The organism is Brevundimonas sp. MF30-B (assembly GCF_004683885.1).
Classification (GTDB): domain Bacteria; phylum Pseudomonadota; class Alphaproteobacteria; order Caulobacterales; family Caulobacteraceae; genus Brevundimonas.
Map to the genome: position 1 here is coordinate 1,712,157 of NZ_CP038440.1, position 887,071 is coordinate 2,599,227.

881 protein-coding genes, 14 tRNA genes, 1 other RNA gene, 4 pseudogenes and 1 riboswitch (2 of these 901 only partly in view) are annotated in these 887,071 nt (G+C 67.6%); of the genes and pseudogenes, 390 read left to right on the forward strand and 510 right to left on the reverse strand.

What is annotated here, in order from left to right:
• Together E4M01_RS08690 and E4M01_RS08695 are read right to left on the reverse strand one after the other, a co-directional pair.
• On the reverse strand, positions 1 to 256 hold the beginning of the coding sequence (locus E4M01_RS08690; RefSeq protein ID WP_135063374.1) for a hypothetical protein. 266 nt of this gene lie to the left of the window's left edge; the window shows 256 of its 522 coding nt (coding positions 1–256); the start codon lies at positions 254 to 256; its stop codon lies off the left edge, out of view.
• Entirely contained in the window at positions 232 to 1,737 is a 1,506-nt protein-coding gene (locus E4M01_RS08695) for a reverse transcriptase domain-containing protein (RefSeq protein ID WP_135063372.1), read from the reverse strand. The genes E4M01_RS08690 and E4M01_RS08695 overlap by 25 nt, the downstream gene beginning before the upstream one ends.
• Before the next feature lie 643 nt (positions 1,738 to 2,380).
• Between E4M01_RS08695 and E4M01_RS08700 the strand changes: the two genes are divergently transcribed.
• Positions 2,381 to 2,779, forward strand: a complete 399-nt coding sequence (locus tag E4M01_RS08700; RefSeq protein ID WP_245158235.1) for a LytTR family DNA-binding domain-containing protein — start codon at positions 2,381 to 2,383, stop codon at positions 2,777 to 2,779.
• Positions 2,780 to 2,912: 133 nt separating this feature from the next.
• Here the strand turns inward: E4M01_RS08700 and E4M01_RS08705 are convergent, their stop codons facing one another.
• Entirely contained in the window at positions 2,913 to 4,217 is a 1,305-nt protein-coding gene (locus tag E4M01_RS08705) for a hypothetical protein (protein ID WP_135063368.1), read from the reverse strand.
• 171 nt (positions 4,218 to 4,388) lie between these two features.
• Between E4M01_RS08705 and E4M01_RS08710 the strand changes: the two genes are divergently transcribed.
• On the forward strand, positions 4,389 to 5,567 hold the full coding sequence (locus E4M01_RS08710) for a nucleoside triphosphate pyrophosphohydrolase family protein (protein WP_135063366.1): 1,179 nt from the start codon (positions 4,389 to 4,391) through the stop codon (positions 5,565 to 5,567).
• Positions 5,564 to 6,247 (forward strand): uracil-DNA glycosylase, encoded by a 684-nt coding sequence (locus tag E4M01_RS08715; RefSeq protein WP_135063364.1) that lies wholly within the window; start codon positions 5,564 to 5,566, stop codon positions 6,245 to 6,247. The genes E4M01_RS08710 and E4M01_RS08715 overlap by 4 nt, the downstream gene beginning before the upstream one ends.
• Here the strand turns inward: E4M01_RS08715 and E4M01_RS08720 are convergent.
• From E4M01_RS08720 to E4M01_RS08740, 5 genes are read right to left on the reverse strand one after another with little or no spacing between them, the layout of a single operon-like run.
• The gene (locus E4M01_RS08720) at positions 6,209 to 6,994 is read right to left on the reverse strand and encodes a hypothetical protein (protein WP_135063362.1); all 786 of its coding nucleotides are present in this window, start codon (positions 6,992 to 6,994) and stop codon (positions 6,209 to 6,211) included. The genes E4M01_RS08715 and E4M01_RS08720 overlap by 39 nt on opposite strands.
• The gene (locus E4M01_RS08725) at positions 6,966 to 7,655 is read right to left on the reverse strand and encodes a C1 family peptidase (protein ID WP_135063360.1); all 690 of its coding nucleotides are present in this window, start codon (positions 7,653 to 7,655) and stop codon (positions 6,966 to 6,968) included. The genes E4M01_RS08720 and E4M01_RS08725 overlap by 29 nt, the downstream gene beginning before the upstream one ends.
• Complete coding sequence (locus E4M01_RS08730) at positions 7,652 to 8,665, reverse strand: ImmA/IrrE family metallo-endopeptidase (RefSeq protein ID WP_135063358.1); 1,014 nt, start codon at positions 8,663 to 8,665, stop codon at positions 7,652 to 7,654. Before E4M01_RS08730 ends, E4M01_RS08725 begins: the two co-directional genes overlap by 4 nt.
• A gap of 3 nt (positions 8,666 to 8,668) precedes the next feature.
• Positions 8,669 to 9,025, reverse strand: a complete 357-nt coding sequence (locus tag E4M01_RS08735) for a helix-turn-helix domain-containing protein (protein ID WP_135063356.1) — start codon at positions 9,023 to 9,025, stop codon at positions 8,669 to 8,671.
• Entirely contained in the window at positions 9,022 to 9,354 is a 333-nt protein-coding gene (locus E4M01_RS08740; protein WP_135063354.1) for a hypothetical protein, read from the reverse strand. The genes E4M01_RS08735 and E4M01_RS08740 overlap by 4 nt, the downstream gene beginning before the upstream one ends.
• A 184-nt stretch (positions 9,355 to 9,538) precedes the next feature.
• Between E4M01_RS08740 and E4M01_RS08745 the strand changes: the two genes are divergently transcribed.
• Both E4M01_RS08745 and E4M01_RS08750 read left to right on the forward strand, forming a co-directional pair.
• Complete coding sequence (locus E4M01_RS08745) at positions 9,539 to 10,132, forward strand: helix-turn-helix domain-containing protein (protein WP_135063352.1); 594 nt, start codon at positions 9,539 to 9,541, stop codon at positions 10,130 to 10,132.
• Between the two features lie 2 nt (positions 10,133 to 10,134).
• Positions 10,135 to 11,355, forward strand: a complete 1,221-nt coding sequence (locus E4M01_RS08750; RefSeq protein ID WP_135063350.1) for a type II toxin-antitoxin system HipA family toxin — start codon at positions 10,135 to 10,137, stop codon at positions 11,353 to 11,355.
• 3 nt (positions 11,356 to 11,358) lie between these two features.
• Here the strand turns inward: E4M01_RS08750 and E4M01_RS08755 are convergent, their stop codons facing one another.
• From E4M01_RS08755 to E4M01_RS08765, 3 genes are all read right to left on the reverse strand, one after another.
• Complete coding sequence (locus E4M01_RS08755; protein WP_135063348.1) at positions 11,359 to 12,225, reverse strand: DUF2971 domain-containing protein; 867 nt, start codon at positions 12,223 to 12,225, stop codon at positions 11,359 to 11,361.
• Positions 12,226 to 12,384: 159 nt separating this feature from the next.
• Positions 12,385 to 12,996 (reverse strand): hypothetical protein, encoded by a 612-nt coding sequence (locus tag E4M01_RS14325; protein WP_167765360.1) that lies wholly within the window; start codon positions 12,994 to 12,996, stop codon positions 12,385 to 12,387.
• A 159-nt stretch (positions 12,997 to 13,155) separates the two neighbouring features.
• Positions 13,156 to 14,331: a hypothetical protein gene (locus tag E4M01_RS08765; protein ID WP_135063346.1), complete on the reverse strand. Its 1,176-nt coding sequence runs from the start codon at positions 14,329 to 14,331 to the stop codon at positions 13,156 to 13,158.
• A 195-nt stretch (positions 14,332 to 14,526) separates the two neighbouring features.
• Between E4M01_RS08765 and E4M01_RS08770 the strand changes: the two genes are divergently transcribed.
• Positions 14,527 to 14,844: a helix-turn-helix transcriptional regulator gene (locus E4M01_RS08770; protein ID WP_135063344.1), complete on the forward strand. Its 318-nt coding sequence runs from the start codon at positions 14,527 to 14,529 to the stop codon at positions 14,842 to 14,844.
• Positions 14,845 to 14,921: 77 nt separating this feature from the next.
• On the opposite strand, the gene E4M01_RS08775 is transcribed toward E4M01_RS08770, so the two are convergent.
• The 9 genes from E4M01_RS08775 to E4M01_RS08815 form a co-directional block, all read right to left on the reverse strand.
• Positions 14,922 to 16,235 (reverse strand): MFS transporter, encoded by a 1,314-nt coding sequence (locus E4M01_RS08775; RefSeq protein WP_135063342.1) that lies wholly within the window; start codon positions 16,233 to 16,235, stop codon positions 14,922 to 14,924.
• Between the two features lie 21 nt (positions 16,236 to 16,256).
• On the reverse strand, positions 16,257 to 19,397 hold the full coding sequence (locus tag E4M01_RS08780; protein WP_135063340.1) for an efflux RND transporter permease subunit: 3,141 nt from the start codon (positions 19,395 to 19,397) through the stop codon (positions 16,257 to 16,259).
• A gap of 12 nt (positions 19,398 to 19,409) precedes the next feature.
• A complete protein-coding gene (locus E4M01_RS08785) occupies positions 19,410 to 20,912 on the reverse strand; it encodes an efflux RND transporter periplasmic adaptor subunit (RefSeq protein WP_135063338.1) in 1,503 nt (500 codons plus the stop codon).
• A gap of 15 nt (positions 20,913 to 20,927) precedes the next feature.
• A complete protein-coding gene (locus tag E4M01_RS08790; protein WP_135063336.1) occupies positions 20,928 to 21,152 on the reverse strand; it encodes a hypothetical protein in 225 nt (74 codons plus the stop codon).
• Positions 21,149 to 22,333 carry a TolC family protein gene (locus E4M01_RS08795; RefSeq protein WP_167765358.1) on the reverse strand — a complete coding sequence of 395 codons (1,185 nt, stop codon included), beginning with the start codon at positions 22,331 to 22,333 and terminating at the stop codon, positions 21,149 to 21,151. The genes E4M01_RS08790 and E4M01_RS08795 overlap by 4 nt, the downstream gene beginning before the upstream one ends.
• A 110-nt stretch (positions 22,334 to 22,443) precedes the next feature.
• On the reverse strand, positions 22,444 to 22,782 hold the full coding sequence (locus E4M01_RS08800; protein WP_135063332.1) for a hypothetical protein: 339 nt from the start codon (positions 22,780 to 22,782) through the stop codon (positions 22,444 to 22,446).
• Positions 22,783 to 23,283: 501 nt separating this feature from the next.
• Entirely contained in the window at positions 23,284 to 23,535 is a 252-nt protein-coding gene (locus E4M01_RS08805; protein ID WP_167765357.1) for a hypothetical protein, read from the reverse strand.
• The gene (locus E4M01_RS08810) at positions 23,532 to 23,717 is read right to left on the reverse strand and encodes a hypothetical protein (RefSeq protein ID WP_135063328.1); all 186 of its coding nucleotides are present in this window, start codon (positions 23,715 to 23,717) and stop codon (positions 23,532 to 23,534) included. Before E4M01_RS08810 ends, E4M01_RS08805 begins: the two co-directional genes overlap by 4 nt.
• A 78-nt stretch (positions 23,718 to 23,795) precedes the next feature.
• Entirely contained in the window at positions 23,796 to 24,311 is a 516-nt protein-coding gene (locus tag E4M01_RS08815) for an HNH endonuclease signature motif containing protein (RefSeq protein ID WP_135063326.1), read from the reverse strand.
• 297 nt (positions 24,312 to 24,608) lie between these two features.
• Between E4M01_RS08815 and E4M01_RS08820 the strand changes: the two genes are divergently transcribed.
• The 6 genes from E4M01_RS08820 to E4M01_RS14425 all read left to right on the forward strand — a co-directional run bounded on the left by E4M01_RS08820 (position 24,609) and on the right by E4M01_RS14425 (position 29,033).
• Positions 24,609 to 25,931: an integrase arm-type DNA-binding domain-containing protein gene (locus E4M01_RS08820; RefSeq protein WP_135063324.1), complete on the forward strand. Its 1,323-nt coding sequence runs from the start codon at positions 24,609 to 24,611 to the stop codon at positions 25,929 to 25,931.
• 235 nt (positions 25,932 to 26,166) lie between these two features.
• Positions 26,167 to 27,345 (forward strand): acyltransferase, encoded by a 1,179-nt coding sequence (locus tag E4M01_RS08825; RefSeq protein WP_245158234.1) that lies wholly within the window; start codon positions 26,167 to 26,169, stop codon positions 27,343 to 27,345.
• On the forward strand, positions 27,342 to 27,809 hold the full coding sequence (locus tag E4M01_RS08830; protein WP_135063322.1) for a nuclear transport factor 2 family protein: 468 nt from the start codon (positions 27,342 to 27,344) through the stop codon (positions 27,807 to 27,809). The genes E4M01_RS08825 and E4M01_RS08830 overlap by 4 nt, the downstream gene beginning before the upstream one ends.
• Positions 27,806 to 28,279: a DUF411 domain-containing protein gene (locus E4M01_RS08835; RefSeq protein WP_135063320.1), complete on the forward strand. Its 474-nt coding sequence runs from the start codon at positions 27,806 to 27,808 to the stop codon at positions 28,277 to 28,279. The genes E4M01_RS08830 and E4M01_RS08835 overlap by 4 nt, the downstream gene beginning before the upstream one ends.
• A gap of 2 nt (positions 28,280 to 28,281) precedes the next feature.
• Positions 28,282 to 28,515 carry a hypothetical protein gene (locus E4M01_RS14420; RefSeq protein ID WP_209316023.1) on the forward strand — a complete coding sequence of 78 codons (234 nt, stop codon included), beginning with the start codon at positions 28,282 to 28,284 and terminating at the stop codon, positions 28,513 to 28,515.
• 92 nt (positions 28,516 to 28,607) lie between these two features.
• A complete protein-coding gene (locus tag E4M01_RS14425; protein ID WP_209316024.1) occupies positions 28,608 to 29,033 on the forward strand; it encodes a PepSY domain-containing protein in 426 nt (141 codons plus the stop codon).
• On the opposite strand, the gene E4M01_RS08845 is transcribed toward E4M01_RS14425, so the two are convergent.
• Positions 29,030 to 29,458: a DUF305 domain-containing protein gene (locus E4M01_RS08845; RefSeq protein WP_245158250.1), complete on the reverse strand. Its 429-nt coding sequence runs from the start codon at positions 29,456 to 29,458 to the stop codon at positions 29,030 to 29,032. The two genes, E4M01_RS14425 and E4M01_RS08845, sit on opposite strands and share 4 nt — an antisense overlap.
• Before the next feature lie 106 nt (positions 29,459 to 29,564).
• The gene (locus E4M01_RS08850; RefSeq protein WP_167765355.1) at positions 29,565 to 30,326 is read right to left on the reverse strand and encodes a MauE/DoxX family redox-associated membrane protein; all 762 of its coding nucleotides are present in this window, start codon (positions 30,324 to 30,326) and stop codon (positions 29,565 to 29,567) included.
• A gap of 171 nt (positions 30,327 to 30,497) precedes the next feature.
• On the opposite strand from E4M01_RS08850, the gene cueR reads away from it, so the two are divergent.
• The 9 genes from cueR to E4M01_RS08895 all read left to right on the forward strand — a co-directional run bounded on the left by cueR (position 30,498) and on the right by E4M01_RS08895 (position 37,198).
• Positions 30,498 to 30,923: a Cu(I)-responsive transcriptional regulator gene (cueR, locus tag E4M01_RS08855; protein ID WP_135063318.1), complete on the forward strand. Its 426-nt coding sequence runs from the start codon at positions 30,498 to 30,500 to the stop codon at positions 30,921 to 30,923.
• Positions 30,924 to 30,955: 32 nt separating this feature from the next.
• Positions 30,956 to 31,315, forward strand: a complete 360-nt coding sequence (gene copC / locus E4M01_RS08860) for a copper homeostasis periplasmic binding protein CopC (protein ID WP_135063316.1) — start codon at positions 30,956 to 30,958, stop codon at positions 31,313 to 31,315.
• On the forward strand, positions 31,315 to 32,214 hold the full coding sequence (copD, locus tag E4M01_RS08865) for a copper homeostasis membrane protein CopD (RefSeq protein ID WP_135063314.1): 900 nt from the start codon (positions 31,315 to 31,317) through the stop codon (positions 32,212 to 32,214). The genes copC and copD overlap by 1 nt, the downstream gene beginning before the upstream one ends.
• 51 nt (positions 32,215 to 32,265) lie before the next feature.
• Positions 32,266 to 32,541 carry a hypothetical protein gene (locus E4M01_RS08870; protein ID WP_135063312.1) on the forward strand — a complete coding sequence of 92 codons (276 nt, stop codon included), beginning with the start codon at positions 32,266 to 32,268 and terminating at the stop codon, positions 32,539 to 32,541.
• Positions 32,538 to 32,978, forward strand: coding sequence for a Spy/CpxP family protein refolding chaperone (locus E4M01_RS08875; RefSeq protein ID WP_135063310.1), 441 nt, complete (start codon positions 32,538 to 32,540; stop codon positions 32,976 to 32,978). Before E4M01_RS08870 ends, E4M01_RS08875 begins: the two co-directional genes overlap by 4 nt.
• Positions 32,979 to 32,982: 4 nt before the next feature.
• Positions 32,983 to 33,531: an RNA polymerase sigma factor gene (locus E4M01_RS08880; protein WP_245158233.1), complete on the forward strand. Its 549-nt coding sequence runs from the start codon at positions 32,983 to 32,985 to the stop codon at positions 33,529 to 33,531.
• 109 nt (positions 33,532 to 33,640) lie between these two features.
• On the forward strand, positions 33,641 to 35,494 hold the full coding sequence (locus E4M01_RS08885; RefSeq protein WP_135063308.1) for a copper resistance system multicopper oxidase: 1,854 nt from the start codon (positions 33,641 to 33,643) through the stop codon (positions 35,492 to 35,494).
• Positions 35,491 to 36,780, forward strand: a complete 1,290-nt coding sequence (locus E4M01_RS14525) for a copper resistance protein B (RefSeq protein ID WP_135063306.1) — start codon at positions 35,491 to 35,493, stop codon at positions 36,778 to 36,780. Before E4M01_RS08885 ends, E4M01_RS14525 begins: the two co-directional genes overlap by 4 nt.
• A 10-nt stretch (positions 36,781 to 36,790) precedes the next feature.
• On the forward strand, positions 36,791 to 37,198 hold the full coding sequence (locus tag E4M01_RS08895; protein ID WP_135063304.1) for a copper resistance protein CopC: 408 nt from the start codon (positions 36,791 to 36,793) through the stop codon (positions 37,196 to 37,198).
• Between the two features lie 19 nt (positions 37,199 to 37,217).
• Here the strand turns inward: E4M01_RS08895 and E4M01_RS08900 are convergent, their stop codons facing one another.
• Entirely contained in the window at positions 37,218 to 37,481 is a 264-nt protein-coding gene (locus E4M01_RS08900) for a hypothetical protein (protein WP_167765353.1), read from the reverse strand.
• A 326-nt stretch (positions 37,482 to 37,807) separates the two neighbouring features.
• Complete coding sequence (locus E4M01_RS08905) at positions 37,808 to 38,740, reverse strand: LysR family transcriptional regulator (RefSeq protein ID WP_135063300.1); 933 nt, start codon at positions 38,738 to 38,740, stop codon at positions 37,808 to 37,810.
• 99 nt (positions 38,741 to 38,839) lie between these two features.
• On the opposite strand from E4M01_RS08905, the gene E4M01_RS08910 reads away from it, so the two are divergent.
• Positions 38,840 to 39,895: an SDR family oxidoreductase gene (locus tag E4M01_RS08910; RefSeq protein WP_135063298.1), complete on the forward strand. Its 1,056-nt coding sequence runs from the start codon at positions 38,840 to 38,842 to the stop codon at positions 39,893 to 39,895.
• 198 nt (positions 39,896 to 40,093) lie between these two features.
• Here E4M01_RS08910 and E4M01_RS08915 read toward each other — a convergent pair whose 3' ends face one another.
• Positions 40,094 to 40,900 carry a DUF4198 domain-containing protein gene (locus E4M01_RS08915; protein WP_135063296.1) on the reverse strand — a complete coding sequence of 269 codons (807 nt, stop codon included), beginning with the start codon at positions 40,898 to 40,900 and terminating at the stop codon, positions 40,094 to 40,096.
• 57 nt (positions 40,901 to 40,957) lie between these two features.
• Positions 40,958 to 43,936, reverse strand: a complete 2,979-nt coding sequence (locus E4M01_RS08920) for a TonB-dependent receptor domain-containing protein (RefSeq protein ID WP_135063294.1) — start codon at positions 43,934 to 43,936, stop codon at positions 40,958 to 40,960.
• 431 nt (positions 43,937 to 44,367) lie between these two features.
• Between E4M01_RS08920 and E4M01_RS08925 the strand changes: the two genes are divergently transcribed.
• Genes E4M01_RS08925 through E4M01_RS08940 form a run of 4 tightly spaced genes read left to right on the forward strand, consistent with a single transcriptional unit; the run spans position 44,368 to position 45,848 of the window.
• Entirely contained in the window at positions 44,368 to 44,988 is a 621-nt protein-coding gene (locus tag E4M01_RS08925; protein ID WP_135063292.1) for a JAB domain-containing protein, read from the forward strand.
• Positions 44,985 to 45,263, forward strand: a complete 279-nt coding sequence (locus E4M01_RS08930; RefSeq protein WP_135063290.1) for a hypothetical protein — start codon at positions 44,985 to 44,987, stop codon at positions 45,261 to 45,263. The genes E4M01_RS08925 and E4M01_RS08930 overlap by 4 nt, the downstream gene beginning before the upstream one ends.
• Positions 45,256 to 45,453 carry a hypothetical protein gene (locus E4M01_RS08935; protein WP_135063288.1) on the forward strand — a complete coding sequence of 66 codons (198 nt, stop codon included), beginning with the start codon at positions 45,256 to 45,258 and terminating at the stop codon, positions 45,451 to 45,453. The genes E4M01_RS08930 and E4M01_RS08935 overlap by 8 nt, the downstream gene beginning before the upstream one ends.
• Positions 45,450 to 45,848 (forward strand): AlpA family transcriptional regulator, encoded by a 399-nt coding sequence (locus tag E4M01_RS08940; protein WP_135063286.1) that lies wholly within the window; start codon positions 45,450 to 45,452, stop codon positions 45,846 to 45,848. The genes E4M01_RS08935 and E4M01_RS08940 overlap by 4 nt, the downstream gene beginning before the upstream one ends.
• Before the next feature lie 102 nt (positions 45,849 to 45,950).
• Here E4M01_RS08940 and E4M01_RS14645 read toward each other — a convergent pair whose 3' ends face one another.
• The 10 genes from E4M01_RS14645 to E4M01_RS08990 form a co-directional block, all read right to left on the reverse strand.
• Positions 45,951 to 46,451 (reverse strand): cold-shock protein, encoded by a 501-nt coding sequence (locus tag E4M01_RS14645; RefSeq protein ID WP_135063284.1) that lies wholly within the window; start codon positions 46,449 to 46,451, stop codon positions 45,951 to 45,953.
• Between the two features lie 117 nt (positions 46,452 to 46,568).
• Complete coding sequence (locus E4M01_RS08950; RefSeq protein WP_135063282.1) at positions 46,569 to 47,690, reverse strand: acyltransferase; 1,122 nt, start codon at positions 47,688 to 47,690, stop codon at positions 46,569 to 46,571.
• Positions 47,687 to 47,923 (reverse strand): hypothetical protein, encoded by a 237-nt coding sequence (locus tag E4M01_RS08955; RefSeq protein WP_135063280.1) that lies wholly within the window; start codon positions 47,921 to 47,923, stop codon positions 47,687 to 47,689. The genes E4M01_RS08950 and E4M01_RS08955 overlap by 4 nt, the downstream gene beginning before the upstream one ends.
• 169 nt (positions 47,924 to 48,092) lie before the next feature.
• On the reverse strand, positions 48,093 to 48,362 hold the full coding sequence (locus E4M01_RS08960) for a DUF305 domain-containing protein (RefSeq protein WP_135063278.1): 270 nt from the start codon (positions 48,360 to 48,362) through the stop codon (positions 48,093 to 48,095).
• Positions 48,359 to 48,958 carry a cation transporter gene (locus E4M01_RS08965; RefSeq protein ID WP_135063276.1) on the reverse strand — a complete coding sequence of 200 codons (600 nt, stop codon included), beginning with the start codon at positions 48,956 to 48,958 and terminating at the stop codon, positions 48,359 to 48,361. The genes E4M01_RS08960 and E4M01_RS08965 overlap by 4 nt, the downstream gene beginning before the upstream one ends.
• A complete protein-coding gene (locus E4M01_RS08970; RefSeq protein ID WP_135063274.1) occupies positions 48,955 to 52,176 on the reverse strand; it encodes an efflux RND transporter permease subunit in 3,222 nt (1,073 codons plus the stop codon). The genes E4M01_RS08965 and E4M01_RS08970 overlap by 4 nt, the downstream gene beginning before the upstream one ends.
• A 10-nt stretch (positions 52,177 to 52,186) precedes the next feature.
• Positions 52,187 to 53,386, reverse strand: a complete 1,200-nt coding sequence (locus tag E4M01_RS08975) for an efflux RND transporter periplasmic adaptor subunit (RefSeq protein ID WP_135063618.1) — start codon at positions 53,384 to 53,386, stop codon at positions 52,187 to 52,189.
• Positions 53,386 to 54,639, reverse strand: a complete 1,254-nt coding sequence (locus E4M01_RS08980) for a TolC family protein (RefSeq protein ID WP_135063272.1) — start codon at positions 54,637 to 54,639, stop codon at positions 53,386 to 53,388. Before E4M01_RS08980 ends, E4M01_RS08975 begins: the two co-directional genes overlap by 1 nt.
• Positions 54,640 to 54,696: 57 nt before the next feature.
• Complete coding sequence (locus E4M01_RS08985) at positions 54,697 to 54,999, reverse strand: hypothetical protein (RefSeq protein ID WP_245158230.1); 303 nt, start codon at positions 54,997 to 54,999, stop codon at positions 54,697 to 54,699.
• Between the two features lie 493 nt (positions 55,000 to 55,492).
• A tRNA-Asn gene (locus E4M01_RS08990) sits at positions 55,493 to 55,567 on the reverse strand.
• 58 nt (positions 55,568 to 55,625) lie between these two features.
• Between E4M01_RS08990 and E4M01_RS08995 the strand changes: the two genes are divergently transcribed.
• Complete coding sequence (locus tag E4M01_RS08995) at positions 55,626 to 56,444, forward strand: RNA methyltransferase (RefSeq protein WP_167765347.1); 819 nt, start codon at positions 55,626 to 55,628, stop codon at positions 56,442 to 56,444.
• Positions 56,445 to 56,464: 20 nt separating this feature from the next.
• On the opposite strand, the gene E4M01_RS09000 is transcribed toward E4M01_RS08995, so the two are convergent.
• Positions 56,465 to 56,538, reverse strand: a tRNA-Cys gene (locus E4M01_RS09000).
• Positions 56,539 to 56,672: 134 nt separating this feature from the next.
• Here E4M01_RS09000 and E4M01_RS09005 point away from each other — a divergent pair.
• From E4M01_RS09005 to E4M01_RS09025, 5 genes are all read left to right on the forward strand, one after another.
• Positions 56,673 to 57,299 carry a protein-L-isoaspartate O-methyltransferase gene (locus E4M01_RS09005; RefSeq protein ID WP_135063268.1) on the forward strand — a complete coding sequence of 209 codons (627 nt, stop codon included), beginning with the start codon at positions 56,673 to 56,675 and terminating at the stop codon, positions 57,297 to 57,299.
• Positions 57,300 to 57,424: 125 nt separating this feature from the next.
• Positions 57,425 to 58,957: a TolC family outer membrane protein gene (locus E4M01_RS09010; RefSeq protein WP_135063266.1), complete on the forward strand. Its 1,533-nt coding sequence runs from the start codon at positions 57,425 to 57,427 to the stop codon at positions 58,955 to 58,957.
• 127 nt (positions 58,958 to 59,084) lie between these two features.
• Complete coding sequence (locus E4M01_RS09015) at positions 59,085 to 59,672, forward strand: DUF2497 domain-containing protein (RefSeq protein WP_135063264.1); 588 nt, start codon at positions 59,085 to 59,087, stop codon at positions 59,670 to 59,672.
• A gap of 102 nt (positions 59,673 to 59,774) precedes the next feature.
• Positions 59,775 to 62,594 (forward strand): valine--tRNA ligase, encoded by a 2,820-nt coding sequence (locus E4M01_RS09020; protein WP_135063614.1) that lies wholly within the window; start codon positions 59,775 to 59,777, stop codon positions 62,592 to 62,594.
• Positions 62,591 to 63,322, forward strand: a complete 732-nt coding sequence (locus E4M01_RS09025) for a TlyA family RNA methyltransferase (RefSeq protein ID WP_135063262.1) — start codon at positions 62,591 to 62,593, stop codon at positions 63,320 to 63,322. Before E4M01_RS09020 ends, E4M01_RS09025 begins: the two co-directional genes overlap by 4 nt.
• Positions 63,323 to 63,360: 38 nt before the next feature.
• Here E4M01_RS09025 and E4M01_RS09030 read toward each other — a convergent pair whose 3' ends face one another.
• The gene (locus E4M01_RS09030; RefSeq protein ID WP_135063260.1) at positions 63,361 to 64,794 is read right to left on the reverse strand and encodes a deoxyribodipyrimidine photo-lyase; all 1,434 of its coding nucleotides are present in this window, start codon (positions 64,792 to 64,794) and stop codon (positions 63,361 to 63,363) included.
• A 114-nt stretch (positions 64,795 to 64,908) separates the two neighbouring features.
• On the opposite strand from E4M01_RS09030, the gene kdsA reads away from it, so the two are divergent.
• The 4 genes from kdsA to E4M01_RS09050 are packed head-to-tail and all read left to right on the forward strand — an operon-like array spanning position 64,909 to position 69,370.
• Positions 64,909 to 65,787 carry a 3-deoxy-8-phosphooctulonate synthase gene (gene kdsA, locus E4M01_RS09035; RefSeq protein WP_245158229.1) on the forward strand — a complete coding sequence of 293 codons (879 nt, stop codon included), beginning with the start codon at positions 64,909 to 64,911 and terminating at the stop codon, positions 65,785 to 65,787.
• An 18-nt stretch (positions 65,788 to 65,805) separates the two neighbouring features.
• Entirely contained in the window at positions 65,806 to 67,263 is a 1,458-nt protein-coding gene (rfaE2, locus tag E4M01_RS09040) for a D-glycero-beta-D-manno-heptose 1-phosphate adenylyltransferase (RefSeq protein WP_135063258.1), read from the forward strand.
• An 8-nt stretch (positions 67,264 to 67,271) separates the two neighbouring features.
• A complete protein-coding gene (gene rfaD, locus E4M01_RS09045) occupies positions 67,272 to 68,261 on the forward strand; it encodes an ADP-glyceromanno-heptose 6-epimerase (RefSeq protein WP_135063610.1) in 990 nt (329 codons plus the stop codon).
• On the forward strand, positions 68,258 to 69,370 hold the full coding sequence (locus tag E4M01_RS09050) for a DUF3089 domain-containing protein (RefSeq protein ID WP_135063256.1): 1,113 nt from the start codon (positions 68,258 to 68,260) through the stop codon (positions 69,368 to 69,370). Before rfaD ends, E4M01_RS09050 begins: the two co-directional genes overlap by 4 nt.
• Before the next feature lie 16 nt (positions 69,371 to 69,386).
• Here the strand turns inward: E4M01_RS09050 and recG are convergent, their stop codons facing one another.
• The gene (gene recG, locus E4M01_RS09055; RefSeq protein WP_135063254.1) at positions 69,387 to 71,477 is read right to left on the reverse strand and encodes an ATP-dependent DNA helicase RecG; all 2,091 of its coding nucleotides are present in this window, start codon (positions 71,475 to 71,477) and stop codon (positions 69,387 to 69,389) included.
• 85 nt (positions 71,478 to 71,562) lie between these two features.
• Here recG and E4M01_RS09060 point away from each other — a divergent pair, with 85 nt between their 5' ends.
• On the forward strand, positions 71,563 to 71,865 hold the full coding sequence (locus E4M01_RS09060) for a succinate dehydrogenase assembly factor 2 (protein WP_245158227.1): 303 nt from the start codon (positions 71,563 to 71,565) through the stop codon (positions 71,863 to 71,865).
• A complete protein-coding gene (gene mfd, locus E4M01_RS09065; RefSeq protein WP_135063250.1) occupies positions 71,865 to 75,332 on the forward strand; it encodes a transcription-repair coupling factor in 3,468 nt (1,155 codons plus the stop codon). The genes E4M01_RS09060 and mfd overlap by 1 nt, the downstream gene beginning before the upstream one ends.
• A 13-nt stretch (positions 75,333 to 75,345) precedes the next feature.
• On the opposite strand, the gene E4M01_RS09070 is transcribed toward mfd, so the two are convergent.
• Positions 75,346 to 76,644, reverse strand: a complete 1,299-nt coding sequence (locus E4M01_RS09070; protein WP_135063248.1) for a diguanylate cyclase domain-containing protein — start codon at positions 76,642 to 76,644, stop codon at positions 75,346 to 75,348.
• 213 nt (positions 76,645 to 76,857) lie between these two features.
• Between E4M01_RS09070 and E4M01_RS09075 the strand changes: the two genes are divergently transcribed.
• Positions 76,858 to 77,766, forward strand: a complete 909-nt coding sequence (locus E4M01_RS09075; RefSeq protein ID WP_245158226.1) for a YihY/virulence factor BrkB family protein — start codon at positions 76,858 to 76,860, stop codon at positions 77,764 to 77,766.
• On the opposite strand, the gene E4M01_RS09080 is transcribed toward E4M01_RS09075, so the two are convergent.
• Both E4M01_RS09080 and E4M01_RS09085 read right to left on the reverse strand, forming a co-directional pair.
• The gene (locus tag E4M01_RS09080) at positions 77,732 to 77,971 is read right to left on the reverse strand and encodes a sulfurtransferase TusA family protein (RefSeq protein ID WP_135063246.1); all 240 of its coding nucleotides are present in this window, start codon (positions 77,969 to 77,971) and stop codon (positions 77,732 to 77,734) included. The genes E4M01_RS09075 and E4M01_RS09080 overlap by 35 nt on opposite strands.
• Positions 77,961 to 78,461: a CinA family protein gene (locus E4M01_RS09085; protein ID WP_135063244.1), complete on the reverse strand. Its 501-nt coding sequence runs from the start codon at positions 78,459 to 78,461 to the stop codon at positions 77,961 to 77,963. Before E4M01_RS09085 ends, E4M01_RS09080 begins: the two co-directional genes overlap by 11 nt.
• Before the next feature lie 83 nt (positions 78,462 to 78,544).
• Here E4M01_RS09085 and E4M01_RS09090 point away from each other — a divergent pair, with 83 nt between their 5' ends.
• Positions 78,545 to 80,839 carry a spermidine synthase gene (locus tag E4M01_RS09090; RefSeq protein WP_135063242.1) on the forward strand — a complete coding sequence of 765 codons (2,295 nt, stop codon included), beginning with the start codon at positions 78,545 to 78,547 and terminating at the stop codon, positions 80,837 to 80,839.
• A 6-nt stretch (positions 80,840 to 80,845) separates the two neighbouring features.
• Here E4M01_RS09090 and E4M01_RS09095 read toward each other — a convergent pair whose 3' ends face one another.
• The gene (locus E4M01_RS09095; protein WP_135063240.1) at positions 80,846 to 81,988 is read right to left on the reverse strand and encodes a bifunctional 2-C-methyl-D-erythritol 4-phosphate cytidylyltransferase/2-C-methyl-D-erythritol 2,4-cyclodiphosphate synthase; all 1,143 of its coding nucleotides are present in this window, start codon (positions 81,986 to 81,988) and stop codon (positions 80,846 to 80,848) included.
• A 65-nt stretch (positions 81,989 to 82,053) separates the two neighbouring features.
• Between E4M01_RS09095 and dusB the strand changes: the two genes are divergently transcribed.
• From dusB to E4M01_RS09115, 4 genes are read left to right on the forward strand one after another with little or no spacing between them, the layout of a single operon-like run.
• A complete protein-coding gene (gene dusB, locus E4M01_RS09100) occupies positions 82,054 to 83,109 on the forward strand; it encodes a tRNA dihydrouridine synthase DusB (RefSeq protein WP_135063238.1) in 1,056 nt (351 codons plus the stop codon).
• Entirely contained in the window at positions 83,106 to 85,355 is a 2,250-nt protein-coding gene (locus E4M01_RS09105) for a PAS domain-containing sensor histidine kinase (protein WP_135063236.1), read from the forward strand. The genes dusB and E4M01_RS09105 overlap by 4 nt, the downstream gene beginning before the upstream one ends.
• Positions 85,356 to 85,364: 9 nt before the next feature.
• The gene (locus E4M01_RS09110; RefSeq protein ID WP_135063234.1) at positions 85,365 to 86,771 is read left to right on the forward strand and encodes a sigma-54 dependent transcriptional regulator; all 1,407 of its coding nucleotides are present in this window, start codon (positions 85,365 to 85,367) and stop codon (positions 86,769 to 86,771) included.
• Complete coding sequence (locus E4M01_RS09115) at positions 86,771 to 87,634, forward strand: D-amino-acid transaminase (RefSeq protein WP_135063232.1); 864 nt, start codon at positions 86,771 to 86,773, stop codon at positions 87,632 to 87,634. The genes E4M01_RS09110 and E4M01_RS09115 overlap by 1 nt, the downstream gene beginning before the upstream one ends.
• Positions 87,635 to 87,753: 119 nt before the next feature.
• Here E4M01_RS09115 and lpdA read toward each other — a convergent pair whose 3' ends face one another.
• The 15 genes from lpdA to lipA all read right to left on the reverse strand — a co-directional run bounded on the left by lpdA (position 87,754) and on the right by lipA (position 100,325).
• Positions 87,754 to 89,160, reverse strand: a complete 1,407-nt coding sequence (lpdA, locus tag E4M01_RS09120; RefSeq protein WP_135063230.1) for a dihydrolipoyl dehydrogenase — start codon at positions 89,158 to 89,160, stop codon at positions 87,754 to 87,756.
• Between the two features lie 80 nt (positions 89,161 to 89,240).
• A complete protein-coding gene (locus E4M01_RS09125) occupies positions 89,241 to 90,530 on the reverse strand; it encodes a pyruvate dehydrogenase complex dihydrolipoamide acetyltransferase (RefSeq protein WP_135063228.1) in 1,290 nt (429 codons plus the stop codon).
• Positions 90,527 to 90,838: a DUF5076 domain-containing protein gene (locus E4M01_RS09130; protein ID WP_135063226.1), complete on the reverse strand. Its 312-nt coding sequence runs from the start codon at positions 90,836 to 90,838 to the stop codon at positions 90,527 to 90,529. Before E4M01_RS09130 ends, E4M01_RS09125 begins: the two co-directional genes overlap by 4 nt.
• Positions 90,835 to 92,229: a pyruvate dehydrogenase complex E1 component subunit beta gene (locus E4M01_RS09135; protein WP_135063224.1), complete on the reverse strand. Its 1,395-nt coding sequence runs from the start codon at positions 92,227 to 92,229 to the stop codon at positions 90,835 to 90,837. Before E4M01_RS09135 ends, E4M01_RS09130 begins: the two co-directional genes overlap by 4 nt.
• Entirely contained in the window at positions 92,226 to 93,251 is a 1,026-nt protein-coding gene (gene pdhA / locus E4M01_RS09140; protein WP_135063222.1) for a pyruvate dehydrogenase (acetyl-transferring) E1 component subunit alpha, read from the reverse strand. The genes E4M01_RS09135 and pdhA overlap by 4 nt, the downstream gene beginning before the upstream one ends.
• A gap of 123 nt (positions 93,252 to 93,374) precedes the next feature.
• Positions 93,375 to 93,692 carry a septum formation initiator family protein gene (locus E4M01_RS09145; RefSeq protein WP_135063606.1) on the reverse strand — a complete coding sequence of 106 codons (318 nt, stop codon included), beginning with the start codon at positions 93,690 to 93,692 and terminating at the stop codon, positions 93,375 to 93,377.
• A gap of 89 nt (positions 93,693 to 93,781) precedes the next feature.
• Positions 93,782 to 95,059 (reverse strand): phosphopyruvate hydratase, encoded by a 1,278-nt coding sequence (gene eno / locus E4M01_RS09150; RefSeq protein ID WP_135063220.1) that lies wholly within the window; start codon positions 95,057 to 95,059, stop codon positions 93,782 to 93,784.
• A 71-nt stretch (positions 95,060 to 95,130) separates the two neighbouring features.
• Positions 95,131 to 95,724, reverse strand: coding sequence for a hypothetical protein (locus E4M01_RS09155; protein ID WP_135063218.1), 594 nt, complete (start codon positions 95,722 to 95,724; stop codon positions 95,131 to 95,133).
• Complete coding sequence (locus tag E4M01_RS09160) at positions 95,724 to 96,347, reverse strand: hypothetical protein (protein WP_135063216.1); 624 nt, start codon at positions 96,345 to 96,347, stop codon at positions 95,724 to 95,726. Before E4M01_RS09160 ends, E4M01_RS09155 begins: the two co-directional genes overlap by 1 nt.
• A gap of 109 nt (positions 96,348 to 96,456) precedes the next feature.
• The gene (gene rpmF / locus E4M01_RS09165; protein ID WP_135063214.1) at positions 96,457 to 96,639 is read right to left on the reverse strand and encodes a 50S ribosomal protein L32; all 183 of its coding nucleotides are present in this window, start codon (positions 96,637 to 96,639) and stop codon (positions 96,457 to 96,459) included.
• Positions 96,640 to 96,750: 111 nt separating this feature from the next.
• Entirely contained in the window at positions 96,751 to 97,266 is a 516-nt protein-coding gene (locus E4M01_RS09170) for a GNAT family N-acetyltransferase (RefSeq protein ID WP_135063212.1), read from the reverse strand.
• Positions 97,257 to 97,793, reverse strand: a complete 537-nt coding sequence (locus E4M01_RS09175) for a GNAT family N-acetyltransferase (protein WP_135063210.1) — start codon at positions 97,791 to 97,793, stop codon at positions 97,257 to 97,259. The genes E4M01_RS09170 and E4M01_RS09175 overlap by 10 nt, the downstream gene beginning before the upstream one ends.
• Entirely contained in the window at positions 97,786 to 98,895 is a 1,110-nt protein-coding gene (locus tag E4M01_RS09180; RefSeq protein ID WP_135063208.1) for an NAD(P)/FAD-dependent oxidoreductase, read from the reverse strand. Before E4M01_RS09180 ends, E4M01_RS09175 begins: the two co-directional genes overlap by 8 nt.
• Positions 98,892 to 99,344: a type II toxin-antitoxin system RatA family toxin gene (locus E4M01_RS09185; protein ID WP_135063206.1), complete on the reverse strand. Its 453-nt coding sequence runs from the start codon at positions 99,342 to 99,344 to the stop codon at positions 98,892 to 98,894. Before E4M01_RS09185 ends, E4M01_RS09180 begins: the two co-directional genes overlap by 4 nt.
• Positions 99,345 to 99,350: 6 nt before the next feature.
• Positions 99,351 to 100,325, reverse strand: coding sequence for a lipoyl synthase (gene lipA / locus E4M01_RS09190; protein ID WP_135063204.1), 975 nt, complete (start codon positions 100,323 to 100,325; stop codon positions 99,351 to 99,353).
• 160 nt (positions 100,326 to 100,485) lie between these two features.
• Between lipA and E4M01_RS09195 the strand changes: the two genes are divergently transcribed.
• The gene (locus E4M01_RS09195) at positions 100,486 to 102,042 is read left to right on the forward strand and encodes an AMP-binding protein (RefSeq protein ID WP_135063202.1); all 1,557 of its coding nucleotides are present in this window, start codon (positions 100,486 to 100,488) and stop codon (positions 102,040 to 102,042) included.
• A 25-nt stretch (positions 102,043 to 102,067) separates the two neighbouring features.
• A complete protein-coding gene (locus tag E4M01_RS09200; RefSeq protein WP_135063200.1) occupies positions 102,068 to 102,472 on the forward strand; it encodes a DoxX family protein in 405 nt (134 codons plus the stop codon).
• A gap of 4 nt (positions 102,473 to 102,476) precedes the next feature.
• Here E4M01_RS09200 and ygiD read toward each other — a convergent pair whose 3' ends face one another.
• The 4 genes from ygiD to E4M01_RS09220 form a co-directional block, all read right to left on the reverse strand.
• Positions 102,477 to 103,232 (reverse strand): 4,5-DOPA dioxygenase extradiol, encoded by a 756-nt coding sequence (gene ygiD, locus E4M01_RS09205; RefSeq protein WP_135063198.1) that lies wholly within the window; start codon positions 103,230 to 103,232, stop codon positions 102,477 to 102,479.
• Positions 103,232 to 103,834, reverse strand: coding sequence for an NAD(P)H:quinone oxidoreductase (wrbA, locus tag E4M01_RS09210; RefSeq protein ID WP_135063196.1), 603 nt, complete (start codon positions 103,832 to 103,834; stop codon positions 103,232 to 103,234). Before wrbA ends, ygiD begins: the two co-directional genes overlap by 1 nt.
• A gap of 89 nt (positions 103,835 to 103,923) precedes the next feature.
• The gene (locus E4M01_RS09215; protein ID WP_245158225.1) at positions 103,924 to 104,391 is read right to left on the reverse strand and encodes a hypothetical protein; all 468 of its coding nucleotides are present in this window, start codon (positions 104,389 to 104,391) and stop codon (positions 103,924 to 103,926) included.
• Positions 104,376 to 105,251 carry a D-alanyl-D-alanine carboxypeptidase family protein gene (locus E4M01_RS09220; RefSeq protein ID WP_135063194.1) on the reverse strand — a complete coding sequence of 292 codons (876 nt, stop codon included), beginning with the start codon at positions 105,249 to 105,251 and terminating at the stop codon, positions 104,376 to 104,378. Before E4M01_RS09220 ends, E4M01_RS09215 begins: the two co-directional genes overlap by 16 nt.
• 121 nt (positions 105,252 to 105,372) lie before the next feature.
• Between E4M01_RS09220 and E4M01_RS09225 the strand changes: the two genes are divergently transcribed.
• Complete coding sequence (locus tag E4M01_RS09225; protein WP_135063191.1) at positions 105,373 to 106,728, forward strand: MFS transporter; 1,356 nt, start codon at positions 105,373 to 105,375, stop codon at positions 106,726 to 106,728.
• Positions 106,725 to 107,510, forward strand: a complete 786-nt coding sequence (gene mazG, locus E4M01_RS09230; protein WP_135063189.1) for a nucleoside triphosphate pyrophosphohydrolase — start codon at positions 106,725 to 106,727, stop codon at positions 107,508 to 107,510. The genes E4M01_RS09225 and mazG overlap by 4 nt, the downstream gene beginning before the upstream one ends.
• 112 nt (positions 107,511 to 107,622) lie before the next feature.
• On the opposite strand, the gene E4M01_RS09235 is transcribed toward mazG, so the two are convergent.
• The gene (locus E4M01_RS09235; protein WP_135063187.1) at positions 107,623 to 107,781 is read right to left on the reverse strand and encodes a peptidoglycan-binding protein; all 159 of its coding nucleotides are present in this window, start codon (positions 107,779 to 107,781) and stop codon (positions 107,623 to 107,625) included.
• Between the two features lie 89 nt (positions 107,782 to 107,870).
• Between E4M01_RS09235 and E4M01_RS09240 the strand changes: the two genes are divergently transcribed.
• The 4 genes from E4M01_RS09240 (at position 107,871) to lexA (ending at position 111,036) form a co-directional block, all read left to right on the forward strand.
• Complete coding sequence (locus tag E4M01_RS09240) at positions 107,871 to 108,461, forward strand: aminodeoxychorismate/anthranilate synthase component II (RefSeq protein WP_135063185.1); 591 nt, start codon at positions 107,871 to 107,873, stop codon at positions 108,459 to 108,461.
• A 1-nt stretch (position 108,462) separates the two neighbouring features.
• A complete protein-coding gene (trpD, locus tag E4M01_RS09245; protein WP_135063182.1) occupies positions 108,463 to 109,497 on the forward strand; it encodes an anthranilate phosphoribosyltransferase in 1,035 nt (344 codons plus the stop codon).
• Complete coding sequence (gene trpC / locus E4M01_RS09250; protein ID WP_135063180.1) at positions 109,494 to 110,291, forward strand: indole-3-glycerol phosphate synthase TrpC; 798 nt, start codon at positions 109,494 to 109,496, stop codon at positions 110,289 to 110,291. Before trpD ends, trpC begins: the two co-directional genes overlap by 4 nt.
• A 64-nt stretch (positions 110,292 to 110,355) precedes the next feature.
• Positions 110,356 to 111,036 (forward strand): transcriptional repressor LexA, encoded by a 681-nt coding sequence (lexA, locus tag E4M01_RS09255; RefSeq protein WP_135063178.1) that lies wholly within the window; start codon positions 110,356 to 110,358, stop codon positions 111,034 to 111,036.
• On the opposite strand, the gene E4M01_RS09260 is transcribed toward lexA, so the two are convergent.
• Positions 111,030 to 113,189: a ComEC/Rec2 family competence protein gene (locus tag E4M01_RS09260; RefSeq protein ID WP_135063176.1), complete on the reverse strand. Its 2,160-nt coding sequence runs from the start codon at positions 113,187 to 113,189 to the stop codon at positions 111,030 to 111,032. The two genes, lexA and E4M01_RS09260, sit on opposite strands and share 7 nt — an antisense overlap.
• On the opposite strand from E4M01_RS09260, the gene gltX (E4M01_RS09265) reads away from it, so the two are divergent.
• Together gltX (E4M01_RS09265) and gltA are read left to right on the forward strand one after the other, a co-directional pair.
• Entirely contained in the window at positions 113,188 to 114,606 is a 1,419-nt protein-coding gene (gltX, locus tag E4M01_RS09265) for a glutamate--tRNA ligase (RefSeq protein WP_135063174.1), read from the forward strand. The two genes, E4M01_RS09260 and gltX (E4M01_RS09265), sit on opposite strands and share 2 nt — an antisense overlap.
• A gap of 68 nt (positions 114,607 to 114,674) precedes the next feature.
• The gene (gene gltA, locus E4M01_RS09270) at positions 114,675 to 115,976 is read left to right on the forward strand and encodes a citrate synthase (RefSeq protein WP_135063602.1); all 1,302 of its coding nucleotides are present in this window, start codon (positions 114,675 to 114,677) and stop codon (positions 115,974 to 115,976) included.
• 65 nt (positions 115,977 to 116,041) lie between these two features.
• Here the strand turns inward: gltA and E4M01_RS09275 are convergent, their stop codons facing one another.
• The 46 genes from E4M01_RS09275 to E4M01_RS09500 all read right to left on the reverse strand — a co-directional run bounded on the left by E4M01_RS09275 (position 116,042) and on the right by E4M01_RS09500 (position 161,202).
• A complete protein-coding gene (locus tag E4M01_RS09275) occupies positions 116,042 to 116,428 on the reverse strand; it encodes a hypothetical protein (RefSeq protein ID WP_135063172.1) in 387 nt (128 codons plus the stop codon).
• Positions 116,425 to 117,594: a lipid-A-disaccharide synthase gene (lpxB, locus tag E4M01_RS09280; RefSeq protein WP_135063170.1), complete on the reverse strand. Its 1,170-nt coding sequence runs from the start codon at positions 117,592 to 117,594 to the stop codon at positions 116,425 to 116,427. Before lpxB ends, E4M01_RS09275 begins: the two co-directional genes overlap by 4 nt.
• Positions 117,591 to 118,427 carry an LpxI family protein gene (locus E4M01_RS09285; protein ID WP_135063168.1) on the reverse strand — a complete coding sequence of 279 codons (837 nt, stop codon included), beginning with the start codon at positions 118,425 to 118,427 and terminating at the stop codon, positions 117,591 to 117,593. The genes lpxB and E4M01_RS09285 overlap by 4 nt, the downstream gene beginning before the upstream one ends.
• Positions 118,424 to 119,212, reverse strand: coding sequence for an acyl-ACP--UDP-N-acetylglucosamine O-acyltransferase (gene lpxA / locus E4M01_RS09290; protein ID WP_135063166.1), 789 nt, complete (start codon positions 119,210 to 119,212; stop codon positions 118,424 to 118,426). Before lpxA ends, E4M01_RS09285 begins: the two co-directional genes overlap by 4 nt.
• Positions 119,212 to 119,676, reverse strand: a complete 465-nt coding sequence (gene fabZ, locus E4M01_RS09295; protein ID WP_135063164.1) for a 3-hydroxyacyl-ACP dehydratase FabZ — start codon at positions 119,674 to 119,676, stop codon at positions 119,212 to 119,214. Before fabZ ends, lpxA begins: the two co-directional genes overlap by 1 nt.
• Positions 119,673 to 120,692 (reverse strand): UDP-3-O-(3-hydroxymyristoyl)glucosamine N-acyltransferase, encoded by a 1,020-nt coding sequence (gene lpxD, locus E4M01_RS09300; RefSeq protein WP_135063162.1) that lies wholly within the window; start codon positions 120,690 to 120,692, stop codon positions 119,673 to 119,675. Before lpxD ends, fabZ begins: the two co-directional genes overlap by 4 nt.
• A gap of 2 nt (positions 120,693 to 120,694) precedes the next feature.
• Positions 120,695 to 121,294 (reverse strand): OmpH family outer membrane protein, encoded by a 600-nt coding sequence (locus tag E4M01_RS09305; RefSeq protein ID WP_135063158.1) that lies wholly within the window; start codon positions 121,292 to 121,294, stop codon positions 120,695 to 120,697.
• A gap of 35 nt (positions 121,295 to 121,329) precedes the next feature.
• A complete protein-coding gene (gene bamA / locus E4M01_RS09310) occupies positions 121,330 to 123,738 on the reverse strand; it encodes an outer membrane protein assembly factor BamA (RefSeq protein ID WP_371682921.1) in 2,409 nt (802 codons plus the stop codon).
• A 32-nt stretch (positions 123,739 to 123,770) separates the two neighbouring features.
• Positions 123,771 to 124,988: an RIP metalloprotease gene (locus tag E4M01_RS09315; protein WP_135063154.1), complete on the reverse strand. Its 1,218-nt coding sequence runs from the start codon at positions 124,986 to 124,988 to the stop codon at positions 123,771 to 123,773.
• 26 nt (positions 124,989 to 125,014) lie between these two features.
• A complete protein-coding gene (gene dxr / locus E4M01_RS09320; protein WP_245158224.1) occupies positions 125,015 to 126,205 on the reverse strand; it encodes a 1-deoxy-D-xylulose-5-phosphate reductoisomerase in 1,191 nt (396 codons plus the stop codon).
• Positions 126,205 to 127,023 (reverse strand): phosphatidate cytidylyltransferase, encoded by an 819-nt coding sequence (locus E4M01_RS09325; RefSeq protein WP_135063152.1) that lies wholly within the window; start codon positions 127,021 to 127,023, stop codon positions 126,205 to 126,207. The genes dxr and E4M01_RS09325 overlap by 1 nt, the downstream gene beginning before the upstream one ends.
• Positions 127,023 to 127,742: a polyprenyl diphosphate synthase gene (uppS, locus tag E4M01_RS09330; RefSeq protein ID WP_135063150.1), complete on the reverse strand. Its 720-nt coding sequence runs from the start codon at positions 127,740 to 127,742 to the stop codon at positions 127,023 to 127,025. The genes E4M01_RS09325 and uppS overlap by 1 nt, the downstream gene beginning before the upstream one ends.
• A gap of 34 nt (positions 127,743 to 127,776) precedes the next feature.
• Positions 127,777 to 128,334, reverse strand: coding sequence for a ribosome recycling factor (frr, locus tag E4M01_RS09335; protein ID WP_135063148.1), 558 nt, complete (start codon positions 128,332 to 128,334; stop codon positions 127,777 to 127,779).
• Positions 128,335 to 128,363: 29 nt separating this feature from the next.
• A complete protein-coding gene (gene pyrH, locus E4M01_RS09340) occupies positions 128,364 to 129,104 on the reverse strand; it encodes a UMP kinase (protein WP_135063146.1) in 741 nt (246 codons plus the stop codon).
• Between the two features lie 129 nt (positions 129,105 to 129,233).
• A complete protein-coding gene (gene tsf, locus E4M01_RS09345; protein WP_135063143.1) occupies positions 129,234 to 130,175 on the reverse strand; it encodes a translation elongation factor Ts in 942 nt (313 codons plus the stop codon).
• A gap of 104 nt (positions 130,176 to 130,279) precedes the next feature.
• The gene (rpsB, locus tag E4M01_RS09350) at positions 130,280 to 131,191 is read right to left on the reverse strand and encodes a 30S ribosomal protein S2 (RefSeq protein WP_135063141.1); all 912 of its coding nucleotides are present in this window, start codon (positions 131,189 to 131,191) and stop codon (positions 130,280 to 130,282) included.
• A 166-nt stretch (positions 131,192 to 131,357) separates the two neighbouring features.
• Positions 131,358 to 131,717, reverse strand: a complete 360-nt coding sequence (locus E4M01_RS09355; protein WP_135063139.1) for a GFA family protein — start codon at positions 131,715 to 131,717, stop codon at positions 131,358 to 131,360.
• Entirely contained in the window at positions 131,717 to 135,181 is a 3,465-nt protein-coding gene (gene dnaE, locus E4M01_RS09360; protein ID WP_135063598.1) for a DNA polymerase III subunit alpha, read from the reverse strand. The genes E4M01_RS09355 and dnaE overlap by 1 nt, the downstream gene beginning before the upstream one ends.
• 258 nt (positions 135,182 to 135,439) lie before the next feature.
• The gene (locus tag E4M01_RS09365; protein ID WP_135063137.1) at positions 135,440 to 136,150 is read right to left on the reverse strand and encodes an ABC transporter ATP-binding protein; all 711 of its coding nucleotides are present in this window, start codon (positions 136,148 to 136,150) and stop codon (positions 135,440 to 135,442) included.
• A complete protein-coding gene (locus E4M01_RS09370) occupies positions 136,143 to 137,447 on the reverse strand; it encodes a lipoprotein-releasing ABC transporter permease subunit (protein WP_135063135.1) in 1,305 nt (434 codons plus the stop codon). Before E4M01_RS09370 ends, E4M01_RS09365 begins: the two co-directional genes overlap by 8 nt.
• Positions 137,444 to 138,760 carry a proline--tRNA ligase gene (gene proS, locus E4M01_RS09375; RefSeq protein ID WP_135063133.1) on the reverse strand — a complete coding sequence of 439 codons (1,317 nt, stop codon included), beginning with the start codon at positions 138,758 to 138,760 and terminating at the stop codon, positions 137,444 to 137,446. The genes E4M01_RS09370 and proS overlap by 4 nt, the downstream gene beginning before the upstream one ends.
• A 74-nt stretch (positions 138,761 to 138,834) precedes the next feature.
• Positions 138,835 to 139,095, reverse strand: a complete 261-nt coding sequence (locus E4M01_RS09380; RefSeq protein WP_135063131.1) for a DUF1467 family protein — start codon at positions 139,093 to 139,095, stop codon at positions 138,835 to 138,837.
• Entirely contained in the window at positions 139,095 to 139,520 is a 426-nt protein-coding gene (mce, locus tag E4M01_RS09385; protein ID WP_135063129.1) for a methylmalonyl-CoA epimerase, read from the reverse strand. The genes E4M01_RS09380 and mce overlap by 1 nt, the downstream gene beginning before the upstream one ends.
• An 18-nt stretch (positions 139,521 to 139,538) precedes the next feature.
• Positions 139,539 to 141,125: a M20/M25/M40 family metallo-hydrolase gene (locus E4M01_RS09390; RefSeq protein WP_135063127.1), complete on the reverse strand. Its 1,587-nt coding sequence runs from the start codon at positions 141,123 to 141,125 to the stop codon at positions 139,539 to 139,541.
• 47 nt (positions 141,126 to 141,172) lie between these two features.
• Entirely contained in the window at positions 141,173 to 142,039 is an 867-nt protein-coding gene (locus E4M01_RS09395) for a hypothetical protein (protein ID WP_245158223.1), read from the reverse strand.
• A gap of 130 nt (positions 142,040 to 142,169) precedes the next feature.
• Positions 142,170 to 143,843 carry a ribonuclease J gene (locus tag E4M01_RS09400; RefSeq protein ID WP_135063125.1) on the reverse strand — a complete coding sequence of 558 codons (1,674 nt, stop codon included), beginning with the start codon at positions 143,841 to 143,843 and terminating at the stop codon, positions 142,170 to 142,172.
• Positions 143,840 to 144,619, reverse strand: a complete 780-nt coding sequence (locus E4M01_RS09405; protein WP_135063123.1) for a type III pantothenate kinase — start codon at positions 144,617 to 144,619, stop codon at positions 143,840 to 143,842. The genes E4M01_RS09400 and E4M01_RS09405 overlap by 4 nt, the downstream gene beginning before the upstream one ends.
• Positions 144,616 to 145,368, reverse strand: coding sequence for a biotin--[acetyl-CoA-carboxylase] ligase (locus tag E4M01_RS09410; RefSeq protein ID WP_135063121.1), 753 nt, complete (start codon positions 145,366 to 145,368; stop codon positions 144,616 to 144,618). The genes E4M01_RS09405 and E4M01_RS09410 overlap by 4 nt, the downstream gene beginning before the upstream one ends.
• Positions 145,369 to 145,372: 4 nt before the next feature.
• A complete protein-coding gene (gene nuoN, locus E4M01_RS09415; RefSeq protein WP_135063119.1) occupies positions 145,373 to 146,815 on the reverse strand; it encodes an NADH-quinone oxidoreductase subunit NuoN in 1,443 nt (480 codons plus the stop codon).
• Between the two features lie 7 nt (positions 146,816 to 146,822).
• Entirely contained in the window at positions 146,823 to 148,301 is a 1,479-nt protein-coding gene (locus E4M01_RS09420; RefSeq protein ID WP_135063117.1) for an NADH-quinone oxidoreductase subunit M, read from the reverse strand.
• Positions 148,302 to 148,305: 4 nt separating this feature from the next.
• The gene (nuoL, locus tag E4M01_RS09425; protein WP_167765366.1) at positions 148,306 to 150,423 is read right to left on the reverse strand and encodes an NADH-quinone oxidoreductase subunit L; all 2,118 of its coding nucleotides are present in this window, start codon (positions 150,421 to 150,423) and stop codon (positions 148,306 to 148,308) included.
• 8 nt (positions 150,424 to 150,431) lie between these two features.
• The gene (nuoK, locus tag E4M01_RS09430) at positions 150,432 to 150,740 is read right to left on the reverse strand and encodes an NADH-quinone oxidoreductase subunit NuoK (RefSeq protein ID WP_135063113.1); all 309 of its coding nucleotides are present in this window, start codon (positions 150,738 to 150,740) and stop codon (positions 150,432 to 150,434) included.
• Positions 150,740 to 151,366 carry an NADH-quinone oxidoreductase subunit J gene (locus E4M01_RS09435; RefSeq protein WP_135063111.1) on the reverse strand — a complete coding sequence of 209 codons (627 nt, stop codon included), beginning with the start codon at positions 151,364 to 151,366 and terminating at the stop codon, positions 150,740 to 150,742. Before E4M01_RS09435 ends, nuoK begins: the two co-directional genes overlap by 1 nt.
• A 98-nt stretch (positions 151,367 to 151,464) precedes the next feature.
• Complete coding sequence (gene nuoI, locus E4M01_RS09440; RefSeq protein WP_135063109.1) at positions 151,465 to 151,956, reverse strand: NADH-quinone oxidoreductase subunit NuoI; 492 nt, start codon at positions 151,954 to 151,956, stop codon at positions 151,465 to 151,467.
• Positions 151,956 to 152,156 (reverse strand): hypothetical protein, encoded by a 201-nt coding sequence (locus E4M01_RS09445; RefSeq protein ID WP_135063107.1) that lies wholly within the window; start codon positions 152,154 to 152,156, stop codon positions 151,956 to 151,958. The genes nuoI and E4M01_RS09445 overlap by 1 nt, the downstream gene beginning before the upstream one ends.
• Complete coding sequence (gene nuoH, locus E4M01_RS09450; RefSeq protein WP_135063105.1) at positions 152,156 to 153,220, reverse strand: NADH-quinone oxidoreductase subunit NuoH; 1,065 nt, start codon at positions 153,218 to 153,220, stop codon at positions 152,156 to 152,158. The genes E4M01_RS09445 and nuoH overlap by 1 nt, the downstream gene beginning before the upstream one ends.
• Positions 153,220 to 153,510 (reverse strand): hypothetical protein, encoded by a 291-nt coding sequence (locus E4M01_RS09455; protein WP_135063103.1) that lies wholly within the window; start codon positions 153,508 to 153,510, stop codon positions 153,220 to 153,222. Before E4M01_RS09455 ends, nuoH begins: the two co-directional genes overlap by 1 nt.
• 4 nt (positions 153,511 to 153,514) lie before the next feature.
• Positions 153,515 to 155,560, reverse strand: coding sequence for an NADH-quinone oxidoreductase subunit NuoG (gene nuoG, locus E4M01_RS09460; RefSeq protein ID WP_135063101.1), 2,046 nt, complete (start codon positions 155,558 to 155,560; stop codon positions 153,515 to 153,517).
• A complete protein-coding gene (locus tag E4M01_RS09465; RefSeq protein WP_135063099.1) occupies positions 155,560 to 156,057 on the reverse strand; it encodes a hypothetical protein in 498 nt (165 codons plus the stop codon). The genes nuoG and E4M01_RS09465 overlap by 1 nt, the downstream gene beginning before the upstream one ends.
• Before the next feature lie 3 nt (positions 156,058 to 156,060).
• Positions 156,061 to 157,374 carry an NADH-quinone oxidoreductase subunit NuoF gene (gene nuoF / locus E4M01_RS09470; protein ID WP_135063097.1) on the reverse strand — a complete coding sequence of 438 codons (1,314 nt, stop codon included), beginning with the start codon at positions 157,372 to 157,374 and terminating at the stop codon, positions 156,061 to 156,063.
• Positions 157,374 to 157,640, reverse strand: a complete 267-nt coding sequence (locus E4M01_RS09475) for a hypothetical protein (protein ID WP_135063095.1) — start codon at positions 157,638 to 157,640, stop codon at positions 157,374 to 157,376. Before E4M01_RS09475 ends, nuoF begins: the two co-directional genes overlap by 1 nt.
• Positions 157,640 to 158,308 carry an NADH-quinone oxidoreductase subunit NuoE gene (nuoE, locus tag E4M01_RS09480; RefSeq protein ID WP_135063093.1) on the reverse strand — a complete coding sequence of 223 codons (669 nt, stop codon included), beginning with the start codon at positions 158,306 to 158,308 and terminating at the stop codon, positions 157,640 to 157,642. Before nuoE ends, E4M01_RS09475 begins: the two co-directional genes overlap by 1 nt.
• Positions 158,305 to 159,534 (reverse strand): NADH-quinone oxidoreductase subunit D, encoded by a 1,230-nt coding sequence (locus tag E4M01_RS09485; protein WP_245158248.1) that lies wholly within the window; start codon positions 159,532 to 159,534, stop codon positions 158,305 to 158,307. Before E4M01_RS09485 ends, nuoE begins: the two co-directional genes overlap by 4 nt.
• Positions 159,535 to 159,563: 29 nt before the next feature.
• On the reverse strand, positions 159,564 to 160,214 hold the full coding sequence (locus E4M01_RS09490; RefSeq protein WP_135063089.1) for an NADH-quinone oxidoreductase subunit C: 651 nt from the start codon (positions 160,212 to 160,214) through the stop codon (positions 159,564 to 159,566).
• A complete protein-coding gene (locus E4M01_RS09495) occupies positions 160,211 to 160,855 on the reverse strand; it encodes an NADH-quinone oxidoreductase subunit B family protein (RefSeq protein WP_167765343.1) in 645 nt (214 codons plus the stop codon). The genes E4M01_RS09490 and E4M01_RS09495 overlap by 4 nt, the downstream gene beginning before the upstream one ends.
• On the reverse strand, positions 160,825 to 161,202 hold the full coding sequence (locus tag E4M01_RS09500; RefSeq protein ID WP_135063085.1) for an NADH-quinone oxidoreductase subunit A: 378 nt from the start codon (positions 161,200 to 161,202) through the stop codon (positions 160,825 to 160,827). The genes E4M01_RS09495 and E4M01_RS09500 overlap by 31 nt, the downstream gene beginning before the upstream one ends.
• Before the next feature lie 202 nt (positions 161,203 to 161,404).
• Between E4M01_RS09500 and E4M01_RS09505 the strand changes: the two genes are divergently transcribed.
• Together E4M01_RS09505 and E4M01_RS09510 are read left to right on the forward strand one after the other, a co-directional pair.
• The gene (locus E4M01_RS09505; protein ID WP_135063083.1) at positions 161,405 to 162,997 is read left to right on the forward strand and encodes an AbgT family transporter; all 1,593 of its coding nucleotides are present in this window, start codon (positions 161,405 to 161,407) and stop codon (positions 162,995 to 162,997) included.
• An 87-nt stretch (positions 162,998 to 163,084) separates the two neighbouring features.
• A tRNA-Asp gene (locus E4M01_RS09510) sits at positions 163,085 to 163,161 on the forward strand.
• Between the two features lie 109 nt (positions 163,162 to 163,270).
• Here the strand turns inward: E4M01_RS09510 and E4M01_RS09515 are convergent.
• Positions 163,271 to 164,518, reverse strand: a complete 1,248-nt coding sequence (locus E4M01_RS09515) for a glycosyltransferase (protein ID WP_135063081.1) — start codon at positions 164,516 to 164,518, stop codon at positions 163,271 to 163,273.
• Between the two features lie 258 nt (positions 164,519 to 164,776).
• Here E4M01_RS09515 and E4M01_RS09520 point away from each other — a divergent pair, with 258 nt between their 5' ends.
• A complete protein-coding gene (locus E4M01_RS09520; protein WP_135063079.1) occupies positions 164,777 to 167,956 on the forward strand; it encodes an autotransporter outer membrane beta-barrel domain-containing protein in 3,180 nt (1,059 codons plus the stop codon).
• 720 nt (positions 167,957 to 168,676) lie between these two features.
• Here the strand turns inward: E4M01_RS09520 and E4M01_RS09525 are convergent.
• Both E4M01_RS09525 and lon read right to left on the reverse strand, forming a co-directional pair.
• A tRNA-Val gene (locus tag E4M01_RS09525) sits at positions 168,677 to 168,753 on the reverse strand.
• A gap of 83 nt (positions 168,754 to 168,836) precedes the next feature.
• Positions 168,837 to 171,236 carry an endopeptidase La gene (lon, locus tag E4M01_RS09530; RefSeq protein ID WP_135063077.1) on the reverse strand — a complete coding sequence of 800 codons (2,400 nt, stop codon included), beginning with the start codon at positions 171,234 to 171,236 and terminating at the stop codon, positions 168,837 to 168,839.
• Between the two features lie 349 nt (positions 171,237 to 171,585).
• Here lon and E4M01_RS09535 point away from each other — a divergent pair, with 349 nt between their 5' ends.
• On the forward strand, positions 171,586 to 171,942 hold the full coding sequence (locus E4M01_RS09535) for a hypothetical protein (protein ID WP_135063075.1): 357 nt from the start codon (positions 171,586 to 171,588) through the stop codon (positions 171,940 to 171,942).
• Between the two features lie 61 nt (positions 171,943 to 172,003).
• Here the strand turns inward: E4M01_RS09535 and clpX are convergent, their stop codons facing one another.
• Positions 172,004 to 173,272, reverse strand: a complete 1,269-nt coding sequence (gene clpX / locus E4M01_RS09540) for an ATP-dependent Clp protease ATP-binding subunit ClpX (protein WP_135063073.1) — start codon at positions 173,270 to 173,272, stop codon at positions 172,004 to 172,006.
• A 192-nt stretch (positions 173,273 to 173,464) separates the two neighbouring features.
• Between clpX and E4M01_RS09545 the strand changes: the two genes are divergently transcribed.
• Complete coding sequence (locus tag E4M01_RS09545; protein WP_167765341.1) at positions 173,465 to 174,109, forward strand: HAD-IB family hydrolase; 645 nt, start codon at positions 173,465 to 173,467, stop codon at positions 174,107 to 174,109.
• Positions 174,110 to 174,113: 4 nt separating this feature from the next.
• On the opposite strand, the gene E4M01_RS09550 is transcribed toward E4M01_RS09545, so the two are convergent.
• The 5 genes from E4M01_RS09550 to E4M01_RS09570 form a co-directional block, all read right to left on the reverse strand.
• Positions 174,114 to 174,434 carry a hypothetical protein gene (locus E4M01_RS09550; RefSeq protein ID WP_135063071.1) on the reverse strand — a complete coding sequence of 107 codons (321 nt, stop codon included), beginning with the start codon at positions 174,432 to 174,434 and terminating at the stop codon, positions 174,114 to 174,116.
• 7 nt (positions 174,435 to 174,441) lie between these two features.
• Positions 174,442 to 175,083, reverse strand: a complete 642-nt coding sequence (locus tag E4M01_RS09555; RefSeq protein ID WP_135063069.1) for an ATP-dependent Clp protease proteolytic subunit — start codon at positions 175,081 to 175,083, stop codon at positions 174,442 to 174,444.
• 104 nt (positions 175,084 to 175,187) lie between these two features.
• Positions 175,188 to 176,909 (reverse strand): lipopolysaccharide assembly protein LapB, encoded by a 1,722-nt coding sequence (locus tag E4M01_RS09560; RefSeq protein WP_135063067.1) that lies wholly within the window; start codon positions 176,907 to 176,909, stop codon positions 175,188 to 175,190.
• Between the two features lie 62 nt (positions 176,910 to 176,971).
• Entirely contained in the window at positions 176,972 to 178,300 is a 1,329-nt protein-coding gene (locus E4M01_RS09565) for a dicarboxylate/amino acid:cation symporter (protein ID WP_135063065.1), read from the reverse strand.
• A 41-nt stretch (positions 178,301 to 178,341) separates the two neighbouring features.
• Positions 178,342 to 179,445, reverse strand: a complete 1,104-nt coding sequence (locus E4M01_RS09570; protein ID WP_135063063.1) for an amino acid ABC transporter substrate-binding protein — start codon at positions 179,443 to 179,445, stop codon at positions 178,342 to 178,344.
• 76 nt (positions 179,446 to 179,521) lie between these two features.
• Here E4M01_RS09570 and metC point away from each other — a divergent pair, with 76 nt between their 5' ends.
• Complete coding sequence (metC, locus tag E4M01_RS09575) at positions 179,522 to 180,688, forward strand: cystathionine beta-lyase (protein ID WP_135063061.1); 1,167 nt, start codon at positions 179,522 to 179,524, stop codon at positions 180,686 to 180,688.
• Here metC and E4M01_RS09580 read toward each other — a convergent pair.
• Positions 180,685 to 181,467 carry a thiazole synthase gene (locus E4M01_RS09580; RefSeq protein ID WP_135063059.1) on the reverse strand — a complete coding sequence of 261 codons (783 nt, stop codon included), beginning with the start codon at positions 181,465 to 181,467 and terminating at the stop codon, positions 180,685 to 180,687. The two genes, metC and E4M01_RS09580, sit on opposite strands and share 4 nt — an antisense overlap.
• A gap of 85 nt (positions 181,468 to 181,552) precedes the next feature.
• Positions 181,553 to 181,750, reverse strand: a complete 198-nt coding sequence (thiS, locus tag E4M01_RS09585; RefSeq protein ID WP_135063057.1) for a sulfur carrier protein ThiS — start codon at positions 181,748 to 181,750, stop codon at positions 181,553 to 181,555.
• 108 nt (positions 181,751 to 181,858) lie between these two features.
• Between thiS and E4M01_RS09590 the strand changes: the two genes are divergently transcribed.
• From E4M01_RS09590 to aat, 4 genes are read left to right on the forward strand one after another with little or no spacing between them, the layout of a single operon-like run.
• On the forward strand, positions 181,859 to 182,341 hold the full coding sequence (locus tag E4M01_RS09590; RefSeq protein WP_135063055.1) for a type II 3-dehydroquinate dehydratase: 483 nt from the start codon (positions 181,859 to 181,861) through the stop codon (positions 182,339 to 182,341).
• Between the two features lie 3 nt (positions 182,342 to 182,344).
• Positions 182,345 to 182,854, forward strand: a complete 510-nt coding sequence (gene accB, locus E4M01_RS09595) for an acetyl-CoA carboxylase biotin carboxyl carrier protein (protein ID WP_135063054.1) — start codon at positions 182,345 to 182,347, stop codon at positions 182,852 to 182,854.
• An 8-nt stretch (positions 182,855 to 182,862) separates the two neighbouring features.
• On the forward strand, positions 182,863 to 184,215 hold the full coding sequence (gene accC, locus E4M01_RS09600; RefSeq protein ID WP_135063052.1) for an acetyl-CoA carboxylase biotin carboxylase subunit: 1,353 nt from the start codon (positions 182,863 to 182,865) through the stop codon (positions 184,213 to 184,215).
• Entirely contained in the window at positions 184,212 to 184,907 is a 696-nt protein-coding gene (aat, locus tag E4M01_RS09605) for a leucyl/phenylalanyl-tRNA--protein transferase (protein WP_135063591.1), read from the forward strand. The genes accC and aat overlap by 4 nt, the downstream gene beginning before the upstream one ends.
• On the opposite strand, the gene E4M01_RS09610 is transcribed toward aat, so the two are convergent.
• Both E4M01_RS09610 and E4M01_RS09615 read right to left on the reverse strand, forming a co-directional pair.
• Positions 184,874 to 185,545 carry a DUF2155 domain-containing protein gene (locus E4M01_RS09610; RefSeq protein WP_135063050.1) on the reverse strand — a complete coding sequence of 224 codons (672 nt, stop codon included), beginning with the start codon at positions 185,543 to 185,545 and terminating at the stop codon, positions 184,874 to 184,876. The two genes, aat and E4M01_RS09610, sit on opposite strands and share 34 nt — an antisense overlap.
• On the reverse strand, positions 185,542 to 185,937 hold the full coding sequence (locus tag E4M01_RS09615; protein ID WP_135063048.1) for an NADH:ubiquinone oxidoreductase subunit NDUFA12: 396 nt from the start codon (positions 185,935 to 185,937) through the stop codon (positions 185,542 to 185,544). Before E4M01_RS09615 ends, E4M01_RS09610 begins: the two co-directional genes overlap by 4 nt.
• A gap of 237 nt (positions 185,938 to 186,174) precedes the next feature.
• Here E4M01_RS09615 and E4M01_RS09620 point away from each other — a divergent pair, with 237 nt between their 5' ends.
• The 4 genes and pseudogenes from E4M01_RS09620 to E4M01_RS14685 form a co-directional block, all read left to right on the forward strand.
• Positions 186,175 to 188,517: a TSCPD domain-containing protein gene (locus E4M01_RS09620; RefSeq protein ID WP_135063046.1), complete on the forward strand. Its 2,343-nt coding sequence runs from the start codon at positions 186,175 to 186,177 to the stop codon at positions 188,515 to 188,517.
• 50 nt (positions 188,518 to 188,567) lie between these two features.
• Positions 188,568 to 189,062 (forward strand): pentapeptide repeat-containing protein, encoded by a 495-nt coding sequence (locus tag E4M01_RS09625; RefSeq protein ID WP_135063044.1) that lies wholly within the window; start codon positions 188,568 to 188,570, stop codon positions 189,060 to 189,062.
• Between the two features lie 65 nt (positions 189,063 to 189,127).
• Positions 189,128 to 190,057: a pentapeptide repeat-containing protein gene (locus E4M01_RS09630; protein ID WP_135063042.1), complete on the forward strand. Its 930-nt coding sequence runs from the start codon at positions 189,128 to 189,130 to the stop codon at positions 190,055 to 190,057.
• Positions 190,047 to 190,139: pseudogene (locus E4M01_RS14685) on the forward strand (hypothetical protein); the annotation flags it as partial. The gene E4M01_RS09630 and the pseudogene E4M01_RS14685, both read left to right, overlap by 11 nt.
• A 3-nt stretch (positions 190,140 to 190,142) precedes the next feature.
• On the opposite strand, the gene E4M01_RS14690 reads toward E4M01_RS14685, so the two are convergent.
• Together E4M01_RS14690 and E4M01_RS09640 are read right to left on the reverse strand one after the other, a co-directional pair.
• Positions 190,143 to 190,319, reverse strand: coding sequence for a hypothetical protein (locus E4M01_RS14690; protein WP_371682927.1), 177 nt, complete (start codon positions 190,317 to 190,319; stop codon positions 190,143 to 190,145).
• A gap of 62 nt (positions 190,320 to 190,381) precedes the next feature.
• Entirely contained in the window at positions 190,382 to 191,008 is a 627-nt protein-coding gene (locus E4M01_RS09640) for a YceI family protein (RefSeq protein WP_135063038.1), read from the reverse strand.
• 138 nt (positions 191,009 to 191,146) lie between these two features.
• On the opposite strand from E4M01_RS09640, the gene fdxA reads away from it, so the two are divergent.
• Positions 191,147 to 191,488: a ferredoxin FdxA gene (gene fdxA, locus E4M01_RS09645; RefSeq protein ID WP_135063036.1), complete on the forward strand. Its 342-nt coding sequence runs from the start codon at positions 191,147 to 191,149 to the stop codon at positions 191,486 to 191,488.
• A gap of 295 nt (positions 191,489 to 191,783) precedes the next feature.
• The gene (locus tag E4M01_RS09650) at positions 191,784 to 192,317 is read left to right on the forward strand and encodes a CarD family transcriptional regulator (RefSeq protein WP_135063034.1); all 534 of its coding nucleotides are present in this window, start codon (positions 191,784 to 191,786) and stop codon (positions 192,315 to 192,317) included.
• Between the two features lie 56 nt (positions 192,318 to 192,373).
• On the opposite strand, the gene E4M01_RS09655 is transcribed toward E4M01_RS09650, so the two are convergent.
• On the reverse strand, positions 192,374 to 192,727 hold the full coding sequence (locus tag E4M01_RS09655; RefSeq protein WP_135063032.1) for an Hpt domain-containing protein: 354 nt from the start codon (positions 192,725 to 192,727) through the stop codon (positions 192,374 to 192,376).
• 124 nt (positions 192,728 to 192,851) lie between these two features.
• Here E4M01_RS09655 and E4M01_RS09660 point away from each other — a divergent pair.
• Both E4M01_RS09660 and E4M01_RS09665 read left to right on the forward strand, forming a co-directional pair.
• Positions 192,852 to 192,927: transfer RNA gene (locus tag E4M01_RS09660), tRNA-Lys, on the forward strand.
• Positions 192,928 to 193,082: 155 nt separating this feature from the next.
• Complete coding sequence (locus tag E4M01_RS09665; protein ID WP_135063030.1) at positions 193,083 to 193,922, forward strand: aldo/keto reductase; 840 nt, start codon at positions 193,083 to 193,085, stop codon at positions 193,920 to 193,922.
• A gap of 6 nt (positions 193,923 to 193,928) precedes the next feature.
• Here E4M01_RS09665 and E4M01_RS09670 read toward each other — a convergent pair whose 3' ends face one another.
• A complete protein-coding gene (locus E4M01_RS09670; RefSeq protein ID WP_135063028.1) occupies positions 193,929 to 195,758 on the reverse strand; it encodes a PPC domain-containing protein in 1,830 nt (609 codons plus the stop codon).
• A 98-nt stretch (positions 195,759 to 195,856) separates the two neighbouring features.
• Between E4M01_RS09670 and E4M01_RS09675 the strand changes: the two genes are divergently transcribed.
• The 5 genes from E4M01_RS09675 (at position 195,857) to E4M01_RS09695 (ending at position 199,748) form a co-directional block, all read left to right on the forward strand.
• A complete protein-coding gene (locus tag E4M01_RS09675; RefSeq protein WP_135063026.1) occupies positions 195,857 to 196,786 on the forward strand; it encodes a bifunctional methylenetetrahydrofolate dehydrogenase/methenyltetrahydrofolate cyclohydrolase in 930 nt (309 codons plus the stop codon).
• Positions 196,787 to 196,842: 56 nt separating this feature from the next.
• Entirely contained in the window at positions 196,843 to 197,475 is a 633-nt protein-coding gene (locus tag E4M01_RS09680; protein WP_135063025.1) for a LemA family protein, read from the forward strand.
• Positions 197,472 to 198,278 (forward strand): YgcG family protein, encoded by an 807-nt coding sequence (locus E4M01_RS09685; protein WP_135063023.1) that lies wholly within the window; start codon positions 197,472 to 197,474, stop codon positions 198,276 to 198,278. Before E4M01_RS09680 ends, E4M01_RS09685 begins: the two co-directional genes overlap by 4 nt.
• 83 nt (positions 198,279 to 198,361) lie before the next feature.
• On the forward strand, positions 198,362 to 198,964 hold the full coding sequence (locus E4M01_RS09690) for a TPM domain-containing protein (protein WP_245158222.1): 603 nt from the start codon (positions 198,362 to 198,364) through the stop codon (positions 198,962 to 198,964).
• 55 nt (positions 198,965 to 199,019) lie between these two features.
• Positions 199,020 to 199,748: an endonuclease/exonuclease/phosphatase family protein gene (locus E4M01_RS09695; RefSeq protein ID WP_135063019.1), complete on the forward strand. Its 729-nt coding sequence runs from the start codon at positions 199,020 to 199,022 to the stop codon at positions 199,746 to 199,748.
• Between the two features lie 2 nt (positions 199,749 to 199,750).
• Here E4M01_RS09695 and E4M01_RS09700 read toward each other — a convergent pair whose 3' ends face one another.
• On the reverse strand, positions 199,751 to 201,244 hold the full coding sequence (locus E4M01_RS09700; RefSeq protein ID WP_245158221.1) for a phospholipase D-like domain-containing protein: 1,494 nt from the start codon (positions 201,242 to 201,244) through the stop codon (positions 199,751 to 199,753).
• Positions 201,245 to 201,399: 155 nt separating this feature from the next.
• On the opposite strand from E4M01_RS09700, the gene E4M01_RS09705 reads away from it, so the two are divergent.
• The 5 genes from E4M01_RS09705 to pip all read left to right on the forward strand — a co-directional run bounded on the left by E4M01_RS09705 (position 201,400) and on the right by pip (position 206,221).
• Positions 201,400 to 201,585: a hypothetical protein gene (locus E4M01_RS09705; RefSeq protein WP_135063017.1), complete on the forward strand. Its 186-nt coding sequence runs from the start codon at positions 201,400 to 201,402 to the stop codon at positions 201,583 to 201,585.
• Between the two features lie 125 nt (positions 201,586 to 201,710).
• Positions 201,711 to 204,161, forward strand: a complete 2,451-nt coding sequence (locus tag E4M01_RS09710; RefSeq protein WP_135063015.1) for a tipN — start codon at positions 201,711 to 201,713, stop codon at positions 204,159 to 204,161.
• A 74-nt stretch (positions 204,162 to 204,235) separates the two neighbouring features.
• Positions 204,236 to 204,820: a hypothetical protein gene (locus E4M01_RS09715; protein WP_135063013.1), complete on the forward strand. Its 585-nt coding sequence runs from the start codon at positions 204,236 to 204,238 to the stop codon at positions 204,818 to 204,820.
• A 33-nt stretch (positions 204,821 to 204,853) separates the two neighbouring features.
• Complete coding sequence (locus E4M01_RS09720) at positions 204,854 to 205,219, forward strand: DUF423 domain-containing protein (RefSeq protein WP_135063011.1); 366 nt, start codon at positions 204,854 to 204,856, stop codon at positions 205,217 to 205,219.
• Positions 205,220 to 205,246: 27 nt separating this feature from the next.
• Entirely contained in the window at positions 205,247 to 206,221 is a 975-nt protein-coding gene (pip, locus tag E4M01_RS09725) for a prolyl aminopeptidase (RefSeq protein WP_135063009.1), read from the forward strand.
• Between the two features lie 21 nt (positions 206,222 to 206,242).
• On the opposite strand, the gene E4M01_RS09730 is transcribed toward pip, so the two are convergent.
• On the reverse strand, positions 206,243 to 206,479 hold the full coding sequence (locus E4M01_RS09730) for a DUF2171 domain-containing protein (protein WP_135063007.1): 237 nt from the start codon (positions 206,477 to 206,479) through the stop codon (positions 206,243 to 206,245).
• A 76-nt stretch (positions 206,480 to 206,555) separates the two neighbouring features.
• Here E4M01_RS09730 and E4M01_RS09735 point away from each other — a divergent pair, with 76 nt between their 5' ends.
• Positions 206,556 to 206,735 carry a DUF4169 family protein gene (locus E4M01_RS09735; protein WP_135063005.1) on the forward strand — a complete coding sequence of 60 codons (180 nt, stop codon included), beginning with the start codon at positions 206,556 to 206,558 and terminating at the stop codon, positions 206,733 to 206,735.
• On the opposite strand, the gene E4M01_RS09740 is transcribed toward E4M01_RS09735, so the two are convergent.
• Positions 206,732 to 207,655, reverse strand: a complete 924-nt coding sequence (locus E4M01_RS09740) for a DMT family transporter (protein WP_245158220.1) — start codon at positions 207,653 to 207,655, stop codon at positions 206,732 to 206,734. The two genes, E4M01_RS09735 and E4M01_RS09740, sit on opposite strands and share 4 nt — an antisense overlap.
• A gap of 103 nt (positions 207,656 to 207,758) precedes the next feature.
• Here E4M01_RS09740 and E4M01_RS09745 point away from each other — a divergent pair, with 103 nt between their 5' ends.
• From E4M01_RS09745 to E4M01_RS09815, 15 genes are all read left to right on the forward strand, one after another.
• A complete protein-coding gene (locus E4M01_RS09745; RefSeq protein ID WP_135063003.1) occupies positions 207,759 to 208,172 on the forward strand; it encodes a YbaY family lipoprotein in 414 nt (137 codons plus the stop codon).
• Positions 208,169 to 208,399 carry a ribbon-helix-helix domain-containing protein gene (locus tag E4M01_RS09750; RefSeq protein ID WP_135063001.1) on the forward strand — a complete coding sequence of 77 codons (231 nt, stop codon included), beginning with the start codon at positions 208,169 to 208,171 and terminating at the stop codon, positions 208,397 to 208,399. Before E4M01_RS09745 ends, E4M01_RS09750 begins: the two co-directional genes overlap by 4 nt.
• A gap of 32 nt (positions 208,400 to 208,431) precedes the next feature.
• Positions 208,432 to 209,091, forward strand: a complete 660-nt coding sequence (locus E4M01_RS09755; RefSeq protein WP_135062999.1) for a Pr6Pr family membrane protein — start codon at positions 208,432 to 208,434, stop codon at positions 209,089 to 209,091.
• Between the two features lie 10 nt (positions 209,092 to 209,101).
• Complete coding sequence (locus E4M01_RS09760) at positions 209,102 to 210,631, forward strand: UbiD family decarboxylase (protein WP_135062997.1); 1,530 nt, start codon at positions 209,102 to 209,104, stop codon at positions 210,629 to 210,631.
• 29 nt (positions 210,632 to 210,660) lie between these two features.
• Positions 210,661 to 211,287 (forward strand): hypothetical protein, encoded by a 627-nt coding sequence (locus E4M01_RS09765; protein ID WP_135062995.1) that lies wholly within the window; start codon positions 210,661 to 210,663, stop codon positions 211,285 to 211,287.
• 35 nt (positions 211,288 to 211,322) lie between these two features.
• Positions 211,323 to 213,152 carry a M14 family metallopeptidase gene (locus E4M01_RS09770; protein WP_135062993.1) on the forward strand — a complete coding sequence of 610 codons (1,830 nt, stop codon included), beginning with the start codon at positions 211,323 to 211,325 and terminating at the stop codon, positions 213,150 to 213,152.
• A complete protein-coding gene (locus tag E4M01_RS09775) occupies positions 213,149 to 213,577 on the forward strand; it encodes an MAPEG family protein (RefSeq protein ID WP_135062991.1) in 429 nt (142 codons plus the stop codon). The genes E4M01_RS09770 and E4M01_RS09775 overlap by 4 nt, the downstream gene beginning before the upstream one ends.
• Before the next feature lie 43 nt (positions 213,578 to 213,620).
• Positions 213,621 to 214,961, forward strand: coding sequence for a TldD/PmbA family protein (locus E4M01_RS09780; protein WP_135062989.1), 1,341 nt, complete (start codon positions 213,621 to 213,623; stop codon positions 214,959 to 214,961).
• A complete protein-coding gene (locus E4M01_RS09785; protein ID WP_135062987.1) occupies positions 214,958 to 215,800 on the forward strand; it encodes a 3'(2'),5'-bisphosphate nucleotidase CysQ in 843 nt (280 codons plus the stop codon). Before E4M01_RS09780 ends, E4M01_RS09785 begins: the two co-directional genes overlap by 4 nt.
• Positions 215,801 to 215,868: 68 nt before the next feature.
• A complete protein-coding gene (locus E4M01_RS09790; RefSeq protein ID WP_371682894.1) occupies positions 215,869 to 216,258 on the forward strand; it encodes a helix-turn-helix domain-containing protein in 390 nt (129 codons plus the stop codon).
• 145 nt (positions 216,259 to 216,403) lie between these two features.
• Positions 216,404 to 216,847, forward strand: a complete 444-nt coding sequence (locus tag E4M01_RS09795; RefSeq protein ID WP_167765339.1) for a helix-turn-helix transcriptional regulator — start codon at positions 216,404 to 216,406, stop codon at positions 216,845 to 216,847.
• A 32-nt stretch (positions 216,848 to 216,879) separates the two neighbouring features.
• Positions 216,880 to 217,221 (forward strand): hypothetical protein, encoded by a 342-nt coding sequence (locus tag E4M01_RS09800; RefSeq protein ID WP_135062983.1) that lies wholly within the window; start codon positions 216,880 to 216,882, stop codon positions 217,219 to 217,221.
• A 4-nt stretch (positions 217,222 to 217,225) separates the two neighbouring features.
• Positions 217,226 to 217,630 (forward strand): hypothetical protein, encoded by a 405-nt coding sequence (locus E4M01_RS09805; protein WP_135062981.1) that lies wholly within the window; start codon positions 217,226 to 217,228, stop codon positions 217,628 to 217,630.
• A 25-nt stretch (positions 217,631 to 217,655) separates the two neighbouring features.
• The gene (locus tag E4M01_RS09810; RefSeq protein ID WP_135062979.1) at positions 217,656 to 217,937 is read left to right on the forward strand and encodes a hypothetical protein; all 282 of its coding nucleotides are present in this window, start codon (positions 217,656 to 217,658) and stop codon (positions 217,935 to 217,937) included.
• Between the two features lie 81 nt (positions 217,938 to 218,018).
• Positions 218,019 to 218,657 carry an SDR family NAD(P)-dependent oxidoreductase gene (locus E4M01_RS09815; RefSeq protein WP_135062977.1) on the forward strand — a complete coding sequence of 213 codons (639 nt, stop codon included), beginning with the start codon at positions 218,019 to 218,021 and terminating at the stop codon, positions 218,655 to 218,657.
• 4 nt (positions 218,658 to 218,661) lie between these two features.
• On the opposite strand, the gene E4M01_RS09820 is transcribed toward E4M01_RS09815, so the two are convergent.
• On the reverse strand, positions 218,662 to 219,126 hold the full coding sequence (locus tag E4M01_RS09820; RefSeq protein ID WP_135062975.1) for a PleD family two-component system response regulator: 465 nt from the start codon (positions 219,124 to 219,126) through the stop codon (positions 218,662 to 218,664).
• 116 nt (positions 219,127 to 219,242) lie between these two features.
• Here E4M01_RS09820 and E4M01_RS09825 point away from each other — a divergent pair, with 116 nt between their 5' ends.
• Positions 219,243 to 222,641, forward strand: a complete 3,399-nt coding sequence (locus tag E4M01_RS09825) for an EAL domain-containing protein (RefSeq protein ID WP_135062973.1) — start codon at positions 219,243 to 219,245, stop codon at positions 222,639 to 222,641.
• A gap of 110 nt (positions 222,642 to 222,751) precedes the next feature.
• On the opposite strand, the gene E4M01_RS09830 is transcribed toward E4M01_RS09825, so the two are convergent.
• Entirely contained in the window at positions 222,752 to 223,468 is a 717-nt protein-coding gene (locus tag E4M01_RS09830; RefSeq protein WP_135062971.1) for a hypothetical protein, read from the reverse strand.
• Between the two features lie 77 nt (positions 223,469 to 223,545).
• On the opposite strand from E4M01_RS09830, the gene E4M01_RS09835 reads away from it, so the two are divergent.
• Entirely contained in the window at positions 223,546 to 224,142 is a 597-nt protein-coding gene (locus E4M01_RS09835) for a TIGR00730 family Rossman fold protein (protein ID WP_135062969.1), read from the forward strand.
• 133 nt (positions 224,143 to 224,275) lie between these two features.
• Complete coding sequence (locus tag E4M01_RS09840; RefSeq protein ID WP_135062967.1) at positions 224,276 to 224,566, forward strand: hypothetical protein; 291 nt, start codon at positions 224,276 to 224,278, stop codon at positions 224,564 to 224,566.
• 141 nt (positions 224,567 to 224,707) lie between these two features.
• On the opposite strand, the gene gltX (E4M01_RS09845) is transcribed toward E4M01_RS09840, so the two are convergent.
• Positions 224,708 to 226,057, reverse strand: coding sequence for a glutamate--tRNA ligase (gltX, locus tag E4M01_RS09845; protein ID WP_135062965.1), 1,350 nt, complete (start codon positions 226,055 to 226,057; stop codon positions 224,708 to 224,710).
• Positions 226,058 to 226,199: 142 nt separating this feature from the next.
• On the opposite strand from gltX (E4M01_RS09845), the gene radA reads away from it, so the two are divergent.
• From radA to E4M01_RS09875, 6 genes are all read left to right on the forward strand, one after another.
• The gene (gene radA / locus E4M01_RS09850; RefSeq protein ID WP_135062963.1) at positions 226,200 to 227,567 is read left to right on the forward strand and encodes a DNA repair protein RadA; all 1,368 of its coding nucleotides are present in this window, start codon (positions 226,200 to 226,202) and stop codon (positions 227,565 to 227,567) included.
• A 4-nt stretch (positions 227,568 to 227,571) separates the two neighbouring features.
• Complete coding sequence (locus tag E4M01_RS09855) at positions 227,572 to 228,132, forward strand: CvpA family protein (RefSeq protein WP_135062961.1); 561 nt, start codon at positions 227,572 to 227,574, stop codon at positions 228,130 to 228,132.
• Between the two features lie 53 nt (positions 228,133 to 228,185).
• Positions 228,186 to 229,691, forward strand: a complete 1,506-nt coding sequence (gene purF / locus E4M01_RS09860) for an amidophosphoribosyltransferase (RefSeq protein WP_135062959.1) — start codon at positions 228,186 to 228,188, stop codon at positions 229,689 to 229,691.
• Positions 229,692 to 229,809: 118 nt separating this feature from the next.
• Complete coding sequence (locus tag E4M01_RS09865) at positions 229,810 to 230,568, forward strand: ImuA family protein (RefSeq protein ID WP_135062957.1); 759 nt, start codon at positions 229,810 to 229,812, stop codon at positions 230,566 to 230,568.
• The gene (locus E4M01_RS09870; RefSeq protein WP_245158245.1) at positions 230,507 to 232,027 is read left to right on the forward strand and encodes a DNA polymerase Y family protein; all 1,521 of its coding nucleotides are present in this window, start codon (positions 230,507 to 230,509) and stop codon (positions 232,025 to 232,027) included. Before E4M01_RS09865 ends, E4M01_RS09870 begins: the two co-directional genes overlap by 62 nt.
• The gene (locus E4M01_RS09875) at positions 232,024 to 235,413 is read left to right on the forward strand and encodes an error-prone DNA polymerase (RefSeq protein WP_135062955.1); all 3,390 of its coding nucleotides are present in this window, start codon (positions 232,024 to 232,026) and stop codon (positions 235,411 to 235,413) included. The genes E4M01_RS09870 and E4M01_RS09875 overlap by 4 nt, the downstream gene beginning before the upstream one ends.
• Before the next feature lie 5 nt (positions 235,414 to 235,418).
• Here the strand turns inward: E4M01_RS09875 and E4M01_RS09880 are convergent.
• Positions 235,419 to 235,495 (reverse strand) — tRNA-Arg (locus E4M01_RS09880).
• Positions 235,496 to 235,734: 239 nt separating this feature from the next.
• Between E4M01_RS09880 and E4M01_RS09885 the strand changes: the two genes are divergently transcribed.
• From E4M01_RS09885 to arsB, 4 genes are read left to right on the forward strand one after another with little or no spacing between them, the layout of a single operon-like run.
• The gene (locus tag E4M01_RS09885) at positions 235,735 to 238,197 is read left to right on the forward strand and encodes a helicase-related protein (RefSeq protein ID WP_135062953.1); all 2,463 of its coding nucleotides are present in this window, start codon (positions 235,735 to 235,737) and stop codon (positions 238,195 to 238,197) included.
• Between the two features lie 40 nt (positions 238,198 to 238,237).
• Positions 238,238 to 238,573: a helix-turn-helix transcriptional regulator gene (locus E4M01_RS09890; protein WP_135062951.1), complete on the forward strand. Its 336-nt coding sequence runs from the start codon at positions 238,238 to 238,240 to the stop codon at positions 238,571 to 238,573.
• Positions 238,574 to 238,583: 10 nt separating this feature from the next.
• Positions 238,584 to 239,006 (forward strand): arsenate reductase (glutaredoxin), encoded by a 423-nt coding sequence (gene arsC, locus E4M01_RS09895; protein ID WP_135062949.1) that lies wholly within the window; start codon positions 238,584 to 238,586, stop codon positions 239,004 to 239,006.
• A complete protein-coding gene (arsB, locus tag E4M01_RS09900) occupies positions 239,006 to 240,088 on the forward strand; it encodes an ACR3 family arsenite efflux transporter (RefSeq protein ID WP_135062947.1) in 1,083 nt (360 codons plus the stop codon). The genes arsC and arsB overlap by 1 nt, the downstream gene beginning before the upstream one ends.
• 6 nt (positions 240,089 to 240,094) lie before the next feature.
• Here the strand turns inward: arsB and aspS are convergent, their stop codons facing one another.
• Positions 240,095 to 241,936 carry an aspartate--tRNA ligase gene (aspS, locus tag E4M01_RS09905; protein ID WP_209316112.1) on the reverse strand — a complete coding sequence of 614 codons (1,842 nt, stop codon included), beginning with the start codon at positions 241,934 to 241,936 and terminating at the stop codon, positions 240,095 to 240,097.
• 154 nt (positions 241,937 to 242,090) lie between these two features.
• On the opposite strand from aspS, the gene E4M01_RS09910 reads away from it, so the two are divergent.
• The 3 genes from E4M01_RS09910 to E4M01_RS09920 all read left to right on the forward strand — a co-directional run bounded on the left by E4M01_RS09910 (position 242,091) and on the right by E4M01_RS09920 (position 246,539).
• The gene (locus tag E4M01_RS09910; RefSeq protein ID WP_135062943.1) at positions 242,091 to 242,753 is read left to right on the forward strand and encodes a DnaA ATPase domain-containing protein; all 663 of its coding nucleotides are present in this window, start codon (positions 242,091 to 242,093) and stop codon (positions 242,751 to 242,753) included.
• A gap of 61 nt (positions 242,754 to 242,814) precedes the next feature.
• Entirely contained in the window at positions 242,815 to 245,046 is a 2,232-nt protein-coding gene (locus tag E4M01_RS09915; RefSeq protein ID WP_135062941.1) for an RNA degradosome polyphosphate kinase, read from the forward strand.
• Positions 245,043 to 246,539, forward strand: a complete 1,497-nt coding sequence (locus E4M01_RS09920; RefSeq protein WP_135062939.1) for a Ppx/GppA phosphatase family protein — start codon at positions 245,043 to 245,045, stop codon at positions 246,537 to 246,539. Before E4M01_RS09915 ends, E4M01_RS09920 begins: the two co-directional genes overlap by 4 nt.
• 229 nt (positions 246,540 to 246,768) lie before the next feature.
• Here E4M01_RS09920 and E4M01_RS09925 read toward each other — a convergent pair whose 3' ends face one another.
• Positions 246,769 to 247,842: an Mrp/NBP35 family ATP-binding protein gene (locus tag E4M01_RS09925; RefSeq protein ID WP_135062937.1), complete on the reverse strand. Its 1,074-nt coding sequence runs from the start codon at positions 247,840 to 247,842 to the stop codon at positions 246,769 to 246,771.
• 71 nt (positions 247,843 to 247,913) lie between these two features.
• Between E4M01_RS09925 and miaA the strand changes: the two genes are divergently transcribed.
• The 4 genes from miaA (at position 247,914) to E4M01_RS09945 (ending at position 250,226) form a co-directional block, all read left to right on the forward strand.
• Positions 247,914 to 248,777 carry a tRNA (adenosine(37)-N6)-dimethylallyltransferase MiaA gene (gene miaA / locus E4M01_RS09930; protein ID WP_135062935.1) on the forward strand — a complete coding sequence of 288 codons (864 nt, stop codon included), beginning with the start codon at positions 247,914 to 247,916 and terminating at the stop codon, positions 248,775 to 248,777.
• Positions 248,778 to 249,140: a transfer-messenger RNA gene (gene ssrA, locus E4M01_RS09935) on the forward strand.
• A gap of 129 nt (positions 249,141 to 249,269) precedes the next feature.
• Positions 249,270 to 249,752: an SspB family protein gene (locus E4M01_RS09940; protein WP_135062933.1), complete on the forward strand. Its 483-nt coding sequence runs from the start codon at positions 249,270 to 249,272 to the stop codon at positions 249,750 to 249,752.
• A 78-nt stretch (positions 249,753 to 249,830) separates the two neighbouring features.
• Positions 249,831 to 250,226 carry a GFA family protein gene (locus tag E4M01_RS09945; RefSeq protein WP_135062931.1) on the forward strand — a complete coding sequence of 132 codons (396 nt, stop codon included), beginning with the start codon at positions 249,831 to 249,833 and terminating at the stop codon, positions 250,224 to 250,226.
• Here E4M01_RS09945 and E4M01_RS09950 read toward each other — a convergent pair.
• Positions 250,208 to 250,585: a RusA family crossover junction endodeoxyribonuclease gene (locus E4M01_RS09950; protein WP_135062929.1), complete on the reverse strand. Its 378-nt coding sequence runs from the start codon at positions 250,583 to 250,585 to the stop codon at positions 250,208 to 250,210. The genes E4M01_RS09945 and E4M01_RS09950 overlap by 19 nt on opposite strands.
• Positions 250,586 to 250,677: 92 nt before the next feature.
• Between E4M01_RS09950 and fumC the strand changes: the two genes are divergently transcribed.
• From fumC to E4M01_RS09970, 4 genes are all read left to right on the forward strand, one after another.
• Complete coding sequence (fumC, locus tag E4M01_RS09955; RefSeq protein ID WP_135062927.1) at positions 250,678 to 252,069, forward strand: class II fumarate hydratase; 1,392 nt, start codon at positions 250,678 to 250,680, stop codon at positions 252,067 to 252,069.
• Positions 252,066 to 252,797 (forward strand): AAA family ATPase, encoded by a 732-nt coding sequence (locus tag E4M01_RS09960; RefSeq protein ID WP_135062925.1) that lies wholly within the window; start codon positions 252,066 to 252,068, stop codon positions 252,795 to 252,797. Before fumC ends, E4M01_RS09960 begins: the two co-directional genes overlap by 4 nt.
• A gap of 113 nt (positions 252,798 to 252,910) precedes the next feature.
• Positions 252,911 to 253,369 (forward strand): RidA family protein, encoded by a 459-nt coding sequence (locus E4M01_RS09965; protein ID WP_135062923.1) that lies wholly within the window; start codon positions 252,911 to 252,913, stop codon positions 253,367 to 253,369.
• The gene (locus E4M01_RS09970; RefSeq protein WP_135062921.1) at positions 253,366 to 254,511 is read left to right on the forward strand and encodes a GNAT family N-acetyltransferase; all 1,146 of its coding nucleotides are present in this window, start codon (positions 253,366 to 253,368) and stop codon (positions 254,509 to 254,511) included. The genes E4M01_RS09965 and E4M01_RS09970 overlap by 4 nt, the downstream gene beginning before the upstream one ends.
• 162 nt (positions 254,512 to 254,673) lie before the next feature.
• Here E4M01_RS09970 and E4M01_RS09975 read toward each other — a convergent pair whose 3' ends face one another.
• Entirely contained in the window at positions 254,674 to 255,771 is a 1,098-nt protein-coding gene (locus E4M01_RS09975) for a COX15/CtaA family protein (RefSeq protein ID WP_135062919.1), read from the reverse strand.
• Positions 255,772 to 255,858: 87 nt separating this feature from the next.
• On the opposite strand from E4M01_RS09975, the gene E4M01_RS09980 reads away from it, so the two are divergent.
• The 3 genes from E4M01_RS09980 to E4M01_RS09990 all read left to right on the forward strand — a co-directional run bounded on the left by E4M01_RS09980 (position 255,859) and on the right by E4M01_RS09990 (position 257,992).
• Positions 255,859 to 256,125 carry a transglycosylase gene (locus tag E4M01_RS09980; protein ID WP_245158219.1) on the forward strand — a complete coding sequence of 89 codons (267 nt, stop codon included), beginning with the start codon at positions 255,859 to 255,861 and terminating at the stop codon, positions 256,123 to 256,125.
• Positions 256,125 to 256,319, forward strand: a complete 195-nt coding sequence (locus tag E4M01_RS09985) for a DUF2842 domain-containing protein (RefSeq protein ID WP_135062917.1) — start codon at positions 256,125 to 256,127, stop codon at positions 256,317 to 256,319. Before E4M01_RS09980 ends, E4M01_RS09985 begins: the two co-directional genes overlap by 1 nt.
• A 269-nt stretch (positions 256,320 to 256,588) precedes the next feature.
• Positions 256,589 to 257,992 (forward strand): site-specific integrase, encoded by a 1,404-nt coding sequence (locus E4M01_RS09990; protein ID WP_135062915.1) that lies wholly within the window; start codon positions 256,589 to 256,591, stop codon positions 257,990 to 257,992.
• Between the two features lie 111 nt (positions 257,993 to 258,103).
• Here the strand turns inward: E4M01_RS09990 and E4M01_RS09995 are convergent, their stop codons facing one another.
• From E4M01_RS09995 to E4M01_RS10005, 3 genes are read right to left on the reverse strand one after another with little or no spacing between them, the layout of a single operon-like run.
• The gene (locus E4M01_RS09995; RefSeq protein ID WP_135062913.1) at positions 258,104 to 258,541 is read right to left on the reverse strand and encodes an AlpA family transcriptional regulator; all 438 of its coding nucleotides are present in this window, start codon (positions 258,539 to 258,541) and stop codon (positions 258,104 to 258,106) included.
• Positions 258,542 to 258,592: 51 nt separating this feature from the next.
• Entirely contained in the window at positions 258,593 to 258,856 is a 264-nt protein-coding gene (locus tag E4M01_RS10000) for a hypothetical protein (protein WP_135062911.1), read from the reverse strand.
• Positions 258,853 to 259,488: a JAB domain-containing protein gene (locus tag E4M01_RS10005; RefSeq protein WP_135062909.1), complete on the reverse strand. Its 636-nt coding sequence runs from the start codon at positions 259,486 to 259,488 to the stop codon at positions 258,853 to 258,855. The genes E4M01_RS10000 and E4M01_RS10005 overlap by 4 nt, the downstream gene beginning before the upstream one ends.
• A 260-nt stretch (positions 259,489 to 259,748) precedes the next feature.
• Between E4M01_RS10005 and E4M01_RS10010 the strand changes: the two genes are divergently transcribed.
• The 4 genes from E4M01_RS10010 to E4M01_RS10025 all read left to right on the forward strand — a co-directional run bounded on the left by E4M01_RS10010 (position 259,749) and on the right by E4M01_RS10025 (position 262,694).
• Positions 259,749 to 259,931 (forward strand): hypothetical protein, encoded by a 183-nt coding sequence (locus E4M01_RS10010; RefSeq protein ID WP_135062907.1) that lies wholly within the window; start codon positions 259,749 to 259,751, stop codon positions 259,929 to 259,931.
• 178 nt (positions 259,932 to 260,109) lie between these two features.
• The gene (locus E4M01_RS10015; protein WP_245158217.1) at positions 260,110 to 260,592 is read left to right on the forward strand and encodes a helix-turn-helix domain-containing protein; all 483 of its coding nucleotides are present in this window, start codon (positions 260,110 to 260,112) and stop codon (positions 260,590 to 260,592) included.
• Positions 260,593 to 260,796: 204 nt separating this feature from the next.
• Positions 260,797 to 261,939 carry a DUF3182 family protein gene (locus tag E4M01_RS10020; protein ID WP_135062905.1) on the forward strand — a complete coding sequence of 381 codons (1,143 nt, stop codon included), beginning with the start codon at positions 260,797 to 260,799 and terminating at the stop codon, positions 261,937 to 261,939.
• A complete protein-coding gene (locus tag E4M01_RS10025) occupies positions 261,936 to 262,694 on the forward strand; it encodes a S9 family peptidase (protein WP_209316025.1) in 759 nt (252 codons plus the stop codon). The genes E4M01_RS10020 and E4M01_RS10025 overlap by 4 nt, the downstream gene beginning before the upstream one ends.
• A gap of 166 nt (positions 262,695 to 262,860) precedes the next feature.
• On the opposite strand, the gene E4M01_RS10030 is transcribed toward E4M01_RS10025, so the two are convergent.
• The 3 genes from E4M01_RS10030 to E4M01_RS10040 are packed head-to-tail and all read right to left on the reverse strand — an operon-like array spanning position 262,861 to position 264,356.
• Positions 262,861 to 263,136, reverse strand: coding sequence for a hypothetical protein (locus E4M01_RS10030; RefSeq protein WP_135062903.1), 276 nt, complete (start codon positions 263,134 to 263,136; stop codon positions 262,861 to 262,863).
• Positions 263,137 to 263,160: 24 nt separating this feature from the next.
• On the reverse strand, positions 263,161 to 263,862 hold the full coding sequence (locus tag E4M01_RS10035; RefSeq protein ID WP_135062901.1) for an SOS response-associated peptidase family protein: 702 nt from the start codon (positions 263,860 to 263,862) through the stop codon (positions 263,161 to 263,163).
• A gap of 47 nt (positions 263,863 to 263,909) precedes the next feature.
• Positions 263,910 to 264,356 carry a hypothetical protein gene (locus tag E4M01_RS10040; RefSeq protein WP_167792137.1) on the reverse strand — a complete coding sequence of 149 codons (447 nt, stop codon included), beginning with the start codon at positions 264,354 to 264,356 and terminating at the stop codon, positions 263,910 to 263,912.
• Between the two features lie 234 nt (positions 264,357 to 264,590).
• Here E4M01_RS10040 and E4M01_RS10045 point away from each other — a divergent pair, with 234 nt between their 5' ends.
• The 5 genes from E4M01_RS10045 to E4M01_RS10065 all read left to right on the forward strand — a co-directional run bounded on the left by E4M01_RS10045 (position 264,591) and on the right by E4M01_RS10065 (position 269,470).
• Entirely contained in the window at positions 264,591 to 266,012 is a 1,422-nt protein-coding gene (locus E4M01_RS10045; RefSeq protein WP_135062897.1) for a circularly permuted type 2 ATP-grasp protein, read from the forward strand.
• The gene (locus E4M01_RS10050) at positions 266,012 to 266,950 is read left to right on the forward strand and encodes an alpha-E domain-containing protein (RefSeq protein WP_135062894.1); all 939 of its coding nucleotides are present in this window, start codon (positions 266,012 to 266,014) and stop codon (positions 266,948 to 266,950) included. Before E4M01_RS10045 ends, E4M01_RS10050 begins: the two co-directional genes overlap by 1 nt.
• Positions 266,951 to 266,952: 2 nt before the next feature.
• On the forward strand, positions 266,953 to 267,771 hold the full coding sequence (locus E4M01_RS10055; RefSeq protein WP_135062892.1) for a transglutaminase family protein: 819 nt from the start codon (positions 266,953 to 266,955) through the stop codon (positions 267,769 to 267,771).
• Positions 267,772 to 267,879: 108 nt separating this feature from the next.
• Entirely contained in the window at positions 267,880 to 268,665 is a 786-nt protein-coding gene (locus tag E4M01_RS10060) for a peptidase (protein ID WP_135062890.1), read from the forward strand.
• A 28-nt stretch (positions 268,666 to 268,693) separates the two neighbouring features.
• The gene (locus tag E4M01_RS10065; protein ID WP_135062888.1) at positions 268,694 to 269,470 is read left to right on the forward strand and encodes a transglutaminase family protein; all 777 of its coding nucleotides are present in this window, start codon (positions 268,694 to 268,696) and stop codon (positions 269,468 to 269,470) included.
• A 61-nt stretch (positions 269,471 to 269,531) separates the two neighbouring features.
• Here E4M01_RS10065 and E4M01_RS10070 read toward each other — a convergent pair whose 3' ends face one another.
• From E4M01_RS10070 to E4M01_RS10080, 3 genes are all read right to left on the reverse strand, one after another.
• Entirely contained in the window at positions 269,532 to 269,717 is a 186-nt protein-coding gene (locus E4M01_RS10070) for a hypothetical protein (protein WP_135062885.1), read from the reverse strand.
• Positions 269,718 to 270,241: 524 nt separating this feature from the next.
• Positions 270,242 to 271,900, reverse strand: a complete 1,659-nt coding sequence (locus E4M01_RS10075; protein ID WP_135062878.1) for an MHYT domain-containing protein — start codon at positions 271,898 to 271,900, stop codon at positions 270,242 to 270,244.
• Between the two features lie 98 nt (positions 271,901 to 271,998).
• The gene (locus E4M01_RS10080) at positions 271,999 to 272,982 is read right to left on the reverse strand and encodes a sensor histidine kinase (RefSeq protein WP_135062876.1); all 984 of its coding nucleotides are present in this window, start codon (positions 272,980 to 272,982) and stop codon (positions 271,999 to 272,001) included.
• Positions 272,983 to 273,143: 161 nt separating this feature from the next.
• Here E4M01_RS10080 and E4M01_RS10085 point away from each other — a divergent pair, with 161 nt between their 5' ends.
• A complete protein-coding gene (locus tag E4M01_RS10085; protein WP_135062874.1) occupies positions 273,144 to 274,847 on the forward strand; it encodes a response regulator in 1,704 nt (567 codons plus the stop codon).
• A 385-nt stretch (positions 274,848 to 275,232) separates the two neighbouring features.
• Here E4M01_RS10085 and E4M01_RS10090 read toward each other — a convergent pair whose 3' ends face one another.
• On the reverse strand, positions 275,233 to 276,102 hold the full coding sequence (locus E4M01_RS10090; RefSeq protein ID WP_135062873.1) for a DUF5694 domain-containing protein: 870 nt from the start codon (positions 276,100 to 276,102) through the stop codon (positions 275,233 to 275,235).
• An 82-nt stretch (positions 276,103 to 276,184) separates the two neighbouring features.
• On the opposite strand from E4M01_RS10090, the gene E4M01_RS10095 reads away from it, so the two are divergent.
• On the forward strand, positions 276,185 to 276,697 hold the full coding sequence (locus E4M01_RS10095) for a MarR family winged helix-turn-helix transcriptional regulator (RefSeq protein ID WP_135062871.1): 513 nt from the start codon (positions 276,185 to 276,187) through the stop codon (positions 276,695 to 276,697).
• Positions 276,698 to 276,877: 180 nt separating this feature from the next.
• Here E4M01_RS10095 and E4M01_RS10100 read toward each other — a convergent pair whose 3' ends face one another.
• Positions 276,878 to 278,002: a helix-turn-helix transcriptional regulator gene (locus E4M01_RS10100; protein WP_135062869.1), complete on the reverse strand. Its 1,125-nt coding sequence runs from the start codon at positions 278,000 to 278,002 to the stop codon at positions 276,878 to 276,880.
• Between the two features lie 190 nt (positions 278,003 to 278,192).
• On the opposite strand from E4M01_RS10100, the gene E4M01_RS10105 reads away from it, so the two are divergent.
• From E4M01_RS10105 to E4M01_RS10115, 3 genes are all read left to right on the forward strand, one after another.
• A complete protein-coding gene (locus E4M01_RS10105) occupies positions 278,193 to 278,579 on the forward strand; it encodes a hypothetical protein (RefSeq protein WP_135062867.1) in 387 nt (128 codons plus the stop codon).
• 59 nt (positions 278,580 to 278,638) lie between these two features.
• Complete coding sequence (locus tag E4M01_RS10110; protein ID WP_135062865.1) at positions 278,639 to 279,385, forward strand: protocatechuate 3,4-dioxygenase; 747 nt, start codon at positions 278,639 to 278,641, stop codon at positions 279,383 to 279,385.
• A gap of 465 nt (positions 279,386 to 279,850) precedes the next feature.
• Complete coding sequence (locus E4M01_RS10115) at positions 279,851 to 280,063, forward strand: hypothetical protein (RefSeq protein WP_135062863.1); 213 nt, start codon at positions 279,851 to 279,853, stop codon at positions 280,061 to 280,063.
• 102 nt (positions 280,064 to 280,165) lie between these two features.
• On the opposite strand, the gene E4M01_RS10120 is transcribed toward E4M01_RS10115, so the two are convergent.
• Both E4M01_RS10120 and E4M01_RS10125 read right to left on the reverse strand, forming a co-directional pair.
• Positions 280,166 to 281,800 carry a sensor histidine kinase gene (locus tag E4M01_RS10120; protein WP_135062861.1) on the reverse strand — a complete coding sequence of 545 codons (1,635 nt, stop codon included), beginning with the start codon at positions 281,798 to 281,800 and terminating at the stop codon, positions 280,166 to 280,168.
• Between the two features lie 160 nt (positions 281,801 to 281,960).
• Positions 281,961 to 284,030 (reverse strand): response regulator, encoded by a 2,070-nt coding sequence (locus E4M01_RS10125; protein ID WP_135062859.1) that lies wholly within the window; start codon positions 284,028 to 284,030, stop codon positions 281,961 to 281,963.
• A 240-nt stretch (positions 284,031 to 284,270) separates the two neighbouring features.
• On the opposite strand from E4M01_RS10125, the gene E4M01_RS10130 reads away from it, so the two are divergent.
• Genes E4M01_RS10130 through E4M01_RS10150 form a run of 5 tightly spaced genes read left to right on the forward strand, consistent with a single transcriptional unit; the run spans position 284,271 to position 288,495 of the window.
• Positions 284,271 to 284,675, forward strand: coding sequence for a response regulator transcription factor (locus E4M01_RS10130; RefSeq protein ID WP_135062857.1), 405 nt, complete (start codon positions 284,271 to 284,273; stop codon positions 284,673 to 284,675).
• The gene (locus E4M01_RS10135; RefSeq protein ID WP_167765335.1) at positions 284,662 to 285,720 is read left to right on the forward strand and encodes a YaiO family outer membrane beta-barrel protein; all 1,059 of its coding nucleotides are present in this window, start codon (positions 284,662 to 284,664) and stop codon (positions 285,718 to 285,720) included. The genes E4M01_RS10130 and E4M01_RS10135 overlap by 14 nt, the downstream gene beginning before the upstream one ends.
• Positions 285,720 to 286,781 carry a HEAT repeat domain-containing protein gene (locus E4M01_RS10140; protein ID WP_135062852.1) on the forward strand — a complete coding sequence of 354 codons (1,062 nt, stop codon included), beginning with the start codon at positions 285,720 to 285,722 and terminating at the stop codon, positions 286,779 to 286,781. Before E4M01_RS10135 ends, E4M01_RS10140 begins: the two co-directional genes overlap by 1 nt.
• Positions 286,781 to 288,217, forward strand: a complete 1,437-nt coding sequence (locus tag E4M01_RS10145) for a glycosyltransferase family 2 protein (RefSeq protein ID WP_135062850.1) — start codon at positions 286,781 to 286,783, stop codon at positions 288,215 to 288,217. The genes E4M01_RS10140 and E4M01_RS10145 overlap by 1 nt, the downstream gene beginning before the upstream one ends.
• Complete coding sequence (locus tag E4M01_RS10150) at positions 288,214 to 288,495, forward strand: Hpt domain-containing protein (RefSeq protein WP_135062848.1); 282 nt, start codon at positions 288,214 to 288,216, stop codon at positions 288,493 to 288,495. The genes E4M01_RS10145 and E4M01_RS10150 overlap by 4 nt, the downstream gene beginning before the upstream one ends.
• Here E4M01_RS10150 and E4M01_RS10155 read toward each other — a convergent pair.
• Positions 288,492 to 290,990, reverse strand: coding sequence for a pyrroloquinoline quinone-dependent dehydrogenase (locus E4M01_RS10155; protein ID WP_135062846.1), 2,499 nt, complete (start codon positions 290,988 to 290,990; stop codon positions 288,492 to 288,494). The genes E4M01_RS10150 and E4M01_RS10155 overlap by 4 nt on opposite strands.
• A 230-nt stretch (positions 290,991 to 291,220) precedes the next feature.
• Positions 291,221 to 295,132 (reverse strand): PAS domain S-box protein, encoded by a 3,912-nt coding sequence (locus tag E4M01_RS14540; protein WP_135062844.1) that lies wholly within the window; start codon positions 295,130 to 295,132, stop codon positions 291,221 to 291,223.
• Between the two features lie 400 nt (positions 295,133 to 295,532).
• Here E4M01_RS14540 and E4M01_RS10165 point away from each other — a divergent pair, with 400 nt between their 5' ends.
• Positions 295,533 to 296,258 (forward strand): ZIP family metal transporter, encoded by a 726-nt coding sequence (locus E4M01_RS10165; RefSeq protein ID WP_135062842.1) that lies wholly within the window; start codon positions 295,533 to 295,535, stop codon positions 296,256 to 296,258.
• Positions 296,259 to 296,315: 57 nt separating this feature from the next.
• Here E4M01_RS10165 and E4M01_RS10170 read toward each other — a convergent pair whose 3' ends face one another.
• The 3 genes from E4M01_RS10170 to E4M01_RS14545 all read right to left on the reverse strand — a co-directional run bounded on the left by E4M01_RS10170 (position 296,316) and on the right by E4M01_RS14545 (position 299,533).
• Complete coding sequence (locus E4M01_RS10170; RefSeq protein ID WP_209316026.1) at positions 296,316 to 296,927, reverse strand: DNA-3-methyladenine glycosylase; 612 nt, start codon at positions 296,925 to 296,927, stop codon at positions 296,316 to 296,318.
• A 166-nt stretch (positions 296,928 to 297,093) separates the two neighbouring features.
• On the reverse strand, positions 297,094 to 299,163 hold the full coding sequence (locus E4M01_RS10175; RefSeq protein ID WP_245158216.1) for a glycoside hydrolase family 65 protein: 2,070 nt from the start codon (positions 299,161 to 299,163) through the stop codon (positions 297,094 to 297,096).
• A gap of 4 nt (positions 299,164 to 299,167) precedes the next feature.
• Positions 299,168 to 299,533, reverse strand: coding sequence for a hypothetical protein (locus E4M01_RS14545; protein ID WP_245158215.1), 366 nt, complete (start codon positions 299,531 to 299,533; stop codon positions 299,168 to 299,170).
• A 300-nt stretch (positions 299,534 to 299,833) separates the two neighbouring features.
• Here E4M01_RS14545 and E4M01_RS10180 point away from each other — a divergent pair, with 300 nt between their 5' ends.
• The 3 genes from E4M01_RS10180 to E4M01_RS10185 all read left to right on the forward strand — a co-directional run bounded on the left by E4M01_RS10180 (position 299,834) and on the right by E4M01_RS10185 (position 300,849).
• On the forward strand, positions 299,834 to 300,019 hold the full coding sequence (locus E4M01_RS10180; RefSeq protein ID WP_135062838.1) for a DUF3606 domain-containing protein: 186 nt from the start codon (positions 299,834 to 299,836) through the stop codon (positions 300,017 to 300,019).
• Positions 300,016 to 300,180 (forward strand): hypothetical protein, encoded by a 165-nt coding sequence (locus E4M01_RS14330; RefSeq protein WP_167765333.1) that lies wholly within the window; start codon positions 300,016 to 300,018, stop codon positions 300,178 to 300,180. The genes E4M01_RS10180 and E4M01_RS14330 overlap by 4 nt, the downstream gene beginning before the upstream one ends.
• Before the next feature lie 66 nt (positions 300,181 to 300,246).
• A complete protein-coding gene (locus E4M01_RS10185) occupies positions 300,247 to 300,849 on the forward strand; it encodes a cysteine hydrolase family protein (RefSeq protein WP_209316114.1) in 603 nt (200 codons plus the stop codon).
• A 56-nt stretch (positions 300,850 to 300,905) separates the two neighbouring features.
• Here the strand turns inward: E4M01_RS10185 and E4M01_RS10190 are convergent, their stop codons facing one another.
• Positions 300,906 to 301,187, reverse strand: a complete 282-nt coding sequence (locus E4M01_RS10190) for a hypothetical protein (protein ID WP_135062834.1) — start codon at positions 301,185 to 301,187, stop codon at positions 300,906 to 300,908.
• Between the two features lie 167 nt (positions 301,188 to 301,354).
• Positions 301,355 to 301,576 carry a hypothetical protein gene (locus E4M01_RS10195; RefSeq protein ID WP_135280326.1) on the reverse strand — a complete coding sequence of 74 codons (222 nt, stop codon included), beginning with the start codon at positions 301,574 to 301,576 and terminating at the stop codon, positions 301,355 to 301,357.
• 33 nt (positions 301,577 to 301,609) lie between these two features.
• Here E4M01_RS10195 and E4M01_RS10200 point away from each other — a divergent pair, with 33 nt between their 5' ends.
• Complete coding sequence (locus E4M01_RS10200; RefSeq protein ID WP_135062832.1) at positions 301,610 to 302,347, forward strand: Crp/Fnr family transcriptional regulator; 738 nt, start codon at positions 301,610 to 301,612, stop codon at positions 302,345 to 302,347.
• Between the two features lie 117 nt (positions 302,348 to 302,464).
• Here E4M01_RS10200 and E4M01_RS10205 read toward each other — a convergent pair whose 3' ends face one another.
• From E4M01_RS10205 to E4M01_RS10225, 5 genes are all read right to left on the reverse strand, one after another.
• On the reverse strand, positions 302,465 to 303,379 hold the full coding sequence (locus tag E4M01_RS10205; protein ID WP_135062830.1) for a manganese catalase family protein: 915 nt from the start codon (positions 303,377 to 303,379) through the stop codon (positions 302,465 to 302,467).
• Between the two features lie 20 nt (positions 303,380 to 303,399).
• Complete coding sequence (locus E4M01_RS10210) at positions 303,400 to 303,921, reverse strand: ferritin-like domain-containing protein (RefSeq protein WP_245158214.1); 522 nt, start codon at positions 303,919 to 303,921, stop codon at positions 303,400 to 303,402.
• A gap of 76 nt (positions 303,922 to 303,997) precedes the next feature.
• A complete protein-coding gene (locus E4M01_RS10215; protein ID WP_245158213.1) occupies positions 303,998 to 304,768 on the reverse strand; it encodes a Crp/Fnr family transcriptional regulator in 771 nt (256 codons plus the stop codon).
• 152 nt (positions 304,769 to 304,920) lie between these two features.
• Positions 304,921 to 306,102 (reverse strand): zinc-dependent alcohol dehydrogenase, encoded by a 1,182-nt coding sequence (locus tag E4M01_RS10220; RefSeq protein WP_135062827.1) that lies wholly within the window; start codon positions 306,100 to 306,102, stop codon positions 304,921 to 304,923.
• A 50-nt stretch (positions 306,103 to 306,152) separates the two neighbouring features.
• Positions 306,153 to 306,761, reverse strand: a complete 609-nt coding sequence (locus tag E4M01_RS10225; protein WP_135062826.1) for an SRPBCC family protein — start codon at positions 306,759 to 306,761, stop codon at positions 306,153 to 306,155.
• 131 nt (positions 306,762 to 306,892) lie between these two features.
• Here E4M01_RS10225 and E4M01_RS10230 point away from each other — a divergent pair, with 131 nt between their 5' ends.
• From E4M01_RS10230 to E4M01_RS10240, 3 genes are all read left to right on the forward strand, one after another.
• Positions 306,893 to 307,693 carry an SDR family oxidoreductase gene (locus E4M01_RS10230; protein ID WP_135062825.1) on the forward strand — a complete coding sequence of 267 codons (801 nt, stop codon included), beginning with the start codon at positions 306,893 to 306,895 and terminating at the stop codon, positions 307,691 to 307,693.
• A 312-nt stretch (positions 307,694 to 308,005) separates the two neighbouring features.
• Positions 308,006 to 308,698 carry a Crp/Fnr family transcriptional regulator gene (locus tag E4M01_RS10235; protein ID WP_135062824.1) on the forward strand — a complete coding sequence of 231 codons (693 nt, stop codon included), beginning with the start codon at positions 308,006 to 308,008 and terminating at the stop codon, positions 308,696 to 308,698.
• Between the two features lie 373 nt (positions 308,699 to 309,071).
• The gene (locus tag E4M01_RS10240; protein ID WP_135062823.1) at positions 309,072 to 309,803 is read left to right on the forward strand and encodes an FkbM family methyltransferase; all 732 of its coding nucleotides are present in this window, start codon (positions 309,072 to 309,074) and stop codon (positions 309,801 to 309,803) included.
• Position 309,804: 1 nt separating this feature from the next.
• Here E4M01_RS10240 and E4M01_RS10245 read toward each other — a convergent pair whose 3' ends face one another.
• Together E4M01_RS10245 and E4M01_RS10250 are read right to left on the reverse strand one after the other, a co-directional pair.
• Entirely contained in the window at positions 309,805 to 311,529 is a 1,725-nt protein-coding gene (locus E4M01_RS10245; RefSeq protein ID WP_167765331.1) for a hypothetical protein, read from the reverse strand.
• Positions 311,526 to 312,023, reverse strand: coding sequence for a hypothetical protein (locus E4M01_RS10250; protein WP_135280327.1), 498 nt, complete (start codon positions 312,021 to 312,023; stop codon positions 311,526 to 311,528). Before E4M01_RS10250 ends, E4M01_RS10245 begins: the two co-directional genes overlap by 4 nt.
• A gap of 142 nt (positions 312,024 to 312,165) precedes the next feature.
• On the opposite strand from E4M01_RS10250, the gene E4M01_RS10255 reads away from it, so the two are divergent.
• From E4M01_RS10255 to E4M01_RS10290, 8 genes are all read left to right on the forward strand, one after another.
• Positions 312,166 to 312,414 (forward strand): hypothetical protein, encoded by a 249-nt coding sequence (locus E4M01_RS10255; protein WP_135062820.1) that lies wholly within the window; start codon positions 312,166 to 312,168, stop codon positions 312,412 to 312,414.
• 51 nt (positions 312,415 to 312,465) lie between these two features.
• Positions 312,466 to 313,110 carry an SOS response-associated peptidase family protein gene (locus E4M01_RS10260; RefSeq protein ID WP_135062818.1) on the forward strand — a complete coding sequence of 215 codons (645 nt, stop codon included), beginning with the start codon at positions 312,466 to 312,468 and terminating at the stop codon, positions 313,108 to 313,110.
• Positions 313,107 to 313,511, forward strand: coding sequence for a helix-turn-helix domain-containing protein (locus E4M01_RS10265; RefSeq protein ID WP_135062816.1), 405 nt, complete (start codon positions 313,107 to 313,109; stop codon positions 313,509 to 313,511). The genes E4M01_RS10260 and E4M01_RS10265 overlap by 4 nt, the downstream gene beginning before the upstream one ends.
• A 67-nt stretch (positions 313,512 to 313,578) precedes the next feature.
• The gene (locus tag E4M01_RS10270) at positions 313,579 to 314,055 is read left to right on the forward strand and encodes a helix-turn-helix transcriptional regulator (protein WP_135062814.1); all 477 of its coding nucleotides are present in this window, start codon (positions 313,579 to 313,581) and stop codon (positions 314,053 to 314,055) included.
• Positions 314,056 to 314,067: 12 nt separating this feature from the next.
• A complete protein-coding gene (locus E4M01_RS10275) occupies positions 314,068 to 314,418 on the forward strand; it encodes a hypothetical protein (protein ID WP_135062812.1) in 351 nt (116 codons plus the stop codon).
• A gap of 2 nt (positions 314,419 to 314,420) precedes the next feature.
• Complete coding sequence (locus tag E4M01_RS10280; protein WP_135062810.1) at positions 314,421 to 314,930, forward strand: hypothetical protein; 510 nt, start codon at positions 314,421 to 314,423, stop codon at positions 314,928 to 314,930.
• The gene (locus E4M01_RS10285) at positions 314,857 to 315,261 is read left to right on the forward strand and encodes a hypothetical protein (RefSeq protein ID WP_135062808.1); all 405 of its coding nucleotides are present in this window, start codon (positions 314,857 to 314,859) and stop codon (positions 315,259 to 315,261) included. The genes E4M01_RS10280 and E4M01_RS10285 overlap by 74 nt, the downstream gene beginning before the upstream one ends.
• A gap of 340 nt (positions 315,262 to 315,601) precedes the next feature.
• On the forward strand, positions 315,602 to 316,048 hold the full coding sequence (locus E4M01_RS10290; protein WP_135280328.1) for a hypothetical protein: 447 nt from the start codon (positions 315,602 to 315,604) through the stop codon (positions 316,046 to 316,048).
• A 473-nt stretch (positions 316,049 to 316,521) separates the two neighbouring features.
• Here E4M01_RS10290 and E4M01_RS10295 read toward each other — a convergent pair.
• The 7 genes from E4M01_RS10295 to E4M01_RS10325 all read right to left on the reverse strand — a co-directional run bounded on the left by E4M01_RS10295 (position 316,522) and on the right by E4M01_RS10325 (position 320,657).
• Positions 316,522 to 316,598: transfer RNA gene (locus tag E4M01_RS10295), tRNA-Pro, on the reverse strand.
• A 62-nt stretch (positions 316,599 to 316,660) separates the two neighbouring features.
• A complete protein-coding gene (locus E4M01_RS10300) occupies positions 316,661 to 317,056 on the reverse strand; it encodes a MerR family transcriptional regulator (protein ID WP_135065132.1) in 396 nt (131 codons plus the stop codon).
• Between the two features lie 3 nt (positions 317,057 to 317,059).
• Positions 317,060 to 317,368: an integration host factor subunit alpha gene (locus E4M01_RS10305; protein WP_135065129.1), complete on the reverse strand. Its 309-nt coding sequence runs from the start codon at positions 317,366 to 317,368 to the stop codon at positions 317,060 to 317,062.
• Between the two features lie 89 nt (positions 317,369 to 317,457).
• Positions 317,458 to 318,435 carry a beta-ketoacyl-ACP synthase III gene (locus E4M01_RS10310; protein ID WP_135065126.1) on the reverse strand — a complete coding sequence of 326 codons (978 nt, stop codon included), beginning with the start codon at positions 318,433 to 318,435 and terminating at the stop codon, positions 317,458 to 317,460.
• Positions 318,432 to 319,505, reverse strand: a complete 1,074-nt coding sequence (gene plsX, locus E4M01_RS10315) for a phosphate acyltransferase PlsX (RefSeq protein ID WP_371682922.1) — start codon at positions 319,503 to 319,505, stop codon at positions 318,432 to 318,434. Before plsX ends, E4M01_RS10310 begins: the two co-directional genes overlap by 4 nt.
• 97 nt (positions 319,506 to 319,602) lie before the next feature.
• Positions 319,603 to 320,121 carry a DUF177 domain-containing protein gene (locus E4M01_RS10320; protein ID WP_135065123.1) on the reverse strand — a complete coding sequence of 173 codons (519 nt, stop codon included), beginning with the start codon at positions 320,119 to 320,121 and terminating at the stop codon, positions 319,603 to 319,605.
• Positions 320,118 to 320,657, reverse strand: coding sequence for a ubiquinol-cytochrome C chaperone family protein (locus tag E4M01_RS10325; RefSeq protein WP_245158299.1), 540 nt, complete (start codon positions 320,655 to 320,657; stop codon positions 320,118 to 320,120). Before E4M01_RS10325 ends, E4M01_RS10320 begins: the two co-directional genes overlap by 4 nt.
• An 85-nt stretch (positions 320,658 to 320,742) precedes the next feature.
• Here E4M01_RS10325 and bamE point away from each other — a divergent pair, with 85 nt between their 5' ends.
• On the forward strand, positions 320,743 to 321,222 hold the full coding sequence (gene bamE, locus E4M01_RS10330; RefSeq protein WP_135065120.1) for an outer membrane protein assembly factor BamE: 480 nt from the start codon (positions 320,743 to 320,745) through the stop codon (positions 321,220 to 321,222).
• 80 nt (positions 321,223 to 321,302) lie between these two features.
• A pseudogene (locus tag E4M01_RS10335) lies at positions 321,303 to 322,658 on the forward strand (patatin-like phospholipase family protein); the annotation flags it as partial.
• Between the two features lie 370 nt (positions 322,659 to 323,028).
• On the opposite strand, the gene E4M01_RS14695 reads toward E4M01_RS10335, so the two are convergent.
• The 15 genes from E4M01_RS14695 to E4M01_RS10410 all read right to left on the reverse strand — a co-directional run bounded on the left by E4M01_RS14695 (position 323,029) and on the right by E4M01_RS10410 (position 332,116).
• Complete coding sequence (locus tag E4M01_RS14695) at positions 323,029 to 323,817, reverse strand: methyltransferase domain-containing protein (RefSeq protein ID WP_135065117.1); 789 nt, start codon at positions 323,815 to 323,817, stop codon at positions 323,029 to 323,031.
• Positions 323,818 to 323,837: 20 nt separating this feature from the next.
• Positions 323,838 to 323,914 (reverse strand) — tRNA-His (locus E4M01_RS10345).
• Positions 323,915 to 324,002: 88 nt separating this feature from the next.
• A complete protein-coding gene (locus E4M01_RS10350; protein ID WP_135065114.1) occupies positions 324,003 to 324,761 on the reverse strand; it encodes a M48 family metallopeptidase in 759 nt (252 codons plus the stop codon).
• Positions 324,762 to 324,885: 124 nt separating this feature from the next.
• On the reverse strand, positions 324,886 to 325,602 hold the full coding sequence (locus E4M01_RS14650) for an energy transducer TonB (RefSeq protein WP_135065111.1): 717 nt from the start codon (positions 325,600 to 325,602) through the stop codon (positions 324,886 to 324,888).
• Between the two features lie 18 nt (positions 325,603 to 325,620).
• Positions 325,621 to 326,055, reverse strand: a complete 435-nt coding sequence (locus E4M01_RS10360) for a biopolymer transporter ExbD (protein ID WP_135065108.1) — start codon at positions 326,053 to 326,055, stop codon at positions 325,621 to 325,623.
• Positions 326,056 to 326,060: 5 nt separating this feature from the next.
• Entirely contained in the window at positions 326,061 to 326,960 is a 900-nt protein-coding gene (locus tag E4M01_RS10365) for a MotA/TolQ/ExbB proton channel family protein (RefSeq protein WP_135065105.1), read from the reverse strand.
• 407 nt (positions 326,961 to 327,367) lie between these two features.
• A tRNA-Phe gene (locus E4M01_RS10370) sits at positions 327,368 to 327,443 on the reverse strand.
• 63 nt (positions 327,444 to 327,506) lie between these two features.
• Positions 327,507 to 327,683, reverse strand: coding sequence for a DNA gyrase inhibitor YacG (locus E4M01_RS10375; RefSeq protein ID WP_135065103.1), 177 nt, complete (start codon positions 327,681 to 327,683; stop codon positions 327,507 to 327,509).
• 2 nt (positions 327,684 to 327,685) lie between these two features.
• Positions 327,686 to 328,693, reverse strand: a complete 1,008-nt coding sequence (locus E4M01_RS10380) for a ribonuclease E/G (RefSeq protein ID WP_135065101.1) — start codon at positions 328,691 to 328,693, stop codon at positions 327,686 to 327,688.
• Complete coding sequence (locus E4M01_RS10385) at positions 328,690 to 329,268, reverse strand: nucleoside triphosphate pyrophosphatase (RefSeq protein WP_135065098.1); 579 nt, start codon at positions 329,266 to 329,268, stop codon at positions 328,690 to 328,692. Before E4M01_RS10385 ends, E4M01_RS10380 begins: the two co-directional genes overlap by 4 nt.
• 13 nt (positions 329,269 to 329,281) lie before the next feature.
• The gene (infA, locus tag E4M01_RS10390; RefSeq protein WP_003164348.1) at positions 329,282 to 329,500 is read right to left on the reverse strand and encodes a translation initiation factor IF-1; all 219 of its coding nucleotides are present in this window, start codon (positions 329,498 to 329,500) and stop codon (positions 329,282 to 329,284) included.
• Positions 329,501 to 329,602: 102 nt separating this feature from the next.
• Complete coding sequence (locus E4M01_RS10395; protein ID WP_135065095.1) at positions 329,603 to 330,067, reverse strand: UPF0262 family protein; 465 nt, start codon at positions 330,065 to 330,067, stop codon at positions 329,603 to 329,605.
• Positions 330,064 to 330,549, reverse strand: a complete 486-nt coding sequence (locus tag E4M01_RS10400; RefSeq protein ID WP_135065092.1) for a DUF2948 family protein — start codon at positions 330,547 to 330,549, stop codon at positions 330,064 to 330,066. The genes E4M01_RS10395 and E4M01_RS10400 overlap by 4 nt, the downstream gene beginning before the upstream one ends.
• On the reverse strand, positions 330,539 to 331,828 hold the full coding sequence (murA, locus tag E4M01_RS10405; RefSeq protein ID WP_135065089.1) for a UDP-N-acetylglucosamine 1-carboxyvinyltransferase: 1,290 nt from the start codon (positions 331,826 to 331,828) through the stop codon (positions 330,539 to 330,541). The genes E4M01_RS10400 and murA overlap by 11 nt, the downstream gene beginning before the upstream one ends.
• 102 nt (positions 331,829 to 331,930) lie before the next feature.
• Complete coding sequence (locus E4M01_RS10410) at positions 331,931 to 332,116, reverse strand: hypothetical protein (protein ID WP_135065086.1); 186 nt, start codon at positions 332,114 to 332,116, stop codon at positions 331,931 to 331,933.
• Between the two features lie 98 nt (positions 332,117 to 332,214).
• Between E4M01_RS10410 and E4M01_RS10415 the strand changes: the two genes are divergently transcribed.
• Together E4M01_RS10415 and E4M01_RS10420 are read left to right on the forward strand one after the other, a co-directional pair.
• A tRNA-Thr gene (locus E4M01_RS10415) sits at positions 332,215 to 332,289 on the forward strand.
• 155 nt (positions 332,290 to 332,444) lie between these two features.
• Positions 332,445 to 332,906, forward strand: coding sequence for an RcnB family protein (locus tag E4M01_RS10420; RefSeq protein WP_135065083.1), 462 nt, complete (start codon positions 332,445 to 332,447; stop codon positions 332,904 to 332,906).
• A 64-nt stretch (positions 332,907 to 332,970) separates the two neighbouring features.
• Here the strand turns inward: E4M01_RS10420 and E4M01_RS10425 are convergent, their stop codons facing one another.
• Both E4M01_RS10425 and E4M01_RS10430 read right to left on the reverse strand, forming a co-directional pair.
• A complete protein-coding gene (locus E4M01_RS10425) occupies positions 332,971 to 334,950 on the reverse strand; it encodes an acetyl/propionyl/methylcrotonyl-CoA carboxylase subunit alpha (protein WP_135065080.1) in 1,980 nt (659 codons plus the stop codon).
• A gap of 87 nt (positions 334,951 to 335,037) precedes the next feature.
• The gene (locus E4M01_RS10430; RefSeq protein ID WP_135065077.1) at positions 335,038 to 336,354 is read right to left on the reverse strand and encodes an amidohydrolase family protein; all 1,317 of its coding nucleotides are present in this window, start codon (positions 336,352 to 336,354) and stop codon (positions 335,038 to 335,040) included.
• 122 nt (positions 336,355 to 336,476) lie between these two features.
• Between E4M01_RS10430 and E4M01_RS10435 the strand changes: the two genes are divergently transcribed.
• The gene (locus E4M01_RS10435; RefSeq protein WP_135065074.1) at positions 336,477 to 337,166 is read left to right on the forward strand and encodes a murein L,D-transpeptidase catalytic domain family protein; all 690 of its coding nucleotides are present in this window, start codon (positions 336,477 to 336,479) and stop codon (positions 337,164 to 337,166) included.
• A 4-nt stretch (positions 337,167 to 337,170) separates the two neighbouring features.
• Here E4M01_RS10435 and purD read toward each other — a convergent pair whose 3' ends face one another.
• The 3 genes from purD to E4M01_RS14335 are packed head-to-tail and all read right to left on the reverse strand — an operon-like array spanning position 337,171 to position 339,103.
• The gene (gene purD / locus E4M01_RS10440) at positions 337,171 to 338,448 is read right to left on the reverse strand and encodes a phosphoribosylamine--glycine ligase (protein ID WP_135065071.1); all 1,278 of its coding nucleotides are present in this window, start codon (positions 338,446 to 338,448) and stop codon (positions 337,171 to 337,173) included.
• Positions 338,449 to 338,495: 47 nt separating this feature from the next.
• Positions 338,496 to 338,921 carry a PRC-barrel domain-containing protein gene (locus E4M01_RS10445; protein ID WP_135065068.1) on the reverse strand — a complete coding sequence of 142 codons (426 nt, stop codon included), beginning with the start codon at positions 338,919 to 338,921 and terminating at the stop codon, positions 338,496 to 338,498.
• Positions 338,922 to 338,938: 17 nt separating this feature from the next.
• Positions 338,939 to 339,103, reverse strand: coding sequence for a hypothetical protein (locus tag E4M01_RS14335; protein WP_167765410.1), 165 nt, complete (start codon positions 339,101 to 339,103; stop codon positions 338,939 to 338,941).
• A gap of 64 nt (positions 339,104 to 339,167) precedes the next feature.
• On the opposite strand from E4M01_RS14335, the gene xseA reads away from it, so the two are divergent.
• The 4 genes from xseA to E4M01_RS10465 all read left to right on the forward strand — a co-directional run bounded on the left by xseA (position 339,168) and on the right by E4M01_RS10465 (position 342,319).
• Positions 339,168 to 340,628: an exodeoxyribonuclease VII large subunit gene (gene xseA / locus E4M01_RS10450; RefSeq protein WP_135065065.1), complete on the forward strand. Its 1,461-nt coding sequence runs from the start codon at positions 339,168 to 339,170 to the stop codon at positions 340,626 to 340,628.
• 44 nt (positions 340,629 to 340,672) lie between these two features.
• Positions 340,673 to 340,879 (forward strand): DUF2093 domain-containing protein, encoded by a 207-nt coding sequence (locus E4M01_RS10455; RefSeq protein ID WP_135065062.1) that lies wholly within the window; start codon positions 340,673 to 340,675, stop codon positions 340,877 to 340,879.
• Positions 340,876 to 341,730: a M23 family metallopeptidase gene (locus tag E4M01_RS10460; protein WP_135065059.1), complete on the forward strand. Its 855-nt coding sequence runs from the start codon at positions 340,876 to 340,878 to the stop codon at positions 341,728 to 341,730. Before E4M01_RS10455 ends, E4M01_RS10460 begins: the two co-directional genes overlap by 4 nt.
• Before the next feature lie 64 nt (positions 341,731 to 341,794).
• A complete protein-coding gene (locus E4M01_RS10465) occupies positions 341,795 to 342,319 on the forward strand; it encodes a response regulator (protein WP_135065056.1) in 525 nt (174 codons plus the stop codon).
• Here E4M01_RS10465 and E4M01_RS10470 read toward each other — a convergent pair.
• Together E4M01_RS10470 and E4M01_RS10475 are read right to left on the reverse strand one after the other, a co-directional pair.
• Positions 342,289 to 343,218, reverse strand: coding sequence for a lysophospholipid acyltransferase family protein (locus E4M01_RS10470; RefSeq protein WP_135065053.1), 930 nt, complete (start codon positions 343,216 to 343,218; stop codon positions 342,289 to 342,291). The two genes, E4M01_RS10465 and E4M01_RS10470, sit on opposite strands and share 31 nt — an antisense overlap.
• Positions 343,208 to 343,978: an SDR family NAD(P)-dependent oxidoreductase gene (locus E4M01_RS10475; RefSeq protein WP_135065050.1), complete on the reverse strand. Its 771-nt coding sequence runs from the start codon at positions 343,976 to 343,978 to the stop codon at positions 343,208 to 343,210. Before E4M01_RS10475 ends, E4M01_RS10470 begins: the two co-directional genes overlap by 11 nt.
• A 93-nt stretch (positions 343,979 to 344,071) precedes the next feature.
• Between E4M01_RS10475 and E4M01_RS10480 the strand changes: the two genes are divergently transcribed.
• The 4 genes from E4M01_RS10480 to E4M01_RS10495 all read left to right on the forward strand — a co-directional run bounded on the left by E4M01_RS10480 (position 344,072) and on the right by E4M01_RS10495 (position 347,516).
• The gene (locus E4M01_RS10480; RefSeq protein WP_135065047.1) at positions 344,072 to 345,343 is read left to right on the forward strand and encodes an EAL domain-containing protein; all 1,272 of its coding nucleotides are present in this window, start codon (positions 344,072 to 344,074) and stop codon (positions 345,341 to 345,343) included.
• Positions 345,340 to 345,942 carry a DNA-3-methyladenine glycosylase I gene (locus E4M01_RS10485; RefSeq protein ID WP_135065044.1) on the forward strand — a complete coding sequence of 201 codons (603 nt, stop codon included), beginning with the start codon at positions 345,340 to 345,342 and terminating at the stop codon, positions 345,940 to 345,942. Before E4M01_RS10480 ends, E4M01_RS10485 begins: the two co-directional genes overlap by 4 nt.
• A gap of 143 nt (positions 345,943 to 346,085) precedes the next feature.
• Positions 346,086 to 346,769: a hypothetical protein gene (locus E4M01_RS10490; RefSeq protein ID WP_135065041.1), complete on the forward strand. Its 684-nt coding sequence runs from the start codon at positions 346,086 to 346,088 to the stop codon at positions 346,767 to 346,769.
• Positions 346,770 to 346,886: 117 nt separating this feature from the next.
• Positions 346,887 to 347,516: a ribonuclease HII gene (locus tag E4M01_RS10495; protein ID WP_135065038.1), complete on the forward strand. Its 630-nt coding sequence runs from the start codon at positions 346,887 to 346,889 to the stop codon at positions 347,514 to 347,516.
• Here E4M01_RS10495 and cysS read toward each other — a convergent pair.
• Positions 347,513 to 348,913, reverse strand: coding sequence for a cysteine--tRNA ligase (gene cysS / locus E4M01_RS10500; RefSeq protein WP_135065036.1), 1,401 nt, complete (start codon positions 348,911 to 348,913; stop codon positions 347,513 to 347,515). The genes E4M01_RS10495 and cysS overlap by 4 nt on opposite strands.
• A gap of 95 nt (positions 348,914 to 349,008) precedes the next feature.
• Between cysS and folE the strand changes: the two genes are divergently transcribed.
• From folE to E4M01_RS10515, 3 genes are all read left to right on the forward strand, one after another.
• Entirely contained in the window at positions 349,009 to 349,623 is a 615-nt protein-coding gene (gene folE, locus E4M01_RS10505; RefSeq protein ID WP_135065033.1) for a GTP cyclohydrolase I FolE, read from the forward strand.
• Positions 349,624 to 349,735: 112 nt separating this feature from the next.
• Entirely contained in the window at positions 349,736 to 350,173 is a 438-nt protein-coding gene (locus E4M01_RS10510) for a biopolymer transporter ExbD (RefSeq protein WP_135065030.1), read from the forward strand.
• 121 nt (positions 350,174 to 350,294) lie between these two features.
• Positions 350,295 to 352,133, forward strand: a complete 1,839-nt coding sequence (locus E4M01_RS10515) for a gamma-glutamyltransferase family protein (RefSeq protein WP_135065027.1) — start codon at positions 350,295 to 350,297, stop codon at positions 352,131 to 352,133.
• Between the two features lie 16 nt (positions 352,134 to 352,149).
• On the opposite strand, the gene E4M01_RS10520 is transcribed toward E4M01_RS10515, so the two are convergent.
• The 14 genes and pseudogenes from E4M01_RS10520 to E4M01_RS14705 all read right to left on the reverse strand — a co-directional run.
• Entirely contained in the window at positions 352,150 to 353,475 is a 1,326-nt protein-coding gene (locus E4M01_RS10520; RefSeq protein WP_135065024.1) for a dihydroorotase, read from the reverse strand.
• Between the two features lie 58 nt (positions 353,476 to 353,533).
• Entirely contained in the window at positions 353,534 to 354,559 is a 1,026-nt protein-coding gene (locus E4M01_RS10525) for a M48 family metallopeptidase (protein WP_135065021.1), read from the reverse strand.
• A gap of 12 nt (positions 354,560 to 354,571) precedes the next feature.
• The gene (locus E4M01_RS10530; RefSeq protein WP_135065018.1) at positions 354,572 to 355,141 is read right to left on the reverse strand and encodes a LemA family protein; all 570 of its coding nucleotides are present in this window, start codon (positions 355,139 to 355,141) and stop codon (positions 354,572 to 354,574) included.
• A 66-nt stretch (positions 355,142 to 355,207) separates the two neighbouring features.
• The gene (locus E4M01_RS10535; RefSeq protein ID WP_135065015.1) at positions 355,208 to 355,399 is read right to left on the reverse strand and encodes a hypothetical protein; all 192 of its coding nucleotides are present in this window, start codon (positions 355,397 to 355,399) and stop codon (positions 355,208 to 355,210) included.
• Positions 355,399 to 356,625: a 5-aminolevulinate synthase gene (gene hemA / locus E4M01_RS10540; RefSeq protein WP_135065012.1), complete on the reverse strand. Its 1,227-nt coding sequence runs from the start codon at positions 356,623 to 356,625 to the stop codon at positions 355,399 to 355,401. Before hemA ends, E4M01_RS10535 begins: the two co-directional genes overlap by 1 nt.
• 296 nt (positions 356,626 to 356,921) lie before the next feature.
• Entirely contained in the window at positions 356,922 to 357,824 is a 903-nt protein-coding gene (gene mmsB, locus E4M01_RS10545) for a 3-hydroxyisobutyrate dehydrogenase (RefSeq protein ID WP_135065009.1), read from the reverse strand.
• A 70-nt stretch (positions 357,825 to 357,894) separates the two neighbouring features.
• Positions 357,895 to 359,178, reverse strand: a complete 1,284-nt coding sequence (locus tag E4M01_RS10550; RefSeq protein WP_135065204.1) for a lytic murein transglycosylase — start codon at positions 359,176 to 359,178, stop codon at positions 357,895 to 357,897.
• A 120-nt stretch (positions 359,179 to 359,298) separates the two neighbouring features.
• Complete coding sequence (locus E4M01_RS10555; RefSeq protein ID WP_135065006.1) at positions 359,299 to 360,204, reverse strand: enoyl-CoA hydratase-related protein; 906 nt, start codon at positions 360,202 to 360,204, stop codon at positions 359,299 to 359,301.
• Positions 360,205 to 360,246: 42 nt separating this feature from the next.
• The gene (locus tag E4M01_RS10560; RefSeq protein ID WP_245161282.1) at positions 360,247 to 361,701 is read right to left on the reverse strand and encodes an ABC transporter permease; all 1,455 of its coding nucleotides are present in this window, start codon (positions 361,699 to 361,701) and stop codon (positions 360,247 to 360,249) included.
• On the reverse strand, positions 361,698 to 362,642 hold the full coding sequence (locus E4M01_RS10565; RefSeq protein ID WP_135065003.1) for an ABC transporter ATP-binding protein: 945 nt from the start codon (positions 362,640 to 362,642) through the stop codon (positions 361,698 to 361,700). The genes E4M01_RS10560 and E4M01_RS10565 overlap by 4 nt, the downstream gene beginning before the upstream one ends.
• Positions 362,643 to 362,708: 66 nt before the next feature.
• Positions 362,709 to 363,341: a M23 family metallopeptidase gene (locus tag E4M01_RS10570; RefSeq protein ID WP_135065000.1), complete on the reverse strand. Its 633-nt coding sequence runs from the start codon at positions 363,339 to 363,341 to the stop codon at positions 362,709 to 362,711.
• Between the two features lie 174 nt (positions 363,342 to 363,515).
• Positions 363,516 to 365,321 carry an autotransporter domain-containing protein gene (locus E4M01_RS10575; protein ID WP_135064997.1) on the reverse strand — a complete coding sequence of 602 codons (1,806 nt, stop codon included), beginning with the start codon at positions 365,319 to 365,321 and terminating at the stop codon, positions 363,516 to 363,518.
• Positions 365,322 to 365,437: 116 nt separating this feature from the next.
• The gene (gene serA, locus E4M01_RS14700; RefSeq protein ID WP_371682923.1) at positions 365,438 to 366,667 is read right to left on the reverse strand and encodes a phosphoglycerate dehydrogenase; all 1,230 of its coding nucleotides are present in this window, start codon (positions 366,665 to 366,667) and stop codon (positions 365,438 to 365,440) included.
• A gap of 135 nt (positions 366,668 to 366,802) precedes the next feature.
• Positions 366,803 to 367,330, reverse strand: a pseudogene (locus tag E4M01_RS14705) (HAD-IB family phosphatase); the annotation flags it as partial.
• Positions 367,331 to 367,428: 98 nt separating this feature from the next.
• On the opposite strand from E4M01_RS14705, the gene mutL reads away from it, so the two are divergent.
• From mutL to E4M01_RS10600, 4 genes are all read left to right on the forward strand, one after another.
• The gene (mutL, locus tag E4M01_RS10585; protein ID WP_135064991.1) at positions 367,429 to 369,279 is read left to right on the forward strand and encodes a DNA mismatch repair endonuclease MutL; all 1,851 of its coding nucleotides are present in this window, start codon (positions 367,429 to 367,431) and stop codon (positions 369,277 to 369,279) included.
• Positions 369,280 to 369,361: 82 nt separating this feature from the next.
• The gene (locus E4M01_RS10590) at positions 369,362 to 370,411 is read left to right on the forward strand and encodes an extracellular solute-binding protein (protein WP_245158297.1); all 1,050 of its coding nucleotides are present in this window, start codon (positions 369,362 to 369,364) and stop codon (positions 370,409 to 370,411) included.
• Positions 370,412 to 370,473: 62 nt separating this feature from the next.
• Positions 370,474 to 372,024, forward strand: coding sequence for an iron ABC transporter permease (locus tag E4M01_RS10595; protein WP_135064985.1), 1,551 nt, complete (start codon positions 370,474 to 370,476; stop codon positions 372,022 to 372,024).
• Positions 372,021 to 373,037, forward strand: a complete 1,017-nt coding sequence (locus E4M01_RS10600; RefSeq protein ID WP_135064982.1) for an ABC transporter ATP-binding protein — start codon at positions 372,021 to 372,023, stop codon at positions 373,035 to 373,037. Before E4M01_RS10595 ends, E4M01_RS10600 begins: the two co-directional genes overlap by 4 nt.
• Before the next feature lie 8 nt (positions 373,038 to 373,045).
• Here the strand turns inward: E4M01_RS10600 and E4M01_RS10605 are convergent, their stop codons facing one another.
• Positions 373,046 to 374,104, reverse strand: coding sequence for a kelch repeat-containing protein (locus E4M01_RS10605; RefSeq protein WP_135064979.1), 1,059 nt, complete (start codon positions 374,102 to 374,104; stop codon positions 373,046 to 373,048).
• A 149-nt stretch (positions 374,105 to 374,253) separates the two neighbouring features.
• Positions 374,254 to 374,835: a 16S rRNA (guanine(966)-N(2))-methyltransferase RsmD gene (gene rsmD / locus E4M01_RS10610; RefSeq protein ID WP_135064976.1), complete on the reverse strand. Its 582-nt coding sequence runs from the start codon at positions 374,833 to 374,835 to the stop codon at positions 374,254 to 374,256.
• Positions 374,836 to 374,882: 47 nt separating this feature from the next.
• Between rsmD and E4M01_RS10615 the strand changes: the two genes are divergently transcribed.
• Positions 374,883 to 375,824, forward strand: coding sequence for a CPBP family intramembrane glutamic endopeptidase (locus E4M01_RS10615; protein ID WP_135064973.1), 942 nt, complete (start codon positions 374,883 to 374,885; stop codon positions 375,822 to 375,824).
• Here the strand turns inward: E4M01_RS10615 and E4M01_RS10620 are convergent.
• Positions 375,821 to 377,263 carry a pseudouridine synthase gene (locus tag E4M01_RS10620; protein ID WP_135064970.1) on the reverse strand — a complete coding sequence of 481 codons (1,443 nt, stop codon included), beginning with the start codon at positions 377,261 to 377,263 and terminating at the stop codon, positions 375,821 to 375,823. The two genes, E4M01_RS10615 and E4M01_RS10620, sit on opposite strands and share 4 nt — an antisense overlap.
• Here E4M01_RS10620 and tadA point away from each other — a divergent pair.
• Both tadA and E4M01_RS10630 read left to right on the forward strand, forming a co-directional pair.
• Entirely contained in the window at positions 377,252 to 377,740 is a 489-nt protein-coding gene (gene tadA / locus E4M01_RS10625) for a tRNA adenosine(34) deaminase TadA (RefSeq protein ID WP_209316027.1), read from the forward strand. The genes E4M01_RS10620 and tadA overlap by 12 nt on opposite strands.
• Positions 377,741 to 377,746: 6 nt before the next feature.
• A complete protein-coding gene (locus tag E4M01_RS10630) occupies positions 377,747 to 378,148 on the forward strand; it encodes an MliC family protein (RefSeq protein WP_135064964.1) in 402 nt (133 codons plus the stop codon).
• A gap of 9 nt (positions 378,149 to 378,157) precedes the next feature.
• Here the strand turns inward: E4M01_RS10630 and aroB are convergent, their stop codons facing one another.
• Together aroB and E4M01_RS10640 are read right to left on the reverse strand one after the other, a co-directional pair.
• A complete protein-coding gene (gene aroB, locus E4M01_RS10635) occupies positions 378,158 to 379,258 on the reverse strand; it encodes a 3-dehydroquinate synthase (protein WP_135064961.1) in 1,101 nt (366 codons plus the stop codon).
• Positions 379,255 to 379,818 (reverse strand): shikimate kinase, encoded by a 564-nt coding sequence (locus E4M01_RS10640; RefSeq protein ID WP_371682924.1) that lies wholly within the window; start codon positions 379,816 to 379,818, stop codon positions 379,255 to 379,257. The genes aroB and E4M01_RS10640 overlap by 4 nt, the downstream gene beginning before the upstream one ends.
• A gap of 98 nt (positions 379,819 to 379,916) precedes the next feature.
• Between E4M01_RS10640 and E4M01_RS10645 the strand changes: the two genes are divergently transcribed.
• The 4 genes from E4M01_RS10645 to E4M01_RS10660 all read left to right on the forward strand — a co-directional run bounded on the left by E4M01_RS10645 (position 379,917) and on the right by E4M01_RS10660 (position 383,022).
• Positions 379,917 to 380,813, forward strand: a complete 897-nt coding sequence (locus E4M01_RS10645) for a site-specific tyrosine recombinase XerD (protein WP_135064958.1) — start codon at positions 379,917 to 379,919, stop codon at positions 380,811 to 380,813.
• A gap of 84 nt (positions 380,814 to 380,897) precedes the next feature.
• Entirely contained in the window at positions 380,898 to 381,848 is a 951-nt protein-coding gene (locus E4M01_RS10650; RefSeq protein WP_135064955.1) for an acetyl-CoA carboxylase carboxyltransferase subunit alpha, read from the forward strand.
• 116 nt (positions 381,849 to 381,964) lie between these two features.
• Positions 381,965 to 382,549, forward strand: a complete 585-nt coding sequence (locus E4M01_RS10655; protein WP_135064951.1) for a response regulator — start codon at positions 381,965 to 381,967, stop codon at positions 382,547 to 382,549.
• Entirely contained in the window at positions 382,546 to 383,022 is a 477-nt protein-coding gene (locus E4M01_RS10660) for a chemotaxis protein CheE (protein WP_135064948.1), read from the forward strand. Before E4M01_RS10655 ends, E4M01_RS10660 begins: the two co-directional genes overlap by 4 nt.
• Here E4M01_RS10660 and E4M01_RS10665 read toward each other — a convergent pair.
• The 6 genes from E4M01_RS10665 to E4M01_RS10690 form a co-directional block, all read right to left on the reverse strand.
• Positions 383,019 to 384,899 (reverse strand): ABC transporter ATP-binding protein/permease, encoded by a 1,881-nt coding sequence (locus E4M01_RS10665; RefSeq protein WP_135065195.1) that lies wholly within the window; start codon positions 384,897 to 384,899, stop codon positions 383,019 to 383,021. The two genes, E4M01_RS10660 and E4M01_RS10665, sit on opposite strands and share 4 nt — an antisense overlap.
• 240 nt (positions 384,900 to 385,139) lie before the next feature.
• The gene (locus E4M01_RS10670; RefSeq protein ID WP_135064945.1) at positions 385,140 to 386,156 is read right to left on the reverse strand and encodes a low specificity L-threonine aldolase; all 1,017 of its coding nucleotides are present in this window, start codon (positions 386,154 to 386,156) and stop codon (positions 385,140 to 385,142) included.
• 3 nt (positions 386,157 to 386,159) lie between these two features.
• On the reverse strand, positions 386,160 to 387,134 hold the full coding sequence (locus E4M01_RS10675) for a mechanosensitive ion channel family protein (protein ID WP_135064942.1): 975 nt from the start codon (positions 387,132 to 387,134) through the stop codon (positions 386,160 to 386,162).
• Positions 387,135 to 387,174: 40 nt separating this feature from the next.
• Complete coding sequence (locus tag E4M01_RS10680) at positions 387,175 to 388,869, reverse strand: cisplatin damage response ATP-dependent DNA ligase (RefSeq protein ID WP_135064939.1); 1,695 nt, start codon at positions 388,867 to 388,869, stop codon at positions 387,175 to 387,177.
• Positions 388,870 to 388,908: 39 nt separating this feature from the next.
• Positions 388,909 to 390,714 carry an ATP-binding protein gene (locus E4M01_RS10685; RefSeq protein WP_135064936.1) on the reverse strand — a complete coding sequence of 602 codons (1,806 nt, stop codon included), beginning with the start codon at positions 390,712 to 390,714 and terminating at the stop codon, positions 388,909 to 388,911.
• 76 nt (positions 390,715 to 390,790) lie between these two features.
• On the reverse strand, positions 390,791 to 391,087 hold the full coding sequence (locus tag E4M01_RS10690; protein WP_135064933.1) for a BolA family transcriptional regulator: 297 nt from the start codon (positions 391,085 to 391,087) through the stop codon (positions 390,791 to 390,793).
• A 45-nt stretch (positions 391,088 to 391,132) separates the two neighbouring features.
• Here E4M01_RS10690 and E4M01_RS10695 point away from each other — a divergent pair, with 45 nt between their 5' ends.
• Positions 391,133 to 391,801 (forward strand): J domain-containing protein, encoded by a 669-nt coding sequence (locus E4M01_RS10695; protein ID WP_135064930.1) that lies wholly within the window; start codon positions 391,133 to 391,135, stop codon positions 391,799 to 391,801.
• Positions 391,802 to 391,841: 40 nt separating this feature from the next.
• Here E4M01_RS10695 and E4M01_RS10700 read toward each other — a convergent pair whose 3' ends face one another.
• From E4M01_RS10700 to E4M01_RS10715, 4 genes are read right to left on the reverse strand one after another with little or no spacing between them, the layout of a single operon-like run.
• Complete coding sequence (locus E4M01_RS10700) at positions 391,842 to 394,487, reverse strand: TonB-dependent siderophore receptor (protein ID WP_135064927.1); 2,646 nt, start codon at positions 394,485 to 394,487, stop codon at positions 391,842 to 391,844.
• A gap of 49 nt (positions 394,488 to 394,536) precedes the next feature.
• Complete coding sequence (locus tag E4M01_RS10705; RefSeq protein ID WP_245158296.1) at positions 394,537 to 395,955, reverse strand: efflux transporter outer membrane subunit; 1,419 nt, start codon at positions 395,953 to 395,955, stop codon at positions 394,537 to 394,539.
• Positions 395,955 to 399,218, reverse strand: a complete 3,264-nt coding sequence (locus tag E4M01_RS10710) for an efflux RND transporter permease subunit (RefSeq protein ID WP_135064923.1) — start codon at positions 399,216 to 399,218, stop codon at positions 395,955 to 395,957. Before E4M01_RS10710 ends, E4M01_RS10705 begins: the two co-directional genes overlap by 1 nt.
• 4 nt (positions 399,219 to 399,222) lie before the next feature.
• The gene (locus E4M01_RS10715; RefSeq protein WP_135064920.1) at positions 399,223 to 400,455 is read right to left on the reverse strand and encodes an efflux RND transporter periplasmic adaptor subunit; all 1,233 of its coding nucleotides are present in this window, start codon (positions 400,453 to 400,455) and stop codon (positions 399,223 to 399,225) included.
• 150 nt (positions 400,456 to 400,605) lie between these two features.
• Between E4M01_RS10715 and E4M01_RS10720 the strand changes: the two genes are divergently transcribed.
• The gene (locus E4M01_RS10720) at positions 400,606 to 401,196 is read left to right on the forward strand and encodes a TetR/AcrR family transcriptional regulator (protein ID WP_135064917.1); all 591 of its coding nucleotides are present in this window, start codon (positions 400,606 to 400,608) and stop codon (positions 401,194 to 401,196) included.
• A 6-nt stretch (positions 401,197 to 401,202) separates the two neighbouring features.
• On the opposite strand, the gene E4M01_RS10725 is transcribed toward E4M01_RS10720, so the two are convergent.
• On the reverse strand, positions 401,203 to 403,668 hold the full coding sequence (locus E4M01_RS10725) for a S9 family peptidase (protein WP_245158295.1): 2,466 nt from the start codon (positions 403,666 to 403,668) through the stop codon (positions 401,203 to 401,205).
• A gap of 169 nt (positions 403,669 to 403,837) precedes the next feature.
• On the opposite strand from E4M01_RS10725, the gene E4M01_RS10730 reads away from it, so the two are divergent.
• Both E4M01_RS10730 and E4M01_RS10735 read left to right on the forward strand, forming a co-directional pair.
• Positions 403,838 to 404,563: a CoA transferase subunit A gene (locus tag E4M01_RS10730; protein WP_135064911.1), complete on the forward strand. Its 726-nt coding sequence runs from the start codon at positions 403,838 to 403,840 to the stop codon at positions 404,561 to 404,563.
• A 2-nt stretch (positions 404,564 to 404,565) separates the two neighbouring features.
• Complete coding sequence (locus E4M01_RS10735; protein WP_135064908.1) at positions 404,566 to 405,216, forward strand: 3-oxoacid CoA-transferase subunit B; 651 nt, start codon at positions 404,566 to 404,568, stop codon at positions 405,214 to 405,216.
• Between the two features lie 39 nt (positions 405,217 to 405,255).
• Here the strand turns inward: E4M01_RS10735 and E4M01_RS10740 are convergent, their stop codons facing one another.
• The 7 genes from E4M01_RS10740 to E4M01_RS10770 form a co-directional block, all read right to left on the reverse strand.
• A complete protein-coding gene (locus E4M01_RS10740; protein WP_135064905.1) occupies positions 405,256 to 405,666 on the reverse strand; it encodes a DUF1801 domain-containing protein in 411 nt (136 codons plus the stop codon).
• A 2-nt stretch (positions 405,667 to 405,668) separates the two neighbouring features.
• On the reverse strand, positions 405,669 to 407,087 hold the full coding sequence (locus E4M01_RS10745; RefSeq protein ID WP_135064902.1) for an NAD(P)(+) transhydrogenase (Re/Si-specific) subunit beta: 1,419 nt from the start codon (positions 407,085 to 407,087) through the stop codon (positions 405,669 to 405,671).
• Between the two features lie 24 nt (positions 407,088 to 407,111).
• Complete coding sequence (locus E4M01_RS10750) at positions 407,112 to 407,477, reverse strand: hypothetical protein (protein WP_245158300.1); 366 nt, start codon at positions 407,475 to 407,477, stop codon at positions 407,112 to 407,114.
• Positions 407,478 to 407,486: 9 nt separating this feature from the next.
• Positions 407,487 to 407,771 (reverse strand): hypothetical protein, encoded by a 285-nt coding sequence (locus E4M01_RS10755; RefSeq protein WP_209316029.1) that lies wholly within the window; start codon positions 407,769 to 407,771, stop codon positions 407,487 to 407,489.
• Positions 407,768 to 408,100 (reverse strand): NAD(P) transhydrogenase subunit alpha, encoded by a 333-nt coding sequence (locus tag E4M01_RS10760; RefSeq protein WP_135064899.1) that lies wholly within the window; start codon positions 408,098 to 408,100, stop codon positions 407,768 to 407,770. The genes E4M01_RS10755 and E4M01_RS10760 overlap by 4 nt, the downstream gene beginning before the upstream one ends.
• A gap of 88 nt (positions 408,101 to 408,188) precedes the next feature.
• A complete protein-coding gene (locus E4M01_RS10765; RefSeq protein WP_135064896.1) occupies positions 408,189 to 409,322 on the reverse strand; it encodes a Re/Si-specific NAD(P)(+) transhydrogenase subunit alpha in 1,134 nt (377 codons plus the stop codon).
• An 85-nt stretch (positions 409,323 to 409,407) separates the two neighbouring features.
• Entirely contained in the window at positions 409,408 to 409,677 is a 270-nt protein-coding gene (locus tag E4M01_RS10770) for an aa3-type cytochrome c oxidase subunit IV (RefSeq protein ID WP_135064893.1), read from the reverse strand.
• A 140-nt stretch (positions 409,678 to 409,817) separates the two neighbouring features.
• Between E4M01_RS10770 and E4M01_RS10775 the strand changes: the two genes are divergently transcribed.
• Positions 409,818 to 410,798, forward strand: coding sequence for a hypothetical protein (locus tag E4M01_RS10775; protein ID WP_135064890.1), 981 nt, complete (start codon positions 409,818 to 409,820; stop codon positions 410,796 to 410,798).
• Here E4M01_RS10775 and phoB read toward each other — a convergent pair.
• The 6 genes from phoB to E4M01_RS10805 all read right to left on the reverse strand — a co-directional run bounded on the left by phoB (position 410,774) and on the right by E4M01_RS10805 (position 417,432).
• On the reverse strand, positions 410,774 to 411,463 hold the full coding sequence (gene phoB, locus E4M01_RS10780; protein WP_135064887.1) for a phosphate regulon transcriptional regulator PhoB: 690 nt from the start codon (positions 411,461 to 411,463) through the stop codon (positions 410,774 to 410,776). The two genes, E4M01_RS10775 and phoB, sit on opposite strands and share 25 nt — an antisense overlap.
• Positions 411,464 to 411,492: 29 nt before the next feature.
• Positions 411,493 to 412,227 (reverse strand): phosphate signaling complex protein PhoU, encoded by a 735-nt coding sequence (gene phoU, locus E4M01_RS10785; RefSeq protein WP_135064884.1) that lies wholly within the window; start codon positions 412,225 to 412,227, stop codon positions 411,493 to 411,495.
• Positions 412,228 to 412,237: 10 nt separating this feature from the next.
• Positions 412,238 to 413,038 (reverse strand): phosphate ABC transporter ATP-binding protein PstB, encoded by an 801-nt coding sequence (gene pstB, locus E4M01_RS10790; protein ID WP_135065186.1) that lies wholly within the window; start codon positions 413,036 to 413,038, stop codon positions 412,238 to 412,240.
• A gap of 163 nt (positions 413,039 to 413,201) precedes the next feature.
• The gene (pstA, locus tag E4M01_RS10795) at positions 413,202 to 414,497 is read right to left on the reverse strand and encodes a phosphate ABC transporter permease PstA (RefSeq protein ID WP_135064881.1); all 1,296 of its coding nucleotides are present in this window, start codon (positions 414,495 to 414,497) and stop codon (positions 413,202 to 413,204) included.
• Positions 414,490 to 415,920: a phosphate ABC transporter permease subunit PstC gene (gene pstC, locus E4M01_RS10800; protein ID WP_135064878.1), complete on the reverse strand. Its 1,431-nt coding sequence runs from the start codon at positions 415,918 to 415,920 to the stop codon at positions 414,490 to 414,492. Before pstC ends, pstA begins: the two co-directional genes overlap by 8 nt.
• Positions 415,921 to 416,037: 117 nt before the next feature.
• The gene (locus E4M01_RS10805) at positions 416,038 to 417,432 is read right to left on the reverse strand and encodes a cell wall metabolism sensor histidine kinase WalK (RefSeq protein ID WP_135064875.1); all 1,395 of its coding nucleotides are present in this window, start codon (positions 417,430 to 417,432) and stop codon (positions 416,038 to 416,040) included.
• 180 nt (positions 417,433 to 417,612) lie between these two features.
• Between E4M01_RS10805 and E4M01_RS10810 the strand changes: the two genes are divergently transcribed.
• The gene (locus E4M01_RS10810) at positions 417,613 to 419,889 is read left to right on the forward strand and encodes an ATP-binding protein (protein WP_135064872.1); all 2,277 of its coding nucleotides are present in this window, start codon (positions 417,613 to 417,615) and stop codon (positions 419,887 to 419,889) included.
• Here the strand turns inward: E4M01_RS10810 and E4M01_RS10815 are convergent.
• Positions 419,865 to 421,142 (reverse strand): S41 family peptidase, encoded by a 1,278-nt coding sequence (locus E4M01_RS10815; protein WP_135064869.1) that lies wholly within the window; start codon positions 421,140 to 421,142, stop codon positions 419,865 to 419,867. The two genes, E4M01_RS10810 and E4M01_RS10815, sit on opposite strands and share 25 nt — an antisense overlap.
• Before the next feature lie 17 nt (positions 421,143 to 421,159).
• Entirely contained in the window at positions 421,160 to 422,419 is a 1,260-nt protein-coding gene (locus E4M01_RS10820; RefSeq protein ID WP_135064866.1) for a S41 family peptidase, read from the reverse strand.
• Positions 422,420 to 422,483: 64 nt separating this feature from the next.
• Here E4M01_RS10820 and proB point away from each other — a divergent pair, with 64 nt between their 5' ends.
• Both proB and E4M01_RS10830 read left to right on the forward strand, forming a co-directional pair.
• A complete protein-coding gene (gene proB, locus E4M01_RS10825) occupies positions 422,484 to 423,635 on the forward strand; it encodes a glutamate 5-kinase (RefSeq protein ID WP_135064863.1) in 1,152 nt (383 codons plus the stop codon).
• The gene (locus E4M01_RS10830; protein WP_135064860.1) at positions 423,632 to 424,894 is read left to right on the forward strand and encodes a glutamate-5-semialdehyde dehydrogenase; all 1,263 of its coding nucleotides are present in this window, start codon (positions 423,632 to 423,634) and stop codon (positions 424,892 to 424,894) included. Before proB ends, E4M01_RS10830 begins: the two co-directional genes overlap by 4 nt.
• A 55-nt stretch (positions 424,895 to 424,949) precedes the next feature.
• On the opposite strand, the gene E4M01_RS10835 is transcribed toward E4M01_RS10830, so the two are convergent.
• Positions 424,950 to 427,355 (reverse strand): membrane-bound PQQ-dependent dehydrogenase, glucose/quinate/shikimate family, encoded by a 2,406-nt coding sequence (locus tag E4M01_RS10835; RefSeq protein ID WP_135064857.1) that lies wholly within the window; start codon positions 427,353 to 427,355, stop codon positions 424,950 to 424,952.
• A 119-nt stretch (positions 427,356 to 427,474) separates the two neighbouring features.
• On the opposite strand from E4M01_RS10835, the gene ligD reads away from it, so the two are divergent.
• Entirely contained in the window at positions 427,475 to 430,027 is a 2,553-nt protein-coding gene (ligD, locus tag E4M01_RS10840) for a DNA ligase D (protein WP_135064854.1), read from the forward strand.
• Positions 430,028 to 430,036: 9 nt separating this feature from the next.
• On the opposite strand, the gene E4M01_RS10845 is transcribed toward ligD, so the two are convergent.
• Both E4M01_RS10845 and E4M01_RS10850 read right to left on the reverse strand, forming a co-directional pair.
• Entirely contained in the window at positions 430,037 to 431,401 is a 1,365-nt protein-coding gene (locus tag E4M01_RS10845) for a trypsin-like peptidase domain-containing protein (RefSeq protein WP_135064851.1), read from the reverse strand.
• A 78-nt stretch (positions 431,402 to 431,479) separates the two neighbouring features.
• On the reverse strand, positions 431,480 to 432,721 hold the full coding sequence (locus E4M01_RS10850; RefSeq protein WP_135064848.1) for a TCR/Tet family MFS transporter: 1,242 nt from the start codon (positions 432,719 to 432,721) through the stop codon (positions 431,480 to 431,482).
• A gap of 122 nt (positions 432,722 to 432,843) precedes the next feature.
• On the opposite strand from E4M01_RS10850, the gene E4M01_RS10855 reads away from it, so the two are divergent.
• The 3 genes from E4M01_RS10855 to E4M01_RS10865 all read left to right on the forward strand — a co-directional run bounded on the left by E4M01_RS10855 (position 432,844) and on the right by E4M01_RS10865 (position 434,047).
• Positions 432,844 to 433,533, forward strand: a complete 690-nt coding sequence (locus E4M01_RS10855; protein WP_135064845.1) for a porin — start codon at positions 432,844 to 432,846, stop codon at positions 433,531 to 433,533.
• Between the two features lie 111 nt (positions 433,534 to 433,644).
• Complete coding sequence (locus E4M01_RS14565) at positions 433,645 to 433,788, forward strand: hypothetical protein (protein WP_245158294.1); 144 nt, start codon at positions 433,645 to 433,647, stop codon at positions 433,786 to 433,788.
• A 16-nt stretch (positions 433,789 to 433,804) separates the two neighbouring features.
• Positions 433,805 to 434,047: a helix-turn-helix domain-containing protein gene (locus E4M01_RS10865; protein WP_135064840.1), complete on the forward strand. Its 243-nt coding sequence runs from the start codon at positions 433,805 to 433,807 to the stop codon at positions 434,045 to 434,047.
• Here E4M01_RS10865 and E4M01_RS10870 read toward each other — a convergent pair.
• Both E4M01_RS10870 and E4M01_RS10875 read right to left on the reverse strand, forming a co-directional pair.
• Entirely contained in the window at positions 434,044 to 434,334 is a 291-nt protein-coding gene (locus tag E4M01_RS10870; RefSeq protein ID WP_245158293.1) for a hypothetical protein, read from the reverse strand. The genes E4M01_RS10865 and E4M01_RS10870 overlap by 4 nt on opposite strands.
• 3 nt (positions 434,335 to 434,337) lie before the next feature.
• Positions 434,338 to 434,523: a hypothetical protein gene (locus tag E4M01_RS10875; protein WP_135064837.1), complete on the reverse strand. Its 186-nt coding sequence runs from the start codon at positions 434,521 to 434,523 to the stop codon at positions 434,338 to 434,340.
• A gap of 147 nt (positions 434,524 to 434,670) precedes the next feature.
• Here E4M01_RS10875 and E4M01_RS10880 point away from each other — a divergent pair, with 147 nt between their 5' ends.
• Positions 434,671 to 437,004, forward strand: a complete 2,334-nt coding sequence (locus tag E4M01_RS10880) for an ATP-dependent helicase (protein WP_135064834.1) — start codon at positions 434,671 to 434,673, stop codon at positions 437,002 to 437,004.
• Positions 437,005 to 437,016: 12 nt separating this feature from the next.
• On the opposite strand, the gene E4M01_RS10885 is transcribed toward E4M01_RS10880, so the two are convergent.
• Both E4M01_RS10885 and E4M01_RS10890 read right to left on the reverse strand, forming a co-directional pair.
• Entirely contained in the window at positions 437,017 to 437,889 is an 873-nt protein-coding gene (locus E4M01_RS10885) for an NAD(P)-dependent oxidoreductase (RefSeq protein WP_135064831.1), read from the reverse strand.
• Entirely contained in the window at positions 437,886 to 438,395 is a 510-nt protein-coding gene (locus tag E4M01_RS10890; RefSeq protein ID WP_245158292.1) for a flavin reductase family protein, read from the reverse strand. The genes E4M01_RS10885 and E4M01_RS10890 overlap by 4 nt, the downstream gene beginning before the upstream one ends.
• 120 nt (positions 438,396 to 438,515) lie before the next feature.
• Between E4M01_RS10890 and E4M01_RS10895 the strand changes: the two genes are divergently transcribed.
• Both E4M01_RS10895 and E4M01_RS10900 read left to right on the forward strand, forming a co-directional pair.
• The gene (locus tag E4M01_RS10895; RefSeq protein WP_135064825.1) at positions 438,516 to 439,418 is read left to right on the forward strand and encodes a flagellar motor protein MotB; all 903 of its coding nucleotides are present in this window, start codon (positions 438,516 to 438,518) and stop codon (positions 439,416 to 439,418) included.
• A gap of 122 nt (positions 439,419 to 439,540) precedes the next feature.
• Positions 439,541 to 440,275 (forward strand): arginyltransferase, encoded by a 735-nt coding sequence (locus E4M01_RS10900; protein WP_135064822.1) that lies wholly within the window; start codon positions 439,541 to 439,543, stop codon positions 440,273 to 440,275.
• Here E4M01_RS10900 and smpB read toward each other — a convergent pair.
• Positions 440,272 to 440,742 (reverse strand): SsrA-binding protein SmpB, encoded by a 471-nt coding sequence (smpB, locus tag E4M01_RS10905; RefSeq protein WP_135064819.1) that lies wholly within the window; start codon positions 440,740 to 440,742, stop codon positions 440,272 to 440,274. The genes E4M01_RS10900 and smpB overlap by 4 nt on opposite strands.
• Positions 440,742 to 441,629 carry a 4-hydroxy-tetrahydrodipicolinate synthase gene (dapA, locus tag E4M01_RS10910; protein WP_135064817.1) on the reverse strand — a complete coding sequence of 296 codons (888 nt, stop codon included), beginning with the start codon at positions 441,627 to 441,629 and terminating at the stop codon, positions 440,742 to 440,744. The genes smpB and dapA overlap by 1 nt, the downstream gene beginning before the upstream one ends.
• 114 nt (positions 441,630 to 441,743) lie before the next feature.
• Between dapA and E4M01_RS10915 the strand changes: the two genes are divergently transcribed.
• Complete coding sequence (locus E4M01_RS10915; RefSeq protein ID WP_245158291.1) at positions 441,744 to 443,792, forward strand: lytic transglycosylase domain-containing protein; 2,049 nt, start codon at positions 441,744 to 441,746, stop codon at positions 443,790 to 443,792.
• 11 nt (positions 443,793 to 443,803) lie between these two features.
• Here the strand turns inward: E4M01_RS10915 and E4M01_RS10920 are convergent, their stop codons facing one another.
• Genes E4M01_RS10920 through E4M01_RS10930 form a run of 3 tightly spaced genes read right to left on the reverse strand, consistent with a single transcriptional unit; the run spans position 443,804 to position 446,937 of the window.
• Positions 443,804 to 444,613, reverse strand: a complete 810-nt coding sequence (locus E4M01_RS10920; RefSeq protein ID WP_135064811.1) for an RNA methyltransferase — start codon at positions 444,611 to 444,613, stop codon at positions 443,804 to 443,806.
• A complete protein-coding gene (locus E4M01_RS10925) occupies positions 444,610 to 445,506 on the reverse strand; it encodes a class I SAM-dependent methyltransferase (protein WP_135064808.1) in 897 nt (298 codons plus the stop codon). Before E4M01_RS10925 ends, E4M01_RS10920 begins: the two co-directional genes overlap by 4 nt.
• An 18-nt stretch (positions 445,507 to 445,524) precedes the next feature.
• The gene (locus tag E4M01_RS10930; RefSeq protein ID WP_245158290.1) at positions 445,525 to 446,937 is read right to left on the reverse strand and encodes a glycosyltransferase family 2 protein; all 1,413 of its coding nucleotides are present in this window, start codon (positions 446,935 to 446,937) and stop codon (positions 445,525 to 445,527) included.
• 128 nt (positions 446,938 to 447,065) lie between these two features.
• On the opposite strand from E4M01_RS10930, the gene E4M01_RS10935 reads away from it, so the two are divergent.
• From E4M01_RS10935 to E4M01_RS10950, 4 genes are read left to right on the forward strand one after another with little or no spacing between them, the layout of a single operon-like run.
• On the forward strand, positions 447,066 to 447,689 hold the full coding sequence (locus tag E4M01_RS10935; protein WP_135064805.1) for a TetR/AcrR family transcriptional regulator: 624 nt from the start codon (positions 447,066 to 447,068) through the stop codon (positions 447,687 to 447,689).
• Positions 447,686 to 448,480, forward strand: a complete 795-nt coding sequence (locus E4M01_RS10940) for an ABC transporter substrate-binding protein (protein ID WP_245158289.1) — start codon at positions 447,686 to 447,688, stop codon at positions 448,478 to 448,480. The genes E4M01_RS10935 and E4M01_RS10940 overlap by 4 nt, the downstream gene beginning before the upstream one ends.
• Positions 448,477 to 449,457 carry an iron ABC transporter permease gene (locus E4M01_RS10945; protein WP_245158288.1) on the forward strand — a complete coding sequence of 327 codons (981 nt, stop codon included), beginning with the start codon at positions 448,477 to 448,479 and terminating at the stop codon, positions 449,455 to 449,457. Before E4M01_RS10940 ends, E4M01_RS10945 begins: the two co-directional genes overlap by 4 nt.
• Complete coding sequence (locus tag E4M01_RS10950) at positions 449,454 to 450,206, forward strand: ABC transporter ATP-binding protein (RefSeq protein ID WP_245158287.1); 753 nt, start codon at positions 449,454 to 449,456, stop codon at positions 450,204 to 450,206. The genes E4M01_RS10945 and E4M01_RS10950 overlap by 4 nt, the downstream gene beginning before the upstream one ends.
• A gap of 9 nt (positions 450,207 to 450,215) precedes the next feature.
• Here the strand turns inward: E4M01_RS10950 and E4M01_RS10955 are convergent, their stop codons facing one another.
• From E4M01_RS10955 to E4M01_RS10970, 4 genes are all read right to left on the reverse strand, one after another.
• A complete protein-coding gene (locus tag E4M01_RS10955) occupies positions 450,216 to 451,808 on the reverse strand; it encodes a carboxyl transferase domain-containing protein (RefSeq protein ID WP_135064796.1) in 1,593 nt (530 codons plus the stop codon).
• A gap of 93 nt (positions 451,809 to 451,901) precedes the next feature.
• Entirely contained in the window at positions 451,902 to 454,055 is a 2,154-nt protein-coding gene (locus E4M01_RS10960; protein WP_135064793.1) for a sodium-translocating pyrophosphatase, read from the reverse strand.
• Between the two features lie 179 nt (positions 454,056 to 454,234).
• A complete protein-coding gene (locus E4M01_RS10965; RefSeq protein ID WP_135064790.1) occupies positions 454,235 to 454,663 on the reverse strand; it encodes a hypothetical protein in 429 nt (142 codons plus the stop codon).
• Positions 454,664 to 454,699: 36 nt separating this feature from the next.
• Complete coding sequence (locus tag E4M01_RS10970; protein WP_209316030.1) at positions 454,700 to 456,550, reverse strand: phosphoenolpyruvate carboxykinase (GTP); 1,851 nt, start codon at positions 456,548 to 456,550, stop codon at positions 454,700 to 454,702.
• Positions 456,551 to 456,769: 219 nt separating this feature from the next.
• Here E4M01_RS10970 and E4M01_RS10975 point away from each other — a divergent pair, with 219 nt between their 5' ends.
• Entirely contained in the window at positions 456,770 to 457,396 is a 627-nt protein-coding gene (locus E4M01_RS10975) for a DUF938 domain-containing protein (RefSeq protein ID WP_245161283.1), read from the forward strand.
• A 12-nt stretch (positions 457,397 to 457,408) separates the two neighbouring features.
• Here E4M01_RS10975 and E4M01_RS10980 read toward each other — a convergent pair whose 3' ends face one another.
• Positions 457,409 to 457,903, reverse strand: coding sequence for a hypothetical protein (locus tag E4M01_RS10980; RefSeq protein WP_245158285.1), 495 nt, complete (start codon positions 457,901 to 457,903; stop codon positions 457,409 to 457,411).
• 277 nt (positions 457,904 to 458,180) lie between these two features.
• Here E4M01_RS10980 and E4M01_RS10985 point away from each other — a divergent pair, with 277 nt between their 5' ends.
• The 9 genes from E4M01_RS10985 (at position 458,181) to metH (ending at position 468,772) form a co-directional block, all read left to right on the forward strand.
• Positions 458,181 to 458,963 (forward strand): pseudouridine synthase, encoded by a 783-nt coding sequence (locus E4M01_RS10985; protein WP_135065165.1) that lies wholly within the window; start codon positions 458,181 to 458,183, stop codon positions 458,961 to 458,963.
• Positions 458,964 to 458,972: 9 nt separating this feature from the next.
• Positions 458,973 to 459,584: a TIGR02466 family protein gene (locus E4M01_RS10990; RefSeq protein ID WP_135064787.1), complete on the forward strand. Its 612-nt coding sequence runs from the start codon at positions 458,973 to 458,975 to the stop codon at positions 459,582 to 459,584.
• 111 nt (positions 459,585 to 459,695) lie between these two features.
• Entirely contained in the window at positions 459,696 to 461,363 is a 1,668-nt protein-coding gene (gene ettA, locus E4M01_RS10995) for an energy-dependent translational throttle protein EttA (RefSeq protein ID WP_135064784.1), read from the forward strand.
• Between the two features lie 81 nt (positions 461,364 to 461,444).
• Positions 461,445 to 462,374, forward strand: a complete 930-nt coding sequence (locus E4M01_RS11000) for a 2-hydroxyacid dehydrogenase (protein WP_135064781.1) — start codon at positions 461,445 to 461,447, stop codon at positions 462,372 to 462,374.
• A 47-nt stretch (positions 462,375 to 462,421) separates the two neighbouring features.
• On the forward strand, positions 462,422 to 463,384 hold the full coding sequence (locus tag E4M01_RS11005; protein ID WP_135064778.1) for a metalloregulator ArsR/SmtB family transcription factor: 963 nt from the start codon (positions 462,422 to 462,424) through the stop codon (positions 463,382 to 463,384).
• Positions 463,384 to 464,325, forward strand: a complete 942-nt coding sequence (gene metF, locus E4M01_RS11010) for a methylenetetrahydrofolate reductase [NAD(P)H] (RefSeq protein ID WP_135064775.1) — start codon at positions 463,384 to 463,386, stop codon at positions 464,323 to 464,325. Before E4M01_RS11005 ends, metF begins: the two co-directional genes overlap by 1 nt.
• The gene (locus tag E4M01_RS11015) at positions 464,326 to 465,420 is read left to right on the forward strand and encodes a homocysteine S-methyltransferase family protein (RefSeq protein ID WP_135064772.1); all 1,095 of its coding nucleotides are present in this window, start codon (positions 464,326 to 464,328) and stop codon (positions 465,418 to 465,420) included. It abuts the gene before it with no gap.
• Positions 465,417 to 466,109 (forward strand): bifunctional 2-polyprenyl-6-hydroxyphenol methylase/3-demethylubiquinol 3-O-methyltransferase UbiG, encoded by a 693-nt coding sequence (locus tag E4M01_RS11020; RefSeq protein WP_135064769.1) that lies wholly within the window; start codon positions 465,417 to 465,419, stop codon positions 466,107 to 466,109. The genes E4M01_RS11015 and E4M01_RS11020 overlap by 4 nt, the downstream gene beginning before the upstream one ends.
• Entirely contained in the window at positions 466,106 to 468,772 is a 2,667-nt protein-coding gene (gene metH / locus E4M01_RS11025; protein WP_135064766.1) for a methionine synthase, read from the forward strand. Before E4M01_RS11020 ends, metH begins: the two co-directional genes overlap by 4 nt.
• Before the next feature lie 3 nt (positions 468,773 to 468,775).
• Here metH and E4M01_RS11030 read toward each other — a convergent pair whose 3' ends face one another.
• Together E4M01_RS11030 and E4M01_RS11035 are read right to left on the reverse strand one after the other, a co-directional pair.
• A complete protein-coding gene (locus E4M01_RS11030; RefSeq protein WP_135064763.1) occupies positions 468,776 to 469,336 on the reverse strand; it encodes a hypothetical protein in 561 nt (186 codons plus the stop codon).
• A gap of 132 nt (positions 469,337 to 469,468) precedes the next feature.
• On the reverse strand, positions 469,469 to 472,609 hold the full coding sequence (locus E4M01_RS11035) for a TonB-dependent receptor (protein ID WP_245158284.1): 3,141 nt from the start codon (positions 472,607 to 472,609) through the stop codon (positions 469,469 to 469,471).
• Between the two features lie 195 nt (positions 472,610 to 472,804).
• Here E4M01_RS11035 and E4M01_RS11040 point away from each other — a divergent pair, with 195 nt between their 5' ends.
• Positions 472,805 to 473,215 carry a TIGR01244 family sulfur transferase gene (locus tag E4M01_RS11040; protein ID WP_167765408.1) on the forward strand — a complete coding sequence of 137 codons (411 nt, stop codon included), beginning with the start codon at positions 472,805 to 472,807 and terminating at the stop codon, positions 473,213 to 473,215.
• Here the strand turns inward: E4M01_RS11040 and E4M01_RS14340 are convergent.
• Positions 473,212 to 473,358, reverse strand: coding sequence for a hypothetical protein (locus E4M01_RS14340; RefSeq protein WP_167765406.1), 147 nt, complete (start codon positions 473,356 to 473,358; stop codon positions 473,212 to 473,214). The genes E4M01_RS11040 and E4M01_RS14340 overlap by 4 nt on opposite strands.
• 56 nt (positions 473,359 to 473,414) lie before the next feature.
• Here E4M01_RS14340 and E4M01_RS11045 point away from each other — a divergent pair, with 56 nt between their 5' ends.
• Positions 473,415 to 474,317 (forward strand): MBL fold metallo-hydrolase, encoded by a 903-nt coding sequence (locus E4M01_RS11045; protein ID WP_135064757.1) that lies wholly within the window; start codon positions 473,415 to 473,417, stop codon positions 474,315 to 474,317.
• Here E4M01_RS11045 and E4M01_RS11050 read toward each other — a convergent pair.
• Positions 474,302 to 475,006, reverse strand: coding sequence for a DUF1499 domain-containing protein (locus E4M01_RS11050; protein ID WP_135064754.1), 705 nt, complete (start codon positions 475,004 to 475,006; stop codon positions 474,302 to 474,304). The two genes, E4M01_RS11045 and E4M01_RS11050, sit on opposite strands and share 16 nt — an antisense overlap.
• 6 nt (positions 475,007 to 475,012) lie before the next feature.
• Entirely contained in the window at positions 475,013 to 476,644 is a 1,632-nt protein-coding gene (locus tag E4M01_RS11055; RefSeq protein ID WP_135064751.1) for a long-chain-fatty-acid--CoA ligase, read from the reverse strand.
• Between the two features lie 146 nt (positions 476,645 to 476,790).
• On the opposite strand from E4M01_RS11055, the gene udk reads away from it, so the two are divergent.
• Together udk and E4M01_RS11065 are read left to right on the forward strand one after the other, a co-directional pair.
• Positions 476,791 to 477,438: a uridine kinase gene (udk, locus tag E4M01_RS11060; protein ID WP_135064748.1), complete on the forward strand. Its 648-nt coding sequence runs from the start codon at positions 476,791 to 476,793 to the stop codon at positions 477,436 to 477,438.
• Between the two features lie 61 nt (positions 477,439 to 477,499).
• Positions 477,500 to 478,117 (forward strand): TetR/AcrR family transcriptional regulator, encoded by a 618-nt coding sequence (locus E4M01_RS11065; RefSeq protein ID WP_135064745.1) that lies wholly within the window; start codon positions 477,500 to 477,502, stop codon positions 478,115 to 478,117.
• A gap of 4 nt (positions 478,118 to 478,121) precedes the next feature.
• Here E4M01_RS11065 and E4M01_RS11070 read toward each other — a convergent pair whose 3' ends face one another.
• Genes E4M01_RS11070 through E4M01_RS11080 form a run of 3 tightly spaced genes read right to left on the reverse strand, consistent with a single transcriptional unit; the run spans position 478,122 to position 482,036 of the window.
• On the reverse strand, positions 478,122 to 478,319 hold the full coding sequence (locus E4M01_RS11070) for a cysteine protease (protein WP_135064742.1): 198 nt from the start codon (positions 478,317 to 478,319) through the stop codon (positions 478,122 to 478,124).
• 50 nt (positions 478,320 to 478,369) lie between these two features.
• Complete coding sequence (carB, locus tag E4M01_RS11075) at positions 478,370 to 481,666, reverse strand: carbamoyl-phosphate synthase large subunit (protein ID WP_135064739.1); 3,297 nt, start codon at positions 481,664 to 481,666, stop codon at positions 478,370 to 478,372.
• A 16-nt stretch (positions 481,667 to 481,682) separates the two neighbouring features.
• A complete protein-coding gene (locus E4M01_RS11080; RefSeq protein WP_245158283.1) occupies positions 481,683 to 482,036 on the reverse strand; it encodes a ribonuclease E inhibitor RraB in 354 nt (117 codons plus the stop codon).
• Positions 482,037 to 482,160: 124 nt separating this feature from the next.
• Between E4M01_RS11080 and E4M01_RS11085 the strand changes: the two genes are divergently transcribed.
• Positions 482,161 to 485,406 (forward strand): TonB-dependent siderophore receptor, encoded by a 3,246-nt coding sequence (locus tag E4M01_RS11085; protein WP_135064736.1) that lies wholly within the window; start codon positions 482,161 to 482,163, stop codon positions 485,404 to 485,406.
• Between the two features lie 58 nt (positions 485,407 to 485,464).
• Here the strand turns inward: E4M01_RS11085 and pdxH are convergent, their stop codons facing one another.
• Positions 485,465 to 486,139, reverse strand: a complete 675-nt coding sequence (pdxH, locus tag E4M01_RS11090; protein ID WP_135064733.1) for a pyridoxamine 5'-phosphate oxidase — start codon at positions 486,137 to 486,139, stop codon at positions 485,465 to 485,467.
• A gap of 84 nt (positions 486,140 to 486,223) precedes the next feature.
• On the opposite strand from pdxH, the gene E4M01_RS11095 reads away from it, so the two are divergent.
• The 4 genes from E4M01_RS11095 (at position 486,224) to E4M01_RS11110 (ending at position 490,039) form a co-directional block, all read left to right on the forward strand.
• Complete coding sequence (locus E4M01_RS11095; protein WP_245158282.1) at positions 486,224 to 486,910, forward strand: J domain-containing protein; 687 nt, start codon at positions 486,224 to 486,226, stop codon at positions 486,908 to 486,910.
• An 11-nt stretch (positions 486,911 to 486,921) separates the two neighbouring features.
• Positions 486,922 to 488,028: a chorismate synthase gene (gene aroC / locus E4M01_RS11100; protein ID WP_135064730.1), complete on the forward strand. Its 1,107-nt coding sequence runs from the start codon at positions 486,922 to 486,924 to the stop codon at positions 488,026 to 488,028.
• Between the two features lie 55 nt (positions 488,029 to 488,083).
• Positions 488,084 to 488,779, forward strand: coding sequence for a pirin family protein (locus E4M01_RS11105; RefSeq protein ID WP_135064727.1), 696 nt, complete (start codon positions 488,084 to 488,086; stop codon positions 488,777 to 488,779).
• 78 nt (positions 488,780 to 488,857) lie between these two features.
• Entirely contained in the window at positions 488,858 to 490,039 is a 1,182-nt protein-coding gene (locus tag E4M01_RS11110; protein ID WP_135064724.1) for an acetyl-CoA C-acyltransferase, read from the forward strand.
• Positions 490,040 to 490,049: 10 nt separating this feature from the next.
• On the opposite strand, the gene E4M01_RS11115 is transcribed toward E4M01_RS11110, so the two are convergent.
• The 9 genes from E4M01_RS11115 to coxB all read right to left on the reverse strand — a co-directional run bounded on the left by E4M01_RS11115 (position 490,050) and on the right by coxB (position 498,001).
• Positions 490,050 to 491,312, reverse strand: a complete 1,263-nt coding sequence (locus E4M01_RS11115; RefSeq protein WP_245158281.1) for a pitrilysin family protein — start codon at positions 491,310 to 491,312, stop codon at positions 490,050 to 490,052.
• Entirely contained in the window at positions 491,309 to 492,019 is a 711-nt protein-coding gene (locus E4M01_RS11120) for an SURF1 family protein (protein WP_135064721.1), read from the reverse strand. The genes E4M01_RS11115 and E4M01_RS11120 overlap by 4 nt, the downstream gene beginning before the upstream one ends.
• Positions 492,016 to 492,297, reverse strand: a complete 282-nt coding sequence (locus E4M01_RS11125; protein WP_371682895.1) for a DUF983 domain-containing protein — start codon at positions 492,295 to 492,297, stop codon at positions 492,016 to 492,018. The genes E4M01_RS11120 and E4M01_RS11125 overlap by 4 nt, the downstream gene beginning before the upstream one ends.
• 92 nt (positions 492,298 to 492,389) lie before the next feature.
• Positions 492,390 to 493,289: a cytochrome c oxidase subunit 3 gene (locus tag E4M01_RS11130; RefSeq protein ID WP_135064718.1), complete on the reverse strand. Its 900-nt coding sequence runs from the start codon at positions 493,287 to 493,289 to the stop codon at positions 492,390 to 492,392.
• A 56-nt stretch (positions 493,290 to 493,345) separates the two neighbouring features.
• Entirely contained in the window at positions 493,346 to 493,957 is a 612-nt protein-coding gene (locus tag E4M01_RS11135) for a cytochrome c oxidase assembly protein (protein ID WP_135064715.1), read from the reverse strand.
• The gene (locus E4M01_RS14710; RefSeq protein WP_135064712.1) at positions 493,954 to 494,196 is read right to left on the reverse strand and encodes a hypothetical protein; all 243 of its coding nucleotides are present in this window, start codon (positions 494,194 to 494,196) and stop codon (positions 493,954 to 493,956) included. The genes E4M01_RS11135 and E4M01_RS14710 overlap by 4 nt, the downstream gene beginning before the upstream one ends.
• Positions 494,197 to 494,200: 4 nt before the next feature.
• Positions 494,201 to 495,163: a heme o synthase gene (locus E4M01_RS11145; protein WP_135064709.1), complete on the reverse strand. Its 963-nt coding sequence runs from the start codon at positions 495,161 to 495,163 to the stop codon at positions 494,201 to 494,203.
• A 117-nt stretch (positions 495,164 to 495,280) separates the two neighbouring features.
• The gene (gene ctaD, locus E4M01_RS11150; protein ID WP_135064705.1) at positions 495,281 to 496,960 is read right to left on the reverse strand and encodes a cytochrome c oxidase subunit I; all 1,680 of its coding nucleotides are present in this window, start codon (positions 496,958 to 496,960) and stop codon (positions 495,281 to 495,283) included.
• Between the two features lie 24 nt (positions 496,961 to 496,984).
• Positions 496,985 to 498,001, reverse strand: coding sequence for a cytochrome c oxidase subunit II (gene coxB, locus E4M01_RS11155; protein ID WP_135064702.1), 1,017 nt, complete (start codon positions 497,999 to 498,001; stop codon positions 496,985 to 496,987).
• 242 nt (positions 498,002 to 498,243) lie between these two features.
• On the opposite strand from coxB, the gene E4M01_RS11160 reads away from it, so the two are divergent.
• The 4 genes from E4M01_RS11160 (at position 498,244) to tldD (ending at position 501,498) form a co-directional block, all read left to right on the forward strand.
• Positions 498,244 to 498,636 carry a PadR family transcriptional regulator gene (locus E4M01_RS11160; RefSeq protein WP_135064699.1) on the forward strand — a complete coding sequence of 131 codons (393 nt, stop codon included), beginning with the start codon at positions 498,244 to 498,246 and terminating at the stop codon, positions 498,634 to 498,636.
• Complete coding sequence (locus tag E4M01_RS11165) at positions 498,636 to 499,226, forward strand: DUF1700 domain-containing protein (protein WP_135064696.1); 591 nt, start codon at positions 498,636 to 498,638, stop codon at positions 499,224 to 499,226. The genes E4M01_RS11160 and E4M01_RS11165 overlap by 1 nt, the downstream gene beginning before the upstream one ends.
• Positions 499,227 to 499,239: 13 nt before the next feature.
• A complete protein-coding gene (locus E4M01_RS11170) occupies positions 499,240 to 499,998 on the forward strand; it encodes a GIN domain-containing protein (protein ID WP_135064693.1) in 759 nt (252 codons plus the stop codon).
• A gap of 69 nt (positions 499,999 to 500,067) precedes the next feature.
• Positions 500,068 to 501,498 carry a metalloprotease TldD gene (tldD, locus tag E4M01_RS11175; RefSeq protein ID WP_135065147.1) on the forward strand — a complete coding sequence of 477 codons (1,431 nt, stop codon included), beginning with the start codon at positions 500,068 to 500,070 and terminating at the stop codon, positions 501,496 to 501,498.
• Here tldD and ybgC read toward each other — a convergent pair whose 3' ends face one another.
• The 9 genes from ybgC to E4M01_RS11220 form a co-directional block, all read right to left on the reverse strand.
• A complete protein-coding gene (gene ybgC / locus E4M01_RS11180; protein WP_135064690.1) occupies positions 501,499 to 501,945 on the reverse strand; it encodes a tol-pal system-associated acyl-CoA thioesterase in 447 nt (148 codons plus the stop codon).
• Positions 501,942 to 502,298, reverse strand: coding sequence for a hypothetical protein (locus E4M01_RS11185; protein ID WP_135064687.1), 357 nt, complete (start codon positions 502,296 to 502,298; stop codon positions 501,942 to 501,944). The genes ybgC and E4M01_RS11185 overlap by 4 nt, the downstream gene beginning before the upstream one ends.
• 48 nt (positions 502,299 to 502,346) lie before the next feature.
• Complete coding sequence (ruvB, locus tag E4M01_RS11190; protein WP_135064684.1) at positions 502,347 to 503,375, reverse strand: Holliday junction branch migration DNA helicase RuvB; 1,029 nt, start codon at positions 503,373 to 503,375, stop codon at positions 502,347 to 502,349.
• Positions 503,372 to 503,989: a Holliday junction branch migration protein RuvA gene (gene ruvA / locus E4M01_RS11195; RefSeq protein WP_135064681.1), complete on the reverse strand. Its 618-nt coding sequence runs from the start codon at positions 503,987 to 503,989 to the stop codon at positions 503,372 to 503,374. Before ruvA ends, ruvB begins: the two co-directional genes overlap by 4 nt.
• On the reverse strand, positions 503,986 to 504,495 hold the full coding sequence (gene ruvC, locus E4M01_RS11200) for a crossover junction endodeoxyribonuclease RuvC (protein WP_135064678.1): 510 nt from the start codon (positions 504,493 to 504,495) through the stop codon (positions 503,986 to 503,988). The genes ruvA and ruvC overlap by 4 nt, the downstream gene beginning before the upstream one ends.
• 46 nt (positions 504,496 to 504,541) lie before the next feature.
• Positions 504,542 to 505,231, reverse strand: coding sequence for an MgtC/SapB family protein (locus E4M01_RS11205; RefSeq protein WP_135064675.1), 690 nt, complete (start codon positions 505,229 to 505,231; stop codon positions 504,542 to 504,544).
• A gap of 79 nt (positions 505,232 to 505,310) precedes the next feature.
• The gene (locus tag E4M01_RS11210) at positions 505,311 to 506,000 is read right to left on the reverse strand and encodes an MgtC/SapB family protein (RefSeq protein WP_135064672.1); all 690 of its coding nucleotides are present in this window, start codon (positions 505,998 to 506,000) and stop codon (positions 505,311 to 505,313) included.
• Between the two features lie 4 nt (positions 506,001 to 506,004).
• Positions 506,005 to 506,205 (reverse strand): hypothetical protein, encoded by a 201-nt coding sequence (locus E4M01_RS11215; RefSeq protein WP_135064669.1) that lies wholly within the window; start codon positions 506,203 to 506,205, stop codon positions 506,005 to 506,007.
• Positions 506,198 to 506,716 carry a hemerythrin domain-containing protein gene (locus tag E4M01_RS11220; protein ID WP_135064666.1) on the reverse strand — a complete coding sequence of 173 codons (519 nt, stop codon included), beginning with the start codon at positions 506,714 to 506,716 and terminating at the stop codon, positions 506,198 to 506,200. The genes E4M01_RS11215 and E4M01_RS11220 overlap by 8 nt, the downstream gene beginning before the upstream one ends.
• Positions 506,717 to 506,844: 128 nt before the next feature.
• Here E4M01_RS11220 and E4M01_RS11225 point away from each other — a divergent pair, with 128 nt between their 5' ends.
• Positions 506,845 to 507,492, forward strand: a complete 648-nt coding sequence (locus E4M01_RS11225) for a hypothetical protein (RefSeq protein ID WP_135064663.1) — start codon at positions 506,845 to 506,847, stop codon at positions 507,490 to 507,492.
• Here E4M01_RS11225 and E4M01_RS11230 read toward each other — a convergent pair whose 3' ends face one another.
• Entirely contained in the window at positions 507,493 to 508,266 is a 774-nt protein-coding gene (locus tag E4M01_RS11230; RefSeq protein WP_135064660.1) for a YebC/PmpR family DNA-binding transcriptional regulator, read from the reverse strand.
• Positions 508,267 to 508,400: 134 nt separating this feature from the next.
• Here E4M01_RS11230 and E4M01_RS11235 point away from each other — a divergent pair, with 134 nt between their 5' ends.
• Positions 508,401 to 508,589 carry a hypothetical protein gene (locus E4M01_RS11235; protein WP_135064657.1) on the forward strand — a complete coding sequence of 63 codons (189 nt, stop codon included), beginning with the start codon at positions 508,401 to 508,403 and terminating at the stop codon, positions 508,587 to 508,589.
• 17 nt (positions 508,590 to 508,606) lie between these two features.
• On the opposite strand, the gene E4M01_RS11240 is transcribed toward E4M01_RS11235, so the two are convergent.
• Positions 508,607 to 509,041 (reverse strand): thioesterase family protein, encoded by a 435-nt coding sequence (locus E4M01_RS11240; RefSeq protein ID WP_135064654.1) that lies wholly within the window; start codon positions 509,039 to 509,041, stop codon positions 508,607 to 508,609.
• A gap of 105 nt (positions 509,042 to 509,146) precedes the next feature.
• On the opposite strand from E4M01_RS11240, the gene E4M01_RS11245 reads away from it, so the two are divergent.
• Positions 509,147 to 510,277 (forward strand): zinc-dependent alcohol dehydrogenase family protein, encoded by a 1,131-nt coding sequence (locus E4M01_RS11245; RefSeq protein ID WP_135064651.1) that lies wholly within the window; start codon positions 509,147 to 509,149, stop codon positions 510,275 to 510,277.
• Here E4M01_RS11245 and E4M01_RS11250 read toward each other — a convergent pair.
• The gene (locus tag E4M01_RS11250) at positions 510,274 to 511,116 is read right to left on the reverse strand and encodes a ribokinase (RefSeq protein WP_135064649.1); all 843 of its coding nucleotides are present in this window, start codon (positions 511,114 to 511,116) and stop codon (positions 510,274 to 510,276) included. The two genes, E4M01_RS11245 and E4M01_RS11250, sit on opposite strands and share 4 nt — an antisense overlap.
• A complete protein-coding gene (locus tag E4M01_RS11255; RefSeq protein WP_135065144.1) occupies positions 511,116 to 512,048 on the reverse strand; it encodes a nucleoside hydrolase in 933 nt (310 codons plus the stop codon). Before E4M01_RS11255 ends, E4M01_RS11250 begins: the two co-directional genes overlap by 1 nt.
• A 117-nt stretch (positions 512,049 to 512,165) precedes the next feature.
• On the opposite strand from E4M01_RS11255, the gene E4M01_RS11260 reads away from it, so the two are divergent.
• The 4 genes from E4M01_RS11260 to E4M01_RS11275 all read left to right on the forward strand — a co-directional run bounded on the left by E4M01_RS11260 (position 512,166) and on the right by E4M01_RS11275 (position 517,921).
• On the forward strand, positions 512,166 to 514,241 hold the full coding sequence (locus tag E4M01_RS11260) for a S46 family peptidase (RefSeq protein WP_135064646.1): 2,076 nt from the start codon (positions 512,166 to 512,168) through the stop codon (positions 514,239 to 514,241).
• A 75-nt stretch (positions 514,242 to 514,316) separates the two neighbouring features.
• Positions 514,317 to 514,730 carry a CBS domain-containing protein gene (locus E4M01_RS11265; protein WP_135064643.1) on the forward strand — a complete coding sequence of 138 codons (414 nt, stop codon included), beginning with the start codon at positions 514,317 to 514,319 and terminating at the stop codon, positions 514,728 to 514,730.
• Between the two features lie 75 nt (positions 514,731 to 514,805).
• Positions 514,806 to 515,372 carry a hypothetical protein gene (locus tag E4M01_RS11270; RefSeq protein ID WP_135064640.1) on the forward strand — a complete coding sequence of 189 codons (567 nt, stop codon included), beginning with the start codon at positions 514,806 to 514,808 and terminating at the stop codon, positions 515,370 to 515,372.
• Positions 515,373 to 515,527: 155 nt separating this feature from the next.
• Positions 515,528 to 517,921 (forward strand): PAS domain-containing sensor histidine kinase, encoded by a 2,394-nt coding sequence (locus tag E4M01_RS11275; protein WP_245158279.1) that lies wholly within the window; start codon positions 515,528 to 515,530, stop codon positions 517,919 to 517,921.
• Here the strand turns inward: E4M01_RS11275 and E4M01_RS11280 are convergent.
• Together E4M01_RS11280 and E4M01_RS11285 are read right to left on the reverse strand one after the other, a co-directional pair.
• Positions 517,918 to 519,195, reverse strand: coding sequence for a serpin family protein (locus tag E4M01_RS11280; RefSeq protein WP_135064634.1), 1,278 nt, complete (start codon positions 519,193 to 519,195; stop codon positions 517,918 to 517,920). The genes E4M01_RS11275 and E4M01_RS11280 overlap by 4 nt on opposite strands.
• A gap of 17 nt (positions 519,196 to 519,212) precedes the next feature.
• Positions 519,213 to 519,944, reverse strand: coding sequence for an NYN domain-containing protein (locus E4M01_RS11285; protein ID WP_135064631.1), 732 nt, complete (start codon positions 519,942 to 519,944; stop codon positions 519,213 to 519,215).
• Positions 519,945 to 520,058: 114 nt separating this feature from the next.
• On the opposite strand from E4M01_RS11285, the gene putP reads away from it, so the two are divergent.
• The gene (gene putP / locus E4M01_RS11290) at positions 520,059 to 521,561 is read left to right on the forward strand and encodes a sodium/proline symporter PutP (protein ID WP_135064628.1); all 1,503 of its coding nucleotides are present in this window, start codon (positions 520,059 to 520,061) and stop codon (positions 521,559 to 521,561) included.
• A gap of 61 nt (positions 521,562 to 521,622) precedes the next feature.
• Here the strand turns inward: putP and E4M01_RS11295 are convergent, their stop codons facing one another.
• Positions 521,623 to 522,195 (reverse strand): OmpA family protein, encoded by a 573-nt coding sequence (locus E4M01_RS11295; RefSeq protein ID WP_135064625.1) that lies wholly within the window; start codon positions 522,193 to 522,195, stop codon positions 521,623 to 521,625.
• 284 nt (positions 522,196 to 522,479) lie between these two features.
• Here E4M01_RS11295 and E4M01_RS14455 point away from each other — a divergent pair, with 284 nt between their 5' ends.
• Entirely contained in the window at positions 522,480 to 523,283 is an 804-nt protein-coding gene (locus tag E4M01_RS14455) for a hypothetical protein (protein ID WP_209316032.1), read from the forward strand.
• A gap of 61 nt (positions 523,284 to 523,344) precedes the next feature.
• Here the strand turns inward: E4M01_RS14455 and E4M01_RS11310 are convergent, their stop codons facing one another.
• The gene (locus tag E4M01_RS11310) at positions 523,345 to 523,836 is read right to left on the reverse strand and encodes a helix-turn-helix domain-containing protein (RefSeq protein WP_135064617.1); all 492 of its coding nucleotides are present in this window, start codon (positions 523,834 to 523,836) and stop codon (positions 523,345 to 523,347) included.
• Between the two features lie 167 nt (positions 523,837 to 524,003).
• Between E4M01_RS11310 and E4M01_RS11315 the strand changes: the two genes are divergently transcribed.
• Both E4M01_RS11315 and E4M01_RS11320 read left to right on the forward strand, forming a co-directional pair.
• A complete protein-coding gene (locus E4M01_RS11315) occupies positions 524,004 to 524,843 on the forward strand; it encodes a thioesterase family protein (protein ID WP_135064615.1) in 840 nt (279 codons plus the stop codon).
• 10 nt (positions 524,844 to 524,853) lie between these two features.
• Entirely contained in the window at positions 524,854 to 525,114 is a 261-nt protein-coding gene (locus tag E4M01_RS11320; RefSeq protein ID WP_135064612.1) for a hypothetical protein, read from the forward strand.
• 4 nt (positions 525,115 to 525,118) lie between these two features.
• Here E4M01_RS11320 and E4M01_RS11325 read toward each other — a convergent pair whose 3' ends face one another.
• The 3 genes from E4M01_RS11325 to queC are packed head-to-tail and all read right to left on the reverse strand — an operon-like array spanning position 525,119 to position 526,841.
• Positions 525,119 to 525,487: a 6-carboxytetrahydropterin synthase gene (locus tag E4M01_RS11325; RefSeq protein WP_135064609.1), complete on the reverse strand. Its 369-nt coding sequence runs from the start codon at positions 525,485 to 525,487 to the stop codon at positions 525,119 to 525,121.
• Positions 525,487 to 526,122 carry a 7-carboxy-7-deazaguanine synthase gene (gene queE / locus E4M01_RS11330; RefSeq protein ID WP_135064606.1) on the reverse strand — a complete coding sequence of 212 codons (636 nt, stop codon included), beginning with the start codon at positions 526,120 to 526,122 and terminating at the stop codon, positions 525,487 to 525,489. Before queE ends, E4M01_RS11325 begins: the two co-directional genes overlap by 1 nt.
• A complete protein-coding gene (gene queC / locus E4M01_RS11335) occupies positions 526,119 to 526,841 on the reverse strand; it encodes a 7-cyano-7-deazaguanine synthase QueC (RefSeq protein WP_135064604.1) in 723 nt (240 codons plus the stop codon). Before queC ends, queE begins: the two co-directional genes overlap by 4 nt.
• A 207-nt stretch (positions 526,842 to 527,048) precedes the next feature.
• Between queC and E4M01_RS11340 the strand changes: the two genes are divergently transcribed.
• On the forward strand, positions 527,049 to 528,653 hold the full coding sequence (locus tag E4M01_RS11340; RefSeq protein ID WP_371682896.1) for a response regulator: 1,605 nt from the start codon (positions 527,049 to 527,051) through the stop codon (positions 528,651 to 528,653).
• 47 nt (positions 528,654 to 528,700) lie between these two features.
• A complete protein-coding gene (locus tag E4M01_RS11345) occupies positions 528,701 to 529,258 on the forward strand; it encodes a hypothetical protein (RefSeq protein WP_135064599.1) in 558 nt (185 codons plus the stop codon).
• On the opposite strand, the gene E4M01_RS11350 is transcribed toward E4M01_RS11345, so the two are convergent.
• Positions 529,239 to 529,952 carry a COQ9 family protein gene (locus E4M01_RS11350; protein ID WP_135064596.1) on the reverse strand — a complete coding sequence of 238 codons (714 nt, stop codon included), beginning with the start codon at positions 529,950 to 529,952 and terminating at the stop codon, positions 529,239 to 529,241. The genes E4M01_RS11345 and E4M01_RS11350 overlap by 20 nt on opposite strands.
• Positions 529,953 to 530,140: 188 nt before the next feature.
• Between E4M01_RS11350 and rpsU the strand changes: the two genes are divergently transcribed.
• From rpsU to E4M01_RS11365, 3 genes are all read left to right on the forward strand, one after another.
• A complete protein-coding gene (rpsU, locus tag E4M01_RS11355) occupies positions 530,141 to 530,377 on the forward strand; it encodes a 30S ribosomal protein S21 (protein ID WP_092312110.1) in 237 nt (78 codons plus the stop codon).
• 118 nt (positions 530,378 to 530,495) lie between these two features.
• A tRNA-Ser gene (locus E4M01_RS11360) sits at positions 530,496 to 530,587 on the forward strand.
• 105 nt (positions 530,588 to 530,692) lie between these two features.
• Entirely contained in the window at positions 530,693 to 532,015 is a 1,323-nt protein-coding gene (locus tag E4M01_RS11365) for a glycosyltransferase (RefSeq protein WP_135064593.1), read from the forward strand.
• 203 nt (positions 532,016 to 532,218) lie between these two features.
• Here the strand turns inward: E4M01_RS11365 and E4M01_RS11370 are convergent.
• A tRNA-Ser gene (locus tag E4M01_RS11370) sits at positions 532,219 to 532,308 on the reverse strand.
• 131 nt (positions 532,309 to 532,439) lie between these two features.
• On the opposite strand from E4M01_RS11370, the gene msrA reads away from it, so the two are divergent.
• Entirely contained in the window at positions 532,440 to 533,090 is a 651-nt protein-coding gene (gene msrA / locus E4M01_RS11375) for a peptide-methionine (S)-S-oxide reductase MsrA (RefSeq protein WP_135064590.1), read from the forward strand.
• A gap of 22 nt (positions 533,091 to 533,112) precedes the next feature.
• Here the strand turns inward: msrA and E4M01_RS11380 are convergent, their stop codons facing one another.
• Positions 533,113 to 535,977 carry a pitrilysin family protein gene (locus E4M01_RS11380; protein ID WP_135064587.1) on the reverse strand — a complete coding sequence of 955 codons (2,865 nt, stop codon included), beginning with the start codon at positions 535,975 to 535,977 and terminating at the stop codon, positions 533,113 to 533,115.
• Between the two features lie 231 nt (positions 535,978 to 536,208).
• Here E4M01_RS11380 and E4M01_RS11385 point away from each other — a divergent pair, with 231 nt between their 5' ends.
• Together E4M01_RS11385 and E4M01_RS11390 are read left to right on the forward strand one after the other, a co-directional pair.
• On the forward strand, positions 536,209 to 536,622 hold the full coding sequence (locus E4M01_RS11385; protein ID WP_245158278.1) for a hypothetical protein: 414 nt from the start codon (positions 536,209 to 536,211) through the stop codon (positions 536,620 to 536,622).
• Positions 536,623 to 536,764: 142 nt separating this feature from the next.
• Positions 536,765 to 537,232: a DUF6789 family protein gene (locus tag E4M01_RS11390; protein ID WP_371682925.1), complete on the forward strand. Its 468-nt coding sequence runs from the start codon at positions 536,765 to 536,767 to the stop codon at positions 537,230 to 537,232.
• 66 nt (positions 537,233 to 537,298) lie between these two features.
• On the opposite strand, the gene E4M01_RS11395 is transcribed toward E4M01_RS11390, so the two are convergent.
• From E4M01_RS11395 to E4M01_RS11415, 5 genes are all read right to left on the reverse strand, one after another.
• On the reverse strand, positions 537,299 to 537,814 hold the full coding sequence (locus E4M01_RS11395; protein ID WP_135064584.1) for a F0F1 ATP synthase subunit B: 516 nt from the start codon (positions 537,812 to 537,814) through the stop codon (positions 537,299 to 537,301).
• Entirely contained in the window at positions 537,814 to 538,446 is a 633-nt protein-coding gene (locus E4M01_RS11400; protein WP_135064581.1) for a hypothetical protein, read from the reverse strand. Before E4M01_RS11400 ends, E4M01_RS11395 begins: the two co-directional genes overlap by 1 nt.
• 82 nt (positions 538,447 to 538,528) lie before the next feature.
• Positions 538,529 to 538,753: a F0F1 ATP synthase subunit C gene (locus tag E4M01_RS11405; RefSeq protein WP_135064578.1), complete on the reverse strand. Its 225-nt coding sequence runs from the start codon at positions 538,751 to 538,753 to the stop codon at positions 538,529 to 538,531.
• A gap of 63 nt (positions 538,754 to 538,816) precedes the next feature.
• Entirely contained in the window at positions 538,817 to 539,581 is a 765-nt protein-coding gene (locus E4M01_RS11410) for a F0F1 ATP synthase subunit A (protein WP_135064575.1), read from the reverse strand.
• 59 nt (positions 539,582 to 539,640) lie between these two features.
• A complete protein-coding gene (locus tag E4M01_RS11415; RefSeq protein WP_135064572.1) occupies positions 539,641 to 539,991 on the reverse strand; it encodes an AtpZ/AtpI family protein in 351 nt (116 codons plus the stop codon).
• A gap of 194 nt (positions 539,992 to 540,185) precedes the next feature.
• Between E4M01_RS11415 and ispH the strand changes: the two genes are divergently transcribed.
• Both ispH and ppdK read left to right on the forward strand, forming a co-directional pair.
• Positions 540,186 to 541,157: a 4-hydroxy-3-methylbut-2-enyl diphosphate reductase gene (ispH, locus tag E4M01_RS11420; RefSeq protein WP_135064569.1), complete on the forward strand. Its 972-nt coding sequence runs from the start codon at positions 540,186 to 540,188 to the stop codon at positions 541,155 to 541,157.
• A gap of 133 nt (positions 541,158 to 541,290) precedes the next feature.
• Positions 541,291 to 543,981: a pyruvate, phosphate dikinase gene (gene ppdK, locus E4M01_RS11425; protein ID WP_135064566.1), complete on the forward strand. Its 2,691-nt coding sequence runs from the start codon at positions 541,291 to 541,293 to the stop codon at positions 543,979 to 543,981.
• Between the two features lie 3 nt (positions 543,982 to 543,984).
• Here the strand turns inward: ppdK and E4M01_RS11430 are convergent, their stop codons facing one another.
• From E4M01_RS11430 to E4M01_RS11450, 5 genes are read right to left on the reverse strand one after another with little or no spacing between them, the layout of a single operon-like run.
• Positions 543,985 to 545,526 (reverse strand): alpha-amylase family glycosyl hydrolase, encoded by a 1,542-nt coding sequence (locus E4M01_RS11430; RefSeq protein ID WP_135064547.1) that lies wholly within the window; start codon positions 545,524 to 545,526, stop codon positions 543,985 to 543,987.
• A 4-nt stretch (positions 545,527 to 545,530) separates the two neighbouring features.
• Positions 545,531 to 545,812 carry a SemiSWEET family sugar transporter gene (locus E4M01_RS11435; protein ID WP_135064544.1) on the reverse strand — a complete coding sequence of 94 codons (282 nt, stop codon included), beginning with the start codon at positions 545,810 to 545,812 and terminating at the stop codon, positions 545,531 to 545,533.
• Complete coding sequence (locus E4M01_RS11440; RefSeq protein ID WP_135064541.1) at positions 545,809 to 546,261, reverse strand: low affinity iron permease family protein; 453 nt, start codon at positions 546,259 to 546,261, stop codon at positions 545,809 to 545,811. Before E4M01_RS11440 ends, E4M01_RS11435 begins: the two co-directional genes overlap by 4 nt.
• A 21-nt stretch (positions 546,262 to 546,282) precedes the next feature.
• On the reverse strand, positions 546,283 to 547,782 hold the full coding sequence (locus E4M01_RS11445) for an amidase (RefSeq protein ID WP_245158276.1): 1,500 nt from the start codon (positions 547,780 to 547,782) through the stop codon (positions 546,283 to 546,285).
• Between the two features lie 47 nt (positions 547,783 to 547,829).
• Entirely contained in the window at positions 547,830 to 550,109 is a 2,280-nt protein-coding gene (locus tag E4M01_RS11450) for a S9 family peptidase (protein ID WP_135064538.1), read from the reverse strand.
• A 114-nt stretch (positions 550,110 to 550,223) separates the two neighbouring features.
• Here E4M01_RS11450 and E4M01_RS11455 point away from each other — a divergent pair, with 114 nt between their 5' ends.
• Entirely contained in the window at positions 550,224 to 551,045 is an 822-nt protein-coding gene (locus E4M01_RS11455; protein ID WP_135064535.1) for a ferredoxin--NADP reductase, read from the forward strand.
• Complete coding sequence (locus tag E4M01_RS11460; RefSeq protein ID WP_135064533.1) at positions 551,017 to 551,361, forward strand: chorismate mutase; 345 nt, start codon at positions 551,017 to 551,019, stop codon at positions 551,359 to 551,361. The genes E4M01_RS11455 and E4M01_RS11460 overlap by 29 nt, the downstream gene beginning before the upstream one ends.
• Positions 551,362 to 551,464: 103 nt before the next feature.
• On the opposite strand, the gene tuf is transcribed toward E4M01_RS11460, so the two are convergent.
• The 7 genes from tuf to E4M01_RS11495 all read right to left on the reverse strand — a co-directional run bounded on the left by tuf (position 551,465) and on the right by E4M01_RS11495 (position 558,791).
• Positions 551,465 to 552,655, reverse strand: coding sequence for an elongation factor Tu (tuf, locus tag E4M01_RS11465; RefSeq protein WP_135067176.1), 1,191 nt, complete (start codon positions 552,653 to 552,655; stop codon positions 551,465 to 551,467).
• A 109-nt stretch (positions 552,656 to 552,764) separates the two neighbouring features.
• Positions 552,765 to 554,843 (reverse strand): elongation factor G, encoded by a 2,079-nt coding sequence (gene fusA / locus E4M01_RS11470; protein ID WP_135063644.1) that lies wholly within the window; start codon positions 554,841 to 554,843, stop codon positions 552,765 to 552,767.
• Positions 554,844 to 554,982: 139 nt separating this feature from the next.
• Positions 554,983 to 555,456, reverse strand: a complete 474-nt coding sequence (gene rpsG / locus E4M01_RS11475) for a 30S ribosomal protein S7 (protein WP_008260172.1) — start codon at positions 555,454 to 555,456, stop codon at positions 554,983 to 554,985.
• Between the two features lie 81 nt (positions 555,457 to 555,537).
• Positions 555,538 to 555,912, reverse strand: coding sequence for a 30S ribosomal protein S12 (gene rpsL / locus E4M01_RS11480; RefSeq protein WP_008260482.1), 375 nt, complete (start codon positions 555,910 to 555,912; stop codon positions 555,538 to 555,540).
• Positions 555,913 to 556,187: 275 nt separating this feature from the next.
• Positions 556,188 to 557,222 (reverse strand): rod shape-determining protein, encoded by a 1,035-nt coding sequence (locus tag E4M01_RS11485; RefSeq protein ID WP_135063646.1) that lies wholly within the window; start codon positions 557,220 to 557,222, stop codon positions 556,188 to 556,190.
• A 193-nt stretch (positions 557,223 to 557,415) separates the two neighbouring features.
• On the reverse strand, positions 557,416 to 558,033 hold the full coding sequence (locus tag E4M01_RS11490; protein ID WP_135063648.1) for a glutathione S-transferase family protein: 618 nt from the start codon (positions 558,031 to 558,033) through the stop codon (positions 557,416 to 557,418).
• Between the two features lie 35 nt (positions 558,034 to 558,068).
• Positions 558,069 to 558,791 carry a TVP38/TMEM64 family protein gene (locus tag E4M01_RS11495; RefSeq protein ID WP_135063650.1) on the reverse strand — a complete coding sequence of 241 codons (723 nt, stop codon included), beginning with the start codon at positions 558,789 to 558,791 and terminating at the stop codon, positions 558,069 to 558,071.
• Between the two features lie 138 nt (positions 558,792 to 558,929).
• On the opposite strand from E4M01_RS11495, the gene E4M01_RS11500 reads away from it, so the two are divergent.
• The 5 genes from E4M01_RS11500 (at position 558,930) to E4M01_RS11520 (ending at position 562,547) form a co-directional block, all read left to right on the forward strand.
• Complete coding sequence (locus E4M01_RS11500; protein ID WP_135063652.1) at positions 558,930 to 560,135, forward strand: pyridoxal phosphate-dependent aminotransferase; 1,206 nt, start codon at positions 558,930 to 558,932, stop codon at positions 560,133 to 560,135.
• Between the two features lie 57 nt (positions 560,136 to 560,192).
• Complete coding sequence (locus E4M01_RS11505; RefSeq protein WP_135063654.1) at positions 560,193 to 560,621, forward strand: organic hydroperoxide resistance protein; 429 nt, start codon at positions 560,193 to 560,195, stop codon at positions 560,619 to 560,621.
• An 81-nt stretch (positions 560,622 to 560,702) separates the two neighbouring features.
• Positions 560,703 to 561,008 (forward strand): hypothetical protein, encoded by a 306-nt coding sequence (locus E4M01_RS11510; protein WP_209316034.1) that lies wholly within the window; start codon positions 560,703 to 560,705, stop codon positions 561,006 to 561,008.
• A gap of 122 nt (positions 561,009 to 561,130) precedes the next feature.
• Complete coding sequence (cobS, locus tag E4M01_RS11515) at positions 561,131 to 562,135, forward strand: cobaltochelatase subunit CobS (RefSeq protein WP_135063656.1); 1,005 nt, start codon at positions 561,131 to 561,133, stop codon at positions 562,133 to 562,135.
• Between the two features lie 106 nt (positions 562,136 to 562,241).
• Positions 562,242 to 562,547, forward strand: coding sequence for a CsbD family protein (locus E4M01_RS11520; RefSeq protein ID WP_135063658.1), 306 nt, complete (start codon positions 562,242 to 562,244; stop codon positions 562,545 to 562,547).
• An 80-nt stretch (positions 562,548 to 562,627) separates the two neighbouring features.
• Here E4M01_RS11520 and clpA read toward each other — a convergent pair whose 3' ends face one another.
• Together clpA and clpS are read right to left on the reverse strand one after the other, a co-directional pair.
• Positions 562,628 to 564,937, reverse strand: coding sequence for an ATP-dependent Clp protease ATP-binding subunit ClpA (gene clpA / locus E4M01_RS11525; protein WP_135063660.1), 2,310 nt, complete (start codon positions 564,935 to 564,937; stop codon positions 562,628 to 562,630).
• Positions 564,938 to 564,950: 13 nt separating this feature from the next.
• Positions 564,951 to 565,280 carry an ATP-dependent Clp protease adapter ClpS gene (gene clpS / locus E4M01_RS11530; protein WP_135063662.1) on the reverse strand — a complete coding sequence of 110 codons (330 nt, stop codon included), beginning with the start codon at positions 565,278 to 565,280 and terminating at the stop codon, positions 564,951 to 564,953.
• Positions 565,281 to 565,407: 127 nt separating this feature from the next.
• Here clpS and E4M01_RS11535 point away from each other — a divergent pair, with 127 nt between their 5' ends.
• The 8 genes from E4M01_RS11535 (at position 565,408) to alr (ending at position 572,115) form a co-directional block, all read left to right on the forward strand.
• Complete coding sequence (locus E4M01_RS11535) at positions 565,408 to 567,000, forward strand: carboxylesterase/lipase family protein (protein WP_135063664.1); 1,593 nt, start codon at positions 565,408 to 565,410, stop codon at positions 566,998 to 567,000.
• 182 nt (positions 567,001 to 567,182) lie between these two features.
• Positions 567,183 to 567,566, forward strand: coding sequence for a 30S ribosomal protein S6 (gene rpsF / locus E4M01_RS11540; protein ID WP_135063666.1), 384 nt, complete (start codon positions 567,183 to 567,185; stop codon positions 567,564 to 567,566).
• Between the two features lie 11 nt (positions 567,567 to 567,577).
• Positions 567,578 to 567,853 (forward strand): 30S ribosomal protein S18, encoded by a 276-nt coding sequence (gene rpsR, locus E4M01_RS11545; protein ID WP_135063668.1) that lies wholly within the window; start codon positions 567,578 to 567,580, stop codon positions 567,851 to 567,853.
• A 1-nt stretch (position 567,854) separates the two neighbouring features.
• Positions 567,855 to 568,439 carry a 50S ribosomal protein L9 gene (rplI, locus tag E4M01_RS11550; protein ID WP_135063669.1) on the forward strand — a complete coding sequence of 195 codons (585 nt, stop codon included), beginning with the start codon at positions 567,855 to 567,857 and terminating at the stop codon, positions 568,437 to 568,439.
• A 127-nt stretch (positions 568,440 to 568,566) separates the two neighbouring features.
• Positions 568,567 to 568,947, forward strand: coding sequence for a hypothetical protein (locus E4M01_RS11555; RefSeq protein ID WP_135063670.1), 381 nt, complete (start codon positions 568,567 to 568,569; stop codon positions 568,945 to 568,947).
• A gap of 108 nt (positions 568,948 to 569,055) precedes the next feature.
• Positions 569,056 to 570,549: a replicative DNA helicase gene (locus E4M01_RS11560; protein WP_135063671.1), complete on the forward strand. Its 1,494-nt coding sequence runs from the start codon at positions 569,056 to 569,058 to the stop codon at positions 570,547 to 570,549.
• 171 nt (positions 570,550 to 570,720) lie between these two features.
• On the forward strand, positions 570,721 to 570,933 hold the full coding sequence (locus tag E4M01_RS11565) for a cold-shock protein (protein WP_003164457.1): 213 nt from the start codon (positions 570,721 to 570,723) through the stop codon (positions 570,931 to 570,933).
• A gap of 147 nt (positions 570,934 to 571,080) precedes the next feature.
• A complete protein-coding gene (gene alr, locus E4M01_RS11570; RefSeq protein WP_135063672.1) occupies positions 571,081 to 572,115 on the forward strand; it encodes an alanine racemase in 1,035 nt (344 codons plus the stop codon).
• 3 nt (positions 572,116 to 572,118) lie between these two features.
• Here the strand turns inward: alr and dksA are convergent, their stop codons facing one another.
• On the reverse strand, positions 572,119 to 572,535 hold the full coding sequence (dksA, locus tag E4M01_RS11575) for an RNA polymerase-binding protein DksA (protein ID WP_135064280.1): 417 nt from the start codon (positions 572,533 to 572,535) through the stop codon (positions 572,119 to 572,121).
• Between the two features lie 184 nt (positions 572,536 to 572,719).
• Positions 572,720 to 573,190: a flagellar assembly protein FliX gene (locus E4M01_RS11580; RefSeq protein WP_245158251.1), complete on the reverse strand. Its 471-nt coding sequence runs from the start codon at positions 573,188 to 573,190 to the stop codon at positions 572,720 to 572,722.
• Between the two features lie 136 nt (positions 573,191 to 573,326).
• Here E4M01_RS11580 and E4M01_RS11585 point away from each other — a divergent pair, with 136 nt between their 5' ends.
• The 4 genes from E4M01_RS11585 to E4M01_RS11600 are packed head-to-tail and all read left to right on the forward strand — an operon-like array spanning position 573,327 to position 576,779.
• The gene (locus tag E4M01_RS11585; RefSeq protein ID WP_135063675.1) at positions 573,327 to 574,430 is read left to right on the forward strand and encodes a flagellar basal body P-ring protein FlgI; all 1,104 of its coding nucleotides are present in this window, start codon (positions 573,327 to 573,329) and stop codon (positions 574,428 to 574,430) included.
• Positions 574,430 to 574,729, forward strand: a complete 300-nt coding sequence (locus E4M01_RS11590; protein ID WP_135063677.1) for a rod-binding protein — start codon at positions 574,430 to 574,432, stop codon at positions 574,727 to 574,729. Before E4M01_RS11585 ends, E4M01_RS11590 begins: the two co-directional genes overlap by 1 nt.
• Positions 574,726 to 575,157, forward strand: coding sequence for a flagellar basal-body protein FlbY (locus tag E4M01_RS11595; protein WP_135063679.1), 432 nt, complete (start codon positions 574,726 to 574,728; stop codon positions 575,155 to 575,157). The genes E4M01_RS11590 and E4M01_RS11595 overlap by 4 nt, the downstream gene beginning before the upstream one ends.
• A 35-nt stretch (positions 575,158 to 575,192) precedes the next feature.
• Positions 575,193 to 576,779, forward strand: coding sequence for an EAL domain-containing protein (locus tag E4M01_RS11600; protein WP_135063681.1), 1,587 nt, complete (start codon positions 575,193 to 575,195; stop codon positions 576,777 to 576,779).
• Between the two features lie 17 nt (positions 576,780 to 576,796).
• Here E4M01_RS11600 and gor read toward each other — a convergent pair whose 3' ends face one another.
• The 3 genes from gor to glmU are packed head-to-tail and all read right to left on the reverse strand — an operon-like array spanning position 576,797 to position 580,233.
• On the reverse strand, positions 576,797 to 578,182 hold the full coding sequence (gene gor, locus E4M01_RS11605) for a glutathione-disulfide reductase (protein ID WP_135063684.1): 1,386 nt from the start codon (positions 578,180 to 578,182) through the stop codon (positions 576,797 to 576,799).
• 24 nt (positions 578,183 to 578,206) lie between these two features.
• Positions 578,207 to 578,890, reverse strand: a complete 684-nt coding sequence (gene rpiA / locus E4M01_RS11610) for a ribose-5-phosphate isomerase RpiA (RefSeq protein WP_135063688.1) — start codon at positions 578,888 to 578,890, stop codon at positions 578,207 to 578,209.
• Entirely contained in the window at positions 578,887 to 580,233 is a 1,347-nt protein-coding gene (gene glmU, locus E4M01_RS11615) for a bifunctional UDP-N-acetylglucosamine diphosphorylase/glucosamine-1-phosphate N-acetyltransferase GlmU (protein WP_135063691.1), read from the reverse strand. Before glmU ends, rpiA begins: the two co-directional genes overlap by 4 nt.
• A gap of 72 nt (positions 580,234 to 580,305) precedes the next feature.
• Between glmU and E4M01_RS11620 the strand changes: the two genes are divergently transcribed.
• Positions 580,306 to 580,995, forward strand: a complete 690-nt coding sequence (locus E4M01_RS11620) for an HAD-IA family hydrolase (protein WP_135063694.1) — start codon at positions 580,306 to 580,308, stop codon at positions 580,993 to 580,995.
• 53 nt (positions 580,996 to 581,048) lie between these two features.
• On the opposite strand, the gene E4M01_RS11625 is transcribed toward E4M01_RS11620, so the two are convergent.
• A complete protein-coding gene (locus E4M01_RS11625; protein ID WP_135063697.1) occupies positions 581,049 to 581,519 on the reverse strand; it encodes a phasin family protein in 471 nt (156 codons plus the stop codon).
• Between the two features lie 264 nt (positions 581,520 to 581,783).
• Here E4M01_RS11625 and E4M01_RS11630 point away from each other — a divergent pair, with 264 nt between their 5' ends.
• Positions 581,784 to 583,214 (forward strand): serine hydrolase, encoded by a 1,431-nt coding sequence (locus tag E4M01_RS11630; protein WP_245158252.1) that lies wholly within the window; start codon positions 581,784 to 581,786, stop codon positions 583,212 to 583,214.
• Positions 583,215 to 583,217: 3 nt separating this feature from the next.
• On the opposite strand, the gene E4M01_RS11635 is transcribed toward E4M01_RS11630, so the two are convergent.
• From E4M01_RS11635 to E4M01_RS11645, 3 genes are all read right to left on the reverse strand, one after another.
• Positions 583,218 to 584,078: a GIN domain-containing protein gene (locus tag E4M01_RS11635; RefSeq protein ID WP_135063700.1), complete on the reverse strand. Its 861-nt coding sequence runs from the start codon at positions 584,076 to 584,078 to the stop codon at positions 583,218 to 583,220.
• Positions 584,079 to 584,183: 105 nt separating this feature from the next.
• Positions 584,184 to 585,083, reverse strand: coding sequence for a transcriptional regulator (locus tag E4M01_RS11640; RefSeq protein WP_135063703.1), 900 nt, complete (start codon positions 585,081 to 585,083; stop codon positions 584,184 to 584,186).
• The gene (locus E4M01_RS11645) at positions 585,080 to 586,219 is read right to left on the reverse strand and encodes a GNAT family N-acetyltransferase (RefSeq protein ID WP_135063706.1); all 1,140 of its coding nucleotides are present in this window, start codon (positions 586,217 to 586,219) and stop codon (positions 585,080 to 585,082) included. Before E4M01_RS11645 ends, E4M01_RS11640 begins: the two co-directional genes overlap by 4 nt.
• Positions 586,220 to 586,513: 294 nt before the next feature.
• Between E4M01_RS11645 and E4M01_RS11650 the strand changes: the two genes are divergently transcribed.
• The gene (locus E4M01_RS11650) at positions 586,514 to 587,254 is read left to right on the forward strand and encodes an SGNH/GDSL hydrolase family protein (protein ID WP_135063709.1); all 741 of its coding nucleotides are present in this window, start codon (positions 586,514 to 586,516) and stop codon (positions 587,252 to 587,254) included.
• A gap of 36 nt (positions 587,255 to 587,290) precedes the next feature.
• A complete protein-coding gene (locus tag E4M01_RS11655; protein ID WP_135063712.1) occupies positions 587,291 to 588,373 on the forward strand; it encodes a L,D-transpeptidase in 1,083 nt (360 codons plus the stop codon).
• Here E4M01_RS11655 and E4M01_RS11660 read toward each other — a convergent pair.
• Together E4M01_RS11660 and E4M01_RS11665 are read right to left on the reverse strand one after the other, a co-directional pair.
• Positions 588,370 to 589,506 (reverse strand): DUF2336 domain-containing protein, encoded by a 1,137-nt coding sequence (locus E4M01_RS11660; RefSeq protein ID WP_135063715.1) that lies wholly within the window; start codon positions 589,504 to 589,506, stop codon positions 588,370 to 588,372. The two genes, E4M01_RS11655 and E4M01_RS11660, sit on opposite strands and share 4 nt — an antisense overlap.
• 76 nt (positions 589,507 to 589,582) lie before the next feature.
• Entirely contained in the window at positions 589,583 to 590,365 is a 783-nt protein-coding gene (locus E4M01_RS11665) for a transglycosylase SLT domain-containing protein (protein ID WP_135063719.1), read from the reverse strand.
• 163 nt (positions 590,366 to 590,528) lie between these two features.
• Between E4M01_RS11665 and E4M01_RS11670 the strand changes: the two genes are divergently transcribed.
• Complete coding sequence (locus E4M01_RS11670; RefSeq protein ID WP_245158253.1) at positions 590,529 to 591,269, forward strand: TonB family protein; 741 nt, start codon at positions 590,529 to 590,531, stop codon at positions 591,267 to 591,269.
• Here the strand turns inward: E4M01_RS11670 and E4M01_RS11675 are convergent.
• The 10 genes from E4M01_RS11675 to parC all read right to left on the reverse strand — a co-directional run bounded on the left by E4M01_RS11675 (position 591,266) and on the right by parC (position 600,750).
• Entirely contained in the window at positions 591,266 to 592,264 is a 999-nt protein-coding gene (locus tag E4M01_RS11675) for an FAD-binding oxidoreductase (protein WP_209316035.1), read from the reverse strand. The genes E4M01_RS11670 and E4M01_RS11675 overlap by 4 nt on opposite strands.
• On the reverse strand, positions 592,257 to 593,240 hold the full coding sequence (gene thiL, locus E4M01_RS11680; RefSeq protein ID WP_135063722.1) for a thiamine-phosphate kinase: 984 nt from the start codon (positions 593,238 to 593,240) through the stop codon (positions 592,257 to 592,259). Before thiL ends, E4M01_RS11675 begins: the two co-directional genes overlap by 8 nt.
• A 5-nt stretch (positions 593,241 to 593,245) precedes the next feature.
• Positions 593,246 to 593,773, reverse strand: a complete 528-nt coding sequence (nusB, locus tag E4M01_RS11685; protein WP_135063725.1) for a transcription antitermination factor NusB — start codon at positions 593,771 to 593,773, stop codon at positions 593,246 to 593,248.
• Positions 593,770 to 594,243, reverse strand: a complete 474-nt coding sequence (gene ribH, locus E4M01_RS11690) for a 6,7-dimethyl-8-ribityllumazine synthase (RefSeq protein WP_135063727.1) — start codon at positions 594,241 to 594,243, stop codon at positions 593,770 to 593,772. Before ribH ends, nusB begins: the two co-directional genes overlap by 4 nt.
• Positions 594,240 to 595,373: a 3,4-dihydroxy-2-butanone-4-phosphate synthase gene (gene ribB, locus E4M01_RS11695; RefSeq protein ID WP_209316036.1), complete on the reverse strand. Its 1,134-nt coding sequence runs from the start codon at positions 595,371 to 595,373 to the stop codon at positions 594,240 to 594,242. Before ribB ends, ribH begins: the two co-directional genes overlap by 4 nt.
• On the reverse strand, positions 595,373 to 595,963 hold the full coding sequence (locus tag E4M01_RS11700; RefSeq protein WP_135063731.1) for a riboflavin synthase: 591 nt from the start codon (positions 595,961 to 595,963) through the stop codon (positions 595,373 to 595,375). The genes ribB and E4M01_RS11700 overlap by 1 nt, the downstream gene beginning before the upstream one ends.
• A gap of 1 nt (position 595,964) precedes the next feature.
• Positions 595,965 to 596,711, reverse strand: a complete 747-nt coding sequence (locus E4M01_RS11705; RefSeq protein ID WP_135063733.1) for a RibD family protein — start codon at positions 596,709 to 596,711, stop codon at positions 595,965 to 595,967.
• Positions 596,711 to 597,178, reverse strand: coding sequence for a transcriptional regulator NrdR (gene nrdR / locus E4M01_RS11710; protein WP_135063736.1), 468 nt, complete (start codon positions 597,176 to 597,178; stop codon positions 596,711 to 596,713). The genes E4M01_RS11705 and nrdR overlap by 1 nt, the downstream gene beginning before the upstream one ends.
• Positions 597,179 to 597,185: 7 nt before the next feature.
• Positions 597,186 to 598,469 carry a serine hydroxymethyltransferase gene (gene glyA / locus E4M01_RS11715; RefSeq protein WP_135063739.1) on the reverse strand — a complete coding sequence of 428 codons (1,284 nt, stop codon included), beginning with the start codon at positions 598,467 to 598,469 and terminating at the stop codon, positions 597,186 to 597,188.
• Positions 598,470 to 598,548: 79 nt separating this feature from the next.
• Positions 598,549 to 600,750, reverse strand: coding sequence for a DNA topoisomerase IV subunit A (gene parC, locus E4M01_RS11720; protein WP_135063742.1), 2,202 nt, complete (start codon positions 600,748 to 600,750; stop codon positions 598,549 to 598,551).
• A gap of 124 nt (positions 600,751 to 600,874) precedes the next feature.
• Between parC and E4M01_RS14350 the strand changes: the two genes are divergently transcribed.
• From E4M01_RS14350 to E4M01_RS11735, 4 genes are all read left to right on the forward strand, one after another.
• Positions 600,875 to 600,951, forward strand: a tRNA-Ala gene (locus E4M01_RS14350).
• 314 nt (positions 600,952 to 601,265) lie between these two features.
• The gene (ykgO, locus tag E4M01_RS11725; RefSeq protein ID WP_054111010.1) at positions 601,266 to 601,391 is read left to right on the forward strand and encodes a type B 50S ribosomal protein L36; all 126 of its coding nucleotides are present in this window, start codon (positions 601,266 to 601,268) and stop codon (positions 601,389 to 601,391) included.
• Between the two features lie 158 nt (positions 601,392 to 601,549).
• Complete coding sequence (locus E4M01_RS11730) at positions 601,550 to 601,825, forward strand: DUF2312 domain-containing protein (RefSeq protein WP_135063746.1); 276 nt, start codon at positions 601,550 to 601,552, stop codon at positions 601,823 to 601,825.
• Positions 601,826 to 601,965: 140 nt separating this feature from the next.
• On the forward strand, positions 601,966 to 602,283 hold the full coding sequence (locus E4M01_RS11735) for a hypothetical protein (RefSeq protein ID WP_135064296.1): 318 nt from the start codon (positions 601,966 to 601,968) through the stop codon (positions 602,281 to 602,283).
• A 171-nt stretch (positions 602,284 to 602,454) separates the two neighbouring features.
• On the opposite strand, the gene gltB is transcribed toward E4M01_RS11735, so the two are convergent.
• The 19 genes from gltB to E4M01_RS14460 form a co-directional block, all read right to left on the reverse strand.
• Entirely contained in the window at positions 602,455 to 606,945 is a 4,491-nt protein-coding gene (gltB, locus tag E4M01_RS11740; RefSeq protein WP_135063749.1) for a glutamate synthase large subunit, read from the reverse strand.
• Positions 606,942 to 608,387 carry an NAD(P)-dependent oxidoreductase gene (locus E4M01_RS11745; protein WP_135063752.1) on the reverse strand — a complete coding sequence of 482 codons (1,446 nt, stop codon included), beginning with the start codon at positions 608,385 to 608,387 and terminating at the stop codon, positions 606,942 to 606,944. Before E4M01_RS11745 ends, gltB begins: the two co-directional genes overlap by 4 nt.
• 173 nt (positions 608,388 to 608,560) lie before the next feature.
• Positions 608,561 to 609,922 carry an ammonium transporter gene (locus E4M01_RS11750; protein WP_135063755.1) on the reverse strand — a complete coding sequence of 454 codons (1,362 nt, stop codon included), beginning with the start codon at positions 609,920 to 609,922 and terminating at the stop codon, positions 608,561 to 608,563.
• Positions 609,923 to 610,090: 168 nt separating this feature from the next.
• The gene (gene gspM, locus E4M01_RS11755) at positions 610,091 to 610,534 is read right to left on the reverse strand and encodes a type II secretion system protein GspM (RefSeq protein WP_135063758.1); all 444 of its coding nucleotides are present in this window, start codon (positions 610,532 to 610,534) and stop codon (positions 610,091 to 610,093) included.
• Positions 610,531 to 611,616: a type II secretion system protein GspL gene (gene gspL, locus E4M01_RS11760; RefSeq protein ID WP_135063761.1), complete on the reverse strand. Its 1,086-nt coding sequence runs from the start codon at positions 611,614 to 611,616 to the stop codon at positions 610,531 to 610,533. The genes gspM and gspL overlap by 4 nt, the downstream gene beginning before the upstream one ends.
• Positions 611,613 to 612,554, reverse strand: a complete 942-nt coding sequence (gene gspK, locus E4M01_RS11765) for a type II secretion system minor pseudopilin GspK (RefSeq protein ID WP_245158255.1) — start codon at positions 612,552 to 612,554, stop codon at positions 611,613 to 611,615. Before gspK ends, gspL begins: the two co-directional genes overlap by 4 nt.
• Before the next feature lie 26 nt (positions 612,555 to 612,580).
• Positions 612,581 to 613,171 carry a type II secretion system minor pseudopilin GspJ gene (gene gspJ / locus E4M01_RS11770; RefSeq protein ID WP_135063767.1) on the reverse strand — a complete coding sequence of 197 codons (591 nt, stop codon included), beginning with the start codon at positions 613,169 to 613,171 and terminating at the stop codon, positions 612,581 to 612,583.
• On the reverse strand, positions 613,168 to 613,524 hold the full coding sequence (gene gspI, locus E4M01_RS11775; RefSeq protein WP_135063770.1) for a type II secretion system minor pseudopilin GspI: 357 nt from the start codon (positions 613,522 to 613,524) through the stop codon (positions 613,168 to 613,170). Before gspI ends, gspJ begins: the two co-directional genes overlap by 4 nt.
• On the reverse strand, positions 613,517 to 613,990 hold the full coding sequence (locus E4M01_RS11780; RefSeq protein ID WP_135063773.1) for a GspH/FimT family pseudopilin: 474 nt from the start codon (positions 613,988 to 613,990) through the stop codon (positions 613,517 to 613,519). Before E4M01_RS11780 ends, gspI begins: the two co-directional genes overlap by 8 nt.
• Positions 613,959 to 614,447 (reverse strand): type II secretion system major pseudopilin GspG, encoded by a 489-nt coding sequence (gene gspG / locus E4M01_RS11785; protein ID WP_209316037.1) that lies wholly within the window; start codon positions 614,445 to 614,447, stop codon positions 613,959 to 613,961. The genes E4M01_RS11780 and gspG overlap by 32 nt, the downstream gene beginning before the upstream one ends.
• 5 nt (positions 614,448 to 614,452) lie before the next feature.
• On the reverse strand, positions 614,453 to 615,670 hold the full coding sequence (gspF, locus tag E4M01_RS11790; protein ID WP_135063779.1) for a type II secretion system inner membrane protein GspF: 1,218 nt from the start codon (positions 615,668 to 615,670) through the stop codon (positions 614,453 to 614,455).
• Entirely contained in the window at positions 615,667 to 617,148 is a 1,482-nt protein-coding gene (gspE, locus tag E4M01_RS11795) for a type II secretion system ATPase GspE (protein ID WP_135063782.1), read from the reverse strand. The genes gspF and gspE overlap by 4 nt, the downstream gene beginning before the upstream one ends.
• Positions 617,145 to 619,244 carry a type II secretion system secretin GspD gene (gspD, locus tag E4M01_RS11800; protein ID WP_135063785.1) on the reverse strand — a complete coding sequence of 700 codons (2,100 nt, stop codon included), beginning with the start codon at positions 619,242 to 619,244 and terminating at the stop codon, positions 617,145 to 617,147. Before gspD ends, gspE begins: the two co-directional genes overlap by 4 nt.
• Complete coding sequence (locus E4M01_RS11805) at positions 619,244 to 620,050, reverse strand: type II secretion system protein N (protein ID WP_245158257.1); 807 nt, start codon at positions 620,048 to 620,050, stop codon at positions 619,244 to 619,246. The genes gspD and E4M01_RS11805 overlap by 1 nt, the downstream gene beginning before the upstream one ends.
• Positions 620,051 to 620,162: 112 nt before the next feature.
• Entirely contained in the window at positions 620,163 to 622,811 is a 2,649-nt protein-coding gene (locus E4M01_RS11810; RefSeq protein ID WP_135063788.1) for a TonB-dependent receptor domain-containing protein, read from the reverse strand.
• 70 nt (positions 622,812 to 622,881) lie between these two features.
• Entirely contained in the window at positions 622,882 to 624,399 is a 1,518-nt protein-coding gene (locus E4M01_RS11815) for a hypothetical protein (RefSeq protein ID WP_135063791.1), read from the reverse strand.
• A 495-nt stretch (positions 624,400 to 624,894) separates the two neighbouring features.
• Complete coding sequence (locus E4M01_RS11820) at positions 624,895 to 625,863, reverse strand: ABC transporter ATP-binding protein (protein WP_135063794.1); 969 nt, start codon at positions 625,861 to 625,863, stop codon at positions 624,895 to 624,897.
• A complete protein-coding gene (locus tag E4M01_RS11825; protein ID WP_135063797.1) occupies positions 625,863 to 626,906 on the reverse strand; it encodes an iron ABC transporter permease in 1,044 nt (347 codons plus the stop codon). Before E4M01_RS11825 ends, E4M01_RS11820 begins: the two co-directional genes overlap by 1 nt.
• On the reverse strand, positions 626,903 to 628,090 hold the full coding sequence (locus E4M01_RS14460) for an ABC transporter substrate-binding protein (RefSeq protein WP_135063800.1): 1,188 nt from the start codon (positions 628,088 to 628,090) through the stop codon (positions 626,903 to 626,905). The genes E4M01_RS11825 and E4M01_RS14460 overlap by 4 nt, the downstream gene beginning before the upstream one ends.
• Before the next feature lie 106 nt (positions 628,091 to 628,196).
• Here E4M01_RS14460 and E4M01_RS11835 point away from each other — a divergent pair, with 106 nt between their 5' ends.
• Positions 628,197 to 630,278, forward strand: a complete 2,082-nt coding sequence (locus E4M01_RS11835; protein WP_135063803.1) for a TonB-dependent siderophore receptor — start codon at positions 628,197 to 628,199, stop codon at positions 630,276 to 630,278.
• Position 630,279: 1 nt separating this feature from the next.
• Positions 630,280 to 631,218 (forward strand): DUF5829 family protein, encoded by a 939-nt coding sequence (locus E4M01_RS11840; RefSeq protein ID WP_135063806.1) that lies wholly within the window; start codon positions 630,280 to 630,282, stop codon positions 631,216 to 631,218.
• A gap of 131 nt (positions 631,219 to 631,349) precedes the next feature.
• Here the strand turns inward: E4M01_RS11840 and E4M01_RS11845 are convergent, their stop codons facing one another.
• Entirely contained in the window at positions 631,350 to 632,570 is a 1,221-nt protein-coding gene (locus E4M01_RS11845) for an RtcB family protein (RefSeq protein WP_135063809.1), read from the reverse strand.
• Positions 632,571 to 634,767: 2,197 nt separating this feature from the next.
• Between E4M01_RS11845 and E4M01_RS11855 the strand changes: the two genes are divergently transcribed.
• Complete coding sequence (locus tag E4M01_RS11855) at positions 634,768 to 635,706, forward strand: mechanosensitive ion channel family protein (RefSeq protein WP_135063812.1); 939 nt, start codon at positions 634,768 to 634,770, stop codon at positions 635,704 to 635,706.
• 41 nt (positions 635,707 to 635,747) lie between these two features.
• Here E4M01_RS11855 and E4M01_RS11860 read toward each other — a convergent pair whose 3' ends face one another.
• The 5 genes from E4M01_RS11860 to mobC form a co-directional block, all read right to left on the reverse strand.
• On the reverse strand, positions 635,748 to 636,512 hold the full coding sequence (locus E4M01_RS11860) for an exonuclease domain-containing protein (protein ID WP_245158258.1): 765 nt from the start codon (positions 636,510 to 636,512) through the stop codon (positions 635,748 to 635,750).
• Complete coding sequence (locus tag E4M01_RS14360; protein WP_167765376.1) at positions 636,509 to 636,649, reverse strand: hypothetical protein; 141 nt, start codon at positions 636,647 to 636,649, stop codon at positions 636,509 to 636,511. Before E4M01_RS14360 ends, E4M01_RS11860 begins: the two co-directional genes overlap by 4 nt.
• A 90-nt stretch (positions 636,650 to 636,739) precedes the next feature.
• Positions 636,740 to 636,925: a hypothetical protein gene (locus E4M01_RS11865; protein WP_135063815.1), complete on the reverse strand. Its 186-nt coding sequence runs from the start codon at positions 636,923 to 636,925 to the stop codon at positions 636,740 to 636,742.
• Positions 636,926 to 637,016: 91 nt separating this feature from the next.
• The gene (locus E4M01_RS11870; RefSeq protein ID WP_135063818.1) at positions 637,017 to 638,057 is read right to left on the reverse strand and encodes a relaxase/mobilization nuclease domain-containing protein; all 1,041 of its coding nucleotides are present in this window, start codon (positions 638,055 to 638,057) and stop codon (positions 637,017 to 637,019) included.
• The gene (gene mobC / locus E4M01_RS11875) at positions 638,054 to 638,575 is read right to left on the reverse strand and encodes a plasmid mobilization relaxosome protein MobC (protein ID WP_135063821.1); all 522 of its coding nucleotides are present in this window, start codon (positions 638,573 to 638,575) and stop codon (positions 638,054 to 638,056) included. Before mobC ends, E4M01_RS11870 begins: the two co-directional genes overlap by 4 nt.
• Positions 638,576 to 638,987: 412 nt before the next feature.
• Here mobC and E4M01_RS11880 point away from each other — a divergent pair, with 412 nt between their 5' ends.
• From E4M01_RS11880 to E4M01_RS11890, 3 genes are all read left to right on the forward strand, one after another.
• Positions 638,988 to 639,488 (forward strand): helix-turn-helix domain-containing protein, encoded by a 501-nt coding sequence (locus tag E4M01_RS11880; RefSeq protein WP_135063824.1) that lies wholly within the window; start codon positions 638,988 to 638,990, stop codon positions 639,486 to 639,488.
• Between the two features lie 83 nt (positions 639,489 to 639,571).
• On the forward strand, positions 639,572 to 640,255 hold the full coding sequence (locus E4M01_RS11885; protein ID WP_135063827.1) for an Abi family protein: 684 nt from the start codon (positions 639,572 to 639,574) through the stop codon (positions 640,253 to 640,255).
• The gene (locus E4M01_RS11890; RefSeq protein WP_135063830.1) at positions 640,252 to 641,379 is read left to right on the forward strand and encodes a hypothetical protein; all 1,128 of its coding nucleotides are present in this window, start codon (positions 640,252 to 640,254) and stop codon (positions 641,377 to 641,379) included. The genes E4M01_RS11885 and E4M01_RS11890 overlap by 4 nt, the downstream gene beginning before the upstream one ends.
• 35 nt (positions 641,380 to 641,414) lie before the next feature.
• Here E4M01_RS11890 and E4M01_RS11895 read toward each other — a convergent pair whose 3' ends face one another.
• Together E4M01_RS11895 and E4M01_RS11900 are read right to left on the reverse strand one after the other, a co-directional pair.
• The gene (locus E4M01_RS11895; protein ID WP_135063833.1) at positions 641,415 to 642,299 is read right to left on the reverse strand and encodes an ArdC family protein; all 885 of its coding nucleotides are present in this window, start codon (positions 642,297 to 642,299) and stop codon (positions 641,415 to 641,417) included.
• Between the two features lie 70 nt (positions 642,300 to 642,369).
• Entirely contained in the window at positions 642,370 to 642,663 is a 294-nt protein-coding gene (locus E4M01_RS11900) for a DUF736 domain-containing protein (protein WP_135063836.1), read from the reverse strand.
• 620 nt (positions 642,664 to 643,283) lie between these two features.
• On the opposite strand from E4M01_RS11900, the gene E4M01_RS11905 reads away from it, so the two are divergent.
• Both E4M01_RS11905 and E4M01_RS14575 read left to right on the forward strand, forming a co-directional pair.
• Positions 643,284 to 643,799, forward strand: a complete 516-nt coding sequence (locus E4M01_RS11905; protein ID WP_209316038.1) for a hypothetical protein — start codon at positions 643,284 to 643,286, stop codon at positions 643,797 to 643,799.
• A complete protein-coding gene (locus tag E4M01_RS14575) occupies positions 643,799 to 644,125 on the forward strand; it encodes an excalibur calcium-binding domain-containing protein (RefSeq protein WP_135063839.1) in 327 nt (108 codons plus the stop codon). The genes E4M01_RS11905 and E4M01_RS14575 overlap by 1 nt, the downstream gene beginning before the upstream one ends.
• Positions 644,126 to 644,237: 112 nt before the next feature.
• On the opposite strand, the gene E4M01_RS11915 is transcribed toward E4M01_RS14575, so the two are convergent.
• The 8 genes from E4M01_RS11915 to E4M01_RS11945 form a co-directional block, all read right to left on the reverse strand.
• Positions 644,238 to 644,615, reverse strand: coding sequence for a VOC family protein (locus E4M01_RS11915; protein WP_135063842.1), 378 nt, complete (start codon positions 644,613 to 644,615; stop codon positions 644,238 to 644,240).
• A 138-nt stretch (positions 644,616 to 644,753) separates the two neighbouring features.
• Positions 644,754 to 644,933 carry an SDR family NAD(P)-dependent oxidoreductase gene (locus tag E4M01_RS14715; protein ID WP_209316039.1) on the reverse strand — a complete coding sequence of 60 codons (180 nt, stop codon included), beginning with the start codon at positions 644,931 to 644,933 and terminating at the stop codon, positions 644,754 to 644,756.
• A gap of 48 nt (positions 644,934 to 644,981) precedes the next feature.
• Positions 644,982 to 645,260 (reverse strand): zf-TFIIB domain-containing protein, encoded by a 279-nt coding sequence (locus tag E4M01_RS11925; RefSeq protein WP_135063845.1) that lies wholly within the window; start codon positions 645,258 to 645,260, stop codon positions 644,982 to 644,984.
• Positions 645,261 to 645,288: 28 nt separating this feature from the next.
• Complete coding sequence (locus E4M01_RS11930) at positions 645,289 to 646,035, reverse strand: Bax inhibitor-1/YccA family protein (RefSeq protein WP_135063848.1); 747 nt, start codon at positions 646,033 to 646,035, stop codon at positions 645,289 to 645,291.
• 402 nt (positions 646,036 to 646,437) lie between these two features.
• Complete coding sequence (locus E4M01_RS11935; RefSeq protein WP_167765378.1) at positions 646,438 to 647,034, reverse strand: carbonic anhydrase; 597 nt, start codon at positions 647,032 to 647,034, stop codon at positions 646,438 to 646,440.
• A 112-nt stretch (positions 647,035 to 647,146) separates the two neighbouring features.
• A complete protein-coding gene (locus E4M01_RS14365) occupies positions 647,147 to 647,332 on the reverse strand; it encodes a hypothetical protein (protein WP_167765379.1) in 186 nt (61 codons plus the stop codon).
• Positions 647,329 to 647,799 carry a tellurite resistance TerB family protein gene (locus tag E4M01_RS11940; protein WP_135063854.1) on the reverse strand — a complete coding sequence of 157 codons (471 nt, stop codon included), beginning with the start codon at positions 647,797 to 647,799 and terminating at the stop codon, positions 647,329 to 647,331. Before E4M01_RS11940 ends, E4M01_RS14365 begins: the two co-directional genes overlap by 4 nt.
• Positions 647,800 to 647,893: 94 nt before the next feature.
• Positions 647,894 to 648,079 (reverse strand): DUF465 domain-containing protein, encoded by a 186-nt coding sequence (locus tag E4M01_RS11945; RefSeq protein ID WP_167765381.1) that lies wholly within the window; start codon positions 648,077 to 648,079, stop codon positions 647,894 to 647,896.
• A gap of 497 nt (positions 648,080 to 648,576) precedes the next feature.
• Between E4M01_RS11945 and E4M01_RS11950 the strand changes: the two genes are divergently transcribed.
• A complete protein-coding gene (locus E4M01_RS11950) occupies positions 648,577 to 649,656 on the forward strand; it encodes a TerC family protein (RefSeq protein ID WP_135063860.1) in 1,080 nt (359 codons plus the stop codon).
• A 46-nt stretch (positions 649,657 to 649,702) separates the two neighbouring features.
• Here E4M01_RS11950 and E4M01_RS11955 read toward each other — a convergent pair whose 3' ends face one another.
• Positions 649,703 to 650,572, reverse strand: coding sequence for a LysR substrate-binding domain-containing protein (locus E4M01_RS11955; protein ID WP_167765383.1), 870 nt, complete (start codon positions 650,570 to 650,572; stop codon positions 649,703 to 649,705).
• 98 nt (positions 650,573 to 650,670) lie between these two features.
• Here E4M01_RS11955 and E4M01_RS11960 point away from each other — a divergent pair, with 98 nt between their 5' ends.
• On the forward strand, positions 650,671 to 651,642 hold the full coding sequence (locus E4M01_RS11960; RefSeq protein WP_135063866.1) for a sodium-dependent bicarbonate transport family permease: 972 nt from the start codon (positions 650,671 to 650,673) through the stop codon (positions 651,640 to 651,642).
• Between the two features lie 48 nt (positions 651,643 to 651,690).
• Here E4M01_RS11960 and E4M01_RS11965 read toward each other — a convergent pair whose 3' ends face one another.
• The 3 genes from E4M01_RS11965 to E4M01_RS11975 form a co-directional block, all read right to left on the reverse strand.
• On the reverse strand, positions 651,691 to 652,344 hold the full coding sequence (locus E4M01_RS11965; protein WP_135063871.1) for a DUF2490 domain-containing protein: 654 nt from the start codon (positions 652,342 to 652,344) through the stop codon (positions 651,691 to 651,693).
• 96 nt (positions 652,345 to 652,440) lie between these two features.
• A complete protein-coding gene (locus E4M01_RS11970) occupies positions 652,441 to 653,118 on the reverse strand; it encodes an OmpW family protein (RefSeq protein WP_135063874.1) in 678 nt (225 codons plus the stop codon).
• Positions 653,119 to 653,192: 74 nt separating this feature from the next.
• On the reverse strand, positions 653,193 to 653,807 hold the full coding sequence (locus E4M01_RS11975) for a phosphoribosyl-AMP cyclohydrolase (protein ID WP_135063877.1): 615 nt from the start codon (positions 653,805 to 653,807) through the stop codon (positions 653,193 to 653,195).
• Positions 653,808 to 653,975: 168 nt separating this feature from the next.
• Here E4M01_RS11975 and E4M01_RS11980 point away from each other — a divergent pair, with 168 nt between their 5' ends.
• The 6 genes and pseudogenes from E4M01_RS11980 to E4M01_RS12015 all read left to right on the forward strand — a co-directional run bounded on the left by E4M01_RS11980 (position 653,976) and on the right by E4M01_RS12015 (position 661,122).
• Positions 653,976 to 655,067 carry a sensor histidine kinase gene (locus tag E4M01_RS11980; protein ID WP_135063880.1) on the forward strand — a complete coding sequence of 364 codons (1,092 nt, stop codon included), beginning with the start codon at positions 653,976 to 653,978 and terminating at the stop codon, positions 655,065 to 655,067.
• Between the two features lies 1 nt (position 655,068).
• Positions 655,069 to 655,689, forward strand: coding sequence for a response regulator transcription factor (locus tag E4M01_RS11985; RefSeq protein ID WP_135063883.1), 621 nt, complete (start codon positions 655,069 to 655,071; stop codon positions 655,687 to 655,689).
• On the forward strand, positions 655,686 to 657,629 hold the full coding sequence (locus E4M01_RS11990; protein WP_209316040.1) for a PAS domain S-box protein: 1,944 nt from the start codon (positions 655,686 to 655,688) through the stop codon (positions 657,627 to 657,629). The genes E4M01_RS11985 and E4M01_RS11990 overlap by 4 nt, the downstream gene beginning before the upstream one ends.
• Positions 657,626 to 658,090, forward strand: coding sequence for a response regulator (locus E4M01_RS11995; protein WP_135063886.1), 465 nt, complete (start codon positions 657,626 to 657,628; stop codon positions 658,088 to 658,090). The genes E4M01_RS11990 and E4M01_RS11995 overlap by 4 nt, the downstream gene beginning before the upstream one ends.
• Before the next feature lie 133 nt (positions 658,091 to 658,223).
• Positions 658,224 to 659,662, forward strand: a pseudogene (locus E4M01_RS12000) (IS1182 family transposase).
• Positions 659,663 to 660,729: 1,067 nt separating this feature from the next.
• Entirely contained in the window at positions 660,730 to 661,122 is a 393-nt protein-coding gene (locus E4M01_RS12015) for a hypothetical protein (RefSeq protein ID WP_135063892.1), read from the forward strand.
• A gap of 360 nt (positions 661,123 to 661,482) precedes the next feature.
• Here E4M01_RS12015 and E4M01_RS12020 read toward each other — a convergent pair whose 3' ends face one another.
• Together E4M01_RS12020 and E4M01_RS12025 are read right to left on the reverse strand one after the other, a co-directional pair.
• Positions 661,483 to 662,388, reverse strand: a complete 906-nt coding sequence (locus E4M01_RS12020; RefSeq protein WP_135063895.1) for an ImmA/IrrE family metallo-endopeptidase — start codon at positions 662,386 to 662,388, stop codon at positions 661,483 to 661,485.
• On the reverse strand, positions 662,375 to 662,704 hold the full coding sequence (locus E4M01_RS12025; RefSeq protein WP_135063898.1) for a helix-turn-helix domain-containing protein: 330 nt from the start codon (positions 662,702 to 662,704) through the stop codon (positions 662,375 to 662,377). The genes E4M01_RS12020 and E4M01_RS12025 overlap by 14 nt, the downstream gene beginning before the upstream one ends.
• A gap of 126 nt (positions 662,705 to 662,830) precedes the next feature.
• On the opposite strand from E4M01_RS12025, the gene E4M01_RS12030 reads away from it, so the two are divergent.
• The 5 genes from E4M01_RS12030 (at position 662,831) to E4M01_RS12050 (ending at position 667,656) form a co-directional block, all read left to right on the forward strand.
• Positions 662,831 to 663,523 (forward strand): multiubiquitin domain-containing protein, encoded by a 693-nt coding sequence (locus E4M01_RS12030; RefSeq protein WP_135063901.1) that lies wholly within the window; start codon positions 662,831 to 662,833, stop codon positions 663,521 to 663,523.
• Positions 663,498 to 664,685 carry a ThiF family adenylyltransferase gene (locus E4M01_RS12035; protein WP_135063904.1) on the forward strand — a complete coding sequence of 396 codons (1,188 nt, stop codon included), beginning with the start codon at positions 663,498 to 663,500 and terminating at the stop codon, positions 664,683 to 664,685. Before E4M01_RS12030 ends, E4M01_RS12035 begins: the two co-directional genes overlap by 26 nt.
• Entirely contained in the window at positions 664,682 to 665,125 is a 444-nt protein-coding gene (locus E4M01_RS12040; RefSeq protein WP_209316041.1) for a DUF6527 family protein, read from the forward strand. The genes E4M01_RS12035 and E4M01_RS12040 overlap by 4 nt, the downstream gene beginning before the upstream one ends.
• 28 nt (positions 665,126 to 665,153) lie before the next feature.
• Entirely contained in the window at positions 665,154 to 665,699 is a 546-nt protein-coding gene (locus E4M01_RS12045) for a hypothetical protein (protein WP_135063907.1), read from the forward strand.
• Between the two features lie 112 nt (positions 665,700 to 665,811).
• Entirely contained in the window at positions 665,812 to 667,656 is a 1,845-nt protein-coding gene (locus E4M01_RS12050) for an ATP-binding protein (RefSeq protein WP_167765385.1), read from the forward strand.
• On the opposite strand, the gene E4M01_RS12055 is transcribed toward E4M01_RS12050, so the two are convergent.
• The 5 genes from E4M01_RS12055 to E4M01_RS12075 form a co-directional block, all read right to left on the reverse strand.
• Positions 667,653 to 669,944 carry a restriction endonuclease gene (locus E4M01_RS12055; RefSeq protein WP_135063913.1) on the reverse strand — a complete coding sequence of 764 codons (2,292 nt, stop codon included), beginning with the start codon at positions 669,942 to 669,944 and terminating at the stop codon, positions 667,653 to 667,655. The two genes, E4M01_RS12050 and E4M01_RS12055, sit on opposite strands and share 4 nt — an antisense overlap.
• On the reverse strand, positions 669,934 to 671,052 hold the full coding sequence (locus E4M01_RS12060; protein ID WP_135063916.1) for a Fic family protein: 1,119 nt from the start codon (positions 671,050 to 671,052) through the stop codon (positions 669,934 to 669,936). The genes E4M01_RS12055 and E4M01_RS12060 overlap by 11 nt, the downstream gene beginning before the upstream one ends.
• Positions 671,053 to 671,537: 485 nt before the next feature.
• Positions 671,538 to 673,907 (reverse strand): glucan 1,4-alpha-glucosidase, encoded by a 2,370-nt coding sequence (locus tag E4M01_RS12065; RefSeq protein ID WP_135063919.1) that lies wholly within the window; start codon positions 673,905 to 673,907, stop codon positions 671,538 to 671,540.
• Between the two features lie 76 nt (positions 673,908 to 673,983).
• Complete coding sequence (locus tag E4M01_RS12070; protein ID WP_135063922.1) at positions 673,984 to 675,519, reverse strand: MFS transporter; 1,536 nt, start codon at positions 675,517 to 675,519, stop codon at positions 673,984 to 673,986.
• Complete coding sequence (locus E4M01_RS12075) at positions 675,516 to 677,576, reverse strand: glycoside hydrolase family 97 protein (protein ID WP_135063925.1); 2,061 nt, start codon at positions 677,574 to 677,576, stop codon at positions 675,516 to 675,518. The genes E4M01_RS12070 and E4M01_RS12075 overlap by 4 nt, the downstream gene beginning before the upstream one ends.
• A 65-nt stretch (positions 677,577 to 677,641) precedes the next feature.
• Here E4M01_RS12075 and E4M01_RS12080 point away from each other — a divergent pair, with 65 nt between their 5' ends.
• On the forward strand, positions 677,642 to 678,700 hold the full coding sequence (locus E4M01_RS12080) for a LacI family DNA-binding transcriptional regulator (protein WP_209316120.1): 1,059 nt from the start codon (positions 677,642 to 677,644) through the stop codon (positions 678,698 to 678,700).
• A 7-nt stretch (positions 678,701 to 678,707) separates the two neighbouring features.
• Here E4M01_RS12080 and E4M01_RS12085 read toward each other — a convergent pair whose 3' ends face one another.
• A complete protein-coding gene (locus E4M01_RS12085; RefSeq protein WP_135063932.1) occupies positions 678,708 to 680,351 on the reverse strand; it encodes an alpha-glucosidase in 1,644 nt (547 codons plus the stop codon).
• Positions 680,348 to 682,153, reverse strand: a complete 1,806-nt coding sequence (locus E4M01_RS12090) for an alpha-amylase family glycosyl hydrolase (protein WP_167765397.1) — start codon at positions 682,151 to 682,153, stop codon at positions 680,348 to 680,350. Before E4M01_RS12090 ends, E4M01_RS12085 begins: the two co-directional genes overlap by 4 nt.
• A 272-nt stretch (positions 682,154 to 682,425) precedes the next feature.
• Between E4M01_RS12090 and E4M01_RS12095 the strand changes: the two genes are divergently transcribed.
• Positions 682,426 to 685,233: a TonB-dependent receptor gene (locus E4M01_RS12095; RefSeq protein WP_135063935.1), complete on the forward strand. Its 2,808-nt coding sequence runs from the start codon at positions 682,426 to 682,428 to the stop codon at positions 685,231 to 685,233.
• 146 nt (positions 685,234 to 685,379) lie between these two features.
• Positions 685,380 to 686,663: a sugar MFS transporter gene (locus tag E4M01_RS12100; protein WP_135063938.1), complete on the forward strand. Its 1,284-nt coding sequence runs from the start codon at positions 685,380 to 685,382 to the stop codon at positions 686,661 to 686,663.
• A 353-nt stretch (positions 686,664 to 687,016) separates the two neighbouring features.
• Here E4M01_RS12100 and E4M01_RS12105 read toward each other — a convergent pair whose 3' ends face one another.
• Both E4M01_RS12105 and E4M01_RS12110 read right to left on the reverse strand, forming a co-directional pair.
• The gene (locus E4M01_RS12105; protein WP_135063941.1) at positions 687,017 to 687,742 is read right to left on the reverse strand and encodes a hypothetical protein; all 726 of its coding nucleotides are present in this window, start codon (positions 687,740 to 687,742) and stop codon (positions 687,017 to 687,019) included.
• Positions 687,739 to 688,245 (reverse strand): RNA polymerase sigma factor, encoded by a 507-nt coding sequence (locus tag E4M01_RS12110; RefSeq protein WP_135063944.1) that lies wholly within the window; start codon positions 688,243 to 688,245, stop codon positions 687,739 to 687,741. The genes E4M01_RS12105 and E4M01_RS12110 overlap by 4 nt, the downstream gene beginning before the upstream one ends.
• A 104-nt stretch (positions 688,246 to 688,349) precedes the next feature.
• On the opposite strand from E4M01_RS12110, the gene E4M01_RS12115 reads away from it, so the two are divergent.
• Both E4M01_RS12115 and E4M01_RS12120 read left to right on the forward strand, forming a co-directional pair.
• Entirely contained in the window at positions 688,350 to 689,669 is a 1,320-nt protein-coding gene (locus tag E4M01_RS12115) for a S8 family serine peptidase (RefSeq protein ID WP_135063947.1), read from the forward strand.
• Positions 689,670 to 689,771: 102 nt separating this feature from the next.
• A complete protein-coding gene (locus tag E4M01_RS12120) occupies positions 689,772 to 690,470 on the forward strand; it encodes a hypothetical protein (protein WP_135063949.1) in 699 nt (232 codons plus the stop codon).
• A 247-nt stretch (positions 690,471 to 690,717) separates the two neighbouring features.
• Here the strand turns inward: E4M01_RS12120 and E4M01_RS12125 are convergent, their stop codons facing one another.
• From E4M01_RS12125 to E4M01_RS12150, 6 genes are read right to left on the reverse strand one after another with little or no spacing between them, the layout of a single operon-like run.
• Complete coding sequence (locus E4M01_RS12125) at positions 690,718 to 691,512, reverse strand: sulfite exporter TauE/SafE family protein (RefSeq protein ID WP_135063952.1); 795 nt, start codon at positions 691,510 to 691,512, stop codon at positions 690,718 to 690,720.
• A gap of 7 nt (positions 691,513 to 691,519) precedes the next feature.
• On the reverse strand, positions 691,520 to 692,797 hold the full coding sequence (locus tag E4M01_RS12130; protein ID WP_135063955.1) for an FAD/NAD(P)-binding oxidoreductase: 1,278 nt from the start codon (positions 692,795 to 692,797) through the stop codon (positions 691,520 to 691,522).
• Entirely contained in the window at positions 692,794 to 693,216 is a 423-nt protein-coding gene (locus E4M01_RS12135; protein ID WP_135063958.1) for a TIGR01244 family sulfur transferase, read from the reverse strand. Before E4M01_RS12135 ends, E4M01_RS12130 begins: the two co-directional genes overlap by 4 nt.
• A gap of 28 nt (positions 693,217 to 693,244) precedes the next feature.
• Entirely contained in the window at positions 693,245 to 693,664 is a 420-nt protein-coding gene (locus tag E4M01_RS12140; protein WP_135063960.1) for a DUF6691 family protein, read from the reverse strand.
• Positions 693,661 to 694,095 (reverse strand): YeeE/YedE family protein, encoded by a 435-nt coding sequence (locus tag E4M01_RS12145; protein WP_135063963.1) that lies wholly within the window; start codon positions 694,093 to 694,095, stop codon positions 693,661 to 693,663. Before E4M01_RS12145 ends, E4M01_RS12140 begins: the two co-directional genes overlap by 4 nt.
• A gap of 12 nt (positions 694,096 to 694,107) precedes the next feature.
• The gene (locus E4M01_RS12150) at positions 694,108 to 695,049 is read right to left on the reverse strand and encodes an MBL fold metallo-hydrolase (RefSeq protein ID WP_135063965.1); all 942 of its coding nucleotides are present in this window, start codon (positions 695,047 to 695,049) and stop codon (positions 694,108 to 694,110) included.
• Between the two features lie 99 nt (positions 695,050 to 695,148).
• Here E4M01_RS12150 and E4M01_RS12155 point away from each other — a divergent pair, with 99 nt between their 5' ends.
• Positions 695,149 to 695,808 (forward strand): peroxiredoxin, encoded by a 660-nt coding sequence (locus tag E4M01_RS12155; protein WP_135063968.1) that lies wholly within the window; start codon positions 695,149 to 695,151, stop codon positions 695,806 to 695,808.
• Entirely contained in the window at positions 695,805 to 696,206 is a 402-nt protein-coding gene (locus tag E4M01_RS12160) for a metalloregulator ArsR/SmtB family transcription factor (RefSeq protein WP_135063971.1), read from the forward strand. Before E4M01_RS12155 ends, E4M01_RS12160 begins: the two co-directional genes overlap by 4 nt.
• Before the next feature lie 686 nt (positions 696,207 to 696,892).
• Here the strand turns inward: E4M01_RS12160 and E4M01_RS12165 are convergent.
• Together E4M01_RS12165 and E4M01_RS12170 are read right to left on the reverse strand one after the other, a co-directional pair.
• Positions 696,893 to 697,798 (reverse strand): HEPN domain-containing protein, encoded by a 906-nt coding sequence (locus E4M01_RS12165; RefSeq protein ID WP_135063974.1) that lies wholly within the window; start codon positions 697,796 to 697,798, stop codon positions 696,893 to 696,895.
• A gap of 170 nt (positions 697,799 to 697,968) precedes the next feature.
• The gene (locus E4M01_RS12170; protein ID WP_135063977.1) at positions 697,969 to 700,044 is read right to left on the reverse strand and encodes a ParB/RepB/Spo0J family partition protein; all 2,076 of its coding nucleotides are present in this window, start codon (positions 700,042 to 700,044) and stop codon (positions 697,969 to 697,971) included.
• Between the two features lie 621 nt (positions 700,045 to 700,665).
• Here E4M01_RS12170 and E4M01_RS12175 point away from each other — a divergent pair.
• The gene (locus E4M01_RS12175; protein ID WP_135063980.1) at positions 700,666 to 701,055 is read left to right on the forward strand and encodes a helix-turn-helix domain-containing protein; all 390 of its coding nucleotides are present in this window, start codon (positions 700,666 to 700,668) and stop codon (positions 701,053 to 701,055) included.
• A gap of 4 nt (positions 701,056 to 701,059) precedes the next feature.
• Here the strand turns inward: E4M01_RS12175 and E4M01_RS12180 are convergent, their stop codons facing one another.
• The 7 genes from E4M01_RS12180 to E4M01_RS12210 form a co-directional block, all read right to left on the reverse strand.
• Positions 701,060 to 701,473, reverse strand: coding sequence for a hypothetical protein (locus tag E4M01_RS12180; RefSeq protein WP_135063983.1), 414 nt, complete (start codon positions 701,471 to 701,473; stop codon positions 701,060 to 701,062).
• A gap of 17 nt (positions 701,474 to 701,490) precedes the next feature.
• Positions 701,491 to 701,829 (reverse strand): hypothetical protein, encoded by a 339-nt coding sequence (locus E4M01_RS12185; RefSeq protein WP_135063986.1) that lies wholly within the window; start codon positions 701,827 to 701,829, stop codon positions 701,491 to 701,493.
• Positions 701,830 to 701,857: 28 nt separating this feature from the next.
• Complete coding sequence (locus E4M01_RS14720) at positions 701,858 to 702,517, reverse strand: response regulator transcription factor (protein WP_135063989.1); 660 nt, start codon at positions 702,515 to 702,517, stop codon at positions 701,858 to 701,860.
• Between the two features lie 310 nt (positions 702,518 to 702,827).
• Positions 702,828 to 705,050: a TonB-dependent receptor gene (locus E4M01_RS12195; RefSeq protein WP_135063991.1), complete on the reverse strand. Its 2,223-nt coding sequence runs from the start codon at positions 705,048 to 705,050 to the stop codon at positions 702,828 to 702,830.
• Between the two features lie 369 nt (positions 705,051 to 705,419).
• Positions 705,420 to 706,199, reverse strand: coding sequence for a hypothetical protein (locus tag E4M01_RS12200; protein ID WP_135063994.1), 780 nt, complete (start codon positions 706,197 to 706,199; stop codon positions 705,420 to 705,422).
• A gap of 91 nt (positions 706,200 to 706,290) precedes the next feature.
• Positions 706,291 to 706,698, reverse strand: coding sequence for a hypothetical protein (locus E4M01_RS12205; RefSeq protein ID WP_135063996.1), 408 nt, complete (start codon positions 706,696 to 706,698; stop codon positions 706,291 to 706,293).
• A gap of 108 nt (positions 706,699 to 706,806) precedes the next feature.
• A complete protein-coding gene (locus tag E4M01_RS12210; RefSeq protein WP_135063999.1) occupies positions 706,807 to 706,995 on the reverse strand; it encodes a hypothetical protein in 189 nt (62 codons plus the stop codon).
• Positions 706,996 to 707,476: 481 nt separating this feature from the next.
• Between E4M01_RS12210 and E4M01_RS12215 the strand changes: the two genes are divergently transcribed.
• Positions 707,477 to 707,761, forward strand: a complete 285-nt coding sequence (locus E4M01_RS12215; RefSeq protein WP_135064002.1) for a hypothetical protein — start codon at positions 707,477 to 707,479, stop codon at positions 707,759 to 707,761.
• Between the two features lie 218 nt (positions 707,762 to 707,979).
• On the forward strand, positions 707,980 to 708,273 hold the full coding sequence (locus E4M01_RS12220) for an AlpA family transcriptional regulator (protein WP_135064005.1): 294 nt from the start codon (positions 707,980 to 707,982) through the stop codon (positions 708,271 to 708,273).
• A 535-nt stretch (positions 708,274 to 708,808) separates the two neighbouring features.
• Here the strand turns inward: E4M01_RS12220 and E4M01_RS12225 are convergent.
• The 5 genes from E4M01_RS12225 to guaB all read right to left on the reverse strand — a co-directional run bounded on the left by E4M01_RS12225 (position 708,809) and on the right by guaB (position 715,033).
• A complete protein-coding gene (locus E4M01_RS12225) occupies positions 708,809 to 710,074 on the reverse strand; it encodes a site-specific integrase (RefSeq protein WP_135064011.1) in 1,266 nt (421 codons plus the stop codon).
• Between the two features lie 289 nt (positions 710,075 to 710,363).
• Complete coding sequence (guaA, locus tag E4M01_RS12230) at positions 710,364 to 711,914, reverse strand: glutamine-hydrolyzing GMP synthase (RefSeq protein ID WP_135064014.1); 1,551 nt, start codon at positions 711,912 to 711,914, stop codon at positions 710,364 to 710,366.
• Entirely contained in the window at positions 711,911 to 713,170 is a 1,260-nt protein-coding gene (locus E4M01_RS12235; RefSeq protein ID WP_135064016.1) for an RsmB/NOP family class I SAM-dependent RNA methyltransferase, read from the reverse strand. Before E4M01_RS12235 ends, guaA begins: the two co-directional genes overlap by 4 nt.
• 1 nt (position 713,171) lies before the next feature.
• The gene (locus E4M01_RS12240) at positions 713,172 to 713,570 is read right to left on the reverse strand and encodes an MAPEG family protein (RefSeq protein WP_245158259.1); all 399 of its coding nucleotides are present in this window, start codon (positions 713,568 to 713,570) and stop codon (positions 713,172 to 713,174) included.
• Between the two features lie 5 nt (positions 713,571 to 713,575).
• Positions 713,576 to 715,033: an IMP dehydrogenase gene (gene guaB, locus E4M01_RS12245; RefSeq protein WP_135064020.1), complete on the reverse strand. Its 1,458-nt coding sequence runs from the start codon at positions 715,031 to 715,033 to the stop codon at positions 713,576 to 713,578.
• Between the two features lie 130 nt (positions 715,034 to 715,163).
• Between guaB and E4M01_RS12250 the strand changes: the two genes are divergently transcribed.
• On the forward strand, positions 715,164 to 715,712 hold the full coding sequence (locus E4M01_RS12250) for a DUF2061 domain-containing protein (protein WP_135064023.1): 549 nt from the start codon (positions 715,164 to 715,166) through the stop codon (positions 715,710 to 715,712).
• Between the two features lie 4 nt (positions 715,713 to 715,716).
• Here E4M01_RS12250 and E4M01_RS12255 read toward each other — a convergent pair whose 3' ends face one another.
• Positions 715,717 to 716,427 (reverse strand): RlmE family RNA methyltransferase, encoded by a 711-nt coding sequence (locus tag E4M01_RS12255; protein WP_135064027.1) that lies wholly within the window; start codon positions 716,425 to 716,427, stop codon positions 715,717 to 715,719.
• 65 nt (positions 716,428 to 716,492) lie between these two features.
• On the opposite strand from E4M01_RS12255, the gene E4M01_RS12260 reads away from it, so the two are divergent.
• Positions 716,493 to 716,954, forward strand: coding sequence for a peptidylprolyl isomerase (locus E4M01_RS12260; RefSeq protein WP_135064032.1), 462 nt, complete (start codon positions 716,493 to 716,495; stop codon positions 716,952 to 716,954).
• A 17-nt stretch (positions 716,955 to 716,971) separates the two neighbouring features.
• On the opposite strand, the gene E4M01_RS12265 is transcribed toward E4M01_RS12260, so the two are convergent.
• Positions 716,972 to 717,526 carry a hypothetical protein gene (locus tag E4M01_RS12265; RefSeq protein WP_245158260.1) on the reverse strand — a complete coding sequence of 185 codons (555 nt, stop codon included), beginning with the start codon at positions 717,524 to 717,526 and terminating at the stop codon, positions 716,972 to 716,974.
• The gene (locus E4M01_RS12270; RefSeq protein WP_135064035.1) at positions 717,523 to 718,482 is read right to left on the reverse strand and encodes a M20/M25/M40 family metallo-hydrolase; all 960 of its coding nucleotides are present in this window, start codon (positions 718,480 to 718,482) and stop codon (positions 717,523 to 717,525) included. The genes E4M01_RS12265 and E4M01_RS12270 overlap by 4 nt, the downstream gene beginning before the upstream one ends.
• 149 nt (positions 718,483 to 718,631) lie before the next feature.
• Here E4M01_RS12270 and ligA point away from each other — a divergent pair, with 149 nt between their 5' ends.
• Positions 718,632 to 720,953 (forward strand): NAD-dependent DNA ligase LigA, encoded by a 2,322-nt coding sequence (ligA, locus tag E4M01_RS12275; RefSeq protein ID WP_135064038.1) that lies wholly within the window; start codon positions 718,632 to 718,634, stop codon positions 720,951 to 720,953.
• A gap of 6 nt (positions 720,954 to 720,959) precedes the next feature.
• On the opposite strand, the gene gmk is transcribed toward ligA, so the two are convergent.
• The 12 genes from gmk to E4M01_RS12335 form a co-directional block, all read right to left on the reverse strand.
• A complete protein-coding gene (gene gmk / locus E4M01_RS12280) occupies positions 720,960 to 721,601 on the reverse strand; it encodes a guanylate kinase (RefSeq protein WP_135064041.1) in 642 nt (213 codons plus the stop codon).
• Complete coding sequence (locus tag E4M01_RS12285) at positions 721,591 to 722,475, reverse strand: YicC/YloC family endoribonuclease (protein WP_135064044.1); 885 nt, start codon at positions 722,473 to 722,475, stop codon at positions 721,591 to 721,593. Before E4M01_RS12285 ends, gmk begins: the two co-directional genes overlap by 11 nt.
• A complete protein-coding gene (gene mltG, locus E4M01_RS12290; protein ID WP_371682900.1) occupies positions 722,472 to 723,578 on the reverse strand; it encodes an endolytic transglycosylase MltG in 1,107 nt (368 codons plus the stop codon). The genes E4M01_RS12285 and mltG overlap by 4 nt, the downstream gene beginning before the upstream one ends.
• Before the next feature lie 80 nt (positions 723,579 to 723,658).
• A complete protein-coding gene (fabF, locus tag E4M01_RS12295) occupies positions 723,659 to 724,939 on the reverse strand; it encodes a beta-ketoacyl-ACP synthase II (protein WP_135064050.1) in 1,281 nt (426 codons plus the stop codon).
• Between the two features lie 108 nt (positions 724,940 to 725,047).
• Positions 725,048 to 725,287: an acyl carrier protein gene (locus E4M01_RS12300; RefSeq protein WP_135064053.1), complete on the reverse strand. Its 240-nt coding sequence runs from the start codon at positions 725,285 to 725,287 to the stop codon at positions 725,048 to 725,050.
• A gap of 176 nt (positions 725,288 to 725,463) precedes the next feature.
• Positions 725,464 to 726,204 (reverse strand): 3-oxoacyl-[acyl-carrier-protein] reductase, encoded by a 741-nt coding sequence (fabG, locus tag E4M01_RS12305; protein ID WP_135064056.1) that lies wholly within the window; start codon positions 726,202 to 726,204, stop codon positions 725,464 to 725,466.
• A 10-nt stretch (positions 726,205 to 726,214) separates the two neighbouring features.
• Complete coding sequence (locus E4M01_RS12310; RefSeq protein WP_135064059.1) at positions 726,215 to 726,472, reverse strand: hypothetical protein; 258 nt, start codon at positions 726,470 to 726,472, stop codon at positions 726,215 to 726,217.
• Positions 726,473 to 726,507: 35 nt separating this feature from the next.
• Positions 726,508 to 727,452, reverse strand: a complete 945-nt coding sequence (gene fabD / locus E4M01_RS12315; protein WP_135064062.1) for an ACP S-malonyltransferase — start codon at positions 727,450 to 727,452, stop codon at positions 726,508 to 726,510.
• An 82-nt stretch (positions 727,453 to 727,534) separates the two neighbouring features.
• Positions 727,535 to 728,803, reverse strand: a complete 1,269-nt coding sequence (locus E4M01_RS12320) for an Nramp family divalent metal transporter (RefSeq protein ID WP_245158261.1) — start codon at positions 728,801 to 728,803, stop codon at positions 727,535 to 727,537.
• A gap of 29 nt (positions 728,804 to 728,832) precedes the next feature.
• A complete protein-coding gene (locus E4M01_RS12325; RefSeq protein ID WP_135064065.1) occupies positions 728,833 to 729,042 on the reverse strand; it encodes a DUF3126 family protein in 210 nt (69 codons plus the stop codon).
• 73 nt (positions 729,043 to 729,115) lie between these two features.
• On the reverse strand, positions 729,116 to 729,949 hold the full coding sequence (gene cysE / locus E4M01_RS12330; protein ID WP_135064068.1) for a serine O-acetyltransferase: 834 nt from the start codon (positions 729,947 to 729,949) through the stop codon (positions 729,116 to 729,118).
• Entirely contained in the window at positions 729,946 to 730,617 is a 672-nt protein-coding gene (locus E4M01_RS12335; RefSeq protein ID WP_135064071.1) for an NUDIX hydrolase, read from the reverse strand. Before E4M01_RS12335 ends, cysE begins: the two co-directional genes overlap by 4 nt.
• Positions 730,618 to 730,662: 45 nt before the next feature.
• Here E4M01_RS12335 and E4M01_RS12340 point away from each other — a divergent pair, with 45 nt between their 5' ends.
• Entirely contained in the window at positions 730,663 to 731,259 is a 597-nt protein-coding gene (locus E4M01_RS12340) for a nitroreductase (RefSeq protein ID WP_135064074.1), read from the forward strand.
• A gap of 3 nt (positions 731,260 to 731,262) precedes the next feature.
• On the opposite strand, the gene E4M01_RS12345 is transcribed toward E4M01_RS12340, so the two are convergent.
• From E4M01_RS12345 to thiE, 6 genes are all read right to left on the reverse strand, one after another.
• Positions 731,263 to 731,910, reverse strand: coding sequence for a hypothetical protein (locus E4M01_RS12345; RefSeq protein ID WP_135064077.1), 648 nt, complete (start codon positions 731,908 to 731,910; stop codon positions 731,263 to 731,265).
• 21 nt (positions 731,911 to 731,931) lie between these two features.
• Positions 731,932 to 732,096, reverse strand: a complete 165-nt coding sequence (locus tag E4M01_RS14370; RefSeq protein WP_167765374.1) for a hypothetical protein — start codon at positions 732,094 to 732,096, stop codon at positions 731,932 to 731,934.
• Positions 732,071 to 733,108 carry a cytochrome d ubiquinol oxidase subunit II gene (cydB, locus tag E4M01_RS12350; protein WP_135064080.1) on the reverse strand — a complete coding sequence of 346 codons (1,038 nt, stop codon included), beginning with the start codon at positions 733,106 to 733,108 and terminating at the stop codon, positions 732,071 to 732,073. Before cydB ends, E4M01_RS14370 begins: the two co-directional genes overlap by 26 nt.
• Position 733,109: 1 nt before the next feature.
• Complete coding sequence (locus tag E4M01_RS12355; protein WP_135064083.1) at positions 733,110 to 734,537, reverse strand: cytochrome ubiquinol oxidase subunit I; 1,428 nt, start codon at positions 734,535 to 734,537, stop codon at positions 733,110 to 733,112.
• 97 nt (positions 734,538 to 734,634) lie between these two features.
• Complete coding sequence (locus E4M01_RS12360) at positions 734,635 to 736,326, reverse strand: sensor histidine kinase (protein ID WP_135064087.1); 1,692 nt, start codon at positions 736,324 to 736,326, stop codon at positions 734,635 to 734,637.
• Between the two features lie 65 nt (positions 736,327 to 736,391).
• Entirely contained in the window at positions 736,392 to 737,048 is a 657-nt protein-coding gene (gene thiE / locus E4M01_RS12365; protein WP_135064090.1) for a thiamine phosphate synthase, read from the reverse strand.
• Positions 737,049 to 737,212: 164 nt separating this feature from the next.
• Here thiE and E4M01_RS12370 point away from each other — a divergent pair, with 164 nt between their 5' ends.
• The 8 genes from E4M01_RS12370 (at position 737,213) to E4M01_RS12405 (ending at position 742,669) form a co-directional block, all read left to right on the forward strand.
• Positions 737,213 to 737,398 carry a bacterioferritin-associated ferredoxin gene (locus E4M01_RS12370; RefSeq protein WP_135064093.1) on the forward strand — a complete coding sequence of 62 codons (186 nt, stop codon included), beginning with the start codon at positions 737,213 to 737,215 and terminating at the stop codon, positions 737,396 to 737,398.
• 145 nt (positions 737,399 to 737,543) lie between these two features.
• Entirely contained in the window at positions 737,544 to 738,044 is a 501-nt protein-coding gene (gene bfr, locus E4M01_RS12375) for a bacterioferritin (RefSeq protein ID WP_135064096.1), read from the forward strand.
• 59 nt (positions 738,045 to 738,103) lie between these two features.
• Positions 738,104 to 738,652, forward strand: a complete 549-nt coding sequence (locus E4M01_RS12380) for a tryptophan-rich sensory protein (protein ID WP_135064099.1) — start codon at positions 738,104 to 738,106, stop codon at positions 738,650 to 738,652.
• A gap of 112 nt (positions 738,653 to 738,764) precedes the next feature.
• Positions 738,765 to 739,331: an elongation factor P gene (gene efp / locus E4M01_RS12385; RefSeq protein WP_135064102.1), complete on the forward strand. Its 567-nt coding sequence runs from the start codon at positions 738,765 to 738,767 to the stop codon at positions 739,329 to 739,331.
• Positions 739,332 to 739,423: 92 nt separating this feature from the next.
• Positions 739,424 to 740,230 (forward strand): inositol monophosphatase family protein, encoded by an 807-nt coding sequence (locus E4M01_RS12390; protein WP_135064105.1) that lies wholly within the window; start codon positions 739,424 to 739,426, stop codon positions 740,228 to 740,230.
• Positions 740,231 to 740,262: 32 nt separating this feature from the next.
• The gene (tyrS, locus tag E4M01_RS12395) at positions 740,263 to 741,516 is read left to right on the forward strand and encodes a tyrosine--tRNA ligase (RefSeq protein WP_135064108.1); all 1,254 of its coding nucleotides are present in this window, start codon (positions 740,263 to 740,265) and stop codon (positions 741,514 to 741,516) included.
• An 18-nt stretch (positions 741,517 to 741,534) separates the two neighbouring features.
• Entirely contained in the window at positions 741,535 to 741,990 is a 456-nt protein-coding gene (locus E4M01_RS12400; RefSeq protein WP_135064111.1) for a peroxiredoxin, read from the forward strand.
• A gap of 121 nt (positions 741,991 to 742,111) precedes the next feature.
• The gene (locus E4M01_RS12405; RefSeq protein ID WP_135064114.1) at positions 742,112 to 742,669 is read left to right on the forward strand and encodes a polymer-forming cytoskeletal protein; all 558 of its coding nucleotides are present in this window, start codon (positions 742,112 to 742,114) and stop codon (positions 742,667 to 742,669) included.
• 43 nt (positions 742,670 to 742,712) lie between these two features.
• Here the strand turns inward: E4M01_RS12405 and prfB are convergent.
• The 4 genes from prfB to E4M01_RS12425 form a co-directional block, all read right to left on the reverse strand.
• Positions 742,713 to 743,835, reverse strand: a protein-coding gene (gene prfB / locus E4M01_RS12410; RefSeq protein ID WP_135064117.1) for a peptide chain release factor 2 whose coding sequence is annotated in 2 segments (ribosomal slippage) — positions 742,713 to 743,765 and positions 743,767 to 743,835 — 1,122 coding nt in all. Because the reading frame shifts where the segments join, the coding sequence is not laid out codon by codon here.
• Between the two features lie 123 nt (positions 743,836 to 743,958).
• Positions 743,959 to 744,267, reverse strand: a complete 309-nt coding sequence (locus tag E4M01_RS12415) for a GIY-YIG nuclease family protein (RefSeq protein WP_135064334.1) — start codon at positions 744,265 to 744,267, stop codon at positions 743,959 to 743,961.
• Between the two features lie 71 nt (positions 744,268 to 744,338).
• On the reverse strand, positions 744,339 to 746,774 hold the full coding sequence (locus E4M01_RS12420) for a penicillin-binding protein 1A (RefSeq protein WP_135064120.1): 2,436 nt from the start codon (positions 746,772 to 746,774) through the stop codon (positions 744,339 to 744,341).
• Between the two features lie 50 nt (positions 746,775 to 746,824).
• On the reverse strand, positions 746,825 to 748,075 hold the full coding sequence (locus E4M01_RS12425) for a mechanosensitive ion channel family protein (protein ID WP_135064123.1): 1,251 nt from the start codon (positions 748,073 to 748,075) through the stop codon (positions 746,825 to 746,827).
• Between the two features lie 223 nt (positions 748,076 to 748,298).
• Here E4M01_RS12425 and E4M01_RS12430 point away from each other — a divergent pair, with 223 nt between their 5' ends.
• A complete protein-coding gene (locus E4M01_RS12430; RefSeq protein WP_135064126.1) occupies positions 748,299 to 748,511 on the forward strand; it encodes a cold-shock protein in 213 nt (70 codons plus the stop codon).
• 82 nt (positions 748,512 to 748,593) lie between these two features.
• Positions 748,594 to 748,851: a hypothetical protein gene (locus E4M01_RS12435; protein WP_135064129.1), complete on the forward strand. Its 258-nt coding sequence runs from the start codon at positions 748,594 to 748,596 to the stop codon at positions 748,849 to 748,851.
• A gap of 3 nt (positions 748,852 to 748,854) precedes the next feature.
• Here the strand turns inward: E4M01_RS12435 and E4M01_RS12440 are convergent, their stop codons facing one another.
• Positions 748,855 to 750,018 carry a cystathionine gamma-synthase gene (locus E4M01_RS12440; protein WP_135064132.1) on the reverse strand — a complete coding sequence of 388 codons (1,164 nt, stop codon included), beginning with the start codon at positions 750,016 to 750,018 and terminating at the stop codon, positions 748,855 to 748,857.
• 5 nt (positions 750,019 to 750,023) lie between these two features.
• Positions 750,024 to 751,427, reverse strand: coding sequence for a cystathionine beta-synthase (locus tag E4M01_RS12445; RefSeq protein ID WP_135064135.1), 1,404 nt, complete (start codon positions 751,425 to 751,427; stop codon positions 750,024 to 750,026).
• Between the two features lie 104 nt (positions 751,428 to 751,531).
• Between E4M01_RS12445 and rnr the strand changes: the two genes are divergently transcribed.
• From rnr to E4M01_RS12480, 7 genes are all read left to right on the forward strand, one after another.
• The gene (gene rnr / locus E4M01_RS12450) at positions 751,532 to 753,847 is read left to right on the forward strand and encodes a ribonuclease R (RefSeq protein ID WP_135064138.1); all 2,316 of its coding nucleotides are present in this window, start codon (positions 751,532 to 751,534) and stop codon (positions 753,845 to 753,847) included.
• Entirely contained in the window at positions 753,847 to 754,548 is a 702-nt protein-coding gene (locus E4M01_RS12455) for an NUDIX domain-containing protein (protein ID WP_135064337.1), read from the forward strand. Before rnr ends, E4M01_RS12455 begins: the two co-directional genes overlap by 1 nt.
• Before the next feature lie 4 nt (positions 754,549 to 754,552).
• Complete coding sequence (locus E4M01_RS12460; RefSeq protein ID WP_135064141.1) at positions 754,553 to 754,972, forward strand: DUF5990 family protein; 420 nt, start codon at positions 754,553 to 754,555, stop codon at positions 754,970 to 754,972.
• A 78-nt stretch (positions 754,973 to 755,050) separates the two neighbouring features.
• Positions 755,051 to 756,664, forward strand: a complete 1,614-nt coding sequence (locus tag E4M01_RS12465) for an exopolysaccharide biosynthesis polyprenyl glycosylphosphotransferase (RefSeq protein WP_245158262.1) — start codon at positions 755,051 to 755,053, stop codon at positions 756,662 to 756,664.
• A gap of 7 nt (positions 756,665 to 756,671) precedes the next feature.
• Positions 756,672 to 758,117, forward strand: coding sequence for a lipopolysaccharide biosynthesis protein (locus E4M01_RS12470; protein ID WP_135064144.1), 1,446 nt, complete (start codon positions 756,672 to 756,674; stop codon positions 758,115 to 758,117).
• The gene (locus E4M01_RS12475; protein ID WP_135064147.1) at positions 758,114 to 759,040 is read left to right on the forward strand and encodes a glycosyltransferase family 2 protein; all 927 of its coding nucleotides are present in this window, start codon (positions 758,114 to 758,116) and stop codon (positions 759,038 to 759,040) included. Before E4M01_RS12470 ends, E4M01_RS12475 begins: the two co-directional genes overlap by 4 nt.
• Complete coding sequence (locus E4M01_RS12480) at positions 759,037 to 759,990, forward strand: glycosyltransferase family 2 protein (protein WP_135064150.1); 954 nt, start codon at positions 759,037 to 759,039, stop codon at positions 759,988 to 759,990. The genes E4M01_RS12475 and E4M01_RS12480 overlap by 4 nt, the downstream gene beginning before the upstream one ends.
• Here E4M01_RS12480 and E4M01_RS12485 read toward each other — a convergent pair.
• Positions 759,968 to 760,669, reverse strand: a complete 702-nt coding sequence (locus E4M01_RS12485) for a tyrosine-protein kinase family protein (protein WP_135064153.1) — start codon at positions 760,667 to 760,669, stop codon at positions 759,968 to 759,970. The two genes, E4M01_RS12480 and E4M01_RS12485, sit on opposite strands and share 23 nt — an antisense overlap.
• A gap of 36 nt (positions 760,670 to 760,705) precedes the next feature.
• On the reverse strand, positions 760,706 to 762,199 hold the full coding sequence (locus E4M01_RS12490; RefSeq protein ID WP_135064156.1) for a Wzz/FepE/Etk N-terminal domain-containing protein: 1,494 nt from the start codon (positions 762,197 to 762,199) through the stop codon (positions 760,706 to 760,708).
• A gap of 110 nt (positions 762,200 to 762,309) precedes the next feature.
• Here E4M01_RS12490 and E4M01_RS12495 point away from each other — a divergent pair, with 110 nt between their 5' ends.
• Positions 762,310 to 763,032, forward strand: a complete 723-nt coding sequence (locus E4M01_RS12495; RefSeq protein ID WP_135064159.1) for a polysaccharide biosynthesis/export family protein — start codon at positions 762,310 to 762,312, stop codon at positions 763,030 to 763,032.
• Here the strand turns inward: E4M01_RS12495 and E4M01_RS12500 are convergent.
• Positions 763,029 to 763,334 carry a sel1 repeat family protein gene (locus tag E4M01_RS12500; RefSeq protein ID WP_135064162.1) on the reverse strand — a complete coding sequence of 102 codons (306 nt, stop codon included), beginning with the start codon at positions 763,332 to 763,334 and terminating at the stop codon, positions 763,029 to 763,031. The genes E4M01_RS12495 and E4M01_RS12500 overlap by 4 nt on opposite strands.
• 217 nt (positions 763,335 to 763,551) lie before the next feature.
• Positions 763,552 to 764,271 carry a glutathione S-transferase family protein gene (locus tag E4M01_RS12505; protein WP_135064165.1) on the reverse strand — a complete coding sequence of 240 codons (720 nt, stop codon included), beginning with the start codon at positions 764,269 to 764,271 and terminating at the stop codon, positions 763,552 to 763,554.
• A gap of 154 nt (positions 764,272 to 764,425) precedes the next feature.
• On the opposite strand from E4M01_RS12505, the gene E4M01_RS12510 reads away from it, so the two are divergent.
• The 4 genes from E4M01_RS12510 (at position 764,426) to E4M01_RS12530 (ending at position 767,920) form a co-directional block, all read left to right on the forward strand.
• Positions 764,426 to 765,010: an RcnB family protein gene (locus tag E4M01_RS12510; RefSeq protein WP_135064167.1), complete on the forward strand. Its 585-nt coding sequence runs from the start codon at positions 764,426 to 764,428 to the stop codon at positions 765,008 to 765,010.
• 153 nt (positions 765,011 to 765,163) lie between these two features.
• Positions 765,164 to 766,150: an RcnB family protein gene (locus E4M01_RS14580; RefSeq protein ID WP_245158263.1), complete on the forward strand. Its 987-nt coding sequence runs from the start codon at positions 765,164 to 765,166 to the stop codon at positions 766,148 to 766,150.
• A gap of 70 nt (positions 766,151 to 766,220) precedes the next feature.
• Positions 766,221 to 766,571, forward strand: coding sequence for a hypothetical protein (locus tag E4M01_RS12525; protein ID WP_135280329.1), 351 nt, complete (start codon positions 766,221 to 766,223; stop codon positions 766,569 to 766,571).
• Between the two features lie 107 nt (positions 766,572 to 766,678).
• A complete protein-coding gene (locus E4M01_RS12530) occupies positions 766,679 to 767,920 on the forward strand; it encodes a hypothetical protein (RefSeq protein WP_135064344.1) in 1,242 nt (413 codons plus the stop codon).
• On the opposite strand, the gene cysQ is transcribed toward E4M01_RS12530, so the two are convergent.
• Positions 767,917 to 768,699, reverse strand: coding sequence for a 3'(2'),5'-bisphosphate nucleotidase CysQ (gene cysQ, locus E4M01_RS12535; protein WP_135064176.1), 783 nt, complete (start codon positions 768,697 to 768,699; stop codon positions 767,917 to 767,919). The two genes, E4M01_RS12530 and cysQ, sit on opposite strands and share 4 nt — an antisense overlap.
• Before the next feature lie 62 nt (positions 768,700 to 768,761).
• Between cysQ and chpT the strand changes: the two genes are divergently transcribed.
• The 4 genes from chpT (at position 768,762) to E4M01_RS12555 (ending at position 772,655) form a co-directional block, all read left to right on the forward strand.
• Complete coding sequence (gene chpT, locus E4M01_RS12540) at positions 768,762 to 769,442, forward strand: histidine phosphotransferase ChpT (RefSeq protein WP_135064179.1); 681 nt, start codon at positions 768,762 to 768,764, stop codon at positions 769,440 to 769,442.
• Positions 769,443 to 769,523: 81 nt separating this feature from the next.
• Complete coding sequence (locus E4M01_RS12545; RefSeq protein ID WP_135064182.1) at positions 769,524 to 769,895, forward strand: PleD family two-component system response regulator; 372 nt, start codon at positions 769,524 to 769,526, stop codon at positions 769,893 to 769,895.
• Positions 769,892 to 770,704 (forward strand): protein-glutamate O-methyltransferase CheR, encoded by an 813-nt coding sequence (locus E4M01_RS12550; RefSeq protein WP_135064185.1) that lies wholly within the window; start codon positions 769,892 to 769,894, stop codon positions 770,702 to 770,704. Before E4M01_RS12545 ends, E4M01_RS12550 begins: the two co-directional genes overlap by 4 nt.
• A 73-nt stretch (positions 770,705 to 770,777) precedes the next feature.
• Entirely contained in the window at positions 770,778 to 772,655 is a 1,878-nt protein-coding gene (locus E4M01_RS12555) for a M20/M25/M40 family metallo-hydrolase (protein ID WP_135064188.1), read from the forward strand.
• On the opposite strand, the gene E4M01_RS12560 is transcribed toward E4M01_RS12555, so the two are convergent.
• A complete protein-coding gene (locus tag E4M01_RS12560; protein ID WP_135064191.1) occupies positions 772,652 to 774,199 on the reverse strand; it encodes a bifunctional GNAT family N-acetyltransferase/carbon-nitrogen hydrolase family protein in 1,548 nt (515 codons plus the stop codon). The genes E4M01_RS12555 and E4M01_RS12560 overlap by 4 nt on opposite strands.
• Before the next feature lie 53 nt (positions 774,200 to 774,252).
• Positions 774,253 to 774,657: a cupin domain-containing protein gene (locus E4M01_RS12565; protein ID WP_135064194.1), complete on the reverse strand. Its 405-nt coding sequence runs from the start codon at positions 774,655 to 774,657 to the stop codon at positions 774,253 to 774,255.
• 175 nt (positions 774,658 to 774,832) lie between these two features.
• Between E4M01_RS12565 and E4M01_RS12570 the strand changes: the two genes are divergently transcribed.
• From E4M01_RS12570 to E4M01_RS12580, 3 genes are all read left to right on the forward strand, one after another.
• Positions 774,833 to 775,897 (forward strand): NAD(P)-dependent alcohol dehydrogenase, encoded by a 1,065-nt coding sequence (locus E4M01_RS12570; RefSeq protein ID WP_135064197.1) that lies wholly within the window; start codon positions 774,833 to 774,835, stop codon positions 775,895 to 775,897.
• Between the two features lie 78 nt (positions 775,898 to 775,975).
• Positions 775,976 to 776,701: an acetoacetyl-CoA reductase gene (gene phbB, locus E4M01_RS12575; RefSeq protein ID WP_135064199.1), complete on the forward strand. Its 726-nt coding sequence runs from the start codon at positions 775,976 to 775,978 to the stop codon at positions 776,699 to 776,701.
• 100 nt (positions 776,702 to 776,801) lie between these two features.
• Positions 776,802 to 777,533 (forward strand): DUF4908 domain-containing protein, encoded by a 732-nt coding sequence (locus E4M01_RS12580; RefSeq protein ID WP_245158264.1) that lies wholly within the window; start codon positions 776,802 to 776,804, stop codon positions 777,531 to 777,533.
• On the opposite strand, the gene gloB is transcribed toward E4M01_RS12580, so the two are convergent.
• Complete coding sequence (gene gloB / locus E4M01_RS12585; protein ID WP_135064204.1) at positions 777,534 to 778,262, reverse strand: hydroxyacylglutathione hydrolase; 729 nt, start codon at positions 778,260 to 778,262, stop codon at positions 777,534 to 777,536.
• Positions 778,263 to 778,309: 47 nt separating this feature from the next.
• Here gloB and E4M01_RS12590 point away from each other — a divergent pair, with 47 nt between their 5' ends.
• The 5 genes from E4M01_RS12590 (at position 778,310) to E4M01_RS12610 (ending at position 782,878) form a co-directional block, all read left to right on the forward strand.
• Positions 778,310 to 779,053 carry a methyltransferase domain-containing protein gene (locus tag E4M01_RS12590; RefSeq protein ID WP_135064206.1) on the forward strand — a complete coding sequence of 248 codons (744 nt, stop codon included), beginning with the start codon at positions 778,310 to 778,312 and terminating at the stop codon, positions 779,051 to 779,053.
• Positions 779,054 to 779,062: 9 nt separating this feature from the next.
• Complete coding sequence (locus E4M01_RS12595; RefSeq protein ID WP_135064209.1) at positions 779,063 to 779,569, forward strand: histidine phosphatase family protein; 507 nt, start codon at positions 779,063 to 779,065, stop codon at positions 779,567 to 779,569.
• Positions 779,566 to 779,910 (forward strand): DUF952 domain-containing protein, encoded by a 345-nt coding sequence (locus tag E4M01_RS12600; protein WP_245158265.1) that lies wholly within the window; start codon positions 779,566 to 779,568, stop codon positions 779,908 to 779,910. The genes E4M01_RS12595 and E4M01_RS12600 overlap by 4 nt, the downstream gene beginning before the upstream one ends.
• Positions 779,907 to 780,938: a quinone-dependent dihydroorotate dehydrogenase gene (locus E4M01_RS12605; RefSeq protein ID WP_135064211.1), complete on the forward strand. Its 1,032-nt coding sequence runs from the start codon at positions 779,907 to 779,909 to the stop codon at positions 780,936 to 780,938. The genes E4M01_RS12600 and E4M01_RS12605 overlap by 4 nt, the downstream gene beginning before the upstream one ends.
• 62 nt (positions 780,939 to 781,000) lie before the next feature.
• Positions 781,001 to 782,878, forward strand: coding sequence for an ATP-binding protein (locus tag E4M01_RS12610; RefSeq protein ID WP_135064214.1), 1,878 nt, complete (start codon positions 781,001 to 781,003; stop codon positions 782,876 to 782,878).
• Here E4M01_RS12610 and E4M01_RS12615 read toward each other — a convergent pair.
• Together E4M01_RS12615 and E4M01_RS12620 are read right to left on the reverse strand one after the other, a co-directional pair.
• Entirely contained in the window at positions 782,839 to 783,279 is a 441-nt protein-coding gene (locus E4M01_RS12615; RefSeq protein WP_135064217.1) for a very short patch repair endonuclease, read from the reverse strand. The two genes, E4M01_RS12610 and E4M01_RS12615, sit on opposite strands and share 40 nt — an antisense overlap.
• Before the next feature lie 48 nt (positions 783,280 to 783,327).
• Positions 783,328 to 783,816: a peroxiredoxin gene (locus E4M01_RS12620; RefSeq protein WP_135064220.1), complete on the reverse strand. Its 489-nt coding sequence runs from the start codon at positions 783,814 to 783,816 to the stop codon at positions 783,328 to 783,330.
• Between the two features lie 116 nt (positions 783,817 to 783,932).
• On the opposite strand from E4M01_RS12620, the gene E4M01_RS12625 reads away from it, so the two are divergent.
• The 4 genes from E4M01_RS12625 to E4M01_RS12640 all read left to right on the forward strand — a co-directional run bounded on the left by E4M01_RS12625 (position 783,933) and on the right by E4M01_RS12640 (position 788,282).
• Entirely contained in the window at positions 783,933 to 784,502 is a 570-nt protein-coding gene (locus E4M01_RS12625; RefSeq protein WP_135064223.1) for a YqgE/AlgH family protein, read from the forward strand.
• A gap of 149 nt (positions 784,503 to 784,651) precedes the next feature.
• Complete coding sequence (locus E4M01_RS12630; RefSeq protein ID WP_245158266.1) at positions 784,652 to 786,718, forward strand: capsular polysaccharide biosynthesis protein; 2,067 nt, start codon at positions 784,652 to 784,654, stop codon at positions 786,716 to 786,718.
• Between the two features lie 34 nt (positions 786,719 to 786,752).
• Positions 786,753 to 787,907, forward strand: coding sequence for a beta-ketoacyl-ACP synthase III (locus E4M01_RS12635; protein WP_167765389.1), 1,155 nt, complete (start codon positions 786,753 to 786,755; stop codon positions 787,905 to 787,907).
• A 93-nt stretch (positions 787,908 to 788,000) separates the two neighbouring features.
• Positions 788,001 to 788,282 carry a hypothetical protein gene (locus tag E4M01_RS12640; RefSeq protein WP_135064229.1) on the forward strand — a complete coding sequence of 94 codons (282 nt, stop codon included), beginning with the start codon at positions 788,001 to 788,003 and terminating at the stop codon, positions 788,280 to 788,282.
• Between the two features lie 45 nt (positions 788,283 to 788,327).
• Here the strand turns inward: E4M01_RS12640 and E4M01_RS12645 are convergent, their stop codons facing one another.
• Entirely contained in the window at positions 788,328 to 788,906 is a 579-nt protein-coding gene (locus E4M01_RS12645; RefSeq protein ID WP_135064232.1) for a DUF4142 domain-containing protein, read from the reverse strand.
• 106 nt (positions 788,907 to 789,012) lie between these two features.
• Between E4M01_RS12645 and E4M01_RS12650 the strand changes: the two genes are divergently transcribed.
• Entirely contained in the window at positions 789,013 to 790,158 is a 1,146-nt protein-coding gene (locus E4M01_RS12650) for an acyltransferase (protein ID WP_135064235.1), read from the forward strand.
• On the opposite strand, the gene E4M01_RS12655 is transcribed toward E4M01_RS12650, so the two are convergent.
• Genes E4M01_RS12655 through flgB form a run of 4 tightly spaced genes read right to left on the reverse strand, consistent with a single transcriptional unit; the run spans position 790,155 to position 791,743 of the window.
• A complete protein-coding gene (locus E4M01_RS12655) occupies positions 790,155 to 790,532 on the reverse strand; it encodes a VOC family protein (RefSeq protein ID WP_135064238.1) in 378 nt (125 codons plus the stop codon). The genes E4M01_RS12650 and E4M01_RS12655 overlap by 4 nt on opposite strands.
• 56 nt (positions 790,533 to 790,588) lie before the next feature.
• A complete protein-coding gene (locus E4M01_RS12660; RefSeq protein WP_135064241.1) occupies positions 790,589 to 790,894 on the reverse strand; it encodes a flagellar hook-basal body complex protein FliE in 306 nt (101 codons plus the stop codon).
• 11 nt (positions 790,895 to 790,905) lie between these two features.
• Positions 790,906 to 791,325 (reverse strand): flagellar basal body rod protein FlgC, encoded by a 420-nt coding sequence (flgC, locus tag E4M01_RS12665; protein WP_371682901.1) that lies wholly within the window; start codon positions 791,323 to 791,325, stop codon positions 790,906 to 790,908.
• Between the two features lie 13 nt (positions 791,326 to 791,338).
• On the reverse strand, positions 791,339 to 791,743 hold the full coding sequence (flgB, locus tag E4M01_RS12670) for a flagellar basal body rod protein FlgB (protein WP_135064244.1): 405 nt from the start codon (positions 791,741 to 791,743) through the stop codon (positions 791,339 to 791,341).
• A 139-nt stretch (positions 791,744 to 791,882) separates the two neighbouring features.
• On the opposite strand from flgB, the gene E4M01_RS12675 reads away from it, so the two are divergent.
• From E4M01_RS12675 to E4M01_RS12685, 3 genes are all read left to right on the forward strand, one after another.
• Positions 791,883 to 792,158 carry a flagellar biosynthetic protein FliO gene (locus E4M01_RS12675; protein ID WP_135064247.1) on the forward strand — a complete coding sequence of 92 codons (276 nt, stop codon included), beginning with the start codon at positions 791,883 to 791,885 and terminating at the stop codon, positions 792,156 to 792,158.
• On the forward strand, positions 792,155 to 792,976 hold the full coding sequence (fliP, locus tag E4M01_RS12680; RefSeq protein WP_135064250.1) for a flagellar type III secretion system pore protein FliP: 822 nt from the start codon (positions 792,155 to 792,157) through the stop codon (positions 792,974 to 792,976). Before E4M01_RS12675 ends, fliP begins: the two co-directional genes overlap by 4 nt.
• 115 nt (positions 792,977 to 793,091) lie before the next feature.
• A complete protein-coding gene (locus E4M01_RS12685) occupies positions 793,092 to 793,370 on the forward strand; it encodes an HU family DNA-binding protein (protein ID WP_135064253.1) in 279 nt (92 codons plus the stop codon).
• Positions 793,371 to 793,392: 22 nt separating this feature from the next.
• Here E4M01_RS12685 and E4M01_RS12690 read toward each other — a convergent pair whose 3' ends face one another.
• Positions 793,393 to 796,263 carry a hypothetical protein gene (locus E4M01_RS12690; protein WP_209316042.1) on the reverse strand — a complete coding sequence of 957 codons (2,871 nt, stop codon included), beginning with the start codon at positions 796,261 to 796,263 and terminating at the stop codon, positions 793,393 to 793,395.
• A 145-nt stretch (positions 796,264 to 796,408) separates the two neighbouring features.
• On the opposite strand from E4M01_RS12690, the gene E4M01_RS12695 reads away from it, so the two are divergent.
• From E4M01_RS12695 to E4M01_RS12705, 3 genes are read left to right on the forward strand one after another with little or no spacing between them, the layout of a single operon-like run.
• Positions 796,409 to 796,873, forward strand: coding sequence for a DUF983 domain-containing protein (locus E4M01_RS12695; RefSeq protein ID WP_135064356.1), 465 nt, complete (start codon positions 796,409 to 796,411; stop codon positions 796,871 to 796,873).
• Between the two features lie 49 nt (positions 796,874 to 796,922).
• Positions 796,923 to 797,663 (forward strand): hypothetical protein, encoded by a 741-nt coding sequence (locus E4M01_RS12700; protein WP_135064259.1) that lies wholly within the window; start codon positions 796,923 to 796,925, stop codon positions 797,661 to 797,663.
• A gap of 28 nt (positions 797,664 to 797,691) precedes the next feature.
• Positions 797,692 to 798,333 carry a hypothetical protein gene (locus E4M01_RS12705; protein WP_135064262.1) on the forward strand — a complete coding sequence of 214 codons (642 nt, stop codon included), beginning with the start codon at positions 797,692 to 797,694 and terminating at the stop codon, positions 798,331 to 798,333.
• A 255-nt stretch (positions 798,334 to 798,588) separates the two neighbouring features.
• Here E4M01_RS12705 and rpoC read toward each other — a convergent pair whose 3' ends face one another.
• Both rpoC and rpoB read right to left on the reverse strand, forming a co-directional pair.
• Entirely contained in the window at positions 798,589 to 802,785 is a 4,197-nt protein-coding gene (gene rpoC, locus E4M01_RS12710) for a DNA-directed RNA polymerase subunit beta' (RefSeq protein ID WP_135064265.1), read from the reverse strand.
• A gap of 96 nt (positions 802,786 to 802,881) precedes the next feature.
• On the reverse strand, positions 802,882 to 806,997 hold the full coding sequence (gene rpoB / locus E4M01_RS12715; RefSeq protein ID WP_135064268.1) for a DNA-directed RNA polymerase subunit beta: 4,116 nt from the start codon (positions 806,995 to 806,997) through the stop codon (positions 802,882 to 802,884).
• 333 nt (positions 806,998 to 807,330) lie between these two features.
• Here rpoB and E4M01_RS12720 point away from each other — a divergent pair, with 333 nt between their 5' ends.
• The 4 genes from E4M01_RS12720 (at position 807,331) to E4M01_RS12735 (ending at position 812,885) form a co-directional block, all read left to right on the forward strand.
• Positions 807,331 to 807,870, forward strand: a complete 540-nt coding sequence (locus E4M01_RS12720; RefSeq protein WP_135064271.1) for an FKBP-type peptidyl-prolyl cis-trans isomerase — start codon at positions 807,331 to 807,333, stop codon at positions 807,868 to 807,870.
• A 90-nt stretch (positions 807,871 to 807,960) separates the two neighbouring features.
• Positions 807,961 to 809,904, forward strand: a complete 1,944-nt coding sequence (locus E4M01_RS12725) for a M61 family metallopeptidase (protein ID WP_135064274.1) — start codon at positions 807,961 to 807,963, stop codon at positions 809,902 to 809,904.
• Between the two features lie 86 nt (positions 809,905 to 809,990).
• On the forward strand, positions 809,991 to 811,973 hold the full coding sequence (locus tag E4M01_RS12730; protein WP_135280330.1) for a M61 family metallopeptidase: 1,983 nt from the start codon (positions 809,991 to 809,993) through the stop codon (positions 811,971 to 811,973).
• Between the two features lie 12 nt (positions 811,974 to 811,985).
• Positions 811,986 to 812,885, forward strand: coding sequence for a PHB depolymerase family esterase (locus tag E4M01_RS12735; RefSeq protein WP_135064364.1), 900 nt, complete (start codon positions 811,986 to 811,988; stop codon positions 812,883 to 812,885).
• Here E4M01_RS12735 and E4M01_RS12740 read toward each other — a convergent pair.
• The 13 genes from E4M01_RS12740 to E4M01_RS12795 form a co-directional block, all read right to left on the reverse strand.
• Positions 812,868 to 813,551, reverse strand: coding sequence for a type 1 glutamine amidotransferase domain-containing protein (locus tag E4M01_RS12740; RefSeq protein ID WP_245158270.1), 684 nt, complete (start codon positions 813,549 to 813,551; stop codon positions 812,868 to 812,870). The two genes, E4M01_RS12735 and E4M01_RS12740, sit on opposite strands and share 18 nt — an antisense overlap.
• A 141-nt stretch (positions 813,552 to 813,692) precedes the next feature.
• Complete coding sequence (gene rplL / locus E4M01_RS12745; protein WP_135064370.1) at positions 813,693 to 814,076, reverse strand: 50S ribosomal protein L7/L12; 384 nt, start codon at positions 814,074 to 814,076, stop codon at positions 813,693 to 813,695.
• Positions 814,077 to 814,135: 59 nt separating this feature from the next.
• The gene (gene rplJ / locus E4M01_RS12750; RefSeq protein ID WP_135064373.1) at positions 814,136 to 814,651 is read right to left on the reverse strand and encodes a 50S ribosomal protein L10; all 516 of its coding nucleotides are present in this window, start codon (positions 814,649 to 814,651) and stop codon (positions 814,136 to 814,138) included.
• 378 nt (positions 814,652 to 815,029) lie between these two features.
• Positions 815,030 to 816,103 carry an AI-2E family transporter gene (locus tag E4M01_RS12755; RefSeq protein WP_135064375.1) on the reverse strand — a complete coding sequence of 358 codons (1,074 nt, stop codon included), beginning with the start codon at positions 816,101 to 816,103 and terminating at the stop codon, positions 815,030 to 815,032.
• A gap of 62 nt (positions 816,104 to 816,165) precedes the next feature.
• Positions 816,166 to 816,711, reverse strand: coding sequence for an NADPH-dependent FMN reductase (locus E4M01_RS12760; RefSeq protein ID WP_167765402.1), 546 nt, complete (start codon positions 816,709 to 816,711; stop codon positions 816,166 to 816,168).
• A 142-nt stretch (positions 816,712 to 816,853) separates the two neighbouring features.
• The gene (gene rplA / locus E4M01_RS12765; protein WP_135064381.1) at positions 816,854 to 817,543 is read right to left on the reverse strand and encodes a 50S ribosomal protein L1; all 690 of its coding nucleotides are present in this window, start codon (positions 817,541 to 817,543) and stop codon (positions 816,854 to 816,856) included.
• Positions 817,544 to 817,547: 4 nt separating this feature from the next.
• Positions 817,548 to 817,979, reverse strand: coding sequence for a 50S ribosomal protein L11 (gene rplK / locus E4M01_RS12770; protein WP_135064384.1), 432 nt, complete (start codon positions 817,977 to 817,979; stop codon positions 817,548 to 817,550).
• Positions 817,980 to 818,157: 178 nt separating this feature from the next.
• Complete coding sequence (nusG, locus tag E4M01_RS12775) at positions 818,158 to 818,736, reverse strand: transcription termination/antitermination protein NusG (RefSeq protein ID WP_135064387.1); 579 nt, start codon at positions 818,734 to 818,736, stop codon at positions 818,158 to 818,160.
• A 15-nt stretch (positions 818,737 to 818,751) separates the two neighbouring features.
• A complete protein-coding gene (secE, locus tag E4M01_RS12780; RefSeq protein WP_135064390.1) occupies positions 818,752 to 819,048 on the reverse strand; it encodes a preprotein translocase subunit SecE in 297 nt (98 codons plus the stop codon).
• 70 nt (positions 819,049 to 819,118) lie between these two features.
• Positions 819,119 to 819,194: transfer RNA gene (locus tag E4M01_RS12785), tRNA-Trp, on the reverse strand.
• Between the two features lie 87 nt (positions 819,195 to 819,281).
• A complete protein-coding gene (locus tag E4M01_RS12790; protein WP_209316043.1) occupies positions 819,282 to 820,616 on the reverse strand; it encodes a hemolysin family protein in 1,335 nt (444 codons plus the stop codon).
• 95 nt (positions 820,617 to 820,711) lie between these two features.
• On the reverse strand, positions 820,712 to 820,840 hold the full coding sequence (locus E4M01_RS14615; RefSeq protein WP_256359951.1) for a hypothetical protein: 129 nt from the start codon (positions 820,838 to 820,840) through the stop codon (positions 820,712 to 820,714).
• Positions 820,841 to 820,978: 138 nt separating this feature from the next.
• On the reverse strand, positions 820,979 to 822,016 hold the full coding sequence (locus tag E4M01_RS12795) for an alpha/beta hydrolase (protein WP_135064393.1): 1,038 nt from the start codon (positions 822,014 to 822,016) through the stop codon (positions 820,979 to 820,981).
• A gap of 115 nt (positions 822,017 to 822,131) precedes the next feature.
• A riboswitch (glycine riboswitch) is annotated at positions 822,132 to 822,229 on the forward strand.
• Between the two features lie 146 nt (positions 822,230 to 822,375).
• Between E4M01_RS12795 and gcvT the strand changes: the two genes are divergently transcribed.
• The 6 genes from gcvT (at position 822,376) to E4M01_RS12825 (ending at position 828,331) form a co-directional block, all read left to right on the forward strand.
• The gene (gene gcvT, locus E4M01_RS12800; RefSeq protein WP_135064396.1) at positions 822,376 to 823,491 is read left to right on the forward strand and encodes a glycine cleavage system aminomethyltransferase GcvT; all 1,116 of its coding nucleotides are present in this window, start codon (positions 822,376 to 822,378) and stop codon (positions 823,489 to 823,491) included.
• Positions 823,492 to 823,502: 11 nt separating this feature from the next.
• Positions 823,503 to 823,868, forward strand: coding sequence for a glycine cleavage system protein GcvH (gcvH, locus tag E4M01_RS12805; protein WP_135064399.1), 366 nt, complete (start codon positions 823,503 to 823,505; stop codon positions 823,866 to 823,868).
• Positions 823,869 to 823,875: 7 nt separating this feature from the next.
• Positions 823,876 to 824,325, forward strand: a complete 450-nt coding sequence (locus tag E4M01_RS12810; protein WP_135064402.1) for an OsmC family protein — start codon at positions 823,876 to 823,878, stop codon at positions 824,323 to 824,325.
• Between the two features lie 25 nt (positions 824,326 to 824,350).
• On the forward strand, positions 824,351 to 825,697 hold the full coding sequence (gcvPA, locus tag E4M01_RS12815) for an aminomethyl-transferring glycine dehydrogenase subunit GcvPA (protein ID WP_135064405.1): 1,347 nt from the start codon (positions 824,351 to 824,353) through the stop codon (positions 825,695 to 825,697).
• A gap of 14 nt (positions 825,698 to 825,711) precedes the next feature.
• Positions 825,712 to 827,280, forward strand: a complete 1,569-nt coding sequence (gcvPB, locus tag E4M01_RS12820; protein WP_135064408.1) for an aminomethyl-transferring glycine dehydrogenase subunit GcvPB — start codon at positions 825,712 to 825,714, stop codon at positions 827,278 to 827,280.
• 127 nt (positions 827,281 to 827,407) lie between these two features.
• Positions 827,408 to 828,331: an SDR family oxidoreductase gene (locus E4M01_RS12825; protein ID WP_135064411.1), complete on the forward strand. Its 924-nt coding sequence runs from the start codon at positions 827,408 to 827,410 to the stop codon at positions 828,329 to 828,331.
• Positions 828,332 to 828,343: 12 nt separating this feature from the next.
• Here E4M01_RS12825 and tgt read toward each other — a convergent pair whose 3' ends face one another.
• Genes tgt through queA form a run of 4 tightly spaced genes read right to left on the reverse strand, consistent with a single transcriptional unit; the run spans position 828,344 to position 831,321 of the window.
• Entirely contained in the window at positions 828,344 to 829,462 is a 1,119-nt protein-coding gene (gene tgt, locus E4M01_RS12830) for a tRNA guanosine(34) transglycosylase Tgt (RefSeq protein WP_135064520.1), read from the reverse strand.
• Positions 829,459 to 829,926, reverse strand: coding sequence for a hypothetical protein (locus E4M01_RS12835; protein ID WP_245158271.1), 468 nt, complete (start codon positions 829,924 to 829,926; stop codon positions 829,459 to 829,461). The genes tgt and E4M01_RS12835 overlap by 4 nt, the downstream gene beginning before the upstream one ends.
• Positions 829,927 to 829,933: 7 nt before the next feature.
• Positions 829,934 to 830,218, reverse strand: coding sequence for a hypothetical protein (locus tag E4M01_RS12840; RefSeq protein ID WP_135064414.1), 285 nt, complete (start codon positions 830,216 to 830,218; stop codon positions 829,934 to 829,936).
• The gene (queA, locus tag E4M01_RS12845; RefSeq protein WP_135064417.1) at positions 830,215 to 831,321 is read right to left on the reverse strand and encodes a tRNA preQ1(34) S-adenosylmethionine ribosyltransferase-isomerase QueA; all 1,107 of its coding nucleotides are present in this window, start codon (positions 831,319 to 831,321) and stop codon (positions 830,215 to 830,217) included. Before queA ends, E4M01_RS12840 begins: the two co-directional genes overlap by 4 nt.
• Positions 831,322 to 831,432: 111 nt before the next feature.
• Between queA and E4M01_RS12850 the strand changes: the two genes are divergently transcribed.
• Entirely contained in the window at positions 831,433 to 832,065 is a 633-nt protein-coding gene (locus E4M01_RS12850) for an exopolysaccharide biosynthesis protein (protein WP_135064420.1), read from the forward strand.
• 237 nt (positions 832,066 to 832,302) lie between these two features.
• On the opposite strand, the gene E4M01_RS12855 is transcribed toward E4M01_RS12850, so the two are convergent.
• Together E4M01_RS12855 and E4M01_RS12860 are read right to left on the reverse strand one after the other, a co-directional pair.
• Positions 832,303 to 833,256 (reverse strand): glutathione S-transferase family protein, encoded by a 954-nt coding sequence (locus E4M01_RS12855; RefSeq protein ID WP_135064423.1) that lies wholly within the window; start codon positions 833,254 to 833,256, stop codon positions 832,303 to 832,305.
• Between the two features lie 427 nt (positions 833,257 to 833,683).
• On the reverse strand, positions 833,684 to 834,373 hold the full coding sequence (locus E4M01_RS12860) for an alternative oxidase (RefSeq protein ID WP_135064427.1): 690 nt from the start codon (positions 834,371 to 834,373) through the stop codon (positions 833,684 to 833,686).
• 163 nt (positions 834,374 to 834,536) lie between these two features.
• On the opposite strand from E4M01_RS12860, the gene E4M01_RS12865 reads away from it, so the two are divergent.
• From E4M01_RS12865 to E4M01_RS12915, 11 genes are all read left to right on the forward strand, one after another.
• Positions 834,537 to 836,015, forward strand: a complete 1,479-nt coding sequence (locus tag E4M01_RS12865) for a nitrogen regulation protein NR(II) (RefSeq protein ID WP_135064430.1) — start codon at positions 834,537 to 834,539, stop codon at positions 836,013 to 836,015.
• On the forward strand, positions 836,005 to 836,607 hold the full coding sequence (fixJ, locus tag E4M01_RS12870) for a response regulator FixJ (protein ID WP_135064433.1): 603 nt from the start codon (positions 836,005 to 836,007) through the stop codon (positions 836,605 to 836,607). The genes E4M01_RS12865 and fixJ overlap by 11 nt, the downstream gene beginning before the upstream one ends.
• Before the next feature lie 170 nt (positions 836,608 to 836,777).
• Entirely contained in the window at positions 836,778 to 837,689 is a 912-nt protein-coding gene (locus tag E4M01_RS12875) for an acyl-CoA desaturase (protein ID WP_135064436.1), read from the forward strand.
• Between the two features lie 96 nt (positions 837,690 to 837,785).
• On the forward strand, positions 837,786 to 838,544 hold the full coding sequence (locus tag E4M01_RS12880) for a DUF72 domain-containing protein (protein WP_135064439.1): 759 nt from the start codon (positions 837,786 to 837,788) through the stop codon (positions 838,542 to 838,544).
• Between the two features lie 155 nt (positions 838,545 to 838,699).
• Positions 838,700 to 839,779: a recombinase RecA gene (recA, locus tag E4M01_RS12885; protein ID WP_135064442.1), complete on the forward strand. Its 1,080-nt coding sequence runs from the start codon at positions 838,700 to 838,702 to the stop codon at positions 839,777 to 839,779.
• A gap of 194 nt (positions 839,780 to 839,973) precedes the next feature.
• On the forward strand, positions 839,974 to 840,480 hold the full coding sequence (lspA, locus tag E4M01_RS12890; RefSeq protein ID WP_135064445.1) for a signal peptidase II: 507 nt from the start codon (positions 839,974 to 839,976) through the stop codon (positions 840,478 to 840,480).
• 62 nt (positions 840,481 to 840,542) lie between these two features.
• Positions 840,543 to 841,106, forward strand: a complete 564-nt coding sequence (locus tag E4M01_RS12895) for a DUF3035 domain-containing protein (RefSeq protein WP_135064448.1) — start codon at positions 840,543 to 840,545, stop codon at positions 841,104 to 841,106.
• Positions 841,107 to 841,211: 105 nt separating this feature from the next.
• A complete protein-coding gene (locus E4M01_RS12900) occupies positions 841,212 to 841,877 on the forward strand; it encodes a Tat pathway signal sequence domain protein (protein ID WP_135064451.1) in 666 nt (221 codons plus the stop codon).
• On the forward strand, positions 841,874 to 843,676 hold the full coding sequence (argS, locus tag E4M01_RS12905; RefSeq protein ID WP_135064454.1) for an arginine--tRNA ligase: 1,803 nt from the start codon (positions 841,874 to 841,876) through the stop codon (positions 843,674 to 843,676). Before E4M01_RS12900 ends, argS begins: the two co-directional genes overlap by 4 nt.
• A 147-nt stretch (positions 843,677 to 843,823) precedes the next feature.
• Positions 843,824 to 844,837: an adenosine deaminase gene (locus tag E4M01_RS12910; protein ID WP_135064457.1), complete on the forward strand. Its 1,014-nt coding sequence runs from the start codon at positions 843,824 to 843,826 to the stop codon at positions 844,835 to 844,837.
• Between the two features lie 49 nt (positions 844,838 to 844,886).
• Positions 844,887 to 845,810, forward strand: a complete 924-nt coding sequence (locus E4M01_RS12915; RefSeq protein ID WP_135064460.1) for a DMT family transporter — start codon at positions 844,887 to 844,889, stop codon at positions 845,808 to 845,810.
• 11 nt (positions 845,811 to 845,821) lie between these two features.
• On the opposite strand, the gene E4M01_RS12920 is transcribed toward E4M01_RS12915, so the two are convergent.
• Complete coding sequence (locus E4M01_RS12920; protein WP_135064463.1) at positions 845,822 to 846,025, reverse strand: cold-shock protein; 204 nt, start codon at positions 846,023 to 846,025, stop codon at positions 845,822 to 845,824.
• Between the two features lie 184 nt (positions 846,026 to 846,209).
• On the reverse strand, positions 846,210 to 846,977 hold the full coding sequence (locus tag E4M01_RS12925) for an extensin family protein (protein ID WP_135064466.1): 768 nt from the start codon (positions 846,975 to 846,977) through the stop codon (positions 846,210 to 846,212).
• A 61-nt stretch (positions 846,978 to 847,038) separates the two neighbouring features.
• On the opposite strand from E4M01_RS12925, the gene ppk2 reads away from it, so the two are divergent.
• Entirely contained in the window at positions 847,039 to 847,785 is a 747-nt protein-coding gene (gene ppk2, locus E4M01_RS12930) for a polyphosphate kinase 2 (RefSeq protein WP_135064469.1), read from the forward strand.
• Here ppk2 and E4M01_RS12935 read toward each other — a convergent pair.
• The gene (locus E4M01_RS12935; RefSeq protein WP_135064472.1) at positions 847,782 to 848,888 is read right to left on the reverse strand and encodes a serine hydrolase; all 1,107 of its coding nucleotides are present in this window, start codon (positions 848,886 to 848,888) and stop codon (positions 847,782 to 847,784) included. The genes ppk2 and E4M01_RS12935 overlap by 4 nt on opposite strands.
• Positions 848,889 to 848,988: 100 nt before the next feature.
• Here E4M01_RS12935 and E4M01_RS12940 point away from each other — a divergent pair, with 100 nt between their 5' ends.
• Complete coding sequence (locus E4M01_RS12940) at positions 848,989 to 850,014, forward strand: UbiA family prenyltransferase (protein WP_135064475.1); 1,026 nt, start codon at positions 848,989 to 848,991, stop codon at positions 850,012 to 850,014.
• A 24-nt stretch (positions 850,015 to 850,038) separates the two neighbouring features.
• Positions 850,039 to 850,878, forward strand: a complete 840-nt coding sequence (locus E4M01_RS12945; RefSeq protein ID WP_135064478.1) for a DUF3298 and DUF4163 domain-containing protein — start codon at positions 850,039 to 850,041, stop codon at positions 850,876 to 850,878.
• Here the strand turns inward: E4M01_RS12945 and E4M01_RS12950 are convergent.
• From E4M01_RS12950 to E4M01_RS12960, 3 genes are read right to left on the reverse strand one after another with little or no spacing between them, the layout of a single operon-like run.
• Positions 850,875 to 851,843, reverse strand: coding sequence for an alpha/beta fold hydrolase (locus E4M01_RS12950; RefSeq protein WP_135064481.1), 969 nt, complete (start codon positions 851,841 to 851,843; stop codon positions 850,875 to 850,877). The two genes, E4M01_RS12945 and E4M01_RS12950, sit on opposite strands and share 4 nt — an antisense overlap.
• Before the next feature lie 30 nt (positions 851,844 to 851,873).
• A complete protein-coding gene (locus E4M01_RS12955) occupies positions 851,874 to 852,071 on the reverse strand; it encodes a helix-turn-helix transcriptional regulator (RefSeq protein WP_135064484.1) in 198 nt (65 codons plus the stop codon).
• Complete coding sequence (locus tag E4M01_RS12960; RefSeq protein WP_245158273.1) at positions 852,068 to 852,478, reverse strand: hypothetical protein; 411 nt, start codon at positions 852,476 to 852,478, stop codon at positions 852,068 to 852,070. The genes E4M01_RS12955 and E4M01_RS12960 overlap by 4 nt, the downstream gene beginning before the upstream one ends.
• Positions 852,479 to 852,723: 245 nt before the next feature.
• Here E4M01_RS12960 and E4M01_RS12965 point away from each other — a divergent pair, with 245 nt between their 5' ends.
• Both E4M01_RS12965 and E4M01_RS12970 read left to right on the forward strand, forming a co-directional pair.
• A complete protein-coding gene (locus tag E4M01_RS12965; RefSeq protein ID WP_371682904.1) occupies positions 852,724 to 853,539 on the forward strand; it encodes a fatty acid desaturase family protein in 816 nt (271 codons plus the stop codon).
• 5 nt (positions 853,540 to 853,544) lie between these two features.
• Positions 853,545 to 854,198, forward strand: coding sequence for a methyltransferase (locus E4M01_RS12970; protein ID WP_135064529.1), 654 nt, complete (start codon positions 853,545 to 853,547; stop codon positions 854,196 to 854,198).
• Here the strand turns inward: E4M01_RS12970 and E4M01_RS12975 are convergent.
• The 7 genes from E4M01_RS12975 to E4M01_RS13005 all read right to left on the reverse strand — a co-directional run bounded on the left by E4M01_RS12975 (position 854,195) and on the right by E4M01_RS13005 (position 860,904).
• Positions 854,195 to 854,413, reverse strand: coding sequence for a hypothetical protein (locus tag E4M01_RS12975; protein ID WP_135064490.1), 219 nt, complete (start codon positions 854,411 to 854,413; stop codon positions 854,195 to 854,197). The genes E4M01_RS12970 and E4M01_RS12975 overlap by 4 nt on opposite strands.
• 35 nt (positions 854,414 to 854,448) lie before the next feature.
• Positions 854,449 to 855,474 (reverse strand): DNA adenine methylase, encoded by a 1,026-nt coding sequence (locus E4M01_RS12980; protein WP_135064493.1) that lies wholly within the window; start codon positions 855,472 to 855,474, stop codon positions 854,449 to 854,451.
• Between the two features lie 57 nt (positions 855,475 to 855,531).
• Positions 855,532 to 856,422 (reverse strand): DMT family transporter, encoded by an 891-nt coding sequence (locus E4M01_RS12985; RefSeq protein ID WP_135064496.1) that lies wholly within the window; start codon positions 856,420 to 856,422, stop codon positions 855,532 to 855,534.
• Positions 856,423 to 856,497: 75 nt separating this feature from the next.
• Entirely contained in the window at positions 856,498 to 856,992 is a 495-nt protein-coding gene (gene ssb / locus E4M01_RS12990; protein WP_135064499.1) for a single-stranded DNA-binding protein, read from the reverse strand.
• Positions 856,993 to 857,051: 59 nt separating this feature from the next.
• Positions 857,052 to 857,471, reverse strand: coding sequence for a hypothetical protein (locus tag E4M01_RS12995; protein WP_135064502.1), 420 nt, complete (start codon positions 857,469 to 857,471; stop codon positions 857,052 to 857,054).
• A complete protein-coding gene (locus E4M01_RS13000) occupies positions 857,471 to 858,154 on the reverse strand; it encodes a hypothetical protein (protein WP_135064505.1) in 684 nt (227 codons plus the stop codon). Before E4M01_RS13000 ends, E4M01_RS12995 begins: the two co-directional genes overlap by 1 nt.
• A gap of 68 nt (positions 858,155 to 858,222) precedes the next feature.
• Positions 858,223 to 860,904, reverse strand: coding sequence for a transcriptional regulator (locus tag E4M01_RS13005; protein WP_135064508.1), 2,682 nt, complete (start codon positions 860,902 to 860,904; stop codon positions 858,223 to 858,225).
• A gap of 139 nt (positions 860,905 to 861,043) precedes the next feature.
• On the opposite strand from E4M01_RS13005, the gene E4M01_RS14620 reads away from it, so the two are divergent.
• Complete coding sequence (locus E4M01_RS14620; protein ID WP_256359953.1) at positions 861,044 to 861,172, forward strand: hypothetical protein; 129 nt, start codon at positions 861,044 to 861,046, stop codon at positions 861,170 to 861,172.
• Here E4M01_RS14620 and E4M01_RS13010 read toward each other — a convergent pair whose 3' ends face one another.
• The 12 genes from E4M01_RS13010 to E4M01_RS13060 all read right to left on the reverse strand — a co-directional run bounded on the left by E4M01_RS13010 (position 861,173) and on the right by E4M01_RS13060 (position 868,655).
• The gene (locus E4M01_RS13010; protein WP_135064511.1) at positions 861,173 to 861,997 is read right to left on the reverse strand and encodes a flagellin; all 825 of its coding nucleotides are present in this window, start codon (positions 861,995 to 861,997) and stop codon (positions 861,173 to 861,175) included.
• 130 nt (positions 861,998 to 862,127) lie between these two features.
• Positions 862,128 to 862,397, reverse strand: coding sequence for a flagellar protein FlaG (locus E4M01_RS13015; protein WP_135064514.1), 270 nt, complete (start codon positions 862,395 to 862,397; stop codon positions 862,128 to 862,130).
• A gap of 79 nt (positions 862,398 to 862,476) precedes the next feature.
• Entirely contained in the window at positions 862,477 to 863,187 is a 711-nt protein-coding gene (locus E4M01_RS13020; RefSeq protein WP_135280331.1) for a flagellin, read from the reverse strand.
• A gap of 124 nt (positions 863,188 to 863,311) precedes the next feature.
• On the reverse strand, positions 863,312 to 864,025 hold the full coding sequence (locus tag E4M01_RS13025; protein ID WP_135280332.1) for a flagellin: 714 nt from the start codon (positions 864,023 to 864,025) through the stop codon (positions 863,312 to 863,314).
• Positions 864,026 to 864,253: 228 nt separating this feature from the next.
• Positions 864,254 to 864,487, reverse strand: coding sequence for a hypothetical protein (locus E4M01_RS13030; protein WP_209316128.1), 234 nt, complete (start codon positions 864,485 to 864,487; stop codon positions 864,254 to 864,256).
• Positions 864,450 to 864,851 carry a hypothetical protein gene (locus E4M01_RS13035; RefSeq protein WP_135065218.1) on the reverse strand — a complete coding sequence of 134 codons (402 nt, stop codon included), beginning with the start codon at positions 864,849 to 864,851 and terminating at the stop codon, positions 864,450 to 864,452. The genes E4M01_RS13030 and E4M01_RS13035 overlap by 38 nt, the downstream gene beginning before the upstream one ends.
• Entirely contained in the window at positions 864,848 to 865,231 is a 384-nt protein-coding gene (locus E4M01_RS13040) for a M15 family metallopeptidase (protein ID WP_135065221.1), read from the reverse strand. The genes E4M01_RS13035 and E4M01_RS13040 overlap by 4 nt, the downstream gene beginning before the upstream one ends.
• The gene (locus tag E4M01_RS13045) at positions 865,231 to 865,494 is read right to left on the reverse strand and encodes a hypothetical protein (protein ID WP_135065224.1); all 264 of its coding nucleotides are present in this window, start codon (positions 865,492 to 865,494) and stop codon (positions 865,231 to 865,233) included. Before E4M01_RS13045 ends, E4M01_RS13040 begins: the two co-directional genes overlap by 1 nt.
• Positions 865,494 to 865,649: a hypothetical protein gene (locus E4M01_RS14375; RefSeq protein ID WP_167765416.1), complete on the reverse strand. Its 156-nt coding sequence runs from the start codon at positions 865,647 to 865,649 to the stop codon at positions 865,494 to 865,496. Before E4M01_RS14375 ends, E4M01_RS13045 begins: the two co-directional genes overlap by 1 nt.
• Entirely contained in the window at positions 865,646 to 867,112 is a 1,467-nt protein-coding gene (locus E4M01_RS14655) for a DUF2793 domain-containing protein (protein ID WP_135065227.1), read from the reverse strand. The genes E4M01_RS14375 and E4M01_RS14655 overlap by 4 nt, the downstream gene beginning before the upstream one ends.
• Before the next feature lie 278 nt (positions 867,113 to 867,390).
• Positions 867,391 to 868,101 carry an anti-sigma factor domain-containing protein gene (locus E4M01_RS13055; protein ID WP_135065230.1) on the reverse strand — a complete coding sequence of 237 codons (711 nt, stop codon included), beginning with the start codon at positions 868,099 to 868,101 and terminating at the stop codon, positions 867,391 to 867,393.
• Positions 868,098 to 868,655, reverse strand: a complete 558-nt coding sequence (locus E4M01_RS13060) for a sigma-70 family RNA polymerase sigma factor (protein ID WP_135065233.1) — start codon at positions 868,653 to 868,655, stop codon at positions 868,098 to 868,100. Before E4M01_RS13060 ends, E4M01_RS13055 begins: the two co-directional genes overlap by 4 nt.
• Positions 868,656 to 868,785: 130 nt before the next feature.
• Between E4M01_RS13060 and E4M01_RS13065 the strand changes: the two genes are divergently transcribed.
• A complete protein-coding gene (locus tag E4M01_RS13065; protein ID WP_135065236.1) occupies positions 868,786 to 869,730 on the forward strand; it encodes an endonuclease/exonuclease/phosphatase family protein in 945 nt (314 codons plus the stop codon).
• Here E4M01_RS13065 and E4M01_RS13070 read toward each other — a convergent pair.
• The 13 genes from E4M01_RS13070 to murC form a co-directional block, all read right to left on the reverse strand.
• Positions 869,699 to 870,904 carry a CCA tRNA nucleotidyltransferase gene (locus tag E4M01_RS13070; protein WP_135065239.1) on the reverse strand — a complete coding sequence of 402 codons (1,206 nt, stop codon included), beginning with the start codon at positions 870,902 to 870,904 and terminating at the stop codon, positions 869,699 to 869,701. The genes E4M01_RS13065 and E4M01_RS13070 overlap by 32 nt on opposite strands.
• On the reverse strand, positions 870,901 to 871,563 hold the full coding sequence (locus E4M01_RS13075) for a CoA pyrophosphatase (protein ID WP_135065242.1): 663 nt from the start codon (positions 871,561 to 871,563) through the stop codon (positions 870,901 to 870,903). Before E4M01_RS13075 ends, E4M01_RS13070 begins: the two co-directional genes overlap by 4 nt.
• Entirely contained in the window at positions 871,560 to 872,114 is a 555-nt protein-coding gene (locus E4M01_RS13080; protein WP_135065245.1) for a DUF1285 domain-containing protein, read from the reverse strand. Before E4M01_RS13080 ends, E4M01_RS13075 begins: the two co-directional genes overlap by 4 nt.
• Before the next feature lie 346 nt (positions 872,115 to 872,460).
• A complete protein-coding gene (locus E4M01_RS13085; protein ID WP_135065248.1) occupies positions 872,461 to 875,640 on the reverse strand; it encodes an autotransporter domain-containing protein in 3,180 nt (1,059 codons plus the stop codon).
• A 296-nt stretch (positions 875,641 to 875,936) separates the two neighbouring features.
• Entirely contained in the window at positions 875,937 to 876,422 is a 486-nt protein-coding gene (locus tag E4M01_RS13090) for a GNAT family N-acetyltransferase (protein ID WP_135065251.1), read from the reverse strand.
• A 34-nt stretch (positions 876,423 to 876,456) separates the two neighbouring features.
• Positions 876,457 to 877,233, reverse strand: a complete 777-nt coding sequence (locus tag E4M01_RS13095) for an enoyl-CoA hydratase (RefSeq protein WP_135065254.1) — start codon at positions 877,231 to 877,233, stop codon at positions 876,457 to 876,459.
• 10 nt (positions 877,234 to 877,243) lie between these two features.
• Positions 877,244 to 878,293 (reverse strand): MBL fold metallo-hydrolase, encoded by a 1,050-nt coding sequence (locus E4M01_RS13100; protein ID WP_245158303.1) that lies wholly within the window; start codon positions 878,291 to 878,293, stop codon positions 877,244 to 877,246.
• A gap of 161 nt (positions 878,294 to 878,454) precedes the next feature.
• Positions 878,455 to 879,780, reverse strand: coding sequence for a cell division protein FtsA (ftsA, locus tag E4M01_RS13105; protein ID WP_245158304.1), 1,326 nt, complete (start codon positions 879,778 to 879,780; stop codon positions 878,455 to 878,457).
• Positions 879,781 to 879,799: 19 nt separating this feature from the next.
• On the reverse strand, positions 879,800 to 880,666 hold the full coding sequence (locus E4M01_RS13110) for a cell division protein FtsQ/DivIB (protein WP_135065260.1): 867 nt from the start codon (positions 880,664 to 880,666) through the stop codon (positions 879,800 to 879,802).
• Positions 880,654 to 881,589 (reverse strand): D-alanine--D-alanine ligase, encoded by a 936-nt coding sequence (locus E4M01_RS13115; RefSeq protein ID WP_135065263.1) that lies wholly within the window; start codon positions 881,587 to 881,589, stop codon positions 880,654 to 880,656. Before E4M01_RS13115 ends, E4M01_RS13110 begins: the two co-directional genes overlap by 13 nt.
• Before the next feature lie 8 nt (positions 881,590 to 881,597).
• Positions 881,598 to 882,521: a UDP-N-acetylmuramate dehydrogenase gene (gene murB, locus E4M01_RS13120; RefSeq protein ID WP_135065267.1), complete on the reverse strand. Its 924-nt coding sequence runs from the start codon at positions 882,519 to 882,521 to the stop codon at positions 881,598 to 881,600.
• A complete protein-coding gene (locus E4M01_RS13125; RefSeq protein WP_135065270.1) occupies positions 882,518 to 883,039 on the reverse strand; it encodes a DUF4375 domain-containing protein in 522 nt (173 codons plus the stop codon). Before E4M01_RS13125 ends, murB begins: the two co-directional genes overlap by 4 nt.
• A complete protein-coding gene (murC, locus tag E4M01_RS13130) occupies positions 883,036 to 884,481 on the reverse strand; it encodes a UDP-N-acetylmuramate--L-alanine ligase (RefSeq protein ID WP_135065273.1) in 1,446 nt (481 codons plus the stop codon). Before murC ends, E4M01_RS13125 begins: the two co-directional genes overlap by 4 nt.
• 139 nt (positions 884,482 to 884,620) lie before the next feature.
• Here murC and E4M01_RS13135 point away from each other — a divergent pair, with 139 nt between their 5' ends.
• Together E4M01_RS13135 and E4M01_RS13140 are read left to right on the forward strand one after the other, a co-directional pair.
• Positions 884,621 to 886,699, forward strand: a complete 2,079-nt coding sequence (locus E4M01_RS13135; RefSeq protein WP_135065276.1) for a catalase — start codon at positions 884,621 to 884,623, stop codon at positions 886,697 to 886,699.
• 100 nt (positions 886,700 to 886,799) lie between these two features.
• On the forward strand, positions 886,800 to 887,071 hold the beginning of the coding sequence (locus E4M01_RS13140; RefSeq protein ID WP_135065279.1) for a site-specific DNA-methyltransferase. Its footprint extends 808 nt past the window's final position; 272 of the gene's 1,080 nt are visible here — the first part of the coding sequence; its start codon is at positions 886,800 to 886,802; its stop codon lies beyond the right edge, outside the window.

Consider the following 887,071-nt stretch of genomic DNA (forward strand, 5'->3'; position numbering starts at 1 on the left):
GCTCAAGGGCCCGAACCACAACCGTATCGCTAATAAGCGACGCGGCGGGCTGCGAGGCTTGGCCGTGGATGATCGGGCCCCAGCGCTGAATCCAGCCATCAGCGCTCTTGGGGATCCACGGAACGGCGACCACGCCTTCCACCGGACGCAGACCATCGGCGATGTCCAGGAGGCCGTCATCGGCGTAGTAGGCGAGAATGACCGAGGGTCGGGTCAGCATCGGGCGTTTGGTCAGGATCTCGAGGCTGAGGCGCAATCCACCCCCGAGAGCGACGGGCCCCGCTCCGAGCGCTTTGACGGTCGCCTTGCCGAGAAACCCGCCGAGGTTGAGCGCACCGTCAGCGAGCTGACCTCGCCAGGCCGAATGTTAAGGCCTTCGCCAAGTCCCCACAGAGGATATCCGAGGGCCACGACGGCGTCGCCGACCGCGGCGGGCTTTGTGGCGGGCTCAAGCTCATAAAATTCGGTAGCGGGAATGGTGCCATGGTCGAGCACCGCCACGTCCCGATGCTTGTCGTAGTGGCGGACCTTCACCGTGAAGGTGGTCGTATGTCTCGAGGGGTGAAGGACTTCGACTTCGCTGAGACCTTCGACGCAGTGTGCGGCAGTCACCAAGCCGACACCCGCGAGAAAAAATGCCGTGCCATTGTGTTTCAAGGGAACTTCGATGACCCAGACTGCGCGGTCGCGCCGCTCTTCGACCGTCGGCGTCAGCCTGATTGGTTTGGCCGGAAGGCTCTTATTGTAGCGCTGGGCGAGGGAGCGCACGACAGGGTCCGTCTGGCCCTTGAGGTGCGCGACATATGCGATTTTCCCTCGCAGGTGGGCCGCCAGGCTGCCCTTGCCGCCGCCGGAAGCGTATTTGGCCTGTGCTTCGGCGAGGCCGACCCTCTCGAAGGAGTGCATCATTGCGCGGATGCGGCGGATGTAGCGACGGTCGACGTTGAGGCCGGCGTTGATCTTGACGCCGGTGACCATCCGCCGCGAGTTGCGGTCGGCGTAGTGTGCCTTGTCAGGATTGATCAGGAAGCCATTGCTCGCTATCGCCCCACGCAGCTGGGGCGCAAGTACTTCGGGCGAGAAACGACCGGCACCTGCCACTGCGGTTTCAAACAGCGTCGTCGGCGGTTGGTAGCTGGAGAAGGTGATATCGTCGGCATAACGCGTGTAGATCGCGCGTGCCGACTTGGCGACCTGCTGTAGGTCGGTATCGAGCCGATAGCAGATCATGTTTGACAGGACCGGGCTAGTGGGTGCGCCCTGCGGAAGTTGGCCCATGTGGCAGCAGAGACGGGCGACGATCTCTGCCACGCCTTTTTCGACGCCGAGTGCTCGAAGCAGGCCGACGACCCGTTTCTCGGTGATAGTGGGGAAGAAGTCCTTCAGATCCAAGTTGACGACGAAGCGCCGGCGACCATGCGCCTCAGCGTTGGTCTTTACAGAGCGGTTGGGCACGAAGCCGTGGACGGGGTGGCGCGGGCGGTAAAGCTGATCGAGTAGTGGTGCGAGCTTGCTTTGAATAATCTTCAGCCGCCGGTCAGGCGCAGTGATGGTCCGTACCTTGCCCGAACGCTTTGCGATGTTGAATTCGGAGTACATGCGCCCCCGGAACCACCAAATCTTTTTCAACTCGGCCGGGCTCACCTCGAGGTAGGCAAGAAGCGCATCCGGATTAGCGAGTTCAGGCGGGAGAGGAATCCGGATTTGCTTACCGAACATGCGGCGGGCAGATGTCACGAGGTCCCCCTTCCAATCCGCGAGGTTGCCATGAAGCACGCGCGGGCACGATGTGTGGAGACGTTCGCTCTTAGGCCGCAGTTGCACAGCCCGTATGCGAAGGGAGACCCCGCCCGGCTGTGTTTATCAGGCGTCGTTCGATCGATCCAGTGAGCTACAGGCAATGATCGGCACCGCTCGCGCGCCCGGCTACGCGAACGTCCGGAAGTAGGAGCCCAGCCAACTTCTGGTTCTGGCGCGGTGAGGACCGTCCGTCTCCGATGTGCGCTAGTGTCTGCGGGACGTGGTCAGCAGTCATATGTCTAAAAAACCAACCACGGCGTCCGCCAACTCACGCCTAAGCCGTCGCTCGAACTATCCCTTGCTGTGGATTCGTCAAAAGCAAGCTTGCGCGTGTTCTCGTTTTGATCTCATCAAGGCGGATGGGCGCGGCCGCATACAAGGGTGACGAGACGACGGGCTTCCAGAGCCCGGCGCAGGATCATGTCGAGGCCGTTCCCGACCTCGCCGACCTATTGTCCTGCTCACCGTTACGATCACGGGACCGCTCAGCGTCGCGGTTTGGGCGCTCACTGGTGTCGTTTTCGAGGGCGGGCCGCCGGCTTTGCAAACCTTGCCAGTCTTCCTCGGACCCGTCTCTCTGGTGACCGCGACGGCGCTCGCCCTTACCGTATTCCTGGGACGTGAGACGCCGATCCAAACTCAGGGCGCCACGACGCCTTCGCCCAAACACCCGGCGATCCACGCGCGTTTGTCCGGCAAGCTCAGGGGCGCGGTGATCTACGCCGTGCAGGCCGAGGATCATTACCTGCGTCTGCACACCGAGCAGGGCTCGGACCTCATCCTGATGCGGTTTTCGCAGGCGCTGAAAGAGCTGGACGGTCTCGAAGGCGCACAGACGCACCGTAGCTGGTGGGTCTCTCGCCAGGCGGTCCGGTCGGTCGAGCGCGGAAACGGGCGCGCGTCTCTGACGCTGGTGAATGGTCTGAAGGCGCCCGTCAGCCGTCGCTACGCCCGAGCGTTGCGGGGCGACTGGTGGTGACCGGGGTGATCCTCACGACCTGTTCGATGGCGAGCGCCGCATTAGCGCAGGCTCCATTCTTCGGCTGACCCTGCAGACGGCGGCGGAGCCTGTGCGTTCGCGTCACGCTGCGTAGAGGTTGGAAGGATTCCTCTCAACTCGGCGCGATCGGGATGTTGGAGATATCCGGTGCGGGGAGGGGCGCGCCGATGGCGTCTGCGTAGGCCTGGTCGGACACGGAAGCCAGAAAGGGGGCGGCGTCTTCGGGCGTCGCCTGAAAGCGGGGCGCCGGGTTGGGAACCGTGAAGGCGGGCGTGCCGATGCGGCCGTCTCGCATGACGACGGCGCCGAAGCCGCTCACATAGACGCCGTTGACGTGCGTCGCGCCGTAGTGGTGGAAGAGGTGGTAGGCGAGCAGACCGGCTTGGCGTCTGAGGTGGGGCAACATGAGGTCTGCGGCTTCGATGCCGTGCTCCTGCAACGCTATGAACCAGGGACGGTCGCCCGAGAACTGACGCGCCGCCTGACGCATCGCCTCGAGCATCGGTTTGCTCGCATCGTCCTGCCGATGGCTGCGCATGGCCAAAACCACGCCTCCGTCGTCACCCATGGCCCCCGCCGCATGGATGTTCGCTCCGAAGGCCGTTTGGCAGGCCTCGTGGAAGCGCTTGGGATCGCTCATCGGGGTGTCGCCGAGATGCTCTTGGTAGTCGAGCCGCTCGATCTTGAACCCCGGTCGCTTCAGCGATGCCGGCCCGTTTTCCGCCAGAACGGCGCGCACGGATTTCAGGAGGGCGGTCCGGCTCGCGTCATTGGGCGAGAGACGGGCGTCGAGCGTAACGAGCACGATCTCGCGACAGCCGCTGCCGAGCCGGGCGTCGAGCGCCGGCTCAAGTGCCGCCATGACGCGGTAGAAGTCGCGGCGATGGATCTGGCGGCCAGCGTCGGCCGACAGACTCTTGCACTCCACCTCGCCAGAGAACGCGCCGCTGTGGAACAGGAGGTCGTAGCGAGCCTGTCCTTCGAGATCAGGAAAATCAACATCATAGCCCGCGTCCATCAGACGCTGGGCGAGATCCAGTTCGAGATAGAGCGGCGCGAAGCCGACGTCGGATTTGATCGCGTCGCGGAGCCGACCTTCCAGAGCCAGACGACCGGCAGGCGTGAGCTGTCGATGGATTTCAACGCAGGTTCCGGCGAAGTTCAACGCCGCCAGGATCGAGGCGTCGGCATATTGGGCGCTGAGCCGGCCTTCCTTCTCCAGAACCTCCGCCTGGAAGGCGATCCCCATCTCCAGCCAGTGGTAATCGGAGACGATCTTCCAGCGATAGCGCGACCGGTCGACCTCGCTCGAGAAATGCTCGGCGCGACGAAACCAGCGGTCCGCGCCGACCAGATCGAGCATCGGGCGAATGTAGGTTGAAAGGTCGTTGAGATCGTCTGGCAGGGCGATCCGCATCGTGGTTCTCCGGAGCATCCAGGTCAGTGGCCCGCAGGTTGACGGAAAAGGTGTGGTTGACCGGCAGGTCAGAGCGTCCGCCATGCCCGACAGGCGCGCGTAACGGGGGTCGCCGAGAAAAGAGAATCAATCAACTGAAGGATGTGTCGCGATCGTTGGGAGGGCAGGGGAATGGCCGGCGAGTTCACTGAGTTGACCGTGGCGGCCTACTCTGATGAGGCCGCCACGACCGATCGGGGCGTCGAGGGGCAGTCGCTGGCCTTTCCTTTGCTAGGCCTGTTCGGTGAAACCGGTAGCCTTCTCAGCGAGCTGAAAAAGAAGCAACGCGACAGCGCGTCGTACCGGGGATATTCGGCGGCGGTCACGGAGGAGCTCGGGGATGTCCTCTGGTATCTGGCGACGATCGCGCGACGGGGGAAGGTGCCGCTGAGCGCTGTGGCTGCGCACCTGTACCGGAAGGATCGGACGTGGACGGGGGTCGAGGATGACGCCCTGACCTTCCGGGCGCTGCAGCCGCATCCCATTCCATATTCGGACGCGCCCACCCCCGCCTTCGAGAAGACCCTGCTGACCCTCGCCGCCGACGTCGGCGCCATGATTTCGGACTTTCAGGCCGGGGTGCTGATCCAGGGCGGCGACGCTCTGGCGCTTCGGCTGGTCGCGATCCTCAAGCGATTGCTGACCGCCTCACGCGAGGCCGGCCTCACCCTCGAGGCGGCGGCGGTGAAGAACCGGCACAAGATCCTGGATCGCTGGCCCGTCGAAAAACGCTACCCGGCGGCCTTCGACGCCGAGGCCGATCCGGATGAACGGTTGCCCCGGCGGCTGGTCATCGACCTGTTCGAAAAGTCCGTCGGCGGGCGCGACTTCGTGTTCCAGCGATGCAACGCCCTGTTCATCGGCGATCGCCTGACGGACAACGCCCACGAACCGGACGACTACCGGTTTCACGATGTCTTCCACTTCGCCTTCGTGGCCGTGCTGGGCTGGTCGCCGGTGACCCGATCCCTGTTGCGGCTGAAGCGGAAGAGCGATCCGCAGCTCGACGAAACGGAGGACGGCGCCCGGGCGATCCTGATCGAGGAGGGGGTGTCCACCTGGGTGTTCGGCCAGGCCGCCAGGCTGCGCTACTTCGAGGGCATGAAGGCCGGCGAACTGCCGCTCGACCTGCTCAAGCAGATCCGTGAGTTCGTCAGCGGCTACGAACCGGAGCATCTTCCCCTCTGGCTCTGGGAAGAGGCGATCCTGGAAGGCTACGCCGCCTTCCGCTTTCTGCGAGAGCATCGACGCGGGCGCATCACGCTCGATTTCGAGACGCGGCAATTGCGTGTAGAGCCGCTCGCGCCATGACCCCTTCAGAGTTCGTCTGCGCCCTTCAGGCCGCCACCCTGCCCAGCGTCTTCAATCCCTGGCGCGACCAGTGCGCCGCCTGCGACCTCGAGGATGCGCCGGCCCTGCGCCGGGAGAATCTGCGGCTCTTCCTGGAGCGCGCGCTCGAAACGCGGGTGACGACGATGTGGATCGCCCGGGACCTCGGCTATCGCGGCGGCCGGCGCACCGGCGTGCCCCTGACCGACGAGGTCCATCTGTCGGAGGCCTCGGCTCTGCTGGGCGATATCGGCCTGGTGCGCGCCACCGACGGCCCCATCGTCGCCGAACGGACGGCGGCGGTGATCTGGCGGGTGCTGGCGCAGGTGCGGCAGCCGGTGGTGTTGTGGAACGTCTTCCCCTTCCACCCCCATCTGGCGGACGACCCCATGTCCAACCGCTGCCATACGCGCGCCGAACGCGACGAGACCTGGCCGCTGCTGGAAGCGCTGATCGCCATGGTCAGACCCGAAAAGATCGTCGCGATCGGGCGGGACGCCAGCGCGGCGCTGGCGGAGCTTGGCGTGCCGGCCTCGGCCGTGCGCCATCCGAGCTACGGCGGACAGGCCGAGTTCATGGCCGGCATGTACGACCTATATGAGGTGACGCGCGACGAGCCGCCCCTATTCGGCCGACTGGAGCCCGTCGCCGTCCGCCACTAAGGCGTCGCAGGCCTGCAGAAGGGCCTTGATCTCCGCCCGGCTGGCCCTGGGCTGGTCGATGACCGCATGGGTGGAGACGATGGTCAGAGACCCGACGCCGATCTTGGTCTCCTCGGCGACGAAGGCCATCAAACGGCCCAGGCCGATCAGGTTTCCGAGCAGTTTCTCGACGTAGTAGTGGTTCCGATACATGACCGTGAGATCGAGCCGGTCGCCGTCGGGCGTCTTTCTGACTTTGAAGCTCCCGTGACTGAGGCATTGTCCGCCGTACGGCGAACGGCTGACATCGCGGGCCGGATCGAAGAGGGTCAGTTCGAACTTGTTGCGCGCCTTGACGGCCGGATCGGAAATCCGGTCGATGATGTCGGCCAGCTGGTTGATCACCGTGCCGCCGGGCGTGGGCATGTTGATCATCCGCTCGAAATAGTAGCCGGACCAGCGATCGTCGCGGCCGGCGGCGGGCAGGACTCGCGTCATGAACCGGTCGTAGAAAGCCGGCGCCCCGTAACGACGGTGCAGGGCCGCAGGAAAGAGGGTGTTGGCCACCGTTTCGATGGGTTTGACTCCCTTGGCTTGGAGAAAGGCGTCCACCGTCGCCACGACGGGATCGGCGAGGGTCGCGCCGCCGACGGGATCGGCGATGTCGAGGATCACATTGTGCGCCTCGTTTCCATGACGGATCACCGCGCGCATGGCCTCGCGCCAGGCGGTCGCGCAATCAGGCTGCGTCGGAACGGGAAGGTACATCGTCGTCCTCGTCTAGGAGAGCCATGCCGAACAGCCGGGGGCCGAGGAAGCCGGCCGTCAGCCAGGCGTGACCGTCATGGCCCCAAGCCCCGCCCCAGCTGTTGCGGACCAGAACGGCGGGCTCGTCACCCACGGCGCCGTGGGCGACGGCGAGCACCGCATGCCTCAGCGCGGGGTCTGGAGACTCGGTTTGGGCCGGTCTCACCACCCCCTCCGGATCCGGGGCGTAGAAGCTGCGCGAGAGGGTGATGAGAAGGATGACGGGTCTTCCCTCGTCGAGCCGGGCGATCAGGCGCGTCCAGTCCGGTGTGGCCGGCTCGCCAGCACGGCGGTGGACGTCGCCCGTCTGGGCGGGCGGCGACCAGGCGGCGTCATTGGCGGGCGCGGCCGGACGATAGGGCCAGTCCGTCTCGGGGGGCTGTCCGTCGAGCCGCAAGGCCTCCAGCAGGGCGGGCAGGGTGGTCCCGACCGACGCCGGGCGACCCGCGCGACGTTGGGCCCGAAAAAAGATCGCCTCGCAGGAGAGCGGCGTCCAGCCCGCGCGCACCGCGGCGTGAAGATCGCTGGCGGCGAAGGCCAGACAGGTCGGCCGCGGCCCCTGGTCGCGGACGGGTCCGAGGCGCGGGCGCAGGTCCCGATCGAGCCGGACGGCCGCCTTCATGCGGCCGCCAGACGGTGGCGCCGTTCCGCGCGCGACAGGCCGCTGGCCTCCGGGCCGGTGAGATCGAACGGCAGGGTGAAGGCGGCGATCGGCGCATCGGGGAGCCAGGGCCTGCGCTGTTCGAGATGCACCAGCCCCTGGGCGTCCTCGGGCGGGGCGGCGAGAACCTGCCGCAGATTGGGCCCGCCGACGGCGTCGTCGTCCAGGTCGAGACGGGTGTCCCGCACCAGGCTGAACCCGCTCGCCGCAAGCGTGTCGAAATCCCACAGGTAGCCGGCCCCGCCCTGTTCGGGCAGTCGGATCACGAACAGATCGTTGCGGCTGCCGTCGATCCGGCCGCCCTCGTCCCTGTCGGTCAGCAGCCAGACATCGCCCCGGTAGGACGGCGGCGTATAATCCGCCAGCAGCGCCGCCTTCAGGGCGCGGGGCCGCACGGCGAGCAGCGACGCCCGGGTCGCCGCCTCGATCAGCGCATAGCGCTCGAGGGTGCGGATCGTCGCCTCATAGCTGGCCCCGAGCCGCAGGGAGAGCTGGTAGACCACCTCGGGACGTTTCAGCTCGGCGAGACGCCATGCTTGGCGGGCGCAATGGGCGAGCACGAGCCACTTCGGCATGAGGAAGGCCACGGCGAAGGCGTCCGCCTCGGTCTCCTGAAATCCCGTTGCGGCGTCCCGCCCCTGCGGGGCGCGGCGAAGGATCTGATCTTCGTCGTCGAGACTGGGCTGGTGTCGAAGGAGGCAGTGACCGAGCTCGTGGGCCGCGGTGAAGCGCTGGATGCTCAGCGGTCTTTCCGTGGTGACGAGGATCCCGGGCGAGGGGAGGTTCAGGAACGCCCCGAGCAGGCCGGTCAGCGGCCGCATCATCAGCGGCACGCCGAGATCCGCGATCACCGCGAACACATCGACCCCCGCGGGCCGGGCGTCCTGCTGCGCCCGCAGATCGATCTGGCGATGCAGCCTGCCTGCGGCCAGGGTCCCGTTGCGCACCGCCTCCTGATAGCTCCGGGCCATCGTTCAGGCGTCGCCGGGCTTGGCGCGCGAGCGCAGATAGTCGGCGAACCGGGCCAGCTCTTCCCGGTCGCCCTGGGACAGATCCGCGGCCTGTCGCGCCAGATGGGCGACGTCCGGCGGCAGGGCGGCCTGCTCCTCCTCTCCGGTCAGATAACCGACGGACTGGCGGTAGAGGCGGGCCAGGCGCGTCAGTTCGATCGCCTCGACCCGGCGCTGACCGGTCTCGATCCCGCTCAGCGCCGTCCGGTTCAGCTTGAGATAGGCGGCGACCTCTTCCTGTTTCAGGCCGAGGTATTCCCGCGCCTCGCGAAGGCGTCCGCCCAGGGTTCTGCGCGCCGTCTCGTCGTCGAGGTCGGTCATGCGGCCCCCGGATGCTTCTTGCGCCAGGCGGATTCGATGCGCGGCAGCATGTGGTCGAGGGCCGACTGGATCGAATCGTAGCCGCCGGTGCGGACGATGTCCTTCGGCTCGTAACCGAGGATCGGTTCGAGGGCGCAGGTCAGATCGACCACGGTGAGGGAGTCCAGCCTGATTTTCGTCGTCGCCAGACTGGCGGGCGGCACGGGGAGGGCCACGCCCTGCATAGGCGCCTCGGCCTCGGCCAGCCCCGTCAACTCCGCGAGCAGGCAGGCGCTGACGGCGGCGGCGGGATAGGCGACGACCTTGGGCTTTTCTTCGACGTCCGGCATGGCGATCTCCAAATCCGACACAATACCGATGTAATGTTGGATAATCGAACATGCAAGGCGCTGGCTCGCACAATGGTCGGATATGTCGAAAACGATATCATTCTGACGCCGTGATATCGTACTATGCATTGAATCTGTTGCATCCGACGCGGATTGATGTATTTATCGACATCAAAGGAAGGCGATGATGGCGGATAGAGTATCAAGACGGGCTGGTCTGGGCGATCTGGCCGCGTCGCTCCGCGCCGCGCGGGCAGCCAAGGGTTGGAGCCAGCGCGAACTCGGCGGCCGGGCCGGATTGCCTCAGGCGCAGATCTCCAAGATCGAGACCGCGGAGGTGGATCCGCAGGTCTCCACCCTTCTGGAGCTCGCCCGCTCGCTCGACCTCGATCTGCGGCTGGTTCCGCGCGTGGCCCTGACGGCCGTGGAGGCGACGGTGAAGGACGCGGTCCGCCGCGCCGGCGAGCGCGACATCATCGGGACGCTGAACGCCTTGGGGCGGCTGGCTCCCCCATCGGTCGCGGGACCTCACGGCGACGACCTGAGGCTGACGATAGAGGCGCTCAGGACGATCGCACCCCATCTGGGAACGGAGGTCGCCCGCTATGTCCTGACCCAGTCCCGGGATCAGCTGGCCGGGGCCGCAGAGGACGGCGACCCCGATGACGCCGAACGCGCGCGGGAGACCGTCATGCGAAACCTCAGATCGCTTTACGACACCCATTCTCAGGCCGCCGCCTCAGCCCGGCCGGCCTATTCCCTCGATGACGAGGACTGACCGTGGTCGCCGACGCGCTTGAAATTCAACTGGAAGGCCGGACGATCGGCGCCCTGACCGCCCTGGGCGGCGATCGATCCATTCTCACCTTCACCGACGCCTATGCCGAGGATCCTGACCGGCCGCTCCTGAGCCTCGGCTTGAGAAACGCCCAGGGCGCGCTGCTGACCGACCACGCCGTGGTCCAGACCCGTGTCCACCCCTTCTTCTCCAACCTGCTGCCTGAGGGCGGACTCCGGGACTACCTGGCGCGCCGCGCCGGGGTGAAGGCCGTGCGCGAATACGCCCTTCTGCAGGTTCTGGGCTCGGATCTCCCGGGCGGCGTGACCCTGGTCCCCGTCGGCGAGCGACGCGCTGACAAAGAGGAGCCCGCGATCTCTGACCGCGCCGGTCAGGCGGGCGGACCGCTGCGCTTCTCCCTCGCCGGCGTACAGCTGAAATTCTCGGCCTCTTTGGAAGGCCGGGACCGCCTGACCATACCGGCGAGCGGGGCGGGGGGGGATTGGATCGTCAAACTGCCGTCGCCGCGTTGGGACGGCGTGGCCGAGAATGAGTTCTCGATGATGACCCTCGCCTCGGCGGTCGGCCTCGATGCGCCGGAGGTGCGGCTGACGGGTCTCGACGCGATCGAAGGCCTGCCGGCTGACGTCGGCCGAGGCGCCGGCCAGGCCTTCGCGGTGCGTCGCTTCGATCGGGAGGCCGACGGGCGGCGCGTCCATATCGAGGACTTCGCCCAGGTCTTCGGCGTCTATCCCGAAGAGAAGTACGAGCGGGCGCGCTACCGGTCGATCCTGCGTGTCCTGTGGCACGAGATCGGCGAGGCCGCCGCGCGGGAGTTCATCGGCAGGCTGGTGTTCAACACCCTGATCGGCAACGCCGACATGCATCTGAAGAACTGGTCGTTGATCTACCCCGATGGCCGCACGCCGTCCCTGGCGCCGGGCTACGACTTCCTGACTACGACGACCTATATCCCCGATGAGAACGCCGCTCTGCGTTATGAAACGACCCGAAGGATGGCCGGGTTCGGCGCAGAGGAACTCGTCCGGATGGCCGCCAGGGCGGGCGTGCCGGAGACGATGGCTCTGGATGCGGGGCGATGGATGGTCCAGCGGTTCCAGGACGTCTGGGCGGCGCAGAAAGCCAACCTGCCCCTGAGCGCGGCGATCCGGGAGGAGGTCGACAGCAGGCTGCGGGTCCTGCCGATCGCCGCGCTCCGCTAGGCGTCAGTCGATCTCGACCGAGAAGGAGTTGGTCGACAGGCTCGCCTTTCGCACCGGGAGGTGAGGGACCCTGGAGCGGGCCAGCAGATCCCGAAGTCTCGCCTCATTGTCCGACGACATCCTCGGGCCGAGGATCACGGAAAGCAGGCCGTCGGGCTGGAACGGCAGGCTGGTCTGCCGCGGCGCCGTGTAGACGATCCGGACCTCCCGCTCATACGCCCAGTCCGCGGCCTTGGTGTAGAACACCAGCTTGTCGCTCTCCGCCTGACGCAGATTGTCGTCCGAGTAGCCGGTGCGTTTCCGCGCCGAGAGCTCCAGGGCCAGGCTGAGCGGATAGGTCGGGCGATGGGTCGAGTAGGACACATAGCCGAAGTTCGAGAGGCGGCGCTCGAAAGCGCCGCCCGTGAAATGCAGGCAGGCTCCCTCGTAGCTGTTGGCGTAGTGCGACCAGAGCAGAGGCGAATCCGAGCGGTCGCAAAAGGCGATGATCCGGGCGCCCTGCTGTATTTTCGCGAAAAGCTCGCGGGCCTCGGCTTCGTATCGGGCCACGTCCGCGAACAGGACGTTCGGATCCCAGGGCTCGCCCTTGAGGCGGGCGGCCAGGGGCGCGCGTTCGCCCAGGGCCCGGGCGATGGTGACCGGACGCAGGTCGTTGAACAGATGCGGCGACAGTTCGTACGGATCGTTCAGGGCGTTGTAGGTCGAGCCGACGAGTTCGCAGGCGTTCAGGGTCCGCTCCAGGAGATCCCATGACTTCTTGCCGTTGAGGCCGACGTATTTGAAGATCGACTGATGCGGCGACGGCCGCTTGAGGGAGACGTCGAGCGCCAGGCGTTCGAGTTCGCCGCTGGTCCAGTCTTCGAACGACATTCTGTGCTCCGTTTCGGCTTTTCATCCTGGAACAGACCGGAGGCGGCGCCCAGAACCGCCGCGCCCGCAAGCGCCGTCATTCAGCCTGACGACAGACCCTCGACGGGGCACGATGGCCGGCCCGCGCGGACTGACGACGCGAGACCAGACCCGAAGTCGTCAAGCCGGGACCTCGTCGCCGAACCCGTCCAACCAGTCGTCCTCGTCGATCTCGTCGTCGACGGGCCAGGTGGGGAAGACGTACGACCGGTTCGACAGACCTTCCAGGGCGAACCCCATCGTCAGGCCCGTGCAGGCGAGGTGCAGGTGTCCGTCCGCCAGGGTGCTGTCCACGATCCGGACGATGCTGCTGGCGCTTTTCCCGCCCTGCATCCAGCTGGCCCAGGCCGAGGCGGACACCGCTTCCCAACGGTCGACCGTGAAGCTGACCCGGACCCGGTTCGCCTGGCGACGGACCTCGGCGATCTGACCGGGGCCCGCGGTGAGGCGGGCGCGCTGCTTGAAAAGATGGCGGCCCTGGACGAGGATCAGGTCGCCCGGCTTGACCACATTGGCGAGGAGACCCCGATCGAGGTCGTCGCTGATATTGTAGACGGCGGCGCTGGCGAGCACGGTTTCCAGCACCTCGCGCACATAGGCGTAGAGCACATTGCCGTCGCCGCCCTGGTAGCGGTAGGGCGTGTGGTGGCCGGGGTTCTCAAGTTCGCCGTCGTCATCGACCAGGCCTCGAAGCCGCGCGGCGCGGAAGCGGCTGAGCGCGGTCAGGCGCACGCCGAGCGCGGCGGCCAGCTCGAACAGGCGTTGGTGATTGAACCACCACCAATGGTGGCCGGACAGTCGCGACGCCTCAAGGATCGCCCGGGCGTGGCAGTGGTCCCTTATGATTTTGAGGATTGACGATGAACGCGAGTTGGCCCCTCTGACCGCAGGTCAGAGGCGGCCGCGCCAGAAGTTCCGCTCGTGGAAACAGTCGCGGCACAGGGTGAAATTGCCGGGGGTGGCCTGCTCGCCGTAGACCCTGGCCTCATCAAGCGTCTTGAACGGCAGCCAGATTCCACTGGTGCCCATGTAGCCCTTCACCCCCGCCCCTTGGTTGCACCAGCGACAGTCGGGATGGTGCGCCTTGGACGCCTTCTGCTGGAGTGAATGATAGAGCCAGATCAGGTTGGGATCATCGATCTCGATCTCGGGGATGTCGAAGTCCAGAAGGACGGGATCAATCTCGTCGAGAGCGTCAGGGAACTCTTCACGATAGATTTCCGCTGCCCGTATCAAGTCGGGCGCCTGCCAAAGCCGCTGATCGATACCGGCCGCCATCGCGGGGGTCTGTTTCCTGCGTTCCTGGACGAATGCGTAGTTGTAGCCCCACGCCCACAGTGAAAATTGGTCGCAGTGCTGAGCGAAGCGTTTCGATCCTGCCTTGGACTTCTTATGGACCCGCATGTTCCTGGCCCGCGCGGAACTGTTAACGGCCTCGTTCATCTGGGTGTTGAAACCGTCAGGGTCGCGAAGGGTGCCCTGGACAATTTCTCTACGGATACCCCCGAACATGCGCTTCTTCAGCGTGCGTCCGTCCTTAGTCTCGTAGGTCGATTCCTTGATGAATTTTCCGTAGTTGTAGGGGTAGCCGTCCTCCTTGATCACCGAGCCGTAGCTGCCGTGACCATCCGTGATCAGTTCCGGCACATGCACGTATGATCCGTCGGGCTTGCGGGCTAGGCGTGCATCGAAATCTTTGATGAATCGTCGTGTGTCCTCGACCCCATTGGAAGGCGCGACCATGTGCGAAACGATGAAACCGGTATCGCTTTCGACCGCCAGGAAGTGCAGAAACCGACCGGCAAGGACGACGGGACTTTTGATGTCGGCGGCGTTGTGCGCCTTGGCGAGGACGTAGCTGTAGAACTCGTCCATCTGGAAGTATCGCAAGGTGAGCGCGGTCTGCTGCATCAGCAGGTGGCGAGCGGTTCGACCGAGCCAACGGGCATGTCTAGCCACCGTCTTTCGGTCGATGTCTTCGTCTTCGGCGATCGTTCGTTGAGGTCGCCCGCGCATCAACGCGCGGGCGAGACGCTCTTGCCGATCCTTCGTAAGAAAGTTCGCCACTTCGGCGCTCCCTTGCACGGGGAGTCTCAGTAGCAACCAATCAGACACATTTCAACATAATATCGGGATAAGCCGATACGTCATGAATGTTGACATAGATGGCATTCGATGTCAGGAATCTTGACGTAATGGCGTTTGACTTTTCTCGATAATTCGATAGAGTCCGCTTCTCATTATATCGGCGGAGTCCGACATATGGATCAAGATGCAGCCATTACGGCGTTCGGTGCGTTGGCCACCCCTTCCCGCGTGGACATCCTTCGCCTCCTAGCCACACAAGCCCCGCCCGAGGGGCTCAAGTCGGGCGAGATCGCGCGTCGGCTGAATGTTCAGCAGAACACGCTTTCGACCCAACTGATGATGCTCTCCCATGCGCGGCTGGTGCTCCATCGTCGAGAAGGCCGCTCGATCTTCTACCGGCTTGATCGAGAAAACCTGCGCGCGCTGGCGGACTTCATCCTGGTGGATTGCGGTGGCGGAAGCGTCGAGGCCAAGCGGAGACGAGCCGCCTAGAAATCGAAATCATTTGCGACGCTACGCCCGCCGGAAAGCAGCTTGCCCCCAACTTAGCCTAACGCGGGAGCAATCGCTTATCCCGGCCAACGGGGATGGTGCTCGTCAATGACATAGGCGTGCGAATGACCCTCCCCGCCCAGGGCGTGCGCCTGAAGATGCGGATGGTCGGGCGACAGGTCGGGGTGCGTATGCGGCAATTGCTGGGGGTCACGGCGGGGCCAGAGGAGCAATCCAAGGATCAGGCCGACGCCGCATAGGAGGCCCAGGACGATGAAGGCGGCCGGGAGCCCCGCCCCGGCGCTGGCGAACCCCGCGACCGGATAGGCGATGAGCCAGCAGGCATGGGAAACCGCGAAGTGGGCCGCGAACAGCGCCGGGCGGTCCTCGGACGAGGATGAGCGGCGCAAGGCGCGCCCGACAGGCACGAGGGTGAGGCCGTAGCCCGCCCCCATGACCACCCACAGACCGAGCAACATCTCGTAGCGGGTCGCCAGGACCGCGCCTGCGAACAGCATCGTCATCATGAGCGCCGCCCCGGCCGCCATCGCCAGACGGTCGGCGATCCTCTCCAGCAGGCGAGGCAGGGCCAAGGCCGCGCCCATCGAGCCGGCGCCGAAGGCCGCCAGCGCCCAGGCCGTGGCCTGCTCCGAAAGGCCGAAGCGCGACTGGACCAGGACCACGGTATTGACGAACACCATGGCCCCGCCCGCCGCCGTCGCCAGGCTGAAGGCCAGGACGCCTCTCAGCCGGGGCGTCAGGACGAACAGCCGGAGCCCGGCGGTCAGGCGATGAAGGAACGGCCTTGGCGTCGCAGCCGCCCCCGTGGGCACGACCGCCGACAGGACCAACAATGACGACAGGCCGAACCCCAAGGCGGTGCCGCCGAACAGGCCGCTCCAAGTGACCACCGTCAGCAAGACGGCCGCCAGCACGGGGCTGGCGAGGCTTTCAAGGTCGGCGGCGAGACGGGAGAGGGAAAGGGCCTTGGTGTATTCCCGTTCATCAGGAAGCAGGTCGGGGATCATGGCCTGGAAGGCTGGCGTGAAGGCGGCGGCGGCGACGTAGAGAACCGTCATCAGGGCGTAGACCTGCCAGGCTTCACTCACGAACGGCAGGGCGGCGGCGACGCCCGCCCGCACCAGGTCGAGGCCGATCAACAGCGCCTTTCGAGGCACGCGGGCCGCGAGCGCGCTGGCGAACGGCGCGACGCCGACGTAGGCGACCATCTTGATCCCGAGAACCAGTCCCAGGATCTCGCCGGCGCCGGCGCCCGCCAGATCATGAGCGAGCAGACCGAGCGCCACAGTCGCCAACCCGGTCCCCAGCAAGGCGACGACCTGTGCGCCGAACAGACGGCGGTAGGCCGGGTTGCGAAGCGGAGAGAACATTCCGTCGGCCTTTCCTGGTCCCTAGCGCGCGGCCCGCCAAGACGGGAAGACCCGCCTGGTCCGCGAGGCGTCGTCCGGCGCACGTCCGCCGCCTCCCGCGATGCGCAGGTAGATGGCGGGCAGCACCAGCATGTTCAGAGCCGTCGACGTAGCGAGACCGCACAGGATGACCACCGCCATGGGCGCCTGAATCTCACTGCCCGGCTGGCCCATGGCCAGGGCGAGCGGCACGAGCGCGAGACCCGCCGCCAGGGCCGTCATCAGAATGGGCACCAGACGCTCTTCGGCGCCGCGCCTGACGGCTTCGCGCAGGTCGGTCACGCCTTCATGGGCCTGAAGGTGCCGGATATGGCTGACCAGCATCACGCCGTTGCGCGTGGCGATGCCGAACAGGGTGATGAAGCCGATGATGGTCGCCACCGACAGCACCCCGCCGATCAGCCAGAGACCCACCACGCCGCCAACAAGGGCCAGCGGCAGGTTCAGCATGACGATCCCCGCGTCCCGGTTGGAACGGAACGCTTGGCGCAGCAGCAGGAACATGCCGATCAGCACGACGACGCCCAGCGCCAGCAACGTCCGAGTCGCGGATGCCGCGCTCTCGAACTGGCCCCCCAGCTCGATCCGCGCGCCTTCCGGCAGGTCCATCGGTTCAAGCGCCTCCCGGATGTCGGCCACCACCGCGCCTAGGTCGCGGCCGGAGACATTGGCGAGCACAAGCTGGACCCGCTCCACGCTTTCGCGAGAGATCGTGTTCGGTCCCAGATCGCGCACCACGTCGGCGACGGCCGACAGCGGGACCAGCCGTCCGTCGCCCGTCGACAACAGCAGGGCGTCCATCATCGAGCCATCGCCATAGAGCGCCGGGTCATAGCGGACGACGACATCGGTCAGGACCGGCCGTTCGATCAGCGTGCCGACCGTGGTTCCCCCGATGGCGGCGCCGACCGCATCGGCGGCCTCGTTGACGGTGAGGCCGGCCAGCGCCAGGTCGGCGCGCCGGAAGCGCAGGCGGAGGTAGGGCACTTCGCTCTGGGTGTCGGTCTGGACGTCGACGGCGCCCGGAACTTCGGCCACCCGCGACTGCACCTCCTGCGCCAATCGGCGCAGGGTCGCCGGGTCCTGGGCGAAAACCTTGATGGCGATGTTGGCGCGCGCGCCCGACAGGATGTGGTCGATACGGTGGGAGATCGGCTGACCGTAGATCGCCTGGACACCCGGAATCTGACCAACCGAGTCGCGTAGGGCGTCCAGCAGTTCCTCACGGTCCCGACCGCCGGGCCTCAGCGACGCCTCGATCTCGGAGGCGAACACTTCCTGGGCGTGCGGGTCGCCTGGGGCGCGGCCCGTGCGCCGGGCCGTGGTGGCGATCTCGGGCTGGGCGAGCATCGCCGCCTCGACCTGAGCGGCGGCGGCGTCTGACGCCTCCAGCGACGTGCCCGGCAAGGCCGTGACGTTGACCGTCAGGCTGCCCTCGTTGAACTCGGGCAGGAAGGCTCGCCCCGAAAGGGCCAGCCCGACGCCGGCCAGGAGGACCAGAGCCCCCGAGACCGCCGCGACGAGCCGCCAGCGGGGAAGAAGCCCGTCGATCAATGCGCCGTAGCGCGTCTTCATGGCGTGGACCCAGCGCGGCTCCCGGCCCAGAGCCTTCTCTCCCCGCGACAGGACGTCGAGGCCGAGAACGGGCGTCAGGGTTAGGGCGACGACGAGGCTGGCGAGCAAGGCCACGCCATAGGCGAGGGCCAGGGGTTGCAGCAGGCGGCCTTCGATCCCTGTCAGGCCAAACAGCGGCAGGAAGACCAGCAGGATGATCAGGGTGGCGAACACGATCGACCCCTGCACCTCGACGGTCGCATCGCCCACGATCTTGATGAGGGCGGCGCGCTCCTCTTCCGGCTTCTGCTTCTCCAGGCGCATCCGCCGGACGATGTTCTCGACGACGATGATGGCGTCGTCCACCAGGACCCCGAGGGCGATGGCGATGCCGCCCAGCGTCATGGTGTTGATCGTGCCGCCCACCAGATTGACGGCTATCAGGGCCGCGACAACCGACACCGGAATGGCCGCGAGCGTCACCAGGGTCGAGCGCCAGGACGCCAGGAAGACCAGAACGATGATCGAGACCAGGACCAGGCCTTCGATTAGCGCCTTCACCACATTGTCGACCGCCCGGTCGATGAAATCGGCCTGGCGGAACACCTTGGTCTCCAGCGCCATGCCCTCGGGCAGGGTGCGCTGAAGGTCGGCGAACACTCTGTCCAGTTCCTCCGTGAGTTCCAGGGTGTTGGCGTTGGGTTGCTTCTGGATGGCGAAGATCACGGCGGGGCGGCCGTTGAAGGCTCCGGTGCCGCGCTTCAGTCCTTCGCCGATGCGGATGTCCCCGATGTCGCGCGCCAGGACCGGAAGACCGCCCTGTTCGCCGACCACGACCTCTCCGAACTCTTCAGGCGTGGTGGCGCGCCCAACGCCTTCCACGAGCAGTTCCTGCCCGTTCTGGACGACGATGCCCGCCGAACGGTTGGCGCTGGCCGCGCGCATCGCCTCGATCACATCGTTCATGCCGACACCGAGCGCGCTCATGCGGCCCGGATCGACGAGAAGCTGCACCTGCCGCTCGTCGCCTCCAATGGTCATCACCTCGGCGATGCCGGGCACGGCAAGCAGCCGCCGTCGCACGGTCCAATCGGCGACGCTCTTCACCTCGGTCGGCGAATGGGCGTCCGATCGCAGGGCGACGAACATGATCTCGCCCATGACCGAGGAGGCCGGCGCCATGATCGGCGGCGGCAGGTCTTCCGGCAAGGCGCCGGCGGCGGCGCTGAGGCGTTCGGTCACGACGCGGCGGGCTTCGGCGGTTTCGGTCGACCAGCCGAACTCCAGCGTCACGACCGACAGGCCTGTGGCCGAGTTGGAACGGATGCGGCGCAGTCCGGGCGCGCCGTTCAGCGCCGTCTCCAGCGGGATGGTGATCAACTGCTCGACCTCGGTCGGCGTATAGCCGCCGGCGTCGACCACCACCTGCACGGTCGGCGCCGTCAGGTCGGGCAGCACGTCGACCGGCGTGCGCAGGGCGACGAACAGGCCAGCGACGGTCAGGAGGATGGCGAGGACATAGACGACCAGGCGGTTGCCCAGCGACCAGCGGACGAGACGTTCGATCATCGGCCTGTTCCCTTAGTGCGCGTGGCCGTGCCCGAAGGCGTCCGGCGAGGCGGCTGCGGCGCGCACGGCGGCGGCTCCGACAGTGACGACGCGCTCGCCGCCACGCAGGTCGCCGGTGACGGCGATGCGGTCGCCGCTCTGCGCGTCGCGTTGAACCAGGCGTCGCTCGAAGGCCTCACCGGAGACCTGGACATAGACCACGTCCTGGCCGTTTTCGTTGATGATGGCCGACGCGGGCACGCTGAGGGTGCGCAGGGCTCCTCCGCTGACGATCCGGCCTTGCACCCGCTGCCCTGGTCGAAGAGCGGAGCCCCTGTAGGCGAAGATCACCTCGGCGGTGCGGGTGCGCTGGTCGATGAAGCCAGCGTCCGCCACGCGAACCAGACCTGGCAGGTCGAGCCGTTCGCCATCCACGATGATGTCCAGCCCCGTGGCCGAGCCCAGCCCTGCCGCCTGGGCCTCCGGGACGCGAGCGACGAGCCAGAGCGACGTCGGGTCGCCGATACGCATGAGTTCGACGCCCGCTTCCACAGGCGCGCCGCGAACGATCGAGGACGTCAGCACGCGCCCGGAGATCGGCGCCACAAGCGGCACGCCCGCGCCGCCTCCGCCGAGGGCGGCCCGGCGTCTCTGAGCGGCGGACAGTTGCGCTTGCGCCAGCCGTTCTGCGGTTCGCGCTTCGTCCAGCCGCCTTTGGGGAGCGGCTTCGGCGGAGACCAGCCTTTCCATGCGCGCCACCTCGCGTTGCGCCGCGTCCAGAGCGATCCGCGCTTCCGACACGCCCAGGTCCAGGGAGGCGACATCCTCGCCTCCGCCCAACTGAGCGGCTACGGTCGCCAACTGCTGGCCCGCACGAACGGTCATGCCCGGCGCGGGAACCGACGCCCCGGTGCGGATCACGCCGGCCACGGGAGAGGCAATCACCGCTTCCGCGTTGGGCGCCAGCCGCACATCCACGGCGACCGGCGCTGTCTGGGCCAGCAGCCCATCCACGACCGGTTCGGCGCGGAAGGGAATGCGCCACTGCACCTCCTTCGGGAAGGCGATGCGTTCGGGATTTTCTTCATGAGGCGGGGCGGCGCGAGCGCCCGCCTCGCTGGTCGCATGGACCGTCACCTGGCCCAGGTCGTGGATGCTCTCGCCCTGGGGGCCGACATGACGCAGCCTGAGCCGCGCCGTGCCGGAACGAGTCGCCGTCAACAAGGGGCGGAAGATGCCCGGCGTGTCCGACACCTCCGCCGAGGCGCTGTCGACATGCCCGTCGGGCCACGTCAGTTCGGCGATCAGCCGTCCATCGGTCACCGCGCGATAGTCGGAAATCCGGCTGAGATGCGCGTCGAAGCGGCGACGGCGATCCAGGACCAGCGGCCGGTATTCGACGAACAACTCCGTCGCCGGGCTGTAGTGCGTAACGGTGACGCTCCCCGCCTCGGGCGCTTCGGCGGCCGGTTGGCCGCCATCCGAACAGGCGGAGATGAGAACAAGCGCCGCGAGGGCGGGAAGCATCGCCTTCATCGAAGGAATATCCTCTTAGTGAGCGTGGTCGGCGTCTTCGCCGTCATGGGGGTGGCCGTGGTCCTCGGCGGTCGGCTCGACCGCGTCGTCGTCGTCGTGCGCGGTCGTATCAGCCGGTGCTGGCGCCTCGGCCGTCGCTGCTGTCGTGGGAGTTTCGGTCTCGCCCTGCGGCTCGGCCGCCGGGGAACAAGCGGCGAGCAGGGCGGCGAAGGTGCCGGTCAGGATCAGTTGGGTCTTCATGGGTTTGGTCCTCCTTGGGCCAATTCGAGTTCGATCGCGGCCAGGTTGGCGCGCCCCGTCATCTCGATGATGGAAAGTTCCGCCTCGTGGGCGGCGCGATAGGCGTCGACCAAGTCGGTCACGCCGGTTTCACCGGCCTGGTAGGCAGTCTCGGCGGTGACGCCCAAGCGCCCTGCGTCGTCACGGGCCGTCTCGGCGATGCGAACAGCTTCCACGGCGGCGACGGCGCGGGCTTCCGCCGCATCGACCTCGGCCAGCGCCTCGCGGCGCGCTAAAGCGAGGTCAGCGGCCTCGGCGTGTTCGAGGGCGCGGGCTTCCCTCACTCGGGCCGATCCCCTGTCGAACAGCGGGATGGTGACGCCGACCGACACTTGCGGGCCGTCGGCTTCGAAGCCCAGGGCTTCAACGCGGCGCCATCCCACGCCGAGTTGAACTTCGGGCCAGCGGGACCGCTCCGCCGCTCGTGTCGTGTAACCAGCGGCCTCGACACGCCGCTCTCGGGCGACGAGGTCAGGGCGCTCGGGCTCCCTGCTAGGGATCAGCATCGGCGACCGGAGCGGTTCCGCCGCGATGGCGCCGGGCGTTCCGGTCAGTCGTGCGAGCGTTGCGCATTCCGCAGTGATCTCGCCCTCGGCCAGGCGCACCTCGGCTTCGGCCGCGCGCGCCTCCACCCTGACGCGACGGAGATCATAGACGGCGGTGTCGCCGGCTGCGGATCGCTCCGTCACGATCCGCTCCGCGTCGATTAGGCGATCCCGGTATCCTGCCGTCGCGGCGGCGCGCTCGACGGCGACCGCACAGCCGACATAGGCGCGGCGAGTCTGGGCTCTGCGTTCATGGGCGCGACGCTGGACGTCGGCGTCGGTCGCCTCGGCTTCCGCGACCGCCGCCCCTCGCAAGGCCGAGCGGCGGCCCGTCAGGTCGAGGGGCTGGACGAACCCGATCTCCCACTCCTCCTCGTCCTCCACCGGACCGGACAAGGTGTTGCGGCTTACGGACAAGGATGAGTTCTCGAAGCGGGTGATCGCCTCGGCTCCCGCTCGGGCTGCATCGCGGCGCGCCTGGGCGCCGCGCGCGAAATCTCCATCGCCCAAGGCGAGGGACACCGCTTCCGCCTCGGTCAGGCGCGTGGGAACGGCTTGGGCGTGGGAGGGAGCCGCCGCAAAAAGCGGCGCCGCCACGAGGACGAGCGATCCGCAAAGGCGGACGCTCCGAAAATGGGAAGACATCTAGGGCTCCGATCGAACGACAGACGATCGCCGCGCCCAGCAGGGCGCGCCGACGGCGACGATCAGATCGAGCGGGGAGGTCGGTTGTCGGGGTCCAGCGACAGGTCGGGCGGAGCCCTGTCCCGTGCGATGATCGACTTCAGTGGCGAGCCAAGAAAAGCAGTTGCCTCGAAGGCTGGCGCAACGGGCGCCTCGAAGGTGATGACGTGGACGGGCATGTGTTCATGCCCTCCGTCATCCCGGTCGCCAGGCGCTTCATCATCATGATCGTGGTCAGCGACGATGCCGTCGTCTTCATCGTGGTGATGATGCTCCGTGGCGTCGATCGGCGACGCCATGTGCGAAATCGCGTGCGCGTCCATCGCCGCCGCCGGCATGGCCAGGGCGACGATCACCAGCATCGCGCCGATCAGGCGGGCCGCAAGGTGACGAAAGGGATTCACAGACTCAGCGTATCGCCAAGGTCGGCGGGGCACAACCGACAACATTCGATGTCCCTCTTGGGGACCCAGCACGGCATTTAGGGGGGGTTCGGCATCGGTCGGATGCTCGACAGTTTAGGTTTGCGAGTCGTGCTTCTTACCCTTGATGGCCTGTCTGATCTCCTCGTCCGACGGGCGTGGAAACTGTGCCAAGACTTCGGGGTCAGTGACGAAGTCATCTGGTCCGCTCGCTCGACCGTCTATCAGTTCTCCGAACTCGTCGTTCAGTTCGAAGAACCGTTCGGTCAGCGGGTCCCGCTTGGGCGTTACGCGGGGGCGGGGTGGGCGCTGCTTCCGGCCTGCTGCTTTCGGCACATCGTTGCTCCCTGGGCTTGGAAAGGAAGTGGCCATAGCTGTTCCTCTGTCAACACTCTCAATCATCAAGTTTGCGCCTGACCGCCGTTGCGGACTGGCTGCGGGCTACAGCCCGTGCCGGATGATCCTGGACACGACCTCGTTCAGCTTGGGTCCCTCACCCACGCATTGGCCATCACGATAGACCACGTAGGTGATCTGAAGATCGACGGCGCTACCCCTTGTCGCGGCGGAACCACGCCAAGGAGCGCGAATGGTGCGGATCGTTTCGCGCACCACGCGGTAGGAGTGTCGACCTCGCGTGAAGCGGATCACCTCCTTCGCCAGTCGGCGCTGGCGCATTCCGCGCGGGCTCAATGGATGGTCTCCAGGGCCAACCGACGGAGCAGCGTTTGCATCGCCGCTTCGCGGGTCGGCGCCACGGCGACGGCGCGGCCATCGACTTCAGCGATGAACGTCAGCTTTCCGTGACGGATGTCGTGGCGAATGAAGAGCGCCCGTTCCGGCAGGCGGTTGATGATGTCGGTGCGGTGGCGCATGGCCTACCCTCCTGTCCAAAAGAACAAGAGGGGTGCCGAGGTAGCGTCCGCTACTCAATGGCCGTAAACGTCCGCTTCTCAAAAGGGACCACTACCCCGGGCGTCGAGTTGACACACTTCCTGCTCCCAACGGTCTTTGCTGTCGCGCAGCCGTCGGGGCGTGAGATTCTGTTCGAGGTCGCCGCGGCTGTGCGCCCGGGCGTGATGCTCCAGACATAGAACCGCAAGGTTGGCGTCGCTGTGGTCGCGGCTCGTCGCCCAGGGGCTGATGTGATGGACGATGATCGCCTGTCCCGCTTTGCGGCAGACGCAGCAGGTCGACCGGTTTTTCCAGAGCACGCGCGCGAGGGTGGCGAAGGGGATGTCCGCTCGCCCGCCACGCCTCAGGCCGGCGATCTGTCGAGCTGACAAGCCCAGGCGTGTCAGTTCGTCATCGCCGGTCAGCTGCAGGCTCGAAAGTGTATGGCCGGCGCGATTCAGCTCGGCCGCCGTCTGATCGTCGAGGCCCCGCCGCATCATCGCCGCGACCGACCGGTTCAGGCGGGCGGTCGCGCGTTTCCAGGTCTCGCTGTCACAACGGTGGTTCTCGGTCATGTCTAACCGTAGGGCCTTTTATCGTCGGGAGGGAACCGCCCACGGCCTCTCGGCCACCGCCGGGGCCCCGGCAGGGCGGCGGGTGGCACGGGCGCGGCCGGTCCGACGGCCGCGCATCGGTGATCCGCTTTCGCCATGGCGGATCACGGGATCGTGCGGCGTGTTCAGGACGGTGCAAGACTGGTCACCTCAGTGCGCGGGAGCGCCTGCGCTGCTCCATCGCGCGGAAACCGGTGAGGGGCGGGATCCTCAGTTGCTACACTCCATCGTCGATCCATTGATTTGCGCGAAGACCCCATGCCCCGCACCCCCAAGAGGCTCACCGACCGCGCCGCGCGCGGCGCCTTGCCTGAAGGTTGGCACCTGGACGGCGACGGACTCTATCTTGTCGTGTCGCGGTCGGGCGCCCGCAGTTGGATCTACCGGTTCAGGCAGGACGGCCGGCGACGTGAAATCGGTTTGGGCTCGATCTCCACGACATCCCTCGCCGACGCGCGTCTGGCCCGCGACGCCGCCAAGGTTCTGGCGGCGCAGGGGGGCGACCCGGCCGCACGACGACGGGCCGAACCTTCGGAGGTCGGGCCCGACCGCGCGGAGGGCGACGCCCGTCCACCGACGCGGGGCCCGAGCCTGCGGGACTGCTGGATCGCCTATGTGGCCGCCCAGGAGGGTGGCTGGCGCGGTCGCAAGACCAAGGCCGGCTGGATGCGGTCCATCGATCGACACGCGGCGGCGATCAAACACAAGCCCGTCGATCAGATTGACCGTCAAGACGTGTTGAATGTCGTGGAGCCGCTGTGGCTGACCAAGGCCGAGTCCGCGGGCAAGCTGCGCGAAAGGCTGGAGCGCGTTCTGGACTACGCTCGCTTCAAGGGACTTCGAACCGGCGAAAACCCGGCGATGTGGAAGGGCAATCTGATCTACGCCCTGCCGCCGCGCCCGAAACTCCAGCGCGGTCACATGCCGGCCATACTCTATGAAAAGCTTCCGGCGCTCATGGTGAAACTCGCCGCCAGAACCGGCATGTCGGCGCGCGCCCTTGAGTTCACGATCCTGACGGTCGCTCGCGAGACCATGACGCTCGAGGCCACATGGGATGAGTTCGATGGGGACATCTGGGGGCTCGGCGCCGCGCGGATGAAGGAGCGGCCCTTCCGTCAGCCGCTCTCCAGCGGGGCGAAGGCGGTGCTCGAGGCCGTGCGGCCGGATCGCCCAACGCCGTCGGCGTTCGTCTTCCCCAGCCAGAGAGGGGGAGTGATGTCCAATATGGCGATGGATATGTTGCTGCGCGATCTCGCGCCGGGCTGCACGCCGCACGGCATGCGGTCCGCCTTCCGGGATTGGGCCGGCGACGAAACCGACTTCGCCAAGGAGGTGATCGAGGAGTGCATGGCTCACACCGTCGGGGACGAGACCGAACGGGCTTATCGGAGACGAGACGCCCTGCGCAAACGGCAGGCGGTGCTGCAGGCCTGGTCCGATTTCTGTCTGCCGCACCATCCTGTGCCGCGGAGGGTCAGCGACAAGGCGGCCCGCCAGCCCCGAGCCTCGGCGCCGGCCCCCTCTCAGCACGCCGGCGGCGAGGGCGCGATCACAGGCGATCTGTTCGCCTTGATCTGAGGGGGGAGGGTCAAGACCGATCGGCGCGGTGGGCGAAACAGCCAAGCGCGTACTGACCGCATTCGAGCGGACGTCTGCGGCCAGGGCGAGCCGCGGCCGCTCGCTGAAAGGCTGCGAAGGGCGCACCTCGCCCGCGCCACCCTTCGGTCGAGGCCGGGACCGTCCGGCGCATTCCGGTCGGGGTTCGCGAGGGAAGCGCCTGGACGGTGCGTATCTCTCTGTTGGGACAGACGGCTTGCGGAGCGAGCGGGACGGCGTGCGGCTATTCGAACCCCATGCGCGCGAGACGCCGTTTCCGGACGTGCTCGCGCCGCTGACCAGCCTGAGGTTCGTCCTCGCGCTGGGCGTGGTGCTGTTCCACTTCCAGCTTCAGTGGACGCTGGGACCCGACGCCGCCGGCTTGCTGAACCGCGCGCGGCTGGGCGTGGACGCCTTCTTCATTCTCTCCGGATTCATCCTGACCCACGTCTATCTGCAGGGCGAGACGGCGCCGTCTTACTTCGCCTTTCTCGGGGCGCGCGTGGCGCGGGTCTTCCCCGTGCACTGGGCCATCCTCGGGGGGCTGCTTCTGCTGATCCTCGGCGCGCCGATGGTCGGCGTGGGGCTGGAGCCCGACCGCTTCAACGCGAGGGATTTCTTCACCACCCTGATCCTGGTGCAGGCCTGGTTCCCGACCGACGGCATGGCCCTCTGGAACGGGCCGGCCTGGTCGCTGTCGGCGGAATGGTTCGCCTATCTGATCTTCCCGGCCTTCGCCTGGATCGCCCTTCGACTCAAGCGTCGGCCGGGCTGGCTGCTGATCGCCGCCGCCGCCCTGTTCGTCGCCTTGGACGCCCTCTACCGGGCGGCCTTCGGGATCGTCCTGCCGCGCGCCGAAGACAATCTCGGCATCCTGCGCATCCTGCCGACCTTCCTCTACGGCGTGGGTCTCTACTATTGCGGGCGGCGCTTCGATCCGGGACCGCGTCTGTCCTGGCTCTTCGCGGCGGTCGCCGCCGGGGTCTTCGCCGGCTTGATGCAGGTGAACGCCGACGATCGCCTGATCGTGGCGGCGGCGGGGCCCCTGATCCTGGCGCTGGCCTTTGTCGCGCGCAACGAGACGGGCGGCGGATGGCTCGCCCACCCGGCCGCGGTCTTCGCCGGCGAGATATCCTACGCCCTGTATTTGGTGCACATCCCGGTCCTCATGGCCTGGCGCAACGCCGTCGAGCGTCTGTTCGGCCTGGGCCGCGACTATCTGATGGGGCCGCTCGAGCTGACCGCCCTGCTGTCCGTGATGCTGGTCGCCTCGATCGGCCTGCACCTGCTCGTCGAACGTCCCGGCCGACGTGGTCTGCGCCGACTGTTCCGCACCCGCGCCGCGGCGTCGAGCGAAGCGCGTCTCGTCCATTCCGATCAAGGAGAACCCCTATGAGCGTCACCCTCGCGGCCGTGCTGGCCGCCGGCCTGATCCAGACCAGTCCGCAACCCGCGGGTCCGGAGGCCGCCTTGTCGGCCTATCGGGCCGCCATCGAGTCGCTCGACGGCGCCGCCGCCGCCCAGGCCTTCTGGCCGGACGGCCGGGTCTTCGAGCAGGGCTCCGACGAAGGCGTGTTCGCCACCTATCTGAGCCATCATCTCGGGCCGGAACTCGCCGCTTTCGAGAGTTTCGACTTCCAGGATGAAACGGTGACGTCCGAGGTGGAGGGCGACATCGCCTGGGCCGTCGAGCGCTATCGCTACGTCATCCGCTTCCGCGACGCGTCGCGGGCGCCCGTGGAGCGTCAGGGCGTGAGCACCAGCGTGCTGCAACGGCGGGACGGCGCCTGGCGCATCCTGATGCATCATGGCTCGTCCCGCGCGCCAAGGACCCCGCCGGCCGCTGGAGCCGGTCGATGAAGCCGGCTGTCCTGACCCGTCGCCTCTGGCTCGCCGGCGCCGCGGCGCTCGTCCTGCCCGTCTCGGCTTGCGCCCAGAGCCGCGACACCCGGACCATGCAGGTGTTCAAGACGCCCACCTGCGGCTGTTGCGACGGCTGGGTCCGGCACATGCAGGCGGCCGGCTTCGTCGCCGAGATCACCGAACTGCCGGCCTTGCGCTCGGTGCGCAGCAGCCGCGGCGTGCCGGAGGCTTTGGCCTCCTGCCACACGGCGGTGATCGGCGGATATGCGATCGAAGGCCATGTGCCGGCGGCCGACGTCCAGCGCCTTCTGCGTGAGCGCCCCAGAGCCGTCGGCCTGGCGGTGCCGGCCATGCCGTTGGGATCGCCGGGCATGGAGACGCCCGACGGTCGGGTCGACCCCTACGAGACCCTGCTCATCCTGCCGTCGGGCCAGACCCGCGTGTTCGCCCGCCACGGCCAGGCTTGATCGTGCGGGTCCTTCGCCTCTCGACCCAGCTGCACAAATGGCTCGCCCTGATCGTCGGCCTGCAGGTCCTCTTCTGGGTCGGCGGCGGTCTGGTGATGACGGCGATCCCGATCGAGACGGTGAGGGGTGAACATCGCGTGCGGGCGACGACCCCTTCGCCCTTGCCGCCCGAGCTGCTCGCCACGCTGCGTGCTCCTCAGCTCCACCCGGCCTGTCCTGGAGCCGGGTGGAGCTGAGGAGCACGCCGCGCGGTCCGGCCTGGACGTTGACCCCGCTCCGGGGCGAGCCGCGGATTACGTCGGCGGTCACCGGTCGGCCCTTCGCGGACATGAGCCAGGCCGAGGCCAGGACGCTCGCGGCCGCCGCCTACGCGGGAGACAGCTCGATCTCCGCCGTTGAACGCCTGGCTGAGGCGCCGCCGGAGACCGGCCGGGACGGTCCGATATGGCGCGTCGACTTCGCCGACCGGGAAGGGACCACCTTCTATCTCGCGCCGGAGACCGGCGAGGTTGTGACACGCCGCTCGGGGGTCTGGCGGTTCTATGATGTCTTCTGGCGACTGCACGTCATGGACTGGACCCATGGGGAGAATTTCAACCACCCCCTGATCGTCGTCACGACGGTCCTGACCCTGATCGTCGTAATATCGGGTCTGGTGTTGCTATGGATCCGCCTGTCCCGCGACCTGAACATGGCCCGAGCCGCCCGACGAAGCCGAGCGGCGCGGACAGGCTCGCCGTCTGATCCGGCCTAGCGGAGGCGCGCGCGGATCCGTTCCATCTGGTCGATCTCGGTCCTCTGCGCTTGGGTGATGTCCCCGCATAGCGCGCGCAGTTCGGCGTCGCGAAGGTCGGCCTCCCGGCACATCAGAATGGCGCCGGAGTGGTGAGGGATCATCGAGTCGATGAACTGCCGGTCATCGATCAAGGCCTGGGCGCGTGTGGCCCAGAACGAGGCGCAGGTCAGGATGACGAACAGCGCATAAAGCGCGAGGTTGAGCCGGCGGTCGGGATACATGCCGCGCATGGTCGCCAGCATGAAGACGCCCATCGGCGCCCACATGGTGACCGCCATATAGGCCATGTTCAGATTGTTCCGAAAATCCCGGGGCCCGTCGATCATCGTGAACATGACGACATACATGACGACGAAGCCCAGGATCATATTGATCCAGAACATCAGGTACGGACGGGCGTGACTGACGCCGTGGCCGGACGGAGAGGCGGGGCCCGGCTGGCGCGAGTTCGGAGGGGTCGAGGCGTGGGTCATCATCAAACTCCGGGGCTCAGTGCCCAAGGCCGGCGGGCTTGAGCAGCATCCAGATCGCCATGGCGACCATCATCAGGTTCTCGCTGAGCGAGACGAAGCCGAGCGGGACCTTGCTGTCGCCGCCGACGCAGGCGCATTTGAGCTCGCGCTTGTCGATGTAGACCGCCTTGAACACCGACGCGGCGCCGACCGTGCCGATGAACAGGGCGACGGGGATCGACAGCCACATCAGGGTGCCGGCCAGCATGAGCAGTCCGGCCAGCCCTTCCGCGAAGGGGTAGACGGTCCCGTAAGGTATCCACCGCTTGGCGAGCAGGTCGTAGTTGAGGAACATGGTCGCGAAGCTGTCGACGTCCTTCAGCTTTTGAAGCGCCAGAAGACACATGGCGATGGCGACGAACCATTCCGCCGTCCGGACGGGCGCGACCTCGCCGTAAGCCGCCCAGCTCGCGGCGATCGCCATGAGCGCCGCCATGGCGAACAGCGCGATGACCGGCGTGTAGGTGACCGCGTTCTTGTCGCGCACCCTTTCGCCGAAATGCCGGCGCAGATCGTCGTAGCCCCCGATCCGCACGCCGTCGATGAAGGTCTGCGGCGTCGTCGCCACTCCATGCTGGGCCTTGAAGGCGTCCGTCTCCGCGCGGGTCGTCAAATGGTGATCCGAGACGGCGTAGCCCCGCCGGCGCAGCAAGGCGCGCGCCTTGAGGCCGTAGGGGCAGGTGTGGTCCGGCATCACCATGCGGTAGAGGTCGGCGTTCTTGGGCTCCGGGACGGCCATCCTTAGGTCCTTTCGTGTTGCGGGTTCGGCGTCTCCGCTTGAGTCAGCCGGCCGCTTCTCGGGACGGGGGCTGTCGTCTTGACCGTCACCATGCACCTTCCCATCGTAGGAAGGTCAAGAGGCGGAAGCGCGGGGCAGGGGCCCGCATTCGTGTGGAGGCGGTTGAGGCGCGTGAACATCGGTCAAGCGGCCATTCGGTCGGGCATCTCCGCCAAGATGATCCGGCATTACGAAGACACGGGCGTCATTCCCAGGGCGGAGCGCACGGCGTCCGGCTATCGCGCGTATCAAGCGGCGGATGTCGATCGGCTGCGCTTCATCCGACGCGCGCGGGATCTGGGCTTCTCGATGGCGGAGACCCGCGATCTGCTGGCCCTGTGGAGCGACCGCGCGCGTCACAGCCATGACGTCAAGCAACTGGCGGCCCGTCACCTCGAGGATCTGCAGGACCGGATCCGGAACCTGCAGTCAATGGCCGAAGTGTTGCGGACGCTGGTCAACTGTTGCGGCGGGGACGACCGTCCGGAGTGCCCGATCCTGGATGATCTGGGAGATGTCGGTCGGGCGCGGCGAGGGACATCCGACCGTCCCGCGTAACACCCAGTGCGCAGTCTCAAGGAGAGAGCCCCATGTCCCGCATCTTCATTCCCGCCCTCGCCGCCGCCGCCCTGGTGATGGCCGCGCCGCAGAGCGCCAGCGCCCACGCGCGTCTGGTCTCCTCGACCCCGGCGGCCGGGGCCAGCATCGCCGCGCCGCGGACGGTCAGCCTGACCTTCAGCGAGCGAACCGTGGCCGCGTTCTCCAAACTCGAGATCGAAGATGGGCGCGGCGACCGCACCACGCTGCGCACGACGGTCAGCCGTGACGGCCGAACCCTCACCGCGCCCGTCGGCCGGACCTTGGCGGCCGGCGCCTACACCGTGCACTGGGGCATCGCGTCGGCTGACGGGCATCGCATGACCGGAAGCTACGCCTTCAGCGTCCGCTGATGCTGGATCTCGCCGTCATCGTGCTGCGCGGCGTCCAATACGCCGCGCTCTCCATTCTCGTCGGCCTGCCGGTCTTCATGGTCTACAACCGGACGGCGCTGGAAGGCCTCGACCTGCCTTGGCCGAGGCCGCTGATGATCGCGGCGGCGGGCATCCTGACCCTCGCGGCGCCTGCGGCGCTGCTGGCGCAGACCGCGCTGATGGCGGGGTCGACGGCGGCCGCCCTCGATCCCGAAGCTCTGCGCTTCGTGGCCGCCGGCACGCCCTTGGGCCTCGCCCTCGTCGCGCGCGCGGGCCTGGCCTTGGCGATCCTCGTCGCCTGTGTCGCCCTGCGGCCGGGACGCTGGGTTTGGATGGCTGCGCTCATCCTCGGCCTGGCGGCGGCCGCGACCTTCGGTTGGACCGGGCACGCCGGAGCCACCGAGGGGGCCATGGCCTGGCCGCACCGGGCCTCGACCGTCATTCACGCCGCCGCAGCCTCGGCTTGGCTGGGCGCCCTGGCCGTCTTCGTCATCCTCGCCGCCCGGCCGGTCCGGGATCAGGCCCGGGACGCGGCCCTGACGGCGACGCTGCGGCGGTTCTCCGGCCTGGGCGCGGTGATGGTGGCGCTGCTGGTGGCGACAGGCGTCGCCAACGGCCTGTTTATCGTCGGCTGGTCAAACGCGACGGCGGCCGCCGGAACCGCCTGGGGCCTGCTTCTGGCGTGCAAGCTCGGGCTGTTCGCCGCCATGGTCGGCCTGGCTGCCTGGCATCGGTTCCGCGCGGTTCCGGCGCTCGACCGGAACGGGGCGTCGGAGTGGGCGCGGCTTCGGCTCAGCCTGGGTCTTGAGTTCTTCGCCGGCGGCCTCATTCTGGCGCTGGTCGCCATTCTGGGCGTCCAGCCGCCCCTCGGCGGCTGAGGGGAAGGGCCCCGTGGCGCGTATGACAGTGTGGGGCGTGCGAGAAGAGAGATGAAGGACCCTATCGACATCATGATCGCCGACCCGGCGTCGCGAGACCCGGATTTCTCGGGTCTGGAAGCCGGGGTTTGGGCCCGCGTCGAGGCGCGGGTCGAGCGCGCGCGGGCGCGCCAGCTGCGGTTCGCCATCGTCGCGGTCGCCTTGGTCGCCGGGGTCGCCAACGGCCAGTGGATCGCACCAGCGGCCCAGGCGCGGACGGCGGACGCCGGTCTCTTCCAGCCCGCCGTCGGCCTGGCCGCCCTGACGTCCGCGGAGATGGGCGGATGAGTCCGCGCTGGAAGTCGGTCCTCATCACCGTCCTGCTGGCCGCCCTGGCCAGCGGCGCCGGCGCCTGGCTCGGCGCCAACTGGACCGCGAAACGGCACGCGCCAGCCAGTCTGCACGCCATCATTCATCGCGAGCTGGTGCTGACCGCGGACCAGGAGACCCGACTTGATCGGATCGAAACCGCCTTCGCCGCGCGTCGTGCGCCGCTGGAGAGCCGTTTGCGGGACGCCAACGCCGATCTGGCGCGCGCCATCGCCGCCAACGAAGGCGACAGCCCGGCGGTGCAGGCCTCCGTCGACCAGTATCACGACGCGATGGGCGCTCTGCAGAAGGAGACGATCGCCCACGCTTTCGAAATGCGCGGGGTTCTGACGCCGGATCAGGCGCGCGCCTTCGACGCGGCGGTTGCGGACGCGTTGCTGCAGGACACCCGGTAACCGAGTGGCCGCAGCGGATACGGTCGAAGCGCGCGCCGCGCGCGGCGACAGAGCGGCGTTTTCCGCCCTGATGGCCGAGACCCGCTCTGATCTCCATCGGTTCATCCGCCGCTACGTCGGCGAGGACGGGGAAGCGCACGATGTGCTGCAGGAGACCTATGTCGCCGCCTGGCTGGCGATCGGCCGCTATGACCCGTCACGGTCCTTCGCGACCTGGCTGCGCACCATCGCCGTCAACAAATGCCGCGACTGGGCCCGCAAGCGCACCGTGCGCAGACTGATCCGCGGCGTCGCCGGTCTCGAGAGCCGGGAGGTGCAGGATCTGCCGGAGCCCGCGCCGAGCGCGGAGCATCGCCTCGATGACCGACGTCGCCTGGCGGCGGTGAACCGGGCCATCGACGCCCTGCCGGATCATCTCAAGGCGCCGCTGCTTCTGTCGGTCTTGGAGGGCCGATCCCAGAGCGAGATCGGCGCCATCCTGAATGTCTCGGCCAAGACGGTCGAGACCCGCATCGCCCGGGCGCGCCGGCGGTTGGCGGAGGCCGTTCCCTGAGGGTAGGGTGCGACACATTGAGCGCGAGGCGAGGGCAGGGGCGCGCCCTCGCGTATCCCAAACGACACCTGCGCGCATTGCGCCTTCGCTGCACGGAACCTCCCGTTACATGTCCACGCTTGCCCTCGACCGCCGCGCCTTGCTCAGGGGAGGCGTCCTGACCGGCGGCCTGCTCGCCGCCCAGGGACTTCTGCCCGCCTGGGCCCAGTCCGGATCGCCGGGCATGGGGCCGACCCTCCCGACCCTCAACGGACCGAACGTGGCGCTGAGCGTGGGCCACTCTCCGTTCAGCGTCGGCGGCCGGACCGGCCATGCGATCACGGTCAACGGCACGCTCCCGGCGCCCCTGATCCGGCTGCGTGAAGGACAGAACGTGCGGCTCTCGGTCACCAACACCCTGGACGAAGACACCTCGATCCATTGGCACGGCCTGCTGCTGCCGTTCCAGATGGACGGGGTGCCCGGCATCAGCTTCCCCGGCATCAAGCCGCGCGAAACCTTCCTGTACGAGTTCCCGGTCATTCAGTCCGGCACCTTCTGGTACCACTCGCACTCCGACCTTCAGGAGGCGATGGGCCACTACGGGCCGATCATCATCGATCCAGCGGGCGCGGACCCGGTGGCCTATGATCGGGAGCACGTGCTCGTGCTGTCGGACTGGAGCTTCATGCACCCGCATGAGATCCTCGAGAAGCTGAAGAAGAGCCCAGGCTACTTCAACCGCCAACGCACCACCCTGTCCGGCCTGATCAACGGCGAGGACGGGATGAGCCTGGAGGAGCGTCGGATGTGGGGCGCCATGCGCATGGACCCGCGCGACATCGCCGACGTGAACGGGACGACCTACACCTATCTGGTCAACGGCCACGGTCCGCAGGAGAACTGGACCGGCCTGTTCCGGCCGGGCGAGCGTGTACGGCTGAGGATCATCAACGCCTCGGCCATGTCGATCTTCAACGTCCGCATCCCGGGTCTGGCGATGACCGTGGTCAACGCCGACGGCGAGAATGTGCGGCCCGTGGAGATCGACGAGTTCCAGATCTCGGTCGCCGAGACCTATGACGTCATCGTGCGACCGACTGAGGACCGCGCCTACACCATCGTCTCGGAATCGGTCGACCGCTCCGGCATGGGTCGCGCGACGCTGGCGCCGCGTCTGGGCATGACGGCGGAGGTGCCGCCCCTGCGGCGCGTGCCGACCTTGAGCATGCGGGACATGGGCATGGGGGGCATGGACCACTCCGGCATGGCGGGGATGGACCACTCAGGCATGGCCGGGATGGATCATTCCGCCATGGGCGCCGCGAGCGCCCCGGCGGCCGGCGGCATGGATCACGGCGCCATGGGACACGGCGCCGCCCAGACCGGCACTGCGACGGGGAGCATGGCGGGCATGAGCCACAACATGCGCGACCCGAACAACGCCCCGCCCAACATGGCGGTCGGCGTCGGGGTCGACATGATCGCCCCCATGCCCGCCAACAGACTGGGAGACCGTCCCTTGGGGCTGGCGGACGAGCCGCATCGCGTGCTCGTCTACACCGATCTGGTCTCGCTCTCGCCGAACAAGGACCAAAGACCGCCCTCGCGCGCGTTGGAGATTCACCTGACCGGCAATATGGAGCGCTTCATGTGGGGCTTCGACGGCCGGAAGTTCTCCGAGATCGTCGAGCCCATCCGCTTCGAGCGGGACGAGCGCGTCCGGGTGACCCTGGTGAACGACACCATGATGGCCCACCCCATCCACCTGCACGGGCACTTCTTCGAGCTGGTGACGGGCGGACCCGCAGGGCACCAGCCGCTCAAGCACACCGTCAATGTGGCGCCGGGAGGGAAGGTCACCTTCGATCTGACCGCCGACGCCCCCGGCGACTGGGCCTTCCACTGTCACATGCTCATGCACATGCACGCCGGCATGTTCAACGTCGTCACCGTCCGCCCGCTCGATGGAGAGGCCCGATGATCCGCCTCGCCGTTTCCGCTCTCGCTCTGATGGCCCTCTCGACGCCGGTCGCAGCCCAGGACCACGGCGCTCACGGCGCCCGTCCGCCCGCGGCTCGCCCGCCCGCGACACGGCCCGCGCCCGCCCGCCCGGCACAAGCCGCGCCCGCTCGTCCGGCTCAGGCCGCGCCGGCGCGTCCGCGACCGCCGGCCGCAGCGCCTGAGACGCAGGCCGATCCGCACGCCGGCCATGTCATGCCCGCGGCACCGGCTCCGGCCGGCGCGGCGTCTCCCGACCCGCACGCCGGTCATGAGATGAACGCACCGGCGGCGGCGCCGTCTTCAGACCCGCACGCCGGTCATGCGATGAACGCCCCGGCGACGGTGCCGGCTTCCGCGCAATCGGCCGCCCAGGCCGCCGACCCCCACGCGGGCCATGACATGGCGCCGTCGGCAGGCGCGGCTGCAGCGCAGCCCGCCGATCCGCACGCCGGCCACGACATGTCGGGCATGACCATGGGGGCGCCGAACGTGCCGACCAGCGCCGACAATCCCGGGCGCCCGCCTCAGGCGGCGCCGCCTGCGGGGGCCTTTTCGGGGCCGGCGCACGCCGCCGACGGCGTGTTCGGGGAGACGGCCATGACCGACGCGCGTCGGCTGCTCCTGCGCGAAAACGGCGCGATGACCACCACGGCCGTGGTCATCGACCGGCTGGAGGTCCAGCGGGCCGACGGGCGGGAAAACCTGCTCTGGGACCTGAACGGCTGGACCGGCGGTGACATCAACCGCTTCTGGTGGAAGTCGGAGGGCGACGCGGACTTCGACGGCGAGGCCTCCGGCGAGGTGCAGGCGCTCTACAGCCGGGCGATCAGGCCGTTTTGGGACGTGCAGGCCGGGGTGCGACAGGATTTCGGCGACGATCGCGATGAGACCCATCTGGTGTTGGGGATCCAGGGTCTGGCGCCGCACTGGTGGGAAGTTGACGCCGCCGCCTTCCTCTCGACGCGCGGCGATCTCACCGCCCGGGTGGAGGCGGAGTATGACCAGAGGCTCACGCAGCGGCTGATCCTTCAGCCCCGGTTCGAGATCGAGGCCTCGGCCTCCAACATCCCCGAGCTCGGTGTCGGCTCGGGCTTCAGCCATGTCGAGGCCGGACTGCGTCTTCGCTACGAGTTCTACAAGGAGTTCGCGCCCTATATCGGCGTGGAATGGAGCCGCGACCTGGGGGGCGCCGCGGATTATACGCGCGCCGCCGGCGGCGACCCGGAAACCGTCCGGGCCGTCATCGGCGTACGCGCCTGGTTCTAAGGAGTTGACCATGAAGACCTATGCTCTCATCGCCGCCGGCGTCGCCCTGCTGGCCTCGCCCGTCGTCGCGCAACAGGCGGCTCAGCCGCACGGCGGCGCCCACGCCGGGCACGGCACGACCGCGACGGCCACGCCCGCCCAAGCGTCAGGCGTCGTCACCATCCCAGCGGACGGGGCTATGTTGCAGGGCGCGCCGCAGGCGTTCACCGCGACCTTCCCCCATCCCATGACGCTGAAGTCGGTCAGCATCGCTCCCGCGCGCGGGGAGGCCATCCGCGTCGCGACGCCCGCGGCCGAGGCGGCGACTCGCGTGAGCGTGCCGCTTCCGCCTCTCTCGGCGGGCTCCTACACCCTGACCTGGGTCGCGGACGGCTCCGGGCATGAGATGACAGGCACCGTCCGCTTCATGGTGCACTGACCGCCCCTCTAAGGGGCCGTTAACGCAGGCTCGAGTCCGGATCGGCGGTCGTTTCGTCCGAAGTCAGGGCGGCGGAGGGGCCCAGGCGAAGCGCTTGGGGCTTTCCGGCGTCGTCGGCGTAGAGAATCTCGACGGGGCGGCCGTCATCGACGGCCGCCTGCGCCAGCAGGATCGCGCGCTCAAAAGCTTGCCCGCGGTTGGCATACGGTCCCGCCGTTTCGCCAGCAGAAGCGACACGCCAGCCGAAGCCAGAAGGCAGTATCGCGAAACACACGCTGTTCATCACGGTCCGCCCCCGGCGGCTCGATCCATTGGACCACCAGAGTAGAACCGCTGGCTTAAGCTGGCGCGCATAAACAGGCTTAATGAGCACCTAGGGTTGAGAAGCTATCGTCGCCCGTTGATGGCGGGGCCTAGGCGTCGTGCTCAGGACGTCTTCCCTACGCATCGGCGGGTTGCGACGTCTGCCTCGCGTTGCGGGCGGTAAAGCATGTCTTCAGGTGCGCGTTCACCCCTCCTGCTGACCCGACCCAATGCGTGGTTGGCGAGATGTCCGTGTGGCGGACTTCGAAGTGACGCGCCCGTGCTCGATCGGCCTCATGGGCATCGTTATTCGTACGACGGAGAAGAGGATCGCAACACAGGCGCGATCTGGGTGCGCCAGACCGAGGGGAGCGAGATCGTCAGGAAGGCGAGGAATAGTCTGACACGCGCCGAGGTGAGGCGACCGGGAGGGAAGACGGCGTGGATCGGTTCGGACCGGAGCGGAAGGTGCGGCAGAACGAGCTCGAGCCGGCCGGCGCGAACGTCGTCCGCCACCTCCCAGATCGACTTCTGGATCACGCCCGCGCCCTGGAGGGCCCAAACGTGAGCGAGATCTCCGTCGTTGGTGGTCAGGGCGCCCGTCACCTGAAGCTGGGTGTTGTCGGCGAAGGTCCACACATCACGCGCAGGCCGCCCGAACACGATCGCATCATGGTCGGCCAGGTCGGCGAGGGACGTGGGCCGTCCGCGACGATCGAGATACTCGGGCGAGGCGCACAGGACGGGGAGGTTGTCCGCCAAACGGCGGGTGATGAGGCTTGAGTCAGCGAGCGCTCCAAATCTCACCGCCAGATCGAAGCCGTCCTCGACGAGGTCCACGACGCGGTCGCTGGCGTCCAGGTGCACGCGCAGGCGGGGGTGGTCCTGCTGGAAGGCGTGAACGGTCTCGGCCAAGAACCGCCGACCGAAGGCGAAGGTCGTCGTCACTCTCAGTTGGCCCACGGCGGCGGATTGGCCCCTGGAAACTTCCGCTTCGGCGTCTTCGAGATCGGCGAGCACCCGCGCGGTCCGGGCCTGGAACGCGAGGCCTTCGTCGGTCAGCGATAGACGCCGCGTCGTTCGGTTGACGAGCCGAACGCCCAATCTCTCCTCGAGCCGCGCCAGACGGCGTGAGACAGCGGTCGGCGATTGGCCGAGGTCGCGCGCTGCGGCCGTCAGGCTGCCGCGCTCAGCGATCCGCAGGAAGGTGGCGATATCGGACAGGGACGCGGCGATCATTGCGAAATCCGCACAGCTGATTGGCGCTTCCGCCTGATTATCACATTTCGCGCAAATGCTAGATGGGGGCCAGTCCCAACAGCAGATGAGAGAACCTCAATGAGCGCGCAAACCGTCGTCCTGGTCGCGGGCGTCCACGGCGTATCCGGCAAGGCCGCAGCGACGGCCTGGGCTCGCAAGCCGGGCGTCAAGGTGTACGGCCTGTCCCGGCGCGAGGCCGAACTGCCGCCCGGCGTCGAAGGGATCACCGTCGATCTGCTGGACAGGTCGGACGTCGAGATCAAGCTCGGCGGCCTCAACGATGTGACCCACATCGTGTTCGCCGCCTATGTCGAGAAGGCGTCCGCGGCGGAACGGTCCGAGGTGAACGTCGCCCTGCTGGCCAATCTGGTGGAGGTTGTCGAGGCGGCGTCCCCCAACCTCCGCCACGTCGCCTTCTATCAGGGCGGTAAGGCGTACGGCTCGGATCTAGGACCTTTCAAAACGCCCGCGCGCGAGGATGATCCCCGCTTGATGTCGCCGAACTTCTACTACGACCAAGAGGATTTTCTGCGGCGCCGACAAACCGGCAAGTCTTGGAGCTGGACGGCGCTGCGGCCCGAGGCGATCGTGGGATACGCCACCGGCAACCCCATGAATCTCGGGGTGGCGATCGCCGTCTATGCGACGATTTCGAAAGAGCTCGGCCTGCCGCTGCGCTTCCCGGGGTCGCCGGACGCCTACGACGCCCTGTATCAAGTCACCGACGCCGGTTTGCTGGCGGAGGCCACCGTATGGGCGGGCGACGAACCGAAGGCCGCCAACGAGATCTTCAACCTCACCAACGGCGACCAGTTTCGCTGGCGGCACATGTGGCCCCGGATCGCGCGGATGTTCGACATGGAGGTGGCCGAGCCCGTGCCGATGCCCCTGACGGCTTATATGACAGACAAGGCGGAGCTGTGGGCGCGGATCGTCGAGAAACACGATCTGCAGCCGACGGCCTATGACCGGCTGGCGACCTGGTCGTTCGCCGACTTCATCTTCTCGAGCGGCTACGACAACGTCTCAAGCACGATCAAGGCGCGGCTCGCCGGCTTCCACGGCTGTGTGGACAGTGAAGACCTGTTCCGCACCTTCTTCGCGTCCTTGCGCGAGGACAGGGTGATCCCCTGACCGGCTCGCGGGCCGATCTGGCTTAGCCTGAGCGGCCCGCCGCTCACCCTGACGCCGTCTGGTGGCCCGCTCTGGTTCGACCGAGCCAGGACGGGACGGCGCCGGGGGAGGCCCCGGCGCTCGTGAGCATCCTGACCATGCGACCGATGGGGACGCCGTCTTCCGGCGCCGGCCTTGTGTCGGACGGCGGCGTTGGGATCAGTGCGCGGCGCCGCGGCCGTGGGCCGATGCCTCGAAGGTCAGGGTTGCGTTGTTGGTGACGAACCGATCGCCGGGCCGTGACGGGGCGTCGATGGTGACGGCGACCAGCATGACCGGCCCGCTCAGATCGTCTTCAAGCTGTAGACGGCCCTCGGCGTCCGTCACGACGGAGCGGCGTTCGTCCGCACCGAACCGGACGACGACCGGGTGCGCCGCCAGCGGCTGGCCGTTTCTGACCAGTTGAACCGCGACCGGGCTTGCACGACCCGATTCGAACTGCGGCAGGAACTCCACCTCCAGTCCCGTCGGTCCCTGGGCCGATGGTGTGCAGGTCTCGAAGCATACGAGCGATTTCGCCAGCCGGCGCGATCGAATCTGCAGCGTCGCGCCGGCGGGCAACAGACGGTGCACCGTCGCAATGTCCTCGGCCGCGAACGGATGCTCCTCGAGATAGGTCTCGACCTGGTCCGGACGCCAGTTGGATTCTCCCCAAACCGTTTGCAGCGTCACGACGGCCATGCCTTCCTCGACGCTGGAGACCGTCAGCCGCAGCGACTGCCGCTGAGCGTCCACGGCGACGCGGGCGGGCTTCCCGTTCACGGTGGCCCGCGCCTCGCCGACCCGGGTCAGCGGCGAGCCGACGTTGAGCGCGGGGAAGTCCGACGACGAGGTCGCGTGAACGATGAGAGGTTGCCCCGCCGGTCCGATGAACCGCTCCGGAACGAGGAAGAAGTCATGGGCGCCGGCGGCGCCGGCGACGAGGCTGAGACTCGCCGCCAGGGTCAGCATCAGACGGGTGTTCATTGCAGGAGAGGCCTTCTGTGATGGGATTTGCTTCTGGACGTGGCGTCTAAGGCGGGATCAGAAACGCGCCGTCAGCCCGACGTAGTACCGGCGACCGATCACGTCGTAGGTGGACGGGTCGGTGTTGGCGGCGATCGCGGGCGCGTAGACCGGCGGCTGTTCGTCCGTCAGATTGTTCACGCCCGCGCGAAGGGAGACGGCCTGGTTGATCTGATATCCGGCGTTCAGATCGAAGTAGTGGATGGCGTCGATGACCTGGCTCCGATTGTTGAAGTTCTCGACCTCGCCCTGGTAGCGCCAGCGCATCCCGAGCGTCCAAGGCTCCAGCGTCCAGCTCAGGGTCGAAAGCGCCTTCCATTCCGGGAGGGTCAGGCCGAAGCTGTTGGAGACGGTGCCCTTGCGATCGGTGAAGGGGCCGCCGGGGATGTCCTGGCGCTCCCATTCCAGCAGCCGCGTGCCGGTGACGTTGAGGGCCAGCGCGCCCCAATCCGGCGCACCGATGTCGACCAGGTCCAAGCGCCAGTCGACCTGGAAATCGACGCCCTGGGTCTTGAGCGTGCCTAGGTTGGCGTTGGTCTCGAAGGTGCTGGTGATCTGGCCCGAGTTCGGATCTCGACTGAACAGGCGGCAGAAGAAGTTGTTCGGATCGTAGGTCGGGTTGGACGCGCCGTCCTGATTGTAGCAGCGGCGCAGCTGTTCGGTCGTCGACACCGTGCCGACCACCTGTTCGATGGTGATGTCGTAGTAGTCGATCGAGCCGGACAAGCCGCTCAGCCATGGGTTCGACAAAGGCGACTGCCAGATGGCGCCGATCGTGAAGGAGTCGGCGGTCTCCTCCTGCAGATCGGGATTGCCGCCGGTGAGGCCGGAGACCTGCGAGTTCGAGAAGGTGTAGGAGTCGATCACCTGCGTCGGAACATTCTGAGCCAGACACAGGCTTCGCACCGCGGCGGCGTTGGCGGCGCCCGGCGCGCGATAGGCGCCGCGGATGTCGCAGGGATCGCCCGAGAACTGGCGAACGCCGGTGGAGGATACGGGCACGCCGATCGATGGGAAGCTCAGGTTCTGAGCGGCGAAAAGCTCACCGATCGAGGGCGCCCGCACCGCGCGCTGCACGCCGCCGCGCAGGCGCAATCCGTCCACCGCCTCCCAACTGAAATCCGCCTTGTAGGACGCCACCTGACCGATGGTGTCGTAGTCGGAGACGCGATACCCCAGATTGGTCTCCAACCGGCGAATGAACGGCAGATCGGCGAGCAATGGGATCAACACCTCGCCGTAGAGTTCCGACACCGTGTCCGACCCCGACAGCGGCGTGCCGGAGTTGCCGGCGAGCTCCGGGCCGGTGACGCCGTTGAGCGTGAAGGTGCTGAGCAACAGGTTGTCGGGCGAGAAGTCGTAGTTCTGCTCGCGGTAGGTCGCGCCGACCGCCGCCCGCACCTCGCCGGCGGGAAGGGTGAAAAGCCCCCCCTGGAGGTTCGCCTCGACCACCCGCTGGTCGTTTGTGGTCTTGTTGCGCGGCACGCGGCTGACATAGGCGATGCAGCTGGCGCTGAGCGGATTGGCGCCGAAGGGGTTGAACCCGCCGGTGCAGAGCGAGGCGCCGCCGTCCGGCGCCTCTAGGAGCCGCTGGACGGCAGAGCGCGACAGATAGCCAGTGTATTCGGTGTCGTTGTCGACCCGGCCGTAGGACAGATAGACGTCGTAGGTCCAGTCCCGCAGGCCGGTCAGATCGCCGCGCAAGCCCGTCGTGATCTGATAGACGCTGTAGTCTTCGTTCTGTCGGCGCGGACCGAGCTCATTGAACCGCTTGTCCAGCCGGAAGCTTCCGCCCGGATTGGGCCGGGAGTTCAGGACGCTTCGCAACTCCGCCGGAATGAAGGGATTGGTCGACGGGATGCGGAAGCCGGTGGTGGGCCCGGTGCCGGGATTGGAAGCCAGCTGGTTGCCGGCCTCATACTGGGAGAACAGGACATCCGCGTAGAATTCGACCGACTCGGCGATGTCGTAGCTCGCCGCGGCGTACACATTGTAGCGGGTCTGGGGGATGATCAGGTAGTTGCGATCGACCGTGCTGTAGGTGAAGTCCGTCTGCTGCAGCGGACCCGGCGTGCGGAACCCTTCGTAGTCGATGCCGCCGGGGCTGACGTAGTCGCGCGCGCCCTGATAGGTGAACAGCGTGCCGTTGTTGTTGAAGCCGAAGGTGTCGCCCCGGGCGGCCCCGGGAACCGCGGCGTTGACGGCGGCGGCCGTCGGCAGATTGGTGGCGTCGAACACCGTCGACCCGAGCGGCGAGGTGCCGGCGAACCCTCCGATGAGCGAGAAGTCGCGACGGGCGTTGAGCACCGACGCCCGGTTCGAGTAGCCCGCCGACAGAACGGCGCGCCCGCGCCCCTCGGCGAAGCCGCCGCCGAGGGTCAGGCTGACCGCTTCCGCTTCGGCGTCGCCTCGGTCGGAGACGCCGTACTGGGCGTCCAGTTTGAAGCCCTCGAAGCGGCGGTCGAGCAGGAAGTTGAGCACGCCGCCGACGGCGTCCGACCCGTAGGTCGAAGACGCTCCGCCGGTGATGGTCTCGATGCTGGAGATCAGCGGCGTAGGCAGCAGGTTGAGATCGACGACCGACGACGCGTTCGACGGGACGATCCGGCGACCCTCGAGCAGCACGAGCGTGCGGGTCGAGCCCAAGCCGCGGAGCTGGACATTGGCCTGTCCCGCCAGGTTCGGGCTGTTCGAGGCCGCATTGCCCAGGGCGGTGAACTGCGGCAGATCGTTGACCAGGCTCTCGATGTTGACGGATCCCGTGGCCTGGAAGTCTTCCTGGTTCACGGTCACGATGGGGCTGTTGGCGATGTAGTCCTGTCTGGCGATGCGGGAGCCCGTCACGATCACCGCATCGAGTTCCGTGGCCGATGGGGGGGATTGGGGTTCGGCCTGATCCTGAGCCGCCGCGGGCACGGCCGTCGCGGCCGCGGCGAGCGTGAGCCCAGTCAGGATCGAAGAGGCGACGAGACGGCGCTTGAAAGACGTGGTGGCCAAAGGCTTTCCCCCAGTGACATTATGGCCGGATCGCGGCCCCCTCTTGCGCTCTACGCGCCGCATCAGGGCTCCCCTCGTCCATCAGCAAAAATTTGCTACTCGATGCTGATGGAGTGTGCTGTTGAGGTTGAATCATCCCCTAGCGACGCAATCTAGGGTGCATAAGTGTTGGTCTTCCCGCCTACTTCACGCTGTGGCGCGGAGCGGGGCGATGGCGGCCGGCGTCGGACCCGTCGCTTCTGATCGATGAGGCGACCGGCTGGCGACATGGGCAGCGAGGGCAGGCTTGATCGGCCCCTTCTTAAAAGGCGGCCGGGACCTCGGGCTGTCGCGGCTACACTCACAGCCCGGCGTCGGCGCAGCGCGCCTTGAGGAAAAAGGAAGGGAGGCGGCGGGCGCTCCGGGTGGAGCCGCAGAAGGAGGAGGCCGCCATGACACCCCAAGCCGATTTGGCCCCGATGACCGTTCCCCGTCATCGGCCGTCATCGACCGACCCGTTCGAGGGGCCGGACGACGAGACGCTGCTGGCGCACATGCTGGCGCGCACGGCGCCCTCGGGTCAGGCGGGCAGGATGGCCGCGCTTCTGTTCGAGCGCTTCGGCGGATTGGCGGAGATCACGGCGGCTGATGATCCAGAGCTGACGCGGATCGACGGGATCGACGCGGCGGTCTTGGCGGATCTCAAGACGCTTCGTCGGCTCTGTGAGCGCCTGGCGCGCACCCGGGCGTCCGCGCGACCGGCGCTGTCGTCCTGGACGGCGGTGCTGGCCTATGCCCGCGTCGCTCTGGGCGGAGCGCCACGCGAGCAGTTCCGGGCCCTGTATCTCGACAGGAAGAACCAGCTCCTGAAAGATGAGCTGGTGGGGTTCGGGACGGTGGACCACGCTCCGGTGTACAACGCTGGCCCCGGCCGCGTGGCGCGGCTCGGCCGAATCCCCGACATCGAGGAGACCCGAAACTACGTCGCCACTGTCGTCGACTGTTACCTGGCCCTGACCGCGGGACAGGCGCTGACCAGTTCCAACCAATGCCGTCCGCGAGCGACGCCATGACGCCCGCTGGTTCCGACCTGACCGATGTCGCCGCGCCGGAAGACCGTCTGCTGACCCGATCGGAAGCGTCGGCCGAACTCGCCGCGCTCGGCATCCGTTTGAAGCCATCCACCTTGGCGCGACTCTGGTCGACGGGCTCTAACGGACCGCCTTGCCGCCACGTGCGCTCCAAGCCGCTCTATCCCTTGGGTCTGCTGCGTGTCTGGGCTCAAGACCAGATGACGGAGGTGCGTTCCGGCGCGCCGGCGGCGGCGCGGGGTCGGCGTCATGGGTAGCGAGGCGCCGCTGGCGGGAGCGGATCGCTCCATCCCAAACGTGCTCGCCGATCCGGCCGCAAGCTTCGCGCTCAAGACCGTTCTGATCGAATGGCGCGATCGGGACGTCGTCGATGCGGCGGCCGACGCCCGCACGTTGTGCGACCTGCTCGAGGCGCGGTGCGACCGCTGGCTGGCGGCGGGATCATGACTTTCCGCATAGACGGGGAGGCGGTGGCCTCGGGCGGACGCGACGACCGGCTCCTGGGCTGGGAGCGGGTCCAGGATCTGGTCGGCATCAGCCGGTCTACGGCCTGGCGTCTGCAACGGGCCGGTGATTTCCCCAAGCCCGTGCAGCTGTCCCCGGGACGGGTCGGCTGGTGGGAAAGCGAGCTGACGGCCTGGAAGACGTCGCGCGGCGGTGAGACCCCTGCGGTGCGCAAGCCGCCGCGAGCGCCCCGGCTGCCTGGTCTGGCGCGCCCCGTTCCGACGCCCCTCGCCAAGACCGCCCCGCCGCCAACCGAACTGGACCGGTCGCGCGTCCCATCGCGAAAACGGCGTCGAAAGACGCCGATCGCGTCTCAGCAGATCGACTTCGGCTTCTGATCCGACGGGACCGGTCCGCAGTTCGCGGCATCAGGATCCGCCCGCAGGGGGCGCGACAGACGCCTGGAGCCTTCAGGTGCGGCGATGGGGGCGACCGGACCTTCAGCCGAGTCGGACATTGACCGCCGCCGTCTTGCCGGTCCGACCGTCCTCCTCGAGATCGTAGGCGACGGTTTGTCCTTCGGAGAGCTCCTGCAGGCCGGTCCGGTTCAGCGATCGGGCGTGGACGAAGACGTCGTCGCCGCCCCCTTCGGGCTGAATGAAACCGAACCCCTTGGTCGGATCGAACCATTTGACGACGCCCCGCCCGGAGCCTCGCTTCTCCCGGCGAGCCGCCGGAAAACGCGGCGGCGCAGGCGCCGGCCGCGCTGGACGCTCCGGACGCGAGGCCCGCGCCGTCACCGTCAGGTCGACGGCTGAAGATCGGCCGCTGCGGCGATCGGCTTCCAGTTCGAAGCCGACGGCGTCACCCTCGTTCAGGGCGATCAGCCCGGCGGCCTGGACGGCCGAGATGTGGACGAAGACATCCGGGCCGCCGCCCTCCGTGGCGATGAAGCCGAAGCCTTTCGCGGCGTTGAAGAATTTGACGACGCCCTGCGGCATACAGCGGCCTCCCGATGAGTGGGTCGAAGATACTGGGTCGGCGGAGTCGGCGCCAGTCTGGCCGCCTGGCTTGCCGGCTTCGCCGAAGCGGCCGGCGCTGGCTGCGGCCAGCCCTTGCTAGGCCACAGGCCGGTCCGGGCTCGTCCCTGGAAACGGCGTGCGGGCCGCGGGCGGGTTGATCCAAGCCTGGACCGGGCGGTCGAACCCGTAACGGAACAGCGCCGCGCCGATGAAGGCGGCCGCCACGCCGGCTCCCCACACCGCCCACCGGATGGGCTCCGGCCACTCGGCCTGACCCAGGGCGTCGGCGGCGGCGAACCAGACGATGCGGGTCACCTCGTTGGTGAGGAAAAGGGCGAAGGCCATTAGGCCGAGCGCCTCGATCACTCGCGAGGGGCGAACCACAGGCAGGGCGCCGGCCGCCCAGATCATCACGGTCAGCAACGCCAGCGACACAAGCCCCGCCTCTCCGATCATCTGAACGATCACGAAGGCGGCGAAGGCGGCGAGGCCCAAGGCGCCCGCAACGCGGGGCGAGACATAATGGCGCGCGCCCAGCTGTGCGGCGGCGACGCCGAGCAGGAAGAGCGGCAGCGCCCGCAGGAAGCCGTGGCGCAGCGGCAGGCGGTAGAGCGGATCGCCGAGAAAGGCGCGGCTCGCGAGATCGGCGGCGAGGAAGAGCGTCACGGCCCCGGCAGCCGCCATCCAGGCGGGGCGCCGCCACAGCCCCCGACAGACCCAAGGCAGGAGCAGGTAGCAGCCGAGCAGGGCCGACAGAGTCCAGGTCGGAGCGTTCCATCCCTGGCCGCCGGGAACACCGTAGGCCTGAACGAGCATCACCTGGGCAGGGAGCTGGCCCCAGTCGAACCACAGCGGATTGCTGGGGCGAATCCCGAAGAGGGCGGCGGCGGCGACCAGGGTGGCGAGAGCGGCGATGACCACGAGATGGGCCGGCACGAGCCGCAGGAGGCGCTGGCGGACGTAGGCGGGGAACGACGCGGTCCTCGCGGCGAAGCGATCGCCGTAGATCCGGGCGAGGATGTAGCCGGAATCGATGATGAAGAAGTTGGTCAGCAGGTAGCCGCGGTCGAAGGCGGGATGGACCTCGCCCAGTGGGACGGGCGCGGCCTGCCGGAAATGATAAAGGACGATGAGCGCGCCGGCCGTGAACCGAAGCACGTCCAGCCAGCCGCCTCGGGCGAGGCGCGGCGGCGCGGGGGCGGTCAGTGTTGTCGTCATCGGGCCGGGTCCAGATGGGCATGGGCTACGCGCGGTTCGACACGCAGGTCGTGACGGACGGCGTAAAGCGCCGCCGTCCCGACGATCCCCGCCAAGGCAAAGGGCAGCAGGAGAAGGCGGGCGCGGCGATCCCGAGGTCCCAGGATCGCGGCGCCCCCGATCAAGACCACCATCAGCAGACCGTAGGCCATGGCCAGGGGGAGGTGGAAGGTCGCGGCGACGGAGACGGACAACAGAAGGACGAAGACGCCGACGATCAGGGCGGCGGCTGCGGCTACGAGCGTGTCGAGGACAGGCCGTGGCGTGCGGCGCCGGACGACGACCTTCGGCCTTCGCCGACGGCGGTATCGCCCCGCCTTCCAGCGGGGCGCCTCGCTGCGAATGACGCCGCGCCTTCCCAACTCAGGGCGCCGCGGTCACCGGCGCGGCCGGCTGACGCGCCCGCCACACCCGCCTGCGCAGCATGTCCGCCTCCTGACGGCCGACGACCTCATCGGTCCAGCCCCGCACCTCCGTACCCTCGCCGTTCTGCAGGCCCATATGGGCCATGGCGACCGCGCCGTCCTGATGGACGATCATGCCCGGCGTGAAGTCGACGTCGGTGTCGCCGCTATAGTCGATCGCGTTGGCGCGACCGGTCGAAAAGATCGGCACGAGGCGTTTATGGGTCATTCGGCGGCTCCGGCCCGAGAGGCCGCTCGGGCGTCGCGGAGGATCCCCACGCCGCCCTTGGCCGCGATGGCGGCGACGATGACCCCGACCAGCAAATCCGGCCAGGACTGGTCGAGCCACATCACCAGTCCGCCCGCGACGAGAATGCCGCCGTTGGACGCGAAGTCGTTGAGGCTGAAGGTCTCGGCCGCCTTCATGTTGACGTCGCCGCTGTGCTGCCGACGGATCAGCAGCAGGCAGACCAGATTGATCACGGCCGCGACAACGGCCAGCACCATCATGGTCGGCCCGACCGGCTCCGTCCCGGTCAGGGTTCGCCGCAGCGCGTCCAGCAAGACGAGCGCGGCGAAGATCAGCAGCATGACGCCCGAAACCTGGGCCGCCCGCGTCTTCCACACCAGCGCCCGGCCGACGGCGAGAAAGCTGATCAGATAAACCGCCGCGTCAGAGCCGTTGTCGATCGCGTTGGCGAGCAGGGCGCTGGAATCGGCGGCGAGACCGCCGATCCCGAGAACGACGAACAGGGCGGCGTTCAGGGCCAGCACCACGAGCAGGGTGCGACGCTGGACCTGTTCTGTGTCGTGCGCCCCGCTCATTCGTCGAGCCCTTCGGCCGACCGGTGCTTGACGGCCTTGGCCGCGAAAGTCGGCAGGACCAGCAGGGTCAGGGCCGTCGCCGTCAGCAGGCCGCCGATGACGACAGTGGCCAGAGGCTTCTGCACCTCGGCGCCCGCGCCGTGGGCGATGGCCATCGGGATGAAGCCGACAATGGCGACCAGGGCCGTCGTCAGCACCGCCCGCAGACGGCTGGTGGCGCCCTCGATGGCGGCGTCACGGGGATTGGCTCCCGCTGTCAATCGCTCCCGGATCGCCTGCATCAGGACCAGGCCGTTCAGGGTGGCGACGCCGGAGACGGCGATGAAGCCGACCGCCGCCGAGACCGAGAACGGCATGCCTCTGAGCAGCAGGGCCAGCGCTCCGCCGACCAGGGCGAGAGGGACGCAGGCGAAGACCAGACCGGCCTCCGCGAACGACCCCAGGGCCATGAACAGGAGGATGCCGATGAGGACGAAGACGATAGGAATGACCAGACCCAGACGCTGTTCGGCGCGTTTGAGGTTCTCGAACTGACCGCCCCAGTCGAGGCGAACTCCGGTCGGAAGCTGGATCTGATCGACCCGCTGCTGGGCGTCGGTGACGAAGCCGCCCAGATCGCGGCCGCGGACGTTGGCCTGCACCACCATCCGGCGGCTGCCGTCGTTGCGGCTGATCTGGTTGGGGCCCTCCGCGCTCTCGATTCGCGCCACCGAAGACAGCGGCGCCGTCACGCCCGTCGGCGACACGATCGGAAGAGCGGCCAGGGCCGCCGGATTGTTACGCGTCTCGTCGGGAAGACGGACCACGACGTCGAAGCGGCGATCACCCTCGAAGATGCGGCCGGCCTCGGCGCCGCCGATGGCGGCCGAGACCGCCTCGGAGACATCGGCGGCCGACAGGCCGTAGTTGGCCGCGGCGAAGCGGTCGACGCTGATGGTCAGGGTCGGCAGGCCGGAGGCCTGTTCGACGCGGACGTCGGCCGAGCCCTCGGTGTCCCGGAGCGCCGTCGCCACCTGGTCGGCGATCCGCTGCAGGGTGTCGAAGTCGTCGCCATAGACCATGACGGCCAGGTCGGTCCGCACGCCCGAGATCAGTTCGTTGAACCGCAGTTCGATCGGCTGGCTGAACTCGAAATTATTGCCGATCTGCTGGTTGGCCAGGTCCTCGAACCGCTCGAGAAGGGCGTCCTTCCCGAGACCGCGATCGGGCCAGTCCCTGCGGTCCTTGAGGACGATGACGCTGTCGGAGATGTTCGGCGGCATCGGGTCCACGGCGGCCTCGGCCGTGCCGGTGCGCGAGAACATGGTCTCGACCTCCGGCTGGGCCGTGATCGCCCGCTCCAGCGCCATCTGCATGGCGAGGGACTGCTCCAGCGAGGCGGACGGCACCCGCAGGGCCTGCATGGCGATGTCGCCCTCGTCCAGGGTCGGGATGAACTCCCGACCCAGGGTGGTGAAGGCGATGCCGCCGACCACGACGGCGGCGAGGGCCGAGGCCAGAACGAACTTCGGCCGGCCGACCGCCGCGCGGATGGCCGGCTCGATGAATCGCCGGGCCTTCCTGAGGATGAAGGTCTCGTGTTCGTGAGCGTGGCCGTGCTCGTCGACCTGGACCGTCTTGGGGTCCCGCACCAGCAGGGCCGTCATCGCCGGTACGAAGGTGAAGGAGAAGATGAAGGCGCCGACCAGGGCCAGCATCACCGTCGCCCCCATGGGGATGAAGGTCTTGCCCTCGACACCCTCGAGCATCAGCAGCGGGGTGAAGACAAGGAGGATGATCAGCTGGCCGAAGGCGGCCGGTTTGACCATCTGTCGGGCCGCTGCTGCGGCGACGCCGAGGCGTTCCCGCCGTGTCAGCATCCGCCCGGCCTCGGCCCGCTTCTGGCTGAGCCTGAGCAGGGTGTTCTCGACCACGACGACGGCGCCGTCGACCAGCAAGCCGAAGTCAAGGGCGCCGAGGCTCATCAGGTTTCCGCTGATGCCGAACCGGTTCATGCCGATGACCGCGAACAGGAAGCTGACCGGGATCATCAGCGCCGTGATCGTGGCCGCCCGGATGTTGCCGAGCAGCAGGAACAGCACGACGATGACCAGGAGCGCGCCCTCGGTCAGATTGCGGGCCACGGTGGCGATGGTGGAGTTCACCAGGGCCGAGCGGTCCAGGACCGTTACCGCCTCGATGCCCGGGGGCAGCGTGCTCTGAACGTCTTCAAGACGCTCGCCCGCCGCCTGGGCCACCGTGCGGCTGTTGCCGCCGGCGATCATCAGGGCGGTGCCGAGCACGGCCTCATGACCGTCGCGACTGGCGCCGCCCAGTCGCGGCGCCTGGCCGACCTCGACCGTGGCCACGTCAGCGACCCGCACGACCAGGCCGCCGCGATTGACGACCGGGGCCTGGGCCAGGTCCTCGATCGTCAGAGCCAAGGCGTCGGTGCGCACCGTCAGGGCCTCGCCGGCGCGCTGGACATAGCCGGCGCCGGCCTGGGTGTTGGCCCGGTCCAACGCCCGCACCAGGTCGCCCAAGCCGAGGCCGTAGGCGGAAAGCCGTGCAGGGTCGGGCCGCACAGCGTATTCCTTGACATAGCCGCCGACGGTGTCGACCCCGGCCAGGCCGGATGTCGTCCGCATCTGCGGAACGATGATCCAGTCCTGAACGGTCCGCAGATAGGTGGCGCGCGCTTGGGGCGTGGTCAGCAGCTCGCCCTCGGGCGTGAGGTAGTGTCCGCCAGCCTGCCAGCCAGGCTGTCCCGGTCGGGCCAGATTGTCCGCGTTGAACGGCTTGTAGTCGACCGTCCACATCAGCACCTCGCCGAGCCCCGTGGTGATCGGCGCCATGGCCGGCTCCACCCCTTCGGGCATGGCTTCGCGCGCGCCGGCCAGCCGTTCGGCGACCTGCTGACGCGCGAAATAGATGTCGGTCTGGTCGGTGAAGATGACAGTGACCTGGCTGAAGCCGTTGCGGCTCAGCGACCGCGTGCTCTGCAATCCCGGGATCCCCGCCATGGCGGTCTCGATCGGGTAGGTGACCTGCCGCTCTATCTGTTCGGGTGCGAGGGCCGGCGCGACCGTGGTCACCTGCACCTGCCGGTTGGTGATGTCAGGAACCGCGTCGATGGGCAGTTTGGTGAGCTGGAACAGGCCCCAGGCCGCGACCAGGGCCGTGGCGAGGACGACGAACCAGCGGAAACGGACGGAGGCCTCGATGATGAGCTTGAACATGCGCGCCTCCTTAGTGACCGTGCTCGGCCTCGCCCTTGGCCAACTCGGCCTTGAGCAGGAAGGCGTTTGCGGCGGCGATCCGCTCAGAGCCGGTCAGACCGCGCAGGACTTCGGTGCGCCCGCCGGCCTGGCGACCGGCCAGGATCGGGACGGCCTGGAAACCGCCGCCGACCTGGACGAAGACGACGGTGTTTCCCTCGACGGTCTGGACCGCCTCGGTCGGCACGGTCATTCCGCCGCTGGCCTGTCCGGTCACGACGGAGCCCATGACAGCCGATCCGGCGGGGGGCAGGGTCGCGCCCGACGGGCGGGCGCGGATGACCGTGGCCCCGCTTTCGCCGGCGCCGGCGCCGGCCGCGACGCCGGTAACCACGGCATCGAACTCTCCGTTCGGACCCGAGACGCGCAGAGGCGCGCCCGGTCGGACGCTCGCGGCCAAGGCCGGCGGGGCGTTGAACACCAGTTCGACACGCGCCGGGTTGGTCACCTCCGCAACCACGCCGCCTTGGGCGACGAAGCCGCCGGGGCCGACCTGGACGCTGGTGACGACCCCAGTGATCGGCGTCGTGACGCTCAATCGACCTGATGCATTGGGGGACCCGGCCGCAGACGCGCGGGCGCGCGCCGCACGGGCCGTGGCCTGGGCGCTCAACGCCTCGGCGTGAGACACCTCGGCTTCGCGCCTCGAGACGACCCCCTGATCAGCCAGTTCCTCGTCGCGGCCATGAGCCTGCTCGGCTGCGACATAGGCCGCCTGGGCCGCGTCCGCCTCGGCCCGCAGGCTGGCGGCGTCGCCGCTGACGAGGCTGACGAGCGACTGGCCGACGCGGACCGACTGCCCCGGCGCCACAAGAACCCGCTCGACACGGCCGCCCACGGTCGCCGCCACAGCGGCGCGGGAATCGATCATCGGCTCGACGCGGCCGGCGAAACGGGTTTCGCCGCCGCCGCCGCCGCCGACGCTGACGACGGCGATGCCCGCCGCCTGGATCTGGGCGGTGGTGAGCATGACGCGTCCTTCCGGCGCCTCGACCTCGCCGGCATGCTCGCCTTCGCTTTCACCCTCGGCGTGGCCCGCCTCGCCTTCGGCGGCCGGGGGTGTCGGGGCGTCACCAGGGCGGGAGGCGAGCCAGAGGCCGCCGCCCCCGAGACCGATAATGGCGGCGGCGCCGCCGATCAGAAGGCTCTTGTTGGATGGGCGCTTGCGCATCATTCGGCTCCTTGGAACGGGGCGCGGCCGTCAAGGCGCGCGAGATCAATTTCGGCGCGGACGCGGGCGATGCGGGCGTCGACGGCGGCGGCGCGGGCGGAAACCAGGGCCGTACGGGTGGCGCGCAGCTCCAGCTGGGAGATGCGCCCCGCCTCGAAGCCGATGCGGGACAGGCGATAGGCTTCCTCAGCCGCGGTCACGCCGGCGTCCGCGGCGCTGACGCGGCTGACCGAGGCCGACAGCCGCGCCTGCGCGGCCGCCCGGTCGGCGCGAGCCTCCTGCCGTGCATTGAGCAGACGGGCGTCCGCGGCGCGGAACTCGGCCTGGGCGGCGTCGATGTTCCCCCGATTGCGGTCGAACAGGGGCAGCGGCAGGCTGAGACCGACGGTGAGGGCGGTGGCGTCCTCGGCTTCGTATCGACGCACGCCGATGCTGGCGTTCACGTCCGGTCGCCCCTGGATCCGGGCGGCGGTGATCCGGCGTTCGGCCGCCTCCCGTTCGGCCTCGGCGACCCGCACCGGCAGAGCGTCGCCGGTGGCGAGAGGAACCGTGGCGGGCACATCGTTCAGAAGGCTGTCGTCCACCCGGGTGACCGGTGTCGGAAGGAGCGCGACGGCGGTCAGGCGCGCATAGGCGGCCTCGCGTTCCGCCACCGCCTCATCAAGGGCTGCGCGCGCGGCGGCGGCCTCGCTCTCGCCCTGAATGCCCCGCAGCAGGGGCTCGCGTCCTTCCTCGACGAGGATCAACGCGGCCCGGGCGTCGGCGAGCGTCAGGGTGAGCGTTTCCTCGGCGAGTTCGGCGCGTCGCTGAGCGGCTTCGGCTTCGGCGTAGGTGAGCGCCAGCCGCCCGGCCGCGTCGATCACCGCCAGATCGCGCTGAAGGGCGACGGTCCCGGCCTCGGCGCGGGCGAGGGCGACGCGGGCGGGCCGACGGCCCCAGAGCTCCAGGTCCTTGCTGATCGCGAGCGTGGTCTCGGCGTTGTCAAAGCCGGAGAAAGGGCCCGATCCGAAGGCGTTCTCGATGTCCAGGCCCAGAACAGGGTTGGCTCGAACCCCGGCTTGACGAACCCGCGCTTCGGCGGCGTCGAGATTGGCGTCCGCCTCAAGGGTGGCGGGGGTTTGATCCAGCCGGGCGAGAAGATCGGCGTAGGACGGCGCGGGATCGGCCCACGCGGGGGCGGCGAGGGCGGTCGCCAGGGCGACGAGCGCGCAGCCGACCGCGAGACGCGGTGACCGGCGATATGAGGGAGACATGGTTCATGGGTTCCAGAGTTTCTGACACGGAGGCGCGCGCGGGCGCGCGGAGTCCGGTCAGGCTCTGGGCGGTCGAATCAGACCTTCGGGTGCGAAGGAGGCCCGGCTGTCGGTTGACGGAAAGGTGTGGACGGGCCGGGCGTGGAGCTCCAGCGCCAGGTCGTTCGCGGCGTCAGTCCGCGCCGAGGCGGTGTGATGGCAGTGGCCGTGAGCGCAAAGCTCCTTGGAGCCGCCATGATCGCCTTGGGCGGGATCGTGATCGACCGCGGCGTGCGCCGCTGGCGGTTCAGGCGAGCAGGTGGCGGCGTCCGCGACAGGCGCGACGACGAAGGCCGCGACCAAAAGGGTCGCCGCCAGCATCAGTCTCACCCATGTCGCGCTCGACCAGGCCATCGCCCGCTGCATACGTTCGATCGCCGGGTCCAGCAATCTGTTACAGAGTCCGCCTCCGACGTCCGAAGCCCCCGAGGCAGGGCGAATCAGCGACCGCGGCAGGCTCGTGCGGCGACCGGTCACAGCAGGGGCGGTCAACCAGCGCTCAATACCAGACAGTCGCCAGACATCGTCAGGCGCGTCTGTGGAAAATTGCGCTGGTCAGTTCGTCGCTGAAAATCGCGCGGGACACCCGATCGCCCATCCCGGACATGGCGAATCAGGTGGTCTGTTTCGGCGCGGGCAGGCCCTGATCGCAGCCCGCAGGCAAACGATCGCGTTCCGCGGCTGACCAAAGCTGAAACGATGTGATGCGCCCTGCATGCGCTCACGCAGTTTCGTGCAGCCGGGGGGGATAGCGGGGGGTAAAGAGGTGTGGCTGAGAAAATCTCTAGCTTTAACAACACCTGACCGAGACGAGTGGCTCCGCGGGTAGGATTCGAACCTACGACCAGCCGATTAACAGTCGGCTGCTCTACCACTGAGCTACCGCGGAACAGCTGCTCGGGAGGCGGGCCTATAGCAGCGGCCTTCCGGATCGTGCAACGGGAAATATGCCCGAATTGAACCTGATTTCGATCCAAAACGCCGACGACCCCCGCATCGCCGCCTTCCGCGACATCCGCGAGCGCGATCTGACGGGCCGAGAGGGGCTGTTTGTCGCGGAAGGGGAGGTGGTGCTGCGCGTTCTGGCGTCGGCGGAGTCGCTGTGCCGCCCGCGCGCGGTGCTGATCGCCGAGCAGCGTCTGGAGAAGGTGAGGCCGATTCTGAAGAATCTGCCCGACGGCACGCCGATCCATCTGGCGCCGCAGGGCGTGCTGGACGCGATCGCCGGCTTTCATCTGCACCGCGGCATTCTGGCCATGGGCGAGAAGCCCCAGGCGCGGACGCTGGATTCGATTCTGGACGGCATGAGGCAGGGCGGGGTGCTGCTCGCCGCCTGCGGCATCGGCAATCACGACAACATGGGCGGCCTGTTCCGCAATGCGGCGGCGTTTGGCGCGGGCGGCCTGTTGCTGGACGACCGCTGCTGCGATCCGTTCTATCGCAAGGCCATTCGGGTTTCGGCCGGCGCCGTGCTGCGCACGCCAATGGCCGTCGCGGGGTCAGGTCCGGCGATGGTCGAGGCGCTGCTGGCGCGCGGCGTCGAGGTGTTGGCCTTCACGCCAGGCGCGGGTGATCGGCTGGCCGCGCTGTCGCGTTCGAGCACGCCCAGGGCGATTCTGATGGGGTCGGAGGGGCCGGGCCTGCCCGCCTCGATCATCGCGCGCTGCCGGGCGGTGCGAATCCCCATGGCGGGCGGATTCGATTCGCTGAACGTCGCCGCCACGAGCGCGGTGGCCCTGCATCAGCTGACGCAGGTCGGTCTGTAAATCTAGAGGGAAACTCGCGATGGAGGCCTGACCGGGAATCGAACCCGGGTGCAAGGATTTGCAGTCCTCTGCGTCACCACTCCGCCATCAGGCCGTCACCTCGAAAGGTGCCGCTCCATCGCGAGGCGGGTTCGCTATCAGATCGGATTGTCCCCTGCAACGCACGGACCTATAAGCGCCTTCGATTTCGCCCCTTTTTGTCGGGGCCTGCCCAAGGACTCTGGATCGATGGATTTCGCCGCCGCGCGCAAGGTCATGGTGGACTCGCAAGTCCGCGTGAACGACGTCACCGATCGCGCCATCCAGGGGGCCATGCTGGCCGTCGAGCGCGAACGCTATTGCGCCGCTGATCGCCAGGCTTCGGCCTATGCCGATGTGACGCCGCAGATCGTGGGCGAGCGCAAGCTGATGCTGCCGCGCGACCTGTCCAAGCTGCTGCAGGCGCTGGACGCACGCGAGGGCGAGCGGGCCCTGGCCGTCGCCGGCCCCTACGGAGCCGCCGTGCTGAGCCGCATGGGCCTGAAGGCCACCGCCCAGGATTCGGCCGAGGTGCTGGCCGTCACGTCCGCCGCCCTGGCCGATGACGGCGTCGAGACGGTCGAGGGCGACCTGAGCCAGCCGGTGGGCGAGGGCTGGGACGTGATGATCAGCGAGGGCGCGGTGACGCATCGTCCGCAGGCCTGGATCGACGCCTTGCGCGTCGGCGGGCGTCTGGCGGTGGTCGAGCGGACCGGGCCGGTGGGCAAGGCCGTGCTTTATGTGCGCGGGGAGCAGGGCGTGTCGCGTCGCGAACTGTTCGACGCGGCGGCGCCGGTTTTGGACGTCTTCACCCCGGCCCCCGCCTTTGCGCTTTGAAAGCGACGGGTTCTTCTGGCGCTCGCGTGAAAAAAACTTAACTGGCGCCGAGCGAGCCTAGGCCGCAACAGACGCCGGAAGAATGGGCGCGCGCTATTCAAACCGCGCCAGGCTGAGGATTGGTCATGTTCAAACGCTCCCGCGCGCTCGCCACTGCCGCCGTGGTCGCCCTGACGATGGGCGCCGCGCCGTCCACGGCCTGGGCCGATACGCTGCAGGAGGCCATCGCCCTGGCCTATCGCACCAATCCGACTCTGTTGGCGCAGCGCGCCAACCAGCGCGCGCTGGACGAAACGATCGTCCAGGCCCGATCGGGTCTGCGCCCCACGATCACAGGCTCGGCCGGCGTCACCTATACCCGCACGGACAGCCAGGGCGGACAGCCGATCGACCTGGACGGCGACGGCGTCCCGGACACGGTGTCGCCGGGCGGCGTTTCCGAGAGCGAGAGTGTCAACGCCGGCGTCAGCCTGGGCCAGAACATCTGGACCGGCGGCCGGACCAGCCTGGGCATCAGCGCCGCCGAGGCCAATGTCCGCGCCGGGCGCGAGAATTTGCGCGCGGTCGAGCAGCAGGTGATGGCCTCGGTCATCCAGGCCTATGCCGACGTCGTGCGTGACATGGAGATCCTGCGCATCCGCCAGGACAACATCACCGTCTTGAACCGCCAACTCGACGAATCGAACGCGCGATTTGAAGTCGGCGAAATCACCCGCACGGACGTGGCCCAGTCCGAGGCGCGCCTGGCCCAGTCCCAGGCCGATCTGGCCAACGCTCAGGCCCAGCTGTCGACCTCGCGCGCCGCCTACGCAGCCGTTGTCGGTCAGGCGCCGGCAGACATGGAGGCGCTGCCGGTGCTGCCCGGCCTGCCCACCGACTTCGACGACGCGATGGCGGTCGGACTGGCCGAGAACCCGCAGGTTCTGGCCGCCCTCTACAGCCAGCAGGCGGCCGAAGCGCAGGTTGCCCTGGCCCGCGCCGAATATCTGCCGTCGGTTCGGGCGACGGCCTCGTACGGGGGGTCCAGCAGCGACTTCGGCAGCATCGACCTGGCCGAGCGGACGCAGTTTCAGGCTGGTGCGACCCTCTCTGTCCCGCTGTTCACTGGCGGCCTGAACCGGTCACGCGTGGCTCAGGCGCTCGAACAGGCTAACGCCGCTCAAATCGGTGTCGAAGGCCAGAAACGCACCCTGCTGCAGACGATCTCCAGCGCCTTCGCTCAGACGGTGTCAGCGCGCGCGACCTTGCAGGCCGGCAACGAAGCCGTGCGGGCCGCCTCGGTCGCCGCCGAAGGCGTGCGTCAGGAGGCCCAGGTGGGCCTGCGTACGACGCTGGACGTGCTGAACCAAGAGCTCGAACTGCGGGCCGCCCAGGTGACCCTGGCCTCTGCACGCCGCAACGAATATGTCGCTCAGGCCCAACTGTTGGCCGCTATGGGCCGGCTGGGCGGGCCGAACCTGGATCCGACGATCGAAGCCTATGACGCGGAAGCGAACCTGCGCCGCGTGCGCAACCGCGGCGCTCTTCCTTGGGACGGTGTGATCGAGGCGATTGACCGCATCGCGGCCCCGCCGGTGCTGCCGGCCAACGATGCGGAAGACGCGCCGATCGATCGGCAACTGAAGGGCGACGTAGTTCGGACCGCGCCGCAAAACTGATCGTCAGTCGCCTGTCAGGCGAAAAAGTCCCGTTGATTCCGGCGGGCGTTGATGCGACGACAGGACGACCGGGGGCGGGCGGCAGCGACGTTCGACGACCCGTCAGGATTCGCTGAGGATGTCCGTCATGACCGATCAGTCCGCTCAGGAACCGACGATGGAGGAAATCCTCGCGTCGATCCGCCGGATCATCTCCGAAGACGACGCCCCGGCCGAGGCGCCGGCCGGCGAGGAGCCCGCGCCTGCCGCCGAGCTCGAACCTGAACCCGAACCCGCGCCTTCGCCGGCGCTGATGGACGAGACGCCTTCGGTCCAGCCCGAGGAAGAGGTGCTTGAGCTGACCGAGCGCGCCGAGCCCGAGCAGATCGGCGACCTCGATGTGGCCGAGGCCCAGCCGTTCCCGGCCGCCGAAGCCGAGCCGGAGCCCGCGCCCCAGCCCGCGGCGGCCGCCAGCCCCTATGATTCCCTGGTCGGCGACAGCGCCGCCGCCAGCGCCGCCTCGGCCTTCGCCGGCCTAGCCGCCACCTTCCAGAAGCCCGAGGCCCCTGCGGCGCGCGGCCCCGACCTCAACTTCGCCAGCGGCTCGACCGTCGAGGCCATGGTCGCCGAAATGCTGCGTCCGATGCTGAAGGACTGGCTGGACGCCAATCTGCCCGGCATCGTCGAGGCCCAGGTACGCAAGGAAGTCGAACGCATCGCCCGCAACGCCGGCTGACCCTTCCTGATTGACGACGTCATGGGGCGGCTCCGCGAGGCGGGGCCGCCCTTTTCTTTTGCGGCGCTGGACAGCGGCGCCCTCATCCCCGAAACGACACCCATGCTCGACAAGACCTTTGACCCCCAGGCCGCCGAACCCCGTCTTTATGCACAGTGGGAAGCTTCGGGCCTGTTCGCCCCGCGTCAGGACACGGCGGCCCAGGCCTATTCCATTGTCATCCCGCCGCCGAACGTGACGGGTTCGCTGCACATCGGCCATGCGCTGAACAACACCCTGCAGGACATCCTGGCGCGCTATCACCGCATGCGCGGCAAGGCGGTGCTGTGGCTGCCGGGCACCGACCACGCCGGCATCGCCACCCAGATGGTGGTCGAGCGAAAGCTGGCGGCCGAAGGCAGCATCAGCCGCCGCGACCTGGGTCGCGACGCCTTCATCGAGAAGGTCTGGGACTGGAAGGCCGAATCCGGCGGGACCATCGTGCGCCAGCTGCGCCGACTGGGCGCCAGCTGTGACTGGAGCCGCGAGCGCTTCACCCTGGACGAGGGCCTGAACGCCGCCGTCCGCAAGGTCTTCGTCCAGCTGCACAAGGAGGGCCTGATCTACCGCGACAAGCGCCTGGTGAACTGGGACCCGCATTTCCAGACCGCCATCTCGGACCTGGAGGTCGAGCAGAAGGAGGTCGACGGGGCCTATTGGCACTTCGCCTATCCGCTGGCCGACGGCGTGACCTATGAGCATCCGATCGCCTTCGACGACGACGGCAAGGCGACGGAATTGGAGACGCGCGACTACATCGTGGTCGCCACGACCCGCCCCGAGACCATGTTGGGCGACACCGGCGTAGCGGTGCATCCGGAGGACAAGCGGTATGCGGGCTTGGTCGGTAAGGCCGTGGTGCTACCCATCACCGGCCGCCGCATTCCCATCGTCGCCGACGACTACGCCGACCCGACCAAGGGTTCGGGCGCGGTGAAGATCACCCCGGCGCACGACTTCAACGACTTCGGCGTCGGCAAGCGCGCCGGTCTGGCCGCGCTGAACGTGATGGACGCTGAAGCTCGCATTACGGACGAGGACGTGCCGGAAATTCCTGCGGACCTTGTCGGAATGGAACGCGAGAAAGCACGTAAAGCTATCGTCGTTCGGGCCGAGGAAGAGGGCTGGCTGAAGGAGATCGAGAAGACCCGCCACATGGTGCCGCACGGCGACCGCTCGGGCGTGGTGATTGAGCCGTGGCTGACGGACCAGTGGTATGTTGATGCCCATGCGCTGGCTCAGCCCGCGCTGAAGGCGGTCGAGCATGGCGACACGGTCTTCGAGCCCAAGTCTTACGAGAAAATCTACTTTGAGTGGCTGCGCAACATCGAGCCCTGGTGCATTTCGCGCCAACTCTGGTGGGGCCACCGCATTCCAGCATGGTTTGGTCCTCCCGCAGGCGAAAACGGCAAGTGGGAGAGCGGGCCGTTTAAGATCTTCGTTGCCGAGAGTGCGGCCGAGGCGCTCGCCCAGGCTGAAGCCTTCTACGGTTGCCCAGCTTCGGAAAGCGATACTGTCGGTTGGGAGGGTGGCGAGCCGTTTGACAGCTCGGACTATCCGTACACTTCAGTTCGCCTTGCCCAGGACGAGGATGTTCTGGACACTTGGTTCAGCTCAGCCCTGTGGCCCTTCTCGACCATGGGCTGGCCCGAGAAGACCGAGGACCTGGAGCGCTTCTATCCGACCAGCGACCTGGTCACGGCGGCGGACATCATCTTCTTCTGGGTCGCCCGGATGATGATGATGGGGCTGCACTTCATGGACGAGGTTCCGTTCAAGCGCGTCATCATCAATGGCCTGGTCCGCGACGAGAAGGGCCAGAAGATGTCGAAGTCCAAGGGCAATGTCATCGATCCGCTAAGCATCATTGATGAGCTGGGCGCCGATCCGCTGCGCTTCACCATGGCCATCCTGTCGGGCACGCGCGACATCAAGTTGTCGAAGCAACGCATTGAAGGCTATCGCAACTTCGGCACCAAGCTGTGGAACGCCTCCCGCTTCGCCCAGATGAACGAGGCCGCGCGCGTCGCGGGCTTCGATCCGACGACGGTCGAGCAGACCATCAACCGCTGGATCCGGGGCGAGCTGACCAAGGCGGAGCGCCAGGTGTCGGCGGCAGTGGAGGGCGGCCGGTTCGACGACGCCGCCAGCGCGCTCTATCGCTTCATCTGGAATGTCTTCTGCGACTGGTATCTGGAGCTGGCCAAGCCGGTGTTCCAGGGCGCCGACGAGGCCGCCAAGGCCGAGACCCGCGCCATGACCGCCTGGACGCTGGATCAGACGCTGAAGCTGCTGCACCCGGTCATGCCCTACATCACCGAGGAGCTGTGGGCGCAGCTGGGCGGCGAGGGCCTGCTGATGGGCCAGGCCTGGCCCGAGCTGCCCGACGCCTTCATCGACACCGGCGCCGAGGCCGAGATCGGCTGGCTGGTCGATCTGGTCACCGAGGTTCGCGGGCTGCGCGGGGAGATGAATGTGCCGCCGTCGGCCAAGCCGCCGCTGACCTTCGTCGCGCCGACTGCCGAAACTGAGGCTTTGATCGCGCGCCACCGCGATCTGATCCTGACGCTGGCGCGTGTGTCGGCGATCGAAACGGCACAGGCCGCGCCCGAGGGCGCTGTGACCTTCGTGTCCGGCACGACCACGGCTGCGCTGTCGCTGGCGGGGATCATCGACCTGACGGCCGAAAAGGCGCGGCTGGAGAAGGAGATCGCGGCCTTCGACAGCGACATCGCCCACTTCAACAAGAAGCTGGGCAACCCCAACTTCGTGTCGCGCGCCGCCGCCGAAGTGGTCGAGGAACAGCGGGCCAAGCTCGCCGAGGCCGAGACCGGCAAGGCCAGGCTGCAGGCGGCCCTCGGCCGATTGAGCCAGATCGCTTGAGGACGCGCATCGACCAGCTACTGGTCGCCCGGGGCTTGTTCGACACGCGCGCCCGGGCTCGTGCGGCCATCGAGGCGGGGCGGGTCGCCGTTGACGGCCGCACGGTCGCGAAGCCGTCGGAACAGGTCGCTGAGGACGCTGCCATCCAGGCCGAAGCCGCCCATCGCTGGGTCGGTCGCGGCGCGCTCAAGCTGGATCACGCCCTGACCCTGTGGCCGGTTTCGGTCGAAGGCCGGGTGGTGCTGGACGTCGGCACCTCCACCGGCGGGTTCACCGAGGTCTGCCTGGATCGCGGCGCAGCGCGGGTGTTCGCGGTCGATGTCGGGTTTGGCCAGATGCATCCGTCGGTCGCCGCTGACCCGCGCGTGACGAACCTTGAGCGCACCGACGCCCGCGACCTGACGCCAAAACTCATCACCGAGCCACCGCAACTGATCGTCTGCGACGCCAGTTTCATCAGCCTGGCCAAGGTTCTGCCGGCGGCCCTGGCTCTGACTGCGCCGGGAGCGGACCTGATCACGCTCGTTAAACCCCAATTCGAACAGGATGGGCCCAAGGGCGTCGGCAAGAAGGGCGTCGTCAAGGACATCGAGGCCCAACGGGGAGCGCTGGAAAGCGCCAGGGTCTGGCTTGGGTCAATCGGATGGAGGGTGAACGCCGAGGCCGAAAGCCCCGTCCGCGGCGGCGACGGCAACGTCGAATATCTGGTCTGGGCCTCGAAGCCCTAGAAGCGCTGGAGCCGCGCAAGTGTCCGCCCCACCGGGGATCAGCCGGGATCGCGCGAACGGCTGACGGTCTTGAGGGCGTCCAGAGCCCGGTCGCGTGCGTTTGCGTGATCGAGGATCGGGCGCGGATAGTCGCGCCCAAGCCGCACGCCGGCCTGATCCAATACGTCGCCAGGGGCGGCCCAGGGCTGATGCAGCCACTTGTCAGGCAAGCGCTTGAGCTCGGGGATCCATCGTCGAACGTATTGACCGTCGGCGTCGAACTTTTGACCCTGGCTGACCGGATTGTAGATCCGGAAGTACGGAGCGGCGTCCGCGCCGGATCCAGCAACCCACTGCCAGTTCTGAACATTGTTGCCCAAATCGGCGTCGACGAGGGTGTCCCAGAACCAGGCTTCGCCTTTTCGCCAGTCGATCAACAGGTCCTTCACCAGGAAGGAGGCGACGATCATCCGCACGCGGTTATGCATCCAGCCCGTGGTCCAGAGCTGGCGCAGGCCCGCGTCGACGATGGGATAGCCGGTCTGGCCGGTTTTCCAGGCCTTCAGCCCCCGGGCGTCTTCGCGCCAGGGCATCTGATCGTACTCGGGCCGGAAGGCCGTGTCGGTGATATGGGGGAAGGCGTGCAGCAGTTGGGCCGAAAAGTCGCGCCAGGCCAACTCGGACACGAACTTGTCGATCTGGGCCTGAGGCGCGTCCGACGCGCGAACCCGCTCGACCACCCGCCAGGGCGCGATCTCGCCCCAGTGCAGGTGCGGCGACAGGCGGCTGGCGCCCGGCTGGGCGGGGTGATCGCGGCCCTTGCTGTAGGTTTTCAGGCCGCGCTTGATGAAGGCCGACAGGGCGTCGCCGGCCCCGGCCTCGCCGGGCGTCCAGTCGAACCCCTTGGACCAGTCGGGTTTCGTGGGATGCAGGCCCCAATCGCTCAGCGATTCGCTCTCCACGCTCGGCGACGACACCGCGCGTGGCCCGGTCGTGTGCGGCCGAGGCTCCATATGCGCGACCAGGGCCTTCAGGAAGGGCGTGAACACCTTGTAGGGCCCGCGCTGGCCGGTGCGGATATCGCCCGGTTTGGACAGCAGCGAGCCGTTGAAGCCGCGGCAGGTGACGCCCTCGTCCTTGAGGGCATGGGCGATGTCGGCGTCGCGCGCGAAGGCGTCCGGCTCGAACAGGCGGTTCATGAAAAGATGGTCGGCGCCGGTCTCGCCGACGATCTGGCGCAGCACGGCCTCGGGATCGCCGGCGCGCAGGATCAGGCGCGATCCGCGCTCGCGTAGCGCGCCGTCCAGCGCCGACAGCGACTTGTCCAGCCACCAGCGCGAGGCAGCGCCCATAGGACGCTCGGACCCGGCCGTGTCGAGGATGTAGAGCGGGATGATTCGCCGGCCGGTTTCCGCCGCCGCATTCAGGGCGGGGTTGTCCTGCAGCCGCAGATCGCGGCGAAACCAGAGGATGACCGGGGGCTCTGTGGTCACGCGGCGCGGCTCCGTCTATCTTGTATGCAGGACAGCCCGACGCCACCTGTTCGTCCCAATGATGCGCCAAATGCGCGTCGCCGCCAGACGATCCAGACGAAAGATTTTGCAGCCGTGACCCAACCCAACGCCGTCATCACCCTGTCCGAAGGCCTGGCGCGGCCTGTCGTCATCGGCGGCGGCGCGCGCATCGTCTTCATCGCCGGCCCGTGCCAGATGGAGAGCCGACAGCACGCGTTGGAAACGGCCCGGGCGCTGAAGGAGATCGGCGAGCGGCTGGACGTGGGCATCATCTACAAGACCAGCTTCGACAAGGCGAACCGCACCTCGGCCTCGGCCGCGCGTGGAATCGGCCTGAAGGACGCCCTGCCGATCTTCGCCGAGATTCGCGAAACGACCGGCTTGCCGACCCTGACCGACGTTCATTCCGAGGCCCAGTGCGGCCCGGTGGGCGAGGTCGTCGACGTGCTGCAGATCCCGGCCTTCCTCAGCCGCCAGACCGACCTGCTGCTGGCCGCGGCCGCGACGGGCAAGGCGATCAACATCAAGAAGGGTCAGTTCCTGGCGCCCTGGGACATGAAGAACGTCATCGCCAAGGTCGTCGGCGCCGGCAATCCCAACGTCATGGCCTGCGAGCGGGGCGCCAGCTTCGGCTACAACACCCTGGTCAGCGACATGCGCTCGCTCCCGATCCTGCGCGAGATCGGCTGCCCCGTGGTGTTCGATGCGACCCACAGCGTGCAGCAGCCGGGCGGGCAAGGGACGTCCTCGGGCGGCCAGCGCGAGTTCGTGCCGGTGCTGGCGCGCGCCGCCGTGGCCGTGGGCGTGGACGCCGTCTTCATGGAGACCCACCCGGATCCCGACAACGCCCCATCGGACGGCCCCAACATGGTGCCGATGGATCAGTTCGAGGCCCTGGCGGCCCAGCTGATCGCCTTCGACGATCTGGCCCGGTCGTCGGGCGCCAAGGCGCCGATGGCGAAGGCCGCCTGAATCCGATAGGTCCGTCCCATGACTGAACGGACCCTCGATCTCGGCGCGCTCCAGGCGCTTCTGGACAAGGCGCGCGGCCTGACGGTCGCCTGCGTCGGCGACCTGATGCTGGATCGCTACGTCTATGGCGAGGTCAGCCGCATCTCGCCCGAGGCGCCGATCCCCGTGCTGCGCGCGCGCCGTCAGACGGCCATGCCCGGCGCGGTCGGAAACGTAGCGCGCAATGTGGCGGCCCTGGGCGGCCGGGCTCGGCTTGGTGGTGCGGCTGGACGCGACGCCGCCGGCGACGAACTGGCTCAGTTGATCGACGCCGATCCGGCCATCGACAGCTATGTGGCGCGCTCCGCGCCGTTGACCACGGTCAAGACGCGCTTCGTCGCCGCCGGGCAGCAGCTGTTGCGGCTCGACGACGAGGAGGGTGGCCCGGGCCAGACCCTCGACGCGGCGGTGTTCGAGGGGGCGTCGGCCATCCTGTTGTCCGACTACGCCAAGGGGGTTGTGGACGACGCCCTGATCGCGGCGGCGCTCAAGGCCGGCGCGGCAGCCGGCGCGCCCGTGGTGGTGGATCCCAAGGGGCGCGACTTCGCCCGCTATGGGGCGGTCGATCTGATCAAGCCCAACGCCAGCGAGCTGGCCGCCGCGACAGGCCTGCCGGTCGAGAGCGACGCCGAGGTCGAAACGGCGCTGACGGCCCTGCTGGCCGCGACGACCGCCAAGGCCTTGGTCGTCACCCGCGCCGGCAAGGGCATGAGCCTGATGCGGCGCGGCGAGGCGGTGAAGCATTTCCCCGGCCGGGCGCGCGAAGTGTTCGACGTCTCGGGCGCCGGAGACACGGGGCTGGCGGCGCTGGGCCTGGCCTTGGGCGCGGGCGCATCGCTGGAGACGGCGGTCGAGTTCGCCATCCTCGCCTCGGGCGTGGTGGTCGGAAAGAGCGGCACCGCCGTTGTCACGCCCGCCGAACTGATAGAGGCCGAGATGAGCGGCCACGCCGCCCTGTCCTCGGCGAAGGTGACGCCGGTGGACGACCTGGTCGATCAGGTCGAAGCCTGGCGCCGGCAGGGCTTGCGGGTCGGCTTCACCAACGGTTGCTTCGACATCCTGCATCGCGGGCACGTGGCCTATCTGGCGCAAGCGCGCAGCTGGTGCGACCGACTGGTCGTGGCGCTGAACACCGACGCCTCCGTGCGCCGCCTGAAGGGGGAGGGGCGCCCGGTCAATGATCTGGACAGCCGCGCCGCCGTCATTGGCGGCCTGGCCAGCGTGGATCGAGTGACGAGCTTCGACGCTCCGACACCGCTGGAGTTGATCGAACGTCTGCGCCCCGATGTCCTGATCAAGGGGTCGGACTACACCCGCGAGGGCGTGGTGGGCGGCGATCTGGTCGAAAGCTGGGGCGGCGAAGTGCGCCTCGCCGACTTCAAGGACGGCTTCTCCACCACGCGGACCATCGAGAAGATGACGGAGCGCCAGGCGTGAGCGAGCGGATGATCGTCGTCACCGGCGGCGCCGGCTTCATCGGCTCCAACATCGTCGCGCGCCTGTGCGAGCCGGGCGGCTACGACGTGGTGGTGTGCGACCGCCTGGAGACCGCTGACCTGGCGAAATGGAAGAACATCGCCAAACACGCGATCGCTGATCTGTGGGCGCCCGAGGAGCTGTTCGAGCGGCTGGATCGGCACGCCGACCGCATCGAGGCCGTGGTGCACATGGGCGCCATATCGTCCACCACCGAGCCTGACGCCGACCGGGTGATGCGCAACAACTTCGCCCTGTCCCGTGACCTGTGGGACTGGTGCGCGGCTAACGGCACGCGGCTGATCTACGCCTCGTCCGCCGCCACCTATGGCGAAGGCGAGCGAGGCTTCGAGGATCGAGACGACCTTGAAAGTCTAGGTCGGCTTCAGCCGCTAAACGCCTATGGATACTCTAAAAGATTGTTCGACGAATATGCTGTCCGCCAGGCCAGCCGGGGCCATGCGCCGCGCCAATGGGCGGGGCTGAAGTTCTTCAACGTCTATGGGCCCAACGAGTACCACAAGGTCGGCATGATGTCGGTCGTGGCCCAGATCTGGCCCAAGGCCTCGGCGGGAGAGACCGTCAGCCTGTTTCGCTCGCACCGGCCCGATTACGCCGACGGCGGCCAGCTGCGCGACTTCGTTTACGTGGATGACATCGTCGACATCATCGCTTGGCTGCTGGAGTCGCCGGTCGTGACGGGCGTGTTCAACGCCGGATCGGGCCAGGCCCGGTCCTTCGCCGACCTGGCCAAGGCGACCTTCGCGGCCGCCGGACGCCAGCCCAGCATCGCCTATGTCGACATGCCGGAGGTCCTGCGCGAGCGGTACCAGTACTTCACCCAGGCCGAGATGGGTCGGCTTCGGGCGGCGGGGTATCCGGGCCAGTCGACCCCGCTGGAGGAAGGCGTGCGCCGCTACGTCCAGGACTATCTGTCCAAGCCGGACCCCTATCGATGAGAGGGCCGAAGCTGACCTTTCGCCAGTGGGTCGGCTATGCGGGCTTTGCGCTCGTCTTTCTGCTCGTGGCGGCGGTGGCCGTCTGGCGAGGAGATATCGTAAGGGCTGGGCTGGACCCCCAGGTTCCGTTTCAAACCTATGATCCGCCGCCTGCGCCTGATTACGCTCGCGACGACGCGTGGGCTTTGAACGAGGCTATGACGCCGGACAGCGGGCCGGCCTCCGTGTTTTTCGTCCATTCCACAACCTATGACGGGGGAGCAGAATGGAATGGTCCGATCGGCGATCCCAAGGCGGACGACTATCTGATCCGCGTGGTCTTGCCGAACTACGCAGCGCCATTCACACGGGCAGGCGCAATCAGCGCGCCGCGCTATCGTCAGGGCAGCGTCTACACCCGCCTCACAATTCGCGATGACGCCCGCGAGGCTCGCGCCTTCGCCTACCAGGACATTGTCGCCGCCTTCCAGGCCTGGACAGCCCGCCACCCCGAAGGCCCCATCGTTCTTGCGGGCTTGGAGCAAGGTGCAGAACTTGTCGATAAGCTGCTGTTTGACAAGGCGCTCGCGGATCCGAACATCAGACGAAGGCTGGCCGCCGTGTATCTGATGGACACCCTGACGCCAACGAGCCGCTTTGACAGCTTTCCCCTCTGCGACCGACGCGCCCAGTTCGGATGCGTTGTCGCCTGGGGGGCCGTGGCCGCAGACGACGAAGCTGAGGCGAACCGCCGAGAGCGCCGCGCCCTGACCTGGGATGCAGGCGGCCGTCTGGTCAGCGTCGGCAGACATCCGACCGCTTGCGTCAATCCGATCACCGGCTCGAGCCGGGAGCCTCTTGCACCTGCGCGCGCGAGCCGCGGGGCCACCAACGCCACGAACTTGGAGTGGGGCGCGCGTCCGCCCTTGCAGGCTCGGGTTGTCGAGGCGGCCTGCGAAGATGGGATGCTTCGTTACCGGCACCCAGCCTCGGAGTCGTTTCGACGGATCGGCGCCTGGGCCGATAGACGCAAGGCGCCGCCGTTCAACCTCTTTTATGCCGACGTGGAAGGGGATGTCGTGGAGCGCGTGGCGGCTTGGCAGGCGGCGAATGCCCAACAGTCACAGTGAACCCTGACCGGCGTCTCTAGTCGGCGCCGGGTCGACTGCTCTTCCAATCGAACAGAGCTTCCAGCGTTCTCAGGGCCATGCCCCGATCTGACGCCAGGTCCGGATCTCTGGACATTGTCAGACGGGCGTCGTCGGCCGCCGCCAACAGCAGGCCGCGATGACGGATAGGATCGGCGAACCGGTAGGCGGGGAATCCGCTCTGCTTCAGGCCCAAGGGGTCGCCGCCGCCGCGCAGGCGGAAATCCTCTTCGGCGATTTCAAAACCGTCCTCGGTGCGGCGCAGCGTCTCAAGCCGCTCGCGCGCCGTTTCGCCCAGCTGCCCATCCTCGCCGCCGTACAGCAGGATGCAGGCGCTGGATCGCGCGCCGCGCCCGACGCGCCCACGCAACTGGTGCAGCTGCGCCAGGCCAAAACGGTCGGCGTGTTCGATGACCATGATGGAGGCGTTGGGCACGTCCACGCCGACCTCGACCACCGTCGTGGCGACCAGGACAGGCAGGCGGCCGTCGGCGAACTCGGCCATGACCGCTTCGCGCTCGGCACCCGGCATCTGGCCGTGGGCCAGGCCGACCTCGATGCCCAGAAACTTGCGCAGGTCGGCGGCGCGCGCCTCGGCGGCCGCCAGATCGATCGCTTCGGATTCGGCCACCAGCGGACAGATCCAGTAGGCCTGAGCGCCGCCTTCGACGGCGGCCTTCATGCGGCGCGCAACCTCGCCGATGCGGGCGGCGGGCAGGACGGCGGTGGCGACAGGCGTGCGGCCGGGCGGCTTTTCATCAAGGCGCGAGACATCCAGTTCACCGTACTGGCTGAGCTCGAGCGTGCGCGGGATCGGGGTGGCCGACATGGTCAGCAGGTGCACGCCGCCCAGACGCGGATCGCCCTTGGCCTGCAACCGCTGACGTTCGGACACCCCGAACCGATGCTGTTCGTCGATGACCGCCAGGGCCAGCCGGTCGAACCGCACGGCGTCCTGGAACAGGGCGTGGGTGCCGATGGCGACCTGGGCCTCGCCGGACGCCAGGGCCGCCAGCTTGCCGCGCCGCTCGGCCGGCGTGTCGCGCCCGGTCAGCAGCAGGCTGGAGACGCCGGCGGCCTTTAGCAGGGGCGACAGGCGCTGGTGATGCTGGCGCGCCAGGATTTCGGTCGGCGCCATCAGGGCGGCCTGGAAGCCGGAACCCGCCACGTCGGCGAGGGCGAGCGCGGCCACGGCGGTCTTGCCCGACCCCACGTCGCCTTGAAGCAGCCGGCCCATCTGCTTGCCCGAGGCGAGGTCACGCCGGATTTCCTCGACCGCGCGCGACTGAGCGTCTGTCAGGACGAAACCGAGACCGTCGAGCAGGCGCGCGGACGCCTCGCTTGGTCGGGCGACGGGGGCCGGATTGATCTGCCGTGCGCGCCGGCGGCGGGCCAAGGCCAGCTGGTGGGCCAGCAGTTCGTCATAGGCCAGCCTCTGACGCGCCGGGGCCTCGGGCGACAGGTCCGTCTCCGTGCGGGGCGCGTGAAGCTGGCCCAGCGCCTCGTGCCAGCCCGGCCAGGCACGCTTGGCCAACCAGGCCGCGTCTTGCCATTCCTCGAGCTCCGGCGCGGTCTCCAGCGCCTGCAAGGCCAGCTTGCGCACCACGCGCGAGGTCAGGCCCTGGGCGGCGGGATAGACGGTCTCGGCCTCGGGAATGTCGGCGGCCTTTTCAGGCGGTACGATGTGGTCGGGGTGCGGGATCTGCACCTCGTTGTTGAAGCGCTCGACCCGCCCACTGACCAGGCGGCGCGCGCCCTTGGGCGCCAGGCTCTCGATGTGACGCGGCGATCCGCCGAACCAGACCAGATGGATGAAGCCGGTGTCGTCGGACGCGCGCATGCGGAAGGGCGCGCCGGGCTTGTGCGGGGGAAACAGCCGGTCGATCGTCACGTCGAAGACCCCGACCTCGCCCTCCACAGCGCCCTGAGCGGTCATGGGGCGGCGATGGACCAGCCCTGAGGGCGAAAGGAACAGCAGGTCGCGCACCAGAGGCCCGGCCACCTTGGCGACCAGCGGCGCGACGCGCGGCCCCACGCCCTTCAGGCTGGTGACCTCCGCGAACAGGGGAAAGAGAATCTGCGGCCGCATGATCCGCCCAGCATAGCTGGCGAAACGGCGACTGGAACGCTATCTGACCGCTCTTGTTGAATGAACGAACCGGGCAAGGATCCTTGTGGCCGACATCGACGCGCGTCTGAAACAGCGGCTGGGCCGCATCGCCTTCCGCGCCTGGCGTCGCGGCTTCCGCGAGGCGGACATGGTCCTGGGCCCCTTCGCCGATCAGGTGGCCCCCACCCTGACCGAGCCCGAGCTGGACGTGTTTGAGGCGTTGCTGGATGTCGAGGACCAGTATCTCTACGCCTGGATCATCGAGCGCGAGCCGACGCCGCCCGAACATCAGGGGCCGGTTATGGACCGCATCCGCGCCTTCATGCGCGCCCATGTGGCGAGCGCTGTCGCCGAGGGGATCGGCTGATGGACGCTCAGCTCACGAACCCGCGCGTCGATATCGAACTGGGCGGCTCGCCCGAGGGCCTGGACGCCCTGGTGGTGGCCGAGCGCGTAAAGGCGAATGGCGGTGTGGCTCTGTTCGTGGCGCGCGACTACCAACGCTCAGGAGCCTTTGTTCAGGCGTTTCAGTTCTTCGCCAAGGATATTGAAGTCCTTGAATATCCGTCCTGGGACTGTCTGCCCTACGACAGGCTTAGCCCCACCGCGTCGGTTTCTGCCCAGCGCATGGCGACGCTGACGCGTCTGGCCCAAGGACCGAAGGATGACCGACCGCTGCTGGTGGTCGCCACCATCGCGGCAGCCGCCCAGCGCACGCCGCCGCGTTCGGTCACGACCGCCGCAGGTTTCGAGGCGCGCATCGGCCGCGATCTGGAAATGGCGGCGCTCGAGAAATACTTCAGCACCAACGGCTATGTCCGTGCCTCGACCGTGTCGGAACGCGGCGAGTACGCGGTGCGCGGCGGGGTGGTCGATGTCTTCCCGCCGGGCTTTGACGAGCCGGTTCGCCTGGACATGTTCGGCTCGGAGCTGGAATCGATCCGCGCCTTCGATCCCGAGACCCAGCGGTCGACGCGTCAGCTGAAATCGGTCTCGCTGTCGCCGGTGTCCGAGGTGTTGCTGGATCGCGAAAGCATTTCGCGTTTCCGCAGCGGCTATCTGAACCTGTTCGGCGCGTCGGGCGACGATCCGCTGTATGTGTCGATCAGCGAAGGCGCGCGGCGTCAGGGGATGGAGCAGTGGCTGCCGCTGTTCTACGACCGGCTGGACACCCTGTTCGACTACCTGCCCGACGATGCGCCGGTGTTCCTGGACAACCAGGTCGAGGCGGCGCGCGCCGAGCGCTGGACGCTGATCGACGACGCCTATGACGCGCGCCAAGAGGCCGCCAAGGCCAAGCGGGCGGCTGGCGCGCCGGTCGGCGCGAACCGGGCGCTGCCGCCGGAACGGCTGTATCTGACGGCCGAGGACTGGAACAGCGAGCTCGCGGGCCGCGCCGTGCGTCGCCTCACGCCCTTCGATACGCAGGGCGAGGACGCCGGCGGCCGCCTGGGGCGCAGCTTCGCGGCCGAACGGGCGCAGGACAGCGTCAATCTGTTCGAGGCCGTGGCGCGTCATGCGGAGGCGCTGAAGGAGCAGGGCAAGCGCGTGCTGTTCGCTTCCTGGAGCGAAGGTTCGTCGGAGCGCCTTGCGGCCATGCTGGCCGATCACGGGCTGACCCATGTGGTGGCCGTCCGCGACTGGGCCGATGTTCAGGCCGCGCCGAAGGACCTGTATCTGCGCGGCGTCCTGCCGGTCGAGCATGGCTTCGTCACCGACGACTTGGCGGTGATCTCGGAAACCGACATCCTGGGCGATCGCCTGGCCCGGCCGCGCAAGAAGCGTCGGGCCTCCAACTTCCTGGCCGAGGCGTCTGCGCTGACAACCGGCGACCTGGTGGTGCACCTGGATCACGGCATCGGACGGTATGAAGGGCTGCGCACCCTGGACATTCAGGACGCGCCGCACGATTGCCTGGAGCTGCTCTACGCGGGTGATAGCAAACTCTATCTACCCGTTGAAAACATTGACCTGCTGACCCGTTATGGGTCCGACAGCGAAGGCGTTCAGCTGGATCGGCTGGGCGGCGCGGGCTGGCAGGCGCGCAAGGCCAAGGCCAAGGAGCGCCTGCGCGCCATGGCCGAGGGCCTGATCGCTCTGGCGGCCAAGCGCGCGCTGCGCGTGACCGAGTCCGTCACGCCGCCGTCGGGCCTGTTCGACGAGTTCTGCGCCCGCTTCCCCTACGAGGAGACCGACGACCAGCTGAACGCCATCGGCGATGTGCTGGAAGATCTGGGCAGGGGCACGCCCATGGACCGCCTGATCTGCGGCGATGTGGGGTTCGGCAAGACCGAGGTCGCGCTGCGCGCCGCCTTCGTCGTGGCCATGACCGGCAAACAGGTGGCCATCGTCGCGCCGACGACGCTTCTGGCGCGTCAGCACTTCAAGACCTTCACCGAACGCTTCGCCGGCTGGCCGGTGAAGGTGCGCCAGCTGTCGCGTCTGGTCACCAGCAAGGAGGCCAACGAGACGCGCGCGGGCCTCAAGGACGGCTCGGTCGAGATCGTCGTCGGCACCCACGCCGTCCTGGCTGAGCAGGTCGGGTTCAAGGACCTGGGCCTGGTGATCGTCGACGAGGAGCAGCACTTCGGCGTCAAGCACAAGGAGAAGCTGAAGACGCTGCGCGCGGACGTTCATCTACTGACTTTGACGGCCACGCCGATCCCGCGCACTCTGCAGATGGCGCTGTCGGGCATTCGCGAGATGTCGATCATCGCCACGCCGCCGGTCGACCGCCTGGCGGTGCGCACCTACGTCACGCCGTTCGACCCGGTGATGGTGCGCGAGGCCTTGCTGCGCGAGAAGTATCGCGGCGGCCAGGCCTATTACGTCGCGCCGCGTCTGAAGGACCTGCCGGACATCGAGAAGTTCCTGCGCGAGCAGGTTCCCGAGGTGAAGTTCGTCGTCGGTCACGGCCAGATGTCGGCCACCCAGCTGGAGGAGGTGATGAGCGCCTTCTACGACGGGCAGTACGACGTCCTGGTCTCCACCACCATCGTCGAAAGCGGGCTGGACATTCCAACGGCCAACACCCTGGTCGTGCATCGCGCCGACATGTTCGGCCTGGCCCAGCTGTATCAGATCCGAGGCCGTGTCGGCCGCTCCAAGGCCCGCGCCTTCGCCTATCTGACCAGCGATCCGATCAAGCCCATGACCTTGTCGGCGGAGCGGAGGCTGCAGGTGCTGCAGTCGCTGGACAACCTCGGCGCCGGCTTCCAGCTGGCCAGTCACGACCTGGATCAGCGCGGCGGCGGCAATCTGCTGGGCGACGAACAGTCGGGCCACATCCGCGAGGTCGGCGTCGAGCTGTACCAGCAGATGCTGGAAGACGCGGTCGCGGACCTGAAGGCCGATGGCGAGGGCGAGGCGGTCGACCGCGGCTGGTCGCCGGCGATCAACGTCGGCGCCGCCGTATTGATTCCAGAGGATTACGTGCTGGACCTCAACGTCCGCCTGAGCCTTTATCGCCGCCTGTCGGACGCCGAGAACACCGAAGATCGGGAAGCGCTGGCCGCGGAACTGATCGACCGGTTCGGTCCCCTTCCTGACGAGGCGAAGCAACTGCTGCGGATCGTGGGCATAAAGGCGGCGTGCAAGACGGCGTGCATCGAGAAGATCGACGTGGGGCCCAAGGGGGCCGTGCTGACGCTGCGCGAAAACCGCTTCCCGAATCCGGCGGGCCTGATCGGCCTGATCCAGAAGAACCAAGCCTTCTGGAAGATTCGGCCGGATCAGAAGATCGTGGTCAAGGGCGACTGGCCCACGCCGGAAGATCGGCTGAAGGTCGCCGAACGGATAATGTCAGATTTGGCGCGGGTGGCGGCCGCCGGCTGACTGGGCTGTCGAATCAGACCCGAGTTGACGCCCGGAGATCATGAGACGCGCGTTCCAGGGCCCCGGCCGGCGTCTCCCCAGGCGATAGCTCGGCCACGCCGACCTGAAACTCGACCACGAAAGGCGGCTTGTCTTGTCCGGCGTCGAACGCCGTGCAGGCGATCACCGCAGCTATGCGCTCGGCCGCGAGGCGCGCTGCGGGGCCGCGTGTGGCAGGCAGGGCGAGGGCGAACACCTCGCTGGCCAGGCGGGCGGCGGTATCCTCGACGCGAACCAGGCGCGAGACCATGGCTCCGATCTGAGGCAAGGCCCGGTCCAGCCAGCCTCCTTGGCGCGCCGCAGTCACAGCGCTGCTCTCGGCGACCCGAAGGACACAGACTGAGAGGGGGCGACGGCGGTCGCGCGCGCCCTCGGCGATCCGTTTCAGATGAGCGGCGAAGAGGTCGCGGCCGAACAAGCCGGTCGCAGCTTCCATGCCTCCTGAATCGCGCCCTGCGTCGAGCGCGCGCCGGATCGCCAGATGGCGTCGGTACGTCTGGCCCAGAGCGATGATGCGTCGGGCTGTCTCCGTCTCGTCCGTGTCGGCCGAGGCGACGTCGGAAAAGCCCCGGTGGAATACGTCAGCCAAGCTTATGTCGCCAGGACTGCGCAGGTAGAGCATCAGCGGGATGTGATACAGGCGCGTATTGCGCTTCATGCCGGAGGCGATGGACAGGGCTGGGGCGTGATCCTCTCCGCCCCACAGGACGGCGGCGTCGAACGCGCTTTCATGAAGATAGTCGAAGGCGGTGTAGGGTGTCGGAGCCGCCACCGTCTCTGCGCCCGCCTCGGCCAAGGCGTTGGACAGGCCCAGAAAGCGACGGTCGGGTTGGCCTGCGACGAGAATTCGTAGAGGGGCGGCGTCGACCATGGGTTCCGGCAGATCCACGCCGGCGGCGATGAAGCTCTGGCGGCGGAGGCGGAATTCCTCGTCGGCGATCGCTCCGCGCGCCAGTTGTTCGATGCGCAGCGCGGCCTGTGCGGGGTGAGGAGGGCGGGCCATAGACAGGTCGGCCCCGTCCCCGCCAGGTCCGAACCATAGCACCGGCAGGCTGCGCGGCCGCGCGCCGGCTTTCAGGGCGGCGATGTTCACAACGGGAGAAGCTCCATCCACAATCGCGGCCTCCAGCGGCAGGTCCGTCAGCGCGGCGAGAGCCGTTTCCGCATCACGGGCTGTGACCGTGCGCCAGCCGAGCGCATCCAGGCCTTCGCACAGCGGCCCGATCCGATCATCGTCGGACGCCACTACGAGGACGCGGGGATCAGTAGGCAATCGGCGAGTCTCCTGAACAGTCGGAACGCCGGGGCGTCCAACCTCCAGCATATCCACTAAGCCGGGGCGAAGGTGCAACCGGTCGTGGGGACAAATCTGGGCGAGCCCAGACTTCAGCTTACTCCCAAGACGAAATGGATTAGACTACAGCGCTTGAGTCCGGCTTCGACCGGTCGTCTCCGCGAGGCGGACTTGAGCGCGCCAAACACAGAAATGACCTCGGCCCGCTTCTGGCTGCGTCTGTCGGGCCGCGCTTTCGCGCGCAGCTGGGGTCGTGACGTCATGCTGTTCACGGGCGGCGTTTCGTTTTTCGCGCTCCTGGCCGTCTTTCCCGCGATCGCTATTCTGATCGGCATCTACAAGGTCGGCCTGTCGATCGGCCCGGTCAGCGAGCAGGCGTCCGCCCTCGCCGATGTGCTGCCTCAGGCGGCGCAGGGTATTTTCCTGGCCGAAATCCAACGTCTGGCGTCGGCCTCGACGCGAACCATCTCGGCACAGAGCGCCATCGCTCTAGTCATCGGCGCCTACGCCGCGCACAGGGGTTTCAAGGCCTTGCTTGCAGGTCTCAACCTTATTCATGATGAAGTCGAGCCTCACGGCTTCTTCCGCTTCAACCTTTTGGCCTTCTTCGTGGCCCTCTTCGCGTTCGCCCTGTTCACAGTGGTTTCCGGAGCTGTGGTGACGTTGCGGCTTTTCGCTCATACGCAGGGCGAGCTTGTCGAGCTGGGTCTGCCGCTGAACGGCATCTTGCCATCCGCCGGACTCGCTCTGGGGCTGACGCTTCTCTATCGCTACGCCATGAGCCACAGCGATCGCGTGGCGTGGGGGGCCGCCCTCGCAGGGGGGGCAGTGGCGACGGTCTTCTGCGTGGTTTTTTCTTGGATGTGCGCCATCTACGTCGAGCAGATCGCACAGCTGGGCGCGACCTACGGTTCGGTCGGGGCTGTCGTGGTTCTGCTTATCTGGCTGTCCTGGAACGTGAACGCTGTCTTCTACGGCGGCGCCTTCGCCACCGAGTTGGAGATGGCGGTCGAAGCGCGGCGTCGCGCGGAGACCGAGCCTGCGGCCGACCCCGACGGCCGTATCATCAGTCTTTCGGAGCGGCGGGCGTCTCGACCGTGATGGCCAGTTCGCCGTCGACCTCCTCGATCGACAGAACTCGACCGCCCAATTGAGCCACAAGGAACGGCACGTCGATTCTCGCCATCGGGTCGGTGGCCAGGAGCTTCAGCTGGCGTCGTGGTGGACAGAAAGACATTGCACGCCGCAGGCGCAGGCTTGGCGTCGGACAACGGTGACCGCGCGCATCGACGATCTCAGCCGTCATCGCGGCCGGCCAGTTGCGCCTTCAGCAAGTCCAGGGCCACTCGCACGCTGGCCAGCCGAACCTCTGTCCGTCCGATGTCTCCGAACTCGTGCTTGAGGCTGATCAGTCCCAGCGGACCTTGACTGGCGAACCAGACCCGGCCGGCGGGCTTGTGCTCGGATCCGCCCGGTCCGGCGATGCCGGTCACCGAAACTGATACGTCCGCAAGCGACTGATTCACGGCACCATCCGCCATGGCCCTCGCCACCGGCTCGGAAACCGCGCCGTTCTGTTCAATCAGAACGCTCGGAACGTGGAGGAGGTCGGACTTCGCGGCGTTGGAATAGGTGACGAACCCCCGGTCCAGCATGGTGGATGAGCCGGGCAGGGCGGTCAGGGCGGCGGCGACCAACCCCCCTGTGCAGCTCTCGGCTACGGCGACCATCAGGCCGGCGCGTCCGGCCGCATCGCATACGGCTTGAGCCTGCGTCAGGATGTCGTCTGGGAACATGGGTCTATCCGTAAGCCCTGCGAGTCGGTTTAGGTAGGTCCGTCACGCCGATCTGTCGACGTGCGCCAGAGATGGGATGCTCGATGACGGACGCCAGCCTGACCACCGTCCCCGCCGCGCCGCGCCCTGACGCCGCCACCCCGCTCTTGTTCGCGGTGGCCATTTTCACCTCCGCTTCTCTCGTGTTCCTGGTTCAGCCGATGGCGGCCAAGTTAATCCTGCCGATGCTGGGCGGGTCGCCTTCCGTCTGGAACACCTCGATGGTCTTTTTCCAGGCGGCCCTCTTGGCTGGCTACGGCTATGCGCACCTGCTGCAGCGGGTGAAATCGATCCGGATCCAGGCGAGCATCCACCTGGCGCTTTTGCTGGCTGCGGCCCTGTTCTTGCCATTGCAGATTTCAGGCGCCATGGGCGAGCCGGACCCGGCTGCGCCGATCGCTTGGCTTCTCGCCACCTTGGCCATTTCGGTCGGCGCGCCTTTCGCGGTGCTTTCAGCCACAGCGCCGTTGCTGCAGGCCTGGTACGCGCGCGTGCGCGCCGGTTATCCGGACGGCCATAATCCCTATGTGCTGTATGCGGCGTCGAACCTCGGCAGTTTCCTGGCGCTGCTGGCCTATCCGGCGGTCGTGGAGCCGCTGATGACGCTGTCTGGACAGCGCGGTCTGTGGAGCGGCGGCTATGGCGTCTTCGTCGCGCTCATCGCCGCCCTGGCCGTCATCGTGTGGCGCCGGCGCGAGGACAAGTCCGTCGCCGAGCCTGCGCCGCTGCCCAGAAGCGCGCCGCTGACGTGGAAGGCGCGCGCAATTCTGATCCTGTTGGCGGCGGCGCCGTCCAGCTTGATGCTGGGCGTGACGACCCACCTGTCGACGGATGTGGCCTCGGCGCCCTTCCTGTGGGTGGCGCCCCTGGCCCTGTATCTGCTGACCTTCGTCATCGCCTTCACCAACAAGCCGATCATTCCCGTTTGGGTCACCCTCCTCGTCCAAGCGGCGCTTGTGGCTTCGTGCGTCAGCATGCTGGCTTTCCGAACCGGCTTCTGGCCGGTGATGTTCGCCCTCCACATCGCCACCTTCTTCTTCACCGCCTTGATGTGCCATCAGCTGCTTGCGCTCAGGCGCCCGCCGCCCGATCGGCTGACGGAATTCTACTTGCTGCTGTCGCTCGGCGGAGTGCTGGGCGGGGCGTTCAACGCCTTGGTCGCGCCGGCCATATTCAACATGGTTTGGGAGTATCCGCTGGTCCTGATCGCCGTCGGCCTGGCCCGACCCTGGCGCAATAGCCAGATCACCACGATGGATGCGATGATTCTCGTAGTGGCGACCTTCATCACCGCCGCGCCGCCCGTGGCGTTGGAGATCATGCGGTACAATCCGGATTTCCGGGCCATGTTCGACGCCACGACCCTGATCCAGACGACCCAGATCATCCTCGGCGCCGCCGCCGTCTGCGCCTTTCTGGTGCGGGAGCGGGCGCTGCTGTTCGTGGCGGTTCTGTTCATGATCAATCTGTCAGCCCAGCACGTCGGCCGGGGATACGACTGGGACCTTTCGGAACGCAGCTTCTTCGGCGTCATGCGCGTGGCCAGCACGCCTGATCCGGGTCTGGGCGGCGAGATGCATGTGATGATGCATGGCACCACGCTTCACGGGGCTCAGGCGACATCGCCGGACTTTCGCTGCATGCCGACCCTTTACTACGCCCCGTCCACGCCGATCGGTCAGGCGACCCAGGTCGTTCAGACGCGTCGGCCCGAAGCCGTCATCGGCGTGGTAGGGCAGGGGACCGGCGCCATGGCCGGCTTCAAGCGAGCAGGCGATGCGCTGACCTTCTTCGAAATCGATCCGATGGTCGATCGGCTTTCGCGGGACCCTCGTTGGTTCACCTTCATCTCGGACTGCGCCGTTGGACCGGTCCGGACCGTTCTGGGCGACGCCCGCCTGACGCTCGCGAAGGAGCCCGAGGGCGCCTACGATCTGCTGTTGATCGACGCCTTTTCGTCAGACGCCATCCCGACCCACCTGCTCACGGTCGAGGCGCTGCGCGAATACCTGAGCCTGCTCAAGCCGGACGGCGTCCTAGTGCTCCACCTGTCCAATCGCAATCTCGAGATCACGCTGCCGGCCCAGGCGGCCGCTCAGGCCCTGGGCGTTCAGGCTCGCCACCAAGTGTATATAGAACGCCCCGACACCCCGGACATGGCGGAAGCGTCGACAGAGGCGTTGATCCTGTCGCCCACTCCGCAGGGTCTGGCGGAGTTTGACGCCGACGGCCGCTGGAACCAACTGGCCCCCACCGAGGTGCGACCCTGGACGGACGATTACGTCAATCTGTTTGGAGCGCTGCTGCGCCATCACGGGCTGAGCCGGCACAGCTATTGATTGAGATCAGGCCGGGAGTTCGACGCTGCACGCCGCTTGGGCGGCCAGGCCTTCGTCCCTTCCGGTGAAGCCGAGCGCCTCGGTTGTCGTCGCCTTGACGCTGACTGCGTCCAGCGGAATGGCCAGCAGTTCTGCCAAGCGCGCGCGCATGGCCTGCCGATGGGGCTTCACCTTGGGACGCTCGCAGATCAGGGTGACGTCGACATTGACGATCCGACCGCCGCGGCGCGCCACCAGCTCTGCGGCGTGAACCAGGAAACGGTCGGACGGCGCGCCCTTCCATTGCGGGTCAGTCGGCGGGAAGTGATCGCCGATGTCGCCTTCGCCGATGGCGCCGAGAATGGCGTCGGTCAAGGCATGCAGGCCCGCGTCGGCGTCCGAATGGCCGACGAGGGTCTGGTCGTGCGGGATCTCCACGCCGCACAACCACACTGCGTCGCCCGGCCCCCAGCGATGCACGTCAAAGCCGGTGCCCACTCGAATCTGACGCGGCGTCAGGGCCTCGGCCATGGCGAAATCCTCGGGATAGGTGAGCTTCATCAGGCGGGGGTCGCCGGGTACGATCCGAACGCGTCCGCCGGCGGCCAGAACCGCTTCGGCCTCATCGGTCGGAGGGCGGTCGCCAACCCAACGATCCAGCGCCTCTATCAAGACGCGGCGACGAAACGCCTGGGGGGTCTGGGCGCGAAACAGGTTGTTGCGATCTTGTGCGCCGTTGATCCATCCGTCCGCCGCCTGGCGCAGACTATCGGCGCAGGGCAGGGCGGGCAGGGCGCCATCGGCCTCTTCAAGCGCCGCCAGCAGGCTTTCGACCACTGTGGCCGACAAGAGCGGGCGCGCCGCGTCGTGCACCAGAACCGGCGTATCGCTGTCGCCGACCAGCCCTGCAAGACCCAGGGCGACCGACCCCGCACGATCCGGCGCGCCTGTAGCGATGCGCCAGTTCTCCCAATCGGCCAAAGCCGCCGCGCCCAAGGCTTCATCGCCGGGGGGAACGACAAGGACGCCGTGACGCGCGCTCGACAGCGCGGCGACGGCGCGGCGCGCCACGGTCTGCCCGGCCAGCATCCGCCATTGCTTGGCGCCGCCGGCGCGCGAGCCTGCGCCGGCCGCAACCACCACGGCGTCGAAAACGGGATGGGAAGTCATTCCCGCCTTCTAAGCGCCGCGTTCGGGCTTGACGAGAGGGTCTTCGACAGGCGCAAAGCGGCGGAATGACCCACAGCCTCACTATTGGCGACGTCACGGTTCCCGGGCGGGTGCTCATGGCGCCTATGACCGGGATCACGGACCTCCCGTTTCGTCAGGTCGCCAGCCGCCTAGGTGCGCCCTATGTGGCGACCGAGATGGTTGCTTCAGCCGAACTCGCGCGAGGACGGCCGGACGTGGTGCGTCGCGCAGCCGTCGGCGAGGGCTTGCCGCTCACCGTCATTCAGCTTGTCGGCCGCGACCCCGCCGCGATGGCCGACGGCGCGCGGATGGCCGAGCAAGCCGGCGCCGACATAATCGATCTGAACTACGGCTGTCCGGCCAAGGAGGTGACGGGCGCGGCGGCGGGCTCGGCGCTGATGCGCGATCCCGACCTGGCCCTTCGGATCATCGAGACTGTGGTAGCGGCGGTGTCCAGGCCTGTGACGGTCAAGATGCGCCTGGGCTGGGACGAAACCAGCATGAACGCCGCCGCTTTGGCGCGGCGAGCCGAGAACGCGGGCGTGGCGGGAGTGACGGTGCATGGTCGCACGCGCAAGCAATTCTACACCGGCGACGCCGACTGGGACGCAGTGGGCGACGTCAAGGCCGGAGTTTCCATTCCGGTGATCGTGAACGGCGACATCGTCACGGTGGATCAGGCGCGCAGGGCGTTGAACCGCTCAGGCGCCGACGCGGTGATGCTGGGGCGCGGCGTTTACGGGCGGCCGTGGCTTGCTGCGCGGCTGGAGGCGGCGTTGCGCGGCGAGCGGGTCGACCCCGAACCCGGGCGCGCCGAACGGCTAGCCGTTGTCATCGAGCATCTGCGAGCGTCGGTCGGATTTTATGGTCTGCCCTTGGGGTTGAAGATGTTCCGCAAGCATCTGGGTTGGTACATCGAGCAAGCGCCCTGGCCTGCCGATCCCGCAGAACGGCGCGCCGCAAAGGCGCGACTCTGCCGGTTGGAGACGCCGCAGGAAGTCGAAACCGAGTTGGCCGCTCTCTGGGCTACGGCCCTGACGCATTCAGGCGACAGCACTGTTGAAAATTCGTCACAGGTGACCCACTCTGCCGCGGCATGACCGACACGCCCGCACCGCTGGCTGACGTGCCCGCCGCCGATGATCGGCCGTGGCTGGGGCGGCTCGCCAGCGGCCCGGCCCGCAACGCGTTGATGACGGCCTACGCCCTGGCTGTTTTGATCACTGCAGCCGGCATCTGGCTGGTCGTCGCGGCTCCCGGCGCCGCAGGCGGGGGCGCCCAAGCGGTGGCAAGCCAGGCCGTGCTCGTCGTCCTGGCTTGCAATCTTGTGTTGATCGGCGGGGTGGCGCTGCTGGTTGGAGCACGGGTGCTGCGCCTGGCGCAACGACGCGCGGATCCTGGAGCGCGCCTGCATCTTCGCTTCGTGACCATCTTTTCATTGGTGGCGGTGGCGCCCGCCATTCTGGTCGCCCTGGTGTTCGGCGTGCTTGTCAATCGCGGCGTGGACCAATGGTTCAGCCAAAACGTGCAGGCCGCGGTCGAGAACGGGGCCGACATCGGCCGCGCCTACATCAGCGATGTCTCCGGCAAGATGGACGCCGACCTCGCGACGATCGGAGAGCAGCTGACGAGCGCCCGTCCGCTTTTTGACAATCGGATCCAGTTCTCCGACGCGCTTGTTCAGGCGGCCGAAATCTTCGGTTATCCAGCTATCTACATATTGAACAGCGAAGGCCAGGTCCTGGCGCGCGGCGAGACGCCAGGGGCGCCGCCTTATCTCGCGCCGCCGCGATCTGCGATCGAGGCCGCAGCCGAGGGTGGGGCGCCCCCGCAGGAGGTGACCGAGAATCCGGACGTCGTGCGCTCGGTTTCGGCGCTTCCGGCCTATGGCGACGCCTTCCTGTATCTGGTTCGCCCACTAGAGCCGGGCTTGGTCGGGCAGATGCGCAACAGCGTCGAATCTATCCAGGCGTACCGAGAAGCCGAGGTCAGCCGCGCCCGAATACAGGCGGCCTTCGCCCTGTCTTATCTGGAAACGGTTCTTCTGGTGCTCGTCGGGGCGGTCTGGCTGGGCATGTCGGCGGCCAGTGCTATTTCAGGACCGATCGGACGGCTCGTCCGGGCTGCGGACCAGGTGGCGTCAGGCGATCTGACCGCACGCGTCGACAGCACGGGAGCGCCGGGGGAACTGGCGCTTCTGTCTCAAGCCTTCAACCGGATGACCGGCGACCTGCAGGATCAGCAGGCGGCGCTGAAGGCCGCCAGCGACGAAGCTCAGGGTCGAAGCCGCTTCATCGAGACCGTGCTGTCGGGCGTTTCCGCCGGGGTCATCGGACTTGATCGCAAAGGCAGGATATCGGCCATCAATGACAGCGCCGTCCAGTTGCTCGCCATCGCCGACACAGCGTTGCAGGGACGGTCCCTTGCTGAGGTTTCGCCAGAACTGAGCGAACTCGTGCGACGAGCCGAGGCGCATATCGAAGAAGATATTGACGTCAGCCGGGACGGCGACACACGGCGTCTGCGTGTGCGCATCGAGGGGGGGCTGGGCGGCGAGATGGTGCTGACCTTTGACGACATCACCCGTCTCGTTACCGCGCAGCGAAACGCAGCTTGGCGCGACGTTGCGCGTCGCATTGCTCACGAAATCAAAAATCCGCTGACGCCCATCCAACTATCGGCCGAGCGCCTGCGGCGAAAGTACCGAGGTCAGGTGGAGGAGGTCGAGGTCTTCGATCGCTGTACGGAAACCATCATTCGACAGGTTGGCGACATCGGTCGAATGGTCGATGAGTTTTCGGCCTTCGCGCGCATGCCGGCTCCGCGATTCGCCCTCGAAAATCCTGCCGAACTCATGCGGCAGGCGGTCTTCGCCCAGAGGGTCGCGGCGCCTGACGTCGGGGTGGAGCTGGCCGAACCCCTGCCGGAAACGCTGGTGAGCTGCGATGGGCGCATGTTGGGTCAAGCCCTCGCGAACATACTCAAGAACGCGGGGGAGGCGGTGACCGCCCGGCGGGCAGCCCATGGCATGACGTTCGATCGGGCTACGCCAGGCATTATCGCCAGCCTGGCGATCCAGGACGGTCAGGCGTGTTTCACAGTCGAGGACGACGGCCTGGGCCTGCCGGAAAAGGACAGAGACCGCTTGACCGAGCCCTATGTGACCACCCGCGAGAAGGGCACAGGGTTGGGGCTGGCGATCGTGAAGCGTATTTGCGAAGACCACGGCGGCGAGTTGAAGCTTGCCGACGCCGAGACTCTGAATGGCGCACGCGTGCGCTTGGTTGTCCCCCTCAATCCAACCGGCAGGGCCGCCACGCGCGATCGCGCCGCGGCGGCTGAATAGCGAGGCGAAATGCGAGCAACGGGCGCAGACATTCTGGTCGTCGACGACGAGGCCGACATCCGGGACCTGGTGTCAGGTCTGCTTGAAGACGAAGGTCATGCCGTCCGGACGGCCTCGAACTCCGATGCGGCCCTGGCCGCCATTCGAGCTCGACGGCCTTCCCTGGCTATTCTGGACATCTGGATGCAGGGCGGGGGTCTTGACGGCCTTGAACTACTTGATGTGGTCAAGGAGATCGATCCGGACCTTCCTGTCGTCATGATATCCGGGCACGGCAACATCGAAACGGCGGTCAGCGCGCTGAAACGGGGCGCTTACGACTTCATCGAGAAGCCGTTCAAGTCCGATCGTCTCGTCGTGGTCGTGGAGCGCGCGATCGAAGCCGCCAGCCTGCGGCGGGAGAACCGTCGACTGCGGGCGCAGACCATGACGCCCACCGGCATCATTGGGCGATCCGCCGCCGCTCAAGTCCTCAGGGCCACCATCGGCAAGGTGGCGCCCGCGAACAGCCGCGTGCTGATCTCAGGACCGCCCGGGTCCGGAAAGGAACTGGTCGCCCGACAGATACACGAGGCCAGCCCGCGCGCTCGCGCTGAGTTTGTGGCCATCTCCGCGGCCGGCATGGCGCCTGAACGGCTGGACGCAGAGCTCTTTGGAGAGGAGGCCGGCGACGGGCGCCCGCGCAAGATCGGGGTTTTCGAGCGGGCGCACAATGGGACCTTGTATCTGGACGATGTGGCCGACATGCCGCCGGAGAGCCAGAGCCGCATTCTGCGCGTTCTCGTGGAACAGCGGTTCCGCCGCGTGGGCGGCGAACAGGACGTCCAGGTCGACGTCCGGGTCATATCCTCGACGTCCAAAGACCTGAAGGCTGAGATCGCCCAGGGCAGCTTTCGCGAGGATCTGTTCCACCGGCTCAATGTGGTGCCCATACGTGTCCCGGGCCTCGCTGAGCGCCGCGAGGACATCGCCGAACTGATCGAGCATTTCATCGAAAGCCTCAGCGCCTCGCAAGGCCTGCCGCGGCGGCGTGTCGGCGAAGATGCAGTTGCCGTTCTTCAGGTCCATCCGTGGCCCGGGAATGTCCGGCAGCTCCGCAACAACATCGAGCGCCTGCTGATCCTGGCGACAGGAGACCCCGCCGAGCCGATCACCGCGGACATGCTGCCTCAGGAGGTCGCGGCTTCCAACGGCGGCGGACTGGCCGCCGACCGCACGATCGCCCTGCCTCTGCGCGAGGCGCGCGAAGTGTTCGAGCGTGATTATCTCGCGGCCCAGATCATGAGGTTTGGCGGGAATATCAGCCGCACCGCAGCCTTCATCGGCATGGAGCGGTCGGCGCTTCACCGCAAACTCAAGTCACTCGGGGTTTCGCCAGTGCGCGGTGGGGACGATGAAGAGGGGGCCTCAGCCTGATGTCGCGTGTCGCTTATGTGAACGGCGTTTATCAAGCGCATGGCCAAGCCTCGATTCACATCGAGGATCGCGGATTCCAGTTTGCTGACGGCGTCTATGAGGTCTGGTCGGTCTTCGGCGGACGTCTAGGCGATTTCGACGGCCACATGACTCGGCTTCACCGCAGCCTTAACGAACTGCGCATTCCCATCCCCATGAGCCGCCAGGCCCTTGAAGCCGTTCTGAAGGAGACCGTGCGACGGAATCGAGTGCGCGAGGGGCTTGTCTACCTGCAGGTAACGCGCGGCGCCGCACGGCGAGACCATGCATTTCCAGCCCAGGACACGCCGCCAACAGTGGTCGTCACGGCTCGGTCGGCGCCGCTGTCGAGAAGCCATGCGATGGCCGACAAGGGAGTCGCTGTGGTCACGCACCCCGATATTCGATGGGGCCGCTGCGACATCAAGACGGTTGGGCTTCTGGCCAATGTGCTGGCCAAACAGGCGGCCAAGGAGAAGGGGGCGGCCGAGGCCTGGATGGTGGACCAGATGGGCTTGGTCACCGAAGGTTCGTCCACGAACGCCTGGATTGTCGACGCTGACGGCAAACTACGGACCCGGGACATCCAGTCCAACATCCTTCGCGGCGTCACGCGCACAGCGGTGATGGCCTTGATCCAGGCCGAGGGACTGGAGTTCGACGAGCGGCCGTTCTCCGTCGAGGACGCGCAGCGGGCTCGTGAAGCCTTCTACACCTCCGCGACCGGTTTCGTGACGCCCGTGACCTCGATCGATGGGGCGAAGATCGGGAACGGACAGCCAGGCCCCATCGCCAGCAGGCTGCGAGCGCTGTACCTGGAGCAGACTCAACTCGACGCTCGGTGATATAATTTCGCATAATATATCTTAGGCGATAAGCGACGTCGACGTCTTGTGGCTTGGTGCTGGAGCGCCGCGCCAGCCTGTCTGCACCCGCCGCGTGATGTTGCGGGCGAAGCTGGCCTCTAGATGTGGATGACGCGCCCGTAGGCGTCGAGCGCCGCCTCGTGCATCGCCTCGCTCATCGTCGGGTGCGGATAGACGATGCCGTGGATGTCTTCTTCCGTCGCCTCCATGGTGATGGCGGTGACGTAACCCTGGATCATCTCGGTCACCTCGTGGCCGATCATGTGAGCGCCGATCAGGGCGCCCGTCTTGGCGTCGAAGATCACCTTTACGAAGCCGTCGGTGTCGCCCGACGCAATGGCCTTGCCGTTAACCTTGAAGGGGAAGCGGCCGATCTTGACGTCGCGCTTGTCGGCCTTGGCCTGCTGTTCGGTCACGCCGACCGAGGCGACCTGGGGCTGGGCGTAGGTGCAGCCGGCGATCGGAGAATGCACGTTCGGCGTCTTGAAGCCGGCGATATGCTCAGCGGCGTGGATGCCTTCGTGCGAAGCCTTGTGCGCCAGCCAGGGCGCGCCGGCGCAGTCGCCGATGGCGTACAGGCCCTTGACGTTTGTCTGGCAGTGGCTGTCGGTCTTGATGTGACCACGGTCCAGCTCGACGCCCAGCGCCTCCAGGCCGATGCCGTCGGTGTTGGCGGTGATGCCGACCGCCGAGATGCAGACCTCGGCCTCCAGCGTCTCGGCCTTGCCGCCGATCTCGACGGCCACTTTCACGCCCTTGGAGTCCTTGGACACCTTGGTGACCTTGGCCCCGACCTTGAACTTCATGCCGCGCTTTTCGAACGACTTCTGCGCGGCCTTGGAGACCTCTTCGTCCTCAACGGGCATGATGCGGTCCACCGCCTCGACGACGGTCACGTCGGAGCCCAGCGCACGATAGAAGCTGCCGAACTCGATGCCGATGGCGCCCGAGCCGATGACGATCAGCGACTTGGGCAGGGCCTTGGGCGCCATCGCCTCGCGATAGGCCCAGATGCGCTCTCCGTCGGCCTCCAGGCCGATCTGCGGCAGGGCGCGGGCGCGGGCGCCGACGGCCAGCATGACCGACTTGGCCTCCAGCGTACGCGACTGGCCGTCCGTCAGGGCGACGACGACTTTCGGCGCCCCCTGCCCCTTCTCGAGCTTGGCGTCGCCCGACACCACCTCGATCTTGTTCTTCTTCATCAGGAAGCCGACGCCCTGATTCAGCTGTTTGGCCACGCCGCGCGAACGCTGGATGATGGCGTCGAAGTCGAACGACGCGCCCGAGGCGGACAGGCCGTAGTCCTTCAGATGCGACAGGCTTTCGAACTTCTCGCCGGATTTCAGAAGCGCCTTGGTGGGGATGCAGCCCCAGTTCAGGCAGATGCCGCCCAGGTTCTCGCGTTCGACAATGGCGACTTTCAGGCCCAGCTGGCTGGCGCGGATCGCGGCCACATAGCCCCCCGGGCCCGAGCCGATGACGATGAGATCGAAGGTGTCAGCCATGAGAATCAAGCCGTTGCAGTCAGGCCTTGCGGCCGGAAGTTAGACACGTGAGAGGCGACGCCGCCGCCCCTCGCCTGGCGTCAGGCCAGCATGGTGACTGGGTCTTCGATCATCGCCTTGAACACCTGCAGGAAGCGGGCGCCGACGGCGCCGTCCACCACACGGTGATCGCAGGTCAGGGTCACCGTCATGACAGTGGCCACGGCCAGCTGGCCGTCCTTGACGACGGGGCGCTGCTCCCCTGCCCCCACGCTCATGATCGCGCCCTGGGGCTCGTTGATGATCGAGGCGAAGGTCTTGATGCCGAACATGCCCAGGTTGGAGACGCTGAAGGTGCCACCCTGGAACTCGTCGGGCTTCAGCTTGCGGTCGCGGGCGCGCTTGGCCAGGTCCTTGGACTCGGTCGCGATCTGATGCAGCGACTTGGTCTCGGCCTTGCGGATGATCGGGGTGATCAGGCCGCCGTCGATCGCCACCGCCATCGCCACATCGGCGTTGTGGTGCATGGCGATGCCCTCGGGCGAGTAGCTGGCGTTGGCTTCTGGAACCGCCTTCAGCGCCATGGCGGAGGCCTTGAGCACGAAATCGTTGACCGAAACCTTGATCCCGACCTTCTCCAGCATCGCATTGACCTTGGCGCGCGCGGCCAAGAGACCGTCGATCTCGCAGTCGATGGTCAGCGGGAAGTGCGGCACGTCGCGGAAGCTGTCGGTCAGGCGGCGCGCAATCGCCTTGCGCATGCCGTCCAGCGGCACCAGGTCGTAGGTGCCGTCTGGAATGCCCATCTGGGCCAGCGACTGAACCTTGCGCGGTTCGGCGCCGGCCGTGGTCGCCGGGCTGGCGGCGACGGCGGAACCGCCCTTCGCGCCCTCGACGTCACGCTTGACGATGCGGCCGTGCGGGCCGGTGCCCTTGATCGACTTCAGATCCACGCCGTTCTGCGACGCGATGCGGCGCGCCAGGGGCGAGGCGAAGATGCGGGCGCCGTCTTCAGCCTCGGCCGAGGCGGCCGCCTTAGCCGGCTCGACCTTGGGCGCTTCGGCTTTCGGGTCTGCAGCGTCGGCCTTGTCAGACTTGGCCGGAGATTCAGCTGGCTTGGGATCGGCCTTCGGCGCCGGCGCGGCCGCGCCGTCCTCGCCCTTCAGACGGGCGATCACGCTGTTGACCTTCACGCCCTCGGAGCCTTCAGGCACGACGATCTCGGCGACTTCGCCCTCGTCGACGGCCTCGACCTCCATGGTCGCCTTGTCGGTCTCGATCTCGGCGATGACGTCGCCGGCCTTGACCGTGTCGCCAGCCTTGACGTGCCACTTGGCCAGCACGCCCTCTTCCATGGTGGGCGACAGGGCCGGCATCAGGATGTCAGTCACGACGCAGTCCCCGCGTCCTTTTCGAGAACGGTCTCGACCGTCGGACCGTCGATCGTCCGATTAAATCCCTTCAGGATTGCGTCGTACGCTTCATCTTGCGGGGCAATTTCGCGTTGACCGTAAGCGTACGCCATGTGGCGGACCGCTTGGGCCAGCATCACCCCAAAGCTTTCCGGATTGCGAAACGCCGGCTTCAGGGCAAAGGCAGGTTCGTTTCTGGACCACCAAATCCGTATGATTTCCACCGCGTCGGGATCGTTCACGACGCTCTCTGCGGGTGTCAGCGGAATATCTTTGGACTTGCTCATGCCGTCACCTGCTTCACAGCCTTGATGATCTTGTCCACGCCCGGCAGCGACAAGGCTTCCAGGTTGGCCGCATAGGGCAGCGGCACGTCTTCCTGGTGCACCCGCAGCGGGGGCGCGTCGAGGTAGTCGAAGGCATGCTCGATCACCCGCGCCACCACCTCGGCGCCGACGCCCATCGGGCCCCAGCCCTCTTCGGCCGAAACCAGACGGTTGGTCTTCTTGACGCTTTCCACGATCGTTTCGTGGTCGAGCGGGCGCAGGGTGCGCAGATCGATGACCTCGGCCTCGATCCCCTCTTCCGCCAGCTTCTCCGCCGCCGCCAGGGCGAAGCCGACCATGCGGCTGTGGGCGGTGATGGTGACGTCCTTGCCCTCGCGACGGACCTTGGCCTTGCCGATCGGCACGACATAGTCCTCGACGTCGGGCACGTCGAACTCCAGCCCGTACATCATCTCGTGCTCGAGGAATACGACGGGGTTGGGATCGCGGATCGCCGCCTTCAGCAGGCCCTTGGCGTCGGCCGCGTCATAGGGCGCGATGACCTTCAGGCCGGGCACCTGTGCGTACCAGGCGGAATAGTCCTGGCTGTGCTGGGCGCCGACGCGGCTGGCGGCGCCGTTCGGGCCGCGGAATACGATGGGCGCACGGATCTGGCCGCCCGACATGTAGAGGGTCTTGGCCGCCGAATTGATGATGTGGTCGATGGCCTGCATGCCGAAGTTCCAAGTCATGAACTCGACGATCGGCTTCAGCCCCGCCATGGCGGCGCCGACGCCCAGGCCGGCGAAGCCGTGCTCGGTGATCGGCGTGTCGACCACGCGCTGGTCGCCGAACTCCTGCAGCAGTTCGCGGCTGACCTTGTAGGCGCCCTGATACTGAGCGACTTCCTCGCCCATCAGGAAGACGCGGTCGTCTCGCCGCATTTCCTCGGCCATGGCGTCGCGCAGGGCGTCGCGGATGGTGGTCTTCACCAGCTTGGCGTCGGCGGGGATCTCAGGATCCCGCAGCTCGACCTTGGGCGTGACGGGAGCAGCCCCCTCGCCTTCCGGACGCGGCTCGGCGGCCTCAGGCGCTTTTTTCTCGGGATCGCCGGCCTGCTCGGCCTTGGGCGCATCCTGTTTGGCCTCGGCCGCCTTGGGCGCGGGCGCGGCCTCGTCGCCGGACAGGCGGGCGATGGGGGTGTTCACCTTCACGCCCTCGGAGCCTTCGGCCACGAGGATTTCGGAGATTTCGCCCTCGTCGACGGCCTCGACCTCCATGGTCGCCTTGTCGGTCTCGATCTCGGCGATGACGTCGCCGGCCTTGACGGTGTCGCCGGCCTTGACGTGCCATTTGGACAGCGTGCCCTCTTCCATGGTGGGCGACAGCGCCGGCATCAGAATGTCGGTCACTGGGCGGCCTCCACATAGACGTCGGTATAGAGCTCGGACGGATCGGGCTCCGGGCTTTCCTGAGCGAACTGGACAGCTTCGGCGACGATCGCCTTGATTTCGCTGTCGATCGCTTTCAGCTCGTCCTCGGTGGCCTTGGCCTGGTCGAGCAGGATCTTGATGTGCTCGATCGGGTCGCGGGTCTTCTTGACCTCGTCGACCTCTTCCTTGGTGCGGTACTTGGCCGGATCGGACATGGAGTGGCCGCGGTAGCGGTAGGTCTTCACCTCCAGGATGAAGGGGCCGCCGCCTTCACGGGCGCGCTTGACGGCGCGCGCCGTGGCGTCGCGAACGGCCAGCACGTCCATGCCGTCTACCTGCTCCCCCGGAATGCCGAAGCTTGAGCCGCGCTGGAACAGCTCGGTCGTCGACGAGGCCCGCTCGATCGACGTGCCCATGGCGTACTGATTGTTCTCGATGATGTAGATGGCCGGCAGCTTCCACAACTGGGCCATGTTGAAGCTTTCGTAGACCTGGCCCTGATTGGCCGCGCCGTCGCCGAAATAGACGAAGGCGACCGAGTCATCGCCCCGGTACTTGCCGGCGAAGGCCAGGCCGGTGCCCAGCGCCACCTGGGCGCCAACGATGCCGTGACCGCCATAGAAGCCGGTCGGCACGTCGAACATGTGCATCGAGCCGCCCTTGCCCTTTGACGAACCGCCGATGCGACCGGTCAGCTCGGCCATGACCTCTTTGGGGTCCATGCCGGCGGCCAGCATGTGGCCGTGGTCGCGGTAGCCGGTGATGATCTTGTCGTGACCCTGCTTGACGCTCTCCTGAACGCCCACGGCCACGGCCTCCTGGCCGATGTACAGGTGGCAGAAGCCGCCGATCAGGCCCATGCCGTACAGCTGGCCGGCGCGCTCCTCGAAACGACGGATCAGCACCATCTCGCGGTAGAAGCGCAGCAGGTCCTCCTTGGAGGCCTGAGGCGTGTTTGGAATCTTGTCGTCTGACGATTTCTTCGCGGCGGCTCTCGCCATCCGGCATCTCCCGGCTGAGCCCCGCGCGGGGCCTCTTATCGTTACGGAAAGGGGGCTTTAGCAGCCTTCGTTCCCGAAAGGCAAAGTCGCCTTCACGGCTTGTAACAATAGTTCAGCATGGATTTAGGACAGGCGCGCGGCGGCCTGCGTCGCCGGCGCAGGCGACAGACGAACCACATAGTCGCGTGGATCGGTGAAGCCGATCACCGCCCGCGCGCGCTCTTCCAGAAGATCGCGCGACAGATTGTCGGTGCGCAGATAGCGGACGCGGACTTCCAGGTCCCGGCGCTGCTCGGTCAGCCGCGCCAACTGAGCCTCGCGCCGCATCAGAAGCGCTTCGCGCTCGGCGCCGCTCAGCAGTCCGCGCTCGCCCGTCAGCGCTTGCACGCCCAGATAGACGATCAGCAGACCCAGCAGCAGGGACGGAAGGTAAGGCTTCATGGACTCGGGCACGGGACGCTCCTTCTGAGCGCACGGGACAGTTTCCCAGTCGTGACCGAAAATGCCTAACGAACCGTAGCTTGGCCGTATTATTTCAACAGCATTCCGTCGCCGAAATAGACGCCCTGATCGCCCAGCATCTCTTCGATTCGCAGCAGCTGATTGTACTTGGCCGTGCGGTCCGAGCGGGCCAGCGAGCCAGTCTTGATCTGCCCGCAGTTGGTGGCGACAGCCAGGTCGGCGATGGTCGAATCCTCGGTCTCGCCCGAGCGGTGGCTCATGACGGCGGTGTAGCCGGCGCGCTGGGCCATATCGACGGCGTCCAGCGTCTCCGACAGGGTGCCGATCTGATTGACCTTGATCAGGATCGAGTTGGCCAGGCCTTCGCCGATGCCGGCCGCCAGACGGCGCGGATTGGTCACGAACAGATCGTCGCCGACCAGCTGGATGCGGTCGCCCAGGCGATCGGTCAGCAGCTTCCAGCCGTCGAAGTCGTCTTCCGCGCAACCGTCTTCGATCGAGACGATGGGGAAGCGTTCGCACAGGTCCGCCAGATAGCCGACCATGCCGTCTTGGTCGAAGGTCTTGCCCTCGCCGGCCAGCACATATTTGCCGTCCTTGAAGAACTCGGTCGACGCCACGTCGAGGCCCAGGTGGAAGTCCTCACCCGCCAGATAGCCGGCCGACTGGCCCGCCTTGGTGATGAAGCTCAGCGCCTCTTCGGCCGAGGCCAGGTTCGGGGCGAAGCCGCCCTCGTCGCCGACGTTGGTGTTGTGGCCCGCATCCTTCAGCGCCTTCTTCAGGGCATGGAAGATCTCGGCGCCCATGCGCAGGGCTTCGGAGAAGTCCTCGGCGCCGGTCGGCAGGATCATGAATTCCTGGATGTCGATCGGATTGTCGGCGTGGGCGCCGCCATTGATGATGTTCATCATCGGCGTCGGCAGGACGCGCGCCGAGACGCCGCCCAGGTAACGGTGCAGCGGCAGGTTCGAGGAGATGGCGCTGGCCTTGGCTACGGCCAGGCTGACGCCCAGGATGGCGTTCGCGCCCAGGCGGCCCTTGTTCTCTGTGCCGTCCAGCGCGATCAGGGCCTCGTCGATGCGGCGCTGGTCCTCGGCGTCCATGCCGGAGAGGGCGTCGAAGATTTCGCCGTTGACGGCGTCAACCGCCTTCTGGACGCCCTTGCCGCCCCAGACGTCTTTGTCGCCGTCGCGCAGTTCGACGGCCTCGTGCGCGCCGGTCGAGGCGCCGGACGGGACAGCCGCGCGGCCGAAGGAGCCGTCTTCGAGCACCACATCGACTTCCACCGTCGGATTGCCGCGGCTGTCGAGGATCTGGCGGGCGACGATGTCGGCGATGTCGGTCATGGGAGCGCTCTGTCTGAAAGGATCAGGCCGCGTTTAGCCCGCCCCTGCCCCATCCGGCAAGGAAGCCGACCCTACAGACAGCCTTCGACATACTGGATCGACGGCCCGCCGCCGGTGATGGAGCTGACGCGGCCGTCCTGGCCGATCTCGAAGCGCAGGCCCCGCGCATCCGGCGTGGAGCGAGCGGCGCCCGACCAAGCCGTCAGATACTTCGACGGGGCGGCTTCATAGGCATGCGCCTGTTCGTCCAGGGTGGGATAGGCGGCCCGCACATCGGCTTCGCTGTCGCCGATGGAGACGCCGCTGTCGGTCGTGACTGTCGAGCTGCGGGTCAGACGCACGCTGGTCAACACGCCGCGTTCGATCATGACCAGAAGGCCTTCGGGCGCTCGGGCCGGGCGGAATTGGTCGCAGACTTCGGGCTCGGGACCGCCGACGGCATCAGGATTGGCGTCGGGGCCAAGCGCCGCCTCGACTTCGGCCAGGCTCATGCCGATCCGCAAAGGCCCGAAGCCTTCGGCGTTCAGCGTGTCGGCGCCGGACGCGGGTGTCATGGGACTGACGGCTGGAGCAATCGGTTCGACCGGCGCCGGCGTGGGCTCTGCGTTGCGGTCTCCGCAGGCCAAAAGGCCGGCGGCCAGCACGGCGGCGACCATCAGGCGCATCACGAGCAGCCCTCCACATACTGGATCGACGGCCCGCCGCCCGAGATGGAGCGCACAGTCCCATCCTGGCCGATCTCGTACTTGATGCCGCGCGCCGCCGGGCTGGAATGGTCGGGCGTCGCCCAGGTGGTCAGATATTCAGCCGGCGCAGGCTCATACTTGTGCCCCGACGCCTCGATGGCGGAGCCATAGACCTCGCGGACCCGCGCGGCCGTGTCGCCAACCTTGATGCCGCGCTCGCTGACGGCGGTCGAGTCTTCGCCCAGGGTGACCCGCGTCACCAGGCCGTTCTCGACCATGACGTAAAGGCCCTGAGGCGCGCGTTGAGGCCGAAGCTCGTTGCACTGCTCGATCGGGTTGTCGAGCGCATGAGCGGGCGGTCCCATGGCGGCCTCAAGCTCGGCCATCCGCATCCCGACGTGCACCGGGCCGAAGCCGTGCGCGGTCAGGGTCAGGGCAGGCTGGGTCTGGGGCTGGGCCGGACCGGTCGCAGGCGGCGCGTCGACAGGCTGGGCGCCGCCGGCTGCGGCGGGATCGCGCGGCGAATCGCAGGCGCTCAACGAGATGGCGGCCAGCGACAGAGCGGCCATGAAAGCGACGGGGCGGGCGATGGGGCGGATCATGGGCGTCTCCCGGACAGGTCCTGACCCGAAACGCACGAAAACGGCGCGCGAACCCGTCGCGCGCCGCTAAAATTTCACGCCTGGCCGCGAGGCCGGAAAGCGAAAGACCTTAGTCTTCCTTGGGCGTCAGCACCTGACGGCCGCGATAGGTGCCGGTCTTCAGGTCGATGTGGTGCGAACGACGCAGCTCGCCCGTGTCCTTGTCCTCGACGTAGGGGTTGGCTCCCAGCGAGTCGTGGGCGCGACGCATATTGCGACGCGAGGGCGATACTTTGCGCTTCGGAACGGCCATGTCCGTCTCAATCTCTAAGTCGGTGCGCCGGGACCGGCGCGAAAAACAACAGGGGCGGCCCGAAAGAGCCGCCACGCGAGCGCGGGCTTATGCATGAACCGGCCCATGAGTTCAAGTCCGCGCGCGACCGGACCAGTCCTCGCGCGTAAGGGCGTAATCGACGCAGTCCATCCAGACCCCGCCCACCTGGATCCCCGCCGCCCGAAAGCCGACACGCAGGAAGCCCATATGCTCCAACAGTCGAATGGAGGCAGTGTTGTCCGGATCGACCTCGGCCTCCAGCGCTTGCAGATCACGCGTCGCCCAGACGTGGTCGATAGCCGCTTGCACCGCCTCTCGCGCGAACCCCTGACCCCATTGGTCGGGATGCAGGATGTAGCCGATCTCCGGCAGGGCGAAGAAGCCGGCCTTGCCGATCAGGACGCCGTCATGCTCGATCACGAAGTCTGGATTGTCGGGCCCCTTGTCGATCATGGCGTCCAGCCACGCGCGGGTCTGATCGGGGGTTTCATGCGGCGGCGTGGACCACCAGCGGGTGGCGCGCGGGTCCGACAGGATGCGGTGAAAGGCCTGCAGATCGTCAGCCCGGGCCGAGCGCAAGGTCAGGCGTGGCGTGGTCAGTCGCATGTCAGGTCGCGCTCCAGCACCGCAAAGGCCAGGTCATCGCGGCGCGGCAGGCCGAATCGCGGGTCGGTGGCGGGGAACGGCCGCGTCTCGCCGGTGCTGCGGTACCCGCGCCGCACATACCAGTCGATCAGCTCCGTGCGCTGGATGATGACCGTCATCTCCATGCGAGAGGCGCCGAATCGATCGCGCGCCGTGGCCTCGGCCGCCGCGATGAGGGCGCGGCCCATCCCCTGGCCCTGATCGTCCGGTGCGACCGACAGCATCCCCAGATAGGCCAGGCCCTCGCCCTTGTCGGTCACCTGCACACAGCCGGCCAGCCCGCCGTCACGCTCGGCCATGACCACGACCTGCGCTGGATCGGCGATCACCGCCGCCAGCGTTTCCGCGTCGATCCGGTTTCCGTCCAGCAGATCGGCCTCATGCGTCCAGCCGCGTCGGGCGCTGTCGCCGCGATAGGCCGCGTGGACGAAGGGCTGCAGGATGGCGATATCCGCCGCCGTGGCCGCGCGAAACGTCAGCTCACTCACCCAGCCGCTCCGCCACCGCCTCGCCGATCGCCAGCGAACTGGTCAGGCCGGGGCTCTCGATTCCGAACAGCGCCATCAGGCCGTCAATGCCGTGATGTTCGCGCCCGTGCAGCTGAAAGTCCGGCTGGACCTCGCCCGGACCGTGCAGCTTGGGCCGGATGCCGGCGTAGTCGGGCGTCAACCGCTCGACCTCCACGCCGGGCCAGAAGCGGCGGATGTAGCGGGCGAACTCTTCGGCCTTGGCTGGATCGACAGAATAGTCCTCGGTCTCGACATAGGCGAGGTCCGGTCCGAACACCCCCTGCCCGCCCAGATCCTTGCGATAATGGGTGCCCAGCGCGCCGGGGATGGGCGGCGGATAGATCAGTCGGTTGAAGGGCGCCGCGCCCGTCAGGCGGAAATAGACGCCCTTGCCGAAATGCCCCTGGGGAATGTCGCCGGCCGGATAGTCCTCGATCCTCGCCGCCACCGCCTGAGCCTGCAGCCCCGGCGCGGTGACCAGCAGGGGGCTGGTGACGGTCATCGCCCCCTCCCCGCCGACCCGGATCGAGAAACCGCCGGCCGCCAGGGACTCCGCCCCCTCGAACGGAGCGGAAACCACCACCGAACCGCCCGCGTCCTCGATCTCGCCCTGCAACGCCAGCATATAGCCGTGGCTGTCAAATACGCCGCTCTCGGGCGACAGGATGGCGGCATGAGCGTTCAGCGCCGGCTCCAGCGCGCGGGCCTGGGCCCCGGTCAAATGCTCCAGGCCTTCGACGTCATTGGTCGTGGCCTGCTGAAAGATCGCCTCGATGCGTTCGACCTCGGCCTCTTCGGTCGCCACGACCAGCTTGCCGCATTTCCAGTGTTCGATCTTGCGGCTCTCCAGGAAGGCGTAGAGCCGCCGCCGCCCCTCGACGCAGAAGCGCGCCTTCAGCGAACCGCTGGGATAATAGAGGCCGCCGTGAATGACCTCGCTGTTTCGCGAGGAAACGCCCTGTCCGATGTGCGGCTCGCGCTCCAGCACCAGCACCGTCAGGCCGCGCTTAGACAGCGCCCGGCCGCAGGCCAGGCCCACGGCCCCGGCGCCCACGACGGTCGCGTCGAAATCAAAGGTCATCGCGAACCGTAGCGCCGTTTGGCCTCGGCCTCGAAACTGCCGATCAGCGCCCCGACGGCGCGGTCGAAGTTGGCGTGGAGCATGGCGTCCAGCATGCGCGACTTGAAGGCAAAGTCGATCATGAACTCCAGCCGTGCCCCTTCGAGATGCGGAAAGAACTCCCAGCGGTTCTTCAAATGCCTGAACGGTCCGCGCAGCAGGCCGACCTCGACCTTGGGCGCATTGCGGTCATGGCGCACCCACGTCGAGAAAGTCTCGTTCAGAAACGAGAAGCCGACCTTGGCCTCGGCGTCCAGAAGCGTCACGCCCGGGGCCTCCTCGCGCGCGTTCCACGTCCGCATGGACGTCACCCAGCGCACGAAGTCCGGATAGGCCCCCACGTCCGCCACCAGCTCGGCGAGCTGGGCGGGTTCATAGGGCAGAATGCGGGTCAGGCGATGGACGGCCAAGCCGGATCAGCGCGCGGCCAGAGTGGGGCTGTGGGCCATGCGCGCCGCCTTCAGCCGCGCGAAGTCGTCGCCCGCATGGTGCGAGCTGCGCGTCAGCGGCGACGACGACACCATCAGGAAGCCCTTGGCCCGGGCGATCGCCTCATAGGCCTTGAACTCTTCCGGCGTGACGAACCGCTCGATCGCCGCGTGCTTGCGGGTGGGCTGCAGGTACTGGCCGATGGTGATGAAGTCGACGCCGGCCGAGCGCATGTCATCCATCACCTGCATGACCTCTTCCTTGGTCTCGCCCAGTCCGACCATGATGCCGGACTTGGTGAACTGGTTGGGGTCGCGCTCCTTGACCATCTGCAGCAGGCGCAGGGAGTGGAAGTAGCGCGCACCGGGCCGGATCTTCAGATACAGGCGCGGCACGGTCTCCAGGTTGTGGTTGAAGACGTCGGGCGTGGCGTCGATCATCACCTCGGCCGCGCCGTCCTTGCGCAGGAAGTCGGGCGTCAGGATCTCGATGGTCGTGCCGGGCGCCTGCAGGCGAATCTGGCGAACCACCTCGGCGAAGTGGGCGGCGCCCCCGTCCGATACGTCGTCGCGGTCGACCGAGGTGATCACGACGTGGTTCAGGCCCATCTGCTGGACGGCCAGGCCCACCTTTACAGGCTCTTCCGGGTCCAGCGGCTGGGGCAGGCCCGTCTTGACGTTGCAGAAGGCGCAGGCCCGCGTGCAGGTGTCGCCCATGATCATCAGAGTGGCGTGCTTCTGGCTCCAGCACTCGCCGATGTTCGGGCAGGCCGCCTCTTCACAGACGGTGTGAAGGCCCTTTTCCTTCACGATGGCGCGCGTGGCGTTGTACTGGCCCGAGCCGGGCGCTTTCACGCGCAGCCAGTCGGGCTTCTTCAGCACGACGGAGTCCGCCCGCTTCTGCTTTTCAGGGTGGCGCAGCGCCGCAGGCGACGCCTTCAGGGTGTCGATCAGGGTGACCATCGCCGGCTATGTCGGGCCTAAGCGGCCTGATGGCAAGCCACGGACGGTTTCAGCGCGTCACGATCACGCGCCGTAACGGATCTTTTCATTCCCGGCGGGCCTCTCTAGGTTCGCGCAGAGTAAACCGAGAGGGCGCGACGACCCTCAGGGAGATTGCGCCTTGCGGCCTGCCGCCGACTGGAAGACCCAACCCGAGACCCTGTTCGATTCCCTGATCGCCGCGCGTGCGCATTTTGGCGACAAGGAGATCCTGGAAGATCAGGACCGCAAGCCCCTCACCTACACCGGCCTGATCCGCGCCGCCCTGGTGCTGGGCCGCAAGCTGGCGGACATGACCCAGGCGGGCGAGCGGGTCGGCGTGCTGCTGCCGTCCAGCATGGGGGTGGTCGTCACCTTCTACGGACTGCACGCCTATGGCCGCACGCCGGTCATGCTGAACTTCACCTCGGGTGAGCTGAACCTGAAGGCCGCGCTCAAGGCGGCGGGCGTCAACAAGGTGCTGACCGCCAAGCGCTTCATCACCCAGGCCAAGCTCGAGGAGTTGGTCGAGGCCCTGGCCCAGGACGCCGAGATCGTCTGGCTGGACGATGTGCGCAAGACGATCGGCTTCAAGGACAAGCTGTTCGGCCTGGCCGCTGGCCTCGCGCCCGAGCGGTTCCGCGTGAAGACCGACCCGCAGTCGGCGGGCGTGATCCTGTTCACCTCCGGCAGCTTCGGCGCGCCCAAGGGCGTCATGCTGACCCAGGCCAATCTGGTCGCCAACTGCCGCCAGGTCGGGGCGCACATCGATCTGAAGCCCGAATGGGTGATGTTCAACCCGCTGCCGACCTTCCACTGCTTCGGCCTGACCGGGGGCGTGCTGCTGCCGCTGGTGAACGGCCTGAAGGCCTTCCAGTACCCCTCGCCGCTCCACGCCAAGCAGATCGTCGAGCTGCTGCCTCAGGTGAAGGCGTCGATCCTGTTCGCCACCGACACCTTCCTGAACCAGTACGCCCGCGTCGCCTCGCCCGACGACTTCGCCACGCTGCAGTTCGTGGTGGCCGGCGCCGAGAAGGTGCGCGAGGAGACGCATCACCTGTTCAACACCCGCTTCGGCGGGCTGAAGCTGCTGGAAGGCTACGGGGCGACCGAGGCCGCGCCCGTGGTCGCCGTCAATCACCCTGACCGCAACCGCCCCGGCACCGTCGGCCAGCTTCTGCCCGGCATGGAGTTCCGGCTGGAGAGCGTGTCGGGCATCGAGGACGGCGGGCGTCTGTATCTGCGCGGGCCCAACGTCATGGCCGGCTATCTGTCGCCCGAGGATCCGCTCAAGGTCGAGCCGCTGGACGGCGGCTGGCATGACACCGGCGACATCGTCGACATCGATCCGGACGGCTATGTCGCCATCCTGGGTCGGGTGAAGCGCTTCGCCAAGATCGGCGGTGAAATGGTCTCCCTGACCGCCGTCGAGGGTCTGGCCAGCGCCGTGTGGCCCGAGGCGCGCCACGCCGTCGTCGCCATCGCCGATGCGCGCAAGGGCGAGAAACTGGTGCTCGTCACCGACCGCAAGGACGCCGACAGCGGCCGCCTGGCCGAATGGGCCCGGACCCACGGCGCACCGGAGCTTGCGGTGCCCAAGAAAATCGTCAAGGTCGCCGAGGTCCCGGTGCTGGGCACCGGCAAGACCGACTACGTGGCCATCCAGAAGATGGTCGAAGGCGAGGCTCGCGCCGCCTGACCGGGCCGTTTCGGGGACTTCCAGGATGAACGCTCTTTCCGCCCATGCGCCCAAGGTTCTGGGGCTGCTGCGCATCGTCACCGGCCTGATGTTCATGCAGCACGGGACGCAGAAGATCTTCGGCTTCCCCGCGCCCGCACGCGGCCCGTTCGAGCTGTTCAGCCAGATGGGGATCGGCGGCGTGCTGGAGCTGGTCGGCGGCGCGCTGATCGTGCTGGGCCTGTTCACCCGCCCGGTCGCCTTCATCCTGTCCGGCATGATGGCCGTGGCCTACTTCCAGTTCCACTTCGCCACCGGCGGGATCTATCCGCTGGTCAACGGCGGCGAGCTGGCGGCGCTGTATTGCTGGGTGTTCCTGTACTTGGCCTTCGCCGGACCGGGCGCCTTCGCCCTGGACAGCGCCTTCCGCGGCCGTCGCGCCTACCGCTGAACGCTCAGCCGAAGCGGACGCCGGTCATCGAGATCGAGCCGCCCTCGATCACGTCGTTGAAGAGCACCGGCGTCTCGCCCGGCCGCTGCTGGGCGGCCACATAGAGCAGCGGCAGATAGTGCTCATCGGTGGGCACGCTCATCTGCGCCTCTTCGGCCAGGCCGACCCAGTCGATCAGGGCGTCATGGTCGCCGCGCGCCAGCGCCGATTTGACCGCTTCGTTGAAGCCGCTGGCCCAGGCGTATGGCTCGCCGCCGTCACGCTTCCAGGTCCGCAGATTGTGCACGAAGTCGCCGGAGCCGGCGATCATCACGCCTTCGTCGCGCAGGGGCGCCAGGCTTCGCGCCAGCTCATAGTGTCCGCGAGCGTCCAGGCGGCGATCCAGCGACAGCTGCACGATCGGCACTTCGGCGCCGGGAAACACATGAGCCAGGACAGACCAGGTTCCGTGGTCCAGCCCCCAGCTGTCTGTCGGCTGCGCTCCCGTAAGCTCGGCCACACGCGCCGCCAGCGCCGGCGAACCCGGCGCCGGATACTGCATTTCGTGTAGCTCACGCGGAAAGCCGCCGAAGTCGTGGATTGTGGGCGGTTTTTCCTGAGCGGTGACGCCCAGACCCATCGTCTGCCAATGGGCGGAGACCATCACCACGCCGCGCGGCCGGCCTATGGCTCGGCCCAGCGCCCGCCAGGCGTCGGCGTGCGGCCCGCCCAGGGCGTTCATGGGCGAGCCGTGGCCGAAGAAGACGGCGGGCGCGGTCATCAACCGTGCAGCTTGGTCGCCAGTTTGGCGATGTGCCGGCCCTGGAAGCGGGCGCCGTCCAGCTCGTTCTCGCTGGGCATCCGCGATCCGTCGCTGCCCGTGATGGTGCTGGCGCCGTAGGGCGAGCCGCCCGTGATCTCGTCCAGGCGCGACTGCCCCTGGAAGGCGTAGGGCAGACCCACCACCGGCATGCCGTGGTGCATGAAGAAGTTGTGCAGACCCTGGAAGGTCGTCTCCTGCCCGCCGTGCTGTGTCGCCGTGGCGGTGAAGGCGCCGCCGATCTTGCCCAGCAGCGCGCCCGTGAACCACAGGCCGCCGGCCTGATCCAGGAAGGCGCGCATCTGCGAGGCGACCGAGCCGAAACGGGTGCCCGCACCGATGATGATGGCGTCGTAGTCCTTCAGGTCATCGATGACGGCGATCGGCGCGGCCTGATCCAGCTTGTAGCCGGATTTTTCGGCCAGCTCCTGCGGCACCGTTTCCGGCACGCGCTTGATGTCGACCTGCGCGCCCTCGACCTGGGCCGCACCCTCGGCGACGGCCTGGGCCATGACCTCGAGGTGGCCGTAGGTGGAGTGATAGAGGACGAGGATCTTGGCCATGCGGGGCTCCCTGGAAGATGGAACGACGCATAAGCAACTGCGTCAGTGGCTGATCTAGTCCCGCGAGCCGCCGATGCAAGCCCTCGCCGTCAAATTTCCATTCTCGCGCCCAGCGGGCAGATACGGGCGTAGAAGTCGCGGCCCGCCGGCACGCGCCCTCCCCGCGACAACAGGAAGCGATGCTCCACCACCATGGCCTGCTGCTCGATATTCAGCCCGCGCCATTCGCAGTCCGGCCCCAGCGGATAGGCGTAGGCGCCCGGCCCATCGCCAGCCTTCAGCTTGCCGATCAGGAGGCTGACGCCCTGCCGCGCCTGCCACACATGAACCATCTCGTGCACCAGCACGCCCTGCTGAGCTAGCGAGGCTGTCGCGAAATCGGCCGGCAAGGTGCGTCGGGGCCAGATGATCCAGTCTCGGCCGAACCAGCTGCCTATGACGAAGGCGCGCCTCACCGGCCAGGGCGCGGCGAGGATGCGCACCGGCCCCACGTCGAGATCCTGCCCCAGCGCTTCGCGCGCCAGGGCCGCCTCTCCGCTCGTCAGCTGTCTGGCCACGGCCGCACATACTCCCAGTGCCAAGGCTCATAGACATAGGGGACGAAACCGAAGCGGCCAGCGTTGCGGACCAGCCAGCGATAGGCCGCGCCGTTCGCCATGTGCCGGCGGCTCCAAGCGTCAGTGGAGTCCACGCCCATGCCTTCGACATGGCCCACGTAAAGATCCACCGCCGTGCCCGTGCGGTGCGGCGAGCAGACCGCGCGCCTCAGTCCGTCGCAGTTGCCCTGCTGGGCGCACCGCGCCGCGTCCGCTTCGGGATCGCGAAAGCCGGAGAAGATCTGCAGCAGTTCGGGGTCGGCCGCGATCTCGGGAACCTCGGCCCGCGCCGCCGCCGCCATCTGGCGATAGGCGTCCAGCACGTCGCGGCGCAGCAGGCGGGTGATGCGATCGGCGTGCTCCTCGCCCGGCGACAGATAGCCCAGTTGAGCGATCGGCGGCGGCTCCGGGCAGTCGCCGGCCACGCGCGCCATCACAAAGGGCCGCCGCTCCTGCCAGAGCCCGCGAAACACCTGAAAGGTCGCCGCGTCGAACTGGCCGGTCGCCGGCAGTCCATGAGCCTGCTGAAAGCCCGCCAGATGCTGGGCGAACACGGCCGATTCGGGCGCGCAGCCGGTGTCGATCTCCTTCTGGATCAGCGGCAGATAGGTCTCCCAACCGTATTCCATGCCGGCGAAGGGCGACCACTCCATCATGTTCAGCGACCGGGCGTTGCTCTCCGCCGTCAGATCCCAGACTCCGTCGTCCAGATGGCAGACCTCGGCCCCGTCCGAGGCCCGCACGGGTTGGGCCTGCGCCGGCCGTTCGGATACGGCGCAGGCCAGGGCGATCACGGCTATGGACAGAAGACGAAGCGACATCGGCTGATGGTGGCCCGCTCATGATGGCGACCGCAAGGCTGCGCTGGCGGCTCGCGCGTCTGGCGCGAACACGGCATGGTGAGCCCGGCGGCCGACTCGGCGCCGCCGCCGGACCGCGTCCATGACCGCTGTCACGCCTTCCTCGCCACGCCGCTCGAACCGCACCCTGGCCGCCTTTGCGGCCAGCTGCCTGCCCTATGCGGCGCTCGGCCTGCCGGTCTACGTCACCCTGCCCGAGTTCTACGCCAGCCACGTCGGCGTGCCCCTGGCGGCGGTCAGCCTGATCTTTCTGATCGTGCGCCTGGGAGACATCGTCACCGACCCTCTGTTTGGTCTCATCATCGATCGTACCTCGACCAAATGGGGCCGTTATCGCGTGTGGATGGCCATCGGCATGCCGATCCTGATGGGGTCGGTCGCCATGCTGTTCTTCGTCGGCCAGGGCGCAGGCCCCACCCACCTCGCCGTCTGGCTGGTGGTCATGTACATCGGCTATTCGATCAGCCTGCTCAGCCAGACCAGTTGGGCCGCCGTCCTGTCGCCGGACTACGATCAACGATCGCGAATCTACGCCTTCTGGCAGGTCGCCAACATCCTGGGCGTGCTGGCGGTGCTGCTGATCCCCGTGGGCGCACAGGCCCTGGGCCACACCTATGTCGATGCGGTCAGGATGCAGGGCGGCTTCATCGTCGTGCTGCTGCCCGTGGCATTGCTCGTCACCTTCCTGTTCACGCCCGAGCCGCGCAACGTCACGCCGCCGCCGCACGGCGGACTGAAGGCGACCCTGTCGCTGATGGCCAAGCCGGTGCTGCGCCGACTGCTGCTGTCCGACCTGCTGCTGGGCGCGGCGCGCGGCCTGATCGGCGTGCTCTTCTTCTACTTCTTCGAACAGGCGCGTGGGTTCGAGCGCGAGCAGACCTCGCTGCTGCTGCTGGTCTATTTCGTCGCCGGCCTGGTGGGCGCGCCGCTGTGGGCCATGCTGGCCACCCGCATCGGCAAGCATAAGGCCCTGGCCGTCGCCAGCGTGTATTTCGCGGTCAGCTTCGCCGCCGCCACCCTGCTGGTCCCCGCCGGCAACCTGCCCGCCGCCATGGCCGCGATCTTCGGCACGGGCCTGGCGTTCGGCGCGGCTGACCTCTTGCTGCGCGCCATGATGGCCGATGCGTCGGACGCCATCCGGCTGGACGCGGGGGCCGACCGCACCGGTCTGCTGTTCTCGATCCTGACCGCCACGTCCAAGTTGGGCTACGCTGTCTCCGTCGGGGCCTTTGCAGTGCTGGAGTGGATCGGCTTCGACCCCGCTCCCGGCGCCGTCAACGACCCTAGCGTCATCCTGGGCCTGCAGTGGCTGTTCATCGCCGTGCCGGTTGTGCTGCTGCTGATCTCGGCGGTGGTGCTGCGCCTCTATCCCCTGACGCCCGAGCACCACGCCCAGGTCCGCGCCGCCCTGGCCGCCCGCGACGGAGAGGCCGCATGACCCCTATCGACCGTCTGAACGCCATCATGGCCCGGCTGCGCGATCCCGACGGCGGTTGCCCCTGGGACGTCGAGCAGACCTTCACCACCATCGCCCCCTATACGATCGAGGAGGCCTATGAGGTCGCCGACGCCATCGAACGCGGCGATCACGACGACCTCAAAAGCGAGCTGGGCGACCTGCTGTTCCAGGTCGTCTTCCATGCCCGCATGGCCCAGGAACAGGGCCTGTTCGCCTTCGACGACGTGGCCGGAGCCATCGCCGACAAGCTGGAGCGCCGCCACCCTCATGTCTTCGGTGAAGAAGCCGCCAAGGCCGACGGCGCGGCCCAGAAGGCCCGGTGGGAGGACATCAAGGCCGCCGAGCGGCAGGCGCGCGCCCAGCACGGCGTGCTCGATGACGTGCCCGTCGGCCTGCCGGCCCTGGCACGCGCCGCCAAGCTGACCAAGCGCGCCGCCCGCGTCGGCTTCGACTGGCCCAGCGTCCACGAGGTGATCGACAAGCTGGATGAGGAGGTCGCCGAGCTGAAGGTCGAGATCGCCGCCGGCGACACCGCCAAGGCCGCCGAGGAGCTGGGCGACCTGCTGTTCGTCATGGCCAACCTGGGCCGCAAGCTGGGCGTCGAACCCGAAGACGCCCTGCGCGCCGCCAACGCCAAGTTCGCCCGCCGCTTCGCCTTCATCGAGGCCGAACTGGCAAAGAGCGGGCGGACACCGGATCAGTCGGATCTGGCAGAGATGGACGGGCTATGGGATGCGGCGAAGGCAGCGGAGCGCCGCTGAGAAGTCACAACAGCCAAGCCTGGTAGGAGCGTTGTTCGCATGTCTTGATGCTGCGCGAGCAGCGGCATGTCTGCAACGGGTCGACAGCGGACGCCGCCTGCAACGGCCGCACCTAAACGCCGAAGCCCGGCCCCAGAACGATCGTTCCGGCCATCAGCACAGCTGACAGCGCCATCAAGCCGGCGGCGGCCAGCAGGCCCCATGCGCTCGGCCTGGATGCCGGCTCGCTCAGCAGTCGGCGGGCCTTTTCGATGCGGGCGGCGTCGGTCATGGCGAATCCTTCCGCCTCGATCCGATCATGGGGGCGTTAACCGAGTCCTTCTGCTTGGCGCGGCGCCCGTGTCGGCATAGAAGCCGCTCATGATCCTGGTCGTCGATAACTACGACAGCTTCACCTACAATCTCGTCCACTACCTCGCGGAGTTGGGCGCGCAGACGCATGTCGTGCGCAATGACGATCTGAGCGTCGACGAGGCCTGGGCGCTGAAGCCGCAGGGCGTGCTGCTGTCGCCCGGCCCCTGCGCGCCGGATCAGGCGGGCATCTGCCTTGGCCTGATCGAAAGCGCGCCCGAATCCATGCCGATCCTGGGCGTCTGCCTGGGGCATCAGTCGATCGGCCAGGCGTTCGGCGGCGAGGTGGTGCGGGCCAAGACCCTGATGCACGGCAAGACCTCGCCCATCGAGCACGAAGGGCGCGGCGTGTTCGCCGGCCTGCCCTCACCCTTTACGGCGACGCGCTATCATTCGCTGGCGGTGCGGCGCGACACCCTGCCGGACGCGCTGGAGATGACGGCCTGGACGGCGGACGGCGAGATCATGGGCCTGTCGCACCGGACGCGGCCGATCCACGGCGTGCAGTTCCATCCGGAGTCGATCGCCACCGAGAACGGTCACGACCTGATCGCCAACTTCCTGGACATCGCCGGCGTGCGTCGGCTGAAGGCGGCCTGACTTGGCCGACGGGTTCAAGCCCCTGCTGTCGCGCCTGGTCGAGGGCCACGCCCTGACGGGCGAGCAGGCGCGCGACTTCTTCGCCGCCTGCCTGCGCGGCGAACCCACGCCGGCCCAGGTCGCCTCGGCCGTCACCGCCATGCGGATGCGCGGAGAGACAGTGGACGAGATCGCCGCCTTCGCCCTCGCCATGCGTCAGGCCGCGCTGACGCTGGACCATCCCTACGACGCCATCGACACCTGTGGCACGGGCGGGGATGGGGCCCATACCTTCAACATCTCGACCGCCGCGGCCCTGGTGCTGGCGGGCGCCGGCGTGAAGGTCGCCAAGCACGGCAACCGGGCGCTCAGCTCCAAGTCCGGGTCGTCGGACGTGCTCTCGGCGCTCGGTGTCAATCTGGCCGCAGATCAGGCCCAGCAGCGCCGCGCGCTGGACGAGGCCGGCATCGCCTTCCTGTTCGCCCCCCACTACCACGGCGCCATGCGCCACGTCGGGCCGGTGCGGGCCGAGATCGGGTTCCGCACCGTGTTCAACCTCTTGGGCCCGCTGTCCAATCCGGCCGGCGCCCGGCGTCAGGTGATGGGCGTCTATGACCCTCGCCTGCTGGAGCCGCTGGCCGAGGTGCTGGGTCGTCTGGGCGCCGTGCGCGCCTGGACCGTGCATGGGCAGGGGCTGGACGAGCTGACCCTGACCGGACCGACCGAGGTGGCGGAGTGGCGCGACGGGGCGGTGCGCCGCTTTCAGGTCACGCCCGAGGATGCAGGCCTGGCTCGCGCCGAGATCGAGGCGCTGCGCGGCGGCGACGCCGAGCACAACGCCGCCGCGCTCGCAGCCCTTCTGGACGGTGCGCCGGGCGCCTATCGCGACGTGGTTCTGCTGAACGCCGCCGCCGCGCTGGTGGTGGCCGACCGCGCCGCAGACCTGGCCGAGGGCGCGGCGACTGCCGCCGCCGTCATCGACGACGGCCGGGCGCGTCAGGCGCTGGAGCGGCTGGTCCAGGCCACCAACACTCCCCTCGAAGGCGACGGCGAATGACCGACGTGCTGGCCCGCATCGCCGCCTACAAGCGGGAAGAGGTCTCAGCCCGCAAGGCCGAGCGGTCTCTGGACGCCGTCGAACAGGCGGCCGCCCAGGCCTCGGCCCCCCGCGGCTTCCGCGCCGCTCTGGAGTGGGCGCACGAGGAGACCGGCCGCCCGGCCCTGATCGCCGAGATCAAGAAGGCCAGCCCGTCCAAGGGCGTCATCCGCGCCGACTTCGACCCGCCGGCTCTTGCGCAGGCGTATGAGCGCGGCGGCGCCACCTGTCTGTCGGTCCTGACCGACGGCCCCAGCTTTCAGGGCGACGACGCCTATCTGATGCAGGCGCGGGCGGCGACCGCCCTGCCCTGCCTGCGCAAGGATTTCCTGGTCGATCCCTGGCAGGTGGCCGAAAGCCGCGCCTTGGGCGCAGACTGCATCCTGATCATACTGGCCATGATCGACGACGCCCTGGCGGCCGATCTGCTGGCCGAGGCGGCGCGGTTCGGCATGGACGCCCTGATCGAAACCCACGACGAAGCCGAGATGGCGCGCGCCTGTCGCCTGGGCGGCGATCTGGTGGGCATCAACAATCGTTCTCTGAGGACATTCGACGTCGATCTGGGCGTGACCGAGGTGCTGGCTATGTTGAGCCCGCCCCGCGCCCTGCTGGTCGCCGAGAGCGGCATCTTCACCGCTGAAGATGTAGCTCGCGTCTCCGCCGCCGACGCCCAGGCCATCCTGGTCGGCGAAAGCCTGATGCGGCAGGCCGACGTCGAGGCGGCGACGAAAGCGCTTCTCGCGTTAAGTTGACATTAGGCTAGAACACTTACAGAACATCGGCAACGGTTCACGCCTTGTTCTGGACGATTCGCCCATGTTGACGCGCAAGCAGCACGAACTCCTGATGTTCATCCATGAACGGATCCAGGAAACCGGCGTCTCGCCCTCCTTCGACGAGATGAAGGAGGCGCTGGATCTGGCGTCCAAGTCGGGCATCCACCGGCTGATCACGGCGCTTGAGGAACGCGGCTTCATTCGTCGTCTGGCGCATCGGGCGCGGGCGCTGGAGGTCACCAAGCTGCCGGAACAGGCCACAGCGGGCGCGCCGCGCGGCCGGGCGGGCTTCAAGCCCGGCGTGATCGAAGGCGGCCGAGTCGAGCCCGCCAACGACACCCGCGAACTGCCGCTGCTGGGCAAGATCGCCGCCGGCACCCCCATCGCCGCCATCCAGCACGAGCAGGAGCGCCTGCCGGTGCCGGAGTCCATGCTGGGCGCCGGCGAGCATTTTATGCTGGAGATCGAGGGGGACTCCATGATCGAGGCCGGCATCCTCAACGGTGATCTGGTCGTCATCAAGCGGGTGGACAACGCTTCTTCGGGCGAGATCGTGGTGGCCCTGGTCGAGGGCGAGGAAGCCACGCTGAAGCGGCTGCGCAAGAAGGGCGGCTCGATCGCGCTGGAGCCCGCTAACCGGACATACGAGACCAAGATCTACGGGTCGGATCAGGTCGAGGTGCAGGGCAAGCTGGTCGGCCTCATCCGCCGCTATCACTGAAAGTCGGGGTCGCCCAGCCGGCTCCACGGCCGGTCCCCCCTGAGCTCGGATCCCCACAGGGCGCGCCAGCCCGCGCCGTCGCGCCATAGCTCGACCGTGCCGCCGCGTGCATAGTCACGGCCGTCCAGCACTAGGCGGTGAGCACAGGCCGCAGGCAGCTCCGACACGATCGCGCGCACGCTGACAATCTCGGCCGAAGCGCAGAGGGACTGCATCTGCTCGGAACTGGGCGCGCGCCTGCCCCACCATAGGGCGATGGGCGCGTCGGTTTCGGGCTTTGGAATGCAGTGGGTCCGGCCGCAGGTCCAGTCTTCCTGGTTGCGGGGGACCGCCTCAAGCCCTCGGCGCCGGCTCCAGACATCGGTGGCGAACGGTCCCGTCGGCCTCATGACGATCGCCGCATTGGCCTGGCGATAGGCGGCGTTGGCTCCGGCGTTGCCGATCCAGAGATCCGGCCCGGGCCCGCGCGGCCACAGCAGCACCGCCAGGGCCAGCGGCAGGCCCAGCCAGCGCAGCGGCCCCCGATGGATGCACAGGATCAATATGCCCACGAAGGCCACGGGCAGCGCAAGCGCCGGTGCGCTGGCGATCGTGCGGATCGCGCCGGGAAGGCTCGAAGCCCAATGGCCAATCGCCAGCATGGCGTCCACGCCCTTGCCCGCCACCCACAGGAAGGGCGCGCCCAAGCCGAGCGGCTCCAACGCCGCGCCCAGGGCCAGAGCCGGCATCATGATGAAGTCCGCGATGGGCGCGGTCGCCAGGTTGGCGGCCAGGCCATACATGGCCGTGCGGTTGAAATGCTGCATGGCGAAGGGCCCGGTCGCTGCGCCCGCCACCAGGCTGGCCATGCCCGCGATCAGCAGCCAACTGGCCAGCCGCTGAGTCCAGACGATGGGCCATGGCGCGGATATCTCACGCGTACGCTTTGGCCAGGCGGCGGCGAGGGCCACCAGGGCGGCCGTCGCGGCGAACGACATCTGAAAGCCCGGCGTCGCCACCGCCTCGGGCTGCAGCAGCAGAACCACGAAGGCGGCCACAGCCAGCGCGTGAAGGCTGACCGCCTGGCGGTTCAGCAGCACGGCCAGAAAAGCGATCGACGCCGTGGTGGCCGCCCGCTCCGCCGGCGGGGGCGCGCCGGAAATCACCAGATAGGTCCCGACCGCGATCAGCCCGGCGACGGCGGCGACCTTCTTTCCCGACACGCGCAGCGCCAGCCAGGGCCAGGTGGCCACAAGCAGGCGCACGCCGAAGAAAACAAAGCCCCCTACGATCGCCATGTGCAGGCCCGAGATCGACAGGATATGCGCCAGGCCGGAATCCCGCATGGCGTCCAGATCGTCTGCCTGAATCCAGGTCTCGTGCCCCGTGGTCATGGCGGCGGCGACCCCGCCTGTGCGCGGGCCCAGACGCGCCACGATACGCTCGGCCAGGGCGAAGCGGACGGCGTTGACCCGCATCTGCATCCGCAGCCGCCAGGGCGGTTCGCTAAGCGTCGTCGGGCGGGTATCGCCCAGAGCGAACACCACGCCGCCCATGCCCTGGAAATAGGCGTTGCGGCCGAAGTCATAGGCGCCGGGGCTGACCGGCGGGGGCGTCGGGTTGAGAATGCCGTAGAGCCGCACCGCCTCTCCCGGTCGAGGCGGTTCGCCGCGCACGGTGGCGCGAAGGCGCACCGGCGTCTGTTCGGGCGCCAGGCCCTGGATGCGCACCGGCGCGATCAGAATGCGGTGACCCCGCTGCCCCGGACTGTCGACGTCCAGCACCCAGGCGTGGAGCGTGACCGGCTCGGCCAGCGAAGGCGCGATCGGCGTGGCGACGGCCTCGGCCCGCAGCTTCGCCGCCGTCATGCCGCCGGCAAAACAAGCCAGGAGCAGCAATGGCAGGGTCCAGGCCCGCCCCATCCCCCTGCCGCGCGCCAGCAGCCATAGCCCGGCTGTCGTGACGGCTGCGGCCAGCAGGGGCCACAACGGCGGTTCGGCCTTCAGATACAGATACAGGGCGCAGCCGCCGCCAAAGGCGACCGGCGTCCAGAGCCGCCATTGATCGGTCTGGGCCTGGACTTGATCGCCCAACCAGGCGCGGATGCGGGCGCCGGTGCTGGGCTTTGCAGCGTCCGGCGCTATAAGGGCGCCCCGAACGGACGCCCCTGCCATGACCTCATCTTCCCCCGCCTCGACTGTCGTCACACGCTTCGCCCCCTCGCCCACAGGCTATCTGCATATCGGCGGTGCGAGAACAGCGTTGTTCAATTGGCTGTACGCCCGCGCCAACGGCGGCAAATTCCTCGTGCGCGTCGAAGACACCGACCGCGAGCGCTCGACCGACGCCGCCGTCGAAGCCATCTTCCAGGGGCTGTCCTGGCTCGGCCTGTTCGCCGATGAGGAGCCGACGTTCCAGTTCGCTCGGGCCGAGCGGCACCGCGAAGTCGCCGACCAGCTTCTGGCGACGGGCCACGCCTATCGCGACTTCCTGACAGCCGAAGAGACCGGCGCGCTTCGCGACCAGGCCAAGGCCGAAGGCCGGCCCTTCGTTTCGCCCTGGCGCGACCGCGAGCCGACCGTCGACGATCTGATGAAGCCGCACACCATCCGCTTCCGTCGGCCCGAAGGCGCGGTGACGGTCGACGACGCAGTGCAAGGCTCAGTCCGCTGGGACTCTTCCGCACTCGACGATCTGGTGATCGTGCGGTCTGACGGCGCCCCGACCTATAATCTCGCCGTTGTGGTTGACGACCACGACATGGGCGTGACCCACGTCATTCGCGGCGACGACCATCTGAACAACGCGGCGCGACAGAGCCTGATCTACGACGCCCTGGGCTGGTCCCGGCCGGTGTTCGCGCACATCCCGCTGATTCATGGACCCGACGGCGCCAAACTGTCCAAGCGACATGGGGCGCAGGCCGTGCATGAATACGCCGAGATGGGCTATCTGCCCGAGGCGATGCGCAACTATCTGGCTCGGCTGGGCTGGGCGCACGGCGACGACGAGCTGTTCAGCGACGAACAGGCCATCGCCTGGTTCGACCTGGGCGGCGTGGGCAAGGCACCCGCGCGGCTGGACTTCGACAAACTGGCCCACGTCAACGCCCACTGGATCCGCTTGGCCGACGACGACCGCCTGGCCAAGCTGGCGCTGGACGTGCACCTGGCCCGCGGCCGTGCGCTGCAGGAAGACGATGAGGACCGCCTCACCCGCGCCCTGCCCTTCATCAAGGACCGGGCCAAGACCCTGCTCGAGTTGGCCGATCAGTCCGAGTTCGCCTTGAAAGCCCGGCCGCTGGACCTCGGCGACAAGGGCCGCGCCATGCTGGTCGAGGAGACCGTGGCGCGCCTGCAGCGCCTGCGCGCGCGTCTGGGCCTGTTCCAGTCGTGGGACGTCTTCGCGCTGGAGGCCGAACTGAAGGCCTTCGCCGAGGAGGAGGGCGTGGGCTTCGGCAAGATCGGCCCGCCCCTGCGCGCCGTGCTGACCGGCGGCAGCGCCTCACCCGACATCGCTCGCATTCTGTCATCACTTGGCCGCGACGAAAGTCTGGGGCGCTTGGATGATGCGCTGCAACAGACTAAATGACGTTCACCAATTGAAAGGCGCTGGGCCATCCCCGGTCCGCGCCCCTCGATAATCGACAAGGGGCCATGATGACCGAACAAGCCAAACCCGCCGGATCGGCGACCCTCTCCTATGGCGACAAGAGCGTCGATCTGCCGGTGCTGGGGGGCTCGACGGGCCCTGACGTCATCGACATCCGCAAGCTGTACGCCGGCACGGGCGCCTTCACCTTTGATCCCGGCTTCACCTCGACCGCCTCGTGTGAATCGGCCCTGACTTACATCGACGGCGACGCCGGCGTCCTGCTGCACCGCGGCTATCCGATCGACCAGCTGGCCGAGAAGTCGAACTTCATCGAAGTCTGCCATCTGCTGCTGCACGGCGAACTGCCGACGGCCGAGCAGTTCGAGGCCTTCGAAAACAGCGTCACCATGCACACGATGCTGCATTCGCAGTTCGACCGCTTCTTCGAGGGCTTCCGTCGCGACGCCCACCCGATGGCGATCATGGTCGGCACCGTCGGCGCCCTGTCGGCCTTCTATCACGACAGCCTGGACATCCATGATCCGGTCCAGCGCAACATCTCCGCCATCCGCCTGATCGCCAAGATGCCGACGATCGCGGCGCGCGCCTACAAATACCACATCGGCCAGCCCTTCGTTTCGCCGCGCAACGACCTGTCGTACGCCGAGAACTTCCTGCGCATGTGCTTCGCCGTGCCAGCCGAGGACTATGTGGTCGATCCGGCGCTGGTGCGCGCCATGGACCGCATCTTCACCCTGCACGCCGACCACGAGCAGAACGCCTCCACCTCCACGGTGCGTCTGGCCGGTTCGTCGGGCGCCAATCCGTTCGCCTGCATCGCCGCGGGCATCGCCTGCCTGTGGGGCCCGTCGCACGGCGGCGCCAACGAAGAGGCGCTGACGATGCTCAAGGAGATCGGCACCCCGGACAAGATCCCGGAGTTCATCCAGGGCGTGAAGGATCGCAAGTACAAGCTGATGGGCTTCGGCCACCGCGTGTACAAGAACTACGACCCGCGCGCGAAGGTCATGCAGCAGTCGGCCTACGAAGTGCTGGCCGCCACCGGCCGCGAGAATGATCCGCTGTTCCAAGTTGCCAAGGAGCTGGAGAAGGTCGCGCTGCAGGACGAGTATTTCACCTCGCGCAAGCTGTTCCCGAACGTGGACTTCTATTCGGGCATCACCCTGTCGGCGATGGGCTTCCCGACCTCGATGTTCACCGTCCTGTTCGCCCTGGCCCGCACCGTCGGGTGGATCGCGCAATGGCAGGAAATGATGGCCGACCCGTCGCAGAAGATCGGTCGCCCGCGCCAGCTTTACACCGGCCCGACCGAGCGCGACTACGTGCCGATCGACCAGCGCGGCTAAGACGCCGACACGTCCGAAAGCAAAACGCCGGGGTGAAAGCCCCGGCGTTTTTTTCTTGTCTGAACTCAGTCGATCGCGCGGGTGACCAGGTCGCGCCAGGCGGGGTCGGCAGCGTCCACCAGATCCACGTCGTCGATCAGAGCCACGGCCGAGCCGCCGTCCGGCAGGATCAGGCCGAGCACCTCCATGCTCTCGCCGTCCGGGCCCAGATGGCTTTCGGCCTGAACGGCGACGGCCGCCTGCTCGCCGTCATCCTCCCACCAGATCAGGGGCTGCGGCAGATGCATGTCGATGATCCGCGCGTCGTCGGTGTCGCCCAGGGCGAAGACGGCCAGGCCGGCCTGGACGTCATCCAGCGTCGCCACCCGATCGGTGAACGGTTTGAGCCGCGACCAGTCGTCGACGTCATAGCCGCCGCCGTCCATCTCCAGGTCGTCCACATCGTCCGTCATGACGTCTTCCGTTCAGAGATGACCTTCAGCACCGCCTCGGCCGCCAGACCGGATGGGTCGGCGCCTTCGCCGCCCATCAGGGCCAAGGCCTCGGTCTGTTCTCGCGACTGGGCCGCGGCGGCGTCAGGATCGGTCAGCAGGCGGCCGACAGCCTGAGCCAGCGCGTCGGGCGTCGCCTCGTGCTGGATGAACTCGGGCGCGATCCGGCGGTCGGCGGCTATGTTGAACAGGGTCACGTGCTTGGCCGTAACCAGCCGCTTCATCAGCGCGTAGCTGAGGCCGTCGATCCTGTAGGCGATGACCATGGGTGCCCCGGCGAGCGCCAGTTCTGTCGAGACCGTGCCGCTCGTGGCCAGGGCAACGGTGGCGGCGCGCATGGCGTCGTACTTCTCCGCCTCCGCGACCAGGTGCACGCGGAAGGGCCAGGCCGCCACGCGGCCGCGCACATCCTCCGCCACGGTCCCGGCCGCGACCACGGCGACCTCCAGGCCGGGAAGCTGCGCCTTCAGCCTCTGAACCGTCGCCTCATAAACGGGCGTCATCCGATTGATTTCACTAGGTCGGCTTCCGGGCAGGACCAGAAGCAAAGGCGCAGCCCGGCCAATCCCGCGCCGGGCTCGGAAGGCGTCGCCGTCCGCGCCGCTCATGTCCACATGAAGCGCCGACGAGCCGACGACCGTGGTCGCTAGTCCCGCCTTCTCGAACCACGGCGCGTCGAAGGCGTAGAGCGCCAGCAGGTGATCGACAGCGCCGGCCAGCGTCTTGGCCCGCCCCGGCCGCGAGGCCCAGACCTGGGGCCCGACGTATTTGATCAACGGCGTGTCAGGGTCCGCGGCGCGAACAGCCTTTGCCACGCGGATGGTGAACCCCCAGCTGTCGATCAGCACCACGGCGTCGGGCCGCTCGCGCGCCGCCAAGGCCGCCGTCTCCGCGACGCGCTTCTTGACCAGGCCATAGGCGCGCAGGCCCTCGATCCAGCCCAGGATGGACAGTTCGGCGACGTCGAAAGGGCTGACAATGCCCTCGGCCGCCATCTTCGGTCCGCCGACGCCCACAAAGGTCACGCCGTCGCCCAGGCGGGCCTTCAGCTCCCGCGCCAGGCCTGCGCCCAAGGCGTCGCCCGACGCTTCGGCGGCCACCAGCATGATCTTCAGCGGCGGCGTCACCGGCCTTCGCCCCAGACGAACAGGCCCAATCGGTCGGCTGCCTCGATCACGCCCGCGCGGTCGATCAGGATCAGTCGCCCAGCCACGCCGGCCACGCCGGCCAGCCCGGCGGCAGCCGCCAACTCGATCGTGCGAGGACCGATCACCGGCATGTCGACGCGCAGGTCCTGGATCGGCTTGGGGGCCTTGGCCAAGGCGCCCTTGCGGTCGGTCTCGGACCCGCGCAGGTCGGCAGGCAGGCCGGCGACACGGCCCAGCATGGCGTCAGTGCCCTCCTGCGCTTCGACGGCCAGCACCAAGCCGTCGCATACGACGGCCCCCTGTCCGATATCCAGTTCGCCTGACTTTTCAGCGACGTGGATCGCTTTCTTCAAGTCTTCGATCTGGGAGGGCGCGGGCGTGACGACGCTAAGCGCACCAGCCGGAAGGAGGTCGCCCCCTAATAAGTCGTCGGCGCCTTCGACCCTGAACCCCTCGGCTTCGAAGACCGACAGGATCTTGCGCAACAGGGCGTCGTCGCCCTGGGTCGCCGCCTTGACGATGCCGGGCAACAGGGTCGCGCCCTTGAAATCCGGCTTCAGCGTTTTGAAGTCGGGTCGACTGACGATGCCGGCCAGGCACACCGCGCCGCAGCCCTGGACCTTCAGCGCCTTCAGGATCGCGCCGATCTGGGCCATGCCGAAATCGTCGCCGGGCCAGCGCGCCAGGTGCGGATCGGCAAACCCGTCCAGCCGCACGATGTAGAAGGCCCGCCCCTCGGCCTCGCAGCGCTGGGCCACCGCCAAGGGCAGGCCGCCGCCGCCGGCGATCAGCCCCAGTTTGGGCGCGCTCATTCCGCGTTCGGCAGGCATAGCGGCCGTTTGCCGCCCGCCCGGATGAAGTCGAGGATCTCGGTGATTTCGGCCAGATCGCCGTACTGGCTCTGCGTCGCCGCCAGACGCCCAGCGAACTCGCCCTCGCCTTCGAACAGCTCGCGATAGGCGGCCAGCAGTCGCCGGATCTGGGCCTTGTCGTAACCCTTGCGCTTCAGCCCGATCAGGTTCAACCCGCGCAGCCTGGCGTGATTGCCCCAGGCGGAGCCGTAGGGAATCACATCGCGCGTCACCGCCGCCAGTCCGCCGATAATGGCGCCCTGCCCGACCCGCCCGTTCTGGTGGACCGCGCACAGGCCGCCCAGGAACACCCGGTCTCCGATCGAGGCGTGGCCGCCCAGCGTGGCGTTGTTGGCCATGACGACATTGTCGCCCACCACGCAGTCGTGGCCGACGTGCGCGCCCGTCATGAACAGGTTGTTGGAGCCCACCACGGTGACGCCCGTCCCCTGCGGCGTGCCCCGGTTGAAGGTGCAGTGCTCCCGGATCAGGTTGTTCGATCCGATCTCCAGCCGAACGGGCTCGCCCTTGTAGCCATTGTGCTGTGGGTCGCCGCCGATGACGGCGAAGGGATGGATGGTGGTCCCGGCCCCGACGGTCGTGTCCTGCTGGATCACCACATGGCTGGCCAGGCGCACGCCCTCCGACAGGACCACGCCGGGTCCGACCACGCACCACGGGCCGATCTCGACGCCTGCCGCCAGTTCGGCCGAGGCGTCCACCTGGGCTGTGGGATGAACGGCCATCAGCTCGCCGGCTGATCCACGGTGACGACCATGGCCATGAACTCGGCCTCGGCCGCCAGCTTGCCGTCGATAAAGGTCTCGCCCCGGAATTTGTAGGCGTCGCCGCGCGCGCGGATCACCTTGACCTCCATGCGCAGCTGATCGCCCGGCCTCGCCGGCTTGCGGAACCGCACACCGTCGATCGACATGAACATGATGACCTTGTCGGCCACGGCCACGTCCATCGACTTGGACATCAGCAACGCGCCGGTCTGGGCCATGGCTTCGACGATCAGCACGCCGGGCATGACCGGATCGATCGGGAAGTGGCCGGGAAAGAAGGGCTCGTTGTGGCTGACGTTCTTGATGCCGGTGATCGAGGTCGCCGCAACGAAGTTCTCGGCCTTGTCGACCAGCAGGAAGGGATAGCGGTGCGGCAGCCGCCGCATCACCTCGGCGTAGTCGATCTTGGCCTCTTCGCTCATCCGGCTGATTCCCTGGGCGTCTTCTTCTGACCGACCTGTTTGGCCAGCCAGACGGCCTCGCGCAAGGACTGACGGATGGGTTTGGCGGGATAGCCCGACCAAGTCTCGCCCGGCGGAATGTCGGCCAGAACACCGCCGCCGGCCGCGACGCGGGCGCCTTCGCCGATGGTGATGTGGTCACCCACGCCCGCCCGGCCGCCGAACATGACGTTGTCGCCCGTCGTCACTGAACCCGCTATTCCCGTATGGCCGGCGAGCAGATTGTTGCGGCCGATGACGCAGTTGTGGCCGATCATCACCAGATTATCGATCTTGGTGTTTTCGCCGATGACCGTGTCGTCATAGGCCCCGCGGTCGATGCAGCTGTTGGCGCCGACCGTCACCCCGTCCTGCAGGATGACCCGGCCCAGCTGCGGAATATCGATCGGCCCGCTGCGCGACACCGCCGCGCCAAAGCCCTGTTCGCCAATGCGGGCGCCTGAGAGCAACTTCACCCGATCCCCGATCAAGGCGAAACCGATGGAGACATTGGCGCCGATCCAGCAATTCCGGCCGATCTGGACGCCGGGCCCGATCACGGTGTTGGCGCCGACCCGCGTGCCGCGCCCGATGCGAACGCCCGCGCCCAGCACCACGCCCGGCGCGATCAGAACGCTGTCGTCCTCCGCCGCTTCCGCAGGGTCGACCCCCGCTTCCAGCTCTATCGGGGCATGCAGAAGCGCCGACGCTCTAGCCCAGGCGGCCTGGGGTTCTCGAGAGACTATGACCGCCGCGCCCGAAGGCGCTTGGTCCGCCATGTCCGGATGCAGGATGACGCAACCCGCGCTCGTCCCGGCCAGAGCCGAGACATGTTTGCGGTCCGACAGAAACGCGATCGCGCCCTCATCCGCTTCGGACAAGGGCGCGACCTGACGAATGGTCCGATCCCGGCCCCTCGTCGCCGTTTCGCCGATATGCTCGGCGATCTGACCGACGCTCAGCGCCGGCCGGGTTTCGAAGAAGCGGGGATCAGGCACGCTTACTGCTGCTGAGCTTGGGCCGGGACTTGCAGACGGTTGAAGCTCAGGGTCGGCAGGGCGGTGTTCAGGCGCTGAATCACCAGGTCGGTGACTTCCATGGCCGGGTTCAGCACGAAGACGCTTTCGCGGTCCAGCAGGATGCCGCAGCCGCGCTCTTGGTAAACCTGGATGAGGATCGGCTCGACCGCGTTCGAGATCAGGCGGCGCTGCTCGGCCAGGGTGTAGCGCAGCTCGTTCTCGCGCGTCTGCTCCAGTTGTTGAGCTTCATTGACGCGTTGCTGCAGCTGTTGACGACGCTGATTGGCTTGGTCAGCCGGCAGGCTCGCGCCGGCGGCTTGCAGCTGCTGAGCCTCGTTCTGAATGGTCGTGGCGTAGGGCGCGAGCTCGGCCTGAACTTCCTGCGCCAGTTGCTGCATGCGGTTGTTGACCGCCTGTCCCACCGTAGATTGAGCCAGCATGCGGTCGTTGTAGAAGACGCAGACGCCCGCGATCACGGGGCCGGGGTTGGTCAGGCCTGCGGGCTGCTGGGCCTGTTGCGCATAGGCGCTGCTGCTGGCGATTGCGGTGAAGGCGGCGACGCCGATGGCGATGGACTTCATGGTCTTGGTCTACCTCTGATGCGGCTGAGCCGCGCTTAAAACTGTGTGGACGTCGAGAAGCGGAAGCCTTCGGTGCGGTCGTAATCTTCCCTGGCGAGCAGCTTGGAGAAGTCGAACCGGATCGGGCCCATCGGCGAACGCCAATGGATGCTGACGCCCGCAGAGGCGCGCAAGGCCAAATTGTCGGCGATTTGAGGATCACGCAGCCCCTCTGACGTCAATGTGTAGCGATTATCCAACGACCCGAGGGTGCCGACGTCGGCGAACAGCGAGGTGCGGATGCCGTACTCCTCGGGCAAGCCGTTGGGTAAGGTCAGCTCTGCCGTCCCGATGGCGTAGAAGTTGCCGCCCAAGGAGTCGTTGGTTCTCAGATCCCGCGGACCCATGCCCGCATTCTCGAAGCCGCGGAAGCTATTGCCGCCCTTGAAGAAGCGATCATTGATCCTCACGGGATCGCCGCCCCAGCCCGAAACGTAACCGGTCGAGCCCTGTAGGGTTACAATCCACCTGGGCGTGAAACCCCAGTGCCATGCGCCGTCGATCTCGGTCTTGACGAAGTTCACGTCCCCGCCAATGCCAGCGAAGTCCTGCCTCAGGGAGCCGGTCCAGCCTCTAGTCGGCCGGATCGGATCATTTGCGCGGTTGACGCTGAGGGTGAAGCCTGCCGACGAGTTTACTGCGCTGCCCACCTGCTCGCAGAGCGCTCTAGAGCCAAAGCCGCCTGCGCTGCAGTAGGTTCTCGGAACGATCACTTCGTCGGTCCGGAGGAAATAACGAGTAGCAAACCACGTATACCCGTTGATGGGGTACATAAGACGCAATCCAGCGCCGGTCGATCTGTAATTGAACGACGACTCGGTCTGGAAATTGTACCGGGAGTGGAACAGGTCGAAGCCCGCTCTCAAGTCACGGCCAAGAAACTTGGGCTCAGTGAAACGAACATCTATTTGCTGACGAAGAGAGCCCCACTCGGCGCGCGCGACAACGTTCTGTCCGCGACCACGGAAATTCCGTTCGGAAATGCCCAAGTTTACGACAAACGCATCGACCGAACTAAAGCCCGCCCCCACCGACAGTTCTCCCGTCGGCTGTTCCGTGACGGTGACATTCAAGGTAGAGCGATCAGGAGCGGAGCCGCGCGTCTCTTCTACAGTGACGTCGCTGAAAAATCCGAGGGCGCGCAGGTTATTGCGAGACCGTTCCATCAGCGCTCGGTTGAAGGCGTCGCCTTCGGTCAGCATGAGTTCCCGACGGATGACGGGATCGATCGTACGGGTATTGCCCACCACATTGATCCGGTCGACGTAAACGCGCTGGCCTTCGGACACGTTGAAGGTGATGTCGACAGTGTTGGTTTCGGGGTTCGCCCGGTAGGTCGGGTTGATCTCGACGAAGGCGTAGCCAGCGGATCCGGCGGCGAAGGTCAGGGCATCGACCGCCTGCTCGATGCGGCTGCTCTCGTAGAGGTCGCCTTCGCGGATCGGAAGCAGCATCTGGAGGAAGTTGGCGTTCAACCGATCGCTTTCGGTGACGACGTTCACCGTGCCGAAGTTGTAACGATCTCCTTCGTCCACCGTCATCGTGATGGTGAAGTTCTGATCATCGGGCGACAGTTCGGCGACGGAGGACACCACGCGGAAGTCATAGTAGCCCCGATTGGTGTAGAAGCTGCGCAACTGGTCCCGGTCGTAATCGAGCCGGTTCGGGTCGTAATTGTCGTTCTGCCCGAATAGTCGCCAAAAGCGCGATTGCTTGGTGATCATCACCTCGCGCAAATCGCTGTCGGAAAATGCGCTGTTGCCCTGGAAGATGATGTCGCTGACGCCGGTCTTGGGGCCCTCGTCGATCTCAAAAATCACGTCGACCCGGTTCTGTTCAAGCTGGACGAGCTTGGGCGAGACGCGGGCGCCGATGCGGCCTGACAGGCGATACAGTTCGATGATCTTGCCGACGTCCTCCTGGACGCGGGCGCGGGTGTAGATGCCGCGCGGCGAAATCGTGACTTCCTCGCGCAGCTTGTCTTCCCGGATCGCGCTGTTCCCCTCGAACACGACCTGATTGATGATCGGGTTCTCGACCACCTGCACGATCAGATCGCCGTTCGGCTGAACGCCCAGCTGGACATTGGCGAAGAGGTTGGTGCGCGACAGGGTCCGAAGCGCCACGTCAAGCACGACCGGGTCGACCGTGTCGCCGGGTTGGATGGGCAGATAGGAAAGGATCGTCGTCTGATCGATCCGCTCTGCCCCCTGAATCAGAATGCGGTTCACGACCACACGGTCTTCCGGCTCGATCTGCTCGGGCTGAATGGCCGGGGCGGGCGGTTGCGCTTGGGGCGGCGCAGCCTGACCCCATACGGGAGTGGCCAGTCCGGCGGCCAGCATGAGAGCCAGAACACTTGTGGTCGCGCCCGGACGGAAGGAGGCGCACTGTCGGAAGTTCATCATTCGGAAAACCATCGGGGGCTGGCGTCGGCTCAACTGACGAGCCCGCCGAGGAATTGGAACAGATTCAGCTTCTGCAGGTCGTTCCACGTCGCGAACAACATGAAACAGGCCAGCATGGCAAGTCCGACCCGGTAGCCGGCCTCTTGAATTCCCGCCGGCAGAGGCTGCCGAGCGACGGCCTCGTAAGCGTAGAACACCAAGTGACCGCCATCCAGGACGGGTATCGGAAGCAGGTTTAGAAAGCCGATTCCGATCGAAAGTATGGCGGCGAAGCTCGTCAGCGTCAGCAGAAGATTGAGAACCCGGTATAACGGGTCCGGATTGGCCTGGACCGCAGCATCGGTCAACGCGCCCGATGCCTTGGCTATGCCTATGGGGCCGCTGAGCTGATCGCCGCTTTCACGACCGGTGAAGATGCGGCCGAGATAGGTCAGAGTCGTCCCCAGAACGTCGCCAGTCTGGCGAACACCCTGCCCTACCGCCTCCAGCGGACCATAGCGCACGTGGCGCACCTCGTCGCGTCCAGAGACAAGCGCTAGGCCGATGCGCCCTATCGACACGCGGCCGGCGATCGGATCCTGTTCGACCTGACGCACGGGCGTCGCCACCAACGCCACCTGGGCTTGGCCGCGTTCGATCAGGAAACGCACCGGATCGCCGCTGGAGAGCGACACGATCCGGGTGACATCGCGACTGTCTTCGACAGGCCGACCATTGACGTGAGTGATCAGATCCCCGCGCTGAAAGCCCGCGGCCGCGGCCGGAGACCCTGCGGCGACATCGCCCACCCGCGGCGGCCGAAGCTCGACCCCCACGGCCGAAAACAGGATGGTGAACAGCACGATCGCGAGCAGGAAGTTGGCCAGTGGGCCGCCAGCCACGACCAGAGCACGCTGCCACACGGGCTTAAAGTAAAGGTACTCGCGCTCGGCCCCGACGCCGTGCTCCGCCCGCAGGCGGGCCTTGAGCGCGTCGAGCCCCTTGCGGTCTGGCACGCCCGTAGCGTCCAGGTCTCCGGCGAAGCGCACATACCCGCCAAGCGGGAGGGCCGCGAGGCGCCACTCGACGCCGCGCCGGTCCGTCCGGCTGAGCAAGGTCGGACCGAAACCGATCGAGAAGCGGTCCATCTTCACGCCGAACAGTCGGCCGGTAAGGAAGTGACCCAGCTCGTGCACAGTGACCACGACCGTCAGCACCAGCAGAAACGGCAGAAGGTAGGTCAGTATCTGGCCCAGGACGCCCAACATCGTGCTTTACGGTCTCCCCGATCCGCTCACGCCGCGTCGGCCAGAGCGCGGACGACGCCTGCGGCGGTCCTGCGCGCACCTGCATCAACAGCCATGGCTGTTTCGCAAGCGTCGCCGACTGCAGCGTCCGCCCCCGCGCTTGCCGCGCGCTCAAGGGTTTCGGCGACGACTGCGGCAATATTGAGAAAGGCCAGCCGCCTGTCGAGGAAGGCCAGGGCCGCGACCTCGTTGGCGGCGTTGAAAACCGCCGGCGCCGAGCCGCCGGCCTTCAGCGCCTGCCGCGCCAGCGACAGCAGCGGAAAGCGGGTCTCGTCCGGGGCCTCGAACGTCAAGCGGCCCAGGGCGGCCAGGTCCAGGCGCGGCGCCGGCCAGTCCACGCGGTCGGGCCAGGCCAAGGCGCAGGCGATGGGCGTCTTCATGTCCGGGGGGCCGAGCTGCGCCAAGGTCGAGCCGTCAATCATCTCGACCAGGCTGTGGATGATGGATTCTGGATGCACGACCACATCGATCCGTTCGGCCGGCTGGTCAAACAGATAGGCCGCCTCGATCATCTCCAGGCCCTTGTTGGCCATGGTGGCGCTGTCGACGGAAATCTTGGCGCCCATGCTCCAGTTCGGGTGCGCCACCGCCTGTTCTGGCGTCACCCGCGCCATCTCGCCTGCGGACGCCTGCCGGAAAGGACCCCCGGAGGCGGTTAGAATCAGGCGAGCCACCTGTTCAGGCCGGGTCGCGGGGAAGACCTGAAAGATGGCTGAATGCTCGGAATCGACCGGGATCAGACGGCCGCCCGCCTCGGCGACACGCTGCTTCAACGCCGTGCCGCAGCAGACCAGACTCTCCTTGTTGGCCAGCGCCAAGGTGGCCCCAGTGCCGGCGGCCGCCCAGGCGGAGCGGAGACCGGCCGCCCCCACGATCGAGGCCATGACCCAGTCGACCGGCCGCACGGCGGCCTCCACAATGGCGTCGGCGCCCGCGGCGGCCGCGACGCCCGTGCCTTTCAGGCCGGCGCGCAGGGGCTCGAGCAGGGTTGGGTCGGCTGTCACCGCAATCGCGGGCCTCCAGCGACGCGCCTGCTGGATCAACAGGTCGACATTGGAGCCGCCCGTGAGGGCTTCGACCTCGATCGTGGCTCCGCCGGCCTGGGCCTCGGCCATCAACTCGAGGGTAGAACAGCCGACCGACCCGGTCGAACCGAGGATCGTCACGCGTCTGTGCATCAGAGCGCGCCTCCGAATTGCAGGAAAAGAGCGCGGCCGGCCGCCACGACGACGATGGCGAACATCAGTCCGTCCACTCGATCCAGCAGGCCGCCGTGACCTGGAATGATCGCGCCCGCATCTTTGACGCCGAACCGACGCTTCAGGGCGGACTCCCACAAATCGCCGGCCATCGCCGCCGCTGCAGCCGCCAGGCCGAGAAATGCGCTGAGCCACAGTGTCTGAACGCCTGCCTGCGGAAGGGCGACCATCAGACCGCCGGCCGCGGTGCCGGCGACCAGGCCGCCGATGAAGCCCGCCCAGGTCTTGTTGGGAGAGTAGCGTGGCCACAGCTTGGGTCCGCCGACGAGCGATCCAGCCAGGAACGCCACGATGTCCGCCGCCCAGGTCACGGCGAAGGCCAGCGTGACCCAGTAGAATCCCGCCGCGCTGTCGCCGTCCCTCAGCCAGATGAACAAGACCGCCGGCCAGCCGATGTAGAGCACGCCGTAGGCGGCGTCGGTCATCGACAGCCCGCGCGAGCGGGCGAACAGAGCCGACAGCGCTGCACCGAACACCATCAGCACCAAGCCGAAGGACAGACCGGCCGCGTGGGTGGCGGCCACAGCCGCCATCAAGGTCAGTCCCACGACCGCAAAGATAGGCCGCCAGTTCTGGCGGGCGCTCATCTTGGCCCACTCCATGGCCAGAAGCATGCAGGCCGCCATCATGATCGCGGCGATCCACACCCCGCCCAGCCAAACCGCGAAGACGGCCAGCGGCGCCAGCACCAGCGCCGAGGCGGCTCTCAGCCCCATTTCGCGAATCTTGAGAGCCATCAGACGGCGACGCGGGCTGGAACGACCGGCGGCAGGCCCCCGTAGCGCCGATCGCGGGATCGGAACTCCGCCACGGCGCGCGCCAAAGCCTCGGGCCCATAGTCTGGCCACAGCACGTCCTGGAAGATCAGTTCGGCGTAGGCGGCTTCCCATAACAGGAAGTTCGACAGCCTGCGCTCGCCGGATGTGCGCACGATGACATCCACTGGGGGGGCCTGGCCGGTCGACAGGGCCTGACCCAGCGCGGCCTCGTCGATGACGCGGCCGGCTTCGCTCAGCGCGCGGGCAGCATCGACGATGTCGGCCTGCGCCCCATAGTTGAAGGCGACCTGAAGAAGAAAACGGTCGTTGTGCGCGGTGTCGGCCTCTGCGCGGCGGATGATGTCGGCGATATCCGCCGGCAGCCCCGCGCGGCGGCCCAGCACCTTCAGCCGCACTCCCGCCTTGGTCAGGCGCTTCAGGTCGCTGGCCACATATGACCGCACAAGCCCCATGAGGTCCGAGACCTCCTCGGCGGGGCGGCGCCAGTTCTCGGTCGAGAAGCCGTAGACTGTGAGACAGCCGACGCCGCAATCCGCCGCGCCCTCCACCGTGCGCTTCAGCGCCTGAACGCCCGCGCGATGGCCCGCCGCGCGCGGCAGTCCGCGCTGGCTGGCCCAGCGGCCATTGCCGTCCATGATCAAAGCGACATGAAGCGGCGCGGCGGTTTCGACCGTCATGTCGTGAAAAGTTCCATGAGCTGAAGGGCAGGTCCTAGACCTGCATGATCTCCACTTCCTTGGTCTTCAAGGCCTCATCGATGCGCTTGATGGCGGCGTCGGTGTCCTTCTGGACCTCCGTCTCCATCTTCTTCTGCTCATCCTGGCTGATGTCACCCGCCTTTTCGGCCTTCTTCAGGTCGTCGTTGGCGTCGCGGCGCACGTTGCGCACGGCGATCTTCTGCTGCTCGGAGTATTTGCCCGCCAGCTTGACCAGATCCTTGCGCCGCTCCTCGGTCAGGGGCGGCACGGGGATGCGCAGGGTCTGGCCGTCGACGATGGGGTTCAGGCCCAAGTCGGCCTGGCGGATGGCCTTTTCGACCGACACGACCATGCCCTTGTCCCAGACGTTGACCGTGATCATGCGCGGCTCGGGCACGCTGATGGCGGCCACAGCCGTGAGTGGAGAGGTCGAGCCATAGGCCTCTACCCGCACGGGCTCCAGCAGGCCGGCGTTGGCGCGGCCGGTGCGCAAGCCGGAGAATTCCTCCTTCAGCGCGGCCACCGCCTTGTCCATGCGGTCGCGGTAGGTCTTCAGATCAGGCTTGGCCATAGTGGGCTCCCGGTCGTTTCTTGTAAGATTCAGGCGGCCTTGTCGGCCCGGATGACGGTGTAGGTTCCCTTGCCCGTCAGGGTCTTGCGCAGCGAGTCCTCCTCACGGATCGAGAAGACCACGATCGGTATGCCGCTGTCTCGCATCAAGGCGATGGCCGAGGCGTCCATGACGCGCAGATCCTTGGCCAGCACGTCCCGATAGCTCAGCGTCTCATAGCGCGTCGCCTCGGGGTCCTTCTTGGGGTCGGCGGTGTAGACGCCGTCCACGCTGGTGCCCTTCAGCAGGGCGTCGCAGCCCATTTCCGCGGCCCGCAGCGCGGCGCCGGAATCGGTGGTGAAGAAGGGCGCGCCCACGCCGGCGGCGAAAATGACCACACGTCCTTTTTCGAGATGGCGCAGCGCGCGGCGACGGATGTAGGGCTCGGCGATGGCGGCCATGGGAATGGCGCTCTGCACGCGGGTGTCGACCCCGATCTTCTCGAGCGCGCCCTGCATCGCCAGGGCGTTCATGATGGTGGCCAGCATGCCCATGTAGTCGGCGGTGGCGCGGTCCATGCCCTCGGCGGCCTTGGACAGGCCGCGGAAGATGTTGCCCCCGCCGATGACCAGGCAGATCTCGATGCCTTCACGGGCGACCTGGGCCACGGCCTGGGCCACGGTGTCGACCGTCTTCATGTCGATGCCGTAGGCCTGTTCGCCCATAAGCACCTCGCCCGAGACCTTCAGCAGGACGCGCTTGTAGCGGAACTCGGGACTGGCGTCGGGCATGCGTAGGGGATCCGTGAAGGCGGCGGCGTTGACTCGGGCCGCCCCTTATAGACGAAGGGCGCGCCCGGCTTCAAAGCCTGACGCGCCCCAAGGCTGATTTATCCGGCCCCCAAGGGCGCGGCAGACGTCTTACTGGCCGCCCATCATGGAGGCGACTTCAGAAGCGAAGTCCGGACCTTCGACCTTCTCGACGCCCTCGCCCAGCGCCAGTCGGACGAACCCGCCCAGGTGCAGGCCGGGGTTGCCCAGTTCCTTGCCGGTGTTGGCGACCAGCTGCTCGACGGTCACGTCCGGGTCCATGACGAACGGCTGCTTGGTCAGCACCACATCCTTCTGGAACTTGTTGATCTGGCCTTCCACGATCTTGGCGATCATGTTCTCCGGACGGCCTTCTTCCTTGGCTTTTTCGGTCAGGACCTGACGTTCCTTCTCGATGGCGGCCGGGTCCAGATCGTCGGTGTTCAGCGACAGCGGGGCCGTGGCGGCGACGTGCATGGCGATCTTGCGGCCCAGTTCGCGCAGCTTGTCCTTGTCGCCGGCGCCGTGCAGGGCGACCAGGACGCCGATGCGGCCGACGCCCGGCGACACCGCGTTGTGGACGTAGGAGGCGACGACGCCTTCATCAACCGACAGGCGGGCGGCGCGACGCAGTTGCATGTTCTCGCCGACGGTGGCGATCAGCTGAGTCACTTCGTCTTGGACGGTCTTGCCCGATTCCAGCTCGGCGCCGTGCAGGGCCTCGACCGAGGCGTGCTCCAGGCCCAGTTGAGCGAATTTCTTCGCCGCGTTCTGGAACAGCTCGTTGCGGGCCACGAAGTCGGTTTCGGCGTTAAACTCGATGGCGGCGCCCACTTCGCCGGCGCCGACCTCCTTCGAGGCCACGGCGACCAGGCCTTCAGCGGCGACACGGTCGGCCTTCTTGGCGGCCTTGGACAGGCCCTTGGCGCGCAGCCAGTCGATGGCGGCGTTGATGTCGCCGTTGGTTTCCTGCAGCGCCTTCTTGCAGTCCATCATGCCGACGCCGGAGCGTTCGCGCAGCTCTTTCACGAGGGCGGCGGTGATCTCGGCCATGTTCAGTCTCCTAGTGTCTTCAATGCGGGAACGGCCGGGCTGGTTTAGCCCGGCCGTGTGTCAGTTGGACCCGCGGCCTTCGGGCGAAGACCGTGGTGCGATCCTCAGACCGCGGCCTTCTCGGTTTCAACGGCGTCGTTGGCTTCCGAAGTCGCTTCCTTGGCGGCGTCGTCGGCGACGGCCGGCTCAGCAGCGGCTTCCAGCTCGGCGGCGGCGCCTTCGGTTCCGGCCGGAGCGGCCTCCGCTTCAGCCTTGGCGGCCGAGGCTTCGCGCAGCATCGGCTCGACCGGGGCTTCCGAAGCGCCGAGATCCACGCCCGAGGCAGAAGCGCCGGCGGCCAGCCCGTCCAGGACGGCGTCGGCGATCAGGTCGCAGTAGGTCTGGATGGCGCGGGCGGCGTCGTCGTTGCCCGGCACCGGATAGGTGATGCCATCCGGATCCGAGTTGGTGTCGAGGATGGCGATGATCGGGATGTTCAGCTTGCGGGCTTCCTGGATCGCGATCGATTCCTTGTTGGTGTCGATCACAAACATGATGTCGGGGATGCCGCCCATGTCCTTGATGCCGCCCAGCGAGGCGTCCAGCTTGTCACGCTCGCGCTGCAGGCTCAGCAGCTCGCGCTTGTTGCGGCCTTCGCCGCCGCTTTCCAGCAGGCCGTCCAGTTCACGCAGACGCTGGATCGAACCCGAAACGGTCTTCCAGTTGGTCAGCGTGCCGCCCAGCCAGCGGTTGTTCATGTAGTATTGCGCACAGCGCTTGGCAGCCTCGGCCACCGGGTCGGCGGCCTGGCGCTTGGTGCCGACGAACAGAACGCGGCCGCCCTTGGCGGCGACGTCGCGCACGGCGACCAGCGCCTGATGCATCAGCGGCAGGGTCTGCGACAGGTCGATGATGTGGATGTTCGAGCGCGCGCCGAAGATGTAGCGATCCATCTTCGGATTCCAGCGGTGGGTCTGGTGGCCGAAGTGGGCGCCCGCTTCCAGCAGGGTGCGCATCGAGAATTCAGGCAGGGCCATGATCGTCTTGTCCTTTTTCCGATCAACGTGGCGCGGGGGATTGAAGCCCTAGGGCTCTCGGAATGGTGCAGGCCGGGATGTCTCCCCGACGCGCGCCTCACCCGCGTTGCGAAATGCCCGCGCCCTCTACGCGCAAGGGCCGGAAAATGCAAGCCCGACAGCGACCTTAGAAGCTGCGGCCGTCCACACGTTCGGCGCTCCAGGCCCAGGGCTCCACATCCTCGAGCGTGCGCACGTTGATCGCCGCCATCTCAGCGCCGTCCGGCCCCTTGCCGTAGCCGTACGGCTGAACGCCGCAGGTCTTGCAGAAGCTGTGCTCGATGTTGTGGCGGTTGAAGAAATAAGAGGTCGTCGCCCCCTCCCCCTTCGCCAGCCGTAAAGCCGGCCGGGGAGCGAAGGCCAGGACGAGGCCCTTGCGATAGCAGTGCGAACAGTTGCACTCGATCAGCCCGTCCAGGCTGATATCCGCCTCGAATGTCACCGCGCCGCAGTGGCACGAACCCTTGTAGGTTCTTATTTCGGCCATCAGGCATCCTCCAGCATGATGACGCCCGGCGCCGACTTGAGTGCGCCGCGCAGCGCCGCGTCCAGTCTGTAGCGGCCCGGCAATTTGATTTCCACCTCCTGACGGCCGGCCTCAGGGCTCTGAAGCGTCGTCTGCAGCCAGACCTCGCCGCCCTTGCCCTGCGATCGGGCGCGATCCAGCCGCGCCTTGAGCGCCGCAGCGTCAGCCGCCTGAGCCGAAAGCAGGACCCGCAGCCCGATCTCGGCGTCGTCCAGCAGCGTGTCCATCCGCCGGGCGTCGTCGCCGAAGAAGCGCACCTCGCCATCGGCCGCCTTGGCCCGCACCTTGACCAGGACGGCCGATCCGACCTCAAGAATCTCCCGGCAGCGGCGCAGTTGCTCTGGCGGAAACAGGCATTCGAACTCGCCGGTCGGGTCTGAGAAGGTGACGAAAGCGAACTTCTCACCGGTCTTGGCGCTGGCGCGTTCCTGGCGACGACGCACCACGCCCGCCATCTGGAAGGCCTCGTGCCCCGCCTCGGCCAGGCCTTGCGCCTCGGCCACGAAGGTCACGCGCTTGCGCTTCAGCGCCGGGGTCAGCTCCTCCAGCGGGTGGCCCGACAGATAGAAGCCGACCGCGGCCAGTTCATGATCCAACTGATCCGGCCCGGCCCAAGGCTCGACGCTCCTCAGGCGCGGGCGCGCGGCGTGGGCCTGGTCGGCGCCGAACAGACTGACCTGGCTGGAGGCGCGCTCGGCCGCCACGCTCTGGCAATAGGCCATCAGCACATCGGCCTGTTCGAACAGCTGGCGGCGGTTGGGATGCAGCCGATCGAAGGCGCCTGCCTTGGCCAGGCCTTCCAGCGCGCGCTTGTTCACCGCGCGCGGATCGACACGCTCCAGGAAGTCAAAGATGTCGGCGAACGGCCCGCCCGTTTGGCGCACCTCCACCACATGCTTCATGGCCTCCAGGCCCACGTTGCGGATTGCGCCCAGCGCGTAGAGAACCGCTCCCTGCCCGTCCTCGTAAGCCACATCGAAGTCGGCCGAAGAGCGGTTGATGTCGGGCGCCAGCACCGGCACTTCGAAGCGGCGGCAGTCCTGATAGAAGACCGCAAGCTTGTCGGTGTTCGACAGGTCCAGCGACATGGAGGCGGCGAAGAACTCGACCGGGTGATTGGCCTTCAGCCAGCCGGTCTGGAAGCTGATCAGGGCATAGGCCGCGGCGTGTGACTTGTTGAAGCCGTAGCCGGCGAACTTGGCCACCAGGTCGAAGATGCCGCCCGACTGCGCTTCCGGCACACCCTTCTCGGAGGCGCCCTTGACGAAGCGCGCCCGCTGGAAGTCCATCTCCTCCTTCTTCTTCTTGCCCATGGCGCGACGCAGCAGGTCGGCCTCGCCCAGGCTGTATCCGGCCAGGATCTGTGCGATTTTCATCACCTGCTCCTGGTAGATGATGACGCCGTAGGTCTCGGTCAGCACCTCGGTCAGGGTGGGATGCAGATAGTCGACCTCGGCCCGACCGAACTTGCGGTCGATATAGGTGTCGATCATCTCCATAGGCCCAGGTCGATACAGCGAGATCAGGGCGGTGATCTCCTCGATGGAGCCGCAGCGCATCTTGCGCAGGGTGTCGCGCATGCCCTGGGATTCCAGCTGGAACACACCGACCGTCTGGCCCGAAGCCATCAGCTCATAGGTCGGCGCATCGTGCAGCGGCAGCAGGTTCCAGTCCGGCGCCGCGCCGCGCCGCTCCAGATAGCCCCTCGCCCGGTCCAGCACCGTCAGCGTCTTCAAACCCAGAAAGTCGAACTTCACCAGGCCGGCGGGCTCCACCCACTTCATGTTGAACTGGCTGGCCGGGATGGTCGAGCGCGGGTCCTGATACAGCGGCACCAACTCGGTCAGCGGCCGGTCGCCGATCACGATGCCCGCCGCGTGGGTCGAGGCGTTGCGGTACAGCCCCTCCAGCTCCAGCGCCGTTTCCAGCAGCGCCTTGACTGCGGCCTCGCTGTCGCGCGCTTCCTTCAGACGCGGCTCCAGCTCGATGGCCTGGGCCAGGGTGACGGGATTGGCCGGGTTGTTCGGCACCATCTTGCAGAGCCGGTCCACCTGACCGAGCGGCATCTGCAGCACACGGCCCACATCGCGCAGAACCGCGCGCGCCTGCAGCGTGCCGAACGTGATGATCTGGGCCACGCGGTCCGAACCGTAGTGGTCCTGGACGTAGTCGATCACCTCCTCGCGTCGCTCCTGGCAGAAGTCGATGTCGAAGTCGGGCATGGAGACCCGCTCGGGGTTCAGGAATCGCTCGAACAGCAGGCCGAACCGCAAGGGATCCAAGTCGGTGATGGTCAGCGACCAGGCCACCAATGAGCCCGCGCCCGACCCCCGCCCCGGCCCGACCGGGATGCCGTGCGACTTCGCCCATTTGATGAAGTCCGACACGATCAGGAAGTAGCCGGGAAAGCCCATCTGCTGGATGATGCCGACTTCCCAGTCCAGCCGGGCCCAGTAGTCTTCCTCGGGCGCGGCCGGCTCGACCTGTTTCAGCCGAGCCTTCAGACCCTCGCGCGCCTGGTGCGCCAGTTCGTCGGCTTCCGAGCGCCCGGCGCCCGTGTCGAAGCGCGGCAGGATGGGCGCGCGCGTCTGAACCAGGAAGGCGCAGCGGCGCGCGATCTCGACGGTGTTGTCGCAGGCCTCGGGCAGGTCGGCGAACAGCTCGCGCATGGCCGAGGCCGGCTTGAACCAGTGCTCGCCGGTGATCCGGCGGCGGTCATCCTGGCCGGTGAAGGCCCCGTCGGCGATGCACAGCAGGGCGTCGTGCGACTTCGCCTGCGCCGCCTTGGCGTAATAGACGTCGTTGGTGGCGACCAGCGGCGTGTCGGTCTCATAGGCCCAGCCGACCAGCCCGCCCTCCGCCGCCGCCTCGCGCGGCAGGCCGTGACGCTGCAGCTCGACATAAAAGCGATCGCCGAAGACCCGCTTCATCTCGGCCAGCGCCTCGGCGCCGTCCCTGGTCTTCTTTTGGGCAAACAGCGGGTCGATCGGCCCGTCGGGCCCGCCCGACAGCAGGATCAGGCCTTCCGACCGCTCGGCGATTAGTCGCCAATCAACCCCAGGCTCGGCCATCTCGCCCGCGTCCAGATAGGCTGCCGACGAGAGGGCGCACAGGTTCAGCCAGCCGGCCTCGTTCTGTGCAATCAACACAACGGTCGGCGTCCGCGCCCAGCGCTCGACCATCCGCCCGCCAATTCCCGTGACCGGCAGGGCGCAGGCCACCAGAGGCTGAACGCCCGCATCTCGCGTGGCCTGGCTGAATTCCAGCGCGCCGAACAGATTGGCCCGGTCGGCGACCGCAACCGCGGGCATGCCGGCGTCCGCCGCCATGCGCCCGATCTTGCCCGCCTTGATCGCACCTTCCAGCAGCGAATAGGCGCTGCGCACCCTCAGATGGACGAACCGCTCTGCCTCGGGCGTGGAAATGGCCTGCGTCTCCTTGAACAGGCCCATGACCGACTCACCCGATCAGGAACGCGGCCTGCCACACCATCCAAACGAAGCCGCCGCATGACGCAAGCGACAGCATATCCTTCACCCACCGAGACATGACGGCATCCCCAGATTTCCTGTTCTGGTAATGTTCTATGTTCTGCCTTCGTTCCCGTCAAGCCGCGATGCGTGTCCGTCGGCTGTCGCGTTCGGAGCGCGCCAGCGGTCGGGAAGCCAGCCGCCAGTCGTTTCTCAGTAGGCGTGGCTCTCGGCCGCACGTTCTTCCAGATGGCCGTCCTTCAGGGCGAAGACGCGGTCCATGTGGCCGGCCAGTTCCATGTTGTGGGTGGCGATCAGGGCGGCGACGCCCGTGGTCTTGGACAGCTGACGCAGGCTCTCGAACACCGACCCGCTGGTCGACGGATCCAGATTGCCGGTCGGCTCGTCGGCCAGCAGCAGGCGCGGCCGGTTGGCCAGGGCGCGGGCGATCGCCACCCGTTGACGCTCGCCGCCCGACAGCTGGGCCGGCTGGTGGGTGACGCGGTCGCCCAGACCCAGCGCGGTCAGGGTCTCGGTGGCGCGATCGTGCGCGGCTTTCGCCGACAGACCGGCGATCCGCATCGGCAGGGCCACGTTGTCGCGCGCATCGAACTCGGGCAGCAGATGGTGGAACTGATAGACGAAGCCGATGCGCGACAGGCGCAGACGGGTGCGTGCGCGCTCGTCCAGCCGGCCCACCTCCTCGCCGTCGATGACGACCTGGCCCGTGGTCGGGCGCTCCAGCAAGCCGGCCGCGTGCAACAGGCTGGACTTGCCCGAGCCCGAGGGCCCGATCAGGCCCACGATCTCGCCAGGCCAAACATCCAGATCCACGCCCTTCAGCACCGTCAGCCCGCCCTGGGCGGTCGGATAGGTGCGGCTGACGTCGCGCAGCGACAGGGTCGGCGTGTCGGTCCTATTCATAGCGCAGGGCCTCAACGGGATCGATGCGCGAGGCATTCCAGGACGGCGGCAGGCTGGCCACGCAGCTCATCAGCAGCGACCAGACCGCGACCCAGGTCACGTCGCCCGGATCGACCAGCGCCGGCACCGCGTCCAGCATATAGACCTCGGAGTTGAACAGCTGGACGCCCAGCAGAGCCTCCAGGAAGTGCTGGATCGCGCCGATGTTCAGGCAAAAGGCCAGGCCCAGCGCCAGACCGGCCAGCGTGCCCGCCACCCCGATCGCGGCGCCGGCCACGAAGAAGATGCGCAGGATCGAAGACGGGCTGGCCCCCACGGTGCGCAGGATGGCGATGTCGCGCGTCTTGTTTTTAACCAGCATGACGATGCCCGAGATGATGTTCATCGCCGCGATGGCGACCACCATGCCCAGGATGATGCTCATGGCCGCGCGCTCGATCTGCAACGCGCCCCAGAAGGCCGCCATCTGGGTGCGCCAGTCGGTGACGACTGCGCCGGACCCGACCGCATCGCGCACGGGCGCCATATAGCCGTCCATCTTGTCGGGGGTGCTGACCTTCAGCTCGATGACGTCCCAGACGCCGTCCTTGCCGAAGAAGAGCTGCGCCTGCTCCAGCGGCATGAAGATGAAGGCCTGATCGTATTCCGATGTGCCGGAACTGAACACGCCGCCCACGGTGTAGGTCTTCTCCAGCCCGCCCAGATTGCCAAACGCGCTGTCAGCGCCCGTCGGGGAATACAGGGTGATGGGATCGCCCGGCCCAATGCCCAGGCCGCGCGCCAAGGCGCCGCCGATCAGGATGCGGTCGCCGCCATAGGCGCCCTGGCCAAAGGTCTGACGAGCCTCGTCCGACAGGCTGTCATAGACATAGTTCAGCGACGACAGGTCCTGGGGGCGGATGCCCTTGACGATCGCGCCCGTGGTCGCGCCGCCGGCGCGCAGCAGGCTTTGCGCCTGGACCTGGGGCGCCACGCTGACGACCCCTGGCACATCGGACAGCCGTTGCAGCGCCTGCTCGCGGTCAGGCGAACTCAGCACCTGCCCCTGAACGTACATGTGCCCGTTGAACGACAGCATCCGGCCCAGCAGCTCGGCGCGGAACCCGGCCATGATGCTCATGACGCTGATCAGCACCGCGACGGCCAGCATGATGCCGATGAAGCTGATGATGGCGATCATCGCCACCCCGCCTTCCTTGCGCTTGGCCCGCAGATAGCGGAGCGCCAGACCGATCTCCCAGGCGGAGAAGGCGCCGGCGGGCTTCACCGGCTTGGTCGCCGAGGCGGCATCGCTCATCCGATCAGCTTCCCGAGGGCGGCGTCCAGCGCCAGGCTGTCCTTCTCGCCGGTCGCGCGGCGCTTCAGCTCGACCACGCCGTCCTTCAGCCCCTTGGGCCCGATGGTCAGCTGCCACGGCACGCCGATCAGGTCGGCGGTGGCGAACTTGCCGCCCGGACGTTCGTCGGTGTCGTCATACAGCACGTCCAGGCCCGCGGCCTTCAGGCGGTGCACCGCCTCGTCGCAGGCGGCGTCCACCGCCTCGTCGCCGACGCGCAGGTTGATGACCACCACGTCGAACGGCGCCACGGCGTCAGGCCAGATGATGCCGCCCTCGTCATGGCTGGCCTCGATGATGGCGCCCAGCAGACGCGAGACGCCGACGCCGTAGCTGCCCATGTGAACCGGCGTGTCCTTGCCGTCGGGCCCGGCCACCTGCGCCTTCATCGGCGCGGAATATTTGGTTCCGAAGTAGAAAATGTGGCCGACCTCGATGCCGCGCGCCGACAGGCGGTCGGCCTCGGTGGTCTGGCTTTCAAAGGCGCCCGCGTCGTGCATTTCCTCGGTCGCGGCGTACAGGGCCGTGCGCTCGTCGACGATGGCCTGCAGGTCGTCCCAGTCCACGTCGCCGCCCGGCGCCGGCATCTCGACCAGCTTGCGGTCACAGAAGACCGCGCTCTCGCCCGTGTCCGCCAGGACGATGAACTCGTGGCTCAGGTCGCCGCCGATCGGGCCGGTGTCGGCGCGCATCGGCACGGCCTTCAGCCCCATGCGGGCGAAGGTGTTCAGATAGGCCACGAACATGCGGTTGTAGGCCTTGCGCGCCGAGGCCTCGTCCAGATCGAAGGAATAGGCGTCCTTCATCAGGAACTCGCGGCCGCGCATCACGCCGAAGCGCGGACGCCGCTCGTCGCGGAACTTCCACTGAATGTGAAACAGGTTCAGCGGCAGGGCCTTATAGCTCTTCACATAGCCCCGGAAGATGTCGGTGATCATCTCCTCGTTGGTGGGGCCGTACAGCAGCTCGCGTTCGTGCCGGTCGGTGATGCGCAGCATCTCCGGGCCATAGGCGTCGTACCGCCCAGACTCCCGCCACAGGTCGGCCAGCTGCAGCGTCGGCATCAGCAGCTCGACCGCGCCCGCCCTCACCTGCTCCTCACGCACAATCGCCTCGATCTTGCGCAGCACCCGCAGACCCAGCGGCAGCCAGGCATAGATGCCGGCGGCCTCCTGCTTGATCAGGCCGGCGCGCAGCATCAGCTGGTGCGATACGATCTGGGCGTCCGAAGGCGCCTCTTTCAGAGTGGGCAGGAAGTAGCGCGAAAGGCGCATCGGGCGATCCAGGTCTCGAGTCGAATGAACCCGAGCTTTAGCCGGGTCGGCGGGGCGAAAGCTAGGCGGCGGCCCTAAACGGGCGGCGCCAGGTTCGGCAGGGGCATCCAGCCGATGTAGACCAGGACCATGATGAAGACCCACACCAGGGCCGCCACCCAGGTCGTGGTGATGAACTTCTTCTTCAGCCGGGGATTCTCGGGCGCGCCCCACTGGGCGCCGTCGGTGGGCTGCGTCTGGTCACGCTGGTTCATGCCGAGGGGAAGCACGACGAACAGCACCGTCCACCACACCGTGATGTAGATGGCCGTCATGGTGAAGGGGCCGATGGGCATCAGTGCGCCTCGCTTTTGGGGGTTTCCATCAGTTCGATCAGCACCCCGCCCATGTCCCTGGGATGCAGGAAGAGGATGGGCGTGCCGTGGGCGCCGATGCGCGGTTCGCCCGTGCCCAGGATGGTCGCGCCCTTGGCCCGCAGCGCATCGCGCGCGGCCAAGATGTCCTCGACCTCGAAACAGACGTGGTGCTGCCCGCCCTTCGGATTCTTGGCCAGGAAGCCGTGGATGGGGCTGTCCTCGCCCAGCGGCTCGATCAGCTCGATCTGGCTGTTGGGCAGGTCGATGAAGCAGACCCGAACGCCCTGCGCGGGCAGGTCGAACGGCGCCTGCGACCGCGTCGCGCCCAGCAGGTCGCGATACAGCCGGACGCTGTCCTCGATCGAGGGCGTCGCCACCCCCACATGGTTCAGTCTTCCGATCATCAGGCTCTCGAAACCTTCTTACGGCTCGAACGGGTCGGTCGGCGTGGGCCGGGTCGGCAGCGGCATCCGCGGCAGCGGCTCGTCGCTATTGGCCGCCGACAGCAGGAAGCTGGCCATGATGATCGCCGCCTGGCGCAGATCCTCGGGCCGCAGCTTGTCGTAGCTGTCGATCGAGGTGTGATGAAGGCGGCTGCCGTAATCCAGCGGATCCTGGATGAACTGGAAGCCTGGGATGCCCACGGTCTGCATATAGACGTGGTCGGTGCCGCCCGACGGACGCAGCGAGACCGTGCTGGCGCCCATGCTGGCGAAGGGCTTCAGCCACTCCTCGAACACGGCAGCGGCGGCGACATTGCCCTCGGCGTTGATGCCGCGGATACGGCCAGAGCCGTTGTCGAAGTTGAAATAGGCCACCAGGTCGCGGTGGCCCGGCCTCGGCTCGATGGGCCAGCGGGCGCGCCAGGTGCGGTTCGCCGGCAGGGCGTCCTGGGCGGCGTCGCCCAGCGGGGCGCGGGTGGCGACGTACCGGTCGACATAGGCCAGAGAGCCGAGCAGCCCCTGCTCCTCGCCGTTCCACAGGGCGAAGCGGATGGTCCGCTTGGGCCGCACGTTCAGGGCCTTGAGGATGCGGGCCGCCTCCATGACCACGGCCACCCCGGCGGCGTTGTCGACCGCTCCGTCCGACGCGACCCAGCTGTCCAGGTGGGCGCCGGCCATGACGTATTCGCCCGAACGGCTCGTGCCCGGAATATCGGCCAGGATGTTGTAGGCCTGGGAGTCTTCGTCGTGGAACCGGACGTTGCTGGTCAGCTCCAGCGTGGGCGCGGCGCCGGCTGCGGTCAGACGCACCAGACGACGATAGTCCTCCTGGGTCATCTCGACGCCCGGCACCGTCGGCGTGGCGCCGGCGCGATAGTTATAGCCCGCGCCGTGCAGCAGTCCGCCGTCACGCTGTGACATGCGCACCCAGGCCAGCGCGCCCTCCTCCCTCAGGAAGGCGTCCAGCTGCAGCGTGAAGTCCTCGGCCGTGTTGACCCGCACCGGTGCGTGACGCGGCTGAACGTAGACGTTGCGCCCGGCCAGCTCCTCGTCCGTCAGGCGGCGGAAGACGGGCTGGTCAGACGGCTCCGACGGCGCGGGCGCGGCGCTGATCAGCACGATCTTGCCCGCCAGCTTGCCGCGATGACGGGCGAAATCGCCCGCATTGGCCATGGGCGCGAAGACCACCTCGGCGTTGACAGTCCCGTCGGTTGACGGCGTCCAGGCCACGGGAATGACGCGCAGCTCGATCGGCCGGGGCGCCGTCATTCGGGCGCTGGCGCGGTCGATGGACCAGCCGCGCCCGAACTCGAAACCGTCGGCCCGCACGTTCGACAGACCCCAGTCGCGGAACTGCTGTTGCGTCCAGGCCTCGGCCTGGCGCATCTGCGGCGAGTTCGTGAGGCGCGGTCCGATGCGGTCCGTCAGCCAGCCGGCGGTCTGCATGACCTGGCTCTGGTTCAGCCCCTGATCGATGATGCCGTTGACGGCCAGCCGGTCTACGGGCTGGGCCAGCGCCGGCGTGGCAAGAAGCGTGGCGGAAAGAAGAACAGCCAGATGACGCACGTTAACCCCCGGAAAATGCGATGGCGTCTCTATGGGCGACGTCGCGATCAGCGGCAAGCCGCTCCCACGCCCGGCGCCCGCACCGCCAGCAGGGCCGAAGAGCGCTCGGCGCGGGACATGACGCCGGCGTCTTCCAGGATGCAGCCGATCACGGTGTTGGAGTTGGGCGCCAGCACGCCGTAGTCGATCTCTGCGTCCTCGAGCTCCGCCTTGGCGAGCGACAGCCGCTCCAGCGCGCCGGCGGTCTCTTGCGGATCGCGCGTGATCAGCGTCAGCTCATGGACCGCCTGACCGGATGAAGGGAAGTCATAGGCGCCGGGCGCATAGTCGCCGATCCGGGCCGCCAGATGCTGTTCATTGTCGGCGTCTGCGTCGAAATGCCCGGTCAGGCTGGCTGAAAACACCTGCGCCGGGCCCGTCTCAGGCACCACCAGAATATAGGCGTGGCGCGGGAAGAACAGAAAGTGCGCCAGATACTTGGTCACCGGCACGAAGGGCAGGCCGTCGGGGCCCAGAGCCCGGACGCCGACATAAACGCCTGCCGGAAAGGTGCGCGCATCCACCCCGCCAAACCGCTCGACCAGCTGCTCGGCCATGATCTGATCCAGCACGATGGTCCCGTCCAGCCGCCGCTCGAAATAGCCGCGGATGTCGCTGGCTTTCGCATCCGGTCCCAGCTCTTCGCCGTACAGGCGCGCAAACGCCGTCGGATCGGCCGAACGTCCATCCAGGGGGCTGAACCACAAGGCGGTCGCCACATGCACGAACCGCCGCCCTCGGTCCTCGCGGCTCTGGACCGACAGCCCCAACGCCAGGTTGACCAGGGCGAACACGACCACCAGCAGCGCCATCCATTGCAGCAGGATCAGCGACCACTTCTTCCACCCGTGCAGAGGGTGGCGCGCATGGCGCACGCGCTCCAGTGCGTCGTGCGAACAGCGACGGACCGACTGGCGGAAGCGATGGGGAGCTGAGTTGGCCAAGGGCGCCGGCGAAGCATGAGACTGATCGCCTCAAACCCCGCCGAACGGCCAAGGTTGCGTCCTACAGACGAAGAACGACCGTCTCGACGATCGGCCGACGCGACCAGACGCCTTGGCTGGCCTTCTTCAGGGTTCGGGCGACAGCCTGTTCGACCACCAGCTCGTCCTCCAGCGCCGCGCCCTTCAGACCGCGCACCGTCTGTTCGACGCGTTCGGCCAGGTCGTCGAGGATGTCGCCCAGTGGCTGGTCTTCGTCGCCCGGCAGGCCGATCGCCCGCACGTCAATGTCCGAGACGATCTTGCCGCGCTTGTCGAGGGCGAAGCTGACCACCAGGACGCCGTTGGACGCCGCGTGGCGACGCTCGCGCAGGGCTGTGCCCGCCTCCTCCACCAGCATGCCGCCGTCCACGAACAGGCGGCCTGACGGCACCTCGTCGATGATGGCGGCGGGTCCGGGGGCCAGGCGCACCATGTCGCCGTTTCGCGGCGTTACGGTCTCGGGGACCTGCATGTCCTTGGCCAGCAAGGCGTGTTCGGCGATGTGGCGGCGCATGCCGTGGGTCGGCACGGCGATCCTGGGCCGGGCCCACTGATACATCTGACGCAATTCGTCGCGGCAGGGGTGGCCCGAGACGTGGATGCCCGGCGTGTCCTTCTCGGTGTGGATGCGCACGCCGCGCTCCGACAGCGTGTCCTGCAGCCGGCCGATCGACAGCTCGTTGCCCGGGATCACTCGCGACGAGAAGATGCAGTGGTCGCCGCGTCCCAGCTTGATGAAGGGGTGCGAGCCGTCGGCCACGCGCGACAGGGCTGCGCGCGCCTCGCCCTGGCTGCCGGTGCACAGATACAGGATCTGCTCGCCCGGCCAGATGCGCGCCTCGTCCTCGCTCAGGAAGGGCTTCACGTCCGACAGCATGCCGACCGACTTGGCCGCAGCCGTGATGCGGTGCATCGACCGCCCGGCCAGGGCCACGCGTCGTCCGGCCGCCTCGGCGGCGCGGATCACGCTGTCCATGCGGGCCACGTTGGAGGCGAAGCAACCGACCGCGATCCTACCAGTGAGGCCAGAGATCAGCTTCGCGAGCGCCTCTCTCACCTCGCCCTCGGAACCAGCGACGCCGTCGACGAAGACGTTGGTGGAATCGCACACCATGGCCAGCACGCCTTCGTCGCCCAGGCGCTGGATGGTCTCGATGTCGGTGCGCTCGCCTACGACGGGATCGTTGTCGATCTTCCAGTCGCCAGTGTGCAGCACCGTGCCCAGCGGCGTCTTGATCGCCAGGCCGTTGGGTTCGGCGATGGAGTGGGTGATCGTCACCATCTCGACTTGGAACGGGCCCAGGTCGATCGTCCCGCCCAGCGGAACCTCGTGCAGCGTCACCTGATCCAGCAGGCCGGCGTCGCGCAGCTTTTCGCGGATCAGATAGGCGGTGAACGGCGTCGCATAGAGCGGGGCCTTGATGCGTGGCCACAGCCAGCCCAGGGCGCCGATGTGATCCTCGTGCGCGTGGGTCAGCACGATGCCGCGGATGTTCTCGCCCTCCAGATAGACCGGATCGGGCACGATCACGTCCACGCCAGGCGTCGAAGGGTCGCCGAAGGTCACGCCCACGTCGACCACGATCCACTCGCGGTCGTCCGCCGGGCCATAGCCGTAGGCGTTGAGATTCATGCCGATCTCGTTGGATCCGCCCAGCGGCAGGAAGACGAGTTCGTTGTCGTTGTTTTTGTTCATGCGCCCATGTGGGTGTTGCGGCGCCAGATTTCGAGCAGGCCGCGGATGGTTAGGTCGGGATCGAAGTGATCTATGCTGTCGGTGGCGCCTTCGAACAGCGAGGCGACGCCGCCCGTGCCGATGACGGTCATGGGGTTTCCCCACTCGGTTTTGATGCGCGCGACCAGCCCTTCGATCAGCGAAATATAGCCCCAGAAGACGCCGGCTTGCATGTTGGACACGGTGTCCTTGCCGATGACACGCTCGGGCTTCTGGATGGCGATGCGCGGCAGCATGGCCGCCGCCTCGTGCAGCGCCTGAAGGCTCAGGTTGACGCCCGGCGCGATGACCCCGCCCTCGAAGGCGCCGTCGGCGGCGATGACGTCGAAGGTCGTCGCCGTGCCGCTGTCGATGACGATCAGGTCGCCCGGATATTTCAGATGCGCCCCGATGGCGTTGACCAGCCGGTCCGCGCCCGCCTCCGAGGGCTTCAGGATGCGCGCCTCCATGCCCAGCGTGGCGTTCTCGCCGATCACCAGGGGCTCGGCGCCCAGGTAGCGCCGCGACAGGTTGCGCAGGTTGAACATGGACTGCGGCACGACGCTGGAGATGATGCAGCCGTCCAGGGCCTTCAGATCCAGCCCGCGCATCGCCATCAGTTGAGACAGCCAGACGGCGTATTCATCGGCCGTGCGGCTGGACTCGGTCGCGGCGCGCCATTGGGCGACCCAGTCGGTCCCATCGTGCACCGCAAACAGCGTATTGGTGTTGCCCTGTTCGATCGCCAGCAGCATCACGCGGCCTCCTCGCCAAAGAAGACATCGCCGGCCGAAACGCGACGCAGCGTCCCGTCGGCCAGCCGAAGCCTCAGCGCCCCGTCGGCCTCGACCCCGTCAGCCTGGCCGGCGATCGTCTCGTGACCCAGGCTCGCGACGCACGGGCCGTCCAGCCCCCGCGCCCGGGCGCGCCAGGCGTCAAGGATTGGCTCGAACCCCAGACTCTCCCAGCGCTCGATCCACGTGGCGAAGGCCTGGCTCAGGACAGTCAGCGCGACGTCAGGCGACGGCGGCTGCGACACATCGGCCCTCAGGTGCTCGGCGATGCAGGTCGCCGGCCGTTCGACGCCCTGCGGCGCCTGCGCCAGATTCACGCCGATCCCGACCGCTAGCCATACTCCGCGTTCGGCCTGACCGGATTCGATCAGCACGCCCGACACCTTGCGGCCGTCCAACAGCACGTCGTTGGGCCATTTGATCGAGACCAGGGCGGCGGGCGCAAAGGCGTCCAGCAGATCCAGGGTGGCGAGGGCCGCGATGAAGGTCACCTGTGCGGCCTCGGCGGGCGGCTTCTGAGTCAGTTGCAGCAGGCTGGCCGTCAGATTGGCGCCGTCGCTCTCCCACGCGCGGCCGCGCCGCCCGCGCCCGGCGGTCTGACGCCGCGCGGCGATCCACAGCGGTCCGGTCTCGCCGGCCTCGGCCCGGCGTCGCGCCTCGGCGTTGGTGGAGTCGACCTCGTCGAGGAACAGGACCGGGGCGGCGGTCGCCACCGTCCTACGCGCCTCCGAAGCCGCTCGCGGCCGCCCGCGTCAGGGGCTCGAGCCAGATCAGACCCACGATCACCAGCGGGAAGGAGAAGGCGGCCGTCGCAAACGCCACCGTCTTCGCCTCCACCGGCGCGGCGTCGGTCTTGACCTCGTCCACGGGGGGATCGAACCACATCAGCTTGATGATGCGCAGATAGTAGAAGGCCGCCACGACCGAGGCCACCAGACCGGCGGCGCCGGCCATCCAGTAGCCCGCGTCGGCCGCTGCGCCGAAGACGTAGTATTTGGCCCAGAAGCCGGCGAAAGGCGGCATGCCCAGCACCGACAGCGACAGCACCGTGAGCGCAATGGCCGTCACCGGGCGGTCCTTCTTCAGGCCGGCCAGGTCGGCGATGTTTCGGATCGGCCGGCCGCGCTTGGACAGCGACAACAGGATGGCGAAGAAGCCCAGCTGGTCGATGACGTACAGCGTCATGAACATCAGCATGGCCTGCAGGCCCAGCTGCGTGCCCGCGGCGATGCCCAGCAGGGCGTAGCCGATGTTGGCGATCGACGAATAGGCCAGCAGGCGCTGGATGTTCTTCTGCGCCAGGCCGCCGAAGGCGCCGACGGCGAAGCTGATCAGCGAGATGAGAATGATCACCTGCGCCCACTGGTCGTGCGAGCCGGCGAAGCCGTCGATCAGCACGCGCGCGATCAGGACCATGGCCGCCATCTTGGGCGCGGTGGCGAACAGGGCCACGACCGGCGTCGGCGCGCCTTCATAGACGTCCGGCGTCCACATGTGGAACGGCGCGGCCGAGACCTTGAACGCCAGGCCGCAGATCAGGAAGACCAGACCGAAGATCAGGCCCGGACCGGGGTTGGCGGCGGCGTAGGCCGCGATCTCGTCGAAACGCATCGAGCCGGTGAAGCCGTAGACCAGGCTCGCGCCGTACAGCAACAGCCCCGACGACAGCGCGCCCAGCACGAAGTACTTCAGGCCCGCTTCCGACGCCTTCAGGTCGTCGCGGTGATAGGCGGCCAGCACATAAAGGGCCAGCGAATGCAGCTCGATGCCGACATAGAGCGAGATCAGGTCACCCGACGACGCCATCATCGACATGCCGACCGAGGCCAGCACGATCAGGATCGGATACTCGAACTTGGCGATCCGTTCGCGGTGCATCCAGCCGTCGCCCAGCACGATAGCGACGGCCGCGCTCAGGAAGATCACCACCTTGGCGAACACCGCCAGCGGATCGGCCACGAAGGCGCCGTTGAAGGCCGCGCCCAGCGGGCCGGTGGCGGCGATCACGGCGGCGGCGATCAGGAGCAGGATCGACGCGCCCGAGATCAGGCGCGCGGACTTCTCGCCGGAGAAGGCGCCGACCATCAGCAGCACCAGGGCCCCGACGGCCAGGGTGATCTCGGAAGCGGCGAGGTGAAGGGCTTGGGACAGGTCAGGCATCAGTCTCTCACCCGCCGATCGCGGCGCGATAGGCGCTGGTCAGGGCCTCGACGGCGGGCCCGGTGTAGTCGAGGACGGCGGCCGGATAGACGCCCAGCCAGATCGTCCCGATGATCAGAGGCACGAAGGTCAACAGTTCGCGCTTGTCGATGTCGGTGATGGTCTTCATCGCCGGATTGGTGATCTCGCCGAACATGACGTTGCGGTACAGCGTCAGGGCGTAGACCGCCGAGAAAATCACGCCCGACGCGGCGCCCAGCGCCGTCCAGGTCGAGACCTCATAGACCGCCGTCATCGTCAGGATCTCGCCGATGAAACCCGAGGTGCCGGGCAGACCGACGTTGGCCATGGTGAACATCAGGAAGATGGCGGCATACCACGGCATCCGGCTGGTCAGACCGCCGTACTGGGCGATCTCGCGGGTGTGCATCCGGTCATAGACCACGCCGACGCACAGGAAGAGCGCGCCCGAGATCAGACCGTGGCTGATCATCTGGAACACCGCGCCCTGCACGCCCTGCTCGTTGCCGGCGAAGATGCCCATGGTGACGAAGCCCATGTGCGCGACCGACGAATAGGCGATCAGCTTCTTCATGTCGGTCTGCCGGAAGGCGACCAGCGAGGTGTAGACGATGGCGATCACCGACAGGGTGAAGACCAGGGGCGCGAACATCTGCGACGCCAGCGGGAACATCGGCAGGTTGAACAGGATGAAGCCGTAGCCGCCCAGCTTCAGCAGGATGCCGGCCAGGATGACCGATCCCGCCGTCGGGGCCTGAACGTGGGCGTCGGGCAGCCAGGTATGCACCGGCCACATCGGCATCTTCACCGCGAACGAGGCGAAGAAGGCCAGCCACAGCAGCGTCTGAGCCTGGGGCGAGAAGGCGTATTCCTTCAGCGCCGGAATGCTGGTGGTGCCGGCCGTATTGGCCATCCACAGCATGGCCAGCAGCATCAGCACCGACCCCAGCAGGGTGTAGAGGAAGAACTTGTAGGCCGCGTAGATCCGGTTGGCCCCGCCCCAGATGCCGATGATCAGGAACATCGGCACCAGGGTGCCTTCGAAGAAGATGTAGAACAGGAACAGGTCCAGCGCCGTGAAGACGCCGATGACCAGCGTCTCCAGCACCAGGAAGCAGATCATATATTCGACCACGCGGTCGGTGATCGTCTTCCAGCTGGCAATGATGCACAGCGGCATCAGGAAGGCTGTCAGCAGCACGAACAGGATCGAGATGCCGTCCACGCCCAGGTGATACTGGGCGCTGGCGAACCAGACGTAGCGTTCGACGAACTGATAGGCCGGGTTCGACGGATCGAAGCTGGCGACCAGCAGGACCGATACGGCCAGCACGACCAGGGTCGTGCCCAGAGCGATCCAGCGCGCCGCCGGCGCGGCGTCGCCCTTGCCCAGCAGCCGCGCGGCCAGAATGGCGGCGGCGCCCAGCAGCGGCAGGAAGGTGACGAGGCTCAGGATGTGAGGCACGGGATCAGGCTCCCCACGTCGCGATGGCGAAGGCGAGCAGACCCGCCACCCCCAGCAGCATCACGAAGGCGTAGTGATAGACGTAGCCGGACTGCAGCTTGGCCAGTCGTCCAGCGGATTTCAGCGAGGCCCAGGCGGCGCCGTTCGGCCCCAGCCCGTCGATGATCTTCACGTCGCCGACCTTCCAGAACAGGTCGCCGATCTTCTTGGTCCCGCGCACGAAGACGAAGTCGTACAGCTCGTCGAAATACCACTTGTTGTAGAGGAAGGCGTAGATCGCCCCTCCCCGCTCGGCCATCCGGCGGCCCATGCCTTCGCGCAGGACATAGATCCACAGCGCCGTCAGCGTGCCCGCCAGCGTCATGACCAGCGGCGCCCACAGCACCCAGACCGGTACATAGTGGCTGTCGTGCAGCACGTGGTTGGCTTCCGAGGTGAAGATCGCCCCGCGCCAGAACTCGGCTTCGTGGTGGCCGACGAAGCTGTCGTAGAAGACGAAGCCCGCCGCGATCGCGCCGACCGACAGCAGCAGCAGCGGGATCAGCATGACCCACGGGCTCTCGTGCGGCTTCAGCGGGCCGTGGTGGTGATGGTCGTCGTGCTCAGCGTGGGCGTGGCCCGCCACCGGCGCGTCGTGGGCCGGATGGGCGCCGTCGGCCAGGGGCTCGTCGTGCGTCTCCAGCTGGGCCGGCTGATGCGCGTGGGCGTCCGCGTCATGGATCGGATGCTCGTCCTCCTTCCACACCGGCTTGTTGTGGAAGGTCATGAAGATCAGGCGCCACGAATAGTAGGCCGTAAGCGCCGCGGCGAAGAGGCCGATGAAGAAGGCGAACAGGCCCACCGGGCTATAGCCGGCCGAAGCGAAGGCGCTCTCCAGGATCGAGTCCTTGGAATAGAAGCCGGCGAAGCCCCACTTCAGCTGCGGAATGCCCAGACCGGTGATGGCGATCGTGCCGATCATCATGACCGCATAGGTCACGGGCAGCAGCTTCCATAGTCCGCCCATCTTCCGCATGTCCTGCTCGTGGTGCATGCCATGGATCACCGAGCCGGCGCCCAGGAACAGCAGGGCCTTGAAGAAGGCGTGGGTGAACAGGTGGAACATGGCGGCCTGATAGGCGCCGACGCCCGCCGCGAAGAACATGTAGCCCAGCTGCGAACAGGTCGAATAGGCGATGACCCGCTTGATGTCGTTCTGGGTCAGGCCGACCGTGGCGGCGAACAGGGCCGTGATGGCGCCGATGATGGCGATGATCTGGCTGGCGACAGGGGCGTATTCGTAGATCGGGCTCAGCAGGCAGACCATGTAGACGCCGGCCGTCACCATGGTTGCGGCGTGGATCAGGGCCGACACCGGGGTCGGGCCTTCCATGGCGTCGGGCAGCCAGGTGTGCAGGAAGAACTGCGCCGACTTGCCCATGGCGCCGATGAACAGCAGGAAGCCGGCCAGATCCAGGGCCGACCAGGTGTGGCCCAGGAAGGTCCAGCCCGTGCCCGCGCGCTCGGCGATCAGCGGGAACAGCTCGGCGAAGTCGATCGTGCCGAACATCCAGAAGATGGTGATGATGCCGAGCGCGAAGCCGAAGTCGCCGACCCGGTTGACCACGAAGGCCTTGATGGCCGCGGCCGACGCCGTGGGCTTCTTGTACCAGAAGCCGATCAGCAGATAGGACGCCAGGCCCACGCCTTCCCAGCCGAAGAACAGCTGCATGAAGTCGGCGGCCGTGACGAGCGCCAGCATGGCGAAGGTGAACAGCGACAGATAGGCGAAGAAGCGCGGCTTGGAGTCGTCCTCCGCCATATAGCCCCAGCTGTACAGGTGCACGAGCGAGGACACGCTGGTCACCACGATCAGCATCACCGCGGACAGGGCGTCGATGCGGATCGACCAGGTCGACTGGAAGTCGCCGACGTTGATGAACGGCAGCAGGCGCAGGGTGAAGGCTTCCAGCCCGCCCCAGGTCCACTGAATGAACACGAACCACGACACGGCGCAGGCGAAGAACAACAGGCCCGTGGTCACGGCCTGCGAGGCGACGTTGCCGATGCGGCGGCCGAAGAAGCCGGCGACCATCGCGCCCAGCAGGGGCGCGAAGACTCCGAGGGTGACGAGAAGCTGGATGGTCACGATCAGCCCTTCATCACCGAGGCGTCGTCCACGGCGATGTCGCCGCGGTTACGGAAGAAGGTCACCAGGATCGCCAGGCCGACGGCGGCCTCGGCCGCGGCGACGGTCAGCACGAACATGGCCATGATCTGCCCGGCGATGTCGTTCAGATAGGCCGAGAAGGCGACGAAGTTGATGTTCACCGACAGCAGGATCAGCTCGACCGACATCAGGATGATGATGACGTTCTTGCGGTTCGCGAAGATGCCGAACACGCCGATGGTGAACAGGATGGCGGCGACCGCCAGATAGTGGGGCAGACCGATGTCCATTACAGAAGCTCCTCAGGGCTGACGCCCTGGCCGGTCTGGGCCGATTTGACTTCGACGGCGGTGCGACGGTCGCGGTTGACCTGGGCCGACGGGTCCTGGCGACGGATGTGCGGCTTGTGCCGCAGCGTCAGGGTGATGGCGCCGATCATGGCGATCAGCAGCACGATCCCGGCGGCCTGGAAGAAGTAGACGTAGTCCGTATAGAGCACCCGCCCGATGGCGTGGACGTTGGTCAGCTCGGCATTGGGCGCGGCCAGCTCGGTGATGCCGCGCGCCGCGCCGCCCTGCACCACGGCCATCGAGATCACGATCATCTCGATCAGCAGGACGGCCGCCACGATGGCGCCGATCGGCAGATAGCGGGCCCAGCCTTCGCGCAGACGCACGAAGTCCACGTCCAGCATCATGACGACAAACAGGAACAGCACCGCAACGGCGCCGACGTAGACGACCACCAGCAGCATCGCCAGGAACTCCGCGCCCAGCAGCACGAACAGCCCCGCCGACGAAAAGAAGGCCAGGATCAGCCACAGCACCGAGTGCACGGGGTTGCGCGCGGTCACGACCAGCAAGGCCGAAACCACGGCCACGGCCGCCAGCAGATAGAACGCTATGCCTTGCAGCATTGCCGGGACGTCGCCCCCTTTGAAAACCTGGCCCGGCCGAAGCCTGACCATCCTGACTCGCGCCCCCTTCGGGGACGCCTGCGGAATCGGCGCTCCGTTTAGCGATACGGAGCGTCGAGTTCCAGATTCTTCGCGATCACCCGCTCCCAGCGGTCGCCATTGTCCAGCAGGCGCTGCTTGTCATAGAGCAGCTCCTCGCGGGTCTCGACGGCGAACTCCGAGTTCGGGCCCTCCACGATGGCGTCCACCGGGCAGGCCTCCTGGCACAGGCCGCAGTAGATGCATTTGACCATGTCGATGTCGTAGCGCGTGGTGCGGCGGCTGCCGTCGACGCGCGGTTCGGCCTCGATGGTGATGGCCTGCGCCGGGCAGATGGCCTCGCACAGCTTGCAGGCGATGCAGCGCTCTTCGCCGTTCGCATAGCGGCGCAGGGCATGCTCGCCCCGGAAACGCGGCGACTGCGGATTGCGCTCGAACGGATAGTTCACGGTCGCCTTGGGGCGCGCCATGTACTTCAGCGACAGACCGATGGCGCCGATGACGTCCAGCATCATCGCGCCCTTGGTCGCCTGGACGATACGGGTGAACATCACGCGGTTTCCTCAGCCGGGGGAGCGGCGGTCGGGGTTGAAGTCTGGGCCGGAGCCTTTTTGGCCTGCTCGTCGCGCCACTGGCGTTCGATGCGGTCCTGGCGCTGCTGCCACTGATAGCCCGACGCCGGCGGCGCCTCGTAGGGCGCGCACGCCGCCACGGGCGCGGTCAGCATCAGGCCGATGAAAAGACCTCGCATCACGCCCCCACCGCGAACACGCGCCAGGCCGAGACGATGACCACGGCCACCAGCGACGACGGCAGGAAGATCTTCCAGCCCAGGCGCATCAGCTGGTCATAGCGATAGCGCGGCACGAAGGCCTTCACCATGGCGATCATGATGAACCAGAAGATGATCTTGCCCATGAAGACGGCGAGATAGAACAGGTTGGCCAGGAAGGTCGGCCAGCTGTCCAGGAAGCCGGTCGGGAAGCCCGGGTGCCAGCCGCCGAAGAACAGCAGGCTGATCATGGCGCACATGAAGACGATGTTGGCGTACTCGCCGATCATGAACAGCAGGTAGGGCGTCGAGCTGTACTCGACCTGATAGCCGGCCACGAGCTCGGACTCGGCCTCGGGCAGGTCGAACGGCGGGCGGTTGGTCTCGGCGAGGGCCGAGATGAAGAAGACGATCGCCATCGGGAACATGACGATGATGGTGGGCCAGGTCGCGGCGCCGCCGCCGAAGGCGAACCAGTTCCAGATCCAGCCCTGCTGCTGCGTCACGATGGCGGTCAGGTTCATCGTCCCGGCCAGCAGGATGACGTTGATGATCACCAGGCCGATCGAGACCTCGTAGGACACCATCTGCGCCGCAGAACGCAGTGAGCCCAGGAACGGGTACTTCGAGTTCGAAGCCCAGCCGCCCATGATGATGCCGTACACGCCCAGCGAGCTGATCGCGAAGATGTACAGGATGCCGACGTTCAGGTCCGAGATGACCCAGCCCGGCGCGAACGGGATCACCGCCCAGGCAATGAAGGCCAGGATGAAGGTGATCAGCGGCGCCAGGATGAACACCACCTTGTCCGCGCCGGCGGGGATGATGATCTCCTTCAGCACGAACTTGAAGAAGTCGGCGAAGGACTGCAGCAGGCCGAACGGGCCGACCACATTGGGGCCTTTGCGCATCTGCACGCCCGCCCAGATCTTGCGGTCGGCCAGCAGCAGGAAGGCCAGCGAGATCAGGATGCCGACGGTGACGAGCAGGATTCCGCCGATGGTGGCGAGCGTCCAGCCGACAGGGGTGGTCCAGAAATCCATCAGACGGCCTCGATCGCGCGCAGGATCAGGAAAATGAACAGCAGGATGCACGCTGTCTCGACGATGAAGGCGATCCGGATGATCCACACGGAACGATGCACGCCGAGATCATGGAGTTGCTGCTCGCCCCCGAACAGCGCGGCATTCAGGCGCTTGGAGTCGGCGGGATCATCAGCCTTGATGCCCATTGTCTTGGCCAAGGCGACGAACTGCATCGTCATGACAACTCCGAGAACGCAGGCGATGGCGACCGGTGCATAGAGATAGATAGGAAAACCGCCCAGCGTCATCGCCCTACTCCGCCGCCATCGCGACCGGCTGCACGCGCTGGGCGGACAGTTCGGCCATGGTCGCGCTGGCGCGCGCGATCGGGTTGGTCAGATAGGGGTCGAGCACCGGCGAGACGAAGTCGCGCTCGCCCAGTTCGCCCTTGGCGCCCAGGGCCGTCACGTCGAAGTTTCCCGCCGAGGCCAGATAGTCGACGCGCCCGAAGGTCGGGTGATCGGCCATCAGCTTGGCGCGCAGCTGGTCCAGCGTGTCGTACGGCAGGGTCTGGCCCACGCGCTCCGACAGGGCGCGGATAATGGCCCAGTCTTCCTTGGCCTCGCCCTTGGGGAAGACGACCCGATCGGCCATCTGCACCCGGCCCTCGGTGTTGACGTACAGGCCCGGCTTTTCGGTATAGGCCGCGCCCGGCAGGATGACGTCGGCGCCGTGCGCCCCGCGATCGCCGTGGCTGCCCAGATAGACCTTGAAGGCGCCGGTGGCCGAGGCGTCGATTTCGTCGGCGCCCAGGAGGAACAGCACGTCCAGCGCCCCGGTCTTGACCATGTCGGTCGCCGACAGGCCGCCCTCGGCGGGCACTAGGCCCATGTCCAGGCCGCCCACGCGCGCGGCGGCGGTGTGCAGCACGTTGAAGCCGTTCCAGCCGTCCGTCACCACGCCCAGCTTGGCCGCCAGCTTGCCGATGGTGTTCAGCGTCGCCGCCCCGCCCTCGCCCGCCAGCGCGCCGGCGCCGACGATGATCGCAGGCCGCTCGGCCTTGGACAGCCAGTCCGACGTCGCCTTGGGCAGCTTGCCCAAAGTCTTCGCTCCAGCCCCCAACCAGTTGTAAACATAGGTGAGATCAACCGGCTGGCCAATCAGGGCGATCTCGGCGCCTCCCTTCAGCCAGGCCTTGCGCAGACGGGCGTTCAGAAGCGGCGCCTCGACGCGCGGATCGGCGCCGATGATCAGCACGGCGTCCGCATGCTCGATTCCGGCGATGCCCGAGTTCATCAGCCAGCCTTCGCGCGGCCCATAGCCCAGCGCCGAGCCGTCCTGACGGCAGTCCGTATTGGCCGAGCCCAGGGCGCGGAACAGGTCCAGCGCCGCCTTCATCGATTCCGCGTCCTGCAGGTCGCCGGCCACCAGGCCGATGCGGTCCGCCGGCGCCACCTTCAGACGCTCCGCCACCGCGGCCAGCGCCTCGTCCCACGAGGCCGGGCGCAGCTTGCCGTTCTCGCGCAGCCAAGGCCGGTCCAGGCGACGCGCCTGCAGGCCGTCGACGGCATAGCGGCTGCGGTCCGACAGCCATTCTTCATTGATGCCCTCGTTGACGCGCGGCAGCACGCGCATGACCTCGGCGCCCCGACTGTCAGCGCGGATGTTGGACCCCAGCGCGTCCATCACGTCGATGGTCTCGGTCTTCTTCAGCTCCCATGGGCGATAGTGGTACTGCCACGGCCGGTGGGTCAGGGCGCCGACCGGGCACAGATCATTGACGTTGCCCGACAGCTCGCTGTCGATGTTCTTTTCCAGATAGGTGGTGATCTCGGCGCTCTCGCCGCGCGAGATCATGCCGATGTCGGGCACGCCCGCCACCTCGGTGATGAAGCGGACACAACGGGTGCACTGGATGCACCGCGTCATAAAGGTCTTCACCGTCGGACCCATGTTCTTTTCTTCGACCGCGCGCTTGTTCTCGGCATAGCGAGAGCCGTCGCGGCCATAGCCCATGGCCTGATCCTGCAGGTCGCATTCGCCGCCCTGGTCGCAGATCGGGCAGTCCAGCGGGTGGTTGATGAGCAGGAACTCCATCACCCCTTCGCGGGCCTTCTTGACCATCGGCGTGTCGGTGAAGATCTCCTGGCCCTCGGCGGCCGGCAGGGCGCACGACGCCTGCGGCTTGGGCGGTCCGGGCTTCACCTCGACCAGGCACATGCGGCAGTTGCCGGCGATCGACAGCCGCTCGTGATAGCAGAAGCGCGGAATCTCGTGTCCGGCGCGCTCGGCGACCTGGAGCACGGTCATGCCGGGCTCGAACTCAGTCTCTACGCCGTTGACCTTGGCGACGGGCATCAGCGGGCCTCTTGCTCAGCGGCCACGGCGTACTGTTCCGTGGCGGTCGTCCCATCCGGGAGTGTCGTGGTGATGGTGACAGCCTCGCCGTCCAGGGCGAAGCGGGTCACCGGGTCGCCGGACTGGTTCATCCAGCGGCCCTGATCGGGATTGGCGGTGTTGGTCAGACGCCAGGCAGCGACGTCGCCCTCGACCCGGCATTCGGCGCGGCTGACCCCGCCGTCGACCGGCGCGCGCCAGCTCAGCGAGACCACCTGGCCGGTCAGGCCCTCGACCTGCACGGCCGACAGATCCTGGCCGTGCACGGCCGCCAGGGCGGCGCGGCAGACCTGGCGCAGCTGATCGGCGTTCAGCACGACCGGCGCAGCGGTCACGCCGTCCGACGACGGCGCCTGGGCCGCGACCTGTTCGGTCGGGCTGGGCGCAGCCACATCGGTCCGCTCGCCGCATGCGGCGAGGGAGACCAGGCTGATCGCGATGACCGGGGTCAGGCGCATCCCCTACTCCGCCGCGATCGCGTGGCCGGCGAAGTTCGCGCGGTGGCTGCGGTAGTTGGCGATGCGCTCTTCGATCTCGTGACGGAAGTGACGGATCAGGCCCTGGACCGGCCAGGCGGCCGCGTCGCCCAGCGCGCAAATGGTGTGGCCCTCGACCTGGCCGGCGACGTCCAGCAGCAGGTCGATCTCGGACGGATCCGCCTCCCCGATCGCCATCCGCTCGAGGACGCGCCACATCCAGCCAGTGCCTTCGCGGCACGGCGTGCACTGGCCGCAGCTCTCGTGCTTGTAGAAATAGCTGATGCGGGCGATCGCCTTCACCAGGTCGGTCGACTGGTCCATGACGATGACCGCCGCCGTCCCCAGGCCCGAGCGCATTTCACGCAAGCTGTCGAAGTCCATCAGCGCCGTCTCGGACATCTCGCGCGTGATCAGCGGCACCGACGATCCGCCCGGAATCACGGCCTTCAGATTGTCCCAGCCGCCGCGCACGCCGCCGCAGTGCTCTTCCAGCAGCTGCTTGAGCGGGATCGACATGGCCTCTTCGACATTGCACGGCCGGTTCACGTGGCCGCTTATGGTCATCAGCTTGGTGCCCGTGTTGTTCGGACGACCGAAGCCCGCGAACCACTCGGCTCCGCGACGCAGGATGGTGCCGACGACGGCAATGGATTCGACGTTGTTCACCGTGGTCGGGCAACCGTACAGGCCTGCGCCGGCGGGGAACGGCGGCTTCAGGCGCGGCTGGCCCTTCTTGCCTTCCAGCGATTCCAGCAGGGCCGTCTCTTCGCCGCAGATATAGGCGCCGGCGCCGTGGTGGATGTAGACGTCGAAGTCCCAGCCGTGGACGTTGTTCTTGCCGATCAGCTTGGCCTCATAGGCCTGCTTGACCGCCGCCTCCATGCGCTCGCGTTCCAGCACATATTCGCCGCGCAGATAGATGTAGCAGGCGTGCGCCTGCATGGCGAAGCTGGCGATCAGGCAGCCCTCGATCAGCAGCTGCGGATCGTTGCGCATGATCTCCCGGTCCTTGGCGGTCCCGGGCTCGGATTCGTCGGCGTTGACGACCAGATAGTGCGGACGGTCCTTCACCTCCTTGGGCATGAAGGACCACTTCAGCCCGGTCGAGAAGCCCGCGCCGCCGCGTCCGCGCAGGCCCGAGTTCTTGACGTTGGTGATGATCCAGTCTCGACCCAGGTCGAGCATGTCCTTGGTGGCGTTCCACGCGCCGCGCGTCTTCGCCCCGTCCAGCGTCCAGTCCTGGAGGCCGTAGAGGTTGGTGAAGATGCGGTCCTTGTCCTGAAGAATGCCGACCATCAGGAGACCTCACGCATGCGACGGCGGTGATAACGGGTGCGCTTGAAGATCGCCGCCAGCATCAGCGCCCAGCCCACGGCCAGGCTGGCGTAGCCGAGCCACTGCACGGTCGGACCGGCGGAGCCGGCGCGCTCGACCATCAGAATGGCCAGGGCGCCGATCAGAACCAGGGCGAAGCCAGCCAGGCGCTCGCGCCGGCCAACGGCGCGCAGCTCGTTGCGATAGGCCCGCACGGCGTCTTCGTCGTTAAAGTCCGGCCGAGACATCAGGCGGGCTCCTTGGCGGGCTCGCTGTTGGGCAGTTTGGCGATCGGCTGGGCGGCCGAGCCGTCGTACAGCGCAGGATCGGTCAGCGTCAGGGCGCCGCCCTCGGGCTCGGACGTGGTGCGGCCCACGCGGCTGCCCGGCTGGGGCGATTGGCCGGCGGCGAAATCGTCGATGATCTGGGCCATGGTCTCGGCCGTCAGGTCTTCGAAATAATAGTCGTTGATCTGGGCCATCGGCGCATTGGCGCAGGCGCCCAGGCACTCGACTTCCTGCCAGGTGAAGCGGCCGTCGGCCGACAGCGTGTCCTTGGGACCGATCTTGGACTTGCAGACCTTCATCAACTCGCCCGAGCCGCGCAGCATGCACGGCGTGGTGCCGCACACCTGGATCAGCGCGGCCTTGCCGACCGGCTCAAGCATGAACATCGTGTAAAAGGTCGCGACTTCCAGCACGCGGATGAACGGCATGCCCAACAGGTCGCCGATGGCGCGGATGGCGGGCTCGCAGACCCAGCCTTCCTGCTTCTGGACCAGCCACAGGATCGGGATCACCGCCGACTGGCGGCGGTCGGCCGGATACTTGGCGATCCACCATTCGGCCTTGGCCATGGTGTCGGCCGAAAAGGCGAACGAGGCGGGCTGGTCCTTGGCGAGACGACGAACGCTCATCGGTCCACTTCTCCGAAAACGATGTCGAGCGAGCCGAGGATGGCGGACACGTCGGCCAGCATGTGGCCGCGGTTCATCCAGTCCATCGCCTGCAGGTGGCGGAAACCTGGGGCCGAAATCTTGACCCGGTACGGCTTGTTGGTGCCGTCGGACACCACATAGACGCCGAACTCGCCCTTTGGCGCCTCGACGGCTGCGTAGACCTCGCCTTCCGGCGTGCGGAAGCCTTCGGTGTACAGCTTGAAGTGATGGATCAGGGCTTCCATCGACCGCTTCATCTCGCCGCGACGCGGCGGCACGATCTTGTTGTCCTCGACCATGACCGGATCGCCGGGGCAGTTGCGCAGACGGTGGATGCACTGCTCCATGATCCGCACCGACTGCTTCATCTCTTCGATGCGCACCAGATAGCGGTCCCAGCAGTCGCCGTTCTTGCCGACGGCGATGTCGAAATCCAGCTCGGCGTAGCACTCGTAGGGCTGCGACTTGCGCAGGTCCCAGGCGATGTCGGACCCGCGCAGCATCACGCCGGTGAAGCCCCAGGCCAGGGCCTCTTCCTTGGAGGCCACGCCGATGTCGACGTTGCGCTGCTTGAAGATGCGGTTGTCGGTGACCAGCGCCTCGATGTCGTGCAACGCGGCCGGGAACTCCTCGCACCAACGCGCGATGTCGTCGACAAGCTGCGGCGTCAGATCCTGGTGCACGCCGCCGGGCCGGAAGTAGTTGGCGTGCAGGCGCGCCCCGCAGGCGCGCTCGTAGAAGACCATCAGCTTCTCGCGCTCCTCGAAGCCCCAGAGCGGCGGGGTCAGGGCGCCGACGTCCATGGCCTGGGTCGTCACGTTCAGCAGGTGCGACAGGATGCGGCCGATCTCGGAGAACAGCACGCGGATCAGCTGGGCGCGATACGGCACCTCCACGCCCAGCAGCCGCTCGACGGCCAGGCAGAAGGCGTGCTCCTGGTTCATCGGCGAGACATAGTCCAGCCGGTCCAGATAGGGCACGTTCTGGAGGTATGTGCGCGCCTCCATCAGCTTTTCGGTGCCGCGGTGCAGCAGGCCGATGTGCGGATCGACCCGCGTCACGACCTCGCCATCCAGCTCCAGCACCAGGCGCAGCACGCCGTGCGCGGCAGGGTGCTGAGGGCCGAAGTTGATGGTGAACTTGCGGTCGTCCATCTCGCGCGCATGCGCGGTGCGGCCGTCGTGTTCGAACGGATCGACGTCCATGGCCGCCGAAGGATTTGCGACGTCGGTCATCAGGCCTTGCTCCCCGCCTCGGCCTTCTCGTCGCCCGGCAGCGGCGGCAGCGGATATTCCGCGCCCTCCCACGGGGACAGGAAGTCGAAGTTGCGGAATTCCTGGGTCAGTTTGACGGGCTCATAGACCACCCGCTTCTGCTCTTCGTCGTAACGGACCTCGACATAGCCCGTCATCGGGAAGTCCTTGCGCAGCGGATGCCCCTCGAACCCATAGTCGGTCAGCAGGCGGCGCATGTCGGGGTGGCCCGAGAAGATCATGCCGTACATGTCGAACGCCTCGCGCTCGAACCACTCGGCCGCCGGATAAACGCCGATAGCGGTCGGCACCGGCTTGACCTCGTCGGTCAGGACCTTGACCCGCAGACGCACGTTCCGGGTCATGCTGAGCAGGTGATAGACCACCTCGAACCGCTCCGCGCGGTCGGGGAAGTCCACGCCGCACACGTCCAACAGCTGCTGGAACTCGAAGCGGTCACGCAGCGCCGTCAGCACCTCGACGATCCGCTCCCGCGGCGCGATCAGGGTCAGTTCGCCGAACGCGACCTGCGCTTCGACGCCCAGCGCGCCCACCATCTCGGCGCCCAGCGGCGTCAGGGCACTCTCGGACACGGCGATGTCGGCCGCGCGGCCGGAAACCGGAACGCTCATCGATCGATGGTCCCCGTGCGGCGGATCTTCTTCTGCAGTTGCAGCAGCCCGTAAAGCAGCGCTTCCGCTGTCGGCGGGCAGCCAGGCACATAGATGTCGACCGGCACGACCCGGTCGCAGCCGCGCACCACGCTGTAGCTGTAGTGATAATAGCCGCCGCCATTGGCGCAGCTGCCCATCGACACGACGTAGCGCGGGTCCGGCATCTGGTCGTAGACCTTGCGCAGCGCCGGAGCCATCTTGTTGGTCAGGGTGCCGGCCACAATCATCAGGTCGGACTGACGCGGGCTGGCGCGCGGCGCCATGCCGAAACGCTCGACGTCGAAGCGCGGCATCGACATCTGGATCATCTCGACGGCGCAGCAGGCCAGGCCGAAGGTCATCCACATCAGCGAGCCGGTGCGCGCCCAGGTGATGACGTCGTCCAGCGACGCGGTCAGGAAGCCGCGCTCGCCCAGTTCGGTGTTCACCGCCTCGAAGAACTTGTCGTGGATCTTGGGATCATAGCCCTCGACGGTCGACCGCGCGCCGGAACCATAGCTTTGGCCGGCGGGCGCCAGGGGCGAGCCGTTGGGACCCAGCAGGGTCGGCACGGGCGTGGAAGGCGCGATCACTCCCATTCCAGGGCTCCCTTCTTCCATTCGTAGAGGAACCCGACGGTCAGCACGCCGAGGAAGATCATCATCGACCAGAAGGCGAAGATCATTCCGCCGCGCGACAGGTCGAACATCGACACCGCCCACGGGAACAGGAACGCCACTTCCAAGTCGAAGATGATGAACAGGATCGAAACCAGATAGAAGCGCACGTCGAACTTCATGCGCGCATCGTCGAAGGCGTTGAAGCCGCACTCATAGGCCGACAGCTTCTCGGCGTCGGGGTTCTTCGGAGCCATGACCCAGGCGGCCAGGATGAATCCCAGGCCCAGCACGGTCGCGATCCCGGCGAAAACCACTATCGGCAGATATTCCAACAGAAATTCGTTCATTCGAGACAAGCCTCGTCCGCCAGGGAGGGATGGCGGAATCGGCGCTTTCTAGACCCAACCCCGCCGGGGTTCAAACCCATGTGCGCAAAGGTTTTTGTGCGAACGGTTCGCAATTCGACGGGCCAATTTGTCGCGGCCTGTGCGGTTGCCGCCCGCGCCTTCGCCCTGCCCTATGCGGCAGAGCTGTTTTGAGGGTCTCTTGATGAGCGTCGGCACCCGACTTCTGAACTTCGTCGAGCGCACGGGCAATCGCCTGCCCGACCCAGTCTTCCTGTTCGTCTGGCTGATCGGCCTGCTGATGGCGATCAGCGTGCTGGGCGCCTGGATGGGATGGTCCACGGTCAATCCGGTGACGCAGGAGCCGATCACGGCGCAGAATCTGCTGTCGCCCGACAACATGCGCCAGCTGCTGGTCGAGATGCCGCGCACCCTGACCGGCTTCCCGCCCCTGGGCTATGTTCTGGTGGTCATGCTGGGGGCCGGGGTGGCCGAGCGCACCGGCCTGTTCTCGGCCGCGATGCGCGCCGGGGTGCGCAAGGCTCCGACCAAGTTGCTGACGCCGATCATCATCTTCATCGCCATCCTTAGCAGCCACGCGGTGGACGCCGGCTATGTCGTGCTCGTGCCGCTGGCAGGCGTGCTCTACGCGGCGGCCGGACGGCATCCGATCGTCGGCATTTCGGCGGCCTTCGCCGGCGTGTCGGCCGCCTTTTCTGCCAACATCATGCCGGGACAGCTGGATGTGCTGCTGCTGGGCATCACCGAAACAGCGGCGCACCTGATCGATCCGTCCTGGCAGATGAATCCAGCCGGCAACTGGTGGTTCATCATCGCCATGACCTGCATGTTCGTGCCGCTGGGCTGGTGGGTGACCGACCGCATCATCGAGCCGCGCCTGGGCGCCTGGACACCGTCGGCGGACGCCCCGGTCAAGCTGGACGAGGGCGACCTTTCCAATCCCGAGCGCAAGGGTCTGGTTTGGGCTGGCCTGGCCCTGCTGGCGGTCATCGGCGTGTGGGCCTGGCTGACCCTCGCGCCCGGCGCGGCCCTTTTCGATCCGGAGGGCGAGACCTCGGCTCAGCGGCTGGCGCCCTTCTATCAGTCGCTGGTGGCGGCCTTCTTCGCCCTCTTCCTGGCCACCGGCGTGGCCTATGGCGTCGCCGCCGGCACGGTGAAGTCGCACCGCGACATCGTGAAGATGACGACCCAGGCCATGGCCGACATGGCGCCCTACGTCGTCCTGGCCTTCGTCGCCGCCCACTTCGTGGCCATGTTCAACTGGTCGAACCTGGGGGCCATTATGGCCGTCGCGGGCGCCGAGATGATCAGCAACTCGGGCCTGAACACCTTCGGCCTGCTGTTCGCCATCGTCATCGTCAGCGGCCTGATCAACATCTTCGTCGGCTCGGCCTCGGCCAAGTGGGCGCTGCTGGCGCCGATCCTGGTGCCCATGCTGATGCTGCTGGGAATCAGCCCCGAGATGACGACGGCCGCCTACCGCATGGGCGATTCCGTGACCAACATCGTCACGCCCCTGATGGTCTATTTCCCGCTGGTCCTGGCTTTCTGCCAGCGGTGGGACAAGACGTTCGGTCTGGGCAGCCTGATGGCGCTGATGGTGCCTTACTCGCTCGCCTTCCTGATCGTGGGTTCGATCCTGACCGCGAGCTGGGCGGCGCTGAACCTTCCGCTGGGCCCTGGCGCAGGCGTTCACTACATCATGCCCACGCCCGCCGAGGCCGTCCAGCCGGCCAATCCCGTCGGTCCGGCGGCCCCTGTCCAACCCGTGCGGTGATTTCGGGAAAAAGGGTGTTGACGTGAAAAGGGGCGCCGCCTAAACGACGCCCCTCGCTGGGGCGCAACGCTGCTTCGGCCGGGAAACGCGGGTGTAGCTCAGTTGGTTAGAGTGCCGGCCTGTCACGCCGGAGGTCGCGGGTTCGAGCCCCGTCACTCGCGCCATTCCTTCCGAAACGAAGGGATGGCGCACTGCCCTTCCCTCCTCAAATCGCCTACGAAAAAGCGCGCACCGAGTGATCGGCGCGCGCTTTTCGTTTCTACGCTCAGCGGATCACTGAACGGGCAACGCCTCGCCCGGCTGCACGAAGGCCGCCTGGCCCGTAAGGTCGCCATAGACCATGCTCAGGTCCTCGAAGACGCGGTTCCAGGCGAACTGCTCGACCGTCTTCACCCGCGCATTCCGCCCGATCAGGTCGATGTCGCGCTCGAACAGGGCCGCGACCGCCTCGGCATAGGCGCGCGGATCGGCGCTGGCCGACAGCTGGCCCACCGATTCGTCGACCGTCTCGGCCACGCCGCCGGCGTTGACGCCCACCACGGGCCGGCCGCAGGCCATGGCCTCCAGCACGATGAGGCCGAAAGGCTCCTTGTCATTGGCGTGCACAAAGGCGTCGCAGCTGGCGATGATGCGCGCCACCCGCGCCGGATCCTTTTCATAGGGCAGCGAGATCACTCGCTCCTCGGCCGGCATGCCGGCGCCCGCTCCGACCAGCACCAGGTGATAGGGATCGCCCAGCATCTGAACCGCGTCGATCAGCACGTCGATGTTCTTCTCTCGGGCCGGTCGGCCGGCGAAGCATAGCAGCCGCGCGCTGGCGGGCAGATCCAGCTTCTTTAACAACCACTCTCGGTCGCGGCGGTCAGGCCGGAAGGTGTCGATCTCAACGCCCAGCGGCCGAATGACGATGTTTCCGACGCCGGCCTCCTCCAGCCGGCGCGCGATGAATCGGCTGGGCGACACCACGCGATCGAACTGGCCGAACAGCTTGGCCCAGCGCTTTTCCACCGGCTTCTTGGCCCATTCGCCGAAATGCAGCGCCGCCAGGCCGGCCGGGTCCGAATGACAGAAGCCGACCACGGGACAGCCGGCGCGCTGACCCGCCTCAAGGGCGCCCTGGCCAGGCGTGTAGGGATCACCGGCCTCGATGATGCTGGGCTTGGCCGCCGCCACCCAGGCGCCCCATTTGCGCACCGAACTAGGCCAGCGATAGCCGTCGCCGAACGGCAGCTTGGCGGCGTGCAGCCGCACCACCCCGTCTGATCCCGCCTTATGGGTGGCGCCCGGGACGATCAGCGTGTGGGCCACGCCCGGCCGATTGGCTTCCAGCCAGGCCTTTTTGGACAGCAGATAACGTTTCACCCCGCCCGAGCGCGGCGCAAACAGCATGGTCGTGTCCACCAGACGCGGTCGATCGTCGACTGCGGAGGCGACCTTCAGAGCGCGCAGCGTCTGGATCACGTCCTCGTCGCGGATCAGGCGCAGCTCGCTTTCCTGCACATCGAGACCGGTCATGCTCATGTTCGGGGTTCCGTCACGTCCGGCGGCTGCAACGCCTGACCGACGTCTTTGGATGCGTCGCCGCGTCTTGGTTGCGGAGGTCATGATCCGCCCCTACTCTCGTGAAAGGCCAAGCTCAAGAGCCTTCACAAAGCCGTCCGCGGAACGTCGTCGGCCTTGCATTCGCCTCAAATTCGAGAAACTTGAGACATGCTGGCGCGAACCCTGTTAAGGGCGGCGTCGCACCTTGCGCGCGTGGCCACAGGGGTTTTCTTCCGAATGCGTATTCTTCTTGCGACCGCCGTTGCGATCGCCCCTCTGATGATCGCCGCGGGCGCGCAGGCCGAGGTCGTGATATCCAGCGCTCGCACCACCCCAATAATCACGTCTAACGCGACCGGAAGCGGGCCGGACAACATTCGTCTGGCGAATGGCGGTTCGATATCTGTGACATCGGGCGCCGCAATCACGGTCGATTCGAATCACACAGTCGGAATGGACACCGGGTCCTCCATCACGATGGAGAACGCTCAGAGCGATGTCGCCGCCATTCATATCCAAGGCGGCGTCACGACCGGCCTTCGGATCAGCGGTGTGATACAGGTGACGGACGACATCACGGTCTATCCGGACACAGACGGCGATGGCGACCTTGACGGCCCTTGGGCCACCGGCAGTGGTCGATACGGGGTCCGAGTGAGCGGGCCAGGCGCGGTCACCGGCGACATCTTGGTGGAAGGCGGCGGGGCCATCGGCGTGGAGGGCAACTCGTCTTATGGCATTTCCGTCGAAAGCGCTTTGAACGGCCGTCTCCAGATCGTTGGCGGCACCATCCAAGTCGTCGGTGACGACACAGTGGCGGTTCGAACGACGGCTACGGTCGACGGTCCCGTGAACATCGGCGGAAGGCTGAACGCAACGGGTGAAAACGCTGTAGGGGTTCTCATCGGGGGGGATGTCACCGATCGGGTGGCAATCCAGGCCAACATCACCACCACAGGGTATCGCTATCCGACCCGTGCGACACCTGAATTCATTTCGAAACTAGATCCCGACGACCTCCTTCAAGGGGGGCCGGCCGTTGTCGTCGCCGGAAACGTGGGACGTGGCGTTATCATCGATGCTCCGCCGCAACGCGATCCGGAATCCCAGAACACGGATCAGGACGGCGACGGCATCCCGGACGCGTCGGAAACCACAGCGCTCATAACCACGAGCGGATCAGCGCCAGCGGTTCTGATCGGCGCGACTGATCGAGCGATAACCCTGGGCGTCGCGGGTGATGAGGACAACGCGTTCGGTTTCATAAATCGCGGCGAAATCAACGCGTTCGGCGTTTATGATGAAGTCTCCGCCACCGGTGTTCGTTTCGGCGCAGATGGCGGCGGCGCGGTCACGGTTCAGGGCGGCATCCGAAACGAGGGCACGGTCAACACTGTGTCGTTCGAAGCCGATTCGGTGACTTACAGAGTCGGCTCCGGCGTTGCGACGCCGCAGCTTGTGAATACGGGCGTGATGAATGCCGTAGGCACCACTGATGGGGCGGACACAGTTGCGAACATCCTCCTAGAAGCCGGTGCGAGCGTCACAACCTTGGAGAACCGGGGTTTTCTGCAAGCCACCGGAAGCGGTAACGCGGCGAACGTGTTCGGCGTCCTGGACCTGAGCGGAACCCTGACGAGCATAACGAACTATCGCTCGATTCAGGCCTCCCTGCTGACGTCTGACGGCCCCGTGACAGGATCTACTAACGCAATCGACGTGAGCGCTAACATCACTGGCGTAACCATCGTCCAGGACGGCATCATCGCCGAAGATGGCAACACCGACGCCGACGCGGATGGCGACGGCGTTCCTGATGCGCGTGAACCATCCATCGTGGGATCCATCCTGCTGGGCTCTGGAGCAGACGTCGTCGATATCAGAAACGGCACAGTGGCTGGAGATATCTTCTTCGGCGCGGGCGCCGACCAGTTGTTGATCTCCGGCGGAGCGGTAGTCAGAGGAGAGATAGACAGCGGGGACGGCCAACTCGACATAAACATAGCCGACGGCAGGCTCGACTCACGGAACACGTCCGCACAGAATATATCGTCGCTCTCGCTAGGCGACAAAGGCGCCCTTATCGTCACGCTCGACCCTGCCTCGGGCAACACAAACGCCGGGTTCGATGTCACTGGACAGGCCGTTTTGGCTGAAGGCTCGTCCGTTGGAGTGCGCTTCAACTCCCTGATCGACGATCCCACGCGTTTCAGCATTGTTCGGGCGAATTCCCTCTCCGTTTCGGGCCTTGATCGCGACGAAATCCAGGCGAACTCTCCTTATCTGTTTGTAGTTGAAGCCGACGCCAATATCCCTGCGGGCGAATTGTTCGTCGATGTTCGACGCAGAACTGCGGACGAAGCGAGTTTGATTCGTGTGGAAGGACAGGCGTTCGACGCAGTCTATGAAGCCCTGAAACAGAATGACCCTCTTCGCGGGGCGTTCATCAATCAGCTGGACCGCGAAGGCTTCATCGACCTCTACGAACAGATGCTGCCGGACCATTCCGGCGGGCCGCTGTTGTCGCTGGCATCCGGCGTCGACGCCGTTACGCGCGCGCTTACCGGTCGCAATGCGACCGCTGCGCCGGGTCAGACCAGCGCCTGGGTGCAGGAGATCAACTTCTACGCCGACAAGGACAAGACCGACAGCTACGGCTTCCGTTCGGAAGGCTTCGGCTTCGCCGGCGGGGTCGAGCGGGGCACCGGCCTTGGTGCGTTCGGCATCTCAACGGCGTTCACCTCGTCCGACCTCAAGGATCCCGAGGCCGAGGCCGAGGAAGTTCTCTCGGCCAGTCTGTTCGAACTGGGCGCCTACTGGCGTGCGCAGGGGCAGTACTGGAGCACGTGGGCCCGAGCGGCGGCAGGCTACGCCACCTTCGACTCGACCCGGCAACTGATCGGCGAGGGCCTGAACCTGCGCACCGAATCCGATTGGCACGGCTTCACCTTGGCCGCGGCCGGCGGGGCTTCCTACGAGCGCCACTTCGGTCGCGTGAATGTGCGTCCTGAGGTCTATCTCGAATACTTCTCGCTCAGTGAGGACGCCCACACCGAAAGCGGCGGCGGCGACGGCTTCGATCTCGACTTCGACAAGCGCAATGGCCACCTGTTCTCTGCAGTGGCGGCGATGAACGTCGGTTACGGCTTTGGCCGGGACGGCAACATCCGACCTGAACTGCGTCTCGGCTGGCGCCAGAACATCTCGGTGGAAGCCGGCGACACCATCGCGCGCTTCGCGTCTGGGGGGCCAGACTTCCGCCTGACGCCGGGCTCGATCAAAGGCGGCGGACCGATCATCGGTTTCCGCCTGAATGTCGGCAATGAACTGGGCATGCTGTCCATTACCGGTGACGCCGAACTGCTTGAAGACTATGTGCGCTACAGCCTGCTGCTTCGCGCAAGCTTCCGGTTCTAGACAAAGGGGGGTCAGGCGGCGGCCGCAGTTCTTGCGGCTCGCCTGAATCCCTGCTTCCGTCTGACGAGAGCCGACGACTCTGCTTCTGGAACTGGCAGGCGTCGCCTTTTGGCTATGTCGGCAATGATCGAGATCCCCACCAAATCCACCGCCTGAGGAAGGCGCGGAAATCCTGGTGAGAAGTCGGCTTACTCGCCGCTGCACCTTGTGCCGAATGGCGGGCGCGCATTGAACTGTTGCGGCCATAGGGTAATCGCAGGGGCGAACCCATCCAAACCCGTTGTTGCGCGGCAGCCCTGCTCGTCATGCGTGCGCGCGCCTTGATCTTGGGCTGCATTTGTGATGCGCTGGTCAGTGCTTCAATGCGAGGTGACAGGAGGGAACCGTGAAGCCCATCTACCGGATGTTTGTCGTCGCCGCTGCCATCAGCGGCTCCGCCTTTTTAGCCACAGCGACCGCCACCCCGTCGAAAGCCGCTTGCATCGGAGACGACTGTTTCCAGAAGTGCCTGTGCGAAGCTGACTGTCATGCGCTGCTGAGTGGCCACCCCACCCTTCCAACCTGCCTTCAGTCTTGTAGCGCTTTGGCCCCGCCGGAGTGCCCGGACTGCTGACGTCGGCGTGCCTCCTTCGTCGAGCAGAGGCCATGCCTGAATCAGATAATCATCACATCAAGACGTTCGGAGGCGGAACGGCCGGAACACCTGTGACTTCAGAATGTTGGTGGGCGGCGAGGGGTTCGAACCCCCGACCCCCTCGGTGTAAACGAGGTGCTCTGACCAGCTGAGCTAGCCGCCCGATTTGACGGTTTCTGCCTGTCGGCATGACATTGCGCAAGACAAAGGGCGGCCGGACCGAGGTCCGACCGCCCTTCTTTTCGCTCAGTGGCTGACGCTGACCGTCGTATTGTCCGATGGCCCGGCAGCGGGCGGCGGAAGCGGCTCTGCCGCCTCGTCCCATTCCACCGGCGTGAGGGTGCCCGTCAGCGCCCACTTCAGCGCCTCGTCGGCGGTGGAGATCGCGACGATCTCCAGAGCGTCCTTCACATTGTCAGGCACGTCGGCCAGGTCTTTCTCGTTCTCCTGCGGGATCAGCACGGTCTTGACCCCGGAACGCAAGGCGGCGAGCAGCTTCTCCTTCAAGCCGCCGATGGCGGTCACGCGGCCACGCAGGGTGATCTCGCCGGTCATGGCGATGTCCTTGCGGATCGGCACGCCCGTCAAAACCGAGACCATGGCCACCGTCATGGCCACGCCGGCCGACGGACCGTCCTTGGGCGTGGCGCCGTCCGGCACGTGGACGTGAATGTCGGTCTTCTCGAAGACCGGCGGCTTGACGCCGAAGGCCAGAGACCGCGCCCGCACATAGCTGGCGGCCGCCGAGATCGACTCCTTCATGACCTCCTTGAGGTTGCCGGTGACCGTCATGCGGCCGCGGCCCGGCATCTTGATCGCCTCGATGGTCAGGATGTCGCCGCCGAACTCCGTCCAGGCCAGACCGGTGACGATGCCGACCTGATCGTTCTCGTCGGTCTCGCCATAGCGGAACTTCCGCACGCCCGCGTATTCGGCCAGCTTTTCGCTGTCGACGGTTATGGTCGTCGCCCCGGTCTTGGCCATCTCCCGCACGGCCTTGCGGGCCACGCCGCCCAGGGCGCGTTCCAGAGACCGCACACCGGCCTCGCGGGTGTAGTAGCGGATCAACTCGCGGATCTGGTCTTCGGGCACGATCAGCTCGCCGGCCTTCAGACCGTGGTCTTCCAACTGCTTCGGCAACACGTGACGCTTGGCGATCTCGACCTTCTCGTCTTCGGTGTAGCCAGAGACCCGGATGATCTCCATGCGGTCCATCAGAGGCTGGGGCATGTTCAGGCTGTTCGCGGTCGTCACGAACATCACCTGCGACAGGTCGTAATCCACCTCCAGATAGTGGTCGCCGAAGGTCGAGTTCTGCGCCGGGTCCAGCACCTCGAGCAGGGCCGAAGACGGATCGCCGCGCCAGTCGGCGCCCAGCTTGTCGATCTCGTCCAGCAGCACGAAGGCGTTGGTCGTCTTGGCCTTCTTCATCGACTGGATGATCTTTCCGGGCATGGAGCCGATGTAGGTGCGGCGGTGTCCACGGATCTCAGACTCGTCGCGGACTCCTCCCAGCGACATGCGCACGTATTCGCGTCCCGTGGCCTTGGCGATCGACTTTGCCAGCGAGGTCTTGCCGACGCCCGGAGGGCCGACGAGGCACAGGATCGGACCCTTCAGGCTCCCGGTGCGCGCCTGGACAGCCAGATACTCGACGATCCGTTCCTTGACCTTCTCCAGGCCGTAGTGATCCTCCTCGAGGATGTCCTCGGCCTTGGCCAAGTCGATGGGCTTCTGCTTGGCCTTGCCCCACGGCACCGAAAGCAGCCAGTCGAGATAGTTCCGCACCACGGTCGACTCAGCCGACATCGGGCTCATGTTGCGTAGCTTCTTGACCTCGGCCTCCGCCTTCGCGCGCGCCTCCTTGGACAGGCGCGTCTTACGGATGCGCTTCTCCAACTCCATGATCTCGTCGCGCTGATCGTCGGTCTCGCCCAGTTCGCGCTGGATCGCCTTCATCTGCTCGTTGAGATAGTATTCGCGCTGGGTCTTCTCCATCTGCCGCTTCACGCGGCTGCGGATCTTCTTCTCGACCTGAAGGACGCTGATCTCGCCCTCCATCAGGCCATAGACTTTCTCCAGCCGCTGGGGCACGTCGAAGGTCTCCAGCAGGCCCTGTTTGTCGGCGATCTTGACCGACAGATGCGCGGCGACGCTGTCGGCCAGCTTGGACGGGTCGCTGACCTGGGGAATAGAGCTGAGGGCCTCGGGCGGCACCTTCTTGTTCAGCTTCACATAGTTTTCAAACTGTTCGATGACGGCGCGCAACAGGGCCTCGGACTGCGAGGGCTCGCCGGGCTCGTCAGCGATGTCGACCGCCTCGGCCTCATAATAGTCTTCGCGGTCGGTGAAGCGGGTCAGGCGCGCGCGGCCCTTGCCCTCGACCAGCACCTTGACCGTGCCGTCCGGCAGTTTCAGCAGCTGCAGCACTGTGGCCAGGACGCCGACGGGATAGATGGCCTCGGGCGAAGGATCGTCGTCGACCGAGTTCTTCTGGGTGGCTAGCAGGATCTGCTTCTCACCCTTCATGATTTCGTCCAGCGCGCGCACCGACTTTTCGCGGCCCACGAACAGCGGGACCACCATGTGGGGGAACACCACGATGTCTCGCAGCGGCAGAACGGGGAGGATTTTGCTCTCGGACATATGCCTACTTTCCGGGGCCCTTGCTGATCTCCGGCCCGCCGCGAAGCAGTGATCCGGCGTGAAACCTTCTCGCTGCGACTCGGCCCGCCTTTCCGGCGGCTTTCAGGGAAGTATGTGGCCTCGCGGACGCCCGGTTCAAGCGTGACCGCCCACTGGGCGAAAACCTTGTCGTGAACAACTCGCACGCATGATCAACCCGAGGAAGGTTCAGACCACGCAAACAGCCGCAGCTTGGCTGGCCTTTGACTGAGAAATTTCCCCGCCAGTCGCTGTGGCGCCGCCGCCGCGCTCGGCAACTTCCCTCGAGCTTCGCCGTTCAGCGAACACGCATTGAGAGGGAGGAACCACCATGCGCCTGTTTATCGTCGCCTCGGCCGTAGGCCTGCTCGGCCTCGCCGCCTGCCAGCGTGAGGAAGCTCCCGCCCCGTCCCCTGCCGTCGACGACGCCGTGCCGACCGGCGGCACGACGACCGGCTCGGGTTCGACAGCCGGGTCAGGCGCGGGCTCCAGCACCGCCAGCGGTTCAGCCGCCTCGGCGACCGACGCCGGCCGTGACGCCGCCTCAACCGAGACGATGGACGCCTCAGGCGCCCGCGCGACTCAGGGGCTGGCTTCGGGTCCGGGCGGTCCGGTGACGCAGGAGACCCGCGATAACGCAAAGACGCGGGCTGAGGAAACCAACCTGCACCCGCGCACCCCGGGCTGAGGACACGAAAAGGGGCGGATCATTGATCCGCCCCTTGTCCGTTTGCGACTTCCGAACGCGATCAGGCCGCGCCGTCAGCCTTCTTCTTGGACGCCTCTGAGTAGATGATCAGCGGCTGCGCCTTGCCGTCGATGACCTCGGCGTTGACGACGACCTCCTCGACGCCCTCGAAGGTGGGCAGTTCGAACATCGTCTCCAGCAGAATGCCTTCAAGGATCGAACGCAGACCACGCGCGCCGGTCTTGCGGGTGATGGCTTTCTTGGCCACCGCCGACAGGGCGTCGTCGGTGAAGGTCAGTTCGACATTCTCCATCTCGAACAGACGCTTGTACTGCTTGACAAGGGCGTTCTTGGGCTCGGTCAGGATGGTGACCAGCGCCGCCTCGTCCAGATCCTCCAGCGTCGCCAAGACCGGCAGACGGCCGATGAACTCCGGGATCAGACCAAAGCGCATCAGATCGTCCGGCTCGACACCCTTCAGGATATCGCCCGTGCGACGCTCATCGACTTCCTTGACCTTGGCGCCGAAGCCGATCGAGGCCCCTGCCCCGCGCGCGGAAATCACCTTCTCCAGGCCGGCGAAGGCGCCGCCGACGATGAACAGGATATTGGCGGTGTCGACCTGCAGGAATTCCTGCTGCGGATGCTTGCGGCCGCCCTGCGGCGGCACGGAGGCGACGGTGCCTTCCATGATCTTGAGCAGGGCCTGCTGCACGCCCTCGCCCGACACGTCTCGGGTGATCGACGGATTGTCAGACTTGCGTGAAATCTTGTCGATCTCGTCGATGTAGACGATGCCGCGCTGGGCCCGCTCGACGTTGTAGTCTGACGACTGCAGCAGCTTGAGGATGATGTTCTCGACATCCTCGCCCACGTAACCGGCTTCGGTCAGGGTCGTGGCGTCGGCCATGGTGAACGGCACGTCGATGATGCGCGCCAGCGTCTGGGCCAGCAGCGTCTTGCCCGAGCCGGTCGGCCCGATCAGCATGATGTTGGACTTGGCCAGTTCGACGTCGTTGTTCTTCGTCGCGTGGTTCAGGCGCTTGTAGTGGTTGTGCACCGCGACCGAGAGCACCTTTTTGGCGTGGTTCTGGCCGATCACATAGTCGTCCAGAACGTCGCGGATCTCCTTGGGCGTAGGCACGCCGTCCTTGGAGGTCTTGAAGGCGATCTTGTGCTCTTCGCGGATGATGTCCATGCACAGCTCGACGCATTCATCACAGATGAACACCGTCGGCCCGGCGATGAGCTTGCGCACCTCGTGCTGGCTCTTTCCGCAGAAGCTGCAGTAGAGGGTGCTCTTGGCGTCTGTGCCGGCTGCTTTGGTCATAGACCCTTCTCACTCCCGCCTTTGGACCCGACATGGGCTCCCAGGCGCTTACTCCGCATCGAGTCGCCGACTCTGAACGCGAAGGTCTTCAGAAATTGACAATCACCCATCGCAGCCGCCGCCACAACCCCGAAGAGATGCGTCGACCAGCCGCCCCGTGCAACGAAGCACGATGGATTGGGATCACGGCGAATGTCTGACATGGGAATCGCAGAGGTCGTTCGCCAGCCCCGAGAAGGACAGCCGATCGTCGCCTTCGATTTCGACGGCACCCTGACGATCCGCGACAGCTTCACTGATTTTCTACGGTGGCGTTCCGGGTTGAGCGGCTGGACCTTGGGACTGGTGAGGATGGGGCCGGCGCTCGCAGCCTATGTGCGCGACCGTGATCGGGGACGGATCAAGGCGGCTTCAGTGCGCCAGTTCTTGATGGGAGTCCGTCGTGACTCTCTGCGAGCCGAGGCCGAACAGTTCGCCGAAAACCGCTGGGCCGGCTTCATGCGCCCCGATGCGCTCACGGCCTGGGACGAGTGGGGCCGCCGCGGGGCTTGGCGTGTCATTGTCACCGCTTCGCCTGAAACCACGGTCGAGCCGTTCGCCCGCCGCCTGGGCGCGGACGCCCTTCTGGGCACCCAGTTGACCTTCGATGCGGACGATTGCGTTACGGGAGCCTTCGCCTGCCCGAACTGCCGCGGGGAGGAGAAGGTGATCCGTCTTCGAGCTGCCTATGGGGATGATGTCCGCTTGGCCGCCGCCTACGGCGACACCTCAGGCGACACTGAAATGCTGGCGATCGCCGACCAGCCGGGTTTCAGGATCTTCAACCAGCGGCCCTGAATCGTCAGCGGCCCTGTGCATCCACGTCAAACGTCACGGCCTTGCCGCGCGACGCCGGATCCCAGCCCGCATCGATCGAGGCGGTGACCGCGTTGCGAACGGCGTCCAAGTCTACACGCTGCTTCTCCACGTCCGGCCTGCCGTTGGGACGCAAGGGCGGCGGAAACTGCACGATGGCCTCGCGTTTGAAGTCCTGATGCCGCAAGGTCACAGCCAGCCCTTCCCACTGATTGCCATGGGTCGGACGCGGCTGGCGGCGAAGAGACCAGCAATAGGTCTCTCCATCCACCTCGACTGTGCCTTCAGTGTCGCGTGTCAGATTCATCGAGCGATCAGGGCGTCTTGACCCCATCGGCGTCGGCCTGTTCGCGCTTGTCGTAGACGTGGTCGACGATGCCCCAGGCCTTGGCCTCGTCCGCACTCATGAAGTGGTCGCGGTCGAGCGTGTTCTCGACCTCCTCATAGGTCCGGCCGGTGTGGTGGACATAGATCTCGTTCAGCCGCTTCTTGGTGTAGCGGATGTCCTCAGCATGGCGCTCGATGTCGGAGGCCTGACCACGGAAGCCGCCCGACGGCTGATGCACCATGATCCGCGCGTTCGGCAGTGCGACGCGCTGACCGGCCTCGCCGGCCGCAAGGATCAGCGAGCCGGCCGAAGCCGCCATGCCCATGACCACGGTCGAGACCGGGCTCTTGATGTACTGCATGGTGTCGTAGATCGCGAGCGCCGAGGTCACCTGCCCGCCAGGGCTGTTGATATACATGCTGATCTCCTTCTTCGGGTTCTCCGATTCCAGGAACAGCAGCTGAGCGCAGATCAGCGACGCCATGCCGTCTTCGAAGGGGCCCGTCAGAAAGATGATCCGCTCGCGCAGCAGACGCGAGAAGATGTCGAAGGCCCGCTCGCCCCGGCTGGACTGCTCCACCACCATGGGGACCAGGTTCATGTTCATCAGTTCGATCGGATCGCGCATTCTCAGCCTTCTCGGGATGCCGTGGCGCGCGACTCGGTCGGCCGCGCGCCTTCGATCAGCATATCAGGTCGCGCCCGGTCGGACGCAAGCCGCCAGGTCGATGTCTAGGCCAGCCTCAGCGACATGTCGCCGCCGATCCATTCCACCCCCGCCAGCCTGCGCGCCGTCTCGGCGGCCGCCAGATCGCCCAGCGCCGTCTCGGCTTCGGCCAGTACGAAATAGCTGTAGGGATCGCTGGGCCAGTCGGTCAGGAGTTCCAGGATCTTCGCCCTGGCGCCCGCCGCATCGCCGTTCGCCAGCATGGCGGCGGCCAGACTGCGGCGCGTCGGATACCAGACGATCGGCGGATCGCCGCCCTCTGAGCCGCCCATGGCCTGAATCTCGGCCGCGCGAGTGAAGGCGGCGATGGCGGCGGGCGCATTGCCCTCGATCATGGCCGCGCGGCCTTCCAGCACGCGCTGCGACAGCTCGAAGAAGGCGGCGCGCATCTCGGCCTGCGGACCGGTGAGGTCGGTCGCGTCGCGGATGTCGCGGATGGCCTGAGCTTCAGCGCGCACCGCAGCGGAGTCGCCTCTCCGCGCCGCGGCCTCACCACGCGCATAGCGCCAGCTGATCACCATCATGGGCCGCTCGGCGTCCGGCTCGGCCAGCGCCGCCACCTGGGCCTGATCGGCGTAGCGGCCGTAGAGCGCATAGGCGTTGTTGGCCATCATCTGACGCCATAGCAGCCGGTCGCCCTCGTCCTGGGACGGCGGCTGCACCAGTTCGGAATAGGTCGACAGGAAGCCGTCGGCCAGCTTCAGTCCCTCCTCGGCGCCGCCGGCCATCAGGGCGCCGCCCATGCCGAAGTGGATGTTGTGGCCGTGCAGCGGCATGCCCTTCACCCCGCCCGGCGGCGTCGCCAGCCGGTCGTACCGCTTGTCCAGCGCTACGGCCTGGACGTTGGACATCATCGCCTCGCGATAGCGCCCGACCCGGAAGAAGGTATGCGACGGCATGTGCACCAGGTGGCTGGCCCCCGGCGCCAGCCGCGCCAGCTTTTCGCCGTACGGGATCGCCTTGTGCGGATCGTCGGACCATTCGGTCAGGTGGATGTACAGGTGGATAGCGCCCGGATCGTCAGCGTTGACCGAGAGAGCGTGCTCCAGCACCTGCATGGCGCGGGTGATGCCTGGATCGGCGGCCTTGCCGTCCTCGTCCCACCATTCGTCGGCGTTCAGCATCCAGGCGTCAGCGGTCACAGCCGCGACCGAGACGTCATCAGGGTAAGCGCGCGCGATCCGGTCCATGGCGCGGGCGAAACGCTCGGAGCGGGTCTCCTCGCGGCCGGAATAGCGCTGGATCAGGGCGTCGATCATGCGCTTCTGCATCGGCGTGGCGCCGCGAGCCAGACGGCGTGCGTCCCGCGCGGCGACCAGGGCGGCGTCCAGTGACGCCTTGTCATTGCCGCCGCCGTTCAGGTTCGGCCCCAGAGCCCAGGCCTCGCCCCAGGCGCACAGGCCGCAAGTCGGATCCAGCGCTCTCGCCTTGCGGAAGGCTCGCACGGATTCGGAGTGCTCGAACGCCCAGCGCAGCTTCACGCCGTGGTCGAACCAGGCCTGGGCTTCGGGATTGGCGGTGTCGATCTTGAAGCCGCCAGTGCCGAAGCCGTCGACCATGACCATGTCGGCGCTGGGCGCGGCGTCGACGGCCGAGCCGACCCGGCCGCAGACCTGGGGACGCTCGATCAAATCGCGCGCGGCGCGGTCGGCGGTGGCGTCGGCCACGGCCTGGGGGCCGATCGTCAGAGCGGCGATCGCCGCGCCCGCCAGCAGCATCAGTCGCATGTCCCGCCTCCCCGCGCTCCGGCGTCATCCTGGGCTGGATGACGCCGGGTCGCAAGATAGGGTCAGGCGACCTGGGGCGCGACAGGCTCCGGCTCGCCGTCGGGGATTTCCGGTTCGTCCTGGTGACCGCGCGACACGACCTGGGCCACCACGAGATCGCCCGTGACGTTCAGCGTGGTGCGGCACATGTCGAGGAAGCGGTCGACGCCCAGGATCAGGCCGATGCCTTCCGGCGGCACGCCCACCATGGCCAGGATCATGGCCACCACCGGCAGCGAGCCCGCGGGCACGCCAGCCGTCCCCACGCCGCCCAGGATGCAGACCAGCATGACGATGAACTGTTGGGCCATGGTCAGTTCGACGCCGAAGACCTGGGCCAGGAACAGCACCGTGACGCCTTCGAAAAGGGCGGTGCCGTTCTGGTTGGCGGTCGCGCCCACGGTCAGCACGAAGCGCGAAATCTTGCGCGGCAGGCCCAGGTTCTGCTCGGCGACCCTCAGCGACACCGGCAGGCTGGCATTGGACGAGGCGGTCGAGAAGGCGACCACGATCGCCTCACGGATATCCTTGAAGAACTTCCAGGGTGACGCCCCGCCCAAGGTGGCGACGAAGATCGGATAGACCACGAACATGTGGATCGCCATGGCGCCAACGGCCACGGCCACGTAGCGCGCCAGCACGATAAGAAGGTCCCAGCCGAACAGAGCGGCCAGATTGAACATGAGGGCGGCGATGGCGAAGGGGGCCAGTTTGATGACGAGGTTGATGAGCTTCATCATCACCTCGAACACCCCCTCGATCCCCTGTTTCAGGCGGTCCGTCGCGGCGCTCTTGGCCATGACCAGGCCGACGCCGAAGAACAGAGCGAAGACCATGACCGGCAGGATCTCGTTGTTCGCCATGGCGGTGAAGACGTTCGACGGGATCAAGTCCAGGAAGAAGTCGGCCGCCTGCACAGACTCAGGCGCGCTGCCGACGATGGCCGCAGCGCCGCTGGCGCCTTGGGCCAGCAGCTGCTGCGCGATGGTCGGATCGATCCCGTCGCCCGGACGGAAGACATTGACCATCACCAGGCCGATAACGACGGCGATAGCCGACACGACGACCGTGAACAGCAGACTCTTGATCCCGGTGTTGCCCAGCGTCTTGAGGTCGCCCATCTCGGCCACCCCGACCACCAAAGCCGAAAACAGCAGGGGCAGCACCAGCATGAACAGCAGCTTCAGAAAGATCTGACCCGCCGGTCCGGTGATGTTGCTGGTCAGCCAGACGACCCAGCCGGCGTCGGCGCCGACGGCCACGTGGACGATCAGCCCGCCCACCAGACCGACCATGAAGCCGATCAGCATCAGCCAGTGCAGCGGCAAGCCGCGCTTTGCTTGCGTTTCCATTCTTCCCCCTAGAGGTCGGCGCCTGGGGCGCGTCGTGTCGTCTATCGAATCGGCAGGCCGTAGATCAGGCCGCCCGGTCGAGCGTTCCATTGTGCATTGAGGCCGCGCGCCAGGTCGAGCGTTGATTGCGTGCCCAGGTTCCGGTCGAAGATTTCGCCATAGTTGCCCGTGGCGGCGATGGCCTTCTGCGCCCAGTCGTTCGATAGGCCGAGCATGGCGCCGAACTCGCCTTCGCGGCCCAGCATGCGGCGGATCCGCGGATCGCCGCTCTCGCGCGCCAGTTGGGCTACATTGTCGTCGGTGACGCCCAGTTCCTCAGCCAGGATGAGCGCGTTCAACGTCCAACGGACAATGGAAGCCCACCCCTCATCCTCGCGCCGCACCACGGGGCCCAGCGGCTCTTTGGAGATGACGTCTGGCAGGACGGCGTGCGCCTGCTGGTTGGTCAGGCTCACCCGCGCCGCCGCGAGCGCCGAAATGTCGGCCGTCAGGGCGTCGCAGTCCTCGCGAGCATAGGCCTGGCGCGCCTCTTCCTCGGTGCGCAGGACCACCGGGCGGTATTCGATCCCTCGGCTGCGGAAATAGTCGCCGACGTTCAGTTCACTGGTCGAGCCGGCCTGCACGCACACCCGCGCGCCGGTAAGCTCGGCCGCGCTGTTCAGGTTCAGCGAACGCCGGACCAGAAAGCCCTGGCCGTCGTAATAGTTGATCCCCGCGAAGGTGAGGGCATCGCCGGCCTCGCGCGTCAGGGTCCAGGAGGTGTTGCGCCAAAGCACGTCGACTCGCCCGGCGCGCAAGGCCGCAAACCGCTGCTCGGCGTTCAGAGGCACGAACCGCACCGCGCGCGGGTCGCCCAGGACAGCGGCGGCGAGCGCGCGGCAGAAGTCGACGTCGAAACCGCGCCACTCGCCGCGATTATCGGTGTAGGCGAAGCCGATCAGGCCGGGATTGACCCCGCAGTTCACGCGCCCTCGCTGCTTGACGGCGCGCAGCGTGTCGCTGTCCCCGGGCGTGTAAGGGCGCGCGGCGATCTGCGGGTCGCCGTCCGGCGCCGGCGCCTCCTCGACCGACCGGTCCCCTCGGCCGCATCCCGCAAGAGCCAGCGCAGCCGTGATCGCCGCCAGCCCTGTCGTCTTGATCCGCATGGCGCCCTCTTCCGCTTGCGCCCCCGCCCGCTTTAGAGCCTTGTCGGGCCCTCGCCGCAACCCCGTGAAGGTTCAGATGAAGCCGCTTTCCGACCGCACGCGCCTGATCGCCTCGGCTACGAAGCGCGGAGCTGGCCGCCGCCCGGTGAACCCGCCGATCGAGCGGGCCTCTACAATGTTGAGCGACCAGCCCGAGCGAATGCGCGACCCCGCGCTGGGTCCGGTCTACGGGCTGGAGGGCGGCTCCGCCGCTCGCGCGCTCTGCGACGCCCTGGCCGATCTGGAGGGCGCGCAGCAGGTCCATCTGACACCATCGGGCCTGTCGGCGGTGACCGTGCCCCTGCTGGCTCTGCTCAAGCCCGGCGACGAGGTGGTGACAAGCGACGGCCTGTACGGCCCGAGCCGCCGCTTCCTGACCCGCCACATGGCCGCGCGAGGCGTGAGCACACGCTTCCACCCGGCCGTGGCGGACAGCGCCGCCGTTGCGGGCCTGATCAGTGAACGCACCCGTCTGGTGCTGATCGAATCCCCCGCCTCTCTCACCTTCGAGATGCTGGACGTTCGAGCGCTGACGGGGGTCTGTCGCGCTCGCGGCGTGTTGAGCGTGATGGACAACACCTGGGCCGCTGGGCTCGCCTTCAAGCCCCTGACGCAGGGCGTCGACGTCTCGGTCCAGGCCCTGACCAAATACGTCGCCGGCCATTCCGACATGCTGATGGGGTCGGTCGCGACCTGCGATCCCAAGCTCGGCCGCGCCATCACCGAAACCGTGGAGGATCTCGGCTGGCACGTCTCACCAGACGACGCCTGGCTGGCCCTGCGAGGTTTGCGCACCCTCCCCGTCCGATACGCCGAACAGGGCCGCTCGGCCCTTGAGGTCGCCCGCTGGCTTGCCGCCCGGCCCGAAGTTGCGCGAGTGCTGCATCCCGCCCTGCCCGACGCGGCCGGCCATGACCTTTGGCGAAGGGACTACGGCGGCTCGGCCGGCTTGCTTGGCGTCGTCATGAATGGAGGCGACGCGGCGTCGGCTCACGCCCTGATGACCGCGCTAACCCTATTCGGCCTGGGCTACTCGTGGGGCGGCTTCGAGAGCCTGATCACCCATGAAACCGGTCAACTGGCTCTACGCGCCGACCCGCCGAAGCTGGAGGGGGCGCTGCTGCGGCTGCATATTGGACTCGAGGATCCCAACGATCTCATCGCGGACCTGGAGATAGGCCTCGCGGCCTGGGCATCTCGTTAGATCAGGCCGCTTAGCGGCGACGAGGGGCTGGCGTACATGCGTTTGGGCATCCGCCCAGCCAGATAGGCTTCGCGGCCCGCGATGACGGCGTGTTTCATGGCCCGGCCCATGCGTATCGGATCCTGAGCCCCCGCGATGGCGGTGTTGGCGATCACGGCGTCGCAGCCAAGCTCCATGGCGATGGCGGCGTCAGAAGCCGTGCCCACCCCGGCGTCGACGAGTATGGGGACCTTGGCCTGCTCAACGATCAGGCGGATGTTGACCCGGTTCTGAATGCCCAGCCCCGAGCCGATCGGGCTGGCGGCCGGCATGACGGCGGCGGCGCCCGCCTCCTCCAACCGCTTGGCCATCACGACATCGTCGGTGCAGTAGACCATGACGTCGAAGCCGTCCTTGACCAGCAGGTCCAGCGCCCGGAGCGTCTCGATCATGTCAGGATACAGGTGCGCACTGTCGCTCAGCACCTCTAGCTTGACCAGATTCCAGCCCCCGGCTTCGCGCGCCAGCCGCAGCGTCCGCACCGCATCCTCGCCCGTGAAGCAGCCGGCGGTGTTGGGCAGGAAGGTGAACCGCTCGGGCTTCAGATGGTCCACCAGCATGGGCTGGCTGGGGTCCGACAGGTTTACTCGACGCAGCGCCACGGTGACGATGTCGGCGCCCGCCGCCTCTGCCGCCGCTGCGTTCTGGGCGTAGTCAGCGTATTTCCCCGTGCCCACGATCAGGCGTGAGGAGAAGGTGCGTCCCGCGACGGTCCAGGTGTCGGCATATGCATCGGTCATGCGCCCGGTCCTAGCGATCCAGGCGGTGTCGCGCCAGCCGGATATGCGGTGCGGTGCGCGGGAATGCGGCGCCTCCCGCAGGTCCTCAGCCGCCTCCGACGAACTGCACCAGCTCAATCCGGTCGCCCTGCGCAAGGCCGGTCTTGGCATGCAGAGAGCGCGGGACGATCTCGAGATTGCGCTCAACCGCGACCTTGCGTGCGTCCAGGCCCAGTTCGGCGATCAGATCGCTGATCGTCGACGCGGATGTGTCGCGAGGCTCGCCGTTGACTTCGATCTGCATGCCGTTACGTCAACCCGTTTCATGCGCGCTTTAACCCGCGCCCTTCGTCCGCTACAAGGCGCGCCCGATTCATCGTGGCCCGCCGGGCCTCCACCCTTGTCAGAGCGCATGGCCGAACCCACTGTCCTCTACGTCCTGAACGGCCCCAACCTCAACCGGCTTGGGACGCGCGAACCCGCGATCTACGGGTCGGACACCCTGGCCGACATACAGTCGCGCTGCGTGGCGGCGGCCGAGGGCGCCGAGGTCGTGTTTCGCCAGACCAATCATGAGGGCGAGCTGATCGACTGGGTTCAGGAGGCGGGCGACCGCGCCGGGGCGCTGGTGATCAATCCGGCGGGCTACGGCCACACCTCGGTCGCCCTGCTGGACGCGTTGCGCCTCCTGTCGATCCCGGTGGTCGAGTGCCATCTGTCCAATCCGGCCGCGCGCGAGCGTTTCCGGCATCGCTCCTTCGTCTCGCCGGTCGCCGCCGGCGTCGTTTCGGGCTTCGGCCCGCTCAGCTATGAACTGGCCGTCAAGGCGGCGCTGGAGCTCGCGCGGGAACGCGCCCCGGCGTCGGCCCGTTCGCAACCCCATCAGGAGGCTTGAACCATGGCCGACGACAAGAAGACCCTCAAGAATGACGCCGTCGGCGAAATCGACGCCGCTCTGGTGCGCAGCTTGGCCGACATTCTGAACGACACCGATCTGACCGAAATCGAAGTCGAGCGCGGTGACCTGAAGATCAAGGTCAAGCGCGAGGTCACGGTGGCCGCCGCCCCGATCCACTATGCGCCGCAGCCCGCCGCTGCTCCCGCCGCGCCGGCCGCTGCTCCCGCGCCGGCGTCCATGCCCAGCGATCCCGCCACCATCGTCGCCCGCGCCGGCGAAGAGGTGAAGTCGCCCATGGTCGGCACCGCCTACCTCCAGGCCTCGCCCGAGGCGCCGGCCTTCGTGAAGCCGGGCGACAAGGTCAAAAAGGGCCAGACCCTGCTGATCGTCGAGGCCATGAAGACCATGAACCCGATCCAGGCGCCGCGTGACGGCGTGGTGGCCGAAATCCTGGTCGGCGACGCCCAGCCCGTCGAGTTCGGCGAACCCCTCGTCCTGCTCGAGGCGTAAGGCCAGTCATGTTCACCAAGGTCCTGATCGCCAACCGCGGCGAGATCGCGCTTCGCATCCACCGCGCCTGCAAGGAGATGGGCATCTCCACCGTCGCCGTGCACTCGGAAGCCGACCGCGGCGCCATGTGGGTGCGCCTGGCCGACGAAAGCGTCTGCATCGGCCCCGCACCGGCGGCCAAGTCCTATCTGAACATTCCCTCGATCATCGCGGCGGCCGAGATCACCGGCGCCCAGGCGATCCACCCCGGCTACGGCTTCCTGTCCGAAAACGCCCGCTTCGCCGAGATCATCGAGGCGCACGGCATGACCTTTATCGGTCCCAAGCCGGACCACATTCGGGTCATGGGCGACAAGATCACCGCCAAACAGACCGTCAAGGACGCCGGCATTCCAGTGGTTCCGGGCTCTGACGGCGAAGTCGAAACGGTCGAGGCCGCCATCGAGGCGTCCAAGTCCATCGGCTTCCCCCTCATCGTCAAGGCGGCCGCCGGCGGCGGCGGTCGGGGCATGAAGGTCGCCCTGACGCCCGACGATCTGGTCGAAGCCGTCCAGACTGCTCAGACCGAGGCCAAGGCCGCCTTCGGCAACGGCGCCGTCTACATGGAGCGCTATCTCCAGAAGCCGCGCCACATCGAAATCCAGGTCATCGCCGACAGCCACGGCAACGTCGTGCACCTGGGCGAGCGCGACTGCTCGCTGCAGCGCCGCCACCAGAAGGTGCTGGAAGAGGCCCCCTCGCCCGCCCTGTCCGCCGAGGGCCGCAAGCAGATCGGCGAGACGGTCAACAAGGCCATCGCCGCCATCGGCTATCTGGGCGTGGGCACCATCGAGTTCCTGTGGGAGGACGGCGAGTTCTTCTTCATCGAGATGAACACCCGCCTGCAAGTCGAGCATCCGGTTACGGAAATGATCACCGGCGTCGACCTGGTGCGCGAACAGATCCGCATCGCGGCCGGTCTGCCGCTCAGCTTCACCCAGGACGACGTGCATTTCGAAGGCCACGCCATCGAATGCCGCATCAACGCCGAGAACGCCGAGACCTTCACCCCCTCGCCCGGCACCATCACCGACTTCCACGCCCCGGGCGGCCTGGGCGTGCGGCTGGATAGCGCCATCTACGCCGGCTATTCGATCCCGCCCTACTACGACAGCCTGATCGGCAAGCTGATCGTCCACGGCCGCGACCGCGAGGAGTGCATCGCGCGCCTGCGCCGTTCGCTGGGCGAAATGGTCGTCGGCGGCGTCGACACAACTATCCCGCTGTTCCAGAAGCTGCTGGCCGAGCCCGACATCCTGTCCGGCGATTACGACATCCACTGGCTCGAAAAGTGGGCGAAACGTCAAAAGGGCGAGGCCTGACCGAGCCGGATTTCAGCGCAGGCGGTCCGCCCGAAGGCTTCGGCCCGGACGAACTCCTGCGCTGCTACGCTCGCGGTGTTTTTCCCATGGCGGAGGCGCGCGACGACGACCGCGTGTTTCTGGTCGAGCCAGACCAGCGCGGCGTCATTCCGCTCGACGCCTTCCACATTCCCTCGCGTCTGCGCCGCACAGTTCGCGCTGAACCGTTCGATGTCCGGCTGAACACCGCCTTCGCCGCCGTGCTGGACGCCTGCGCCGCCCCCGGAAAGGATCGCGAGGAAACCTGGATCAATGCCCCGATCCGCGGCCTCTATCTCCACCTCCACGCGCGCGGCGACGCGCACAGTCTGGAATGCTGGCGGGACGAGGCTCTCGTCGGCGGCCTGTATGGCGTGACCCTGGGCGGGGCCTTCTTCGGCGAGAGCATGTTCAGCCGGGCCCGCGACGCCTCAAAGGTGGCCTTGGTGCATCTGGTCGCGCGCCTGCGCCAGGCCGGATTCGTCTTGCTGGACGCCCAGTTCCTGACGGATCACTTGAGCCAGTTCGGCGCAATCGAAACGCCCCAGGCCGCCTATCTGCGCCGATTGAAGCCAGCCCTCGCGGTCAAGCCCGACATGGCCGTGCTGGGCGCCCCGATATCGGGAGCCGAAGCGGTCGCCTACGCCTTGCAGCCCACGACCCAGGCGTCATAGAGCGGATGCTGAAGCCCGCTGACTGCCGGGGCCGAGGCGAACATCCAGCCCCGGAATATCTGACGCGCCTCCGAGCCCTGCGCGCGCGGCTGGACCGAGACGTCCAGATAGGCGACCGCGTCTTCCAGGGCCTCGTCAGGCCCAGACACCTCGCACGCGCGGGCGCTGAAGATCAGCGCGTTCTTGAAGCGCACCGGACGACCGCCAACCTCGACCTCGAACTTCATCGTCTCGGCCGTGACCTTGTCGATCGCCTGGACGATGGCCACGCGGCGACGTTGGCGCGGGCCCGGCGTCGCCGGTTGCTCGACGGGACGCGCCGCGGCGGGGGCCGCCTCTTCCTCGGGCCCCTCCTCGACCTCGGGCGCGGCCGCGATCTCGACGGGAGGCGCGGCGATAACGATGGGTGCGGCCGGAGCCGGCGCCGCCTCGGGCGCCGCCTCGACTGGCGCCCCGGCGGGCGGCGGCGGCGTTTGGTTCGGGTTCTGCAGGGGCGCGCGGCTGGTGTCGCGCAGCAGGTCGCCGACCGGGTCCTGGACCGGGCGGGCGTCCTGGGGCTGATCCAACAGGGCGTTGGCCCCCGCAGCGCCCGCGGCCAGCAAGCCGGTCGCCGCGATCAGGGCGGCGGCGCGTCTCATTCGCCCGGCGTCCAGGCCTGATAGTCGCCCGTCGCGGCCGGGCGGCGCCCCTCCGCGGCGAGCGACCCGCTAGGCCGCCAGGCCATCGGCGTGCCGGTCAGGTTGGGCAGATAGTCCTTCTCCCATGCACGACGCGGCAGAGGCTCTTCGGTCGGCGGCAGGTCGAAGGTGTAATGCAGCCAGCCGTGCCAATCGGGCGACACCTTCGACGCGTCGGCGTAGCCTTCGTAGATCACCCAGCGGCGCTTGCGGCCGTCATAGCTGACGGTGTCGCGCGACTCGTAATAGCGGTTGCCGAACTCGTCGGTCCCCACCAGGGAGCCGCGCTTGGCGATCGTGAACAGAGTGCCGATCGTGGCGCCGTTCCACCAGGTGAAGATCTTGCTGAGCACGTCGTTCAATCCACGCGAAATCCGCCGCGCGGCGGGGTCCGGCGACGCAGCCGATCATAGAAACCTCGGCGGCGTGCGTCCACCATCAAGGCGACGGCTGTCTCGCAAAAGCGGCGATCAGTCGACATCAACATCTTGGGGGTAACCCCGGTTCCCTCGTCTAAATGTATGGCGCGCGGTCGGCTCCGCTCCTAGGCTTGGCCGCGATCTTCGCCCAGAGTTGCAGGGGAGCCGCACATGCCGCCGACCGCCCGCGCCGAGACGCCGCGCTCACGCTCGCCGTTGGAATCGCGCGAGATCGAACGCCCCAGCGGGGTCGCCCGCCTTCGCGTCCCGGCCGACTGGACCCAGGCGCGCATCGATGCCTGGCTGGACTGGGCCGAGGCGCACGAGCTGCCGACCGATCGGACCGACCGCCTGCTGGGCGGCGCTCCGGCTGCCTGGGCCGCGACACTGGCGAAGGGCGTCCAGGCCGACGCCCTGGTCGCCGCCGTCCGCGCCGGTTTGATCGCGCCCGAGGCCCAGACTCAGCCAACGCCTGTCCTGCTGGACGTCTCACGTCCGGACGGAGCGGCGCGTTTCCGAATTCGCGCGGCCGAGATCGCCGCGGAAAGGCGCGCTCAGGGTGCGCTCGCCGCTCTACAGCGGGCGCTCGAAGCGGTGACGGATGCGGTCGACCGCTGCGAGGGCGCGCCCGGCGACTGCGCCGACCCGGCCCGCAATCCGGCCCTGATGCGCGCCGCACTCGCCGCTCGGCGTTGCGGCGCATCCGATCTGGACATCCGGCGCGCAGCCCTGGGCGAGCGCTCAGCTCTGATTTCGCCCGTGGCGCCTCGCGCGCCGATCGTCGTGCTCGCGGCCGATCTAGATGAGGCGACCTCGGCCGCCCTGCCCGCGCTCCTGCTCGACAGCGGCGCGGTGCTGACGTCGGACACGGCGATCGCCCAGGCCCTGGCCAACCCCGCTCAAGGCGCGGTCGCCGTCGCCCTGCCCCTTCTGGCAAGCTTGTCGGCCCCGGACACGGCGGCGCGGCTGAGCGACCTTGCCCGCCACGCAGGCGGATCGACCCTGGCGCTTTACGGCCTTGCCGATTGGGCCCTGGCTCAGCCCGAGCCCGCCGCCGAGGCGGCCCAGGCTCTGGGCGAAGCGCTGAAGGCCGACGGCATAGCCGCCGCGCCGGGCCAGGATGCAGAGACCGCCCTGCGCCTCGGCTTGGCGGCCTTCAGCCTGCGCGACGCGTTTCAGACCGCCGACGACGAGATCGTGTGGCGCCTGCGGCCTTCCGTAGCCCGCGCCCTCAACCATACCGGCGCCGATCTAGAGGCGGCGGAGCGTCATCTGTTCGGGCGGCGCACCCTGGCAGGCGCCCCCGGCGTAGATCACGATGCGCTGCGCACCTGCGGGTTCACCGACCTGGAGCTGTCGGCCGTCGAGACGGCCCTGGCCGCTGTCGACCAGCTCGAGGACGCCTTCGCCCCGCCCGTGCTGGACCAGGGGTTCATCCGCGATGTGCTGGGCCTTGATCCCGACCAGGGCCCCATCCTGCCGCGCCTGAATCTGACGCCTGACTCGTTGAACGAGGCCCGCGCCTATGTCTTCGGTCACGCCGACCTGTCCGCCTGGACAGACGCTCCCGAGGCGCTCGCCGGCCCGCTGACATCTCCGGCGGCCTGGACCAGGACGCTGGATCTCGCCTTGGCGCGCGGCCTCGGCGCGGTTCAACCGACCGAAATCGTTCTGAACTGGAACGACGGCCTTGATGCGGCCGCCGAGGCGCTAACCACCGCCCTTGAACAGGGTCAGGTGGTGCTCACCCTGTCTCGCGCCGCGCCTCCGTCGAACTGGCGTCTGGAGCTGGTCGAGCCCGCACCGACTCGCCCCGAAGCGGCCGCCCCGCCGCCCGAGCCCGAAGTCATCGAACGCGTGGTCGAGCGCGAACGCGCCCGCCGCAAACTGCCCGACCGCCGCAAGGGCTACATCCAGAAGGCGGCCGTCGGCGGCCACAAGGTCTATCTGCACACCGGGGAGTACGAGGAAGGCGAGCTCGGCGAGATCTTCATCGACATGCACAAGGAGGGCGCCGCCTTCCGCAGCCTGATGAACAACTTCGCCATCGCCATCTCCATCGGCCTGCAATACGGCGTGCCGCTGGACGAGTTTGTCGACGCGTTTGTCTTCACCCGGTTCGAGCCGGCGGGGCGCGTCACCGGCAACGATTCGATCGGCTCGGCCACCTCGATCCTGGACTACATCTTCCGCGAGCTTGGCGTGTCCTATCTGGGCCGGTCCGAGTTGGCCAACGCCGACGCGGATCCGCTGGACGCCGACGGCCTGGGGCAAGGCAAGGCCGAGGAACTGGTGCCGGCCGCCCGCTTCATCTCCAAGGGATTCGCCCGCGGCGCCGCACCCGACAATCTGGTCGTCTTGCCCTTCGGACGGCGCGACGAAACGGCCGAGACGCCGGCCCCCGTCGTGGACGCCGTGGCCTGTCCGCAATGCGGCGACTTCGCCCTGCAGCAGCGCGGCGGCGGGTGGGAGTGCGACGCCTGCGGCGCGGCGCCCCGGCTTCAAGGGCTGTAGGCGCCGACCGGCCCGCTTCTTGCTAGTCCCGGGGTGAAACGGAGCTCACCATGAAGACCCTCGCCGCCGCGCTGACCCTCGCCGCCACCGTAGTGTCGGCCGCCGCCCCCGCCCTGGCCCAGAGCGCGGGCCAGATCGCCCGCGTCCGAGGCGGCGCCGCTTGCGCCGGCTGCAACCTTTTCCAGGGAGACTTTTCAGGCCTGGAGGCGCGCGGGATCAATCTGGCTGGCGCCCGCCTGCGCCAGGCCGATATCTCCCTGTCTGTGCTCAGCAACGCGCGCCTGTCCAACACCGACATGCGCGACATCGAGGCCTATGGCGCGGTCCTGACCGGCGCATCCCTGTCGGGCGCGGACCTGACCAACGCCAGCCTGGTCGGCGCCTATCTGAATGGGGCCAATCTGGCGGGCGCTCGGCTGTCGGGCGCCAATCTGTCGGGCGCCCAACTGGGATCTGCGCGCGGTCTCACCCAAGGCCAGCTGAGCCAGGCCTGTGGCGACGAAGCGACCGTGTTGCCGCGGGGAATGCGCATTCCGGCCTGTTGAGCGCCGCTGACCTTACCGCGATTTAAGTAGGTTTTCCGGGGCGTTGGTCGCACACCAGTATCGTGATGAAGACCCAACCGTCCCCCATCCGTCGCCTCTCCCCCGCCTCGGCGTTCGCCCTGGCGCTCGCGGGCGCCCTTTCGCTGACGGCAGCCGGGCCAGCCTTGGGCGGCGAAATGCGGATCGTGATCCAGGATCAATCGGTGGCGCGGATGGTGTCGCTGGGCGGCTCCTGCACCGCCTGCGAGCTGTCGGGCCGCAATCTGTCGGGCGCCACCTTCACCGGTGCCTCCTTCCTGAATGCGACCCTGGTTGGCGCCAATCTGCGCGGCGCGGAACTGATGGGCTCCAACTTCTCCAGCAGTGACTTCACGCGCGCCGACCTGCGCGGCGTGTCGATGACCGGGGCCAACTTCTCGGACGCCGACTTCACCAACGCCAATCTGTCAGGCGTGGAAGCTCAGGGATCGCGCTTCGTGCGCGCCCGGATGGGCAATGCCAATCTGTCGGGATCCGAGTTGATGGGGGCGAACTTCAACGGGGCGGAGCTGAACAACGCCAATCTGCGAGGTTCTGAACTGATGGGGGCGACGCTCGCCAATGTTCGGGCCGCGCGGGCCGACCTTTCCCAATCCGAGATCAACGCCGCCAATCTATCGAACGGCGACTTCACCAGCGTCAGCTTCCGGGGGTCGGAACTGAACAGCGCGCGCCTGACCGGCGGCACCTTCACCCGGGCGGACTTCACCGGCGCCCAGATGAACCGCACCGATATCCGGGGCACGGATCTGACACGCGCCCGAGGACTGACCCAAGACCAGATCGGTCGGGCGTGCGGGGATCAGACCACTCGCCTGCCTGGCGGCCTGACCGTGCGCGCCTGCAGCGGCGCCAGTGTTCGAATCATCCGCGCAACGCCGCCCCCGCCTCCTGCGCCGCCGGCGCCGCCGGCGCCGCCTCGTGTACGACGCTTCGCGTTGGCGGATGGCCATTGACGCCGGTTTGAAGCCTCCCCGCCCCGCGATCGCCTGCCGCGTCGACGTCTGGCTATGGCGCGCACGCTTCGCCAAGACCCGGACCTTAGCGGCCGCCATGGTTGAGCGGGGCGCCGTGCGGCTCACCCATAACGGCGTCCAGACCCGCCTCGACAAACCAAGCCGCTCTGTGCACGTCGACGACGAACTCGTCTTCGTCCAGGGCGGCCGCCTGCTCGCCCTCCGGATTTCGGGTCTGGGAGAAAGGCGCGGCCCTCCGCAAGAGGCCCGCGCCCTTTACCAGCTTCTTGACGAACCTGAGGCCAGACCGCCTGCTGGACGCCCCTAGGTCTTGAGGACGAACTCGCCTTCAAGATGCAGCTTCACCTCGTCGCCGATGGCCGGAAGAGCGTAGTTGATGCCGAACTCGGAACGCTTGACCGTCGCCTCCCCGTCGAAGCCGATCTTGTAGCCGCCGCCCATGGCGGGGCCGGCCTGGTTGAACTGCACTTCCATCTTCACCGGCCGCGTCACGCCGCGCAGGGTCAGTTCGCCATAGACGTCGGCTTCGGTTGGATCCTCGCTGTCGATCTCGATGCGGGTCGAACGGAAGGTGGCGGTCGGACGGTTGGCCGTGTCGAAGAAGTCCGCCGTCTGCAGGTGGCGATCCAACCCGTCCGAGTTGGACGCCACATCGGTCAGCGGGATCGTCGCCGTCAACGTGCCGGCCGAGGGGTTGGCCGGGTCGATGGTCAGCTCAGCCTGCACGTTCACGAACTGGCCAATGTAGGTCGAGAACCCCAGATGATCGACCTTCCAGGTGATCTTGCCGTGCTCGGAGTCCAGCGCATAGGCGCCAGCGCGCACCTCGGCGGGGTTCTTGGTGTTGGCCGACTGCGCCACGACGCCGCCGGACGCCAGCAGACTGAGGGCGGCCGCGCCAGCCAGCAGGGGTTTGAACAGGGTCTTCATCAGCGGTCTCCGAAAGGACGATCTGTAATCGCCATTGATGCGGATTAGTACGTCTGCCGTCAAGCCGGTGTTGACATGCCGGCGGGCGGCGGCCATGTCCCCGGCCTCTCCCAACCTGACGCCGCGCGCCCCTCGCCCATGACCTACATCGTCACCGACGCCTGCGTGAAATGTAAGTTCATGGACTGCGTCGAGGTCTGTCCGGTGGACTGCTTCTACGAGGGCGAGAACTTCCTGGTCATCGCGCCTGACGAATGCATCGACTGCGGCGTGTGCGAACCGGAGTGCCCGGTCGACGCCATCGTGCCCGACACCGAGGACGAGCCGGACGGCAAGTGGTTGCAGATCAACGCCGAGTACGCCAAGGCCTGGCCCAACATCACGGTCAAGGGCACGCCGCCGGCCGACCGCGAGCAGTACGAGCGCGAAACCGGCAAGTTCGAGAAGTATTTCAGCCCCAAGCCCGGGAAGGGATCCTGACCGCTTTCGGCACGGGGATTCGCCGCGGCGCGTGTCCCGCGCTGTGGATGTTTTGAAATTCGCGCATTTTGTGATAGGTTACTGTCATTGGGTCGGGCGGTAAGCGAATTCCTCGCGCCGCCCGCGTTTGCGAATGAATCCCGTCCATAGCAGGCGGGGTCGGCCAGAGGTTTGGTGATCCGTTTCCGCTTCGACAAGTGAGTTCATCCGCCCCGACGAGACCCTCGCCGGATCGGACGATCTGTTGTCCCTGCGCCTTCGCCTCGCCCTTCCCTGTTGCCGGGAAAGGACTGACATGACGAACAAAAGCGGTCTGGAGTTCAAGGTCGGCGACGCCGTCGTCTATCCCGCCCACGGCGTCGGCAAGGTCGCCGCCGTCGAGACGCAGGAAGTCGCGGGCATGAGCCTGGAAGTCTATGTGGTCACCTTTGACCACGAGAAGATGACCCTGCGCGTTCCGACCAAGAAGGCCGCGACGGCCGGCCTGCGTTCGCTGGCCGCCGACGACACCGTCACCCGCGCCCTGACCACGCTGAAGGGTCGCGCCCGCGTCAAGCGCACCATGTGGTCGCGCCGCGCCCAGGAGTACGAAGCCAAGATCAACTCGGGCGACCTGATCTCGATCGCCGAAGTGGTCCGCGACCTGCACCGCGCCGACACCCAGCCGGAACAGTCCTACTCCGAGCGCCAGCTGTATGAATCGGCGCTGGACCGCATGGCGCGCGAAGTCGCCGCCGCCAATAAGATCGACAAGGACGCGGCTGTCGAACTGCTGGCCAAGTCGCTCAGCGCCAAGAAACCGATCGTACCGGCCGCCGAAGCCGCCTGATCGGCTGAAGCCTCAGACTTCTGGAAAGGCCCGGGTCCGCCCGGGCCTTTCTTGTTTCATGACCTGAGGCCGCGCAGCGCCAAGCCGTGGCGATAGGCGGCAATGTCGGCCAGCACCTCGTCCAGCGCCCCCTGTACGCGATCAAGCGCCGCCGGCGCCATGGTCGATGGGGCCGATTCCGCTTCGGCGCACAGCAGGGCCAGGCGGCGCGCTCCCACGCCCCCCGCCGTGCCCTTCAACGTATGTACGGCGTCCCGCCACCCCTCGATCTCCGGGCGCAGCAGCCGCGACCAAAGCGCCGCCTGTTCGACGAACAGGTCCAGCACCTCCTCCGACACGGCGTCGTCGCCGCCTGTCGTCGCTTCAAGGACGTTGAAATCCACTGCCCCAGTCAGGTCTCGCAGAGCCATGGCGCCCTCCCCCTCGGCGCCGCCCTGTCGGACGGCAGATCCTTCAGAAACGGCTTGCGCCCCGCAGCGCAAGCCTCTAAATGCAGCCCCCTTCGGCCAAGCGCCGAAGCCAGACGATCGGTCCGGGTGATTAGCTCAGTTGGTAGAGCAGCTGACTCTTAATCAGCGGGTCGTAGGTTCGAACCCTACATCACCCACCATCGTCGTATCGGCGCGCCTGCGCGTCGCTCGCTGGCAACCCGTGCAGATGTCGATCATCGGCCGATCCCCAATGCGTTGATGAGCCGTGGGCCACTAGCGTCGATTGCGACACACCCCATGTTCCCCGCCCCACGATCGCTAAAGGAGCAAGGCCATGTCGGCGCAGGAGCCAGCACGCAACACCGCATCCGGGACCGAAATTCCGCTTCTGGGCTTCGGGACTTGGCAGCTCGAGCCTGAAGACGCCCGCAGGATGGTCGCGGAGGCCATCGCGATCGGCTATCGCCACATCGACACGGCCTTCATCTACCACAACGAGGCCGCAGTGGGTCAGGGCATCGCCGACTCCGGCGTCGCGCGTGACGAGTTGTTCGTCACCACCAAGATCTGGGTGGACAATTTCCGCAACGGCGATCTGCAGAGGCAGGCGGAAGAGAGCGCCGGTCGGCTGGGCCTCACGCCCGACCTGTTGCTGCTGCACTGGCCCAAGGCCCGCCCGCCGCTGGCGGAGACCGTCGTGGCTCTCAACGATGCGCGACGCCGCGGCTTCACCCGCCATATCGGTCTGTCGAACTTTCCTTCGGCCGAGTTTCGACGGGCCGCGGCACTGTCGGACGCGCCGCTGATGACCAACCAGGTGGAGTACCACCCCTTCCTGTCGCAGAAGACCTTGATCGCAACAGCTTCGGCTCTGGGATCATCCATCACCGCCTGGTCTCCGCTCGCCCAGGGCCGGGTGGCCGACGACCCGGCCCTCCGCGACATCGCCGAAGCCCACGGCAAGACACCTGGACAAGTCGCCCTGCGCTGGCTGATTCAGCAGGATGTCATCGCCATCCCGCGGACGACCAAAGAGATTCGGGCACGCGAGAATTTCGACATCTTCGATTTCAATCTGACCGAGGACGAGATGGCCCGCATCCACGCCCTGGCGCGACCCGACGGCCGCATCGGCGATTGGCTGGACCCCGCATTTCGCTGGGACGCCGACTAGGCCGGCTCAGGGCTGGCGTTCGATCGTCAAAGCATACGGCCCGGTCTGGGCTGGGCCATAGCTTCGGGCGCGGACGACATAGACTCCGTCTTCTGGGGCCGTCCAATCCAGCCGGGCGTGGGTGTCCGACAGACCATCGTCATCGAACGCGAGGCGCCGAAACGGCTCGGCTTCGCGGCCGATCTCAACGAAGGCGTCGAACGCATTCGACACCATGGTCAGGCGCAGCTTGTCGCCCGCCTTCCCCTGAATTCTGTACATGTCGGCCAGCGCGCCGTCTTCAGTCAGCGTGTCGTCGTCATCCAACACGGCGCGAACGGTCGATCCGATCAACAGGCTCCCCGCCGCGGGCTGCGGCCCGCGGTCGATCAGTTCCAGTGAAAACAGCCCTGACGACCCCGCCCCCAGCGGCATGGCCCGGATGATGTAGTCACCCGTCGCCGGCGCTGTATAGCTGAGCTGCGCGTCTGTGCCTTCGCCAAGACCGTCGTCATCGCTGGCCGAAGCGACGAAGGGTTCTACCGCCTCTCCCAATTCCAGATAGGCGTCGAAATCCCCGGATCGCATGATCGCGCGTATGCGCTGGCCCTGCGCTGCCGAAAAGCGATAGGCCGCAAAGGGGCGCCCATTGTCATCAACCGAGCCATCCTCGCTCACCTCCCCCTGCACGGTCTGCCCGAAAGCTAGGGGCTCAGGTTTCGGAGGCGGCGGCAGTTCGTCGAGCGAAAGGCGGTAGGCCCCCTCGCCTCCTCCGCCGAAGGCGCGCGCCTCCACCACATAGCTCCCGTCGGCCGGCAGTTCGCGAATCAGCCGAGCGTCCGTGCCCTCGCCCAAGCCGTCGTCATCCGACCCAAGAGATTCACGCGAACCATCCGCCAGCTCGTGGAACAGCTCCAGATAGGCGTCGAAGTCCCCCGAGGTCAGGGTCATCCGTACCCGCTGGCCCTCACGTCCGTCGAAGCGAAATGCGTCGGCGCGCTGCCCGGCGTCGTTGACCGGACTGCTGTCTCCCAGCCGCCCTTCCGCAGGTTGGCCCACGGCGATCCCGCGCACGTCACCGCGCATGGGTCCGTCGCCGATGAGCAGGGTGAACGTCCCGTCACCATCCCCGGCGAACGAGGTGGCTCGGATCACGTAGTCGCCCCGCTCCGGAGCCGTGAAGACCAGGAAGGCGTTAAGCCCGTCGTCGCCATCGTCATTGGCGGCCAGTTCGTCGAACCCGCCCCGGCTCAGGCGGCCGATGCGCACCATCGGGTCGAAATCCGTGCTGTTCAGGCGAAGCGACACCCGCTGATCGCGGCTCAGCCGAAGCGAAAAATCTCGATACGCCCGACCCTCCTCGTCCTCGGGCGCAGTCGCGTCTAGACGCCCCTGGGTCTCTGAACCCACGCGTACGCCCTGCGGCCTTCCGGCCCTCGGCGGCGCTGCTCGTTCCGACACCGACAGGACGTATTCCCCCGTCTCATCCCCGCCCAGGCTCTGCGCGCGCAGGACGTAGACGCCGTCACGCGGCGCCGCGAAGCGCAAGCGGGCGTCTGTCCCCTGCCCCAGACCGTCGTCGTCGCTGGCCAAGGGCTCGTCGGCGGCGTCTTCATAGATCCCTAGCCAAGCGTCGAAGGCATCTGACCGCAGAACGGCCTCGATCCGCTGACCGGCGCGCAGCCTCAGGCGATAGTCCGCGCGTATCCCGGCCCCGGCCGACGCGTCGGCCTCGCTCAGAGAGCCCTCGACCGCCCGTCCTAGCTCCAGGGGCTGCGTCGTTTGCGCAGTGACGGAGGGGGCCAGCAGGCTCAACACGGCGCAGACGGACGCGGCGGCCAGATAGCGATTGCGCATGGAGGGGTCCCTGAAATGAATGACCGATCATAGACGCGCGGCGAGCCGATCTGTAAATCGCTCGGCATCGAAGTTTCGTCAGAATCCGGAGGCCCGCCATGGCGGACGAACCTGCGCGCGCCGACATCATCGACGGCAAGGCCTTCGCTGCGGTCCTGGTCGACCGCGTCGCCGTTGCGACGGCGCGGTTAAAGGCTGCGAACGGCGTCACGCCAGGCCTGGCGGTGGTCATCGTGGGCGAGGACGCCGCCAGCCAGCTCTACGTCCGCAACAAGGGCGAGACGACCCTTCGCGCCGGCATGCGGTCCGACACCCATCGCCTCTCGGCAGGCGCGACACAGGCTGAACTGCTGGACCTGATCGCCGAGCTGAACGCCGACGCGGGCATCCACGGCATCCTGGTCCAACTGCCTTTGCCCGACCACATCGACGCTGCGGCTGTGCTGGATGCGATCGACCCCGACAAGGATGTAGACGGCTTCCACGTCGTCAACGCCGGCCGGTTGGCCGTTGGACTGCCCGGTCTGGTGCCCTGCACGCCGTTGGGCTGCTTGATGCTGCTCAAGGATCGGCTCGGTTCTCTATCCGGCCTGAACGCTGTCGTCGTCGGCCGCTCCAACATCGTCGGCAAGCCCATGGCGCAGCTTCTTCTCGGCGAAAGCTGTACGGTCACCATCGCCCATTCCCGGACGCGCGACCTGGCCGCGCTGTGCCGCACCGCCGACATACTGATCGCGGCCGTCGGTAGAGCGGAAATGATCGGGGGCGACTGGATCAAGCCGGGCGCCACGGTGATCGACGTGGGTATCAATCGCGTGCCTTCCCGTGACCCGGCCAAGGCCGCCGAGGGGCGAACACGCGTCGTCGGCGACGTCGCCTTCGAGGAGGCGGCGCGTGTCGCGGGCGCCATCACCCCGGTGCCGGGCGGCGTAGGACCAATGACGATCGCCTGCCTGCTCGCCAACACCTACGCCGCCGCCTGTCGTGCAACCGGGTCTGACCCTGAGGATTTATCTCAATCCACTTGAAGGGGCGGTCCGGAACGTTGATATCTGCGCCCCTCGATCGCGAGGGGGAGGTTTCAATGATCGGTTCTGGCGCTCGGGCTCTTGCAATCGCTGTGGTTGTGGCGACGCCCCTTTCGGCCTGCGGCTACAACGCCATTCCGACCAAGCAGGAGCGCGCCGAGGCGGCCTGGGCCGACGTCCAGAGCCAATATCAGCGTCGCGCTGACCTGATCCCGAATCTGGTCGCCACCGTCCAGGCCGCAGCGGTTCAGGAACGGACCACCCTGACCCAGGTCACCGAAGCTCGGGCCCGCGCCACGGGGGTCACCGTAAGCCCCGAGACGCTCAACGATCCCGCCGCCTTCCAGCGCTACCAGGCCGCCCAGGGCGAACTGAGCCAGGCCCTCTCGCGCCTCCTGATGGTGGTGGAGAACTATCCGCAGCTCCAGGCCAACCAGAACTTCCTGACCCTTCAGGCCCAGTTGGAGGGCACCGAGAACCGGATCAACATCGCGCGGCGCGACTACAATGAAGCAGTGCGCGACTACAATACGTCGCTGCGCACTTTCCCGACCGTGCTGTGGGCCAAGACTGCGCACGCGGGCGCCCAGCCCATGCAGTTGTTTGCTGCATCGGCGGCGGCTCAGACTGCACCGACGGTGACCTTCGATTTGGGCGCTCCTGCCCAGCCTGCGGCGGCCGCCCAGTGAGGCTGGTGTCGCTGGCGCTAGCCAGCCTGGCGTTGCTGATTGGTCTGGCGGCTGCAGGCGATCTTCGCTCGCAACCCCGCTTCCCGCCACTCGAAGGTCCAGTGGTCGACCAGGCGGGCTTGCTGGACGAAGGCGCGCGCCAATCGCTCTCTCGCGACCTGTCGGCGCTCGAGGCCGATTCGGGGGCCCAGGTCGTGGTGGTCACGGTCGACAGCCTCCAGGGCTTGGAAATCGAGGACTACGGCTATCAGCTTGGCCGCGCGTGGGGCATCGGCCGGGAACGTCGCGACGACGGCGTGCTGCTGATCGTGGCGCCGGTCGAACGCAAGGTGCGGATCGAGGTCGGCTACGGCCTCGAGCCCGTGCTGACTGACGCCCTTTCAGCCCGCATCATCCATGACGAGATACTCCCAGAGTTCAGGCGAGGCGCTTTTCAGTCAGGCATTCTGCGAGGCGCCGACGCGATCGAGCGTCAGCTGCGCATGGAGCGAGCGGACGCCGAGGCGCTCGCAGCCCGCGCCCAGGCGCCGCGCACGGGTCTTCCGGCGGGCCCGATCATCGTCATCGCGCTGGTGTTTCTATGCATGTTCGTCGCGGCCTGGGGCGCCGCCGCGTCCAGCAGCGGGCGCAGGCGCAGGCGACGCGGGGTCGCGCCGATTCTCATCTGGGCTGCGAGCGACCTGCTAAGTCGGTCGACTGGCCCGACGCGTTCTCGCGGCCGCTGGGGCGGCGGGTTCGGCGGCGGTGGTTTTTCGGGCGGAGGCGGAAGTTTTGGCGGCGGCGGGGCCTCGGGCGGATGGTGATGCAGTTCACGGATCATGACCATCGCCGCGTCGCCGATGCGATCCGTCGCGCCGAGGCGACGACTTCGGGCGAGATATTCTGCGTGATCGCGCGCCAGGTGTCGTCCTACCGCGACGTGCCTCTGGCCTGGGCGGCGGCTTGTGCATTGATCCTGCCGCTTCTTCTGATCCCGCTCGGCTTCGACCCCGCCTGGTTTCCGGGCATCGCCGACAGTTGGGAAGCGGGCCATCTTGCGGCCCGCGACATCACGATCGGCAAGGCGCTCGCCGCCTATGGAGTCCTGCAGGCCGCTGTGTTCCTCACGGTGTTCATGGTCGTCTCCATTCCCGCGGTCCGCTATCGTCTGACGCCGCGGCCCATGCGACGCGCCCGCGTCCGCCGCGCAGCGATGCAACAGTTCCTTTCCCATGGGCTTCAGTACACCGAGGATCGCACTGGGGTGCTCATCTTCGCGGCCTTGGAGGATCATCGTGTGGAGATCATCGTCGACGAAGGCATCCATGAGCGGGTGGATCGCGAGGTCTGGGGGGATGCCGTCGAAGCGATGACGCGACAGCTCAAAAAGGGTCGTCCGGTCGAGGGGTTCGAGATCGCGATCGCGCTCTGCGGCCAGGTGCTGGCTCAGGAGTTTCCGCCGGCGCCCAGGGACCGTAATGAACTGGCTGATCGGCTGATCGTGCTGTAACGCCCGATTAGGGTCGCAATCACCTCCGAAAGAGCTGCGGCCAAGCCGGGATCTCATGCCTCGTCTTCTGACTTACAATGTGCACCGCTGTCTGGGTGTCGACAGACGTCTGGACGTCGATCGCATCGTCCATGTCATAGCCGAACACGAGCCGGACATCGTCTGCCTCCAGGAGCTGGATGTCGGGCGCGCGCGGACGGGCGGGGTCGATCAGGCCGAAGAGATAGCCTCCCGCCTTTCGATGGTGTCGAGGTTCCATCCGGCGATGCGCGTGGAGAAGGAGCTTTATGGCGACGCCATCCTGACGCCTCACCCGGAGGTCCTGGTCAAGGCTCAGGCCCTTCCCACCATTCGCGGCATTCGGGGCCTCGAACCGCGAGGCGCGCTCTGGTCGAGGATCGAGCTTGGCGGCGCGCAGATCAACGTCATCAACACCCACCTCGGGCTGGTCCCGCGCGAGCAACGGCTCCAGGCTATCGCCCTGATCGGACCGGAGTGGGTCGGGGCCTGCGACGGCCCCACGATCCTGACGGGAGACTTCAACGCCACGTCATTGACCAGGCCCTACCGCACCCTGACCCGACGCCTGGACGACGCTCAGAGACGACTGGGCCTGAAGCCCTCGGTGAAGACCTTCCCATCCGGGTTTCCGGCCATTCGAATTGACCACTTCTTCGTCAGCGCGGAGGTTCGGGTCACGGGCATTCGAGCGCCCTATTCGCCGCTGGCCCGCGCCGCCTCGGACCATCTGCCGCTCGTCATGGATTTCGAGATCGGGGCCTAGCGTCAGCCCGGCGCCTGCCCCCCTTCGGACTTCGGGCGGGTACGCTGCGAGCGCAGTCGACGCAGCCAGGGTCTCCAGGCGTCGGCGCTGGACGAGGGATCACCCAGCTGCCACTCAGCGATCGCTCTTTCGATCCAGCGCGGCTCCTGTGCGCCCAGGGCGAACATGCGGCCGGTGTCGAACCGCCGCACGGCCTCTCCCACCGAGCCCATGACCGCCTCGGCGGCATCGAAGGTTTCGCCGGAAACGCCGATGAAGTGACCGATGCTCCTGTGCCGAAAGCGCCGGATCGCGGCTCGGCCGGCTTCGTCGCGCGGCTCGACGGCCACGTCGCACTCCGTGTCGAGCCCCATGGATCGGTTGTTCAGATTGGTCGACCCGATCCTCAACAGGCGGTCGTCGAACACGGCGACCTTCGAATGCACGATGATCCGTTCGCCGGCGACGGTGCGTGGGCTGAAGGCGGAGAAACGATGATGCTTGTCCGCCGCCTCGAGGCGGTACAGCACCTCAGCGCGCGCCGTGTCCATCGTGAAGCTGTCGAACCAGGACGGGCTGCGGCCCGTTGAGACCAGTACGATTTCAGGTCCATCCAGCTCCGCCAGCCGTTCCGCCAGAGCAGCCGCCAGGATCGGCGAAGTGAAGTACTGGTTCTCCAGATAGATCAGCCGCCGGGCGCGCTTGATCGCCTCCAGATACAGAGTTTCGTTCTCGCGGACCTCGGCGCGTCCCGCCCAGGCCGGCTCGGTGCGCGCGATCGCGACCGGGGCTTCACGGATGTCCGGTTCGACGCCGTCCGGCCAGGGATCACCCGGCGCATTGTCCGGCAGCGTCCGCTCCCAGGTGGCGCGGAACCAGCGCTCTCTCGCCAGATCCCCAAGCGCGCGGGCTGCGGGGCCGTCGAAGACGCACATCGTTTCGTGGCGAGGGGCGCAGATGTCTCCCGACGGTCGACAGCGACGCGGGTCGCCGTCCAGATGTTCGACCGAATCCCAGCGGTCGGTTGAGATATCTCCTCCGCCGCAAAACGCCACGGCGTCGTCGATGATCACCGCCTTCTGATGGTGACACGCTCCCATGGGGCCCGGGGCGTCCAGCCGAAACTCGATCATGCGCTTGCGGAACCACCCCTGCGCTCGGTGCGGATAGAAACCTTGCGACGCCGCGATCACGAGCGGCGACTTCCAAATCAGCAGGCGGACTTCCAATTCTGGTCTTTGCTTGACCAGCATGCGGAGCTGATGACCGATCTCCGCCTGACGGTCGGTCGGCCGGGTCTCCGGATCCAGATGGGTGCGCGGGTCGAACTGCCAGCCCAGAACGACGATCGACCTCTGCGCCTTGTGCAGCGCCGACGACAGGGCGTCGAAATAGGCTTCATTTTCCATGAGCACGGCGAATCGATGCGCGACCTCGCTGCGCCAGACGCCTGGAGCGCCGGGACCTGCAAGGTCGCCCTCATAGGCGCCGGTGGCGATGTCGGCGTCTGCGGCCATGCCGCTTCCTCTGCGCTGGATTCGTGACGCTACGGCGAACGTCGGCCCTGAGCTTCATCCGTTTCACGGGCGCCCGTTGCGGTCAACGCGGCCTGTTTGCGCTTGAGCGGAAAAACGAGCATAAAGCACACAGGTTTGGAGAAGGAACGACGCAGGTGCAGGCGTTGATCGAATTGATCGCCGGCTTCGTCGCGCTTCTGGCCTCGGTGGCCCTGTCGCAGTTCGGCGTCGACATGCAGACACCGCGCACCCCGCCTCAGGAAGTCCGGCGCGTCGAGGATTGCGCGGGCGCCGCAACGGCGCCCAATAGCGTGCCTGCTCCCATCGAACATCACTGCTAGGCCTCGCACTTCGGTTTCATCCCCGGTTCAGTCGTTCTGCGGGTTTCCGCCGTGCCCTGCAGCCGCTAGGTTCGCCGCCCGCGGCCGCGTCCGACAGGGCCGTCAGTTCGTGAGATTGCTCGCCGATGAAATCCCGCCGACGGCCGCCGCTGAATCTGACTGAAGCCGAACCCTCGCCGGATGCGGTCGGCGTCGACGCTGCGCCTGATCCGTCCCTGGCGCCGATCGAACCGAGCGCTGAGCCGGTCGTACCCGAGCCCGAAGCTGCCGACCGCCCCATGTCCGAACGCCAGCGTCGTCGGCTTGAGCAGGCGCGGCTGCAAGGCGACGCCACACCTGCCGGCGTCGAGATGACCCGCTCGGCCGACGCGCCGCCCGCCGTGTCCTCTCCCTCGCACACTCCCGTTCTGCCCGACCATGCACCGCGCGGAGAGCCGGCTCGTCACGCCTACGCCTTGGCCGCACTCGCGTCGGTCTTGTGGATCGGCGGCGTGGCGTCGTGGCTGGCGTACGAGGTCGGCGCCGGCGGCGCGGAGCTGAACGCCTTGCGCGTCGCGCTCTTCTCACTCGTCGCCCTCGCCCCGGTCGGTCTGGCGCTTATGCTGGCGCATGCGTCGCGACACGCAGCCGCCCTGGCGCTCGAAACCCGTCGCGCTCGCGACCTTTCCAATGCCCTGGTGGCTCCGACGGCCCTCGCCGCCCGCGAGGCTGGTCAGGTGCTTACAGGCTTGCGCGGAGACATCGACCACGCCGCTCTGGCGGCTGAGCGCGCGCGCAACGACATGGCTCTGCTGCGCGAGGCTCTGGCCGAGGAGACCCGACGTCTGAACGAGGCCGCAGAAACCGCCGGCCGAACCGCGCGCGAGCTGGCGGCACAGCTGGGCGCGGAACGCGAGGCCATGGGCGGACTGGGCGAACGCCTGGACCGCCAGGCCGCCGGCGTGGTCGAGGCGGTCGAGCGTCAGTCGCGCATGGTCGGCGACGCGTCCGACCTGGCTCAGGCCCAACTGCGCGAAGCGGAGGCCGCCCTCGCCGCCCGCGCCGCGGACCTGGCCGCCGCTGCGGGCGAGGCCCAGGACGCCGCCCGCGCCGCCTCCGACGACCTGGCTCGTCAGACGCTGCGACTGGAGACCGCCGGCTCTGGAGTCGCCGAGCAGATCCACGCGGTCGAGGAGGGGCTTGGACAGCAGCGCGCATCCCTGGTCACCGCCGCCTACGCCCTGCGCACCGATCAGGAGGATTTCTCCGCCCAGGTGGAAAGCCAGCGGGCCCAGCTCGTGGAGCAGTTGTCCGCCACCCGCCAGGCGTCCAGCGAACTGAACCGCGTCTCGGCCCAGACCCGTCAGTCGATGCGCGAACTGGTCGAAGCCGCCGGCGATCAGTTCAAGGCCCTCGTGGAGATGTCGCAGCGCGAGGCCGACGGTTTTGACAACGCCACCAAGCTTGCGCTCGACCGCTTCGAGGCCCTCGCCGCCGAATCTCGTGATCTTCTCATCGAGGAGACCCGGCGGGCGTTGGAGGCGATGAAGGCGACAGCCGACGAATCGCGAGCCGCAGCCGCAGACGCCGCCCATCAGGCGCAGATTCGGGCGGATCGCCTCGGCGAGGCCCTGTTCGAGGCCGCACAGAAGGCCGACCAGGCTGCAGACGCCCGCATCGAAGGGGCCCGCCGCATCGTCGGCGAAACGGCCGACATGGTGGATCAGACCGGCGAGCAAGTGTTGAACCGCCTCGAAGCCATGCTGGAGCGAATGGCCAGGGCGTTGTCAGACGTCGACGCCGCCGTGGCCCAGGTCGACGCACGCACCGCGCGCCTGCCCCAGGAGGCGCGCGACCGCGTCGAGGCTGTACGGACAAGCGTCGAACAGGGACTGGCCGCTCTGTCGGACGCCTCTCGCAAGGCGGCCGAAGACACCGCTGCGGTCGAAGCAGGCTTCCAGGACCGGGTGCGCCGCAACTACGACATGCTGACTGAGGCGGTGAAGCTGATGGGCGTGGTGTCCGGCGACGCCGCGCCGCGCCGCCGAGATCTGGGCCTCGACGCAGAGCCGGCGCGCCCCGAGGAACGCGACGGCCTGCGCGGTCGACTGAAGCTGGAGGCCGCCCCCAAAGGCGCCGACTCGCAGAGTTCTGTCCGCGGCGACGCCGGGCTGGACTGGGCGGACCTCGGGCGGCCGGAGCCGGATCAGAAGCCCGCGCCCCCCCCGGTCGAGCGGGATCTCGACAATCTGACCGATCGCATTACCGCCGCCATCCGCCGCATGGGCGTTGATCCGAACGCCCTGTTGCCGCGCGCTCGGGTCGAAGAGGCCGCGCGGGCCCTCGCGTCCGGCGATGCGGAGGCGGCTCGGCATATCGTGCGTCGCGTCGCCCCTGCGGCCGTTCGCAGCGTCTCGCGCCGCGTTTTGGCCGACTCTGGCCTGCAGGCCGAGGCCGAAGCCTATGTGCGGGCCATGAGCCGTGCCATGGCGCCCGCCGCCTCCCGACGCGACGACGCGGAAGTGCTGGCGCGCCTATCCACGGACGGCGGGCGGGCCTTCATGCTGCTGGACGCGGCCATCGGCGACCTGGCCTGAGCCAAGATGCTTGACGCCGGGGCTGCGATGAGGCGAGTTCTCTTCCCGCTGTTGCAGAGCGCAGCGGAGGGGCCATGACGAACATTGACGTCGAACCGACGCCGCGCGATCGCCGCCCCTCCATCGTCATCTGCGCGTGGGAGCGCCACGACGCAGGGTGGGACCTCTTCGAAGACCTGTCCGGGGAGCCCTGGAGCCCCGAAGGGGCGCGCACGGTGACACCCGAGCGCGCCGATCTTCAGGCTCTGACCGATCTGCTGGACAATCAGAACTGTCGCGCTCTCCTGCTGGTCGGACGTAGTCGATCGAACGACGGGTTCCGCGTTCAAATGAGAGCGGAGAACCGGGGCGCCGACAATGGCGAGCGCTTGGCCCCGACCGGACCGGGCGTCGTGCGCGCCACGGCCCCTGTGGCCGAAATGGTCCGCGCACTCAACGCCGCCGGCTTGGCTGCAAGCTCGACCTCTGAGGCAGAACAGGACGCCGGCAGCCAACTGCTCTATCGAGTTCTCAATGGCTTGCGCGATGGGCAGGCCACGCCCTCGATCGGCCTTCTGCGCGCGCCCTCCCGCGCGCCTGCCGATGAGGTGCGGCGCGCCGTCAAGGCTGCGGCCGAGGCGATGATGGGGCGCGATCCGGCTTCCCTGGCCCGCGCGTGATTGACGTCGGAACGGGCGGCTTCAGACTCGACCATGACCCCATCCCGCAATCTGCTGGTCTTCGCCGCGTTGAACGGCGCTCTGGGCGTAACCTTGGGCGCCTTCGCCGCGCACGGAGCGTCGCCGCAGGTCAAGACCTTGCTCACCACGGGGGCTCAGTACCAGCTGCTGCATGCCGTTCTCGCGGTCGCCTGCGCGCTGTCGAGCGCCCGCACGATCCACCTGGCGGGATGGCTGGGGGCCTCGGGCGGGCTGGTGTTCAGCCTGGCGCTCTGCGCGCTCGGCCTGCTCAGTCTGTCGGCCATGGGCGCGGTCGCCCCGCTTGGCGGCCTGCTGATGCTGGCGGCCTGGGTCTTGCTCGCTTTCGCCGGTCTGCGCCGACATCGCAACGCCGGCTGATCCCCTTCTCGTCTCTTCTGGAGTTCCATGGCCTTTCCTGCACCGACCGCCCCCCGCCGCGACCTGCACCCCGAAATCGAGCCCTACGCTTCCGGCTTCATGGCGACCGAGGGGGTACACGAAATCTACTATGAAGAGAGCGGCAATCCGCAGGGCCGCCCCGTCATCGTGTTGCATGGGGGGCCAGGCGGTGCGGTCAATCCGACCATGCGGCGCTACTTTGACCCGGCGCGGTATCGGATCATCATGTTCGATCAGCGCGGCTGTGGGCGCTCTCGACCTCACGCCTCTCTGGAAGAGAACACGACCTGGCGTCTGATTGAGGACATCGAACGACTGCGCGAGCGCCTTGGCGTCGATCGGTGGGTGGTGTTCGGCGGTTCCTGGGGATCGACCCTGTCGCTGGCCTACGCCATCACCCATCCTGATCGAGCGATCGCCCTGGTGTTGCGAGGCATCTTTCTGATGAGCCGCAAGGAGTTAGAGTGGTTCTATCAGGATGGCGCATCCATGATCTTGCCCGACGCCTGGGAGCGGTTCGTCGCCCCTATCCCTGAGGCGGAGCGCGGGGACCTCATGGCGGCCTACAACCGGCGGCTGCTGGGCGACGACGTGGCCGAGCGGGAACGCTGCGCCATCGCCTGGTCCAGCTGGGAAGGCGAGACCGTGTCGGTCCAGGGTCCGTCGGGTCTGCCGGACAAGTTCGCCGAGCCGCACTTCGCCGTAGCCTTCGCGCGGATCGAGAACTGGTACTTTACGAACGGCGGATTCTTCGAGAGCGAGGACTGGATTCTTCGAAACGTCGACCGAATCCGAGACATTCCCGCTTGGATCGCTCAGGGCCGTTTCGATGTGGTGACCCCCATGGACGCAGCCTGGCGCCTGCACCGGGCTTGGCCCGAAGCCAGGCTGGAGGTGATCGGGGACGCCGGCCATGCCTCATCCGAACCCGGCATCATCGACAGCTTGGTGCGCGCAACCGACTGGGCCGCCGACCTGTAGCGGCCGACGACCCGGGCATGGTCAGTGTTTCTCGGTCCAGCGGTCTTTGGCTTCGTCCTTGGTGAGGCTGAGGAAGACCTTGTCTTCTTCGATGCGCGAGACCCAGCTGACCGGAATGTAGTGGTGCTTGAAGCCGCCGGCGAGATCGAGCTTGGCCAGCTCGATCTGGTCGCCCTTGACGTGGTCGACGCGGCCGACGTGACCGCCGTCGGAGCCAACGACTTCTTGATGTTCCTTGATGAGCGAAGCGTCTAGCATGGCCGTCTCCTTCTGTTTCAGACCTGGGCGTTAAACACGCGCTGGCGGGTCCGGTTCACATCGGCGGAGCGTTATCGTGGGCGAGATCGTCAATCTGAACCGGGCGCGCAAGGCGCGCGAAAAGGTGCAAGCCAAGCGCACGGCCGAGATCAACCGCACGACCTTCGGCCGCAACCGAGCCGAGCGCGAGGCGGCGGATCGTGAGCGCGAAAAGGCCAAGACCGCCTTGGACGGCCATCGCCGCGACGACGACTAGGCCGAGGCGGATTTCCTGGGCGCCCAGCTAAGGGCCAACTGCCCAGCCAGCACCAGAAGCAGTCCCACGAGCGCCGAAGGCCCGAACCTCGCGCCCTCGAACAGCACCGACACGCCCATGGCGATCGGCGGGGTCAGAGCGGAGATGTAGCTGGCCAGCGCATAGCCGCGCGCCCGGGCGATAGTGAAATACAGTCCGAACGCGATGACCGAGCCGAACAGCGACAGATACAGCAGCGAGATGACATAGGCCGGCGTCCACTCCACAGCCCAGGACACGCCGGTCACAAACCCGAACAGGCCGAGCAAGACCGTCCCGTACGCCATGGCCCAGGCGGTGCCCGCCAGAACGCCCGCCCCGGCCTGCTGGCCGCGCCAAGCGAACCAGTTGCCGAAGGCCGAGGCGATGACCGCGATTAAGGACAAGCCGACCCCCAGCGCGGCGCGCTCGCTGAGGCCCGCCGCCAAAATTTCTCCGCCCGACAGCACCGCAACCCCGATGACGCCCAGGGCGGCGCCGAGCCAAGCCGTCTTCGCCGCCTTCTGACCCGAGGCCAGGCGGAACAGGATCAGGTTCACGAAGGCCAGGGCCGCGAAGATCACCGCCACGATGGCCGACGCGATATTCTCCTCCGCGCGATAGACGCACAGGTAGCTGACCGAAAAGGCGAAGCCGCCCTGCCCCAGCACGGCCAGATGCTGACGCGCCGTCAGGCCGATGCGCCCGCCGGTCGCCTTGACCACGGCGAACAGCACTACGGAAGCCAGGCCGAACCGCATCACAACGGACACGACAGGGTCGACCGCGCCCAACTGATGGGTGATCGCGTACCAGGTCGTGCCCCAGATCAGGGCGCAGACGGCCACACCTCCGAGGGCGAAGACGGAAGCCGGCATGGCGGTGCGATTCGAAGTGCTCACGAACGGCCTCTAGCACCCGGTTTTGCTGCGCGCGCTACACGTCTCGCATCGCTCTGTGACGGCGGCCGTTATGGGCTAGACTGTTACGGCCAGGAGAGAAGCCATGCGTCTTGCCCTCACCGCCCCGCTCGCCGCCGTCATCGCCGGATGCGCGGCCACGCCCCCCATCATGTCGGAGCAGCGCGGGGTGGATGTCACCGTGACCTACCGCGAGCGCATCCTTCTGCCGCCCGGCCATACGCTGCGCGTCACTCTGGCCGACGTCAGCCTGGCCGATGCGCCGTCAAGGACTCTGGCGGAAACAGCGCTGGAACTGGAGGGGCGAGCACCGCCTTACTCAGTACGGTTGTCCACAGACGCCGCCCAGTTGGACCCGCGCCATGAGTACGCCGTGCGCGCGGAAATCCGCGACCCGGCTGGCGTGCTCCGGTTCACGACAGACACCCGCCATTCCGTGCTGACGCGCGGCGCGCCGGATCGGGCGGACATCGTGCTCGTGGGCGTGCGCGCCCCTTGAGCGGACTGGTCAAGCGATCAGTCCTGCTGTCCGGCCACGCCACTTCGGTCGCGCTGGAACCGGAATTCTGGGCCGTGCTCGATGCAATCGGAGCCGAAATGAGCCTGGGTCGTGCGGCTCTTCTGATCCGCCTGGACGAACGTCGCGGCAGACGCCCCCTGGCCTCCGCATGCCGCCTGCTCGCGCTGGAATGGACTGCCGGGGATCGCAGCTTCGCCGCCGATTGACAGCGCGTCGCGACGCGCGCCTGCTGCGCGCGATGACGATCAACCGCCCCGGCTTCGCGCGCGCCTGGCGCACCCTGTTCGCCCTGATCGGCGCGGGCGCCCTGGCGCTGCAGTATGGCCTCATGATCGGCGGCCAGCCAGCCGGCGCTGTAGGCGACGCCACCCTTCGGTTCTTCAGCTTCTTCACCATCCTGACCAACGTGCTGGTGGTCGTGGCCCTGGCCGCGCCCGTGCTGTGGGAGCGGACCGGCCTGGGGCGCTGGGCCGGGAGCGAGGGCGTGCGCGCCGCCGTGGCGCTCTATATCGGCGTTGTCGGGCTGATCTACCACCTGCTGCTGGCGCGCGTCTGGGATCCTCAAGGGTGGCAGCTGGTCGCGGATGTGGCGCTGCACACGATCATGCCGCTGGCCTTCTGGGCCGACTGGCTGCTGTTCACGCCCAAGGGCCGGCTGCGCTGGATCGACCCGCTGAAATGGCTGGCTTACCCACTGGCCTATACAGGCTGGACGCTGGTTCACGGCCTGACGAGCAGTTGGTGGCCCTATTGGTTTTTGAACGTCGACCAGCAGGGTTGGTGGCGGACGGCGGGCTGGGCCGGCCTGGTCCTGGCGGTGTTCCTGGTCATCGGCCTGTTCCTCGTCATGCTGGATCGCGTCTTTGGACGAGGTGACACGGACCGCCGGGCCGCTTAAGCGTCAGCCCATGGCCTACAAGTCCCTTCGCGATTTCATCGACATTCTAGAGGCGGAGGGCGAGCTGGTGCGCGTCGCCGAGCCGGTCTCGACGCATCTGGAAATGACCGAGATCCAAACCCGGCTGCTGCGCAACGGCGGCCCGGCGGTCATATTTGAAAAGCCGGTGATGCCGGACGGCTCGATCAGCCCCATTCCCTGTCTGGCCAATCTGTTCGGCACTGTGAAGCGCGTCGCCATGGGCGTGACGCTGGAGAAGAAGAACCGCACCACCGCCGCCGAGCTGCGTGAGGTCGGCGAGCTGCTGGCCTTTCTGCGCAATCCGACACCCCCGCGCGGTCTGGGCGACGCCATGGAGATGCTGCCCCTGATGCAGACTGTCATGGCAATGCGCCCCAAGACGGTGAAAAAGGCGCCGGTGCAGGAGGTCGTGCTGACCGGCGATCAGATCGACCTGACCCGCCTGCCGATCCAGGGCTGCTGGCCCGGCGAGCCGGCGCCGCTGATCACCTGGGGCCTGGTCGTCACCAAGGGGCCGTCCGACGACCGCGAGGACGACTTCAACCTGGGCATCTATCGGATGCAGGTGCTGGGCAAGGACAAGGCCATCATGCGCTGGCTGGCGCATCGCGGCGGGGCGCAGCATTACGCCCGGCACAAGAAGGCCCGGCCGACCGAGCCCCTGCCCTGCGCGGTCGTGCTGGGCGCTGATCCTGGAACCATCCTGGCGGCGGTCACGCCTGTGCCGGACACGCTGTCCGAGTATCAATTCGCCGGCCTGATGCGCGGCGCCAAGGCCGAGTTGGTCCCGTGCAAGACGGTGCCGCTGATGGTGCCGGCCAACGCTGAGATCGTGCTGGAGGGCCATGTGCTGCTGAACGAGCACGCGGCGGAAGGCCCCTATGGCGACCACACGGGCTACTACAACTCGGTCGAGACCTTCCCTGTGTTCCAGGTGACGGCGATCACCATGCGCCGCGACCCGATCTATCTGACCACCTTCACCGGCCGGCCGCCGGACGAGCCCTCGGTGCTGGGAGAGGCGCTGAACGAGGTCTTCATCCCCCTGCTGCGTCAGCAGTTTCCGGAGATCGTAGACTTCTGGCTGCCGCCCGAGGGCTGCAGCTACCGCATCGCCGTGGTGTCAATGAAGAAGGCCTATCCGGGCCACGCCAAGCGGGTGATGCTGGGCGTGTGGAGCTATCTGCGCCAGTTCATGTACACGAAGTGGGTCATCGTGGTGGACCACGACATCGACGCCCGTGACTGGAAGGACGTCATGTGGGCCATCTCGACCAAGATGGATCCGGCCCGCGACATCACCGTCATCGAGAACACCCCGATCGACTATCTGGACTTCGCCAGCCCCGAGAGCGGCCTGGGCTCCAAGATCGGTCTGGACGCCACCGACAAATGGGAGCCTGAGACCAAGCGCGAATGGGGCCAGGAAATCCGCATGGACGAGGCGGTGGTCGAGCGCGTGTCCGATATGTGGGATCGGCTGGGATTGCCTGGCGACAAGACGCCGATCTGGAAATAGGCTGCTGATCGATCAGCCGGGGGGCGGTCTTGAGCGCATTCGAGTTCTTCTTCAGCTTTTACGGCCTGCTTCTGGGCCTGTCCGTTGCCGAACTGGTCGGCGGGTTCGCGCGTGTCCTGCATGAGCGCCAGCGGATCCGATTCGGCTGGCTGACGCCGATGCTGGCGATTTTCGTCGCCATCGACATCACCACCTTCTGGAACCAAGCCTGGGCGATCTTTCGCGGAGCGCCTTACAACATGGCGCTGCTGGTTATGAGCCTGGTGATCGCCGCGACCTTCTACATTGCCGCCAGCGTCACTTTTCCGCGCACCTCGGCCGAGGGCGCGCACGGACGCATTGATCTGGATGAGCATTTCTGGTCGCACCGGCGGCTGGTCTTCACCTGCATCCTGATAGCCAATCTGATCGTGGCCCTGCTGGTCATTATCTTGGCCATGGCCAATCCAGGCTTCGCCCAGATGGCGAGCTCGCCCCGCCTCTGGATCGGCCTGGCGGTCTTCGTCCTTGGCACGGCGACGGCGGCGATCGCGCCGTGGCGTCCCGTAGTGGTGGCGGCGATGGTCGTGGTGCTGGGCTACACCCTGTGGAATGTCGCGCGCGCAGCCGGCGTGCTGATCGCCAGCGGCGGGTGGTCGCCGCCCGGCGCCGCATGACTTGCCGATCCCATCAGATTGGCCGAGGAAACCGAATGCGCAATGTCCTGCTGATTTCGGCCCTGGCCGCCCTGACCGCGAGTCCCGTCATGTCCCAAGACCGTTCCGTGCCCAACGCTGCGCCGTGGGATCAGGCCTTCCTGCCGCCGGCGCCGGAATGGAACGGCGCCAGCCGCGCCCTGCTGCGCGAGCCCGGCGATCGCTGGGCGACGGACTTCGAGCGTGACCCCGCCCTCGACTTCAGCCCGAACTATGCTGACACGCGCGCCTGGTTCGACCGGCTGGATCAGGCCTCGGACCTGATCCGCATCGAAGAGTTCGGGGTTTCACCCGAAGGCCGTCCGATCTACGCCGTCATCGCCTCCAAGGACGGCGCCCAGTTCGATCCGTCCAAGCCAGTGCTGCTGGCCCAGGCCGGCATCCACCCCGGCGAAATCGACGGCAAGGACGCCGGGATGATGCTGCTGCGCGACATGGCCTTCTACGGCAAGTCGGACCTGCTGGACCGCGTCAACTTGATCCTTATCCCGATCCTGAGCGTCGACGGTCACGAGCGGGCCAGCGTCTACTCCCGTCCCAATCAGCGCGGGCCGCGCATCCAGGGCTGGCGCCACACGGCGACCAACCAGAACCTGAACCGTGACTACATGAAGCTGGATCAGGCCGAGATGCAGGCTGTGCGCAGCCTGATCCTGAAGTACCGCCCGGACCTCTACGTCGACATCCACGTCACGGACGGCATGGATTATCAGTACGACGTCACCTACGGCTACAATGGCGAGAACGGGGTGTGGAGCCGCAGTCCGGCGACCGCCTCGTGGCTGGACGAGGCGTTCAAGCCGGCAATGAACGCGACGCTTGAGGCCCAGGGGCACATCCCGGGCGAACTCGTGTTCGGCATCGACTATGAAAACCCACGCGCCGGGCTCAACGACGGCGGATTGGGCGAACGGTTCTCGAACGGCTGGGGGTCGGCCGCCCACGTCCCCACCATTCTGATCGAGAACCACAGCCTGAAGCCCTACGCGCAGCGCGTGCTCGGCACATACGTGTTCCTTGAGGCGGCGATGAACATTCTAGCCGAACAGGGCGCCGGCCTCAGAGAGGCGATCGTCGGCGACAGCGCCCTCCGCCCGGCCCAGGTCCCCGCCAACTTCGAAAGCAATCCAGAGCCGGCCTACACCCGCACCTTCAAAGGCATCCGCTATGAGACCTATCGCAGCGAGGCCTCCGGGCGCGACGAAATCCGCTGGCTGGGCGAGCCCGACCCGGAGTTGTGGCAGCTGCCCTTCTATGGATCACGGCCGACCTTGATGCTGGACCGGCCGCGCGCCTATTGGGTGCCGGGCCATCGGCCTGACCTGATCGAGCGGCTGCGGCTGCACGGGATCCAAATGGAGACCTTGGAGGCTCCGCGCAGGGTCGCGGTTGACATGCTGCGCCTGATCGATCCGGTGCTGTCGGGACGGACCAACGAAGGCCATGTGCCGATCAGCGTGAAGACCGTCGAGGTCGAGCGGCATGATTGGACCTTCCCGACCGGCTCGGTGCGCGTGCCGACTGATCAGCCGCTGGGCGATGTAGCCATCCTGCTTCTGGAGCCCCAGTCTTCCGAGGGCTTCTTCGCTTGGGGCATGATCCCCGAGGTGCTCAACCGCGTCGAATACATCGAGGCCTACGCCATCGCCCCGCTGGCCGACCGGATGCTGGCCGCTGATCCCGCGCTGAAGGCCGAATTCGAAGCCAAGCTGGCCGAAGAGCCGGATTTCGGGGCCAATGCGGCGGCGCGCCTGGCCTGGTTCTATGAGCGCACGCCCTTCTACGATCAGCGATTCCGCCTCTATCCGATTGGACGCGAGCAATGAGCGTCGATGTTCTTGAAGCCATCCACGGCGTCGATCTGGCGCTGCACGCGGCGGCGTTGTGGGCGGGTCTCCTGATCCTTTTCCTGCTGGGCCTGTCCGGTCTGGTGGTCAGGCGCAGGCGGCGGCATCTGGTGGCGTTCGGCGATGGCGGTCACCCCGAGATGACGGCGGCCGCGCGCGCCTTCGGCAACGCGACGGAATATGTGCCGGCCGGCCTGGTCGCGCTGATCCTTCTGGCCCTGGTCGGTTCCCCCGTCTGGATGATCCATGCTCTGGGCGCGACCCTGCTGGTCGGGCGGGCCGTCCATGCGGCGGGCCTGCTGTTTCAGAAGGGCCCGTCTCTTGGCCGGGTGCTCGGCATGCTGCTGACGTGGCTGGCCCTGCTGACGGCGGCCGTGGCGCTGATCGCCTTCGCCGTCATCTGAGCCGCGCGGTTGCGAGGCCCCGCCCCGTCCGCCATATCGGGGCATGACTGAAGCCCTCCCCGACCTGCTGTCCGATCTGATCCAGTCCGCACTGAAGGCTGGCGCCGACGCCGCCGAGGCGGTCACCTCCGAGCGCCAGGCCCTGTCGGTCGGCGTGCGCAACGGCCAGCTCGAGGATGTCGAGCGTGAAGAGGCGCGCGACCTGGGCCTGCGCGTCTTCATCGGCCGCCGTCAGGCCTCCGTGTCCGCCTCGGATCTCTCGGACGCGACCCGCACGCGGCTGGTCGAACGCGCGGTCGCCATGGCCAGGCTCGCGCCGGAAGATCCCTATGCCGCCCTGGCCCCCGAGGACCGGCTGGCGCACGGCCCCTACCCCGACCTCGACCTCTACGATCCCGCCGAACGCTCGGCCGCCGAGCTCGAGGCCGCCGCCGCCGAGACCGAAGCCGCCGCCCTGGCGGTCGAAGGCGTCGCCAAGTCAGAGGGCGGTCACGCCTCGTGGTCGACCAGCGCCTGGCGGCACCTGACCTCGCACGGCTTCGAGGGCGTCTATCGCGGCAGCGGCTTCTCGCTGGGGGCCGGCGTCATCGCCGAAAAGGACGGCGCCATGGAGCGCGGCGGAGAATACCGCTCGTCCCGGCACCTGTCGGACCTGCCCGGCGCCGACGAGATCGGCGGCGAGGCCGGACGGCGCGCCGTGGCCCGCGTGGGACCGCGCAAGATCGCCTCGACGACCGCTCCCGTGATCTTCGAGAATCGCGTGGCGACCCAGGTGCTGTCGCCTCTGGTCGGCGCCATCTCCGGCCCATCGATCGCGCGCGGCGTGTCATTCCTGAAGGACCGGATGGGCCAGGCGGTATTGCCCGAAGGCGTCGATCTGATCGACGACCCGTTCCGGCCGCGCGGCATGGGCTCGACCCCGTTCGACGACGAAGGCGTGGCGGTCGAACGGCGCGCTCTGGTCCAGGATGGACGGCTGACCACCTGGCTGCTGAATTCGGCCGCCGCCGCCCAGCTGGGCCTGGCCTCGACCGGCCACGCCTCGCGCGGCCTCGCCGGTCCGCCCGGCGTTTCGACGCACAATCTGCATCTGGAGGCCGGCGAGCGCGATCTGGCGGCCCTAATGGGTGACGCCGGGACCGGTCTTCTGGTCACCTCCATGTTCGGGCCGTCGCTGAACCCCAACACCGGGGACTGGTCGGCCGGGGTGTCGGGCTTCTGGTTCGAGAACGGCGCAATCGCCTATCCTGTCAGCGAAGTCACGGTCGCCGGCAAACTGATCGACCTCTATGCCCGGCTGCAGCGCGGCTCCGATCTGGAGTTCCGCGGATCGTTCAACAGCCCGTCGCTTCTGTTCGACGCGGTGGCCATCGCGGGCAAATGACCGAGGCCGCCGCCGCGCAGGACTTGCTGGATCGCCGCGCCGACCTGGAGCTGATCCGCACCGCCGTGCTGACGGCCGGCGAAAGCGCCCTGACCGAGCGGGACGCGGGCCTGAAAGTCTGGTCCAAGAGCGGCGGCTCGCCCGTCACCAGCGCCGATCTGGCGGTCGATCAACTGCTGCGCGAGGCCCTGCTGAGCGCCCGCCCCGACTACGGCTGGCTGTCCGAAGAGACGGCCGACAGCGCCGATCGCCTTCAGGCCCGGCGCATCTTCGTCGTCGATCCGATCGACGGCACCGTGGCCTATATGAAGAACAAGCCGTGGTGGTGCATTCCGATCGCGGTCGTGGAGGACGGAAGGCCTGTCGCGGCGGTCATCCATGCGCCGGCTCTCAACGAGACCTTCGAAGCCGTGCTGGGCGACGGCGCGCGGCTGAACGGCCGGGCGATCACCGCCTCGGACACCGAGACGCTGGATGACGCCTCGGTCCTGGCTGACGCCCGGTTGATGGAGGGGCCGCACTGGCCCGAACCCTGGCCGGTCATGCGGCTTGAGAAGCGCAATGCCCTGGCCTACCGCATGGCCCTGGTCGCCGCCGGCGCGTTCGACGCCGCCATCGCGCTGTCGCCCAAATGGGACTGGGACGTCTGCGCCGGCGCCCTGATCGCCGAGGAGGCGGGAGCGCGCGTCAGCGACCACCACGGCCGACCCTGGCGCTTCAATCGCGCCGATCCGCGGCAGTCGAGCCTGGTCTGTTCGGCCCCCGCCCTGCACCCCCTGATCCTTAAACGCTGCGCCTCCATCCCGCTCGCTTCCCTCGATCCTGTGGCGCAACCGTAGCGCTTGGTTTAGGTTGTCGAGGCGTCGCGAAACAGGACGCATCGCCTTCCCTGCATCTGGAGACCATCTTGGAAACCTTGATCAAGACCGCAACCTCTCGGGGTCGCATGGCCGACGGCATTGACCCCGTCGATGTGGCCGTGGGCCAGAACGTGCGGGCGGCGCGAACTGGGGCTGGGCTTACCCAGAGCGAGCTGGGATCGGCGATCGGCGTGACCTTCCAGCAGATTCAGAAGTACGAACGCGGGGTGAACCGGATCTCGGCCTCGATGCTCGTGCGAATCGCCGCCGCTCTGGGCGTTCCGGTGATTTCACTCTTCCCGGGGGACGAAGACGTCGATCTGGAGATGACGCCGGGCGTTCGCGACCTCGCGGCGACCTATGCAAAACTTTCGCCCGCGAACCGCGCGGTGGTGGTGTCCGTTGCGAAAGCGCTTGCAGGCGCCAGGACGATTTAAGTTCGGGCTGTCGTCTAAGGCTGGGCTCCCCTCTTGCCTGTGCACCAACGCCCCATTGAAGACGAAGCCGCCAGAGGCGAAGCTTATGCTGCGGGATCCCGCCCCGCCCAGGCGGCGGTTTCCAGACGTGCCTGAAGGAGCCCACATGCTGCCGCTTTCGCCTCGCCAACGCGACTGCATCGAAATGGCGGCCCGAGGTCTGACGGACAAGGAAATCGCCGCGCAGCTCGACATGTCGCCGCGCACGGTGGGCGCGCACCTCAGCGAGGCCTACGCCCGCCTCGGGGTTTCGAACCGCCGGGACGCCATGCGCGCCCTCGGTATCGATTACGTAGGGCAAACGCTCCCGATGGCGGAGCCGCCCGCATCCGTCCCTCCTGACCTGGCGTCGGCGGACACGGTCGACGGCGGGCCCAGGGTCTGGAAAGCGGTCTTCGCCGCGCTTCCGGAGCCGCCTGGCCGGCGGATGCGGCTGATGCTGATCCTGCTGGTCGCGATCGGGGTCGCCGTCCTCCTCGCCGGGATTGTGCTGATCATGGCCACCGCGATGGAGCGGGCCGGTCTGTTGGCGCCCGGCAACGCCCTCTGACGCCTGTGTCAACTTCAGGGGCGACCTTCGCAATGAAGAACTATCATACCGGCGTGCGGGTGGCGCGCTGTCTGCATCAGGCCGAACATTCGCTCGACCAGGCGATCCTTGACGCCAACGCCCTGGTCCAGGCGATGATTGAGGCGAGGCGCGCCGAGAAACTGGCGGCCGAAGTCGGGCAACAGGCTCTGGCCGATGCCGTCTCGGGTTTGGCCGCCTTGGCCGCGGCGCGGGGCGACATGGTGTCCAGTCACTCGGCCCTGGCCCGCGTGGCTGCCCACGAACAGATCGGCTGGCGCATGGACGGGCCGCTCGAGAAGAAGCTGGAGCCAACCGGATTTCTCAATCAGGTCGAATTCCGAAGGGCCGGCTGACCACGTGCTGAGTTCGGTCCAGCATCTTCTCTTTCTCGTGACGGCGCTCACCTGGGTCGCCCTGGCTTGGAAGGGGCGTGAGCCCGAACGCCTGGCCGTGCTGGTCCTTGCAGCCCTTACGTTCGGGGCGCCCTTGGTCGGCGATTACGGCTGGGCGGCCCGGACCGGACTTTCCGCCGCCGGCTTCTTCGCCCTGACGGCGCTGGCGCTCTGGAAATCTCGATGGTGGCTGATCCTGGCCGCCGGCGTCCAGCTGGTCACCATGCTGACGCACGTGGCCTGGGCCGCGTTCGAGTTCGAGCGGCTCTGGCCCGCCGTCACTTTGCGCCTGCTCCTGTGGGCAATCATCATCGTCCTGGCCATGGCTGGCGTCGCCGAAGCGCGATGGGCCAGATACGCCAGGCGCTAAGGCGCGCGAGCGCCGCGAGGCAGACATGAACCCTTACGCCGCCGCGATCGTCTGGAGATCGCTTATCCAGGCTGAACACCTTACCGCTCAACAGGAAGACGACCTCGACGAAGCCGAATGCGTCATCCTCTCACGCCAACCCGAGACCCTCGACGACATGGTCGATCAGCTCGCCGTTCTGGCCGCACAGGGCGGCGACCGGCGCAGCGACGGGCTGGATGTCGAGGCCCTGGAAAGGCTGCTGGCCTTCGCTGAGATGCTGCGCCGCTCGAGCAGCGTCTCGGCCGAGGCGGCCCGCGGCGCCTGAAGGCCGGCCGACGCCCCTCCCTCTCCCGCCTTCGATCTGCTAGCCGCTAGGCGAAGCCCGTCGACTTAAGGAGTAGCCGTCATGGCCCGTCGCACGCTTGTCGTCACCGGAGGCCTGGGCGTTCTCGGCGCCTGCGTCGCTCGGCGCGCCGCCGCCGAGGACTGGCGTGTGTTCAGCCTGGATCAGCAGGACGTCGATCTCACCGACGCGGAGGCGACGCACCGGGTCATGGGCGAACTCGCCGCCCAAGCCGGCGGCGTCGACGCACTGGTCAATGCGGCGGGCGGCTTTGTCTGGTCGCCTGTCGCTGACGCCGATCCGAGCGTCTGGGCGCGCATGACGGCCGTGAATCTGACGACTGCGGTCAACGCCTGTCGCGCCGCCCTGCCCTATCTGGCTAATTCGTCGGCGGGGCGCATCGTCAACGTCGGGGCGGCCGGGGCGCTGGACGCACAGACCGGCATGGCACCCTACGCCGCTTCCAAGGCCGGTGTCCATCGTCTGACAGAATCGCTGGCTCGGGAGTGGAAGGGCCGGGTGACGGTGAACGCCGTCCTGCCGTCGATCATCGACACGCCGCAGAATCGCGCAGACATGCCCGACGCCGACTTTTCAGCCTGGGTAAGCCCCGACGAACTTGCGACGGTCATTCTGTTCCTCGCGTCCGAATCGGCTGGAGGCGTCACCGGCGCGCTTCTCCCGGTCATGGGGCGGGTTTGATCCCTCAGGCCGCGTCCCGGCGGGCCATGGCCACCAGCCGGCTCGCCGCCGCCCTCAATTCCGCTTCAGCTCGCGCCGCCCGCAGGGTGAAGCGCAGCTGATAACTGAGCAGCCGCCAGTTCAGAGGTTTGGTCACAAAGGCCGTCGCACCGGCGCGAAAGGCGCGATCGATCGCCTCGACATCCTCGCGGCCGGTCTCCACCACCACCGGTAGGTTGCGAAGCTGGGGATCAGCGCGGATGGCGGCCAGCAGTTCGAACCCGTCCATGCGCGGCATTTCGAGATCGGTCAGGACAAGGTCGTAGCGCTGGGCCGCCAGCATCTCCAGGGCGTCGACCCCATCGGCGGCGACATCCACACTGGCGACAGCGGAGGCCAGATTCACCCGTGCGAATTCGCGCAGGATCGGGTCGTCATCGACGAACAGGAGCCGAGCCTCCTCGTCCAGGACGTAGAAAAAGTCACTCATGTCACTCGTCCCGGAGGCGAACCGCCCCCACGCTGATCCCCCGACCAGGCCGGCAGCTTAAGCCTCGGGTCATTAACGTGCCGTATCGTCGGCGACGTAACAGACCTGGATGTCTCGTGTCGCGATTTCGCCCGCCTCCGCCCGGTTCAATTGGCCGTCGGCTGATCCTGCTGGTTCTGGCCGCGCTGACGGCGTCGTTCGTGGTGACGATGCTGATATCCACCTGGATGGACCTGAACCGCCAAGCCGCGCTCGAGACGGGCCGGCTGACGCAGACCGCAAGAGTCATCGCATCCCTGTCCGTGGAAGCCGTTGTCGAGAATGATCGCGGGCGAGCGTTCCAGGCCGTCCGCTCGATCGCGCAGATGCCCGGCGTAAGTTACGCCCGGGTCGACGATGCAGGCGGGGCGATGGTGGCCGAAACGGGCTCAGGAGCGCGACTGGTGACGGACGCGAGCGCGTCGGGCGGCGGGGATCCCTCGCTCTGGTCGCTGCTGAACACCGGATCGCTTGAGGCCCGAGCCCCCATTTTGGCCCAGGATCAGACCGTCGGCTCGGTCACCGTCTTCGGTCAGACGCCCGAACTGAGGCATCGCCTTCTTTCAACGCTCTGGGCCACCCTGGCCGGGGCCCTGGCCGCCCTGCTCGCCGGCCTGTTCGTTGCGACCCGCATGGGCAGACGGATCGCCCGTCCGATAACGGCGCTGGCCGAACTGATACGAGGTGTGGACAAGAGCGGCGACTACTCCACGGCGGTCGACATTGAGGCCGAAGGAGAGGTTGCAGAGTTGGTGTCGGGCTTTGACACGCTCCTGCAAGGCATTCGAGAGCGGGATGCGCGGATCGCCGCGCACGTGGAGACCCTGGAGGCCCAGGTCGCGGATCGAACTGCGGAGCTCGTCGTCGCCCGCGACGCCGCCGAACAGGCCAACGCCGCCAAGTCCGACTTCCTGGCCGTGATGAGCCACGAAATACGAACCCCGCTCAACGGCATTCTTGCGCTAAGCGATCTTCTTGCCGCCTCCGACCTGCCGCGACGCCAGCAGCGCCACGCCGACGTCATCGCCAAGTCCGGCCGATCTCTGCTGCACGTCATCAACGACATCCTGGACTTCTCAAAGGTCGAAGCGGGCAAGATGGATCTGGAGTCCATCCCCATGGACCTCGCGGAGATCGCCGAAGATGTCGCCAGCCTCTTCTCCGAAAAGGCGCAGGCCAAGGGCCTAGACCTGGCCGTGTTCGTCGATCCGAGGCTGCCGGCCGTGCTGGGCGATCCGACGCGGCTTCGGCAGGTCCTGAGCAACCTCGCCAACAACGCCATCAAATTCACCGACACCGGCGGCGTGCTCATCGCCGCCTACCGCGACCCCCGCGCGGCCGGGCGCATCATGCTGGCGGTGCGCGACACCGGTCCGGGGATTCCCCAGGACAGGCTCGACACCCTCTTCGAAGCCTTCACCCAAGTCGATCAGACGACCACGCGAAAGCACGGCGGCACCGGCCTCGGCCTGGCCATCTGCGATCGTCTGGTGAAGGCGATGGGCGGCGAGTGGCGACTGAACAGCGCAATAGGGCGAGGCTCGAACTTCGGCTTCTCCATACCTTTGAGCGCCGCTCAGGATGCGCCGGCCATGCCGCGTTTCCGACCCGACTGGCGGGTCGCCGTTCGTATTGGCGGCCAGACCGGCAAGGCGCTGAACCTATACCTCCAGGCGCTCGGCGTGACCGCTGTGGATGACGAGGCCGACGCTCGCTTCGTGGAGACCGCGGCCGGTGCGGACTTGCGCGCCACGGTCGTCGTCAGGGACACTGAGGCGGCGGCGGAAGCGACCCGGCTGGATCACCCGGGCGCGTGCGTTCTCTCTCGCCCGCTGAGAGGCCAGGACGTCGTCCTGCTCCTCAACCAGATGCATGACGGTCAGTCGCCGGCGCTGGACGAGGCCCCATCGCGCCAATCAGACGATCCCGTGTTCCCCGGTCTGCGGGTTCTGGTGGTCGACGACTCCGAGGTGAACCGCGAGGTGGCCTGCGAAGCCCTGGCTCAGCTTCAGGTCGAGACCTTCACCGCCGCTGATGGGGCCGACGCGGTCGAGCGGCTGGGCCTGGAGACTTTCGATCTGGTGCTTATGGACGGGTCCATGCCGATCTTGGACGGGTTCGAGGCCACGCGCCGGATCCGCATCGACGAAGCCGCGTCCGGCCGCGCGCGCGCCATCATCGTCGCTCTGACGGCGCATGTGGTGGGCGCGGGCGCCCAGGCGTGGCGCGACTGCGGCATGGACGACGTGGTCCACAAGCCGTTCACGCTTGATGACCTGCGCCGCGTGCTCGCGCGGTTTCACCCCGAACGCGCAACGGCGCCTCAGGACCGCGCAGCTCCCGCAGGGTCCCCTGCGACTTCGGGCGCAACCGTGCCGGCATCGGGAGTCGATCCGGCCCTTTTCGATCCGGTCGTTCGCCGCGATCTGCTCGCCATGGCCGAGGGCGGCAGAGCCGACTTCGTCGATCGCGTCCACGCCCTGTATCTCGAGAACGCCCCGCTGCGTCTGGCCGAAGCCGTGGCCGCCGCTGCAAGGGGCGACGGCGCTGAAGTGGCGCGCGCGGCTCACGCGCTGAAGTCCATGAGCCTGAGCCTTGGCGCCCGCGCAGTCGCCGCCGAAGCCATGGAGGTCGAGTCCAAGGCGCGCGACGCATCGGCGCCGTCGCTCTCGGCGCTGGAGGCTGCGGTCGGGGCGACGATAGCCGCATTGGCTGCGGATCGCACGTCCTCCATCAGCATGGCCGATCAACTGGACGCCGCCCTGCGCCAGGGCGCCTTGCATGTGGTCTACCAGCCGATTTTCGAGCGGACCGGCGTGTTCTCTGGCAAGGTCGAAGCTCTCGTCCGCTGGACCGAGGCGGACGGGACACGTCGGTTCCCCGACGAGTTCATTCCGAAGCTGGAGGCCGAAGGCGCCGTTGCGCGCTTGACCGATTTCGTCCTGGAGCGGGCCATGACCGAGACCAGGGACCGTCCCGACCTGCGGGTTTCCGTGAACGCCTCGGCCTCCGAGTTCCAAGAGGCCGGTTTCGCGCGACGCGTCTCGGACCTGGCCCGCAGGCTGGCCTTCCCCGCCTCGCGTCTCGAGGTCGAAGTGACCGAAACGGCGATGCTCGACATCAGCCGCGCGCGGACTTCTGTGGAGGCCCTGCGCTCAGCCGGTTTCGGCGTGGCCCTGGACGATTTCGGGGCCGGCTACACGAGCCTGCACGCCCTCCGAGAGCTCAAGTTCACGACCCTCAAGATCGATCGGAGTTTCGTAGAGCGCTGCTGCATGGACACTGCGTCCGCCGCCATCATTCACGCCGTCGTCGGCGTCGGACGAGCCTTGGGCATGAAGGTGGTTTGCGAAGGCGTGGAGACCGGCGAACAGGCGGACTTCCTTCGCGTGGCGGGGGCCCACTATCTGCAGGGCTACCACTTCCAGAAGCCGGTTTCGCTGCGCGAACTGCCTGCACCGGCCCAGGCGGCCTAAAAAAAAGCCCGGCGCAGCAGCGCCGGGTGGCAGTGGTTCGGTGATGGTGGGTGTCCTCGGCCAAGGCTCGAAGACAGTCCTGTCTTTCAGCCAGTTTGGTTAACCGCGCCTTAAGATCGATCCGGCAGCCAGACCGCCTGTCGTCCCCCTCCTGGCGGCGACCACCGGACAATCCAACCATCTCCCGACCGTTCAACGCCAGGAGCGTCGCCGGCCATGAGGGGAACTCGGTACGCCCGCTTGTCCACCCGCACCTCGCGAGCGGTCGTTGCGCCCAATGACCAGCGGCCTTCTGCGTCGGACGGCAGCATGGTCGGCGCAGCGCCGTCCAGCGACACAGCCGCCTGCCCTCCTGGTTGGACTCGACCAGACAGAACCATCAGCCGACCATCCCAATCAACCGCGTCCAGTTCTCCCCTGACCTCGTCCAGCCGACGGGTGGCGTCACCCACCCTCAGCAGAGCCGTCGTCCCGGAAGACAGAATGACGAGCCTGTCCGGCGAAATCGCCCGCGCCTGCCCATGCTGCACCTCCGGCGTGAGAATCAGGTCGCCTTCGCCGGCATTCAGGCGAATGTCGAACCGCCCGGATGGGGCGGCGGTCGCCGCGAACGCCTGTCCTTCGCCGCCGCGCAGCACGACGCGGGCGCCCGGTCCTGTCACGCCGCTGACTGAGAGTCCCGAGGGGGTGCGAGCGACCTGCTCGACGGCCGGCGGCTGTAGCCAGGCGTCGCCCTGCCCGGTCTCGACGAGCCTCTCTTGGCTGGGCTCGGGGGAACACCCGCACAGCACGGCCGCCGCCAACACCGGACATAGACGTTTGATCATCGCGTGCGACCCTCTATGCCGTCCGACACGCTCAGATAACGCGCGCGCAGGCCTTTGTCTGCCGCCCTGGAGATCCCATGCCGCTGTCCCCTGTCCCGATCCAACCGTTCGATGGTCCGTCCGTCTGCCTGTTCTGCGGCGCCTCAGAAGCGGTGCGCTCCGACTATCACCAGGCCGCGGCCGATTTCGGCGCAGGCGTGGCGCAAGCGGGCTGGCGACTGGTCTATGGCGGTGGCGGCGTGGGCCTGATGGGGTCGGCCGCGCGGGGTGCTCACCACGCGGGCGGCCGGGTCGTGGGCATCATGCCGGCCTTCCTGCGCAGCCGCGAGCGGCTGTTCGACGAGGTCGAGACCGTGGTCGTGACCTCCATGCACGAGCGCAAACAGCTGATGTACGATCAGTCCGACGTCTTCGTGGTCGCGCCCGGCGGCGTCGGCACGCTGGAAGAAGTGGTCGAGCTGCTGTCGTGGAAGCGGCTGGACCTGCACGCCAAGCCGGTGATCTTCCTCAACATCGACGGCTTCTGGGACGGCTTCTTCGCCCTCATGCGTCACAGCGTCGCGGAAGGCATGACGCCGGCCGCCTTCCTGGACGCCTGGATCGTTCGCGACGATGTCGATGGCGTGCTGGAGGCTTTGTCAGAGATGCGCGATACGGCCGCACTTGCGACATGATCAGCGATAAGTAACCATTGGTCAGTCTCGTCCGTGCGTTTTCATTCGAAACGCGCCTTGACAGTTTTCTTGGAAAACGGACATTGACGCGGTGGGGCCCTGTCGCGCCCCGGTTCTTTGTCGGAGACGCCTTATGCGCGCCCTTCTCGTCGCCGCCGCCCTGTTCGCGGCCGCTCCCGCCTTTGCTCAAGCCCCGGCCAGCAGCGCCACCCTGGCGGACGCCGCCAAGGCTCCGGCTGGCCGCACCATCATCGACGGCGCCACCTGGCGCTGCGAAGGCTCGGCCTGCACCGCGACCGGCGGTTCCAACCAGCCCGCGCCGCGCGCCTGCCGCCGCGTCGCCCAGCGTCTGGGCGCGGTCACCGCCTTCACCTACAAGGGCGTGGCCCTGACGGAAGCCGAACTGGCCGCCTGCAACGCCTAAAGGGCCGGGCCGCCTAGCGCGCCCGGACATTCGCCAGTCTCCCCGGCGAAAGCCGGGGTCCAGAGCATCAGGCGTCGACTTCGGACGTTTCGATTGCAGTTCTGGGCCCCGGCCTTCGCCGGGGAGACGGCAATTTGGGCCTCAGCCCGCCTCGCCGCGCAGCCGCTTCTGAATCGCCTCGCGGCCGATCAGGGGCGTGATCGCCGCCATGTCGGGGCCATGCGCCTGTCCCGTCAGCGCCAGCCGCAGCGGCATGAACAGGGCCTTGCCCTTTGCGCCCGTCTCGGCCTTGACCGCCTGGGTCCAGACGCTCCACGCCTGATCGTCCAGCGTCTCGGGCAGCAGACGCAGCGCCGTCTCGGCGAAGGCGACGTCTTCGATGACCGGCGCGACCGGGCCGCGCACGATGGCGGCCATCTGCTCGACCTCGCCGAACCTGCCCAGGTTCGGCTTGACCGCATTCCAGAACGCCTCGCCCAGATCGCAGCCCAACGCCTGCAACCGCGGTTGAGCCTCGGCATAGCTGAGGGCGTGCAGCGCCTGGGCGTTCAGACGGTCCAAGTCGGCCGTGTCATAGCGCGCCGGCGACCGGCCCATCTTGGAGAAGGCGAAGCCCTGGCCCAGCGCCTCGATCGAGGTCGCGACCTCCAGCGGGTCCGAGGTGCCGATCCGCCCCAGGTGGCTGGTGATGGCGATGGCCTCATAGCCCTGGTCGCGCATGTCGGCGATCGACAGCGAGCCCAGGCGCTTGGACAGCGCCTGGCCGTCGGCGCCGACCAGCAGCGGCATATGCGCAAAGCCCGGCAGAACGCCCGCCCAGCCCGCGGCGATCAGGGCCTCGAATATCTCGATCTGCGCGCCGGTGTTGGTGACGTGGTCCTCGCCCCGGATCACGTGGGTGATCGCCATGTCCAGATCGTCGACGACCGACGGCAGGGTGTAGAGGAACAGCCCGTCCTCGCGGATCAGGACGGGGTCGGACATCGAGGCCGTATCGACCTCGGCGTGGCCGCGCGACAGGTCTTCCCAGGCGACCCGCCGGCCGTCCAGCTTGAAGCGCCAGTGCGGCTTGCGGCCCTCGGCCTCGAACGCGGCCTTCTGCTCATCCGTCAGGCTGAGGCCCGCGCGGTCGTAGATCGGCGGCAGGCCGCGCGACAGCTGCACCTTGCGGCGGCGATCCAGCTCTTCGGAGGTGTCGTAGCAGGCATACAGACGCCCGGCCGCCTTCAGCGCCTCGGCCGCGGCCTCGTAGCGATCGAAACGCTTGGACTGGTTGTGGCGCTCGTCCCAGACCAGACCCAGCCAGGTCAGATCATCCTCGATCCCCTGCTCGAACTCGGGCGTGGAGCGGGCCAGGTCGGTGTCGTCGATGCGCAGCACGAACTGACCGCCCTGCCCCTTGGCGAACATCCAGTTCACGAGGGCGGTGCGCACATTGCCGACGTGCAGCCGGCCCGTGGGCGACGGGGCGAAACGAACCTTGACGGTCATGGGATCGGAAACCTTGGAATACGAGGCGGCTAGGTCGCGCCCCCGTCCCGCCAAGTCAAGCGATGCGGGTCTGCGTCAGCATCGGACGCACCGCTTCAGACGGCGGCTGACGCCCTGCCCGGCCATGCTGTAAGCACCACCCATGGCGAGAGACGGTGCGATCTATGTCTGCCAGTCCTGCGGGGCTGTGCACGGGAAATGGTCCGGGCAATGCGGGGCCTGCGGACAGTGGAACTCCATTGTCGAGGAGAGCCGCTCGGCCCCGCCCGGCGCGCTGAAACCGGCGGCGGTCAGCCGAACGCGCGGCGTGCAGTTCGAGACACTGCAGTCGGACACGCCCGAGCCGCCGCGCATCCTGACCGGCGTGACCGAGTTCGACCGGGTCTGCGGCGGGGGCGTGGTCCCCGGTTCGGCCCTGCTGCTGGGCGGCGATCCCGGCGTGGGCAAGTCCACTCTGTTGCTCGAGGTCACCGCCAAGGCGGCCCTGCGCGGGGCCAAGGTGGCCTACATCTCGGGCGAGGAGGCCATCGAGCAGATCCGCGCCCGCGCCAAACGCATGGGTCTGGAGGCCGCGCCGGTGAACCTGGCCTCGGCCACGGCGCTTCGCGAGATCATCGCTACGCTGAGGCGTGAGACGTTCGACATCGTCATCATCGACTCCATCCAGACCCTGTGGTCCGACGCCCATGAGGCCGGTCCCGGCTCGGTGACCCAGGTGCGCGCCTGCGCCGGCGAGCTGGTGCGGCTGGCCAAGTCGCAGGGCGTCGCCGTCGTCCTGGTCGGCCATGTCACCAAGGACGGACAGATCGCCGGCCCGCGGGTGGTCGAACACATGGTCGACGCCGTGCTCAGCTTCGAAGGCGAGCGCGGCTATCCCTTCCGCATCCTGCGCGCCGGCAAGAACCGCTTTGGCGCGACCGACGAGATCGGCGTGTTCGAAATGGGCGACGCGGGCCTGCGCGAGGTCGCCAATCCTTCGGCCCTGTTCCTGGGCGAAGGCAAGGACCGCGCGCCGGGGGCCGCCGTCTTCGCCGGCATCGAGGGCTCGCGTCCGGTGCTGGTCGAAATCCAGGCCCTGGTCTCCAAGTCCGCCTACGGCACGCCGCGCCGGGCCGTCATTGGCTGGGACACGGGGCGGCTGAACATGGTGCTGGCCGTGCTGGAGGCGCGTTGCGGCTTCGGCTTTGGCGACCAGGACGTCTATCTGAACGTGGCGGGCGGCCTGCGGATCAGCGAACCGGCGGCCGATCTGGCGGCTGCGGCGGCCCTGATCAGTTCGGCGGTGGATCTGCCCCTGCCCCAGGGCTGCGTCGCCTTCGGCGAGATCAGCCTGTCGGGAGAGGTCCGCGCCGTCGGCCGCGCCGAGGCCCGTCTGCGCGAGGCGCAGAAGCTGGGCTTCGACCAGGCCCTGACGCCGCCCCTGACCGTCAAGGCGCCGGGCGTCAGCCTGACCTCGATGACGCGGCTGACGGAAGTCGTCGAACGAATCTCGCAGAACCGCTACGACTGACGCCGTGACCGGATACGACCTCTTCGTCGCCATCGTGCTGATCGCCTCGGTCGCGGCCGGAGCGGTGCGCGGCGGCGTGCGCGAACTGGTCAGCCTGCTGAGCGCCATCGTGGCCGCCTTCGTCGCCCTGATCGCCCTGCCCGTCACGGCCCCGGTCATGCGCGGCCTGATCGATCCCGACTGGATCGGCTCGGTCGTGGCGGTGATCGTCGGCTTCTTTCTCGTCTATTTCCTGCTGCGTCTGGTCGGCTCGGCCCTGTCCAAGGGCGCCAAGGCGCACGGCGCGCTGGGCGCGATCGACCGGCTGTTCGGCGTCGTCATCGGCGCGACGCGGGGCCTGCTGCTGATCGGCGCGGTGCACCTGACGGTGGCGGCCGGCCTGCCCGGCGACCGGTCTCCGCGCTGGCTGGACGAGGCGTTCTCCTATGGTCTCAGCGTCCGCGCCGCCCACGCCATCCAGTGGATCCTGCCGGGCCTCGGCCGGGGCGTCGACGCCGTCACCCCCCTGGTCGACGGATCGATCCGACGCGGCTTTTCCGACGATCCGGACTTGCCCCGGCCCTAATCCAGGAATACCTCGCCCTCGCGCCCCCAAAACCGGTCAATCGGAGCCCGACGATGGACCACATGATCGCCGAACCCGTTGTTCATCGCGCCCACGCGCGCGATCCCGAAGATGACGCCCTGCGTCTGGAATGCGGCGTGTGCGGCGTCTGGGGCGCCGACGGCGACGAGGGTTCCTCCATCGTGGCGCTGGGCCTGCACGCCTTGCAGCATCGCGGTCAGGAAGCCTGCGGCATCGCCAGCGTCCGCGAAGCGCGCTTCCACACCGAACGACACATGGGCCTGGTCGGCGAGGCCTTCGGCGGTGCGGACCTGTCGCAGCGCATGCCCGGCCCGGCGGCCGTGGGCCACACCCGATACTCCACCGCCGGCGGCAGCTTCCTGCGCAACATCCAGCCCATGTTCGCCGACCTGGACCAGGGCGGCATCGCCATCGCTCACAACGGCAACCTGACCAACTTCCACTTTCTGCGGCGTCAGCTGGTCGGCGAAGGCGCGATCTTCCAGTCGACCTCGGACTCCGAGGTCATCCTTCACCTGATCGCCCGCAGCCGTAAGGCCAAGATCGTCGACCGCTTCATCGACGCCCTGGGCCGGATCGAGGGCGGTTACGCCCTGGTCGCCCAGACCCGCAGCAAGATGATCGGCGCGCGCGACCCGCTGGGCATCCGCCCGCTGGTGCTGGGCAAGGTCGGCGAGGCCTGGGTGCTGGCGTCCGAGACCTGCGCTCTGGACATGATCGGCGCCGACTTCGTGCGCGACGTCGAGCATGGCGAAGTCGTCGTGATCGACGACCAGGGCCTGCGCTCGCTCAAGCCCTTCACCACCGGCCCCGCCCGCCCCTGCCTGTTCGAATACGTCTACTTCTCGCGCCCCGATTCCATCGTGAACGGCCGGTCCGTCTATGAGGTGCGCAAGGAGATGGGCCGGATGCTGGCCCGCGAGCACGCGGTCGAGGCCGATATCGTGGTGCCCGTGCCGGATTCCGGCGTCCCCGCCGCCCTCGGATACGCCCAGGAAAGCGGCATCCCGTTCGAGATGGGCATCATCCGCAGCCACTATCTGGGCCGCACCTTCATCCAGCCCAGCCAGGGCGCGCGTCAGAAGGGCGTTCGCATGAAGCACAGCCCCAACAAGGCCGCGCTGGCCGGCAAGCGGGTCGTGCTGATCGACGATTCCATCGTGCGCGGCACCACATCGCTGAAGCTGGTTCGCGCCGTGCGCGCCGCCGGCGCGGCCGAGGTCCACCTGCGTTCCGCCAGCCCTCAGATCCTCTATCCCGACTTCTACGGCATCGACATGCCCGAGCGCAGCCAACTGATGGCCGCCAACATGACGCTGGAGGAGATGACCCGCGAGCTCGAGGTGGATTCGCTAGGCTTTATCTCCATCGACGGCCTGTACCGCGCCGTGGGCCAGGAGGCGCGCAACCCGACGCAGCCGCAGTTCACCGACCACTATTTCACGGGCGACTATCCCACCCGCCTGCTGGACCGTGAGATCGAGGAAGGCGGCCGCGACATGGACGCCCGGCAGCTGTCGCTGCTGGTGACCGCCTAAACCCAACCCGTCGTCACGGTCGGTCTCCGACATTCTTCGACCTTGGCGCCCCAACGAAGCTCCAAGGTCGCATTTGCCGGCTTGACTCACCGGGGGCGTCGAGCGCCATATAGAACAAATGGAGAACACACGATCCAATGTCCTGCAGTCTGTAGGACTGGGCCGCCCCGGCGCGCCCCGGGCCATTGCCCCAGATGCCCGGCGGCAGGCCTTCTGGTCTCTCCTCGACCACCCCGGGGTCCATGAATTCTACGCTGAGGGCAGCGCCGACGCTGTCAGCGTCAACGGCTTCGGCCTTGGGGTCATTCTGTCGATTTCAAACGGCCAGGAAATGGTCTGGGCCATTCATGACCGCAGCGAATGCGAGATCGGCCGCCTTCATGGCCTAGGGGTGCGCCATATGGGCGTCGCGCCCCAGGATTTGCTGCTGGTCCGCACGCGCGATGTCCGCGCCCTGCTCGGCGTCGCAGAAGACGCGCTCAGGACAAGGGGCGTCCACACGGTCTTGCTCAGCACATGGGGAGAGGATCGGGCCTTCAGTCTGACCGCCAGTCGGCGGTTGTCACTGGCTGCCCGCAACGGGGGCAAGCGGCTGTTTCTGGTGCGGGCGGGGGCCGCACCGCAGCCCAGCGCAGCGGAAAGCCGGTGGTCGGTGCGATCCGCGGCCTCGACCCCGATGGAGGGCGGCGCTCCGGGTCGTCCCGCCTTTTGCGCGACCCTGCTGCGGAATCGAGCCGGCGCGCGCCTTGAAACCTGGATGATGGAGTGGGACCGTGAAGGACGGTCGTTCGTCGAGCCGCCGACGTTACTTGGCCGTGTGGCTCCCTTGGCTGCCCACCGACCGGCTGAAACGCCCTGGGTCCGCCGCCGCGCCTGACGACGCAGCGGGCGGGCCAGTCGTCCTAGCGGAAAAGGTCAAGGGGGCTCTGCGCCTCAGCGCCGTCGACCCCGAAGCCGCTCGGCAGGGCCTGAGCCCCGGCCTGACCTTGGCTGATGCACGGGCGCGGCTGCCTGTGCTGAACGTGGTCACGGCGCGGCCCGAGGCGGACGAGGCTCTGATGGCCTGGGTGCTGGAGGATTTCGATCGCTTTTCTCCCGTGATCGCGCTGGATCCGCGATATGGCCTGATGCTCGACGTGACCGGCTGCGCCCATCTGTTCGGCGGCGAGGCTGGATTGATCCAAGCTGTCGGGACGCGCTTGAAACGCCTGGGGCTGCACAGCCGGCTCGCCCTCGCCTCGACGCCCCAGGCGGCGCGAGCTCTCAGCCGTTTCGGCCCCGGCGGCGTTTTCGGGCCAGAGGCAGGGCGTGCGGCCGTCCGCCGTCTCTCCGTCTCGGCTCTTGAACTTGAAGAACGCGAGGAGCAGGCCCTGCGCCGTGCAGGGCTGAAACGGCTGGGCGATCTGGACGACCGTCCCCGCGCGCCCCTGGCGGCCCGGTTCGGCTCGGATTTTCCATCTCGGCTGGCGCGCGTCTTGGGCGACGAGGACATCCGCATTACCCCGCATCGGCCCGCTCCGCCCATTGTGGTCGACCGCATCTTCTTCGAACCCATCTCGACGGACGAAGATATCCAGCGAGTCCTTTGTGACCTGCTGGAAGAGATCATGGCGCGGCTGGAATCGGCGACCCTTGGCGCGCGGGCCTTCGAGGCGGCCTTCTATCGCGTGGACGGCGGGGTGCGGCGGATCGGGCTCAGGGTCGGACGCGCGACCCGAGACGCCGCCTCTGTGTTGCGCCTGTTCCGCGAGCGGATGGCGGCGCTGGACACGCCGCTGGATTCCGGATTCGGCTTCGACCAGATGCGGATGGCCGCGCTGGCCGTCGAGCGTCTGACTCCGGTTCAGGCGGATCTGGAGGGAGACGCCGATGCGACCGGCGATCTGAGCGTCCTGATCGACCGCCTGGCCGCCCGGCTGGGGCCGGAGGCCGTGGTGCGGTTCCAGCCCCAGGGCTCCCATATCCCCGAACGCGGCGCACGCTGGATCACGGCTGGAGCCGTCCCTTGCCCGTCCGACGATTGGCCCGATCAGCATCCCGACGATCCGCCACTTCGTCCGCTGCATCTGTTCAATCCGCCCCAGCCGGTCGAGACCCTGGCCGAGGCGCCGGACGGCCACCCTTTTCGTTTCCGCTGGCGGCGCGTGGTGCACAATGTCGCCCTTGCGGAGGGGCCCGAGCGGATCGCCGGGGAATGGTGGCGGGCGCCCGGCCAGCGCACCCGTGACTATTACCGCGTCGAGGACACGGACGGCCGGCGCTTCTGGCTGTTCCGTCAGGGGCTGTACGGCGCCGACGAACCGCCGCGGTGGTTCATCCACGGCCTGTTCGCATGATCGAACCCGATCCCTTGGGCGACTACGCCGAACTGGCGGTCAGCAGCCACTTCTCCTTCCTGCGCGGCGCGTCTTCGCCCAAGCATCTCGTGGCCAGCGCGATCCTGCGGGGGCACGCGGGCATGGGCTTGGCGGACCGCAACACCGTGGCCGGCGTGGTCAGGGCGTGGAGCGCGCTGAAGGTTCTCCGCAGGGACGGCCTGTTGCCGCCAGACCTGCGGCGAGAGGGTTCTGGCCCTGGCGAGGTGGTGGTTGAAGAAGATCACACCATCGATCCCGCCCTGTCCGAGGAGGTCAAGCGCCGCGCCCAGACCTTCAAACTGATCCTGGGCGCGCGTCTGGTCTTCAATGACGGGACGCCGGACATTCTGGCCTATCCCGAGACCCGAACCGGCTGGGGCCGGCTGACGCGCCTGCTGACGCTGGGCAATCGCCGCGCCCGGAAGGGCGAATGCGAGATCGGCCTGGGCGACCTTCTGGCGGCGCCGGAGGATCTGCTGCTGATCGTGATGCCGCCGGATCACCTGGCCGGGTTCGAAACCCTGCTGTCTCGTGTGGCCCAAGGCGCGCCCGGCGCGGTCTGGCTGGGCGCCGCCATGCTGAGACGCGGCGACGATCGCCGCCGGCTTGCGCGGCTGAAGACCATGGCTCAGCGCGCGGGCGTCCCGCTGCTGGCCGTCAACGACGTGCTGTACCACGACCCGGCCCAGCGCGATCTTCAGGACGTTCTGACCTGCATTCGCGAGGGGGTGACCATTGAGGCCGCAGGTCGGCGTCTGCTGGCCAACGCCGAGCGCCACCCAAAACCAGTGGCCGAGATGAAGCGCTTGTTCCAGTCGGCGCCCGAAGCCGTGACCGAAACCCTGGACGTTCTGGCGCGCGTGGCCTTCGATCTCACACATCTGGCCTATCAGTATCCCGAGGAGCCTATTCCTCCGGGATGGAAGCCGCAGGCCTGGCTGGAGCATCTGACCTGGCGTCACGCAGAGGAGAAGTATTCCGGCGACATCCCAACTCGGTTGGCGGATTTGTTGAGAAAGGAGTTGGCCTTCATCGCCCGCAAGGCGATCGCCCCCTATTTCCTGACCATCTACGACATCGTTCGGGTCGCGCGTGACAAGCGCATCCTGTGCCAGGGGCGCGGTTCGGCCGCCAATTCGGCCGTGTGCTACATTCTGGGCATCACCTCGGTGGATCCGGCCGAGAGCGAGCTGTTGTTCGAGCGTTTCCTGTCGGAGGACCGCGATGAGCCGCCCGACATCGACGTCGACTTCGAGCATGAGCGGCGCGAGGAGATCATCCAGCACATCTACGAGCGCTATGGCCGCCACCGCGCCGGCATCGCCTCGACCGTCATTCACTTCCGCCCGCGCAGCGCCATCCGCGAGGTCGGCAAGGCGCTGGGCCTGACCGAGGATGTGACGGCTCGCCTGGCCGGCAGTCACTGGGGCCACTGGGGATCCGAAATCGCCGAACGCCACGTCGAGCAGGCGGGGCTGGACGCGACCAATCCCATGATTGCCCGGGCCGTGGCCATGGGGTCGCGTTTGTTGAACTTCCCCCGTCACCTGTCCCAGCATGTCGGCGGTTTCGTCCTGACCCAGGACCGGCTTGACGAGATGGTGCCCATCCACAACGCGGCCATGCCCGACCGCACCTTCATCGAATGGGACAAGGACGACATCGACGAACTGCGCCTGATGAAGGTCGATATCCTGGCGCTGGGCATGCTGACCTGCATCCGGAAGGCTTTCGATCTGATGCAGGCGCATCAGGGCGTAGAGCAGGACCTGCCGGGCATCCCGCAGGACGATCCCGAGGTCTACGACATGCTGTGCCGGGGCCAGTCGATCGGCGTCTTCCAGGTCGAGAGCCGGGCCCAGATCAACATGCTGCCTCGTCTGAAGCCGCGCCGGTTGTACGACCTGGTGATCCAGGTGGCCATCGTGCGTCCGGGTCCGATCCAGGGGGACATGGTCCACCCCTATCTTCGCCGCCGCAACGGCCAGGAAAAGGTCGACCTGTCCGGTCCCTCGCCCGAACGCGGCCCGCCCGATGAGCTGAAGCGCGTGCTGCACAAGACCCTGGGCGTGCCCCTGTTCCAGGAGCAGGCCATGCGCGTCGCCATGGTGGCGGCCGAGTTCACCGACGCCGAGGCCAATGGTCTGCGCAAGGCCATGGGCACCTTCAGGGGCGACGGGACGCTGCACACCTATGAGAACCGGATGGTCGGGCGGATGATCGCCCGCGGCTACGATCCCGCCTTCGCGCAGCGCTGCTTCGACCAGATCAAGGGCTTCGGCTCCTACGGCTTTCCCGAGAGCCACGCGGCGTCATTCGCGCAGCTGGTCTATGTGTCGTCCTGGATCAAGCGGCATCACCCCGCCGCCTTCGCCTGCGCCCTGTTGAACAGCCAGCCCATGGGCTTCTACGCGCCAGCTCAGATCGTGCGTGAGGCGCATGAGATCGGAGGGGTTCAGATCCGACCCATCGACGTGGCGTACAGCGGCTGGGACAACGGATTGGAGCCGACGGGGGGCGAGCCGGCGCTTCGTCTGGGTCTGCGTCAGATCGACGGCTTCAGAGAGGCCTGGGCGACGGCGCTTGTCGCGGCGCGGGCCGAGGCGCCGTTCGCTGATCTCGAAAGTCTGGCCTGGCGTGCGTGCCTGCCGGCGGCGGCGATGCGCAAGCTGGCGGACGCTGACGCCTTCCGTTCTGTGGGCCTGGACCGGCGCGAGGCGCTGTGGGCGGTGCGTCGCCTGCCCGAGGACGACCCCCTGCCGCTGTTCGCCGCCGCCGAGGCCCGCGAGCGAGGCGCCCGCGAACTGGGCGCAGAGCCCGACGCCCGCCTGCCGGTCATGCCGCTGGGCGAACATGTCGCGGCCGATTATCAGACCACGCGCCTGTCGCTGAAGGCCCACCCCATGCACATCCTGCGGCCGATCTTCGACGCGGAGGGGGTTTCCACCTGTCAGGCCGCCGAGGCGCGCCGTGGAGGAACCGTCGTGCGCGTGGCCGGGGTGGTGCTGATCCGCCAGCGGCCAGGCAAGGGCAACGCCATCTTCGTCACCCTGGAAGACGAGACGGGCGTCACCAATGTCGTCCTGTGGGCGCGGGTCTTCGAGTCGTTCCGCCGCGAGGTGATGGGCGCGCGGTTGATGTTGGTCGAAGGCGTGGTCGAAAAGAGCGTGGAGGGCGTGGTTCACATCATGGTTCGCCGGGTCTTCGATCGTTCCGCCGAACTGTCGCGGCTGTCGCAAGATCACATCGCCGAAATCCAGCTGTCGCGCGCCGACGAATCCTACGGTCCCCACGGCTCCTTCCGGCCCGGCGGGCGTCATCCCCGCGACGTCCGCATCCTGCCCGGCTCACGGGATTTTCACTGAACCGATGGCGACCCCGGCAGGACTCCAACCTGCGACCTCGGCTTTAGGAAAGCCTTGCTCTATGCAGCTGAGCTACGGGGCCGTCGGGGCTGACTAGCGGTTTGGGCAGCGCGCGGAAAGCCCCTTAGCCGGCTGCGTTTGCGCCTTGTGGTTAAGGCGCGTTAAGCTACCCTATCTTGTAGGGAACAAATCCCGAATCGGACCGTGTCAGTGATTCGGTCCTGATTCGTTTCGCGCCTGTTCCGCTCCTTCCAGCGTCAGCGTTAATGATCGAAGGCGGCGCTTGAGGAACTCGACGTTCGTCGCCACCTTGAAGACGTCATGAGTGATCGCCCGACAGGCCAGGCTCCCTCGCGCGTCACCGCGATGTTGGGGCCCACCAACACCGGCAAGACGCATCTGGCGGTCGAGCGGATGCTGGGTCACGCCTCGGGCATGATCGGCCTGCCGCTGCGGCTGTTGGCGCGCGAGATCTATGACCGCATCGTCGCGCGGCGCGGGGCGGCGGCCGTGGCGCTGATCACGGGCGAAGAGAAGATCGTGCCGGACCGGCCGCATTATTTCGTCTGCACCGTAGAGGCCATGCCGCTGGAGCGGTCGGTCGAGTTCGTGGCGGTGGACGAGATCCAACTGGCGGCCGATCCGGAACGCGGCCACGTCTTCACCCAGCGGCTGCTGCACGCCCGCGGTCGGTTCGAGACCATGTTCCTGGGGGCGGCGACCATGGCGCCGCTGATCCGGCGGCTGGTCCCGGACGCCGAGATCGTGTCGCGCGATCGACTGTCGACGCTCAGTTACGCCGGCTCCAAGAAGCTGACCCGTCTGCCGCCGCGCAGCGCGGTGGTCGCCTTCTCAACCGACCAGGTCTACGCCATCGCCGAATTGATCCGGCGGCAACGCGGTGGCGCGGCGGTAGTCATGGGTTCGCTCAGCCCCCGCACGCGCAACGCCCAGGTCGAACTGTTCCAGTCCGGCGAGGTCGACTTCCTGGTCGCCACCGACGCCATCGGCATGGGGCTGAACATGGACGTCGACCATGTGGCCTTTGCCGGGATGCGCAAGTTCGATGGTCGGCGCACGCGCTGGCTGCACGCGCACGAGATCGGCCAGATCGCCGGTCGCGCCGGCCGCCATCTGCGCGACGGAACCTGGGGCGTGACCGGCGAGGCGCAGGAGCCGGACGAGGACATTCTGGAACAGGTCGCGGAGCACCGGTTCGAGCCGATCGAGGCGGCGGAATGGAGAAACGCCCGGCTGGACTTCGACAGCCTGCCCGATCTGCTGCGCTCTCTGACCGTCTCCCCAGGCGTGGGCGGTCTCAGCCTGACGTCGGAGGCGCTGGACGAGACCCTTCTGCGGCGGGCGATGAAGGACGAGGAGGTGCGCCGCATCGGCCGTTCGCGGGGCGCGATCATGCGGCTGTGGGAGACCTGCCAGCTGCCGGACTTCCAGAAGACCACGCTGGACGCCCACGCGCGGCTGGCCAAGGACATCTTCCAGGCGCTGACGCGCGGTCGCGGGCGGCTGGACCAGGATTGGTTCGCACCCCGCTTCGCCGACGTGGATCGTGACGACGGCCAGATCGACCAGCTGTCCGCACGGCTCGCGGGTGTCCGGACGCTCAGCTACATCGCCAATCGGCCCGACTGGCTGGACGGCGCCATGCACTGGCGCCAGCGGACGAAGGAGCTGGAGGTGCGTCTGTCCGACGTCCTGCACGAACGGCTGACCGCCCGCTTCGTGGACCGGCGCACCACCGCCCTGATGCGCGCGCTGAACGTGCACGACGAGACCATGGCCGGTGTGGCCGAGGACGGCGAGGTGACGGTCGAGGGTCAGCTGGTCGGGCGACTGGACGGCGTGCGCTTCACCAGCGAAGCCGGCGGCTCGACCCTGTCGGACCGCACCCTGCGCCAGGCCGCGCATCGCGTCGTCGGGCCGGAGATCGCGCGTCGGCTGGGCCGCCTGGCCGCCGACGAGGACGCCGCCTTTTCCGTCACCCCCGCCGGCGAGGTGCTGTGGCGCGGGGCTCTGGCGGCGCGGGTCGTCACCACGCCGGAGGGCGCCGATCCCTTCGCGCCTCAGGTGCGCCTGATCGGCGACCTGGGGCCTCAGCCGGCGCGGGAGCGGGCGGCGCGGCGGCTGGAGGCCTGGCTGGCGGCCGAGGCGGGCCGGGCGCTACGCGAACTGCGCAGGCTGCGTCATGCCGTGGAGAGCGGCGCGCTGAAGGGCCTGCCGCGCGGCATCGCCTTCCGCCTCATCGAGGCCGGCGGCCTGATCGACCGTCGCGACGTCGAGCGCGACCTGCACGCGCTCAGCCAGGTCGAGCGACGGACCTTACGCAGCTTCGCCGTGCGGGTCGGCGTGCACTCCGTCTGGCTGCCTGGACTGCAGAAGCCCAGAGCGCGTGCCTTCGCCCAAGCCTTCGTCTCCACCGGTCCGCAGGCGGCGGCGCCCTCCCCGCCCTTGTCGGCGCGCGCGCTTTCGGCTCTGGGACTGAGGAGCGTCGGATCGTGGATGGTTACGGTCGAGGCTCTGGAACGCATGGCGGAGCTGCGCGCCCTCAACAGCGGCCGCCTGCCAGATTCGGCGCTGGCGGAGCTTGAGTGGACCGAAGATCAGGCGCGCGGCCTGATTTCAGCGCTCAAGACGCCCCGCGCCCAGCGCGTCGACGTCAAGCCGCGTACGCCTCGCCCCGCCAAGGATTCGCCCTTCGCAGCGCTCGCCGCTCTGACAACCGCACCCCCCGAACGTCAATCTCGAAGACGACGGCGAAAGGCCTGAGGGTTCTTGCCAGGGATCATATTTCGATTATCCTGGAAATATGGAATCTATCGAGGCGATCGAAGGGTTGGCCGCCCTGGCCCAGTCCACCCGGCTTGACGTCTTTCGCGTGCTCGTGCGACATGAACCGGACGGTCTGTCGGCGGGCAGTCTGGCGCGAATGCTTGACGTGCCCCCCAACACCTTGTCGTCCCATCTTGCGGTGATGGCGCGCGCGGGTCTCGTGCGGTCGCGCCGGGACAGCCGATCAATCATCTACCGGGCCGAACTCGAACGCCTTCAGGGTCTTGTCCTCTTCCTTCTGGCCGACTGCTGCCAAGGTCGGTCCGAGGTCTGTGATCCTCTGCTGGCCCGTTTTTCTCCCTGCCCTGCTTGAGGATACGGCGATGGACGTCGTCATTTATCACAACCCCGATTGTGGGACCTCCCGCAATGCGCTCGCCCTCATCCGGCATGCAGGGATCGAGCCGCACGTTATTGAATATCTGAAGACTCCCCCCGCTCGAGCCTTGGTGATCGACCTTGTTCGGCGCATGGGCGTGCCGCTACGCGACGTTCTGCGCCGCAAGGGAACCCCGTTCGAGGCCCTTGGCCTGGAGGACGCCGCCTTGAGCGACGAAGCCCTGCTGGATGCGATCCAGGCGCATCCGATCCTGCTTAATCGACCCATTGTCGTCACACCCGATGCCGTGCGGCTGTGTCGTCCGTCGGAGACGGTCTTGGATCTGATCCCATCAGAGGGTCTGGCGGCCTTCGCAAAGGAGGACGGGGAAGTCGTGATCGACGTCAACGGCCATCGAGTGCGTTGATGCTGGAAGCCTCAGCCGCCGCCTCGCTCCGCCCCGCGCGAGCCCGCCTGTCCTTTCTCGACCGCTGGCTGACCCTGTGGATTTTCGCAGCCATGGCGCTGGGCGTCGCGCTCGGCCTCTTCGTGCCGGGGCTTCCCGCAGGTCTGGACGCCTTGTCGATCGGCTCGACCAACATACCGATCGCCATCGGTCTCGTCCTGATGATGTATCCGCCTCTGGCGCGGGTGAAGTACGAGGCCCTGCCGCAGGTTTTCGCCGACCGGCGGGTGCTGATCCTGTCGCTGTTACAGAACTGGGTTTTGGGACCGGTGCTGATGTTCGCGCTGGCTGTCCTGTTTCTGAGGGATCAGCCCGAATACATGACCGGCGTCATCCTCATCGGCTTGGCGCGATGCATCGCCATGGTTCTGGTCTGGAACCAGCTGGCGCGGGGAGACAACCAATATGTGGCGGGCCTGGTGGCCTTCAACTCGGTCTTCCAAATCCTGTTCTTCAGCGCCTATGCCTGGTTCTTCCTCGACATCCTGCCTCGGCTTCTTGGACTACAGGCCAGTGTCGTGGACGTCAGCTTCTGGACCATCGCCGGCGCTGTGCTGGTCTATCTCGGGGCCCCTTTTCTCGCGGGCTGGCTGACACGGCGCGCGGCCATCGCACGCAAGGGCGTCGAATGGTATGAGGCCCGCTTCCTGCCTCGCATCGCGCCGATCACCCTGATCGCGCTGCTGTTCACCATCATAGCCATGTTCAGTCTCAAGGGCGGCGACATAGTCGCTCTGCCGGGCGACGCGCTGCGTATCGCCATGCCCCTGACCATCTATTTTCTCGTGATGTTCGTGGTCAGCTTTCTGATGGGCAGGCTGATACAGACCGACTATCCGCGCACGACCGCCCTTGCCTTCACGGCGGCCTCGAACAACTTCGAGCTGGCGATCGCCGTCGCCATCGCCGCCTTCGGCCTCGCAAGCCCTGTGGCCTTCGCCGCCGTCATCGGCCCGTTGGTCGAGGTGCCGGTGCTGATCCTGCTGGTTTCGGTGGCGTTATGGCTGCGCCGTCGTCTTTTCCCCGAAACGGGGCCGCGCTGAAACCGCTCAGGTCTTGAGCGGCAGGGCCTTGCGGATCGACAGTTCCTTCAGCTGCGCCTCGCGCACATCGGCCGGCGCATTCATCAGCAGGTCCTGGCCCTGTTGATTCAGCGGGAAGGCGATGACCTCGCGGATGGCCGTCTGGCCCGCCAGCAGCATGACGATGCGGTCGATGCCCGGCGCCAGGCCGCCGTGCGGGGGCGCGCCATAGCGGAAGGCGTTCAGCATGCCGCCGAACTGGTCCTCGACCACCGAGGCGTCGTAGCCCGCAATCTCGAAGGCCTTGAGCATGATCTCGGCCTTGTGGTTCCGGATCGCGCCCGAGCACAGCTCATAGCCGTTGCAGACGATGTCGTACTGATAGGCGCGGATGGTCAGAGGATCCTGGGTCTCCAGCGCCTCCAGCCCGCCCTGAGGCATGGAGAACGGGTTGTGCGAGAAGTCGACCTTCTTCTCGTCCTCGGACCATTCGAACATCGGGAAGTCGACGATCCAGCAGAACTTGAACTGGTCCTCGTCGATCAGCTTCAGCTCGGTGCCGACTCGGGTGCGCGCCAGGCCGGCGAACTTGGCGAAGACAGCGGGGTCGCCGGCCGTGAAGAAGGCGGCGTCACCCTTGCCCAGACCCAGCGAGGCCATCAGCGCCTCGGTCGGCTCCTGGCCCAGGTTCTTGGCGATCGGCCCGCCCCAGGCGCCCTGATCGTCCGACCAGAAGATGTAGCCCAGGCCCGGCTGGCCCTCGCCCTGCGCCCAAGAGTTCATGCGGTCGCAGAAGGCTCTGGAGCCGCCTGTCGGGGCGGGAATGGCCCAGACGGCGTTCTTCGCGTCCGCGCCCAGGATCTTGGCGAACAGGCCGAACCCGCCGTCGCGGAAGTGATCGGACACGACCTGCATCTTGATCGGGTTGCGGGTGTCCGGCTTGTCGGTGCCGTACCAGGCCATCGACTGCGCATAGGTCAGGCGCTCGAAGCCGGCGTGCTCCAGCGTCTCGCCGACGTCGTTGGTGAAGGTGTGCGAGCCGTCGATGGGCGACACCGGCTTGCCCTCGGCGAACTCTTCGAACACGCCGTGCATGACAGGCTCGATCGCCGCGAAAACATCCTCTTGCGTCACGAAGCTCATCTCGACGTCGAGCTGATAGAACTCCAGCGACCGGTCGGCGCGCAGGTCTTCATCGCGGAAGCAGGGCGCTATCTGGAAATAGCGGTCGAAGCCGGAAACCATCAGCAGTTGCTTGAACTGCTGGGGCGCCTGCGGCAGCGCATAGAACTGGCCCGGGTGCATCCGGCTGGGCACCAGAAAGTCGCGCGCGCCTTCGGGGCTGGAGGCCGTCAGGATCGGCGTCTGGTATTCCAGGAAGCCCTGCTGGACCATGCGGTTGCGGATCGAGGAGATGACCTTCGACCGCAGCACGATGTTCTTGTGCAGCGTCTCCCGGCGCAGATCCAGGAAGCGGTTCTTCAGCCGGATTTCCTCGGGGTATTCGGGCTCGCCGAAGACCGGCAGGGGCAGTTCCGCAGCTTCCGACAGCACTTCGACCGCCTGGACACGCACCTCGATCTCGCCGGTCGGCAGATTGGCGTTGGTGGTCTCGGCCGAGCGGCGGATCACCTCGCCATCGACCTTGATGACGCTTTCGGCGCGCAGACGCTCGACCGCCGCAAAGCCCGGCGTCTCTGGGTGCAGCACCAGCTGCGTCAAACCGTAGTGGTCGCGCAGGTCGATGAACAGCAGGCCGCCGTGGTCGCGCTTGCGGTGCACCCAGCCGGACAGGCGAACGCTCGAGCCGGCGTCGGAGGCGCGCAGGGCGCCGCAGGTATGGGAGCGATAGGCGTGCATGGCGAAAATCGTCTGGTGTCGGCTGCGAAACAGCGGGAAATCGGAAGCGCGCTAGGGCGCATCATCCCCCTCGAAAGTCAACCACCCACAGGCCCGCGCGCTTGTCCACCACGGTGGATGGAACCGGCGTGAGCGCGGCCGTGCGGACTGCTATCAAGGCCTCATGACCACGGCCCCCGTCCCGCCCCAGTTGCGTCTGCCGCTCACCCGGGACGTTCCGGCCTGGGCGGACGATCTGGTCGTCTCCGACAGCAACCGCGCGGCGGCGTCGCGGCTGGACGACTGGCCGCGCGCGCCCGGCGACATCCTGGCCCTGCATGGACCCGCAGGCTGCGGCAAGAGCCGTCTGGCCGAGCGCTGGGCCGAGAGGGTGGGCGCCTTTCCGCTGCACGGCGCCGAGGCCGCCGTGGCCGATCCGCTGGAGCTGGAGGGCCGCGCCATCCTGCTGGACCGCGCCCAGGACGCCGACGACGAGACCCTGTTTCACCTGTTCAACCTGACGCAATCGGGCGGCGGGGCGCTGCTTCTGGTGTCGCGCGCGGCGCCGGCGCAGTGGACGGTGGACCTGCCCGATCTGCGCTCACGCCTGGACGCCACGCCCACGGTCAGCGTCGAGGCCCCCGACGACGCGGTCCTGTCGGCCATGCTGATGGCCCGCTTCGCCGAGCGCAGCATCCAGCCCGGCGCGGGCGTGGTCGACTATCTGGTGCGCCGCATCGACCGTTCCGCCGCCGCCGCCGAGGCGGTGGTCGAGCGCCTGGACGCCCTGCACCGCCCGGTCACCCGCGCCCTGGCCCGCGCCGTGATCGAGCCGGATCAGAGCTGAAGGCGGGGGTGAGACCACGCGGGCGATTGCGCCTGTCATTTCCGCGGGTCACTGTCTGCGCATGACCGAGATCGCGCCTATCGCCGACGCCACCCGCGGCGAGGAAGTCCCCTCCTCCCGCGCCCCGCAGCTGGAGCTGTCGGAAGATCTGATGGCCTCGCCGTCGCGGTTCATCAATCGCGAACTGTCCTGGCTGGCCTTCAATGGGCGCGTGCTGGAAGAGGCGGCCAACCCCAATCATCCGCTGCTGGAGCGGGTGCGTTTCCTGTCCATCTCGGCCAACAATCTGGACGAGTTCTTCATGACCCGCGTCGCCGGGCTGAAGGGCCAGGTGCGCGAGCGCGTCCGCGTGGTGTCGCCCGACGGCCTGACGCCCCTGGAGCAGCTGGAGCAGGTCAATATCGCCGCCGGCGGCCTGATGGCCGAGCAACAGGCCCAGTGGCGTCAGCTGCGCAAGGAGATGGCTCACGCCGGCATCGAGCTGGTCGACGGCGACCGCATAACCAAGACCGAGCGCGAGCGGCTTGAGCCCGAGTTTCTGAACCAGCTGTTCGCCGTTCTGACGCCCATGGCGATCGATCCGGCGCACCCCTTCCCCTTCCTGCCCAACCTCGGCTTTTCGCTGGGACTGAAGCTGCGTCGCCGCCGCGACAACCGCGTGCTCTACGCCCTCGTGCCGGTGCCGACCCAGGTGCGGCGCTTCTGGGCCCTGGCGACCGACGGCCGCTCGGCCCCCGGCCGCCAGCGTTTCATCAGCCTGGAATCGCTGCTGCTGCTGTTCATCGACCACCTGTTTCCGGGCTGCGACATCCTGGAAAAGGGCGTGTTCCGCCTGATCCGCGATTCCGACATCGAGATCGAGGAAGAGGCCGAGGATCTGGTCATGGAGTTCGAGGAGGCGCTGAAGCAGCGCCGCCTGGGCTCGGTCGTGCGCATCAAGATCGAGGCCTCCATGCCCGAGGATCTGCGCGCCTTCATCGTCGGCGAACTGGACGCCGCGCCGCAAGACGTGGTGCTGGTCGACGGCATGCTGGGCCTGGCCCAGCTGTCAGAGCTCATCCCCGCCGGCCACCCCGATCTGAAGTTCAAGGGCTATGAGCCCCGCTATCCAGAGCGGGTGCGCGACAACGGCGGCGACATCTTCGCGGCCGTGCGTGAAAAGGACATGCTGATCCACCACCCGTTCGAGAGCTTCGACGTGGTGGTCCAGTTCCTGCGCCAGGCCGCGCGCGATCCCAACGTCATCGCCATCAAGCAGACCCTGTACCGCACCTCCAAGGACAGCCCGATCGTCGCCGCCCTGATCGAGGCGGCCGAGAACGGCAAGAACGTCACCGCCCTGATCGAACTCAAGGCGCGGTTCGACGAAGAGGCTAACCTGCGCTGGGCGCGTCAGATGGAGCGGGCCGGCGTCCATGTCGTCTTCGGCTTCGTGGAGTACAAGACCCACGCCAAGCTCAGCGTCGTGGTGCGGCGCGAGGCAGAGGCCCTGCGCACCTACTGCCACTTCGGGACCGGCAACTATCACCCGGTGACAGCGCGCATCTACACCGACCTCAGCCTGTTCACCTGCGACCCGGTGCTGGCGCGCGATGCAACGCGGGTGTTCAACTACATCACCGGCTACGCCACGCCCGACGAGCTGGAGGCCCTGGTCGTGTCTCCGCTGAACATGAAGGCGACGCTGATCGAATCGATCGGCAAGGAGATGTCGGCCGCCGCCAAGGGCAAGCCCGCCGCCATCTGGGCCAAGATGAACTCGCTGGTCGATCCCGAGATCATCGACGCCCTGTATCGCGCCAGTCAGTGGGGCGTGCGCATCGAACTGGTGGTGCGCGGCATCTGCTGCCTGCGGCCGGGCGTGCCGGGCCTGTCCGAGAACATCCGGGTCAAGTCGATCGTGGGCCGGTTCCTTGAGCACAGCCGCATCATCGCCTTCGCCAACGGCCACGACCTGCCGCACGACAAGGCGCGCCTGTACATCGCCTCGGCCGACTGGATGCCGCGCAATCTGGACCGCCGGGTCGAGTTGATGACCCCGGTTCGCAACGCCACCGTCCACGATCAGGTGCTGGATCAGATCATGGTCGCCAACTTCAAGGACGATGCGCAAAGCTGGACGCTGGACGGCGACGGGCGCTATCGCCGCGTGATGCCGGTCGATCCTGACCGGCCCTTCTCGGCCCACAAGTACTTCATGACCAATCCCAGCCTGTCCGGCCGCGGGCGCAAGGTGAAGACCCTGCCCGAAACGCTCAGCTATCCCCGTCCCAAGACGCGGAAGCGCCGGTGACCGATCCCAACGCGGCGCGCGACATCGCCGCCATCGATATCGGCTCCAACTCGGTGCGCCTGGTCCTGTACCGGCTTGAGGGTCGGGCGCTGTGGACCGTCTTCAACGAAAAGGTCCTGGCCGGCCTGGGCCGCGACCTGCCGGCCACCGGCCGTCTGTCGGCCGAGGGTGCGCAGACGGCGCTGACCGCGCTGCGCCGCTTCGCCGCCGTCCTGGAGGGTGTGCAACCCGACCGCACCCTGGTGGTCGCCACCGCCGCCGTGCGCGAGGCCTCCGACGGCCCGGACTTCTGCGCACGCGTGCTGGCCGACACAGGGCTGTCGATCCGCGTTCTGACCGGCGAGGAGGAAGCCCGCTACGCCGCGCTCGGCGTCCTGGCCGGCGCGCCCCACGCCTCTGGCGTCGCGGCCGATATGGGCGGGTCCAGCCTGGAGCTGATCCGGCTCGACAGTCAGGGGATGAAGCAGGGCGTGACCCTGCCGCTCGGCCCCTTCGCCCTGGCCCAGGGCGAAGGCTTCGACGCCGACCGGGTGCGCAAGACCATCGACGCCAAGCTCAAGCCCGTGGCGGCGGGGTTTCAGTCCTCGACCCTGTATGCGGTCGGCGGCGCCTGGCGCACCCTGGCGCAGGTGAACATGAACCTTCGCGACTACCCCTTGCGCGTCGTGCACCAGTACGCCCTCAGCGCCGAGGAGGCCCTCGAAACCGCCGCCCTGATCGTGCGCCAGTCGCGGGCGGGGCTGGAGAAACTGCCGGGCGTCTCGCGCCGTCGCGCCGAAACCCTGCCCTACGCCTGCCTGGTGCTGGAGCGGCTAATCCGCCGTCTCGGCCTTGAGCGAATCGAGATGTCGGCCTGGGGCGTTCGCGAGGGGCTGGTTTTCGACGCGCTCGAGCCCGCCGTCCGCGACGTCGACCCGCTGATAGCCGGCAGCGCCGCTCTGGGGGCGCGCCAGGGCGTATCTACGGCCCTGCCCGAGGCTCTGGAGGCCTGGGCGGCCCCGCTGGTGCAGGCCCTGCCGCCGGCCTTCGGCCGCGAGCGCGACGCGGTGCTGATCCGCGCCGCCTGCGCCCTGGCCGACATCGGCGCGCGGCTGCATCCCGATCACCGGGTGGAGCTGACCTTCGACCAGGTGCTGCGGGCCCCCGTTCCGGGACAAAGCCACGCCGAGCGCGCCTTCCTGGCCTCGATCATCAACGCGCGATATGGCGGCGCGCCCACCACGCCCGAGCCGCGCACCATCGACCGGCTGCTGGACGAGCCCCAGCGCCTGACCGCCCGCGCCCTGGGCCTGGCCATCCGGCTGGCCTGCGACCTGTCGGGGCGCGCGCCGGAACTGCTGCAGCAGACCCGTCTGGACATCGATCGCACTGCGCTTCGCCTCGTCGTCGCCGGCGAACCCGACCTGCTCCTTGGTGAACAGACCCGCCGCCGCGCCAAGGCTCTGGCCGAGGCGACGGGGCTGAAGCTTGTGGTCGAACCCGGGCGCGGATGACGGATCACGACGTGGTTGCCAGACCAAATGTCTGACATGTCCGAGGGTTTTGTTGCACGGCCGCCAAGTTGCATGGCGCCCGATCCATCGGCCTTATAATCGGGCGGACGAGAGCCCGCTCCACGATCAAGCCGATTTCACACCATTCACACTATTCAGACTCTGTTTTTTCGGTGCGCACCCCAGGCCCTCGATCGGGGTCCCGACTGCCGGCGTATCGCGCGGAAAATCAAAGTTCAAGTCGGTCCACGATTAACGCCGACATATCCTTGAAATATCGTCCAATAATGCTCTCTGGAGCTATGGAGGTGATGGGGCGGCCCGAATCCCCGGCGGCCCGAATGTCGGCATGCAGCGGCACGTCTCCCAGATAGGCCACGCCCAGCCGCGCCGCCTCGGCCTCTCCGCCGCCGCGACCGAACACTTCGCCGCTCATGTTTTCGATCACCCCCAGGGTGGGCACGCCGACCTTCTGGAACAGGGCGTGAGCACGCCGTGCATCGGCCAGAGCCACCTCCTGAGGGGTGGTGACGATGACGGCGCCGTCCAGCGGCGTTTTCTGGATCAGGGTCAGTTGCACGTCGCCGGTGCCGGGCGGCAGGTCGATCACCAGCACGTCCAGCGGGGCCTCGGCGGTCCCCCAGCGGGTCTGCGTCAGCATCTGGGTGATGGCCTGCGACGCCATCGGGCCACGCCAGATCATGGCGTCGTCGGCGTTCGTCAGCAGGCCGACCGACATGGCCTTCAACCCGTGAGCCAGGTGCGGGACCATGGCCCCGTCCTCATAGGCCGGCTTGCCCGACAGGCCGAGCATGGTCGGCAACGACGGGCCGTATACGTCGGCGTCCAGCACCCCGACCGACAGGCCCCGAGCCGCCAGCGCCGCCGCCAGATTGACCGACACGGTGGACTTGCCTACCCCGCCCTTGCCCGAGGCCACGGCCAGGACGCGCCGCACATGGGCCGGGCGGTCCGTCGCGACCGGCGCCTTGGGCCGCCCCTGATCCAGCGCGGCCTTGGACAGGCCCGCGGTGCGCGGCGCCGGGGCAGACGCCGGGGCGGCCTCGGCGGTCAGCACGACCGAGACGCGCGTCACGCCCGGCAGGCCCTTCAACGCCGCCTCGGCCGCGTCGCGAACCGGGGCGTAGAGCGCCGCGCGGCCGGCGGGCGCCTCGATCACAAAGCCCGCGCGGTCGTCCGCCACGACCAGCCCCTGGACCAGGCCGGCGGCGACCAGTCCTTGGCCGCTGACCGGATCGATCACGGCGTTCAGGGCGTTCAGCACGGTCTGGCGGTCGGGCAAGGCGGGTCACCTGAGCTTGCGGGCGGGAGGGTCGCGTTCTATCGCCCAAGCAGCCGAGCCGCGAGCCCGATTTGACCCAGACGCCCCTTCTGCTGATCGCCGGCCCTACGGCCTCGGGCAAGTCCGCCCTGGCGCTGGAGCATGCGCGGCGCACGGGCGCGGTGATCCTCAACGCCGACAGCCAGCAGCTGTACGCCGACCTGCGCGTCCTCACCGCCCGCCCGTCGCTGAAGGACGAGGCCCTGGCCGAGCACAGGCTCTACGGCGTGGCCGACGCCGCCGAGGCCTGGTCCGTAGGGCGCTGGAGTCGGGCCGTCCTCGCTGAAATCCAGGCGCTGGAGGGCCGCCCGGCTATCCTGGTCGGCGGGACAGGTCTGTATTTCACCGCCCTGACCCGCGGCTTGGCCGACATTCCCCCGGCGCCGGACAATGTGCGCAAAGAGGTCGAGAACGAGTTCGACGCGAACGGCGAAGCCGCTTTCCGCACACGCCTCGCGCGGGTCGACCCATCGGCAGCGGCCCGCATCGAGGCCGGGGACCGCCAGCGCCTGGTCCGCGCCCTGACCGTCCATCGCGCCAGCGGCCGCGCGCTCAGCGACTGGCAGGCCGACACCCAGCCGCTGCTTGAGCCAGGCGACTGGACCGGCCTGGTGGTCGAGCCCGACCGCACCGAACTCTACGCCCGCTGCGACGGGCGCGCGGCGGCGATGCTGGATCAAGGCGCTTTGGCCGAGGTCGACGCTCTCTCAACCCGCAGGCTGGACCCCGCCCTTCCCGCCATGAAGGCCGTCGGCGTGCGTGAACTGGCGGCGCATCTGGCCGGCGAGACCACCCGCGCTCAGGCCCTCGAAGCGCTGTCCCAATCCACCCGCAACTACGCCAAGCGCCAGTTGACGTGGTTCCGCAATCAAACGCCCGATTGGCCGCGCGCCTGAACCCTTGGAACGGGGGCCCGCCTGACCTATATTGGATTTGTCCGGGTTCGCCCGGACTATGGCGATAAACGCGCCTGTAATAAGCGGACCGGACCCGGGTGCGATTCCCGGCGGCTCCACCAATTCCTCCCGTGTATCGGCGGGCGGTGCGGGGCCGACTAGCATCGACGGACGTGTAAAGAGGATTGCTTTCGCTCGTCCTGGCCCACCGTATCGGGCCTTTATCTAACTGCGAACGATAACTTCGCTGGAGAAGTCCGCCTCGCCGCGTAATGCGGTTCGGTTGATTTCGAATCTTAAGTCCTAGGGGTTCAGATCCCTGGGCGGGGCCCGGAGGGCGCCTGGCAACAGAAGCCCTCCACTTGCTTCAGATGCACCTCGGAAGCCTGGCAACATAATCCCGGCGCTTCACCTCTCCACTTTCTCCAAAACTCGCCTTTCGTCCGGGCCGCCGCGCGGGTATCAGTCGCGCGTCCAGCCGCCGAGGTTACGATGGCCGTCGAGAAGCCCCCCGTCGACGAGATGCACTATGAGCATCTCGCCCAGAACGCCCTTCGCGGCGTGATCCGCCAGGCGCTCGAGCGCGCGGCGGGCCCCGGCGGCATACCCGGCGCGCACCATTTCTACATCACCTTCAAGACGCGCGGCGTCGGCGTCAGCGTGCCGCCCGACGTGATCGCCAAATATCCCGACGAAATGACGGTGGTGCTTCAGCATCAGTACTGGGACCTGGCGGTCGAGCACGACCTGTTCTCGGTCATGCTCAAGTTCGGCGGCGTGCCCAAGGTGCTGACGGTGCCCTATTCGGCCGTGACCCGCTTCTACGATCCCAGCGTGCAGTTCCTGCTGCAGTTCGAGGATCCGGAGATCGTCGATGACAAGCCCGAGCCCACGCCGCCCCCGCCGCCGGCTCGCCCCACGGGCGACGACGACGGCCCCAAGGTCGTCAGTCTGGACCAGTTCCGTAAGAAGTAGGCTTCGACACCCACGCGCGTGTTCAGCATTGCCAAGGCGGCAAATGGAACATATCATGAACACAAATGGGAGGCGGTGATGCTTGAAGGCGGATGTCATTGCGGCGCGGTGCGCTATTCGATGCCGGCGGATGCGCGCCATGCGCTGTGTCACTGCGCCGACTGCCGCAAGGCGGCGGGCGCGCCGGCGGTGGCATGGGCTCTGGCGGCGGTCGAGCAGGTTCCGATCACGGGCGAGACCCAGATGTACGCTTCGTCCGAACACGGCCGACGCTATTTCTGCGGCGCCTGCGGATCGGGGCTGTTCTACACCAACGACGTCATTTTTCCGGGCATGATCGATGTCCAGACCGCGACGCTGGATGATCCGGGCGCCCTGCCCCTGCTGGCGCAGATCCAGACGGCGGAACGCATCAGCTGGATGGCGCATCTGGACGCCGTCCCGGCCTTCGAGCGCTATCCGCCCGAGGCGTGATCCGACCGGCGCGGATACGCCCGTATCGTGATCCGCTCGCGCTCGCCTTCGCGCCGCTCGACCAGCAGGCGGGCGACCTGGGCGTCGTCGTGAAAGAGGTAGCCCTTGATGGCGTCCAGCAGAGCCTTGGCGAGGTTGTCCAAGTCCATCCACGGCGGGTCGCCGACGTGCTCCATCACGATCTCGACGGTGTAGTCGCCCCAGGCCGGCCGGGCGCCGCGCCATTCCTTGCGCATGAACTCATAGACCAGGGGCTTGTAGTATTTGGCCTGGGTGGTCAGGCCGTCGATGGTGATCTCGACGGCGTCGCCGCTTTCGCGCGCCCGCACCTTGCCCGTGCCGATCCAGCCTGAAGTCATGTGAGCGCCGCGTCCGCCGGCGCGGCTTGCCCGCGCACGCTCGCGTGCTACACCCCCGCGCGACTTCTCGCCACGTTCAGGATGCACGCGACATGACCCAGACCCGCAGCGAAACCGACATCTTCGGCCCGATCGAGGTCGCGGCGGATCGCTATTGGGGCGCGCAGGCGCAACGGTCGCTGGGCAACTTCAAGATCGGCTGGGAGAAGCAACCCCTGCCGATCGTTCGGGCGCTGGGCATCGTCAAGCGCGCGGCGGCCGAGACGAACCGCGACCTGGGCAAGCTGGACGCCAAGCTGACCGACGCCATCGTGCAGGCGGCCAACGAGGTCATCGAGGGCAAGCTGGACGACCACTTCCCCTTGGTGGTGTGGCAGACCGGCTCGGGCACCCAGTCGAACATGAACGCGAACGAAGTGATCTCGAACCGCGCCATCGAGATCCTGGGCGGCGAGATGGGCTCAAAGAAACCCGTCCACCCCAACGACCACGTCAACATGAGCCAGTCGTCCAACGACACCTATCCCACGGCCATGCACGTGGCCTGTGCGGAAGAGGTGGTACACCGCCTGATCCCGGCCCTGCAGCAACTGGGCAATGCGCTGAACGACAAGGCCGAAGCCTGGAAGGACATCATCAAGATCGGCCGCACCCACACCCAGGACGCCACGCCCCTGACGCTGGGCCAGGAGTTCGGCGGCTATGCGGCTCAGGTGCGCAACGGCATCGAGCGCATCGAGCAGACCCTGCCGCGCCTGATGGAGCTGGCCCAGGGCGGCACGGCCGTCGGCACCGGTCTGAACGCCCCCGTCGGCTTTGCGGAAGGCGTGGCGGACCGGATCGCGGCCATCACCGGCCTGCCCTTCAAGACCGCGCCCAACAAGTTCGAGGCTTTGGCGGCGCACGACGCCATGGTCTTCTCGCACGGCGCGATCAACACGGTCGCCGCCTCGCTGTTCAAGATCGCCAACGACATCCGCTTCTTGGGTTCCGGTCCGCGTTCGGGCCTGGGCGAGCTGGCCCTGCCGGAGAACGAGCCGGGTTCATCGATCATGCCGGGCAAGGTCAATCCGACCCAGTGCGAGGCTCTGACGCAGGTCTGCGTTCAGGTGTTCGGCAACCACGCCGCCGTGACCTTCGCCGGGTCGCAGGGGCATTTCGAGCTGAACGTGTTCAACCCGGTGATGGCCTACAACTTCCTGCAGTCGGTGCGCCTGATGGCCGATGCGGCGATCAGCTTCACCGAAAACTGCGTGGTGGGCATCGAGCCCCGCATCGACAACATCGAGCGCGGCCTGAACAATTCGCTGATGCTGGTCACCGCCCTGAATGGCAAGCTGGGCTATGACGCCTGCGCCAAGATCGCCAAGACGGCGCACAAGAACGGCACCACCCTGCGCGAAGAAGCCGTCGGCGGCGGCTATCTGACCGACGCCGAGTTCGACGAGGCCGTGCGCCCCGAAAAGATGATCTCGCCGGGATGAGCCCGCTGGAGCGCCCATACTGGCTCGAAGCGCGTTTTGAGCGCCAGGAGGATTGGGACGAAGAGGTCTATCCCTTCAATCTGCCTGTGCTGCGCGGCTTGGAAAGCCTGGCTTTCCACCCTCACGTGACGTTTTTCGTGGGCGAGAACGGCTCCGGGAAGTCAACCCTGATCGAAGCTCTCGCTGTCGCTTGGGGCTTCAACGCCGAAGGCGGCTCTCGTGACCATCAGTACTCGACACGGGCCTCTCATTCCGCGCTCCATCGTTACGTCCGGCCAGTGCGCGCGCCAATCAGGGTGAAGGACGGCTATTTTTTCAGAGCAGAGAGCTTCTTCACCACCGCAACCTATCTCGAAGCCTCCGGCGCCAGCCGCAAGGGCCAGGCCCGCCTGCACGAGCAGTCTCACGGAGAGAGCTTTTTCGACTTTTTCGAGAACAGGCTTGAGGGCGACGGTCTCTACATCATGGACGAACCGGAGGCGGCCTTGTCGCCCTCTCGCCAGCTATCCTTCCTGGCCAGATTGCATCAGCTTGTTGCGGCGAGGTCTCAGTTTATCATCGCCACCCATTCCCCCATTCTACTCGCATACCCGGACGCTTGGATTTACCAGGCTTCGGCTCACGGACTGGAGCGTGTGGCTTACGAAGACACTGAGCATTTCCAGGTAACTAGAAGCTTTCTGAACCGACCTGAGACCTATCTCGACATCCTGATGAGCGAGGATTGACGATAAGGTCGGCCCGATTTACGGGCGCTTCCCATCCGCCGCATGCCCTTTTCGCCGGGCTGATCTGGCCCGACCGCCCCATTCGTCCCATATCGACCTTCGGAGCCCGCCCCATGAGTATTCACACCCGCATCGAACAGCTCGGCATCGTTCTGCCGGAACCCGCCCAGGCCGTGGCCAACTATGTGCCGTGGGTGCGCGCGGGCGAGCTGATCCACATCTCGGGCCAGCTGTCGAACGACGCCTCGGGCGGGATCAAGGGCACGGTGGGCGTCGACGTGACGCCGGAAGAGGCCCATCAGGCCGCGCGCCTGTGCGGGATCAACCTGCTGGCCCAGATCAAGGCGGCGCTGGACGGTGACTTCGACCGCGTGCGCCGGATCGTCAAACTGGGCGGCTTCGTTCAGGCCGGGCCCGAGTTCAGCGCCATTCCCGCCGTCATCAACGGCTGCTCGGACCTGATGGTCGAGGTGTTCGGCGACGCGGGCCGTCACGCCCGTTCGGCCGTGGGCGTCTATCGCCTGCCGCTCGGCTTCGCGGTCGAGGTGGACGCCATCGTCGAGGTGAAGTGACGTTACGCGTCCGCGTTCACGATTCCATCGCCGGCGTCGGGCGCGAAGCCTGGGACGCCTGCGCGGCGGCGACCGGCGATCCGTTCCTCTCCTATGACTTCCTGCACGCCTGCGAGGCGTCGGGCAGCGCGGTTCCGAGCCAGGGCTGGGGACCGCGCCACCTGGCGCTGGAGGGCGACGACGGCGCCGTCATCGGCGTCATGCCCCTCTATCTGAAGGGCCACAGCCAGGGCGAATACGTCTTCGACCACGCCTGGGCCGACGCCTATGAGCGCGCGGGCGGGCGCTATTATCCCAAGCTGCTGTCCGCCGTGCCCTTCACCCCCGCGACGGGGCCGCGCCTGCTGGCCCGCCCGGACGCCGACGCGGGCGTGGTGCGCGAGGCCCTGCTTCAAGGCGCCGTCGGCCTGGCCGAACAGGCGGGCGTGTCGTCCCTGCACGTCAACTTTCCGACGCGGGAGGAATGGACGGGGCTGGGCGACGCGGGCCTACTGCTGCGCCAGGACATCCAGTTCATCTGGCGCAACGGCGGCTATGCGAGCTTCGACGACTTCCTGGCGGCGCTGTCGTCGTCTCGCCGCAAGACGATCCGGCGCGAGCGGCGCGAGGCCCAGGCCGGGCTGGAGATCCGCGTCCTGACCGGCGGCGAGATCGAAGAGGCGCACTGGGACGCCTTTTTCGCCTTCTACATGGACACCGGCTCGCGAAAGTGGGGCCGGCCCTATCTGACGCGCGACTTCTTCAGCCGGGTGGGTGCCACGATGGCGGACCGCATCGCCCTGGTGATGTCGTTTCGCGCTGGTCAGGCGATCGCCGGCGCGCTGAACTTCATCGGCCGTGACGCCCTGTACGGCCGCCAATGGGGTTCGCTGGACGACGTGCCCTTCCTGCATTTCGAGCTCTGCTATTATCAGGCCATCGACTTCGCCATCGCGCGCGGCCTGTCGCGGGTCGAGGCGGGCGCGCAGGGCGAGCACAAGTTGGCGCGCGGATACCTGCCCTCGGCCGTCTACAGCGCCCACTGGATCGCTCATGACGGACTGCGCGCGGCGGTGTCGGACTATCTGGAGCGCGAAAGGACGGGGATCGACCTCGAGATCGAGGCGATGACGGCCGAGATGAGCCCCTACAAGGCCGTCTAGTTTCAGTCGAAGCTCCGGCCTCAGCCCAAGAGTCTCAAGCCTCTCCTTCTCTCGCCGTCATCGTCGGACTTGATCCGACGATCCAGCCGCGCCGGCGGTGAGGTCAGAGCGCCTGGATGCTCGGATCAAGTCCGAGCATGACGGCGTGAAAGTCGACTGGCGCTAGATCCGCCGCCTCGGCCCGCTGACGAACAGGCGCGGCTGGGAGCGCAGCACCAGCCACAGATTGACCGTCGCCACGCCCAGCACGATTGCGGCCCCGGCCTGGTGCAGGACGCCCAGCGTCAGAGGCACGGCGTGGATCAGGGTCAGCACGCCCAGGATCGCCTGCATCCAGACCGCGGCCGCCAGGGCGATGGCCGACGCGCCCATGCCCTCGGCCAGGCGCCAGCGCAGGGCCTGAATAACATAGAGGGTCACGACCGCCAGCAGCAGATAGGCGACGATGCGGTGATTGAACTGGGTCAACGCCTGATCGTGCAGGAAGGCTAACGCCCCCTGCCCCCAGTCGACCGGCGGCAGGACCTGACCGTTCATCAGCGGCCAGTCGATGTAGACCATGCCGGCGTGACCTCCGGCCACCAGGGCGCCCAGCAGGCTCTGGACCATCACCAGCCCCAGCAGGAGGCCGGCGCCGCGCGACCAGCCGCCGGGACTGCGCGACCGCTCGGGGCCCGCCCAGGCCTCCAGCCCCGTCCAGATCAGGCCGACGAAGATCAAAAAGGCCAGGCCCAGGTGCACAGCCAGACGCTCTGGCGCGACGGTGACGCGCTCGGACAGGCCGCTGGACACCATCCACCAGCCGATCAGGCCTTGCAGCCCGCCCAGCGCCAACAGCACGGCGCAGCGCGCGATCAGGCGTTTTGGCATGGCCATGCGGCCCAGCCACGACATCGGCGGTGCCAGTCGGCACAGCAGGAAGAAGAAAAACGGCAGGGCGAACACCACCCCGATCAGCCGGCCCAACAGGCGGTGCAGCCACTCCCACCAGAAGATGCCCTGGAACTCGGCCAGGCTCATGCCGGCGTTGACCAGTTGGTACTGGGGAATGGCCTTGTACTTGTCAAAGGCTTCCATCCAATCGGCGTGACTGAGCGGAGGGACGGCGCCCATGATTGGCTGCCATTCGGTGATCGACAGGCCCGAGCCGGTCAGGCGCGTGACGCCGCCGACCACGACCATGGCGAACACCAGGGCCGCGCTGAGAAACAGCCAGATCGCCACCGGCCGAGAGTGTTCTGATTGAGAGAAACGGTTCATTCGACGCCCGTCGTTCGCCCCGATATGCTGTCGGTTCGATCCGACACCGGGGGTATGCCCCGACCGCGCGGCAAGATCGAGACGTTCTTGGAGAGACTTTTGGTGCAGTACGCCGAACTCATCATCGCCGTGCTTGGCGCAGGCGCCTTGGCTTGGGTCGCAGATCTGCTGACAGGACGGCGCGGGCTTGCGGCGACCAGCCTCGTGTCGGCCACCGGCGCGGCCTGCGGCTGGTTCCTGTGCGTGCGCGTCTTCGGCCTGGCGACGCTGGATCAGTGGCTGTGGGTGATGTGGGCGATGGCCGGGTCGATCCTGTGCCTGTTCGCCTTCTTCCTGTTCCGGAGCAAGCGCTGATGGGCGCCCGCACGCGTCGTTTCGTCGCCATGATCGCGGTGCTGGTCTTTCTGGCCGGCTACATCTGGGCGGCCGTAGCGATCGGCGAGCAGCTGCCCGACAACGTCCTGATCCAGCTGCTCTACTACGCCTTCGCCGGCACGGCCTGGGGCGTGCCTCTCTACCCGCTGTTCCGCTGGGCGGAACGAGGCTGAAACGACAAGGGGCCGCCCGAAAGCGACCCCTGAACCGTCATTCAGACCTAAGTTTGAATGGTCGGAGCGACAGGATTCGAACCTGCGACCCCTTGACCCCCAGAGCTCTCGGAGCCTCTTTCACCCCGTTTCAATAATGCCCAAAAACGTGCTAAATGACAGATAGATAGGCGAATTGTGGGTTCATCACATTTCACCGTTATTCTTCGAGTTTCTGCATTTTGGACCCCATATGGACCCCAGGATCGGGGTCGTGAGCGAGGTGTCGAATGACGACAACCAGACTGACGGACAGGTCTGTCGCCGCTCTCAAAGCATCGGCCGATGACCGTCTCGAACTTTGGGACGCCGACCTGAAGGGACTGTATCTGCGCGTCTCCGGCGAATCCAAGGTTTGGGGTTATCGGTATCGTCGTCCGGACGGCAGCCGACCTCGGGTTCGATTGGGCCGGTATATTGCTCCGGACCAGACGGGCGGCGACAAGTCCGCCCTGACCGTCGCCGGCGCGAGAGCCAAGGCGAGGAAGCTGCAGGTCGAAGTGGACGAAGGCGGCGACCCGGCCACCAAAATCCAGATGGCCCGGACCGCAGCCAGGGAAGAAATGCTTCGAACCTTCGACGACCTGGCCCAGAGCTACTTCGAGGCGACCGAAAGCGGTGAGTACCGCCCGAGCCGGCGGCGCAAACGTGCGCCCACCATTCTGTCGGAACGCAATCTCTACAAAAACCATCTTCATCCGCTGGCTCCTCTCCGCATCGAGGCGGTCAACAAGACGGTCGTCCGCAGCCGGCTCCGAGAAATCCTGAAGGCCGGCAAGGGCGTGACCTCGAACCGTGCGCGCAGCCTCATCAGCCAGATCTTCGCCTGGGGGATCGCCGAAGGCCGGGTTATCGCTAACCCCGCCCAGCAGCTTGATGATCTGGCGGAGGAGACGCCGCGCACACGGGTGCTGGACGATGCCGAGCTGCGCGCGCTCTGGAGGGTGCTCGAAGATGCGAGCGGCTACCGCCGCCCGCTGGCCAACGGACGCGAGGAGCCCCTCATGGTGGGCCGTCCTGTCCGCATAGTGATCCAGTTGGCCGCACTGTTGCTGCAACGGCGGGCGGAGATCGCCGAGATGCGTGTCGACGAGCTGGATCTCGCTGAGCGGACGTGGACAATCCCGGCGGCGCGCACCAAGGCGGGTCGGACGACCGTGGTCCCTCTGGGGGAACGCTCGATCCGCCTGATCGAGGAAGCCCTGGCGCTTCGCCCGGTATCCGCCGACGGCCAACCGGCGTCGCCCTTCGTCTTCCCCGGCCGGGGCAAGGTCCCCGGCCCGATCTCACCGGGGGCGATCAGCCATGCGATGCGCGACCTGCGCGTGGCCATCAGCGTGCCAGACATCACCGTCCACGACCTGCGCCGCAGCGGGGCCACCCGCCTCGCCCGGGCGCGGGTCAGCCCCTTCATCCTCTCAAAACTGCTCAACCACGCCAGCGACCTCGGCGGCGGCTCGTCGATCACCATGTCGGTCTACGTCCAGCACGACTATCTCGAGGAGAAGCGCGAAGCGATCGAGACCCTTGAGCGGATCATCCTCGACACCGTCCGTTCCGACGTCGCCGCGAGTCCGGTCTCGTCGCCGGCCCTGCCCGCGCCGCCTCTCAGGCTCCCCGCCCCGTCTCACTGAGTCTCGACCGCCTGTCGGCACAGCGTCCGCGCGCCCTGCCTGCAAAAGTTGTCGAAAGCGGACGGCGCCGGCAGGATCGTCGTCCTCCCGTCTACCTGAGCCCTGTCGCCCTCAGAAGCCGAAATCGATCTGGTTCGGGTGGACCGGGCGTCCCCGTTTGCACCGCCGCGGAGGGGACGCCGGTCTCGCGGACGGCCCGGACGCCTTGGACGGAGACTCAGGCCAAGGCGGCCTGGACAGCGCCAGGGTGGGAAGCGGCGGTCGATCCACGGGCGCAGCGGCGGTGTGGAGCGCCCGGTCGGTCTGCGGTTTTCGTCCACCCCTGCCGGGCGGGGCCTTGAGCGGCTTACGGTCCAGCCGGCTGAGTTTCCAGGCGTCGAGTTCGCTTTCCCACCAGCCCACCCGCCCCGGCGAAAGTGGGACCGGCGCGGGAAATCGTCCGGCCTGTTGCAGGCGCCAGGCCGTGCTGCGGCTGATGCCGGCGATGTCTCGCACCCTCGACCAGGGCAGCAGGCGGTCGCCCGTTCCGCCCGGGCGGTCCGCCGTCATCGTCCCGCCCCCTCCCCCACAGGGTGGACGAAACCAATCTCGACCGGGCGGCTAGACACGACGGCGCGCCTGGGCGGCGGGCGGCGCCGCCGTGCGGAGTTCGCTCATCTGCGCCCGGGCCCAGTCCGTCAGGAGGGATTTTGGATAGAAGGGCTTGGCGCGGATGTGGCGGCAAGGCGGACCGCCCGAGCCCGCCGACCACATCCGCGCCAGGGTCGCCGGCTTCAGTCTCACCCCAAGGGCGGCCAGGTGGGCCGAGGCCTCCTGGCGGGTCAGCAGCGTCTCACCCGCGCCGTCGGTCAGGGGATCGGTCATCCCGCACCTCGCGGCCGGCAGTCCCGCGCGCTCGCCACCCTGCGACCCGCGCTCAGGGCCAGGTAACAGTCGATCACCGCGCGCACATACCGCTGGGTTTCAGGGATATCCGGCACGCGGCCGCGGGCGGCGACGCGGGCCGGGCCCGCACTGAAGACCGGGGCATGGCTCACGCTGCCCTCAGCGAGGATCTCGTCGACCATCAGATGATTGCGGTGATCGAGGAACAGGACGCGGAACTGCTCCCGCGGCGCATTCGCCTGGACCGTGCGCGCATAGGCCTGCAGGGCGCTCCAGGCGCTGATCACCGGCCGTCGCGCGGCCGCCGCCCGCGCCAGGCGCGCCGCCAGCTCCCGCAACAGGGCCACGTCCTCCAAGGCGGCCTTCGACAGCGCAGCCGCCCGCGCCAGGGCCGGGCGATCCGCCCCGACCGCGCCGCCGAGCCCGTCGAAGCGGGCGACGAGACGGGCGGCCGCGCCTTCCGGATCGGGCTCCCAGCGGCGCAGCCACAGGGCCAGCAGGGCGGCGTCGTCGAGCGCCGACAGAGGCCGGACGACGTCTGCTTTCAACGAGCGAGGGCGCGCCTCCGCGGTGGGCCTCAGGGCGCGGGGGGCGGATGCTGGACGGGACATGACAGTCTCCTTGCCGCTCCGGACGTGGAGCACCCGCTCTCCCGCCTTCCTTCATCCTTTCAGACCGCCGGGCCGGCTCCCGATCGACAGGCGGGATCCGGCTCCCCGTCGGCTCGTCCAGTCTCGCCCGCCCCTCCAGCCGGCTGGAACGGGCTCCACACTCCCATCCACAGGAACAGAACAAAAGCGGAACTTTTAGTCTGGCCGCAGTCAGGAGCGGCGCGTATGCCTGTCTCCGGGTCGGCAACCGGAGACGTGACATGCAGCAGGACGCCTTTCCCACGCGCCCCCACGACCAGCACCGCCTCATGGAGAGGCTGGCCAACGCCCGGGTCACCGAAGAGCGCGCCCGCGAGATCATGACCAGCCGGGAAGCGCATCGCGCCTTCATGGCCGAGGTCGCCATGGGCCTGGGGCCTTATGCGAAGGGCGCGCGTCCTTGAAGGCACGGCTGGCGTCAGCCGCGCTGCGGCCGTTCCAAGAGGGCCGGATCGGGCCGGTCGGCTTGGCTGCAGTCGGCGGATATGGGTCGCTCCCGGGTTCACCGCCTTAACAAAGCGCGCTCCCAGAGGCTGCCCCGCCATACCCTCCCATAGGCGGCGAGGCGTCAAGCCGATGCGGATGACCGGGACGATCGCCGAGGCGAAGGTCGGCCCGCGTCGAGCGCCCAGGTCGAGAGACCGAGCATCAGGATCCGATGACGCAGACTCCAGGGCTGACCCCGGCGCACATGCGCAGCGCGCCGGCCGCGGTCCGACTGGAGCGAGTGGCGCTCGGCCCCGTCCTCATCGACTTCGAGCACCGGCGTGTCAGCCGCGACGGGGCGGTTGTCCGGCTGACCCCGAGGAGTTCGAAGTCCTCGCCCATCTGGCGCGCCACCTGGGCAAGGTCGTCAGTCACCAAGACCTGCTGACCGCCGTGTGGGGCAAGGCGCAAACGGACGACACCCCGTATCTGCGGGTCGTCGTCGGACAGCTCCGCAACAAGCTTGAGGCCGTCCCTGCGGAGCCAAGCCTGCTGCTGACCGAACCCGGCGTCGGCTACCGGCTTGAGGCGGCGGCCGACGGCGGCCGGCGGCGGCTGAACGTCGATCCTCGTCCGTGACCACTGCCCCCTATCGGCGCGGACATCGCGAGGCCCTCTGAACAGCGACAGTCCGACTCCCGCAGCCGTCCATCGTTCGCGATCCCGCTCATCCGCTTTCTTTCTCCGCCTCAGGATCAGGACGGGGACCTGCGAGTTGGTGTCCAGCACGCCGGACGATCTGCGGTCCCGGACCGAGACGCCTGGCCCTTCAGAAAGACCGCGATGATCGACCTGGCCGCCCATGACGTCGCTCCCTTTCCCTCCTTCACCAATGCGCGGGCCCTGTCAGGCATCGCCCTGTACAGCCCGACCAACCAGCGGGGCGGCAACCGCCATGACCAGGCTTCGCGCGAGGTGCTCGTCGCGCGCCTGGCGACGCTCCTGCGCCTCCCTCTCAGGCCCGAGGTGGTGTCGACCGACGACGTCGGCCCCGACGTCCTGCTCGTCCCGCGCGAGACCCTGGTCGACGGCGTCGGACCGCAGGCGCCGCTGACGACGACCAGCCTGCTCGGCGGGCGGGTGCCTCACGCCTTCGTGGCGACCAAGGCCATCACTCACGGCCTGATCCATCCCGACGCCGCCTGTCCGCCGGGCTGGTCCAGCGCCATGGCGGAGCGGCTCGGCGACGCCGCCCTGGACGGCTACACCGCCTTCTGTGTCGCGGACGCGCTCGAGGCCGGCCGACGGCTGCTCGAGACCGGACCGGCGCGGGTCAAGGATGTGAACGGCAAGGCCAGTCTGGGCCAGACGGTCGTGCGCAACGCCAAGGAGCTCGACGCCGTCATGGCCGAGCAGGATTCGGACGAACTCGCACGGTTCGGCGTGGTCATCGAGGAGAATATGGACGAGGTGGAGACCTACAGCGTCGGCAGCCTCTCCGTCGCCGGCCTGGAAATCAGCTATGTCGGGGACCAGCAGGAGACCGTCGACCACAAGGGCCGGACCGTCTACGGCGGGAGCCGGCTGCGCTGCGTCCGCGGCGGCCTGGACCGCCTGACCCACCTCGGCCTGCAGCCTGAGGCGGTCGAGGCCGTCCGCTGCGCGGCGGTCTTCGACGATGCGGCCCGACGCGCCTATCCGGACATGATCCTCACCCGGCGCAACTACGACGTCCTGGCCGGCCGGGACGTCCGGCGCCGGCGGCGCGTCGGCGTGCTGGAACAGTCCTGGCGCGTCGGCGGCGCCACCGGCGCCGAGGTCGCCGCGCTCGAAGCCTTCGCCCGGTTTCCCGATCTCCTCCAGGTCGAGACCGCGACGGTCGAAGTCTATGGAAAGGCGGCCGTCCCAGAGCACGCCGTCACCTATTTCAGCGGCGTCGACCCCAGGGTCGGGGCCATGACCAAATATGCGGTGAGGCTGGCGTGAAGGATCAGGTCGACATCCAGGAGGGCCGCGTCGAGCTCACGGTCGACGGCCAGAAGCTGTCCGGCACCCTGCTGCAGCCCGAGGCCCCCGTGCCGGGATTCCTCTTCGTCCATGGCTGGGGCGGAGACCAGGAGGAGGATCTCGACCACGCCGAGGAGATCGCCCGCCTGGGTTGCGTCTGCTTCACCTTCGATCTCAGAGGTCACGCCGAGAGCGATGCGAGACGCGATGAGGTGACCCGCCAGGACGGCTTGGACGACGTCACGGCCGCCTATGACTATCTGGCCGCCCAGCCCCTTATCCAGGCGGACTCCATCGGCGTGATCGGCACGAGCTACGGCGGCTATCTGTCCGCTTTGCTGACGGCGGACCGGCCGGTGCGGTGGCTGGCCCTGCGCGTCCCCGCCCTCTATCCCGACGCCGGCTGGGAGACGCCCAAGGCCCGGCTGGACAAGGCCGAGGTCCGCGCCTACCGCGAACAGCCCCGGACGCCGCAGGAGGACCGCGCCCTGGCGGCCTGCGAAGCCTTCGAGGGCGATGTTCTGATCGTGGAGTCCGGCGAGGACGACCGCATACCGACCGAGGTGATCCTGTCCTACCAATCGGCCTTCAAGCGCGCCAAATCCTTCACCCATCGCGTCATTTCCGGCGCCACCCACGCGATGCGCGATCCGGCCGACCAGCGCGTCTATGCGACGATCCTGATCAACTGGCTCGAGGAGATGGTGCGCGCCAGCCGGAGGTCCTACCGCTGACAGGGTCTCCCGCAGTGCGGCGGCGGCTGCACGCAGGTGTTCTGTGGGGATGTCCACGACGGATCGATAGGCGAGCTGCAGCAGATTTGCCTGAGCCGGACGCGTTGAACACGCCGACGCTCCGCTCCCGCCGGCTCCGGCTCATGCCCGGCGCGCGCTCCTCGTCTCAGGTCGCCGCCGTCAGATCTCGGTAAGGCTCGCCCGCCTCCCCCGCTTCGGCGCGCGTGAGCACCTTCGTCTCCGCCGTCGAACTGACCGCGACCTTGATGTCCCTGATGCGGATGCCATCCGCTATGGTGCGCGGCCGGGGGCGATCAATGGTCGCGATACGCGCAATCCAGTCGTCGGTCTGGACGGTGATCAGGCCCGGCATCCGGGCAGGATCGCCATTGGCTTCCGCCGCCATGGTGTCGAGACGTGCGTTCAGGTCTTCGGGCGTCATGCGCCGACGCTTAAGCCGAGTCGGTCAGCAGATCGTCAATGCGCCCTCCGGCAGGGCTCGCTGCAGCCCCTTCGCCTCATCCCACGGCGCCCGCATCCAGGTTTCGCGCTCTTCAGATGTCGTCAGGATCACCGGCATGGCCTTGGGGTGGACCGACTTCACCGGCTCGCTCGGTTCGGTCGTCAGAAAGGCGAAGAGGTCGCACGTCTCCATGCCGGTCCTGATCTTGCGGACACAGGACCACCCCCGCACCTGGACGCCGGCGAAAAAGGTCAAGGGCTCGGGGTCGTCGCCGGCCAGTCGAAACCAGACCGGACGATAGCGGCCCTCGGCGTCCCGGCCCGGCTCGCTGAAGGCCGTGAACGGGACCAGGCATCGATGCTCCGGCGCCAGCCACGGCCGCCAGTGCGACGAGGCTGTGTTGCGCACATTGGTCGTGCCGCTGTCCGGTTCCAGCTCGAGCAGTTTCGGAAAGTCGACGTCCTTGCCCTTGGCGCGCAGCTTGTCCGCCCGCTTCGTCGCCGCGTCGAACAGCGCCTTCTTCGACGACGGCAGGCCCCAGCGCGCCGAGGTCAGCACGCGCTCATCGCCGTCCCAGCGCACGATCCGCGCGGCGTAGTCGGGGTAGACCTCGCCCGGAGCCAGATTGCCCACGTCCGACCGCATGGCGTTGGCCAGATCCAGGATGGCCTGCGGGCCGCTGCGCTGGCGATAGAGATTGCACATCAGCGGACGCTCTCACGACGACCAGGGTTTGTGGAGCCCAGCACCTCTCAACGCAGCCCGCGGATTTTCTGCATGAGCGCTTCGCGTGATTTGCGATAAGCACTGGCCGCCTTGTCACGTTCGTCCGCCAAAGCCGCCTGGCGCGCGTCGAAGGCCGCCTGAGCATCCCCCCACTCTTCGTCCAAAGTCTCGACTTCGGCCTCAAGCGCCTTCCGCTTCTTGTCGGTTGCTGGCGGCGGCGTCGCCTTCCGAGCCTTTGGACGCGTCCCGAGTTTCCCCTCGTCGATCGTCTCGCCGCGCTGGATGACCTCTCCCGGTGCAGCCACTGCCGCGTCGTAGTCCGATCCGCTCTGGATCTCTCGGGCCAAGCCGTCCTTGAAGATGTCCCGGCTCATGCCCCAGGCAGCGAGGGCCTTGGGACGCGAGGACGCCGCCACGGTAAAGGCATGGAACCCGTCCGACCACGAAAAGACCTTCAGTCTCGACTTCGCCATCTCGAGAAACTCTCTTCTCAGTCAGAACAGCCGCTCCCGCCCTGACAGGATAAGGATCAAGCGGTGCGTGGCGGCGAGAAGGTTGCCCAGGACGGTCATGGAGCCCCAATGCAGGGGCCTGGGCTGAGTTGCCTCACGATTTCGTAGGCCAGATCGAATGCCGCAACGCAACAAAGCGGTTGCGCCCCGCCAGTCGCTGGGCACAGTCTGCGTTGCTGACCGCAGCGAGAGCCCATGACCCAGGCGTTCGACGAAATGGCAGGCGACGGATCCGGGCCGGTGCGCGAGGGCTACCACGCCCTGTCCGAATGGCTGCGGCAGGCGCCGCCCGACCTGCTGCAGGCGCGCTCCCGGCAGGCCGAGCTGTTCTTCCGACGCATGGGGGTCACCTTCGCCGTCTACGGGGACGCGGACTCCAACGAGCGGCTCATTCCCTTCGACGTGGTGCCGCGCATCATCAATGCCACGGAATGGGCCCGCCTTGAGGCGGGCCTGAAGCAGCGGGTGGGCGCCCTCAACGCCTTCCTCCAGGACATCTACGGCCCTCAGGAGTGTCTGCGGGCCGGCGTCGTGCCGGCCGAACTGATCCTCACCAACCCCCAGTACCGGCCCGAGATGCAGGGCCGCCGGCCGCCCGGCGGGGTGTGGTGCCATGTCGCCGGGGTCGATCTGGTGCGGACCGGCGAGGACGGCTTTCAGGTGCTCGAGGACAATGCGCGCACCCCCAGCGGCGTCTCCTACATGCTGGAGAACCGCGAGATGATGATGCGGCTTTTCCCAGACCTGTTCGCCGATCATCGGGTGCGGCCCGTCGACGACTACACCGACAGCCTCCTCGGCGCCCTGCAGGCCTCCGCCCCGCCCGGCTCCGGCGACGATCCGACCCTGGTCGTCCTGACTCCCGGTCCCTTCAACTCCGCCTATTACGAACACAGCTTCCTGGCCGACAAGCTCGGGGTGGAGCTGGTCGAGGGCCGCGACCTCTTCGTCAGGGACGACACCGTCTTCATGCGGACGACGGAGGGATTCCGGCGGGTCGACGTCATCTACCGCCGCATCGACGACGACTATCTCGACCCCCTGACCTTCCGGCCGCACTCGACGGTCGGCGTGCCCGGGCTGATGGCCGCCTATCAGGCCGGACGCGTCACCCTGGCCAATGCGGTGGGGACCGGCGTCGCCGACGACAAGGCGGTCTACACCTATATGCCGGAGGTCATCCGCTTCTTCACCGGCGAGGAGCCCCTGCTGAGCAATGTGCCGACCTGGCGCTGCCGCGAGCCGGACCACCTCAAGGCCGTGCTGGACCGGCTGGACCAGCTGGTGGTCAAGGAGGTCGGCGGCTCGGGCGGCTACGGCATGCTGGTGGGCCCGGCGGCGACCCGGGCGGAGCTCGAGGCCTTCCGCGCCCGGCTGATCGCCGATCCGGGCGCCTTTATCGCCCAGCCGACGCTCAATCTGTCGACCGCGCCGACCCTGGCGGGCGGGGCGCTCGCCGCCCGCCACATCGACCTGCGCCCCTTTGTCCTGAGCCGCCCCGGCGCGGTCGAGGTGATCCCGGGCGGCCTCACCCGGGTGGCCCTGACGGCCGGTTCGCTGGTGGTCAACTCCAGCCAGGGCGGCGGCACCAAAGACACCTGGGTCCTGGACGACTGATGCTTTCAAGAACCGCCGACAGCCTGTACTGGACCGGCCGCTACATGGAGCGGGCGGACTTCCTGGCCCGCATCCTGGAAGCGGCGGTGCGGCTCGCGGCCCTGCCGACCCGCGACGACGCCGCCCAGTCGGCCTGGGCCGGCGCCCTGGCCTCGTCCGGCATGAAGGGGGCGTTCGATGCGGGCGGCCGGACCGTCTCCGAGAAGTCGGTGCGCGAGTTCCTCGCCTTCGCCGCCGACAATCCGACCTCGATCAAAGCCTGCCTCACCCGCGCGCGCACCAACGCCCGGTCGGTGCGCACCGCCCTGACCATCGAGCTGTGGGAGGCGATCAACGGCGCCTGGAACGGGCTGAACGAGCTCGGCCAGCCAAGCCGCCGCGACGACTTCGTCGGCTACCTGGATTTCGTCAAGGCGACCGCCCTGGCCGTCGAGGGCGCGGCGTCCCGCACCATGCTGCGCAACGACGCCTACTGGTTCCTGCGGCTGGGCATGGCGCTGGAGCGGGCCGACAACACCGCGCGTCTGCTCGACGTCAAATACCATCTGCTGCTTCCGCCGGGCGAGCGGGTCGGCGGCCAGCTGGACTATTTCCAGTGGACCACCCTGCTCAGGGAGGTGTCGGCCCTGACCGCCTATCGCTGGGTCTACCGCGGCTCCGTCCGCCCCTGGCTTGTGGCGGACCTGCTGGTCCTGAACCGGCAGATGCCCCGCTCCTTGGCCAGCTGTCAGGGGATGATCGTCAGCTATCTCGAGCGGCTGGCGACGGACTACGGCCGCCGCGGTCCGGCCCAGCGGCTAGCCTCGGCCCACCTGTCCCGCTTCAACACGGCCCGCATCGAGGACATCTTCCAGTCCGGCCTGCACGAATACATCCAAGCCTTCCTCAAGGAGAACAACGCCCTGGGCGCCGCCATCTCCGAGCAGTACCTGGCCTGACCATGCGGATCCGGATCGACCACGTCACCTGCTACAGCTACGCTCGGGCCGCCCGCCACATCATCCAGGTGCTGCGGCTGACGCCTAGCGGCCATGACGGCCAGCAGGTCGGGGAATGGCGCATCGAGACCGATGTCGACGCGAGCCTGCGCCGGTCCGAGGATGCCTTCGGCAACATCGTCCACACCCTCTACACCGAGCGTCCGACCGACGCCCTGACCCTGCGGGTGACCGGCGACGTCTCGACCAGCGACACCGGCGGCGTGCTGAGCGGCCAGGTCGAGCGCCTGCCCCCCCTGGTCTTCCTGCGCGACACCCCGCTGACCCGGGCGGACGCGGCCCTTGCCGACTACGCCCGCTCGGTCCGGCCCGGCCGCACGCTCGATCGGCTGCACGCCCTGATGGACGCCGTTCGCCGGGATGTGGCCTTCGAGATCGGCGCCACCACCGCGAGCCATTCCGCGGCGGAGGCCTTCGCCCTGGGGCGCGGCGTGTGCCAGGACCACGCCCAGATCTTCATCGCCTGCGCCCGCCGCCTCGGCGTGCCCGCCCGCTATGTCTCGGGCCACCTGAACCGGTCCGACGGCCGTCACGCCCAGGAGGCGGCCCATGCCTGGGCCGAGGCCTATGTCGAGGACTTGGGCTGGGTCGGCTTCGACCCCGCAAACGGCGTCTGCCCCACCGAACACCATGTCCGGGTGGCGATCGGTCTGGACGCGCTCGGCGCCGCGCCGATCCGGGGGTCCAGCTACGGCGGAGGCGCGGAACAGCTGTCCGTCGCCCTCGACGTCCGCCCGGTCCAGGCGGCGTCACAACAATAGGTCGTCGCTCCCGGCATTACGCCTTGCGGGCCCTTCCCGCCCGCCCTGCTCCCGCCGCCCGCGAATCTGCTAGCGTGGGGCCTTCGCATCCGGGGAGCGAAGACCGCCATGACCTATTGCGTCGGCATGCTGGTGGACAAGGGCCTGGCGATGATCGCCGACACCCGCACCAATGCGGGCGTGGACAACATCTCGTCCTATCGCAAGCTTCACACCTGGTCTGTCCCGGGCGAGCGGGTTCTGGCGGTCTGCACGGCGGGCAGCCTGTCGGTCACCCAGACCGCCCTGGCCCGGGTTCGTGAGGGGATCGTCCTTCCAGATTCCGACGCGCCGGAAACGCTGGAGACCGCCCCCACCCTGTTCCGCGCGGCCCAGATCCTGGGTCACGCCCTGGCGACGGTGCGGGCCACGATCAACACCCCCCCGACGCCGGCCGCCGACGGGCTGAACGTCAACGCCTCCATCCTCCTGGGCGGACAGATCGCCGGCGGCGCCCCGGGGCTCTACCTCATTTACGGCCAGGGCAATTTCATCGCCTGCGGGCGCGACACCCCCTATCTGCAGATCGGCGAGCTGAAGTACGGCAAGCCGATCCTGGACCGAGCCCTGAGGGCCGACACCCCGCTGTCCGAAGCGGTCAAGCTCGGGCTGATCTCCTTCGACTCGACCATCCGGTCCAACATCGCCGTCGGTCCGCCGCTGGACCTCATCCTCATCCCCCGCGACGCCCTGGCCGGCGAGGAGCGGCGGCTGGAGGCCGACGATCCCTATTTCCGGGATCTCGGCCGTCGCTGGTCCGAGGCGCTTGCCGCCGCCCACCGGGCCATGCCCAATCCGCCGTGGCTTGAGGACGCCTCAACCGCCGCCGGAACAGGGGCCGCCGGCGGGCGTTGAGCGGCCGGCGACACTGACGGACCCTCCCATGAAACTGCGTGTGCGGGCCGCTTTGGCCTACAGCTTCGTTCCCCCGACGGACGCCATCTACAAGATCCAGGCGGCGCGCTGGCCCGGTCAGGACATCGTCAGCGAGACCCTGACCCTCGATCCGCCGGTCGCCTGCCTCGAGGACCTCGACCCCGAATTCGGCGCGCGGACCCTGCGCTGCCACCTCTCCGGCGAAGTGACCCTGACCTATGAGGCGGTTGTCGACAACGGCCGGCTCAAGCCCCTCCGGCCCGAGCTGGTCCAGGCCGACTGGGGCGACCTGCCCGCCGAGGTGCTGCCCTTTCTCTCGCCCAGCCGCTACTGCCCCTCCGACCAGTTCGGCCGGTTCGCGTCACGCGAGTTCGGCGACACGGTCGGCGGGGCCCGGGTCCAGGCCATCCTCGACTGGATCGGCGCCAATATCGACTATGAGCACGGGGTGTCCGACACCGACACGACCGCGGCCCGCACCCTGATCGACCGGGCGGGCGTGTGCCGGGACTTCACCCACCTCGGCATCACCCTGTGCCGCGCCTCCGGCATTCCCGCCCGCGCCGTCAGCGCCTACGCCCACGAACTCGAGCCCCCGGACTTCCACGCCGTCTTCGAGGTCTGGCTGGACGGCGGCTGGTGGCTGGTCGATCCCACCGGCCTGGCGCCCGTGGAGGGCCTTGTGCGGATCGCCTGCGGCCGGGACGCGGCCGACATCGCCTTCCTGACCACGCGCGGACCCTGCACGATGGTGAGCCAGAGCATCACCGCCCAGCCCGCCTGAGGCGGACGCCGGCGCGCCCGCCTGCGGGTCAGGCCCGACCTCCAGGCCGAACGGACCTTTCCTATCGCGCCAGCACCGACGCCCCGCCGAACACCACCTGGCGGCGCAGGTCGCCGCCGAAGAGGCCGTAGAGCATGGGCAGGTCCGGCCGGCCGGCGGCGTCGAGGGCGGCGAGATGGCCCGGACTCAGGCGCAGGTCGATCGTGGCGATGTTGTCCGCCAGCTGTGAGACGCGGCTGACGCCCACCAAAGCTCTCGGATGCTGTTTCCGGACGTTCCAACAATGCTCAAAAACGTGCTAAATAACACATAGATAAGCGAATTATGATTTCACACGCCCCCACGATCGGCATCTTCTCATGGAGAGGCTGGCGAACGCCCGGGTGACCGAAGAGCGCGCGCGAGATCATGAGCAGCCCCGAGGCGCACCGCGTCTTCATGGCCGAAATCACCATTGGCCTGGGATCCTATGCGAAGGGCCCACGGCCCTGACGCGTGGGCTCCGGCGTCGTCGGCTTGACCGCAAAGGGTCAAAAGCGGGCATTGCTCCCCAACCCCGAAGACCGACGTCCGTGCAGCGCCGAGGGACCTTGAGTCCTATCGCGAGACGTTCGGTTTGAGATTGGACTATCCGATGCTCCGCCTTACTAGCGCGCTAGATATGAAATGGCGAAGCCGATCGGTCTTGGCGCTTAAGGGCGGCGACCTGCAAACGTCCATCCGAACCAGCGGGCGCCGAAGGCTAACGGCTAGTCTTCAGCGGACGAGGCGTCACGGGGCCGCCGTAGTCTTACTTCCTGTGCAAGCGGAAAGCCTGCACCGGAATCCGTCGGCAAGATAGCTGGCCGCGAACTCCCCCTGCAGCTTTCCCCTTAGGCTCTTTGCGATCAGTTCCGAGCCGAAGCCGGTCCTCGACACGGGCTTCACCGGGGGCCCGCCACGCTCGACCCAGTCCAGGGTGATCGTGTCTCCGGACTGGACCCATTCGACGTCGAGGCGTCCGCCGGGCGCGCTGAGCCCGCCGTACTTTGCGGCGTTCGTGGCCAGCTCGTGAAAAATCATGCCGAGCGCCAGGGCGTGTTCCGAGGCCATCGACACCGCCGGACCCCTCAGCCGGACCTGGTCGCTGGCGTAGGGCGAGAGCTCGGCTTCGAGCAGTTGCCGGACGTCAGCCTTCTCCCAGCCCTGGGCCGTCAGCAGGTCCTGTGTCTTAGACAGCGCGACGATCCGCGCCTGAAAGGAGTCGACGAAGGCGGGCATGGAGGTCGCACGGCGGGCCGACAGCGCGGCGACCGCCTGGATTGTCGCGAGCGTGTTCTTGACCCTATGGTTCAGCTCATTGATCAGAAGCTGCTGCTGACGCTGGCTCTCCTCCAGAGCTTGCAGGGACTCTTCCCTATCGGTCAGGTCGAGCAGCACGCCCGCGATGCGAAGCGCTCGGCCCCGCCGATCGCGAACCACGCGGCCGCGCAAGCCCGCCCACCGTCCGTTCCGGAGACGATACTCGGCGCGGTAGGTGCGACCGGAGCTCCGGGCGATGTCGAGCATTTCGTCTTGCCTGAGCTGGGCGTCCGGCGACAGGGTGCTGCGCCAGACGTCCTGGCTCATCGGGGCGGCCGGATCCAGACCCAGGAGGCGCTTCGTGCGCTCGGACGCCTGGAGGCGCCCGGTGCGGAAATCGACCTCCCAATAGCCCACGTCGCCGGCGTCGAGCACGCTCAGCAGGGCCTGCCTCTCGTCAAGGAGGGAGGCCGCGAGCACCGTGAGGACGGCCAGTCCGGTCCCGGCCGCGATCGCGACAGCCAGAACGACGGGATCGGTCCCCGGCGGCGCCCCGGGAAGTCCGGTCGGCGTGAGCACCAGCGCGGCCATGGCGGTATAGTGCATGCCCACAATGGCGAGGCCGAGAATGACGGCGGCGACGCTCCGCCACAGGAGGGAGCGTCGCCGTCGGGCGGCCCACAGGGCGGCGGTCGACGCCGCGATGGCGATGGCTATGGACGCCAGCACATATTGCGGCCGATAGCCGAGCGACGCGGCCGTTCTGAGCGCGGCCATGCCGACGTAGTGCATGGCGCAGATGGAAAGGCCCATCGCTGCGCCTGCGGCCAGAAGCCGGGCCGCCCCGCCCGATCCCATCACCGCCATGAAAAAGGCGGCGGCCGTGCCCCCGACCGCCAGGACCAGGGACCCGGCGGTGAGGCCGGGATCGTAACCGACGGGCGATCCCGGATCGAAGCCGAGCATGGCGATGAAATGCATCGACCAGATGCTCACACCCATGACGAGCGAGACGATGATGAGCCAGGTCAGACGGGCGCGGCCGGCCTGGATTCGAACCCGTTCGAACAGATCCAGCGCTGTCCAGGATCCTGCGATCGCGACGCCGACGGAGAGACCGACGAAGATCAGGCTGTGATGATGCTGCACGCGCGCCCTGCGACAAACCCCGAGCCGACCTTAGGCGCCTTGTCAGCCCCTTCCAAGACCCCGAGGCCAAGCTTGGAAAGCGAGGGAGGCGGCTCGCCTCAGCGTGGCGGACCGCCCGCACGCCATGTCAGTCGGGCGACGGTCCCGACGTCGGCGGGTTCAAGGCTCCAGCGACCGTCCAACTGCCGGCTCAGCGCATGGATGATCTTCAGGCCGAGGCTGTCCTTGACCGCCTGCTGGTCACGCCCCACGCCCACTCCGTCGTCGCCAACGATCAGGGTGCGGACTCCGTCTTCATCCGAAAGGCTGATTCGTATCCGGCCGGGCCGGTTCGGAAAGGCATGCTCAAGCGCATTGTTCACGCATTCAAGCATGATCAGGACGACCGGCGTGGCCTCCTCAGCCGAAAGCACCACACCGTCGCCGGAGATCTGCAGGACCACGTCGTCGCGGGCGGCGGCTTGCAGCGCGTCACGCGCGACCTGTCGCGCAAGCGTTTCGAACGCCGTCGCCTGCTGATCGGCGTCCGCCAGGCTGCGCTGGATCCGGGCGATCAGCGCGGTGCGGGCGGAGGCGTTGGCGAGGGCCCGGCGAGCCCCTGGATCGGTGGTTCCGCGCGACTCGACGCTAAGCAAGGCGCTGACGACCTGGATGTTGTTCGAGACGCGGTGCTGCACCTCCTTCAACAGGATGTCACGGCTGCGGGCGAGCGCTGCATTGCGCTCCACCTCGCGACCCAGACGCCGCGACGCGCCGTCCATGCCTGTAATGAAGAAGATGTCGATCGCCACGACGAAGACGTAGAAGGCGATCGCCACGAGCGTGGCAAAGCCGAGATCGAAGCCGGGTGGACCGATCCAGAACCACCAGGCCGACAGGCCCGACAGTGCGGCGGTCAGGATCGCGGGCCGGAGCCCGGCGTAATAGGCGACCAGCACCACCGCCGGGAAAAAGGTCAGATAGGGGAAGCCGGGCGGGAACCAGGGCGCGAGGCCGTAGCGGAGCCCGAAAGCCGCAGCCCAGGCAGCGAAGGCCAGGCCATATCCACGCCACGCCGGGGTTCGAAAGATGTCGCGGTGCATGCAGGTCCCACAAACGCGGGGGCGCCTGTCGGCGCCTATTATCGACACGGGCCAGCTCAAGTCCAGAGACGCCTTCCGGTCTTTCTCTGCGCGGGTGGACCTTTGCAAATCGTCGTGCTTTTCCCTTGTCGGAGCATCAATCGACGAAACAGGAAAATCCAATGCAGGATGATGAGGCTTCGGGCCAGCCTGCGGACGGTCAGCTTGAGACGCCCAATGAGACTCTGATGGGGCGTTTGGGCAAACAGCACTGGAAGCAGAGCGTCATCCACCACGACGGGCTGGACGATCGCGGGGGCGTCTTCTTCGCTGCCCTGGAGATGACCCGGATGCCCATGATCCTCACGGATCCCAGGCAGGCCGACAACCCGATCGTCTTCGCCAACAACGCCTTTCTGGATCTGACCGGATACGAACCGCCCGAAATCATCGGTCGGAACTGTCGTTTCCTCCAAGGCGCGGAAACCGACGCGGACTCGATCGCGGAGCTTCGCCGGGCTATCGCGGCCCGCGAAGCGATCGCGCTCGAAATTCTCAACTATCGAAGGGACGGCTCGCCGTTCTGGAACGCGGTCTTCATCGGCCCGGTGTACGGTCCGGATCAAGAGCTGCTCTACTTCTTCGCCAGTCAGCTGGATGTGACGGCCCGCCGGGAGGCGCAGCAGCAGACGGCCCAGTCACAGAAGATGGAGGCGATCGGGCAGCTGACCGCAGGCCTCGCCCATGACTTCAACAACATCCTGCAGATCATTGACGGCAGCCTGGAGCGGATAGATTCGAAGCGGGATCAGCCCGCCGTCCTTGATCGCTTCCTGAACGCCGCCCGGACGGCCGCCCAGAGAGGCGCTTCACTCACCCGCCAGTTGCTGGCCTTCGCCCGTCGCAGCCGACTGGAGCCGAAAGCGGTCGAGGTCGGCGCGCTCGTCAACGGGTTCGCCGAGCTGCTGGACAGCACTTCGGGGCCCGGCTGCACCCTGCAACTGAACCTTCAGCGCCGCCTGCCGTCGGTAAAGGTCGATCCGATCGTGCTGGAGACCGCGCTCATCAATCTGGTGATCAATGCGCGCGACGCTTTGGGCGGAGAAGGCGAAATCACCCTCGCGGTCAAGAAGGTCGTGCTCGGCGAGGGCGCGCGGGGCGGGCTGGTTGCGGGCGACTACGTTTCGATCGAGGTGATCGACGAAGGGCCGGGCATGCCGACGGAGGTCCGGGACCGGGCCGTCGAGCCGTTCTTCACCACCAAGCCCACAGGCAAGGGCACGGGTCTGGGCCTGGCCATGGCGCACGGTTTCGCCTCGCAATCGGGCGGGTTTCTGGAGATCGAGTCAGAGGTCAATCAGGGCACGGTCGTCAGGCTCCTCCTCCCGGCCGTGGATCCGCGAGCCGTCAACGAGCCGGAACCGTCCGGCTTCCAGGCCCGGCCCGTCAATCTGACGGCCGCGCCTCGTATTCTTCTGGTGGAGGATGAAGAAGAGATCGCCGGGATGTCCGCAGAGATCCTCACCGACCTCGGATACCGGGTCACGGTGGCGCATAACGCCGAGCGGGCGCTGGACCTCTTCAAGACTTCGCTCGAGACCCGGGCGTTCGATCTCGTGTTTTCCGACGTCGTCATGCCCGGCGAGATGAACGGCGTCGCGCTTGCGCAGGAGATCCATCGGCTCAGTCCCGCCACGCCAATCCTCATGACGACGGGCTACAACGACCAGATGGCGCTCGACGGACCGCAGCCCGAGGCCATGGATGTGCTGGGCAAACCCTATAAACCCGCCGACCTCATCGACCGGGTCCAGGCCGCATTGCGCAACGGCGCCCGGACCGGTCCGGGACGGGAGCGTTCAGATTTCGGACACGCCGAAGCCTGACCGCACGGTCGGGGCCGCTGGCCTGCATCGACCTCCGCTGATCGCGGAAAGGGCGGAGGACCGATTGACTCCGACCAGCCTCATGCGCTGGGCGCACGGCAGGGCCTGACCCGCAATCTTGCCGACCCTATCGATCCTGGGTGTGCGCCCCCTTGGTCATAGGTGAAGCGACGCACCTCGACCCCGGCGTCCAGCGGCAGGTCAATCTGTGCCACCTCCCCCTCGGCGTCGACGGCCATAACGCTGGCGCCGACAGATCGCCTCTCGCAGGGTCGAAACGGTCGTCCAGCGCACAGAGGTCGCTCAAATCCTCCTGCGCTGCCGCGGCGGCCGGCGAAAGGGCGATCAGCGACAGGCCCAGCACCCGGACAAGGTTCGGGCCGCCTCAGCGATCCGCGAGGTAGGGCGAAGGATCGACAAGGGTCAGCCAGGGGGTGTCCTCGATCAGTTGCGCCAGGGTGGGCACGTGTCCGTAGCCGAAGAAGACCACGACGCGGCGGGCCTGCCCGCCGCTTTCCTCAACCTCACGCAGCAGGTTCTGGAAGATGAAGATGTTGCGGCCGTACCAGTTGTGGATGGTGTGGGCGCCGCCCTGATTTTCACCGGACCAAAGCCGGATGAGGTGACGGACATAGTAGTCGTGGTTTTCGGTGAGGCTCTCCGGCGAATTCAGATGCGCCAGATAGTCGCCGACGCTGAGCGCGCTGAGGCGCTCCGCCTGCCGGGCGACGACGTCCTGGCCATAGGCTTGGATCTCGGCCTTCAGCGACAAAAGGCGGGCGTCGCCCTGCGCCTCGGCGGCGATCTGCTCGTCCGCGACGAAGGGCATGTCGACGTCGATCGCGGCCACGCGGTCGTGGCCCAGGGCGTCCGCCAGCCGGAAACCCAACTGAGCGATCTCATTGCGGTTGTCGCGCCCGCCGCCTTCCCGGTAGCGGTCGTACAGAGCATCGAGCCGGGCTGCATCGTCACGCGTCCACTCCACCAGGACCAGATCGGGGCTCCACGCCGCAAGGCGGGCGGTGACGGCTGCAATTTCGGCCTGCCGCCTCTCCGCCAGCACATCGTCAGCCTCGAAATTGTGCTGGTCCGCCCCGGGATTGTGCATGTGGTAGACGCCGACAAGCATCACGTCCGCCACAGGCTGAGGACGGAGGGCGGCCGGCCGGGCCTCCGGCTCACCTCGGATCGCCCCCGCACTCGCCGCCCCGCCGGAACACCACGCCGCCGCCAGCGCCATTGCAATCAAACCCAAATGCCGTCTCATGGTCCTGCCCTGTGGAATGATCCGTAAACTTTTACATACAGACAGGGCCGACGCAAAGCTAAGGCGAGGCATGGCGCGGGAACCGGACAAGGCTGCGGATTTTGTGCAGAGCGAAGGCGTGCCTTTCCTGGCGCACCTACTTCGCCGACTGTCCGACCGGCTCGTGGACGGATTTTCCGACTGGTACCCCCAGTACGGCGTCCTGGCCCCCGTTCGCACGGCCTCGACCATGCGCCTGCTTTACAGAAGGGGCGGCCTGCCGGTGACCGTCATTGCGCAGGAAATCCATCAGTCGCATCCCCTCGCCATCAGCTGGATCAAGCAGCTGTCCCAGCTTGGATTGGTGTCCGCCGCCCGCGATCCTTCCGACGGCCGCAAGTCGATCATCACCCTGACCCAGACAGGCCGAAAGGATGTGGAGCGCATGCTAAAGGCGGATGCGATCATCCTGGCTGCCTATGAGGACCTGTTCTGCGAAGCCGATGCGGACGTCTTTGAAGCCTTGTGGAGACTGGAGGCGGCGTGCCGCCGTCAAGGGATGGGCGATCGACTTCGCGCCGCACAGCAGAAGACGCGCCGCTGACGGAGGGGGGGCGCCGGTGGGTTGGCGCATCAGGTTCCCTTTGGGAGAGGCAGACGTGAGAACCGCGAACCGGCGCCGATGACCGCCATTGCGTTTTCCGGACCACGGGCAAGCGCCCCTCCTGGAGCTCCAGCTCTAGAGAATCCAGCGATTCCATTCATCTCCGACGACTTTGAGGGCTCACAGGCTCGACACAAGACGCATGAGCTCCGCCTGTCGGTGCACGCCCGTTTTTGACATCACGGCGCGCAGCTGAACCCGAACGGTGTGAACCGACAGGCCCAGACGGCGCGCGACAAGCGGGAGGCTTCCGCCGCAGGCCAGCTCGCCGACCAGCCGAGCCTCGGCCGGGGAAAGATCAAACAGGGCGCGGAGGACATCAGGCCGTGGGAGGGCGCGGGGTCTGGTCGGCGACGCCACCAGCACGATGTGGCCGTCGCCGAACAGGTCCCGCCCTCGGCCCCGGACCGGCAGCAGGTGAATGAGGACGGGCGGGCAGTCGGCGGCGCCCGCGATGGGAATGGATGTCGCCGGCCCGTCTTCGCCCAGGCCGATACGGGCCAAGACGAGCTTGAGCCGATCGTTTTTCAGCCGATCGGCGAGCGCAAGGCCGCCGAACGCGGTCGGGATAAGGGCTCCAGGAATCCGGTCCAGCAAGCCGTTGCTGGCGACAACACGGCCTCTGCGATCGATCACGGCGGCCGGAAGGCCAAGGCGGCCCAGGGCGTCGACCATGCTGCGCGCCATTTCCAGGCGCAGTCGCGCAGCGACCATCACGGACCGGACCAGATGGGGGCGCAGGGCGTCCAGGCCAGCCGCTTCCACCGGATCGTAATCTCCCAGCTCGCGTGCACGGGCCACCATGAACCCGGCCATGTCCCCGTCGCCCAACGACAGCATGCTCGTCAGGCAGTCGCCCAGGCCGAGGTCGTAAAGCTGGCTGACAGCCGGATCGGCGGCCAGTTCTGACGCGGTGAAGGCCGCCGTGAAGGGCGTAAACTCCGCGTGACCGTTCTGCAGCGCCCAGGTGACGGCCGGGCTCCGCTTCCAGCGCTCCGAGATGAAGTCCCGATCGGTCTGAGGCGGTATGTTGTATCCCGTCGCCACCGGATCGGACCCGGCGGGGAAAACAAGCATGACGGCCTGCGTGGATCGACTGGGGGCGCACATGGCCCGGAGGGCCTCCGGCCACTGCTCAGGCGCCCACGCCGCTTCATACAGCTGGTCGATCACATCCATGCGGTTCAGCCGATCGCCCGTGGCGGATTTGCCTGAGCCATAGCCCAATTGAGGTATTCGCGCCACGCAGCACGTCTTTAGGGTCGGCTACCGAAAGCCCGTTCCTGCCGACCGGAGGCCTCATGAAACGCGCAGCGGCTCGATCACCGGCAGCAGGCTCTCAAGGGCATGTCGCCAAGCGGCCGACAGCCGACCCCTTGGATGCACTTCATCCGCCTTCGCTGCTTGCGGGCTCAGCTTTTTTGGAGAGATGACCATGTTGTTCTTCGCCTTGATCGCGGCCGTTCAGGCCGGCTCGCCGGCTGCACAGGCCTTGGACCGCACTGCCGGACCGGCTGCCGTACTGGTCGGAAACAGCCTTGAGGTCCGGTACGGCGCCAATGTCGTGCTTCAGAGCTTCGCAGCAGATGGAACGTTCAAGATCCAAACGCCCGATGGTGCGCGCGGGAGCGGCGACTGGCTCGCCGATGACCGCCACCTGTGTTGGATCACCAGGGTCCCGGCTCTCCCGCCCGGCCAGAACCTCCGTTGCGAGACCATGTTCCCGGACAAGAAGGTCGGGGACACCTGGACCCAGATGGACAGCTATGGCGACGAGGCCACGGTGACCCTGATCGCCGGGGACCGACTCGCCACCCCCTAGTCCAGATCAGCCGGCAGCGGCCGGAGGGCCGCAAGCCGGGCAGCAGCCATGGTGCACGCATGCAGACTGATGAGGCGACCACAGCCCCCACCCATCCTGCCGCCCTCGATGGCCGCAGGACTCTGGACTGCCCAGCCCGGCGTCGGCTTATCGGGAATCTCGGGGGCGCCCTGACGATTCTTGCGGCGCCGGCGCTTGCCCGGGCTCAGGATATCCCGCCGATCCGGCCAGCGACGGTGTTCCAGCCGGAGGGGCCCTTCTATCCTTATGATGACATGCCCAGCGACCAGGACGCCGACCTGGTTCGAGTGGCGGGCCTGGACGCCCAGGCGCAGGGGCAGGTGACCCATCTGACAGGCGTCGTCCATGGTCAACTCGGCGAGCCCGTCGGATCAGCTCTTGTGGAGATCTGGCAGTGCGACCACACGGGTCGATACCTCCATCGCGATGATCCCAACCGCGACCGACCCCGAGATCCGGGCTTCCAGGGGTACGGCAGGACGCTTACCGATCAGGGGGGCGCCTTCCGGTTCCGAACCCTGAAGCCGGTCCCCTATTCGTCGCCGTCGCCCTGGGGCCCGATCCATCGCGCGCCGCACATCCATGTCGCTGTCTCGACGCGTGGCGTCCGGCGCCTGACAACCCAGCTGTATGTCGCAGGCGATCCCGGCAATGAGACGGACTTCGCCCTCCTGCTCATGGCGAGCCCCGTTCAGCGGCAAGGGATCATTCGCCCCTATGTGCCTCGGAACGATATCGAGAGCGGGGCCCTGGCGGCCCATTATGATCTCGTAATCGCGATCTGATCTGTCGCGCCTCGCCGACAGGCCATCCTTCATTATGGAATGCCTGCCATCGGCGTCCCTACGGAGCGGCGGCCTCTATGCGGAGAGCACTGCGCCACTGACGTCAGGTCGCTGGCCGCCTTCCTGACGGCCCGAGCGCCAGACAGGCCCAAAACGCTTGGTCCTTCATTAGGAACATCTCCTGACGCCCTGAACGTCCCTGCAGACACCGGCCCCAAGGATGCCTGACGAGCTGTCCATCGCGCTCGAAGTTCGCGCTCCGGCGGCCGGTCAAGCATCGCTCGGCGCCGAGCGATGCTACGAAAGGCGGCGGGATCTACCCGGGCTCCCTGAGACGTCTGACGGGCGCCCTGCTCGCCTCTCCCTTCCTCTCCGCGCCGGAGCCGCCCCATCGACAAGGCGGCCTGGGTCGGTGCGCTCGAGGGTCGCGCTTGACCCAGGCGCAACAGAGTGCAGGCTTAAGACATGGGGCGTTTTCTTGATGAAGTGCGCGATGATCATCCGGCCTATCGGCTGGAGTCGGGAGACGACGGCCTCACGCTCATCCGTAGACGGGGGCGGGAGGACGAATTCAATCGATTGGCCCGCTCGCTCATCGACGGCGGACACGACGACGTCGTCGTCTTCCCCACGCCGGACGACGAAGGTTATGAGAGGGTGTTCGTCGTCCCTCTTTGAGCCACGCCCATCAGATCAGCCGCCGCCTGAAGGGCGGAGACGCCCCTCGAGATCTGCACTGCGGCCGGACCGCTTATACCCGAGCCGTCGAGGACCACGCGACTACAGCGTCGAATTCCAACGGGCGTTGGGCCCCGGTTTGAACCGGCCGACGACGATGAGCCCGTCGGGCCTGAAATCCCGCTCGAGGCCGCCGTTCAGCTCATGCTTGACGAGGCGGTCGATCAGACGGCTTCCGAATCCCGTCCGCTCCGGGGGGCGCACGGGCGGCCCGCCCCGCTCGCGCCAGGTCAGCGCCACCTCCTCGCCTTCGAGCGTCCAGGTCAGATCGACCCGTCCCTGAGGCCGCGACAGGGCCCCGTACTTCAGACTGTTCGTCGTCAGCTCATGCAGACACATGCATAGGGCCAGCGCCGCCTCCGGAGGCAGCAGAACCGAAGGACCGGTCATGCAAACCTGTTCTGGCCCGCTGGGGCCGCCGCAGCGGGCCGCGACTTGGCGAATGTCCACGGCCGACCAGGTGGTTTGGGTGAGGAGGTCATGCGCCGCCGCCAAGGCGCCCAGGCGCTGTTCGAATTTCGACTGCAGCTCGCGCTCCGCGCCCCTGAAGGTCTGAGCCGAGAGGGACTGGATCGTCGCCAGGGTGTTTTTGACGCGGTGGTTGAGCTCATTGATCAGGAGCATCTGCCGTTCCTGGCGCCGCAGGAGCTCGGCGGACGCCTCGCTGAGCGCGGCCTGAATGCGGTCCAGGTTGACGACCCGGACAGGCTGTCGAGCCACGAGCCGCCCAGCGGCGATGGACCGAGCGTCCTGCTCCAGGGCGCGAATGTCGGCGGACAGGGCCTGGCTCTGCCTGCGCGCCGCCCACAGGCTCGCGGCCCCCAGAGCCGCCAGCAGGAGGATCAGGGCCAGGGCGTTCAGCCAGACAGGCTGCAGTACGAAGGCGCGGGGCATGACCACCATGGTCGTCCAACCGGAGAGCCTGGACTGATGGTAGGCCACGACCGTAGGCAGCCCCTCGAAAGATCGACTGGCGGTGACGCCTTCGGGCGCCTCGGTCATTGCGGCGATCATGGGTTCTGTCGCGGAGCGACCCACGAACCGTTCGAAATGCCGGGATCGCGAAACCACGTGTCGACGCGTGTCCACCAGGGTCACCATCGCCGCGTCGGGAAGCCCCCACGACGCCTGCTCTGACAGGAAGATGCGGGGGTCGATCCACAACTGTACGACGACGTCCCGGGTCGTGTCGGGGGCGGGCGCTGAGATCACGACGGCGGGCGGCCCGTCCGGCCCGGCAACCAGGTCCGAAACCGTCGTACGCTGATGGGCGGACCTGGGATGCGAGGCGCTCTGTGCGACCGGATCCGCCTGCTGCGCGGCAGATCCGGCGGACGGCGCCGGAGGTCCAGGAAACGGGCCATCCGCGCCGCCGACCCTGGCGAGCACCCCTGCTGGAAGCTCGGCGCGCTCGATGCGGCGGTCCAGCCGCGCCCAGTCTCCAGCGGCGACCGCGTCCGATTCCGCAAGCGTCTCGGCGGTCGCCGACAGGGTCGCCAGCTGGAGATCGACCGCGGCGGAGGCCGAGCGCGCGCTCGCCAGCAGGGCGAATTCCTGGGCGCGCCGGACCTCGAAAATGTTGAGGCCGAGGAGGACCGCCAAGGCCAGGACGCCCGGCAGGAACACCGCCGCCGCGAATATCGCAAGCCGTCCCTCGATGGATTGGACCGCAGCCATCAGAGCTCTCCTCCGGCTCAGCCCCCGGGAAGCCGCCTATCCGGAAAACCTGTGTCTGTGGTGTCGGTCTCCGACGCAACATCATAGGTTGGCCCGGCCGGGACGCTGCGCGACGGCAGCCCTGCCGCGCGGCGCGCCGGCCCCAGTCGGCCGGTCGTCATCAGGGCTTGCGCTGATCAACCGGACAACCGCCGGCCTTGGTGGGCGTCCGGCGGGACGATTCCGACATCCGCCCTTCAACTGCAGCCAGCAGACGGCCCGGCGTGATGGGCTTGGCCAGATGCTCGTCGGCTCCGGCGGCGATGGCGTCCGCACGATGCTGCGGAAGGGTGTTGGCCGTCAGCATGATCACCGGGATCGACCGCGCCTGCTGGCCGGCGTCTCCCCGCCGCAGTCGGCGGGTGGCTTCAAGCCCGTCCATCACCGGCATCATCATGTCCATCAGAACCAGGTCGAAAGGCTCGGTCCGAAGCGATTGCAGCGCCTGGCGGCCGTCTTCCGCAAAGCTCGTCGCAAAGCCGAAGCTCTGCAGCATCAAGCCCGCCACTTGGCGGTTCGTGGGATGGTCGTCGACGACGAGGATGCGCAAGGCGCCTGTCGTGACGGCGCGCTCGTCTGACGATGGAGACGCCTCGGAAGTCTCGACGACCTCAAGGCGCAGGGCGAATCCAAAGATCGACCCGCTGTCGGGCGTTGACACGCATTCGAGCTCTCCGCCCAGCGCCCGGACGAGATCGCGGGCGATGGAAAGGCCGAGACCGGACCCGCCGAAGCGCCGCGTGATGGTCCCGTCGGCCTGCTGGAAGCGATCGAATATGATCTCTCGGGCTTCCGGCGCGATGCCGATGCCCGTATCGGCGACTTCGAACCTCACGACGTCGCCGTCGCGGGTCGCTGTCAGCGACACCGAACCGACCTGAGTGAACTTGACCGCGTTGGAAAGAAGATTGCCCAGCACCTGCTTCAGGCGCGTCCGGTCGGTGACAGCCACACGCCTGACATCGTCGGGGATAGTCGCGGTGAGCGTCAGTCCCTTGCCCTGCGCCTCCGATCGGAACAGCTCGGTGACTTCCTCAAGGGTCTGGCCGATATCCGTAGGGGCCGGGTCCAGCTTCAATTCGCCCGCATCCCCACGCGCGATGTCGAGCACGTCGTCGATCAGACGTCCCAGCTGATCCGCCGCCCCCGCCAGGATGTCGACCAGCTTGCGCTCCTCGGACGGGAGGTCCGCCGACGCCAGTAGACCGGCGCAGGCCGAGATGCCGTTGAGCGGGGTTCGAAGCTCGTGGCTCATCGTGGCGAGGAAGGCCGTCTTCGCCTGGTCGGCGGCCTCGGCGCTCGATTTCGCCGCCGCCAGTTCGCGCGCCTGGGCCCGGCGCTCGGAGATGTCGCGGATGTTGGCGTGGATCCGGGTCCGGCCGCCGTCATGCGTCACCGACATCCAGAGTTCGATGTCCAGCTCGGAACCGTCGCGGCGCACGGCCGGCAGTTCGAGACGACGCCCCAGACGCGCTGCGCCGCTGCGGCGCCATTGGGCCATGCCGGCCCTGTGACGATCTCGGAACGCGGGCGGAATAATCAGTGTGATCTCGGATCCGACGGCTTCGGACGCCGGATGCCCGAACAGGCGCTCCGCGCCCCCTGACCAAGACAGAACAACGCCCTCCTCGTCGCAGTCGATGAGGGCGTCCGCCGAAGCGGTCAGCGCCTGTCGGAGGGCATGGCCGCGATGGCGATCCGCGAGCTCGGCTTCGCAAGCCTCCGCCGCCAGCCGCAGACGCCGGACGACGACTTCGTCCCGCGTTCTCGGCGCTGGCCCCGCAAGAGACAGGGCGCCGACCGCGCATCCGTTCACCCGTAGGGGGGCGCCGACATAGAAGCGAACGGCGGGCGCCTCGACCACGTAGCGATTGGACGCGAACCGGGCGTCATTCAGCGTATCCTCGACCCACACGATTTCATTCGGCGACTGCAGAACGTGGTCGCAGAAGGAGTCGCGACGATCCACGGGGCTGGGTTCGACCCCGTGGGCGCCGATGATCCAGAGGACGTCGGCGTCGAGCAGTCCGACAACGCCGACGTCAGCGGCGGAGAGATCGGCCGCCAAGGCGACAATGGCGCTCAGACCCGCATCAGGCGCGCGGCCTGCCAGACCCAGCGACCTGACCATGTCGAGCCGCCGCTGCTCGTTATCCCCGTCCGAAATCCTGTCCAAGGCGGCGTTCTCCATTCCAGACACCCATGACAACGTTAAGTTAAGGCCCGGTTGAGCCGTGGAGGGTCTGAGAAACTCTGGCGAGAGTCCGGGGCCGGGCGGAGATCCGTGGATGCAGTCTTCACGGGGCGTGTCTCTTTCCCGATCCGGCGGACGCGCAGCGCCGGAATCGTCAATGCGGATGTCAGCGTAGGCATTGCTTAACCCCGGCGGGGCCACCCTGCGTTGGGGGCTGAGTGTGGAGTAAAACGGCCCATGGCTGCGCGGACCATCCTGATCGCCGACGATGACCCCCTGCTCCGCGCCCTGCTGGTGCACCGCCTGTCAGCGGACGGTTACGACGTGGTGACCGCCGAGGACGGCGGCGAGGCCCTCGCCGCCATCGCCGAACACCAGCCGGACCTCATCGTTCTCGATGCCCTGATGCCGGTCATGGACGGGTTTGAACTGTTGCGGCGGCTGAAGACGGGCCGCCTGACCGACGCTCCGATCATCATGCTTACGGCGTTGCGACGCGATCAGGACGTCGTCGGCGCCCTTCAACTCGGCGCGGCGGACTATCTGGTCAAGCCCTTCATTCCCGACGAGCTGAGTGCGCGGGTCCGGCGCCTGCTGCACGATGTTCGGCCGGAAGGGGGAGGCATCCGTGATCGTGCTTGAGCCGGCCGCCGTCGTTCAGCCCGATCTTCAGACGCTTTACGCTTCGGCGGTGGCCGACAGGCTTGCCGGACGTGCTGCGGCGGCGGTCCCCAAGCTGCAGCACGTCCTCGCGTCGCGTCCCGACGATGTCGACGCCCGGCTCAACCTCGGACTCGCTCTGCTGGCGATGGGTGTCTCGGAAGACGCCGGGACGGCGTTCAAGGATGTGATCGCCCGGGCCCCGGACTATGTCGACGCCCATATAGGCCTGGCGCGCGCCAGACGACACCAGGGGGACCTCGAAGCCGCGCGCAGAAGCGTCGACCACGCCCTGAGTCTGGCTCCTGGGCATCCGGACGCCCTCGCCCTTGCGGACGCCCTGAAGGCGGGGCCGATGTGGCGGATCGACCTGTCCGCCGCACGAAGCCGGTTGACAGGCGGCCTGCCCGACTGGACCGAAGCGCGACTGTCGGCGTCCCGCGCGATCGGAGCGTCATGGACGGCAGGCGGCGGTCTGGAGATCACACGGCGCTTCAAGGACACCGACGCCTATCTCGAGGCCCGCGCGGATCGCCGCCTCACCGGCGGTTCGGCCTGGGTCTCTATCGGCGGCGCCCCGTCGGCCGACTATCGGGCCGAAATCGCCGTGGCCGGCGGCGGCCGGGTGACTGTCGCATCTGGCTTGGCGGTCACCCTTGAAGCGTCAGCGTCCCGGTACGGCTCCGGCGTGGTGACGGGGATCCATCCGGGCTTCGCCGCGGACCTGGCCGGCGACCGGCTCCAGGTCTGGGCGCGCTGGATCAACGTGCGCGATGAGGCCGGCGAGCCCCGCCAGGGCTATTCGGTCCAGGCGCGTTGGCAGGCGACCGGGCGTCTGGCCCTCCGGACCGGCTTGTCGGACGCCCCCGAGACTTCGGAAGGCGTCACGGCGGATGTGACGTCCTGGAGCGCGGGGTTCGATCTGAGCCTGTCGGACCGGCTGATGCTGCGCGTCGGCCATCTCTCCGAGGATCGCGGCGCCTACGCGCGCAGGGAGATGGCGGTCGGCCTCGGCTGGCGGTTCTGATGAGCGGTCTGCAGTTCATCTGGACCCTGTCGGTCGCGCTCGCGGCCTTCGCCCTGGCCTGGATGGCCGCCCTGATCATGGCGCGCGTCTTTCGCGAGCGGTCCGCGGCGCGGCGCGAACGGAACCGACGCCTTATCCACCAGGCCTTTCTCGACATCATGGCCGGCTCGGGAGACGCGATCGGGCGCCTGCGGAGCGTCCGGCAGCGCGCGCGGACGATGGCCGAAGCCCTGCTCGGGGTCATGGCTCTGGTCCGCGGAGCGGAGCGCGACAGACTGATCCGCGTCCTCGACGCCTTCGGCGTTCAGCGGTCCTTCGAACAACGGCTGTCGCGCGGTTCCCTGGCCGGGAGGCTGGCGGCGGCCGAAGCGCTGTCGATCTTCCCCGGCCGAGACACCGCAGTCACCCTGCGGCGCGCCCTCGACAGCACGCGCTCCGTGGAACTGCGCGCAAGCCTCATGAGGTCCTTGATCGATCTCGGCGCTCCGCCAGACCTTGAGACCGTCTTGGACGACCTCGGGCGCCGGGGCGGCTCTGAGTCCCTTGTCTACGCCCCGCTGATCGGCTCGATCGTCCAGGCGGATCCTCTCGCGGGGCTTGAGGCCTTCGCTGGGCCTGCCTTGGCGAGCGAGGGGCGTCTGGTCCTGGCCGAGGCTCTGGGCCGCAGCGGAGACTACAGGGTGCTGGAGACCCTGTGTCTGGCGGCCCGCGCAGCCGACACGGAGCTTCGCATCGCCGCCTTGAGGGGCTTGGCGGCGCTCGGTCACCCCGCCGCCCAGCCTGCTGTCTTGGAAGGGCTTGAGGACCCCGTGTGGATGGTTCGATCAGCCGCCTGCGAAGCCTCGGGCCGCATCGGCCTGCGCGCCGCGATTCCGCGGCTGGCGGATCAGCTGGGAGATCCGATGTGGTGGGTCCGCTTTCGCGCCGGAGAGGCGCTGTGGGCCCTGGGCGAGCCAGGGCGCGCCCAGCTTCACCGCAGCCTCGCGGAGGGCTGCAGCATCGCTCGCCGGACCGCCTCCATGGTCCTGGCGGAGCACGGACCGAGGCCCAAGGCCGCCTGATGGGGATCGTCGTCGAGGGACTGCAGCGCGCGGCCGAAATCATATCGCTTTTCGTGATCGGCACGGGACTGCTCCAGAACGCCCTGTACCTCGTCCAGCTGGCCCTGGCCGCCGCCGCCTTGATCCAGACCCCGCCCGCCGCGTCGGGCGGGCTGCTGTGGCGCCGTTACGCGGAAGCGGCGCCGCCCATCGCCCTGCTCGCGCCGGCCTTCAATGAGGCGATGACCATCGCGCAAAGCGTGCGCTCACTTCTATCGCTCCACTATCCCAGCTTCGAGATCATCGTCATCAATGACGGGTCTCACGACGAGACCCTGCAGGTCCTGATCGACACCTTCGAACTCAGCCCCGTCGATCGCCACTACGATCTCGCCATCCCGCATGCGCCCATCCGCGGAGTCTACAGCGCCGCCCACCAGCCGCGTCTGGTGGTCATCGACAAGGAGAACGGCGGCAAGGCCGACGCTCTGAACGCCGGCATCAATGTCTCCAGGGCGCCGATCTTCTGCTCCATGGATGCGGACTCCCTGCTGGAGCCGGACGCCCTGCTTCGGGCGGTGAAACCCTTCGTCGAGGATCCGGAGCGGACCGTCGCCGTCGGCGGCACGGTCCGCATCGCCAACGGCTGCACCATCTCCCATGGACGAGTCCTAGAGGTTCGGCCGCCCCGCAATATCCTGGCGCTGCTGCAGACCGTAGAATACCTTCGCGCCTTCCTCATGGCGCGGCTGGCCTGGAGCCGGATCAACGCTCTCACCATCATCTCGGGCGCCTTCGGCCTGTTTCGGCGCGCCCGCGTCATCGAGGTCGGCGGCTATACGCACGGCACCGTCGGGGAGGACATGGAGCTCGTCGTCAAACTGCATAGGCTGATGCGCGACAAGCGTCTGCCATATCGCGTCGCCTTCGTGCCTGAGCCGGTCTGCTGGACGGAGGCGCCCGAGGATCTGCGCGTCCTCGGCCGACAGAGGGCGCGATGGCACCGCGGCGCATTGGAAACCTTCGAGCGTCATCGCGACATGCTGGTCAAGCCGAGATACGGCCGTGTCGGGATCGTGGGATTCGGCTACATCCTGCTGGTCGACGTGCTGGGACCGATCGTCGAGCTCCTCGGGTACCTGCTCATACCGCTGTTCTGGGCCGCCGGTCTTCTCTCCACCCCGTATCTTCTGGCCTTTTTGGCGGTCAGCTTCACCTTCGGCGTGGTGATCTCGGTCGGCGCCCTGGCCCTCGAGGAATCGGAACTGCGGCGTTTTCCCCGAGCGCGCGACCTCGTCCTGCTCACGGCGGCGGCGGTGCTCGAGAACTTCGGCTACCGCCAAATCAACAACATCTGGCGGCTGCGCGGCGTGTGGCAGTATCTCAGGCGCAGCCAGTCCTGGGGCACGATGACGCGCAAGGGCTTTGCTCAGGCGCCCGGAGCGCCTGCGCCATGAGTACCGATCCTCTCGCCGCCTTGAAGCGCCGGTTCCTCGACCGCTGTCGCGAGGATCATGATCGCCTGACGGCTGGCCTCGCGGGCGAGGAGCTGGACCGGCTCGTCCACCGGCTGGCCGGAATCGCCGGTTCATTCGGCTTTGTCGAGCTCGGTGAGACAGCGGCCCGGATCGACATGGCGCGCAGCGAGGGCGTCATGCCCTCTCGGGGTGATCTGGAGGCGCTCTCTCGAGCGCTCGAAGCGCTCCGCGACCCCGACCGCAGCGGCGCGCGCTAGGGATTTTGCGGGAGGCTGAAGACCTGGAGATGGTCCCCCGGCGTGGTCTCGAACCGACCATGGCCGGTCGCGGTGATGGCGACATACTGCCGGCCCTCGTGCTCATAGGTCATGGCGCCGGCCTGGGGCCCCGCCGGCAGGCGCGCCTCCCAGACCAGCCGCCCGGTTTCCGTCTCGAAGGCGCGCAGGAAGTCGTCCTGGGCCGCGCCGATGAACGTCAGCCCCCCCGCGGTGACCAGCGGCCCGCCCAGGTTCGGCGTGCCCAGGGCGATCTTCAGGAAGGTCGGCAGGCCGAGCGGTCCCACGTCGAAACCCGTGCCCAGGGGCCTGGACCAAATGATCTCTCCGGTGTCGATATGGGTGGCGGTGATGTAGCCCCAGGGCGGCGAAAGGCACGGGACCTTGAGGGGCGACCACCAGATCGGCCGCGTGACCCCGAACGGCGTGCCGGAGTGCGGGGCCACCGCCTGGTCGGGACGAGCCCCGCCCGAGCCCACGGGCACGTCGCGGACTTCGTCGCGCGGGTGCAGGACGATCAGGTTGGGAAGGCGGGAGTTGTTGCTGATGATCAGCCGTCGCTCCGGATCGAAGCCGAGCCCGCCCCAGTTCGGCCCGCCGACCGTTCCGGGGAACAGCAGGGTCCCCGCCTGGTCCACGGTCGGCGGCGTGAACATGCCCTCGTAGCGATGCCGGTGGAAGCTGATGCGGCAGAGGGCCGCATCGACCGGCGTGAGCCCGAAAGCCGACCGCGCGTCTATCCGCTCCGGCTCCCGTCCCGGCACGCCGCCGACATTGGGATAGAACACCGACTGGGGCTGGGTCGGCGCGACCCAGTCCCCGGGCGCGGCGCCCTGCGGGACCGGGCGCTGTTCGACGGGCCGGAGCGGGGTCCCGGTGGCCGCGTCCAGCAGAAACAGATTGCCGGTCTTGCTGGCCTGCATCACCGCGCGGCGCGGCGCGCCGTCGATGACGACGTCGACCAGCATGGGCTGGGCGCCCAGGTCGTAGTCCCAGAGGTCGTGGCTGATCGTGGTGTAGACCCAGCGCGTCGCGCCGGTCTCGAGATCCACCGCCACCACGGCGTCCGTGTGACGCTCCTCCTCGGCCGACCGGTTGCCGCCCCACTGATCCGCGGCCGCATTGCCCGTGGCCAGGAAGGCCAGTCCCAGCGCCTCGTCCGCCGAGATGACGTTCCAGACATTAGGCGTGCCCCGCGGATAAATCTCTCCCGGGGCCAGGGCTTCGCGCGCATCGGGCCGCAGGGCGTCCCAGGCCCACAGCAAAGCCCCCGACCTGGCGTCATAGGCGCGGACCACGCCCGAGGGCGCATCGCGCCGCTGGTTGTCGCTGACTTGCTGGCCCAGGATCAGGCGGTCGCCGACCACCGTCGCGCCCGAGGTGTTGGAAGCGAAACCTGGCTCGCGCAGCCCCATCCCCGCCGTCATGTCGACGGTCCCGTCCGCGCCGAAGTCCCGACAGACGAACCCGCCCACCGCGTCCAGGGCGATCAGCCGCCCGTCGGCCGTGGCGACGAAGACGCGGCGATGGCATCGGGCGCCGTCGCGCGGGACGGGGCCGCGGACGCCCGCCGCCGCGGGCATGCGGGCGATGGCCTCCGGCCTCGCTTCGGGCGCGCCGTCGTCGTGGTAGGCCACGGCCCGACAGGCCGCGGTGAAGAGGGACTCCATATGCCGGGGCTCGACCGCGGGGTCGTGGCTCCAGCGCACCTCGCCGGAGCCGGGGTCCAGGGCGAACACGCGGCTGGAGGGGGTGCAGAGGTAGAGGTGGTCCGCCGCCTTGATCGGGGTGTTCTGGGAAGAATAGAACACGCGGCCCTCGCTCGGATTGAGATCTCCGCTGCGGAATGACCAGGCTTCCTCGAGCCCCGAGACATTGTCGACGGTGATCTGCGCCAGGCCGGAGTAGCGGCGGCCGGCGTTGGTGCCGCCATAGGCCAGCCAGTCGGCGCCCGCCTCCGGCGATCCGGACGGGACGGCGGCCCGGAAGGCCGAGCCGGGAGACGTCGGCCGTTCCCAGCTAAAGGCGACGAGGCCCGCCAAGGCCGCCGCCAGGCCCGCCATCCCTCCGGCCGCGAGGCGGCGCGAGGCCCTTCCGCAGCGGGGGCTGCCCATCACCCGGCTGACGGCGGCGCCGATCGTGAGCGCGGCCAGCAGCCCGACCCGGCCGGCCAGGTCGACGCCCCAGGCCGGCAGCCAGCCCTTGCCGCCGATCTCCGCCAGGGACCAAACCGCCGAAGCGGCGAGCACCAGGCCAAAGAGGCCCAGGGCGATCCGCGAGCGACCGCGCCAGGCGAAGACCGAGCCGGCCAAGAGCCCGACGCCGGCCAGGAAATAGTAGGCCGTGCCGCCAAGGCCGATCAGCCAGACGCCCAGGACCGCCATGGCCGCGCCCAGAAGGCCCAGAAGCGCCGCAAAGGCCAGGAAGATCCAGCGCCAGGCCCGGCTGGTCCACACCGCATGCCTCGAACTCGCCATAGGCCGCCCTCCGCTCGGCCGCACGGCCTCCCGATCAGGACTACGCCTTGGCGGCCAGGGGGTTGCTGGACGCAATGCCGCAGTCCGACCCAGCCGCCCGGGACGCTGCGCTGGCGCGCCTCAGGCCTCCCCCACCGGAAGGATTGACCGGCGGGGGTCGATGGTCCGTTCACGCGGGCGGCGGACGGGCCGGCCTGGCGCCGCCCGGCCGTCGGCGCCCGGACGTCCGGTCAGGCGCCGACCAGGTCGTGCACCCTCTGGGTCAACTCGGTCATGGCGAAGGGTTTGGTCATGACGGCCATGCCAGGCGCGAGCCGCCCGTCGCCGACGGCGGCCGCCTCTTCCGCATAGCCCGTGATGAACAGGACCTTCAGATCGGGGCGAGCCTCCCTCGCCGCGTCGGCCACCTGCCGGCCGTTCAGGCCGCCGGGCAGCCCCACATCGGAGATCAGGAGATCGATGCGGCGCCGAGAGCGCAGGATGTCGAGCCCGGCCGCCCCGTCCGGGGCCTCGATCACCTGGTAGCCGGCCTCGCCAAGCACCTCCGCGACGAGCATGCGCACGGTCTCCTCGTCGTCGACGACCAGCACCGTCTCGCCTCGGCCGGCGTGCGCGGGCGCCGGATGGACGGGTTCGGCGTCCTCATCGGCCTCGCCGAAGTAGCGGGGCAGATACAGGCTCATCGTCGTGCCCCTCCCGACCGCGGACTCGACCTCGATCCGCCCGCCGGACTGGTGGACGAACCCATGGACCATCGACAGGCCCAGCCCCGTCCCCTGGCCCAGCGGCTTGGTGGTGAAGAAGGGATCGAACACCCGGGCCTGGATGTCCGGCGCCATGCCCGCGCCCGTGTCGGTGACGCGCAGGCGGACATGGTCTCCCTCGAGCCGGTCGCGCCCGTCCGGGCGCCCCGGAGTCAGGTTCGATGTCTCTATGATCAGCCGCCCTCCTCCCGGGGCCATGGCGTCCCGGGCGTTGATGCATAGGTTGAGCAGGGCGTTCTCCAGCTGCGAAGGGTCCGCCTTGGTGAGCCACAGGCCGGCCGCGCCCTCGACCAACAGCTCGATTTCCGGACCGATGCTGCGCCGGACAAGGTCGTCCATGCCGGCGATCAGCCCGTTGAGGTCGACGGGCTTGGGGTCCAGGGTCTGCCGACGCGAAAAGGCGAGCAGCCGCTGGGTCAGGGCCGCCGCCCGCTGGGTCGCCCCCTGGGCCGCGTCGATATAGCGCTCCATCCCGCCCAGGCGCCCCTCGGAGAGGCGCTTGGACAGGAGCTCCAGGCTGCCCGAAATGCCGGCGAGCAGATTGTTGAAATCGTGGGCTATGCCGCCCGTCAGCTGGCCGACCGCCTCCATCTTCTGAATCTGGCGCAGGCTCTCGTGAGCCGCCTGGAGGTCGTAGGTCCGCTCCTCGACCCGCGCCTCCAGGGTGGCGTTCAGTTCACGCAGGGCGGCTTCCGTGGCCCGAAGGGCGTCCTCCGCCTCCCGACGCTCGTCGATGTCGATAACGGATCCGACATGGCCCAGGAACTCGCCTGCAGCGTCGAAGCGCGGACTGGCGGCGTCGATGACCCAGCGGAAGACCCCGTCCGCGCGACGGAGCCTGTATTCCATCGCGAACGGTCGACGGGCCGCACGGGCGGACCGGAACGTCTCCTGCGCGCGCGCCTTGTCCTCCGGATGGGCGGCGTCCAGCCATCCGGAGCCTTCGGGCTCCCCCTGCGTCTGTCCGGTGAAGGCGTGCCAAGTCCGGTTCAGATAGGTGCAGGCCCCGGACGGATCGGTGACCCACATCATCATCGGCGCATGGTCGGCCATGTTGCGGAACCGGCCTTCGCTCTCGCGCAGTTCGGCCTCCGCCCTGGCTCTCTCCACATGGGCCCAGGACCGCTCCGTCACCTCTCGGATGGTCTCGAGCTCGTCCGCCGTCCACCTGTGCGGACCCCGGTGGTGGACCGCCATGAGCGCCGTAAGCCGCCCGGCCTTGACGAGCGGCATGCAGATGGTTGCGCCGATGCCGATGGCCTGGAAGGTCGCCGCCTCCTCCGGCGCCAGCTCGGTGAGATTGTCGTTGATGACCAGCGGCCGGCGGGCCCCCAGCTCCTTCACCGCCAAGGCGCCGAAGTCCGCCAGCCTGTAGTGGCCGACAATGCTCGCCATACCCGGCTCGGCCCAGTCGCCCCGGATGGTGAAACCGTCCTGGTCGGCGTCCATGTCGGCGTAGGCGCAGTTGGCGACCGCGAGGTGTTCGGCGGTCATCCGGGTCGTCACGGCCAGGATTTCGTCGGCGCCCGACAGCTTCGAGACCTCGACGTTGAGAGCGTCGAGGAAACGCAGGCGTTCGGCGTTGCGGCGCAAGGCCGCGCCGGCCCGCGCGCGCTCGGTCGCCGTCCGGACTCGCTCTGCCACCTCGCGCACGAGCGCCACGTCGTCCTCGGTCCAGCGCCGCGCGTTGGCGTGATTGACGAACAAGAGGGCGACCACCTCCCCCTGCTCGATCAGCGGCAGGTTGATGAGCGCTCTCGCGCTGATGCCGTCGAGGGCGACGCCGCCGTCCTTCACGCGCGGGTCGGCGCCGGCGTCGTCGAACACCACGACCTCTCCGCGCGCCAGATCCTCGATATAGTCGCCGAAGTCCCGGAAATGGATCACGCCGGCGAGGCTGTCGACGCCCGGGGCGTTATAGTCGCGCTCGATGGTGATGGTCTCCGCCGCGGTGTCCATCACCCCATAGCCGACCCGGCTCACCTGAAGGGCCTGGGCCAGAAGGGCGGCGGAGGCCTGGGCGATCTCGGCGGGATCGGTCAGGTCGCGAATGGCGTCGTTGAGGTCGAGGAGCACCTGGTGGCGCAGCTCCGACGCCTTGCGCGCGGTGATGTCGTTGAACAGGATCGCGACCCGCCGCGCCTCCGGCGCCCCGATCCGCATCGCCTGGACATCGTACCAGCGGCCGAAACTGTCGGCGGGGTTCTCGAACCGGACCGGATCTCCGGTGAGCGCCACCCCGCCGTAGAGGTCGAACCAGTGCTGCTCCAGGCCCGGCGCCACCTCCGACACCCATCGGCCGTCCACGTGGCCCAGTCCGGTCAGGCGCTCGAAGGCGGCGTTGCCTTCGACGATCATGTAGTCGACCGGCCGCCCGTCTTCGAACTTCATCTCGATGATGCACAGGCCGGTCGTGCTTTCGCCGAACAGGGCGCGATAGCGCTCCTCGCTGTCCCGCAAAGCCTCCATCATGCGGCGGCGGCCGGTCACGTCGAAACTCACGCCCGAGAAGCGCTCCGCCTGGCCCTCCGGCGAGAGGATCGCGCGGCCCTGAGCGGCGACCCAGCGGACATCGCCGCCTGGCTGGGTCAGCCGGTATTCGGAGATGAAGATTCCGCCCGTCCTCAAGGCCTCGTCGATCTCGGCCCTGACGCGGTCGAGGTCCTGAGGATGGATGGCGCCGAAGAATTCGACGATCGGGGCGCCCGCCTGCGCCCTGTCGGGATCGACCCCGTAGAGGCGGGCGAAACGCTCGTCCGCAGTGATGCGGTCGGCCGGCACGTCCCAGTCCCAGGCGCCTATGCCGTTGCCGGCGGACAAGGCCATCTCCAGGTGTTCGGCGGCTACGGCGCGCTGGCGGTCGGCCTCGACGCGCGCCGTGGTCTCCACCGCCGTCGCCATGACCCCCGCCGGCCGCCCGTCGTCGCCCATCACGGGCCAGTAGTTGAGGTCGAACCAGACCTGTTCGGCCCGACCCTCGCGAAACAGGGTGAACTCCTGGTCCTTCAGGGACAGGGTCTCCCCGGACAGCCCGACCGTCATCACATGGTCATTGAAGGCCGCCACCTCCGGCCAGCCCTCGCGGACGTTGGACCCCAGGAGCCCGGGATGCCGGGCGCCGGCCAGGGCCGAATAGGCGTCATTATAGATCATCACGCCCTCCTCTCCCCAGAGCAGGACCATGGGGATGGGCGCGGCGAGGATCAGGCTGGCGGCGGTCCTCAGGGCGGTCGGCCAGGTTTCGACGGCCCCGGCGGGAGTCGACGCCCAGTCGTACGTGCGGATGAGGCCCGCCATCCCGCTGTCGCTCGACGCCAGGCAGCCCCAATCCGACGAGATGTCGGCGTCACTCCTGCCCTGCTCCCGACCGTTCTCCAAGGCGTGCTCCTCACCATTGCGACCTGGGACCGGACGCTAAATGCCGGCGGGCGGCGAAAGGCTTCACAAAAGCCCATGGCGCCGCGGACTGGCCAGTGCCGTCGCTCCGCAACCGCCTCACCTTCAGCGCTCGACCGGCGATCCGCAAGCGCGGACGTCGCAGGTTCCCCAGAGTCCGGGGTCGGTCACAGGCCCGCCGCATCCCCCTTCGATCGCAGCGCCCCTGCATCGCCCATTGCCGCCGCCTCGGCGAGCGGCCTTTGCCTTCCTCTGAAAAACCGTTCACATGCGGAGCCAGCCTGACGGAACGGCCCAGCTCGCCCATCGATGCACGATGACGGAGCCGCCGGCTCGGGCGAGACGGCCCCCAGGGCCGAGCCCACGACCACGGAGACGGGAGTTGCCCGAACAGGTCTACGCCCCCATGCTCTCGGTCGCTCCCGCCGTTCTGGCGGGCGTCATCGCGGGGGCGATCCCGCTCCTGCGCCCGCCCGGCGAGACGGTGCGCGCGCACATCGAACATCTCGCCGCCGGCGTGTTGCTGGCGGTGATCGCCTTCAGCGTGACCTATGAGATCCGGGAGATCGATCACCTGCCCGCCGCTGTCGGGGGCCTGACGGCCGGAGCCGCCTTCATGGTGGCGATGAAGACCTTCCTGCGCCGCTTTCAGACGCCGCGCGGCGCCGGCGCGGCGACGGGGTTCGTGGCGGCGGCCGGAATCGACACCTTCATAGACGGCGTTCTGATCGGCGCCGCCTTCGCAGTGCGGCCGGAACTGGCGGTCCTGGTGCTCGTCGGCCTGGGCATCGAACTCTTTGTGCTCAACATGTCGGTCGCCTCCGAGCTTCTGGCGCTGAAGCTGCGGCCCTGGCGAAGCCTGGCGTTCACCAGCCTCATCGCCCTGGCGCTCGCGGCCGGCGCCGGCCTGGGCGGGCTGGCCCTGTCCGGCGCCGGCCCGGCCACGCAGACGGCCGCCCTGGCGTTCGCCCTCGCCGCCCTGCTGTATCTGGTTGCGGAAGAACTGCTCCTGCGCGGCAACGACAGCGTCAACTCGCCGACGACGACCACGGCCTTTTTCGTAGGGTTCATTGCCTTGGCCGCCTATGTCATGTCCGCCGAAGGCTGACGTCCGGCCTCGACGGCCAGGCCATCAGCCCTCGCCGACAGGGCCAGGTTCATCCCATCAGGTCGGCGCCTCACGCAGGGGACGGCTGAGGAAAGGCGACCCGGCCTCGACAAAGCGCCAAGGGGTTTCCGCCCCGGCCGTTATACCGACCCGAGGCCCCTGCACCGCCGCGACCGGCCGGGCGGGGCGGACCAGGGTGAAGGGCGCGGCCGTCACCGGCGCGCCGTTCAGCCGCCCGTCGATGGCCAGCGCCTGGCACAGCTTGCCGGGCCCCGAGCAGAGCCCCCCTACCCGTGGCATGCGGCGGCGGTCCTGCATGACCTCCAGCCCTCGCGTCGGCGCCAGCGCACGGATCAGGACGGCGCTGCCCGGGCGGGCGGCGTCGCAGACGATGTTGAAACACCAGTGGAGGCCGTAGATGCGGTAGACATAGGCCCGCCCCGGCGGTCCGAACATGGGGGCGTTGCGCGCCGTGGGACCTCGGAAACTGTGCGAGGCCGGGTCGCGCGCGTCGTAGGCCTCGGTCTCCACGATGCGCCCTCCGACGCCGCCGACCAGCAGCTCGGCGCCGATCAGTTCGCGGGCCAGGGTCTCCGCGGGCGCATGGAAGTCCGCCTGCACCATCGCCGGCCCCGGGGGCCCGGCGTCACAGGCGATGTCTGTCGTCATGTCTGCGGCGCCCACTGGTCCGCCGTCGCGCGGTCACGCGACGACACCGCGGCCTCCTGGAGACCCCACCCCTCCAGACCAAGGGGCGCAGGCCGCGCCCCGGCGGGTCGCCCGGGCGGCTGGACGTCCGCCTCGAATGGGACGGAGAGCCGAGGCGGCGTGCCCATCACAGCGGGGTAAGCTCGGCCCGGTCGGCGCCGTGGCGGGCGATGAGGCGCATCGGCCTCCCCCTGGCCCAGACGCGGCCAATCTCGATGGCCGTCCAGCCTTTCGGCAGGACGACCGGTCGACGCGGCCAGGCGGCGGGGTCGCCGTCGTCCACGACCAGGCCTGTCAGCCCGAACATGAGGCCCATGAGCATGCCCCCGAGATTGGCGAAAAAGGGCCCGGCCGCCGTCACGCTGTCCGGATGGTCCGGGCGGTACTCCAGACACTGGTGGAAGCGGTCCGCGTCATAGGCGGCGTAGCCTTCCTCGAACAGCCTCAGCGCCAGATCGCGATCGCCCGCCATCGCCGCCCAGGTCGTGTAGAAGGCCGGGAACATCGGCGCGCCGACATAGTCGGCCCAGTGCTTCAGGTAGAAGTCGAGGGTCGCGCGCCGCTCCCGTTCCTTGGCCGGATGGTCGTAGGGGAATAGGCCGGCCAGCGGCGAAGGCGTGGCGCCCTTGGGCTCGGTGATCCGGAAGCCGTCATGGGCGGCGATCACCCCGTCCGCCCGGACCGGGAGGTACAGGGCCTCGGCCGTGATGCGCCAGGCGTCGGGCGCGGTCCGGCCGGTCTGCTCCGCCGCACGGATGGCCCGCCGCAGCACCTGGCCCGCCGCCATCAGGGTGAAGGCGTCATTGTCCGGCGGCTCGGGCACCTCCGCCGGCCCGGTGGCCCGCAGGATTTCGAACCCGCGCGCAGTGCGTGTCACGCGGCTGACGATCCAGTCGGCGACGCCGGACAGCACAGGCCAGGCCGCCTCGTCCAGGAAGGCCGCGTCGCCGGTGACGTCGGCGAAAAGGCCGAACGCCCGCGCCGTATGCAGCGATCCGTGATCCTCGTGGGCCGCGCCGTCCCCGGCGCCCGGCGAGGCCTCCTGGCCCGAAAGGGGCGCAGCCTCCCACGGGAACTGCAGCCCCTGGCGCCCGGACAGCCGGGCGATGGCTCCAGCCGCCGACCGGCCCCGCGTGCGGAAATCAAGGAGGGCGCGGGCCGCCTCCGGCTGGAGGAAGAGAAGCGGCGGGACGCAGAAGGCGTCGATGTCCCACATGACGTGGCCGAAATAGTAGGTGTAGTCGTGCCAGGTCGCGAGGCCGAAGATGGATGTGGCGGCGGGAGACGCCTCATGGGTCGAGGCGCTGAGATAGTAGACGGCTGCGTCGACGAGGGCTTGATGCCCGGGCGCTGCGCCGTGAACGACGATCCGGCCCTTCCAGATTTCCGCCCAGGCGTCGCGGTTGCGCGCCCTCAGCGTGTCGAATCCCGTCGCGCGGGCGCGCGCCACGCGCCGCACCGCTTCCTCGTCGGGCCGGTCGTGGACCACGGAGGGCAGGACGCCCGCCATCTGCCGGAGCGTCACCGGCCGATCCGAGCGGGCCCGCAGGCGGTATTCGGTTCGAAGCGGGCCGGACGCGTCCCAGGTCTCCACGGATCGCTGGGCCCGGGCGCCCTCGAGCGCCGTGACCAGAGCCAGGCCGCAGGTGCTGAGCCTCCCCTCGGCCTCCCAGAGCAGGGATCCGTCGCACACGGGGTCCGGCTCGCCCGGCGCGTCGGTGCGGCGGCGCGCCGCCCGGCCCCGCACGCCCGATATCTCGACCAGGGCGCGCAGCGCCAGGTCGCAGGCCCGATCCACCTCGACCGTCACCGACTGCAGGATCACGGACGGCGCGGTCCGGCTGGCGAACGTCAGCACCGTGACCTCGGCCGTCACGCCCGATGCCGCGTAACGGAACGCAGTCGTCAGCTCGCCGGTGGCGAAGTCGCAGGCCTGCCGCAGGTCGGACACGCTCGAGGGCTGATCGCTGAGCCAGACGCCATTCAGCGCGAGATCCCCCGCCAGGGGATAGGGCGCCGCCGCCGCGGCCTCCACCCGGCGCTCGGGGTGTTCGCCGGCGAAGCCGCTGACGATCATCATCCCGGGCTGCAGGGGCTGTTCGCGCACCCGCAGCCCCACCAGCCCGTTGCTCAGATAAGCGGGCAGATCGCCGTCGCGCGGCCCGAGGGCCTCCGGGGGGCTGAGGGGGCCGTCCACGCCGTCAGCCGCCCGAGGCCGAACGGGCGGCGCCCGGCCCCTCGCCCGTTCTCTCGCCGCCTGGCCCGGCCGTGTCCGCCGACCGATCCCCCAGGAGGGCTTCGAGCACACGGGCGAACAGGTCGAGGGCCGACCGATCATCAAGCGCTTCCAAATCCGTCCGCGCCGTGAGGTCGCTGATCCGCCGGATGACATCGCCACAGTCCGCCCTAGCGCCCGGCGCCGTCTCCTCGACCCAGTCGGCGATCGCGGACATGGCCTGGAGCGCCTCCTGCTCCGTCATCCGGCTGTTCTCGAGGGCCGCGACGGCGGCGATCTCCCTGATCTCATGGAGCGCTCTGCGACAGGTGTCGGGATCGGACGGTCTCACCCGCTCCGACCCCGGCTGCGACCACGGCAGCCGCCCTCGAGGCTGGGAACCCAACCGGCGCTCCGCGCCCCTGACGTCCTGCGCGTGTCGACAAGCATCGCGGTCCTCCTGCGAGTCAAAGGCCTGTCCGGCCGCCCCGTTCCCGACCGCCCGCGAATGTCCGGCATCCAACCCTCGACGGTCCAGGAGGCGGACCGCAGGGCAGGAGGAGCCCCCTCGTGTCGCAAGCCGGACACAGGGGGACAGGCCGACGGCGGGCGCGTTTACGGCGCATCCCCGCATCACAGTGGAAGGCCTCCCATGTCCGACGACACCTCCGACCGCGGCCCTCAGGATCGAAGCCGCATCAGCCTCACTCAGGACCATGAAGTCCGCTACTGGACCCAGGCCATCGACGCGACGGTCCGGGAACTCCAGGAAGCCGTCCAGGCGGTCGGGCCCGGGGCGGAGGCCGTCCGCGGCCGGCTGAAGGCGCGACGTTCATGAGCCTGGCGACCGTACCCTGGGGCTGGGTGATCGTGGGGGGACCGATCCTGCTCGGCGTGGTCCTGTTCTGGGGCATGTTGCGCACCCGCCGAGCCGACAAACGACGGGATCCCGATACGCCGTCCGACGATCCTTCACAGGGCATGACGGGACATGACTGACGGATTGGACGAGGCGTCTGCGCCTCGCGCCTCGCGGACAGCGCGTCTAAGCCTGGGATCAGCGTGATGTCAGGCCTCCGGTTCGGGCCGGTGCCGCCCGGCGCCGTGCACCTCTGCGTGGACATGCAGAGGCTGTTCGCCGAGGACACCGAATGGCGGACGCCGTGGATGCCGCGGGTGCTGCCCGCCGTCGCGGCCCTATGCGCCCATCGGCCCGATCGGATTTGCTTCACCCGCTTTATCCCGGCCCGGTCGCCGGAGACAGCCCCCGGGGCCTGGGCCCGCTACTGGCGGCGGTGGCCCGAGCTCACCCTCGACCGTCTCGATCCCGAGATGATCGCGCTCGTCCCCGAGCTTCAGCCCTTCAGCCCGCCCGGCCGCCTGGTGGACAAGACCACCTATTCGCCCTGGCTCGGCACGGCGCTGCACGCGTCCCTAAGCCGGGCGGGCGTCGACACCCTCGTGGTAAGCGGGGCGGAGACCGATGTCTGCGTCCTGGCGTCCGTGCTCGGCGCCGTGGACCTGGGCTATCGGGTTATCGTGGCCGCCGACGCCGTCTGCAGTTCGTCGGACGCGACCCACGACAGCCTGATCGGCCTGTATCACCAGCGGTTCGGACAGCAGATCGAGACCGCCGATACGGACGAGATCATCGACACCTGGCGCTGAGCGCCCCCGCCGCAGACGCAGACAGGGCCCCGCCCCGCCCCGCCCAAGGGACGCCTCTACGCCCTGGAAGCGGCGGCAATCGGCCGTCTGGGCGGCGTCGCGGCGACGGGCGCCGGGGGCTTGCCGGTTTCCGCCTGCACGATGAAGCGCCCCGCGACGGCCCCTCCGCGCAGCCGAACCTCCAGGCTGACCGCCCCGCCCCGTCGCGCCAGTCTCAGGGCCAGAGCCCTGGCCGCCTCTTCCGCGGCGCGGCCGCTCCTGTACACTAGCGGATTGGCTACGCCTTCGATCGCCACCGCCCATCCGGCGTCGAAGGGTTCCACGACAAGCCTGCACATCCTGGCCTCCTGCCGGCGGGGGCCGAACGCACGGTCCCATCAGGAAGCGGAGCGCCGCCGCAGGGCCTCCCGATCCCCTGCGTCCGGTTTCGGACGGTGCGCCGGAACGACGCCGCACGAAACGGCCACGCCGGCTCGGGGCAGCGGGACGCCGCAGTCCGGGGCCGTCAGTGCGTCACGCCCGCCGTCAGCCTCGTGACCAGGGCCCCGCCGGCGTCGTGGACCTCCACCACGAATCCGGAACCTTCGCCGCCGGTGATCGCTAGATCCCTCAGCAGTCCGGACAGAAGCATGAGGGCTTCCCGGCGCGCGGCGGCCTCGTCGACGGCCGAATCCTCGACGCACGTGATCCTGCGGCTGTCCGAGACGGTATACTGAAAATGGGCCATGAGGGACTAGATACGCTCCAAGGTGAACTGCGGATGACGCCTGTTCAAACGCCGACGGAAGCGCTCACCGCCAAGCTCAGGCGCCGGGATGTCGTCTCGGCCGCCGAGGCGGGGGCCCTTGAGGATGTTCTCGAGCCACCACGCCGTCACCCGGTCGGCGGCGTCATCATCCAGCCGGGCGAGCGCCCCTCGCGGTCGACACTGCTGGTGTCCGGCTGGGTCGCCCGTTTCAGCGTCCTGCAGAACGGGGCGCGATCCTTCACCCAGCTGGGCGTGGCCGGCGACTTCGTCGACCTGCACAGCCTGCTGATGAAGCAGATGGACCATGGCGTCCTGGCGCTGACCGACTGCGTCACGGCCGCCGCGCCTCACGCACGCCTGGTCGAGCTGTCCGAAACCCACGCCCATCTCATGCGCCTGCTGTGGCTGGACACGGTGATCGACGGGGCCATCCACCGGGAGTGGCTGCACCGCATGGGCACCCAGAATGCGCTCGGGCGGACCGCCCATATCCTCTGCGAGATGGAGGCCCGCCTGGCCATGATCGGCCTGTCCGGTCCGGGCGGGTTCGAATTCCCCCTGACCCAGAACGAGCTGGCCGACTGTCTGGGATTGTCGGCCGTCCACGCCAACCGGACCCTCATGGAATTGCGTCGTCGGGAGCTGATCTCCTGGCGCGCCGGATGGGTCCGGTTCATCGATCGTGACCGCCTGATCCGCCTCGCCGAGTTCGATCCCACCTATCTTCGCCTGGACCGCGCGCCGGTCTGATTTCGATCGACGGAAGCGCTGGGCTCGCCGCAAGCGGCCCGGGCCTTCTTGATGAAACGCGGGGCGGGCCCGTCCGAAGGGGGCGAGCCCTGGCGGCGCGCCCCCCGGCCCCTTCTCTCAGCTCTCGGCCTCCCGGTCTCCCAGCGGGCTGGTTCGCCCGGCGCCGGGTCCTGCTCCAAGATCGGCGCCGGTGACCGGGTCTGAGCCGGGATCGGACTGCGTGCGCGCGGCGAAGGCCTCGACCGCGGCCCCGGTCCTGCTGTCCATCTCGACACTGGCCTGGCCATCCCCCCCGTCCACCGCCGCCTGCCCTTCGCGATCGGACACGACCGTCCACTGGTCGCCGGTGTTCCACGGCCCCGAGGCGTCGCCTTCGCCCTGCGACATGTCGAAATAGACGTCGGCGAATTCCGGATCGGCGGGCAGCTTTCCGGGCGGGAAGTTGGCCGGGATGGCGTAGAGCGCCTTCTCGAACGCCTTCTGGTGAGCCACCTCGCGCGTCATCAGGAAGCCCAAGGCGTCCTTGATGCCGGGATCGTCGGTGACGTTTATCAGCCGCTCATAGACGATCTTGGCGCGGGATTCCGCCGCGATGTTGGAGCGCAGGTCGCAAGCCGGATCGCCGATCGAGTCGATGTAGGCCGCCGTCCACGGCACCCCGGCCGAGTTCACCAGCGCCGCCCCGCCGCCGTAAAGGATGGAGGTGGTGTGGCTTTCGCCGCCCGAGGTCATGCTGGCGTAGAGATCGGCTTCCTCCTCGGCGGCCTCGGCCAGCTTGCCCTTGGCCCCCCGGTTGAGCATGGCGACGATCGAACCGATCACCTCCAGGTGGCTCAGCTCCTCGGTGGCGATGTCCATCAGGAGGTCGCGGCGCGCCACGTCCTCGTCGGCCAGGCCCTGGGTGAAATAGCGCATGGCCGCCGCCAGCTCGCCCTGGGGTCCGCCGAACTGCTCCAGCATCAGGGTGGCCAGGCCGGGATTGGGCTCGGCGACGCGGACCGTGTACATCAAACGCTTGTTATGCATGAACATTCTAAAGGTCCTTCTGCGGCCTAGCGGCTCGCGTTCTCGCCCAGGCGGCGCAGTTCCAGATGTTTGTCGACCAACAGGGGGAGGCTGTCCTCGACCCACCGGGCCATGCGCAGTTCCTCCTCGAGCGTGGCCTGGAGCGGATCGAGGGCGGCCTGGACGCCGCCCCGCTCGGCCAGGACGATGAGGCCCCGATAGGCGGCGGCCTCATAATTCTCGAAGGCGAAGTTGGCGAAGGCGTTCTTGAGGATCTCGTCCTCGGCGAAGACGTGCCCGAGGGCCGCCATCGATCCGCCCAGCGACAGGGCGGCGTCCTTCAGGCCCGACGGCTTCTCGTCGAACCCGTCCAGCACCGCCTCCAGCCGAACGATCTGGTTTTCCGTCTCCAGCCGGTGCGCCCTGAGCGTCTCGGCCACCTCGTCGAAATTCCGGATGCGCTCGATCTGCCGGTCCATGAGCGCCAGGGCCTGGTGCTCCATGCCGTGCGCATTCTTCAAGCCGGTCACGAAAACCTCGCGCCAGATGTCGTCGTCCATGGGGGGCATCGTCTTCTCCTTGTCGGCTGTCGAAAGCCAACCGGTCGGAAGGGCGGATGGGCCCCGAATGTCGGAAAACGAACCCCTAGGACACCCGGTCCCGGCCGTCCGGCGCCTCGGGGCGGCCCAGTCGCCCGGCCTGCTCAAGGGCGGCGAGATCCGGCAGAAGGACCCGCCCGCCCTGGTAGGAGATCAGTCCGCGGCGGCGCATCTGCTGCAGGGTGCGGTTCATGTGCACCACGCTCAGCCCCAGGATGTCGGCGAGGACGTCCTGGGTCAGCGGCAGGGCGATCTCGCCCTGCGGGGCCAGGCCGACGCGCACCTGGCGGTCATGCAGCTCGACCAGAAGATGGGCCGTCCGCTCGAAGGCGCTGAGACGCCCCAGGCGTACGATCTGGTGGACGAGCCGGCTGCGCTCGGCCGCCCTCAGGGCGTTCCAGGCCGGCCCGATGCCCTGCCCGGCCGCCCGCGCCGTCTCGGCGTCCCGCCAGAAGCGCTCGGCGCAGGCGGTGGACGCCTCGGTCAGAGTCCAGACGGCCAGATCCGTCTCGTTCGCCGCCGGAGCGGCCATGACGTCGCCGGGCAGGTGCAGCCCGACAATCTGGCGCCGGCCGTCCGCCAGGGCGGCGCCCCGCGCGATCCAGCCCCGCACCACCAGTCGAGCGGCCGAGCGCCGGAACTCCGCGGTCAGATCCGCGCCTGGGCAGTGGAGCAGTTCGACGGATCCGGCGAATCCCGCGCGCACCGCCGCCAGCCCGGCCCCGTCCAGGGTCTCGTGGCTGGAGAGGGCGCGTTCGAGCGCGGTCGTCGCAGAGGCTGCTGGCGCAGGTTGGAAGGGCTGATTCGGCATCTGCATCCAGCAACAGCACGCCAGCCGCCAGCCCCTCCCTTACATAGGTTAGTCCCGTCCACGCCCGACCTGGCGGACGGCGCCCCAAGCCCGGTCCGGCACCTTGGGTCAGGCCCCGGGGCCGTCTTCCGGCCGGGCGTCGGCCGGGAGCGTCCGGCTCAGGTCAGGCCCGGAAGGAGCACGACCTTGGTCCATTCGTTCTGGTTCTCCTTGAAGTTCTTGTAGCCGTCGGCCGCCCGCTCCAGCGGCAGCCGGTGGCTGATCAGATCGGTCGTGTCGATCCGGCCCTCCAGGATCATCTCCAGCAGTCGGGGCAGGTAACGCTGGACGTGGGTCTGCCCCGTCTTGAGGGTCAGGCCCTTCTCCATGAAGGCGCCGACCGGCCACTTGTCGGCCATGCCGCCGTAGACGCCCGGCACGGACACCGTCCCCCCCTTTCGGACCGCCATGATGGTCTCTCGCAGGACATGGGTCCGGTCGGTTCCAATGCGGGTCGTGGTCTTGATGGCGTCGACCACATTGTCGGGAGAGAAGCCGTGCGCCTCCATGCCGACCGCGTCGATGCAGCTGTCCGGTCCCAGCCCGGCCGTCATCTCCAGCAGGGCCTCGCGCACCTTCACCTCGTGATAGTCGAGGATCTCTGCGCCGTTTGCGCGCGCCAGGGCCAGGCGGTTGGGATGGTGGTCGATGGCGATGACCCGGCCTGCGCCCTGGAGAAGGGCGCTCTTGATTGCGAACAGGCCGACCGGGCCACAGCCCCAGACGGCCACCGTGTCGCCCGGCTCGATCTGGCAGTTCTCCGCCGCCATCCAGCCGGTCGGGAAGATGTCGGACAGGAACAGGACGCGCTCGTCCTCAACGCCTTCGGGGATCTTGATCGGCCCGTAGTCGGAATAGGGCACGCGCGCATATTCGGCCTGGCCGCCCGCATACCCCCCCGTCAGGTGCGAATAGCCGAACAGGCCCGCCACCGACTGGCCGTACGCGATCTCCGTCGCGTCCGCCTTGTCGGCCGGATTGGAATTGTCGCAGGCCGCCGGCATGGACTTCTCGCAGAAGAAGCACTGACCGCAGGCGATGACGAACGGCACCACGACCCGGTCGCCCTTCCTGAGCGAGGTGTTGCCGCGTCCCACCTCCTCGACCACGCCCATGAATTCGTGGCCCAGGATGTCGCCGTTGGACATGCCCGGGATGTAGCTGTCGTACAGGTGCAGGTCCGAGCCGCAGATGGCCGTGGCGGTAATGCGGATGATGGCGTCGCGCGGGTTGATGATCTGCGGATCGGGCACGGTGTCGACTTGGACGTTGTGTTTGCCGTGCCAGGTGAGGGCGCGCATGGGCGGCTCCTTGAAAAAAGGCTGAAAAGGTTGGGGGGTTGAGTCCGCCCTCAGAGGTGACGCGGACCGCGCGGCGCGGCGTCGGGCGCGCGCGAGGTGGAGACTTCACCGGTCTCCATCAGCTGCTTGAAGCGTCGCAACTCCCGCCGGGCCTGGATCCGGGGCTCGCGCTGCAGAACCTTGGCGACCACCTTGCCAACGACGCCGGCCGGCGGGTCGTAGCTGATGAACAGCCTGACCTCCGTGCCGCGGCCGAAGGCGTTGTCGCGGAACCCGATCCATCCCTCGTGGTCGATATCGGAGCCCTCTGCGGCGCGCCAGGCGATGTATTCGCCTGCCCGGTCCTCGGTGATCTCGGAGGTCAATTCGACATCCCCTCCGCCAGGGCCCTCGACAATCCAGGTCGACTGTCGGGTATCCGACACCCGGACTTCGTTCAGGGTCTCCATGAAGGTCGGCAGGTTCCGGAAATCGCGCCAGTAGGCGTACAGGGCGTCGCGGGGCCGGTTGATCAGCACGGCCCGCACGCTGTCGGAACCGTAGTCGCCCTCGTGCAGGTCCCTGTCGAGGAAGGCGGTCGGTTCGACCACGGCGTCTGTGACCGGCGTGTCCGGACCGGCTGGGGTCGCGGTCGAGGTCTGGATGGAAGTCTGGGGCATGAGCAGGATCCTTGCGGTTCGCCAAGCCAACCGACGCCCCGCCGGGACGTTCCCTGCCCGCCCCCCAGGGTCGAATACGGAACACCTGACGCCCGATCGGGTTGGTCGGGCGCACCGACCAGGACCCCGCAATGACCGACACCCCCTCTGCCTTGGCCTCCGCCGCCCGTCCCCTGGCCCTTGTGACGGGCGCCTCCACCGGCATCGGACTGGAGCTGGCCCGCTGCTTCGCCGAAGACGGTTTCGATCTGGTGCTGGCGGCCGACACCCCCCTGGACGAGGCCCGCCGCATCGCCGAGGACCTGGGCGCGCGGGTGGAGACGGTCCAGGCGGACCTGGCCACGCCCGAGGGCGTCGACGCCTTGTGCCAAGTGGTTGGCGCGCGTGCCCTCGACGCCCTGGCGGCGAACGCGGGCCACGGTCTTGGACACGCCTTTCTTGACCAGCAGTGGGACGACATCCGCCATGTCATCGCCACCAACATCACGGGCACGATCGCCCTGCTGCATCGGCTGATCCCAGCGATGCGCGATCGCGGCGAGGGCCGGGTCCTGCTGACCGGCTCCATCGCCGGCCTGATCCCCGGCAGTTTCCAGGCCGTCTACAACGCCAGCAAGGCCTTTGTGGACAGCTTCTCTTTCGCCCTGCGCAACGAATTAAAGGACACGGGCGTCACGGTCACATGCCTGATGCCGGGCCCCACCGACACCGCCTTCTTCGCGCGCGCTGGCATGCTGGACACTTCGGTCGGCCAGAGCGACCACAAGGCCGACCCCGCCCAGGTGGCCCGCACCGGTTACAGGGCCATGCAAGACGGCGTCGGAGACGTGGTGGCCGGGCTGGGCAACAAGATGCAGGCCGCCATGGCCGCCGTCACCCCGCAATCAGTGCTGGCCGAGCAGCACCGCAGGATGGCCGAGCCGAAGGCCTGACGGGCCGCGAATTGAAGATGCGCGGGCTTGGCGGGCTGGGGCCGTCCAGGCCGGCGCGCCGTCGTGCCGGCCCTTCCCCGTGTACGACGTCGACCCCTCAGGCCCATGAGTCCGCCTGTTCCATCAAAAGGGCCAGGAGGGCCTCGCCCTGGGCCGGTTCTCTCGACGGAACCGCGCGCCTTGAACCTGCGCCGACGTCCGGCCTGACGACGCCTGCCTCGCTCCGCCGCCTCTCCGGTCCGCTCGCCACAGCGGGGCGGCCGACTAACCCATGTGAATGCGGCACCGTGTCGGACCCCTCAGGGTCACGGCATGCTCGACGGTTTGGACCCTTCGCCAGCGGCGCGCGCCGGTCCCGCACCCTGGGGCGTGACGGACGACATGCTCGACCACCACCCCGTCCTGCGCCTTCTGCCCGCCCCCCTGCGCGACGTGGTGCGCTCTCAAGGCCGGACCTGCGCCTGCGCGTCCGGCGACCGCCTCTCGGAGGTCTCGCCCGTGGTCGGCTTCGTGTTCAGCGGCGCCCTCGCCGCCTTCGACGATCGCGGACTGGCCTGCGTCGACCTCATGGGCCCGGGCGCCACCTTTGGCTGGGAGACGGCCTTCGCGCCGCCGCCGGGCGGGCTTCGCCTGGCTTTGCTCGACAGCCGCTGGATCGAGACGCCGGTGATCGGGCTCCGTGACGCCATGGGCGCCGCCTGGCTTGAGCATGTCTTCGCCCGCCATGCCGTAGACCGCATTCACAGGCTGAAGGCGGAGTCCGCCTGCCACGCCGTCCACGCCGTCCCGGCGCGCGCTGCCAACCTGATCCGCCGTCTCTTCCAGGCGGGCGGGCCCGACGTCCGCACCACCCAGTCCGCCATGGCGGAGGCGATGGGCGTTCAGCGCACCAGCGTGAACGCCGCCGTCAAGGCGCTGGAGAAGGACAGGGTCGTGAGCCTGCGTCGCGGACGGATCAAGGTCCTCTGCGCCGAGCGCCTGTCCCGGGCCGCCTGCGGCTGCTGACGCCGCCTCGTCGGCTTCTACATGCACCAAGCCCCCGTTGGGCGCCTCACCCTAAAGCGCCGCCAACCGCAACAGTCCGGCGTGGTCATCAGGTGGACGAACCGACGGGTCAAGCTCTTCGCCCCTTGCCCCGCCCCCGGGGGATCGGCCTGCGCCCGCTCGCCTGCCGCGTGGTGGTTGAAGCCGTGTCTCCGGAGCCGTGGCCGAAGAACCCAACGCCACACTGTTCACCGGAAGCCGCCAGGCTCGGCGCAAATTCCCGCTGTAGCTGGCGAGGAGACCGGTTCGGCGATAACAACGCGGCTCACCTCCTGAAGGGACGGGCCCCGTGTTGATCGATCATCTCGTCGAGCACCTTAGACATCGTGGCGTCGTGACGACCGAAATCGCCGGCGTGCCCATCACTTTCGACCTCGCTCAGCCTCACGAGCGGCGATACGCCGCCTGCGCCGCGCTCGATGTGAAATATCCTCAGCGGGACATCGACGCCGCCCTGTACGACCATGTGCTGCGGCCCGGCGACCGCGTGCTCGACATGGGCGCGAATATCGGCCTGACGGCCTTGGAGGCGCTTCAGCGCGGCGCCGCTCATGTGACCTGCCTAGAACCCGTGCCCGAGCTGAGCCGCCGCATTCCGGTCGATCCCCGGATCGAAGTCATAGGCGCGGCCGTCTCCGATCGAGTGGGGTGGGCTCAGCTCAGTCTGTCCGACCTTCACAATCAGGGCGCGACGCTCGCACAGGACGTGACGGAACTCTTCCCGGATCTTTTCACCGCAAACCGCTCGACGCGCGTGCCGACAGTGCCGATCGACCGACTGGACGGTCCCTACGATGTCTGGAAGATGGATGTCGAAGGGGCTGAGGTCGCTGCGCTGCGCGGAGCCGTCGAAACCCTGAGCAAGCGTCCGCCGCGGGCGGTCATCGCCGAAGTTTATGATCAGCATCTGAGCGACGTGCGCGATCGGCTCGAGCCCAGCCACCCTCTTGTACGGCGCGCCGGGCTCCGTCTGGACACTTACGCTCTAGACTTGCGACCGCCCGAGACCTTCGACTCGCACCGTTATCACCCGACCAGCCCCATGTATCTGTTCGAGAGGGGCTAGTTCACAGGGAAGCGGCCAGGTCGACCACTTCGACGGCTCCGCGATCCCCCACAAGAAGGAGTTGGAGGGGGCAGCCCGCCTCCTGCGTCCAGTCTGTCTCGAAGTGGTATCCGTAAAGCTGCGTCATCGGCTGCTGCAACACGGCCGCCACATCGGGCCGCGCCTCGGCCGCGCATCCGACCGCCAGAACCTGGCCTCCCGCCACGACGACCACAGCGGCCGGAGGGAGGTCGCCGTCCTTGGCGGCTGACCATCCGATGATCCGAAGCCGATCTGCGGTCACCGAGCATTCGTCCACATTGCCCGCGAAACGCCCCGACGTGCGGGTCATCGTGATCTTGCGTCCTTCGGGTCCAGGTCCGCTCATCTGCACGGTTCGCCCGCCGATCTTCACCTGGATTGGCCGGCGCAGGGCCTGACCGCCAATGAAGATCTCAGCATCCGGGCCCCGCTGGCTGGCCCCCAGGCGGGCCAGCCGGTCGCCCCATTCGGCCCAGTATGCCGGCGCGGACCGGTCACGGTCGCGCGTCTCGAACATGAAATCGATGATGGCCGGAAGCGCCCCGTCTGACGTTATCAGCTCCCTGGCCAGAAAGTAGCGGCTCAGGCCGAAGGCCACCGCCTCCCTTTGCCTGGGGGGCGGGCTCAGGGACCGGAGATGGCCGCCCAGCTGGGCGGCGTCAGCCTTGAACGCGCCTTGGATGTCGAAGGCCGCCCGCCCAAGAGAGAAGGCCGGCTTTCCCATGGCCGCCGCCTCAAAGACCACTGAACTGTTGACCGCGCAGACGGCCGAGCTGTGCGAGATGAGGTGGGCGTTCGCGGTCGCCGGCAGGTCGCGCGGCAGGACCTTGACCCGCGACCCTAGGCGTCGGGCGAAGGCGAGCGCCCGGTCTTCGCGCACCAGGTTGTAGGGCCGGTGGACGGCCCCGGGGTGGGGTTTGACGACGATGTCATAGCCCGCCTCGAGCACCACCGGCGCTAGCTGGCGCAAAAAATCTTCCGGGCTTTCAAACTCCGAGTGGACAAGCAGATTGAGGTCGTCGGCAAGCTGGAGGGGCGCCAGGACGAAAGGGCCTTCCGGGAGGTGCTCGGCCAGGGCCGGATCCAGCAGCACGCGCGCGTCGTGCGGGGACACCTCTCCCGGCTTCGGCGGGACGGCCAGCCAGCCGTCGATGTCGAAGTCCGTGACCCGCATCGCCTCGGCGGGGACCCGCAGCAGCGACGCGTTTCCGTTCACCCCTTCAGGATCGAAGTACAGGGTCGGCTGGAAAGGCGATCGGGTGGGGCCGAGCTCTGCATGCACGGCGAGCAGGCCCCGACGGTCGACAAACCGGCGCACGGCTCCGTTCTCTCCCCACAAGAGGATCACGTCGAACGGATGCTGGCGATACAGGCGCTCAAGCACGGCTTCATAGAAGTCGGTCAAGGGACCGCGGCCCGCGACGAGGTCGCTCCAGGCCGCGATGGACTTCGGTCCCCAGTGGTCGAACTGTTCGCCGATCGCCTTCCGCTCGTCCCTCGTCGGCCGCAGGCACGCCGTCGCCAGCCGTGGATCTTCGCGGGTGATGCGGTCGATGACCGCGTCGTTGCCGAAAACGCGGAGTTGCAGGTCACGCCCGGCGGGCGGGCTGGCGAGGGCGCGGCCTAGCAGCAGCGCGGCGTCGGCGAACTCATCGAACCGGTTGCGGATGGGCAGCGGCTCGGCATAGACCAGGATGCGGGTCATCGGCCCGTCGCCAGTTCCAGCCATTCCCCCGCCCTTGCGGACAGATCGCCAGGCAGAACGACGCCTTGAAGCCCGGGGGCGATCTCAACTGCACGGGCGAGCTGATCCTTGCTTGCGAAAGTGCCGCGGGTGAACAGGCTGAGGGCCTCGGCGCACCGTGCCGCCTGATCCAGGGTCGAAAAGCAAGGCGGAAGTTCATCCTGGGCCATCCGACGCATGTCGAAGCTGAAGTCGTCGAAGTCGACCGTGGCGGCCGCCTTCGGTTCGAGGTCATGGTAGGCTCGGGAGAAGGCCGTGGTCAGGGTCGGACGATGAAAGCCATAGATGTCGAAGCCGAGCAGCCGGTCGGCGGCTTGATCGAACGTCCACTGCGACAGGCAACGCGCATCGTGACCGAGCCGGCGCAGCCCATGGGCCAGCGACAGACACCGAGCGGAGATGGCCGGGTCGGCGGCTTGTTCGTCGCCGAGCGAACCGCCGCCGACCAGAAGCACTCGTAGCCGCGCCATTCACGTCCCTCACCGCCTCGACTTGCAGAATCTCGCGCGCCGCCCTTGCCGGACGGTCACAGCACGCTACAGCCTGGGGTGTCCAGCCTGAAACCGGTCAGGCTGGCTGTCGCCCGGAGGCCCCACCATGACCGCCAAGCCGCCGTCGATCGAAGACTTGCCCGGATACGAAGCGGGCCTCGCAGCCGGCCGCCTCCAGGCGCTGGAGGAGGTCGCCGACCGCCTGGAGCGCTATGCGCTCCAGGCGCAGAAGCCGGATCTCACCGAGTCCGTCCAGACGCTCGTATTCAACTGGCGCGAACTTCTCATCTGGGTGTCACAGCTGAAGATGGCGGCGATCCAGGCGGCGGCGCGCACGCCCGACGCCACGCACTGACGCCTGCCGCTCCGACTCCACGAAGCCGCTCCCCCGTGAGAAGGTCGCGGCATGTGCAACCTCTATCGTCAGCGCAGCGGCCCGCAGGCCATCCTGGACCTCGCCAGAGCGATGCGGTCGGAGGTCGGCAACCTGGCGCCGGGCGAGGTCTATCCCGACTACGCCGCGCCGATCGTCCGCTGGGAAGGGGTCGAACGCGTGTTGACCTCGGCCCGCTGGGGCATGCCGTCGCCGGCCTTCGCGCTCGAGGGCAGGAGGACGGACAAGGGCGTGACCAATGTCCGGAACACGGCTAGCCCCCACTGGCGGCGCTGGCTGGCGCCGGAGCATCGCTGCCTGGTCCCCTTCACGGCCTTCAGCGAACCGGGCCGCGACGCCGAGGGCCGCTATCGGCCGGTCTGGTTCCGGCTGGCCGGAGACGACCCGGAGCCCCTGGCCTTTTTCGCCGGTGTCCAAGTGCAGGGATGGTCCTGCGTCCGCAAGATCAGGACCGGCCCGGAGACCTGCGATCTGTTCGCCTTCCTGACGACCGACCCCAGCGAGCCGGTGAAGTCGGTCCATCCCCGAGCCATGCCTGTGATCCTCACGTCGACAGAGGAGCAGGAGGTCTGGATGCGCGCGTTGTGGGATGAGGCGAAGGGGCTGCAGCGGCCATTGGCGGACGGGGCGCTGGAGATAGAGAAGGCGGCGGAATGAGCGCTGAGGCCAGGGACCGGATTGCACGCCCGGCTGGCAGCCGGCGGACGACGCCCGTCGATGCGGCGATAGGCCAGCGAATCAGGGACGCCAGGATTGAGCGCCGGGTGAGCCGCGAGGATCTAGCCGCCGCGATCGGCAAGTCGTGGCAGCAACTGCAGAAGTATGAAGCCGGGGCGAACCGCGTCGCCGCATCCACGCTTCTAGGCATCTCAGCGTTCCTGGATGTGCCGCTCCTGAGCCTCTACCCGGACACATCCGGCCTGGAGGACCATTCACCGGCGCGGATACAGGGGGACTTGTCCCGGCCAGCGCTGGATCTGGCGCGCCTGTTCGACGGCCTGTCCGCCAGGGACCGGAAGGTGCTTGTGGCCGTCGCCGACCTTCTGGTTGAAAAGTAGAGCGGGCCAACGGCTTTCGAGGTGACGGCCGGCCGCACGCCCGACTATCGTGAAGCAGGAGGTGGCCATGCCCGATCGGCTGACGCGCAAGCAGCTCCAGGCCCTGCGCCTCGCCGCCGAGGGGCTGTCCAACAAGGCGATCGGGCAACGCATGGGCCTGAGCCCGCGTACGGCCGAGTGGCACCTGCAGAACGCCTACCGGGCGCTGGGCGTGTCGGATCGGGATGAAGCCTACGGGCTTGTGCGGGATCGCTACGGGTCTCTACCGGGGGGCCTTCCAGCACGCATCGAACCCCGCGCAGATCAGGACGTCGCGACGGCCGGCCAGGCCTCTCGAAGCGATGGCGCCGAATTGGCCACCCGCGGTCTGTTCGGGATCTACGCAAGGCTGGGGCCGTGGCGGACGCCGCCTATGCCCCGGGGGAAGCACATCATCCTGATCGTGTCGATTGCGATGGCGCTGCTGATCCTGCTGGGCGGCGCCCTGGCGGTCATGGCGGTCAGCTTCGAGGTGGTCCAGGCCATCCGTCTCGGCGGACAATGATCGGAGAGGACGATGGATCCCAACACCTTCGCGTCGACTGCGGCGCACGAGCTGAAAGCGCTGGAACATGCGCTGGACGAGACCCTGGCGCGCAGCGGCGCATTCCTGCAGAGCCTGGCGGAAGGGAGGCGTCAGGCCGGCCTGGACGTCTCCGTGGGCCAGGGCGCCCTGATGCATCTCGGGGCCGCCATCAACGGCGGGATCGCGATGCGCGGCGATCTGGTGAAGGCGCACGCGCGATTCCAGCGAGACGCGGCCGCCAGGGGGTTGGACTTCACCCGGCTAGGACCGCTCGAGCCCAAAGGCCCGGACGTGGTGGAGAGCCCCTATCCGCGCCGCACCGGTGAGTTGCAGCGGGCGTAGGGATGCAGATCTGGAGCCTGATGCTGCTGGGGGCGAACCTGATCGCACTGGGGCTGCTCTTGTGGCGCGGCGAGCGGTTCGACCGGATCGCGGCGGCCGCGGTGGCGGGCTTCATCGTCATGGAGCCGCTGATCTTCGGGCTTCAGATCCACACCTGGAGGGTGGGCATCAGCCTCGCCAATACACTGCTGTTCGTCGCCTTGTGGCAGGTCGCCGAGCGGCATGCGCGTTGGTGGCTGATCTTCGCCGCGGCCATCCAGCTGCTGGCGGCCGTGTCCACCCTGGTGCCCTTGCTTCCATCCGAATTCACCACCCACACCGGGATCGTGGTGCGGGGGGCTCTGTGGACCCTCACCTCAATCCTTCTCTTCCTGGCGCTGGTCGAGATCGACTTCGACAGGCGATTTCGCGCGCTCCAGCATCACCGTGGAAAATCTCATGGGCGAGACCCTGAAACCCGATCACCTGTTCAAGATCTGGACCCGCGCCAAACTGTGCCTGAACGCGGATGAGTTTGACGACAAGCTGTTCGACAGGTGCGAAGAACTCCTGCTGCTCCAGGACGTGCGGGACGACATAGGGGCCGTGCAGGTGTTGGCCGTCATCCAAGGCTGCCTCGAGGATGGCGGCCGGTCGGACGGCCTGGATCTGGAGGCTCTCGGCCGCGTGCTGGACTTCATGCTGAAGCGCACCGGCGGCGAGACGGCGGTCCTGATCAAGGACGCCGCCGCGGCGACGGCTGCGGCTCAGTGCCGGGTCGCTCCCTCTCCGGCCAGTTCAACAGGAATCGGCGGAAGCACGCCTGCTCCGCAGGAAATGAGCAGGCGCAGGCGCACGCGATAGTCGACCAGCCAGCCAGGGGGCGCCTTGTTCGCCTCGATGAGGGCTTCCATCAACGCATCCGTGTCGTCGTAAAGCGCCTGGGCCCGTGCGGCGATGTCTGTCGGGGTCTCTGCATGGGACATGGTCGCGCGACCAGCGCAAAGATCGTGCCGCCCGGCCAGCCGAGCGAAGTCTACGGACATTGCATCCGGCTGGGCTATTTTCTGACGGACTACGACCGACAGTCATGGTCAACGGACCCGGCGCCACGGCAGGTCGAACCAGCGCCGTCGCCAGACGTTGCCTGCGCATGCCGGCTCGCATCGACCATGGGCCCCGATAGCGGAGACGGACGCTGCGCATGGCGAAGGCGAGGCTCAAGGTCTTTTCCTGGTCGGACGGCTTCCACGCCTTCAGCGTGGCCGCGTCGTCGCGCGCCAAGGCCCTGCGAGCATGGGGCATGCACCGCGACATCTTCAAGGACGGCCTGGCGAAAGAGATCCATGACGGGCCGGACTACGACGCGGCGATGGCCGACCCGGGCGAGGTGATCCAACGGGGTGAGGCGATCGACAAGAGCCGGCTGGGAAGGCGGCCGGCTCCCCAAAAGGCGGCAGCGCCCTCAGCAGCCGAAAAGAGGCGGAAGGCGCTACAGGCGGAAGCCGACAGGCTGGACCAGGAGTGGGCGGCGGCCCAAGCCGCCCTAGACGAGCGCGAAGCCGATCTGGCCAAAGAGCGTGATCAAGCGGCTGGCGCTCATCGCCAGGCCCGCAACGCCCTGATGAAGAAGATGCGGGCTCTGCGCTGAACGCCGCAACCCGGCGCTCTCAGGGCGGCCTGTCCGCCGTCCGACGTATGGCGACTGAGGCTCCGCGATGAACGCCATGCAGCGTTCTGGCCAGCGCTCTGGACCAGAAAGCCCGTGGCGAATCGGATTTCCCTCTGGCGCGATTGCGAGATTGAGACTGCCGCTGGACCAACCCCGCCACTGACACGCCTTAGGCGATCCAAAGGCCGCGGACGACCGCACGCCTGGAGTGAGGAGATGCGCCGATCGGAGAGCGGCCTGCTCTGGAGCAGCCGCCTTCAAGATCCTGTTGAAACCGACCGCCGTTGTGGGGGCGGTGAAAAGTCATGACACGTTCTGAACAACCTCGGACCCACAGGCGAGCTCGTGACCACCGCGAATCAGCGTTGGACCCCATATGGACCCCATAGCTGAATGAGAAAGGGGCCGCTGAAAAGCGGCCCCTCTAACGTGTTCATTTTCTTAGAAGAAAATGGTCGGAGCGACAGGATTCGAACCTGCGACCCCTTGACCCCCAGTCAAGTGCGCTACCAGGCTGCGCCACGCTCCGAGAGGCGGTCGTATAGCCGGGCCGTTCGGTCCCCGCAAACCCAAAAACGTCCGATCGACCCCTTATCGAGCCAAGGCCGATTCCAAGCGGGCGTGAGCGGTCTCGATCTCGGCCAGAACGCGTCTCAGCCGCTCGACGTCGCGGGTCAAGGAGGGCGCAGCCACTTGAGAACCCAAGTCGACCAATGAAGGCGCCTCGCCCAACAGACGTCCCAGGCCGCCGTCCTTGTGAAGCTTCTGCACGCCCTTGATGGTGAAGCCTTCCTCGTGCAGCAGCCGTTTGACGGCCTTGAGCGTCTCCACGTCCTGGGGACGATAGAATCGCCGACCGCCCGCGCGTTTTATCGGTGCGATGAAGGCGAACTTCGTCTCCCAGAAACGCAGGACGTGCTGGGGAACGCCGACCTGATCGGCCGCCTCGGAGATGGTGCGAAAGGCGTTTGGGCCCTTGGAGGCCATGGATCAGTCGGCGGCGGGCGCGTCGTGCACCCGGCTCTTCATGATCTGCGAGGCGCGGAAGCTGATGACGCGGCGGGGGTGAATGGCCGCAGGCTCGCCGGTTTTAGGATTGCGGCCCATGCGGGCGCGCTTGTCGCGCACCTGGAACACGCCGAACCCCGAAAGCTTGACCGTCTCGCCGCGCTCGAGCGATTCAACGATCAGCTCCAGCGTCCGCTCGACCATCGACGAACATTCCTGGCGCGACAGGCCCACGTCCTCGTGAACCGCCTCGCACAGATCGGCCCGTGTCACGGTCTGTTGTCCGGCCATGGCGTCGCCCCCTATCCCTGTCGGTCGTCCATAAAGACGCAAAGTCGGCGGGAATCAAAGGGGTGAAATGGGTTTATGCCTGAAACGCGCTAGAGGCGCAGGGCGCAGGCGCCCCAGGTCAGGCCACCGCCCATGGCTTCCAGCAGCACGAGATCGCCCTTCTTGATGCGTCCATCCTTCATGGCGGCGTCCATGGCCAGCGGAATCGAGGCGGCCGAGGTGTTGGCGTGGATGGCGACCGTCGAGATCACCTTGTTCTCGTCCAGACCCAGACGATCGCCCACGCCCTTGATGATGCGCTGGTTGGCCTGGTGAGGCACGAACCAGTCGACGTCGGCGATCTCGATGCCCGAAGCCTGGGCCGCCGCCGTGATAGCCTCGGCGATGTTGACCACGGCGTGGCGGAAGACCTGGTTGCCGGCCATGCGCAGATGGCCGACCGTGCCCGTCGTAGCGGGACCGCCGTCGACGTAGAGCAAGTCGGTCTTGGCGCCGTCGCAGCGCAGGGCGAATCCGAGCAGCCCCTGGTCCGTCTTGGCGCCCTGCCCTTCGCGCGGCTCAACCACAAAGGCGCCGGCGCCGTCGCCGAACAGGACGCAAGTCGTCCGATCGGTCCAGTCCATCAACCGGGTCATCTCCTCGGCGCCGATGACCAGGGCGCATTTCGCCAGCCCCCGCGCCACGAATCCGTCGGCGACGCTCAGCGCATAGACGAAGCCCGAGCAGACCGCCTGGACATCAAAGGCGATGCCGACACCGCAGCCCAGCTTGCGCTGGACGATCGAGGCGGTGGCGGGAAAGGTCATGTCCGGCGTGGTGGTGGCGACCACGATCAGGTCGACCTCGGACGCCTCGCGCCCGGCCTGCAGCAGGGCGCGGCGGGCGGCCTCGACGGCCAGGTCGCTGGTCGGCTCGTCGTCGCGGGCCTTATGGCGCTGACGAATGCCGGTGCGTTCGACGATCCATTCGTCGGTGGTGTCGACGATCTTGGCCAGGTCGGCGTTGGTCACGACCTGTTCGGGCAGATAGGAACCGACGCCGGTGACGGCGCTGCGGATGACGCTCACTGAACAGTCTCCCCGGCGGGCTTGTCGCCCTCGGAATGGTCGAAGACGGCGTCGAGCCGCTTCAGATTGGCCGCCACCTTGGCGGTGTAATCGCTGCGCGCCAGATTGACGGCCACGCGGATGGCCGAGGCGAAGCCCTGCGGCGTGGCCCCGCCATGGCTTTTCACGACGATGCCGTTCAGACCCAGCAGCGGGCCGCCGTTGATGGCGTTGGGGTCGATGCGGCGGCTCATTTGGCGCAGGGCCGGCAGGGCGATGAGAGCGCCCAGCTTGGACTGCAGGCCCGATCCCAGCGCTTCCTTCAGCAAAGTCGAAATGAAGCGCGCCGTACCTTCTGCGGTCTTGAGGGCGATATTGCCGGTGAAGCCGTCGGTGACGACAACGTCCACCGTGCCCTTGGCGATATCGTCGCCCTCGACGAAGCCGTGATAGTCCAAATCGACAGCGCCGCTGCGCAATATGCCATGGGCCTCGCGAACCTCGTCATGGCCCTTGATATCTTCCGAGCCGATGTTCAGCAGACCGACGGTCGGGCGCGCCACGCCATGCACGGCGGACTGGAAAGCCTCGCCCATGATGGCGAACTCGATCAGCTGCTCGGCGTCGCTGCCGACGTTGGCGCCGACGTCCAGCACCGCCGTGTGACCTCTCAGCGTGGGCCAGGACGCAACGATGGCAGGGCGCTCCAGGCCAGGGGCCGACATGCGCAGTATCAGCTTGGATATCGCCATCAGCGCCCCGGTGTTTCCAGCCGATACGGCGGCCGAGGCCTCGCCCGTCTTCACCGACTCGATGGCGTTCCACAGGCTGGAGCCCTTGCCGCGCCGCATGGCCTGGGCCGGCTTCTCGTCGCTGGCGATGACTTTTTCCGCGTGCCTGATCCGGATCGGCGCGTCGTCCAGACGCAGCCGCACGATTTCAGCGCGAACTGCGACCTCGTCGCCGTGAATCAGGAAAGTCAGACCAGTGCAGTCGTTCTGGCGCAGATAGTCGCGCACACCGCCCAGGACGACAGGCGGGCCGTGGTCGCCGCCCATGGCGTCGAGCGAGATTACGGTGTCGGATGGCAAGGCCAAAAGGGCTCCAGCGCGCCGTCTGGTGCGGCGCTTCCAGTCATGGTGCGACGATAACGCCGCAGGGCGGGGATGCAACCGGGCCGACGCAAGGTCAACCTTCGCCGGCGTCTCCGCGCGGCTTCAACGCCTTGAGGGCCGCGAAAGGCGAAATTTCGACCGGTTCGGGGGGCTGGACGAACTCCGCCCCTGGCTTGCGCGGGAACGGGTCCAGCCGCAGGGCCAGCTGCTCGACCGCATACTGACCCAGGTCGATGCGGCCGTCCTCGATCAGGTCGGGCGAATCATCGTCCAGATCGACATCGATCTCGCCGTCCTCGTCGGGCGCGCCTTCCATCAGGGCGATGGAGAAGTCGTCGGCGATGGTGAGGGGCAGCGGCTCCAGCGTGATGCCGCAGGTCTGGGCCCCGGTGGCCGCGATGTGACCGGTCAAACGCCAGCCCTGGCCGACCGGCTTCAGCTCCAGGTCGACGGCGAAGGCGTCCAGCGACGCCATGTCCAGCGCGCGCGCGATCCGCTGACGCGTCGCGGCGTCGGGCACGAGCCGGCGGGCCAGGCCCGTGCCGACCTGGTTCATCCGCACGGGTTCGCTATAGGCCAGGGGCGCGGTCATTGGGCCACCGTCGCCCAGGCGGGCGCCTTGAAGACTTCGGGCAGGGTCTGGCCGCCGAGGGCCGCACGACTGGCCAGGGTGTAGCGCGCCAGAGCCGCGGCGCCGGGCGCCGTCTCGGCCTCATAGACGTTGCGCGCGATCGCCTGCTCCAGAGCGGGCGCATCACCGGCGCGCAGCGGCGTCTCATAGGCGGTCATGCGGCCGTAGAGCGACTCGCCCAGCTTGCGCATCTTCTTCCCGACGACGACGTCGCCGACGCCCAGTTCGCGAAGGGTATGGTCTAGCGCGGAGACGTAGACGTCGAACAGGTCCTGCGCCGTCTCCGCCCCTTCGGTCGCGCGCGCCCCCTCCTCGTCGCGCAGACGCAGGATCAGCAGCAGCACGTGCAGGGTGTAGAGCTCGAACCGCGCGTCGATCCGATCCTCGACGCCCAGGTCGGTATAGAAGGCCGGCGTGCGCGCCTGGGCGGCCGCGGCGGCGTAGAGAGCCTGGGGCCGTGCGCGATCACGGGTGCGGAACAGTCTTTTGAGCATCATAAGCGGCCCCTTTTCCGCCGCGCCGTTGAACTAGGACGCCCATCCGGTTAGGTCAAAGACCTTGTTCACGCACAGGCCCTCGCCCATGCCCCGCATTTCTATCCTCGCCGCCATAGCGTCAGCCGCCGCCCTAACCTCGGCCTGCGCGCCTGTGATCGGGGTCAACGGCTTCCAGGCGATCGACGTCAAGCCTCAGGATCTGGTGGTCGGCACGGACACCAAGGAAACGGTGCTGGCCAAGCTTGGGTCGCCGTCGACCACCTCGACCTTCGAGCCGGACGCGGTCTGGTACTACATTGGCCAGGTGACCGAGAAATACACCTACAACCTGCCCCAGGTGACCCAGCGCAGCGTGACGGAGGTTACGTTCGACAAGGCCTCCGGGCAGGTCGCCGCCGTCAGAACCCTTGGCCTGGACGATGGTCGTGACATTGCGATGAACAGTCGCGAGACGCCGACGAGAGGCCGATCGCTGACGATCCTCGAACAGTTGCTCGGCAACGTCGGCCGCGGCCAGCTGCCGCGAACGGATGAGGACTTGCCGGGTCAGCGCCGCCCGGACTGACAACCATAGCGACAGGGGTGGCTCAAACATCCTGAACCGCCGTCACGCGCTTCTGGCCCGAATCGGCCATAGTCCGCGCGATGACATCTCCTAGCTCCGAAAGGCTGGACGCCGCGCTGGCTCGCCTCTTCGAGGGGCCGCTGGCGGATCGCGCCAGCTGGTTCGCCCTCACGGCCGGCGAAGTGCTGTTTGCGGCAGGGGCGGAAGCAGACACGCTGTATCTCCTGCGGTCCGGCCGTTTGGGCGTGTTCCAGTCCGAAGGCGAGCAGGACCTGCGCCTGATCGGAGTGATCCGGCCCGGAGAACCGACCGGCGAGATGGCGCTGATAGCCGGGACGGCCCATACCGCCACCGTCGCAGCGCTGCGCGACAGCGAGATCGTGGCCGTTCCGCGCGACGCCTTCTTTGACGCCGCCCGTTCGGCGCCGGAAGTCATGGTCGAACTTGCACGCCTGATGATCCGTCGCGCTCGGGATAAGGCCGCCAGCGGCGGCGAGCCCAGCGTGTTCGGCTTCGTTTCGGCGCGGCCTCGGCCCATCAGGGCCTTCGTCGAACGTCTGGCCGCCGCCATCAAGGCCGAGGGTCGAACCTGCCAGGTCGTGGACCATTCGGCGCTCTCGTCAGCCGCCGATTGGTTTTCGCGAATCGAGCATGCTCACGACTATGTTCTTTACGTCGCCGAGTCTGACGAACCGGCTTGGGCGGCATTGTGCGCTCGCCAGGTCGACCGGCTCTTCATTGTCGGCAGCGCCCTTCTGGCTCCGCCTGCGATTCTGCCTCATGGCCCCGGTGCGGGACTGACGCACCACCGCACGGATCTGATCCTGCTGCGTGACCCGCGCATGTCGCGACCCGCCAACACACGCATCTGGATCGATGCCCTCAACCCTGGCCGATGGTTTCAGGCGACCGAGACGTCCGCCGCCGATGTCGAGCGGATGGCCCGGGTCGTGACGGGCTCGGCGGTCGGCCTGGTCCTGTCCGGCGGCGGCGCCCGCGCCTACGCCCATATCGGTGCGATCAAGGCCTTGCGGGAAGCTGGGATCCCCCTCGACTTCCTCGGCGGATCATCGATGGGGGCGGTCATCGCCGCCGGCCCGGCCCTGGGATGGTCGGACGAAGAGTTGGAGGCCCGCATCCGCGCCGCCTTCGTGCAATCGGACCCGCTTTCGGATCTGGCCTTTCCGATGATCGCCATGACCCGGGCCGGCAAAGTCGCGCGGCTTCTGCGCCAGACATATGGCGACATCGATATCTCCGACATGCCGCTGCCGTTCTTCGCGGTCTCCTCCAACCTCACCACAGGCCGATTGGATATCCATCGCCGAGGCTTGCTGCGTCACGCCATGCGGGCCTCAATCGCCATTCCGGGAGTCATGCCGCCGGTGGTCCGAGATGGTCAGGTCCTCGTCGACGGCGCCGTGCTGAACAACTTTCCGGCCGACGTCATGCGGCAGATGAATCCCGGCCCCCTCATCGGCGTGGACATGAGTCAGGCCAGAGGCGTCGACGCGCATGCCCTGGAGAATCCTCCGTCCTGGTGGCGCTGGATTGCGTCGGGGGCGTGGAAACGCGGGCCGCCCATTGTCTCGATCCTGATGCGGGCGGCCACGATCACCACGGATGCGGATCTCGAAAAGTCGCGCGCCCTCACGGACCTGCTGATACTGCCCACGCCGGAGGGCATGGATATCCGCGACTGGAAGGCCTACGACATCCCCGTGGCCGCCGGCTATGCCGCCGCCCAGAAGGCGCTCGACGAAACGGACCGCCCTATAGGGCGCCTGCAACGCGCGATCGACCCGCTCACGACCGACGACGTCGCGCGATCAGAAACAGACGCGGAAACGGCAACAGGGTCGTCCCGTCCGCCCGCTGCTCAAACGCATCGGAAAGCCGCGAGGCGAGCGTCGAAAGGAAGGCTTCGGTCCACGCCGTCGCCTCAAGGATCGTGAGATAGGGCCTCAGCGCCGTTCCCTTCATCCATTCCAGGACGGCGTCTTCTCCCGTCAGGACGTGGAGATAGGTGGTGCTCCACAGATCGATCTCGTCGCAGACGGACGACAGCAGGTCGTACGTCTGCTGCATCGTCAGGAGGGGCTGAAGCGGACGCACGGGCGCGGTCGTCGACGCCCAGGGCCCCTCGGCCGCGACGGCGCGGAGGATGGAGTGATGCCGCGTCTCGAAGGCCATTGGCATCTGCACGGCCAGGACACCGCCGGGAGCCAGCGATCCCGCCAGACGCGACAGCAGGGTTTGGTGATCGGGCAGCCATTGCAGCGAGGCGTTGGCCAGGATCAGGTCCGGCGGCGTCTCGGGGGTCCAATCGGCGATATCGCCCTGGCGCCAGTCGATCAGCGGATCGGCGGCGCGCGCCTGTTCCAGCATGTCGATGCTGGAATCCAGGCCGTGGACGCTCGCCTCGGGATGGCGCCGGCGCAAGATGGCGGCATGCTGGCCCGTCCCGCAACCCAGGTCCCAAATCTCGCGCGGCGATAGGTCGGGCGGCAGACGCAACATCAGATCGAGCACCGCGCGATCGCGCTCGACCTCGAACCGGCTATATTGTCCAGGATCCCAGCGTGGATCGGTCATGCCGTCCTCTTGAGGGAAGATGGTACCGCCTCTCAGGCTTGAACTGAGGACCTCCGGCTCCACAAACCGGCGCTCTAACCAACTGAGCTAAGGCGGCACAGGCGGGCGAACCCGCGCAAGGCGGCTTCTCTAGCTTTCCCCATCGCCGCGATCAAGCGGGCGCAGCGGCGGCGCCGACGATTTCCTCAGCTCCAGCCGCGGCTGGCGATATACTGCTCCAGGGCCGAGATGCGGGTCTGGTCCGACGGGTGCGTCGAGGCGAACTGCGGCGTCGCGCCCTGACGCTGTTCCGACATGATCCGCCACAGAGCAACGGCTTCGGACGGGCGGAAGCCGGCGGCCGCCATATAGTCCACGCCCAGGCGGTCGGCCTCGAGCTCGTCGCGGCGGGAGAAGGGCAGCAGCACGCCGTACTGCGCGCCCAGGCTGCCCAGCGCGCCGACCGCTTCCGCGCGGTTGCCGGCCACGCCCTGAGCGGCCTGCAGGCCTACGCTGGCCAGCGCCGTGCTGGAATAGCGTTCGACGGCATGACGCGCGACGACGTGGCCGACCTCGTGGCCCAGCACGGCGGCCAGTTGGTCGTCATTGCGTACGAGGTTCAGCAGGCCCGTCGTCACGCCGATCTTGGCGTTCGGCAGGACGAAGGCGTTGGGGCTGGCGCTTTCGAAGACCGCATAGTCCCAGGCGCGATCGCCGAGATTCGCCGCCTGCACGATCCGACCGCCGACCCGCCGAACACGTTCGTTCAGCGCCGGCGTAGAGACGACGTTCTGGGTCCGCAGCGCCTCTTGCCAAGCCGCGTCCGCCTGAGCGGCCAGACTGGATTCGTCGGCGATCAGGAACTGGTTCCGTCCCAGGGTTTCATTATAGGCGCAGGCGCTCAGGCCAAGCGACGCCGCCACGGCGGCGACGGCAAATGGACGAAATCGGGCGGCGACGGACATGCAGACCTCCGTTGGACGTGGACAGGCTTGAACGCACATCAGTGCTCGAAGCTCCACCGCACCGCGCAATGAAAAACGCCCCGGACCGAAGTCCGAGGCGTTCCCCAATCTTGGCTGAATGAACTCAGTTCAGCTGGAAGCGGATATTGAACCTCGCTTGCCCGCCTTGAGCGACGCCATCGACAGTGCTCGGTGCAAAACGCGCCGAGCGCATGGACGCGATGGCGGCCTGGCCGAATCCTGCACCCGTAGGCGACTCCGACTCAACCGTGCAGTTGGAGGCGGAGCCATTCGGTTGGACGCGGCAAAGCAGGGTCACCGTACCACCTTCGATACCCCGATCCTGAGCTCGCTGCGGAAACTCAGGACGAGGCTGACGCTGCCACTGCACACCCGTGACAACGGGCGGACGCGGCGGCGCCGGCGGGGCCGGCGGAGGCGGCGGACCGGGGACGATTACGGGCGGACCCTGATACTCGACTCGGTCTTCCTTCTTCGTCGGCTCGATCGGCAACGTCACCGGCGGCGGCGGGGCCGTTGGCTGGATCACCGGCGGCCGAACCTGAAGCTTAGGCGGCGGCGGTTGATCCGTAGGCGGCGGCGGCGGCGGAGGCGGCGGCGGAGGCGGAGGCGGAGCCGGCTCGATCAACTCCACGTCGACGGCTTCATCCGTATACTCGAACGGCTGCAACTCGAACTTGGACTTGTAGAGCCAGACCCCGGCCGCGATGTGAACCGCCGCCGAGACGGCGATGCCGACAATGGCGCCCGTAGAAAGCTTTTTCTTCTTCTTGGGCGGATCCAGAATCGGATCGCGGTGGGCGTGGGTTTCAGCTGTCATGCTTTATGCCTTTGCCCCTTACGAAGACTGGTCTTCGCCGACCAGGGCGACGGAATAGAAACCGTTGTCCTGCAACGCATTCATGACCTGCATGAAGTCACCGTAACGCGTCGTGCGGTCAGCGCGGATGAAGATGCGTTCGTCCGCCGGATTGCGCCGACCGATCTGGTCGGTCAGGTCCTGGCCCAGGGTCCCCACGCTGCTCCGGAAGTCGCCGACGTAAACGTCGCCGTCATTCTGGATCGAGATGAAGACCGGCGTGGGCGGATTCTGCGCCGGCGGTGCGACTGCACGCGGGAGTTCGATGGGCACCGACACGGTGGCGAGCGGAGCCGCCACCATGAAGATGATGAGCAGGACGAGCATCACGTCCACGAAAGGCGTGACGTTGATCTCGCTGTTCTGCTCGATGGCGTACTTGCCACCCCCCGAACCGGAGAGTTTGGCGCCCATCTAGCTTACGCTCCCTTGTCGAGTTGACGCGAGATGCCGTTGATCAGTTCGGCGCTGAAACCGTCCGACCGCACACCGTACGCCGCGATGCGGGTGTTGAAGTAGTTGTAGAACATGACCGCCGGAATGGCCGCGAACAGACCGATGCCGGTGGCCAGCAGAGCCTCGGCGATGCCGGGGGCGACGACGGCCAGGTTGGTGGTGTTCGACTCGGCGATGCCGATGAAGGAGTTCATGATGCCGTAGACGGTGCCGAACAGACCGATGAACGGCGCGCCCGAACCGACCGAGGCCAGGAACTGCTGACCGCCCGACAGGCGGCTGGCGACCGACGACTGCACGGCCGAGACGGCGGTCTGGGTGCGCAGCAGAGCGGTGTCGCGGTGGTCGCCCGTGATGGACAGGCCGGCCTGACGCGACAGTTCGATTTCTTCGGTCGCCGCTGCGGCCATGTCGGCCAGCGGGTTGCCGTCGAACTCTTCCGACGTGGCCACGCGGCGCATGTCGGCCACGGTGCGAGCGCCCCGGAAGGCTTCCAGGAAGCGGTCCGTCTTCTTGTTGAGAGCGCCGAACTCAAGCAGCTTGATCAGGAGGATGGTCCACGAGAAGACCGAAGCCAGGACCAGGCCGATCATGACCACCTTCACGACCGGGTGGGCGATCATGAACATGGTGATGGGGGTGAGGTTGCCGTGACCGCCGCCGACGGACTCGGTCAGCGAAGCGGGATCTTCAGGCGTTGCGGCCGGGGTAGCGGCGGCGTCGGCGGCCGGAGCGGCGGGGGCCGTGGCGGCCGGAGCGGCGGCCGGAGCCGCGGCTTCCTGGGCCAGGGCTGGCGCGCCAGCCATCAGCACGGCGGCGCCGGCCATGGCCAGGAGGATGTTCGTCTTCTTGCTAATCAGCATTGCTCGCCAGTTCCTGCTTTTTGGTCTGACTCATGAAACCCAAGAGACGGACCGGAATGGCCGTCCCTCAATGAAATTTCGCCGCCGCCTCGGCCATGGGCCTGCGCGTTCGACACCTACCCTTCTCCACGGACGCCGAAAGGAAATCCGTCGATCAGGACGCCCGTGAAGATCTCGAAAGACCGTCGAGGGGCATGCGACCTCCCTTGTGAGGAAAGCGGTCAAGCTCCTTTGGCGAACCCTTACCAGAGCGTCAAGAGCGCAAGGCCGCTTTTCGCCCCAAGGATTACCGTCGCGTCACGCGCAACAAATGACCAGAGAACAAGACAATTTCATGATCGCCCGTGCACGAGCGTTCGGCGAGGCCCCGGCGCCGCGGCGATTTTCTTTCTGCAAGGAAAAGAAGGTGGTGCCTGAGGGCGGATTCGAACCACCGACACGCGGATTTTCAATCCGCTGCTCTACCAACTGAGCTACTCAGGCCCGGCGCTGCTGCGCGAGAGCGGCGTCTATAGGCGAGCCGTTGGGGGCTGTCCAGCGCCTCGATCAGCCTTCTTCATCATTGTCCGGGGGCACATCGTCCGGACCTCCCGGCAGGACATATCCGCCCGTCAGCCAGCGCTGCAGATCCAGGTCGGCGCAGCGCTTCGAACAGAAAGGCTTGTAAGCGTCGGCCGTCGGATTCTTACGACAGATCGGGCAGAGACCCGTCGACTGGACCATGATCAAGTCTCCTTTATTTCATAGCGGCCGGCCGCGAAGGTCGGGTCGACCACCGTCCCCGCGCGGGGACCAAGCCGCGCGGCAAGGGGGCCGACGGCGGCCGCCAGGTCTGGAGCGCATCGCGCGACCAGACGCGGCGCCTGGGTTCGAGTCAGCAGGGCCTGGCGCAACGACCGCGCGACTGCCACCGCTTCCCCGCCCCGGAGCCGAGCTTCTATGGGCTGGCGTCGCCAGGGCAGGCTCAATTGGGCCAGGCCGAAGCGGCTGACGGGACCATAGGCCGCATGCGGCTGATCGAAGGCGGCGCGGACGTCGGTCAACGCGTGTTCGGGGTTAACCCTCGTTCCCACCAGATCGATGGCCACCAGACCGCCCCAGCTCTTCAAACGAATGAGCCGCGCCGCCTGGCGCAGCCCTTCGCGATTGGCGCGCGCTCGGGCCTGTTTGGGGTCTCGCCCCGCCTGGCCCGCATGATCGATGTCCACCGCCACAAGTGCGCGGGTCCGCTCAAGCGCCAGGTCGACGCCAACGCTGTTGAACAGATGCCGGACCTCTAGCGCTTCTTCCTCAGCCGCCCAGACAGCCTCGATGGCCGGCGCGCCCTCGACCGGCGCAACGCCCGGCGCCAGCTCGGCCAGGATCTCGACCACTCCCGGCCCTTCCGAGATCAGACGTGGATCGCCCTCACCCGCCCCCAGGCGGCGCAGAGCCGGGCCCTTGCCGTCGCGACGCTCGGCCGTGACCTCGACCTGCACCCGATCGCCCTCGCGCACGGGCGCGCCGCCGGACAGCGGCAGGAAACCGAACGGCTCGCCGCAACCCATATCGACGAAGGCGGCGCCGAAAGCCGCCTCAACCCGCGCGACGCGGCCGACCACTCGGGCGCCCAGGCGATGCCGGGGCTCGTCGTCGTCTCTATGAATAATGAGGTGGTGCGCCAAGCCGTCGCGCATCACGACGCCGCGCGTCTCTCCCGGCGTATCGTCCAGGAAGACCTCCAGCCCGCTCACGACGCGCGCCAGCCGGCCCCGGTCAGAAGATTGGCGGTTTCGTACAGCGGCAAACCCATCACCGCGGGATGGCTGCCCACAATGCGGCGCACAAAGGCGCCCGCCGGCCCCTGGATGCCGTAGGCCCCCGCTTTTCCCCGCCAGTCGCCGGTGGCGACATAGGCGGCGATCTCGGCCTCGGACAAAGTCTTGAAGGACACCCGCGTCTCGACCACCCGGGTCGTGATCGCTTCGCGCCGCGCCAGCGCGACGCCGGTGAAGACGCGGTGATTGCGACCCGACAGAAGGCGCAGGAAGCGCGCGGCGTCCGCTTCGTCAGCGGCCTTTTCCAGAAGGCGGCGGCCAACGGCCACCACGGTGTCGGCGGCCAGCACCAGCGCCTCAGGCGCGCGTGTGGCGACCACTTCGGCTTTGGAGCGGGCCAGGCGCTCGGCCAGACGCGGCGGCGTCTCGCCTTTCAGCGGCGTCTCGTCAATGTCGGCGGGGTCGATGCGGTCGGGCGTCACGCCCAGTTGCGCCAGCAATTCGATGCGGCGCGGGCTGGCCGAGGCCAGCACCAGTTCAGGAAGGCTCACGGCGAGCCCGTCCTTACTTGAAGCGATAGGTGATGCGGCCCTTGGTCAGGTCGTAGGGCGTCATCTCGACCAGAACCTTGTCGCCGGCCAGCACGCGGATGCGGTTCTTGCGCATCTTGCCGGCGGTGTGAGCGATGATCTCGTGGTCGTTTTCCAGCGTCACGCGGAACGTGGCGTTGGGCAGCAGTTCGCTTACGACGCCCGGGAACTCGAGAAGTTCTTCCTTAGCCATGCGGCCTCTCACGCCCAGTTGAAACGGATTCAGGCCCGCGCCGGGCGTGGGCGGGGCCTTCAGGAAGGCGCCTAATGCCCGAAAACGCGTCGCTAGTCGAGATCAGCCGCGTCGATGCAGGGCGCTGACCAGAGTGAAGAGGCGGCGTGCGGTCTCGTGATCGATGGCGACCTTGCCGTCCAGTCGCGCGGTCAGCGCCTCGGCCCCTTCGTTGTGCAGGCCGCGCCGACCCATGTCGACCGACTCGATCTGGCTGGGCGATGAGCCGCGCAGCGCCTCGTAATAGCTGTCGCAGATAAGCTGGTAGTCTCGAATGACGGCCTTCAGCGGCGACATCGACAGCACATAGGTGCGGGCGAAGTCCGGCCCCTCGATGTCGAAGGCCAGCCTATTGTCCTGCGACGACAGTTTCAGCCGGTAAGGCCCACGCTCGGCGCCGACAGGGTGGAAGCTGTTCTTCTCGACCAGGTCGAAGATGGCCACGCGCCGATCGTGCTCGATCTCGGCGTTGGCGGCCGGCAGGGACTGGGCGTCCAGGTCGACGGTGGTCAGGCGATGGTCGCTCATGGGGCGATCAGCTCGTCGTCGTGCGCGGGCTCGACCTTGGCCGGCCAGGGATCAGACAAGTCGGCCAGCACCGCGTCCAGGCACTCCACGTCGATCTTCAGGTCGCCGCCGCCGGCGAACATCAGAAGGACGCGCCCGCCCGGCGCCTCGCCCGGCTCGAAATCGATCGCCAGCAACTCCAGCGCCGTGTCGGGCTGACGCGGCAGGCGGCGGCTCTGCACGCCTTGAACGTCGCCAAACTGCATGGCCGCCATGACCCGCGTGCCGCCGCATTCCCAGCAGAAGCGCGACAGGGCCAGGGTCAGGGTGCGGGCTGACCGCTCCCATTTGATGTCCACCGGCCGCAGGATGGCGTCCTGAAGCGCGGCCGAAATGATCTGAAGATCGGCGGCGTCCTCGGCGAGCAGACGCAGGCGCTCCAGCGGCTGCGCCGTCTTGTCGGGCTCGGCTTCGATCGGGGCGGCGTCCAGATCAGTGCTCATCGCCCTCCCCCTTCAGCCGCGTGACCTGGGCGCCGCACGCGCCGAGCTTGTCTTCCAGCCGCTCGAAGCCGCGGTCCAGGTGATAGACCCGGTCCACCACCGTCTGACCCTCGGCGACCAGCCCGGCGATCACCAGACAGACCGAGGCGCGCAGATCGGTGGCCATCACCGGCGCCCCCGTCAGCGTCTCGACGCCCTGCACCCGCGCCTCGCCGGCGTGGACGCTGATGTCGGCGCCCAGGCGCGCCAGTTCGGGGGCGTGCATGAAGCGGTTCTCGAAGATGGTCTCGTTGATGACGCTCTCGCCCTCGGCGGTCGTCATCAGGGCCATGAACTGGGCCTGCAGGTCGGTGGCGAAGCCGGGATAGATTTCAGTCGTCACATCGACAGCCTTGAGCCGCTGTTTGGGATCGCGCTTGACGATGACGCCGTCGTCGGTCGGCGTCACCTCCACGCCGGCCTCGACCATCTTGTCGGTCAGGGTCTGAATCAGATCGGCGCGGCCCTTGGTCAGGCGCACCTCGCCGCCCGCCATGGCGGCGGCGACAGCGTAGCTGCCCATCTCGATTCGATCGGGGATCACGGCCCAGTCCGCGCCGTTCAGCGAGGTCACGCCCTCGATCACCAGCTGGTCGGTGTCCAGCCCCTCGATCCTGGCGCCCATGGCGATCAGGCAGCGGGCCAGGTCGCCGATCTCGGGCTCGCGCGCCGCGCGCTTCAGCACCGTCGTGCCGCGCGCCAGGACGGCGGCCAGCAGGGCGTGCTCGGTCGCCCCGACCGAGACGAACGGAAACTCGATCTCCGCCCCGCGCAGCCCCTTGGGCGCATGGGCCGAGACGTAGCCCTCCTCCAGTTCGATGGAGGCGCCCATGGCCGACAGGGCCATCAGATGCAGATCGACCGGCCGCGCGCCGATGGTGCAGCCGCCCGGCAGGGAGACCTTCGCGTGGCCCGTGCGGCCCAACAGCGGCCCCAGCACATTGAAGGAGGCCCGCATCTGACGGACCAGTTCGTATGGGGCGAAGGTCGAACGGATGTCGCGCGCGTCGAATAGGGTCTCCTGCCCGTCGGGACCGTCGGTCTCGGTCACCTCGATGCCGAACTGGCGCAGCAGCTGGCCCAGGAAGCGGGTGTCGGCCAGACGCGGCATATTGGTCAGCCGCAGGGGCTGATCGGTCAGGATCGAAGCGGCCATCAGCTTGATGGCGGAGTTCTTGGCGCCGCTGACCGGGATTTCACCGTGAAGCGTGGCGCCGCCCTGGATGGCGATGCGGTCCATGTCGTTCCTGAACGCGGCCAAGGCGAAAGGCCTCGGCGGATCGGCTATCTAGCAAGCCGCGTGGCCAGGGCGAAAGCCCGCCCGTGCTGCGCCGGATGACATTCAGTTGCGGCGCTTGTCCGCGTCCGACGGCGTTCGGGCGGCGGCCTTGCGGCGGCGCAAGTTGTCGCGAAGCGCTGAGGCCAACCTGGCTGCGCGGTCCAGCTTGGCCCGCTGTTCGGGCGTATGCGCAGGCCGATCAGCCTCAGCCGTCGGAGTGTGCTGTTCGGGCGCTTCTGGCTTGCTCATGAAACAATGATGCGCCGCTTCAAAGATTCTGGGCAAGCGCCCTTTTAGGGCTTGGCCCCCGCCAAGGGTTTGGCTATACGGCCGCTTCCTCAGATTTCGCCGCCGTAGCTCAGTGGTAGAGCGCATCCTTGGTAAGGCTGAGGTCGGCAGTTCAATCCTGCCCGGCGGCACCATTTACGACGAAGGCCCGGCTCCAATGCCGGGCCTTTTTCGTTTGGCGATTGAGGCGCCGATGCGGCGGGAAGCTGAATTGATTCTGCAACGTGCGGTTCAGGCAGGGCTCAGTCCCGGCCTTCTACTGTGGCTTCATGGATCGAAAGGAACCGCCATGAACCGCAAGATCGTCACCTCCGCCCTGGCCGCTGTTATGGCCGCATCCACCCTCGGCGCCGCCTCGGCCGCCGCCGCTCAGCACCGGGGCCCCCACGCCGCCCCGCCTCACGCCCAGAAGCATGTCCGCCGCGGCCCGCCGCCCCACGTGCGCCACGCGCCCCCGCCGCAAGCCCGCTATGCGCCTCCGGCCGCGTACGGCCGCTGGCAGCAGGCTCAACGCCGCTATTCGGCGCCTCGCTACGTCGCCCCGCGCGGGCATCAGGTTCGCAGTTGGAGCTATGGCCAGCGCATGCCGGTCGTCTACCGCAGCAGCGCCTATGTGGTGAACGACTACAACCGCTACGGCCTGCGGGCCCCGCCTCGCGGCTATCAGTACGTCCGCAGCGGCAACGACGTGGTGCTCACGGCCGTCGCCACGGGCTTGATCACCGCCGTCATCGCCGGCCTCTTCAACTAAGGCTCAGTCGCCAGCCAGCGCCCCGGGATTTCCGTCCTGGGGCGCTCTTCGGCTTGATCACGGCCTAGGCGAACTCGACCAGCACATCATCGGCCGCGACCGGGTCGCCGGCGGCGGCCGAGACAGACTTGACCACCCCGTCGCGCTCGGCCTTGAGGATGTTCTGCATCTTCATGGCCTCGATGATCGCGACCGTCTCGCCGGTCTTGACCTCCTGGCCAACGGCCACTGGGATGGCGACGACCAGGCCGGGCATGGGGCTCAAGACCAGCTTGGAAGTGTCGGCGGCCTGCTTCTCGGGCAAGCGGGCGAAGAACTCGGCCACGCGCGGGGTCAGCACCCTGACACGCGCCCTCGCCGCTCGATGGCGGATGTCAAAGCCGTCCGCCGCGCGCTTCACCTCGGCGGTGAAGGGTTCGCCGTCGATCTCGGCGCGGAACTGCGCCAGGCCCGGCCGCCAGTCGATTTCGGACAGCCGCACCACGCCGCCGCCCGTGAAGGACAACAGCAGCGCCTCGTCCTCGTCATAGGACAGGCTGACGCCGTGCGGGGCGCGGTCGATCAGGGCGACCCAGTCGGTGCGGTCGCTGGGATCCCCGGTCTGGTCGGTCAGGATCTCGTTCATCGCCATGGCGGTGGCGATCATCAGATGCTGCTGATCGACGCTGGGCGTCAGGCCGTGGAAGCCGTCGGGGAACTCGTCCTTGATATAGCTGGTCGACAGCTTGCCGGATTGGAAACGCGGCTGGTCCATCACCGCCGCGAGGAAAGGCACATTATGTCCCACGCCCGCCAGGTGGGTGTCCTCAAGCGCGCGCGCCATGCCAGCCACCGCCGCCTCGCGCGTCTCTCCCCAGGCGCACAGCTTGGCGATCATGGGGTCGTAGAACATGCTGATCTCGTCGCCCTCACGGACGCCAGAGTCATTGCGGACGGTGTAGTCGCCCTGGCCGCCTTCCTCGGGCTGCTCGTAGCGGACCAGGCGGCCGATGGACGGCAGGAAGCCGCGGTACGGGTCCTCGGCGTAGATGCGGCTCTCGATGGCCCAGCCGTTGATCGACAGGTCGTCTTGCTTGAACGCCAGCTGCTCGCCCCAGGCCGAGCGGATCATCTGTTCCACGAGATCGACGCCGGTGATCATCTCGGTCACCGGATGCTCGACCTGGAGGCGGGTGTTCATCTCAAGGAAGAAGAAGCTCTTGTCCTGGCCGGCGACGAACTCGACCGTGCCGGCCGAGTCGTAGTTGACCGCCTGGGCCAGGGCGACGGCCTGGGCGCCCATGGCGTTGCGGGTCGCCTCGTCCAGCAGGGGCGACGGCGCCTCCTCGATGACCTTCTGATTGCGGCGCTGGATCGAGCATTCGCGCTCGAACAGGTGCACGACATTGCCGTGCTTGTCGCCCAGCACCTGGATCTCGATATGGCGCGGATCAATGATGAACTTTTCCAGAAAGACCCGGTCGTCGCCGAAGGCGTTCAGCGCCTCGGCCTTCACGGCGGCGAAGCCTTCGGCCATGTCGTCGTCGCCGTGGGCCACGCGGATGCCCTTGCCGCCGCCGCCGGCCGAGGCCTTGATCATGACCGGATAGCCGATCTGGCGGGCGATCTTCACCGCCTCCTCTGTCGATTCGATCAGGCCCATATGGCCCGGCACGGTCGAAACGCCCGCCTCGGCCGCGAACTTCTTGGAGGTGATCTTGTCGCCCATGGCGTCGATCGCCTCAGGGTTTGGCCCGATGAAGGCGATCCCCTCGTCACGCAGGCGCCGCGCGAACCCCGCGTTCTCCGACAGGAAGCCGAAGCCAGGGTGCACGGCCTCGGCGCCCGTCTGACGCACGGCCTCCACGATCTTGTCCGCCAGCAGGTAGGACTGCGCCGCCGGCGCCGGCCCGATGAGCACCGCCTCGTCGGCCATTTCGACGGCCAGCGAGCCGGCGTCGGCCTCGGAATAGACCTGGACCGTGGCGATGCCCATGCGGCGGCAGGTCTTGATGATGCGAACGGCGATCTCGCCGCGGTTGGCGATCAGGATCTTCTTGAACATTTCGGTCCCTGGCGGCCGTCTCTTGGCGGACGACGATGTCCGGCCGGGCTTAGACCGGGCGGCCCGCGCTTGGCAAACCCCCGCAGATCAATCGCGACGGTGCACTTGGCCTGCTCGCATGACGAAGCGCACGCGCTCGAGTTCGGTGACGTCGTTCAGCGGGTCGCCGCGCACGGCGATCACGTCGGCCGGCATGCCCGGCGCGATGCGGCCCGCCTCTTCCTGAATGCGCAGGTGCTCGGCGGCGCCGACGGTCGCGGCCTGGATGGCCTGCAACGGCGTCAGACCGGCGCGAACCAGCAGGGCGAACTCCTGGGCGTTGTCGCCGTGGGCCGAGACGCCGGTGTCCGTGCCGAACGCGATCCGCACGCCGCCACGATGGGCGCGCGCGGCCATGTCGAGCATCTTGGGTCCGGCCTCCAACGCCTTGGCCGTCTGGGCCGGGGTGAAGAAATTGTCGGGCCCGGAGGCGACGCGGGCCACGAAGTCGCCGGCCAGCAGGGTGGGCACCAGCCAGGCGTTGTTCTGTCGGAACAGGCGGATCGATTCATCGTCCAGATAGGTGCCGTGCTCGATCGAATCGCCGCCTGCCTTCAGGAAGGCGTTGATGCCGTCCGCGCCATGCGCGTGCGCCGTGACCTGGCGGCCCATGCGGTGAGCGACCTCGACGATGGAGGCCAACTCGTCCTCGGTGAACTGCTGGTTCAGACCGGCGGCGGTGTTGGACAGCACGCCGCCTGTCGCCGTGATCTTGATGATGTCGGCGCCGGCCCGCACCTGGGTGCGCACAGCGCGGCGGCAGTCCTCGGCACCCGAACAGATGCTCTCGGACGACAGCACGTGCAGGATGTCCTCGCGGTACCCGTTGGCGTCGCCGTGCCCGCCATGCACCGACACCGATGATCCCGCGGCCAGGATCCGCGGCCCGGCGACGTCGCCGCGCCGAATGGCGTCGCGCAGGGCGAAGACCGCTTCATTGGAGCCGCCCAAATCGGCGACGGTGGTGAAGCCGGCCCGCAGAGTCTTCATCGCGAAGCCTGCGCCCATCATGGCCCGATCCGCCGAGCTCAGCGTTACCGCCTGCAGCCGGCCGTTGGGGTTCTGTTCGCTGGTGATGTGAACGTGGCTGTCTATCAGCCCCGGCAGGACGAAGGAGTCACGCAGATCGACGATCCTGCCCTCGCCAACGAAGCCGTCTCGGATTTCGACAATCCGGTTCCCTTGGATCACGAGAGTTTTATCTCGTAGCACGACGCCGTTCGCCGGGTCGGCCAACAGACGGCCCGCGTGGATGTAGGTCACGTCGCTCTGGGCGCTTGTTGCCGATGGTGCGGGCGTTTGCGCGGCGCCCATTGTCCCAGCCAGCATCAACGCCGCGGCCAGCGTCGCAGCCAATCGTTTCATCGTGCGTCTCCCGTATCCCTGTCACGACCATAGCCGCTGGGGCGTTTTCGCCAAGGCTCAGGTTGCTCCCGCCGTAACCTTTTGAAACAACCCCGCCTTCACCAACCAGACGAGGGCGTCGGATGCGGCTTTCGAGACGGGGTTTGATCCTGGGGGGCTCCGCCCTTCTATCGGGTTGCGCTTCGGCGGCGACCGTTGCGCCGCCGGCGGCGAGACCGCTGAACCTGCAGACCGCCGCGCTTGATCCGCTGCCCCCGCTCGAGACGCCGATGATCGGCACGCCGCCGCTGGACGCCGGCGGCCTGGTCCGCAAAGACCTCATGGAGCGCGCCATGACCGCGCTGGACGCCCATCACCGCCGTCTGCCGCTGCGCGACCGGATGTATCTGGTCGATTTCCAGAAATTCTCGGGCGAGGAAAGGCTGTACGAAGTCGATCTTTTCAGCGGCAAGGTCGTCGCCCTGCGCACTTCGCATGGCCGGGGATCAGACCCGCGCCATTCCGGCTTCGCCCAGCGTTTCTCAAACACGCCGGATTCGCACATGTCTTCGATCGGCGCCTACGCCACGGCGGGACCGTCCTGGGGGCCGCAGCAGGGACCGAACGTGCTGCTGGACGGGCTGGAGTACTCCAACGACCGGGCGCGCGAACGGGCCATCATCATCCACGGCGCCGACTATGCGGACCCGGACTTCCTGGCGCGCGAAGGCAAGCTGGGCCGATCCTACGGTTGCTTCTCGGTCGCTCACGCCGATCTCCCTGCCCTGCGAGAACGCATGGGCGAGGGCCGACTGCTTTATGCGATGACCTGAGCCTTCAGCTCTCGCGGTTCAGCGCTCGCCAACCGATATCGGTGCGGCAGAATCCCCCTGGCCAGTCGATCTGGCGGACAGCCGCATAGGCCCGCTCTCGGGCCTGAGCCACGTCGTCCCCCAGGGCGCAGACATTGAGAACCCGCCCGCCCGCCGCCGCCAGCAGCCCGTCTGGGCGGCGCTTTGTTCCAGCATGGAAAACTTGGACGTGCGGCCCGAAATCCTGCTCGGCGCCGCGAATAATCGAACCTTCCAGCGGGCTGTCCGGATAGCCCTTGGCGGCCATGACGACGCAGATGGCCGTCTGCGGCTTGAAGCCGGGCGCGGGGACGGTCGACACGTCGCCGCGCGCGCAGGCCAGCAGCACCGGGACGATGTCATCCGCAAGCCGCATCATCAGCACCTGGCATTCCGGATCGCCAAAGCGGGCGTTGAACTCAACGACCTTTGGGCCGTCTTCAGTGGCCATCAGCCCTGCGTACAGCACGCCGCGATAGGGTGCGCCCTCCGCGGCCATGGCGCGGATGGTCGGCTGTACGATCTGGGCGTCGGCTCGCTTGACCAGTTCGGGGGTGAAGACGGGCGCGGGCGAATAGGCGCCCATGCCGCCCGTATTGGGCCCCACATCGCCGTCGAAGGCGCGCTTGTGGTCTTGGGCCCCGCCCAGCAGAAGCGCCTGCCTGCCGTCGGACAGGGCGAACAGTGAGCCTTCCTCGCCCTCCATGAACTCTTCGATGACCACGCGTGCACCGGCCTGACCGAAGCGGCCGCCGAGCATGCGTTCGATCTCGGCCTCTGCGTCCTTGCGGTCGGGACTGATGGCGACGCCTTTGCCTGCGGCCAAGCCATCGGCCTTTATCACATAGGGGGCCTTGAAGGCTGAAAGCGCTTCGCGCGCCTCTCGCGCCGTTTCATACACGCCATAGCCGGCGGTGGGGATGTCGTGACGCTCGAGAAAAGCCTTGGCGAACGCCTTAGACGTCTCCAGGCGCGCCGCCTGGGCGGATGGTCCAAAACACGGCACCCCGGCCTCGGACAGCCGGTCAGCCAGACCGGCCGCAAGAGCCGCCTCCGGTCCGACGACAACGAGATCGGACCCGATTTCACGCGCAAGCGCGACCAAACCTTCCACATCGTCGGCTTTGACGGCCCGAAGTTCGCCCAGCGGCTCCATCCCGGGATTGCCGGGCGCGATCACCAAACGGCTCACCAAGGGTGATTGCGCGATCTTCCAGGCAAGCGCGTGCTCGCGTCCGCCAGATCCGACAAGCAGAATGTTCATGCTCCCGGCAATGACCGGCCCTTTCGGACCGGTCAAGCCGACAGACGTCAGTTCGCGGGTTGGAAAGGCGGGAGGGCCTGCAGTTGAGCCATGGTGAGATCGGTAGTCACGTCGACGTCGCCCTGATAGTTGATGGAGCGGACCTGATCGATCGGCACCATGACATCGAGGTCCGAGTTCTCCAGGTCGATCACGAGATGGGTCGCCTCGCCCGCCGGATTCAACACGATGCTCTCGACCTCTCCCAGCTTGGTTCGGTCGGCCGCGAACAGGTCGGCGTCCTCCAACTGACTGCGCGTCATGCCGAGGGCGACGGCGGTCTGGGTGGCGGCGGTCGCCGCGCGATTCTCTGTAACGGGCGCGGGCGCAGCGCCCTCCGCCGGCGCCTGAACCACGTCGTCAGTGGTGTTGTCGCCGCACGCGGCCAGGGCCAGGCCAAGCGATGCAGCCACAGGCAAAATCAAGCGGTTCATAAATAGTCCTTCCAGTTTCAGGTGAAGTAGGCCGAAGCGATGTAGACGAAGGCGCCCAGCAGCAGCACCAAGCCGACGACCAGCCAGGGGCTGACGGCCGGATTGTTGCTGCGTCTCGAGAGGTCCGTCTCTCGGGGGTCGCGGTCGACAGGATCGGTTTGGGGAGGATCGACAGGAGACATGGCCGCTGAACGACGCGCAGGGCAAGCCGTTCCCGGATAAGCTGTCGCAGGCTAGTGTGCGGCAATGACCGACGACTCCTACGTCTTCGAAGCTCCGGCCCAGCCGCCGCCCTTGCGTGACAACAATCCGCCGCTGTCCATCTCGGACCTCGCCATGGCGCTGAAGCGCACGCTGGAGGACCGGTTCGGTCACGTGCGGCTGCGCGGCGAAATCTCCAAGGTGAACCGACATGCCTCAGGCCATGTCTATCTGACGCTCAAGGACGATAAGGCCTGCATCGACGGCGTGGTCTGGAAAGGCGTCGCGCGCGGGCTGGGCGTTCAGCCCGAGCCCGGCCTGGAAGTCATCGTCACCGGCAAGATCACCTCCTATCCCGCGCGGTCGTCCTATCAGATCGTAATCGAAAGCATGGAGGCCGCCGGCGCCGGCGCCCTTCTGGCACAGCTGGAACGACTGAAGGCGCGGCTGCGAGAGGAAGGCCTGTTCGAGCCGAAGCGGAAGAAGCCCCTGCCCGCCTTCCCGTCCGTGATCGGCGTGATCACCAGCCCGACCGGCGCAGTGATCCGCGACATCCTGCACCGCATCGCGGAGCGCTGGCCGTGCCGCGTCATCGTCTGGCCGGTGGTGGTTCAGGGCGACGCCGCGTGCGGTCAGGTCAGCAACGCCATTCGCGGCTTCGACGCCATGAGGTCGGATGGGCCGATCCCGCGGCCCGACCTGCTGATCGTCGCCCGGGGCGGCGGATCGGTCGAAGACCTGTGGTGCTTCAACGACGAAGGCTTGGCCCGCACCGTAGCGGCGGCCTCCATTCCGATCATCTCGGCAGTGGGTCACGAGACGGACACGACCCTGATCGATTTCGTATCCGATCGGCGGGCGCCGACGCCCACTGGCGCAGCCGAATTGTCCACCCCAGTGCTCGCGGATCTGCGCTGGGCGTTGGGCGACCTCAGCCAACGCTTGGAGCGCGGGGCCATGCGGCTGGTGGACGACCGCCGCACGCGCCTTCGGGCAGCCGCGCGCGGACTGCCGGCGCGCCCCGACGATCTGCTGGCGCTGCCGCAGCAACGGTTGGATCACGCGGCCAGCCGTCTCGGCTCCGGACTGCAGCGCAACGTGGCGGTCCATGAACGTCAACTGGCAGCGGTTGGCGGCCGGCTCGGCCGGGGCCTGCTCGACCGCGCGATCGAGCGCCGGGGCGACCGGCTGGCCGGTCTCGAGCCCCGCTTTCATCCGGCCGTCGAGCGCCGTCTCGCACGTGATCGGGACCGCTTGGCGGCCTTGGCGCGCGCTCTGGCCAGCCTCGATCCCGCCCGCCCCAAGCCCGGATTCGCACGGGTCGAGGACGGCGAGGGACGTTGGGTCACGCGCGCCGCCGATCTAACGCCCGGACAAGCCGTTCGGCTGACCTTCCCGGACGGCGCGAAGGCGGCGACCATCAACGGCGAGCCCATGGCTGGGCGGCCGCGTCCATCGCCCAGGCCGCGCCCGCCAGCGCCTGACAGCCAGGGCGACCTGTTCTAGGCTACGCGCCGTCCTTTCCATCAATCCGGCGCCAGGCTGACCTCATGACCGCTCTCGACGACCTGACGGAAGCCCATCTGCACTACGGCGACGGAGAATTCGTCGTCCTCAAGCCCGGCGCCTTCGTCCGCTGCGGCGTGAGTGAGCAGCGCATCCCGTTGGAAGCTCTGCGCTATTGGAGCGCTCAGCGCCAAGAAGCCTACGCCGGCCCAGCGGAAGCGGCGCAGCGTCTGGGCGGCGCCCGCCCGTGATCCTCACGCGCCGCGCGCTTTTCGCTGCCGCGGCGGCGCTGGCCGCCTCGCCGGCGCGCGCCGACGGGCTGGAACTGAGCGGCCAGTTGCGTCAAGGCGGCTTCGCCCTCGGCCGCACCTGGCCGGATGCGCCGATCGATCTCGACGACGCCCCGGTGGGTCGCGCATCGCCGCGCGGCATGTTCGTCGTCGGCTTTGATCGCGACGCTCCGCCGACGGCCAAGCTGCAGGTCGGCGCGGGCGCGCGCCGCACGATCCGTACGCTCGAAATCGCCAGGGCGGACTTCCTGCAGACGCGCATCGACGGCCTTCCGGCGGACACGGTGGCCCCGAACGACCCTGCGCTGGTCGAGCGCATCGCCCAAGAGGCCGCCCTGAAAGCGCGCGCCTTCGCAAGTCAGGCGCCGATCGATGCTTTCGTGGACGGGTTCGATTGGCCTCTTGCAGCGTTCAGAATCAGCAGTCCCTGGGGCGCCCAACGGATTCTCAACGGCATGGCGGCGCGGCCGCACTACGGCGTCGACTTGGCCGCACCGGAAGGCGCGCCCGTCCTGGCGCCGGCGGACGGGCGCGTGGTCCTGGCGCGGACCGACCTTCACCTGGAGGGCGGCCTGACGCTGATCGACCATGGCCAGGGCCTCATCACCGCCTATCTTCATCAGTCGGCCATCGAGATCTTCGAAGGTCAGGACGTTCGTCGCGGACAGCAAATCGGACGTGTGGGCTCCACAGGACGTGCAACAGGACCGCACCTCTGCTGGAGGATGAAGTGGCGCGACCGCAATCTGGACCCCTCGCTGATGGTGGGTTTCACCAAGCCTGCTTCAAGCGCGAACGCCGATGGACGCTGACCCGGCGCGGCGCTAGCATCCTAGGCTGAACAGCGCCCGCGCTTACCGATTCTCTCAGGTTCCCATGGCCTCCCTGCAGTCGCTTCAGGTGCTTCTGGTCGATGACAACCAGCATATGCGCGCCATCACCTCGGCAGTTCTCCAGTCGGCGGGCATGAAGCGAGTGATAGAGGCGTCGGATGGGGCTGCGGCCGTCGATGTGCTGCGCGACCATGACGTCGATCTGGCGATCGTCGATTTCAACATGTTCCCTCTGGACGGGGTGGAATTCACGCGCCTGGTCCGCAACAGTCCTGACAGCGCCAACCCATACCTGCCGATCATCATGATGACCGGCCACTCGGAGAAGCACCGCGTCATGGAGGCGCGCGACGCCGGCGTGACCGAGTTCGTAGTCAAGCCGATCACGGCCAAGGCCGTTCTGGATCGCATTCAGGCGATAATCCTGAAGCCCCGCCCCTTTGTGAAGACCGACGGCTATTTCGGGCCGTGTCGTCGTCGTACGGACAGCGGCGCCTACCGCGGGCCCATGCGACGTTCAACCGATCCGCAGCCCGCTCAGGGCGATGATGCGTCCAGCGCGGCGTAGACCTTGCGCGGCCAGCGCCGGTGGACCCAGAACCAGTCCACCGGGACCTCTCGTACGCGATCCTCCACAAAACGGTTAGCCGCCTGAACGCCAGCGAGGATGTCCGCAGCCCTGTCTCCGGTATCCGCCACGGTGATCGGTTCGTGGGCCGTCACCCGGAAGCGGGCGTTGGCCAGCCGCACCACCGACAGCGGCTGCATCACGGTTCCAAACTTCAGCGCCATCCGCGCCGCGCCCGGCGAAGCATTGACCGGTTGGCCGAAGAATTCGACTTCCGGCCCCTGATCGTACTTCTGGTCGACCAGCAGGGCGATGGAGTCGCCTCGCTTCATTCCAGCCATCAGTTCGCGCGTGCCGTCGCCCTTTGGTGCAAACAGGCGCACGCCATAGCGCTCGCGATTGCGACGGATCAGGGCGTCTACATAAGGGTTGTTCGCAGCGCGATAGGTCACCTGGCACGGAACGCCGGCAGCCAGGATCACCGCCGCCATAACCTCGAAATTCGCCAGGTGTCCGGACATGAACACCACCGGACGGCCGCTGTCGCGAATGGCGTGGAGCCGTTCAAGTCCGACAATTTCGATGCGACCGCTCTGCGGCGTGAGTTGGTCCATCACCGCCAGTTCAGCAAAGGTCCGGCCCGTCTGCTCCCATTGATCGACAGCCAAACGCTCGCGTTCGGCCGCGCCCATGTTCGGAAAGGCGATTTGCAGGTTGCGCATGACGGTCTTGTGCGTGCCGGTTCGCGGGCCCAGGGCTCTGAGCGCCCGACCGCCTGCCGCCGATGCCCGCTCAACCCCGAGCAGGCGCAAGAAGGCCACGAGCCCGCGAAAGGCCAAGGCCTCGGCGCGCCACGCCAGGTCTCGCCAAAGACCCGCGCCCGCGGTGTCACCAGGCAATGGTGATCCCGCCGTCCACAACCAGCGTCTGGCCGGTCATATAGGCCGAAGCCGGCGACGCCAGATAAACGGCGGCGCCAGCGATCTCGTCGGGTTGGCCGATGCGCTTCAGCGGCGCCGGGTCGGTCACCTGCTTCAGCAGAACGGGATTTTCCCACAGATATTTGGCGAAATCGGTCTGCACCAAGCCGGGCGCAATGCAGTTGACCCGCACGTTCGACGGCCCCCACTCGACCGCCAGGTTTCGCGCCAACTGCATGTCCGCCGCCTTGGAGACATTGTAGGCGCCGATCAGGGCATTGCCTCGCAGGCCGCCGATCGACGACACGATGATGATCGACCCGTCCTTCCGCTCCAGCATCTGGGGCGCGACCATCTGGATCAGCCAGTGGTTCGAAATGACGTTGTTCTGAAGGATCTTCTCGAACTGTTCGTCCGAAATGCCGGCCATGGGCCCGGCGTAGGGGTTGGTTGCGGCGTTGCAGACCAAGATGTCGATCTGGCCAAAGGCGGCGTTGGTTTCGTCCACCAGGCGCTGAAGGTCGTCCTTGGAGGCGATGTTGGCGGGGATGGCGATGGCGCGGCTTTCGCCGTGTTTCGCGTTGATCTCGGCGGCGACCTCGTCGCACGGGCCGGCTTTGCGCGACGAGATGACGACGCGCGCGCCATGCTCGGCCAGCCGCTCGGCCACCGCGCGGCCGATCCCGCGCGAGGACCCCGTGATGACGGCCACCTTGCCGCTCAGATCGAACAACTGCATCTCGTATCCCTCGTTCGCTTAACGCCTAGCCTGAATCCTCTGATAGCCTGATACTCGATCGATTCCATCCGGGAAGGCGGGCTGACCGTTCCCATGCGCCATCTGACGACAGGTTTCCTGTTCTTCGCCTACCTGTTCCTCGGCCTGACGGTCGGGGCCGTGATCTGGCGCGCCGGCCTTGGCCTGGGCGCAGGCGCGTCCGGCGCCATCGGCGCCATCGCCCTCTTCGGCGCCGGTCATGCGCTGATCGCCGGCGCCGCGGCGCGAGCTTCATTGAAAAAAGAAATCGAACAGGTCCGCGCCGCGCACCGCCTCCTGGCCGACGCCATGGAGTCCACTCAAGGAGCCCTGACCGACCTGGCCCAGGCGATCGAAGACGGCGCCGTCAACAGCACCGAGGCTCTGACCGGCGAGGTCCGTATGCTGGAGGGCCTGGTGCAGCAGATGAGTGTCTCCATTGAGGAACGCCTGGCCGCCGCACCGCCGCCCCGCGACCCCTTCGAGACGCGGCTGCGCGAACAGTCGGGCGCCCTCCTGCGCACCATCCACGACGCGCTCAGCGAAAACCGCGTCGACCTGTACCTACAGCCGGTGGTCACCCTGCCCCAGCGGCGCACCGTCTATTATGAGAGCTTTACCCGCCTGCGCGATTCCTCGGATCGGGTGATGATGCCGGCCGAGTATCTTTCGCTGGCCGAGGGCGAAGGCCTGGTGCCCGCCATCGACAATCTACTGCTGTTCCGCTGCGCGCAGATCGTGCGCCGGCTGGCGCGACAGGACCGCAAGGTCGGCGTCTTCTGCAACATCGCCCTTAACAGCTTGGGCGACGACACCTTCTTCCCGCAGTTTCTGCATTTCCTGAGCGAGAACCGCGACCTCAACCAGTCGCTGATCTTCGAGCTGGGTCAGGCCAACTTCGATGCGCGAGGCGCGGTCGAGGCGCGCAACATGGCCAAGCTGGCCGACCTCGGCTTCCGCTTCTCGCTGGATAAGGTGCAGACGCTGGATCTGGACTTCGCGGACCTGCAGCGGGCGGACGTGCGCTTCATCAAAGTAGCGGCCGATCTGCTGATCGAACAGTTGCTGGACATCGACGGCGCGGCGCCCCTGCCCTCGCTGCCCGACATTCAGGCCGCCGACTTCGCCCAGCTGACGCGCCGCTACGGCGTCGAGGTCATTGCCGAAAAGGTCGAAGCCGAGCGGCAGATCGTCGACATCCTGGAACTGGACGTGGCCATGGGCCAGGGCCACCTGTTCGGCGAGCCCCGCGCCATCAAGGACGAGGTCCTGGCCGAGACGGACCCGCCGGCCGACTTCATGCGCACCACGCTGCGCCAGGCCGAACAGCGCCGTCGCATCCAGTGACCGACCGCTACTCGGGGCGCTGCGGCTGGTGCGGGACCGACCCGCTGTATGTCGCCTACCACGATACCGAATGGGGCGTGCCGGAATACGGCGCCCGCGCGCTGTGGGAAAAGCTGGTGCTGGACGGGTTTCAGGCCGGCCTGGCCTGGATCACCATTCTGAGGAAGCGCGAAGGGATGCGCGACGCCTTCGACGGTTTCGACCCGGAGATCGTGGCCCGCTACGGCGAGGCCGACCGCGCCCGGTTGCTGGCTGATCCCCGCATCATACGCTCCGCCGCCAAGATCGACGCGGCCATCGGCGGCGCCCGCATCTGGCTGGACATGCGCGACGGCGGCGAGGACTTCTCGGCCTGGCTGTGGAGCTTCGTCGACGGCGAACCCGTGCAGAACGCCTGGCCCGACTACCGCCAGGTGCCGACCCAGACGCCGCAATCCCAGGCCATGTCCAAGGCGCTGAAGGCCCGAGGCTTCAAGTTCTGCGGCCCCGTGATCACCTATGCCTTCATGCAGGCGGTCGGAATCGTCAACGACCACCAAGCAAGTTGCTTCCGCTGCGAGGAAGTTCGGCCCTTCGGGCCGTCCAGCCACAGTGTCTGATTGTCAGGGCCGAGTAACTGTCCGCTCTCGACCTATTGCGGAAGCTTGGAAGGCCCCCTTGCGGCAAAACCATCCCATAGCAGCCTTATCGGGCGAATACTCTAAAGCGAACGTATGAAGTATAGCGGTCCTTGGAGCGCTAGATGGCGAGGGAACCTGCGCATGATCCAGGGGAGGCAATAGATCGACTACGCCACTCCACGCGGCGGATCTTGAATGCGATACGTTGGGCGCGAGCGGTCAACGCGGTCTGGCGCACTTTCAATCGCCACCAAGCTCGACAGGAAATAGCTGATAGCCCGGCTTCACCTGCCGCGCACGTCTATGAGCGAACGACGCTCGATGCTCAGATCATGATGATCGCTCGCGTATTTGACGCTCCAGGCCGAGGCCATATCCTCACGCAAAATCGGATGAGCTTTCCGGTTTGCCGAACGCTCATGGAGCAACCTGGCGTAATGGAGTTCTTGTTGGACCAATCCGAGGATTGGAACGAACTCGGGGCTGAAAATCGAGAGCGCCTTAGCGCAAGATATCACGTGTTCCTTGATGTGCTGACCGCACTCGAAAACGAGGAGCCGAACCGTGTCACTCTGGTTCGGGGCTTCCGAGACGAGAATATAGCTCATGAGTTGCGGTTCGACGTTCTGCCTGAGCGTCCGCAATATGATCACATCCACGGTCTGGTTGATGAAGCTTCCGTGCTTATCGGCCACCTGATGCTAATCGTGGAGGGGGCGGCGATCCATTGGCAGGACGGCGACGTAGACGGAAGCGTCACGTGGCTATGGAACGCGGTCGCGGATGTGAGCCGACGCGGCGACTAGTGGAAAAGCTTCGGATATCGATGTCCGCTTTCCACCCATAGCGGTCGTCAAAAACGTCTGCTTCCGTCCTGCAGGACTTTCCGGCACACAGGGCCGATGAGTCCGCGCAAATCCTCGATGAATACTACCCGCCCCTTTCCAACCCTGGCGCTGGAAACCCTGGCGCGCGAAGCGGCCGGCGGCTTGGTCTGCGGCGTGGACGAGGCGGGGCGCGGTCCGTGGGCGGGACCGGTGTCGGCGGCGGCCGTCATCCTGAATCCAGACGATCTTCCTGCCGGCATCGATGACTCCAAAGCCCTGACCGCCGCGCGGCGAGAAGTGCTGGAGGTCGAGATCAAGGCTCGGGCCGTCGCCTGGGGCGTGGGCTTCGCCACGGTCGAGGAAATACACGACCTGAACATCCTGCACGCCACCGGCCTGGCGATGTGTCGAGCCATTGAGGCGCTAGAGGTTCAGCCGATCGTCGCGCTTGTGGATGGGAACTATCGCTTCAAGCTGCCCTGCGACGTGCGCACGGTCGTGGGCGGCGACGGCCTGTCGCTGTCGATCGCCGCCGCCTCGATCCTGGCCAAGACGGCGCGCGACCGACTGATGGTCGATCTGGACGCCCAGTATCCCGGCTACGGCTTCGCCAGTCACAAGGGCTACAACGCCCCCATGCATGCGGCAGCGCTGAAGGCGATGGGCCCGTGTCCGGCGCATCGACGCAGTTGGTCGCCGATCAGGGCCCTGCTGGGAGAGACCTAAGCCTTCACGCGCCATGTCGCGCCCGTCGGGCCGTCCATGACCACCACGTTCAGCGCGTTTAGCCGGTCGCGAATGCGGTCCGCCTCGGCCCAGTCCTTGGCCGACCGAGCCGCCTGTCGCTCGACCAGCAAAGCCTCAACCTCGGCCTTCAGGCCCTCATCGACGCCCGAGAACCATTCGGCCGGGTCCGACTGCAGCACGCCCAGCAGATCAGCCGCCGCGATCAACTGGCCCTTTGCCAACGCCACCGCATCGACATCTCCCGCCGTCATGCCGCGCTCGATCTCGCTCGACAGGGCGAACAGGCTCGCCATGGCGCCGGGTGTGTTCAGGTCGTCCTCGATCGCCTTGAGAAACTCGACTGGCGGTTCGTCGCCGACGGCCTCGATGTTTGCGGCGCGGTGCAAAGCCCCATAGAGACGGTCCAGGTTCTTGCGCGACTGATCCAGCAGCCCCTGGTTCCAGTCCAGCGGCTGGCGATAGTGGGCGCTCAGCAGGGCCCAGCGCACGACCTCGCCCGGCATGGCCTGGACCAGATCGTGCAGCAGCAGGACGTTGCCGATCGACTTGGACATCTTCTCGGCATCCACGGTCAGAAAGCCATTGTGCATCCAGTAGCGGGCGTATTCATCGTGCGCCGCATCGCCATGCGCGTGGCCGTGGGCGCAGACGCCCTGGGCGATCTCGTTTTCGTGGTGCGGAAACACCAGGTCGATGCCGCCGCCGTGGATGTCGATGGGCAGGCCCAGCGTCTTCTCGATCATGGCCGAGCATTCGATGTGCCAGCCCGGCCGGCCGTCGCCCCAGGGCGAAGGCCAGGACGGCTCGTCGGCCTTGGACGGCTTCCACAACACGAAGTCGTGCGGATTCTTCTTGTAGGGCGCGACCTCGACGCGGGCGCCGGCGATCATATCGTCCAGGTTCCGGCCCGACAGCGCGCCATAGGCCGGGTAGGTAGACACATCGAACAGCACATGGCCCTCCGCCGCATAGGCGCAGCCGGCGTCAACGATGGCCTGGATCTGGCTGACGATGGCGTCGATGTGGTCGGTGACGTGCGGTGCGATGTCGGGCGCCGAGACGTTCAGCCGGGCCATGTCCTCGAGATAGGCCGCCTCGTAGCGGGCCGTGACCTCGCCGATCGGCACGCCTTCGCGCGCGGCCTTCTGATTGATCTTGTCGTCTACGTCGGTGACGTTGCGGGCGTAGATCACCTGCTCATAGGTCCGGCGCAGCAGGCGCACCAGCACGTCGAACACCACGGGCGGCCGCGCATTGCCGATGTGGGCGTAGTCATAGACCGTCGGCCCGCACACATAGAGGGTCACCCGGCTCGGATCGCGCGGTGCGAACGGGCGCTTTTCACGACGCAGGGTATCGTGGAGGTGCAGAGGCATGGCGGAACGGCTTCGTTTTCTTGCGAGACGGAGGGTCCGTCCCATATAGCGGCCTGATATACAGTCCGAGTGGATTGTTAAATGCAGGTCCCTTCATGAGCGTCACCCCCGTAAAGCCCGTGCTGGTCAGCGACGAAACTTCAAAGCGCCCCAGCCGCGAACAGGCGCTGGAGGCCGTGCGCACCCTGATTGCCTGGGCCGGCGACGATCCGGCCCGGCCCGGACTGATCGACACGCCAAAGCGAGTGGTCGACGCCTATGGCGAGTGGTTCGAGGGCTATGACGCGGACGCGGGTCGCGAGCTGAGCCGCACCTTCGAGGACGTTCAGGGCTATGACGACATGGTCATCCTGCGCGACATCGAGGTCGAGAGCCATTGCGAGCACCACCTCGCCCCTTTCCTGGGCAAGGCTTCGGTCGCCTATCTGCCGGGCGAAAAGGTCGTCGGCATCTCCAAGCTGGCCCGCGTGGTGGAGATTTTCGCCCGGCGTCTGCAGAACCAGGAAACTCTGACCAACGACATCGTCGCCGCCATCGAATCGCATCTGCAGCCGCGTGGCGTGGCCGTTCTGGTGGATGCGACGCACCAGTGCATGACGACCCGCGGCGTGCATCACCGCCACGTTTCGACCATCACGACGCGCTTCACTGGGGCCTTCAAGTCCGACCCCGCGCTGACGGAGCGTTTCCTGAAGCTGGCGAAGGACTGATCGTCTTGGTTTCGCATTAGAGCGCTTTACAAGCTCGCCTTGGAACGCCAAGAACGACACCGAAAGCTTAGGTGGGTCCGCGTGTCGCGGATCACAGATGGAGACGCAGCGCATGGGCGCCAAACTTTCCGGCCCTGGCGGCCAAGGCGGCAAGACGGTCGAACAGAACAGCGACATCAACGTCACGCCGTTCGTGGACGTGATGCTGGTGCTGCTGATCATCTTCATGGTCGCCGCGCCGCTGGCCACCGTGTCGATCCGCCTGGACCTGCCGCCGGCTACCCCGCCGGCGCCGGATCAGGAAATTGAAGAGCCGGTCTACATCACGATCCAGGAATCCGGACAGCTCTTCATCGCCGAGAATGAAACTTCGCTGGGAGCCCTGGCCGCGGATGTGTGCGCGGCGCTGGGCAGCGGGAACTGCCGCGATGAGCGCGTCTTCGTCCGCGCCCAGGCCGAAGTGCAGTACAATCAGTTCATGGAGGTCATGAACACCCTGCAGGAGAACGGCTTCTTCAAGGTCGGCCTGCTGAACGAAGACATCGAATAGGGCTTTCCGCCTCTTTCAAGGAAACAGGGTCGCCGCCTTCGGGTTGCGGCCCTTTTTCATGCCTTGCGCCGAGCGGCGACGCGGGCCTTGATGCAGCTTCTCGCCGATCCGGAGGCCTCCCATGCGTCGTCGCACCTTTCTGTCCGCCCTGCCCGCTGGCGCCCTGGCCGCATCAACTGCATCTGCGCAGGCCACGCCGCCCGCAGCCGGTCGTCCGATGGAGGCCGCGCCCCCTGCGGTGCGGAGGCCGGATCCCTACGCCGGCATCGGCATCGGCGACCGCATCACGGGGCCGAAGTTCGTCGGCCGCTCGACCGTCTGGGGCGCGAACGGCGCGGCCGCAACGGCTCATCCCACCGCCACCCTCATCGGCATCGACACCCTGAGACGCGGCGGGTCGGCCATCGACGCCGCCATCGCCATCAACGCCGCGCTCGGCTTTCTGGAGCCGGTCGCCAATGGCATCGGCGGCGACGCCTACGCCATGCTTTGGGATCCGGCTCAGCGCAAGGTTGTGGGCCTTAACGGTTCTGGAAACAGCCCGTTGGGCCTGTCGCTGGCGACCGCCCGCTCCAAGGCGCGGCCCAACGGCTACCTCCCCAGCTACGGCGCCGTGACCGTCAACGTCCCTGGCACAGTCGACGCCTGGTGGAGCGCCCACCAGCGCTACGGCAAGCTGCCGTGGAAAGACGTCCTGATGCCGGTGGTCGAGCTGTGTGAGCAGGGCGTACCCATGCCCCAGGTGATCGCCTACTACCTGGAACGCAACATGGCCGGCTTCGACCGCAATGCCGACCAGATGGAGGAGAACGACAACCGCAAGAAGGTGTATGCACCCGGCGGCGCCACGCCCAAGGTCGGCCAGATCTTCGCCAACCCTGACCTGGCGGCCACCTATCGCGCCATCGCCGAGGGCGGCCGCGAAGCCTTCTATGATGGCGTGTTGGCCGACCACATGGAACGCTATTTCCGCCGCATCGGCGGCTGGATGACCCGCCAGGACCTGAAGGCGCACCAGACCGAATGGGTCGAGCCGATCATGACCGACTATCGCGGTGTCCAGGTCTATGGCCTGGGACCCAACACTCAGGGCCTGTCGACCAATCAGATCCTGAACATCTGCGAGCAGTTCGATCTCAAGGGCATGGGCTTTCAGTCCGCCGCCTCCATCCACCACCAGGCCGAGGCCAAGCGCCTGGCGTTTGAGGACCGCGCCCGCTTTTTCGCCGATCAGCGGTTCAGCGCCGCGCCGGTCGAATGGCTGAACTCCAAGGCCTACGCCGCCCAGCGCGCGCGGCTGATCCGCCCGGACCGCGTCATGGATCGCATCTTCCCCGGTGACGCTCCGACACAGGGCGACACCACCTACTTCAGCGTGGCCGACAAGGACGGGATGATGGTGAGCTGGATCCAGTCCAACTATCGCGGCATGGGCTCGGGCCTGGTGCCCGACGGACCGGACGGCCGCACCCTGGGCTTCATGTTCCAGGACCGCGGCGAACTGTTCGCCCTGACCGACGGCCATCCCAACGTCTACGCGCCGGGCAAGCGCCCCTTCCACACCATCATCCCGGGCTTTGCGGTGCGCGACGGCCAGCCCTGGATGGCGATGGGCGTTATGGGCGGCGGCATGCAGCCCCAGGGCCAGGCCCAGATCATCATCAACATGGTCGACTACGGTCTGGACCCGCAGGAGGCTGGCGACAGCCCGCGCTGGCAGCATTACGGTTCGTCCGAACCCACCGGCCAGCCCGCCGAGGGCGTCGGCCGACTGCATCTGGAGTCCGGCGTACCGGACGCGACGAAACGGCAGCTAGAGGCCTTGGGCTGGACGCTAGGCCGGCCCGACGGCGGCTTCGGCGGCTATCAGAACGTGGTCATGCAGCAAAACCCTGGCGCTCGCTGGACCTACGGCGCCGCGTCGGAAATGCGCAAGGACGGCCTGGCGCTGGCCTATTGAACCTCCGCGCCGAGGGCTACAGCGTTTCCTGGAACCTTACCGGCTGGCCGCGAGCCGATCCGATCAACTCGCCGTCCTTCATCACCACCCGCCCGCGCACGATCGTCGCCATGGGCCAGCCTTCGGCCTCGAAACCGTCGAAGGGGGTCCAGCCGCTGCGGGTCGCCATGTCTTCATGGCGGATGATCCGCCTGGCCTTCAGATCCACCAGGGTCAGGTCGGCGTCATAGCCTTCCGTCAGACGGCCCTTGCCAGCCGTGCCGAACACCCGCTGGGCGCCGCCCGACGTCAGGTCGATGAAGCGTTCCAGCGTCAGTCGCCCCTGGGCCACATGGGTAAGCATGACCGGCACCAGGGTCTGCACGCCCGGCATCCCGGACGGCGACGCCGGATAGGGCCGCGCCTTCTCCTCCAGCGTATGCGGCGCATGGTCCGAACCCAGCACGTCCACGACACCCTGCTGGATGCCGCGCCACAGGCCGGCGATGTGCGGCGCATTGCGGATCGGCGGGTTCATCTGGGCCAGGCCCTTCAACCGCTCATAGGCCTCGTCGCCGTCCAGGGTCAGATGCTGGGGCGTCACCTCGACGGTGGCCACATCCTTGTGTTGGGCCAGGAACTCGATCTCCTCGGCTGTCGTCACGTGCAGCACGTGGATGCGGCGTCCGACCTCCTTGGCCAGACGGACCAGGCGACGCGTGCTCATTATGGCGCTCTCGGGATCGCGCACCTCGGGGTGGCTGGTCCAGTCGCCGGGCCGGGCCAGATCGCGTCGCTCGGCCAGGCGGTATTCGTCCTCGGAATGGAAGGTGGCCCGCCGGCTGACGTTGCGCAGCACCTCGCGCACGCCGTCGTCGTCGGCGATCAGCAGGTCGCCGGTCGAGGCGCCCATGAAGACCTTGACCCCGCAGCAGCCCGGCAGCCGCTCCAGCTCGCCCAGATAGGCCGCATTGCCGTGCGTGCCGCCGACGTAGAAGGCGTGGTCGGTCCACATCCGGTCCTTCGCCCGCGCCAGCTTGTCGGCCAGGGTGTCCGGGTCGGTCGTGTTGGGATTGGTGTTCGGCATCTCGAACACCGCGACAACGCCGCCCAGCGCCGCAGCGCGCGAACCCGTCTCCAGGTCCTCTTTCCACTCCAGGCCCGGCTCGCGGAAGTGCACCTGGGTGTCGATCACCCCCGGCAGGACGGTCAGGCCGGCGGCCTCCACCACCTCTCCGGCCGAGGCCTGGGACAGGTCGCCGATGAAGGCGATGCGGCCGTCGCGCACGCCCACGTCGGCCGGGCCGCGCCCCGCATGGTTGGCGACGTCGCCGCCGCGCACGATCAGATCATAGGTCGCCATGGGCCGCCTCCTCGAAAGCTCGCCGCTTATGGCGACCGAAGGCGGCCGGGGGCAAGTCTCAGGTCGTGGGAACCGAGGTCGCCACCGCTGGCCGCGCCGACGTCGGACCCCACGGCCCCACATCGCGCCCGCCGCCGAACTTCACCAGCGCCGCGATGCGCTTCTCGATGGGCGGGTGGGTGCCGAACAGGCCCGACAGACCAAACGCGCCTTCCTGATTGTCCAGGAACATGCCGCGCACTTCGTCGGGGGCCTCCAGCTTGGACTGGCCCGAAACCTTGCGCAGAGCCGAGATCATGGCGTCGGGGTTCTTGGTCAGCTCGACCGCGCCCGCATCGGCCACATATTCGCGCGTCCGCGACAAGCTCATGCGGATCACAAACGCCAGCGCCACCCCGATCACCGCAATGGCGATGCCGATCAGGATCAGCGGCCCGGCGTTCTTGTTGTTGCCCCGCCCGCCGCGCGCGAAAAACAGGCTGCGGAACACGATCTCGGCGATCACGCTGATGATGCCCGCGAAGATCGAAGCGATCACCATGGTCCGCACGTCCTTGTTGATGACGTGGGTCAGCTCGTGCGCCAGCACCGCCTCCATCTCGTCGCGGTCCAGCGCGCCCATCAGGCCGCGCGTCACGGTGACGGAATAACGCCCCTCGTGCAGGCCCGAGGCATAGGCGTTCAGCGACTGGTCCTCGATGATCCTCAGCGTCGGCGTCTTCATGCCGCGAGAGATCGCCAGGTTCTCGAGCAGATTATAGAGCTCGGGCTCGCTGCGCCGATCGACCTTTCGGGCGCCGGTCATGGCGTCGATCATGGCCTGGTTGCCGAAATAGGCGATGGCGAACCAGACGCCCGAGATCACCAGGGCGGCCGGCACGGTCCAGCTCAGCATGCTGGCGGCCAGCGCCATGTCCTGACCCAGCGTCGCCTCGGGCCCCGCGTTCGGCAGGACGCCGAAGCCCATGAGGATCAGTTGCAGCCCATACAAGATGCCGACCATCAACACCGGGAACCCGGCCAGCAGGATCGCCGACCGTGTGTTGTTGGCCCAGATGTGGGTCTTGAGACCGACCGCGCCCAAGCGCTCGCTCCCTTAGAACTGCACCGTCGGCGGGGCGGCGTTCAGGCCCGCCCGCTCGCTCTCGCCCACGTCGAAGAAGGGCTTGTCCGAGCCGAAGCCGAACAGACCGGCGAACAGGACGGTCGGAAACTGGCGGCGCACGGCGTTGAACTCGGCCACGGCGTTGTTGAAGAAGCGGCGCGCGGCGGCCAGCTTGTTCTCGATGTCCGACAGATCCATTTGCAGCTGCTGGAAGTTGGTGTTGGCCTTCAGGTCCGGATAGGCCTCCGACACGGCGAACAGGCGGCCCAGGGTTGCCGTCAGCATGTTCTCGGCCTGCACCTTGTCATTGACAGACGTCGCCCCGGCGGCGGCGGCGCGCGCCTGGGTCACGGCGTCCAGCGTGCCGCGCTCATGCGTGGCGTAGCCCTTCACCGTCTCGACGAGGTTGGGGATCAGGTCCTGGCGCTGCTTCAGCTGCACGTCGATATCGGCGAACGACTGGTTGGCGGCCTGATCCAGCGCCACCAGCCGGTTGTAGGCGCCGACGATGACAAACAGCAGTACGACGACGATGACGCCGATGATGATCCAGGTGATCATGAAGCCCTCCTAAAGCCTTGGCTGGATTATGGGGCTTGGACGCGCTCGCCTGAAATGAATTCGTCGTCACCCACCGGCGCGAGCAGCGAGTGCGCGCTTGAGCTTGGCGATCGCGATCCGCTCCAGGCCGCGCGGCTCGTGCGCAGGGCCGGTGGCGGAAACCTCGATCCCGCTGGTGACGTGAACCGCCGAACATTTGAGAAAGGCGCCGTGGCGGACGAACTCGACGATGACCTCGCCCGCCGCTTCGTCGCGCATCAGGCGGCGCTCGGCATCCGGGCGACGTTGCAGTGCGACCAAAGCTTGTCCATGGCGGCGACCAGGGCATCCATCATGCCGTCGTCGTGGTCGGGCGAGGGCGTAAAGCGCAGGCGCTCGGTTCCCCTGGGCACGGTGGGATAGTTGATCGGCTGGACGTAGATGCCGAAATCTTCCAGCAGCATGTCCGAGATCATCTTGCAGTGCACCGGATCGCCCACGTGCACGGGCACGATGTGGCTGACGCTGGGCAGCACCGGGATGCCGGCGGCGACGAAGCGCGCCTTCAGCGCCGCGGCGCGTTCCTGATGCTTTTCACGTAGTTCCGGATGGGTCTTGAGGTGACGCACAGAGGCCAGAGCGCCCGCGGTCAGGGCCGGCGGCAGGCTGGTCGTGAAGATGAAGCCCGAGGCCCAGCTGCGCACCGCATCGATGATCACGGCGTCCGCTGCGATATAGCCGCCCATCACGCCGATGGCCTTGCCCAAGGTGCATTCGATGATGTCGATGCCGTCCAGCATGCCGTCGCGTTCGGCCACGCCCGCGCCGGTTGCGCCGTACAGGCCGACAGCGTGCACTTCGTCCAGATAGGTCATGGCCCCATATTTGCGGGCCAGGGCGATGGTGCCGGCCAGGTCGGCGATGTCGCCGTCCATGGAATAGACGCTCTCGAAGGCGATCAGCTTGGGCGCCTCGGCCGGCGCGGCCTGCAGCAGCGCCTCCAGATGCTCCAGATCGTTGTGCGCGAAGATGTGCCGCTCGCAGCCGCCGTTGCGGATGCCCGCGATCATCGAGGCGTGGTTCAGGCTGTCGGAGAAGATGATCAGGCCCGGCAGGATGCGCTGCAGCGTCGTCAGCGTCGCCTCATTGGCCACATAGCCCGAGGTGAACAGCAGGGCGGCTTCCTTCTGATGCCAGCTGGCCAGCTCGGCTTCCAGATCGACGGCGGAGCGTGTGGTGCCCGAGATGTTGCGCGTGCCGCCGGCGCCCGCGCCGGCCTCGGCGACCTCGGCTTGCATGGCGGCGACCACGTCAGGATGCTGGCCCATGCCAAGATAGTCGTTGGAGCACCAGACGACCACGTCCTGTTCGGTGCCGTCCTCGCGCCGACGCACCGCGCACGGGAACTTCCCGCGCACGCGCTTCAGATCGGCGAAGACACGATAGCGGCCCTCGGTCTTGACTTGAGTGACGGCGTTTTGGAACGCGGTCCGGTAGTCGAACACGGCAGGCTCTTTGGCGGCTTGTGACAGCGACGCCTATGTGCGCCTCGCGCCCCTTAATGTCCACAAGCGGCACAGGGAGAAATCGTCGCAAGGCCTTAATCGATAACGATTCTCATGTTTGTTGGAGCGCGGTCAGAAGGCTCCGCCTTCTCGACCCGACGCGCTCCCTATCTCCTGCCCATGAAATGGGAAGGGGACCACGAAGTCGTGGAGGGGCGGGTCCACCATCGCAAAGCCCCTCCGTCACAGCGCAAGCGCCGCGCCACCCCCCATGACATGGAGAGGAGACTGAGAGCTCAGTCCTTCTTCAGGCCGTCCAGCTGGCCGCGCAGCATCTGCAGGATGCCGGAGAAGTCGCGGCCCGCGTAGCCCAGGCCGCCGAACAGGGCGTAGAGGGCCTCGGCCTGAGCGCCCAGCGGCGTGGTGGCGCCCGCCTTGGCGGCGGCGTCCTGGGCGAGCTTCAGATCCTTCAGCATCATGGCCGTGGCGAACCCGCCGTCATAGTCGCGGTTCGACGGCGCGGTCGGCACGGGGCCGGCCCAGGGGTAGTAGTTGGTCACGCTCCAGCACTGGCCGGACGACTTGGACGCGATCTCGAAGAAGCGTTCGGGCTCCAGGCCCAGCTTCTCGGCCAGGGCGACGGCCTCGCACGTGCCGACCATCGAAATGCCCAGCAGCATGTTGTTGCAGATCTTAGCCGCCTGCCCCGCGCCGTGTTCGCCGGCGCGGATGGTGATGCGGCTCATGGGCTCGAGCGCCGGCTCGATGCGGGCGAAATCGCCCTCGTCGCAACCGACCATGAAGGCCAGGGTGCCGGCGTCCGCCGCAGCCGTGCCGCCCGACACCGGGGCGTCGGCGAAGGCGTAGCCCGCCTCCTTGGCCAGCCCGGCGACCTTGCGCGCGGTGTCGACGTCGATGGTCGAGCAGTCCAGCAGCAGGGCGCTGGTTGGCGCCGCGCCGATGATCTGCTCGGAATAGACCTGCAGCACGTGAGGGCCGGCCGGCAGCATGGTGATGACGATCTCGGCGTCCCGGACGGCCTCAGTGACCGACGCGGCCGGCGTGCAGCCCGCGGCCGCCGCGCGGTCCAGCGCATCGTTCGACAGATCGAACGCCGCGACCTGATGACCCGCCTTGGCCTGATTGGCAGCCATGCCGCCGCCCATGTTGCCCAGCCCGATAAAGGCGATCCGCGCCATGCGACTGCTCCCTTGATTATGGTTTCTTGGCCGGACGGTTAGCCCGCCTCTTGGCCCCGCGCCAGCCCGATCAGCCGCCGCGACGGATCAGCTCGTCGGCCAGGGCGGCGGTCAGATAGCCGTCCGCCGTGCGCCCGTTGGCGATCTGCCACTGGCGAAGCGCCGCACGGGTGTTGGCCCCAATCACACCGTCCACACCTTGCGTGTCATAGCCCAGCCGGGTCAGCGCCGCTTGAGCCCCCACGCGCTGATCGCGCGTCATCGGACCATCGTCAGGCCAGGCCTTCGTCAACGCCGGCTTCCCCTGCACCCCATCGGCGATCAGGCCGATCGCCAGGGCGTAGCTCACCGAGTTGTTGTAGCGGCGGATGACATAGTGGTTCGGCAGGGCCAGGAAGGCCGGGCCGTTCGCGCCCTGCGGCAGAAGGATGGTCGCCCCCTCCCCCGCCTCGGCCGCGTTGAGACTGGCGCCGTTCGCCAGCGTCACGCCACGCTGGGACCAGAAGCTCCAGGGATGGCGGCCGTCCTCGGCCAGCGAATAGTCAAAGCCAGACGGCAGCATGACCTCATAGGCCCAGCCCTGGCCTCGCTTCCATCCGGCCTGAGCCAGCAGATTGGCGGCCGAGGCCAGGGCGTCGGCGTCCGACCCCCAGATGTCGACCTTGCCGTCCCCGTCCTGATCGACGGCGAGGCGCAGATAGTTGTCCGGCATGAACTGGGTCTGGCCCATGGCGCCGGCCCAGCTGCCCTTCAGGCCCGCACGGTCGCGCTTGCCGTCAACGACGATGTTCAGCGCATTCTTAAGCTGCTCCTCGGCCCAGTCGCGACGCCGGCCGTCGAAGGCCAGGGTCGCCAGCGAGCGGATCACGTCGAAGTCGCCCTGAACCTGACCGAAGGCGCTCTCCTGAGCCCAGATCCCGAGCAGGATCTCGCTCGGCACGCCGTATCGTTGGACTACCGACCACGGCACGCGATCGCTGCGCCGACGCGCCTCGGCGACCCGAGCCGCGCTGGTGGCGTTGGTCACATAGACGCCGGCCGGCCGCGAGAACTCGGGCTGGTTGCGGTCCAGGCGGATCACCGACGGGTTGGGCGTCAGCCCCTGGAGCTCGCGCTGATAGGCTGCGCGGCGGGCGCCGCCGTGGCGTTCCAGAAAACCCTGTTTCCACTGTTGGAAGCTGGCTTCGTCATACGCCTCGCTCGGCGGCGGCGGCGCTGGTGTGGACGCCGGAGCCGGGGTGGTCGCGGCAGGAGCGGGCCCCGGCATCGGCGTCACCCGCAGAGGGGGCTCCGGCACCATGGGCGCACAGGCCGCGACCGAAACGAACAACAGGAGGCGATAGGAAAATCTCATCATCCTCGCCTAACGCGTCGTGGCCCCGAAACGTAATCACAAGCGCGCGAATTTCTTTGACTCTTCTGTCGAGGCCATCTGCGCCTCCCAGGCTCGCGCAGGACCCAGAGCGCACCGACGTCAGTCGGCCCAGCGAGGCTTCCGCTTGTCCAGAAAGGCTCTCACGCCTTCCCGACCCTCGTCGGATACACGCGCCCGTGCGATGCGCCGTGCAGTATCTTCCAGCAGACTATGATCAAGCTTGTGGCCGGCGACGTCATGCACCAGCCGCTTGGCGTCTCCCATAGCCCCAGGGGCATTGGCCGTCAGGCTGTCGCTGAGCATGGCGATGAACTCGTCCATAGCGCCTTCCGGCAGAACCATGTCGATCAGACCCGCATGCGCCGCATAATCGGCGTCGAAGATGTTCGCCGTCAGGAACAACTGCCGGGCTCGACGCGCGCCAACGGCCTCGATGACGTAGGGCGCTATGGTCGCGGGGATCAGGCCGAGCTTGACCTCGGAAAAAGCGAAGCGGGCGCCCTGAACGGCCACAGCCATGTCGCAGGCCGCCACAATGCCCGCGCCGCCGCCCATGGCCGAACCCTCGACCAGGGCGACGGTCAAGGCGGGCACGTCATGCAGCGCCTTGAGCATCCTGGCCAGACCCATGGCGTCATCGCGGTTGTCGCTTTCCGACCAGTCGGCAGCGTCGCGCATCCATTGAAGGTCGGCGCCCGCACTGAAGGCGCCCCCTGCGCCGCGGATGAAGACCACCCTCACGTGGTCCGCCCCATGCAGGGTCTCGAAAGCCTCCCTCAAAGCCGCGATCGTCGCCGCATCAAAGGCGTTCTTCTTCTGCGGCCGATTGATGGTCACGAACACCCGGCCATCCGGCGTCGCATCGATGCGCACCAGATCGTCGTCAGCATCCGGCGCCGCCTCCGCCAGCAGCGGATGCGCGATGGCGTTGATCTGCGCCGCCTCTGCATCGGTGATGTCCAGCGCGTTGAGGTCGGCGTCTTGCGGCACGGGGTTCTTGGTCATGGCTTTCTCCTTGCCCCCCTAACGCATCAACCCCTCAGAAGGTCAAACTCCGCGACCACCGCGCACGGCGCCGACAAAGCTCTTCCAACTCAGCTTCACGTCGGACAGTGCGCCGGCGCGGAAAGCTCGGCCAGCCAACCAGACCATCAGAAGCGCCGTGGCGAACATGCCGGCAAGCGTCCCGAAAACCTCGACCATCGGCGGGTCGCTGGGAGCGCGCGCGCTCATCAGGAACGGGGTGAAAAAGGGAACCCAGGAAAGCACCTTGACCAGTGTCGCGTCGGGGGTGCGTAAAGCCATCTGCATGACGATGATGGGCACGACCAGGATCATCATGATCGGACCCATCAGGGTCTGGGCGTCACGCGGCGTTTCGCAGAAGGCGCCGATGGCGGCGAACAGCACCGCATACATCAGATACCCGCCGACCATGTAGAGGATGAAATAGAGCACAAGGCCGTCGTGCATCAGCACCGACGCCACATCGCGAGCAATGTCGGGAGCCGCCGTGACCAGGCCGATTCCGCCCAGCAGGCCCCAGGACGCCAGCACCGCAAGGGTCAGAAGCGCCACCCCGAGGACCTTGCCCGTCAGGATCTCGGTCGCCGATGCCGAGGAGAGCAAGACCTCCAAAATCTTGTTGGACTTTTCCTCCATCACCGAGTTGAGCAGGATCGACGCCCCCGTGATGATCAGGGACCACAGCAGGAAACCGGCCAACAGTCCGATCAGGCCAGGCATGCGGTCACGCAAGGACACCTCGCCGCCGCTGGCCGAACGCGGGGAGAAGATGCTGACCTGAGGCCGGAACCGCTCGGTCTGCACGACGACCTCGGGATCAATGCCCGCCCCTCCGAACACCTGCTGACGGTTCGCGGCCCGAAGCGCCTCGCGCACAGCGTCTTCGACGGTGCTGTCCGAGGTGCGTGCGGTCCAGAGCCGGGCTGCCGGGCGGCCCTCGATCTGGCTGAGGAAAACCACGGCCGAGAGACGCTCTTCCTCGGGCGCGTCGTCGCCCAGATAGCGCCGCACCTCCGCATCCCGCGCCTCGCCGGGAACGGCCTGGACCACGGACGCCGGAGCCTCAACCAGACGGATCGTCGGTCGCGGCGGGTTGAAGGCCTGTGCGGCGCGCGGAGATTCACGGCGCAAGGCTTCCAGACCCGCGTCATAGCCGCCGACATCGGACGCCGAACGAACGCGATCACCCGCCGCCGTTCCGCCCTCGGGGATGGCCGCCAGACGCAAGGCGTTCACCGCCCTCTGCGCCTGGTCGGCCTCAAGAGCCTGACGCACAGACGCGGCGAGGCCAGCCTGAGGCGGCGCATCATCGATGATGGCCACGGTGCGGGTTGGCTCCGCATTGCGCATCAGGATCGGAATTGCCCCGCCCAGCACGGCGAACAGCGGAAAGGCCAGCAGGGACAGCCAGAAGCCGACGGTCTTCGCGTAAGCGAGGAATTCACGGCGTGCGATCAGCAGCGTGCGGCTCATCATTCGCCCTCCGTCTCGGCGGTAACCCGCTGATCCTGATCCGGATTGTCGCCGGTCAGATTGATGAAGGCGTCGTGCAAGGTCGGCTCTTTCAGATTGAACCGTCGGACATCGAGCCCGCCGAGGAATGCCGCCTTCAGCGCCGCCTGGCCCTCGACTCCTGGGGACAGGTGGGCGCGATAGCCGGCTTCCCCTGTCGATTCGACCGAGGCCACGCCCGGCAAGGACGCGACATCCTCGGGCGTCATCGCGCCTTCAAGCTCTAAGACGCGAGGCGAGGTGGCGCGAGCCTCATCAACCGATCCCTCAAACGCCTTTCTTCCGCTCGCGATCAGCACGACCTTGTCGCACAGACGCTCCGCATGCTGCATGACGTGGGTCGAAAACAGCACTGTCGTGCCGTCTGCCGCCAGACCGCGGATCATCTCCTCCAATCCCTGCTGGTTCATCGGATCGAGCCCCGAGAAGGGCTCGTCAAGGATGACGAACTCAGGCCTGTGCACGACCGAGGCGATCAGTTGCACCTTCTGGGCCATCCCCTTGGACAGCTCCTTCATCTTCTTCTTCTGGGAGGCGCCGAGACCCTGTGATTCCAGCATGGCCCGCGCGCGCCGGCGGCCTTCAGCGGGAGCCAGCCCCTTCAGGGAGCCGAAAAACGCGATGGCGTCGACCGGCGTCATCTTCTTGTACAGACCGCGCTCTTCAGGAAGGAACCCGATCCGGTCCCGGACCTGGCGTCCGTCGTTCGCGCCCAGTATCTCGATATGGCCAGACGTGACGGGCTGCAGCCCCAAGATCATTCTAAGGGTCGAGGTCTTGCCAGCGCCGTTCGGCCCGAGGAATCCGCATATGGTTCCCCTGGGCACCTGAAAGCTCAGGTCACTGACGGCCTGGAAACTTCCATATCTTTTGCTTACGCCCTGAAGCGTCAACGCCGCCGTCATGGCCCCTCCCGATACCCATCTTACGAGAGGCTACCAAGCCCGCCCCCTGGGGGGCCAGCGCAAAGCTCAACCTTGCGGCGATTTAATCACGAGGTCGAAGCTGCGGCCCAGCACGCGTTCAGGGTTCACTTGGCCGCCGTTGCGCTTGACCTCAAAATGCAGGTGGGGGCCGGTCGAAAAGCCAGTCGATCCGACCAGGCCGATGCGCTGGCCGTGCGCGACCTCCTGGCCGCTGGCCACGTCGATCCGGCTGAGGTGGGCGTAGAGAGTGGTCATGCCGTTCGGGTGGCGCAGCTCGATGAAGTTGCCGTAGCCGCCGGCCTGATAGCCGCTGCGCAGAACGCGCCCCTCGGCCGCCGCGAAGACCGAAGTGCCCTTGGGAGCGGCGATGTCGATTCCGTTGTGCGCCCGCGCCTTGCTCTCCGACGCCAGACGGCGCAGCCCGAAGCGCGAATTCACGGCGTAACCCTTCACCGGCATGTCGAAGGCCAGCTTGCGGGTGACCGGCCCGGCGGGCTCGATCTCGGCCTTGATCGGCGGAGCGATGGGGGCGGAGTGGGCCTGGGGCGCCTCGGCGGCGACGGCCGTACGGGTGGCGCTGGGCGCCGCCGCCATGGCCAGCACGCCGATGGCCAGCAGGGCGCCGGTCTGGCCAGAGTGCATCAGGAAGGACTTCGCGTTCGGAAGCAGGCGTCGCATTCGGCGGCGTCTCCATCTTCGGCTCGAAGAGAGCGGGAAGACCGCCGGCGATGCAGGCTCGCGCATCGTCCTCGGCGATCGGGTTCGACCGCCTTTCTAAGGATCGATGGGGCGAGAATGGGACGCGGCGGGCGGCGTATCGCCGCAGGGACGGAACCGCCCGCCTTGTCGGGATCAGAGCGGCAAGCTCAGCTTGATCGCGCCCATGTGGCTGTCGGCGGCGTCGCCGAACCGCCCCTTGTAGCCGACGCTGACCTGAATGCGTCCGACCTCGCCGGCGAAGCCGACGTCGGCCAGAGCCTGGCCGCCGAACGGATTCTCTCCACCTCGCGACAGGCGCTGAGCCGGGTTGCCCTGAATGCCGACACGCACCGGATCGAAGCCGTCGTCCAGCATATCGCGATAGCCGCCCTCGGCGTAGAGACGGAAGGCGCCCATGTCGCTTTCGGCGCGCAGTGTGACCTCGCCGGCGACCCCGTTGATGCGTCGGTCGGCGTATTCCAACTGAGCGGCCGCGCCCTCTTCGAAGAACCCGTCGACATTGGTGCGCCCCCAGGTCACGGCCGCTCGGGGCGAAAGCGCAATGCCGCCCATGTCGAACCAGACGCCGCCTTGAATACGCGCGCCGATGCTGTCGCCCCGGGTCGCGGCCATGTGCCGAATGGGCCCAACGCCGGTGAAGCGGCGGATGTCGTTATAGTCGTCATTGGCGACGCCGGCCGAGGCGGCGAGGAACCCCTGCCCCATTCTCAGGCCGCCATAAACGTCAAGCGCCAGGCTTTGCAGTTCGAAGCTCATCGGGCCCGCTTCGACCTCGGCTTGAGCGACGCGGCCGGCCAGGCCCATGCGCATGGTTTCGGTGCCGGATTCGATCCCGATCCAGCCGCCGAATCCGTCCGAGCGCGAGCTGGAGACCGGTCCGCGAGCGTCTGTCTCGGTGCGATCCACAGTCAGGCCGCCGTGCACCGCGGTGCCATTGGCCCAGGGCGCCGCGCCGGCCATGGCGGCGGTGCCCGCCGCCAGCGCGTCTTCCCGATGACGCCACGCCGTCTCGCCCAGCAGAGACGCCGTGGCGCCGCGGTCAGCGTAATACAGGTAGTCGTTGGCCAGGCTGGCGATAACCCGATGTCCGGCAGCCGTGGGATGCACCCCGTCGAAGTAGAAATAGGTGTCGGGGTTCGAACACACCGTGAATGGGACCTCGATGAAACAACGGTCGGTGACGTTGGTTACGCCGAAGGCCTGCGGGTTGGCCGCGATCGTGTCGCCGGCCTTGAACAGGTCCATCAGGATGATGTTCGTCCCGGGGCGCGCTGCGGCCGTGGCGTTCGCGCCCGTAAGCAAGGCCCCGTTGAACGTCGTCACGGCGAAGTCGGCCAGAGGCGCGGCAGTGGTGCCGCGGAACTGCGGCGTCAGGCTAAGCTTGGGCAGATTTACCAACAGGATCGTCCCCGCCCCGGCCCCGGCCACGCCGCTGACGATGGCGTTGATGTCCGTGGCCGCAGACAGAGACACCGCCGCGATCGACCCGGTCGGATTGGCGCTCGCCCCGGCCGCCGGCAGGCCCTGGAAGATGTTGTTGGCGCCGCCCAGCACGGTCACCAGGTCGTTGGCGCCGAACACCCCGCCGCGGGACTGATAGTTGGCCAGCTGCGCCCGCATGCCGAGCGGGCTGGCGCTGAAGTCCGTTCGCGCCCCGCCAAAGGCGTAGTTGATATTGCCGGTGACCGCGCCGTTGAAGTTCACCGCGTTGAAGCCCAGCAGTTCAGTGAACACCGGCCCGGTCGAGAACCGGCCCTGGAAGTAAGGCGGCGACGGCGGCTGGGCCCCGCCTGTGGCCAGAAATAGATTGCCATTGTCGCTCAGGCTGTCGCCGAACACGACGAGGCGACCGTACGTCTGGGCCGAAGCGGTTCCAGCCACGGCGCATGCCGCGAGCGCGAGGGCGGCGACAGCGCCGCCACGAAGAAGACGAGACATGTATTTCCTCCCGAAACCGTCGAACGCGGCTCTTGGGACGGCAGTGTGCGCCTGTTCTCGCCAAGCGCAAGTCTACGCAACGTCAACTTGTCGGAAGAAACTTGGCTGATCGGCGATCAACGCAGGGTTCGGAACCGGAGCGTTCCCGTCACGGCCTTCAAGGCCTCCAAGGCTGCGGGATCATAGTCGCGGTCCACGTCGGTGATGACATAGCCGGTGCGTTCGTCGGTCTTCAGATGCTGGCCCAGGATGTTCAGCCCCGCCGACGCCAGCGCCTGGTTCAACTCCGCCAGCACGCCCGGCTGATTGCGGTGGATGTGCAGCAGGCGATGCGCGCCCGACACCTCGGCCAGCTGCACGTTCGGCAGGTTGACGCAGAAGGTGGTGTCTCCGCGGTTCAGATAGCCCAGCAGGCGTTCGGCCGCGAACTCGGCGATGGCCTCCTGGGCCTCTTCGGTCGAGCCGCCGATGTGCGGCGTCAGGATCACGTTCTTCAGCCCCTGAAGTGGACTATCGAAGGGGTCGTCGTTAGTGCGCGGCTCTTCGGGGAAGACGTCGACGGCTGCGCCCGCCACCCGGCCCGCGCCCAGCGCTTGGGCCAGCGCCCCCATGTCGACCACATGGCCGCGCGACAGGTTCAGAAACAGGACGCCCGGCTTCATGCGCGCGAACTGATCGGCGCCGATCAGCCCCGCGTTCTCACCTCGGCCGTCGACATGCAGCGTCACCACGTCGCTTTCGGCAAGAAGCGCGTCCAGCGACCTCATCCGCCGCGCGTTGCCAAGCGCCAGACGCTCGCTGAGATCGTGGAACAGCACGCGCATGCCCAGGTTCTCGGCCAGGACCGACAGTTGGCTGCCGATCGCGCCATAGCCGACGATGCCCAGGGTCTTGCCGCGCAGCTCGCGAGATCCGGTCGCGGACTTGTTCCACTGGCCGCGATGCATGGCGCTGGACTTGTCGGCCACATCTCGCATGAGAACGATCATGAGGCCGATCGCCAGTTCGACCACCGAACGGGTGTTGGAATAGGGGGCGTTGAAGGCGGCGACCGCGTGGTCGGCGGCGGCGTCCAGATCGATCTGATTGACGCCGATGCAGAAGGCGGCGATGGCCATCAGCTTGTCGGCCTCTTCCAGAACCCGGCGCGACACGGTCGTCTTGGAGCGGATGCCCAGGACATGCACCCCCCTGATCGCGGCGATCAGATCGTCCTCGTCCAGCGCGCCCTTGCGCGTCTCGACCGAATAGCCCGCCTCCTCCAGCCGTTGGACGGCGGCAGGGTGTATGTTCTCCAGCAGCAGCATCCGCATCCGGCTGCGCGGAAAGGACCAGCGCCCGCCCAGGCCCTCGGCGTGCAGCACCTCGTCCAGCGAGGCCGCCTCGGCGTCGGCCGCCTTCACCACCGTCGGGCGGCGCACGATCTCGGTGAAGGCGTAGAAGACGTCCGCCGCACCGGCCAGCTTGACCTCGGCGTCATTCCAGCCGTCGCCCACCATGACGACGCGGCCTGTCAGCCTCAGTCCGTGGATGACCGCCGGCTTGCCGTCGGCGTGGGCCAGGGGGTTGGCGTCCTCCACCCCGGTCACGCGGCCTTCGGCGTCATAGATCAGGTCGTTGGCCAGCACCCGCTCGGGCTCCACGCCCATCAGTTCGGCCAGCGGCGCGATGATGTCGCGAAAGCCGCCCGACAGGATCACCACCCGGTCGCTCTCGGCGCGCAGGGCGTCCAGGTTGCGGCGGACCGAGGGCGTAAGATGATCGACCGCCCGGCCGGCGAGCGTCTGCACGTGGTCGCGGGTCAGGGGCAGCAGCGCCAGCCGGCGGGTCAGCGCCTCGCCGAACGGCAGGTCGCCGGCCATGGCGCGATCGGTCAAGTCGCCGATCTCGGCGCGGATGGCTGCGGCGTCCGCATGCCCCGCGAGCGCGATGTCAGCCAGGGCCTCCAGCGTCTCGAAGTCGACCAGGGTCGAGTCGAAATCCAGGATCAGGGTCGGGCGCGCGCTCATGAAGCCAGCTTGGCCGACCTTCGCAGACGCAGCAATGGGCGTCGCGCCTCGCTCTCGTCCTCGCTCAGGGGCGATCTGGCCGCTATGCTGCGACTCATATGCCCATTCGCCGCCTCCCCCCCGAGACCGTCAACCGCATCGCCGCCGGCGAGGTGGTCGAACGCCCGGCCAGCGCCATCAAGGAGCTGGTCGAGAACGCCCTGGACGCGGGCGCGGGCCGTATCGAGGTTCAGGCCGACGGCGGCGGCCTGTCGCGCATCCTGATCGCCGACGACGGCAAGGGCATTCCCAGGGACGAACTGCCCCTGGCGGTCGAGCGCCACGCCACTTCCAAGCTGGAGCCGGACGATGCGGGCGACGTCGATCTGTTGCGCATTCACACTCTCGGCTTCCGGGGCGAGGCCCTCCCCTCCATCGGGTCGGTCGCCCGGCTGAGCATCACCACCCGAGCTCGGGACGAGGACGACGCCTGGGCAGTGGTGGTCGAGGGCGGCGATCAGCGCCCGCTGGCGCCCGCCGGCTTCCCCGGCCCGCACGGCGCACGCGTCGAGGTGCGCGACCTGTTCTACGCCACGCCCGCGCGGCTCAAGTTCATGAAGTCCGAGCGGTCCGAGGCCATGGCCATCTCGGAAGAGATCAAACGTCAGGCCATGGCGCACGAGGCTGTGGCCTTCACCCTGACGCTGGACGGCAAGACGACGCTGCGCCTGCCCGCTGAACATCCCGGCGACGAGGGTCGGCTGAAGCGGCTTGCCGCTCTGCTCGGCCGCGACTTCGAGGCCAACGCCCTGCTGATCGACCAGGCCCGGGACGGTGTGCGGCTGACGGGCTATGCGGGCCTGCCCACCTATTCGCGGGGCAATGCGGCGCATCAGTATCTGTTCGTCAACGGCCGCCCGGTTAAGGACCGGCTGCTGCAAGGCGCGTTGCGCGGCGCCTACGCCGACTTTCTGGCGCGCGACCGGCACCCGGCGGCGGTGTTGTTTCTGGAGATCGACCCGCTGTTCGTGGACGTGAACGTCCATCCGGCCAAGGCCGAGGTGCGGTTCCGCGACCCGGCTCTGGTGCGCGGCCTGATCGTGGGCGCCCTGCGCCACGCCCTGCACGCCGCCGGCCACCGCGCCTCGACCACCGTGGCCGCCGACGCCTTGTCTGGATTTCAGGCGCACGCGGGCGCGCCGGCCTTCAGCCCGTCTTCGCCCTCGGCTGCCGGGTGGAGCGGGTGGACCGGCTGGAGCCAGCCAGCTGCGGCCGCTCAGGTTCTGCCCGGCTTGGCGGAACGCTCAGCCCGGGTCGAGGCGGCGTCCCCCGGCTTTTCGGCGTGGCCCGAGCAGGCGTCGCCGGCGAACGCGCCACCCGAACTGATCGACCACCCCCTGGGCGCGGCGCGGGCGCAACTGCACGCCAACTACATCGTGGCCCAGACCCGCGACGGCCTGGTCATCGTCGACCAGCACGCCGCCCATGAGCGCCTGGTCTATGAACGGATGAAGGCGCAGATGGCCGACGGCGCCGTCACCCGTCAGGCTCTGCTCGCTCCCGAGGTGGTGGAACTGGATCCCGCCGAGGCCGAGCGCGTGATCGCCAAGGCCGAGGAGCTGGCCGAGATGGGCCTGATCGTCGAGGCGTTCGGCGGCGGGGCCGTGCTGGTGCGCGAGACGCCGGCCTTGCTGGGCGACACGGACGTGCCGGGCCTGATCCGCGACATCGCCGACGACATGAGCGAACATGGCGCGGCGCTGTCGCTGAAGGAGCGGATGGCCGAGGTGTGCGGCACCATGGCCTGCCACGGCTCGGTCCGATCGGGCCGCGTGCTGTCGGCCGCCGAGATGAACGCCCTGCTGCGCCAGATGGAGGCCACGCCGCATTCCGGCCAGTGCAACCACGGCCGTCCAACCTATGTCGAGCTGAAGCTCCACGACCTCGAGAAGCTGTTCGGGCGGCGATGAGGACAAACCGTCGCAGCCCCTTGCTGTTGCGACCGGTTCTCAATCTCTTTAGGCAGGCGTCATCGCAATGCAGGAGCAGACGATGACCTTCGGCAAGATCGGCGCTATGGCGACCGCGATCGCGGCCCTGACCCTCGCGGCCTGCGGCCAACAGCAACCGGCTCAGGAGACCGGGGAGCAGGTGCTGAACCTCTACACGGCGCGCCACTATGACGCCGACCAGGCGCTGTACGACCGCTTCACCGAACAGACCGGCATTCGCATCAACAAGATCGAGGGCAACGCCGATCAGTTGATCGCGCGCATGACCGCCGAGGGCGCCAACAGCCCGGCCGACATCTTCGTCACCGCCGACGCCGGCGCCCTGTGGCGGGCGCAGGACGCCGGACTGCTGCAGCCGACCACCGACAGCGCTGCCCTGAACGAGCGCATCCCTGCCAATCTGCGCGCGCCGGAAGGCCAGTGGTTCGGCTTCTCGCGCCGCGCCCGCGTGGTCGCCTATGACCAGGCCAAGGTCCGCCCCGAGGAGGTTGACACCTACGAAAAGCTTGCCGAGCCGCGCTTCCGGGGCCGCATCTGCGTCCGTTCGGGCGACAACGTCTACAATCTCAGCCTGATAGGCGCCCTGATCGAGGCCTGGGGCCCCGAGCGCGCCCGCGCCTGGGCCGACGGCATCGTCGCCAACCTGGCCCGCCAGCCCGAGGGCGGCGACCGCGATCAGATCCGCGCCATCGCCGCCGGCGTCTGCGAGGTCGCCCTGACCAACAGCTACTACTACATCCGCATGGCCAACGGCGACGACGCCAACGACCGGCGCGTGACCGAGACCGTGAAGCTGGGCTTCCCGTCGCTGAACGGCCAGGGCGCGCATGTGAACGTGTCGGGCGGCGGCGTGGCCGCGCACGCCCCGAACCGCGAGGCGGCCGTGCGCTTCCTGGAGTTCCTGGCCAGTGACGAGTCGCAGCAGACCGTCTCGCGCATGAACTACGAGTATCCGGCCGTGGCCTCGGTCGCCGCGCCGGCGCCGGTTGACGCCTATGCGGACTTCACCGCCAATCCGATGTCGGTCGCGACGTACGGTCCGCGTCAGGCCGAGGCCCGCTCGATCATGAGCGCGGCGGGCTGGCGATAAGCCCGACCCAGACATCGTCTTCGACAGCCCGCCTCGGCCGACGCCGAGGCGGGTTTTCGCCTTTGAAGGCCCTGGCTCTGCTGGCGGCCCTGGTCGCCATCCTGCCGCTGGTCGGCGTGCTGTGGGCCAGCATCGGCGGCGCGGGCGCGGACATCGCCGGGCGCGACATCGCCCGTTACGCAGCGACCTCGGCCATCCTGGCGGTTTTGGTAGCCGGGCTGACGGGCGTAGCGGGATCCGTGGCGGCCTGGCTGGTGGTCATGCATCGATTTCCGGGACGGAACATCTTTGCCTGGGCCCTGGCCCTGCCGCTGGCCGCGCCCGCCTTCGCCGTGGCCTATGCCTATGCCGACCTGTTCGACGTGGCCGGGCCCTTGCGGTTCTGGACGCGGGACGAGCTGGGTTTCGACATCCCCATCCAGATGCGGTCCATCCCCGGCGCGGCCCTGGTGCTGGCCTGCGCCTTCTACCCATACGTCTATCTGGCCATGCGCGCGGCCTTCGTGAACCAGTCCAGCAACCTGCTGGACGCGGCGCGCAGCCTGGGCTGCGGCTCGAGCCAGGCCTTCCGCCGCATCGCCCTGCCCCTGGCCCGCCCGGCGCTGGCGGCGGGGATCGCGCTCGCGGTCATGGAGACCCTGGCCGACTATGGCGCGGTCGAGTTCCTCAGCGTCCAGACCCTGACCACAGGCGTCGTGCGCGCCTGGTCGGTCTATGGCTCGACCGTGTCGGCCGCGCGCTTCGCCCTGCCTCTGCTCGGCGCGGCGGCGCTGCTGCTGTGGATCGAGCGTTGGGGCCGCAAGGGCCGCGGTTTCGAGAGCGCCCGGGCCCGCTATCGCGAAATCGAGACGACGCGGCTGACCGGTTTCAAGGCGGCGGGCGCCACCGCCTTCTGCCTGACCCTGCTGACGCTGGGGCTGCTGCTGCCGCTGAGCTGGCTGGTCATCCGCTCCATCGGCGTGACGCCGGACTGGAGCCGCCTGATGACGGCCGGGCGGAACACGCTGATGTTCGGCGGCGCCGGGGCGGTCACGACCGTGCTGCTGGCGACCCTGCTGGCGCTGGGCGCGCGACAGCTGCCGGTGACGGCGCGCGTGGCCAGCCTGGGCTATGCGACGCCCGGCGCGGTCATGGCCATCGGGCTGCTGGCCCCCGCCGGCGTGGTGTGGAGCCTGTTTCCGGGCGCGGCCTCCGGGCTGGGCGCCGGGCTGATCCTGGTCGTCTACGCCTATGCGGCGCGGCTGATGGCGGCGGCGCTGGAGCCGATCGACGCGGGCCTTGCGCGCATTCCGCCGTCGCTGAACCACGCCGCCCGCAGCCTGGGCCGGGGCGAGCTGGGCTCTGCCTGGCGAATCGAGCTGCCGCTGGTGCGCGGCACGCTGCTGACGGCCCTGCTGATCGTCTTCATCGACGTTCTGAAGGAGCTGCCGGCCACCCTGATCCTGCGGCCGTTCAACGTCGACACCCTGGCCGTCCTGGCCTCCAACTACGCCCTGGACGAGCGGCTGCCCCAGGCGGGCTGGCCGTCGATCCTGATCATCCTGATCGCCCTGCCCGCCGTGATCTGGCTCAGCCGCAAGATCGCCGCCGCCAGGCCCGGAGCGCGCACATGAGCGACCTGATCCTGGACGGCGTCAGCCGCCGCTACGGCCCCAAGATCGCCGTCGAGGACGTCAGCCTGACCCTTCGCCCCGGCCGGATCACCGCCCTGCTCGGCCCGTCCGGCTCGGGCAAGAGCACGCTTCTGCGCCTGATCGCGGGCCTGGAGCAGCCGGACGCGGGCGAAATCCGACTGGGCGACGCCGTGCTGTCCAGCCCCTCAGGCCATGTCGCGCCGGAGAGCCGCGATGTCGGCCTGGTGTTCCAGGATTACGCCCTGTTCCCCCACCTGACCGTGCTGGCCAATGTCGCCTTCGGCCTGGGCCACATTCCGCGTCGCCGGCGCGAGGCGCGGGCGCTCAAGCTCTTGGAGCAGGTCGGCCTGGGCGACCGCGCGCGCAGCTGGCCTCATGCCCTGTCCGGCGGCGAGCAGCAGCGCGTGGCTTTGATGCGGGCGCTGGCGCGCGAGCCGCGCGTGCTGCTGCTGGACGAGCCCTTCTCGGGCCTGGACCGCCACATGCGGACCTCGGTGCGCGACTTCCTGTTCCCCGCGCTCAAGGCCTCGGGCGCGGCGGTCGCGGTGGTCACCCATGACGCCGAGGAGGCCCTGCTGCTGGCCGACGATCTGGCCCTGCTGAGCCAGGGGCGGCTGCTGCAGACCGGGACGCCCGCCGCCTGCTATCGCCGTCCGGTGTCGCCCGAAGCCGCGCGCCTGCTGGGCGAGGCCGCGACGCTGCGGGCCGAGGTTTCGAACGGCCGCGCGCGCACGGCCTTTGGTGAGTTGCCGGCGCTGGACCTGCCCGACGGTCCCGCCGTCGTCGTGGTGCGTCCCGAAAGTCTGCGGCCTGATCCGCAGGGTGTGGCGGCCCAGGTGATCGACGTGCGCTTCTCGGGAGCAGGCAGCGACTATCGGCTGGTGATCGGCGACGAAGCCCTGACCCTGCGCGCCGCCGAAGGTCTGGCGGAAACGGACGCGACTCTGACCGTCAGCCTCGATCCGCTGACGGCTCGGGTCTATCGCGCCTGACCGCCGGCTCAGCCCAGAGTGAAGGCCTCGACGAGGCCGGTGACCGCGCCGTCCGTGCCGACGGGTCCGCGATTGCTGTAGACGACCCCCGCGCCGACGCCTGACGCGCCGGCGATCGCATAGACCACGCCATCGACCGCCGCTGCGGCCAGGCCGTGGCGGGGCGTGAGCATGTCCGGTCCCTGGGTCCAGGCGTCGCGCGCCAGCTCATAGATCCAGGTCTCGGAGAACACGCCGCCGCCTCCGCCCGGCGCGAACCATTCGCCGCCGAACGCGACCAGCCGCCCGCCGGTCTCGACCAGCGCCAGGCCGCCGCCGACCTGCTGACCCGTCGTGGGCGACGGCGGGATCGGCGCCAGCGTGTGCCAGGCGTCGGTTTCGGGGTCGTAGCGATCCAGCCGCCCCGTGCCGCCGCCCTGAACCGTTCGGCCGCCCGCGACATAGAGCTTTCCGTCCATCACCGCCCCCGCCGCGCTGTTGCGAGGCGCCGGCGCCGGCCGCGCCGTGTCCCAGCGGTTGTCGGCCGGCGTGAAGACCAGATGGTCGGTCGTGTCGTTCTGATCCCGCCACTGGGCGTTGGCCTCGCCCGGCCGCCGTCCCGTGACCAGGTGGATGTGGTCGCCCAGCCCGGCGCCGACGGTCTCGGCCAGCGGGTGCGGCATGCGCCCGACCTGGGCCCACAGGCCGTCGTCGATGGCCCAGACCTCGCGCATCGAGGTCCAGTCGCCCTCGCGCCGGTCGTAGCCGCCGAACGCCCAGAGCCGCCCGCCCTGCGACACCAGCATCGGATGGTGCCGGGACTGCGGCAGGCGCGGTCCTTCCTCCCAGCTGTCGGCGGCCGGGTCGTAGATGGCGGTGCGGTCGTTGATGTGGATGCCGCCCGGCCGTCCGACCAGGCCGCCGGCCGTCCAGATCCGGCCCTCGTGCACGGCGGCGTAGACCTCCTGGGTCTCCCACGGCATCTTGGCGCGAGGGCTCCACCCCGGCTGGCGGGCCTGAACGACGGAAGGAACGGCTGCGGCGGCGGCGGTCAGGGCGAGCAGGCTGCGGCGATCGATACGGGTCATCCGGGCAGGCTAGAGCAAGGCTGAAGAAAAATCTGCCCAGCCTTATCACCGTCTCCCCGGCGAAGGCCGGGGTCCAGAGGTTCGCGCATAAACTTCAGACGATCAGATCGCAGTCCTGGGCCCCGGCCTTCGCCGGGGAGACGGCAGGTTCAGACCTCGTCCGAAGTCTCCGCGACCTTGAGGAACAGCACCCGCGCGGCGCCGTAGTCGCGGGCGTCGAGACGTTCATAGCCCGGCGTGTCGATCTCCGGCTCGTCGGAGCCGCGCTCGAACACCACGACAGCGCCGCGCGCCAGCCAGTCGCCTTCAAGCAATTTCGCCAGCGTCTGTTCGCCCAGGCCCTGACGATAGGGTGGATCCAGAAACGCCAGGGTGAAGGCTTCCCCCGCCGATCCGGGGCGCGCACCCATGTCGGTGGCGCTGCGCCGATGCACGCGGCAGCGGCCGAACAGGCCGAAGGCGTCCATGTTCTCCCGGATCGCGCCCCGCGCGCCGTCATCGGTCTCAACGAACAGGGCGAAGGCCGCGCCGCGCGACAGAGCCTCGAAACCCAAAGCGCCAGAGCCGGCGTACAGGTCAATGACCCGCGCTTCCTGCAAGCCGTCGGCCCAGCCCGCGTGCTCCAGCACGTTGAACACAGCCTGGCGCGCCCGGTCCGAAGTCGGACGCGTGTTCTGGCCGTCAGGCGTCGAAATGGCCCGGCCCTTAAGATTTCCCGCGACGATCCTCATGCCGCACGCCTCTGACCGGAACGGAAGACGAATGCAACGCTGGCGTCATGACTTTCGCGAGACTGGCCCGCCTTCGCATCACCCAGGCTGTGCGGGCGTCGCACCGCAGTCCATATGTGCTTGATGCCGCCTTGCCTCGCCCCTGGCTCAGCCTGGCGAAGATGATCGGCCTTTCGGCCGCGACCCTGCTTGGTTCGGTGGTGCTGGCGGGTGTCCTTCTGGGTCTTGCGGGAGTTCTCGGCGACCGAGTCGACTTCGGTCTGTTCATCGCCGCCATTCCCCCAGGCTGGTCAAGCCTGAACTACGAGATAACGCTTCTGGCCGCGGTCGCGGGCCCGCTGATCGTCATGGCGCTGGCGATCCTTGCGGCCGCGATGGTGATCTATAGACGACCTGCGAGCGCTTTTCTCTGGCCGGGGCGGCGTCCGTCATGGCGACTGCTTTGGTCGGGCTTCGCCGCGATGGTGCTGCTCGGGCTGGTGTTCGGACAAGCACACGATCTCTCGGCGCCGTCGGGCGCGCCGCCCCTGTTCGACGCCGACCACTCGCTCGAAGCCAGGGTGATCTACGCCCTCGCCGTGGCAGCACTGGGTCTGATCGCCGTGACGGCGGAAGAGATCGCGTTCCGGGGCGTGCTGCTGAGAATCACGGCGGGGTTCACTCGAAATCTCTGGCTGTTGTGCCTGATCAACGGGGTGCTGTTCTCCGCTATCCACCTCGACCCCGATCCTGGGGCCTTCGTCGCGCGCGCCCTGTCGGGCGTCGTCTGGACATGGGCCGCTCTGAGACTGGGCGGGATCGAGTTCGCCATCGGCGCGCACTGGGCCAACAACCTCGTCATCGACTGGCTGGACAGGCTCCCATCGCTGGATGTGGACATCGCGGCCGCCTATCTGGTTCTGGAGGTCGCGATCGCAGCCTTGATGCTCGTTTTCGTGGAGTTGACGGCCCATTGGCGGAGTCGGCGCAACCGCACTCCGGCTGACTAGCCGCGCCCTCGCCCGCCGCCCGGCCTGCCCCCTGGACCACCCGGCTTCTCACCACGGGCGCGGGGCGGACTCGACCGAGTCCCGCCGGGCCGACCGAACGTCTTGCCGCCGCCCTTTGCGCCGCTCTTCGACCCACTCTTGGGCGCGCTGCGGCGGTCCTCGATGAACTGATCCGGCCGCGGCTCGCGCTTGAAGGATTTACGTGGCCGCTCGCCGTCGCCGCCTTCGCTCGCTTCGGGGCGTGCGCGGGGCTTGAAGGTCTTGGTGTGCTCGAACTTCGGCGCGGCCTTGGCCCAGCCGGCCTTCTTGGCCGGGCGCTCGCGGCGTTCGGCGGCGTCGACCTGGGCCGTCTCGGCGGCGCGCACGCGGCTGGGCTTGCGCGAAGGATCCGACAGGGCCGAGCCGGACTTGCCGACGATCTTGGGTGTGGACACGCGACGGCCGGGGACGGGCGCCGGCGTCTCGACCGTATTGCCGGTCGGCAGGTTCTCGGGCCGGATGTGATCGGCCAGCATCTCGCGGATCACGCGCGGGCCGACTTCCTCGACCGCGCCGATGGGCAGGGTGCCCAGCTGGAACGGGCCATAGGCCAGGCGGATCAGGCGGTTGACGGTCAGGCCGACCGACTCCAGCACCTTGCGGACTTCGCGGTTCTTGCCCTCGGTGATGGAGACGCTGATCCACAGATTGGCCGGGCCGCGCTCGCCCTCGGGCGTGTCCTTGGCCTTGTCCAGCGTCGCCTCGATCGGCCCATAGTGGACGCCATCGACGGTGCAGCCGGTCTTCAGCTTGTCCAGCTCGGCCTGGGTCACGCGGCCTCGCGCCCGCGCCCGATACTGGCGCACCAGGGCCGTGGTCGGCAGCTCCAGCGCCCGGCTGAGTTCACCGTCGTTGGTCAGCAGCAGCAGGCCTTCGGTGTTCAGGTCCAGCCGTCCGACCGAAATCACGCGCGGCAGGCCGCTGGGCAGGGCGTCGAACACGGTCGGCCGTCCGGCGGGATCGTTATGGCTGGTCAGCAGGCCGGCGGGCTTGTGGTAGCGCCAGACGCGCGTCGCCTGGGCCGAGCCGATCGGCTTGCCGTCCACGGTGATCTTGTCGTCGCGCGTCACCAGGGTGGCGGGCGTGTCCAGAATCTTGCCGTTCACCGCCACCTTGCCCAGGCCGATCAGGCGCTCGACCTCGCGGCGCGAGGCGATGCCGGCGCGGGCCATGGCCTTGGCGATGCGTTCGGTGCGTTTGGGCTCGACGGCGGGACGCGCGTCCTTGCCCCCTGCCTTTGGGCCGCTCTTGGGCCCGCCGGACTTGAAGCCGCCGGGCTTGGCGCCGCCCTTGGCGAACGGTTTGCGGTCGCCCTTGTCGGTGAAGTTGCGGGGCGCGTCGCGACCGGCGTCTTGACGCGGGCGAGGGTTCTTGGCGTTGTCTTTGGGATGGCGATCCATGATGAGCGGTTCATGCGCATGGCGCTCGGCCTTGCGCAAGCGGCGGCTGACGCTGGAGAGACGCCCGTCGGAGCGGTGATCGTCGATGAGACCACCGGCGAAGTGGTCGCCGACGGCGCAAACCGCCCCATCGCCTCGCACGATCCGACGGCCCACGCCGAGATCGCGGCCCTGCGAGCAGCGGGAGAAAAGCTGAATAATTACAGACTGACCGGCCTGACGCTTTATGTGACGCTGGAACCCTGCGCGATGTGCGCCGGAGCCATCAGCCATGCGCGGATCGGCCGCGTCGTCTTCGGCGCGGAGGACGCCAAGGGCGGCGGTGTTCTTCACGGGCCGCGCGTCTTCGATCAACCGACCTGTCACTGGCGACCCACGGTGGACAGCGGGCTGCTGGCCGAGGAATCGGCGGAACTGCTACGTGGCTTCTTCCGCGCCCGTCGCAAGGGCGGAACGGCGGCGAAGATCGCACGTTGAGCGGCCATGAAGCGCTGCCTTATCGCCCTGCCCGTTCTCTTTCTCTCAGCATGCGGGCCCGAGCCGCGCGACGCGCCGACCGACGGCGACGCCGTCCAAGCCCGCGCTCAGGAGGCCCAGACCGCCAGCCGCCGCACCGGCGCCGAGATCCAGGACCGCGCTCTGAACCGCGTCGTCCGCGCGGTCTACCTCTGCAATAACGGCGAGCGTCTCTCGGTCGACTTCGACAATCCGCGCGAGATGGCCACGGTGCGCAACTCCAGCGGCGAAGCCGTCGACCTGTATCAGGAGCGCGCGGGCTCCGGCATCTGGTACCGCGCCTCGGGCTACGAGCTGCGCGGCGCGGGCGCCATGGCGACCTGGACGGCCGACGGACGCGAACCGACCGACTGCCGCGCCGTCGACTAATCGTCGATGTCAGGCCGCCTCTGAGGCGAGGAACGCCATAACGGCGTCCGCGTCCACGTTCCGCGCTATGTGAGCGCGCCCGATGCCGTCGGCCAGCACCAGCGTCAGTCGCCCGCCTTCGGCCTTCTTGTCGGTCGCCATGCGCGCGGTCAGGGCCGATGCGGAGAATCGACGGACTTCCGTCAGCCGCGTCGGCAGCCCGGCCGCCGAGAACACCGTTGCGACCCGCTCCGCGTCCTGGATCGAACACAGGCGTTGATGCACGGAAAAGCGGAACGCCAGGCAGCAGCCCAGGGCCACCGCTTCGCCGTGCGTCAGCTTCGTCTCGTCGAAATCGAGCTCGGCTTCCAGGGCATGGCCGAAGGTGTGACCCAGATTCAACAGGGCGCGGCGCCCGGCTTCCTTTTCGTCCTGGCCCACGATGGCGCTCTTGATCTGGACCGAGCGAACCACGGCCTGCTCCAGCGCCGCCGTGTCGCCCCTCGCGCCGGCCGCGCCCTCCCCGGCCAGCCAGTCGAAGAAGTCCCCATCGCACATCAGGCCGTGCTTCAGCACCTCGGCCCAGCCGGACCGCACTTGCCGCTCGGGCAAGGTCGCCAGCACGTCGATGTCGGCCAGCACCAAGCGGGGTTGGTGAAAGGCGCCGATCAGGTTCTTGCCGCGCGGCGTGTCGATGGCGGTTTTGCCGCCGACCGAGGAGTCCACCTGCGCCAGCAGGCTAGTCGGGATCTGCACAAAGTCGATGCCGCGCATGTAGAGCGCCGCCGCCAGGCCCGCGAGGTCGCCGACCACCCCGCCGCCCAGGGCGATGACGATGTCGGTCCGATCCAGCCCCATGGCCAGCATCCGGTCCAGCACGCGCTCCAGCTCCGAAAAGGACTTGGACGCCTCGCCCGCCGGAACGGTGATCAGACGCGGCCGCACGCCCGTCGCCTCCAGAGCGGCCATAAGCGCGGGTGCGTGCAGGGCGGCGACGGTCTCGTCGCTGACGATGACGGTGCGGCCTCGCGCCAGCGGCGCGACGTGCTCGCCAGCCCGGCCAAGCAGACCCCGGCCGACGATCACCTCGTACGGGCGGAAGCCGCCGCCGTGGACGGTCACGCGGGTCATGTCGAGGCATCCTGTGTGAAACGGTCCAGCGCGGAGACGATGGCGTCCACCGCTTGGGCGTGAGACCCCGCGCCCACATCCACGGTGATGTCGGCCTGGGCGTAGAGCGGATAGCGCGCCTCGGCCAGCTCGCTCAACGCCTTCACAGGGTCGCGGCCGCGCAGCAAGGGCCGGGTGTCGCGGCGCTGAACGCGCTGAGCCACCACGCCGAGGTCGGCGCGCATCCAGACCGTCACAGCGCGGCTCTTCAGCGCTTCACGGGTCGAGGCGTTCAGGATCGCGCCGCCGCCGGTCGCCAGGACCATGGGCGGACCGTCAAGCAGGCGGCGGATCACGCGGGCCTCGCCGGCGCGGAACTCGGCTTCGCCCAAGCTGGCGAAGATTTCAGCGACGTTCATGCCGGCGGCCGATTCGATCTCGGCGTCGCCGTCAGCGAACGGCAGGTCCAGCCGTTGAGCCAGACGACGTCCGACCGTGGATTTTCCCACACCCATCAGGCCGATCAAGGCTATGGTGCGGTCCGGCCGCCAAACGCGTGCGGTCACGGGCGCGGCTCGCAGCGATTGGGGACAGGCGTGGTCAAGACGGCGGACATGGTCGGTCCATCCTCTACACCAAGCGCCGCCCCGCGCCACAGGGCCGGCGACGGAGCGCAACCGTGACGCCGCAGATCGAGGCCTTTCTCGAGATGATGGCGGTGGAACGCGACGCGTCGCCTCACACTCTTTCCGCCTATGCCAGAGACCTCGCCGATGCCGAGACGCACTTGGCGGGAGGCCTGATGAAAGCCGACGAAGGAGCAGTCGAAGCCTGGTTCGCGGATTTGGGACGCAGGGGCCTGTCAGCGGCGACCCAGGCGCGGCGCCGCTCGGCCGTGCGCCAGTTCTGCCGCTTCGCCCTGGCCGAGGGCTGGCGGCCCGACGATCCATCACGCCGGCTGGAGGCCCCGCGCCAGGGCCGCGCCCTGCCCAAGGTGCTGTCGCGCGACGAGATCGAGCGGCTGCTCTCCTCGGCCGAAACCGTCGAGGGGCACGGCGCGCTGCGGCTGCGAGCCCTGATGGAGCTGACCTACGCCTCAGGCATGCGCGTTTCGGAGGTGCTGGCGCTCAAGGTCGAGGCCGCGCGGCGCGACCCGGCCTTCCTGATCATCAAAGGCAAGGGCGGCAAGGAGCGCCTCGCGCCGCTGAACGCCACGGCGCGAGAGGCGGTCAAGGAGTGGCTTTCGGCGCGCGACGCCGCCCGCAAGCCCGAGCGGCCCGACAGCGCCTGGCTGTTTCCGTCGCATGGCCGCAGCGGCCATCTGACGCCCCGCCGCTTCGCCCAGTTGCTGAATCAGGCGGCGATCCGCGCCAACATCGATCCGGCCCGCGTCAGCCCGCACGTGCTGCGCCATGCGTTCGCCACCCATCTGCTTGAAGGCGGGGCCGACCTGCGCATTGTGCAGACCCTGTTGGGCCACGCCGACATCTCGACCACCCAGATCTACACCCACGTCGCCGTCGACCGTTTGGCGGAGGCGGTACGCGCCAACCACCCCTTGGCGAGAGACGATTGAACCCGCGCTTGCCCGGGGGCGTTGAGGCCTCTAGGTTCCGCCGCCTTTCGTGACGCGCCGCGCGCGCCTGAATCCGGACGCCCAATGGCCACCCACTACCTCGAATTCGAAAAGCCCATCGCCGAGCTTGAGGCGAAGATCGAGGAGCTGTCGCTGCTGGCCCCCACGGCTGGGTCGTTCGACTCCGAGATCGCCGGCCTGAAGAAGAAGGCCGACCAGCTTCGCAAGAAGACCTACGCCGACCTCGATCCCTGGATGAAGACCCAGGTTGCGCGCCATCCGCAACGGCCGCACTTCGTCGATTATGTCGCAACCCTCTTCACCGATTTCATGGAATTAAAGGGCGACCGTCAGTTCGGCGATGACCAGGCGATCCTGGGCGGCCTGGCGCGCTTCCGGGGCCAATCCGTCGTGCTGATGGGCCATGAGAAGGGCCATGACACCTCCAGCCGCCTGACCCACAACTTCGGCATGGCGAGGCCGGAAGGCTATCGCAAGGCGGTCCGTCTGATGGACATGGCCGAGCAGTTCGGTCTGCCTGTTCTGACGTTCGTCGACACCGCTGGCGCCTATCCGGGCTTGGGCGCCGAGGAGCGCGGTCAGGCCGAGGCCATCGCCCGCTCGACCGAGCGCGGCCTGACGCTGGGCGTCCCCTCCATCGCCACCATAACCGGCGAAGGCGGATCGGGCGGGGCCATCGCCATCGCCGCGGGCAACCGCGTGCTGATGCTGGAGCATTCCATCTATTCGGTCATCTCGCCCGAGGGCGCGGCCGGCATTCTGTGGCGCGACGGGGCCCGCGCCCGCGACGCCGCCATGGCCATGAAGATCACCGGGCCCGACCTGATCGGACTGAAGATCGTCGACCGCCTGATCCCCGAGCCTACCGGCGGCGCCCACGCCGATCGCGACGCGGCGATGAAGAACGTCGGCGATGTTTTGGCCGAAGAGCTTCAAGGTCTTTCGGGCCTGTCGCCCGAAGAACTGCGCAAGCAGCGGGCTGATCGCTTCTACGCCATCGGCGCCCTGAGCTGAGTGCTGCTGGGTTGATCACCCGCGGCGAACGGCGTTAACCCGGCGTCCATCCGCCGCTGAGAGGCTGCGCGGGTGTGCAGGAAGGGCTCGATGATTCGCATGCACGGACAGCGGCCATGAGCGAGGTCGGCGAAAACCTGCGCGAAAGCGCAGTGTTCAACCTGTCCGGCGCCGTGACCATGGTCATCGACGATTCCTCGTTTTCGATGGACCTAACCACCCACGCGCTGCTCGGGTTCGGCATCAAGACGCGCTACGCCTGCCACAGCGCCGAAGAAGCTGTGGCCATCCTCAAAGATCACAACGTCGACCTGATCATCGTCGACTGCGAAATGCCCGGCATGGACGGCTATGAGTTCGTGCGCTGGCTGCGCCGGTCCGGCCTGGAGCCGAACGCCTTCGCCCCGGTCATCATGACGGCGGGCCACGTGCGGCGGAACCGGGTGACCGAGGCCCGGGACTGCGGCGCCAACTTTCTGATCACCAAGCCGTTCAGCGCCGCCGCCCTGCTGGAGCGCGTCATCTGGGTAGCGCGCGACACACGGCCCTTCATGGAAGTCGGCGACTATTTCGGACCCGACCGGCGATTCCGCGAAGGCTCGCCGCCCGGCGAGGAGCGCCGCGCTGACAAGATCCGTCTAGCCAAAATGAAGGCGGAACAGGCCGCCGCCGCCGCGACCGAGACCCAGGAGGCGTCATGACCGTCGTCACGCGCATACCGCGCAAGTCCCGCCTGTCGTCCATCATCGACCAGCCCGGCGGCGTCAGCGTTGGCGTGGCCCTGACCCAGGCGCGCGCCAATCTCCAGACCTTTCAGGCGCAAAGCCAGGCCATCGTGGCCGAGCGGGTAGCCGAGCTCGCCGCCATCACGGCGCCCACGACGCTTGAGGAAGCCTTCCAGAAGCGCGAGCAGGCCTACGCCGCCGCCAGCTCGGTCATCGACGCCGCCGGCCCGTTCGAACTGACCGACATCTGCGCCGCCGCCGCCGGCTTGTGCGATCTGGTGGACGCCGCGCGGGCCGACCGCATCTTCGACTGGCGCATCGTCACAGTGCACGCCCAGGCGCTGCGTCTGATGCTGACCCTGCCGCCGGAAGCCGCCGAAGCGCGCCAGCAGATTCTTGAAAACCTCAAGCAGGTGCTGCTGCACAAGCTCGGCGCGCGCGAGGACTAGCCCTGCATCACGTTGGCCTTGGCGCCGCGTGTCTGCTTGCGCCACAGGGAAGCGTATTCGCCGCCGACATGAGCGACCAGTTCATGGTGTGCGCCGCGCTCGACGATCCGCCCCGCCTTGAGCACCAGAATCTGATCCGCGTCGGCGATGGTCGACAGACGGTGGGCGACCACCAGCGTCGTGCGTCCCGAGCGCGCTCGGCGCAGCGTCTTCTGGATCGCGGCCTCGGTGCGGCTGTCGAGGGCGCTGGTGGCTTCGTCGAGGATCAGCACGCACGGGTCGGCCAGCAAGGCGCGCGCGATGCCGACGCGTTGGCGTTCGCCGCCTGACAGCTTCAGGCCGCGCTCGCCGACCCTAGTCTGAAGCCCGTCTGGGAGACCACGGATGAAGTCCGCCAGCTCGGCCGCCTCGGCCGCGCGCCAGATCGCCGCCTCGTCGCTTTCGGGGCGCGCGAAGGCGATGTTGGAGGCCAGGGTGTCGTTGAACAGGGCCACGTCCTGCGGCACCAGGGCGACGGCGGCGCGCAGGGATTCCTGCGTCACGCCGCGCAGATCATGGCCATCGATCCGCACCGCGCCGGTCTGGGGGTCGATCAGACGCATCGCCAGCTTGACGATGGTCGACTTGCCCGCGCCCGACGGGCCGACCAGGGCTGTCGTAGTGCCGGGCCGGGCGATGAAGCTGACATCGTCCAGCCCGCTGGAGCGCGCGTCGTGCTGGAATCCCACGGCGTCGAACTCGATCTCTGCGCCGCTGGCGTCGGCCGGTCGAGGCAAGGGGTGGGCGTTCGGAGCGTCGGCGACCTGCGGCGCCTGACGCGTCACCTTCAGCATCTCCTCCATATCAATGAAAGATTGGCGAATTTCTCGAAAGGCAAAGCCGAGGATGTTCAGCGGCGCATACAGCGAGATCATGATCAGGACGGCGGCCGTCACATCGCCAGGGCCCATTCGCCCGGCCGCCGCCTCGAAGCCCGCCATGACCGCCATGACGCCCAGACCGACGTTCATGATCAGGCCCTGGATCATGTTCAGCAGGGCCAGCGAGCTGTTGGCCTTCAAGGCCGCATCGCCATAGGCGCCTAGCGCCCGGTCGTAGTCGCGCGCCGCGCGGCCTTCGGCTCCGAAAGACTTGACCGTTTCGTAGTTCAGCAGGGCGTCGACCGACAGCCCCGCCGCCTCGGAATCCGCCGCGTTCATGATGCGACGGTGCTCCAGCCGCCAGTTGGACAGCACGAAGGTGGCGACCGCATAGACCGCGACCACCACGACGGCGACTGCGCCGAACCGCCAGTCGTACTTGCCTGCCAGGACCCCGGCGGCCAGCACGAGCTCAAGCCCAGTCGGCACCAGGTTGAAAGCCAGCACCCGCAGCAGGAAGTCGGTTGCGCGCGAGCCCCGGTCGACGGTGCGCGAAAGGCTTCCGGAACGCTTGGTCTGGTGAAAATCCAGCGACAGGTTCAGGGCATGGGCGAAAGTCTCGGCCGCGGCCCGCCGCTGAGCGGCCTGACGGACCGGAGCGAAAACCACGTCAGACAGCTGCGGCGTGGCGGACGACAGAAACCGCACCAGAGCCCAGCACACCGCGAAGGCGGCGAAGCCCCAGCCGACCGCGACCGCCGCGCCCTGCCCGGCCGCCAGATGATTGACCGCCGCGCCCAGCATCAGCGGCGCCAGCACGCCCAGCCCCTTGCCCGCCAGCGTCAGCCCGATGGCGGCCGCTAGCCGCCAGTGCAGGCCTGGCGCGCCGGAGCGGCCCACCAGACGCACCAGATCGGCCAAGGCGTCGAAGGGGCGTGGCGTTTCGGGCGCGTCAGCCGCCGGCACAGCCCGCGTTTCCGGAGCGCCGCGTCGCCCGCCCGATCGTTCACCACGCATGCTCATGGCCGGGCATATGGCGGTCGCGACGCTCGGGGGGAAGCATCATTCATGATGGCCGCCTGTTGCGCTCGCGCAACAACTGCGCCGTGGACAAAACGCAACTTGAAGTACAGTGTCGGCGCCAGAGGGGGAGGTTCTCATGGCTACGGCTTATTCGCCGGCGCGCGCAGCGCATTTGCAGACGGGCTTTCGACCGCTTGAGGAGCGCGCCTTCATGCGGGCTGGCGCAGTAGCGGGTCAGGCCAACGAAGATATATCCTCGATCAGGCGTTCCACCGCCTCTACCTCGGTCGCCCATGAGCAAACGAATCTGACCGAGCCGTCGTCGAAGCGGTAGCAGCCCCAGCCCATCGCATTCAGCCGGGCGTGCGCCGCCTCGTCCATGCGCACAAAGACCGCGTTGGCCTCGACCGGGTGGGCCAAGGCGAAGCGGCTGCGTTCGGCGACGCCCTCGGCCAGCCGCCGGGCCATGGCGTTGGCGTGGGCTGCGCCGTCCTCCCACTCCCCGCTGTCCAGCAGCCCCAGGATGGGCGCCGACAGGAACCGCGTCTTGGAGGCGGTCTGACCGGCCTGCTTCAGGCGATTATCCAGACGGCGCGCCAACGACCTGTCGAACACCACCAGCGCCTCGGCGCAGTTGGCACCGGCCTTGGCCCCGCCGAACACCAGGATGTCGACGCCCATCCGCGACACGTCTCTCAGGTCGAACCCGGCGGCGGCCGCATTGGCCAGCCGCGCCCCGTCCATATGCACCTTCAGCCCCGCCGCCTTGGCCGGTTTGATCAAGGCCTCCAGCTCTTCGAGGGAGTAGACCGTGCCGTATTCGGTGGACTGGGTCAGGCTGAGCGCGCCGGGCGGCTGGCGGTGGCCGACCTCGGGCTCCGCAAGCGCGGCCGACAGGGTCAGGGGGTCGATCTTGCCCGAAAAGCCCGGCAGGCCGATCAGCCCCACGCCATGGCCGAAGAAGCCCGGCGCGCCCGTCTCGTCGGTGCAGATGTGGGCGGCGTGATGCGCCAGGACCGCCTCGTGCGGCTGGGCCAGCATGGACAGGGCGATGGCGTTGGCCGCCGTGCCGCTGAAGACGAAGCGCACCTCTGCGTCGGCGTCCAGGCGGGCGCGCACAGCGTCCGCGGCGCGGGCGGTGACCTCATCCGCGCCATAGGCGCGCGCATATCCGCCATTGGCCGTGCTGAACGCCGCGAGCGCAGCCGGCGCCATTCCGGCGGTGTTGTCAGACCCAAAGTCGTAGCGCACGTCTCAATCTTCCTCATTATCCGCGGCCGAGCGCGTCTCAGCCTTGGACCTTGCCTTCTCCTCGGCTGTGCGCACCGTAACCACCGGCATGACATCCTCATCGCCGTAGGGAACGGCGACCTGATGCGGGAAGGGAATCTCGATGCCGGCCTGATCCAGGGCCGTCTTGCCGTTCTCCATCAGATCCGCCTTGGTCTGCCACCAGTCTCCGACGTCGACCCAGGCGTGCAGGGTGATCTGGACCGAGCTGTCCAGCAGGCCGGTGACGCCCGTCCAGGGGTGCGGGTCGGCCAGGACGTTCGGATGTGACGCCGCCGTGTTCGCCAGCACGTTTCGCGCCGCCTTCAGGTCGTCGCCGTATCCGACGGTGAAGTTGATCTCGATGCGCCGCGTTTTCTGGCCCGTCAGGTTGGTGACCACGTCGCTCAGCACCTTGGCGTTCGGGATGACGATCTTGTGGTTGTTGGCGTTCGACAGCTGGGTGGTGAACAGGTCCAGGCGCTGAACGGTGCCCGAGACATTGGCGATCTCCACCACCTCCCCCACGCGATAAGGTCGCAGCACCAACAACATGACGCCGGCCGCCACATTGGACAGCGTGCCCTGCAAGGCCAGGCCTACCGCCAGCGACGCGGCGCCCAGCACGGCGATGATGGAGGTGGTCTGCACGCCCAGTCGCTGCAGGACGGCGATCAGGCCGATGATCAACACGACCACCCGGACGACCTGCACGGCGAAGCTGAGAACGGTCGGATCGTGGCGGAAGCCCCGCACCTTCGACAATGCCCGCCGGGCCGCGCCGGACGCCCACTTGGACGCGATCACCGTAGCGATCAGGATCAGCAGGGCGATGGTGAGATTGACCGCGAAGTCGCCGGCCAGGTCGGCCAGTTTGATCAGCACGGCGCGATCGACCGCCACGGCGCGTTCGCCAGCGTCGACGACGCGATCAACGGATTGCATCAGAGGCAGGGTCATGAATCGGGTCTAGCGCCTGGCGCGGGGAATGGAAGACCGATCAGTCTTCAAGCGGCCGGGCGACACGCCCGCCGCCGCTCTCGATGGCGTCCAGCAGGTCCATGACGGAATCCAGCGTGTCGGCTTCCCGCGCGGGCTTGTCCCAGCGGATGCGGCTGACGCGTGGGAAGCGCATGGCCACGCCCGACTTGTGGCGGGGCGACCGCTGAAGTCCTTCGAAGGCGATCTCCAGCACCAGACCGAAGTCCCGCTCGGCGCGAACCGCACGCACGGGCCCGAAGCGGTCGGTGGTGTGGTCGCGCACGAACTTGTCGATCTGCTTCAGCTCTTCGTCGGTGAAGCCGAAATAGGCCTTGCCGACCGGGGTCAGCGCCCCCTCCTCGGTCCAGACGCCGAAGGTGTAGTCCGAATAGAAACTGGAGCGTTTGCCGTGCCCGCGCTGGGCGTACATCAGGACCGCGTCGATGACATGCGGGTCACGTTTCCACTTGAACCACGGCCCCTTGGGGCGGCCGGCCACATAGGCGCTGTCCCAGCGTTTCAGCATCAGGCCTTCGGCTGCGGCGCCCACCGGCGGATCGGCCCTGAGCCGGGCCAGGGTCGGCCAGTCCTCATAGGGCACGACCGGCGACAGATGCAGCCTTGGACCGCCGTCGGCGACCAGAGCCTCCAGCTGCGCGCGGCGGTCGCGCAACGGCCGATGCCGCAGATCCTCGCCGTTCAGCGCCAGCAGGTCATAGGCCACCACCGCGGCCGGATAGGCCGTCATCATCTTGGCGTCGACCGTCTTGCGGTTCAGCCGCTGCTGCAAGTCGCCGAAGGGTGCGACCACGCCGTCGCGCCAGACCACCAGTTCACCGTCCACCGCGCCTTCGAACGCCAGCCCCTCCATGACGTCGGGAAAGGCGCCGGAAATCTCGTCGCCCGTGCGCGAATAGAGCCGCTGAACGCCGCCCTCCATTACGGCTTGAACGCGGATGCCGTCCCATTTCCACTCTGCGGCGTAGTCGACGGGAGCCAGTCGGTCGAAATCCACCGCCTCGTCCAGGGCTACAGCCAGCATCACCGGTCGGAACCGGCCCGGCGCGTCCGGGCTGGGCCGCTCGGCGCGGCCTTCCAGCCAGGCGAACAGGTCTTCGTAGGGCGGATCGACAGCGTGCCAGACCTCTTCGATGTCCGCCGCTTCGACCGGGGATAGGGCCGTGGCCGGCGCGTCGCCTTCCGGCGAAGGCGAGCCCGCGATCTCGACCGGGCGGATCATCGCCGCCGCCGTCTTGGCCAGACGCGCCGACAGCCCGACCCGCAGGGCGCCGGTGACGAGCTTGAGCAGCGCCCAGCGCCCTTTGGGCTCCAGCGCATCCAGCCAGCCTTCGATCAGGGGCCGCACCTCATTGCGCCCCGCGCGCGACAGCGCCTCGACCACTTCCGACAGTTCGGGCTCGCGGTTGGGGCGATAGGCTGGATCGCGCGGCCAGATCAGTGCGACCGTCTCGGCCAGATCGCCGACATAGTCGTAGGACCAGCCGAACAGCACCGGGTCGACCCGCCCTTCGACCGCTTTGCGGATCATGGCCGGCTTGGCGGCCGCGAAGCTGAGCTCGCCGGTCAGGGCCGCCAGGGCCCAGCCGCGGTCGGGATCGGGCGTGGCCTTCAGATAATCGCGCAGCAGCACCAGCTTGGCGTTGCGCGAAGCGGTCAGCGACAAACGATCCAGCAGTTCGGCAAAGGCGCGCATGGGTCTGGGCTCAAAACCTTCGCCCAGTTAAGGTTCCGATCAGGCGGCCAATGACTCGGCTTCGCCTCCAGCCCGCACCAAGGCCCGGCCGCCGCGCGCGCGGCCCATCAAGCCGGCCAGAGCGGCGAAGTCGATGGGCTTGTTCAAATAGGCGTCGGCGCCTGCGTCGATGCCCGCCTGATGGTCTTCCGTTCTCGCCGAGGCCGACAGCACGACAATCGGCGTATCGACATTGGCCCCGCTCTCGCGGATCAGCCGCGTAGCGGTGAGCCCGTCCATCACCGGCATGTTCACGTCCATCACGATCAGATCGAACCGCTCCGCCACGGCCATCCCGACCGCGACCTGGCCGTTCTCGGCAGTCAGAGCTGCATGACCGGCGGAGCCAAGCCAGGCTTCCAAGATCATGCGATTGACCGGGTGATCCTCGACCACAAGCACGCGAAGGGTCTCGCCGTCCGCTATTTCGGCCTCGATGACCTCGGCGGTCTCTAGGCGGCCCCACTCCACAACCTCGGCTTCACATGTGAAGGTGAAGGTCGAGCCCTGACCCAGGGCGGACGTCACATGGATATCTCCGCCCATGATGTTCGCCATTCGCCGAGCGATGGTCAGGCCCAGGCCCGTGCCGCCGAACCGGCGCGTGGACGAGGCGTCCACTTGGGTGAAGGGTTGAAACAGCCGGTCCAGGTCTTCGGGCGCAATGCCGGCTCCGCTGTCACGCACCTCGAACTCGAAGCCGACGCGACGTTCGGTGATCCGTCGAGCGCGAACCGTGTAGCGGACCTCGCCGGCGTCGGTGAACTTGACCGCGTTCGAGAGCAGATTGTGGATGACCTGGCAGACCCGCAACGGGTCTCCGCGCACGACCGCCGGAAGATCGCCCTCGACAACACTGATGAAATTCAAACCCTTGGCTTCGGCTTGAGCTTCGAACGGGCCGCTCACACGACGCTGGAGCTCGGCCACGGCGACATCCACGACGTCAAAGGTCATCTTGCCGGCCTCGATCTTGGTCACATCGAGGATGTCGTTGAGCAGGCTCAGAAGGTTATCGCCCGAATTTCGGATGATGGACAGATACTCGCGCTGAACCCCCTCCAGTCGGGTGGACGACAAGAGCTGCGCCGCGCCTAGAACGCCGTTCATCGGCGTCCGCAACTCGTGGGAAATGACCGCGAGGAAGTTGGACTTGGCTTCATTGGCCGCGTCCGCACGATCGCGCGCGGCCTCCAGTTCTTCAATCAGGTGCGCCTGATGTTCCTGGAAGGCGCGGATACGCTCTTCCCTAAGGAGCGTCATGGTCACGAGAACGAACAGAGAGGCGGCCACGAAGGGAATGGTGGCCAGCACCGGCCAGAACAACGGCCCGCCCCAGAGGCTCATCAGGATGACGACCGTGGCCGCCCCGTAAGGGGAGGAAATGACGATCGCCTGACGCGGCGAACTGCGTAGCTGCGCGAAGACCAGCACGTAGCCCGTGATGATCAGTGCGACCCCCAGGGCATGGCCAAAGGGGTGGTTCGAATACCATGCCAACATCGGCGCGACCGCCCAGACACAGGTGGTCACCGTGGCGACGGCCGGGAAGATCAGGCCCCAACCCGCGCCCACGCGTGCGCTGAGCCGTCGCTCCACCAAACTGCGAAGGCCGCCGGCGGTCAGTGTCGCGGCGAACCAGACAAGCGCCGGCGTCCAGCCGATGGTGGCGCCGAGCCCCAACCCCCAGCTGGCGATGATGAGATAGCGCAGGTACTGCGTCTGGAGAATTGCGGTCAGAGCCTGGGCCGCCTCGCTGGGTCTCTGGCCCGCGATCTTGTCGACGACGCCGTCTGCTCCCACCATTGGTTGTTCCCCGTGATCCCATTCAGCCGGAGCGGACGCTGGCGCAAAAGACTGAAGACCAGATGAACGCCGTTCCTTACAGAACCTCCCCGGGTGTGGACGCTCGGATCGACAGGGCGTGAACTGGGCCTGCCAGTTCGTCGCGCAAAAGATCGTTGATCATGCGCTGGCGCGCCACTCGCGACTGTCCTTCGAAGACATCCGACACAACCGTGAGGTTGAAATGGCTCTCGCCGCCTTCGCGCGCGTCCATGCCGCCCTCGTGATGGTGGCCGGCGTGGCGGCCGCTGTCATCCTCGATCTCCAGCACCTGCGGCTGAAGCGCCGCAGTCAGTTTTTCGCGGATAATCGTCGCAATCGGGCCTTCGGCCATGGCGTCTTCCTTGATGGCGTCCAAATCGACCTTACACTTCAGGCGATGGCCGCGTCGTTTCAATACAAGCCCCGCTTCACCGACATTCGCGTGAAGCCGCCCAAGCCGGAGGACGAGGCTGCGGAAGCCGACGTCCTGCGCCTGAAACCCGGTGAGAAGCCGTGCCAGTGGCCAGACTGCAGCCGGCCGGCGTCGGCACGCGCGCCGAAGTCTCGCGAACGCCTGAACGATTTTTACGATTTCTGCCAAGGCCACGCGGCCGAATACAACAAAGGCTGGAACTTCTACGCCGGCATGAGCGAGGGGGAAATCCGCGCTGCGCAGGAGAATGAGGCCATGACGGGTGGCCGCCCAACCTGGGAGATGAAGGCGGGCAGAGCCAGCCGCGAGGCCGCCGCCTTCGCCGCGAAGATGGGCACAGCCAATAATGCGGGCACAGGATCGTGGCGCGACAGTTTTGGTCTGTTCGGCCGGCGCGGCGACCAGGCCGGCAAGGCTCCAACTGACGACCGACGCATCGGCAAGCTGGAACGCGGCGCCCTTGCTGATCTCGATCTGGAGCCGGGCGCCGATAAGAGCCTCATCAAGACGCGCTACCATGAACTGCTCAAGCGCTGTCACCCCGACACCAACGGAGGCGACAGAGCGGCTGAAGAGAAGCTGCAGCGTGTGATCAAGGCCTGGAAGACATTGAAAAAGGCCGGCCTGACCTGAGGCCGCGCCCCACCGCGTGAGTTCAGTCGGCGGGCCGGCGTCAGAAGCCTTTCGCGATCTCAAGCGTGATCACACGTCCTCTGGGATCGGCGACGACGGGGTCATACCCCAAGGCGAACTGAGCAAGCGGAGGGTCGCGATCGGTCAGGTTGCGGACGAAAATCCTCGCCTCGAGTCGGTCGTCAACCACCCGCGCGTAGCTCAAGTCCAGCACTGCGGAACTGCCGATATCCGTCCGTGTGATCCCGCTACGGTCATTGCGGTAGCCGTGAGTATAGCGCGCAGCCAGATTGATCCGATCGCGCGCGCCATGCCAGCCGAGGGTCGCCTCTCCGCGATTGCGCGGCATGGAGCGGGCCAAGGTGGTCAGATTGGTCGAGCCGACCGCCGAAAGCGCGGCGGCCCCGGGCGTCAGGCGTATGTCGTAGCGATCGATATAGGTCCAGGTCGCCGCCACGGCGAGTACGCCAGCGCCAAGCGGGCGCTCATGGCGAAGGGCGAAGTCGAGCCCCTGGGTCTTCACGGCTGAAGCGTTGATAAAATCCAGGGCGACGAAGGTCAGGGCGCCGCTCGGCGAACGGGTTAGACGATTCTGCGCGGACGTGCCGGAAAGGCCTTCAGCCGTATCGCGGGCCGCCTGGTCGATGACGGCCTGGGCCGACCGCTTGACCACTAGGTCCTCATATTCGAACCGCCAGGCGTCCAGCGTCAGCGTGAAACCCGTGCTCGGCGTCCACACGGCGCCAAGGCTCAGGCTATTTGATCGCTCAGGCCTCAGGTCGCGATCGCCAGACGTCAAGGTGTTCACGAAGACAAAGGCGCCGCGGTCGAAAACGGAAGGCTGAGACGCTTGCGCGCCCTGGGTGGTGAACACGGTCGGGGCCTTGAATGCGCGGCCCCATGACGCCCTCAGCGCGAGGTCTCGCACGGCCAGCCAGCGGGCGGCGATCCGTGGACTGAGCGCGTCTTGGCCTCCTTGCGCTTCTTTTCGCAACGCGGCCTGCCCTTCAAGACGATCACCCAGCCGCGCCCGCGCCTCGGCATAGACAGCCCAGGCGCGCTGGCGTCCGTCAAAATCAGGAGAGAAGCCAGCGGTTAGAAGCTCTCCGGCATTCACCAGATCGCTCCAGTCCTGACGGAACTGGCTCTCGCGCACCTGTGCGCCGACCACCAAATCCAGAGCCCCCCAGTCCCGCTCAAGCACGGGTCGGTCCGCCTGGACGTCAGCCGTGGACAGTGTTGAGGCGCCGCGCAGGCCGGTGGAGCCGATCAGGCTGGCGATCAGTTGCGGGCTGTTGGCCGTCCCTGTGCCCAGAAAAGCGCTGCCGAACGGATTGAAATAGACGCACCCGCCTACACCGGGCACGCCGGCCACCGCGTCGCATCCCGCCCCACCCAGCCCGCTCAGCGCATTCTGCAGCGCGGAGCCGATCACATCGGGCTTGTCATAAGCCACGTTCTGGCGGCTCGCCGTCGCAGAGGCCGCCCAGCGCCAACCCGACGCCTGTCCGGACGCGCCGCCGGCCAGCCGCCAGGTTCGATAATCGAAATCGGCGTATGAGGCGCCCGCCTCCGCACCCAGCAGCCGACCGCGGAACTGGACCGCCTCGTTGAAGGGATTGTCGGGATGGCCGGCCGGAACCGTCAGACTACGCGCCAGAATAGGCAGAGATGGCGACTGGCGCGCCCGAGTGTAGGTATCCGAGCCAGCGGCCTGAATCCACAGATCGACCGGTCCCGCCGCCGCGCGTAAATCGGCGAACAACTGAGCGCGCGTCTCTTCGGGAGCCAGGTCGAAAAAGTCGGAATAGTCCAGCCGGCAGAAGGTGTCGCCGGGCCCCGTGCGAAACGCTTCGCTAAACGCGGGATTGTCGCAGTCAGGGTCCGGCGCGAACGCGTTTGCGCTCGGGCGGAAATAGGATCCCGGCTGACCGTAGCTCGTCACCGCCGTCCACGGCGCGCGGCCATAACGTTCCGCCTGAGTGTAGTCGCGCTCGTCAGACGCCAGGGCCGAACGATGGAAGTACGAAGCCGCCAGCGTCAGATCGGCGTCACCAAGCCGCAGACCCGCAAGCCCCTGCAGGGTCGTCTCGCCGAACCCGCGACCGAAACCGTGCTGCGCCCGAAGCTCCGGCCGCTGCACCGCACGGCGGGTGACGAAGTTGACGACCCCGGCCACGGCGTCGGAACCATACAAGGCGGAAGCGCCGTCCTTGACCACCTCGACCCGCTGAAGGGCGATTGTCGGTACCAGCGAGTTGATGTCGACGAAGGCCGCGCCGTCGGTCGCAACCACGGCGCTGGTTGTCCAACGCTGTCCGTCGACCAGAACCAAGGTCGAGCCAAGGCCGAGATTGCGCAGGTTGAACTGAGCCGTCCCGGAACTCTGCGGCTGGTTCAGTTGATCGACCTGCGCCTCCGAGCCGGAGTTGGCGGTCAGCCGTTCGACCAGACGTGACGCATCGCCGCCCAGGCCAGTCTGGCCTGTCAGATCCAGGATTTCCACCGGCGCTAAGCGCTGAGCCCCCGCAAGCCGGGATCCCGTCACCACGATCTCGTCGACCTGCTCGACCGGCTGACGCGGAGACTCGACGAGAGACTGGCCCCAGGCAGGCGCGGAGATCAGGCTGGAAACCAGCAACGTCGCACGCAAAGCGGTGCGCCGGCGAATCAGGGCGTGAATCATCGGCGCCCTATAGGCCGGACGGGCCGGCAATGCGACTATGCGCGCTGCCTCAGGCGGCTTGTTCGCTCCAACCGCCAGCGAGGGCCTTGAACACCGTGATTTGCAGGGTCGCCACCTGGCCGTCCGATGCGGCGAGGGCCGCCTCTGCAGCAGCCAAGGTGCGCTCAGCGTCCAGCACGCCGAGGAAGCTGTCAGCGCCCGCGTCGAAGCGCAGACGCGAAAGTCGCGCTGCGTTTGCAGCCTGATCGCGCGCCTCAGCCAGGGCGGCGCGTCGATCCAGTTCGGCCGCATATGCCGCCAGAGCGGTCTCGATCTCTTGCAGCGCGGTCAGGACGGTCTGGTCGAAAGTCGCAAGAGCCGCTTCGGTCGTCGCGCCGGCCGCCGCGATGCGCGCCCGGGCCACGGCCATATTGGGGAAGGACCAGCTGATCAACGGGCCGAAGCTCCAGCGGAACGACGCGTCGTCGCCCAGATCGCCAGCCTCCAGCGCGGTCGAGCCTAGCGATCCCCCCAGGGTGATCGACGGATAGAGCGCGGCTGTCGCCACGTTCACACGTGCGGCTGCGCCGGCCAGATTGCGTTCGGCGCGTCTGACGTCCGGTCGGCGGGCCAGCATAGCCGCGCCGTCTCCGACGGGGATCGGTTGGGCAAGCCGCGGGATGGCGGCGCAGGCGCGGGCCGCCTCGCTGGCCTCAGCGGGCGTAACACCGGTCAGGGTCGCCAGGCGGAACAGCGCGGCTTCGCGCTGAGCGCGCAGCGGCGGAACGGTGGCGAGGGTCGACGCGGCCGCGGACCGGGCGCGGGACACATCCAGCCCAGTGCCGGCGCCGGCATCCAGCAGACGCTGCGTCAGGTCGGCGGTGTCGCGCTGGAGCTCGAGCGTGCGTTCCGCCACGGCGATCTGAGCGTTGAACGCGCAGGCGTCGGCGTAGGCGCGCGCCGTCTCGGCCGCCACGGCCACCCGAACGACGTCGCGGGCGGCCGCAGCCGCATCGGCGTCTGCGCGCGCCGCGCGGATGGCTGAGCCGACCCGGCCGAACAGGTCGATCTCGTATGAAACATCCAGCCCGGCGCTGTAGGCCTCCCCTTCCACCGGCTGGCCCGTGGGCGAGGTCGAGCCCGGCGTGCGGGCCCGCTGGGCGGAGACGCTGAGACCGGTCGTGGGCAGACGGCCCGCGCGGGCTTCCGACAGCGAGGCCCGGACGGCGCGCAGATTGGCCTCCGCCGCCTCCAACTCGTTGTTCTCGGCCAGGGCCTGGGCGACCAAGCCGTCAAGCGTGGCGTCCTGGTACAGCCGCCACCAGTCGTCACGCGGCGCGTCCGGCGTCACGGCCGCGTTCTGCGAGCCGATGAAGGCGCCCGACCCTGAGGGAGGGAGGGTCGGATCGGGCGCCTTCGGCCCGACCGCGCAGCCGGCGACGAGGAGGCTCGAGGCGGCGGCGGTCAGGAACAGGGACCTGTTGAACATCAGGCGTCTCCGGTGCGGCCGGCGGCCGGCGCGGGCTCGTCGGGGTCGTAGGGGTCGTGCGGGGGCGCGCCATAGGTGGTCGGCAGGGCGCGCTCCTTCTCGGGGGGCTTGGGCAGTCGCGCCGCCAGGCCCCGGCAGATAACGTAGAAGACCGGCGTGAAGATCAGGCCGAAGAAGGTCACCCCCAGCATGCCCGACACCACGGCCGTGCCCAGGGACTGACGCATCTCCGCGCCCGGCCCGGTCGCCAGCATCAACGGCAGAACGCCGAAGATGAAGGCGAACGACGTCATCAGGATCGGCCGCAGGCGCGTCCGAGCCGCCGACACGGCCGCGTCGAAGCGGTTCATGCCTTCGTTCTCTTCGGCCTGTTTGGCGAACTCGACGATCAGGATGGCGTTCTTGGCCGCCAGCGCGATCAGAACCACCAGGCCGACCTGGACCAGGATGTTGTTGTCCAGTCCCGCCAGATTGACCCCGATCATAGCCGCCAGCACGCACATCGGCACGATCAGGATGACCGCCAGCGGCAGGGTGAAGGCCTCGTACTGGGCGGCCAGAACCAGGAAGACCAGCAGCACTGCCATGGCGAAGATCACGGACGCCCCGCCCGAGGCAGCCTTCTCCTGCAAGGCCAGGCCCGTCCATTCGTAGCCGAAGCCTTCAGGCAGGGTTTGGTCGGCCATCTGCTCCATGATGGCCAGCGCCTCGCCCGACGACACGCCCGGCGCCGCTTGACCCTGCAGCTCGGCCGCCGGGAACAGGTTGTAGCGCACGATGCGGGCCGGACCGGAGTCCTCGCGCAGGTTGGCCACCGAGCCGATCGGCACCATCGCGCCGGAGGTCGAGCGGACCTTCAGGTTGGCGATGTCGGCCAGGTCGTCGCGATAGGCCGGCTCGGCCTGGGCGGTCACCCGGAAGGTGCGGCCCAGGAAGTTGAAGTCGTTGACATAGGTCGAGCCCAGATAGGTGCCCAGGGTGTTGAACACCTCGGACGGCTGGACCCCCATCATCAGGGCGCGGTCGCGGTCGACGTCAGCCGCGATGCGCGGCGCGCCAGTGTTGTAGGTCGAAAAGACCTGTTGCACCTCGGTCGGCGCCTGGGCCGCGGCGCCCATCATGGCGAAGGTAGCCCCTTCCAATGCGCGGTAGCCTGCGCCGGAACGGTCCTGGACCATCATGTTGAAGCCGTTGCCGGTGCCCAGACCCTGGACCGCTGGCGGCGCGATGACGAAGATCGACGCCTCCTCGATGCCTGCCACAGCCCCGGTGATGGCGCCGGCCAGGGCCGTGGCGCTCTGCTCCTTGGAGCGCTCGCCATAGTCGTTGAGGCGCACGAACAGGGTCGCGGCGTTGGAGCCGAACGAGAAGCTGGAGCCGTCCAGACCGGCGAAGGCGACCATGCCCTCGACGCCTTCGGTCTGGCCGATCAGCTCCTGCGCGCGGTTCATCACGGCCTCGGTGCGCTCGAGCGACGCGCCGGCCGGCAACTGGATCACGCCGATCAGAACGCCCTGGTCCTGATCCGGGATGAAGCCCTGGGGCGTGTCGACCAGGCGCCAGGCCGTCAGGCCCAGAAGGCCGACATAGACGATCAGCACCAGGGTGACCGTGCGCACAAGCCGCGCGGTCAGGCGGCCATAGCGGTCCGACAGCCAGTCGAAGCCTTGGTTGAACTTACGGCCGGCATAGCCGCCGTAATACATCACCGTGCCCCAGGCGCCCTTCTTGCGAGCGTGCGGATCGTGGTCCTTGTGCGGCTTTAGCAGCAGGGCCGCCATGGCCGGAGACAGGGTCAGCGAGACGAACAGGGACACCACCGTCGCCGCCGCGATGGTCACGGCGAACTGGCGATAGAAGATGCCCGGAATGCCCGGCACGAACATGGTCGGTACGAACACCGCCACCAGCACCAGACCGATCGCGATCAGGGCGCCCGACACCTCCTGCATGGAGCGATAGGCGGCCTCCTTGGGGGTCAGACCTTCTCGGATCAGACGCTCGACGTTCTCGACCACGACGATGGCGTCATCGACCACGATGCCGACGGCCAGCACCAGGGCGAACAGTGACAGCGAGTTGATCGAATAGCCGAGCATCAACTGGACGGCGAAGGTGCTGACCAGGGCGATCGGGATGGCCACGATCGGAATGATTGCCGCGCGCCAGTTCTGCAGGAAGACCAGCACCACGATCACGACCAAGAAGACGGCCTCGATCAGGGTGTGCTGAACCGATTCCACCGAAGCGGCGACGAACTCGGTCGGGTTGTAGGCGATGGACACGTCCATGCCCGCCGGCAGTTCGGCCTTGATGGCGTCCAACTCGGCGATGACGCGGTTGGCGGTGCCCAGCGCATTGGCGCCGGGCTGCTGGATGACGGCGACGCCGACTCCCAGCTGGCCGTCGAAATAGCCCTTGATGCCGTAGTCCTGGGCGCCCAGCTCGACCCGCGCCACGTCGCGGACGCGCGTGACGCGGCCTTCGGCGTCCGTGCGGATGACGATGTTGGCGAACTGTTCGGGATCGTCGAGACGGCCCTGGACCTGGATCGGCTGCTGGAAGGCGGCGGCGTTGGTGGCGAACGGCGGCTGGCCGATGGCGCCGGCCGCGGCCTGCACGTTCTGAGCGCGAAGCGCGGTGACGATGTCGGTGGCCGTCAGATTGCGCGCAGCCGCCTTCGCGGGGTCGATCCAGACCCGCATCGAATAGTTGCCGCCGCCGAAGATCTGGACGTTGCCGACGCCCTCGACGCGCAGCAGGCGGTCGCGGATGGTCGAGTTGGCGTAGTTCCCGACATAGTCGTTATCCAGACTGCCGTCCGGCGAGGTCACGCCGGCGATCATCAGGAAGCCGCTCTCTGCCTTGTTGACGATCACGCCGCCCTGACGGACCTGCTCTGGCAGTCTCGGTTCGGCCAGCGCGATGCGGTTCTGAACCAGCACCTGGGCCGCATCCAGATCCGTGCCCGGCTGGAAGGTGACGGTGATCGATACCGCCCCGTCCGAGGTCGAGGATGAGGTCAGATACAGCATCCCTTCGACGCCGTTGATCTCCTGCTCGATCGGCGCCGCCACGGTTTCGGCCACGGTCTCGGCCGAGGCGCCGGGATAGGCGGTGTTCACCGTGATCGTGGGCGGCGCGATCTCGGGGTATTGCGACAGCGGCAGCAGCGGATAGGCGAACATCCCCACCAGGGTGATGAACACCGCGATCACGCCCGCGAAGATCGGGCGGTCGATGAAGAAGCGTGAAATGTTCATCGGATCAGCGCGCCGCCGGAGCCGCGGCCGGCGCGGCGGCGGGGGCCGCCGACACCGTGCCGGAAATCGTGCCGGTCGCGGCCGGCGGGGCATAGGTCACCGGCGTCTGGTCTTCACGCGCTTGTGGCGTGATCGTGCCGTTCTGCGCCTGGACCTTCATGCCCGGCTGAATGCGCTGCAGGCCGTTGATGACCACGCGATCCTGGGCCGTGATGCCCGACCGGATGACGCGCAGGCCGTCCACCAAGGGGCCGAGCTGCACGGCCTTGGCCGTGACCGAGCCGTCGGCGGCCACGACCTGGACCACCCGGCGGGCGGCGTCGGTGCCGATGGCGGCGTCCGGCACGAGCAGGGCGTCATAGGCGGCGGCCCCAGCCACGCGGGCCTGGCCGAACATGCCGGGCTTCAGGAAGCCGTCGGCGTTGGGCACCACGGCGCGCAGGCGAACCGTGCCCGAGCTGGCGTCGATGGCGTTGTCGGTGAAGTCCAGCGTGCCGGAACGGTTGAACGCCGCCTCGTCCTGCAGACGAATGGACACCGGCGCGGCCCCGCTGGCGCGCGCCTGGCGCTGATACTTGAGCAGCAGGGCCTCGGAGCCTTCGAACACGAAATAGATCGGCGAGGACGACACGATGGTCGTCAGCACGTCCGCGGCCGACGAGCCGCCGGCCACTAGGTTGCCCGCGTCCACGCGGCGGTCCGACACGCGGCCCGAGGCCGGAGCGGTCACGCGGGTGAACTCCAAGTTCAGCTGAGCCGTGCGGAGCGCCGCATTGGCGGCGGCGACATTGGCCTGGGCGCCTTCCAGGGCTCCGCGGTTGGCGTCGACCTCGGCCTGCGACACGGCTTGGGCCGCCAGCAGGCCTTCGCTGCGGGTCAGGTTGGCCTGAGCCAGCGTCAGCTGGGCCTGGGCTTGCGACAGCTGGGCTCGCGCCGAGGAGACAGCGGCCTGGGCCGGGCGCGGGTCCAGGGTGAACAGCAGCTGGCCGCGACGCACGAAATCGCCGTCCTTGAAGTGGACCGACTGGATATAGCCGCCGACGCGCGCCTTCACATCGACCGTCTGCACCGCCTCGAACCGGCCGGTGAATTCGTCCTGGTCGACGACCTGACGGGCCAGGGGGTTGGCCACCGTGACCGGCGCGGCCTGGGGCGCGGGGGCCTCTTCGCCACGCGAACAGCCATAAAGCGCGCCCGTCATCATGACGGCCACGGCCAGCATCATCTGCTTGCGCATTCGCGCTTCTCCGTTCGGGAATCCCACAACCGCCGCCGAGGGGAGTCGGCCGGGGTCAACGGGCGATGACTTAGGTGAGCCGCCCCACTCTTGTCAACAGGCGATGACATAGCCATAAGACCCGTGGGGACATTAACGGAGACGCCTGTATTGCCTGGCCCTCAAGCCTGCATCGCGCCGCGCCCGCGCAACGCCGCCGCCACGCGCGCGGCCATCCTGGACGCTGCGCGCACGCGCTTCGCCCGCGAAAGCTATGACGACGTCGGCATGCGCGACCTGGCCCGCGACGTGGGCGTCGATGCGGCGCTGATCAGCCGCTACTTCGGCTCAAAGGACGAGTTGTTCTCCGAAACGCTCGACAGCTGCTCCAAGGGCGGCGACCTTATGGACGGCGACCGCGCCACCTGGGGCGCCCGCGTGGCCGACCAGGTCGTTTACGGCAAGAAGGACGAGCAGGAGGCCCACAACAAGCTTCAGGGCCTTCTGATCATGCTGCGGTCCGTCGGTTCAGCCCGCGCCAACGAACTGGTGAAACAGTCCGCCACGGATCGCTTCTACAGCCCCTTCACCGCCTGGGTCGGGGGGCCGGGCGCGGCCGTGCGCGCCCGCCTGGCCATCGGCCTGATCATGGGGCTGAGCATCAGCCGCGAGATGACCGGCGGCTTCAACCTGTCGCCCGAAGAATGCGAGCAGTTGCGCGACCGGCTGGCGGTCGCGCTCCAGGGCCTGCTCGAGGGCTGAGGCCGCTCAGGGGGCGGCCGGCGCCCCGCTCTGCGGCTTCAGATAGCGGTCCAGCCAGCCAGACATCTCCCACAGGGTGTGCCCGACCGACTCGCGCGCCCGATAGCCGTGCGCCTCCAGCGGCAGGACGACATAGCGCGCCGTCGCGCCCTTGCCCTTCAGCGCCGCATAGAACCGCTCGCTCTGCACCGGGAAGGTGCCGGAGTTGTCGTCCGCCTCGCCGTGGATCAGCAGGATCGGCTCATTGATCCGGTCGGCGTAGGTGAAGGGCGACATGGCGGTATAGGTCTCGGTCGCCTCCCAATAGTCGCGCTGTTCCGCCTGGAAGCCGAAGGGCGTCAGGGTGCGGTTGTAGGCGCCCGAGCGGGCGATCCCCGTGGCGAACAGGTCGGTGTGCGCCAGCAGGTTGGCCGTCATGAAGGCGCCGTAGCTGTGGCCCCCCACGGCGATCCGGCCGCGCTCGGCCACGCCCATGTCGACCACGGCGTTGACCGCCGCCTCGGCATTGGCGCGCAGCTGTTCGATGTAGGTGTCGTTCGGCTCTGCCCCGTCGCGGCCGATGATCGGCATGGCCGGGTTGTCCAGGATGGCGTAGCCCTGGGTCAGCAGGAAGAGGTGGCTGGAGCCGCCCGGCCGCACGAAGCGGTTGCCGGAATCGACCACCTGGCCGGCCACGTCCGCGTCGGTGAACTCCGACGGATAGGCCCACATCAACAGCGGCAGCGGACCGTCGCGGTCCTTGTCGTAACCCGCCGGCAGATACAGCACGCCCGACAGGTTCACGCCGTCGGCGCGCTGATAGGTGATGGTCTGGCGCGTCGCCCCGGCCAGTTGCGGCGCGGGGTCGGGGAAGTTGGTCAGCGCCGTGGGCTGGCCGCCCGACAAGTCGCGGATCTGCAGATTGGCCGGCAGGTCGCGCGTCTCGCGGCGCGTCACGACGCGACGGTTCTGATCGTCCAGGAAGCCCACCAGGGTCTCGTACTCGCCGTCGGCCGAGGTCCACAGGCGCTGGGACTGGCCGCTGGCCAGATCGAGACTGGCCAGGAAGGGGTATTCGCCCTGACGCGTGGCGCCCGCGCCGCTCATCAAAACCCCCTGCCCGTCCGGCGTGAAGCGGATGGTGGAGAAGCCGCGGCCGTTGGGCTGGGTCACCACAGAGCCGGGGTCGTTGTAGCGATCCTGATAGTTGCGCTCGATCAGCACCCGGCCCTGGCCGGGGTTGGACGGATCGACGACGTAGCGGGTCTCGTGACGCGTGTTGAACCAACGGCTGTTGACCATGGCCAGGTCATCGCGCCCCCAGGCGGCGCCGGCGAAGCGCTCGTTCAGATCGATCAGGGTCGTCGGCTGGGCTGTGAAGGGCGCAGCCAGCATGAAGACGCGGTCGCGCACGGTCGCCTCGGCGCGGCTGTCGCCTCCGTCCTGGGCCTCGGTCCAGACCAGGGTGGCCGGCGCATCGGCGCGCCAGCTGATCGAGCGCGGCCCCGGCGCGACGGAGTCGAACGGGGTCGGAATGTTGTCACGCAGCGGCAGGTCCGCCACGCGGTGGACGACCCGACCGTTCAGGTCGGTCACGACGACGTCCGCCGGGAACAGACCGGCCGGCACCACATAGCTGTAGGGCCGCTTGGCCACCGTCTGAAGAATGTGCCGGCCGTCGGGCGCGACCGAGAAGCCCAGAATGACGCCCGCCTGGCCGATCGCCCGAGGCTGACCGTTCAGTGGCGCCAGCATCAGCTGGCCGGTGAAATAGTGGTCGAACAGAGCCTCGTCAGCGGGATCGGTCAGAAGGTCCTGATAGGTGCGGACCGGCGCGGCGCGGCCGCCGGTCTCATCGATCAGCGGACCGGTCGGCGGACGGGTCACGTCCGGCGCGGCGCCGCGACCCGCCGGAATGGCGCGCACGACCAGGCCCGAGCTGTCCGGCAGCCAGTCCATGCCCGACCCCGCCGCCTGGTTCAGCACCGGACCGGTCAGCTTGCGTGCGCGGGCGCTGGCCACGTCGGCGACCCAGAGCTCCAGGCCCTGCGGCGTGTCCATCACCAGGGCCAGGCTCTTGCCGTCCGGCGACCAGCCGCCGGCGGTGAAGCGAGCGTTGGCCGGCAGGGCGACGGCGCGCGGCTGACCCCCTTCGACCGTCTGGAAGCTGAGGCCGGTCAGCCAGGCCGTGCGGCTGTTGGCCGGGCCGTTGTTGCGCGGATTGATGCGATAGCCGCCCAGGCGCAGCATCGGCTCGGCCAGTTCGGCGATCGGCGGCAGATTGGCGCGGTCATAGAGCGCCAGCGTCGTCCGGTCCGGGCTTAGGCTGGGCGTCGGCGACGGGCGCGCGTCCAGTATGTCGACGATCGGCGCGGGCGGCTGCTGATAGACGGGGGCGGCGTCATTGGCCGCAGGAGCCTGAGCCAGCGCGGGCGTCGCGGCCAGCAGAACGAACATCGGCAGGACGACCTGCCCCATCAAACGGTTGCGCATCGTCGTCTCCCCCATCGGCCCGTCACTGAACGCGGACGATCCGGTCTAGGTTACGCTGTAACGCAGGGTCAAGGCGCGATGATGCGCCGTCTCCCTTGCCCCGAACCTCACGCCGCGTTACCCACGATCAACGCCGCTATATTCATCAGACGGTGAAAAGGGAGCGCCGATGCGCAAGATATTTCCGGATGTCCGATCCGCCCTGGAGGGCCTGACGTTCGACGGCATGACCGTGATGTCCGGCGGCTTCGGCCTGTGCGGCATTCCCGAGGGGCTGATCGCGGGCCTGCGCGACAGCGGTGTCAAGGGCCTGACCGTCATCTCCAACAACGCCGGGGTCGACGGCTTCGGCCTAGGCCAGCTGCTCGGCACGCGCCAGATCGCCAAGATGATCTCGTCCTACGTCGGCGAGAACAAGGAGTTCGAGCGCCAGTACCTCGCCGGCGAGCTGGAGCTGGAGTTCAATCCGCAGGGCACCCTGGCCGAGCGCATCCGCGCGGGCGGCGCGGGCATCCCGGCCTTCTTCACCGCCACCGGCGTCGGCACCCTGGTCGCCGAGGGCAAGGAAGTGCGCAACTTCGACGGCCGCGACTACGTCATGGAGACCGGCCTGATCGCCGACCTGTCGATCATCAAGGCCTGGAAGGCCGACGAGCGCGGCAATCTGGTGTTCCGCAAGACGGCCCGCAACTTCAACCCGATGATGGCGACGGCGGGCAAGGCCTGCGTCGTCGAGGTCGAGGAGATCGTGCCGACCGGCTCGCTGGACCCCGACCACATCCACACGCCGGGGATCTATGTGGACCGCATCGTCCAGACCGTCTCCGAGAAGCGCATCGAACAGCGCACTGTCCGTCAACGTGCCGCCGGCGCCGCCGCCGGATCGGAGGTCTGATCATGCCCCGCACCCGTGAACAGCTCGCCGAACGCGCCGCCAAGGAACTCCAGGACGGCTTCTACGTGAACCTGGGCATCGGCATTCCGACGCTGGTGGCCAACTACATCCCCGAGGGTATGACCGTGACGCTGCAAAGCGAGAACGGCATGCTGGGGATGGGCCCCTTCCCCTACGAGGGCGAAGAGGACGCCGACCTGATCAACGCTGGCAAGCAGACGATCACCGCCATTCCCGAGAGCGCCTATTTCAGCTCGGCCGACAGCTTCGCCATGATCCGAGGCGGCCACATCAACCTGTCGATCCTGGGCGCGATGGAAGTGGCCGAGAACGGCGACATCGCCAACTGGATGATCCCCGGCAAGCTGGTGAAGGGCATGGGCGGCGCCATGGACCTGGTCGCCGGGGTCAAGCGCGTCGTGGTGGTCATGGATCACGCCAACAAACACGGCCAGTCCAAGGTGCTGAAGGCCTGCACTCTTCCCCTGACAGGCACGGGCGTGGTCAGCCGCATCATCACCGACCTGTGCGTCTTCGACGTCAAGCCGGATGGCGCGGGCCTGGAGCTCATCGAGCTGGCCGACGGCGTGACCCTGGACGAGGTCGCCGCCAAGACCGAGGCGACGTACACGGTGAAGCCGGGCCTGGGCTGACAACGACGATCGGCGGGTCTGAAGGCCCGACGAGGCCGTCTACTGCGGATGCTTGCGAGCCATGGCCCGCCAGGTCTGTTCAGCCAGTTCCCGCAGTACGTCCAGGTCGATGTCGTCCAGCTTGTTGACGTAGAGACAGGCCACGCTGGTCTTGTGCTTGCCCAGGCGCGCCAGCAACGGCTTGGCCTCCTCCGATCCCGGCATCAGGACATAGAGCGACAGGTTGGCCTTGCGCGGCGAGAAACCGATCCGGGGCCAGTCGCCCGTCGAGCTGCGATAGCTGCCGTAGCCGACGATCGCCGGTCCCCACATGACCGGGGCCTCGCCCGAAACCTCGGTGAGCAGGGCGTTCATCGTCTCGGCGTCAGCACGACGTCTGGGGTTCTCCACGGCCGCGATGAAGTCATCGACCGAGGCGTCTGTGGGTCTGGTCTTGGGTTCGCCAGCCATCGCTAAAGCCCCCTCACGATCCCCTCGACCATCTTCTTGGCGTCGGCGAACAGCATCATGGTGTTGGCGCGGAAGAACAACTCGTTTTCGACCCCGGCGTAGCCCGAGCCCATGCCGCGCTTGATGAATAGGACGGTGCCGGCCTTCTCCACGTCCAGAACGGGCATGCCGTAGATTGGTGACTGCGGGTCGGTCTTGGCCGAGGGGTTGGTCACGTCGTTGGCGCCGATGACGAAGGCCACGTCGGCGGAGGCGAACTCGGAGTTGATGTCCTCCAGCTCGAACACCTCGTCATAGGGCACATTGGCCTCGGCCAGCAGGACGTTCATGTGGCCCGGCATGCGGCCGGCGACGGGGTGGATGGCGTATTTCACCTCGACGCCCTCCGCCTTCAGCTTGTCGGCCATCTCACGGAGAGCATGCTGGGCCTGGGCCACCGCCATGCCGTAACCGGGCACGATGATGACTTTCGACGCATTCTTCATGATGAAGGCGGCGTCCTCGGCCGAGCCCTGTTTGACCGGGCGCGTCTCGACCGCGCCGCCGCCGCCCGCCGCCGCATCCCCGCCGCCGAAGCCGCCGAGGATGACGCTGATGAAACTGCGATTCATGCCCTTGCACATGATGTAGCTCAGGATCGCGCCCGACGAGCCGACCAGGGCGCCGGTGATGATCAGGGCGATGTTCTCCAGGGTGAAGCCCAGCGCCGCCGCCGCCCAGCCGGAGTAGGAGTTCAGCATCGACACCACGACGGGCATGTCCGCCCCGCCGATGGGGATGATCAGGGTCGCGCCCAGGATCAGGGCGATCAGGAACACGCCCCAGAAGGCCCAGGTCGCGGTTCCGCCCGAACCGATCATCACTCCGATCAACAGCACCAGCGCCAAGGCCAAGCCAATGTTGATCAGGTGGCGCGCCGGCAGCAGGATCGGCGCGCCGCTCATGTTGCCGTTCAGCTTCGCGAAGGCGATGACCGAGCCGGTGAAGGTCACCGCCCCGATGGCGACGCCCAGGCTCAGCTCGATGATCGACAGGGTCTTGATGCCTCCTTCGGCCGTCATGATGCCGAAGGCGTCGGGCGCATAGACGGCGCCCACCGCCACCAGGCAGGCGGCCAGGCCGACCAGCGAGTGGAAGGCGGCGACCAGCTGGGGCATCTGGGTCATCTGCACCCGGCCGGCGATCAGCGCGCCCGCGCCGCCGCCGACGACCACACCGCCCAGGATCAGCGCCGCGGTCAGCAGGTCCAGCGCGCCCGAGCCCCACAGGGTCAGCAGCGTCACCCCGACCGCCAGCGCCATGCCGACCATGCCGTAGGTGTTGCCGCGCCGGCTGGTCTCCGGGCTCGACAGGCCTCTGAGGCTGAGGATGAACAGCACCCCTGCCGCCAGATAGGCCAGGGCCGCGATGGATGCGTTCATGGGCTCCCCTCCCTGAGGCTCAGGTCAGAACACGTCGACGAAAGCGTCGCGTGTGGCGTCGCGCGTGCCGTCGGCGGTAGGCTGGCCGTTCTTGACCAGGGCGATGCCGACCGGCCCCTCGCCGCCGGTCTTCTTCAGCGTGCAGCGGCCATTGTCGCTGGGCAAACGGCCGGGGCGCGGGCCCGTGCCGGTCTGCTGATAGCGGTTCAGCATGCGGCCCTCGATGGTGACCGGCCGAAAGCGGCAGTCCAGCGCCCAGCTGGCGCCCTGGGGCGCGGCGACATGCCAGTGCAGGCCGCTGTCGGGGCGGACGCCGCCTCCCAAGCCTTGCGCGCTGGCGGGAGCCACGGCGGCGACGGTGAATAGCACGGCGAGGGTCGGCTTAAGCATGGAATGCACTCAGGTCTTGTCCAGGTTAGAGGTCCGGCCCAGGCGCCACAGCGCCGCGCCGATGAAAATGGGCCCGAACACAACCATGGCCCAGTCGAACCAGCTCATGTCCCGCTCCTGAGTGATGACGCGCACCAGGATGGCCGAAAAGATCAGCACGACGCCCGTATCGTAGAAGCGCAGCTTGTCGATCGGCGTCGGGGCCTTGAGCCACCCCCACAACCACAGCGCCACGCCTACGCCCGTAGCGGCCCACGAGGCCTGCACGGCGAAGTTGACCGGGTCGCCGATCAAGAGGCCTCGCGCGCCGGGCGCTCCTTCTTGCGGTACATGGCCAGCATGCGCCTCGTCACCATGAAGCCGCCGAAGATGTTGACGCTGGCCAGGGTCACGGCCGCCACGCCCGCGCCCTTGGCGATCCAGGCGTTGGCCCCCTCGGCCTGCCCCGACACGGCCGCCGCCGCGATCAGGCCGCCGACGATGATGACGCTGGAGATGGCGTTGGTGACCGCCATCAGCGGCGTGTGCAGCGCCGGCGTCACGCTCCAGACCACATAGTAGCCGACGAAGATCGCCAGCACGAAGATGGCCAGGCGGAAGACGGTGGGATCGACGTGTTCCATCAGACGGCTCCCCCCAGGCGGTTGCAGGCTTCGGCTCTGATCGGGCCGATCACACTATGTAGGTCGTCTTCGACGGACTGAGAAATGGTCATCCCCTCATCCTCTCGTGCACGACCTGCCCGCCGTGAGTCACCGCCGCCGCCTTCAGGATTTCCTCGTCCAGATCCAGCGCCAGCGCGCCATCCTTGAGAATCAGGCCGACGAAGGCGACCAGGTTGCGGGCGTAGAGCGCAGAGGCGTCGGCGGCGATGCGGCCCGGCAAATTGGTCCAGCCGACGATCTTCACGCCATTCGCCGTGGTCACCACCTCGCCGGGCCTGGAGCCCTCGACGTTGCCGCCCGCCTCGACCGCCAGATCGACGATGACCGAGCCGGGCTTCATGGTCGCCACCTGCGCCGCCGTCACCAGCACCGGCGCCGCGCGACCGGGGATCAGGGCGGTGGTGATGACGATGTCCTGCTTTTTGATGTGCTCGCCCGTCAGGACCGCCTGCTTCGCCTGATACTCGGCGCTCATCGGCTTGGCGTAGCCGCCGGCGGTCTGGGCGTTCTTGAACTCCTCGTCCTCGGCGGCCAGGAACTTGGCGCCCAGGCTTTCGACCTGTTCCTTGGTGGCGGGCCGCACGTCGGTTGCGGTGACGACCGCCCCCAGTCGCCGCGCGGTGGCGATGGCCTGAAGCCCGGCCACGCCCACGCCCATCACGAAACATTTGGCGGCGGCCACCGTGCCGGCCGCCGTCATCATCATGGGAAAGCCCTTGCCGTAGGCGTAAGCCGCCTCGATCACCGCACGATAGCCTGCCAGGTTCGCCTGGGACGACAGGGCGTCCATCACCTGTGCGCGGGTGATGCGCGGCACGAACTCCATGGCGAAGGCGGTCGCGCCGGCGCCGCGCAGGGCCTCGACGGTGTCGGCCTCGCGATGTGCGTCCAGCAGGGCGACGACCACGGCGCCGGCCTTCAGCGCGGTGATTTCCTGGGCCGTGGGGCCGCGCACCTTCAGCAGGATGTCGGCGCCGTCCAGCACGGCGTGGGTGTCCGGCAGGACGCGGGCGCCCGCCTCGGCGTAGTCGGCGTCGGGAATGGATGAGCCCTGGCCCGTCCCGGCCTCGACCGCGACGGTCGCGCCCAGCGCGATCAGCTTCTTCACCGTCTCGGGCGTGACCGCGCAGCGGGTCTCGCCGTCGCGGCGTTCACGGGTCACGGCGATGGCGACGGCCAAGCGAATCCCTCCATCCAGAACGGATGGCGGAACGTTAGGCTGAATGGGAAGCGGGCGTCAAAGCGCCCAGGCCGTCAGCGGGCGATCAGTGCGCCTTGGGCTTGCGCGACTTCAGAACGAAAAAGCCGATCAAGCCGATCACGACGGCCGAGCCCAGCGCGGCGCCGAAGCCGCCCGTGCTCATCAGCACGGCCACGAACAAGACCAGGCACACCACGAACAGCGAGCCCCACTTGGTCAGGAAGTTGAACAGGTGGAAGGTCGAGACCTGCTCGTTGATCTCCATCGAACCGCGCAGATAGGCCTCGGCGTCAGCATCGGCTTCGGCGGTGGCGGGGTTGTGCGGATCGGCCATGGTCGTCTTCCGGTCAGTCAGGCGGTTGCGGCCCTTATAGCGGGCTCGCCGTCCGGCTCAAGCTCTCCGTCGCTTCGGCAAGCGCCTTCATGAAGGAGAGTTCACTTGAGCCGACCCGGCCTGGAGCCGATCTAGGTGCAATGATCCTCTCGTTCGCCGCAGCCCTTTCGATCATGCTGGAGCCGGCGCCGGCCTGTCGGTTCGACGGCGAAGCGCAAGCCTGGACTGTCCAGGCCCTTGCGGCCTGGAGCCGCCTCGAATCGGAGCGCATTCATCCGCAGACGCCGTCAACGCCCATGCTCGTCTTGTTCGACGAGCGCTGCGTGCATCGCCTGACGCCTGACCCCGACGGAGAGTTTGATTCCGGAGGGCGATCGTACGCTTCTCGAAGCGAGCCGCATCAGGGAGATTTCGAACTCCCGACGGGCGACCGGCTGCCTGCGGTGAAGCTGTCCTTCGCCGCGCCGTTGGACGACGGAGGGATGTTTTTCGTCATGGCTCTGCCCTCCATCTGGCGCGGCGACACGGCCGAACGCCGAGATCCGGAGCATCTGGCCATGTTGGTCTTCATGCACGAGTTCTCACACACCCAGCAGGATGGTTTGGCCGGCAGGATAACCGAACTGGTGCATTCAGGGCTGTCCGGTGAAGTCGATGACGACATTGTCCAGAAGCGCTGGAGCGACGACCCGGCCTATGTCACGCGCTATGAGCTCGAGCGCGATCTCCTATACGCCGCCGCGCAAGCCGGTTCCGCATCGGAAGCCAGAGCGATCCTGGCCGAAGCACGCGCCGCCATGGTCGAGCGCAGGACGCGCTTCATGGGCGACGAGCCGCGGATGCGGGAAGCCGACGACGTCTTCCTCACCTTCGAAGGCGCAGGAAACTGGGCCGCCTGGATGTGGCTGGTCGATCCAGAGGGAGGCGGTCTGACTGCGGACGAGGCTACCGAATTCGTTCGCGGTTCGCGACGCTGGTGGACGCAGGATCAGGGGCTGGCGCTGATGCTGACCCTGGATCGCCTATGGCGGGAATGGCCGCGACACGCCTTCGGTCCTGACGGCATGACCGCTGACGAGCTTATCGCCCGCGCCCTTCAGCCCTCCAGGTCCAGCGAATAGCCGGCCGAACGCACGGTGCGGATCGGGTTGGGGCCGCCGCCGACGTTCAGCGCCTTGCGAAGGCGGCCGACGTGGACGTCCACCGTGCGCGCCTCGACATAGACATCCGAACCCCAGACCGCGTCCAGCAGCTGCTCGCGGCTGAACACCCGGCCGGGATGCTGCATGAAGTGGTCCAGCAGGCGGAATTCGGTCGGGCCCAGGTGCACCTCCTGGCCCGCGCGGCGCACGCGGTGCGAGACGCGGTCGATCAGGATGTCGCCATGGGTGATGCGGTCGTCGGCCAGGCCCGGACGGATGCGGCGCAGGACGGCGCGGATGCGCGCGGTCAGCTCCGTCATGGCGAAAGGCTTGGTCATGTAGTCGTCGGCGCCGGTGTCCAAGCCGCGCACGCGGTCGGTCTCCTCGCCCCGCGCGGTCAGCATGATGATCGGCAGGTTGCGCGTCTCGGCGCGGCCGCGGATGCGGCGGCAGATCTCAATGCCCGACACCTTGGGCAGCATCCAGTCCAGCAGAACCAGATCGGGCAGGCGCTCGTCGATCTGGACCAGCCCCTCCTCTCCGTCGGCGGCGACGGCGACGTCGTAGCCTTCCTTCTCGAGATTGTACTGGAGGAGCGTCGACAGCGCGTCCTCGTCTTCCATCACCAGAATATAGGGCTGCACAGGTCGGCTCCGGTCGGGTCAGGCCAAAGTCAGTCTTGAGGGATTTGAGGCACGGTCGGCGTGGGCGAATCCACGCCGGGTGTCGGGGTGAAGCGCGGGCGGTCGCCCTGGATCTCTTCGCCGACCACTTCGTAGTGGACGCTTTCGGCGATGTTGGTGGCGTGGTCGCCGATCCGCTCCAGGTTCTTGGCCATGAACAGCAGATGCGTGCAGGCCGTGATCGTGCGCGGGTCCGCCATCATGTAGGTCAGCAGCTCGCGGAACAGGGCGTTGTAATGCTCGTCGACCTCGTCGTCCGAGGCCCAGACCGACAGGGCGCGCTGCACTTCCGAGGCCGTGTAGGCGTCCAGAACTTCACGCAGGCGGTTGGACACCAGCCGGCCCATGCGCTCGATCGAGCGGGTTAGCGGCTGGATCGGCTCGCCGTCGGCCAGGACTAGGCTGCGCTTGGCGATGTTGGAGGCCAGGTCGCCTGTGCGCTCCAGGTCCACGGCCAGCTTCATCGAGCCCAGCGTGCGGCGCAGGTCCGAGGCCACGGGCTGGCGCAGGGCGATCAGGCGGATGGCCTTGCGCTCGATGTCGCGGTGCAGGGCGTCCAGCTTGTGGTCGCGCTCGATGACCGCGCGGGCCAGGGCCACATCGCGGCGCGCAACGGATTCGACGGCGTCGGCGACCTGAGCCTCGGCCAGGCCGCCCAGGCGCACGACCTCGGCGGTCAGTTGGTTCAGTTCGTCGCCGTAAGCCTTGACGGTGTGTTGGGTCATGGGGGCGATCCTAGCCGAAGCGGCCGGTGATGTAGTCGAGCGTGCGGCGCTCGCGCGGGTTGGTGAAGATGTCCTCGGTGTCGCCCATCTCGATCAGGCGGCCCATGTGGAAGAAGGCGGTGCGCTGGCTGACCCGCGCGGCCTGGGCCATGGAGTGGGTGACGATGACGATGCAGTAGTTCTCGCGCAGCTCGTCGATCAGCTCCTCGATCCGCGCAGTGGCGATCGGGTCCAGCGCCGAGCAGGGCTCGTCCATCAGGATCACTTCCGGCTCGACCGCGATGGCGCGGGCGATGACCAGACGCTGCTGCTGCCCGCCCGACAGAGCCGTGGCAGGGGCCTGCAGTCGGTCGGCGACTTCGTCCCACAGGCCGGCGCGCTTCAGCGCCGCCTGCACCACGTCGTCCAGTTCGCTCTTGGTCGAGGTCAGGCCGTGGATCTTGGGTCCGTAGGCGACGTTCTCATAGATCGATTTCGGGAACGGGTTGGGCTTCTGGAACACCATGCCCACCCGCGCGCGCAGCAGCACCGGGTCGACCGAGCGGGCGTTGACGTCCTCGCCATCCATGGTGATCCGGCCCGTCACCTTGGCCCCGGCGATGGTGTCGTTCATGCGGTTCATGGTCCGCAGGAAGGTGGACTTGCCGCAGCCGGACGGGCCGATAAGCGCCGTCACCGCCTTGTCGGGCATGTCCAGGTCGACGTCGAACAGGGCCTGTTTGTCTCCGTAGAAGACCGACACGCCGCGCGCCTCGATCTTGACCGGTCCGGGCGGCGGGCCGGCGTGTGCCCTGACCTCGGGCGTGGGCATGGCGCGTTCGGCAGCCGTGGGCGCAGCCGCGGGCGTTTCGTCGGGGCGGTCGGCCTCGGGCTGGGCGGCGGGCAGCACCTGGCCGCCCATGCGGGGAACCTGGGTCGGATCGGCCCCGCCGCCGGAGCCTTGCGCGGACTTGAAGGTCTTGAAGTTCATGCTCTTACCACCGACGCTCGAAGCGCCGCCTGAGAAGTATGGCCGCCGCGTTCATCACCACCATGAAGGCCAGCAGCACGATGATGGCCGCCGCGGTCCGTTCGTGGAACGCCCGCTCCGAGGCGTTCTCCCAGATGTAGACCAGCGACGGCAGGGCGCCGGCTGGCTCGACGATCGAGGTCGGCAGGCCGGGGGTGAAGCTGACCATGCCGATCAGCAGCAGCGGCGCGGTCTCGCCCAGGGCGTGGGCCATGGAGATGATCGAGCCCGTCATGACGCCTGGCATTGCCAGAGGCAGGACGTGCTGAAACACGGTCTGGGTGCGACTGGCGCCCATGGCCAGGGCCGCCTCGCGGATCGACGGCGGCACCGCCTTAAGCGACGAACGGGTGGCGATGATCAACGTCGGCAGGGCCATCAGCGCCAGCACCAGGCCCCCGACCAACGGGCTGGCGCGCGGCAGGTGCATGAAGTTGATGAACACCGCCAGGCCCAGCAGGCCGTAGACGATCGACGGCACGGCGGCGAGGTTGTTGATGTTGACCTCGATGAAGGCTGTGATCCGGTTGCGCGGCGAAAACTCCTCGAGCCAGATCGCCGCTCCGACGCCCAGCGGAATGGCGATCAGGGCCGTCACCAGCAGCATCAGCGCCGAGCCGATCACCGCGCCCAGCACGCCGGCCAGCTCGGGCTCGGTCGAATCGCCGTTGGTGAACAAGGCCGTGGCGAAGTGGCGCTGAACCACGCCCTCTTCCTTCATACGATCCAGCCAGTCCATTTGCTGGTCGCTGAGACGGCGTTGGGCCTCGGGCGTCGACCGCTTGATCTCGCCCTTGAAATACAGGTCCGCGTCGTCCGACAGCGGCGCCGAGATCGGCGTTGAACGGCCCAGCAGCTCCGGGCTGCGCGACACGCGCTCGGCCGCCGCGAACTTCAGCTCCGAGGAATAGAGCGAACGCAGCGCCGCCGCGTTCGACCCGTCCGGATCGGCTACGCCCCAGCGCGCCAGCTGCTGCTCGGCGACCAGCAGTTCGAAGTTGGTCCCCGCGGGATAGGCCCGGTCGATGCGGGTCGTGTCCATGTAGACGGGCACGGTGACGCTGTGGGCGGTGAAGGCCGAATAGCCCTGCAGTCCGATGCGGCCCAGCAGGATCACCAGGAAGGCGATGGCGAAGGCGATCGCCAGACGGCCATACAGCTTGAAGCGGCCCTCGCGGGCGTGGCGGCGCTTCAGACCGGCTTCCAGCCGGCCCAGCCGTTCCGCCTGAGCGGCGGGCGTGGGGACGGAGGCGTCAGTCATACTGTTCGCGGTACCTTTGCACGATGCGCTGGGCGATCAGGTTCAGCCCCAGGGTGGCGACGAACAGCGTCAGGCCCAGGCCGAAGGCGGCCAGCGTCTTGGGACTGTTGAACTCCTGGTCGCCGGTCAGCAGCGTGACGATCTGCACCGTGACCGTGGTCACCGTGTCCAGCGGATTGAAGGTCAGGCGGGCGGCCAGGCCGGCGGCCATGGTCACGATCATCGTCTCGCCGATGGCCCGCGACACGGCCAGCAGCAGGGCGCCGGAAATGCCGGGGAGCGCAGCGGGCAGCAGCACGCGCTTGACCGTCTCCGACTGAGTAGCGCCCATGGCGTATGAGCCGTCGCGCAGGCTCTGCGGCACGGCGTTAAGGATGTCATCGGACAGGGAGCTGACGAAGGGGATCAGCATGATGCCCATGACCGCCCCGGCCACCAGCGCCATCTGGTTCTGGACCAGCATCAGATACTGCCCCAGCCCATCCAGCGGACCTCCGGCCAGCTGAGCGCCGATGCCGTTGAAGAAGGCTCGGAAGGCCGGCCCCACCGTCAGGGCGGCGAAGAAGCCGTAGACCACGGTCGGCACCCCAGCGAGCACCTCGAGCACCGGCTTGACCACCGCGCGCGTCACCGGCCCGGCGTACTCCGACAGATAGATGGCCGAGAACAGGCCGATCGGCGCGGCCACCGTCATGGCGATCAGCATAATCAACAGGGTGCCGGCGAACAGCGGCACGGCTCCGAAGGCGCCCGAGGACCCGACTTGATCCGCTCGGATCGCGGTCTGCGGGCTCCATTGCGTGCCGAACAGGAAGTCGGTGGGCGGGACCGACTGGAAGAAGCGCAAGGAATCCCAGGCCAGGGCGCCGATGATGCCTAGGGTGGTCAGAATGGCGACGACGGAACAGGCGAACAGCAGGCCGCCAATCCAGCCCTCAACCCGATTGCGGGCACGCATGGACGCCTTGATCTGGCTGAGCGCGAACAGGGCACCCAGCAGGGCGGCGAGGATGACGGCCGCCGCGCCGCCCCAGGTCAGGGTCGATTCGATGCGGTGCGCACGGCGTCCCTCCGCCGGCAGCAGTTCGGCGTAGGGCTGCTCCCAAAGCTGCTGGGCTTCCAGGCCCTGCCCCACCCTGTGAGCGTCGCCCAGGAAGGCTTGGCGGCGGAAGGGCTCCAACGTCTGAACCGCCTCGGGCGCCCCTTCCAGCATCAGCTTCTGCGTGACGGGCCCAGCGGCGACCGCGCCCAGAACCAGCATGACGATAGCAGGCGCTGCGGACCAGATCAGGGCGTATGCGGCATGCTGGTTCGGGCGCGAGTGGGCTTTGCCGCCCTCAGCGCGGCGCGCCGCCAGGGCTCGCCCGGCCGCAAAAGCGCCAGCACACAACACGACCAGCAGGGCGAGTACAAGCCACAGCATGTGAGAAGCAGGACACCGAATCTGTGGCGCAGCCGCGCCGGACAACCGGTCCAAGGCCGGCGGGCGGAAACTGCCCGCGATGCATCATCTGATTACGACGGGTTCGTGACAGTTCAGTTACAGCGTAGGTTCTGACACTGCCGGAGGGCGCGACATCGGGAACCAGGCGGTGAAAGCCGCCCCCTCCCCCTTGACGCTTTCCACCATCAAGCCTCCGCCGTGACGATTGACGATGTGCTTGACGATGGCCAGCCCCAGGCCGGTGCCTGAACGCTCTCCGCTCTTCTGTCCCTCGACGCGATAGAACCGCTCGGTGAGCCGCGGCAGATGTTCGCGCGCCATACCCGGTCCGAAGTCGCGCACGGTCACGGCGGCGTAGCGCTGAAAAGGCTCGTGATCCGGAGCCACAAGCGACAGCCGCGCCGCGCCGGCCCAGTTGGCGGCGGCGGCAGCGTCGCCGTCCAAGCCCGAACGCAGAGTGATCTCCACCTCGCCCCCGCTTGGCGAATATTTCACGGCGTTGTCGACGAGGTTCTGAATGACCTGCACGATCTCGTCGCGCTCGCCGACGATGTCAGGGTCCGCGGGATCGCGATGAAGTCGGATGCTGACATCGCGCTCGCGAAGCAGCACGCTGACGGCATCGACCACGTCGCCCGCAGCACGCTCCAGGCGAACCCGACCCGACGGCGGAATGTGCTCGTTCAACTCAATGCGGCTCAGCGACAACAGATCGGCCACCAGCCGGCCCATGCGCTCCGCCTGCACGGCCATGATGTCCAGGAAGCGGTCGCGCGCGACCGCATCATCCTTGGCGTGCCCCTTGAGGGTCTCGATGAAGCCGGACAACGAGGCGAGCGGCGTGCGAAGTTCATGGCTGGCGTTGGCCAGGAAATCGACGCGCATCAACTCCATGCGCCGCGCATCGGTTTCATCGCGCAGCACCAGCAGCGCCAAGCGGATGTCGTCGGCCGCGCCGAGCGGGCCGGTCGAGGCGCGCCAGCGCCGGTCCTTGGCGCCGCCGGGTGCATAGTCGACCTTCTGGGAGATTTCGCCGAACAGCGCCTCGTCGATGGCTTCGAGCATGCCCGGGTCTCGGAGCGCCGACACCAGCAGTGCGCCAGAGGCTGGGATTCTGAACAGGCTGCGCGCAGCTCGATTGGCCAGCACGATGCGACGCCCGGCCAGATCGTCCGCCTCGTCCCCAGAAACGATCAGCATGGGCTCGTCCACGGCTTCGAACACGCTCTCGAGCAGCCCTGCGGGCGCACCGACGACCGCGACCGCGCGGTCGGGCTCCTCAGCGACGGCCTGGATGGTGCCGGATCGGTTCAGCAGCCAGGCGGACAGCGCGACCAGAACCGCGCCTGGCAAAAGCCAGACAGCCGCCGCCGGCTGTGCCGCCGCGGCGAACACCATGACGCCGACCGCGACGCCCGCCGTCGCGCCAGCGGTCCATAGGCGGGATGAATCCTTAGGCGTGACCGGCGATGAGGTGACGTCAAATGGCATCAGGCGGTCCGCGTGACGGCAAGGCGGGTTCGAACCGACCTCGACATTGGGCTTCAGAGCAATCAGGCCGGCGCAGCCGCCGTTCTGCATGCGCTGTGTGACATTTGACGCGTGTCTTCGCTGCACGCCACGGTTTTTTCACTTCTCTCCGTCACGCTACGCCTTGATCGGGGAATTCGCGTGCTTTCCACTCTGCAAGACCTTGTCGTGCACCACGATTGGCGGGCCGTCGTGCTGGCCTGTGCGATCGGTTATGCCGGCGTCATAATGGCGTACAAGCTTCTGGCGGAAGCCCGAAAGGGGCCTCACCGTGGGCGCCGCATCAAGGGTCTGGGCGCCATGCTGGTCGGCAGCCTCAGCATCTGGACGATCCATTTCATCGCCATGCAAGGCTACGCCTTTGGGGCAGCCGTCCAGTACGATGTCGGCTTGACGATCCTGTCCTATCTGATCGCGATCGGCTCCACGATCGTCACCTTCATAATTTCGGTCGGCGGAAAAACGCCGCTGTGGCGGGCCGTCGCAGGATTCGCCGGTTCCCTCTTCTTCACGTCGATGGTGCTTGTCAGCGTGTCGGGCCTGCAGGTCCAGGGGGCCATCGAGTGGCGATGGCCCGAGGTCGCGCTAGCCTACATCGCGGCTGGCTCGCTGGCGGCGACGGCCGGATGGCTCAACGACGCGCGTGACACCGCCCGGCTTCTGCTGGCCTCGGCTGTGGCCACAAGCGCGGTGCTCGCGGCCCATTTCCTCATCATGCCGGCTCAGAGCATCGGGTTCGACTCCACCGTTGCCGTGGACGCCAGCGCCTTGTCCCCCGACACCATGCGCGGCTGGGTCGCGCTGGCGGTCGCAGTCATCATCCTGATCGCCGGCTTTCTGGGGGGACTGTTTTACTGGTCGCGCCATAGCGCCATCGCTCAAATCCGGGAGGCGGTCGAAGCCATGCCTGACGGATTGGGATTCTATGACGCCCACGACCGGCTTGTGCTTTGGAACGAGCGCTACGCCGAGGTGAACCCCGAGGTGGCCGGACAGTTGCGTGCCGGCATGACGTTCCGTGATCTGCTTGAGATCGGGCTTCGACAGGATCTTTACGCCGAGGCGCGTGGAAGAGAGCAGGATTGGATCGCAGAGCGCCTTCTGGCGCGGAGGTCCACGGTCAACAGCCTGGAGCAGCAAACCACCACTGGCCGGTGGCTTCGAGTACAGGACCGTCGCACAGCCGAGGGCGGCGTGGTGACAGTCGTCAGCGACATCACCGAAATGAAGCGCGACGCCCAGGCTTTGGCCGAAGCGCGAGACGCGGCCGAGGCCGCCAACCGCGCCAAAAGCCAGTTTCTGGCCAACATGAGCCACGAGATCCGTACGCCGCTGAACGGAGTCATCGGCCTATCGCAGGTCCTGGCCCGCACCGATCTTGACGAAGAGCAGCGCCGGATGTTGGAGTTGATACAATCCTCCGGCCGCACTCTCCAGACGCTGCTCAGCGACATCCTGGATCTGGCCCGGGTCGAATCCGGACGTCTCGCATTGACCGAAGACGACTTCGACCTGGCGCAGGCCGTGCGAGAAGCGGGCAGCCTTTACGCCGATCTCGCGCGCGACAAGGGACTGAAATTCCTTATCGACATCGCGCCCGAGGCCGAGGTGTGGGTGCGAGGCGACGTCGTCCGCCTCAAACAGATCTTGACCAACCTGGTCTCGAATGCGGTTAAGTTCACCGAAGAGGGCCTGGTCAGCCTGACCGTCGAACCTGCGGCGCCGATTGGCGGGCGCACCACCCTGCATTTCACGGTGCAGGATACAGGCATCGGTTTCGACGACGAGACGCGCAACCGGCTCTTCTCGCGTTTCGAGCAGGCCGACGGGGCCATCACGCGTCGGTTCGGCGGTTCGGGTCTGGGCCTGGCCATATGCCGCCAACTCACCGAGATGATGGGCGGGTCGCTGGATTGCGAGAGCGAGCCGAGCGGCGGGTCGGCGTTCATGCTGACCTTGCCTCTGCGGGTTGTCGACGCGCCCCGTTCGCCCGCGCCTGCGATCGCTGCTGTGGACCTGGGCGGGCGTCGCCTGCGCGTGCTGTCAGCTGACGACCACCCCGTCAACCGGCGCGTCATCGAGCTGATGCTGCAGGCCGTCGACGCCGACCTGACCTCAGTCGGCGATGGGCGCGAGGCGGTGGATGCTTTCAGGGCGGAAGATTTCGACCTCGTCCTGATGGACATGCAGATGCCTGTGATGGACGGCCTCTCGGCTACGCAGGAAATCCGGCGTCTGGAGGCCTCGTCCAGCGCGCAACGCACACCTATCGTGATCCTGACGGCGAACGCCCTGCCCGAACACGTCGAGGCCGCCCACCTCGCTGGAGCGGATCGCCATCTGGCGAAGCCGTTCAGCGTGGAGGAGCTGCTCGCCCTGCTCGAAGAGCTGCCTCAGTACGCCGCTGAGGCCGCCTGATCGGGAGTTGCGAGAAGGGCGCGGATCGCGACCTCAAGAGTCACATCGCGGCCGCGGGCCATGTCCTCGTAGCTCGGCGTAACCTGGATGTCGGGCGACACGCCGGCCTTCTCCAGGACCGCGCCTGACCCCGTGCGAAACTCGCTGACGCCTACGCGCAACTGGCCTCCATCCGGCAGTTGGTACGCCACGGATCCCACCACGGCGCCCGCCGACGTCTGGCCCACGACGGGTCCTCGACCGTACTCCTGAAAGGCCGCGGCGAAGGCCTCTGCGGCGCTGCTGGATCGGCCGGACTGGAGCACGGCGGCGCGGCCGGTCCATGGCGCTCCCGACACACGGGTCCGACGCGCGACGCGAGGCACCGGTCCCAGATTATAGTGAGCGAACCGCACCGGCCGTTGAAAGAATGCGCCGAGGACGGCGGCCGTGGCATCGATCCGCCCGCCCCCATTGCCCCTCAGATCGACGATCACCGCGACGGGCGGATCCCGCGCCGCGTCGGCCAGCTGCGCCAGCATCCACTGCTGCGCCGCTCTGTCGAAAAGGTTGAACCGAAGCACCAGCACTCCGTCGTCTCGACGCTCGGCCGCGCCGACCTCGCGGCGCAGCGGCTGAGCCTCCATCTCGACGAGATGCTCCTCTCCATCCGCGTCGGCGAAGGTGAAGCGTCGCAAAGCCCCCGCGTAATTCACCGATGGATCATAGGCAGCCCCGTCGACGGCTGCGATCCGCCACCCTCGCCTGACCCCCGCTTCGGCCGCGGGGCCGTCTTGCCGCACGTCCGTCACGAGGGCGCGTCGCTCACCCGAGCCGGGCTCCAGCGCGTGCGTCAGGGTCATTCCGAAAACACGGGTCTCGCTCAACCGCGTCTGGGCGTGACTGCGATTAAGGGTCGGGGGCATAGCCAGGGTGTGTCTGTCGTCCAGCAGGCCCAGCACGCCGTTCAACACGCGATAGAAGCCGGCCTCATCTGGCTCGGATACGGCGGCCTCACGCCGAGCGGCGGCTTCGGCGCGAAAGTCGACGCCATTGAACTCGCGATCGTAGAAGGCCCGCGTCACCAGGCCGACCGAGGCGTCGTAAACCCGGGCGTTCATGGCCGCTCGCTGGGGCGAGCCATCCTCCAGGGCGACGACTTCGGGCAGCCGGTCGTCGTTGACCGGATGCAGGGTCTGGCAGGCGGCCAGGCCGCCGAACAGAACGGCGACACAGGCGCGCCGAAAACGATCGACGGCGCTGGCGGCGGTCAAACGGGCTCCGGCGCGGGTCAGAAGGCGCGCTCTGCTATCGTCGCTGCGCGCATCGTTTCCAGGGCCCCCACCGCCGCTTCCAGAACGGCGTCTGGCCCTTGGCGTCTGTCCGGCCAGCTTAGATTGATTTCGATGTCAGGCACGACCCCGCGCTTCTCAAGCCGGACCCCGCCGGTGGTGACGAAGTCGGCCCGGCTCAGGGTCAGACGGCCGCCGTCGGGCAGGGGCGTGTCTTGCGAGATGAGCACAGCACCTGCTGTGCGCGAGCCGATCACCAGCGCGCGCCCCGCTTCCTGCAATGCCGCCGGCGTGAGTTCGGCCGCGCTCCTGCTAGTGTCGTCGACCAGCACGGCCACCTGGTGCTGAGCAGTCTCGGTTCGGTCTCCACAGCCCCCCACGGTGCGCAGCACCACCGCCCGTCCGCTGCGCCCCGTTCGGACGGCCCATTCGTGATGGCGGGGAAGGAAGCAGGACAGGACGGCGTCGGCTTCCATCAGCAGTCCGCCAGGATTGCCGCGCAGGTCCAAGATCACATCCGCCCCGGGCGGGGTCAGGGCCAACTCCTTGCCCATCCATTCGCCCAATCCGGCCTCGAACGCTGCGATGCGGAACACGACCGTCCCCGGCCGCGAGCGGTCGGCGACATAGAGCGGCGGCGCGGCCATGGTGCGCGGCGTCAGTTCGACGTGATGAGGCTGTCCGAATTCATCGCTCAGGTCGAGGCGGACGGTGCGGCCCTCTTCGATCCGCACGTCGGCGCCCCAGGGCCGACCGTCGACCGCATTCAAACGCCAGCCCAATTTGACGCCGGCCGCCTCGGCGGGCGATCCCGGTCGAACCCGCTCGATCCGGTAGATGGTTCTGCCGTCTTCGTGATCGCGCCCAATGGTGACGCCCATCACGGCCCGCGACGCGAACCGATCAGCACGCGCCACGCCGGCAGGCGGCAGAACGCCAGCGTGGTCGTCGTCCAGTTGGTCCAGCATGTCGCCTATGACCTCATAAAGGCGGCGATCATCAGGGGCGGCGAGGGCCAGCGGGCGATACGTCGTTCGCGCCGCGCGCCAATCCACGCCGTGAAGCCCTGGATCGTAGTAACTGCGCCGAACCTCATTCCAGACCCGGTCAAAAACGCGCTGGTTCATTCGCGCACGTTCGGCGGTCAGTGCGGCCGCGGCCGTCTCGAGGGTTTGCGCCGGCGCGGCTGGTCCTATGCCGGCGAACACCAGCGCGGCCAAGACCGGGATCAGCGGCCGAAATGAGATCCAAGTGCGCATGACGGCATTAGAGGCCGCCGCGCCCCGTCTTCAAATCACGAATGCGCGGCCTTATGGGTCAATCATGTCAGAGCCCCGCCCCTCCTCCGACTGGCCCGACGCCTCCGCAGCGCTCGCACAGGCGCGGCGCGTGGTCGTCAAGATCGGCTCGGCGCTGCTGGTTCCGCAGGAGGGCGCCGGGGTCGCAGCCCCTTGGTTGAGGTCGCTGGCGGACGATATCGCTGCGCTCCGCGAAGAGCAGCGTCAGGTGATCGTCGTCTCGTCGGGGGCTGTGGCGCTGGGCCGCCGTCGTCTTGGTCTGCAATCCGGGGGCCTAGCCGACAAACAGGCCGCCGCCGCCGTGGGCCAGAGCCTGCTGATGCACGCCTGGGAGGAGGCCCTGAAGCCGCACGACTTGATCGCGGCCCAGGTGCTGCTGACCCGAGACGACACCGAGCGGCGCCCTCGCTGGCTGAACGCCCGCGCCACCATGGAGGCCCTGCTGGCGAACGGCGTCGTGCCGGTGGTCAACGAAAACGACACTGTGGCGACAGAAGAGATTCGCTACGGCGACAATGACCGTCTGGCCGCGCGAGCCGCGCAGTTGACGCGAGCCGACCTTCTGGTGCTCCTCTCCGACGTGGACGGCCTGTACAGCGCGGATCCACGCCGCCATCCAGCAGCCGCGCATCGTCCCCTGGTCGAAGCCCTGACGCCCGAGATCATTGCATCGGCGGGCGGGGCGAACTCGGCGGCCGGCGTCGGCACGGGCGGCATGGCGACCAAGCTGATGGCGGCGCAGATCGCTCGTTCGGCGGGTTGCGCCACCGTCATAGCGTCGGGCGCTGTTCTGCGACCTTTAACGGCCGTACGAGAGGGCGCGCGCGCCACCCTGATCACGGCGCCGGATGGCCCTATGGCGGCGTGGAAGCAATGGATCGCCGGCACCTTGGCGCCCGCTGGGACCCTGAAGCTGGACGCCGGCGCCGCGCGGGCGCTGGCGGGAGGCAAAAGCCTGCTGCCCATCGGCGTGACCGATGTCACAGGCTCTTTCGAGAAGGGCGATTGCGTACGCCTGGTCGGACCTGACGGCGGGCTGGGCGTCGGCCTGACAGCCTACGACGCCGCCGCGGCGGTTCTGCTCGCTGGACGACGCAGCGAAGACATCGAGGCGGTGCTCGGCTATCGCGGGCCGACAGCTCTCGTGCACCGAGACGACATGGTGCTGGACGGATGACGACCTTGGAACATAGCCTGCTGGACATGGGCCGCCGGGCGCGCGCGGCGTCCCGCGCCCTGGCGGAGGCGCCCGCCCCCGCGCGAGACGCCGCCCTTGCCGCGCTGGCGTCGGCATTTCACGCGTCGGCTGTCGACATCCTGGAGGCGAACGCTCGAGACGTCGCCGCCGCGCGAGATGCAGGCATGACTGAAGCTCTGATCGACCGCCTCACTCTGACCCCGGCTAGGGTAGAAGCTATGGCGGACGCCGTCGCCTCAATCGCCTCCCAGCCCGATCCGCTCGGGGCCGAGATAGCGCGCTGGACCCCCGCCAACGGTCTGGACATAGCGCGCGTGCGCGTGCCGATTGGCGTGCTGGGCGTAATCTACGAAAGCCGCCCTAACGTCACCGCAGACGCCGCCGCCCTGTGCATTCGCTCCGGCAACGCGGCGATCCTGCGCTGCGGCTCGGACTGCCTGAGTTCGTCACAGGCCATCGCCGCAGTGGTCGCTTCTGCGCTGGAGGGAGCCGGCTTGCCGGCCGACGCGGTTCAGCTGATCCACACTCCTGACCGCGACGCCGTCGGCTGGCTGCTGTCGGGGCTGGAGGGGACCATCGACCTGCTGATCCCGCGCGGCGGAACAAGTCTGGTCGCCCGCGTCCAGGCCGAGGCTCGCGCCCCGGTGTTGGGGCACCTCGAGGGCCTGTGCCACACCTATCTGCACGCCTCGGCCGATCTGGAGACGGCGCGCCGCATCGTGCTGAACGCCAAGATGCGCCGCGTCTCGGTGTGCGGCGCGACCGAGACATTGCTGGTGGACGCCGAGGCCGCCGAACGCCTGTTGCCGCCCGTTGCGGCCGACCTGATCGCCGCCGGCTGCGAACTGCGCGGCGACGCGGCCGCCCGCACGCTGGTCCCGGACATGACGCAAGCCGTCGAGGCCGACTGGACGACCGAATATCTCGCGCCGATTCTGGCCGTCCGGGTGGTCGATGGGCTGGACGGCGCGGTGGACCACATCCGCCGCTACGGCTCGGGCCACACCGAGGCCATCGTGGCGACCGACCCGGAGGCCGCACAGGCCTTCGCCGCGCGGGTGGACAGCGCCATTGTCCTGATCAACGCCTCGACCCAGTTCGCCGACGGCGGCGAGTTCGGCTTCGGCGGCGAGATCGGCATCTCCACCGCCCGCCTGCACGCCCGCGGCCCGGTGGGCGCCGAACAGCTGACGACCTACAAGTACGTCGTGCGTGGCGAGGGTCAGGTCAGACCCTGACCCTCATCCAACCGGCCCCAACCAGCCCGAAGGTCATTAGGCCAAAAACGCAGGCTTACGCTCTGCCTTCCGGCAGAGCGTAAGCGATCACGTAGTCGCCCTCCGGCGTCTCCATGAAGTGATGGCCGCCCGCCATGATGACCAGATACTCGCGGCCGTTCTGCTCATAGATCATCGGATTGGCCTGTCCGCCCGCCGGCAGGACATCGGACCACACCGTTTCGCCCGTCTCGATGTCGATGGCGCGGATCAGGTCGTCCGTGGCGGCGGCGATGAAGATCAGCCCGCCCGCCGTGACCACCGCGCCGCCGTTGTTCGGCGTGCCGATCTCCAGCGGGAGCATCGACGGGATGCCGAACGGGCCGTTCTTGCGCGCCGTGCCGAACGGCCGGTCCCAGAAGGTCCGGCCGGTGCGCAGGTCCAGCGCCCGGATGCCGCCATAGGGCGGCTGCTTGCACAGCAGGCCGGTAAAGGGCACGCGCCAGCCGGCGTTGACGTCGATGGCGTAGGGCACGCCGATTTGCGGATCGCCCGCGCCCTCGGCGCCGCCCTTGGCCTGATATCGCGGGTCGTCGCGGGGGAACCACCCGCGGCGGTCGGCCTCGGCGCGCGGGACCAGACGGTTGTGGTTAGGCATGTCGTTATAGTTGGCCACGATCACGCCGCGCGTCGGATCGACGGCGATGCCGCCCCAGTCCGAACCGCCGTTGTAGCCCGGGTACTGAATCCAGTACCGGTCCGCCGTCGGCGGGGTGAAGTAGCCCTGATAGGCCGCGCGCTTGAACTGGATGCGGCAGAACATCTGGTCGATGGGCGACATGCCCCACATGTCGCGCTCGGTCAGGTCAGGCTTGCGCAGGGTGTGGAACAGCGAGAACGGCTGGGTCGGCGTGCGTTCCGACGGCTCCACGCCGCCCTGGGCCACCGGGCGCTCTTCGACGCCGTGCAGCGGCTGTCCGGTCCGGCGGTCCAGGATGTAGATGTCGCCCTGTTTCGACGGCAGGATCACGGCCGGAACCACGCCGCCGGAAGTCGGCATGTCCACCAGCGTCGCCTGCGACCCCAGGTCGTAGTCCCAGACGTCCTTGTAGACCGTCTGGAAATGCCAGCGAGGCTTGCCCGTGGTCACGTCCAGCGCCACCAGGGCGGTCGAATATTCGTTCTCGGCCGGGCGACGCAGACCCGAATAGTAGTCCGCCGCCGAGTTGCCCATCGGCAGGTAGACCAGGCCGAGCGCCTCGTCGCCCGTCGCCATGGTCCACATGTTCGGCGTGCCCGGCGTATAGGTCTGACCCTCGGGCGGCAGGCCGGTCAGGTCGGGCCGCATCATGTCCCAGGCGAAGCGCAGCGCGCCGGTCTCGACGTCGAAGCCCTGGATCACGCCCGAGGCGTTCCAGCGGCGCTGGCCGTCCAACACCTGATGGCCCGTCACGATCACGCCGCGCACCACGACCGGCGGCGAGGTGATCGAAACCATGCCCGGGAAGGGATCGCCCATGCCCTGGGTGATGCTGACCGCGCCGTTGGTCCCGAAGTTCGGGCATGGACGGCCCGTGGCGGCGTCGACGGCGATGATGCGGCCGTCCAGGGTGCCTTCGATCACTTTGGCGGCGCAGGGCCGGGCCGGATCGGCGTTTTCCGTCGCATGGTAGGTCACGCCCCGGCAGGCGGCGGTGTAGGGAATATAGTCGTCGGAGACTTGCGGATCATAGGTCCACTTCTGCTGGCCGGTGACGGCGTCCAGCGCGAACAGCTTGTTGCGGCCCGAGCAGAGATACAGGGTGTCGCCGATCTTCAGCGGCGTCGTTTCGGCTCCGAACCGCTCGCCCGGCAGGTCGCCCGTGCGGAAGGTCCAGGCGCGTTCCAATCGGCTCACATTGGCTTTGGTGATCGTCGCCAGCGGCGAATAGCGTTGAGCGCTCGTGGCGCCGCCATAGGCCGGCCAGTCCGCGCCGGTCCGCGACTCGGCGGGATCGCCCGCGCCGCCCGCGCCAGCGCCGGGCACCGGGCTCATGACGGGATGCCGGTTCGCCTGGGCCACGGCGAACCCGCCGACAAGGCCCAGCACGACGATCGCCGCCAGTCCGCCGAAGGCCAGCTTGCCGCCGCCCCCGTCGCGCTTCAGCGCCGGGAAGCTCAACACCACGAACACCAGCAGAACCAGCGGCGCGACCACGCGGGGGACCAAAGCCCAGCCGTTCAGCCCGACTTCCCAGAAGGCCCAGGCCAGGGTGCCGATGAAAATCAGGATGTAGAGCCAGGCGCCCGACGGCCTCAACGCCGCCAGCAGCGCGCCCGAGATCACCATCAGCACGCCGGTCACGATGTAGTAGGGCGAACCGCCGGCTGCGATCAGCATTCCGCCACCGACCGTCAGCACCAGGCCGATCAGGGCGATCACCAGTCCCAGCAGCCGGACCAATACACTGCCCGGTCCCCTGCCCCGCTCGATGGACGCCATGGCTTTCCCCCTCCGCAAACGCGCCGCCATTGCACGCAATGCGGCGGTCCGGGGTGCGTTCCGACGGAAGCGCATTTTCCTGCGCCTGACCGATTCGCCGCGTCGCGCGTTCAGCCGCCATGCGCGGTGAACTCGAGACCTATCAGAAGAAGCGGAACTTCACGGCCACCCCCGAGCCGAAGGGCAGGAAGGTGCGCGGCAAGTCCAAGGCGCTGCGCTATCTGATCCAGCGCCACGCGGCCACGCGCCTGCACTACGACTTCCGCATCGAGCACGATGGCGTCCTGAAATCCTGGGCGGTGACCAAGGCGCCGTCGCGCGACCCCGCCGTCAAACGCCTGGCCGTCGAGGTCGAGGATCATCCGCTCGACTACGGCGGCTTCGAGGGCACCATCCCTTCCGGCAACTACGGCGCCGGCACGGTGCAGATGTGGGACGAAGGGCGCTGGACGCCCCAGGACGAGGACCTGGACGCCGCCTTCAAAAAGGGCGTCCTGAAGCTGTCGCTCGAAGGTGAAAGGCTAAAGGGCGGCTGGGCGCTGATCCGTCTGAAGTCCGATCGCGGCAAGCCGTCCAAGCGCGCCAACTGGCTGCTCATCAAGGAAAAGGACGAACACGCCGTGGAGGGCGAAGGGGACGCCCTCGCCGAGATCGACGCCTCGGTGACGACCGGCCGCAGCCTGGCCGAGATCGCGGACGGCTCCAAACAGTGGACCGCCTCCAAGCCGACGGGCCGCAAGGCGCCGCCCAAGCCGAAACCGTCCAAGGCTCAGACGTCCACCGCTCGCAAACCGCACGCCTTCGTGCCGATCCAGTTCGCCAAGGTCGTGGACCATCCGCCCGGCGCGGCGGGCTGGGTGCACGAGATCAAGTTCGACGGCTACCGCATCCAGATCGCGCCCGGCGGTGGCAAGGCGACCCTGCGCACGCGCAACGGCCTGGACTGGACCGATCGCTTCCTGGCCCTCTCCGAACAGGCGGCCGCCTGGCCCGACGCTGTGATCGACGGCGAGCTTTGCGCGCTGGACGGCGACCATATGCCCGACTTCTCGGCGCTGCAGACGGCGATCTCGGAAGGGAAGACCGACGACCTGATCTACTTCGCCTTCGATCTTCTGTTCGAGGGCGGCGAGGATCTGCGCGCTCTGCCCCTGTCGCATCGCAAGGCGCGGCTTCAGGCCTATGTCGACCGGGTGGCCGAGTCCGGCCCGAACCTGCGCTTCGTCGACCATTTCGCCTCGTCCGGCGAAGCGGTGCTCAAGAGCGCGTGTCGCATGGATCTGGAAGGCGTCATCTCCAAGAAGCTGGACGCGCCCTACGCCGCCGGCCGGTCTTCGACCTGGGTCAAATCGAAGTGCCGGGGGCGCGACGAGGTGGTCATCGGCGGCTGGTCGTCCGAGGGCGGCGCGCGGTTCCGGTCCCTTCTGGTCGGGGTCAAGGACAAGGGCGGCCTGCGTTACATGGGTCGCGTCGGGACGGGCTATTCCCAGGCGCTGCTTAAGACCCTGGTCCCCGCGCTCAAGGCGCAGGGCGCGGACAAGAACCCCTTTGTCGGCGCCGGCGCGCCCAAGGGCGGGCGCGATATTCACTGGGTGAAGCCCGTCCTGGTGGCCGAGATCGAACACGCCGGCGTCACCGAGGGCGGCTCGGTGCGCCAGGCCGCCTTCAAGGGCCTGCGCGAGGACAAGCCCGCCAAGGAGGTGACCGCAGAACCTCAGGCTCCGGCGTCGACCACGGCCTCGCCTCCCAAGGCCAAGGCGCGCGGCAAGGACAAGGTCGTGGTGGCGGGCGTGACGATCTCCAGCCCCGACAAGGTGCTGTGGCCCGCGCGCGACGGCCGACCCGCCGTCACCAAGGCTGATCTGGCGCGCTATTACGAGATGGCGGCCGACCGCATCCTGCCGCATGTCGCCGACCGGCCGGTGTCCATTATCCGCGCGCCCGAAGGCATCGAGGGCGAGACCTTCTTCCAGCGCCACGCCATGGCCGGCCACAGCCCGCGTCTGAAGTTGATCGACGTGAAGGAGCGCAAACCCTACGTCGGCGTGGTCGATGTCGGCGGCTTGGTCGCCATCGGCCAGTCCGGCGGGTTGGAGCTTCATCCCTGGGGCTGCCGACCGGACGATCCCGAGACGCCGGACCAGATCACCTTCGATCTGGACCCCGACGAAGGCCTGGACTTCGACGATGTCATAGCCGCGGCCCGGCTGCTGAAGCCGCGCCTGGAGGAACTGGGCCTGACGCCCTTCGTCAAGACGACCGGCGGCAAGGGTCTGCACGTCGTCGTGCCCATCAAGTCCGACGGCCGCAGTCGTGTCGAATGGGATCAGGCCAAGGCCTTCGCCAGGGCGGTGTCGGAGGCGCTGAAGACTGAACACCCCGACCGTTTCACGACCACCCTGGCCAAAAAGGCGCGCGGCGGGAAGATCTTCCTCGACTATCTGCGCAACGGCCGCATGGCGACCGCAGTCGCGCCCTGGTCGCCCCGCGCCCGGCCGGGCGCGGGCGTCGCCTTCCCGCTGTCCTGGAGTCAGGTGAAGAAGGGCCTCGACCCCGCCGCCTTCACCCTGCACGACGCGGCGGCTCTGCTCAAGAAGCCGGATCCGTGGAAGGACTTCCGCAAGGCCGAGGCCAGCCTGAGGCCTGCCATGCGGGTCTTTCAGAAGAGCTAGGGCGCCAGTTTAGGGCAGCCGGCCTGTCAGTTCCCGTCCCTGACGACGGATAGCCAGCTCGGACCCCCTTTCCGCCCGCGCCAGGTCTTGAATCGTCGCGACCGGGCGCCCGTCTATGGCGCGAACGAGGTCTCCGGGTCGCAGAGGCGTCTGCGCGCCGGAGATGTCGGTGACGATCACGCCGGTGAGGAAGGGATCGCCCCCGAGACGTTCCGCCAGAGCAGGAGTGAGTTGGACCACGCGCACGCCGGAAAGCCGACCTTGCTGCACTCGCGTGCCGCTTCCCGGCTCGCGATCGCCCGGCAGAGGCGTGACGCGAGCGTTCAGTGTCTGAGATCGTCCGTCGCGCAGCACGGTGACCTGCACCGTGTCGCCGGGGGAACGCGTGCCCACACGATAGTTCAAGCCGCCCTGATCATTCACTTCGCCTCCATCGACCGCAGTGATCACGTCTCCTTCGCGGACGCCGGCTCGCGCTCCCGGACCGTTGGCGTAGATGTCCGTTACGATAATGCCCTGAGGCCGCTCCAAGCCGAGGCTTCGGGCAATCTCGGCCGACACCGTATCGCCCCGGACGCCGAGCCACGGACGCACGACGCTTGACGCCCCGCCAACCGCCGACTCGACCACGCGCCGCACCATTGCGGCGGGCACGGCGAATCCGACGCCGCTTGACGACCCCGAGCGCGAGAAGATGGCCGTGTTGATGCCAATCAGGTCGCCGTCCATGTCCACAAGGGCGCCGCCGGAGTTGCCGGGGTTGATCGCCGCGTCGGTCTGGATGAAGGAACCGGAGTCCGTGATGCCAGTCTCGGTCCGGTTCAGGGCTGAAATGATGCCGTTGGTTACCGTCTGACCCACGCCGAACGGGTTGCCGATCGCCAGAACCAGATCCCCGACCTGCTGCGCTTCCTGATCGTCGATCCGAAGCATGGGCAGATCTCCGCTCACGCCTTCGAGTTGCAACACCGCGATGTCTGACCGCTCGTCGCCCAAGAGCACCCGCGCGGGAAACTCCCGCCGGTCGTTCAGGGTGACCCGGATCTCCTGCATGCCCTGGATCACGTGATTGTTGGTCACGACGATGCCGTCGGGTCGAACAATGACGCCCGACCCGACAGATCCGGTTTGCCGTTGGCCCGGTATGCCCCAGAACGGGTCTCGGACCTGCTGCACCCCGCGAGCTGCGATGTTGACCACGGCGGGGGCGGCCTGTCGCACCACAGGAGCGAAGCTGGCCTTCATGGACCCGGCGTCACGGGGCGCCTGGCGCGGAACCTCCGAGAAGACCCCCTCCTGCGCCTTTGAAGGCTGAGGCTGGCCGCAGGCAGCCAGACCGAGTGCAGCGGCGATGGCGAGATGAGAAGGCTTCATGGTCATCCGTCGATCAGGCGTGAAACAGCGTCGCCATTCCGCTACGCTTTTCCGGCGCGATCAAGGCGACGCGGCGCCTCAAACGGACGTGGCCTCCGCGCGTTCCGCCTGACGTGCAGTGCCCCAGCCGATCCCCGCCGCCATCAGCAGCACGATCGCCGCCAGGTAGAAGGCGAGACCCGGCAGATGGATAGGCGAATCCGCCTCCGTCGAGATGGAATAGATCCAGCCGAAGAACAGCGGCGACAGCACGCCGGCAATGGACGCCACGCTCATGTTCGCCCCCTGCAGCTGACCCTGCTCGTCCTCGCCCACACGCCGCGTCATCAGCGACTGGAGCGTCGGCATGGCCAGGCCCCACAGAGCGTTGGGCAGCATGGCGACGATGAAGGCCACGCCCGTCGGCGCCCAGCCCATCAGGGCGATGCCGACCGTCCCGCCGAACAGGCCGAAGACCATCGTCGCGCGGTCGCCGAACCGCTTTGAGATCGGCCCGACCAGCACGCCCTGGACAATCATGTCCAGCACGCCGACCAGAGCCAGCAGCGCCCCCACCTGCCACGGCCCCCAGCCGTAGCGCAGCCCGGCGTACAGCACGAACACCGCCGAAAAGACGTGGTGGGCGAAGTAGAGCAGGAAGTTCACGACCGCGAGGCCGGCCAGCTCCGCATGCCGCTTCAGCAGCATCATGGCGCCGACCGGATTGGCGCGCCGCCAGCTGAACGTCATGCGCCGCTCGATCGGCAGGCTCTCGGGCAGGATGAACAGGCCGTACAGGAAGGCCACGCCCGACAGGGCCCCCGCCACCCAGAACGGCACGCGCGGGCCGAACTCGCCCAGGAAGCCGCCCATGACCGGCCCCAGCACGAAGCCGCCCGAGAAGGCCGCGCCGATCAGCCCATAGGCCCGTGCCCGCTTCGCCGGCTCGGTGATGTCGGCCATATAGGCGTAGATGGTGGTGAAGCTGGACGAGGTGACGCCTGCGATCAGCCGCCCGACCGCCAGCCACCACAGGTTGGGGGCCAGCGCCATCAGCGCATAATCGACCGCCAGGCCGGCGCAGCTGATCAGGATGACCGGCCGGCGCCCATACTGATCCGACAAGGATCCGATCACCGGCGAGGCCAGGAACTGCGCGCCCGCCCACAAAGCCACGAACACGCCGTTCAGCAGACCGGCGCGCGCGTTGGAGCCGACGAACTCCTCGATCAGATGCGGCAGCACGGGGATGACGATCCCCATGGCGACGATGTCGAGCACGGCCGTGACGAAGATGAAGGCCAGCGCCGCGCGCCGGGCCTTGGGGTGCAGGATGGACATGGCCGCCGGTCTCTAGCTCAGGTCCATCTGCGTCGTCGTCCACAAGATTCTTATGGCTATCGGCCATCGCTTCCCAGTGGATTTGGACCTAAAGACGCCTGGAAACCATCGAAAGGCCTCTCATGCTTCGCACGTCCATCCTCGCTGCCGCCATCGCCGTGATCGCCGCGCCAGCCTGGGCTCAGGACAACCCGTCAGCGGGAGGTTGGACCTTCGGCGCCGGAGCCGCGACCGACAACCGCTCCAAGGATGCCTCCAAATCGAACGGCGAGCCCTATGTGTGGGCTCTCGCGGAATGGAGCAGCGCCGACGGGCTGTTCTATGTGTCGCCTGGCGTCGAGACAATCGAGGCCGGCGGATCAAGGCTCGAGGCGGATTTTACCGCGGGGATCCGCCCCCAGGCGGCCGGCTTCGACCTCGACGTAAGCGCCACGCACAAATGGCGGCTGGGCGCCGACGCCGGCTATGACGACGACTATTGGGAGTTCACGGCCAACGTCTCGCGCGCCATCGGCCCGGCCAAGGCGCGGCTGCAGCTTCAGCACTCGCCCGACGGCGGCGGCTCTACCGAGGCCTGGACCTGGGTCGAGGCGCGGGTGGGCTGGGACTTCACTGACAAGCTGGGCGGCACGGTCGCCATCGGCCGTCGCGAACAGGACAATGCTCCCGACTACACAGGCTGGAATGCGGGCGTGACCTACGCCTTCACACGTGACGTAGAGTTGGACGTTCGCTACCACTCGACCAACATCGACGACATGGGCCGCCAGTACGATGACGCCCTTGTGGCCGGGGTGAGCGTTTATTTCTGAGGCTGCAGTCCCTATCTTGGCCGTATGACTTTTCGTGCCACGACCCTCGAACGCGCCTACCAACTCGCTGAAAGCGGATCCTGCCGCACAGTCGGCGATGTCAAGCAAGCCTTGAAGAACGAAGGCTACGACCGAATTCAGGATTCGCTCTACGGCTCGACGATCACCTCGGCCCTGCGAAAGCGATGCCAGGAATCCTGGGTCGAGCCTCAGGGCGATGCCGAAGCCAAGGCGTCGGAGAACGACGCCGCATGACGCACACGCTCCGGCGATGATTGTCGATCTGCCCGCTTCGGATCCCGAGCAGGTCGCCATGGGCGGCCGGCTCCGACGCTGGCGGACTGAACGCGGGATGGAGCTCGAGGAGCTTAGCCGGCAGATCGGCCTCAGCCCCGCCGAACTCCGCCTCGTCGAGGCGGGTCGGCTGAGGCTGGACAGCGCCCACGTGGAGGCGGCGACGCGCGTGCTTCACCTGCCCGTGTGGGCGCTGAACTCGGACACACCGACCTATTAGTTGGCCGGCGCCGGGCTGGGCGTGGGCACCGTGGGCGGATTGACCGTTGGGAGCTCAGGCCGCGGGAGATCGACATCGACGTTGATCTCGCTGGGCGCGGCCTCCATCGGCGCGGGCACGGAGCCGCGCCAAACCAGGAAGGCGATCACCGCCACGGCGACCACCAAGCCGCCGATGATGAAGGCCAGGGCGCCGCTCCCGCTCTTCTTTTCGGGCGCGGTGGTGTGAACCGTAGTCTGGTGCACGACGCGATCCGGCTCACGGGGCGGCAGGTTGGGATCCGTCATGGGTTAGTTCCCGCCCGGCGCGGCCGGCGCCGACACTTCCGGCAGGCTCACATCCACATCCACCTGCTTGGTCTCGGGCGCACCGCCGCGGGCGAATACGAACCACGCCACAATGGCCACCACGACCAGCAGACCACCGACGATGAAGGCCAGGCCGGCGTTGCCGCCGCCGCTCGAGTTCTCGGCCATAAGGGTTTCTCCTCCCAGTGATTGACGCTGCCGAAACGACAGCGCCGGAATACGGTTCCGCTTGTTCGGGCCGCCCCAGAGACAAGCGGCCTGACTTTGGCCGTCGTGCTGCTTATGTTCTCCTTTCGATTCCGATAGAGACCGCTTTTGACCGACCTGCCTGCTCCCCGCATCTCTGACCTCGCCCGCGCCCGGCCGCCCGCCGGCGAGGGGCAAGACTATCTGTCTGGACTGAATCCGGAGCAGCGGCTGGCGGTCGAGACGACCGAGGGCCCGGTGCTGGTGCTGGCCGGCGCCGGCACGGGCAAGACGCGGGTGCTTACGACCCGGTTGGCGCACATCCTGGCCACAGGCCGCGCACGCCCGTGGGAGCTGCTGGCCGTCACATTCACCAACAAGGCCGCGCGCGAGATGCGCGAGCGGATCACGGCCCTGATCGGCCCCTCGGCAGAGGGCCTGCGGTGGCTGGGCACCTTCCACTCGATCGCCGCGCAGATCCTGCGTCGCCACGCCGAACTGGTGGGGCTGAAATCCAGCTTCACCATTCTGGACACCGACGACCAGGAGCGGCTGCTGAAACAGCTGCTGGAAGCCGCCAACATCGACACAAAGCGCTGGACGCCGCGCTCGCTGGCCGGGCTGATCGACCACTGGAAGAACCGCGGCTGGACGCCCGAGAAGCTGCCGCCCGGCGAGGATTTCGCCAACGGCAAGGGCCAGTCGCTGTACGGCGCCTATCAGGCCCGTCTTCGCGCGCTGAACGCCTGCGACTTCGGCGATCTCTTACTTCACAACCTCACGATCCTGTCGCAACACGCAGATCTGGCTGAGGAATATCGGCGGCGGTTCAAATACATTCTGGTGGACGAGTATCAGGACACCAACGTCGCCCAATATCTGTGGCTGCGGCTGCTGACCGCGTCCACGGGCAACGTCTGCTGCGTCGGGGACGACGACCAGTCCATCTACGGCTGGCGCGGAGCCGAGGTGGACAACATCCTGCGCTTCGAGCGGGACTTTCCGGGCGCCAAGATCGTCAAGCTTGAGCGCAACTACCGCTCGACCAGCCACATCCTGGGCGCCGCCTCCGGCCTGATCGCGGCCAATCGCGACCGATTGGGCAAGACGCTGTGGACCGAGGCCGAGGGCGGCGACAAGGTCCGCGTGCGCGGTCTGTGGGACGGCGACGCCGAGGCGCGGCTGATCGCCGACGAGATAGAGACCGCCCGGAAACAGGGCCGGCGCTACGGCGACATGGCCGTACTGGTGCGCGCCTCGTTCCAGATGCGCGCGTTCGAAGAACGCTTCGTCATGCTGGCGATCCCCTACACCGTCATCGGCGGACCGCGCTTCTTCGAACGCGCCGAGATCCGCGACGCCCATGCCTATCTGCGCTTGGTTCAGTCCGAGGACGACGATCTGGCGTTCGAGCGCATCGTCAATGTGCCCAAGCGCGGCATTGGCGACACCTCGGTGCAGAAAATTCTGCACATCGCCCGCGTCGGCGGCGTCTCGGCCATGACGGCTGTGCGTCAGCTGATCGGCTCCGACGAGCTGCAGGCCCGCACCCGCACCGCCCTGTCGAATTTCGTGCGCGATCTCGACCGCTGGCGCGCTCTGGCCGCCGACACCACCCACTGGCAGCTGCTGGAGACGGTGCTGGAGGAAAGCGGCTACACCGACATGCAGAAGGCCGACCGCACCAGCGGCCAGACCCGGCTCGACAACCTGAAAGAGCTGGTCCAGTCGATGCAGCAGTTCGACACGCTGCAGGCCTATCTGGAACACGTCTCGCTGGTCATGGACCTGGACCGCGGCGAGAGCGCGGATTCCGTGCAGATCATGACCCTGCACGGCGCCAAGGGGCTGGAGTTCCCGCTGGTCTTCCTGCCCGGCTGGGAGGAAGGCGTCTTCCCAAGCCAGCGCTCCATCGACGAGAAGGGCGAAAAGGGTCTGGAGGAGGAACGCCGCCTCGCCTACGTCGGCGTCACCCGCGCCCGCGAGGACGCCCGCATCAGCTTCGCCGCCAACCGTCTGGTCTATGGGCGCTGGACCTCACAGTTGCCCAGCCGCTTCGTCGACGAACTGCCCATCGCAAATGTCGAGGCCCAGTCCGACACCGGCTATTACGGCGCTTCGACCGGCATGAAGGAGGCCAAGAGCCGCTGGGACGAGGCCCCGTCCTTTGGCTCGGGCTATTCATCGCCCGGCTGGAAGCGCGGCCAGGCCTTCGCCTCGGCCCAGACGCCGCGGTCCAGCTCAGGCACGGCCCAGGCCCGGCACACCCTGATCGAGGGGGACGGCCGCCTCGTCGCCACGGCCGATCCCAAGGCCGGCTCGGGATGGAAGCGCGGCGACCGCGTCTTCCATCAGAAGTTCGGCTACGGCGCCGTGCGCGGGGTGGAGGGCAACAAGCTGATCGTCGCCTTCGACAAGGCCGGCGAGAAGAAGGTCATCGACACCTTTGTAGAGAAGCAGTGAACTGCGACCCTGCTACGATCCGCCTCGCTGGGGCCGTGCAAGTCGCGCCGCGAGACTGGAGGTGTCCCATCGTCCTCCGCCCGCCGACTGCACCTCGGAATAGAACTGATCCACCAGGGCCGTGAGCGCCAGGTGCGACCCGTTGGAGCGCGCCTCGTCCAGCACCAGGCCCAGGTCCTTGCGCATCCAGTCGACCGCGAAGCCGAAGTCGAACTCGCCCCGAGCCATGGTGGCCCAGCGGTTGTCCATCTGCCAGCTTTGCGCTGCGCCCTTGGACACGGCGTCATAAACGGCGGTCGGATCAAGCCCGGCCTGCGCGGCGAAGTGCACCGCCTCGGCCAGGCCCTGGACCACGCCGGCGATGCAGATCTGGTTGACCATCTTGGTCAGCTGCCCGGCGCCCGACGGCCCCATGTGCTTGATCGCCTTGGAATAGGCTTCCAGCGCCGGCCGCGCGCGGTCCAGCGCCTCGGCGTCGCCGCCGGCCATGACGCTGAGCTGGCCGTTCTCAGCGCCGGCCTGACCGCCGGAAACCGGCGCATCGATGAAATGCCGACCGCCTTCGCCGGCCCGCCCGGCCATTTCGCGCGCGATCTTGGCCGAGGTCGTGGTGTGATCGACGATCACTGCCCCGCTCGCCAGCGCCGGCAGGGCCTGCTCCACCACGTCGCGGACGTCGTCGTCGTTGCCCACGCACAGGATGAACAACTCGGCGCCATCGGCCGCGTCCGCCACCGTCCCGGCGAAACGCCCGCCGGTCGCCTCGGACCAGGCACGCGACTTCTCAGGCGATCGATTGAACCCGTCGACGTCGTGGCCCGCCGTCACCAGGCGCCGCGCCATCGGCGCACCCATGACGCCCAGGCCTGCGAAACCGATCTTCATGTTGACCCCTTCTCTGGCGAAGCAACGCGGCCGTAGGCTCCGCGGAAATAGATCAGGGCGTCGCCGCACTCGGTGGTTTCATAGGCGCCGACCCTTCCGACGATGATCAGGTGATCGCCCATCGGAATGCGCTCGTACGTCAGACAGTCCAGCCGGGTCAGGGCGTTCTTCAGGCGCGGCGGCGCGGGATCTCCGACTTCGAACTCGTCTTCCGACAGGCGGCAGACTCCCCAGGCGAACCGGTCCGACATCTCGCGGTCTTCGACGGGCAGCACATGGACGGCAAAGCGTTCAGCGCCGGCGAAGGCGTCATGGCGGTCAGAGGCCACATCGAGGCACCACAGGATCAGCGGCGGGTCCAGCGAGACCGAGGTGAAGGAGTTCACAGTGATGCCGAACGGCCCCTCAGCCGTATGGGCGGTGACCACGCAGACGCCGGTGGCGAAACCGCCCAGCGCCCGGCGATAGGCGCGCACGTCAAAGGGGGCGGTCTGATCGTCGGTCACCTGCCGCACCTAGGCCGTCGCCGCCGGCTCGGCAAGCCGTCCGCCGTCCTGTTTTGAAACCCATCCTTAAGGCGGGCGTGGGATCAGGGTTTACGGATATTTCTTACGCTAGGGTCGCCCATGTCGGTCTCTGACCGTCCCATCATGATCAAGAAGGTCAAGAAGGTGGCCGGGCACGGCCACCATGGCGGCGCGTGGAAGGTGGCCTATGCGGACTTCGTGACCGCGATGATGGCTTTCTTCCTGCTGATGTGGCTGATTAACACCACCGATCCGGAGCAGAAGCGCGGCATCGCCGAATACTTCGCCCCCGCTAGCGTCAGCCAGACAACGTCCGGGTCGGGCGGCATTCTGGGCGGCACGGCGCTGGGCGACGCCGGCGCCAAGGGCGCGGGCTCCATGTCGGTGTTCAGCCAGCTGGCGCCGGAGGCCCCCCCGGACGCGCCGCCGGACGCTGGTCAGAGCTCCAACCTCGCCGCCGCCTCGGAGCAGGATCTGCGTGACGAGATCGCACGCCGCGAGGCCGCCGACTTCGCCTCGGCCGCGGAATCGCTGCGCCAAGCCATGCAGTCCATGCCCGAGCTGGCCGAGCTGTCGAAACAACTGATCATCGATCAGACACCCGAGGGTCTGCGCATCCAGTTGGTCGATCAGGAAGGGCGCTCGATGTTCGACATGAACTCGGCCCGGCCCAACGCGCGCGCTCAGCTGCTGCTACGGGCGGTTGCGCGAGTGGTCAATCAGCTGCCGAACCGCATCTCGGTCACCGGTCACACCTCCGCCGTCGCCGGCTCGAGCCGAGCCTCCGCCCCCGGAGACTGGCCGCTGTCGGCCCAGCGCGCGGATGCGTCTCGCCAGATTCTTCAAGGCGCGGGCGTGGATCCGGACCGCGTGTATCAGGTGTCCGGCAAGGCGGGGTCCGACCCGCTGTACCCCGACGACCCGAGCCTGGCCGGCAATCGCCGCATCGCCATCGTGCTGCTGCGCGAGGCGCCGGTTCTGCCGCGCGACACCAGCCTGTGAGCCTGCTCCGCAAGACTGGCGAGCCCCCGCCCCCTTGCGGCGCGGCGCGGCCTGACGCCTAATCCGGCCATGATTAACGCGCGGCCACACTGTCGGCGAAATGGAATGCGGAAGCTGCGCCCGTGACCCAGCACGTTCCCAGCCGCCAGCTTCGCTTCTTCATGACCGCGGCCGCGCCTTGCCCGTATCTCCCGGGTCAGTTCGAGCGCAAGGTGTTCGCCAACCTGCCCTTCCACGACGGCCCGCACGTCAACGACCAGCTGACCAACGCCGGGTTCCGCCGCAGCCAGAACATCGCCTATCGCCCCGCCTGCGAAACCTGCGACGCCTGTGTCTCGGTGCGGCTGCCCGTGGCTGACTTCGCCTTTTCGCGCTCGCAGCGCCGGGTGCTGGCGCGCAACGCCGATCTGTCGCGCGACCTGGTCGAGGCCGAGGCGACGGTCGAACAGTACGAACTGCTGCGTCGCTATCTGCACGCCCGCCACCCCGAGGGTGGAATGAGCGAGATGGGCTGGCTGGACTATGTCGCCATGGTCGAGGACACGGCTGTGCGAACGCATCTGATCGAATATCGCCTGCCTTCGCCGGACGGCGGACCAGGCGATCTGGCGGGCGTGTGCCTGACCGATCTGCTCGGGGACGGCTTGTCGATGGTGTACAGCTTCTTCGACCCAGCGCTGGAGGCGCGCAGCCCCGGCCGCTTCGCCATCCTGGACCATGTGCGCCAGGCGGCCACGGTCGGCCTGCCCTATGTCTATCTGGGCTATTGGGTCCAGGGCTCGATGAAGATGGACTACAAGGCCGCCTTCAGACCGCTTGAGGCCCTGCGGCCCCTGGGCTGGCAGCGTCTGCCCTAGCCCTTCTCACGCATCAGCCGCGCCTTGTCGCGCTGCCAGTCGCGGGCCGCTTCGGTCTCGCGTTTGTCGTGGTTCTTCTTGCCCTTAGCGAGCGCGATCTCGAGCTTGGCCTTGCCGGACTCGTTCAGATACAGCCGCACCGGAATGATGGTCCGGCCCTCGCGCTGGACCGCGCCGATCAGCTTGTCGATCTGCTTCCTGTGCAGCAGCAGCTTGCGGTGCCGCCGAGGCTCGTGATTGAAGCGGTTGGCCTGTTTGTAGGGCGGGATGTCGGCGTTCACGAGCACGATCTCGCGTCCCTCCACCGCCGCATAGCTCTCGGCGATGTTGGCCCGGCCGTCGCGCAGCGCCTTGATCTCGGTGCCCAGCAGTTGGATGCCGGCCTCGAGGTTGTCTTCCAGGAAGTAGTCGAAGCGCGCGCGTCGGTTCTCGGCGATCGTCTTGGACTTAGGTTTCTCGGCGGCCATCAGCCCACCACGCCAGCGTCAGCCATGGCGCGCTCAATGTCGGGACGCACGGCCTCGCGCGTCGGCGCCAGCGGCAGACGCACCTCTTCGCCGCACAGGCCCAGCCGCGAAAGGGCGAACTTGGTCGGCGACGGGCTGTTGTCCAGGAACAGCCCCTTGTGCAGGCCGATCAGCCGATCCTGCCAGGTGCGGGCCAAGGCCAGGTCGCCGGCCTGAAGCGCGTCATACAGCGCCACCATGCCTTCCGGCGCGACATTGGACGTGACCGAGATCACGCCGTGGCCGCCTTGGGCCAGATACCCCAGCCAGCTTGGGTCATCGCCTGAAATCAGGGCGAAGTCAGAGGCGACGTAGTTGTGCATCCAGCTGACGCGACCCAGGTCGCCAGTCGCGTCCTTGATCCCGACGACATTGGGGTGATCGGCCAGCGCGGCCACGGTCTCATTGGCCAGGTCCACACCCGTCCGCCCCGGTACATTGTAAAGCAGCATGGGAATCTGAACGGCGTCGGCCACGGCGCGGAAGTGCGCCTCCAGCCCCGCCTGCGAGGGCCGATTGTAATAGGGCGTCACGACCAGCGTGCCGTCCGCCCCCGCCGTCTTGGCGAAGCGGGCCAGGTCGATGGCCTTGTCGGTCGCCGAGGCGCCGGCGCCGGCGATGACCCGAACCCGACCGGCGGCGACCGTGACGCAGCGCTCCACGACCCTCTTGTGCTCATCCAGCGTCAGGCTGGCGCTCTCGCCGGTGGTGCCCATCGGCACGACGCCGTGCACGCCGGCGGCGATCTGACGCTCCAGCAGGCGATCGAACGCCGCCTCGTCCACATTTCCATCACGAAGAGGTGTGATCAGGGCGGTGATCACGCCCTTGAACAAGGGTGCCGTCATTTGGGAACTAGATGCCTGCGCGCGAACTGGCGTGGGGACGCCGTTTTCAAGACGGGAAAGGGTAGGTCGCCGACCCGCCCGCCGCAACCGGGATGAATGAGGATCAAGCTTATCATGACAGCGACCACCCTGGCCGCCGCCCTGGCGATTCTCTCGTCGACGCCTGCTGACCAGACCGGCTCACTCAACAGCCAGGCCACGCCCTATGCGCAGTCCGCGACCGCCGGCTCGGTGATTTCGGCGCAGGACGCCGCCCTGTTTCGCCAGGGTCTGACGCAGGCGCGCGCCCGCGACGTTATCGGCGCCCAGGCCACCATGGCTCAGATCGGCGATCCGACGACGCGCAAGCTGGTCGAATGGGCCCTGATCGACACGTCCGCAGCTCAGCTGTCCTACGCCGAACTGGCTCAGGCGGCTCAGGCCTATGGCGATTGGCCGCGCAGCGACAGCCGCATGGCCGCCACCGAACGGGCGCTGGACCGCGCAGGCGCCGGCTCCGATGCAGCGCTCGCCCTGTTCCGCGACACGGCCCCAACGACGGCCGAGGGGATGATCGCCTTGGCCTCGGCCATGGATCAGCGCGGCCGTCGCGAAGAGGCCCGCGCCCTGGTTCGCGACTGGTGGCGCACGCGGTCCTTCGAGGAGGCGCAGCAGACCCGCGTGCTGACGCAGTTCGGTGGATGGCTGACTCAGGACGATCACGTCACGCGGCTGAACATGCTGTTGCTGGGGCCGCATGGTCCGGCCACGCGCGCCGTGATCGCCATGGCGCCCGCCGACCGCCAGGCTGTGGCGAACGCCGTGCTGGCGCTTCGCACCGCCTATTCCCCCGACGCCATCGTGGCCGGCCTGACGCCTGCCCAGGCGACGGATCCGGCCGTGGCTCTGGAGCGCGTGCGGCTGCTGCGTTCGGCCGGTCGTCAGTCAGAGGGATTCGCCCTTCTGTCCGCCCTGCCCTCGGCGCCCAGCCATTCGGAGGGCCAGAACACGCTGTGGAGCGAACGGCGCAACTACTTCCTCGACGCCTTGCAAGCCCGCAACTGGCGCGCCGCCTACGACGCCTTCAACGGCCATGGCTTCCCCGGCGGCGACCGCATGGTGGACGGCGAGTTCTTCGCCGGCTGGGTGGCCCTGACCAAGCTGAACGATCCGGGGGCGGCGGCGCGGCATTTCGAGAACCTGCGCCAGGCCTCATCGACGCCGATCACTCAGGGTCGCGCCCTCTACTGGCTGGGCCGCGCGGCCGAGGCGCGCAATGACCAGGCCGCGGCGCAAGGCTTCTATCGCGCGGGCGCCGAGCACATTCAGACCTTCTACGGCCAGCTGGCGGCGGAAAAGGCCGGGATGACCACCCTGACCCTGCCCGGCGAACCGGACCCGATGGACAGCGACATCGCCCGCTTCGAGAACAACGAGGTCGTGCGCGCCACCCGCATCCTGGCTCAGTCGGGCGAGCAGGCGCTGGTCCGGGTCTTTGCCTATCACCTGGACGACCGGCTTGAGCGCCCGTCGGACCTGGCCCAGCTGATGGATCTGGTTCGGCTGTCGGGCGATCAGTTCGGCTCGATGATGGTGGGCCGGGCCGCCAGCCAGCGCGGCTTCCTGCTGCCCGAGCGCCAGTATCCCCTGCGCCTGCCGCCCCCCGTCCAGGGCGCGGCGCCGGTCGAATTCAGCCTGGCCATCACTCGCCAGGAATCGAGCTTCGATCCCATGGCGCGCTCCAGCGCCGACGCGCGCGGCATGATGCAGTTCCTGCCGGCCACGGCGCAGGCGGTCGCGCGGCGCATGGGCCTGTCCTATTCGGCCGACCGACTGTGGGACCCGGACTACAACATGACGCTGGGCAGCTATCACCTGGCCGAGCTGACCAATAATTTCGGCGGCTCGATGCTGCTGGCCACGGTAGGCTACAACGCCGGGCCGGGCCGGGCGCGTGACTGGCCCATCCGTTGCGGCGATCCGCGTGGCGGCGCCAACGGCGTCGACCCCATCGACTTCATCGAATGCGCGCCTTTCACCGAGACGCGCAACTACATGATGCGGGTGATGGAGAACATGCAGGTCTATCGCGCCCGCCTGAACGGCGGCTCGGCCCCTCTGACCCTGTCGAGCGATCTGTCGCGCGGCGCCTCGCCCAACGCCGGGCCTCAACCCTATCAGTAATCCTTAGGTCGCTACGCAGAAGCCGGAGCGGCGTCGGTGACCGAATAGGCCATGATCCCCGTGGCTATGGCCAGGTTCAGGCTGTCGGCGCGTCCTCGCATGGGAACCTTGACGTTGACATCACAGGCGGCGGCCAGGCGATCAGTCAGGCCAGCCTGCTCGTTGCCCATCAGGATCAGCGCAGGGTGAGCGATTTCGGCCTCGCGATAGCCGACGGTGGCGTCCAGGCGCGTGCCGACGACCGAACCGGGCCATTTGGCGCGCCACGCCAGAAAGTCCTCGACCGAGGTCCGGCAAATGGCGACGGCGAATACCGATCCCATCGTCGCCCGCACCGCCTCGACCGAAAACGGATCGACGCAGTCGCCGATCAGAATGACCCCGCCGCAGCCCGCCGCGTCGGCCGTGCGCACGATGGTTCCCAGATTGCCGGGGTCGCGCACCTGCTCCAACGCGATCCAAGCCGGGGCGCTGTCGGCCTCGATCGCGTCCAGAGGCGTGAAGGCCTGGTCGAACACGCCCAGCACCGTCTGGGGGTTTTCTCGACGGCTGATCTTCTCCAGGATCGGAAAGGTGACGATCACGATCTCGCCGCCGGCCTTGAGCGTCTCCTGGCGGGCGCGGTCCAGCAGCGGGTGTGGACGTGCGTCCTGGCCGACCAGCAGCAGGCGCGGGGCGCGGCCCTGATCAAGGGCCTCGCCGATGAACTTCAGCCCTTCGGCCAGGAACTGGCCGGTCGCCTCGCGGCCTTTACGCATATGCAGGGCGCGCACGGCCTTGACCGTGTCGTTGGTCAGGGATGTGATCAGCCGCTCGCTCATCGCACGGCCTCCCAGCGCGAGAAGAAGCTGAGGCCGATGGCGCGCGCGTCAGCCCCATCCTCGCTCAGCGCCAGCTCGCCCCATTCGATGCGCCCGCCGCGCCCTGCCGTCGCCTCGTCCATCAGGTGCGCTAGTGACAGGCCCGATATGCGCGCGGCGTAGGCGTTCAACAGCAGAAAGTCCGCATTGTCGGACAACAAGGCGGCGCAATCCGCCAGCAGGCCGGGCAGGTCCTCGAACAGGCGCCAGACCTCGCCTGTGGGACCCCGACCGTACTTGGGCGGATCCAGGATGATGCCGTCGTACTTCGAACCGCGGCGCACCTCGCGCGCCACGTATTTCCGCGCATCCTCTACGATCCAGCGAATGGGGCGGTCCGACAGGCCGGACTGTTCAGCGTTCTCGCGCGCGTAGTTCACCGACTTTTTCGACGCGTCGACGTGGGTGACCTCGGCGCCGGCCGCTGCGCAGGCCAGGCTGGCGACGCCGGTGTAGCCGAACAGGTTCAGCACGCGCGGCCGCTTCAGTCCCCGGATGCGCTGGTCCAACCACTCCCAGTTGGCGGCCTGCTCCGGGAAAAAGGCGAGGTGGCGGAAGGGGGTGAAGCGGCCGGTGAAGCGCACGTCGCGCCACGCCAGCGGGAAGGTCTCTACCGACCGGCCGGAGAAGCGCCAGCGGCCGCCGTCGTCCTCGTCCTGCGGATCGAATACGGCGTGGGCGGCGTCGAAGGCAACTGGATCGCGCGGCGCCCAGACGCACTGAGGCTCGGGTCGCACGACCGTATGGGGACCGTACCGCTCCAGCTTGCGGCCATGGCCGCTGTCCAGCAGGGCGTAGTCGGGCCAGGCGCGCGTCATCAGGACCTGGGGCTGGGCGGCGAGACGGTTGGACATGGCCGCCTCGATAGGCGCTCAGGCCGCCTGCCGTCCAGCACTGGGCTGAATCTCAGGTTCGCCGTGATCCCGGTCGGCGCGATGCGGCGTCTTGTCCCAAGCATGCGGTTCAGTGACCACGCGAACGGTTGCGTGAACCATCGCTAGGCTCGTGAGCGCCCAGTAAAGCGGCGCCTGCAGCATATCCCGGATCCCGTAGCGCGCCCCCGCCCGCACGGCCCCCAGCTTGCACGTCAGCCAGGCTGCGCCTGATCCCAGCGCGAGCACGATCATCGCCTCCACAGGCACCAAGGGCGAGAGACCCGCCGCCAACGGAACCAGGAGGGCGGCCGTCAACCAGGCCAGAGCCGGCCCATGCGTGATCGCCGATGCGACGGCCATGCCAAGGGTGGCGATGAGTCCGAGAAGCCCCCTCGCCCCCAGACCGTTCAAGCGACGAGTGTGCACCCCAACGGTCTGGAGATATCCCTTGAGCCACCGGGTGCGCTGGGGCAGCCACGCGTGCAGGCCGTCGGGCGGCGTCTCGTAGGTGGGGCGAGTGATGACGCCCAAACGTCCGCCGCGTCGCCATAGCCGAAAGCCGAGATCAGCGTCCTCAGTCACGTTGAAAGGATCCCATCCGCCGGCCGCTCTCAGAGCGTCGACGCGGACATGATTGCTCGTTCCACCCAAGGGAAACGGCAGGCCCAGCGCGGCCATGCCGGGAAGAGCGACTTCGAACAGCCCGGCGTACTCCGCTGCAAACTGGCGGTCCACGAATGTCGAAGGGCTCTTGGCGCGTCGGCGAATCCGCAAAGGCGCCTGGAGCGCCACAAGATCGGGTTCGGCCATGAAGCGTCCCGCCGCCTCACGCAGTTGCTGCGGGTCGGGATCATCCTCGGCATCATAGATGGTGACCAGTTCCCCAGATGACCTGGCCAAGGCGTGATTGAGAGCACGCGGCTTGGTGCAGGGGCCGCCCGGAGGCACTACCTGCACGGACAGCCAATCCGGCCGCTGTTCGGCCAGAACGGCGGCAAGCGTCGCGGCGTCATGCTCTTCCAGCACGATGAAGCCCTCTAGGCGATCGGCCGGATAGTCGATCTGCGTGAGGGCTTCGATCAGCAGAGGCGCCACCTCGGCCTCGTCATGCAGCGCAGCGATAATGGTGTAGCGCGGCCATTGCTCGGGTTCCGGAGCCGGGGACGGTCGGCGAAAGCTCGCCAGGCACAGCGCCACGCGCCATGCGGCGGCGGCCGCGAACCCGCACCACAACAGGTAGAGCATCGCCCGACCGAGGGCGAAGGGCGCGGCAAAAAAGAGGGTTAGGACCACGGTGACGAACATGCACAGAACCGCGATCTGGCGTCCGGTGAGACCGCGCAGCGAGGCGCTTTCGCTCGGATCAGGGCTGATCAAGGCGGCTTGGACGACTTCAACCCGACCGTGCATTTTTCTCCGCTCCCAGCCCGACTTAACCGCTAAGCTGTGAGCGCGGTCAGGGCAAGCGGTTGCGGCTCTGCGCGCGGCCCGGCTATGGATGCGGCATCGGGTCGCTGGCCCGCCGGAGGAGATTAAGAGTGTCGAGCCCCGCCCCTGCCCGTTCGGCACGCAAGCCCAAAGGTGAGGGACACGCTCGACGCGCCGAGATTCTTGAGGCGGCCGAACGCATCTTCGTCGAGTACGGTTATGAAGGCGCGACCATACGCAAGATCGCCGAGGCCGTCGGCCTGTCGTCCACAGCGCTCTACATGCATTTCGCCGACAAAGACGAAATCCTGCACGAGATCTGCCGACAGGCCTTCGAAACCTTGATAGCCCGCAACCAGATCCAGTTCTCTCAGCCTATGACGCCCGAGGCGAAGCTGCGGCTGATGCTCGAGGATTACGTTCGGTTCGGCTTCGAACAGCCCAACGCCTACCGATTGATCTATCTGACGCGTCCCCAAGAGGCGGATGCGGCGCGCAGTGCGGCCGCCGAGATCGGCGCGGAACTGTATCGGTCCTTCGAAGCGGTCGTGGCCGAAGCGGGTGCGGCCGGCCGATTGAGGGGGGAGGTGCGCCCGACCGCCCAGGCCTTGTGGGCCGGAACGCACGGCGTCGTATCCCTGATGATCACCAAGCCCTATTTCGACTGGGTGGACCGCGACACCCTGACCCGCACCCTGCTGAATGGACTGTTCAACGGTTTGCTTAAGTCGTGATCCGCTGCGTCCTCGCGATCGCGGCCACGCTTGCCGGCGCCCCGACGGCTGTCCAGGCTGAGCCTTTGCGGGTCATGGCGCTGGACCAGTGCGCAGATCAATATGTGCTGGCGCTGCGGCCCGATGCGGCGCTGATCCTTTCTCCACGCGCCGACGATCCTGACTCGCAGATGCGCGCAATGACGTCAGGGCATCGCCTGGCGCGCCCCACGCTCGAGACCGCCGTGCTCGCCGAGCCCGACGTGGTGGTCCGATATTGGGGGGGTGACGCGAGAATGCTTGCGGCGTTGGAGCGCTCGAGCGTTCGCACGGTGACTATCCAGGACGCTTCGGACTTCGCGGGCATTCGCCGAAATCTGCGTGACGTCGGCCGGGCGCTCGAGGCCGAGGAGCGCGCAGAGGTGCTGATCGCGCGGATGGACGCCCGTCTGACAGGCGCTGCGCGGGCGCAAGAGCGGTCGGCGGTCTATCTGACGGCGGGGGGATTCACTGCGGGTCCGGGCACGCTGATCGACGCCATGATGCGCGGCGCCCGGCTTATCAACCAGGTAGAACGTGCAGGCTTCAGTCCTATCAGCGTCGAGAGGCTTGCGCTGGCGCCGCCAGCCGCATTCGTACTGGGCTTCTTCGACCAGGCGCGCGCCGACTGGCGCGGCGCTGGCCGTCACCCGGTCGCGCGGCGGCTGGCGGAACGCCGAGTGGTGGCGCGTCTCCCCGCCGCCTTGCTGACATGCCCCGCTTGGTTCGCCGCCGAGGCGACCGCCATGATGGCCGAAGGCCCCAGCCGATGAGCCGGCTTTCGCTTCTGCTGGCCACAGTCCTTGCCGCACTGATCGTGTGCGCCGTCAGCTTCGGAGAAGCGCCGCTTAGTCTTGCTCAGTATCGCCAGGCGTTCACCGATCCTCTGAGCGGGCCCGGACTGGTGATGTGGCAGGTGCGGGCGCCGCGCGCGGCCTGTGCGGCTCTGGTCGGCGCGGCGCTGGGTCTCGCCGGCGCCGTCCTGCAGGGCCTGCTTCGCAATCCGCTGGCGGATCCGGGCGTGCTGGGGGTCTCCGCGACTGCGGCTCTGGCGGCGGCCCTGGCGATCGTAGCGGGAGCCGCTGTCGCGCCGGGCGTTGTGGAAGGCGCAGCCTTGCTGGGCGCCGGGTCGGCTGGCGCGCTTCTAGTGGCGGTGTCGATGCGCGTCCGCGCGCCCGAAGCCCTTATTTTGTTCGGGGTCGCCCTTTCGGCCTTCGCGGGAGCCGCCACCGCGCTGATATTCAACCTGTCGCCGTCTCCGATCGCCAGCGCCGAGGTGATGAACTGGTTGCTGGGCTCGGTCCAGAACCGCAGCTGGACTGATGCGGCTTGGGTCGCGCCGTTGCTGGCGGCGGCCGGCCTGCTGGCGCGCGCGGCTGCGCCGGGGCTGCGCATGCTGACTCTGGGCGAGGAGACGGCCGCGACGTCCGGGCTCGCCATGGGAAGAATCCGCGTCCTCGCGCTTGCCGGGGCGACCTTGGCGGCAGGGGCGGCCGTGGCGGTGTCCGGCGTCATCGGCTTTGTCGGTCTTGCCGCTCCGCATCTGGTTCGCGGCCTCGTCAGAGGCGACGCAGGCCGCATTCTGACGCCTTCAGCTTTGGTGGGCGCCTGCATGCTTACCGGGGCGGACTTGCTGGCGCGCATCACTCCTACGGAACAGGAGCTCAAGCTTGGCGTCTTCACCGCCCTTGTCGGAGCCCCGCTTTTCGCCTTCATCGCATGGCGCGCGGCAAAGGAGTGGCGGTTGTGACCGCGCTCGGCTTGATCGATGCGTCGGCGCGCATTGATGGTCGACGTGTCCTCGATAATGCGCGTTTCGCAGTCCGGTCAGGCGAGGTCGTCGCCGTGGTCGGTCCGAACGGCGCCGGCAAGTCCAGCGCGGTGCGCGCGCTCGTCGGCCTGCTGTCCCTCGACAAGGGACAAGCGCTGCTCGGCGGCGATGAAATCCGGACCATGACGACGCGCCAACGCGCCCGACGCGTGGCGTATCTTCCTCAGGAACGTCGCATCACCTGGAATCTCCCGGCCTCCGAAGTCGCTGCTCTGGGCGCGCCCTTCCTGTCTGGAGGGGCAGCGCTGACGCGGGCGCATACCGCACTAGATCGTTTGGAGATTGGTCACCTGGCCGACCGCGGGGTGGCGGAAATGTCGGGCGGAGAGCGCGCACGAGTCCTGCTTGCACGCGCTCTCGTGTCAGAAGCCGACGCGCTCGCCGCCGACGAACCCCTGGCCGGCCTGGATCCCGACGCGCAGCTGCTGGTGGCCGAAGTTCTGCGCGACAAGGCAAGGCAGGGGGACGCCGTCCTGCTCACCTGTCATGACCTGACCTTGGCCGCGGGGCTGGCGGATCGGATCATCGTCATGGACCACGGCGCCGTCGTGGCCGACGCGGCGCCCGCTCAAGCGCTATCGGTCGACGTCCTGCGCTCGACGTTCAACCTGGATGCGCATTGGGTTTGCGACTCTGGCATGTCGCTGCTGGCCGCCCGCCGCAGATAGAGGGACCTTCTACATCCGGAACACGCCGAAGCGCGTCTCGGGGATGGGGGCGTTCAGGCTGGCCGAGATGGCCAGGCCCAGAACGTCACGGGTCTGGACCGGATCGATGATGCCGTCGTCCCACAGCCGGGCGGTCGCGTAATAGGGATTGCCCTCGTCCTCGTAGCGCTGGCGCACGGGGGCCTTGAAGGCCTCGGCCTCTTCCGGCGTCCAGGTTTCGGCGTCGCGGTGGACGGTGGCCAGCACCGAGGCGGCCTGCTCGCCGCCCATCACCGAGATGCGGCTATTGGGCCAGCTGAACAGGAAGCGCGGCGAATAGGCGCGGCCGCACATGCCGTAGTTGCCGGCGCCGAAGCTGCCGCCGATCAGGACGGTGAACTTGGGCACCTCGGCGGAGGCGACGGCGGTGACCAGCTTGGCGCCGTGCTTGGCGATGCCCTCGGCCTCGTATTTGCCACCGACCATGAAGCCCGAGATGTTCTGCAGGAACAGCAGTGGAATCTTGCGCTTGCAGGCCAGTTCGATGAAGTGCGCGCCCTTCTGGGCGCTTTCGGAGAACAGCACGCCGTTGTTGGCCAGGATCGCGACCGGCTGGCCCCAGATGCGGGCGAAGCCGCAGACCAGGCTGGTTCCGTACAGGGCCTTGAACTCGTCCAGCTCGGAGCCGTCGACGATGCGGGCGATGACCTCGCGCACATCATAGGGAGCGCGGACGTCGTCAGGGACCAAGCCGTAAAGCTCCTCCGGGTCGAACAGCGGCGCGCGCGGCGCGCGCACGTCCAGCGGCTGAGGCTTGATAGTGTTCAGATTGGCGACGATAGAGCGCACGATCTCCAGCGCATGCTCGTCGTTCTCGGCCACGTGGTCGACCACGCCGCTCCGTCTGCCGTGAGTCTCGGCGCCGCCCAGCTCCTCGGCCGAGATGACCTCGCCGGTCGCGGCCTTCACCAGCGGCGGGCCGGCCAGGAAGATGGTGCCCTGATTGCGCACGATCACCGTCTCGTCCGACATGGCCGGCACATAGGCGCCGCCGGCCGTGCAACTGCCCATGACGCAGGCGATCTGGGGAATTTCGGCGGCGCTCATTCGCGCCTGGTTGAAGAAGATGCGGCCGAAGTGGTCGCGGTCGGGGAAGACCTCGGCCTGGTGCGGCAGATTGGCCCCGCCGGAATCGACCAAATAAACGCACGGCAGGCGGTTCTGCTCGGCGATCTCCTGGGCGCGCAGGTGCTTCTTGACCGTCAGCGGGAAGTACGCCCCGCCCTTCACGGTGGGGTCGTTGCACACGATCATGACCTCGCGGCCCGAGACCCGGCCGACGCCGCAGATCATGCCGGCGCCGGGCGCCTCATCGTCGTACAGGCCATTGGCGGCCAGCTGGCCGACCTCCAGGAAGGGCGAGCCGGGGTCCAGCAGGCGCTCGACCCGATCACGCGGCAGCAGCTTGCCGCGCGAGACATGGCGCTCACGCGATTTTTCCGGACCGCCCAGCGCGGCCTTGGCGATCTTTTCCCTCAGCTCCTGGGCCAGAGCGCGGTTATGGGCGTCCAGGGCCTTGAAGCCGGGGCTGGAGCGATCGAGAGCGGAGGTCAGACGAGGCATGGCCAAGGTCTAGCGAAGCCCGCCCCTCACGAGAAGAAAAAACGCCCCGGAGACGGTGCTCCGGGGCGTCGATTTGCGAGTTTGAAGTCCGACCTACACGATCCTGCCGGACGCCAGCACAGCCAGCAGCAGCAGGGCCACGATGTTGGTGATCTTGATCATCGGGTTCACCGCCGGACCGGCCGTGTCCTTGTAGGGATCACCCACGGTGTCGCCGGTGACGGCGGCCTTGTGCGCCTCCGACCCCTTGCCGTGGACCACGCCCGCCTTGTCGGTGAAGCCTTCCTCGATCACCTTCTTGGCGTTGTCCCAGGCCCCGCCGCCCGACGTCATGGAGACCGCGACGAACAGGCCGGTGACGATCACCCCCATCAGCATGGCGCCCAGGGCGGCGAAGGCGTTGGCCTTATCCGGCTGGATGAACAGCACCGCGACGAACAGCACGATCGGCGACAGCACCGGCAGAAGCGAGGGCACCACCATCTCTTTGATCGCCGCGGAGGTCAGGATGTCCACGGCCTTGCCGTACTCGGGCTTGGTCTCATAGGTCATGATGCCGGGGTTCTCGCGGAACTGGCGACGCACCTCGGCCACAACGGATTCGGCCGCGCGGCCCACCGCCATCATCGACATGCCGCCGAACAGGAAGGGCAGCAGCCCCCCGAACAGCAGACCGACGACGACGTAGGGATTGGTCAGGCCGAAATCGATCGGCCCCATCCCCGCGAAGAACGGATAGGCCTCGGCGTTGGAGGCGAAATACTCCAGGTCCGAGGTGTAGGCGGCGAACAGCACCAGCGCCCCCAGGCCCGCCGAACCGATGGCGTAGCCCTTGGTCACGGCCTTGGTTGTGTTGCCCACGGCGTCCAGGGCGTCGGTCGAGTGGCGCACGTCGGCCGGCAGGCCCGCCATCTCGGCGATGCCGCCGGCGTTGTCGGTGACTGGACCAAAGGCGTCCAGCGCCACGATCATGCCCGCCACGCCCAACATGGTCGTGGTGGCGATGGCGATGCCGAACAGGCCGGCCAGCTGGAAGCTGGCGATGATGCCGACGATGATCGTCAGCGCCGGCAGGGCGGTCGACTCCAGCGAGACGGCCAGACCCTGGATGACGTTGGTGCCATGGCCCGAGACCGAGGCGTTGGCGACCGACCGCACAGGGCGGAAGTTCGAGCCGGTATAGTATTCGGTGATGACGACGATCGCGGCGGTGACCGCCAGGCCGACGACGCCGGACCAGAACAAGCTCATGGGCGTGATCGACAGGCCGTTGGCCGTCTCAACGACGCCCGGGACCAGGCTGTTGATCACCCACCAGACGGCGCCGACCGACAGCACGCCCGTCACGATCAGCCCCTGATACAGGGCCCCCATGATGTTGTTCTTCTTGCCCAGGCGCACGAAGAAGGTGCCGATGATTGAGGTCACGATGCAGATGCCGCAGATCGCCAGCGGCAGCAGCATCATCGCCTCAGCCACGCCGGGATCGTTGCGGAAGAAGATGGCGGCCAGGACCATGGTGGCGACCGTGGTCACCGCATAGGTCTCGAACAGGTCCGCGGCCATGCCGGCGCAGTCGCCGACGTTGTCGCCCACATTGTCGGCGATGGTGGCGGCGTTGCGGGGATCATCCTCGGGAATGCCGGCCTCGACCTTGCCCACCATGTCGCCACCCACGTCGGCGCCCTTGGTGAAGATGCCGCCGCCCAGCCGCGCGAAGATCGAGATCAGCGAGGCCCCGAAGCCCAGCGCGACCAGGCCGTCGATGACCTCGCGGCCCACGCGGTCCAGTCCCATGAATTCGGTCAGCACGGCGTAGTAGCCGGCCACGCCCAGAAGCGCGCCGCCCGCCACGAACATGCCGGTGATGGCGCCCGAGCGGAACGCCAGGTCCAGGCCGCCGGCCAGGCTCCTGGAGGCGGCCTGAGCGGTGCGGACGTTCGCTCTGACCGAGATCAGCATGCCCGCGAAGCCTGCCGCGCCCGACAGGACCGCGCCGATCAGGAAGCCGACCGCCGCATAGGTCCCGATAAGAAAAAAGGCCGCGATGAGAATCACGACCCCGACCATTCCAATCGTCATGTACTGCCGCCGCAGATAGGCGGAGGCGCCTTCCTGAATCGCCGCGGCGATCTCTCTCATCTTGTCGTTGCCGGCGTCGGCCTTCAGCAGCGCGGCGGTCTGGACGGCGCCGTACAGCACCCCCAGCGCGCCGGCCGCGATGACCAGCCAAAGATAGTTCGTCATGGCGTTTCCAAGCCCTCGTGCAAAAAGACGCACGGATCCTTGGCGCGGCGGGCGTTATCGCCTCTGTCCGCCTTCCGGTCCCCCCGTGCGGTACGGACGCGATCGTGCGTCCCGCGGGAATTGCGGCGGAACCGTGCCATAGCGCGACATGAGGACGCAACCGTCCCTGACAGGGGTTATCAGCCTGCGCGGACCCCGCTGCGGCGGCGTGGCGTCTGCGAGATGATTTCGGCGCGTACGACCGACCCGCGCCCGCCCGCCGTCACGCCCGCACGCACGATGGCCGCCGCCAGGGCGCGCTCGTCCAGCCGGGTCCAATCCCCCGCCACGGTGAAGGGCGTGCGGTGCGCCGCCTTGACCAGGGCATCGCGGATATAGGGCTCCTTGGGCCGCATCTGCTCGGGCGTCTTGCCAGAGCCCAGATGCAGACGCACCGCCACGAAGACATAATTGCGGATACGACCGTCCTCGATCACCGGCAGGCCGACGCCGGCGATGTTCAAGGTGGCCGGTCCTGAAGGGCCCTTCTTGTCGCCCGCATACCCAGGACCAGCGGCCAGAGCAGCGCCGGAGGCGGCGGTCAGGGCGAGGAGAGCGCGGCGATCCATGCCGCACGTTACCAGCGTCGCGTTGACGAAGCCTTGCTACTCGGCGGCCAGCGCGGCGGCCCGTTCGGCGTCCAGCCGGCGCGTCAGGCCCGCATGCTGGTCCCAAAGAGCTTTCGGCAGGCGGTCGCCGAACCTGGCGTAAAAGGCCGGAATCAGCGCGGCTTCCTCGGTCCAGACCTCGGCGTCCACGTCCAGCAAGGTCGCCAGCGCCTCGTCCGACAGCTCAAGCCCGTCCAGGTCCAGCGCGTCAGGCGTGGGGGTGCGGCCGACCGGCGTGTCCAGCGCCTCGGCCTCGCCGTCGATGCGTTCGGCGATCCACTTCAGCACGCGGGCGTTGTCGCCGAAGCCCGGCCAGACGAAGCGGCCGTCCCGGTCCTTGCGGAACCAGTTGACGAAGAAGATGCGCGGCAGTTTCGCCGGGTCCCGGCCTTCGCCCATCTTCAGCCAGTGGGCGAAGTAGTCGCCCATGTTGTAGCCGCAGAACGGCAGCATGGCGAAGGGATCGCGGCGCAGCTCGCCGACCTTGTTTTCGGCCGCCGCGGTGCCTTCGGACGCCACGGTCGAGCCCATGAAGACGCCATGCTCCCAGTCAAAGGCTTCGGTCACCAGCGGCACGGCGGAAGCCCGCCGGCCGCCGAACAGGATGGCGTCGATCGGCACGCCCCGGGGATCTTCCCACTCGGGCGCGATGGCGGGGCATTGGCCGGCGGGGGCGGCGAAGCGGGCGTTCGGATGCGCCGCGGGCTCGCCTGACGCGGGGTCGTGGGCCGCGCCCTTCCAGTTGGTCAGGCCTTCGGGCGCCGTCTTGGTCAGGCCCTCCCACCACACGTCGCCGTCGGCGGTCAGCGCCGTGTTGGTGAAGATGGTGTTGGAGTTCAGCGTGGCCAGGGCGTTCTGATTGGTGTTGCGGCTGGTGCCCGGCGCGACGCCGAAGAAGCCGGCCTCCGGGTTCACCGCATACAACCGGCCGTCCTCGCCGAAGCGCATCCAGGCGATGTCGTCGCCCACCGTCTCGGCCTTCCAGCCGTCGAGGCTGGGCTGAAGCATGGCCAGGTTGGTCTTGCCGCAGGCCGAGGGGAAGGCGGCGGCGACATACTTTTGGCGGCCCTTCGGATCCGTCAGCTTCAGGATCAGCATATGCTCGGCCAGCCAGCCTTCGTCGCGGGCCATGATCGAGGCGATGCGCAAGGCGTAGCATTTCTTGCCCAAGAGCGCGTTGCCGCCATAGCCCGAGCCGTAGGACCAGATCTCGCGCGTTTCGGGGAAGTGGACGATCCACTTGTCATCATTGCAGGGCCAGGCCACGTCGGCCTGCCCTTCCGCCAGCGGCGCGCCCAGGGTGTGGATCGCCGGCACGAAGACGCCGTCGTCGCCCAACTGCTCCAGGGCGGCTGCGCCCATGCGGGTCATCACGCCCATCGACACGGCGACATAGCCGCTGTCGGTGATCTCGACGCCCAGCGCGCTGATCTCCGAGCCCAGCGGACCCATGCAGAAGGGCACGACATACATGGTCCGCCCGGCCATGCAGCCGTCGAACAGGCCGTCCAGACGCGCGCGCATCTCGGTCGGTTCGGCCCAGTTGTTGGTCGGGCCGGCGTCAGCCTCGTTTTCCGGGCAGATGAAGGTGCGGCTTTCGACGCGGGCCACGTCGCGCGGGTCCGACGCGGCGTAATAGCAGCTCGGGCGCTTGGTCTGGTCCAGAGCCTTCAGCGTGCCCCTGTCGACCAGATCGGCGATGATCGCGGCCTTTTCCGCTTCGGAGCCGTCGCACCAATGCACGCGCGCGGGCTTGGTCAGAGCGGCGATGCGGCCGACCCATTCGATCAGACCGGCGTGACGGGTGGGTGCGGGCGACAGCCCGGGAATCGAGTCGAGGGAATTCACCTGAACGCTCCTGAACCTGAGAGCGGCCGGCGATCTGAGGCCGCCGTGCCGACAAGACCATGCGCCCCCGATTCCGGATCACGCAATGTTTCAGGGCCAATGACACTCGGGGCGACGCTGCGTCAACCTGTGCACGCTTCTCCCTCGTGGAAAGGACCCGGGAGCTGGCTTCGGCATTTTTTCGTCGCCGCGCGGCCAAGCGGCGGCTATCCGACAGCGATGATGCAGACCCTGTCCGAACCACCGCCCGACGCCCCATTGTCCCCGGCCGCAGAGCGGAACACGGGGCCGATCCTCGAGGTGCTGAAGGCGCATCTGCCGGCGCAGGGCAGCGTGCTTGAGATCGCGGCCGGCACGGGCCAGCACGCCTGCGCCTTCGCGAGGGCCCTGCCCGGCCTGGACTGGACGCCCAGCGATCCCGATCCCGAGGCGCGCGCCAGCATCGCGGCCTGGCGCGGCGTGTCGGACGCGGCGAACCTGCGCGAACCGCTGGCGCTGGATGTGAGGGAACGCCAGTCGTGGCCGGACCGCCAGTGGTCGGCCATCGTGTGCATCAACATGGTGCACATCAGCCCGTGGTCGGCCACGGAAGCGCTGATGGAGATGGCGGGGCGTACCCTGGCGCCCGCCGGCCTTCTGGCCCTGTACGGCCCCTACCGCGAGGCGGAGACGCCGCTGGCGGACTCAAACGCCGCGTTCGACGAGAGCCTGAAAGCACGGGACCCAGCCTGGGGCTTGCGCGACCGCGACGACGTGATCGCCGAGGCCAAGGCCCGAGGCCTGGCCTTCACGCTGCGAAAGGCCCTGCCGGCCAACAACCTGATGCTGCTGTTCCGGCGGGCCTGACGCTCAGACGAGTCAGCTGATCGCGCCGACCACGGCCGCGAGCTGCGCGCGGTCGTTCATCAGGGCGACCTTGCCATTGTGGAAGGCGGCGCCTTCGGCTTCGGCCGACACTTCAAGACGCTCGGCGACCAAGGCGACCGCATCGCCGAAGGCCAGGATCGGCAGATCCTTGGCGCGCGCCGCGTCGACGAGCGACAGCACGGCGGCCATCGAGGCCTCGTCCGTCGAGCCACCCGGGATGACCAGGCCCTTCACCGCGCCGCTGGTGATGTCGGAAACGGTGGCGGTCGGCAGCACCGTCACGCCGCTGGCGCTCAGGCTGGCGTCACCGGTGGACATCGGAGCCAGAGAGACGCCTTCACCGCGCAACGCGGGCTCCATGTCTCCAAGCGGGCCGAAATCCATGTCGCGCCGCATGACCAGACCCATGCGCAGGCGGGTCGGAACGGGGCGGTTATAGCCGGTGCGGGAACGGGGGCCGGATGATGCGTTGCGTTGAGCGTACAAGACGTCTCCTTCGAGGGTTGTCGATCAGTATTTGACCATCCGATCATCAGAGATCGGACGAAGACCAAGCGAACTGTCTCGAAAACGAGAGGCGGCGCGTCTCGGCCGAAACCGGACGCGAACTCGACCGGTTCGCTGGAATGGTGGGGATATAGGGCGATCAACGCTCGATTTCAACGCCGGGCGGGTCAGGATATTGTCGATGATCTCATTGTTGCGGGCTCTTGCGGCGACGGGCCGCCCGACCGTACACAACCGCCCGCACGGGAACCCGATCATGGCCTTCATCCGCACCTACGACGGCGACGAGCCGGTGCGCCTCAACAAGTGGCTGGGTCAGTCCGGCGTCTGCTCTCGCCGCGAAGCGGAAGCCCTGATTGCCTCCGGGCTGGTCTCCATCGACGGCGAGACGGTCACCGATGCGGGGCGCAAGATCAGCGCCGGCCAGACCCTGACCCTCAGCGACAGCGCCCAGCAGGCCCTGGCCGAAGGCGTCACCATCGTGATGCACAAGCCGCTGGGCTACGTCTCGGGCCAGCCCGAGCCGGACAAGATCCCGGCCGTGCGTCTGCTGACTGCCGAAAACCTGATCGGACCGGGCGAGCCGCCGGCGCGCGACGCCTCTCTGCCCCCGATCGGCCGGCTGGACGAGGATTCGCGCGGCCTGCTGCTGCTGTCATCGGACGGCGTGGTCGCCAAGGCGGTGATCGGCCCTCAGTCGGACCTGGAGAAGGAATATCTGGTCCGCGTCGCCGGCAACGTCACCGAAAAGGCTCTGGCCACCCTGCGTCACGGCCTGATGCTGGACGGGCGGGTGCTGCGCCGCGCCCGCGTCAGCCGCATGGATCCGCACCGCCTGCGCTTCATCCTGAAGGAAGGCCGCAACCGCCAGATCCGCCGGATGTGCGAGATGGTAGGCTTGGAGGTCACCGACCTGCTGCGCATCCGCATCGGGCCGATCCGTCTGGACAATATGCCCGAAGGCCGCTGGCGCCTGCTGACGCCGGACGAGCGCACGGCCCTGACGCAGCCTCTTCCCGCGCCCGCGCCTCGGTCTTAAGTCACACCCATGAGCCTGCGCCCCCTGTTCGTCACCCAGGTTTATGAAGCCTCCCTCGCCTCCGGCCGGGGCTTTCAGGCCTTCAACGCCGGCCTGATCGACGCCTGCCGAATGCTGGCCGAAGAGGATCAGGCCGGCCGCCGCTGGTGCCGCGCGAACGGCTATCGCGGCTACACCTCCTACGGCTCGCTGACCGACCTGCCCCAGCGCATGCCCGAGTTCGCGGAGCTGAAGCGACACCTGGACAAGCACGCCGCCGCCTACGCCGCCCTGCTAAACTTCGATCTGGCGCGCAAGCCGCGGCTGGACAATCTGTGGGTCAACATCCTCAAGCCCGGAGGCGGCCACACCGGCCACATCCATCCTCACGCCTTCCTGAGCGGCACGGTCTATGTCGATGTCCCCGACGGCGCCTCGGCGCTGAAGCTGGAAGACCCCCGTCTGCCGATGATGATGGCCCGCCCCGGCGTCATCGCCGACGCGCCCGAGGCCGAACGTCCGTTCGTCTACCTGGCCCCCCAGGCCGGCACGGTGCTGATGTGGGAAAGCTGGCTGCGCCACGAAGTCCCGACCAACGCCGCCCGCGCCGACCGCATATCGATCAGCTTCAACTACGCCTGACGCCTTCAAACCGCCCCGCCGGGGCGCTAGCGGTTTGCCCATCCGGCGCGCAATCGCTACATCCCGCGCCAACCTCCCCATTCGATCAGACGACAGGGCGCACCGCACCTCATGGCGCAGCAATATATTTTCCAGATGCAAGGCCTGACCAAGGCCTTTCCCGGCGGCAAGAAGATCTTCGAGAACATCTGGCTGAGCTTCTATAACGACGCCAAGATCGGCGTCGTCGGGGTCAACGGCTCGGGTAAATCGACCCTGCTGAAAATCATGGCCGGCCTGGACAAGGAATTCACCGGCGAGGCCAAGGCCGCCGACGGCATCAAGCGCGGCTATCTTGAGCAGGAGCCCCAGCTGGATCCGGCGCTGAACGTCCGCCAGAACGTCGAGGCCTGGTGCGAAGAGAAGCAGTGGGTCAACCGCTTCAACGAAGTCGCCGCCGAACTGGGCGAAAACTACACCGACGAGTTGATGGAGGAGATGACCGCCCTCCAAGAGAAGATCGACGCCGGCGACGTCTGGGACATCGACAGCCGCATCGAAATGGCGATGGACGCCCTGCGCTGCCCGCCCGACGACTGGGAAGTCACCAACCTGTCGGGTGGTGAGAAGCGCCGCGTGGCCCTGGCCCGCCTGCTGCTCTCGAAGCCCGACATGCTGCTGATGGACGAACCGACCAACCACCTGGACGCCGAGTCGGTGGCCTGGCTGCAGCATCACCTGGAGAACTTCCCGGGCTGCGTCATCCTGGTGACCCACGACCGCTACTTCCTGGACCAGGTGACCAAGTGGACGCTGGAGCTGGACCGCGGCAAGGGCCACCCGCACGAGGGGAACTACTCCTCGTGGCTGGAGGCCAAGCAGAAGCGCGTGGTTCAGGAGCAGTCGGAATCCGAAGCCCGTCAGCGCGCCCTTACCCGCGAACTGGAATGGGTCCGCTCGGGCGCCAAGGCCCGCCAGGCCAAGTCCAAGGCCCGTTTGGCCGCCTATGAGCGGATGGTCGACGAGCAGGAAAGCATGCGCGGCGCCCAGACCCACGCCCACATCCAGATCCCGCCTGGCCCGCGTCTGGGCAATGTGGTGCTGGAGGTCGAGGGCTTGCAAAAGTCCTACGGCGACAAGCTGCTGTTCGACAATCTGACCTTCAAGCTGCCGCCCAACGGCATCGTCGGCGTCATCGGCCCCAACGGCGCCGGCAAGTCGACCATGTTCAAGCTGATCACCGGCCAGGAAACGCCCGACGGCGGCTCCATCAAGGTCGGCGAGACGGTCAAGCTCGCCTATGTCGACCAGTCCCGCGACGACCTGAAGCCCGACGAGACCATCTGGCAGGCCATCTCGGGCGGCACCGACGTGATGATGGTCGGCAAGCGCGAGATCAACACCCGCGCCTATGTCGGCAGCTTCAACTTCAAGGGCGGCGACCAGCAGAAGAAGGTCGGCCAGCTGTCGGGCGGTGAGCGCAACCGGGTTCACCTGGCCAAGACGCTCGCCTCGGGCGGCAACCTGATCCTGCTCGACGAACCGACCAACGACCTGGACATCGAGACGCTGCAGAACCTGGAAGAGGCGCTGGAGCAGTTCGCCGGCTGCGCCGTGGTCATCTCCCACGACCGCTGGTTCCTGGACCGGCTGGCCACCCACATCCTGGCCTTCGAGGGCGACAGCCACGTCGAATGGTTCGAGGGCAACTTCGAGGCCTACGAGGAAGACAAGAAACGTCGTCTCGGCACCGACGCCCTGATCCCGCACCGGATCAAGTTCCAGAAGTTCGGACGCTGATCCCGACACGCTGACAGAACGGCCTTCCGACACGATCGGGAGGCCGTTTTTCTTTGGACCCACGTGGACTAGGCTGCGGCCATGACCCAACGTCCCGCCGTCCTGATCATGCAGCGGCATCTGGCGCCGCTGACCGGCTTTCTGGAAAGCCAGTACGACGTCTATCGCTTCTGGGAGGGCCCGCCGGTCGAGGCGCAGGCCGACATCCGCGCCCTGATCGTGGCGGGCGAGTTCGAACTGGACAAGGCGTTGGTCGAACGATTGCCACAGCTGTCGCTGATCGCCTGTTTCACCTCCGGATACGACGGCGTCGACGTGGCCTGGTGCCGCGCACGGGGGCTGGAAGTCACCCATGCGCCCGGCGTCAACCACGAGGATGTGGCGGACCACGCCTTGGGCCTGATCCTGGGTTCTCGCCGCGCAATCGTCAGCGGCGACCGCGCCCTGCGCGCCGGCGGGTGGACGCCGGAAAGCAAGAGCCTGAGCCCATCGCTGGCGGGCCAGAAACTGGGCGTCGTCGGCCTGGGCGGCATCGGCGAGGCCGTGGCGCTGAGGGCGCAGGCCTGTCGCATGGCGGTGTCGTGGTGGGGTCCGCGCGAAAAGCCGGACGCAGCCTGGCCGAGGGCCGCCAGCCTGCTGGACCTGGCTCGCGACAGCGACGTGCTGGTCATCGCCTGCAAGGCCGACGAGACCAATCGCGGTCTGATCTCGCGCGAGGTGATCGAGGCGCTGGGCCCCGATGGTCTGCTGGTCAACGTCGCGCGCGGACAGTTGGTGGACGAGGCCGCCCTGATCGCCGCTTTGAAGGCCAGTCGTCTGGGCGCAGCCGCGCTGGACGTGTTCGAGACCGAGCCGACCGATCCCGACCGCTGGGCCGATGTGCCCAATACGGTGCTGACCCCGCACACAGGCGGCGCGACCACGGCGGGTGTTCAGGGCATGCTCATGCTGATGCTCCAGAATCTGGCCGCGCATTTCGCTGGCGAACCGGTCAGAACCCCGGCTGCGTAGGCAAATTCTACTTGCATAATCATATAAGGATATCCTTATATGACCGCATGACCTTGAGCGCCGAACAGACCGTCGAAGCCCTGCGTGCGGCCGGCGAGCCGACCCGCCTTCGCGTCCTGTCGCTCCTCGCCGCCGAGGAGCTTTCGGTCATGGAGCTGTCCAGCGTGCTGGAGCAGAGCCAGCCGCGCGTGTCGCGTCACCTGAAGCTGATGGCGGACGCCGGCCTGATCGAGCGCTTCCCCGACGGCGCGCGGGTCTACTACCGCCTCTCGCACGACGCCTTGCTGCGCGGCCTGATCGACACCGTGCTGGATCTGCTGGACGACGCCGCGGGCGAGGCCGACCATCGCAGGCTCGAACTGGTCCGCAAGGACCGCGAGCAGGCCGCCACCGCCTATTTCGAACAGGTCGCGCCTCAGTGGGACCGCCTGCGCTCCCTCTATGTCAGCGAAAGCGCGGTCGAGGCCGCGCTGGAACGCGCCGCCGGGCCCGGACCGTTCGAACGGGTCGTGGACCTGGGGACGGGTTCAGGCCGGATGCTGACCCTGTTCGGCAAGAAGGCGAAGATGGCCGTCGGCCTCGACCTCAGCCAGAACATGCTCAACATCGCCAGGGCCAATGTCTCCAAGGCCGGGCTGGACAAGGTCGAGCTGCGCCACGGCGACATCTTCGCCACCCGCCTGCCGGCCCAAAGCGCCGATCTGGTCGTGGTGCACCAGGTGCTGCATTACCTGGCCGACCCAGCTTCCGCCGTCGCCGAGGCGGCGCGGCTGGTGTCGCCGGGCGGGCGGCTGCTGATCGTGGATTTCGCCCCGCATGATTTCGAGCACATGCGAGAGGCGCACCAGCATCGCCGGCTGGGCTTCGCCGACGCCGAGATCGCCGGCTGGCTGGCCAACGCAGGCCTCACGTCGTCGGCGCCGATCGCCCTGCCGCCGGACAAGGAGGGGCTGACCGTCACCGTCTGGACGGGCGAACGTCCGGCCGTCGCCGAACGCAGGAGCGCCTGATGACCTCCCTGGCAGAGGCCCGCGCCCTGCTGTTGTCGCCGCTCGGCCCGGTGGCGCGCGCAGGCTCGAACCATGACGCCGTGCGTGTCTCCTTCGAGTTCTTCCCGCCCAAGACCGACGAGGCCGAGGCCAATCTGTGGAAGGCGATCCGGCGGCTGGAGCCGCTGAACCCGGCCTTTGTCTCGGTCACCTATGGCGCCGGCGGGTCGACGCGCGAACGCACGCACCGCACGGTGCAGCGGATCATCGCCGAGACCGCCCTGCGCCCCGCCGCCCACCTCACCTGCGTGGAGGCCAGCCGCGACGAGGTGGATGAGGTGATCGCAGGCTATAAGGCCATCGGCGTCGATCACATCGTCGCCTTGCGCGGCGATCCACCCGGTGGAGCGGGGATCGGCGGCGTCTATCAGCCCCGCGCCGACGGCTACGCCAACGCCACCGAACTGACCCGGGCCATCAGCCGCGCGGGCGGGTTCGACGTCACTGTCGGCGTCTATCCCGAACAGCATCCCGAGAGCCCGTCCATCGATCACGACATCGATGTGCTGAAGGCCAAGGTGGACGCCGGGGCGACCCGGGCGGTCAGCCAGTTCTTCTTCGACATCGACGCCTTCCTGCGGTTCCGCGACCGCGTGCGGGCGGCGGGTGTGACCATCCCGCTGATCCCCGGCGTGATGCCGGTGTCGAACTTCGCCGGCCTGACGCGAATGTGCGGCGCGTGCGGGGCCAGCATACCCGACTGGCTCAAGGCCCATTTCGATGGGCTGGACGATGACCCCGAGACCCGCAAGCTGCTGGCCGCCTCTGTCGCCGCCGAGACCTGTGCGCGGCTGCAGGAAGAGGGATTTTCTGACTTCCACTTCTACACCCTGAACCGGGCGGATCTGGTCTACGCCATCTGCCGGGTGCTGGGCGTGCGCGAAACCAAGGTGGTCGCCTAGATGACGTCTCCCCTCACCCGCCCCGAGCGGATCGCCGCCCTGCACGCGGCGGCTAAGGCGCGCATTCTGGTGCTGGACGGCAGCTGGGGCGTGATGATCCAGCGGCGCGGCCTGGAAGAGGCCGACTTCCGCGGCGAACGCTTCACGGCGGCCAACGGCTATGACGAAAAGGAGCAGATGAAGGGGAACAACGACATCCTCTGCATCACTCGGCCCGACATCATCGGCGACCTGCACGACCAGTATTTCGAGGCCGGCGCCGACATCAGCGAAACCAACACCTTCTCGGCCACCACAATCGCCCAGGACGACTATCGCCTGGACGCCCAGGCCGTGTGGGACATCAATCTGGAAGGGGCCAGGCTCGCCCGCGCCTCGGCCGACCGCTGGACGGCGAAGGAGCCGCACAAGCCGCGCTTCGCCGCCGGCTCGATCGGTCCGCTGAACAAGATGCTGTCCATGTCATCGGACGTGAACGACCCCGGCGCGCGCCTGGTGACCTTCGATCAGGTCTATGAGGCCTATCGCCATCAGGTGAAGGCGCTGAACGAGGGCGGCGTCGACCTGTATCTGATCGAAACCATCACCGATACGCTGAACTGCAAGGCCTGCATCAAGGCCATCAAGGACCTGGAAGACGAGGGGCTGGAGCCCCTGCCCATCTGGATCTCGGGCACAATCACCGACCGGTCGGGCCGGACTCTGTCGGGCCAGACGGCTGAGGCGTTCTGGAACAGCGTGCGTCACGCCAAGCCGTTCGCCGTGGGCTTCAACTGCGCGCTGGGCGCCGATCTGATGCGCCCCTTCATCGCCGAACTGAGCCGCGTCGCCGACACCCTGGTGGCGGCCTATCCCAACGCCGGCCTCCCCAACGCCATGGGACAGTATGACGAACAGCCCCACGAGACCGCCCACTTCATCGAGGAATGGGCCGCCTCTGGCCTGGTCAACATCGTCGGCGGCTGCTGCGGCACGACGCCGGACCACATCAGGCACGTGGCGGAAGAGGTCGGCCCGCTGAAGCCCCGAGCCATTCCAGAGCGGCCGGTGGCCATGCGTCTGTCCGGCCTGGAGCCCTTTGAGTTGGTGGCATGAGCAAACCCGCGTTCAACTTCGCCGACCCGGATTTCGTCGCCAAATACATCGAGAAGGGCCCGCGCGCCTTTATGCCCGGCCAGCCCGGGGTGCTGCAGATGGCGGGCATCCTGCTGGGCGAGCGCGTGCCCGACGACGGCCATGTGCTGGTCGTCGGCGCAGGCGGCGGACTGGACACCCAGTCCCTGGCCAAGGCCGGCCCCGGTTGGCGCTTCACCGGCGTCGATCCGGCCGGAAAGATGCTCGACCTCGCCCGCCACATCCTGGGCGAAGAGACGATGGCTCGCGTCGAGCTGATCGAGGGCGGCGTCGAGGCTGCGCCGGACGGTCCGTTCGATGGCGCGACGATGATCTTGGTGCTTGGCATCCTGCCGGACGACGGCGCCAAGCTGGCGACGCTGAAGGCCATTCGCCGCCGCCTGAAGCCGGGCGCGCCCTTCGTTCTGGTCGATCGGTGCGACCGGGCGGACAATCCCCAGTTCGACCGCAATATGGACCGATACGTCGCCTTCGCCGCGGCCAACGGCGTCGATCCAGAGACGTTGAGGAACGCCCGCGCCAGCCATCGCGGCAACCCGGGCATGGTTCCGGCCGAACGCGACGAGGCGCTGCTGACCCAAGCCGGCTTTGCCGACATCGAGCACTTTCATCATGCCATGAACTGGCATGGTTGGGTGGCGTACGCGTGAGACCTGTCTTCATCAACGTCGGCGAACGCACCAACGTCACCGGCTCGGCCAAGTTCAGGAAGCTGGTGGTCGAGGGCGACTATTCGGCGGCTCTGGACGTCGCCCGCCAGCAGGTCGAGGCGGGCGCTCAGATCATCGACGTCAACATGGACGAGGGTCTGCTGGACGGCGTTGTCGCCATGCGGACCTTCCTCAACCTGATCGCGGCCGAGCCCGACATCGCCCGTGTGCCGGTGATGATCGACAGCTCCAAATGGGAGGTGATCGAGGCGGGCCTGAAGTGCGTTCAGGGCAAGCCGATCGTCAACTCGATCTCGATGAAGGCGGGCGAGGCCGAGTTTCGCGAACAGGCGGTCAAATGCCTGCGCTACGGCGCCGCCGTCGTGGTCATGGCCTTCGACGAGGTGGGCCAGGCCGACACCGCCGCCCGCAAGATCGAGATCTGCACCCGCGCCTATCGCATTCTGGTGGACGAGGTCGGTTTCCCGCCCGAGGACATCATCTTCGACCCCAACATCTTCGCCGTGGCGACGGGGATCGAGGAGCACGACAACTACGCCGTCGACTTCATCGAGGCGACGCGCGAGATCAAGGCCACCCTGCCCTACGCCCGCGTCTCGGGCGGCGTGTCGAACGTCAGCTTCAGCTTCCGCGGCAACGAGCCGGTACGCCGGGCGATCCACAGCGTCTTCCTGTACCACGCCATCAACGCCGGCATGGACATGGGCATCGTCAACGCCGGCGACCTGCCCGTCTATGACGACATCGACCCGGTGCTGAGGGAAGCCGTCGAGGACGTGATCCTGAACCGGCCGCAGCGGACCAATGTGTCCAACACCGAGCGGCTGGTGGACATGGCGCCCAACTACAAGGGCGAGAAGGGCGCGGCCAAGGTCGCGGACCTGAAATGGCGCGAACAGCCGGTCGGCAAGCGGATCGAGCACGCCCTAGTCAACGGCATCACCGAATTCATCGAGGCCGACACCGAAGAGGCCCGCCTGGCGTCCGAGCGCCCCCTGCACGTCATCGAAGGCCCGCTGATGGACGGGATGAACGTGGTCGGCGACCTGTTCGGCTCGGGCAAGATGTTCCTGCCGCAGGTGGTGAAGTCCGCCCGCGTGATGAAGCAGGCCGTGGCCTGGCTGGAACCCTTCATGGAGGCCGAGAAGGCCGGCAAGCCGCGCGAACAGGCCGGGCGCATCCTGATGGCCACGGTCAAGGGCGACGTCCACGACATCGGCAAGAATATCGTCGGCGTCGTGCTGCAGTGTAACAACTATGAGGTCATCGACCTGGGCGTCATGGTCCCGGCCGACCGCATCCTGGACGCCGCCGTCGAGCACAAGGTCGACATCATTGGCCTGTCCGGCCTGATCACCCCGTCACTCGACGAGATGGTCTTCGTCGGCGCCGAGATGGAGCGGCGCGGCTTCGACATTCCGCTGCTGATTGGGGGCGCCACCACCAGCCGCACCCATACGGCGGTCAAGATCGAACCGGCCTACGCCCGCGGCTCCACCACCTACGTCGTGGACGCCAGCCGCGCCGTCAGCGTCGTCTCGGGCCTGCTGTCGCCGACGGAGAAAGCCCGCAACGAGGCCGCAACGCGCGACGAATACATCCGCATCCGCGAGCAGTACGCCCGGGGCCAGGAGGTCAAGGCGCGGGCGTCCCTGCCCCAGGCCCGCGACAACCGCTTCCGCCTCGATCCGGTCCAGCCTCGGCCCGGCAAGCCGGCCTTCATCGGCGTTCGCGCCTTCGGCGCCTGGGACTTGCAGGACCTGGCCGACCACATCGACTGGACCCCCTTCTTCGCCAGCTGGGAGCTGATCGGCCGCTATCCGCTGATCCTGGACGACGAGATCGTCGGCGAGGCCGCGCGCGACCTGTTTAAGGACGCTCAGGCCATGCTGAAGCAGATTGTCGCCGACAAGTGGTTCACCGCCAAAGGCGTCGTCGGCTTCTGGCCCGCCCGGGCCGTCGGCGACGACATCGCCGTCTTCGCCGACGAGAGCCGCGCCGAAGAGATCGCCCGCCTCCACACCCTTCGCCAGCAGATCAAGAAGTCGAACGGCAAGCCCAATCTGGCCCTGTCGGACTTCGTGGCCGAAGACGATCAGGACTACATCGGCGCCTTCGCCGTCACGGCCGGCCACGGTGAGCTGGAGGTCGCCAAGCGGTTCAAGGACGCCGGCGACGACTATTCCGCCATCATGGCCACCGCCTTGGCCGACCGCCTGGCTGAGGCCTTCGCCGAACGGCTGCACAAGGAAGTGCGCACCCAACTATGGGGATATGCGTCCGACGAGGCGACCACCGTCGACGACCTGATCGCCGAGAAATACCAGGGCATCCGCCCTGCCCCAGGCTATCCGGCGCAGCCCGATCACACCGAAAAGGCGACGCTGTTCCGCCTGCTGAACGCCGGCGACAACGCCGGCATGGCCCTGACCGAAAGCTTCGCCATGACGCCCCCGGCCTCGGTCTCGGGCCTCTATTTCGGCCATCCGGGCAGCCACTATTTCGGCGTCGGCAAGATCGACCGCGACCAGGTCCAGGACTACGCCGCTCGCAAGGGCTGGGACCTCGCCACCGCCGAACGCTGGCTGGCCCCCATCCTGAACTACGACCCTCAGGTGGCGCCGCGCGAAACAGCGGCCTGACGCCTAGGTGGAAGGCGCGCCGGTCTCGTCCAGGCCCACGTCGCTCAGCGTGGCCGGCGGCGTGGTGACATTGCCGCGCACGCGTCGTGCCGCGTGTTCGCAGCGTCCAGGCAAACCATAGAAGAGGCCGAATACCTGGCTGCGAGCAGCCTCGTCTTCGTTCGCCAGGACCGGCGCCCATTTCGCCCTCGCTTCCGCAGCGGCGGCGGCAGCGGCGGTTTTCTGCGCGGGCGTGGCGCGCGTCTCTGCGGCCGTAAGAGCGGCGCGGAAATCGGCTGCTTCCAGACGGCCCAGGCGCATGATCTCTCGGTCCAATTCGTCGGGATTGCTCAGGCTTTCGCCCGCCGCGACGTGGCCCGACACCAGAGCCTCGCACCAGGCCACCAAGGGGTAGTCCTCTCGAGGCGCACCCGGCGGCAGATCTCGCGCATAGGCCAAGGCCTCGCGCGTGCGTTCCGATTCCCCCGACTCCGCTCGATTGGCCGTCGCGATGGGGCCGTCCTGAGAGGGCTGCGCTTGGCCCGACACAAGGCTGAGCAACACGGCGGCGGCATAGGCGATCATTGATGTGTCCGAATTCAGCGGCCCCGACGGCCCGATCGTCAGCAACGCCTGACGGGGTCGAATGGTTTTTCCATGACACAGAAAAAAGGCGGCGGGCCGAAACCCGCCGCCTAGGTTTGAAATCAACTTGGCTTAAAACGCCAGGTCGAAGCCGATCCGCACGCTTCGCGGAGCCTGATAGGCGATGGGCGAGCGGTACTCGGGATCGATCCCGCCACCGTCGACTTCGCCGAACTCGTTGGCCTCCGTCACGTTTCTACGATTGAACACGTTGAACACGTCGGCGCGGAACACGAGGTTCTGCGTAAAGCGTGTCGGCACGGAGTAGCGGAAGGACAGGTCGAGGCGATCGACCCAGTCTGTCTCGAACGCCGTGCCGCGATCCACCACGACGCCGCCGCAGAAGCGTGAGATGGCGCCGTAGCCGTTGTTGGCCACGTCGGCGTCCAGATAGCCCGCCGGCGCATTGCCCAGGCAACCGTAGGGGCGCGGCGATGTCAGCGAGAAGTTCGCCCCGATCAACAGGTTCTGTGTCGCCTGCCAGGAACCGAACAGCTTGAACTGATGGCCCCGGTGGTTGGGCAGAAGCCCTTGCTGACCGGGCAGGAAGACCAGGAAGTCGAAGTCGGTGACGATGCCGGCGTCGGTCTGTCCCAGGTCGGATTTGACCGCCCCTTCATAGTTGCCTTCCGACTTCGAGATCACATAGGACCCTTGAAGGCCCCACACGCCGTCAAACGCCCGTTCGAACGTGAACTCGATGGCGCTGTATTCGCGGCGCGCCTTGGGCAGCCGCAAATCCTGGGCGCTGAGCGTGACCGTACGGTTGGTGGTCTCGCCTTCGAAGATGTCGGGCAGGGTCGCCACGACGTCGCTGCCGGGGTTGATGATCAGATAATAGTGCTGGCCGTTGTAGATTTCCGCGCAGCCAGCGCCGTCGCTCGGATCATCGGGATCGCCGATGACCAACGGGATGCCTTCGCGTTGGCAATAGGCCACCACGGCCTGATCCAGCAGGGCGTCTTCGACGACCCGACCGAGCTTGCGATAGGTGCCGCCGATGCCGACGGTCCATTCGTCATTGACCCGAAGCTGATAGCCGAGACGGAACTCGTCTTCGTAGGTGGACTTCAGGTTCTGAGCAGAGATGAACTCAGGCGGAGTGGACGTGCCGTCGTCTCGGATCGAACAAGCCGCTCCGGATGTCGAAATCGCGCCAAGGCCCGGAGGACAGGGCTGAAGCGAAGATGCGCCGGTCGCATTCGTGATCTGAGGACCGAGACCCGCCGTCGGCAACCCCGTGACAGGATCCAGCGCCCCGATGGTGCCGCCAGGGCCGTTGCCTCGGAAGTACTCGTTGAAGTCGATCGCGGGCGAGGCGATGCGGAAGGCCGTGTTGGACGCGATCGGCAGGAAGTAGCGGCCATACGACCCGAAAAGCTTGCTGCGTGCATCGCCGGTCAGGTCGTAGGAGAAGCCGAGGCGCGGCCCGATCTCGTTGTCGAAACTGACGAACGGCGTGCCGTTGGGGTCCTGAACCTCGAACTTGTCCTGCCTCAGTCCGAGTTGAACGTTGAGCCGGTCGGTGACATCCCACGAGTCCTGGATGTAAAGGGCCTCGTTGACGCCGGCGAACCCGCCGCCGGCCACAAACACGCGCGTGTCGATGTATTCGGTGCCCGGCGCCAGCCCCAGCGTATTTGTGGCGCCGGCGGTGCGGTAAACGTAGTTTCGATCACCATTACGGGTCGAAGTCTGCGTCAGGAGGGTTTCCTCCTTGTCGTAGCCTAGACGCACGTGATGCTGACCGAAGAAGTCGAAATATAGGTCGGCGTCGGCCCGCCAGAACTTCCGCTCGGTCTCGAACGGCAAGTTGGTTGCCGCCGCGGACTGGCGGCTCACGCGGGTCGGCGAGGACGGATTGGTTCGCGCATCCTGAACGAGGGCCTCATCGCGCAGATTGTTGAATGCGGCGAGGTCCTGGTTGCTTTCACCATAGGCAGCCGACAGCGTCAGCCAGTCGGTGAAGTTGCCGGTGTAACGCGCGACCCAGTTATCGCCGCCCTGGAATTGGGTCGCGGTCGACAGGGGCGTATCCCCGATGGTGTTCGTTGTCGGATCGAAAGAATAGTTCTGGCGGGTCCGAGTGCGTTCAGTGTTCCAGTAGGTCGCTTCAAGCCGGTGATCTGGCGTGATGTACCCGTCCAGCTTGATCCCATAGAAGGGATCCTTGCTCCAGGTATCGCGCGAATAGGTGCCAGACGTGGTGGCCACTGCCGACTCGGTGTCCGCCCATGACACGATGCCATAGGCGAACAGGCGATCGCGCAGGATCGGACCGCCGACTTCGGCGGTGAAGGTCTTTTCCTCGAACTCGCCGACTGAGTTCTGAACGAGATAGGTGTTCGGCGCGTCGCTTCTCAGCGAATCGGGCGCCCAGGTTCCGTGCAGTTCGACGATGAAGTCGTTCGTTCCGGACTTGGTGACGGCGTTGATCACCCCGCCGGTTGCACGGCCGAACTCGGCGGAATAGCCGCCAGTCTTGACCTCGACCGTCTTGTAGAACTCGAACGGAACGCCCGCGCCGCCCAGACCATTGACGAAGTTGGTCGTGTTCAATCCGTTGACGAAATAGGCGTTCTCGGCGACCGACGCCCCCGACAGCGAAGGCGGCGTCTGGAACTGGGCGGTGGCGACACCGAAAGCGGAGTCACCGGCGACCGCCCCTGGCGCCAGCAGGGTCACCGCCGTGATGTTGCGGGCGATCGGCAGTTGGTTCGTCAGATCCTGAACGTCAAGGACGGCGCCGGCCGTCGTCTGGGTGAAGTCGAGCGAACGCCGCACCCCAGTGACCACGACATCGGCGACCGTCGTCGCGTCGGCGTCAGCGCTTGCGACCGTGAAGACGTAACCCGACTCGCCGCCAAGCCGGACCTGCACATTGTCTGAAATGCTGTTGTAGCCAGGGGCGTTGACCGTGACCGTGTATCCGCCGGTCGGGATCAGGGGGACGCGGAAGCGGCCCGAGGCATCGGTCGTCGCTTGCCGCACGATGCCTTGCTGGTTGGAAACAATCGAAACTGCGGCTCCGGCTACGGGGGCGCCGCTGGTGCTTTGAACAGTGCCGCTGAGCGTGCCGGCGGTATAGTCCTGAGCCTCGGCGATCGAGGGGGTCAGCATGACAACGGCGGGCGCGGCGGTCAGCGCCATGAGCGCGGCGCCGCCGAACATTGTGGAACGCAGCAAGCGCTCCCGGAAGGTGCGGGTTTTCAAGCGTGGTCCTCCTGAGGCGGACCGCCCTGTGCGAGACAGAGCCGTCCGCAACCTTGCCCGACCGCCCCAATGCGGCCCGACTCTGCGACTTTATGCCTCACCACCGCCTTGTTACAGCCCTGTAATGAGGAAAGCCGGCGCCTGTCACCCAAGCGACACACATCTTATAGCGGCTTGTTCAATAAGGCTTTTCCTATGATCCATCTCGCGCAGCTGGAAAACGCCGTTCTCGTTTCGTCGCAGATCAGGGCCGAAGACCTTGCAAGGTTGATGAAGCAAGGCGTCGCGCTCGTGATCAGCCATCGTCCCGATGACGAGGAGCTTGGGCAGCCTACGGCGCAGGACTTGGACGCAGCCGCGCGCGATGTCGGGTTGACCTTCATCCACGCTCCGGTGCGGGGTCTGCCCGACGAGGCGGCGATCGCCGCGACGGCGCAGGCGCTGGAGGGCGCGGGGTCCGAGGGGACGGCGCTGCTGTTCTGTCGCTCGGGCATGCGGTCCGCCGCCGCCTGGGCCATGGCGCGGGCGCGACAGGGCGTCGATGCTGCGTCGCTCAGGGCCGCCGCGGCTGCAGCCGGTTACGACCTGTCTCGCGTGCCGCTCTAGCGGATGATGGCGGCGCGGCTGGCGTAGGGCGCAGGTTCCGGCGTGCAGGAGGCGACGATCAGCTGGGCCGCCATGAGACACAGAACCGCCGCAACAACGGGCTGGAGCCGGTTTGACACAGCGAATAGGGTCGATCGCAGCATGAAACGCCTCGGAGGGAGATTGCCGAGGCGTTAACGCAAGGCTCAGGCCAGACCGCATGATCCCCTTTGTCCGCGACTTTGAATTCAAATACGGCCGCTGCGATCGGGTGTCGCCGCTGATCCGACGGGTGGTGGCCGACAACCCGGGCGCCTTCACCTTCACCGGCACGGGAACCTACATCGTCGGCCGCGATGCGCCCGGCGCGGCGGTTGCCGTGATCGATCCCGGCCCACTGGACGAGACGCATCTGGCCGCGCTTCTCAAGGCCGTCGAGGGCCAGAACGTCAGCCATGTGCTGGTCACCCACACCCACCGCGACCACGCCCCCCTCGCCCGTCCTTTCGCCCGGGCTGTGGGCGCGCCCATCCTGGCTGCAAATCCGCCGTTGAGGGACACGCACGCCTCGGGCGGACTGGACGAGGACGACGACGACAGCTTCCAGCCCGACATCATGCTGAGAGGCGGCGAACGGATCGCCGGCGACGGCTGGACGCTGGAGGCGCTGTCCACCCCCGGCCATGCGTCGAACCACATGGCCTTCGCGCTGGAGGAAGAGGACGCCCTGTTCAGCGGTGACCACGTCATGGGCTGGTCCACCACTGTGGTCGCGCCGCCCGACGGCGACATGGCCGCTTATATGGCCAGCCTGGACGCCGTGATCGCGCGCGGCTTCCGGACGATCTGGCCGACCCACGGAGCGCCGATCGCCGAGCCTGAGCCCTTCCTTGCGGCGTACAAGGCGCATCGACTGGCGAGAGAGGCCCAGGTGCTGGAGCGGCTGGCGCTAGGCCCCGCGACCATCGCTGACATGGTCCCGAGCCTCTATGCGGCGGTCGATCCGCGGTTGTGGCCGGCGGCGTCGCTGTCGGTGCACGCCCATCTGATCCACCTGGTGCGCAAGGGGCGCGTGCTGGCCGAGCCTGCGCCCGAGTTTCAGGCGACCTACCGGCTGGTCTGATCCGTCATCTCGTCCAGGATGCGCCGGGCCAGGCGGCAGGCGACGTCGCCTTGCGGCTGGTCATGGCGGGCGATCACCCGCACGTCGGTGCGACCGGGCCGGATGCGCACCACGGCGTCGTGGCCCAGGCCGAAGAAATAGCCGTCGCGGTCGCCCTCGGCCCGGAAGGCGGCGAAGCCGATGACGTTGAAGCCGGCTTGGCGAACCGCCCAGCCGGCCACTTCGGGGGCGACCTGGGTAGGCAAGGCCTCAAGCCCGTCGCAGGCGACGCTTTCGCCCAAGGGCGAGGCGCCGGCCGCCGTGCGCGCTGACATCAGCTGGCGCGATAGCGACGGCGGATCGGCCGGATCGGTCGTCACGTCGTTCGGGCCGGGGACTGCCTTGGCCGCCTGGGTGAAGAAGACCAGCGCCGATCCCGCCGCCAGCACCAGGGCCGCCAGCGCCCAGACGCCGCGATCACGGATGTCCACGCGCGCGATCAGCACCGCCGCTAGGGCCGCGAACAGGGCCACGAAGACCAGCCCGCGTACGACCGTCAGGACCAGAAGACCCCGCGCCGTCTCGACATCGAACAGCCCGAACTGTCCGCCGAACACGGCGACGACCGTAACGATCAGCGGCAGCGCCGCGACCAGAACCAGCGCCTTCAACCGGAATTGGGCCCTCTTGTCGGCGGCCGGATCAGCCATGCGGGATCAGCCCGCCGCCGGCAGGCGATAGTCCTTCATCTGTTCGCGCAGCAGCTTCTTGTCGATCTTGCCGGTCGCGCCCAGCGGGATGTCGTCGACGAAGACCACGTCGTCCGGCATCCACCATTTGGCGATCTTGCCCTGCAGGAAGTCGAGGTGCTCCTGCTTGTCCTGGCTCTCGCCGTCCTTGAGCTTGACCAGCAGCACCGGCCGTTCGTCCCACTTGGGATGGGCCGCGCCGATCACGGCCGCCAGGACGACCTTGGGGTGGCCCATGGCGAGGTTCTCGATCTCGATGGAGCTGATCCATTCGCCGCCGGACTTGATGACGTCCTTGGCGCGGTCGGTGATCTGCATGAAGCCCTGGGCGTCCACCGTCGAGACGTCGCCCGTGTCGAAGAAGCCTTCGGTGTCCAGGATCTCGCCGCCCTCTTCCTTGAAGTAGGCGCCGGCCACGGTGGGCCCCTTCACCATCAGGCGGCCATAAGTCCTGCCGTCGTGCGGCATCTCCTGGCCGGCGTAGTTCTTGAGCTTCAGCTCGACGCCCAGCGGCGGCGTGCCCTGCTTGACCCGCCACTTCAGCTGCTCCTCGAACGGCAGAGCCTCGATCTCGGGCGGCATGTTGGACAGGGTGCCGATGGGCGAGGTCTCGGTCATGCCCCAGCCTTGCAGCACCTCGACGCCGAACTCGTCGTTGAAGGCGCGGATCAGGCTTTCCGGCACGGCCGAGCCGCCGATGAGCACGCGCTTGACCGTCGAGAGCTTCAGGTTGTTCTCGCGCAGGTGGGTCAACAGGCCTTGCCAGACGGTCGGCACGGCCGCCGAGAAGGTGACCTTCTCACTCTCCAGCAGCTCATAGATGGCCGCCCCGTCCATGCGCGCGCCCGGCATTACCAGCTTGGAGCCCGCCGCCGGTCCGCCGAACGCGATGCCCCAGGCGTTGGCGTGGAACATCGGCACGACCGGCAGGATCACTTCCTTGGGCGTCGCGCCCAGCACAGTGCTCTGCAGACCCAGCAGGGTGTGGATGAAGTTCGAGCGGTGCGAGTACAGCACGCCCTTCGGATTGCCCGTCGTGCCCGAGGTGTAGCAGAGGCCGCAGGCCGTGTTCTCATCGAACCCGCCCCAGGTCACATCCTCGGAGCCCTGCTCGACGATCGTTTCGTAACAGTCGACGACCGGCAACTGCGTCTGCGGCATGTGGTCTGGGTCGGTCATGACCACGACGCGCTCGACCGACGGGCAGTGCTTCAGGATCGCGTCCAGCAGCGGCACGAAGGTCAGGTCGACGAAGATGATGCGGTCTTCGGCGTGGTTGATGATGTAGACCAGTTGCTCGGGGAACAGGCGCGGGTTGAGGGTATGGCACACCGCGCCGATCCCCATGACGCCGTACCAGGTCTCGATGTGGTTGCCTGTGTTCCAGGCCAGGGTCGCAACGCGGTCGCCCGGCTTGATGCCCCAGGCCAACAGCGCGCTGGACACGCGCTTCGCCCGGCGATGAATCTCAGCGTAGTTGGTGCGAACGATCGGCCCTTCGACCGAGCGCGTCACCACTTCGCGGTGACCGTGCCAGTTCTTGGCGTGGTCAAGGATCTTGTCGACCGTCAGCGGCCAGTCCTGCATCAAACCCAGCATCGCGCATTCCCTCGGCGTTGCGCCGACCTTGATCGCGGCGCTTTTCAGCACGCTAAACGAAGTGATCAGCGTTAAGCAACGTGACGCGAGGTCAGGATCGGCGCGACGGATGGTCCCGCGTCCGCCCCTGTGCCAGAAGGCGCGCCATGACGCTTCTGATCGCCATCACCGGCGGCTCGGGCTCAGGCAAGAGCACCCTGGCCGAGACCCTCATCGCCGCCCTGCCCGCCGGTCGGGCCGTGCTGCTGCGCGAAGACTCCTACTACCGGGACGCCGCCAGCCTGCCAGACTTCGACGCCGCGACCTTCGACTTCGATGACGTGGCGGCGCGCGATCACGACCTGCTGATACGTGATCTGACAGATCTCAAGTCGGGGCGGGATGTCGTCGCTCCGGTCTATTCCTTCATCCACCACGGGCGCGAGCCGGGCGGCGAACCGGTCGCCGCGACCGACGTGGTGGTCGTCGAGGGCGCGCATCTGCTGTGCACGCCTGCTCTGGCTGCCCTGTTCGACATCAAGGTCTTTGTCGACACCCCTGCCGACATCCGCTTCATCCGCCGCCTCCTGCGCGATCAGGCCGAGCGCGGCCGCACCGCCCAATCCGTGATCGACCAGTATCTGGGCACGGTGCGACCCGGCCATGAGCGGCTGACCGAACCCTCAAAGGTGCTCGCCGACTTCGTGGTGGCCGACGCAACGGCCGCTGTGCGGCTGACCGATCCGCAGGCAGTCGTTCGTCTGGCGGTGCCCGTTCTGGCCCACCCCCTGCTCACTGCGCTTAAAGAACGCTGAAATTCGGACTTGCGGTTGTCCTCCCGCGGCGCGATCATAAACGCGCTGTCAGTGAGTTTACATGACCATCGCCTCGAACGTCGACGATGATCCGCGCCGCGATACGGTGCTTCGCATCGCGCGCCGGTCTTTCACCGCTGATGGATACGCCGTCACTCGCATGGAGCCCATCGCGCGCGAGGCGGGGGTGTCCACGGCTACTCTTTACGCCCTGTTCCCGTCCAAGGAGCATCTGTTCGCCGCCGTGATCGAACGCGCGGCCGATGACTTCGCAGAGCGTATGAGCCGTGTGCGTGACGAGGCTCAAGGCGACGCGCGTCAGCAGTTGGTCCGGTTCATGTCGGGCTACGCCGGCTTCATGGGCGATCCGTTCATTCGCTCCATCTTCCGTCTGGTGATGGCCGAGCGGGCCCGGTTCCCCAAGCTGGCGCTGCACTTCTTCGAGCGCGGTCGTTCCGACTTCGGCGGAGTCCTGATGCAAGCCCTGCAGCGCCTCAGCGCCGCCGGCCAACTTGAGGTTCCCAAACCCTCATGGGCGGCCGGACAGTTGATGGGCATGGTCGAACACCCGGTCTTCTTCATGCCCATCGTGACCGGGGACGAGCGCATAGCCGCTCGCGGCCACGATCAGATCGTTGAAGACGCGGTCGAGACGTTCCTGGCCCGCTACGGCCGCTGAGCCCTCAGGCCCGGCGGCGGCCGCTCCAGCGCTTGTTTGACGCAGCCGCGTTTCCGCCCGCCTTGCGGTTCTGACGGTCGCGCCAGACCTGCCACGCCAGGGTCGCCAGGGCCAACTTGCCGGCGTTGCGGCCGGCCAGGCGGCGGCCGCCGCGCGATAGCAAAAGGCCGCCGATGATGGTGGCGATACGGGGGACGAACATGACGGACTTCCTTGTAAGCCCGTCGATAACGGTCCAGTCCCCCGTCGGTTTCAGTAGCTCTGCAGCGGCCGCACATCCAGGTCGCCGGCGCGGATGGCCGCGATCCCCTGTGCCGCGGCGAGGGCCCCGGCCGCCGTCGTGTAATAGGGGATTTTCATCATCAGGGCGGTCCGGCGCAGGCTGAAGCTGTCGGTCAGCGACTGCTTGCCCTCGGTCGTATTGATGACCAGCTGGACCTCGCCGTTCTTCATGGCGTCGACGATGTGCGGACGGCCTTCCAGCACCTTCTTGACCAGGCCGACCTCTTCGCCCTGCTCGGCCAGATAGCCGTGGGTGCCCGAGGTGGCGATGACGCTGAATCCTTGGGCCTTCAGCGAGCGGACGGCTTCAAGGATGAAGGGCTTGTCGCCGTCCTTGACCGACACGAAGGCGCAGCCTTCCGTCGGCAGCACGGTGCCGCCGCCGATCTGGGATTTGGCGAAGGCGCGGGCGAAGGCGGGCGTCATGTCGGCCTCCCCATCGCGCTTCCAGTCCAGGCCCATGACCTCGCCGGTCGAGCGCATTTCCGGCCCCAGCACGGTGTCCACGCCGGCGAAGCGGGCGAACGGGAAGACCGCCTCCTTCACCGCGATGTGGTCGTAGGGTTTGTGCTCCAGGCCGAAGGACGAAAGCTTTTCGCCCGCCATCACCTTGGCGGCGATGGCGGCGATGGGCTGGCCAATGGTCTTGGCCACGAAGGGCGCGGTGCGGCTGGCGCGCGGGTTCACTTCCAGCACGAAGATGCGCGGGCTTTCGCTGTGCGGCTCTTCGATCGCGAACTGGACGTTCATCAGGCCGCGCACCTTCAGCGCCCTTGCCATTTCCGTCGTCTGGCGCATCAGCTCGGCCACCGTCTCGGCCGACAGCGAATAGGGCGGCATCGAACAGGCGCTGTCGCCCGAGTGCACGCCGGCTTCCTCGATATGCTCCAGCACGCCGGCGACGAAGACCGTCTCGTCGTCGCACAGGGCGTCGACGTCCACCTCGGTGGCGCGGTTCAGATAGTGGTCGATCAGCACGGGATCGTCGCCTGACACGCGCATGGCCTCGTGGACGTAGCGGTCCAGCTGCTCGCGATCGTGGACGATCATCATCCCCCGGCCGCCCAGCACATAGGACGGGCGCAGCACGACGGGATAGCCGACGTCTTCGGCCTTCTGCGCGGCCTCCTCGGCCGAGCGGGCCAGGCCATTCGGCGGCTGCATAAGGCCGATCTCGCCCAGCATCTGCTGGAAGCGCTCCCGGTCCTCGGCCAGGTCGATGGAGTCGACCGAGGTGCCCAGGATAGGCACCCCGTCTTCCTGAAGGGCGTGGGCCAGCTTCAGCGGCGTCTGTCCGCCGAACTGCACGACGACGCCGATGAGGTCGCCCCTGGACCGCTCGACGTCGATCAGCTCCAGCACGTCCTCGGCCGTCAGCGGCTCGAAATACAGGCGGTCGGAGGTGTCGTAGTCGGTCGAGACCGTCTCGGGGTTGCAGTTGACCATGATCGACTCGACGCCGATGTCGGCGAAGGCGAAGGCCGCGTGACAGCAGCAGTAGTCGAACTCGATCCCCTGCCCGATCCGGTTCGGACCGCCGCCCAGGATGACGGCCTTCCGGAGATCCGACGGCTCGGCCTCGCAGTGCGGCGTCTGGCCCAGCACACCCGTCTCATAGGTCGAATACATATAGGCGGTGGCCGAGGCGAACTCGGCGGCGCAGGTATCGATGCGCTTGAACACCGGACGCACGTCCAAGGCGCGGCGCGCCTTGCGCACCTCCGCCTCGGTCCCGCCCGTCAGCTGGCCCAGACGGGCGTCTGAGAAGCCCTTGGCCTTCAGGCGGCGGAACTCGGCGGCTTCGCGCGGCAGCCCCTTCACCCGCAGATGCCCTTCCGCGCGCACGATGTCGGCGATCTGGCGCAGGAACCAGGGCTCGTAGGCGCAGGCGGCCTGAACCTCTTCGACCGTCAGCCCATGGCGGAAGGCCTGGGCGATGACGCGGATGCGGTCGGGCGTCGGACGCCCCAATGCGCGCACCACTGCGTCGCGGATGGAGGCTTCCTCCTCCATCTCGGTCACGCCTTCGATCTCGATCTCGTCGAAACCATTGAGGCCGGTTTCCAGCCCGCGCAGGGCCTTCTGCATCGATTCTTGGAAGGTGCGGCCGATGGCCATGACCTCGCCGACCGACTTCATCGCCGTGGTCAGCAGGGGCTCCGAACCCGGATATTTCTCGAAGGCGAAGCGCGGAATCTTCGTCACGACATAGTCGATCGACGGCTCGAAACTGGCCGGCGTCACCTGGGTGATGTCGTTCTGAAGTTCGTCCAGGGTGTAGCCCACGGCCAGACGGGCCGCGACCTTGGCGATCGGGAAGCCCGTGGCCTTGGACGCCAGCGCCGAGGAGCGCGACACGCGCGGGTTCATCTCGATCACGACCATGCGGCCGTCCGCCGGATTGATCGCCCACTGGACGTTCGAGCCGCCCGTCTCGACCCCGATTTCACGCAGGACGTTGATCGAGCCCGTGCGCATCCGCTGGTATTCTTTGTCCGTCAGCGTCAGGGCCGGGGCGACGGTGATCGAGTCGCCTGTGTGGACGCCCATGGGGTCCACGTTCTCGATGGAGCAGACGATGATGCAGTTGTCCGCCGTGTCGCGGACGACCTCCATCTCATATTCCTTCCAGCCCAGGACGCTTTCCTCGACCAGCACCTCGGTCGTCGGCGACAGGTCCAGGCCGCGCTCCACGATCTCGCGGAATTCCTCGACATTGTAGGCGATGCCGCCGCCGGTGCCCGCCAGGGTGAAGCTGGGACGGATGATCGCCGGCAGGCCCACGAAGGCCAAGGCATCGTCGCCCTCCTCTACCGTATGGATGGCTCGCGAGCGCGGGCTTTCCAGGCCCAGCTTGTCCATGGCGTCGCGGAATTTCTGACGGTCCTCGGCCTTGTCGATGACTTCGGCCTTGGCGCCGATCATCTCGACGCCGTGGCGCGCCAAGGCGCCGGACTGCTCCAGCGCCAGCGCCGTGTTCAGCGCCGTCTGGCCGCCCATGGTCGGCAAAAGGGCGTCAGGCTTCTCCTTGGCGATGATCTTCTCGACCATCTCGGGCGTGATCGGCTCGATGTAGGTGGCGTCGGCCACCTCCGGATCCGTCATGATGGTGGCGGGGTTCGAGTTCACCAGAATGACCCGGTAGCCCTCGGCCTTCAGCGCCTTGCACGCCTGCACGCCCGAATAGTCGAACTCGCACGCCTGGCCGATGACGATCGGGCCGGCGCCGATGATGAGGATGGACTGGATGTCCGTACGCTTGGGCATCTGAAGCCTCTTTCCGTCAGTTCGTCACGACCGCGCACTCCCAGCCGTCATACTCCAGCTGGAAGGCCGCGGCCCAGGATTGCATCATCGAAGACACCGGCGCGAAGGACGTCTCGTCCACCGCCATGGTCGTCTCCAGAACCGTCTGGTCGTCGGCGCCGCGCGTGACGAAGCCGGCGCGCCGCGCCACCTCGTTCAGGTCGTCGTGATCGCCGTCGCCGTGGAAATAGAAAAGCGTGTGCCGCGGGGTGACCCCGCTGTCGCCATGTTCGGCCAGCGCCGCGCGCACCATAGCGTCGCGCTCGTCATGAGGAACATCGTGGGACAGCGCCGTCAGCCTTTCGCGCACGCGCGCGACGGCCGCGATCATCGCTCGCGCCCGCCGTCGCCGGATTGTGGGTCAAGGGCGCGGTTTAGAGGGGCGGCCGGAACGGGGCAAGCAAAACCCGCGCGGCTTGACCTAACCCTGCGCCAGCGCGTCGACCGCACGAAAAGTGCGGCGTAAAGCCGCATCTCGGTGCGGCATCGATGACACGCGGACATGTTTAAGACGTCTATTTGTCATGATGGGGTTACGGTTCGTCCACCCGACGCCTAACGTGGCGCGATCCAAGCTCAGCCAAAGGCGACACTTCGCCAAACGACAGTTTGTGAAACAAGCATCTGCACCGGGAAATCGATCTACGATGATTAGTCTGAAAAGCGCGCTGTTTACGACTTCTATTATCTCAGGCGTGGCGTTTGCCACGGTCGCAGCGGCTCAGACCCAGCCTGCGGCGCCGGCCGAAGCTCAACCGACGACTGTGTCGGATATCGTCGTGACCGGATCGCGCATCCGGCTGCCAGACTACGTCGCGCCCAATCCGGTTCAGTCGATCACCAGCGAGGACTTTGATCGCTCAGGCCAGACCAACCTCACCAACTTCCTGACCGAAGTGCCGGCGCTGAGCGGTTCGCTGACCCTTCAGGACGGCGCGGACACCAGCACCCCGGGCCTGGCGGGCCTCAACCTGCTTAACCTGCGCAACCTGGGCACGACGCGCACGCTGGTGCTGGTCAATGGGCGCCGTCACGTCGCGTCCAACCCCGGAACCGCGGCGGTTGACGTCAACGCTATCCCGGTCGCCCTAGTCGAGCGCACTGAAGTGCTGACGGGCGGCGCGTCCGCCGTGTACGGCGCCGACGGCGTGTCGGGCGTGGTCAACTTCATCCTGAAGGACGACTTCGAAGGGATCGATTTCCGCGCTCAGACGGGCTGGTCCGATGAGGGCGGCGGCGAGAACTATTTCGGCACTCTGGTTCTGGGCCAGAACTTCAATGAAGGCCGCGGCAACGTCACCCTGGCGCTGGAGTACAACAGGGACGAGGCGCTGAAGTTCACCGATCGCTCCTACACGCGCCCGGGCAACCGCTTCATCTTCATCGCCGACCCCGACGATCAGACTCGCAGAATTCTTGCGAACGACGTGCGGTACACCGACACCTCGCCCGGCGGCTCCGTTTATACGAACTTCTTCACCTCCACGACCGAGTCTGGCGTCACGTTCCTCGGCGATGGATCGCTGTTCCAGGACGGGATCTTCGCCGGCGGATTTACAATGATCGGCGGCAGCGGCAGCCGCCTGGACGACTTCAACGACGACCTTTTGCCTGGTTTGGAGCGCGGGACGGTCGCGCTTAATGCTCGATACGATCTCACGAGCAATCTGCGAGCCTTCGGCGAACTGAAATACACTAACAGCGAGAGCCAGTTCACGGCTCAGCCGAGCTACGTCTACGGCCTGTTCATCAGCGAAGATAACCCGTTCATTCCTGCAAACGTGCTGGCTGACGCGCGTACACCCGGCGGTTTTGCCTCGACCCCCACAGGCGGCCCGGTTGGCGAGGCCTACGGCTTGCCTGGCGCTGGCGTTCTGCTCGCGCGGGACAACTTCGATCTTGGCCGTCAACGGTATGACATCACCCGCGAAACATACCGCGGCGTGGTTGGCCTGGAAGGCAGCCTGACGGACAACCTCAACTTCGAAATGTCGTACGTCTATGGGCGCGCCGAGCAGGAGCAGCTGGCGAGCAATGTCCTGATCAACGACCGCTTCTTTGCGGCCACTGACGTCATTTCCAGCGGCGGACAGCCGGTTTGCCGATCCAATATCGACCCGACCGCCGTGCCGTTCGGCGACGTCTTCGGCCAGTTCGCCTTCCCTGAACGCGCGTTTGGCGCAACCTTCACCCCTGGCGCCAACTCGGGCTGTCTCCCGCTGAACCTGTTCGGCGAGAACCAGAACAGCCAAGAGGCGATCGACTGGGTGATGGGTGAGTACACCTCCACCGCCCAACTCGAGCAGCACGTGGTCAACGCCTTCATTTCGGGCGACACGACCGGGATGTTCCAACTGCCGGCCGGCCCGATCGGGTTCGTGCTTGGCGCCGAGTATCGCAAGGAAAGCAGCGACTCGCGTCCGTCCGACATTCAACTGCAGGCCGACGCTCTCGAGTATCCCCTGACCGGCGTCGGCCGCGCGTCTCGCACTCAGGGTTCTTTCGATGTCACCGAGGCGTTCGCCGAAATCTCGATCCCTGTGCTGCGCGACCTTCCGTTCGCCCAAGCCGTCGACCTTTCGGCTGCGTATCGGTACTCGGACTATTCGACCAGCGGCGGCGCGGACACCTGGAACGTCAACGCCCGCTGGGCCTTCGATAGCACCCTGGCCGTGCGCGGCACGGTCGCTCGCGCCGTCCGCGCTCCGAACGTCGTCAACCTGTTCCAAGGTCGTCAGCAGACGTTCTCCGCCTTCGCTGATCCCTGCTCTCAACAGAACCTGACCCTGGGTGAAAATCCTGCCCTGCGTCAGCAAAACTGCGCGACGGACCTGGCGGCGCTAGGTATCGATCCGACCACGTACAACAACACGAGCTCGGAATCGATCGGCGGCTTTATCCAAGGCAACCCTGACCTGCAGCCGGAAACGGCGGATACTTACACGGTTGGCTTTGTGGCCACCCCTGTCGACATCCCGGGGCTCTCCTTCTCGGTTGATTATTACAACATCGAGATTTCGGACGCGATCCAGTCCTACGCAGCGCAGACCATCGTCAACAACTGCTACGATCTGGAGCGCCCGAACCCGTTCTGCGATCTGATCGGACGCGCTTCGGGCGGAACCAACCCCGGCCGGATCAACTCCTTCTCCCAGATCCCCGGCAACCTGGCGAGCTACAAGACCTCGGGTTGGGATTTCAACGCGCGCTATCGTTTCGACCCGGCCGCTTTCGGCATCGAACGCGAGATCGGAACGTTCGAGTTCTCGGCAGTCGCCAATTTGCTGGACAGACTGACCTTCGTCGAAGTGTCCGGCGCCACGCCGCGCGAAGACTCGAACTTGGAAGGCGCTCCTCGCTTCACCGCGTCGTTCGACGCGACCTGGAACTGGCGCGCTCTGTCGGTCAATTACGGCTTCAACTACTTCAACGACGTGTATCGTGCGGGTCGCGTGAACCGTGCGGCCAACCCGAACCTGTTTGCGCCGGAGTATCGCAAGCTCGACGCTCGCGAGACGCATGACGTCCGCGTTTCGTACAACATCAACGATGGTGTGAGCGTCTTTGGCGGCGTCAACAACTTCACGAACCAGCGCCCCGGCCCCGGCTCGGAATCCTATCCGGTAAACGCGCTGGGCCGTTACTTCTTCGTCGGCGCCCGGATGCGGTTGGACGCGCTGAGCTCGATCAACCCGTTCTAAGCGATCGGCTAACCAAGACCTTTAGGGCGACTCGCAAGAGCCGCCCTTTTTCTTGGTCTCAGGGCTGCAGGCGTTCGACGGTCCAATCCGCATCCTCGCGCACGAACCGAAGCCGGTCGTGCAGTCTGAAAGGCCGGTCCCGCCAGAACTCGACGGTCTGTGGGACGACGCGCCATCCCGTCCATCTTTCCGGACGTGGCACTTCGCCGTCTGCGAACCGCGCCGTTTCACGGGCGACCGCAGCCTCGAGCGCGCGTCTGTCCGCGATCCGCCGCGACTGATCCGAAGCCCAGGCGCCGATCCGGCTCTCCCGCGCGCGGCTGGCGAAATAGGCGTCGGCGTCTTCGACGCTTACCGGTTCGACCGCACCCCTCACGCGCACCTGCCGGCGCAGCGTCTTCCAGTGGAAGACCAGGGCCGCCGCCGGGCGCGCGCTCAGCTGCATGCCCTTGGCGCTCTCGCGGTTGGAGTAGAAGGTGAAGCCGCGCGCATCCACGTCCTTGAGCAGCACCATGCGCGCGTCGGGCAGGCCGTCGGCGTCGACGGTGGCCAGGGTCATCGCGTTGGGATCGTTGATCTCGTGCGCCCTCGCCTGCCCCAGCCATTCGATGAACAGGCCGATCGGCTCCTCGCGGCTCCAGATGCTCTCGTCGCCATTGGCGGCCAGGGCGGCGGCGTAGTCGCGGGCGTAGTCTTCGCGCGACGGGCTGGGCGGTATCACGGGCGTTGTCATGCTCGATGTTTAGGCCCGGGCGGCGGGCGTCGCCAAGCGATCACGGTTAAGCGGCTATTCACCCTGTTCAGCCAAGGCTCGGCCATGGGCGACACGTCAGCCATGCCACCGCCTCTCAGCCTGGCCCAGGCCCGCGCCGTGCTGGGTCTGGACCGAGCGGACGCCCCCTCGCCCGCCGCCGCCTTTCGCGCCGCCGCCAAGGCCAGCCACCCCGACCGGGCCGGCGGTGATGTCGAGCGCTTTCGCCGTGTCGTCGAGGCCTGGACGGTCGTGCGCGCCGCCGATCCAGGGGCGCTTCGGCCCGTGCGTCCTGCGCCTGCCCCCGTGCTGCGCCTGACGCCGCTGCAGGCCCTGCGCGGCGGCGAGGTCCATGAAGGCGGCCGTCTGCTGACCGTGCCGGCCGGTCTACGCAGCGGCGACTGGGTGCGCGGCCCCGACCGTCAACGGCTCGTCGTTCTGGTTCAGCCGGCCGACGGCCTCAGCCTGGTGGGAGACGATCTTTATATGAACTGGGCCGTCGATCCGCGCCGCCTGGCCGATGGGGGCCGCATCGAGATTCAGACCCATGCCGGCGTCAGACCCTCCTGGATCGCGCCGGGCGGCGGCACGGGGCGGGTGCGCCTGGCCAATCTGGGCTTGCCGGCGCGCGGATCGCGCCCTCAGGGCCACCTGTTCGTCACGCTTAGGCCCTGCGCCGAGGCGGCCAGCGAGGCCGAGGATCTGCTGCTGCGGTTCAGCCGCGTCTGGACGCCGGCCCGCCGCGCGGCCTAAGCCTGAAGGCCATGTCGCACAACACCTTCGGCCATCTGTTTCGCGTGACCACCTGGGGCGAGAGCCATGGCCCGGCCATCGGCTGCGTGGTTGACGGCTGCCCGCCGCTGATCCCGCTGACGGAAGGCGACATCCAGCCCTGGCTGGATCGCCGCAAGCCCGGCTCCAGCCGCTTCGTCACCCAGCGCCGCGAGGACGACCGGGTCCGCATCCTGTCGGGCGTGTTCGATGACGGCGCCGGCCCCGTGACCACCGGCACGCCGATCAGCCTGATGATCGAGAACACCGACCAGCGGTCCAAGGACTATGGCGAGATCGCGCGCGCCTATCGTCCTGGTCACGCCGACTACGCCTATCAGGCCAAGTATGGCGTGCGCGATCATCGCGGCGGCGGCCGATCCTCGGCGCGCGAGACCGCCTGCCGCGTCGCCGCCGGCGCCGTGGCCCGCCTGATCCTCGGGCCGGACGTCCGCATCCGCGCCGGTGTGGTTCAGATCGGTCCGCACCGCATTGCCCCTGACGCCATCGACTTCGACGCGGTCGAGCATAATCCGCTGTTCGCCGCCTCATCCGAGGTCGTCCCCGCCTGGGAGGCGTATCTGGACGAGGTGCGCAAGGCCGGCTCCTCCATCGGCGCGGTTGTCGCTATGGAGGTGACGGGCGTTCCCGCCGGCTGGGGCGCGCCGCTCTACGCCAAGCTGGACGCCGAACTGGCCGCCGGACTCATGTCGATCAACGCCGCGAAAGGGATCGAGATCGGCGCGGGCTTCGAAGCCGCCGAACTATCTGGCGAGGACAACGCCGACGAGATGCGCCTGGGGCCCGACGGCGCGCCCGTCTTCCTGTCCAACCGCGCAGGCGGCGTGCTGGGCGGCATTTCGACCGGCCAGCCGATCACCGCCCGCGTGGCCTTCAAGCCCACCTCCTCGATCCTGACCACCCGACGCACGATCACCCGCGACGGCGCGGAGACCGAGTTGCGCACCAAGGGCCGCCACGACCCCTGCGTGGCCCTGCGCGCCGTACCGGTCGTGGAGGCCACGGCCGCCTGCGTCCTGGCCGACGCGATGCTGCGTCACAGGGCTCAGGTGAGCGCCCCCTTTTCGCAACAGTCGTAGTTACCTATATAGGCCTCAGACCGGCGCAGACCGCGCCAGATACAGGAGGACCACCATGATCGACGTCCGCCGCTTCGACACGCTCGGAGGCGCCAACCACGGCTGGCTGCACGCCCGCCATCACTTCTCCTTCGCCAACTACTATGACCCGTCGCGAATGGGCTGGGGCCGGCTGCGCGTCTGGAATGATGACGAGATCGCGGCTCGGTCGGGCTTTCCGCCCCATCCTCACGCCGACATGGAGATCATCACCTACGTCCGTACCGGCGCGATCACCCACGAGGATTCGATGGGCAACAAGGGCCGCACCGGGGCGGGCGACGTGCAGGTCATGAGCGCGGGCACCGGCGTGCGTCACTCCGAGTTCAATCTCGAGGACGAAACGACCACCCTGTTCCAGATCTGGATCGAGACGGACCGGTCGGGCAGCCAGCCCGGCTGGGGCCAGCGCGCGTTTCCCAAGGCCGATCGTTCGGGCCGGTTCAGCGTCCTGGCGTCCGGCGACCCCGCCGACGACGCCCTGTCGATCAACGCCGACGCCAAGGTGCTGGGCGCCACGCTCAAGGCCGGCGAGAGCCTGACCTATGACCTGGCCCCGGGCCGTCGCGCCTATCTGGTCCCGGCCGTCGGCGCGGTCGAGGTCAACGGCGTCGCCCTGAACGCCCGCGACGGCGCCGCCATCGCCGAGGAGGCCGCAATCACCGTGACCGCCACGGCCGACGCCGAACTGGTGATGGTGGACAGCCGCTAAGGCTGCCAGGCGGCGCGCGGGCTTGCGCTCGCGCGCCGTACAGCCGATCTAGCGGGCCTGTTCTTCGAAAGGCCCGCCATGTCCGATCCCGTCGTCATCTGCTCCTTCGCCCGCACGCCCATGGGCGGCTTCCAGGGCGCCCTGTCCGGCGTAAAGGCGACCGAGCTGGGTGCGGCGGCGGTCAAGGCGGCAGTCGAGCGCGCGGGCGTTCCGGCCGATAAGGTCGATCAAATCTACATGGGCTGCGTGCTGCCGGCCGGCCTGGGACAAGCTCCGGCGCGTCAGGCCGCCATCGGCGCCGGCCTTGGGCAGCACGTGGAAGCGACCACGGTCAACAAGATGTGCGGCTCGGGCCTGCAGGCGGCGATGATGGCGCATGACGCGCTCAAGGCGGGGTCGGCCGACGTGATCGTGGCCGGCGGCATGGAATCCATGACCGGCGCCCCCTATGTCATGGCCAAGCATCGCGGTGGCGCCCGCATCGGCCACGACGTCATCTCCGACAGCATGTATCTGGACGGGCTGGAAGACGCCTACACCCCCGGCAAGCTGATGGGCGCCTTCGCCGAGGACTCGGCCGGCCAGTATCAGTTCACCCGCGAGCAGCAGGACGACTACGCCATCGAGAGCCTGCGCCGCGCCAATGCGGCCATCGCCTCGGGCGCCTTCGAGGCCGAAATCGTTGCCGTCGAGGTCAAGACCCGCAAGGGCGTCGAGACGGTCAGCCAGGACGAGCAGCCGGGCAAGGCCAATCCCGAAAAGATCCCAAGCCTGCGCCCCGCCTTCGCCAAGGACGGCACCATCACCGCAGCCAACGCCTCTTCGATCTCGGACGGCGCGGCCGCCCTGGTCATGACGCGCGAAAGCGTCGCCCAGTCGCTGGGCCTGCCCATCGTCGCCCGCGTCGTCAGCCACGCGGCCCACGCCCACGAGCCCGGCCTGTTCACCACCGCCCCCGTCCCGGCGATGAAGAAGGCTTTGGAAAAGGCGGGCTGGAGCGTCGCCGACGTCGATCTTTGGGAGATCAACGAAGCCTTCGCCGTGGTCGCCATGATCGCCCAGAAGGAAATGGGCATCGACCGCGACAAGCTAAACGTCAACGGCGGCGCCACCGCTCTGGGCCACCCCATCGGCGCCTCGGGCGCGCGCGTGCTGACGACCCTGCTCGCCGCGCTTCAGGCGCGGGGCGGCAAGAAGGGCGTGGCCAGCCTGTGCATCGGCGGCGGCGAGGCCGTGGCCATGGCCGTAGAGATCGTCTGACGCCCAAGCGTCAGCCGAACAGGGCCTGTTCGAACACCCTGCCCGCTGCGCCCGCTGCGCGCGGACCCAGAACCGAGGTCGCCGTGAGGCCAGGCGCCAACAGTCGCCGGGCGGCCCCGCGCGCCTGATCGACCGTGACCGCCTTCAGCCGCTCGACCTGGTCCAACGGCTCCAGAGGCCCGCCGAACACCAGCGTCTGCACCGCCAGGCGCCCGGCGCGGCTCATGGGCGATTCCTCGGACATCCACAGCCCCGCCGTCAGCACCGCCTTGGCGCGCGACAGCTCGACCTCGGTCGGGCCGTCTTCGGCCAGCGCCCGGACTTCCTGGGCGCAGACCCGGGCCAGCTCCTCGGCCCGATCGGCCGCCGCCCCGGCGTAGATGCCCAGCAGGCCGGCGTCCTCATAGGGCTCGTGATAGGCGTCGATGGCGTAGGCCAAGCCCCGTTCCTCGCGCGCGCTCTGGAACAGACGCGAGGCCATGCCGCCACCCAGGATCTCGGTCGTGAGCCGCAGGGCCGGCAGGTCGGGATCGTCGGCCGCGAAGGCCGGCAGCTGAAACACAAGATTGGCCTGTTCGATCCGCCGCGGCAGCCGCGCATGGCCGCCGGTGAAGACCGCCTTCGCCGGCGCTTCGACCGCCTGCGAAACCGCACTGCCGAACGCCGCCTCGGCCAGGCGCACAAGTTCGTCCTCATCCACCGCGCCGGATGCGACGACCACCATCCGCTCGGGCGCATACAGCGCCGCCCGCCACGCCTCGATCCCCGCCCGGTCCACCGGCGCCAGCGAGGCGACCGAACCCAGGATCGGCCGCCCCAGCGACTGCTTCTGGAAGGCGCGCGTCTGGGCCATTTCGAAGACATGGTCGTCGGGCGTGTCGAAGGCCTCGGCGATCTCCTGGGCCACCACGTCCTTCTCGCGCTCGATCTCGGCGGGATCGAGCGCGGGGCGCAGCATCAGGTCGGCGACGACATTCAGCGCGCCCGGCAGGGCCTCGGCCAGGCCGCGCACCTCGAAACCGGTGCGCTCATAGCCCGTCGCAGCGTTGATCGAGCCGCCCTCGGCTTCGATCCGCTCGACGATTTCCCGCGCCGACATGTCGCCCGCACCCTTGAACACCAGATGCTCCAGCAGGTGCGACCAGCCGGACTGACGCTCGTTCTCCCAGCGCGCACCGCCGCGCACGGCGGCGACCAGGGCGAAGCTCTTGAGACCCGACATGGGATCGGCCACGATCCGCACGCCGTTGGACAGGGAATGCACCCGGCTCATGCCTGATCCGGCGCCTTCCTGAACCGTCGCAGCACCATGGCGACGTAGAAACCGGCCAGCACGAGCGCCAAGCCGAACCAGGTCACAGCATAGCCGAGGTGATTGTTCGAGAAGGCCGCGGGCGGCGCGACCGGCCTCAGAGCCGCCAGCTCGGGGTTGGTCGGCGTCTCGGCGAAGATGAGCAATTCGGACACCGGTCCCTGGGTCTCCAGGGCTGCGGCCATCGCCGCCTCGTCGCGCGCATAGAAGCGGCCGTTGGACGGCGGCGGGGCCATGGCGGGCGCATCCGGCGCGTAGCGCAGCTGGCCGACAAAGGCTGTGGGCAAGGTCGAGGGCCCGACCTGCGGGCGCGTCGTTACCGAATCCGACACGAAGCCCCGGTCGATCAGGAAGGTCTGGGTCACGCCGGCCGGACGACAGGCCGAGATCAGCCGAACGCCCGCCTCCCCGTCAAGGATCGTCTGCAGCTCGACATAGGGCGCCGAGGCCAGGCCGGGACAGGCCAGCACCACCTTGCGGAAGTCCAGGTCGCCGCCTTCGGCCAGCACGGTTTCGATCGGCTGGGCCGGACGAGCCGCCGCAGCTTCGGCTTGAGCGATCAGGCCGTTCTTCCAGCCCATGCGCTGGGTCTGCCAGACGCCCAGCGAAATCAGCACCGCCAGAAGCACGGCCGTCGCGGCGGTCAGACCCCAAGGAAAGCGCTTCATCGTCCGTTCGTCCCGTTCCTCATCTGCAAGGCGATCATCAGCCCCTTGCCGGGCCGCATCAGGCCAAGAGACAAAGCGCCGACCAGCGGCAGCGTCACCACCAGCAGCAGCCATATGGGGGGATCATAGGCGATCTGCACCGCGAGCGCCGAGAACACGACCAGGCCGCCCGCGATCTGCATGATGAAAACAGCCGCGCCGTCGCCGGTGTTCATGCGGCTGAAGTCGAAGCCGCAGGCCTCGCAGCGCTCAACAACCTTCAGGAAGCCCGCGAACAAGGGTCCGCGCCCGCAGTTGGGGCACCGACAAAGCAGACCGGCGCGGATCGGGTCGATCCGCGCCGGTTGGGACTTTTCCGTTTCGGTTGGGATCAACCGAAGACGACGTATACGAAGGCGAACAGGAACAGCCAGACCACGTCCACGAAGTGCCAGTACCAGGCCGCGGCCTCGAAGCCGAAATGCTTCTCGGGGCTCATCTGGCCGGCCAGCAGGCGCAGCAGGCACACCACCAGGAAGATGGTGCCGATCAGGACGTGGAAGCCGTGGAAGCCCGTCGCCATGAAGAAGATCGAACCGTACAGGCCCGAGTTGATCGCCGCGTCGTTGAAGAACAGGTCCTCGTGCAGGATGTGATAATATTCGTACACTTGAACGCAGGTGAAGAAGACGCCCAGGGCGACCGTCAGGGTCAGGCCGATCTTGGCCTCCTTGCGGTTGCCGACCTGAAGGGCGTGGTGCGCCCAGGTCACGGTGCAGCCCGACAGCAGCAGGGTCACGGTGTTCAGCAGCGGCAGGTGCCAAGGGTCCAGGACCTCGACGCCAGCGGGCGGCCAGGTCGACCAGGCGGCGGCCGTGTCGGCCCAGGTGCCGACTTCCGGGATCAGCGTCCGCGACTCCGCGAAAAGCGTCATGTCGAAGAACATCCAGAAGAAGGCGGCGAAGAACATCACTTCGGAGGCGATGAACAGCACCATGCCGTAACGCAGGCCCAGCGAAACGACCGGGGTGTGGTCGCCCGCGCGGCTTTCCTTGATGACGTCCGCCCACCAGCCGAACATCGACACCAGAACGCCCGCCAGGCCAGCGAAGAACAGCGCCTTGTCGCCCTTGGCCAGCAGGACCGCCAGACCCTCGGCGTCAGCGCTGACCAAGCCCTTCATCCAGACGACGGCACCGATCATCATGATCGTGACGGCGGCCGAGCTGACCAGGGGCCAGGGGCTGGGGTTGACCAGGTGGTAGTCGTGATGCGGAGCGGCGTGGGCCATCGAGGGTCTTCTCTTGGATACGCGAGAGTCGGTTCAGTGAGGGGCTATAGCGTCGCCTATCCGACTGCGCCAGAGGCCGCCGGCCCCGATTTCGCCCCGATCGCGGCTGTGCGCGTGGGGTTCGTCTCGCCCTTGGTCGGATAGAAGGTGTAGCTCAGGGTGATCTCCTTGATCCCCTGGGCCTCGCGGTCGGTCGCGATCTCCGGCGCGACGAAATACTGGACCGGGAACTGGACGGTCTGTCCCGGCTCGATCGTCTGGCCGTCAAAGCAGAAACACTGCAGCTTCTGGAAGTAGGGCCCCGCCCCTTCCGGCACGACGTTGTAGGCCGCCGTGGCGTGGACTGGCTGGTCCGAGGTGTTGGTCACGTCGAAGAAGGCCATGCCGGTGTCGCCGATCCGAACGCGCTGGCTGACCTGTTCGGCGCGGAAGTCCATCGGCAGGCCGCGCACATTGGTGTCGAAGCGGACCAGAACCGAATCCTCCAGCACCGTGTCGGGCGCGGCGTTCGCACGCATCACCGTCCCGTTGAAGCCCGTCACCTGGCAGAACAGCTGATACAGCGGCACGGCGGCGAAGGCGGCGCCAGTCATGAACATGACACCGCCGGCGCAAGCGATGGCGATCAGATTCTTGCGGCGCGCCAGCTTGGCTGCGGGATCGGTCATGGACGAGCCTCCGGCGAGGGCTGGACGACGAGGGCCGCCGGCGCACTGGCCGGCGCAGGCCCCGGCGGCACGACGGCGGTGGCCAGGCCGGCTTCGCGCTCGACTTTTCCGGCCTCGATGTTGCGCCGCAGGTTCAGCACCGTGACGATGAACACCAGCACGATAAAGGCCACCAGCGCACCTGCGATGGCCAGGTTGCGCCGCTTACGCGCGGCCAGTTGATCGTCGGTCAGTCGCATCGGTCTAAAGTCCCAGGCCCGGCAGGCGTTCGACAAGCAGCGCCGCGAACAGGGCCATCAGATACAGAATGGAAAAGGCGAACAGGTTGCGCGCCGGTTTGGCCTCGGCGCGCACATCATACAATGCGGCCTCTCGCCCCACGGCTTCCGCCTTGTCAGGCTGGTCGCCGGCGCGTGAACGCCACAGACGAAACGTCAGCGCGAGGAACCCTAGGCCGCCGGCCACGGACACGACCAGATAGATCAGCCCGCCCAGGCCTACAGCGGCCGGCAGGATCGCAATAGGCACGAACACAACGCTGTAGATCAGGATCTGCAACCGCGTGGACTTGGCGCCGCGCGCCACCGGCATCATCGGAATGCCAGCCTTGGCGTAGTCGCCGGCCGAATACAGCGCCAGCGCCCAGCTGTGCGGCGGAGTCCACAGGAAGATGATCAGGAACAGCAGCCAGGCCTGCCACGGCGCCTGTCCAGTGGCCGCCGCCCAGCCGATGACCGGCGGAAAGGCGCCTGCCGCCCCGCCGATGACGATGTTCTGAGGCGTCCGACGCTTCAGCAGCAGGGTGTAGAAGGCTGCGTAATAGACGATGGTCAGGGCCAGCAGGCCCCCGGCCAGCCAGTTGGTCGTCATGCCCAGCAGCATGACCGAGAAGACCGACAGGATGACGCCGAACGTCATGGCGTCGCCGCGCGGTATGCGGCCCGCCGCGACAGGGCGGCCGCGCGTGCGGCGCATCAGGGCGTCGGTCTCACCTTCCAGGGCCATGTTCAGCGCACCGGCCGCGCCGGCGCCGACGGCGATGCACAGCACCGCCAGCGCCGAGGAGATCGGGTCCAGGCTGCCGCCGGCCGCCACCAAGCCGGTCACGGCGGTGAAGATCACCAGCGACATGACGCGCGGCTTCAGCAACTGGAAGAAGTCTTCCGGCTGGGCGGTGGAGACGGTGACTGGGGTGTCGGCGCTCATGCTCAACTCTCTACTCCCTCGCCCTCGAAACGCGAAGCGCCGCGGCCCGGAAAGCGGAGGGGCCGCCCCCTCTTGCGAAGGAACGGCCCCTGTCGTTTGGCCGGAGATCGGCCGCTCTTAGTGCTCGTCGGCCTTGACCACCGGCAGCTCGTTGAACTGGTGGTGGGGCGGCGGCGAGGACAGCGTCCACTCCAGGGTGGTGGCGCCTTCGCCCCACGGGTTGGCCACGCCCGGACGACGCCGAATGGCGGCTTCCAGCAGCATGATCAGGAACACGCCCACGCCGACGATGGTGATGACGTAGCCGACGGTCGAGACGTGGTTCCAGAGGGTGTAGGCCTCCGGATAGTCGACATAGCGGCGCGGCATGCCCTGCAGACCCAGGAAGTGCTGCGGGAAGAACACCAGGTTCACGCCCACGAACATGATCCAGAAGTGCGCGGCGCCCAGGAACTCGTTGTACTTCACGCCGAACATCTTCTCGAACCAGTAGTAGAAGCCCGCGAAGATGGCGAAGACAGCGCCCAGCGACAGCACGTAGTGGAAGTGCGCCACCACGTAATAGGTGTCGTGCAGGCTGTAATCGATGCCGGCGTTGGACAGGACCACGCCGGTCACGCCGCCGACCGTGAAGAGGAAGATGAAGCCGATGGCCCACAGCATGGGCGTCTTGAAGCTGATGGAGCCGCCCCACATGGTGGCGATCCAGCTGAATATCTTCACCCCCGTCGGCACCGCGATGATCATGGTCGCGGCAATGAAGTAGGCGCGCAGATTCACGCTCATGCCGACCGTATACATGTGGTGCGCCCACACGATGAAGCCGACGAAGCCGATGGCCACCATGGCGTAGGCCATGGCCAGGTAGCCGAAGACCGGCTTCTTGGAGAAGGTCGAGACGATATGGCTGATGATGCCGAAGCCCGGCAGGATCAGGATGTACACCTCGGGGTGGCCGAAGAACCAGAACAGGTGCTGGAACATGACCGGATCGCCGCCGCCGGCCGGGTCGAAGAACGACGTGCCGAAGTTGCGGTCGGTCAGCAGCATGGTGATGGCGCCGGCCAGGACGGGCAGCGACAGCAGCAGCAGGAAGGCGGTGATCAACACCGACCAGGCGAACAGCGGCATCCGGTGCAGGGTCATGCCCGGCGCGCGCATGTTGAAGATCGTGGTGATGAAGTTGATCGCGCCCAGGATCGAGCTGGCGCCCGCCACGTGCAGCGAGAAGATCGCCAGATCCATGGCCGGGCCGGTGTGGCCGGTCGTCGAGAGCGGCGGATAGATGGTCCAGCCGCCGCCGAAGCCCTGACCCGGCCCGCCGTCGACGAACAGGCTCAGGCACAGCAGGATCCACGCGGCCACCAGCAGCCAGAACGAGATGTTGTTCATGCGCGGGAAGGCCATGTCCGGCGCGCCGATCATGATCGGCACGAACCAGTTGCCGAAGCCGCCGATCATGGCGGGCATGACCATGAAGAAGATCATGATCAAGGCGTGGGCCGTCACGGTGACGTTGTAGCCGTGCTTGGACGCCTCGACGATGCCGAGGTGCTGGATGATCGAGCCTTCACGGAAGATCTGAATGCCCGGCTCGGCCAGTTCCCAGCGGATCAGACCCGACAGGGCGCCGCCCACCAGTCCCGCCATGATGGCGAAGATCAGGTACAGCGTGCCGATGTCCTTGTGATTGGTCGACAGGAACCAGCGGGTGAAGAAACCCGGCTTGTGGTCGTGCTCGGCATGGGCGTCGTGCCCGGGGCCGGACGAGGTGTGGTCGTGGGTCGCGGTGGCCATGGTCTTGGGCTCTTCCGTCTCGTCTTACTGGGCCGCGGGCGCGGCGGGCGCGGTCGCGGGCGCCGCTGCCGGCTGTGCGGTCGGGGTGGTGGCGGTCTGGGCGGTGGGGATGTCGGTCCCCTGCTCCGTCGTCGGGCCGGTCGAGGCGGTGCCGGTGACAGGCGCGCCCGTCGTGCCGGCCGCGACCTGGGCGGCGGTGCCACCCGGGGCTTCGGCGGCGGTGGCCGGGGTCATGGAGCCGCCTTTGGAGGCAACCCAGGCGGCGAACTCGGCCTGGCTGACGACGTTCACCTGGATCGGCATGAAGGCGTGGTCGACGCCGCACAGCTCAGAGCACTGGCCATAATAGATGCCGGGGCGTTCGGCGCGGAACCAGGTTTCGTTCACCCGGCCGGGAACGGCGTCGATCTTGACGCCGAAAGCCGGCACGGCGACGGCGTGGATCACGTCAGAAGCGGTGACCAGAAGGCGGACGGTCTGACCGACCGGCACCACCATCGGCTCATCAGCCGCCAAGCGGAACAACTGCGGCGTAGTCTGGTCGGCCGGCAGCATGTTGGAGATGTACTCCGGCACGCCTTGGTCGGGATATTCGTAGGCCCAGTTCCACTGGTTGCCGGTGACCTTAACCGTCAGGTCCGGCTCCGGCATGTTGTGATAGGCGAACAGCAGGCGGAACGAGAACAGGGCGATGAAGACGAGGATCAGGACGGGGACGACCGTCCAGATGATCTCGATCATCGTATTGTGGCTCCACTTGGCCGGGGTCGGGTTCCGCTTGGCGTTGTAGCGGATGACGATCCAGCCCAGCAGGCCGAGCACCAGCAGGCAGATCACCGTGATGATCGGCAGCAGGATGATGTTGTGGAAGAAGTGCGCCTGCTCTTTGAGCGGCGACGCCGCCGGCTGCAGACCGATACCGTCCGGCGTCGGCTGCCCCATCAAGGGCTGAGCCCAGGCCGGCGTGGCGGCGAAAACAGCCAGGGACAAAGAGGCGACAGCGCCTCCGATCATGCCCCGGGCCCGCGTGCCCATCCCCATTCTCGACGTCCTCATAAAACCGTTTGTCGTTCGCTGTTTGAGAGCCAGTCGCAAACAGGCGCGAAGGCCCGGAGGCCGTCGCGGTTCATGGGCCGGTCCCTATCGGATCGACTTGCGCTTGCCAAGCGATGAGCGCGCACCGCGACGCCGGACCGCAACGTTAAAACGACGTCATGTTATGACAGCTACCTTGCAGCGCACGATACCTTGCGATAAGTAATGGGCATCCAAGGAGGCCCGGGATGCCCGAGACCATCGACATTCAACTGAAGAAAGGGGTGCTGGGCCTTTGTGTTCTGGCCCTGCTCGCCCGAAGCGACAGCTACGCCTACGAAATCGCCAGCCGCCTGTCCGACGCGATCGGCATGGGCGAAGGCACCATCTATCCGCTGATGCGCCGGATGCAGACCGACGGACTGGTCGAGACCTACCTCGTCGAATCATCATCCGGCCCCTCGCGCAAATACTATCGCCTGACCACAGCCGGCCGCGCCGCGCTGGAGGGTCAGAGCGCCGAATGGCGGGCGTTCGCCCGCGCGGTGGACGCCCTGGTCGCCGACACCGCACCCATAGCGGCGGGCGCGCCGGTCGAACCCGCCGCCCTCGCCGACCAGACCCAAAGGGGAGACGCCTGATGACCCGCGACGAATTTCTGTCCCGCCTGAAGCGCGGCCTCGTCGGCCTGCCGATGTCGACGCAGGCCGAGATCCTGAGCGATTACGAGACGCACTTCGACGACGGCCGCGCCGCCGGTCGCACCGAAGCCGAGGTTTCGGCCGCCCTGGGCGATCCCGACCGCCTGGCCCGCGAGTTGAAGGCCGAGGCCGGCTTCAAGCGCTGGCGCGAGGAGAAGAACCCGTCGGCCGCCGCCGGCGCCGTGATGGCCCTGGTCGGGCTGGGCGCGCTGGACATCCTGATCCTGCTGCCCCTGCTGACCGCCGTGGTCAGCGCCATGGCCGGCTTCTATCTGGCGGGTGCCGGCGTCTTCATCGCCGGTGGCGGCATCATGGTCGCCGGGCCCTTCTTCGGACCGCCCGGAGGCCCGCTGTTCGCCATCCTGCTGGGCCTGGGGATGATGGGCGCCGCGATCGCGGGCCTGGCCTTGCTGACCATCTTCGCGGTCTGGCTGGTCAACGGCCTGATCTGGTTCGCCCGCCTGCACTACCGCCTGCTGAAGCCCGCACTCGCCAACACCGACGGCCCCTCGGCCGACGCTCGTCTCTAAGGGAGGACGACACATGATCCGCAATCTTCTGATCGTCGCCGGCGCAGGCGTCGTGCTCGCCATCGTCGGCTTCGCCGGAGCCGCCGGCGTCGGCGGCGCCGACATGGCCCGCAACGGCTGGAACTGGACCTTGGTCGGCAGCGACGGCGAACGCGTCAGCTTCCGCCGCGACGGGGCCAACAGCTGGCGCATGGACGTCAACGAGGAAGGCCAGACCGCCGAGACCATCACGCGCAACCTGGACTGGACCGGCGGCGACCTGCTCGCCGTCGACCTGCCTGCCGACGTGGTGCACATGCAGGGCGCCGAGGCCGGGGTGCTGGTCGAAGGCTCCCGCAACCTCGTCGACCGCGTCACCCTGACCGACGGTCGACTGTCCCTTGCGCAAGGCCCCTCCCAGCGCGGCCGGCTTCGCGTAACCGTCACCGCGCCGTCGGTAAGCCGCTTCGAGGTCAACGGCTCGGGCGATCTCAGCATCCGCAGCTATGACCAGCCCTCGATCAGCGTGGCGATCAACGGCTCGGGCGACATCGAGGCTGACGGCCGGGCCCAGTCGGCCCAGGTCGCGGTGTCGGGCTCGGGCGACGTCGACCTGTCGCCCATGACGCTGGAGCAGGCGCGCGCCTCGGTCAGCGGCTCGGGCGAGGCGCGGCTGGGGCCCACGCAGTCCGCCGAACTGACCGTCTCCGGCTCGGGCGACATCGTCCTGACCCGCGAGCCGGCGCGCACCACCACCGACGTGTCCGGCTCGGGCCGCGTGCGCCGGGACTAGAAGACCATGAGGGGGCGTTCGCGCCCCCTCCCCCGTGACGAACCGGTCGCCAGCCCCTATCTGTCGGTCATGAGCACCACCGCCCTCGATCCCGCCATCCTCGAAACCGCCGGGGTCGACCCCGAAGAGGCCCGCGCCATCCTGTCCTCGGCCCTTAAAGGCGCCGACGATGGCGAACTGTTCCTGGAGAAGTCCGAGAGCGAATCGCTGGTGTTGGACGACGGCCGGCTCAAGGCCGCAGCCTATGACGCGACCGAGGGCTTCGGCCTGCGGGTGGTTGCGGGCGAAACCGCCGGCTACGCCCACGCCAACGAGATCTCCGTCGCCGCGCTCGGCCGCGCCGCGGACAGCGCAGCCCTGGCCAAGGCCGGCCACGCCGCCCGCGTCGCCGAAGGTCCGCTGGCCACCAATCAGAAGCTTTATGGCGAGATCGATCCCCTCGCCTCGCCCGCCTTCTCCGACAAGATCGCCCTGCTGGCCGAGATCGACGCCTTCGCCCGCGCCCGCGATCCCCGCGTGGTTCAGGTCTCGGCGTCCCTGGTCGGCGAGCGCCGCCATATCGAGATCCTGCGGGCCGACGACCGCGCCGTGCGCGACATCCGGCCCCTGGTGCGGCTGAACGTGTCGGTCACCGTCGAGCAGAACGGCCGGCGCGAGACCGCCTCGTCGGGCGCCGGCGGCCGCGCGGGCTTCGAGGAATGGGTCGCGCCTCAGCGCTGGCAGGCCCAGGTCGACGAGGCCCTGCGTCAGGCGCTCGTCAATCTCGACGCCGTCGACTGCCCCGCCGGGGAGATGGACGTGGTCCTGGGCGCCGGCTGGCCAGGCGTGCTGCTGCACGAAGCGGTCGGCCACGGCTTCGAGGGCGACTTCCACCGCAAGGGCTCGTCGGTGTTCAACGGCATGATGGGCAAGCGCGTCGCCGCGCCCGGCGTGACCGTGGTGGACGACGGCTCCATCGCCGGCCGTCGCGGCTCCCTGTCCGTGGATGACGAAGGCACGCCGACTTCGCGCACCGTGCTGATCGAGGACGGCATCATGGTCGGCCTGATGCACGACCGGCTTTCGGCGCGTCAGTTGAACACGCGCGCCACCGGCAACGGCCGGCGCCAGTCCTTCGCCCATATGCCCATGCCGCGCATGACCAACACCTTCATGGAAGGCGGCAAGGACACTCAGGCCGACATGATCGCCTCGACCAAGCGCGGCCTCTACGCCGCTAACTTCGGCGGCGGCCAGGTGGACATCACCAACGGCAAGTTCGTCTTCCAGTGCACCGAGGCCTATCTGATCGAGGACGGCCGGATCACTGCTCCGGTGCGCGGCGCCACCCTGATCGGAGACGGCGCCACGGCCCTGACGCGCATCGAGATGATCGGCGACGACTTCGCCTTCGATCCGGGCGTGGGCGTCTGCGGCAAGGCCGGCCAGGGCGTGCCCGTCGGCATCGGCCAGCCCAGCCTCAAGATCGGCGGCCTGACCGTCGGCGGCACCGCCGTCTGATCAGGCCTCGATCAGCCAGGGCCTGACCTTGGCCACCAGTTCCGGCGTCGGCCGGCGCGGGCGGCCGTCCAGGTGGATGCACACCGCCGTCACTTCGGCCCGGCACAGCACCTCGTCGCCGCGCGTGATGGTCTGGCTGATCATCAGCCGGGGCCCCTTCACCGCGTCATAGGTGGTGCGCACCACCAGAGCGTCGTCGATGCGCGCCGGCTTGACGAACTGCAGCTTCATCTCCGCCACGACGAAGGCCAGCGGCGGCTGGGCGTCCAGAAGCTCGGCGTGCCCCAGGCCCGCCATGCGCAGGAAGTCGGACCGCCCGCGTTCGAAATAGCGCACATAGTTGGCGTGGTAGACCAGGCCCGTGAAATCCGTGTCCTCGTAATAGACGCGCACCGGCAGCCGGTGTTCGCGGCCTTCAAACCGGCCCGCTGTCGGCTCGTCGTTCATCGGGTCGTTCGCTTGGGAAAGTCGGGGCAAAAGCGGTCTCTCGTCTCGGCGAATTCGGCCGGCAGCGGGTCGTCGCCGAACAGGATGCGCTGCGGCCGCGACACGAAGGCGACGGCTCCGCCGCCCGGCGGTCCCGCGTAGCCGCAGACCACCCGCCCTTGTCCATCCTGAAGGAAGCGCACCTCCCAGGCCGCGCCGCGCTCGGCGTGAATCTGGCGTTCGGCGCGGGCGCCCGCCGCCTCGGGCCTGGGCTGACCGCCGCCGGTCACGCGCCACAGGACGATCAGGCCCAGAACGACCACGGCCGCTCCGAGCACCGCGATCAGTCGATCTGTGCGGATGCGCCTCTGCATCGCAACAGAATGTCCCGCTTCGGCCGCCGGGTGAACCCGCGAAATGGCTCAGTCGAACAGGTCGCCGACGGCAGGCGGCGCCTTGGGTGCGGTCAGGCCCAGGTGCTCATAGGCCCGCGCGCAGGCCATCCGACCCCTCGGCGTGCGCTGGATGAAGCCCTGCTGCAGCAGATAGGGCTCGATCACGTCCTCGACCGCGTCGCGCGCCTCGGCGATGGCGGCGGCCAGGGTGTCCATGCCGACCGGCCCGCCGCCGTAATTCTCGATGAGCGCCTTCAGGAAGCGGCGGTCCAGCGAATCCAGCCCCGCCTCGTCCACCTGCAGCCGGGCGAGGGCCCGGGCGGCGGCCAGATGATCGATCGTGTCGGCCCCATCGGCGGCGGCGAAGTCTCGCACCCGCCGCAGCAGCCGGCCCGCGACACGCGGCGTGCCCCGCGACCGCCGGGCGATCTCCAGAGCCCCGTCCTCGCTGATCGGCGCGCCCATCTTGCGGGCCGCCCCTCGGATCACGGCCGTCAGCTCTTCGGCGGTGTAGAACTCCAGCCTCAGCGGAATGCCGAAGCGATCCCTCAGCGGCGTGGCCAACAGCCCGGCCCGCGTCGTCGCCCCGACCAGGGTGAAGGGCGCCAGATCGATACGCACGCTGCGCGCCGACGGCCCCTCGCCGATGATCAGGTCCAGCACATGGTCTTCCATCGCCGGGTACAGGATCTCCTCCACCGCCGGGTTCAGGCGGTGGATCTCGTCGATGAAAAGGACGTCGCGCGGCTCCAGGTTGGTCAGGATCGCCGCCAGGTCCCCGGCCTTGGCCAGGATCGGCCCGGAGGTGGCCCGAAACCCCACGCCCAACTCCCGCGCCACGATCTGCGCCAGCGTCGTCTTGCCCAGGCCCGGCGGGCCGAACAGCAGCACATGGTCCAGCGCCTCGGCTCGGCCGCGCGCGGCGTCAATAAAGACCTTCAGATTGCCCTTGGCCTGCGACTGGCCGACGAATTCGCCCAGCGTCTGGGGCCGCAGGGCGCGGTCATAGGTTTCGCCGGGAGCCGGTGCCGGCGAGATGATTCGATCGTCGCTCACCGGCCCAGCTCCTGCAGGGCGGCGCGGATGACGGCGGAAAGTTCGGCGTCTTCACCCAGGCGCATCAGGGCGTGATCGACGCCGCGGCGCGCATTGACCTCGGCGATGCCCAGGCCCAGCAGGGCGGCCACCGCCTCACCGGTCAGGCTGGGCGCGGGCGCCGTCAGCTCGGCGTGAACGCCCGGCGCGGACGGGGTGAACGACACATCGCCCAGCGGCTTGCCCTTCAGCTCGGTGACGATGCGCAGGGCCAGTTTCGGGCCGACGCCATTGGCGCGGCCGACCGCCGCCTTGTCCTCGCGCGCCACCGCGCCGGCCAGTTCGCCCGGCGGCAGCACGTCCAGAACCGACAGCGCCGCCTTGGGGCCCACGCCCTGCACGCCCGTCAGGGTGACGAAGGCGCGACGCTCGCCGCGTTCCAGGAAGCCATAGAGCCTCGGCCCGTTCTCGGCCGACCAGGCGCTTTCGACGTGCAGGATGGCCTCGTCGCCCGGCGCCGGCAGCCGGCCCAGGGTGCGCGCGCCGCACATGACGACGTAACCCACGCCGCCGCAGTCGATCAGGCAGTGGCCTTCTTCGACTTCGACCACCGTGCCGCGCAGCCGGCCGATCATGCCGCAGCTCCCGCCAGCAGGGCGCGTTTGCGCATCTGCGCATGGGTGATGGCCACGGCCAGGGCATCGGCGGCGTCGGCCGTCACATCGCCGGCGGCGGGCAGCAGACGCTTCACCATGAAGGCGATCTGGCTCTTGTCGGCGTGGCCCGCCCCAACCACAGCCTTCTTGATCAGGTTGGGCGCATATTCCGCCACCGACAGGCCGCGCCGCGCGGGCGCCAACATGACGGCGGCGCGCGCATGACCCAGCTTCAGCGTCGAAGACGGGTTCATGTTGACGAACACCTCCTCGACCGCCGCCTCGTCGCAGGCGTGATCGGCGCAGATCGTCGACAGCGACTCCATCAGATGCAGCAACCGTTCGGCGAAGGGCGCCTTGCCGAACGGCGCGACCACTCCGTGCGCGATCCAGCGCAGCCGCGAGCCCTCGCAGGCGATCACGCCCCAGCCGGTGCGGCGCAGGCCCGGGTCCAGGCCCAGGATGCGGATCGTTTCGTTCGCCATCCGTTCCTCATGCCCGACTCGGCGTTTATGAACAACTAACCAACACCTAGTCGTCACGCGGCATCACCGAAAAGCCCGCCAGCCCCTCGCGCCCCGCCAGCTGCTTCACGAGATCGTCCACGTTCAGCGGGACCGGCCCCCTCGCCTTGATGTGATGCTCGTGCACCGCGCCGTCAGGGCTGAGGACGTGGCCGATGCGCAGGGCCTTGAGTCCGTTCTCGGACAGCAGACGCCGAAGAGTGGTTTCGCAGGGCGCCTCCCCCCCGGTCCAGCGCAGGGTGACGTCCAGCACGCCCACGTGCGGCAGGCGCGCATCCAGGAAGCGCAACACGGCCAGCACCAGCAGCGTCGCCCCCGCCGCCGTCAACGCCAGGTCCAGCATGCCCACGCCGAACATCATGCCGATGGCCGATGTGGTCCACAGCGACGCCGCCGTTGTCAGGCCGTGGACCGAAAAGCCCTCGCGGAAGATCACCCCGGCGCAGAGGAAGCCGATGCCGGTCAGTATGCCATGCGACATCCGCGTGGGGTCGATGACCAGGTTCTGGCCCGGCAAGCCGACGAAGCTCCAGGTCGCCTGATGCATGGCCGCCAGCATCAGCACGCACGAGGTCATGCACACCAGGATGTGAGTGCGGAACCCCGCCGGATGGCCGTGATAGGTGCGCTCCACCCCGATCAACCCGCCTGCGGTCATCGCCGCCGCCACGGGCCAAGCCAGCGCCAAGTCGATCATCGTGTCTCTCCCCGACACCGCCTCTGCGGACGGTCGAACCGGGGATGCTGGACCGCGTCGCGGCGGCCCGCAAGCGGCCTCAGTCGTCGCGCGGATCCAGCACGAAGTCACAGACCCCGCCGATGCCGCCCAGGCTGTCGGCCAGGGCTTTCAGCTCGGTTTCGCCATGCACCTTCATGCGCCAGGTGCGGCGGATCACGGCGCCGCCCTCAGCCAGTTCGATGCGATCGTGGCGCACCTCCGAACCGTGCCGGGCCAGAGCCGCCTCGACTTCGGCCTGGGGAGAAGGACCCTCACGCCGCCAGCTCACCGCCACATCGGTCAGAACCCGTGACGGCACGCCGTTACTGACCAGTCGCAGCGCGACTAGGATCAGAGCGGTCACCGCCGTTCCGACCGCTCCCAGCGAGAAAAGTCCCGCACCGAACAGAATGCCGAGCGCCGAGGTGATCCACAGCGACGCCGCCGTCGTCAGCCCGTGGATCGAGAAGCCCGAGCGGAAGATGACGCCGGCGCATAGAAAGCCGATGCCCGTCAGCACCCCGTGCGCCATGCGGGTGGGATCGGTGACAATATTCTCGTCCGGCAGGGCCCGGAACGCCCAGTCGCCCTGTGACATGGCCGCCAGCATCAGCAGAGCCGAGGCCAAGCAGACCAGAATATGCGTGCGGAAACCCGCCGCCCGCCCGCGCCATTCGCGCTCGAAGCCGATCAGCCCCCCGGCAACGACCGAGGCCGCAAGGGCCGACAGGGTGAAGGGCCAGTCCATAGCCTCAGACGACGGTGGAGGCGGCTGCGCGGTCGATCATCAATCCCACCACGCCTGCACCCGCCGCCGCCAAGCCAAGCAGAAGCGCTCCAGCAGCGATCCACGCCACGAGCTTCACCCTGCGCCACGGTCCACCCGTCAGCGGCGGGGCGTCGTCGCCGGGCAAGGCGACGCGGACATCAGGATCGGGTTCAGGCTCAGCCATGTTTCTCTATGTAGGTTTCAGGATCCTTGTTCACGGGCTTGACGCCCGTGATGTGCTCAGCCTCGAAGGCGGCGTACTTGACCGCCAGCTCGTGGCGCGTGTCCAGCGAGGCGTTGATGCGGAAATCGGTCAGGCCCTGCCGCTCCTCCTCGCCCATGTGCTTGGAGTTGACGACATTGGCCTCGCCGACCGCGTCCAGCCAGGCCTGGGTGCCAACCTGGTGCTTTTCAACCGCCTTCACGGCGTCGCGCAGCTTGTTATGGTCCTCGATGGCGTCTTCGGTTTCGCCCTCGACCGTGCCGTCCTCGGCGTCATTGGCGCCCTCGCCCAGCTTGAGCAGTTCGGGATAGAAGAACCGCTCCTCGGCCTCGGCGTGCGCGTCCAGAAAGGCCGACAGCCGCCCCCAGACCTTGGTCAGGGCATCTGTATCCTTGGGATCGATCTGCTCGATGATCGAGAACAGCCGTCTCTGCTCGGCATGGTCGTCGAGAATCAGCTGGCAGATGTCCATGGAGCGCCCCTTCAGTTTAACGCCACGCTTGAACCCCCGGCGCTTCGAGCGGTTCCGGGCGCCGGCTTGTCGTCGGGGTCGCATCGGGGCAATCTGAGCGATCATCGATCTGCGAAAGAGGCCCAGTCATGCGTGCGTCTCTCTGCGTTTCCCTGATCCTGACCGTCGGGTTGGCGTCGCCAGTCGCGAGTCAGGACGTGCGTTCCCGCTTCCTAGAAACCTGCCGTTCCGAAGTAGTCGCGGCCAACCCTCAAGGCGCAGCCTGGGCCGATCAGGAATGCGGCGATCGCTGGACGGCCGCCATGCGGTCCAATCCCGCCGTGGACGCCCTGCTCTCGCTTTTCAGGGAAGGATCAACGTCTCCCCGAACCGCCGCCGAGATCCGCGCGCGCGCGACGCCCGTGAACTGGTCCGGACCGGAGGGCCGCCTCGGCCCGTTCGTCGCCAGCGTGGACGACCCTGACCTTGCGCTCAATCTGGCGTGGCAGGCGCAGGGCGAGCCGTCGCCGTTCGATGTGCCGTCGGCCTTGCGCGTGCGCGGCGCGCAGTTGACGCGCATCGGCTGCTACGGCTTCGGCTTTGGAGAGCAGACCCACGTCTATCGCGTGGACCTGACGGGCCACGCGCCCTTCGCCCTGACGGTCTATTCGCGCGAAGCCCCGACGGCGTCGGCCTTCTCAAGCTATTCGGTTTCGGCGCGCGCCGACCGGGTCATCCCCACCCTAACGCAGCTGCAGGCCGATCCAGACGTGGAGTGGCGGCCCGACTGCGGCTGATCAGCCCGCGTACTTCGCCGCGTCCTCGTCGGAGATGTCCTCGTTGGAATAGACGGCCGAGACGTCGTCTTCAGCATCCAGCGCGTCCAGCAGCTTGAACAGCGTGCCGACCGCGTCGCCGGTGACCGGCACTTCCGACTGAGGCTTCCACACGATGGCGGTGGACTTGGGATCGCCCAGCACCTTGGACATGGCGTCGGCGACCTCGTTCAGGTCCTCGAAAGCGGTCCAGATGGTGTGGCCCGGCGCGTCCTCGTAGATGTCGGGCTTGACCAGGTCGCTCTCGACGTCCTGGGCGCCCGCCTCGATGGCGGCCTCCATGACGGCGTCCTCGCTGCCGGCCTCGGCGGCGTAGGTGATCTTGCCGACCTTATCCCACATGAAGGCGACCGAGTTCATCTCGCCCAGCGCCCCGCCGTTCTTCGAGAAGGCGGCGCGAATGTTGGAGCCCGCACGGTTGCGGTTGTCGGTCAGGGCCTCGACGATGATGCCCACGCCGCCGGGCCCGCGGCCCTCGTAGCGGATCTCCTCCATCGTATCGACGTCGCCGCCCGACGCCTTGTTGATGGCGCGCTGGATCACGTCCTTGGGCAGGCTTTCCGCCTTGGCGTTGTTCACCGCCAGGCGCAGGCGGGGGTTCAGGGCCGGATCGGGCATGCCGGACTTGGCCGCCACGGTGATGTCGCGCGACAGCTTGGAGAACAGCTTGGAGCGCTGCGCATCGGCGCGCCCCTTGCGGTGCATGATGTTCTTGAACTTGGAATGGCCGGCCATGGGATCGTCTTCAGCAGTCTGAAACTTGTGAGGCGCTCCCTAGCGGATGGGCGGCATCGTGTCACGACGCCGACCGGAACCGCCGCCACGGCGACGGATTACGTCGCTACAGGACCACGCGAAGGGAGGCCGCCATGGGCGCCGAAGAAGCTCTGATCGACGACTACGACGACTATGAGGAAGCCGACATCGTCGAATGGTACGAGGCCAAGCCCGTCACCGTCTCGACGGCGGTGGCCACCGGCTCCATCGTCGCCGCCTTCACCTTCGGCGTGCTGACGGCCGTGGGCGCCCTGGCCCTGCTGGGCCACTTCGACGACTGACGAGATTTTGAAGGCGGCTAGTCCGCCTTCAGGTTCTCCACCACCGCCCGCAGCTTGGCCGGCAGAGGCTTGGGTCGGCGCGTCTCGGCGTCGACATAGACGTGGACGAAATGGCCGATGGCGGCCGGCGCGCTGGCGCTGCGCTTGAAGACGGCGAAGCCGTAGCTGACGCTGGATGTTCCGATCCGGTCGACCTTGATGCCGACCTCGATCACATCTGGGAATTTCAGCGACGAGGTATAGCGGCAGCCCGAATCCACCACCAAGCCGATCGACTCGTCCAGAGCCCCCGCGATCAGCAGGTGCGCGTTCACCGCCGAATCAACGAACTCGTAGAACTTGGCGTTGTTGATGTGGCCGTACTGGTCGTTGTCGGCCCAGCGGGTCGAGACCATGTGAAAGGCCTTGTAGGTGGCCCGCTCGGCCAGAGCGCCCTCGTCTCTCTTCGGCATTGTTTCTTCCCAAGGCGTCGGCTTGATCGCCGCTCTTCCAGGGCCGACCGTCAGGCTTGGCCGACGCGGCGTCAAGCGCCTAGCGTGAGGTCAGGAGGCCCCGCCATGATCCAGACCCGCGCCGCCGTGCTCCGCGCCATGGGCGCCGCCCGCCCCTACGCCGACAGCCGCCCGCTGACGATCGAGACGGTCATGCTGGACCCGCCCGGCCCCGGCGAAGTGCTGGTCGCGATCAAGGCGGCCGGCCTGTGCCATTCCGACCTCAGCGTCATCAACGGCGACCGCCCCCGTCCCCTGCCGATGGCGCTCGGCCACGAGGCGGCCGGGGTGGTCGAGGCGTTGGGCGAGGGCGTGAACGACCTGATGATCGGCGACCACGTGGCCATGGTGTTCATGCCGTCGTGCGGCCACTGCGACCCCTGCGCCGGCGGTCGGCCGGCCCTGTGCGAGCCCGGCGCGGCGGCGAACGGCAGAGGCGAACTGCTGACCGGCCGTCGGGCGCTGCATGACGCGGAGAGGGCGCCGCTGAACCACCACCTGGGCTGCTCGGCCTTTGCGGACCGGGCCGTGGTGTCGCGCCGGTCGCTGGTGAAGATCGATCCCGACCTGCCGTTCGAGATCGCCGCCTTGTTCGGCTGCGCTGTGCTGACGGGCGTCGGCGCCGTGGTGAACACCGCCGGCGTGCGGCCGGGCCAGTCCGTGGTCGTGGTCGGCCTGGGCGGGGTCGGCCTGGCCAGCGTGCTGGGGGCGCTGGCCGCAGGGGCCTCGCCCGTCGTCGCGGTCGATCTGAACCCTGACAAGCTGGCGTTGGCGGCCTCGTTCGGCGCCGTGGCCACAGTCGACGCCTCGGTCCCCGACGCTGTCGAGCAGGTCCGCGCCCTGACGAACGGCGGAGCGGACGTGGCGCTGGAGATGGCCGGTTCGGTTCGCGCGCTGGAGGCCGCCTGGAAAATGACCCGGCGCGGCGGGACCACCGTCACCGCCGGCCTGCCGCCGCCCGACGCGGCCCTGGCGGTCAACATCGTGAACCTGGTCGGCGAAGAGCGAACGCTGAAGGGCTCCTACATCGGAACCTGCGTGCCCAGCCGCGACATCCCCCGCTACGTTGCCCTGTACAGCGACCGCCGCCTGCCGGTGGACCGGCTGCTGTCCGGCGTCATCGGCCTGGAAGACATCAACGCGGGCTTCGACCGCCTGCACGCGGGCGAGGTGGCGCGGCTGGTGGTCCGGCTCTAGCCCAGCAACGCCTCGACCTCTTCGCGCGTGCCCAGCGAAGGTTGGGCGCCGGGGCGGGTGGCGGCCAGCGCGCCGGCGGCACAGGCGAAGCGCAGGGCCTGGTCTGGCGCCATTCCATCCAGCAGAGCCACGGTGATGGCGGCCACGAAGGCGTCGCCGGCGCCGGTGGCGTCCACGGCCTCGACCTGGGGCGGCGTGGCCCACGCCATTTCGACGCCGCGCTGATACATGGCCGCGCCCTTGGCCCCGCGCGTGACCACGACCCGTCCGCCGCCGCGATGCAGAGCGTCGCCGTAGAACTCGGCCTCGGTCTCGTTGACCACGATCAGGTCGGCCCGGCGCAGCAGGTGCTCGGACACCGGGGCGGCGGGGGCCAGGTTGGCGCAGACGAAGTCGGTCGCGCGCCCCACGGCGGCCTCGACGGTGTCGAGCGGCAACTCCAGCTGGACGATCAGGGGCCCTTCGATGCGCTGGGGCAGTTGCTCGGGCGTGACGAGGTGGTTGGCCCCGGCCGCGACCGTGATCTGGTTCTCGCCGGTCGGATCGACCGTGATCAGGGCGACGCCCGTGGGGGCCGCCACATCGGTTTCGACCCCCGCCAGATCGACGCCGAATTCCTCCATCAGCGCCAGAGCCTCGGCGGCCATGCCGTCGGCGCCGACGCGGCCGATCAGGCAGACCTCGGCCCCCAGCTTCTCGGCCGCCAGGGCCTGATTGGCGCCCTTGCCGCCCGGGTGGCGAGCCAGGGTGGCACCGGTCACGGTCTCGCCTACGCGTGGCAGGCTGGGCGCTGTAGCGACCAGGTCCAGGTTGATCGAGCCGACGACGGTGATGCGCATCAGGCCACCCGCTCGGCCAGCAGGTCGAACAGACCGTCGGCGTCGGCCGCCACAGCCCAGTGATGGCGCGCGGTCGCGGGATCGACGCCCCGGAACTCGACCGCCGTATGGCCGCGCGTCAGATCGGACGCTGTCTCGATCTGAATATGACACGGCCGGACCTCGAACAGATCCGGCTTCAGGAACCAGGCCACGGTGACCGGGTCATGGACCGGCGGGGCGTCCCAGCCGACAATCTCGCGCTCGACCCGCTGGGAGAAGCGCATCATGGAGGCCGCGGCCTGGGCCTGGGGCGTGTCGATGGCCTCGATTCGGGCGATGCGGGCGTCGGTGGCGCGCACCTGGTGGGTGGCGTCCAGACCGAAGACGGTCAGGTTCAGGTCCGAGGCGAAGACCTCGGCCGCCGCGTCGGGGTCAGCCCAGATGTTGAACTCGGCCGAGGCGGTGATGTTGCCGCCCTCGCTGCGCGCGCCGCCCATGACCGAGACGGGACCAAGGCGGGCCGCCAGCCGAGGCTCGCGACGCAGAGCCAGCGCAAGGTTCGTCAGCGGGCCCATCATGGCCAGCGCCACCGAGCCTTCTGGGCGCCCCATGACGATGTCGACGATGGCCTCGGCCGCGTGGCCGGGCGTGGCCGGAAACGGCGGCTCGAAGGGGGTGAGGTCGCCCAGGCCCTCGGCGCCGTGAAACTCCCCTGCTCCGGCGGGTTCGCGCACCAGGGGCCGGTCGGCGCCCAGAAAGACCGGCACGTCCTCGCGCCCGGCGATCTGGCGCAGGATGCGGGCGTTTCGGCCAGTGCGCGAGACGGGGACATTGCCCCCCACGGCGGTGACGGCCAACAGGTCCAGCTCAGGCGAGCCGAAGGCCAGGAACAGACCCACGGCGTCGTCCACGCCGGGGTCGCAGTCGATGATCAGGCTTTGCTTCTTCACCCCGCCGGTTTGGCGGGCGTCGGGCTTCAGGGCAAGTGCGCGCCATTGCCCCGACATCGCAAGCGGGTCACAACGGCGGCCCGCCGCCTGCGGATCGTCCGTTTTCCAGGAGTGCCCATGCGCCCGCTTCTTCTCGCCGGCTCCGTCGCCGCTCTCGCCTTCGCCGCCTCTTCCGCCACGGCCGAAGAGGGCATGTGGACCTTCGACAACTTCCCCATTGCGCGCGCCAATCAGACGCTGGGCACCAGTATCGACCAGGCCTTCCTGGATCGCGTGCGCCTGTCGTCGGCCAAGTTTGGCGGCTGTTCCGCTGGGATCGTCTCGGGCGAAGGGCTGGTGCTGACCAACAACCACTGCGTCGCCACCTGCGTGGCCAACCTGTCGACCCAGGCGGTGAACTACGCCGAGACCGGCTTCACCCCGCGCAGCCGCGAGGAAGAACTGAAATGCCCTGGCGGCTCGGCCGAGATCCTGACCGAAATCGTCGATGTCACCGAGCGGATGCACAAGGCCGGCGAGGGCCTGTCGGGCCAGGCTTTCACCCGCGCCCGTGACGCCGAGGCCGCCCGGATCGAAGCGGAGTGCGGCGATGCTGCTGACGCGCGCTGCCAGGTCGTCAGCCTGTACCGCGGCGGACAGTTCAAGCTGTACCGCTACAAGCGCTACACCGACGTGCGCCTGGCCTGGGCGCCCGAGGATCGCGCCGCGACCTTCGGCGGTGACCTGGACAACTTCTCCTTCCCCCGCTTCGCCATCGATGCGGCCTTCATCCGCCTGTACGAGAACGGCGCCCCGGCCGCGACGCCGACCCATTTCCGCTGGAACGCCGACCAGCCGACCGAGGGCGCGCCCGTCTTCGTGTCCGGCAGCCCCGGCGCCACCCAGCGCCTGCTGACGATGGAGCAGCTGGCCTCCATCCGCGATGTCGTGCTGCCGCTGGACCAGTTGATCGCGTCGGAGCTGCGCGGCCGACTGATCAACTTCTCGCAGGAGAGCGAAGAGAACGCCTTCATCGCCATGGACCCGATCGTGGGCCTGGAGAACACCTACAAGCGCGGGCGCGGCCGGATGGCGGCCCTGATCGACGCCAACTTCATGACGATGAAGGCCGCCGCCGAAGTCGACTTCATGCAGCGTTACGCCCAGGCCAACCCGGGCCAGGCGGCGGACCCCTGGGGCCAGCTGGAGGCGGTGCAGCCGACTCTGCGCGAGCTCTACCCCGCCATGGCGCTGCTGGAAGGCGGCACGGGTCTGGGCACCACGCCGGTCGCCGGCGGCTCGCAGCTGTTCTCCTATGCCCGCACCCTCGTGCGGGCCGCGCAGGAGCGGGCCAAGCCTTCGGCCGAGCGCCTGCCCGAGTTCGCCGACAGCCGTCTGGCCGGCGTGCAGTCCGGCCTGTTCGCCGAACGCCCCGTCTATCCGGCGCTGGAGCAGGTGCGTCTGGAATGGTGGCTGTCCAAGACCCGCGAGTGGCTGACAGTGGACGACCCGCGCGTCCGCGCCCTGCTGGGCCGCGAAAGCCCCGAGGGCCTGTCGGCCAGCCTGGTCGAGGGCACGCGCCTGGCCGATCCGGCGGTGCGCCGCGCCCTGTGGGAAGGCGGGCTTGAAGCGATCCAGGCGTCCGACGACCCGATGATCCGCTATCTGCTGTCGATCCAGGAGCCGACCCGCGCGATCCGCGCCGAGTGGGAGGAGAAGGTCCAGGCCCCGACCGACCGCGCGTCCGAAGCCTTGGCGACCGCGCGCTTCGCCGCCTATGGCGACACCGTCTATCCGGACGCGACCGGCACGCTGCGCCTGACCTACGGCCAGATTGAAGGGACGGACGTGCCGGGCCAGCGCTTCGGCGCCTTCACCACCTTCGCCGGCCTGTGGGACCGCGCGACCGGCGCCGCGCCGTTCGACGTCGCGCCCAAGCTGCTTGCCGCGCGCGAGCGGATCGACGCCGACACGGTGCTGAACATGGCGGTGTCGTCCGACACCATCGGCGGATCGTCCGGCTCGCCGGTGGTCACGCCCGCCGGGGACATCGTGGGGGCCAACTTCGACTCCACAGTCCTGACCCAGCGCAACGCCTATGGCTATGACCGCAACGTCAACCGCAGCGTGATCGTCACCACCGGCGCGGTGACCACCGCCCTGCGCGATGTCTACGGCATGACCGGCTTGCTGGCCGAGCTGGGCGTGCGCTGAGACGCCCAAACGGAACCTGAGCTGTGCGAGGGGGTTCTGGCGACGGACCCCCCTTTCGTCTGTCAGGAGCCTGCCGTGAAAGTCCGTGACCTCATGACCCGCGACGTCCACGTCGCCCGTCCCGAAGACACCCTGCAGGAGGTCGCGCGCCGCATGGCCGACGGCGATTTCGGCTTCGTGCCGGTGGCCGACGGCGAGCAGTTGATCGGCGCTCTGACCGACCGCGATATCGCCATCCGCGCCGTGGCCTCCGGCGCTGCGCCTACGGCCACGGTCGGCGAATTCGTCAGCCGCAACGCCTTGACCGTACGCGACGACGAAGACCTCAAGGCCGCGCTGGACCTGATGGCTTCGCGTCAGATTCGCCGCGTGCCGGTGATCGACAAGAACGGCCGGCTGGTTGGGGTCGTTTCGCTGGGCGACCTGTCGACCCGCGTGAAGGAAAAGTACGCCGGGGAGGCGCTCGAGGACATCTCCCGGCCCCGTTAAGCGTCGGCTAACCCTGTCGTCACACCGAGACGTAACCCCCTTCGTTCATCGTAATCGCTCAAAGAAGGGTGAACGATGGCGCGGGCGCAGTTTCAGAAGGGGCAAAAGGTCTGGGTCGAGTGCGTGGGCGCCTGGGCCCATATCGAACAGGTCTGCCCCGTCTGGGCCAAGGGCTTCGAAGAGCCCGTTCGCGTCACCTATGACGTCGGCCTGGGACGCGAGTTTCTGGCCCACGAGCTTCTGCTCCCGGCCGACGATCCGGCCGCGTCCGATTTGGGCGACTGGCGTCTCCTGCGCGCGCGCAACAAGTGGCAGCCGTTGGAGGATTGCGCCCATCACCCCTTGCCGGGGACCTATCCGGTAGTGGTCACAGACACGGCGGACTGGGGCGGCTGGCGCGTGCCGGGCGCCGAGTACGATCGAGACCCGGCGCGCATAGAGATGCAAGCGCGAGTGATCGCCGCCGCGCCGCGCCTGATGACCTTGGCCGCCCAGCTGATCGATTTCGTGTCTGACAGTCCGGAAGACGCGCCGCCGGAGCTGCTGCAGCTGGCCAAGCGGGCCCGCGCCACCCTGCGCGAGGCCACAGAGGTGCTGGGCCCGCCACCCGACAGCCTGCCGCGACCTTCGAACGCCGCCTGAGCGGGTTTCGCCCTCGACACGAATCCGCGACGCAGCCTAGATTCAGCTCAGCCGACGAATCGTCTGAGGAGCGCAAATTGCGGGCTGAGCGCCGCGAGAACGGAGGGCGACGCGGTTCCGATCGGGGGATCAAAGGGCCGCCAGCATGGGCGCGTGTGCTCATCCTGGCGATCACCCTCGCCGTCGCGGCCTATGTGTTGCTGTTCGCGCGCGAGCTGGCCAGACCGGCGAAGGAAGCCGACCTGCTGGGAGCCGCTGTTCTTCATCAGGACGCTCGCCTGGCGGCAGCCTTGACAACAGGCCACATCGAAGCCGCGCGTCCGGCTCTGACGGCCGCAGCCGAAGCTCTTGCAGCTCAGCGGAGTCAGCCCACTCTGGCCGTCGAACGCGCCCGTGCGCTTGACCCGCAAGCCGCCTTCGCCGCTGTGTCTGCCGATGGTCAGGTGGAGGCCGTGATCGGCGCCGCGCCTGAAGCGTTCAGGACTCTGCCGGCCGCCGAAGGGGAGTTGGCGCCTAGTGCGGACCGAGCAGGCATTCTGGTACGGCGTTCTCTCGACGGCGGAGGCGCCGTCGTCGCGCGTCTGCCCCCGCTGCCCTCCCCTGTCCGGCCCGAGGCTGTGGTGGCGATTTCGTATCAGGGCCGCCTGCTTGCGGCCTCCCAGCCTGGACTTGTCGGTCAGGCGACCACAACCGCCTTGGGTCTGGACGAAGCCGCCTTGTCGAACCTGGATCAGCCGGAGGTCCGGCGCTCCGCCAACGGCGTGGACACCCTGGCCGGAGCGTCGAGTCCCACGGGGGTGAAGGCCGTGGCCGTCACTCCAGGCCGCTCGGGCGCAGCCGCCCTTCTGGACGACGCCTGGGTTCTGGCCACGCCGCTCCTGCTCGGCCTGGCGGTTCTGGGGCTCGTGCTGATCCACAAGCATCGACAAGCCCAGGCCAGCCAAATGTGGGCGGATGGCGAGCGACGGTTCCGCGTCGCCGTTGAAGGGGCCAAATGCGGGGTGTGGGAGTGGGACCTGGATCGCGGGGAAGTGACCATTTCCGACTATATGGCGGCGTTGCTCGGCCTGCCCCGCGGCGGCGTGTACGAGGCCGCCATAATCACCGATCTGATCCATCCCAAGTATCGGGACACCGTCACCCATGCACTGGAGCAGGCATCGGCCTACGGCTCTTTCGAGGTCAGCTTTCCCGTACGAGCTCCCGATGGTCAGGCGCGATGGATCGACGCGCGCGGGCAATCGCGAGGCCCTAGAGGAGAAGAAGGCTTCGACGCCATTCTGGGCATCGCGCTCGACATCACTGAAGCGCGGCGCGCCAAGGCGCAGGCTCAGGCTGCGGAGCTGCGCCTGCGCGACGGCATCGAGAGCGTGTCTGACGCCTTCGTGCTGTTCGACCGCAACGGGCGTTTGGTGCTGTGCAACGACGCGTTCGTCGATGCCTTCGGCTTCGGCCCTGACGTAGTGCGCAGGGGCGCCCAGAAGGACGAACTGAACCGGATCGCCGCGTTGGCGATAAAGTCCGACGGCAAGGGCGCAGGCGGCCGCGCCGGCGCGCGCGAGGTCGAACTGAACGACGGGCGTTGGCTGCAGATGGTGGAACGCTTCACCTCCGATGGCGGATCGGTGGTCACCGCCGCCGACATCACCGCCGTCAAACGACAGGAGGCCGAGCGTCGTCAGGCTGCAGACGATTTGCGCCTGATGGTCGATCGTCTGGAGGCGAGCCAGGAGAAGCTAAGCCAGTTGGCCCGCAAGTATGAGGTCGCCATGACCCGGGCGGAGGCGGCCAATCAGGCGAAGTCCGAGTTCCTGGCGAACATGAGCCACGAGCTGCGCACGCCGCTGAACGCCATCAACGGCTTCTCCGAGATCATGCAGGCCGAGATGTTCGGCCCGCTGGGTGACGCGAGATACAAGGGCTATGCGGGGGACATTCACAAGTCGGGCCAGCATTTGCTCAGCCTGATCAACGATATCCTGGACATGGCCAAGATCGAGGCGGGCAAGCACCGCCTCCACTACGAGCCCGTGTCGCTGAAAGCCGTCTGCGAGGACGCGATCCGTCTGATGCGCGGCAAGGTGCAGGAGGCCGGGCTGAAGCTGGTGCTCGATCCGCCGCCCGCCGACCTGCCGCAGATCGAAGCGGATCAGCGCGGCTGCAAGCAGGTCATGCTGAACCTGATCTCCAACGCCGTGAAGTTCACGCCCGAAGGCGGCGCCATCGCCGTGCGCTTGGCGCGACTAGGCGACGACAAGGTGCGCATCCAGGTGATCGACACCGGCATCGGCATTGCCGCCGGCGATCTGGCCCGCCTGGCCCGTCCGTTCGAACAGGTCGAGGGCCAGCATTCCAAGACCACCCAGGGCACCGGCCTGGGCCTGGCCCTCACCCGCTCCCTGATCGAAATGCACGGCGGCGCCTTCGCCATCACCAGCCAGCCGGGCCAGGGCACGGCCGTGACGGTCGACCTGCCCGTCCGCCGGCCGGCGGCGCAGACTGTGGCTACGGCCGACGCCCAGGCTGAGCCCGCCGCCAAGGCGGCTTAAGACGGCGGCGCTTCCGGTCGGGTGATCCGGCCCATGAACAGCACCGCGCCTGTCTCGCGGTCGCGGATCAGGAAGACGAACGGGTGGTCGGCGCGGAACGTCGGTGGCGGGCTGGCAGGGGCTCCGGTCATTTCGATCAGGACGCCCGTCGCGGCGGCCGCTTCGGTGCCTTTCTCGTCAATGCGCAGGAAGGTCTTGTGCACCACCTGGCTGATCGTCAGAGGCGCATCCGCGATGCCGCGAAGATCGGCCTGGTTCGAAAAGGCCAGCCCCATTCCGAGAGCCGCCAGCTGCGGATTGAGCTGATAGCTGAGCTCTGCCTGCAGCTTGGGCAGAAAGACGCGCACCGAGCGCACGTCCTGGCCGTCCAGAGCTGACAACCACCCTGCGAGATCCGCGTCCAGCCGCCGCTCCAGCATCGACAGCCCGTTGCGCTCGCGCGGCAGCAGCACGGTCATGGACAGACGATCGCCCTTGTAGGGCAGGTCCAGCACCTGAAGGTCAGCGGTTTCGAGCAGCCGATAGCCACCTTGGCGATACATGAGGGGCGTGGAGATCGACCGCCCGCCCACCAGATAGAAGGGTTCTGGACGAGTGGCGGCTGCGTTGAAAGGCTGCTCCCAGTCGCCCAGGAAATAGACCGCGTTGGTGACCACCAGCCGCGTATCGGCGTTGATGGCCGAGCGGCTGATCAGGTCGGGAATGCGCGTTCGCGTGGCCTGCGACACCCAGCTGTTGATCGTGTCGGCCGAGGCCTGCGGCGCGCCTTGGAAATCGACCGGTCGCGCCTCGGCGCCATAGTTCGCGCGCGCCGCCTGGACGAATACCGGGTTGAGGGGGAAGTCGCGTTGCACCCAGACGGCGTTGGCGACGCTCAGGGTCGCGCCGTCGGCATCACTTTGAAGCCCGCGCAGCAGACCGCCCAATTCACCGCCAAGCCCGGCCCGATCCGGCAAACCCAGGCTGCTGAGGATCGCCCCGCGTGTTTCACCTCGCGCCCCCTCGGCCACCACGCCGAATGCGCCCATCAGGCTGACCGGAGAGATGACGATATTGTCGCCGCCCGAGGCCAGCTGACCGTACAGCCGCGTGCCGAGCGTCTGTCCCGTCACGTCGCCTGGCCCGATCTGAGCCTGTGCCGAGGGGGTTGAAGATGTCTCGGCCGGGGGCGAGCCTGTCGGCGGCGTCGCGCAGGCGGCAAGCGTCAGGGCCAGGGCCAGGGCGGAGGTGGTCGAGAGAGCGGCTTTCATGCCGGGACAATGGTCGGCGATCATCACCCGTTCCGGGCGGATCAGTTCGGCCGGACCCGGACCATGGGCGCGCGGCCTTCGTGGGTGCGGATCTCTAGGGCGTGCGGCACGGCGCGGATCAGGTCCGACAGCTTGGCGCGGCCGTAGGTGCGGGTGTCGAAGTCGGGATAGGCGTTCCGGAGCCGACTGCCGACGCCGCCCAGGGTGACCCAGCCGTCGCCGTCCTCGTCCATGTCGGCGATGGCGGCCGCGATCAGCTTGACTGCCTCGACAGGCTCGCGACGCTGATTCTGCTGCGAAATCTCTGACGTCGGGGCCATCAGGTTGTCGATGTAGATAAAGCGTGTGCAGGCCTGGCGGAAGCTCTCGGGCGTCTTGCGCTCGCCGAAACCGTAGACCGGCAGGCCCTGCTCGCGGATGCGCGCCGCCAGACGGGTGAGGTCGCTGTCGGACGAGACCAGGCAGAAGCCGTCGAACCGGCCCGAGTGCATCAGGTCCATAGCGTCGATCACCAAGGCGATGTCGCCCGAGTTCTTGCCCTTGGTGTTCTGGAAGTTCTGCTGCCACTGAATCGCCCAGCGCGGCAGAACCTCGACCCAACCCTTGAGCGCCGGGCTGGCCGAGTCTCCGTAGATGCGCCGCGCCGAAGCTTCGCCCATGGTGGCGATCTCCGTGAACAGCGCCTCGGCGATCCGAGCGGAGGCGTTCTCGCCATCGATCAGCACGGCCAAGCGCGGCGCCCGGGTCGAGCCGGAGGGCAGGTCGGCGGGCATGGGCGTCTCCAAAAAAATACTGCGATCAGACTCGCTGGCGGGCGTGGCCGGGTCAACGGCGAATTGTGGCGACGGGGTGGCCAGCCCCCTCGCGGACCTGTTACGCCATGCCGCATGGAAACCGGATCGCTTATTTCGCTCGCCGTCTACTTCATCGGCATGCTGGCCATCGGCGTCTATGCCTGGCGCAAGTCCACCAGCGACGTGTCGGGCTATATGCTCGGCGGTCGCCAGCTGGGGCCTGGCACCACGGCCCTGTCGGCGGGCGCCTCGGATATGAGCGGCTGGCTGATGATGGGCCTGCCCGGGGCCATGTACGCCACCGGCCTGGCGTCCGGCTGGATCGGCGTGGGTCTGCTGGCTGGCGCTTGGATCAACTGGATCGTCGTCGCGCCGCGCTTGCGTGTCTATACTGCCCGAGCGCGCGATGCGATCACCATTCCCGACTTCCTGGACAAGCGGTTCGACGACAAGTCGCGTCTGCTGCGCATCATTTCCGCCATCGTCATCGTAGTCTTCTTCACCATCTACACCTCGTCCGGCATGGTGGCGGGCGGCAAGCTGTTCGAGACCTCATTTGGCCTCGACTATGGCCTGGGCCTCTGGATCACCGCAGGCGTGGTGTTGGCTTACACGCTTATCGGCGGCTTTCTGGCCGTCAGTCTGACGGATGTGGTCCAGGGGCTGATCATGTTCGTGGCCCTGCTGCTGGTCCCGATCATCGCCATGACCCATTCCGGCGGACCGGGCGGCGTGATCGAGACGGTGCGCTCGGTCGATCCGCAGCTTCTCAACGTCTTCCGTGATTTCAGCCTGATCGGTGTCATCTCGGCCCTGGCCTGGGGTCTCGGCTATTTCGGCCAGCCGCACATCATCGTGCGCTTCATGGCTATCCGCTCGCTAAAGGACATACCGACCGCCCGCACCATCGGCATGGGCTGGATGGCGCTGTGCCTGCTCGGCGCGCTGGGCACAGGCCTTGCTGGTCTGGCCTACGCCACCCGCACCGGCCTTTCCGTGTCGGACCCCGAAACCATCTTCATCATCCTAGCCGACGTGCTGTTCAATCCGCTGGTGACCGGCTTCCTGTTGGCGGCGATCCTGGCGGCGATCATGAGCACCATCTCGTCGCAGTTGCTGGTCGCCTCCAGCTCGCTGACCGAGGACTTCTACGCCGTCTTCCTGCGCAGAAATGCTGGCGACAAGGAGCGGGTCATGGTGGGGCGGCTGACGGTGCTGGCCGTGGCGGTCGCCGCCATCGTCCTGGCCTATGCGCCCGATAGCAATGTGCTGGGTCTGGTGGCCCAGGCCTGGGCCGGTTTCGGCGCCGCCTTTGGGCCGCTGATCATCCTAGCGCTGACCTGGCGTCGCATGACGCGCAACGGGGCCCTGGCCGGCATGATCGTGGGCGCCCTGACGGTGCTGTTCTGGATCTACGCGCCGGTCCTGCCGGACGGTCAGACCTTGTCCAGCGTGATCTACGAGATGGTGCCGGGCTTCGTCCTCAGCCTGCTGGCCATCGTGATCGTCAGCCGCCTGGGCCGCGCGCCCGACGCCGAAGTCGTGCGTACCTTCGAAGCGGTTCAAGACGAACTAAACGAAGCCCGAGTCAAATAGACGCGCGAAAAAAGGGCGGTGCTGACACACCGCCCCTCTTCAATGAGGCTGAAGTCGGAACCTAGCTCAGGACGACGATCGCCACACGGCGGTTCTGAGCGCGGCCGTCGCGGGTGTTGTTCGGCGCGACCGGAGCGTCTGCGCCATAAGAGATGGTCGCCATGCGGTTCAAGGCGATGCCCTGGCGGCTCATGAAGCGGCGTACGGCCTCGGCGCGTTGCTCACCCAGGCGCTGGTTCACCTGATCCGGGCCGGTCGCGTCGGTATGGCCCTGGATTTCCAGATAGACGTTGCGGTTTTCGCTCTTCAGACGCTGAGCGAACTCCGTCAGGCGCTGCTCGGCTTCCGGCGACAGCGAGTCACCCGACACCGGGAACTTGACCGAGTCGTCCGACAGCACGACCTCATAGAGGAACTTGCCCTCGGCCAGCTTGTGGGCGGCATTGGCGCGCTGGAGCGCCTCGCCGGCCGTGCCTTCGACGCGCGCCACATTGGCGTCCGTCTGGTCGACGCGCGCGTCCACCACGGCGATGTTGTCACGCACGAACCGATGGCTGGCGCAGCCGGACGCGGTCACGCCGAAAGCCAGCACAACACCCGTCAGGGCAGCAGCCCGAATTGTCGATCGCTTCAAGGTAGTCACTCCTTCGTTATCGGGGCGCAAATCCATGTCATCGCGCTTGCATTACAGGTGCCGAGGGACTCGGGGCCGCGTCATGACCGGCTTGTGACCTGATCAGGGCAGCTTGACCGTTAGCTTGACCGCACGACGTTCTTGCAGCGTTCGCCATTTTGCTGACGCGGAGGGCTGATCCTGATGTCGGATGCATGGATGATCTGTCGGACCATTCAAGGACTTCTGTTCGCCGGAGTCGTCGGTCGCGCGCGCTCGCGATCGCGTTCAGCGCCGGGCTGCACTTGGGGATCGCGGGTCTGATCCTGCTGTTTCCGCGCCCCGAAGAAATTTCGCCGATCGCGCCCGAAGCCATTTTGATTCAGCTGGAGAAGCCATTTCAGCCGCCCGCGCCGGACCTGGGCGACGGCGGCGGCTCGGAAGCCGGGGAGGTGGAGGCCGAGACGCCCGCTTCCGAGCCTCAGCCCGAGCCGGAACCGCAGCCTCCCACCCCTCCGACGCCCACGCCGCCTCAGCCTCGCCGCCCGATCCCGCCGCCGCCGCAGACGCCGACCCGGCCCGTCCCGGTCACCGCCAGCCTGAACGCCGAGCCCTCGCCCCGCCCCTCGCCCCCGGCTTCGGTCAGCGCGGCCGAACTGGCCGGTGCGGCCTTCGCCGGTTCGGGGTCCGGCGTGGGTTCCGGCGGCACAGGCACAGGATCAGGCGCCGGCGTCGGGTCGGGCTCGGGCGGCGGATCGGGGGGCGGCGGCGAATGCGATATGATCGCCCGGCTCCAGGACAAGATGCGCGAGTCCGCGCGCGTCCGCGCCGAGGTGGCCCGCGTCCAGGCCCAGGTCTCGCCCGGCCGGGCGCCCCTGCTGTGGAACGGCGCTTGGCTGCGCAGCGAAGGGCAGGACGGCGAAGGGCTGGCCGCCGTCCGCCAAGCCATTGCGGTGGAGGTCGCCTTCGCCCCGGCCGCCTGCCGCGCCCCGCCGATGCGCGGCCTCGTGGTCCTGACCATGGCCGATCAGCCGGGCAGTCCCCGCATCGCCCTGGGCTCGGCCAACTGGCGCTGGTCCGACCTGCTGGAGGCGAGACGGAGCCGCTGACGTCCCCATTAAGCGCGGCCTGAGGCCACGCCCTCATGAGGCCGAATGCCGGTGGGGTGCTTCAGGCCGCCTCTTCGCGGGGCATGACGTCGCCGACGGTCGGGCGGTCGGCGGCCCAGTCCAGCTGGACCTCGCGCGGCTTGACCATCTCGCCGCAGCAGCCGCAGGCGATGCGCGGCTGAAGCCGTTTGCCGCAGGTCTTGTGGGTCATGGTCACGCCCGAGTCGGCCCCGCCGTAGACGTGCTTCTCGCCCCAGGCGTGCAGGGTCACCAGCACGGCGTACAAATCCTTGCCCTTGGCGGTCAGGACGTATTCGTTGCGCGGCGGGCGCTGAGAATAGGCGCGCGGCTCCAGCACGCCATGCTGCACCAGGGTCTTCAGCCGCGACGCCAGAACGTTACGGGCCACGCCCAGCCGCTCCTGCCATTGTTCGAAGCGGCTGACGCCGTTGAAGGCGTCCCGGATGACCAGCAGCGTCCACGGATCGCCGATCACTTCCAGCGTCGCGGCGATGGAGCAGCTTTGGCGGCTGTAGTCGGCTGTGCGTCCCATGACAGGAAAGTGACCCTGCGTCAGGGGTTTGGCAAGTGGGTTGCCAATGCAAACGGAGTCAGTCAGTCTTGTTTGGCAACGCACCTGAGCGTCAGGCGCCGCGCATTCCCGACTTCGGCGGGCGAAGGGTCTGGCCTTTCGCCCGTCCTTCTTGCCAGAAGGGGCTCATGACCGACGCCTACGCCCGCGCCCTGACGTTCGACCAGGACCTTTCCGCCCATCTGTCGGGCGACTTCTCCAACGGCCCGATCGGCGCCCCGCCCGAGGCCGGCTTTCCGTTCGGCGGGCTGCTGGCCGCCCTGTGCGCCAAGGCCATGCGCGAAGGCCTGGCGATCGAGGCGCCGCTGCGCACCCTGTCGGTCCAGTATCTGGCGGCGGCGAAGTTCGAGGCGCCGATGAGCTTTCGCCCGCGTCTGCTGCGCGGCGGCCGCACCGTGGCCTATTCCGCCGTCGAAGCCGGACAGGGCGAGCGTCTGACCCATCACGCCACCGCCACCTGGGGCGTGGACGCGGCGGAGGCGAACCCACTGGCTCCGCTGGCCTCCCCTCCGCCGCTGCACCGGCTGGAAGAGCCGACGGGCGAGATCAGCGGACCGATGGCCCCGCGCTTCTCTCAGCACGTCGACTACCGCTTCGATGGCGGTCCCTTCATCCTTGGGGGCAATGAAGGACGGCCGGTGGTGGAACGTCTCTGGATGCGGCTGAAGGGGGGACGCCCCCTGGACGCCGACGGCCTGTGCTACCTGCTGGACGCCCTGTATCCGCCGGTCTGGACCGCCTTCAAGCGGCCGCCGATGATGACCACGGTGGACCTGCGCTACGACATACTGGCGGACCCGACGCCGGAGACGACGCCGGACGGCTGGGCCTTCTTCGAATTCCGCATGCTCGATTTCGGGCGCGGCTGGACGGTGGACGAGGCGACCTGCTGGGGCGCGGACGGCTCGCCGCTGGCCGTGGCCCGCCAGCGTCGCAAACTGGTTCCGCCCCGGCCGGGGGCGGGCTAGACTGCGCCCCATGACCCGTATCGCGTCCCTGTCCGCCCTCATCGCCTGCGCCCTGATGCTGCAAGGCTGCCTCGTCGGCGCGGTGGTCGGAACCGGCGCCGCCGTGGTCGGCGGGGCGGCCAAGGCGGGCGGAGCCGTCGTCGGCGCCGGCGTGGACGCCGTCACCACATCGGACGAGGAAACCAAGCTGAAGCGTGAGCGCGAGCAGCGGGCGTTCGAGCGCGAGCAACGCCGCTGCGAACAACGTCGCAGTCAGGGCCGCGATTGCTGACCGCCTAAAGCGTCAGGACGCAACGTTCATTAACAGTCGGCCGCGCCACCTGGACGCGGCACAGGCCCGGCCATTGCGGCTTCAGCGTCCGGGCGAACCACAGGCACAGGTTCTCCAGGCTGGGCAGTTCCAGCCCCTCGTGCTCGTTCAGCATGCCGTGGTCCAGCGTCTCGGCCGCAGCCTTCAGCGCCCGGTCCAGCGCGCCGAGATCGGCGACCCAGCCGTGTTCGGCGTCCAGCGTCTCGGACCGCACTGTCGCTTCGACCGTGAAGGAATGGCCGTGGACGCGACGATAGATGCTGCCTTCCGGCTCGTTCGGAAAGTGGTGGGCGGCGTCGAAGGTGGCCTGTTTGGTGATCTCGAAGACGGGCATTAGCGGACGCCGATGTACTTGTGGGTCTGGACGCTGAGGCGCCATTGCGGGTGGGTCAGGCAGTATTCGATGGCGGCGGCGGTGTTGGCCGCCTGATCGGGACCGTCCATCGGCTGCAGCCAGAAGCGTTCGAACGCCAGGTGCTCGAACCGCTCGGGCATGGCCTTGTCCTGCGGATAGACCAGCTTCAACTCCTGGCCGGTGGTCTGGACGACCGCCGCATCGGCCTTGGGACTGACGCACACCCAGTCGATCCCGTCCGGCGCAGGCAGGGTGCCATTGGACTCGATGGCGATCTCGAACCCGCGCGCGTGCAGGGCCTCGATCAGCGGGGCGTCCAGTTGCAGCAGCGGTTCGCCGCCGGTGCAGACGACCAAGCGCGGGTCGCCCGCCCTGCCCCGCCACATCGCCGCGACATGGTCGCCCAGCGCCTCGGCAGTGGCGAATTTGCCGCCGCCGCCTCCATCGACGCCGACGAAGTCGGTGTCGCAGAAGGTGCAGACCGCCGTGGCGCGGTCCTGCTCGCGCCCGCTCCACAGATTGCAGCCGGCGAAACGCAGGAAGACCGCCGGACGCCCGGCCTGCCCGCCCTCGCCCTGCACCGTCAGAAAGACTTCCTTGGCGGAATAGGTCATCGACTTTCGACCCATTCCGCGTGCCCCGCCGCGCGCAGTTCGCACGCCGGACACTCGCCACAGCCATAGCCCCAGGCGTGGCGGTGTGTGCGGTCGCCCTGATAGCAGGTGTGGCTGTCCTCGATGATCAGCTCGACCAGGGCGTCGCCGCCGATCCGATGGGCCAGCGCCCAGGTCTGGGCCTTCGTCAGCCACATCAGCGGCGTTTCGATCACCACTGGCTTGTCCAAGCCCAGCGACAATGCGCGCGCCATGGCCTGAATGGTGTCGTCGCGGCAGTCGGGATAGCCGGAGTAGTCGGTCTCGCACATGCCGCCGACCAGCACGTCCAGCCCGCGTCGGTCGGCCAGAGCCGCCGCCGTTGTCAGGAACACCAGGTTTCGTCCCGGCACGAAGGTTGTCGGCAGGCCGCGCGCATCCATCTCGATTTTGCGATCGGCGGTCAGGGCGCTTTCGGCGATCCGGCCGTATCCGGTCAGATCGACGACGTGATCCGGCCCTAGACGGTCGGCCCACCGCGGCAGGGCCTCGACCACACGCTCGCGCACCGCCTGTCGCGCCTGCATCTCGACCATATGCCGCTGGCCGTAGTCGAAGCCAACGGTCTCGACCCGAGCGAACCGCTCCAGCGCCCAGGCCAGGCAGGTGGCGCTGTCCTGCCCGCCCGAAAACAGGACAAGGGCGGACGTGGCGGGCGTTGATGAGGTGAAATCGCTCATGGCAAGTCTGCGGTCGGCCGTTCGGCCGCGCGCATGCGTCAGTCCAGGGTGTGTCGGTTGATGGGGCGGCCTTTTAACCCAGCCGTCCCCGCAGCGCAAAAATGGTTTTCGCCGTGCTGAGCAAAAGTCGGCGAAGCTTAAGGATTCCGCAAAGGGTCCACGGCATTGTCCACCGGTCTCAGTGGAGTTCCGGCCAGTATGCCGACCATGGAAGCGTTTATCCGGAGGGTCGACCCCGTCAGCCCGACCGCGACGGCCAGCGACGCCTTCGCGCGCTTTGAGGCCGACCCGGCCCTGCTGGCCCTTGCCGTGGTCGACGACGCTCGTCCCGTAGGCTTGATCGAGCGCGACGCCCTACTGCTGAAGCTGGCCGCCCCTTTGGGTCACGCGCTCTACCTCGACCGCCCGGTTGTGCATGTCATGGACAACGAGCCTGCAATCGTGGAGGCCGGCGTTCGAGTGGACGCCTTCTGCGACGCCTTTCTGCGCGGGGGAGTTGACACCTTGCTGCGAGGGTTCATCGTAACCCACGAAGGGCGGTACTTGGGTGTCGGCGCCGGCGTCAGCGTGCTCCAGGCCCTCAACGAGCATCACCGGACTCAGAACCAAGAGTTGGCCGAGCAGAGCCGGCACCTCTCGGATGCGCGAGTTCAAGAACTGGCCGCCGCACGCGGCCGCAGCCAGTTCCTCGCCATCATGAGTCACGAGCTTCGCACGCCCATGAACGGGGTGTTGGCCGTGGCGGAGTTGCTGCGCCGGCAACCTCTCAACGCCACCGCCCTGGCTCATGTTCAGACGATCACGGACTCGTCCGAAACATTGCTGCGCATACTTCAGGACGCCCTGGATCTGTCGCGCGCTCAGGCGGGTGAACTCGAACTGCAGCCGGTCGCATCGCCCCTGCGGGCGCTCATGGACGACGTGCAGGCCTTGTGGGCGCCGCGTGCGTCTCAGGACGGCGTCACCCTCATGGTGCGCTATCAGGGCGACACCGATCTGGCCGCCACGATCGACCCGGTGCGTCTGAAGCAGGTGTTCAACAACCTGGTCGGCAATGCGCTTAAATTCGCGCGGAACGGCGTGGTCGAAGCCGGACTTCACGCCTGGGTCGAGAACGGCCGCGTCCGGATGCAGGCTCGAGTACGTGACGACGGTCCCGGCGTGGCCGCAGACCGCATCGACACCATTTTCGAGCCTTTCGTTCATGAGGCCGGTCCCGACGGCGCCGGCCTGGGCCTGGCCATCTGCCGCCAGATCATCGACCGGATGGGCGGCCGCATCTGGGCCGAGAACAACCCTGGCCGGGGGGCCACCTTCGCCTTCGACCTGGACGCCGAGCGAGCGCAGGTCGAAGCGGCGCCTGTCTCAAACGTCGCGGATCTCGCGAGCTTGGAGCTCTCGGCTCGCCCGCATGTCCTGATCGTCGACGACAACGCCACGAACCGCGTCGTCGCCCAAGCCCTTTGCGAAATGTTCGGTTGCACCTCCGAGTTGGCCGAGGACGGGCAGGAAGCGCTGGAGGCCGTTCAGGCCCGGCCGTTCGACCTGATACTGATGGACATCAAGATGCCGCGTCTGGACGGCGTCGAAGCCACGCGAGCGATCCGCGCCCTGCCCGACGCCTGCAGCAAGACTCCTATCATCGCCCTCACCGCCAACGCAGATCCCGAAGACGCAAAACGCTACGTCGCCGCCGGCATGGCCTGCGTGGTCGAGAAGCCGATCAAGCCCGAGCGGCTCCGCATGGCGATGAATACGGCGCTCGCCGTGCCTGACACGTCTATCGAGGAGACTTCACGCGCGGTCGCGTGACGGCTTTCGCCACTTTGCCGCCGCGCCTGCGTGTTGGAAGCTGCGCGATGCGCTCCGTCTGGCTGTTGATCGTCCTGTCCTCGCTCTCCGCCTGCTCCGCCGCCCGGTCGGCCGGCGATGGCGTGCGCACGGTGGCGACAGGATGGGACGAGGCCGCCTCGGCTCCGCTGGAGGACCTTGGACTGCGCCGTCAAGCTATTCCGATGGTGCTGCTGCAGGCCAACGCCGCGCCCTATGATCAGCGCAACCTCCATCAGTGCAGTTCGATCGCCCGTGAAGTGGAACGCCTGAACGAAGCGTTGGGCCCGGATGCTGACGAACCTCCCGCTCCCGACGGCCGCCTGCTCAGCGAGCGCGCTTCTGACGCCGCGTCCAAGGCTGCGCTAGACGCTATACGAGAGGCGGCGACAGACTTCATTCCAGGGCGGAGCTGGATCCGCCGCCTGACTGGCGCTGAACAGCATAGCCGTCAGGTTCAGGAGGCGCTGCAGGCCGGTCGTCTGCGCCGCGCCTTCCTCAAAGGATTGGGCATGCAACGCAACTGCGCCCCGCCGGCGGCGCCCAGTTGGTATCGACCGCGCGGAATCAACTGGCCGAGTCAGTAGACTCTGCGCCGGCCGATCGGGCCCCGTAACGCAGACGCGCAAACGTCTCGATAAGCCGGTTGGCCGGGGCGTTGAAGTCCTTGCCGGCCTTCCATTTCTCGAACGCCATGACGTTGTCGATGCGACGCGCTACAAAGGCCTCGGCGGCTTCGCGTCCATCGAACCAGCGCATCGTCATCGCCGGGATCAGGATGCCGGCCAGAATAGCGCGCTTGGAATAGTGGTTCTGATCGGTCGCCGTGTCTCCGGCCCAGCGCCACAGATGGTTCGCCGTCTCCCACGCCAGCCTGAGCCCGAGGTCCGCGTTGGGAGGAAGCGCCAGAAAACCCGCGCAGCGCCGGCACGCGTCGACATCCCGCGCCCCGGCCTCCAGCCGCGCCGACACCGCAGAGGCGATGCGCTCGCGAATCTTCAGGGATCCGGCGTCGATCTGGGACAGGGCCTCCAACGCCCGCGCATCGTGGCGGCGCGACAGCAGAGCGGCGAGATCGCGGGCGCCGTTCGGCAAAAGCAGTTCTTCGTCCCCTTCGGACAGGCCGTTCGCCGCGCAGGCCGCCCGCACCAGCCGCCCGCTCCATCCCACGCTCCCTGCCCGCACGACCGCGGCGTCAAGCACGGCCTGTTCGGTGGTTTCCGCCCAGTCGGGCGCGTCCGAATCAGGCGGGGTGGCTGCTGCGGGATCAATGTGGGTCATCGCCCCAGGATAAGCCTGTTTTGCGGGCTTGCCGAGCCGTTCGCGATCATCGCGACGATCTGGACACGACCGGACGCCTCGTGTATCAGCGCGCCTTCATCCGGAAGCCCTGCTTTCGGGAGAGCATTTATTTGTCTGCCCGTCTCCCTTGGATAAGGACGCGGCGGGCGGCCAAAGGAGAGATTCACCTGGTTCAGATTTTCGTCCGCGACAACAACGTCGATCAGGCGCTGAAAGCCCTGAAGAAGAAGATGCAGCGCGAAGGCAGCTTCCGTGAGATGAAGCGCCACGTGCACTACGAGAAGCCCTCGGAGAAGCGTGCTCGCCAGAAGGCTGAGGCCGTGCGCCGCGCCCGCAAGCTGGCCCGCAAGCGCGCCCAGCGCGAGGGCCTGCTGCCCGCGCCCAAGCCCCGTCCCGGCCGCTGAGCCGAGCGACAGCTTGGAAGAGATAAGGCCGCCTTCTTCGGAAGGCGGCCTTTTTCATATCCGGTGCTCGACGACGGATTGCGCCACGCCCCGCGACCCGCTAATCACGCCGCCTGCCGGAGACGTGGCCGAGTGGCTGAAGGCAACGGTTTGCTAAATCGTCGTACCCTGTAAGGGGTACCGAGGGTTCGAATCCCTCCGTCTCCGCCAGACCTTTCGCCACACGCCAGGCTGGCAGCCGCTTCGGCGGGGCGTCTGCTCGCGGAACCTTTGCCGTTTCCGGGTCTTTGTGCTGAAGGCTCAAAGGGCTGGACGATGCGCTTCCTGTTCACCACATTCGAAGGCGGAGGGCACGTTCCGCCGGCGCTGCTCGCGGCTTCGGCTCTTCGGCAGCGGGGGCACGAGGTCCTCTTGGTGTCCGATCCGGTGAATGAGGACGCCGCCCGGGCGGTTGGTCTTGCGTTTGCGCCTTGGCGAACGGCGCCGCAGCGCACGGCTGTGGCTCAAGCCGACGACCCGCTACAGGATTGGCGGCGACGCTGGCCGCCCCGGGTGGTCAAGGCCGTCTGTGACGCCGTCATGACGGGCCCTGCAGAGGCCTATGCGAATGATACACGCACCTACATCGATGCTTTCTCCCCCGATCTGGTGGTGTCCAACGAGCTTCTCCTGGGAGCCATGATCGCCACGGAGTCCAGCAGCCGGCCCCTGGCGCTGTTGTCGGGGAATCTCTGGCCCTATCCCACCCGACCCGATCTTCCCCCGTTCGGGCCAGGGTGGCCCTTGCCACGCACGTCTCACGCTGTTCGCTTCCATCAGGAGGCCCGGCAGATGATCCAGCGCTGGTTCGACGCCGGGCTGGGCGACCTGAACCGTGCGCGCGTCGCTCACGGCTTGGCGCCGCTCTCGGGGGTGGTGGATCAACTCGCGGCGGCCGCTCTCGTTGTTCTCGGCACCAGCCGCACCTTCGACTACGGGTTGATGCCGCCCTCTCCCTTCATCCACGCTGGGCCCTTGATCGATCTTCCTGAGGCCACGACGGCGCGACCGGCGACTTCCAGGCCAAGGCCTCGGGTCCTCGTGTCCTTCAGCACTACATTCCAAAATCAGGCGCCCGTCATGGCGCGGTGCCTGCGCGCCCTAGCCCCGCTCGACGTCGACGTCATCGCCACCACGGGCCCGGCCTTGGACCCCGGCACCTTGCCCGCTCCCGGCAACGCCAAGGTGGTTGCGTGGGCCGATCATGACGTCGTGGTTCCCGAATGCGACTTGGTGATCTGCCACGGCGGCCACGGCACGCTGCTTCGCCCTCTGCGCCACGGCGTCCCGGTGCTGTGTCTGCCCATGGGGCGTGACCATCCAGAAAACGGGCGCAGACTGGCTTTCCATGCCGCCGGCGTGGTGACCTCGAGAGACACGTCGACACGCCGATTGAGAGCCTTGGCGAAGGGCATGCTCGCGAACCCCGCCTACGCCGCCGCTGCGGGCGCCCTCGGTCGTCGCATAGTGCATGAGCAAGCCGAAGAGCGGGCGGCCGGCCTGGCGGCGCTGGAACGGCTGGCCGCCATGTCGGTCGAAGCTCAGGCGTTCCTACGAGACCAGGGTGGACTCCAGCATCCACTGAAAACAGCAAGTTAGCTCGACTAACCGGGCATATGGTCCCTGCCAACTTCAATAGCTTAGTGAATACTGTCAAACCTTGTCGATGTTGACGTTGAGCTCACCCTCGCTGGGGCGAGGTCAAAATCGGAACTGCAAAGAAGCATGGCAACGGATAACCCATTCTAGCTTGCCACTTTTCTCACGCATCTCTTTAGAAATCAGCCAGTTGGCTAAGTGGATGGCGGACAGAGAGGGATTCGAACCCTCGGTAGGCTTTCACCTACACACGCTTTCCAAGCGTGCGCGATCGACCACTCCGCCACCTGTCCGTTTTCCACGCCCGGCGTGAACTCCGCCGGATGGTCGCCCGGGGAGGCGAGGCAGATAGAACAGGTCGGGCGGCTGGGCAAGCCGCCTGAAGCTCCCCATATGGCGTTCGAGACTTTTTCGGAGCCTGATCATGCTGTTCTCGAAGCCCGCCGAACTGCCTACCGCCGAAACCGCCCTGCCGGGCCGCGACCAGCCGCTGAAGACCGACGAGGTGCATTACGTCACCGGCCGGCCGCTTAAGGGGCCGCATCCCGACGGATTCGAGACCGCCATCTTCGGCATGGGCTGTTTCTGGGGCGTGGAGCGGGTGTTCTGGAACCTGCCGGGCGTCTGGGTGACCTCGGTCGGCTATGCGGGCGGGATCACGCCCAACGCCACCTATGAGGAGGTCTGTTCGGGTCGCACCGGCCACAACGAGGTGGTGCAGGTCGTCTTCAATCCGGCCGAAACGACCTACGACCAGTTGCTGAAGGCATTCTGGGAGAACCACGATCCGACCCAGGGCATGCGCCAGGGCAACGACGTGGGCACCCAGTACCGATCGGCCATCTATACGCTGGACGACGCGCAGCAGCAGGCGGCCGAGGCGTCTCGTGACGCCTATCAGTCGGCGCTTGACGCGGCCGGGCGCGGCAAGATCACGACCGAGATCCTGCCCGCCGGTCCCTATTATTTCGCCGAGGACTATCACCAGGGCTATCTGGCCAAGAACCCCGGCGGCTACTGCGGGATCGGCGGCACAGGGGTGACCTGCCCGATCGGCGTGGGGGTGGAGGCCTGAGCCTCCCTCCCCTCTTCCGACGCTAGCGAGCGGACGCGGCCAGCCTGTCGTTGACCAGCTCCGCCGGACCGTAACCCAAGGCCTCCAGCCGCTCGCGCTGGCTCGCCGCGTCGCCGACCACGACATAGATCATGCGGTCGGTGTCGATATAGCGGTCGGCCAGCGCCTGCACCTGCTCGATGGTCAGACGGTCGATGACCTGGGCCTCGGCGCTGAGGTAGTCGGCCGGCAGACCGTAGTCGCCGATGGCTTCCAGCACGCCCAGCTTGGCGCCGGAGGTCTCGAAGGCGCGCGCCCGGCTGCGCGACAGGGCGCTCTGCGTCACGGTCAGGTCGTCGGCCGTGAAGGTCGAGCCGTAGTCGCGCAGGATGTCGCGCGCCAGGGTCGCGGCCTCCAGCGTCACATTGGAGCGCACCGAGCTGCGCAGCGCATAGTCGCCCAGCGTCCGCCGCGCCTGAAAGCCCGAACCGACGCCATAGGTGTAGCCCGCGCCCTCGCGCAGCTGCTGGGTCAGGCGCGAGGCGAAGCCGCCCCCGCCCAGGCGATAGTTGGCCGCCACGCCCGGATAGTAGTTCGGATCCTGCCGGGTCAGCGACGGCGCGCCGAACATCAGCACGGACTGGGCCGCGCCGGGCACGTCATAGAAGAACACTCGCGATCGCTCCGGCGGCGGCGGACTGGCGTAGGCCGGGACCTCGACCGCGCGATCGGGCCAGCGCGCCGCCATCCCGCGCAGCGCCGCCGTGGCGCCCGCCTGATCCACGGCGCCGACGACACGGAAGCGGGCGTTGGAAGGCGACCACAGGGCCAGCATGGCCTTCAGATCGTCCATGTCCAGCGCGGCGACCGAGGCCGCCGTGCCCAGCCGGTTGCGCGACAGGATGTGGTCATCGCCGTAGGCCACAACGTCATAGACGCGCTGGGCGATCTGAACCGGCTGAGACTGCTGGGCGGCCAGCTGAGCCGTGATCGACGATTTCAGCAGCGCCAGTTCGGCCTCGTCCCAACGCGGCTCCAGCAGCATCTCCTCGACAATGGCCAGGGTGGCGTCGAAGTTGCGCGACAGGGTCGTGCCGGTGATCAGGAAGCGCTCTTCGCCCGAAGCTACGGTGACGGAAGCGCCCAGGGCCTTCAACGCATTCTCCAGCTCGGCGGGCGTACGGCGCGCCGTGCCGCGGTTCATGAGGGCCGCCAGCATGTTGGCGGCGCCTGGCTGCTGCGGATCGTCGAACAGCTGGCCGCCGTCGACCGACAGCTGGAAGGTGACCAAGGGCACTTCGTCGTTCTCGATGCCCGAGACCTTCACCCCATTGGGCAAGTCGGCGTTCCAGATCGAGGGCGACGCAACGACCGGCGTCGGACCGGCAGGCGGCTCGACCGTGCGGTCGATGGCCGAGGGCGTGCGCTGCACGACCGCCTGGGCGGCGTTGGGATCGACAGCGGCCTCGGCGCCCTGGACGATCGGCTCGATCACGACGCGCGCGACCTCCGAGCCTTCCAGCGCCAGCTCGGCCTGTCCGCGCGGGACGAAGCTGGTGGCCACAAAGGGTCGATCCTTGATGTAGGTGCGGTAGACCCGGGCCACGTCCTCGGCAGTGACGGCCTGGATGGCGGCCAGATCGGCGTCCGGCGTGGTGCCGAAGAGATCATAGCGCGCCAGGGCCGAGCCCTTGCCCAACACCGAACCCAGCGAAGCGTAGAAGCCGGCCTCCGCCTGCGTCTTGACTCGTTCCAGGGCGGCGGCGTCGACCCCGTCGCGCTCGAACCGCGCCAGGCCTTCGTCCAGCCGAGTCTTGACCACGTCCAGGTCCGTGCCGTCGAAGGCGGTGACTTGCAGTTGAGCCATGCCGGCGATCTGCTGGCTCATGGCCCAGCCGCCGACGGAATCGGTGACCTTGGCCTCTTCGACCAGCAGCTTGGTCAGCGGCGAATCGCGGCCGTCGGTCAGCAGGGTCATCAGCGTGTCCAGCGCCGCCTCGTCCGCATGGCCGCGCTCCACGCCCGGCCAGGTCAACGTCAGGCGCGGAAGGCGGGCGAAGTTGTCCTCATGCATCAGCCGCCGGCTCTCGCTCAGCTGGGCCGGCTGCGGGCGGACGGCCGGCGGCTCCTCCCCGCGCGGGATCTCAGCGAAATAGCGTTCGACCCAGGCGCGGGCCTGGTCGGGATCGAAGTCCCCGGCGATGACCAGGGTCGAGTTGTTGGGCGTGTACCAGCGGCGATAGAACTCCTGCACGTCCTCGAGGGTCGCGGCGTCCAGATCGGCCAGCGAGCCGATCACCGGCCAGCTGTAAGGGTGCCCCTGCGGGAACAGGTTCTCCAGGATCACCGTGAAGGTGTGGCCATAGGGCTGGTTGTCGTTGGACTGGCGCTTCTCGTTCTTGACGACCTGCTTTTCCTTGGCGAGCACAGGCTCGGTCACGGTGTTGATGAAGAAGCCCAGCTTGTCGGCCTCGGCCCAGATCATCTTCTCAAGGGCGTCGTTCGGCACTGTCTGCAGATAGTCGGTCAGGTCGAAGCTAGTGGAGCCGTTGGCGCCCGAGCCGCCGATGCGCGCACTCATGGCGTCCAGCCCGCCGGGGCCGAGGTTCTCGGAGTTCAGGAAGAACAGGTGCTCGAAAAGATGGGCGAAGCCGGTGCGGCCCGGTGTTTCGCGGGCCGATCCGACGCGCGCCGCCAACACGACGGCCGTGACGGGATCCGACTTGTCGACGTGGAAGATGACCCGCAAGCCGTTGTCCAGTTCGAAGGTCTGGATCGGGATCAGCCGGCCGGTCGTTGCGGCCGATGTCGCGGCAGCGGCGGATGGATCGGCGCTCTGCGCCAGAACCGGGCCGGACAAGGCCACTAGGGCTGCCCCCGCAACCGAGGCGATCAGGATCTTGCGCATTGTGGTCTCCCCCATTTCCGCGAGGCCGATGTTAGCCGCGTCCGCACAAAACATGCACGCGCGTGTCGCCGTATGACGGCGAATTCATCAATTCGCCACGCCCGCGCCGCGGATGAAGCCAATGGGAGGTTGTGGCAGCCTCGCCACGCTCCCGGCATGTTTTGCCGTGACGGGAGCCTTCGCACCCCGCCACGGTTCTGCATTTCAGCCCGTTCACCTTGGATCGACCGCGTGACCTTGGTCCCCGTCCTGCCCCATTCCTACAAGCCTCGCCCGCGCAAAGGCGAGAGCCTGCTGCGACGTCTGCGTCGATGGGGCGTGATGGGCATGGGCGGCCTGCTGGTGCTGCTGGGCATATTGATCGCGCCCCTGCCAGGTCCGCTAGGCGTGCCTGTGTCGCTGCTCGGCCTGGTGCTGATCCTGCGTAACTCCTACTGGGCCAAGCGGCAGTTCATCCGCGCGCAGTATGCACGGCCGAAATGGGTCTATCCCTTCCGTCGGCTGATGCGGAAGAAACCGGAGTTCGCGCCCGTGTTCTGGCAGCAGGCCCTGCGGGCGGAGAAGCTGGTGGTCAAACGCCCGCGGCGTCGTCTGGTCCGACTGCGCAAGGGTTTGCGCCGATACATCCGCAAACTCTTTCGCTGAAGCCTTCGCGGTCGCGAAACACCCGCCCATCCATCTCGCAACCGCGAAGCACGGCAATGTGAACGCCGCCGCCAGCCAAAGGCGTATCCTCCCAAGTGCGTAATCGGAACGACCAACGGCGTTGGGAGGCGCTATCGTTATGATGTCACGCGTAAAAAAGGGCATGATCGCTGGTTTCGCGGCCACGCTCGCAGTATCCGTTCTTGAACTTGTCAACATGATGCTTGGCTCGCCGGTCATGTCGTTCCCAGCCATCGTCGCCAGCATGCTGGGAATGCCTGGAAATCTGGCCGTCGGCTGGATTGCTCACCTGATCTCCGGGACCGTCATCCTGGGCGGCCTTTTCGGCTACCTGTGTCCCCGCATTCCCACCACAACGCCGGCGACCAAGGGCATAGCCTTCGCCATCGGCGCCATGGTGGTGATGATGACGGGCGTGTTCCTGTTCGGCGATCCCCGCATGTTCCGCGGATCGGACGGGTTCGGCACGATCGCCTGGGTGTTGTTCACCCACGCCGTCTTCGGTGTAGTGTTGGGCAACGTTTATGCGGCCTTGGTGGCGCGCGAACGCCGCGCCGCCTCCATGGCTCACGCGCAGCCGGCGCACTGAGCCCCCAATGATGAAGCCCCCGCCGTCGCCGGCGGGGGCTGAAGTCGTGGGCGGATCTGTCGCCGATTAGTTCAGGCGCTGGCCGATCTGGGCGATGGCCTGATCCAGGATGGGATCGGCGGCCTTGGTCTCAACGCGCGCCGCCAGGATGCGCTCGGCTGCGGCGACGGCCTGATCGACCGCAGCGGCTTTCACATCGGCCGCGGCCTGAGCCTCGGCCTGGGCGATGCGGCGCTCGGCCATGGCCTGACGACGTTGCAGGCTTTCTTCCAGCTTGACCTTGGCGTCGGCCTCCAGACGGCGGGCGTCGGCCTCGGCGGCGGCCAGCATCTCGGCGGCCTGAGCCTCGGCCTCGATCTTCTCCTGACGGATTTGCGCCAGAAGAGCTTCGGCCTCGGCGCGAAGCCTGGCGGCCTCGTCCAGTTCGGCCTGAATCTTGGCGGCCTGACCGTCAAGCGCGCCGGTCAGCGCCTTGGGCGCCTTGGCCATCACCACGATGGCGAAGAACAGGACCAGGCCGACACCGACCCAGAAGTCGGCGCTGGACAGGCTCCAGAAGGCGGGGTCGAAGAACTTGGGCATCAGACGGCTCCCTTGACCGAGGCCAGTTCGGACGCGCTGGCGTCCTTGCCGGTCAGGCGTTCGACGATGGCGCGGGTGGTGTCTTCGGCGATGGACGAGACATTGGCCATGGCCGCGTCACGCGTCTGGGCAATGCCGGCTTCGGCCTCGGAGATGCGGGCGTTCATGGCGGCTTCGTCGGCGGCCTGGCGGGCATTTGCCTGCTCGGTCACGCGTGCCTTGGCGGCGGCGGCCGTGGCGCGCGACTCGGCGCGCGCCTTGGCGACTTCGGCCGAGGCGGCTTCGGCCTGGGACTGCGCCTCGGCCTGAACCGCGCGAGCGGCGCTGACGGCGCTGGTGATGGCGCCCTCGCGCTCGTCGCGGACGGCGCGCAGACGCGGCAGGAAGACCTTGGAGAGCAGCAGGTAGAGAACCACGAAGATCAGCAGCAGCCAGACGATCTGCCCGGCCCAGTACTGCATCTCGAGTTGCGGCAGGCCGCTGGAGCCGTGCTCGCCGCCATGCTCGACGCTGGCGGTGTAGGCCGCGGCGTCGGTGCCGCTCGGCGTCACCGCATCCTCGCGGATGGCGACGGCCGTTTCAGGCAGCAGTTCGTTTCGCGCCGAGACGGCGCTCGGATCGGGGGCGGCCATGGGCTCTATCCGCTGTTCTCAGAATGACATGAACGGCGGCGCGGCCATGAGACCACGCCGCCGTCCGGGTAGACGTATTCGCTTAGGCGAACAGGCAGAGCAGGCCGATCACGAAGGCGAAGATGCCCAGGGCTTCGGCCAGGGCGGCGCCCAGGATCAGGTTGGTGAACTGGCCCGGCGCAGCCGACGGGTTGCGCAGCGCGCCTTGCAGGAAGCCCGAGAAGATCAGGCCCACGCCAAGCGCCGAGCCGATCATGCCGAGAGTGGCCAGGCCCGCGCCGATGTATTTAGCAGCTTCAGCTTCCATGATGTCGTTTCCTGAGTTGGAAGTTTGAGAAGAAGGTAGAGAGGTTGAGCGGTCCGAACCGGCCTAGTGCTGGTCCAGGTGCACGACGTCGTTCAGATACACAGTGGTCAGAACGGCGAAGACGAAGGCCTGAAGGAAGGCCACAAGGAACTCCAGGGCGGTGATCGCGACCACGCCGCCCAGCGCCAGGATGGCGCCCGGAATGCCGACCAGGCCGAACGCGCCCAGCGAAACCACGAAGCCTGCGAAGACCTTCAGCGCGACGTGGCCGCCCAGCATGTTGCCGAACAGACGAAGCGCCAGCGACACCGGCCGCAGCAGGAACGAGATGAACTCGATCGGGGTGACCAGGATCAGCAGGTACCACGGCACGCCCGACGGGGCGAAAAGCTTGAAGAAGCCGATGCCGTTCTTGGCGAAGCCGACGCCGATGACCAGCAGGATCGTCAGGGCCGCGAAGCTGGCCGTGACCGCCACCTGCGAGGTCGCGGTGAAGACGGTGAACATGCCCAGCAGGTTCAGCGCCAGGATGAAGACGAACAGCGTCAGGATGAACGGGAAGAAGGCGCGGCCTTCCTTGCCCATGATCCCGGTTGCGAGATTGTCGATGAAGGAGAAGGCCCCCTCGCCCACCACCTGCATCCGGCCGGGCACCACCTTGGGCCGGGCCGTCACGGAGGCGAAGAACAGCACGATCAGGCCGGCGGCCACCATCATGGCCAGGACCGAGTTGGTGATCGACAGGTCGATCGCCCCAAGGCCGGGCACGTGGACGGTCGGAAGGTCGACGACCTTCTTGACCTGGAACTGATACATCGGATCGGCCATGCCGCCCGGTCTCCTAAGTCAAAGCGCCACACCGCCGGACGACGGTCTGGTTAGCGTTCCTATTCGCTCTCGATCTCGTCGGGCAGATCGCGCGGGGGTCCCAGTTCCTGAGCCGCCTTGGCGCTCATTTTCCGGGCCGAGCGAAGCGCCAGCCAGATCGACAGGCCGAAACCGATAAGGGTTCCGGCGATGATTCCCGCAGGCATGGTGCCGACCAGAAGGTCGAAACCCCACCCCAGGCCCAGACCGATGGCGAGGCCGCCGATCATCTCGCCCATCAGGCGATAGCCGTACCCCGCCGCCTTCGCCCCATAGTCGGAGACCGGGGGCACGGCCCGCGTCTTGAGCGCATCGGCCTGCTCGTTGAGGCGTTTGATCGCCTCTTCGCGCGATTCCGGTGGCAGGGACATAGGGGCCTCAGCACTTCGACAGGGATGCCGAAGGGGGTCTGAATTCGGCGCGGAACCTATAGGCGAGGCCGGATTTGGTCAAGGCGAGTTCGCCCCTAACCAAGCCGTTGTTCTGCAATGATTTTCCCTGATGCGCCTGACCGCGCGGCGAACGGTCGCTGGCGAGGACGGCTCACAGAGACTAGGTTCGCCTCATGAACGCGCCCTTTCCGATCCCCGAGACGCCCCGCCGCCCCCTGTCGGTGCGCCTCGCCACGCCGCGCGGCTTCTGCGCCGGGGTGGACCGGGCGATCCAGATCGTTGAGCGCGCGATCGAGAAGTACGGCGCGCCCGTCTATGTGCGCCACGAGATCGTGCACAATCGCCATGTGGTCGAGCGGCTGAAGGCCATGGGCGCCGTCTTCGTAAAGGAGCTGGACGAGTGCCCGGACGACCGGCCCGTGGTCTTCTCGGCCCATGGCGTGCCAAAGGCCGTGCCCCAGGCGGCGCGCTCGCGCGACATGTTGTACCTGGACGCCACCTGCCCCCTGGTCTCCAAGGTCCATGTCGAGGCCGAGCGCCACCACGCCCAGGGCCGCCACATCATCCTGATCGGCCATGCCGGCCACCCCGAGGTGGTCGGCACCATGGGCCAGCTGCCGCCGGGCGCCATCAGCCTGGTCGAGACGGTGGAGGACGCCGAAACCTTCCAGCGTCCGGGAGAACAGCCCCTGGCCTACGCCACCCAGACGACCCTGTCGGTGGACGACACGGCCGGGATCCTGTCGGTGCTGAAGCGTCGCTTCCCCGAGCTGCCCGACCCGCACAAGGAAGACATCTGCTACGCCACCACGAATCGCCAGGAGGCCGTGAAGCGGCTCGGCGAGGGCTGCGACCTGGTGCTGGTGATCGGTTCGGCCAGCTCGTCCAACTCCGCGCGGCTGGTCGAGGTGGCGATTCGCGCCGGGGCGCGCGATGCCCGCCTGATCGACGACGCCTCGCATGTGGACTGGTCCTGGCTGGACGGGGTGCAGACGCTGGGCGTCACCGCCGGCGCCTCCGCGCCCGAGCGTTTGATAGAAGAGCTGATCGCCGCCGTCACCGCCCGATTCGATGCGGCCATCACCGAGGACGACGGCGCGCGCGAAACGGTGACCTTCAAGCTTCCGCGCGCCCTGACCGAATAGGCCGGAACCGGGCTCCTGTTCACGACTTGTAACGGCCGCCCTCGCCTTCGTGCTCGCCGCGCGTTAGACGGGGCCGCCCGGCGCGGGCCAACTCGCCCGGGTCCGACCACGGCTCAGGGGCTCGAGACCAGAAATGACCAAGTGGGTGTACGGCTTCGGCGGCGGATCCGCCGATGGCGATGCGTCGATGAAGAACCTTCTCGGCGGCAAGGGCGCGAACCTGGCCGAGATGTCGTCCCTGGGTCTGCCTGTGCCCCCCGGCTTCACCATCACCACCGAGGCCTGCGTCCACTACTATTCTAACGGCCAGTCCTATCCCGACGGTCTGACAGGTCAGGTCGACGAGGGGCTGAAGGCCGTCGAAGGCGTGGTCGGCAAGCGATTCGGCGACGCCGAGAACCCGCTGCTGGTTTCTGTCCGCTCGGGCGCCCGCGCCTCCATGCCGGGCATGATGGACACGGTGCTGAACCTGGGCCTGAACGATCAGACGGTCGAAGGCTTGGCCAAGCTCTCGGGCGACCGCCGCTTCGCCTTCGACAGCTACCGCCGCTTCATCACCATGTACTCCAACGTGGTTCTGGGCCTGGGCCACGATCAGTTCGAAGAGATCCTGGACGATCACAAGGACCGGCTGGGCGTATCGGTCGACACCGAACTGACCGCAGCCCACTGGGAAAAGGTCGTCGGCGACTACAAGGCCCTGGTCGAGCGCGAGCTGGGCCGCTCCTTCCCGCAGGATCCGGCCGACCAGCTGTGGGGCGCCATCAGCGCCGTCTTCGCCAGCTGGATGAACGACCGCGCGAAATTCTATCGCCGCATGCACGACATCCCCGAAAGCTGGGGCACGGCCGTCAACGTCCAGTCGATGGTGTTCGGCAACATGGGCGAGACCTCGGCCACCGGCGTGGCCTTCACCCGCAATCCCTCGACCGGCGAGGCGCGCCTGTACGGCGAGTTCCTGATCAACGCCCAAGGCGAGGACGTGGTGGCCGGCATTCGCACGCCTCAGTCCCTGACCAAGGCCGGCCGCGAGGAGATGGGTGAGACGGCCCCCTCGATGGAAGAGGCCATGCCCGAGGTGTTCGGCCAGTTCGTCGATGTCGTCGGCCGGCTGGAAAGCCACTACCGCGACATGCAGGACATCGAGTTCACGGTCGAACAGGGCCGCCTCTGGATGCTGCAGACCCGCAATGGCAAGCGCACCGCCAAGTCCGCGCTGAAGGTCGCCGTCGACCTGGCGGCCGAGGGCGTCATCAGCCAGGAAGAGGCCATCAGCCGCGTCGAGCCGTCCGCGCTGGACCAGCTTCTTCACCCCACCCTGGACCCCAACGCCGAGCGCAAGGTGGTGGCCACCGGCCTGCCCGCCTCGCCGGGCGCGGCCACCGGCAAGGTGGTGTTCGACGCCGACGAGGCCGAGCGCCTGTCGCAACTGGGCGACGCGGTCATTCTGGTTCGCGAGGAAACGAGCCCCGAGGACATCCACGGCATGCACGCGGCGCGCGGCATCGTCACGGCGCGCGGCGGCATGACCAGCCACGCGGCCGTGGTGGCGCGCGGCATGGGGCGCCCTTGCGTGTCCGGCGCCGGGGAAATCCACATCGACGAGAAGGCCGGAACCTTCACCGCGCGCGGCCGCACCTTCAAGGCTGGCGAGGTCATCACCATCGACGGCGGCAAGGGCGAGGTGCTGGACGGCGCCGTGGCCATGATCGAGCCGGAGCTGACGGGCGACTTCCAGACCCTGATGGGCTGGGCCGACGGCGTGCGCCGCCTCAAGGTCCGCGCCAACGCCGAGACCCCGCTAGACGCCAAGACCGCGCGCGGCTTCGGCGCCGAGGGGATCGGCCTGTGCCGCACCGAGCACATGTTCTTCGACGACGCCCGCATCGCCGCCGTGCGCGAAATGATCCTGGCCGACGACGAGGCCGGCCGTCGCGCCGCCCTCGCCAAGATCGCGCCTTTCCAGAAGGCCGACTTCGTCGAGCTGTTCGACATCATGGCCGGCCTGCCGGTCACCATCCGCCTGCTCGATCCGCCGCTGCACGAGTTCATTCCGCACTCCGACGCCGACATCGACGCCTTGGCCTCAGGCTCCGGTCTGGACGCCGCCAAGCTGAAGCGTCGCGCGCGCGAACTGCACGAAACCAACCCCATGCTGGGCCATCGCGGCTGCCGCCTGGGCGTGGCCTATCCCGAGATCTACGAGATGCAGGTCCGCGCCATCCTTGAGGCGGCGCTGGAGGTGAAAGCCAAGTCGGGCCAGGCCCCCATTCCCGAGATCATGCATCCGCTGGTCGCGCTGGGCCTGGAGATGAAGTACCTGCGCGAACTGACCGACCGCACGGCTGAGGCGGTGTTCGCCGACGCCGGCGACCGCGTCGAATATCTGGTCGGCACCATGATCGAACTGCCCCGCGCGGCGCTGCGGGCGGCCGACCTGGCCGAGCACGCCCAGTTCTTCAGCTTCGGCACCAACGACCTGACGCAGACCACCTTCGGCATCAGCCGCGACGATTCCGGCCGCTTCCTTCAGGCCTATATGGACAAGGGCATCTTCGAGACCGACCCCTTCGTCCGCCTGGACCAGGAAGGCGTCGGCGACCTGATCGGCATCGCGACCGAACGCGGCCGCGCAGCGCGGCCCGACGTCAAGCTGGGCATCTGCGGCGAACACGGCGGCGACCCGTCCTCGATCGACTTCTGCGAGCGGACCGGGCTGGATTACGTCTCCTGCTCGCCCTACCGCGTGCCGATCGCCCGCCTCGCCGCCGCCCAGGCCGCCCTGTCGGCGCGCTCGGGCGAGGCCCGCGAGAAGGACCGCTAGGCCTCAGCCGCGTTCTGCGACGGCCCATCCCCATGGGCCGCCGAAGTCGCCGTCGATGATACGCCAGTCGTCGGAGGGCCGCCACGCGGTCTTATTCGACGACGGATTGAAGGCGCACAGCAGCCGCCTGTCCCCCTCCCCGCGCTCGAAGACGATCAGAGGGTCGGGCGCATCGACCCAGCGGAAGGCCCCGGAGCGCAGAGCTTCGTGGGCTCGGCGAAGCGCCAGCAGTCGGCGGGTCAGGTTCAGGGTCGAGCTGGGATCGGCCTTCTGAACGTCGACGGCCAGGGCGGCATGGCGCGGGTCGACCGGCAGCCAGGGTTCCGTGGCCGAGAAGCCCGCGTGCGGGTCATCAGACGCCCACGGCATGGGCGTGCGGGCTCCGTCGCGACCCAGGGTCATGGGCCAGTTGGCGATAGCCTCGGGATCGACCAGCCGGTCGAACGGCACCTCGGCCTGCGGAAGGCCCAGCTCCTCGCCCTGATATAGGAAGATCGTACCGCGCAGGCAGGTCAGCAGGGCCAGCAGCATCTCCGCGGCGGGCCTGCGTTCGGCCTCGAGGGCCCAGCGCGAGACCGCGCGAGGCGCATCGTGGTTCGAGAAGGCCCAGGCGGGCCAGCCGTCATGCCAGGCCTGGACGCTGTCTCGCACAAGGGCGGGCGTCAGCCGGTCGGCGTACAGGAACTGGAACCCATAGGCCGTCGACAGCCGCCTGGGGGCGGTGAAGGCCCGCATCTCGGCCTGGGCGTCCGCTCCGACCACCTCGGCCACGGTGAAGGCGTCGCCGATCTCGGCCTTCAGCTCGGTCAGGAAGTCGGCGATGCCGGGCTGGGATTGATTGTGGAGATGAAGCTGAAAGTCGAAGGGTCGGGTGCGCGGCCCCGGCGGCGCGGGCGGATTGTCGGTCAGGTCCGGGTCGAACAGGGCGAAGTTGATGGCGTCCAGCCTAAAGCCGTCCACCCCCCGATCGCGCCAGAAACGGGCCACGTCGATCATCGCCCTGCGAACCGGCGGATGATGCAGGTTCAGCTGCGGCTGCTGGGGCAGGAAGTTGTGCAGATAGTACTGGCCGCGCCGCGCATCCCAGGTCCAGGCCGGGCCGCCGAAGACGGACTGCCAGTTGTTGGGCGGCGAACCGTCGGGCCTGGCGTCGGCCCAGACGAACCAGTCCGCATGGTCGCCCTGTCGCGCCTCGCGGCTGGCCTGGAACCAGGGATGATGGTCCGAGGCATGGCAATAGACCTGATCCACGATGACCTTCAGCCCCAGGGCGTGAGCTCGCTCGATCAGGGCGTCGAAGTCCGCGAGCGTGCCGAACACCGGGTCGACGTCGCAGAAGTCGGCGATGTCGTAGCCGAAATCCGCCATTGGTGAGCGATAGAAGGGCGACAGCCAGATTGCGTCGACGCCCAGCGAGGCCACGTGGTCCAGCCGCGCCGTGATCCCCTTCAGGTCGCCCACGCCGTCGCCATTGCTGTCGGCGAAGCTGCGCGGATAGATCTGATAGACCGCCGCCCCGAACCGGGGATCATCCTCGGGCCGCATTCGGTCAGGCCTCCTCGGGATCGCCGTCGCGGAACCGCCACTTCATGAACAGCACGCCCGACGCCATGACCAGCGCGCAGCTGTTGGCGAAGGTCACGGGCCAGGCGCCGGTCATGACGCCGTAGATGACCCACAGGATGAAACAGGTCACCGTCAGCGAGTAGGTCTTGAGACTGACCGACGAGGCGTCGCGCTCCTTCCAGATCTTGAAGGCCTGGGGCGCAAAACTGGTGATGGAGCACAAGGCGGCGGCAGTGCCGACCGTGTTGGCGATCAGGTCGCTCATTTGGCGACGCCGGCCTGGGGCGCAGCGTTTGTCGCCAAGTCCTCGATGCGCACGGCGGGCTTGCCCCTGACGGCGCGAGCGGGCTTGCCGGCGTGCACCGCCAACGCCCGTTGCTCGACCTCGTCCAGGATGACGGCCAGCTCCTTGTCGGTCAGGTGTTCGATGCCGATAAAGCGGGCGTCGGCCTTCTTCACCGCATAGACCAGCTCGTCCAGCTTGGCGTGCATGGCCGCCGCGTCGCGGTTTTGGGTGTTCTGGATCAGGAACACCATCAGGAAGGTGACGATGGTGGTGCCGGTGTTGATGACCAGCTGCCAGGTCTCGCTGAAGCTGAACAGCGGTCCCGACGCCGCCCATCCCGCCACCAGCGCCAGGCAGGCGATGAAGGTCCAGGGCCGACCCGTGATCTTGGCGGTGGCGTTGGCGAACCGGTTGAACAGCTTTTCCATTTCGCCCTCAACGACGGCGGATCAGCGCGGTTGCATCACCGGCGGCCGCCGCGCCTGGGTCGCCCGCTCATAGGCGTGGCCCAGCGACAGGATGCGGGCGTCGTCCCATCTGCCGCCGATGAAGCTGAGGCCCACGGGCATGCCCCGGTCGAAGCCCATCGGCACGGTCAGGTGCGGATATCCCGCCACCGCCGCCAGCCGGCTGGACGAGCCCTGCATCTCGTCATCGTCCTTGGGATCGTTGGTCCAAGCCCGCGAGGTGGTGGGCGCGATCAGGGCGACCACGCGGTTGTCCCGCATCATCCTGTCGATGCCTTCGGGGCCAGCGGCGCGCAGCGAACGGGCGCGGGCCTCGACATAGGCCGGATCGGTCAGGCCGCCGGTCGCCTCGGCCCGCTCGAACAGGTCCTGGCCAAACAGGACGGTCTCGCGGGGCTCGGCGGCGTTGAAGGCGATGACGTCGGCCAGGGTCCGCGTGCGAACCTGGGCGGGGTTGGTGGAGGCCAGATAGGCGTTCAGGTCGTGCTTCAGCTCGGTCAGCAGCACGACGATCTCCCAGCCGCCGATCTGGCGCATTTCGGCGGGCGCCTCGGTGATCTCGACGATCTCGGCGCCGGCGCGGCGCAGGGCCTCCAGGTTCTGCTCGAAGACGGCGCGCGTCTCTTCGGAATAGGTCGGCAGCAGGAAGCGCATCACGCCGATGCGCGCGCCGTTCAGGCTGCCCGCATCCAGCGCCGCGCGATAATCGACCTTTCGCGCGTCAGCCTCGGCCGTGGCCGGGTCCAGTGGGTCCGAGCCGGCGATGGCGGTCAGGACGATGGCCGCGTCCTCGACCGTCGTGGTCATGGGCCCGGCCGTGTCCTGGCTGTGGCTGATCGGCACGATGTGGGTGCGCGACACCAGACCCACGGTAGGCTTGAAGCCGACGATGCCGTTCACCGACGCCGGGCACGTGATCGAGCCGTCCGTCTCCGTCCCGATGGCGGCCGGCGCCAGGCCGATGGCCACCGCCACGGCGCTGCCCGAGGACGAGCCGCAGGGGGTGCGCTCCAGATCGTAGGGGTTGCGCGTCTGGCCGCCGACCGCGCTCCAGCCGCTGATGCTCTCGGACGAGCGGATGTTGGCCCACTCCGACAGATTGGTCTTGCCCAGGATGACCGCGCCCGCCTCGCGCAGACGCGCCACGATCGGCGCGTCCCGACCCGGCGCATTGGCCGCCAGCGCCAACGAACCGGCGGTGGTCGGCATGTCGCGCGTCTCGATATTGTCCTTGAGCAGGATGGGCAGACCGCCTGCGCCCTCCGCCGACGACCAGCGCACGCCCGGCTGCCCAGGTGTCCATAGGAGGACGCTGGCGGTCGCCGCATCCCGGGAGGGGGCGGCGCGATAGGCCAAGGCGTCCCTGGGCATGGTCGCGCAGGCGCCCAGCGCCAGGGCCGCCGCGACGACGACCGCGCCTCGCCCTGCCCGCTCGTGCCCCCAGCGACGCACATCCCGTCGATCCAAACCGCGACGCGTCATTGTCAGCCCATCCCCAAAAGTCGTCAGCCTGACGCCTGGCCGTCAGATTATTCCGCCGCGGGCGCCCGCGAGCCGATCGTGCGGTCCAGGAAGTCCAGATACGTCCCCCATTGGTGCAGCTGACGGTCGTTGCCGCGGATGCCGTGGCGCTGGCCGGGATACAGCATGGTCTCGAACGGGATGCTGCGCTCCTGCAGGGCGTTCAGCACGCGCGTCGTGTTCTCGAAGATGACGTTGTCGTCCGCCATGCCGTGCATCAGCAGCAGCCGGCCGGTCAGATTGTCCAGCCGGGTGTTCACGTCCGAGGCCGCATATCCGTCCACATTGCGCTCGGGCGTCGACATGTAGCGCTCGGTGTAGCCGGTGTCGTACAGGCCCCATTCGGTCGGCGGCGCGCCGGCGATGGCCGAGGCCAGGCCCATCTTGGGCTCGGTCAGCGCCATCAGGCTCATGAAGCCGCCGTAGGACCAGCCCATCATGGCGATGCGGTTGGCGTCCACATACGGCAGGCTGCGCAGATAGTTGGCGCCGACGACCTGATCCTCGATCTCGGGCTGGCCCATCTTCAAGTACAGCGCCTGTTTGAAGGCGGCCGAGCGATCGCCCTCGCCCCGGTTGTCCAGGCGGAAGACGATGTAGCCGGCCTCGGTGAGCAGCTGCGTCGAGGCCGGCTGCCAGGCCCGTCGGACGCCGCCGCCCGACGGGCCGCCGTAGACCTGCATCACCACCGGATAGGTCTTCGACGGATCGAAGTCGGGCGGCGTCACCATCTGCCAGACCAGGGTCTCGCCATGGCTTTGCAGCGTGCCGTATTCCGGCGTCCGCTTGCGGCTGGCGTAGGGCCAGAAGGGGTGGCCGGCTTCCAGCCGGTTCTCCTCGATCCAGCGCACGCGCGTCCCGTCCATCGAATACAGCGCCGACTGCGGCGGGGTCTCCAGGTCGGAATAGTTGCCGACATAGGCCGTGCCCGTGCCGTTGACCGAGGCGCTCCACCAGCCGCCCTGCGGCGTCACGGCCGTGGCGTCGCCCGTGCGGCGCAGGCTGGCGCGGAACAACTGCTGCTCGATCGGATATTCCCGCCCGTCGCGCATCGAGGCCGTGAAGAAGACCTCGCCGGTGTCCTGATTGACGCCATTCAACGACTTGACCGCATAGTCGCCGCGCGTGATCGGCCGCAGACGACGACCCTCGCGGTTGTACAGGTACAGGTGCCGCCAGCCGCTCTCTTCCGAAGACCAGATGAAGTTGCCGTCGCGGAGCGCACGGAAGTCGTGGGTGACGTTGACCCAGGCGCGCGAGGTCTGGCTGGCGATAACGCGGCTGCGGCCCGTGGCGGGATCGACGGCCAGCAGGTCCAGGCGCTTCTGGTCGCGGCTCAGACGCTGGACGTAGGCGGTCTGGCCGTCTGCGGCCCAGTTGACGCGGCCCAGATAGATGTCGGTGTTGTCGCCCAGGTCGACCTTCACACGGTCGCCGCTCTGGATGTCGCGGATATAGAGCTCGACCACCGCATTGGGGCGGCCGGCGCGGGGATAGCGCTGCTCGATCACGCTGGCGCCGCCGCCGGTGATGTCCAGCCGCGGGATGACGTCGACCGGGCTCTCGTCGGTGCGCTGGATGGCGATGTAGCGCTCGTTCGGGCTCCACCAATAGCCGGTGTCGCGGTCCAGTTCTTCCTGGGCGATGAACTCGGCGGTGGCCCAGGTGATCAGATCCTTGCCGTCGTCGGTGATCGCCGTCTCCTGGCCCGTGGCCAGGTCGATGACGAACAGGTTCTGATCGCGCACGAAGCTGACGTAGCTGCCCTTGGGGCTGACCTTGGCGTCGATCTCGTCGGCGGCGGTCTCGGTCAGGCGGCGCACCGCCCCGCCCTGGCGATCGGCCAGGAAGATGTCGCCTTCCAGCGGCGCCAGAATGTAGCGACCCTGCTCGTCCCACGAGTACTCGACGACGCCGCGCTGGCTGATGCGCATCCGCTCACGTCGGGCGATCTCAGCTTCCGACAGTTGGCCGGCCTCCGGCACCAGGGCGCGGGCGTCGATCAGCTTGAACGGCTCGCCGCCCGACACAGGCGCGGCCCACAGGTCCAGCACGTCCACATCGTCTTCGCGTGAGCGCAGGAAGGCGACCAGCTCGCCGTCTGGCGACAGGCTGACGCCCCGCGCCACCGGGCCCGCCAGGGACGGATTCGCAAACACCCGCTCGGGCGTCAGGATCGCGGAGGCCGCAGCCGTGGCCGGTGTCGGCTGGGCGGGCTGGCGAGCCGTCTGGGCTTGAACGGCCGTCGCGGCCAGGAACAGGGTGGAGGCGAGAAGAAGTGTGCGCATGGGGCGGGACGCTATCGCCTCATTTTCGCCCCGTCACGCGCAAAACCGACCCCTGTGGTCGCAGCGCACGCAGCGAACCTTTCGCAATCGGCCGCGACCGCATAGTTAGGCGCCATGACCGACGCCTCCCCCGCCCCGGCGCCCGCTGCGGCCAAACCCAATCCGTTCCACTCGCTGAAGGTTCTGTGGGTGCGCCACTGGACCGACCAGCTGTTCAGCTTCGCCGTCGAGCGGCCCGAGGACTTCCGCTTCCGCTCGGGCGAGTTCGTCATGATCGGACTTCCGGGCGAAGACGGCGCAAAGCCCGTGCTGCGCGCCTACTCCATCGCCAGTCCCGGCTGGGCCGAGGAGCTGGAGTTCTTCTCCATCAAGGTGCCCGACGGTCCCCTCACCTCGCGCCTGCAGACGATCCAGCCCGGCGACGCGGTGCTGATGGGCAAGAAGCCGACCGGCACCCTGGTGCTGGACGCCCTGACCGGCGGCGAGCGGCTGTGGCTGATCGGCACGGGCACGGGCCTTGCGCCCTGGCTGTCGGTCGCGCGCGATCCAGACACCTATCAGCGGTTCGGACAGGTGATCGTGTGCCACACGGTGCGCAACGTCGCCGACCTGGCCTATCGCGACTTCTTCAGCCGCGAGATCCACGACGATCCGCTGATCGGCGACGAGGCCAAGGCCCAGCTGACCTACTATCCCACCGTCACGCGCGAGAAGTTCGAAACGCCGGGACGGATCACCGACCGCATCAAGTCCGGCGACCTTTTCGCCGATCTGGGCCTGCCCATCGGCTTTTCGCCCAACTCGGACCGCGTGATGCTGTGCGGCTCCATGGCCATGATCAAGGAGACGGGCGAACTGCTCGAAACCTATGGCATGAAGGAAGGCTCGAACGCCGAGCCGGGCGACTATGTGCTGGAGCGCGCCTTTGTCGGATGAGCTGAAGATCGACCCGCGCACCGCGCCCGAGGCCTGCCGGAGCATGGCGGATGTCCGCCACGGCGTGGACGCACTGGACCGCGCCCTGGTGATCCTGCTGGCCGAGCGTCAGCGCTACATGGACGCCGCGGCGCGCATCAAACCCAGCCGCGACGTGGTGCACGACCAGGCTCGCATCGACGATGTGGTGGCTAAGGTCCTGGCCTCGGCCGGGCCCGCCGGCCTGTCGCCCGACATCGCCGAGCCGGTCTGGCGCACCCTGATCGACCGCTGCATCGCCCACGAACTGGCGACTTGGGACCGCACCCGGGTCTGAGCACGCCGCCCCGCCCAATCTTTGCGCTCAGTTGGCGTCTGAAACGAACTCGGCCCCCGGATTTCTCCGGGGGCCGTTGTCGTTCTGGTCTGACCTGGGGTGTTTAGGCCAGGATCTTGGAGACCACGCCGGCGCCGACGGTGCGGCCGCCTTCGCGGATGGCGAAGCGCAGCTTCTCTTCCATGGCGATCGGGGTGATCAGCTCGACGGTCAGCTCGGCGTTGTCGCCGGGCATGATCATCTCGACACCTTCCTTGAGGTGCACGATGCCGGTCACGTCCGTGGTGCGGAAGTAGAACTGCGGACGGTAATTGGTGAAGAACGGGGTGTGACGGCCGCCCTCTTCCTTGGTCAGGATGTAGGCCTCGGCCAGGAACTTGGTGTGCGGGGTGATCGAACCCGGCTTGCACAGCACCTGGCCGCGCTCGACGTCCTCGCGCTTGGTGCCGCGCAGCAGCACGCCGACGTTGTCGCCCGCCTGACCCTGGTCCAGCAGCTTGCGGAACATCTCGACGCCCGTGCAGGTCGTCTTCTGAACCGGACGGATGCCGACGATCTCGACTTCCTCGCCGACCTTGACGATGCCGCGCTCGACACGGCCGGTCACCACGGTGCCGCGGCCCGAGATCGAGAAGACGTCTTCCACCGGCATCAGGAACGGCAGGTCCACCGGACGCTCCGGCTGCGGGATGTAGGCGTCAACCGTCTGCATCAGCTCCAGGATGCGCTGCTCGCCGATCTCCGGGTTCACGCCGTCGGTCGCGGCCTTGGCCGAGCCCTTGGTGATCGGAATGTCGTCGCCCGGGAACTGGTACGACGAAAGCAGCTCGCGCACTTCCATCTCGACCAGCTCGAGCAGTTCCTCGTCGTCGACCAGGTCCACCTTGTTCATGAACACGACCAGGGCCGGCACGCCGACCTGACGGGCCAGCAGAATGTGCTCGCGGGTCTGCGGCATCGGGCCGTCGGCGGCCGAAACCACCAGGATCGCGCCGTCCATCTGCGCCGCGCCGGTGATCATGTTCTTCACATAGTCGGCGTGGCCGGGGCAGTCGACGTGGGCGTAGTGGCGGTTCTCGGTCTCGTACTCGACGTGCGCCGTGTTGATCGTGATGCCGCGCGCCTTCTCTTCCGGCGCCGCGTCGATGTCGGCGTAGTTCTTGGCCACCGCGCCGCCCGTCTTGGCCAGCGTCATCGTGATCGCCGCCGTCAGCGTCGTCTTGCCATGGTCAACGTGACCAATCGTGCCGATGTTGCAGTGCGGCTTGTTACGTTCGAACTTTTCCTTGGCCATCTTCTAGCTCCTAAGTCCCCGAACCGGGGGCTCCTGTGGTTGGGGGATGAGGCCGGGCGGTTTGCGCGCAAACCGCCCGGGTTTCAAGTGGGCCGGTCGAAACCGGGGGTTAGGCGTACTTCTTGATCACTTCGTCGGCGACGTGCTGCGGCACCGGCTCATAGTGGTCGTACTGCATGGTGAACTGGGCGCGGCCCTGCGACATGCCGCGCAGCGTGTTCACATAGCCGAACATGTTGGCCAGCGGCACGAAGGCGTTCACGACGGTGGCGTTGCCGCGCATGTCCTGACCCTGGATCATGCCGCGACGGCCGTTCAGGTCGCCGATGACCGAACCCAGATACTCTTCCGGGGTCACGACCTCGACGGCCATGATGGGTTCGAGCAGCTTGGGCCCGCCCTTCTCACGCAGTTCCTTGAAGGCGGCGCGCGAAGCGATTTCGAACGCCAGAACCGAGGAGTCGACGTCGTGGAAGGCGCCGTCCACCAGGGTGGCCTTGACGTCGATGACCGGGAAGCCGGCCAGCAGGCCGTTGTCCTTGGCCGACTTCAGGCCCTTCTCGACGCCCGGGATGTATTCCTTGGGCACCGCGCCGCCGACGATGGCGGATTCGAAGACGAAGTCCGTGCCGGGCTCGCCCGGCTCGAACACCAGCTTGACGCGGGCGAACTGGCCCGTACCGCCGGTCTGCTTCTTGTGGGTGTAGTCGATCTCGGCGCGGCGGCTGATCGATTCACGATAGGCGACCTGCGGCGCGCCGATCGTGGCTTCGACCTTGTAGGTGCGCTTCAGGATGTCGATCTTGATGTCCAGGTGCAGCTCGCCCATGCCCTTCAGGATCGTCTGGCCCGACTCGTGGTCGGTGGAGACTGTAAAGGACGGGTCTTCCGAAGCCAGCTTGGCCAGGGCGACGCCCAGCTTCTCCTGGTCGGCCTTGGTCTTGGGCTCCACCGCGATCTCGATGACCGGGGCCGGGAACTCCATGCGCTCCAGGATGACCGGCGACTTGACCGGGTCGCACAGGGTGTCGCCGGTGCGGGTGTCCTTCAGGCCGGCCAGGGCGACGATGTCGCCGGCGTAGGCTTCCTTGATGTCCTCGCGGTTGTTCGAGTGCATCAGCAGCATGCGGCCGACGCGCTCCTTCTTGTCGCGCGTCGAGTTCAGCAGCGACATGCCGGTTTCCATCTTGCCCGAATACAGGCGGCAGAAGGTCAGCGAGCCGACAAAGGGGTCGTCCATGATCTTGAACGCCAGCACCGACAGGGGTTCGTCGTCCGAAGCGTGGCGCACGACTTCTTCTTCGGTCTTGTAGTCGATGCCCGGGGTCGGCGGGATGTCGACCGGCGACGGCAGGTAGTCGACGACGGCGTCCAACAGCGTCTGCACGCCTTTGTTCTTGAAAGCCGAGCCGCAGAGGATCGGATAGAAGGCGCCCGTCAGAACGGCCTTCCGGATGCACTTCTTGATGGTCTCTTCCGAAGGCTCGTTGCCCTCGAGATAGGCTTCCATCGCCTCGTCATCCAGCTCGACGGCGTTGTCGATCAGGTACTGGCGAGCCTCGTTGGCCTTGTCGACCAGGTCGGCAGGGATTTCTTCGTCGCGGAAGTTGGCGCCCAAGGCGTCGTTGTCCCAGACCACGGCCTTCATTCGGACCAGATCGACCAGGCCCGACAGGTTGGATTCAGAACCAATCGGGAACTGGATCGGCACGGCCTTGGCGCCCAGACGGTCGCGGATCGATTCGACCGACTTGTCGAAATCGGCGCCGATCTTGTCCATCTTGTTGACGAAGACGATGCGCGGCACGCGGTACTTGTCGGCCTGACGCCAGACGGTCTCGGTCTGCGGCTCGACGCCGGCGTTGCCGTCCAGCACGGTCACGGCGCCGTCCAGCACGCGCAAGCTGCGCTCGACTTCAATGGTGAAGTCCACGTGGCCGGGGGTGTCGATGATGTTGAGGCGCTTCTCTTTCCAGAAGGCGGTCGTCGCGGCCGACGTGATGGTGATGCCGCGCTCTTGTTCCTGGTCCATCCAGTCCATGGTGGCGGCGCCGTCGTGGACTTCGCCGATCTTGTGGGACTTGCCGGTGTAATACAGGATCCGCTCGGTCGTGGTGGTCTTGCCCGCGTCGATGTGGGCCATGATCCCGAAGTTGCGGTAGTCTTCGATCTTGTGCGTACGGGGCATAGGAGCGTGCCTTGGGTCGGTCGCGGACGCGACGGGCGCCCAGCAGGAATGTTCGGATAAGACGGCGCGGGCGATTTAGCTCAAACCGCCCGCGCCGGATAGTCTTAGATAGTCACGGCAGTTGGCCGTTTTAAGACGCTTACCAGCGGTAGTGGCTGAAGGCGCGGTTGGCTTCGGCCATCTTGTGGGTGTCTTCGCGCTTCTTGACCGCGGTGCCGCGGTTGTTCGAGGCGTCCAGCAGTTCGGCGGCCAGCTTTTCCGTCATTGTGTTCTCGCCGCGCTTGCGGGCGGCGTTGACCAGCCAGCGGATGGCCAGGGCACGACGGCGGTCCGGACGGACTTCGACCGGCACCTGATAGGTGGCGCCGCCGACGCGACGCGACCGGACTTCGACGGACGGGGCGACGTTGTCCAGGGCGGCGTGGAAGGTCGCGACCGGCTCCTGGTCCTTCTTCTTGTCAGCCAGGATGTCAAAGGCGCCGTAGACGATGTTTTCGGCGACGGCCTTCTTACCTTCGTACATCACGTAGTTCATGAACTTGGTGACGATCAGATCACCGAACTTGGGATCCGGCAGAACTTCACGCTTCTGGGCGCGGTGACGACGCGACATGGGGTATTCCTTGCAGTGCCCGACCTGCGCCGGGAAAATCTCGAGAACGCTCCCGGGCGCGACGGCCCGGGTGCAAATGGCTTACTTCGGACGCTTGGCGCCGTAGTGCGAACGACGCTGCTTGCGGTCCTTGACGCCTTGCGTGTCGAGCACGCCGCGCAGGATGTGGTAGCGCACGCCGGGCAAGTCCTTCACGCGGCCGCCGCGGATCAGGACCACCGAGTGCTCCTGCAGATTGTGGCCTTCGCCGGGGATGTAGCACACGGCTTCGTAGCCGTTCTTGGCCAGGCGGACCTTGGCGACCTTACGCAGAGCCGAGTTCGGCTTCTTGGGGGTCGTGGTGTAAACGCGGGTGCAGACGCCGCGACGCTGGGGCGAACCCTCCAGAGCCGGCACCTTGTTGCGGGTGGGCTTGGGCTTGCGCGGCTTGCGGATCAGCTGGTTGATCGTAGGCATTCGAACTCGTCTTTTCTCATGTGGAGGCGTGTGCCTTTCGGCCGGAGCGCCTCGTGCCTTCTTCTGAACGACCCTTGGGCCGCCCGGGTGGTTTCCGAGCCGATGTCGCGACAAACGCAAAAGCCGGAACGCGCGCTTTGGACGTTCCGGCGGGCACAGCCCGTTCGCTAGGTTGTCACGATCTCGAAGAGCGTCCTGGAACGCCCGCCTCGAAAGTGCGCGCCGTTTACGCCCGCAGAGCTCGCGGGTCAAGCGATGTCGGACAGGCGCCCGGTTCAGAGGGTCGAGTCGAGCACGCCCTTCATCCAGCGCGGATGCTCCAGCACACGGCCGCAGCCAATGGCGACGCACGACAGCGGATCGTCCGCCACCTGGACCGGCAGGCCGGTGTGATCGCGGATTTCGACGTCCAGACTGCGCAGCAGGGCCCCGCCTCCCGTCAGCATGATGCCCTTGTCGGCGATGTCGGCGGCCAGTTCCGGCGGAGTCTGCTCCAGGGCGACCTTCACGGCCTCCACGATCTGGGTGACCGGCTCGGCCAGGGCCTCGGCGGCCTGACGTTCCGAGATGCGCACCTCGCGCGGCACGCCCTGCATCAGGTCGCGGCCCTTGACCTCGATGAACAGGCCTTCGCCGTCCGCCGGGATGCGGGCGGTGCCGATGTCCTTCTTGATGCGCTCGGCGGTGGTTTCGCCGATCAAGAGGTTATGGTTGCGGCGCATGTAGCTGATGATGGAGTCATCCATCTTGTCGCCGCCGACGCGCACGCTGCGCGAATAGACGATGCCCGACAGCGACAGCACGGCCACCTCGGTGGTGCCGCCGCCGATGTCGACGACCATGGAGCCCTGCGGCTCGTGGATGGGCAGACCGGCGCCGATGGCGGCGGCCATGGGCTCGTCGATCAGGCCGACGCGGCGGGCACCGGCGTTCAGGCAGCTGTCATTGATGGCGCGGCGCTCGACCGCGGTGGCGCCCGACGGCACGCACACGATCACCTTGGGGTTCACGAAGCCCTTGCGGTTGTGAACCTTGCGGATGAAGTGCTTGATCATTTCCTCGGCGACTTCGAAGTCGGCGATGACGCCGTCGCGCATGGGGCGGATCGCCTCCATGTGGCCGGGGGTGCGGCCCAGCATCTGCTTGGCCTCGATGCCGACGGCGTGGACGACCTTGCGGCCGCCGACGTTACGCAGAGCCACCACCGACGGCTCGTTCAGCACGATGCCTTTGCCCTTCTGATAAATCAGGCAATTGGCCGTGCCGAGGTCGATGGCGATGTCGTTCGAGATCATGCCGAAGAGATGCATGGGCTTGGGATACCGTTCGATTTGGGCCGGTCAGGGCGACTGTCACTTCGGCCCGCTGCGGCGACGCCCCGGCCCGTGCGCATCCCCTCGCCCGAGCCGTTCCTGATCGTGTCGCCTAGCCGACCGTCGGCCCGTTTGCCTTCATGCCGGGGCGATTACAACCCCTTTGACGGCCTTAATGACGCAGGGCGCCTCAGACAGGCTGAAGCCCCTCCATCTCCAGCGCCCGAATGGCCGCCGGACGCGCCTGGACCGCATCGAGATGGGCGTTCAGCTGGGGGTAGCGACCCTTGTCTAGCAGATCGGCCTGGCGGGCCCAGCGCGTGAAGACCGACAGATAGCCGTCGGCCACCGTATAGGCCTCGCCGGTCACCCACGGTCCCTTCAGCAGATGCTGCTCGGCCAAGTCGTATTTCTCGAGCGCGAGCTTCAGGGCCGCTTCCCGCGCGGCGCCCTCGAGCGGCGGACGGCTGAACAGCACCTTGCCGATAGCAGGATGCAGGCTGGAGCCCAGCCAGGCGTTGACCGACTGCATTTTACCAAAGGCGAAACTGTCGTCAGTCGGGGCCAGCTTGGCGTCCGGATGGGTCTGGGCGACATAGCCGACGATGGCGACGTTCTCGGTCAGCACGCCCCGGCTCGTGACCAGCGCCGGTGTCACGCCCGCCGGGTTGATCGCCAGATACTCGGGCGTCTTTTGCTCGCCCTTCTTCAGATCGATCTTGACCAGCTCATAGTCCGCGCCCGCCTCTTCCAGGGCGAAGTGCGAGGCCATGGCGCAGGCGCCGGGGGAATAATACAGCTTCAACATGAGGATCGCTCCGATTGGCGGGACTGTGAAATGCTTTAAAAAGCTTCGGGCTCCCGGGCAGCCTCGCGTCGTCGGACCAGTTCGCGCACGACCAGCATCAGCGCCAGCCAGACCACCGCCACCCCGGCTAGGATCAACGAAGTCCACACGCCGTCGCCCGACACCGCCGCCATGAAGGACCCGCCGAAGAAGGCCACCAGCGCGGTCTTGGGCAGAACCCCGAGGGCGCACCCGGCCAGATAGGGCCAGAACCGTGCGCGCGCGGCGCCGAACGCCATGTTCACGACAATGAAGGGCGCGGACGGCACGTTCCGAATGATGAAGCTGGCCGAGAAGGCGTTGTCGCCCACGAACCGCTTCAGCCGCGCCGTCGTGCGCCCGCCGAACCGTTCCAGCGTCCGGGCCGTCGGCCCCCGCCCCAGCCAATAGGTCACCCCGGCCGAGCAGACGGTCGCGATCCAACTGAACAGAAAGCCGTACCAGGGGCCGAAGGCCACCACGCAGGCCGCGATCAGGATGAACTGCGGCACACCCAGGAAGGCCGACAGGGTGAACACCGCAACCGCCGCCGCCAGCCCCCACGGCCCCGCCCGAAAACCGCCCAGCCAGGCCTCCAGCTGATCCTCGGCCTCCAAGGCGAAATGGCTCTTGCCGAAGGCGAACACGGCCAGCACCGCGCCCAGCAGCACCAGGCTCGCCAGCAGCGTCCGCCACCGCCTGCCTTCCATGTTGAGGATGAAATCAAGCACGCCGCGCATGGATTTCCCCTACACGCGAGGCGGATCGGAAGGAACCGCCTGGCAGCCCGTCGCGGGCGCCGGGTTTGCACGCGCCGCCCGCCGCCTTAAGAAAGCCTCGCCGTTCTCCCCCAACGCGCACCAGCCGAAGGCCAAGCCATGTCCGATCTGCAGTCGTCCGCCCTCGCCCGCGTCAAGCCGTCGGCCACGCTGGCCGTCACCGCACGGGCGCGCGAGCTGAAGCGCGAGGGCCGCGACGTGATCGGCCTGGGCGCGGGCGAGCCGGACTTCGACACGCCGGAGAACATCAAGGCCGCCGCCATCGACGCGATCCAGCGCGGCGAAACGAAATACACCGACGTCGACGGCCTGCCCGAGCTGAAGGCGGCCATCGCCGCCAAGTTCAAGCGCGAGAACGGCCTGGACTATTCGACCGCCCAGATTCACGTCGCGCCGGGCGGCAAGGCGGTGCTGTACAACGCCCTGGTCGCCACCCTGTCGCCGGGCGACGAGGTGATCGTGCCCGCCCCCTACTGGGTCAGCTATCCCGACATGGTGCTGCTGGCCGGCGGCGAGCCCAAGGTCGTGATCGGCCACGAGGAGGACGGCTTCAAGCTGAAGCCCGCCGCGCTGGACGCCGCGATCACCCCGCGCACACGCTGGCTGATCCTGAACTCGCCCTCCAATCCGACCGGCGCGGCCTATACGCGGGCCGAGCTGGAAGCCCTGGCCGAGGTGCTGCGGCGTCACCCCAATGTCTGGGTGATGACCGACGACATGTATGAGCACCTGATCTACGGCGACTTCGAATACACCACTCTGGCGCAGGTGGCGCCGGACCTGATCGACCGTGTGCTGACGGTCAACGGGGTGTCCAAGGCCTACGCCATGACCGGCTGGCGCATCGGCTATGCGGGCGGGCCCAAGCCTCTGATCGACCTGATGCGCAAGGTGGCGGGCCAGACCACCTCCAACCCCTCGTCCATCAGCCAGTGGGCGGCGGTCGAGGCGCTGAACGGACCTCAGGATTTCATCGCCGAGCGCGGCGAGGCGTTCGAGCGCCGGCGTGACCTGGTGGTGTCGATGCTGAACCAGGCCGAAGGCATCCGCTGCCCCACGCCCGAAGGCGCCTTCTATGTCTATCCCTCGATCGAGGGCCTGATCGGCAAGACGACCAAAGGCGGCGTGGTCATCGACAGCGACGAGACCTTCGCGACCGAGCTGCTGAACGAGGCCGGCGTGGCCGTGGTGCACGGCGCCGCCTTTGGCCTCAGCCCCTATTTCCGCGTCAGCTATGCGACCGGAGAGGACACGCTGCGTCAGGCCTGCGAGCGCATTCAGGGATTCTGCGCCGGCCTGACCTGACCCCTTGCCGGGCGCCGCCGGGCGCCCATGTCGTGATCTTCACCACAGGAGATGACCATGGACGTTCTGTACAAGGCTCATGCGACGGCGTCCGGCGGAGGACGCGAGGACGGGCGCTCGGCCACGGACGACGGCAAGATCGACGTCAGGCTGTCCACGCCGACCGAAATGGGCGGCAAGGGCGGCGACGGGACCAATCCCGAGCAGCTGTTCGCGACCGGCTACGCCGCCTGCTACCTGGGCGCGCTGCGGCTTGTGTCCGGCAAGGCGGGCAAGCCCGTCGGCCCCGACACGCGGGTGCATTCGACCGTCGGCTTCGGGAAGAACACCCGGGGCGAAGGCTTCAACCTGGATATCGAGCTGAAGGTGACCGACCACGGTCTGGACCAGGCCGACATCGACGACCTGATCCAGAAGGCGCACGAAGTCTGCCCCTATTCCAACGCGACGCGCGGCAACGTCGACGTGCGATTGAGCGCGGAATGAGGCGAAGCATCACGGAAGCGTGAACCATTTCGCAAGCGCTGCGTTATCGACGCTCCACACCCCAAGGAAGGGATACGAACCATGATGAAATACGCTCTGATCGCCGTCGGCGCTCTCACCCTGGCCGCCTGCGGCAACAACACGCCGGCCGAGAACGAAGCCGACCGTCAAGCGGCCGCCATCGAAGATCAGGCCAACCTGGAAGCCAACCAGCTGGAACGCCAGGCCGACCGCGCCGACGAGCGCGCCGACATGGCCAACACGGAATCCGCCACTGTCGCCAACGAGCAGCGCGCCGACAACCTGAATGAACAGGCCGACCAGGTCCGTGAACGCGCCGACGCCCGCGCCGACGACGTGCGCGACGCCGCCCGCCCGGCCAACTAAGCCTGATCTGAACCGTCGTCCTTCAGACGGTTCATGAAGACGCCCTTTCGCCAGCCGGCGGAGGGGCGTTTTCGCGTCTGGCGCCGACTTGAGCGCGGCCCCTCCGACCTCTAGATGAAGCCATGGCCTCCCCCCTCGAATCCACGCCCGACCCGCTGCTGACGCTTGAGCCGCACCGCAAGGTGACGGTCCGCGAAGCCTTTGGCGTCGACAGCGACATGCTGGTGCCCTGCTTCGCCGAGCGCGACAGCCATGTGCCCGAGATCGACGAGGCCTATCAGTTTGATCCCCAGACGACCCTTTCGATCTGCGCCGGCTTCGCCTTCGACCGCCGCGTCATGGTCCAGGGCTATCACGGCACCGGCAAGTCGACGCACATCGAGCAGGTGGCGGCGCGGCTGAACTGGCCGCTGGTGCGCATCAATCTGGACAGCCACGTCAGCCGCATCGATCTGATCGGCAAGGACGCCATCGTCCTGAAGGACGGCAAGCAGATCACCGAGTTCCGCGAGGGCATGCTGCCCTGGTCGCTTCAGCGCCCCATCGCGCTGGTGTTCGACGAGTACGACGCCGGCCGTCCCGACGTGATGTTCGTGATCCAGCGCGTGCTGGAGGCGCAAGGACGCCTGACCCTGCTGGATCAGAACCGGGTCATCCGGCCCAACCGCTGGTTCCGCCTGTTCGCCACCTCCAACACCGTGGGCCTGGGCGACACCACCGGCCTGTATCACGGCGCCCAGCAGATCAATCAGGCGCAGCTGGACCGCTGGTCGATCGTCACCACCCTGAACTACCTCGACCACGACGTCGAAGCCGAGATCGTGGCCGCCAAGGTCCCCGACTGGCGCCACGCCGAGGGCCGCCGCAAGATCGCGGCCATGGTCCGTGTCGCCGACATGACCCGCAACGCCTTCATGAACGGCGACATCTCCACCGTCATGAGCCCGCGCACCGTCATCACCTGGGCCGAGAACGCCCAGATTTTCGACGGCGACCTGGCCCTCAGCTTCCGCCTCACCTTCCTGAACAAGTGCGACGAGCTGGAACGGCCCACCATCGCCGAATTCTATCAGCGCGCGTTCGGCGAAGACCTGCCCGAGGCGGCCACGCGGGTGAAGGTCGGCTGAGGCTGCGGCCAAACCGCCCGACCGGTCCCGGAAACGGAACTCCCGACCTCGTTCTGCGCTCTAACGGCAAGCCTCCCCGGCGCAGTTCCAACGGAAGGGATTTTCCATGACTGACCAACGTATCGAAGGCACGGCCGACAAGGTCGGCGGCAAGCTTCAGAACGGCCTTGGCCGCCTGACGGGCGACACCAAGCTTCAGGCCGACGGCAAGATCAACGAGATCAAGGGCCACGCCAAGGACGCCTACGGCCGCGTCATCGACGGCCTGGACGGCCTGGTCGACAAGGCTCCGGCCAGCGTGCAGGGCAAGGCCCGCTCGGGCCTGGATTTCGCCCGCCGCAAGCCGCTGCTGACCACCGGCATCGTGGCCGGTCTGGCCGTGCTGCTGGGCGGCCTGGGTCGTCGTCGCTAGGCCTTAGCCACGGCTGACAAGACAAAGGCCCCGGAGGAAACTCCAGGGCCTTTTCCTATGCTCGAAGGTCGGCGGCGGGATCAGTCCGCCGCCTCCTCCTCTTCCACGGCCTTGGCGGCCGGGCCCTTGGCGGGGGTGATGTCGAAGGCGATCTTGCCGTCCTTCAACTCCACCTTCACGTGGCCGCCGCGGGTCAGTCGTCCGAACAGGATGTCGTCGGCCAGCGGCTTCTTGATCGAGTCCTGGATGACGCGAGCCAGGGGGCGCGCGCCGTACAGTTCGTCGAAGCCATTCTTGGCCAGCCAGTCGGCCGCCTCGTCGGTCAGCTCGATGGTGATGTTGCGATCCGCCAGCTGGGCTTCCAGCTGCAGGATGAACTTGGTCACCACCGACTTGATCGTGTCGGCGCCCAGCGGCTTGAACGCCACGATGGCGTCCAGGCGGTTGCGGAACTCCGGCGCGAACAGACGCTGGATGGCCTTCTCGTCCTCGCCCTCGACCTTGCCCCGGCCGAAGCCGATGGAGGCGCGGGCGTTGTCGGCGGCCCCGGCGTTGGTGGTCATGATCAGGATGACGTTCCTGAAGTCCACCTTCTTGCCCACCGCGTCGGTCAACATGCCGTTGTCCATGACCTGGAGCAGGATGTTGTAGACATCGGGGTGCGCCTTCTCGATCTCGTCCAGCAGCACCACCGAGTGCGGATGCTGATCGACGGCATCGGTCAGCAGGCCGCCCTGGTCGTGACCGACATAGCCCGGAGGCGCGCCGATCAGACGGCTGACGGTGTGGCGCTCCATGTATTCCGACATGTCGAACCGCTGCATCTCGATGCCGAGCGTCGAGGCCAGCTGGCGCGCCACCTCTGTCTTGCCCACGCCGGTCGGGCCCGAGAACAGGAAGGCCCCGATCGGCTTCTGAGGATCGCGCAGGCCCGCGCGGGCCAGCTTCATGGCCGACGAGACCTGTTCGATGGCCTGCTCCTGGCCGAAGACGACGCGGTTCAAGTTGGTCTGTAGATCCTTCAGGCTCTCGGTGTCGGACTTGGACACCGATTTGGCCGGGATGCGCGCCATCTTGGCGATGACGGCCTCGACCTCCTTCTGACCGATGACCTTCTTGCGCTTGGATTCGGGCAGCAGCATCTGGCTGGCGCCCGCCTCGTCGATCACGTCGATCGCCTTGTCCGGCAGCCTGCGGTCCGTCATGTAGCGGGCCGACAGTTCGACCGCCGTGCGGATGGCGCTGTCGGTGTAGCGCAGCTTGTGATGGCCCTCGTAGGTGGTTTTCAGGCCCTTGAGGATCTTCACCGAGTCCTCGAGCGTCGGCTCGTTGACATCGATCTTCTGGAAGCGCCGCACCAGGGCGCGGTCCTTCTCGAAGTGCTGGCGATACTCCTTGTAGGTGGTAGAGCCCATGCAACGCAGGGTGCCCGACGCCAGGGCAGGCTTCAGCAGGTTGGACGCGTCCATGGCCCCGCCCGAAGTCGCGCCCGCACCGATCACCGTATGGATCTCGTCGATGAACAGGACCGCGTTCTCGTGGTTCTCCAACTCCTTGACGACCTGCTTCAGCCGCTCCTCGAAGTCGCCGCGATAGCGGGTGCCGGCCAGAAGCGCGCCCATGTCGAGCGAGAAAATGGTCGCGCCCTTCAGCACGTCCGGCACCTCGTCATTGACGATCTTGCGCGCCAGGCCCTCGGCGATGGCGGTCTTGCCGACGCCGGGGTCGCCCACCAGCAGCGGGTTGTTCTTGGTGCGGCGGCACAGGATCTGGATCGAGCGCTCGACCTCGGCCTGCCGGCCGATCAGCGGATCGATGCGGCCGTTGCGGGCCTTTTCGTTCAGATCGACGCAATAGGCCTCGAGCGCCTCGCCGCCCTGTTTGACGACCGCGCCGTCCTCGGCCTCCTCGGGGCTGGCCCCGCGCGCCGGGCGCGTGTCGCCGGCGCCCGCCTTCTTGGCGATGCCGTGGGCGATGAAGTTCACCGCGTCGTAGCGTGTCATGTCCTGCTCTTGCAGGAAGTAGGCGGCGTGGCTCTCGCGCTCTGAGAATATGGCGACCAGGACGTTGGCGCCCGACACCTCTTCCCGGCCCGAGGACTGGACGTGGATGACCGCGCGCTGGATCACGCGCTGGAAGCCGGCGGTCGGCTTGGCGTCGTCGCCGTCGGCCGTGGCCAGGGCCGCCAGGTCGTTATCGACATACAGGGTCAGCGCGGCCTTCAGCGCCGACAGGTCGACGTTGCAGGCCGTCATGACGCCGGACGCATCCGGGTCGTCGATCAGGGCCAGCAGCAGGTGCTCGAGCGTGGCATACTCATGCCGGCGCTCGTTGGCGTAGTGGACCGCGCGGTGCAGGGTCTCTTCGAGAGGACGCGAAAATGAGGGCATGGGGAGGTTCCTCTCAGTCCTTTTCCATCGTGCATTGCAGGGGGTGCTGGTGACGTCGGGCGGTTTCCACCACCTGGGCGACCTTGGTTTCGGCCACTTCGTAGGTGAACACCCCGCACACGCCGACGCCGTGCTGATGCACGTGCAGCATGATGCGGGTCGCGTCCTCGCGGCTCTTCTGGAAGAACCGCTCCAGCACGTAGATGACGAATTCCATCGGCGTGTAGTCGTCGTTCAGGATCAGCACCCGATAGAGCGAGGGCCGCTGAAGCTTCGGCTTGGTTTCGGTGACGACTGCGGCGCCTGAGCCGCCATCCTGTTCACCGGGCCGTCTGATAGGCATTCGTCTTCCGTATCCTTGGGGGAGTCGGACCCTGAGATAGGGAATGATGGCCTGATTTACAGAGGCGTCCAGTCACAGCTTGCGTGAAACCGCAGAACCGGAAGCCGTCTGGCGCTTTTCGTCGCCGATGCGTCTGTCTCTTCTGATCCTCTTGATGGCTTCGCTGATGACGGCGGGATGTGTGCTGACGCCGGGACAGGTCGATCGCGTTCGCTTCGCCAGGGACGCCGAACTCGTGCTGGCGCGAACGCAGGCGGGCATTGTCCGTGGGGTCGAGGGCGACGGAGTGCGCGCCTTTCTGGGCGTGCCGTACGCTGCACCCCCTGTCGGAGAGAACCGGTGGCGCGCCCCTGGTCCAGTCGAGCCCTGGAGCGGTGCCCGCGACGCCACGCGACTGGGCCGCGGCTGCATCCAGGCGCTCAGTCCCAAGGCCGTGCTGGGCGGCGGCGGCGGGGTGGTCGCGGGGTCTGAAGACTGCCTCTACGCCAACATCTATGCGCCGGCCGGCGAGCCCGAGCGTGCGCGGCCCGTGATGGTGTTCCTGCACGGCGGAGCCTTCACTCTGGGATCGGGCGGCCAATATGACGCCAGCCGCCTGGCGCAGGATCAGGACCGGGTCGTGGTCACCTTCAACTATCGCCTCGGCGCCCTAGGCTGGCTGGCGCTGGATGATCTCGCCGCGCCGGGCGACGCCGGAGGCGATTTCGGGCTGATGGACATGATCGCCCTGCTGCGCTGGGTGCAGAACGACATCGCGGCCTTCGGCGGCGATCCCGGCCAGGTCACGGCCTTTGGCGAAAGCGCGGGGGGCTGGGGCTTGTGCCACTTGCTCGCCTCGCCCGAGGCCAGGGGCCTGTTCCAGTCGGCCATCATCCAGAGCGCGGGCTGTTTCGAACGCTCGACCCAGGCAGCCGTCGATCAGGCGGCGGCTGACGGCAGACGTTTCGCCGAGGCTCTGGGGTGCCCGGACGCCGACTGCCTGCGCGCCCTGCCCGCCTGGCGCATCGCCCGCGTCGCCTCGCCTCGCCGCGGCATCAACGGCCCAGGCTCCTGGGGGCCCGTTTACGGCGGGCCGCGCACGCCGATGAACATCGAGGCCGCCTATGCGGCGGGTCAGATCGCCCACGTCCCCGTGATCGTCGGGTCCAACACCGACGAAGCGCGTCTGTTCACCGTCGCGGTCCGCAGCCGGGAGCGGTTCGAACGCGAGATGCGCTGGTCCTATGGCGACGATGCGGAGGCGGTGCTGGACCGCTATCCCGTGGTCGACGGCGACTACCGAGCCTCCCTGGCGGCCAGCCTGACCGACGCCCTGTTCGCCTGTCCGGCTCACCGGATGCGCCTCGCCCTGTCGCCGCACGTCCCCGTGCGCGGCTATGAGTTCGGCGATGCGGACGCGCCCGTGCGCATCCCGCGCTGGGCGACCGGCGACATGGGCGCCTTCCACGCCAGCGAACTGGCTGCGGTGTTCGGCGCAAGCTGGGCGCTGCAAGACGCTGACGGCTTCAGCCCAGAGCAGGCGGCGCTGTCAGACCGCATGCGTCACGCCTGGGCCGGCGACCTGGCCGACTGGCCTGTGACACAGGATGGAGACGCGCCTGTTCGGATTTTTTCGCCAGAAGGCGATCGCCTGGACGACAGCTTCGCGCGCCGCCACAACTGCGCCTTCTGGGCCGATGTGGTGCTGGGCGGCGAGACGCCTCGGCTGCAGGCCGACTGAGCTCCGCCTCGCGCCTTGCCGCGGCGGCGCTTTTCCCCTATAGGCCCCCGCTTTCCAGGGCTTCGGTCCCGGCGCGGATTTCAAAGGGTTCGGACAATCGGTTCGGCCGCCGCATCGGGAGCCATCGTGGATCCGGCTGCCCGGCCGCTCCATGCCGACGCCCACCAAGGGAGACGACCCGCATGGCTCTTTACGAGCACACGGTCATGACGCGCCAGGATATCTCGGCGCAACAGGCCGAAGCGCTGAACGACACCATCAAGGCTCTGATCGAAGAAGGCGGCGGCACCGTCGCCAAGATCGAGTACTGGGGTCTGCGCAACCTCACCTACCGCGTGAAGAAGAACCGCAAGGCTCACTATTCGCTGCTCGCCATCGACGCCCCGGCCGCCGCCGTGGCCGAGGTCGAGCGTCAGCTGTCGATCAACGAAGACGTGCTGCGTTGGCTGACGATCCGCGTCGAGGAGCTCGACTTGGAACTGTCGCCCCTGCTGGCCCGCCGCGAGCGTGAACGCGAGCGCGAGCGCGAGCGCGGCCCGCGCGACGACGCCGCGGCTTCGGAATAAGGAACCGGATCATGACCGACACCACCGCCCCGACCCCGGGCGCCCCGGCCGGCTCCGGCCCGGCTCGCCGCCCCTTCCACCGTCGCCGCAAGGTGTGCCCGTTCTCGGGCGCCAACGCGCCGAAGATCGACTACAAGGACGTGAAGCTGCTGCAGCGTTACGTCTCCGAACGCGGCAAGATCGTGCCTTCGCGCATCACCGCCGTCTCCCAGAAAAAGCAGCGCGAACTGGCCAAGGCCATCAAGCGCGCCCGCTATCTGGCCCTCCTGCCGTACGTGGTGAAGTAAGATGAAGGTCGTTCTGCTGGAACGCGTCGAGAATCTCGGCGCCATCGGCGACGTCGTGTCCGTCAAGGACGGCTTCGCCCGCAACTTCCTGCTGCCCCGCGACAAGGCTCGCCGGGCCACGGAAGCCAATCTGAAGGCCTTCGAACTTGACCGCGCTGCCATCGAGCAGCGCAACGAGAAGAACAAGGCCGACGCGCAGAAGGTCGCCGACAAGATCGACGGCCAGAGCTACATCATGATCCGTCAGGCGGGCGAAACCGGCCAGCTGTACGGTTCGGTCGCCGCGCGCGACGTCGCCGAGGCCATCCAGGCCGAAGGCGGCAAGGTCGAGCGTTCGCAGGTCGTGCTCAACACCGCGATCAAGACGCTGGGCGTCCACGAAGTGGCGGTTCGCCTCCACGCCGAGGTCCGCGCCACCGTCAAGATCAACATCGCCCGTTCGGCTGACGAAGCCGAGCGTCAGGCCAAGGGTGAAGACGTCATCCGCAGCCAGTTCGACGACGAGCGCCAAGCCGCTGAAGACGCGGCCAAGGACATGGTCGCCGGCGGCGCCGGCCAACAGGAAGGCCTGGGCGAAGAAGCCTGAGCCGACCTTCAGGTCGACCTGATCAGGGCGCGCTCTTTGGGCGCGCCCTTTTTCATGGCGTTCACCCGCCGTTCAGCCCTGATTTCGCCATCTCGGGCAATCAGCGTTATCGCGAACGGGAGGGATCATGTTCAAGACCATCAGCCTTTGGGCGGCCATCGCCGTTTTCGCCATCGCCACGCCGGGCGCCGCTCAAACGCCAGCCCGCACCCTCGATGTCTTTGTGACCGAGGCAAACCGCATTCCGATGAATCCGACCGCCATGGTCAGGCCCAGCGCGCGGCGGATCATGAACGAGGCTTCCGACGCCATGGGCTCGGTCGTCCGAGAGGCGCGCGCCGCCCAGGCCGCCGGCCGACCCAACGGCGCCTGCCCGCCTGAAAAGGTTCAGGTCGACGCACGGCAGGTCCTGCGCTTCCTGAACGGCATCCCCCAGTCGCGTCGCGCGCGCATGAGCGTGCGTGACGGATTCCGTGCCTGGCTGGTCGATCTGCACCCGTGCCGCTGACCTAATCATTGAGGAATTCGGGGCGGTCCACAGCCGTCCCGAACTTGCCCACGCCTAGGCTGCGGCCGGGTCTGACGCAGGCGCGTGTCACGGGTTAACACCATGCCGATGAACGCGCTTGCCCCCCTCAATTTCGGCGGACCCTCCGACAGCGTCGCCGTGCCGTCGATGCCGCACAATCTGGAGGCCGAGCAGGCGCTGCTGGGTGCCCTGATGTTCGACAACGCCGTGTTCGAGCGGCTGAGCGACCGGCTGCGCGGCTCGCACTTCTTCGAGCCCTTCCACAATCGCCTGTACGACGCGATCGAGGACCACATCCGCCAGGGGATGCTGGCCGAGCCCACCATCCTGATGGAGCGGTTCAAGCAGGATCCGGCTTTCCAGGAGTTCGGCGGCCTGCGCTATCTCGCCGACTTGGTGGACCGTGCGCCGCCTGCGGCCAACGCGCCCGACTACGCCCGCGTCGTCTATGACCTGGCGCTGCGCCGCGATCTGATCCGCATCGGCGGAGAGATCATCAAGGAAGCGCCTCAGCCCGAAACGCCCGCCATCGACCAGATCGAACAAGCGGAACAGTCGCTCTACACCCTGGCCGAGACCGGCAAGCCTTCGTCGGGTTTCGTCAGCTTCAGCCATGCCCTGTCCGGCGCCGTGCAGATGGCCGCCGAGGCCTATCAGCGCGATGGCAAGCTCGCGGGCCTGGCCACGCATCTGAACGACCTGGATCAGAAACTTGGCGGCCTGCACCCGTCCGACCTGCTGATCCTCGCCGGCCGCCCGTCGATGGGCAAGACGGCGCTGGCCACCAACATCGCCTTCAACGTGGCGCGCAACTATCGCTGGGAGCCCACGCCCGAGGGCCGCAAGACGGTGTCGGGCGGCGTCGTGGCCTTCTACTCGCTGGAAATGAGCGCCGAACAACTGGCCATGCGTATTCTGGCCGACGCCTCGGGCGTGTCGTCCGACAAGCTGCGCAAGGGCGAGATCGACGCCTCGGACTTCGGCCGCATCCGCGACGCGGCGGTCGAGATCGGTGAAAGCCCGCTCTACATCGACGCCACCGGCGGCCTGTCCATCTCCAAGCTGGCGGCCCGCGCGCGCCGGTTGAAGCGGATGGAGCACGGCCTGGACCTGATCATCGTCGACTACCTCCAACTGGTCACCACCGGCGAGGGAAACAGCCAGAAGAACCGCGTGCAGGAGGTGTCGGAGATCACCGGCGGACTCAAGGCCCTGGCCAAGGAGCTGTCGGTGCCGATCATCGCCCTGTCGCAGCTTTCGCGTCAGGTCGAACAGCGCGAAGACAAGCGGCCGCAGCTGTCCGACCTGCGGGAATCCGGCTCGATCGAGCAGGACGCCGACTGCGTCATGTTCGTCTATCGCGAGAGCTACTACCTGGGCCGCGCAGAACCGCGCGAGGGCACCGAAGAGCACCTGACCTGGCAGCAGGACATGGACCGGCTTCAGAACCAGGCCGAGGTCGTCATCGGCAAGCAGCGCCACGGCCCCATCGGCATCGTCAAACTGTCGTTCGACGCCGACACCACCAAGTTCGGCAACCTGGCCCACGACGGGCGCTACGACAATCACAGCTACGAGTGAGGCCGAAAGGCCCCGCTTGCGCCGGCCGGCGATGTGTGAGCACATGTCGGCCGTCGATCTTTCTGCGCAACGCCCTCTCTCTGCGAACGCACGAGTTCCGGCCGCTCCATTCAGACCCGACAGGTCGCTGGGAATGTCTCCCGAGGCCAACTGCTAACGGAGGTCCTGAAAATGGCTACCGGCACTGTGAAATGGTTCAACTCCACCAAGGGCTACGGCTTCATCCAGCCGGACGACGGCGGCAAGGACGTTTTCGTCCACATCTCGGCTGTCGAGCAAGCTGGCCTGCGCGGCCTGGACGAGAACCAGAAGGTCTCTTACGAAATCGAACGCGACCGCCGCTCCGGCAAGGAATCGGCCGGTCAGCTGAAGACCGAGGGCTAAGCCGGACGGGTCCGGCCGGCCCTGTCGGTCTGATCCATCTGGTCCAGTTCAATCTGGCTCGGAAACCCCGCCGCAAGGCGGGGTTTTTTCTTGGCCGCTGCGCCTCGTGGGGGTTTCAACGCACGCCTGTTGCGCCATAAGGGCCCGATGCCCTCCCCGGCCATGCTAGATATCGACCTCGGCGCCTTGGCGCGCAACTTCCATGCCCTGGAAGCGATCTCGGGCGCGCCTGTGCATCCGGTCGTCAAGGCCGACAGCTATGGGCTGGGCGCCGCGCGCTGCGCCGCGCGCCTGATGGCAGAGGGCGCCCGCACCTTCTTCGTCGCGCGTCCCGCCGAGGGCCTGGCCCTGCGTGCCGCACTGGGCGGCGAGCCGATGATCTACGTGCTGGACGGCTGTCCCGCAGACACCGCCCCTCGGTTGCGCGACGCGGATCTGCGGCCGGTGATCAATCAGCCCGGCCAGCTCCAGGCCTGGAGGGCGGCGGGCGGCGGCGCCTGCGGTTTGCAGATCGACACCGGCATGAACCGCCTGGGCTTCCGTCCCAAAGACGCGCCCGACGCCTTCGAGGGCCTCGCCCTGGTGATGAGCCATCTGGCCTGCGCCGACGACCCGGCCGAGCCCATGAACCGGCGCCAGCGCGACGTTTTCGCCGAGATTTCGAGCCGGTATCCGGGGGCGCTGAAGTCTTTCGCCAACTCGGGCGGCTGTTTCCTGGGCGCAGACTTCGCCTTCGACGCCGTCCGGCCGGGCATCTGCCTGTACGGCGGAGGTCCCGAGGGCCGGCCTGATCCGCGCATAACGCCGGTGGCGACCCTGACGGCCGAAGTGCTTCAGGTTCGCGACGTGCCGATGGGCGAAAGCATCGGCTATTCGCGGGGTCATGTGGCGGATCATCCCGTACGCGTCGCCATCTGCGCCGCAGGCTATGCGGACGGGGTCCTGCGCGCGTCCAGCCCGCGCGGCGCGGTCTGGCTGGGCGGAGGCTTGCGGGCGATCCTGGGCCGAGTGTCGATGGACGTGATCGCCGTGGATGTCACGGGCGCCGACATCGCGACGGGCGACCGCGCGGAGTTGTTCGGCCCAAACAAAATGCTGGACGAGGCGGCGGCCGCCGCCGGCGCCATCGCCTACGAACTGCTGACCTCGGTCACACCGCGTGTGGAGCGGCGCTACCGATAATAATCAGTCGTCGCGGTGAACCCGCTCGCGGCGCTCGTGGCGTTCCTGCGCCTCGACCGACAGGGTCGCCGTCGGCCGCGCTTCCAGACGGCCTAGGCCGATCGGTTCGCCGGTGTCCTCGCAATAGCCGTAGGAGCCGTCCTCGATCCGACGCAGCGCGTCGTCGATCTTGGAGATCAGCTTGCGCTGGCGATCCCGCGTCCGCAGCTCCAGCGCCCGGTCTGACGCCGAGGAGGCGCGGTCCAGAAGGTCCGGATGGTTTTCGGTCTCGGCCTTGAGATTCACCACCGTGCCGCGAGATTCGCGAAGGATTTCATCCTTCCACGCCAGCAGCTTGTGTTTGAAATAGGCCAGTTGCCGCTCGTTCATGAACGGCTCGTCGTCGGACGGCCGGTACGGGACCGGCTCTTCGGCGACCATAGACGCTAATGCGTTCATCGCACTCACGCTTTCTCTTCGCGCCCCCCTGCGGCGCAATGACAGGCGTATAGGCACGTCCACGAGTCGCGGCAACGGCGTTCTTGCACACGTGATCCTGTTAAGCTTCGTAAACGCGTGGGGCGTGACATTTCATCCTCACTCGCGCGAAACGCGAGCATGGAGATCACACGCGCGCGCGTTCGGCCTTGGCCAGTTCAACGGCGGCGCGCAGGTCGATCTGATCCAGCACGGCGGTCAGGCCGGCATCGCCGTCGCCCTCCCCTCGTTCTTCACGCACGCCGCGGGCAAGCCGCTCCAGCGCGGGTCCTGGCGCCTGGCCCGAAAGCAGCGACAGCTTCAGGTCGTCCAGCCGGTCCAGCAGGCCCGCGCCGCGGCGGATGGAGCGACGACGGCGCTCCAGCGGATCCTCCACCCCTTGCAAGGCCATCAAGGCGGAGACGCCCGCCACCGAGCCGCTGGCGCTGGACGCCGTGGTCGCCGAGGCGCCGCCCGCGCCGCCCTGGGGCACGCTGAAGCCGCCCGTCGCGCGGGCGGGCCGAGCCGAGGGACCGGCGGGGGTCGGGCCTGTGGGGCCGGTGACCTTCATGGGCGGACGCTCCAGTTCACGAGGCCGAACTTCGGTCGCGTCGGTCAAGGCTTGGTTAACGGCCCGGCAGAATCTGCCCGCACGGCCGGAGGCCCGTTTGATCCATCACTGAAAAGACACAGCATTTCATCCGGCACGGGACTGGCATGGTGAACGCCGACTGTCCGCGTCCGAAGGCCCGACCATGCAGAAACTGCTCGCCGCCCTGATCGCTCCCCTCGCCGTCCTGGCGGCGGCTGACGCCGCCTCGGCTCAGTCGCGGATCAAGGACATCGCCTCGGTGGAAGGCGTGCGCTCCAACCAGCTGGTCGGCTACGGCCTGGTGGTGGGTCTGAACGGCACCGGCGACAGCCTTCGCAACTGCCCCCTCACCCGCCAGTCGCTGGAGGGGATGATGGAGCGCCAGGGTGTCAACATCCGGGGCTCCACCGCCAACACCAAGAACGTCGCCGCCGTCATGGTGACCGCCGACCTGCCCGCCTTCGTCACGCCCGGCGCGCGCATCGACGTCAATGTCTCGGCCATGTGCGACGCCAAGAGCCTGCTGGGCGGCACGGTCCTGGTCACCGCGCTCCAGGGCGCGGACGGCGAGGTCTATGCGGTGGCGCAGGGCACGGTCCAGACCGGCGCCGTCTCCGCCTCGGGCGGGTCCGGCTCCTCCATCACGCGCGGCGTGCCGACGGCCGGCCGCATCTCTTCCGGCGGCGTGGTCGAGCGCGAGACCGGCTTCAACCTGGGTCAGATGCAGGAGGTTCGCCTGACCCTGCGCAACCCGGACTTCACCACGGCCCAGCGCGTGGCCGGCGCCATCAACGCCGCCTTCCCCCAGACCGCCTTCGCCGAGAACGGCACGGTCGTGGCCCTGCGCCCGCCCGCCAACTTCGGCGCCGCCGGCTTCCTCAGCCGCGTCGAGAACCTGCCGATCCAGGTCGACGCGCCGGCCAAGGTCATCATCGACGAAGTCAACGGCGTGGTGGTCATGGGCGAGGCCGTGCGCATCTCCACCGTCGCCATCGCTCAGGGCAATCTGACGGTCTCGGTTCAGGAGACGCCGCTGGTCAGCCAGCCCGAGCCCTTCAGCCGCGGCGAGACGGTCGTCGTGCCTCAGTCCGACGTCACCGTCGAGGAAGAGACGGGCCGCCAGATGCGCATCATCGGCGGGGGGGCCAATCTGTCGACGCTGGTCAATGGACTGAACGCCCTGGGCGTCACGCCGCGCGACATGATCTCGATCCTGCAGGCCATCAAGGCGGCCGGCGCACTGCAAGCCGACATCGAGGTGATGTGATGAGCGACCTCGCCGTCTCTCCCGCCCTGCTGGCCGGCGCGCCCCAGCGCCCTGCGGTCAACACCGAGAAGGTGCGCGAAACCGCCCAGGCGTTCGAGGCCAGCTTTCTGGCCCAGATGCTGCGGCCCATGTTCGAGGGCCTGTCGACCGAAGCGCCTTTCGGCGGGGGCAACGCCGAGGCTACCTGGCGCGGATTCATGATCGACGCCATGGCCAAACAGACCGTCCAGGCCGGCGGCATCGGCCTCTCGGACCGGATCATGTCCGAGATGCTGAAGATGCAGGAGGCCCGCCAATGACCGAACTCGCCGTCGCTCGCGCCCATCGCCTGATCCGCCTGACCGAAGACCTGACCGAGCGCCTCGCCGCCGAAACCGCCGCCTTCGAAGCCCGCCGGCCCCAGGACGTGGCTCACGGCTTGGCTGCGACCCAGGAGATGGCCAACGCCTATCGCCGCGAGTCCGCCCAGCTGAAGGCCGATCCGTCGCAGCTGGCCCAGGCGCCCCTGGCGGATCGCCAGGCTCTGATCCAGGCTACACGCGCATTCGAAGCCGTGCTGGCCCGCCACGCCTCGGCCGTCGAAGCCGCCCGCACCATCTCCGAAGGCCTGGTGCGCACCCTGGCCGGTGAAGTCGCCGCCGCGCGCCCGCCGGCCGCCGCCTACGGCCCAGGCGGCCACGCCGCCCAGGGCGACGGACGCGCGGTCGCCTTCAACCGCACAGCCTGACGGTTTCTTAAGCCCGCAGCGCTAAGCCTGCGTCCATGTCGCTCGCCGCGCGCCTTCTGGGCCTAGCCTTCGCTTCCGCCGACGCTCTGGTCGAGCTGGACGGCAAGGGCGTCGTCGCCTTCGTGCTGGGCGCCGGGCCGACCTCCGGCCTGAACATCGCCGCCGCCTGGCAGGGCAAGCCCTTCGCCGATCTGGTGGTGGACGCCGCGCCCGTGCAAGCGCTTTCGCGGCTGACGCCGGGGGCCCGGTCCGACCGCATCGAAGTCCTGATCGCCTGCGGCGAGGGCAAGGCCCGGCGCGCCTGGGTGCGCGCCTTCATCCTGCCCGAGCGGGCGCCCGCCGTATCGCTGGCTGTCATCTACGAGGGCCCAGTGATCGATGCGGTCGCCCCGAAGCCTGAGCCGCTGCTTGGTGCTGAGGATTTCATGGCCTCGGCCAGCCGCGCCCTGGTCGAGGGGCGTGGCGACGGCAAGGCCTACGCCCTCACCTTCCTCGACCTGCCGGGCGCCGGCGACGACGGAGCCGACAAGGCCATGGCGCGTGTCCGGTCGGTGCTGCAGTCCGCCTCCATTCCCGGCATGAACGCCGCCCAGCTGACCGACGAGCGGTTCGCCCTGCTGCGTGACGCCGAGGATGGCCGCGACATCGCCGACGAAGTGCGCCAGGCCGGGGCGGCCGAAGGCCTCACCTTCGCACCTGTCTGCGCCGACGCCCAGATGGCGCCGGGGACCGAACCCCTGTGCGCGCTCAGGGCCATGCGCTTCGCCATCGAAGGCTGCCTCAAGGACGGCGGGCTTCAGAACCCCGAGATGGCCTTCGCCGACTCGTTGAAGAAGACGCTGCGTGACGCCGACCGTTTCCGCGGCATGGTCCGCACGCGCGAATTCCAGCTGCACTATCAGCCGATCGTCGATCTGGACGTCCGGGCCGTGCACCATTTCGAGGCCCTGGCCCGGTTCGGTCCCGGCGGCAGTCCGGCGGCGGCGATCCACCTGGCCGAGGAGTTGGCCCTGATCGAGGACTTCGATCTGGCCGTGGTTGAAAAGGCCCTGTCCAAGATGCGCCAGCCGGGCTTCGGGTTGGCAAAGGTCGCGGTCAACATCTCGGGCGCCTCGCTGGCCGACGACCGCTATGTCCAGGCTCTGCTCAAGATGACGGCGGCCAAGCCCGAGGATCGGCGCCGCCTCAGCGTCGAGGTGACCGAGAGCGCGGCCCTGGCCGACATCGAAGCCGCCGACCGGCGCCTGTCGGCCCTGCGCCAGTCTGGGATCAAGGTTTGCATCGACGACTTCGGCGCGGGCGCGGCCTCGTTCGACTATCTGCGCCGCCTGTCGGTCGACACGGTCAAGATCGACGGCACCTTTGTCGAAAACCTGCAATCAGAGCCCAAGACGCGCGCCCTGCTGAAGTCGGTGGTGGATCTGGCGACCTCGCTGAACATGACCACCATCGCCGAGCGGATCGAGACGGAGGCCGAGTGCGCGGCCGTCAAGGCGCTGGGCGTCACCCACGGCCAGGGCTGGCTGTTCGGCAAGGCCGAGCCGGAACCGCGCACGGCGCCGGCCGCGGCTCCCGTCGGCGGCTTCGCCCGCCGTCGCGGCGCGGTCGAAAGCTGGGGCTGACGCCTCAGCCCGCCGCGCTACCCCGCCGCCATGTGCGCCGGCGACTGCTTCTCCTTCAGCGTGACCAACTCCTCGGCCATGGTTGGGTGCACCGCACAGGTGGCGTCCCACTGAGCCTTGGTCAGGCCCGCCTTAACGGCGATGGCGGCCAGCTGGATCATCTCGGGCGATTCCGGTCCGACGATGTGGACGCCGACGACCCGCTGGCTGTCGGCGTCGACCACCAGCTTCATCAGCACCCGCTCGTCCGAGCCGGTGAAGGCGTATTTCATGGGGCGGAAGCGGGTCACATAGACGTCGACCTCGCCCGGACAGCTGTGGCGCGCTTCCGATTCCGTCAGGCCCACGACGCCGACGGGCGGTTGGCTGAATACGGCGGTGGCGACGGCTTCGTAGTCGAAGGCCTGCGGGTTGTCGCGATAGACGGTCTCGTGGAAGGCCACCGCCTCGCGGATCGCCACGGGCGTCAGGTTCATGCGGTCGGTCACGTCGCCGATGGCCCAGATGTTCTCCGCCGTGGTGCGCGACAGGTCGTCGACCTTGATCGCCCCCGCGTCGTTCAGCTGCACACCCGCCGTCTCCAGGCCCAGATCCTTGACATGGGGCGCCCGCCCGGTGGCGAACATCACCACGTCGGTCTCCAGCGTCATGCCGTTCTCCAGGTGGTTGACCAGCCCCGTCTCGGTCTTCTCGATCGACTGGTGCTGGCAGCCCAGGATGACCTTGATGCCGCGCTTCTCGATCTCCCCGGCCAAATGCGCGCGCACGTCGTCGTCAAATCCGCGCAGAATGTTCGGCCCGCGATAGATCAGCGTCGTCTCGACCCCCAGCCCGGCGAAGATGCCGGCGAACTCCACCGCGATATAGCCACCGCCTGCAATCAGGATGCGCTTGGGCAGTTCAGGCAGGTGGAAAGCTTCTTCCGAGGTGATGGCGTGCTCGATGCCCGGCAGGCTCTCAGGCTTCCAGGGCCGCCCGCCGGTGGCGATCAGAATCTTCTCGGCCGTGATCGTCCGATCCTTGCCGACGATTTCGACTGTATGAGCGTCCTTCAGCACAGCCCGGCCATGCACCAGATCGACGCCCGCCTTGCCCAGGTTGGCGGCGTAGATGCCCGACAGCCGCGCGATCTCGACGTCCTTGGCCTCCAGGAATGTCGGCCAGTCGAACTTCGCATTGTCGAAAGACCAGCCGTAGCCCTCGGCGATCTCCAGCGCGTGGCTGACCTCCGACGCCATGACCATGAACTTCTTGGGCACGCAGCCGCGGATCACGCAGGTGCCCCCGACCCGGAATTCCTCGGCGATCGCGACCCGCTTGCCGCCCAGCGCCGTCAGCCGCGCCGCACGCACCCCGCCAGAGCCAGCGCCGATGACGAAGAGGTCGTAGTCGTAGTCAGCCATTCTGTTCCTCGAGGACCGTGCAGGTCAGGGACTTAAGGTCTCGACGCCGGAATCCAAACCGATGATCGCCTCATCGGCCAGGTCCAGGAACAGCCCATGCTCGACCACGCCGGTGATCAGTTTCAGATCGTCGGCCAGGCGGGCTGGGTCGTGGATGGCGTCGCAGCGGGCGTCATAGATGACATTGCCGCCGTCGGTGCGCACGATGCCGCGCTCGGCCTGGCGAAGGCGCGCGGGCTGGCCGATCTCGTGATCGGACAGGACGTCGGCGATGCGGTTGCCCGTGGTCTTGTGGCCGAAGGCGACGACCTCGATCGGCAGGGCGAAGGCGCCCAGGCTCGTCACCACCTTGGCCGCGTCGGCGATGATGATGCAGCGGTCCGACGCCTCCCACACCAGCTTTTCGCGCAGCAGGGCCGCGCCGCCGCCCTTGATGAGCGCCAGACCCGGACCGATCTCATCGGCGCCGTCGACCGTCAGATCCAGGCGCGGGGTGTCCTCCAGCGTCGACAGCGTCAGCCCCAGTTCGCGCGCCAGATCGGCGGTGGCTTCCGACGTCGGCACGCAGCGCAGACCAGGCAGGTTGCGCGCCGCCAGCGCCCGCACGAACCAGGCCGCCGTCGAGCCGGTGCCCAGCCCGACCTTCATGCCGGCTTCGACGCGCAGGGCGGCGGCCTCGCCGGCGTTGCGTTTCTGAATATCGCTCATCGGGCTGCCTTCTTCGCGCGCATCGTGTCCATGAACCGCCTGGCCCAACCCGGTTTCATCGTCTGTTCGCCCCGCCCCAGCGCCAAGTCGCCGGCCGCCACGTCGCGTGTGATCACCGAGCCGGAGCCGATCATGGCGCCCTCGCCGATCCGAACCGGCGCGACAAGGGCGCTGTTGGAGCCGACGAAGGCCCCCTCGCCGACCTCGGTGCGGTGTTTGAAGAAGCCGTCGTAGTTGCAGAAGATGGTCCCGGCGCCGATGTTGGCGCCCGCCCCCACCGCGCCGTCGCCCAGATAGGCCAGGTGGTTGGCCTTGGCGCCCTTGGCCATCGTCACATTCTTGACCTCGACGAAGTTGCCGACCTTGACCCCCTCGGCCAGGTCCGCGCCGGGGCGCAGCCGCGCATAGGGACCGACCTCGGCGCCGGCGGCGACCCGCGCGCCCTCGATGTGGCTGAAGCTGCGGATGCGCGCGCCGCCCTCGATCACCGCGCCGGGCCCGAAGACGACGAAAGGTTCGATCACCGCCCCGCCCCCGATCCGGGTGTCCCAGCTGAAGTGGACGGTGTCGGGCGCAGCCATGGTCACGCCATTCTCCATCGCCGTCTCGCGCTGCACCTTCTGGAACAGGGCCTCGGCCTGGGCCAGCTCGCCCTGGGCGTTGACGCCCATCACCGCGTCCTCGGGCGCGAAGACGGCGCGGGTCGGATGGCCGGCCTCGCGCGCCAGGGCCACCACGTCGGTCAGATAGTATTCGCCCTTGGCGTTGGCGTTGGTCACTCGGTCCAGCAGGTCGAACAGAACCCCGGCGGGCGCGGCCAGGACGCCGGAGTTGCAGGCGGTGATGCGCAATTGATCGGCGCTCGCCTCCTTGGCCTCGACGATGGCCTCCAGCCCGGCGTCGGTCAGGATCAGACGGCCGTAGGCGCCCGCGTCTCGCGCCTCAAAGCCGATCACCGTCACCCCGTCGGCGCCAAAGGCCGGCGCGATGTCCGACGCCTTGAGCAGCGGCACGTCGCCGTAGGTCACCACCACTTCGCCGTCGAAGTCCGCCAGCGCCTGGCGCGCCGCTAGGACCGCATGGCCGGTGCCCAAGGGCGGGTCCTGCACCGCCACTGCGGCCTCGCCAAGCCGCTTGACGACATGGGCGCGGACCTCGGGCGAATGGTCGCCGACCACCACCACCACGCGCTCGCAGCCCAGGGCCTCGGCCGCATCGATGGCGTGGTCCAGCATGGCGCGTCCGCCCACGCGATGCAGCACCTTCGGCAGCGGCGATTTCATCCGCGTGCCCTGTCCGGCGGCCAGAATGACGGCGGCGCGGGCGCGTGTCGGCGTGGTCATGAATCGTCCCTGCGGGTGGTCGGCGCTTGCGATCTAGCCTAACGGCCTGCGCATCGCGAGCAAGGAGAGCCCATGAGCGGCCACGACCTGACCGGCTGGACCCTGGCCTTCGACCTGGATGGCACCCTGGTGGAGACCGCGCCCGATCTGATGGGCACGCTGAACCGACTGCTGGCCCAGCGCGGTCTGCCGCGAGTCCCGCTGGCCTCGGCGCGGCATCTGGTCGGGCACGGGGCGCGGGCTCTGTTGGAGCATGGCTTTCAGGAGGCCGGCGCCCGTTGGGACGAGGCGGCGTCGCCCGCCCTGTTCGACGCCTTCATCGAGGACTATCGGGCCCACATCGCCGACCTCAGTCGCCCCTATGACGGCGTGGTTGATACGCTGGACCGACTGGCCGCGAGGGGCGCGATCCTGTGCGTGGCGACCAACAAGCGCACCGACCTGTCCGGCACCCTGATCGAGGCGCTGAACCTTACCCGACATTTCGCCGCCATCGTCGGCCCCGACGTCGTCAGCGCCCGCAAGCCGTCCGGCGCCCACCTGCGCGAGGCCGTGCTCAAGGCCGGCGGCGATCCCGCCCGCGCCCTGATGATCGGCGACAGCGCGACCGACGCCCGGGCCGCGCGCGACGCGCCCATGCCCTGCGTGTTGGTCAGCTTCGGCTACACCGACATTCCGGTCCGAGAGTTGGACGTCGCGGCGGTCATCGACCGCTTCGATGAGCTGGAGCCCGTCATGGACCGGCTGACCATCAAGACATGAAAAAGCCCCGGCGTTTCCGCCGGGGCTCTTCAATTTCGCAGTCGATCGCCGATTTAGCGAGCGGCTTGCAGCGTCTCGACCGAGGCGGTGACGCGCTCGTTGATCGGCTTGAAGCTGTCCTTGACCGAGGCCGTAAGGGTCTCCGTCATGCGGGTCATTTCCGAGAGGTAGGCCTCAGAGGCCGACTTGGCCCACGAGGTCTGCAGTTCGACCAGTTCCTGGATCGAACGGGCGGTCGCCATCGACTGGGCGGCGGCCATATTGTCTTCCCAGCTCTTCTTGCTGAAGGCCAGGGCCTGTTGCGACAGGGCTTCGGCGCCCTTCTGGGCGGCCGAGGCCGACTCGACCATGGCTTCCAGATTGCGCTTGCTCTGAGCGTTCAGCTCGCTGAAGCCGGCCACGGACTTGTCCACGCCTTCGCGGAACGCCTGGGCGCCGGCGGCCTGGAACTGCTCGGCCTGGGCCTTGGTCTTGGAAGCGGTCTGTTCGACGGTCTTCTTCATCGTTTCGGTGGCGTCAGCCATGTCGGGATCTCCTGAAAGCGAAGCTCGCGGGTGGTCCGCGTTATGATTTCCGCACCAGGCGATTCTGGCGCGACGGGCGATATATGGTGCAAGTGCGAAGGCGCGTCAAGGTTTATTGTGCGATGCACAAAACCGTCAAGCTTGCGTCTTCAAATCTACGTTGACAGCCCGTTAACCGCGACGAAACGCCCTCGGCTCATGCTAGCTGTTTGATGGCGTAGCGTCGGGGGCCGCCGGCGCGCAGTGTGAATGAGGGTCAACGCCTTGCAGACTCCCGCCCAGTTTGTCCGTTTCGCCCCTGCCCTCGCGGCCGCCGCCCTGGTCGCCCTGATGCCCCATCCCGGGCCGGCGCCGGTCGCACAATCGAACGAGAACGCCCGTTACGCCGCCGTCGTGGTGGACGCCGCCTCGGGCGAAGTTCTGTTTGCACGCCACGCAGACGCTCGTCGCTATCCAGCGTCGGTGACAAAGGTGATGACGCTGTATCTGGCGTTCGAAGCGTTGTCGGAAGGCAAAGTCAGCCTGGACGACGTGATCACAGTCTCGCCGCGCGCCGCGTCCCAGCCGCCGTCGAAACTGGGGCTGGCGGCGGGTCAGACCATCAGCTTGGACAACGCCATGCGCGCCACAGCCGTGCGCAGCTCAAACGATATGGCCATGGCTATCGCCGAGCATATCGGCGGCTCGGAAGCCCGCTTCGCCGCCATGATGACGCGCAAGGCCGAAGAATTGGGCATGACACAGACGCGCTACGTCAATCCGCACGGCCTGCCCGATGGGCGCCAGCTGACCACTGCGCGCGACCTAGCCGTTCTGGCCCGCGCCGTAATGCGCGATTATCCCCAGTACTACCGCTATTTCGGCCTGCACGACTGGGCCTATAACGGGCGCGACTACCGCAACACCAACGGTCTGCTGAACACGGCCGGCTACGACGGGATCAAGACCGGCTTCACCAACGCATCCGGTTACAATCTGGCGGCGTCGAAGGTCGAGAACGGCAAGCGGCTGATCACCATCGTTCTGGGCGGACGCTCCAGCGCCAGCCGCAACGCGCACGTCGCGGAACTGATGAACACCGGCTTTGAGGTCGAGCGCCGTCGCGAGCGCGGCGAGCGGCTTCAGGTGGCCCAGGCCTTCTTCGAGCAGCGCGGCTTCGGCATCGGCTCCAACCCTGACAACGCCGCGCCGATCGCCTACGCCAGCCTGCAGCGCGACGAGGACGAGGACGGCGGCGTCGCCGCCACGTCAGCGCCAATCGGCGCCGGCGTGGCTCTCGTTTCGGGCCCGGCGCCCGCCAATCTGCCCAACCGCGTCGCGCCCGCGCCGTCGGCCCGGCCCGTCGTTCGTGCGGAAGCCCCGGCCCCCCGCTCGCCGGAAGGGCTGACCGCCTCTCTGAACGGCGGCGCGGTCACGGCCCGCGAATCGCTGAACCGCCAGACGGCGTCGCGTGCATCTTCCGGGGGCTGGGCCGTTCAGGTCGGGGCTTTCAAGGATCAGAAGGTGGCCGACGACTGGCTGACCGAGGTGGCGCGCCGCTTCCGCAGCCAGTTCAACGGGGCCGACCGCGATGTTCAGGTCGCAGGCGAATGGTACCGCTCCCGCTTCGTCGGCCTGAGCCAGGACGCCGCCGAAGCGGCTTGCGCCGCCCTGTCCGAACGGCGCGTCACCTGCATGGTTATCCGGCCGGCCTGAGGCTCAACGTCCGACCACGACCCGGCCGGAGCCCACGCTCGACTGGCTGACATTTCCGCTCACGGCCGGGGCGCGTACGCTGCCCGAGCCGACGAGGCTGGCCGAGATTTCCCGAACCGGCACGTCGGACACGACATTGCCCGATCCCGCGATGGAGGCGGTCAGGCGCGTCACCTCTCCCCCGCGGACGCGCACGTCGCCGGACCCCCCGATCGAGGCGTCGACAGGGCCGTCAATGCGTTGGACGACGATGTCGCCCGAGCCGCCGATGGCGGCTTCCAGGGAACGGGCCGAGGCCGCGGCGACACTGCCGGAACCGCCGATCCGAATTTCAAGCTCGGCCGCCGAGCCCGCTCGGATGGCGCCCGAGCCGCCAATGCTGAGTCTGGCCGGTCCGTCGACGTTGGCGACCGTCCAGGACCCGCAGCCGCCCGACCCAAGCTCAAGCGAGCGCGCACCCCGACCCACCGAGCCGAAGACGGCGCCGCTGCCCGAAACATCGACATCGCGCGGCGTGCGAAGCACGATCAAGGGCGCGTCCGCCAGGTCGACCCGGCCGTGGCCGCGGACCTCTACAGAGGCGCCTTCGCCAGGCTGACGCGCGTCCGGCGGCCCCGCGCGGCACTGGCGCACCGGATTGCGGCCCAACTCCCCGAAGACGCGCACGTCGGCGCCGCGGCGTGCAACCCGAAGGGCTGGCAGGCCGGCGCGACCCGGCTCGATCTCCACGGCGATGTCGGTGCGGTCCTCGGGGATCACGACGACGCGCGCCACAGCGTCGCGCACCTCCACGCTCTGGGCGGCCGCCGGCAGAGCGGCGCAGGCGGCGACGGCGGATGCGGCGATCATCAAGGGGGTGTTCATGGCTTCTCTCCTTCCAGGCCAGGGCCAGGCTGAGAGCAGGGTGCGGCCGGTCACGGCGCGGGTCACTTTAAATCGAGGTCATGACCCCTTTGTAATCCTGCCGGTTCAGAGCGCGCGAGCGCCGTCCACCGCACCGACCGCCGGCTCGAATTCCCGCTTGATGTCGATGATCCCGTTCCGGACGGCGCCCATGCGCTTGAGTGCGACCGCCGCCGCCCAACGCGCCGCGAGCCCGGGCGCAGAAAGCTGATCGGTCGACGAAGGGTTGCGGCCCCGCAGCCTTTGAACTGCATTCACATAGAGCGCGCCGTTGCGGAGGCGCGTGCTCCAGGTCTGGAACTCGATCGACAGGGAGACGCAGAACGCGTCCAGGTTCTCGACCCGGTGCGGGGCATAGAAGGGCCAGGTCGCCGCCTGGCCGGGCTCCAGGTCAAGAATCTGAGCATCGGCCTCGAAAGCCGGCCGATAGGGCGTCTCCTCCGTTGTCTGGCGGGAGACCACCAGCTCCATCGCCTGTTCGGGCAGATGCGCTTCGTCGCCAGGGTAGACGAACAGCCGCTTGCGTCCTCGCATGTGCAGCAGCACCACGCCCGCCGCGTCGAAATGGTAGGGCACGCGCGCCTTGGGCGACGACAGGATCAACTGGCCGCTGCACGACACGGGTCTGACGCCATGCGCATCGGTGATGCTGCGCAAGTCCGGCGCCGCGGCGCGCCATAACTCAGGCCAGCCTTCAGCAACCTGTCGCATATTCACCCACAGCCGGCCCTGCTTGATCGCTTCCAGCAGTTCCGTTCCTGAGAGGAGCCCGCGCGCTCCCGTCCGCAGCGAGGCCTGACCCGCATCATCGAAATCGTAAAGATTGATGTCGAAAAGATCCGGCGGGTAACGATCCAGCACTGCGGCCAGCACCCCGTCCTCAGCCAGACCTGCCGCCGTCAGCCCGTGTGCATGCACCTCGGCCTGCGCGATCGGCCCTCGGTAGCGGGCGGCGAGGCCCGTCACGCCGGCGCCCGGTCGCGAGAAAGCTTTCCGAAGGCCGCGCCGGTGGCGGCCATCACGCCTTTCAACTGGCTCATGGCATCGGTCTCGCATCCCTCGATGGCGGCCAGCCTGCGGCGAAAGCTGGTGCGCAGCCGCTCCCCGCGCCCTTCCCCCGCCAAGTTGATCGTGGCCACCGCCACTCCCGACAGGGCCGAGCGCAGCCCCGGCCGGTTCAACACCGCTTCGCCCACGCTCTGGGATCCGTTCTGGAAATACTTCTTGTAGCCTTCCTCGCCGACGCCGAAGTCGAACACCGTCCAGCCGCGCTCGGCGCCCAGACGGATAGTGTCCAGCGTCAGCAGGATTCCAGGCGAGCAGCGGGCCAGACCGGGGGTGTAGGCCGGGAACCAGAAATGCAGGGTCGATCCGGCGTGCAGGCTATATTCCGCCGCCATCAAGGTGTCCCCAGCCCAAAGGGCGGCGATCGAGCCGCCGAAGTCCGCGTCAGCCTCTGCCATCAGGGCGTGCAGCATGTCGCGCGTCCAGCCGCAGGCGAAGACATCGTGCCGCGCTGAGCGGCGGTACTGGTCCCGCTTCAGATCGATCAACCAGTCCAGCAGGGTCGGATCGTTCAGCCCAACCTCGACCCGCAGCGGGCCGAACTCAGCCGCCATGCTGCGGCGCGCACGCTCTTTGTCCTTGAAGAATTTGCCAAAGGTCTGACGCCGTTCGGCGTACCAGGCCTCGTGCCCGCCGATGCCCAGTTCTGCCCGCGCCGTGCGGCGCTGCACGGTTTCGGCGGCTGGACCGATCCAGCCGCTGACCGTCAGGCGCGGACGGCCCAGCAGGCTGGCGACCTCGTCCAGCGCCGGCGCCTCGCCCGGAAAGGCCACGACGCCGTGATAGTCGTTCATCGGCGCGCCCAGCGGCTGGGCGGTCGCGCCCCGTGTCTGGAATGGTAGAAAGCCGACGGTGCGTCCGCCGCGCCGAAAAACGGCGACCGTAGCGCCGGGACTGAACCGCGCCGCCGTCTGAGTGAACCGGGGGTCGAAATAGGGGCTAGACAGATCCGGGTTCGCCCGCGCCATCGCTTGCCACAGGGCCAGAGCTTCGACGTCCAGCGCCTGGGGCGCGACAAGATCGACGGTGGTGTGCATGCCGCCACTCTGAACGACCGCCGTTTCCCTGTGGTTTAGCGGGATGGTGAACAGGGAGTGGATGGGAGCCGCGCTCACGCCCGCGCGTTGCGTCAACCAATCTCAGACTCTAGACCCGGAGACGTTCATGACCGACCCCCGCCGTCCGCCGACCCGCGAAAACGAAACCGAGCAACAGCGTCCGCCGGCCCACGACGGCGAGCCGCCCCGCCCGGCCACGGAACCGCCCGGCTCTGAAGGGTCCTCAAACCCTGGCGACACCGAAACCGATCCTGCGACCGGAGAACCCAATTCGTGAGACCAGCCCTGCTCGCCGCCGCCCTCGTCATGATCACGCCTTCGGCTGCCCTCGCCCAGGCCGCGCCCGCCGCGTGTCCCGTAAGCGCCGACAACATCGTGTCGAACGGCGGCCTGGACCGCGCCCGCGCGGCGGTGGAGAGCGGCAAGCTGACCGTTTTGGCCATGGGATCGTCGAGCATTGAGGGGGTGGGCGCCAGCCGCGCCGAGCTTGGTTTCGTCCCTCTTCTCGAGCAGGGCCTGAGCCAGCGCCTCCCTGGGGTCGCGGTGACGGTGGTCAACAAGGGGATCGGCGGCGAAACGGCGAAGGAGACCGCTGACCGCCTGCAGACCGAGATCGCAGCCGGCCGGCCGGATTTGGTCCTGTGGCAGCTCGGAACGAATGACGTGCTGCGCGACCGGCCGCTGGACGACTTCTTCATCGACTTCCGGCGCGGCCAGGCCGTGCTGGACGCGGCCGATGTCGATGTCGTGCTGATCGATCCGCAGAGATTGCCCGACAATGCGACGAACTCGGCGTTTCACGGAAAGAACCCGGCTCTGGCGGAGATCTCGCGCCTGATCGCCTTGGAGGGCGGTCGCGTCGGCTATGCCGTGCAGCAAAGGTTCGCGGCGATGAGCGGCTGGTCCGGGCTGGATCGCGGCGGCGTCGGCCCCGACGATCTGCACCTGAACGATCCCGGATATGCCTGCTGGGCGGCGAACACCGCCGAGGGCCTGGCCGCCGCGCTTCGTTGAGACGGAACGTGAGGCGCATCAAGGCATTGGGCAGATATGAGCCTTAGCCGTACGGCGCGCTACGCCGCCCCCGCCCTCGCCCTGCTTCTCCCACTCGCCGTCGCCGCCTGTGATCGCGGCCAGCCGCAGGCGCCCGCCGAAAGCGGTCAGTCCGCCCAGAGCGGCCTGTCGCGCGACGCCATCGAACGCGCCGTCTTCACTCAGCCGACGCCCGCTCCTGCGGTGGCCGAGGGCCAGGCTGCGCCGCCCGCGCAGGTTCAGCTCGACCCCGCCATCATCCGCGCCCAGATCCTTCTCGGACGCGCCCGCTTTTCGCCGGGCATAATCGACGGCCTGGGTGGAGAAAACACGGCCCAGGCCATCGCCGCTTTTGAGAAGGCGGCCGGCCTGAGCGAAGACGGCGTGCTGGACCAGCAGGTGTTCGATCGGCTGACCTCGGGCGACAGCAGCCCGGTCCTGACCGACCATGTCATCACCGCTCAGGACGTCGAGGGCCCGTTCATCGGAACCGTCCCGACGGACCTGGAGGCCATGTCGCAGCTGGACCGCGTCGGCTACGCCACGCCGCTGGAAGGTCTGGCCGAGCGCTTTCAGATGACCGAGGCCCTGCTTCAGGCCTTGAACCCCGGGGTCGATTTCAGCATGGCGCAAGGACTGGTCGGCAAGACCCTGGTCGTGGCGGCGGTGGGCGCCCGCGCCCTGCCCGCCGAGGTCGCCTATGTCGTCGTGGACAAGACCGAGAGTTCGGTGCGCGCCTTCGACGGTTCCGATCGGCTGATCGCATTCTATCCGGCCACCATAGGATCGACCGAGCGTCCCGCGCCGTCGGGCACTCTGACGGTGGTCGGCGTGGCGAACGATCCGGACTACGCCTACGACCCCTCTCGTGTGACCTATGACCGGGGACCGCGACGCATCCTGGTCCCGCCGGGTCCCAACAATCCGGTCGGCTCGGTGTGGATCGCCCTGTCGCGCGACACCTACGGCATCCACGGCACTCCGGATCCGTCCAAGATCGCAAAGACGGCGTCGAACGGCTGCGTACGGCTGACCAACTGGGACGCCGAACAGTTGGCGGCGGCCGTCAAACCGGGCGTTGAGGTCCGCTTTGTAGGCTAGGCTGCACGACGGGCGTCGTTGGCGGCGGCCGGTCGATCAAGCCGCTCCATCAGATAGGCCAGGTCCTCGCGCGCCACAGCCGGCCGCTGGCTGAGGAAACGCTCGAGCATGCGCTCGCGGAAGGCCTCGCCCGACGTGTCTACGCCTTCGGCTTGAAGCGAACGCCACGTGTCGACCCCGGCCCGGAAGGCGGCGAATAGGCGCGGCGGCAATCCCGCGCGATCATAGAGTGCGCGCAGGCCCAGAGGGCCGCCGTCGTGCACCATCAGCCAGGCGCGCTGATGCGGGGTTTGAGCCAGTTCCGCCAGGCCGTGCTCGAACAGCGCCATTCGACCGCGAGCGAGGGCGCGCAACAGCAGCGATGCATTCAGGGCCTTGCGCGCGTTCAAGTTCGCGACAAAGCCGGCCAGGTCGAGCTGGCCGACGGCTTGGTCGATCAGATCCACCGTCGCGCGCTCCCGGGCGAACTGAGCCAGACGCACCGCCGTTTCGGGCGCGATGGCGTGGCGGGCGACCAGATGGTCGCGGATGGCCTCGGACGCCCGTTCGATCAGTTGTTCGGTGATATGAAGCGGCAGCACCGGGCGATAGGCCAGGGCGGCGACAACGTCGTCGGCATCGCCAAAACGAGCCACGGCCTGCTCGAGCGCGCGTTCTGAGAGGTCGGCGTTGTCGTTGGAGGCCAGGGTGCGGACCGCCTCGCGTGCGCCGTGCTCCATCACCGCCTCGGCGACGTCGCGCGACACCACTGAACGACCGGCCACGGCGACTTGGCGCGCGGCGGAGCCCGCGCGAACGATCTCGATCAGGTCTTCGTCATGAAACGCCGGCGACCAGGCGATGATGGGCAGGGCCACCGTCTCGATGTCCGCCGCGAGCCGCCGGGCCAAGTCGCGGGGGATGAGATCGGAGTTCTTGAGCGTGACGGCCATGGCGCGGCGGACCATCTCGGCGGAGTCGTCGGCCAGAAGGCGCAGAATCTTCTCGGCGGCCGCCCGGCCTTCGTTGTCCAGCGGCAACCGCTCCATGCTGCGGCACAGCTTGTGGGCGGCGGCGGCGCGGTCGTCCTCGTCGTCCGCCTTGATCAGCCGACGGATGTCCATTTCAGTCAGTCGGGCGCGGTGGGCGGTCATGGGGCGGCTCTTGAGCGCTTCCTGCAATGGAAGCGCACCTACCTTCACACCACCATGCTTAACGGCCGGTTTACCATCAGACGGCGTCACGAGGAGAAAACGCCCCCTTGAAGCCGCCGCCATCGCCGTCCTGGCCAAGCAGAAGCGCCAGGAGGCTCTGATCCTGCTTGAGGCGGTCCAGCCGTGCAGCCAGCATCCGGTCCTTCTCGCTGAGATCGGTAGCCGGCGGAGGCGCGGACGTGGAGATGGCGGGCGCGCCGCCGGCCGTGCGCTGAAGATTGGCGTAGACCTCGGCGACGGTCGCTGCTCGGCCTTCGCGATAGAAGATCGGCCGGTTGGCCCGAGCGGCCTCGGGAAACAGGCTGGCGGCGCTGGCGCCCGGCCGCGTGGTCATCGCCTCCATCAGGCTGGCCGCGCCTGCGGGCCCCAGGAAATGAGCGGCATAGAGATCCCCGGCGCCAGGCTCCCTGCCCGTGCGGCCGCGCAGATAGGCGGCGTTGGAGGACGCAAGCTCGGCCGCCATGGTCGAAGCCGCCTGGGCGTCGAACCGCAGGTCCAGCACCATGTTTCGCGCCGACCCCTCGACACGCCAGCGCCCGTCGGAGGCGCGATGGATGAGATCGGCGTATTGGCCGTAGCCGTGCTTGCGGCCATGTTGCTTCACCGTCGCCAGCCAGGTCTGCTCGATGAACTGGAACAACCCCGCCGCAGATGAGGTGCGCGCCTTGGCCATCGGGTTCATGGCGCTCTCGCGCCGAGCAGTCTTAATCAGGAAATCGGCGTCCACCCCGGTCGCGTTGGAGGCGCGACGGATCGCAGCCTCCACGCCGCCTGCCGAGGGAATCGCTCCGATGGACATGCGTTAACCTTTGTGAATCGCGGTTAACGGGGCCTTAACGCCGGGTCGGCGCTCCACAGATCGAGCCCGGTTCGACGCTTGGCGTCACGCCCTAAAGTTGCCGCAACGGAAGCGGCAAGCTTCGCCTTGGGTTCTGGGGAGGGCCCAAAAGGGAGAGACGGCGATGATGATGATGCAGACCGCGGGCGGCCCGGGACATGGCTCGCCGCTGGACTATGCGGACCGCAAGCGGCCGATGCCGCGCTGGATGCTGGCGGCGATCGGCGTTTCGGTGATAGTGCACGCCGGCGGGGCGACCTGGCTCTACCATCAACGGTTCGAGGCGCCGATCGCGATCACGCCGCCCGCACCGGAGCCGCCCGTGACCAAGCTGACCTTCGTGCCGCGTCCCAAGCCGCCGGTCGTGGTCAGCACCACGCCGCCGGCCCCTAATCCTCCGCTGAACCGCACCATTCCCCGGCCCAGCCCGATCCCGCCGCTGATCGCGCCGATCAGCGACAATCCGATCCCGACGCCGGGACCGATCACCATCGCCCCCCCCCAGCCGCACGCCGTTCCCGGCGGAACCGAGACGCGGCCCGTCGAGCCGGCCCCGGTCGGGCCCCCGGTCATCACCCAGCCCGACTGGGTCAGCCGGCCGACGGGGGACCAGCTGATGCGGGCCTACCCGTCGGCGGCCTTGGAACGCGGGCAGACCGGCCTGGCGATGCTGGAGTGCCGAGTTCGGGTCGACGGCACCCTGACCGGCTGCACCGTGGCGTCCGAGACGCCGGCGGGGCGCGGGTTCGGCCGTGCGGCCCAAGGTCTGGGGCGCTACTTCCGCATGAGCCCGCAGACCGTGGACGGGCGGCCGGTGGACGGTGCGCGCGTCACCTTCGGCGTCCGTTTCGCGCTGGCGGACTAGAGCCGCAGAGGATCGAGGGCCGGCTCGCCGGATCGGCCCTCGATCCCGTCCGCCACCACGCGGCCGACCAGCGGCCCCAGAAGCCAACCGTTGCGCCGGGGGGCCAAAGCCAAGTGCAGGCCCGCCTCCCCGCTCGGCCCGGCCAGCGGCAGGCCGTCGGCGGTCGCCCCGCGCACGCCCACACGCCAGTCGATCGGAGTGGCGGGATCAAGCGTCGCCAGACGTTCGGCGGCGGCGGTCAGGGCGCCGCTCGAGGCGGGATCAGAGGCCAGGTCGCGTCGGCCCGCCTCCATGGTCGCGCCGATCAGGGTTCCGCCGCCCTGAGGCGCCAGATAGCCGCCGGAACCGCGCACCACATGGTCCGCCAGCGGAGCGGCCGTCCATCCGATCTGACCCCGCACGGGCTCGATGGCGGACACCAGGACCGCCACACGGTCGGGCAAGCCCGGGATCGCCGCGCCCGCGCCCGTCGCGAGAACCAAGGTCGGAGCAGTCAGCGACCCGCCATCGGAAAGGGTCGCGCTCCAGCCGCCGTCATGAGCCGCCAGGGCCTCGACCTTCGCCGCGATGACGGGGCGCGCCAGGGCCTGGCGCAAAGCCTCCAGCGCAGCCGGGCAGTCGACTTGCCAATCGTCGTCGGTCACGACGCGGCCGGCTTCATGGCGGACCGAGAAGCCCAGAGCCGCCAGGCGTTCCGCGACAACATCCGCCCCTTCGCCGCGCCACTCGGCCGGGCGGCGGTGCAGTTCGATTCCCTCCGCCTCTGCCAAGTCGGGCCAGAGGTCGCGCGCGCGGCGCAGCAGGGCGGCGCGGGCCGGGGTCACGTCCTCGATCGCGGACTCCAGGGCCGGGGCGATCATGCCGGCCGCCACCCAGGAGGCGTTGCGCCCGCCCGGATCGACGACCTGAACGCCGTGACCACGACGCTCGAGCTCGACGGCGCAGCACAAGCCCAGGACGCCCGCGCCGATCACCAGCACGTCAATCTCAGCCATGACGCCAGCCCGTGCGGCCGACGGCGACCGGCTGGCCCTGATGGCTCACACGCAGACCCCGCCGGGCGGTGATCTCGCCCAGCACCGTCAACCGGTCGTGGCGGCGTTCGACCTCGCGTCGCAGGGCCTCGACCGCGCCGGGCCGCACCGTCATCAGGATCTCGTAGTCGTCGCCGCCCGTGGCCAGGTCCAGCAGGGCGGCCTCGGGATCGACCCGGTCCTCCATCCAGGCCGAACCCGCGCGCGACAGGGGCAGCCGCTCCAGCGCCAGGTCGGCCCCGACGCCCGAGGCCTCCAGCACATGGGTCAGATCGGCCAGCAGACCGTCGGACACATCCACTGACGCCGTGGCGTGAGCCAGCACCAGGTCCGCCAGCGCCGTCTTGGGTTCGGGGGTGCGATAGTGGGCGGTCAGCGCCTGGAGCCGGTCGGGATCAAGCGCGAGGCCGCCTCGTGCCGCCTTCAGCCCCAGCCAGCCGTCGCCGATCTGGCCCGTGACCACGACCATATCGCCCGGCCGCGCCCCTGCGCGGGAGACCGCCGTGCCCGCCGGAGCCCAACCCAGGGCGGTCAAGGAGAAGCTGGCGGGTCCGGGCGTAGAGACGGTGTCGCCGCCCAGCAGATGCACGCGAAAGGCGGCCTGATCCTGTTTGAGGCCCTCCGCGAAGGCCTGGCGCTGGGGCCAGTCCAGGCGCGGCGGCCAGGCGCAGGCCAGCAGATAGCCGAACGGCTCGGCGCCCTTGGCCGCGAGGTCCGACAGGTTCACGCGCAGCAGTTTGCGCGCCACCGTGTCCATCGGATCGTCAGGCAGGAAGTGGACGCCTTCGACGATGGCGTCCTTGGTCGCGATCAGGTCGAAGCCCGGGCGCGACGGCACGACGGCGACATCGTCCAGAAGCCCGCGGCCCCACTCCGGGTGAGCCAGCGGCGCGAACAGCTCGCGGATCGTTTCGAACTCGCCCGCGGGCTCGACCACCGTCGTCAGGCGTCCCGCGCGTCGCGGGCCACCCCGTCCAGGGCGGCGTTGACGAACTTGGCCTCCGCCTCGTCGAAGAAGGCCTTGGCCAGCTCGACGTATTCGTCGATCACCACTTCGCGCGGGGTGTCGGGCTGTTCGCGCAGCTCATAGGCCCCGCAGCGCAGAAGGGCGCGCAAGGTCGCGTCCAGCCGCTCCATGCGCCAGTTGGAGGCCAGCCGCGCCTTGATAGCGGCGTCGATGGATTGCTGGCCCTCGACCACGCCGCGCACGATCTCGGCGAACCAGGCCTCGTCGGCTTCGGCCAGCATCTCGCCGTCGATGTCGCCATCGAAGCGGTGGTTCTGGAACTCGCGGATGATGGTGTCCACGCCCTCGCCGGCCAGCTCCATCTGATAGAGCGCCTGCACGGCGGCCAGGCGCGCGACGGTGCGGGCGCGGCGCTGGCGGCTGTTCAGCTGAGGCTCGCGGCGGGCCTTGTCCGCTTCTTCCAGCTGGGCGATGACAGAGGCCAGGCTGTTGGGTTCGGTCATGCCGAGGCTCCGTCACCCAGACCGTGCCGCAGGCGCTTCTTGAGATTGATCAGATCCATGCAGGCGCGCGCGGCGAACCCGCCCTTGTCGCCTTCGCTGAGGCGCGCGCGGGCCCAGGCCTGGTCCTCGTCTTCGGTGGTCAGGATGCCGTTGCCGATGCACAGGCCCTTGAGGCCCAGGTTGCGCAGGCCCGCCGCCGACTGATCGGCCACGATCTCGAAATGGTAGGTCTCGCCGCGAATGATGCAGCCCAGAGCGACATAGCCGTCATAGCGCGGCGCGGTCGGATAGCGGCCGGCCTCCTCGGCCAGGGCGATGACCGTCGGCACTTCCAGCGCGCCGGGCACGGTGACGACGTCGAACTGGACGCCGCGCGCGCGCAGGGCGTCCTTCGCACCTTCCAGAAGCGCGTCGGCCAGATCTTCATAGAAGCGCGCCTCGACAATCAGGACGCGGTGGGGGTCGGTCAGGATTGGTCTTCTCCGTCCATATCGCGCCAGCCGACGATGCGCAGGCCGTAGCCTTCCAGCGCGGTCGGTTCGGGTCGCGTCGAGCTCATCACGATCATGTCGCGCACACCCAGGTCCAGAAGGATCTGGGCGCCCACGCCGTAGTTTCTCAGCACCCGCTCGCCGCCGCGCGGCTTGTCGCCGCCGGCCAGCCGTTCGGCCAGGCCGTGCAGGTCCGGGTCCCGCAGGAAGACGACCACGCCTGGGCCGTCATGGCCGCTGATCGCCTTAAGGGCGCGCGGCACATAGTCCTGACGCGCCTCGACATGACCCAGGATGTCGGCGGCGAAATCGACCTGGTGCATCCGCACCAGCGTCGGCTTGCCCGGCTCGACCTTGCCCTTGACCAGGGCGATGTGCTCGGCGCCCTCTATGGCGTTGCGGTACAGCATCAGGCGGAACGGCCCGCCGTGGACGCTGTCGAACGGCGTGTCCATCACCCGCTCGACAAACCGCTCGGTGCGGCGGCGATAGGCGATCAGATCGGCGATGGTGCCGATCTTCAGCCCGTGCAGCTGGGCGAAGGCGACCAGGTCCGGCAGGCGGGCCATGGTGCCGTCTTCGTTCATGATCTCGCAGATCACGCCCGCGGGCGTCAGCCCGGCCATGCGGCTGATGTCGACCGCCGCCTCGGTGTGGCCGGTGCGAACCAGCACCCCGCCGTCACGCGCCACCAGCGGGAAGATGTGTCCCGGCGAAACGATGTCATCGGCGCCCTTGGTCGGGTCCGAGGCGACCTGGACGGTGCGCGCCCGGTCGGCGGCCGAGATGCCGGTGGTCACGCCCTCGCGCGCCTCGATCGAGACGGTGAAGGCGGTGCCCATCGAGGTGCGGTTCTCGGCGGCCATAGGCGGAAGGCGCAGCTGGCGCGCGCGCTCGGACGTCATGGCCAGGCAGATCAGGCCGCGCGCATGGCGGGCCATGAAGTTGATCTGGTCGGGGGTGGCGAACTGCGCGGGGATGATGACATCGCCCTCGTTCTCGCGATCCTCGGCGTCCACGAGGATATAGGGCCGCCCGTTGCGGGCGTCCTCCAGGATATCCTCGATCGGGCTGATGGGACTGTCGTTCATGTTGGCCGCGAGCTGCATCAGGCGGTCTCCTGCCATCTGGCGAGGTATCGCGCCAGCATGTCGATCTCCAGATTGACCGGATCGCCGGCCTTCAGCGCGCCCAGCGTGGTCGCCGTCCACGTATGCGGGATGATGTTGACCCCGAAACGGCGGCCTTCGACGCCGTTCACGGTCAGGGAAACCCCATCGACGGTGATGGACCCCTTGGGCGCGATGTAGCGGTGCAGAGGCTCCGGCGCCTCGATCTCGACACGGTGCGAGCCGCCCTCCGGCGTGATCGAAACGATGCGGCCCAGCCCGTCGACGTGGCCCGAGACGACGTGGCCGCCCATCTCGTCGCCCAGCCGCGCGGCACGCTCCAGATTGATGCGCCCGCCCTCAGCCCAATCGCCCAGGGTGGTCTTGGACAGCGTCTCGCCCGACACCTCGACGGCGAACCAGCCGGGCCCCGTCTCGGTCACCGTCAGGCAGCAGCCCGCATGGCTGATGGAGGCGCCCAGGTCGATGTTCGCCGTGTCCCATGCGGTTTCGATCTCGTAGCGCCGGTCGCGCTCGGTCTGGCGCACGCTGCGGACGCGGCCGATGTCGGTGACGATGCCGGTGAACATTTCAGATCCGCTCGTAGCGCTCCCACAGGTCGTCGCCCAGCGTCTCGACCGACAGACGCCGGAACTTGGGGGCGTCGGCCAGTTTCGCAAGCGTCAGCCCCGCGACGCAGGGCCGCCCGTCCCCGCCCAGCAGGTTCGGGGCGCGAAACCATTCGATGCGGTCGACCAGCCCCGCGCGCAGGAAGGACGCCGCGACCTGGCCGCCGCCTTCGATCAGGACGGAGGTGAGGCCTCGGCGCGACAGGGCCGTCAGCACAGCGGCGGGCTCCGGCCGCCCGCCGTCGGCCAAACGCTCGACCTCGGCCTGGCCGATGGGGCGCGGGGCGGCGGTGGTGAGGATCAGGGTGTTGGAGGCGGCGACCTTGGCCGTTTCGCGCGTGCGCAGGCGGCTGTCGAGGACGACGCGCAACGGGTTCCTTCTCCCATCGTGGGAGAAGGTGGGCGGCGCAGCCGCTCGGATGAGGGGGGCGGTCGAACCAGCCTCATCGCCGGGCGCGCGCGCAGAAATCTCCCCCTCATCCGTCTTGCTGCGCAAGCCACCTTCTCCCACGAGGGGAGAAGGAAGGCGCACTGTCAGATCCGGATCGTCGGCCAGCACCGTCTCCACCCCCACAAGAATGGCGTCGTGTTCGGCGCGCAGGCGGTGGCCTTGGGCGCGCGCGGCCTCGCCCGTGATCCATTTGGATTCGCCGCTCGCGGTGGCGATGCGGCCGTCCAGCGAGGTGGCCAGCTTCAGGGTGACGCGCATCAGCCGCGTCCGGGCTCGTCCAGCCCTTCGTCGCCCAGGAATTTGGCGAAGTCGCCCGTGTGGCGGAAGTCCTTGTAGACCGAGGCGTAGCGGACATAGGCCACCTCATCGACCGACTTCAGCGCCTTCATGATGAAGTCACCGACGACGTGCGACGGAATCTCGGTCTCGCCCAGGCTTTCCAGCTGACGCACGATGCGGCTGACGAGTTGTTCGACCTGCTCGGCCTGAACCGGGCGTTTGCGCAGGGCAATGCCCAGCGAGCGCTCCAGCTTGTCGCGGTCGAACGGCGTGCGCCGGCCGTTGCGTTTCAGGATCACCAGTTCACGCAGCTGGACCCGCTCGAAGGTGGTGAAGCGCCCGTTGCATTGCGGGCAGGACCGACGGCGCCGGATGGCCGCGCCGTCGTCCGACGGGCGGCTGTCCTTCACCTGGGTGTCCTGGTTTCCGCAGAAGGGGCACTTCATCAGCGACTTATCCGTAGATCGGGAAGCGGTGCGTCAGCTCGCGCACCTGGGCCGCAACGCCCGCCGCCACGGCCGGATCAGCTTCGTCGCCGCCCTTCATCGAGGCGACCACGTCGGCGATCCAGTGGCCGATCTGTTTGAACTCTTCCTCGCCGAAGCCGCGCGTGGTGCCCGCAGGCGTCCCCAGGCGCACGCCCGAGGTGATGGTGAAGGGCGCGGTGTCGAATGGCACGCCGTTCTTGTTGCAGGTCATCAGCGCCTTTTCGAGCTCGTGCTCGGTCGCCTTGCCGGTCACGCCCATGGGGCGCAGGTCGACCAGCATCAGATGGCTGTCGGTGCCGCCCGAGACGATCGCCAGACCGCGCTCGACCAGGACACCGGCCAGGGCTTGGGCGTTCTTCACCACCTGAGCTGCATAGGCCTTGAACTCGGGCTTCAGCGCCTCGCCGAAGGCGACGGCCTTGGCGGCGATGACATGCTCCAGCGGTCCGCCCTGCAGGCCGGGGAAGACGGCGGAGTTGATCTTCTTGGCGATGTCGCCGTCATCGGTCAGCACCATGCCGCCGCGCGGGCCGCGCAGGGTCTTGTGCGTGGTGGTGGTCACGACATGGGCGTGGGGCACCGGATCGGGATAGACGCCGCCAGCGATCAGGCCGGCGTAGTGGGCCATGTCCACCATCAGATAAGCGCCGACCGAGTCCGCGATCTCGCGGAACCGCTTGAAGTCGATGTGGCGGCTGTAGGCCGAGGCGCCGGCCAGGATCAGCTTGGGCTTCTCGCGCTCGGCCATTTCGGCGACGTGGTCGTAGTCGATCAGGTGGTCGTCCTCGCGCACCTTATAGGTGACGGGGCGGAACCACTTGCCGGACTGGTTGGCCGGCGAGCCGTGGGTCAGGTGACCGCCGCAGGCCAGGTCCATGCCCAGGAAAGTGTCGCCGGGCTGGAGCAGGCTCATGAACACCGCCTGGTTGGCCTGGGCGCCCGAGTGCGGCTGCACATTGGCGAAGGCGGCGCCGAACAGCTGCTTGGCCCGCTCGCGCGCCAGATCTTCGGTGACGTCCACGAACTCGCAGCCGCCGTAGTAGCGACGGCCGGGATAGCCCTCGGCGTATTTGTTGGTCAGGACCGAGCCTTGCGCCTCCAGCACGGCGCGCGAGACGATGTTTTCCGACGCGATCAATTCGATCTGTTCGCGCTGGCGGCCCAGTTCGCCCTGGATGCCCCGGAAGATGTCGGGATCGGCGTCCGAAAGCGTCTTGGCGAAGAAGGCGTCGTGGGTGAAGGCGGTCACTGGCGTCCCCGAGACTCTAGATAGGCGATCCTTCTAGGCCTGAGGGGGGCTCACCACAACATCTTGTGGCTGCCCCGCACTAGCGGAACTTGCGCATGCCCCTAGGCCCTTGCCGTCCGGCGCCAGCGCGTTTGCCCAGCCAGTCCTTCCAGTCGGGCCAGTTGCGGCGACGCCCGCCGCCGTCGGCCCATTCCGGGCCTGTTTCGGCGTTGAAGATCGCCACGTCGGCCAGGCCGCCCTGTTTGAAGTTTTGCAGCTTCACGCCCTTGCCTCGGCCCATTTCAGGCAGCTCGGCGATGGGGAAGATCAGCGCCTTGATGTTCTCGCCGATGGTGGCGACGTGATCGCCCGTCACCCGCCACATGGCCAGCATCCCGCCGTTCAGCACCTGCTTGCCGCCGCGTTTTTGGGCCAGCAGGTCGTTCTCGGGCGCGACGAAGCCGTAGCCGGCCTTTGACGCCACCAGCAGCTTGGCGCCCGGCTCATGCGCCACGACGTTGATGATCTCGGCCTTCTCGTCCAGGTCGATCATCAGCCGCAGCGGCTCGCCATGCCCCCGGCCCGAGGCGAGCTTGTCGGCTCCGATGGTGAAGATCCGCCCGTCAGACGCCCCGACCAGCAGCTTGTCGGTCGTATAGGCCGGAACCAGGAAGCCCAGGCTGTCGCCCTCCTTGAACTTCAGCTCGGACGGATCGTCCACCTTGCCCTTGGCGGCCCGGATCCAGCCGCGCTCGGACAGGATGACGGTGATCGCCTCGCGCGGAATGAAGGCCTCCATCGGCGCGAAGTTCGAGGCGTCGACGGCCTCGCCGATGGTGGTGCGGCGCGGCGAGACCAGCGCCTTGCGCACCGCCTCCAGCTCCTTGCCGATCGCCTTCCACTGCTTGCCCTCGGACGACGTCAGCGCCTTCAGCTGGGCCAGCTCCTCGGACAGCGCCTTGAACTCGTTCTCGATCGCCATCTCCTCGATCCGCGCCAGCTGGCGCAGACGAGTGTCGAGGATGTAGTCGGCCTGGGGCTCGCTCAGCCCGAAGCGCGCGATCAGCACCGCCTTGGGCTGCTCCTCCTCGCGGACGATGCGGATCACCTCGTCCAGGTTCAGGAAGACGATACGCAGGCCTTCCAGCAGATGCAGGCGTTTTTCGACGCGCGCGATCCGCCATTGGCTGCGCCGGTTCAGCACCTCGCGGCGGTGATCCAGGAAGGCTTTGAGGCAGTCCTTCAGGCCCATGACGCGCGGCGTGCCGGTGGCGTCCAGCACGTTCATGTTGATCGGGAAGCGAACCTCCAGATCCGAGAGCTTGAACAGGCTCTCCATCAGAACCTCAGGCTCGACCGTGCGGCTCTTGGGCTCGAGCACCAGGCGGATATCCTCGGCCGACTCGTCGCGCACGTCGCCCAGCAGCGGGGCCTTCTTGTTCTCGATCAGGTCGGCAAGCGCCTCGATCAGGCGGCTCTTCTGCACCTGATAGGGCATCTCGGTGACAACGATGCGCCAGACGCCGCGACCCAGGTCCTCGGTCTCCCAGCGCGCGCGCAGGCGCACGCCGCCGCGACCCGTCTCATAGGCGTCCAGGATGGAGGCGTGGCCCTCGACCGACACGCCGCCGGTGGGGAAGTCCGGCCCCGGCACGATCTGCACCAGTTCCTCGGTCGTGACGTCGGGACGCTCCAGGATCATCTGGCAGGCGTCGATCAGCTCTCCGACATTGTGCGGCGGGATCGAGGTCGCCATGCCCACGGCGATGCCGGACGAGCCGTTGGCCAGCAGGTTCGGAAAGCCGGCCGGCAGCACGACCGGCTCTTCGTCCTGATCGTCATAGGTGGCGCGGAAGTCGACCGCGTCCTGATCGATGCCGTCCAGCAGCAGCACGGCCGCCGGCGTCAGCTTGCACTCGGTGTAGCGCATGGCCGCGGCGCTATCGCCGTCGATGTTGCCGAAGTTCCCCTGCCCGTCCACCAGCGGATAGCGCTGGGCGAAATCCTGGGCCAGGCGCACCAGGGCCTCATAGATCGAGGCGTCGCCGTGGGGGTGGTATCCGCCCATCACCTCGCCGACGACCTTGGCGCATTTGCGCGCCGCCGCCTGCGGGTTCAGCCGCATCTGATGCATGGCGTACAGGATGCGGCGGTGCACGGGCTTGAAGCCGTCGCGCACGTCAGGCAGCGCCCGGTTGGTGATGGTCGACAGGGCGTAGGCGAGGTAGCGCTTGGACAGCGCCTCGGCCATCGGCTCCTCGACGATGCGGCCGCCTTCGGGCGGAGGGGTGTGAACGGTCATGCGCCTGCGAATCGGAAATCTGGACGCACAAGTCTAGCCCGCTTCGGCGTGTCGCAGGGCGTTAACCACGATCGGGAGACGCGCGTTAAGCCTTTGGGACTAGGTCCACCCTGTTCCTTTCGACGGCCTGGTGGCGGAGGGGCTACGCGGACGGCTCGCAAGCCGTCAGACCCTCCGTTCGACTCGGAGGCCAGGCCTCCAAGGTTTATTCTGCGCTATGCTCAGCCCGCGGGGCCTCGCGGCTTAAGCGCAGATTCTTCCCTTTGCGCTATGCTCGCGACGCGGTCGCTCGCGGCTTTGAGCGCGATTTGCTTTTTCGCACCTCTCGGCCTTGAGCGAATGTCGACAAGCAAGCGCCGCGCGCCCTGCCCTGTTGACGAACGGCGACTCCCTATCTATACGACCGCCTCCGCCGCAAGGTCCGCCCCTGCGGCTTTTCTATTGTTTCCTCGTCCCGGCCGCGCTCAAGCAGCGAGCCGCCGCGCGGCGAGGGGTAGCGCACTAAGGATAAGGCCATGAAGGTCCGCAGCTCGCTCAAGTCGCTCAAGGGTCGCCACCGCGACTGCAAGATCGTTCGCCGCAAGGGCGTGGTCTTCGTGATCAACAAGACCGATCCCCGCTTCAAGGCGAAGCAGGGCTAAGCGAGAGCTTGGTTCGCTAACGCGATCGACGCGGTCGATCGCTGCTTAAGCGAAGAGTATTCAGGCTGCGGACTTGTCCGCAGCCTTTTTCGCGTCCGCCGTTGATGCCGGCTGGCGGACATGGTTAGCCTCCCCGCCAGTTTTTCGGAGTTTCCTTCATGGCCGACGACGCCGCCTTCGACGCCTCGCCCGACGTCCTGACCGCCACGGCCCAGGGCCGGCTGCGCACCATCATCGAGCGTCTGGAACGTCTGGAAGAAGACAAGCAGGCCGTCATGACCGACATGAAGGAGGTCTTCGCCGAGGCCAAGGGCGAGGGCTACGACGTCAAGGTGCTGCGCAAGGTCATCCGCATCCGCAAGCAGGACAAGGCCAAGCGCCAGGAAGAGGAAGCCATTCTGGACCTCTACCTCTCGGCCCTCGGCGAGGTCTGAGGCGACCCGGCTTGAAGCGCACCCCGCTCGGACCTTCCAAGGGCGGGCTGCGCACGAGCGGCCTGAAGCGGGATAGCGGCAAGCCCCCGCGCTCAGGCAGCCCAAAGGGCGATAGCGCGAAATCAACGCGCTCAAGCAGCCTGAAAGGCGATAGCGCAAACAACAAGCCGCTGAGCCCCTTCGAGGCTCAGCGCAAAGCGGCCCAGCGGGCCGCCCTCAACGCCCTGAAACGCGCCCGCCGCTCGGCAGAGAAGGCGGGCGTTTCCTTGTCCGAATGGGAGGGCGAGTTTCTGGAGTCGGTGGACGAACGCATCCGCACCCACGGCCGCGCCTTTGCCGATCCCGAAAAGGGCGCGCCCGGCCAGGCCCTGTCGGCCCTGCAAGGCCGCAAGCTCAAGGAAATCACCCGCAAGGCCAAGGGCGAGCCGCCTCGAAGGCGGTCGCCGCCGACCGACTGACGTAGCGAGCCGCAGCCGCTCAAGCCTGGCTGGCGCGCGGCGACGCCACGCGGCCGCGAACGACGCGGCATGCGTTCGATCGCCTGGCCGAGCCTCTGCGCTGTCGATTTGGAGCGCGCGGCCCCCCATCGTCGGTCGGGTCTAGTCCGCAGAGCGCTTTCGATACGGCTATCAACCCCTGCTCGCTGGCCCGCAGCCCGCGGCGCGGCGGGCGCTCGAGGCGTCGTATGTCTCCAGCCTCGGCAGGACATGATGAAACTGAGCGACCGCCTCGGACCAGGTCTCGAGAAGGCGGCGTGCGAGCGGCGAACCGGACTCCTCGGCGTGAAGGGCCACGAGCCTGCGAAGGCGTCCCTCCGCTTCGCCCATCACCCGCTGGCTCATCACCGATTCATCGCTGAAGCGGAGACGCGCGGTTCGCTGCGGATCATGAATGAAGGCCTCGCCCCCCGACATCCCCGCGCCGAAGTTCCATCCCGTTTCGCCCAGGACGACCACAGTTCCGCCTGTCATATATTCGCAGCCGTGCGCGCCGCATCCCTCGATCACCGCCGTGGCTCCCGAGTTTCGCACCGCGAACCGCTCGCCCGCCGCGCCGGCCGCGAGCAGAGTTCCGGAAGTCGCGCCGTACAGACAAGCGTTTCCGATCAGCGCCTCGCCAGCTGCCCAGACGGTCGGGCGGACGATGAGGTCAGCGCCAGACAGTCCCTTGCCGACATAGTCGTTGGCCTCGCCATCCAGCTCGATGCGCAGGCCGGCGACGCACCAGGCGCCCAAAGACTGGCCTGCGGCTCCACGCAGCTTCAGCGTCAGCCGCCCAGGCGACAAATCTGAACCATGGCGGCGCACGATATGGGAGGAGATGCGCGCGCCTATCGCGCGTTGGGTGTTGGCCACGGCGTAGGTCAGGGACATCTTCTCCAGGCCGTTGAGGAAGCGCGCCGCATCTCCGACGACTCGGGCGTCCAGTGTGTCGGGGACGGCATTGTAGGGAGGTTCGATAGAGCGCGACTCGTCCTCGCCGACCCGCACCAGCAGCGGGTTGAGGTCCAGGTCATCCAGATGGGCGTCGCCGCGTGACACCTGACGCAGCAGATCGGTTCGACCGACAGCCTCGTCGAGTGATCGCAGCCCCAGCGACGCCAACTGCTCTCTCGTTTCTTCAGCGATGAAGCTGAAAAGGTTCACTACCTTCTCCGGAGTGCCGGTGAACATCGCGCGCAATCGCTCATCCTGAACGCAGACCCCCACGGGGCACGTGTTCGAGTGGCATTGACGCACCATGAGGCAGCCGACGGCGATCAGGCTGGCCGTCCCGATGCCGAACTCTTCAGCACCCAGCAAAGCGGCGATCACGATGTCCCGGCCGGTGCGCAGCCCCCCGTCGGCCCGAAGTCGTACGCGGCCGCGCAGCCCATTCAGGCTCAAGACCTGGTGCGCCTCGGACAAGCCCAACTCCCATGGCAGGCCCGCATGCTTGATTGAACCCAAAGGCGAGGCGCCGGTGCCTCCGTTGTGGCCCGAGACGAGGATGACGTCAGCCTTGGCCTTGGCCACGCCGGCCGCCACGGCGCCGATGCCGGACTGAGCGACAAGCTTCACCGTCACCCGGGCGTCAGGATTGATCTGCTTCAGATCGTAGACAAGTTGAGCCAGATCCTCGATCGAATAGATGTCGTGATGCGGCGGGGGGCTTATCAAACCCACGCCGGGCGTTGAGTGACGCATTCGCGCGATGAAATCGGTGACCTTGAAACCGGGCAGCTGGCCGCCTTCGCCAGGCTTGGCGCCCTGGGCCACCTTGATCTCGATCTCGCGGCACTGATTCAGATATTCGGCCGTGACGCCAAATCGGCCGGAGGCGATCTGCTTGACCGCGCTGTTGGCGTTGTCGCCATTGGGTCGGGGCATGTACCGCTCGGGGTCCTCGCCGCCCTCTCCCGAAACCGACCGCGCGCCGATGCGGTTCATGGCGACATTCAGTGTCTCATGAGCCTCAGGCGACAAGGCGCCAAGGGACATGCCTGGCGTCACGAAGCGGCGGCGGATGTCATTCACGCTTTCGACGTCATCGATGGGGATCGGGACGGCGGAGCGGAAATCCAACAGGTCGCGCACTGCGGTCGGCGGCAGTTCCCTGACCCGGCGGGAATAGGCCTTGAAGCGCCCATAGTCGCCGCGCGTGGTCGCGTCCTGCAGCCTGTGGATCAGTTCGGCGTCCCACCCGTGGGTTTCCTCCCCGGCTCGAATCCGGTGCGATCCGCCTATGCGCAGCGAGGGCCGCCACGCGCCAAAACCCTGGTTCGTCTTGCGGATGAGCTGCGCCTCCAGCCCCGCCAAACCGATGCCGGAGATGCGCGAAGTCATGCCGGGAAAGAATTCCGCGACGAGGGCGCGCGACAACCCCAACGCCTCGAACTCGCAGGCGCCGCGATAGGCGGAAATGACCGAAATGCCCTTCTTGGCCAGTATCTTCATCAGTCCGGCTTCAACCGCCGACTTATGGTTCAGGCAGGCTTGGCGCAGGCTCAAGCCCGGATAGCGACCGCCCTCCAGGCGTTCGAGGAAGGTTTCCTGCGCGAGCCAGCCGTTCACGGCCGTGGCGCCGACCCCGATCAGCACCGCGAAGGCATGCGCGTCGATGGCTTCAGCAGAACGCACCACCAAAGAGCAGTAGGTGCGGAGCCCTTCATCCACCAATCGACCGTGCACTGCGGCTGTGGCCAGTATCATGGGGATCAGCGGCCGGTCGTCGCCCGTCTGCTGATCCGTCAGCACGATAAGTCCGGCGCCGCCGCGGGCCGCAGCCACAGCTTCGCTCCGAATACGGTGCAGGGCAGCCTTCAACTCCCCCTCGGCCGCGCCGAAGGTGCAGTCGATGACGGCAACGCCGCCCTCGCCGACGACGTCCAGCATGCGCTCGTACATGCCAGTGGTCAGCACCGGACTGTCCAATACGAACACTCGGGTCTGGGTCTCGTCCTGGGCGAGGATGTTGCCGAGGTTTTTGAACCGGGTCCGCAGGCTCATCGCACCGGCTTCACGCAGGGAATCGATCGGCGGATTGGTGACCTGGGCGAACGCCTGCCTGAAGTAGTGGGCGAATGGCCGATCCTGATGGGACAGCACCGCCGGCGGTGCGTCGTCGCCCATGGAGGCTGTCGCCTCTTTGCCTTCGCCGGCCATCGGATCCAGCAGCGTGTCTAAGTCTTCCTGCGTCCAGCCGACCGCAGCCTGAAAGCGGGTCAGGTCTTCTCCGGACAGACGGCGGGGCTCCGGTCCGGGCCCGATCAGGGGATCCAGTCCAACCATGTTCGTCAGCCACTGACGGTATGGGAGGGCGGCGGCCAGTCGATCGACGGTCTGCGTTTCGTCATAAAGAACGCCAGCCTCGAGATCGACGGAAATCATCCGTCCGGCTCCAATGTGCAACCGCCGCTTGATGCGAACATCGGGCACGCCGGTCATGCCGACCTCGGAGCCGCAGATCAGCAGGCCATCGGCGGTCTCGGCGACGCGCAGAGGACGCAGCCCGTTTCGGTCCTTGCCCGCCACCACCCACCGGCCGTCCGTAGCGCAGACGGCGGCGGGCCCATCCCAGGGCTCCATCACTGCATTGCAGTAGGCGTAGAGGGCCCGATGATCTTCAGTGATCACACCCTCGATCGGCGCCTCCGGGATCAGCAGGGCCTTGACCATCGGAGCGGGCCTGCCGGCGCGGACAAGCACCTCGAAGACATTGTCCAGCGCCGCGGAATCGGAGCCGCCGGCCTGAATCACCGGCTTGACCACAGCGTCGTCGGCGCCGAAGGCCTCGGCGGTCATGCGAATCTCGTGACTCCGCATCCAGTTGGCGTTGCCACGGAGGGTGTTGATCTCGCCGTTATGCGCCAGGATCCGAAACGGCTGCGCCAGCCGCCATTCAGGAAAGGTGTTGGTCGAATAGCGTTGGTGGAACAGCGCCACATTGGCCTCCACCCGAGGATCGTTGAGGTCCGGGTAGAAGTCCGCCAGCGCCTGAGCCAGCATCATCCCTTTGTAGATCACCGACCGCGCCGACAGCGAGCAGATATAGAAATGCTGCAGTCCCGCCGCTGTCGCCCGCGCCTCGATCCGACGTCGCAGCAGATAAAGCGCCCGCTCCAGTTCCTCTCCCTCCAGACCGTCTGGGGCGCTGAGCATGATCTGTTCGATCTCGGGCCGGGTCGCCGCCGCCCGCTGGCCCAGCACAGACATGTCGGTCGGCACCTGCCGCCAGCCGTAGAGCCAGAAGCCCGCCCCCATCACTTCGCGCTCGACGATGGTCCGAGCCTCTTCCTGAGCCGCAAGATCGACCCGGGGCAAGAAGATCATGCCCACGGCGATGGGACCGGGCCGAGGGTCGTGACCAGCGTCGCGGACCTGGGCCTCGAAGAAGGTGCGAGGCAGGCCGATCAGGATTCCGGCGCCGTCTCCGGACTTGCCGTCGGCGTCCACCGCGCCACGATGCCAGACGGCCTTCAGCGCCCGTAGCGCGAGGTCAATCACGTCGCGGCGGGGACGGCCGTCGATGGCGGCGACCAGGCCCACACCGCAGGCATCTCGTTCCGAGGCGGGGTCGTAAGCATGCCCATCGATCAGGCGCTGACGATCACGCAGGTGAGCCTCTGGATCGAAACTCACGCCGCCGCTCGCGCGCGGTTGGTCAGCCAGGTTTCGATCTCAGCTGCCGCGTCCTGTCCATCCTTGACGGCCCACACGACCAGCGAGGCCCCCCGGACGATGTCGCCTGCGGCGAAGACCCCTTCCAGCGTCGTCGCACTCGTGCGGCCGGCCGTTCGGACGGTTCGCCATTCGGTGAGGGCCAGATCAGGCTCCTCGAACAGGGCCGGAAGGTCTTCGGGATCAAAACCCAGAGCTTCGATCACCAGGTCGGCGGCGAGATCGAACTCGCCGTCTGCGCTCGGCTCGACGCTCCTGCGGCCATCCTCGCCCTGAGCCCCCAGAACCATCCGCTGGGCTCGCACACCGGACACCCGCCGGGCGTCTCCCAGCAGCAAGCGCGGGGCGGCCAGCCATTCAAACACGGCGCCTTCTTCTTCTGCGTTCGCCACCTCCCGCGCGCTGCCGGGCATGTTGTCGCGGTCGCGGCGGTACAGACAGGTCACCGAAACCGCGCCCTGCCGCACCGCAGTCCGCACGCAATCCATCGCCGTGTCCCCGCCGCCGATGACCACGACCCGCTTGCCCGCCGCATTCAGAGCGCCGCTGTCGAAGGCTGGGACGGCGTCCATGAACCCTTTTCGGTTAGAGGCGATCAGATAGTCCAACGCCGGCGCCACCCCGACCGAACCGCCGCCCGGGGCCGCCAGCCGGCGCGCCTGATAGACGCCAGTCGCCACCAGCACGGCATCATGGGCGGCCCGCACTTCGGCGAACGACAGGTCGTTTGGCCCAGACCCTCCGATATCAACGCCCAGCCGAAGAACGACGCCCCCCTCGACCAGTCGATCCAAACGTCGCTGCACGACGTGCTTCTCGAGCTTGAAGCTCGGTATGCCATAGGTCAGCAAGCCGCCGGCGCGGTCGTAACGGTCATAGAGGGTCACCGCATAGCCCGCAGAACGCAGTCGGTCCGCCGCCGCCAAGCCGGCTGGACCCGCGCCCACGACACCGACCGACTGCCCCCGCTCACCTCGGTGACGGATGGGCTCGATCCAGCCCTTCTCGAAGGCCATTTCGCCTAGCCATCGCTCTACCGAGCCGATGGTCACCGTCTCCCAGCCCGCCTGTTCGAGCGTGCAGGCGCCTTCACACAGACGATCCTGCGGGCAGATGCGGCCGCAAATCTCGGGCATGGCGGAGGTCGCATGCGCTTGGCGCCACGCCTCTTCGGCCCGACCTTCAGCAGCCAGCCTGAGCCAATCCGGGATGTTGTTCGCTAGCGGGCAGCCGCTCTGGCAAAAAGGCACGCCGCATTGGGCGCAGCGGCTCGACTGAGCTTTTCCCGACCGGCCGTCGAAATCAGCATGGATTTCGCTGAACGTTCCAACGCGCTCGGGCGCCGGCGTCTTGGCGGGCCCCACTCGCGGAACAATGACGAAAGTCTGGTTCTCGGACGGCACGGAAGTCCTCTTCGCAACGGCGCACGGGTCTACGACTTAGAGAGCGGTTTTAGCAAGTTTCACTCAACATTGATGGCTTAACGCCATGGAGCGCAATTTTCTTTCAGAAAGTGCACAAGCTGAGTGAGAGAATGCCGCGAACTCGGCGACTCCTCGGTCGTGAGGTTGCTGGTTCAGTAGGTTTCCAGCGCTTCTCCGTGGAGGTGGACATCCAGCCCCTGCTCCTCGCCCGCAGCGGTCACGCGAAGGCCGGTCGTGAACTTGCAGATCATCAAGATGAAAAAGGTGCCCGCGGCGCTGTAGGCGATGATCCAGATCAGACCGATCGCTTGGACGACGACATTGGCGTCTTGCGACAAGCTGTTGACCGCTGTTGTGGCGAAGGCGCCCGTCAGCAAGGCGCCCAGGACGCCCCCTGCCCCATGGAGCCCGAAAGCGTCCAGGCTGTCGTCATAGCGAAGCAGCTTCTTGATCCAGACCGAGGCGACGTAACAGACCGGTCCGGCCGCGAGACCGATGACGACCGCCCCCTTGGGATCTACGAAGCCTGCCGCTGGGGTTATAGCCACCAGGCCGCCGACGAGGCCGGACAGCATGCCGATCAGCGAGACCTTCTTCCTGTGGAGCACCTCGACCAGCTTCCAGGTCAAAGCAGAGGCTGCAGCGGCCAGCAGCGAGTTAATCACCGCCACAGCCGCCAGCGCGTCGGCGGCGCCGGCCGAGCCTGCATTGAACCCGATCCAGCCGACGAGCAGCAGCGACGCGCCGATCATGGTCAGCACCGGATTGTGCGGATTGATGGGGGCGACGCCGTAATCCTTGCGCGCGCCGAGAACGATCGCGCAAACCAGGCCCGCGACACCGGAGTTCACGTGGACCACCGCCCCGCCGGCGAAATCCAGGACACCGGAAGCCCCTAGAAAGCCGCCGCCCCAGACCCAGTGGGCGATGGGTGCGTAGACAACCAACGACCAGAGCGCGGTGAACAGCAGCAGGGCCGAGTATTTGAAGCGTTCGGCAAAGGCGCCGGTGATGAGGGCTGGCGTGATGACCGCGAAGGTCAGTTGGAACGATATCCAGAGGAACTCCGGAATGCCGGGCAGCAGGCCATGGGCTGTTTCAACCGTCACCCCATTCAGGAAGATGGCGTCGAAGCTTCCAACGACCCGATTCACCGTGTCGGCGTCAAATCCGCCCAGGGATCCCGCCCTGCCGAACGCAAGGCTGTAGCCGGCCACGAACCAAGTCAGCGCGACCACCGCAAAAACCCCGACCGACTGGGTGATCGTGGCGATGACGTTTTTGCGGCGCACCATGCCACCGTAGAACATGGCCAGCCCCGGCAGGGTCATGAGCAGCACCAGAGCCGTCGATGTCGTCAGCCAGGCTGCGCCGGCGCTGTCCAACTCCAGCGGAACCTGATGCGCCATAAGCGCTTGGCCTGCCGGCGACGCATGAGCGGCGGCCGGCAGCACCGTTGAGAATAAGGCGAAGGCTCCCGCAAGGGTCGTCCGATATCGCGTCACCTGCTCCATCCCCCAGAACGAAATTGCGCACGTGCGAAATATTTACCGCGATTGCGAAATAAGCAAGTCGCGAAAGCCCTCGGAGTGGAAGCTTTCTTGCAGCGGCCGAGATCAGCTTGTTGAAGCGTCATGTGAGGGTGACGCCTCAGCCTCGGGCGAGCTGGCTGAGGGTAACGGCTAAGACGGCGCGGCCCCGGCCGCGGGCAGGATCGCGACCATCTGAAGCGTGGCGTCGGCGTTCTCCACTATGGTGAAGGTCGACGGCGACAGGCCCTCTGCGTCAAGCCGGCCCAAGAAGGTCAGCAGGCCTGACGTCGAGGCGGATGCGACGGTCACGGTGACCTGACCTTGCGACTCGGCGATGTCCAGATCGACTCCGGCCTCGTCCGCCTGGGCCTGAAGCCGCGTTCTCAGCGGAGCGCCTGCGACGCTGGGCTTCCAGCGTCGCGCAGCCTCGAGCGTCTGATGGGCGGATCGCCAGTCGGACGCCGCCGCCGCGCGCGCCTGTCGCGCGGCGCCGCTTGCGAACCACAGGGCGAGGCATAGGGCCATCGCCGCCGCACAGGCGATGAAGACGCGTTCGCGCTGCGTCCTCGCGAGGAACCAGGCCTGTGGCCTCATGACCGGCGCTCCAGTCGCAGGTCGCTCACGATACGCCCCTCGTCTTCCACAGTGGACAGGTCGTCCGCATCGAAGCCCGCCGTGGCCAGTTCGGACTTCAGCTGATCGAGATCCTGGAACGCGGGATAGGTGACGACGGCGTTCAGCCCCTCGCCCGGCTCGGCGCCGAACGCATCCAGCTCGGCGCCTGGCACGCGCTCGATAGCGGCGGACAGCGCGGCGGCGGCGGCGGCGAGATCACCTGGCGCGCGGGCGGCCCCGACCCGGCGCGCCAGCTCCGCATCGCTCGCCTGCCCGACATCGGACCAGACTAGGGCGGCAGCCGATCGGACCTCGCGCCGTGCCTCCGCCGTCTTCGATTTGAAGGCCAGGACGTGCGCAAGGTCCACGATCATGGGGCTCAGAACGAGTGCCGCCGCCAGGCCTGCGGCGAGCGACCAGCGCTTCATCGGCTCTCTGGCCTGTCTGGCCTGACCTCTCAGATCCAGCGGTGGGTTCAGGGCGAGGTTGGACAGAGTCGCTTCAAAGAGGTCTTCCGCCGGCGTCCGCGCCAGCCCCGGTGTGACGGTCTCGACCAGATCGGGCTGGACCACCGCCGCGAGCGCCCGACCGCGCAGGACCACACCGCCCGCCGCCACGGCGGTCAGAACGGCCTGCGGCTCCTCGGGCCGAGGCAGGACGAGACTGTTCGGCACGACTGACACCGGCGCGAGGTGCAGGGCCTCGAAGTAATCGCCCCACGCCTCCACGAGGGAGGCGGCGGCGACCGCGATCAGCTGCCCGTCTTCCTGCACCGGACCCAGGGCCGCCACGAGGCGATCGGTCGGCGCCGCAAGCTCGTCGCGCAGCCTCCATAGAGCCGCAGCGCGCCTTTGGGGGGCGTTGCCCTGTACGGGCTCGACCCATCGGACCAGCACGTCCGACCCCGGAACCAGGGCCACGTCCCGAACATCCGGCCGCGGCCGAGCCGTCTCCAGCGTGATCTCGCCCCGCTCCAGCAGGGCGCCGGCGCTGTCGAACAGGCGATAGGGCGCGGGATCGGTCGCTCGCTCGGGGATGAGGATCAGGCGTGTCGTCTTCATTCTTCCAGCGTCCAGCGGCGGATGACGGTGCGCACGGCGCCATCGGGCGCGGCGTGCAGAAGGGCGGTGCGGACGGCGCGCGCGCCACCCTGTTCGACCTCGACCTTGAGGCGGAACCAGCGCGGGTCGAAGGCGGGCTGGGCGCGAGTTTCGTCGGAGGTCGGAAGGGCCGCCAGCGCCGGCTGGCTCCAGAAGACGTCGGCTCGGCCCCAGCCCCCGGCCGGGCGGGCGGTCAGCACCTGCCGCGCCGCCGGCGTCGGCAGGCCGCCCAGGGTCAGCATGGTCAGCAACGGCGCCTCGTCCGCGGTCAGGCTGTCGGGATTGAGCGGCGACAGGGCGGTCGTGGGCAGGGCGCAGACCCAGGGGCGCAGTTGGTCATAGAGGTCCGGCGCAAAGCCCTTGATCGCGCGCAGTTCGCTGACCTCGGCCAGCATCACGCCCCCGGTGCGATAGGCTCCGCCGTAGGCGGCGTCCTCCGCGCCCAGCGGCCGCGCCTGCGTATCCGCGTCCAGCCAGTCGACCAAGGCGTCGCCCGCCGCGGCCATGCGGCCGGTCTCGACGCCCAGCGCACGGCCAAGGGCGAGAAACTGCGCCAGCCCCAGATCGCGGACCGATAGATCCTCGCCCACGCCCTGGACCACGCTATTCAGATTGAAGCAGGCCTGGCCGTCGTCCAGCGTGGCCGCCACCGCTCCGCTTTCGATAGGCAGGGTCAGGGTCTGGCCTCGCCAGGCCTCGGGAGCGGGTCTGGCCGCCGGGTCTCGCAAGGCCGCGATACGGGCCGCCGCGAGCCGCTCGGCGCCCGCCGCCAGCGCCTGGGCCTGGGCGCCGCTTTCGGCGTTCACCGCGCGGCGCACCGAAAAGCGCACATCATCCAGGATCACCACGGCCACCGCCGCCATGGCCGCCGTCAGCAGCAACACGGTCAGCAGGGCCATGCCCTCCCGCTCCACACGTCCCCGCCTCATGCCTCCGCGCCCGTCAGGAACAACTGCTCGATCGCGCCCAGACCATCCAGCGTCAGGCGGATGCGCACCGCGTCGGGCAGGGGTCGCTCCATCGAGGCGGCGTAGGCGGGCGCCGCCTGGCCGCCGACCATGAAGCTGACCTCGGCGGCGCGAACGCCGCGCGCCAGAATCTGCGGCGGGCCCTGCCGGGCGCCGTCCAGATGGTCTGTGAAGCGGCGCTCCAGCCGGTCTTCCACCAGCCGATACTCGACCCTTTGCAGCGACGGGCGCGGGTCTTCTCCCGGATTGGTCCAGCCGGCGCGGGTCAGCACCAGCAGCGCGTCGTCAGGGTTCTGGCCGGTCATCATCGGCTGGGCCGAGGGTCGGCCGTTGACGCCGCGCGTGCGCCGTTCGGTCGCCTGGCCGATGTCGGCGCGCAGCATGGCGCGCAGGCGCTGCAGCTCGGCCACGCCCTCGCTGGCCTGGCGCACGCTGTCGCGCGTGTTCAGACTGACCACCAGGACCGAGGCGCCTGCGCCCGCGATCAGGGCGAAGACGGCCAGGGCGACCAGCACCTCGACCAGCGAGAACCCCGCGCGCCTGCTCACGCCGGGCTCCGTCGGAACATCACACGCTCGCCGGCCAGCCGTCCGTCGATGCGCGCCTGAACCGAGATGCGCAGGATGGCCGGGTCTTCGGTGGCCACGACCTCTCTACTCCAGGCCCAGTCTCGGCCGGCTAGCTGATCGACCCCTTCGGTGAGGCCGACCGGGAGCGTGGGCGCGATGACGGCTTCGATGGCGCGGTTGTCCGCCACGACGCTGGCCAGGGCGCGCTCTTCCACCCGCACGGCCGAGCGCGTCGCCTCGCCCGTCAGGTGCAGCAGCGCCAGCGCCCCCAGCGAGAACACCGCAAGCGCCACCAGCATCTCCAGCAGGCTGAAGCCCCCCCGGTCAGTCATTGACCGACACCTCGCCGGCGGCGTCCACAGCCACGGCGCGTTGGACCCCATCGCGGCTCAGCACCAGACGGACCACTTCCGCCGCGCCGACCGGGTCAAAGACAAAGCGCCCATTGGCCGGCGCCAGCGTGGCCTCGACGCCCTCGGCCCAGTGCACGCGCCTGAACGGCCCCTCCGCCAGCGGCGTCCAACCCGCCTCGACGTCGAAGACGGAGAAGTCGTAGCCGGCCGCATCGACCGCCACCGCAACGGGGCGGTTGGTCAGCACGGCCTCTTCACGCGCCCGGATCAGGCGGGCGGCGAAGGCCTCGGCGTCGGAGGTGACGCTGGGCCGAGCGTCGGGCGCGGTCAGCACGACAGCCCCTGCCGCCAGACCGATGATCAGCAGGGTCATCATCAGCTCGACCAGGGTGAAGCCTTGGCGAGACGTCCGGTCACGCCTGCCAGTTGCCGATGTCGGCGTCATCGCCCTCGCCTCCCTCTCGGCCGTCGGCGCCGAAGGAATAGACGTCGAAGGCCCCGCCGTGCGCGCTGCGGCGACGGTACTGATAGGGATTGCCCCACGGGTCGGCGGGCAGACGCCGGACGTAGCCGCCCTGGCGATACCGGTCCGGCTGGGCCAGGTCGGCGGGCGGGCGCGTCAGGGCCTCAAGACCCTGCGCGTCGGTCGGAAAGTTCAGGTTGTCCAGGCGATAGGTTTCGATCGCCTGCTCAAGGGTGGCGATGTCGGCCCGGGCCTTGCCGACCATGGCGCGGTCCTGGCTCGGCAGGACGTTGATCGCGACCACCGTTGCCAGCAGGCCGATAATGACGATGACCACCATGAGCTCCACCAGGGTGAAGCCTTGGCGTGATCTTGTCCGGTCGCTCGCCGCGCGGGAGCTGGCTGTTCGAGGACCGGTGCGGAGTGCGTTCAGGGGCATGGGCGTCATCCCAGGGCCAGGGTGTTGATCTGAAGAATGGGCAGCAGGATCGACAGCACGATCAGCGCCACGAGCCCGCCCATGACGACGATGATCGCCGGTTCCAGAAGGCTCAGCATGGCGGTGGTGAAGGCGGCGAACTCCTGCTCCAGATAGTCGGCCGCGCGATCCAGCATGGGGGCCAGACGACCGGCGGCCTCGCCGGACGCGGTCATGTGCATCAGGATGGGCGGAAAAACCCCGCCGCGCTTCATGGCCGCCGACAGGCCGCCGCCTTCGCGCACGGCGTCCGCCATGGCCTGGGTCGAGGTCTGAAGCGCACGGTTGCGGACCGTGCGGGCCGTAAGGGTCAGCCCTTCCAGCACCGGCAGGCCGGCGTTCAGCATGGTCGCCAGCGTCCGCGCCATGCGCGCGCCGTGCAGGTCGCGGGTCAGCCGGCCGACCACCGGCGCCCTCAACCACCATCGGTCAAACGCCAGTCGCGGACCGGGTCGATGCAGCAGGGCGGCCGAGGCGAGGCCCGCCAGCAGCAAGGCCAGGACGCCAGCCCAGCCCCAGGTCCGCATCGCATCCGACAGGCCGATGACGATGCGCGTCAGCAGCGGCAGGGTCTGGTTCATGCTGTTGAACTGCTCGACCACCTTGGGCACCACGAAGGTCATAAGCGCCGCGATTACGCCCAGGGCGACCACCGCCAGAACGGCGGGATAGATCAGCGCCGTCAGCACGCGCCCCTGGATCATGCGTTCGCGCTCCAGCCCCTCGGCCAGGCGCTCGAGGATGGGCTGCAGCGCGCCCGAGGCCTCGCCGGCGGCGATCATGGCGCGATACAGGGGCGGAAAGGCGCGGCCCTGTCGTCCCATGGCGTCCGACAGCCGCTGGCCTTCCATGACGCCCAGGTGAACGCCGTGCAGGACCCGCTTCAGCGCCGGCTTCTCGGCCTGCAGCACTAGGCCGCGCAGAGCCTCTTCCAGCGGTGAGACGCTGATCAGGGTTGCGAGTTGCCTCGTCGCCATCGCCAGGGCGCGGGTGTCCAGGGGCCGACCACCGCGCGCTTCCGCCGCCGCCTCCTGTGCCCTCTGCGCGCCGGACCGCAGCTCAAGCGGGGTCAGTCCCTTGCGCGCCAGAGCTCGCCGCGCCTGCGCCTCGTCGGCTGCGGTCACCTCGCCGGAGACGCCGCGGCCGGATGGATCGACCGCAAGATAGGCGAAGGCCTGGCTCATGCCGCCGCCTCGGCCACAGGCGCGTCCTGACGCGCGGCGCGTACGGCTTCCTCCACCGAGGTCACGCCCTCGCGCACCGCACGCCGCGCCTGGTCGCCCAAGGTCCCGCCGCCGGCGAAGGCGGCTTGGCGGATGTCGTGCTCATCCGCGCCTGCGGCGACCAGACGGCGGATGCGATCGTCGACCGCCATCACCTCGTACAGGCCGACGCGGCCGACATAGCCTGTGTTGTCGCAGGCCTCGCAGCCGGCGGGCCGCCACACGGTCTCGCCCAAGTCGATGCCCGCCAGTCGCGCCACGGCGGCGTCCGCCGGCTCAGCGCGGCGGCAGCGCGGACAGAGTCGACGCACCAGGCGCTGGGCCGCCACCAGGCGCAGGGTCGAGGCCAGCAGGAAGGATTCCACCCCGATGTCGCGCAGCCGAACCACCGCGCCAGCCGCGTCGTTGGTGTGGACGGTCGACAGCACCAGATGGCCCGTCAGGGCGGCCTGGACGGCGATCGAGGCGGTCTCCGCGTCGCGGATCTCGCCCACCATGACCACGTCCGGGTCCTGGCGCAGGATGGCGCGCAGGCCGGCGGCGAAGGTCATGCCCACACGGGCGTTGACCTGGGTCTGGCCGACCCCCTCCACCGCGTACTCGACCGGATCCTCGACCGTCAGGATGTTGCGGCTGCCGTCGTTCAGCAGCGACAAGCCAGCGTACAGGCTGGTGGTCTTGCCCGACCCCGTCGGCCCGGTGACCAGGACGATGCCGTTGGGCTCCGACAGGCTGCGGCGGAAGACGTCCAGCGTGCCGGGATCCATGCCCAGGTCGGCCAGACCCAGACCGGCCTGATCGCGGTCCAGTATCCGCATCACCACCCGCTCGCCCGCCCGCGCCGGCAGGGTGGAGACCCGCACGTCCAGCGCCCGTCCGCCCAGGCTCAGGGCGATACGCCCGTCCTGCGGCAGCCGTCGCTCGGCGATGTCCAGACGCGCCATGACCTTGATGCGCGACGCCAGCAGCGGCGTGACCCGCGCGTCCAGCGTCAGCATCTCGCGCAGCACGCCGTCGACCCGCATACGCACGCGCAACAGCGTCTCATAGGGTTCGAAATGGATGTCCGACGCCCCGGCCCGCGCCGCCTCGGCCACCACGCCGTTGATCAGGCGGATGACCGGCGCGTCGTCGGCGCCGTCCAGCAGATCGGCTGTGGCCGGCAGGTCTTCGGCCAGGCCTTCCAGGCCGGCGGGCATGTCCAGCGACCCGGACAGACCTTCGTCGGCGTAAATGTCCGACAGCGCCCGCTCGAAGACGCCGCGCGCCATCCGCTCGACCTTCAACGGCCGGCCCAGCGCCCGCCGCGTCTCGATCAGCGCCAGCGGGTCGGCGTCCTCGCGCAGGCCGACGATCGCGATCTCGCCCGCGTCCAGCAACACCACGCCGTGGCGGCGGGCGAAGGCGTAAGGCAGCGTCGGATTGACCAGGGTGATCATGCGCCGCCTGCCGAAGGGCCCGCCGGCGGCAGCGACTGCGCCTCGACCGGGACAGTCGGCGCCGCGGGGCCTGGCGCCGGCCGGTCAAGCACGCTGGGCGCCGCCGGCGGCTGGGTGCGCATGTAATCGCGCAGCATCTCGTCCAGGCTGGGCTCGCGCGTCGGATCCGCGCGCAGCTGCTCGCCGCGCATATACCCCCAGCGATCGGCGGTCAGCGCCTGGGCGTCGGCCGGACTGCGGATGATGGTGGGGCGGATGAAGATCATCAGATTGGTCCGCCCGCGCTGGCGGCTGGTCGACCGGAACAGGCCGCCGACGACGGGAATGTCGCCCAGCCCCGGCACCTTCTGCACGTCCAGCCGGTCGTTCTGGTCCAGCAGGCCGCCGGCCACGGCGATGTCGCCGTCGTCGACCACCAGGGTCGTCTCCAGCTCGCGCTTGTTCAGCACCAGGTCGGACGCTCCGGCGCTCAGCACGCCGTTGATGCTGGACACCTCCTGACGCAGGTTCAGTGTGATCGATCCGCCCGCATTGATCTGCGGCTTGACGATCAGCTTGACGCCGATGTCCTGGCGTTGGGTCGTGCGGAACGGGTTGGTGTTGCCGTCCAGCAGAGTCTCGCCCGTGGTGATCGGCACCTCCTGCCCGACCAGGATGGTCGCCTCGGCGTTGTCCAGCGTCATCAGCGACGGGGTCTGAAGCAGGTTCGACCCCTGATCCGACTTGGCCGCATTGATGATGAAGCCGAACAGCCCGTCCGAACCGATGCGTCCCCCGCCCCCGCCGACAAAGCCGTTGGCGCCCAGCAGGCTGTTCAGCGCCAGGTTCTGCAACCGCTCACGCAGGGGATCGTCCTGATCCAACTGACCGGCGGCCGCGCCCCCCGCGATCGGCAGCAGCGGCGCGGCGCGATCCGAATAGTTGGTCAGGCCCACCGGATTGCCGTCGGACCCGGCCAGCAGCCACTGGACGCCCAGCTCGCGCACCGCCGTGTCGCTCAACTCCACGACGATGGCCTCGATCAGCACCTGCTGGCGTCGAGCATCCAGCTGACGGATCACGTCAGCCAGCATCCGCTGGGTGTCGGCCGGCGCAGAGATGACCAGGGCGTTGGCGCCGGGGAAGCGCGCCACGCTGGCCCGCTGGCCGGGCGAAGGCGCGGCCGGTGCGGCGACGGGTGCGGCCTCAGCCGCCTGAGCCCCGATCGGGGTCGGCGCGGAGGCCGTCTCAGGCGTCTGGCCGACGATCTGCTGCAGGACGGGCAGAAGCTGCTCGGCGTTGGCGTGCTCCAGGAAGACCACGCGGATGTCGGCACTGGACTGCGCCCGCGTGTCCAGGTCAAGGATCAGGCCCCGCACCCGCGCGACGGCGGTCGGATCGCCGCGCAGCACGATGGCGTTGGAGCTTTCAACCGCCGTGGCCGTCACGCCGCCCGCCGACCCGCCTGGCGCGGCCAGCACGCGCTCCAGAACGCCGGCGATCTCGCGCGCCGAGGCGTTGTCCAGCGTCACCACCTCGAACGAGGACCGATCGACGTCGATGCGGCCGACCAGGGTGCGGATGCGGCGCAGGTTATCGGCGAAGTCGGCGACCACCACGCTGTTGGCGCCGGGATTGGCCAGCACTTGTCCCTGAGGCCCCACCAGCGGGCGAATGGTCTCGGCCGCCGAGGCGGCGTCGATGTTTCGAAGCGGGAAGACTTCGGTCGAGAACCGCTCGGACCCCACCGTGGATGGGCCCTGCGCCGCGCCCTGCGCCGGGCTGATGCGATAGGCGCCCGATCCCGTCGGCGTGACGACCAATCCGTTTGCGCGCAGGGTCGACAGAAAGACCTCGAACAGTTCGGCGCGCCCCAGCGGCCGCTGGCTCGATACGGTCACCGTCCCGGTCACGGCCGGATCGACGATGAAGGTGCGGCCGGTCATGCGGGCCACGTCCTGGATAAAGGCGCGGATGTCGGCACCCTGAACGTTTAGCGTCTGAGCCTGGGCCGCCGGCGCCGCCGCAGCGGGAAGGACCGGCGCAACAGCCAGGGTCAGCGCAAGGGTGCTGCACAGGGCGCCGCGCAGGGCGGCGCGCGAACGGGGTCGCGTCATCAGGGACGGGTCCTCAGGGTTGTCGCGCGGGCTTCGCCGTCGCGCTCGTATCGGATCTCGACCGACGCCTTGTCGGCCAGCTGCGTACGCAGCGACGCCAGGGCCTGAGGCGAGTTCAGCTCGGTCCCGTCGACCGCCAGGATCACGTCCCCGGCCTGAAGGCCGGCGCCCCTGAACAGAGCAGCATCAGGGCCGTGGGCGATGCTGAGACCGCGCATGGTCAGGCCCTGCATCCGGGGCCGCAAGGCGCTCGCCAGACGCGCCGGATCGACGGCGGCGGGCGCGGGGGGCGGGGCGACGACCTGCTCGCCTTCGGGCGGCGGTGGAGGTGGGGGCGCGCCCACGGGAACCTCGGCAAACTCAAGCCGTGTCAGAGCCGCGCCGCGCGCTAGCACGACATGGTCCGCGCCGGCTTCGCGCAGGACCAGGCCGGGTTCGACGTCTTCCCCCACGCCGATCGAGATCTGCCGGCCATCGGCAAGTCCGATGATAGCCGAGCCCTGCGGGCCCGAGCGGACGCCGTAAAGCCGCATCTGGCCGGCGGCTCCGGTCTGGGTTCCCGCCAGCGACCCGGCTTCGCCGGTGCGGAAGAAGGCGTCGAACCGTGACAGGATCGACAGGTCGGGCGCCGGCCTTTCGACCGGCTTGGCAGACGGCTCCGTCGCGAACAATGGCCAAGCCGCGCGCCCCGACTGGACCACCAGCAGGGCGATCAGCGTCGCCTCTATCGCCCGGCGGGCGAGGATGGGTCGCGTTACGACCGCCTCGCGCGCCGAAGCCAGGAACTGGGGAATGCCGCGGATCACCAAACGCCCCTCGGCCCATCGGGGCCTGTCGAGCGATGTCTAGCGGCGCAGACGTGACGCTGCTTGATCGCTGGCGCGACAGTCCCGCGACGCTACCGTGACAGCGTCCGGATCAGAACCGGGCCGTCAGGCTGATCGAACCGGAAACGCCCAGGTCGTAGCCGTTGACGATCACTCGCTGGCCCAGCTCCTGATACTCGAGAAAGTCCTCGTTCAGCAGGTTGCGCAGCTCCAGGGCGAAGCCGAAGGTGCGCTGGCCGACGTCGAAATCCTTGCGGTAGACGAAGTCCAGCATCACGCCGGGCCGCTGGATCAGGTCGGGCTCGCCCGGGCGACCACGCGCCGAGCTGCGCTCGGACACATAGTTGGCGATCAGCGTCGCCTGCGACCGCGCCGCATCGTCTTCCCAGCCCAGCTGCAGGTTGGCGACGTGCTCGGACTGCCCCTGAAGGCGGCTGCCATCGATGATGTAAAAGCTGGCCGGCTGGGCCACGCCCAGACTGTTCTGGGTGATGACGGTGTCGCCGTCCTTCACCTGAACCTCTGAGTCGGCCCAGGTGTAGTTGCCCTGCACCAGCCAGCGCTTGTCGGCGACGAAGCCCAGGCCCGCGTTGGGGAAGTCGAAGTACTTTTTCGCTTCCACCTCGAAGCCCCGCACGACGGCGGCCGGCGCGTTCAGGAAGGTCTGCGAGATCGAGGCGCCCTGATCGACGACGCTGGATTCAACAGGCTTGTCCAGGTCCTTGTAGAAGACGCCAGCCGTCACATACTGGCCGCTGGCGAAGTACCATTCGAGTCGCGCGTCCAGGTTCACGATCTCGGTGTTCACCAGATAGGGGTTGCCGATGAAGGTGCGGTCGCTCTCTGTGTCGGTGTACTGCTGGGGCGCCAGTTCGCGGAACTGGGGCCGGCCCAGCGTCTTGGACGCGCCGACGCGCAGCTGCATGTCCTCGGCGAAGTTCCAGGTCAGTGTGGCCGCCGGCAGGATGTAGTCCTGCTCGATCTGGGTCGGCAGGAAGCCGGTCTGGCCGCCGAACAGGTCGATCGGCGTCACGCTCTGCCGGCCGTCTTCGTAACGCGCGCCCAGGGTCAGATTGACCAGAGGCAGCACCTCGGCCTCGACCTGGGCATAGCCGGCCCAGACACGCATGTCCGCCTCATAGGCCGCCGCCCCGTTGGAGCCGGTGACCTCTTCAATCTGCAGCACTGGGCCGATGTTGAAGTCCGAGAACAGATAGTCCACCCGCGAGCGGACCTGCTCCTGGCTAAGACCGTTAGGCGCGATGAAGCGCAGGCTGCGCTGCACGCTGTCGCGCTGATTGTCATAGCCCGAGACGCCGACAGTGAACTTCGCCTCGCGGGCGCTCGACAGCGGCAGGATGTAGCTTAGGTCCGCGCCCCCGCTGGTCACCGTATCGTCCAGTTCACTGAACGAGATGCGATTGGATTGGATGTTGTGCACGAATGTCCCGTCCGGCAGCTGGCCATAGCCGAAGCGGGTCTCATAGGGCGCATCGCGCGAGGTCTGGGCCCAGCTGCCGCGCCATTCCAGCTCCCACTCGTCGCGACCGCCGAAATAATGCTCGCCCGACAGCTGGGTCGAGAAAAGCTCGCGCTCGAACCATTCGGTGTAGTCGTCGCGCGTGTTGTTGCCGGTCAGGTCGTTGAAGCCCTCGCGGCTGCGCGTGGCCTTGGTGACGTTGCGGACATACAGGTTGGTCCACTTCACCGTATTGGGGCCGTTCTCCAGGCTCAGCGAGCCGAACAGGTCCACACCGACGTTGTTCTGGGTGTTTTGGAAGTCGTAGTCGGCCTGGGCCTCGATCTGGCCCTGCGACAGGCGGCCTTCCTGCTGCACGCCGACGCGCCGGCGCCAGGCGTTGTCATAGGCCGCCACGAACACGGCGCCGACCTCGCCCAGGCCCGTCTGCATCGAGTTCCCGCCGCTCAGCTTGACGCCGAAGTTGGCCGGGAGCGTCTCGCGCTGAAGAAGGCGCAGCGGCGCATTGATCAGCGACTGTCCGATCTGCCGCAGTTGGGCGTCGGAGTAGTTCTGTCCGGCCAGAATGCGATTGCCCGACTGGAAGGCCAGACGCAGTTCGCCGGGCACGTCGCGCGTGCCGTCGTCGAAACTTGTGAAATCCGTCCGCGAGCCAAAATGGATCAGGCCTTCGCGGCCGGTCGTCTCACTGTTCGCGCCAACCGACAGGCTGAAATTAAGGAAGGGCTCGCGCGGCGTGGCCAAGGTCGTCAGGTCGATGACGCCGCCCCCGAACTCGCCGGGATAGCGGGCGGAATAGGTCTTCTGCACCGTCACGCCAGCCAGGATGTCGGCAGGGAACAGGTCCAGAGGCACGACCCGCTGCAGCGGCTCGGGGCTGGGCAGCGGCGATCCGTTGAGCAGGGCCGACGAATAGCGCTCGCCCAGTCCGCGTACATAGACAAAGCGTCCCTCCACGATCGACAGGCCGGTCACGCGCGTCAACGCCTCGGCCGCCGAACTGTCGCCAGTGCGCGCCAGATCTTCAGACGTCAGGAAGGCGGCGACCTCGGAGCTCTGGCGATTGGGCTCGGGGATGTTGCGGCCCAGGACGACGATCTCGCCAAGCGCCGCGGGCTGGTCCTGTTCACCGATCTCCGGCTGCACGGCGGCGGGGCCCGACAAGGGCGCGGCGGCGGACTGCGCAGCAGCGGCGCCGGGCAGTGTAAGGGCGCTGGTCGCCATAAGGGCGCCGGCCAGGGTCAGGGTCACGGTCTTCATTCTGGGCCTCGGAAGGGATCTCGACGGGAAAAGGAGGATCGGGGGGCGGTCATCCGCCCCCCGTCCGTCGTCAGCAGGTCGATCCGGCCTGCAGGCCGCAGGTCCAGCCCAGGTACCAGGTGTCCGCCGCGTTACGGACCGCGCCGATGTAGGTCACCGGCTGGAACCAGCTGTAGATCGTCTGCGGGTTCACCGGGGCCACGGCGGTCTCGTTGGCGCCGTTGATGAAGGCCAGGCTGGTGTTCTGCATCGTGGCGCCGGCCGGGGCGGTCATGGTCGACGTGCCGTTGGCGGTGTTGCCGGTGTTGGTGCCGCTGATGAAGATGGCCGCCGTCGCCGCCGCATTAACGTTCGCATCGTCTTCATACGGACGCGAGCAGGCGAAATAGACCGAGCGGAAGATGGGGCCGTTGGCCACCGTCTGGGCGTCGTCGATGTCCAGGCAGGCGGCCGCCGAGGTCGAGGGATTGGTGAAGACCGAGTTCAGGATGGTCGGCTGAACGCCCGTGTTCAGGGTGACGATGGCGTCGGCGGCCACGGCGGCGTTGCGGCCGACAATGGTCCAGTTGGACACACGCGGCTGGGTGTAGAAGGTCGTGCCAGTTGGAGCAGCGGACCATTCGAAACCGCGGCTGCCGTTGGTCACGGCCGTCGGACGCTGAGTGACGATGCCGAACTGGGCGCCGCCGCGCCAGCCGGTGTCGACGTCGAAGCCGTCGTCGTCCGCTCCGTTGATGACGATGTAGCGCAGGTTGACGGTGCCGCCGAAGATTTCGATGCCGTCATCTGAGCTGTTGTAGGACTGGACGTATTCAACCGTGGTGCCGCGGCCGACACCGGCCAGCGTCAAGGCCTGAAGCTCGTTGTTGGGCGAGATTTCAAAGCCGGAATAGTTGATCTGCACGTAGCGCAGCCGGCCCGAGTTATCGTCGGGGCTGTTGCCGCCGTAGTTGGCGCTGGTGCCTTCCACGACGCCCACGCAGGCCTCGTTCGGCGCGGTCACGCCGACCGGGCAGACGGCGCCCGGCGCGCGGCCGGCCAGGACGATGCCGCCCCACTGGCCCTGCGAGTTGGCCGTGGTCTGGCCCTCGATGTTCTGGCGGCTTGTGAAGATGATCGGGTTGGTGGCCGTGCCCTCGGCGAAAATCTGCGAGCCGCGGTTGACCAGAAGATAATCCGAGCCTCCCGAGGCGAAGACCTTGACGCCCGCCTCGATGGTCAACACGCCCTGTTGGCTGCCCGCCACCGGCGCGTTCGGATTGGCGCCGCGGTCGGTGCCGACCTCGGTGCGGCCGCTGATGGCGTAGATGGTGCCTGCCCGCAACGGCAGCGTCAGGTTGCCCAGAATCTGCTGGGGCAGTTGGCAGGCGCGCAGCGTGCCGTTAGCCACCACGCCGATATTCGACAGGCCGGTCGGGCAGTCGGCCGCCGGCGTCCCCGGGGGCGGCGTCGTCGGAGGCGGCGTTGTCCCGCCGCCGCCGCCGAAGCCGCCCTCGCCAGGCGAAGCCACTTCGGCGGATCCGCAGGCCGAGAGCAGCAGAGCGCTGGCCGCGACGGTCAGCAGGGATTTCAGTTTCAAGCCGGTCATTTTGGTCACCGTGACTGCCAATGGTTTCGGCAGACACGGAGCGGAGCGTCATGCTCCGACCCGATAGCGCTTAGCGCCTTCGCCCGCCCAATGCCGCAGTAGCGGAGCGGTATGACGGTCTCTCACGGTTTGGGTGACGCCTGCCGCAATGTTCGGCAACGCTTCCGAGACGCAGATGTGACGTTCAGATGTTGTCAGAGGCTTATCGGGCCATTTGGAAGCGGCGCCGAAAGGCTCCGAAAGGCCTGATTATTCCCACCCGCCCATGGCAATGCACGCCGTGCAATAAATGCCACAGCGTATTGCTGTCACGGCCGGCTATCTTTGGGTTAGAGCACCCGCTGTTTATCGGCATCGGCCAGCGAACGCAGGGCTAGGCTTGAGCACCGGACGTCGACACCGGTGGCGACGGTGCCCGCCCCACCTAACCCGATGTCGGCAGTGCGCCAGAACCGGACATTCCGATCAAAGCCAATAGGCGACCTTGCACCAACGCTATCCGAGCCGGCGGATGAGCGCCTTGCTCAAGGAATGGATCGTCAAATAGGTCTCGCCATCAAGCTCATAGCCCTGCGAAGAGTGGCGAATGACGACGGTGGCTCCTGCCCGGGAGCCACTGACCCCGAAGTCCAACCTTTTAATGGCGTGTCCCAGCCAGACGGCCGCAGGACCGTCGGCTTCGATGAAAGCCGTTCCACGGCTGGTCCCCCGCGTTTCGAACCGGCCGCTCGTCAGCGAGAACGCCAGATTGGCCTGATCGAACGCCTTGCCGATCGCGCCGGACAAGGCGACATCCTCCGGCGCGCCATCAACGAAGCGGCCATCGCCCGGCAGCAGCCAGATCCGGTCGGCGGCATTGAGCGATAGCTCCAGATCGTGACTGGACAGAATGATCGAGACGTCTGTTTCACGAGCGATCCGGCGCAGGGTCGCCGTGATGGTCACACGACTGGGCAGGTCCAGGAAGGCGGTGATCTCATCCAGCAACATGACCTGCGGGCGTTGAGCCAGGGCTCTCGCGATCATGACCCGCTGCCGCTCGCCGTCCGACAGGCTATCGACGAAGCGGTCGCGCAGCTGCTCGCCGTCGACCTGTTTCAGGACGTCGTCGCAAATCTCGTGATCCTCGTCCGAGAGCGACCCCATCCAGCCCGTGTAGGGTTGGCGGCCCATCTCGACCAGTTCATGGACCCGCAGCGAGCCGACTTGGGGTCGATCGGTTAGAACTACGGCGACCTTGCGCGCCCGCTCGGCGGCGGGCCAGCGCCGCACCGGCCGCCCGTCGAGACAGGCCTCGCCTTCGACGGCCGGAATGAAGCCCGCCAGCGTCCGCAGCAGGGTGGACTTGCCCTGGCCGTTCCGCCCCAGCAGGCAGATGAACTCGCCGGGTTCGACGACGACCTTCTCAAGCGTCGAAAGGACGGTTCGGTCATAGCCGATCCGGAGGGTGTCTATCGTGTACATCAGCCCTCCCCGCCGCGAAGATTGCGCGACTTCAGCAAGAGCAGGATCACCAGCGGGGCGCCGATCAGCGCGAGGATGGCGTTGAGGTGCAGGAAATGCTGCTCCCACGGCAGGTGGACCACCAGGTCCGCCGCCAAGGCCAAGACCGCCCCGATCAGGGCGGTCGCCGGGATCAGGCCGCCGATCCGCGCCGAGCCGAGTAGGCCTCGCGCGAGATGCGGCACGATCAGGCCCACGAAGGCCACGGGACCACAGAAGGCCGTCACGGGCGCGGCTAGCAGAATGGTCGTCCCGAGCACCAGCCGGCGCAGGCGGGGCACGTTCACGCCGAGGCTCTCGGCATAGACGTCACCCAGCAGGAGCGCGGTCAGGGGCTTGGCGAGAACGACGGCGCCGACAAGCCCGATCGCCAGCAAGGGGGCCAGGGTCGCGAAGTCGCCCCAGACGACATTGGCAAAGGTGGCGTCGTTCCAGGCCGCGAAGATCCGTCCCTGGCTGCGGTTGGTGAAATGCAGCAAGACGCTGATCAGCCCTTGGGCGAGGAAGCCCAACATGAGCCCCAGCACCAGAAGGGTGACGGTGCCCACCCGGCGCGCCATGGCGCTCATGGCCAGCGCCACGCCGAGCGTCCCCAGCACCGAGCCGGCGACGACGCCCAAGCCGGCGAAGCCTGTCAGGATCATCAGGAAGCCGGGACCGACGACAGCGCCGGCGACGACGACCAGGGCCGCGCCGAACTGCCCCCCCGCCATCAGACCCAGTGACCATGCATCCGCCAGCTTGTTGCGGAACAGGGTCTGCATCAGCAAACCGGCCAAGCCGAGCGCCGCGCCGCCGATCACGGCCGCCAGCACCCGAGGCAACCGAAGATCAACGACAATGCGCGACTCCATCGACCCCGATCCGATCGAGCCCAGGCCGGACATCACCTCTCCTGGGCTGAGCATGACCTGACCGATCATCAGGCTGGCCAGGATCACGATCAGGAGGATGAGAACCAGCCCCCCTTCAACAAGCGCGGGCCGCGCGAAGGCGGAGGTCATCGGTAGACGCCCCGAGCGACGGGCTTGAGGAAGCGGAAGGATTCAGTGACCAGCTCCGGATGCAGCGCCTTCACGAAATCCGCCAGAACCCAGTCGGGCCGGACGAAGGCGGTCTGGTACCAGTCATAAGCGTTGGCGGAGAGATTGCTGCGACCGGTGTTGGCGAACAACCTTCCGGCGCGGAAGGCCGGTGAGACACCCTCCACCACCGTGCTGCGCGGCGGGGCCGCGTGCAGATCACCGACGATCCAGACCTCGGCCTGATCCGCCATCGGCAGGATCTGCTCGGTCGCTAGGGTTTCGGATGACCATTTGCGCGGGTCTTCCGGCCGAAGCAGCAGATTGCGGCCGCCGGCGTCGGCCAGATACGCCTGTTCCGCCCCACGGACGGTGGCGACCCAGCGATCTCCCCCCGCCGGATAGGCCCAGAGCGCCGGCACAGCCGGCCGCGCGGCCGCCGCCGCCTTCAGCGCCTCGACGCGGGTTTCGATCTCGTCGAACAGGCGTTCGGCCTCAGCTTCCCGCCCGGTCAGCAGGCCATGAAGGCGGATCCATTCGGCGCGACCCAGATAGCTGGGTTCATCCTCGGCGAAGGTCGGCGCGACCGTCAGCCCCAGCCGACGGGCCCGATCCAGCACCGGCGTATGGGACAGGTCGGACAGGCGCATCAGGAAGACGTCGGGCCGAGCGGCCAGCAGAACGTCAAGGTTGGGCGGGGCGTGCCAGTTGTAGCCGATCTGACCGATCCGCCCCTCGATGACGCCGCGACGCACGTCGTCATCGTAGGAGACGCGTCCGCCCACGGCCACCAGCCGATCCTTGACGCCGAGTTGGCCCAGAAAGGCCTCGTCAGAACTGGCGTTGGCGGCGATCCGCATCACAGGCGTGCGGATGACCGTCGCATCCCGCAGTCCTGACGGCAGGGTGGGCTCCGCGCCCTCGCGCGGCGCCAAAACCAGGACGGCCTCCTGCTCCTGCGCCTGGCCGCCGCTCTGATCGGCGACCGGTGCCCGCAGACGCGCCACCGCGTAACCGCCATGGCGCTCGAGCTTGAGATAACGAGCATGTCTGAGCGGGATCGGCGTTCCGCTGGAGCTCCCCGTGGCCTTTGGCTCATCCCGGACATCAGAGCAGGCTGAGAGCGCCGATGCGCCGGCGGCCAGCAGGAATGATCGTCTCAGCATGTCTCGCCACCTCCCGCTCGGCGCGGAACAGAAAAATCCATCCCTAGGGGTGACTAACCGCAATGTTATAGCATAACAAGCGCGACCATTTCGTTCGGGGGACCCCATGAAACTGCTGCTAGCGACCGTCAGCCTCGCCGCCCTTTTCTCAGCGCCGACGCTAGCGGTGGCACAGGATGCTCCGATCGGCGCGGCGGACGACGACGCCGTCGAATTGGACGCCATCACCGTCTTCGGTCGCCCGCTCGGCCGTGTCCCCGGCGAGACCGCGACCAAGACGGGCGCCCCGGTTCTGGAGACGCCCTTCACGGTCAACATCGTGTCGCGCGAGCTGCTGGACCTGCGGAATGTCTCCAACATCGGCGAGGCCGCAGAGACCGTCAGCGGCGTACAGCGCACCATCGGCTTCTCGGGCAACCAGCGCTTCCGCATCCGCGGCTTCCAGAACATCTCGACCCTGCGCGACGGCTTCCGCCAGTCGGTCAGCCAGCCGGAGATCGACCTTCAAGGCGTCGAGAGCATCGAGGTGCTCAAGGGTCCAGCCTCGGCCCTCTACGGCCGCTTCGAGCCGGGCGGCGTGGTCAACTTCGTCTCCAAACGCCCCTATGGCTGGTCGGGCGGCGAGGTCTTCGTCGTCGGCGGATCGAATGCCTACTGGCGGGGCGGCCTGGACGTGAACGCCCCGCTCACCGCCGACGGCACGGTACTGGCGCGCCTCAACGTCGGTTACGAAAACGCCGGCAGCTATCGCGACCTGGTCGACAACGAACAGCTCTACATCTCGCCCGTCGTGGAATGGCGTCCGGACGCCGAGACCAGCCTCCTGGCCCGGCTCGAATATCTCCAGCGCGACGCCGCCTTCGATCGCGGCTTCGGTAACAACGCCGCCTTCCTGGATCAGCCAGTCAGCCGCAACTACGGCGAGGACTTCATGCGGATCAAGAAGGAGCAGTGGGTCGCCGGCCTGGAGTTCAACCGCCGCCTGAACGCCGACTGGCGCCTGCGCCTGGGCGGCTTCGTCTCGGCAGTGGACGTGCCCGAGGAGCAGTTCTTCAACTACGGCTTCCCGCCTCTGTCCGGCACGACCGTCAACCGCAGCTTCGTCAGCTATGACGAAACGCAGGACGACCTGACCCTGCAGGCCGAGCTGTACGGCCGGGTCGTCACGGGCCCGCTAACTCACCGTCTGCTGATCGGCCTCGATCGCAGCCGGGACGAGCTTTCCTATCTCGACGGGCAGATCGCATACGGCCAGCCGATCGATCTGCTGAACCCCGTCCGCACCGGCCGTCCGACGGGCTACCTCGCGGTCGGCGACAGCCATTACGACTACACCTCGACCGGCCTCTATGTTCAGGACGAGATCGCCTGGAACAATTGGCGGCTGCTGCTGGGCGGACGTGTGGAGGAGGTCGAGACCTATGCATTCAGCGCCGACTTCGTCGATCCGGGCGTCAGCCGCACGGACAGGCCCTTCTCACCCAGGGCCGGCCTGACCTATCTGGTCACCCCGGACTGGTCAGTTTACGCCAGTTGGGCCCGTTCCTCGCGCAACGAGGGCGATGCGGGTCTGCTGGAAAGCGGGCTGACGCCCAAGCCCACGCGCGGCGAGCAGGTCGAGCTCGGAACCAAGGCGCTGGCCTTCGACGGCCGGGCCGAACTGACCCTGTCGGCCTTCGAGATCACCAAGACCGACGCCGTGGTCTCCGACCCCGTCGACTTCAACCGGGTCATCCAGGCCGGCGAGATCCGCGTGCGCGGCGTCGAGGCCGAGGTGTCGGCGCGACCGCTCGATCCCTGGACCGTCGTCGCCTCCTACGCCTGGAGCGACAGCGAGATCGCCGAGGACACCAACACCTTCATCGTCGGCAACCGGCTGGCCGGCGTTCCGGATCATCAGGCCGCCCTGTGGACCTCGTGGGCGTTCGACTGGCCTCTGACCGGGCTTACGATCGGTGGCGGCGTCTTCCACGCCTCGAGCCAGGCGGCCACGACCAGTAACAACCTCGACCTGCCGGGCTACACCCGAGTGGACCTGAACGCAGCTTATGAATTCGCAGACGGATATGAGGTTCGGCTGAACGTCGACAACGTCACCGACGAGACCATCTTCATCACCGGCGGCTTCTCGCAGATCTACCCGCAGGCCCCGCGCACGGCCCGCCTGACCCTGAGCAAGCGGTGGTAGGATGCGCGTCGCTGTCGCCATAGCCGCCGTGCTTGCCTTGACCGGAGGGGCGCAGGCCTCTCCCGTCGACCAGACCGCGGCTCCACGCTCCGAGGCCCGCCCCGCTCTGAACCACGTCTACATCGTGGTGGACGGGCCGACCTTCGCGGCGTTGAGGGATAACCCGACGCTGGCGGCCGTGCTCGGCCGGACGGACGGAGGATTGCCGGACTACGCCCCGCCCCAAGCCGACGCCGATCGGATCTTCTTCCGTGGGCGAGAAACCTATCTGGAGATCTTCGCCCCGGATAACAGGTTCGAGGAACCTGTCGGCAAGGTCGGACTGGGACTAGGCCTGGACGCCTCGGACGGCTTCGACGCCGTCGAGCGAGCTTGGCGTGTTCATTGCGGCGATCGCGCCCGACGCACCCCGGTCGAGTATCGACGCAGCACGCCGCCAACGCCCTGGTATGACGCTGTGCAATGCGACGACACCGCGGCTGGCCCGGACCTGGCGGTCTGGGCCATGGTATATCGACCAGAGTTCCAGCGTTGGCAGACGGGCTCCGACGCCACCGAGCCGCCACTGGTCCGCCGCGCCGACATTCTGGCCCCTCGCGCCGACGCCGGTCAGGGACGGTTCGACATCGTCGGCCTGACGCTATCCTTGTCTCCAGATCTGCGAGATCGGCTGATCTCCCAACTCGTCGCCGCCGGCTTCCAGCGCCACGATCGACGGGATGCGACCGAGCTCGAAGGAGACGGCCTGCGCCTGCGGCTGGTCGAGCCTTCGACGACGCGAGGCCTGATCGCGATCGACCTGACCGTCGCCTCCGAGGCTGCGCTCGCGCTCCCGCTCGGGGCCGCTTTGCTGACTGCCGACGCCGGCGGCCGCGCAACCCTTCAGTTCTCCTCCTTGCAGATGCCATCCGCCGGAGAAGATCAACCTCCCAGAAGGTGAGCTTCTTGCCGTTTTGATTTCACGCCCTCTGCGTCAGCTTTGCGCCAAGAGCGGACACTCGCTTCGTCGTCAGAACTGGACGTCCCTGAACGACGAAAGCCGGCCCCGCATCGCTGCGGAACCGGCTCCCGTCATCCCTTCACGCACACTACCTGACGCAGTGTGTGAACCACCTCGATCAGATCGGTCTGGGCCGCGATGACCGCGTCGATGTCCTTGTAGGCCATCGGCGTTTCGTCGATCACCTCGGCGTCCTTGCGGCATTCGACGCCTTCGGTGGCGCGGACGTGGTCCTCCACCGTAAAGCGCCGCTTGGCCTCGGTCCGGCTCATGGCCCGACCGGCGCCGTGCGAGCAGGTGCAGAACGAGTCCGCATTGCCCTTGCCGCGCACGATGAAGGACTTTGCCCCCATCGAGCCGGGGATGATGCCCAGCTCTCCGTCCTTGGCCGACACCGCGCCCTTGCGGGTCAGGTAGACGTCCTTGCCGAAGTGCTTTTCCTTCGTGACGTAGTTGTGGTGGCAGTTCACCGCCTCAGCTGTGGTCTCGAAGTCGGGCCAGAAGGCGCGCAGCACCCCCAGGACCTGATCCATCATCACCTCACGATTGGCGCGGGCGTATTTCTGCGCCCACGACACCGCCCGGACATAGTCGACAAAGCCGTCGGTCCCCTCGGGGAAGTAGGCCAGGTCCTGGTCCGGCAGGTTGATGTGCCAGCGGCGCATCTCGTGCTTGGCCTGTTCAATGAAGTAGGTCCCGAACCGGTTGCCCACGCCGAGAGAGCCGGAGTGCAGCATCACCCACACGTCGCCCGCTTCGTCGAGGCACAGCTCGATGAAGTGGTTGCCTGTGCCGAGCGTGCCCAGATGGCCATAGCCGCGCGCGTGCGCCGCCTTGGGGTGCTTATCCACGACGGCGTCGTATCCGGCCTTCAGCACCTCCCAACGGGAATGGGCCGAGGTCGGCGGCTCGGACGCCCAGGCGCCCTTGTCGTTGCGGCCGCCGTTGTCGGTGCGGCCGTGCGGCACCGCCGCCTCGATGGCGGAGCGGATGGCAGACAGGTCGTCAGGCAGATGCTCGGCGCGGATCGAGGTCCGCACCGCCATCATCCCGCAGCCGATGTCCACGCCCACGGCGGCCGGGATGATGGCTCCGACGGTCGGGATCACCGACCCCACGGTGGCGCCCATGCCCCAGTGCACGTCCGGCATCACCGCTACGTGCTTGTGGATGAACGGCAGCGAGGCGACGTTCTTAAGCTGCTTGAGCGCGGCATCCTCGATGGGCACTCCCCGGGTCCATGCCTTGATCGGCACGTGCTCCGGACCTTCGATCACGTCGTAGTGCGACATGGTCGTTTCTCCTCTTTCGTCTGATCCTCTCGGACCGGCCGGCGGAGCTCTCGCGGATACAAGAAACCCCTCCGGCCGGTGGCGGGAGGGGTTGCTGGAAATCCGAAACGGTCAGACCGGTTCGCCCCTACACACCTTCCGCGCATGCGCCATTGCCCTCGACCGGCTGGCGGTCGAGCTGCATGGGCAGGCTCAAGGTGGCGCAGGTGCCGTACATGGGTCGTCTCGTTATCGGGAGGCGGCTCTTAGCTCAGCCCGTCTCGCAACGCCAGAGTTCGATGAACTCACGTTTCGTCTAAGCGCCATTTGCAGACATCGGTCTCACTGCTGAAAGCCGGCCTTCAGACCGCGTCCCGATCAAGACACGCGCCCTATGGGCCCTTCGGCGAGAATGACGGTGCAAGCGGAGCGAGCCTTCGCGGAAACCGGCTGCAAGTACTGCGTCAGCGCGGATGAAGCTGGGCGGAAGCCTTCCGAACATCGGCAAACTGATCACCCGTCAAAACAACCATTCTTAGCCCTCGTAATTAATGGCGCTGGGAGGTTTGTTCCCTAAGGTTGGCGCGTCAACGAGAATCATCAGTCTTAGATTGCAAATCCAAGCGATATGCTGGCTCCGGTAAACCACCTGCGGTTACCCGCCCGACTTCGCCGTTCTAAATCGGCGATTGCCTCGGCAGCGGTCGGGCTGCACGTCGTTGTGGTCGCTCTCCTCAGCCAACCCACCGAGCGACAAGTCCCGAACGTCGCGGTCGGTCCCGCAATCTCCCTTACGCTGATAGACCTAAGGCCCGTCTCTAGTCGGCCGCCCCGTCCACTCCAGACGGATCAAATCGCGACCGTTCCCGGACCCAACAGGAGTCCCGTCACAGACACTCGGGGTTCGGACAGATCGCTTACGCCGCTCGCTCCGCAACGGCAGAGTTTCATCGCATCGCCTGAAGTTCCCTCGACCGCGTCGGGTGAGGGACGTTTCGATCCCGCCTGGCGCGTGGCGCCGGCGACACCAGGGACATTGGCGCCGTCACGCACCTTGGGTCGCCTGGAATGTAGCAACCTGCCAATCACCTCCCCAACGCCTCCAACCTGCGTGGAGAGGCCCCTGACGTCGCGAACGATCGCGGGGTCTGGCGGTAGTCGTCGAGACGCGCGTTTCGCCCGGCAAGGCGATCGTCAGCTCGCTGAATACGCCTCGAGGCGTCAACCCCTGGCGGGCGCTGTTCGACAGACCTGCGAAAAGGGCGGACCTGTCTCGGATTGCGGGGTTGAAGTCCAAGTCGAGATATTCTCGAGCCTCAATGGCTGGCTCCCGGGCCTTCGAAGGGATGACGACTAAACATTTGAGGTTGCGAATAACAATCTTAGATGACAACCCCAAACCGTCTTGAAGGCGCATATGCCAAGACGTATCGATTTGATGATTGCAGCCATCCTGGGGCTATCGGCCGTGCTCGTCGCCATCCCCACCACGACCAGCGCGCAGGACGCGTCTGTTCGCTCTTTCTTGGCTACGGCTGACCGCATCCCTAGAAACCCGACAGCCATTCTTCACCCGGCGACGCGTCGCCTTCAAAGACAGGTTCAGACGGCGGTTCAGACGGTCGCAAACGAGCAAGAGGCGCTTCGTCAATCTGGCCGGCCTCGCACCACCTGCATTCCTCGGCGGCCAGATTTGACGGTGGATCAGTTGCTAGGCCGCTTCCGTTCCATCCCCAAAGCTCGGCGAAACATGACGGTGACACAGGCCATGCGCGAGTGGCTCGCCGACCGCTATCCTTGCAGCTGAGAGCAAAGCCCAGCTCTCTGGCAGAGGCCGTTGTAACGTCCGTCGACTAAGGTGCGGCAAGCAAAGTTGTGATCACCGCATGGGCTTCTCCGGCCTGCAGCTAGTTTGACCTGGATAACGGTCTGTCGAGGTTAGGTCGGGTTGAAAGAGAGGCGGCATGCCTTGAAGCTGCCCAACATACCAAGGCTCGGAAGACCGCCGAACCCATAGAATAAGGACGCGACGGCGCCTCAAGCTGACGGCCAGGCCTCTCAAACTAAGCAGCTGTGTGTGCGGACACGGGCGTCCTTAGCCGCGCTACCGTTTGCGAACGAGGGCTTGTCTTAGGGTCAACGATGTCGGCCGGCCTCAAACGCGCGCGAACCGTATCGCGCGCTCCGACGTTGCAGCCGGGCTCGCCAAGGAGCCGTCATGCAGACACCGCCGCCGGAAGCCCCCGTGCCCTTCCTCGAAGCCGCCCGCCGCGCCTTGGAAGGCGATCCGGTCATGGTGCGGGAAGTCTTGGGAGCTGTGGGAGCCTTCAGCGTGCGCTTGCTGGTCGCGGCGATCATTCTGGCGCTCACCCTGTGGGCGGCCAAACGGCTTTCGAATTTCGCCCGGCGCGCGCTGGGCCGGCTGCCGCACCGCAATCACCCGGGCGACACCACGCTTAGCGACTTCCTGTCCGGCCTGGTGAAATGGCTGGTGATCGCCGTGGGTCTGGTCGCGGTGCTGCAGCAGGTCGGCGTCCAGACCGCCTCGGTCCTCGCCATCCTCGGCGCCGCCTCGCTGGCGGTCGGCCTGGCGCTCCAGGGCACGCTCAGCAATGTCGCCGCCGGCGTGATGATCCTGCTGCTGAGACCCTACCGCATCGGCGACCGCGTGGAGATCCACGGCCGGTCCGGCAAGATCAGCGATTTGGACCTCTTCCACACCACGGTGGTGGACTACGACGGCCTGACCCTCGTCTATCCGAACGGCAAGGTGTTCGGCGAACTCATCGTCAATGTGGATGGCTCCGGCCGCCGCCGCATCGACCTCGCCTTCGGGGTCGACTACGAGGACGACCTCGACCTGGCGCTGCGCCTTCTGCTCGAGTGCGCCGCCGCCGATCCGCGCGTCCTCAAGGACCCGGAGCCCTGGTCGCGGGTGACCTCCTTGGACGACAGCGCCGTCAGCGTCACCCTGCGCTGCTGGACCACGCCCGCCGACTGGCAGAACGCCAAATGCGATCTGATCAAGACAGTGAAGGAACGGTTCGAGGCCGAAGGCTTGAGCTTCCCCTTCCCCCAGCGTGTCATGATGATGCGCGAAGTCTTCCCGTCGGACGACGCCAAGGCCTCTCTCGTCCTCTCGCCGGTCTCCAACTAGGGGCGGCTAGGCAGGCTGTCTCGGGGATTAGCCTGCTTCGCTTATAGCAGTCGATCAGGCGGGACCTTGACCGGCTCCGCCTGCTTTCCCTCGCCCCGCCGCTCGCTTTCCACGCCGGCGCTGAAGCGCACGTCCAGGTCCCGGTCGCGCATTAGAACACCAAGATCTGACGCTGACACGTCCGACCAGGCCCGGCCTCTCAGTGGGCCCGACGGCACGCGCGGCAGCAGACCGGGTTCGCGGCTCCAGCGCAGCAGATCCGCGAGCGCGGACTGGTTCAACTGGTCGCGGAGATGGTGGGCAGTGACATAGGCGTCGGGAAAAGCGCGGTGGGCGGGCAGGCCCCGCTCATGCACCAGTCCCTCAGGCTGGCGCAGATAGCGCAGCATTTGATTGGAAAACCGCGGCAGCTCGGACCAAAGGCGCAGAGCGCACTTCCAGGTGCAGATCCAGTCGGCCCCGCCGGTCAGACGCGGCGAGCAGAAGCGCTGCTCAAACGCGGCCCTGTGCGCCGCCAGGGCGACGACCGGCGGGTGTGGTCGCAGAATATCTTCGGCGGCGGATTTCCAGAAGGGCGCTCCCCGCACAGCCTCGTCGGTGATGTGGTGTACGGCCATGGTGTCCGGCGAGATCGGCCGTCCGGGATTCACCAGCCGGGCGCCGCCCTCGCCTTCCAGCCGCCAGACGCCGTCCTCGCCCTCGGCCACGTCCTGCCAGCCGATCTCGCAGACGTCTGTAGGCCCTGACCCCGCCGTCTCCAGATCGATGACGCGCACCATCCGGCCGGCCCGTGAGACGCCGCTCACGACTTGGACTTCGCGCCCTTCTTGCCGAGAATGGCCTGGGCAGACGACGATTTGCGGGGATTCTTCTGGCCATCCCTGACGGCGGCGGCGTTGGCGCGGCGGGCGGCGTGGCTGCCGTTGCCCTTGGTGTCAGACATGGAGGCCTCCGGGGTTTCTCGTGGACCAATACGGCCCAACCCCATCCGTTCCGAAAGATCCGTCTCGGATCGCCCATTGGACAAACCCCATCACATCCTCGCCGGCTGGCGCGTCGCGGGACCCGCGGCGACCCGGCTCCGGCGGATGTCGGCCCAGAGATCGGCCAGCTCCAGCAGACCCCGCCGCCGGGCGTCGTCCGTCTCGGCGATCGCCTCGGCGATCAGCTCGCTGATGCGCTCCGAGATCTCGTTGACAGTCTTGGGTTTCGGCGGCACGGCGGGGTGGCTAATTGACTGGACAACCGGCCCGCCCACCCGCCGTTCCAAAGTCCGAGGCCGCCCATTGCGATTGATGACGGCACTGTGGCTACAGGAGCCCACAGGAAGACAACCAGTCCAGCCCTGTACCTCTATCGTCCTCGACTTTTGAGGGCGCGGTCCGACCCCGATCCAGCGCTCGCTCCAGGATTTGTCGTCGCGTCAGGATGGGCGGCAGGTCGCGAACGAACTGTTCCAGCTCCTGGCCAAGTCGTCGATCGTCGACGGCCTTCGAGGCTTGAAGCTTGAGCGCCTCAGCCACCAGCGAGCGGCGTATGAAGGCCTGCCGCCGCCGCAGCCGCACCTCCCAGACGGCCTCCGCCGCCGGCGGTCTTGCCGCCGATTTCAACGCCCCCTGAAGGGTCCGGGGCATCGGGCCTTCGCCGCGCTCGAAGCGTTCGCGCAGCCGCCGATCCGCCATCCGCTCCGCCTTGCGAACCACCCCGCGCGCTCGACGCGGCGTCGCCTCCGCCTCCACTCCGCGCTCACGAAGCTTGTCCGCAAAGGTCTCCCGCCAGAGCTGAAGACCGGCCTTGCGCGGGTTCAGACGTTCCCCGCCTTTGCCAAGGGCGCGTACGCTCAGATGGACGTGAGGGTGCGGCTCGTCGGTGTGCAGAGCAAAGACATAGGGGTAGCGATCCGCGAAGAGGCTCGCGGCGAATGCGCGAGACGCGTCCTCGACCCGGCCAGGATCGACGCCGGCCGGCATGCTGAGAATGATGGACAAGGAGACAGGCGTGTCGCGCCGCTGAGGCAGGAGCGCCAGCTCGCCGCGCCAGTCGTCGCCGAGCGCCTGCACCTCAGCCCGACCCAGCAGCTGTTCGCCATCCGGCCCCTCAAGACGGACCCGGCCGTTTCGCGAGATATAGTCGAGATGGCGCTGGAGGTGGGTGCCGTCGCGCGTTCGACCCGTCACCTTGACCATGACTTCCGGCGCCCGTCGCGCCAGGCGTTCGAGCTTCGCGCGCGCCTGGCCAGCCGCGCCTGTCGGACCCGATCGAAGCACGCCGGGCGAGAGCCGCGCCCGTGCCGGCCGCACCGGCGGACGCAGCGCGTCTTCGAACCCGACCGGCCGGCGGAACTCGGTCACGGCGCGGGTCCCCAATAGTCGAGGTTGCCCTGCACCGCGTCCCGCACGCCGCCGAGATGTCCTCGGATCTCCGCGGCAAAGGCGTCAAGCTGGGCGATTTCGAGATCCAGTACGACGCCGTCCATCACGGCCGTGTTCAGGGCTCGCGCGATCTGATTGACGTTGACGCCGATGCGCCTCAGCTCGCGCTGAACCTCGATCAGGGTAAGCGCTTCGCTTCGCCGGAACTGGGGTCGACGGTGCAGCCGGGCCCGGATAAGCCCGACCGTCCACTGCGTGCGGGAGAGCCCTTGCGACGCCGCCTCTCGCTCCAGAGCGGCGAGATCGCCCGAGGTCAGGCGAAGTCCCAGCTTGCCCGACATCGGTCCCGGGGAGGCTTCAGGCGCGTCCGGGAGCGGCGCCTGGGCGGCCGCCTCCATCAGCCGTCGCAGCAGCCGCGCCCTTCCGCCCTGACCGGCTGCCGCGGCGTCGAACCGGCGCAGCAGATCGGGCGGAACACGGAGAGTGAGACGGTCCATGGAGGTGAGGCTCTGTCAGACATTGCCGGCGCAAAGCCTATCCTGCCCTAGACCGTCATCCGCCTCGTCCCGTAGCCCTACGGGTCTGTCCCGCCCTCCCCTCGGCGTCCGAAACCGGCCGCTCGCCCGCCGCCCTGACGGGCGCCCCAGCCTGGCGGGGAATAGAAGACGTAGCGGAGCGCTCGCGCGGCGGGGGTGGGTATTATTCCCGCCCTACCGGTGGGGTTCGGGCGATACCCACCTGGGTCGTCAACCTGCCGCTTAAGCAGCGTGACGTTTAAACAGCGCATCTGGCGTAACAATCGTAAGCATACCTAGTCAGGTAGGTCATGACGGCGCCATACCTCCGCAACCGCAGAGCCTTGTTGACCGCCCGTCGCACCCATAGGTTCGTGGGGAAGGAGTTTCCGCCATGTACACCCCCGCCTCGCCGACCGTTCTGCCGTTCCCGCCCCTCGCCCCCGCCCCGCCCCCTGCCAAGGCCGCCGCCTCGCAGGACCGGATCTGGGGCAAGGCGGTCATCGCCAACGGCTATGCCGGCATCCCGTCGATCCTCATCCAAGCGCAGTCGCGACTGGGGCTGACCGCGATGCAGTTCAACATCCTGGTCCAGCTGCTGGACTATTACCGGGACCCGAACCGCGCCCCTTTCCCGTCGCGGGCGGAGCTCGGCCGCCGGATCGGTGTGAAACCGAAGACGATCCAGACCAATATGCGGCAACTTGAACAGGCCGGCTTGGTGCGTCGCGAGATGCGGAAGACGGCGGCCGGCGACTGGGCCTCCAACGTCTACCATCTCGATGGTCTGATCGAACGGGTCCGCAAGCTCGAACCCGAGTTCACCCAAGCGCGCAAGGAGCGGGAGGCTGCCCGGCTTCGCGTCTCCACTCCTGTGGGACTGCGGCAACCGTAAAGTTTGGGCCCAGAATTGATTTACCCCGGGGGCATGCTTTGCAGCAGAGGCGATCCCGGGGTGTACGCAGGTAGAGATATTCCATGACCCACCCCGATGCAAGGCCGGCGGCCGACGCCGACGCGGTGGAAGCCGCGCTCTCTCTCGAACGCTTCGCCCGCTATGTCGCGTGGGCGCAAGGCGACCGCGAGCGCGCCGTGGCCCTGTATACGCTCAACACCCGTGTCTCCGAAGCCCTCTATGTGCCTCTCCAGGCACTGGAGGTGGCGCTGCGCAATCGCATCCATACGGTGATGTCCGAGGCCCATGGCCCGGGGTGGTTCCAGCCCGAGGCAAGTCACGTCACCGACCGTCAGGCCGAACAGGTGCGCGCGGCGATCGCCGAGCTTACCGAGGCGCGAAAGCCGATCGAGGACGGTCGCGTGGTCGCCGCCCTGACCTTCAGCTTCTGGACCTCGATGTTTGGGCGCGAGCAGGACGGCTTGTGGAAGCGCACCCTGCACCGGATCGCCACGCGAGAGGGCCGTTTCTTGGCTCGCAAAGACTTCACCACGCCCCTGACGCAGGTGCGGCTTCTGCGTAACCGGATCGCCCACCACGAACCCATTCTCTATTGGAACCTGCCCAAGCTGCATCAGGCCATGCTGGAGATGACCCGCTGGCTGTCGCCGGCGATGGATGACTGGCGCGGGACGGTCGACCGCTTTGCCGAGGTCCACCCGGCCCAACGTCTCGCCCTGCCCCGTCCCGGGAAGGACGAGGCATGAGCAAGTCTCCCGAGCCGAGGAGACGGGTCGTCGACGTGAACGCGCTGAGGCGGACATCCATCGAGGCGCACGGCCTGATCCACGCCGACCGGGCCTACTGGCTCTACTATGATGAAACGAACAACATCCGGCGGCTGCATCTGAAGGCCGACGCCTTCAACGTCCCCGACCTGAACTGCTGGGTGCTCGGCGGCTTCGGCTGTCGGGATGCGCGCCCGATCGATGTCGGGCCGCTGAGGACGCGGGCCTTCATCCAGCCCAGTGCCGAGGAGCTGCATTTCGCGCTCTTCGGCCGGGGCGAGTTTTCGAAGGTCCTCGGGTCGAGGAAGCTGGAGACGTTTCTCGACTGGGCGCTAGGGGAAGACCTCCTCGTTCACTACCTCGCGCTCGACCCCTTCTACTGGTCCGTAGTCGATGTCGTTGACTCGGTGCTGGCGGCCGGGGAGATGCCGGATGGTTTCGGGGAAACCCTGAAGTCGGACCTCTGCACCGTGCTTCGCGCCGACCGGGCCCGGACCGCGGCCCTGATGGCACGGTTCGACTATCCGGACCTGGAGCCGGAAAACCGGCGCGCCTTCATGACCGAGCTGATCACCTTCGCGGAAGATCACGCCGGTCTGCTGGATCATTTCGGCTACCAGACGCTGCGGGGCATGCTGCAGATGGGACGCCACCATCCCCTGCCCTTCATCGAGGACGGGGACGCGCGTGTTCTGATCGACGGCTTCCGGGACTTCTTCCTGGAGCGAATCTGCATCCTGAAGAACGCGCGCCACGTCTTCGACGCCGAGGAGGTCGTCTCCGGCGAGCTCGCCATGATGACGTTGACCGACGGCGACGCCCCCTTCTGCAACTATCGTTTGGTCGAGAGGTCGCATGATGATCCCGGCGTCCAGGTCTCCGATGTGATGGTCGGCTTCCTCGCCAAATTCTTCAGTTGGATCTCCAGTGTCGACGAGGGCCAGGTTCGCGAACTGAAGGGCACCCTGAGCCCGGCCCAGGCGCGCAACCGGGAGCGCCTCGTCCGCCTTCTCGAGGCCAGTTACGCCGAGAACGCGGCATTCACGCACACGGTCGTCAGCCTCGCAGACCGGCACAAGGCCGCGGTGTTTCTCGATTTTTGAGGAAGCGGGCCGACCGGAAGTCGGCCCGTTCCGCTTCAGGGCTGCAGGCCGTGCAGATGATCGACGGCTTTCTGGGCGTGGGAGGCGGCCGAGACGATGAAGCGCGTGTCGTCCCTCAGAACCTGCAGCCAGCTGGCGATATAGGCGGCGTGATCCTCGCGCGGCTCAAGCGCCAGCCCGAGATCTGCACACAGGAAGGCCGCGCCGAGTTCGGCGACGAGTTCCTCGCGGGCGTAGCCGGCGTCACCAAAGCGTCGCCGGCCGAAGTCCCGGTCGAGCCGGCTCGGATGCCGCGTCCAGTGCGTCATCTCATGGCCGAGGGTGCTGTAATAGGCGTCCGCAGTTTCGAAGCATTCGAACGGCGGCATCTGCACGTGGTCCGGCCCCGGAGCGTAGTAGGCGCTGCCCCCGCCGTGGCGGACATCGGCCGCGCAGTTTCGGAAGAAGGCGTCGATGCGGGCGATGCGCTCGTCCGGATTGATCTCGACGGTCTCCGGCTCGCCGTAGCGATCCTCCAGACCCTCGATCTGATCGAGGTTGAAAACGGTGTAGGCCTTCAGGAAGGGGATGCGTTGTTCGACGCCCTGCCCGGTCTCATCGCTGTCCTCGCGGACGATCTGGTTGGCGTAGACCACGGTGGATCCACGCTCGCCTTTCCGGACATGACCGCCGAGCGCCAGGGCCTGACGGAAGGTCATCCAGGTCGGGCGGGTGAACCCCCGGCTGGCCGCCTCGCCCCAAAGCAGGACGACATTGATGCCATTGTAGGGCGTGCCGTCATGGCGGAGCGGGCGGCTGACGGCGGCTGAGGCCTTCCAGGGTTGGGTCCAGGGGCGCACCCCGGCTTGGAGTTGAGTGAGGATCTGCTGGGTGATCCGGGTGTAGACGTCGGGACGAGCGGGATCGGCGGGGCGCGTCATGGCGGCCTCCTTGAAATGAAATGGGGAAGACGGGGCGGCGGCGCGGGCGTCGCGCCGCCGCGGCGTCGGGTCAGCGGGACCAGATCAGGCTCTGTCCGCCTTCGATCTCGACTAAGGAGGCGTAGATCGGCGCCGGGAAGCTGGGATCATCGAGCTTGACCGAGAGATAGTCGCGGTCCTGCTGGCTCCGGCGCTTCCAGGCCGCGCCGAACTCGGTCTGCCCGGCGAAGATCCGAAAGTCCGGGCCCTTGTCGTCGGTCTTCTCATTGGGCCGCAGAACCGCCGACTTGACGTTCAGGGTGAGGGTCTTGATCGACCCGGTGTAGCCGTCGCCTTGGGCGGTGAAGGTGCCGATGGTGGCCATGTCAGTCTCTCCATTGCTTCGGGCCACGCCTGCCGCGGCCTCGATGGCGATCGGCGGACCGGGGCGCGGGCGGCGCGCAGGGAGAGCGAAGCGATCCCCCGCAGCGAAGCGGAGGACCGCGGCAAGAGACATTCTTGTCTCGCGAGGAAGGCCGTCAGGCCGGGGATGAAAGTCGCGTGAGCGGTTGCGCCAGCCGACCGGGTTTCGGTCAGATCCGCCCCTTCGAGAGGCCGCGCAGGCTGGCCCGCCCGAAGGTGAGACGCTGCGCCCCTCCTCAGCTCCAATCCGTCAGGCTTCCGCTCGGTCGCTCAAGCCCCGCCGCTGTCTCTGTCGCGCCGCCACAAGCAGGTCCGATCCGACGACAAGGGAGCGCAGCGGCGGTTCGCTCAGCCCCATAAGAGATGGCGCTGATGCCTGTGAGCCCCCCTGCCCGCACCGCGCGCCTCGAGCACAAGAACCGGCCCCAGCCATGGAAACGGGAGCCCCTCTGGTCGAGATCGACGGCGGGAGACATCCTGTCCGTTGACCACGACGATGGGGCTGGACACGCCGCTGAACCGTGCTAGATCGGCGGCAAGCTGCAACGGGGGGTTGCAGCGCGTGCACTCCCAGAGGAAGAGTTGACCACCAAACCTATTATCGCCGCGTACGCGGCGGCGGCCCTGTGCGCCCTGGCGGCGCAGGTCCAAGCCCAGACGCCTACTCAAACCAACTCTCTGATGCTCGAAGCGAACATCGCCAAGGCCTCGGATCTGACGGGAGCTGAACTGGGCGTTGGCTGGCGGTTCAACGCAGGCAACTTCCATCTGACGCCGGCCATCGGCGCCCTCATCTACCAGGGCGACAACGACCGCTATCAAATCTACCAGCAGAGCAACGGGGCGCGCTGCCGCGACACGACCAATGGGCAGTATGCCCGCAGCGAGCTGTGCGACAGCACCGCGGCGGCGGCCTACGGGCGGATCGAAGCAACGGTGCACTGGCGCAATGTGGAGTTCGGCGCGGGATACCGGATTTCCGATATCGAAAGCGCTCCGTATGGGACCATCGCGCTGCGCGTCTCAGAGATGGTCGCCATCAAAGCCAACCTGGGCGAAGACTACATCGGGGCCGGCGTCTCGGTGAGGCGTTGGTGATGCGCACACTCAGCCTGCTGATCGCGACGGCCGCTTCGGTTCTGGCGGGGCCGGCCGTGGCCCACCCCGGCGGTCTCAACGCCGAGGGCTGCCACACCAACCGCAGGACCGGCGAGTATCATTGTCACCGCAGCAGCCGCTCATCCGCTGCACCCGCACGGCCCCAAGGCTTCACCAGCCGGCCGCCGGCCCAACGCGGTTCCGGCGCCTACGCCAACTGCGCGGCCGCTCGGGCGGCGGGCGCCGCCCCTGTCCGGCGCGGAGATCCCGGCTACGGACCCCACCTGGATCGTGACGGCGACGGCGTGGGTTGTGAGCGCGGCTGAGAACAAGGGCAACGGCCCAGCAGAGACCGCCACGTAGTTCCGAGCTTAGGAAACAGAGAAGCGGGATTTCCAGCCGCGTCGCAACCCGCTGACCTGCCGCCCAGCCCCCGGTTCACCGAGCCGCGAAGGTGAGCACTTCGACCTTGTTGCCATCTGGATCGCGCACAAACGCCGGGTAGTAATGCGGGTCGTACTCGGGCCGTAACCCAGGTTCGCCATCCGCCGACCCGGCGTTCGCCAGAGCCGCGTGGAAGAAGCCATCGACGGCTGAACGCCGCTCCACCTCGAAAGCGACGTGGATGCCGTTGCCAGGCATAGCCATGCCGCCGTCGGCTGGGAGGTTCAAACTGAAGACGGTGATGCCCGCGCCGTAGCCGACCGCTTCATCGACCCTAAGCGTTTTGCTGAGCCCGACTTCTGGCATCACCGCGTCATAAAAGGCCTCGGCACGCGCCAAATCCGATGTTCCGAGGGAGACGTGATGGAGCATGAGCCGAAAACCCCGCCCTCATCGCGCGGTTCCGGTAAGCGCCAGGAGCGGTCATCCACCGAGCGCCGAAAACACGACATTCAAGCGCGTTGCGAAGTTCGACTCTTCGGCCTGATGGCAGCCCGCCTTCGACGCCTCTCAGCGACCCGCCGCGCCGTGTTCAGCCGCAACCCACGCCACACCGTTCATCGCTTCAGGCCGCCGCGCCCCGGCAGATACGCGCCAGCCGCGCCTTGCCAGAGATTGCGCCGATGCTCTGCCGATTCCAGAGCTCGCGTCGGTGATCAGGACTGGTTTCCACCCTCTCAACCCGCGCAAAGTTCAGCCGCGCTGCTTGCCTAAACATGCGAGTCAAGGGCCCCTCACTCAGTCGAAAATGTCGAAGATGCTGTCGCGCTTCTTGCGCTTGTAGCGATCGTCGTGGTCGCGATCGTAGCGGCGGGGTTCCTCATATCGAGCAGGCTGGGTCGGCATCGACAGTGACGAAGGACCGGCGGCACTCCCTTGAGAGGCGGCCATAAGGTTCTCAAGTTCGCCGCGGTCCAGCCAGACACCACGACACGTGGGGCACATGTCGAACTCCACGCCATTGCGCGAGATGGTCGTCATCGAGGCGTTATCGTTCGGGCAGAGCAGAAGCGGCATGTCTTGTCTCCGGAAAGAAGGCTGGCGATCAGCGACGCTGGCCGAGGAAGACCAGCAGGAACTGGAACAGATTGATGAAGTCGAGGTAGAGGCTCAGCGCGCCGAAACTGGTGGCTGCGCCCATCGCCGCCCGGTCCCCACCGAGCTGGTGGTAGGTCAGCTTCAGCCGCTGGGTGTCGTACGCGGTCAGACCCGCGAAGATCAGGACACCGATGCCGCTGATCGCCAGCATCAGCATCGAGGATTGCAGGAAAATGTTGACCACACCGGCGATCAGCAGGCCGATCACGCCCATGATCAGAAAGGTCCCGATCCCGCTCAGGTCGCGTTTTGTTGTGTAGCCGTAGAGGCTGAGTGCGCCAAAGGCGGTAGCCGTGATCAGGAAGGTGGAGGCCAGGCTCTGGCCTGTGTAACGCAGCGCCAGGGCACCGAGTGAAGCTCCGATCAGCGCCACGACCGACCAGTAAAGCAGGCTGGCCATTCGGGGCGAAGCGCTGCGGACCAGGAAGGCGGAGCCGAGCAGGAGCACCAGCGGGGCGAAGGCCAGCACCATGCCCACGGGCGTGTAGCCGGCCAGGCGCCCGTCGACGACGACGAACAGGGCGTCGCGGACTGGAGCCACGGACGCGGTCGCCCAGGCCAGACCGGCAGACACCACCAGGCCCAGGCCCATCTTGTTGTAAACGCCGAGCATGAAGGCCCGCAGGCCGGCGTCGACTGCCATGTCGGGTCGGACCGACGGCCGATCTCGCAGGGTGGTGTTGAACTCGCTCATCGCGAAAGGTCTCCTTCTCTCGGAAATCTCGGTCAGACGGGGACGTCGGCCGCCGCCGGCATCAACGCCGGCTTCGTCCTGACCGGGCCAGGCGCACCATCCTGATGAGCTTTGTGAAGGCCTCCATTAGGCCCCACGCCAGGATCGTGCTGTACCGCCTCGTCGGGCGTGTCGAACGGGTCGTCATCGTGCCTCTCCTCTTTGCAAAGGTGGGATCGGTGTGTGGATCGGGGGTGGTGGGAAGGACGGGACCCCGGCATCGAGCGCACTCGATGCGGTCCGACATCACGATCATCATGATCGTCAGAGGGGCCCGGGCCGCAATGCAAACTTGCGGCACCGCGGCCCTGCAGACCAATGAGTTTCGGTGATGCTCGCGATAACGCCGGCCAATCCGACACGCTATGTTGTCCGGAGCTCGCCGGAGCCGATGTCGAACCGCCAGGCCGAAAGCGCCAGATGGCCCGACTTCTCGCCTTCCCTTATCCATGGGAAGGTCCGCAGATTGCTCAAGGAGAGACTGAGGACAGCCGCCTCCACCGCTGTTTCCAACGCCTCTCCCGACCCCTGCTCGGGCATCGGCCACATCACGGGTTCAGCGATGTCCATCCAGGGACCGAGGAAGTCCTGAGCGTTGCGAAGCGGCCCATGGATCATGGCATGAATGCCGTCGCAGCCGGCATGGCCAAGCACCACGATCCGGCGGACCTTCAGGATCTTGACCGCATACTCCAGCGCCGCGCTCGTCCCGTGACACCCGCCGTCGGGGGCGTAGGGCGGAACAAGACCCGCGACGTTGCGGATGACGAACAGGTCGCCCGGCTCTGCGTCGAATATGGTCTGAGGATCGATCCTCGCGTCGGAGCAGGCGATGACGGCCGTGCCGGGCTGCTGACGTCGCCGCGCGAGTTCGGCATAGCGCTGCGCCTGGTCGGGCCACACCGCGTTTCGGAAGCGGTGATAGCCCGCGATCAGCGGATCGTCGGAACGGACCGTCATAACGCAGCCGGCCGCTGATGGATCATACGCGTGCGCCGGTAGCCGCGCGGGCCATGACGGGCTGCGCCGGTGAGCGCCTTTCGGATCACGGGGTGCAAGACCGGTCGCTCGCTCAAACGCGGATGTCGAAGGTCTGGCGACTGGGTCGGCGAAGCGCGGCGTCATCGCGGATGGCCCCCGGCGGCTCCACCGGACGATCCGTGGGCGTGCTTTGATGCGACGCCACACGACCGGTCATCTGGGAGAGCTGAAGCGCCCAGGCGTATGCGGCGGGATTGGAGGATGCGCCGACCTTCATTGCGACACCCCTTCCTTCGCCATCAGGTCGAGGGATGCCGGGTCGACGTCGAGGAGCGCGCAAAGCCGCAAGACCACAGCCCGCTCCTCGGCATCAAAGCCTCCGTCGGCCTCAGCGACGGCGCAGGCGGTCTCGATCAAGGCGCGAGAGGGACCGGACTGGCCCCGCAGACGTGAGACGGCAACCTCAGCCGTCGCCTCGCCGTCTTCCAGATCCCGATCGAAGCGCAGATTCAGCGCCTCGAACAGGACAAGCACGTCGTCGACGCCGAAGAAGGCGATGGTCGGAGAGGTACGCATCCGGTCGATCATGCGCTTGCGTTCGTCCGGTGTGACCCAGCCGTCGGCCTGGGCCACCATGGCGCAGCCGGCGACGACGGCGTCCATCTGAACGACGTCGCCCGGCGTCCAGACGTCGTCCGGGTCGATCGAGGCGCGACGGCGCAAGAGTTTGTAGGGTCTAGTCATAGGGACCTCACAGGGGGGTCGCCGGCGGGCGGCGACGCTTGTTGATGTCAAAGAGCCGGTCGGCGACCGGGCGGGCCGCCGCCCGCGGCGGCGGTCAGCGCGACTGAGACGTCGTCTGACGACCCTCGATCGCGGCGAGCCGGTCCTTGATGACCAGCTTCTTCTTCTTGATGCCCGCAACGGTCCGGTCGTCAGGACGCAGTCGCGCCCGCTCGTCGTTCAAGGCCATTTCCAGCAGGGAATGATATCCCTTCAGCCGGCGCATCAACACGATAGACATGGAGCCACTCCTTCTCTGAAGGGGCGCGCTCGACGCCGAAGCCGTCGGTTCGATGGGGGATAAACAGCCGGACCCCGTCATCGAGCGCACCCGATGCGATCCGACATCACGATCACCTTGATCGTCAGAGGGGCCCGGGCCGCAAAGTCACGCTGCTCGACGGACGCGAAACACGCCAATAAGAAGTGCTTATGCGCTCAATGAGTGAGTATTATGGAATGGACACAAAGTCACAGACTGGATTTTAACAGACTGCAATTGACCCGGTACCCAGGACAGCCGAACCTCTTGATGACCGTCACTGGATTGGCGAACGCGAAGTCTGTCTAGGCGCCATCAATAGCTGCGACAGGTGTTGACGCGGCTCGACTCTAACGTCATTAGCGCACCCTCCACGGGTCCGGGCCCCTCTGGCAGCCGAGGCGTCGGTTGCGATGTCGGATCCCCGCATGGATCGCGCAACGCAGCGCCTTTTTTTCATTCTTCGGGGGTGCGGGATGTTCGAGTCCCTTCCATTTCTTGCCGCGACATATGTCGGTCAGCCGATCTGGCTCTGGATCGCCTTTCTGGCCTTCATCGGCTTTTTGCTGTGGATCGACCTTGGGGTCGTGAACAACAAGGACGGGGTCGTCTCGGCCAAGAAGTCTGCGGCGATGTGGGCGTCTTTCGCCTCGATCGCCGTCGCCTTCGGCGCCTATGTCTATTTCGTGTACGAGCCCGATCCGCGCTACTACATGAGCCCTGAAAATCTCAATCAGCAGGCGGTGCTTCAGTATTTCACCGGCTACCTGCTGGAAACGGCGCTGGCGTTCGACAACATCTTCGTCATCGGGATGATCTTCACCTTTTTCGCGGTCCCCCGTCACTATCAGCACCGCGTGCTGTTCTGGGGGATCATGGGGGCGATCGTCTTCCGGGCGATCTTCATCTCGCTCGGCGCCGCGATCGTGAACGAGTTCACCTGGGTACTCTTCATCTTCGCCGCCTTTCTGATCTTCACCGGCTGGAAGATGATTTTCGGCGGCGATCATGAGATGGATCTCAATCAGAACCCGGTCCTGAAATTCCTCAGGAAGCGGATGCGGATCACCGAAACCATCGACAACCACAACTTCTTTGTGAAACGGCCCGACCCCAAGGGCACGGGCCGGCTCGTCCTGTTCGCGACCCCCCTGTTCCTAGCCCTGGTCATGGTCGAGGTGGTTGACGTCATCTTCGCGGTTGATTCCGTGCCGGCGATCTTCGCGGTCACGAAAGATCCCTTCATCGTCTACACGTCCAACATCTTCGCGATCCTGGGCCTGCGGTCGATGTATTTCATGCTCGCTGAGGCCGTCGCCCGGTTCAAATATCTGAAGTACGGCCTGTCGATGGTGCTGGTGCTGATCGGGGTCAAGATCATCTGGAACTTCGGCCTCTACAAGGCCTGGAAGGACCTGACGGGCGAGGCCCTGGTGCCGTATCTCGAGCCCCAGTGGTCCCTGATCGCGACCCTCGCCCTGATCGGTGGCTCGATGCTCTACTCGTGGATCAAGACCCGCGACGCAGACGGTCGTCCCAACCGCCCGGCGCATTGAGGTAGCCCGTCGGGGTCGGGATCGTCCCGGCCCCGATAGAGCCGCGTCATGACGCCGATGGGCCCCGCTCCAGGGCGCGAAGAACCTCCTGCGCCAGCAACTCGGCCGGGCCACCCATGGCACGCGTGGACACCAGGGCGATCTCGCTGTCGCTAAGTGGCGGCAGGGGCTCGCGCAGAACGGTCAGGTCCCGCGGTGCCATGGCGGCCGGTAGGACCCCGACCCCAAGCCCGGCTCTCAGAGCCGCCATCTGGCCCGCGAGACTGGGCGAGGTGAAGGAGGCGCGAAACGCCAGGCCGGCCGCCTCCAGAGCCCCGAGCGCCCGCTTGCGATAGATGTCCGGCGCGGGAGCGATGATCAGGGGCAAGGGCGAGGCCTCGAGGATCGAGGGGGCCAACGCGACCCAGACCAGTGGCTCGCTCCAGACCCGGACACCCAGTTCAGGCCCGACCGGTTCACGCTTGATCAGGGCGAGATCGAGCAGCCCGCGCGACATCTGGTCGAGCAGGTTGGCCGTGTAATCGCACGTCACTGCCAGCTTGATGCGCGGATGGCTGCGCGCGAACGCACCTAGAATGCCCGGCAGATGCATGGTCGCGATGTCCTCAGGTGCGCCGAAGCGCACCTCGCCCTCGAGATCGCCGTCGCCCAGGGTCGCGACGATTTCGTCGTTCAGCCTCAGCAGGTGGCGCGCCTGTGGCAGCAGCCCGGCTCCCTCGGTGGTCAGTGCGAGATCCTTGCCGCCTCTCGCCAGAAGCGGGGAGCGCAACTGATCCTCCAGTCGGCGGATCTGCAGACTGATCGCGGGCTGCGTGCGTCCCAGCAGCGCCGCCGCCCGGGTGAAACTCCCGGTCTCCACCACGGTCACGAAAGCCCGCAGAAGGTCCAGGTCGAGGTTGACCAGTCGTGACGGCACCGCATGAGCCTTGGTTATGGGTCGCATAAGATCAATAAACTGGCGTGGTGAATTCGTCGAGGTCAGAGGAAGCGACCCTTGGAACCTTTCGAGTCCTCATGCCCGACCTCACCGCCAGTCTCGCACTGCTGACCTCCCCCGCGATCCTGTTCTTCTTTGTGGGCGCTCTTGCCGCTTTCGCGCGTTCGGACCTGGCGATCCCGGAGCCCATCGCCAAGGCCCTCTCGCTGTATCTGATGCTCTGCATCGGCTTCAAAGGCGGGGTCGAAGCGCGCGCGGCGGGGCTCGACGGCGACTTCTTGAGCGCCGCTGCGCTCGGCATTGGACTGAGCGCCCTGATGCCCCTTGCGGCACTGGCGGTGCTGCAACGCCTGCCTCGGCTTGACCGCGCGACAGCCTGCGCCCTGGCCGCGACGTACGGCTCTGTCTCGGTGGTCACCTTCGCGGCCGGACAGGATCACCTCGCCACGGTCGGTCTGCAGCCCGGCGGCTATATGGCGGCTGTCCTCGCGCTCATGGAGACGCCCGCGATCCTCACAGCCCTGATCCTGTTGAACGGAGCCGGGCGCGGAGAGCCGAGTCGTCGCCGAGCTGTGCTGCGCGAGGTCTTCGTCGGCGCCGCGACCGTCATGCTGCTGGGCAGTTTCGCGGTCGGTCTGATCTCTGGTGCGCCCGGCCTGGCCCGGCTCGACCTTTTCGTCGGACCGCTGTTCCAGGGAGCTCTGTGCTTCTTCCTGCTGGATATCGGACTGATCGCTGCCCGCAGGCTCATGGAGGGTGGGAGAAAGCTCAGCCCAGGAATCGTCGCCTTTGCCCTGGGCTTTCCACTCGTGTCGGCCGCCCTCGCCCTCGGGCTCTCGCGCCTGGCGGGTCTAGACGCGGGCGACGCCGCCTTGCTGACTATCCTGGCGGGATCGGCGTCCTATATCGCAGTTCCGGCCGCCATGCGCGTAGCCGCGCCGCAGGCGGACGCGGGCGTGTTCGTCACCGCCTCCCTGGCGATCACCTTCCCGTTCAATCTCACTGTCGGCATCGCGCTCTATACCGCCGCCGCGCTCTGGCTTTGGTAATCGCGAAGGCGGTTTGAGTCTCGGGGCTGCGAGCCCATGGAGCCAGCCTCAGAAGTTGACCGTCAAACCGACGAACGGCGCATGACCGACGCGGTCTTCGGCCCCGTCGCGGATGTCCTGCTGGCGAAGGTAGCCCAGACTCACGTCATAGCGGCCGTAACTCCGTTCGAAGCCGACAAAGGTTCTCAGGCCCGTCACGCCCTTCTGCCCGCCAGGCTCGGTGTTGCGAAGCGTGACGGCGACCTCGGCGTCCCCGGTGAGCGCCCATCCGTCCTCGCTGTCTGTCAGGGGAATCGTTGTCCCCACACGCTGTCGCAGCCTCACGCCCGTCTGAGGATCGACATCGACGAAACGTTGCTCTAGCCGCGTGCGGAACTCCAGCGGACCCCAATCGTAGCCGACCTGTTGCAGCAGCCGCACCTCCCGCTCGTCGGGACCGTTCCAGCGCTGCTCGACACCCACGCTCCATTGGCGGCCCGCGCCATCCTCCCGGTTCAGCCAGAGGCGCGCGAAGTAGGTGTCCTTCCGCGGGTCCTGGCGCAGTCGCTGGGCCGTCTCCAGCTCGACGGACGTCCGATCGTCGATCTGCTTGACGAACGCCGGGTTGAACCAGAGCTCGCCGTCCTCGTCCTGGGCGACGGCGGGAGCCGCCGCGGCCATAAGGCTGCCGATGGCAAGCAGGGTGACCTTGAGCGCATGCATCGTGATGTCCTGAAGAATCGAACAGCGGAGATTCGAAGAGACCGCCGTCGCTGGGAAGCGGTGGGGCCGGAGGGGTTTTCCCTCCGGCCCCTGACCTTAGAAGCGGTAGCTGACGCCCGCGCTGATGACCCACGGATCGAGAGCGTGCTCGGTCTGCAGGGCCGTGGTCGCGCCCGCCCGGAAGGTGGCGGTCGTGTCGACGAAGTAGCGTTTGGCGTCAACGCTGAAGCCGAGGCCCTGGTCGTTCAGAGGCATATCGAATCCGGCCTGCAGGACGAAGCCGAACTCGTCGGACAGGCCGACATCGGTCGCGCCCAGAGCGGCGGCGTCGGAACCCACCTCTTCGTTGAAGATGAAGAAGTGCGTCACGCCGGCGCCAACGTAGGGCTTGAAGCCGCCGTCCATGGCCCAGTGATATTTGGCCGTGACCGTCGCGGGCAGGATGATCGCGTCGTCGATCAGGGCGGCCCCTGCCAAGGCTCCTTCGCCCTCGACGTCATGCGGGGTGACGCAGCAGATGGTCTCGAGCGAAAAGGACGGATTGACGAAGTATTCGATCGCCACGGTAGGCACATAGGAGTTGGACGCGCTCACCTGCGAGCCGCCCGGCAGACCGATCGTGTCGGTGCGAACCTCGGTGATCTCGCCGTCCGGCAGCACCGCCGTGACGAACCCTTTTACCTGAAAGCGGCCGTTGGGGTCCTGGGCGGCGGCGGGAGCGGCAGAAACGAGAGCAAGCGCAGCGACGGCGGCGCCGACGGTGAACGACTTCATGGTGTCTCCGAAAAGGGAAGGGCAAAAGGAAGGGACCGGCCGCGCCAGGGACGCGCGGCCAGTCGAACGCGCCGTTAGTTCGGTGCGTAGGGGAGCGAGGAGTGATGGAGGACGATGCGCAGGCCGCCGTTGGGGTCGCGCACCCAGCCCCAGGTCTTGTCGACGGTGGTCACCTGTCCGTCGCTGTTGGTCAGCATGACGTTGCCGATCGAGATGGCGGTCGTGCCGTTGATGACGATGGCGGCGTTGTCGATCTCATACGAGCGCCAGCCTTTGAGCGCGAAGCCCGTGTCGCCGGCGAAGCGGCTGTTGCCGCCAACGAAGTAGGCCAGAGCACCTTCGCGGGTGGTGCGGAAGGTGGTGTCGCCCGAGGCGAGGGTCGGCTTGAAGGCCACCGGACCCAGATTGTAGCCGTAGGCGGCGTCCAGGACCTGGCCGGCGAGGCGGGCGGCGGCGGCCTGGCCGTTCGCCTTGTATTCGGTGGCGATGGCGACGAGGGCGTCGCCCCAGGCCCGCTGGGCGGCCTCGACCTCAGCCACGGTGATGGGGGCCGCCGACGGGGCGGCGGCGATGGTGGCGACCGCATAAGAGTCCATTGAGGAGGTCGCAGACACAGCGGCCGGTTGGGCAAAGGCGGAGCCGGCCGCTAGAAGCGCGGCCAGAGCGGTGAGGGTGAAGGTCTTGCGCATCGGAGCGTCCTTTCAGGAGCCGCGGGTGGCGGCGACGGATGAAAGGTGTCGACAGCCACGCTTGCGCACATCAGCCTCTTGGCAGGCCAGACGACCTAGGCCGTTCGGCATACGAAAGACCGTCGGATCTCGACTAGAACAACAGCCAGCCCCCGGAGATCTTTTCGCTTGTCCAATGACGTCATCCCGCTCGCCCTGGATCTCCGTTCGCTGTTTCGCGACTCGGAAGCCCGCGCGGCCCGCCTCAAGCTCCTGATCGAGGTCAGCCGGGATCTCGCCAATACCGACGCCGGCCGGCTCGACGAGGCCGTCGCTCGCGCCGCACAGAGGGCGGCGCTGTTTGCGGGATACGGGGTCGGTACCCTTCAGGAAAACCCGGAGCCATCAGACACCGAAGCTCTGGTGATCCCGCTGTCCGCCTTGGCCGAGCGAGGTCGGCCAGACGTGAGCCTCGTGTTTTCGACGCCGATGAACCCGAACGCGGTCACAACCCAGGAGGACGCCGACGCCTTGCGGTTGATGGTCGAAATGATCGAAGCGCGACTGACGGTGGACCTGCAGCGCCGCAAGGAAGCGGATTTGCTCGTGCGCCTCGAGCGGCGCGAAAAGGAACTGGAGCAGGTCCTCGCCCGTGTGGTCAATGCGCAGGAGGGCGAGAGGGCCGCCATTTCTGCAGACCTGCATGACGGCGTGGCCCAGCAGATCGCGGCGCTCCACCGCCGGCTGGAACTCGTCCATCTGGACATGGCTCCGATCGACGCTCGCGTCGCCAGGGAGGTTGAGCTGCTGATCGGCGTCGCCCGCCAAGCGGTAACTGACCTCAGGGGCGTGATCGCAGGTCTGCGTCCACTGAGCCTGGACGACCTCGGGGTCGCAGCGGCGCTCCGAGAGGAGGCGCGCCGGCTGCAGGCCTCCGGCCATCGCGTCGAGGTCTCAGAGCGGATCGGGGCGAGACTGCCGCCCTGGCTGGAGACCCTCCTCTTTCGGGTTGGCCAGGAAGCCTTCAACAACATCGCCAAACACGCCCCGGGCGCGACGGTGGCGCTCGATCTTGCGCTGCTGCCCGACCGGAGCGCCATCGTTCTGACGGTAGAAAACGTGGGAGGGCCTCTTTCGGAAGCCAGTGTCGAGTACGGTACACCGCGTTTCGGGCTCGAGATGATGAGGGAGCGTTTGCTCTCCGTGGCCGGGACGTTGGAAGCGGGTCCAACCCCGAACGGCTTCCTCATCCGCGCGCGCGTTCCCCTGGCGGGGGTCTGAAATGCGGGTTCTGATCGCCGACGACCACGAACTAACCCGCGCGGGGCTTCGAGCGGTTATCGACCGCGAGCCGGACCTTGAGGTTATCGATGAAGCGGCAACGGGCGAAGCCGCCGTGGATCGATGCGCCGCGGGTGACGTCGATGTCGCAATCCTCGACATCCGCTTCGGCTCCGGAATGACGGGTTTGGAGGCCGCGCGGCGGATCCTCGAACACGCCGGCACGCGTGTGCTTCTGCTGACCCTGCACGACACGGCGGAGTATGTGCGCAGCGCCCTGGCCGCCGGTGTGACCGGATATGTTCTGAAGGACGCCGGGCGCGAGGAGCTGCTCCACGCCATCCGGGCTGTGGGCGAGGGTCGCACGGCCCTGCCCAGCGCGCTCTTGCGTCTGGCCGTGTCGCCTGTCGCAGGGCCCAGCGACAGCGACCTGGCGCGGCTGACGCCCCGGGAGCGGGAAGTCCTCGCCCTCATCAAGGGAGGACTGACCAACAAGGCCATCGCGCGCGAACTCGGCATTCGACCGGGAACCGTCAAGGTTCATGTTGAAAAGGTCATCGCCAAGCTCGGGGTCACCGATCGGACACAGGCCGCCGTCTTCGCGGCCCGGATTCTGCCGTGACGGCCCCCTCGATCTGGACGAGAGGCGGTCGGGCCTGGGCCGACCTCGGGCTGGGGCTGAAGGGCCTGATCGTCGTCGCCCTGCCCCTGGCGATCCTGCTGGCCGGAATCGGGGCCCTGCACCTGTCCGCTCGCGCCGAAGCCGAGGCCGAGGCGCGGGTGCGTCTGACCTTCGCCATCCAGCGCGACATCCACGAAGTACACGCCCTTCTGGCCGAGGCGGCGAGTGGCGTGCGCGGCTATCGCCTGACCGGGCGCCGCGCCTTCCTGAAACCCTACATCAAGGCGGAGGCCCTTCTGCCCACCACGCTGGATCGCTTGCGCCGGACCGCGCGGGATCCTGAAATTCGCCGACGCCTCGCGCGTGTCGATGGCCTCGTGGTGCTCAAGCGCGACGGGCTCGCCCAACTCGCCTCCATGCCCGACGCGGGGACCGCGATCGGGGTGGAGACGCCGGCTGTGACCCGAGCGCTGATCGCCAACAAGGCGGTGCTTGATGCGCTTCGGGCCGAGATCGAGGCCATGCAACGTCGTGAGGTCGAGCTGCTTGCGGAACGTCAGGCCCGTGCTGACGCGGAGCGCAGACGGACCTGGACTCTGACGGCTGTCCTCGCGGGGATCGGTTTGTTGGGAGGATTGGCCGCGGCTCAGTTGCTGTTCACGGGGATCGTTCGCCGCGTGAGGAGCCTGGAGCGTGACGCCGAGCGGCTGGAGCGCGGCGTCCCCTTGAGCTTGGTCGACGAGGCCCAAGACGAGATCGGCAGACTGGCCCGCAGACTGGTCCAGGCCGGCGACCTGCTGCGGTCGCGCGAGGCTGCGCTCCGCGAAGGCGAGGAACGCTACCGCCGCGTGATCGAAGGCGTTCGCGACTATGGAATCTTCGCCCTGGACATCGACGGCCGGGTCGTCAGTTGGAACACCGGAGCAGAGCGCATCAAGGGTTGGACGGCCGAGGAGATCCTCGGTCGCCATTTCTCGAGTTTCTACCCCCCCGAGGCCCGTGAGGAGACCCCCGCCCGGTTGCTGGAAGTCGCGAGCCGCGACGGCCGGGTCGAGGACGAAGGCTGGCGGGTGCGCCGTGACGGCGGGCGCTTTTGGGCCAATGTCGTCATCACCGCCCTGCGCGATGAGGACGGAACCTTGACCGGCTTCTCGAAGGTCACGCGCGACATCACCGAGCGACGCCGCGCCGAGGAGGCCCTGGGCCACGCCCGGGCGGAGGCAGAACGGGCCAGCCGGGCCAAGAGCGAGTTCCTGTCGCGAATGAGCCATGAGCTGCGCACGCCTCTGACCGCCATCCTGGGGTTCAACCAGTTGCTGGGCATGGACGGCGAGGCCCTGACGGAGGACCAACGCCATGCCGTGGATCAGATAGCCAAAGCCGGCGGGCACCTGCTGGCCATGATCGAGGAGGTGCTCGACATCGCCCGGATCGAGGCCGGGGGGCATGCTCTGACGCTCGAGGCAGTCACCCTGGGCCCCGTCCTGGACGACGTCCGCAGCCTGATAAGCCCCCAGGCCCAGGCCGCGGGCGTAGACGTCCGCATAGAGGGCCAAAAAGGCGGTGTCGCCCGGATCGATCGCCGAGCAACCGTACAGATTCTCCTCAACCTACTGTCCAACGCCGTGAAATACGGACCGGCCGGAGGCACCGTCACTGTCAGCGTTTTAGATGAACCCGACCGCCTTCGTGTGGAGGTGGTTGATGAGGGCCCAGGCGTTCCGGACGCCCTCATCGCGCGGCTGTTCACGCCCTTTGATCGCCTCGACGCCGAGCGCTGGAGCGGGGCGGAAGGGTCGGGTTTGGGGCTCGCACTCTCGCGCGGGCTGGCCCAGGCCCAGGGGGGCGACGTGGTTTATCGTCCTCGCGGAGATCGGTCCGGCGCGGCGTTCACCTTGGACCTGATCAACGCTTCAGCTTTGACCGGAGACGCCGAATGAGGATTGTGCCTGATGATGCCGCGCTGAAGTCGGGGCGGATCCTGGCCGTCGATGACGAGGCGGCCAATCTAAGTCTGGTCGACCGGGCCTTTCGGCGAGAGGGGTTCAGCAACCTTGCGACCTTCCTGGACGCCAGGGACGCCTTGGCCGATTTCGCCAAGACCCCACCGGACCTCGTCTTGCTGGATCTGATGATGCCGGGCTTCGACGGCTACGAACTTCTCGAGAGTTTTCGTCGCCTGACCGCAGAGACGGACTATCTGCCGATCCTCGTGCTGACAGCGGATTCGACGATGAACGCAAGGTTGCGTGCGCTATCACTTGGAGCAAACGACGTTCTGCTGAAGCCCTATGATGTGGCTGAACTGCTCATGCGGAGCTGGGTACTTCTCGACACGCGACGCAGATTCAAAACGGTGACTGTTGCTGTCGTGAAAGCTGGGCATTCAGAATACAGCTGAACGGATTGGTCGCTAGCAGGCTTTCGCGCCGAAAAGCGGACGTTCGGAACTTCGGCAATGAGTCGAGGCTGTGTGAAAACTCCGTCGGATCGAGCAAATCAGGGTAACCTTCTGTGGTCAGCAGGAGGTGGGTATGAGCCGCTTCGTCCAGGGTGCGGACCGCCGGCAGCAGACGCTGCTTCCCGAGTGCCTCGACGACTATGTGGCTGAGGATAATCCTGTTCGGGTGGTCGATGTCTTCGTCGATGATCTGGACCTCAGAGGGCTTGGCTTCGAAGGCATGACGCCGGCCGCGACGGGTCGGCCGGCCTATCACCCCGCCACGCTGCTGAAGCTCTACGTCTACGGTTACCTGAACAAGGTGCAGTCCAGCCGGCGGCTGGAGCGCGAGGCGCAGCGCAACGTCGAGCTGATGTGGCTGACGGGGCGGCTGGCGCCGGATCACAAGACCATCGCCGAATTCCGCCGCGAGAACGGCCCGGCGATCCAGGCGGCCTGCGCCCAGTTCGTCGTGCTATGCCGCCAGCTCGGCCTGTTCGGCGCGGCTCTGGTCGCCATCGACGGCTCGAAGTTCAAGGCGGTGAACACCCGCGACCGCAACTTCACCGCCTACAAGGTGAAGCGGCGGATCGAGCAGGTCGCCGAGCACATCGCCGGCTATCTGCAGGACCTGGACACGGCGGACCGGCAAGAAGGCGAAGCGGCCGAGGCGCGGTCGGGAAGACTGGTCGAGAAGATCGATCGCCTCCGCGCCCAGATGGCGATGCTGAAGGCGATGGAGGCCGAGGTCGAGGCATCACCTGACGGCCAGGTCTCACTGACCGACCCCGATGCCCGGGCCATGGCGACATCCGGCCGGGGCAGCGGCATCGTCGGCTACAACGTCCAGTCCGCCGTCGAGAGCGAGCATCACCTGATCGTCGCCCACGAGGTGGTGATGACGGGCAGCGACCGCGAACAGCTGGCCTCGATGGCGTGTAAGGCCAAGGACGCGATGGGCGTGGAGGCGCTCGATGTGCTGGCCGATCGCGGCTACTTCTCCGGCGAAGAGATCCTGGCCTGCGAGGCCATGGGCGTGACGCCCTACGTTCCCAAGCCGCTGACGTCAGGCGCGAAGGCGGCGGGCCGCTTCGGCAAACAGGACTTCGTCTACCTGCCCGATCAGGACGCCTATCGTTGCCCAGCCGGGGCCCTGCTTCCGCGTCACATGACGACCGTCGAGAAGGGTATGACCCTGCATCGCTACTGGGACCGGGCCAGTTGCACCGGCTGTCGCCTAAGCCTCAGTGCACGCCCAGCGTCGAACGCCGGGTCACCCGCTGGGAGCATGAGGCGGTGATCGACGCCCTCCAGGCCCGGATGGACCTGGCGCCGCGCGCCATGCGCGTCCGGCGGCGCCTGGTCGAACACCCGTTCGGCACCATAAAGGCCTGGATGGGCCACACCCACTTCCTGACAAGGCGACTACCCAACGTGAAGACCGAGATCAGCCTCCACATCCTGGCCTACAACATGAAGCGGTTGATGGCGGTGCTGGGGACCAAGCCGATGATGGAGGCGATCAGGGCGTGAGAAGAGGGCGCTCCGCGCCCCGTTGCCACTTCCGCCTCGCCGTGGCTCAGCGTGTTTTTACACGACCTCAGTCAGAAGCGGACGTGATCAGCTGACCAGAAACTAGCCAGCAACAGACAAAATCAACTGAAACTCGTTTGGATTTGACGGCACGCTCTAGCGAAAAATGTGAGCGTTTCCAACCTGTCTCAGCGGGAGAGCACTACGTTGACATCGTAGGGGTCACAGGTTCAATCCCTGTCGCGTCCACCATTCTTTTCAATAACTTAGCAGCTGCACCCGAGGGAGCGTTGGCCGGAAACTGGCCAGAAACCCGGTTGTCGGGCCTTGGCTCATAATGTTCCGGCCCGATAACTGCCTTCGCATGTGAGCCAGCGAATTGGTTCAGGCGCTTCCGTCTTGCGCCAGAAGCGGACACTGGCAGTCCGCCGGCAACTCGACATTCGGGAGCCTTGGCGAAAGTCCAAAATCTGTTGCTACGGCACGGTCCGCTCTCGACCCTTAGCGGGCTTCGACAGGCGTGCTTAGATCACGAATGACCTTCAGATGGATGTTCGTGTTCGCGGTTGCCCTAGGCCTCGCGTCTTGTGCGGGCGGTGGCTTTGTCAGCGGCTCCCGACAGTTTTCCGGCGTTTGGCTCCACGAGTTCGAAGGATCGACCTTCGTGGAAGGAGCGACCGACGTTCCGGCCGTACGTCCCGAATACCGAGAAACGGATTGGTTAGAATGGAATGAGTGGCCGGATCTTGAACGGCTGATGGATGGCGCGGGCCACATGGACCTGTGGCGATCTGAGGTGGCGGTTCAACGACCGATCTCGGCGAAACGGCTCGGCCCGTCGTTTTGCTATGATCGCTAACCGCCCTTAGCTGACATCGCACGCGTCCGTCCTGTGGCCGAAAGCCTGATGTCAGCCATGCGCCAACAGCGGACTTTGGCAGTCCGCCAACAACGCGACATTCGGGAGCCTTGGCGAAAGTCCAAAATCTGTTGCTACGGCACGGTCCGCTCTCGACCCTTAGCGGGCTTCGACAGGCGTGATTAGATCACGAATGACTTTCAGATGGATGTTCGTGTTCGCGGTTGCTCTAGGCCTCGCGTCTTGTGCGGATGGTGGCTTTGTCAGCGGCTCCCGACAGTTTTCCGGCGTTTGGCTCCATGAGTTCGAAGGATCGACCTTCTTGGAAGGAGCGACCGAAGTTCCGGCCGTACGTCCCGAATACCGGGAAACGGATTGGCTGGAATGGAATGAGTGGCCGGATCTTGAACGGCTGATGGATGACAGGCGCCAAGAAGGAGGATGCTATACGGTGCAGCCATTTCTATTGACTTTTGAGGGTCGCAGAACGCACCGCCTATTTGTTGGCGCGGGCCACATGGACATGTGGCGATCTGAGGTGACGGTTCAACGACCGATCTCGGCGAAACGGCTCGGCCCGTCGTTCTGCTATGACCGCTAACCGGCCTTCGCTGACGTCGCACGCGTCCGTTCTGTGGCCGAAAGCCTGATGTCAGCCATGCGCCAGAAGCGGACCTTCATTCACTGCCTGAAAGTGGACATTCCGAGCCTATTCGCGCCGAGGGTCCGGTTTCGACCCGTTGCGGATCCGATCATTCCGTGGCGAGGGTCGGCAGCGTCGGAGCCAATCTGTAATCCACTGCCGATGATCGTGAGATGCGGTAGCCGTTCTCTGTGAGGATCAATTCCAGTGCATGGGAAGGCTACCGCAACCTTCACGGGGAGCCGGGCCCGAGCGAAGCTGGGCTGAAGGTGCTTGGCCCTGCGCCGAGGGCGGAGCTCTAAGATGGATCCTCGATCGCTACCAGCGACTCGACCGGCGGTTCCAATCTTGGTCCTCGTCTTCCTTGTCGGCCTCCTCTTCATCCACAGCGATGAGCGTCATCGCCCATCCTTCCTCCTGGACGAAGACCTGTTCGTAGAGCGCGCCGATGCCTCGGCTATTCTCGGCCCAAACATGGGCCGGCAGTTCCACCATGTTGGAGACAGGGTCGTTGGCGACCTTGAAGCTCAGGGTGAGGCATTCGGTCGGTAGCGGCATGTCGCGGCGCAGACCGAGATAGGGAAAGCCCTGCTTCGGGATGACCCGGCGAACCAGGCCATTCTGTGAGGTAACGATGGCGATGTTCTCGTCGGTCTCTTGCACGTAGACCTTGGCAATTACTTCTTGGGACACTGCGAAAATCTCGGCCAGGGCCCGGATATGGGCAACATCGCATGCCGTGCCCAGCTTGCGTCGCTCGGCATTAAATTCGGGTCGAGGGACCAATAGCGCCGCCGAAAACTCGTTCGCTTCGACCTCGATACGCTCGAGAGCCGGTCGCTGGTTCCAGTTTCCGCCGCCGCGCTCCTGGCCCATGTCCCGCTTGGCGCATTGGAATTTCGTTGATTGGAACCGGTGATTCGGGATGACGAAATGCCCGATCTCGTGGCCCAAGGTGAAGTTGCGTCGGCCAGGGCGCAAGCCACGGTGAAGCGAGACCGCGCCGCGCCCATCCATGATGGCGAGCATGCCCTCGATCCCGTCCGTGGCGTGTTCGTCGATGACCTCGATGCCCACCGCAGCGGCGATGCCGGCCAAAGGCATCTGGGTCGGGACGCTACCAAACTGCACGCGCAGTTGGCGGTGGATTTCATGGGCGAGTTTGAGAGGCTGTCCGAGATCGGCCAGCTCCATCAAATCCAACTCGACTTCAGCGTTCGCCATCCTTTTTCGCCAGCTTGTCTAGGAGGTTTTCGAAGATCGCGATCTCGTCTTCCTCGAGGCTCGCAAGCTTATCACTGTTTCTTCGGAAGAATTGCTCGGCGCGGTTCAGGTCGCCCTCAGGCTCTTCGATGAGATAGGCGACGGTCGTTCGGAAATGGCCGGCCAGCTTCTGCATGAGGTCGAGCGATGGGTTCTTCGAGCGATTGCTCTCCAGTTCCCAGATATGCGCTTTCGACGCGCCAATAGCGTCCGCGACCTGCTGAAGAGATTCCCCCTTACGTACCCGTAGCTCCTTAATCCGATCGCCTATCGCCATACGCACTCTTCCCCGGGTGTACAAACAAATCGAACGAGCCGTCTGTTTCGGCTTGACGTCAAACGGATCGTTCGATTAAACCATACACATGCCGGATGGCCGGTAACTTGGCAAGGAGATTTCGAGATGGCGCTCGACAACGCCTCGCCGGAGGGTTCCGGCAACCAACGCTTCGTCTTCACCGTGAACGGCGAGCGCTACGATACCCGCGATCAGATCGAAGAAGGGCGCGACCTGCTGCAGAAGGCGGGGCTCGACCCGGCGGGTGACCACGTCCTGATCCAGCTGACTCGGCCGGGCTCCAAGTCCATCGGTCAGGAGGACGAGGTCAATCTCGGTGAACCGGGCCGCGAGGAGTTCCGGGCGTTCCTGTCCGACCGCACCTTCAACTTCATCGGCGACGACCGCGGCTACGAGTGGGGGGCGGCCTCGATCAGCGAAGCCGATCTGCGGGACATCATGGGCGCGAAGGCCAATGAGGTCCTGGTGCTTGAGCGGCAGAACGAGCCGGACCAGGAGATCGAGCCCGGTTCGAACGTCGACCTGGACGCCCAGGGGACCGAGCGGGTGCGCACGCGCCGACGCCGCATCACCATCATCGTCAACGCGCGCCAAGAAGCGATCGACGGCGACACGGTCACCTACGCTCAGCTGGTGGCGCTGGCCTTCCAGGCGGTGCCGACGGGGCCGGAAGTGCTCTTCACGACCACGTACAGCAAGGGGCCGAGGGAGAACCCTAAGGGAACGCTTCCCGAAGGCGGCTCGGTGTCCATCAAGAACGGGATGATCTTCGTTGTCACGCAGACCAATCGCTCGTAGCGCCGACCTGTCCCGCCTGCTGGCGGACGGCTACCACGTAGCCGTCCGTCACGGGCACCTGGTCGTCAGCCACGTTCCCTATGTCAATCAGAACCGGGAAGTGCTTCGCGGCACGCTCGTGATGCCGCTCATGTTGGCGAACGACGTGACGGTCAATCCGGTCGAACACACTACCCATTTCATCGGCGAGTACCCCTGCGATCAGCACGGCGCGCAGTTGGGGGCGATCGTCAACAGCTCCAGTACGTTCGAGTTGGCTCCGGGCCTAGTCGCGCAGCACTACTTCTCCGCCAAGCCGCCGAAAGAAAAGTACGACGACTATTACGAGAAGGTCGCGACGTATGGGGCGATCCTGAGCGGGCCGGCCTCGGTGCTGGACCGGGGCGCGGTACCGAACCCGGGTGGGTTCGTGCCGTCGTCCGACGAGGGGGACTCAGTGTTCCACTACCTCGACACGGCGTCACCCCGCGCCGAGATCACGATGATCACCGCCAAGCTGGAGCGTCGGAAGGTCGTCATCATCGGCCTGGGCGGGACGGGCGGGTACGTGCTGGATCAGGTGGCGAAGACCCCGGTCGAGGAAATCCATCTGTACGATGGCGACCTGTTCCACCAGCACAACGCGTTCCGGGCGCCGGGGGCGGCATCGGGCGAAGAGCTCGATGCTCAACCGTTCAAAGTCAACTATTTCGCGAGCATCTACTCGAAGATGCGGCGCGGAGTGCAGCCCCATCCCCACTATGTTGACGCGACCAACATCGAGGAAATTCGCGACGCGGAGTTCGTTTTCCTTTGCATCGATAATGGGGACGCCAAGGCGTTGATCGTCGAACGGCTTGAGCAGTTTGGGGTGGCGTTCATCGACGTCGGCATGGGCATTTACGCCCAGGACGGAAAGCTGGGCGGGGTCGTGCGAGTCACCACCAGTACGCCCACGAAACGCAATCATATCCGTCAGCGCGGGTTGATTTCGTTTGCCAACCCGGATGGCGAAGATGACTACAACCGCAACATCCAGGTCGCTGACTTGAACGCCCTGAATGCTATGCTGGCGGTGATCACCTGGAAGAAGTTATGGGGCTTCTATGTCGATCTCGAGCATGAGCGGCATAGCACCTACACGGTGGATACCAACGAGATGACCAACGACGAGTGCGAATGAGAGCCAGCCGAAAAATCCATCGGGAATTCGTCGACTTAATCCCTCGGGAAATGGAGGCCGACACGCTCTACATCGCGATGGAGTTCGCGACGGCGTCCCACAAGTGCTTTTGCGGGTGCGGAGCGGAAGTGGTCACGCCGTTGAGCCCCGCCGGATGGCAGCTCCATTTCGACGGGGAGACCATTTCCCTCACCCCGTCAGTCGGTAGCTGGAGCTTGCCATGCAAGTCTCACTACTGGATTCGGCGGGACACGGTCGAATGGGCCGCCATGTTGTCAGCTGACGAAATCGAGCGCGTGCGTGCGGGCGATCGCTATGCGGTTCAACAGCATTTCGGCGCCGCGCCGCGGCCTGCGGCCCCTGCTCCGGCCCAGCCCGAGCCGAAAGGTACGCCGAAGCGGAAGGGCATTTTGGATTGGATCACCAGCTTGTGGCGCTAGCGTCGCTAGTTCGGAAAGGCAGTTTCGGGTGACAGATACCTTCACGATCGCTTTGGAACCGGAGGAACAAGCGCTTCTCGACGAGCTGGAGTTCGATGTTCATAAACTCGACCACGACACGTTTGAACCGAACGCTGCGCGTGCCCGTGACCTGACCAAGGCTCTGGCGGCGCGCGGCGGCATCCCCGAACATCGACGGCGCTATTTCGCCGACCCCGACTACCATCCGGGAGGCCGCAACAAGTCGCGTCAGCAGGTGTTCGAACGCAACGGCTGTCGTGGTGACCAAATCCTCATGCATGCGCATTTCCTGCCGCATATTCGCTATTTCGTTCATGGACCCGATCTGCCGGAAGCGGTGACGACACGCTTCGTCGAGGCGGTGAAGGATTGCGGGATGGTGACGTCGAGCGATGTCGTGCCGCTCGGCAACTTTGCCCGGAAGCTGGCCCGTGATTTCCGCCTCCAGAAGTATGAAGCCAGCGAGGAGTTCTTCAAGCTGGCGCTCGAACTCAGCCTCCGACCTTACGTGGCCGATTCCATTCGCCGAGCGGTGCTTCAGCTACGTTCCTGACAACGACGGTAGGTCGGGTTGTGGAACCATTCGCGCCCTCTAGGACCGGCCACGCAACTTTAGCTTTCATGTAGAATCGCTTGCCGCTTAAATGCCCTTCGGGGAGGCTGCCATGCGATTGAAAACTCTGAAGCTCAAAAATTTCCGCTCTTACCGGGACGAAGTAAATATACCGATCGACCGTTTCACTGCAGTAGTGGGCAAGAACGATATCGGGAAAAGCACCGTCGTTGAGGCGATGGAGGTGTTCTTCAATTCCCAAGTGGTCAAGATCGACCCGTCAGACGCTTGCGTGGGCGGCGAGACAAAAATCGTTGAAATACGTTGTGTCTTCGACGAGCTTCCTATCACGCTCACCTTGGACGCCCGATCTGAGACGACGCTCGGGACCGAGTGGCTGCTCAATCGCGACGGTGATCTGGAAATCGTCAAGCAGTACGACTGCAAGCTAAAGACTCCAAAGGAAAGCGTCTTCGCCAACGCCTTCACCTCTGACGACGCACGCGTCGTTGATCTTTTGCAGATCAAAAACGATGCGCTCAAAAGGCGAGCCGAGGAGCTAGGTTGCGAGCTGGAGGGGGTCGACAAGCGATCAAATGCTGCGCTTCGCGCCGCAATCCGAGCTCGTGTGGGTGACGTGGGCAGGGCCGAAGCACTCGTTCCTTTGAACGAGGAGGACGGCAAGAAGGTTTGGGAACAGATCGTACACGTGCTCCCGGCATTTGCGCTGTTTCAGTCGGATCGCTCCAGCAAGGATGATGATCCAGAAGTCGCCGATCCCATGAAGATCGCGGTTGCCAACGCGGTGAAGGATGTCGAAGCGGAACTGGACGAAATCAAGGAGCGGGTGCGCCAGGGTGCCATAGAAGTTGCCCAACGGACATTGGCAAAGCTCCAAGAGCTTGACCCCGCTCTTGCCCAGCAACTTACGCCGTCGTTTAGGGCGGAGCCGAAATGGGATGGTTTCAAACTCAGCCTGGCGGGTGATGACGACATACCGATCAACAAGCGCGGTAGCGGCGTCCGGCGTCTCATTCTCCTCAGTTTCTTTCGTGCCGAGGCGGAGCGGCGGCGCACGGCGACAGCCTCTCGCCGCGTCATATATGCGATTGAAGAACCGGAGAGCTCCCAGCATCCGAACAACCAGATACTGCTCATCAAGGCCCTTCTCGCGCTTTCCGAAGATCCCAACACCCAAGTCGTGATCACGACCCATGTGCCTGGGATTGCTGCGATGGTGCCAGCGGAGTCAGTTCGGCTCGTTTCGAAGCCCGGCGAGAGCACTGAAGTGCAGGTGGGCGATGAGAATGTTCTGGAGCGAGTCGCCAACGCGCTGGGGGTTTTTCCCGATCGCCGCGCGAAGGTTGCGATCTTCGTGGAAGGTCCCAATGACGTCGAATTTCTCACGCGAGCGGCGCAACTCCACCGCAGTGCTGACCCTACGGTCATCGATATCGGCAGCGATTGCCGCATAGTGTTCATTCCTGCGGGGGGCGGCAACCTCCAGCATTGGGTGAACGGTCGATACCTACGGAATGCTGGTCTGACCGAAGTTCATATCTATGATGCAGACGACCAAGCTGCACCCAAATACAAGCAGCATATCGACGCAGTGAATGCTCGCGGTAATAACGATATCGGCTTTCTCACGACCAAGCGTGAATTGGAGAATTATATCCACGCCACTGCCGTTGAAGCCGAGTTTAACTTCACCATAGCAATCGATGATTGGTGTGATGTCCCCGATCTAGTAGCTGAGCAAGTCCACATTGCCGGTGGTGGTCAGACTGCTTGGGGCGCTCTCGCTGACGATGCGAAAGGGAAGAAGGTCCTCAACGCCAAGAGACGCTTGAATCGCGGAGCCATGGATCGAATGACGCTTGCTGATCTTCTCGCGCGGGACGCCGGCGGCGATATTCTGATTTGGCTGCGAGCCGTCGAAGCACGGGCCAATTAGCGGTCCTGCAACAGCGGAGCGAACAAATCTCGAAGTGCCGCGTCGTCGAACGTGTCGATTTCGCGCGGCGAGTTGGGAATGGACGGAGCATCTGCGACGGAAGTTTCCTCGCCGAGTTCCAAGATGCGCTCCTCGACCTTGGCAAGGGCGCGGGCCAACGCCTCCGGCGGCACGTCGGCACGGGGCGCGAGTTTCTTCAGGGTCGTAGCGTGGTCCTCGAGCGTTGACTCGGAATCGATGCCGCCGATGCTTAGTTCGACATCGTCGATCTCGCGGCGAATGGCTTCCATCGCCGCTTTTCGCACCCGGTCACTGGCTGGCGGGTAGCTGGCTTCCACGGCGTCGGCCATGTTTTCGAGTTCGTCGTGCGACATACCCCACGCAAGGAGATTGACGATCTCGTCCTCTAGGGCGTCGGCCAGGCCGGCCGCGATTGAAAGTGTGCCGTAGTAGCCATCATCCTCAAGCTCGCCGACCAACTCGATCAGGTCAGCACCTTCGCGCCAAGCGCTGAACCCTGACCAGCCTTGTGGCGCGGGAGGGGCCTTAGCGAGCTGCATGGCGAGCTGACAGAAGCGATCCTCGCCGCTTGCCGAACCCCAGTTCAACAGGAGTTTGATGCGGGCCACATTCCCGAGATCGGCGGTGACGTACGCGTCCGGTCTCCTCTTCTTCCAGGTGGGCAGTTCCGGAAATTTCTCCGCGATGTCGGCGAACGCCAACGCTAGGCGTTTAAGGTCCTGCTGGGGGATGCCGAGCGGATAAGCGACCTGCCAGACCGCCTGCGCCCATTGGGCGGTTTGCGCCGTCTTGGCGCATTCACAGAGCAGCGCGACGTCTTTGACGTAGTCGCTCATGTAGTCCCGGAATGAAGGGTTCACGTAGGCGACGACCGTACCCCTGATGGTGATGAACCCACCTTCCAGGATGCGGATGGCCTCCTCGAAATCCTTGGGATCGCGTGCGATGCCGTAGGTCGTGCAGAGCTCCCGATGCAGCGCCTCGAACGCCGGCTGCAGCTCGTCCAATTCAACGCCGTACTGCGAGCAGAAATACATCGTCAGCAGCAGGTGCCGACACTTCTCGGGAATGTGCTTCCGGTAGGCGGTGTCCCACAGTTGCTTCGGGTTGGCTAACGCGGCCAGGAACGCCTTCGGGTAGGTTTCCGGCGTCTCATCGTGAAGGCGATCCCCGTCGGTCATCCACTCGATGACGCGTGGATTGTAGTTCCTGTGATCGACAACCTTCTTCACCGTCCCGCTCTCGATGAGGGCGGCTACAAGCTCGCGCGGCGTGCCCGCCACGATCAGGTGATTGTAGAGGATGCGGGCCCGGATGCGGCGGGTATAGGTGCCGACATCCAAGAGGTAACGGCTGATGTCGAGCCGTTGGTCGGCGAGATGTTCGGAGGAGCGCCGGGCTTCTTCAAAAATGTGGGCGCGCGTGGTGAGGATGAACCGCGCATTCGGTGACGTTCGTACGCGTCGCATCAAGCGCGCGAGATCGGAATCCTTCGCGGCGAGCGCTTGGGTGTCCAAGGCGATCTTCCCGAGAAAATCGTCGAACAGAAATACCTGCCGTTCGCTGTCGACGATGGCTCCGAACCCATCGTCCAAGCTGCGCACCGCGACGAGCTGCCAGCCGTCGGCGAGGTACGCGTAGGAGAGCATCTCCGCGAGCGTGGTTTTACCTACTCCAGGCGGCCCCGAGACAATCAGGACGTGCTGGTCTTCCAGGATAGCCTGTGCGTCCCCAAAGCTGGGGTTCTGGGCATAGACGCGAACCTTCGCTTCGATCTCGGCTTTCGTGATCGTGGTGACGGTGTGCGACGCGGAATGAAGCACTCGCTCCAACACCGCCGAGCTGGAAAGCCAGAGCTTGATGTGGGCCTTCTCGATGTCCGGAAAGTCACGAAGCAAGGCATTGAGCTCGCCCGAACCCAGGATATCGCTCTGGTCCTTCAAGGCGGGTCCGATCTCGGCGGCCAGTTTGGCCTTGTTGGGAGGCGTGAGCTTACGAGAGGTTGCCAAGATGTAGCGATCGGGCGCCAACGCATCGATCGATCCGCGCTCGCGCTTCATCGTCGCTTTCAGCTTGGCGAAGCTGGAGCCGACATAGTGCTTCGCCTGAAGAATGGTCGTCGGGCCGCCGCGGGCGTGACGGCCATCCATGCCGCTATCCGGCCCTGCGGCGAACGCTTCGAAACGCAGGCCGATCTCGCGGCCGACGAGATCGCGGCATAGGTCCTCGAAGTCCGCCGGCGAGAGGGTGGAAAAATCATACGTCATCGCTGACGTCCTTCAGCGAATAGCTCGTGCTGCGGCCGCCGCCTTCGTCCTTGATGAGGATATCGCGCTTCAGAAGGTCGGTGATGTCGCGAAGGGCGGTGTCGGGCGAGGTCTTAGCCAACGCCGCCCATTTGGAATTGGTCAATTTGCCCTCCAACCCGTCGAGCAGCCGGTTCAGCACCTTGCGCTGCCGGTCGTTGAGCGGCTCATTCGCGTAGGCCTCCCAGAAGCGGGCTTTGCGCAGGACGGTCGACAAGATGACTTCCGCGCCATCGAAGGCGCGGTCCAGGCAAGCAAGGAACCAGGCAAGCCATTCCGTAATGTCGAGGTCGCCCTTCTGGGTGCGCTCCAGGAGGTCGTAGTAGGCCTTCCGCTCCAAGCGGATCTGCGACGACATGGAATAGAAGCGCTGCGGGCTCTGTTCCGAGCGCGCAAGGCTCATGTCTGCGATAGCGCGCGCGATGCGGCCATTTCCATCCTCGAATGGGTGGATGGTGACGAACCACAGGTGGGCGATGCCTGCCTTGAGAACTAGGTCAAGGCCTTGATCGCCCTCGAACCACGCAAGGAAGGTCTGCATCTCTGCGGCGAGGCGCGGCGCTTCCGGTGCTTCGTAGTGAATCTTCTCGCGCCCAAGCGGACCCGAAACGACTTGCATCGGCCCGGCTTCTGCTAGCCGCCAAGCACCCACGGTGATCCTGTGCATGCCGCTCCGACCCGTGGGGAATAGCGCGGCGTGCCAATCAAAGAGGCGATCATCGGTGAGGGGCTGTTCATACCGCTGAGTGGCATCGAGCATCATCTCGACCACGCCTTCAACGTCGCGGTCGGCGGGCACGAGACCGCCAATATCCATCCCCAACCGTCGAGCGATGGAGGATCGAACTTGGTCCTTGTCGAGGATTTCGCCCTCGATCTCGCTGGACTTAAGAACGTCTTCGGTGAGCGTTTCGAGAACGGCCTCTGCGCGGAGCTGAAAACCCAATGCCGCCATGCGACCAGCGAAGCGGCCTTGCCGACGGGCGACGGCAGCAAGCGGTTCGGCCAGCCGTTCCGCATCCCATCGGAACGCCGGCCATCCGTCTAACTCATGTATGTAAAACGTCATAATCACCGCATCATTTGCGGTGATTATGTACGAAATTCACCGCAAATAGCAACAACAATCACCGCATCATTTGCGGCGATTAACCCCATCGATCGCCGCATCGATCAGAAACATTTCCGTCAAAGGATGTTTGCCGAGGCTCCACACGCGAGCCTCCTAGCGTTAACGGTTGGAGTCCTTCTCTATGCGGGCGTGTGTGATGCACCTCAAAGCGGGCACTGCGTACCGCCACTTCGAGTCAGAAGCGGTCATCTCGCCATTCCGACCGGAGTGGGGCAAGGGACGTCAGCTGCTGACTCTTCTCGGACCTTGAGCAGGTCCGCTTTGAAGATGGCGCCAGACGCGACCTCGATATCCCCCACCCTCGTACGCAGGGATATTTACAGTCGCATTCCCAGTGCTCTGGCGGCGCAGCGCAAGGGATCATCGGTGTCATCGGTCAGCATGCCGAATGACCTCAGTGGTAGGCGAGGAGCGGGCCGCCGTCAGCGCGCGCCCGCGTGCCGCTTCTCCACCACATCATATCGATCCCAGACCGCGCGATCAGCGAGGGAGCGGAGCAGCTTGAGGTACTCCGCATGGGTCCAGGCTAGAGGCGTTGCGGAGTTGGTGCCTTGGCCCATGGCCTCGTCGTGGCGGGTGGCGGCGCCTACGCCATCCCAGACCTGTTCAGGCAGCAGCAGGCCAGCGTTGGCGAAGCGCTCCATCCCGCGGACATAGGTGCGGCGAATGCTTTCAAGGGCCGCGGCGTCCGCCGTCCCGGCCTCCAGCGCGCGGGCCAGCTCATAGTGGCCGCGCTCGCCGGTGAAGAAGGGCCAGACCCGGCCGCGCTGGCCCGGCGCCATCACGCCGCCGACGCCGTAGCCCTTTCCATCCGACACGTCTTCGCCATAGCCGTCGACGCCGTAGCGGCGCCAGCCGGGCGTCTGATCACCCTGCGGCCCAAAGTCGTAGCGCACGCGGTACATATGTTCGCGCGAGGTGTCGTCGTACTCCGCCAATGTGTCCAGCACGTGCGGATCATCGGCGCGGCGCACGCCGTAGCGCACGAGTTCGAGAAAGCCGCCGTCGATCACCTGGTCCTCAGGCGGGGCGATCTGGCCGTTGGCTTCGCCGATCGGGGCCTTGTCGTTGGGGTCGGTGTTTCGCGTGATGCGGACGTAGTAGCGCCCGTCGCCGAAATCACCGTTGGTGGTGAACATGGTCGCCTCGATCTGCGATGCGTATCTGTCGGCGGCGGCCTGGTACCGGTCTGCTCCGGCCGGGTCTCCGGCCGCGCGCGCCATTTCGGCGGCCACGGTCAGACCGGCGACAACGGAGGCGGTGGTCGAGGGGGAGTAGCCCTGCTGTTCCTCCCAGCGCTCCTGCTGCGTGAAGGGCGGCCGGATCTCGTTCTGGTTCCAGTCGATGTTGACGACGCCGCCGTCGACCAGGAAATCGGCCGCAGGCTTGAGCATCCGCGCATACATGTCGCGCATGTCCGCGTCGGTCAGCCAACCCAGGGTCCACAAACGATGGCCCAGCATGATCGGCATGGCCGTCTGGTCCAGTTGGACCGCCATCCACTCCAGCGTGCCGTCGACGTGGGTCTTCTGCAGGAACCAGCCGCCGTCGCCCTTGTTGCCGGGCGTTTCGGGGCCGACCTGAACCTGAGGCAGATAGTGGAACGCCGCCATCGGCGTCTCGCGATCGCCCAGGGCGGCGAACGCCATGGCCACCTGATAGAAGTCGCGCGGCCAGACGGCCTTGTAACCGGTCGAGGGCTTGGACGCGTCGACCGTGTCACCCCACGGGTTAGAGAGCGAGGCGATCAGGGCCCCGGCGTAGGTGCGGTCCTCTAGCGCCTTGATCATCAGCGCCGAGGCATAGGCCAGTTTGCCGCCGTCGGTGCTCTGGGCGGCCAAGCGTGGCAGTTCGGACAGCGAGGCCATGTAATCTTCCCAGCCCACGTGCTCGCCCTCGCCGTTGTAGCGTTTGAGCACCTCGTCCAGCCCGGTGGCGAAGGTGGCGTCGGCCTGGCTCTCGGCAGCGGCGCGGCTGTCTCCGAAGCCTATGACGAAGTCGCGGCTCAGGCTCTGGCCTTGCTCCAGGCGAGGCAAGGCGCCGGTCAGCATGATGTTGCCGCCCTGATCCCCGGTTGTGTCGAAACGCGGCAGACCGCCCGCGAGCAGGCCGGTCAGACCGTCTGATGTGCCGATAAACCCTACACTGGCCGCATCGAACGGGGCGCTTGGGCGCAGGACGAGATGCACGTCGCCCTCATAGGCGTGCAGGCCCGACACCTCGGCCTGACCGCGATCGTCCACGCCAGTGTTGGCCATGTGCGGCTCAAGCAGGACATAGGGCGTGACCCCGCCCTTGAGCGCGCGCACGGTGACACGAAGGACCAGCGCCTGCCGATCCGGGTCGGTGAACACCTGCTTGTCGATCGCGAAGCGTCCACCCCGGTCGGTTGTGGTCACCCCGTAGGCGGGCGACAGGGGCCGGCCTTCGGCGTCCTTGTGCACGTAATCGACAGCGAAGTCGGTGTCCTCGCCTTCGATCGCCAGGCCCGTGTCGGTGATGACGGCCATCCGCAGCTGCTTGATCTGAGCCTCGTGAATCAGCCCGTACATGGTCTCGGTCAGCACCCCGTCGGCGATCGAGAACCACACCTTTGACACCACGCCGGTCGGCCCGCCGTCACGATAGGCTCCGTCGATATAGGCTTCATAGGAAGCGCCCGCGCCGACCTTGGCGGCATAGGCCCACGTCGGCGCTTCGCCAGGCGCGCCGGGGGCGACCTGAGCGTGAGCCGCCCCAGACAAGGCGGAGGCGGCCGCGCCGGCCAGGATCAGGGTCTTGAAGATGCGCATGGGGAACCTCACTCGGGCAGGCGTCAGCTGTGGTCTCAGGATGGGTTTAGGGGGGCTTGGGCGTTCGCGGGCGCGTTCATCGGGCAGGCTCCTTGACGAACAGGGCCGAGGCCGCCGCAGCGAAGAAGCTGACGCCGCCGATCACCAGGGCGTACATCGCCTGACCCTGGAACAGATGGCGCAGGATGAGGCCCAGGATGGTCGCGGCGAGAAGCTGCGGCACGACGATGAAGATGTTGAACACGCCCATGTAGACGCCCATCTTGCGGCCCGGCAGGGCGCCCGCCAGGATGGCGTAGGGCATGGACAGTATGGAGGCCCAGGCGAAGCCCACGCCGATCATGGGCAACCACAGCAGCGCCGGATCGCGGATCAGCGTCAAGCCGATCAGGCCGATGCCGCCCAGGACCAGATTGATCGCATGGGCTCCGCGCCGTCCGGTGCGGCGAGCCAGTGTCGGGATCAGGAAGGCCGCAAGCGCCGCAACGCCGTTGTAGACGCCGAACAGAACGCCCACCCAGTCCGCACCGGCGTTGTAGGCTGCGCTGGTCGGGTCGGACGATCCATAGTGGACCGCCGTCACCGTCGCGGTGGTGTAGATCCACATGGCGAACAGGGCGAACCAGCTGAAGAACTGGACAATGGCCAGACCCTTCATGGTGTCCGGCATGGCGAAGATATCGTCCAGGATTTCGGTCAGGCCGTTAGCGCGCGTCGCGCGCCGAAATCCTGCGGCGGCCAGTTGCAGGGCGCCGAACAGGCCCAGCGCGCCAGCCAGGATGTAAAGCTCCTTCTCCCAGCCCGCGATCAGGACGGTCGCGCCAAGGAAGCCGGCCAGGCCCAGGAACGCCAGGCCGCCCAGTCCATAGCGCGCCGCCGGGCGTTGCGGCGAGGCGAGCGCAGGCGCGCCTTCCGCCGCGCCGTCGAATGCGGCGACCTCGGCCGGGCTGTATTCCTTGGTGGAGAAGACGGTCCAGAGCACCGCGCCTAACAGGCCGGCGGCCCCGACGTAGAAGGCGACCTTGACCGACAGCGGCACCGCGCCCGCCGCGGCGGTCGACGACAGATTGAACACGTTCGAAAGCAGCCACGGCAGCACCGACGCGAACACCGCGCCGGCGCCGATGAAGAAGCTCTGCATGGCGTAGCCGGTCGTGCGCTGTTCTTCGGGCAGGTTGTCCCCGACGAAGGCGCGGAACGGCTCCATGGTGATGTTGATGGACGCGTCCATGATCCACAGCATGGCGGCGGCGAACCAGAGCGTCGGGCTGTTCGGCATCAGCACCAGCGCCGCCGAGGTCAGCAGGGCGCCGACGAGAAAATAGGGTCGCCGACGTCCGAGCCGTCCCCAGGTCTTGTCGCTGAAATAGCCGATCACAGGCTGAACCAGCAGCCCCGTGACCGGGGCCGCGATCCAGAGGATGGCCAGGCTGTCGATCTCCGCGCCCAAGGTCTGGAAGATGCGGCTGGTGTTGGCGTTCTGAAGACCGAAGCCGATCTGAATGCCGAAAAAGCCGACGCACATGTTCCAGATCGCCCACATCGACAGGCGCGGACGCATCAGCCGAGGCGCACGGCTTTCAGTCGGCAGAACAGGCGCGGCAGAGGTCATCGACGGGCTCTTCCCAGCGGAACGAAGCGGATCGCCTGACCACCGCCGGGGGCGAGATTGAGGGTGAGGGTGTCCGCCGACGTGACCTCTTTCTGCTCGATGACGATGTCCTCGCGGCGATCGGTGAAGTTGGCGTCGGGCCCGTCGCGGTAGATCTCGGCCCGGTAGCGGCGCCCCGCGTCCAGGAAGGACAAGGGGGCCGAAAGGCTGCGCGGATGCTCGTCGGTCACAGCGCCCAGCACCCAGACATCCGAGTGGCGATCTTTGCGGGCGATGGTGACGAAGTCGCCGACCTCGCCATTCAGGACGCGCGTCTCTTCCCAATCGACGGGCACGTCCTTGATGAACTGGAATGGCCCCGGATTGGCCTCGTAGTGCACGAGCAGATCGGCCGCCATCTGCAGGGGGCTGTAGATCACCACATACAGGGCCAACTGCTTGGCCCAGGTCGTCTGGATTCCGCCGGGGCTGCGGGTCTCCATGCCGAAGATGCCGGGCGTATAGTCCATCGGGCCGGCCAGCAGGCGGGTGAAGACCAGATTGGCCTCATGTTCGGGGGGATTGCCGGGCTGGCCCCAGGCGCTGAACTCCATGCCGCGCGCACCCTCGCGCGTAATCATGTTGGGATAAGTGCGCCGCAGTCCGGTGTCCTTGAACGGTTCATGCGCATTGACGGCGATGCGGTGTCGCGCCGCCGTTTCGACCACCCGCATATGGTGCTGCGCCATCGGCTGGCTCTCGTGCCAGGCGAAGACCATATGTCCGTCCGGCCCGGTGACCCGCGCGCCGCCGGCATCGGCGACATAGCCCGTCTTCACCGATCCGACGCCCAGGCGTTCGTACAACGCCATCGCCGGCTCCAGCTGCCGCTCGTAGTTATAGGCGTTGCCGCCGGTCTCGTGGTGACCGATCAACTGAACGCCTCGCGCCCGGGCATGGGCGGTCACGCGTTCGATGTCGAAGTCGGGATAGGGTTCGGTGAAGCTGAAGTCGGAGCCATTGGCGAACCAGTCGCCGTCCCATCCCTTGTTCCAACCTTCGACCAGCACGCCGCCGAAACCGTGCTGGGCCGCGAAATCGATGTGTTTGATGGCGTTTTCCGTGGTCGCGCCGTGCTTAGGGCCCGAGCCCCAGGACTTGACCTCCAGGTGCATCTCCCACCAGACGCCCACATATTTCATCGGCTTGAACCAGCTGACATCGCCCAGCTTGTTCGGCTCGTTCAGGTTCAGGATCAGGCTGGATTCAGCCAGGCCCGCCGCCGTGTCGCTGATCTGCAGCGTCCGCCAGGGCGTGTTGAAGGGGGCCTCGCGCACCACGGCCGCGTTGCTCAAGCCAGGGGTCAACTGCGCGCGGAAGCCCAGGCCTTCCGACCGACGCAAGTTCATGCCGGCGTAGTCGATCAGCGCGGCCTCGTGGATCGAGACGTGCAGGCCCGACGCCCCGCGCACGGTGATGGGCGTCTGGGCGCTGCCGACCGCGCTGATGCGCGTGCGGTTGTACAAATACTCCTCGCGGTTCCATTCCCAGGCCGGAATCCACCAGGCCTCGCCATCCTCGACCAGATTGAACTGGGTCAGCTCGGCGCCGATGCGGACCGTCTTGAGGCTGTCCTGTTCCGGGAACTCGTACCGGAAGGCGACGCCGTCGTCATAGAGGCGCCAGACGACGTCGAAGCGACGGCGCAGGCCGGCGCGCTCTGCATAGGCCACCCGCCATTCGGTGTAGTGGTTGCGGACCAGGCGCCGCTCGCCCCACGGCTGCTCCCAGGTTTCGTCGACGGTCACAGGCCGGCTGGACGTCGGCGTCAGATTGCGCTCGAGCATCGGAGCGTCAGTCAGCAGGAAGCCCAGGCGCGAGCTTTCGACCACGGTCCTGCCAAGGCGGGTGACGCTGTAGGTCGGTCGGCCGTCGTTATCGCTGCTCATTTCGACGGTCAGCACGCCGCGCGGCGACGAGGCGCGGGCCGTGGTCGGGGCGGTCTGGGCGACTACAGGCGAGCCGAAGGCCAGGGCTGAGGCGGTTCCGAGAGCCAGAAATGAGCGACGCTTCAACATCAGGAAAACTTCCCCACTGAGAGGCTCTTGCCATGCGCATTCGAGCAGGCGCATGAAAGAGCAAGATTTGCAGCAAATTTTGCAACGATTGGTTCTGGAGCGTTGCCACCGTGAGTCGCAAACCCACACGTCTGGAAGACATCGCCCTTCTGGCGGGCGTCTCGATCTCCACGGCGTCGCGCGCGCTGAACGACCACCCCGCCGTCAACGACCGCACCAAACAGATTATCTGGAAGCTGGCGCGCGAGCATGACTACCCGTTTCGTCGATACATGCCTGCGGGTCCGATCGGCGCCGAGGCGACGATCGCCTTGGTGGTTCCTCGTCCGCAGGGACGGGAAGGCCGTCTGAGCGACCCGTTCTTTCTGGAGCTTCTCGCCGGCGTGGGCGAGGCGGCCCGAGAGCGCGGCTGCGACCTGATCATGAGCCATCTGGCCCCTGCCACGTACGAGGATGTCGCGGCGGCCATGACGACCAGCCGCGCGGATGGCGTGATCTTCCTGGGACAGAGCACGCTTCATGCGGCCTTCAACCGGATGGTCGACACGGAAGCGCGCTTCGTGGTCTGGGGCGCCGAGCTGCCAGACCAGCAGTATTGCTCGATCGGATCCGACAACATCAACGGCGGCCGTCGGGCTACGCTTCATCTCGCTCGGCTGGGTCGCAAGCGCATCGTCTTTCTGGGCGATCTCGACCCGCCCGAGGCGATGCAGCGGCACAGAGGCTATCTGGATGCTCTCGGAGAGCTGAAGGCCGGCATTGATCCGGCGCTGATCGTGGACGCCCATTTCGAGGTGGAGTCGGCCGAAGCCTCGATCGAGGCGCTGATCCGACGCGGCGTCGCGTTTGACGGCGTGGTGTGCGCCAGCGACCAGATCGCGCTTGGGGCCGTCCGGGCTTTGAAGCACGCCGGCCGTTCGGTCCCCGGCGACGTGTCGGTCATCGGCTTCGATAACGTCCCCTTCAGCCGCTACAGCAGCCCCGCCTTGTCCACCATCGCCCAGGACACGATGAAGGCCGGCCGGCTTCTGGTCTCCAAGCTGCTGGACAATGGCGGCGACACCGTCGGCCGCTCCGAGCGGGTGCCCACCGAGCTGATCGTTCGCGAAAGCTGCGGCGGCTGATCCCACCTCAGCCGTCCCACTTCATCAAAACAGCGCCGAGGGGCGGCAGGACGTCGGAGGTTGAGCCGGCGTTGACCGCATCGACCCGTCTATAGCCGATCGGCGCCGACCAGCGCTGTTCCTCATGCGTCAGGTTGAAAGCCGCCAACATGCGCTCGCCGCTGTCTTCGCGGGTGAAAACCAGAACGGGGTCTACCGACTGCACTGTCATGTCGCCCAGCCGCAGGGCGCTGTAGGCGTGCCTCAGCGCCAGGATGCGGCGCGTGGCGTTCAGCATCGAGCCGGGATCGGCGTCCTGCTGGTCGACCGCCAGCGCGACGTGCCGATCGTCGACCGGCAGCCACGGCTCGACGTCCGAGAAACCCGCAAAGGGCGCGTCGGCGCTCCACGGCATGGGGGTGCGTGCGCCGTCGCGGCCCAAAGTCTCCGGCCAGTTGGCGATGGCTTCAGGGTCCACGAGCCGCTCGAACGGAACCTCGCCCTGCGGCAGGCCCAACTCCTCGCCGTAATAGACGAAGACGTTGCCGCGCAGCGAAACCAGCAGCAGCATCAGCATCTCGGCCAGAGCGCGCGGATCACGGCCCTCGGCCCAGCGGGAAATGGCGCGCGGCGCATCGTGGTTTGAAAAGGTCCAGGAGGGCCAGCCTTCACCCTGGGCGCCCGGCCACATTGCGGCTCCCTTGCGCACCAGTTCGCCCGCCATACGGCCCGCGTACAGATAGAGGAACCCATAGGCGCTGTGCAGGCGGCGATCATGAGCCGTGTATTCGGCCATCTCGCGCTCGGCGTGATCGCCGCCGACCTCGGCCACGGTGAAGCGGTCGCCCGGATAGGAGTCGGTGAGTTGGCGAACGCGCGCTAGGAAGTCGGCGATGTCGGGATGCGACTGGTTGTGGATCTTGTCCTGAAAGTCGAAGGGCCGCGTGCGCTTTCCGCCCGGCGGAAGGGCGGGATTATCTTTCAGCTTCGGATCGTGCATCGAGAAGTTGATGGCGTCCAGACGGAAGCCGTCCACGCCGCGATCAAGCCAGAACCGCCCAGCCGCCAGCAGGGCGTCCTGCACCGCCGGATTGTGGCCGTTAAGCTGCGGCTGCTCGGGCAGGAAGTTGTGCATGTAGTACTGGCCGCGACGTGCATCCCAAGTCCATGCCGGACCGCCGAAGACGGATTGCCAGTTGTTGGGCGGTGAGCCGTCGGGACGTGCGTCAGCCCAGACGTACCAATCGCTGTAGGCGTTGGTCCGGTCGAGCCGGCTGGCCTTGAACCACTCGTGCTGGCTCGATGTATGCGACCACACCTGATCGACGATGATCTTGAGGCCCAGGCCGTGCGCCTTGTCCACCAGCCGGTCGAAGTCCGCCAGCGTGCCGAAGATGGGATCGACGTCGCAATAGTCCGCGACGTCATAGCCGAAGTCCTTCATCGGCGAGGTGTAGAAGGGCGATATCCATACGCCATCGACGCCCAGCGAAGCGATGTACTCGAGGTGTGCCGTCACCCCGTTCAGATCGCCGATTCCGTCGCCGTTGCTGTCTGAAAAGCTGCGCGGATAGACCTGATAGAGGACCGCGCCGCGCCACCATTGCTGGTGCGTGTCGGCGGCCTGGCGATGCTGCGGCCCGGGAACGACGGAGAGGGTCGCAAGTGTCACTGAGCGGGGCTTTCCGAAACGCAGACCATGTAATCAAGCGGGGCCAGGGTGACGCGCACCACGCCGGGTGCGGCCGAAGCGGCCGGGCAGGCGCCGCGGCTGGCGGTCCAGCGCTGTGAGGCCGGGTCGACCGAGACATTGGCCGTAAGCGGCGTGACGCCGGTGTTGAACAGGACCAGGGTTTCGCCCGGCTGATCGTCCAGACGTCGGCTGAAGGCGAACAGGCCCGGCGCCTCGGCGGCCGCGCGGCCGATCTGCAGGCCGCCGCGAAGGGCCGGGTTGTCGGCGCGCAGGCGGGCCATCTCGGCGATGCGGCGATACAGCGGGGCATCGCGATCATAGGGCGCGCGCGCCCCGCCGATGCGGCGCTCGCTGCGATAGGCCTCGACCTGGCTTTCCCACATATCCTGGCGCGCGCCGCCATAGCCGCCTTCGCCGGCGAAGCCCTGCTCGTCGCCGTAATAAAGCGTCGGGACGCCGCGGCTGAACATCATCAGCGCATGGGCTAGCGTGGTGCGGGCCAGCAGTTCGTCATCGTCCGGGTTCGGATGCGCCTTGAGCACAAAGCTTCCGATGCGGCCCATGTCATGATTGCCGAGGAAGGTCGGCAGTTGCAGCGCCGCCTCGGCCCCGCCCTCGTAAAGGGCGTCGGCGTCGAACAGCCGTTGCAGGGCATCGGGCGCCTTGACCCCGTTGGCGACGTCGGTGGCGACCGACTGGAAGGCGAAGTCGAGCACGGCGGGCAGGCCGTCGACACGGGTGTGGCGGGCCAGGACAGCCGGGTCGTGGTCATAGACCTCGCCGAAGATATGGAAGTTCGGGATGCCGCGCGCCCTGGCCCGCTCCAGCATGGCGGGGACGAACGCCTGCCAGAACTCCGGGTTTACGTGCTTGGCGGTGTCGATGCGGAAGCCATCGACGCCGTATTCGTCAATCCAGTCGCCGAAGATCTCGATCATGCCCTGAACCACGCGCGGGTTCTCGGTGAACAGATCGTCCAGACCGGCGAAGTCGCCGAAGGTCGAGCTCTCGCCGCGGAAGGTCGAGTCGCCGCGATTGTGATAGAGTCGCGGATCGTTCAGCCAGGCGGGGACCTTCACGTCCTCCTCGCCCGCCGGCACATAGGGCGTGTAGGCCCAGGTAGGCTCAGTCAGGCGCGCAAAGTCCTCGGCCCCGCCGTCGCCTCGAAACCCTTCGTTGATCGGCGCGCCATCCACCCCGCCGCGCCGTGTCCAAGGATAGTCCGCCACCGAGCGATAGACGCACTCGCCGGTCGAGCACTCGCGATATTGGATCACGTCGGCCGTATGGTTCGTGACGATGTCCAGATAGACCTTCATGCCCCGTGCGTGGGCCGCTTCGACCAGGGCCTTCATGGTTTCGGACTCGCCGAAATGAGGGTCGGGCCGGGTGAAGTCGGTGATCCAGTAGCCATGCGCCCCGGCCATTAGTCGGCCGACGGTCGGCTGGACGGGCTTGTTCTTGAAGACAGGGGCCAGCCACACGGCCGTCGCCCCCAGTCCCTGAATATAGTCCAGCTGTTGGATCACGCCGGCCAGGTCGCCGCCATGATAGAATTCGGGGTTGGCGGGGTCGAATCCGCTCACCTGCGGGTCGGGGCCATAGCCTCCGTCGTCGTTGTCGGCGTCGCCGTTGGCGAAGCGGTCGGGCAGCAGGAAATAGATGACCTCATCCTGCGGAGGCCGCTGGCGAAACGTCTGGTCAGGGGACTGCGCCAGGACCGACGACGCCATGGCGGCCGCCGCTGTCGCCATGGCAAGGCGCGCTGCTGCTGAAGCCATCATGGGGTGATCCTCCTCCTGGGTGCTGGTTCGATGCGTGCCGAGCCAGTCGATTTGCAAGTTTTTGCAGTGAGGGTTTCGGGTGTCAACCCTCGAATGTCACGGCAAGCCAGGCTTCAGCGCCCCTTCCGCACTGCAATATCACGGGTGTTGTTAGTGCGCGCGAGCGACATCTTTTGGTCCGCACCATTAACGGCTTGCAACCTTCCAAGATGTTTGCATAGATTTGCGAACGACCGCTTCGTCAGAGGGCGGCGACAAGGGAGGACGAGATGTTCACTGCATACAGCCGCCGTGCGCGCCTGATGACCGGCGGAGCCGCGTGGATCGCGACAAGCCTGCTGATGGCGGGCGCCGCCCAGGCCCAATCCGCCCCCGATACCCAAACGCAGGCTGATCAGCCCGTCGTTCAGGTCGAAGAGATCGTCGTCACCGGCATCCGGCGCTCGATCGAGGCGTCGATTTCCGCCAAGGCGGACAACACCTCGATCGTCGAGGTCATCTCCGCCGAGGACATCGGCAAGCTTCCTGACGTGTCCATCGCTGAATCCCTGGCGCGTCTGCCGGGTCTGACCTCTCAGCGTCTGGATGGCCGCAGCCAGTCCATCTCGATCCGCGGCCTGGGCCCCGATTTCACCACCGCCCTGTTGAATGGCCGCGAGCTGGTGACTACCGGCGACAATCGCGGCGTCGAGTTCGACCAGTTCCCCTCCGAGCTGCTGGGCAGCGTCGTCGTCTACAAGACGCCGGACGCAGCCCTTGTCGGCCAGGGCCTGGCGGGCACCGTGGATCTGCGGACCGTGCGCCCGCTCAGCTATGGCCGCCGCGCCATGGCGGTGAACTATCGTCACGAGTGGAACGATATCGGCGCCCTGAACTCGGGCACCACGGCCCAGGGCGATCGCTTCACCCTATCCTACATCGATCAGTTCGCGGACGACACGATCGGCGTGGCGCTGGGCTACGCCCACATGAGCTCGCCGTACCAGTCCGAGCGCTTCAACGCCTGGGGTTACCCCAACTACAGCGACGGCAACCTGATCACCGGCGGCGTGAAGCCCTATGTCATGTCGTCCGAGCTTGAGCGCGACGGCTATATGGGCGTTCTGGAATGGCGGCCCAACGACCGCTTCCACACCACGCTGGACGCCTTCTACTCCGAGTTCAAGAACACCCAGGTTCTGCGCGGGATCGAGTTCCCCCTGGCCTGGGGCGGTTCGGCCGGTGACTGCGATTCCGTGGGCAATGTCGCCACACCGAACGTCTGCCGCCCTGGCCCGTCGCTGCGGCCCGGCTACACCGTCGAAGACGGCCTGATCGTCGCGGGGACGTGGGACAACATCAAGGGCGTGGTCCGCAACGACCTGAACAAGCGTGACAGCACCATCACGGCGCTGGGATGGAACACTCAGTTCTACGCAAACGAAAACTGGAGCTTCGGTCTCGACCTCAACTACTCCAAGGTCGAGCGCAACGATCTGATCCTGGAGACTAACGCCGGAACAGGGCGGAACATCAACGGCGCGCTCGACACCCTGGGCTTCGAACTGACCGGCGACGGCGTGACCCGTTTCACCAGCCAGCTCGACTACGCCGATCCGAACCTGATTCGGCTGACCAGCCCTCAGGGCTGGGGCGGTGACGTGATACCCGAAGGCCAGGCCGGCTATATGAACACGCCCTCGATCGAGGACGAGATCAAGGCTGTTCGGCTGACCGCGCGGCGCGAGCTGCATCAGTCGCCCTTCAGCTCGTTGGACTACGGCGTAAACTACGCCGAGCGCAGCAAGACCTTCGTCAACGACCAGTTCTATCTGGGCGTGCCCGGCGGCGGCGATCTGGCCGTGCCGACGCAGTTTCTGCTGGACCCGACGGACCTCGGCTATCTCGGCATCTCGCAGGTGCTGAGCTACGACGCCCTGGCTCTGGTCAACAGCGGCGCGCTCAACCTGATCCGGAATCCCAATGCGGATGTGGCGGCGGGCAACTGGGACGTCGTCGAGAAGGTCACCACGGCCTATGTGCGCGCCAACATCGAGCACACCCTGTTCGGCCTGCCGCTGACCGGCAATGTCGGCATGCAGTTCGTCCACACCGACCAGGAAGGCCGTGGCTTCGAGGCTCAGCAGATCAGTGCAGGCGTGGCTGCGGTGGAGCAGATCACCGGCGGCGCTCGGTATCTGGAGATCCTGCCCAGCTCGAACTTCATCGTCGAGGTCAGGCCGGACCTTCTGGCTCGTTTGTCGCTTTCGCGCACCCTGGCCCGGCCGCGGATGGACGATATGCGCGCCGGCCGGAACTTCTCGTTCAACCCCGGCAACAACAACGAGAACGCCACGCCCGAGCAGAACTCGCCGTGGGGCGGCGGCGGCGGCAATCCCGAGTTGATGCCCTTCATCGCCAACGTGGCCGACCTGTCGTTCGAGAAGTACTTCGCCAATCGGCGCGGATACATTTCGCTCGCCGGCTTCTACCGGGATCTCGAGAGCTACGTTTACACGTCCAACCGGATTTTCGACTTCACCGGCTACCCGACCGGCGGCGTCGTTCCGGTGATCAACGAGGGGATCATCTCCACGCCTGAGAATGGTCAGGGCGGCTGGATCAAAGGCGTCGAGTTCGCGATTTCGGCGCCGTTCGACATCTTTCACCCGGCTCTGGAAGGCTTCGGCGGACTGTTCAGCGCCTCGGCCACCGACAGCGAGGTCCAGCCCGATCCGGCCAATCCGCCGACCGCCATGCCCGGCCTGTCCGAAACGGTGATGAACGGCACCCTGTACTTCGAGCGCGCGGGCTTCCAGGCGCGGGTGTCGGCCCGCTATCGCTCGGACTATCTCGGCGAGGTCGCCGGCTTTGGCAACGGACGCACGCTGCGATCCGTCGCGGCCGAGACAGTGGTCGACGCCCAGATCGGCTACGATTTCCCCTCCGGCCCGCTGCAGGGTCTGTCGATCCTGGCTCAGGTCAACAACCTGACCGATGAGCCGTTCAAAACCTTCGAAAATGGCGATGAGCGCCGCACCATCGACTACCAGTCGTATGGTCGCACCTTCGCGGTCGGGCTGAACTATCGCTTCTGAGCTGACAGGGTCGCGTCCTCGGACGCGGCCCGCGTCTCGTTCGGCGACATTCACCCGCAGCTGCGCCGTCGCCGCCTCAGTACCTGTCGGCTAGGGTTGATCAACACAACAACGCACACCCGCCTTGCGGCATTTGGGAGCGATCCATGAGTCAGATCCAGACCGCCGGTCGCCGTGGCACGGGCCTGGCGTTCGCCTATGTGACCAGCCTGTTCTTCGCCTGGGGCTTTGTCACCTCGCTGATCGATCCCCTGATCGCGGCGGTGCGGCGCGTGTTCGACCTCAGCCTGGCCGAGGCGATGCTGACGGCCTCTGCCTGGTTCATCGCCTACGGCGTCGCGTCACTTCCCGCGGCATGGATTCTGTCGCGCCTGGGCTACAGCCGGTCCATCATCGCCGCTCTGGCGACCATGGTCGTGGGCTGCATCATCGTGCCTTTGGCCACAATCGCCGATGTCTACGCCGGCGTGCTGCTGGCCTTGTTCGTGATCGCTTCGGGCGTGACCCTGCTGCAGGTCGCGGCCAATCCGCTGTCTGCGGCGCTGGGGTCGCGCAAGAGCGCGCACTTTCGCCTGACCTTTTCCCAGGCCTTCAACTCGTTGGGCACCACGCTTGGACCGATCATCGGCGCCAGCATCCTCTTGACCGGCGGCGTCTTCGCCGCCGATGCGGTGGTCACATCGGCGACGCGCGGCGAGTCGCTCCGGTCGATCGATTTCGCCTTCCTGGCCGTGGCCGCCTTCTTCGCCCTGGTCGCCGTCTTCATCTGGACGGCGCGCAAGCGGATCGATGCCTCGGTCGCCGACTCGCCGGTCGAGGTGGTGTCGCCGTTCGCCGCCTTCCGCTCGCGTTGGGCCGTGTTCGGCGCGCTGGCGATCTTCGTCTATGTGGGCTCGGAGGTCGCCATCGGCGGCCTGCTGATCCCCTTCCTCAGCGAAGGGAACATCCTGGGCATCCAGGAGCACCAGGCCGGCCACATGGTCGGCATCTACTGGGGATGCGCAATGGTCGGCCGCTTCATCGGCAGCGCCCTGCTGACGCGGGTGCGCGCCGGGGTGCTTCTGTCGGTCTGCACCATCGGCGCGGCGACAATGGCCCTGGTGGTCACCCAGACCAGCGGCGCCACCGCCGCCTATGCCGCTCTGGGCATCGGCCTGTTCAACTCCATCATGTTCCCGACCATCTTCACCCTGACGCTGGAGCGCTCCAGCGCGCCTGCCTCTGCGACCTCAGGCCTTTTGGTGTTCGGCATTATCGGCGGGGCGGTCCTGCCCTGGATCGCGGGCCGCATCGCCGACGAGTTCGGCAGCGTCACGCCCGCCTTCTTCGTGCCGCTGGCGGGCTACATCGCCCTCACCCTCTTCGCCGTCGCCTGTGCGCGCACCCAGGCTAGGGCGCAACCGGATGAAGTTGTTGTCACTCCGCACTGATCCACCCCAAATGTAGGGGTTCAGGCAAAAACGTCCATGGAACACGGGGCGCTTGAGGCACCGCTGACGCACAAGCACATCTGGGCAATCCGCCAGCGGCTGAAGGTCGCAAGAGAGTGCGCGATCTGGCCATGTTCGACTGCGCAGTCGACTCCAAGCTGCCAGACCTGTCGGTTCTGGATCGTAACCTCGCGGTCGCATATTAGCGCGCCTCGGCTCTCTCTAAAGATCGCGCCGCATTCAGGGCGAGCCAGCGCGCATTCAAGGCGATGCGGCGTGATGAGGGAGACGAGCCGGTCCTCACCGCGATGTACGAGCGGCGGATAGGCGAACTGCTGCTTGATGCTCGCCCGCTATCGTTTAGCCGAGGGTGATATGGGCGATGACCAGCCGCCATCACGTGCTGCACGTTCAGAGACGGCATCTGCGACGCTGCCTGCCAAGGCTTCATCCACGGCCGCCAGCACCGGGCCGGGGATGTCTGAGGACGCTTGACGCACTTCGCCTCCGGCCATCACCGGCGCGGCGGCGCGGAGCCGCCAGTCGCCGTCCTGTCGGCAGGCCAGACCGGCCAGACCCTCGGAGGCGAAGGTGCGGCACCAGTCGCCGTCCGCGGTCTGAAAGCTCAGTCCGACCGCGCGGCCCTGATCGTCCAGACCCTCTGAGGCCAGTCGCTGATCCAGCACCCGCACCAGCCCCGCGTCGGCCAATCGACCGTCTTTGCCCAGAGCCAGCCCTGGCGCGCCTCGATCCATCACGCCGCCGACCACCAGTCCGCCCAGAAAGCAGGCCGTCGCCAGCCCGCCCCAGGTCGCTACAGTGCGTGGCCGGAACAGCTCCGCCACCCAGCCATCCGCCGCCTTGACCTTCGCCTCGCCCGCGATCAGCCGCGCCACGGCCTCATCACGCGGATCGGCCTCGATCGGCCAGGCCTGACGCAGGGCCGCCGACTGACCGGCGAACACCGCCAGCCGGTTCGCCACCTCGGGATCGGCTGCCGCCGCGCGATCCACCTCGGCGGCGGCTTTGACGTCCAGCTGACCGTCGGCTCGGCGCATCAGGGTTTCGTCGTCGATCATCGTCCGGCCTCCTCTTGCGGCTCCAGCGCCCGCGCCAGGGCCTGCCGGCCGCGCACCAGACGGCTGGTCAGGGTGCCTTCGGGCACCTCCAGCACCCGCGCGGCCTCGGCGTAGGACAGGCCGTCGATCAGCACCAGAGCCACGGCTAGGCGCTGCTCCTCGGGCATGGCGTCCATCGCCGCGCGCGCCGTCAGGGCCTCAACCCGCGTCGCTTCGTCGGCCTGGCGTAGATCGGCGACACGCGCGGTAGCCTCGGTCTCCGGCGTCACCACCATACCCCAACGGCCCTTGGCGCGATGATGATCGATGTGGATCCGTCTCATGATGGTGAAGACCCAGCTGTCCAGCCGCGTGCCGGGCCTGAAGCTCCTGCGTTTGGCCAAGGCGCGCTCGACCGTCTCCTGGACCAAATCCTGAGCGTCGGCGTCCGAGCGGACGAAGACGCGCGCCAGGCGTCGCAGCCGGGGCAGCAACTGGACCAGTTCGGTCTGAAAGGCGTCCAAGGGCGATTCTCTGTCATGCAGGATGAAACGACCGGGCTCGAACGTTTCATCCCTTGCCCGGTTCGCGCAAAGCGCATTTTGTCGGACCCGCCAATGGAGACCGCATGACTCGCCCGATCACCGTCCGCCTGCTCGTCACTGTCGCATTAGCCGTCTCGAGCTTGGGCTTGAGCGGGGCGGCGGCGGCGCAGGTTCTGCCGAGCGGTCTGCCTCCGATAGGCCTGCCGACCCTGCCGGTCGAGCCCGGCCGCGCGCTCGGCGTCGTGGACCAGACCGTCCCTGCGCTCGAGCGTCGTGCGGCTCAAGCACTCGTCGCCCCCGCATCCCTGCGCGACCTGGTGGGGCGTTCCCGCGGCGCACTGGTCGCGGATCCGCAGGGCTATCCGGCGGTGGCGGGCGAGATCGTCATGCTTGATCCAACGCCCCAGAGCCTGACGCGGGCTGAGGCGGATGGGTTTGTCGTCCTCCGCCGTGAACGGCTGGAAGACCTGGATCTCGAAACCGTGGTGCTGGCGCCGCCGCGTCGCGAACCCCTGGCCCGTGCGGTCGATCGACTGCGTCGTCTCGCACCTGAGGCCGAGGTCGCGTTCAACCACGTCCATGCGCCGTCTGGACTGTCGATCGAGACCGTCGATGCAGGCCTCGCACCGGCAGCCGCAGGGCAGCGTCAGAATCGTGCGGCTGCGCTCGGTTTGATCGACACGGGTGTTGATGCGCGTCATCCCGCGTTCGTGGGCATGGATATTGTTCAGCGCGGTTTCTCGGGCGCGACGCGGCCGGCCGACCACGGCACGGCCGTGGCCTCTCTGATGGTCGGACGAGCGGGCGCCTTTCAGGGCGCGGCTCCCGGCGCGGGTCTGCGCGTGGCCGATGTCTATGGCGGATCGGCGGCCGGGGGCTCGTCCACGGCTCTGGCCCGAGCCCTGGCCTGGCTGGTTGGCGATGGCGCGCGGGTGATCAACGTCAGCCTCGTCGGTCCCCGCAACGCCCTGGTCGAGCGCGCCGTGGCCCAGGCGCGGGCGCGCGGCGTTCAGATCGTCGCCGCCGTCGGCAATGACGGCCCCGCCGCCCCGCCGCTGTATCCCGCCGCCTACGCCGGCGTGATCGCTGTCGCCCCCGTGGATCGACGCGACCGTATCCTGCCCGAGGCCGGGCGCGGACATCACGTCGATTTCGTCGCACCGGGATCGGACATGGCGGCCGCCGCCGTGAACGGCCGCTGGGTCGTAGTGCGGGGCGCGTCGTTCGCAGCCCCTCTAGTCGCCGGCTTGCTGGCGCGCGGCGGCTCGCCGGAAGCTCTGAGCCGCCAGGCTCTCGACCTCGGCGCGCCAGGCTTTGATCCAGTCTACGGCGGTGGCCTGATCGGCGCCGACCTGCGCGTCGCGCCCGCCGCCGTCGGCGCGCGCGGACGTCTGTCGCGATAGGGCGAAAGCTTTTTTCGCCGCGTCGGGATGAAACGGCGTCGACCCGGCGTTGGACACTGCAGGAGCGGACCAACCGCTTCGTCAAATCTGCAGGAGACACCCATGCGCAACGCTCTCATCATCACCGCCGCCGTCGCCACCCTGGCCGTGGCGGGCGGCGCTCAGGCTCAGGTCTTGGGCGGTAGCGGCGGTCTGACGGGCGGCCTTACCGGCGGCCTTACCGGCTCGGGCCAGTCGCTTGGCGGCAATCTCGGCGGCACGGCCGGCGGCGCGCTGAACGGCGGCGTGAACACGCCGCGGGTCGGCGAAACCTTGAGCAATACGACCGATCGCGCCAGCCGCGCCGCGGCCAGGGCGGAACGTCGAGCCGCCGTTGCTCGGGAACGCGCCGAGCGGCGAGCCGCCCAGGCTCAGCAACGCATTCAATCCACCGCCGGTCAGGCGCAAGGCATGGCCTCTGACGCCGCCTCAGGTGCGGTGAACGGCGCAACCTCGACCGTCGACAGCCTGTCGGGCTCGGTCGCCGGTCAGGGCCAGGGCACGGCGTCCGGCGCATTGAACAGCGGCCTTTCGGCCAATCCGGACGGCGTCAGCGGCTCGGCCGATGGTTCGGCTTCGGGCTCGGCCGCCGGGACGGCCCAAGGCGCCAGCCCGAGCACGGGCACCGGCGCCGTCCAGGGCTCGGGGTCCGGTTCGGGATCAGCGGGCGCTTCGGCTTCGGCCTCGCGTGACGGCGCCTCGATCGGCCTCAGCGGACAAGGTTCCGGCCAAGCCTCGGGCTCAGCTCAACGTCCCCGCTGACCCCAAAGCCAACGTCTAGGCCGACACCGGCCCGAACAGCCCCGCCAGTTCGCTGGCGGGGCTGACTTTCTGTCGGCCAGTCAGCCTTAGCTCGCTGGATGGATCGCGCCGTAAAGCCTTCGACGCTCCGCAGGCCTCGACCCATTCTTGGTCCAACGTCAGCTTATCGATCGAGCGCCAATGTCCGCTGCTGGCGCATTGGCGACGTTCTAACCTATGCCTAGCGCAAGACACGAAGAGCCCAGCTTCACCCCAGCAGACCGAGCGCCCCGACGCTGCGGTAGAGCATGTAAAAGGCCACCACGAAGATCAGGGCGGCGAAGACGGTGTTGAGCGCGCCCTTACGGTCCGACAGGGATTTGGCCAGGCGCGCGCCCAGCAAGCCGCCCAGGACGCCTCCGCCGATGAAGACGGCGGCCAGCGGCCAGTCGACCCAGCCGTCCAGCGCGTAGTTGAAGGCGGTTGTCAGGCCGAAGGCGGTCACGCCGACGAGGGACGACCCCACGGCGTAGTAGATGGGCATGCCGGTCGAGACCATCAGGCTCGGCACAATCAGGAAGCCGCCGCCAATGCCGAAGAAGCCGGACAGCATGCCGGTGGCTGCGCCCGTGCCGACCAGCTTGTGTGCGTTTCGGGCGGATAGGGTCACGCCGGGATCGCCGCCAGCCCCGCGCCCTCTCAGCATCAGCACGCCGACCACGAGCATCAGGACCGCGAACAGGGCCAGCAACTTCTGTCCATCCACCGCCTTGCCCAGCGTGGAGCCCAGCAGCGCACCGATCACGCCGGCCAAAGCGAAAACGCCGGCGATCCTCCATTTCACCGTCCCATGGCGGGCGTGGTTTAACAGATTGGCGAAGGCGTTGGCGGCCACGGCGAATGCGCTGGTGCCGATCGCCAGGTGTGGCTCTTTCACCCCCACCAGATAGACGATCAGCGGCACGGCGAGGATGGACCCCCCGCCGCCCACTAGCCCCAGCGAGAAGCCGACGAGAGAGCCGGCGCCGGCGCCCAGGGCATACTGAAACGGCGAAAGGTCCATGATCGGCTTAGGCTCGGCCGGGTTGGGGGAGGCTGGAGGGGTCGACGTGCTGCGGGCTCGCCATCCACTCACGGCCCTTGAGCATGGCCGACCAGTAGATTTCCGGCAGGGCCTCGGACTTGAGCCGCCAAGCAAAACGTGTCGGCCGCGTGCCGTCCAGCAGCCATTTCGGGAAGCTGGGCAGCAGCTTCCCGCCATAGCCGAATTCGGCCAGCACGATCTTTCCTCGCTCGACGGTCAGCGGGCAGGAGCCGTAGCCGTCGTAGACAGCGCGCATCGGCCGGCCATCCAGCAGCGACAGCACGTTCTCGGCGACGACGGGGGCCTGTTTGCGGGCCGCGGCCGCTGTCTTGGCGTTGGGTGCCGAGCAGGCGTCGCCCAGGCCAAAGACGTTTTCGAACCGTTTATGGCGCAGGGTGGCGTCGTCCACCTCGATCCAGCCGCTCTCTGCGGCCAAGGGGCTATTGCGCACGAAGTCCTGGGCAGTTTGCGGGGGGCAGACGTGGAGGAAATCGAATTCGCGCCTGACCTGACGCGTCTCGCCGTCGGGGCCGGTCACGGAAAAGGTCGCGATCTGCGCCGGGCCGTCCACGGCGACGAGTTTCGAGCCGAAGTTCAGATCGATGCGATACTTCTGGACGTACTCCATCAGGGCCGGGACGTAATCCTTGACCCCGAACAACACCGGCCCGGCGTTGTGGAATTCGATCTCGATGTCGTCGCGGCCATTACCCCGCCAGTGATCAGCGGACAGGTACATGGCCTTCTGCGGGGCGCCCGCGCATTTGATCGGCATGGGCGGCTGGGTGAAGATGGCCCGTCCGCTGTCCATCGCCTGGACCAGCCGCCAGGTGTAGGGCGCGGTCTCATAGCCGTAGTTGGAGGTGACGTTGTTGCGGCCCAAGGTATCGGCCAGGCCAGGGATGGCGGCCCAATCCAGCTTGAGACCTGGCGCGGCAACCAGCATGCGGTAACCGATCCAGCGCCCGTCGGTCAGTTCGACGCGGTCATGCGCCGGGTCGAAGGCGGCGACCGCGCCGCGCACCCATTGGGCGCCATGCGGGATCAGATCCTCGGTCCGACGCCGGGTGCGTTGGGGCTTGAAGACCCCCGCGCCGACCATGGTCCAGCCGGGTTGATAGAAGTGCTGCTCGGACGGCTCGACGATGCGGACATCAAGGCCGGGCCGGCGACGCAGCAGGCTGGCGGCCGTGGCGATGCCGGCTGAGCCGCCGCCGACGATCAGGACGTCGCAGGACTCCAGAGGGGCGTGCTGGGCGCTCATGACGCAGCGCCTTCCAGGCGGGGGCGCAGGGCAGCGAGGTCGTAGCCGGCGGTCCTGGCGCGGGCGATCAACTCGTCGGGGCTGGCGGCCCCGGCCTTGGCCAAGGCCCACAGGGTAGTGGTGCGCGTGCCGGTGCGGCAGTAGCCGAAGACGGGCTTGGGCAGCTTGGCCAGGGCATCCTGGAAGTCAGCGATATCCTGGTTCGAGATGGCGCCGCCCACCACGGGGACATGGGCGAACGTCAGGCCTGCGGCCTCGGCGGCCTGGCGCATATCTTCGGCGCTGGGCTGGCCGGGTTCCTCGCCATCAGGTCGGTTGGAGATGACCGATCGGAAACCCTGAGCCGCGATGGCGGGCAGGTCTTCCGGCGTGATCTGCGGCGAGGCGGATAGGGCCTCATCCAGCGAGCGGATATCCATGGCTGTTTCTCCCTAGGTCTTGCTTTGGTCAGGTCGTCCGGTCGAGCGTCAGGCGGAACAGCGCCATGCCGGCGATCAGGGCACCGACGAAGACAAAGGCCTGCCAGGCGCCGGTCGTCAGCGCCGCCAGCGCCGGGCCGGGGCACAGGCCGACCAGCCCCCAGCCCAGGCCGAACAGGACGGCCCCGCCGACGAGAGGGGTGTCGATGGTCCGGCCCTCGGGGACATGAAAGGTCTCGGCCGCGACCGGAGCATCCATGCGCCGGCGGATCAGATAAGCGATGGCGGAGGGAATCAGCGCCCCGCCCATGACGAAGGCCAGCGAGGGGTCCCAGGCGCCGGTCACGTCCAGAAAGGCCAGGACGCGGGCCGGGTTGATCATGTCCGACACCACCATGCCGGCGCCGAATAGCAGGCCGCATACGCCAGCGACGATCAGCCGGTTCATGCCAGACCTCCCAGCAGGTGGTGGGTGATGAAGACGGTGAGCGCCGCGACCGCCATGAAGACGCCGGTGGCCACGATGGAGCGGGGCGACAGGCGGGCCAGGCCGCAGACGCCGTGGCCGCTGGTGCAGCCCGAGCCCCAGCGGGTGCCGAAGCCGACGATCAGCCCGCCCAGCACCAGCAGCCAGATGTCCGAGGTGATCTGCACCTCAGGTCGGCGGATCAGAGCCGAAGCCAGGGCCGCGCCGCCCAGCAGGCCGGCGATGAAAAGCAGGCCCAGAGTGCGCGGGGCGCCTTTCGACAGGCCGGTCGCCGCGACGGTGAGGCCAGAGATTCCGGCCACGCGCCCATTCAGCAACAGATAGAGACCGGCGGACAGACCGACCAGCAGGCCGCCGGCCAGCGGCCACATGAAGGGGAGGGGCTCAAGCATGGGGGGCTCGACTCAGATCGCGTTGAGCGGGACCTTGAGGTAGCGCACCCCATTGTCCTCAGGCTCGGGCGGGCGCCCGCCATTCATGTTCACCTGCACCGAGGGCAGGATCAGCTTGGGCATGGACAGGGTGGCGTCGCGCTGGGTGCGCATGGCCACGAACTCGTCTTCGGTGACGCCATCGCGGATATGGATGTTGCCGGTGCGCTGGGCGCCGATGGTGGTCTCCCAGGCGAACTCGGTGCGGCCCGGCGGCGCCTTGTAGTCGTGGCACAGGAATACCCGCGCCTCGTCCGGCAGGGCGGTGAGCCGATGAATCGAGCGATACAGCGTTCGGGCGTCTCCGCCCGGAAAGTCGCATCGGGCGGTGCCGTAATCGGGCATGAACATAGTGTCGCCGGGAAAGACGGCGTCGCCGACGACATAGGCCAAGCACGCCGGAGTGTGGCCCGGCACGTGCAGGACCGTGGCCTTCAATCCACCGATCTCGAACCGGTCGCCGTCGTTGAACAGCTGGTCGAACTGGCTGCCGTCGCGGCGGAAGTCGGTCCCCTCGTTGAAAATCTTTCCGAAGGCCTCCTGCACCGTGATGATTTCATGGCCGATGGCCAGTTGGCCGCCCAGCTCCTCCTGAAGGTAGGGCGCCGCTGACAGGTGGTCGGCGTGGGCGTGGGTCTCCAGCAACCACTGCACCGTCAAACCTTCAGACTTCACGTAATCAATAACGGCGTCGGCGGAGGCGTGAGCCGTGCGCCCAGCTGCGGCGTCATAGTCCAGCACGCTGTCAATGATGGCGCAGGCATCGGAGCTCGGATCTCTGACGACATGGCTGACGGTGAAGGTCGCTTCGTCAAAGAACGAGTGAACGATAGGCCGCTGCGCTTGGTCTTCGAGCGCAGTGCGCACAATCGCTGTGGCGTGTTCCAGGGTGGGATCATCGGTGAAAGCGGACATGCAAATCTCCTTGGCGCTAAGACATATACATTATCGTAATGTGTGTAAATATATGTGGGCGACATGGCGCATCGGCTTGTCCAGCACTAGGATCACTCCATGACTGCGCCCGACCCCTTCACCTCTTCGCCGCCTACCGTCCAAGGCCCGCTTCGCATCAATGACGTGGCACCCGATTTCTCTGCGCGCACCACACAGGGCGAGAAGAGGCTGAGCGACTACCGTGGGCGCTGGCTCGTGCTATTTTCGCATCCGGCGGATTTCACGCCCGTCTGCACAAGCGAGTTCGTCGCCCTGGCGCGCCAGGCCGACGCGTTTGCCGCGATCAGCTGCGATCTCATGGCCCTCTCGGTGGACAGCCTTTATTCCCACCTCGCCTGGCTGACCGACATCCACCGGCGGTTTGGCGTCACGGTCACATTTCCGATCATTGAGGACCCCTCAATGGCGATCGGCCAGGCCTACGGCATGGTCGACGCAGGCTCCGGTGACAGCGCCACGGTGCGCGCAACCTTCGTCATCGATCCAGACGGCGTCGTTCGGGCCATCAGCTGGTACCCGATGAACATCGGCCGTTCGGTGGAAGAGCTGTTGCGCCTGGTCTCTGCGCTGCAGACATCCGATCGGGAGCGGGCCTCCACACCCGCCGGCTGGACGCCTGGCGGCGTCCTGCTGGAATCGGCCGCCACCACGCTGGATGCCGCGCTGGCCAACGGCGATGACGCGGCGTCCTGGTATTACCGTGAGCGGCATCCATGACAGGCCCCAGCCTGAGAGGCATGGAACAGCTCAGGGAGATGGCTCCCCAGGCGGCTGAACTCCTGCGCCAACTCGCCAATCCCAACCGGCTGATGATCCTCTGCCATATCGCCAAGGAAGAGAAATCCGTCGGCCAGTTGGAAGCGGACCTCGGGATCCGGCAGCCGGCGCTGTCCCAGCAGCTGGCGGAACTTCGCCAGTTCGGCCTGGTCAAGACGCGGCGCCAGTCTCGGTCGATCTTCTATTCCATCGCGGACGAGCGGGCTGAGGCGGTCATGGCGATGCTGTATGAGATTTTCTGCGGCGATCCCCAGGCCGTTGCGACAGGCGTTGCCCCCACGGCGCGGCCCGACCGAACATCTGGAGACAAGGCGCACTTCGCCAGGGTCGCGCCCTAGGCTGACGGGCGTTACAAAATGCCCGCTGTAGCCACCTTGCCTAAATCTCCTGTTGGCGCATAGTCGACGCTTGGATGACGGCCGAGCCCCGATAGCTGCTAAGGGTGTAAAGCGGACGGTCGTTCTATTGCTTGACTTCGATGCGGAGAGCCCGAAACGCCTCAGTGCCGCCGTTATGGATCGCGTGCGGGCCTTCCGGCGAAAACCCTAAGGCTAGAGGCGGCGGCCCCTCTGGGAGTCGGATACGGCGAACCTCGACAAGAGCCCCGTCTCGCATTTCGTAGATGATATCCGTAAGGGGTTGAGCGTGCTCAATGTGCATGACGCTCGGCCACCGGTGAACATGCGGCGGCTCGGTCTGGCCAGGCATGACAGTGACCTGCAAGACGCGAACATCGTCATTCTCAAGGATGACCACATGGTTCTCCGGGGCCGCCGTAACGGCGTCCAGTGGATCGGTTTGGGCTAGAACCGCCAAAGCCAGTGTCAAAACGATCATCGCTCACCCCTAAATATTGCCGGACTGTATGAGGCCTATCGATTTCAGCAAGTGTCCGCCACTGTTCGGGAGCGGTCCTTCAGTGGGCCCTGGACCGAAGGTCCAGTTCCCGCCGCTGCACCAATGTCCGGTGTTGGCGCAGAGTAGCACCTCGTAACGACCCATCGCCGGCGGGGCCGCTTTGGGCCTAACCGTCAATCGCGGCTAGTCGAAGCTCCGCCAGGCGGCGCTTGCACAGATCATCTACGAGCGTTCGAAGTTCTGCTACGCGCGTCGCCAGCCATGTCAGCTCTTCATCGCTGATCCTGTAATGCTCCGAATAGCGCGCTTTGACATAGGCCTCTCGAAGCAGCTCAAAACAGCGCCTTTCGAACTTGGTGTCTCTCGGCCAGGCATCGGCCAAATGCGCGTCGATGGCCTCAGCCTTTTTCCGCAGGAAGGCAAGGTTGTGAGCTTTGCCGCTGTAGAGGGTCACGACCAGCAGCACCGCGTGATACAGATGCTCCGCAGCCTGGTGCAGGTTGAAAGCTGCTAGGTTTGGCTCTTCATCAGCCGCACAGTAGGCTGAAACTTTCTGGAAGCCCGCCGCACTCGCCATCCACTTCTCATAGTGCCGCTCCGCCTCTTCCAGAGCGACCCGCGCCTTTAGGTCGGCGGGCTTGTGCAGCCTTACCCCCGGCGTGTCGTAGAGCAGCACGCCTTCGCGCACGATATCGGCGAAGAAGTAGCGTCCGCGATCCAGTTGCTCGTTCACGTCGTCGAGCGAATGGACGATCAGGCTGACGGGGGTGCGGATATCCGGGCCGACCGGCATGGTGCGGTTCTCGGCCTCGTACCAGAACTCGCCATCGGTCAGGTCCTCGTGGTCGACCACGATCAGCAGGAAGTCCGAGAAATACCGTCCGACCGGATCGTGGACCCAGTCACCTCGGGCATAGCTGCCATAGAGGATGATCTTGAGGATCTTGCCATTCTTGAGCCGGTCGGCGCGCCGGGTGGAGACGGCCTCTTCGAAGGCCGCGCGCACGGTCTCGACCACCTGACGGAGTTCGGCCTGTTTGCGGGCCGGCAGATGATCGAGGCTCTTCTTCATGACGGGAGTCTCCGCGATACGATCCCACACGGCAAGGCTTAACCCGCTGGGGCCATTCGCCCATGGGTGTAGTCAGCCCTGCTCCTCCCATCTTCGCCGCCAAGGGCGGCGCCAGACAAGGGAGCCGCGCGCCCCCATGGGCGCGCGGCCAGTTTGAAAAGCTCCGCAGCTTATTCGGCGGCGAAGGCGTAGGCGTCGTCCTCCGGTGGCGGCGACGCACCCTCGCCTTCCGCCACCACGGTCGCTGGCGCCGCGTCAGGCGCCGGGCGGGTCCGCAGGACCGGCGGCAGCCAGCCCCTGCCCTCGACCAGCCGCTCGGCGGCCTCGGCCATATCGCCCTTCTTCAGCCCGGCGATCCGCGCGGCGTCCTCTGCGGTGGTCGCCTCGGTCACGGCCTGAAGCATCCGCGCCTTGGACACCCGCGAAAAATAGCTGGCGGCGGTGGCGGTCCAGGTGACGGTCATGTCCAGCCCGGTGGCCGTCGCCAGGGTCTCGGCATGGGCGAGCGCCTCGGGCTTGCGGTCATGGGGATCGCGCACGGCATAGAGGCTCGCGCCCGCGCAGCAGGCCAGAAGGTCCAAAAGCTCCGACGGCGCCATGGCCTCAAGGGCGGGCCACAGGTCCGCCGCCTCCTGCGGGAGACGCGCGCCCCACGCTTGCAGCCGCTCGGCCACGCGCCGCCCGGCCGGGCTGTCCCCGACGCCGGGCGCCAGCCGCTCCAGCCCGGTCACGCTCAACCGCAGTTGCAGGGGCGTCCACGTCCCCCACGGCGGATAGAAGACCTGGAGCACCAGCGCATGGACCACCGCCGTCAGGGCGAGAGTCGCATCGGCCTGAACCGCGTCGCGCAGCCCCATGGTGCGATGGGCCGTCAGATCGATCACCAGACGATCCGACAGAGGCGACAGGCCCTCGTCCGCTTCCGGCTGCGAAGTCGGGGACGCACCCGTTTCCGCAGGGTCGTCGGCGCCGACCCCTCCCGGAACCTCAGGATCGGGACGCCGCGCCTCAACAACATCCTCGGGCCGCACCAGACCGCGTTCGAAGCGGGCCAGGCCGTCGTGGCCCGGCAGGACCATGACCCCGGCCCGCGCCTTGACCTCGGTGGGATAGTCGAAGTCCGGGCCGAAGGCTTGGAGGGCCTTATCGATCTCTTCAAGCCGGGCGTCCACCTCGGGCGGCAGGGCCTCGGCGGAATCCGTCGCGGAGATCAGTCGGTCGTACTCCTCGGACAGGGCCGCGATCTCGGCCGCGTCGGCTTCGGGGCGGATGACCTCAGCGGGATAGACCCGGCCAAGCCCGACGGCGTCCTGATAGTCCGATCCGGCCTCGGCCCATTTCCAGCCCTCCCGCTTGAGGACGTCCTGAGCCAGGTCGGACAGTTTGTCGGCTGCCAGACGGTCCAGAAGCGCGGGGTCTTCCAGCCAGCCTGCCCCGTCTTCGGTGAACAGGTCCCGCAGGACGGCGCCGCCTTCGGCCTCATAGACCTCGACGCCGACGAAGCGGGCGCGCGGATCGTCGGCCCGCACCTTGGTCTCGGTCATGGCGCGGCGGATGGCGTGGACCGGACGGTAGTCGCCCAACTGCTCGAACACTTGGCGTTGCCGATCCTGATCGGGGCTCACGCAAAACGCCATGAGCTGGTCCAGCGTCAGCGTCCCGTCCCGATAGGCCGCCATGAGTGTTGGCGCCGCCGCCCCCAGCCGCAGCCGCTGACGCACCACCGTCGCGGTCACCCCGAACCGAGCGCCGATCTCTTCGGCGCCATAGCCCCGCTCGTCGGAGAGCCTCTTGAAAGCTTCGAACTGATCGGCGGGATGCATGGCCTCGCGGGTGACGTTCTCGTCGAGGCTGATTTCATGGGCGTCGTTTTCGGTGTCGACCGTCACCCGCACCGGATGGTTCCGCTTGAGGACCTTGCGCTTGACCAGCATCCGCAGAGCGAGGCGGCGCCCCTCCCCTATGGTCACGAGGTATTTGCCGGTCGCCCCGCCATCCTCGCCCCGCTCGATCTCGACCACGGGCGGCTGCAAGACCCCCTTGGCCTTGATCGAGGCGGCCAGCGCTTCGAGGCTCGCCGGGGAATGCTTCACCTTGCGGGCATTGCGCGGCGACGCCTTCAACAGATTGAGCGGCACGAACAGTTCCGCGCCGTGCTGGGGCGTCCGATCAGCCGCTTGGTCCGTGGCGGAAGCGGCGGCGTCAGCCGCCGCCGAAGGACGGGCTTGGGTGGATTGAGCAGTCATGTCTGCCTCCTTTGGGCAAGGGTTGCAGGCACGCGAAAGGCGCGCCTGAAACCCTGCCCGTCGGCGAGACCGGGGTAGCAAGGGCCAGGGCGGATCGGCCGGAGGGGGATCACCCGGCCTGCACAAGCCTTGTCTCTGTCGGCTCCCGGCCCGTCGTGTCCGGCGCGGAAGGCCGGGGAGACCGGCCGATCCGGCGGCGAAGCCGCGGACCCTGGCCCGCGCGAGGGCGGAGCCCTTAGCGCTTGCCGCCGCCGCGCGGCGGCCTGCCACCCCTTGGCATGCCGATGGTTTGATGAGTTCGACACGGCTGACCGCCGAAGCGATCCGACGCGGACGGGCTACGACCATTCAAGCCTAATCACGCGGCCGGCCCAGGTGCTCATGGCAGGGGCTTGGCATTCCGACCGCCAGCCTCGGCGCTCGATAGGACGCCCGACAGGGTCTGATCCCCTAGCCTCGCTGACCGGCGGCGGCTCATCTTCAGGTTTTGTCGACGCGCCTTTGGCGCGCTGTCCGCCCACCCTGGTAGAAATGATCGATCGACCGTCCGCGAGGGCTAGCCACGCCAGGGGCTGCGGCGTTAATCTTTGCCGTAGAGCAACCTCAGGACGAGGACCGACGATGACCGGCGCCGACACGGGCCGTAAGCCCGACGCAATCGATATCGCCGTTGGCGAGGCGGTGCGCGCCGCCCGTCAACTGCGTGGTGAAACCCAAAGCACCCTGGCCAAGGCGATCGGGATCACCTTTCAGCAGGTCCAGAAGTATGAGCGGGGCGCCAACCGGATCTCGGCGTCGATGCTCACCCGCATCGCCAATCATCTGAATGTGCCCGTCATGAGCCTTTTCCCTCAGGACGCGCTGAACCAGCCTGGCCCAGACGCCGGGATCACCGTCCTGCCGGGCGGAGATGAGCTCTCCCAATTGTACGGCGCCCTTCCCGCTGCAGACCGAGGCGCGGTCCTGGCGATGGCGCAGGCGCTCTATCGCGCCCGTAATCCCGGAGCCTGAAGGTTCAAGCCGGTCGCCATCCCCTCGGCGTGGGCTCTCCGGCAAGCCATCGCTCGGCCGGAGAGCCCGCGAGAGCGAGAGCGGTCAGCAGTGTCGGTATGGACTGATAAGCGATGTAGGCCCGCCAGTAGATCTCTGGATCGGCCAGGACGGTTAGGTGAGACGTGACCACCAGAACGCTGGTGGCGCTGGCGAAGAGCAGCCACCAGCGCCGATGGATCATGGACAGGGTCACGAAACCGACGGCGACCGCGGCATCCACGGCGACCACGGCGTCCACCGAGACGGGTTGTAGAACAAGAGTGCTGGCATAGCCGGCAGCCAGCAGCGCCGTCGCCTGTCGTTCCGGGCGGCCACCAAGGCGCCAGGCCAGGCCGGCGCCGGCGATCGCGACCGCCCAGATGACATAATAGAGCACTCGTCCTCGCGATCCGGCTAGGCCACCCGGAGGAAGCCGGTGGGCCGAACCGGCCCGTCTTCTTCCGGCTTCTGCATCGGGCCAGCCGCCTGCCAGGAGATATTCAGGTCCGTGGCGTCGCGCAGCAGAAGCGCGTGGGCGCGCACGATCCGGGCGCGCTGCGCGGTGAGTTTCGCCACGAGGCCTCCAACTTCGGCCAGCGCTTCCTGGCCGACGCCCGCAGAAATTCGAGCGCGCAGCCGTCCCCGCGTCATCAGGGCGGCGAGATCGTTGGTCTCGGCGATGGCGACGTCGAGCGCGCGCTCTGCGGCGTAGAGCTGGCGGGCGAGGTCAACGCCGAACTGTTCGGTCTTCATGTCTGTGATCTTTCGCGTTGGTCGCGTTTCAGGACGCACCGCGCCGTTCCGCCGACTGGTACCGATGCTGATCGGACATGACGACGTTGAAGACGGCGCTGATGACCAAGGAGGTGAGCGCCGTCAGGACAATGATAATGGCAAGCCTCGCGAGCCGATTTCGGGGGGCCGGCCGGTAGCCGGCCCTGCCCTGACGATCAGTCCCGCGGTCGCCGCTACCTCTGTCATGAGTTGGACCCCGGACAGCCCTGGGACCCGATCTTCCAGATCCCGGACGAAGTGGTTCGCCATGCGCCTCTCTTCCGGCGTGGTCGCCAGGAACAGAAGGGCCTGATGAATATCCTTCCAGGTCAGGGATGGTAGATCGGGGTGTTGGCTGCCCATGCGTCGTCTCCGTCTTGGTGTCCGCATCTGGCGTGACGCCGCGGCTCGGAGCCATGGGGCCGAAAGTGGGGTCTGGTACGTTTCGATCCAGAAGCGCCAGGGCGGCCTTGCGTCGGTTCACGCCCAGGCGCTGGCAGGCTTCGTAGACATGTTTCTTGACGGTGGATTCGGAGACGCCGAGAGCGTGCGCGATCTCCTTGTCGCTCATCAGCCGCGTCATCCGCAGACAGCGGTCCTGGCTCGGCGTCAGAGGTCGGCGTGTGGTCATGAGTGCTCCCCCCTCACTTAACGTCCTCACACCCATGGAGTCGACGGGGGGTCGGCTCCGGCCGTTGGATCCCACGCGCGAGTCATCCGACCCATCGATCTATGCGGCTACGCCATCCCACTGGCCAGGACGCGACAGATCCCCCGCGTCGCCTTCGCCAGCAGGCCAGCGAGCGCATTACCGGGTGCGGCGGCGCCGATAGAGTCGGCAGAAGCAGGAAATAGCTGATTCCCAGCATCGCTCGGCGGCTTTTCGGCAAGCCACCGTCAGGCCGTTGGGGTGGATCGAGGCACGTCACGAGGGCTAAGCCCGAGAGCCGCAGCTGCTGACTGATGGGCCGCGAGGACTAGAAAACCTTGCGAAGGCCCAGGCTGACGACCCGACCGATTGGGTCCAGATACGCCGGCTGATAGCTGATCGGCGTCGATCCGGCGGCATCGCGTACGCGCTGACGATCGTCGAACAAATTGGTGATCCCGAGCGTAGCTCGGGCTCCCTTGAGCCAGGCCGGCGCGTTCACGCCGCCGAACTGGTCCGCGAGGTTTGCGAATAGACTGAGATTGACCGTCGTGAGCTCTGAGAAGGCCAAATCGCCAGCGGAGCCGCCGGCCCCTCGAACCTCGGCGTCGCTCTGCCAGTTGACTGTAAGGCGCGCCCCCAGGCCGCGCCTGAACGCCCCGGCCTGGAGCTCGAGCTCGTGACGACGCGCGCCGCCGCGAGCATTGATGGCGTCCCCGTCCAGAAGGTCGAGCCGGGGTCCGCCTGGCGACAGCAGGATTTCATCCTCCAGCTGCCAGGTGTGATAGAGGCTGAAGAACACGCGGCTGGTCAGGGTCTCGAAACGTCGAGCCATGGGGCTTCCGGGTTCCACCAAAGTCATCTGCGTGCCGGGCGCGAGCCGCCTGCGCATCTCGGTTTCGCTCGGATAGAAACGGGCGCCCAGGCTCTGCATGCCTGCCGGCAGCGGGGGTGTGGCGCCCAGCGGGCGTGTGAAGTTGATCCCGGACCGCAGCTGTTTTTGACGGGAGCTCGCGAAGTTCACCGGCCTGGCGTCAATCTTAAGAAGTCGTCCCTCCCCGTCGCGCGTGAAGCGGTCCGGAAACGCCGCCTCAAGCTCGGGCGTGGCGATTGGGAAGGCGACGATGGGGTCGTCGATGCGGGTGGCGACATAGTCCATGCTGAGGGCTAGGTCTGTATCCGCCAGCGGCTTGACGCTCAGCCCGACACTGAGGACGTGGCGATCGTCGGCGAGGAGGTCGCGATTGCCGCCGAACGTGCGCGTGACGTCCACGACCTCGCGACGCGTGAAGTCGAACGTGCGTACGTTCGGCGTCACGACGAGCGGCCCGCCCAGCTGCTCAACAGTGGGCGCGCCCTCCTCCCGCGTCACCGAAGCCGTCAGGCTTAGAGCTCGGACGGGCGCCCAGTTGAGGCCGTAGCCGAAGGTCTGAAGACGGCCGAAGTCCGAAAGCTGCTCCAGTTCAATGTTGACGTTCGCGGATAGGGCGCCGGGATCGAGGCCGTCTGCGCGACGGCTGAAGATCGGTATGCTGAGACTGGCCTGCAGGCCTCCCGTGTCTCGGGACAGTCGGGTGTCTTGCTCAACCCCGGAACGTCGCGACGTGCTGCTGAAATCGCGGGCGCTGACGCCGCCGCGCAGGCTGACCGACATCGGTCCCGCCGGAAGGTCAAGCAGGGGCCCGGCCAGCAGCAGGTCGGCGGTCGCCAGGGATCCGACGGAGCGGGCCTCGTCCCGCCTGGCGAGTGGGTCGCTGACATCGGTGAGAGTTGAACTGCTGACGCGATTATAGTTGCCGGTGAAGTTCCACAGCCAGCGCCCCCTCTGTCCGCTCTGGGTCGTGCCGAGTTGAACCGTGCGGGTGTCGCTGTCTCGCGCTATGGCTCCGGCCGGCCCCTCTCCAAGGCGGCTTCCGCTCTCTACGGTTTCGAATCTGCCGCTTATCGTGGACGACACCCCGTCCAGCAGGACGCCGCTGACGAGGCCGTTGAGCGCCATGCGCTCAGTCTGGGGGAGCAGGGTCCGGAACTGACCGGCGCCCGCCGCGTCAGACAGTTGCCGCACGTCGCGATCGCTTTCCAAAAGCCGGCGCGCCCCGCTGTAATCCGCGCCGAAACTGAAGCGGGTGTCGCCCCGTATCGCAAACTGACTGGCGCTAGCGCTCCCGGTTTCGCGCGCCCCTTGTGTGGGCAAACCCGAAGCGACCTGACCGACGGTTGAGCGGAAGCGTTCGAAGGTGACGATGTTCACGACCTTCTGCTCAGCGCGATAGCCATAGCTGAGCGCCAGCTCCTCGGGAAATATCTCCACCCGCTCTATGGCCTCGGTTGGAATCCTGGCGACCTCGAGAAAGTTCGATACGCGACGGCCGTTCAGAAGGGTGACAGGACCGCTGTCCTGCCGGCCCCGGCTGCTGCTGACTTGCGGTCCGAGCCCCTCGAGAAGTTCTTCTACTGTACTGGCGCCAAAGGCTCTGACGTCGATCGGGCTGAATGTCCGCTCGGGCGCGACATCACTGATTACGGAGCCGCGCGGTCTCGGCGCGGTCACCTTGATTTCCTCCAGAGTTGCGACCGGGCGACCTGACGGATCTCCGCTGGTCGGCGGCTCTGTTTGGGAGCGTGCGGCGGCTCCAGAGACCTGCTCTGCGGGCGCTGTCTGCCCCTGAGGCGCAGGGGGCATAGTTCGATGCGGCAGGCTAGTCGAAGCCTGTTGCGCCGTCAGACCCGGCATCGACTGGCCATCGTCAGCTGTTGCGGAAGGGGCCGCCATCGCCGCCAGTGCGGCGCCCGCCATCAGCCGTCCAAGGCGCCTGCCGCATGCTCTGGTTCGATAGTCCATCATTGGTGACGCTTCGTCATAAGCTTGGCCGTGTGGATCTTTGCCTGATCAATCCTGGACCCGCGCGGGTCGGTCTGCTCAGGACCCGCTGAGCCTATCTCCGCGGTATCGTGGGTCGGCGTCGATCCAAGCCAGGAAATCCTTATTGAGCGCCTCGACGCTTCCCGCGTCGCCGTGGCCAGTCCGGTCGAGTATCCAACGGTCAAGGGGCTCGCCTTCTCTCATTGCCCCGGCGAGGGCGGCCACGATCGATGAGTCGCCGGTGCGCGCGACGAGAAAATCGTAAAAGGCTCTCGCCATTGCGTAGAAGGGTCCGGTGTCTTGGGACATGGAGCGCCTGACTTGAAACAGCTCTCCGGATGCGACGTCAGGAAGGTCGCCCGTCATCTCCGGGTGCGTCATGGTCAGAAAGTCACCAAGTGGCAGCAGTCGGCCGGCACGTTGATAAAGCACGACTGACCGGCGACGGGCCGTTTGCTGCTCGACGCCTTCGAAAGCCACGGCTGCCATTTCGTCCAGCCAGTCCGGTGCGTCTCCACCATATTGATCCGCCTGAGTGCTCGGCGCCAGGTAACGGACGAAAAGGTCGTGGCCGATCTCGTGTCGAAGGACATAATCCGGGGCCCGGGGCGCCCCGTCTGTTACGCTTGAAGCAAAGACCCACGGGTAGATTGGGGCGCCGTCATCCGACAGATCGCCCCATTGAGTAGAGCCAAGAGCGGCGTCAACGATGACGAAACGAAGATCGTCCAGGCCGAGCACCGCTTTCGCCGCCGCAAAGGCCGCCTCTCCTTCTCTGACGGCCGTTTCCGCATCCTGAGCGGCCGTCACGACTTGGCCAAAAGCCGTATCCGTCACGACCGATCGGTCCGGCGAGGGTCCAGCATCGAGGGGCAGACCGAGAGAGGCCAGCAGCATCAGGCTTGCGAGACCTGAAGTGGCCACCAGACTAGGACCGTCGATCTGCCGTAAACGGCACGCTCATGCCATTCGGGATTTTGGCTACCCCGGCCAGCCGGCGTCCCTGTTCGTCCGCTGTGAGCGAAAAGCTTAGCGTCGGATTGGACTCGATGTTGAAGGATACGGATCGCCCGTCCACCCTTACCGCCTGGAGATCATGCCAGTTGTTGGCGGCCGCGGTCATATAGCGCCCCGACCAGACCCCGTTCTCATTCTTGAATTCGAAGGTCCAGGCGGTTCGCGCGAACTGGCCAGTCCAGGACCCCGCCAAAACCCGCGAGTCGACCTGCTGAGTCATGACAGCAGGAGCGGAAGATGCGGTGGCGGCGGAAGGCAAACCTGCCACACCGGTGAGGGCAAAGGCTAAAACAGCCGACGTGATGAGCATCTTCGTCATCGTATGTTCCTGGAACTCATGCATTGGAAATGACGGTTGAAGGCTACGACCTGTTGAGACGGAATTGTCTGCCCCCCGCTCAACAGGCCGACGATCCGATAGATCAGATCAGAAGGAACCATCGCTGAAGATGATGCAGAAGCCTTCTTCGTAAATGAAGTCCGGCGTCTGGATGATGATGATCTCGCAGTAGGACTGCTTGGGTTTGTCGACCACCGGCGCGGCGTGAGCGGCAGCGGCAGCGGCCGGCAGGAGGGCTGAGCTCGCGATGGCTGCAGCAAGGACAAGGCGTTTCATTGATCTTCCTCCATTTACCTCTAAAGCGCCGTGCATCCGACGCCAAAGACAACCTAAACGCAGGGCTTGACCAGACAACCTTAAATCAATGCCTATGCCAAATTTGCGACTTAACGCCGCAAGACATTCAGGTGAACCTCTGCCACACAATCGGGGCTCCCCCATCTCCCCTTAGCCGTCGCCTTGGCTTCGAGAACCGCAAATCTTGGATTTCAACAGGATTGGCCTGGCTAGGGTGACCAGCCACCGGACAATGGACACGTCGCTAAGCGAGCGCTGGCAAAGACCGTCCGACACCTGCAACCGGCGGTGGTCGGCGCCAGTTCGGTCGCCTAAGGTCGTCGTCGGCGGGTTCCGGGATGATAGGGGCCGACCGAGAGCCGGGGGACGTTTCGACGTCGGCGGCGGCCGGACCTGAAACACCGGGCTTCCTCACAGACGTTCCTGGCCCGCCCCCTTTTCGCAGCCGCTTGAGACGCCTTTGTCCATCGCTTTCTCAGAAGAAGAAATCGCCGTCTATCGACGACTCACGCGCGACGCCGGAGTCGTCTTCAAACGGCTGGTGATCCTACAAGGTGTAAGAGAGGTCGCGGACCTCGAGGCCGCCACAGCCCGCACTCTGTTTCGCCAAGCTTGGCGGACTGCGGCGGCTGAATATTTTGACGGCCAAGACATCTCCGACCTGAATGTCGAAATCGACCGCGTTATCGACCACCTCATCGCCGACCTTCCCCTGCCCGTCATCACCGCTTCGGACCTGAACTAGAGGCTTAGCCATGCCCTCCGGTCGGGCCGGCCAAACGGCCGGTCCAAAAACATCCGCCCCCTACCAGCCGCTCATGATCGAAGATGTGCCAGCTGGCAGCGATCTGATCGCGACGCATCTAGCTAAACCGTAAGCTCGACACCGCCTGGCTACGGATACCGCCGTCGCCGACGTTCGGCTCGATTCTGTCCAACGGAAGCGGAACGGAGACCTGAGCAATGGCGAGGTCCGAAACACCCCTGCGGCGCACGATCAAGAAGCCAGAGCTGCACCAGATGGTGCCCCTCGCCGACAGCACGATCTGGGAGCTGGAGCGACGGGGCGAGTTTCCGAAGCGCTTCCGCCTGACGCCCCGTTGCGTGGTCTGGGACCTGGGCGAGGTCGAGGCCTGGCTCGAGCGACGGCGCAGCCATCCCATCAAGAGAGCATCGCCGCCGGACGTCCGCCGCCGGATCAGCCGCCCGGTGAGGCATTCGGATCAAATCTCGTCCCCTCGCCTTCCGGCGCACTGAGCGGAGGGTGCAGATCCGTCACGCCTCAAAGGCGTCAACGCATCAGACCACGGCTGCGACTTACGCCAGCGCTGCAACAGAACGTCAGCCTTGCTATATCCCGGGGATGATCGTCGTACTCAGACAATCCCGCCGCCGCCTTCCCCGAGCCGCCCTGTCCTTCGCTTCCCCAAGCTCGGTCGCGCTTCACCTCGCCGCGCTGGCTTCAGGCGCGGCGCTGGGCCTTTTGCTGGCGAACGCGGCTCGCAACACCCTCGCAGCGCTGGTCGCGGCGATTCAGCAGTCGAGCCGAACGGATTTGCTCAGTGGACCCGCCCTCTTCACGATCGCTTGGGCGTTTGTCTTTGTAGGATCGAGCCTGCTGTTCCGATGGGGGATCTCGCGGGCCCTGGCGGCTGTGATCTCCCCTCTTCTTCGGCGTCGCCGGTTTGGGTGCGAAGCCGATTTCGGGCCTGGGCTCAAAGGCCATCCGCGTCTCGATTGACCGCGTTAGCGGGACCATCCGAGATCCATCGCCGCCGGACGCCCCGCAAGATCAGCTGCGCGGTGGGCTATTCGGATCGAACCGCGGCCCTTCGCCCTCGGGCACACTAAGCACAGGGGTGAAGACCCGTCCCGCCTCAAAGGCGTCGAGAGCGTCGGACCATTGCTGCGCCATATGCCGGCGCTGCATTTCGAACTCGGCCTTGTTGTAGACGCCGCGCGACGAGCGCTCCTCATGGGCGAGGCATTTCTCGATCCAGTCGGAGTTGAAGCCCATCTCATGCAGCAGTGTCGAAGCCGTCCGCCTCAGGTCGTGAACCGTGAAGGGTTCCAGCGGCAGGCCCTTCTCCCTGGCGCGCTCAGCGATGGCTGAGGTGACGCGGTTGAAGGTCGCCCGCGACATCGGCGCATCGGCGTCATAGCGCGACGGCAGCAGGTAGCGTGAGTTCCCAGCGCAGGTCTTCAGCGCGATCAGGATGTCGAGCATCTGGGTGGAGAGATAGATGTTGTGCGGCCGAGACCGCTTCATCCGAGCCTTGGGGATGGACCAGACCGCGTTGGCGAAATCGACCTCGTCCCAGGTCGCATCCTGAAGCTCACTCTTCCTGACCATGCTGAGCAGGATGAACTTCAGCCCGAGACGGATCGTCGGCAGGGTCGCCACGTCGCCCAGCAGCTCGAACATGATGCGGATTTCGCTGGGCGACAGACTCCGGTCGCGCGGTCTGAAGGTCGCGATCGCCGCCGGCGCCACACCGTCGGCCGGGTTTTCGATCTTCTCGCCATGGAGGATGGCCCAGGCGTAAATCTGTTTGACGATGTCCCGCACATGAATGGCGGTGGCCGGCGCTCCGCGATCGACGATGGATTTGCAGTGCGCTCTGAGGTCGTCGGGTGTGATCTCGCTAAGCAGGCGGGTGCGCCACTGGGGCAGGACTTCGCGATTGAAAACCGACCGCCGCATGTTGCGGGTGCTCTCCGCCATAGGCGCGGTGTCGATCCACTTCTGCGCCACATGCGCGAAGTCCCTCGCTTCCTTCAGGCGTCTTTTCGCGCGCTGTTTCTCCAGCGCGGGCGAGACGCCGTCAGCAATCATCCGCTTGGCGTCGAGAACCTTCTCACGCGCCTTGGCGAGCGAGAGGCCGGCCGGCCCGTACGATCCGAACGTCACGGACTCTCTGCGGCCGTTGAAGCGGTAGTCGTACTTGAACGCGATGCCGCCTGTCGGCGAAATCAGGAGGTAAAGACCGTCCCTGTCGGTCATTTTGTAGGGCTTTGACTTTGCTCGAATATTCTTGATCGCAGCGTCCGTCAGCATCGGTTTCTGGCTCCAAAAGACCGTCAGGTGTTTTCGAGGCCTTTCGCGACCGTTTTTCCCAAGCAAATTCGAGACTTGCTCCGGAAAAAGACCGTCAGGGCTTCGTTGGTCCTGTGACGGTATGGAGCCGACTTGGCAGGGGCAACGCGCGGAGGAGCGTACAAAAAGCCGACATCACAAAAACGAGACCCTCCGAATGACTTCGAAGGGCCTCGTCAGAATTCACTTTTTCGTCAGTGTGTTACGAAGCATATCGGAAGCGATGTCGAAAGGCTCCGATAGGCCTGAATTATTCCCACTCGATCGTCCCTGGCGGCTTCGACGTCACGTCGTAGACGACGCGGTTGACGCCCCTGACCTCGTTGATGATGCGCGTGGCGGTGCGGCCCAGAACGTCCCAGGGGAACTGGTAGAAGTCCGCCGTCATGCCATCGGTGGAGGTGACGGCGCGCAGGGCCAGGACCTTTTCATAGGTCCGCGCGTCGCCCATGACGCCGACGGTCTTGACCGGCAGCAGGACGGCGAAGGCCTGCCAGATGTCGTCGTACAGGCCGGCCTTGCGGATCTCGTCCAGATAGATGGCGTCGGCGTCCTGAAGCGTGGCGACGGCGTCCGGCGTGATCTCGCCGGGAATGCGGATGGCCAGGCCCGGTCCCGGGAAGGGATGACGGCCGACGAAGGCGTCGGTCAGGCCCAGCTCTCGGCCCAGGGCGCGGACCTCGTCCTTGAACAGTTCGCGCAGCGGCTCGACCAGCTTGAGCTTCATATAGTCCGGCAGGCCGCCGACGTTGTGGTGGCTCTTGATGACCGCCGAGGGGCCGCCCGCAGAGACGCTTTCGATCACGTCGGGATACAGGGTGCCCTGGGCCAGGAAGGCTGCGCCTTCGATCTTGCCCGCCTCGCGGTCGAACACCTCGATGAAGACCCGGCCGATCGTCTTGCGCTTGGTTTCCGGGTCACTGATCCCGGCGAGCTCGCCGAGGAATTCCTTAGACGCATCAACATGCACCAGCGGGATGTTGTAGTGCTCGCGGAACAGGGTTGTGACCTGGGTCGCCTCGTCCTTGCGCAGCAGGCCGGTGTCCACGAACACGCAGGTCAGCTGGTCGCCGATGGCCTCGTGGATCAGCACGGCCGCCACCGAAGAGTCGACGCCCCCCGACAGGCCGCAGATGACCTTGGCGTCGCCCACCTGGGCGCGGATCTTGGCGATCTGCTCGTCGCGATAGGCCGCCATGGTCCAGTCGCCGGTGAGGCCGGCCACGCCATGGGTGAAGTTCTTGAGCAGGGCCGCGCCGCGCGGGGTGTGCATGACCTCGGGGTGGAACTGGACGCCGTAGATCTTGCGCGTCTCGTCGGCGATGGCGGCGAAGGGCGCGCCCTCGGACGTGGCGATGACCTTAAAGCCCTCGGGGATGGCGGTGACGCGGTCGCCGTGGCTCATCCACACCGGCTCGCGGTGATCCACGGCGCCGATGCCGGCGAACAGGGGGCTGTCCTGAGTGATCACGATTTCGGCGCGGCCGAACTCGCGGTGGTGGCCGCTCTCGACCCGGCCGCCCAGCTCGGCGCAGATCAGCTGCTCGCCATAGCAGATGCCCAGGATCGGCACCCCGGCCTCGAACACGGCATGATCGACGCGCGGGCTGTCCGCCTCGGTCGTCGAAGCCGGCCCGCCCGACAGGATGATGGCCTGGGGCGACATGGCCGCCAGCGCCTCGCCCGCCTTCTGGAAGGGGTGGATCTCGCAATAGACGCCGGCCTCGCGCAGGCGCCGCGCGATCAGCTGCGTGACCTGGCTGCCGAAGTCGACGATCAGGACTTTCTGGTGCTGGGTCATGCTGTGCGCTCGTACAGGGCGAAGAAGAAACCGTCGGTGCCGGTCGTGGCGGGCGACATCCGATGGCGGGCGGCCGCCTGGGCGGCGAAGGGCGGCGTCGTCGCGACCGGCGTGAACTCCGGATGCGCGGCCTCGAAGGCGTCGGCCGAAGCCTCGTTCTCGGCGCTCAGCATCGAACAGGTGACATAGGCCAGCCGACCGCCCGGCTTCACCAGCCTGGCCGCCTGGTCGAGGATTCGGACCTGCAGGGCGTGCAGCCGCGCGACCTCTTCGGGCGTCAGACGCCAGGCGTCCTCGGGCCGTCGCCGCCAGGTGCCGGAACCCGAACAGGGCGCATCGACGAAGACCAAGTCGGCCTCTCCGTTCAGGGCCTCCAGCCCACCGCCGTTCTGACCGATCAGGACCAGTTCCGCCGCCACGCCCGCGCGCTCAAGCCGGGGCCTGATGTTGTCGAGCCGGCGGGCGACCACGTCTGACGCGACCAGACGCCCCTGCCCCTGCATGGCCGCCGCCAGGCCTAGGGTCTTGCCGCCGCCGCCCGCGCAGTAGTCCACCACCGTCAGGCCCGGCGCGGCGCCGGCCAGGGCGCAGACGATCTGGCTGCCCTCGTCCTGGATTTCAATGCGGCCGGCCTTGAAGGCGTCCAGCGCCTGGACGTTCGGCGGGGGCTCGGACGCCAGCCGCAGTCCGATCGGCGACCACGGCGTGGGATCGGGCGAAAGCCCGGCTTCGCGCAATTCGGCCTCGACGGAGGCGACCTCGGCGCAATCCGTGTTGACCCGCAGGTCGATGGGCGCGCGCGGCTCCATCAGGGCGCGGGCCTGTTCGGTCCAAGCGTCGCCATAGGTGGTCTTGAAATCCTCGACCACGAATTCGGGCAGGCCGGCCGCGACCCAGCCCGGCAGCTCGCCTTCTGCGGCCGTGATGCGGCTGCGCTCCTGTTTGGACAGCGGACGCGGGCCATAGCCGTCGCCGGAATGGAGCGCCTCGATCTCGTCCAGCGGCAGGCCATCCATAGCGGACAGCGAGCCGATCACCAGGGCGCGGCCGTCCTCCCGGCCGCCCATGATCCAGGACAGGCGGCCGCGCGCGCGCAGCACCTTGTAGACCCGGTCGGCGATGGCGCGCCGATCCTTGGACCCGGCGTAGCGGTTCTGAGACCCCCAGGCCTTGAGCACCGCCTCGGCGGGCTGGCGGCCCTGGGCGATGCTGTCGAGGATGGAGGCGGCGGCGGCGAGGCGGGCGGCTGGGGTCACGTCAGATGAACAGGGCGATGATGATGAGGATCAAGCCGACCGAGGCGACGCCCCAGGCGGCCGAGCGCACATAGGGCACGCCGAAGGCATAGAGCGGCAGATAGGCCAGCCGTCCGAAGAAGTAGAGATGCGCGCCCAGGGCCGTCAGGGCGCCGTCCTTGCCCGCGACATGGGCCATCAGCACGGCGGCGATGAACAGCGGCAGGGTCTCGAACAGATTGGCCTGGGCTCGCATCAGGCGACCGGCCAGCGGACCGGGCGGCGGGGGCACGCCGTCGCGCGGCCCCGCATTCCACTTGGCCCCCAGTTCGGCCGTCCGCGCCGCGCCGGCCGCCAGGATCTGGATCAGCGCCAGAACCAGCGTCGCGGCCAGCACAATGAACTCGGGGGTCATGTCCATGGTCTTCAGCCCTGCCTGTAGTTCGGCGCTTCCCGCGTGATCATCACGTCATGGACGTGACTTTCCCGCAGGCCCGCGCCGGTAATGCGTACGAAGCGCGCCCGGTTCTGGAACTCGGCGAGGGTGGGCGCGCCGACATAGCCCATGGAAGCCCGCAGGCCGCCGACCAGCTGGTGCAGCACCGGAGCGATCGGTCCCTTGTAGGGCGTCTGACCCTCGATGCCCTCGGGCACCAGCTTCTCGGTCGAGACTTCCTTCTGGAAGTAGCGGTCGGCCGAGCCGGCGCCCATGGCCCCGACCGAGCCCATGCCGCGGTACGACTTGTAGCTGCGGCCCTGGTACAGGAAGACCTCGCCGGGGCTCTCGTCGGTGCCGGCGAACATCGAGCCCATCATGGCGACGGACGCCCCGGCGGCGATGGCCTTGGCCAGATCGCCGGAATATTTGATCCCGCCGTCGGCGATGACCGGCGCGCCGGAGGCCTTCGCCGCGCGAGCCGCGTCCATGACCGCCGTCAGCTGCGGCACGCCGACGCCCGCCACGATGCGGGTGGTGCAGATGCTGCCCGGGCCGATGCCGACCTTCACCGCGTCGGCCCCGGCGTCGATCAGGGCGCGGGCCGCGTCATAGGTCGCGACGTTGCCGGCGATGATCTGGATGCGGTTGCTTTCGCGCTTGATGCGCTCGACGACGGCCGCCACCGAGGCCGAGTGGCCGTGGGCGGTGTCGATCACCACCACGTCGGCGCCCGCTTCGGCCAGGGCCATGCCCCGCTCGTAGCCCGCGTCGCCAACCGTCGAGGCGGCGCCGACCAGCAGCCGGCCCTGGTCGTCCTTGGCGGCGCTGGGGAAGGCCTGAGCCTTCTGGATGTCCTTCATGGTGATCAGGCCGACGGCCCGATAGTTCTCATCGACCACCACGACGCGCTCGACCTTGCGGCTGCGGAGCAGGTCCTGGGCTTCCTGGCGCCCGGCGCCCTCGCGCACGGTGATCAGATCGCCGGTCGTCATCAGGGCCGAGGCCTTGACCGAAGGGTCGCTCTCGAACCGCATGTCACGGTTGGTCAGCATGCCGACAAGCCGCCCCGTGGCCGGATCGACCACCGGGAAGCCGGTGATGCGCTTGCGTTCGACGATCTGGCGAACCTCGCCCAGCGGCGTGTCGGGCGAAATGGTCACCGGATTGACCACCATCCCGCTCTCATAGCGTTTGACGGCGCGGACCTGATCGGCCTGCTCCTCGATGGTCATGTTCCGGTGCAGCACGCCCAGGCCGCCGGCCTGCGCCATGGCGATCGCCAGGCGGCTCTCCGTCACCGTGTCCATGGCGGACGACAGCAGCGGGATGTTCAGTCTGATGTCGCGGGTCAGCCGCGTCGAGACGTCCACATCGGCGGGCATGACCTCCGACGGACCGGGCTCGAGCAAAACATCGTCGAAGGTCAGGCCCTCGCGTATCTCCATTTGGAGTCTCCGTTTTGCGGGCCGCGTATAGCGTCCGCCGGGCGTGAACCGCAAGGGGCGGCGGCGCTTATCCGGGCGATAAGAATATTTGCCTTGCGGAACGACCGCGCTCGACCGACCTTTTGCAGACATGGTCCGGGAAATCATCTCATCGGCCCGCCGCCTGGCGCTCAAGATCGCCAGTTACGGCGTGATGCACCTGATCGTGGCTGTCGCCGTCGCCTATGCGCTGACGCGCGACTGGCGCATCGCCCTGGCCGTAGGCTTGATCGAGCCGTTCTTCCAGACCATCGCCTATTCGGTGCACGATCGGGTCTGGCACCGCATCGAGCGGCGGCGCATGCGCTCCAGCCTGGAGGAAGCGTCCGAGGCCTTCACCGCGCGCCTGGGGGTCATGTCGCCCGAGGAGCAGTCGCGCGCCCACGGGCACATCGGCCACAGCCACGCCCTGCCCCGCTCGTTCAAGCAGATCGCTCTGAAGACGATGACCTACGGCGTCATGCACTTCGTCGTGGCGGTCAGCGTCGCCTTCGCCCTGACGCGCGACATCGGCGTTGCCTTGGCCATCGGCCTGATCGAGCCGATGGTGCAGACGGTCTTCTTCACGGTCCACGACCGCGTCTGGAGCCGCATCGAGGCCAAGCGCGAAGCCCGCCGCGCCAGCGTCGCCCCGGTTTAAGCCGTCACCGGCGGTTGGTGGCCACCAGATAGACTTCGCTTGAGCCCTTGCGGCTGGCCTCGGGCTTGAAGGGCTTCACGGTTTCGAACTCCTCGCGCAGCCGGGCCAGAACGCCGCCGGCGTTGCCGCCCTGGAAGTTCTTGGTGACGAAGGCGCCGCCCGGCTTCAGCGTGCGGATGGCGAAGTCGGCCGCGATCTCGATAAGGGCGATGATCTTCAGGTGATCCGTCTGGCGATGGCCGATGGTGTTGTGCGCCATGTCCGACAGCACCAGATCGGGCGCCCCACCCAGCGCCTCCATCAACTGACGATCCACGCCCGCGTGGGTGAAGTCCGCCTGGATCAGCTCGGCCCCGGCGATGTGCTCGATCGGCAGCAGGTCCACGCCCACGACGGCCTTGGCGCCGCGCTGCAGCGCCACCTGCACCCAGCCGCCCGGCGCCGCGCCCAGGTCGATGACCCGGCAGCCGGGTTTGATCAGCCCCAGATGGTCGTCCATCTGCATCAGCTTGAAGGCGGCGCGGCTGCGCCAGCCCTCGGCGCGCGCGCGTTCGGACCAGGGATCGGCCAGCTGACGCTTGATCCACTGCTGGCTGGACATCGACTTCTTGTCCGCCGTCTTGATCTTCTGGCCCATGCCGCGACCGGCGGCCGTGCCGCCCGTGGGCGGCTTGACCATGCGACGGCGTTCGACAGGCTTTTCGTCTTCACTCATGGCTTGGTCATAGCCGGGCGCGCGCCAAGCCGCTATGACCCCCGCGAACAGATAAGGAGGCCCCGATGGCCGAGACCCTGACCTTCACCCTCGACACCGGCGACGGCGAACAGCGCGACGTGGTCATCAAGCTGCGTCCCGACCTGGCTCCGGGCCATGTCGAACGCATCACCGAACTGGCCCAGGAAGGCTTCTACGACGGCGTCGTCTTCCACCGCGTGATCCCGGGCTTCATGGCCCAGGGCGGCGATCCGACCGGCACCGGCACCTCGGGCTCCAAGAAGCCGAACCTGAAGGCCGAGTTCTCGGCCGAGCCCCACGTGCGCGGCGTCTGCTCCATGGCCCGCACCTCGGATCCAAACAGCGCCAACTCGCAGTTCTTCATCGTCTTCGACGACGCGACCTTCCTGGATCGCCAGTACACCGTCTGGGGTCAGGTCGAATCGGGCATGGAGCACGTCGACGCCCTGCCCAAGGGCGAACCGCCGCGCGCGCCCGGCAAGATCGTCAAGGCGACCGTGGCCTAAAGGCTTGAGGCGGGGGCTCAGTCCCCCGCCCACCACCGGAAGCGCACCCCGTCGAAGGTGCGCTCTCCGACCTTCAGAGTGCCGGCCAGCACGACGCCTTCGTCGCCCAGGCTGCGACGCGCCGCTTCCAGCCGGTCGGCGTTCAGCCGGCCTTCGAAGCTGACCGGCCCCAGAGCGCTCGACACGCCCTCGAACCGCACCGTCCGGTCATCGACGCGATAGGTCGTCGGCAGGACGCGCGACCGCCCCGCCCTCGCCTCGCCCAGCTCGTTGGCGACCATGGGGCTGGCCTGATCCTCGAACTCCATCATCACCGGCGCGAAGGTCGCGCCGCGCTCGCCGCCTTCCCAGGCCGTGAACTCCTGCGTCTGGCCAAGGAACAGGTGATGCAGCCGCCAGTCGCCGACCACGACCGGGTCCAGCGCCAGATAGTAGCCCGACGCATCCAGGCTCAGATCGTGGCTAAAGGCTACGGCTACGGCTACGGGCGCCGCCTCGCCCTGGCTGGCCGGCGGCCCGTCGCAGGCCGCCAGGGTCAGAGCCGCGCCGATCAGAAGCGCCAGCCGCCTCAACGGCTCAGACCGCGATCCAGCGCGCGGAAGGCGGAATAGGACAGTTCGGCCGCACTGCCGAACATGGCTGGAATGACCTTGTCGAAGTCGTCGCTGGGGCGGTGATAGTCGGGGTGATAGTTCACGCCCAGATAGATGAAGGGCAGGCCTGCCGCGTGGAAGGGCGCGTGGTCCGAGGCGTTGACCCAGTTGTCGTTGCCCTCGTCCTGCGGCGTGTCCTTGCCGAAGGCCAGCGAGACCGCGCCGTTGGGCGCGATGCTTTCCAGCAGCGGGCGAAGGTTGGGGTGCTGATAGGTGCCCACCGCCCATAGCTTATTGTCCGTCTCCGGCCGCGAGATCATGTCCAGGTTCAGATTCAGGGCGATGGACGACAGCGGCACCGGCGGCGCCTCGACGAAGTGGCGCGCGCCCAGCAGGCCGCGTTCCTCGCCATCGAAAAAGACCAGCAGCACGCTGTGCTCGGGCGCCTGGGCCTTCAGCCGCTGCGCGATCTCCAGCACCGTCGCCACGCCCGACGCATTGTCGTCCGCGCCGTTGTAGATCTGACCCTCGTGGACCCCGACGTGGTCATAGTGCGCCGTCAGGACGATGTATTTGTCCGACACGCGCGTGCCGGGGATCAGGCCGATGATGTTGATCCCGTTCCAGGTGCGTGGGCCGGTCGGGCTGCGGCCCTGCCGCTCCCATGGCTGAAGCCGGCCCATGGGCGCCGCCTGGACGCCCATCGCCTCCAGGCGCGCCACGATGTACTCGCGCGCCTTGGCTCCGCCTTCGGAGCCTGTGTCGCGGCCCTGCATGTCGTCGGCCGAGAGGATGCGCAGGTCCTCCAGCAGTTGAGCATGGTCGGCCGCCGGCGCCGCGGCCTCGGTCGGCGTCGTCGGCGTGGTGGCGGTCGGCATGGCGCAGGCGGCCGCCATCAGGGCGACAGAGGCGGCGGCGAGCAGTTTCAAGCGCATGGGATTCTCCGAAAGGTCGCGCAACCCTAGCCCATGAAGGCCGGAAGCGTCAGTTTAACTCTGCGTCATGCCCGAGTGGGCTTCAGCGCATCGAAACGCGCCGGGGCGGTGTTATCAAGGCGCCCGTCACCAGCTGACCGCGATTCCCGATGCCCGCTTTTTCCGTCGAGACCCTGACCGAGACTGAGGCCCGCGCCGAGCTGGAGCGCCTCTCGGCCGAACTGGCGCGTCACGACGCCCTGTATCACGCCGAGGACGCGCCCGAGATTTCCGACGCCGACTACGACGCGCTCAAGAACCGCGCCTTGGCGATCGAAGCGCGTTTTCCCACCCTGACCGATGAGACCTCGCCGTCCCAAACGGTAGGCGCCGTGGCCTCCAGCCAGTTCGCTCCGGTGCGCCATGGCGTGCCCATGCTGTCGCTGGACAACGCCTTCGACGACGGCGAGACGCGCGACTTCGCCGCCCGCGTGGCGCGTTTCCTTAAGCTGCCGGCGGACGAGCCGGTCGCCTTCGTGGCCGAACCGAAGATCGACGGCCTGTCCGCCAGCCTGCGCTATGAGGACGGCGTGCTGGTGCGCGGCGCGACGCGCGGCGATGGCCGCACGGGCGAGGACGTCACCGCCAATCTGCGCACCTTGAAGGACATTCCCGAGCGTCTGTCCGGCGACGGCTGGCCGGCCGTGGTCGAGGTGCGCGGCGAGGTCTATGTCGCCAACGACGACTTCGAGGCCTTCAACAAGAACGCCGAGATGCTGGGCGGCCGCACCTACGCCAATCCGCGCAACTTCGCCGCCGGATCCCTGCGCCAGAAGAACCCGAACATCAGCGCGGCGCGACCCTTGCGCTTCTTCGCCTACGCCTGGGGCGAGACCTCGGCGCCTCTCGCCGAAACCCAGTGGGAGGCGTTGCAGGCGCTCAGAGCCTGGGGCTTTCCGGTCAATGACCGGGCCCGTCGCGTCGAGGGCGCCGAGGCGCTGATCGCCGCCTATCGCGACCTGGAGCGCGACCGCGCATCGCTGGGCTATGACATCGACGGCGTGGTCTACAAGGTCGACCGGCTGGACCTGCAGCAGCGCCTGGGCTTCGTCGCGCGCAGTCCGCGTTGGGCCATCGCGCACAAGTTCCCGGCCCAGCAGGCGACGACCGTGCTGGAAGGGATCGACATTCAGGTCGGCCGCACCGGCTCCCTGACGCCCGTCGCCCGCCTGCACCCGGTCACCGTCGGCGGCGTCGTCGTGCGCAACGCCACCCTGCACAACGAAGACGAGATCGCCCGCAAGGACGTGCGCATCGGCGACACCGTGGTGCTTCAGCGCGCTGGCGACGTGATTCCCCAGATCGTGTCCGTGGTCGATCCCGACCGGCCGGACCGCGCCGAGCCGTTCGTCTTTCCCACGGTCTGCCCGGTCTGCGGCTCCGAAGCTGTTCGCGATGACGGGGAGGTCCGGCGGCGCTGCACCGGCGGCCTGATCTGCGACGCCCAGATCGTCGAGCGGCTGAAGCATTTTGTCAGCCGCCGCGCCTTCGACATCGAAGGGCTTGGCGAAAAGCAGTTGATCGCCTTCCACGAGCGCGGCTGGTTGCGCGAGCCGGCCGACATCTTCCGCCTGGCTCGTGACGAGGCGCGGCTGGCTGAGCTGCGCGCCGAGGACGGCTATGGCGAGACCAGCGTGCGCAATCTGGTCGCCGGCATCGCCGAGCGCCGCGTCATCGCCCTGGATCGGCTGATCTTCGCCCTGGGCATCCGCGAGATCGGCGCCCAGACGTCGCTGCTGCTGGCGCGCGAGTTCGGCGACTGGACCAGCTTCCACGCCGCTGCGCTTGAGGCGTCAGAGGGCGTGCCGTCGCCGGCCTGGACGCAGTTGGCGGAAACCCATGCGGTGTCGCCGCGCGTCATGGCGCAACTGGCTGAGACGCGGCCGCCTGCGGACGATCCGTGGCCCGACGCGCCCCTGGATCAGAAGATCGCCCTCGGCTTCCCCGGCCTGGCTGCGCCTGCCCGGCGCGGCCTCGCAGGCCTGGCCGGCGACTGGCCCGCCTTGATCGAGTTGGCCCGCGTGGCGCGAGAGGAAGGCCCGCATCCCACTCTGGGCCGGATCGCCGGCGTGGCCGGCGTGGGCCCGGTCGCCGCCCGCGCCATCGCCGAGTTCTTCCACGAGCCACACAACAGAGACGTCGTGGCGAAGCTGATCGCCGAGCTCGAGGCGGTGGAGGACGCCGAACGCCCTCAGGCCGACAGCGCCGTCAGCGGCAAGACCGTCGTCTTCACCGGCGCCCTGGAGCGCTTCACCCGCGACGAGGCCAAGGCGCGCGCCGAAAGCCTGGGCGCCAAGGTGTCCGGATCGGTGTCCAAGAAGACGGATTATCTGGTCGCCGGCCCCGGCGCGGGCTCCAAGCTGGCCGACGCCACCAAGCACGGCGTCCGTGTTCTGACCGAAGACGAATGGTTGGCCCTGATCGGCGGTTGAGCCGGATCAGACCGCCTCGGCCAGCAGGCCGTCACGATAGTCCGCGACCCACAGGTTGCGATGCAGGCGGCTGCGCTCGGCGTGATAGATGTGGGCCAGTTCGGCGTAGGACCGGTCGAAGTCGTCGTTGACGAACACGTAGTCGAAAATCTCGCAGTGCTCGATCTCGCCCTTGGCGTTGCGAATACGGCGCTCGATGACCTCGTCCTCATCCTGCGAGCGCGTCACCAGGCGGCGGCGCAGTTCCTCCAGGCTCGGCGGCAGGATGAAGACACGCACGGCGTCCTCGGGGCATTTCTCGGCGATGTCGCGGGCGCCCTGCCAGTCGATGTCGAACAGGACGTCGCGGCCTTCCGCCAGGGCCTTGTCGATTGGCGCGCGCGGGCTGCCGTACCGATGACCGTGGACGTCGGCCCATTCCAGGAAGGCGTCCTGATCGATCAGGGCCTGAAACTCGGCGTCCGAGACGAAGTGATAGTCACGACCCGCGACCTCGCCCGGCCGAATGGCGCGCGTTGTCATCGAGATCGACAGCTCCAGCCCGCCGTGGTCGGCCATCAGGCGCCGGCAAAGGCTGGTCTTGCCCGCGCCCGAAGGGCTGGCGACGATCAGCAGGACGCCGCGACGGGGCGTGCGCTCATTCGACATTCTGAACCTGTTCTCGCAACTGTTCGATCACGGCCTTCAGCTCGAGGCCGATTCCGGTGAGCGCGGTCGTAGCCGATTTCGAGCAGAGGGTGTTCGCCTCCCTCATGAATTCCTGCATCAGGAAGTCGAGTTTTCGCCCGGCGGGGGGCTGGCGCAACAGGTCGCGGGCCGAGGCGAGATGAGCGGTCAGTCGATCCAGCTCTTCGCGCACGTCCGCCTTGGCGGCCAAGGCGGCGGCTTCCAGGAAAATCCGCTCGTCCAGACCCGGCGCGTCAGGCGCGATCTCGGCCATGCGGCGGGCGAATCGCTCGCGGATCGCCTCGATCTGGGCGGCGGCCTCGCTCTCGGCCTGGGCGGTCAGGCGCTCGATGGCGTCGATGAAGCCTGTGACCACCGGCGTCAGTCGTGCGCCCTCATCATCGCGCGAGGCCTTCAAGGCGTCGAGCGCCTGCTCCAGGGTGACGGCCATGGCGGCTTCGACGGCGGCGCGCCCCTCCACATCATCGGCCTCGTCCTCGCTGACCTCCAGCACGCCGCGCAGCGACAGCAGGCCGTCGGCGGACGGCGGTGTCGCCCCGCGCTCAGCCAAGTCCTCGGCCAGCGCCAGATAGCGGTCCAGAACCTCGCGGTTGACCCGGGCTTCGGCGCCGGAAGCGGCGCGCTTGGCCTGGATGTTGACGGTGACCTGGCCGCGATTCAGCTTGGCCTGACCGGCGGTCTTGGCCGTGCGCTCGAGGGTGTCGAAACCGGGCGGACCGCGAAAGCGCACCTCCAGCCCGCGCCCGTTCACCGAGCGCGCCTCGACCGTCCAGCTCCAGTCGCTCAGCGCGCCGTCTGCGCGGCCGAAACCCGTCATGCCCGAGATGGCGCTCATCGCGCGGGCGCCGGGTTGACGGTGATCACGGCCTGTCCTGGCGGCGGAGAGCCGGCCTCGGCGCCGGCGCCCGAGGCGTTCGGCACGCCGGGCACGGCGCCCTCGACCGCAGGCGGCGGCGCATCGGCCGGCAAGCCCGCCTTCTGCCGCTCGATGGCGCGCCAGCGGGCCACATTGGCCAGATGTTCGGGATAGGTGCGGGCGAAGGCGTGGCCGCCGGTGCCGTCCGCCACGAAGAACAGGTCGTCCGTGCGGAGCGGATTCAGCACCGCCTTCAGCGCCTCCTCGCCCGGATTGGCGATGGCCGTGCGCGGCAGGCCGTCGATGCGATAGGTGTTCCAAGGCGTCGTCGCCTGCAGCTCCGACAGGCGGATGCCACGACCCAGGGGCCGCCCCTGGGTGATGCCGTAGACGATGGTCGGATCGCTCTCCAGACGCATGCCCTGACGCAGACGGTTGGTGAAGACGCCGGCCACGCGGGGCCGCTCGGCGGCGACCGCTGTCTCCTTCTCCACCACGGACGCCAGGATCACGGCCTCTTCGGGCGTGCGGACGATGGTGTCCGGCGAGCGTTCAGCCCACAGGGCCGCCAGCCGGTCGTCGCGGGCGCGCTTCATGCGGGCGATCACCGAGGCGCGCGTATCGCCGCGCATGACCTCATAGGTTTCTGGCCACAGGCTGCCTTCCGGCGGGGTTTCGATCTCGCCGGTCAGAACTTCGTTGCGCATCAGGATGTCGACGGCCTGAGCCGAGGACCAGCCTTCGGGCAGGGTCACGTAGTGGCGCACCACCTTGCCGTCGACCAGCAGGCTGACGACCGTAGCCAGCGAGGCGCGGGACGGCACTTCATACTCGCCGGCCCGCAGGCGGCGGTCCGCTCCGGTCAGGCTGACGGCCACGCGGAACATATCGGCCGAGCGGATCACGCCTGACTGTTTCAGCCGCGCCCCGATCGCCGCCACGCCCGAGCCGCTGGGCAGGGCGACCACGGTCTGCTCGCCGTCGCGCGCCGCAGGTCCTGGGCCGAAGTACAGGAACAGCACCGCGATCAGGGCCACTAGCGCCAGCACGCCCAGCGTGCCCGCCGCAGTCAGCCAGGCCACCGGCGCCTCCCTGCGTCCACGACCCCGCCGCGGCGGGACGGGGGCTCGAACGACGGGCTTGCGCGGGCGGCCGGCCAACTTCAGTTCGCCTTCTGGAAGATGACGCAGGCGTTGGTGCCGCCGAATCCGAAGCTGTTCGACATGGCCGCATCGATCTTCATGGGCTGCCCCTTGTTCTTGACCATGTTCAGCGCCGTTTCCTGTTCGGGATCGTCCAAGTTGATGGTCGGCGGCGCGATCTGGTCCCGCAGCGCCAGCACGCAGAACACGGCCTCGACCGCGCCGGCGGCGCCCAGCAGGTGGCCGATCATGGACTTGGTCGAGCTCAGCGCCACGTTCGGCGCGTGATCGCCCATCAACCGCTCGATCGCCTTGGCCTCGATCCAGTCGGCCATGGTCGAGGTGCCGTGGGCGTTGACGTAGTCGATGTCCGAGGGCTGGAGCCCGGCGCGCTTCAGCGCCATCTGCATGGCCCGATAGCCGCCCTCCCCGTCCTCGGACGGCGCGGTGATGTGATAGGCGTCGCCCGACAGGCCATAGCCCGTCAGTTCGGCGTAGATCCTGGCCCCGCGCGCCTTGGCATGCTCGTACTCTTCCAGAACCATGACGCCGGCGCCCTCGCCCATCACGAAGCCGGCGTGGTCCTTGTCGTAGGGTCGGCTGGCCTTTTCGGGCGTGTCGTTGAAGGCGGTGCACAGGGCCTTGCACGCCAGGAAGCCGGCGATGCCGATCGGCACGATCGAGCTCTCAGCCCCGCCCGCCACCATGACGTCGGCGTCGCCATAGGCGATCAGCCGCGCCGCGTCGCCGATGGCGTGGGCGCCCGTGGCGCAGGCCGTGACGACGGAGTGGTTCGGCCCCTTCAGGCCGTGACGGATCGAAATCTGGCCCGACGCCAGATTGATCAGCGCCGAGGGGATGAAGAAGGGACTGACGCGACGCGGCCCCTGTTCCTTCAGCACAATGGCGGTGTCGGCGATGGGGCCAAGGCCGCCAATGCCGGCGCCGACCATGACGCCGGTGCGTTCCTTGTCCTCGTTGCTCTCCGGTTTCCAGCCGGCGTCGGCCAAGGCCTCGTCGGCGGCGGCGACGGCGTAGACGATGAAATCATCGACCCGCTTGCGGTCTTTGGGCGACATGACTTTGTCGGGATCGAACACGCCCGGCTGGTCGGGGGCCCCGCCGCCCCGGCCGTCGACCGACGGAATTTCGCCCGCGATGGTGCAAGCATAGCCTTCGGTGTCGAAGTTGGTGATCGGCCCGATGCCGGACCGGCCATCCAGGATGGCCTGCCAGTTGTGATCAACACCCCAACCCAGAGGCGTCAAAAGGCCGAGGCCCGTTACGACGACGCGGCGCATGTCCCGCTCCTTCGCTCCACAAGAATCACGAGCTGCAAACGATAATGGCCGCCGGACGCGCCCGCTAGGCGCATCCGACGGCCATCGAAACCCTTGCGGGTGTGGCGATCAGCCCGCCGACTTCTCGTCGATGAACTTCACAGCGTCGCCGACCGTCTGGATGTGCTCGGCGGCGTCGTCGGGGATCTCGATGTTGAACTCTTCTTCGAAGGCCATCACCAGCTCGACGTTGTCGAGCGAGTCAGCGCCCAGGTCGTCGATGAAGCTGGCCTTTTCAGTGACCTTGTCCGGATCGGCGTCCAGGTGGTCGATGACGATCTTGCGGACGCGTTCGAGCGTGTCGGACATCAGTGTCTTGCCTTCTGTATCGCCGCGTCGCGGCGTTGTGTTGTCTCGCCTGCCGTCTCACGACGGCCCCGGTTAGGCAAGTCCTGAAACGTCAGGGCGCCCGGCCGGTTGCGTTCGCGCCCTTTAGCACAGGGCCGCGTCATGGAAATAGCCTGTAGCGTTTGGTGATCGCCGCCTCAGATCATCGCCATGCCGCCATTGACGTGCAAGGTCTGCCCCGTGACATAGGCTGCTTCGCTGGACGCCAGATAGACGGCGGCGGCGGCGATCTCGTCGCCCTCGCCCAACCGGCCCGCCGGAATGCGGCCCAGGATGGCCTCGCGCTGGGCGTCGTTCAGCACGTCGGTCATGGGCGAGGCGATGAAGCCCGGCGCGATGCAGTTGACCGTGATGCCGCGGCTGCCGACCTCCTGGGCCAGCGACTTGGAGAAACCGATCATGCCGGCCTTTGAGGCCGCATAGTTGGTCTGGCCCGGATTGCCGGTGACGCCGACCACGGAGGTCACGCCGATGATGCGGCCCGCCCGGCGCTTCATCATGCCTTTCACCGCCGCGCGGCTGAGGCGGAAATAGCTCTCCAGATTGACCTTCAGGACCTGCTCGAAGTCCTCGTCCTTCATGCGCATCAGCAGGCCGTCCTTGGTGATGCCCGCATTGGCCACCAGGATGTCCAGCGGCGCGCCGGCCGCCTCTTCGGCGCGCGCGACCAGGCCGTCCACGCTCTCGGCGTCCGACAGGTTGGCGGCGGCGGCGAAGGCCCGCTCGCCCAACTGACCCGCCAGGTCGGCCAGAACGGCCTCGCGCGTGCCGGACAACACGACGGTCGCGCCCTGGGCGTGCAGCGCCCGCGCCACCGCCCCGCCGATGCCGCCCGTAGCGCCGGTGACGAGGGCGGTCTTGCCGGAAAGATCGAACATGGATGAGCTCCTAGGAGAGACGAACGACGATCATGAGAAACAGCGCCAGCACCAGCGGCGCATAGGCGGCGAACAGCAGTATGCCGGCCGAGATGCGGCTTCCTCTGGAGAAAGCCCGCAGCCCGAGCACCACAAGGACGATCATGGCCGCCGCCAGCCCGATGCCGGTCCAGTCCGTGCCGGCCTCCGCCGCGCCGCGCTGCAGGAAGGCGGACATGCCCATCACCGCAAAGACGATGGGCGGAACACAGGCGGCCAGAAACGCCATCCGTCCCGGCGTGATCCGCCTCTGTTTGCGAGTAATCACAGCGATTTCGCGAAGGCTTCCAGGTCTTCCGGCGTATTCAGGGCCAGGCCCTCGGCGTCGGGCGCGATGCGCTTGGCCATGCCGGTCAGCACCTTGCCGGCGCCGATCTCGACGAAGCGGGTCACGCCCCCCTCACCGGCCATCCACTCCATGCTCTCGCGCCAGCGCACTCGGCCGGTGACCTGTTCGACCAGCAGACGGCGGATGACCTCGGGATCCGTCTCAGGCCGTGCGGTGACATTGGCGACAACCGCCGGGGTGGGAGCGACGATGCGCGCCTCACCCAGGGCGTCGGCCATGCGGTCGGCGGCCGGCTGCATCAGCGGACAGTGGAAGGGCGCCGAGACGTTCAGCGGAATGGCGCGAGCGCCCAGTTCCTTGGCCTTCTCGATAGCGCGGTCGACCGCAGCCTTGTCGCCCGAGATGACGACGTTGCCGTTGTTGTTGTCGTTGGCGACCACGCAGACGCCGACTTCCGAACCCGCACGCGCGGCCGCTTCGGCCAAGGCCAGGTCGGTCTTGGGTCCGATCAGCGAGGCCATGGCCCCCTTTCCCACCGGAACCGCCTTCTGCATCGCCTGGCCGCGTGTCTTCAGCAGCCGAGCTGTGTCCGCCAGGCTGATCGACCCCGCCGCCGCCAGGGCCGAGTACTCGCCCAGAGAGTGGCCGGCGACATAGGCCGCGCTGCCGATCTCGACCCCGAACTCGGCTTTCAGCGCCCGCGCCGCCGCCACGGAGACGGCCATCAGGGCCGGCTGGGCGTTCTCGGTCAGGGTCAGTTGGTCTTCCGGTCCCTCACGCATCAGCTGCGACAGCTTCTGACCCAGGGCGTCGTCCACCTCGGCGAAAACCTCGCGCGCGCTGGCGAAGGCGTCCGCCAGGGACGAGCCCATGCCGACGCTCTGGCTGCCCTGGCCGGGGAACAGGAAGGCGATGCTCATGTCGGGGTCCGTCACCGTTGATTCCGGCCGCGAGGGGTAGGCCAAAGCCCGCCCAGCGGCAAGCATCGCCGCTTCCCCGACGTCAGATCAGATTGATCAGCTCGCGCCCCGCCAGGACGGCGAACAGCACCGTCGCGGCCGCCAGAAGCCCATTGGACGCCCAGCCGCTGCGCCATTCCTGAGGCACGCGCGAACTGTTCAGCAGCCACATCAGCGTCCCGGCCAGGAAGGGCATGAACAGGCTGCCCAGCACGCCATAGGCCACGATCAGGCCGAACGGCCGATCCATGAACAGCAGGAGCATCGGCGGGAAGGTCAGCCACAGGGCATAGGCGCGGAAGGCTTGGCTGCGATCGCCCCTCGCGGCCTCGTCATCGCTGCGCCCGCGCGTATGGGCCAGGAAGTCCGCGAACATCAGGCTGACGCCCTGCCAGACCCCCAGAAGGCTCGAAAACGTCGTGGCCCAGAAGCCGACCAGGAACAGGATGGCGATCGACCGCCCAAACCGTTCTTCCAGCACCGCGCCCAGATCCAGCAGGCCGCGGTCGCCGCCCGCCAGGGCGATATTGGCCGCGAACAGCAGCTCGGCGCCGACGATCAGCATCGCCACGACGAAGACGCCGGTGACGATGTAGGCCACGCGGTTGTCCAGCCGCATGGTGCCCATCCAGCGCGGCCCCTTCCACCCCTTGGCGTTCAGCCAATAGCCATAGGCCGCCATGGTGATGGTGCCGCCCACGCCGCCGATCAGACCCAAGGTGTAAAAGGCCGCGCCCGGCGGCAGCGTCGGCAGCAGGCCCGTCGCCAACGCCGGCAGGTCGGGCGTGACCAGCACGGCCAGGCTCATGACGGTGACGAACATCACCCCCACGCAGGCGGTCATGACCTTTTCGAACAGGCCGTACTGACCGAACCAGACGAACAGCAGCCCCGCCACGCCCGACAGCATGGCCCAGGCCTTCAGGTCCAGGATCGGGAACAGAGCCGCCAGCGGCAGGGCGGCGGCGGTCATCCCCGCAGCCCCGTACACGAAGCCCCAGATCACGACATAGATCCCGAAATAGAGCCCCGCCCAGTTCAGCTCGCCGCCACGCCGGCCGACACGCAGGCCCCGGCCCAGCGACGACCACCCGTCGAAGATCGTACGCTCGCTGGCCAGGGTCCATCGCCCCACGGCGTCGGCCAGGGCGATCTTAAGGATTGTGCCTATGATGGCGGCCCACAGAAGGGCGTAGCCGAAGCGTGAGCCGGCGATGAGGGTGGCGACCAGATCGCCCGCCCCCACGCCGGTCGCCGCGACGACGATGCCGGGGCCGATCAGGGACCAGCGCGGTTTCGCTTCGTCGCTCAAGCCGTCGTCCCCCGCCCGGCGCCTGTCGATCAGCCCTGCGGCAGATCCTCGGACAGGATCGCCATTTCAAACATGAAGGAGCCGGCTTCGTCCTCGTCCTCGTAAATGACGCCGACGAACTCATCGTCAACGTAGACCTCGGCCGAGTCGGCGACCTTGCGGGGCTTCACCTTGATGCCGCCGTGGTTGAACGTGCGCTTCAGGTGGGTTTCGACGTTCTTGAGATCGGTGTCTTTCACGGCTCGGCCTCGGTGTTCGTGTTGGCGGCGGACCCTAGAGAAGGGCTCGGCGCAATGAAACCCCGCCTGCGGCTCAGATGACGAAGTCGTAGACGATGTCGGCCAGCGTATGGTCCATGGTCCGTGCCGGCGTGGCTTCGGTCGGGCAGTTGACAAGGCGTGCGGGCACGCCAGCCACGGTGCAGCCGGCCGGCACAGGCTTCAGCACCACCGAGCCCGAGGCCACCTTGGCGTAATCGCCCACCACGATGTTGCCCAGCACGCTGGCGCCTGCGCCCAGCAGGACGCCGCGACCGATTTTCGGATGCCGGTCGCCGCGCTCGGCCCCCGTCCCGCCCAGCGTCACGCCATGCAGCATCGACACCTCGTCGCCCACCACGGCCGTCTCGCCGATGACGATGCCTGTGCCGTGATCGAGAAAAACCCCCGAGCCCATCTGAGCCGCCGGGTGAATGTCCAACTGGAACAGCTCCGAAATCCGGCTCTGGAAATGGAAGGCCAGGGTTTCGCGGCCCCGAGTCCACAGCCAGTGCGAAACGCGCCAGGCCTGGAGCGCCTGGAAGCCTTTGAAGTAGAGAAACGGTTGCAGCAGTGACCGGATCGCCGGATCGCGTTCCGCCACGGCCTGCAGGTCGGCCTCGGCCGCCGACACCATGGCGGGGTCGGCGCGATACGCTTCCAGACACACTTCGCGCAGTGTCATGGCGCCCAGTTCGGCATCGCCAAGCTTGCGCGCGATCTGAAAGCTCAGTGCACCGGACAGGTCGTCATGGGCCAGGATCACGGCGTTGACCTGGCTGGCCAGGCGCGGCTCCTCCAGCGCGGCGGCCTCGGCCGAGGCGCGCAGCAGCGACCACACCTCCGAGGCGGGCGCGACGACTTCAAGGCGCGGGGTCGGCTGGCTCATGACGGCTCCAATGATAGCCCGGCCAGCAGGTTCCGCGCCAGTTCCGTCGGAAGCGCGCCCGTTTGGGCCATGCGCAGCGCGCGATAGGCCGTCGCCACAGTAAAGGCGTCCCGCACCGCGCCGCGCTCGATCTCATGGATCAGGTCGGCGAACGGAACGCGCGCGGCGCGGATGTCTTCAGTGTCGTCAGCCGCCCCGAGCGCCGGCGTCAGACCCCAGGCGACCCAGGCGATGGCGCGCTCGTCCGACACCGAGTTGGACAACTCCAGCCGCACGGCCTCTCGCCAGTGGTCGGCCTGCAGGCCCGCCTCTTCGGCCAATTCACGCTTCACGCCTTCGAAGGGGTCCTCGTCGAAGGGCGCGCCGCCCTCGGGCATCTCCCAGACGAAGTTCTTTAGAGGAAACCGCTGCTGGCCGACCAGGGTCACGGTTCCATCGTCATGCAGGGGCAGGACGCCGACCGCCAGGTTGCGGAACCGCGCCACCACATAGTCGGCCGTCGATCCCGTGGGCGCCGTAGCGTCGTCGCGCGTGACGCGCAGCCAAGCGTTTTCGAACACCACCTCGCCGCCTCGGCTGGTCCACGGCGCAGGCTGATCGTCTGTCTGCCAGCGGGGCGCCGGACGATCCTGATCGAAGGGCGAGGGCTCGGCGTCGGTTCGGCTCATCCACGGCATATGGCGCCTGGATCGTCGAACGCCTAGCTAGGCGGCATGTCCGAACTGTCTTCCATCCTGCCGCTGCCTGCCCGATCTCTCGAATGGGAAACGCGGCTGGCGACCCGCCGTTCAGCCCCGGCCCAGGCCCTGACCGCGCCAGCTCCGTCGGAACCCGAGCTGGATCGAATCCTGACCCTGGCGGCGCGCACGCCGGATCACGGCAAGCTGTTTCCCTGGCGGTTCGTGATCCTGAGCCCGCGCTTCCGCCTCGAGGCCGCCGCGAGTCTCAGACCGCTGGCCGCCCGCCAGCCTGCACCGGACAAGGCGGCCAAGGTGCTCGTCAAGCTGACCGCTCCGCCCGTCACGGTCATGGTCGTGTCCTCCCCGGTCGCCAGCGACAAAATCCCTGCCTGGGAGCAGGAGCTGTCGGCTGGCGCCGTCTGCATGAACCTGGAGCACGCCGCCAGCGCGCTGGGCTACGCCGCCAGTTGGATCACCGACTGGTACAGCTATGACCCCGATGCTGCGTCGCTGTTCGGGGTCAAGGATGGCGAGCGAATCGCCGGCTTCATCCACCTGGGATCCATGGCCGAGCCCGCGCTCGAGCGGCCTCGGCCTGACATGGCGTCGAAAATCCAGCGCCTGGACTAGACGCTACTTCGGCTCCACCGAATTGCCGATGCGCTCGGCCAAGGCCAGGTCTTCGCCCTCCAGGCTAGACAGCCAGACGTGGATCTCAGCCGGCGCCGTCTGGCGCTGGAACAGGTGCTCCATGGCCGTGCGGACATCGCCGTTGGCGGAGACGATGGAGGTCCGTCCCGCCGCTGTGCGCGCCTCGCCGCTGTAGATCGGGAACTGCGACGCCGGACCGGCATAGATCATGACGAAGGTGCGATCGCCGCGCTTGATCGAATAGATGCCGACGCCCGGCGCCGGGCGTTGCGCGGTCAGGCTGAAACCGCGCGGCACGTCGATGCGGAACGGCAGGTCGGCGATGGCCGTAGCGTCCATGGCGTGAGCCGCAGGCGGGGCGGGACGATCTTCGGTTTCGACCTCGGCCTCGACTGCCTCCTCCACGCCCTGTTCCGGCGTCTCTTCGGGTTCGACGGCGGCGCTCGGAGCAGCGGGAAAGCGCGCGGGCGCGGATGCCGCCGGCACGGTTCCCAGCACGCTCGACGGCGGACCGCTGTTCAGCGACCGGGTCAGGTCGGAGCCGGGCCGCTCCGCGGGCGGCTGAGTCTGCGGCTGCGGCGCAGCGGCCTGTGTCAGGATGGAAAGCGATACGAGGACAGATGCGATCATGGCCGCGACCATCCTCCGTCCTCAGCGGAACGGCAAGGCCCTGAGCGTATAGGCGACGACGCCGGTCGCACCGGCCGCCACCACGGCCAGCAGGACGAACCACATCAGCCGACGCCAAAGGGGCGGCGTCGGCTCGCCGGGCTCGGGCGGGGGTACGGGTCTAATGATGATAGCCGGCGTCCTCATCGATCTTGCCGCGGAACACCCAGTAGACCCAGGCGGTGTAAGCCAGGATCATCGGCAGGATGACCACCGTGCCCACCAGCATCAGGCCAAGAGCGTTGTCGGGCGCCGCCGCCTGGCGGAAACTCAGGGCATAGGGCACCACATAGGGCGCAAACCCGACCGCCAGGCCGACATAGCCTGACAGGAAAACCAGCAAGGCCCCCACGAACGGCCAGCGGTGCGATCCTCTGCGCGCGGTCAGGAAAACAATCGCGAGCCCAGCGAGACCCAGCAGCGGGACGACCAGCAGAGGTGTCAGCACGGCCCAGTCGATGACGACATCACCGCCCAGGTCCACACCCCAGCGCGCCGCGACACGCGGGTGGATGACCAGGGTCGCCAGGCTGACGGCCGCCAGCAGCACCGCCGTGGCCACACCGCTGATCAGGCTCCAGCGCTTGGCGTCTCCATGCAGATTGTCCTTGGTCTTCATCATCAGCCAGGTCGCGCCAAGCAAGGCGTAACCGGCCAGCAGGCCCACTGACACCAGCAGGGTGTAGGGCGTGAACCAGTCGAACTGCCCACCCGCGAACCGCTCGTCGCGCACGACCACGCCCTGGATGAAGCCGCCCAGGATCAGCCCCTGGGCCCAGGTCGTCAGGATCGACCCGCCCGCGAACATCTGCGTCCAGAAGCGGCGTCCGCGATCCCGCGCCCTAAAGCGGAACTCGAACGCCACCCCGCGCACGATCAGACCGGCCAGCATCAGCAGCACCGGCAGGTAGAAGGCCGGCATCAGGACTGAATAGGCCAGCGGAAAGGCCGCCAGCAGCCCGCCCCCGCCCAGCACCAGCCAGGTCTCGTTGCCGTCCCAGACGGGGGCGACCGTGTTCATCATCACATCGCGCTCGCCGGGCGAGCTGGCGAAAGGGAACAGGATTCCGATGCCCAGGTCGAACCCGTCCAGCAGCACGTAGAGCAGAACCGCGACCGCGATCAGGCCCGCCCAGATCAGGGGAAGGTCCAGGTCCATCTCAGCGCCCTCCGTCCTGAGTGTCGTCCTTGTCGGGCGCCTGGCCCATCGGGGTGCCCGGCGCGCGATCCTGCCTGGGTTGCGGCTCATGTGAGTCCGCCACCGGCCCCTCGATCATCAGCCGCAGAATGAACAAGGCGCCGGCCGTGAAGACGATGGAATAGACGATCACATAGGCCAGAAGGCTGGTCGCCACCTGGCTGGCGATCACGGGTGAGACGGCGTCCCGCGTTCGAAGCACGCCGTAGACCACCCAAGGCTGACGCCCGACCTCGGTCACCATCCATCCGGCCAGAACGGCGATGAAGCCGCTGGGCCCCATCAGCACGCAGAACCTCAGGAACCATCCGGTCTGGAACAGCCGCTTCCTGACCATGAGCACCACGCCCCAGGCGCCCAGGCCGATCATCAGCAGGCCCAGGCCCACCATGATGCGGAAGGCGAAGAAGGGGATGGCGACCGGCGGCTGATCCTCGCGCGGCCAGGCGTCCATACCCAAAATGACCTCGTCTCTGGGTACGTTCTGGACCAGATTGCCGATGCCGGGGATCGAGATCTCAAAGTGGTTCTTCTGAGCATCGCGGTCAGGAATGCCGAACAGATGCAAGGGCTGGTTCGCCTGACTGATCCAATAGCCCTCGATGGCGGCGGTCTTGGACGGCTGCAGCTTGTGCGCCACCTCTCCAGACCAGTGACCGGCCAAAAGTTGCAACGGGGCGGTCACCGCGATCATGCCGACCGCCATCACCAGAGCGATGCGGCTTTCGCCCCATCCCTCGGTGCGCACCTTGCGGGCGCGATCGCGCAGAACATGGAAGGCCGACACGGCGCCCACGACCAGAGCTGTGGTCAGAAAGGCCGCCAGCAGCATGTGGGTCAGCCGCGACGGGAAGCTGGGATTGAAGATCACCTGCATCCAGTCGGTCGCCTGGAACCGGCCGTCGGCCATGATCTCGTAGCCTTGCGGCGTCTGCATCCAGCTGTTGGCCGACAGGATCCAGAAGGCCGAGATGGTGGTGCCGATCGCGACCAGCACCGTCGCCAGGAAATGAAGCCGCGGTCCCACCTTCTTCCAGCCGAACAGCATGACGCCCAGGAATGACGCTTCCAGGAAGAAGGCCGTCAAAACCTCGTAGGCCAGCAGCGGCCCGATCACTCCGCCGGTCAGGCGGATGAACTCCGACCAGTTGGTGCCGAACTGGTAGCTCAGCACCACGCCGGACACGACGCCCATGCCGAAGCTCAGGGCGAAGATCTTCACCCAGAACAGATACAGCGTCTTGAACGCCTCGCGCTTGGTGGCCAGCCATAGGCCTTCCAGCACCGCCAGATAGGCCGCCAGGCCGATCGTGAAGGCCGGAAATATGATGTGAAACGAGACGGTGAAGGCGAACTGAAGCCGCGATAGCAGCAGCGCGTCGAAGTCCACGGATGCCCCCGGAAAAACCCTAAGGATAATGGGGCTATGCGCTCATGCGGGCAGGTTGTCCAGAGCCTGGGCCGTCATATTTCGTCGCATGATGAATTCAGGCGCGGGGCAGCAGCACCCAAAAGGTCGCCCCCTCGCCAGGAGCGGACAGGACGCCGATCTCCCCGCCTTGCAGTTCGGTCAGCCTCTTGGCCAGGGCGAGGCCGACGCCGTGGCCCTCGATGGCCGATTTCTCGAGCCCCAGACGATTGAACGGCTCGAACAGCTGGGCCTGCTTCTCCGGCGAAAGGCCGGGACCCCTATCGACCACCGCGAGCCGGATGTGTTCGCCGGAGGCGCTCGCCATGAGCCGAACCACGCCGCCCGACCCGCCATATTTGAGGGCGTTGGAGGTCAGATTGCCAATCACCTGGTTCAACCGCTGAGAATCGGCGAGGGCGACAAGGTCCGGATCGTCGACCGACACCTCTACGCGCACGCCTTCAGCCTCGGGCCGTAGCTGAGCGACGCGCCGAACATCCTGCAGCAGGCCCTCGACCTTGACCGGCCGCAGCTCGACCTTGACGCCTCCGGCCTCGGCCCGGGCTACGTCCAAAAGATCATGGGCCAGGGTCTCCACCTGGCGCGCCGTCCTGACCAGCATTTCGGCCATCTCAACCTGCGTCGGCGTAGTCGGGCCGAGTTGGCCCGTGCGCCACAGATCGCCAATGCCGATGACTCCCCCGACAGGGCTCTTGATCTCGTGCGCGACGTTGGCGAGGAGGCGTGACTTGGCCGCCGATGACCGCTCCGCGCGAACCTGGCCGGCCTTCGCCCGGTCGGACAGGCGATCCCGCTCCTCAAGCAGGGCCGCGACCAGGACGATGGGCATATAGCCGAGGAGCACCAGCAGCTGCGCCATCAGAGCCCGCCCGGGCCCGTCGAAGCGGGCGTAGGGACCGTGCCCGGCCATGCTGCCGCCGACCGCGAATATGGCGACCACCACCAGGGCCGTGGTCACTCCCACCATGCGCGCCCTCACGGCGATAAGCAGGATGATCGGCAGGATGGTGAAACCCAGAGGGAGATCGAAGGTGGTGAACACCGCTCCGCACGCGGCGAACAGAAGGCCGAAAAGCAGGGTCGTTTCCGCGAGGCGCGCCGGGCTCCGCAGGCGCACCAGAGCGCGGCGACGCAGCGACAGAACGCAGCTTCCGACCACGGCCACGCTCAAGGCGTGCCCGAACCACCAGGTCTGGAAGGTCGGCCAGAAGGGCGACCCGTGCATGAAGCTCAGCATCAACCCGGCGAAGGCGGCCGCCGGCAGCGGAGCGGCCACGGCAGCCGTCAGCAAGAAGCGGCCGGTGTCCTCGACGCTGCCCAGGGTCAAGCTGGGCGCGAAACGCCGCGCCAGACCCACCGCAACCACCACGTCCAGCATGTTGGCGAAGGTGAACATCAGCGCGAGGCTGAACTCGTTGCCCGCAAGGAGATTGCCTATCAGGAAGCCCGCCGCCATCAAGGCGCCGAAGGCGACGTCGAACGCCATGCTGCGGCGTGACCTCAGCCACACGCCGATCGCCAGCCCGCTAGCGCCCCAGAGGGCGGCGACCACGCCGACCGACCGGCTGAACTGAAGCGACAACACGACCAGCATCACCACGCCCACGGCGGTGAAAAGCAGAACCGCGGGATGGCCCAGCCCCAGGGCGCCTTGCGCCGGCGCGGCGCCGACCCGCCCCGGCGCTCTTTGGCGGGCGGCGGTCGACGGCGGCGGAGGCGGCAGATCGAGCGCGCGGCTCACGGGCATGGACTGAACTCGAAGGACTAGGTCCCGGCCAGTCTGCCCGCTGGCTTCCTAACATCCCCTGAAGGCTAGACGGACCCCAAAGCCTTGTTGAAGGCGCGCACCGCCTGGGCAGGCCCGTCGACATGACCCCATACCGCCCCGGACACGGCCACGAAGTCCGCACCCGCGCGTGCAAGCTCCCCGGCGGTGTCCGCCGTAATCCCCCCGATCGCCACACAGGGGACCTCCATCGTCTCCTGCCATATGGTGAGGATTTCCGGGTCGGGACGGCTGGCCGTCGTCTTGGTCTCGGTGGGATAAAAGGCGCCGAAGGCGACATAGTCGGCGCCGCCCTCCGCCGCCTCCATGGCCAGGTGTCGGCTGTCGTGACAGGTCACGCCGACCATTCCAGCCGCCCCCATGATGCGCCGCGCCTCGGCCAGGCTCATGTCGCCCTGTCCCACATGCACGCCGTCGCAGCCTGTGGCGCGCGCCATCTCGGGATCGTCGTTAAGGATCACGGCCGCCCCGCGGGCCTGTGCGATGGGGGCCAGGCGGGAAACGGCCTCACGGACCACCACAGGGTCAGCCGGCTTGAGCCTGATCTGAAGCGCCGCGACATCCCCTGCGTCGAGCGCCGCCTCAAGAGCTTTCGCAAAGGCATCCAGGTCTTCGATCGTCGGCGGCGTGATCAGGTAAAGCCGACACGGCGGGCGCGGCGGCGCGGAAAGAGCGTTGGCCATGTCCGGGCAGTGCCGCCGGAAATCGCGCGGGTCAATACGCCCAGGGCTCTCGCCGGCGCGGCTTCGCCCTGCGGCGCGTGGTCGCTTGGCTGCGAACGACTTGCATTCACCTCATCGCAGCGATAGAGAATGATTATCAGTCGGGTTAAGAGCGTTTATCGTCCGTGTACATCTGCAATTGCAACGGCCTTCGCCAGCGTGATGTGGCCCGCTCGATCGAAGCGGGCGCGACCCGTCCGCGCGACATCTTCGCCAATCATCAGTGCCAGGCCCAGTGCGCCAAATGCGTCTGCGACATGCGTCGGATGATCCAGGATGCGACCGAGTCTTACGCGATGGCGGCGGAATAAGCTGCGCGCAAAAATCACTCGCATTTTCAATGCGGTGAAAAACATTCGCAACTGAACACATCGGCTGAATCGGTGTTATGAACAGCGCCACGCGAGGTCGTGACGGCGCCATCCGGCGACGCGCCTTGTGGTGAGGAGATGGGCCATGAAGGGCGATCCGGCGATCATTCGCACCTTGAACGCGGTGCTGACCAACGAGCTGACCGCGGTCAACCAGTACTTCCTGCACGCCCGCATGTTCGAAAGCTGGGGCCTGCGCCATCTCGGCCAGATCATCTACGACGAATCGATCGGCGAGATGAAACACGCCGACATGCTCATCAAGCGCATCCTGTTCCTGGACGGCCTGCCCAACCTGCAGGACCTGCACAAGCTCAAGGTCGGCGAAGAGCCGATCGAATGCCTGGGGGCTGATCTGCAGCTCGAGTACAACAGCCGCACCACCACCAAGGAGGCGGTGACCCAGTGCGAGGCCGCGCATGACTACGTCAGCCGTGACCTGCTGATGCGCATTCTGGCCGACACGGAAGAGCACATCGACTTCCTGGAGAACCAGCAGAAGCTGATCGAGCTGCTGGGCGCGCAGAACTACCTCCAGTCGGCGATGACCGAGATCCAACCCGACAAGAGCGCCACCGGCAACTGACCGGAACCGCACGGCGCGGCCGTCATTCTCCTTCTGCTTGCAGTAGAAGGACACCGCCCATGACATCGCTCGACACCGCCGTGGACGAGGTGCGCGACCGCGCCGTGGACTTCCTGAACAGCGAAGGCCGGTCCGCGTCGCATGTCGCCCTGGGGGTGGCGCTGACCGCCGGTTTCGCCCTGGCGGCCACGCTATTGGCCATGCGCACCATCGAGCCGCGCGCCCGGTCTCTGTCCAACCTCAAGGACAAGGAAGCGCCGGTCGTGGAGCGTCCCAAGGGGCCGCTCAGTCTGATCCTGCCTGCGGTCTTCTCGGCCACCACACTGTCGGCGGTGCGCGTCTGGAACGCCCCCAACCGGCCTGAGCGCAAGGCCGCCATGGGCCTTTGGATGGCCGCCCAGGCCACGAACGCCGTCTGGCTGGCGGTCCGTCCCGCGTCGCGCGGCCTTCAGATCATTGCCGCCATGACCAGCGCCGGCCTCGCCGCCGCCTTCGCCCACGAAGCGCGCAAGCTGGACGACACGGCCGGCTCGCTGGCGTCCCCCATGGGCGCCGGGGTCAAACTGGCCAATCGCGCCGACAAGGAAGCCGCCGACACCCTGCATTGATCGGCTCGGCCGCCATTGCCCTGAAGCCCGGCTTCCTCTAGGGATCGCGCCCGATTTGCGCGCCGCGACGCCGGCGCGCCCTCCCGCAATTATCCAGCAGCGAACCGCTCCGATGAAGATCAACGGCAACACCATCAAGCCGGGCATGGTGCTCCAGCACAACGGCGGCCTCTGGGTCGTGACCAAAGCCAGCCACGTCAAGCCGGGCAAGGGCGGCGCCTTCGCCAACGTCGAGGCCAAGAACCTCGAGACCGGCAACAAGCTGAACGAGCGCTTCCGGTCCGAAGACAAGGTCGAGCGGGTCACGCTGGAGCAGAAGGACTTCTCCTACCTGTTCGACAACGGCGACAGCCTCGTCTTCATGGACGACGGCACCTACGAGCAAATCGAACTGCAAAAGGACTGGGTCGGCGAAGAGCGCATCCCCTATCTGCAGGAAGGCATGAAGGTCGTAATCGAGATGCACGAAGAGCGTCCGATCGGCCTGTCGCTGCCGGAACAGGTCACCCTGGAAGTGGCCGAGACCGAGCCCACCGTGAAGGGCCAGACCGCCTCGTCCTCCTACAAGCCCGCCATCGCCAACAACGGCGTGCGCATCATGATCCCGCCGTACATGTCGGCCGGAGAGCGCATCATCGTCGACACGACGACCGGCGAATACGTCCGCCGCGCGGACTGACCCAATCCCTGCCCTTCGGGGCGAGCATCTGAACTTCTCCGCCTGTCCGGGCCATTCGGCCTTGTGAAGGACAGGCGGACCAGGAGATCCCCATGGCCCTCGCCTCCGCCCTGCTTCAAGTCATGATGGACGCCGTTCGCAAGACCGGCCGTCCGATGCTGCGCGACTTCGGCGAGGTCTCCCAGCTTCAGGTCTCGCGCAAGGGCCCCGGAGACTTCGTCACCGCCGCCGACATCAAGGCCGAGCAGACGCTGTTCGAACTGCTGAGCAAGGCGCGTCCCGGCTACAGCTTCCTCGGCGAAGAGCGCGGCATGGTGGAGGGAACCGACAAGACCCACACCTGGATCGTCGATCCGATCGACGGCACGACCAACTTCATGCACGCCATGCCCCACTTCGCCATCACGGTGGGACTGGAGCGCAAGGCGCCCGACGGCTCGTCAGAGATCGTGGCCGGCGTGACCTACAATCCGGTCATGAATGAGCTGTTCTGGGCTGAAAAGGGCAAGGGCTGCTATCTCAACGACAGCCGCATCCGCGTCGCGGGCCGCAAGGATCTGTCGGAAAGCCTGGTCGCCACCGGCCTGCCCTTCATCGGCAAGACCGGCCATGGCCAGGCGATCAAGGACATCCACGCCGTCGGCCAACGCGTCGCCGGCATCCGCCGCCTGGGCTCGGCCGCCCTGGACTTCGCCTGGGTCGCGGCCGGCCGCTACGACGCCTATTGGGAGCGCAACCTGAATCCGTGGGACGTGGCGGCGGGCATCCTGTTCGTCACCGAGGCGGGCGGCCAGGTCACCGCCATAGACCGCGACGGCGATCCCAAGAACGGCAAGCAGGTCCTGGCCGCCAATCCTGAACTGCATCCCCAGCTGCGCAAGCTGCTTCAAGGCGCCTGACGGCCGCGGGCTTTCCTGATAACGCAGCCCGCATGACCGACAACGCCTTTACGTCCGATTTCCTCCGCACCATGCAGGCGCGAGGCTACATCCATCAGATCACCCATCCGGCCGAGCTGGATGCGGCGGCGGCGTCGGGCGTGGTGACGGGCTATATCGGCTTTGACGCCACAGCGCCGTCGCTGCACGTCGGCCACCTGATCCAGATCATGCTCCTGCGCCGGCTGCAGCAGGCCGGGCACAAGCCCATTGTTCTGATGGGCGGCGGCACGACGAAGGTCGGCGACCCCTCGTTCAAGGACACCCAGCGTCCCCTGCTGACGCCCGAGCGGATCGCCGAGAACATCGCGAGCATCAAGGGCGTGTTCGAGAAGTTCCTGACCTTCGGCGACGGCCCGACCGACGCGGTCATGCTGGACAACGACGAGTGGCTGTCCAAGCTGGGCTATCTGGAGTTCCTGCGCGACTACGGGACCCATTTCACCGTCAACCGCATGCTGAGCTTCGACTCGGTCAAGCTGCGCCTGGAGCGCGAGCAGCCGCTGACCTTCCTCGAGTTCAACTACATGCTGATGCAGGCGACCGACTTCCTAGAACTGAACCGGCGCTACGGCTGCACGCTGCAGATGGGCGGGTCGGACCAGTGGGGCAACATCGTCAACGGGGTCGAGCTGACCCGCCGCGTGGACCACAAGGCCGCGTTTGGCCTGACCACGCCGCTGCTGTCGACCGCCTCGGGCCAGAAGATGGGCAAGACCGTGGGCGGCGCCGTCTGGCTGAACGCCGACGCCCTGTCGCCGTACGAGTACTGGCAGTACTGGCGCAACACCGAGGACGGCGACGTGGGCCGCTTCATGCGCCTGTTCACCGACCTGTCGGACGCCGAGATCGCCGGCTACGAGGCCCTGCAAGGCGCCGCCATCAACGACGCCAAGAAGGCGCTGGCCGACGCCACGACCACAATGCTGCACGGGCCCGAGGAAGCCGCCAAGGCGCGCGCCGCCGCCGAAAACACCTTTGAAAAGGGCCAGCTGTCGGCCGACCTGCCGACCGTCGAACTGCCCGTGACCGAGGTCTATGGCGCCATGATCGCCGCCGTCGTCACCAAGGCCGGCCTGACCGCCTCCAACGGCGAGGCCCGCCGCCTGGCCCAGGGCGGCGGCCTGCGCCTCAACGACACGCCCGTAGCCGACGGAGCCCGACTACTGACCGAGGCCGACCTCAAGGACGGCGCCATCAAACTAGCCGCCGGCAAGAAGAAGATCGTGCGGGTCAAACCCACCTGATCCGAGCGGAGACTGGACATGGATGCTGGAACCCAAGCCCCGCCCCTCGACCTGCCGACCGACGGCGGCGGGCAGTTCGTGCTGGCGGATCGCGCCGGGCCGACCGTGGTCTATTTCTACCCCAAGGCCGACACGCCGGGCTGCACCACCGAGGGGCAGGATTTCTCGGCCCTGATGGATGACTTCGCCGCGCTAGGCGCCACCGTGATCGGCGTGTCGCGCGACCCGGTGAAAAAGCTGGATCGGTTCAAGGCCAAGCACGATCTCAAGGTCGTGCTTGGCTCCGATGAGGACGGTTCGGTCACCGAAGCCTGGGGCGTGTGGGTCGAGAAGCAGCTCTACGGCCGCAAGTACATGGGGATCGAGCGCGCGACCTTCCTGATCGACGCCCAGGGCCGCATCGCCCGCGCCTGGCGCAATGTGAAGGTCAAGGGCCACGCCGACGAGGTGCTGGCGGCGCTCAAAGGGCTGTGATCGGCGACCGGCGATCTTACGTGGCGCCTTGTCACGATCGCCCGCCTGGCCCTTAGTGACGGCGGGCCAGCGGCCGGGGCGTCAGGGCGCCTGGCGGCGGGGGACATTGGAGACACCGACCATGTTCAACAAGACCAAGCAAGATAGCGGCTTCGGCATTCCCGATCCCGCCCCGACCCCGGCTGCGGAGCCGCAGAGGGCGGACACGCCGACGCCGCGTCCCGCGGCGCCCGCGCCGTCCGCCGCGCGATCCAGCAATCTGTCCACCCTCTCGGCCGGGGTGAAGTACGAGGGCAACATCTCCGGCGGCGGCGATCTTCAGATCGACGGCTCGCTGAAGGGCGACGTGCGCGTCGCCCGCGTCACCATCGGCGAGAACGGCTCGGTCGAGGGCTCGGTCGCGGCCGACGTGCTCGAAATCCGCGGCCGCGTCTCGGGCTCGATCGTGGCCAAACAGGTCAAGCTGCACGCCTCGGCCCGCGTGGACGGAGACATCACCCAGGAACAGCTGTCCATCGAACAGGGCGCCTGGTTTCAGGGCCGCTGCACCCAGGCCAAGCGCGACGCCGCGGCTGAGCCTGTCGTCGACCGCTACAAGCCCGAAGCGGCCGCCAAGCCGGCCCCGATGGTCGGCGCCGCCAAGGACCAGCCGGCGCCCGCCGCCAAGTCCGCGGCCTGATCCACAAAGACAAAGGGGCGGCCCTCGCGGACCGCCCCTTATCTTATTCGGTGGTCGAGCCCCGGGTCTCGCCGACCCGGGCCGCCAGCGCGGCGCCCATGAACTGATCCAGGTCGCCGTCCAGAACCCCTTGTGTGTCCGAGGTCTCGACCTCGGTCCGCAGGTCCTTGACCATCTGATACGGCTGCAGGACGTAAGATCGGATTTGGTGGCCCCAGCCGATGTCGGTCTTGGCGTCAGCCAGGGCCTGCGCCGCCGCCTCGCGCTTCTGCAGCTCCAGCTCGTACAGGCGCGCCCGCAGCATCTTCCAGGCCTGTTCACGGTTCTGGTGCTGTGAACGGCCGGCCTGGCAGGCCACGACCGTATTGGTCGGGACGTGGGTCAGACGCACCGCCGAGTCGGTCTTGTTGATGTGCTGACCGCCGGCGCCCGACGCGCGATAGGTGTCGGTGCGCACGTCCGACGGGTTGATGTCGATCTCGATGGCGTCGTCCACCACCGGCGACACCCCGATCGAGGCGAAGGAGGTGTGGCGCTTGGCCGCCGCGTCATAGGGGCTGATGCGCACCAGCCGGTGCACCCCGGACTCCGACTTCAGCCAGCCGTAGGCGTTGGGGCCCTTGACCTGGATGGTGGCGGACTTGATGCCGGCCTGTTCGCCGCCCTCCTCCGCCTCCAGCTCGACCTCGTAGCCGTGCGCCTTGGCCCAGCGCGAATACATGCGCAGCAGCATGCCGGCCCAGTCGTTGGACTCGGTGCCGCCGGCGCCGGAGTTCACTTCCAAATAGGCGTCGTTGCCGTCGGCCTCGCCGGACAGCAAGGCTTCCAGTTCGGCGCGGGCGGCGCGTTCCTTGATGGCCTTGAGGTCGGCGCGCGCGCCTTCCAGCGCATCCTCGTCGCCCTCTTCATCAGCCATTTCGGCCAGCATGACGCCGTCCTCGAGGCCCTGCTCCATCGCCTTGACGGCATTGATCTGGGCTTCCAGGCGCGAGCGATCTCTCGAGACGGCCTGGGCTTCGTCGGGGTTGTCCCACAGGGTCGGATCCTCGACCCGGGCGTTCAGCTCATCGAGCTTTCTGACAGCGACATCCCAGTCAAAGACGCCTCCTGAGCAGAGCGACGCTCTGCTCGATGTCGGCCTTCATGGCCTCGACATCCGGTCTCATCGCAATCTCCGGCGACATTCATGTGAGCGGCGGGAGATAGAGGCTAACCGCGCGCCGCTCAACCGCTTCGTCCCCGAATGCCGTCATCGTCGGGCTCGACCCGACGATCCAGCCGCACGGCCCTCAATCGTACCAACCCTCGGACAGATCGCGCCACTCGGGGTTCAGGTCTTCGATCAGCTTCAGCTTCCAGTCCCGCAGCCATCGTTTGATCGCCCGTTCGCGACGAATGGCCTCGACCATGTGCGCGTGGCGTTCGTACCAGACCAAGCGCGAGCAACCGTAAGCGCTGGTGAAGCCCTTAAATGTCTTCTGCTTGTGCTGAACGACGCGCGCGGGCAGGTCGCTGCTGACCCCGACGTACAGTGTTCCGTTGCGCCCGCTGGCCACGATGTAGGCCGCGATAAAGCTGTCGTCCGTCAGTCGCGCCATGCCGCCTCCGCCGTTCGAGCGTGACTGCGGCTGGATGCTCGGGTCAAGCCCGAGCATGACGGCAAACTCCCTTAGTACAGGCCCGTCAGATCCTCGGCCGGCTGTTTGCGCGGCGGCGGCGGGGTCACCGGAGGCGGGGGTCCGGCGGCGGCGGGCGGCGGCGTCTGGCCGGCGGCCTCAGCCTCGCGACGGATGACGTCGTAGTAGTTCTGCGGTCCGACCGGCTCGGCCGGACGCGGCGGCGGCGCCTGGCGCTCGGTGCCGGGGCGGAAGGCTTCCTCGATGCCGTTGACGGTCCTGAACACGGCGTTGCGGGGCCGCACGAACGGCCGCGCGGGCCGTTCCTTCAGCGCCGTCTGCATGAACTCGTTGAAGATCGGCACAGCCGTCGAGGCCCCGGCCTCGCCCCCGCCCAGCGAGCGGTTGTCGTCGTAGCCGACGAAGACCCCGACCACGATGTCCGTGGTGAAGCCCACGAACCAGGCTGACCGATATTCATTGGTCGTGCCGGTCTTGCCGCCGACCCAGCGGCCCAGGCCGCGCGCGCTGGCGGCGGTGCCGCGCTGAACCACGCCTTCCAGCATGGAGCTGAGCTGATAGGCGGTGATGGGGTCCAGAACCTGCTCGCCGCGATCCGGCAGACGCGGCGACTCCTGGCCCGAGAAGCCGCGCCCGCAGTCGCGGCACTGACGCCGGTCCGCGCGATAGATGGTCTCGCCATTCCGGTCCTGTACCAGCTCGATCAGATAGGGATCGATCCGGCGGCCGCCGTTGACGAAGGCGGCGTAGGCGGCGGTCAGCTGGTAGGGCGTGGTCTCCCCCGCTCCAAGCGACACCGACAGATTGGGCGTCAGGCCGGGCAGGCCCATTTTCTCGGACTGAGCCACGATCTTGTCCATGCCCACCGCCTGCGCCAGGCGCACGGTCATGACGTTGCGCGACAGTTCCAGCCCGCGCCGCAGGGTCTGCGGGCCATAGTATTGCCGGCTGTAGTTCTCGGGCGTCCACCGACGCCCGCCCGGCCCGCCGGGGAAGCTGATCGGCGCGTCCAGCACGATCGAGGCCGGCGTGAAATCGCCTTCCAGGGCGGTGGCGTAGACGAAGGGCTTGTAGGCCGAGCCCGGCTGGCGCCGCGCCTGGGTGGCGCGGTTGAAACTGCTGATGGCGTAGGAATAGCCGCCGACCATGGCCAGCACCCGGCCGGTCTGAGGCTCGATGGCCACCAGGGCGCCGTTGACGGCCGGCACCTGTTTCAACGCGAACTGGCCGCCGGAGGGCTCGACGAAGATCAGGTCGCCGCGCTCCAGCCTCCGCCGGGCGTTGGCCCAGGCGGCGTCCGCGCTGACCAGGGCCCCTTCACGGTCCGTGCGCGCCGTGCGGATGCGCACGGTGTTGCCCGACACGCTTTCGACGGCGGCGGCCTCCCAGGTGCGGCGTTCGGCCGGGACGGTGCGGCGAAGCGCGGCCTGCTGCCAGCCGTCTTCGAACTCGGTCTTGCCCCAGGGTCCGCGCCATCCGTGACGACGGTCGTAGTTCTCAAGGCCCCGCATCAGGGCGTCGCGCGCCGCCGACTGAAGATCCGGGTCCAGCGTGGTGCGCATGTAATAGCCGCCGCCGTTGACCTCCGGCCGGCCGAAAAGGCCGATGGCGCGCCGCCGCGCTTCCTCGACGAAGAAGTCCGCGTCGGCGTAGGCGGCCCGTCGCGGCGCATCCAGGGTCTGCAGCGGCCGGGCCAGCGCGGTTTCAAGATCGGGGCGCGACAGCCAGCGATTGTCCGCCATCTCGTTCAGCACCCAGTCGCGCCGGCCCTTGGCCGCCCCCGGGTGGCGTTTGGGGTGATAGTTGTTCGGGCCCTTAGGCAGGGCCGCCAGGAACGCCGCCTCGTCCGGGGTCAGCTGATTCAGCGACTTGCCGAAATAGTTGAAGGCCGCCGACGCCACGCCGTAGGAGCGGTAGCCTAGGAAAATTTCGTTCAGATACAGTTCGAGGATCTGCTCCTTGCTCAGAACCGTCTCCAGACGGCTGGTCAGGATAGCTTCCTTGAGTTTGCGGTTCAGGCTCGTCTCGTTGGTCAGCAGAACGTTCTTGGCGACCTGCTGGCTGATGGTCGATCCACCCTCGAGCCTTCGGCCCGAGGCGAGGTTGAAGACATTGTTGATCATGGCCCGGCCCAGGCCCGAAACGTCGATCCCGCCGTGACCGAAGAAGTTGCTGTCCTCGGCCGCCAGGAAGGCATGGACCACGGTCTCGGGAATCTGGTCGTAGGTGACATAGATGCGGCGCTCGTCGGAGAACTCGCCGATCAGGGTGCCGTCGCCGGCATAGACGCGCGTCGCCGTCGGCGGACGATAGTCCGCCAGCTCGGAGGTGTCGGGCAGGTCATGGAAGACCCAGGCCGCATAGACGGCCACGATCACGCCAGCCAGGGCGATCGCGCCCAATAAGCCGACGCCCGCCATGACCAACCAGCGTTCCGCTATCTTCACTACCGACTCCGCGCGACGCATCCCCGCTGCGGGTTTAACGCCTGCCGCCCAGAAGCACTAGCCACGCCGCATCACGCTGCGCGGTTAGTGTCCATCTGGCGGCCGAATCCGGCGAAGTCCGCTCCGCTGGGCTGCTGGAATTGCCGCAGACCGAACTCCGGCAGGATCGCCAGCAGGTGATCGAAGATATCGGCCTGAATTCCTTCATACTCGGCCCAGGCTGTGGTCGAGGTGAAGCAATAGACTTCCAGCGGCAGGCCCTCGGCCGACGGGGCCAGCTGGCGCACCATCACGGTCATGCCCTGATGGATGCGGGCGTGGCTGCGCAGATAGCTTTCCACATAGGCGCGGAAGGCGCCGAGGTTGGTCTGGCGGCGCGCATTGACGACGTCGCGGCCGGCGTCGGTCAGAGTCTGATTCCAGATTTTCAGCTCGGCCGCCTTGGCTTCCAAATAATCGTCGATCAGGGCGAAGCGGCTCAGCCGCGCCTCGTCTTCGTCATCCATGAAGCGGACGCTGGACTGATCGATCAGCAGCGAGCGCTTGATGCGCCGCCCGCCCGAATCCTGCATCCCGCGCCAGTTCTTGTAGCTCTCGTTGATCAGCCGCCAGGTAGGAATGGTGGTGATGGTGCGGTCGAAGTTCTGAACCTTGACGGTGTGCAGGGCGATGTCGACCACGTCGCCGTCGGCGTTCAGCTGAGGCATTTCGATCCAGTCGCCGACGCGAAGCATGTCGTTGGAGTTCAGCTGGACCGACGCCACCAGCGACAGGATGGTGTCCTTGAACACCAGCATCAGCACTGCGGCCAGGGCGCCCAGTCCCGACAGCAGCAACAGCGGCGAGCGCTCGATCAGGGTGGCGATGATCAGGATGGTCGCCACGGCGTAGAGCAGGATCTTGACCACCTCCAGATAGCCCTTGATGGGCCGGGCGGCCGCCTTGGGCCGGCGCGAATAGATGTGGTTGGCCAGGTCCAGCAGGGCGGCCAGCGCCATCACCACCGTCAGGATCATGAAGGCGCTGGCGACATTGCGCGTCACCACCGCCGCGGCCGGCGCGATGTGCGGAACGGCCAGAATGCCCTGATGAACGACCATCGCCGGCGCCAGGCGGGCCAGGGTCTTGGTCACCGGCTGAAGCGAGTGCGAGCCGCTGTCCAGCCGCAGCCGGTGCAGCACCTGCCGAATAACGCGGAACAGAACCTTGCGGACCAGGAAGTCCACGGCGAAGGCGGCGGCGACGAGCAGAGCCAGTCCGATCAGCGTTTCCGCCGCCGGATACTCCGCCAGGCGATCCCGCATGGCGTTCAGATTTTGCATGGCCCCTACCTAGGCCGTGGCGGCCGGCTTTTGAACCGCGCGGACGCCTATTTCGGACAAGCCCTTGCTAAAGCCCCGCATTGCGCCCACCTTGATCTCGTCGATCTCTCTGCGAAACGCTGCTGCCCCTTGCATCGCGCACCGAGGTCTCAAGCCGATCCTTTCAGACCCGACCGGCCGCAGGACATCCTTCCTGAGGTCAATTCCAACGGAGGTCCTGAAAATGGCTACCGGCACCGTGAAATGGTTCAACTCCACCAAAGGCTACGGCTTCATCGCGCCTGACGACGGCGGCAAGGACGTGTTCGTCCACGCCTCGGCGGTCGAAGCCTCGTCGCTGGGCTCGCTGAACGAGAACCAGAAGGTCTCCTACGAGATCGAACGCGACTCGCGCAGCGGCAAGGAATCGGCCGGACAACTGAAGTCCGCCGACTGAACCTGTCGAACCGAACACTGACGAAGGGGCCGGCGCCATGCGTCGGCCCCGACGTTTTTGAAACGCTGTCCTGGAGACACGAATGACGCCGCTGGCCGACAAGATCACGACCATGAACGCCGCCGACCTGAAAACCCTGCGCGCCAACGCCGCCCGTCTTCTGGAGCACGGCTCGCCCGCCCAGATGTCCAGCGCCGGCGAAATCCTGCCGCTGATCGACACCCAACTGGCCGTCCTGGCTGAGAAGGCCGCCAGCGAACCCGCCCCGGTCCGCAAGCGCGCCGCGCCCAAGAAGAAGGTCCCGCCGGCGACCGGTCACCAGACCGCCCTGCCCGGCTGAGGCTTACCCCAGCGCCTGATCCAGGTCCGCGATCAGATCCTCGACGTTTTCGACGCCGACGGACAAGCGAATCAGGCTGTCGGTGACGCCGCCCTTCTCGCGGACATCCTTCGGCACCGAGGCGTGGGTCATGATGGCGGGGTGGTTCACCAGGCTTTCGACCCCGCCCAGCGATTCCGCCAGGGTGAAGACCTGCACCCGCTCCAGCACCCGCTTGGTGCGCTCCAGGTCGCCCTCCAGCACCACCGTGACCATGCCGCCGAAGCCGCCGGTCATCTGGCGCGCCGCAAGCTCGTGCTGCGGATGGGCGACCAGGCCCGGATAGACGACCTTGGCGACGCCGGTCCGGGTCTCCAGCCAGCGCGCGATAGCCAGCGCGTTCTCGCAGTGCGCCTTCATGCGCAGCGCCAGCGTCTTCAGACCCCGGTTGGCCAGGAAGGCGTCGAACGGCCCCATGATCCCGCCGACGGAGTTCTGCAGAAACTTGATCTGGCCCGCCAGGTCCGCGTTCGCGGTCACCAGCACGCCGCCGATGATGTCGGAGTGGCCGTTCAGATATTTGGTCGCCGAGTGCATCACCACATCGGCCCCCAGCGCCAGCGGCTGCTGACAGAAGGGCGTGGCGAAGGTGTTGTCGACCACCAGGATCAGCCCATGCGCCTTGGCGATCTTCGAGAGGGCCGCGATGTCGGCCAGCTTCATCAGCGGATTGGTCGGCGTCTCGACCCACAGCATGCGGGTCTTGGGCGTGATCGCCGCCTCGACTGCGCTCAGGTCGCTGAGGTCCACATAGGCGAAATCGAGCCCCATGGACCGACGCCGAACCCGCTCGAACAGCCGCCACGAGCCGCCATACAGATCGTCGCCGGTGACGATGTGCGAACCCGCGTCCAGCAGCTCCAGCGCCGTCGAGGTCGCCGCCATCCCCGAGCCGAAGCCGAAGCCGTGCGTCCCCCCCTCCAGATCCGCGATGCAGGCCTCGAAGGCTTCGCGCGTCGGGTTCTTGCCCCGCGCATATTCATAGCCCTTGTTCACGCCCGGGCTTTCCTGAGCGTAGGTCGAGGTGGCGTAGATCGGCGTCATCACCGCGCCCGTCGTCGGGTCGGGCTTCTGGCCGGCGTGGATGGCGCGGGTCGAGAAACCCTGGCTGTTCTTGCGGTCCGACATGGGGCTTAGCGATTCAGGCTGAGGTGGTTGATCAGGTCGGTGCGGGTGATCAGTCCGACGAACTGCTCGCCGTCCAGCACCAGGGCGACCCGGTCGCGGTCGAAGATGGGGATCAGGGCGTCCAGCGGCTCATTGACCTGAAGCGTGTCCAGATCGCGCGTCATGACGTCGCCGACGGGCTTCTTGAAGCGCGCCTCGCGGGTGATGGCGTCGGTGTTCATGACATGGACGATGTCGCTCTCGTCGATGATGCCGACCAGGCGGCCGTCGTCGATGATCGGCAGCTGCGACACATCGGCCGAACGCATCCGCTTGAAGGCGGTGTCCAGGGTGTCGCCCGGCCCGGCCGAGACCACGTCGCCCTTGGCGTATTTCCGGCTGATCAGGTCGGACAGGTCGCCGTGGATGTCGCGCTCGCCCAGGCCCTGATCGGCCAGCCAGGCGTCGTTATAGACCTTGGAGAGGTATTTCGCCCCGGTGTCGCAGACTAGGGTCACGCAGACCTTCGGCTCGGTCTGCTCGCGGCACCAGCGCAGGGCGGCGGCGATCAGGGTGCCGGACGACGACCCCGCCAGTATGCCTTCCTTCAGCAGCAGTTCGCGCACCGTGGCGATCGCCTCGGCGTCAGGGATGGAATAGGCCTTGTCGATCAGGCTCATGTCGGCGGTGTCCGGCACGAAATTCTGGCCGATGCCTTCGACGGTATAGCTGCCTTCCGGCCCCGGCACGCCGTCGTTGACGATGCCGGCCAGGGTCGAGCCGACCGGGTCGGCCAGAACGATTTCGGCCTTCGACCCGACGCTCTTCAGATATTGAGCCACGCCCGTGATCGTCCCGCCCGAGCCGATGCCCGCGACAAAGGCGTCGACCGAACCGGCCGTCTGCTCCCAGATCTCGGGGCCCGTCGTCTTCACATGGGCCTCGGCGTTGGCGACGTTGGCGAACTGGTTGACGTAAAAGCCGTCGGGCAGTTGCTGGGCCAGGCGCTCGGCCATGTCGGTGTAGTATTCGGGATGGCCGTGCGGCACGTCCGAACGCGTAAGGCGAACATCGGCGCCCATGGCTCTGAGATGCTGGATTTTTTCCTTGGACATCTTGTCCGGGATGACCAGCAGCACCTTATATCCGCGAGCGCGGCCCACCAGGGTCAGCGCCAGGCCCGTATTGCCGGCGGTCGCTTCGACGATCGTCCCGCCGGGCTTCAACCACCCTTCCCGTTCCGCCGCATCCAGCATGGAGATGGCGATCCGGTCCTTGATGGAGCCCCCTGGGTTCTGGCTTTCCAGCTTCAGGAACAGACGGCACGGCCCGGTGTCCAGGCGCGTCGCCTCGACCATCGGCGTGCGGCCGATCAGATCCAGCGGAGAGGCGACCGGCGCAGTCAGCGCAGGCAGGACGGGCAGCGACATCGGGAACTCCATTCCAGTGGGGGCGGAAGCTGAAGCCCCGGCCCTACATGGTCAACCCACGCAAGATTTCACCCAAGGCGCCGTTCCGCGCTACGAAAGACTCAATGACAAAGACACCCAAGAGACCGCCTGCCGGTCTCCCTAACAAAGACACCCTCGTCGCCTTCCTGCGCGAGGCCGGCGAGGCCGAAAAGGCCGACATCGCCCGCGCCTTCGGCCTGAAGGGCGCCGAGCGCCGGCTCTTGCGCGAAATGCTCAAGGAGCTCGAGGCCGAAGGCCGGCTGGGCAAGCGCGGCCGACGCGGCTTCTCCGAGGCGGGAGCCCTGCCCCCCGTCGGCGTGGCGGACGTCGTGGCGCGTGACGCCGATGGCGAATTTTACGTCGAGCTCGTCAAGGGCGCGGCAGACGCCCCCCGCGCCGTCCTGATGCCCGACCGCGAGGGCCGCGGCCCGGCCCCCGGCATGGGCGACCGACTGCTGGTCAAGTTTCAGCGCGGCCCCGACGGCTGGGAGGCCCGACTGGTCAAGAAGCTGGACGCCGAGACCGGCCGCGTTCTGGGCGTGATCCGCAAGTCGGCCCGCGAAACCCGCGTCGAGCCGGTCGACAAGCGCTCTAAGGACGTTCTGGTTATCCCGCCCGTCCTGGCCGAGGGCCTGCGCGACGGCGACCTGGTCGTGGCCTCGATTGAGAAGAGCGACCACCGCCACGGGTCCAAGCGCGGCAAGATCCTGGAAGTCATAGGCAAGGAAGACGACCCGCGCGCCGCCTCGCTGCTGGCGATCCACGCCCACGGCGTGCCCACCGGCTTTTCCGAGGCCGTCGAAGCCGAAGCCGGCGATCAGGCCCTGCCGACACTGAAGGGCCGCGAGGACCTGCGTGATCTGCCGCTGATCACCATCGATCCGGCCGACGCGCGCGACCACGACGACGCCGTCTACGCCGCGCGCGACGAGGATCCCAAGAACGAGGGCGGCTGGATCGTCTGGGTGGCCATCGCCGATGTCGCCGCCTACGTCCGCCCCGGCTCGGCCCTGGACCGCGAGGCGCGCGACAAGGGCAACTCGACCTACTTCCCCGATCGCGTCGAGCCGATGCTGCCCGAGGTGCTGTCCAACGGCCTGTGCAGCCTCAAGCAGGGCGAGAACCGCGCCTGCCTGGCCGTGCGCATGGTGTTCGACAAACACGGCAAGAAGCTGGGCCACCGCTTCGTTCGCGGCCTGATGCGCAGCCACGCCAGCCTCAGCTACGAACAGGCGCAATCCGCCATCGACGGCCAGACGGACGATGCGACCGGCCCCATCATGGAGGCGATCCTCTATCCGCTGTGGAACGCCTATCGCGCCATGCTGAAGGGGCGCGAGCGCCGCAGCCCGCTTCAGATCGAGTCCGCCGAGCGCCGCATCCGCATGACGCCCGAGGGCGAGATCGCCTCCATCGAGGCCCGCGTTTCTCTGGAGGCGCACCGGCTGATCGAGGAGATGATGATCCAGGCCAACGTCTGCGCCGCAGAGACGCTGGAGCAGAAGCGCACGCCCCTGCTCTACCGGATCCACGAGACGCCCAGCCAGGAAAAGACCTTCAACCTGGCCGACTTCCTGTCGACCATCGGCAAGCCCTGGAACAAGGGCCAGGCGCCGACCACCGCGCGCTTCAACGCCCTGCTGGAAGAGACCCGCGACACGCCGCACGCCGAGGTCGTCAACGAGGTGGTTCTGCGCAGCCAGATGCAGGCCATCTACAGCCCCGAGAACATCGGCCACTTCGGTCTGAACCTGGATCGCTACGCCCACTTCACCTCGCCGATCCGGCGCTATTCCGATCTGATCGTGCACCGGGGCCTTATCCGGGCGCTCAGCCTGGGCAAGGACGGGCTGACGGACCGCGAGATCGCGGAGTTGCCGGCCATCGCCGAGCACGTCGTCATGACCGAGCGCCGCTCCATGGCCGCCGAGCGCGACGCCATGGACCGCTATATCGCCGCCTTCCTGGAGGACCGCGTGGGCGCGACCTTCAAGGGGCGCATCACCGGCGTGACGCGCTTCGGCCTGTTCGTGCGGCTGGAGGAGACGGGCGCCGACGGCCTGGTCCCCGTCTCGTCGCTGGGCAACGAATATTTCACCCACGACGACCGCGCCCACGCCCTGGTCGGCGAACGCAGCGGCAAGCGGTTCGTGCTGGGCCGTCAGGTCGAGGTGCGGCTGGCCGAGGCGACGCCGGTCACCGGCGGCCTGGTCCTGGAGATGCTCAGCGAGCCCGAGGCCCGCGATCCGAATGCGCCCGCGCCCCGCTACGGCATGCGCGGACGGGGCGGCGACGGCCCGCCCTCTCGGGGAAAGAACCGCCCCGGTGGTCCGAAACCGCGCAACGGCGGCAAGCCGTCCGGCGGACTTAAGGGCGTGCGCAAGGGCAAGCGGCGTTGATCCAACCCTTCGACGCGGCTCAGGACCTGAAGGATGCGCCGCGGACCGGCGGCGCGCAGCGGCCCAAGGACGCCGCCACCCTGATCCTGACGCGCGGCGGGGACCGGCCCGAGGTGCTGATGGGCCGGCGCGCGCCGGGCCACGTCTTCATGGCTTCCAAATGGGTGTTCCCCGGCGGCCGGACCGAACGGGCGGATTTCACCGCCGCCTTCGCCGAGGACTTGGCCGCCGACACGGCTCGCCGGCTGGAAGCCGAGACGCCCGCTCGCCGCGCCCGCGCCCTGGCCCTGGCCGCCGTGCGCGAGACCTATGAGGAGACGGGCCTGATCCTGGGGCGCAAGGCCCCGCCCGCCTCCGTCGCCGGGCCGTGGCGGGAGTATCGAGGCCAAGGCGCCCTGCCCGACCTGTCGGTGCTGACCTACGTGGCGCGCGCCGTCACCCCTCCGGGACGCGCGCGGCGCTTCGACGCGCGCTTCTTCATGGCCGAGGCGCGCCATCTGCTGCATTCCCAGCCCACCGCCGGATCAGGCGAGCTGGACGAGATCGCCTGGCTGCCGCTGTCCGAAGCTCGCGCCCTGGACCTGCCGGCCATCACCCGCTTCGTGCTGGGCGAAATCGCCGAACGCCTTGAGCACCCCGACCGCCCCCTGCCCTTCGTGCGCATGGTGCGAGGCCGGCATGTGGTCGAGCACAGGAACTGAACCCATGGCCGACACGCCCATGACCCTGCGCCTGACCATCGCCGACCCGGTTCCGGGCGTGCGCTACAGCCTACAGAAGGACGACATGCCCTTCGAGCCGGTCACGGCCTCGACGGCGCCGCTTAGCTTCGACGTTCAGATTCGGCTGACTGCCGACGGCCGGTTTTTGGGACCGTTCGTGCGGCGCGAGGGCAAGGACCGTCGCTTCGTCTACATCCGCATCGGCCAGGCGGCCGGCGATCACGCCAGCGAATGGTCCCGCCGCGCCAAGATCGATATCCACGACATCCCGCCGGACCTTCTGGTCACAGCGCGCAATGGCGCGGTTCTAGAGGTCGTGCTGCCGGGGCGCGGCAAGGACGGAACGCCCGCCTGCGCAACGGTTCGTCCGGTTCAGGCTTGGCGCATCGCCACCCGAGGCTGAGTATCCCCACGGCCGCTCGTTAACGCGACATAGACCCCAGGTCTGGCAGGTTCGACCCTCGCTCACGTTCGGAAGAAGATGCCCGACGCCTCGCCACATCCCGCCGCCTCGCAAGGCGGACCGGACATCGCGCGCCTCAAGGCGTTGGCGGCGAAGGCTCTGCGCGAGTCCGACAAGCCCCCAATGAAGACGACAGGCGCGGCGCTGCGCGAGCCGTCGCCGAGCACAGCGCGGCCTTCGACGTCCTCGCCTTCCGCCGGTCGGGGACCTTTCCGGCCGGCCGTATGGCTGAACGCCCGCCAGCGCGGCGCGACCCGGCTGGCGGCCCACTATTTCCGCGCCATAGACGCCGCGGCCGTCACCGCCATTACGGTGGGCGCCATCTGGAGCGCCTCGCCGACTGGGCTGGGCGAGGCCCCGCTGCTGGTGGCCCTGCCTTTCGTCGGGGCGGGCCTTGTGGTGATCGGCCTGATGCGGTCATTCCGCCTGTACCGGTTCAGGCGAGACGAGCCGCTGCTGCGCCGGCTGGCGCAGATCGGCGGCGCGACGCTCAGCGCCGGCCTGGTCGGCCTGGTTCTGGCCGAGGCGTTCGAGGCCGAACTGGCGCGCGCCGTGCTGGCATGGACCGGGCTGGCGGCAGCGACCCTCACCATTCTTCATCTCGGCTGGGCGACCTGGACCGACCGTTTGCGCCGATCCGGCGCCCTGACGCCCAATGTGGTCGTGGTCGGCGCCACGCGTCACGCCGAGCGCCTGATCCGCGAGGCTCTGAAGCGCCGCGATCTGAACGTTCTCGGCGTGTTCGACGACCGGCTGTCGCGCAATCCGGACGCCGTCGAGGGCGTTCCCGTGCTGGGGGGCGCCGACGACCTTCTGACCCATCGCATGACCCCCTATGTCGACCGCATCGTGCTGGCCATCGACCACCGCGCCGAGACGCGCGTGCGCGAGCTGACACAGCGGCTGTCGGCCCTGCCCAACGAAGTCACCGTGCTGGTCGACGCCCAGGGCGACAGCGAGCGCAACGCCGCGCTCGAAAAACTGGCCGAGGCGCCGCTCAGCAATCTCGACGCGGTCGACAGCGAACGCCGTGCCTTCCACAAGCGCCTGCAAGACGTGGTCATCGGCGCGATCGCACTGGTGCTTCTGGCCCCGGTCCTGGCTGTGGTCGCCTTGGCCGTAAGGCTGGACAGCCCCGGCCCGGCGCTGTTTCGCCAGCGTCGTCACGGCTTCAACCAGGAAGAGATCGTGGTGTGGAAGTTCCGCTCCATGCGAACCGAGGCTGCCGACGCCACCGCTAGCCGCCAGGTGACCGCCGACGACGACCGCGTCACCCGCGTCGGCCGCTTCATCCGCAAGACCAGCCTGGACGAACTGCCCCAGCTTCTGAACGTGCTGCGCGGTGAAATGAGCCTGGTCGGCCCGCGCCCCCATGCCGTCGGCATGAAGACCGGCGAGGTCGAGAGCGCGCGTCTGGTCGCCGAGTACGCCCATCGTCACCGCATCAAGCCGGGCATGACCGGCTGGGCCGCCATCAAGGGTTCGCGTGGTCCGCTGCACACCGCCGCCGAGGTGCGCCGCCGCGTGCAACTGGACATCGACTATGTCGAGCGCCAGTCCTTCTGGCTGGACCTGTGGATCATGGCCGTGACCGTGCCGGTGCTACTGGGCGACCGGGCGGCCCAACGGTGAACGACTGATGTTCTGGCGCGGGGTATGGGGCTATCTGCCCGCTCAGGCGGTGCAGGGCGTGATCGGCGTGCTGGCGATCGTCGTCTTCACGCGTCTGCTGATGCCCGAGCAGTTCGGCCAGTACGCCCTGGCCTTTTCGGTCATGACCCTGTCGCACGTCCTGGCCTTCTCCTGGGTCGAGGCGGCCATGGCCCGCTTCTGGGCGTCCGAGGTCGAGGGACCGGGGCTGAAGGCGCATTTCGCCTCCCTCTACAAGACCGCCTTCCTGCTGATCGCCGTCTTCGTTCCCGTGGCGGCTCTGTTGCTGTGGCTGGTTCCGATCAACGGGGCGCTGAGGCTGGCGCTGGCGGTTGCCCTGGGCGGTGCGCCGGTGCGGTTCCTGGTCAAGCTGGCGCAGGAGCGATACCGCGCCGCCGGCGAGGTCGCCCGCGCCGCCGGCCTGGACATCTTCGTCGCGCTGGCCGGGTTTGCGGTCGGCGCAGGCTTCGCCGTCTGGGGCGCGGGCGCGGCCTCGCCCTTCTGGGGCTTGGCGCTGGCGCCGCTGGCCGCCCTGCCCTTCCTGCTGCCAGGCGAACTGAAGCGGGCGCGGGACGGCGTCGTCGATGTGAAGCGGCTCAAGGCCTACGCCGCCTACGGCTATCCGATCGCGGCGTCCCTGACCCTGGCGCTGGTGCTGGCCTCGACCGACCGGTTTCTGCTGGCCCTGTTCCTGAACGAGGCGGCGGTGGGCGCCTATCACGCGGGCTACAGCCTGGCGAACCGGACGCTGGACGTGATCTTCATCTGGCTGGGCGCGGCCAGCGGCCCCGCCCTGATCCTGGCGTTGGAGCGTGGCGGCCGCGAAGCGCTGGTCCCGGCGGCGCGCGAGCAGTCCGCCACCTTCCTGTTGATCGGCCTGCCGGCGGCGGCGGGGCTTGCCCTGGTGGCGCGCCCCCTGGCGGAGGTGATGATCGGCGAGGAGCTGCGCGGCGCCGCCGCCTCGATCACGCCCTGGATCGCCCTGTCGGCCCTGCTGTGGGGGCTGAGCGCCTACTATTACAACGTGGCCTTCATTCTCGGCCGCAAGACCAAACTGCTGTTCGCCACCATGGCGGTTCCGGCCCTGGCCAATCTGGCGCTCAACGCGGTGTTGATCCCGCGTTTCGGGCTGATGGGCGCGGCCTGGGCGACCACGGCCAGCTTTGCGCTGGGCTTGGCGACCTCTCTCATCCTTGGCCGCCGGGCGGAGCCCATGCCGACGGACTGGAGCGCACTGATGCGCTGCGGCGTCGCCACGATCGCCATGGCCGCCGTCGTGCTGATTCTGCCGCCTATCGGCGGGTTCGCCGAACTGATGATGGACGCCACGGTCGGCGCGAGCGTCTACGCCGTCCTGGCCTTGATCCTGAACGCGGCGGGCGTGCGCGATGTGGCGCAGCGGCTGATCCGGCGCGGACGCGAGGCGGCGGCATGAGCGCGGACATTCACGACAGCCCCGCCTGGGCGGGCGCCGCGCCGCGCCTGTCGGTCCTGACGCCCTTCCTGCGCGACGATCCGCGAGACCTGCTGGGTCGGCTGCTGGCCGAGCCGACCGACGGCGCGGTCGAGATCGTCCTGCTGGACGACGGGACCAACGACCCTGCGCTCACGGCCGGCCTCAAGGCCTTGATCGACGGGGGTGCGATTCCGGTCCGCCTCATCACCCTGCCCGCCAACGAGGGTCGCGCCAGAGGTCGCAACCGCCTGACCCTGGCGGCGCGGGGGCGTCATTTCCTGTTTCTCGACAGCGATATGCGGCCCGACCGGCCCGACTTCCTACACGCCTGGCTCGATGTGGCTGCAAAGGATCCGCCCGCAGTCTTCGGCGGCTTCACCCTGGAGCAGGCGCCGGACGACGCCCGCTTCGCCGTGCACCGCGCCATGGCGGGTCGGACCGACTGCCTCTCGGCGGCCGAGCGGTCGCGCGATCCCGGCAAGCACGTCTTCACCTCCAATCTTCTGGTCCGCCGCGACGTGTTCGAGGCCGAGGCGTTCGACCCCGGCTTCACCGGATGGGGCTGGGAAGACGTGGAGTGGGGGCTGCGCGTCACCGCCCGCTACGGCATGGGCCACGCCGACGTTCCGGCGACCCACATGGGCCTGGACACGGTGCCGGCGCTGGCGGCCAAGTATGAGCAGTCGGCTGGCAATTTCGCCCGTCTGGCGGCCCTGCACCCGCAAGCCGTCGCGGCCTACCCGAGCCACAAGGTCGCGCGCATCATCCGACGCCTGCCGGGCCGCGGCCTGCTGCGACGCGCCAGCCGCGCCGTCGCCGGCGCCGAGGCCGCGCCGGTCCCCGCCCGCGCCTTCGCCCTGCGCCTGTATCGCGCCGCCTTGTACGCGGAGGCGCTGCGATGAGGCCCCACGTCGCCGTCGTCACCCCCACGCTGCGCCGGCCCGAGGGGCTGGAGCGGGCGCTGCGCTCGGTCTTCGCCCAGACCGGCGTGGCCGATCGGCTGCGCGAGATCGTGGTGGCCGACAACGACCCTGCGGCCTCGGCGCGGCCGGTGATCGAGGCTCTGCGCGACCTCTCGCCGGTTCCCCTCATCTACGCCCACGCGCCCGTGCCCGGCGTCGCCACCGCCCGCAACACCGCCCTGTCCGCCACCGAGGCGCCGCTGATCGCCTTCCTCGACGACGACGAGGCGGCCGAGCCCGGCTGGCTCGAGGCCCTGATCGCGGTTCAGGAGAAGACCGGCGCCGATGTCGTGTTCGGCCCCATCACCGGCAAGGCGCCGGACGGGTCAGGCCCGGCCCAGGCCTATCTGGATCGCTTCTTCGGCCGCGAGGGGCCGAGCGTCAGCGGATCGATCGATCACGTCTATGGTTCGGGCAACAGCCTGATGGTTCGTGCGACCGCCCTGCCCGGCGCCGCGCCGTTCGATACCGACGCCGATCACACCGGCGGCGAGGACGACGCCCTGTTCCGCGAGCTGCGCGCCCGCAACGGCCGCTTCGCCTGGGCCGCAGACGCCTGGGTGACGGAATACGCCCCGGCGCACCGCGCGACCCTGGCCTATGCGTATCGCCGCGCCTTCGCCTATGGGCAGGGGCCGAGCCAGACAGCGGTGGCCGAGCGGCGGCCGCTGGCGGTGGTGCGCTGGATGGTGATCGGGGCGGGCCAGGCCGCCGTCTATGCCGCCGCCGCCGGCCTGATGTGGCTGCTGCGCAGGCCTGGGCGCTTCGCCATGACCGACCGGGCGGTGCGCGGTCTGGGCAAGGTGCTGTGGATGGACGCTTTCGCGCCGGCGCTTTACGGCCGACACACCGCAAAGCGCGAAGCGGTCAGCCGGCCAGACGCTGGATAAAGCCCGGCGGCTTCCAGCGGGCGCGGTTCATGACCACGCCGGCGATGCGGCCGCCCACGCCCTCGATCTCGTCGCGCAGGGCGGCGGGCCCGGCCGCCCCGGTCGTCTCGGCCGCCACGACGATCACCGTCGCATCGACGTAGGGCGCAAAGGCGATGGCCGCGTCGCTGCGGTCGGCGGCCGGGCAGTCGATCACCACCGTCTCGGCATGTCTCTTGAGCGCTTCCCAGTATTCGGCCTGGGCCAGCAGTTCGACCTTCTGGCCCGAGCGCAGCGCCTCCATGCGGAACCGCGACACCCAAAGCCGTCCACCCAGGCAGGGCTGGGCCGTCAGCAGGCGGGCCGGCCGCACAGGCTTGCCGTCGCGCCCCCGCAAGGCCGGCGTGACCGTGTAGAACGCCGACCCGTCAGGTGAGGCCAAAGCAGCCGCGCCCAGGCCGCCAAAGCGGTCTGCTTCGGCAGCGATCGCCTCCGCCTGAGATTGCTGCGCCAGGTCGGCGTCGATCAGCCAGACCGACTTTCTGGCTCGCAACGCAGCCAGCCGGGCGAACTCACGCGCGACGGTGGAGACGCCCTCTCCGGCCTGGGCCGACACGAATTGGATCACGCGTCCTCGATGGGCCGGCGCCGGCCCCAGGGCGGCCAGCAGGCTCGCCATCTCGTTCGTCAGATCGACCATCGAATCGTCACGCGCGTGATACGGGAAACGAGCCTATCACGCTGGGGCGGGTTCGGCGTCGGCGCGTCGCTTGCCTGCGGTTCGCGCGCGCTTGTCATCGGCCACGGCCAGGACAGGGAGGTCCAGCGTCCGCTCGGCCGTGGCCGGGGTCACGAAGCCTCGGCGCGAGAACACCCGGACCAGGCCCACGCACAGGGCGGTGAAGCCGGCGAACAGGATGGCGGCGGCCAGCAGCGGAACTTTCAGGCTGCGTCCGCGCGTCGGCGGCTGGGCGCGCTCGATGACGGTGACATTGTCGGCGCCCGCCGCCACCAGTCCGCTGTCGGCGCGGCTCTGGGTCTCGCGCTGCTGGAACTCGCGCACGGAATCGCTCAGCACGGTGCGGGCGCCGGCCAGGGTCGCATTCTCGGATTCCAGCTGGGTCAGGGTGGCCAGCCGCTGGCGCAGATCCTCGACCTGACGGTCCAGAACCGCCAGCCGGGCACGGATCGAATCCCGCTCGGCCTGAGTGTTGATGCGGTTCGTTTCCAGCTCGACCCAGATCGGATTGGGCCCGGTTCGGACCTCGCGCGGGCCCACGGCGGTCCCCGTGGCGACATAGGCCTGAAGCTGGGCGATGCGGGTCTCGATGTCGCGCACCGGCTGAGCATCGGGCTGATAGCGGGCCAGCAACTGCTCGCGCTCGGTGCGCAGCTGCAGGATCTGGTCCTGGGCCGAAATGTTCAAATCCTGCTGCAGGGCGATCTCAGGCGGAGTGCGGTCCTGCTGGGCGATCAATGTCTGAAGCCGGCGGTCGACCTGGTTCAGAGCCGCCTGTTGGCTCATCCGCTCCGCGAAGACCGTCTGATAGGTCGTCGCCGCCGTCTCCTTGGCCGTGGCGAAGTCGCCGATCCGGTTTGACGACAGAAAGGCTTCATAGGTGCGGTCCGCCGCCGCCAGCTCGTCTTGGAACACCTCACGCTGGTTGGCGATGGCGGGGGTGGCGCGGTCCTGGAAGACTTCGCGGCGGTAGACCAGATACTGATCGACCACCGCGTTCAGCACCTGCGCCGCGACAACGGGATCGGACGCCTCGTAGGTCAGCCCGATCACGGCGCTGCCCGGCGTGGTCGCCACGCCGAGGCCGTCGGTCAGCACCTTGAGCGCATCAGCCTCCTGTTTCGCCGGCGCAGCGGTGGAGGGGCGGTCGCCCTGGAATACGCGCGGCCCCAGGGCGCGCACGACGCGCTGACGCACTTCCTGGCTGCGCAGGATGGCGGCCTCGGCCTGGGCCACCTCGTCGGCCATGGGCGTCTGGCCCGTGCGCTCCGCCACGCCGACGCGCGGCTGATAGACGTATTCCTGGCCAACGCCTGCGAAGACGCTGGCGCTGGCGGTGTAGGTCTTCTGCAGGGTCAGCACGACCGCCAGGCCGATCCCGGCGATGACCAGGAAGACCACGATCATCAGCAGCAGCTCGCGGAACAGCAGGCCGATCACGTCCAGCACGCCGTAGCGCGGGCGGGTTATGACGGCGGCCGTCTTGCGCATGGGGCGTGCCGAATCCTTCGGGCGGGCGAGACCGCCAGCTTTGAGGCCTTGCCGTTAACCGCCCGTTACCCATGATTGGTCAGCCTGAGGGCGACTGATCCGGAATCGCCATGTCGCTCGACCGCCGTCTGTTTCTGACCCTGATGGGTTCCGCCGCCCTGGCCGGCTGCGGGGCCGCGTCCGTCGCGCGCCGCGACCCGATCGCCTACGACCCCGGCTTCCCCGAGATAGAGTTCGCCAACTGGACGGACGCCGAGCCGGAGTATCTGCTCTATCCCGGCGACGAGATCGAGATCGCCACGCCGACCGCCAGCGAGCTGACCCGCACCCTGCGCGTCGGGCCTGACGGCCGGGTCGCCCTGCCCCTGGTCGGCCAAGTGATGGCGGCGGACCGCACCTTGGCCGAGCTGGAGAATGACGTCTCCACAGCCTACGCCAGCCAGCTTCGTCGCCCGGTTGTCGAGGTGACCCTGCGCCAGGCCGGGCCGATCCGCGTCTGGGTCGACGGCGAGGTCCGCACGCCCGGCGTCTATGAGATGGTCGGCGACATTGACGCCACCCAGGCGGTCATTATGGCCGGCGGGGTCCTGCCCACCGCGCGCTCGGGCCAGGCGGCGCTCATTCGGCGTGGTCCGGGCGGCGTGCGCATGATCCGCCCCATCGACCTGCGGCCGCGTCGCGGCGAGGCGGTGGCGGTGCGGCGGGGCGACATCGTCTTCGTGCCGCGCTCGACCCTGGGCGAACTGGCCGCCTTCTTCACCCAGGTGCGCAGCGCCCTGCCGATCGGCTTCAGCTACGCCATCGGCGGCGGCAACGGCTTCGCGTCGTTTTAGGCCGCGAGGTTGACGACGCCGGCGTCGATGTAGCGACGCGCCGCCTTCTGAGCCTCGGCCAGTTCCTCACGCTCCATCTCCTGGCTCATCTCGCGGCGATAGACGCGCGCCTCGACCGAGCCCTTCAGGGCCGCCAGGTTGAAGATCATGTGGGCGGACACCCGATCCATCGGGCATCCGTTCTGGCCGGTGGAATAGGACAGGCCCAGGCGGAACAGGGCGTCGCCGTCCATGTCGGCGGTCGGCAGGGGCAGGCCGGTGTCGGCCTGGGCGGTCAGCGGCGCGGTTTCGTGCGCGGTCATCGGCTCAGTCTCCAGGCGGCGACCGTTCTGGCGCCGCGATGAGACGATCAAAGACCCGCGCTATTTGCGTTAGTCTTAACGACGACGGGCGCCGCCCAATGTTTTTCGCCAACGAAAGATGAACGGCGAAGCGGGGGCTTCATGGCTTGGAGAGATTGATTTCCAAAGCCTTCCAAACACCGTCTCCCTGGCCGTCGCCGGGGAGACGGAATATCAATCAGCGTCCGCGCTGACCGAACAGCACCTTGCGCGCCTGCTCGGCGTCCTTGCCCGCAGAGCCCAGGTCGCGACGCAGATCGTCGCCCAGCACCCTGCCCGCCTGAACCCCCGGACGGTCGCCGACGCGCTTCAGCCAGGCCGCCAGATGCGGAAACTCTTCCAGGTTCTGTCCCTGATGGCTGGGCAGGATCCACGGCCAGATGGCCATGTCCGCGATGGAATAGTCGCCGGCCACATAATCCCGGTCCCGCAGGCGGCGGTCCAGCACGCCATAGAGCCGATGGGTCTCGTCGGTGTAGCGCCGCACGCCGTAGGCGAGCTGGCGCTGGTCCTGGATCAGGGCGGGCGCATACTGGCGGAAATGATGGGTCTGGCCGGCCATGGGGCCGAGACCGCCCACCTGCCAGAACAGCCACTGATCCACCTCGGCCTTGCCGCGCGCGTCGCGGGGATAGAAGCGACCCGACTTGTGCCCCAGATACTGCAGGATCGCCCCGCTCTCGAAGATCGACAGGGGCAGGCCGTCCGGTCCGTCGGGATCGACGATCGCCGGCATCCGGCCGTTAGGGCTGATGGCCTGGAAGGCCGGTTCGAACTGCTCGCCCGCGCCGATGTTCACCGGCTTCAGCTCATAGGACAGCCCCATCTCCTCCAGCGCGATCGACACCTTCCAGCCGTTGGGCGTGGGCCAGTACCAAAGCTCGATCGGGCGGGGCATGGGCGCGTCTCCTGCAAGGCCTGCCCCCGATCTGGGGCGTGCAGCCTGGTCCCGCAAGCTGACAGACCTGTTCAGGACGAGTTCATGCGCTCGGTCCGATCGTGCGCCCATGCTTAACGGGGCCGCCGCCGATCGGCCCAGATGGAGTGCTTCGATGAAACGTCTCACCCAGGCCGCGATCGTCGCTGTCGCCATGGCCACGACCGCCGTCCCCATGATCGCTCAGGCTCAAAGCCGAAACGACCAGCGCGAATGGCGCCAGGACCGGCGCGACGACCGCCGCGACTTCCGCCAGGATCGACGGGAAGATCGTCGCGAATGGCGCCAAGATCGCCGCGACGACCGCCGCGACTACAGAAACGACCGTCGCAACGACCGCCGCGATTTCCGGGGTCCGCCCCCGCCCCGCCACGTCGCCCCGCCCGCCCGCTGGGACCGCGGCAATCCGAACTGGTGGCGCGGCCGGCCCGACTTCCGCGACTATCGCGGCGCGCGTCAGGGCTACTGGTACGCACCGGGGCGCGGCTATTACCGGGTCGATCCCCGCTACTACGGTTATCGCTGGACGCGCGGATCCTATCTGCCGCCCGCATATCGCGGCTACTACGTCAATGACCCGTACTTCTACAATCTGCCGCCCGCGCCGCGTGGCTACCGCTACGTCCACGCCGGCAGCGACATCGTACTGATGGCCGTGGCCACCGGGTTGATCGCGAGCGTGCTCTACAACGTCTTCTGATCTTCAAGTCGTCGTCTGAACTCCGCCTCCCAGGTTTCGGTCTGGGAGGCCTTTTCTTGTGTGATCGTTGAGCACTGTTCAGCGGCCATTCAGCTAGCAAACGTCAGTCTGGTGCACGAGCCGCCCATGCCGGGCGTGCGGGGACCTTGTCCAATGAAGCGCACCCTGATGGTGTTTTCGGCGCTCGCGGCCTTCGCCGTTCCGGCTGCCGCGCCCCTGACCGTCCTGGCCCAGGACCGAGGCGAAAGCGCCCGTCCCGACAGGGGCTCGCGCGGCGAAGGCCGGCGTGGCGGCGGCGACGGTCAGTCCGCCCGACCCGAGCGTCCGCGCGCGGAGCGACCCGGCGGCGGCGCTCAGGAACGCCCGTCACGTCAGCGGCCGGAGGCGCGGCCAGAACAATCCCGAGCCGAGCGGCCGCAGCGGCCGTCCCGCCCGGATGGCGACCGTCCCAACCGCCCGGACCGGCCCGACGGCCAGCGCCCCAGCCGGCCGGACCGGCCTGAAGGCGCGCGCCCCAACCGTCCGTCTCGTCCCGACGGCGAGCGCCCGCAGCGCCCCGACCGCCCCAGCGGCGAACGCCCGGGCCGGCCGGGAGCGGACGGTCGTCCCGACCGCTCCGACGGCTGGAACCGGCCGGGTCGGCCGGACAGCGGCTGGAACCGTCCCGGCCAGCCCAATCGCCCTGATCGTCCGAACCGGCCCGATAGACCGGATCGCCCTGACCGGCCCAACCGGCCGGACAACGGTTGGAACCGCGACCGGGATCGCGACCACCGCGAGTTCCGCCAGCGCTTCAGCCGCGATCAATGGCAGCGCGATTGGAACCGCCGTCACGCTCGGGCGGACTGGTGGCGCAACGACCGGTCGTTCCGGGGCTGGAGCGGGGTGCGCATCGGCTTCTACTTCGCGCCGGGCTACGGCTACTACAGCGTCCCGCGCAGCTATTGGGGCCAGAGATTTTACGAAGGCCAGTTCCTGCCTTCGATCTTCTGGCGCTACGAAATCCGGGATTTCGAACGCTGGGGCCTGCCTTGGCCGCCAGCCGGGACCATGTGGGTCTTCGTCGACAACAGCATCTATCTTGTCGACCGTTTCGACGGCTATGTGATCGAGGCCATCCACGACGCCTGGCGTTGGTGACGGCGTTCTTTCATCTTCAGCCGCGTGCGACCGCTTCAGCCGATCGCTGCGACGCCTCAGGAGACTTCGAATGTTCATGACCACGGCCGCAATCGCGCTCGCGGTCGCCGCGCAGGACGCCGCCCCGCGCGTGACCATCTCGCCGTCAGGCTATCGTGAAGCGAAACGATGCGAGGCGCTGGTCGAAGCAGCGGCGCGGCTGAGTCCGGCCGATGCTCCCGACGACGCGCTTTACGACGCGGGGCTGTACTGGTCGCTGGCCGCCGCCCGCGCCGCCGAGCTGGCCGGTCTCGACCCCGCGCGTGTCGCCGCCGATCAGGAGCGCGAGCGCGCAGAGGCCTCGGCTCGCCTCTCCGGTGAGGATCCGGAGGCCCGCGCCACCCTGGCCCGGTGCCGGGCTGCGACGCCCGACATGGGCTGAAATCGATCTACGGCCAAGCCGAACCGGCTCGGCGGCTCTGCGTTTGCATGAACGATCCGGAGCGCGGCGACCTGTGCCGCGACGGGACGATGGAGACTGCAGCGCCCATGTTTGAGTTCGGTCGCGATCTGCGAAAGCTGTTCGCTCAGGCGCGCGAAAGCGATGATCTGGCGTGGCTCGAGCTGATCGGCGTCGATCTTCTGGAAACCGAAGCGCGCCAACAGTCTGTAGACGCCGGACGCGTCTCGTGCCCGCGCCCGTTCGAAGCCGAACTTCGCGCGGCCCGACTGTGGCGGGAGCATGCGCGTCGCGCCGGCAGCAACGGCAGTCTGGAGCGAGCCCAGCGCGCCGCCGCCTACGCCGCTCGGGCGGCAAAGACGGGCGATGAGGCGGCGCGGGCCGCGATCGAGGCGGCGCGGGTCGAACTGCTTCGCTTTGACCTCTGCGGCGGGCTCGGCGCCCTGGCTCGGGCTCTAGGAGGATTGAATCAGGCGGCGGAGCCCAAGTCCGGTCAGACAGCGTTGAGCCTGGCCGCCGCACGGGCCGCCGCCGCCGCGCGACAGGCCCGGCTTGAAGGCTCGGCGGAGATGAAGCGCGCCGCTCTCAGCGCGCTCGACGCCGCCGTGGCCGCTCTGGGCTCCGCGCAGGGCATGGATGAAGACGCCCTGCGGCTGGATCGGGCGTCGCTGGCGCTCGAACTTGGCGTCGAGGCGCGAGACACGGGCTTGTTGGACAGGGCCGGTCAGGACCTTCGGGATCTCGTGCAGGCGGCGTCGCCGGATTATCGGCCCCTGACCCGCGCCCGCGCCCTGGTTCTGTGCGCCGCCGGAATGAGCGCCTTGGCGAACCTTGGCGATCATGTCGAAGCGCGCCGCCAGGCGGATGCGCTGTTCGAGGCTGCAGCCAAGCAGTTCACGCCGGACCACAGCCCTCTGGACTGGGCGGCGATCCAGGTCGTTAGAGCCGAGTCGGGCGGGGCGGACCTGCTGGACCTGGCGCGCGCCGAAGCCCTGACCGCAGGCTCTGGATTGGTGGTGGGCGCCCTCGCCGCCATCGCCCGCTGGCGCGAGGAGGCCCGGCTCGCTGAGGCCGACGGCGATCTGGCGGGGCTGGCGACGCTGGAAGCCCGGCTTCTGGATCGACTGCGCGCGGGCCCCAGCGCGCTGGACTGGGCAGGCGCCCAGGTGGCCGTGGCCGAGACCGCCCTGGCGCGCCAGCGGCTGACCGGCGCGCAGCCGCACGCCTTGGGTTTGATCTTGGCTGAGGCTGCGCTCTGCGCGCGCGAACAGGCGGCGCCCCTTCTGGCTTGGCGCGCCGAACGCCTGCTGGATTCGGCCGTCGTCCCCTAGCCGCCCATGGCGACGAAGGCGCCGTTCAGCCAATCGGGCTTGCCGTAGCGAAGCGGCCGGCCGTCCTCGACCACCACGCGCCCGCCGGCGGCCTCCAACACCGCCTGGCCGGCCGCCGTATCCCATTCCGACGTGGGGCCGACACGCGGATAGACGTCGAACCGACCTTCCGCCAGAAGGCAGAACTTCAGCGAAGAATCCATGCCCTGCCAGCGGCGGCAGCCGTGCCTCGCCGCAAGCCGGGTCGCCTCGTCATCGGTCAGGCTGTGGCTCAACAGCGCCACGCCCTCGTCCGGTCGAGGCCGCACCCGGATCGGCCGCCAGGCCTCGCCGTAGGCTCGCCGGAACGCCCCGCCGCCCGGCGCCCCCGAGCGCCAGGTGATGCGGGTCGCGGGCGCGCTGACCACCCCGGCTACAGGCGCGCCGTCCACGATCAGGGCGATGTTGACGGTGAAGCTTTCGCGGTCCTGGACAAAGCCCTTGGTGCCGTCCAGCGGATCGATCAGCCAGAAGAGCGGACCTGGCGCCGGCGGACCGTTGGCGGCGCAGTCCTCTTCGGCCACGGCGGGCACGGCCGGCCACAGTTGGCGCAGCCGCGACAGGATCAGCGCCTCCGCCTCTCGGTCGGCCTGGGTGACCGGGCTGTCGTCGGCCTTTGCCTGCGCTGTCACCCCCGATCGCCAATAGGGCAGTATGACTTCGGCGGCGGCCTCGGCGATCTCTGAGAGAAGCTCGGCGAGTTCGCCCGAGGCGAGGTCCTGTGACAGAGAGCGGCTCATCCTCGCTGGATAGACCATTCGCCCGGTTCCCCGAAACGACAAATCAGGGCACGGTCCGCGCCATGCTCGACACGCCTGAGACCCCGCCCGCCGCCGCTGCTTCCGCCCTGCCCGAAGGCGTTGATCTTGCCGCCCTGGTCGCGGGCAAGCTGTGCCACGACTTCATCAGCCCGGCCGGCGCGATCGCCTCTGGCCTTGACCTGCTGGACGATCCGTCGGCGGCCGACATGCGCGACGACGCCCTGGCCCTGATCAGCCAGTCGTCGCGAAAGATGGTGGCCCTGGTGCACTTCGCACGGGTCGCCTTTGGCGCCTCCACAACCAGCGAAAGCTTCCGCACCGATAGCTTGCGCGATCTTGTCGCAGGGTTGAACGAGGGTGGACGCGCCGAGCTGCGCTGGCGCATCGACGATCAGACTGTGGACAAGTCTGCGGCGCGGACCCTGGTCAATCTCGCCTGGCTCACACTCGCCGCCCTGCCGACCGGCGGCGTCGCGACGGTGACGGCCCGCAGCGAGAACGGCCGTCTCGTCTTGGCTGGTCTCGCCGAGGGCCCCCGCGCGCGCCTCAAACCCGAGGCTGTGGCGGGATTCAAGGGCCAGGCGCTGACCGAGGGGCTGCAGGGTCAGTGGATCCAGCCCTACTGGCTGTGGCTGACCGCGCGCGAAGCCGGCGGGCGGCTGGCGGCGACGGTCGAAGACGGGCTGGTGACCATCTTGGCCGATCTGCCGCAACAGGGTTGATTCCAACCGCTCGTTAACGCCTAGGGTGCGATCCTTGAATCGAGTATCGCGGGCGCCGGTCCGCGCCCTGGATCGTTGTTCGTGAACGTCAGAACCTGTCTCATCGTCGACGACAGCCGGATCATCCGCAAGGTGTCCAGGCGGATCGTCGAAGGGCTCGGCTTCGAAGTCGACGAGGCCGGCGACGGCGCCGAGGCGCTGGCCTATTGCTCCGCCATGATGCCCGAACTGGTTCTGCTGGACTGGAACATGCCTGTGATGGACGGCATCACCTTCCTGCGCCGGCTGCGCGCCCAGCCGGGCGGCGAGCGCCCCAAGGTGCTGTTCTGCACCATCGAAACGGCGGTGGAGCGCATCCAGGAAGCGCTCGAAGCCGGGGCTGACGACTACGTCATGAAGCCCTTCGACGGCGAAATCCTGCAATCCAAGCTGGCCGAGGCGGGGGTTGCATGACACCCGAGGACTTCGCGCGTCTGCAGAGCTTGACCGCCGCCCGAGCCGGCCTGCGGCTGACGCGCGACCGAATGCACCTGGCCGAGCACCGCCTGGGACCCATCGCACGCCGCGAGGGTTTCGCCAGTGTCGAGGCCCTCTTGGCCGTCCTGTGGGAGCGACAGGCCGACACCTTGGGCTGGTCGGTGGTCGAGGCCCTGCTGAACGCCGAGACCTGGTTCCGGCGCGATCGACAGCCGTTCGACACCCTGGCGCGCGAGATGCTGCCGGCCCTGGGCCAGGCGCGCGGCCGGGCGGTGCGCATCTGGGCCGCTGGCTGTTCTACCGGTCAGGAGGCCTATTCCCTCGCCCTGGCCGCGGCCGACGCGGGCGTGAGCGCCGAAATCACCGCCGTCGACCTGTCGCAGCGCGCGATCGAAAAGGCGCGCAGCGGGCTGTACACCGCCTTCGAGATTCAGCGCGGCCTGTCGGCGGCGACCATGTTGCGCGGCTTCCGCCCCGAGGACGACCAGTGGCGCGCCCGCGCCGAACTGCGCGCCTCCATCGCTTTCGATCGCGCGAACCTGCTGGATGAAACGGCCGACGCCGCGCGCTACGACGTGATCTTCTGCCGCTATGTGCTCAGCGACATGGAGCCCGCGCGCCGGGCGCAGGTGCTGGACTCAATAGAGGCGCGTCTGATGGACGACGGCTGCCTCTTCCTGGGTCTAGGCGAGCGGCCTGACGGCGAGACGGTGGCCTTCCGCCCCGTGGTCGGCCGCGAGGGCCTGTATGTGAAGGCGCCGACCCGCTTCAGCCGCGCGGCCTGATCCGCGACGATCATCGCTTGCATCGCCGTGGGATGAGAGGCTGACTGCGGCCTCTGTTTCGGGGGAGGCGGCGATGGCGCGGTTGGGACTTCTGATCGGGGCGATGCTCCTGGCGCTAGCGCTGGCGATCGTCAGCCTGCAGACGCCGCGCCCCCTGCCCGCCGACGCGCCCGCGACCCAGTTTTCGGCCGCGCGCGCCATGGTCGACATCCGCGAGATCGCGCGGAACCCTCACCCTGTCGGTTCGGCGGATCACGCGCGGGTGCGCGACCTGCTCCTGATCCGAATGAATGAGCTCGGCCTGTCCCCAGAGACGCAGACGGGGGTGCTGTCGCCGGCGGCCGTGCGGCGGCTGGAGCGCGACGGTCGGCCCGAGGCGGCCTTGGCCGGCGTGACCAATCTGATCGGCGTGCTGCCGGGTCGGGACCGTCAGGCCCCGCCCCTGTTGCTGATGGCGCACTACGACACTGTGCCGGGTTCTCCGGGCGCTGCGGACGACACGACGGGCGTCGCCGCCATTCTTGAGATCGTCCGAGCCTTGCGTGCGCGCGGCGAGACGGCGCGCGACGTCGTGGTGCTGTTCACCGACGCCGAGGAGTTGAACCTGGACGGCGCGCGCGTTTTCTTCAGCGAGCATCCGCTGCGCGACCGGATCGGCGCCGTGATCAATCTGGAGGCGCGCGGCGGCGGCGGACGCGCCCTGATGTTCGAAACCGGGCGCGGCAACGGCGAGACGGTCGCCCTGCTGGCCCGCGCGGCGCCTCGCGCCACGGGCGGGGTCATCTCCAACGCCCTGGCCGTGTTCATGTACGAAAACATGCCCAACGGCACCGATTTCACAGTGTCCAAGGATCGCGGAATCGGCGGTCTGAACTTCGCCTTCATCGGTCGACCGTCGCACTATCATTCGCCGGTCTCCACGGCGGAGGCGCTGGACGAAGGCAGTGTCCAGCACATCGGCTCTCAGGCGCTGGAGGCGGCGGACCTGCACGCCAACGCCCCGCGCCTGCCATCCGCCACGCCCAATGTGGTCTATTCGGACCTGTACGGAAAAGTCTTCGTGCGCCATCCGGTCAACGTCGGCTGGGCGCTGTGGGCGCTGGCCGCCGGCCTGGGGGGCTTCGCGGCCTGGCGCGCGCGCCGAGGCTCAGGCCTGACGCTGGCCGACCTGGGCAAGGGCGCGCTTACGGGGATTTGGCTGGTGGCCGCCGGCCTGGTGGCGACCCAGGCTGCGCGCGTGCTGGCGGGGCCGCTGACGGGACGGATCGGATCAGCGGACGCCTATTACACCCTGCTGCGGCGACTGCCGTGGATGGAGGCTGGCGCGGCTCTGGCGGTGCTGGCGGCGGCGCTGATGCTGCTGGGCGGTCGTGGGGGCGTGTCCTCCCGGCTGACGGCGCTGGTGCTGGCCGTTCTGGCGGTGCTGGCCCTGGGCCTCGGCGGGTTCAGCCCGGTGATAGCCGGCGCCACGGTGGCGGCCGTGGGCCTGTCGCTGTGGCCGCGTGGGCCGGCCTCGACGTGGGGCGGCTGGCTCGGGCTGATCGGTCTCGTTCTGCTGCTTGCGGCGCCCTTGCAGGCCGTCGCGCCCGAGGCCGCCTTCCTGCTGATCTGGCCGCTGGTGGCCGCCGCCTTCGCCGCGGCGCTGGCGGCGCTGATCGACGTGCGGCTGGAGCGTTGGCTCGCCCTGATGCCTGCGGCCGTGCTGGCGGTGCTGACCGGCGGCTGGCTGATGAGCCTGGGCCACAGCGCCTTCCTGGGCGTCGGCATGGACCTGCCGGGCGTACTGGCCCTGATGGGCCTGCTGATGCTGCTGACCCTGCGCCCGCTGGCGGCGTCCGCGCGCTTCGCCAGGCCGATGGCCGTCGCCGCCGCGATCAGCCTGATCCTGGCGCTGGGCGTCAGCGGCGCCGCCCGGGTGATCGAACCCGAGCGACCCGCCGCGACGGCTTAGCCGCCATCGGTCCACACGGTCTTGTAGAGGTCGAAACGGCGGTCGCGCAGGTTGCGCACCGTGCCCTGCGACTTGGCCCAGGCCAGATCCGACAGGTCCAGGTCGGCCACGGTGACCGTCTCCACGTTTTCCGACGCCTCGGCCGCCACGCCATCGCGCGCGAACGGGAAATCGCACGGCGTCAGGATGCAGGACTGGGCGTACTGGATGTCCATGTTCTCGACGTTGGGCAGGTTCCCGACATTGCCCGACAGCGCCATGTAGCACTGGTTCTCGATCGCCCGGGCCTGGGAGCAATAGCGCACCCGCAGATAGCCCTGACGGTTGTCGGTGCAGAAGGGCACGAAGAGCATCCGCGCGCCCTCGTCGACCAGGCGCCGCGCCAGCTCCGGAAACTCCGAATCGTAGCAGATCAGCACGCCGATGGGCCCGCAGTCGGTCGGAATGGCGTGCACCTTGTCGCCGCCCTTGATGTTCCACCAATGCCGCTCGTTCGGCGTTGGGTGGATCTTCTCCTGCGCATGGACCGAGCCGTCGCGCAGGAAGACATAGGCCACATTCTGTATGTCGCCGTCGTCGGTGCGCGTGGGGTGCGAGCCGCCGATGATGTTGATGTTGTACTCCACCGCCAGCTTGCGCAGCGCCTCGGTGAAGCGCGGCGTGTAGCGGGTCAGCGCCTCGATGGATTCGGCCGGCGTCAGCTTCTTGGACTCCAGCGACAGCAGCTGGAGCGTGAAAAGCTCGGGAAACACCACGAAGTCTGAGCGGTAGTCCGACGTCACATCGACGAAGTATTCGATGTTGGAGATGAATTCGTCGAAGCTCTCGACCTTGCGGGCCTGCAGCTGGACGGTGGCGACCCGCACCGTCTCCTTGGTGGCGAAGGCCGCGCCCTTGCCGGTGACCTCGGCGTAGTACGGGTTGCGCCACACCATATGCGCCGCATTGCCGCGCGATTCCTTGTCCGAGCCGAGATAGTTCTTCAGCACCCCGATGGGCTCGAAACCCGAACGCAGGTGAAAGCCGATGACCGGGTCGTTCGCCTTGCGGGCCGTGACCGCGTCCAGATAGGCCTCGGGCTCGGGATAGGGGTTCTTCTTCTTCGACAGACCGGGCATGCGGCCGCCGAAGACGATGCCCTTCAGGTTCTGGGCCTCGCACAGGTCGCGGCGCGCGTCATACAGGCGCTGGCCGATGCGCAGGCGGCGTCGGTCCGGATCGACGCAGACCTCCATGCCGTAAAACCAGTCGCCGGTCGGATCGTGGCGCGCCGCATAGCCGCCGCCCGTGATCTGGGTCCAGGTGTGCGGCCCCATGGCGGCCGCCTCATCGATGCGGAAGCCGGCCGCATAGCCGACGATGTCGCCTTCGTATTCCACGACGAACTGCCCGTCGGGAAAGGCCGATATCTGGCCGCGCAGCATGCCAGGCGTATAGGCCGGCATGTCCTTGTAGACCTTGGCCACCAGCGCGCTGATGGCGTCGATGTCCGACAGGCGGGCGTTGCGAATTGTGAGGACGGCGGGACGGCTTTTCTTTGTCATGGCGTCCGAACGCACAGCTTGACCATTGGATCACCCTGCACCGCCGTCGACGCCTATTTCTCGTTGTCAGCGAACCATTTCACAATGGCCGGCATGTCGCGCTCGAAGCCGCCTGGCACATAGAGGTTCAACACGCCCGCTCGCTTGCCGGTCCGGTTGGCGAAGTCGTGAGTGACGCCCGGCGCGGCGCGCACGAAGGATCCCGCTTCGGCGTCGATCCAGTCCTCACCGAGACGGAAGCTCATCACGCCTTCGATGACGTAGAAGATGTCGTCGTTGGCCTCGTGGCTGTGCGGGCCAGGCCCTTCGCTATGCGGCTCCAGCCACCATTCAGAAATGGAGTAGGCCGCGCCCGTCTCGTCCTCGTCGGCCTTGAACACGGCGCGCATGGCGCCCATCGCATAGGTGCGGCCCTCACCGGGACCGAGCACGATCGGTCGAGTGCGTTGGTCAGTCATGCACATTCCTCTCCCTTGCGAACTTGCGCCGGGTTCGATGCGTGCGCAACTACACTCCAGACCGCTTCCGACGCCGGGCGGCGCCAGGTTCGTTGCTCGGCCGCATCTGATTTCAGACTATTCACACCATTCGGACGCTCTTTTTTTCGTCTGAACCCCGCTCGAAAGGCCCGTCATGCCCATCGCCGCCCGCGCCTTCGCCGCCACCGCCGCCGACAAGCCGCTGACGCCCTACAACTTCGACCGGCGCGATCCGGGCGCGGACGATGTGGCGATCGAGATCCAGTTTTCCGGCATCTGCCATTCCGACCTGCACATCGTGAAGAACGATCTGGGCGGCACCCGCTATCCCATCGTGCCGGGTCACGAGATCGCGGGCGTGGTCACCGCAGTCGGTGCGAACGTCAGCCGTTTCAAGGTCGGCGACCGCGTCGGCGTCGGCTGCATGGTCGACAGCTGCCGCCAGTGCCGCCCCTGTCAGGAAGGCGAGGAGCAGTACTGCGTGCCGGGGATGACCCAGACCTACGGCTCAGCCGATCCCAAGGGCGCAGCGGTCGGACAGACCATCACCCAGGGCGGCTATTCCAGCGCCATCGTGGTGGATCAGAACTACGTGCTGCGCATCCCCGACAGCCTGCCGCTGGACGCCGCCGCGCCCCTGCTGTGCGCGGGCATCACCACCTATTCGCCACTGCGCCACTGGAAGGTGGGGCCAGGCTCCAAGGTCGCCGTGGTGGGGCTGGGCGGGCTGGGCCACATGGCGGTCAAACAGGCTGCGGCCATGGGGGCGGAGGTCACCGTGCTGTCGACCTCGGACCGCAAGAAGGCCGACGCCGAGCGCATGGGCGCCAAGCATTTCCTGATCAACTCCGACAAGGCGGCCATGGCGGCGGCCGCCGAGAAGTTCGACCTGATCATCAACACCGTCTCGGCTACCCACGAGATCGCCGGCCACCTGAACCTGCTGGCCAAGGACGGGACCATGGTCATGCTGGGTCTGACCACCGAGGGCCTGCCTGTGTTCGCCATGCCCCTGCTGTGGCGTCGCCGCAGCGTCGCCGGCAGCCTGATCGGCGGCATCCGCGAGACCCAGGAGATGCTGGACTTCTGCGCCGCCAACGACATCGCCTGCGACATCGAGGTCATCGCCCCGGATCAGATCAACGAGGCCTACGCTCGGCTGGAGAAGTCCGACGTCCGCTATCGCTTCGTCATCGACATGTCGCGCCTGGACGGTTGAGGCCGAACCCTTCCCCGGTCTAAGTCTTAAGACGAAGGCCGCGCGTCAGACGCGGCTCTAGCGGGAAAAGGAAACACCATGGCACGAGTGGCCCTCGTCACCGGCGGAACGCGCGGCATCGGCAAGGCGATCGTCCAACGCCTCAAGGAAGACGGCATGGCGGTGGCTGCGGGCTATTCCGGCAACGTCGACGCAGCCGAGGCGACGGCCCGCGAGCTGGGCGTCATGGTGGTCAAGGGCAACGTCGGCTCGTTCGAGGACTGCGAGCGCGCGGTGCGCGAAGTCGAGGCCGAACTGGGCCCTATCGACGTGCTGATCAACAACGCCGGCATCACCCGCGACGGCTTCTTTCACAAGATGACCCACGACCAGTGGTCTGACGTCATCCGCGTGAACATGGACTCGGTCTTCAACATGACCCGCCAGGTGATCGGGGGCATGCGCGCCCGCGGCTTCGGCCGCATCGTCAACATTTCCTCGATCAACGGCCAGAAGGGTCAGATCGGCCAAACCAACTATTCGGCCGCCAAGGCCGGCATGATCGGCTTCACCAAGGCCCTGGCGCTGGAAAACGCGCGCAAGGGCGTGACCGTGAACTGCATAGCGCCCGGCTACATCGACACGGAGATGGTAGGCGCCATGGACGAGAAGGTGCTTGCCGGCATCGTGGCCCAGATCCCGGTCGGACGGCTCGGCAAAGGTGAGGAGATCGCCGACATGGTCAGCTGGCTGTCGGGCGAGCGTGCCGGATATGTCACAGGCTGCACATTGTCGTTGAACGGCGGTCAATACCTGGTCGGCTAAGGCTCCTCCCGCCCAAAATCCGCCGCGCGGGAGTTTCACCAAGTCGATCATGATGTTCTGGGGCTTGCACAGGTCGGCGTCGACGCCGTTCTGGGCCGCGATGGCGTTCGTCGTCATCGCCGGCGGGCTGTCGCTCGCCCCTTCCCCGGCTTCTGCTCAGGTGGAATCAAACGCCCAGGCCCAGCAGAGCCGCTCGTTGCGCGACCGCTTCTTCAGCCGCAACCTGCCACCCGTTGGCCGATACACGGCCGAGAACGGCCAGACCTTCGTCCTCGACCGCTCGGGATCGACGTCGCTGCTGCGGTTCGACCGCAGCCTCGAGACCTGGGCGCTGCGCTCCTCGACCGCTCCACGCGGCGACGTGCTGTATCGCAACGATGCGGGACAGCTGGTCCTGCGCGTCACGCCCGACGGCGGCATGACCCTTTACGGCCCGCGCGCGCCGCAGGGCTCGCCGGTGTCCATGGTCGGTCCCGGTGAGAGCCTGGAGCCGCCGGCGCTCGGCCCTTTCCAGCTCCACAGCCTGATGCTGCGCCGATCCTCCATGCTGAACGAGGCCTTGGGACACCTGGTGCAGGTGAACCTGTCGGGCGATCGCTCTGAGGCCCTGGCGGTCGATGCGCTGATGGTGACCACCGACGCTGTGCTACGCATGGCCCGATCGGTCACGGCGCGGGGCCGGCTGTCGCGGCTCCGGGTCATCACCATCGTGGAAGGCAACCGCGCAAACGTCACCTACAGCAATGGCGAACTGCGCGTGACGACAGACCCCTCGCGCGGCGCGGCCGGAAAGCCTTCATCCGCGCGGATCATCGAAGCCTTCGCCGAATAGTCAGCCCTTGAAGGCGTCCTTGGCGGCGCGTCGGGCAGCGAACTCCTGCACATCGCGAGCCGTGAGGAAGGGGTTGAGGCGCTTCTCCACCCCGATCGTCGTCGGCACCGTCGGCTCGCCCCGGTCCCGCGCCGCGAAAATCGCCTCGGCGTGCGCTTGCATCGCCGCGCTGTCATCCAGGCTCAGGGCGAACCGGGCGTTCGACGCGGTGTATTCGTGCGCGCACCACACGGCCGTCTCGTCCGGCCAGGCCGCGAGGGACTGAAGGCTGGTCCACATCTGCTCGGGCGTACCCTCGAACAGCCGCCCGCACCCTAGGGCGAACAGCACGTCGCCCACGAAGGCGGCCTGATCCCGCTCCGAGCGATAGACCACATGGCCCAGGGTGTGGCCGGGGGCCTCGGTTACTTCGAAGCGCGTCGCGCCCAGTTCGACCCCGTCTCCGCCCGCCACGACGCGATCCAGCGGCGCGGCGCGGCGAACCTCCTCCGGCCCCACGATCTCGCAGCCGGTCTCGGCCTTCAGCCGTTCGTTGCCGGCGGTGTGGTCGGGGTGCCAGTGGGTGTTCAGGATCATGTCCAGCCCGCCCCAGCCGCTGGCGTGCAGATCGGCCAGGATCGCGTCTGCGTCCGGCGCGTCGACCGCCGCCACAAGCCCCGTCTCGGCGTCGCGGATCAGGAATCCGTAGTTGTCCGACAGGCAGGGGAAGAGGCGCACATCCAGGGTCATTCGCGCATCCTAGCAGGCCGGGCCGCATCGGGCCTATACTGGCGGCAATGCGGCGCTCCATCGACGAGTTGCGGGCCTTCTACGGCGAGCCGGCCGGCGCGCTGGCGCGACGCATGCTCGCGCGACGCCTGGCCGAGGCCTGGGGCGAGGCGCCGAGCTGCGACGTGCTGGGCATAGGCTACGCCACCCCGTGGCTGGACGCTTTCGTTGGCGCACGGCGCATCGTCGCCGCCATGCCCTCGGGCCAGGGGGTCGAGGCCTGGCCGGGCGTCGGGCGAAACCGCACCCTGCTGGTCGACGACCGCCGCCTGCCCTTCCCGGCCGGCTCCTTCGACCGCATCCTGCTGATCCACGCTCTCGAAGAAGCCGACGACGCTGCAGCCCTGCTGAACGAGGCCGTCCGCGCCCTGGCCCCGGCGGGGCGGATCATCCTTGCGGCGGCGGCGCGCGGCGGCTTCTGGGCGCGGTCGGAAAACACGCCCTTCGGCCACGGCCGGCCCTTCACGCGCGGGCAGTTGGAAAAGCTGGTGCGCGCCGCCGGGCTTGAGCCGACCGCCTGGTCCCAGACCCTGTACGCCCCGCCCTGGTCGCCGCTGCTGCGGTTCGCTGACACCTTCGAGCAGGTGGGACGCCGCGTCGCCCCCGGCGCCTCGGGCGTGATCCTGCTGGAAGCGACGCGTCAGGCCTACGCCCGCATTCGCCCGTCCGCCCAGGCCAAGCCCGCTCTGTCGGCGCCGGTCCTGTCGCCCGCGACCAGAGGGGCGCTGGATAGCGCGCGCGAACGGCATTAAGCGGGGCCCATGCACCGACTGATCCTGATGCGTCACGCCCACGCCGAGGCCTCCGGCGGAGACGGCGGAGACCGCGCCCGCCCCCTGTCGCCTCAAGGCCTGGCCGACGCCGCCCTGATGGGCCGGGCCCTGGCCGAACGTGGCCTGAAGCCGGACCTGGCCATTATCTCCTCGGCCATGCGCACGCGCCAGAGTTGGGACGCCGCGCACGAGGCGCTGGGCGATGTCGAGGTGCGGATTGAGCCGGCCCTGTACAACGCCGAGAGCGAGACCCTGCGCCGCCATGTCGAGGCCGCAGAGGAGGAGGCCGGCTGCCTGCTGATCCTGGCGCACAATCCGGGCGTCCATCTGTTGGCGCACGACTATCTGGTTGAGGGCGCCGCCTCGCCGGCGATGATGGAGCGGCTGGCCGGATTTCCGACCGGCGCGGCGGCCATCTTCTCGGTCGACGCGGCGGGCCGGCCGACCTGCGAAGGCTTCCTGACCCCGCGAGACCTGGGCGGAGGCGCGGCGTGAGCGAGACCGAGGCCTTCAAGATCATGGGCCGTGACGACTGGACGGCCTTCCAGGCCGCCGGCGCCTATTGCGGGTCCGAGGTCGATCGGGCCGACGGCTACATCCACATGTCGACCGCCGGCCAACTGGCCGAGACCGCGCGACGCCACTACGCCGACCGACGCGACCTGGTGATCCTGACCGTGGACCTGGCGCCGCTGGGCGAAGCGATGAAGTGGGAGGCGTCGCGCGGCGGCGCCCTGTTCCCGCACCTGTTCGCCGACCTGCCCCGGACGGCGGTGACGCAGGCGCGGGCGGCCGAGGTCGTGGACGGCGAGATCGTCTGGGGCGAACCGGCGTGAGCCTTCTGGACCTGGGAACCGACCTGCTGCGTCGGCTCGACCCCGAGACGGCGCACCGCGCCGCAGTACGTGGTCTGGCGCTCGTGCCCCCGGCGTCGAACACCAGGCCGGACCCAATCCTGGCCACGGGCCTGGCGGGGCTGCAACTGCCCTCGCCGGTGGGTCTGGCCGCAGGTCTGGACAAGGACGGCGAGGCCATCGGCGGCCTGTCGCGACTGGGCTTCGGCTTCGTGGAGTGCGGCTCGGTCACGCCTCGAGCTCAGGACGGCAATCCCAGGCCCCGGCTGTTCCGGCTGACCGAAGACCGGGCTGTCATCAACCGCATGGGCTTCAACAACCGCGGGCTGGAGGCCTTCGCTGCGCGGCTGAGCCGCCGGCCGCCCGGCGTTATCGTCGGCGCCAATCTGGGGGCCAACAAGGATACGAAGGACAGGGCGGCCGACTACGTCGCCGGCCTGAAACGGCTGGCGGGACTGGCCGACTATTTCACGATCAACGTCTCCTCGCCCAACACCCCCGGCCTGCGTGCGCTGCAGGGGCGCGAGACGCTCGACGACCTGCTGGGGCGAGTGGCCGAGGCGCGGGGACCGCAGCCGGTCTTTCTGAAAATCGCGCCGGACCTGACCCCCGACGAGATCCGCCTGATCGTCGAGGCGGCCCTGGCCTGGGGCGTCGACGGCCTGATCGTGTCGAACACCACGCTGGAGAGGCCAGCCGAGCTGACCTCGCCCCAGCGCGCGGAGAGCGGCGGCCTGTCGGGCGCGCCGCTGAAACCTATCGCGCGTCGCGCCCTGGCCGCCGCCGTCGAGGCCGCGCAGGGCCGTCTGCCGCTGATCTCGGCCGGAGGGATCGACAGCGGTGAAGAAGCGCTGGCCCGCCTTCGCATGGGCGCCTCGGCCGTGCAGTTGTACTCAGCCTTGGTCTACAGCGGACCCGGCCTGGTGCGGCGGATCAACGCGGACCTCGCCAAACGCCTGCGCTCCGAGGGTTTCTCCAGCGTGGCGGAGGCCGTCGGAGCCGGCCGTTGACGGAGCATTAGGGCCGCTGGTGGATGGTGCGGACCTGGGCGACCCTGCCCGCTGGAACACCGATGCCGAAGACCTACACCTCTCGACAGGAAGGCTGGGCCCCCGCTCTTCGCCAGCGCCGCAAGGCGCTGCTGCAAAGGCTGTGCATGGGGGCGGCCAGCGCCCTGGTCTTCAGCCCGCTGATCGGCTGGACCTATGCGGCTGTCTGGGTCGGTCTTTATTTTCTGATCCAACTCCTGGACCTGTGGATATTCCAGCCCATCACGAGCGGCCGTACGGACGAAATGGGCCCGGTGCGGTCCATCCTGGGCGGCTCGATGCTGGCCCTGAACTCCGTGTTCTTCGGTAGTCTAGCGATCCCGCTGTGGATCGCCGGCGGGCCCATGGGCGGCATATGCGCGGCTATCCTGCTTTGCGCCGGTTCGATCTATTCGATGATCAATGCTCCAGCCTCGCCTCGAGTGCTGGTTCTGACGACGGCGCCGCATTTCGTCTATCTCGGCAGCCTGCCGGTCATGATGAAGATCTACGCGGCGCCGCCCGGCTTCGTCACCGCCGTTTCCGTCGCGGTCGCCGTCTATGCGATGTTCTGCATCTCGACCTGGCGGAAGTTGAACAAGGCTTATCTGGCCGAGGCCGAGGCTCGCCTTGACGCCGAAAGACGACGCCAGGAGGCCGAGCGCGTGCTCGCGGAGCGCAGCGCCTTCCTGGCGGCGGTGGGGCATGATCTGCGAACCCCGATCGGCGCCATTCTGACCGGTGCGAGCGAGTTGAATCACGGCGACGCGGGCGCGAGAGCCAACGCCGCGCTGATCACGGACGCTGGTCTGATGATGAAGGCTTTGCTCGACGACCTGCTTGACCACGCCAAGCTGGACGCAGGGCGCATGCGGGTCGAGGCGGCGGATTTCGATCTGCGTCAACTGCTGGCGCAGACGGTCCGACTGTGGACAGGCGTGGCCAGGGACAAGGGTCTGCGCCTGCGGATCGAGGGCGCGAGGACTGTCCCTCGACTGGTGCGGGGCGACGCCATGCGTCTGCGTCAGGTGCTGAACAATCTCATCTCCAACGCGATGAAGTTCACAGTCGACGGCTCCATAACCCTACGGCTGCGCGCCTGGGCCGAGGAGCCGTCTGGCACCGCCATCGTGGTCGAGATCGCCGACACGGGCCCAGGCATGACGCCTTCCCAGTTGGCGCGCCTGTTCAAACCTTTCGACCAGACCGCCGACGGCGTCAGCGCCCAGTTCGGCGGCACCGGCCTGGGGCTGGCCATCAGCCGCGACCTGGTTGAGCTGATGGGCGGCCGGCTGACGGCGCGGAGCCGCCCCGGCCGGGGTGCAAGCTTCACCGTCGCCGTGAGCCTGGCCAGCGCCGAGAGCGACGTCATCGCGGCGCCTGCACATGACGAGCGCCGAGCCAACGTCGCAAAAGCCCTGGCCGCTCGGCCGGCGCCGCCGCCGGTCCAGTCCCTGCCCGGCGAAGACGTCGCAGCAGCGATCAACAGCCCGGCTGAGCCCGCCGACGAAGACATCGAGGACGCCGAACGTCCGTTGCGGGTGCTGGTCGTGGACGATCACGACATCAACCGGCGCGCCGTCCAGCTGATCCTGCAGCCGCTGGGCTGCGACATCGCGACGGCGGTGGACGGGCTGAAGGCGCTAGAGATTTCGGCGACGGAGCCGTTCGACGTCATCTTCATGGACGTGCGGATGCCGGAGCTGGACGGCCGCGAGACGACGCGACGGCTGCGCGCGGGCGGCGGGATCAACGCCGCGACCCCGGTGATCGCCGTCACTGCGGACACCGCGCCCGAGGACGTGGCCGCCTGCACGGCCGCCGGCATGAACTATTTCGTCTCCAAGCCCCTGACGCCGGCCGCCCTGATCGGCGCGCTGAATCAGGTGCTCTCTGAGGGCGCGGAAGCCGAGGCGGCCTGATTCACGCCAACCGAGGCCAGCAACCTCTGCGACCCTTCCTTGAGCTCGCACTCCCAGATCACTTCGACCCGCCAGCCGGTCTTCGCCAACGCGGCGACGGAGGCGGCGTCGCGGTGGCGGTTGCGATCGATCTTGGCGGCCCAGTAGGCGGCGTTCGCCTTGGGCTTTCTGGAACCGCGGGGGCAGTCGTGGCCGTGCCAGAAGCAGCCGTGGACGAAGACCGCCAGTCTGCGCCCCTTCATCACTAGGTCCGGCCGGCCGGGCAGGCCGCAGCCGCCCAGCCGATAACCCACGCCCGCCGCCCGCAGAAGGCGACGGACATGGAGCTCGGGCGACGTGTCCCGCCCCTTGATGCGCCGCATGACGGCGCTGCGCTTCTCGGGGCTGAAGACGTCGGTCATTTCAAGCGCCCAGGCCGCGAGGCTCCGTGAGCCGAGCGTAGCGCCCGTTTAAAGCTGCCCCAGCAGGTGCTCGGCCGACGAGACCTTGAACTCGCCGCCCTGCTCGACATTCAGCTGCTCGACGACACCGTCCTTGACCAGCATCGAATAGCGCTGCGAGCGCTCGCCCATGCCGAAGCCCTTGGCGTCCAGCGTCAGACCCAGGGCGCGGGTGAAGTCGGCATTGCCGTCGGCCAGCATGACGATGTCCTTCTCGCCATCCAGCTCGTTCTCGCGGGCCCAGGCGCCCATGACGAAGGCGTCGTTGACCGAAACGCAGGCCACCGTGTCCACGCCCTTGCCGGCGAAGTCGTCCCGGTGATCCTTGAAGCCCGGCAGGTGGCGCGCCGAGCAGGTCGGGGTGAAGGCGCCCGGCACGGCGAACACCGCCACGGTCTTGCCCTTGAACAGCTCGTCGGTGGTGATCGGCTTGGGGCCTTCGCCGGTCATCGTCGTCAGGGTGGCCGAGGGGATGCGGTCGCCGGTCTTGATCGTCATGAGATGTCTCCGTTGCAGGTCGACAGCGGAGATAGGCCCGTCCGGTTCCGTCGCCAAGCGCCCGCGAGACGTCGCGTCGCCTTGCGGAACGGCGGCCGCGACCCGATGATAGGAGCATGGTTGAATTTCAATCCCTGACGGGTCGGGTCCTGGTGGCCATGCCCGGCATCGGCGATCCCCGTTTTGAACATGCAGTCATACTGATCTGCGCCCATGGGCCGGATCACGCCATGGGCCTGCGCCTGGACCGGCCAGCGCCCGGCGTCACCCTGAAGACTGTTCTCGACAAGCTGGAGACGCCCGCGCTGGGTGATGCAGAGGCTCGACCTGTGCTCATCGGCGGGCCGGTCGAAAAGGAGCGCGGCTTCGTGCTCCACACCGACGACTGGATGAATGACGAGGCCAGCCTGCCCTTTGGCGAGGGCCTGGCCATGACGGGCACGCGCGACGCCCTGATCGCCATGACCGACGCCGTGGCCGGGCCGCGCCGTTCGGTGCTGCTGCTGGGCTACGCCGGCTGGGGCGAAGGCCAGTTGGAGGAGGAGCTGGGCGAGAATGTCTGGCTGACCGCCGACGCTGACGTCGGCCTGATCTTCGACGGCGACCACGAGGCCAAATGGAGCCGCGCCCTGGCCGGATTGGGCGTTGATGCGGCCATGCTGTCGGGCCAGGCCGGGCGGGCGTAACTCCCACCCGCTCACCCCCGCGAAGGCGGGGGTCCAGACAATCCAAGTCGAGACCGGCGCCGACTGGATCCCCGCCTTCGCGGGGATGAGCGGGTTGTATGGAGGTGATGGCCTGCCTTACACGGATTCAAAGCCTGCATGGACAGACCTTGACGATCCCCTCCCCTCAGACCGAGCGGCCCATTCCGGCCTGGGTGTGCGCGCCCGGGGTGCTGAAGGTGCCGTTCCTGGAGCGGTTCCTGCCCGAGTACGAACTGCGGGTCGCGCCGGGCCCGGACGTGCGCGCCGTCATCGGCTGGGGGCTGAAGCCCACCGCAGCGGCGGGACGGCGCTGGGCGGCCTCGCGCGGCCTGCCCTATGTGGCGCTGGAAGACGGCCTGATCCGCTCCATCGGTCTGGGCGAGGCCGGTGCGACCAGCCTCAGCGTCCTGCCCGACGACCTCGGCGTCTACTACGACGCGACGCGTCCTTCGCGCATGGAAGAGGCCATCGCCTCCGGACCCGACTGGTGTGATGCGGAGATGCGCGCCGGGTCGCGCGCCCTGATCGACCGGCTGGTCGCCTCGGGTCTGTCCAAAACCAATATGGGAGGGCCGCTGGATCGGTCGATCCTGAAGCCCGGACGGCGCGTCCTGATCGTGGATCAAACCCTCGGCGACGCCTCGATCTCGAACGGCTTGGCTGGGCCCGAAAGCTTTGTCGCCATGGTCGCGACCGCCCGGCGCGAGGAGCCGGACGCTCAACTGATCGTCAAACGCCATCCGGCGGTGGCGGCGGGCAAGAAGCGCGGCTGCATTCCCGACCGCCTGCTGGACGGCCTGACCGTGATCGACGCCGACGTGCGCCCCGCTGATCTGCTGGCCGAGGTGGACGCGGTCTGGTGCGTGACGAGCGGCCTGGGATTCGAGGCCCTGCTTCGCGGCCTGCCGGTGCGCAGCTTCGGCGCGCCCTTCTATGCCGGATGGGGCCTGACCACGGACGCGGCGCCTATCACCCGACGCGGGATGGCGCGCGACATCGAGACGGTAGCCGCCGCCGCCCTGATCCGCCTGCCGCGCTATGTCGATCCAGTCACTGGAGAGCCTTGCCAGCCCGAGCAGGCGCTGGATCGGTTGATCGCCCTGGAGGGACGGGCGCGGCGGCTGGAGGGCTTCTGGGCCGGCGTGGGTTTCGCCCCGGCCAAGCGTCCGGCGATCCGTCGCCTGCTGAACGGGCCGCGCACCGACCTGCGCTATTATTGGCGCGCCTCGGCGGCGGTGAAGGCGGCACAGGACAACACCGGCCGCCTGGTCTGGTGGGCGGGCAAGGAGAGCGAGACGACGCGCCAAGCCGCCGCCGCCTTTGACGGACCGACCGTGCGGATCGAAGACGGCTTCATCCGCTCGCGCGGCCTGGGGTCCGACTTCTTCGGCGCCTTGTCCGTCGCCTTGGACGATCAGGGCGTCTATTACGATCCGTCCCAGCCCAGCCGGCTGGAAAGCCTGATCGCGGCCGGCGAGCCCGCGGCCGAGCGTCTGGCCCGCGCCGCCCGCCTGCGCGCCCGCGTGGTCGACGCCGGCCTGTCGAAATACAATCTGAAGGGCGACGGCGCGCCCGCCGACTGGCCGACCGACCGCGAACGCTTGCTGGTCGTCGGCCAGGTCGAGAACGACCGCTCGATCCTGCTGGGCTGCGGGCCGGACATCCGCACCAACTCCGCCCTTGTCCAGGCTGCGCGGCGCGATCATCCCGACGCCTTCCTGATCTGGCGCAACCACCCCGACGTGCTGGCGGGCAACCGGCCGGGTCTGCTGGACGCCTCGGCCATGTCCGAGGTGGATGCGGTGGCAGACGGGCTGGACATCGTCGACTGCCTGAACGCCTGCGACCGGCTGGCGACCTTGACCTCACTGTCCGGCTTCGAGGCCCTGCTGCGGGGCAAGCGGGTCAGCGTCTATGGCCGGCCCTTCTACGCCGGCTGGGGGCTGACGGAGGATCAGCTGGACTTCCCGCGCCGGGGGCGCGCCGCCAGCCTGGACGCCCTCGTGAACGCCGCCCTGATCGACTACCCCATCTATGTCACGCCGGACGGCTGGCCGTGCGAGGCCGAGGACCTTGTCGAGGCCTTGATCGCGGCGCGCGACCGCCCCCTGCCGCCGCCGCCGCGCGGACGCGTGCGCCGTTGGTGGCGTGGCTTGATGGCGAGCCTCGACCGGGCCCCGCGGCCGTCCTATTGAGAGGGTTCGCCATCGAAATGGACAGAGCGCCCGCGTGACCCAACCTCAGCCTCAGGCTCAAACTCGAGCCGTGATCGCCGCCACCGGCCTGTTCACGCCGGAACAGTCCATCTCCAACGCCGAACTGGTGGCCGCCTACAACGCCTGGGCCGAGCGCTGGAACACGGCCAACGCCGACGCCATCGCGGCGGGCGAGGCCGAGGCCAAGACGCCGTCCTCTGTCGAGTTCATAGAAAAGGCCTCGGGCATCAAGCGCCGCTTCGTCATGGACAAGGCGGGCGTCATCGACCCCGAGCGCATGGCCCCCAACCTGCCGGAACGCTCCAACGACGAGCTGTCGGTCCTGGCCGAGATGGCGGTGAAGGCCGCCCGTGAGGCGATCGAGGCCTGGGGCAAGCCGGTCAGCGAGATCGGTGCGGTCCTGTGCGCGGCGTCCAACATGCAGCGCCCCTACCCAGCCATGGCGATCGAGGTGCAGCAGGCGCTGGGCATCGACGGCTTCGCCTTCGACATGAACGTGGCCTGCTCGTCGGCCACCTTCGGCATCAAGACGGCGGCGGACTTCATCGCCTCGGGCTCGGTCAAGGCGGTGCTGATGGTGAACCCCGAGATCTGCTCGGCTCACCTGAACTTCACCGACCGCGACAGCCACTTCATCTTCGGCGACGTGGCGACCGCCGTCATCGTCGAGGCCGAGGATCAGGCCGGACCGGGCGGCTGGACGGTGCTGGGCACGCGGCTGAAGACGGTGTTTTCGAATAACATTCGAAATAACTTCGGCTTTTTGAACCGGAGTGAGGCCTCAAGTAGCCAAGCGGTAGGCCAAACGGACAAACTTTTCGTCCAGCAGGGCCGAAAGGTCTTCAAGGACGTTGTGCCCATGGTCGCCGAGATGATCGTCGATCACGCCCGTGACCTGGATATCGAGGCCCCGTCCCTGAAGCGGCTGTGGCTGCACCAGGCGAACATCAACATGAACGAGCTGATCGGCAAGAAGGTGCTGGGCCGCGAGCCGACGCCGCAAGAGAACGTCATCATCCTGAACGACTACGCCAACACCTCGTCGGCCGGGTCGATCATCGCCTTTCACCTGCACCAGGACGGCTTCGCGCCGGGCGAAAAGGGGCTGATCTGCAGCTTCGGCGCCGGCTATTCGGCCGGCACGGTGTTCGTCGAGAAGCGAGCCTGAGCAAAAGACTTGTCCGAATCGGCCTCGGCGCTTGCACTTTTCCTCGCATTTTGCGACCCCTTTCCCGTCTGTCGAGAACGAGGGGTTTCCCGAATGACTCTGACGCACGAGAAAGGCCAGAAGGGCCCCTGGAGCAGCGCAGGGCTGGATCCGCTGGCTCGCGACGTCGCCACGGTGCTCAAAAGCATGGGCGGGTCGGCGCATCAGACCGTGGTGGTGGACTGCGTCGCCGCCATGAAACGCCAGCGCGGCGAGTCGATCACTCAGGATCTGGCGGCGCGGATCGTCGAAGTCTTTGAACGCTACCGCGACCTGTTCTTCCGGCCCTTCGGCGAAGGCTCGCAGCGCTGGGCATTGGCGCCCGGCGCGGCCTGAGGCCTGCCGCGCCGAACGAGCCGGCGCGACAGGCGGCTCTTGCGCCTACAAGGCTGACTGGATGCGACGAGCGGCTTCCAGGTGAGCCTCGATCTTCGGCGTGACGGTCCGAGCGTGTTCGGCCAGCGCCGGAGCGTCAGTGTTGTCGGCGAAACCTCTATGCAGGGTCAGCGCCTCCTGATGGGCGGCGACCTGTTGATCGATCCACGTCTTGTCGAAGGCCTCGGCCGAGGCCGAACGCAGGTTGTCGATCAGCCCTTGGCGTCGCTGATCAAGCGAGGTCGGAATCTCCACATCCGGCGCATTCTGGGCGGCCAGAGGCTTCATGGCCGTGCTGGCTGCGGTGTGATCCGTCTTGATCATCTGCGCCAGTTCGCGGATTTGCGCGTTCTGACTGCGCTCCAGAGCGATATCGGCGGCCTGGATTTCGTACATGTCGCCCATGGCGGCGTTGGGCACATAGGCGCTGACCATGTTCGAGCCCATCAGGGCCGCGGACGCCTGACCGACCGGAACCGAAGCGGCGTCCTGGGCCGCGCCGACGGCGTCTGAACCGTCCTGTTGCCCGCAGGCGGCCAGAAGGGACAAGGCGGCGGCGCCGGCGAGGCTGGTGACGATACGCATGGTGTTCCTCCAGTTTTACGTGTGGTCTGACAATCGTTCAGCGTCGATTTCGTTGCCTGGCGGCTGGCCCGTTCCTTGCGCCAGCGGAGGCCGATGGAGGATCGCCATGGCCTGGAGCGCCGTTTCGTCCCGTAATGAACCGCCGCCGATCATGCGGGGCGGCTGGCTGGACGCGCTGCGCTTCATCGTGGCCTCGCTGATCATCCTGCACCACTTTCAGGCCGCCGGCCCGCATGCTCTGGCCGAGACGATCCATCCGGTGTTCGAGCGGGGCGGCTTCCTGCTGACCAACTTCTTCCTGATCGATTCCGGCTATGTGCTGATGCGCGTCTATGGCGGCGCCATCAGCCAGGGCCGCTTGTCTCCGGCCGACTTCTTCCTGAAACGCGCGCTGCGCGTCTGGCCGGCGCATCTGATCATGGGGCTGAGCCTGGCCGCGCTGGTGCTGATGGGAACGGCCGCAGGCGCGCCGCCGCGCAATCCGGAATGGTTCGCCTGGGATCAACTGCCCGCGCAGTTGGCGTTGGTGCAGTCGTTCGGCGTCCACGGCGGCCTAGGCTGGAACGCCCCCAGCTGGTCGATCTCGGCCCTGATCGGTTGTTATCTGGCCTTTCCCTGGATTCTGCGCGGCCTGATGCGGTTGGGGCCCTGGTCGGTGCTGGCGCTGGGCGTCGCCGTCTATCTGCTGGCCAATCAGATCACCTGGGCGCTTTTCGACCTGCCCGTGTATCAAATGCCGCTGAGGCTCGGCTTCTGGCGCGCCCTGCCGCTGTTCTTCCTGGGCATGTGCCTGGCCTGGTTCGCCCAGAAGGTCTGGATCGCGCCGCGCTTGGCGGGATGGGCCGGCCTGATCGCCGCCGTGGGTCTGGCCGTTGCGCAATACTTCGACAAGAACGCCCTGATCTCGCTGACCTGCATCAGCCTCATCATACTCGCCGCCGGCGCCGTGCCTGTCAGAAAGCCCTCGCGGCTGATCGAGCTTTCCGCCGTGGTGTCGTTCTCGATGTTCATAACCAATGAAGTGGTCCGCATCGCCTGGTTCGGCGCGGCCAATGTCGCCAGCGCGCGATTTTCGCTGTCGGAGCCGGTCCAATGGGCGCTGTGGGGGGCGGGCGTGGTGTCAGCCTTTGTCTTCGCCTTCGCCTTTCACTACGTCATCGATCAGCCCCTGCAGAACCGGATCAAGAGCTGGTTGAAACGCAAAGGCCGCGCCATTCGGGTCCGCCAGCCTGTGGTCTCGCTTGAAGGCTAATCCGCGCTGTTCAGGTGAAGGATGTTGCCGTCCGGATCCTTGAACCAGGCCATCCGGAAATCGCCGGCGCGGTGCACGCCGTCGGCGAAGTCCACGTCGTCCATCTCGTAGCGTTCGAAATTCACGCCTTTGGCGCGCAGGTCGGCGACGATGTCTTCGAGCTCGTCGCCCACCCCCCAGACTACCGCATTTGCGCGATTGGTTCCGGCCTCGTCGGAGCGATACAGCACCAGATGGGTTCCGCCAGTAACGAAGACCAGCACCTCGCCGCCGTCCTCAACAACGGCAAGCCCGAGGGTCTGTTCGTAGAAGCGGCGCGCTCGACCGAGGTCGGATACGGCGACGATGGCCGACGAGTTGCGGTCCTTGAGCATGGCGGCTCTCCGTTTCGGTTGTCCGCCTAACCGGCCGGCGCCTGCGCGGTTCCGCCTCAGATCGGCATGCGCATGATTTCCTGGTAGGCTTGGATCACCTGATCGCGGACGGCCATGACCGTCTCCAGCGACGCCTCGGCCGAGGAAATGGCGGTGACGACGTCGATCAGACTGCCCTGCCCCTGGACTGATTGAGCCATCTGGGTCTCGGCGCCGCGCGTGGCCTGGGTCACATCGCCCATGACGCTGGACAGCATCTGCGAGAAATCCGGCCCCGAGGCGGGCGGCGCGGCGTTTGTCGCCGACGGTAGGGCGCCGCCCTGAACCGCCGCATAGGCCTTGGCCGCCATCATCGGATTCATGGCCTAGTTCCTCAGCGCTTCAGGATGTCGAGGGTGCGGGTCTCCATCGACCGCGCCGTCTCGATGACGTTCAGATTGGCCTCATAGGCGCGCTGCGCCTCACGCATGTCCATCGCCTCGACCAGGGTGTCGACGTTGGGACGCTGCACATAGCCCTCGGCGTTGGCGGCCGGATGCGACGGGTCATACTCCACCCGGAACGGACGCATGTCGGGCCGCACCTGCGCCAGGGTGACGCCGGTCACGCCGTCGATCTCGCGGGCCTGGAACACCGGCACCTGGCGACGATAGGGCTGGCCGTCGGCGGTCGGGGCGGTCGACTGGGCGTTGGCGATGTTCTCGGCGATCACGCGCATGCGCGACTGCTGGGCCTTGAGCGCCGAAGCGGCCACGGCCATGGCGTTGTTTCTCGGCGGAACCGGATCAGGCATGGCTCAGTCCTTCTCAGCGACCGGGGGGCTTGGCGGCCATGCGGATCATCTGCATGGACTTCTGGTAGAAGCCGATGGCGGCGTCATAGGCCATGCGGCTCTCGGCCATTTTGAGCATCTGCTCTTCGACAACGACCGAATTGCCGTCCAGCGTGGTCTCGGAATCCGGCGCATCCGATGCGGTGAAGCGCGTCACCGGCCCGGGGGGCGAGATGTGGGCGGCCGAGGTCCGCGTCATGCGCAGCCCCCCGCCCTCCGCCATCGCCCGGGCGAAATCGGTCGGCGCCTTGAGGTCGCGCGCCACATAGCCGGGGGTGTCGGAGTTGGCGACGTTCTGGGCCACCACGCGCTGGCGCTCGTCCAGCCAACCCAGGCGGCCTTTGATCTGTTGCAGCAGCGGCAGGTCGGCGACGCCCATGGTTCGCTCCGGCGAATCTAACCTTCGATTCTCACTGGGTCGAAAATGCCGGGTGCATGGTAAACGCGCCGTTAAGGATGTTGAGACAGTCTCTTCCGGTCGGCGGCCTCACAGTGAGGCCCTGCGGCACGGGGCCTTCATGAACTTCCTCGATCTCGCCCGCGCGGTGTTCGGCCTGGCCATCACCCTGGGCATCATCGGCCTGGCCGCCTGGGCCGCCCGCCGCTACGCGCCGCAGCTGATGGCCAAACTGCAGGCTGACCGCGGCGCGCGGCGCATGCAGGTCGTCGAAACCCTGGTGCTGGACCCCGCACGCCGTCTCGTTCTGGTGCGCGTCGATGACGAGGAACGCCTGATTCTGCTGGGCGAGGGCAAGGAGCTGATTGAGCCCCGCAGTCCCGGAGCGCCGCGATGAAGTCGGCCCGCGACGGCCTGCTCAAGATGCCTTCACGCGCCGAACTGAAGCGCGCGGCTATCCTGTCGCTGATCACCACCCTGCTCTGTCTGGTCTGGCCGCTCGGAGCCCTGGCGCAGGATGTGGCCTCGTCAGGATCCGCCATCAACATCGACCTGGGCACCGGCGCGGGACTGACCGAACGAGTCGTGCAGCTGGTCGGGCTGATGACAGTGCTCAGCCTTGCGCCGTCCATCGTCATCATGACCACCAGCTTCGTGCGCATCGTCGTGGTGCTGTCGCTGCTGCGCACCGCCCTGGGCATGCAGCAGTCGCCGCCGAACGCCGTGCTGGTGTCGCTGGCCCTGTTCCTGTCGGCCATCGTCATGGCCCCGACCTGGCAGGACGCCTATGATTCGGGCATCCGCCCCCTGCTGGATCAGCAGATGGAGCTGCCTCAGGCGTTCGATGCGGCCTCCGAGCCCGTGAAGACCTTCATGCTGTCCCAGGTGGACCGTTCTGACCTCGCCCTGTTCACCCGCCTGAGCCAGATCGAGGCGCCTCAGAACGCCCAGGACCTGCCGCTGCGCGTGGTCACGCCGGCCTTCATGATCAGCGAGCTGAAGCGGGCCTTCACGATCGGATTTCTCCTTTTCGTTCCGTTCCTTGTGATCGATCTGGTCGTCGCCAGCGTGCTCATGTCCATGGGCATGATGATGCTGCCGCCGGTGATTGTGTCACTGCCGTTCAAGTTGATCTTCTTCGTGCTGGTGGACGGCTGGCGCCTGGTCGCGGGAAGCCTGGTCGAGAGCTTCCAGAGGGGCTCGGGATCAGGGTGAATCCCCAGCCTCAAAGGCTTTCCTCGGCGCCGCGACTTGCCAAGACCCCCGAAAAGCGTGTTGATCCCCGGGTCATCGCCCGGGAATCGGGCGACCTATTCGGGAAACGACCCTCATGACCACTCAAGCCGAACTCATCGCCGCCGTCGCCAAGGACACCGGTGTGTCGCAAGCCGACGCCGGCAAGGTTCTGACTTCCATCGTCGAGAACATCCACAAGTCGCTCAAGTCGGGCGGCGATGTGCGCATCTCGAACCTCGGCGTGTTCGACACCGCCGACCGCGCCGCGCGCGAAGGCCGCAACCCAGCCACGGGCGCGACCATCAAGATCGCCGCCTCCAAGGCCGTGCGCTTCCGCGTGTCCAAGCCGCTGAAGGACGCCGTGAACGGTTAAGCCGGGTTCACGACAAGATGGATCAGGCGGCCGCAGGCCCAGCGGCCGGCGTCGCCTGATCGGCTTGCTGACGGGCGGAGGCCGCAGGACGGTCTCCGCCCGTTTTCTGTCTGAGGTCGGCCTTCATGGCCGTGACCCATCCCGCGAAGGTGTCAGCGCTTGACGCCAAGGCGGCGTAGTCCTGGGCCTGGGCCAGTTCCCCGCCGTCCAGCGCGATGCGCAGGGCGGTCGCCTGACGGGCGCCGCCGACCAGTCCCTGATAATTGCGCGACAGGCGCGACAGGCCGGCGGAGTCGCCCGCCAGCGAATAGGCGACGCCGGCGCGTATCAGCCGGCTTTCCTCCTCGGGCGTCAGCGGCGTGGCCGCATCGCGCCAGCGGTCGCCTAGCAGGCTGTCGTACAGGCCGGCCGCGCCCGGCCATTGCTGCTGCTTCCAGGCGATGTCAGCCCGCACGGCGCGCGCGGCCGCGCTCTGGTCGCGATCCAGCACCTCCAGCGCATGCTCATAGCGGCCAAGCTCCGAAAGGGCGCGGGCCTCCAATGCGCGACGCTGAACATTCATGGCTGTGGGCAGCAGGGTGGTGCGCGAGCTCCAGATCGCCTGCAGCGCCTGCTCGGGCTGACGGTTCATCAGATAGACGGTGGCGAGGTCGGTCGCGACCTGGGCCTTGGCGACGCCCTCCAGGCGATTGTCGACCTGATACTTCAGCAGCTCGGCCGCCTGGCCCAGAAGGTCCACGTCCACCAGCCGGCGCGCCAGCCGGCGCACCATGTCATCACCGTCCGCGCCGACGGGCGTCAGTTCGCGGAAATCATAGAACAGGCCCAATGCCTGGATCGGCTGCAGGCCGTCGGCCCCGCCGTCCAGGAACAGGGCGCGGAAGGCGTTGGACAGGTCGGTCTGGATCTCCACCGCGCCCGGCAGCTGGGCCATGCGCTTGCCGGCCCCGCGCAGGGCGTCCAGCGCCTCGCGGTAGCGCCCTTGAGACAGATAGATGTCGCCCAGGCTGCGGATCACCGCCAGCTCGGTGGCGTCGCCTCGCCAGCGCCACTTCAGCTGCTCCAGCTCGCCGGCGGCGGCGTCGGGCTTCATCTCGCCGCGCGCCATCTGAAGCTTGATGACGCCCAGCCGCGCGGGCGTCGCGACGCCGTCCAGTGGCGCGCGGGCGACGGCCTTGTAGACCGCCAATGCTCGATCGCCCTGCCCTTCCAGCTCGAACAGGCGGGCCTGCACCAGACGCGCGGTCAGTTGGTCCGCCGCCGGGGCCGGCTGGCTGAAGCTGAAGGCGAGCAGCGCCCGCGCAGCCGGCAGGTCGCCGGTCTCGAGCGCCGCCAGGGCGTGCGCGGCGCCAAAGCGAGCCTTCCACACGGCCGGGAAGGCGTCGATGGCCGGAGCCCCTGCGGCGAAGGCCTGGCGCGCCTCGGCGAACCGGCCTTGCTCGGCGGCGATATAGCCGCGCCAGACCTGAGTGGCCGCATCCCCCGACAGGGCGCCGACCGCGAAATCCGCCTGCGCCTCGTCCAGCCGCCCGATGGCGACGCGCGCCGCGCCGCGCAGGCCGCGCAGTTCGGGTTCGCCCTGCATCGCCGGGTTCTGCTTGGCCAGGGCGTTCAGCACACCGACGGCCTCGAACCCCAGGCCCGAACCGACCAGGAAGCGGGCGAAAGCCAGACGCGCCTCCGCGGGTGCGCGCACATCGTCGCCGGCCCGCTCGCTCTCCTGCATCGCCGCCTGTTGCAGACGGGCGTGGCTGCTCATGAAGCCCTCGTCGCCGAAGTCGCTCCACTCGGTCAGGATCAGGGCCGGGCGCGGCGCGCGGCGCGGCGCATCGACCTCTACGGCCCGCTCCAGGGCGGCGCTGGGCGCCGACAGGTTCAACCCGCGCGGACGGCCGATCGTCACCAGATCACCGTCAGGCTGGATCGTCAGATCGTCCGTCGGCGTCTCGACAGCCAGGCCCTGGGCCGTCGGCAGCAGGGTGAGGTCGACCAGTTGCCGTCGCGCGGCGAAGCCCTTTCCGGGCGCCAGGGCCGTGACCGCGGCAAACCGATCACCGGCCAGCGGGTCGGTCAGCCAGATCGTCTTGGTCGCGCCCGCCATGCGAGCCACCAGAGCCACCCGCGCGCCGTCATCTCGACCGACATCGACGCCCGTCGAGGCCGCGCCGCCGACGCCGCTGCGCGGACCCCCCAGGGTCACCGTCCAGCGGCCGCCTTCGCCCGACGCCTCGACCGCCACGTCTTCGGGCGCGGCGATGCGTAGAACCGTATAGTCGGGCCCCGCCGCCCATCGCGCATCGCCGGCCGGGCCCAGCGCCCGCGCGCCGGCCATGTCCAGCCGGGCGGCGGCGTCGAACACGATCCAGACGGCCTCGCCGCGACGGAAGACCGCTGCGCCCACCGGCGTGGCCCACTGGAAGTTCAAGACCGCCTTGTCGTCCGACACCTCGGCGCGCACGGGAACGACAGCCGACTGCACGGCAGCCCGAGCGGGCGCAGCGCCCGCGCTCTCATAAAGGTTCAGCCACACCGCGCCGTCGGCCGAGCCCCAGCGCGCGCCCGCCCCTTCGGCCAGGCTGATGACCAGTTCGACGCCCCCGGGCGTCGGGCGCGTCTGCACCGAAGCCACGCCGGCGGGCGGATCGACGCGCAGGCGCGAAACATCGGGTGCGGCGGTCGTTCCGATTCGGACAATGACCTGATCGCCGTCCTGCCGCACACGCGCGCGGGAGCCGACGACGCCCGCGAACTCGACCCGCGTGAACTCGGCGTTGGCGCCGATGCGGATGGCGACAGGATCAAGAGAAGCCGCGCCGCTTTCGGGGCCCCGCACGGCCTGGGCCAGCGGCGCCAGGGGCGTGAACACGACGGCCCCCGCGGCCGCGGCGGCCACGGTCGTCTTCAGAACGCGCTTTCTGGCCAATGCCCCGGACATGCCCGCCGAACCTGCCCGAGGTCGCCTTTCATCGCGGTTAACGGTTGGTGAGCGCGGCGATCGGCCGCTTGCATTCGGACGGGCGGAGGCCGACATCGTGTCCATGGCTTCCGACCCCGAGTACCCGCGCCTCAGCCCCTGGTCGACGGGACTGCGCTGCCGCTGCCCACGCTGCGGCAAGGGCCCGCTCTTGCATCGGTATCTGAAGATCCGCGACCACTGCCCCGAATGCGCCCTGGACTACAGCTTCGCCGACCCGGCGGACGGGCCGGCCTTCTTCGGCATGTCGATCGTCGGCGTGATCGGCATGATGGCCTTCATGGCGTTCGAATTCACGGTGCAGCCGCCGATCTGGGTGCATATGGTGGTGACGCTGCCCCTGCTGGCGCTGAGCTGCCTAGCGGTGCTGCCGCCGCTGAAGGGCTGGCTGGTGGCCGAGCAATATGTCCATAAGGCCGCCCCGCCCGAGTTCGAGAGCGTGGGCCGCCATGGAGAAGGATACGGCTGGAAGGGGCAGGCCGAACGCGCCGCGCGGCGCACGCGCAAAGACGAAACGCCCAGCGCCTGAAAGTCGCCACGCTTTCCCGCTCAGCTTGCAGCCAGCCTAGGGAGGGCGGATGGCGGCGGCCCGGCTAGCGATCGACCATCAGAGGGGCGCGGCCGTCATCATGGCCTCGGCCTTGGCGCATGCCCTGCTCATCGCCCTGCTGGTCTGGCGCGCGGGTCAGGAGGCGATCCTGCCGCCTCTCGTTCAGCCGCCCGTCATCCTGATCGAGATCGAGCCCAGGCCGCTGATCCGGGAGGAAACGCCCCGGCCACGGCTCGCCCCCCCTCTTCCCACGCCCGCCACTCGGCCAGCGGTGTCGGGCCTGACGAACCCCGTTGCGCCGCCGCGCCCGCGGGAGGATGAGGACGAGCGCCCCAGCGCCCCCGCCCCGCGTCAGGCCGCCTCGACGCCCGGCGGAACGCTGGCCCCGGCCACGGACGACGCGTGGCGGCTGCGCCCCGAGACGACCGGCCAGGCCGTCGCTCGGTCCTTGAGAACCAGCCCGATCGGCTGCGCCAACCCCAGCCGGCTGAACAGCGTCGAACAGGCGATCTGCGCCGAGCGACTGGGCGAGGCTGCCGACCGGGCCGCCCCGATCACCGGAAGCGGAAACGCCGCGCGCGACGGTCGCTTCGCAAGAGACGGCGCCGCCGCCTTGGGCGCCTACGAATCACGCCGACGCCCGGCCTCGGGCGGGGTGGGCGTCAGCGGCATGTCGCCGGACTGCCCCGGCGGAAACCTGCGCGGCACCTGCGCCGGCGCACACCTTCCCGGCCACTATCAGCTGGACGAGAGCAATCCGCGCCGCTGAACTCAATCGCAGCGGCCGTCGACTGGGCGTGGCGGCCCTGGTCGCCGCCCTGCATCTGGCCGTGCTGGGGCCGATGGCCTGGCGGGTCGCCGCGCCCTCCAGACCCGTGCCTACCCCAGTCATGCTGATCGAACTGCAACCGCGCCCTAGCCCGGCGCCGGAAAGGCAGGGCGCAGAAGCCTCAGCCGAGAGTTCAAGCCCCTTGGCGCCGCCGATCCCGCGAGCGCCGCACGCCATCACCTCCCAAACCGCAGCCGCTGAGCCGGGGCCGCCCCTGGCGACGCAACAAGCGCCCGCTGCGACGGGGCCGGACCACGACGCCATCGCGCGAGGACTGGCCGGACTGTTCGGCTGCCGCGACCGCGCTCGTCTGTCTCAAGGGCAGCGCGACCGCTGCGACGACCGGCTGGCGGCGCGCGCCGACGGTCCGGAGATGCGCAATCCCGCGACCGACGCGCCTTTCGTCGCCGATGGACGCCGCGCCCTTGCCGCGCGGGAAGCTCAGAGACAGCCCCTGGCAGGCGGCGTGGGCGTGATGGGCCCGGCGGACTGTGTAGGCTCGAACTTCGGGACAGGATGCGCCGGCGCCCATCTGAGCGATCGACACGGCGTCGACATGCGCCAGGGCGCGACGATCAACATTCGCCAGCGCAGCAACAAACTGGACTGAGCCGATTTCACCGGTGCGTACGACAGTTCAGGTCGTGCAGCATCGCGCCGAGGTCGATCAGGCCGTTCACGGCCAGCGTCGCCGAAAACACCGCCAGCGCGCGCCGGCAGGATCAATGCGCGACGATCCGAACGATCCAGAACCAGCAGGACAGCCCCCTCCTTAGATCCTGCTCACAGGAGCGCAGCTTGTCGCGCAAAGAAAAAGGGCGGCGCCTTTCGACCCCGCCCTCTTCTTGGGTTCGAAAGATCCGGATCAGCCTTCCGACTGCTCCAGCTCCAGAGCCAGATCGGCGGGCAGCGGCTCGACCGCGTCCTCACGGGCCTGGGTCAGTTCGGCGTCGCGCTCGTTGGCGATCTTCTGCATCGCGCGCAGGTAGGCGCCGGTGCCGGCCGGGATGAGACGGCCGACGATGACGTTTTCCTTCAAGCCTTCCAGCGTGTCCTTCTTGCCGTTGACCGAGGCGTCGGTGAGGACGCGGGTGGTCTCCTGGAAGGACGCCGCCGAGATGAAGCTGCGGGTCTGCAACGAGGCCTTGGTGATGCCGAGCAGGACGGGCTGGGTGATGGCCGGACGGCCGCCACGCTTCTCGACCTTCTCGTTCTCGGCCACGGCCTCGGCCACCTCGACCGTGTCGCCACGGATCAGGGTGGTCTCGCCCGAGTCGATGATCTCGACCTTCTGCAGCATCTGGCGAACGATCACCTCGATGTGCTTGTCGTTGATCGGCACGCCCTGCAGTCGGTAGACCTCCTGCACTTCGTTCACCAGGTATTCGGCCAACGCCTCGACGCCCTGGATGCGCAGCAGATCGTGCGGATCAGGGTTGCCGTCGATGATGTAGTCGCCCTTCTGGATCAGATCGCCGTCGTGGACGGAGATGTGCTTGCCCTTGGGGATCAGGAACTCGACCGGCTCGGCCTGGTTGCCGTCCGCGTCCGGCTCTGGCGTGATCTTGATGCGGCGCTTGTTCTTGTAGTCGCGGCCGAATTCGACGCGGCCGTCCATCTCGGCGATAACCGCGCAGTCCTTCGGACGACGAGCTTCGAACAGTTCGGCCACCCGCGGCAGACCCCCGGTGATGTCGCGCGTCTTGGCGCCCTCGGTCGGAACACGGGCGATGATCTCGCCCGGCTTGACCTCGTCGCCGTTGTTCACCGACAGAACCGCCCCCACCGGGAGCAGGTAACGAGCGTCGGAGCCCGAAGCCAGCTTGGCGTAGGCGTCGCCCACGGTGATGCCCATGGCCGGACGCAGGTCCGAACCGCGAGGGCTGGCGCGCCAATCGGAGACGACCCGTTGCGCGATGCCGGTGGCCTCATCGGTTTCTTCCTTGACCGACAGGCCCTCGACCAGATCCTCGAAGCGGATCAAGCCGCCGACTTCGGTCAGGATCGGGGTGGTGTAGGGGTCCCACTCCGCCAGACGTTGGCCCTTCTTGACCTCGGCGCCCTCGGCCACGCGGATGCGCGCACCATAGGGAGCCTTGTGGGTCTCGCGGTCCTTGCCGTCGACGACCACAGTCACGACGACGTTGCGGCTCATGGCCACCAGATCACCATGCGCCGCTTTGACGGTCGGGCCGACGATCTTGATCACACCGGCGTTGGTCGCCTCGAAGAAGGAGGTTTCCGCCACCTGAGCGGTGCCGCCGATGTGGAAGGTCCGCATCGTCAGCTGGGTGCCCGGCTCGCCGATCGACTGAGCCGCGATGACCCCCACCGCCTCGCCGATGTTCACCTGGGTGCCACGTGCAAGGTCGCGGCCGTAGCACATGGCGCAGATGCCGGCTTCCGCCTCGCAGGTCAGAGCCGAGCGGACCTTGACCGACTGGACGCCGGCCGAGTCCAGAACCTCGATCTCTTCTTCCTGAAGATAGGTGTCTGCCGGGAACAGGACGGTGTCGCCGCCCGGCTCCTTGATGTCCTCGGCAGCGTAACGGCCCAGGACGCGCTGGCCCAGCGAGACCAGGACGTCGCCGCCCTCGACCACCGCGCGCAGGGTGATGCCGCGCGTCGAGCGGCAATCTTCCTCGGTGACGATGGAGTCCTGCGCCACGTCCACCAGACGGCGGGTCAGATAGCCCGAGTTGGCGGTCTTCAGCGCGGTGTCGGCCAGCCCCTTGCGGGCGCCGTGGGTCGAGTTGAAGTACTCAAGGACGGTCAGGCCCTCCTTGAAGTTCGACACGATCGGCGTCTCGATGATCTCGCCCGACGGCTTGGCCATCAGTCCGCGCATGCCGCCCAGCTGTTTCATCTGCGCCTGGGAACCGCGGGCGCCGGAGTTGGCCATCATGAACACCGAGTTGACGTCAGGCCGTTGGCCTTCGATCAGCTGTCGGGGTTGCGCGATCTCGGCCATCATGGCGTCGGCGATCCGGTCCGTGGCCTTGGCCCAGGCGTCGACGACCTTGTTGTACTTCTCGCCCTTGGTGATCAGACCGTCAGCATACTGCTGCTCATACTCCTCGACCTGGGTGCGGGTCTCGGCGACGAACTCGACCTTCTTGGCTGGAATGACGATGTCGTCCTTGCCGAAGGAGATGCCCGCCTTGGCCGCTTCGCGGAAGCCCAGCCCCATCATCTGGTCGGCGAAGATCACCGTCGCCTTCTGACCGCAGTGGCGATAGACCACGTCGATCAGATTGCCGATTTCCTTCTTGGTCAGGTTCTTCTCGAGCAGGCGATAGCCGACGTTCGGGTTCTTGGGCAGGATGGCGCCCAGCTTCATCCGGCCTGGCGTCGTGTCGATCACCTTGGTGACCAGCTCGCCCGACGAATCCATCTCGGTCCAGCGGGCCTTGATGCGGGTGTGCAGGCTGACCACGCCGGCATCCAGCGCCGCGTCGATCTCGCCGATATTGGCGAACAGCTTGCCCTCGCCCGGCTCGCCGTCCTTGACCAGCGACAGGTAGTAGAGGCCGAGCACGATGTCCTGCGACGGCACGATGATCGGCTTGCCGTTGGCGGGCGACAGGATGTTGTTGGTCGACATCATCAGCACGCGCGCTTCCAGCTGGGCCTCAAGGCTCAGCGGGACGTGCACGGCCATCTGGTCGCCGTCGAAGTCGGCGTTGAAGGCGGCGCAGACCAGCGGGTGCAGCTGGATGGCCTTGCCCTCGATCAGCTTGGGCTCGAACGCCTGGATGCCCAGACGGTGAAGCGTCGGCGCCCGGTTCAGCATGACCGGGTGTTCGCGGATGACCTCTTCCAGGATGTCCCAGACCTGAGGCTGCTCGCGCTCGACCATGCGCTTGGATTGTTTGACGGTGCCCGACAGGCCCTTGGCGTCCAGGCGCGCGTAGATGAACGGCTTGAACAGCTCCAGCGCCATCTTCTTGGGCAGGCCGCACTCGTGCAGCTTCAGCTCGGGTCCGACCACGATGACCGAACGACCCGAATAGTCGACACGCTTGCCCAGCAGGTTCTGACGGAAGCGGCCCTGCTTGCCCTTCAGCATGTCAGCCAGCGACTTGAGCGGACGCTTGTTGGCGCCGGTGATGACCCGGCCGCGACGGCCGTTGTCGAACAGGGCGTCGACCGATTCCTGCAGCATCCGCTTTTCGTTGCGGATGATGATGTCAGGGGCGCGCAGCTCCATCAGCCGCTTCAGGCGGTTGTTGCGGTTGATGACGCGGCGATACAGGTCGTTCAGGTCCGAGGTGGCGAAGCGGCCGCCGTCCAGCGGCACCAGCGGGCGCAGTTCCGGCGGAATCACCGGCACGACCGTCAGGATCATCCACTCGGGCTTGTTGCCGCTTTCGAGGAAGGCCTCGATCAGCTTCAGGCGCTTGGAGGCCTTCTTGGCCTTCATTTCCGAGGGGCTGTCGGCCAGTTCGGCGCGGTGCTTCTCGGCCTCGGCGTTCAGGTCGATGCCCATCAGCAGATTGCGCACGGCCTCGGCGCCGATCTCGGCGGTGAAGCCGTCATCGCCGAACTCTTCCTGATAGCGATAGAATTCGTCTTCCGTCAGCAGCTGGTTCTGCTTCAGCGGGGTCAGGCCCGGCTCGGTGACGATGTAGTTTTCGAAATAGAGCACGCGCTCCACGTCCTTCAGCGCCATGTCCAGCATCAGCGAGATGCGCGACGGCAGCGACTTCAGGAACCAGATGTGGGCGACCGGAGCAGCCAGCTCGATGTGGCCCATCCGCTCGCGGCGAACGCGGGCCAGGGTGACCTCGACGCCGCACTTCTCGCAGATGATGCCCTTGTATTTCATACGCTTGTACTTGCCGCACAGGCATTCGTAGTCCTTGGTCGGGCCAAAGATACGGGCGCAGAACAGGCCGTCACGCTCGGGCTTGAACGTGCGGTAGTTGATGGTTTCCGGCTTCTTGATCTCACCGAACGACCACGACCGGATCTTCTCGGGCGCAGCCAGAGCGATGCGGATCTGGTCGAAGGTCGGAGCGACCGGGACCGGGTTGAAGATGTTCAGGACTTCCTGGTTCATCTTGGTTCCTTCTGCGGCAGACGCCGCGCAAATCATTCAGAGGGGCGAACAGGCGGACCGCCCTCCCCGCCTTCGCGGAGAGGGCCTTGATCCAACTCAGCTGTTCTCCAGCTCCACGTTCAGGCCCAGCGAGCGCATTTCCTTGACGAGCACGTTGAAGCTCTCGGGAATGCCCGCCTCGAAGCTGTCGTCGCCGCGGACGATCGCTTCGTAGACCTTGGTGCGGCCCGCCACGTCGTCGGACTTCACCGTCAGCATCTCCTGCAGGGTGTAGGCCGCGCCGTAGGCTTCGAGCGCCCACACCTCCATCTCACCGAAGCGCTGTCCGCCGAACTGCGCCTTGCCGCCCAGCGGCTGCTGGGTGACCAGCGAGTAGGGGCCGATGGAGCGAGCGTGGATCTTATCGTCCACCAGGTGGTGCAGCTTCAGCATGTAGATGTAGCCGACGGTGACCGGACGCTTGAACTGCTCGCCGGTCTGGCCGTCGAACAGGATCGACTGACCCGAACGGTCGAGTCCGGCCGAGGCCAGCAGGTCCTCGATGTCCGAGATGTGCGCGCCGTCGAACACCGGGGTGGCGAACGGAACGCCCTTGGACAGGTTTCGGGCCAGTTCGACCAGGTCGTCCTCATCGTCGGGCAGCGGGGTGTCCGCGCCGTAGATTTCGGTCAGCCGCTCGACCAAGGCCTGCTTCTGCCCACCGTGCTGCCAGGCTTCCATCAGGTTCTGGATCTGCTTGCCCAGACCAGCCGAAGCCCAACCCAGGTGGGTTTCGAAGATCTGACCGATGTTCATGCGCGACGGCACGCCCAGCGGATTCAGGACCACGTCGACCGAGGTGCCGTCCTCGAGGTGAGGCATGTCCTCGATCGGCAGGATCTTGGAGATCACGCCCTTGTTGCCGTGACGGCCGGCCATTTTGTCGCCCGGCTGAAGCTTGCGCTTCACGGCCACGAAGACCTTGACCATCTTCATCACGCCCGGAGGCAGTTCGTCGCCGCGTTGCAGCTTCTCGACCTTGTCCTCGAAGCGACGGTCGAGCGCCTTGCGGGCGTCCTCGAACTGCTTCTTCATGGCTTCGAGCTCGCCCATGGCCTTTTCATCGTCGAGCGCGATCTGCCACCACAGGCCGCGCGACAGCTCGCCCAGCTTCTCTTCGGTGACTTCGCCGCGGCCCAGACCCTTCGGACCCGAGACGGCGGTCTTGCCCAGAACCAGCGGCTTCAGACGGCTGTAGACATTGCGCTCGAGAATCTTGAGCTCGTCGTCGCGGTCCTTGCCCAGACGCTCGATCTCCGACCGCTCGATGGCGACGGCGCGCTCGTCCTTGTCGACGCCGTGACGGTTGAACACGCGCACGTCGACGATGGTGCCGGCGACGCCGGGCGGCAGGCGCAGCGAGGTGTCGCGCACGTCCGAAGCCTTTTCGCCGAAGATGGCGCGCAGCAGCTTCTCTTCCGGCGTCATCGGGCTTTCGCCCTTGGGCGTGACCTTGCCGCACAGGATGTCGCCCGGCTGAACTTCGGCGCCGATCGCCACGATCCCCGCCTCGTCGAGGTTGCGCAGGGCTTCCTCGCCGACGTTGGGAATGTCGCGGGTGATCTCTTCCGGCCCCAGCTTGGTGTCGCGGGCCATGACTTCGAACTCCTCGATGTGGATCGAGGTGAAGACGTCGTCGCGCACGATGCGCTCGGAGATCAGGATCGAGTCTTCGAAGTTGTAGCCGTTCCAGGGCATGAAGGCGACGAGGGCGTTGCGGCCCAGGGCCAGTTCGCCCAGGTCGGTCGACGGGCCGTCGGCGATGACGTCGCCGGCCTTCACCTGATCGCCCACGCGCACGATCGGGCGCTGGTTGATGCAGGTCGACTGGTTGGAGCGCTGGAACTTGGACAGGCGGTAGATGTCGACGCCCGAGCGGCCGGCGTCCAGGTCGCCGGTGGCGCGAACGACGATGCGGGTGCCGTCGATCTGCTCGACCACGCCTTCACGACGGGCCACCACCACGGCGCCGGAGTCGACGGCCACGACCGCCTCCATGCCGGTGCCGACCAGCGGCGCGTCGGCTTGCACCAGCGGCACGGCCTGACGCTGCATGTTGGCGCCCATCAGCGCGCGGTTGGCGTCATCGTTCTCCAGGAACGGGATCAGGGCGGCGGCGACCGAAACGACCTGTTTCGGCGACACGTCCATCATGTCCACGGCGTCCTTGTTCAGGAGCTGGGACTCGCCGTTGATCCGGCCGGGAACCAGGTCCTCGACGATCTGGCCGGCGTTCAGTTCGATGTTGGCTTGGGCGATCGTGTACTTCGCCTCCTCCATGGCCGAGATGTAGACCACCTCGTCCTGGGCCTGACCGTCCTTCACGCGACGGTAGGGGCTCTCGATGAAGCCGTACTTGTTCACGCGCGCGTGGGTGGCCAGCGAGTTGATCAGACCGATGTTCGGGCCTTCCGGCGTTTCGATCGGGCAGATGCGGCCGTAGTGCGTCGGGTGCACGTCGCGCACTTCGAAGCCTGCGCGCTCGCGCGTCAGACCGCCCGGGCCAAGCGCCGAGAGGCGACGCTTGTGGGTGATTTCCGACAGCGGGTTTGTCTGGTCCATGAACTGCGACAACTGCGACGAACCGAAGAACTCGCGCACGGCCGCGGCGGCCGGCTTGGCGTTGATCAGGTCGTGGGGCATGACCGTGTCGATATCGACCGAGCTCATGCGCTCCTTGATGGCGCGCTCCATGCGCAGCAGGCCGACGCGATACTGGTTCTCCAGCAGTTCGCCCACCGAGCGGACGCGGCGGTTGCCCAGGTTGTCGATGTCGTCGATCTCGCCGCGGCCGTCCTTCAGGCCGACCAGGATCTGAAGAACCTTGAGCACATCCTCCTTGCGCAGGACGCGGATCTCGTCGGAGACCTCCGGGGTCTCCAGACGCATGTTCATCTTGACCCGGCCGACGGCCGACAGGTCGTAGCGCTCGCTGTCGAAGAACAGCGAGTTGAACATGGCTTCGGCGGCTTCCGGGGTCGGCGGCTCGCCCGGACGCATGACGCGGTAGATGTCGAACAGCGCGTCCTCGCGGTTCGTCGCCTTGTCGATGCGCAGGGTGTTGCGCATGTAGGCGCCGACCGTGACGTGGTCGATGTCCAGCACGTCGATAGTGGTGAAACCGTTCTCTTCCAGCAGCTCGATCGTGGCCTGGTCCAGCTCATCGCCGGCCTCGGCGAAGATTTCGCCGGTCTGCATGTTGACCGCGTCTGCGGCCAGATACTTGGTCAGCAGGGCGTCGGCCGCGAGCGACAGCGACTTCAGGCCGCCGTCGGCCAGCTTCTTGGCCTGACGGGCGCTGATCTTGGTCCCGGCCGGAGCGACGACTTCGCCGGTGTCGGCGTCCACCAGATCGAACTCGGGCTTAACCCCGCGCCAGCGCTCGGGCTTGTAGGGCGTGACCCAGCCGTCGCCGCGCTTCTCGTAGGGGACGGTCTCATAGAAGGTCTTGAGGATTTCCTCGCCGTCCATGCCCAGGGCCGACAGGAAGGCGGTGGCCGGCAGCTTCCGGCGGCGGTCGATGCGGACGTAGACGATGTCCTTGGCGTCGAATTCGAAGTCCAGCCACGAGCCGCGGTACGGGATCACGCGGGCGGCGAACAGCAGCTTGCCCGAGGCGTGGGTCTTGCCCTTGTCGTGGTCGAAGAAGACGCCCGGCGAGCGGTGCATCTGCGAGACGATCACGCGCTCGGTGCCGTTGACGATGAAGGTGCCCTTGTCCGTCATGAGCGGGATGTCGCCCATGTAGACGTCCTGCTCCTTGATGTCCTTGACCGAACGGGCGCCCGTTTCTTCCTCGGTCTCGAACACGATCAGACGCAGCTTGACCTTCAGCGGCGCGGCATAGGTCATGTCGCGCTGGATGCACTCTTCGACGTCGTACTTGGGCTCCTCGAACTCGTAGGAGACGTACTCCAGGACGGCGCGCTCGTTGAAGTCCTTGATCGGGAACACCGACTTGAAGACGGCCTCGATGCCCTCGTCCGTGCGCAGGCCCGGACGGCCGTCGCGCTGCAGGAACTGCTCGTAGGACGCGCGCTGAACCTCGATCAGGTTCGGCATCTGCACCGCCTCGGGGATGCGGCCGAACGAATAGCGGATGCGCTTCTTGCCGGTGAACGAGGTGGCGGAGGCGATCTTACCCAGGGCGAGACCGTCGTTGGACTTGGCCATTCTGTTTTCCCAATCGGCGGCGCGGGCCGCCTTCAAATGCAGCAGCCACGGGCCTGCCGACCGGCAAGTCCGTGACCATCGGTTTCGGCGTCCACCCTCGATCCGATCCGGATCAGGACGCCTGAAATCATTGAAGCTCCTGGGAAAGGAGCCAGCGCCTTCGCTCGGTCGGAGGGCGACAAACCGAGCCTCGGCGCTTGCGCGCGAATTCCATGGAATCTGCGGGAGGCGCATATATACGCCGATCTCCGGCGAAATAAAGGCCCCGCCGCAGCGATTGTCGCGGCTCAAATCGAGCGTGACAGTGGCCGGCGGCATGATAAGCGTGACGGCATGATCCGTCGTTTCGCTCCCCTCGCCCTTATCCTCCCACTGGTCGCCTGCGGCCACACCCCGGTGACCTATTCGGAGACGGTGATCGCCGCCGAGCGGGCCGCAGCCGCAGTCGCCACGCCCGGCACCCAGGAGGGCTGGGAGGCCGGCAACCGCGCCTATCTGGAGTGGAACGGCGCGCGCCGCGGCTGGACCACCACCGAAAGCGGGCTGCAATATCGCCGCGTGGGCCGCGCCCAGCCCAACGCCCCCCAGCCCGCCGAAACCGACACCGTCCGCGTCCACTATCGCGGCAGCTTCATCGACGGGCGCGAGTTCGACAGCTCCTATTCGCGCAATGAGCCGACCAGCTTCCCGCTGAACCGCGTGATCAAGGGCTGGACCGAGGGCGTGGCCCTAATGCGCGAAGGCGAGACCTTCGAGTTCGTCATCCCGGCCGACCTCGCCTACGGCCAGCGCTGGGTCGGCGGAGACCTGATCCCCCCCGGCTCGACCCTGCGCTTCACCGTCGAGCTGCTGGATGTGAATCCCGAGCCTTGACGACGCTGCGGCGGGTTGACGCAGGGCGTCAGGCGCTGTGATCTGCGGCCGCCGCGCCGACGCGGCGCGTTCTGCGGAAAGCCCCAGTCGATGAAGCGTCTCGCCCTGGCCGCCTGCGCCGCCGCCCTTCTGCTGCCGCTCGGCGCGCCCGTCCTCGCCCAGGTCGCCGCGCCGGCCCTGCCGGTCGGCCTGGCCCCGATCCCCGCGCCACGCGACGCGCCCTACCCCGGCGTCATCGGCATCGACGTGGACGCGACCGACGTCGGCCGCCGCATCGTCTCGGTGCGCCAGACCATTCCCGTCGCCGGCCCTGGCCCGCTGGTTCTGCTGTACCCGCAGTGGATCCCCGGCAATCACGGCCCCGTCGGGCCGGTCGATGACATCGGCGGCCTGACCTTCACGGCCAGCGGCCAGCGGCTGGAGTGGGTGCGCAACACCCTGCAGCCCTGGGCCTTCCAGATCACCGTCCCCGCCGGCGTCAGCCAGGTCGACGTCGCCTTCCAGTGGCTGACGCCGCTCGACCCCGCTCAGGGCCGGGTCGTGGTCACGCCGGACATGTTGAACATCCAATGGGAGAAGGCGCTGCTGTATCCGGCGGGCTATTACAGCCGCCAGATCACCTTCAAGCCGACCCTGCGCCTGCCCGAGGGCTGGAACTACGGCACAGCGCTGGACACCGAAGGCTTCCAGGGCGGGGTGGCCACCTTCGCGCCCATCACGCTCGAGCATTTCGCCGACAGCCCGCTGTTCGCAGGCCGTCACTATCGCCAAGTGGACCTGGATCCGAACGGCCGGTCGCCGGTGCGGCTGAACATCGTCGCCGACGAGGCCGCGATGCTGGAGATCGACGACGCGCATCTGGCCCAGCACCGCGAACTGGTGCGCCAGGCCGACCGCCTGTTCGGCGCTCGGCACTTCAACCACTATGACTTCCTGCTGGCCGTGTCGGATCGTCTGGGCGGGATAGGCCTGGAGCATCAACGCTCGTCCGAGAACAGCGTCGACACCAAATACTTCACCGACCGAGAGGCCACTCTGGTGGACCGCGACCTGTTGGGCCACGAATACGTCCACAGCTGGAATGGCAAGTGGCGCCGGCCGGCCGACCAGCTGACGCCGACGCTGAACGATCCGCTGCAGAACTCTCTGCTGTGGGTCTATGAGGGCCAGACCCAGTATTGGGGCCTGGTGCTGACGGCGCGGGCCGGCCTGATGTCCAAGCAGCAGGCGCTGGACGTGCTGGCCATGACGGCGGCGACCTATCTGAACCCGCCGGGTCGCCAATGGCGCGCCATGCAGGACACCACCAACGATCCGATCATCGCCCAGCGCCGACCCCAGCCCTGGCCCAGCCAGCAGCGCAGCGAGGACTACTATCGCGAAGGCTCGCTGATTTGGCTGGACGCCGACACCCTGATCCGCGAGCGGTCGGGCGGGCGGCGCTCGCTGGATGACTTCGCCAAGGGCTTCTTCGGCGTCGAGGACGGGAACTGGGACCCCGCGCCCTACACGTTCGATGACGTGACCGGCGTGCTCAACACGGTCGAGCGCAACGACTGGGCCGCCTTCTTGAGGACCCGCCTGGACGCGGTCGGCCCACAATCGCAAGGTCCGCTGGCCGGCATCGAACGCGGCGGCTACCGCCTGGTCTTCGCCGAGACGCCCTCGGACTACATGAAGACGCTGTACGGCGAGCTGGGACGGCACGACTTCATCTATTCGCTGGGCCTGATGACGAACGCCCAGAACCGCATCACCTCGGTCGTCTGGGGCGGGCCGGCCTTCGAGCAGGGCCTGACGCCGGGCTGGGAGATCGTCGCCATCGGCGGCCGCGCCGCCACCCCGGCTGGCCTGGCCGCCGCCATCACGGCCGCCAAGAGCGCGACCCAGCCGATCGAGCTGATCATGAAGAACGGCAGCGAGTTCCGCACCGTGCGCTTCGACTACCACGAAGGCCTGCGCTACCCGCGGCTGGAGCGCATACCCGGCACGCCGGACCGGCTGGGCGACATCCTCGCGCCGCGCCGGCGCTAGACGCAGATCAGGGGAAACGCGGGCTTGGCGTTTCCCCGCCAGCCGCTAGGGTTGGGCAAATCCTGCTTTCAGACCCTCGAGGCCTCATGACGTCTGCCCTGCGCGCCGCTCCGCTCGCCCTGCTCATGCTGACCGCGGCTCCGACCGCCTTCGCCCAGGACTGGAGCGGCCCCCAGGCGCCGACCGCGCCCACGGCCCAGAACACGCCGTTGGCCCTGCCCCGCGCCCTGCCGCCGATCCCCGAGCCGACAGCCGAGACCTATCCCGGCGTGATCCGCTACGAGGTCGACGCCACTGATGTCGAGCGCAAGATCGTGCGCGTGCGCCAGACCATCCCCGTCGCCGCCGGGCCGCTGGTTCTGCTGTATCCGAAGTTCCTGCCCGGCAATCACGCCGCCACCGGCCCGATCCAGCTGCTGTCGGGCGTGACCGCGACGGGCGGAGGCCAGCGCATCGAATGGCTGCGCGACACCATCGACCCCTACGCCTTTCACTTCGACATTCCGCAGGGCGTGTCCGAAATCCAGGTCGAGTTCCAGTGGCTGACCCAGCCCGACAACTCGACCTGGCGCGTGGTCATGACGCCCGAGATGCTGAACCTGCAGTGGGAGAAGGCGCTGCTCTATCCCGCCGGCTATCGTTCGACCGGCATCACCTTCCAGCCCTCGATCCGGCTGCCCGAAGGCTGGAGCTATGGCGTGGCGATGGACACCGTCAGCTTCGAGAACGGGCTGGCGACCTTTGCGCCCACCGACCTCTACACCCTGATCGACAGCCCGCTGTTCGGCGGCGCCCATTACCGGCGCGTCGATATCGACCCGCGCGGCTCGGACATCCACATGCACATCGTGGCCGACGAAGCCCGCCACATCACGCCAACGGCCGAGCAGTTGGGCTGGTTCGAGAACATGGTCACCCAGGCCGACCGCCTGTTCGGCGCCCGTCCCTTCGACCGCTACGAATTTCTGGTGGGCCTGACCTCGCGAATGGGCGGGATCGGCCTTGAGCACCATCGCTCGTCCGAGAACACGGTGCCGACCGACTTCTTCTCCAACTGGGGCCGCAGCCTAAGCGCTGTCGGCCTGCTGCCGCACGAGTTTGTCCACGCCTGGAACGGCAAGCGCAGCCGCCCGGTCGACGAACTGACCGCCAACCACAACATCCCAACCCAGAACACCCTGATGTGGGTCTATGAGGGTCAAACCGAGTACTGGGGCGACGTCCTGACGGCGCGCGCCGGCCTGGCGTCGAAAGACGACATCCTGACCAGCTTCGCCGAAGTCGCGGCCTTCTATGACAACCAGCCCGGCCGCGAATGGCGCGCGTTGCAGGACACCAACAACCACAATCTGCTCGGCTATCGCACCAGCAATCCGTACGCCTCGTGGATGCGCGGGACGGGCGACTACTACCGCGAGGCCCTGCTGATCTGGCTGGACGCCGACACCCTGATCCGTGAGCAGACCGGCGGGCGGCGCTCGCTGGACGACTTCGCCAAGGGCTTCTTCGGCGGCGACGACGGCTCCTGGGCGCCGCGCGGCTATACGTTCGAGGATGTGGCGACGGCCCTGAACGCGGTCCATCCGCACGACTGGGCGGCCTTCCTGCGCCAGCGGCTGGACGCCGTCGGCCCCGACGCCCGCGCGCCTCTGGATGGTCTGGAGCGCGGCGGCTACCGGCTGACCTACACCGACGATCTCACGGCCGCTGAGAAGCGGATCCAGTCCGGCTGGGCCAACGACTTCCAGTATTCGCTGGGCTTCACCCTGTCGGGCGCGTCGAACCGGCTGTCGGGCATCCGCTGGGGCGGGCGCGCCTTCGAGGCGGACATCGGGCCGGGCTGGGACCTGGTCGCCGTCAACGACCGCGCCGCCTCCGCCCAGGTGTTGCGCGAAGCGGTCACCGCCGCCAAGGGGACCGACCGGCCGATCAGCCTGCTGATCAAAAACGGCGACCGCTACCGCACCGTGGTCTTCGATTATCACGAGGGCCTGCGCTATCCGCGCCTGGAGCGCATCCCCGGCACGCCGGACCGCCTGGGAGACATCCTGGCGCCGCGCCGGCGCTAGGTGAGGTCAAGCATGGCCCGCCTGCTCTCGTTCCTCATCGCCGCCCTGACCCTGGCGTGGGGGCCGACCGCCTTGGCCGCCTGCGGCCCCGGTCAGCCAGGCAGCACCTTCCGTTTTCCGGTCGCGGACACGGGACGGTCGCTGGTCGTGCATCTGCCGCGCGGGCTGGACGCCGCCCGCCCCTCGCCCTTGATGTTCGTCCTGCACGGCAGCGGCGGCACGGGCGAGGCGATCCTTCGGGACTCTCGCCTCGCGGACACGGCGGACCGGCACGGCTTCATCGTCGTGGCGCCCGACGCCGGCATACCGGTCGAGCGGGGCTTCGTGTGGAACATCCCCGGCGTGCCGACCATAACCGGCGAGGTTCCCGGCCCCACCGACGCCGACGACGTCGCCTATCTGACCACGGCCATCGACGCCTTGGCGGCCCAGGGCTGCGTCGATCCCGCTCGTGTCTATGTGACCGGCCTTTCGGGCGGCGGACGCATGGCGTCCTGGCTGGGCTGCGTCGCCGCGGACCGCTTCGCCGCCATCGCCCCGGTCGTGGGGCTGCGCGCCGGCAATCCGGATGAGCAAGACCCGGCTCGACCTGACCCGGCGACCTGCACGCCGTCGCGGCCCATGCCGGTGATGGCCTTCGCCGGCGACGCCGACACCGTCAATCCCATCCAGGGCGGCGGCGCGGGGTACTGGAGCTACACCATGCACGCGGCCGAACAGCGCTGGGCCCAGATCAACGGCTGCGCGACCGTGCGCCCGACCCGGTGGATCGCGCCCAAGGTCTATGAGGAAGGCTACGCCGCCTGCCGCGAGGACGCCGATGTCGTCGCCCACGTCACCCGCGACGGCGGCCACAGCTGGGTCGCCGACAACGAGGCCATGTGGGCGTTCTTTTCAAGACGCTCGCGCTGACCGTTTCAGCAAGGCCAGCAGCGCGTCGGCGGCTTCGCGTGACGAGGCGGGGTTCTGGCCGGTGACCAGGGTCCCGTCGGTCACGACAAAGGACGACCAGTCCTCGCCGCGCACATACTTTCCGCCATTTTGGACAAGCATGTCCTCGACCAGGAAGGGGACCACGTCGGTCAGGCCGACCGCCTCTTCCTCGCTGTTGGTGAAGCCCGTCACCTTGCGGCCCTTGACCAGCGGCGCACCATCGGCCGCCTTGACGGACTTCAGCACACCCGGCGCATGGCAGACGAAGCCGGTGGGCTTGCCCGCCTTGGCGAAACCTTCGATCAGGGCGACCGACTGGGGGTCTTCGGCGAGGTCCCACAGCGGGCCATGACCGCCGGGATAGAAGACGGCGTCAAACTCGCCGGCGTCGATCTCGGACAGCTTGACCGTATTGGCCAGGGCCGCCTGTGCATCGGCGTCGGCCTTGAAGCGATGGGTGTCTTCGGTCTGCGCGTCGTCCGCGTCGCTCTTGGGATCCAGGGGCGGCTGGCCGCCCTTGGGCGAGGCCAGCACGATCTCGGCGCCGGCGTCTTTCAGCGCATAGTAGGGCGCGGCGAACTCCTCCAGCCAGAAGCCGGTCTTCTTGCCAGTGTCGCCCAGCCCATCGTGGGATGTCAGGACCATCAGAATCTTCATCGGGCTCGCTCCATATGTCGAAGACGACACATGGGGCTTGCACGCCTGCGCCGCGAGGGCCGAACAAAGAAAGGGCCCGGCGGTTTCCCGCCGGGCCCTTCCCGATTTCAGCGTCAGCCGAAGGCCAGGTTACTTGATCTGGACCTTGGCGCCGGCGTCTTCGAGCTTCTTCTTCAGCTCTTCGGCGGCCTGCTTGGAGACGTTCTCGACAACGTTCTGCGGAGCGCCTTCGACCAGGTCCTTGGCTTCCTTCAGGCCCAGGTCCGAACGGACGCCGCGGACTTCCTTGATGACGTTGATCTTCTTGTCGCCGCCGTCAACCAGGACGACGGTGAACTCGGTTTGCTCTTCAGCGGCTTCAGCCGGAGCGCCCGCGCCACCGGCCGGCATGGCCATGGCGACCGGAGCAGCGGCGCTGACGCCCCACTTTTCTTCCAGCAGTTTCGACAGTTCGGCAGCTTCCAGAACGGTCAGGGCGGACAGGTCTTCGACGATCTTGGCGAGGTCGGCCATTGTCAGTTTTCCTTCGGAGGATGAGGTTTAGAGAGGAATGCGGAGATGAAAGGTGCGGCTTACGCCGCGTCCTTGGTGGCGTAGGCGTTGAACACCCGGGCCAGCTGACCGGCAGGTGCTTGCAGCACGCCGGCGATCTTGGTCGCGGGCGCGTTGAGCAGGCCGATAAGCGAGCTGCGGACTTCGTCCAGCGTGGGCAGTTTCGAGAGAACCTCGACGCCCTTCTGGTCGACGACGGTCGCGCCCATGAAGCCGCCAACGATCTTGAAGCGATCATTACCCTTGGCGAATTCGGTGACGACCTTGGCGGCGGTGCCGGGGTTTTCGGCGTAGGCGATGCCCACCGGGCCCTTGAACAGGGGGTGGTATTCGCTGCCGTCCTCGGCCTCGAGCGCCTTCAGCGCCAGGCGGTTCTTGACCACCTTGAACGCGCCGCCTTCTTTACGAAGACGACCACGCAGGTCTTCCATTTCCGCAACGGTCAGACCCAGGTTGTGGGTCACGACCACGCTGCCGGCATCGGCGAAGACGCCCTTGAGCGACTCGATCGATTCGGCCTTCTGTGCGCGATCCATTGCGGTCTCCAGTCTTGGCGTACGCCGCCGGGCTTATTCCCGACGACGGATTGGCCAAAGCGCGTCGCATCGCTGCGAAACGTTTGGGCCGGTCGTATTGTCCGAAGGAAGCGACTGACGGGCGTCCATCCCGGGAGGCCGGGCCGACATCGGTCAGTTTGCGTCCCCATCTCCCCACGGCGTCAGAGGGCTCTCTGACAGTTACGGTCTGGGCGGCCCCCAGACCCCGAAGTTCTCGGACAGGACCGTCGTCGGCGAACCGACGACGGGAAGCCGCGCTCTATACACGGCTTTCGGCGGAAATCAACGGCGTGCAGGATCTTCGGGAACGACCAGCCCGCCTGGCCTTATTCATCGCCGCGAACTGCCGGCTTGGCGCTATCCCAGCTCGCCGGGGGCTTCGGCCTCGTCGTCCTTCAGCACATCCTGGCGATACAGCATGGTGACCAGCACATAGAGGGTCAGCGCCAGCGGCGCCGAGAACAACACGCCCAGCGGCCCGAACAGGCTTCCGAAGGCCACGACCGCGAAGACGGTGATGATCACCGGCAGATTGGCCACGCTCTTCTGCGCCAGGGGCATGATCAGCACGCTCTCGACCTGCTGGACGACGATGTAGAGCACCAGCGTCAATGCCGCCTGCTCCCAGCCGACCGTGGCCGCCATCAGCAGCGCCGGAATAGTCGCCGCGATCGGTCCGACGATGGGCACGAAGTCCAGCAAACCGGTCAGAACGCCCAGAGCGACCGGTGACGGCACGCCGATCAACGCCAGCCCGATTCCCGACAGCAGCCCCACCAGAGTCATGGCGATCAGCTGCGCCCGCAGCCAGCCCTTCAGCGCGCGCCCCGTGGTGTTCAGCACCTCGCGGATGCGCGGACGACGATCCATCGGGAACAGGCCGATCAGACCCTCGCGCGCCTTGTCCGGCGAAAGGGCCAGATAGATGCCCGCTACGAAAACGAGCAACAGGCCGGTCAAGGCGGCGGCGACCCCCATCGCGAAGGTTTGAGCCCAGCTTATGGCGCGCTCGGCGTAGCCGCTCAGCTGGTCCATGCTCCCCATCAGCTGCTGGCCCCAGGGCTGGGCCTCGATGGCGGCTTCGACGCGGCTCCAGCCCAGCGGCAGGCGCTGGGCCAGGTCGGCGACCTGGGCCGAAATCTGAGATCCGAACAGGTAGAACAGAGCGGCCAACCCGCCGATGATCAGCACGACGGACAAGATCACCGCCACAACCGCGGGCAGGCGGGTCAGCTTGATGATCGGGTCCGCGACGGATCGGATGAGCACGGCCACGACCACCGCGGCGAACATCATCACCCACAGTTGCGACAGGGCGATCGCCAGCTGGAAGGCGAAGTAAACGCCGACCAGAGCCACGGCCGCGAACACGATCTTCGCCGGCGACCAGCCTGGCGAGGCGATGTCGCCCCGTCGTCCGAACAAATTCATCAAGTGACTCCGGCCCTTCGAGCGGCTGCAACGCGCCAGCCGGCCCGCGGTTCAACCTGGATCTAACGACGCAGCCAGGCGTCGAAGGCCTCGATGAAACGAGCCTGGCGACGCTGGGTCGCCGGATCAGCGAAGCCCTCTGCAGTGAAGGCGCCCTCGCCCAGGTGAAGGTAGGCTTCAGGCTGAGGCATCGTCTCGACGCCCAGGGCGACGACGATCTGGCGAAGATGCATCTGCGACATGTCGGCCCCGCGCGTGCCGGGCGAGCCCCCGCAGACCGCCGCGCGTTTGCCCTGCCAGGAGTTGCGGCCGGCGGGCCGCGACGCCCAGTCGATGGCGTTCTTCATCAAGGCGGTGACCGACCGGTTGTGTTCGGGGCTGACGAACAGCACGCCGTCGGCCGCCTCGATCCGCGCCTTGAAGTCCCACAGGGCGTCGGGCGGGCTGACCTCCAGGTCGCCGTCGTACAGCGGCAACGCGCGCATGGGCAGCAGGTCAAACTCGATGCGGCCGCGCGCCAGTCCCGCCAGCGCCCCGGCCAGTGACTGGTTGATCGAGCCCGCGCGCGTGCTGCCGATCAGCACGGCGACCTTCAGAACATCCGCCATCACCACTCCCTCAAAGCAAAACGGCCCCGGAGATCGCTCTCCGGGGCCGTCTTCTATCATTGGCCTACCGCGCTTGCGCGCTACTTGAGGCCGCAGGCCGCTTCGGATCGGGAAGGCGGAGCCTTCTGACCGCGGCCAGGTGTCAAGCGCCCAGCGAAGCCGGGTCGATCTTGAAGCCCGGGCCCATGGTGGACGACAGGCTGATCTTCTTGACGTAGGTGCCCTTGGCGCCCGACGGCTTGGCCTTGTTCAGGGCGTCGACGATCGCCTTGACGTTGGCTTCCAGCGCGTCCTGCGTGAACGAGGCCTTGCCGATGCCGGCGTGCACGATGCCCGCCTTCTCGACACGGAACTCGACGGCGCCGCCCTTGGCGTCCTTGACCGCCTGGGCCACGTTCGGGGTCACGGTGCCGACCTTGGGGTTCGGCATCAGGCCGCGCGGGCCCAGCACCTTACCCAGACGGCCGACCAGGGCCATCATGTCCGGCGACGCGATGACGCGGTCGAAGTCCATGAAGCCGCCGTTGATCTTCTCGTAAAGATCTTCGGCGCCGACGTGTTCCGCACCGGCGGCGCGGGCTTCATCGGCCTTGGCGTCCTTGGCGAAGACGGCGACGCGAACGTCGCGGCCCGTGCCCGACGGCAGGTTGACCACGCCGCGAACCTGCTGGTCGGCGTGACGCGGATCGACACCCAGGTTGACGGCGATCTCGATCGACTCGTCGAACTTGGCCTTGGCGTTGTCCTTGACGGCCTTGATGGCGTCGGCGAACGGCAGGGCCGTGTCGCGATCGCCGGTCCAGGCTTGAATGCGCTTGGCTTGCTTGGCCATGTGCTTAGCCCTCCACCACGTTCAGGCCCATCGCGCGGGCCGAGCCTTCGATGATCTTCGTCGCCGCGTCGAGGTCGTTGGCGTTGAGATCCTTCATCTTCTTCTCGGCGATCTCACGCAGCTGGCTGCGCTTGATCTTGCCGGCGGTCTCGCGACCCGTCAGCTTGGCGCCCGACTTCAGGCCGGTGGCCTGTTTCAGGAACCAGGTCGCCGGCGGCGTCTTGGTGACGAAGGTGAAGCTCTTGTCTTGATAGACGGTGATGACGGTCGGCAGGGGGGTGCCCTTGCCTTCCTTCTCGGTCCGCGCGTTGAACTCCTTGCAGAAGCCCATGATGTTGACGCCGCGCTGACCCAGGGCCGGACCGATCGGCGGCGACGGGGTCGCGGAGCCGGCGGGGACCTGCAGCTTGATGTAGCCGAGAATCTTCTTGGCCATTGGTCTCTCCTATGAATGACCCGGACGCTGTGTCCGGACCGGTGAGCCGTGGTGCGGCATGGCGGCCTCCCACGGATTTGCCCCGCCGAAACGGGAGGCGCGCCTATAGCGGAGGGCGGCCCCAAACGCAAACGGCGGCTCCGTCGGAGCCGCCGTGCGAATTCTGATTGTCTGAGCTTTAGCCCGAGACCTTCTCGACCTGATTGTATTCCAGATCGACCGGGGTGGCGCGGCCAAAGATGGAGACGGCGACGCGCAGGCGGGCGTTGTCTTCGTCGACGCTTTCGACCTGGCCGTCGAAGCTGGCGAACGGGCCGTCGATGACCTTGACGGTTTCGCCGATGTCGAAGCGGATCGTGGGCTTGGGACGTTCGACGCCCTCTTCCACGGCGCCGATGATGTTCTGAACTTCGCGTTCCGAGACCGGCAGCGGCTTGGTGCCGCCCGCGGCGCCCAGGAAGCCGGTCACCTTCGGGGTGTCCTTGACCAGGTGATAGGCGTCGTCGGTCAGCTCCATCTTCACCAGCACATAGCCGGGAAAGAATTTGCGCTCGGAATTCACCTTGCGGCCGCGACGAACCTCGACGACCTCCTCAGTCGGAACCAGGATTTCGGAGAAGTTGTCCTGAAGCCCGCGCTGACGGGCCTGCTCGCGCAGCTGCTCGGCGACCTTCTTCTCGAAGTTCGAATAGGCCTGGACGATATACCACTTGTGGCGCGGGTTGGCGGCGGGCTTTTCGGGCGCGGCGTCAGTCATTTCGCGCGTCTCCTGTTATCGGCCGAGGCCGAGGATGAATTCGGAAGCGAAGCCCAGACCCATGTCCACGATCCAGAAAAAGGCGGCGGCGATCGTCACCATGATGAAGACCATCACCGAGGTGATCCAGGTCTCTTTGCGCGACGGCCAGGTGATCTTGCGGCCTTCGGCGCGCACCTGCCCTACGAACTGGGCTGGCGTCACGCGCGGCTTGGCGACGGCAGGCTGATCGACGGTCACCGTCGATCCGGCCGCGGGACCGGATTGTTTCCCCGCCGGGCGGCGTCCGCCGGGGGTCTTCGCCTTCGCCATCGAATGCTCTTCTAACGGTTGATGCCTTCGCCCTCAGATAGGATGCCCCACCCGAAGGCGACAGAGGGAATGGCAGGAGTTGAGGGACTCGAACCCACGACCCCCGGTTTTGGAGACCGGTGCTCTACCAGCTGAGCTAAACTCCTAGCACTGACCGCACCCCCGAAAGGGCGCGTTCGCCAGACCGGGGCGTATGCCCGACCCTGTCAGGCATTTCAAGCGGCGCGGGGCTTTCAGGCCTCTGCTTTTTCTTCGCGCGCCTGCGCTTCGGCCTCGGCGGCGATCAGCGTCTTGAACAGCAGCTTGTCGATGCGGCGGTCGTCCATGTCGATGATCTCGACTTCGAAACGACCCAGCTGAAGGATTTCGCCCTCGACCGGCACGCGCGAAAGGTGGTGCAGGACCAGGCCGGCCACGGTGTGGAAGCCTTCGTGCTCGCCGAAGTCCTCGCCCAGCACGTCTTCCAGCTCGTCCAGATCGGTGCGGCCGTCGACGATCCAGGTTCCATCGTCGCGGGCGCGGATCAAGGCCTCGCCCTCGTCGTGACCTTCGTCGAAGTCGCCGGCGATCATCTCCAAGAGGTCCGTAGCGGTCACCACGCCCTCGAAGGCGCCGTACTCGTCAACCACGAAGGCCATGTGCACCTTGGAGCCCTTGAGGATCTCGAGCGCCTTCAGCACCGAGGTCGACTGCGGGATGAAGGCCGGCGTCTGGACCAGGGTCTCGACGTTGAACTCGCCATTGTCCAGCAAGCTGTCCAGCAGGTCCTTCTTGTGGACCACGCCCAGCGGATTATCGACGTCGCTATCGCGGGCCACCACAATGCGGGAATAGGGGCAGGAGCGGATTTCTCCGCGGAGGATTTCCTCGGAATCGTCCAGGGCGACCCAAAAGACCTCGTGGCGCGGCGTCATGGCGACACGGATTTGGCGGTCGCCCAGGCGCATGATCTCTTCGATCATCTCCTGTTCCTCGGGCTCGATCAGCCCCGCCGAAGTGCCTTCCGCCAAGATGGTCTCGACTTCCTCCTGGGTGACGTCGGAGCCGTCGCGGTCCTTGACTCCCATCAGCTTGAGAATGCTCGAGGTCGAGGCCGTCAGCAGCAGCACGAACGGCTTCAGGAGAACCGCCAGCGTCGAGATTGGGCCGGCCATCTTGGAGGCTATGGTCTCGGGAAAGATCAGCGCCAGGCGCTTGGGAACCAGTTCGCCGACGATCAGCGACACATAGGTGATCAGCACGACCACCAAGGCGGTGGCGAAGAACTGCGAATACGGCTCGACCGCCGGAAAGGCGGTCTCCAACATCCTGTCCAGCTCGCCGGCGATGGTCGCCTGGCCATAGGCGCCGGCCAGAATGCCGATCAGAGTGATGCCCACCTGCACGGCCGACAGGAACTGCGTCGGCTCTTCCGAGAGCTTCAGCGCCTTGCGCGCGCCTCGATCGCCCTTCTCAGCGCGGCTCTGCAGTCTCGATTTTCGTGAGGACACGACCGCAAGCTCGGTCATGGCGAACAGGCCGTTCAGCACCACAAGCAGCAGCACGACGGCGATAGCGATGGTCAACATCGAGGTGGGAAGGACCCAAGACGCGGCGCATCATTCGGCGTCCGCCCGGCGATACTAGGCGAGGAATCCCCGCCGCGCCACGAGATTCATAGACCTCAGCGAGTCCGCCCGACTTCGACAGACCCGTAAGCGCCCGATTCCGAGCCGCCTTCGGGCAAGGCGGCGCAGGCGCTCATGCCGATGACAATGCCGATGAACAGACCGATGCGAATGGCGCGCAGCATGGTTACCCAAATCTTAATGCCTGGGATCACCTAAGTCGGAATCGCGGGAAAGGTTCAATGCCGCTCGCCTGTCGGGCGAGATCGCGCAAAGAAAAAGGCGGGCCGAAACCCGCCTCTCCGTCGTTTCGGCCTGCCGACTCAGATCGGCAGGATCGCCGTGCCGAACGCCCGCTTCAGCTCGTGAGCGGCGAAGGTCTGGGCCGCCATGGCGTCAGGGACGACCGTGGCCATGCCGTAGAATTCGTGCGTCGAGCCGTTGAAGGTCTTGTGGCGCACGTCCACGCCGGCCTGCTCCAGCTTCTCAGCCAGTTGCTCGCCTTCGGTGCGCAGCGGGTCGATCTCGGCCAGGATCACCGTGGTCGACGGCAGGCCCGCCAGATTGGCCGCGCCGACCAGATTGATGCGCGGGTCCTGGGCTTCGGTCTGATCGTTGAAGATGTGCTTCACGAACCACTCCATCATCGGCTTGTTCAGCGGCTTGGCGTTGGCGTTCTCGCGATAGGACTCATTGTCCATGTCCACGCCAGCCACCGGATAGACGAGCACCTGATGGACCGGAAGCGGCAGGCCCTGGTCGCGCGCCGCCATGGAAACGTTGATCGCCAGATTGCCGCCGGCGGATTCGCCCATGACCGCGATCTTCTGCGGATCGCCGCCGAAGCTCTGGGCGTTTTCGCTCACCCACTTGTAGGCGGCGACGGCGTCCTCGTGGGCGGCGGGGAACTTGTTCTCCGGGGCCTGGCGATAGTGGCATGACACGAAGATGCAGTCGGCCATCTTGGAGGTGCCGCGCGGGCCGCCGTCATAGACATCCAGATCGGCGAAGACGAAGCCGCCGCCGTGGAAATAGACGACCACCGGCAGCAGCTTGTCGGTGTCCTTGTCAGTCTCGGGGCCGTAAAGCCGGGCTTGGATCGCGCCGGCCGGGCCGGGGATGGTGAAGTCGCGGGTGGCGACGCCCAGGTCGTCGTCGGGGTTCTTGCCGTCCTTGCGCAGCAGTGACTTGACCGCGTCGGTCGGCGTCGGCTGGCGACGGGCCTCTTCGGGGCTTAGCGTCTCAATTGGCTTGGGGCCCAGCGCCGCCAGCTCGTCGAGCACCTTCTGCATATTGTGATCGGGCTTTGCGGGGGTGTCGCGGGGTTCGTCGTTGCCGAGAATCTTGTCGAGGATGGACATTCGTTTTCCTGAGGGGCTTTGCGGGGGTGTGAGACAGCCTTGCGATCATCAACCGCGACCGCGTTTGCCCGGTTCCGCCGCGCTTGACTTCGCGCCGGATTGCGGCACAGGGTCCGGCGCTCTCGCGGGAGAGATCGGACCAGGAAACTGGCCCCCGACGCCGAAGGCGCAACCGCCCCGGAAACGCTCAGGCAAACGGACCGCGACGGCGCACGGACGCTGGAAAGTCGCCCAGGATCTTGCGGTCTGAGGGCGCGCCGACGGAGCAAGGTGGCGACACCGGAATCTCTCAGGCTTCAGGACAGCGGGGGCGCGACCACGGCGGAGCTGTCCGCCCCAACACGCGACCGAGTGATCCGATGGCCGACGCGCAACTGAAAACCACGCCTCTGAACGCGGCGCACCGGGCCGCCGGCGCGCGCATGGTGGGCTTCGGCGGCTACGACATGCCGGTCCAGTATGAAGGCGTGCTGGCCGAGCACCGCTGGACCCGCGAGCACGCCGGCCTGTTCGATGTCTCGCACATGGGCCAGTGCAAGATCACCGGCGCGGACGCCGTCAGCCAGTTCGAGCGCTTCGTGCCCGGCGACTATGCGATCCTGAAGGCGGGCCGGCAGAAATATTCGCTGCTGCTGAACGAACAGGGCGGCGTCATCGACGACCTGATGGCCGGTCGCCCCGATCACGACGGCCTGTTCGTCGTCGTCAACGCCGGCAACAAGGACGAGGACTTCGCCTTCTGGTCCGCCAACCTGCAGGGCGACGCCACGCTGACGGTGCTGGACGACCGCGCGCTCTTGGCCATCCAGGGCCCCGAGGCGGCCGAGGTCATGGCCGCCCACGAGCCGGTGCTGGCGGAAATGAGCTTCATGGACTGCGCCCGACTGATGCTGTTCGGCGCCGACTGCTACGTCTCGCGCTCGGGCTACACCGGTGAGGATGGCTACGAGATCTCGGTCCCGGCCGACCAGGCCGAGCGCGTCTGGAACACTCTGCTCGAAGACGCCCGCGTCAAGCCGATCGGCCTGGGCGCACGCGATTCGCTGCGGCTCGAGGCCGGCCTGCCGCTGCACGGCCACGACATCGATCCGACCACCAGCCCGGTCGAGGGCGCCCTGACCTTCGCCCTGTCCAAGTCGAGGAAGGAACGGGCGGACTTCAACGGCGCCGACCGCATCCTCAAGGAGCTGGCCGACGGCCCCGGCCGCGTCCGCGTCGGCCTGGTCGTCAAGGAAGGCGCCCCGGCTCGCGAGGGCGCCGAGATCGCCGACGCCGACGGCAACGTGATCGGCAAGGTCACCTCGGGCGGCCCCTCCCCTACCTTGGGCAAGAACATCGCCATGGGCTACGTCCCGCCGGCCCATGCCGCCTTGGGCACCGAGTTGAAGGTCATCGTGCGCGGCAAGCCCGCCGCCGCCGAGGTCGTCGCCATGCCCTTCGTGGCCCAACGCTACTATCGCAAACCCAAAGCCTGAGAGATCAGACCATGAAGTTCACCAAGGATCACGAGTGGGTCAGCCTGGACGGCGACATCGCCACTGTCGGCATCTCCAAGCACGCCGCCGACGCCCTGGGCGACGTGGTGTTCGTGGAAGTGCCTGAAGTCGGCAAGACCGTCTCCAAGGGCGACAGCTTCGCCGTGGTCGAAAGCGTCAAGGCGGCGTCCGACGTCTACGCCCCCGTTTCGGGCGAAGTGGTCGAGGCCAATGACGCCCTTTCGACCGCCCCGGAAACCGTCAACGCCGCGCCCGAAGCCGACGGCTGGTTCGCCAAGATCAAGGTCAGCGACACCGCCCAGCTGGACGGTCTGATGGACCAGGCCGCCTACGACCAGTATCTGACCACGCTCTGAGACTCAGATGGACCATCGTTACACCGCCACGGTCGCCTGGAGCGCTCCGGCCGAAGCTCATCGCTCCGGCCGCTACAGCCGCGCTCACGACTGGCGGTTCGACGGCGGGGCGTTGGTTCGCGGGTCGTCCGCGCCGCCGTCACCCGGCAGCGACCCCGCCGCGGTGGACCCGGAAGAGGCGCTGGTGGCAGCCGTCTCGGCCTGTCACATGATGTTCTTCCTGGCCTATGCGCGAAAGCATCGACTAACCGTCACGTCTTATGAGGATCAAGCCGACGGGGTGATGACGCCCAACGCGGACGGCAAGCTCTATCTGTCCACTCTCACGCTGCGTCCACGGATCACTTTCGAGGGCGAGGCCGATCCCGCCGTCGTCAACCAAGTCCACCACCTCGCCCACGCCGACTGTTACCTCGCCAACTCGATCCGTGGCGACGTGACGATCGAGCCGCGCTGACTTCCCGTAAGGACTCTCCTCCACCATGCGCTACCTCCCCCTGACGCCCGACGACCGCACGGAGATGCTCGCCGCCATCGGCGCGAAATCCATCGACGACCTGTTCGTGGACGTGCCCCAGTCGGCGCGGCTGGACGGCCCCGTCGATCTGCCGCGCGTGGCGGGCGAGCTGGAGGTGGAGCGCGCCCTCTCGGCCATGGCGGGCAAGAACGCCACGGCGGGGACGACGCCCTTCTTCTGCGGCGCCGGCGCCTACAAGCACCACGTCCCGGCTACGGTGGATCACGTCATCCAGCGCTCGGAGTTCCTGACCAGCTACACACCGTACCAGCCGGAAATCGCCCAGGGCACGCTGCAGTATCTGTACGAGTTCCAGACCCAGGTCGCGAACCTGACCGGGATGCCGGTGGCCAACGCCTCGCTGTATGACGGCTCGACCGCCATGGCAGAGGGCGTGCTGATGGCCACGCGCGTGACCCGCCGCAACAAGGCGGTGATCTCGGGCGGCGTGCACCCCCACTATGTCCAGGCGACCGAGACCGTGGTGCACGCCGTCGGCGTCGAGACCCAGGTGCTGCCGGCCGCCGTCGATGCAGAAGCCGACGTCATCGCCCAGATCGGCGCCGACACCGCCTGCGTCGTCGTCCAGACCCCCAACGTCTTCGGCACGGCCACAGATGTCACGAAGATCGCCGAGGCCGCCCACGCCGCCGGCGCCCTGCTGATCGTGGTCGTCACCGAAGCGGTTTCGATGGGCCTGCTGAAGTCGCCCGGCGAAATGGGCGCGGACATCGTCGCGGCCGAGGGCCAGTCGATCGGCAACGCCCTGAACTTCGGCGGCCCCTACGTCGGCCTGTTCGCCACGCGCGAAAAGCTGATCCGCCAGATGCCCGGCCGCCTGTGCGGCGAGACGGTTGATGCGGAGGGCGAGCGAGGCTTCGTCCTGACCCTGTCGACGCGCGAGCAGCACATCCGCCGCGACAAGGCGACGTCGAACATCTGCACCAACTCGGGCCTCTGCACCCTGGCCTTCACCATCCACATGAGCCTGCTGGGCGAGACGGGCCTGCGCAACCTGGCCCTGCTGAACCATGAGAAGGCCGTCGCCACGCGCGACGCCCTGGCCGCCATTCCGGGCGTGGAAGTGCTGACCCCGCGCTTCTTCAACGAGTTCGCGGTGAAGCTGCCCAAGCCGGCGGCCGAGGTGGTGGAGCGCCTGGCCGAACACCGCATCCTGGCCGGCGTGCCCTACAGCCGTCTGGCCCCCGACGCCGGCATGGACGACCTCCTGCTGGTCGCCGCGACCGAGACGACGCTGGACGCCGACATCAAGATCCTGGCGGGTGCGCTCGCCAAGGTCCTGGCCGCCTGAACGGAAGACAGACCATGAGCACCATGAACACCGTCGGCCGTCCGACCACCCCCAACGCGGGCTCTGAGAAGCCCGCCACCCTGACCGGCGGCCGCGGCCTGCTGCAGAACGAAGCCCTGATCTTCGAGGGCGACGGCTGGGGCAAGACCGGCGTCGATCTGCCGAAGCCCAAGACAGACGGCGCCGACCTGGGCGACCTGGTCCGCAAGGATCCGATCGGCCTGCCGGGCCTGTCCGAGCCCGAGGCCATGCGCCACTATGTCCGTCTGAGCCAGAAGAACCACGCGATCGACCTGGCCATCTATCCGCTGGGCTCGTGCACGATGAAGCACAACCCGCGCCTGAACGAGAAGATGGCGCGCCTGCCCGGCTTCTCGGACATCCACCCGCTGCAGCCGCAATCGACGGTGCAGGGCGCGTTGGAGCTGATGGACACGCTGTCCCACTGGCTGACCACCCTGACGGGCATGCCCGCCGTCGCGCTTTCCCCGAAAGCGGGCGCCCACGGCGAGTTGTGCGGCCTGATGGCCATCCGCGCCGCGCACGAGGCGTCCGGCCAGCATGAGAAGCGTCGCAAGGTGCTGGTCCCGACCTCGGCCCACGGCACCAATCCGGCCACAGCCGCCTTCGTCGGCTATTCGGTGGTCGAAGTCGCCCAGACCGACGACGGCCGCGTGGATGTGGCTGATCTGGCGTCCAAGCTGGGCGACGACGTGGCCGCCATCATGGTGACCAACCCCAACACCTGCGGCCTGTTCGAGCGCGACATCTTGGAGATCAGCCGCCTGACGCATGAGGCCGGCGCCTATTTCTACTGCGACGGGGCCAACTTCAACGCCATCGTCGGCCGGGTGCGCCCTGGCGACCTGGGCGTCGACGCCATGCACATCAACCTGCACAAGACCTTCTCCACGCCCCACGGCGGCGGCGGTCCCGGCGCGGGTCCGGTGGTGCTTTCGGAAGCGCTCGCGCCCTTCGCCCCGGCCCCTTGGGTGGTCAATGACGGCGACGGCTTCAAGCTGCTGGAGCGCGCTGAAGAAGACGCCGCGCAGGCCTTCGGCCGCCTGTGCGCCTTCCAGGGTCAGATGGGCATGTATGTCCGCGCCCTCAGCTACATGATGAGCCACGGCTCGGACGGTCTGCGTCAGGTCGCCGAGGACGCGGTGCTGAACGCCAACTACATCAAGGCCCGCCTGTCGGACCTGATGAGCGCCGCCTTCCCCAACGGCCCCTGCATGCACGAGGCCCTGTTCGACGACGAATGGCTGAAGGGCACGGACATCACCACGCTCGACTTCGCCAAGGCGATGATCGACGAGGGCTTCCACCCCATGACCATGTACTTCCCGCTGGTCGTCCATGGCGCCATGCTGATCGAGCCGACCGAGACGGAGTCCAAGGCCGAACTGGACCGCTTCATCGAGGCGATGCGCGCGCTGGCCGGCGCGGCCAAGGCCGGCGATGTGGACCGCTTCAAGGGCGCGCCCTTCCACGCGCCCCTGCGTCGCCTGGACGAAACCCGCGCCGCCCGCTCGCCGGTGCTGCGCTGGACCGCGCCCCAGGGCTCCAACCAGGCGGCCTGAGGACGCGCTTTTCGGTCGGGTCGCCAGCGTCGGATCGGAGTTCGTCTCTTGGACGTTGACCGTGGGCTCCATCATGCCGACGGACGCGCCCTTGCGCCTCCCCGTCCCCAGCGACAGGACCGCGCCGATGACCGACTGGACCACGAACGACATTCCCGACCAGAGCGGGAGGCTGGCCGTCGTCACCGGCGCCACGGGCGGCCTGGGGCTTGAGACGGCCCTCGTCCTGGCGGCCAAAGGCGCCGAGGTGGTCTTGGCGGCGCGCAATCCGGACAAGGGGGCCGAGGCCGAACGTCTGATCCGCGAGCGTCATCCGACGGCCGATGCCCGCTTCGATCTGCTGGATCTGGGAGACCTCGGCTCCGTCGCGGCCTTCGCCGACCGCCAGCTGGCGTCGGGGCGACCGATCGACATTCTGATCAACAACGCCGGCGTCATGGCCCTGCCGCGCCGCCAGACGACCGCAGATGGCTTCGAGATGCAGTTCGGCACGAACTATCTGTCGCACTTCGCCCTGACCGGCCAGCTGCTGCCGCTGCTGACGGCGGCGAACGCCCGGGTGGTGCAACTGTCCAGCATGGCGCACCGCGGCGGCGCGATCCGCCTGGACGATCTGAACTACCAGACCGGCTATCGCCCCTGGCCCGTCTATCAGCAGTCCAAGCTGGCCATGCTGATGTTCGCCATCGAACTGCAACGACGCAGCGACGCTAACGGCTGGGGCCTGACCAGCGTCGCCGCCCATCCCGGCTTCGCCCGCACCGATCTGATCGCCAACGGCCCGTCCAGCGACGGCGGCGGCTTGTTCGGACTAGCGTCCGGCATCCTGGCGCAGTTCATGAGCCATTCGGCCGCCGACGGCGCCCTGCCCACGCTTCTGGCCGCCACCAGCCCGACGGTCGCGCCAGGCGGCTATTACGGCCCGCAAGGCTTCCAGGAAGCGAAAGGCCCGCCCGGCGTGGCCGAGATCAAGCCGCAGGCTAAGGACGCCGATGTCGCCAGACGGCTTTGGGACGAGTCCGAACGTCTGACCGGCGTGCGGTACGGTTGAAGAAACAGCGCCCTAGCGCCCAGCCGTCTGTCTCGCGTGGAAGTCGCGGCGGAAGGCTTCGAACCGACCTTCGGCGATCGCCGCGCGCATGGCCGCCGTCAGCGCCTGGAAGAAGGCGATGTTGTGCCAGCTGAGCAGGATCTTGCCGAGGATCTCATCGGCGCGGATCAGGTGGTGCAGATAGGCCTTTGAATAGTCCTGCGACGCTGGGCACGGGACGTCGAGCTCCAGCGGGTCCTGATCCTCGGCGAAGCGCGCGTTCTTCAGGTTCAGCGGCCCGTTCCAGGTCCAGGCCTGGCCGTGGCGGCCCGCACGCGTCGGCAGCACGCAGTCGAACATGTCCACGCCGCGCCACACCGCCTCGACCAGATCGATCGGCTTGCCCACGCCCATCAGATAGCGCGGCCGGTCCGCCGGCAGCATGTCGGGTGCATAGTCCAGCACCTCGCACATGGCCTGGTGCCCCTCGCCCACCGCCAGTCCGCCGATGGCGTAGCCGTCGAAGCCGATCTCCTGCAGCCGGTCCGAGCTTTCGCGGCGCAGGTTCTGGAAAGTCGAGCCTTGCTGGATGCCGAACAGGGCCTGGGCGTTGCGCGTGCCAAACGCGGTCTTGGACCGGAGCGCCCAGCGCGCCGACAGCTCCATCCCCTCGCGCGCCCTCGCCTCTTCCGCCGGCCAGGCGACGCACTCGTCCAGCTGCATGACGATGTCCGAACCCAGACGGTCGGCCTGGATCTCGATGGACCGTTCGGGCGTCAGGACATGTTTGGAGCCGTCGATGTGGCTGGAGAAGGTCACCGCCTCCTCCGTCAGCTTGGAGATGCCCGACAGGCTCATGACCTGAAACCCGCCCGAGTCCGTCAGGATCGGCCCGTCCCAGCGCATGAATTTGTGCAGGCCGCCCAGCCGCTCCATCCGCTCGGGGCCGGGGCGCAGCATCAGGTGATAGGTGTTGCCCAGGATGATGTCCGCGCCGGTCTGCTTTACCTGATCAACCGTCATCGCCTTGACGGTGGCGGCGGTGCCGACCGGCATGAAGGCGGGGGTGCGGATGTCGCCGCGCGGCGTCTTTAGCACGCCTGTGCGCGCGCGGCCGTCGGTGGCGGAGATGTCGAAGGCGAAGGCCATCAGCGCAGCAGTCTTTCCAGTTGATCCGCGCGGTGCAGATCCTTGGGGCGGCCGAACAGGCGGCAGGTGGCGATCTGCTCCTGGACCGTCGGGATGTAGATGCGGCCGGCCGCCATCGCCACCGGAAGTCGGGTCTCGAAGCGCACGGGCGCCCAGTCGCCGTTCGAGCGCACGTCCATCTCGGCCATGACGTCGACCGGTACCGGCGTGGTCAGGATCTGGCCGAAGACGCGCGAGCGGAACAGGCCCTCGCCCGGATCCTCGACCACCGAGCCGCCCAGGGCGGCGATCAGACGTCGCGCATCGCGCGGGCTGGCCATGACGTCCACGTCCGGCGCCTGAATGTCGTCCAGTCCCGCCAGGATCATGGCTGAGCCGCCGAACACCCACCAGGGATCCTGAAGTTCGCCTCCCACGGAGGCCAGGATGTCAAGCGTCGCTTCCAGCGGCTCAGGGAGGTCCTTCACCAAGGCGTCAGCTTGTCTTGGCGGTGGGGAGAACCCGACGGACGGCCAAAACAATCACGGCGCCCAGCGCCGACATGCCCGCGTTCACAATCAGGATGAAAACCAGGAGGAACAGCAAAACGCCGATAGCACCTGCGGGGGAGGTAGCGGGCTCTCCGTTCATCTGGAACAGGCCTGGGCTCAGCACCGCCAGCAGCAAACCCAGAAGCGCAAAGGCGATCTGAAAAGCGGCGGCGACGCTAAAGGTGACGGTGAACAGGCCACCGAATGGCGCAGTCCTCAGATAGTTCATAGATCGTGCCCCTTAGCGTCCTGCCGAAACAGCAGGCTCCCGTCCCCATAGGAATAGAAGCGATAGCTCTTGTCGATCGCATGAGCGTAGGCCGCTCGCATCGTCTCCAGACCCGCAAACGCCGAAACCAGCATGAACAGCGTCGACTTGGGCAGGTGGAAGTTCGTCATCAGCACATCGACAGCGCGGAAGCGGTAGCCCGGCGTGATGAAGATGGCCGTGTCGCCGTGGAACGGCTGGACCACCCCGTCCTCGCGCGTTGCGCTTTCCAACAGCCGCAGCGAGGTGGTGCCGACGCAGACGATGCGGCCGCCGGCGGCGCGCACGGCGTTCAAGGCGGCGGCGGTCTCTTGCGACACCTCACCCCACTCGCTGTGCATCTTGTGGTCCGCCGTGTCGTCAGCCTTGACCGGCAGGAAGGTGCCGGCCCCCACGTGTAGGGTGACCGCATGGGTCGATACGCCCCGCGCCCTCAGCGCCTCCAGCAGAGCCGGGGTGAAGTGCAGGCCGGCCGTCGGCGCGGCGACCGAGCCGTCGTGTTCGGCGAAGACGGTTTGATAGTCGGACCGGTCGCGATCGTCCTCGGGCCGTTTGGCGGCGATGTAGGGCGGCAGCGGCATGACGCCCAAGTCGCGGATGGCGTCGTCCAGCGCCGGTCCGGCGAGATCGAAGCGCAGCGCGACCAGGCCGTCCTCGCCCTTGGCCTCGACCGTGGCGTCCAGCCGGCCCAGCGCGCAGGCTCCATCCTCGACCACGCCGAAGCGGATGCGGTCGCCCGCCTTGATCCGCTTGCCCGGCTTCATGAAGGCAGACCAGACGTCGGGCGCGTCGCGGTGATGCAGGGTGGCCTCGACCTCCACCGTCAGCGTCTCGCCCTCCGCGCCCAGCCGCTGGCGCACGCCCGACAGGCGCGCGGGGATCACGCGGGTGTCATTGAACACCAAGGCGTCGCCGGGCTTCAGGAAGTCCGGCAGGTCGCGCACGATGCGATCCTCCAGCCCGCCGTCGCGCACGACCAGCAGCCGCGCCGCATCGCGCGGTTCGACCGGGCGCAGGGCGATGCGGTCCTCGGGCAGGTCGAAATCGAAGTCAGAGGTCTTCATGAAGCGGCGCAAAGGCCACGCGCGGCGGGCATGGTCAAGGGCGCTGGCGCCGCGTCGCGGCAAGGCCTAGATGACGCATCCACTTCACGCTCCCCACGTTCCTCCGGCCGCATGACCCTGATCGAAACCGCGACCGGCAGAGAGCGCACCTTCTCCGAAGTGCTCGAGGCCCTGTCCGTCGGACCCGAGCGCCTCAGCATCGCCGAGGTGGCCGAGGCCTTTGGCGAGCGGGGCATCGGGGCCATGATCCTGATCCTGTCGCTGATGGCCATCCTGCCCTGGCCGCCGGGCGGCAAGGCGGTGTTCGGCGCCCCGATCATCCTTCTGGCCTGCGAACTGGCGGTGCGGCGCAAGACGCTTTGGCTGCCCGGCTGGATGCTGCGCGCCTCCATGCCTCGCAGCGCCTACGCCCGGGCCGTGCGCCACGCCCTGCGCCCGGTCCGCTTCGTCGAGAACCTGAGCCGGCCGCGGCTGGCCGTCCTGACCTCGCCGTTGGGCGAGGTGGCGATCGGGGCGGCCTGCGTGCTGCTGGCGATCATGATGGCCCTGCCCATCCCGTTCGGCGACATGCTGCCGGCCGTGACGCTGATCCTGCTCTCCCTCGGGCTGATGCAGCGCGACGGTGCGATGGTGATTGCGGGCTGGATCGGGGTGGTCGTATGCGGCGTCTACATGGTGCTGGTGTCGTCTGCGGTCGTCCACCTGGGTCACTTGGCCTGGAATTGGATCGCCGGCCTGTTCTGAGACGCAAAAAGGGCCGGCGTCGCCGCCGGCCCTTCATTGTCGACCGCGTGGCGGTCGGCCGTCAGTCGCGCCTTCTCAGGCGTGATCCCCCTGGAAGCTCCAGAGCGCGGCCATACCTTGCGGTTGATGACAATGAGACACTGGATCACCTCCTTTCGACTGTTGAACAGGGACTTAGAGGTAAGGATGATTTGCGCGGGTCCGCAATCGGCGCTCTCGCCTTCGTGATCCCGCCCCTCAGACCGCGAAGCTGATGTCCGGCCCCACCGGCACGACGCCCGTCGGATTGATGCGCCGGTGGCTCTCGTAATAGTGCCGCTTGATGTGGTCGACGTTCACCGTCTCGGCCACGCCGGGCAAGGCGTGAAAGTCCCGCACGAAACGCCACAGGGCCGGATAGTCGACGATCCGCCGGCGGTTGCACTTGAAGTGGCCGTGATAGACGAGGTCGAACCGCACCAGGGTAGTGAACAGACGAATGTCCGCCTCGGTCAGCCGATCCCCCATCAGCCACGGCCTGTCGGACAGGCGCGCCTCCAGCCAGTCCAGCGCCTCGAACAGAGGCCCGACGGCCTCTTCATAGGCGGCCTGGGTCTCGGCGAAGCCGGCGCGATACACGCCATTGTTGACCTCGGCATAGACGCGGTCGTTCACCGCATCGATCTCGCCGCGCAGCGCCTCGGGATAATAGTCGCCCTCGGTCGCGCCGACGCCGTCGAAGGCGCTGTTGAACATGCGGATGATGTCGGCGGATTCATTGGAAACGATGGTCTCGCGCGCCTTGTCCCACAGCACGGGCACGGTGACCTTGCCGGTGTAGTCCGCGTCCGCCGCCGTATAGACCTGATGCAGAAAGTCGGCGCCGTGGATGGGATCGCCCGTCACATCGGGCCCCTCAGCAAAGGTCCAGCCGTCGTCGCGCATCAGCCAGTGGACTGTGGAGACGCCGATCATCCCGTCCAGCCCCTTGAATCGTCGCATGATCAGCGTGCGATGCGCCCAGGGGCAGGCCAAGCTGACGTACAGGTGATAGCGGCCCGGCTCGGCTTCGAAACCGCCCTCGCCGGTGGGCCCGGCGGCGGCGTCCCCGGTCACCCAGTTCCGAAACCGGCTCGCCTTGCGCTTGAAGCTGCCATCGCTGTCGGCTCCGACCTCGCCAGCGCTCCAGACGCCATCCACCAACTGCCCCATTCGTCACTCTCCTGCTGTGACCAAGGCGAACTCGCATGCGGCGGGCAGGTTGCCGCCACGCGACGCCTCGCCTCAGGGTTCCAGCTCGATGTCCCAGTAGAGGTAATTTAAAACGCCTTATGCGCACCGATAAGGTAGTGTGCACGTTGCCAAAACTTCGCACCGACCAACTGGGCAGATGCTCGTGGTCACCACATGGCCACCACGGCCACGGTAATCGCAGCGATTTTCGGCACGTCTGGGAGTGTACCAGAAGCGGTCAGAAAAGTCGTCGCTGGCGGCCGCAATGCGCCAGCAGCGGGCATTGGCTCACAGCCGGAAACCGGACGCTGAGGATCGTTGGTTCGCAGCCGAGCTAGAACGCAATCAACGTAGAGAAGCCCTCCCGTGACGGCGACACGGGAGGGTCAGATATAGTTGGCTTAGGTTAGGCCGCTGCTTTCCAGGTCGGCTCCAGCGCCGCATGCGGCGGGCATGGGGCTACAGCCTGGATCGGCAGTCCGCCGAGCTCGTTGGCATAGCCGTGGTTGACGTCGCGATGATGCGCTTCGTCGGCGCGAACCACCAGCACTACATCCCGCAGCGTCGCGTCGTCCGGCAAGCCCCAATAGCGCTTGGCGATCTCCGGGGCCGGAACGTTCGGGCTGCGGCCCTCATCGATCTCGGCCAGATAGTGGGTATAGCTGATCACCGCCTCTTCCTCGAAATAGCCGACCACCCGGTGGGCCGTCTTCGAGGAGACGAGGTAGAGGCCGAAGAAGAACAGATAGAATACCCACTGCACCGACACGATGACGAAGCGCTCGAACAGGGTCGGCTTCGAGATTTCGATGAAGGTCATCAGGTGCATGCGCTCGTTTTCGGCCTCGTCCATCAGGGTTTTGATCCAGCCCTTGTCGTCGCACATCCGGCGCAGGCAGCTCAGGTGGTTGATGGTGGCGCCGACCATTCCCGGCACCGCCGCGACCGTCTCCAGCACCACGGCGCGGTGGCCGTAGCGCTTGGCGAAGAAGGTGTCGGCGCATAAGCGCAGCAGTTTGGTGAAGCCAAAGGCGACCCGGTCCGACAGTCCCTTGGGCTGATGATGGATCGAAAGATCGACGAGGGGGGCGGTCATGGGCCTTGGCTCCTGGTGATCCGGAGAGCGCTCCGGGCCGCTGCGGCGGCGTCTTGAAGATGCGACCGGTGTAGAGGCGACCGCCCGACGCCGGTATTCGGGTCTTCGCCCTAAGGGAAATCCCGGAGGCGCGGGCACCCGCTGGACGGGGCAAGGAGCATCGATGCGAGCCTTTCAGTCCCCGGAGACCGCGCCCTCGGCCCTCATCCGGCCGGCCTCGCCATGGGTGGCGGTCGCGGCGGCGGCGGTCGTCGCCCTTGCCGGCGCGGGGCTGCGCGTCGCCCTCGGCGAGCGCATCGGTGACCACGGCGCGTTTCTGGTTTTCGTCCCGGCGGTCGTGGTCGGTGCGGCCCTGGGCGGTTGGATGTCCGGAACCGCGGCGGCCCTGATCGGTCTTGGCGCCGGGCTACTGCTTTCGCCCCTCAGCCCGGCCCTCGGGTTAGAGGCTGCCTTGTTCCTGGGAGTGGCGGCGGCGGTCACTCTCGGAGGTGAGTGGTTCCAGCGCGCCCATCGTGACCTCTCGGCTCGGGAGACCCATCTCAGGCTGATCCTGAACACCATTCCCGACGCCATGATCCTGATCGACGACGCCGGTCTGATCCGCGCCTTCAGCCCGACAGCGGAGCGCCTGTTCGGCTGGTCCGTCGGCGAGGCGATCGGCCAGAATGTCAGTGTTCTGATGCCCGCGCCTCACCGTGAGGCGCATGACGGGTATCTGCAGCGCTACTACAGGACGGGCGAACGCCGCATCATCGGTCTCGGACGGATCGTTGTCGGCCAGCGCAAGGACAGCTCGACCTTCCCCATGGAGCTCGCCGTCGGGGAGATGCGCACCGCCGAGGGCCGCTTCTTCACCGGCTTCGTCCGGGACCTGACCGAACGTCAGCAGGCCGAGGCCCGGATGCAGGAGTTGCAGAGCGACCTCGTGCGGGTCTCCAGGCTCACCGCCCTCGGCGAGATGGCCTCGGCGCTGGCGCACGAACTGAACCAGCCGCTTACCGCCATCTCGAACTATCTGAAGGGCTCAAGGAGACTCCTGGATTCGAGGGGCCTCGGCGAGGGTCGCATCGCCAGCGCTCTTGATCTGGCGGCCGATCAGGCCTTGCGGGCAGGTGTCATCATTCGGCGGCTGCGCGAGTTCGTGTCCCGCGGAGAAACGGAGCGACGCATCGAGGACTTGCCAAAGCTCGTCGAGGAGGCCAGCGCGCTGGCGCTCGTCGGTGCCCGTGAACACGGCGTGCGGGTGCGGTTCGACATCGACTCCTCCGCCGATCGCGTTCTGGCCGACAAGGTGCAGATCCAACAGGTTCTGCTCAACCTGATCCGCAACGGCATGGACGCGATGGAGGAGTCACCGACGCGGGAGCTCCTCATCGCCGCGGGTGCGGTCGACACCGAACTGTTGCGGATCTCGGTCGCGGACACGGGAGCGGGCGTCAGCCAGGACCTCGCGGAGCAATTGTTCCAGCCCTTCGTGACCAGCAAGCGGAGCGGGATGGGCGTGGGACTATCTATTTCCCGAACCATCATCGAGACCCATGGCGGACGAATCTGGTTCGAACCGAACCCGGGCGGCGGGACGGTCTTCCATTTCACGCTTCAGCGCGCCCGTATCGAGGAGGAGGCTGCCGATGACGACTGACACCATTATTCACATCGTCGACGACGATGTGGCCGTGCGAGATTCCATCGCCTTTCTGCTGGAGACGGCCGACCTGACAGCGCGGACCTATGAGTCCGCTGTCGCCTTCCTCGCGGAGAACGATCGTCCGGCCGGTTGCATCGTGACCGACGTCCGCATGCCGGACATGACCGGACTCGAACTCGCCCGCAGGCTCCGCGACACCGGTTCGGTTGAACCGGTCATCGTGATCACCGGACACGCCGATGTCCCCCTCGCAATCGAGGCGATGCGCGCCGGCGTCGTCGATTTCATCGAAAAGCCTTTTGATGACGAGGTTCTCCTCACCTCAATCCATCGCGTGCTGGAGCAGGCTACGAGGGCGACCTCTGCGGACGCCGATCGCCGCGAGTTCGTCGCCAGGCTGGAATCGCTGTCGCCCCGCGAGCGCGACGTGGTCGATGGCCTGGTCAAGGGACACGCCAACAAGGTTATCGCCTTCGATCTCGGCATCAGCCCACGCACCGTCGAGGTCTACCGCGCGAACGCGATGACCAAGATGCAGGCGGGCAGTCTTTCGGAACTCGTCAGGATTGTCATGACTGCCGGCTAGCGCCAGGAGCGGTTATTCGATGACCGCCGGAACCACGACATTCAGACGGCTGCTAAGGTCTGCTCCCCGGGCTACCGCCATAGGCTGCTTGCGACCCTTAGCGGACATTCGGTTGGGGAACTGTTAGGCTCACTGGTTCTGGCGGATCGGAGAGGCGGGGCTGGCTGATCATGATGAAACCCGTTCTCCGCATGAACGGCGCGGGCGCAAATCCCTGCGAAGGTAGGCCGGTCATCGACTGGCCCAAGGCGGTCTGGAATGGCAGTTTGCTCGCAACTTCAGTTGTCGCTGGCCCGCTCTTCTTTAGCTGGTCGGCCTTCGCGCTGTTCGTGATCCTGACCTACCTCACCCTGCTCGTAGGCCATAGCGTCGGCATGCATCGAATGCTGATCCATCGCTCGTTCCAATGCTCCAAGCCGCTTGAACGCCTCCTGATCTACGTGGGCGTGATCGTCGGCGTTGCCGGTCCCTTCGGCATAATCCGCGTCCACGACATGCGAGACTGGGCTCAGCGACAGCCGGTTTGCCACGACTTTTTCGCTCACACTCGTGGCTTCTGGCGCGACCTGTCTTGGCAACTCTTTTACCGCTTCGATTTCGGTCACGCCCCGACCCTGACCATTGAGTCGAGCATAGCGAGCGATCCATTCTACCGCTTTTTGGAAGCCTCATGGCGGTGGCAGCAGGGCCCGATAGCAGTCGCGCTTTTCCTCATCGGCGGCTGGCCTTGGGTGGTTTGGGGCGTGGCTGTTCGGGTTATTGTCAGCACGGTTGGGCACTGGACGATCACCTACTTCTGTCACAATCCCGGCCCCGGTCGGTGGACCGTAAAGGGTGCCTATGTCCAGGCGACCAATCTGCGGGGCTTGGGGCTGCTCACTTACGGCGAGTGCTGGCATAACAACCATCATGCCTTCCCCGAGTCCGCACGGATTGGATTGGAAAAAGGGCAAGTCGATCCCGGCTGGTTTGTCATTCGGTCGCTTGAACGCGCCCGGCTGATCTGGAACGTAGGACGGCCTCGCGAAGAAGGGCTTCGAGACGACCTCCACGACCGCAGCACGCTCGAACCCATCCAGTAGGCAACGTCCGCTTTCCGCCCTTCGCCGACATTCCTACCGTCGCCGTTGTAAGACCTTCCCGTTTCCTGCGATCCTGGCGCGACACGGGAGTTCACCATGACCCACCCCATTCACATCGGCGTCGGCGGCTGGACGTTCGAGCCCTGGCGGGGGGTCTTCTATCCCGAGGGCCTGGTGCAGAAGCGCGAGCTGGAGTTCGCCAGCCGGGCTCTGACCTCCATTGAGATCAACGGCACCTACTATTCCACCTTCAAGCCCGACAGCTGGATCAAGTGGCGTGACGAGACGCCGGACGACTTCGTCTTTTCGGTCAAGGCCAGCCGGTACTGCACCAACCGCAAGGTGCTGAGCGAGGGCAAGGAGAGCTTCGACCGCTTTCTGGACCAGGGGCTGACGGCGCTGGGCGACAAGCTGGGGCCGATCAACTGGCAGTTTATGGCCACCAAAAAGTTCGACGCCGAGGATTTCGAGGGCTTTCTGAAGCTGTTGCCGAAAGAGAAGGACGGCTTGCGCCTGCGCCATGCCCTGGAGGTGCGCAACGCCTCGTTCGAAACTCAGCAGTTCTATGATCTGGCGGCGAAATACGGCTGCGCCATCGTCTATGCCGAGGACGACGAGGCCCCGGAATGGCCGCGGATCGATCAGCCCACCGCCGACTTCACATACGCCCGCCTGATGTCCAGCCGCGAGGACGAGCCGACCGGCCTGACCGGCGCCGAACTGGACGCCGTCGCCGCGCGCGCCCGCGACTGGGCCAGGCGTGGCGAGGTGTTCGCCTACTTCATCTCGGGCGCCAAGGTGCGCAACCCCGCCGCCGCCCAGGCCCTGATCCAGCGGCTCGTCGAAACGCCGTGACGTCAGGATCGGACGCAACAGGGCGGGGTTGTGGAAAAGAACATATTGGCAACGAGAACAAACCATGATCATAGTGAGCCCACTGAGACGGGGGCGGGTCCATGGCGGGTCTCTCCCAAGCGCAGATGGGAATCATGGCAAGGGAGACGAAGGCAATGGCACAGGCGGCTTTGAAACTGGTGGGCAAGGACGACGGCGACAAGCAAAGGGCCCTGGAGGCGGCGATCGCGCAGATCGATCGCGCCTTCGGCAAGGGCTCGGTGATGAAACTCGGCAAGGCCGGCGTGGTGGCCGAGATCGAAAGCGTCTCGACCGGCTCGCTGGGCCTGGACATGGCTCTGGGCATCGGCGGCCTGCCGGTCGGGCGCGTGATCGAAGTGTTCGGGCCCGAAAGCTCGGGCAAGACGACGCTGGCCCTGCACACCGTCGCCGAGGTCCAGAAGAAGGGCGGGGTCGCCGCCTTCGTCGACGCCGAGCATGCGTTGGATCCGGTTTACGCCGGCAAGCTGGGCGTGAATCTGGACGACCTGCTGGTGTCGCAGCCCGACCACGGCGAACAGGCTCTGGAGATCGTAGATACCTTGGTGCGCTCGGGCGCGGTGGACATCGTGGTGGTCGATTCGGTCGCGGCGCTGACGCCCCGCGCCGAGATCGAGGGCGAGATGGGCGACAGTCTGCCTGGCCTGCAGGCGCGCCTGATGAGCCAGGCGCTGCGCAAGCTGACCGCCTCGATCAGCAAGTCAAAGTGCATCGTCCTGTTCATCAACCAGATCCGTCACAAGATCGGGGTGATGTACGGCTCGCCCGAGACGACCACGGGCGGCAATGCGCTGAAGTTCTACGCCTCGGTGCGTCTGGACATCCGCCGCACCGGCGCGATCAAGGACCGCGACGAGGTGACCGGCAACACCACTCGGGTGAAGGTGGTCAAGAACAAGGTCGCCCCGCCGTTCCGCGAGGTCATCTTCGACATTATGTACGGGGAAGGCATCTCAAAACTGGGCGAGATCATCGACCTGGGGGTCAAGGCCGGAGTCATCGAGAAGTCGGGCAGCTGGTTTAGCTACGATTCGACCCGCATCGGCCAGGGGCGCGAGAACGTCCGCAACTTCCTCAAGGCCAATCCCGACATGGCTGAGGCGATCGAGAAGGCCGTGCGCCAATCCACCAACAAGATCGCCGACGAATTGCTCGGCACGCCGGAGCCTGATGAGGGGCAGGACCTCGAGGGCTGAGAGCAGGCGAACTCGGAACCCTTCGTCCGGCCGGGTCTGGCGACCCGCCAACCGACCCCGCTAGGCCGGGCCGGATCGAAGCTGGCCGCCCGACCCGCGTCGGGCGGCCTTTTTCGTCCGGATAGTCGACGGCGGCGGCCTGCGCGACGGGGCGCCCCCTTCCCCACCCGAGCGGCGCCTGCTAACCGCGCCGCATGAAGCTTTCGCGTCTCGCACTGATGGCCTACGGCCTGGCCCTTGTCGTCATCGTCATCGACCAGATCACAAAGGCCTGGATCCTGAACGGCCTGGACCTCATGGAGGTCGGCCGCGTCGAAGTCTGGCCGCCGATCTTCAACTTCAGCTTCGTGCTGAACGACGGCGTAAGCTTCGGTCTCTTCGGCGGCGGCGCGGCGCGCTGGGCGCTCAGCGTCTTCTCCATCGTGGTCGCTCTCGCGCTGGCCTGGTGGGCGACCCGCGCTGATCGCAAGCTGCTGACCTTCGCCATCGGTCTCGTCATGGGCGGGGCCATAGGCAACGTGATTGATCGGATTCGATTCGGCGGGGTCGTGGATTTTCTGGACTTTTCCGGCACGGGCCTGTTCCCGTGGATATTCAATGTCGCCGACAGCGCGATCACCATTGGCGTGATCCTGCTGATCCTGGACAGCCTGATCGCAGATCGGCCGGCCAAGGTTGGCGCGGCCCCCGAAAAGTCGTAATCAACCGGTCCTTAAGAGCCGACCTCTCGCGCTATGGAGCGCGCCCGGAGCCCAAGCCTGCCATGACTCTTCGTCGCGTCGCTGCCCTGAGCCTTCTCGTCGCCACCGCCGTCGCCATGACCGGCTGCAGCGCTCTTCGTCAGGGCGCGGGCATCTCGCGCGTCACACCTGATGAATTCGTCACCGTCTCGACGGCTCCGCTGACAGTCCCACCGGAATACGGCCTTCGTCCGCCTGCGCTCGGCCAGCCGCGTCCTCAGGAGCTAGCGCCCGAAAGCGCCGCGCGGCAGATCCTGCTGGGCCAGCGCCAGGCCGTGACGCGCACCACAGGCGAGCAGGCGCTCGTCGCCCAAGCCGGCGCTGACCGCGCCGATCCCCTGGCCCGCTATGTGATCGACGACGAGTTCGGCGACCTCGCCCACAAGGAAGAAAGCTGGGCTCGTCGCCTGCTGTTCTGGCGGCGCAACGACCCCGCGTCGCAGGCTGTCACAACAACTCAGACGGCTAATGGATCGCGCACCATCGACAGCGCAAGCGAACATGCGCGCCTCCAGGAGCTGACGGGCGGCCAAGCGATCGTCATTCAGCCGCGCCGCAGTGGCGGCTTCAAGCTACCCGGCCTCTAACTTCTTGGACCGCCTGCGCAATAGTGCGACGGTCTCAACCGAAAGACGGGTGGCGTTATTCCATACGCCGCCCATAAGCTTAATGATCGCCGGGAACCAAGCCTGATGCGTCGACTCCTGACCGCTTTCGCCGCCCTTGCTCTGACCGCCGGCGCCCTGCCAACAATCGCCGAAGCCCAGTCGACGCGCCAGCAGGGCCAACGGCAACAAGAGCAGTCACAATCCGGGCAGTCTTCCGACAACACGCCTCGCTTCGCCCCTCTCCGCCGTCAGGCGAACGCAGGCCCCTGCCCGTTTGTAAAGATTCTCTACGATGCGGCGCGCTATGTGGAGCTGGCCGACAACCGTCTGTCGGCCTCTGCGGTCGGTTTCACGGGCGAGATCGAAGGGGTGAATTCGGACTGCCGCTATCGCGAGTCGCAGCCGATCACCGTGGACGTCAACATGCTGTTCAACCTCGGCCGCGGCCCTCAGGCGCAAGCAGGTCAGCATACCTACCGCTACTGGATCGCCGTCACGGAACGCAATAACGCGATATTGGCCAAGGAGTATTTCGACCTGCCGGTCGATTTCCGAGGGGGTCAAGTGGTCCAGGTGCCGCAAGAGCAGCAGATTGTGATTCCTCGCGCCTCGGCGACAACTTCCGGCGGCAGTTTCGAAATCCTGATCGGCTTCGACGTGACGCCCGAGATGGCCGAGTTCAATCGTTCCGGCAGCCGTTTCCGCATCGATGCGGGCGCCGCCAACGCCGAGCGCCCCGCCGCCCAATGACCGCGCTGAAGACCACGCTGGGCGAAGCGGTCCAGGCCGCCTTCGCCGCCGAAGGCGTGGATGCGGCCCTGGCCCGGGTGACGCCGTCCGACCGACCTGACCTGGCCGACTTCCAGTCCAACGGGGCGCTGGCCGCCGCCAAGGCGCTGAAGGCCAATCCGCGCGATCTTGCCGCCCGCGTGGCCGAACGGCTGCAGGCCGATCCGCGTCTGGCTTCGGTCGAGGTGGCGGGCCCGGGCTTCATCAATCTGAAGGTCGCCGACAGCGCCCTGGCCGAACGCGCCGCCGAGGTGAAGGCGGACGACGCCCGCGCCGGCGCCGCGCCCGTCTCGGCCGCGCGCCAGGTCGTCATCGACTACGGCGGCCCCAACGTCGCCAAGCCGATGCACGTCGGCCATCTGCGCAGCGCCATCATCGGCGAAAGCCTGAAGCGGCTGTTCCGTTTCCGCGGCGATGCTGTGACGGGTGACGCGCACTTTGGCGACTGGGGCTTTCAGATGGGCCTGCTTATCACCGCCTGTGGTGATGAGGGCCTGGCGGACGCCTTCATGGCGGAGGGCGACGGTCCCTTCCCCGAGCAGACGCCGGTGACCCTGGCTGACCTGGACCGCCTGTATCCTCAGGCCGCCGCCAAGGCCAAGGAAGACCCTGCCTTCCGCGACCGCGCCCGCAAAGCCACCGCCGAGCTTCAGGCCGGCCGGCCAGGCTATCGCGCCCTTTGGCGTCACTTCGTGTCGGTCAGCCGCGAGGCGCTGGAGCGCGAATACGCCGCCCTGTCGGTCGACTTCGACCTGTGGAACGGTGAAAGCGACGCCGATCCGCAGATGGCCGAGATGCTGGCGCACCTGAAGGACACCGGCCTGCTGGTTGAAGACGACGGCGCCCAGGTGGTGCATGTCGCTCGCCCCGGCGAGACCCGCAAGAAGAAGCTGGCCGATGGCTCGGTGATCGAGGCGCCCTCGCCCCCGCCTCTGCTGGTGGTGTCGTCGGAGGGCTCGGCCATGTACGGGACCACGGACCTGGCCACCATTCTGGATCGCAAGAAGGCGCTGTCGCCCGACCTGATCCTGTATGTCGTGGACGAACGGCAGGCCGAGCATTTCGAACAGGTGTTCCGCGCCGCCTATCTTGCCGGCTACGCCCCCGAGGGCTCGCTGGAGCATCTGGGCTTCGGCACCATGAACGGGACCGACGGCAAGCCCTTCAAGACCCGCGCGGGCGGCGTGCTGAAACTGCGCGACCTGATCGATCAGGCGACGGACAAGGCGCGCGAACGTCTGCGCGAGGCCGAGCTGGGCGACGACCTGCCGCCCGAAGAGTTCGAGGCCATCGCCCACAAGGTCGCGATCGCGGCGCTTAAGTTCGCCGACCTGTCGAACGCCCGCACGACCAGCTACGTCTTCGACCTCGACCGCTTCATGAGCTTCGAGGGCAAGACCGGGCCGTACCTGCTGTACCAGGCCGTCCGCATCAAATCGCTGCTGCGCAAGGCGGCGGATCAGGGCGCGACGGCGGCCGACATCGTCATCGCCGAACCGGCCGAGCGCGATCTGGCCCTGACGCTGGACGCCTTCGATCAGGCCGCATCGGACGCCTACGACAAGCGCGCGCCCCATCTGATCGCCGAGCACGCCTATCGGCTGGCCCAGAGCTTCTCGAAGTTCTACGCCGCCTGCCCGATCCTGGCGCCGGGCCACCAAGCGTCGCGCGGCTCGCGTCTGGCGCTGGCTGAGGCGACGCTGCATCAGCTCGAAACAGCGCTGAACCTGCTGGGCATCGACACGCCGGAACGGATGTAGGCTAGAGCGAAATCGGCTTAGCTGGATGCGATCCAGCTAAGCTCAGATATTCGCTCCAGCATGACTCTGGACCATTGTTCTGAGTTCAGTCGATGCCGACTGGACCGAAAATGGTCTAGACTGGGTCGCCATTCGGAGCCCCAGTTCATGTCGCTTGACGCCTTCATCGCCGGCCTGCCCAAGGCCGAACTGCATCTGCACATCGAGGGCTCGCTGGAGCCCGAGCTGATGTTCGAGCTGGCGCGGCGCAACGGCGTGGCGATCCCCTTCGACAGCGTCGAGGCGGTTCGGGCGGCCTACGACTTCTCGAACCTCCAGGACTTCCTGGACATCTATTACGCGGGGGCGAACGTCCTGCTGACGCGTCGGGACTTCGAGGATCTGGCCTTCGCCTATTTCCAGCGCGCGGCCGACGACCAGGTGCGCCACGCCGAAATCTTCTTCGACCCGCAGACTCACACCGACCGCGGCGTGGCCTTCGAAACGGTTCTGGAGGGCCTGTGGGACGGCATGCAGCGCGCCGAGCGCGAGCTGGGCGTCACCTCAAAGCTCATTCTGTGCTTCCTGCGCCACCTGGAAGAGGATGCGGCGTTCGAAACCCTGCGTCAGGCCGAACCCTATCTGGACCGGATCGCGGGCGTGGGGCTGGATTCGTCCGAGGTCGGCCATCCGCCGTCCAAGTTCGCCCGCGTCTTCGATCGGGCCGGCGAGCTGGGCCTGAAACGCGTCGCCCATGCGGGCGAGGAAGGCCCGCCGGCCTATGTGCACGAGGCGCTGGACCTGCTGCACATCGACCGCATGGATCACGGCAATCGCTCGATGGAGGACGAAGCCCTGATCGCGCGCCTGGCGGCCGAACGGATGACGCTGACGGTGTGCCCACTGTCCAATCTCAAGCTCTGCGTCGTCGATGATCTGAAGGCGCATCCCGTTCCCGAGATGCTGCGCCGCGGCCTGCACGTGACGCTGAACTCCGACGATCCGGCCTATTTCGGCGGCTATGTGAACGCCAACTACGCCCAGCTGACCGACGCCGTGGGCCTGACCCGCGAGCAGCTGACGCAGCTGGCGATCAACAGCTTCGAAGGCAGCTTCCTGCCCGAGACTGACAAGGCCGCGCGCATCGCCGAGGTGCGGGCTTACGTCGCCCAGGCGGCCTGACGAAAGTCTGCTGGCGCGGGTGCGAAACCCGGCCTAAGGGCGTGGCGACATGTCACGCCCCTCGCCCCGCCTGGCCGCGCTCGGCCTTCTGATCCTGTGCGCCGCCGTGCTGGGGCTGGCCCCGATCCTGGTGCGGTTGACCGACACCGGGCCGGCGGCGGCGGGCTTTTGGCGCTTCCTGCTGTCCCTGCCGCTTCTGGCGCTGCTGTGCGCGCGACCGGGCGGCGGGGGCCTGGGCCTGCCCGCCAAGTGGATGGTGGTGGCGGGCGCGTTTTTCGCCCTGGACCTCAGCTTCTGGCACTACGGCATCGTCATGACCTCGGTCGCCAACGCCACGGTGCTGTGCAACCTGACGCCCGTGGTCGTGACCGCGTTCGGCTGGATCGTCTTCAAGGAGACGCCCAAGCGGCTGTTCATGCTGGCGCTCGGTCTGGCGCTCGGCGGAGCGTTCGCCATGGCGGCGGGCGCGGACGGCGCGCAGGGGACCAATCCCCTGCTGGGCGACATCTTCAGCCTGTCGGTGGCGCTCTGGTACGCCGGCTATTTCCTGGCGGTGAAGGCGGCGCGAGCGACGGCCGGGGCCATGCGCATCACCTTCTGGGCCACGGCGGTGGGCGTGGTTCCACTGCTGCTGGTCGCGCTGATGCTGGGCGAACGGATCATTCCGGCCAGCGCCGGCGGCTGGGCGGCCTGCATCGGCCTGGCGGTCATGCACGTGTTTGGTCAGGGCGGCGTGGCCTGGGCGCTGGGCCGGCTGCCGGCGTCCCTGACAGCGGTGACGGTGCTGATCCAGCCTGTCACGGCGGGCCTGCTGGGCTGGTGGATCTTCGCCGAGACCCTCACGCCGGTGCAGGCGCTGGGCGGCGCGCTGGTGCTGGGCGGCGTGGTGCTTGCGCAATGGTCGAGCCGCAGCCTGCCGCCCACAGCGAAAACGGGCGCAGAAGCCAAAGCCCCCGCGCCCGTGTCGATCTAGATTTTCAGGCCTTAAAGGACCTTGAGATCGATCGCCGACGTCTTGCCGCGCTGGTTTTCCAGCTCGTATTCGACCTTGGCGTTCTCATCGAGGCCCTGAAGACCGGCCTTCTGAACGGCGGTGATGTGAACAAACACGTCATTGCCGCCGCCATCGGGCTGGATGAAGCCGTAGCCCTTGGTGGAGTTGAACCACTTGACCGTGCCGGTCGCCATGTCTGCGTCTCCGTAAACGCGCTTTGCCAGGCGGGCCTCCACGCAGGATGACCCGTCAGCCCATCTGGACAAGCTCGTTCGGACGAAGGAGCGAGACGCGGGTTTGGACCCCGCGAAATCCGGGCTGCGGACGCTTTGTCTCCCGCGAAATGGAACCGGTCAACCGCAAAGGCGCAGCCCGTGGTTAAGACGATCGGGCGCAAATCCCGCGACGCGCGGCGTCGAGATGAAAATGATCGGCGTGGGCGGCGTTGTAATCGGGCGTCAGAACATTGCCGAACAGCCTGCAGCCGCCGTCGCGCAGCCGCCGCAGGAACTCGGCGCCCTCGGGGCCCGCCGGCCCCTCTCCGTCCCAGTCGCGCAGCACCGAAACCGTCCGACCGTCGTCCAGGCGGATGCCCGCCACGTCGAGCGCATTGGCGCGTGCATGCTGACTGGGCCGGTCGACCGAACTCTGCGAGCCGTACACGCGGCGGCAGGCATAGGTGCCCAGATTGTCGATGCCGGTCGCCTCAGCCCCCATGACCTCGCGGGCTGCGGGCTGGATGACGTGGCGGTCCCACAATACGTGGCGCACCGCCATTGGGCACTGCATGATGACGCCGGCGGGCGCCAGAGGCGTGGCGCCATCGCCCAGCCGCACCGCGCCCTGGACAATGCAGAAGCCGCCCTCGTTGCGGTCTGCGGCTCGACTGACCTGGACACCGGCGTCGCGCAGCAGGGCCATGCAGGTTTCGGTCGCGGCCTCTACCTCGTCCTCCGAGGCGTTCAGCGCCACGTCCAGCCGCGCCACCTTGGCCGAGGTCGCCATGCCGATCGGCTGGTTCAGATCCAGCGGCGTCCAGGGCAGATCCTGTGGAGGGGCGAACCGGTCCAGCAACAGAAAGCCGCCGCATGCGGCCAGCGCCAGCAGGCTCAGCCCGGTCCAGAAGTTCGCCAGATCGCGTCTCATGGCCACCGCAACGCCGCAGACACGCTTGCGGCTCCGCCGGCTGCGGCCCACAGTCGCAGCCATGAGCAAACGCGACGACTACGACGCCGAGCTGGAGCGTCTCCAGATCCAGCTGGTCGAGACCCAGGCCTGGACCATCGACAAGGGTCTGCGGACCCTGATCGTGTTCGAAGGCCGCGACAGCGCGGGCAAGGATGGCGCCATCAAGCGGCTGACCGAGCACATGTCGCCGCGACAGACCCGCGTCATCGCCCTGCCCAAGCCGACCGACCGCGAACAGACCCAGTGGTATTTTCAGCGCTATGTCAGCCACCTGCCGGCGGCGGGCGAGACGGTGATCCTGAACCGGTCCTGGTACAATCGCGCGGGCGTCGAGCCGGTGATGGGCTTCTGCACGCCCGAGCAGTACGAGCGCTTCCTCAAGGACGCCCCGCATTTCGAGCGCATGCTAGCCGATGACGGAATCACCCTGATCAAGCTGTGGCTGGACATCACCAAGGGCGAACAGGCCGAGCGGCTGGCCGCGCGTGTGGAGGATCCGCTGAAGCGGTTCAAGGTCTCGTCCCTGGACGCCGAGGCCCAGGCGCGCTGGAGCGACTATTCCGCCGCGCGCGACCGGATGTTCGAGGCCACCGACCACGAGGACGGCCCCTGGACCATCATCGCCACCGACAAGAAGAAGACCGCTCGTCTGAACGTGATGCGCCACATCCTGACGCGCCTGGGCCGGCCGGGTTTAAAGGCTGAACGCCCCGACCCCGACGTGGTCTTCCCGGCCCGCAAGGCTCGGGGTCGCGTGGCGCCCTAGACTTCCTGCATCAGCCGTGCCGCCAGGGCCTTGCCGGCCGGCGCGCCCTTGGCGAAATCGTTGGAAAGGGCGAAGACCGCTCGCCCCTGCTCCGGAGCGACGAGCGCAATAGCGTGCCACAGGGTGTTGGAGCCTTCGTGCGCCAGAGATCGCGTTCCGCCTGCGAGCGGATCTGAAGGATTGATGATCCACCCGTGTGCGTACGGACGGCCCTCGCCCGCAGGCGGCGTGGTCAGGTGACGGAAGCGTTCACTGGACAGCAGGCCTTCGCCGCCGCTCAACCAAACCTGCAGCCACCGGGCGTAGTCGGCGACCGACATATGCGTCCCGCCCCCTGGCCGCATGAACGCGGGATTATCGCCGCGCGCCGGATCAACGGAGATGGTCGCTCCGCCTGCGGCTGACCGATGGCCTCGGGGCTCATCGCCTTGGGGCGCTCCGAAGCCCGCTGTGGGCAACTCAAGCGGCTGGAATATCTCGGTCGTAAGCGCGTCCTCCCAAGTCTGACCCAGCGCCTGCTCGATCGCTGCGCCGATCAGCGCATATCCGGCGTTGCTGTAGGCGAAGGAGCCGGGCGCGCCGCCCGGAACCTTGGCCAACGTCGATGCGGCGAAGGCGGCGCGCTGTTCTCGCAGCGGCCTCTGATCGCCGTGGGCGGTGACCAAAACTTCGCGCGTGATCAGTTCGCGATCCAAAAGCCCTGCCCGATGGTTCATCAGATCGTCGGCGGTGACAGCGGCAAGCGCCGGATGGATTTCTGCGCCGGCGAACAGTTCAGCCAAGGTCGCTCCGTGGGCCATCCGGCCCTGATCGACCAGCCGAGCGTAGAGGGCGGCGGTCATGGCCTTGGTGTTGGAGCCCAGGTGCCAGCGATCCTTCAGCGTCGCCGGCGCCGTTTCGCCCAGCGCCCTCACGCCGCGCACGCCAGACCATTCAAGACCCTGCCGGCCCACCACCGCCGCCGCAATTGCCGGCGGCCCGTCCTCAGCGAAGGCGGCGTCCAGCCAGGCGTCACGATCCGCGCCGCGCGCCGCGGCTAGATTGGGCAGCACCAGCGGCGCTGCGGTGAAAGCGCCAAGCACGGCGCGGCGTGGGATGGTCATGCGGGCCTCCTGTCGTCGTGAATGGCTAACCCCCGCGATCCGGCGACGCACGTTAGAAACCCGTAATGACGAGGCGGCCTCCCGCAGCTATGAGCCTTTGATGACCTCTCCCCCCCTGCCCGACGCCGGATCGAACTGGGTGGACCGGCATGCGCCAGACGGGCTGAAGCCGTGGCTGAAGCTGGGGCGGTTCGACCGGCCCATAGGCATCTGGCTGCTGCTTCTGCCGGGCCTGCAGGGGATCGCCCTGGCGTTGGCGCAGTATCGGGCGACGCCGGGACTTTATGAGTGGTGGCTTGTGCTGGGTTTCACGATTGGGGCCTGCCTGATGCGGGCGGCGGGTTGCGCCTTCAACGACATCGTCGATCGCGACTTCGACGCCCAGGTGGCGCGCACCGCCGCTCGGCCTATTCCGTCCGGTCAGATCAGCGTGAAACAAGCCTGGGGCTTCCTGATCGGCTGCAGCCTGATCAGCCTGCTGATCCTGCTGACCCTGCCGGTCGCCGCCATTCTGCTCGGTGTCGGTTCGCTTGCGCTGGTGGCGGCCTATCCGTTCATGAAGCGCATCACCTGGTGGCCGCAGGCCTGGCTGGGCCTGACGTTCAACTGGGGCGCGCTGATGGGGTTCGCAGCCGCCCTGCCCTTGGCCGCCGCCGTCATCCTGCCGCCCGAGCTGCGCGGCGAACTGCGCCCCTTTCTGTGGCAGGCGCCGGCCGAAACGGGGACCGTCGCGTTGCATCCCGCCGCCTATTGGCCCGCCGTGCTGCTGTGGCTGGGCGGAGTGGTCTGGACGCTGGGCTACGACACCATCTACGCGCTGCAGGACATCGAGGACGACGCCATGGTGGGCGTGAAATCCTCGGCCCGGCGGTTGGGCGGAAGAACCGGCGTGGGAGTGGCGATCTTCTATGCGCTCGCGGTGCTGTTCGCTCTGCTGGCGGGGCTGGCGGCGGGCCTGGGCCCCATCTTCTTCCTGGGTCTGATTGTCTATGCGGCGCATCTGGTCTTGCAGGTCAGGCGGTTGCGGCTCGATGATCCCATGCGCGCCCTGACCCTGTTCCGCAGCAATCGCACGACGGGGCTGATCCTTCTGGCCGCGATCGCGTTGGGAAGCTTGACCGTCTGAGTTCATGTCCAGGAGTCTTCACGGATGACCGCGCATCTTCGCCTGCTGATCCTCGGGGTCGCCGCTTCCGCCGTGCTGGCCGCCTGCGACCGCCGCGAAGCCGCCACCACCGCCCCGCCTGCGCCCGGAGACCAGGCGGCAGCGACCGCGCCGACCGATGCCCAGGCGCCGATGACCTATGAGAGCACGAACCAGTTCGCCTCGGTCAAGCTGACCCTGCCCGAGCCGATCAAGGCCCAGCCCGAGCTGCACAAGGCGATCTACGCGCAGGCGACACGTGACCTCCGACAGTTCGTGGAGGGCGCCCAGGCCGACCGAACCGAGGCCGGCGGTGACCAGGGCCTGCCGCCGTATGAGAAACAGACCGACTATTTCGCCGGCGCCGAGACCGGCCGGCTGTTCAGCCTCCAGCGTCGCGACTTCGACTACACGGGCGGGGCGCACCCCAACACGCTGTATTCCGCCGCCCTGTGGGACAAGACCGCCAAGCGGATGGTGACGCCGGCCGAGCTGTTCGCGCGCGGGGCCGACCTGTCGCCGCTCGACCGCGCGCTGTGCGCCGCCATCAACACGGCGAAGAAGGCCCGCGATCCATCGGCGGAGCCTCTGACGCTGGGCGGCAAGGACTGGTCGTGCCCACGGGCGTCGGCCACGCCCTTCGTGCTGACGCCCGGCACCACGCCGGGCAAGGCCGGCGGCCTGACCTTCCTCATCGGCCCCTATCAGGTCGGCCCGTATGCCGAGGGCGCCTATCAGATCGCAATCCCCCAGAGCGCTTTCGCTCAGCTGATCGCCAGCGATTACGCAGGCGAGTTCGCCGGCCAGCCGACGCGGACCGGCGACGTCACCCCGCGCCAAAGCTAGTCGGCCAGGAAGGCCTCCAACAGCCGAGCGAACCGCTCCGGCTGGTCGGCCATGATGAAATGGCGGCTGTCGTCGACACGGATCAGTCGGACATTGGGCAGGGCTGCGTATTCACGCGACCATAGCGCGTCGGCCATGGCCGCGGGGGCGCCGCCGTCGGCGTCGGCGGCGTAGAGGGCGGTGACCGGGGTGGTCATGGTCGAAAGCTGAGGTCGGAGATCCGTGGTCATGACCTCACGCATGGCCGCAGCCATGGCGTGGCGGTCGGAGGTCATGGACCAATCCACCATGGCCGCGCGCGTGTCGTGATCGCGGCTGAAGCCCTGTGCAGCGCCGCCCTGTCCCGCCCGGAAGGCCGCCTCATCGGTCGTCAGTATGGCTTGAGCCGCTTGGTCGGCGAACGGGCGCGCCGTCTCGGCCGTGGCCTGGGGACCATACAGGGCCGAGAAGAACGGCAGGCTGTCCACGCTCATCAGCCGGCCGACGTCACCTGGATGGGCGTGCGCCAGCTTGAGCCCGATCAGGGCGCCCATCGAATGACCCACCACCGCCGGCGCAGAGAGGCTCCGTGACCGGATGTAGCGATCCAGTTCGGCCACGACCGGGTCGATGAACGGGCCGTCGCCGTGCGTCCACGGCTCGCCCGCAAATCCGGCCAACTGCACCAGATGAACCCTATGCGTGGCCTTGAGCCGCTCGGCGGTGGCGCGCCAGACTTCGCGAGACGAGGCGAAGCCGGGGATAAGGATCACGTCCGGCCCCTGCCCCAGAACCTCGACCGACAGCCGGTCGGAGGCGAAGGGCGCGGCCTGGACGGCGCCGGGCGTCTCCGCCCAGGCCTGGGCGGCGACCATCAGGCTGGGCGCGCACACCGCCAGGCCGATCAGGGCCGCCTTCCAGCGCGACGACTTGGCGGTCGATTGGGCGCGCGTCTTCACGCGCCCGCGGATGAGGGCGTTCAACATTGTCGGCTCCTTTGAAAAGCGGCCCGCGCCTCAGGCGTGGGGATTGTCGAAGATGTCTTCCACCGCCTGCTCGAACAGGGCGGCGATGCGGTAGGCGAGGTCTAGAGAGGGGTCGTGCTTCTCGGTCTCCAGGGCGTTCACCGCCTGGCGCGAGACCCCGAGCTTTTCGCCCAGATCGGCCTGGGTCCAGCCGCGCTCGGTGCGCAGCAGCTTGAGCCGGTTCCTCATGCCCTGGAGCTCTGGACGAAGGGCGCGATGCAGCCGAACGCGCCCCAGAACAGGGGATAGACCAGCCAGGCGGGCAGATGCGGCGCGCCCGCGAAGGTCTCGCCGAAGCCCCACAGGGTCGCTCCGGCCAAGGCGATGCCCGTGGCGAGGATGAACTGCCTGGCGGTCATTGCGCGCACGTATTCATCGCTGTCGCGGATCAGCGCCAGGGTGGCCCAAATCTGGCCGATGACAGGCGCGGACACCGCAATCGCCAGAATCCAGCCTGCCGGCTTGCCGATCACCTCGTCGAACACGCCACCCATCGCCGCCAGGCAGATCAGCATGTACGGGCCCATGAAGGCCATGGTGCGGATGACGTATCGCCGGTGCGCAGACGTGCCCCCATTCCATGCTCTGATCATCATCGCCTCCCTAAAATGTAAGGCCACCCTGACACCGGTCATGTGTAATGTCAACCTGACTTTTTATCAGGGCAGCCTGACATTGGATCGCCCGTGTCGAAGCGGTATGATGTTGAATGCCCGCCGCTCCCCGCATCGCGCCCTCTGCCCTTTTTAGCCGCGAGGCCTGGGCGCCTTTCCAAACTCGTAAGGCGTGGGTTGGACCCCTGCTCCTAGCGCATTGCTGGTCGGTCATCGGGCTGGCGATCATGGTCGCAGTGATCTGGCCGATCCTCATTCCCCTGTGTGTCATGGTGATCGGCGCGCGGCAGCTGGGCCTGGCCATCCTGATGCACGAGGCGGCCCACGGCGGCCTATCGACCAAGGCGAGCCTGAACGATTTTTTGGGCCAATGGCTGTGCGCGGCGCCCGTCGGCGCCAGCCTGGCCGCCTATCGTCCTTACCACCTAGCCCATCATCGCTTCACCCAGCAGCCGGAGGATCCCGACCTGGCCCTGTCGTCGCCCTTTCCGGTCAGCCCCGCATCGCTGCGGCGCAAGCTGATCCGCGACATCACGGGCCAGACCTTCTTCAAGCAGCGCGTGCTGCTGCCGCTGGCCGCGTCCCGGGGGCGCACCGCGCGACGCGCCACCGACGACCACGCCTACGAGGCTCTGGTCACGGGTCGGTCCATCCTGCCTTTCGTGATCTGGAACCTCGGCCTGCGGGCGGCGCTCGCCCTTGCCGGCCTCTGGTGGGCCTTTTTCGTGCTATGGCTGCTGCCGATGGCGACTTGGTTTTCCATGGTCACCCGCATCCGCAACATCGCAGAACACGCCTGTGTCGAGGGTTCGGCTGACGACGCCTTCCGCGCCGCGCGCACCACCCGCGCCCGCTGGTGGGAGCGTGCCTTCGTCGCGCCGTACTGGGTTAACTTCCACGCCGAGCATCACCTGTTCATGCATGTGCCCTGCTGGAAGCTCCCGGCGTTGAACCGCGCACTGGCGTCGAGCGTCGAAGGCGGACGTATGGAGCGGGCTGACGGCTATATCGAAGTGCTGAAGCGAGCAGCGTCGCGCACGTGACGACCCTGCTTACGCCGCACACGGCCCGCGACTTCATCCTGGCCAACACACGGTTGCAGCCGGTGTCGCACGCACCGGAAATCTCACTGTGGCTGGCCGACGAGGTCACCCCCCTATGGCGTCTGACCGAGGAGGAGCTGGGCGAGATGGGATTGCCCCCGCCGTTCTGGGCCTTCGCCTGGGCGGGCGGCCAGGCGATTGCGCGGTGGCTGCTGGATCATCCGGAGACGGCGCGTGGCCGCGTGGTTCTGGACTTGGCTTGCGGATCGGGGCTCGTCGGCGTGGCGGCCATGAAGGCGGGCGCCGCCTCGGTGCTGTGCGCCGACATCGATCCGTTTTGCCGGGCGGCGGTTGCGCTGAACGCCCAGGCCAACGCCGTGCTGTTGTCCTTCACCGAAGCGGACCTGCTGGACGACCCTCCGCCCAGCGCCGACCTGATGCTGGCTGGAGACGTGTGTTATGAGAAGCCGATGACGGAGCGCGTGCTGGCTTGGCTGCGGCAGGCGCGCGAGGCCGGTTCCGAAGTGCTGATCGGCGATCCGGGGCGGACCTATTTCCCAAGGCAGGGGCTGGAGCTTCTGGCCGAGTACACGGTTGCGACAACCCGTGAACTCGAGGATCAGGAAGTAAAGCGCAGTCGCGTGTGGCGAATGCCCTAGATGGCCATCGCCCCGCCAAGGGCCGCGCCAATCAGGGCCGCCGCCGCGGCTCCGCCGACGATCAGCAGCCAGCGTGGCATCAGTTGCGCCTTGACGTGTTCCTCGATGGTCTGATCGTTGGCCGCCCGGCCGTCAAAGCGCGAAGGCCCGGGAGCGCGCCAGGCTGCTGTTTCTCTTATGGCGTAGCGACGGGGGCTAAGGCTCAGCTCTTCCATGAGGCCTCAACGGCGAAAGCCCTCAAGGCGTTCCGTCAGGCCGCCTCCGGGATGCGGGCTTCGATCCCGGCCAGAAAGAGGTATTCGACATTGCGCAGGCGGCCCACCACGCCCACCTTTCGCCCCCTGGGATCGTGGATGCCGATGCGGGCTCCGACGTAGCGGGGTCGCTCGATCTCGATCACCTGCACGGGGCCGCGTCCCGAAAGCATGTCAACCAGGCTTTCCCGGTCCAGATAGCCCTCGTCGTTGAAGCTGACCATCAAGCGCGGGCTGTCGATGGCGTCGATCACCGACTTCAGGGCCGGGCCGATGCCGGGACGGCTGTTGAAGACGCTTTTCCTAGTTCGGCAATCGATGCGCTTGTTGGCGACGCCATAGGTTTCGGGCCTGTCCCAGAGCGTGAGGGTCTCCCAGACGTGATAGTTGCCGAGGTACGAATGCTGATTGTAGGGCGGGTCGAGATAGACCAGATCGGCCGTCACGCTCGGGGCGATCTCGAGGGCGTCAGCGAGGGTCGCCTTGCCGACGCCTTCAGTGAGGTCGGGCGTCCGCAACTCCAGAGGCCGCAACGCTCTCGGCGCCCAGGCTTTCATATAGGCCATCTGCAGGCCCGCTGTGGAATCGACCCGGTCGGCGGCCTCCATCAGGCTCGTTAGCGCTATCGCCTCCAGCTCAGGCTCGAGAGCCAGGCCTGCAATGGCCTGCCTCACGCCTTCGATCCGCGCACCGTTCTCCGGATGAAAATACCGGGCCTTCCGGCAGTAGGCCTCGGTGAACCATCCGTCGCGGGGCGGGGCGTGTCGCAGCTCGGCGATCAGGCGGGACGCACGCTCGCTCCAAACCTGGGCGTCGGCCTGGACATAGCAGGTCGCCAGGGCGTGAGCGAAGGCGGTGACGTCATTGGACCATACGCCGTACCCTTGGCGCTTCAGCGCATGGCCCACACGCGCAGTCCCCGAAAACAGGTCGCACACCATGCCGCCCATCGGCAACGCCGCTCGGACGGCGCCGGTGACATGGCCCAAGAGGGCGCGCTTTGAGCCGATGTATTTTATCATTGCCGAGCCAGCCTAGCAGAAGAGGCGAGTCGCCGTAGCTGCGAGGGATCAGCCACGTCACGCCTTGGCGGCGCCCGCCCTGAGATTGCGTTCTGCTATGGCCACAACTGCGACCCCGCCCATGGTCAGCGCCGCGCCGGCCAGAATCTGCCCCGTGAGGACGTCGCCCATGAAGCCCCAGCCTATGCCGATCGAGACGATGGGCGTCGCCAGGAGATAGGGCGTCACCCGTCCAGCCTCGCGCTTCTGAACCAGCCAGAAGACCAGGCTGGTCGCGATGACTGAAGACACGACGCCAGCCCAAAGGAGGCTGACCCATACCAGAGGCGTGGCCTGGATCAGAGCGGCGACCTGTCCGGTCTCGAAGGCTGCGGACGCCATGGCCAGGCTGGGCAGGGCCACCAGGGCCAGCAGCCCCTGCATCTTCAGCGGCGGGATCGAGGTGGTGCGGCGAGCGATGACCGTGGTCAGGGCCCAGGCCGCGCTGCCGGCGGCTCCGACCAGGATGGCCTTCCAATCCTCCAGCGCGTGCGGGTCCAGGGTCATCCAGGCGACGCCGAAGAAGGCCACCAGCATGCCGGCCAGCGCCAGACGCGACAGCCGCTCGCCAAGGATGAGAAAGGCGAACAGGGCGGTGAAAGGGATCCAAAGCTGCGTCGCCACCGACACCGGGCTGACGTCCTGGGCCAGCCAGAAGGCCAGATAGATCAAGCCGTAGTGCAGCGGCCCGCCAACCAGGACGATGATGGCCAGGCTTTTCCAGTTCGGGAAGGGAGGCCGCACGAACCAGACCAGGCAGGCCGCGGCCAGGGCGAAGCGCAGACTGCCGACCAGCAGCGGGGGCATGACCTCGGTGGCCACCTTGGCCGCGGCGTTGTTCACGCCCCAGATGATCAGCACGGCCAGGATCGCGGCCATTTCGATGGGTGTGAGGCGCTGATCGTGCATCAGCGGCCTATGGCACGGGGCTGACGGCGCGTCGGCTCACATTCGATGACGCGCCGTTACCTCATCGCGCGAGCCTTAGAACGGAATGTCGTCGTTCAGGTCATAGCTTTCCTTGGGACCCGAAGGCTTGTTGGCGCCGCCGGTCGAGAAGCCTGAGGAGTAGTCGTCGTCGTTTCCGCGGCCATAGCCGCCGCGGTCGCCGCCGCCGGACCCGCCGTCACGGCCGCCCAGCATGGTCAGCTGGCCGTTGAAGCGCTGGATGACGATCTCGGTGGTGTATTTCTCGACGCCCTGCTGGTCGGTGTATTTGCGGGTCGTCAGCGAGCCCTCGATGTAAACGGTGGAGCCCTTCTTCAGGTAGTTTTCGGCCACTTTGACGATGTTCTCGTTGAAGATGACCACTTGGTGCCACTCGGTCTTCTCCTTGCGCTCGCCCGAGGACTTGTCGCGCCAGCTTTCCGAGGTCGCGATGCGCAGATTGCAGACGCGGTCGCCGGAATTCAGCGTCCGGATCTCCGGATCCTTGCCCAGATTGCCGATGAGGATGACCTTGTTGACGCTGCCCGCCATGACCTAATGTTCCTTTTTCGTTCTCGCTCGCGACACCTAGCAGGGCGCGTGTTCAAATTCTAGTTCGGGGCGACCGCCACCGGCGCGCCGTCGATGCGGCGTTGGATGGCGCCCGGGATCGCCAGACGGCCGTCGCCAGTCCTCGCCAGGGCGAAGAAGCGCGGGCCCGTCAGCTGCTTGCCGAACGACACTCCGCCGCGGTCGATGAAGATGAACTGGCCCTGATAGGCCCCGATCGCCTCACGGTTCGAGCCGCCCATGCTCAGGAAACGCAGCCGCATCTCCTCCAGACGGGCCGCGCAGAATTCGATCTGCGGCTGGTCCTCGGCCAGGACATTCAGGCGTTCGATGTTGCGGCCGTCGTCCGTCAGCGCCACCGAATAGCAGACGCCCGGATCGCGCGGCGCCTCGATCGTCTCCGCGCAGGCGGCCAGCGTCAGGGGTGCGCAGAGCGCGAGGGCGGCAAGCGAGACGCGCATCAGTTCAGACCTGGGAATTGGCAGTTGCGATCCTGCTCCGCCAGCGTGCGGAAGCGGTTGTTGTCGGCCGACTGCTCCACACGGCGCGGAACCAGGCGAAGGGTGGTGTCGCCCCAGCGGCCGTAGTCGGCCTCGCCAGGCCGCACGCAGGCGCCGGCGTAGAGCGCGCGCACGCAGGCGTTCAGGCTGAGCCCCTGCCCCACCGCGCGCCATTCCCCGCCCACATGGCGCAGGCAGGCGGGGCCGGAAACCGGCGCGGGCGCCGGCCGGGACGGCTGGCTTGCCGCCGGCTGTCCCGGGTCGATCGGCGCCGGCTCGTCGAACTCGAAGCTCGGCAGCTCCGGCGGCGGCGCGAAGGCAGCCGTCGGCGCGGCCGCCAGCTCGCCGGAGGCGTCCAGACCCACGTCCAGCGCGCCCGTGGCGACGCCGTTGCGACGCGCGCAGTCGGCCAGGGTCGCCTGGCCCACGAACTGGCCGTCGACGAAGCAGCGAAGCTGGCGGGTCGGCTCCAGCGAGGGGGCGTCGGCCAAGTCTACCACGAGGCCGCCACGATCGGCCGGCGACGCCGGGTCGGGTCCGTCGTCACGCCCCCCGCCCATCACCACGGCTAGGCCGATGGCGGCAACCACGGCGACGCCGCCGCCGATCAGCAGGATGGTGCGTGTGTCTTTGGAAAGGGCCATGGAAACTCGCGCGGACTGGAGCCCCAATAACCCCGCGGGCCCCTAGGCCGTCAACGCACTTTCGCGGATCAACCCCCGGCCAGACGCGCCAGGGCCGACTGATAGTTGGCGATCTGATTGGTCAGATAGGCCGGGGCCTCGCCCGTGACAGGCCGAGCGTTGGCGTTGACGGGATTCATGGCGCGATAGGCGCTTCGCACCGTGGTCATCGCCGCCGTCAGACGATCGATCGCCGCCTTGATCTGATCGGCGCCCGACAGCGAAAGGGACGACGGCAGGTCCAGGCCGAACGTCTTGGGCCCTTTGTCGGCGGAGGGGCCGACGTGACCCGAGGCCAGACCCAGACCGGCCAGGGCGTCGCGCCCGGCCTCGCCCGGTATCAGCACCGCACTCTTGCCGTTGCGCGAGGTCAGGGTCAGTTGCTGCAGCCTCTGCGCGTCCAGGGACAGCGGCCCGGCGTCCTTGTCGCGTACGGTCGTGACCGTCACCCTGAGCGCGAGGCTGGAGGCTCGCTCGATCTTCAAGGCCAGGGTTTCGAGCGTATCGCGCGCCTCGATGGTAATGGTGGTCTTGCGGGTTCCGACCTGGACCTGGAACCGATCGCCCACGCGCAGGGCGGTGGCGTCCACCAGCCGGCGCGATTCCGCGCCCGGGAGTTCGCCCTGCGGCAGGCCCAGTCGATCCAGCGCGCTGACGCCGCCGCTTGAGATCGAAAGGGCGGTCGGGGCGGCCATCATGCCCTCTCCGGCCCAGTCGCGCGACCATTCGACCTGCCCCGACAGGGGATCCAGCCGCGCCAGATAGGCCCGCGTCGGATCCTCGGGCTTGGCGCCGGCGGGACGGTCATGGACGCCGGTGATCCAGACCTTGCCGTCGTGCACCTTCATGTCGGCGGCCGTGTCGTCGCCTTGGCCGCCGAAATAGGTCAGCCGGTCTTCCCCGGAAGGCGACAGGTCTGCGCTCATCACCGCGACAAAGGCGTCCGAGCCGCCGGAATGGGTCGTCGCAGGCGCGCCGACATCCAGCGCCGGATTGCGGGTCGCGCCCGCCAGGACCAGCCGGCCGTCGACGACCGACAGGCCGGCGATCTCGCCCGAGGCTACGCCCAGGTCCCGGCTGGCGGTCAGTTGCGGACGTCCATCGCCATCCAGGGTGAAGCGCCGCACCACCAGCCGTCCGCCTTCGACGCCTGCGGTGTACAGATCGTCCCCGTCGCGCGTTAGGGCCTGGACGGCGTCGTCACCTGCGCCGCCGAACTGCACCGATCCCGCCATCGCCGCCCTGACCGGGGCCAGATCGTGAAGCCGGCTTTCCTGGAAAGTCTGCAGATATCCGTCCCAGCCGCCCAGGGCGGCCGAGCCGGGCAAGGCTGAACGGGCGCGGCCCGCCACGAAGACCTGGCCGTTGTCGCCGAACACCACCGCGGTGGCCTCATCCTCGGCCCTGGCCCCGCGTCGCTGTGTCCACATCTCGGTTCCGGCGGCGTCGAAGACGGTGACGAAGCTGTCGGCCAGGGCCGCGTCATGACCCGCCTGCCCGGGCTCCAGCGCCCCGACCACCGATCCAGCGACAGCCACGCGCCCGTCGGAGGCGACCGAGATCGCATAGCCGCTGGCTTGATCCGCCGCGCCCAGCAGCCGTGTGGTGACGACCCGGCCCGTCGAATCCAGCTGCATCAGCGCGACGTCGGTACGGCCCTTGATCGGCTGGTGGTCCGCGCCGGACGCCAGGTCGGCGACGATCCAGGTGGAGCCGTCTGGTCCCGCTGCCGCTGCGCGCACGGCCGACACGCCCGGCGGAAGGCTGGACTGACCGATGCGGCCGTCCACGAAAAAGGTTTCACCCGGCCGCTCCAGCCCCGCCGAGCCGTCCGCGGCGAACTTCAGCACCTGCCGGCCGGCGCCGGTGTCCTGGATCACCTGGACGGAATCAGCCTGGGGCGCGGCGGAGAAGGCGATTGTCTCCGTCGCCACGCCGCGCACGGCCAGGGCCCAGCGGTCCCCGAGCGCAGGCAGGGTGATGGTCCGATCACCAACCTTCAGCGTCCGAGGCTCGGCGTCGACCTGCTGGCGGGCGAAGCGCGTGTCCAGGCCTGACGCCTCCAGCCTTGCGTTCATGAAGGCGACGACGTTGTCGAATGTGCGAGGCTGACCGCCCATCTGATCCAGATCGATCTCGACCTGGATCGTCTGCGAGCCCTTCTTCGCGGTCACGGCGAAGGCGGTCGGCCCCTCGAAGGCGGCCACCGGCGTGGCCAGGGAACCCTCGTGCAGCGCAGGCGTCACCACCGCCGGCGCGCCGCGTGGTATGGCGGCTGTGGTCGCCGTGGTGGTCTTGGACACGCCCTGAACCAGATTGACCTGATCCAACTTGGCGCCGGCGAGATAGGTCGTCAGTTCCGCCAGGCCCGAAGAGAAGCGCTTGGCGATCAGGGCCGCCTCGGACGCCGGCAGGCCTTTGCCGCCCGTGCGCTCGGCCAGCGCCTTGAGCGTCTCAAGCCCTTGATACAGGGCGAACATCTTGCGGTAGTCCGCCGACGCCCCCGCCAGGTCCAGGCGCGGCGCCGTTTCGTCGATGATCCGGCGGCCCGCCAGCGCGGCGCGGACCAGGGCCGGCGTCTCGGTCGGCTTGGCGGACGGCGACCAGGGTGCGGTAGGCTGCGTCTTGCGCGCGGTCGCGGCCGCGCCTCCCGCGCCGGACGAGCCCCAGCTCTGGCCGTAAAGGCCCAGCAGATAGCTGTTGTCGATCACGGCGCGACCCTTTCGCCGTCAGTGTGGCGGGGCCGGGGTAACCGCCGGTTAACGCGAGCGTGATCGCGCGTGCCGGAACCTGACATAACGCAGGCTGTTGAAAGCGCGCCTCGGGGCCATGTTCCTTGGGAGATGCGTGATGAAACCACGACAGATGCTGCGATCCATCCTGGGCCTGTACGGCTTTGGCCCCAAGGCCCCGTTGCGCCCGCACAGGTCGGCCGAAGAGATCGGCCGGGCCAGCCCGGCGCGCCTCTCTGTGCGCTGATCAGGAGCGGAACAGCGACAGCAGAATCTGCGGCGACTGGTTGGCGATGGACAGCGCCTGCGCACCCAGTTGCTGCTGAACCTGAAGCGCCTGAAGCCGTGCGCTTTCGCGGGCCAGATCCGCGTCCACCAGATTGCCGATGCCGACTTCCAGCGAGTCCATCAGCTTGCCGACGAAGATGTTGTGATTTTCGATCTGCTTGGACTGGGCGCCCAGTTCCGCTAGCCGCTCATTGGCCGTGGTCAGGGCGGTCTTGACCGCCGTGAGGGCCGTCTCGGCGTCGGCGGTGGCCAGCAGATCAAGACCGGTCAGACCCAGCCCCGCCAGTGTCAGATCCTGACGGTTAAGCGAGATGGTCTCGCTGGCTGAGGCGTTGGCCAAAAAGTCCAGCGCGGTTGCGGACGCGCCGTTCAGGATGTTTTCGCCGTCGAACGTCGCATTGGCGGCGAAAGAGCTGATCGAGCTCAGCAAGGCTTGGAACTCGTCGTCATAGGCCTTGCGGGTGGCGGCCGAGGCGGACGGGTCGGCCGCGGCGGTCGCCTTTTCTTGGAGCTGGGTGAGCAGATCGGATATCTGCGACCCTGCGGCCAAGGCTACATCGGCGACCGAGGTGGCGCGGTTCAGGCTGTTCTTGACAGAGTCGAGCGCCCGCATGTCCGAGCGTTGGCTCTGAGCCACGGCCCAAACCGCAGCGTTGTCCTTGGCGCCCTGGACCTTGAGCCCGGTGTTCACGCGACTCTGGGCGGACGCCAGATTCTTGTTCGTGGCGTTGAGATTCTGCAGGGCGATGAGCGCCGAGGCGTTGGTGTGGACGCTGTTGGTCATGGCTTTCTCGCCTTGCTCTGATTCGAGCAGAGCATGGCGTGGAAAAGCTGAGCGTATGGTTAACGCCCCCGGACGTCGGAAAGCGCCGGCCGATCGCTCGGCGGCGTTGGTGCGCTTCGGGGCCTCGAGGTCAGGCGCCGGTGACGATGACGTCTCCGGGCCCGTAGGCGGGCGACTGGCTGAGGCGGACCATTTCCTCACTGGGATACTGGCGGATGACTTCGCCGGTCGTGCGGTCCAGGGTCTTGTAGATGAAGCCCTTTTCGCCCTTCTCGATCAGCAGCCGATAGCGCTCGGCGGCAGGCGGGGGAGGCGGAGGACTGGGTCGGGGATTCGGATCCTGAAAAGCTCCGAAGCCCGAGGACGCTACTGGGGATACTCCTGCGACATGGTTTGACATCACCCTATTGCGCGATGGGGACCGCGCCCTCTGAAGCGAGCCCGGGGACGGCCGAAGCCGTCCCCGAACCCTGTTGATCTTAGCGGAACAGGCCGAGCAGGATCGAGCTCGACGAGTTGGCGATCGCCAGCGCCTGCACGCCCAGCTGTTGCTTGGTCTGCAGGGCGGTCAGGCGAGCGCTTTCCTTGGCCAGGTCGGCGTCGACCAGATTGCCCGCACCAGCTTCCAGGGCGTCCTGGAGCTTGGTGTTGAAGGTGATCTGGCGTTCCAGCGACTTGGAGGTCGTGCCCAAGCCCTGAAGGGCGCTGGCCCATGCGTCGATCGAGGTTTGGACGCCCGCGGCCGTCTGAGCGGCCGGAACCGCCGGCGGCGAAGCGCCGAAGGCAGCCACGCCGTCGAAGTTCGCCGCCGCGATGGCCGCGGTGATCTCGCCCGACAGAGCGGTGAAATCGGCGACATAGGCCGTCGTGCTCGAACCCGCAGCGGTCGCGGCTTCGATAGCTGTGCCCAAGGCCTTCATCTCGGTCAGGGCGGCCATGATGGTTTCACCAGCAGCCAGGCCGACGTCGTTGATCGACTGGCTCCGCTGCAGGTTGTTGATCGTGGCGTCCAGCGCCTTGGCGTTGGCTTTCTGGGTCGTGGCGATGGCCCAAACGGCGCCGTTGTCCTTGGCCGACGAGACTTTCATGCCGGTGGTGACGCGGTTTTGGACGTTCGCCAGTTCGCGGCCGGTGGCGGCGAGCGACTGGGCGGCGACCATGGCGCCATAGTTCGTATTGATGCTGGCCATTCTGGCCTCCTTGCTCTTCTGAGGGGCCGACGCCGTTTTGGCGGTCGGTTGGTGCGGTCAGAAACCGCGCCAGGGGAGAACCGAGACGACGGGGGTCGTGCTTTCGACGCCCCCGGCGGTCGGCTTAGCGGAACAGGCCGAGCAGGATCGAGCTCGACGAGTTGGCGATCGCCAGCGCCTGCACGCCCAGCTGTTGCTTGGTCTGCAGGGCGGTCAGGCGAGCGCTTTCCTTGGCCAGGTCGGCGTCGACCAGATTGCCCGCACCAGCTTCCAGGGCGTCCTGGAGCTTGGTGTTGAAGGTGATCTGGCGTTCCAGCGACTTGGAGGTCGTGCCCTGAGCCTGCAGGAAGGTCGTCGCGGCCGTGATGGCGGCGTCGATTTCCGCCACGGCGTCACCGGTTGCGACGTCCTCGGTCAGGGTGACGGTCAGGCCGGTCAGCGCGTCCACGCCATCGAACTCGGTGTCCGCGATGATGTCGTCGATCTCACCCTTGAGGGCGTTGTAATCGGCTTGGTAGGCGCCGATGTCGCCGCTGTTGGCGTCAATGGCGGCGGCCAGCGCCTTCATCTCGGTCAGGGCGGCCATGATGGACTCACCGGCGGCCAGGCCGACGTCGTTGATCGACTGGCTGCGCTGCAGGTTGTTGATCGTGGCGTCCAGCGCCTTGGCGTTGGCTTTCTGAGTCGTGGCGATGGCCCAGATGGCCCCGTTGTCCTTGGCGGACGAAACCTTCATGCCGGTGGTGACACGGTTCTGAACGTTAGCCAGCTCGCGGCCGGTGGCGGCGAGCGACTGAGCGGCGACCATGGCGCCGTAGTTGGTGTTGATGCTGGCCATTCTGGCAGCTCCTTTTTTTCGTCTTCGACATGTCCGACGCCGTTTTGGCGGTCGGGAGCCTTTTGCTCGCAGCGCTCGAAGCAAGAGCAGGGCCGCTGAGGAAATCGCGGCGCCAAATCCTCAGCCGTTGTTTTTCCTTGGGTACTTCTGGTTAAGCATGCGCCTGACCCGGCAGGATCAACCGGCCTCCCGGCAAGTCCTGCCGGGCGCCAGGCAAGACTTGCCGGGTCAGGAGCGCCGCGCCCTCAGCCACCGCTCGACCAGCGCCCGCTCGGCCTCAAGTGTGTCGAGCGCCAGCCGCCGCGCCGCGTCACAGCGCACGATCTGACCACCCCGCTCCGCATAGGCCGCCTCCAGGTCTGCGTATGTGGCTTGAGACCGCAGGACCGCCAGAGCGCAGGAGCGGAGAGCCTCTTCAGGCAGGTCAAGGCGCGGCGGCGCAGCCGACGAGATGGGACGCAAGGCTGCACAGCTCGCGGTCATGCTCGCCCAGCCGGCGAGCGCGATCAGGGTCAAGGCTTTGGTGGGCGTCATGGGCGTTCTCCGCGCGGGATCGGGCGGCGGCGGTGGCCCGTTCGATCGCCAGCCCTTGTTGATGGTGAAGGTCGAGGCGCTGCGCGGCCTCGCGAGCGCCCTGTGTCTCCATGCGCCGCGCGGCCGTCTCGCTCTCGGCGCGCGCGGCGCGCTCCTGAGCGTGGGCGAGACGGCGTGCGCCGAGACCCAGCGGATCCCAACGCAGACCGACGGCGCCACCCAGGAGGATCAGCACGATCAGACCGGCCAGGGGCAGCCAGGCCCAGGTCACCCATGGGGACGGCCGGATCATGGATAGCGCCTTTGGTCGAGCTCGAAATGCGGGCCGTCGCGCAGGGTCGGCCAGTCGCCGCCCCAGATCAGCGACACGTTGCGCTCGGCGGCCGCCGCCTTGAAGGCCTGCGCGATCGGCGGGTAGAGCGGCCAATCCCAGCGCACCTGTCCGTCGACCCAGGCCGCGACATCGAGGGCGTGTCCCGTCAGATGACGAGAATTGAGCGTCCGGCTCGCCCCGGCGCGCACCAGAGCGGCTTGCCGTTCGCGGCTGCGCAGGCCCTCGGTCACCATGAAGTCGATGGGGGTGCGAGCCAGCGCCGCCTCAGCCACGCCCACCAGGTCCGCGTGCAGACCTGCGAGATTGCGCCGCGACCGTGCGGAGAAGCGAAAGCTCATCAGCGAGCTCCCGTCGACAGCCGAAGCCTGAGGTCGGCCAGGATCGAGACGATCTGCTGTGCGCTCGGAGCCACCAGATACAGCACCAGCACAAGCGCCAGCAGGCTCATCAACCCGTGGGCGACCGCCGGCATGCGGTCCGGTGCGGTGCGCGCGACGGCGAACGCCAAGAGGCCCCACAGCAGCGCTGACGAAGCGAATACATAGAGGCGTCGCCAAAGCCAGCGGCCCTCCGGCAGGGGCTGGGTTGATGCGTGTGTCATCACTGCGCCTCCGGGTCGTCGATCAGGCCTTGGCTCCAGCGCCAATCCTGGCCGAGGGCGTCGAAGCCCTCTTGATCAGTCAGATGATCGGGCGTCTCCCAGGTGTCCGGCTCGAGCAGGCGGAGGTCGGGATCGGTGTCGAGCGGGTGCCTCATCCGATCACCGCGACCCGCACGGCGCCGGCGGCCCCCTGGCCTCCAGGCCCGCCGGCTGTCAGCCCCGCGCCCCCGCCCCCGCCTGCGCCGCCGTAGATCCCGCCGGCGCCGCCTGCGAAGCCGACGCCTCCTGGATTGGAGGCGCCTCCCGCCCCCGCACCGCCGCCCACGGACAACGGCGGCAGCAGCGCCGGGCTGCCCTCGCCCGCCGGCTGACCGGCCACGGACAGTCCGCCCGCCCCTCGCGCGCTCCAGCGTCCGCCGACGCCGCCGACGCCGCCGACCCGAGCGATATTGTCTGCGCCCAGACCGCCGCCACCCCCGCCGCCGCCAGGTTGATCGGCCGCCTCGCCGGCCGATCCGTTTGCGCCGACGCCGGTGGACGAGGATCCGCCTCCGTGCGCGCCGGCTGCGCCGCCCAGACCGAAGCCCGCCCCGGATGCGCCTCCGCCGCCGGGCGATAGGACGAGGTTCTGGCCGTTCTGGGCCACGCTCGACGGGCCGCCCGCCCCGCCGGACTGGCCGCTCGCTTCTCCGCTTACGCCACCCGGGCCCACGATGATGTCGAGCACCGCGCCGACGCCCAGAACCTCGGCTGGCAGACGGGCGCTGATGCGGCCCCCGCCACCCCCGCCACCCCCGCCGCTGCGGTTCGTGCCCGCCGGGCCGCTCTGGCCGGCGGCGCCGCCGCCGCCGCCTCCCACCACGACCACGTCGATCCAGCGAGCCCAGGCGGGAACGATCAGTTGGCCGTCGGCGGTGAACAGAATGGTTTCCTGGCGCACCGCGCCGCCATCAAAGCTGATCCGGCCGCTGGCGCTGTCCACGCTGAAGACGTTGCGCCACGTGGCGCCGTCGGGACACACCTTGAGGCGCAGAGCGTCGTCGCCGATCAGGCCGATCTCGGCCCTGGCTGAAAATCCGCTCTGAAACAGCAGTGAAAGAACATCCGTCGTCCCAGACTTGTTGAGGGTGAAGCGAAGGTCGCCGTCGCCGCCCTCTTCGTCAGGTCGCGCCGTCCACAGAGCCTTGTTCAGACGCGCGGCGAAGGGATTGTCCGCGTCCGCCGACGTGCCGAGGCCAAAGCTGTCGAGGTCCGACAAGGCGGTCAGCGTGCTGCCGATCTCCACCCACGCATCGTCGCTCCTCACGACCAGCGCCGTTTCGTCGACAACCAGCGCCACCTGGCCAAGCGTCGGCTCGATCCAGGTCCAGCCGGACAGTTCGCGGCGCAAGAGGGCGCCGGAAGGTCGGCCCGTCCAGGCGCCCGTTCCGGCTCCATTCAGGATGAAAAGGTCGCCCTCTGCGGCGTCAGGCGGCGGCGCCGAAAGGCTGCGGCTGAGAACGCAAGTCTGCACTAGAACATCCAGCCGCGTCAGACTGTCGTTCAAGGTGACGTGCTTTTGAAGCTGCCCGGCCGCCAGATACGGCAGTCCTAGGCGTGCGCTCGATTGGTCGCTCATGTCTTCTCCGTCTGATGACGGAGCGACTGTGCGGCGAAAGGAAGCCTAGGCGCGCTGCACGGATGAGAAATCCAAGTCCTGCCGCCTTATCAATCCGTTCGCGCAACAGAACGTGCTGTGTTGGGCTCGGATGACTATCCAACCAAAAGTGCGGGGAGGCCGACTGGAAGGGCTGGGCGACCTCCCCGCTGACGGGATCGGGCTGTCAGGACCAGATGCGGCAGGCGCATCGCGATCCCGTCTGAAGAATATACGACGCCGCCCGACGCCTGGATGCGTCAGACCGGTTGGAACGCGCCGGAAGCGATGACCGGGCCATCAGGCTTGTCAACGGGCGGCGTGTGGCCCGGCGCCTCCATCGATATCGCGACGGCCTGGGCTCGACCCGCCATGATCTCCATTCCTCCGCTCAGTCGATGACGCGATTGCGACGTCCCGTCGACCGGGCCGACCAACCGCACCACTCCATCGTCCATCACCAACCACAGATGCGGCACGCGGCCTGGCGGCATCGGCGCGGCTGGCTGAAGGAACAGTCCCCCGGTCACCGGGTCGTAGATCAATGTCGCGGCCATGCCGCCGCCCTCCACCGTCAGCGTGGCCACGCGCGTCACCGCCGGCGGCGTCGGCGAGGACGCCGCGACTTGCGTCTGATCGGGACGCGCCGCGAGAAAGATCAGCGCGCCCAGGCTGGCCGCCAGCAGCGCGCTGGAGCCCACGGCCCAGCGCCGCCAGAAGATGACGAGGTTGTCGTTGGCTGAACCGATCACGGCCGAGAGGCGCGCCCAAAGCGCCGGCGACGGCTCTTCGCTCGGCGCGGATTCGACCATCTGGCCGAGCCTTTCGGACCAGGCGTCGACCTCGGCGGCGAAGGCCGGGTCTCTGGCCTGCCGCGCGCGGGCGGCAGCCTCCTCGACGGGCGACAGCAGCCGCAGGGCCAGTTCGCCCGCCAGCAGGTCGCGATCCTCGTCCGGGTCCAGCACGTTCATCGCTCCAGACAGAATCGCAGGCGCAGGAGGCCGCGCCGGATCCAGCTCTTCATCGTGCCTAGCGGCGCCCCCTCTCGCTCGGCCAGTTGATCATAGGTCACACCTTCAAAGAAGGCGGTGCGGATGGCTCGGGCCGTGCGGTCCTCCAATTCGTCCAGGCAGGCGTTCAGCCGGACGACCTCCTCACCGGTTTCGACGAGGTCCGACGCCAAAGGCGCCTCGTCGGGCCGCGTTTCCAACACCTCCACCGGGGCGACGACGATCCGGCTTCCGGCCGCGCGAAGGCGGTCGATCGCGCGGTTGCGCGCGATCGTGGCCAGCCAGGTTATGGGGCTGGCGCGGGCGGGGTCGAAGTCCTCCGCCTTCCTCCACACGATCAGATAGGTGTCCTGCAAAACATCCTCGGCCAGCTGGCGGTCACCCAAGATACGCAGGCACACACCCATCAGCTTCGCCGACGTCGCCTCATAAACGATCTTGAAGGCGCCCCGGTCGCCGGCGCCGGCGCGTCCGAGCGCTTCGGCCAGTTGGTCGCGCGTCAGGGCGGTCGTCATTCGGCGGTTGCTCTCCAGTGCCGCCTGACTTGGCGGCACTGAACCCTCAAGGTCAAGCGGACGCTGCGTCGCCTCGACACCTTCTCCCCGGTTGGCTAGGCCGAGGACGAGATTCGATCCGGAGCCTGCATTGACCCTCCTTCGCGGCCTTGCCCAGCTGTTCGCTTGGGGCGCCTCGGCTGGCCTGGCCGCAATAGGACTGGCGGGGCTGAGCGGCGTCGGGCATCGCTGGATCGACATCCTCGCCCAGTTCACCGCTCCAGCGGCGGCCGGCGCGGGGCTGCTGGTCCTGGCGTGCCTGGGACTCAGGCTGTGGAGCGCCGCCGCGGCTGCGAGCCTGGCAGGCCTCATTCTGCTGGTTGCGGTCTGGCCGCAATTGGCGCCGGACCGCCGCCCGGCCGAAGGACCGACGCTGCGGCTCTACACCGCCAACCTGTATGGCCGAAACGACGATGTCGCGGCCATGCGCGCCTCGCTGCAGGCCGCCGACGCCGACGTCCTGGTGCTGATCGAGCTGGGAGACGCGCCAAGCGAACAGATAGACGCCTTGCTCGAGGGTTGGCCGCACCGGGCCGTCAGCGGACGCCGTGTCGGGGCAGGCGGAGCGGTGCGTTCCGTCATCGCCTCGCGTCTCCCGCTTCGACCGCACGCGCTGACCCTGCACGAAGTCGAGACGGTGTCCGCCACCGTTCAGGCCCCCTTCGGGCCGGTGGAGGTGATAGCGGTGCACCTGACGCGGCCGTGGCCCTTCCAGTTTCAGTGGGGCCAGATCATTCAGGTCATGGAGCTGGGCGAGCATCGACGCACCCTGAACGGCCCGATCATCGCCGCAGGCGACTTCAACAGCGTCTCCACCGCCCGCATCGGGCGGCAGATGCGCGACGAGTTGGGTCTGACCGCCGCGCCCGGCTGGCCGGGCACCTGGCCGGCCAAGGCCCCGGGGCCGCTGCGCATCAACATCGATCAGGTCTATCGCAGCCCGGAGCTGGTGGTCACCGAGCGGCGGCTTGGCCGGCCCACCGGCTCGGACCACCGGCCCGTGGTCACAGAACTGAGGCTGCGTGCAGGCGGCTGAGCCTTTCCTGGTGCCCCTCGGTCGGGAAGTCCGCCGCGATCCAGTCCTCTTCGAAGGCGCGCAGCAGTTGACCCGTATGCGGGCCGGGCGCCACGCCCAGGGCGGCGATCTCACGGCCGCCGATGGGCAGCGGCGGCGGCGTCCAGGTATCGACGAGGGTCTCGATCGCTGCTGGGTCCGCATCTGGCCGCTCGGCCCGGCCGCGCATCAGCCTGTCCGAAAACACCTCGCGCCCTAGGCGATAGAGGGCCGCCCTCGCCGCCCTTTCGGAGATGTCCGGAGCGATCGAGCCGGTCATGGCGACCAGGCGGCCACGCTGGGCGTTGGACAGCCGCAAGCGGCGCGCGACGCCATCCACCCCCTCCGCATCGACAGGCAGCATGGCCGACAGGCGCAGCAGCGGGTCGGCCGACAGATCGACCATGGCTTCAAACAGGCCGGCATCCTCCGCCTCGGGCAATATCGCCCTCAGAACCCCGGCTTCGCGCATCGCGCGCACCGAGGGGCGGGGATCGGGGGCCGAGAGAAGCTTCAGCAACTCCTTGGACACCCGTTCCGCCGACAGGCGAGACAGGCCGCCGGCCAGGTCCCGACAGGCGGCCAGCCCCCCCGCGTCCAGCGGGCCGGAGCCATACCAGGCGTGGAAGCGGAAGAAGCGCAGTATGCGCAGATAATCCTCTCGAATCCGCATGTGCGCGTCGCCGACAAAGGCGATTCGGCCCGCCGCCAGATCGCTCAGGCCGCGCCCCGTCGGATCGTGCAGTCCGCCGGCGGCGTCGGCGTACAGCGCATTTACCCCGAAGTCGCGGCGCGCCGCATCTTCCGCCCAGTCCGTCGTGAAAGCCACGACTGCGCGGCGCCCGTCCGTCTCCACGTCGCGGCGCAGGGTGGTTATCTCGTACGGCCGCCCGTCCGCGACGGCGGTGACCGTGCCGTGGTCGATCCCCGTCGGGATCGCCTTCAGCCCTGCGGCCTGGAGCGCCGCCAGAGTCCGGTCGGGCGTCAGGCGGGTGGCGATGTCGATGTCGTCGACCGGCTGGTCCAGCAAGGCGTTGCGTACGCATCCCCCCACGAACCGGGCGCAATCGGCGCCGCCTGCAGTCTGAAGCGCCGCCATGACGGCCCGGCTAGGCGCTGACGTCAGCCATTCAGCCTGGGACAGATCGGGCCTCATGCCGCGTCCTCATCGACGGCCCGCGCAGGCGCAGCCTCGTCACCATACAAGCGGTCGCGCAGACGCTTCAGCACGCCGGCGGTTACGCCCCAGATGTACCGCTCGTTCCACGGCATGGACCAGAACCAGCGGCGAGGTCCCCCCTCAGGATCGTAGAAGTCGCGGCGGTGGTTGGCCGGGTCCATCAGAAAGTCCCAGGGCGCCTCGAACACCTCGGCCACCTCATTCGGCGCGGGCTTGAGGATAGGGGACGCCTCCAACCAGCCGACCACCGGCGTGATCAGAAAGCCCGTGCCGGTCTCGTAGGGATCGCCCAGACCCAAGACCTGAACAGCCGCAGGATCGAGGGCCACTTCTTCGTGCGCCTCGCGCAGCGCGGCCTGGACCGCCGTTTCGCCGGGATCCAGCCGGCCTCCGGGCAGGGCGATCTGGCCGCCGTGGCTGGCGAGGGCGTCGCTGCGGCGCGTGAGGATGACAGCGGCCCCGCCGGGTCGCGCGATGATGGGCGCGAGGACTGCGGCGGGCTTCAGCGCTCGCGCGGTGCGCGCCGCGTCGGGGTTCAGGTCGAAATCCGAGAAGACCGGGCCCGCGTCCGGCGCCCAGTCATCGACCGGCCGCAGCCGTTCGAGCAGACGCGATTTCAGGCTGACGAGGCTCATTCGACGCCTGCCCCGGGCGGCCCGAGCGCGAATATCCGGCCGCCTGAGCGCACGCACAGCCGCTGATCCTGGATTTCGGCCATCTCAACCAGTTCATAGAAGACCGGACGGGCGACGCGAGCCCAGAGATCGCCGCGCACGCGGATGCGCGGACGCGGCTCATCGTCCTGGGTTTCAACCACGAGCGGATGATCGGCGCCCGCCCTGACCTCGTCGCCGACATCGGTGGAGAAGACCAGGTCGTCCCCGTCTCTTCGGACGGCGACGGCGCGGAAGGGGAGGTCCTCGGCCCTGATGCGCAGCTTCTCCACCGGTGTGACAAGATGCAGACCGTCCGAATCCTGGCGCAGGATGGTCGAGAACAGCCGCACCAGTTCGGGTCGGCCGATGGGCGAGCCCTCGTGCATCCACACGCCGTCCGCGCGGATCAGGATGTCAATCTGGCCGCAGTGGGCGGGGTTCCACAGGTGCACGGGCGGCAGTCCGCGCTCGGGCGCCCGCCGGGCCGCCTCAGCTGCGCCTGTCAGTCCCGCGAGGTCGGATCCCGTCATGCGCCAGACTTAAGCCGCGCCGCCGTCCCCGCCAATGGCGGGCGTCGTCAGGGCCGCAGATCTGAGCGGAAAAAAGAGGGTGTGAATGGTGTGAATGGTGTGAAACGGAGGCGTCCCCTGTCAGTGGCGCGGGCCCTATTGTTTCTACACCAGCCCGTTGGCGTGACGGGTTCAGAGACCGAAGATTCAGGAAAACTTCGCGAACTCAGAGGTGTAAGCCTGTCGAACTGACGCTCGACGTTCGCGGGGGCACCCTTCGCCTTGACCGAACGATAGTGGGCGACCGGGGCAGACCCGCGACGGACGATCGCCCCCGATCCTGGGATCGGGGGCGGCGCCGCCCGTATCAGAACTTGACGCTGATGCGGCCGAAGACGCGGTTGTCGCGATAGTCGTCCTGATGCACGCCCGCATAGCCGAAGGCGATGCTGGTGGCCGGCGTGGCCTGGATGTTGACGCCCAGGTCGGTCAGCAGGGCCTCGGTTCCGACTTGCGCGCCCTGAACGCCGAAGACGGGCCCGCCGGCGAAGGCGGCGGCGAAGGTCGGACCATCGTCCTTCAAGTCCTGCGCCCAAGCCAAGTTGGTGAAGGCGCTGACTTCGGGCCCAGGTCCGCTGGTGAGACGGGTTTCGGTCCGGACGCCGGCTGTCACCAGGTCGGAGGTGTGCTTGACCTCGCCCGACAGGGCGGCCTGCCCCCCCGTCTCGATCACGTCGGCCTTATAGCGGATGCGCGAATAGTTGGCGTAGGGCTCCAGCAGGGTGTTGTCCAACTGAACCTTCCAGGCCACCTCGCCATAGGCCTGCCAGGCCTCGCCGTCGTAGCGTCCGCTCAGTTGATTGTTGAACTGATTGACGGCCGCCTGGCGGTTGGTGCGCACGTCGGAGTCCATCCAGGACGCCCCTGCACGCAGGTCGACCGGACCCAGGCCGTAAGCGCCGTAGGCTCCGAGGTGGAAGCTGCGGACATCCCCATCGGACCGCACCGCCGGCGACCGGATTTCCGAGCGGCTCTCGCCGACCGCCAGGCCGACATGACCGCCGCTGAACGCCCGCTCGACCCCGCCGAGGTAGCCGGAGCTTTCACTACGGAAGTCGGAAATCCAGTCGTGGCCCTCGAACCGACCGTTGCCAAACACGCCGGTCGCCCAGACCGTTGTGCCCGAGGCGTCAGTGCGGCTGGCGCCGCCGCCGCGTCCGCGCAGGAGCATGGCGTCCCGGATGAAGCGCGTCTCCCCCGTGGCGACGCCGCCCAGCGTCGCGTGCACCTCGCCCGTCAGCGTGGTCAGCGCGGCGCGGACATTCTCGGCGCTGCCGTCCAGGATGGCGTTCTCCAGCGCCAAGGTGGGCGAGTTCGGATTGGTGCGGTTGGTCATGACGTCGAGCGCCTGACCCGCAGACCGCTGATTGGGATTGGCGCCGACCGACGCGATAGTCACGTCGTTGCGGGTCAGCGTCAGAACCACGCCGTTCTGGAGATAGCTCAAGGTCGGCCGCAGGAAGGCCAGATCGCTCAAGGCTCCGGCGAAGGTTCCGGTCACGCCGCCCGCCGAAGACAGGATGTTCATGCGCGTGCGCAGGTTCCAGTTGCCCTGGTCCGCCTTAAGGATGACCTGTCCGCCCTCGAGCGTCGTGGCGCCTTGCACAGCCAGCCGCGAGTGAGCCGTCCCGTTGACGCTGGAACGGACCCACAGGAACGAGCCCGCCTCGAATACGGCGTCGCCGGTGACGGTCAGGGTCCCGAAAGGATTAGCCGCAGCGCCCGGCGCCACGATCCCGCCGGAAGCAGCGGTCAGGTTCAGAACCTGACCGAGCCCGCCGATGATGCCCACGCCCGAAACCGTCGCGTCCGACGCCGTCAGCCTGCCGTTGACGGTCAGCAGCCCGCCTTCGACATTGGTCGCGCCCGTGTAGTTGTTGACGCCCGTCAGCACCAGCTCGCCGCCGCCCTTCTTGACGATGCCGCCGATGTCATTCGGGAAGTTGGCGAGAACCTCGGCCGAGTAGCGATCGCGGGCGTCGGAGATGTTGTTGCTCCAGACATCGACCGTGCCGACATTCACCGTCACGTCGCGGATGTCGCGCAGCGCCGTGGGACCGTTGAGCGCCACCTGCATCTGCGGCGCACCCCAACCCGATCGCAGATCGACGCCAGGCGTATCCAGGTCGACCGAGCTGGACAACAGGATGTCGGCGATCAGACCGGTGCTGTACTCAGGGAACATCTCCATCAGCAAGGCTGCGAAGCCCGACACGTTGGGTGCGGCCATCGAGGTGCCGGTGTAAGCTGCATAGCCCGCGCCGGTGTAAGTCATGGACTGCGTCAGGAGACGGTCCATCTCCGCGCTGGCCTGCATCAGGACGTCACGCGAGAAGGCCGGCGTCAGGATGGCCATGTTGTTGGTCGACGTCAGCAGGTTGGCCAGCGTGGAGGTGTGGCCGTCCGGATCGTTGAGACGAATGCCGACGACCACCGAAATCGCCACGGCTTCTCGCGCCACGTTCGCTCGCGCCGCCGCCTCGTCAAACGGGAGACCGGCTAGCTCGGCGTTGCGCTTGGCGTTGAGATAGCTGTTCAGGACGTTGATGAAGAGGTTGTTCGCCGCCGTCTGGAGCGCCGCCACCGTGGTCGGGCTGTACAGCGTCGGATAGCGCGACGACGGGAACAGCGCATTGATGGCGTTGCGATCCCAAGTGAAGGTCGGCACCCCCGAAATCACCTGGTGCCCCGGCCCTGCCACACACCAGGTCGCGGTCTGGCCGCAGAAGCTGGTGGACGGGCTGGGCGTGCCGGCGGTGGTGTAGTTGGCGACCGACAGCCAGTTGGACCGCAGACGCGGGTCCGAAAGCGGTGCGGCCGCATCCACCCCCGCGTGGACGCCGCCTCCATTGCCCGCGGAGAAGACGACCAGAACGTCGTTCTCGAGAATCGGGTCGTAGAAGTCTCCGTAGTTGCGGCCCAGTTGCGCCCTCACGGTCGCCATGGAGGCGTTGAACGGAATGCTGTTGGCGGAACCCCAGCTGTTGTTGATGATCCGCACCGATCCGGTGTTGGCCAGATCGACAATGTTCTGCTGCGCCGTGGCGACCGTACGACCGTCGATGAAGGCGTCCTTGAACCAAAGGAAGTCGCCGGCGGCGAAGTTGGTGGTGGCCGAATAGATGTTGGCGCCGAAGGCGTTGCCGAACATGAGCTGCCCCGCGACGCGCGCGCCCGCAGCCGTGCCGGCGACATGCGTTCCGTGGCCCTCATATCGGCGGCGCGGATTGATCAGGCCGTCATTGCCATATTCGGCAGGCACCGCTGTCCGCAGCCCGGTCAGCTTGCCCGCGCCCTGCAGAAGCGGGTGAGCGGCGTAGACGCCCGCGTCGTTGATGCCGATGGTGAGGCCGGCGCCGGTCAGGCCGCGCGCGTAGGCGTGCTCAAGACCCAGGAAGCGCTTGGAATAGTCGACCGCGAATTGGGCATCGGTGCGCCAGGACTCCAGGGCTGCGGCATAGTCCGCCGTACGGCTTCCATTCGCCATGTAGAAGCCGCCAGGCGGCGGCGTGGGATTCGATTGCGCCAGGGCTCCGCCGGCTGAGACAAACAAAGAACTTGCCACAGCGGCAAGCAACAGACGCTTGGAACTGGCGCGCACTAACACTCTCCCGATTGAGCCACGTAACGACGTGAATTGGTTCCCCCGGCGGTTTTCCGCCGCTTGTTCGTCACAGAGGAGACACAATGGCCGAAGGTGTCAACCCGCGTTAACGCACGCAGAACGAGAGGGGCTGGCCATGGCTTGTCGCGCGAGAGGAGAAATCGTCTCCGATTCTCAGATCAGATCGCGAGCCCTTGAACATGCGCCGCCCGGAGGGGCAGCCACATGATGCGGCGCGGATCCGCAGGCCCTGGCAGGCGCACGTCAGGGGCGGGCTGGAAGCCGAAACGGACGAAATAGGGCGGATCGCCGATCAGCAGGACGCCCGCCAAATCCGGCAGGGTGCGGGCGCGGTCGATGCACGCCTGGACGAGCGCCGCGCCCGTGCCCGCACGGCGGCTGGACGCCTCCACCGCGATAGGTCCGAGGAACAGGGCCGGGACGCCGCCGACCGTGATCGACCACAGCCGCACAGAACCGATTACGCGGCCGTCCTCGCGCGCCACGAAGCCGGCCGCCAAGGGTGCGCGCTCGCGCAGGCGCTCGGCGGTCTTGGCGAAGCGGCCGGGACCGAAGGCGGCCAGGGTCACGCGCTCGACCGCGGCGGCGTCGAACGGAGTCTCGGCGTCTATGAGAAGTGCGGCGGGCGCGGCGGAAACGGACATGGCCGCGCGCCGTTAGGGCCTGCCGCGCCGCTTATCAATCGATTTTAGAAAAGTCCGGCGCGCGCTTCTGGGTGAAGGCCATGAAGGCCTCCATCGCCTCAGGGCTGCGCATCTGCGAACCGAAGGCGTGGCCCTCGCTCTGCATGATGGCCCACAGGCGTTCGGCGTCGCGCATAAGAGCCTTGGTCTTGCGCAGCGAGTTGGGCGCGCGGCCGGCCAGCTGGCGGGCCAGATCGACCGCCGTCGTCTCGACCTCGGCGGCGGGAACGGCGCGGTTGACCAGACCCCAGGCCAGGGCCGTGCGCCCGTCGATGGGCTGGCCCAGAGCGAACAGCTCGAACGCCCGCTGATGGCCCAGCACGGCGGGCAGCAGCAGGCTGGAGGCCGCCTCGGGCGCCAGGGCCAGATTGACAAAGGGCGCCGACAGCAGGGCGTCTTGGGCTGCGACCACCAGATCGCAGTGCAGCAGCAGGGTCAGGCCGATGCCCACCGCCCGCCCCTGCACGGCGGCCACCACCGGCCGGTCGCAGTCGGCCAGGGCCTTGAGGAAGCGGAAGACCGGCATATCCAACGCCTTGGCGTCCGGCGCGGCGCTGCCCTGGGTGATGAAGTCGCCGATGTCGTTGCCCGCCGAAAAGCTGTCGCCCTGCCCCTTGAACAGCAGAACGCGAACGGCTGGATCGGTGCGAGCGCGCTCGGTCGCCTCCGCCAACGCCTCGTACATGGCCTGGGTGATGGCGTTCTTCTTGTCGGGCCGGTTCAGGGTGACGGTCAGGACGCCGTCGGTCAGCTGGGTTTCGATCTCGCTCATTGTCTCTTCCTCAGAGGGCCCGCCACCAGTCGACGCCGGCGGCGGCGCGGTCGCGGGTGACGACGCCGCGACGTTCCAGATAGATCAGATGCGCCAGACACTCGCCCGTGGCCATGCCCAGCAAGCCGTCGTCGATGGAACGGCCGAAGACGGCGACGAACAGGTCCACGACGCGCCTGGGCTCGGCCAGGGCGCGCGTCAGCCGCTCCAGCGACACCGCGTGGCCGCGCTTCAGAGCCTTGAGCCGAGGGTGCAGTCCACGGAACGGCTCGCCATGGGCGGGCAGGATGAAGGCGTCCTCGGGCCAAAGCGCCTCAAGCTTGTCCAGCGAGGCCAGCCAGTCGCCCAGCGGGTCGGCCAGGGGTTCGGTCGGATACAAGGATACGTTCGACGAAATGCGCGGCAGGACCTGGTCGCCCGACAGGATGACATCGTCCGAGCGCCGCCACAGGCAGACGTGCTCGGGGCTGTGGCCGGATCCGACGGTGATCGTCCAGTCCTCGCCGCCGATCGAGATCACATCCCCGTCCGACAGCCGCTGGAAGGTGCGCGGCAGGGGCTCGACCCGCCGGCCGAACGTTCCGTACTCGTCGCGCCACGCCTGGATCTGGGCCGTGGTCCAGCCGGCGGCGGTGAAGAAGGCGGCGTGGGCCTCGGGCGCGGAGGTTCCCGTGTCGGCCAGCAGCATCCGGGCCGTGACGTATTCCAGCCGCGACATCAGGAGCGGCGCTTCGAACCGCTCGCACAGCCATCCGGCCAGACCGATGTGGTCAGGGTGCATGTGTGTGCAGATCAGCTGAGTGACCGGCAGGCCGCCGAGGGGTCCTGCCAGGGCCGCCTCCCACAGCTGGCGCGTCAGGGAGGTGGATAGGCCGGTGTCGACCACCGCCCAGCCGTCGCCGTCCCTGATCGCATAGGCGTTGACGTGCTCTAGCGCGAAGGGGAGCGGCAGGCGCAGCCACAGCACGCCGGGCGCGGCTTCGACCGCCAGGCCGGGACCGGGCGGATCACCGAGCGGATAGGTCAATCCCCGCGAGAGAACGGGCGCGTCGTCGGCCAAGTGCGTCTCCAATCGAAACGCAGGTTTAGAAGAGGATGCCAGAGGCGTCCAGCTTCCTTGCCGTCATCGTCGGACTTGATCCGACGATCCAGCCCTGCAGGCGAGCAGGTCAGAGTGGCTGGATGCTCGGATCAAGTCCGAGCATGACGGCGGTGCGGCGACTACAGGTTCTCGCGCAGCCAGCCGGCGATGCGGGCCACCGGGCCGCCGCGGTGGATGCGCGGGGCGTCGGCGGCCGTGATCTGACGCGACATCAGCTTGCGGGCCGAAACCGCTTCACGCGGGCCGTAAGCCGCGCGCAGCAGCACGCCGGCGGCCGAGCAGAAGGCCGGGCCCGAGGCAGCGTCGGCCATGTGCGGCGCGCGCTGCGGCCGGCCCAGGCGGACGGGACAGTCGAACACGCGCACGGCTAGCTCTCGCACGCCGTTCAGCTGGCTGGCGCCGCCGGTCAGGACCAGACCCGCGCCCGGCTCCAGGCCGTGGCCCGAGGCGCGCAGACGGTCGCGCAGCAGCTCCAGCGTCTCTTCGACACGCGGGGCGATAACGGTCTTGAGCATGGCGCGCGGCACGATGACGGGCCCGGATTCCAGGTCCTCGCCGCGCGGCGGGGCCTCGAGCATTTCGCGGTCTTCGTTGGCGCTGGCCATGGCCGAGCCGTGCAGGGTCTTCAGCCGCTCGGCCCCGGCGCGCGAGGTCGACAGGCCGCGCGCGATATCGGCCGTGACGTGGTCGCCGCCGACGTTGACGGACTCGACGTGCAGCAGAGAGCGCCCGCCCCAGACGGCCGCCGAGGTCGATCCGCCGCCCATGTCGATGCAGACGCAGCCCAGGTCCATTTCGTCCTCCTCCAGCGCGGCGAGCGAGGAGACGACGGGGGCGGCGACGACGCCCTGAAGGTCCAGGTGCGCCAGCTCCAGACAATGGCCCAGCGCGTTGAAGGCGCCCTCGGCCATGGAGACGACCAGAAGGTCCAGGCCCAGCGAGCCGCCGCGCATGGCGCGCGGATCGCGCACGCCGCGCGCGCCGTCCACCGACCAGGCGACGGGCAGGACGTGGATCGGGCGACGGTTCGGCAGGCGGATCTGGTCCAGCGCCATGGCGATGGCGCGCGCCAGGTCGGCGTCGCCGATCGGATTGGCGCCCAGGGACACCTTGGCCCGCACGCGGTGGCTGGCCATCTGGCCGATGGCTGTGGAGACGACCACGCCCGACACCGGCGCGCCGGCCGCGCGCTCGGCGCGTTCGACGGCCTGGCCGATGGCCTGGGCGGTTTCGTCCATGTTGATGATGGCGCCGCCCTTCACCCCCTTGGACTGAATGTGGCTGGCGCCGGCCACGCGAATGGTGCGGTCGGCGTGACGCACGCCGTCAGGCTTCATGATGAAGCAGGCGACCTTGGACTGGCCCAGGTCCAGGGCGGCCACCACCGGCGCGCGCGTCTGGGCCTTCAGCCCGTCCTGTCCCATTTCGCGATCCCGCACGGCCATTACGCCACAATCCTTCTCATCACGCCGCGCCCTCGGTCGGCCGCACGGCGACCGTCTCGGGTGTTCTCAGATCGACCCGGGCAAAGCCCAGGTCCAAAAGCCGCTCGCGCTGATCCAGCGCGTCGAGGCGGATCAGGGCCGCCTCCTGATCCAGGGCCGGAAGCTGCACCAGACCGCCGTCCTTCAGACGCAGGTCCCAACGGCGCTCATCCACCCGCACCAGGGCGTCGACGCGGCCCATCAGGCGCGGGCGCTGGGCCAGCAGGGGCAGGATTTCGACGGCGGCCTCGTCGGCGCCCTTGCCGACGATCAGCGGCAGTTCGGGGTGGCGGCCGGCGTCGGCGCCCTGGATGACCTCGCCCGAGGCGTCGATGACGTGGGCCTGGCCCGCCATCTGCCAGACGGCCAGACGGTCATGCTCGACCACGTCGACGATCAGGGTGTCGGGCAGCAGGCGAACCACGCGCGCCGACTTGACCCAGCCCACGGCCTCGACCTGCTGGCGCAGGGCGTCCAGGTCCAGGGTGGCGATGGACTGGCCCTGACGAAGCGCCAGCGCCCTCTGCACGGCGGGCTGCGCCTCCGCCGAGGCCCCGGTGACGTGCACGCGCTTCAGCCCCAAGCCCATGCCGATGGTCACGTTCTCGACGGTGCGGTCGAAAGAGGCGCCGATGCGCTCGGCCCGCGCGCCGGTGGCCAGGACCACGCCCAGCACCGCGACGCTAGCGATCAGCAGACCGCCGACCACGCGCGGCGTCAGGTCCAGCCGGCCGATGGCGGCGGCCTTTCCGGGAACGGCGGCGTAATGGGACGGTCCGCCCCGGCCAGAGCGCGGAGCCGCGGACTTTGAACCCTGTCGCCGACCGCCGCGCACTACCGCGGGCATGAGGCGTCCTCCACCATCCACCGAACCAGATCTTGAAAACCCAACCCGACGTGGGCGGCCTGCTCCGGAACGAGGGAGGTCGGCGTCATGCCCGGCTGGGTGTTGACCTCCAAGAGAACGAGAACGTCCTTAACATCGTCATAACGATAGTCGGATCGCGTCACCCCGCGGCAGCCCAGGGCGACGTGCGCCTGTTCCGCTAGACGCAGGCAGCGCTCGAAGACGGCGGGCGGCAGCGCCGCGGGCAGCTGGTGGACCGAGCCGCCCGGCGCATATTTGGCTTCGTAGTCGTAGAAGCCCTTGGTGGGCGTGATGTCGGTCACGGTCAGGGCGCGCGGCCCGTCGGCCTCGCCGAGCACAGTGACGCACAGTTCCTTGCCCGCCACGAAGGGCTCGACCATGACCTGCTCGCCATAGGTCCAGTCGTCGGCGCCGGGCGCCGCGCTGGGCGCATCGCCCTCCCGCACCAGATAGACGCCCACCGACGAGCCCTCGGCGTTCGGCTTGATGACATAGGGCGGATCGATCACGTGGCGGCGCGCCACTTCGCGCCGATCGAACAGGCCGCCGCCAGGCACGGGCACGCCCGCGCTGCGCAGCACCGACTTGCACTTGTCCTTGTCCATGGTCAGGGCCGAGGCCAGGACGCCGGAGTGGGTGTAGGGGATGTTCAGCGTCTCCAGCACGCCCTGGACGCAGCCGTCTTCGCCCCAGTCGCCGTGCAGGGCGTTGAAGACGACGTCGGGCTTCAGCTCGGCCAGCACCTGGGCCAGGTCGCGCCCGGCGTCCACGCGGGTCACGCGATAGCCGCAGGCCTGAAGCGCATCGGCGCATTCACGGCCCGAACTCAGCGACACCTCCCGCTCGGACGACAGTCCGCCCAGCAGGACGGCGACGTGGGCATTCGCGGGATAGCGGGACATGGGTGAACTCAGAGCGGGCGGCCGATCCTCTTGATCTCCCAATCAAGGTTTACGCCGAGTTTACTTTTCACGTCCGCACGCACGGTTTCGCCCAGATTCTCGAGATCGGCGGCCGTGGCCTCGCCCGGATTGATCATGAAGTTGGAGTGCAGCTCGCTGAACTTGGCGCCGCCTCCTCCATGAGGCGTAGGCGCGGCGTGCAGCTTGCCGCGCCAGCCCGCCTCGTCGACGAGCTTCCAGGACGAATGGCCGGGCGGGTTCTTGAAGGTCGAGCCGCCCGTCTTTTCGCGGATCGGCTGGGTCTGTTCGCGGCGGCTGGTGATCTCGTCGATGCGGGCCTGGACGGCGGCGGGCTCGTCGGGCGTCCCGCGATAGGTCGCCTCGACCCAGATGATGTCGGCCGGCGCCTGGGAATGGCGATAGGTGTAGCCGAAGTCCGCCAGCGCGTAGTCCACCCGCTCGCCCGCGCGCGTCAGACCCCAGGCGCAGACCAGAACGTCCTTGGTCTCGGCTCCGTAGCAGCCCGCATTCATGGTCAGGGCGCCGCCGACCGCGCCGGGGATGCCGGCGTAGAACTCCAGCCCCGCCAGCCCCGCCTTGGCCGAAGCCCGCGCCACCATCGCATCCAGCGCGCCCGCGCCCGCGATGATCGTGTCGCCTTCAATCGTCACCTGGCCCCAGGCGCGCCCGGCCAGGCGGATGACCACGCCCTCGATCCCGCCGTCGCGCACGATGACGTTGGAGCCGACGCCCAGCACGGTCACGGGAACCGCCGGGTCCAACGCCTTGAGAAAGTCCGCCAAATCTTCGGCGTCGGCCGGGATGAACAGCACCTCGGCGGCGCCGCCGACCCGGAACCAGGTGAAGGGGCTGAGCGGCTCGTCCCGCAGCAGCTTGCCGCGCACGGACGGGAGGGTGTCGCGCCAGGTCATGCCGAGAGGCCTTCCGAATAACGATTGGCGGAAGCGAGATACCCCCCGCCCTCTTCTTTCAGCAGCTTCCAAAACAGCGCATTGGGCAAGTTCAGCAGCGGCCCCGCCAACGACAGGTCGGCGGCGTTCTCGTCCGGAAACTGGGCGTAGAAGGCGTCTTCATGAGCACCCAGCCAGTCATTCCTCGCTTCCTTGTCACGCGGATACTCGGGGCCGAACGCAGCGACCAGTTCCGCGACGACGGCGCCGGCCCTGGGCATCGCGATCGCCACGAACCCTTGCGCGGCCTCGGGCGCCAGCACGCCAGTGGAGTTCATGAAAAACTGTTCGAAGCCGCCATTGTTGACTTCACTCTGAAGCCAATGCGTGACGAGCAGAGGCCTCACAGCCTCCGGGACGGCTTCAAGATCGCGAAGGAAGACCGCGCCGCCGTCGTAGATGCTGACGGTTTCCCAATAGGGTTGATAGACCTTCTGGTAGGGCTCGGGTCGGCCCATCAAGCGCGAGAGGAAGCTCACCCCAGCGCCTCCAGCTGCGCCGGCAGGGCGTAGGCCCAGCTGGTGATGTCGCCGGCGCCCAGCAGCACGACGATGTCGCCGGACTTGGCCTCTTCGCGGATCAGGCGCGGCAGGACGGCCGCGTTTTCCAGCGCCTGGACATGGCGATGGCCGTAGCGGCGCGCGCCCTCGACCAGGGCGTGCTTGTCCACACCTTCGATCGGGGCCTCGCCGGCCGGATAGACGTCGGCGACGATGACGCTGTCGGCGTCCGAGAAGCAGGTCGAGAACTCGTCCATCAGGTCGCGCAGTCGGGTGTAGCGGTGGGGCTGGACCACGGCGACGACGCGGCCGGATTCTTCGCCGCGATTGGCGACCTGGCGCGCGGCCTTCAGCACCGCCGCGATCTCGACCGGGTGGTGGCCGTAGTCGTCGATGATGCGCACGCCGTCGACCACGCCGGTAGTGGTGAAGCGCCGCTTGACCCCGCCGAAGCCGGCCAGGCCCTTGCGAATAGAGGCGTCGTCGACGCCCAGCTCGCGCGCCACGGCGATGGCGGCGAGGGCGTTGGAGACATTGTGCCAGCCGGCCATGGGCAGATGCAGACCCTCGATGCGGATCGGTTCTTCCAGAGCCGCCAGGCCCTGCTGCTGGATCAGCACGTCGAAGCGCGCCCCGTCCGGCGCCATGTCCACATTGACCGCCCGGACCATGGCCTGGGGGTTCAGCCCATAGGTCACCAGCCGCCGGTTATCGACGCCGGCCACCAGCCGCTGCACCTCGGGATGGTCCAGACAGACGGCCGCGAAGCCGTAGAAGGGAATGTTCTCGACGAAATCCAGAAAGGCGCGGCGCACCCCGTCGAAGTCGCCGTAATGGTCCAGATGCTCGGGATCGATGTTGGTGACGATCGCGACCGTCGACTTCAGGCGCAGGAAGCTGCCGTCGCTCTCGTCGGCCTCGACCACGATCCAGTCGCCGTCGCCGACCTTGGCGTTGGTGCCATAGGCGTTGATGATGCCGCCGTTGACCACCGTCGGATCCAGCCCGCCCGCGTCCAGCAGGGCGGCAACCATCGAGGTCGTCGTGGTCTTGCCGTGGGTGCCCGCCACGCCGATCGAGAACTGCAGGCGCATCAGCTCGGCCAGCATCTCGGCCCGGCGCACGACCGGAATGCGCCGCTCACGCGCGACCTTCAGCTCGGGATTGTCCGGCTTCACGGCCGTGGAATGCACCACGGCAGAGACGCCATCGGTCACATGGGCGGCGTCGTGACCGATGAAGATGCGCGCGCCCAGGCTTTCCAGCCGCTCGGTGTTGGCCGACGCTCTGGCGTCCGAGCCATGCACCACATAGCCGATCTTGAGCATGATTTCGGCGATGCCGCTCATGCCGATGCCCCCGATGCCCACAAGGTGCACCGGGCCGATGTCGAAGGGAACGGGACGAAGACGAGCGATCATGGCGGCGTCATAGACCGCTCGCCCGCGGCTGCGAAGGGCGCGGAGGCCTGCGGCGAAAGATTCCCGCCAGGGCTTGTGACAATCGCAGCCCCCGCGCGTTCCCCGTCCAGCATCGGCACGATGCCGAAGGGAAATCTCTATGACTGACAAGACTGACGCCCCGCGCACCGGCGCAGGCGGCGAACTGCATCAGAGCGCCTCGGCGCCCGAGGCCCGCACCACGACCAACCACGGCGCGCCGATCAGCGACAACCAGAACTCGCTCAAGGCCGGCTCGCGCGGTTCGACCCTGCTGGAGGACTTCATCCTTCGCGAGAAGATCCAGCACTTCGACCACGAGCGGATTCCCGAGCGGATCGTCCACGCCCGCGGCTCGGCCGCCCACGGCTATTTCGAGCTGACCGAAAGCCTGGCCGACTTCACCACCGCCAAGGTGCTGACCGAGGTCGGCAAGAAGACCGAGGTCTTCACCCGCTTCTCCACCGTCGCCGGCGGCGCCGGCTCGGTCGACACGCCGCGCGACGTGCGCGGCTTCGCGGTCAAGTTCTACACCACCGAGGGCAACTGGGATCTGGTTGGCAACAACATCCCGGTCTTCTTCATCCAGGACGCGATCAAGTTCCCCGACCTGATCCACGCCGTGAAGATGGAGGCTGATCGCGGCTATCCGCAGGCCGCCAGCGCGCACGACACCTTCTGGGACTTCATCGGCCTGATGCCCGAGAGCACCCACATGGTGATGTGGGCCATGTCGGACCGGACCATTCCGCGGTCGCTGCGCATGATCGAGGGCTTCGGCGTCAACACCTTCCGGCTGATCAACGCCGAGGGCGAACCCACCTTCGTCAAGTTCCACTGGCGGCCCAAGCTGGGCACGCAATCGACCTGCTGGGACGAGGCGGTCAAGATCGCCGGGGCCGATCCCGACTATCACCGCCGCGACCTGTTCGAAGCCATCGACCAGGGCGACTTCCCCGAGTGGGAGTTCGGCGTTCAGCTGCTGAGCCAGGCCGAGGCCGACGCCCTGCCCTTCGACATCCTGGACGCCACCAAGCTGATCCCGGAAGAGGATCATCCAATCCGCGTGGTCGGCCGCATGGTGCTGGACCGCAACCCGGACAACTTCTTCGCCGAGACCGAACAGGTCGCCTTCCTGCCGACCAACATCGTACCGGGCGTCGACTTCTCGGAAGACCCACTGCTGCAGGGTCGGCTGTTCTCCTATCAGGACACGCAGCTGTCGCGCCTGGGCACGGTCAATTTCCACCAGCTGCCGATCAACCAGGCCAAGGGCTGCCCCTTCCAGAACTTCCAGCGCGACGGCCAGATGCAGACCCAGGTCTTCAAGGGTCGCGCCAACTATGAGCCGAACAGCCTGGCCGAGGCCGGCGAAGACGGCGGCCCGAGCGAAGACCCCAAGGGCGGTTTCCGCACTGCGCCGATCCCGCTGGAAGGCGAAAAGGTCCGCCTGCGCGCCGAAAGCTTCGCCGACCACTACAGCCAGGCGCGGCTGTTCTTCCGATCTCAGACCGAGATCGAACAGGCGCACATGGCCAGCGCCCTGGTGTTCGAACTGTCCAAGGTGTCGCTGGCCCATGTGCGCGAGCGCGTGCTGTCCAACCTGCAGAACGTGGACAAGACCCTGGCCCAACGGGTCGCGGACGGCCTGAACCTGCCGCTGCCCGCGGCGTCGGATCCGGCGGTCGCGCCCATCGACCTGGACGCCTCGCCTGCCCTACGCATAGTCGGCAAGTATCCGGACACGCTGGAGGGCCGCAAGGTCGCCATCCTGGTCGCCGACGAGTCCGACGGCGCGGTCGTCGAGGCGGTGCGCAAGGCCGTCGAAGGCGACGGCGGCTCGGTCTTCATCGTCGCGGCCAAGATCGGCGGCGCCAAACTTAAGGACGGCTCCACCCTGGCCGCCGACGGCCAGCTGGCGGGCAGCCCCTCTGTGCTGTTCGACGCGGTCGCCATCGTCCTGTCCGACGAAGGCTGCGCCATGCTGCTGAAGGAAGGCGCAGCGGTCGATTTCGCTAAGGACGCCTTCGGTCACCTGAAGGCGATAGGTCACACCCCTCAGGCCCAGCCCCTGCTGGACAAGGCGGGCGTCGAGCCGGACGACGGCGTGGTCGATCTGTCGGGCAAGGCCGACGGCTTCATCGAACCGGCCCGCACCCGCCAATGGGATCGCGAGCCCAAGGTGCGCATGCTCGCCTGACCGACTCCCCGCCCGGATCGTCGTCGATCTGGGCGGGGATCAACACTGCCTTAACCGTAAGGATTCACCATCGCGGCTCTTGTCCACGGGGCCGCGTTCCATGTCCGATCTTCCCATTGACGTCGTGCTGCGCGGCGACTGCATCGAGCGGCTGAAGGCCCTGCCCGACGCGTCGGTGGACATGGTCTTCGCCGACCCGCCCTATAATCTGCAGCTGGGAGGCGACCTGCTGCGGCCCGACAACAGCGTGGTGGACGCCGTCGACGACGACTGGGACAAGTTCGACAGCTTCGCGACCTACGACGCCTTCACCCGCGCCTGGCTGACCGAATGCCGCCGCGTGCTCAAGCCCGAGGGCTCGATCTGGGTGAT

Excerpts from the sequence above, each read along its gene's own strand:
- E4M01_RS08705 (WP_135063368.1), bottom strand. The coding sequence starts at position 4,217 with ATGCGGATCGCCCTGCCAGACGATCTCAACGACCTTTCAACCTACATT.
- E4M01_RS08710 (WP_135063366.1), top strand. The coding sequence starts at position 4,389 with ATGGCCGGCGAGTTCACTGAGTTGACCGTGGCGGCCTACTCTGATGAG.
- E4M01_RS08715 (WP_135063364.1), top strand. The coding sequence starts at position 5,564 with ATGACCCCTTCAGAGTTCGTCTGCGCCCTTCAGGCCGCCACCCTGCCC.
- E4M01_RS08720 (WP_135063362.1), bottom strand. The coding sequence starts at position 6,994 with ATGTACCTTCCCGTTCCGACGCAGCCTGATTGCGCGACCGCCTGGCGC.
- E4M01_RS08725 (WP_135063360.1), bottom strand. The coding sequence starts at position 7,655 with ATGAAGGCGGCCGTCCGGCTCGATCGGGACCTGCGCCCGCGCCTCGGA.
- E4M01_RS08730 (WP_135063358.1), bottom strand. The coding sequence starts at position 8,665 with ATGGCCCGGAGCTATCAGGAGGCGGTGCGCAACGGGACCCTGGCCGCA.
- E4M01_RS08735 (WP_135063356.1), bottom strand. The coding sequence starts at position 9,025 with ATGACCGACCTCGACGACGAGACGGCGCGCAGAACCCTGGGCGGACGC.
- E4M01_RS08740 (WP_135063354.1), bottom strand. The coding sequence starts at position 9,354 with ATGCCGGACGTCGAAGAAAAGCCCAAGGTCGTCGCCTATCCCGCCGCC.
- E4M01_RS08745 (WP_135063352.1), top strand. The coding sequence starts at position 9,539 with ATGATGGCGGATAGAGTATCAAGACGGGCTGGTCTGGGCGATCTGGCC.
- E4M01_RS08755 (WP_135063348.1), bottom strand. The coding sequence starts at position 12,225 with ATGTCGTTCGAAGACTGGACCAGCGGCGAACTCGAACGCCTGGCGCTC.
- E4M01_RS08770 (WP_135063344.1), top strand. The coding sequence starts at position 14,527 with ATGGATCAAGATGCAGCCATTACGGCGTTCGGTGCGTTGGCCACCCCT.
- E4M01_RS08775 (WP_135063342.1), bottom strand. The coding sequence starts at position 16,235 with ATGTTCTCTCCGCTTCGCAACCCGGCCTACCGCCGTCTGTTCGGCGCA.
- E4M01_RS08780 (WP_135063340.1), bottom strand. The coding sequence starts at position 19,397 with ATGATCGAACGTCTCGTCCGCTGGTCGCTGGGCAACCGCCTGGTCGTC.
- E4M01_RS08785 (WP_135063338.1), bottom strand. The coding sequence starts at position 20,912 with ATGAAGGCGATGCTTCCCGCCCTCGCGGCGCTTGTTCTCATCTCCGCC.
- E4M01_RS08790 (WP_135063336.1), bottom strand. The coding sequence starts at position 21,152 with ATGAAGACCCAACTGATCCTGACCGGCACCTTCGCCGCCCTGCTCGCC.
- E4M01_RS08800 (WP_135063332.1), bottom strand. The coding sequence starts at position 22,782 with ATGCTGGTGATCGTCGCCCTGGCCATGCCGGCGGCGGCGATGGACGCG.
- E4M01_RS08810 (WP_135063328.1), bottom strand. The coding sequence starts at position 23,717 with ATGCGCCACCGCACCGACATCATCAACCGCCTGCCGGAACGGGCGCTC.
- E4M01_RS08815 (WP_135063326.1), bottom strand. The coding sequence starts at position 24,311 with ATGACCGAGAACCACCGTTGTGACAGCGAGACCTGGAAACGCGCGACC.
- E4M01_RS08820 (WP_135063324.1), top strand. The coding sequence starts at position 24,609 with ATGCCCCGCACCCCCAAGAGGCTCACCGACCGCGCCGCGCGCGGCGCC.
- E4M01_RS08830 (WP_135063322.1), top strand. The coding sequence starts at position 27,342 with ATGAGCGTCACCCTCGCGGCCGTGCTGGCCGCCGGCCTGATCCAGACC.
- E4M01_RS08835 (WP_135063320.1), top strand. The coding sequence starts at position 27,806 with ATGAAGCCGGCTGTCCTGACCCGTCGCCTCTGGCTCGCCGGCGCCGCG.
- E4M01_RS14425 (WP_209316024.1), top strand. The coding sequence starts at position 28,608 with ATGAGCCAGGCCGAGGCCAGGACGCTCGCGGCCGCCGCCTACGCGGGA.
- E4M01_RS08845 (WP_245158250.1), bottom strand. The coding sequence starts at position 29,458 with ATGTTCTGGATCAATATGATCCTGGGCTTCGTCGTCATGTATGTCGTC.
- E4M01_RS08850 (WP_167765355.1), bottom strand. The coding sequence starts at position 30,326 with ATGGCCGTCCCGGAGCCCAAGAACGCCGACCTCTACCGCATGGTGATG.
- copC (WP_135063316.1), top strand. The coding sequence starts at position 30,956 with ATGTCCCGCATCTTCATTCCCGCCCTCGCCGCCGCCGCCCTGGTGATG.
- copD (WP_135063314.1), top strand. The coding sequence starts at position 31,315 with ATGCTGGATCTCGCCGTCATCGTGCTGCGCGGCGTCCAATACGCCGCG.
- E4M01_RS08870 (WP_135063312.1), top strand. The coding sequence starts at position 32,266 with ATGAAGGACCCTATCGACATCATGATCGCCGACCCGGCGTCGCGAGAC.
- E4M01_RS08875 (WP_135063310.1), top strand. The coding sequence starts at position 32,538 with ATGAGTCCGCGCTGGAAGTCGGTCCTCATCACCGTCCTGCTGGCCGCC.
- E4M01_RS08885 (WP_135063308.1), top strand. The coding sequence starts at position 33,641 with ATGTCCACGCTTGCCCTCGACCGCCGCGCCTTGCTCAGGGGAGGCGTC.
- E4M01_RS14525 (WP_135063306.1), top strand. The coding sequence starts at position 35,491 with ATGATCCGCCTCGCCGTTTCCGCTCTCGCTCTGATGGCCCTCTCGACG.
- E4M01_RS08895 (WP_135063304.1), top strand. The coding sequence starts at position 36,791 with ATGAAGACCTATGCTCTCATCGCCGCCGGCGTCGCCCTGCTGGCCTCG.
- E4M01_RS08900 (WP_167765353.1), bottom strand. The coding sequence starts at position 37,481 with ATGAACAGCGTGTGTTTCGCGATACTGCCTTCTGGCTTCGGCTGGCGT.
- E4M01_RS08905 (WP_135063300.1), bottom strand. The coding sequence starts at position 38,740 with ATGATCGCCGCGTCCCTGTCCGATATCGCCACCTTCCTGCGGATCGCT.
- E4M01_RS08910 (WP_135063298.1), top strand. The coding sequence starts at position 38,840 with ATGAGCGCGCAAACCGTCGTCCTGGTCGCGGGCGTCCACGGCGTATCC.
- E4M01_RS08915 (WP_135063296.1), bottom strand. The coding sequence starts at position 40,900 with ATGAACACCCGTCTGATGCTGACCCTGGCGGCGAGTCTCAGCCTCGTC.
- E4M01_RS08925 (WP_135063292.1), top strand. The coding sequence starts at position 44,368 with ATGACACCCCAAGCCGATTTGGCCCCGATGACCGTTCCCCGTCATCGG.
- E4M01_RS08930 (WP_135063290.1), top strand. The coding sequence starts at position 44,985 with ATGACGCCCGCTGGTTCCGACCTGACCGATGTCGCCGCGCCGGAAGAC.
- E4M01_RS08935 (WP_135063288.1), top strand. The coding sequence starts at position 45,256 with ATGGGTAGCGAGGCGCCGCTGGCGGGAGCGGATCGCTCCATCCCAAAC.
- E4M01_RS08940 (WP_135063286.1), top strand. The coding sequence starts at position 45,450 with ATGACTTTCCGCATAGACGGGGAGGCGGTGGCCTCGGGCGGACGCGAC.
- E4M01_RS14645 (WP_135063284.1), bottom strand. The coding sequence starts at position 46,451 with ATGCCGCAGGGCGTCGTCAAATTCTTCAACGCCGCGAAAGGCTTCGGC.
- E4M01_RS08950 (WP_135063282.1), bottom strand. The coding sequence starts at position 47,690 with ATGACGACAACACTGACCGCCCCCGCGCCGCCGCGCCTCGCCCGAGGC.
- E4M01_RS08960 (WP_135063278.1), bottom strand. The coding sequence starts at position 48,362 with ATGACCCATAAACGCCTCGTGCCGATCTTTTCGACCGGTCGCGCCAAC.
- E4M01_RS08965 (WP_135063276.1), bottom strand. The coding sequence starts at position 48,958 with ATGAGCGGGGCGCACGACACAGAACAGGTCCAGCGTCGCACCCTGCTC.
- E4M01_RS08970 (WP_135063274.1), bottom strand. The coding sequence starts at position 52,176 with ATGTTCAAGCTCATCATCGAGGCCTCCGTCCGTTTCCGCTGGTTCGTC.
- E4M01_RS08975 (WP_135063618.1), bottom strand. The coding sequence starts at position 53,386 with ATGCGCAAGCGCCCATCCAACAAGAGCCTTCTGATCGGCGGCGCCGCC.
- E4M01_RS08980 (WP_135063272.1), bottom strand. The coding sequence starts at position 54,639 with ATGTCTCCCTCATATCGCCGGTCACCGCGTCTCGCGGTCGGCTGCGCG.
- E4M01_RS08985 (WP_245158230.1), bottom strand. The coding sequence starts at position 54,999 with ATGCTGGCGGCGACCCTTTTGGTCGCGGCCTTCGTCGTCGCGCCTGTC.
- E4M01_RS08995 (WP_167765347.1), top strand. The coding sequence starts at position 55,626 with ATGCCCGAATTGAACCTGATTTCGATCCAAAACGCCGACGACCCCCGC.
- E4M01_RS09005 (WP_135063268.1), top strand. The coding sequence starts at position 56,673 with ATGGATTTCGCCGCCGCGCGCAAGGTCATGGTGGACTCGCAAGTCCGC.
- E4M01_RS09010 (WP_135063266.1), top strand. The coding sequence starts at position 57,425 with ATGTTCAAACGCTCCCGCGCGCTCGCCACTGCCGCCGTGGTCGCCCTG.
- E4M01_RS09015 (WP_135063264.1), top strand. The coding sequence starts at position 59,085 with ATGACCGATCAGTCCGCTCAGGAACCGACGATGGAGGAAATCCTCGCG.
- E4M01_RS09020 (WP_135063614.1), top strand. The coding sequence starts at position 59,775 with ATGCTCGACAAGACCTTTGACCCCCAGGCCGCCGAACCCCGTCTTTAT.
- rfaE2 (WP_135063258.1), top strand. The coding sequence starts at position 65,806 with ATGACTGAACGGACCCTCGATCTCGGCGCGCTCCAGGCGCTTCTGGAC.
- rfaD (WP_135063610.1), top strand. The coding sequence starts at position 67,272 with ATGATCGTCGTCACCGGCGGCGCCGGCTTCATCGGCTCCAACATCGTC.
- E4M01_RS09050 (WP_135063256.1), top strand. The coding sequence starts at position 68,258 with ATGAGAGGGCCGAAGCTGACCTTTCGCCAGTGGGTCGGCTATGCGGGC.
- recG (WP_135063254.1), bottom strand. The coding sequence starts at position 71,477 with ATGCGGCCGCAGATTCTCTTTCCCCTGTTCGCGGAGGTCACCAGCCTG.
- mfd (WP_135063250.1), top strand. The coding sequence starts at position 71,865 with ATGGACGCTCAGCTCACGAACCCGCGCGTCGATATCGAACTGGGCGGC.
- E4M01_RS09075 (WP_245158226.1), top strand. The coding sequence starts at position 76,858 with ATGACCTCGGCCCGCTTCTGGCTGCGTCTGTCGGGCCGCGCTTTCGCG.
- E4M01_RS09080 (WP_135063246.1), bottom strand. The coding sequence starts at position 77,971 with ATGACGGCTGAGATCGTCGATGCGCGCGGTCACCGTTGTCCGACGCCA.
- E4M01_RS09085 (WP_135063244.1), bottom strand. The coding sequence starts at position 78,461 with ATGTTCCCAGACGACATCCTGACGCAGGCTCAAGCCGTATGCGATGCG.
- E4M01_RS09090 (WP_135063242.1), top strand. The coding sequence starts at position 78,545 with ATGACGGACGCCAGCCTGACCACCGTCCCCGCCGCGCCGCGCCCTGAC.
- E4M01_RS09095 (WP_135063240.1), bottom strand. The coding sequence starts at position 81,988 with ATGACTTCCCATCCCGTTTTCGACGCCGTGGTGGTTGCGGCCGGCGCA.
- dusB (WP_135063238.1), top strand. The coding sequence starts at position 82,054 with ATGACCCACAGCCTCACTATTGGCGACGTCACGGTTCCCGGGCGGGTG.
- E4M01_RS09105 (WP_135063236.1), top strand. The coding sequence starts at position 83,106 with ATGACCGACACGCCCGCACCGCTGGCTGACGTGCCCGCCGCCGATGAT.
- E4M01_RS09110 (WP_135063234.1), top strand. The coding sequence starts at position 85,365 with ATGCGAGCAACGGGCGCAGACATTCTGGTCGTCGACGACGAGGCCGAC.
- E4M01_RS09115 (WP_135063232.1), top strand. The coding sequence starts at position 86,771 with ATGTCGCGTGTCGCTTATGTGAACGGCGTTTATCAAGCGCATGGCCAA.
- lpdA (WP_135063230.1), bottom strand. The coding sequence starts at position 89,160 with ATGGCTGACACCTTCGATCTCATCGTCATCGGCTCGGGCCCGGGGGGC.
- E4M01_RS09130 (WP_135063226.1), bottom strand. The coding sequence starts at position 90,838 with ATGAGCAAGTCCAAAGATATTCCGCTGACACCCGCAGAGAGCGTCGTG.
- pdhA (WP_135063222.1), bottom strand. The coding sequence starts at position 93,251 with ATGGCGAGAGCCGCCGCGAAGAAATCGTCAGACGACAAGATTCCAAAC.
- E4M01_RS09145 (WP_135063606.1), bottom strand. The coding sequence starts at position 93,692 with ATGAAGCCTTACCTTCCGTCCCTGCTGCTGGGTCTGCTGATCGTCTAT.
- eno (WP_135063220.1), bottom strand. The coding sequence starts at position 95,059 with ATGACCGACATCGCCGACATCGTCGCCCGCCAGATCCTCGACAGCCGC.
- E4M01_RS09155 (WP_135063218.1), bottom strand. The coding sequence starts at position 95,724 with ATGCGCCTGATGGTCGCCGCCGTGCTGGCCGCCGGCCTTTTGGCCTGC.
- E4M01_RS09160 (WP_135063216.1), bottom strand. The coding sequence starts at position 96,347 with ATGATCCGCCCCATCGCCCGCCCCGTCGCTTTCATGGCCGCTCTGTCG.
- rpmF (WP_135063214.1), bottom strand. The coding sequence starts at position 96,639 with ATGGCCGTTCCGAAGCGCAAAGTATCGCCCTCGCGTCGCAATATGCGT.
- E4M01_RS09170 (WP_135063212.1), bottom strand. The coding sequence starts at position 97,266 with ATGCGACTGACCACGCCACGCCTGACCTTGCGCTCGGCCCGGGCTGAC.
- E4M01_RS09180 (WP_135063208.1), bottom strand. The coding sequence starts at position 98,895 with ATGACCTTTGATTTCGACGCGACCGTCGTGGGCGCCGGGGCCGTGGGC.
- lipA (WP_135063204.1), bottom strand. The coding sequence starts at position 100,325 with ATGGTCACCCTGATCGACACCCTGAAGGCGTCGCCTGCGGCGCTGCGC.
- E4M01_RS09200 (WP_135063200.1), top strand. The coding sequence starts at position 102,068 with ATGAACGCTCTTTCCGCCCATGCGCCCAAGGTTCTGGGGCTGCTGCGC.
- ygiD (WP_135063198.1), bottom strand. The coding sequence starts at position 103,232 with ATGACCGCGCCCGCCGTCTTCTTCGGCCACGGCTCGCCCATGAACGCC.
- wrbA (WP_135063196.1), bottom strand. The coding sequence starts at position 103,834 with ATGGCCAAGATCCTCGTCCTCTATCACTCCACCTACGGCCACCTCGAG.
- E4M01_RS09220 (WP_135063194.1), bottom strand. The coding sequence starts at position 105,251 with ATGTCGCTTCGTCTTCTGTCCATAGCCGTGATCGCCCTGGCCTGCGCC.
- E4M01_RS09225 (WP_135063191.1), top strand. The coding sequence starts at position 105,373 with ATGACCGCTGTCACGCCTTCCTCGCCACGCCGCTCGAACCGCACCCTG.
- mazG (WP_135063189.1), top strand. The coding sequence starts at position 106,725 with ATGACCCCTATCGACCGTCTGAACGCCATCATGGCCCGGCTGCGCGAT.
- E4M01_RS09235 (WP_135063187.1), bottom strand. The coding sequence starts at position 107,781 with ATGACCGACGCCGCCCGCATCGAAAAGGCCCGCCGACTGCTGAGCGAG.
- E4M01_RS09240 (WP_135063185.1), top strand. The coding sequence starts at position 107,871 with ATGATCCTGGTCGTCGATAACTACGACAGCTTCACCTACAATCTCGTC.
- trpC (WP_135063180.1), top strand. The coding sequence starts at position 109,494 with ATGACCGACGTGCTGGCCCGCATCGCCGCCTACAAGCGGGAAGAGGTC.
- lexA (WP_135063178.1), top strand. The coding sequence starts at position 110,356 with ATGTTGACGCGCAAGCAGCACGAACTCCTGATGTTCATCCATGAACGG.
- gltX (WP_135063174.1), top strand. The coding sequence starts at position 113,188 with ATGACCTCATCTTCCCCCGCCTCGACTGTCGTCACACGCTTCGCCCCC.
- E4M01_RS09260 (WP_135063176.1), bottom strand. The coding sequence starts at position 113,189 with ATGGCAGGGGCGTCCGTTCGGGGCGCCCTTATAGCGCCGGACGCTGCA.
- gltA (WP_135063602.1), top strand. The coding sequence starts at position 114,675 with ATGACCGAACAAGCCAAACCCGCCGGATCGGCGACCCTCTCCTATGGC.
- E4M01_RS09275 (WP_135063172.1), bottom strand. The coding sequence starts at position 116,428 with ATGACGGACGATGTGGACGACCTGGAGATGGACGGCGGCGGCTATGAC.
- E4M01_RS09285 (WP_135063168.1), bottom strand. The coding sequence starts at position 118,427 with ATGAGCGCGCCCAAACTGGGGCTGATCGCCGGCGGCGGCGGCCTGCCC.
- lpxA (WP_135063166.1), bottom strand. The coding sequence starts at position 119,212 with ATGGCCGTTCATCCCACAGCCCAGGTGGACGCCTCGGCCGAACTGGCG.
- fabZ (WP_135063164.1), bottom strand. The coding sequence starts at position 119,676 with ATGAGCGAAGAGGCCAAGATCGACTACGCCGAGGTGATGCGGCGGCTG.
- E4M01_RS09305 (WP_135063158.1), bottom strand. The coding sequence starts at position 121,294 with ATGAAGTCCATCGCCATCGGCGTCGCCGCCTTCACCGCAATCGCCAGC.
- bamA (WP_371682921.1), bottom strand. The coding sequence starts at position 123,738 with ATGAACTTCCGACAGTGCGCCTCCTTCCGTCCGGGCGCGACCACAAGT.
- E4M01_RS09315 (WP_135063154.1), bottom strand. The coding sequence starts at position 124,988 with ATGTTGGGCGTCCTGGGCCAGATACTGACCTACCTTCTGCCGTTTCTG.
- dxr (WP_245158224.1), bottom strand. The coding sequence starts at position 126,205 with ATGCACAGACGCGTGACGATCCTCGGTTCGACCGGGTCGGTCGGCTGT.
- E4M01_RS09325 (WP_135063152.1), bottom strand. The coding sequence starts at position 127,023 with ATGGCTCTCAAGATTCGCGAAATGGGGCTGAGAGCCGCCTCGGCGCTG.
- uppS (WP_135063150.1), bottom strand. The coding sequence starts at position 127,742 with ATGACGGTCGAAACCGCCGCGCCGCTTCATGTCGCTTTGATCATGGAC.
- frr (WP_135063148.1), bottom strand. The coding sequence starts at position 128,334 with ATGGCCAAGCCTGATCTGAAGACCTACCGCGACCGCATGGACAAGGCG.
- pyrH (WP_135063146.1), bottom strand. The coding sequence starts at position 129,104 with ATGCCCGACGCCAGTCCCGAGTTCCGCTACAAGCGCGTCCTGCTGAAG.
- tsf (WP_135063143.1), bottom strand. The coding sequence starts at position 130,175 with ATGGCCGAGATCACCGCCGCCCTCGTGAAAGAGCTGCGCGAACGCTCC.
- rpsB (WP_135063141.1), bottom strand. The coding sequence starts at position 131,191 with ATGGCCCTGCCTGAATTCTCGATGCGCACCCTGCTGGAAGCGGGCGCC.
- E4M01_RS09355 (WP_135063139.1), bottom strand. The coding sequence starts at position 131,717 with ATGGCCGAAATAAGAACCTACAAGGGTTCGTGCCACTGCGGCGCGGTG.
- E4M01_RS09365 (WP_135063137.1), bottom strand. The coding sequence starts at position 136,150 with ATGAATAGGACCGACACGCCGACCCTGTCGCTGCGCGACGTCAGCCGC.
- E4M01_RS09370 (WP_135063135.1), bottom strand. The coding sequence starts at position 137,447 with ATGAGCGATGCCGCCTCGGCGACCAAGCCGGTGAAGCCCGCCGGCGCC.
- proS (WP_135063133.1), bottom strand. The coding sequence starts at position 138,760 with ATGCGCCTTTCGCGCTACTTCCTGCCCACTCTGAAAGAGGCGCCTTCG.
- E4M01_RS09380 (WP_135063131.1), bottom strand. The coding sequence starts at position 139,095 with ATGCCCATCGGCCCCTTCACCATGACGGCCATCTACATCACGGTGTGG.
- mce (WP_135063129.1), bottom strand. The coding sequence starts at position 139,520 with ATGATCGGAAGACTGAACCATGTGGGGGTGGCGACGCCCTCGATCGAG.
- E4M01_RS09400 (WP_135063125.1), bottom strand. The coding sequence starts at position 143,843 with ATGAACAAAAACAACGACAACGAACTCGTCTTCCTGCCGCTGGGCGGA.
- nuoN (WP_135063119.1), bottom strand. The coding sequence starts at position 146,815 with ATGCCTGACCTGTCCCAAGCCCTTCACCTCGCCGCTTCCGAGATCACC.
- nuoK (WP_135063113.1), bottom strand. The coding sequence starts at position 150,740 with ATGGACATCGGTCTGCCCCACTATCTGGCGGTCGCCGCCATCCTGTTC.
- E4M01_RS09435 (WP_135063111.1), bottom strand. The coding sequence starts at position 151,366 with ATGCTGCAAGGCATAGCGTTCTATCTGCTGGCGGCCGTGGCCGTGGTT.
- nuoI (WP_135063109.1), bottom strand. The coding sequence starts at position 151,956 with ATGTTCACCCGTATCGTCCAGGCGACCAAGGGCGCGATGATGCTGGAC.
- E4M01_RS09445 (WP_135063107.1), bottom strand. The coding sequence starts at position 152,156 with ATGCGAGGTCTTTTCATCGGCCTGATGCTGACCGCGCCCGTGGCGGCG.
- nuoH (WP_135063105.1), bottom strand. The coding sequence starts at position 153,220 with ATGGATTTCTGGACCACCCCTGTCGGCTGGACGCTCGCCACCATCGGC.
- E4M01_RS09455 (WP_135063103.1), bottom strand. The coding sequence starts at position 153,510 with ATGACGCTGGGCGGTTTTCCTATCTATCTCTATGCACCGGTCGCCATC.
- nuoG (WP_135063101.1), bottom strand. The coding sequence starts at position 155,560 with ATGCCCGTCGCCAAGGTCAACGGCGTAGAGACTGAGTTCGAGCCCGGC.
- E4M01_RS09465 (WP_135063099.1), bottom strand. The coding sequence starts at position 156,057 with ATGCGCCTGACCCCGGTCATCGCGATCAGCCTGGTCTCCCTCGCCGCA.
- nuoF (WP_135063097.1), bottom strand. The coding sequence starts at position 157,374 with ATGGTCGGCATTCTTCAGGACAAGGACCGCATCTTCACCAACCTCTAC.
- E4M01_RS09475 (WP_135063095.1), bottom strand. The coding sequence starts at position 157,640 with ATGTCTCGGCCGGACTTTAACGACGAAGACGCCGTGCGGGCCTATCGC.
- nuoE (WP_135063093.1), bottom strand. The coding sequence starts at position 158,308 with ATGAGCGTTCGTCGTCTCGCCAAGGACCAGCCCGCCTCGTTCGCCTTT.
- E4M01_RS09485 (WP_245158248.1), bottom strand. The coding sequence starts at position 159,534 with ATGGACGTCGATCCGTTCGAACACGACGGCCGCACCGCGCATGCGCGC.
- E4M01_RS09490 (WP_135063089.1), bottom strand. The coding sequence starts at position 160,214 with ATGAGCGTTCCGGTTTCCGGCCGCGCGGCCGACATCGCCGTGTCCGAG.
- E4M01_RS09495 (WP_167765343.1), bottom strand. The coding sequence starts at position 160,855 with ATGGAAGAAGGGAGCCCTGGAATGGGAGTGATCGCGCCTTCCACGCCC.
- E4M01_RS09500 (WP_135063085.1), bottom strand. The coding sequence starts at position 161,202 with ATGAACGAATTTCTGTTGGAATATCTGCCGATAGTGGTTTTCGCCGGG.
- E4M01_RS09505 (WP_135063083.1), top strand. The coding sequence starts at position 161,405 with ATGAGCGTCGGCACCCGACTTCTGAACTTCGTCGAGCGCACGGGCAAT.
- E4M01_RS09515 (WP_135063081.1), bottom strand. The coding sequence starts at position 164,518 with ATGAGCATGACCGGTCTCGATGTGCAGGAAAGCGAGCTGCGCCTGATC.
- E4M01_RS09520 (WP_135063079.1), top strand. The coding sequence starts at position 164,777 with ATGCGTATTCTTCTTGCGACCGCCGTTGCGATCGCCCCTCTGATGATC.
- lon (WP_135063077.1), bottom strand. The coding sequence starts at position 171,236 with ATGTCCGAGAGCAAAATCCTCCCCGTTCTGCCGCTGCGAGACATCGTG.
- E4M01_RS09535 (WP_135063075.1), top strand. The coding sequence starts at position 171,586 with ATGCGCCTGTTTATCGTCGCCTCGGCCGTAGGCCTGCTCGGCCTCGCC.
- clpX (WP_135063073.1), bottom strand. The coding sequence starts at position 173,272 with ATGACCAAAGCAGCCGGCACAGACGCCAAGAGCACCCTCTACTGCAGC.
- E4M01_RS09545 (WP_167765341.1), top strand. The coding sequence starts at position 173,465 with ATGTCTGACATGGGAATCGCAGAGGTCGTTCGCCAGCCCCGAGAAGGA.
- E4M01_RS09550 (WP_135063071.1), bottom strand. The coding sequence starts at position 174,434 with ATGAATCTGACACGCGACACTGAAGGCACAGTCGAGGTGGATGGAGAG.
- E4M01_RS09555 (WP_135063069.1), bottom strand. The coding sequence starts at position 175,083 with ATGCGCGATCCGATCGAACTGATGAACATGAACCTGGTCCCCATGGTG.
- E4M01_RS09560 (WP_135063067.1), bottom strand. The coding sequence starts at position 176,909 with ATGCGACTGATGCTGCTGGCGGGCGCGGCGATCGCCGCTCTGACGATC.
- E4M01_RS09565 (WP_135063065.1), bottom strand. The coding sequence starts at position 178,300 with ATGGAAACGCAAGCAAAGCGCGGCTTGCCGCTGCACTGGCTGATGCTG.
- E4M01_RS09570 (WP_135063063.1), bottom strand. The coding sequence starts at position 179,445 with ATGCGGATCAAGACGACAGGGCTGGCGGCGATCACGGCTGCGCTGGCT.
- metC (WP_135063061.1), top strand. The coding sequence starts at position 179,522 with ATGAAGCCGCTTTCCGACCGCACGCGCCTGATCGCCTCGGCTACGAAG.
- E4M01_RS09580 (WP_135063059.1), bottom strand. The coding sequence starts at position 181,467 with ATGACCGATGCATATGCCGACACCTGGACCGTCGCGGGACGCACCTTC.
- thiS (WP_135063057.1), bottom strand. The coding sequence starts at position 181,750 with ATGCAGATCGAAGTCAACGGCGAGCCTCGCGACACATCCGCGTCGACG.
- E4M01_RS09590 (WP_135063055.1), top strand. The coding sequence starts at position 181,859 with ATGGCCGAACCCACTGTCCTCTACGTCCTGAACGGCCCCAACCTCAAC.
- accB (WP_135063054.1), top strand. The coding sequence starts at position 182,345 with ATGGCCGACGACAAGAAGACCCTCAAGAATGACGCCGTCGGCGAAATC.
- accC (WP_135063052.1), top strand. The coding sequence starts at position 182,863 with ATGTTCACCAAGGTCCTGATCGCCAACCGCGGCGAGATCGCGCTTCGC.
- E4M01_RS09610 (WP_135063050.1), bottom strand. The coding sequence starts at position 185,545 with ATGAGACGCGCCGCCGCCCTGATCGCGGCGACCGGCTTGCTGGCCGCG.
- E4M01_RS09620 (WP_135063046.1), top strand. The coding sequence starts at position 186,175 with ATGCCGCCGACCGCCCGCGCCGAGACGCCGCGCTCACGCTCGCCGTTG.
- E4M01_RS09625 (WP_135063044.1), top strand. The coding sequence starts at position 188,568 with ATGAAGACCCTCGCCGCCGCGCTGACCCTCGCCGCCACCGTAGTGTCG.
- E4M01_RS09630 (WP_135063042.1), top strand. The coding sequence starts at position 189,128 with ATGAAGACCCAACCGTCCCCCATCCGTCGCCTCTCCCCCGCCTCGGCG.
- E4M01_RS09640 (WP_135063038.1), bottom strand. The coding sequence starts at position 191,008 with ATGAAGACCCTGTTCAAACCCCTGCTGGCTGGCGCGGCCGCCCTCAGT.
- fdxA (WP_135063036.1), top strand. The coding sequence starts at position 191,147 with ATGACCTACATCGTCACCGACGCCTGCGTGAAATGTAAGTTCATGGAC.
- E4M01_RS09650 (WP_135063034.1), top strand. The coding sequence starts at position 191,784 with ATGACGAACAAAAGCGGTCTGGAGTTCAAGGTCGGCGACGCCGTCGTC.
- E4M01_RS09655 (WP_135063032.1), bottom strand. The coding sequence starts at position 192,727 with ATGGCTCTGCGAGACCTGACTGGGGCAGTGGATTTCAACGTCCTTGAA.
- E4M01_RS09665 (WP_135063030.1), top strand. The coding sequence starts at position 193,083 with ATGTCGGCGCAGGAGCCAGCACGCAACACCGCATCCGGGACCGAAATT.
- E4M01_RS09670 (WP_135063028.1), bottom strand. The coding sequence starts at position 195,758 with ATGCGCAATCGCTATCTGGCCGCCGCGTCCGTCTGCGCCGTGTTGAGC.
- E4M01_RS09675 (WP_135063026.1), top strand. The coding sequence starts at position 195,857 with ATGGCGGACGAACCTGCGCGCGCCGACATCATCGACGGCAAGGCCTTC.
- E4M01_RS09680 (WP_135063025.1), top strand. The coding sequence starts at position 196,843 with ATGATCGGTTCTGGCGCTCGGGCTCTTGCAATCGCTGTGGTTGTGGCG.
- E4M01_RS09695 (WP_135063019.1), top strand. The coding sequence starts at position 199,020 with ATGCCTCGTCTTCTGACTTACAATGTGCACCGCTGTCTGGGTGTCGAC.
- E4M01_RS09700 (WP_245158221.1), bottom strand. The coding sequence starts at position 201,244 with ATGGCCGCAGACGCCGACATCGCCACCGGCGCCTATGAGGGCGACCTT.
- E4M01_RS09710 (WP_135063015.1), top strand. The coding sequence starts at position 201,711 with ATGAAATCCCGCCGACGGCCGCCGCTGAATCTGACTGAAGCCGAACCC.
- E4M01_RS09715 (WP_135063013.1), top strand. The coding sequence starts at position 204,236 with ATGACGAACATTGACGTCGAACCGACGCCGCGCGATCGCCGCCCCTCC.
- E4M01_RS09720 (WP_135063011.1), top strand. The coding sequence starts at position 204,854 with ATGACCCCATCCCGCAATCTGCTGGTCTTCGCCGCGTTGAACGGCGCT.
- pip (WP_135063009.1), top strand. The coding sequence starts at position 205,247 with ATGGCCTTTCCTGCACCGACCGCCCCCCGCCGCGACCTGCACCCCGAA.
- E4M01_RS09730 (WP_135063007.1), bottom strand. The coding sequence starts at position 206,479 with ATGCTAGACGCTTCGCTCATCAAGGAACATCAAGAAGTCGTTGGCTCC.
- E4M01_RS09745 (WP_135063003.1), top strand. The coding sequence starts at position 207,759 with ATGCGTCTTGCCCTCACCGCCCCGCTCGCCGCCGTCATCGCCGGATGC.
- E4M01_RS09755 (WP_135062999.1), top strand. The coding sequence starts at position 208,432 with ATGACGATCAACCGCCCCGGCTTCGCGCGCGCCTGGCGCACCCTGTTC.
- E4M01_RS09760 (WP_135062997.1), top strand. The coding sequence starts at position 209,102 with ATGGCCTACAAGTCCCTTCGCGATTTCATCGACATTCTAGAGGCGGAG.
- E4M01_RS09770 (WP_135062993.1), top strand. The coding sequence starts at position 211,323 with ATGCGCAATGTCCTGCTGATTTCGGCCCTGGCCGCCCTGACCGCGAGT.
- E4M01_RS09775 (WP_135062991.1), top strand. The coding sequence starts at position 213,149 with ATGAGCGTCGATGTTCTTGAAGCCATCCACGGCGTCGATCTGGCGCTG.
- E4M01_RS09780 (WP_135062989.1), top strand. The coding sequence starts at position 213,621 with ATGACTGAAGCCCTCCCCGACCTGCTGTCCGATCTGATCCAGTCCGCA.
- E4M01_RS09785 (WP_135062987.1), top strand. The coding sequence starts at position 214,958 with ATGACCGAGGCCGCCGCCGCGCAGGACTTGCTGGATCGCCGCGCCGAC.
- E4M01_RS09795 (WP_167765339.1), top strand. The coding sequence starts at position 216,404 with ATGCTGCCGCTTTCGCCTCGCCAACGCGACTGCATCGAAATGGCGGCC.
- E4M01_RS09800 (WP_135062983.1), top strand. The coding sequence starts at position 216,880 with ATGAAGAACTATCATACCGGCGTGCGGGTGGCGCGCTGTCTGCATCAG.
- E4M01_RS09810 (WP_135062979.1), top strand. The coding sequence starts at position 217,656 with ATGAACCCTTACGCCGCCGCGATCGTCTGGAGATCGCTTATCCAGGCT.
- E4M01_RS09815 (WP_135062977.1), top strand. The coding sequence starts at position 218,019 with ATGGCCCGTCGCACGCTTGTCGTCACCGGAGGCCTGGGCGTTCTCGGC.
- E4M01_RS09820 (WP_135062975.1), bottom strand. The coding sequence starts at position 219,126 with ATGAGTGACTTTTTCTACGTCCTGGACGAGGAGGCTCGGCTCCTGTTC.
- E4M01_RS09830 (WP_135062971.1), bottom strand. The coding sequence starts at position 223,468 with ATGATCAAACGTCTATGTCCGGTGTTGGCGGCGGCCGTGCTGTGCGGG.
- E4M01_RS09835 (WP_135062969.1), top strand. The coding sequence starts at position 223,546 with ATGCCGCTGTCCCCTGTCCCGATCCAACCGTTCGATGGTCCGTCCGTC.
- E4M01_RS09840 (WP_135062967.1), top strand. The coding sequence starts at position 224,276 with ATGCGCGCCCTTCTCGTCGCCGCCGCCCTGTTCGCGGCCGCTCCCGCC.
- gltX (WP_135062965.1), bottom strand. The coding sequence starts at position 226,057 with ATGACCGTCAAGGTTCGTTTCGCCCCGTCGCCCACGGGCCGGCTGCAC.
- radA (WP_135062963.1), top strand. The coding sequence starts at position 226,200 with ATGGCGAGAGACGGTGCGATCTATGTCTGCCAGTCCTGCGGGGCTGTG.
- purF (WP_135062959.1), top strand. The coding sequence starts at position 228,186 with ATGGACCACATGATCGCCGAACCCGTTGTTCATCGCGCCCACGCGCGC.
- E4M01_RS09865 (WP_135062957.1), top strand. The coding sequence starts at position 229,810 with ATGGAGAACACACGATCCAATGTCCTGCAGTCTGTAGGACTGGGCCGC.
- E4M01_RS09875 (WP_135062955.1), top strand. The coding sequence starts at position 232,024 with ATGATCGAACCCGATCCCTTGGGCGACTACGCCGAACTGGCGGTCAGC.
- E4M01_RS09885 (WP_135062953.1), top strand. The coding sequence starts at position 235,735 with ATGAGTGATCGCCCGACAGGCCAGGCTCCCTCGCGCGTCACCGCGATG.
- E4M01_RS09890 (WP_135062951.1), top strand. The coding sequence starts at position 238,238 with ATGGAATCTATCGAGGCGATCGAAGGGTTGGCCGCCCTGGCCCAGTCC.
- arsC (WP_135062949.1), top strand. The coding sequence starts at position 238,584 with ATGGACGTCGTCATTTATCACAACCCCGATTGTGGGACCTCCCGCAAT.
- arsB (WP_135062947.1), top strand. The coding sequence starts at position 239,006 with ATGCTGGAAGCCTCAGCCGCCGCCTCGCTCCGCCCCGCGCGAGCCCGC.
- E4M01_RS09910 (WP_135062943.1), top strand. The coding sequence starts at position 242,091 with ATGACCACGGCCCCCGTCCCGCCCCAGTTGCGTCTGCCGCTCACCCGG.
- E4M01_RS09915 (WP_135062941.1), top strand. The coding sequence starts at position 242,815 with ATGACCGAGATCGCGCCTATCGCCGACGCCACCCGCGGCGAGGAAGTC.
- E4M01_RS09940 (WP_135062933.1), top strand. The coding sequence starts at position 249,270 with ATGGCCGTCGAGAAGCCCCCCGTCGACGAGATGCACTATGAGCATCTC.
- E4M01_RS09945 (WP_135062931.1), top strand. The coding sequence starts at position 249,831 with ATGCTTGAAGGCGGATGTCATTGCGGCGCGGTGCGCTATTCGATGCCG.
- E4M01_RS09950 (WP_135062929.1), bottom strand. The coding sequence starts at position 250,585 with ATGACTTCAGGCTGGATCGGCACGGGCAAGGTGCGGGCGCGCGAAAGC.
- fumC (WP_135062927.1), top strand. The coding sequence starts at position 250,678 with ATGACCCAGACCCGCAGCGAAACCGACATCTTCGGCCCGATCGAGGTC.
- E4M01_RS09960 (WP_135062925.1), top strand. The coding sequence starts at position 252,066 with ATGAGCCCGCTGGAGCGCCCATACTGGCTCGAAGCGCGTTTTGAGCGC.
- E4M01_RS09965 (WP_135062923.1), top strand. The coding sequence starts at position 252,911 with ATGAGTATTCACACCCGCATCGAACAGCTCGGCATCGTTCTGCCGGAA.
- E4M01_RS09975 (WP_135062919.1), bottom strand. The coding sequence starts at position 255,771 with ATGAACCGTTTCTCTCAATCAGAACACTCTCGGCCGGTGGCGATCTGG.
- E4M01_RS09985 (WP_135062917.1), top strand. The coding sequence starts at position 256,125 with ATGGGCGCCCGCACGCGTCGTTTCGTCGCCATGATCGCGGTGCTGGTC.
- E4M01_RS09990 (WP_135062915.1), top strand. The coding sequence starts at position 256,589 with ATGACGACAACCAGACTGACGGACAGGTCTGTCGCCGCTCTCAAAGCA.
- E4M01_RS09995 (WP_135062913.1), bottom strand. The coding sequence starts at position 258,541 with ATGACGGCGGACCGCCCGGGCGGAACGGGCGACCGCCTGCTGCCCTGG.
- E4M01_RS10000 (WP_135062911.1), bottom strand. The coding sequence starts at position 258,856 with ATGACCGATCCCCTGACCGACGGCGCGGGTGAGACGCTGCTGACCCGC.
- E4M01_RS10005 (WP_135062909.1), bottom strand. The coding sequence starts at position 259,488 with ATGTCCCGTCCAGCATCCGCCCCCCGCGCCCTGAGGCCCACCGCGGAG.
- E4M01_RS10010 (WP_135062907.1), top strand. The coding sequence starts at position 259,749 with ATGCAGCAGGACGCCTTTCCCACGCGCCCCCACGACCAGCACCGCCTC.
- E4M01_RS10015 (WP_245158217.1), top strand. The coding sequence starts at position 260,110 with ATGACCGGGACGATCGCCGAGGCGAAGGTCGGCCCGCGTCGAGCGCCC.
- E4M01_RS10020 (WP_135062905.1), top strand. The coding sequence starts at position 260,797 with ATGATCGACCTGGCCGCCCATGACGTCGCTCCCTTTCCCTCCTTCACC.
- E4M01_RS10030 (WP_135062903.1), bottom strand. The coding sequence starts at position 263,136 with ATGACGCCCGAAGACCTGAACGCACGTCTCGACACCATGGCGGCGGAA.
- E4M01_RS10035 (WP_135062901.1), bottom strand. The coding sequence starts at position 263,862 with ATGTGCAATCTCTATCGCCAGCGCAGCGGCCCGCAGGCCATCCTGGAT.
- E4M01_RS10040 (WP_167792137.1), bottom strand. The coding sequence starts at position 264,356 with ATGGCGAAGTCGAGACTGAAGGTCTTTTCGTGGTCGGACGGGTTCCAT.
- E4M01_RS10045 (WP_135062897.1), top strand. The coding sequence starts at position 264,591 with ATGACCCAGGCGTTCGACGAAATGGCAGGCGACGGATCCGGGCCGGTG.
- E4M01_RS10050 (WP_135062894.1), top strand. The coding sequence starts at position 266,012 with ATGCTTTCAAGAACCGCCGACAGCCTGTACTGGACCGGCCGCTACATG.
- E4M01_RS10055 (WP_135062892.1), top strand. The coding sequence starts at position 266,953 with ATGCGGATCCGGATCGACCACGTCACCTGCTACAGCTACGCTCGGGCC.
- E4M01_RS10060 (WP_135062890.1), top strand. The coding sequence starts at position 267,880 with ATGACCTATTGCGTCGGCATGCTGGTGGACAAGGGCCTGGCGATGATC.
- E4M01_RS10065 (WP_135062888.1), top strand. The coding sequence starts at position 268,694 with ATGAAACTGCGTGTGCGGGCCGCTTTGGCCTACAGCTTCGTTCCCCCG.
- E4M01_RS10080 (WP_135062876.1), bottom strand. The coding sequence starts at position 272,982 with ATGCACCGCGACATCTTTCGAACCCCGGCGTGGCGTGGATATGGCCTG.
- E4M01_RS10085 (WP_135062874.1), top strand. The coding sequence starts at position 273,144 with ATGCAGGATGATGAGGCTTCGGGCCAGCCTGCGGACGGTCAGCTTGAG.
- E4M01_RS10095 (WP_135062871.1), top strand. The coding sequence starts at position 276,185 with ATGGCGCGGGAACCGGACAAGGCTGCGGATTTTGTGCAGAGCGAAGGC.
- E4M01_RS10105 (WP_135062867.1), top strand. The coding sequence starts at position 278,193 with ATGTTGTTCTTCGCCTTGATCGCGGCCGTTCAGGCCGGCTCGCCGGCT.
- E4M01_RS10110 (WP_135062865.1), top strand. The coding sequence starts at position 278,639 with ATGCAGACTGATGAGGCGACCACAGCCCCCACCCATCCTGCCGCCCTC.
- E4M01_RS10115 (WP_135062863.1), top strand. The coding sequence starts at position 279,851 with ATGGGGCGTTTTCTTGATGAAGTGCGCGATGATCATCCGGCCTATCGG.
- E4M01_RS10120 (WP_135062861.1), bottom strand. The coding sequence starts at position 281,800 with ATGGCTGCGGTCCAATCCATCGAGGGACGGCTTGCGATATTCGCGGCG.
- E4M01_RS10125 (WP_135062859.1), bottom strand. The coding sequence starts at position 284,030 with ATGGAGAACGCCGCCTTGGACAGGATTTCGGACGGGGATAACGAGCAG.
- E4M01_RS10130 (WP_135062857.1), top strand. The coding sequence starts at position 284,271 with ATGGCTGCGCGGACCATCCTGATCGCCGACGATGACCCCCTGCTCCGC.
- E4M01_RS10140 (WP_135062852.1), top strand. The coding sequence starts at position 285,720 with ATGAGCGGTCTGCAGTTCATCTGGACCCTGTCGGTCGCGCTCGCGGCC.
- E4M01_RS10145 (WP_135062850.1), top strand. The coding sequence starts at position 286,781 with ATGGGGATCGTCGTCGAGGGACTGCAGCGCGCGGCCGAAATCATATCG.
- E4M01_RS10150 (WP_135062848.1), top strand. The coding sequence starts at position 288,214 with ATGAGTACCGATCCTCTCGCCGCCTTGAAGCGCCGGTTCCTCGACCGC.
- E4M01_RS10155 (WP_135062846.1), bottom strand. The coding sequence starts at position 290,990 with ATGGCGAGTTCGAGGCATGCGGTGTGGACCAGCCGGGCCTGGCGCTGG.
- E4M01_RS10170 (WP_209316026.1), bottom strand. The coding sequence starts at position 296,927 with ATGACGACAGACATCGCCTGTGACGCCGGGCCCCCGGGGCCGGCGATG.
- E4M01_RS10180 (WP_135062838.1), top strand. The coding sequence starts at position 299,834 with ATGTCCGACGACACCTCCGACCGCGGCCCTCAGGATCGAAGCCGCATC.
- E4M01_RS14330 (WP_167765333.1), top strand. The coding sequence starts at position 300,016 with ATGAGCCTGGCGACCGTACCCTGGGGCTGGGTGATCGTGGGGGGACCG.
- E4M01_RS10185 (WP_209316114.1), top strand. The coding sequence starts at position 300,247 with ATGTCAGGCCTCCGGTTCGGGCCGGTGCCGCCCGGCGCCGTGCACCTC.
- E4M01_RS10190 (WP_135062834.1), bottom strand. The coding sequence starts at position 301,187 with ATGTGCAGGCTTGTCGTGGAACCCTTCGACGCCGGATGGGCGGTGGCG.
- E4M01_RS10195 (WP_135280326.1), bottom strand. The coding sequence starts at position 301,576 with ATGGCCCATTTTCAGTATACCGTCTCGGACAGCCGCAGGATCACGTGC.
- E4M01_RS10200 (WP_135062832.1), top strand. The coding sequence starts at position 301,610 with ATGACGCCTGTTCAAACGCCGACGGAAGCGCTCACCGCCAAGCTCAGG.
- E4M01_RS10205 (WP_135062830.1), bottom strand. The coding sequence starts at position 303,379 with ATGTTCATGCATAACAAGCGTTTGATGTACACGGTCCGCGTCGCCGAG.
- E4M01_RS10210 (WP_245158214.1), bottom strand. The coding sequence starts at position 303,921 with ATGCCCCCCATGGACGACGACATCTGGCGCGAGGTTTTCGTGACCGGC.
- E4M01_RS10215 (WP_245158213.1), bottom strand. The coding sequence starts at position 304,768 with ATGCAGATGCCGAATCAGCCCTTCCAACCTGCGCCAGCAGCCTCTGCG.
- E4M01_RS10220 (WP_135062827.1), bottom strand. The coding sequence starts at position 306,102 with ATGCGCGCCCTCACCTGGCACGGCAAACACAACGTCCAAGTCGACACC.
- E4M01_RS10225 (WP_135062826.1), bottom strand. The coding sequence starts at position 306,761 with ATGCCCCAGACTTCCATCCAGACCTCGACCGCGACCCCAGCCGGTCCG.
- E4M01_RS10230 (WP_135062825.1), top strand. The coding sequence starts at position 306,893 with ATGACCGACACCCCCTCTGCCTTGGCCTCCGCCGCCCGTCCCCTGGCC.
- E4M01_RS10235 (WP_135062824.1), top strand. The coding sequence starts at position 308,006 with ATGCTCGACGGTTTGGACCCTTCGCCAGCGGCGCGCGCCGGTCCCGCA.
- E4M01_RS10245 (WP_167765331.1), bottom strand. The coding sequence starts at position 311,529 with ATGACCCGCATCCTGGTCTATGCCGAGCCGCTGCCCATCCGCAACCGG.
- E4M01_RS10255 (WP_135062820.1), top strand. The coding sequence starts at position 312,166 with ATGACCGCCAAGCCGCCGTCGATCGAAGACTTGCCCGGATACGAAGCG.
- E4M01_RS10260 (WP_135062818.1), top strand. The coding sequence starts at position 312,466 with ATGTGCAACCTCTATCGTCAGCGCAGCGGCCCGCAGGCCATCCTGGAC.
- E4M01_RS10265 (WP_135062816.1), top strand. The coding sequence starts at position 313,107 with ATGAGCGCTGAGGCCAGGGACCGGATTGCACGCCCGGCTGGCAGCCGG.
- E4M01_RS10270 (WP_135062814.1), top strand. The coding sequence starts at position 313,579 with ATGCCCGATCGGCTGACGCGCAAGCAGCTCCAGGCCCTGCGCCTCGCC.
- E4M01_RS10275 (WP_135062812.1), top strand. The coding sequence starts at position 314,068 with ATGGATCCCAACACCTTCGCGTCGACTGCGGCGCACGAGCTGAAAGCG.
- E4M01_RS10280 (WP_135062810.1), top strand. The coding sequence starts at position 314,421 with ATGCAGATCTGGAGCCTGATGCTGCTGGGGGCGAACCTGATCGCACTG.
- E4M01_RS10285 (WP_135062808.1), top strand. The coding sequence starts at position 314,857 with ATGGGCGAGACCCTGAAACCCGATCACCTGTTCAAGATCTGGACCCGC.
- E4M01_RS10290 (WP_135280328.1), top strand. The coding sequence starts at position 315,602 with ATGGCGAAGGCGAGGCTCAAGGTCTTTTCCTGGTCGGACGGCTTCCAC.
- E4M01_RS10300 (WP_135065132.1), bottom strand. The coding sequence starts at position 317,056 with ATGGCCTCCAAGGGCCCAAACGCCTTTCGCACCATCTCCGAGGCGGCC.
- E4M01_RS10305 (WP_135065129.1), bottom strand. The coding sequence starts at position 317,368 with ATGGCCGGACAACAGACCGTGACACGGGCCGATCTGTGCGAGGCGGTT.
- E4M01_RS10320 (WP_135065123.1), bottom strand. The coding sequence starts at position 320,121 with ATGACCGCGCCCCTGGCCTATAGCGAACCCGTGCGGATGAACCAGGTC.
- E4M01_RS10325 (WP_245158299.1), bottom strand. The coding sequence starts at position 320,657 with ATGATGCTCAAAAGACTGTTCCGCACCCGTGATCGCGCACGGCCCCAG.
- bamE (WP_135065120.1), top strand. The coding sequence starts at position 320,743 with ATGCCCCGCATTTCTATCCTCGCCGCCATAGCGTCAGCCGCCGCCCTA.
- E4M01_RS14695 (WP_135065117.1), bottom strand. The coding sequence starts at position 323,817 with ATGACCGATCCACGCTGGGATCCTGGACAATATAGCCGGTTCGAGGTC.
- E4M01_RS10350 (WP_135065114.1), bottom strand. The coding sequence starts at position 324,761 with ATGTCCGTCGCCGCCCGATTTCGTCCATTTGCCGTCGCCGCCGTGGCG.
- E4M01_RS14650 (WP_135065111.1), bottom strand. The coding sequence starts at position 325,602 with ATGACAGCTGAAACCCACGCCCACCGCGATCCGATTCTGGATCCGCCC.
- E4M01_RS10360 (WP_135065108.1), bottom strand. The coding sequence starts at position 326,055 with ATGGGCGCCAAACTCTCCGGTTCGGGGGGTGGCAAGTACGCCATCGAG.
- E4M01_RS10365 (WP_135065105.1), bottom strand. The coding sequence starts at position 326,960 with ATGCTGATTAGCAAGAAGACGAACATCCTCCTGGCCATGGCCGGCGCC.
- E4M01_RS10375 (WP_135065103.1), bottom strand. The coding sequence starts at position 327,683 with ATGGTCCAGTCGACGGGTCTCTGCCCGATCTGTCGTAAGAATCCGACG.
- infA (WP_003164348.1), bottom strand. The coding sequence starts at position 329,500 with ATGGCTAAGGAAGAACTTCTCGAGTTCCCGGGCGTCGTAAGCGAACTG.
- E4M01_RS10395 (WP_135065095.1), bottom strand. The coding sequence starts at position 330,067 with ATGAGCGACCATCGCCTGACCACCGTCGACCTGGACGCCCAGTCCCTG.
- E4M01_RS10400 (WP_135065092.1), bottom strand. The coding sequence starts at position 330,549 with ATGAGCACTGATCTGGACGCCGCCCCGATCGAAGCCGAGCCCGACAAG.
- murA (WP_135065089.1), bottom strand. The coding sequence starts at position 331,828 with ATGGACCGCATCGCCATCCAGGGCGGCGCCACGCTTCACGGTGAAATC.
- E4M01_RS10410 (WP_135065086.1), bottom strand. The coding sequence starts at position 332,116 with ATGAGCAAGCCAGAAGCGCCCGAACAGCACACTCCGACGGCTGAGGCT.
- E4M01_RS10420 (WP_135065083.1), top strand. The coding sequence starts at position 332,445 with ATGAACCGCAAGATCGTCACCTCCGCCCTGGCCGCTGTTATGGCCGCA.
- E4M01_RS10425 (WP_135065080.1), bottom strand. The coding sequence starts at position 334,950 with ATGTTCAAGAAGATCCTGATCGCCAACCGCGGCGAGATCGCCGTTCGC.
- E4M01_RS10430 (WP_135065077.1), bottom strand. The coding sequence starts at position 336,354 with ATGAAACGATTGGCTGCGACGCTGGCCGCGGCGTTGATGCTGGCTGGG.
- E4M01_RS10435 (WP_135065074.1), top strand. The coding sequence starts at position 336,477 with ATGCGGCTTTCGAGACGGGGTTTGATCCTGGGGGGCTCCGCCCTTCTA.
- purD (WP_135065071.1), bottom strand. The coding sequence starts at position 338,448 with ATGAACATTCTGCTTGTCGGATCTGGCGGACGCGAGCACGCGCTTGCC.
- E4M01_RS10445 (WP_135065068.1), bottom strand. The coding sequence starts at position 338,921 with ATGAACCGCTTGATTTTGCCTGTGGCTGCATCGCTTGGCCTGGCCCTG.
- E4M01_RS14335 (WP_167765410.1), bottom strand. The coding sequence starts at position 339,103 with ATGTCTCCTGTCGATCCTCCCCAAACCGATCCTGTCGACCGCGACCCC.
- xseA (WP_135065065.1), top strand. The coding sequence starts at position 339,168 with ATGACCGACGACTCCTACGTCTTCGAAGCTCCGGCCCAGCCGCCGCCC.
- E4M01_RS10455 (WP_135065062.1), top strand. The coding sequence starts at position 340,673 with ATGACCGCTCTCGACGACCTGACGGAAGCCCATCTGCACTACGGCGAC.
- E4M01_RS10465 (WP_135065056.1), top strand. The coding sequence starts at position 341,795 with ATGGCCTCCCTGCAGTCGCTTCAGGTGCTTCTGGTCGATGACAACCAG.
- E4M01_RS10475 (WP_135065050.1), bottom strand. The coding sequence starts at position 343,978 with ATGCAGTTGTTCGATCTGAGCGGCAAGGTGGCCGTCATCACGGGGTCC.
- E4M01_RS10480 (WP_135065047.1), top strand. The coding sequence starts at position 344,072 with ATGCGCCATCTGACGACAGGTTTCCTGTTCTTCGCCTACCTGTTCCTC.
- E4M01_RS10490 (WP_135065041.1), top strand. The coding sequence starts at position 346,086 with ATGGCGAGGGAACCTGCGCATGATCCAGGGGAGGCAATAGATCGACTA.
- E4M01_RS10495 (WP_135065038.1), top strand. The coding sequence starts at position 346,887 with ATGAATACTACCCGCCCCTTTCCAACCCTGGCGCTGGAAACCCTGGCG.
- cysS (WP_135065036.1), bottom strand. The coding sequence starts at position 348,913 with ATGCCTCTGCACCTCCACGATACCCTGCGTCGTGAAAAGCGCCCGTTC.
- folE (WP_135065033.1), top strand. The coding sequence starts at position 349,009 with ATGAGCGTCACCCCCGTAAAGCCCGTGCTGGTCAGCGACGAAACTTCA.
- E4M01_RS10510 (WP_135065030.1), top strand. The coding sequence starts at position 349,736 with ATGGGCGCCAAACTTTCCGGCCCTGGCGGCCAAGGCGGCAAGACGGTC.
- E4M01_RS10515 (WP_135065027.1), top strand. The coding sequence starts at position 350,295 with ATGCGTCGTCGCACCTTTCTGTCCGCCCTGCCCGCTGGCGCCCTGGCC.
- E4M01_RS10520 (WP_135065024.1), bottom strand. The coding sequence starts at position 353,475 with ATGGCGACCTATGATCTGATCGTGCGCGGCGGCGACGTCGCCAACCAT.
- E4M01_RS10530 (WP_135065018.1), bottom strand. The coding sequence starts at position 355,141 with ATGATCACCTGGATCATCATCGGCGTCATCGTCGTCGTACTGCTGTTT.
- E4M01_RS10535 (WP_135065015.1), bottom strand. The coding sequence starts at position 355,399 with ATGCGCGACGAAGCGGCGGGCGAGGTCATCGTCGAGTTCGTCCGCCAC.
- mmsB (WP_135065009.1), bottom strand. The coding sequence starts at position 357,824 with ATGGCGCGGATCGCCTTTATCGGGCTGGGCAACATGGGCGGCGGCATG.
- E4M01_RS10550 (WP_135065204.1), bottom strand. The coding sequence starts at position 359,178 with ATGAGATTTTCCTATCGCCTCCTGTTGTTCGTTTCGGTCGCGGCCTGT.
- E4M01_RS10555 (WP_135065006.1), bottom strand. The coding sequence starts at position 360,204 with ATGACCAAGAACCCCGTGCCGCAAGACGCCGACCTCAACGCGCTGGAC.
- E4M01_RS10560 (WP_245161282.1), bottom strand. The coding sequence starts at position 361,701 with ATGATGAGCCGCACGCTGCTGATCGCACGCCGTGAATTCCTCGCTTAC.
- E4M01_RS10565 (WP_135065003.1), bottom strand. The coding sequence starts at position 362,642 with ATGACGGCGGCGTTGACGCTTCAGGGCGTAAGCAAAAGATATGGAAGT.
- E4M01_RS10570 (WP_135065000.1), bottom strand. The coding sequence starts at position 363,341 with ATGCGACGCCTGCTTCCGAACGCGAAGTCCTTCCTGATGCACTCTGGC.
- E4M01_RS10575 (WP_135064997.1), bottom strand. The coding sequence starts at position 365,321 with ATGTCTCGTCTTCTTCGTGGCGGCGCTGTCGCCGCCCTCGCGCTCGCG.
- mutL (WP_135064991.1), top strand. The coding sequence starts at position 367,429 with ATGCCCATTCGCCGCCTCCCCCCCGAGACCGTCAACCGCATCGCCGCC.
- E4M01_RS10590 (WP_245158297.1), top strand. The coding sequence starts at position 369,362 with ATGACCTTCGGCAAGATCGGCGCTATGGCGACCGCGATCGCGGCCCTG.
- E4M01_RS10600 (WP_135064982.1), top strand. The coding sequence starts at position 372,021 with ATGAGCGACCTGATCCTGGACGGCGTCAGCCGCCGCTACGGCCCCAAG.
- E4M01_RS10605 (WP_135064979.1), bottom strand. The coding sequence starts at position 374,104 with ATGACCCGTATCGATCGCCGCAGCCTGCTCGCCCTGACCGCCGCCGCC.
- rsmD (WP_135064976.1), bottom strand. The coding sequence starts at position 374,835 with ATGAGGATCGTCGCGGGAAATCTTAAGGGCCGGGCCATTTCGACGCCT.
- E4M01_RS10615 (WP_135064973.1), top strand. The coding sequence starts at position 374,883 with ATGACTTTCGCGAGACTGGCCCGCCTTCGCATCACCCAGGCTGTGCGG.
- tadA (WP_209316027.1), top strand. The coding sequence starts at position 377,252 with ATGGCGATCCATGATGAGCGGTTCATGCGCATGGCGCTCGGCCTTGCG.
- E4M01_RS10620 (WP_135064970.1), bottom strand. The coding sequence starts at position 377,263 with ATGGATCGCCATCCCAAAGACAACGCCAAGAACCCTCGCCCGCGTCAA.
- E4M01_RS10630 (WP_135064964.1), top strand. The coding sequence starts at position 377,747 with ATGAAGCGCTGCCTTATCGCCCTGCCCGTTCTCTTTCTCTCAGCATGC.
- aroB (WP_135064961.1), bottom strand. The coding sequence starts at position 379,258 with ATGACCCGCGTGACCGTCCACGGCGGCGGCTTCCGCCCGTACGAGGTG.
- E4M01_RS10650 (WP_135064955.1), top strand. The coding sequence starts at position 380,898 with ATGGCCACCCACTACCTCGAATTCGAAAAGCCCATCGCCGAGCTTGAG.
- E4M01_RS10655 (WP_135064951.1), top strand. The coding sequence starts at position 381,965 with ATGAGCGAGGTCGGCGAAAACCTGCGCGAAAGCGCAGTGTTCAACCTG.
- E4M01_RS10660 (WP_135064948.1), top strand. The coding sequence starts at position 382,546 with ATGACCGTCGTCACGCGCATACCGCGCAAGTCCCGCCTGTCGTCCATC.
- E4M01_RS10665 (WP_135065195.1), bottom strand. The coding sequence starts at position 384,899 with ATGCGTGGTGAACGATCGGGCGGGCGACGCGGCGCTCCGGAAACGCGG.
- E4M01_RS10675 (WP_135064942.1), bottom strand. The coding sequence starts at position 387,134 with ATGACCCTGCCTCTGATGCAATCCGTTGATCGCGTCGTCGACGCTGGC.
- E4M01_RS10680 (WP_135064939.1), bottom strand. The coding sequence starts at position 388,869 with ATGCGCGCCTTTGCCGAACTGCTGGATCGTTTGTCGCTGACCGCTTCG.
- E4M01_RS10685 (WP_135064936.1), bottom strand. The coding sequence starts at position 390,714 with ATGGTGGGAGCAGACGGCGTCGTCGACAAGATCGCGGGCCAGAGACCC.
- E4M01_RS10690 (WP_135064933.1), bottom strand. The coding sequence starts at position 391,087 with ATGGCCGAAGGCCCGATTGCGACGATTATCCGCGAAAAACTGACTGCG.
- E4M01_RS10695 (WP_135064930.1), top strand. The coding sequence starts at position 391,133 with ATGGCCGCGTCGTTTCAATACAAGCCCCGCTTCACCGACATTCGCGTG.
- E4M01_RS10700 (WP_135064927.1), bottom strand. The coding sequence starts at position 394,487 with ATGATTCACGCCCTGATTCGCCGGCGCACCGCTTTGCGTGCGACGTTG.
- E4M01_RS10705 (WP_245158296.1), bottom strand. The coding sequence starts at position 395,955 with ATGTTCAACAGGTCCCTGTTCCTGACCGCCGCCGCCTCGAGCCTCCTC.
- E4M01_RS10710 (WP_135064923.1), bottom strand. The coding sequence starts at position 399,218 with ATGAACATTTCACGCTTCTTCATCGACCGCCCGATCTTCGCGGGCGTG.
- E4M01_RS10715 (WP_135064920.1), bottom strand. The coding sequence starts at position 400,455 with ATGCGCAAGCAGATGATGCTGGCCGTGGCCGTCATGATGACGGGCGCG.
- E4M01_RS10725 (WP_245158295.1), bottom strand. The coding sequence starts at position 403,668 with ATGCGCAACCGTTTGATGGGGCAGGTCGTCCTGCCGATGTTCGTTCTG.
- E4M01_RS10730 (WP_135064911.1), top strand. The coding sequence starts at position 403,838 with ATGCGCAAGATATTTCCGGATGTCCGATCCGCCCTGGAGGGCCTGACG.
- E4M01_RS10735 (WP_135064908.1), top strand. The coding sequence starts at position 404,566 with ATGCCCCGCACCCGTGAACAGCTCGCCGAACGCGCCGCCAAGGAACTC.
- E4M01_RS10740 (WP_135064905.1), bottom strand. The coding sequence starts at position 405,666 with ATGGCTGGCGAACCCAAGACCAGACCCACAGACGCCTCGGTCGATGAC.
- E4M01_RS10745 (WP_135064902.1), bottom strand. The coding sequence starts at position 407,087 with ATGAACGCATCCATCGCGGCCCTGGCCTATCTGGCGGCAGGGGTGCTG.
- E4M01_RS10750 (WP_245158300.1), bottom strand. The coding sequence starts at position 407,477 with ATGCTTAAGCCGACCCTCGCCGTGCTATTCACCGTCGCCGCCGTGGCT.
- E4M01_RS10760 (WP_135064899.1), bottom strand. The coding sequence starts at position 408,100 with ATGGAACACGTCGATCCCACCGTCTTCCGCCTGGCCATCTTCGTGCTG.
- E4M01_RS10770 (WP_135064893.1), bottom strand. The coding sequence starts at position 409,677 with ATGGCCGATCCGCACAACCCCGCCACCGCCGAAGCCGATGCTGACGCC.
- E4M01_RS10775 (WP_135064890.1), top strand. The coding sequence starts at position 409,818 with ATGATCCTCTCGTTCGCCGCAGCCCTTTCGATCATGCTGGAGCCGGCG.
- phoU (WP_135064884.1), bottom strand. The coding sequence starts at position 412,227 with ATGACCCAACACACCGTCAAGGCTTACGGCGACGAACTGAACCAACTG.
- pstB (WP_135065186.1), bottom strand. The coding sequence starts at position 413,038 with ATGCCCACGCCCGAGGTCAGGGCACACGCCGGCCCGCCGCCCGGACCG.
- pstA (WP_135064881.1), bottom strand. The coding sequence starts at position 414,497 with ATGACTGACGCCTCCGTCCCCACGCCCGCCGCTCAGGCGGAACGGCTG.
- pstC (WP_135064878.1), bottom strand. The coding sequence starts at position 415,920 with ATGCTGTGGCTTGTACTCGCCCTGCTGGTCGTGTTGTGTGCTGGCGCT.
- E4M01_RS10805 (WP_135064875.1), bottom strand. The coding sequence starts at position 417,432 with ATGCCATTTGACGTCACCTCATCGCCGGTCACGCCTAAGGATTCATCC.
- E4M01_RS10820 (WP_135064866.1), bottom strand. The coding sequence starts at position 422,419 with ATGCGCACTTGGATCTCATTTCGGCCGCTGATCCCGGTCTTGGCCGCG.
- proB (WP_135064863.1), top strand. The coding sequence starts at position 422,484 with ATGTCAGAGCCCCGCCCCTCCTCCGACTGGCCCGACGCCTCCGCAGCG.
- E4M01_RS10830 (WP_135064860.1), top strand. The coding sequence starts at position 423,632 with ATGACGACCTTGGAACATAGCCTGCTGGACATGGGCCGCCGGGCGCGC.
- E4M01_RS10835 (WP_135064857.1), bottom strand. The coding sequence starts at position 427,355 with ATGGCGTCCATCGAGCGGGGCAGGGGACCGGGCAGTGTATTGGTCCGG.
- ligD (WP_135064854.1), top strand. The coding sequence starts at position 427,475 with ATGCGCGGTGAACTCGAGACCTATCAGAAGAAGCGGAACTTCACGGCC.
- E4M01_RS10845 (WP_135064851.1), bottom strand. The coding sequence starts at position 431,401 with ATGAAGCCTTCTCATCTCGCCATCGCCGCTGCACTCGGTCTGGCTGCC.
- E4M01_RS10850 (WP_135064848.1), bottom strand. The coding sequence starts at position 432,721 with ATGTCCATCCTGCACCCCAAGGCCCGGCGCGCGGCGCTGGCCTTCATC.
- E4M01_RS10855 (WP_135064845.1), top strand. The coding sequence starts at position 432,844 with ATGCTTCGCACGTCCATCCTCGCTGCCGCCATCGCCGTGATCGCCGCG.
- E4M01_RS10865 (WP_135064840.1), top strand. The coding sequence starts at position 433,805 with ATGATTGTCGATCTGCCCGCTTCGGATCCCGAGCAGGTCGCCATGGGC.
- E4M01_RS10870 (WP_245158293.1), bottom strand. The coding sequence starts at position 434,334 with ATGACGGATCCCAACCTGCCGCCCCGTGAGCCGGATCGCGTCGTGCAC.
- E4M01_RS10875 (WP_135064837.1), bottom strand. The coding sequence starts at position 434,523 with ATGGCCGAGAACTCGAGCGGCGGCGGCAACGCCGGCCTGGCCTTCATC.
- E4M01_RS10885 (WP_135064831.1), bottom strand. The coding sequence starts at position 437,889 with ATGAAGATCGGTTTCGCAGGCCTGGGCGTCATGGGTGCGCCGATGGCG.
- E4M01_RS10895 (WP_135064825.1), top strand. The coding sequence starts at position 438,516 with ATGTCGGTCTCTGACCGTCCCATCATGATCAAGAAGGTCAAGAAGGTG.
- smpB (WP_135064819.1), bottom strand. The coding sequence starts at position 440,742 with ATGGCCGCCGAGAAACCTAAGTCCAAGACGATCGCCGAGAACCGACGC.
- dapA (WP_135064817.1), bottom strand. The coding sequence starts at position 441,629 with ATGACGGCACCCTTGTTCAAGGGCGTGATCACCGCCCTGATCACACCT.
- E4M01_RS10915 (WP_245158291.1), top strand. The coding sequence starts at position 441,744 with ATGACAGCGACCACCCTGGCCGCCGCCCTGGCGATTCTCTCGTCGACG.
- E4M01_RS10920 (WP_135064811.1), bottom strand. The coding sequence starts at position 444,613 with ATGAGCGAGCGGCTGATCACATCCCTGACCAACGACACGGTCAAGGCC.
- E4M01_RS10925 (WP_135064808.1), bottom strand. The coding sequence starts at position 445,506 with ATGTCCAACCGTCTCGCCGCCCAGCCCCAGGTCCTGATGACGCGCGCC.
- E4M01_RS10930 (WP_245158290.1), bottom strand. The coding sequence starts at position 446,937 with ATGCACGGTCGGGTTGAAGTCGTCCAAGCCGCCTTGATCAGCCCTGAT.
- E4M01_RS10945 (WP_245158288.1), top strand. The coding sequence starts at position 448,477 with ATGAGCCGGCTTTCGCTTCTGCTGGCCACAGTCCTTGCCGCACTGATC.
- E4M01_RS10955 (WP_135064796.1), bottom strand. The coding sequence starts at position 451,808 with ATGCCTCGTCTGACCTCCGCTCTCGATCGCTCCAGCCCCGGCTTCAAG.
- E4M01_RS10960 (WP_135064793.1), bottom strand. The coding sequence starts at position 454,055 with ATGACGAACTATCTTTGGCTGGTCATCGCGGCCGGCGCGCTGGGGGTG.
- E4M01_RS10965 (WP_135064790.1), bottom strand. The coding sequence starts at position 454,663 with ATGGATCGCCGCGCTCTCCTCGCCCTGACCGCCGCCTCCGGCGCTGCT.
- E4M01_RS10975 (WP_245161283.1), top strand. The coding sequence starts at position 456,770 with ATGATGCAGACCCTGTCCGAACCACCGCCCGACGCCCCATTGTCCCCG.
- E4M01_RS10985 (WP_135065165.1), top strand. The coding sequence starts at position 458,181 with ATGGCCTTCATCCGCACCTACGACGGCGACGAGCCGGTGCGCCTCAAC.
- E4M01_RS10990 (WP_135064787.1), top strand. The coding sequence starts at position 458,973 with ATGAGCCTGCGCCCCCTGTTCGTCACCCAGGTTTATGAAGCCTCCCTC.
- ettA (WP_135064784.1), top strand. The coding sequence starts at position 459,696 with ATGGCGCAGCAATATATTTTCCAGATGCAAGGCCTGACCAAGGCCTTT.
- E4M01_RS11000 (WP_135064781.1), top strand. The coding sequence starts at position 461,445 with ATGACCCAACGTCCCGCCGTCCTGATCATGCAGCGGCATCTGGCGCCG.
- E4M01_RS11005 (WP_135064778.1), top strand. The coding sequence starts at position 462,422 with ATGACCTTGAGCGCCGAACAGACCGTCGAAGCCCTGCGTGCGGCCGGC.
- metF (WP_135064775.1), top strand. The coding sequence starts at position 463,384 with ATGACCTCCCTGGCAGAGGCCCGCGCCCTGCTGTTGTCGCCGCTCGGC.
- E4M01_RS11015 (WP_135064772.1), top strand. The coding sequence starts at position 464,326 with ATGACGTCTCCCCTCACCCGCCCCGAGCGGATCGCCGCCCTGCACGCG.
- E4M01_RS11020 (WP_135064769.1), top strand. The coding sequence starts at position 465,417 with ATGAGCAAACCCGCGTTCAACTTCGCCGACCCGGATTTCGTCGCCAAA.
- E4M01_RS11030 (WP_135064763.1), bottom strand. The coding sequence starts at position 469,336 with ATGATCGCCTATGCCGCCGCCGTGTTGCTCAGCCTTGTGTCGGGCCAA.
- E4M01_RS11040 (WP_167765408.1), top strand. The coding sequence starts at position 472,805 with ATGATCCATCTCGCGCAGCTGGAAAACGCCGTTCTCGTTTCGTCGCAG.
- E4M01_RS14340 (WP_167765406.1), bottom strand. The coding sequence starts at position 473,358 with ATGCTGCGATCGACCCTATTCGCTGTGTCAAACCGGCTCCAGCCCGTT.
- E4M01_RS11045 (WP_135064757.1), top strand. The coding sequence starts at position 473,415 with ATGATCCCCTTTGTCCGCGACTTTGAATTCAAATACGGCCGCTGCGAT.
- E4M01_RS11050 (WP_135064754.1), bottom strand. The coding sequence starts at position 475,006 with ATGGCTGATCCGGCCGCCGACAAGAGGGCCCAATTCCGGTTGAAGGCG.
- E4M01_RS11055 (WP_135064751.1), bottom strand. The coding sequence starts at position 476,644 with ATGCTGGGTTTGATGCAGGACTGGCCGCTGACGGTCGACAAGATCCTT.
- udk (WP_135064748.1), top strand. The coding sequence starts at position 476,791 with ATGACGCTTCTGATCGCCATCACCGGCGGCTCGGGCTCAGGCAAGAGC.
- E4M01_RS11065 (WP_135064745.1), top strand. The coding sequence starts at position 477,500 with ATGACCATCGCCTCGAACGTCGACGATGATCCGCGCCGCGATACGGTG.
- E4M01_RS11070 (WP_135064742.1), bottom strand. The coding sequence starts at position 478,319 with ATGTTCGTCCCCCGTATCGCCACCATCATCGGCGGCCTTTTGCTATCG.
- carB (WP_135064739.1), bottom strand. The coding sequence starts at position 481,666 with ATGCCCAAGCGTACGGACATCCAGTCCATCCTCATCATCGGCGCCGGC.
- E4M01_RS11080 (WP_245158283.1), bottom strand. The coding sequence starts at position 482,036 with ATGATCGCGGCCGTCGCGCGCGTGCGCGAAAGGCTGACGGCGCTGTCC.
- pdxH (WP_135064733.1), bottom strand. The coding sequence starts at position 486,139 with ATGACAACGCCCGTGATACCGCCCAGCCCGTCGCGCGAAGACTACGCC.
- E4M01_RS11095 (WP_245158282.1), top strand. The coding sequence starts at position 486,224 with ATGGGCGACACGTCAGCCATGCCACCGCCTCTCAGCCTGGCCCAGGCC.
- aroC (WP_135064730.1), top strand. The coding sequence starts at position 486,922 with ATGTCGCACAACACCTTCGGCCATCTGTTTCGCGTGACCACCTGGGGC.
- E4M01_RS11105 (WP_135064727.1), top strand. The coding sequence starts at position 488,084 with ATGATCGACGTCCGCCGCTTCGACACGCTCGGAGGCGCCAACCACGGC.
- E4M01_RS11110 (WP_135064724.1), top strand. The coding sequence starts at position 488,858 with ATGTCCGATCCCGTCGTCATCTGCTCCTTCGCCCGCACGCCCATGGGC.
- E4M01_RS11115 (WP_245158281.1), bottom strand. The coding sequence starts at position 491,312 with ATGAGCCGGGTGCATTCCCTGTCCAACGGCGTGCGGATCGTGGCCGAT.
- E4M01_RS11120 (WP_135064721.1), bottom strand. The coding sequence starts at position 492,019 with ATGAAGCGCTTTCCTTGGGGTCTGACCGCCGCGACGGCCGTGCTTCTG.
- E4M01_RS11130 (WP_135064718.1), bottom strand. The coding sequence starts at position 493,289 with ATGGCCCACGCCGCTCCGCATCACGACTACCACCTGGTCAACCCCAGC.
- E4M01_RS11135 (WP_135064715.1), bottom strand. The coding sequence starts at position 493,957 with ATGACCGATCCCGCAGCCAAGCTGGCGCGCCGCAAGAATCTGATCGCC.
- E4M01_RS14710 (WP_135064712.1), bottom strand. The coding sequence starts at position 494,196 with ATGCGACTGACCGACGATCAACTGGCCGCGCGTAAGCGGCGCAACCTG.
- E4M01_RS11145 (WP_135064709.1), bottom strand. The coding sequence starts at position 495,163 with ATGAGCGCCGACACCCCAGTCACCGTCTCCACCGCCCAGCCGGAAGAC.
- ctaD (WP_135064705.1), bottom strand. The coding sequence starts at position 496,960 with ATGGCCACCGCGACCCACGACCACACCTCGTCCGGCCCCGGGCACGAC.
- coxB (WP_135064702.1), bottom strand. The coding sequence starts at position 498,001 with ATGGGGATGGGCACGCGGGCCCGGGGCATGATCGGAGGCGCTGTCGCC.
- E4M01_RS11160 (WP_135064699.1), top strand. The coding sequence starts at position 498,244 with ATGCCCGAGACCATCGACATTCAACTGAAGAAAGGGGTGCTGGGCCTT.
- E4M01_RS11165 (WP_135064696.1), top strand. The coding sequence starts at position 498,636 with ATGACCCGCGACGAATTTCTGTCCCGCCTGAAGCGCGGCCTCGTCGGC.
- E4M01_RS11170 (WP_135064693.1), top strand. The coding sequence starts at position 499,240 with ATGATCCGCAATCTTCTGATCGTCGCCGGCGCAGGCGTCGTGCTCGCC.
- tldD (WP_135065147.1), top strand. The coding sequence starts at position 500,068 with ATGAGCACCACCGCCCTCGATCCCGCCATCCTCGAAACCGCCGGGGTC.
- ybgC (WP_135064690.1), bottom strand. The coding sequence starts at position 501,945 with ATGAACGACGAGCCGACAGCGGGCCGGTTTGAAGGCCGCGAACACCGG.
- E4M01_RS11185 (WP_135064687.1), bottom strand. The coding sequence starts at position 502,298 with ATGCAGAGGCGCATCCGCACAGATCGACTGATCGCGGTGCTCGGAGCG.
- ruvA (WP_135064681.1), bottom strand. The coding sequence starts at position 503,989 with ATGATCGGCCGGCTGCGCGGCACGGTGGTCGAAGTCGAAGAAGGCCAC.
- ruvC (WP_135064678.1), bottom strand. The coding sequence starts at position 504,495 with ATGGCGAACGAAACGATCCGCATCCTGGGCCTGGACCCGGGCCTGCGC.
- E4M01_RS11205 (WP_135064675.1), bottom strand. The coding sequence starts at position 505,231 with ATGATCGACTTGGCGCTGGCTTGGCCCGTGGCGGCGGCGATGACCGCA.
- E4M01_RS11210 (WP_135064672.1), bottom strand. The coding sequence starts at position 506,000 with ATGGACTGGCCCTTCACCCTGTCGGCCCTTGCGGCCTCGGTCGTTGCC.
- E4M01_RS11215 (WP_135064669.1), bottom strand. The coding sequence starts at position 506,205 with ATGGCTGAGCCTGAACCCGATCCTGATGTCCGCGTCGCCTTGCCCGGC.
- E4M01_RS11220 (WP_135064666.1), bottom strand. The coding sequence starts at position 506,716 with ATGGACATCTGCCAGCTGATTCTCGACGACCATGCCGAGCAGAGACGG.
- E4M01_RS11225 (WP_135064663.1), top strand. The coding sequence starts at position 506,845 with ATGCGTGCGTCTCTCTGCGTTTCCCTGATCCTGACCGTCGGGTTGGCG.
- E4M01_RS11230 (WP_135064660.1), bottom strand. The coding sequence starts at position 508,266 with ATGGCCGGCCATTCCAAGTTCAAGAACATCATGCACCGCAAGGGGCGC.
- E4M01_RS11235 (WP_135064657.1), top strand. The coding sequence starts at position 508,401 with ATGGGCGCCGAAGAAGCTCTGATCGACGACTACGACGACTATGAGGAA.
- E4M01_RS11240 (WP_135064654.1), bottom strand. The coding sequence starts at position 509,041 with ATGCCGAAGAGAGACGAGGGCGCTCTGGCCGAGCGGGCCACCTACAAG.
- E4M01_RS11245 (WP_135064651.1), top strand. The coding sequence starts at position 509,147 with ATGATCCAGACCCGCGCCGCCGTGCTCCGCGCCATGGGCGCCGCCCGC.
- E4M01_RS11250 (WP_135064649.1), bottom strand. The coding sequence starts at position 511,116 with ATGCGCATCACCGTCGTCGGCTCGATCAACCTGGACCTGGTCGCTACA.
- E4M01_RS11260 (WP_135064646.1), top strand. The coding sequence starts at position 512,166 with ATGCGCCCGCTTCTTCTCGCCGGCTCCGTCGCCGCTCTCGCCTTCGCC.
- E4M01_RS11270 (WP_135064640.1), top strand. The coding sequence starts at position 514,806 with ATGGCGCGGGCGCAGTTTCAGAAGGGGCAAAAGGTCTGGGTCGAGTGC.
- E4M01_RS11280 (WP_135064634.1), bottom strand. The coding sequence starts at position 519,195 with ATGATCGCCGACCATTGTCCCGGCATGAAAGCCGCTCTCTCGACCACC.
- E4M01_RS11285 (WP_135064631.1), bottom strand. The coding sequence starts at position 519,944 with ATGCCCGCCGACCTGCCCTCCGGCTCGACCCGGGCGCCGCGCTTGGCC.
- putP (WP_135064628.1), top strand. The coding sequence starts at position 520,059 with ATGGAAACCGGATCGCTTATTTCGCTCGCCGTCTACTTCATCGGCATG.
- E4M01_RS11310 (WP_135064617.1), bottom strand. The coding sequence starts at position 523,836 with ATGGGACGCACAGCCGACTACAGCCGCCAAAGCTGCTCCATCGCCGCG.
- E4M01_RS11315 (WP_135064615.1), top strand. The coding sequence starts at position 524,004 with ATGACCGACGCCTACGCCCGCGCCCTGACGTTCGACCAGGACCTTTCC.
- E4M01_RS11320 (WP_135064612.1), top strand. The coding sequence starts at position 524,854 with ATGACCCGTATCGCGTCCCTGTCCGCCCTCATCGCCTGCGCCCTGATG.
- E4M01_RS11325 (WP_135064609.1), bottom strand. The coding sequence starts at position 525,487 with ATGCCCGTCTTCGAGATCACCAAACAGGCCACCTTCGACGCCGCCCAC.
- queE (WP_135064606.1), bottom strand. The coding sequence starts at position 526,122 with ATGACCTATTCCGCCAAGGAAGTCTTTCTGACGGTGCAGGGCGAGGGC.
- queC (WP_135064604.1), bottom strand. The coding sequence starts at position 526,841 with ATGAGCGATTTCACCTCATCAACGCCCGCCACGTCCGCCCTTGTCCTG.
- E4M01_RS11340 (WP_371682896.1), top strand. The coding sequence starts at position 527,049 with ATGGAAGCGTTTATCCGGAGGGTCGACCCCGTCAGCCCGACCGCGACG.
- E4M01_RS11345 (WP_135064599.1), top strand. The coding sequence starts at position 528,701 with ATGCGCTCCGTCTGGCTGTTGATCGTCCTGTCCTCGCTCTCCGCCTGC.
- E4M01_RS11350 (WP_135064596.1), bottom strand. The coding sequence starts at position 529,952 with ATGACCCACATTGATCCCGCAGCAGCCACCCCGCCTGATTCGGACGCG.
- E4M01_RS11365 (WP_135064593.1), top strand. The coding sequence starts at position 530,693 with ATGCGCTTCCTGTTCACCACATTCGAAGGCGGAGGGCACGTTCCGCCG.
- msrA (WP_135064590.1), top strand. The coding sequence starts at position 532,440 with ATGCTGTTCTCGAAGCCCGCCGAACTGCCTACCGCCGAAACCGCCCTG.
- E4M01_RS11380 (WP_135064587.1), bottom strand. The coding sequence starts at position 535,977 with ATGCGCAAGATCCTGATCGCCTCGGTTGCGGGGGCAGCCCTAGTGGCC.
- E4M01_RS11390 (WP_371682925.1), top strand. The coding sequence starts at position 536,765 with ATGTCACGCGTAAAAAAGGGCATGATCGCTGGTTTCGCGGCCACGCTC.
- E4M01_RS11395 (WP_135064584.1), bottom strand. The coding sequence starts at position 537,814 with ATGCCCAAGTTCTTCGACCCCGCCTTCTGGAGCCTGTCCAGCGCCGAC.
- E4M01_RS11400 (WP_135064581.1), bottom strand. The coding sequence starts at position 538,446 with ATGGCCGCCCCCGATCCGAGCGCCGTCTCGGCGCGAAACGAACTGCTG.
- E4M01_RS11405 (WP_135064578.1), bottom strand. The coding sequence starts at position 538,753 with ATGGAAGCTGAAGCTGCTAAATACATCGGCGCGGGCCTGGCCACTCTC.
- E4M01_RS11410 (WP_135064575.1), bottom strand. The coding sequence starts at position 539,581 with ATGGCCGATCCGATGTATCAGTTCCAGGTCAAGAAGGTCGTCGACCTT.
- E4M01_RS11415 (WP_135064572.1), bottom strand. The coding sequence starts at position 539,991 with ATGTCCCTGCCACCGGAATCGCGCGAAGAGGCGATCAAACGCCTCAAC.
- ispH (WP_135064569.1), top strand. The coding sequence starts at position 540,186 with ATGAACGCGCCCTTTCCGATCCCCGAGACGCCCCGCCGCCCCCTGTCG.
- ppdK (WP_135064566.1), top strand. The coding sequence starts at position 541,291 with ATGACCAAGTGGGTGTACGGCTTCGGCGGCGGATCCGCCGATGGCGAT.
- E4M01_RS11430 (WP_135064547.1), bottom strand. The coding sequence starts at position 545,526 with ATGCGGCCCGAGGATGATCCCCGGTTCGGGGCGGCGGTCTATCAGATC.
- E4M01_RS11435 (WP_135064544.1), bottom strand. The coding sequence starts at position 545,812 with ATGAGCGACCTGATCGCCAACACGGTCGGCACTGCCGCCGCCTTGTGC.
- E4M01_RS11440 (WP_135064541.1), bottom strand. The coding sequence starts at position 546,261 with ATGGAAAAGCTGTTCAACCGGTTCGCCAACGCCACCGCCAAGATCACG.
- E4M01_RS11445 (WP_245158276.1), bottom strand. The coding sequence starts at position 547,782 with ATGACGCGTCGCGGTTTGGATCGACGGGATGTGCGTCGCTGGGGGCAC.
- E4M01_RS11450 (WP_135064538.1), bottom strand. The coding sequence starts at position 550,109 with ATGCGCACACTTCTTCTCGCCTCCACCCTGTTCCTGGCCGCGACGGCC.
- E4M01_RS11455 (WP_135064535.1), top strand. The coding sequence starts at position 550,224 with ATGACCGACGCCTCCCCCGCCCCGGCGCCCGCTGCGGCCAAACCCAAT.
- E4M01_RS11460 (WP_135064533.1), top strand. The coding sequence starts at position 551,017 with ATGTGCTGGAGCGCGCCTTTGTCGGATGAGCTGAAGATCGACCCGCGC.
- tuf (WP_135067176.1), bottom strand. The coding sequence starts at position 552,655 with ATGGCCAAGGAAAAGTTCGAACGTAACAAGCCGCACTGCAACATCGGC.
- fusA (WP_135063644.1), bottom strand. The coding sequence starts at position 554,843 with ATGCCCCGTACGCACAAGATCGAAGACTACCGCAACTTCGGGATCATG.
- rpsG (WP_008260172.1), bottom strand. The coding sequence starts at position 555,456 with ATGTCGCGTCGTCACCGCGCCCAGAAGCGTGAAGTTCTGCCGGATCCC.
- rpsL (WP_008260482.1), bottom strand. The coding sequence starts at position 555,912 with ATGCCTACGATCAACCAGCTGATCCGCAAGCCGCGCAAGCCCAAGCCC.
- E4M01_RS11485 (WP_135063646.1), bottom strand. The coding sequence starts at position 557,222 with ATGCATCTCTTCGGCATGATCTCGAACGACATCGCCATCGACCTCGGC.
- E4M01_RS11490 (WP_135063648.1), bottom strand. The coding sequence starts at position 558,033 with ATGTTGAAGCTGTATTATTCCCCCGGCGCCTGCGCCATGGCCTCGCAC.
- E4M01_RS11495 (WP_135063650.1), bottom strand. The coding sequence starts at position 558,791 with ATGCGCGGCGTGCTTGATTTCATCCTCAACATGGAAGGCAGGCGGTGG.
- E4M01_RS11500 (WP_135063652.1), top strand. The coding sequence starts at position 558,930 with ATGTCCGATCTGCAGTCGTCCGCCCTCGCCCGCGTCAAGCCGTCGGCC.
- E4M01_RS11505 (WP_135063654.1), top strand. The coding sequence starts at position 560,193 with ATGGACGTTCTGTACAAGGCTCATGCGACGGCGTCCGGCGGAGGACGC.
- E4M01_RS11510 (WP_209316034.1), top strand. The coding sequence starts at position 560,703 with ATGATGAAATACGCTCTGATCGCCGTCGGCGCTCTCACCCTGGCCGCC.
- cobS (WP_135063656.1), top strand. The coding sequence starts at position 561,131 with ATGGCCTCCCCCCTCGAATCCACGCCCGACCCGCTGCTGACGCTTGAG.
- E4M01_RS11520 (WP_135063658.1), top strand. The coding sequence starts at position 562,242 with ATGACTGACCAACGTATCGAAGGCACGGCCGACAAGGTCGGCGGCAAG.
- clpA (WP_135063660.1), bottom strand. The coding sequence starts at position 564,937 with ATGCCCTCATTTTCGCGTCCTCTCGAAGAGACCCTGCACCGCGCGGTC.
- clpS (WP_135063662.1), bottom strand. The coding sequence starts at position 565,280 with ATGCCTATCAGACGGCCCGGTGAACAGGATGGCGGCTCAGGCGCCGCA.
- E4M01_RS11535 (WP_135063664.1), top strand. The coding sequence starts at position 565,408 with ATGCGTCTGTCTCTTCTGATCCTCTTGATGGCTTCGCTGATGACGGCG.
- rpsF (WP_135063666.1), top strand. The coding sequence starts at position 567,183 with ATGGCTCTTTACGAGCACACGGTCATGACGCGCCAGGATATCTCGGCG.
- rpsR (WP_135063668.1), top strand. The coding sequence starts at position 567,578 with ATGACCGACACCACCGCCCCGACCCCGGGCGCCCCGGCCGGCTCCGGC.
- rplI (WP_135063669.1), top strand. The coding sequence starts at position 567,855 with ATGAAGGTCGTTCTGCTGGAACGCGTCGAGAATCTCGGCGCCATCGGC.
- E4M01_RS11555 (WP_135063670.1), top strand. The coding sequence starts at position 568,567 with ATGTTCAAGACCATCAGCCTTTGGGCGGCCATCGCCGTTTTCGCCATC.
- E4M01_RS11560 (WP_135063671.1), top strand. The coding sequence starts at position 569,056 with ATGAACGCGCTTGCCCCCCTCAATTTCGGCGGACCCTCCGACAGCGTC.
- E4M01_RS11565 (WP_003164457.1), top strand. The coding sequence starts at position 570,721 with ATGGCTACCGGCACTGTGAAATGGTTCAACTCCACCAAGGGCTACGGC.
- alr (WP_135063672.1), top strand. The coding sequence starts at position 571,081 with ATGCCCTCCCCGGCCATGCTAGATATCGACCTCGGCGCCTTGGCGCGC.
- dksA (WP_135064280.1), bottom strand. The coding sequence starts at position 572,535 with ATGGTCGCCGAAGAGCCGGTCCCGTACCGGCCGTCCGACGACGAGCCG.
- E4M01_RS11585 (WP_135063675.1), top strand. The coding sequence starts at position 573,327 with ATGCAGAAACTGCTCGCCGCCCTGATCGCTCCCCTCGCCGTCCTGGCG.
- E4M01_RS11590 (WP_135063677.1), top strand. The coding sequence starts at position 574,430 with ATGAGCGACCTCGCCGTCTCTCCCGCCCTGCTGGCCGGCGCGCCCCAG.
- E4M01_RS11595 (WP_135063679.1), top strand. The coding sequence starts at position 574,726 with ATGACCGAACTCGCCGTCGCTCGCGCCCATCGCCTGATCCGCCTGACC.
- E4M01_RS11600 (WP_135063681.1), top strand. The coding sequence starts at position 575,193 with ATGTCGCTCGCCGCGCGCCTTCTGGGCCTAGCCTTCGCTTCCGCCGAC.
- gor (WP_135063684.1), bottom strand. The coding sequence starts at position 578,182 with ATGGCTGACTACGACTACGACCTCTTCGTCATCGGCGCTGGCTCTGGC.
- rpiA (WP_135063688.1), bottom strand. The coding sequence starts at position 578,890 with ATGAGCGATATTCAGAAACGCAACGCCGGCGAGGCCGCCGCCCTGCGC.
- glmU (WP_135063691.1), bottom strand. The coding sequence starts at position 580,233 with ATGACCACGCCGACACGCGCCCGCGCCGCCGTCATTCTGGCCGCCGGA.
- E4M01_RS11620 (WP_135063694.1), top strand. The coding sequence starts at position 580,306 with ATGAGCGGCCACGACCTGACCGGCTGGACCCTGGCCTTCGACCTGGAT.
- E4M01_RS11625 (WP_135063697.1), bottom strand. The coding sequence starts at position 581,519 with ATGGCTGACGCCACCGAAACGATGAAGAAGACCGTCGAACAGACCGCT.
- E4M01_RS11635 (WP_135063700.1), bottom strand. The coding sequence starts at position 584,078 with ATGAACACCCCCTTGATGATCGCCGCATCCGCCGTCGCCGCCTGCGCC.
- E4M01_RS11645 (WP_135063706.1), bottom strand. The coding sequence starts at position 586,219 with ATGCACACCACCGTCGATCTTGTCGCGCCCCAGGCGCTGGACGTCGAA.
- E4M01_RS11655 (WP_135063712.1), top strand. The coding sequence starts at position 587,291 with ATGAGCCTTAGCCGTACGGCGCGCTACGCCGCCCCCGCCCTCGCCCTG.
- E4M01_RS11660 (WP_135063715.1), bottom strand. The coding sequence starts at position 589,506 with ATGACCGCCCACCGCGCCCGACTGACTGAAATGGACATCCGTCGGCTG.
- E4M01_RS11665 (WP_135063719.1), bottom strand. The coding sequence starts at position 590,365 with ATGTCCATCGGAGCGATTCCCTCGGCAGGCGGCGTGGAGGCTGCGATC.
- E4M01_RS11670 (WP_245158253.1), top strand. The coding sequence starts at position 590,529 with ATGATGATGATGCAGACCGCGGGCGGCCCGGGACATGGCTCGCCGCTG.
- E4M01_RS11675 (WP_209316035.1), bottom strand. The coding sequence starts at position 592,264 with ATGGCTGAGATTGACGTGCTGGTGATCGGCGCGGGCGTCCTGGGCTTG.
- nusB (WP_135063725.1), bottom strand. The coding sequence starts at position 593,773 with ATGACCGAACCCAACAGCCTGGCCTCTGTCATCGCCCAGCTGGAAGAA.
- ribB (WP_209316036.1), bottom strand. The coding sequence starts at position 595,373 with ATGCAGCTCGCGGCCAACATGAACGACAGTCCCATCAGCCCGATCGAG.
- E4M01_RS11700 (WP_135063731.1), bottom strand. The coding sequence starts at position 595,963 with ATGTTCACCGGCATCGTCACCGACATCGGCCGCGTCCGCAGCGTGCGC.
- E4M01_RS11705 (WP_135063733.1), bottom strand. The coding sequence starts at position 596,711 with ATGCGCGTCACCCTGAAGCTGGCCACCTCGCTGGACGGCCGCATCGCC.
- nrdR (WP_135063736.1), bottom strand. The coding sequence starts at position 597,178 with ATGAAGTGCCCCTTCTGCGGAAACCAGGACACCCAGGTGAAGGACAGC.
- parC (WP_135063742.1), bottom strand. The coding sequence starts at position 600,750 with ATGACCGTTCACACCCCTCCGCCCGAAGGCGGCCGCATCGTCGAGGAG.
- ykgO (WP_054111010.1), top strand. The coding sequence starts at position 601,266 with ATGAAGGTCCGCAGCTCGCTCAAGTCGCTCAAGGGTCGCCACCGCGAC.
- E4M01_RS11730 (WP_135063746.1), top strand. The coding sequence starts at position 601,550 with ATGGCCGACGACGCCGCCTTCGACGCCTCGCCCGACGTCCTGACCGCC.
- E4M01_RS11750 (WP_135063755.1), bottom strand. The coding sequence starts at position 609,922 with ATGGAGCAGGTGACGCGATATCGGACGACCCTTGCGGGAGCCTTCGCC.
- gspM (WP_135063758.1), bottom strand. The coding sequence starts at position 610,534 with ATGAGGCCACAGGCCTGGTTCCTCGCGAGGACGCAGCGCGAACGCGTC.
- gspL (WP_135063761.1), bottom strand. The coding sequence starts at position 611,616 with ATGAAGACGACACGCCTGATCCTCATCCCCGAGCGAGCGACCGATCCC.
- gspK (WP_245158255.1), bottom strand. The coding sequence starts at position 612,554 with ATGGCCCTGCTGACCGTGTTGCTGCTGACGGCGGCCATGGCGGCGGTG.
- gspI (WP_135063770.1), bottom strand. The coding sequence starts at position 613,524 with ATGACTGACCGGGGGGGCTTCAGCCTGCTGGAGATGCTGGTGGCGCTT.
- E4M01_RS11780 (WP_135063773.1), bottom strand. The coding sequence starts at position 613,990 with ATGACGCCGACATCGGCAACTGGCAGGCGTGACCGGACGTCTCGCCAA.
- gspG (WP_209316037.1), bottom strand. The coding sequence starts at position 614,447 with ATGCCCCTGAACGCACTCCGCACCGGTCCTCGAACAGCCAGCTCCCGC.
- gspF (WP_135063779.1), bottom strand. The coding sequence starts at position 615,670 with ATGAGCCAGGCCTTCGCCTATCTTGCGGTCGATCCATCCGGCCGCGGC.
- gspE (WP_135063782.1), bottom strand. The coding sequence starts at position 617,148 with ATGATCACCCTGGTCAATCCGACGCTGCCTTACGCCTTCGCCCGCCGC.
- gspD (WP_135063785.1), bottom strand. The coding sequence starts at position 619,244 with ATGACGCGACCCCGTTCGCGCGCCGCCCTGCGCGGCGCCCTGTGCAGC.
- E4M01_RS11810 (WP_135063788.1), bottom strand. The coding sequence starts at position 622,811 with ATGAAGACCGTGACCCTGACCCTGGCCGGCGCCCTTATGGCGACCAGC.
- E4M01_RS11815 (WP_135063791.1), bottom strand. The coding sequence starts at position 624,399 with ATGACCGGCTTGAAACTGAAATCCCTGCTGACCGTCGCGGCCAGCGCT.
- E4M01_RS11820 (WP_135063794.1), bottom strand. The coding sequence starts at position 625,863 with ATGTACACGATAGACACCCTCCGGATCGGCTATGACCGAACCGTCCTT.
- E4M01_RS11825 (WP_135063797.1), bottom strand. The coding sequence starts at position 626,906 with ATGACCTCCGCCTTCGCGCGGCCCGCGCTTGTTGAAGGGGGGCTGGTT.
- E4M01_RS14460 (WP_135063800.1), bottom strand. The coding sequence starts at position 628,090 with ATGCTGAGACGATCATTCCTGCTGGCCGCCGGCGCATCGGCGCTCTCA.
- E4M01_RS11835 (WP_135063803.1), top strand. The coding sequence starts at position 628,197 with ATGAAACTGCTGCTAGCGACCGTCAGCCTCGCCGCCCTTTTCTCAGCG.
- E4M01_RS11840 (WP_135063806.1), top strand. The coding sequence starts at position 630,280 with ATGCGCGTCGCTGTCGCCATAGCCGCCGTGCTTGCCTTGACCGGAGGG.
- E4M01_RS11845 (WP_135063809.1), bottom strand. The coding sequence starts at position 632,570 with ATGTCGCACTACGACGTGATCGAAGGTCCGGAGCACGTGCCGATCAAG.
- E4M01_RS11855 (WP_135063812.1), top strand. The coding sequence starts at position 634,768 with ATGCAGACACCGCCGCCGGAAGCCCCCGTGCCCTTCCTCGAAGCCGCC.
- E4M01_RS14360 (WP_167765376.1), bottom strand. The coding sequence starts at position 636,649 with ATGTCTGACACCAAGGGCAACGGCAGCCACGCCGCCCGCCGCGCCAAC.
- mobC (WP_135063821.1), bottom strand. The coding sequence starts at position 638,575 with ATGGACCGTCTCACTCTCCGTGTTCCGCCCGATCTGCTGCGCCGGTTC.
- E4M01_RS11880 (WP_135063824.1), top strand. The coding sequence starts at position 638,988 with ATGTACACCCCCGCCTCGCCGACCGTTCTGCCGTTCCCGCCCCTCGCC.
- E4M01_RS11885 (WP_135063827.1), top strand. The coding sequence starts at position 639,572 with ATGACCCACCCCGATGCAAGGCCGGCGGCCGACGCCGACGCGGTGGAA.
- E4M01_RS11890 (WP_135063830.1), top strand. The coding sequence starts at position 640,252 with ATGAGCAAGTCTCCCGAGCCGAGGAGACGGGTCGTCGACGTGAACGCG.
- E4M01_RS11895 (WP_135063833.1), bottom strand. The coding sequence starts at position 642,299 with ATGACGCGCCCCGCCGATCCCGCTCGTCCCGACGTCTACACCCGGATC.
- E4M01_RS11900 (WP_135063836.1), bottom strand. The coding sequence starts at position 642,663 with ATGGCCACCATCGGCACCTTCACCGCCCAAGGCGACGGCTACACCGGG.
- E4M01_RS14575 (WP_135063839.1), top strand. The coding sequence starts at position 643,799 with ATGCGCACACTCAGCCTGCTGATCGCGACGGCCGCTTCGGTTCTGGCG.
- E4M01_RS11915 (WP_135063842.1), bottom strand. The coding sequence starts at position 644,615 with ATGCTCCATCACGTCTCCCTCGGAACATCGGATTTGGCGCGTGCCGAG.
- E4M01_RS11925 (WP_135063845.1), bottom strand. The coding sequence starts at position 645,260 with ATGCCGCTTCTGCTCTGCCCGAACGATAACGCCTCGATGACGACCATC.
- E4M01_RS11930 (WP_135063848.1), bottom strand. The coding sequence starts at position 646,035 with ATGAGCGAGTTCAACACCACCCTGCGAGATCGGCCGTCGGTCCGACCC.
- E4M01_RS11935 (WP_167765378.1), bottom strand. The coding sequence starts at position 647,034 with ATGACGGTCCGTTCCGACGATCCGCTGATCGCGGGCTATCACCGCTTC.
- E4M01_RS14365 (WP_167765379.1), bottom strand. The coding sequence starts at position 647,332 with ATGAAGGTCGGCGCATCCTCCAATCCCGCCGCATACGCCTGGGCGCTT.
- E4M01_RS11940 (WP_135063854.1), bottom strand. The coding sequence starts at position 647,799 with ATGACTAGACCCTACAAACTCTTGCGCCGTCGCGCCTCGATCGACCCG.
- E4M01_RS11945 (WP_167765381.1), bottom strand. The coding sequence starts at position 648,079 with ATGTCTATCGTGTTGATGCGCCGGCTGAAGGGATATCATTCCCTGCTG.
- E4M01_RS11950 (WP_135063860.1), top strand. The coding sequence starts at position 648,577 with ATGTTCGAGTCCCTTCCATTTCTTGCCGCGACATATGTCGGTCAGCCG.
- E4M01_RS11960 (WP_135063866.1), top strand. The coding sequence starts at position 650,671 with ATGCCCGACCTCACCGCCAGTCTCGCACTGCTGACCTCCCCCGCGATC.
- E4M01_RS11965 (WP_135063871.1), bottom strand. The coding sequence starts at position 652,344 with ATGCATGCGCTCAAGGTCACCCTGCTTGCCATCGGCAGCCTTATGGCC.
- E4M01_RS11970 (WP_135063874.1), bottom strand. The coding sequence starts at position 653,118 with ATGAAGTCGTTCACCGTCGGCGCCGCCGTCGCTGCGCTTGCTCTCGTT.
- E4M01_RS11975 (WP_135063877.1), bottom strand. The coding sequence starts at position 653,807 with ATGCGCAAGACCTTCACCCTCACCGCTCTGGCCGCGCTTCTAGCGGCC.
- E4M01_RS11985 (WP_135063883.1), top strand. The coding sequence starts at position 655,069 with ATGCGGGTTCTGATCGCCGACGACCACGAACTAACCCGCGCGGGGCTT.
- E4M01_RS11995 (WP_135063886.1), top strand. The coding sequence starts at position 657,626 with ATGAGGATTGTGCCTGATGATGCCGCGCTGAAGTCGGGGCGGATCCTG.
- E4M01_RS12015 (WP_135063892.1), top strand. The coding sequence starts at position 660,730 with ATGTTCGTGTTCGCGGTTGCTCTAGGCCTCGCGTCTTGTGCGGATGGT.
- E4M01_RS12020 (WP_135063895.1), bottom strand. The coding sequence starts at position 662,388 with ATGGCGAACGCTGAAGTCGAGTTGGATTTGATGGAGCTGGCCGATCTC.
- E4M01_RS12025 (WP_135063898.1), bottom strand. The coding sequence starts at position 662,704 with ATGGCGATAGGCGATCGGATTAAGGAGCTACGGGTACGTAAGGGGGAA.
- E4M01_RS12030 (WP_135063901.1), top strand. The coding sequence starts at position 662,831 with ATGGCGCTCGACAACGCCTCGCCGGAGGGTTCCGGCAACCAACGCTTC.
- E4M01_RS12040 (WP_209316041.1), top strand. The coding sequence starts at position 664,682 with ATGAGAGCCAGCCGAAAAATCCATCGGGAATTCGTCGACTTAATCCCT.
- E4M01_RS12050 (WP_167765385.1), top strand. The coding sequence starts at position 665,812 with ATGCGATTGAAAACTCTGAAGCTCAAAAATTTCCGCTCTTACCGGGAC.
- E4M01_RS12055 (WP_135063913.1), bottom strand. The coding sequence starts at position 669,944 with ATGACGTATGATTTTTCCACCCTCTCGCCGGCGGACTTCGAGGACCTA.
- E4M01_RS12060 (WP_135063916.1), bottom strand. The coding sequence starts at position 671,052 with ATGACGTTTTACATACATGAGTTAGACGGATGGCCGGCGTTCCGATGG.
- E4M01_RS12065 (WP_135063919.1), bottom strand. The coding sequence starts at position 673,907 with ATGCGCATCTTCAAGACCCTGATCCTGGCCGGCGCGGCCGCCTCCGCC.
- E4M01_RS12070 (WP_135063922.1), bottom strand. The coding sequence starts at position 675,519 with ATGACCTCTGCCGCGCCTGTTCTGCCGACTGAAAGCCGTGCGCCTCGG.
- E4M01_RS12075 (WP_135063925.1), bottom strand. The coding sequence starts at position 677,576 with ATGTTGAAGCGTCGCTCATTTCTGGCTCTCGGAACCGCCTCAGCCCTG.
- E4M01_RS12090 (WP_167765397.1), bottom strand. The coding sequence starts at position 682,153 with ATGGCTTCAGCAGCAGCGCGCCTTGCCATGGCGACAGCGGCGGCCGCC.
- E4M01_RS12095 (WP_135063935.1), top strand. The coding sequence starts at position 682,426 with ATGTTCACTGCATACAGCCGCCGTGCGCGCCTGATGACCGGCGGAGCC.
- E4M01_RS12100 (WP_135063938.1), top strand. The coding sequence starts at position 685,380 with ATGAGTCAGATCCAGACCGCCGGTCGCCGTGGCACGGGCCTGGCGTTC.
- E4M01_RS12105 (WP_135063941.1), bottom strand. The coding sequence starts at position 687,742 with ATGATCGACGACGAAACCCTGATGCGCCGAGCCGACGGTCAGCTGGAC.
- E4M01_RS12115 (WP_135063947.1), top strand. The coding sequence starts at position 688,350 with ATGACTCGCCCGATCACCGTCCGCCTGCTCGTCACTGTCGCATTAGCC.
- E4M01_RS12120 (WP_135063949.1), top strand. The coding sequence starts at position 689,772 with ATGCGCAACGCTCTCATCATCACCGCCGCCGTCGCCACCCTGGCCGTG.
- E4M01_RS12125 (WP_135063952.1), bottom strand. The coding sequence starts at position 691,512 with ATGGACCTTTCGCCGTTTCAGTATGCCCTGGGCGCCGGCGCCGGCTCT.
- E4M01_RS12130 (WP_135063955.1), bottom strand. The coding sequence starts at position 692,797 with ATGAGCGCCCAGCACGCCCCTCTGGAGTCCTGCGACGTCCTGATCGTC.
- E4M01_RS12135 (WP_135063958.1), bottom strand. The coding sequence starts at position 693,216 with ATGGATATCCGCTCGCTGGATGAGGCCCTATCCGCCTCGCCGCAGATC.
- E4M01_RS12140 (WP_135063960.1), bottom strand. The coding sequence starts at position 693,664 with ATGAACCGGCTGATCGTCGCTGGCGTATGCGGCCTGCTATTCGGCGCC.
- E4M01_RS12145 (WP_135063963.1), bottom strand. The coding sequence starts at position 694,095 with ATGCTTGAGCCCCTCCCCTTCATGTGGCCGCTGGCCGGCGGCCTGCTG.
- E4M01_RS12150 (WP_135063965.1), bottom strand. The coding sequence starts at position 695,049 with ATGTCCGCTTTCACCGATGATCCCACCCTGGAACACGCCACAGCGATT.
- E4M01_RS12155 (WP_135063968.1), top strand. The coding sequence starts at position 695,149 with ATGACTGCGCCCGACCCCTTCACCTCTTCGCCGCCTACCGTCCAAGGC.
- E4M01_RS12160 (WP_135063971.1), top strand. The coding sequence starts at position 695,805 with ATGACAGGCCCCAGCCTGAGAGGCATGGAACAGCTCAGGGAGATGGCT.
- E4M01_RS12165 (WP_135063974.1), bottom strand. The coding sequence starts at position 697,798 with ATGAAGAAGAGCCTCGATCATCTGCCGGCCCGCAAACAGGCCGAACTC.
- E4M01_RS12170 (WP_135063977.1), bottom strand. The coding sequence starts at position 700,044 with ATGACTGCTCAATCCACCCAAGCCCGTCCTTCGGCGGCGGCTGACGCC.
- E4M01_RS12175 (WP_135063980.1), top strand. The coding sequence starts at position 700,666 with ATGACCGGCGCCGACACGGGCCGTAAGCCCGACGCAATCGATATCGCC.
- E4M01_RS12185 (WP_135063986.1), bottom strand. The coding sequence starts at position 701,829 with ATGAAGACCGAACAGTTCGGCGTTGACCTCGCCCGCCAGCTCTACGCC.
- E4M01_RS14720 (WP_135063989.1), bottom strand. The coding sequence starts at position 702,517 with ATGGGTGTGAGGACGTTAAGTGAGGGGGGAGCACTCATGACCACACGC.
- E4M01_RS12205 (WP_135063996.1), bottom strand. The coding sequence starts at position 706,698 with ATGACGAAGATGCTCATCACGTCGGCTGTTTTAGCCTTTGCCCTCACC.
- E4M01_RS12210 (WP_135063999.1), bottom strand. The coding sequence starts at position 706,995 with ATGAAACGCCTTGTCCTTGCTGCAGCCATCGCGAGCTCAGCCCTCCTG.
- E4M01_RS12220 (WP_135064005.1), top strand. The coding sequence starts at position 707,980 with ATGGCGAGGTCCGAAACACCCCTGCGGCGCACGATCAAGAAGCCAGAG.
- E4M01_RS12225 (WP_135064011.1), bottom strand. The coding sequence starts at position 710,074 with ATGCTGACGGACGCTGCGATCAAGAATATTCGAGCAAAGTCAAAGCCC.
- guaA (WP_135064014.1), bottom strand. The coding sequence starts at position 711,914 with ATGACCCAGCACCAGAAAGTCCTGATCGTCGACTTCGGCAGCCAGGTC.
- E4M01_RS12240 (WP_245158259.1), bottom strand. The coding sequence starts at position 713,570 with ATGGACATGACCCCCGAGTTCATTGTGCTGGCCGCGACGCTGGTTCTG.
- guaB (WP_135064020.1), bottom strand. The coding sequence starts at position 715,033 with ATGGAGATACGCGAGGGCCTGACCTTCGACGATGTTTTGCTCGAGCCC.
- E4M01_RS12250 (WP_135064023.1), top strand. The coding sequence starts at position 715,164 with ATGGTCCGGGAAATCATCTCATCGGCCCGCCGCCTGGCGCTCAAGATC.
- E4M01_RS12255 (WP_135064027.1), bottom strand. The coding sequence starts at position 716,427 with ATGAGTGAAGACGAAAAGCCTGTCGAACGCCGTCGCATGGTCAAGCCG.
- E4M01_RS12260 (WP_135064032.1), top strand. The coding sequence starts at position 716,493 with ATGGCCGAGACCCTGACCTTCACCCTCGACACCGGCGACGGCGAACAG.
- E4M01_RS12270 (WP_135064035.1), bottom strand. The coding sequence starts at position 718,482 with ATGCGCTTGAAACTGCTCGCCGCCGCCTCTGTCGCCCTGATGGCGGCC.
- ligA (WP_135064038.1), top strand. The coding sequence starts at position 718,632 with ATGCCCGCTTTTTCCGTCGAGACCCTGACCGAGACTGAGGCCCGCGCC.
- gmk (WP_135064041.1), bottom strand. The coding sequence starts at position 721,601 with ATGTCGAATGAGCGCACGCCCCGTCGCGGCGTCCTGCTGATCGTCGCC.
- E4M01_RS12285 (WP_135064044.1), bottom strand. The coding sequence starts at position 722,475 with ATGAGCGCCATCTCGGGCATGACGGGTTTCGGCCGCGCAGACGGCGCG.
- fabF (WP_135064050.1), bottom strand. The coding sequence starts at position 724,939 with ATGCGCCGCGTCGTCGTAACGGGCCTCGGCCTTTTGACGCCTCTGGGT.
- E4M01_RS12300 (WP_135064053.1), bottom strand. The coding sequence starts at position 725,287 with ATGTCCGACACGCTCGAACGCGTCCGCAAGATCGTCATCGACCACCTG.
- fabG (WP_135064056.1), bottom strand. The coding sequence starts at position 726,204 with ATGTTCGATCTTTCCGGCAAGACCGCCCTCGTCACCGGCGCTACGGGC.
- E4M01_RS12310 (WP_135064059.1), bottom strand. The coding sequence starts at position 726,472 with ATGGCGTTTCTGGCCGCCTGTGTTCCGCCCATCGTCTTTGCGGTGATG.
- fabD (WP_135064062.1), bottom strand. The coding sequence starts at position 727,452 with ATGAGCATCGCCTTCCTGTTCCCCGGCCAGGGCAGCCAGAGCGTCGGC.
- cysE (WP_135064068.1), bottom strand. The coding sequence starts at position 729,949 with ATGAGCCAGCCGACCCCGCGCCTTGAAGTCGTCGCGCCCGCCTCGGAG.
- E4M01_RS12335 (WP_135064071.1), bottom strand. The coding sequence starts at position 730,617 with ATGAGCCGAACCGACGCCGAGCCCTCGCCCTTCGATCAGGATCGTCCG.
- E4M01_RS12340 (WP_135064074.1), top strand. The coding sequence starts at position 730,663 with ATGTCCGAACTGTCTTCCATCCTGCCGCTGCCTGCCCGATCTCTCGAA.
- E4M01_RS12345 (WP_135064077.1), bottom strand. The coding sequence starts at position 731,910 with ATGATCGCATCTGTCCTCGTATCGCTTTCCATCCTGACACAGGCCGCT.
- E4M01_RS14370 (WP_167765374.1), bottom strand. The coding sequence starts at position 732,096 with ATGAGGACGCCGGCTATCATCATTAGACCCGTACCCCCGCCCGAGCCC.
- cydB (WP_135064080.1), bottom strand. The coding sequence starts at position 733,108 with ATGGACCTGGACCTTCCCCTGATCTGGGCGGGCCTGATCGCGGTCGCG.
- E4M01_RS12360 (WP_135064087.1), bottom strand. The coding sequence starts at position 736,326 with ATGCCCGTGAGCCGCGCGCTCGATCTGCCGCCTCCGCCGCCGTCGACC.
- thiE (WP_135064090.1), bottom strand. The coding sequence starts at position 737,048 with ATGGCCAACGCTCTTTCCGCGCCGCCGCGCCCGCCGTGTCGGCTTTAC.
- bfr (WP_135064096.1), top strand. The coding sequence starts at position 737,544 with ATGAAGGGCGATCCGGCGATCATTCGCACCTTGAACGCGGTGCTGACC.
- E4M01_RS12380 (WP_135064099.1), top strand. The coding sequence starts at position 738,104 with ATGACATCGCTCGACACCGCCGTGGACGAGGTGCGCGACCGCGCCGTG.
- efp (WP_135064102.1), top strand. The coding sequence starts at position 738,765 with ATGAAGATCAACGGCAACACCATCAAGCCGGGCATGGTGCTCCAGCAC.
- E4M01_RS12390 (WP_135064105.1), top strand. The coding sequence starts at position 739,424 with ATGGCCCTCGCCTCCGCCCTGCTTCAAGTCATGATGGACGCCGTTCGC.
- tyrS (WP_135064108.1), top strand. The coding sequence starts at position 740,263 with ATGACCGACAACGCCTTTACGTCCGATTTCCTCCGCACCATGCAGGCG.
- E4M01_RS12400 (WP_135064111.1), top strand. The coding sequence starts at position 741,535 with ATGGATGCTGGAACCCAAGCCCCGCCCCTCGACCTGCCGACCGACGGC.
- E4M01_RS12405 (WP_135064114.1), top strand. The coding sequence starts at position 742,112 with ATGTTCAACAAGACCAAGCAAGATAGCGGCTTCGGCATTCCCGATCCC.
- E4M01_RS12415 (WP_135064334.1), bottom strand. The coding sequence starts at position 744,267 with ATGGCGCGACTGACGGACGACAGCTTTATCGCGGCCTACATCGTGGCC.
- E4M01_RS12420 (WP_135064120.1), bottom strand. The coding sequence starts at position 746,774 with ATGCGTCGCGCGGAGTCGGTAGTGAAGATAGCGGAACGCTGGTTGGTC.
- E4M01_RS12425 (WP_135064123.1), bottom strand. The coding sequence starts at position 748,075 with ATGCAAAATCTGAACGCCATGCGGGATCGCCTGGCGGAGTATCCGGCG.
- E4M01_RS12430 (WP_135064126.1), top strand. The coding sequence starts at position 748,299 with ATGGCTACCGGCACCGTGAAATGGTTCAACTCCACCAAAGGCTACGGC.
- E4M01_RS12435 (WP_135064129.1), top strand. The coding sequence starts at position 748,594 with ATGACGCCGCTGGCCGACAAGATCACGACCATGAACGCCGCCGACCTG.
- E4M01_RS12440 (WP_135064132.1), bottom strand. The coding sequence starts at position 750,018 with ATGTCGGACCGCAAGAACAGCCAGGGTTTCTCGACCCGCGCCATCCAC.
- E4M01_RS12445 (WP_135064135.1), bottom strand. The coding sequence starts at position 751,427 with ATGTCGCTGCCCGTCCTGCCTGCGCTGACTGCGCCGGTCGCCTCTCCG.
- rnr (WP_135064138.1), top strand. The coding sequence starts at position 751,532 with ATGACAAAGACACCCAAGAGACCGCCTGCCGGTCTCCCTAACAAAGAC.
- E4M01_RS12460 (WP_135064141.1), top strand. The coding sequence starts at position 754,553 with ATGGCCGACACGCCCATGACCCTGCGCCTGACCATCGCCGACCCGGTT.
- E4M01_RS12465 (WP_245158262.1), top strand. The coding sequence starts at position 755,051 with ATGCCCGACGCCTCGCCACATCCCGCCGCCTCGCAAGGCGGACCGGAC.
- E4M01_RS12470 (WP_135064144.1), top strand. The coding sequence starts at position 756,672 with ATGTTCTGGCGCGGGGTATGGGGCTATCTGCCCGCTCAGGCGGTGCAG.
- E4M01_RS12475 (WP_135064147.1), top strand. The coding sequence starts at position 758,114 with ATGAGCGCGGACATTCACGACAGCCCCGCCTGGGCGGGCGCCGCGCCG.
- E4M01_RS12480 (WP_135064150.1), top strand. The coding sequence starts at position 759,037 with ATGAGGCCCCACGTCGCCGTCGTCACCCCCACGCTGCGCCGGCCCGAG.
- E4M01_RS12485 (WP_135064153.1), bottom strand. The coding sequence starts at position 760,669 with ATGGTCGATCTGACGAACGAGATGGCGAGCCTGCTGGCCGCCCTGGGG.
- E4M01_RS12490 (WP_135064156.1), bottom strand. The coding sequence starts at position 762,199 with ATGCGCAAGACGGCCGCCGTCATAACCCGCCCGCGCTACGGCGTGCTG.
- E4M01_RS12495 (WP_135064159.1), top strand. The coding sequence starts at position 762,310 with ATGTCGCTCGACCGCCGTCTGTTTCTGACCCTGATGGGTTCCGCCGCC.
- E4M01_RS12500 (WP_135064162.1), bottom strand. The coding sequence starts at position 763,334 with ATGACCGCGCACGAAACCGCGCCGCTGACCGCCCAGGCCGACACCGGC.
- E4M01_RS12505 (WP_135064165.1), bottom strand. The coding sequence starts at position 764,271 with ATGCCCCGCCCGATCGAGCTTTGGTACTGGCCCACGCCCAACGGCTGG.
- E4M01_RS12510 (WP_135064167.1), top strand. The coding sequence starts at position 764,426 with ATGAAACGTCTCACCCAGGCCGCGATCGTCGCTGTCGCCATGGCCACG.
- E4M01_RS14580 (WP_245158263.1), top strand. The coding sequence starts at position 765,164 with ATGAAGCGCACCCTGATGGTGTTTTCGGCGCTCGCGGCCTTCGCCGTT.
- E4M01_RS12525 (WP_135280329.1), top strand. The coding sequence starts at position 766,221 with ATGTTCATGACCACGGCCGCAATCGCGCTCGCGGTCGCCGCGCAGGAC.
- E4M01_RS12530 (WP_135064344.1), top strand. The coding sequence starts at position 766,679 with ATGTTTGAGTTCGGTCGCGATCTGCGAAAGCTGTTCGCTCAGGCGCGC.
- cysQ (WP_135064176.1), bottom strand. The coding sequence starts at position 768,699 with ATGAGCCGCTCTCTGTCACAGGACCTCGCCTCGGGCGAACTCGCCGAG.
- chpT (WP_135064179.1), top strand. The coding sequence starts at position 768,762 with ATGCTCGACACGCCTGAGACCCCGCCCGCCGCCGCTGCTTCCGCCCTG.
- E4M01_RS12550 (WP_135064185.1), top strand. The coding sequence starts at position 769,892 with ATGACACCCGAGGACTTCGCGCGTCTGCAGAGCTTGACCGCCGCCCGA.
- E4M01_RS12555 (WP_135064188.1), top strand. The coding sequence starts at position 770,778 with ATGGCGCGGTTGGGACTTCTGATCGGGGCGATGCTCCTGGCGCTAGCG.
- E4M01_RS12560 (WP_135064191.1), bottom strand. The coding sequence starts at position 774,199 with ATGACAAAGAAAAGCCGTCCCGCCGTCCTCACAATTCGCAACGCCCGC.
- E4M01_RS12565 (WP_135064194.1), bottom strand. The coding sequence starts at position 774,657 with ATGACTGACCAACGCACTCGACCGATCGTGCTCGGTCCCGGTGAGGGC.
- E4M01_RS12570 (WP_135064197.1), top strand. The coding sequence starts at position 774,833 with ATGCCCATCGCCGCCCGCGCCTTCGCCGCCACCGCCGCCGACAAGCCG.
- phbB (WP_135064199.1), top strand. The coding sequence starts at position 775,976 with ATGGCACGAGTGGCCCTCGTCACCGGCGGAACGCGCGGCATCGGCAAG.
- E4M01_RS12580 (WP_245158264.1), top strand. The coding sequence starts at position 776,802 with ATGGCGTTCGTCGTCATCGCCGGCGGGCTGTCGCTCGCCCCTTCCCCG.
- gloB (WP_135064204.1), bottom strand. The coding sequence starts at position 778,262 with ATGACCCTGGATGTGCGCCTCTTCCCCTGCCTGTCGGACAACTACGGA.
- E4M01_RS12590 (WP_135064206.1), top strand. The coding sequence starts at position 778,310 with ATGCGGCGCTCCATCGACGAGTTGCGGGCCTTCTACGGCGAGCCGGCC.
- E4M01_RS12595 (WP_135064209.1), top strand. The coding sequence starts at position 779,063 with ATGCACCGACTGATCCTGATGCGTCACGCCCACGCCGAGGCCTCCGGC.
- E4M01_RS12610 (WP_135064214.1), top strand. The coding sequence starts at position 781,001 with ATGCCGAAGACCTACACCTCTCGACAGGAAGGCTGGGCCCCCGCTCTT.
- E4M01_RS12615 (WP_135064217.1), bottom strand. The coding sequence starts at position 783,279 with ATGACCGACGTCTTCAGCCCCGAGAAGCGCAGCGCCGTCATGCGGCGC.
- E4M01_RS12620 (WP_135064220.1), bottom strand. The coding sequence starts at position 783,816 with ATGACGATCAAGACCGGCGACCGCATCCCCTCGGCCACCCTGACGACG.
- E4M01_RS12625 (WP_135064223.1), top strand. The coding sequence starts at position 783,933 with ATGGTTGAATTTCAATCCCTGACGGGTCGGGTCCTGGTGGCCATGCCC.
- E4M01_RS12640 (WP_135064229.1), top strand. The coding sequence starts at position 788,001 with ATGACTCTGACGCACGAGAAAGGCCAGAAGGGCCCCTGGAGCAGCGCA.
- E4M01_RS12645 (WP_135064232.1), bottom strand. The coding sequence starts at position 788,906 with ATGCGTATCGTCACCAGCCTCGCCGGCGCCGCCGCCTTGTCCCTTCTG.
- E4M01_RS12650 (WP_135064235.1), top strand. The coding sequence starts at position 789,013 with ATGGCCTGGAGCGCCGTTTCGTCCCGTAATGAACCGCCGCCGATCATG.
- E4M01_RS12655 (WP_135064238.1), bottom strand. The coding sequence starts at position 790,532 with ATGCTCAAGGACCGCAACTCGTCGGCCATCGTCGCCGTATCCGACCTC.
- E4M01_RS12660 (WP_135064241.1), bottom strand. The coding sequence starts at position 790,894 with ATGAATCCGATGATGGCGGCCAAGGCCTATGCGGCGGTTCAGGGCGGC.
- flgC (WP_371682901.1), bottom strand. The coding sequence starts at position 791,325 with ATGCCTGATCCGGTTCCGCCGAGAAACAACGCCATGGCCGTGGCCGCT.
- flgB (WP_135064244.1), bottom strand. The coding sequence starts at position 791,743 with ATGGGCGTCGCCGACCTGCCGCTGCTGCAACAGATCAAAGGCCGCCTG.
- E4M01_RS12675 (WP_135064247.1), top strand. The coding sequence starts at position 791,883 with ATGAACTTCCTCGATCTCGCCCGCGCGGTGTTCGGCCTGGCCATCACC.
- fliP (WP_135064250.1), top strand. The coding sequence starts at position 792,155 with ATGAAGTCGGCCCGCGACGGCCTGCTCAAGATGCCTTCACGCGCCGAA.
- E4M01_RS12685 (WP_135064253.1), top strand. The coding sequence starts at position 793,092 with ATGACCACTCAAGCCGAACTCATCGCCGCCGTCGCCAAGGACACCGGT.
- E4M01_RS12695 (WP_135064356.1), top strand. The coding sequence starts at position 796,409 with ATGGCTTCCGACCCCGAGTACCCGCGCCTCAGCCCCTGGTCGACGGGA.
- E4M01_RS12700 (WP_135064259.1), top strand. The coding sequence starts at position 796,923 with ATGGCGGCGGCCCGGCTAGCGATCGACCATCAGAGGGGCGCGGCCGTC.
- rpoC (WP_135064265.1), bottom strand. The coding sequence starts at position 802,785 with ATGAACCAGGAAGTCCTGAACATCTTCAACCCGGTCCCGGTCGCTCCG.
- rpoB (WP_135064268.1), bottom strand. The coding sequence starts at position 806,997 with ATGGCCAAGTCCAACGACGGTCTCGCCCTGGGTAAGATCGCCTCCGCC.
- E4M01_RS12720 (WP_135064271.1), top strand. The coding sequence starts at position 807,331 with ATGATCCGTCGTTTCGCTCCCCTCGCCCTTATCCTCCCACTGGTCGCC.
- E4M01_RS12725 (WP_135064274.1), top strand. The coding sequence starts at position 807,961 with ATGAAGCGTCTCGCCCTGGCCGCCTGCGCCGCCGCCCTTCTGCTGCCG.
- E4M01_RS12730 (WP_135280330.1), top strand. The coding sequence starts at position 809,991 with ATGACGTCTGCCCTGCGCGCCGCTCCGCTCGCCCTGCTCATGCTGACC.
- E4M01_RS12735 (WP_135064364.1), top strand. The coding sequence starts at position 811,986 with ATGGCCCGCCTGCTCTCGTTCCTCATCGCCGCCCTGACCCTGGCGTGG.
- E4M01_RS12740 (WP_245158270.1), bottom strand. The coding sequence starts at position 813,551 with ATGGTCCTGACATCCCACGATGGGCTGGGCGACACTGGCAAGAAGACC.
- rplL (WP_135064370.1), bottom strand. The coding sequence starts at position 814,076 with ATGGCCGACCTCGCCAAGATCGTCGAAGACCTGTCCGCCCTGACCGTT.
- rplJ (WP_135064373.1), bottom strand. The coding sequence starts at position 814,651 with ATGGATCGCGCACAGAAGGCCGAATCGATCGAGTCGCTCAAGGGCGTC.
- E4M01_RS12755 (WP_135064375.1), bottom strand. The coding sequence starts at position 816,103 with ATGAATTTGTTCGGACGACGGGGCGACATCGCCTCGCCAGGCTGGTCG.
- E4M01_RS12760 (WP_167765402.1), bottom strand. The coding sequence starts at position 816,711 with ATGGCGGATGTTCTGAAGGTCGCCGTGCTGATCGGCAGCACGCGCGCG.
- rplA (WP_135064381.1), bottom strand. The coding sequence starts at position 817,543 with ATGGCCAAGCAAGCCAAGCGCATTCAAGCCTGGACCGGCGATCGCGAC.
- rplK (WP_135064384.1), bottom strand. The coding sequence starts at position 817,979 with ATGGCCAAGAAGATTCTCGGCTACATCAAGCTGCAGGTCCCCGCCGGC.
- nusG (WP_135064387.1), bottom strand. The coding sequence starts at position 818,736 with ATGACTGACGCCGCGCCCGAAAAGCCCGCCGCCAACCCGCGCCACAAG.
- secE (WP_135064390.1), bottom strand. The coding sequence starts at position 819,048 with ATGGCGAAGGCGAAGACCCCCGGCGGACGCCGCCCGGCGGGGAAACAA.
- E4M01_RS12790 (WP_209316043.1), bottom strand. The coding sequence starts at position 820,616 with ATGTTGACCATCGCTATCGCCGTCGTGCTGCTGCTTGTGGTGCTGAAC.
- E4M01_RS14615 (WP_256359951.1), bottom strand. The coding sequence starts at position 820,840 with ATGCTGCGCGCCATTCGCATCGGTCTGTTCATCGGCATTGTCATCGGC.
- E4M01_RS12795 (WP_135064393.1), bottom strand. The coding sequence starts at position 822,016 with ATGTCCATCCTCGACAAGATTCTCGGCAACGACGAACCCCGCGACACC.
- gcvT (WP_135064396.1), top strand. The coding sequence starts at position 822,376 with ATGGCCGACGCGCAACTGAAAACCACGCCTCTGAACGCGGCGCACCGG.
- gcvH (WP_135064399.1), top strand. The coding sequence starts at position 823,503 with ATGAAGTTCACCAAGGATCACGAGTGGGTCAGCCTGGACGGCGACATC.
- E4M01_RS12810 (WP_135064402.1), top strand. The coding sequence starts at position 823,876 with ATGGACCATCGTTACACCGCCACGGTCGCCTGGAGCGCTCCGGCCGAA.
- gcvPA (WP_135064405.1), top strand. The coding sequence starts at position 824,351 with ATGCGCTACCTCCCCCTGACGCCCGACGACCGCACGGAGATGCTCGCC.
- gcvPB (WP_135064408.1), top strand. The coding sequence starts at position 825,712 with ATGAGCACCATGAACACCGTCGGCCGTCCGACCACCCCCAACGCGGGC.
- E4M01_RS12825 (WP_135064411.1), top strand. The coding sequence starts at position 827,408 with ATGACCGACTGGACCACGAACGACATTCCCGACCAGAGCGGGAGGCTG.
- E4M01_RS12840 (WP_135064414.1), bottom strand. The coding sequence starts at position 830,218 with ATGAACTATCTGAGGACTGCGCCATTCGGTGGCCTGTTCACCGTCACC.
- queA (WP_135064417.1), bottom strand. The coding sequence starts at position 831,321 with ATGAAGACCTCTGACTTCGATTTCGACCTGCCCGAGGACCGCATCGCC.
- E4M01_RS12850 (WP_135064420.1), top strand. The coding sequence starts at position 831,433 with ATGACCCTGATCGAAACCGCGACCGGCAGAGAGCGCACCTTCTCCGAA.
- E4M01_RS12855 (WP_135064423.1), bottom strand. The coding sequence starts at position 833,256 with ATGGGGCAGTTGGTGGATGGCGTCTGGAGCGCTGGCGAGGTCGGAGCC.
- E4M01_RS12860 (WP_135064427.1), bottom strand. The coding sequence starts at position 834,373 with ATGACCGCCCCCCTCGTCGATCTTTCGATCCATCATCAGCCCAAGGGA.
- E4M01_RS12865 (WP_135064430.1), top strand. The coding sequence starts at position 834,537 with ATGCGAGCCTTTCAGTCCCCGGAGACCGCGCCCTCGGCCCTCATCCGG.
- fixJ (WP_135064433.1), top strand. The coding sequence starts at position 836,005 with ATGACGACTGACACCATTATTCACATCGTCGACGACGATGTGGCCGTG.
- E4M01_RS12875 (WP_135064436.1), top strand. The coding sequence starts at position 836,778 with ATGATGAAACCCGTTCTCCGCATGAACGGCGCGGGCGCAAATCCCTGC.
- E4M01_RS12880 (WP_135064439.1), top strand. The coding sequence starts at position 837,786 with ATGACCCACCCCATTCACATCGGCGTCGGCGGCTGGACGTTCGAGCCC.
- recA (WP_135064442.1), top strand. The coding sequence starts at position 838,700 with ATGGCACAGGCGGCTTTGAAACTGGTGGGCAAGGACGACGGCGACAAG.
- lspA (WP_135064445.1), top strand. The coding sequence starts at position 839,974 with ATGAAGCTTTCGCGTCTCGCACTGATGGCCTACGGCCTGGCCCTTGTC.
- E4M01_RS12895 (WP_135064448.1), top strand. The coding sequence starts at position 840,543 with ATGACTCTTCGTCGCGTCGCTGCCCTGAGCCTTCTCGTCGCCACCGCC.
- E4M01_RS12900 (WP_135064451.1), top strand. The coding sequence starts at position 841,212 with ATGCGTCGACTCCTGACCGCTTTCGCCGCCCTTGCTCTGACCGCCGGC.
- argS (WP_135064454.1), top strand. The coding sequence starts at position 841,874 with ATGACCGCGCTGAAGACCACGCTGGGCGAAGCGGTCCAGGCCGCCTTC.
- E4M01_RS12910 (WP_135064457.1), top strand. The coding sequence starts at position 843,824 with ATGTCGCTTGACGCCTTCATCGCCGGCCTGCCCAAGGCCGAACTGCAT.
- E4M01_RS12915 (WP_135064460.1), top strand. The coding sequence starts at position 844,887 with ATGTCACGCCCCTCGCCCCGCCTGGCCGCGCTCGGCCTTCTGATCCTG.
- E4M01_RS12920 (WP_135064463.1), bottom strand. The coding sequence starts at position 846,025 with ATGGCGACCGGCACGGTCAAGTGGTTCAACTCCACCAAGGGCTACGGC.
- E4M01_RS12925 (WP_135064466.1), bottom strand. The coding sequence starts at position 846,977 with ATGAGACGCGATCTGGCGAACTTCTGGACCGGGCTGAGCCTGCTGGCG.
- ppk2 (WP_135064469.1), top strand. The coding sequence starts at position 847,039 with ATGAGCAAACGCGACGACTACGACGCCGAGCTGGAGCGTCTCCAGATC.
- E4M01_RS12935 (WP_135064472.1), bottom strand. The coding sequence starts at position 848,888 with ATGACCATCCCACGCCGCGCCGTGCTTGGCGCTTTCACCGCAGCGCCG.
- E4M01_RS12940 (WP_135064475.1), top strand. The coding sequence starts at position 848,989 with ATGACCTCTCCCCCCCTGCCCGACGCCGGATCGAACTGGGTGGACCGG.
- E4M01_RS12945 (WP_135064478.1), top strand. The coding sequence starts at position 850,039 with ATGACCGCGCATCTTCGCCTGCTGATCCTCGGGGTCGCCGCTTCCGCC.
- E4M01_RS12950 (WP_135064481.1), bottom strand. The coding sequence starts at position 851,843 with ATGTTGAACGCCCTCATCCGCGGGCGCGTGAAGACGCGCGCCCAATCG.
- E4M01_RS12955 (WP_135064484.1), bottom strand. The coding sequence starts at position 852,071 with ATGAGGAACCGGCTCAAGCTGCTGCGCACCGAGCGCGGCTGGACCCAG.
- E4M01_RS12960 (WP_245158273.1), bottom strand. The coding sequence starts at position 852,478 with ATGATGATCAGAGCATGGAATGGGGGCACGTCTGCGCACCGGCGATAC.
- E4M01_RS12965 (WP_371682904.1), top strand. The coding sequence starts at position 852,724 with ATGGTCGCAGTGATCTGGCCGATCCTCATTCCCCTGTGTGTCATGGTG.
- E4M01_RS12975 (WP_135064490.1), bottom strand. The coding sequence starts at position 854,413 with ATGGAAGAGCTGAGCCTTAGCCCCCGTCGCTACGCCATAAGAGAAACA.
- E4M01_RS12980 (WP_135064493.1), bottom strand. The coding sequence starts at position 855,474 with ATGATAAAATACATCGGCTCAAAGCGCGCCCTCTTGGGCCATGTCACC.
- E4M01_RS12985 (WP_135064496.1), bottom strand. The coding sequence starts at position 856,422 with ATGCACGATCAGCGCCTCACACCCATCGAAATGGCCGCGATCCTGGCC.
- ssb (WP_135064499.1), bottom strand. The coding sequence starts at position 856,992 with ATGGCGGGCAGCGTCAACAAGGTCATCCTCATCGGCAATCTGGGCAAG.
- E4M01_RS12995 (WP_135064502.1), bottom strand. The coding sequence starts at position 857,471 with ATGCGCGTCTCGCTTGCCGCCCTCGCGCTCTGCGCACCCCTGACGCTG.
- E4M01_RS13000 (WP_135064505.1), bottom strand. The coding sequence starts at position 858,154 with ATGGCCCTTTCCAAAGACACACGCACCATCCTGCTGATCGGCGGCGGC.
- E4M01_RS14620 (WP_256359953.1), top strand. The coding sequence starts at position 861,044 with ATGAAACCACGACAGATGCTGCGATCCATCCTGGGCCTGTACGGCTTT.
- E4M01_RS13010 (WP_135064511.1), bottom strand. The coding sequence starts at position 861,997 with ATGACCAACAGCGTCCACACCAACGCCTCGGCGCTCATCGCCCTGCAG.
- E4M01_RS13015 (WP_135064514.1), bottom strand. The coding sequence starts at position 862,397 with ATGTCAAACCATGTCGCAGGAGTATCCCCAGTAGCGTCCTCGGGCTTC.
- E4M01_RS13020 (WP_135280331.1), bottom strand. The coding sequence starts at position 863,187 with ATGGCCAGCATCAATACGAACTATGGCGCCATGGTCGCCGCCCAGTCG.
- E4M01_RS13025 (WP_135280332.1), bottom strand. The coding sequence starts at position 864,025 with ATGGCCAGCATCAACACCAACTACGGCGCCATGGTCGCCGCTCAGTCG.
- E4M01_RS13035 (WP_135065218.1), bottom strand. The coding sequence starts at position 864,851 with ATGATCCGGCCGTCCCCATGGGTGACCTGGGCCTGGCTGCCCCTGGCC.
- E4M01_RS13040 (WP_135065221.1), bottom strand. The coding sequence starts at position 865,231 with ATGAGCTTTCGCTTCTCCGCACGGTCGCGGCGCAATCTCGCAGGTCTG.
- E4M01_RS13045 (WP_135065224.1), bottom strand. The coding sequence starts at position 865,494 with ATGACACACGCATCAACCCAGCCCCTGCCGGAGGGCCGCTGGCTTTGG.
- E4M01_RS14375 (WP_167765416.1), bottom strand. The coding sequence starts at position 865,649 with ATGAGGCACCCGCTCGACACCGATCCCGACCTCCGCCTGCTCGAGCCG.
- E4M01_RS14655 (WP_135065227.1), bottom strand. The coding sequence starts at position 867,112 with ATGAGCGACCAATCGAGCGCACGCCTAGGACTGCCGTATCTGGCGGCC.
- E4M01_RS13055 (WP_135065230.1), bottom strand. The coding sequence starts at position 868,101 with ATGAACGTGCTGGACCCGGACGAGGATCGCGACCTGCTGGCGGGCGAA.
- E4M01_RS13060 (WP_135065233.1), bottom strand. The coding sequence starts at position 868,655 with ATGACGACCGCCCTGACGCGCGACCAACTGGCCGAAGCGCTCGGACGC.
- E4M01_RS13070 (WP_135065239.1), bottom strand. The coding sequence starts at position 870,904 with ATGAGGCCCGATCTGTCCCAGGCTGAATGGCTGACGTCAGCGCCTAGC.
- E4M01_RS13075 (WP_135065242.1), bottom strand. The coding sequence starts at position 871,563 with ATGAGCCTCGTCAGCCTGAAATCGCGTCTGCTCGAACGGCTGCGGCCG.
- E4M01_RS13080 (WP_135065245.1), bottom strand. The coding sequence starts at position 872,114 with ATGACGGGATCCGACCTCGCGGGACTGACAGGCGCAGCTGAGGCGGCC.
- E4M01_RS13085 (WP_135065248.1), bottom strand. The coding sequence starts at position 875,640 with ATGGCGAATGGAAGCCGTACGGCGGACTATGCCGCAGCCCTGGAGTCC.
- E4M01_RS13090 (WP_135065251.1), bottom strand. The coding sequence starts at position 876,422 with ATGTCCGTTTCCGCCGCGCCCGCCGCACTTCTCATAGACGCCGAGACT.
- E4M01_RS13095 (WP_135065254.1), bottom strand. The coding sequence starts at position 877,233 with ATGAGCGAGATCGAAACCCAGCTGACCGACGGCGTCCTGACCGTCACC.
- ftsA (WP_245158304.1), bottom strand. The coding sequence starts at position 879,780 with ATGGCCGTGCGGGATCGCGAAATGGGACAGGACGGGCTGAAGGCCCAG.
- E4M01_RS13110 (WP_135065260.1), bottom strand. The coding sequence starts at position 880,666 with ATGCCCGCGGTAGTGCGCGGCGGTCGGCGACAGGGTTCAAAGTCCGCG.
- E4M01_RS13115 (WP_135065263.1), bottom strand. The coding sequence starts at position 881,589 with ATGTCCCGCTATCCCGCGAATGCCCACGTCGCCGTCCTGCTGGGCGGA.
- murB (WP_135065267.1), bottom strand. The coding sequence starts at position 882,521 with ATGACCTGGCGCGACACCCTCCCGTCCGTGCGCGGCAAGCTGCTGCGG.
- murC (WP_135065273.1), bottom strand. The coding sequence starts at position 884,481 with ATGATCGCTCGTCTTCGTCCCGTTCCCTTCGACATCGGCCCGGTGCAC.
- E4M01_RS13135 (WP_135065276.1), top strand. The coding sequence starts at position 884,621 with ATGACTGACAAGACTGACGCCCCGCGCACCGGCGCAGGCGGCGAACTG.